This window comes from Mesorhizobium ciceri biovar biserrulae WSM1271 (assembly GCF_000185905.1).
GTDB classification, from domain to species: domain Bacteria; phylum Pseudomonadota; class Alphaproteobacteria; order Rhizobiales; family Rhizobiaceae; genus Mesorhizobium; species Mesorhizobium ciceri.
Genome location: NC_014923.1, coordinates 2,886,006 through 3,787,471, shown reverse-complemented (window position 1 = coordinate 3,787,471; position 901,466 = coordinate 2,886,006). Strand labels below are relative to the sequence as shown.

General features: G+C 63.1%; 864 protein-coding genes, 12 tRNA genes, 2 other RNA genes, 10 pseudogenes and 3 riboswitches (2 of these 891 cut by a window edge). Of the genes and pseudogenes, 358 read left to right on the top strand and 530 right to left on the bottom strand.

From position 1 onward, the window contains the following. The 12 genes from rpsC to rpsL form a co-directional block, all read right to left on the bottom strand. On the bottom strand, positions 1 to 106 hold the beginning of the coding sequence (rpsC, locus tag MESCI_RS18310; RefSeq protein ID WP_013531426.1) for a 30S ribosomal protein S3. It extends 620 nt beyond the left edge of the window; 106 of the gene's 726 nt are visible here — the first part of the coding sequence; it begins with the start codon at positions 104 to 106; the stop codon falls past the left edge of the window. Next, positions 106 to 495 carry a 50S ribosomal protein L22 gene (gene rplV / locus MESCI_RS18305; protein WP_006205462.1) on the bottom strand — a complete coding sequence of 130 codons (390 nt, stop codon included), beginning with the start codon at positions 493 to 495 and terminating at the stop codon, positions 106 to 108. Before rplV ends, rpsC begins: the two co-directional genes overlap by 1 nt. A gap of 2 nt (positions 496 to 497) precedes the next feature. After that, a complete protein-coding gene (rpsS, locus tag MESCI_RS18300; RefSeq protein WP_006205463.1) occupies positions 498 to 776 on the bottom strand; it encodes a 30S ribosomal protein S19 in 279 nt (92 codons plus the stop codon). 16 nt (positions 777 to 792) lie between these two features. Further along, the gene (rplB, locus tag MESCI_RS18295) at positions 793 to 1,626 is read right to left on the bottom strand and encodes a 50S ribosomal protein L2 (RefSeq protein WP_013531425.1); all 834 of its coding nucleotides are present in this window, start codon (positions 1,624 to 1,626) and stop codon (positions 793 to 795) included. A 22-nt stretch (positions 1,627 to 1,648) separates the two neighbouring features. Then, positions 1,649 to 1,942, bottom strand: coding sequence for a 50S ribosomal protein L23 (locus MESCI_RS18290; RefSeq protein ID WP_013531424.1), 294 nt, complete (start codon positions 1,940 to 1,942; stop codon positions 1,649 to 1,651). Then, positions 1,939 to 2,559 carry a 50S ribosomal protein L4 gene (gene rplD / locus MESCI_RS18285; protein WP_013531423.1) on the bottom strand — a complete coding sequence of 207 codons (621 nt, stop codon included), beginning with the start codon at positions 2,557 to 2,559 and terminating at the stop codon, positions 1,939 to 1,941. Before rplD ends, MESCI_RS18290 begins: the two co-directional genes overlap by 4 nt. Beyond that, complete coding sequence (gene rplC, locus MESCI_RS18280; protein ID WP_013531422.1) at positions 2,559 to 3,287, bottom strand: 50S ribosomal protein L3; 729 nt, start codon at positions 3,285 to 3,287, stop codon at positions 2,559 to 2,561. The genes rplD and rplC overlap by 1 nt, the downstream gene beginning before the upstream one ends. Positions 3,288 to 3,348: 61 nt before the next feature. Further along, positions 3,349 to 3,657 carry a 30S ribosomal protein S10 gene (gene rpsJ, locus MESCI_RS18275; RefSeq protein WP_010909272.1) on the bottom strand — a complete coding sequence of 103 codons (309 nt, stop codon included), beginning with the start codon at positions 3,655 to 3,657 and terminating at the stop codon, positions 3,349 to 3,351. A gap of 69 nt (positions 3,658 to 3,726) precedes the next feature. Then, a complete protein-coding gene (tuf, locus tag MESCI_RS18270; protein ID WP_013531404.1) occupies positions 3,727 to 4,902 on the bottom strand; it encodes an elongation factor Tu in 1,176 nt (391 codons plus the stop codon). 99 nt (positions 4,903 to 5,001) lie between these two features. After that, positions 5,002 to 7,092: an elongation factor G gene (gene fusA / locus MESCI_RS18265; RefSeq protein ID WP_013531421.1), complete on the bottom strand. Its 2,091-nt coding sequence runs from the start codon at positions 7,090 to 7,092 to the stop codon at positions 5,002 to 5,004. A 29-nt stretch (positions 7,093 to 7,121) separates the two neighbouring features. Further along, positions 7,122 to 7,592 carry a 30S ribosomal protein S7 gene (gene rpsG / locus MESCI_RS18260; protein ID WP_008875664.1) on the bottom strand — a complete coding sequence of 157 codons (471 nt, stop codon included), beginning with the start codon at positions 7,590 to 7,592 and terminating at the stop codon, positions 7,122 to 7,124. A gap of 60 nt (positions 7,593 to 7,652) precedes the next feature. Next, positions 7,653 to 8,024, bottom strand: coding sequence for a 30S ribosomal protein S12 (gene rpsL, locus MESCI_RS18255; RefSeq protein ID WP_006333356.1), 372 nt, complete (start codon positions 8,022 to 8,024; stop codon positions 7,653 to 7,655). Positions 8,025 to 8,521: 497 nt separating this feature from the next. On the opposite strand from rpsL, the gene MESCI_RS18250 reads away from it, so the two are divergent. Beyond that, positions 8,522 to 8,803: a transcriptional regulator gene (locus MESCI_RS18250; protein WP_013531420.1), complete on the top strand. Its 282-nt coding sequence runs from the start codon at positions 8,522 to 8,524 to the stop codon at positions 8,801 to 8,803. A gap of 172 nt (positions 8,804 to 8,975) precedes the next feature. Continuing rightward, positions 8,976 to 9,902: a Gfo/Idh/MocA family protein gene (locus MESCI_RS18245; protein ID WP_013531419.1), complete on the top strand. Its 927-nt coding sequence runs from the start codon at positions 8,976 to 8,978 to the stop codon at positions 9,900 to 9,902. A 100-nt stretch (positions 9,903 to 10,002) separates the two neighbouring features. Here the strand turns inward: MESCI_RS18245 and MESCI_RS18240 are convergent, their stop codons facing one another. Continuing rightward, positions 10,003 to 10,401 (bottom strand): chlorophyllide reductase subunit BchY, encoded by a 399-nt coding sequence (locus MESCI_RS18240; RefSeq protein ID WP_013531418.1) that lies wholly within the window; start codon positions 10,399 to 10,401, stop codon positions 10,003 to 10,005. A gap of 96 nt (positions 10,402 to 10,497) precedes the next feature. Between MESCI_RS18240 and MESCI_RS18235 the strand changes: the two genes are divergently transcribed. Both MESCI_RS18235 and MESCI_RS18230 read left to right on the top strand, forming a co-directional pair. Then, positions 10,498 to 11,076, top strand: coding sequence for a DUF2975 domain-containing protein (locus tag MESCI_RS18235; protein ID WP_013531417.1), 579 nt, complete (start codon positions 10,498 to 10,500; stop codon positions 11,074 to 11,076). 13 nt (positions 11,077 to 11,089) lie between these two features. Then, entirely contained in the window at positions 11,090 to 11,302 is a 213-nt protein-coding gene (locus MESCI_RS18230; protein WP_013531416.1) for a helix-turn-helix domain-containing protein, read from the top strand. A 65-nt stretch (positions 11,303 to 11,367) separates the two neighbouring features. Here MESCI_RS18230 and rpoC read toward each other — a convergent pair whose 3' ends face one another. The 13 genes from rpoC to tuf (MESCI_RS18165) all read right to left on the bottom strand — a co-directional run bounded on the left by rpoC (position 11,368) and on the right by tuf (MESCI_RS18165) (position 28,218). Further along, positions 11,368 to 15,564: a DNA-directed RNA polymerase subunit beta' gene (gene rpoC, locus MESCI_RS18225; RefSeq protein ID WP_013531415.1), complete on the bottom strand. Its 4,197-nt coding sequence runs from the start codon at positions 15,562 to 15,564 to the stop codon at positions 11,368 to 11,370. Between the two features lie 186 nt (positions 15,565 to 15,750). Next, positions 15,751 to 19,887 carry a DNA-directed RNA polymerase subunit beta gene (rpoB, locus tag MESCI_RS18220; protein WP_013531414.1) on the bottom strand — a complete coding sequence of 1,379 codons (4,137 nt, stop codon included), beginning with the start codon at positions 19,885 to 19,887 and terminating at the stop codon, positions 15,751 to 15,753. 251 nt (positions 19,888 to 20,138) lie between these two features. Then, positions 20,139 to 20,516, bottom strand: coding sequence for a 50S ribosomal protein L7/L12 (rplL, locus tag MESCI_RS18215; protein WP_013531413.1), 378 nt, complete (start codon positions 20,514 to 20,516; stop codon positions 20,139 to 20,141). A 54-nt stretch (positions 20,517 to 20,570) separates the two neighbouring features. Further along, the gene (gene rplJ / locus MESCI_RS18210) at positions 20,571 to 21,089 is read right to left on the bottom strand and encodes a 50S ribosomal protein L10 (RefSeq protein WP_013531412.1); all 519 of its coding nucleotides are present in this window, start codon (positions 21,087 to 21,089) and stop codon (positions 20,571 to 20,573) included. Between the two features lie 393 nt (positions 21,090 to 21,482). Beyond that, complete coding sequence (gene rplA / locus MESCI_RS18205) at positions 21,483 to 22,181, bottom strand: 50S ribosomal protein L1 (protein WP_013531411.1); 699 nt, start codon at positions 22,179 to 22,181, stop codon at positions 21,483 to 21,485. A gap of 4 nt (positions 22,182 to 22,185) precedes the next feature. Next, the gene (gene rplK, locus MESCI_RS18200; protein ID WP_013531410.1) at positions 22,186 to 22,614 is read right to left on the bottom strand and encodes a 50S ribosomal protein L11; all 429 of its coding nucleotides are present in this window, start codon (positions 22,612 to 22,614) and stop codon (positions 22,186 to 22,188) included. Positions 22,615 to 22,772: 158 nt separating this feature from the next. Beyond that, positions 22,773 to 23,300: a transcription termination/antitermination protein NusG gene (gene nusG, locus MESCI_RS18195; RefSeq protein ID WP_013531409.1), complete on the bottom strand. Its 528-nt coding sequence runs from the start codon at positions 23,298 to 23,300 to the stop codon at positions 22,773 to 22,775. A gap of 27 nt (positions 23,301 to 23,327) precedes the next feature. Next, positions 23,328 to 23,531 (bottom strand): preprotein translocase subunit SecE, encoded by a 204-nt coding sequence (secE, locus tag MESCI_RS18190; protein WP_013531408.1) that lies wholly within the window; start codon positions 23,529 to 23,531, stop codon positions 23,328 to 23,330. Positions 23,532 to 23,925: 394 nt separating this feature from the next. Next, positions 23,926 to 24,001: transfer RNA gene (locus MESCI_RS18185), tRNA-Trp, on the bottom strand. Between the two features lie 80 nt (positions 24,002 to 24,081). Next, positions 24,082 to 24,633, bottom strand: coding sequence for a putative glycolipid-binding domain-containing protein (locus MESCI_RS18180; RefSeq protein ID WP_013531407.1), 552 nt, complete (start codon positions 24,631 to 24,633; stop codon positions 24,082 to 24,084). Positions 24,634 to 24,663: 30 nt separating this feature from the next. After that, positions 24,664 to 25,146, bottom strand: coding sequence for a group II truncated hemoglobin (locus tag MESCI_RS18175; RefSeq protein ID WP_013531406.1), 483 nt, complete (start codon positions 25,144 to 25,146; stop codon positions 24,664 to 24,666). A gap of 102 nt (positions 25,147 to 25,248) precedes the next feature. Then, positions 25,249 to 26,889 (bottom strand): COG3904 family protein, encoded by a 1,641-nt coding sequence (locus MESCI_RS18170; protein WP_013531405.1) that lies wholly within the window; start codon positions 26,887 to 26,889, stop codon positions 25,249 to 25,251. Positions 26,890 to 27,042: 153 nt separating this feature from the next. Beyond that, the gene (tuf, locus tag MESCI_RS18165; protein ID WP_013531404.1) at positions 27,043 to 28,218 is read right to left on the bottom strand and encodes an elongation factor Tu; all 1,176 of its coding nucleotides are present in this window, start codon (positions 28,216 to 28,218) and stop codon (positions 27,043 to 27,045) included. A 312-nt stretch (positions 28,219 to 28,530) separates the two neighbouring features. Here tuf (MESCI_RS18165) and MESCI_RS18160 point away from each other — a divergent pair, with 312 nt between their 5' ends. Next, the gene (locus tag MESCI_RS18160; protein ID WP_013531403.1) at positions 28,531 to 29,418 is read left to right on the top strand and encodes a DMT family transporter; all 888 of its coding nucleotides are present in this window, start codon (positions 28,531 to 28,533) and stop codon (positions 29,416 to 29,418) included. Between the two features lie 132 nt (positions 29,419 to 29,550). Here MESCI_RS18160 and MESCI_RS18155 read toward each other — a convergent pair whose 3' ends face one another. Next, positions 29,551 to 29,808, bottom strand: coding sequence for a GlsB/YeaQ/YmgE family stress response membrane protein (locus tag MESCI_RS18155; protein ID WP_013531402.1), 258 nt, complete (start codon positions 29,806 to 29,808; stop codon positions 29,551 to 29,553). 132 nt (positions 29,809 to 29,940) lie between these two features. Here MESCI_RS18155 and MESCI_RS18150 point away from each other — a divergent pair, with 132 nt between their 5' ends. Further along, complete coding sequence (locus MESCI_RS18150) at positions 29,941 to 30,405, top strand: YidB family protein (RefSeq protein ID WP_013531401.1); 465 nt, start codon at positions 29,941 to 29,943, stop codon at positions 30,403 to 30,405. 76 nt (positions 30,406 to 30,481) lie between these two features. On the opposite strand, the gene MESCI_RS18145 is transcribed toward MESCI_RS18150, so the two are convergent. Both MESCI_RS18145 and MESCI_RS18140 read right to left on the bottom strand, forming a co-directional pair. Then, a tRNA-Gly gene (locus MESCI_RS18145) sits at positions 30,482 to 30,555 on the bottom strand. A gap of 89 nt (positions 30,556 to 30,644) precedes the next feature. Further along, positions 30,645 to 30,729 (bottom strand) — tRNA-Tyr (locus MESCI_RS18140). Between the two features lie 198 nt (positions 30,730 to 30,927). Here MESCI_RS18140 and rlmB point away from each other — a divergent pair. Then, positions 30,928 to 31,776, top strand: coding sequence for a 23S rRNA (guanosine(2251)-2'-O)-methyltransferase RlmB (rlmB, locus tag MESCI_RS18135; RefSeq protein WP_013531400.1), 849 nt, complete (start codon positions 30,928 to 30,930; stop codon positions 31,774 to 31,776). Between the two features lie 107 nt (positions 31,777 to 31,883). Here rlmB and MESCI_RS18130 read toward each other — a convergent pair whose 3' ends face one another. The 3 genes from MESCI_RS18130 to gcl form a co-directional block, all read right to left on the bottom strand. After that, positions 31,884 to 32,801: a 2-hydroxy-3-oxopropionate reductase gene (locus MESCI_RS18130; protein ID WP_013531399.1), complete on the bottom strand. Its 918-nt coding sequence runs from the start codon at positions 32,799 to 32,801 to the stop codon at positions 31,884 to 31,886. 160 nt (positions 32,802 to 32,961) lie between these two features. Continuing rightward, positions 32,962 to 33,759: a hydroxypyruvate isomerase gene (hyi, locus tag MESCI_RS18125; RefSeq protein WP_013531398.1), complete on the bottom strand. Its 798-nt coding sequence runs from the start codon at positions 33,757 to 33,759 to the stop codon at positions 32,962 to 32,964. Positions 33,760 to 33,785: 26 nt separating this feature from the next. Further along, positions 33,786 to 35,567, bottom strand: a complete 1,782-nt coding sequence (gcl, locus tag MESCI_RS18120) for a glyoxylate carboligase (protein WP_013531397.1) — start codon at positions 35,565 to 35,567, stop codon at positions 33,786 to 33,788. Between the two features lie 214 nt (positions 35,568 to 35,781). Between gcl and bhcR the strand changes: the two genes are divergently transcribed. Continuing rightward, complete coding sequence (bhcR, locus tag MESCI_RS18115) at positions 35,782 to 36,603, top strand: HTH-type transcriptional regulator BhcR (protein ID WP_013531396.1); 822 nt, start codon at positions 35,782 to 35,784, stop codon at positions 36,601 to 36,603. Here bhcR and MESCI_RS18110 read toward each other — a convergent pair whose 3' ends face one another. The 4 genes from MESCI_RS18110 to MESCI_RS32270 form a co-directional block, all read right to left on the bottom strand. Next, positions 36,604 to 36,963, bottom strand: coding sequence for a hypothetical protein (locus MESCI_RS18110; RefSeq protein WP_013531395.1), 360 nt, complete (start codon positions 36,961 to 36,963; stop codon positions 36,604 to 36,606). Between the two features lie 186 nt (positions 36,964 to 37,149). Next, positions 37,150 to 37,455 carry a BA14K family protein gene (locus MESCI_RS18105; protein WP_013531394.1) on the bottom strand — a complete coding sequence of 102 codons (306 nt, stop codon included), beginning with the start codon at positions 37,453 to 37,455 and terminating at the stop codon, positions 37,150 to 37,152. Between the two features lie 558 nt (positions 37,456 to 38,013). Next, complete coding sequence (locus MESCI_RS18100) at positions 38,014 to 38,232, bottom strand: hypothetical protein (protein WP_013531393.1); 219 nt, start codon at positions 38,230 to 38,232, stop codon at positions 38,014 to 38,016. Between the two features lie 244 nt (positions 38,233 to 38,476). Next, on the bottom strand, positions 38,477 to 38,644 hold the full coding sequence (locus MESCI_RS32270; protein ID WP_013531392.1) for a hypothetical protein: 168 nt from the start codon (positions 38,642 to 38,644) through the stop codon (positions 38,477 to 38,479). A 156-nt stretch (positions 38,645 to 38,800) separates the two neighbouring features. Between MESCI_RS32270 and MESCI_RS18095 the strand changes: the two genes are divergently transcribed. From MESCI_RS18095 to MESCI_RS18075, 5 genes are all read left to right on the top strand, one after another. Then, positions 38,801 to 38,876, top strand: a tRNA-Thr gene (locus MESCI_RS18095). A gap of 1,098 nt (positions 38,877 to 39,974) precedes the next feature. Continuing rightward, complete coding sequence (locus MESCI_RS18090; RefSeq protein ID WP_013531390.1) at positions 39,975 to 40,628, top strand: outer membrane protein; 654 nt, start codon at positions 39,975 to 39,977, stop codon at positions 40,626 to 40,628. Between the two features lie 269 nt (positions 40,629 to 40,897). After that, the gene (locus MESCI_RS18085; RefSeq protein ID WP_013531389.1) at positions 40,898 to 41,278 is read left to right on the top strand and encodes a hypothetical protein; all 381 of its coding nucleotides are present in this window, start codon (positions 40,898 to 40,900) and stop codon (positions 41,276 to 41,278) included. Between the two features lie 614 nt (positions 41,279 to 41,892). Then, complete coding sequence (locus MESCI_RS18080) at positions 41,893 to 42,600, top strand: Crp/Fnr family transcriptional regulator (protein ID WP_013531388.1); 708 nt, start codon at positions 41,893 to 41,895, stop codon at positions 42,598 to 42,600. Positions 42,601 to 43,860: 1,260 nt separating this feature from the next. Next, positions 43,861 to 44,160, top strand: coding sequence for a DUF1236 domain-containing protein (locus MESCI_RS18075; protein WP_013531386.1), 300 nt, complete (start codon positions 43,861 to 43,863; stop codon positions 44,158 to 44,160). 366 nt (positions 44,161 to 44,526) lie between these two features. Here the strand turns inward: MESCI_RS18075 and MESCI_RS18070 are convergent, their stop codons facing one another. Together MESCI_RS18070 and MESCI_RS18065 are read right to left on the bottom strand one after the other, a co-directional pair. After that, entirely contained in the window at positions 44,527 to 45,096 is a 570-nt protein-coding gene (locus tag MESCI_RS18070; protein ID WP_013531385.1) for a DUF2569 family protein, read from the bottom strand. Positions 45,097 to 45,219: 123 nt separating this feature from the next. Further along, positions 45,220 to 45,834, bottom strand: coding sequence for a TetR/AcrR family transcriptional regulator (locus MESCI_RS18065; RefSeq protein ID WP_013531384.1), 615 nt, complete (start codon positions 45,832 to 45,834; stop codon positions 45,220 to 45,222). Positions 45,835 to 45,925: 91 nt separating this feature from the next. On the opposite strand from MESCI_RS18065, the gene MESCI_RS18060 reads away from it, so the two are divergent. From MESCI_RS18060 to MESCI_RS18040, 5 genes are read left to right on the top strand one after another with little or no spacing between them, the layout of a single operon-like run. Continuing rightward, positions 45,926 to 47,017, top strand: coding sequence for a polyamine ABC transporter substrate-binding protein (locus tag MESCI_RS18060; protein WP_013531383.1), 1,092 nt, complete (start codon positions 45,926 to 45,928; stop codon positions 47,015 to 47,017). Positions 47,018 to 47,030: 13 nt separating this feature from the next. Further along, complete coding sequence (locus tag MESCI_RS18055; RefSeq protein WP_013531382.1) at positions 47,031 to 47,912, top strand: ABC transporter permease; 882 nt, start codon at positions 47,031 to 47,033, stop codon at positions 47,910 to 47,912. A 1-nt stretch (position 47,913) separates the two neighbouring features. After that, complete coding sequence (locus tag MESCI_RS18050; protein ID WP_013531381.1) at positions 47,914 to 48,696, top strand: ABC transporter permease; 783 nt, start codon at positions 47,914 to 47,916, stop codon at positions 48,694 to 48,696. Beyond that, positions 48,693 to 49,757, top strand: a complete 1,065-nt coding sequence (locus MESCI_RS18045) for an ABC transporter ATP-binding protein (protein WP_013531380.1) — start codon at positions 48,693 to 48,695, stop codon at positions 49,755 to 49,757. Before MESCI_RS18050 ends, MESCI_RS18045 begins: the two co-directional genes overlap by 4 nt. A gap of 2 nt (positions 49,758 to 49,759) precedes the next feature. Next, positions 49,760 to 50,518 (top strand): MBL fold metallo-hydrolase, encoded by a 759-nt coding sequence (locus tag MESCI_RS18040; RefSeq protein WP_013531379.1) that lies wholly within the window; start codon positions 49,760 to 49,762, stop codon positions 50,516 to 50,518. 107 nt (positions 50,519 to 50,625) lie between these two features. Here MESCI_RS18040 and MESCI_RS18035 read toward each other — a convergent pair whose 3' ends face one another. From MESCI_RS18035 to MESCI_RS18025, 3 genes are all read right to left on the bottom strand, one after another. After that, a complete protein-coding gene (locus MESCI_RS18035) occupies positions 50,626 to 51,327 on the bottom strand; it encodes a TetR/AcrR family transcriptional regulator (RefSeq protein ID WP_013531378.1) in 702 nt (233 codons plus the stop codon). 143 nt (positions 51,328 to 51,470) lie between these two features. Further along, complete coding sequence (locus tag MESCI_RS18030; RefSeq protein WP_013531377.1) at positions 51,471 to 52,898, bottom strand: amidase; 1,428 nt, start codon at positions 52,896 to 52,898, stop codon at positions 51,471 to 51,473. 85 nt (positions 52,899 to 52,983) lie between these two features. Further along, a complete protein-coding gene (locus MESCI_RS18025; RefSeq protein ID WP_013531376.1) occupies positions 52,984 to 54,018 on the bottom strand; it encodes an extracellular solute-binding protein in 1,035 nt (344 codons plus the stop codon). Between MESCI_RS18025 and MESCI_RS18020 the strand changes: the two genes are divergently transcribed. After that, a complete protein-coding gene (locus tag MESCI_RS18020) occupies positions 53,990 to 54,268 on the top strand; it encodes a hypothetical protein (protein WP_127370232.1) in 279 nt (92 codons plus the stop codon). The genes MESCI_RS18025 and MESCI_RS18020 overlap by 29 nt on opposite strands. A 115-nt stretch (positions 54,269 to 54,383) precedes the next feature. Here MESCI_RS18020 and MESCI_RS18015 read toward each other — a convergent pair whose 3' ends face one another. Further along, on the bottom strand, positions 54,384 to 55,355 hold the full coding sequence (locus tag MESCI_RS18015; RefSeq protein ID WP_013531375.1) for an NAD-dependent epimerase/dehydratase family protein: 972 nt from the start codon (positions 55,353 to 55,355) through the stop codon (positions 54,384 to 54,386). Between the two features lie 723 nt (positions 55,356 to 56,078). Between MESCI_RS18015 and MESCI_RS18010 the strand changes: the two genes are divergently transcribed. Together MESCI_RS18010 and MESCI_RS18005 are read left to right on the top strand one after the other, a co-directional pair. Beyond that, positions 56,079 to 56,852, top strand: a complete 774-nt coding sequence (locus tag MESCI_RS18010) for an NAD kinase (RefSeq protein ID WP_013531374.1) — start codon at positions 56,079 to 56,081, stop codon at positions 56,850 to 56,852. A gap of 198 nt (positions 56,853 to 57,050) precedes the next feature. Further along, positions 57,051 to 58,646 (top strand): DEAD/DEAH box helicase, encoded by a 1,596-nt coding sequence (locus tag MESCI_RS18005; RefSeq protein ID WP_063172295.1) that lies wholly within the window; start codon positions 57,051 to 57,053, stop codon positions 58,644 to 58,646. A gap of 71 nt (positions 58,647 to 58,717) precedes the next feature. Here the strand turns inward: MESCI_RS18005 and MESCI_RS18000 are convergent, their stop codons facing one another. The 8 genes from MESCI_RS18000 to MESCI_RS17965 all read right to left on the bottom strand — a co-directional run bounded on the left by MESCI_RS18000 (position 58,718) and on the right by MESCI_RS17965 (position 67,273). Beyond that, positions 58,718 to 59,323: a hypothetical protein gene (locus MESCI_RS18000; protein ID WP_013531372.1), complete on the bottom strand. Its 606-nt coding sequence runs from the start codon at positions 59,321 to 59,323 to the stop codon at positions 58,718 to 58,720. Positions 59,324 to 59,564: 241 nt separating this feature from the next. Next, positions 59,565 to 60,215 carry a YiaD family glycine zipper/OmpA-like lipoprotein gene (locus MESCI_RS17995; RefSeq protein ID WP_013531371.1) on the bottom strand — a complete coding sequence of 217 codons (651 nt, stop codon included), beginning with the start codon at positions 60,213 to 60,215 and terminating at the stop codon, positions 59,565 to 59,567. A gap of 175 nt (positions 60,216 to 60,390) precedes the next feature. After that, complete coding sequence (locus MESCI_RS17990; RefSeq protein WP_013531370.1) at positions 60,391 to 60,759, bottom strand: GFA family protein; 369 nt, start codon at positions 60,757 to 60,759, stop codon at positions 60,391 to 60,393. Positions 60,760 to 60,928: 169 nt separating this feature from the next. Further along, entirely contained in the window at positions 60,929 to 61,306 is a 378-nt protein-coding gene (locus tag MESCI_RS17985) for a hypothetical protein (RefSeq protein WP_013531369.1), read from the bottom strand. Positions 61,307 to 61,594: 288 nt separating this feature from the next. Next, positions 61,595 to 62,026, bottom strand: coding sequence for a GFA family protein (locus MESCI_RS17980; protein ID WP_063168090.1), 432 nt, complete (start codon positions 62,024 to 62,026; stop codon positions 61,595 to 61,597). 65 nt (positions 62,027 to 62,091) lie between these two features. Next, positions 62,092 to 63,223 (bottom strand): peptide chain release factor 2 gene (gene prfB / locus MESCI_RS17975; RefSeq protein WP_013531367.1). Its coding sequence is split into 2 segments (ribosomal slippage): positions 62,092 to 63,156 and positions 63,158 to 63,223, totalling 1,131 coding nucleotides; the frame shifts between segments, so codons are not numbered across the junction. A 117-nt stretch (positions 63,224 to 63,340) separates the two neighbouring features. Beyond that, positions 63,341 to 65,797 (bottom strand): penicillin-binding protein 1A, encoded by a 2,457-nt coding sequence (locus tag MESCI_RS17970; protein ID WP_013531366.1) that lies wholly within the window; start codon positions 65,795 to 65,797, stop codon positions 63,341 to 63,343. Positions 65,798 to 66,010: 213 nt separating this feature from the next. Then, complete coding sequence (locus MESCI_RS17965) at positions 66,011 to 67,273, bottom strand: N-acetylmuramoyl-L-alanine amidase (protein ID WP_013531365.1); 1,263 nt, start codon at positions 67,271 to 67,273, stop codon at positions 66,011 to 66,013. A gap of 654 nt (positions 67,274 to 67,927) precedes the next feature. On the opposite strand from MESCI_RS17965, the gene MESCI_RS17960 reads away from it, so the two are divergent. Beyond that, positions 67,928 to 70,876: an Rne/Rng family ribonuclease gene (locus MESCI_RS17960; RefSeq protein ID WP_013531364.1), complete on the top strand. Its 2,949-nt coding sequence runs from the start codon at positions 67,928 to 67,930 to the stop codon at positions 70,874 to 70,876. 171 nt (positions 70,877 to 71,047) lie between these two features. Here MESCI_RS17960 and MESCI_RS17955 read toward each other — a convergent pair whose 3' ends face one another. Together MESCI_RS17955 and MESCI_RS17950 are read right to left on the bottom strand one after the other, a co-directional pair. Beyond that, on the bottom strand, positions 71,048 to 71,995 hold the full coding sequence (locus tag MESCI_RS17955; RefSeq protein ID WP_013531363.1) for a glutaminase: 948 nt from the start codon (positions 71,993 to 71,995) through the stop codon (positions 71,048 to 71,050). Positions 71,996 to 71,999: 4 nt separating this feature from the next. Beyond that, positions 72,000 to 73,148, bottom strand: a complete 1,149-nt coding sequence (locus MESCI_RS17950) for a pyridoxal phosphate-dependent aminotransferase (RefSeq protein WP_013531362.1) — start codon at positions 73,146 to 73,148, stop codon at positions 72,000 to 72,002. Between the two features lie 144 nt (positions 73,149 to 73,292). On the opposite strand from MESCI_RS17950, the gene MESCI_RS17945 reads away from it, so the two are divergent. The 6 genes from MESCI_RS17945 (at position 73,293) to aat (ending at position 78,605) form a co-directional block, all read left to right on the top strand. Further along, entirely contained in the window at positions 73,293 to 74,687 is a 1,395-nt protein-coding gene (locus MESCI_RS17945; protein WP_013531361.1) for a M48 family metalloprotease, read from the top strand. A gap of 61 nt (positions 74,688 to 74,748) precedes the next feature. Next, complete coding sequence (locus tag MESCI_RS17940; protein ID WP_013531360.1) at positions 74,749 to 75,552, top strand: DsbA family protein; 804 nt, start codon at positions 74,749 to 74,751, stop codon at positions 75,550 to 75,552. A gap of 149 nt (positions 75,553 to 75,701) precedes the next feature. Beyond that, positions 75,702 to 76,136 carry a type II 3-dehydroquinate dehydratase gene (gene aroQ, locus MESCI_RS17935; RefSeq protein ID WP_013531359.1) on the top strand — a complete coding sequence of 145 codons (435 nt, stop codon included), beginning with the start codon at positions 75,702 to 75,704 and terminating at the stop codon, positions 76,134 to 76,136. A gap of 26 nt (positions 76,137 to 76,162) precedes the next feature. After that, positions 76,163 to 76,621, top strand: coding sequence for an acetyl-CoA carboxylase biotin carboxyl carrier protein (gene accB / locus MESCI_RS17930; protein WP_013531358.1), 459 nt, complete (start codon positions 76,163 to 76,165; stop codon positions 76,619 to 76,621). A 10-nt stretch (positions 76,622 to 76,631) separates the two neighbouring features. Beyond that, positions 76,632 to 77,975: an acetyl-CoA carboxylase biotin carboxylase subunit gene (gene accC / locus MESCI_RS17925; protein ID WP_013531357.1), complete on the top strand. Its 1,344-nt coding sequence runs from the start codon at positions 76,632 to 76,634 to the stop codon at positions 77,973 to 77,975. Positions 77,976 to 77,987: 12 nt separating this feature from the next. Continuing rightward, complete coding sequence (aat, locus tag MESCI_RS17920; protein ID WP_013531356.1) at positions 77,988 to 78,605, top strand: leucyl/phenylalanyl-tRNA--protein transferase; 618 nt, start codon at positions 77,988 to 77,990, stop codon at positions 78,603 to 78,605. Between the two features lie 9 nt (positions 78,606 to 78,614). Here aat and MESCI_RS17915 read toward each other — a convergent pair whose 3' ends face one another. The 3 genes from MESCI_RS17915 to MESCI_RS17905 all read right to left on the bottom strand — a co-directional run bounded on the left by MESCI_RS17915 (position 78,615) and on the right by MESCI_RS17905 (position 80,189). Beyond that, the gene (locus tag MESCI_RS17915) at positions 78,615 to 79,001 is read right to left on the bottom strand and encodes a hypothetical protein (protein ID WP_013531355.1); all 387 of its coding nucleotides are present in this window, start codon (positions 78,999 to 79,001) and stop codon (positions 78,615 to 78,617) included. Positions 79,002 to 79,076: 75 nt separating this feature from the next. Further along, positions 79,077 to 79,667: a DUF2155 domain-containing protein gene (locus MESCI_RS17910; RefSeq protein WP_013531354.1), complete on the bottom strand. Its 591-nt coding sequence runs from the start codon at positions 79,665 to 79,667 to the stop codon at positions 79,077 to 79,079. A 123-nt stretch (positions 79,668 to 79,790) separates the two neighbouring features. Beyond that, positions 79,791 to 80,189 (bottom strand): NADH:ubiquinone oxidoreductase subunit NDUFA12, encoded by a 399-nt coding sequence (locus tag MESCI_RS17905; protein ID WP_013531353.1) that lies wholly within the window; start codon positions 80,187 to 80,189, stop codon positions 79,791 to 79,793. Between the two features lie 255 nt (positions 80,190 to 80,444). Here MESCI_RS17905 and panB point away from each other — a divergent pair, with 255 nt between their 5' ends. Beyond that, positions 80,445 to 81,260: a 3-methyl-2-oxobutanoate hydroxymethyltransferase gene (gene panB, locus MESCI_RS17900; protein WP_206524316.1), complete on the top strand. Its 816-nt coding sequence runs from the start codon at positions 80,445 to 80,447 to the stop codon at positions 81,258 to 81,260. After that, positions 81,257 to 82,108 (top strand): pantoate--beta-alanine ligase, encoded by an 852-nt coding sequence (gene panC / locus MESCI_RS17895; RefSeq protein ID WP_013531351.1) that lies wholly within the window; start codon positions 81,257 to 81,259, stop codon positions 82,106 to 82,108. Before panB ends, panC begins: the two co-directional genes overlap by 4 nt. Positions 82,109 to 82,145: 37 nt before the next feature. On the opposite strand, the gene MESCI_RS17890 is transcribed toward panC, so the two are convergent. The 4 genes from MESCI_RS17890 to gatB all read right to left on the bottom strand — a co-directional run bounded on the left by MESCI_RS17890 (position 82,146) and on the right by gatB (position 85,448). Further along, positions 82,146 to 82,490 carry a VanZ family protein gene (locus MESCI_RS17890; RefSeq protein ID WP_063170249.1) on the bottom strand — a complete coding sequence of 115 codons (345 nt, stop codon included), beginning with the start codon at positions 82,488 to 82,490 and terminating at the stop codon, positions 82,146 to 82,148. A gap of 99 nt (positions 82,491 to 82,589) precedes the next feature. Continuing rightward, on the bottom strand, positions 82,590 to 83,288 hold the full coding sequence (locus MESCI_RS17885; RefSeq protein ID WP_013531349.1) for an AIM24 family protein: 699 nt from the start codon (positions 83,286 to 83,288) through the stop codon (positions 82,590 to 82,592). Positions 83,289 to 83,449: 161 nt separating this feature from the next. After that, positions 83,450 to 83,944, bottom strand: a complete 495-nt coding sequence (locus MESCI_RS17880; protein WP_013531348.1) for a GNAT family N-acetyltransferase — start codon at positions 83,942 to 83,944, stop codon at positions 83,450 to 83,452. 4 nt (positions 83,945 to 83,948) lie between these two features. After that, complete coding sequence (gatB, locus tag MESCI_RS17875) at positions 83,949 to 85,448, bottom strand: Asp-tRNA(Asn)/Glu-tRNA(Gln) amidotransferase subunit GatB (protein WP_013531347.1); 1,500 nt, start codon at positions 85,446 to 85,448, stop codon at positions 83,949 to 83,951. A 354-nt stretch (positions 85,449 to 85,802) separates the two neighbouring features. On the opposite strand from gatB, the gene MESCI_RS17870 reads away from it, so the two are divergent. Further along, positions 85,803 to 86,105: a YjhX family toxin gene (locus tag MESCI_RS17870; RefSeq protein ID WP_013531345.1), complete on the top strand. Its 303-nt coding sequence runs from the start codon at positions 85,803 to 85,805 to the stop codon at positions 86,103 to 86,105. Between the two features lie 47 nt (positions 86,106 to 86,152). Here MESCI_RS17870 and MESCI_RS17865 read toward each other — a convergent pair whose 3' ends face one another. Next, complete coding sequence (locus tag MESCI_RS17865; protein ID WP_013531344.1) at positions 86,153 to 86,584, bottom strand: CBS domain-containing protein; 432 nt, start codon at positions 86,582 to 86,584, stop codon at positions 86,153 to 86,155. Positions 86,585 to 86,671: 87 nt separating this feature from the next. After that, positions 86,672 to 87,430, bottom strand: coding sequence for a rhomboid family intramembrane serine protease (locus MESCI_RS17860; RefSeq protein WP_013531343.1), 759 nt, complete (start codon positions 87,428 to 87,430; stop codon positions 86,672 to 86,674). Positions 87,431 to 87,818: 388 nt separating this feature from the next. Between MESCI_RS17860 and MESCI_RS17855 the strand changes: the two genes are divergently transcribed. The 3 genes from MESCI_RS17855 (at position 87,819) to MESCI_RS17845 (ending at position 90,102) form a co-directional block, all read left to right on the top strand. Continuing rightward, on the top strand, positions 87,819 to 88,451 hold the full coding sequence (locus MESCI_RS17855) for a PAS domain-containing protein (RefSeq protein ID WP_013531342.1): 633 nt from the start codon (positions 87,819 to 87,821) through the stop codon (positions 88,449 to 88,451). 183 nt (positions 88,452 to 88,634) lie between these two features. Then, positions 88,635 to 89,252, top strand: a complete 618-nt coding sequence (locus MESCI_RS17850; RefSeq protein WP_013531341.1) for a PilZ domain-containing protein — start codon at positions 88,635 to 88,637, stop codon at positions 89,250 to 89,252. A gap of 241 nt (positions 89,253 to 89,493) precedes the next feature. Then, a complete protein-coding gene (locus MESCI_RS17845) occupies positions 89,494 to 90,102 on the top strand; it encodes a transglutaminase-like cysteine peptidase (protein ID WP_013531340.1) in 609 nt (202 codons plus the stop codon). A 191-nt stretch (positions 90,103 to 90,293) separates the two neighbouring features. On the opposite strand, the gene MESCI_RS33275 is transcribed toward MESCI_RS17845, so the two are convergent. Then, on the bottom strand, positions 90,294 to 90,953 hold the full coding sequence (locus MESCI_RS33275) for a DUF2726 domain-containing protein (protein WP_013531339.1): 660 nt from the start codon (positions 90,951 to 90,953) through the stop codon (positions 90,294 to 90,296). A 172-nt stretch (positions 90,954 to 91,125) separates the two neighbouring features. Here MESCI_RS33275 and MESCI_RS17835 point away from each other — a divergent pair, with 172 nt between their 5' ends. Then, entirely contained in the window at positions 91,126 to 91,674 is a 549-nt protein-coding gene (locus MESCI_RS17835; RefSeq protein WP_164920046.1) for an ankyrin repeat domain-containing protein, read from the top strand. Positions 91,675 to 91,721: 47 nt separating this feature from the next. On the opposite strand, the gene MESCI_RS17830 is transcribed toward MESCI_RS17835, so the two are convergent. Then, positions 91,722 to 92,249, bottom strand: coding sequence for a gamma carbonic anhydrase family protein (locus MESCI_RS17830; protein WP_013531337.1), 528 nt, complete (start codon positions 92,247 to 92,249; stop codon positions 91,722 to 91,724). A 19-nt stretch (positions 92,250 to 92,268) separates the two neighbouring features. Further along, on the bottom strand, positions 92,269 to 92,610 hold the full coding sequence (locus MESCI_RS17825; protein ID WP_013531336.1) for a DUF6949 family protein: 342 nt from the start codon (positions 92,608 to 92,610) through the stop codon (positions 92,269 to 92,271). A gap of 125 nt (positions 92,611 to 92,735) precedes the next feature. Between MESCI_RS17825 and MESCI_RS17820 the strand changes: the two genes are divergently transcribed. Continuing rightward, entirely contained in the window at positions 92,736 to 93,461 is a 726-nt protein-coding gene (locus tag MESCI_RS17820; protein WP_013531335.1) for a hypothetical protein, read from the top strand. A 62-nt stretch (positions 93,462 to 93,523) separates the two neighbouring features. Here MESCI_RS17820 and MESCI_RS17815 read toward each other — a convergent pair whose 3' ends face one another. Both MESCI_RS17815 and cysE read right to left on the bottom strand, forming a co-directional pair. Continuing rightward, positions 93,524 to 93,727: a DUF3126 family protein gene (locus MESCI_RS17815; RefSeq protein WP_013531334.1), complete on the bottom strand. Its 204-nt coding sequence runs from the start codon at positions 93,725 to 93,727 to the stop codon at positions 93,524 to 93,526. 311 nt (positions 93,728 to 94,038) lie between these two features. Further along, positions 94,039 to 94,887 (bottom strand): serine O-acetyltransferase, encoded by an 849-nt coding sequence (cysE, locus tag MESCI_RS17810; RefSeq protein ID WP_013531333.1) that lies wholly within the window; start codon positions 94,885 to 94,887, stop codon positions 94,039 to 94,041. Positions 94,888 to 95,034: 147 nt separating this feature from the next. Here cysE and MESCI_RS17805 point away from each other — a divergent pair, with 147 nt between their 5' ends. Next, positions 95,035 to 95,637 (top strand): HD domain-containing protein, encoded by a 603-nt coding sequence (locus MESCI_RS17805; RefSeq protein ID WP_013531332.1) that lies wholly within the window; start codon positions 95,035 to 95,037, stop codon positions 95,635 to 95,637. Between the two features lie 85 nt (positions 95,638 to 95,722). On the opposite strand, the gene MESCI_RS17800 is transcribed toward MESCI_RS17805, so the two are convergent. The 3 genes from MESCI_RS17800 to MESCI_RS17790 are packed head-to-tail and all read right to left on the bottom strand — an operon-like array spanning position 95,723 to position 97,692. Beyond that, positions 95,723 to 96,490, bottom strand: a complete 768-nt coding sequence (locus tag MESCI_RS17800; RefSeq protein ID WP_063172307.1) for an alpha/beta fold hydrolase — start codon at positions 96,488 to 96,490, stop codon at positions 95,723 to 95,725. A gap of 20 nt (positions 96,491 to 96,510) precedes the next feature. After that, the gene (locus MESCI_RS17795; protein ID WP_013531330.1) at positions 96,511 to 97,071 is read right to left on the bottom strand and encodes a DUF192 domain-containing protein; all 561 of its coding nucleotides are present in this window, start codon (positions 97,069 to 97,071) and stop codon (positions 96,511 to 96,513) included. 24 nt (positions 97,072 to 97,095) lie between these two features. After that, on the bottom strand, positions 97,096 to 97,692 hold the full coding sequence (locus tag MESCI_RS17790; RefSeq protein WP_013531329.1) for a cold-shock protein: 597 nt from the start codon (positions 97,690 to 97,692) through the stop codon (positions 97,096 to 97,098). Positions 97,693 to 97,909: 217 nt separating this feature from the next. Here MESCI_RS17790 and gloA point away from each other — a divergent pair, with 217 nt between their 5' ends. Together gloA and MESCI_RS17780 are read left to right on the top strand one after the other, a co-directional pair. Then, positions 97,910 to 98,350 (top strand): lactoylglutathione lyase, encoded by a 441-nt coding sequence (gene gloA / locus MESCI_RS17785; protein ID WP_013531328.1) that lies wholly within the window; start codon positions 97,910 to 97,912, stop codon positions 98,348 to 98,350. 147 nt (positions 98,351 to 98,497) lie between these two features. After that, complete coding sequence (locus MESCI_RS17780; RefSeq protein ID WP_013531327.1) at positions 98,498 to 98,788, top strand: DUF2218 domain-containing protein; 291 nt, start codon at positions 98,498 to 98,500, stop codon at positions 98,786 to 98,788. Positions 98,789 to 98,796: 8 nt separating this feature from the next. Here MESCI_RS17780 and MESCI_RS17775 read toward each other — a convergent pair whose 3' ends face one another. Together MESCI_RS17775 and ilvA are read right to left on the bottom strand one after the other, a co-directional pair. Next, complete coding sequence (locus MESCI_RS17775; RefSeq protein WP_013531326.1) at positions 98,797 to 99,357, bottom strand: DUF1697 domain-containing protein; 561 nt, start codon at positions 99,355 to 99,357, stop codon at positions 98,797 to 98,799. 8 nt (positions 99,358 to 99,365) lie between these two features. Beyond that, the gene (ilvA, locus tag MESCI_RS17770) at positions 99,366 to 100,622 is read right to left on the bottom strand and encodes a threonine ammonia-lyase IlvA (protein ID WP_013531325.1); all 1,257 of its coding nucleotides are present in this window, start codon (positions 100,620 to 100,622) and stop codon (positions 99,366 to 99,368) included. A 466-nt stretch (positions 100,623 to 101,088) separates the two neighbouring features. Between ilvA and MESCI_RS17765 the strand changes: the two genes are divergently transcribed. Together MESCI_RS17765 and MESCI_RS17760 are read left to right on the top strand one after the other, a co-directional pair. Next, positions 101,089 to 102,162: an alpha/beta hydrolase gene (locus MESCI_RS17765; RefSeq protein ID WP_013531324.1), complete on the top strand. Its 1,074-nt coding sequence runs from the start codon at positions 101,089 to 101,091 to the stop codon at positions 102,160 to 102,162. Positions 102,163 to 102,299: 137 nt separating this feature from the next. Then, the gene (locus tag MESCI_RS17760; protein WP_013531323.1) at positions 102,300 to 103,463 is read left to right on the top strand and encodes an alpha/beta hydrolase; all 1,164 of its coding nucleotides are present in this window, start codon (positions 102,300 to 102,302) and stop codon (positions 103,461 to 103,463) included. A 130-nt stretch (positions 103,464 to 103,593) separates the two neighbouring features. Here the strand turns inward: MESCI_RS17760 and ade are convergent, their stop codons facing one another. Next, a complete protein-coding gene (gene ade, locus MESCI_RS17755) occupies positions 103,594 to 105,402 on the bottom strand; it encodes an adenine deaminase (protein WP_013531322.1) in 1,809 nt (602 codons plus the stop codon). Between the two features lie 147 nt (positions 105,403 to 105,549). Here ade and MESCI_RS17750 point away from each other — a divergent pair, with 147 nt between their 5' ends. Together MESCI_RS17750 and MESCI_RS17745 are read left to right on the top strand one after the other, a co-directional pair. Beyond that, the gene (locus MESCI_RS17750; RefSeq protein WP_013531321.1) at positions 105,550 to 106,401 is read left to right on the top strand and encodes an alpha/beta fold hydrolase; all 852 of its coding nucleotides are present in this window, start codon (positions 105,550 to 105,552) and stop codon (positions 106,399 to 106,401) included. Positions 106,402 to 106,495: 94 nt separating this feature from the next. Continuing rightward, positions 106,496 to 107,161 (top strand): outer membrane protein, encoded by a 666-nt coding sequence (locus tag MESCI_RS17745; protein WP_013531320.1) that lies wholly within the window; start codon positions 106,496 to 106,498, stop codon positions 107,159 to 107,161. A 351-nt stretch (positions 107,162 to 107,512) separates the two neighbouring features. Here the strand turns inward: MESCI_RS17745 and MESCI_RS17740 are convergent, their stop codons facing one another. The 5 genes from MESCI_RS17740 to MESCI_RS17720 all read right to left on the bottom strand — a co-directional run bounded on the left by MESCI_RS17740 (position 107,513) and on the right by MESCI_RS17720 (position 111,584). Next, a complete protein-coding gene (locus MESCI_RS17740) occupies positions 107,513 to 107,857 on the bottom strand; it encodes a hypothetical protein (RefSeq protein ID WP_164919925.1) in 345 nt (114 codons plus the stop codon). A gap of 143 nt (positions 107,858 to 108,000) precedes the next feature. Next, a tRNA-Leu gene (locus MESCI_RS17735) sits at positions 108,001 to 108,085 on the bottom strand. Between the two features lie 324 nt (positions 108,086 to 108,409). Continuing rightward, positions 108,410 to 109,858, bottom strand: coding sequence for an aromatic amino acid lyase (locus MESCI_RS17730; protein ID WP_013531318.1), 1,449 nt, complete (start codon positions 109,856 to 109,858; stop codon positions 108,410 to 108,412). A gap of 26 nt (positions 109,859 to 109,884) precedes the next feature. Beyond that, positions 109,885 to 110,469, bottom strand: a complete 585-nt coding sequence (locus MESCI_RS17725) for a GDYXXLXY domain-containing protein (protein WP_013531317.1) — start codon at positions 110,467 to 110,469, stop codon at positions 109,885 to 109,887. Continuing rightward, positions 110,466 to 111,584, bottom strand: coding sequence for a DUF2157 domain-containing protein (locus MESCI_RS17720; protein ID WP_013531316.1), 1,119 nt, complete (start codon positions 111,582 to 111,584; stop codon positions 110,466 to 110,468). The genes MESCI_RS17725 and MESCI_RS17720 overlap by 4 nt, the downstream gene beginning before the upstream one ends. Before the next feature lie 236 nt (positions 111,585 to 111,820). On the opposite strand from MESCI_RS17720, the gene MESCI_RS17715 reads away from it, so the two are divergent. The 5 genes from MESCI_RS17715 (at position 111,821) to MESCI_RS17695 (ending at position 115,060) form a co-directional block, all read left to right on the top strand. After that, positions 111,821 to 111,961, top strand: a complete 141-nt coding sequence (locus MESCI_RS17715; protein ID WP_013531315.1) for a DUF1127 domain-containing protein — start codon at positions 111,821 to 111,823, stop codon at positions 111,959 to 111,961. Positions 111,962 to 112,010: 49 nt separating this feature from the next. Further along, positions 112,011 to 112,151: a DUF1127 domain-containing protein gene (locus MESCI_RS17710; RefSeq protein WP_013531314.1), complete on the top strand. Its 141-nt coding sequence runs from the start codon at positions 112,011 to 112,013 to the stop codon at positions 112,149 to 112,151. A 567-nt stretch (positions 112,152 to 112,718) separates the two neighbouring features. Further along, a complete protein-coding gene (gene trmFO / locus MESCI_RS17705) occupies positions 112,719 to 114,128 on the top strand; it encodes a methylenetetrahydrofolate--tRNA-(uracil(54)-C(5))-methyltransferase (FADH(2)-oxidizing) TrmFO (RefSeq protein ID WP_013531313.1) in 1,410 nt (469 codons plus the stop codon). A gap of 3 nt (positions 114,129 to 114,131) precedes the next feature. Then, on the top strand, positions 114,132 to 114,698 hold the full coding sequence (locus MESCI_RS17700; RefSeq protein ID WP_013531312.1) for a hypothetical protein: 567 nt from the start codon (positions 114,132 to 114,134) through the stop codon (positions 114,696 to 114,698). A 44-nt stretch (positions 114,699 to 114,742) separates the two neighbouring features. Continuing rightward, positions 114,743 to 115,060, top strand: coding sequence for a type II toxin-antitoxin system ParD family antitoxin (locus tag MESCI_RS17695; RefSeq protein WP_013531311.1), 318 nt, complete (start codon positions 114,743 to 114,745; stop codon positions 115,058 to 115,060). An 11-nt stretch (positions 115,061 to 115,071) separates the two neighbouring features. Here the strand turns inward: MESCI_RS17695 and MESCI_RS17690 are convergent, their stop codons facing one another. The 6 genes from MESCI_RS17690 to yajC form a co-directional block, all read right to left on the bottom strand. Beyond that, positions 115,072 to 116,022, bottom strand: a complete 951-nt coding sequence (locus MESCI_RS17690) for a sterol desaturase family protein (protein WP_174299088.1) — start codon at positions 116,020 to 116,022, stop codon at positions 115,072 to 115,074. After that, on the bottom strand, positions 116,022 to 116,450 hold the full coding sequence (locus MESCI_RS17685) for a hypothetical protein (RefSeq protein ID WP_013531309.1): 429 nt from the start codon (positions 116,448 to 116,450) through the stop codon (positions 116,022 to 116,024). The genes MESCI_RS17690 and MESCI_RS17685 overlap by 1 nt, the downstream gene beginning before the upstream one ends. 83 nt (positions 116,451 to 116,533) lie before the next feature. Continuing rightward, on the bottom strand, positions 116,534 to 117,376 hold the full coding sequence (locus MESCI_RS17680; protein WP_164919924.1) for a phytoene/squalene synthase family protein: 843 nt from the start codon (positions 117,374 to 117,376) through the stop codon (positions 116,534 to 116,536). A 1-nt stretch (position 117,377) separates the two neighbouring features. Next, on the bottom strand, positions 117,378 to 117,821 hold the full coding sequence (locus MESCI_RS17675) for an Mth938-like domain-containing protein (RefSeq protein ID WP_050580472.1): 444 nt from the start codon (positions 117,819 to 117,821) through the stop codon (positions 117,378 to 117,380). Beyond that, positions 117,796 to 120,345, bottom strand: coding sequence for a protein translocase subunit SecDF (gene secDF / locus MESCI_RS17670; protein ID WP_013531306.1), 2,550 nt, complete (start codon positions 120,343 to 120,345; stop codon positions 117,796 to 117,798). Before secDF ends, MESCI_RS17675 begins: the two co-directional genes overlap by 26 nt. A gap of 51 nt (positions 120,346 to 120,396) precedes the next feature. Next, positions 120,397 to 120,735, bottom strand: a complete 339-nt coding sequence (gene yajC, locus MESCI_RS17665) for a preprotein translocase subunit YajC (protein ID WP_013531305.1) — start codon at positions 120,733 to 120,735, stop codon at positions 120,397 to 120,399. A 277-nt stretch (positions 120,736 to 121,012) separates the two neighbouring features. Here yajC and MESCI_RS17660 point away from each other — a divergent pair, with 277 nt between their 5' ends. After that, on the top strand, positions 121,013 to 121,888 hold the full coding sequence (locus MESCI_RS17660; protein ID WP_013531304.1) for an ATP-binding protein: 876 nt from the start codon (positions 121,013 to 121,015) through the stop codon (positions 121,886 to 121,888). Positions 121,889 to 121,927: 39 nt separating this feature from the next. On the opposite strand, the gene MESCI_RS17655 is transcribed toward MESCI_RS17660, so the two are convergent. Further along, on the bottom strand, positions 121,928 to 122,749 hold the full coding sequence (locus MESCI_RS17655) for an AraC family transcriptional regulator (RefSeq protein ID WP_013531303.1): 822 nt from the start codon (positions 122,747 to 122,749) through the stop codon (positions 121,928 to 121,930). A gap of 113 nt (positions 122,750 to 122,862) precedes the next feature. Between MESCI_RS17655 and MESCI_RS17650 the strand changes: the two genes are divergently transcribed. Beyond that, positions 122,863 to 123,756, top strand: a complete 894-nt coding sequence (locus MESCI_RS17650) for an NAD-dependent epimerase/dehydratase family protein (protein WP_013531302.1) — start codon at positions 122,863 to 122,865, stop codon at positions 123,754 to 123,756. A 125-nt stretch (positions 123,757 to 123,881) separates the two neighbouring features. On the opposite strand, the gene MESCI_RS17645 is transcribed toward MESCI_RS17650, so the two are convergent. The 13 genes from MESCI_RS17645 to MESCI_RS17585 all read right to left on the bottom strand — a co-directional run bounded on the left by MESCI_RS17645 (position 123,882) and on the right by MESCI_RS17585 (position 140,003). After that, positions 123,882 to 125,384, bottom strand: a complete 1,503-nt coding sequence (locus tag MESCI_RS17645) for a peptidoglycan DD-metalloendopeptidase family protein (RefSeq protein ID WP_013531301.1) — start codon at positions 125,382 to 125,384, stop codon at positions 123,882 to 123,884. 191 nt (positions 125,385 to 125,575) lie between these two features. Continuing rightward, complete coding sequence (locus tag MESCI_RS17640) at positions 125,576 to 126,235, bottom strand: protein-L-isoaspartate(D-aspartate) O-methyltransferase (protein WP_013531300.1); 660 nt, start codon at positions 126,233 to 126,235, stop codon at positions 125,576 to 125,578. Continuing rightward, entirely contained in the window at positions 126,232 to 126,990 is a 759-nt protein-coding gene (gene surE / locus MESCI_RS17635) for a 5'/3'-nucleotidase SurE (RefSeq protein WP_013531299.1), read from the bottom strand. Before surE ends, MESCI_RS17640 begins: the two co-directional genes overlap by 4 nt. Next, entirely contained in the window at positions 126,990 to 128,294 is a 1,305-nt protein-coding gene (gene serS / locus MESCI_RS17630) for a serine--tRNA ligase (RefSeq protein ID WP_013531298.1), read from the bottom strand. Before serS ends, surE begins: the two co-directional genes overlap by 1 nt. A gap of 345 nt (positions 128,295 to 128,639) precedes the next feature. After that, positions 128,640 to 129,506, bottom strand: a complete 867-nt coding sequence (gene tatC / locus MESCI_RS17625) for a twin-arginine translocase subunit TatC (RefSeq protein ID WP_013531297.1) — start codon at positions 129,504 to 129,506, stop codon at positions 128,640 to 128,642. Further along, complete coding sequence (tatB, locus tag MESCI_RS17620) at positions 129,503 to 130,303, bottom strand: Sec-independent protein translocase protein TatB (protein WP_013531296.1); 801 nt, start codon at positions 130,301 to 130,303, stop codon at positions 129,503 to 129,505. The genes tatC and tatB overlap by 4 nt, the downstream gene beginning before the upstream one ends. 30 nt (positions 130,304 to 130,333) lie before the next feature. After that, positions 130,334 to 130,555, bottom strand: a complete 222-nt coding sequence (locus MESCI_RS17615) for a twin-arginine translocase TatA/TatE family subunit (protein ID WP_013531295.1) — start codon at positions 130,553 to 130,555, stop codon at positions 130,334 to 130,336. A 170-nt stretch (positions 130,556 to 130,725) separates the two neighbouring features. Further along, positions 130,726 to 131,493, bottom strand: a complete 768-nt coding sequence (gene scpB, locus MESCI_RS17610) for an SMC-Scp complex subunit ScpB (protein ID WP_013531294.1) — start codon at positions 131,491 to 131,493, stop codon at positions 130,726 to 130,728. After that, positions 131,490 to 132,290 (bottom strand): segregation and condensation protein A, encoded by an 801-nt coding sequence (locus tag MESCI_RS17605; RefSeq protein ID WP_013531293.1) that lies wholly within the window; start codon positions 132,288 to 132,290, stop codon positions 131,490 to 131,492. Before MESCI_RS17605 ends, scpB begins: the two co-directional genes overlap by 4 nt. 61 nt (positions 132,291 to 132,351) lie before the next feature. Further along, entirely contained in the window at positions 132,352 to 133,371 is a 1,020-nt protein-coding gene (nagZ, locus tag MESCI_RS17600; protein ID WP_013531292.1) for a beta-N-acetylhexosaminidase, read from the bottom strand. Positions 133,372 to 133,504: 133 nt separating this feature from the next. Further along, positions 133,505 to 136,852, bottom strand: coding sequence for an SPOR domain-containing protein (locus MESCI_RS17595; protein ID WP_013531291.1), 3,348 nt, complete (start codon positions 136,850 to 136,852; stop codon positions 133,505 to 133,507). Between the two features lie 103 nt (positions 136,853 to 136,955). Continuing rightward, a complete protein-coding gene (gene argS, locus MESCI_RS17590) occupies positions 136,956 to 138,713 on the bottom strand; it encodes an arginine--tRNA ligase (RefSeq protein WP_013531290.1) in 1,758 nt (585 codons plus the stop codon). 75 nt (positions 138,714 to 138,788) lie between these two features. After that, positions 138,789 to 140,003, bottom strand: coding sequence for a deoxyguanosinetriphosphate triphosphohydrolase (locus MESCI_RS17585; protein WP_013531289.1), 1,215 nt, complete (start codon positions 140,001 to 140,003; stop codon positions 138,789 to 138,791). A gap of 90 nt (positions 140,004 to 140,093) precedes the next feature. Here MESCI_RS17585 and erpA point away from each other — a divergent pair, with 90 nt between their 5' ends. The 4 genes from erpA to MESCI_RS17565 all read left to right on the top strand — a co-directional run bounded on the left by erpA (position 140,094) and on the right by MESCI_RS17565 (position 142,039). Then, positions 140,094 to 140,441: an iron-sulfur cluster insertion protein ErpA gene (gene erpA / locus MESCI_RS17580; protein ID WP_013531288.1), complete on the top strand. Its 348-nt coding sequence runs from the start codon at positions 140,094 to 140,096 to the stop codon at positions 140,439 to 140,441. 1 nt (position 140,442) lies between these two features. Continuing rightward, the gene (locus MESCI_RS17575) at positions 140,443 to 140,838 is read left to right on the top strand and encodes a VOC family protein (RefSeq protein ID WP_013531287.1); all 396 of its coding nucleotides are present in this window, start codon (positions 140,443 to 140,445) and stop codon (positions 140,836 to 140,838) included. A 17-nt stretch (positions 140,839 to 140,855) separates the two neighbouring features. After that, entirely contained in the window at positions 140,856 to 141,650 is a 795-nt protein-coding gene (gene xth, locus MESCI_RS17570; RefSeq protein ID WP_013531286.1) for an exodeoxyribonuclease III, read from the top strand. 134 nt (positions 141,651 to 141,784) lie between these two features. Continuing rightward, on the top strand, positions 141,785 to 142,039 hold the full coding sequence (locus tag MESCI_RS17565) for a hypothetical protein (RefSeq protein ID WP_244506831.1): 255 nt from the start codon (positions 141,785 to 141,787) through the stop codon (positions 142,037 to 142,039). Between the two features lie 50 nt (positions 142,040 to 142,089). Here the strand turns inward: MESCI_RS17565 and MESCI_RS17560 are convergent, their stop codons facing one another. The 9 genes from MESCI_RS17560 to MESCI_RS17520 form a co-directional block, all read right to left on the bottom strand. Continuing rightward, positions 142,090 to 142,929 (bottom strand): tetratricopeptide repeat protein, encoded by an 840-nt coding sequence (locus tag MESCI_RS17560; RefSeq protein ID WP_013531284.1) that lies wholly within the window; start codon positions 142,927 to 142,929, stop codon positions 142,090 to 142,092. Further along, a complete protein-coding gene (gene ilvD, locus MESCI_RS17555; protein ID WP_013531283.1) occupies positions 142,916 to 144,640 on the bottom strand; it encodes a dihydroxy-acid dehydratase in 1,725 nt (574 codons plus the stop codon). Before ilvD ends, MESCI_RS17560 begins: the two co-directional genes overlap by 14 nt. Before the next feature lie 306 nt (positions 144,641 to 144,946). Continuing rightward, on the bottom strand, positions 144,947 to 146,167 hold the full coding sequence (locus MESCI_RS17550) for an OmpP1/FadL family transporter (protein WP_013531282.1): 1,221 nt from the start codon (positions 146,165 to 146,167) through the stop codon (positions 144,947 to 144,949). Positions 146,168 to 146,524: 357 nt separating this feature from the next. Further along, positions 146,525 to 149,308: a valine--tRNA ligase gene (locus MESCI_RS17545; protein ID WP_013531281.1), complete on the bottom strand. Its 2,784-nt coding sequence runs from the start codon at positions 149,306 to 149,308 to the stop codon at positions 146,525 to 146,527. A 218-nt stretch (positions 149,309 to 149,526) separates the two neighbouring features. Continuing rightward, complete coding sequence (locus MESCI_RS17540) at positions 149,527 to 150,345, bottom strand: PopZ family protein (protein WP_013531280.1); 819 nt, start codon at positions 150,343 to 150,345, stop codon at positions 149,527 to 149,529. 215 nt (positions 150,346 to 150,560) lie between these two features. Then, entirely contained in the window at positions 150,561 to 151,952 is a 1,392-nt protein-coding gene (locus MESCI_RS17535; RefSeq protein ID WP_013531279.1) for a TolC family outer membrane protein, read from the bottom strand. 181 nt (positions 151,953 to 152,133) lie between these two features. Continuing rightward, entirely contained in the window at positions 152,134 to 152,802 is a 669-nt protein-coding gene (locus MESCI_RS17530) for a protein-L-isoaspartate O-methyltransferase family protein (protein ID WP_013531278.1), read from the bottom strand. Positions 152,803 to 152,892: 90 nt separating this feature from the next. Beyond that, a tRNA-Cys gene (locus MESCI_RS17525) sits at positions 152,893 to 152,966 on the bottom strand. A gap of 289 nt (positions 152,967 to 153,255) precedes the next feature. Next, a complete protein-coding gene (locus MESCI_RS17520; RefSeq protein ID WP_024503836.1) occupies positions 153,256 to 153,513 on the bottom strand; it encodes a hypothetical protein in 258 nt (85 codons plus the stop codon). Between the two features lie 224 nt (positions 153,514 to 153,737). Here MESCI_RS17520 and MESCI_RS17515 point away from each other — a divergent pair. Next, positions 153,738 to 153,812 (top strand) — tRNA-Asn (locus tag MESCI_RS17515). A gap of 416 nt (positions 153,813 to 154,228) precedes the next feature. Continuing rightward, positions 154,229 to 154,477: a hypothetical protein gene (locus tag MESCI_RS17510; RefSeq protein ID WP_013531276.1), complete on the top strand. Its 249-nt coding sequence runs from the start codon at positions 154,229 to 154,231 to the stop codon at positions 154,475 to 154,477. A 504-nt stretch (positions 154,478 to 154,981) separates the two neighbouring features. Here the strand turns inward: MESCI_RS17510 and MESCI_RS17505 are convergent. From MESCI_RS17505 to MESCI_RS17495, 3 genes are all read right to left on the bottom strand, one after another. Continuing rightward, on the bottom strand, positions 154,982 to 155,281 hold the full coding sequence (locus MESCI_RS17505) for a DUF982 domain-containing protein (protein WP_013531275.1): 300 nt from the start codon (positions 155,279 to 155,281) through the stop codon (positions 154,982 to 154,984). A 43-nt stretch (positions 155,282 to 155,324) separates the two neighbouring features. After that, complete coding sequence (locus MESCI_RS17500) at positions 155,325 to 155,786, bottom strand: hypothetical protein (protein WP_245268543.1); 462 nt, start codon at positions 155,784 to 155,786, stop codon at positions 155,325 to 155,327. A 62-nt stretch (positions 155,787 to 155,848) separates the two neighbouring features. Next, positions 155,849 to 156,337, bottom strand: a complete 489-nt coding sequence (locus MESCI_RS17495) for an Hsp20 family protein (protein ID WP_013531273.1) — start codon at positions 156,335 to 156,337, stop codon at positions 155,849 to 155,851. 224 nt (positions 156,338 to 156,561) lie between these two features. Here MESCI_RS17495 and MESCI_RS17490 point away from each other — a divergent pair. The 3 genes and pseudogenes from MESCI_RS17490 (at position 156,562) to MESCI_RS17480 (ending at position 158,344) form a co-directional block, all read left to right on the top strand. Further along, a pseudogene (locus MESCI_RS17490) lies at positions 156,562 to 156,994 on the top strand (cupin domain-containing protein). A 97-nt stretch (positions 156,995 to 157,091) separates the two neighbouring features. Continuing rightward, the gene (locus MESCI_RS17485; protein ID WP_245268542.1) at positions 157,092 to 157,850 is read left to right on the top strand and encodes a copper homeostasis protein CutC; all 759 of its coding nucleotides are present in this window, start codon (positions 157,092 to 157,094) and stop codon (positions 157,848 to 157,850) included. After that, positions 157,847 to 158,344, top strand: coding sequence for a GNAT family N-acetyltransferase (locus tag MESCI_RS17480; protein ID WP_013531271.1), 498 nt, complete (start codon positions 157,847 to 157,849; stop codon positions 158,342 to 158,344). The genes MESCI_RS17485 and MESCI_RS17480 overlap by 4 nt, the downstream gene beginning before the upstream one ends. A gap of 33 nt (positions 158,345 to 158,377) precedes the next feature. Here MESCI_RS17480 and MESCI_RS33270 read toward each other — a convergent pair whose 3' ends face one another. The 6 genes from MESCI_RS33270 to MESCI_RS17455 form a co-directional block, all read right to left on the bottom strand. After that, complete coding sequence (locus tag MESCI_RS33270; RefSeq protein WP_013531270.1) at positions 158,378 to 158,494, bottom strand: MFS transporter small subunit; 117 nt, start codon at positions 158,492 to 158,494, stop codon at positions 158,378 to 158,380. A 110-nt stretch (positions 158,495 to 158,604) separates the two neighbouring features. Further along, positions 158,605 to 159,984 carry an L-lactate MFS transporter gene (locus MESCI_RS17475; protein WP_013531269.1) on the bottom strand — a complete coding sequence of 460 codons (1,380 nt, stop codon included), beginning with the start codon at positions 159,982 to 159,984 and terminating at the stop codon, positions 158,605 to 158,607. A gap of 247 nt (positions 159,985 to 160,231) precedes the next feature. Next, positions 160,232 to 161,254, bottom strand: a complete 1,023-nt coding sequence (locus tag MESCI_RS17470) for an acyltransferase family protein (protein ID WP_013531268.1) — start codon at positions 161,252 to 161,254, stop codon at positions 160,232 to 160,234. 406 nt (positions 161,255 to 161,660) lie between these two features. After that, positions 161,661 to 162,458, bottom strand: coding sequence for an FAD binding domain-containing protein (locus MESCI_RS17465; protein WP_013531267.1), 798 nt, complete (start codon positions 162,456 to 162,458; stop codon positions 161,661 to 161,663). Between the two features lie 113 nt (positions 162,459 to 162,571). After that, positions 162,572 to 164,920 carry a xanthine dehydrogenase family protein molybdopterin-binding subunit gene (locus MESCI_RS17460; protein ID WP_013531266.1) on the bottom strand — a complete coding sequence of 783 codons (2,349 nt, stop codon included), beginning with the start codon at positions 164,918 to 164,920 and terminating at the stop codon, positions 162,572 to 162,574. Between the two features lie 123 nt (positions 164,921 to 165,043). Further along, the gene (locus tag MESCI_RS17455; protein ID WP_013531265.1) at positions 165,044 to 165,541 is read right to left on the bottom strand and encodes a (2Fe-2S)-binding protein; all 498 of its coding nucleotides are present in this window, start codon (positions 165,539 to 165,541) and stop codon (positions 165,044 to 165,046) included. A 263-nt stretch (positions 165,542 to 165,804) separates the two neighbouring features. Between MESCI_RS17455 and MESCI_RS17450 the strand changes: the two genes are divergently transcribed. The 5 genes from MESCI_RS17450 (at position 165,805) to MESCI_RS17430 (ending at position 175,058) form a co-directional block, all read left to right on the top strand. After that, positions 165,805 to 166,989, top strand: a complete 1,185-nt coding sequence (locus tag MESCI_RS17450) for an FIST signal transduction protein (protein ID WP_050580471.1) — start codon at positions 165,805 to 165,807, stop codon at positions 166,987 to 166,989. Positions 166,990 to 167,003: 14 nt separating this feature from the next. Beyond that, positions 167,004 to 168,344, top strand: a complete 1,341-nt coding sequence (locus tag MESCI_RS17445; protein WP_013531263.1) for a hybrid sensor histidine kinase/response regulator — start codon at positions 167,004 to 167,006, stop codon at positions 168,342 to 168,344. A gap of 145 nt (positions 168,345 to 168,489) precedes the next feature. Further along, a complete protein-coding gene (locus MESCI_RS17440) occupies positions 168,490 to 171,456 on the top strand; it encodes a toxin TcdB middle/N-terminal domain-containing protein (protein ID WP_013531262.1) in 2,967 nt (988 codons plus the stop codon). A 258-nt stretch (positions 171,457 to 171,714) separates the two neighbouring features. Continuing rightward, positions 171,715 to 174,717, top strand: coding sequence for an RHS repeat-associated core domain-containing protein (locus MESCI_RS17435; protein WP_164919923.1), 3,003 nt, complete (start codon positions 171,715 to 171,717; stop codon positions 174,715 to 174,717). Next, positions 174,714 to 175,058: a hypothetical protein gene (locus tag MESCI_RS17430; protein WP_013531260.1), complete on the top strand. Its 345-nt coding sequence runs from the start codon at positions 174,714 to 174,716 to the stop codon at positions 175,056 to 175,058. Before MESCI_RS17435 ends, MESCI_RS17430 begins: the two co-directional genes overlap by 4 nt. 125 nt (positions 175,059 to 175,183) lie before the next feature. Here MESCI_RS17430 and MESCI_RS17425 read toward each other — a convergent pair. Next, a pseudogene (locus tag MESCI_RS17425) lies at positions 175,184 to 175,306 on the bottom strand (LuxR C-terminal-related transcriptional regulator); the annotation flags it as partial. Between the two features lie 103 nt (positions 175,307 to 175,409). Here MESCI_RS17425 and MESCI_RS32665 point away from each other — a divergent pair. The 3 genes and pseudogenes from MESCI_RS32665 to MESCI_RS17415 form a co-directional block, all read left to right on the top strand. Beyond that, positions 175,410 to 175,709: pseudogene (locus MESCI_RS32665) on the top strand (transposase); the annotation flags it as partial. Between the two features lie 21 nt (positions 175,710 to 175,730). Beyond that, positions 175,731 to 176,090 carry a hypothetical protein gene (locus tag MESCI_RS32660; RefSeq protein ID WP_245268644.1) on the top strand — a complete coding sequence of 120 codons (360 nt, stop codon included), beginning with the start codon at positions 175,731 to 175,733 and terminating at the stop codon, positions 176,088 to 176,090. Positions 176,091 to 176,863: 773 nt separating this feature from the next. Further along, a complete protein-coding gene (locus tag MESCI_RS17415) occupies positions 176,864 to 177,325 on the top strand; it encodes a GNAT family N-acetyltransferase (protein ID WP_164919922.1) in 462 nt (153 codons plus the stop codon). Positions 177,326 to 177,348: 23 nt separating this feature from the next. On the opposite strand, the gene MESCI_RS17410 is transcribed toward MESCI_RS17415, so the two are convergent. Then, complete coding sequence (locus tag MESCI_RS17410) at positions 177,349 to 178,032, bottom strand: response regulator (RefSeq protein WP_024503826.1); 684 nt, start codon at positions 178,030 to 178,032, stop codon at positions 177,349 to 177,351. Between the two features lie 174 nt (positions 178,033 to 178,206). Between MESCI_RS17410 and MESCI_RS17405 the strand changes: the two genes are divergently transcribed. The 4 genes and pseudogenes from MESCI_RS17405 to MESCI_RS17390 all read left to right on the top strand — a co-directional run bounded on the left by MESCI_RS17405 (position 178,207) and on the right by MESCI_RS17390 (position 181,158). After that, complete coding sequence (locus tag MESCI_RS17405; protein ID WP_013531256.1) at positions 178,207 to 178,902, top strand: fumarylacetoacetate hydrolase family protein; 696 nt, start codon at positions 178,207 to 178,209, stop codon at positions 178,900 to 178,902. A 4-nt stretch (positions 178,903 to 178,906) separates the two neighbouring features. Next, positions 178,907 to 179,557: a maleylacetoacetate isomerase gene (maiA, locus tag MESCI_RS17400; RefSeq protein WP_013531255.1), complete on the top strand. Its 651-nt coding sequence runs from the start codon at positions 178,907 to 178,909 to the stop codon at positions 179,555 to 179,557. Continuing rightward, positions 179,490 to 180,025 (top strand): annotated as a pseudogene (locus tag MESCI_RS17395) (DUF4262 domain-containing protein). The gene maiA and the pseudogene MESCI_RS17395 overlap by 68 nt, the downstream one beginning before the upstream one ends. A gap of 92 nt (positions 180,026 to 180,117) precedes the next feature. Beyond that, entirely contained in the window at positions 180,118 to 181,158 is a 1,041-nt protein-coding gene (locus MESCI_RS17390) for a zinc-dependent alcohol dehydrogenase family protein (RefSeq protein WP_013531254.1), read from the top strand. Between the two features lie 18 nt (positions 181,159 to 181,176). Here MESCI_RS17390 and MESCI_RS17385 read toward each other — a convergent pair whose 3' ends face one another. Next, positions 181,177 to 182,067: a DMT family transporter gene (locus MESCI_RS17385; RefSeq protein WP_013531253.1), complete on the bottom strand. Its 891-nt coding sequence runs from the start codon at positions 182,065 to 182,067 to the stop codon at positions 181,177 to 181,179. Positions 182,068 to 182,171: 104 nt separating this feature from the next. Here MESCI_RS17385 and MESCI_RS17380 point away from each other — a divergent pair, with 104 nt between their 5' ends. Both MESCI_RS17380 and cml read left to right on the top strand, forming a co-directional pair. Beyond that, complete coding sequence (locus MESCI_RS17380) at positions 182,172 to 183,575, top strand: aminotransferase-like domain-containing protein (protein ID WP_013531252.1); 1,404 nt, start codon at positions 182,172 to 182,174, stop codon at positions 183,573 to 183,575. A 234-nt stretch (positions 183,576 to 183,809) separates the two neighbouring features. Next, positions 183,810 to 185,006, top strand: coding sequence for a CmlA/FloR family chloramphenicol efflux MFS transporter (cml, locus tag MESCI_RS17375; protein WP_013531251.1), 1,197 nt, complete (start codon positions 183,810 to 183,812; stop codon positions 185,004 to 185,006). Positions 185,007 to 185,055: 49 nt separating this feature from the next. Here cml and MESCI_RS17370 read toward each other — a convergent pair whose 3' ends face one another. Next, complete coding sequence (locus MESCI_RS17370) at positions 185,056 to 185,949, bottom strand: LysR family transcriptional regulator (protein WP_013531250.1); 894 nt, start codon at positions 185,947 to 185,949, stop codon at positions 185,056 to 185,058. Positions 185,950 to 186,077: 128 nt separating this feature from the next. Between MESCI_RS17370 and MESCI_RS17365 the strand changes: the two genes are divergently transcribed. Continuing rightward, positions 186,078 to 187,532, top strand: coding sequence for an MFS transporter (locus MESCI_RS17365; RefSeq protein WP_013531249.1), 1,455 nt, complete (start codon positions 186,078 to 186,080; stop codon positions 187,530 to 187,532). A gap of 37 nt (positions 187,533 to 187,569) precedes the next feature. Here MESCI_RS17365 and MESCI_RS17360 read toward each other — a convergent pair whose 3' ends face one another. From MESCI_RS17360 to MESCI_RS17350, 3 genes are all read right to left on the bottom strand, one after another. Further along, positions 187,570 to 188,067 carry a MaoC family dehydratase gene (locus MESCI_RS17360; protein WP_013531248.1) on the bottom strand — a complete coding sequence of 166 codons (498 nt, stop codon included), beginning with the start codon at positions 188,065 to 188,067 and terminating at the stop codon, positions 187,570 to 187,572. A gap of 190 nt (positions 188,068 to 188,257) precedes the next feature. Beyond that, a complete protein-coding gene (locus MESCI_RS17355; protein ID WP_013531247.1) occupies positions 188,258 to 188,686 on the bottom strand; it encodes a phasin family protein in 429 nt (142 codons plus the stop codon). Between the two features lie 111 nt (positions 188,687 to 188,797). After that, complete coding sequence (locus MESCI_RS17350; RefSeq protein ID WP_013531246.1) at positions 188,798 to 190,093, bottom strand: DUF445 domain-containing protein; 1,296 nt, start codon at positions 190,091 to 190,093, stop codon at positions 188,798 to 188,800. A 275-nt stretch (positions 190,094 to 190,368) separates the two neighbouring features. On the opposite strand from MESCI_RS17350, the gene rirA reads away from it, so the two are divergent. Continuing rightward, positions 190,369 to 190,833, top strand: coding sequence for an iron-responsive transcriptional regulator RirA (rirA, locus tag MESCI_RS17345; protein ID WP_013531245.1), 465 nt, complete (start codon positions 190,369 to 190,371; stop codon positions 190,831 to 190,833). A 123-nt stretch (positions 190,834 to 190,956) separates the two neighbouring features. On the opposite strand, the gene MESCI_RS17340 is transcribed toward rirA, so the two are convergent. From MESCI_RS17340 to hemP, 5 genes are read right to left on the bottom strand one after another with little or no spacing between them, the layout of a single operon-like run. Continuing rightward, positions 190,957 to 191,748, bottom strand: a complete 792-nt coding sequence (locus tag MESCI_RS17340) for a heme ABC transporter ATP-binding protein (RefSeq protein WP_013531244.1) — start codon at positions 191,746 to 191,748, stop codon at positions 190,957 to 190,959. Between the two features lie 6 nt (positions 191,749 to 191,754). Next, on the bottom strand, positions 191,755 to 192,852 hold the full coding sequence (locus MESCI_RS17335) for a FecCD family ABC transporter permease (protein WP_013531243.1): 1,098 nt from the start codon (positions 192,850 to 192,852) through the stop codon (positions 191,755 to 191,757). 11 nt (positions 192,853 to 192,863) lie between these two features. Continuing rightward, the gene (locus MESCI_RS17330; protein ID WP_013531242.1) at positions 192,864 to 193,772 is read right to left on the bottom strand and encodes a heme/hemin ABC transporter substrate-binding protein; all 909 of its coding nucleotides are present in this window, start codon (positions 193,770 to 193,772) and stop codon (positions 192,864 to 192,866) included. 11 nt (positions 193,773 to 193,783) lie between these two features. Further along, a complete protein-coding gene (locus MESCI_RS17325; RefSeq protein WP_013531241.1) occupies positions 193,784 to 194,845 on the bottom strand; it encodes a hemin-degrading factor in 1,062 nt (353 codons plus the stop codon). Between the two features lie 23 nt (positions 194,846 to 194,868). After that, on the bottom strand, positions 194,869 to 195,075 hold the full coding sequence (hemP, locus tag MESCI_RS17320; RefSeq protein WP_013531240.1) for a hemin uptake protein HemP: 207 nt from the start codon (positions 195,073 to 195,075) through the stop codon (positions 194,869 to 194,871). 198 nt (positions 195,076 to 195,273) lie between these two features. On the opposite strand from hemP, the gene MESCI_RS17315 reads away from it, so the two are divergent. From MESCI_RS17315 to hmuQ, 4 genes are all read left to right on the top strand, one after another. Continuing rightward, entirely contained in the window at positions 195,274 to 197,472 is a 2,199-nt protein-coding gene (locus MESCI_RS17315; protein WP_013531239.1) for a TonB-dependent hemoglobin/transferrin/lactoferrin family receptor, read from the top strand. 5 nt (positions 197,473 to 197,477) lie between these two features. Continuing rightward, a complete protein-coding gene (locus MESCI_RS17310) occupies positions 197,478 to 197,921 on the top strand; it encodes a hypothetical protein (protein WP_013531238.1) in 444 nt (147 codons plus the stop codon). Position 197,922: 1 nt separating this feature from the next. Continuing rightward, entirely contained in the window at positions 197,923 to 199,029 is a 1,107-nt protein-coding gene (locus MESCI_RS17305; RefSeq protein ID WP_245268540.1) for a TonB family protein, read from the top strand. A gap of 62 nt (positions 199,030 to 199,091) precedes the next feature. Beyond that, entirely contained in the window at positions 199,092 to 199,406 is a 315-nt protein-coding gene (gene hmuQ, locus MESCI_RS17300) for a heme-degrading protein HmuQ (protein ID WP_013531236.1), read from the top strand. A 115-nt stretch (positions 199,407 to 199,521) separates the two neighbouring features. On the opposite strand, the gene putA is transcribed toward hmuQ, so the two are convergent. Next, positions 199,522 to 203,133, bottom strand: a complete 3,612-nt coding sequence (putA, locus tag MESCI_RS17295) for a bifunctional proline dehydrogenase/L-glutamate gamma-semialdehyde dehydrogenase PutA (protein ID WP_013531234.1) — start codon at positions 203,131 to 203,133, stop codon at positions 199,522 to 199,524. A gap of 163 nt (positions 203,134 to 203,296) precedes the next feature. Between putA and MESCI_RS17290 the strand changes: the two genes are divergently transcribed. After that, complete coding sequence (locus MESCI_RS17290) at positions 203,297 to 203,749, top strand: Lrp/AsnC family transcriptional regulator (protein ID WP_013531233.1); 453 nt, start codon at positions 203,297 to 203,299, stop codon at positions 203,747 to 203,749. 1 nt (position 203,750) lies between these two features. Here the strand turns inward: MESCI_RS17290 and MESCI_RS17285 are convergent, their stop codons facing one another. Then, on the bottom strand, positions 203,751 to 204,950 hold the full coding sequence (locus tag MESCI_RS17285) for a cytochrome-c peroxidase (protein WP_013531232.1): 1,200 nt from the start codon (positions 204,948 to 204,950) through the stop codon (positions 203,751 to 203,753). A gap of 7 nt (positions 204,951 to 204,957) precedes the next feature. Continuing rightward, the gene (locus tag MESCI_RS17280; protein ID WP_013531231.1) at positions 204,958 to 205,407 is read right to left on the bottom strand and encodes a FixH family protein; all 450 of its coding nucleotides are present in this window, start codon (positions 205,405 to 205,407) and stop codon (positions 204,958 to 204,960) included. A gap of 152 nt (positions 205,408 to 205,559) precedes the next feature. Here MESCI_RS17280 and MESCI_RS17275 point away from each other — a divergent pair, with 152 nt between their 5' ends. Further along, entirely contained in the window at positions 205,560 to 206,480 is a 921-nt protein-coding gene (locus MESCI_RS17275; protein ID WP_013531230.1) for a sugar kinase, read from the top strand. Between the two features lie 11 nt (positions 206,481 to 206,491). Here the strand turns inward: MESCI_RS17275 and MESCI_RS17270 are convergent, their stop codons facing one another. The 4 genes from MESCI_RS17270 to MESCI_RS17255 form a co-directional block, all read right to left on the bottom strand. Continuing rightward, the gene (locus tag MESCI_RS17270; RefSeq protein ID WP_013531229.1) at positions 206,492 to 207,514 is read right to left on the bottom strand and encodes an aldose epimerase family protein; all 1,023 of its coding nucleotides are present in this window, start codon (positions 207,512 to 207,514) and stop codon (positions 206,492 to 206,494) included. Positions 207,515 to 207,606: 92 nt separating this feature from the next. Then, positions 207,607 to 209,064 carry an NAD-dependent succinate-semialdehyde dehydrogenase gene (locus MESCI_RS17265; protein WP_013531228.1) on the bottom strand — a complete coding sequence of 486 codons (1,458 nt, stop codon included), beginning with the start codon at positions 209,062 to 209,064 and terminating at the stop codon, positions 207,607 to 207,609. Between the two features lie 190 nt (positions 209,065 to 209,254). Next, entirely contained in the window at positions 209,255 to 210,205 is a 951-nt protein-coding gene (locus tag MESCI_RS17260) for an AEC family transporter (RefSeq protein ID WP_013531227.1), read from the bottom strand. A gap of 70 nt (positions 210,206 to 210,275) precedes the next feature. Next, a complete protein-coding gene (locus tag MESCI_RS17255; RefSeq protein WP_164919824.1) occupies positions 210,276 to 210,509 on the bottom strand; it encodes a hypothetical protein in 234 nt (77 codons plus the stop codon). A 20-nt stretch (positions 210,510 to 210,529) separates the two neighbouring features. On the opposite strand from MESCI_RS17255, the gene MESCI_RS32655 reads away from it, so the two are divergent. The 10 genes from MESCI_RS32655 to MESCI_RS17205 all read left to right on the top strand — a co-directional run bounded on the left by MESCI_RS32655 (position 210,530) and on the right by MESCI_RS17205 (position 218,387). Continuing rightward, positions 210,530 to 210,832 carry a hypothetical protein gene (locus tag MESCI_RS32655; protein ID WP_245268538.1) on the top strand — a complete coding sequence of 101 codons (303 nt, stop codon included), beginning with the start codon at positions 210,530 to 210,532 and terminating at the stop codon, positions 210,830 to 210,832. Beyond that, a complete protein-coding gene (locus MESCI_RS17245; protein ID WP_013531226.1) occupies positions 210,829 to 211,377 on the top strand; it encodes a histidine phosphatase family protein in 549 nt (182 codons plus the stop codon). Before MESCI_RS32655 ends, MESCI_RS17245 begins: the two co-directional genes overlap by 4 nt. A gap of 229 nt (positions 211,378 to 211,606) precedes the next feature. Further along, positions 211,607 to 211,680, top strand: a tRNA-Tyr gene (locus MESCI_RS17240). Between the two features lie 2 nt (positions 211,681 to 211,682). Beyond that, a tRNA-Asn gene (locus MESCI_RS17235) sits at positions 211,683 to 211,752 on the top strand. A gap of 410 nt (positions 211,753 to 212,162) precedes the next feature. After that, on the top strand, positions 212,163 to 213,248 hold the full coding sequence (locus MESCI_RS17230) for a slipin family protein (RefSeq protein WP_013531225.1): 1,086 nt from the start codon (positions 212,163 to 212,165) through the stop codon (positions 213,246 to 213,248). Positions 213,249 to 213,478: 230 nt separating this feature from the next. Further along, entirely contained in the window at positions 213,479 to 213,760 is a 282-nt protein-coding gene (locus MESCI_RS17225) for an acyl carrier protein (RefSeq protein WP_010909964.1), read from the top strand. A gap of 56 nt (positions 213,761 to 213,816) precedes the next feature. Beyond that, positions 213,817 to 215,007, top strand: a complete 1,191-nt coding sequence (locus MESCI_RS17220; protein WP_013531224.1) for a beta-ketoacyl-ACP synthase — start codon at positions 213,817 to 213,819, stop codon at positions 215,005 to 215,007. Between the two features lie 43 nt (positions 215,008 to 215,050). Beyond that, positions 215,051 to 216,328 (top strand): beta-ketoacyl-ACP synthase, encoded by a 1,278-nt coding sequence (locus MESCI_RS17215; protein ID WP_013531223.1) that lies wholly within the window; start codon positions 215,051 to 215,053, stop codon positions 216,326 to 216,328. A gap of 36 nt (positions 216,329 to 216,364) precedes the next feature. After that, positions 216,365 to 217,393, top strand: a complete 1,029-nt coding sequence (locus tag MESCI_RS17210) for a zinc-binding dehydrogenase (protein WP_013531222.1) — start codon at positions 216,365 to 216,367, stop codon at positions 217,391 to 217,393. Positions 217,394 to 217,397: 4 nt separating this feature from the next. Next, positions 217,398 to 218,387 carry a lipid A biosynthesis lauroyl acyltransferase gene (locus MESCI_RS17205; RefSeq protein ID WP_013531221.1) on the top strand — a complete coding sequence of 330 codons (990 nt, stop codon included), beginning with the start codon at positions 217,398 to 217,400 and terminating at the stop codon, positions 218,385 to 218,387. A 60-nt stretch (positions 218,388 to 218,447) separates the two neighbouring features. Here MESCI_RS17205 and MESCI_RS17200 read toward each other — a convergent pair whose 3' ends face one another. Then, entirely contained in the window at positions 218,448 to 218,876 is a 429-nt protein-coding gene (locus MESCI_RS17200) for a L,D-transpeptidase (RefSeq protein WP_013531220.1), read from the bottom strand. 4 nt (positions 218,877 to 218,880) lie between these two features. Further along, on the bottom strand, positions 218,881 to 219,087 hold the full coding sequence (locus MESCI_RS17195; RefSeq protein ID WP_127384794.1) for a hypothetical protein: 207 nt from the start codon (positions 219,085 to 219,087) through the stop codon (positions 218,881 to 218,883). 8 nt (positions 219,088 to 219,095) lie between these two features. On the opposite strand from MESCI_RS17195, the gene MESCI_RS17190 reads away from it, so the two are divergent. The 5 genes from MESCI_RS17190 to MESCI_RS17170 all read left to right on the top strand — a co-directional run bounded on the left by MESCI_RS17190 (position 219,096) and on the right by MESCI_RS17170 (position 225,462). After that, the gene (locus MESCI_RS17190; protein WP_013531219.1) at positions 219,096 to 220,376 is read left to right on the top strand and encodes an acetylornithine deacetylase/succinyl-diaminopimelate desuccinylase family protein; all 1,281 of its coding nucleotides are present in this window, start codon (positions 219,096 to 219,098) and stop codon (positions 220,374 to 220,376) included. A 161-nt stretch (positions 220,377 to 220,537) separates the two neighbouring features. Continuing rightward, positions 220,538 to 222,016, top strand: coding sequence for an ABC transporter substrate-binding protein (locus MESCI_RS17185; protein WP_013531218.1), 1,479 nt, complete (start codon positions 220,538 to 220,540; stop codon positions 222,014 to 222,016). Between the two features lie 13 nt (positions 222,017 to 222,029). Then, positions 222,030 to 222,977 (top strand): ABC transporter permease, encoded by a 948-nt coding sequence (locus tag MESCI_RS17180; protein WP_013531217.1) that lies wholly within the window; start codon positions 222,030 to 222,032, stop codon positions 222,975 to 222,977. After that, positions 222,974 to 223,843 carry an ABC transporter permease gene (locus MESCI_RS17175; RefSeq protein WP_013531216.1) on the top strand — a complete coding sequence of 290 codons (870 nt, stop codon included), beginning with the start codon at positions 222,974 to 222,976 and terminating at the stop codon, positions 223,841 to 223,843. The genes MESCI_RS17180 and MESCI_RS17175 overlap by 4 nt, the downstream gene beginning before the upstream one ends. Continuing rightward, positions 223,840 to 225,462, top strand: coding sequence for an ABC transporter ATP-binding protein (locus MESCI_RS17170; protein ID WP_013531215.1), 1,623 nt, complete (start codon positions 223,840 to 223,842; stop codon positions 225,460 to 225,462). The genes MESCI_RS17175 and MESCI_RS17170 overlap by 4 nt, the downstream gene beginning before the upstream one ends. A 21-nt stretch (positions 225,463 to 225,483) precedes the next feature. Here MESCI_RS17170 and MESCI_RS17165 read toward each other — a convergent pair whose 3' ends face one another. Beyond that, positions 225,484 to 225,915 (bottom strand): TerB family tellurite resistance protein, encoded by a 432-nt coding sequence (locus tag MESCI_RS17165; RefSeq protein WP_013531214.1) that lies wholly within the window; start codon positions 225,913 to 225,915, stop codon positions 225,484 to 225,486. A gap of 147 nt (positions 225,916 to 226,062) precedes the next feature. On the opposite strand from MESCI_RS17165, the gene MESCI_RS17160 reads away from it, so the two are divergent. The 4 genes from MESCI_RS17160 to MESCI_RS17145 all read left to right on the top strand — a co-directional run bounded on the left by MESCI_RS17160 (position 226,063) and on the right by MESCI_RS17145 (position 228,494). Beyond that, positions 226,063 to 226,848 (top strand): TSUP family transporter, encoded by a 786-nt coding sequence (locus tag MESCI_RS17160; RefSeq protein ID WP_013531213.1) that lies wholly within the window; start codon positions 226,063 to 226,065, stop codon positions 226,846 to 226,848. A 51-nt stretch (positions 226,849 to 226,899) separates the two neighbouring features. Beyond that, positions 226,900 to 227,070: a hypothetical protein gene (locus MESCI_RS17155; RefSeq protein ID WP_013531212.1), complete on the top strand. Its 171-nt coding sequence runs from the start codon at positions 226,900 to 226,902 to the stop codon at positions 227,068 to 227,070. 101 nt (positions 227,071 to 227,171) lie between these two features. Next, entirely contained in the window at positions 227,172 to 228,002 is an 831-nt protein-coding gene (locus tag MESCI_RS17150) for a helix-turn-helix domain-containing protein (protein WP_013531211.1), read from the top strand. Between the two features lie 72 nt (positions 228,003 to 228,074). Next, positions 228,075 to 228,494, top strand: coding sequence for a VOC family protein (locus tag MESCI_RS17145; RefSeq protein ID WP_013531210.1), 420 nt, complete (start codon positions 228,075 to 228,077; stop codon positions 228,492 to 228,494). A gap of 12 nt (positions 228,495 to 228,506) precedes the next feature. On the opposite strand, the gene MESCI_RS17140 is transcribed toward MESCI_RS17145, so the two are convergent. Both MESCI_RS17140 and MESCI_RS17135 read right to left on the bottom strand, forming a co-directional pair. Beyond that, the gene (locus MESCI_RS17140; protein ID WP_013531209.1) at positions 228,507 to 229,982 is read right to left on the bottom strand and encodes a cobyric acid synthase; all 1,476 of its coding nucleotides are present in this window, start codon (positions 229,980 to 229,982) and stop codon (positions 228,507 to 228,509) included. Beyond that, positions 229,982 to 230,596 (bottom strand): dimethylsulfonioproprionate lyase family protein, encoded by a 615-nt coding sequence (locus tag MESCI_RS17135; protein ID WP_013531208.1) that lies wholly within the window; start codon positions 230,594 to 230,596, stop codon positions 229,982 to 229,984. Before MESCI_RS17135 ends, MESCI_RS17140 begins: the two co-directional genes overlap by 1 nt. Before the next feature lie 144 nt (positions 230,597 to 230,740). Here MESCI_RS17135 and MESCI_RS17130 point away from each other — a divergent pair, with 144 nt between their 5' ends. Together MESCI_RS17130 and mmsB are read left to right on the top strand one after the other, a co-directional pair. Further along, positions 230,741 to 231,907: an isobutyryl-CoA dehydrogenase gene (locus MESCI_RS17130; RefSeq protein ID WP_013531207.1), complete on the top strand. Its 1,167-nt coding sequence runs from the start codon at positions 230,741 to 230,743 to the stop codon at positions 231,905 to 231,907. Between the two features lie 25 nt (positions 231,908 to 231,932). Continuing rightward, a complete protein-coding gene (mmsB, locus tag MESCI_RS17125) occupies positions 231,933 to 232,817 on the top strand; it encodes a 3-hydroxyisobutyrate dehydrogenase (RefSeq protein WP_013531206.1) in 885 nt (294 codons plus the stop codon). Positions 232,818 to 233,144: 327 nt separating this feature from the next. Here the strand turns inward: mmsB and MESCI_RS17120 are convergent, their stop codons facing one another. The 8 genes from MESCI_RS17120 to MESCI_RS17085 all read right to left on the bottom strand — a co-directional run bounded on the left by MESCI_RS17120 (position 233,145) and on the right by MESCI_RS17085 (position 243,261). Beyond that, entirely contained in the window at positions 233,145 to 235,580 is a 2,436-nt protein-coding gene (locus MESCI_RS17120; RefSeq protein WP_013531205.1) for a GcvT family protein, read from the bottom strand. A gap of 193 nt (positions 235,581 to 235,773) precedes the next feature. Continuing rightward, positions 235,774 to 236,418 (bottom strand): cytochrome c oxidase assembly factor Coa1 family protein, encoded by a 645-nt coding sequence (locus tag MESCI_RS17115; RefSeq protein ID WP_013531204.1) that lies wholly within the window; start codon positions 236,416 to 236,418, stop codon positions 235,774 to 235,776. A gap of 81 nt (positions 236,419 to 236,499) precedes the next feature. Beyond that, positions 236,500 to 236,865: a hypothetical protein gene (locus MESCI_RS17110; protein ID WP_013531203.1), complete on the bottom strand. Its 366-nt coding sequence runs from the start codon at positions 236,863 to 236,865 to the stop codon at positions 236,500 to 236,502. Positions 236,866 to 237,009: 144 nt separating this feature from the next. Beyond that, positions 237,010 to 238,389 carry an aspartate aminotransferase family protein gene (locus MESCI_RS17105; protein ID WP_013531202.1) on the bottom strand — a complete coding sequence of 460 codons (1,380 nt, stop codon included), beginning with the start codon at positions 238,387 to 238,389 and terminating at the stop codon, positions 237,010 to 237,012. A 48-nt stretch (positions 238,390 to 238,437) separates the two neighbouring features. After that, positions 238,438 to 238,578, bottom strand: a complete 141-nt coding sequence (locus MESCI_RS17100; protein WP_013531201.1) for a phage capsid protein — start codon at positions 238,576 to 238,578, stop codon at positions 238,438 to 238,440. A gap of 68 nt (positions 238,579 to 238,646) precedes the next feature. Further along, entirely contained in the window at positions 238,647 to 240,719 is a 2,073-nt protein-coding gene (locus MESCI_RS17095) for a prolyl oligopeptidase family serine peptidase (RefSeq protein ID WP_013531200.1), read from the bottom strand. 66 nt (positions 240,720 to 240,785) lie between these two features. Further along, positions 240,786 to 241,958 (bottom strand): MFS transporter, encoded by a 1,173-nt coding sequence (locus MESCI_RS17090; RefSeq protein ID WP_013531199.1) that lies wholly within the window; start codon positions 241,956 to 241,958, stop codon positions 240,786 to 240,788. A gap of 127 nt (positions 241,959 to 242,085) precedes the next feature. Then, positions 242,086 to 243,261, bottom strand: coding sequence for an MFS transporter (locus tag MESCI_RS17085; protein ID WP_013531198.1), 1,176 nt, complete (start codon positions 243,259 to 243,261; stop codon positions 242,086 to 242,088). 252 nt (positions 243,262 to 243,513) lie between these two features. On the opposite strand from MESCI_RS17085, the gene MESCI_RS17080 reads away from it, so the two are divergent. The 3 genes from MESCI_RS17080 to MESCI_RS17070 all read left to right on the top strand — a co-directional run bounded on the left by MESCI_RS17080 (position 243,514) and on the right by MESCI_RS17070 (position 249,281). Next, positions 243,514 to 245,091 (top strand): trimethylamine methyltransferase family protein, encoded by a 1,578-nt coding sequence (locus tag MESCI_RS17080; RefSeq protein ID WP_013531197.1) that lies wholly within the window; start codon positions 243,514 to 243,516, stop codon positions 245,089 to 245,091. A 254-nt stretch (positions 245,092 to 245,345) separates the two neighbouring features. Then, on the top strand, positions 245,346 to 247,916 hold the full coding sequence (locus MESCI_RS17075; protein ID WP_013531196.1) for a GcvT family protein: 2,571 nt from the start codon (positions 245,346 to 245,348) through the stop codon (positions 247,914 to 247,916). 9 nt (positions 247,917 to 247,925) lie between these two features. After that, on the top strand, positions 247,926 to 249,281 hold the full coding sequence (locus MESCI_RS17070; RefSeq protein ID WP_013531195.1) for a M24 family metallopeptidase: 1,356 nt from the start codon (positions 247,926 to 247,928) through the stop codon (positions 249,279 to 249,281). On the opposite strand, the gene MESCI_RS17065 is transcribed toward MESCI_RS17070, so the two are convergent. Continuing rightward, positions 249,246 to 250,073 (bottom strand): phosphate/phosphite/phosphonate ABC transporter substrate-binding protein, encoded by an 828-nt coding sequence (locus MESCI_RS17065; protein WP_013531194.1) that lies wholly within the window; start codon positions 250,071 to 250,073, stop codon positions 249,246 to 249,248. The genes MESCI_RS17070 and MESCI_RS17065 overlap by 36 nt on opposite strands. Positions 250,074 to 250,164: 91 nt before the next feature. Further along, a complete protein-coding gene (locus tag MESCI_RS17060; protein WP_024501297.1) occupies positions 250,165 to 251,175 on the bottom strand; it encodes a fatty acid desaturase in 1,011 nt (336 codons plus the stop codon). 230 nt (positions 251,176 to 251,405) lie between these two features. Between MESCI_RS17060 and MESCI_RS17055 the strand changes: the two genes are divergently transcribed. Together MESCI_RS17055 and bmt are read left to right on the top strand one after the other, a co-directional pair. Beyond that, positions 251,406 to 252,263: a helix-turn-helix domain-containing protein gene (locus MESCI_RS17055; protein ID WP_013531192.1), complete on the top strand. Its 858-nt coding sequence runs from the start codon at positions 251,406 to 251,408 to the stop codon at positions 252,261 to 252,263. A 131-nt stretch (positions 252,264 to 252,394) separates the two neighbouring features. Continuing rightward, on the top strand, positions 252,395 to 253,417 hold the full coding sequence (gene bmt, locus MESCI_RS17050; protein ID WP_164920045.1) for a betaine--homocysteine S-methyltransferase: 1,023 nt from the start codon (positions 252,395 to 252,397) through the stop codon (positions 253,415 to 253,417). A gap of 15 nt (positions 253,418 to 253,432) precedes the next feature. On the opposite strand, the gene MESCI_RS17045 is transcribed toward bmt, so the two are convergent. From MESCI_RS17045 to MESCI_RS17035, 3 genes are all read right to left on the bottom strand, one after another. Next, positions 253,433 to 253,702: a hypothetical protein gene (locus MESCI_RS17045; protein ID WP_164919920.1), complete on the bottom strand. Its 270-nt coding sequence runs from the start codon at positions 253,700 to 253,702 to the stop codon at positions 253,433 to 253,435. Positions 253,703 to 253,913: 211 nt separating this feature from the next. Then, positions 253,914 to 256,028, bottom strand: coding sequence for a vWA domain-containing protein (locus tag MESCI_RS17040; RefSeq protein WP_013531189.1), 2,115 nt, complete (start codon positions 256,026 to 256,028; stop codon positions 253,914 to 253,916). A gap of 2 nt (positions 256,029 to 256,030) precedes the next feature. Then, the gene (locus MESCI_RS17035; protein ID WP_013531188.1) at positions 256,031 to 256,591 is read right to left on the bottom strand and encodes an RNA polymerase sigma factor; all 561 of its coding nucleotides are present in this window, start codon (positions 256,589 to 256,591) and stop codon (positions 256,031 to 256,033) included. Positions 256,592 to 256,747: 156 nt separating this feature from the next. Here MESCI_RS17035 and MESCI_RS17030 point away from each other — a divergent pair, with 156 nt between their 5' ends. From MESCI_RS17030 to MESCI_RS17005, 6 genes are read left to right on the top strand one after another with little or no spacing between them, the layout of a single operon-like run. Then, a complete protein-coding gene (locus MESCI_RS17030; RefSeq protein WP_013531187.1) occupies positions 256,748 to 257,071 on the top strand; it encodes an ArsR/SmtB family transcription factor in 324 nt (107 codons plus the stop codon). Then, positions 257,068 to 257,493 carry an SRPBCC family protein gene (locus MESCI_RS17025; RefSeq protein ID WP_013531186.1) on the top strand — a complete coding sequence of 142 codons (426 nt, stop codon included), beginning with the start codon at positions 257,068 to 257,070 and terminating at the stop codon, positions 257,491 to 257,493. Before MESCI_RS17030 ends, MESCI_RS17025 begins: the two co-directional genes overlap by 4 nt. Positions 257,494 to 257,547: 54 nt before the next feature. After that, positions 257,548 to 257,769 carry a hypothetical protein gene (locus tag MESCI_RS17020; RefSeq protein ID WP_013531185.1) on the top strand — a complete coding sequence of 74 codons (222 nt, stop codon included), beginning with the start codon at positions 257,548 to 257,550 and terminating at the stop codon, positions 257,767 to 257,769. Positions 257,770 to 257,781: 12 nt separating this feature from the next. Next, positions 257,782 to 258,222, top strand: coding sequence for a DUF1801 domain-containing protein (locus MESCI_RS17015; RefSeq protein WP_013531184.1), 441 nt, complete (start codon positions 257,782 to 257,784; stop codon positions 258,220 to 258,222). 39 nt (positions 258,223 to 258,261) lie between these two features. Beyond that, positions 258,262 to 258,654 (top strand): VOC family protein, encoded by a 393-nt coding sequence (locus MESCI_RS17010; protein ID WP_013531183.1) that lies wholly within the window; start codon positions 258,262 to 258,264, stop codon positions 258,652 to 258,654. Positions 258,655 to 258,694: 40 nt separating this feature from the next. After that, the gene (locus MESCI_RS17005; protein WP_013531182.1) at positions 258,695 to 259,102 is read left to right on the top strand and encodes a DUF1801 domain-containing protein; all 408 of its coding nucleotides are present in this window, start codon (positions 258,695 to 258,697) and stop codon (positions 259,100 to 259,102) included. Positions 259,103 to 259,104: 2 nt separating this feature from the next. On the opposite strand, the gene MESCI_RS17000 is transcribed toward MESCI_RS17005, so the two are convergent. The 6 genes from MESCI_RS17000 to MESCI_RS16975 form a co-directional block, all read right to left on the bottom strand. After that, positions 259,105 to 260,283: a BaiN/RdsA family NAD(P)/FAD-dependent oxidoreductase gene (locus tag MESCI_RS17000; protein ID WP_013531181.1), complete on the bottom strand. Its 1,179-nt coding sequence runs from the start codon at positions 260,281 to 260,283 to the stop codon at positions 259,105 to 259,107. 108 nt (positions 260,284 to 260,391) lie between these two features. Continuing rightward, complete coding sequence (locus MESCI_RS16995; protein WP_013531180.1) at positions 260,392 to 261,129, bottom strand: dienelactone hydrolase family protein; 738 nt, start codon at positions 261,127 to 261,129, stop codon at positions 260,392 to 260,394. 110 nt (positions 261,130 to 261,239) lie between these two features. Continuing rightward, on the bottom strand, positions 261,240 to 262,538 hold the full coding sequence (locus MESCI_RS16990) for a CynX/NimT family MFS transporter (RefSeq protein ID WP_013531179.1): 1,299 nt from the start codon (positions 262,536 to 262,538) through the stop codon (positions 261,240 to 261,242). Next, entirely contained in the window at positions 262,535 to 263,212 is a 678-nt protein-coding gene (locus tag MESCI_RS16985) for a FadR/GntR family transcriptional regulator (protein ID WP_013531178.1), read from the bottom strand. Before MESCI_RS16985 ends, MESCI_RS16990 begins: the two co-directional genes overlap by 4 nt. Positions 263,213 to 263,314: 102 nt before the next feature. Beyond that, complete coding sequence (locus MESCI_RS16980) at positions 263,315 to 264,010, bottom strand: 4Fe-4S dicluster domain-containing protein (RefSeq protein ID WP_013531177.1); 696 nt, start codon at positions 264,008 to 264,010, stop codon at positions 263,315 to 263,317. Positions 264,011 to 264,099: 89 nt separating this feature from the next. Next, positions 264,100 to 265,674: a trimethylamine methyltransferase family protein gene (locus MESCI_RS16975; protein ID WP_013531176.1), complete on the bottom strand. Its 1,575-nt coding sequence runs from the start codon at positions 265,672 to 265,674 to the stop codon at positions 264,100 to 264,102. Positions 265,675 to 265,946: 272 nt separating this feature from the next. Here MESCI_RS16975 and MESCI_RS16970 point away from each other — a divergent pair, with 272 nt between their 5' ends. Continuing rightward, on the top strand, positions 265,947 to 266,645 hold the full coding sequence (locus MESCI_RS16970; RefSeq protein WP_013531175.1) for a corrinoid protein: 699 nt from the start codon (positions 265,947 to 265,949) through the stop codon (positions 266,643 to 266,645). 88 nt (positions 266,646 to 266,733) lie between these two features. Here MESCI_RS16970 and MESCI_RS33265 read toward each other — a convergent pair whose 3' ends face one another. Beyond that, on the bottom strand, positions 266,734 to 266,874 hold the full coding sequence (locus MESCI_RS33265; protein WP_013531174.1) for an entericidin A/B family lipoprotein: 141 nt from the start codon (positions 266,872 to 266,874) through the stop codon (positions 266,734 to 266,736). 63 nt (positions 266,875 to 266,937) lie between these two features. Between MESCI_RS33265 and MESCI_RS16960 the strand changes: the two genes are divergently transcribed. From MESCI_RS16960 to MESCI_RS16915, 10 genes are all read left to right on the top strand, one after another. After that, positions 266,938 to 267,567, top strand: a complete 630-nt coding sequence (locus MESCI_RS16960; protein ID WP_013531173.1) for a DUF1638 domain-containing protein — start codon at positions 266,938 to 266,940, stop codon at positions 267,565 to 267,567. A 104-nt stretch (positions 267,568 to 267,671) separates the two neighbouring features. Continuing rightward, positions 267,672 to 268,247 carry a DUF4893 domain-containing protein gene (locus tag MESCI_RS16955; RefSeq protein WP_013531172.1) on the top strand — a complete coding sequence of 192 codons (576 nt, stop codon included), beginning with the start codon at positions 267,672 to 267,674 and terminating at the stop codon, positions 268,245 to 268,247. A 93-nt stretch (positions 268,248 to 268,340) separates the two neighbouring features. Then, positions 268,341 to 269,123 (top strand): formyl transferase, encoded by a 783-nt coding sequence (locus MESCI_RS16950; protein ID WP_013531171.1) that lies wholly within the window; start codon positions 268,341 to 268,343, stop codon positions 269,121 to 269,123. Between the two features lie 204 nt (positions 269,124 to 269,327). Further along, a complete protein-coding gene (locus MESCI_RS16945) occupies positions 269,328 to 269,630 on the top strand; it encodes a virulence factor (protein ID WP_013531170.1) in 303 nt (100 codons plus the stop codon). Beyond that, the gene (locus MESCI_RS16940; RefSeq protein WP_013531169.1) at positions 269,623 to 270,249 is read left to right on the top strand and encodes a methylenetetrahydrofolate reductase C-terminal domain-containing protein; all 627 of its coding nucleotides are present in this window, start codon (positions 269,623 to 269,625) and stop codon (positions 270,247 to 270,249) included. Before MESCI_RS16945 ends, MESCI_RS16940 begins: the two co-directional genes overlap by 8 nt. Then, positions 270,246 to 271,337 carry a methylenetetrahydrofolate reductase gene (locus tag MESCI_RS16935; RefSeq protein ID WP_013531168.1) on the top strand — a complete coding sequence of 364 codons (1,092 nt, stop codon included), beginning with the start codon at positions 270,246 to 270,248 and terminating at the stop codon, positions 271,335 to 271,337. Before MESCI_RS16940 ends, MESCI_RS16935 begins: the two co-directional genes overlap by 4 nt. 81 nt (positions 271,338 to 271,418) lie before the next feature. Then, on the top strand, positions 271,419 to 272,393 hold the full coding sequence (locus MESCI_RS16930) for a methyltetrahydrofolate cobalamin methyltransferase (RefSeq protein ID WP_013531167.1): 975 nt from the start codon (positions 271,419 to 271,421) through the stop codon (positions 272,391 to 272,393). Further along, positions 272,344 to 274,497: an ASKHA domain-containing protein gene (locus MESCI_RS16925; protein WP_013531166.1), complete on the top strand. Its 2,154-nt coding sequence runs from the start codon at positions 272,344 to 272,346 to the stop codon at positions 274,495 to 274,497. Before MESCI_RS16930 ends, MESCI_RS16925 begins: the two co-directional genes overlap by 50 nt. Before the next feature lie 186 nt (positions 274,498 to 274,683). Further along, positions 274,684 to 274,869 carry a hypothetical protein gene (locus tag MESCI_RS16920; RefSeq protein WP_013531165.1) on the top strand — a complete coding sequence of 62 codons (186 nt, stop codon included), beginning with the start codon at positions 274,684 to 274,686 and terminating at the stop codon, positions 274,867 to 274,869. Positions 274,870 to 275,102: 233 nt separating this feature from the next. Further along, positions 275,103 to 276,050, top strand: a complete 948-nt coding sequence (locus tag MESCI_RS16915; RefSeq protein WP_013531164.1) for an alpha/beta hydrolase — start codon at positions 275,103 to 275,105, stop codon at positions 276,048 to 276,050. Positions 276,051 to 276,077: 27 nt separating this feature from the next. On the opposite strand, the gene MESCI_RS16910 is transcribed toward MESCI_RS16915, so the two are convergent. Further along, the gene (locus MESCI_RS16910) at positions 276,078 to 276,977 is read right to left on the bottom strand and encodes a LysR substrate-binding domain-containing protein (RefSeq protein WP_013531163.1); all 900 of its coding nucleotides are present in this window, start codon (positions 276,975 to 276,977) and stop codon (positions 276,078 to 276,080) included. Positions 276,978 to 277,197: 220 nt separating this feature from the next. Between MESCI_RS16910 and MESCI_RS16905 the strand changes: the two genes are divergently transcribed. From MESCI_RS16905 to MESCI_RS16895, 4 genes are all read left to right on the top strand, one after another. Continuing rightward, positions 277,198 to 277,383 (top strand): hypothetical protein, encoded by a 186-nt coding sequence (locus tag MESCI_RS16905; RefSeq protein ID WP_013531162.1) that lies wholly within the window; start codon positions 277,198 to 277,200, stop codon positions 277,381 to 277,383. Positions 277,384 to 277,722: 339 nt separating this feature from the next. After that, on the top strand, positions 277,723 to 277,857 hold the full coding sequence (locus tag MESCI_RS33080) for a hypothetical protein (RefSeq protein ID WP_013531161.1): 135 nt from the start codon (positions 277,723 to 277,725) through the stop codon (positions 277,855 to 277,857). Positions 277,858 to 278,202: 345 nt separating this feature from the next. After that, on the top strand, positions 278,203 to 279,141 hold the full coding sequence (locus MESCI_RS16900; protein WP_348625597.1) for a GlxA family transcriptional regulator: 939 nt from the start codon (positions 278,203 to 278,205) through the stop codon (positions 279,139 to 279,141). Between the two features lie 13 nt (positions 279,142 to 279,154). Next, positions 279,155 to 279,334: a type II toxin -antitoxin system TacA 1-like antitoxin gene (locus MESCI_RS16895; protein WP_245267527.1), complete on the top strand. Its 180-nt coding sequence runs from the start codon at positions 279,155 to 279,157 to the stop codon at positions 279,332 to 279,334. On the opposite strand, the gene MESCI_RS16890 is transcribed toward MESCI_RS16895, so the two are convergent. The 15 genes from MESCI_RS16890 to MESCI_RS16820 form a co-directional block, all read right to left on the bottom strand. Then, positions 279,335 to 280,117 (bottom strand): ABC transporter ATP-binding protein, encoded by a 783-nt coding sequence (locus MESCI_RS16890; protein ID WP_013531158.1) that lies wholly within the window; start codon positions 280,115 to 280,117, stop codon positions 279,335 to 279,337. It abuts the gene before it with no gap. Continuing rightward, a complete protein-coding gene (locus tag MESCI_RS16885; protein ID WP_013531157.1) occupies positions 280,114 to 280,887 on the bottom strand; it encodes an ABC transporter permease in 774 nt (257 codons plus the stop codon). Before MESCI_RS16885 ends, MESCI_RS16890 begins: the two co-directional genes overlap by 4 nt. A gap of 107 nt (positions 280,888 to 280,994) precedes the next feature. Next, positions 280,995 to 281,945 (bottom strand): ABC transporter substrate-binding protein, encoded by a 951-nt coding sequence (locus MESCI_RS16880; protein ID WP_013531156.1) that lies wholly within the window; start codon positions 281,943 to 281,945, stop codon positions 280,995 to 280,997. A 154-nt stretch (positions 281,946 to 282,099) separates the two neighbouring features. Continuing rightward, complete coding sequence (locus MESCI_RS16875) at positions 282,100 to 282,444, bottom strand: peptidase inhibitor family I36 protein (RefSeq protein ID WP_013531155.1); 345 nt, start codon at positions 282,442 to 282,444, stop codon at positions 282,100 to 282,102. A 78-nt stretch (positions 282,445 to 282,522) separates the two neighbouring features. Then, positions 282,523 to 283,371, bottom strand: a complete 849-nt coding sequence (locus tag MESCI_RS16870) for a DUF1194 domain-containing protein (protein WP_164919919.1) — start codon at positions 283,369 to 283,371, stop codon at positions 282,523 to 282,525. 90 nt (positions 283,372 to 283,461) lie between these two features. Continuing rightward, complete coding sequence (locus tag MESCI_RS16865) at positions 283,462 to 286,023, bottom strand: GcvT family protein (RefSeq protein WP_013531153.1); 2,562 nt, start codon at positions 286,021 to 286,023, stop codon at positions 283,462 to 283,464. A 155-nt stretch (positions 286,024 to 286,178) separates the two neighbouring features. Next, positions 286,179 to 286,937 (bottom strand): FkbM family methyltransferase, encoded by a 759-nt coding sequence (locus tag MESCI_RS16860; RefSeq protein WP_013531152.1) that lies wholly within the window; start codon positions 286,935 to 286,937, stop codon positions 286,179 to 286,181. Next, positions 286,934 to 288,166: a glycosyltransferase 87 family protein gene (locus tag MESCI_RS16855; protein ID WP_013531151.1), complete on the bottom strand. Its 1,233-nt coding sequence runs from the start codon at positions 288,164 to 288,166 to the stop codon at positions 286,934 to 286,936. Before MESCI_RS16855 ends, MESCI_RS16860 begins: the two co-directional genes overlap by 4 nt. Positions 288,167 to 288,187: 21 nt before the next feature. Continuing rightward, a complete protein-coding gene (locus MESCI_RS16850; protein WP_174299086.1) occupies positions 288,188 to 289,618 on the bottom strand; it encodes an aspartate aminotransferase family protein in 1,431 nt (476 codons plus the stop codon). A 104-nt stretch (positions 289,619 to 289,722) separates the two neighbouring features. After that, a complete protein-coding gene (locus MESCI_RS16845) occupies positions 289,723 to 290,730 on the bottom strand; it encodes an NAD-dependent epimerase/dehydratase family protein (RefSeq protein ID WP_013531149.1) in 1,008 nt (335 codons plus the stop codon). Next, positions 290,727 to 291,176, bottom strand: a complete 450-nt coding sequence (locus MESCI_RS16840) for an EamA family transporter (protein WP_013531148.1) — start codon at positions 291,174 to 291,176, stop codon at positions 290,727 to 290,729. The genes MESCI_RS16845 and MESCI_RS16840 overlap by 4 nt, the downstream gene beginning before the upstream one ends. Before the next feature lie 124 nt (positions 291,177 to 291,300). Then, complete coding sequence (locus MESCI_RS16835; protein ID WP_013531147.1) at positions 291,301 to 292,653, bottom strand: FAD-binding oxidoreductase; 1,353 nt, start codon at positions 292,651 to 292,653, stop codon at positions 291,301 to 291,303. A 2-nt stretch (positions 292,654 to 292,655) separates the two neighbouring features. Beyond that, complete coding sequence (locus MESCI_RS16830; RefSeq protein ID WP_013531146.1) at positions 292,656 to 294,089, bottom strand: UbiA family prenyltransferase; 1,434 nt, start codon at positions 294,087 to 294,089, stop codon at positions 292,656 to 292,658. A gap of 206 nt (positions 294,090 to 294,295) precedes the next feature. Continuing rightward, positions 294,296 to 294,559, bottom strand: coding sequence for a hypothetical protein (locus MESCI_RS16825; RefSeq protein WP_023812335.1), 264 nt, complete (start codon positions 294,557 to 294,559; stop codon positions 294,296 to 294,298). A 156-nt stretch (positions 294,560 to 294,715) separates the two neighbouring features. Then, positions 294,716 to 297,202, bottom strand: coding sequence for a mechanosensitive ion channel family protein (locus tag MESCI_RS16820; RefSeq protein ID WP_013531144.1), 2,487 nt, complete (start codon positions 297,200 to 297,202; stop codon positions 294,716 to 294,718). A 240-nt stretch (positions 297,203 to 297,442) separates the two neighbouring features. Here MESCI_RS16820 and MESCI_RS16815 point away from each other — a divergent pair, with 240 nt between their 5' ends. From MESCI_RS16815 to MESCI_RS16795, 5 genes are all read left to right on the top strand, one after another. Further along, positions 297,443 to 298,702 (top strand): sarcosine oxidase subunit beta, encoded by a 1,260-nt coding sequence (locus tag MESCI_RS16815; RefSeq protein WP_013531143.1) that lies wholly within the window; start codon positions 297,443 to 297,445, stop codon positions 298,700 to 298,702. Between the two features lie 17 nt (positions 298,703 to 298,719). Further along, positions 298,720 to 299,016: a sarcosine oxidase subunit delta gene (locus tag MESCI_RS16810; protein ID WP_013531142.1), complete on the top strand. Its 297-nt coding sequence runs from the start codon at positions 298,720 to 298,722 to the stop codon at positions 299,014 to 299,016. Continuing rightward, complete coding sequence (locus tag MESCI_RS16805; protein WP_013531141.1) at positions 299,013 to 302,006, top strand: sarcosine oxidase subunit alpha; 2,994 nt, start codon at positions 299,013 to 299,015, stop codon at positions 302,004 to 302,006. Before MESCI_RS16810 ends, MESCI_RS16805 begins: the two co-directional genes overlap by 4 nt. Continuing rightward, a complete protein-coding gene (locus MESCI_RS16800; protein WP_013531140.1) occupies positions 301,999 to 302,586 on the top strand; it encodes a sarcosine oxidase subunit gamma in 588 nt (195 codons plus the stop codon). The genes MESCI_RS16805 and MESCI_RS16800 overlap by 8 nt, the downstream gene beginning before the upstream one ends. A gap of 173 nt (positions 302,587 to 302,759) precedes the next feature. Continuing rightward, complete coding sequence (locus MESCI_RS16795) at positions 302,760 to 304,202, top strand: MFS transporter (protein ID WP_013531139.1); 1,443 nt, start codon at positions 302,760 to 302,762, stop codon at positions 304,200 to 304,202. Between the two features lie 11 nt (positions 304,203 to 304,213). On the opposite strand, the gene MESCI_RS16790 is transcribed toward MESCI_RS16795, so the two are convergent. Further along, entirely contained in the window at positions 304,214 to 304,918 is a 705-nt protein-coding gene (locus tag MESCI_RS16790; protein ID WP_063170259.1) for a nitroreductase, read from the bottom strand. Positions 304,919 to 305,098: 180 nt separating this feature from the next. Between MESCI_RS16790 and MESCI_RS16785 the strand changes: the two genes are divergently transcribed. Genes MESCI_RS16785 through MESCI_RS16765 form a run of 5 tightly spaced genes read left to right on the top strand, consistent with a single transcriptional unit; the run spans position 305,099 to position 312,683 of the window. Then, the gene (locus MESCI_RS16785; RefSeq protein WP_263485021.1) at positions 305,099 to 305,686 is read left to right on the top strand and encodes a helix-turn-helix domain-containing protein; all 588 of its coding nucleotides are present in this window, start codon (positions 305,099 to 305,101) and stop codon (positions 305,684 to 305,686) included. 20 nt (positions 305,687 to 305,706) lie between these two features. Next, the gene (locus MESCI_RS16780) at positions 305,707 to 308,160 is read left to right on the top strand and encodes a GcvT family protein (RefSeq protein WP_013531136.1); all 2,454 of its coding nucleotides are present in this window, start codon (positions 305,707 to 305,709) and stop codon (positions 308,158 to 308,160) included. Beyond that, on the top strand, positions 308,157 to 309,062 hold the full coding sequence (locus MESCI_RS16775; protein ID WP_013531135.1) for a homocysteine S-methyltransferase family protein: 906 nt from the start codon (positions 308,157 to 308,159) through the stop codon (positions 309,060 to 309,062). The genes MESCI_RS16780 and MESCI_RS16775 overlap by 4 nt, the downstream gene beginning before the upstream one ends. After that, positions 309,055 to 310,236, top strand: a complete 1,182-nt coding sequence (locus tag MESCI_RS16770; RefSeq protein WP_013531134.1) for a pyridoxal phosphate-dependent aminotransferase — start codon at positions 309,055 to 309,057, stop codon at positions 310,234 to 310,236. Before MESCI_RS16775 ends, MESCI_RS16770 begins: the two co-directional genes overlap by 8 nt. After that, the gene (locus MESCI_RS16765; RefSeq protein ID WP_013531133.1) at positions 310,233 to 312,683 is read left to right on the top strand and encodes a GcvT family protein; all 2,451 of its coding nucleotides are present in this window, start codon (positions 310,233 to 310,235) and stop codon (positions 312,681 to 312,683) included. Before MESCI_RS16770 ends, MESCI_RS16765 begins: the two co-directional genes overlap by 4 nt. Before the next feature lie 51 nt (positions 312,684 to 312,734). Here MESCI_RS16765 and MESCI_RS16760 read toward each other — a convergent pair whose 3' ends face one another. Genes MESCI_RS16760 through MESCI_RS16730 form a run of 7 tightly spaced genes read right to left on the bottom strand, consistent with a single transcriptional unit; the run spans position 312,735 to position 319,292 of the window. Beyond that, complete coding sequence (locus MESCI_RS16760) at positions 312,735 to 313,322, bottom strand: NAD(P)H-dependent oxidoreductase (protein ID WP_013531132.1); 588 nt, start codon at positions 313,320 to 313,322, stop codon at positions 312,735 to 312,737. Next, on the bottom strand, positions 313,322 to 313,903 hold the full coding sequence (locus MESCI_RS16755; protein ID WP_063170260.1) for an NAD(P)H-dependent oxidoreductase: 582 nt from the start codon (positions 313,901 to 313,903) through the stop codon (positions 313,322 to 313,324). The genes MESCI_RS16760 and MESCI_RS16755 overlap by 1 nt, the downstream gene beginning before the upstream one ends. Continuing rightward, a complete protein-coding gene (locus MESCI_RS16750) occupies positions 313,903 to 315,306 on the bottom strand; it encodes an FAD-binding oxidoreductase (RefSeq protein WP_013531130.1) in 1,404 nt (467 codons plus the stop codon). Before MESCI_RS16750 ends, MESCI_RS16755 begins: the two co-directional genes overlap by 1 nt. Next, positions 315,306 to 316,607, bottom strand: a complete 1,302-nt coding sequence (locus MESCI_RS16745) for a cytosine deaminase (RefSeq protein WP_013531129.1) — start codon at positions 316,605 to 316,607, stop codon at positions 315,306 to 315,308. Before MESCI_RS16745 ends, MESCI_RS16750 begins: the two co-directional genes overlap by 1 nt. A 3-nt stretch (positions 316,608 to 316,610) precedes the next feature. Then, positions 316,611 to 317,462, bottom strand: coding sequence for an ABC transporter permease (locus MESCI_RS16740; RefSeq protein WP_013531128.1), 852 nt, complete (start codon positions 317,460 to 317,462; stop codon positions 316,611 to 316,613). Next, complete coding sequence (locus tag MESCI_RS16735) at positions 317,449 to 318,276, bottom strand: ABC transporter ATP-binding protein (protein ID WP_013531127.1); 828 nt, start codon at positions 318,274 to 318,276, stop codon at positions 317,449 to 317,451. Before MESCI_RS16735 ends, MESCI_RS16740 begins: the two co-directional genes overlap by 14 nt. Before the next feature lie 11 nt (positions 318,277 to 318,287). Continuing rightward, a complete protein-coding gene (locus MESCI_RS16730) occupies positions 318,288 to 319,292 on the bottom strand; it encodes an ABC transporter substrate-binding protein (RefSeq protein WP_013531126.1) in 1,005 nt (334 codons plus the stop codon). Between the two features lie 264 nt (positions 319,293 to 319,556). Here MESCI_RS16730 and MESCI_RS16725 point away from each other — a divergent pair, with 264 nt between their 5' ends. Together MESCI_RS16725 and MESCI_RS16720 are read left to right on the top strand one after the other, a co-directional pair. After that, on the top strand, positions 319,557 to 319,940 hold the full coding sequence (locus MESCI_RS16725) for a RidA family protein (RefSeq protein ID WP_013531125.1): 384 nt from the start codon (positions 319,557 to 319,559) through the stop codon (positions 319,938 to 319,940). Between the two features lie 54 nt (positions 319,941 to 319,994). Continuing rightward, positions 319,995 to 320,798, top strand: coding sequence for a creatininase family protein (locus MESCI_RS16720; RefSeq protein WP_013531124.1), 804 nt, complete (start codon positions 319,995 to 319,997; stop codon positions 320,796 to 320,798). Positions 320,799 to 321,111: 313 nt separating this feature from the next. Here the strand turns inward: MESCI_RS16720 and MESCI_RS16715 are convergent, their stop codons facing one another. Next, entirely contained in the window at positions 321,112 to 321,621 is a 510-nt protein-coding gene (locus MESCI_RS16715; RefSeq protein WP_013531123.1) for a tyrosine phosphatase family protein, read from the bottom strand. Next, positions 321,618 to 322,667 (bottom strand): threonine-phosphate decarboxylase CobD, encoded by a 1,050-nt coding sequence (gene cobD / locus MESCI_RS16710; RefSeq protein ID WP_013531122.1) that lies wholly within the window; start codon positions 322,665 to 322,667, stop codon positions 321,618 to 321,620. Before cobD ends, MESCI_RS16715 begins: the two co-directional genes overlap by 4 nt. On the opposite strand from cobD, the gene cbiB reads away from it, so the two are divergent. Beyond that, positions 322,666 to 323,637, top strand: coding sequence for an adenosylcobinamide-phosphate synthase CbiB (cbiB, locus tag MESCI_RS16705; RefSeq protein WP_013531121.1), 972 nt, complete (start codon positions 322,666 to 322,668; stop codon positions 323,635 to 323,637). The two genes, cobD and cbiB, sit on opposite strands and share 2 nt — an antisense overlap. A 36-nt stretch (positions 323,638 to 323,673) precedes the next feature. Here the strand turns inward: cbiB and cobO are convergent, their stop codons facing one another. From cobO to MESCI_RS16680, 5 genes are all read right to left on the bottom strand, one after another. Continuing rightward, the gene (gene cobO / locus MESCI_RS16700) at positions 323,674 to 324,288 is read right to left on the bottom strand and encodes a cob(I)yrinic acid a,c-diamide adenosyltransferase (protein ID WP_013531120.1); all 615 of its coding nucleotides are present in this window, start codon (positions 324,286 to 324,288) and stop codon (positions 323,674 to 323,676) included. Position 324,289: 1 nt separating this feature from the next. After that, positions 324,290 to 324,805 carry a bifunctional adenosylcobinamide kinase/adenosylcobinamide-phosphate guanylyltransferase gene (gene cobU / locus MESCI_RS16695; protein WP_013531119.1) on the bottom strand — a complete coding sequence of 172 codons (516 nt, stop codon included), beginning with the start codon at positions 324,803 to 324,805 and terminating at the stop codon, positions 324,290 to 324,292. Further along, complete coding sequence (locus MESCI_RS16690) at positions 324,798 to 325,568, bottom strand: CbtA family protein (protein ID WP_013531118.1); 771 nt, start codon at positions 325,566 to 325,568, stop codon at positions 324,798 to 324,800. Before MESCI_RS16690 ends, cobU begins: the two co-directional genes overlap by 8 nt. Before the next feature lie 15 nt (positions 325,569 to 325,583). Further along, on the bottom strand, positions 325,584 to 325,763 hold the full coding sequence (locus MESCI_RS16685; protein ID WP_013531117.1) for a CbtB domain-containing protein: 180 nt from the start codon (positions 325,761 to 325,763) through the stop codon (positions 325,584 to 325,586). Between the two features lie 36 nt (positions 325,764 to 325,799). Then, a riboswitch (cobalamin riboswitch) is annotated at positions 325,800 to 326,004 on the bottom strand. Positions 326,005 to 326,060: 56 nt separating this feature from the next. Continuing rightward, positions 326,061 to 327,260, bottom strand: coding sequence for an MFS transporter (locus MESCI_RS16680; RefSeq protein WP_013531116.1), 1,200 nt, complete (start codon positions 327,258 to 327,260; stop codon positions 326,061 to 326,063). Between the two features lie 223 nt (positions 327,261 to 327,483). On the opposite strand from MESCI_RS16680, the gene MESCI_RS16675 reads away from it, so the two are divergent. Continuing rightward, on the top strand, positions 327,484 to 328,482 hold the full coding sequence (locus tag MESCI_RS16675; protein ID WP_013531115.1) for a heparan-alpha-glucosaminide N-acetyltransferase: 999 nt from the start codon (positions 327,484 to 327,486) through the stop codon (positions 328,480 to 328,482). Next, the gene (locus MESCI_RS16670) at positions 328,479 to 328,955 is read left to right on the top strand and encodes a methyltransferase family protein (protein ID WP_013531114.1); all 477 of its coding nucleotides are present in this window, start codon (positions 328,479 to 328,481) and stop codon (positions 328,953 to 328,955) included. The genes MESCI_RS16675 and MESCI_RS16670 overlap by 4 nt, the downstream gene beginning before the upstream one ends. 85 nt (positions 328,956 to 329,040) lie before the next feature. Here MESCI_RS16670 and MESCI_RS16665 read toward each other — a convergent pair whose 3' ends face one another. The 3 genes from MESCI_RS16665 to MESCI_RS16655 form a co-directional block, all read right to left on the bottom strand. Continuing rightward, positions 329,041 to 329,427, bottom strand: a complete 387-nt coding sequence (locus MESCI_RS16665; RefSeq protein ID WP_013531113.1) for a MerR family transcriptional regulator — start codon at positions 329,425 to 329,427, stop codon at positions 329,041 to 329,043. Between the two features lie 157 nt (positions 329,428 to 329,584). Beyond that, positions 329,585 to 331,003, bottom strand: coding sequence for a magnesium transporter (gene mgtE / locus MESCI_RS16660; protein WP_013531112.1), 1,419 nt, complete (start codon positions 331,001 to 331,003; stop codon positions 329,585 to 329,587). Positions 331,004 to 331,193: 190 nt separating this feature from the next. After that, positions 331,194 to 331,278 (bottom strand) — tRNA-Leu (locus tag MESCI_RS16655). A 234-nt stretch (positions 331,279 to 331,512) separates the two neighbouring features. Here MESCI_RS16655 and lipB point away from each other — a divergent pair. Then, positions 331,513 to 332,256 carry a lipoyl(octanoyl) transferase LipB gene (lipB, locus tag MESCI_RS16650; protein WP_013531111.1) on the top strand — a complete coding sequence of 248 codons (744 nt, stop codon included), beginning with the start codon at positions 331,513 to 331,515 and terminating at the stop codon, positions 332,254 to 332,256. Positions 332,257 to 332,277: 21 nt separating this feature from the next. Here the strand turns inward: lipB and MESCI_RS16645 are convergent, their stop codons facing one another. The 23 genes from MESCI_RS16645 to MESCI_RS16535 form a co-directional block, all read right to left on the bottom strand. Beyond that, complete coding sequence (locus MESCI_RS16645; RefSeq protein WP_013531110.1) at positions 332,278 to 333,528, bottom strand: peptidase M50; 1,251 nt, start codon at positions 333,526 to 333,528, stop codon at positions 332,278 to 332,280. Between the two features lie 519 nt (positions 333,529 to 334,047). Then, positions 334,048 to 334,731, bottom strand: a complete 684-nt coding sequence (locus MESCI_RS16640) for an ABC transporter ATP-binding protein (RefSeq protein WP_174299085.1) — start codon at positions 334,729 to 334,731, stop codon at positions 334,048 to 334,050. Continuing rightward, the gene (locus MESCI_RS16635) at positions 334,728 to 336,014 is read right to left on the bottom strand and encodes a lipoprotein-releasing ABC transporter permease subunit (protein ID WP_013531108.1); all 1,287 of its coding nucleotides are present in this window, start codon (positions 336,012 to 336,014) and stop codon (positions 334,728 to 334,730) included. The genes MESCI_RS16640 and MESCI_RS16635 overlap by 4 nt, the downstream gene beginning before the upstream one ends. After that, entirely contained in the window at positions 336,011 to 337,339 is a 1,329-nt protein-coding gene (proS, locus tag MESCI_RS16630) for a proline--tRNA ligase (protein ID WP_013531107.1), read from the bottom strand. The genes MESCI_RS16635 and proS overlap by 4 nt, the downstream gene beginning before the upstream one ends. A gap of 633 nt (positions 337,340 to 337,972) precedes the next feature. Further along, complete coding sequence (locus MESCI_RS16625; protein WP_013531106.1) at positions 337,973 to 338,257, bottom strand: DUF1467 family protein; 285 nt, start codon at positions 338,255 to 338,257, stop codon at positions 337,973 to 337,975. Continuing rightward, a complete protein-coding gene (mce, locus tag MESCI_RS16620) occupies positions 338,254 to 338,658 on the bottom strand; it encodes a methylmalonyl-CoA epimerase (RefSeq protein WP_013531105.1) in 405 nt (134 codons plus the stop codon). Before mce ends, MESCI_RS16625 begins: the two co-directional genes overlap by 4 nt. Positions 338,659 to 338,768: 110 nt before the next feature. Continuing rightward, entirely contained in the window at positions 338,769 to 340,439 is a 1,671-nt protein-coding gene (locus MESCI_RS16615; protein WP_013531104.1) for a ribonuclease J, read from the bottom strand. Positions 340,440 to 340,557: 118 nt separating this feature from the next. Further along, complete coding sequence (locus MESCI_RS16610) at positions 340,558 to 341,379, bottom strand: biotin--[acetyl-CoA-carboxylase] ligase (protein WP_013531103.1); 822 nt, start codon at positions 341,377 to 341,379, stop codon at positions 340,558 to 340,560. 5 nt (positions 341,380 to 341,384) lie between these two features. Beyond that, positions 341,385 to 342,821: an NADH-quinone oxidoreductase subunit NuoN gene (gene nuoN / locus MESCI_RS16605; RefSeq protein WP_013531102.1), complete on the bottom strand. Its 1,437-nt coding sequence runs from the start codon at positions 342,819 to 342,821 to the stop codon at positions 341,385 to 341,387. A gap of 18 nt (positions 342,822 to 342,839) precedes the next feature. Further along, positions 342,840 to 344,345 (bottom strand): NADH-quinone oxidoreductase subunit M, encoded by a 1,506-nt coding sequence (locus MESCI_RS16600; protein ID WP_013531101.1) that lies wholly within the window; start codon positions 344,343 to 344,345, stop codon positions 342,840 to 342,842. Continuing rightward, on the bottom strand, positions 344,345 to 346,318 hold the full coding sequence (gene nuoL, locus MESCI_RS16595) for an NADH-quinone oxidoreductase subunit L (RefSeq protein WP_013531100.1): 1,974 nt from the start codon (positions 346,316 to 346,318) through the stop codon (positions 344,345 to 344,347). The genes MESCI_RS16600 and nuoL overlap by 1 nt, the downstream gene beginning before the upstream one ends. 10 nt (positions 346,319 to 346,328) lie before the next feature. Then, positions 346,329 to 346,637: an NADH-quinone oxidoreductase subunit NuoK gene (gene nuoK / locus MESCI_RS16590; protein ID WP_010910101.1), complete on the bottom strand. Its 309-nt coding sequence runs from the start codon at positions 346,635 to 346,637 to the stop codon at positions 346,329 to 346,331. A gap of 1 nt (position 346,638) precedes the next feature. After that, positions 346,639 to 347,259 (bottom strand): NADH-quinone oxidoreductase subunit J, encoded by a 621-nt coding sequence (locus MESCI_RS16585; protein WP_013531099.1) that lies wholly within the window; start codon positions 347,257 to 347,259, stop codon positions 346,639 to 346,641. A gap of 125 nt (positions 347,260 to 347,384) precedes the next feature. Further along, the gene (gene nuoI / locus MESCI_RS16580) at positions 347,385 to 347,876 is read right to left on the bottom strand and encodes an NADH-quinone oxidoreductase subunit NuoI (RefSeq protein ID WP_013531098.1); all 492 of its coding nucleotides are present in this window, start codon (positions 347,874 to 347,876) and stop codon (positions 347,385 to 347,387) included. Further along, positions 347,876 to 348,919, bottom strand: a complete 1,044-nt coding sequence (nuoH, locus tag MESCI_RS16575) for an NADH-quinone oxidoreductase subunit NuoH (RefSeq protein ID WP_013531097.1) — start codon at positions 348,917 to 348,919, stop codon at positions 347,876 to 347,878. Before nuoH ends, nuoI begins: the two co-directional genes overlap by 1 nt. 2 nt (positions 348,920 to 348,921) lie before the next feature. Beyond that, the gene (nuoG, locus tag MESCI_RS16570) at positions 348,922 to 351,003 is read right to left on the bottom strand and encodes an NADH-quinone oxidoreductase subunit NuoG (protein WP_013531096.1); all 2,082 of its coding nucleotides are present in this window, start codon (positions 351,001 to 351,003) and stop codon (positions 348,922 to 348,924) included. Between the two features lie 73 nt (positions 351,004 to 351,076). Beyond that, the gene (locus tag MESCI_RS16565) at positions 351,077 to 351,766 is read right to left on the bottom strand and encodes an NADH-ubiquinone dehydrogenase subunit (RefSeq protein WP_013531095.1); all 690 of its coding nucleotides are present in this window, start codon (positions 351,764 to 351,766) and stop codon (positions 351,077 to 351,079) included. 71 nt (positions 351,767 to 351,837) lie between these two features. Beyond that, positions 351,838 to 353,142, bottom strand: a complete 1,305-nt coding sequence (gene nuoF, locus MESCI_RS16560; protein ID WP_013531094.1) for an NADH-quinone oxidoreductase subunit NuoF — start codon at positions 353,140 to 353,142, stop codon at positions 351,838 to 351,840. Between the two features lie 10 nt (positions 353,143 to 353,152). Further along, positions 353,153 to 354,433: an NADH-quinone oxidoreductase subunit E gene (locus MESCI_RS16555; protein WP_013531093.1), complete on the bottom strand. Its 1,281-nt coding sequence runs from the start codon at positions 354,431 to 354,433 to the stop codon at positions 353,153 to 353,155. Then, positions 354,434 to 355,624, bottom strand: coding sequence for an NADH-quinone oxidoreductase subunit D (locus MESCI_RS16550; RefSeq protein ID WP_013531092.1), 1,191 nt, complete (start codon positions 355,622 to 355,624; stop codon positions 354,434 to 354,436). Further along, the gene (locus MESCI_RS16545; protein ID WP_013531091.1) at positions 355,625 to 356,227 is read right to left on the bottom strand and encodes an NADH-quinone oxidoreductase subunit C; all 603 of its coding nucleotides are present in this window, start codon (positions 356,225 to 356,227) and stop codon (positions 355,625 to 355,627) included. 4 nt (positions 356,228 to 356,231) lie between these two features. Next, positions 356,232 to 356,813 carry a NuoB/complex I 20 kDa subunit family protein gene (locus MESCI_RS16540; protein WP_013531090.1) on the bottom strand — a complete coding sequence of 194 codons (582 nt, stop codon included), beginning with the start codon at positions 356,811 to 356,813 and terminating at the stop codon, positions 356,232 to 356,234. After that, positions 356,804 to 357,169 (bottom strand): NADH-quinone oxidoreductase subunit A, encoded by a 366-nt coding sequence (locus MESCI_RS16535; protein WP_010910112.1) that lies wholly within the window; start codon positions 357,167 to 357,169, stop codon positions 356,804 to 356,806. Before MESCI_RS16535 ends, MESCI_RS16540 begins: the two co-directional genes overlap by 10 nt. Positions 357,170 to 357,500: 331 nt before the next feature. Here MESCI_RS16535 and MESCI_RS16530 point away from each other — a divergent pair, with 331 nt between their 5' ends. From MESCI_RS16530 to MESCI_RS16495, 8 genes are all read left to right on the top strand, one after another. Beyond that, on the top strand, positions 357,501 to 358,700 hold the full coding sequence (locus tag MESCI_RS16530; protein ID WP_013531089.1) for a winged helix-turn-helix domain-containing protein: 1,200 nt from the start codon (positions 357,501 to 357,503) through the stop codon (positions 358,698 to 358,700). Positions 358,701 to 358,730: 30 nt separating this feature from the next. Next, positions 358,731 to 358,934, top strand: a riboswitch (cobalamin riboswitch). Positions 358,935 to 358,973: 39 nt separating this feature from the next. Further along, the gene (locus tag MESCI_RS16525; RefSeq protein WP_013531088.1) at positions 358,974 to 359,402 is read left to right on the top strand and encodes a DUF1636 family protein; all 429 of its coding nucleotides are present in this window, start codon (positions 358,974 to 358,976) and stop codon (positions 359,400 to 359,402) included. 2 nt (positions 359,403 to 359,404) lie between these two features. Then, positions 359,405 to 360,442 carry a cobalamin biosynthesis protein CobW gene (cobW, locus tag MESCI_RS16520; RefSeq protein WP_013531087.1) on the top strand — a complete coding sequence of 346 codons (1,038 nt, stop codon included), beginning with the start codon at positions 359,405 to 359,407 and terminating at the stop codon, positions 360,440 to 360,442. Between the two features lie 18 nt (positions 360,443 to 360,460). Continuing rightward, complete coding sequence (gene cobN, locus MESCI_RS16515) at positions 360,461 to 363,886, top strand: cobaltochelatase subunit CobN (RefSeq protein WP_013531086.1); 3,426 nt, start codon at positions 360,461 to 360,463, stop codon at positions 363,884 to 363,886. Continuing rightward, the gene (gene cobG, locus MESCI_RS16510; protein ID WP_013531085.1) at positions 363,883 to 365,376 is read left to right on the top strand and encodes a precorrin-3B synthase; all 1,494 of its coding nucleotides are present in this window, start codon (positions 363,883 to 363,885) and stop codon (positions 365,374 to 365,376) included. Before cobN ends, cobG begins: the two co-directional genes overlap by 4 nt. Positions 365,377 to 365,378: 2 nt before the next feature. Continuing rightward, positions 365,379 to 366,011, top strand: a complete 633-nt coding sequence (locus MESCI_RS16505) for a precorrin-8X methylmutase (protein ID WP_013531084.1) — start codon at positions 365,379 to 365,381, stop codon at positions 366,009 to 366,011. Further along, entirely contained in the window at positions 366,008 to 366,766 is a 759-nt protein-coding gene (locus MESCI_RS16500) for a precorrin-2 C(20)-methyltransferase (RefSeq protein WP_013531083.1), read from the top strand. Before MESCI_RS16505 ends, MESCI_RS16500 begins: the two co-directional genes overlap by 4 nt. Continuing rightward, on the top strand, positions 366,763 to 367,527 hold the full coding sequence (locus MESCI_RS16495; RefSeq protein WP_013531082.1) for a precorrin-3B C(17)-methyltransferase: 765 nt from the start codon (positions 366,763 to 366,765) through the stop codon (positions 367,525 to 367,527). The genes MESCI_RS16500 and MESCI_RS16495 overlap by 4 nt, the downstream gene beginning before the upstream one ends. On the opposite strand, the gene MESCI_RS16490 is transcribed toward MESCI_RS16495, so the two are convergent. After that, positions 367,491 to 368,267, bottom strand: a complete 777-nt coding sequence (locus MESCI_RS16490) for a cobalt-precorrin-6A reductase (RefSeq protein WP_013531081.1) — start codon at positions 368,265 to 368,267, stop codon at positions 367,491 to 367,493. The genes MESCI_RS16495 and MESCI_RS16490 overlap by 37 nt on opposite strands. A gap of 1 nt (position 368,268) precedes the next feature. Between MESCI_RS16490 and MESCI_RS16485 the strand changes: the two genes are divergently transcribed. The 7 genes from MESCI_RS16485 to cobT are packed head-to-tail and all read left to right on the top strand — an operon-like array spanning position 368,269 to position 374,610. After that, positions 368,269 to 369,498: a bifunctional cobalt-precorrin-7 (C(5))-methyltransferase/cobalt-precorrin-6B (C(15))-methyltransferase gene (locus MESCI_RS16485; RefSeq protein ID WP_013531080.1), complete on the top strand. Its 1,230-nt coding sequence runs from the start codon at positions 368,269 to 368,271 to the stop codon at positions 369,496 to 369,498. Beyond that, positions 369,495 to 369,881: a cobalamin biosynthesis protein gene (locus MESCI_RS16480; protein ID WP_013531079.1), complete on the top strand. Its 387-nt coding sequence runs from the start codon at positions 369,495 to 369,497 to the stop codon at positions 369,879 to 369,881. Before MESCI_RS16485 ends, MESCI_RS16480 begins: the two co-directional genes overlap by 4 nt. Continuing rightward, positions 369,878 to 370,642 (top strand): precorrin-4 C(11)-methyltransferase, encoded by a 765-nt coding sequence (cobM, locus tag MESCI_RS16475; protein ID WP_013531078.1) that lies wholly within the window; start codon positions 369,878 to 369,880, stop codon positions 370,640 to 370,642. The genes MESCI_RS16480 and cobM overlap by 4 nt, the downstream gene beginning before the upstream one ends. Beyond that, positions 370,639 to 371,457 (top strand): uroporphyrinogen-III C-methyltransferase, encoded by an 819-nt coding sequence (gene cobA, locus MESCI_RS16470; RefSeq protein ID WP_013531077.1) that lies wholly within the window; start codon positions 370,639 to 370,641, stop codon positions 371,455 to 371,457. The genes cobM and cobA overlap by 4 nt, the downstream gene beginning before the upstream one ends. Further along, on the top strand, positions 371,454 to 372,767 hold the full coding sequence (locus MESCI_RS16465; protein WP_013531076.1) for a cobyrinic acid a,c-diamide synthase CobB: 1,314 nt from the start codon (positions 371,454 to 371,456) through the stop codon (positions 372,765 to 372,767). Before cobA ends, MESCI_RS16465 begins: the two co-directional genes overlap by 4 nt. Positions 372,768 to 372,770: 3 nt before the next feature. Beyond that, positions 372,771 to 373,547 (top strand): adenosylcobinamide-GDP ribazoletransferase, encoded by a 777-nt coding sequence (gene cobS, locus MESCI_RS16460; protein WP_013531075.1) that lies wholly within the window; start codon positions 372,771 to 372,773, stop codon positions 373,545 to 373,547. A gap of 52 nt (positions 373,548 to 373,599) precedes the next feature. After that, positions 373,600 to 374,610, top strand: coding sequence for a nicotinate-nucleotide--dimethylbenzimidazole phosphoribosyltransferase (cobT, locus tag MESCI_RS16455; RefSeq protein ID WP_013531074.1), 1,011 nt, complete (start codon positions 373,600 to 373,602; stop codon positions 374,608 to 374,610). Positions 374,611 to 375,074: 464 nt separating this feature from the next. Here the strand turns inward: cobT and MESCI_RS16450 are convergent. Together MESCI_RS16450 and MESCI_RS16445 are read right to left on the bottom strand one after the other, a co-directional pair. After that, positions 375,075 to 375,150: transfer RNA gene (locus tag MESCI_RS16450), tRNA-Lys, on the bottom strand. Positions 375,151 to 375,256: 106 nt separating this feature from the next. Beyond that, a complete protein-coding gene (locus MESCI_RS16445; RefSeq protein WP_013531073.1) occupies positions 375,257 to 376,165 on the bottom strand; it encodes a PhzF family phenazine biosynthesis protein in 909 nt (302 codons plus the stop codon). A gap of 101 nt (positions 376,166 to 376,266) precedes the next feature. On the opposite strand from MESCI_RS16445, the gene MESCI_RS16440 reads away from it, so the two are divergent. From MESCI_RS16440 to MESCI_RS16425, 4 genes are all read left to right on the top strand, one after another. Further along, positions 376,267 to 377,559: an efflux RND transporter periplasmic adaptor subunit gene (locus tag MESCI_RS16440; RefSeq protein WP_013531072.1), complete on the top strand. Its 1,293-nt coding sequence runs from the start codon at positions 376,267 to 376,269 to the stop codon at positions 377,557 to 377,559. A gap of 4 nt (positions 377,560 to 377,563) precedes the next feature. Then, a complete protein-coding gene (locus MESCI_RS16435; RefSeq protein ID WP_013531071.1) occupies positions 377,564 to 378,277 on the top strand; it encodes an ABC transporter ATP-binding protein in 714 nt (237 codons plus the stop codon). Next, complete coding sequence (locus MESCI_RS16430; RefSeq protein ID WP_013531070.1) at positions 378,274 to 379,491, top strand: ABC transporter permease; 1,218 nt, start codon at positions 378,274 to 378,276, stop codon at positions 379,489 to 379,491. Before MESCI_RS16435 ends, MESCI_RS16430 begins: the two co-directional genes overlap by 4 nt. A 131-nt stretch (positions 379,492 to 379,622) precedes the next feature. Next, positions 379,623 to 379,865, top strand: a complete 243-nt coding sequence (locus MESCI_RS16425; protein WP_013531069.1) for a hypothetical protein — start codon at positions 379,623 to 379,625, stop codon at positions 379,863 to 379,865. On the opposite strand, the gene MESCI_RS16420 is transcribed toward MESCI_RS16425, so the two are convergent. Then, positions 379,862 to 380,578 carry a hypothetical protein gene (locus MESCI_RS16420; protein ID WP_013531068.1) on the bottom strand — a complete coding sequence of 239 codons (717 nt, stop codon included), beginning with the start codon at positions 380,576 to 380,578 and terminating at the stop codon, positions 379,862 to 379,864. The genes MESCI_RS16425 and MESCI_RS16420 overlap by 4 nt on opposite strands. A 3-nt stretch (positions 380,579 to 380,581) precedes the next feature. Further along, entirely contained in the window at positions 380,582 to 381,694 is a 1,113-nt protein-coding gene (locus MESCI_RS16415; RefSeq protein WP_013531067.1) for an endonuclease/exonuclease/phosphatase family protein, read from the bottom strand. Positions 381,695 to 381,883: 189 nt separating this feature from the next. On the opposite strand from MESCI_RS16415, the gene MESCI_RS16410 reads away from it, so the two are divergent. Further along, positions 381,884 to 382,450, top strand: a complete 567-nt coding sequence (locus MESCI_RS16410; protein ID WP_013531066.1) for a BA14K family protein — start codon at positions 381,884 to 381,886, stop codon at positions 382,448 to 382,450. 107 nt (positions 382,451 to 382,557) lie between these two features. Here MESCI_RS16410 and ilvC read toward each other — a convergent pair whose 3' ends face one another. The 3 genes from ilvC to MESCI_RS16395 form a co-directional block, all read right to left on the bottom strand. Then, positions 382,558 to 383,577 carry a ketol-acid reductoisomerase gene (gene ilvC, locus MESCI_RS16405; RefSeq protein WP_013531065.1) on the bottom strand — a complete coding sequence of 340 codons (1,020 nt, stop codon included), beginning with the start codon at positions 383,575 to 383,577 and terminating at the stop codon, positions 382,558 to 382,560. A gap of 100 nt (positions 383,578 to 383,677) precedes the next feature. Then, positions 383,678 to 384,391, bottom strand: a complete 714-nt coding sequence (locus tag MESCI_RS16400; RefSeq protein ID WP_244514306.1) for a TetR/AcrR family transcriptional regulator — start codon at positions 384,389 to 384,391, stop codon at positions 383,678 to 383,680. A gap of 117 nt (positions 384,392 to 384,508) precedes the next feature. Continuing rightward, positions 384,509 to 384,967 (bottom strand): MarR family winged helix-turn-helix transcriptional regulator, encoded by a 459-nt coding sequence (locus MESCI_RS16395; RefSeq protein WP_013531063.1) that lies wholly within the window; start codon positions 384,965 to 384,967, stop codon positions 384,509 to 384,511. Between the two features lie 79 nt (positions 384,968 to 385,046). Here MESCI_RS16395 and MESCI_RS16390 point away from each other — a divergent pair, with 79 nt between their 5' ends. Beyond that, positions 385,047 to 385,793, top strand: coding sequence for a glutathione S-transferase family protein (locus MESCI_RS16390; RefSeq protein ID WP_013531062.1), 747 nt, complete (start codon positions 385,047 to 385,049; stop codon positions 385,791 to 385,793). On the opposite strand, the gene MESCI_RS16385 is transcribed toward MESCI_RS16390, so the two are convergent. Both MESCI_RS16385 and MESCI_RS16380 read right to left on the bottom strand, forming a co-directional pair. Then, positions 385,741 to 387,036 (bottom strand): FAD-dependent oxidoreductase, encoded by a 1,296-nt coding sequence (locus MESCI_RS16385; protein ID WP_013531061.1) that lies wholly within the window; start codon positions 387,034 to 387,036, stop codon positions 385,741 to 385,743. The genes MESCI_RS16390 and MESCI_RS16385 overlap by 53 nt on opposite strands. 44 nt (positions 387,037 to 387,080) lie before the next feature. Next, positions 387,081 to 387,491 (bottom strand): winged helix-turn-helix transcriptional regulator, encoded by a 411-nt coding sequence (locus MESCI_RS16380; protein ID WP_013531060.1) that lies wholly within the window; start codon positions 387,489 to 387,491, stop codon positions 387,081 to 387,083. Between the two features lie 135 nt (positions 387,492 to 387,626). Between MESCI_RS16380 and MESCI_RS16375 the strand changes: the two genes are divergently transcribed. Continuing rightward, positions 387,627 to 388,520, top strand: coding sequence for an SDR family oxidoreductase (locus MESCI_RS16375; protein WP_013531059.1), 894 nt, complete (start codon positions 387,627 to 387,629; stop codon positions 388,518 to 388,520). Between the two features lie 185 nt (positions 388,521 to 388,705). Here MESCI_RS16375 and MESCI_RS16370 read toward each other — a convergent pair whose 3' ends face one another. Together MESCI_RS16370 and MESCI_RS16365 are read right to left on the bottom strand one after the other, a co-directional pair. Beyond that, positions 388,706 to 390,625 carry a potassium transporter Kup gene (locus MESCI_RS16370; protein ID WP_013531058.1) on the bottom strand — a complete coding sequence of 640 codons (1,920 nt, stop codon included), beginning with the start codon at positions 390,623 to 390,625 and terminating at the stop codon, positions 388,706 to 388,708. Positions 390,626 to 390,728: 103 nt separating this feature from the next. Continuing rightward, positions 390,729 to 391,469 carry a pyridoxine 5'-phosphate synthase gene (locus MESCI_RS16365; protein ID WP_013531057.1) on the bottom strand — a complete coding sequence of 247 codons (741 nt, stop codon included), beginning with the start codon at positions 391,467 to 391,469 and terminating at the stop codon, positions 390,729 to 390,731. A 134-nt stretch (positions 391,470 to 391,603) separates the two neighbouring features. Here MESCI_RS16365 and MESCI_RS16360 point away from each other — a divergent pair, with 134 nt between their 5' ends. Beyond that, positions 391,604 to 392,026 carry a SpoIIAA family protein gene (locus MESCI_RS16360; protein ID WP_013531056.1) on the top strand — a complete coding sequence of 141 codons (423 nt, stop codon included), beginning with the start codon at positions 391,604 to 391,606 and terminating at the stop codon, positions 392,024 to 392,026. On the opposite strand, the gene MESCI_RS16355 is transcribed toward MESCI_RS16360, so the two are convergent. The 10 genes from MESCI_RS16355 to MESCI_RS16310 all read right to left on the bottom strand — a co-directional run bounded on the left by MESCI_RS16355 (position 392,019) and on the right by MESCI_RS16310 (position 404,224). Next, a complete protein-coding gene (locus MESCI_RS16355; RefSeq protein ID WP_013531055.1) occupies positions 392,019 to 393,146 on the bottom strand; it encodes an ATP-dependent DNA helicase in 1,128 nt (375 codons plus the stop codon). The two genes, MESCI_RS16360 and MESCI_RS16355, sit on opposite strands and share 8 nt — an antisense overlap. Before the next feature lie 144 nt (positions 393,147 to 393,290). After that, the gene (locus tag MESCI_RS16350) at positions 393,291 to 393,638 is read right to left on the bottom strand and encodes a nitrile hydratase accessory protein (protein WP_013531054.1); all 348 of its coding nucleotides are present in this window, start codon (positions 393,636 to 393,638) and stop codon (positions 393,291 to 393,293) included. After that, positions 393,625 to 394,284 (bottom strand): nitrile hydratase subunit beta, encoded by a 660-nt coding sequence (gene nthB, locus MESCI_RS16345; RefSeq protein ID WP_013531053.1) that lies wholly within the window; start codon positions 394,282 to 394,284, stop codon positions 393,625 to 393,627. Before nthB ends, MESCI_RS16350 begins: the two co-directional genes overlap by 14 nt. Continuing rightward, positions 394,281 to 394,886, bottom strand: a complete 606-nt coding sequence (gene nthA, locus MESCI_RS16340; protein WP_013531052.1) for a nitrile hydratase subunit alpha — start codon at positions 394,884 to 394,886, stop codon at positions 394,281 to 394,283. The genes nthB and nthA overlap by 4 nt, the downstream gene beginning before the upstream one ends. Positions 394,887 to 394,965: 79 nt before the next feature. Further along, positions 394,966 to 398,127, bottom strand: coding sequence for an efflux RND transporter permease subunit (locus tag MESCI_RS16335; protein WP_013531051.1), 3,162 nt, complete (start codon positions 398,125 to 398,127; stop codon positions 394,966 to 394,968). Then, positions 398,124 to 399,398: an efflux RND transporter periplasmic adaptor subunit gene (locus tag MESCI_RS16330; RefSeq protein WP_013531050.1), complete on the bottom strand. Its 1,275-nt coding sequence runs from the start codon at positions 399,396 to 399,398 to the stop codon at positions 398,124 to 398,126. The genes MESCI_RS16335 and MESCI_RS16330 overlap by 4 nt, the downstream gene beginning before the upstream one ends. 247 nt (positions 399,399 to 399,645) lie before the next feature. Continuing rightward, positions 399,646 to 400,242 carry a LysE family translocator gene (locus MESCI_RS16325; RefSeq protein ID WP_013531049.1) on the bottom strand — a complete coding sequence of 199 codons (597 nt, stop codon included), beginning with the start codon at positions 400,240 to 400,242 and terminating at the stop codon, positions 399,646 to 399,648. Between the two features lie 130 nt (positions 400,243 to 400,372). Next, positions 400,373 to 400,945: an acetolactate synthase small subunit gene (gene ilvN, locus MESCI_RS16320; RefSeq protein ID WP_013531048.1), complete on the bottom strand. Its 573-nt coding sequence runs from the start codon at positions 400,943 to 400,945 to the stop codon at positions 400,373 to 400,375. An 85-nt stretch (positions 400,946 to 401,030) separates the two neighbouring features. Beyond that, positions 401,031 to 402,812 carry an acetolactate synthase 3 large subunit gene (locus tag MESCI_RS16315; RefSeq protein WP_013531047.1) on the bottom strand — a complete coding sequence of 594 codons (1,782 nt, stop codon included), beginning with the start codon at positions 402,810 to 402,812 and terminating at the stop codon, positions 401,031 to 401,033. A 257-nt stretch (positions 402,813 to 403,069) separates the two neighbouring features. Continuing rightward, complete coding sequence (locus MESCI_RS16310; RefSeq protein WP_013531046.1) at positions 403,070 to 404,224, bottom strand: DUF6600 domain-containing protein; 1,155 nt, start codon at positions 404,222 to 404,224, stop codon at positions 403,070 to 403,072. A gap of 420 nt (positions 404,225 to 404,644) precedes the next feature. On the opposite strand from MESCI_RS16310, the gene MESCI_RS16305 reads away from it, so the two are divergent. After that, a complete protein-coding gene (locus MESCI_RS16305) occupies positions 404,645 to 406,447 on the top strand; it encodes an NAD(P)/FAD-dependent oxidoreductase (protein ID WP_013531045.1) in 1,803 nt (600 codons plus the stop codon). 71 nt (positions 406,448 to 406,518) lie between these two features. Here MESCI_RS16305 and tmpB read toward each other — a convergent pair whose 3' ends face one another. Both tmpB and tmpA read right to left on the bottom strand, forming a co-directional pair. Beyond that, on the bottom strand, positions 406,519 to 407,109 hold the full coding sequence (gene tmpB, locus MESCI_RS16300) for a (R)-1-hydroxy-2-trimethylaminoethylphosphonate oxygenase (RefSeq protein ID WP_013531044.1): 591 nt from the start codon (positions 407,107 to 407,109) through the stop codon (positions 406,519 to 406,521). Continuing rightward, entirely contained in the window at positions 407,106 to 408,257 is a 1,152-nt protein-coding gene (tmpA, locus tag MESCI_RS16295; protein ID WP_013531043.1) for a 2-trimethylaminoethylphosphonate dioxygenase, read from the bottom strand. The genes tmpB and tmpA overlap by 4 nt, the downstream gene beginning before the upstream one ends. 121 nt (positions 408,258 to 408,378) lie before the next feature. Here tmpA and MESCI_RS16290 point away from each other — a divergent pair, with 121 nt between their 5' ends. After that, positions 408,379 to 409,254: a LysR family transcriptional regulator gene (locus tag MESCI_RS16290; RefSeq protein ID WP_013531042.1), complete on the top strand. Its 876-nt coding sequence runs from the start codon at positions 408,379 to 408,381 to the stop codon at positions 409,252 to 409,254. Positions 409,255 to 409,258: 4 nt separating this feature from the next. Here the strand turns inward: MESCI_RS16290 and MESCI_RS16285 are convergent, their stop codons facing one another. Genes MESCI_RS16285 through MESCI_RS16275 form a run of 3 tightly spaced genes read right to left on the bottom strand, consistent with a single transcriptional unit; the run spans position 409,259 to position 410,707 of the window. Beyond that, positions 409,259 to 409,786: a GNAT family N-acetyltransferase gene (locus tag MESCI_RS16285; RefSeq protein ID WP_013531041.1), complete on the bottom strand. Its 528-nt coding sequence runs from the start codon at positions 409,784 to 409,786 to the stop codon at positions 409,259 to 409,261. 44 nt (positions 409,787 to 409,830) lie between these two features. Continuing rightward, on the bottom strand, positions 409,831 to 410,139 hold the full coding sequence (locus tag MESCI_RS16280) for a hypothetical protein (protein ID WP_013531040.1): 309 nt from the start codon (positions 410,137 to 410,139) through the stop codon (positions 409,831 to 409,833). A gap of 4 nt (positions 410,140 to 410,143) precedes the next feature. Continuing rightward, on the bottom strand, positions 410,144 to 410,707 hold the full coding sequence (locus tag MESCI_RS16275) for an XRE family transcriptional regulator (protein ID WP_013531039.1): 564 nt from the start codon (positions 410,705 to 410,707) through the stop codon (positions 410,144 to 410,146). Between the two features lie 154 nt (positions 410,708 to 410,861). Here MESCI_RS16275 and MESCI_RS16270 point away from each other — a divergent pair, with 154 nt between their 5' ends. Then, entirely contained in the window at positions 410,862 to 412,691 is a 1,830-nt protein-coding gene (locus MESCI_RS16270) for an ATP-binding protein (RefSeq protein ID WP_013531038.1), read from the top strand. A 217-nt stretch (positions 412,692 to 412,908) separates the two neighbouring features. Here MESCI_RS16270 and MESCI_RS16265 read toward each other — a convergent pair whose 3' ends face one another. Then, on the bottom strand, positions 412,909 to 413,700 hold the full coding sequence (locus tag MESCI_RS16265; protein ID WP_013531037.1) for a GGDEF domain-containing protein: 792 nt from the start codon (positions 413,698 to 413,700) through the stop codon (positions 412,909 to 412,911). A 105-nt stretch (positions 413,701 to 413,805) separates the two neighbouring features. Then, a complete protein-coding gene (miaA, locus tag MESCI_RS16260) occupies positions 413,806 to 414,774 on the bottom strand; it encodes a tRNA (adenosine(37)-N6)-dimethylallyltransferase MiaA (RefSeq protein ID WP_013531036.1) in 969 nt (322 codons plus the stop codon). Between miaA and serB the strand changes: the two genes are divergently transcribed. Together serB and MESCI_RS16250 are read left to right on the top strand one after the other, a co-directional pair. Next, positions 414,764 to 415,651, top strand: a complete 888-nt coding sequence (gene serB / locus MESCI_RS16255) for a phosphoserine phosphatase SerB (protein WP_013531035.1) — start codon at positions 414,764 to 414,766, stop codon at positions 415,649 to 415,651. The two genes, miaA and serB, sit on opposite strands and share 11 nt — an antisense overlap. Then, positions 415,648 to 416,220, top strand: a complete 573-nt coding sequence (locus MESCI_RS16250; RefSeq protein ID WP_013531034.1) for a GNAT family N-acetyltransferase — start codon at positions 415,648 to 415,650, stop codon at positions 416,218 to 416,220. The genes serB and MESCI_RS16250 overlap by 4 nt, the downstream gene beginning before the upstream one ends. 43 nt (positions 416,221 to 416,263) lie before the next feature. On the opposite strand, the gene MESCI_RS16245 is transcribed toward MESCI_RS16250, so the two are convergent. The 6 genes from MESCI_RS16245 to MESCI_RS16220 all read right to left on the bottom strand — a co-directional run bounded on the left by MESCI_RS16245 (position 416,264) and on the right by MESCI_RS16220 (position 421,876). After that, positions 416,264 to 417,778 (bottom strand): DegQ family serine endoprotease, encoded by a 1,515-nt coding sequence (locus MESCI_RS16245; RefSeq protein ID WP_013531033.1) that lies wholly within the window; start codon positions 417,776 to 417,778, stop codon positions 416,264 to 416,266. A 127-nt stretch (positions 417,779 to 417,905) separates the two neighbouring features. Continuing rightward, the gene (locus MESCI_RS16240) at positions 417,906 to 418,094 is read right to left on the bottom strand and encodes a DUF2065 domain-containing protein (RefSeq protein WP_013531032.1); all 189 of its coding nucleotides are present in this window, start codon (positions 418,092 to 418,094) and stop codon (positions 417,906 to 417,908) included. A gap of 6 nt (positions 418,095 to 418,100) precedes the next feature. Further along, complete coding sequence (hflC, locus tag MESCI_RS16235) at positions 418,101 to 419,069, bottom strand: protease modulator HflC (RefSeq protein WP_013531031.1); 969 nt, start codon at positions 419,067 to 419,069, stop codon at positions 418,101 to 418,103. Then, positions 419,069 to 420,187: an FtsH protease activity modulator HflK gene (hflK, locus tag MESCI_RS16230; RefSeq protein WP_013531030.1), complete on the bottom strand. Its 1,119-nt coding sequence runs from the start codon at positions 420,185 to 420,187 to the stop codon at positions 419,069 to 419,071. The genes hflC and hflK overlap by 1 nt, the downstream gene beginning before the upstream one ends. A gap of 169 nt (positions 420,188 to 420,356) precedes the next feature. Then, on the bottom strand, positions 420,357 to 420,875 hold the full coding sequence (locus MESCI_RS16225) for a dihydrofolate reductase (protein ID WP_013531029.1): 519 nt from the start codon (positions 420,873 to 420,875) through the stop codon (positions 420,357 to 420,359). Continuing rightward, complete coding sequence (locus tag MESCI_RS16220) at positions 420,875 to 421,876, bottom strand: DUF4424 domain-containing protein (RefSeq protein WP_013531028.1); 1,002 nt, start codon at positions 421,874 to 421,876, stop codon at positions 420,875 to 420,877. The genes MESCI_RS16225 and MESCI_RS16220 overlap by 1 nt, the downstream gene beginning before the upstream one ends. Positions 421,877 to 422,055: 179 nt before the next feature. On the opposite strand from MESCI_RS16220, the gene cobF reads away from it, so the two are divergent. Next, positions 422,056 to 422,832, top strand: coding sequence for a precorrin-6A synthase (deacetylating) (gene cobF / locus MESCI_RS16215; RefSeq protein ID WP_013531027.1), 777 nt, complete (start codon positions 422,056 to 422,058; stop codon positions 422,830 to 422,832). A gap of 126 nt (positions 422,833 to 422,958) precedes the next feature. On the opposite strand, the gene MESCI_RS16210 is transcribed toward cobF, so the two are convergent. The 4 genes from MESCI_RS16210 to modA form a co-directional block, all read right to left on the bottom strand. Beyond that, complete coding sequence (locus MESCI_RS16210) at positions 422,959 to 423,300, bottom strand: winged helix-turn-helix domain-containing protein (RefSeq protein WP_013531026.1); 342 nt, start codon at positions 423,298 to 423,300, stop codon at positions 422,959 to 422,961. Between the two features lie 80 nt (positions 423,301 to 423,380). Beyond that, complete coding sequence (gene modC, locus MESCI_RS16205; RefSeq protein WP_013531025.1) at positions 423,381 to 424,493, bottom strand: molybdenum ABC transporter ATP-binding protein; 1,113 nt, start codon at positions 424,491 to 424,493, stop codon at positions 423,381 to 423,383. Further along, positions 424,490 to 425,194 carry a molybdate ABC transporter permease subunit gene (modB, locus tag MESCI_RS16200; protein WP_013531024.1) on the bottom strand — a complete coding sequence of 235 codons (705 nt, stop codon included), beginning with the start codon at positions 425,192 to 425,194 and terminating at the stop codon, positions 424,490 to 424,492. Before modB ends, modC begins: the two co-directional genes overlap by 4 nt. A 15-nt stretch (positions 425,195 to 425,209) precedes the next feature. After that, a complete protein-coding gene (gene modA, locus MESCI_RS16195) occupies positions 425,210 to 426,004 on the bottom strand; it encodes a molybdate ABC transporter substrate-binding protein (RefSeq protein WP_013531023.1) in 795 nt (264 codons plus the stop codon). 162 nt (positions 426,005 to 426,166) lie between these two features. Here modA and MESCI_RS16190 point away from each other — a divergent pair, with 162 nt between their 5' ends. Continuing rightward, positions 426,167 to 426,376 (top strand): TOBE domain-containing protein, encoded by a 210-nt coding sequence (locus MESCI_RS16190; RefSeq protein ID WP_013531022.1) that lies wholly within the window; start codon positions 426,167 to 426,169, stop codon positions 426,374 to 426,376. A gap of 11 nt (positions 426,377 to 426,387) precedes the next feature. On the opposite strand, the gene MESCI_RS16185 is transcribed toward MESCI_RS16190, so the two are convergent. Together MESCI_RS16185 and MESCI_RS16180 are read right to left on the bottom strand one after the other, a co-directional pair. Then, complete coding sequence (locus MESCI_RS16185) at positions 426,388 to 427,182, bottom strand: thymidylate synthase (protein WP_013531021.1); 795 nt, start codon at positions 427,180 to 427,182, stop codon at positions 426,388 to 426,390. 160 nt (positions 427,183 to 427,342) lie between these two features. Then, positions 427,343 to 427,654, bottom strand: a complete 312-nt coding sequence (locus tag MESCI_RS16180; RefSeq protein ID WP_013531020.1) for a DUF2853 family protein — start codon at positions 427,652 to 427,654, stop codon at positions 427,343 to 427,345. A 168-nt stretch (positions 427,655 to 427,822) separates the two neighbouring features. Between MESCI_RS16180 and ssrA the strand changes: the two genes are divergently transcribed. Together ssrA and MESCI_RS16170 are read left to right on the top strand one after the other, a co-directional pair. Next, positions 427,823 to 428,182: a transfer-messenger RNA gene (gene ssrA, locus MESCI_RS16175) on the top strand. An 86-nt stretch (positions 428,183 to 428,268) separates the two neighbouring features. Continuing rightward, positions 428,269 to 428,818: pseudogene (locus MESCI_RS16170) on the top strand (AAA family ATPase). A gap of 64 nt (positions 428,819 to 428,882) precedes the next feature. On the opposite strand, the gene MESCI_RS16165 reads toward MESCI_RS16170, so the two are convergent. After that, a complete protein-coding gene (locus MESCI_RS16165; RefSeq protein WP_013531019.1) occupies positions 428,883 to 430,667 on the bottom strand; it encodes an acetolactate synthase 3 large subunit in 1,785 nt (594 codons plus the stop codon). A gap of 297 nt (positions 430,668 to 430,964) precedes the next feature. Then, complete coding sequence (locus MESCI_RS16160) at positions 430,965 to 432,170, bottom strand: multidrug effflux MFS transporter (protein WP_013531018.1); 1,206 nt, start codon at positions 432,168 to 432,170, stop codon at positions 430,965 to 430,967. Positions 432,171 to 432,358: 188 nt separating this feature from the next. Here MESCI_RS16160 and MESCI_RS16155 point away from each other — a divergent pair, with 188 nt between their 5' ends. From MESCI_RS16155 to MESCI_RS16140, 4 genes are all read left to right on the top strand, one after another. After that, positions 432,359 to 433,048, top strand: a complete 690-nt coding sequence (locus MESCI_RS16155) for a TetR/AcrR family transcriptional regulator (protein WP_013531017.1) — start codon at positions 432,359 to 432,361, stop codon at positions 433,046 to 433,048. Between the two features lie 118 nt (positions 433,049 to 433,166). Beyond that, complete coding sequence (locus MESCI_RS16150; protein WP_013531016.1) at positions 433,167 to 433,703, top strand: SspB family protein; 537 nt, start codon at positions 433,167 to 433,169, stop codon at positions 433,701 to 433,703. Positions 433,704 to 433,719: 16 nt separating this feature from the next. After that, positions 433,720 to 433,917 carry a DUF4169 family protein gene (locus tag MESCI_RS16145; RefSeq protein ID WP_013531015.1) on the top strand — a complete coding sequence of 66 codons (198 nt, stop codon included), beginning with the start codon at positions 433,720 to 433,722 and terminating at the stop codon, positions 433,915 to 433,917. After that, positions 433,914 to 434,138 (top strand): ribbon-helix-helix domain-containing protein, encoded by a 225-nt coding sequence (locus MESCI_RS16140; RefSeq protein ID WP_013531014.1) that lies wholly within the window; start codon positions 433,914 to 433,916, stop codon positions 434,136 to 434,138. Before MESCI_RS16145 ends, MESCI_RS16140 begins: the two co-directional genes overlap by 4 nt. On the opposite strand, the gene MESCI_RS16135 is transcribed toward MESCI_RS16140, so the two are convergent. Continuing rightward, the gene (locus MESCI_RS16135) at positions 434,135 to 435,937 is read right to left on the bottom strand and encodes a chloride channel protein (RefSeq protein ID WP_013531013.1); all 1,803 of its coding nucleotides are present in this window, start codon (positions 435,935 to 435,937) and stop codon (positions 434,135 to 434,137) included. The genes MESCI_RS16140 and MESCI_RS16135 overlap by 4 nt on opposite strands. Positions 435,938 to 436,091: 154 nt before the next feature. On the opposite strand from MESCI_RS16135, the gene MESCI_RS16130 reads away from it, so the two are divergent. After that, entirely contained in the window at positions 436,092 to 436,529 is a 438-nt protein-coding gene (locus tag MESCI_RS16130; RefSeq protein ID WP_013531012.1) for a MarR family winged helix-turn-helix transcriptional regulator, read from the top strand. 7 nt (positions 436,530 to 436,536) lie between these two features. Here MESCI_RS16130 and MESCI_RS16125 read toward each other — a convergent pair whose 3' ends face one another. After that, the gene (locus MESCI_RS16125; RefSeq protein WP_013531011.1) at positions 436,537 to 440,496 is read right to left on the bottom strand and encodes an AsmA family protein; all 3,960 of its coding nucleotides are present in this window, start codon (positions 440,494 to 440,496) and stop codon (positions 436,537 to 436,539) included. Between the two features lie 129 nt (positions 440,497 to 440,625). On the opposite strand from MESCI_RS16125, the gene MESCI_RS16120 reads away from it, so the two are divergent. Continuing rightward, entirely contained in the window at positions 440,626 to 441,609 is a 984-nt protein-coding gene (locus MESCI_RS16120) for a Dyp-type peroxidase (protein ID WP_013531010.1), read from the top strand. A gap of 41 nt (positions 441,610 to 441,650) precedes the next feature. On the opposite strand, the gene MESCI_RS16115 is transcribed toward MESCI_RS16120, so the two are convergent. Beyond that, entirely contained in the window at positions 441,651 to 442,172 is a 522-nt protein-coding gene (locus tag MESCI_RS16115; RefSeq protein WP_013531009.1) for a hypothetical protein, read from the bottom strand. Positions 442,173 to 442,289: 117 nt separating this feature from the next. Then, positions 442,290 to 443,702 (bottom strand): FAD-binding oxidoreductase, encoded by a 1,413-nt coding sequence (locus MESCI_RS16110; protein WP_013531008.1) that lies wholly within the window; start codon positions 443,700 to 443,702, stop codon positions 442,290 to 442,292. A gap of 163 nt (positions 443,703 to 443,865) precedes the next feature. On the opposite strand from MESCI_RS16110, the gene MESCI_RS16105 reads away from it, so the two are divergent. Beyond that, a complete protein-coding gene (locus tag MESCI_RS16105) occupies positions 443,866 to 444,345 on the top strand; it encodes a thioesterase family protein (RefSeq protein ID WP_013531007.1) in 480 nt (159 codons plus the stop codon). A gap of 235 nt (positions 444,346 to 444,580) precedes the next feature. Further along, positions 444,581 to 444,778 (top strand): hypothetical protein, encoded by a 198-nt coding sequence (locus tag MESCI_RS16100; protein WP_013531006.1) that lies wholly within the window; start codon positions 444,581 to 444,583, stop codon positions 444,776 to 444,778. Between the two features lie 28 nt (positions 444,779 to 444,806). Here the strand turns inward: MESCI_RS16100 and MESCI_RS16095 are convergent, their stop codons facing one another. Next, the gene (locus tag MESCI_RS16095) at positions 444,807 to 445,286 is read right to left on the bottom strand and encodes an Lrp/AsnC family transcriptional regulator (protein ID WP_013531005.1); all 480 of its coding nucleotides are present in this window, start codon (positions 445,284 to 445,286) and stop codon (positions 444,807 to 444,809) included. Positions 445,287 to 445,375: 89 nt separating this feature from the next. Between MESCI_RS16095 and MESCI_RS16090 the strand changes: the two genes are divergently transcribed. The 3 genes from MESCI_RS16090 to MESCI_RS16080 all read left to right on the top strand — a co-directional run bounded on the left by MESCI_RS16090 (position 445,376) and on the right by MESCI_RS16080 (position 447,982). Further along, entirely contained in the window at positions 445,376 to 446,284 is a 909-nt protein-coding gene (locus tag MESCI_RS16090; RefSeq protein WP_013531004.1) for an EamA family transporter, read from the top strand. Positions 446,285 to 446,390: 106 nt separating this feature from the next. Continuing rightward, complete coding sequence (locus MESCI_RS16085) at positions 446,391 to 447,539, top strand: histidine kinase dimerization/phosphoacceptor domain -containing protein (protein WP_013531003.1); 1,149 nt, start codon at positions 446,391 to 446,393, stop codon at positions 447,537 to 447,539. Continuing rightward, complete coding sequence (locus MESCI_RS16080) at positions 447,536 to 447,982, top strand: response regulator (RefSeq protein WP_013531002.1); 447 nt, start codon at positions 447,536 to 447,538, stop codon at positions 447,980 to 447,982. Before MESCI_RS16085 ends, MESCI_RS16080 begins: the two co-directional genes overlap by 4 nt. 9 nt (positions 447,983 to 447,991) lie before the next feature. On the opposite strand, the gene MESCI_RS16075 is transcribed toward MESCI_RS16080, so the two are convergent. Further along, the gene (locus MESCI_RS16075; RefSeq protein WP_013531001.1) at positions 447,992 to 448,879 is read right to left on the bottom strand and encodes a dienelactone hydrolase family protein; all 888 of its coding nucleotides are present in this window, start codon (positions 448,877 to 448,879) and stop codon (positions 447,992 to 447,994) included. Between the two features lie 428 nt (positions 448,880 to 449,307). Between MESCI_RS16075 and MESCI_RS16070 the strand changes: the two genes are divergently transcribed. After that, positions 449,308 to 449,742, top strand: coding sequence for a hypothetical protein (locus MESCI_RS16070; RefSeq protein WP_013530999.1), 435 nt, complete (start codon positions 449,308 to 449,310; stop codon positions 449,740 to 449,742). A 137-nt stretch (positions 449,743 to 449,879) separates the two neighbouring features. Here MESCI_RS16070 and MESCI_RS16065 read toward each other — a convergent pair whose 3' ends face one another. Next, positions 449,880 to 452,195 (bottom strand): glucose/quinate/shikimate family membrane-bound PQQ-dependent dehydrogenase, encoded by a 2,316-nt coding sequence (locus MESCI_RS16065; RefSeq protein ID WP_013530998.1) that lies wholly within the window; start codon positions 452,193 to 452,195, stop codon positions 449,880 to 449,882. Positions 452,196 to 452,389: 194 nt separating this feature from the next. Here MESCI_RS16065 and MESCI_RS16060 point away from each other — a divergent pair, with 194 nt between their 5' ends. Both MESCI_RS16060 and MESCI_RS16055 read left to right on the top strand, forming a co-directional pair. Further along, positions 452,390 to 453,220 carry a DUF2059 domain-containing protein gene (locus MESCI_RS16060; protein ID WP_013530997.1) on the top strand — a complete coding sequence of 277 codons (831 nt, stop codon included), beginning with the start codon at positions 452,390 to 452,392 and terminating at the stop codon, positions 453,218 to 453,220. A gap of 90 nt (positions 453,221 to 453,310) precedes the next feature. After that, positions 453,311 to 455,896, top strand: coding sequence for an ATP-dependent helicase (locus MESCI_RS16055; protein ID WP_013530996.1), 2,586 nt, complete (start codon positions 453,311 to 453,313; stop codon positions 455,894 to 455,896). 2 nt (positions 455,897 to 455,898) lie between these two features. Here the strand turns inward: MESCI_RS16055 and MESCI_RS16050 are convergent, their stop codons facing one another. The 6 genes from MESCI_RS16050 to MESCI_RS16025 form a co-directional block, all read right to left on the bottom strand. After that, on the bottom strand, positions 455,899 to 456,969 hold the full coding sequence (locus MESCI_RS16050) for a DUF4062 domain-containing protein (protein WP_013530995.1): 1,071 nt from the start codon (positions 456,967 to 456,969) through the stop codon (positions 455,899 to 455,901). 160 nt (positions 456,970 to 457,129) lie between these two features. Then, positions 457,130 to 458,179: an ABC transporter permease gene (locus MESCI_RS16045; RefSeq protein WP_013530994.1), complete on the bottom strand. Its 1,050-nt coding sequence runs from the start codon at positions 458,177 to 458,179 to the stop codon at positions 457,130 to 457,132. Beyond that, the gene (locus tag MESCI_RS16040) at positions 458,176 to 458,973 is read right to left on the bottom strand and encodes an ATP-binding cassette domain-containing protein (RefSeq protein ID WP_013530993.1); all 798 of its coding nucleotides are present in this window, start codon (positions 458,971 to 458,973) and stop codon (positions 458,176 to 458,178) included. Before MESCI_RS16040 ends, MESCI_RS16045 begins: the two co-directional genes overlap by 4 nt. Before the next feature lie 89 nt (positions 458,974 to 459,062). Then, positions 459,063 to 460,076, bottom strand: coding sequence for a substrate-binding domain-containing protein (locus MESCI_RS16035; RefSeq protein WP_013530992.1), 1,014 nt, complete (start codon positions 460,074 to 460,076; stop codon positions 459,063 to 459,065). 103 nt (positions 460,077 to 460,179) lie between these two features. Next, positions 460,180 to 461,088 (bottom strand): sugar phosphate isomerase/epimerase family protein, encoded by a 909-nt coding sequence (locus MESCI_RS16030; RefSeq protein ID WP_013530991.1) that lies wholly within the window; start codon positions 461,086 to 461,088, stop codon positions 460,180 to 460,182. Continuing rightward, positions 461,085 to 462,116 (bottom strand): Gfo/Idh/MocA family protein, encoded by a 1,032-nt coding sequence (locus MESCI_RS16025; protein WP_013530990.1) that lies wholly within the window; start codon positions 462,114 to 462,116, stop codon positions 461,085 to 461,087. Before MESCI_RS16025 ends, MESCI_RS16030 begins: the two co-directional genes overlap by 4 nt. A gap of 196 nt (positions 462,117 to 462,312) precedes the next feature. Between MESCI_RS16025 and MESCI_RS16020 the strand changes: the two genes are divergently transcribed. Beyond that, entirely contained in the window at positions 462,313 to 463,338 is a 1,026-nt protein-coding gene (locus tag MESCI_RS16020; protein ID WP_013530989.1) for a LacI family DNA-binding transcriptional regulator, read from the top strand. A gap of 185 nt (positions 463,339 to 463,523) precedes the next feature. On the opposite strand, the gene MESCI_RS16015 is transcribed toward MESCI_RS16020, so the two are convergent. The 3 genes from MESCI_RS16015 to MESCI_RS16005 form a co-directional block, all read right to left on the bottom strand. Continuing rightward, a complete protein-coding gene (locus MESCI_RS16015) occupies positions 463,524 to 463,838 on the bottom strand; it encodes a ferritin family protein (protein ID WP_013530988.1) in 315 nt (104 codons plus the stop codon). A 119-nt stretch (positions 463,839 to 463,957) separates the two neighbouring features. After that, positions 463,958 to 465,511, bottom strand: coding sequence for a trimethylamine methyltransferase family protein (locus MESCI_RS16010; RefSeq protein ID WP_013530987.1), 1,554 nt, complete (start codon positions 465,509 to 465,511; stop codon positions 463,958 to 463,960). A 12-nt stretch (positions 465,512 to 465,523) separates the two neighbouring features. Next, entirely contained in the window at positions 465,524 to 467,935 is a 2,412-nt protein-coding gene (locus MESCI_RS16005; RefSeq protein WP_013530986.1) for a GcvT family protein, read from the bottom strand. A gap of 243 nt (positions 467,936 to 468,178) precedes the next feature. Between MESCI_RS16005 and MESCI_RS16000 the strand changes: the two genes are divergently transcribed. Together MESCI_RS16000 and MESCI_RS15995 are read left to right on the top strand one after the other, a co-directional pair. Continuing rightward, positions 468,179 to 469,657 (top strand): esterase-like activity of phytase family protein, encoded by a 1,479-nt coding sequence (locus MESCI_RS16000; RefSeq protein WP_013530985.1) that lies wholly within the window; start codon positions 468,179 to 468,181, stop codon positions 469,655 to 469,657. Between the two features lie 163 nt (positions 469,658 to 469,820). Continuing rightward, positions 469,821 to 471,293, top strand: a complete 1,473-nt coding sequence (locus MESCI_RS15995) for an MATE family efflux transporter (protein ID WP_013530984.1) — start codon at positions 469,821 to 469,823, stop codon at positions 471,291 to 471,293. Between the two features lie 34 nt (positions 471,294 to 471,327). Here MESCI_RS15995 and MESCI_RS15990 read toward each other — a convergent pair whose 3' ends face one another. Further along, positions 471,328 to 472,539: an MFS transporter gene (locus tag MESCI_RS15990; RefSeq protein WP_013530983.1), complete on the bottom strand. Its 1,212-nt coding sequence runs from the start codon at positions 472,537 to 472,539 to the stop codon at positions 471,328 to 471,330. Between the two features lie 185 nt (positions 472,540 to 472,724). Next, complete coding sequence (locus MESCI_RS15985) at positions 472,725 to 473,126, bottom strand: SH3 domain-containing protein (protein ID WP_013530982.1); 402 nt, start codon at positions 473,124 to 473,126, stop codon at positions 472,725 to 472,727. Positions 473,127 to 473,367: 241 nt separating this feature from the next. On the opposite strand from MESCI_RS15985, the gene MESCI_RS15980 reads away from it, so the two are divergent. After that, the gene (locus MESCI_RS15980) at positions 473,368 to 473,943 is read left to right on the top strand and encodes a TMEM175 family protein (protein WP_013530981.1); all 576 of its coding nucleotides are present in this window, start codon (positions 473,368 to 473,370) and stop codon (positions 473,941 to 473,943) included. A gap of 53 nt (positions 473,944 to 473,996) precedes the next feature. Here the strand turns inward: MESCI_RS15980 and MESCI_RS15975 are convergent, their stop codons facing one another. Continuing rightward, positions 473,997 to 474,278: a hypothetical protein gene (locus MESCI_RS15975; RefSeq protein ID WP_013530980.1), complete on the bottom strand. Its 282-nt coding sequence runs from the start codon at positions 474,276 to 474,278 to the stop codon at positions 473,997 to 473,999. Between the two features lie 163 nt (positions 474,279 to 474,441). Between MESCI_RS15975 and MESCI_RS15970 the strand changes: the two genes are divergently transcribed. Then, positions 474,442 to 475,308, top strand: a complete 867-nt coding sequence (locus MESCI_RS15970; protein WP_013530979.1) for an SDR family NAD(P)-dependent oxidoreductase — start codon at positions 474,442 to 474,444, stop codon at positions 475,306 to 475,308. Positions 475,309 to 475,311: 3 nt separating this feature from the next. Here MESCI_RS15970 and MESCI_RS15965 read toward each other — a convergent pair whose 3' ends face one another. After that, a complete protein-coding gene (locus MESCI_RS15965) occupies positions 475,312 to 475,737 on the bottom strand; it encodes a low affinity iron permease family protein (RefSeq protein ID WP_013530978.1) in 426 nt (141 codons plus the stop codon). A 262-nt stretch (positions 475,738 to 475,999) separates the two neighbouring features. On the opposite strand from MESCI_RS15965, the gene MESCI_RS15960 reads away from it, so the two are divergent. Further along, the gene (locus tag MESCI_RS15960; protein WP_013530977.1) at positions 476,000 to 477,247 is read left to right on the top strand and encodes a hypothetical protein; all 1,248 of its coding nucleotides are present in this window, start codon (positions 476,000 to 476,002) and stop codon (positions 477,245 to 477,247) included. Positions 477,248 to 477,352: 105 nt separating this feature from the next. Here the strand turns inward: MESCI_RS15960 and MESCI_RS15955 are convergent, their stop codons facing one another. The 3 genes from MESCI_RS15955 to MESCI_RS15945 all read right to left on the bottom strand — a co-directional run bounded on the left by MESCI_RS15955 (position 477,353) and on the right by MESCI_RS15945 (position 479,135). Further along, positions 477,353 to 477,646, bottom strand: coding sequence for a hypothetical protein (locus MESCI_RS15955; protein ID WP_013530976.1), 294 nt, complete (start codon positions 477,644 to 477,646; stop codon positions 477,353 to 477,355). A 190-nt stretch (positions 477,647 to 477,836) separates the two neighbouring features. Further along, a complete protein-coding gene (locus MESCI_RS15950) occupies positions 477,837 to 478,478 on the bottom strand; it encodes a transferase hexapeptide repeat family protein (protein ID WP_013530975.1) in 642 nt (213 codons plus the stop codon). 138 nt (positions 478,479 to 478,616) lie between these two features. Beyond that, complete coding sequence (locus MESCI_RS15945) at positions 478,617 to 479,135, bottom strand: CreA family protein (protein WP_013530974.1); 519 nt, start codon at positions 479,133 to 479,135, stop codon at positions 478,617 to 478,619. A 188-nt stretch (positions 479,136 to 479,323) separates the two neighbouring features. Here MESCI_RS15945 and MESCI_RS15940 point away from each other — a divergent pair, with 188 nt between their 5' ends. The 3 genes from MESCI_RS15940 to MESCI_RS15930 all read left to right on the top strand — a co-directional run bounded on the left by MESCI_RS15940 (position 479,324) and on the right by MESCI_RS15930 (position 482,768). Beyond that, positions 479,324 to 479,902 carry an SCO family protein gene (locus tag MESCI_RS15940; protein WP_013530973.1) on the top strand — a complete coding sequence of 193 codons (579 nt, stop codon included), beginning with the start codon at positions 479,324 to 479,326 and terminating at the stop codon, positions 479,900 to 479,902. Between the two features lie 10 nt (positions 479,903 to 479,912). Beyond that, the gene (locus tag MESCI_RS15935; RefSeq protein WP_013530972.1) at positions 479,913 to 480,785 is read left to right on the top strand and encodes a 50S ribosomal protein L11 methyltransferase; all 873 of its coding nucleotides are present in this window, start codon (positions 479,913 to 479,915) and stop codon (positions 480,783 to 480,785) included. 138 nt (positions 480,786 to 480,923) lie between these two features. Continuing rightward, positions 480,924 to 482,768, top strand: a complete 1,845-nt coding sequence (locus tag MESCI_RS15930; RefSeq protein WP_013530971.1) for an aminopeptidase P family protein — start codon at positions 480,924 to 480,926, stop codon at positions 482,766 to 482,768. 183 nt (positions 482,769 to 482,951) lie between these two features. On the opposite strand, the gene MESCI_RS15925 is transcribed toward MESCI_RS15930, so the two are convergent. The 23 genes from MESCI_RS15925 to mraZ form a co-directional block, all read right to left on the bottom strand. Beyond that, positions 482,952 to 483,248: an AzlD family protein gene (locus tag MESCI_RS15925; protein WP_013530970.1), complete on the bottom strand. Its 297-nt coding sequence runs from the start codon at positions 483,246 to 483,248 to the stop codon at positions 482,952 to 482,954. Then, a complete protein-coding gene (locus MESCI_RS15920; protein ID WP_013530969.1) occupies positions 483,245 to 483,973 on the bottom strand; it encodes an AzlC family ABC transporter permease in 729 nt (242 codons plus the stop codon). The genes MESCI_RS15925 and MESCI_RS15920 overlap by 4 nt, the downstream gene beginning before the upstream one ends. Before the next feature lie 157 nt (positions 483,974 to 484,130). Then, positions 484,131 to 484,823 (bottom strand): DUF2461 domain-containing protein, encoded by a 693-nt coding sequence (locus MESCI_RS15915; RefSeq protein ID WP_013530968.1) that lies wholly within the window; start codon positions 484,821 to 484,823, stop codon positions 484,131 to 484,133. Further along, positions 484,823 to 487,027 (bottom strand): NAD-dependent DNA ligase LigA, encoded by a 2,205-nt coding sequence (gene ligA / locus MESCI_RS15910; RefSeq protein ID WP_013530967.1) that lies wholly within the window; start codon positions 487,025 to 487,027, stop codon positions 484,823 to 484,825. Before ligA ends, MESCI_RS15915 begins: the two co-directional genes overlap by 1 nt. Positions 487,028 to 487,139: 112 nt before the next feature. Further along, the gene (recN, locus tag MESCI_RS15905; protein ID WP_013530966.1) at positions 487,140 to 488,813 is read right to left on the bottom strand and encodes a DNA repair protein RecN; all 1,674 of its coding nucleotides are present in this window, start codon (positions 488,811 to 488,813) and stop codon (positions 487,140 to 487,142) included. Positions 488,814 to 488,932: 119 nt separating this feature from the next. Next, entirely contained in the window at positions 488,933 to 489,802 is an 870-nt protein-coding gene (locus MESCI_RS15900; protein ID WP_013530965.1) for an outer membrane protein assembly factor BamD, read from the bottom strand. A gap of 263 nt (positions 489,803 to 490,065) precedes the next feature. Continuing rightward, positions 490,066 to 491,016, bottom strand: a complete 951-nt coding sequence (gene lpxC / locus MESCI_RS15895) for a UDP-3-O-acyl-N-acetylglucosamine deacetylase (RefSeq protein WP_013530964.1) — start codon at positions 491,014 to 491,016, stop codon at positions 490,066 to 490,068. 281 nt (positions 491,017 to 491,297) lie between these two features. Further along, positions 491,298 to 492,977, bottom strand: a complete 1,680-nt coding sequence (ftsZ, locus tag MESCI_RS15890; protein WP_013530963.1) for a cell division protein FtsZ — start codon at positions 492,975 to 492,977, stop codon at positions 491,298 to 491,300. 68 nt (positions 492,978 to 493,045) lie between these two features. Next, positions 493,046 to 494,353, bottom strand: a complete 1,308-nt coding sequence (gene ftsA / locus MESCI_RS15885; RefSeq protein WP_013530962.1) for a cell division protein FtsA — start codon at positions 494,351 to 494,353, stop codon at positions 493,046 to 493,048. Continuing rightward, positions 494,350 to 495,291, bottom strand: a complete 942-nt coding sequence (locus MESCI_RS15880; protein ID WP_013530961.1) for a cell division protein FtsQ/DivIB — start codon at positions 495,289 to 495,291, stop codon at positions 494,350 to 494,352. Before MESCI_RS15880 ends, ftsA begins: the two co-directional genes overlap by 4 nt. Further along, positions 495,279 to 496,205, bottom strand: coding sequence for a D-alanine--D-alanine ligase (locus tag MESCI_RS15875; RefSeq protein WP_013530960.1), 927 nt, complete (start codon positions 496,203 to 496,205; stop codon positions 495,279 to 495,281). Before MESCI_RS15875 ends, MESCI_RS15880 begins: the two co-directional genes overlap by 13 nt. Positions 496,206 to 496,595: 390 nt before the next feature. Beyond that, positions 496,596 to 497,561 (bottom strand): UDP-N-acetylmuramate dehydrogenase, encoded by a 966-nt coding sequence (gene murB / locus MESCI_RS15870; RefSeq protein WP_013530959.1) that lies wholly within the window; start codon positions 497,559 to 497,561, stop codon positions 496,596 to 496,598. Further along, positions 497,558 to 498,964 (bottom strand): UDP-N-acetylmuramate--L-alanine ligase, encoded by a 1,407-nt coding sequence (gene murC, locus MESCI_RS15865; protein WP_013530958.1) that lies wholly within the window; start codon positions 498,962 to 498,964, stop codon positions 497,558 to 497,560. Before murC ends, murB begins: the two co-directional genes overlap by 4 nt. Further along, positions 498,961 to 500,088 (bottom strand): undecaprenyldiphospho-muramoylpentapeptide beta-N-acetylglucosaminyltransferase, encoded by a 1,128-nt coding sequence (gene murG / locus MESCI_RS15860; protein ID WP_013530957.1) that lies wholly within the window; start codon positions 500,086 to 500,088, stop codon positions 498,961 to 498,963. Before murG ends, murC begins: the two co-directional genes overlap by 4 nt. A 1-nt stretch (position 500,089) precedes the next feature. Further along, complete coding sequence (gene ftsW, locus MESCI_RS15855) at positions 500,090 to 501,241, bottom strand: putative lipid II flippase FtsW (RefSeq protein ID WP_013530956.1); 1,152 nt, start codon at positions 501,239 to 501,241, stop codon at positions 500,090 to 500,092. Then, positions 501,241 to 502,641, bottom strand: a complete 1,401-nt coding sequence (gene murD, locus MESCI_RS15850; protein ID WP_013530955.1) for a UDP-N-acetylmuramoyl-L-alanine--D-glutamate ligase — start codon at positions 502,639 to 502,641, stop codon at positions 501,241 to 501,243. Before murD ends, ftsW begins: the two co-directional genes overlap by 1 nt. Before the next feature lie 8 nt (positions 502,642 to 502,649). Then, the gene (gene mraY, locus MESCI_RS15845) at positions 502,650 to 503,732 is read right to left on the bottom strand and encodes a phospho-N-acetylmuramoyl-pentapeptide-transferase (RefSeq protein WP_013530954.1); all 1,083 of its coding nucleotides are present in this window, start codon (positions 503,730 to 503,732) and stop codon (positions 502,650 to 502,652) included. Positions 503,733 to 503,750: 18 nt separating this feature from the next. Further along, complete coding sequence (locus MESCI_RS15840; RefSeq protein ID WP_013530953.1) at positions 503,751 to 505,208, bottom strand: UDP-N-acetylmuramoylalanyl-D-glutamyl-2,6-diaminopimelate--D-alanyl-D-alanine ligase; 1,458 nt, start codon at positions 505,206 to 505,208, stop codon at positions 503,751 to 503,753. Next, positions 505,205 to 506,659 carry a UDP-N-acetylmuramoyl-L-alanyl-D-glutamate--2,6-diaminopimelate ligase gene (locus MESCI_RS15835; protein ID WP_013530952.1) on the bottom strand — a complete coding sequence of 485 codons (1,455 nt, stop codon included), beginning with the start codon at positions 506,657 to 506,659 and terminating at the stop codon, positions 505,205 to 505,207. The genes MESCI_RS15840 and MESCI_RS15835 overlap by 4 nt, the downstream gene beginning before the upstream one ends. Positions 506,660 to 506,713: 54 nt before the next feature. Beyond that, a complete protein-coding gene (locus MESCI_RS15830; protein WP_013530951.1) occupies positions 506,714 to 508,423 on the bottom strand; it encodes a peptidoglycan D,D-transpeptidase FtsI family protein in 1,710 nt (569 codons plus the stop codon). Further along, on the bottom strand, positions 508,420 to 508,818 hold the full coding sequence (gene ftsL, locus MESCI_RS15825) for a cell division protein FtsL (RefSeq protein ID WP_013530950.1): 399 nt from the start codon (positions 508,816 to 508,818) through the stop codon (positions 508,420 to 508,422). Before ftsL ends, MESCI_RS15830 begins: the two co-directional genes overlap by 4 nt. 4 nt (positions 508,819 to 508,822) lie before the next feature. After that, complete coding sequence (gene rsmH, locus MESCI_RS15820; protein ID WP_013530949.1) at positions 508,823 to 509,857, bottom strand: 16S rRNA (cytosine(1402)-N(4))-methyltransferase RsmH; 1,035 nt, start codon at positions 509,855 to 509,857, stop codon at positions 508,823 to 508,825. Further along, positions 509,854 to 510,312 carry a division/cell wall cluster transcriptional repressor MraZ gene (mraZ, locus tag MESCI_RS15815; protein ID WP_013530948.1) on the bottom strand — a complete coding sequence of 153 codons (459 nt, stop codon included), beginning with the start codon at positions 510,310 to 510,312 and terminating at the stop codon, positions 509,854 to 509,856. The genes rsmH and mraZ overlap by 4 nt, the downstream gene beginning before the upstream one ends. Before the next feature lie 410 nt (positions 510,313 to 510,722). Here mraZ and MESCI_RS15810 point away from each other — a divergent pair, with 410 nt between their 5' ends. Next, entirely contained in the window at positions 510,723 to 511,850 is a 1,128-nt protein-coding gene (locus MESCI_RS15810) for a cystathionine gamma-lyase (RefSeq protein ID WP_013530947.1), read from the top strand. A gap of 87 nt (positions 511,851 to 511,937) precedes the next feature. Here the strand turns inward: MESCI_RS15810 and rnpB are convergent. The 5 genes from rnpB to MESCI_RS15785 form a co-directional block, all read right to left on the bottom strand. Beyond that, positions 511,938 to 512,347, bottom strand: an RNA gene (gene rnpB / locus MESCI_RS15805) — RNase P RNA component class A. A 50-nt stretch (positions 512,348 to 512,397) separates the two neighbouring features. Further along, positions 512,398 to 513,129, bottom strand: a complete 732-nt coding sequence (locus tag MESCI_RS15800) for a lytic transglycosylase domain-containing protein (RefSeq protein WP_013530946.1) — start codon at positions 513,127 to 513,129, stop codon at positions 512,398 to 512,400. A gap of 210 nt (positions 513,130 to 513,339) precedes the next feature. Then, complete coding sequence (locus MESCI_RS15795; RefSeq protein ID WP_013530945.1) at positions 513,340 to 514,098, bottom strand: N-acetylmuramoyl-L-alanine amidase; 759 nt, start codon at positions 514,096 to 514,098, stop codon at positions 513,340 to 513,342. Further along, positions 514,095 to 514,814, bottom strand: coding sequence for a J domain-containing protein (locus MESCI_RS15790; protein WP_013530944.1), 720 nt, complete (start codon positions 514,812 to 514,814; stop codon positions 514,095 to 514,097). Before MESCI_RS15790 ends, MESCI_RS15795 begins: the two co-directional genes overlap by 4 nt. A 174-nt stretch (positions 514,815 to 514,988) precedes the next feature. Continuing rightward, positions 514,989 to 515,249, bottom strand: coding sequence for a hypothetical protein (locus tag MESCI_RS15785; protein WP_013530943.1), 261 nt, complete (start codon positions 515,247 to 515,249; stop codon positions 514,989 to 514,991). A gap of 194 nt (positions 515,250 to 515,443) precedes the next feature. Here MESCI_RS15785 and MESCI_RS15780 point away from each other — a divergent pair, with 194 nt between their 5' ends. The 3 genes from MESCI_RS15780 to MESCI_RS15770 are packed head-to-tail and all read left to right on the top strand — an operon-like array spanning position 515,444 to position 521,103. After that, on the top strand, positions 515,444 to 519,091 hold the full coding sequence (locus MESCI_RS15780) for a hydantoinase B/oxoprolinase family protein (RefSeq protein WP_013530942.1): 3,648 nt from the start codon (positions 515,444 to 515,446) through the stop codon (positions 519,089 to 519,091). A gap of 33 nt (positions 519,092 to 519,124) precedes the next feature. Continuing rightward, positions 519,125 to 520,423: a BtaA family protein gene (locus MESCI_RS15775; RefSeq protein ID WP_013530941.1), complete on the top strand. Its 1,299-nt coding sequence runs from the start codon at positions 519,125 to 519,127 to the stop codon at positions 520,421 to 520,423. Further along, a complete protein-coding gene (locus MESCI_RS15770; RefSeq protein ID WP_013530940.1) occupies positions 520,420 to 521,103 on the top strand; it encodes a class I SAM-dependent methyltransferase in 684 nt (227 codons plus the stop codon). The genes MESCI_RS15775 and MESCI_RS15770 overlap by 4 nt, the downstream gene beginning before the upstream one ends. A gap of 52 nt (positions 521,104 to 521,155) precedes the next feature. Here the strand turns inward: MESCI_RS15770 and MESCI_RS15765 are convergent, their stop codons facing one another. Next, the gene (locus MESCI_RS15765) at positions 521,156 to 522,535 is read right to left on the bottom strand and encodes a serine hydrolase domain-containing protein (RefSeq protein ID WP_013530939.1); all 1,380 of its coding nucleotides are present in this window, start codon (positions 522,533 to 522,535) and stop codon (positions 521,156 to 521,158) included. Between the two features lie 229 nt (positions 522,536 to 522,764). Between MESCI_RS15765 and MESCI_RS15760 the strand changes: the two genes are divergently transcribed. After that, on the top strand, positions 522,765 to 523,565 hold the full coding sequence (locus MESCI_RS15760; protein ID WP_013530938.1) for a glycoside hydrolase family 25 protein: 801 nt from the start codon (positions 522,765 to 522,767) through the stop codon (positions 523,563 to 523,565). A gap of 200 nt (positions 523,566 to 523,765) precedes the next feature. After that, positions 523,766 to 524,947, top strand: a complete 1,182-nt coding sequence (locus MESCI_RS15755) for a lytic murein transglycosylase (RefSeq protein WP_013530937.1) — start codon at positions 523,766 to 523,768, stop codon at positions 524,945 to 524,947. A gap of 180 nt (positions 524,948 to 525,127) precedes the next feature. On the opposite strand, the gene MESCI_RS15750 is transcribed toward MESCI_RS15755, so the two are convergent. Continuing rightward, the gene (locus tag MESCI_RS15750) at positions 525,128 to 526,348 is read right to left on the bottom strand and encodes an alanine racemase (protein WP_013530936.1); all 1,221 of its coding nucleotides are present in this window, start codon (positions 526,346 to 526,348) and stop codon (positions 525,128 to 525,130) included. A 208-nt stretch (positions 526,349 to 526,556) separates the two neighbouring features. On the opposite strand from MESCI_RS15750, the gene MESCI_RS15745 reads away from it, so the two are divergent. Continuing rightward, complete coding sequence (locus MESCI_RS15745) at positions 526,557 to 527,474, top strand: DMT family transporter (RefSeq protein WP_013530935.1); 918 nt, start codon at positions 526,557 to 526,559, stop codon at positions 527,472 to 527,474. Between the two features lie 439 nt (positions 527,475 to 527,913). On the opposite strand, the gene metF is transcribed toward MESCI_RS15745, so the two are convergent. Next, positions 527,914 to 528,831: a methylenetetrahydrofolate reductase [NAD(P)H] gene (gene metF, locus MESCI_RS15740; protein ID WP_013530934.1), complete on the bottom strand. Its 918-nt coding sequence runs from the start codon at positions 528,829 to 528,831 to the stop codon at positions 527,914 to 527,916. After that, complete coding sequence (locus tag MESCI_RS15735) at positions 528,828 to 529,850, bottom strand: ArsR/SmtB family transcription factor (protein WP_013530933.1); 1,023 nt, start codon at positions 529,848 to 529,850, stop codon at positions 528,828 to 528,830. Before MESCI_RS15735 ends, metF begins: the two co-directional genes overlap by 4 nt. A 122-nt stretch (positions 529,851 to 529,972) precedes the next feature. Here MESCI_RS15735 and tsaA point away from each other — a divergent pair, with 122 nt between their 5' ends. Next, entirely contained in the window at positions 529,973 to 530,509 is a 537-nt protein-coding gene (gene tsaA / locus MESCI_RS15730) for a tRNA (N6-threonylcarbamoyladenosine(37)-N6)-methyltransferase TrmO (protein WP_013530932.1), read from the top strand. After that, positions 530,506 to 530,820 (top strand): DUF2293 domain-containing protein, encoded by a 315-nt coding sequence (locus MESCI_RS15725; protein WP_013530931.1) that lies wholly within the window; start codon positions 530,506 to 530,508, stop codon positions 530,818 to 530,820. Before tsaA ends, MESCI_RS15725 begins: the two co-directional genes overlap by 4 nt. Positions 530,821 to 530,826: 6 nt before the next feature. Here MESCI_RS15725 and MESCI_RS15720 read toward each other — a convergent pair whose 3' ends face one another. Next, on the bottom strand, positions 530,827 to 531,330 hold the full coding sequence (locus tag MESCI_RS15720) for a hypothetical protein (protein WP_013530930.1): 504 nt from the start codon (positions 531,328 to 531,330) through the stop codon (positions 530,827 to 530,829). Between the two features lie 157 nt (positions 531,331 to 531,487). Here MESCI_RS15720 and MESCI_RS15715 point away from each other — a divergent pair, with 157 nt between their 5' ends. Beyond that, entirely contained in the window at positions 531,488 to 532,453 is a 966-nt protein-coding gene (locus MESCI_RS15715; RefSeq protein WP_013530929.1) for a D-amino acid aminotransferase, read from the top strand. A gap of 129 nt (positions 532,454 to 532,582) precedes the next feature. Then, positions 532,583 to 533,422, top strand: coding sequence for an SDR family oxidoreductase (locus MESCI_RS15710; RefSeq protein ID WP_013530928.1), 840 nt, complete (start codon positions 532,583 to 532,585; stop codon positions 533,420 to 533,422). A gap of 47 nt (positions 533,423 to 533,469) precedes the next feature. Here the strand turns inward: MESCI_RS15710 and MESCI_RS15705 are convergent, their stop codons facing one another. After that, positions 533,470 to 534,087, bottom strand: coding sequence for an MOSC domain-containing protein (locus MESCI_RS15705; protein WP_013530927.1), 618 nt, complete (start codon positions 534,085 to 534,087; stop codon positions 533,470 to 533,472). Between the two features lie 197 nt (positions 534,088 to 534,284). On the opposite strand from MESCI_RS15705, the gene MESCI_RS15700 reads away from it, so the two are divergent. Then, positions 534,285 to 534,764 carry a methyltransferase family protein gene (locus tag MESCI_RS15700; protein ID WP_013530926.1) on the top strand — a complete coding sequence of 160 codons (480 nt, stop codon included), beginning with the start codon at positions 534,285 to 534,287 and terminating at the stop codon, positions 534,762 to 534,764. Between the two features lie 10 nt (positions 534,765 to 534,774). On the opposite strand, the gene MESCI_RS15695 is transcribed toward MESCI_RS15700, so the two are convergent. The 4 genes from MESCI_RS15695 to MESCI_RS15680 all read right to left on the bottom strand — a co-directional run bounded on the left by MESCI_RS15695 (position 534,775) and on the right by MESCI_RS15680 (position 539,671). Next, positions 534,775 to 535,896 (bottom strand): beta-ketoacyl-ACP synthase III, encoded by a 1,122-nt coding sequence (locus tag MESCI_RS15695; RefSeq protein WP_013530925.1) that lies wholly within the window; start codon positions 535,894 to 535,896, stop codon positions 534,775 to 534,777. Between the two features lie 142 nt (positions 535,897 to 536,038). Continuing rightward, entirely contained in the window at positions 536,039 to 536,806 is a 768-nt protein-coding gene (gene tam, locus MESCI_RS15690) for a trans-aconitate 2-methyltransferase (protein ID WP_013530924.1), read from the bottom strand. A gap of 43 nt (positions 536,807 to 536,849) precedes the next feature. Further along, a complete protein-coding gene (ettA, locus tag MESCI_RS15685; RefSeq protein ID WP_013530923.1) occupies positions 536,850 to 538,499 on the bottom strand; it encodes an energy-dependent translational throttle protein EttA in 1,650 nt (549 codons plus the stop codon). A 164-nt stretch (positions 538,500 to 538,663) separates the two neighbouring features. Next, positions 538,664 to 539,671 carry a ribonuclease T(2) gene (locus tag MESCI_RS15680; protein ID WP_013530922.1) on the bottom strand — a complete coding sequence of 336 codons (1,008 nt, stop codon included), beginning with the start codon at positions 539,669 to 539,671 and terminating at the stop codon, positions 538,664 to 538,666. Positions 539,672 to 539,854: 183 nt separating this feature from the next. On the opposite strand from MESCI_RS15680, the gene MESCI_RS15675 reads away from it, so the two are divergent. The 3 genes from MESCI_RS15675 to MESCI_RS15665 all read left to right on the top strand — a co-directional run bounded on the left by MESCI_RS15675 (position 539,855) and on the right by MESCI_RS15665 (position 543,708). Beyond that, positions 539,855 to 540,787: an alpha/beta fold hydrolase gene (locus MESCI_RS15675; protein WP_013530921.1), complete on the top strand. Its 933-nt coding sequence runs from the start codon at positions 539,855 to 539,857 to the stop codon at positions 540,785 to 540,787. A gap of 99 nt (positions 540,788 to 540,886) precedes the next feature. Continuing rightward, positions 540,887 to 542,062, top strand: a complete 1,176-nt coding sequence (locus MESCI_RS15670; protein WP_013530920.1) for a CaiB/BaiF CoA transferase family protein — start codon at positions 540,887 to 540,889, stop codon at positions 542,060 to 542,062. Further along, the gene (locus MESCI_RS15665) at positions 542,059 to 543,708 is read left to right on the top strand and encodes a thiamine pyrophosphate-binding protein (RefSeq protein WP_013530919.1); all 1,650 of its coding nucleotides are present in this window, start codon (positions 542,059 to 542,061) and stop codon (positions 543,706 to 543,708) included. The genes MESCI_RS15670 and MESCI_RS15665 overlap by 4 nt, the downstream gene beginning before the upstream one ends. A gap of 211 nt (positions 543,709 to 543,919) precedes the next feature. Here the strand turns inward: MESCI_RS15665 and MESCI_RS15660 are convergent, their stop codons facing one another. Both MESCI_RS15660 and MESCI_RS15655 read right to left on the bottom strand, forming a co-directional pair. Continuing rightward, the gene (locus MESCI_RS15660) at positions 543,920 to 544,360 is read right to left on the bottom strand and encodes a CHRD domain-containing protein (protein WP_013530918.1); all 441 of its coding nucleotides are present in this window, start codon (positions 544,358 to 544,360) and stop codon (positions 543,920 to 543,922) included. 154 nt (positions 544,361 to 544,514) lie between these two features. Beyond that, positions 544,515 to 545,797: pseudogene (locus MESCI_RS15655) on the bottom strand (cystathionine gamma-synthase family protein). A gap of 125 nt (positions 545,798 to 545,922) precedes the next feature. Here MESCI_RS15655 and MESCI_RS15650 point away from each other — a divergent pair. Next, a complete protein-coding gene (locus tag MESCI_RS15650; RefSeq protein WP_013530917.1) occupies positions 545,923 to 546,381 on the top strand; it encodes an Lrp/AsnC family transcriptional regulator in 459 nt (152 codons plus the stop codon). A 50-nt stretch (positions 546,382 to 546,431) separates the two neighbouring features. Here the strand turns inward: MESCI_RS15650 and MESCI_RS15645 are convergent, their stop codons facing one another. The 4 genes from MESCI_RS15645 to MESCI_RS15630 form a co-directional block, all read right to left on the bottom strand. Then, the gene (locus MESCI_RS15645; protein WP_013530916.1) at positions 546,432 to 547,403 is read right to left on the bottom strand and encodes an ABC transporter substrate-binding protein; all 972 of its coding nucleotides are present in this window, start codon (positions 547,401 to 547,403) and stop codon (positions 546,432 to 546,434) included. Between the two features lie 40 nt (positions 547,404 to 547,443). Next, positions 547,444 to 548,598, bottom strand: coding sequence for an ABC transporter permease (locus tag MESCI_RS15640; RefSeq protein ID WP_013530915.1), 1,155 nt, complete (start codon positions 548,596 to 548,598; stop codon positions 547,444 to 547,446). Then, positions 548,595 to 549,473 carry an ABC transporter permease gene (locus MESCI_RS15635; protein WP_013530914.1) on the bottom strand — a complete coding sequence of 293 codons (879 nt, stop codon included), beginning with the start codon at positions 549,471 to 549,473 and terminating at the stop codon, positions 548,595 to 548,597. Before MESCI_RS15635 ends, MESCI_RS15640 begins: the two co-directional genes overlap by 4 nt. 411 nt (positions 549,474 to 549,884) lie before the next feature. After that, entirely contained in the window at positions 549,885 to 550,676 is a 792-nt protein-coding gene (locus tag MESCI_RS15630) for an ABC transporter ATP-binding protein (RefSeq protein WP_013530913.1), read from the bottom strand. Positions 550,677 to 550,818: 142 nt separating this feature from the next. Between MESCI_RS15630 and MESCI_RS15625 the strand changes: the two genes are divergently transcribed. Further along, on the top strand, positions 550,819 to 551,229 hold the full coding sequence (locus MESCI_RS15625; RefSeq protein ID WP_013530912.1) for a cupin domain-containing protein: 411 nt from the start codon (positions 550,819 to 550,821) through the stop codon (positions 551,227 to 551,229). A gap of 62 nt (positions 551,230 to 551,291) precedes the next feature. Here MESCI_RS15625 and MESCI_RS15620 read toward each other — a convergent pair whose 3' ends face one another. The 3 genes from MESCI_RS15620 to MESCI_RS15610 all read right to left on the bottom strand — a co-directional run bounded on the left by MESCI_RS15620 (position 551,292) and on the right by MESCI_RS15610 (position 554,436). After that, the gene (locus MESCI_RS15620; RefSeq protein WP_245268535.1) at positions 551,292 to 551,627 is read right to left on the bottom strand and encodes a hypothetical protein; all 336 of its coding nucleotides are present in this window, start codon (positions 551,625 to 551,627) and stop codon (positions 551,292 to 551,294) included. 43 nt (positions 551,628 to 551,670) lie between these two features. Next, positions 551,671 to 553,122, bottom strand: a complete 1,452-nt coding sequence (hydA, locus tag MESCI_RS15615; RefSeq protein ID WP_013530910.1) for a dihydropyrimidinase — start codon at positions 553,120 to 553,122, stop codon at positions 551,671 to 551,673. A 63-nt stretch (positions 553,123 to 553,185) separates the two neighbouring features. Continuing rightward, on the bottom strand, positions 553,186 to 554,436 hold the full coding sequence (locus MESCI_RS15610; RefSeq protein WP_013530909.1) for a Zn-dependent hydrolase: 1,251 nt from the start codon (positions 554,434 to 554,436) through the stop codon (positions 553,186 to 553,188). Positions 554,437 to 554,557: 121 nt separating this feature from the next. On the opposite strand from MESCI_RS15610, the gene MESCI_RS15605 reads away from it, so the two are divergent. Continuing rightward, on the top strand, positions 554,558 to 555,196 hold the full coding sequence (locus tag MESCI_RS15605; RefSeq protein WP_013530908.1) for a TetR/AcrR family transcriptional regulator: 639 nt from the start codon (positions 554,558 to 554,560) through the stop codon (positions 555,194 to 555,196). 75 nt (positions 555,197 to 555,271) lie between these two features. Here MESCI_RS15605 and aptA read toward each other — a convergent pair whose 3' ends face one another. After that, a complete protein-coding gene (aptA, locus tag MESCI_RS15600) occupies positions 555,272 to 556,600 on the bottom strand; it encodes an omega-aminotransferase AptA (protein ID WP_013530907.1) in 1,329 nt (442 codons plus the stop codon). Between the two features lie 226 nt (positions 556,601 to 556,826). Between aptA and MESCI_RS15595 the strand changes: the two genes are divergently transcribed. Continuing rightward, entirely contained in the window at positions 556,827 to 557,462 is a 636-nt protein-coding gene (locus tag MESCI_RS15595) for a TetR family transcriptional regulator C-terminal domain-containing protein (RefSeq protein WP_013530906.1), read from the top strand. 200 nt (positions 557,463 to 557,662) lie between these two features. Here the strand turns inward: MESCI_RS15595 and MESCI_RS15590 are convergent, their stop codons facing one another. Then, positions 557,663 to 558,550, bottom strand: a complete 888-nt coding sequence (locus tag MESCI_RS15590; protein WP_013530905.1) for a helix-turn-helix transcriptional regulator — start codon at positions 558,548 to 558,550, stop codon at positions 557,663 to 557,665. Positions 558,551 to 558,653: 103 nt separating this feature from the next. Between MESCI_RS15590 and MESCI_RS15585 the strand changes: the two genes are divergently transcribed. After that, positions 558,654 to 559,496, top strand: a complete 843-nt coding sequence (locus MESCI_RS15585; protein WP_013530904.1) for an SDR family oxidoreductase — start codon at positions 558,654 to 558,656, stop codon at positions 559,494 to 559,496. Next, positions 559,496 to 560,218 carry an SDR family oxidoreductase gene (locus MESCI_RS15580; protein WP_013530903.1) on the top strand — a complete coding sequence of 241 codons (723 nt, stop codon included), beginning with the start codon at positions 559,496 to 559,498 and terminating at the stop codon, positions 560,216 to 560,218. Before MESCI_RS15585 ends, MESCI_RS15580 begins: the two co-directional genes overlap by 1 nt. A 30-nt stretch (positions 560,219 to 560,248) precedes the next feature. On the opposite strand, the gene MESCI_RS15575 is transcribed toward MESCI_RS15580, so the two are convergent. The 11 genes from MESCI_RS15575 to MESCI_RS15525 form a co-directional block, all read right to left on the bottom strand. Further along, a complete protein-coding gene (locus tag MESCI_RS15575; RefSeq protein WP_013530902.1) occupies positions 560,249 to 560,506 on the bottom strand; it encodes an excinuclease ABC subunit C in 258 nt (85 codons plus the stop codon). Between the two features lie 60 nt (positions 560,507 to 560,566). Further along, positions 560,567 to 561,292: a trehalose-phosphatase gene (gene otsB / locus MESCI_RS15570; RefSeq protein ID WP_164920042.1), complete on the bottom strand. Its 726-nt coding sequence runs from the start codon at positions 561,290 to 561,292 to the stop codon at positions 560,567 to 560,569. A 53-nt stretch (positions 561,293 to 561,345) separates the two neighbouring features. After that, on the bottom strand, positions 561,346 to 563,127 hold the full coding sequence (locus MESCI_RS15565) for an alpha,alpha-trehalose-phosphate synthase (UDP-forming) (RefSeq protein WP_013530900.1): 1,782 nt from the start codon (positions 563,125 to 563,127) through the stop codon (positions 561,346 to 561,348). 142 nt (positions 563,128 to 563,269) lie between these two features. Then, entirely contained in the window at positions 563,270 to 565,432 is a 2,163-nt protein-coding gene (locus tag MESCI_RS15560) for an amylo-alpha-1,6-glucosidase (RefSeq protein ID WP_013530899.1), read from the bottom strand. A 50-nt stretch (positions 565,433 to 565,482) separates the two neighbouring features. Next, entirely contained in the window at positions 565,483 to 566,544 is a 1,062-nt protein-coding gene (locus MESCI_RS15555; RefSeq protein WP_013530898.1) for a glycosyltransferase family 4 protein, read from the bottom strand. A 114-nt stretch (positions 566,545 to 566,658) separates the two neighbouring features. After that, complete coding sequence (locus tag MESCI_RS15550) at positions 566,659 to 567,036, bottom strand: DoxX family protein (protein WP_013530897.1); 378 nt, start codon at positions 567,034 to 567,036, stop codon at positions 566,659 to 566,661. Positions 567,037 to 567,108: 72 nt separating this feature from the next. Continuing rightward, a complete protein-coding gene (locus MESCI_RS15545; protein WP_013530896.1) occupies positions 567,109 to 567,567 on the bottom strand; it encodes a carboxymuconolactone decarboxylase family protein in 459 nt (152 codons plus the stop codon). A 43-nt stretch (positions 567,568 to 567,610) separates the two neighbouring features. Continuing rightward, positions 567,611 to 568,114, bottom strand: coding sequence for an RrF2 family transcriptional regulator (locus MESCI_RS15540; protein WP_013530895.1), 504 nt, complete (start codon positions 568,112 to 568,114; stop codon positions 567,611 to 567,613). 109 nt (positions 568,115 to 568,223) lie between these two features. After that, positions 568,224 to 569,537: an NAD-dependent dihydropyrimidine dehydrogenase subunit PreA gene (gene preA / locus MESCI_RS15535; RefSeq protein WP_013530894.1), complete on the bottom strand. Its 1,314-nt coding sequence runs from the start codon at positions 569,535 to 569,537 to the stop codon at positions 568,224 to 568,226. A gap of 2 nt (positions 569,538 to 569,539) precedes the next feature. Then, positions 569,540 to 570,904, bottom strand: coding sequence for an NAD(P)-dependent oxidoreductase (locus MESCI_RS15530; protein ID WP_013530893.1), 1,365 nt, complete (start codon positions 570,902 to 570,904; stop codon positions 569,540 to 569,542). Between the two features lie 120 nt (positions 570,905 to 571,024). Beyond that, entirely contained in the window at positions 571,025 to 571,762 is a 738-nt protein-coding gene (locus tag MESCI_RS15525) for a gamma-glutamylcyclotransferase (RefSeq protein WP_013530892.1), read from the bottom strand. Between the two features lie 166 nt (positions 571,763 to 571,928). On the opposite strand from MESCI_RS15525, the gene MESCI_RS15520 reads away from it, so the two are divergent. After that, a complete protein-coding gene (locus tag MESCI_RS15520) occupies positions 571,929 to 572,705 on the top strand; it encodes a VOC family protein (RefSeq protein ID WP_013530891.1) in 777 nt (258 codons plus the stop codon). 81 nt (positions 572,706 to 572,786) lie between these two features. On the opposite strand, the gene MESCI_RS15515 is transcribed toward MESCI_RS15520, so the two are convergent. After that, positions 572,787 to 573,293 (bottom strand): hypothetical protein, encoded by a 507-nt coding sequence (locus tag MESCI_RS15515; RefSeq protein ID WP_013530890.1) that lies wholly within the window; start codon positions 573,291 to 573,293, stop codon positions 572,787 to 572,789. 179 nt (positions 573,294 to 573,472) lie between these two features. Between MESCI_RS15515 and MESCI_RS15510 the strand changes: the two genes are divergently transcribed. Continuing rightward, the gene (locus MESCI_RS15510) at positions 573,473 to 573,865 is read left to right on the top strand and encodes a DoxX family protein (RefSeq protein WP_013530889.1); all 393 of its coding nucleotides are present in this window, start codon (positions 573,473 to 573,475) and stop codon (positions 573,863 to 573,865) included. 113 nt (positions 573,866 to 573,978) lie between these two features. Here the strand turns inward: MESCI_RS15510 and MESCI_RS15505 are convergent, their stop codons facing one another. Together MESCI_RS15505 and MESCI_RS15500 are read right to left on the bottom strand one after the other, a co-directional pair. Further along, the gene (locus MESCI_RS15505; RefSeq protein WP_013530888.1) at positions 573,979 to 576,405 is read right to left on the bottom strand and encodes a GcvT family protein; all 2,427 of its coding nucleotides are present in this window, start codon (positions 576,403 to 576,405) and stop codon (positions 573,979 to 573,981) included. A 58-nt stretch (positions 576,406 to 576,463) separates the two neighbouring features. Beyond that, complete coding sequence (locus tag MESCI_RS15500; RefSeq protein ID WP_164919917.1) at positions 576,464 to 578,002, bottom strand: trimethylamine methyltransferase family protein; 1,539 nt, start codon at positions 578,000 to 578,002, stop codon at positions 576,464 to 576,466. Positions 578,003 to 578,219: 217 nt separating this feature from the next. Here MESCI_RS15500 and MESCI_RS15495 point away from each other — a divergent pair, with 217 nt between their 5' ends. Then, positions 578,220 to 578,810 carry a transglycosylase SLT domain-containing protein gene (locus MESCI_RS15495; RefSeq protein ID WP_013530886.1) on the top strand — a complete coding sequence of 197 codons (591 nt, stop codon included), beginning with the start codon at positions 578,220 to 578,222 and terminating at the stop codon, positions 578,808 to 578,810. 34 nt (positions 578,811 to 578,844) lie between these two features. Here the strand turns inward: MESCI_RS15495 and MESCI_RS15490 are convergent, their stop codons facing one another. The 6 genes from MESCI_RS15490 to MESCI_RS15465 all read right to left on the bottom strand — a co-directional run bounded on the left by MESCI_RS15490 (position 578,845) and on the right by MESCI_RS15465 (position 593,468). After that, positions 578,845 to 581,061, bottom strand: coding sequence for a dipeptide ABC transporter ATP-binding protein (locus MESCI_RS15490; protein WP_013530885.1), 2,217 nt, complete (start codon positions 581,059 to 581,061; stop codon positions 578,845 to 578,847). Positions 581,062 to 581,128: 67 nt separating this feature from the next. Further along, the gene (locus tag MESCI_RS15485) at positions 581,129 to 582,286 is read right to left on the bottom strand and encodes an ABC transporter permease (protein WP_013530884.1); all 1,158 of its coding nucleotides are present in this window, start codon (positions 582,284 to 582,286) and stop codon (positions 581,129 to 581,131) included. 12 nt (positions 582,287 to 582,298) lie between these two features. Beyond that, positions 582,299 to 583,333, bottom strand: a complete 1,035-nt coding sequence (locus MESCI_RS15480; RefSeq protein ID WP_013530883.1) for an ABC transporter permease — start codon at positions 583,331 to 583,333, stop codon at positions 582,299 to 582,301. A 230-nt stretch (positions 583,334 to 583,563) separates the two neighbouring features. Next, positions 583,564 to 585,216 (bottom strand): ABC transporter substrate-binding protein, encoded by a 1,653-nt coding sequence (locus MESCI_RS15475; RefSeq protein ID WP_013530882.1) that lies wholly within the window; start codon positions 585,214 to 585,216, stop codon positions 583,564 to 583,566. Positions 585,217 to 585,482: 266 nt separating this feature from the next. Beyond that, a complete protein-coding gene (locus MESCI_RS15470) occupies positions 585,483 to 591,536 on the bottom strand; it encodes a translocation/assembly module TamB domain-containing protein (protein WP_013530881.1) in 6,054 nt (2,017 codons plus the stop codon). 3 nt (positions 591,537 to 591,539) lie between these two features. Beyond that, positions 591,540 to 593,468, bottom strand: a complete 1,929-nt coding sequence (locus MESCI_RS15465; protein WP_013530880.1) for an autotransporter assembly complex protein TamA — start codon at positions 593,466 to 593,468, stop codon at positions 591,540 to 591,542. 272 nt (positions 593,469 to 593,740) lie between these two features. Here MESCI_RS15465 and MESCI_RS15460 point away from each other — a divergent pair, with 272 nt between their 5' ends. From MESCI_RS15460 to MESCI_RS15420, 9 genes are all read left to right on the top strand, one after another. After that, positions 593,741 to 599,239 (top strand): alpha-2-macroglobulin family protein, encoded by a 5,499-nt coding sequence (locus MESCI_RS15460; protein ID WP_013530879.1) that lies wholly within the window; start codon positions 593,741 to 593,743, stop codon positions 599,237 to 599,239. 174 nt (positions 599,240 to 599,413) lie between these two features. After that, positions 599,414 to 601,495 (top strand): penicillin-binding protein 1C, encoded by a 2,082-nt coding sequence (gene pbpC / locus MESCI_RS15455; RefSeq protein WP_013530878.1) that lies wholly within the window; start codon positions 599,414 to 599,416, stop codon positions 601,493 to 601,495. Positions 601,496 to 601,700: 205 nt separating this feature from the next. Beyond that, positions 601,701 to 602,456, top strand: a complete 756-nt coding sequence (locus MESCI_RS15450) for a M15 family metallopeptidase (protein WP_164919916.1) — start codon at positions 601,701 to 601,703, stop codon at positions 602,454 to 602,456. 220 nt (positions 602,457 to 602,676) lie between these two features. Continuing rightward, the gene (locus MESCI_RS15445) at positions 602,677 to 603,702 is read left to right on the top strand and encodes a sulfate ABC transporter substrate-binding protein (RefSeq protein ID WP_013530876.1); all 1,026 of its coding nucleotides are present in this window, start codon (positions 602,677 to 602,679) and stop codon (positions 603,700 to 603,702) included. Positions 603,703 to 603,723: 21 nt separating this feature from the next. After that, positions 603,724 to 604,575, top strand: coding sequence for a sulfate ABC transporter permease subunit CysT (gene cysT / locus MESCI_RS15440; RefSeq protein WP_013530875.1), 852 nt, complete (start codon positions 603,724 to 603,726; stop codon positions 604,573 to 604,575). Then, the gene (gene cysW / locus MESCI_RS15435; protein ID WP_013530874.1) at positions 604,568 to 605,452 is read left to right on the top strand and encodes a sulfate ABC transporter permease subunit CysW; all 885 of its coding nucleotides are present in this window, start codon (positions 604,568 to 604,570) and stop codon (positions 605,450 to 605,452) included. Before cysT ends, cysW begins: the two co-directional genes overlap by 8 nt. Before the next feature lie 13 nt (positions 605,453 to 605,465). Then, positions 605,466 to 606,506, top strand: a complete 1,041-nt coding sequence (locus tag MESCI_RS15430; RefSeq protein WP_013530873.1) for a sulfate/molybdate ABC transporter ATP-binding protein — start codon at positions 605,466 to 605,468, stop codon at positions 606,504 to 606,506. Between the two features lie 371 nt (positions 606,507 to 606,877). Then, positions 606,878 to 607,864 carry a sulfate ABC transporter substrate-binding protein gene (locus MESCI_RS15425; RefSeq protein WP_013530872.1) on the top strand — a complete coding sequence of 329 codons (987 nt, stop codon included), beginning with the start codon at positions 606,878 to 606,880 and terminating at the stop codon, positions 607,862 to 607,864. 256 nt (positions 607,865 to 608,120) lie between these two features. Further along, entirely contained in the window at positions 608,121 to 608,570 is a 450-nt protein-coding gene (locus MESCI_RS15420) for an RrF2 family transcriptional regulator (protein WP_013530871.1), read from the top strand. A gap of 114 nt (positions 608,571 to 608,684) precedes the next feature. Here MESCI_RS15420 and MESCI_RS15415 read toward each other — a convergent pair whose 3' ends face one another. Together MESCI_RS15415 and MESCI_RS15410 are read right to left on the bottom strand one after the other, a co-directional pair. Further along, on the bottom strand, positions 608,685 to 609,554 hold the full coding sequence (locus MESCI_RS15415) for an NmrA family NAD(P)-binding protein (RefSeq protein WP_013530870.1): 870 nt from the start codon (positions 609,552 to 609,554) through the stop codon (positions 608,685 to 608,687). 42 nt (positions 609,555 to 609,596) lie between these two features. After that, positions 609,597 to 610,019 carry a DoxX family protein gene (locus MESCI_RS15410; RefSeq protein ID WP_013530869.1) on the bottom strand — a complete coding sequence of 141 codons (423 nt, stop codon included), beginning with the start codon at positions 610,017 to 610,019 and terminating at the stop codon, positions 609,597 to 609,599. Between the two features lie 13 nt (positions 610,020 to 610,032). Here MESCI_RS15410 and MESCI_RS33150 point away from each other — a divergent pair, with 13 nt between their 5' ends. The 3 genes from MESCI_RS33150 (at position 610,033) to MESCI_RS15400 (ending at position 612,357) form a co-directional block, all read left to right on the top strand. Beyond that, on the top strand, positions 610,033 to 610,359 hold the full coding sequence (locus MESCI_RS33150; protein WP_338048473.1) for a helix-turn-helix domain-containing protein: 327 nt from the start codon (positions 610,033 to 610,035) through the stop codon (positions 610,357 to 610,359). 19 nt (positions 610,360 to 610,378) lie between these two features. Next, a complete protein-coding gene (locus MESCI_RS15405; RefSeq protein WP_245268533.1) occupies positions 610,379 to 611,041 on the top strand; it encodes a LysR substrate-binding domain-containing protein in 663 nt (220 codons plus the stop codon). Between the two features lie 164 nt (positions 611,042 to 611,205). Further along, positions 611,206 to 612,357 (top strand): hypothetical protein, encoded by a 1,152-nt coding sequence (locus MESCI_RS15400; RefSeq protein WP_013530868.1) that lies wholly within the window; start codon positions 611,206 to 611,208, stop codon positions 612,355 to 612,357. Here the strand turns inward: MESCI_RS15400 and MESCI_RS15395 are convergent. From MESCI_RS15395 to MESCI_RS15360, 8 genes are all read right to left on the bottom strand, one after another. Then, entirely contained in the window at positions 612,352 to 612,897 is a 546-nt protein-coding gene (locus tag MESCI_RS15395; RefSeq protein WP_013530867.1) for a gluconokinase, read from the bottom strand. The genes MESCI_RS15400 and MESCI_RS15395 overlap by 6 nt on opposite strands. Positions 612,898 to 612,899: 2 nt before the next feature. Next, positions 612,900 to 613,886: an ABC transporter permease gene (locus MESCI_RS15390; RefSeq protein WP_013530866.1), complete on the bottom strand. Its 987-nt coding sequence runs from the start codon at positions 613,884 to 613,886 to the stop codon at positions 612,900 to 612,902. Further along, the gene (locus MESCI_RS15385; protein WP_013530865.1) at positions 613,883 to 614,863 is read right to left on the bottom strand and encodes an ABC transporter permease; all 981 of its coding nucleotides are present in this window, start codon (positions 614,861 to 614,863) and stop codon (positions 613,883 to 613,885) included. Before MESCI_RS15385 ends, MESCI_RS15390 begins: the two co-directional genes overlap by 4 nt. Continuing rightward, positions 614,860 to 616,407, bottom strand: coding sequence for a sugar ABC transporter ATP-binding protein (locus MESCI_RS15380; RefSeq protein WP_013530864.1), 1,548 nt, complete (start codon positions 616,405 to 616,407; stop codon positions 614,860 to 614,862). Before MESCI_RS15380 ends, MESCI_RS15385 begins: the two co-directional genes overlap by 4 nt. A 79-nt stretch (positions 616,408 to 616,486) precedes the next feature. Further along, positions 616,487 to 617,614, bottom strand: coding sequence for a sugar ABC transporter substrate-binding protein (locus MESCI_RS15375; protein WP_013530863.1), 1,128 nt, complete (start codon positions 617,612 to 617,614; stop codon positions 616,487 to 616,489). Positions 617,615 to 617,916: 302 nt separating this feature from the next. After that, a complete protein-coding gene (gene gntR / locus MESCI_RS15370; RefSeq protein ID WP_013530862.1) occupies positions 617,917 to 618,945 on the bottom strand; it encodes an HTH-type transcriptional regulator GntR in 1,029 nt (342 codons plus the stop codon). Between the two features lie 98 nt (positions 618,946 to 619,043). Then, positions 619,044 to 619,373, bottom strand: a complete 330-nt coding sequence (locus MESCI_RS15365; protein WP_032898595.1) for a hypothetical protein — start codon at positions 619,371 to 619,373, stop codon at positions 619,044 to 619,046. Positions 619,374 to 619,394: 21 nt separating this feature from the next. Continuing rightward, entirely contained in the window at positions 619,395 to 620,624 is a 1,230-nt protein-coding gene (locus MESCI_RS15360; RefSeq protein ID WP_013530861.1) for an MFS transporter, read from the bottom strand. 170 nt (positions 620,625 to 620,794) lie between these two features. On the opposite strand from MESCI_RS15360, the gene MESCI_RS15355 reads away from it, so the two are divergent. Then, positions 620,795 to 621,085: a DUF3175 domain-containing protein gene (locus tag MESCI_RS15355; RefSeq protein WP_027160693.1), complete on the top strand. Its 291-nt coding sequence runs from the start codon at positions 620,795 to 620,797 to the stop codon at positions 621,083 to 621,085. Between the two features lie 14 nt (positions 621,086 to 621,099). On the opposite strand, the gene MESCI_RS15350 is transcribed toward MESCI_RS15355, so the two are convergent. Together MESCI_RS15350 and MESCI_RS15345 are read right to left on the bottom strand one after the other, a co-directional pair. Continuing rightward, a complete protein-coding gene (locus MESCI_RS15350; protein ID WP_013530859.1) occupies positions 621,100 to 621,876 on the bottom strand; it encodes a FadR/GntR family transcriptional regulator in 777 nt (258 codons plus the stop codon). A 307-nt stretch (positions 621,877 to 622,183) separates the two neighbouring features. Further along, a complete protein-coding gene (locus MESCI_RS15345; protein ID WP_013530858.1) occupies positions 622,184 to 623,080 on the bottom strand; it encodes an NAD-dependent epimerase/dehydratase family protein in 897 nt (298 codons plus the stop codon). 119 nt (positions 623,081 to 623,199) lie between these two features. Here MESCI_RS15345 and MESCI_RS15340 point away from each other — a divergent pair, with 119 nt between their 5' ends. After that, a complete protein-coding gene (locus MESCI_RS15340; RefSeq protein WP_013530857.1) occupies positions 623,200 to 624,138 on the top strand; it encodes an NAD(P)-dependent oxidoreductase in 939 nt (312 codons plus the stop codon). A 24-nt stretch (positions 624,139 to 624,162) separates the two neighbouring features. Here MESCI_RS15340 and MESCI_RS15335 read toward each other — a convergent pair whose 3' ends face one another. Together MESCI_RS15335 and MESCI_RS15330 are read right to left on the bottom strand one after the other, a co-directional pair. After that, entirely contained in the window at positions 624,163 to 624,945 is a 783-nt protein-coding gene (locus tag MESCI_RS15335) for a FadR/GntR family transcriptional regulator (protein WP_013530856.1), read from the bottom strand. Positions 624,946 to 625,143: 198 nt separating this feature from the next. Further along, the gene (locus tag MESCI_RS15330; RefSeq protein WP_013530855.1) at positions 625,144 to 626,133 is read right to left on the bottom strand and encodes a sugar-binding protein; all 990 of its coding nucleotides are present in this window, start codon (positions 626,131 to 626,133) and stop codon (positions 625,144 to 625,146) included. Between the two features lie 465 nt (positions 626,134 to 626,598). Between MESCI_RS15330 and MESCI_RS15325 the strand changes: the two genes are divergently transcribed. The 12 genes from MESCI_RS15325 to MESCI_RS15270 all read left to right on the top strand — a co-directional run bounded on the left by MESCI_RS15325 (position 626,599) and on the right by MESCI_RS15270 (position 637,709). Continuing rightward, complete coding sequence (locus MESCI_RS15325; protein ID WP_013530854.1) at positions 626,599 to 627,339, top strand: ATP-binding cassette domain-containing protein; 741 nt, start codon at positions 626,599 to 626,601, stop codon at positions 627,337 to 627,339. Positions 627,340 to 627,381: 42 nt separating this feature from the next. Further along, positions 627,382 to 628,380, top strand: coding sequence for an ABC transporter permease (locus MESCI_RS15320; RefSeq protein WP_013530853.1), 999 nt, complete (start codon positions 627,382 to 627,384; stop codon positions 628,378 to 628,380). A gap of 87 nt (positions 628,381 to 628,467) precedes the next feature. After that, positions 628,468 to 629,235 carry an SDR family oxidoreductase gene (locus tag MESCI_RS15315; RefSeq protein ID WP_013530852.1) on the top strand — a complete coding sequence of 256 codons (768 nt, stop codon included), beginning with the start codon at positions 628,468 to 628,470 and terminating at the stop codon, positions 629,233 to 629,235. A 179-nt stretch (positions 629,236 to 629,414) separates the two neighbouring features. Beyond that, the gene (locus MESCI_RS15310; protein WP_013530851.1) at positions 629,415 to 630,242 is read left to right on the top strand and encodes an AraC family transcriptional regulator; all 828 of its coding nucleotides are present in this window, start codon (positions 629,415 to 629,417) and stop codon (positions 630,240 to 630,242) included. 171 nt (positions 630,243 to 630,413) lie between these two features. Next, complete coding sequence (locus MESCI_RS15305) at positions 630,414 to 630,857, top strand: SRPBCC family protein (protein WP_013530850.1); 444 nt, start codon at positions 630,414 to 630,416, stop codon at positions 630,855 to 630,857. Between the two features lie 13 nt (positions 630,858 to 630,870). Then, positions 630,871 to 631,665: an FAD binding domain-containing protein gene (locus MESCI_RS15300; RefSeq protein WP_013530849.1), complete on the top strand. Its 795-nt coding sequence runs from the start codon at positions 630,871 to 630,873 to the stop codon at positions 631,663 to 631,665. Between the two features lie 59 nt (positions 631,666 to 631,724). Then, positions 631,725 to 632,207, top strand: coding sequence for a (2Fe-2S)-binding protein (locus MESCI_RS15295; protein WP_013530848.1), 483 nt, complete (start codon positions 631,725 to 631,727; stop codon positions 632,205 to 632,207). 13 nt (positions 632,208 to 632,220) lie between these two features. Beyond that, positions 632,221 to 633,588, top strand: a complete 1,368-nt coding sequence (locus MESCI_RS33075) for a xanthine dehydrogenase family protein molybdopterin-binding subunit (RefSeq protein ID WP_013530847.1) — start codon at positions 632,221 to 632,223, stop codon at positions 633,586 to 633,588. A 1-nt stretch (position 633,589) separates the two neighbouring features. Then, a complete protein-coding gene (locus MESCI_RS33070; RefSeq protein WP_013530846.1) occupies positions 633,590 to 634,594 on the top strand; it encodes a xanthine dehydrogenase family protein molybdopterin-binding subunit in 1,005 nt (334 codons plus the stop codon). 7 nt (positions 634,595 to 634,601) lie between these two features. Next, positions 634,602 to 635,483, top strand: coding sequence for an AAA family ATPase (locus tag MESCI_RS15280; RefSeq protein ID WP_013530845.1), 882 nt, complete (start codon positions 634,602 to 634,604; stop codon positions 635,481 to 635,483). Between the two features lie 202 nt (positions 635,484 to 635,685). Next, entirely contained in the window at positions 635,686 to 636,822 is a 1,137-nt protein-coding gene (locus MESCI_RS15275) for a vWA domain-containing protein (protein ID WP_013530844.1), read from the top strand. Then, positions 636,822 to 637,709 carry an amidohydrolase family protein gene (locus tag MESCI_RS15270; RefSeq protein ID WP_064994052.1) on the top strand — a complete coding sequence of 296 codons (888 nt, stop codon included), beginning with the start codon at positions 636,822 to 636,824 and terminating at the stop codon, positions 637,707 to 637,709. Before MESCI_RS15275 ends, MESCI_RS15270 begins: the two co-directional genes overlap by 1 nt. 4 nt (positions 637,710 to 637,713) lie before the next feature. Here MESCI_RS15270 and MESCI_RS15265 read toward each other — a convergent pair whose 3' ends face one another. From MESCI_RS15265 to MESCI_RS15235, 7 genes are all read right to left on the bottom strand, one after another. Beyond that, positions 637,714 to 638,121 (bottom strand): carboxymuconolactone decarboxylase family protein, encoded by a 408-nt coding sequence (locus MESCI_RS15265; protein WP_013530842.1) that lies wholly within the window; start codon positions 638,119 to 638,121, stop codon positions 637,714 to 637,716. A gap of 218 nt (positions 638,122 to 638,339) precedes the next feature. Continuing rightward, a complete protein-coding gene (locus tag MESCI_RS15260; protein WP_013530841.1) occupies positions 638,340 to 639,836 on the bottom strand; it encodes a sugar ABC transporter ATP-binding protein in 1,497 nt (498 codons plus the stop codon). Further along, positions 639,836 to 640,891: an SMP-30/gluconolactonase/LRE family protein gene (locus MESCI_RS15255; RefSeq protein ID WP_013530840.1), complete on the bottom strand. Its 1,056-nt coding sequence runs from the start codon at positions 640,889 to 640,891 to the stop codon at positions 639,836 to 639,838. Before MESCI_RS15255 ends, MESCI_RS15260 begins: the two co-directional genes overlap by 1 nt. Continuing rightward, the gene (locus MESCI_RS15250; RefSeq protein ID WP_013530839.1) at positions 640,888 to 643,011 is read right to left on the bottom strand and encodes an ABC transporter permease; all 2,124 of its coding nucleotides are present in this window, start codon (positions 643,009 to 643,011) and stop codon (positions 640,888 to 640,890) included. The genes MESCI_RS15255 and MESCI_RS15250 overlap by 4 nt, the downstream gene beginning before the upstream one ends. 82 nt (positions 643,012 to 643,093) lie before the next feature. After that, positions 643,094 to 644,122 (bottom strand): sugar ABC transporter substrate-binding protein, encoded by a 1,029-nt coding sequence (locus tag MESCI_RS15245; protein ID WP_013530838.1) that lies wholly within the window; start codon positions 644,120 to 644,122, stop codon positions 643,094 to 643,096. Positions 644,123 to 644,188: 66 nt separating this feature from the next. After that, entirely contained in the window at positions 644,189 to 645,175 is a 987-nt protein-coding gene (locus MESCI_RS15240) for an ABC transporter permease (RefSeq protein ID WP_013530837.1), read from the bottom strand. A gap of 232 nt (positions 645,176 to 645,407) precedes the next feature. Beyond that, positions 645,408 to 646,871, bottom strand: a complete 1,464-nt coding sequence (locus MESCI_RS15235; protein ID WP_013530836.1) for a DHA2 family efflux MFS transporter permease subunit — start codon at positions 646,869 to 646,871, stop codon at positions 645,408 to 645,410. Between the two features lie 121 nt (positions 646,872 to 646,992). On the opposite strand from MESCI_RS15235, the pseudogene MESCI_RS15230 reads away from it, so the two are divergent. Then, positions 646,993 to 647,993, top strand: a pseudogene (locus MESCI_RS15230) (ornithine cyclodeaminase family protein). After that, positions 647,990 to 649,471, top strand: a complete 1,482-nt coding sequence (locus MESCI_RS15225; protein WP_013530835.1) for an HAL/PAL/TAL family ammonia-lyase — start codon at positions 647,990 to 647,992, stop codon at positions 649,469 to 649,471. Before MESCI_RS15230 ends, MESCI_RS15225 begins: the two are co-directional and overlap by 4 nt. A 9-nt stretch (positions 649,472 to 649,480) precedes the next feature. Here MESCI_RS15225 and purU read toward each other — a convergent pair whose 3' ends face one another. The 15 genes from purU to MESCI_RS15150 all read right to left on the bottom strand — a co-directional run bounded on the left by purU (position 649,481) and on the right by MESCI_RS15150 (position 664,454). Further along, complete coding sequence (gene purU / locus MESCI_RS15220) at positions 649,481 to 650,362, bottom strand: formyltetrahydrofolate deformylase (RefSeq protein ID WP_013530834.1); 882 nt, start codon at positions 650,360 to 650,362, stop codon at positions 649,481 to 649,483. Further along, the gene (locus tag MESCI_RS15215; RefSeq protein WP_013530833.1) at positions 650,359 to 651,159 is read right to left on the bottom strand and encodes a 3-methyl-2-oxobutanoate hydroxymethyltransferase; all 801 of its coding nucleotides are present in this window, start codon (positions 651,157 to 651,159) and stop codon (positions 650,359 to 650,361) included. The genes purU and MESCI_RS15215 overlap by 4 nt, the downstream gene beginning before the upstream one ends. A 34-nt stretch (positions 651,160 to 651,193) precedes the next feature. Then, the gene (locus tag MESCI_RS15210) at positions 651,194 to 651,508 is read right to left on the bottom strand and encodes a MocE family 2Fe-2S type ferredoxin (protein WP_013530832.1); all 315 of its coding nucleotides are present in this window, start codon (positions 651,506 to 651,508) and stop codon (positions 651,194 to 651,196) included. An 11-nt stretch (positions 651,509 to 651,519) separates the two neighbouring features. Beyond that, positions 651,520 to 652,641: a fatty acid desaturase family protein gene (locus MESCI_RS15205; protein WP_013530831.1), complete on the bottom strand. Its 1,122-nt coding sequence runs from the start codon at positions 652,639 to 652,641 to the stop codon at positions 651,520 to 651,522. Between the two features lie 10 nt (positions 652,642 to 652,651). Further along, positions 652,652 to 653,833, bottom strand: coding sequence for an aldose 1-epimerase family protein (locus MESCI_RS15200; RefSeq protein ID WP_013530830.1), 1,182 nt, complete (start codon positions 653,831 to 653,833; stop codon positions 652,652 to 652,654). A 16-nt stretch (positions 653,834 to 653,849) separates the two neighbouring features. Then, on the bottom strand, positions 653,850 to 654,632 hold the full coding sequence (locus MESCI_RS15195; RefSeq protein ID WP_024501560.1) for an ATP-binding cassette domain-containing protein: 783 nt from the start codon (positions 654,630 to 654,632) through the stop codon (positions 653,850 to 653,852). Next, entirely contained in the window at positions 654,629 to 655,648 is a 1,020-nt protein-coding gene (locus MESCI_RS15190) for an ABC transporter permease (RefSeq protein WP_164919915.1), read from the bottom strand. Before MESCI_RS15190 ends, MESCI_RS15195 begins: the two co-directional genes overlap by 4 nt. Positions 655,649 to 655,691: 43 nt before the next feature. Next, the gene (locus MESCI_RS15185; RefSeq protein WP_013530827.1) at positions 655,692 to 656,636 is read right to left on the bottom strand and encodes a sugar ABC transporter substrate-binding protein; all 945 of its coding nucleotides are present in this window, start codon (positions 656,634 to 656,636) and stop codon (positions 655,692 to 655,694) included. 64 nt (positions 656,637 to 656,700) lie between these two features. Beyond that, on the bottom strand, positions 656,701 to 657,615 hold the full coding sequence (locus MESCI_RS15180) for a sugar phosphate isomerase/epimerase family protein (protein WP_013530826.1): 915 nt from the start codon (positions 657,613 to 657,615) through the stop codon (positions 656,701 to 656,703). Positions 657,616 to 657,670: 55 nt separating this feature from the next. Then, positions 657,671 to 658,756, bottom strand: a complete 1,086-nt coding sequence (locus MESCI_RS15175; protein WP_013530825.1) for a Gfo/Idh/MocA family protein — start codon at positions 658,754 to 658,756, stop codon at positions 657,671 to 657,673. Between the two features lie 35 nt (positions 658,757 to 658,791). Then, positions 658,792 to 659,853 (bottom strand): ABC transporter ATP-binding protein, encoded by a 1,062-nt coding sequence (locus MESCI_RS15170; RefSeq protein ID WP_013530824.1) that lies wholly within the window; start codon positions 659,851 to 659,853, stop codon positions 658,792 to 658,794. Position 659,854: 1 nt separating this feature from the next. Further along, entirely contained in the window at positions 659,855 to 660,946 is a 1,092-nt protein-coding gene (locus tag MESCI_RS15165; RefSeq protein ID WP_013530823.1) for an ABC transporter ATP-binding protein, read from the bottom strand. Beyond that, on the bottom strand, positions 660,943 to 661,902 hold the full coding sequence (locus MESCI_RS15160; RefSeq protein WP_013530822.1) for a carbohydrate ABC transporter permease: 960 nt from the start codon (positions 661,900 to 661,902) through the stop codon (positions 660,943 to 660,945). The genes MESCI_RS15165 and MESCI_RS15160 overlap by 4 nt, the downstream gene beginning before the upstream one ends. Continuing rightward, positions 661,899 to 662,759: a carbohydrate ABC transporter permease gene (locus MESCI_RS15155; protein ID WP_013530821.1), complete on the bottom strand. Its 861-nt coding sequence runs from the start codon at positions 662,757 to 662,759 to the stop codon at positions 661,899 to 661,901. The genes MESCI_RS15160 and MESCI_RS15155 overlap by 4 nt, the downstream gene beginning before the upstream one ends. An 81-nt stretch (positions 662,760 to 662,840) precedes the next feature. Beyond that, positions 662,841 to 664,454 (bottom strand): extracellular solute-binding protein, encoded by a 1,614-nt coding sequence (locus tag MESCI_RS15150; RefSeq protein WP_013530820.1) that lies wholly within the window; start codon positions 664,452 to 664,454, stop codon positions 662,841 to 662,843. A gap of 336 nt (positions 664,455 to 664,790) precedes the next feature. Here MESCI_RS15150 and MESCI_RS15145 point away from each other — a divergent pair, with 336 nt between their 5' ends. Next, entirely contained in the window at positions 664,791 to 665,819 is a 1,029-nt protein-coding gene (locus MESCI_RS15145) for a LacI family DNA-binding transcriptional regulator (protein WP_013530819.1), read from the top strand. 57 nt (positions 665,820 to 665,876) lie between these two features. Here MESCI_RS15145 and MESCI_RS15140 read toward each other — a convergent pair whose 3' ends face one another. The 7 genes from MESCI_RS15140 to MESCI_RS15110 all read right to left on the bottom strand — a co-directional run bounded on the left by MESCI_RS15140 (position 665,877) and on the right by MESCI_RS15110 (position 672,496). After that, positions 665,877 to 666,896 carry an aliphatic sulfonate ABC transporter substrate-binding protein gene (locus MESCI_RS15140; RefSeq protein ID WP_013530818.1) on the bottom strand — a complete coding sequence of 340 codons (1,020 nt, stop codon included), beginning with the start codon at positions 666,894 to 666,896 and terminating at the stop codon, positions 665,877 to 665,879. A gap of 36 nt (positions 666,897 to 666,932) precedes the next feature. Beyond that, positions 666,933 to 667,736, bottom strand: a complete 804-nt coding sequence (locus MESCI_RS15135) for an ABC transporter permease (RefSeq protein WP_420845289.1) — start codon at positions 667,734 to 667,736, stop codon at positions 666,933 to 666,935. Positions 667,737 to 667,840: 104 nt separating this feature from the next. Beyond that, a complete protein-coding gene (locus MESCI_RS15130; RefSeq protein ID WP_013530817.1) occupies positions 667,841 to 668,677 on the bottom strand; it encodes an ABC transporter ATP-binding protein in 837 nt (278 codons plus the stop codon). 17 nt (positions 668,678 to 668,694) lie between these two features. Beyond that, the gene (locus MESCI_RS15125) at positions 668,695 to 669,021 is read right to left on the bottom strand and encodes a 4Fe-4S dicluster domain-containing protein (RefSeq protein ID WP_013530816.1); all 327 of its coding nucleotides are present in this window, start codon (positions 669,019 to 669,021) and stop codon (positions 668,695 to 668,697) included. Beyond that, positions 669,018 to 670,643, bottom strand: a complete 1,626-nt coding sequence (locus MESCI_RS15120; RefSeq protein ID WP_013530815.1) for an FAD-dependent oxidoreductase — start codon at positions 670,641 to 670,643, stop codon at positions 669,018 to 669,020. The genes MESCI_RS15125 and MESCI_RS15120 overlap by 4 nt, the downstream gene beginning before the upstream one ends. Before the next feature lie 31 nt (positions 670,644 to 670,674). After that, positions 670,675 to 671,271 (bottom strand): thioredoxin family protein, encoded by a 597-nt coding sequence (locus tag MESCI_RS15115; RefSeq protein ID WP_013530814.1) that lies wholly within the window; start codon positions 671,269 to 671,271, stop codon positions 670,675 to 670,677. 280 nt (positions 671,272 to 671,551) lie between these two features. Next, positions 671,552 to 672,496, bottom strand: a complete 945-nt coding sequence (locus MESCI_RS15110) for a heme/hemin ABC transporter substrate-binding protein (RefSeq protein WP_013530813.1) — start codon at positions 672,494 to 672,496, stop codon at positions 671,552 to 671,554. A gap of 180 nt (positions 672,497 to 672,676) precedes the next feature. Between MESCI_RS15110 and MESCI_RS15105 the strand changes: the two genes are divergently transcribed. Then, positions 672,677 to 674,803: a TonB-dependent hemoglobin/transferrin/lactoferrin family receptor gene (locus MESCI_RS15105; RefSeq protein WP_013530812.1), complete on the top strand. Its 2,127-nt coding sequence runs from the start codon at positions 672,677 to 672,679 to the stop codon at positions 674,801 to 674,803. A 2-nt stretch (positions 674,804 to 674,805) separates the two neighbouring features. Further along, the gene (locus tag MESCI_RS15100; RefSeq protein ID WP_013530811.1) at positions 674,806 to 675,891 is read left to right on the top strand and encodes a siderophore-interacting protein; all 1,086 of its coding nucleotides are present in this window, start codon (positions 674,806 to 674,808) and stop codon (positions 675,889 to 675,891) included. Here MESCI_RS15100 and MESCI_RS15095 read toward each other — a convergent pair. The 10 genes from MESCI_RS15095 to MESCI_RS15050 all read right to left on the bottom strand — a co-directional run bounded on the left by MESCI_RS15095 (position 675,852) and on the right by MESCI_RS15050 (position 684,763). Further along, positions 675,852 to 676,310: an aconitase X swivel domain-containing protein gene (locus MESCI_RS15095; RefSeq protein WP_013530810.1), complete on the bottom strand. Its 459-nt coding sequence runs from the start codon at positions 676,308 to 676,310 to the stop codon at positions 675,852 to 675,854. The genes MESCI_RS15100 and MESCI_RS15095 overlap by 40 nt on opposite strands. Continuing rightward, on the bottom strand, positions 676,307 to 677,557 hold the full coding sequence (locus tag MESCI_RS15090) for an aconitase X (RefSeq protein ID WP_013530809.1): 1,251 nt from the start codon (positions 677,555 to 677,557) through the stop codon (positions 676,307 to 676,309). Before MESCI_RS15090 ends, MESCI_RS15095 begins: the two co-directional genes overlap by 4 nt. A 70-nt stretch (positions 677,558 to 677,627) precedes the next feature. Beyond that, positions 677,628 to 678,692, bottom strand: coding sequence for an ABC transporter ATP-binding protein (locus MESCI_RS15085; RefSeq protein ID WP_013530808.1), 1,065 nt, complete (start codon positions 678,690 to 678,692; stop codon positions 677,628 to 677,630). Further along, a complete protein-coding gene (locus tag MESCI_RS15080) occupies positions 678,692 to 679,480 on the bottom strand; it encodes an ABC transporter permease (protein WP_013530807.1) in 789 nt (262 codons plus the stop codon). The genes MESCI_RS15085 and MESCI_RS15080 overlap by 1 nt, the downstream gene beginning before the upstream one ends. After that, positions 679,480 to 680,343 carry an ABC transporter permease gene (locus MESCI_RS15075; RefSeq protein ID WP_013530806.1) on the bottom strand — a complete coding sequence of 288 codons (864 nt, stop codon included), beginning with the start codon at positions 680,341 to 680,343 and terminating at the stop codon, positions 679,480 to 679,482. The genes MESCI_RS15080 and MESCI_RS15075 overlap by 1 nt, the downstream gene beginning before the upstream one ends. Positions 680,344 to 680,407: 64 nt before the next feature. Further along, positions 680,408 to 681,469 (bottom strand): ABC transporter substrate-binding protein, encoded by a 1,062-nt coding sequence (locus MESCI_RS15070; protein WP_013530805.1) that lies wholly within the window; start codon positions 681,467 to 681,469, stop codon positions 680,408 to 680,410. Positions 681,470 to 681,526: 57 nt separating this feature from the next. Then, complete coding sequence (locus MESCI_RS15065) at positions 681,527 to 682,498, bottom strand: PfkB family carbohydrate kinase (protein ID WP_013530804.1); 972 nt, start codon at positions 682,496 to 682,498, stop codon at positions 681,527 to 681,529. Next, on the bottom strand, positions 682,495 to 683,535 hold the full coding sequence (locus MESCI_RS15060) for an ADP-ribosylglycohydrolase family protein (RefSeq protein WP_013530803.1): 1,041 nt from the start codon (positions 683,533 to 683,535) through the stop codon (positions 682,495 to 682,497). The genes MESCI_RS15065 and MESCI_RS15060 overlap by 4 nt, the downstream gene beginning before the upstream one ends. A gap of 3 nt (positions 683,536 to 683,538) precedes the next feature. Continuing rightward, complete coding sequence (locus MESCI_RS15055; protein ID WP_013530802.1) at positions 683,539 to 684,264, bottom strand: GntR family transcriptional regulator; 726 nt, start codon at positions 684,262 to 684,264, stop codon at positions 683,539 to 683,541. Between the two features lie 229 nt (positions 684,265 to 684,493). After that, positions 684,494 to 684,763, bottom strand: coding sequence for a DUF982 domain-containing protein (locus MESCI_RS15050; RefSeq protein ID WP_013530801.1), 270 nt, complete (start codon positions 684,761 to 684,763; stop codon positions 684,494 to 684,496). An 84-nt stretch (positions 684,764 to 684,847) separates the two neighbouring features. Here MESCI_RS15050 and MESCI_RS15045 point away from each other — a divergent pair, with 84 nt between their 5' ends. After that, a complete protein-coding gene (locus MESCI_RS15045) occupies positions 684,848 to 685,105 on the top strand; it encodes a hypothetical protein (RefSeq protein ID WP_013530800.1) in 258 nt (85 codons plus the stop codon). 771 nt (positions 685,106 to 685,876) lie between these two features. Here MESCI_RS15045 and MESCI_RS15035 read toward each other — a convergent pair. From MESCI_RS15035 to MESCI_RS15015, 5 genes are all read right to left on the bottom strand, one after another. Then, positions 685,877 to 686,572, bottom strand: coding sequence for a methyltransferase family protein (locus MESCI_RS15035; RefSeq protein ID WP_013530799.1), 696 nt, complete (start codon positions 686,570 to 686,572; stop codon positions 685,877 to 685,879). 172 nt (positions 686,573 to 686,744) lie between these two features. After that, positions 686,745 to 687,764 carry an ABC transporter substrate-binding protein gene (locus tag MESCI_RS15030; RefSeq protein WP_013530798.1) on the bottom strand — a complete coding sequence of 340 codons (1,020 nt, stop codon included), beginning with the start codon at positions 687,762 to 687,764 and terminating at the stop codon, positions 686,745 to 686,747. Beyond that, positions 687,761 to 688,525 (bottom strand): ABC transporter ATP-binding protein, encoded by a 765-nt coding sequence (locus MESCI_RS15025; RefSeq protein WP_013530797.1) that lies wholly within the window; start codon positions 688,523 to 688,525, stop codon positions 687,761 to 687,763. The genes MESCI_RS15030 and MESCI_RS15025 overlap by 4 nt, the downstream gene beginning before the upstream one ends. Continuing rightward, positions 688,522 to 689,283, bottom strand: coding sequence for an ABC transporter permease (locus MESCI_RS15020; protein WP_244514357.1), 762 nt, complete (start codon positions 689,281 to 689,283; stop codon positions 688,522 to 688,524). The genes MESCI_RS15025 and MESCI_RS15020 overlap by 4 nt, the downstream gene beginning before the upstream one ends. A 92-nt stretch (positions 689,284 to 689,375) precedes the next feature. Continuing rightward, positions 689,376 to 689,984 (bottom strand): YkoF family thiamine/hydroxymethylpyrimidine-binding protein, encoded by a 609-nt coding sequence (locus MESCI_RS15015; RefSeq protein ID WP_164919913.1) that lies wholly within the window; start codon positions 689,982 to 689,984, stop codon positions 689,376 to 689,378. Beyond that, a riboswitch (TPP riboswitch) is annotated at positions 689,975 to 690,088 on the bottom strand. Its footprint overlaps the gene before it by 10 nt. A 183-nt stretch (positions 690,089 to 690,271) precedes the next feature. Here MESCI_RS15015 and MESCI_RS15010 point away from each other — a divergent pair. Further along, entirely contained in the window at positions 690,272 to 690,589 is a 318-nt protein-coding gene (locus MESCI_RS15010) for a hypothetical protein (RefSeq protein WP_013530794.1), read from the top strand. Between the two features lie 69 nt (positions 690,590 to 690,658). On the opposite strand, the gene msrA is transcribed toward MESCI_RS15010, so the two are convergent. Together msrA and MESCI_RS15000 are read right to left on the bottom strand one after the other, a co-directional pair. Beyond that, entirely contained in the window at positions 690,659 to 691,177 is a 519-nt protein-coding gene (gene msrA / locus MESCI_RS15005) for a peptide-methionine (S)-S-oxide reductase MsrA (protein WP_013530793.1), read from the bottom strand. Positions 691,178 to 691,259: 82 nt separating this feature from the next. Then, a complete protein-coding gene (locus MESCI_RS15000; protein ID WP_013530792.1) occupies positions 691,260 to 692,807 on the bottom strand; it encodes a glycosyltransferase family 39 protein in 1,548 nt (515 codons plus the stop codon). Between the two features lie 299 nt (positions 692,808 to 693,106). Here MESCI_RS15000 and MESCI_RS14995 point away from each other — a divergent pair, with 299 nt between their 5' ends. Further along, on the top strand, positions 693,107 to 693,814 hold the full coding sequence (locus MESCI_RS14995; RefSeq protein ID WP_013530791.1) for a hypothetical protein: 708 nt from the start codon (positions 693,107 to 693,109) through the stop codon (positions 693,812 to 693,814). Between the two features lie 85 nt (positions 693,815 to 693,899). On the opposite strand, the gene MESCI_RS14990 is transcribed toward MESCI_RS14995, so the two are convergent. The 6 genes from MESCI_RS14990 to MESCI_RS14965 form a co-directional block, all read right to left on the bottom strand. Further along, positions 693,900 to 694,214, bottom strand: a complete 315-nt coding sequence (locus tag MESCI_RS14990) for a hypothetical protein (RefSeq protein WP_013530790.1) — start codon at positions 694,212 to 694,214, stop codon at positions 693,900 to 693,902. Positions 694,215 to 694,577: 363 nt separating this feature from the next. Continuing rightward, positions 694,578 to 694,901, bottom strand: a complete 324-nt coding sequence (locus MESCI_RS14985) for a hypothetical protein (protein ID WP_013530789.1) — start codon at positions 694,899 to 694,901, stop codon at positions 694,578 to 694,580. After that, positions 694,901 to 695,086, bottom strand: a complete 186-nt coding sequence (locus MESCI_RS14980; protein WP_013530788.1) for a hypothetical protein — start codon at positions 695,084 to 695,086, stop codon at positions 694,901 to 694,903. The genes MESCI_RS14985 and MESCI_RS14980 overlap by 1 nt, the downstream gene beginning before the upstream one ends. After that, a complete protein-coding gene (locus MESCI_RS14975) occupies positions 695,071 to 695,304 on the bottom strand; it encodes a phage-related exported protein (protein ID WP_013530787.1) in 234 nt (77 codons plus the stop codon). Before MESCI_RS14975 ends, MESCI_RS14980 begins: the two co-directional genes overlap by 16 nt. 1 nt (position 695,305) lies before the next feature. After that, positions 695,306 to 695,521: a hypothetical protein gene (locus MESCI_RS14970; protein WP_013530786.1), complete on the bottom strand. Its 216-nt coding sequence runs from the start codon at positions 695,519 to 695,521 to the stop codon at positions 695,306 to 695,308. Further along, positions 695,518 to 696,228, bottom strand: a complete 711-nt coding sequence (locus MESCI_RS14965) for a glycoside hydrolase family 108 protein (RefSeq protein WP_013530785.1) — start codon at positions 696,226 to 696,228, stop codon at positions 695,518 to 695,520. Before MESCI_RS14965 ends, MESCI_RS14970 begins: the two co-directional genes overlap by 4 nt. Positions 696,229 to 696,467: 239 nt before the next feature. Between MESCI_RS14965 and MESCI_RS14960 the strand changes: the two genes are divergently transcribed. From MESCI_RS14960 to MESCI_RS14950, 3 genes are read left to right on the top strand one after another with little or no spacing between them, the layout of a single operon-like run. Further along, entirely contained in the window at positions 696,468 to 697,196 is a 729-nt protein-coding gene (locus MESCI_RS14960) for an FkbM family methyltransferase (protein WP_013530784.1), read from the top strand. A gap of 55 nt (positions 697,197 to 697,251) precedes the next feature. Continuing rightward, positions 697,252 to 697,641 carry a hypothetical protein gene (locus MESCI_RS14955; RefSeq protein WP_013530783.1) on the top strand — a complete coding sequence of 130 codons (390 nt, stop codon included), beginning with the start codon at positions 697,252 to 697,254 and terminating at the stop codon, positions 697,639 to 697,641. Positions 697,642 to 697,645: 4 nt separating this feature from the next. Further along, positions 697,646 to 698,827 carry a hypothetical protein gene (locus MESCI_RS14950; protein WP_013530782.1) on the top strand — a complete coding sequence of 394 codons (1,182 nt, stop codon included), beginning with the start codon at positions 697,646 to 697,648 and terminating at the stop codon, positions 698,825 to 698,827. On the opposite strand, the gene MESCI_RS14945 is transcribed toward MESCI_RS14950, so the two are convergent. Both MESCI_RS14945 and MESCI_RS32430 read right to left on the bottom strand, forming a co-directional pair. Further along, positions 698,796 to 701,129, bottom strand: coding sequence for a right-handed parallel beta-helix repeat-containing protein (locus tag MESCI_RS14945; protein WP_013530781.1), 2,334 nt, complete (start codon positions 701,127 to 701,129; stop codon positions 698,796 to 698,798). The two genes, MESCI_RS14950 and MESCI_RS14945, sit on opposite strands and share 32 nt — an antisense overlap. Positions 701,130 to 701,490: 361 nt before the next feature. Beyond that, on the bottom strand, positions 701,491 to 701,688 hold the full coding sequence (locus MESCI_RS32430; protein WP_164919911.1) for a hypothetical protein: 198 nt from the start codon (positions 701,686 to 701,688) through the stop codon (positions 701,491 to 701,493). Between MESCI_RS32430 and MESCI_RS14935 the strand changes: the two genes are divergently transcribed. Beyond that, on the top strand, positions 701,687 to 701,992 hold the full coding sequence (locus MESCI_RS14935) for a hypothetical protein (protein WP_013530780.1): 306 nt from the start codon (positions 701,687 to 701,689) through the stop codon (positions 701,990 to 701,992). The two genes, MESCI_RS32430 and MESCI_RS14935, sit on opposite strands and share 2 nt — an antisense overlap. 49 nt (positions 701,993 to 702,041) lie before the next feature. Here MESCI_RS14935 and MESCI_RS14930 read toward each other — a convergent pair whose 3' ends face one another. Further along, positions 702,042 to 702,470: a DoxX family protein gene (locus MESCI_RS14930; protein WP_013530779.1), complete on the bottom strand. Its 429-nt coding sequence runs from the start codon at positions 702,468 to 702,470 to the stop codon at positions 702,042 to 702,044. Positions 702,471 to 702,669: 199 nt separating this feature from the next. On the opposite strand from MESCI_RS14930, the gene MESCI_RS14925 reads away from it, so the two are divergent. From MESCI_RS14925 to MESCI_RS14905, 5 genes are all read left to right on the top strand, one after another. Next, positions 702,670 to 702,861, top strand: a complete 192-nt coding sequence (locus MESCI_RS14925; protein ID WP_013530778.1) for a hypothetical protein — start codon at positions 702,670 to 702,672, stop codon at positions 702,859 to 702,861. Between the two features lie 491 nt (positions 702,862 to 703,352). Next, entirely contained in the window at positions 703,353 to 703,532 is a 180-nt protein-coding gene (locus MESCI_RS14920) for a DUF3606 domain-containing protein (RefSeq protein ID WP_013530777.1), read from the top strand. 171 nt (positions 703,533 to 703,703) lie between these two features. After that, complete coding sequence (locus MESCI_RS14915) at positions 703,704 to 704,147, top strand: GFA family protein (RefSeq protein ID WP_013530776.1); 444 nt, start codon at positions 703,704 to 703,706, stop codon at positions 704,145 to 704,147. Between the two features lie 94 nt (positions 704,148 to 704,241). Continuing rightward, complete coding sequence (locus MESCI_RS14910) at positions 704,242 to 704,478, top strand: DUF982 domain-containing protein (RefSeq protein ID WP_013530775.1); 237 nt, start codon at positions 704,242 to 704,244, stop codon at positions 704,476 to 704,478. A 13-nt stretch (positions 704,479 to 704,491) separates the two neighbouring features. Beyond that, positions 704,492 to 704,737 carry a DUF982 domain-containing protein gene (locus MESCI_RS14905; protein ID WP_013530774.1) on the top strand — a complete coding sequence of 82 codons (246 nt, stop codon included), beginning with the start codon at positions 704,492 to 704,494 and terminating at the stop codon, positions 704,735 to 704,737. A gap of 42 nt (positions 704,738 to 704,779) precedes the next feature. Here the strand turns inward: MESCI_RS14905 and MESCI_RS33065 are convergent, their stop codons facing one another. Then, complete coding sequence (locus MESCI_RS33065; protein WP_263484935.1) at positions 704,780 to 704,914, bottom strand: hypothetical protein; 135 nt, start codon at positions 704,912 to 704,914, stop codon at positions 704,780 to 704,782. A 91-nt stretch (positions 704,915 to 705,005) separates the two neighbouring features. Beyond that, positions 705,006 to 705,314 carry a hypothetical protein gene (locus tag MESCI_RS14900; RefSeq protein WP_013530773.1) on the bottom strand — a complete coding sequence of 103 codons (309 nt, stop codon included), beginning with the start codon at positions 705,312 to 705,314 and terminating at the stop codon, positions 705,006 to 705,008. Positions 705,315 to 705,460: 146 nt separating this feature from the next. Here MESCI_RS14900 and MESCI_RS14895 point away from each other — a divergent pair. Further along, positions 705,461 to 706,398: pseudogene (locus MESCI_RS14895) on the top strand (alpha/beta fold hydrolase). A gap of 4 nt (positions 706,399 to 706,402) precedes the next feature. Here MESCI_RS14895 and MESCI_RS14890 read toward each other — a convergent pair. After that, positions 706,403 to 707,470 (bottom strand): sensor histidine kinase, encoded by a 1,068-nt coding sequence (locus MESCI_RS14890; protein ID WP_013530772.1) that lies wholly within the window; start codon positions 707,468 to 707,470, stop codon positions 706,403 to 706,405. Between the two features lie 543 nt (positions 707,471 to 708,013). Here MESCI_RS14890 and MESCI_RS14885 point away from each other — a divergent pair. From MESCI_RS14885 to MESCI_RS14870, 4 genes are all read left to right on the top strand, one after another. Beyond that, the gene (locus MESCI_RS14885) at positions 708,014 to 708,304 is read left to right on the top strand and encodes a hypothetical protein (protein WP_013530770.1); all 291 of its coding nucleotides are present in this window, start codon (positions 708,014 to 708,016) and stop codon (positions 708,302 to 708,304) included. Positions 708,305 to 708,388: 84 nt separating this feature from the next. Continuing rightward, a tRNA-Gln gene (locus tag MESCI_RS14880) sits at positions 708,389 to 708,462 on the top strand. Between the two features lie 317 nt (positions 708,463 to 708,779). Further along, entirely contained in the window at positions 708,780 to 708,965 is a 186-nt protein-coding gene (locus tag MESCI_RS14875; RefSeq protein ID WP_013530769.1) for a hypothetical protein, read from the top strand. Between the two features lie 194 nt (positions 708,966 to 709,159). Further along, positions 709,160 to 709,366, top strand: a complete 207-nt coding sequence (locus tag MESCI_RS14870) for a hypothetical protein (protein WP_013530768.1) — start codon at positions 709,160 to 709,162, stop codon at positions 709,364 to 709,366. A 91-nt stretch (positions 709,367 to 709,457) separates the two neighbouring features. Here MESCI_RS14870 and MESCI_RS14865 read toward each other — a convergent pair whose 3' ends face one another. Further along, complete coding sequence (locus MESCI_RS14865) at positions 709,458 to 709,700, bottom strand: hypothetical protein (RefSeq protein ID WP_013530767.1); 243 nt, start codon at positions 709,698 to 709,700, stop codon at positions 709,458 to 709,460. Positions 709,701 to 709,978: 278 nt separating this feature from the next. Here MESCI_RS14865 and MESCI_RS14860 point away from each other — a divergent pair, with 278 nt between their 5' ends. Continuing rightward, positions 709,979 to 710,296: a hypothetical protein gene (locus MESCI_RS14860; RefSeq protein WP_013530766.1), complete on the top strand. Its 318-nt coding sequence runs from the start codon at positions 709,979 to 709,981 to the stop codon at positions 710,294 to 710,296. Between the two features lie 80 nt (positions 710,297 to 710,376). On the opposite strand, the gene MESCI_RS14855 is transcribed toward MESCI_RS14860, so the two are convergent. Then, on the bottom strand, positions 710,377 to 711,246 hold the full coding sequence (locus MESCI_RS14855; protein WP_013530765.1) for an NmrA/HSCARG family protein: 870 nt from the start codon (positions 711,244 to 711,246) through the stop codon (positions 710,377 to 710,379). A gap of 103 nt (positions 711,247 to 711,349) precedes the next feature. Here MESCI_RS14855 and MESCI_RS14850 point away from each other — a divergent pair, with 103 nt between their 5' ends. From MESCI_RS14850 to MESCI_RS14835, 4 genes are all read left to right on the top strand, one after another. Next, positions 711,350 to 712,234 carry a LysR family transcriptional regulator gene (locus MESCI_RS14850; RefSeq protein ID WP_013530764.1) on the top strand — a complete coding sequence of 295 codons (885 nt, stop codon included), beginning with the start codon at positions 711,350 to 711,352 and terminating at the stop codon, positions 712,232 to 712,234. Next, entirely contained in the window at positions 712,234 to 712,524 is a 291-nt protein-coding gene (locus MESCI_RS14845) for a hypothetical protein (protein ID WP_013530763.1), read from the top strand. Before MESCI_RS14850 ends, MESCI_RS14845 begins: the two co-directional genes overlap by 1 nt. 130 nt (positions 712,525 to 712,654) lie before the next feature. Beyond that, positions 712,655 to 712,900: a DUF982 domain-containing protein gene (locus tag MESCI_RS14840; protein WP_013530762.1), complete on the top strand. Its 246-nt coding sequence runs from the start codon at positions 712,655 to 712,657 to the stop codon at positions 712,898 to 712,900. A 98-nt stretch (positions 712,901 to 712,998) separates the two neighbouring features. Then, positions 712,999 to 714,000, top strand: coding sequence for an aldo/keto reductase (locus tag MESCI_RS14835; RefSeq protein ID WP_013530761.1), 1,002 nt, complete (start codon positions 712,999 to 713,001; stop codon positions 713,998 to 714,000). Positions 714,001 to 714,057: 57 nt separating this feature from the next. Here the strand turns inward: MESCI_RS14835 and MESCI_RS14830 are convergent, their stop codons facing one another. From MESCI_RS14830 to MESCI_RS14805, 6 genes and pseudogenes are all read right to left on the bottom strand, one after another. Then, positions 714,058 to 714,546, bottom strand: coding sequence for a GNAT family N-acetyltransferase (locus MESCI_RS14830; RefSeq protein WP_013530760.1), 489 nt, complete (start codon positions 714,544 to 714,546; stop codon positions 714,058 to 714,060). A 78-nt stretch (positions 714,547 to 714,624) separates the two neighbouring features. Beyond that, positions 714,625 to 716,610: an AI-2E family transporter gene (locus MESCI_RS14825; RefSeq protein ID WP_013530759.1), complete on the bottom strand. Its 1,986-nt coding sequence runs from the start codon at positions 716,608 to 716,610 to the stop codon at positions 714,625 to 714,627. Positions 716,611 to 716,762: 152 nt separating this feature from the next. Continuing rightward, positions 716,763 to 717,851, bottom strand: a pseudogene (locus tag MESCI_RS14820) (D-alanine--D-alanine ligase family protein). 24 nt (positions 717,852 to 717,875) lie between these two features. After that, positions 717,876 to 718,493: a C39 family peptidase gene (locus MESCI_RS14815; protein WP_013530758.1), complete on the bottom strand. Its 618-nt coding sequence runs from the start codon at positions 718,491 to 718,493 to the stop codon at positions 717,876 to 717,878. Between the two features lie 233 nt (positions 718,494 to 718,726). Further along, on the bottom strand, positions 718,727 to 719,242 hold the full coding sequence (locus MESCI_RS14810; protein WP_013530757.1) for a hypothetical protein: 516 nt from the start codon (positions 719,240 to 719,242) through the stop codon (positions 718,727 to 718,729). Between the two features lie 188 nt (positions 719,243 to 719,430). Continuing rightward, positions 719,431 to 719,859, bottom strand: a complete 429-nt coding sequence (locus MESCI_RS14805; protein ID WP_013530756.1) for a VOC family protein — start codon at positions 719,857 to 719,859, stop codon at positions 719,431 to 719,433. A 318-nt stretch (positions 719,860 to 720,177) separates the two neighbouring features. Here MESCI_RS14805 and MESCI_RS14800 point away from each other — a divergent pair, with 318 nt between their 5' ends. Next, a complete protein-coding gene (locus tag MESCI_RS14800; protein ID WP_245268623.1) occupies positions 720,178 to 720,480 on the top strand; it encodes a hypothetical protein in 303 nt (100 codons plus the stop codon). Here the strand turns inward: MESCI_RS14800 and MESCI_RS14795 are convergent. The 3 genes from MESCI_RS14795 to MESCI_RS14785 form a co-directional block, all read right to left on the bottom strand. Further along, positions 720,457 to 721,656 (bottom strand): aminotransferase-like domain-containing protein, encoded by a 1,200-nt coding sequence (locus MESCI_RS14795; protein WP_032807972.1) that lies wholly within the window; start codon positions 721,654 to 721,656, stop codon positions 720,457 to 720,459. The genes MESCI_RS14800 and MESCI_RS14795 overlap by 24 nt on opposite strands. A gap of 176 nt (positions 721,657 to 721,832) precedes the next feature. Further along, entirely contained in the window at positions 721,833 to 722,285 is a 453-nt protein-coding gene (locus MESCI_RS14790; protein ID WP_013530753.1) for a GNAT family N-acetyltransferase, read from the bottom strand. A 64-nt stretch (positions 722,286 to 722,349) separates the two neighbouring features. Then, complete coding sequence (locus MESCI_RS14785) at positions 722,350 to 723,102, bottom strand: pyridoxamine 5'-phosphate oxidase family protein (protein ID WP_063168570.1); 753 nt, start codon at positions 723,100 to 723,102, stop codon at positions 722,350 to 722,352. Positions 723,103 to 723,137: 35 nt separating this feature from the next. On the opposite strand from MESCI_RS14785, the gene pdxR reads away from it, so the two are divergent. Then, positions 723,138 to 724,574: a MocR-like pyridoxine biosynthesis transcription factor PdxR gene (gene pdxR / locus MESCI_RS14780; RefSeq protein WP_013530751.1), complete on the top strand. Its 1,437-nt coding sequence runs from the start codon at positions 723,138 to 723,140 to the stop codon at positions 724,572 to 724,574. A 71-nt stretch (positions 724,575 to 724,645) separates the two neighbouring features. Here the strand turns inward: pdxR and MESCI_RS14775 are convergent, their stop codons facing one another. Beyond that, the gene (locus tag MESCI_RS14775) at positions 724,646 to 725,140 is read right to left on the bottom strand and encodes a hypothetical protein (protein WP_245268622.1); all 495 of its coding nucleotides are present in this window, start codon (positions 725,138 to 725,140) and stop codon (positions 724,646 to 724,648) included. 118 nt (positions 725,141 to 725,258) lie between these two features. Between MESCI_RS14775 and MESCI_RS14770 the strand changes: the two genes are divergently transcribed. After that, positions 725,259 to 725,858: a DUF922 domain-containing Zn-dependent protease gene (locus tag MESCI_RS14770; RefSeq protein WP_013530749.1), complete on the top strand. Its 600-nt coding sequence runs from the start codon at positions 725,259 to 725,261 to the stop codon at positions 725,856 to 725,858. A 274-nt stretch (positions 725,859 to 726,132) separates the two neighbouring features. On the opposite strand, the gene MESCI_RS14765 is transcribed toward MESCI_RS14770, so the two are convergent. Next, complete coding sequence (locus MESCI_RS14765) at positions 726,133 to 727,191, bottom strand: Gfo/Idh/MocA family protein (RefSeq protein WP_013530748.1); 1,059 nt, start codon at positions 727,189 to 727,191, stop codon at positions 726,133 to 726,135. 49 nt (positions 727,192 to 727,240) lie between these two features. Next, entirely contained in the window at positions 727,241 to 727,945 is a 705-nt protein-coding gene (locus tag MESCI_RS14760) for an SDR family oxidoreductase (RefSeq protein WP_013530747.1), read from the bottom strand. A gap of 127 nt (positions 727,946 to 728,072) precedes the next feature. Here MESCI_RS14760 and gcvA point away from each other — a divergent pair, with 127 nt between their 5' ends. Beyond that, positions 728,073 to 728,975, top strand: a complete 903-nt coding sequence (gcvA, locus tag MESCI_RS14755) for a transcriptional regulator GcvA (RefSeq protein ID WP_013530746.1) — start codon at positions 728,073 to 728,075, stop codon at positions 728,973 to 728,975. A 35-nt stretch (positions 728,976 to 729,010) separates the two neighbouring features. On the opposite strand, the gene MESCI_RS14750 is transcribed toward gcvA, so the two are convergent. Beyond that, positions 729,011 to 729,742, bottom strand: a complete 732-nt coding sequence (locus MESCI_RS14750) for a 3-keto-5-aminohexanoate cleavage protein (RefSeq protein ID WP_013530745.1) — start codon at positions 729,740 to 729,742, stop codon at positions 729,011 to 729,013. A gap of 207 nt (positions 729,743 to 729,949) precedes the next feature. Here MESCI_RS14750 and MESCI_RS14745 point away from each other — a divergent pair, with 207 nt between their 5' ends. Beyond that, a complete protein-coding gene (locus MESCI_RS14745) occupies positions 729,950 to 730,144 on the top strand; it encodes a hypothetical protein (protein WP_024501638.1) in 195 nt (64 codons plus the stop codon). A 54-nt stretch (positions 730,145 to 730,198) separates the two neighbouring features. Here the strand turns inward: MESCI_RS14745 and MESCI_RS14740 are convergent, their stop codons facing one another. Both MESCI_RS14740 and MESCI_RS14735 read right to left on the bottom strand, forming a co-directional pair. After that, positions 730,199 to 732,316 carry an EAL domain-containing protein gene (locus tag MESCI_RS14740; protein WP_013530743.1) on the bottom strand — a complete coding sequence of 706 codons (2,118 nt, stop codon included), beginning with the start codon at positions 732,314 to 732,316 and terminating at the stop codon, positions 730,199 to 730,201. 137 nt (positions 732,317 to 732,453) lie between these two features. Further along, positions 732,454 to 732,555, bottom strand: coding sequence for a hypothetical protein (locus tag MESCI_RS14735; protein WP_013530742.1), 102 nt, complete (start codon positions 732,553 to 732,555; stop codon positions 732,454 to 732,456). Positions 732,556 to 732,810: 255 nt separating this feature from the next. Here MESCI_RS14735 and MESCI_RS14730 point away from each other — a divergent pair, with 255 nt between their 5' ends. Next, a complete protein-coding gene (locus tag MESCI_RS14730; RefSeq protein ID WP_013530741.1) occupies positions 732,811 to 733,260 on the top strand; it encodes an ester cyclase in 450 nt (149 codons plus the stop codon). A gap of 60 nt (positions 733,261 to 733,320) precedes the next feature. Here MESCI_RS14730 and MESCI_RS14725 read toward each other — a convergent pair whose 3' ends face one another. Then, positions 733,321 to 733,857 carry a hypothetical protein gene (locus tag MESCI_RS14725; RefSeq protein ID WP_174299061.1) on the bottom strand — a complete coding sequence of 179 codons (537 nt, stop codon included), beginning with the start codon at positions 733,855 to 733,857 and terminating at the stop codon, positions 733,321 to 733,323. Positions 733,858 to 733,978: 121 nt separating this feature from the next. Then, positions 733,979 to 734,305, bottom strand: coding sequence for a DUF1330 domain-containing protein (locus MESCI_RS14720; protein WP_013530739.1), 327 nt, complete (start codon positions 734,303 to 734,305; stop codon positions 733,979 to 733,981). A 176-nt stretch (positions 734,306 to 734,481) separates the two neighbouring features. Between MESCI_RS14720 and MESCI_RS14715 the strand changes: the two genes are divergently transcribed. Next, positions 734,482 to 735,174: a winged helix-turn-helix transcriptional regulator gene (locus MESCI_RS14715; RefSeq protein WP_013530738.1), complete on the top strand. Its 693-nt coding sequence runs from the start codon at positions 734,482 to 734,484 to the stop codon at positions 735,172 to 735,174. 15 nt (positions 735,175 to 735,189) lie between these two features. Here MESCI_RS14715 and MESCI_RS14710 read toward each other — a convergent pair whose 3' ends face one another. Together MESCI_RS14710 and MESCI_RS14705 are read right to left on the bottom strand one after the other, a co-directional pair. Further along, complete coding sequence (locus MESCI_RS14710; protein WP_013530737.1) at positions 735,190 to 735,588, bottom strand: helix-turn-helix domain-containing protein; 399 nt, start codon at positions 735,586 to 735,588, stop codon at positions 735,190 to 735,192. After that, positions 735,588 to 735,884 (bottom strand): type II toxin-antitoxin system HigB family toxin, encoded by a 297-nt coding sequence (locus tag MESCI_RS14705; RefSeq protein ID WP_013530736.1) that lies wholly within the window; start codon positions 735,882 to 735,884, stop codon positions 735,588 to 735,590. Before MESCI_RS14705 ends, MESCI_RS14710 begins: the two co-directional genes overlap by 1 nt. Before the next feature lie 130 nt (positions 735,885 to 736,014). Between MESCI_RS14705 and ada the strand changes: the two genes are divergently transcribed. The 4 genes from ada (at position 736,015) to MESCI_RS14685 (ending at position 738,812) form a co-directional block, all read left to right on the top strand. Beyond that, the gene (gene ada / locus MESCI_RS14700; RefSeq protein ID WP_164919908.1) at positions 736,015 to 737,127 is read left to right on the top strand and encodes a bifunctional DNA-binding transcriptional regulator/O6-methylguanine-DNA methyltransferase Ada; all 1,113 of its coding nucleotides are present in this window, start codon (positions 736,015 to 736,017) and stop codon (positions 737,125 to 737,127) included. A 12-nt stretch (positions 737,128 to 737,139) separates the two neighbouring features. After that, positions 737,140 to 737,367: a hypothetical protein gene (locus MESCI_RS14695; RefSeq protein WP_013530734.1), complete on the top strand. Its 228-nt coding sequence runs from the start codon at positions 737,140 to 737,142 to the stop codon at positions 737,365 to 737,367. Between the two features lie 150 nt (positions 737,368 to 737,517). After that, the gene (locus tag MESCI_RS14690; protein WP_013530733.1) at positions 737,518 to 738,072 is read left to right on the top strand and encodes a methylated-DNA--[protein]-cysteine S-methyltransferase; all 555 of its coding nucleotides are present in this window, start codon (positions 737,518 to 737,520) and stop codon (positions 738,070 to 738,072) included. Next, positions 738,069 to 738,812, top strand: coding sequence for a 2OG-Fe(II) oxygenase (locus MESCI_RS14685; RefSeq protein ID WP_013530732.1), 744 nt, complete (start codon positions 738,069 to 738,071; stop codon positions 738,810 to 738,812). The genes MESCI_RS14690 and MESCI_RS14685 overlap by 4 nt, the downstream gene beginning before the upstream one ends. A gap of 24 nt (positions 738,813 to 738,836) precedes the next feature. Here the strand turns inward: MESCI_RS14685 and MESCI_RS14680 are convergent, their stop codons facing one another. Next, positions 738,837 to 739,436 carry a dihydrofolate reductase family protein gene (locus MESCI_RS14680; RefSeq protein WP_013530731.1) on the bottom strand — a complete coding sequence of 200 codons (600 nt, stop codon included), beginning with the start codon at positions 739,434 to 739,436 and terminating at the stop codon, positions 738,837 to 738,839. Between the two features lie 103 nt (positions 739,437 to 739,539). Between MESCI_RS14680 and MESCI_RS14675 the strand changes: the two genes are divergently transcribed. Continuing rightward, complete coding sequence (locus tag MESCI_RS14675) at positions 739,540 to 739,956, top strand: winged helix-turn-helix transcriptional regulator (RefSeq protein ID WP_013530730.1); 417 nt, start codon at positions 739,540 to 739,542, stop codon at positions 739,954 to 739,956. 121 nt (positions 739,957 to 740,077) lie between these two features. Then, a complete protein-coding gene (gene dinB, locus MESCI_RS14670; RefSeq protein ID WP_013530729.1) occupies positions 740,078 to 741,325 on the top strand; it encodes a DNA polymerase IV in 1,248 nt (415 codons plus the stop codon). 9 nt (positions 741,326 to 741,334) lie between these two features. Here dinB and MESCI_RS14665 read toward each other — a convergent pair whose 3' ends face one another. From MESCI_RS14665 to groES, 11 genes are all read right to left on the bottom strand, one after another. After that, on the bottom strand, positions 741,335 to 742,366 hold the full coding sequence (locus MESCI_RS14665; RefSeq protein ID WP_013530728.1) for a cupin domain-containing protein: 1,032 nt from the start codon (positions 742,364 to 742,366) through the stop codon (positions 741,335 to 741,337). Positions 742,367 to 742,506: 140 nt separating this feature from the next. After that, a complete protein-coding gene (locus tag MESCI_RS14660; protein WP_013530727.1) occupies positions 742,507 to 744,108 on the bottom strand; it encodes an FGGY-family carbohydrate kinase in 1,602 nt (533 codons plus the stop codon). Positions 744,109 to 744,257: 149 nt separating this feature from the next. Further along, the gene (locus tag MESCI_RS14655; protein ID WP_013530726.1) at positions 744,258 to 744,986 is read right to left on the bottom strand and encodes an SDR family oxidoreductase; all 729 of its coding nucleotides are present in this window, start codon (positions 744,984 to 744,986) and stop codon (positions 744,258 to 744,260) included. A gap of 22 nt (positions 744,987 to 745,008) precedes the next feature. Next, positions 745,009 to 746,265, bottom strand: a complete 1,257-nt coding sequence (locus MESCI_RS14650) for a sugar ABC transporter permease (RefSeq protein WP_013530725.1) — start codon at positions 746,263 to 746,265, stop codon at positions 745,009 to 745,011. Continuing rightward, entirely contained in the window at positions 746,262 to 747,083 is an 822-nt protein-coding gene (locus MESCI_RS14645; RefSeq protein ID WP_013530724.1) for an ATP-binding cassette domain-containing protein, read from the bottom strand. The genes MESCI_RS14650 and MESCI_RS14645 overlap by 4 nt, the downstream gene beginning before the upstream one ends. Before the next feature lie 96 nt (positions 747,084 to 747,179). Continuing rightward, positions 747,180 to 748,268, bottom strand: coding sequence for an ABC transporter substrate-binding protein (locus MESCI_RS14640; protein ID WP_013530723.1), 1,089 nt, complete (start codon positions 748,266 to 748,268; stop codon positions 747,180 to 747,182). Between the two features lie 248 nt (positions 748,269 to 748,516). Continuing rightward, positions 748,517 to 749,401 (bottom strand): AraC family transcriptional regulator, encoded by an 885-nt coding sequence (locus tag MESCI_RS14635; RefSeq protein ID WP_013530722.1) that lies wholly within the window; start codon positions 749,399 to 749,401, stop codon positions 748,517 to 748,519. 337 nt (positions 749,402 to 749,738) lie between these two features. Then, on the bottom strand, positions 749,739 to 750,032 hold the full coding sequence (locus MESCI_RS14630) for a DUF982 domain-containing protein (protein ID WP_013530721.1): 294 nt from the start codon (positions 750,030 to 750,032) through the stop codon (positions 749,739 to 749,741). A 98-nt stretch (positions 750,033 to 750,130) separates the two neighbouring features. Continuing rightward, positions 750,131 to 750,358: a hypothetical protein gene (locus MESCI_RS14625; protein ID WP_013530720.1), complete on the bottom strand. Its 228-nt coding sequence runs from the start codon at positions 750,356 to 750,358 to the stop codon at positions 750,131 to 750,133. 70 nt (positions 750,359 to 750,428) lie between these two features. Then, the gene (groL, locus tag MESCI_RS14620) at positions 750,429 to 752,060 is read right to left on the bottom strand and encodes a chaperonin GroEL (protein WP_013530719.1); all 1,632 of its coding nucleotides are present in this window, start codon (positions 752,058 to 752,060) and stop codon (positions 750,429 to 750,431) included. A 55-nt stretch (positions 752,061 to 752,115) separates the two neighbouring features. Beyond that, positions 752,116 to 752,430, bottom strand: coding sequence for a co-chaperone GroES (groES, locus tag MESCI_RS14615; protein WP_013530718.1), 315 nt, complete (start codon positions 752,428 to 752,430; stop codon positions 752,116 to 752,118). A gap of 336 nt (positions 752,431 to 752,766) precedes the next feature. Here groES and MESCI_RS14610 point away from each other — a divergent pair, with 336 nt between their 5' ends. Next, complete coding sequence (locus tag MESCI_RS14610; RefSeq protein WP_013530717.1) at positions 752,767 to 753,045, top strand: usg protein; 279 nt, start codon at positions 752,767 to 752,769, stop codon at positions 753,043 to 753,045. A 168-nt stretch (positions 753,046 to 753,213) separates the two neighbouring features. Further along, positions 753,214 to 753,996: an SDR family oxidoreductase gene (locus MESCI_RS14605; RefSeq protein ID WP_013530716.1), complete on the top strand. Its 783-nt coding sequence runs from the start codon at positions 753,214 to 753,216 to the stop codon at positions 753,994 to 753,996. Positions 753,997 to 754,129: 133 nt separating this feature from the next. On the opposite strand, the gene MESCI_RS14600 is transcribed toward MESCI_RS14605, so the two are convergent. Beyond that, on the bottom strand, positions 754,130 to 755,632 hold the full coding sequence (locus tag MESCI_RS14600; RefSeq protein WP_013530715.1) for an ATP-binding protein: 1,503 nt from the start codon (positions 755,630 to 755,632) through the stop codon (positions 754,130 to 754,132). A 208-nt stretch (positions 755,633 to 755,840) separates the two neighbouring features. Between MESCI_RS14600 and MESCI_RS14595 the strand changes: the two genes are divergently transcribed. Next, complete coding sequence (locus MESCI_RS14595) at positions 755,841 to 756,146, top strand: hypothetical protein (protein ID WP_013530714.1); 306 nt, start codon at positions 755,841 to 755,843, stop codon at positions 756,144 to 756,146. A gap of 96 nt (positions 756,147 to 756,242) precedes the next feature. Here MESCI_RS14595 and MESCI_RS14590 read toward each other — a convergent pair whose 3' ends face one another. The 3 genes from MESCI_RS14590 to MESCI_RS14580 all read right to left on the bottom strand — a co-directional run bounded on the left by MESCI_RS14590 (position 756,243) and on the right by MESCI_RS14580 (position 759,121). Continuing rightward, on the bottom strand, positions 756,243 to 757,091 hold the full coding sequence (locus MESCI_RS14590) for an aldo/keto reductase (RefSeq protein WP_013530713.1): 849 nt from the start codon (positions 757,089 to 757,091) through the stop codon (positions 756,243 to 756,245). A gap of 143 nt (positions 757,092 to 757,234) precedes the next feature. Further along, complete coding sequence (locus tag MESCI_RS14585) at positions 757,235 to 757,867, bottom strand: Vgb family protein (RefSeq protein ID WP_013530712.1); 633 nt, start codon at positions 757,865 to 757,867, stop codon at positions 757,235 to 757,237. A 33-nt stretch (positions 757,868 to 757,900) separates the two neighbouring features. Then, a complete protein-coding gene (locus MESCI_RS14580) occupies positions 757,901 to 759,121 on the bottom strand; it encodes a hypothetical protein (RefSeq protein WP_013530711.1) in 1,221 nt (406 codons plus the stop codon). Between the two features lie 300 nt (positions 759,122 to 759,421). Between MESCI_RS14580 and MESCI_RS14575 the strand changes: the two genes are divergently transcribed. From MESCI_RS14575 to MESCI_RS14565, 3 genes are all read left to right on the top strand, one after another. Beyond that, on the top strand, positions 759,422 to 760,174 hold the full coding sequence (locus MESCI_RS14575; protein ID WP_013530710.1) for a DUF899 domain-containing protein: 753 nt from the start codon (positions 759,422 to 759,424) through the stop codon (positions 760,172 to 760,174). 83 nt (positions 760,175 to 760,257) lie between these two features. After that, a complete protein-coding gene (locus MESCI_RS14570) occupies positions 760,258 to 760,518 on the top strand; it encodes a hypothetical protein (protein WP_013530709.1) in 261 nt (86 codons plus the stop codon). Positions 760,519 to 760,558: 40 nt separating this feature from the next. Beyond that, positions 760,559 to 761,563, top strand: a complete 1,005-nt coding sequence (locus tag MESCI_RS14565; RefSeq protein WP_013530708.1) for a zinc-dependent alcohol dehydrogenase family protein — start codon at positions 760,559 to 760,561, stop codon at positions 761,561 to 761,563. A gap of 62 nt (positions 761,564 to 761,625) precedes the next feature. On the opposite strand, the gene MESCI_RS14560 is transcribed toward MESCI_RS14565, so the two are convergent. Both MESCI_RS14560 and MESCI_RS14555 read right to left on the bottom strand, forming a co-directional pair. Next, a complete protein-coding gene (locus MESCI_RS14560) occupies positions 761,626 to 762,624 on the bottom strand; it encodes a bestrophin family protein (protein WP_013530707.1) in 999 nt (332 codons plus the stop codon). Positions 762,625 to 762,680: 56 nt separating this feature from the next. Beyond that, positions 762,681 to 763,301 carry a TetR/AcrR family transcriptional regulator gene (locus MESCI_RS14555; protein WP_013530706.1) on the bottom strand — a complete coding sequence of 207 codons (621 nt, stop codon included), beginning with the start codon at positions 763,299 to 763,301 and terminating at the stop codon, positions 762,681 to 762,683. Between the two features lie 287 nt (positions 763,302 to 763,588). Between MESCI_RS14555 and MESCI_RS14550 the strand changes: the two genes are divergently transcribed. The 7 genes from MESCI_RS14550 (at position 763,589) to MESCI_RS14520 (ending at position 771,834) form a co-directional block, all read left to right on the top strand. Continuing rightward, positions 763,589 to 764,086: a (2Fe-2S)-binding protein gene (locus tag MESCI_RS14550; RefSeq protein ID WP_013530705.1), complete on the top strand. Its 498-nt coding sequence runs from the start codon at positions 763,589 to 763,591 to the stop codon at positions 764,084 to 764,086. Further along, positions 764,083 to 765,141, top strand: coding sequence for an FAD binding domain-containing protein (locus tag MESCI_RS14545; RefSeq protein WP_013530704.1), 1,059 nt, complete (start codon positions 764,083 to 764,085; stop codon positions 765,139 to 765,141). Before MESCI_RS14550 ends, MESCI_RS14545 begins: the two co-directional genes overlap by 4 nt. Continuing rightward, on the top strand, positions 765,131 to 767,389 hold the full coding sequence (locus MESCI_RS14540) for a xanthine dehydrogenase family protein molybdopterin-binding subunit (RefSeq protein WP_013530703.1): 2,259 nt from the start codon (positions 765,131 to 765,133) through the stop codon (positions 767,387 to 767,389). Before MESCI_RS14545 ends, MESCI_RS14540 begins: the two co-directional genes overlap by 11 nt. 232 nt (positions 767,390 to 767,621) lie before the next feature. Continuing rightward, positions 767,622 to 768,101, top strand: coding sequence for a (2Fe-2S)-binding protein (locus MESCI_RS14535; RefSeq protein ID WP_013530702.1), 480 nt, complete (start codon positions 767,622 to 767,624; stop codon positions 768,099 to 768,101). Next, positions 768,098 to 769,081, top strand: a complete 984-nt coding sequence (locus MESCI_RS14530) for an FAD binding domain-containing protein (RefSeq protein WP_013530701.1) — start codon at positions 768,098 to 768,100, stop codon at positions 769,079 to 769,081. The genes MESCI_RS14535 and MESCI_RS14530 overlap by 4 nt, the downstream gene beginning before the upstream one ends. After that, complete coding sequence (locus MESCI_RS14525; protein ID WP_013530700.1) at positions 769,078 to 771,375, top strand: xanthine dehydrogenase family protein molybdopterin-binding subunit; 2,298 nt, start codon at positions 769,078 to 769,080, stop codon at positions 771,373 to 771,375. The genes MESCI_RS14530 and MESCI_RS14525 overlap by 4 nt, the downstream gene beginning before the upstream one ends. A 123-nt stretch (positions 771,376 to 771,498) precedes the next feature. After that, positions 771,499 to 771,834: a hypothetical protein gene (locus MESCI_RS14520; RefSeq protein WP_127224178.1), complete on the top strand. Its 336-nt coding sequence runs from the start codon at positions 771,499 to 771,501 to the stop codon at positions 771,832 to 771,834. 70 nt (positions 771,835 to 771,904) lie between these two features. Here the strand turns inward: MESCI_RS14520 and MESCI_RS14515 are convergent, their stop codons facing one another. Next, a complete protein-coding gene (locus MESCI_RS14515; RefSeq protein WP_164919907.1) occupies positions 771,905 to 772,966 on the bottom strand; it encodes an isopenicillin N synthase family dioxygenase in 1,062 nt (353 codons plus the stop codon). Continuing rightward, positions 772,963 to 773,922: a LysR family transcriptional regulator gene (locus MESCI_RS14510; RefSeq protein WP_013530698.1), complete on the bottom strand. Its 960-nt coding sequence runs from the start codon at positions 773,920 to 773,922 to the stop codon at positions 772,963 to 772,965. Before MESCI_RS14510 ends, MESCI_RS14515 begins: the two co-directional genes overlap by 4 nt. On the opposite strand from MESCI_RS14510, the gene MESCI_RS14505 reads away from it, so the two are divergent. The 4 genes from MESCI_RS14505 to MESCI_RS14490 are packed head-to-tail and all read left to right on the top strand — an operon-like array spanning position 773,898 to position 778,798. Beyond that, on the top strand, positions 773,898 to 775,259 hold the full coding sequence (locus MESCI_RS14505) for a BMP family ABC transporter substrate-binding protein (RefSeq protein WP_164919906.1): 1,362 nt from the start codon (positions 773,898 to 773,900) through the stop codon (positions 775,257 to 775,259). The two genes, MESCI_RS14510 and MESCI_RS14505, sit on opposite strands and share 25 nt — an antisense overlap. Continuing rightward, positions 775,259 to 776,809 carry an ABC transporter ATP-binding protein gene (locus MESCI_RS14500; RefSeq protein WP_013530696.1) on the top strand — a complete coding sequence of 517 codons (1,551 nt, stop codon included), beginning with the start codon at positions 775,259 to 775,261 and terminating at the stop codon, positions 776,807 to 776,809. The genes MESCI_RS14505 and MESCI_RS14500 overlap by 1 nt, the downstream gene beginning before the upstream one ends. Then, positions 776,802 to 777,860 (top strand): ABC transporter permease, encoded by a 1,059-nt coding sequence (locus MESCI_RS14495; protein ID WP_013530695.1) that lies wholly within the window; start codon positions 776,802 to 776,804, stop codon positions 777,858 to 777,860. Before MESCI_RS14500 ends, MESCI_RS14495 begins: the two co-directional genes overlap by 8 nt. A 14-nt stretch (positions 777,861 to 777,874) precedes the next feature. Next, positions 777,875 to 778,798 carry an ABC transporter permease gene (locus MESCI_RS14490; RefSeq protein WP_013530694.1) on the top strand — a complete coding sequence of 308 codons (924 nt, stop codon included), beginning with the start codon at positions 777,875 to 777,877 and terminating at the stop codon, positions 778,796 to 778,798. 388 nt (positions 778,799 to 779,186) lie between these two features. Here the strand turns inward: MESCI_RS14490 and MESCI_RS14485 are convergent, their stop codons facing one another. The 14 genes from MESCI_RS14485 to MESCI_RS14420 form a co-directional block, all read right to left on the bottom strand. Then, the gene (locus MESCI_RS14485) at positions 779,187 to 779,897 is read right to left on the bottom strand and encodes an outer membrane protein (protein ID WP_164919905.1); all 711 of its coding nucleotides are present in this window, start codon (positions 779,895 to 779,897) and stop codon (positions 779,187 to 779,189) included. Positions 779,898 to 780,111: 214 nt separating this feature from the next. After that, entirely contained in the window at positions 780,112 to 781,071 is a 960-nt protein-coding gene (locus MESCI_RS14480; RefSeq protein ID WP_013530692.1) for an AraC family transcriptional regulator, read from the bottom strand. A gap of 205 nt (positions 781,072 to 781,276) precedes the next feature. After that, entirely contained in the window at positions 781,277 to 782,158 is an 882-nt protein-coding gene (locus MESCI_RS14475; protein WP_013530691.1) for an EamA family transporter, read from the bottom strand. A 126-nt stretch (positions 782,159 to 782,284) separates the two neighbouring features. After that, the gene (locus MESCI_RS14470) at positions 782,285 to 783,781 is read right to left on the bottom strand and encodes a sulfatase (protein ID WP_013530690.1); all 1,497 of its coding nucleotides are present in this window, start codon (positions 783,779 to 783,781) and stop codon (positions 782,285 to 782,287) included. Positions 783,782 to 783,872: 91 nt separating this feature from the next. Then, a complete protein-coding gene (locus MESCI_RS14465) occupies positions 783,873 to 784,841 on the bottom strand; it encodes an aliphatic sulfonate ABC transporter substrate-binding protein (RefSeq protein WP_420845288.1) in 969 nt (322 codons plus the stop codon). Between the two features lie 27 nt (positions 784,842 to 784,868). Further along, positions 784,869 to 785,627 carry an ABC transporter ATP-binding protein gene (locus MESCI_RS14460; RefSeq protein ID WP_164920036.1) on the bottom strand — a complete coding sequence of 253 codons (759 nt, stop codon included), beginning with the start codon at positions 785,625 to 785,627 and terminating at the stop codon, positions 784,869 to 784,871. A gap of 11 nt (positions 785,628 to 785,638) precedes the next feature. Then, entirely contained in the window at positions 785,639 to 786,442 is an 804-nt protein-coding gene (locus MESCI_RS14455; RefSeq protein ID WP_013530687.1) for an ABC transporter permease, read from the bottom strand. Continuing rightward, on the bottom strand, positions 786,439 to 787,569 hold the full coding sequence (locus MESCI_RS14450) for an ROK family transcriptional regulator (protein ID WP_013530686.1): 1,131 nt from the start codon (positions 787,567 to 787,569) through the stop codon (positions 786,439 to 786,441). Before MESCI_RS14450 ends, MESCI_RS14455 begins: the two co-directional genes overlap by 4 nt. A 224-nt stretch (positions 787,570 to 787,793) precedes the next feature. Then, positions 787,794 to 788,879: a sensor histidine kinase gene (locus MESCI_RS14445; RefSeq protein ID WP_013530685.1), complete on the bottom strand. Its 1,086-nt coding sequence runs from the start codon at positions 788,877 to 788,879 to the stop codon at positions 787,794 to 787,796. Between the two features lie 143 nt (positions 788,880 to 789,022). Then, positions 789,023 to 790,513 (bottom strand): efflux transporter outer membrane subunit, encoded by a 1,491-nt coding sequence (locus tag MESCI_RS14440; RefSeq protein WP_013530684.1) that lies wholly within the window; start codon positions 790,511 to 790,513, stop codon positions 789,023 to 789,025. 12 nt (positions 790,514 to 790,525) lie between these two features. Beyond that, positions 790,526 to 793,669 carry an efflux RND transporter permease subunit gene (locus MESCI_RS14435; protein ID WP_013530683.1) on the bottom strand — a complete coding sequence of 1,048 codons (3,144 nt, stop codon included), beginning with the start codon at positions 793,667 to 793,669 and terminating at the stop codon, positions 790,526 to 790,528. 3 nt (positions 793,670 to 793,672) lie between these two features. Next, complete coding sequence (locus MESCI_RS14430; protein ID WP_013530682.1) at positions 793,673 to 794,944, bottom strand: efflux RND transporter periplasmic adaptor subunit; 1,272 nt, start codon at positions 794,942 to 794,944, stop codon at positions 793,673 to 793,675. 245 nt (positions 794,945 to 795,189) lie between these two features. Then, entirely contained in the window at positions 795,190 to 795,396 is a 207-nt protein-coding gene (locus tag MESCI_RS14425) for a hypothetical protein (protein WP_013530681.1), read from the bottom strand. Positions 795,397 to 795,556: 160 nt separating this feature from the next. Further along, the gene (locus tag MESCI_RS14420; RefSeq protein ID WP_013530680.1) at positions 795,557 to 796,237 is read right to left on the bottom strand and encodes a hypothetical protein; all 681 of its coding nucleotides are present in this window, start codon (positions 796,235 to 796,237) and stop codon (positions 795,557 to 795,559) included. Between the two features lie 238 nt (positions 796,238 to 796,475). Here MESCI_RS14420 and MESCI_RS14415 point away from each other — a divergent pair, with 238 nt between their 5' ends. From MESCI_RS14415 to MESCI_RS14390, 6 genes are all read left to right on the top strand, one after another. Continuing rightward, positions 796,476 to 797,204, top strand: a complete 729-nt coding sequence (locus MESCI_RS14415) for a response regulator (protein WP_013530679.1) — start codon at positions 796,476 to 796,478, stop codon at positions 797,202 to 797,204. Continuing rightward, positions 797,201 to 798,442, top strand: coding sequence for an ATP-binding protein (locus tag MESCI_RS14410; protein ID WP_013530678.1), 1,242 nt, complete (start codon positions 797,201 to 797,203; stop codon positions 798,440 to 798,442). The genes MESCI_RS14415 and MESCI_RS14410 overlap by 4 nt, the downstream gene beginning before the upstream one ends. A 571-nt stretch (positions 798,443 to 799,013) precedes the next feature. After that, the gene (locus MESCI_RS14405; RefSeq protein WP_013530677.1) at positions 799,014 to 800,183 is read left to right on the top strand and encodes an acyltransferase family protein; all 1,170 of its coding nucleotides are present in this window, start codon (positions 799,014 to 799,016) and stop codon (positions 800,181 to 800,183) included. Then, positions 800,180 to 801,286, top strand: coding sequence for a glycosyltransferase family 2 protein (locus MESCI_RS14400; protein ID WP_013530676.1), 1,107 nt, complete (start codon positions 800,180 to 800,182; stop codon positions 801,284 to 801,286). The genes MESCI_RS14405 and MESCI_RS14400 overlap by 4 nt, the downstream gene beginning before the upstream one ends. Positions 801,287 to 801,289: 3 nt before the next feature. Further along, entirely contained in the window at positions 801,290 to 802,324 is a 1,035-nt protein-coding gene (locus MESCI_RS14395; protein WP_013530675.1) for a glycosyltransferase family 2 protein, read from the top strand. 9 nt (positions 802,325 to 802,333) lie between these two features. Beyond that, positions 802,334 to 804,118 (top strand): ABC transporter ATP-binding protein, encoded by a 1,785-nt coding sequence (locus tag MESCI_RS14390; RefSeq protein ID WP_013530674.1) that lies wholly within the window; start codon positions 802,334 to 802,336, stop codon positions 804,116 to 804,118. Positions 804,119 to 804,405: 287 nt separating this feature from the next. Here the strand turns inward: MESCI_RS14390 and MESCI_RS14385 are convergent, their stop codons facing one another. The 8 genes from MESCI_RS14385 to MESCI_RS14350 form a co-directional block, all read right to left on the bottom strand. Beyond that, positions 804,406 to 805,872, bottom strand: a complete 1,467-nt coding sequence (locus MESCI_RS14385; RefSeq protein WP_013530673.1) for a coiled-coil domain-containing protein — start codon at positions 805,870 to 805,872, stop codon at positions 804,406 to 804,408. 368 nt (positions 805,873 to 806,240) lie between these two features. Continuing rightward, positions 806,241 to 806,513 carry a cell division topological specificity factor MinE gene (gene minE, locus MESCI_RS14380; protein WP_013530672.1) on the bottom strand — a complete coding sequence of 91 codons (273 nt, stop codon included), beginning with the start codon at positions 806,511 to 806,513 and terminating at the stop codon, positions 806,241 to 806,243. Beyond that, positions 806,510 to 807,325, bottom strand: a complete 816-nt coding sequence (gene minD / locus MESCI_RS14375) for a septum site-determining protein MinD (RefSeq protein ID WP_013530671.1) — start codon at positions 807,323 to 807,325, stop codon at positions 806,510 to 806,512. The genes minE and minD overlap by 4 nt, the downstream gene beginning before the upstream one ends. A gap of 74 nt (positions 807,326 to 807,399) precedes the next feature. Beyond that, entirely contained in the window at positions 807,400 to 808,206 is an 807-nt protein-coding gene (minC, locus tag MESCI_RS14370) for a septum site-determining protein MinC (protein WP_013530670.1), read from the bottom strand. Between the two features lie 166 nt (positions 808,207 to 808,372). Then, on the bottom strand, positions 808,373 to 810,682 hold the full coding sequence (locus tag MESCI_RS14365; protein WP_013530669.1) for a hypothetical protein: 2,310 nt from the start codon (positions 810,680 to 810,682) through the stop codon (positions 808,373 to 808,375). Then, complete coding sequence (locus MESCI_RS14360) at positions 810,672 to 811,772, bottom strand: hypothetical protein (RefSeq protein ID WP_164919904.1); 1,101 nt, start codon at positions 811,770 to 811,772, stop codon at positions 810,672 to 810,674. The genes MESCI_RS14365 and MESCI_RS14360 overlap by 11 nt, the downstream gene beginning before the upstream one ends. 110 nt (positions 811,773 to 811,882) lie before the next feature. Next, positions 811,883 to 812,047, bottom strand: a complete 165-nt coding sequence (locus tag MESCI_RS14355; protein WP_164919903.1) for a hypothetical protein — start codon at positions 812,045 to 812,047, stop codon at positions 811,883 to 811,885. A gap of 185 nt (positions 812,048 to 812,232) precedes the next feature. Further along, complete coding sequence (locus MESCI_RS14350; protein WP_013530667.1) at positions 812,233 to 812,421, bottom strand: hypothetical protein; 189 nt, start codon at positions 812,419 to 812,421, stop codon at positions 812,233 to 812,235. 182 nt (positions 812,422 to 812,603) lie between these two features. Between MESCI_RS14350 and MESCI_RS14345 the strand changes: the two genes are divergently transcribed. Together MESCI_RS14345 and MESCI_RS14340 are read left to right on the top strand one after the other, a co-directional pair. Beyond that, positions 812,604 to 813,023 (top strand): VOC family protein, encoded by a 420-nt coding sequence (locus tag MESCI_RS14345; protein ID WP_013530666.1) that lies wholly within the window; start codon positions 812,604 to 812,606, stop codon positions 813,021 to 813,023. Positions 813,024 to 813,142: 119 nt separating this feature from the next. Further along, positions 813,143 to 814,090, top strand: a complete 948-nt coding sequence (locus MESCI_RS14340; RefSeq protein WP_013530665.1) for a DMT family transporter — start codon at positions 813,143 to 813,145, stop codon at positions 814,088 to 814,090. Positions 814,091 to 814,494: 404 nt separating this feature from the next. On the opposite strand, the gene MESCI_RS14335 is transcribed toward MESCI_RS14340, so the two are convergent. Together MESCI_RS14335 and MESCI_RS14330 are read right to left on the bottom strand one after the other, a co-directional pair. Further along, positions 814,495 to 814,842 (bottom strand): DUF2934 domain-containing protein, encoded by a 348-nt coding sequence (locus MESCI_RS14335; RefSeq protein ID WP_013530664.1) that lies wholly within the window; start codon positions 814,840 to 814,842, stop codon positions 814,495 to 814,497. A 98-nt stretch (positions 814,843 to 814,940) separates the two neighbouring features. After that, positions 814,941 to 815,558, bottom strand: a complete 618-nt coding sequence (locus MESCI_RS14330; protein WP_013530663.1) for a BA14K family protein — start codon at positions 815,556 to 815,558, stop codon at positions 814,941 to 814,943. A gap of 249 nt (positions 815,559 to 815,807) precedes the next feature. Here MESCI_RS14330 and MESCI_RS14325 point away from each other — a divergent pair, with 249 nt between their 5' ends. The 3 genes from MESCI_RS14325 to MESCI_RS14315 are packed head-to-tail and all read left to right on the top strand — an operon-like array spanning position 815,808 to position 821,055. After that, positions 815,808 to 819,932 (top strand): Pls/PosA family non-ribosomal peptide synthetase, encoded by a 4,125-nt coding sequence (locus tag MESCI_RS14325; protein WP_013530662.1) that lies wholly within the window; start codon positions 815,808 to 815,810, stop codon positions 819,930 to 819,932. A 14-nt stretch (positions 819,933 to 819,946) separates the two neighbouring features. After that, positions 819,947 to 820,414, top strand: a complete 468-nt coding sequence (locus MESCI_RS14320) for a GNAT family N-acetyltransferase (RefSeq protein ID WP_245268620.1) — start codon at positions 819,947 to 819,949, stop codon at positions 820,412 to 820,414. Beyond that, the gene (locus MESCI_RS14315) at positions 820,411 to 821,055 is read left to right on the top strand and encodes a 4'-phosphopantetheinyl transferase family protein (protein ID WP_013530660.1); all 645 of its coding nucleotides are present in this window, start codon (positions 820,411 to 820,413) and stop codon (positions 821,053 to 821,055) included. The genes MESCI_RS14320 and MESCI_RS14315 overlap by 4 nt, the downstream gene beginning before the upstream one ends. Before the next feature lie 9 nt (positions 821,056 to 821,064). On the opposite strand, the gene MESCI_RS14310 is transcribed toward MESCI_RS14315, so the two are convergent. Then, on the bottom strand, positions 821,065 to 822,177 hold the full coding sequence (locus MESCI_RS14310) for a KamA family radical SAM protein (RefSeq protein ID WP_013530659.1): 1,113 nt from the start codon (positions 822,175 to 822,177) through the stop codon (positions 821,065 to 821,067). A gap of 159 nt (positions 822,178 to 822,336) precedes the next feature. On the opposite strand from MESCI_RS14310, the gene MESCI_RS14305 reads away from it, so the two are divergent. Then, positions 822,337 to 823,272: a hypothetical protein gene (locus tag MESCI_RS14305; RefSeq protein ID WP_013530658.1), complete on the top strand. Its 936-nt coding sequence runs from the start codon at positions 822,337 to 822,339 to the stop codon at positions 823,270 to 823,272. A gap of 28 nt (positions 823,273 to 823,300) precedes the next feature. Here MESCI_RS14305 and MESCI_RS14300 read toward each other — a convergent pair whose 3' ends face one another. From MESCI_RS14300 to MESCI_RS14290, 3 genes are all read right to left on the bottom strand, one after another. Then, entirely contained in the window at positions 823,301 to 824,857 is a 1,557-nt protein-coding gene (locus MESCI_RS14300; protein WP_013530657.1) for a serine hydrolase, read from the bottom strand. Between the two features lie 141 nt (positions 824,858 to 824,998). After that, positions 824,999 to 825,889 (bottom strand): NmrA family NAD(P)-binding protein, encoded by an 891-nt coding sequence (locus MESCI_RS14295; RefSeq protein WP_013530656.1) that lies wholly within the window; start codon positions 825,887 to 825,889, stop codon positions 824,999 to 825,001. Next, positions 825,886 to 826,068 (bottom strand): YjiS-like domain-containing protein, encoded by a 183-nt coding sequence (locus MESCI_RS14290; protein WP_013530655.1) that lies wholly within the window; start codon positions 826,066 to 826,068, stop codon positions 825,886 to 825,888. The genes MESCI_RS14295 and MESCI_RS14290 overlap by 4 nt, the downstream gene beginning before the upstream one ends. 217 nt (positions 826,069 to 826,285) lie before the next feature. Here MESCI_RS14290 and MESCI_RS14285 point away from each other — a divergent pair, with 217 nt between their 5' ends. Further along, entirely contained in the window at positions 826,286 to 827,197 is a 912-nt protein-coding gene (locus MESCI_RS14285; RefSeq protein WP_013530654.1) for a transcriptional regulator GcvA, read from the top strand. Between the two features lie 52 nt (positions 827,198 to 827,249). On the opposite strand, the gene MESCI_RS14280 is transcribed toward MESCI_RS14285, so the two are convergent. Then, a complete protein-coding gene (locus MESCI_RS14280) occupies positions 827,250 to 827,462 on the bottom strand; it encodes a tautomerase family protein (RefSeq protein ID WP_013530653.1) in 213 nt (70 codons plus the stop codon). 69 nt (positions 827,463 to 827,531) lie between these two features. After that, the gene (locus MESCI_RS14275; protein WP_013530652.1) at positions 827,532 to 828,269 is read right to left on the bottom strand and encodes an SDR family oxidoreductase; all 738 of its coding nucleotides are present in this window, start codon (positions 828,267 to 828,269) and stop codon (positions 827,532 to 827,534) included. Between the two features lie 100 nt (positions 828,270 to 828,369). On the opposite strand from MESCI_RS14275, the gene MESCI_RS14270 reads away from it, so the two are divergent. After that, entirely contained in the window at positions 828,370 to 829,263 is an 894-nt protein-coding gene (locus tag MESCI_RS14270) for a LysR family transcriptional regulator (protein ID WP_013530651.1), read from the top strand. A 24-nt stretch (positions 829,264 to 829,287) separates the two neighbouring features. Here MESCI_RS14270 and MESCI_RS14265 read toward each other — a convergent pair whose 3' ends face one another. Further along, positions 829,288 to 830,514: a flavin-dependent oxidoreductase gene (locus tag MESCI_RS14265; RefSeq protein ID WP_013530650.1), complete on the bottom strand. Its 1,227-nt coding sequence runs from the start codon at positions 830,512 to 830,514 to the stop codon at positions 829,288 to 829,290. Positions 830,515 to 830,766: 252 nt separating this feature from the next. Here MESCI_RS14265 and MESCI_RS14260 point away from each other — a divergent pair, with 252 nt between their 5' ends. From MESCI_RS14260 to MESCI_RS14240, 5 genes are all read left to right on the top strand, one after another. Then, complete coding sequence (locus tag MESCI_RS14260) at positions 830,767 to 831,792, top strand: GlxA family transcriptional regulator (protein ID WP_013530649.1); 1,026 nt, start codon at positions 830,767 to 830,769, stop codon at positions 831,790 to 831,792. A 183-nt stretch (positions 831,793 to 831,975) separates the two neighbouring features. Further along, positions 831,976 to 832,836, top strand: coding sequence for an FAD binding domain-containing protein (locus tag MESCI_RS14255; RefSeq protein ID WP_013530648.1), 861 nt, complete (start codon positions 831,976 to 831,978; stop codon positions 832,834 to 832,836). Beyond that, a complete protein-coding gene (locus MESCI_RS14250) occupies positions 832,836 to 833,312 on the top strand; it encodes a (2Fe-2S)-binding protein (protein WP_013530647.1) in 477 nt (158 codons plus the stop codon). The genes MESCI_RS14255 and MESCI_RS14250 overlap by 1 nt, the downstream gene beginning before the upstream one ends. Before the next feature lies 1 nt (position 833,313). Then, positions 833,314 to 835,584, top strand: coding sequence for a xanthine dehydrogenase family protein molybdopterin-binding subunit (locus MESCI_RS14245; protein WP_013530646.1), 2,271 nt, complete (start codon positions 833,314 to 833,316; stop codon positions 835,582 to 835,584). Further along, the gene (locus MESCI_RS14240; RefSeq protein WP_013530645.1) at positions 835,572 to 835,817 is read left to right on the top strand and encodes a MoaD/ThiS family protein; all 246 of its coding nucleotides are present in this window, start codon (positions 835,572 to 835,574) and stop codon (positions 835,815 to 835,817) included. Before MESCI_RS14245 ends, MESCI_RS14240 begins: the two co-directional genes overlap by 13 nt. A 310-nt stretch (positions 835,818 to 836,127) precedes the next feature. Here MESCI_RS14240 and MESCI_RS14235 read toward each other — a convergent pair whose 3' ends face one another. The 4 genes and pseudogenes from MESCI_RS14235 to MESCI_RS14220 all read right to left on the bottom strand — a co-directional run bounded on the left by MESCI_RS14235 (position 836,128) and on the right by MESCI_RS14220 (position 840,102). Continuing rightward, the gene (locus MESCI_RS14235; RefSeq protein ID WP_013530644.1) at positions 836,128 to 838,185 is read right to left on the bottom strand and encodes a TRAP transporter permease; all 2,058 of its coding nucleotides are present in this window, start codon (positions 838,183 to 838,185) and stop codon (positions 836,128 to 836,130) included. A gap of 86 nt (positions 838,186 to 838,271) precedes the next feature. Then, positions 838,272 to 839,261 carry a TAXI family TRAP transporter solute-binding subunit gene (locus MESCI_RS14230; RefSeq protein WP_013530643.1) on the bottom strand — a complete coding sequence of 330 codons (990 nt, stop codon included), beginning with the start codon at positions 839,259 to 839,261 and terminating at the stop codon, positions 838,272 to 838,274. A gap of 252 nt (positions 839,262 to 839,513) precedes the next feature. Further along, positions 839,514 to 839,710 (bottom strand): annotated as a pseudogene (locus MESCI_RS14225) (ABC transporter permease); the annotation flags it as partial. Positions 839,711 to 839,745: 35 nt separating this feature from the next. Further along, complete coding sequence (locus MESCI_RS14220; protein ID WP_013530642.1) at positions 839,746 to 840,102, bottom strand: hypothetical protein; 357 nt, start codon at positions 840,100 to 840,102, stop codon at positions 839,746 to 839,748. A 246-nt stretch (positions 840,103 to 840,348) separates the two neighbouring features. Between MESCI_RS14220 and MESCI_RS14215 the strand changes: the two genes are divergently transcribed. Then, complete coding sequence (locus tag MESCI_RS14215; RefSeq protein ID WP_013530641.1) at positions 840,349 to 840,789, top strand: lipid-binding SYLF domain-containing protein; 441 nt, start codon at positions 840,349 to 840,351, stop codon at positions 840,787 to 840,789. 3 nt (positions 840,790 to 840,792) lie between these two features. On the opposite strand, the gene MESCI_RS14210 is transcribed toward MESCI_RS14215, so the two are convergent. Next, the gene (locus tag MESCI_RS14210) at positions 840,793 to 842,415 is read right to left on the bottom strand and encodes an ABC-F family ATP-binding cassette domain-containing protein (RefSeq protein ID WP_013530640.1); all 1,623 of its coding nucleotides are present in this window, start codon (positions 842,413 to 842,415) and stop codon (positions 840,793 to 840,795) included. A gap of 281 nt (positions 842,416 to 842,696) precedes the next feature. On the opposite strand from MESCI_RS14210, the gene MESCI_RS14205 reads away from it, so the two are divergent. Beyond that, a complete protein-coding gene (locus MESCI_RS14205) occupies positions 842,697 to 842,978 on the top strand; it encodes a hypothetical protein (RefSeq protein ID WP_013530639.1) in 282 nt (93 codons plus the stop codon). A 91-nt stretch (positions 842,979 to 843,069) separates the two neighbouring features. On the opposite strand, the gene MESCI_RS14200 is transcribed toward MESCI_RS14205, so the two are convergent. After that, on the bottom strand, positions 843,070 to 844,203 hold the full coding sequence (locus MESCI_RS14200; protein ID WP_224621835.1) for a transporter substrate-binding domain-containing protein: 1,134 nt from the start codon (positions 844,201 to 844,203) through the stop codon (positions 843,070 to 843,072). 241 nt (positions 844,204 to 844,444) lie between these two features. Continuing rightward, positions 844,445 to 845,044: a YdeI/OmpD-associated family protein gene (locus tag MESCI_RS14195; RefSeq protein ID WP_013530637.1), complete on the bottom strand. Its 600-nt coding sequence runs from the start codon at positions 845,042 to 845,044 to the stop codon at positions 844,445 to 844,447. 264 nt (positions 845,045 to 845,308) lie between these two features. Between MESCI_RS14195 and MESCI_RS14190 the strand changes: the two genes are divergently transcribed. Beyond that, positions 845,309 to 845,920: a hypothetical protein gene (locus tag MESCI_RS14190; RefSeq protein ID WP_164919900.1), complete on the top strand. Its 612-nt coding sequence runs from the start codon at positions 845,309 to 845,311 to the stop codon at positions 845,918 to 845,920. Positions 845,921 to 845,941: 21 nt separating this feature from the next. Here the strand turns inward: MESCI_RS14190 and MESCI_RS14185 are convergent, their stop codons facing one another. After that, positions 845,942 to 846,415 (bottom strand): cupin domain-containing protein, encoded by a 474-nt coding sequence (locus MESCI_RS14185; RefSeq protein WP_013530635.1) that lies wholly within the window; start codon positions 846,413 to 846,415, stop codon positions 845,942 to 845,944. Between the two features lie 65 nt (positions 846,416 to 846,480). Between MESCI_RS14185 and MESCI_RS14180 the strand changes: the two genes are divergently transcribed. Then, positions 846,481 to 846,942: a MarR family winged helix-turn-helix transcriptional regulator gene (locus MESCI_RS14180; protein ID WP_013530634.1), complete on the top strand. Its 462-nt coding sequence runs from the start codon at positions 846,481 to 846,483 to the stop codon at positions 846,940 to 846,942. A gap of 129 nt (positions 846,943 to 847,071) precedes the next feature. Then, a complete protein-coding gene (locus MESCI_RS14175; protein WP_013530633.1) occupies positions 847,072 to 847,800 on the top strand; it encodes an SDR family oxidoreductase in 729 nt (242 codons plus the stop codon). A 16-nt stretch (positions 847,801 to 847,816) separates the two neighbouring features. Here MESCI_RS14175 and MESCI_RS14170 read toward each other — a convergent pair whose 3' ends face one another. Together MESCI_RS14170 and MESCI_RS14165 are read right to left on the bottom strand one after the other, a co-directional pair. Further along, positions 847,817 to 848,791, bottom strand: a complete 975-nt coding sequence (locus MESCI_RS14170) for a LysR family transcriptional regulator (RefSeq protein ID WP_013530632.1) — start codon at positions 848,789 to 848,791, stop codon at positions 847,817 to 847,819. Between the two features lie 15 nt (positions 848,792 to 848,806). Further along, positions 848,807 to 849,712, bottom strand: a complete 906-nt coding sequence (locus MESCI_RS14165; RefSeq protein WP_013530631.1) for a S1C family serine protease — start codon at positions 849,710 to 849,712, stop codon at positions 848,807 to 848,809. A 193-nt stretch (positions 849,713 to 849,905) separates the two neighbouring features. Between MESCI_RS14165 and yghU the strand changes: the two genes are divergently transcribed. Next, positions 849,906 to 850,772, top strand: coding sequence for a glutathione-dependent disulfide-bond oxidoreductase (yghU, locus tag MESCI_RS14160; protein WP_013530630.1), 867 nt, complete (start codon positions 849,906 to 849,908; stop codon positions 850,770 to 850,772). A gap of 84 nt (positions 850,773 to 850,856) precedes the next feature. Here yghU and MESCI_RS14155 read toward each other — a convergent pair whose 3' ends face one another. Together MESCI_RS14155 and MESCI_RS14150 are read right to left on the bottom strand one after the other, a co-directional pair. Continuing rightward, positions 850,857 to 851,159 (bottom strand): DUF1236 domain-containing protein, encoded by a 303-nt coding sequence (locus MESCI_RS14155; protein ID WP_013530629.1) that lies wholly within the window; start codon positions 851,157 to 851,159, stop codon positions 850,857 to 850,859. 619 nt (positions 851,160 to 851,778) lie between these two features. Continuing rightward, positions 851,779 to 851,997, bottom strand: a complete 219-nt coding sequence (locus MESCI_RS14150) for an exopolysaccharide production repressor protein (protein ID WP_224674556.1) — start codon at positions 851,995 to 851,997, stop codon at positions 851,779 to 851,781. A gap of 327 nt (positions 851,998 to 852,324) precedes the next feature. Here MESCI_RS14150 and MESCI_RS14145 point away from each other — a divergent pair, with 327 nt between their 5' ends. From MESCI_RS14145 to MESCI_RS14135, 3 genes are all read left to right on the top strand, one after another. Next, positions 852,325 to 852,612: a hypothetical protein gene (locus tag MESCI_RS14145; RefSeq protein ID WP_013530627.1), complete on the top strand. Its 288-nt coding sequence runs from the start codon at positions 852,325 to 852,327 to the stop codon at positions 852,610 to 852,612. A 964-nt stretch (positions 852,613 to 853,576) separates the two neighbouring features. After that, positions 853,577 to 853,876 carry a DUF1236 domain-containing protein gene (locus MESCI_RS14140; RefSeq protein WP_013530625.1) on the top strand — a complete coding sequence of 100 codons (300 nt, stop codon included), beginning with the start codon at positions 853,577 to 853,579 and terminating at the stop codon, positions 853,874 to 853,876. A gap of 2 nt (positions 853,877 to 853,878) precedes the next feature. After that, the gene (locus tag MESCI_RS14135; RefSeq protein ID WP_338048523.1) at positions 853,879 to 854,166 is read left to right on the top strand and encodes a hypothetical protein; all 288 of its coding nucleotides are present in this window, start codon (positions 853,879 to 853,881) and stop codon (positions 854,164 to 854,166) included. Between the two features lie 305 nt (positions 854,167 to 854,471). Here MESCI_RS14135 and MESCI_RS14130 read toward each other — a convergent pair whose 3' ends face one another. Continuing rightward, on the bottom strand, positions 854,472 to 855,023 hold the full coding sequence (locus tag MESCI_RS14130) for an isochorismatase family protein (protein ID WP_013530623.1): 552 nt from the start codon (positions 855,021 to 855,023) through the stop codon (positions 854,472 to 854,474). A 350-nt stretch (positions 855,024 to 855,373) separates the two neighbouring features. Between MESCI_RS14130 and MESCI_RS14120 the strand changes: the two genes are divergently transcribed. Together MESCI_RS14120 and MESCI_RS14115 are read left to right on the top strand one after the other, a co-directional pair. Beyond that, positions 855,374 to 855,463, top strand: coding sequence for a hypothetical protein (locus tag MESCI_RS14120; RefSeq protein WP_081714185.1), 90 nt, complete (start codon positions 855,374 to 855,376; stop codon positions 855,461 to 855,463). 203 nt (positions 855,464 to 855,666) lie between these two features. Next, positions 855,667 to 855,765, top strand: a complete 99-nt coding sequence (locus MESCI_RS14115) for a hypothetical protein (RefSeq protein WP_013530621.1) — start codon at positions 855,667 to 855,669, stop codon at positions 855,763 to 855,765. A 60-nt stretch (positions 855,766 to 855,825) separates the two neighbouring features. Here the strand turns inward: MESCI_RS14115 and MESCI_RS14110 are convergent, their stop codons facing one another. Next, entirely contained in the window at positions 855,826 to 857,022 is a 1,197-nt protein-coding gene (locus MESCI_RS14110; RefSeq protein WP_013530620.1) for a hypothetical protein, read from the bottom strand. Between the two features lie 38 nt (positions 857,023 to 857,060). On the opposite strand from MESCI_RS14110, the gene MESCI_RS14105 reads away from it, so the two are divergent. Continuing rightward, positions 857,061 to 857,204: a hypothetical protein gene (locus MESCI_RS14105; RefSeq protein WP_013530619.1), complete on the top strand. Its 144-nt coding sequence runs from the start codon at positions 857,061 to 857,063 to the stop codon at positions 857,202 to 857,204. An 11-nt stretch (positions 857,205 to 857,215) separates the two neighbouring features. Here the strand turns inward: MESCI_RS14105 and MESCI_RS14100 are convergent, their stop codons facing one another. From MESCI_RS14100 to MESCI_RS14050, 11 genes are all read right to left on the bottom strand, one after another. Further along, entirely contained in the window at positions 857,216 to 857,986 is a 771-nt protein-coding gene (locus MESCI_RS14100; protein WP_013530618.1) for an exodeoxyribonuclease III, read from the bottom strand. Positions 857,987 to 857,990: 4 nt separating this feature from the next. Further along, positions 857,991 to 858,635, bottom strand: a complete 645-nt coding sequence (locus MESCI_RS14095) for an alpha/beta hydrolase family protein (RefSeq protein ID WP_013530617.1) — start codon at positions 858,633 to 858,635, stop codon at positions 857,991 to 857,993. Positions 858,636 to 858,844: 209 nt separating this feature from the next. Then, positions 858,845 to 859,960: a tetratricopeptide repeat protein gene (locus MESCI_RS14090; RefSeq protein WP_013530616.1), complete on the bottom strand. Its 1,116-nt coding sequence runs from the start codon at positions 859,958 to 859,960 to the stop codon at positions 858,845 to 858,847. Next, positions 859,957 to 860,862, bottom strand: a complete 906-nt coding sequence (ku, locus tag MESCI_RS14085; protein WP_013530615.1) for a non-homologous end joining protein Ku — start codon at positions 860,860 to 860,862, stop codon at positions 859,957 to 859,959. Before ku ends, MESCI_RS14090 begins: the two co-directional genes overlap by 4 nt. Positions 860,863 to 861,150: 288 nt before the next feature. Then, positions 861,151 to 863,640, bottom strand: coding sequence for a DNA ligase D (gene ligD, locus MESCI_RS14080; RefSeq protein WP_013530614.1), 2,490 nt, complete (start codon positions 863,638 to 863,640; stop codon positions 861,151 to 861,153). 45 nt (positions 863,641 to 863,685) lie between these two features. Then, on the bottom strand, positions 863,686 to 863,910 hold the full coding sequence (locus MESCI_RS14075; RefSeq protein WP_013530613.1) for a hypothetical protein: 225 nt from the start codon (positions 863,908 to 863,910) through the stop codon (positions 863,686 to 863,688). A 224-nt stretch (positions 863,911 to 864,134) separates the two neighbouring features. Then, positions 864,135 to 865,316 carry a glycosyltransferase family 9 protein gene (locus tag MESCI_RS14070; protein ID WP_245268618.1) on the bottom strand — a complete coding sequence of 394 codons (1,182 nt, stop codon included), beginning with the start codon at positions 865,314 to 865,316 and terminating at the stop codon, positions 864,135 to 864,137. A 100-nt stretch (positions 865,317 to 865,416) separates the two neighbouring features. Then, positions 865,417 to 866,640 carry a GNAT family N-acetyltransferase gene (locus MESCI_RS14065; RefSeq protein ID WP_013530611.1) on the bottom strand — a complete coding sequence of 408 codons (1,224 nt, stop codon included), beginning with the start codon at positions 866,638 to 866,640 and terminating at the stop codon, positions 865,417 to 865,419. A 12-nt stretch (positions 866,641 to 866,652) separates the two neighbouring features. Next, complete coding sequence (locus tag MESCI_RS14060; RefSeq protein ID WP_013530610.1) at positions 866,653 to 867,882, bottom strand: GNAT family N-acetyltransferase; 1,230 nt, start codon at positions 867,880 to 867,882, stop codon at positions 866,653 to 866,655. 8 nt (positions 867,883 to 867,890) lie between these two features. Beyond that, complete coding sequence (locus MESCI_RS14055) at positions 867,891 to 869,198, bottom strand: MATE family efflux transporter (RefSeq protein ID WP_013530609.1); 1,308 nt, start codon at positions 869,196 to 869,198, stop codon at positions 867,891 to 867,893. Further along, on the bottom strand, positions 869,195 to 870,364 hold the full coding sequence (locus tag MESCI_RS14050; RefSeq protein ID WP_013530608.1) for a glycosyltransferase: 1,170 nt from the start codon (positions 870,362 to 870,364) through the stop codon (positions 869,195 to 869,197). The genes MESCI_RS14055 and MESCI_RS14050 overlap by 4 nt, the downstream gene beginning before the upstream one ends. A 336-nt stretch (positions 870,365 to 870,700) precedes the next feature. On the opposite strand from MESCI_RS14050, the gene MESCI_RS14045 reads away from it, so the two are divergent. Together MESCI_RS14045 and MESCI_RS14040 are read left to right on the top strand one after the other, a co-directional pair. Further along, a complete protein-coding gene (locus MESCI_RS14045) occupies positions 870,701 to 871,870 on the top strand; it encodes a DUF1972 domain-containing protein (RefSeq protein ID WP_064993987.1) in 1,170 nt (389 codons plus the stop codon). Further along, on the top strand, positions 871,867 to 873,129 hold the full coding sequence (locus MESCI_RS14040; protein WP_013530606.1) for a glycoside hydrolase family 5 protein: 1,263 nt from the start codon (positions 871,867 to 871,869) through the stop codon (positions 873,127 to 873,129). Before MESCI_RS14045 ends, MESCI_RS14040 begins: the two co-directional genes overlap by 4 nt. Here the strand turns inward: MESCI_RS14040 and MESCI_RS14035 are convergent. Both MESCI_RS14035 and MESCI_RS14030 read right to left on the bottom strand, forming a co-directional pair. After that, on the bottom strand, positions 873,092 to 874,438 hold the full coding sequence (locus MESCI_RS14035; RefSeq protein WP_013530605.1) for a VpsF family polysaccharide biosynthesis protein: 1,347 nt from the start codon (positions 874,436 to 874,438) through the stop codon (positions 873,092 to 873,094). The genes MESCI_RS14040 and MESCI_RS14035 overlap by 38 nt on opposite strands. Before the next feature lies 1 nt (position 874,439). Next, positions 874,440 to 876,542, bottom strand: a complete 2,103-nt coding sequence (locus tag MESCI_RS14030; RefSeq protein ID WP_013530604.1) for a GumC family protein — start codon at positions 876,540 to 876,542, stop codon at positions 874,440 to 874,442. A gap of 249 nt (positions 876,543 to 876,791) precedes the next feature. Here MESCI_RS14030 and MESCI_RS14025 point away from each other — a divergent pair, with 249 nt between their 5' ends. The 4 genes from MESCI_RS14025 (at position 876,792) to MESCI_RS14010 (ending at position 881,284) form a co-directional block, all read left to right on the top strand. Beyond that, a complete protein-coding gene (locus MESCI_RS14025) occupies positions 876,792 to 878,288 on the top strand; it encodes a glucosamine inositolphosphorylceramide transferase family protein (RefSeq protein ID WP_013530603.1) in 1,497 nt (498 codons plus the stop codon). 118 nt (positions 878,289 to 878,406) lie between these two features. Next, positions 878,407 to 879,597 carry an FAD-dependent oxidoreductase gene (locus MESCI_RS14020; RefSeq protein ID WP_013530602.1) on the top strand — a complete coding sequence of 397 codons (1,191 nt, stop codon included), beginning with the start codon at positions 878,407 to 878,409 and terminating at the stop codon, positions 879,595 to 879,597. 426 nt (positions 879,598 to 880,023) lie between these two features. After that, positions 880,024 to 881,055, top strand: coding sequence for a hydroxyacid dehydrogenase (locus MESCI_RS14015; protein ID WP_013530601.1), 1,032 nt, complete (start codon positions 880,024 to 880,026; stop codon positions 881,053 to 881,055). A 109-nt stretch (positions 881,056 to 881,164) separates the two neighbouring features. Then, positions 881,165 to 881,284, top strand: coding sequence for a hypothetical protein (locus MESCI_RS14010; RefSeq protein ID WP_013530600.1), 120 nt, complete (start codon positions 881,165 to 881,167; stop codon positions 881,282 to 881,284). A gap of 283 nt (positions 881,285 to 881,567) precedes the next feature. Here the strand turns inward: MESCI_RS14010 and MESCI_RS14005 are convergent, their stop codons facing one another. Then, on the bottom strand, positions 881,568 to 881,831 hold the full coding sequence (locus MESCI_RS14005; RefSeq protein WP_013530598.1) for a hypothetical protein: 264 nt from the start codon (positions 881,829 to 881,831) through the stop codon (positions 881,568 to 881,570). Positions 881,832 to 882,328: 497 nt separating this feature from the next. On the opposite strand from MESCI_RS14005, the gene MESCI_RS14000 reads away from it, so the two are divergent. Further along, positions 882,329 to 883,090, top strand: a complete 762-nt coding sequence (locus MESCI_RS14000) for a Crp/Fnr family transcriptional regulator (RefSeq protein ID WP_013530597.1) — start codon at positions 882,329 to 882,331, stop codon at positions 883,088 to 883,090. On the opposite strand, the gene MESCI_RS13995 is transcribed toward MESCI_RS14000, so the two are convergent. Further along, a complete protein-coding gene (locus MESCI_RS13995) occupies positions 883,091 to 883,396 on the bottom strand; it encodes a hypothetical protein (protein ID WP_013530596.1) in 306 nt (101 codons plus the stop codon). It lies immediately after the preceding gene. A gap of 228 nt (positions 883,397 to 883,624) precedes the next feature. Here MESCI_RS13995 and MESCI_RS13990 point away from each other — a divergent pair, with 228 nt between their 5' ends. The 7 genes from MESCI_RS13990 to MESCI_RS13960 all read left to right on the top strand — a co-directional run bounded on the left by MESCI_RS13990 (position 883,625) and on the right by MESCI_RS13960 (position 893,528). After that, entirely contained in the window at positions 883,625 to 884,371 is a 747-nt protein-coding gene (locus MESCI_RS13990; protein ID WP_013530595.1) for a helix-turn-helix domain-containing protein, read from the top strand. Positions 884,372 to 884,533: 162 nt separating this feature from the next. Next, complete coding sequence (locus tag MESCI_RS13985; protein WP_013530594.1) at positions 884,534 to 884,827, top strand: hypothetical protein; 294 nt, start codon at positions 884,534 to 884,536, stop codon at positions 884,825 to 884,827. Positions 884,828 to 885,044: 217 nt separating this feature from the next. Then, positions 885,045 to 887,015: an acyltransferase family protein gene (locus tag MESCI_RS13980; protein WP_013530593.1), complete on the top strand. Its 1,971-nt coding sequence runs from the start codon at positions 885,045 to 885,047 to the stop codon at positions 887,013 to 887,015. A gap of 62 nt (positions 887,016 to 887,077) precedes the next feature. After that, positions 887,078 to 887,626 carry a very short patch repair endonuclease gene (locus MESCI_RS13975; RefSeq protein WP_338048527.1) on the top strand — a complete coding sequence of 183 codons (549 nt, stop codon included), beginning with the start codon at positions 887,078 to 887,080 and terminating at the stop codon, positions 887,624 to 887,626. Between the two features lie 70 nt (positions 887,627 to 887,696). Continuing rightward, positions 887,697 to 888,806: a DNA cytosine methyltransferase gene (locus MESCI_RS13970; RefSeq protein WP_164919898.1), complete on the top strand. Its 1,110-nt coding sequence runs from the start codon at positions 887,697 to 887,699 to the stop codon at positions 888,804 to 888,806. Then, positions 888,803 to 891,784, top strand: a complete 2,982-nt coding sequence (locus MESCI_RS13965) for an ATP-binding protein (protein ID WP_013530591.1) — start codon at positions 888,803 to 888,805, stop codon at positions 891,782 to 891,784. Before MESCI_RS13970 ends, MESCI_RS13965 begins: the two co-directional genes overlap by 4 nt. After that, positions 891,774 to 893,528, top strand: coding sequence for a response regulator receiver domain (locus tag MESCI_RS13960; RefSeq protein WP_013530590.1), 1,755 nt, complete (start codon positions 891,774 to 891,776; stop codon positions 893,526 to 893,528). Before MESCI_RS13965 ends, MESCI_RS13960 begins: the two co-directional genes overlap by 11 nt. A 21-nt stretch (positions 893,529 to 893,549) precedes the next feature. On the opposite strand, the gene MESCI_RS13955 is transcribed toward MESCI_RS13960, so the two are convergent. Both MESCI_RS13955 and MESCI_RS13950 read right to left on the bottom strand, forming a co-directional pair. Continuing rightward, entirely contained in the window at positions 893,550 to 894,545 is a 996-nt protein-coding gene (locus MESCI_RS13955; RefSeq protein WP_013530589.1) for an HNH endonuclease, read from the bottom strand. A 78-nt stretch (positions 894,546 to 894,623) separates the two neighbouring features. Then, positions 894,624 to 895,217: a DUF6456 domain-containing protein gene (locus MESCI_RS13950; protein WP_013530588.1), complete on the bottom strand. Its 594-nt coding sequence runs from the start codon at positions 895,215 to 895,217 to the stop codon at positions 894,624 to 894,626. A 251-nt stretch (positions 895,218 to 895,468) separates the two neighbouring features. Here MESCI_RS13950 and MESCI_RS13945 point away from each other — a divergent pair, with 251 nt between their 5' ends. Together MESCI_RS13945 and MESCI_RS13940 are read left to right on the top strand one after the other, a co-directional pair. Next, positions 895,469 to 895,750, top strand: a complete 282-nt coding sequence (locus MESCI_RS13945; protein WP_013530587.1) for a DUF982 domain-containing protein — start codon at positions 895,469 to 895,471, stop codon at positions 895,748 to 895,750. 108 nt (positions 895,751 to 895,858) lie between these two features. After that, positions 895,859 to 896,167 carry a DUF982 domain-containing protein gene (locus MESCI_RS13940; protein ID WP_165447111.1) on the top strand — a complete coding sequence of 103 codons (309 nt, stop codon included), beginning with the start codon at positions 895,859 to 895,861 and terminating at the stop codon, positions 896,165 to 896,167. Between the two features lie 249 nt (positions 896,168 to 896,416). Here the strand turns inward: MESCI_RS13940 and MESCI_RS13935 are convergent, their stop codons facing one another. Together MESCI_RS13935 and MESCI_RS32630 are read right to left on the bottom strand one after the other, a co-directional pair. Next, complete coding sequence (locus MESCI_RS13935; protein WP_013530585.1) at positions 896,417 to 897,085, bottom strand: hypothetical protein; 669 nt, start codon at positions 897,083 to 897,085, stop codon at positions 896,417 to 896,419. A gap of 113 nt (positions 897,086 to 897,198) precedes the next feature. Next, on the bottom strand, positions 897,199 to 897,489 hold the full coding sequence (locus tag MESCI_RS32630) for a hypothetical protein (protein WP_224675015.1): 291 nt from the start codon (positions 897,487 to 897,489) through the stop codon (positions 897,199 to 897,201). A 188-nt stretch (positions 897,490 to 897,677) separates the two neighbouring features. On the opposite strand from MESCI_RS32630, the gene MESCI_RS13925 reads away from it, so the two are divergent. Beyond that, positions 897,678 to 898,382: an XRE family transcriptional regulator gene (locus tag MESCI_RS13925; RefSeq protein WP_013530583.1), complete on the top strand. Its 705-nt coding sequence runs from the start codon at positions 897,678 to 897,680 to the stop codon at positions 898,380 to 898,382. Positions 898,383 to 898,446: 64 nt separating this feature from the next. On the opposite strand, the gene MESCI_RS13920 is transcribed toward MESCI_RS13925, so the two are convergent. Continuing rightward, positions 898,447 to 898,749: a hypothetical protein gene (locus MESCI_RS13920; protein WP_013530582.1), complete on the bottom strand. Its 303-nt coding sequence runs from the start codon at positions 898,747 to 898,749 to the stop codon at positions 898,447 to 898,449. Positions 898,750 to 898,936: 187 nt separating this feature from the next. Between MESCI_RS13920 and MESCI_RS13915 the strand changes: the two genes are divergently transcribed. From MESCI_RS13915 to MESCI_RS13900, 4 genes are all read left to right on the top strand, one after another. Beyond that, entirely contained in the window at positions 898,937 to 899,305 is a 369-nt protein-coding gene (locus tag MESCI_RS13915) for a hypothetical protein (protein ID WP_013530581.1), read from the top strand. A 91-nt stretch (positions 899,306 to 899,396) separates the two neighbouring features. Beyond that, the gene (locus tag MESCI_RS13910; RefSeq protein WP_013530580.1) at positions 899,397 to 899,978 is read left to right on the top strand and encodes a hypothetical protein; all 582 of its coding nucleotides are present in this window, start codon (positions 899,397 to 899,399) and stop codon (positions 899,976 to 899,978) included. Beyond that, the gene (locus MESCI_RS13905) at positions 899,975 to 900,604 is read left to right on the top strand and encodes a hypothetical protein (RefSeq protein ID WP_013530579.1); all 630 of its coding nucleotides are present in this window, start codon (positions 899,975 to 899,977) and stop codon (positions 900,602 to 900,604) included. The genes MESCI_RS13910 and MESCI_RS13905 overlap by 4 nt, the downstream gene beginning before the upstream one ends. After that, the gene (locus MESCI_RS13900; protein ID WP_013530578.1) at positions 900,601 to 901,170 is read left to right on the top strand and encodes a hypothetical protein; all 570 of its coding nucleotides are present in this window, start codon (positions 900,601 to 900,603) and stop codon (positions 901,168 to 901,170) included. Before MESCI_RS13905 ends, MESCI_RS13900 begins: the two co-directional genes overlap by 4 nt. A gap of 27 nt (positions 901,171 to 901,197) precedes the next feature. Here the strand turns inward: MESCI_RS13900 and MESCI_RS13895 are convergent, their stop codons facing one another. Further along, positions 901,198 to 901,466, bottom strand: partial view of a hypothetical protein gene (locus MESCI_RS13895; RefSeq protein WP_013530577.1) — the end only. Its footprint extends 1,021 nt past the window's final position; the window shows 269 of its 1,290 coding nt (coding positions 1,022-1,290); its start codon lies beyond the right edge, outside the window; it ends in the stop codon at positions 901,198 to 901,200.

Sequence of the window (901,466 nt, the reverse complement as noted above, 5' to 3'; positions counted from 1 at the left end):
CCTCATGCAGCAGCTTGCCGTACTCGCCGGTGTTCGCGAACCAGCGCGAATCCCAGGTGCGGTTGATGCCGAGGCGAAGACCGATCGGATTGACTTTCTGGCCCATTATGCGGCCTCCCCTTTTTCTTCGACTTCACGAACGACGATCGTGAGGTGCGAGAACGGCTTCTCGATACGGCTGGCGCGACCGCGGCCACGGGCATGGAACCGCTTCATGACGATCGACTTGCCGACATAGGCTTCCGCCACGATCAGCGCATCGACATCCAGGTCGTGGTTGTTTTCCGCGTTGGCGATTGCCGATTCCAGCGTCTTCTTGACCGTGCCGGAAATCCGCTTGGCCGAGAATTCGAGATCGGAAAGCGCTGTCGCGACCTTCTTGCCGCGGATCAGCGCGGCAACCAGGTTCAGCTTCTGCGGGCTGATACGGATCGTGCGCAATACGGCGCGCGCTTCGTTATCAGCAAGCCTGCGCGGAGCTTTGGCCTTGCCCATGATTATTTCCTCTTCGCCTTCTTATCCGCGCCGTGACCGTAATAGGTCCGGGTCGGAGCGAATTCACCGAACTTGTGACCGACCATGTCCTCGTTCACCGAGACGGGAACATGCTTCTGGCCGTTGTAGACACCGAAGGTGAAGCCGACGAACTGCGGCAGGATGGTGGAGCGACGGCTCCACATCTTGATCACCTCATTGCGACCACCTTCACGAACCTTGTCCACCTTCTTGAGAAGGTAGCCGTCAATGAAGGGGCCTTTCCAAATCGAACGAGTCACTTGGCGTTACCTCTTCTTAGCTCTTGCGCTGATGGCGCGAGCGCAGGATGAACTTGTCGGTCGCCTTGTTGGACCGCGTCTTCTTGCCCTTGGTCGGCTTGCCCCAGGGCGAAACCGGATGGCGGCCACCCGATGTGCGGCCTTCGCCGCCGCCGTGCGGATGGTCGACCGGGTTCATGGTCACGCCGCGATTGTGCGGGCGCTTGCCACGCCAGACCGTGCGACCGGCCTTGCCGTCATTGATGTTGCCGTGGTCCGGATTGGACACGGCGCCAACAGTGGCCATGCAGGAGCCGTGAACGACACGCTGCTCGCCCGAATTGAGGCGCAGGATCGCCATGCCCTGGTCACGACCGACCAGCTGACCGTAACCACCTGCCGAACGGGCGACCTGAGCGCCCTTGCCCGGCTTCAGCTCGATGTTGTGGACGATGGTGCCGACCGGCATCGAAGCCAGCGGCATCGCATTGCCCGGCTTCACGTCGACCGATTCACCGGACACGATCTTGTCGCCGGGAGCCAGACGCTGCGGAGCGATGATGTAGGACAGCTCGCCATCCTCATACTTGATCAGCGCGATGAAGGCGGTGCGGTTCGGATCGTACTCAATGCGCTCGACCGTGCCGACGACGTCGAACTTGCGGCGCTTGAAGTCGATGATGCGGTACGAACGCTTGTGACCACCGCCGATGAAGCGGGCGGTGATGCGACCGTGATTGTTGCGGCCGCCCGACTTGGTCAGGCCTTCGGTCAGACCCTTGACGGGCTTGCCCTTGTAGAGGCCCGAGCGGTCGACGATGACCAGCTGACGGGTGCTGGGCGTTACCGGGTTGAATTTTTTCAGTGCCATTGTTCTGTCCTCGCGGCCTTGCTCAGAGACCCGTCGCGACGTCGATCGACTGGCCATCGGCCAGCGTCACAACCGCCTTCTTGACGTCGCTCTGGCGGCCAACCGTGCCACGGAAGCGCTTGATCTTGCCCTTGCGGACAAGCGTGTTCACGGCCATCACCTTGACGCCGAACAGCGCTTCGACGGCGGCCTTGATTTCCGGCTTCGACGCCTTCTTGGCGACGTTGAAGACGACCTTGTTCTGCTCGGAGGCCATGGTCGACTTTTCGGTGATCGCCGGCGAGACGATCACGTCGTAATGACGAAGGTCGGTCATTTAAAACGCTCCTCGAGAGCCTCGACGGCGGCCTTCGAAAGGACCAGCGTGCCGCGGCGCAGAATGTCGTAGACGTTGATGCCCTGGATGGGCAGCACGTCGATGTTGGGGATGTTCGTCGCCGCCAGCTTGAAGTTCTTGTCAAGCTCGGCGCCGCCGATCAGCAAAGCATTGGTCAGGCCCAGCGTCGCGAAATTCGCGATCAGCGCCTTCGTCTTGGCCTCGGTCAGCTTCAGCTCGTCGATGATGATGATCGACGCGCTCTTGGCCTTGGCCGAGAGAGCATGCTTGAGGCCGAGAGCGCGAACCTTCTTCGGCAGTTCGTGCTCGTGGCTGCGAACGACCGGGCCGTGGGCCTTGCCGCCGCCGCGGAACTGCGGAGCGCGTGCCGAATGGTGACGGGCGCGGCCCGTACCCTTCTGCTTGTACATCTTGGCGCCGGTGCGCGCGATCTCGGCGCGACCCTTGGTCTTGTGCGTGCCCTGCTGCTTCTTGGCAAGCTGCCAGCGCACGACGCGCTGCAGGATGTCTTCGCGCGGATCAAGGCCGAAAATCTCGTCGGAGAGTTCCACCTTGCCGGCGTCCTTGCCGCCCAGCGTTGTGATCTTGAGATCCATTATTCCGCTCCCTCTGTGGCCGGAGCCTCGTTCTTGGCGCCACTTTCGGCAGCAACGGCGCGGATCGCGGCAGGCTTCGGCGCATTGGCCGGCAGTGCCACCTTGGCCGCATCGCGAACCAGGATCCAGGCGCCCTTCGATCCGGGAACCGCACCGCGGATCAGGATCAGGCCGCGGTCGGCGTCGGTCGATACGATCTCGACATTCTGCGTGGTGACGCGGGTGTCGCCCATGTGGCCAGCCATATGCTTGCCCTTGAACACCTTGCCCGGGTCCTGGCGCTGGCCGGTCGAACCGTGCGTACGGTGCGAAACCGAGTTACCGTGCGTTGCACGGCCACCGCCCATGTGGTGGCGCTTGATGACGCCCTGAAAGCCCTTGCCGATCGTCGTGCCCGTCACATCGACCTTCTGGCCGGCGACGAAGTGCTCGACGGTGATCTCGGCGCCGACATCGATCATGTTGTCGGCGGAGACGCGGAACTCGGCGACCTTCGCCTTCGGCTCGACGGAAGCGGTCGCGAAATGGCCGCGCATCGCCTTCGACGTGTTCTTCACCTTGGCAAGGCCAACGCCGAGCTGAACGGCGGTGTAGCCATTCTTCTCTTGCGTGCGCTGGGCCACGACCTGGCAGTTCTCCATCAGGAGAACGGTGACGGGAACATGTTCCCCGGCATCGTTATAGATGCGGGTCATTCCCACCTTCTTTGCAATCACACCTGAACGCATCGGTTCAATTCCTTTAGAGTTCCGGGCCAGGGGCACCGCCCCTTACCGCGCTCTCATTCCCTTAGAGCTTGATCTCGACGTCGACGCCGGCGGCCAGATCGAGCTTCATCAAAGCATCGACCGTCTGCGGGGTCGGATCGACGATGTCGAGCAGACGCTTGTGCGTGCGCATCTCGAACTGCTCGCGGCTCTTCTTGTCGACGTGAGGCGACCGGTTGACCGTGAACTTTTCGATCCGCGTCGGCAGCGGAATGGGGCCGCGGACGTTTGCACCGGTACGCTTGGCCGTCGACACGATTTCCTTCGTCGAGGCGTCGAGCACGCGGTGGTCAAACGCCTTAAGGCGGATGCGGATATTCTGTCCGTTCATGCGTCACTTCCTTGTTCTGGCGCGGCGCGGGCAACTCCCGCGCCCGCGACAGATCGGTTTAAGTCCAAATTACTCTTTGATGGTGACGACGATGCCGGCACCGACGGTGCGGCCGCCTTCACGGATAGCGAAGCGCAGCTTCTCTTCCATGGCGATCGGCACGATCAGCTCGACATCGACCGTGATGTTGTCGCCCGGCATCACCATCTCGGTGCCTTCCGGCAGCGACACGATGCCGGTCACGTCGGTCGTGCGGAAGTAGAACTGCGGACGGTAGTTGGTGAAGAACGGCGTGTGACGGCCACCTTCGTCCTTGGTCAGGATGTAGGCTTCGGCCACGAACTTCTTGTGCGGCTTCACCGTGCCCGGCTTGGCCAGAACCTGGCCGCGCTCGACACCTTCACGATCAACGCCGCGCAGCAGCGCGCCGATGTTGTCGCCAGCCTGGCCCTGATCGAGCAGCTTGCGGAACATTTCCACGCCCGTGCAGGTCGTCTTGGTCGTCGGACGGATGCCGATGATCTCGAGTTCCTCGCCGACCTTGACCACGCCGCGCTCGACGCGGCCGGTCACCACCGTGCCGCGGCCCGAGATCGAGAACACGTCTTCGATCGGCATCAGGAACGGCTTGTCGAGCGGACGGACCGGCGTCGGGATGTAGGCATCGACCGCAGCCATCAGCTCGCGGATCGCGTCTTCACCGATCTTCTTGTCCGAGTCTTCGAGAGCAGCCAGAGCCGAACCCTTGACGATCGGAATGTCGTCGCCGGGGAATTCGTTCTTGGTCAGAAGCTCGCGAACCTCGAGCTCGACCAGTTCGAGCAGCTCGGCGTCGTCGACCTGGTCGACCTTGTTCAGGAACACCACGATCGACGGCACGCCGACCTGACGGGCCAGCAGGATGTGCTCGCGGGTCTGCGGCATCGGGCCGTCGGCAGCCGACACGACCAGGATCGCGCCGTCCATCTGCGCGGCGCCGGTGATCATGTTCTTCACATAGTCGGCGTGGCCGGGGCAGTCGACGTGAGCGTAGTGGCGGTTGGCCGTTTCGTATTCGACGTGAGCCGTCGAGATCGTGATGCCGCGCGCCTTCTCTTCAGGGGCAGCGTCGATCTGGTCGTAGCGCTTGTATTCGCCAAAATACTTGGTGATCGCCGCCGTCAGCGACGTCTTGCCATGGTCGACGTGGCCAATCGTGCCGATGTTCACGTGAGGCTTGTTACGCTCGAATTTACCTTTGGCCATAATCGTTCTCCGTCTATTCTACCCGCTTGGGGGAAATTGTTATTCGCTCTTCAGATCCGGCACCGCGCAAGGGACGCGACGTCGGTGGCTAAGGAACCCTTACGCGTATTTCTTCTGGACTTCCTGGGCCACTGCGGTCGGAACCGGCTCGTAGTGATCGAACTGCATCGTGTAGGCCGCACGGCCCTGGCTCATCGAGCGCAGGTTGTCGACATACTTGAACATGTTGGCGAGCGGCACCATCGCGTTGATGACAACGGCGACGCCACGCGCTTCCTGACCCTGGATCTGGCCACGACGACCGTTCAGATCGCCGATGACGCTGCCGACGTAGTCTTCCGGCGTCACGACTTCGACCTTCATGATCGGCTCGAGCAGCTGCACGCCAAGCTTGGGTGCTGCTTCACGGAAGCAGGCGCGGCCGGCGATTTCGAAGGCCAGAACGCTGGAGTCGACATCGTGGTAAGCGCCGTCGATGAGGGTCGCCTTGACGCCGATCATCGGGAAGCCCGCGAACGGACCCGAGGTCATGACGCTGTTGATGCCCTTTTCGACACCAGGGATGTATTCCTTCGGCACGGCGCCGCCGACGATCTTGGTATCGAACTCGAACTCGCTGCTATCGGGGTTCGGCTCGAACAGGATCTTGACGCGAGCGAACTGACCGGTACCGCCGGTCTGCTTCTTGTGCGTGTAGTCCTGCTCGTGCTTGCGGGTGATCGTCTCGCGATAGGCCACCTGCGGTGCGCCGACATTGGCCTCGACCTTGAACTCGCGACGCATGCGGTCGACGATGATGTCGAGGTGGAGTTCGCCCATGCCGGAAATGATGGTCTGGCCGCTTTCCTCGTCGGTCTTGACGCGGAAGGACGGATCCTCGGCGGCCAGGCGGTGAAGGGCGAGGCCCATCTTTTCCTGGTCGTTCTTGGTCTTCGGCTCGATGGCGATCTGGATGACCGGATCGGGGAATTCCATGCGCTCGAGGATGACCGGATGCAGCGGATCGCTCAGCGTGTCGCCGGTGGTCGTGTCCTTGAGACCGGCAAGAGCAACGATATCGCCGGCAAAAGCCTCTTCGACGTCGGCGCGCGAGTTCGCATGCATCTGCAGCATGCGGCCGATGCGCTCTTTCTTGCCCTTCACGGTGTTGTCGACCGAGATGCCCTTGGTGAGCCTGCCCGAATAGATGCGCGCAAAGGTCAGCGAACCGACGAACGGGTCGTTCATGATCTTGAAGGCGAGCATCGACAGCGGCTCGTTGTCGTCGGCATGACGCTCGATCTCGGCGTCGGTCTTGGCATCGACGCCCTTGATGGCGGGAACATCGGCCGGCGACGGCAGATATTCGACAACGGCGTCGAGCAGCGGCTGCACGCCCTTGTTCTTGAAGGCCGAGCCACAGAACATCGGGTAGAACTTGACCGCGATGGTGCCCTTGCGGATCAGCGCGCGAATCTCGTCATTCGACGGCATCTTGCCTTCGAGGTAATTCTCAAGCGCCGTCTCGTCCATTTCGACGGCAGCCTCGATCATCTTCTCGCGGTATTCTTCGGCACGAGCCTTGAGGTCGTCCGGGATCTCGACGATGTCCCAGGCAGCGCCCAGCGTCTCGTCGCGCCAGACCAGCGCGTTCATCTCGACGAGGTCGACAACGCCCTTGAACTCGGTCTCGGCGCCAATCGGCAGCTGCATGACAACAGCATGCGCACCGAGGCGCGAGCCGATCATCTCGACCGAGCGATAGAAGTCGGCGCCGATCTTGTCCATCTTGTTGCAGAAGATCATGCGCGGAACGCGATATTTGTCGGCCTGGCGCCAGACAGTCTCGGTCTGCGGCTCAACACCGGCATTGGCATCGAGCAGCGCGATGGCGCCGTCGAGCACGCGCAGCGAACGCTCGACCTCGATGGTGAAGTCGACGTGGCCGGGGGTGTCGATGATGTTGAAGCGGTGCATCTTGCCGTCACGAGCCTTCCAGAAGGTCGTGGTCGCGGCGGACGTGATGGTGATGCCGCGCTCCTGCTCCTGCTCCATCCAATCCATGGTGGCAGCGCCGTCGTGGACTTCGCCGATCTTGTGCGACTTGCCCGTGTAGTAGAGGACGCGCTCGGTGGTCGTCGTCTTGCCGGCGTCAATATGCGCCATGATACCGAAATTGCGGTAGTCTTCGATTTTGTATTCGCGGGCCATCGTAGCTGCCTCTCAGTCTCGTTCGCGCTTTACCAGCGGTAGTGCGCGAAAGCGCGGTTGGCTTCAGCCATCTTGTGGGTGTCTTCACGCTTCTTGACAGCGGTGCCGCGGTTGTTGGCCGCGTCCATCAGCTCGCCGGAGAGGCGGTCGACCATCGTGGTCTCGTTGCGGTTGCGGGCCGCAGCAATCAGCCAGCGAATGGCCAATGCCTGGCGGCGCTCGGGGCGCACGTCGACCGGAACCTGGTAGGTGGCGCCGCCGACACGACGCGAACGCACTTCCACATGCGGCGCGACATTGTCGAGCGCCTGATGGAAGACGGTGACCGGCTCCTGCTTGGTCTTCGACTGAACCTGGTCGAGCGCGCCGTAGACGATGGTCTCGGCGACCGACTTCTTGCCGTCATACATGACGGCGTTCATGAACTTGGTGACGATCAGATCGCCGAACTTCGGGTCCGGATTGATCTCACGCTTTTCTGCACTGTGACGACGCGACATGGCTTTTGTCTCTCAATCTCATAGCCCGACGCACTCAAGGAGCGCCAAGGCCGGAAAATCTTACTTCGGACGCTTGGCGCCGTACTTCGAACGGCGCTGCTTGCGGTTCTTCACACCCTGCGTGTCGAGCACGCCGCGGATGATGTGGTAGCGAACGCCCGGAAGATCCTTGACGCGGCCGCCGCGGATCATCACCACGGAGTGCTCCTGAAGGTTGTGGCCTTCGCCGGGGATGTACCCGATCACTTCAAAACCATTGGTCAGGCGGATCTTGGCCACCTTGCGCAGCGCCGAGTTCGGCTTCTTCGGCGTCGTTGTATAGACGCGCGTGCAGACGCCCCGCTTCTGCGGGTTCTGCTGCATGGCCGGGACCTTGTTGCGCTTCACCGGCGCAATGCGCGGCTTGCGGATCAGCTGGTTGACGGTAGGCATTAAACCCTCTTGTCTCTCAATTCCGTGTCTCGCCCGGTCAGGGCCGCTCAAAGCGTCATTTCCATACGCAAATTCGGGCCATAAACCGCGCCTCGCGGTCTTGCCCGAACAAAAGGCAGAGGAAGCGGAAGCCGCTTCGTGCACGCCGGAAATGTCTTTTCGCTCGTAAAACGAACCCTGTTTGAGGCAAACTCCAAAGCGTGTCGCTTCGGAAGGGAGAGCCTCACATCGGTTCTGACTGGGCGGCTTCTACCCGTAAGACCGCGGACCGTCAAGCCCGGAGCACCAAATATTGCGCGCCGACCAAGGCTTGGCAGCCATGCGAAAACCGCATGTAATTTTCTTTCGCATTTTTGCAAGAGCGAGGAAGAAAGTGACAAGCCTTCAGGCAAAGTGAATGGGTTTGCGCTGTTGCGCGGCCTTGCTTCATGCGAAAAGGCCGCATGAGCAGTCAAAACCCCCTCGCCCGCCCACCCGCTGCCAAGAGGAATCGGCCCGTGAACGACAACGAAGAACGCCCGGTCACCATCATCACCGGCCGGGTGTGGAAGAAAAAAGGCGGCAAACCGGAAGGCGTCCACGTCATGCTGGTTGCGCCCGACGACGATTCGGCGGTGCGCCGGGCGCTCGAATCGCTTGCCGCCGAAGGTTACGCCGAGGCCGAGCTCGACCAGATCGGCGACATGGACGGCATCCCCGACGAAGAGCCGCATATTTCCGCCTTCCAGGGCGCGCTCGAAGGCGAAGTGTCGATCGTTACCTTCGACGTGCCGATCTGACCCCGGTCCAGCTTTCGAATCGACTGCCGAACCGAATCGGCGACCGAGGCCTTCCCAGCCGACAAATGTGCTGCCGCTAAGGGAAGGCTGAGCTTGGCTGCTCGGCTTCGGCTTGCCCGAGGCAAGTGTTCTGATAAGAAGCCATCACCATCATCAAACAGACGGAGCGGCCGTGTCCCAGCCCATCAAGATAGGCATCGTCGGCGTCGGCAAGATCGTCCGCGACCAGCACCTGCCGGCCCTGGCGAAAGACCAGGACTATCGCCTCGTCGCGGCCGCCAGCCGTCACGGCAAGGTGGATGACATCCCGAATTTCCCCACCATCGAAGCCATGCTCGACGCCGTAGCCGAGCTCGAGGCCGTCTCGCTCTGCATGCCGCCGCAATTCCGCTACGACGCGGCGCGGACGGCGCTGACGGCAAAGAAGCATGTCTTCCTGGAGAAGCCGCCGGGCGCTACTGTCAGCGAGGTCGAAGACCTCAAGACATTGGCTGCGCACAACGGCGTCTCGCTGTTCGCCAGCTGGCACTCGCGCTATGCGCCGGCCGTCGAGGCCGCACGTGCTTTTCTAAGTTCAGCCCGCATCCGCTCGGCCGCCATCAACTGGAAAGAGGATGTGCGCCGCTGGCACCCGAACCAGGAATGGATCTGGGCTCCCGGCGGTTTTGGCGTCTTCGATCCCGGCATCAACGCGCTGTCGATTGCCACCCATATCCTGCCGGCCATGTTCATCACCTCGGCGGTGCTCGACTTTCCCGAAAACCGCGCCTCCCCGGTTGCCGCGCGCGTCACCTTCCGCACCTCGAATGGCCTGCCGGTGACGATGGACCTCGACTGGCTGCAGACAGGCCCGCAAAGCTGGGACATCCTGGCCGACACCGACAAGGGCGCCATGGTGCTGTCGGGCGGCGGCTCGAAGCTCGCCATCGATGGCAAGCTCATTCACGAAGAGCCGGAAGCGGAATATCCGATGCTCTACAAGCGCTTCGCCGAGATCGTGCGCGCCGGCGTTTCCGATGTCGATCTGGCCCCGCTCCAGCATGTCGCTGACGCCTTCATGCTCGGCAAGCGCAACGTAGTCGAGGCGTTTTTCGATTGAGCTCTGGAACCGCACTCGCTGATCGCGCGCGGGGGTCGCAGGTTGGGAATAGTCGCGCGACAGGATTGTCGCGCGACTGAGAACCAGCGGATCGCCAGGCTCAATTCCTGGTCCTGCAACCGGCACGCTTGACCATGTCGGCAATGATCAGTGGCGTCGCCGGTGTCTGAGACCAGTTACCCTGACGAGGGGCGCCCGCTTCAAGGGCGGCGCGCACCGCTCGTGTATCCAGGCTGAAAGAACTCTTGCAGGAAACGAGGCCGCCATTGCCGATCGTGTCGGCGATCACGCCGGCGGCTTCGCCAACCCCGGCGACATAGGCGACCAGCGTTTGCCTGGCGACCGGGCTCGTGTCGGCCTTGTCGAGCATTTCCATCACCTGCCCCACCGATATCCGGCCTGTCGCTGTCGACGGGAGGGCGATGGCAGCAAAAGGCGTTATGGACGCGGCGACAATCGCGATGGCTGCCACGGCAATCCGGCGTTTGAACGAAGGCATAGGTTTCTCCTGTGATGAGGAATTGACAAGAATCATCATTGCGCATAAATAAATTATTGTAAAACGATAATTCATTACGATGGAGTGATAACGGCGATGATTGAACCTGTCATCACGGCTGTCCCCGCCGATCCTGCCCGCCAGCTTAGATTGAGACGCATCCGACTTTTCAGCCTAGTGCTGGCGAGGTGTTTTGTCGTCCTCGCCATATTGCTGACCATCGGTCTGCTGTTCTACTGGCTCAGCGTCTCCGCCAGTTCGATCGCGGCCGATGCGCAAGTCCCGCAGGAATGGCTGAGCGAGCTTGGCCTCGGTCGAAGACTGGTCGGGTTCGCGATCTCGTTCGTGCCGCTTGCCTGCCTCGTCTTCGCGCTCATGGCCGCAAGGCGCTGCTTTGGCGCTTTCGCGTCCGGCAACTTCTTCGGTCAGGGCGCCATCAGCAATTTGCGATACTTTGGCCTCGGCCTGCTGGCATCCGCCTTGCTGAAACCGGTTTCGGCGGCGGCATTGTCCGTTCTGCTCAGCTGGGACGCGCCTGCCGGCCAGCACCGGCTGACGCTCGGTCTCGACAGCGACACGATGCTGACCTTGCTGGCAGCTTGCATCGTCGCTGTCATCACCTGGGTCATGGCCGAGGCATCGGCACTCGCCGAAGAAAACGCGCAATTCATCTGATGAGGATCAGCTCATGCCCATAAGGGTCAGGCTCAATGTCGTCCTCGCCGAACGAAACGTGAAGTCAAAGGACCTGGCCGAATATGTCGGCATCACCGAGGCCAATCTTTCTCTTTTGAAGCAGGGAAAGGTCAAGGGTATCCGGTTCGACACGCTGGAGCGCATCTGCGACTATCTCGACTGTCAGCCGGGCGATCTGCTTCGCTTCGAGAGGGTGTCCGAATAGCACAAAGAAATAGGCCGCCGGGTTGCCCCGACGGCCTTATTGCCTGAGATCGTTGCCGTCCGCGCTTACTGCGCGGCGGTGGTCATGTCGGCCAGCATCGGCTCGGCGACTTCCGCACCCGAGGCCTTGCGGCGCTCGTCGATGATCAGTTCGTCGCGCGAGGTGGCGATGCGCCGGATCTGGCTCATCGTGCCGCCGGTACCGGCCGGGATCAACCGGCCGACGATGACGTTTTCCTTCAAGCCCTGCAGCATGTCGGTCTTGCCGGCAACGGCAGCTTCCGTCAGCACTCGCGTCGTCTCCTGGAAGGAGGCGGCCGAGATGAAGGACGGCGTCTGCAGCGATGCCTTGGTGATGCCGAGCAGCACCGGCAGGCCTTCGGCCGGCTTCTTGCCGTCCTCGACCAGACGCTCGTTGACCTCTTCCAGTTCGATCACGTCGACATGATCGCCCGGGATGTAGGTCGAGTCGCCCTGCACCGTGATCTCGACCTTCTGCAGCATCTGGCGAACGATCACCTCGATGTGCTTGTCGTTGATCGACACGCCCTGCAGACGGTAGACTTCCTGGATCTCGTTGACGAGGTAGGAAGCAAGTGCCTCCACGCCCTTGATCGCCAGGATGTCGTGCGGCGCCGGGTTGCCGTCGAGGATGTAGTCGCCCTTCTCGATGACGTCGCCGTCCTGGAGATGGAACGGCTTGCCCTTCGGGATCAGGTATTCGACCGGCTCAAGCGTCGAGTCATGCGGCTCGATGATGATGCGACGCTTGTTCTTGTAGTCGCGGCCGAAGCGGATCGTGCCGTCGATCTCGGCGATGATGGCGTGATCCTTCGGACGACGTGCCTCGAACAGCTCGGCAACACGCGGCAGACCGCCGGTGATGTCCTTGGTCTTGGCGCTTTCCATCGGAATACGCGCCAAAACGTCGCCGGGGCGAACCTGCGAACCCGGCTCGACCGAAAGAATGGCCTCGACCGAGAGCAGGAAGCGGGCGTCGCCGCCCTTGGACAGCTTGCCGACCTTGCCCTTGGCGTCCTGGATCGCAATCGCCGGCTTCAGGTCGTTGCCACGTGGCGTCGAGCGCCAGTCGATGACCTCACGCTTGGTGATGCCGGTCGACTCGTCGGCCGTTTCCTGAACGGAAATGCCGTCGACCAGATCCTCGTACGACACCCTGCCCTCGATTTCGGTGAGGACCGGACGCGTGTAGGGATCCCACTCGGCGATACGCTGGCCGCGCTTCACCTTGTCACCATCGTCCACGAAGATGCGCGAACCATAGGTGAGACGGTGCGAGGCGCGCTCCTTGCCGGCTTCGTCGAGGATCAGCACCGCCATGTTGCGGCCCATGACCATCTGCTGGCCGTCGGAGTTGCGCACCACGTTGCGGTTGCGGATCTCGACCTTGCCCTCATACGAGGCTTCAAGGAACGAGCTGTCCACCACCTGCGCGGTACCGCCCATGTGGAAGGTACGCATGGTGAGCTGGGTGCCCGGCTCGCCGATCGACTGCGCCGCGATGACGCCGACGGCTTCGCCCTGGTTGACCGGGGTGCCGCGGGCCAGATCGCGACCGTAGCAGACCGCGCAGACGCCAACCCTGACTTCGCAAGTCAGTGCCGAGCGGATGCGGACCGACTGGACGCCGGCCTTTTCGATCTGTTCCACGTCACGCTCGTCCATCAGCGTTCCGGCCTTGACCAGGATCTCGCCCGACACCGGATGGGTGATGTCGTCGAGCGACGTACGGCCCAGCACGCGCTGGCCGACCGAAGCAACGACCTGACCGGCATCGACGATCGGCTGCATGGTGAGGCCCTTGTCGGTGCCGCAGTCGACGGAGTTGACGATGCAGTCCTGCGCCACGTCGACCAGACGACGGGTGAGGTAACCCGAGTTCGCCGTCTTCAAGGCGGTGTCGGCCAGACCCTTGCGGGCGCCGTGGGTCGAGTTGAAGTACTCGAGCACGGTCAGGCCTTCCTTGAAGTTCGAGATGATCGGCGTCTCGATGATTTCACCCGACGGCTTGGCCATAAGGCCGCGCATGCCGGCAAGCTGGCGCATCTGGGTGGGCGAGCCACGCGCACCGGAGTGCGACATCATGTAGATCGAGTTCATCGGCTTCTGACGGCCATTGTCCTCGAACTCGACCGCCTTGATGCGGGCCATCATCTCGTCGGCGACCTTTTCCGAGCACTTGGCCCAGGCGTCGACGACCTTGTTGTACTTCTCGCCCTGCGTGATCAGACCGTCATTGTACTGCTGCTCGTATTCCTTGGCCAAAGCCTCGGTGTCGGAGACCAGCTTGATCTTGGCATCCGGGATCAGCATGTCGTCCTTGCCGAACGAAATGCCGGCACGGCAGGCATGGCTGAAGCCGAGCGCCATGATGCGATCGCAGAAAATGACCGTCTCCTTCTGACCGCAATGGCGGTAGACGGTGTCGATCATCTTGGAGATGTTCTTCTTGGTCATCTCCTGGTTGGCGGTCTCGTAAGGCACGTTGACGTTCTTCGGCAGAAGCTCGCCGATGATCATGCGGCCAGGCGTGGTGTCATGGATCTTCGACACGACCTTGCCTTCGGCGTCGACCGTGCGGAAACGACCCTTGATCTTGGAGTGCAGCGTCACCGCCTTGGTCTCGAGCGCGTGCTGGAGTTCGCCCATGTCGGCAAACACCATGCCCTCGCCCGGCTCGTTCTGGTTGACGATCGAGAGATAGTAGAGACCCAGAACCATGTCCTGCGACGGCACGATGATCGGCGCGCCGGAAGCCGGGTGCAGGATGTTGTTGGTCGACATCATCAGCACGCGGGCTTCAAGCTGCGCTTCCAGCGACAGCGGCACGTGAACGGCCATCTGATCGCCGTCGAAGTCGGCGTTGAAGGCCGTGCAGACCAGCGGGTGCAGCTGGATCGCCTTGCCTTCGATCAGGATCGGCTCGAACGCCTGGATGCCGAGACGGTGCAGCGTCGGCGCACGGTTCAGCAGCACCGGATGCTCGCGGATGACCTCGTCGAGGATATCCCAGACTTCCGGACGCTCCTTTTCGACCAGCTTCTTCGCCTGCTTGACGGTCGAGGAGTAACCCTTGGCGTCGAGACGGGCGTAGATGAAGGGCTTGAACAGTTCGAGCGCCATCTTCTTGGGCAGGCCGCACTGGTGCAGCTTGAGCTCCGGACCGGTCACGATGACCGAGCGGCCGGAATAGTCGACGCGCTTGCCGAGCAGGTTCTGACGGAATCGGCCCTGCTTGCCCTTGAGCATGTCGGACAGCGACTTCAGCGGGCGCTTGTTGGCGCCGGTGATGACGCGGCCGCGACGGCCGTTGTCGAACAGCGCATCGACGGCTTCCTGCAGCATGCGCTTTTCATTGCGCACGATGATGCCGGGGGCGCGCAGCTCGATCAGCCGCTTCAGACGGTTGTTGCGGTTGATGACGCGGCGATAGAGATCGTTCAGATCCGACGTGGCGAAACGGCCGCCGTCCAGCGGGACGAGCGGACGCAGGTCCGGCGGGATCACCGGAACCACCTTCATGATCATCCATTCCGGACGATTGCCGGATTCCATGAAGTTCTCGACGACCTTGAGCCGCTTCAGATACTTCTTCTGCTTCAGCTCGGAGGTGGTCGACGCCAGTTCCGAACGCAGGTCGCCGGCGATCTTCTCCAGGTCCATGCCGGCCAGGAGGTCATGAATGGCCTCGGCGCCGATCATGGCGGTGAACGAATCCTCGCCATACTCGTCGACGGCGATCATGTACTCTTCCTCGCTGAGCAGCTGGTGCTCCTTCAGCGCGGTGAGGCCAGGTTCGGTGACGATGTAGTTCTCGAAGTAGAGGACGCGCTCGATGTCCTTCAGGGTCATGTCGAGCAGCGTGCCGATGCGCGACGGCAGCGACTTCAGGAACCAGATATGGGCGACCGGTGCCGCCAGCTCGATATGGCCCATGCGCTCGCGGCGAACGCGCGACAGCGTGACTTCGACGCCGCACTTCTCGCAGATGACGCCCTTGTACTTCATGCGCTTGTACTTGCCGCACAGGCACTCATAGTCCTTGATCGGGCCAAAAATGCGCGCGCAGAACAGACCGTCACGCTCCGGCTTGAAGGTGCGGTAGTTGATGGTCTCCGGCTTCTTGATCTCGCCGAAAGACCAGGACAGAATCTTCTCAGGGCTGGCAAGCGATATCCGGATGGAATCGAACACCTGCGCAGGCGCCTGCGGATTGAAGAGATTCATGACCTCTTGGTTCATGCCGTTCTCCTTTTCGGGATCCTCGAAGATCCCTTGCATCTAGTCGCGAGCCAAACGCCCGCCGTCTTTGTCGGCCACTGGCCGTCGAATTCTTCCTGGTTGAGCATGATCCTGTCCGAAAACCGGTAGCCACTTTTCGGGATCATGCTCGAGGCGCGCCGCGGACGGCCGTGGCGCGCCATTGCCTTACTCGGCCGCGTCGGGCAGCCGGACAGGGTTGTCGTCGAGCTTGGTGTTCTCCAGCTCGACGTTGAGGCCGAGAGACCGCATTTCCTTGACGAGAACGTTGAAGCTCTCCGGGATGCCGGCCTCGAAGGTGTCGTCGCCACGCACGATCGCCTCGTAGACCTTGGTACGGCCGGCGACGTCGTCGGACTTCACCGTCAGCATTTCCTGCAGCGTGTAGGCGGCGCCGTACGCTTCCAGCGCCCAGACCTCCATCTCGCCGAAGCGCTGGCCACCGAACTGCGCCTTGCCGCCCAGCGGCTGCTGGGTGACGAGCGAGTACGGACCGATCGAACGCGCGTGGATCTTGTCGTCCACGAGATGGTGAAGCTTGAGCATGTAGATGTAGCCCATCGTCACCTTGCGATCGAACGGCTCGCCCGTGCGTCCGTCATAGAGCTGCGACTGACCGCTGCTGTGCAGGCCCGCCTGCTCCAGCATGATGTTGATGTCAGCCTCATGCGCGCCGTCGAACACCGGGGTCGCGATCGAGACGCCGCGGCGCATCTGCTCGCTGAGGCGAACGATGCTCTCGTCGTCATAGTCGCGAACCGGCTCGTTGCGGTCGTTGGCCGGGATGAAGCTCTCGAGCGTCTTGCGCAGCGGCTTGATGTCGCCCGCTGCCTTGTACGTGTCGATCAGCTCGCCGATCTTCCTGCCCATGCCCGCACATGCCCAGCCCAGATGCGTTTCCAGGATCTGGCCGACATTCATGCGGCTCGGCACACCCAGCGGGTTGAGCACGATATCGGCATGCGTGCCGTCCTCGAGGAAAGGCATGTCCTCGACCGGAACGATCCGCGACACGACACCCTTGTTGCCGTGACGGCCGGCCATCTTGTCGCCGGGCTGCATCTTGCGCTTCACGGCCACGAAGACCTTGACCATCTTCATGACGCCCGGAGGCATTTCGTCGCCGCGCTGGACCTTCTCGACCTTGTCCATGAAACGCTGCTCGAGCGCCTTCTTGGAATCGTCGTACTGGCCACGCAGCGCTTCCAGCTCGCTCTGGAGCTTTTCGTTCTCCACGGCAAACTGCCACCACTGCGAACGCGGATACTCGTCGAGCGTATCCTTGGACAGCGTCGAGCCCTTCTTGAAGCCCTTCGGTCCAGCGATCGCTTCCTTGCCGACGAGCACGTCGGAAAGACGCGCATAGACGTTGCGGTCCAGAATGGCCTGCTCGTCGTCGCGGTCCTTGGCGAGGCGTTCGATCTCCTCGCGCTCGATCGCCATGGCGCGCTCGTCCTTCTCCACACCGTGGCGATTGAAGACGCGCACCTCGACGACGGTGCCGAAGGTGCCAGGAGGCATGCGCATCGAGGTGTCGCGCACATCGGATGCCTTTTCGCCGAAGATGGCGCGCAGAAGCTTCTCTTCCGGGGTCATCGGGCTTTCGCCCTTCGGCGTGATCTTGCCGACCAGGATGTCGCCCGGCTGAACTTCCGCACCGATGTAGACGATGCCGGCTTCGTCGAGGTTCTTCAGCGCTTCTTCCGAGACGTTCGGGATATCGCGCGTGATTTCCTCCGGTCCAAGCTTGGTATCGCGCGCCATGACCTCGAACTCCTCGATGTGGATCGAGGTGAAGACGTCGTCGGCGACGATGCGTTCGGACAGGAGGATCGAGTCCTCGTAGTTGTAGCCGTTCCACGGCATGAACGCGACCAGCACGTTGCGGCCGAGCGCCAGATCACCGAGCTCGGTCGACGGACCGTCGGCGATGATGTCGCCCTTGTTGACCCGGTCGCCCATGCGAACCAGCGGGCGCTGGTTGATGCAGGTGTTCTGGTTCGAACGCTGGAACTTCATCAACCGGTAGATGTCGACGCCGGACTTGCCCGGATCGAGATCTTCGGTGGCGCGGATAACGATACGCGTCGCGTCCACCTGGTCGACGATGCCGCCGCGGCGGGCGCCGATGGCGGCGCCCGAGTCACGGGCGACGATCGGCTCCATGCCGGTGCCGACGAACGGCGCCTCGGCGCGCACCAGCGGCACGGCCTGACGCTGCATGTTCGAACCCATCAGAGCGCGGTTGGCGTCGTCGTTTTCCAGGAACGGGATCAGGGCCGCGGCCACCGACACCATCTGCTTGGGCGACACGTCCATCAGATCGACGTTTTCGCGCGGCGCCATCATCACTTCGCCGGCGCTGCGGCAAATGACGAATTCGTCGACGAAACCACCGTTCTTGTCGAGTTCGGCATTGGCCTGCGCGACGTGGTGCTTGGCCTCTTCCATCGCCGAGAGATAGACGACGTCATTGGTCAGCTTGCCGTCGACGATCTTGCGGTACGGGCTCTCGATGAAGCCGTACTTGTTGACGCGTGCGAAGGTGGCCAGCGAGTTGATCAGACCGATATTCGGGCCTTCCGGCGTCTCGATCGGGCAGATGCGGCCGTAATGCGTCGGGTGCACGTCGCGCACTTCGAAGCCGGCGCGCTCGCGGGTCAGACCGCCCGGTCCAAGCGCCGAGAGGCGGCGCTTGTGGGTGATCTCCGACAGCGGGTTGGTCTGGTCCATGAACTGCGACAGCTGCGAGGAACCGAAGAACTCGCGCACGGCGGCAGCCGCCGGCTTGGCGTTGATCAGATCCTGCGGCATGACCGTGTCGATCTCGATCGAGGACATACGCTCCTTGATCGCGCGCTCCATGCGCAGCAGGCCGACGCGGTACTGGTTTTCCATCAGCTCGCCGACTGAACGCACGCGGCGGTTGCCGAGATTGTCGATGTCGTCGATCTCGCCCTTGCCGTCGCGCAGTTCAACCAGCGTCCTGACCACGGCCAGGATGTCGTCCTTGCGCAGCACGCGCACGGTGTCCTCGGCCTTCAGCTCGAGGCGCATGTTCATCTTGACGCGGCCGACGGCCGACAGATCGTAGCGCTCGCTATCGAAGAACAGCGAGTTGAACATGGCTTCGGCGGTTTCGAGCGTCGGCGGCTCGCCGGGGCGCATGACACGATAGATGTCGAACAGCGCGTCCTGGCGGCTCTCGTTCTTGTCGACGTTGAGCGTGTTGCGGATATAGGCGCCGACATTGACGTGGTCGATGTCGAGAACCTTGATCTCCTCTTCGCCGGTGCCGAGCAGCACCTTCAGCGTCTTCTCGTCGATCTCGTCACCGGCCTCGAGGAAGATCTCGCCGGTGGCGTAGTTGACGATGTCCTCGGCCAGATAGTTGCCGAGCAGGTCCTCGTCGGTCGCCTTGATCGCCTTCAGACCCTTTTCGCCAAGCGCCCGTGCCTGGCGTGCGGTGATCTTCTTGCCGGCCTCGACGACGACTTCGCCGGTATCGGCATCGACAAGGTCGCCGACAGCCTTGAGGCCGCGGAAACGCTCGACGTTGAACGGAATGCGCCAATGGTCGCCGGCACGCTTGTAGGTGATCTTGTTGTAGAAGGTCGACAGGATCTCTTCGCCGTCCATGCCGAGCGCCATCAGCAGCGACGTCACCGGAATCTTGCGGCGGCGATCGATGCGGGCGTGCACGACGTCCTTGGAATCGAACTCGATGTCGAGCCACGAACCGCGATACGGGATGACACGCGCGGCAAACAGAAGCTTGCCCGACGAGTGCGACTTGCCCTTGTCATGGTCGAAGAAGACGCCCGGCGAACGGTGCATCTGCGAAACGATGACGCGCTCGGTGCCGTTGACGATAAAGGTGCCGTTCAAGGTCATGAGCGGCATGTCGCCCATGTAGACGTCCTGCTCCTTGATGTCCTTGATGGACTTGGCGCCGGTATCCTCGTCAATATCGAACACGATGAGGCGCAGCGTCACCTTGAGCGGCGCGGCATAGGTGAGGTCGCGCTGACGGCATTCGTCAACGTCGAATTTCGGTCCTTCGAACTCGTACTTCACGAACTCCAGCATGGAGGAGCCGGAAAAATCGGAGATCGGGAAGACCGACTTGAAAACGGCCTGCAGCCCCTCGTCCGGACGCCCACCCTTGGGCTCCGCCACCATCAGGAACTGGTCATAGGATGCCTTCTGAACCTCGATCAGGTTCGGCATCTCCGCAACTTCCGGAATCTTTCCGAAGAACTTGCGTACGCGTCTGCGGCCATTGAAAGTCTGGGTCTGGGCCATCGTCGCTCCTTAGCTCTAAACTCGGGACGAGCCTCGCCGCGGCTCGCCTTGCATACTGGGCCACCTTGGCGGCAACCCTCTGTCTGTTTTCCCGGCGCCTGTCGGCGGCCGGCTAGAACGGGAGAAAACCCGTTTCCTGAAGGCCGGTTTTCGGCCCTCAGGAAAGAGGTTCTCGCAAATCTCGCGTTACGCGCTCTCCCTTCGGGCGAAGGGAGTGGCGGACGGCGCGAGGCCGCCCGCCGCTTTTACGCTTACTTCAGTTCGACCTTGGCGCCGGCTGCTTCCAGCTGGGCCTTGAACTTGTCAGCGTCGGCCTTGGAAACAGCTTCCTTGACCGGCTTCGGAGCCGCTTCAACCAGATCCTTGGCTTCCTTGAGGCCAAGACCGGTGATGGCGCGGACTTCCTTGATGACGTTGATCTTCTGAGCGCCTGCGTCGGTGAGGACGACGTCGAATTCCGTCTTTTCCTCGGCCGGAGCAGCAGCGGCCGCAGCGCCGCCAGCAGCGGCAACCGCCACCGGAGCAGCGGCGGAAACGCCCCACTTTTCTTCCAGAAGCTTCGACAGCTCGGCCGCCTCGAGGACGGTCAGCTTCGAAAGGTCGTCTACGATCTTTGCGAGATCAGCCATTGTTGTGTTCCTTCATAAGGTTCGAACGTGTGTTTGTGATAGCGAGGAACGGCCTCATGCCGCCTCGTCCTTCCGGGCGTAAGCGCCAATGACGCGCGCGACCGAGGCCGCTGGCGCATTGACGATCTGGGCGATCCGGGTTGCCGGCGTGGCGATCATGCCAACCAGCCTGGCGCGCAGCTCATCGAGCGACGGAAGTGTGGCGAGTGCCTTCACACCGTCGGCATTGAGCGAGGTGGTGCCCATTGCGCCGCCGAGAATGACGAGCTTGTCATTTCCCTTGGCGAAATCGGACGCGACCTTCGGCGCCGCAATCGGATCCTCCGAATAAGCAATCAGCGTCTGTCCCTTGAACAGCTCGATGATCGATGCGGAGTCCGTGCCCTGAAGAGCGATTTTGGCGAGACGGTTCTTCGCGACTTTGACGGTGCCACCGGCAGCGCGCATTTTCGACCGAAGGTCGTTCATTTGCGCGACGGTGATACCGGCGTAGTGGGCCACGACCACTGAACCTGCGTTCGAGAACGCACCGTTCAGGCCCGTGACGAGTTCGCGTTTTTCCGCTCTGTCCACTGCCTATCTCCAGTTGACCCCAATCCTGTTAACGGGAACATCCCATTGACGAGGACAGGCGTCGGGTTGCCTTTTGTCGGCCGGGCCATCCAGTAACGGATCTCCCGAACGACGCTCGAGGATCCTGCCCCCTTTCGCCACATCGACAGTCAAGCCGGCGATGCGCAGACAAAAGGCAAACACGGTTCGAACCTTTCATTGGAGCAATCGCTCCGTTGTCCGGTCTTCACCCGTCTCATGCAGGCCCAAATCGAATTAAGGCTTCTGGGCCGCCTGCAATCTCGGACAGGATGTCCGGAAACCTTTCGGCTTCCGGTACCGGGCCGCCGACAAGTCGGAGGTCCGGAATTCACTTGCGGATCAGCCGCTTGGCGGCCGATCCAAATGTTCGTATCAGGACGCGTTGAGCGTCGCGACGTCGAGCTTGAGGCCCGGGCCCATCGTCGAGGTGACCGACACCTTCTTGACGTAGTTGCCCTTGGCGCCAGTCGGCTTTGCCTTGGTCACCGCATCGGCGAAGGCGCGGATGTTCTCTTCCAGGGCCTTGACGTCGAACGAGACCTTGCCGACGCCGGCATGGACGATGCCAGCCTTCTCGACACGGAACTCGACGGCGCCGCCCTTGGACGCCTTGACGGCGGCGGCAACGTCGGTGGTGACGGTTCCGACCTTCGGGTTCGGCATCATGCCGCGCGGGCCGAGCACCTTGCCCAGACGGCCGACCAGCGGCATCATGTCCGGCGTGGCGATGCAGCGATCGAAATCGATCGTGCCCTTCTGGACGATGTCGACCAGATCCTCGGCACCAACGATGTCGGCGCCGGCGGCGCGCGCTTCGTCGGCCTTGTCGCCACGGGCGAACACGGCGACACGTACCGAGCGGCCGGTGCCGTTCGGCAGGTTGACCACGCCGCGGACCATCTGGTCGGCATGGCGCGGGTCGACGCCGAGGTTCATGGCGACTTCGATGGTCTCATCGAACTTCACCGAGGAACGGTCCTTGAGCAGCTTCAGCGCATCACCCAGGGCATAAGCCTTGTTGGGATCGATGCCTTCGCGGGTCTTCGATACACGCTTTGCAATCTTTGCCATGATCTTAGCCCACCACTTCCAGACCCATCGAGCGGGCGGAGCCCTCGACCATGCGCATGGCCGCTTCGACGTCGTTTGCGTTCAGGTCTTTCATCTTCGCGGTGGCAATCTCGCGGACCTTGTCACGCGAAACCGTACCGGCCTTGACCTTGCCCGGCTCCTTGGAACCAGAGGTCAGGTTCGCCGCCTTCTTCAGGAAGTAGCTCACCGGCGCCGTCTTCATGACGAAGGTGAAGGACTTGTCCTGATAGTAGGTGATGACAACCGGAACCGGCGATCCCTTTTCCATTTCCTGGGTCTGCGCGTTGAACGCCTTGCAGAACTCCATGATGTTGATGCCACGCTGACCAAGCGCCGGGCCGATCGGGGGAGACGGCGTAGCCGATCCCGCTTTCACCTGGAGCTTGAGCTGGCCTGCAATTTTCTTAGCCATCTCTTTTCCTGCCTTTGTCTATGCCGGTCATGCCGGCGGTTGCAGTCTGGTGGTGCGATCCATGCGGCCGGCTAAAGCCGCATTCGTCTCCCACCGTTCTCAGGCCGCGCTTCCGCGCCGCCTCCCCTGATCGCCAAACCGGCTTCAGGGATTTCGGATCAGCCCTTTTCGACCTGCCCGAATTCCAGATCGACAGGCACGGCGCGCCCGAAGATCGAAACTTCCACCTTGAGCCGCGCCCGCTCCTCGTCCACTTCCTGGACGAAACCGTTGAACGACGCGAAGGGACCATCCGAAACGCGGATCGCTTCGCCGATCTCGAACGTGACCGAGGGCTTGGGCCGCTCGACGCCTTCCTGCACCTGGTTCAGGATGCGCTGCGCTTCCGCCTCGGTGATCGGCACCGGCTTGGAGTCACCCAGGAAGCCGGTGACCTTCGGCGTGTTCTTGACCAGCGAAAACACGGCATCGGTCAGATTGGCCTTCAGCAGCACATAGCCCGGGAAGAACTTGCGCTCGGCATCGACCTTGCGGCCGCGGCGAACTTCGACGACCTTCTCGGTCGGAACCACGATCTGGTGGATGTCGGCAGACAGGCCCTTCTGCTTGGCCTTGTTCTCGATATCCTCGGCGACCTTCTTTTCAAAGTTCGAATAGGCGTGGACGATGTACCAGCGCGCGGTCATTTCAAGACTTCTCCGTAATCGCCGGACTTAGCGTCCGATGCCCAGAATCTGTTCGACCGCGAGGCCCATGAGCTGATCAGCGGTGAAGAAAAAGATCATCGCGATCACTGCGAAGGCCAGAACCATCACCGTCGAGATCATCGTTTCGCGCCGCGACGGCCAAGTCACCTTGGCGGTCTCCGCGCGAACCTGCTGGAGAAAGACGAAAGGATTTGTGGTTTTCGAAGCCATATGCCGCTCTGTCTTCAAGACCCGTTGGCCGGGTCTCCTGGATGATCCCGCTGGCCGGGACGTGCCGCCTGAGCGAATTTCGCGCCGAATCAGCGCAATCATTTCGCCCATGCAGATCAGACGCGTAAAGCCGGTTTCCCAGCTCCACGCGTCGCGTGTCTGTTTCGTCTACATAAAACCGATTCTTGATCCACGCAAGTGGCAAGTCTCCGCTTTATGACCAAACACCGCCTCGGAACCATCCAGTCGTTCCGTCCCGGCTATGGCGCTCTTATGCCCCAATCGACCCTATATGGCAAGCGGGTCGCCGATTTTCAAAGGTCGGACCATGGAAATATCGTTTTGAACGCCATTCCGAAACGGCGAGACATTGGGTTGAATGCCATTCAGGGAATGGCACGGGCAGCAGGGCTCGAACCTACGACCTGCGGTTTTGGAGACCGCCGCTCTACCAACTGAGCTATGCCCGTACGTGCGCATGTCGGCGCAGCAGGCGCTTCCTAAAAGCTTCCGCACGCTCTGTAAAGAGCGGTTTGCATGCAAACACGCCTTAACCTCTGCGCCAGAAATCGGGATAGTCGACAACCAGCCCGTTGCGGTCGATTTCAAGTTCCCGCCTGAAGTCGCTGGCGCGCGATTCATAGAGATATCGCCTGCCCTCTTCGAGGCATGTGTAGCGTTGCGGGTTGGCGACGACCGTGAGGGCGGGGAAGTCGATGAAGGCAGTGGTTATCTCGGCACTCTGCCCGGCGGAAAGCTGCAATCGCCGGATCGGCAGAGTGTTGGTGAACGGCGTGATGGTCAGGTCGGGATCGAAAATGCCGTCGAGCTCCGGCATCGGCAGGCCGTCCCTGGTCCAGCGACCATCGCCATCGGCGGCAAGAACAAGCGTGCGGCCGCTACCGATCATATCGACAACGACACGCCTGGCGTGCCAGCCGACATCGCAAGCGATGCGGTAACGGACGGCAAAAGGCGTTTGCCCGGAGCAGACTGCGACAGAGTCGGCCGAGACCTCCCCTGCCCGCTCCTGCAGCACCAAATGTTCGAGACCCGGTCCGTCCCACTCGCGCCAACGTATGATCTTCACATCTTCCGGCATCAGCCCAACACCTCCATGGCGAACTGGACGCTAGTTTGTACCCGGTGGCTGATAGGGGCCGCCCGGCACACCCCAGCCCCAGGCCGGCATCGGTTCCGTCTGCGGATCGCAGGTTTCGCCGAGATTGGAGTTCATCTTGGCCAGGCGCGATCCCCATTCGACATAGCCCATGAAGGCCGAACGGAATTCCGGATCGTCAGGCAGGCCGACCGCGTCGGCGGCATCGGCCAGGAGGCTGATCCAGCGGCGGCGCTGCTCCTCGGTGAGATGCTTGCCCAGATGGTGCATGACCATCTCGCGGTGGCCGCCGAACTGCTCGCTGTAGGTCTTCGGTCCGCCGAAAACCTCGCCGATGAAGGCCGCGACATGGGCGGGGTGATCCGGCGACATGGTCTTGAACACCGGCCCGACGATCGGGTCCTGCGCCACCTTGTCATAGAAGGTCTGGGTGAGCCGGTTCAAAGCCTCGCTGCCGCCGGCCCATTCGTAGAGTGTCGGGATATCCTGGCCCATTCTCGATCCTCCGCCTGCCTGAAGCCGCCAGCAGCGACGATAGCGGAAAAATCGAAAGCGGCTCAACCTGCCTCGATGGCCAGTTTCGGGCTCCGTCGCCCACTACAATTTGGCCGGCGCGTCAGCCTCGGCATTGGCGGAAGGCCGGATCCGGCAATTCTCGGGTCTTGGCACCGCCTCGCAAATGGTGGCGCCGGTCAGCGCGTCGACCGATTGCAGGCTCGTCGTCAGGCCAACCTTCAGCATCATGTCGGGTTCCAGCCGGCGCTCGACCGAGCGCCGCTCGATCGCCGCGAACAGGGCGGAACTGATCGCCAGCTCCTCCAGGTAGGCCTTGACCATCAGCTTTTGCCCCATCGGGTAGAGGCTAAGTCGCGCCTGGGGACCGACAAGCCGCCTGATGCCGCCGGCAAGCATGAACGCGCAGGCCGAATCGCACTCCACGCCCGCATCGATGCTCAGCCCGGCATAGGCGCCCTCCTTGGCCAGGCAATTCCACGCTCCTGGGTCACAGCCGACGAAATCGGTGCGGCCAACGGCGACGTCGAGCTTCTTTTCATGGATAAGCCGTCCCGCCGCCAGGGCGCTGAACAGGTCGCCTCCCTTCGAGCTGATCACGACAGGCAGTTGCCGTTTGCCGAGCGTGGCGAGCAGCTGGCGCAGCTTCTGCAGGGTCTGGGGGGTGATCGCGCCTTCCGCCGAGATCCATTCCGGGCAGTCTGGATTGCAGAGCGGATTGGTGCCGCGAACGACAACGAAGCGCATGTCTTCATCGCGCCGCGCCGCCTCGGGTTCGATCGCTGGCGGAGTAGGCCTGGCCGCGGTCGCCATCAGGCCATCAGGCTTGTTCCCCGGCACCTCCCGGCAATTCGTGGCCAGGCGGCCGGGTTCGCACAGGCTCGCCGCGGTCAACAGGCCCACGGCGTCCGTGCTGGTGACCAGCTTCATCGCCAGCATGTCATCGAGGGCGATCTGGTGGATTTCGCTGGCCGGAGTGCCCTTCATCGTTTCGAGCATGCTTTGTTCGATGCCCATCTGGTCCAGGTAGGCCGCCAGCTTTTTCTCCACCGACTTGCTCATTTCGTAGGTCTTGTAGCTGCCGGCGTTCTTGCGGCTGACGATCTTCGTGTTGAGGATCTTCTTCTTGCCCCCGACGATCCGGTAGGTGGTCCGGTATTGCAATTTCGTGCGGATGTAGGTCGTGGTGATCTGATGGACGCCGAGATAGGCCCATTCGCCGGCCACTCGCCTGATACCGCCGGCAAACATCAGAGGACAGGCGGAATTGCACATGGCGCCATAGTCGATGACATCGCCGAAGTAGCGGGCGTCACGGTCCTGGCACCCCTTCGCGTCGGGCTGGCAGCTGGAAAACACCGTCTTGCCGATGGCGATATCGAGCTTGTTCTTGCGGATCAGCCGGCCAAGCGTCAGCGCCGCCTCGACATTGCCGCCGGGAGAATCCACGACAACAGGCAGTTTCCGCCCGCCAAGCGTCTTCAGCATGCGTTTGAAGAGCGCCGGAGTTCCGGCTTCTATGGAGCCCTCGGCCGATATCCATTCCGGACAGATCGGCTCGCACCCCGCTGCGTTGCTGCGGACAATGCCGAACCGCATCGTCGGCCCAAGATCCGGCGCCGCATCCGCCGCGAAGGCTGCCGGGCCTGTGGCAAGCAGCGCAATCAGCCAGGTCAGAGCCAGCGGCCACAATGCCCGACGATGAAAATACCGCCTTGGAACCATTTGGAAAAAGCCCCTTGATGCAACCTATACTAGACGAGGTCCAGAGCCTTGCAACAGGCTTCGGCCGACGGGGCGGCAGCCGATAGCCCGGCAAACGAAAAGGGCGGCCCGAAGACCGCCCTTTCTTGTCGATCCGGCGAATGCCGGGCTCGGTTATTCCTTGATGGTGACGACGATGCCGGCACCGACGGTGCGGCCGCCTTCACGGATAGCGAAGCGCAGCTTCTCTTCCATGGCGATCGGCACGATCAGCTCGACATCGACCGTGATGTTGTCGCCCGGCATCACCATCTCGGTGCCTTCCGGCAGCGACACGATGCCGGTCACGTCGGTCGTGCGGAAGTAGAACTGCGGACGGTAGTTGGTGAAGAACGGCGTGTGACGGCCACCTTCGTCCTTGGTCAGGATGTAGGCTTCGGCCACGAACTTCTTGTGCGGCTTCACCGTGCCCGGCTTGGCCAGAACCTGGCCGCGCTCGACACCTTCACGATCAACGCCGCGCAGCAGCGCGCCGATGTTGTCGCCGGCCTGGCCCTGATCGAGCAGCTTGCGGAACATTTCCACGCCCGTGCAGGTCGTCTTGGTCGTCGGACGGATGCCGATGATTTCCAGCTCCTCGCCGACCTTGACCACGCCGCGCTCGACGCGGCCGGTCACGACCGTGCCGCGGCCCGAGATCGAGAACACGTCTTCGATCGGCATCAGGAACGGCTTGTCGAGCGGACGAACCGGCGTCGGGATGTAGGCATCGACCGCAGCCATCAGCTCGCGGATCGCGTCTTCACCGATCTTCTTGTCCGAGTCTTCGAGAGCAGCCAGAGCCGAACCCTTGACGATCGGAATGTCGTCGCCGGGGAATTCGTTCTTGGTCAGAAGCTCGCGAACCTCGAGCTCGACCAGTTCGAGCAGCTCGGCGTCGTCGACCTGGTCGACCTTGTTCAGGAACACCACGATCGACGGCACGCCGACCTGACGGGCCAGCAGGATGTGCTCGCGGGTCTGCGGCATCGGGCCGTCGGCAGCCGACACGACCAGGATCGCGCCGTCCATCTGCGCGGCGCCGGTGATCATGTTCTTCACATAGTCGGCGTGGCCGGGGCAGTCGACGTGAGCGTAATGGCGGTTGGCCGTCTCGTATTCGACGTGAGCCGTCGAGATCGTGATGCCGCGCGCCTTCTCTTCAGGGGCAGCGTCGATCTGGTCGTAGCGCTTGTATTCGCCAAAATACTTGGTGATCGCCGCCGTCAGCGACGTCTTGCCATGGTCGACGTGGCCAATCGTGCCGATGTTCACGTGAGGCTTGTTACGCTCGAATTTACCTTTTGCCATTGTCTCTTTCCTTGGACGGCCCGGATCTTCAGTTCGGTCGAAGACCTTCAGTTCAGTCGAATGCGGGGCGATTAGCGACAAAGGCCAAAAAACACAAGCGTCTTTTGGCCGGGTGCCGTCTCACTCAGTCCGAACCATCGATCCGATTGCGGGGATGTGGCGCTGATATAGGAAGGCTCCGGGCAAAATGAAGGGGTAGCGGGCCGACCGATCGAGGCCGCGAAAGCGCCGGCTTGCTTGCCCGGCCCTGTCTGAATCATGGCCAGGCCATGGACCATTGCCGCCGCCATCCGCCTCTGATCTTGTGGCCGGATGCATTTCATCACTGTCTCTATCCGCGGCCCGCTGTTCATGATCGTCTCGACGGGGTCGTATCTCGTCAACGATACAATGATGAAGCTCGCGACGGCGGGCCTGCCGTCTTATGAGGTGCTGTTTCTGCGGGGTGCCGCGGCGGCCCTCTGGGGCTTCCCGCTGCTGTTCGCGCTGGGCTACGGCAAGCAGATCCCGCTGATCTTCGACAAGCGCGTCCTGAGCCGGAACGTGCTCGAGCTGGCGGCGATCCTTTGCTATGTGGTCGCGCTCGCCAACATGCAGATCGCCGATTCCACCGCGCTCGGCCAGATCACGCCGCTCTTGATGCTGGTTGGCTCCTCGATCCTGTTTGGCGAGCGGATCGGCGGCCGGCGCATGGCGCTGATCGGGCTCGGCTTCGTCGGCGCGCTGATGGTGGCGCAGCCGACCATGCAAGGCATTTCGGTCTATGCCCTGCTGGCGCTCGGCAACGCAGCCCTTGCAGCGGCGCGCGACCTAGCCGGCCGGCGGGTCTCGGCCGAGGTGCCGGGAATGATCGTGGCGATTTCCGCCGTCGTGGTGGTGCTGATCGGCGCCGGCGCCGCGCATCTTGTTTCCGAGCGCTGGGTCATGCCCGGGGCGCATCACCTGCTGCTGATGGCAGGTGCTGGATTTTTCCTGATCTTCGGCCACTTCTTCATCTTCATGGCCTATCGCGTCGGACCGACCAGCGCCGTGGCGCCGTTCTACTATTGCTTCACCGTCTGGGCGGTCATTTCGGGCCTGCTGGTGTTCGGGCAATTCCCCAACACACTGGCGATCTGTGGCATCCTGCTGGTCGTCGGCAGCGGGCTGACCATCGTGTCGCTGGATCGGCGCCAGCGCCGGTTGGCCGTCGTCGCCTAGCCTGGTTTCATTGCGGGAACGCCGATCTTTGTTTTCGCCGCCCCGATGCCATAGGCAAGCCACAGCCGGGCACACCGGCCTGAAGCCGGCCTTGCCTTCAGAAACTCGAAACCTCAGACGATCCGCAGGCGCCTAAAGCGTCCGCCTTGCGCTGAACTGATGGTAGGCCCACAGAACAACCACCGCCCCGATGACGGCAACGATCAGGCTGTAGATGTTGAGACCGGTGACGCCAGATGCGCCGAAGGCACTGAAGATCAGCCCGCCGACAATGGCGCCGACGATGCCCAGCACGATATCCATTATGACACCCTGGCCGGTCTTGTTGACGATCTTGCTGCCTATGAAGCCGGCGACCACGCCGAGAATGATCCAGCTGATGATACCCATTTTTTCCTCTCCATCCCCTCGCCAGCCGAACATTTTCATATGATTGTCAAAACCTCAAGCCAGCTTGAAATTCCGCCCGAATGCTTCATTGTTGAGGAGGGGTCGGGCCTTGGTCGCTATGGAGGATCCACGATGGGACTTTTTGACAACGCCGTTCCCGGCGGCAACATCACCAAACCTCTGATGATCGCACTCGGCGCATTGCTGGTCGGCAAGATGCTGAGCGGCAGAAGTGCCGAAGAACCGGAACAGTCTCCCGCGCCCGCTCCGACCGCCCCCGTCCCGACGGAAACCACATCCGCCGACGGTGGCCTGCTGGGCGGCCTGGGCGGACTGCTCGAAAAGCTCCGGGACGCCGGTCACGGCAACACCGCGGACTCCTGGGTCGGAACCGGCCAGAACCAGTCGATCAACGCCAACGATCTTGGCGCCGCGATCGGACCGCAGATCATCCGCGAGATCGCGCAACGGACCGGACTGGACGAGCAGGAACTGCTCAAGCAACTGTCCACCGCCCTGCCCGGCATCGTCGACAAGCTGACGCCGAACGGCCAGGTGCCGCAGCAGCACCAGGTCGCATCCGCGTTCAACAGCTGACGCGGCGCAGCCACGACAATTGGAGCGCTGCGCTTCGTGCGCAGTGCTTCGGCTTGCCGGTGATGGGATGAGTGTCTGGAGCGGGTAGCGGGAATCGAACCCGCATATTCAGCTTGGAAGGCTGCTGCTCTACCACTGAGCTATACCCGCGCCTTACCTGAAGTACCGGATTCATCCGAAAAGCGCCATGCACTTTTCGGTCCGATTCTTGTCGCGTTTCAGGGCTTCCGGGCCGGCAGTGGTGGAGAGGGTTGGATTCGAACCAACGTAAGCTAAGCTAACGGATTTACAGTCCGTCCCCTTTAACCACTCGGGCACCTCTCCAGTCTGCCGCCGGAGCCATGCAACGAGGCATTCGCGCCGATCCGGACCCGAGTTATGTGTTCTCCGAAACCAGCGCAGCGCCTTATGGCGGCAAGGCCATTGGGTGTCAACCGCGCAGCCAGCGTTTTTCGATGTTGTTCGCCGGCTGTGACGGCGGGCCATATCCTTGGCCGGAGGACACCGCTATAGAAGCCAGCCATGAGCGATAAAACCAACACCCCCAAAGACACCCATTACGCCAAGCTGCGCCGCGCCTATCGCGACGAGAAAAGCGGCGGCGCGCCGGCGTTCCGGCCTCGACAGCCGGTTCCGCCGGGCGAAAATGCCGCGGACGGACTGGTGCGGCTCTACGGCCTGCACACGGTTCGCGCCGCACTCGACAATCCGCGCCGCAAGATCAGGAAGATGCTGGTGACGCGCAATGCGGCCGAGCGCCTCGAAATCGCCGATCTCGCCGCCCTGCCCTTCAAGACGGAACTGGTCGAACCCAGGGATATCGACAAGATCACAGGGTCGGATGCCGTGCATCAGGGTGTGCTGATCGAGGCCGAGCCGCTTAAAGCCAAGCGGCTCGATGCGCTTGGTGACGCGAAGCTGGTGCTGGTGCTCGACCAGATCACCGACCCGCACAATGTCGGCGCCATCCTGCGCTCGGCGGTCGCCTTCGGCGCCGGCGCGCTGATCACCACCGCCCGCCACAGCCCGCAGGAATCGGGCGTGCTGGCGAAATCCGCCTCCGGCGCGCTGGAGCACATCGACCAGATCGAGGTGAAGAACCTCGCCGAAGCGCTCGGCCAGCTGCACGAGGCCGGCTTTCGCACCATGGGACTTGATTCGGACGCGCCGGCCGAACTCGAAAAGAGCTTTGCCGGAGAAAAGATCGCCCTGGTGCTGGGCGCCGAAGGCAAAGGCCTGCGCCAGAAGACCCGCGAGACGGTGACCACGCTGGCGCGGCTCGACATGCCCGGCGCCATCCATTCGCTCAACGTATCGAATGCCGCAGCGATCAGCCTTTACGTGGCACGGGCATTTTTGAAGCGCGGCTAAGCCAAAAAACCATCTCGACGAGAAACGGGTCCCGACAGACGCCGGAACCCGTTCTTCGATGGGCCAGGAGTTGGCGGCTTGGGAACGTTGCGCCGCCCTCTCCTGACCTATGCCGCTTTGCCCTGGGTGCCGGCTGCCTCGCTGCCGACCTCGAAATCGGCCATCCTCTCAAGCGCCCTGACCAGTGCCGAATGGTCCTCCTTGGCGCCGCCATTGGCCGCGCAGGCGTTGAACAGCTGCTGCGTGGTGGACGTGTTGGGCAGCGACACGCCGAGCGCTTTCGCGCCCTCCAGCGCGAGGTTCAGATCCTTCTGGTGCAGTTCGATCCGAAAACCCGGCGCGAAGGTGCGCTTGACCATGCGCTCGCCATGCACTTCCAGGATGCGCGAGGCCGCCAGACCGCCCATCAGCGCCTGCCTGACCTTGGCCGGATCCGCGCCGGCTTTCGAAGCAAAAACAAGCGCTTCGGCGACGGCTTCAATGGTCAGCGCGACGACGATCTGGTTGGCCACCTTGGTGGTCTGGCCAACGCCGTTGGGCCCGACCAGGGTGATGTTCTTGCCCATCTTCTCGAACACGGGCTTGGCGCGCTCGAAGGGTTTCTCCTCGCCGCCGACCATGATGGTGAGCGACGCCGCCTTGGCGCCAACCTCGCCGCCCGAGACCGGTGCATCGAGATAGTCGCAGCCTAGATTGTTGATTTTCCCAGCAAAAATCTTGGTCTCGATCGGTGAGATCGAGCTCATGTCGATGACCAGCTTGCCTTTGGTCAGGCCGGACGCGACGCCATTCTCGCCGAACAGCACATCGGCGACCTGCGGTGTGTCGGGCACCATCAGAATGATGATGTCGGCGGCCTTCGCCACGGCAGCATGGCCGGTGACTGACGTTAGGCCCTTGGCGACGAGATCGGCTGAGAGTTTCGATCGATGGTCGCTGGCTATGACCCTGTAGCCCGCGTCCAACAGGTGCCCCGCCATCGGTGCGCCCATGATGCCGAGGCCGATGAAGCCGATGGTTTCCATTTTGGTTCTCCAGTTGCTTGTGTGAAACGCCCCCTCATCCGGCCGCTAGCGCGGCCATCTTCCCCCGAGGGGACAAGAGAATGCCGACGTTGGTGCCTGTCTCTTCTCCCCACCGGGGAGAAGGTGGCCCGAAGGGCCGGATGAGGGGGCGCGGCGTTGGCTAGGCCGCAGCACTTCCCTGCCCGGCTAATGCTTGAAACCACCCCAGCCCAGCCTCCGTCCCGGCCTTCGGCTTGTATTCCGCCCCGATCCACCCCGAATAGCCGATGCGGTCGATGTGCTCGTACAGGAAGGGAAAATTGATCTCGCCCGTCCCCGGCTCGTGACGGCCTGGATTGTCCGCAAGCTGGATATGCGCGATGCGGTCGAGGTTTGCCTCGATGGTACGGGCGAGATCCCCCTCCATGATCTGCATGTGATAGATGTCGTATTGCAGGAACAGGTTCTTCGACCCGACACGGTCGATAAGCGCCAGCGCCTGGTCGGAATAGTTGAGAAAGAAGCCCGGGATATCGCGCGTGTTGATCGGCTCGATCAGCAGCCTGATGCCGGCCTGCTCCAGCTTTTCCGCCGCGAAGGCGAGGTTTTCGGCAAAGACGTCCTCCAGCACCTTGCGGTCGGCGCCGGCGGGCGCGATGCCGGCCAGGCAATTGACCTGCTGGCAGCCGAGCGCCTGCGCGTAGGTGATCGCCTTGGCGATGCCCTGGCGGAATTCCGGCACGCGGTCCGGCAGCACGGCAATGCCGCGCTCGCCCTTGCCCCAGTCGCCGGCCGGCAGGTTGAACAGCACCTGGGTCAGGCCGTTCTTCTTCAGCCGGGCGGCGACGGCATCGGGCGCATGGTCATAGGGGCCGATATATTCGACGCCCTTGAAGCCGGCGCGGGCGGCGGCATCGAAACGGTCGAGGAACTCATGCTCGCCAAAGAGCATCGAAAGATTGGCTGAAAAACGCGGCATTCTTTTTCTCCTTTTCTCCGCCAAGCCTAATCCAGCATGACGATCGACGTCGGCGCATCTTCGTGGCTCTCGGCAAGCTCCTCGAATTCGGTGATCTTGTCGATCTCGGTGCCCATCGAGATGTTGGTGACGCGTTCGAGGATGAATTCGAGGACAACCGGAATCCGGTGTTCTTTCATCAACCGCTGCGCCTCCTTGAAGGCACCGGCGAACTCTTCCGGCTTGCGCACCCTGACCGCCTTGCAGCCCATGGCCTCGGCGACGGCAACATGGTCGACGCCGTAGCCGGCCTCGGGATCGCCTGCCCGGTTGATGTTCTCGAAGGCAAGGTCGACCTCGAAGTCCATCGAGAAACCCCGCTGCGCCTGGCGGATCAGGCCGAGATAGGCGTTGTTCACCACGACATGGAGATAGGGCAGCTTGTGCTGGGCGCCGACCGCCAGTTCCTCGATCATGAACTGGAAATCATAGTCGCCCGACAGCGCCACGATGGTCCGGTCGGGATCGGCGGCGCGCACGCCAAGGGCAGCCGGCAAGGTCCAGCCGAGCGGGCCGGCCTGGCCGCAATTGATCCAGTTGCGCGGCTTGTAGACATGCAGAAACTGCGCGCCGGCGATCTGCGACAGGCCGATCGTGGTGACGTAGGTGACGTCGCGGCCGAACGCCTTGTTCATCTCCTCATAGACACGCTGCGGCTTCAGCGGCACCTGGTCGAAATGCGTCTTGCGCTTCATCGTCTTCTTGCGCGCCTGGCATTCCCTCGCCCAGCCGGACCAGTCGCGCAGTCTGCCTGCCGTCTTCCACTCGGTGGCGACGTCGAGCAGCATCTTCAGCGCAGCACCAGCATCCGAAACGACGCCGAGATCCGGCGCGAAGACGCGGCCGATCTGCGTCGGCTCGATGTCGACATGGATGAATTTTTTGCCCTTGGTATAGACATCGACGGAGCCGGTGTGACGGTTGGCCCAGCGGTTGCCGATGCCGAAGACGAAATCGGCTTCCAGCATCGTCGCATTGCCATAGCGGTGCGAGGTCTGCAGCCCGCACATGCCGGCCATCAGCCGGTGGTCGTCGGGGATCGCGCCCCAGCCCATCAAGGTCGGGACGACCGGCACGCCTGAAATCTCGGCGAATTCGATCAGCAAATCCGACGCGTCGGCGTTTATGATGCCGCCGCCGGCGACGATCAGCGGCTTTTCGGCGGCGTTGAGCATCGTCAACGCCTTTTCGGCCTGGGCGCGCGTCATGGCCGGCTTGAACGGCGTCAACGGCTCATAGGCATCGATGTCGAATTCGATCTCGGCCAGCTGGACGTCGACCGGCAGGTCGATCAGCACCGGACCCGGCCGCGACGAGCGCATCAGGTGAAAGGCCTTCTGCAGCGCCATGGGGACGAGATAGGGCTCCATGACCGTGACCGCCCATTTGGCGACCGGCGCGGCAATGGCTGATATGTCGACGGCCTGGAAATCCTCCTTGTTCAGCCGCGCCCGGGGCGCCTGGCCGGTGATGCACAGGATCGGAATGGAATCCGCGGCGGCCGAATAGAGCCCGGTGATCATGTCGGTGCCGGCCGGACCCGAAGTGCCGATGCACAGGCCGATATTGCCTGCCTTGGCCCGGGTAAAGCCTTCCGCCATGTGCGAGGCGCCCTCGACGTGACGGGCAAGCACGTGGCGGATCGTTCCCCTCGCCTTCAGCGCCGAATAGAACGGATTGATCGCCGCGCCCGGCACGCCGAAAGCGCAGGAAATGCCTTCCTTTTCGAGAACGAGAACCGCGGCATCGACAGCGCGCATCCTGGCCATTTTCCAGCCCTCCACGGGTTTGTCATTGTTGGATTGGCTGAGGATGCCAGCACGCCGGCTATTTTTCAATTTTTTCAGAATATTTTTTCATTTATAGAAAACGACGGCTATACGATGATTTTGTTGGATTTTCCGTTTTCCAGCAATTCGGCCGGCGATATCAGTGAAAAACTTTTTCATTGTGCATTTGGCGAAATCGGTCGAGAATGACGCCATGGAAACCACGGAAAAACGCCAGCGCGGCCGGCCGCGCGCTTTCAATGGGCCCTCGGAGGCCAGTTCGGTGCAGTCGCTCGATCGGGCGCTGCGGATCCTGGCCATTGTCGCGGAAGGCAGCGGCCTGTCGCTAAGCGAAATATCGGCGCAGAGCGGGCTTGCCGCCTCCACCGCCTACCGCATGCTGACGACGCTGCAAAACCACGGAATGGTCGAATTCGACACATCAGACCAGCTGTGGTCGATCGGCGTCGAGACCTACCGCATGGGCGCGGCCTTCCTGCGCCGCCGCAAGCTGGTCGACCGCGCGCGTGTCGTCATGCAGGAGCTGATGGAGAGAACCGGCGAGACCGCCAATCTCGGCGTCGCCGAGGACGATTGCGTGGTCTTCGTCAGCCAGGTCGAGACGCATCAGGCGATCCGCGCCTTCTTCCGGCCGGGCACGCGCAGCCCCTTCCATGCGTCCGGCATCGGCAAGGCGGTACTGGCGCATCTCGAGCCGGAGCGCGTCGGAACCATGCTGCGCAAGGCAGGCCTGCAGCGCTTCACCGACAGGACGCTGTCCGACATTTCGGCGCTTGCCCACGATCTGGCGCGGATCAAGCTGCGCGGCTGGTCGGTCGACGACGAGGAGCGGCACCCCGGCATGCGTTGCGTGGCAGCCGCCATCTTCAACGAATTCGGCGAGCCGATCGGCGGCGTTTCCGTGTCGGGGCCGACGGTGCGGGTGACGCCGGAGCGGCTGGCCGAGATCGGCCCGCTGGTGCGCGATGCGGCAGCCGAGGTGACCAGGATGATCGGCGGCGTGCGAACCGGCTGATCAGCCCGCCCCGGGCAGCGCGCTCCTGGTCGCGATATCGAAGAAATCGAGAAGGATGGCCATGCCGACGCCGCAGGCGGTGAATATCAGGCCGGCCATGAAGATGCGGTTGGCGCGTTCATAGATGCGCCGCTGCAGACATTTCGTGTCGAGCAGCAGCGAGAGCGCCCGCATCTGCAAGGCAATGCCGGCCAGGATCGGCAGGACGGCGACAAGATGGTAGGTCTGCCACGGGATCGGGTTGGCGGCCCAATGGGTGATGAAGCCCAGCGAAAACGCCAGCAGGATGCCGACGGTGGTGACGGTGCCGTTGCGGAAAACCGTTTCGACCAGGTCTTCCCTGGGGTCCTGCTCGTCCAAGGGTCTCTCCCCGCGTTTCGCGGTCCAGGATAGACGCTCGGAAAATCTCTGTACACTGTCCGATCTGTCGCCGGACCAATCCCTTCAGTTCTGCGCTGAAGCGGCCGATGGAGCACGCACCGCTACCATCCAGACAACAGAAGAGGGGCTCGCATGGGCCCCTCTGTTGCTGAACGGGTCCTCCCCTCAGAGACGGCAATAGTGGCGGTATCCGTCGTGGCCGAGATAGGTATCGGAGTCCGCGTCGTAGCTGGCATAGCGATCGTAGCAGCGGCGGACATGCCACGAGCCACCGCCTTCGTCGACATAGACGGTGCGCGGCTGGGCGAGCAGGCTGCCGAGGACGAAGCCGCCGACGCCGGCAGCAATGCCGATGCCGATTTCGCGGTTGTGGTGATGGCTGTGGGCGGCCGAAGGCTGCACGGTGCCGGCCAGCGTGGCGGCGGCGACGGCGGTGGCGATAAGGCCGGAAACGAGTGTGTTCTTGAACATGACGATCTCCTTGCTTCGTTGACCGAGGCGATCCATCCGCCTCTTGATCATCTGTCGTCGCAGCCAGGAAAAAGGTTCGAACTTTTTTTGATTTTTCTGAGATCCGGGAAATCGGATGGACCGAGGTCCACGCTGACGGCGACTGGAAGAGGTTGGAGAGGACGTTGATGCGGCCAATCTCCCCCATTTGCTGGGGCTACGCCATGCACATACCCGCTATGACTGGGGTGACTGATCGGCCCGAGGCCCGATTGCCGCGTGGGTCCCCCAATCCGTCGCTGCTTCGCAGCGCCACCTTCCCCCCTCCGGAGGGAAAGGAAAGGAGCGTTGGTGGGCGAGCGTTGGCTCGGCGAAGCCGAGACGGAGCGGGACCAGCGCCGCATAGGCAATGCATGCGCCAAGCTGCCATGCACTCTATCGCCAAAGACCAGTTGCTTGGAAATGTGTGCATGCCGTAGCTTGCGGGGATCAGCAGCTTTGCCGCCCGACTTCACAAGGTGATCGCCGAACGCAAAAAGGGCGGCCGAAGCCGCCCTCTTGGGGAATTGGGTCCCTCCATCAAAGGAAAATGATCACCCTGCCGTGCCTGTGGTGATGGTTGTGGTGGTGGTTGTAGTGCTTCCACCAGAACTTCTTGAAGTGCTTCTTGTGATGGTTGTGGTGGTGATGATGATGGCCATGCATGCCGTGGGCTGACGACGTGCCGACAGTGCCGGCGAGCGCGCCGGTGGCGACGAAGATGGCGACGAGGCCCGAGGTAAGAGTGCGCTTGAACATGATGATCTCCTGGATCTTTTGATCGAGGCGACCCATTCGCCTCTGACCATCAGTCGGCGCGGCGCAGCAAAAGGTTCGAAAGGTTGAGGAGATTTTTTGTGGGACGCCGTTGACGCCAGCGCGGCGACGGCAAGGACACCAATGACCCGTCGCCCCCTATTCCCCTATTCCCCTATTCCCCTATTCCCCTATTCCCCTATTCCCCTATTCCCCTATTCCCCTATTCCCCTATTCCCCTATTCCCTCACCCCATCCCCGTGACATGGCGCAGCCAGAACGCCAGCGCGATGAAGCCGATGATGGTGGTGACGCCGGTCCAGTCGACATTGGCCTTCTTCACGTCGCTGATGATCTTCACCAGCAGCATCCAGGCCACGAAGATGATCGGAAGAATGATGACAAATCTGATCATGCGACACCCCTGCTCGAAGCGATTGCACCCTTCCCTAGATGTAGGAAGCAATCCGGCGGTTTTCAGGATGCCCTCGCCGACGGCCCATGCGGCATGCCGGGAAAAAACGGAGTTTTGTCTTTACTGGCGCAACAAATATGCTAACCGGAGCGCCGTGCCCTTGTAGCTCAGCTGGTAGAGCAGCGGTTTTGTAAACCGAAGGTCGGCGGTTCGATTCCGTCCGGGGGCACCAGCACAATGCAAAAACCATAACATTTTCAAAAGCTTAGAAAACAAGGTTCGGGTTCGATCCACCGCTTATCCACCTGGAATTTTTCATTTGCCAACGCGAGTATCCGCCCCAGAGCATCACCGTATCCGGATCATCCTCTTCGTCCTCCTCCGGCTCGTAAGGTTCCGGCGCCACCAGCAAATCGATTCGCCTAAGGTCAGTCCCTCCCATTGGCGCATCGAGCGAGAGCGTTTTGAAGGTGTCATATTTGTGGATAGTGTGCTTGGTGCTAGGTTGCCAAATATTCAGCCTGGCTCAGATTTGGGAATATTGGGGGGACGTCACTTTGATCCGCATTTTGGTCGCACTCGCCGCCGCAATTTGCTTCGCGTCTTCGGCGGCTTCGGCAGGACAGGACAATATCCACTTCCTGGTCGGGATGCCCGATGCCAAGTTAAATTTGGCCGCTAAAATGGCAGGTAACCTCAACGGCGTTATGCAAAGGTGCCGGCTGAGGCCTACAGAAGATGGAAAAGCTATCATTGCTGTCCCTGTGCTTTTGTACGAGGGGATTAGAAAAACACCTGACGCCTAATCCTCCTAAGTTCCGGAAGGCCATTCGCACCTATGAAAGAGCTTACGCCATGGCGGTCCAGAGAGCGGGAAATTGCCAGGCTGAGAAGGCCAAATACCCGGGACTTTACCGATAGATGGCTGAGAAGGGACCCGGACATTGGGCGAGTCACCGCCCTGCGCGCCGCCGCCTAACTATGGCGTCGACGGCATCCTTCCTGATTGCTGCGGATTGAGCCGTCCGGTATACCCATCGGCATTCTTCGCGAACACAGCTGCAAGCCTGATCCGTGCGGCAGCGGCTTCATTGAAGATCAGAACGGCACCCTTCCACGCTCAGCACTTGAATTTCTCGATAATGCCCGCATCGAAGCCTGACGCGGAAGTATTGAGCTCTTCGAGGGATGCCTGCTTGCACCGGCCATCCCGATACCTATTTCGCCGAATTCAGGCGCAGCAACTTAGCCTACGGGTGTGACTTCCTAGCTATATACAAAGTTGCAGGCTCATCGATATAAGGCGATTGGCGATTTTGATGGGGATTTCATGAAAGCTTTTTTGCTCGCTTCATTCGTTGCGCTTTCCGCGGCTCCGGCCATGGCTGCCGATATGACGATCGCTCCTGTCGATACCCCTGAATGGACCTGGCAAGGGCCATACGCCGGCGTGTTCGGTGCCGGAACGTTGGAACACTACAAGATCTATGGACCGGGCGCCCAGGCTGGCGCAACGCATAATGTCGGCTCGGCAACGGTCGGCGGCTTTGCAGGCTATAACCTCCAATCCGGCAAGATTGTCTATGGCGTCGAAGGCGAGCTTGGCTACCGCTTCAAGAAGAACACCTTCGACGATATTCCAGGCCCAGGCGTCCTTGACGCCTCCACAGGTTTGTTCGGATCCGTAAAGGGTCGCGTTGGCATGGACATGGGAGCCTACATGCCGTTCGTCACGGCTGGTGTAACCGCTGCAAAGCTGAAGACATTCTACCCGGGTGGAAACGCTGAGCGGGATGCCACCTTGGTCGGTGGTGTTGTTGGAGCAGGCATCGACGTCGCGCTCACACACAACGTGTTCTTGCGCGGCGAATACGACTTCTCCTTCTTCGGCAAGAAGTCGCTTGAATATTGTGGCGGCGGATGCACGCTGGAACACACGCTTCAGACGCACGATTTCCGCGTCGGCATCGCGATGAAGTTCTAACTGTTCAGCGCGTCTCCGACTTTGACGCCCTCCGCGGGAATGGCAAGACCAAGGTCCAGCTTGTGAATGGCATTCCGCGGGCGCAATGTCGCCGCGAACCCGACGGCTAGGGGCCTGGATCGCAAATAGTTTGCCGTTCAGGCCCTTCGTTCGTTCGGGACCATGCCCATCTGCGCGCCATCCCTTCGTACCAAACCGTACGTTGAATCCTTCTTGGGTCACGCGTGACAAGAGAGTAAATAAATCCTTTCGCAGGAAGGGAGGCCGCGATGGCAGAAACGCATATAGAAGTCGCACGCGCGGTTATAGAAACCAGCTTTCGGTTGCGGCACCATTCCCTGGCCGGAACTGCCTCATTTCGCCGTGATATGGACCACTCCCGACGCGCAATCGAGGCCTCGCGCGAACTGCTCAAGCGCCTTCGCCAACGTCATCGCGATGACATGGCCCGGGAGGGAGATCCGGAGCCAGGTCCTGTTGCCGTCTCGGCCTTCGATGCCGACATACTCCGCTCGGCGTTTCGAAACCTGGTCAGGGAAACAGGCGTTCCCGAGTGTGAATGGCGCCACCTGGCTGAAAGCTTGGTCCGCGAATATGTCGGGTGCGAGCAGGTTAACGTTGGCTTGTTGGACTGGATTACCCACAAGTAGTCAGCGGTATAAATTGCGTACCAACGCAAAGCAGCCCGTCCCGCCCACATTGCCGGTGACACGAAACGGGCTGCGGAAGCCCGCATGCGACGCTTCCTGCAATCCAACTTCGGGCGAGTACGGATGTTCCGTTAGTTTCTGCTGAAAGGCGGTACATTCTGCTGCCGTGGCCATTCGACAGTCACTGGTAGGGTAGACCCGCCGCTCCATTTGCGAAGCGACGGGCTCTCGCCCACCCCATACCTGTGAAAGCAATTTAGATGCCAAAAACTTTTGACCCGTTATGGGGCACAGCCGTCGCCTTGCCAGTCGGTCCTACCAGTGCCCTCTCGTCGCTCTGCCTCGACATTGATAATCATGTACATCATGCCGGCTCGTTGGCTGCGATCACAAATTGTCGGATTCGTACGAAGCAGAGTTCTGTACGATCCCAACCCTTTAACTTTGTACACCCCTGTTTTGTAATTCGGCGGCTGAGGGGACGCCGCGCATCAGGTCGCATTTCACTGTCAATCGCGCGCCAGAGGGCGTATATTTTTTAAATCGTCTGCACGTGTCTACGGGCGCAGACGGCAGGGAGATTGGAAAGCTCTTGCCCCAAGCGGGATTGAGCTATGACCAATCCAGAGAACGATTCCTACAGAAACCAATTGTTGCGTAGGCTTGACCCTGGTGACCTGGGGCTTTTGCAGCCACACCTTGAACTGTGTGACCTCGAGCCGAAAACGACCTTAGAGAAAGCCGATTCGGAGATCGAGACGGTGTACTTCCTGGAGGACGGCATCGCTTCTGTGGTCGCGACGGCTTCAGGTAAGGAAGCCGAGGTAGGCCTTGTCGGCTTTGAGGGAATGACCGGTGCCGCGCTCGTGATGGGCGCTGACTATGCAGCGCATCAATGTTACGTTCAGTCGGCCGGCAGCGCTTTCAGGATGGGAACCGAGCCCTTCAAGGAGGCTCTTGCGAACAGCCCAACGTTGCGCCTTTTCCTGTTGCGCTATGTCCACTACTTCCACATCCAGACCAGCTATACGGCCCTGATCAACGCAAAATCAAACCTTGAAGAGCGGTTGGCGCGCTGGCTTCTAATGTGTGACGATCGGGTCCACGGCGAGCGCCTTGCGATCACCCATGAGTTTCTCGCCGTCATGCTTGGAGCAAGACGCCCAGGCGTTACCGTTGGGCTGCAAGTGCTGGAAGGACGTGGTTTCATCTATTCTCGACGTGGCGAAGTGCACATCAGGGACCGCAGCGGACTTGCGGCCTGCGCAAACGGCACCTACGGCAAGCCAGAAGCCGATTACGTTCGGCTAGTTGGATTATAGCGCTCCAAGCATGCCGGACGTAGGCCGCGGTGATCCAAGCACCTGCGCCTCGCGCCAGCAATACAGCCCGTCCCGCCCATATTGCCGGTGACACGAAACGGCTGCGGAAGCCGCGATCCGATGCGATTGCAATCCAACCCTGGGCGCGCACGGATGTCCCGCAAGCTTCATATCCCGTGCGTCAGCACAAGATAAATAGCGGGGACGAGCATCAACCAGCCGCTCAGTCCAAGAACCACCAAGATGGCCATGCGCTCTGTTCGCCTGACAAGGTCGGCAATGTTTTCTTTGTCCGGCAAAGCGACGGAGGCCACAAACCCGGGCGCACGATCATCGTTGCCATTTCCCGGTTGGTTCGCGCTGCCACTCTCATTCGATCTCTGGACCAATGTCATTGTGATCGTTCACCGAAAAGAATCTAAACCGGCCCGTTCTCGGCGCGTGAGCCGGAACGGGCCGAGGCGGGAAATCAGTTAAAATCGAAGGACGACCGAAGGACCACGTCGGCGGTAGCACCGGACGCGACGGCGACCATGCCGCCAATAACTGCGGCAAACCCGTCTCCAGCCCCGCCGGCGGCGGTGGGGACGGTAGTGCCAGTCCCGATGGTAGACTTGCTGCACTTCTGCCTGTGCGTCTTCTTCAAAGGTCTCTGTTTGTGGCGTCTCAAGTTCATCGAGGATGCCGTGTCCGGCCCCTGGAACACCCGCCATTGCGTCAGTTGGGCGGACAGCGCTTGCAAGAGCCGCTGCCCCGGCAACGCCAAACATTGCAGTCAAGAAGGATCGCCGATCCATAATAAACCTCCCAAGGTACATGTGCTAGAAATGCGCCCACGCCTGCCGAATGAGCATGCATGGGCGCACGGTGAAATACAGGACCCGCCCGCCGTCGAAGCAGCTCACGGGTCCTATCAGCGCAGGAAGGGACGTAGCTGCGCCGATCCACGCCATGTCAGCCAAGAACGACCCCCATCACCAAGAAGGTGATGGCTGTTGCGAAAATCGGTGCGAGCAACCATCGCGCCTGGCCGACACTTTTTTCCACTGTTTCTCTCCGAATTGGAGAGACAACAACCTTTAGGCCTAAGCCGTTCCGCCTACTCCCAACGGGTAAGACCATTGCGTTTTCCAACCAGACTTTGGTCCTGCGCGGATTCAGACAGAGGCCCGTATGAGGAACGTTTGGCCTGGCGACGTGTTCGGGTGGCTGGCGCCCAGCCGATCGTGCTGCCGCCAGGTTACAAGAGGAGAAAAACAAATGAGGATGCACCTAAGCAGCGCCGCTGCGGCGCTCTTGCTGTTGGCCAGCGTCGGCGCGGTTGCGGCACAGGATGTGGTTATCACACCGGAACAGGACACCGTCGTCCGCGAATACGTGAAGAAGCAACCCTTGGCTTCTGTGAAGCTTCCGGGGGTGGAGTTGAATGTCGGCACGGCTCTGCCAGACACGGTCGAACTCCACGAGGTTCCCAACGTCAAATACCGCTATACGGTGGTCGACAACCGAACGGTTTTGGTGGACCCGAGCACACGCAAGATTGTGAAAGTCTACGACTGAAACTTCGAACCGGCCAGGCCCGCCGGCAGGGATGCCGGCGGGTTGCGCTCGTCAGATCGCCACTCAATCGGACAAATGAAAATGATGAACCCTGAAGTCGAGACGTCGCAAGCGCTCGTGGCGCGCCTGGTTGATCTCCAGGCGAGAGCGCGGGCAGCACGTATAAATGAGGCCGAAATAAAGACCTTCCAAAAGGTCGCAGCCGTCACGGATGATGGTCGAGGTCGGTCGGCTCAGGATCTGGCCGTTCCAGGTTCGATGGCGACATAGTGGTGCACGAGGTCACACCCCAATCGCCGCCACAAGAATTCGGTTCTGCCCGCGGATCGCCGCGCGCAGTTCCAACATTCCAAGTTGTGCCTTCTTCTACGACGCGCCAGCAACCTGGGTGGATGCCCCAACCCTGGTGAAGGTGTTCCGCACCCTGACGGACTTGTAGACGTAGGCGACCCAGAGCCCTATCAGCACAAACGAGACTATGTACGTCGCAAGCGCCTCGCCAGTGACCACTTTCCGAACCGAAACCCCGATCGCGGTGGAGACCCAGATCGCGTCCAGTATGACCGCCACCGGGATTGCGAGCCATTGGATGAGAAACAACTGCTTGAACCGAAGGCTCCGCCTCAGCATGGCAACGAGCACCACAAGCTGAAACACCATAAATGCCAGCAGCAGGGCAACCTCGCCATAGACCACCATGGGTCCATTCGGCACCAGCATGAGCTGGTTGTAGCCATCGCTGGAGGCCCCCAATTCGGCGAGTGTGGGCAGCGGTGACAATGCCTGACCGATAGCCAGCAGCATCAGCCAGCCGCCGAAGCCCACAAGAGTCTCAGGATTCTGCGACGGCTTCGCGGCCGATCGAACAGCAAAGAAAACAGGCACGCCGATCAACAGCAGCATGATCGCCCAATGCCAGATGGAAAACGCCCCCATTTACCCCTCTCCTTTTTATGCCCCTTTAAGTTGTACAAGGTTTAGATTCAACTCAAGAGGCGAGCCCTCGTGTGAATGAAGTTATGTCGAACCGACGATTTCTCCTGTCTGCTCCTGACTCCTTCACACCCCGATCGCCGCCACCAAAATCCGGTTCTGCCTTCGGATCGCCGCGCGCAGCTCCGGTATTTTCGCCGCGTCGCGCTTCACGAATTCGATGAACATCATGTTCATGTTGTTGAAGATCAGTTCGCCGAGCGCTGCTCCGTCGATGTCCTGCCGCACCAGGCCGAGCGCCTGCAGGCGGGCGATCAGGGCGCGGATCTGTTCGGTCAGCGCGCGGTCGAGCGCGGTGTAGGCCTGGCCGAACGGGCTGTCGGGCAGTTGCGTCGAGATCGCCATTGCCTGCCGCCACATCTCCTTGCTGAGATAGTGCAGCGAGTGCTCGATGTAGATGCCGATCAGCGTATCCAGCGCATCGCCGACATTGGCCGGCGGCCTGGCGACGACGCCCTGCCCGGCATTCAGCACCTCATTGACCTCCAGCGAGACGATGGCGCCGAGGATGTCGCCCTTGTTCTCATAGTAGTTGTAGATGGTGCCGACCGAGACCTCGGCCTGCGTGGCGATCGCCTCTATCTTGGCGCCCTCATAGCCGGCCTCTCGAAACAGTTCCGCCGCCGCTTCGATGATGCGCCTGTGCCGGTCCGCCTTTTGCCTTGCCCGCAATCCGCTCATTCCAGCCTCTTGCCACAAAAACAGAATTGACTCAATTTTAGAATTGGTTCAATTTTTTGCAAGAAGCCACAAAGGCAAGGGAGAACACTCGATGTCCGCACATTCCAAGACCATGAATTCGCTTTCCATGTTGAAGAGCCATCTGCATGCTGCGTGCGCGGCCGCGGCGCTGTTGCTCGCAGCCGGCAGCGCTGTCCAGGCCGCCGACCTCAACGCGCTGATCTGGTGCGATCATGCCGATCCAGCACTGCTGCAGCCCTTCGAGGAGGCCAATGGCGTCAAGGTCAACGTCAAGGAATTCGAGGGCACCGGCGCTGGCCTCGCCATCGTCGAACAGTCACAGCCGGGCGACTGGGACGTGATGGTGATCGATTCGATCGACGTGCCGCGCGGCGTCGAAAAAGGCCTGTTCGAGCCGCTGCCGGAAGACAAGCTGCCGCTGGCCGACCTGTTTGCGCAGGTGAAGATGGACGGCTCCACCATGGTCGGCGGCAAGCGCTACGGCATCACCGAAAAGTTCGGCTACAACACGATCGGCTACAACAAGACCAAGGTCGACCCGGCCGACATGCAGTCGATGGCGGCCCTGACCGGCGACAAGTACAAGGGCAAGGTCGCCATCTACGACTACTACCTGCCGGTCATCGGCATGGCCGCACTGGCGATCGGCAAGAAGACGGCCGATCTCACCGAAGCCGACCTGCCCGCCCTCAAGGACGAGCTCTTGAAGATGAAAGCCAATGCCAAGCTGGTCGGCGAAGTGACCGCCAGCCAGACGGCGCTGGCGACGGGCGAGGTCGACATACTGGTCGGCGGCGGCGAATGGGTGACGGCGGGCCTGGCCAAGGAAAACCCGGCGCTGGACTTCTCCATCCCGAAAGAAGGTGCGGTTCTGTGGTCGCAGTCGCTGGCCATGTTCAAGGATTCCAGGAACAAGGACATGGCGCTGAAGTTCATCCAGTACATTATGAGCCCGGAGGGCCAGGCGCGGCTTGCCACCTCCTCCTGCTACTGGGGCATGCCGGCCAACACCAAGGCAGCACTGACCGACGACCAGAAGAAGGTGCTGCGCTTCGACGAACAGCCGGGCTTCCTGACGCGTGCCCAGGCCTATCCGGCGCCGAACGCCGATCTCGACAAGAAGATGCAGGACATGTGGACCGAAATGCTGCAGGCGAAATGAGCCGATAGCGCTCATGAGCTCGGCTGGAAACAACCCCTTGCCCCGGGCGGGCCATACCCTGCCCCGGGCGAGCTCTGCTCTGCCCTGGGCGCTGGTCACGCCGGCGCTCGGCTGGACGCTGCTGTTCTTCGTGCTGCCGTTCATTGCCATGGGGTTTTCCAGCCTGACGGCGCATGAGGGCGGCGGCTTCACGCTGTCCAACTACAGCCAATTCTTCACCAACCCTTCCTACTGGCAGGCGATGGTGAACTCGCTTGAGGTGACCGCGATCGTCACCGTGGTCTCGGTGCTGCTCGCCTATCCCTTCGCCTGGATCCTCGCCGAACAGGTGCCGGAGCGCTGGCAGCGGCTGGCGCTGATGCTGGCGGTGCTGCCGTTCTGGACCTCCTATGTCGTGCGCTCCTATTCCTGGCTGCTGGTGCTGGCGCAGAACGGCGTCGTAAACCGGGCGCTGACCGGCTCGGGCCTCATCAGCGAGCCTGTGCATCTCGCCAACACGCGTTTCGCCACCATCACCGGCTTCGTGCACTTCTTCGTCATGTTGTTGACGCTGACGATCTTCGCCAATCTCAAGCAGCTCAGCCCCAGCTACCGCAAGGCGGCCGCCGATCTCGGCGCCGGGCCGGTGCGAACCTTCCTGCATGTCGTGCTGCCGCTGACCTTGCCCGGCATCATGGTCGGCGCCTTCCTCACTTTCGTGCTGTGCATCGGCGACTACATCACGCCGCAGATCCTGGGCGGCAACAACGAGCTGCTGATGCCGCAGCTGGTGATGATGCAGATCGGCCGGCGCGGCGACTTTCCGCTGGCCTCGGCGCTGTCGATCATCCTGATGGCGGTGGTCACCATCGCCTATCTCGCCTGCGCCCGCTGGCTGAAGATCGAGCGGGCCTGAGATGCGCAGGATTGTCCGCATCGCCTCCTGGCTCTACGCGCTTGCCGTCTACGGCTTCATCTTCCTGCCCGTGATCGTGCTGGTGCTGTTTTCGCTGCAGGCGACGTCGTTCCCGATCCCGCCCTTCACCGGCCCGTCGCTGCGCTGGTACGACGCAGTGCTCTCGGACCCACGGCTGACTTCGGCGTTGGTCAATTCGCTGCTGGTCGCGTCCATCTCGTCGCTCGCCGCCGTGACGCTCGGCTTCCTTTCCGCCTGGGGCTTTGCCCGCTTCGTCCTGCCCGGCTCCGGCCTGCTGCGCGGGCTGATCACCCTGCCGCTGACGGTCAGCTATCTCATCATCGGCATGGGGCTGCTGGTGCTGTTCAACTGGGCCGGCGTACCGAAATCCTTGCTTGCCGCCGGCATCGGCCATGTCGTGATCAATCTGCCGCTGTGCTTTGCCATCATCTACAGCCAGATGGGCGACCACCAGATCAACATCGAGCGCGCCGCGCGCGACCTCGGCGCGCCGGAATGGAAGGTGCTGCTGTTGATCACCGTGCCGGTCATGGCGCCGGCCATCTTCGCCGGCTTCTTCCTGTCGATGACCTTCTCCTGGGACGAATTCGTGATCTCCTTCCTGCTCACCCGCTTCGACACCACGCTGCCGGTCGAGATCTGGAACCTGCTGCGTTCCGGCCTCAATCCCAAGACCAATGCCGTCGGCTCGCTGGTCTTCGCCGTCTCCATCGTGCTGGTGGTGTTTTTTGAACTGACATTGCTTCGGAGAAAGCCCGCATGAGCGCGCCCCTCGTCGACATCAGCAGTGTCTCGCATCGCTTCGGCCAGCACACCGTGCTGAAGGATGTCTCGCTGCAGATCGAGCCCGGCAGCTACACGATCCTGCTCGGGCCGTCCGGCTCCGGCAAGACGACGCTCTTGTCCATTCTGGGCGGCTTCGTCACCCCCAGCGAAGGCAAGGTGTTCATCCGTGGCGAGGATTGCACGTCGGTGCCGCCGGCCAAGCGGCCGACGACGACGGTGTTCCAGGACTATGCGCTGTTCCCACATATGAGCGTCGGCAGCAATGTCGGCTTCGGCCTGCGCATGCAGGGCGTCGACGGCGCGACACGCGCGGGAAAGGCGCGTGAAGCGCTGGCGCTGGTCGGTCTCGCCTCTGCCTTCGACAAGAAGCCGCATCAGCTCTCCGGCGGCCAACGGCAGCGCGTGGCGCTGGCGCGGGCGCTGGTGATCGAGCCGGCGGTGCTGTTGCTCGACGAGCCGCTCGGCGCCCTCGACCTCAAACTTCGCCGGCAGATGCAGGATGAATTGAAGGCGATCCAGAAGCGCGTCGGCACCGCCTTTATCCATGTCACGCACGACCAGGAAGAGGCGATGGCGCTGGCCGACCATTGCGTGGTGATGAATGACGGGCGCATCGAGGACGAAGGTCCGCCAGAGCGCGTCTACGCACGGCCGGCGACGCGTTTTTCGGCGACCTTCATGGGCGAAAGCACGATCCTCGCCGGCACGGTCACGGAGGCGAAGGATAGGACAAGCACCGTCGCGACGCCGGTCGGGCCGGTCTCGCTGCCTGGCGCCTTGCCGGTCGGCTTTGCCGTTGCGCTGGCCATACGGCCGGAGCATCTTGTCCTCGGCGAGGCGCGCGGCGGTGTCAGGCTTGGCACGGCCGAGGTGAGCGACGTGGTCTTCCAGGGCAGCTTCAAGCGCGTGCTCGCCGTTTCCGTCGAGGACCCTTCGCTCCACTTCATCGCCAAATTGCCCGCGACGGCGACCGTCCAGCCGGGCGACAGGGTCGCGATTTCCTGCGATACCGATCAGATCATCCTGCTGACGGATTGAACATGGCAACGCTTGCGGTCATCGACGCTCCCGACTGGTACGAGACCATCCGCATGAGCGATGGCGTAACCTTGATCCACGAGCCATGGATAAAACCATTCTTCCGCTGCAACATGTGGCATGTGCGCGGCCGCGATCGCGATCTCCTGTTCGACACCGGGCTTGGCCATTTCAGCCTCAGGCGTCACGTGCCGTTGGTCAGCGAGCGCAAGCTGATTTGCGTCGCCAGCCACACGCATTTCGACCATATAGGCTGCCACCACGAATTTCCCGAGCGCTGCGTGCACGCCGCCGAGGCCGGGATCCTCGCCGATCCGCGTAACGAGTGGACGGCAGCCGGCACCTATGCGACCGACGAAATGTTCGATCGCATGCCGCAAGGCTGGGACACGGCGCGCTACGGCATTCTGCCCGCACCGGCCGGCCGTTTGCTCGAGCATGGGGACGTCGTCGATCTCGGCGATCGTGCCTTCGAGGTGATCCACACGCCCGGCCATTCGCCCGGCGGCATCGCGCTCTATGAAAACAGGACGGGCATCCTGTTATCAGGCGACATCATCTATGACGGCCCGCTGATCGACGATGTCTACCACTCGGATATCCCCGATTACATGGCGACGCTCTTGCGTATGCGCGACCTCGATGTCTCGGTCGTGCATGGCGGCCATTTCCCGAGTTTCGGCAAAGTGCGCTACCGCCAGCTCGTCGACGAGTATCTGGAACAAAAGCGGCGAGCCGGCTGCCATCTGCGGCAGCCCTGAAAGCGGTCAGAGCGGTTCACCGTTTCACGGAAACGGCGAACCACTCCAACTCCTTGTTTGGCGCAATTCCGGACGGAAAACCGTTTCACACTTTTCCTGGAATTGCTCTAGCGCATCAGTTCGAAATGCCGCGGGAATGCCTGATGCAGCAGGAGCAGCATGGTCTTGCGCAGCACGTTGGTGTCGCGGCTGGATGGATTGAGATGATCCCAGTACCAGGCGCCATGAACCAGATAATTCAGGCTCTCCGACAGCGTGTCGATGTCGACGCCGGTGTAACCGCCGCTGCGCGAAATCTCGATCAGCAGCTCGCGCGCTTCGGCGGTGTAGGCAAGATCGCTCGGCAGGCCGATCTCATTGTAGATCTGCATGCTCTTGCGGTCGCTGGAGAACACGACAAAGACCGAAACCCATTTCGGGTGCTGGCGGGCGAAACGTTGCGCGCAATCGACCGCGCCCAGGGCCCGCTCAACCGGCGACAGGCCGGGCGCTCGCACCAGCGTCACCCACAGCTCATCATATCGATCGCTGAGATACTGCAGGACGGCGCGAAACAGGTTCTCCTTGCTGCGGAAATGGAAGACGACCAGGGCATTGGACGACCCGACATGTTCGGCGATGCGCTGCATGGTGACGCTTGCCAGCCCCTCCTCCGCGATGAGCTCGATGGTGGCGTCGATGATCCGCTGCACGCTGGCTTCGCCGCGTTCGCGCCGACGGTCCTTGGGCGGCGCGGCATCGTTTGCGGCACGTCCATTCTTCGCCGTTGCGCCTTTGCGTTTTGCCGCCGCAGCTTTTTGTTGCGCCATCTTCGTCCAGCTCCTTTCGGACCTTCTGCCGGCGATCACCGACGCCGCCGCCACGGATCCGTCTATTCGAGGTGTCCGGCGTCGGCTCACCACAACCGAAACCGCAGATCAACCACGATCGCGGCAAGGGCCGCATCGCCCTGTTATAGCGACGGGCGCGTTTCGGCGTTTGTGTACCACTGCCCCTTGGCCGTCTCATAGGCCATGGCCGCCCGGAAGACATCGGCATCGCAATAGGTGCGGCCGACGATCTGGATGCCTGTCGGCACGCCGCTTGCCGCCCGGCCCGACGGCACGGATAGAACCGGACAGCGGCTCATCATGTTGAACGGCGTCGTCATAACCCAGCCAAGCGACGGGTTCACCTGCTTGCCGTTGATCTCGACCGTGCCCGTTGTCTGATCGAACTCCGCCGGCACGGCGGGAAGCGCGTTGGTCGGGCAGATCAGCACATCGTAGGTCTCCAGCAGCGGCCCCAGCGTCTGGTACATCCTGGCCGCCACTTCCAGTGTTCCGACAAAGTCCGTCGCCTTCGACCTTTGCCCGTCCTCCGCGAACTGCCTGGCATAGCTCGTCATGTCCTTGCCGTGCTCCTTGAGCAGTTGCGACAGCGAGGCGCCGAACAGATGTTCGAGATAGGCCATGCCCGCCTTGAGCACGTCGTCGCCCCAGCCCAGATCGACTTCCTCGACCGTGGCGCCAAGCGAGCGAAACACATCGCAGGCGGCAAGCGTGTTCTTGCGCACGTCCGGATCGACCTCGAAAGAACCGAGGTCCATCGAGAAAGCAATCTTGCAGCCCTTGATCGGCTTGTAGTCGCTGGGCAGGCGCAGTTTGGGGCGGAGCGTGGCGATGTCGAGCGGGCTCGGTCCGGACATGACATTCTGCAGCAGGATCGCATCCCCGACGTTTCGCGCCAAAGGTCCGGTGTGGCAGTAGAAATCGAGGTTGAACGGCGGCTCGTCCGGATTGCGCCCGTAAGGCGGCTTGAAGCCGACAAGACCGCAGGCCGACGCGGGAATTCGGATCGACCCGGCAATGTCCGAGCCGGTGGCGATCGACGACGTGCCGGACGCCAGCGTCGCCGCGGCACCGCCGGACGAACCGCCGGGCGTGAAATCCGGGTTCCACGGATTGCGCGTCACGCCCCAGCGTTTCGACCAGGTGTAGCCGGCGCAGCTGAATTCAGGCGTCGCCGTGCGGGCATGGACAATGCCTCCGGCCTTGATGATGCGCTCGTTCATCGTCGACGTATGGCCACCGATGGCATCCCGGGACAGCAGCGAGCCGTGCGAGGTCGGCTTGTCCTTGATGTAGCTCTCGTCCTTGATGCCGATCGGCAGTCCCTCGAGCGCCCCGGTACGGGCGCCCCTGGCGTATTTCGCCTCGGCTTTCCTGGCCAGATCCATCGCCTCGTCGAAATGCGTGAAGGTGAGGCAGTTGATCGTCGGCTTGGTGGCTTCGGCGCGGCGGATGGTGGCCTGCATCAGTTCGACGGGCGAAAGCTTCTTTGCCTTGAACAGCCGCAGCGCCTCGCTGGCCGGCATGTAGCAAAGGTCGAGATCGGTCATGGGGAGTCTCCTGCGATCTGCGCATCGCGTTGCATGGACGGAGATGACCGCGCCGCGTGCAGCGGCGCGGGAAAGCTTGGTCAGGTCACTTCTGCAGGTCGGTCCAGATCTTCGTGTAGAGCGCCTGCACGTCGGGCGGGCATGCCTGCATGAACTGGCCCTTGGCGGCGAAATCGGCGGGAATGTTGACTTCCGGCGCGGTCTTCATGTCGTCGGGCATGAAGGCTTCCGAGCCCTTGATACCGTTCGAATAACGCGCAAAGGCTGAGATCAGTGCCGCATTCTGCGGATCCATGATGAAATTCTGGAACAGCTTGGCGTTGTCGACGTTTTTGGCGTCTTTGAGGACAGCGACATTGTCCATCCAGATCGGATAGCCTTCCTTGGGATAGCCATAGACGATTTTGTCGTTCTCAAGCCGCTCGCGCAGCGATATGCCGTTCCAGTTGACGCCCGCGGCGATGTCGCCCCTGCCCAGGCCATCGACGGCCGCATAGTCGAGCGAAAGCCATTTCGCCTTGGCCTCCACCAGCTTGTCATGCACTTTCTTCAGCATTTGCATGTCGCTGCTGCAATATTTGCCACCCTCGTAAGCGATGGCGAGGAACATGATGTCACCCATTTCGGGTACGACATTGATCTTGCCGACGAGTTCGGGGGGTGGGTCGAGGAAGATCGCCGATGTGTTGGGGTCGCCGGCATAAACCGACTTGTTCACCGAAATGCCGGTCGTTCCCCACTGCCATGGAACGGTATATTTACGGCCTGGATCGAATGGAACATCGACCCACCTGGGATCGACGTTCTTGAAGTTCTCCATCTTGTTGGGATCGGTCTCCAAGAGCAGACCTTCGCTGATCCAGACCGGCACGACGCTCGCCGAGGGCACGACGATGTCATAGCCGGAGGCGCCCTGCCGGACCTTGGCCAGGGCGGTATCGTTGGAATCATAGTCGGTGACGGTGACCTTGACCTTGTAGGTCTCCTCGAACTTCTTGATCAGGTCGGGACTGGTGTAGTTGCCCCAATTGTAGATGTTGAGTTCGCCGTCGGCATGGGCAACGCCCGTGACAGTCAGCAGCGACAGGCCGATGGCCGTCGCGGTCAGTTTCCAGTTCATGCTGTATGCTCCCATTGTTGGGACCGGCGGCGTTACGGCCTCAGGTCCGTTTCCTGCTGACGAAAAGATGGCCGCGACAATGCCGATCGACGGCACGAGAACGGCCGTCGACATCGCATTTGCGGCATGCGGCGCACCGGCAACGGCAAGCCGCATCGCAGTCGAGATATTCCCCTCTTCATGGTGGCCATTCACCGGCTGGCGCCGGCTGTCCAACTCAATTCGCGACCTCAGGAGTAACTATGACTAAACATGCAGTCAATATCTTTATGCGGATACGGCCATGGCTCGCCGATCGATGCGCCCGATGCGGTGGTGACCAAGTGGGCAGCCAGGAAAGAGCTTTGGCCGCGACGTCGGGCGCGTCAGGCCGTTGGGGCCGCAACGGTTCCGGCCGCAATTCGCTGACGGAACCAATCGAAGGTGCGCCCGATGCCTTCCTGATAGCCCGTCCTGGCTTCCCAGCCAGGAAGGACATGCCTCGCCGACGTCAGGTCCGGACGCCGATTTGTCGGATCCTGGGGAGCCGGAGGGTGGTGCTCGATGCGGCTGCCGGGGACAAGCGACCTGACGAATTCCGCGATGCGCAGGACGGAAACCTCGTGATCGTTGCCGATGTTCAGAGGGCCGCGATGCGAGATGCCGTCGCGCCAGAAGTAACGTTCCAGCCCCTCGACGATGTCGTCGACATAACCCCAACTGCGCGATTGGGACCCGTCGCCATAGACCGTCAGCACCCCGGTTGTCAGAGCCTGGATGGCAAAGTTCGAAACGGCGCGTCCGTCGTCGATGCGGGTTCGCGGCCCATATGTGTTGAAAATCCTGACGACGCGAATGTCGAGCCCGACAACCCGCTGCTGTTCGAACAGCAATGCCTCGGTGCAGCGTTTGCTTTCATCATAAGAGGCCCTGGGACCGGTGCAGTCCACCGATCCCCTGTAACTCTCGGGTTGGGGTGAAACCAGGGGGTCGCCATAGACTTCCGAGGTCGAGGCGAAGCAGAAACGGCCGCCGGGCTTGAGCAGCGTCAGAAGATTGAGCGCGCCGCCGATGTTGGCCTTGATCGTGCGTACCGGCTCGCGCATGTACCAAAGCGGCGAAGCCGGCGACGCGAGATGAATGATCTCATCGAAGCGTTGAAGGGATGAAAAGCTTTCGGCATCGGCAATCTGCAGATCGAAACGCGGATCGGCGACATGTGCGACGTTGTCTCGCGTCCCGGTCCAAAGATTGTCGACGACGATCAGCTTTTCCAGATCGCTTCGCCGCAACAGACGGTCGACCAGATGTGAGCCGAGGAAGCCGCAGCCACCAGAAATCAACACGCTGCGCGACATGGAACCCCCTGCTCCAGACACCCGGCCAGTCAACGAGCCGCAGGGCTTGTTTCCCAACAACGGCGGATACGAGGCTACCCAAAAACCTTTCCGCCAATCGGTGCACCCATCTACACCGCCAAGCGCCGCGAGTGCAAACAGCAAGCTTTCACGAGTGGAACGTGCGGCAGCCGACCGGCCTCTGCTTTTAAGGAGAGAAACTGCCGCGCGATGTCGCGCACCGAAGCGGCCGCCAATGCCGCCGGTCATCCGAAAGGATGATCAGGTTACAGCGCTACAGCGCCCTTTGCGGGCATGGCGCTCCGGCTGCGTCACCACAGCGCGACGCCGTGGGCTGCGGTCGGAAGCTCGTCTCTTCGGACTGGCGCACCAGTTCGGCAAAGAGCAGCGCGAAGCTTCCCAGCATCAGAAAGACAATGATCAGGCGTGTTACCGGCAATATGTCGGCCTCGACTGGCTAGCCCCCACGCCACCCATCCACTGCCGGCTAACATGACCGATCCGGCTTTACGAGACTTTAAGGCCGGTCTTAACCATCACATTCGCGTAGCCTTTGACATGATACGCGAACGCATGTCCGCATCCGCCGTCCCGCGGTCGCCTCGCCATCCCGGAATGGCATTGCCATCCGGGATGGCGGCTCCGTTTGCAGACCTAACCCGCCTATGCTACCCCGAAATTGGCGCGGCCCTGCCGCTGCCAACCGGTCGTCATCGGGGAGCCATGAGCAAAGCCGCCAGCCACATCGCCTTCGTCTCGTCCGACACCGCTGACGCCAAGACGGCGCTGGAAAGCCTGTCGGCGCGCTATGGCCAGTCTTCCGTCGAGGAGGCCGAGATCGTCGTTGCCCTTGGGGGTGACGGCTTCCTGCTGCAGACCCTGCGCGATACGATGGGGACCGGCAAGAAGGTCTACGGCATGAACCGTGGCACCATCGGCTTCCTGATGAACGAGTATCGTTCCGGTGGCCTGACCGAGCGTCTCGAAGCCGCCGTCGCCGAAACCATCCGCCCGCTGGAGATGCTGGCCGTGACCTCGGAAGGCGAAACGATTTCGGCACTGGCTATCAACGAGGTGGCGCTGTGGCGTCAATCGTACCAGACGGCCAAGATCCGCATCACCGTCGACGAACAGGTCCGGCTTGAGGAACTGAACTGCGACGGCGTCATGATCGCAACCCCGGCCGGGTCCACCGCCTACAATCTTTCGGCGCACGGGCCGATCCTGCCGCTCGACGCGCCGCTGCTGGCGCTGACCCCGGTCAGCCCGTTTCGCCCGCGCCGCTGGCGCGGCGCGCTGCTCTCCAACAAAGCGACAGTGCGCTTCGACATCCGCGAGCCGGAAAAGCGGCCGGTGAACGCCGCCGCCGACCATACCGAGGTCAAGGCGGTGACCTCGGTGACGGTGCGAGAATCACCCACCGCGACAGCAACGTTGCTGTTCGATCCCAATCATTCCTGGAACGAGCGTATTCTCGCCGAACAGTTCCGCTATTGAGCCGGCGCTGCGACCGACAGGTCGATTAAGCATCCCGATTAAGGTTACAACTTCACAATCGTGCCATTGCTGCCCGTTTCTGTTGACAAATCGAGGGCTTGCTCCTAATTGCAATACCGATCTTGCAGGCGCGTGGCGCTTGCCGCGACGCCATTAGACGCCGTTGCGCTTCCCCGAACCAGCCAAAGACAACAACACTTGTCCTCAGACACCACGACCGCTCAAGAAGCGTTGACCTTCGCAGACCTCGGCCTGTCGCCGAAGGTCCTTTCCGCAGTCACCGACGCCGGCTACACCCAGCCGACGCCGATCCAGGCTGGTGCGATCCCGCACGCCTTGCTCGGCAAGGATATTTTGGGCATCGCCCAGACCGGCACTGGCAAGACGGCTTCCTTCGTGCTGCCGATGCTGACCCGCCTCGAAAACGGCCGGGCCCGCGCCCGTATGCCGCGCACGCTGATCCTGGAACCGACGCGCGAACTCGCCGCGCAGGTCGAAGAGAATTTCATCCGATATGGCAAGAACCACAAGCTCAACATCGCGCTCCTGATCGGCGGTGTCTCATTCGACGAACAGAACAAGAAGCTGGAGCGCGGCGTCGACGTGCTGATCGCGACGCCCGGCCGCCTGCTCGATCACCGCGAGCGCGGCAAGCTGTTGCTCAATGGCGTCGAGATCCTCGTCATCGACGAAGCCGACCGCATGCTCGACATGGGCTTCATTCCCGACATCGAGCGCATCTGCGAGATGATCCCGTTCACCAGGCAGACGCTGTTCTTCTCGGCGACGATGCCGCCGGAAATCACCAAGCTGACCGAGAAATTCCTGCATGCGCCGGTGCGCGTCGAGGTCTCGAAGGCCGCGTCCGCCGCCACCAACATCACCCAACGGCTGGTCAAATCAGGCTCCAAGCCGTGGGACAAGCGCGAGACGCTGCGCAACCTGATCAAGGCCGAAGATGCCGAACTGAAGAACGCCATCATCTTCTGCAACCGCAAGATCGAAGTGTCGGAACTGTTCCGCTCGCTGCTGAAGTATGATTTCGACGCCGGTGCGCTGCATGGCGACATGGACCAGCGCGCGCGCATGCAGATGCTGGCCAATTTCCGCGACGGCAAGCTGCGCTACCTCGTCGCTTCCGACGTCGCCGCGCGCGGCTTGGACATCCCCGACGTCAGCCATGTCTTCAACTATGACGTGCCGATCCATGCCGAGGATTATGTCCACCGTATCGGCCGTACCGGCCGCGCCGGACGCTCCGGAAAATCCTTCACCATCGCGACCAAGTCGGACACCAAATACATCGACGCCATCGAGCGGCTGATCGGCAACAAGATCGAATGGCATGACGGCGACTTGTCGACGGTGGTTGCCAGCGAAGGCGGCGAGGACGATGCTCCGCGCCGTGGCAAGGGCGCACCGCGCCGCGCCGGCCGCAAGGACGACGACCGCAGCAGGGAAAAGGGCGGCGAGCGCAAACCGCGCGAACGCCACGCCAAGCGCAGCGAAGACACGGCACCGGAAACAGTCCGCGAGGACCAGCCGGTGGCCGAGGTCGCAGCGGCAGCCGCCGACGTCGGCGAACGGCGCTCGCGCAAGGAAGCGATCCGTTCGGAAAACACCGAGCGCAAATCGTCCGATCGCAACGAACAGCGCGCACCGGAACGCGGCGATACCCGGCCGCAGCGAGACAACAGCCGCCCTGCCCGCCAACGTCACCAGGAAGACAACGATTCCACCGTTGGCTTCGGCGATGACATGCCGGCCTTCATGCGGATCGTCGCCAAGGTCTGATCCCGACCGCTTCGAAGGCAAGCCAGCCATCCGGCTTGCCTTCTCGGTAGAGCTCCAGCCTGGTTCGCCCGTTACATCGGCCCAGGCATCATCTTGGTCGGTTTTTCCAGCATCGGAAACTCGGCCTTCGAGCATTTCACGTTCGGGTTCGTCGGACTGAACATGCCGTTCGGATTGTCTCCGAGCCAGGCATGAAGGTCATAGTGGACGAACTCCTTCGGGATGAGAGGGTAGTGCCCCTCCATCGGCCCCATGAAGGTTTGGCCAAACAGCTTCGGAGGCTCCTTTATGTCCGGCGTCAGAGGCACCAGCCATTCCGCGCCCACCAGCCGCAAACCCTTCTTGGTCGGTTCATAGATCAGCACGTTGGGGTGCATCGGGTCGAGCTTCTGGCCGACACTCGGTACATTGACGAAGTGAATACCCATGGCGCCCTTCGGGTAATCCATCGCGCCCGCTATCTTTTCTCCGCTGTAGTAGACGCAGCCGACCGTCGACAGATAGAGATCGCGGACGGCAGCGGTGTAATCCTCATATTTGGCGAGCGACTTTTTCAAGGCTTCAATGTCGGCCTTGTTGGCGTCCTCGGCCCGAGCCGAAGCAACGTTCAGCCACGCGCCTACCAAACCTGTTAAAACGAGGACGCCACAGCGCCCAAGGCTGGCTGTTCTTGTCATGCATTCCTCCCAGATTTCTGATCTGGCCGTGCAAGACCGAGGCGGAAAAATGCTGATTGCGCGGCCGGTTACACCGCCTCATCCCCGCTGGACTGCCATGATGCTATTCCTTTCCATGGCCGCCGGAAAGCTATATTTTAGCAATAACTAAATCTATACCGTGCCCATCCAGAGCGCCGATGTCAGCTCAAACAAAAACGGCCCCGCATGAGGGCCGTTTCGCATCCGCTTGCCGGACGGATCAGGTGAGCGGCGACAGCTGGATCTCGACGCGGCGGTTCTGCGCCCGACCTTCGGCTGTGGCATTGGATGCGACCGGACGTGTCTTGCCGAAGCCTGTGACGGCGAAGCGCCGCTGATCCACGCCCTGACCGGACAGATAGTTCGCCACCGCCAAAGCACGACGCTGCGACAAATCGAAATTATGCTGGTCGCCACCGGTCGAATCGGTGTGGCCGAACACGTCGACCGTGGTCTGCTTGAACTTCTTCAGCACCAGCGCGACGGAGTTCAGGACCTGGTAGAAGCCGGGCTTCACCGCATCCTGATCCGAGTTGAAGGTGATGTCGGACGGCATGTTGAGGATGATCTGGTCGCCGCTGCGGGTGACACTGACACCGGTGCCTTCGAGCTGCCGGCGCAGTTCGGCCTCGTTCTGGTCCATCGTGGCGCCGATGGCGCCGCCGGCCAGCGCGCCGATGCCGGCGCCGATCAGTGCGTTGCGGCGGTCGTTGCCACCGGCAAGCAGGCCAAGGCTGGCACCCGCCAGGGCGCCAAGGCCGGCGCCGGCCGCCGTGTTGGAAATCTTCTGGTCGCCTGTATACGGATCGGTAGTGGTGCAGGCGCTCACGAGCACAGCCGTCGCCACGACGACGAGCACAGTCTTTTTCATAGGATGGTCCCTCTCCAAGTCACGCCTTGCGGTGGCGCCAAATCAGCCCTTCCCGCGACTTGTACCATGAATTGCGGCGAAAAGCGGAACGGCAAAAGCGCCGTTCACGGCTTTTCCCGAGAGACCAATACCCGGTGGTGGCGCCGCATCGCCGTGCCGGAATTGTTTGGATAAGCTACCAGAGGTTCTTGCCGTCTATGACAACCACTTCGACCTTTTCGAGATCGAAATCATCGAACAGCCGCGAGTTGACGCTGATCTTGGGATTGTCGAAATCCGGCTCGCCTGTCGACCAGTCCGGCGTTTCGGTAAAGGTGCCGCAGCCGCAGGTGGCGCAAAAACCGTGCTTTACGGTCTTCGACCCCCAACGATAGAAAGAGACGTTCTCCATCGGGCTGGTGAGCTTGAATTGCGAAGGCACGTAATAGGCCCAGAGCGAGCCGCGTTTCGAGCAGAAAGAACAGGTGCATTGCGTCACCGTCTGCGGTGCTTGCGAAACCTCGAATGTCGTCGCCTTGCAATGACAGCTTGCCTTGATGGTCATCAACGAACTCCTCCTGTCGCCGCCCCCCTGTGCGGCAAAGGCAGCATAAAGAGGTGCTCCTGACAACTGTCTGTCAGCAAGCATCACCCGGCGCTACCGCGACAGGCTGGTCTCAGCAAGCCCGTCCCGTCACACGCGATCAGGCGGACGTCGGAATGCGTTCCTATCGTCAATACGAGCGCGGCGGCACGAACAGGCAGATTGTCCTGCCGGCGTCGAGGCCCCCCTGGTGCGCGCACCAATGGAACTCGCCGTCCGGGCTGTCCTTGACACGCTTGTCGGTCATTGGAACGACCTCACCCGTTCCGGCGATGACATAGCCCTCGGGTTTCTCCAGCACTTCGCCCGTATGGGTCGTGCGACAATCATAGTTGGCGCAGCATGCGAACGGATAACTCCAGCCTTGTGGCTTTGCCGCCGTGGGCGTGGCGTCATGCGCGAAGGCAGGTGCCGTCAGCATTGCCATCGCGCCGATCGCGAACAGGGAAAACAAAAGTCGGCCAGCCGGTTGAACGGCATTGGCCGATCTGAGTGTGGCAGCAGACATGGAAACGTTCCTTTCAAACGAGCATCAAGCGTTTCGCTTGCCCGTTCCCGGAACGTATCTTCCCAGTGGCCGGATCGTCGGGTCGCAGATATGCCGCGTCCGGCCATAAATGCTTTTTCTCTCCCAGCCCTTGGATGCTGGGCTGATTCCTTGGTCGGCGCAAGAACATGCATTCCCGACATCGTTCTACAGACGTCAGGCATCCGCTACCGCCGACGAGATGAGGCCAAGGTCAATTCCCGGCAAACGGGCGTCGAATAAACGGGATTGGCCCGCTGTGGTTCCAGCCTATTGCTGGTCGGAGCCGGCAATCACGTGCTCTTGATACTGCGGCAGGTCATCGGTGATGGTGAACCAGCCCGCCTTCGAACCGACGAAGATGTGCTCGGTTGGACGAATGGATGGGTCGTCGACGAGCGTTCCCATGGCGACATGGACGTAGGCGCCGTCGCGCACGAGCGAATAAAGCAAGGAGCCGCACTGGCAGCAATGCGCGTTGTGGCCGCTTTGGTCGCCGAAGATCAGGAGTTTGTCCTCGCCTTCGGTGAGGACAAACTTTTCACGCTCGATACCGGCGAAAGGCTTGAATGCCGAACCGGTGGTGCGCCGGCAGTCCGAACAATGGCAATTCGCGGCATAGAGGAATTCGTCGGCCACCTCGTAGTGAACCGCGCCGCAAAAGCATTTTCCGGTGAGCTTGCTCGGCACTCTCTCCTCCATTGCTGTGGTGCGCAGGGGTATGTTCAGATGAGGCCAGGCCGGCCTCACCTGAATATGGGCATATCCTAGTCCAGGTCCGCCACGGCTTCGCCGGCACCGCCTTCGATGCGCTGCGACAACGAGGCTTCCATGAAATCGTCGAGGTCGCCATCGAGCACGCTCGACGGGCTGGTGCTCTCGACGCCGGTGCGGAGATCCTTCACCAACTGATAGGGCTGCAGCACATAGGAGCGGATCTGGTGGCCCCAGCCGATATCGCTCTTCGATGCTTCGGTGGCGTTTGCAACCGCCTCGCGCTTCTTCAGCTCTTCCTCGTAAAGGCGCGAGCGCAGCATCTCCCAGGCCTTGGCCTTGTTCTTGTGCTGCGAACGTTCGGCCTGGCAGGCGACCGCGATGCCAGTGGCCAGATGCGTGATGCGCACCGCCGAATCGGTGGTGTTGACGTGCTGGCCGCCCGAGCCGGACGAGCGATAAGTATCGATGCGGACGTCGGATTCGGAGACGTCGATCTCGATCGTGTCGTCGATGACCGGATAGACCCAGACGCTGGCGAAGGACGTATGCCGGCGCGCATTGCTGTCATAGGGCGAAATACGCACCAGGCGATGAACGCCCGATTCCGTCTTCATCCAGCCATAGGCGTTGTGGCCTTTGATCATCAACGTGGCGGACTTGATGCCGGCCTCTTCGCCGTCATGCATTTCCAGCACTTCGACTTTGAAACGGCGCCGCTCGGCCCAGCGCGTGTACATGCGCAGCAGCATCGAGGCCCAGTCCTGGCTTTCGGTGCCGCCGGCACCGGCATGGATTTCGAGATAGGTGTCGTTGGAGTCTGCTTCACCCGACAGCAGCGTCTCGACCTGGCGGGCCTTCGCTTCGCCTTGCATCGAGCGGATCGCGGCTTCCGCCTCGGCGATCACGCCCTCATCGCGCTCTTCCTCGCCGAGTTCGATCAGGCCGATATTGTCTTCCAGCGCCTGCGTCAGACCTTTCACCGAGGCGATGCCTTCTTCGAGGCTCTGGCGTTCGCGCATCAGCTTCTGCGCTTCCAGCGGCTCGTTCCAGAGGCTGGCGTCCTCGGCGCGCACATTGAGGTATTCAAGCCGCTTTATGGCTTGATCCCAGTCAAAGATGCCTCCTCAGCAGGGTTATCGCCTGCCTGATCTCGTCGACAATATTCTGCGTTTCCGCGCGCATGGCTGGCTGTTCTGTCCTGTTTGCTGAAATCGGTCGGCGCGATACATAGGCACGCCGCCGCCGGCTGTAAAGCAAAATGGGCCGGCCCAAGGCCAGCCCATCCGCCCCTGAAAATCGTCAGTAGAGGCCGCCGCCGCCGGACTGGATAGCCTGATTGGCTTGCGGCGACAGTGCGCCACCGGTGGCATTGGAGCCGTCCGCGCCCATGCCGATCACCCAATAGCTGTCGGCGGGACCGGTGCCCGGCTTGAAGGCTTCGATGATGGTGCCGGGATCGCCCGATGCGGCACGCATGCCGGTCTTGCGATTGATGGCGACCAGGTTCATGCCTTCCGGCACCTTGAAGTCGACATTGGGCGTGCCGTCCAGCGCCACTCGCATGAAGTCCTTGAAGATCGGGGCTGCGAGGCCGCCACCGGTGGCGCCATGGCCGAGGCCGCGCGGCGTGTCATAGCCCATGTAGAGGCCGACGACGAGGTTGGGCGTGTAACCGATGAACCAGGCGTCCTTTTCGTCGTTGGTGGTTCCGGTCTTGCCGGCGATGTGACGGCCGAGTTCGCCGATGGTGGCGCCGGTGCCGCGCTGCACGACGCCTTCCATCATCGAGGTGATCTGGTAGGCGGTCATCGGGTCGAGCACCTGCTCGGAATTGTCGACCAGCTCCGGCTCCGGCTGGTTCTGCCATTCCTGCGCATTGCAACCCTGGCAGCCACGTTCGTCCTGCTTGAACACCGTCTTGCCGTAGCGGTCCTGGATGCGGTCGATGAGCGACGGTTTGATCGACTTGCCGCCATTGGCCATGATCGAATAGGCCGACACCATGCGCATCACGGTGGTTTCGCCGGAACCCAGCGCCATTGGCAGATAGGGTGCCAGATGGTCGTAGACACCGAAGCGCTCGGCATATTCGACCACCAGCTTCATCCCCATGTCATTGGCAAGCCGCACCGTCATCAGGTTGCGCGACTTCTCGATGCCGGAGCGCAGGGTCGCCGGACCGGCGACGGTGCCGTCATAGTTCTTCGGCGTCCAGCTCGTGTTGCCGCTCTGGATCGTGATCGGCCCGTCCATGATCACCGAGGCCGGCGTATAGCCATTGTCGAGCGCTGCCGAATAGACGATCGGCTTGAACGAGGAGCCCGGCTGGCGCATGGCTTGCGTGGCGCGGTTGAATTCGGACTGCGCATAGGAGAAGCCGCCGACCATGGCCAGCACGCGGCCGGTGTGCGGGTCCATGGCGATCAGGCCGCCTTCCACTTCGGGCACCTGGCGCAGGCTGTAGGTGCCCTCGGCACCATCGTTTTTCTGCACGAAGATGACGTCGCCCGGCTTCAGCACCTCCGCCGGCGACTTGGCCTTGACGGTCTTGCCGGCGACCACATGGCGCATGGCAAAACCCATGTCCTCCTTGCTGATGGTGCCTTCGACGCGCTCCTTGACGATCTCGCCCGACGCCTGCCGTGCGGGCTGCAGGCCGATCGACAGGCCGGTCGCCGAACTGTCGAGCACGACGGCGAGCGACCATTCGGGAACATCCTCCAGTCCCTTGACGGCGCCAAGCGGCACGCCCCAGTCGCCCGAGACATCGATCGATGTCACCGGCCCGCGATAGCCGCGCAGCGTGTCGTATTTCATCAACCCGTTCTGCATCGATTTGCGGGCAATGAGCTGGATCTTCGGATCGAGCGTGGTGCGGACGGAGAGGCCGCCTTCGTAGAGCGCATTCTCGCCGTAGCGGGCGATGATCTGGCGGCGCACCTCTTCGGTGAAGTACTCGCCGGCGAACAGATAGGTGCCGCTGCGCCGCGGCGTCACGCCCAGCGGCTCGGCCTTGGCCTTGTTGCCTTCCTCACGCGTGACATAGCCGTTCTCGACCATCTGATCGATGACCCAGTTGCGGCGCTCGATCGCGCGATCGGCATGCTTGAAAGGGTGATAGTTGTTCGGCCCCTTGGGCAGGGAGGCCAGGTAGGCGGCCTCGGCCACGGACAGTTCGTTGACCGACTTGTCGAAATAGGTCAGCGCCGCACCGGCGACGCCATAGGCGCCGAAGCCGAAGAAGATTTCGTTGAGGTAGAGCTCGAGAATGCGATCCTTGGGATAGGCCTGCTCGATGCGGAAGGCGAGGATCATCTCCTTGATCTTGCGCTCGTAGGTCTGGTCCGAGGACAACAGGAAGTTCTTCGCCACCTGCTGGGTGATCGTCGAAGCGCCGACCTGGCGCCGGCCCGAGCCGAAATTCTGCAGGTTGACGATGATGGCGCGGCCGAGGCCGGTGACATCGATGCCCGGGTGATTGTAGAAATTCTTGTCTTCCGCCGACAGGAAGGCCGCCTTGACGCGGTCCGGAATGGCCTGGATCGGCAGATACAGGCGCCGTTCGCGCGCATATTCCGCCATCAGCGCGCCGTCGGACGCATGGATGCGGGTGGTCACCGGCGGCTCGTATTTGGCCAGCACCTCGTAGTCGGGCAGATCCTTCGACAAATGGCCGATGTAGATCGCAACGCCCGCCGCGACCAGAAGGGCCAGCGTCGTGCCGATGCCGAAAAAATAGCCAATGAGACGAATCATACCCGCTCCAGTCCTTGGTTCGGGAATTTCCTAAACGAAGCCGCCTTTCACGCAAGCTTTCGAGCCGGTCCCAATCCGTAATCGAAAACCCTTGTCGCCGCCATGTGGACAAAATACGGCAATGCCTGATTTCACGGCTGCTGGCCGGAAATAAAAGCACTGGGTGTTGTCGTCGCGCAACGCCGCCTCTGGTTGCAGGCGTCGCCGGTCATGTCAACCTCCGGTTCCCGATCCGGCCTTGGCCGACGCGAACAGCGCGACGGCGTTGGTTATGCTCTGGGCCGCCTTGCCGCGCCAGTCGGCGTTGAGCAACTGCGCCTCGTCCTTGGCGTTCGAGAGATAACCGAGTTCGACCAGCACCGACGGCACATCGGGTGCCTTGAGCACCTTGAAACCCGCGGAGCGCTGCGGATTGTTGATAAGACCGACGCTGGTCGACAACTGGCCAACCAGCGTGTGGGCGAAACTCATCGAGAAATTGTGTGTTTCGCGGCGGATCAGGTCGATCAGGATGTCGGTGACTTCCTTGTTGTCGTTCTTGATTTCCATGCCGGCGAACTGGTCGGAGAGGTTCTCACGGTCGGCAAGCGCCTGCGCCTCGGGGTCCGAAGCCTTGTCGGAGACGGTATAGACGGTGGCGCCGCGAATGCCCTTGACGCTGATCGTGTCGGCATGGATCGAAATAAGCAGGTCGGCCTCATGCTGACGGGCAATGCGCACGCGGTCGTCCAGACGCAGGAATTCGTCTGTGTCGCGCGTCATGAACACATCATAATTGCCGACCGCCGCGAGTTTGTCGCGCAGCTCCGTGGCGAAGGCCAGCGTGACGTTTTTTTCGATGGTGCCGTTCAGGCCCTCGGCACCGCCGTCGATGCCGCCATGGCCGGGGTCGATGACGACGGTGAACCGATGGCCCGGATTGGAGACCGGCCCGGTGCCGACCCGCCCTCCCTTGTCGGTCGAAACGGTCGATCCGGTGGTCAGCGCCTGATTGGCAAGTGCGGCATCGAACTCGCGTTCGGATGCCGCCGACATATCGATGGCAATGCGGTAGCCGGTTCCGTCCTCGTTCTTGAGCACGTCGAACTTGTCGACGGCAAAGGGTCCCTTGCCGGTGAGGATCAGACGCGAAACGCCCTCGCCGAGTTCGCCCAGGCGCACGCCCTTGACCAGGCCCCGCGCCTTCAAATCCTTGGCATCCACGGCGAATCTCGTATTCGCGAGATCGATGACAAGACGGTTGGGACCACGCAGCAGGAACCATTTGATATCGGGTTCGCGGTCGAAATCCATGACGATGCGCATCTTGGTGGCATCGCCGGCCATCTTGTAGCCTTTTGCCACGAGCGGAGCGTCGGCGGCACTGGCATTTGAAGACAAGACGGATGAGGCCGCCAGCAGCAGCAAGAGGCAGAAAGCGGCCAGGATCCGGCCGCCGACAGGACATCCCTTGTCTGTGAAGTCCGCCAATCCCATCTCTCTTGCAGTCGCTCCCGGTTTGGCGCCCTGCGCCCGGTCGTTTCGTCGAAATGCCGGTTAGGCCGCGAACTCGATTAACGATTGGTATCCAGAGAAGGTTAACCAAGCCTTTTCATGCAGGGCCGCAAGCCTGGCTTTACGCTACGGAACGGCTTTTTGCCGGCATCGGAAATCGGGGTTGCCATCCACCCCGCCAAATCATAAAAGCGATGGTGGATCACTGCAATCCTGGAACCGCCCTCCTCCGCAGCTTCTTGCTACAGGGTCAGACGTAAAGGCGGCTCCTTTCGCTTCAGGCGAAAAGGGTTCAGGTGATCGCGACGAATTTCGCAGGCGTGCTCCCGTGGCGGGGGAATCGCCTGCGTGAGGAAAACGGCCGGGTTTGTTCCCGTGCCGGCTCTGTATGAGCAAACAAGCTGGTCCGGTTCGTCCGGGCTTTGGTTCAAAAGGTTCTGTTGGTGACGATGGCTTCAAGCGCAATCATGGAAAGGTCCGCATCAAACCGCGCCATTATGGCTGCGGGCGGCACCGCCATGGCGCTCAAGCGGCGGCCGACGGACGTTCAAATATCCGGCACCCACATTCCAGACACGCAGCAGCAGGCTTTGCCTCGCAAGCTGCGGCTGACGGCTGCCGGGGGGAAACGAAATAATGCCCAACAAAATGCTGATAGACGCCTCCCACCCGGAGGAAACACGCGTTGTCGTCATACGCGGTAACCGTATTGAAGAATTCGACTTTGAATCCCAGGACAAGAAGCAGCTCAAAGGAAACATCTACCTAGCCCGCGTAACGCGCGTAGAGCCCTCCCTTCAGGCAGCCTTTGTCGAATATGGCGGCAACCGTCACGGTTTTCTCGCCTTCAGTGAAATCCACCCCGATTACTACCAGATTCCGGTCGCCGATCGTCAGGCACTGCTGCGCGCGGAAGCGCAGGAGGCTGAGGACGAGGAGAACGAGGACGGCGACGGCGATGATCGCCAGAGCCGCGATCGCGGACGGCGCGGCCGCAGGCGCGGCGGCAAGCCCCGCGACCGGGGCGAGCACAAGCGCGATGCAGCCGATTCCGGCGAGGCGAGCGACGCTGCCGACGAGGCAGAAGAAGGTGCCGACGCTGGTGTCGAGGACATCTCGCACACGTCCGAGATCATCGAACATGCGGCTGATTCGTCCGAACATGCAGATGCGTCCGAGCATGGCGAGGATTCGGCCGAACAGGACGAAGGCGAAATCCGCGAAGGCGGCCCGACGTCGATCGCCGCCTCGGTCGAGGCCGATGTGATTTCCGAAGCCGTCCCGCTGGCCGAACAAGGCAGCGAAGCGACCTCCGGCGACAATGATCGCGGCATGCTGGAAGAAGTGCAGTCCTCGCATCCGGACGATCACGAGGTCGAATCGGTCGGCGCCGAGGATGCGCTGGAAGAAGTGCGCAACCGCCGCAAGCCGGTGCGCCGCCAGTACAAGATCCAGGAAGTGATCAAGCGCCGGCAGATCCTCCTGGTGCAGGTCGTCAAGGAAGAGCGCGGCAACAAGGGCGCGGCGCTGACCACCTATCTGTCGCTGGCCGGCCGCTATTCGGTGCTGATGCCGAACACGGCGCGTGGCGGCGGCATTTCGCGCAAGATCACCAGCGCGGTCGACCGCAAGCGGCTCAAGGAGGTCGTCGCCGATCTCGAAGTGCCGCAGGGCATGGGCGTCATCCTGCGCACCGCCGGCGAGAGCCGCACCAAGGCAGAGATCAAGCGCGACTACGAATATCTGATGCGGCTTTGGGAAAATGTCCGCAATCTCACCTTGCAGTCCACGGCCCCTGCCCTGGTCTACGAGGAAGGCAGCCTGATCAAGCGCTCGGTGCGCGACCTCTACAACAAGGATATCGACGAGATTCTTGTCTCCGGCGAGGAAGGCTACCGCGAGGCCAAGGACTTCATGCGCATGCTGATGCCGAGCCACGCCAAGGTGGTTCAGCCGTTCCGCGACACGACGCCGATCTTCGTACGCAACGGCATCGAGGCACAGCTCGACCGCATGCTGCAGCCGCAAGTGACGCTGAAGAGCGGCGGCTACATCATCATCAACCAGACCGAAGCGCTGGTTGCCATCGACGTGAATTCGGGCCGCTCCACCAAGGAGCACTCGATCGAGGACACCGCGCTCCACACCAATCTGGAAGCGGCCGAGGAAGTCGCGCGTCAGCTAAGGCTGCGCGATCTTGCCGGCCTGATCGTCATCGACTTCATCGACATGGAGGAGAACCGCAACAACCGCTCCGTCGAGAAGCGGCTGAAGGATCACCTCAAGAACGATCGTGCGCGCATCCAGGTCGGCCGTATCTCGCATTTCGGCCTGATGGAGATGTCACGCCAGCGCATCCGCGCCAGCGTGCTGGAATCGACCATGAAGCCTTGCCCGCATTGCGGCGGCACCGGCCATGTGCGCTCCGATTCGTCGGTCGCGCTGATGGTGGTGCGGGCGATCGAGGAATTCCTGCTCAAGGATTCGCGCAGCCACATCACGGTGCGGACGCCGGCGGCGACAGCACTCTACGTGCTCAACCACAAGCGCGGCACGCTGGTGGAACTCGAAAGCCGCTTCGGGCTGACGATCACCGTCGAGGCCGACGATTCGGTGGGTTCGCAGCACTATGCGATCTTCCGCGGCGCGTTGGCTGAAAAGCCGGAAGGCTTTGTCGAGGCGCGCAGCTTCCCGGCCTATGTCGAGCCGGACGAGCCCGAGGATGAGATTGCCGTCATCGAGGAAGACGACGAGGCGCCGATCCAGGCAGAACAGCCACGCCAGCAGCCGCAGCAACAGCAGCCGCGGCCCGCTGCCGGTGGTGAGGAAGGCGAAGGCCGCGACCGCAAGCGCCGCAAGCGTCGGCGTCGGCGTGGCGGCAAGGATCGCGATCGCGAACATGGCGCCCCTGCGGACGGTGCTTCCGTCTCGGCTCCGGCCGGCGAGTTTTCGGACTCGGACTCGGCCGCCGGAGATGGCGACGCGGAAGCGGACGACAATGCCCCTGTTGGTGTTTCCGAAACTCCTGCCACAGCTGAAGCTTCGGACGAAGGCCAGGGCAAGAAGCGCCGGCGCGGCAAGCGCGGCGGCAAGCGCAACCGCCGCGAAGACGGTGAAGGCGAGGCTGAGGCAAGTGCTGGCGAAGCAGCCGACGCGTCCGAAGGCGAAGTCTCGGCAACCGAGGTGATCGCCAGCGAGCCGGTGGTTACCGCAGCGGCCGAAGAGCCGGTGGTGCTTGCTCCGGCCAATGACGACGCGCCGAGCACGGAGAAGCCGAAGAAGCCACGCCGTGCCGCCAAGCCGAAGAAGGCCGCAGCCGAAATCGTCGCCGAAGAGCCGGCTGCCGAGGCGGAAGCACCGGTCGAGACGCCGGCCACGGCGTCCGACGAAGCAGCGGCTGTCGAGAAGGCACCGAAGGCCCGCCCGTCGCGGCGCAAGCCGGCGGCGGTGAATGCGCCGGTCGAGCCGGTGGTGTCTTCGACCGTAGCGGAAGAACCCGCGGCCAAGGCCGAGGACAAGACCGACGACAAGACCGACGACAAGCCGAAACGCGGCGGATGGTGGCAGCGGAAGGGCTTTTTCTAAGCCTTTCAGCCACCTGAGCTAGTTTGTTGACAAAAAATCCCGCGCCGTCTCGAAGACGGTGCGGGATTTTCTTATCTGGCGCTATTCCGGATTGCGAAAGGCTAAAACGCTTCTTTGATTTTTATGCATGTCGTTGTCCCAAAACCGCTGCGCACTTTTGGGCGACATGCATCACGGCGCGAAGATCGACCAGTTCATCATCCTGGCCAGCTTTTCCAGCGCGATCGACCCCAGCTTGGAGTTGCCGTTGGCATTGAGGCCGGGCGACCAGACGGCAAGCGACGCCACGCCCGGCACGATGCCCAATATGCCGCCGCCGACGCCGCTCTTGCCGGGGATGCCGACGCGGAAGGCGAAATCGCCGGAGCCATCATAGTGACCGCAGGTCAGCATCATCGCGCCGATGCGGCGTGCCCGTTCGGCCGACACCACGGAATGCCCGGTCGCCGGGTTCTTGCCGCCATTGGCGAGGAAGCGGCCGGCGAGCGCCAGTTGCCGGCAACTCATTGCGATGGCGCAATGGTGGAAGTAGACGCCCAGCGCCAGCTCCGGCGCGTGGTGGAGATTGCCGAAGGATTTCATGTAGTTGGCAAGCGCGAAGTTGCGATAGCCGGTGGCCCGTTCGGACGCCGCGACCTCACGATCGATGATGATCGTTTCGTCGTCGGCGAGGAACTGGATGAAGCGCAGGATTTCGCCGATCGCCTCGCGCGGCTGGTGGCCGGCAAGCAGGATGTCGGAAATGACAATGGCGCCGGCATTGATGAACGGGTTGCGCGGAATGCCGTTCTCATGCTCGAGCTGCACGATCGAGTTGAATGGATTGCCTGACGGTTCGCGGCCTACCCGCTGCCAAAGCGCGTCACCGACATTGCCGAGCGCCAGTGTCAGCGTAAACACTTTCGAGATGCTCTGGATGGAAAATGCCTGGTCGGCATCGCCGGCCATCAGCACGCGGCCGTCATTGGTGACCGCCGCGATGCCGAACTTCTTCGGATCGACCTTGCCCAGCTGCGGAATGTAGGAAGCGACGTCGCCGCGATCGGTGCGCTCGGCCATTTCGGCGGCGACTTCGGCCAATGCCCGATCAAGTTTGGGGGCCTGTTCAAGTTCCGGCATGGTGCTACCTCAACCAGCGTTCGATGCGCACCATTGCCTCGACCATGTCGTCGTGGCTGCCGGCATAGGAGAAACGCATGGTCCGGTGCCCAGCCTGAGTGTCGAAGTCGCGGCCGGGCGTTGCTGCAACATGCGCCTCGGCCAGCATCTTTCGCGCAAAGGCCATGCTGTCATTGGTATGCCTGGTGACGTCACAGAACGCATAAAAGGCGCCGTCCATGGGCGCCGCCAGCGGAAAGCCGAGTTCCGGCAGGCGTTTCAGCAAGAGCTCGCGATTCCAGGCGTAGCGGCCTTTTACCGCCTCCAGTTCCTCGGTCGCCCTGAACGCTTCGATCGCGGCAATCTGCGATAGCTCCGGCGGCGAGATGTAGAGGCTCTGGGCGACGCGCTCGACCGGCCGCACCAGTTCCTGCGGCAGCACCATCCAGCCGATTCGCCAGCCGGTCATGCAGTAATATTTGGAGAAGGAATTGATCACCGTCACATCGCCGCCATAGGCAAGTGCCGTGGTGTCGGGGGCGGCATAGGCCAGCCGGTGATAGATTTCGTCGGAGATGACGGCGATGCCGAGGTCCTGTGCCGTCCTTACCAGGGCCGCCAGTTCATCGGCTGGTATGACCGCGCCGGTTGGATTGGCGGGACTGGCGAAGAGAACGCCTTTCAGCGGCTTTTCACGATGCGCGGCTTCCAAATGGCCGGCATGCAGGTAGGCGGCGTCGCCGAGCTCGATCTCGACCACCTCGATGCCGAGTGCGGCCATGATGTTGCGGTAGGCAGGGTAACCGGGTGCCGCGATGGCGACGCGGTCACCCCGATCGAACATCGCCAGGAAGGCAAGGTTGAAGGCGGCCGACGATCCCGTGGTCACCGCGATCCGGCCAGGCTCGATCTCAAGCCCGTAGTGATCGGCGTAGTGTCCGGCGATCGCCTTGCGCAAACCTGCCAGTCCGAGCGCGTCGGTGTAGCCGATGCGCCCATCCTGCAGCGCCTTGGCTGCTGCGGCGCGAACCAGAACCGGTGCGGGATCGGAGGGTTGGCCGACGGCCATCGAAACAACCGGCACGCCCTGGGACTTCAGCCGGTTTGCCTCTGCCAGAATGTCCATCGCATGGAAGGGCTCGACATTGCCGCGGCGTGAGAGCGAAACGACCATTAACCAGTATTCCCGATGACTGACGGCGCCAGGCACTGGCGCATGTGCCGCACAAATGCCCGATTGATGTGAGGATCACAAGTTGAGGAAGTTTCCGGCGCCGACTTTTCATCTTTCGCCCGCTCGTCTACCAGTGGACACATCATGTTGAGCCGACCCAGATCGACGATTGCCCAGGCAGCGCGCGTCTTCGCGACGCTTTCGCTTGGCGTTGCCGTTGCAATGTCGAGCTCGGTCAGCGCCTTCGCCCAGAACGTGCCGGTGGTGCGCGACGCCGAGATCGAGGCGCTGGTGCGCGATTACGCGCGGCCGATCTTCAGGGCGGCCGGCCTGGCGAATGACGGCATCGACATCGTTCTGGTCAACGACCAGAGTTTCAACGCCTTCGTTACCGGGCGTCGGCTGTTCATCAACACCGGCGCGCTGATGACGGCTGAAACGCCCAACGAGATCATCGGCGTCATCGCGCACGAAGCCGGTCATATTGCCGGCGGCCACCAGCAGAAGCTGCGCGACCAGCTCGAACGAGCCAAGACGATGGCCGTCATCGCGACATTGCTTGGCGCCGGCGCCATTGTCGCCGGTGCCACAACCAGCAGCCGCGGTCTCGCCGGCGCCGGCATGGGCGTGGCTGCCGGCGGCGGCGAAATGGCACAGCGCAGCATCCTCGCCTATCAGCGCACCGAGGAGATGACGGCCGACCGCTCGGCGATCACCTATCTCAACGCCACCGGCCAGTCCGGCATGGGCATGCTGAAGACATTCCGCCGCTTCCAGACCGCACTTTCGCTTTCGGGCGCCCAGGTCGATCCGTATCGGATCAGCCATCCGATGCCGCAGGACCGCATCGCCAATCTCGAAGTGCTGGTGAAACAGGACCCCAATGTCGACAGGCCGGACCCGCCCGCGCTGCAGCAGCGCCATGACATGATGCGGGTGAAGATCGCCGTTTACATGGAAGGCCAGGCGGCCGCGTCCCGGCTGATGCGAAAGATGCAAGGAACCCTCGCCGCCCAGTACGGCGACGCCCAGTCGACCTACCTGTTCGGCAACATCGCCGCCGCCCTCGCCAAGACCAATGCACTGATCAAGGCGCAACCGAAGAATGCCTACTTCCAGGAACTGCGCGGCGACATTCTGATGAAAGCCAACAAACCCAAGGAAGCCGCGGACGCCTATGCCAAGGCGGTCAGCCTCGATTCGGCTCGGTCCGGTCTGCTGCCGGTGTCCGTGGGCCAGGCGCTGATGGCCGTCGGCACGCCCGACTCCCTCAAAAAAGCCGTCGTGCAGATCAACAATGGCCTCGGTCGCGACAAGGAAAATTCAGCCGGATATCGCTATCTGGCGCAGGCCTATGGCGAGTTGGGCGACATACCTGGCGCTGAACTTGCCACCGCCGAAAGCCATTTCTATTCCGGCAACTACAAGGATGCGAAGATTTTCGCCATGCGGGCGCAGCAGCAGATGAAACGCGGCGAGCCGCGCTGGCTTCGCGCCCAGGATATCATAAACTACAAGCCGTCAACCAAGATCAAGTGAACCTTCCGGCCCCGCGCCACGACATAGCCAGACCGGAAAACAGGCAGAAGGAACAGGAACGATGAAAAAGGCACTGCTGCTGGGCACCACGGGGGTTGCGGTCGCTCTGGCCATGCTGGCTTTCGGATTCGTTGCCGGAAACCCGCAGATCGCCAAGGCCGGGACCGCACAGCCGGTCGAGACGGCGGCGGCCGATACCAAGATCGACCGCACCGAGGTCGAAGGCATCATCCGCGACTATTTGTTGAAAAACCCGGAAGTTCTTCTGGAGGTCCAGGACGCGCTTGAGGCCAAGCAGAAGGAAGAGCAGCGCATCGCTCATCTCGGCGTGATCAAGGATGCCAAGGACCAGATTTTCAACTCCGCCTTCGACGGCGTCGTCGGCAATCCGACCGGCAAGGTCACCATCGTCGAGTTCTACGACTATAATTGCGGCTTCTGCAAACGTGCCATCGACGACATGAAGGCGCTGACCAAGACCGATCCGGACCTGCGTTTCGTGCTCAAGGAATTCCCCATCCTCGGACCGGATTCGCAGAAGGCGAGCGTGGTCTCGATGGCCTTCCACCTGATGCACCCGGAAAAGTACGGCGAGTTCCACAATGCGTTGCTCGGCGGTCAGGGACGCGCCACCGAGGCGGCGGCCATGAAGGTCGCGCTGTCGCTCGGCGCCGACGAAGCGGCGCTGCGCGAGAAGATGAAGGACCCGACAATCAACGAGGCCCTCGCCAAGACCTACGATCTTGCCAACAAGCTGGCGATCACCGGAACGCCGTCCTATGTCGTCGGCAACGAGGTGGTGTTCGGGGCGCTCGGGCAGGAAGTGCTGGCTGAAAAGATCGAGGCGGCGAAAGCCGCGCTCTGATCTTGCTCGCCAGCTATCTCTCACTGGCACATTTCCGCCTGTTGTGGACAGTGAAAGAACGTACTTGCGCTCTTTCCGCGGGCGGCTATGCCCATTATAGAGGGCCCAGCGCGCCGGCTTGATGACGGCGCCGGGAAAGGTCGGCTTTTTTGAAAACGGTTTTCGTCCTGAACGGTCCCAATCTCAACGCGCTCGGCAAGCGCGAGCCGGGCATCTATGGCGGCAAGACGCTTGCCGCGATCGCCGACGACTGCAAGCAGGCAGGCACGGCGCTGGGGTTCGAGATCGATTTCCGCCAGTCGAACCATGAGGGCGACCTTGTCGACTGGATTCAGGAAGCCGGCGACAAGGCTGTCGGCATCGTCATCAACCCGGGCGCCTACAGCCACACCTCGATTGCCATCCACGACGCCATCCGCGCCGTCGCACCATTGCCGGTGGCCGAAGTTCATCTTTCCAACATCCATGCGCGGGAACCATTCCGCCACGTCTCCATGGTCGCGCCGGTCGCCGTCGGCATGATCTGTGGCTTTGGGCCGCTCGGCTATACGCTGGCGCTACAGGCGCTGGCCGCACGCCTATGACCGGCCAACAAACAGAAGGCTCGAAAATGTCGATAAAGAAGACCGGTGTTGACCAGCAACTGATCCGCGATCTGGCGGGCATACTGAACGACACCAACCTCACCGAGATCGAGGTTGAACTGGGCGACCTGAAGGTGCGCGTCTCGCGGCAGGCGCCGGCCGTCCATGCAATCGCGGCGCCGCAACCGGCCTATGCGCCGGCAGCAGCGCAGGCTGCCGCCGTTGCCGTGCCTGTGGTGGCGGACCTTTCCAAGAATGCGGTCACCTCACCGATGGTCGGCACGGCCTATTTGGCTCCGTCGCCGGACGCCAAGGCATTCATCGAAGTCGGCCAGAAGGTCAAGGAAGGCCAGACGCTGCTGATCATCGAAGCAATGAAAACGATGAACCAGATCCCCTCGCCACGCGCCGGCACGGTGACCGCGATCCTTTTCGAGGATTCGCAGCCGGTCGAATATGGCATGCCGCTCGTCGTGATCGAGTAGAGCGGGCCTGATGTTTCAGAAGATCCTCATCGCCAATCGCGGCGAAATCGCCCTCCGGGTACTGCGCGCGTGCAAGGAACTCGGCATCCAGACGGTGGTGGTGCATTCGACCGCCGATGCCGACGCCATGCATGTGCGGCTCGCGGACGAGAGCGTCTGCATCGGTCCGCCGCCATCGCGCGACAGCTATCTCAACATCCATCAGATCGTTGCGGCCTGCGAAATCACCGGCGCCGACGCCGTGCATCCGGGCTACGGCTTCCTGTCGGAGAACGCCAAGTTCGCCGACATACTGGCCGCGCACAACATCACCTTCATCGGTCCGTCCGGCGACCATATCCGCATCATGGGCGACAAGATCGAGGCCAAGCGAACCGCCAAGCGCCTCGGCATTCCGGTTGTGCCCGGTTCGGACGGTGCCGTCACCGACCAAAAGGAAGCCAGGCGCATTGCCGCCGAGATCGGCTATCCCGTGATCATCAAGGCATCGGCCGGTGGTGGCGGGCGCGGTATGAAGGTAGCGCTTACCGAGGCCGACCTTGAGGTCGCCTTGCAAACGGCGAGCACGGAAGCCGGTGCGGCCTTCGGCGACGATGCGGTCTACATCGAGAAATACCTGGAAAAGCCGCGCCATATCGAGGTGCAGGTGTTCGGCGACGGCTTTGGCCGCGGCGTGCATTTCGGCGAGCGCGACTGTTCCTTGCAGCGCCGCCACCAGAAAGTCTGGGAAGAGGCGCCCTCGCCGGCCCTCAATGCCGAAGAGCGCGCCCGTATCGGCGGCATCTGCGCCAAGGCGATCGCCGACCTCGGCTATTCCGGCGCCGGCACGATCGAGTTCCTCTACGAAAATGGCGAGTTCTATTTCATCGAGATGAACACGCGCCTGCAGGTCGAGCATCCGGTGACGGAAGCGATCACCGGCATCGATCTCGTGCATGAGCAGATCCGCGTCGCTTCCGGCGGCGGCCTCTCGGTGAAGCAGGAGGACATCAAGTTCAACGGCCACGCCATCGAATGCCGCATCAACGCCGAGGACCCACGCACCTTCACCCCCTCGCCCGGTACGATCACCCATTTCCACACACCGGGTGGTCTGGGCATCCGCGTCGATTCCGGCGTCTATTCCGGCTACAAGATCCCGCCCTATTACGACAGCCTGATCGGCAAGCTGATTGTACATGGGCGTAACCGCGTCGAGTGCATGATGCGCCTGCGCCGCGCCCTGGACGAGTTCGTCGTCGACGGTATCAAGACGACGCTGCCGCTGTTTCGCGATCTCGTCGGCAATGCCGACATCGCCAATGGCGATTATGACATCCACTGGCTGGAAAAATACCTGGCCAAGGAAGAGTAGCGCGGAGACGCGATGACCCGCCCCTACGCGCCCGGCTATCGCATCCCCACCGACCTGCTGCTCAAGGCCTACGCCTCGGGCGTCTTCCCAATGGCAGAAAGTGCCGGCGACCCGGAGGTGTTCTGGGTGCGGCCGGAGACACGTGGCATCATCCCGCTTGACGGCTTTCACACGCCGAAAAGTCTCTGGAAAACGATCAAGAAACATCCCTTCGACATCCGTTTCGATTTCGATTTCGAGGCGACCATCGACGGCTGCGCCGAAAAGCGCGCGGAGCGGCGCTCGACCTGGATCAATGCGCCGATCCGCGAAGCCTATATCGAGTTGCATCGGATAGGCCATTGTCATTCGGTCGAAGCGTGGCGTGAGGACCGGCTGGTCGGCGGCCTCTATGGCGTGTCGCTCGGCCGGGTGTTTTTTGGCGAGAGCATGTTCGCCAGAGAGACGGACGCTTCCAAGACCTGCCTCTTCTACCTCGTCGAGCGTTTGAAGGCGCGGGGCTTTGCTCTGCTTGATACGCAGTTCACCACCGAGCACCTCAAGCGGTTCGGCGCGGTCGACATGCCGCGCGGCAAGTATGAGAAGATGCTCGCCGATGCGTTGAAGGGCGAGGCAATATTCTATCCCTGAGGATTGAGCCTACTTCCCGGTAGCGGCTTCCAATGGCGTTTGCGAATGGAACATCATCTTCCAGCCGTTGGCGCGATGGACGTAGCCGGTGCTGACCAGCGCGGCATAAGCCTCGCCATTCTCCCGTGTCGCACGCGCCTCGTAAGTCAGCATGATGATGTCGCTGCCCGGCTCGATAATGCCCTTGAGATCCATTCGCAGGTTGCGCCAGCGGTTGGGCTTGGCCGCGGTCTTGGCCAGATCCGCATTGTCCATCGCCTGTGCCATCTGCGGAAATGCCACCAGGCATTCGGTGTCGGCGTTGGCCGCGTAGTAGGCGGAGTCGCCCGTCCAGAATCCCTTTTCGAGTTCCAGCAATTCGGCCTTGCTAGCCGTGATCCGTTTGCTGTCTGACATCGGAAGATCCTCCTTACGCATGAATGTGCGCTCGTCCGTGGCCCAACGCATTGTGGCCAGGACGGTTCCGGGGGATCAGTTGGTGTCGGTAGTATCGGGTTCCGAAGCGTCCGGCTCCGTCACATCAGGCGTTGTGACGTCCGGAGTGGTCGCGGCTTCCGGTTTGGCTGCGGCGGGCTTGGGAGCCTCCGCTTTGGTTGCGTCAGCCTTGGCTCCGTCGGGCGCCGGCACATCCGACTTCTGCTTGCAGGCCTTCAGCCAGACGTCGTAGACGGCATGCTCGACGGCGTTGAGGCCGGGGCTTTCGGCAAACATCCAGCCGGTGAAGATGCGGCGGATCTTGCGGTCGAGCGTGATCTCGTCGACCTCGACGAAGGAATCGGTCTTCGGCGCCTCCGCCTGCGGCCGCGAATAGCAGACGCGCGGCGTCACCTGCAAAGCGCCGAACTGCACCGTCTCGTCGATATAGACATCGAAGGTGATGATCCGGCCGGTGATCTTGTCGATACCGGCAAACTCGGCAACGGCATTGGTAACCCGGTCCGCTCCCGCGGGCGGCGCCGGCGCGGGTGCCGCGGGCTCAGGCGAAGCGGCGAAGGCCACGGTGCTGACGGCAAGACCGGCGGCTAGCGCCAGACTGGCCGATATTGAGTAAGAAAAGCTCATGCAAAGATACCGGTGGTTCGCGCCCGGGTGATTCTGTCGATCGCCAAGGCTAGTCGCCGTTTTCTGATCAGCAAGCAGCTAAACACCAATTGTGGCGATAAAGGACCGGCTTGCACCCTGTCGCTACGACCCGGGTGTCCAGGCATCGTAGTCGCCGGTGACCTGCGGGCGATGCTGATTGGTGAGCACCGAGCCCTTCGGGCGATAGGCCGCCGGGCTGCCGGTCAGATTGGGCTGATGCGGCTTCTGCCAGTCGCGTGGCTTGTAGTCCTCGCTGGACGGCGCGACGTCGACACGGTGGTGCATCCAGCCGTGCCAGCCGGGCGGTATCGCCGAAGCTTCCGAATAATTGCGGTAGATGACCCAGCGGCGCGTGCGGCCTTCCGAATCGATGCCGCCTTCGTAGTAAAAATTGCCGGTCTCGTCCTGGCCGACCTTCTTGCCATACCGCCACGTGTGCAGGCGGGTTCCTATCGTCTGGCTGTTCCACCAGGTGAAAAACTGCGTAAGGAAAGTCTTCATTTCAAAACCCTCGCGCCGGCAGCGCCCGTTTCCTGCTTATGGCGTCAGGCCTTGCCGAAGGCAAGGGTTTTGCCACGGCGTGTGCGCAAATGGCTTTCCCGAAACCCCACACAAGCCTGTGATCCTGCCGGTGGCTGCATGCACGCTTGCCAAGCCTTTGCGGTGTTTCTAAAGCTCTGCGCGCCCATGCTTGTATCCAGCCCGGCTTGAGGCCAAAGGAGGTGACGATTGGCCACGGAATTGCCGACCACCGACATGCGCATCAGCGCCGAGGCGATTCGCCACCGCAAGGGCGGCACGCCGATCGTTTGCCTGACCGCCTATACCTATCCCATCGCCCGTCTGCTTGATCACCATGTCGATCTGCTTCTGGTCGGTGACAGTGTCGCCATGGTCCTCCATGGCCACAAGACGACACTGGGTGCCTCCCTGGAGATGATGATCGCGCATGGGCAAGCCGTGATGCGCGGCTCGGCCAGTGCCTGCGTCGTCGTCGACCTGCCGGCTGGCAGCTATGAGGTCACGGCAGCACTTGCCGTCGCCTCGGCGCGGCGGGTCGTCGACGAAACCGGCTGCCAGGCGGTGAAGCTCGAAGGCGGCGTCGAAATGGTTAGCCAGATCGCGGCCATCGTCGCCGCCGGCATTCCGGTCATGGGGCATATCGGCCTGCAGCCGCAATCGGTCGAAAAGGACGGCGGCTACAAGATCAAAGGCCGCACCGAGGAGGCTGTTGCGGCATTGCTTCGCGATGCGCTCGCCGTCGAGAACGCCGGGGCTTTCTCGGTGGTCATCGAAGGCACGGTCGAGAGGGTCGCCGCCGATATCAGCCGCCGCCTCGCCATCCCAACCATCGGCATCGGCGCCAGCGGCGACTGCGACGGCCAGATCCTGGTCATCGACGACATGGTCGGGCTGACCGTCGATCGCGTGCCGAAATTCGTCAAGGAATACGCCGACCTGCGCAGCGTGATCTCGCATGCCGCAAAGAGCTATGCAGCAGAAGTGCGAAACCGGACATTCCCGGGCCCCGGCCATGTCTTTTCGGCGACAAACAGCAGGGATGACGCATGAGCCAACCCGTCGTCGTCGACAGCGTTGCCGCACTTCGCACGCAAATCCATGACTGGCGCCGTGACGGCCTTCGTGTCGCCATGGTGCCGACTATGGGCGCTTTGCACGACGGGCACATCTCGCTGGTCAGGATCGCACTCGAAAAAGCCGAGCGCTGCGTCGTGTCGATCTTCGTCAACCCGACACAGTTCGCGCCGAGCGAAGACCTCGACAAGTACCCGCGCCAACTCGCCCGCGATCTCGACCGGCTCGGCGCGGCAAAGGCCGACCTTGCTTTCACGCCGACGGTTGGCGAGATGTATCCCGCCGGCTTCGCCACGAAAATCTCGGTCGGCGGCCCCTCCGCCGGGCTCGAATCGGACTTTCGGCCGACCTTTTTCGACGGCGTCGCCACCGTGGTGGCAAAGCTCCTCCTGCAGGCAACGCCCGACTTTGCGGTCTTCGGCGAGAAGGACTACCAGCAGCTTTGCGTGGTGAGACAGCTCTGCGGCGATCTCGACCTGCCCGTCGAGATCGTCGGCGCCCCGACGATACGCGACGCGCATGGTCTCGCCATGTCGTCACGCAACGCCTATCTCGATGAGGCCGAACTGAAGGTCGCCCGCCAACTCAACGTGATATTGCGCAAAACGGCAGTGGCTCTGGCGGGCGGCGCCGACCAGAGCGACGCAACCGAAGAGGCCAGCCGCGCCCTCATCGCCGTCGGCTTCCAGAAGGTCGACTATGTCGAGGCACGCGAAAGCCTGACGCTTGCGCCATGGCGTCGAAACCGCGAAGGGCGTCTTCTCGCAGCAGCATGGCTCGGCAAAACCAGGCTAATCGACAATGTGGGGGTTCCCGCTGCCTAGCGAAGGCTCGATCCTCCGCGGCGGATTGCTGCCGCGCCTAGCTCTCGCTCTTTTGCCGGCCGGCCCTGACGATCAGGTGTCCCGCGACGATCCCAACCACCCCGGCAAAGGCTTTCACCAATGCATCGATGAGGCGTGCATGGCGACCGGGATCAATGAGCTGAAGCAGTTCCAGCATGCCGGCGATCACAGCCACAAAGATCACCACTTGATACAGTCGGTTGGGGAAGCCGACCGCCAGGGCGAAGCCTAGCAGGACATAAGCCAAGGCACGCTCGACATTTGCTTCAGCGAGATGCGGCCGCATCTGGATCGGCGACAAGGTCGCGAAAATGATGATGGCGAGCAGCGCCAGCGCCGCAGTGCGGAACAATTTGGTCATGGCCCTTGCATATCCGTGGTGAGCCGGCACGGCAAACGCCGCGATGACGCATGGCCGGATCGTGGCCGCCATTGCTGCCCGCCAGTGGCCTTCGCCGAACTATTCCTCGGTCGGCATATGCAGATACATCGACTGGATGCCGACACGGCCCGGTCCGGTGAATCGGTTGACGATGAAATTCATGTTGGCGCCGAAGAAGCCGCTCGACAGGCGATCGATCTTGGTCTCCATCCTGACCGAGGCATCCTTGAACAGCCAGCCGCCCGGTTCGATGTCGATGGTTTCGCCGGCGGCGAGCGTCTTTTCGAAGACGTTGCCATAGCCGTGCAGCCAGACGATGCCATCGCCGGAATCACCGCGAAAGCGGTCGATGAAAAAGCCGCTCTGGCCGAACAGCATCGTCGCCAGGCCGCGCACCCGTTCGAAGGTGTAGTCGACATTGCCGGTGGCGGCGCGAAACTGGTGCTCGCGCACCTGGATCTCTTCGCCGTGCCTGAGATGGATCGGCACGATGTGGCCCGGCCCATCGCGGCTGAAGGCAATGATGCCCGCCCCCGACGCCTCGGTGACGAAGATCTGGATGCCGGCCATCATGCGCTTCAGGGCGCCCTTCAGCGATTTCAGGCCGATGGTGATGGTGGAATTCTTCCACAAAAGGATGTGGTGCTCGAAATAGACCGGCATGCGCGTGACATCGACCGAAAGCACCGGCACCAGCTCGCCCGCTATATGATAGGTGACGCTGCCAAAGGTCTCGTCCGACACCTGTGTCGGCATCAGTTCCGGCAAGCTTGGCATGACGATTCCCCAAGCTGCCTCGCATGCCACCGGTCAAACACCGATCATGGCTGGGGTCAGCGGCCACAGCTTTGCGCTCGATATTTGCGCCGTCAAATGAAAGCCGTGCGCTCGAGGGTCCACTCGCAACAACGTGATGCAATCGCGCGATCATCGAGCGCTCAGGCGGTCAGCATCCGCTCAAGAATCAACGCAGCAATACCGGACTGCGCCGGCCCATAATTGTCGGCCCGGCCAATCTCGGCAAAGCCGTTGGCCAGATAGAAGGCGACCGCACGCTTGTTCTGCTCCACGACCTCGATGCGTAGAGAGCGGGCTTCCGGAAAATTCTCGATCACCTCATCGAGCAACATCCCGCCGATGCCCCGGCCTTGCAGGTCGGGTGCGACATGGAGCTGTTGCAGGTCGACCACGGTGCCGCCTTCGACGCTTTCGGCATAGGCGACGCCGCCGATGCGCTTGCCGTCGTCGGCGACCAGGAATTCGGCATTCGGCCGCTCAAGGCTAGCTCTCAATTTCGCCGGCGAACACCAATCCTCGATGACCCGGTCGATCCGATCAGGGCCATAGACCGCGTCATAGGTCGTGTGCCAGGTTTCGACCAGCAGCGCCCGGATGGCCGTCAGATCACGTTCACCTGCGGTGCGGACAAACACCGCGCTACTCGATGCCCAGCTTGGTCTTGACGAGGTCGTTGACCGCTTGTGGATTGGCCTTGCCGCCGGTCACCTTCATCACCTGGCCAACGAACCAACCGGCCATGCTCGGCTTGGCGCGCGCCTGTTCGACCTTGTCGGGGTTGGCTGCGATCACCTCGTCTACGGCCTTCTCGATGGCGCCGGTGTCGGTGACCTGCTTCATGCCACGGCTCTCCACCAGCTGGCGCGGATCGCCGCCCTCATTCCAGACGATCTCGAACAGGTCCTTGGCGATCTTGCCGGAAATGGTGCCGTCCTTGATCAGATCGATGACCGCGCCAAGCTGATCAGGGGAAACCGGAGCGTTTTCAATGTCTTTTCCGGCCTTGTTCAATTGCCCGAGCAGATCGTTGATGACCCAGTTGGCGGCGAGCTTGCCGTCGCGGCCGGCGGCCACCTTCTCGAAATAGTCGGCGATCGGCTTTTCCGAAACCAGGATCGAGGCGTCATAGACCGACAGGCCGAGCGACGCGATCAGCCGCGCCTTCTTGTCGTCTGGCAGTTCCGGCAATTCCTTGGCCAGCGCATCGACATAGGCCTGGTCGAATTCCAGCGGCAAGAGGTCCGGATCGGGGAAGTAGCGGTAATCATGCGCCTCTTCCTTGGAGCGCATCGAACGCGTCTCGCTCTTGGCGGCGTCGAACAGCCGCGTCTCCTGCTCGATCTTGCCGCCATCCTCGAGAATGGCGATCTGCCGGCGCGCCTCGTAGTCGATGGCCTGGCCGATGAAGCGGATCGAGTTGACGTTCTTGATCTCGCAGCGCGTGCCGAACTCGCCGCCCGGCTTGCGCACCGAAACGTTGACGTCGGCGCGCATCGAACCTTCGTCCATGTTGCCGTCGCAGGTGCCGAGATAGCGCACGATGGTGCGCAGCTTGGTGACATAAGCCTTGGCTTCGTCGGCCGAGCGCATGTCGGGCTTGGAGACGATCTCCATCAGCGCCACGCCGGAGCGGTTGAGGTCGACATAGGACATGGTCACATGCTGGTCGTGCATCGACTTTCCGGCATCCTGCTCCAGATGCAGCCGCTCGATGCCGACCTCGATGTCCTCGAATTCGCCCTGACGATCGGGGCCAACGGAAACGATCACCGTGCCCTCGCCGACGATCGGCTGCTTGAACTGCGAGATCTGGTAGCCCTGCGGCAGGTCTGGATAGAAGTAGTTCTTCCGATCGAAGACCGACTTGTGGTTGATCTGCGCTTTCAGCCCAAGGCCGGTGCGGATCGCCTGCTTGACGCATTCCTCGTTGATGACCGGCAGCATGCCGGGCATCGCCGCATCGACCAGGCTGACATTGGCGTTGGGCGCCGCGCCGAAAGCGGTCGAGGCGCCGGAAAACAGCTTTGCTTCCGATGTAATCTGGGCATGGACCTCGAGGCCGATGATGATCTCCCAGTCGCCGGTGGCACCGGAAACAAGGCGCTTGGCGTCGGGCGTGCGGGTGTCGATGAGGGACATGGTGGCCTGCGTATTGGAACTGCGGATAATGCGTTTCGCACACTTTGGTGTGCAACTTCGCTAGTGCAAACCGCCAAAAGAGACAAGCGCCCAAAAAACACAAGCGCAAAGCCGCGGACTGGCCTTTTCAGCCGCGTTCGCCTATAGGAGGTCCATTCCAATGGAGAGTGGATGTCCACTTACTCTCAGTCCCGGTAAGGCCCTGACCTCTTGGCGAGGCAGGGCAGAAAACCTGAAACCCCGTGCCGCGAAGCTTCGCGGCGGCGGCATTTTTTGTTTTCCCGGAAAACTCTCACATGGATATTTCGCGCAGCGCATGACCCCGGAAATCGGTATCGATTTTCGGAAAGGATCATGCGCCAAATCATAAGTGCCACAGCGTCCTTTGCGCGTCCAAGAGGACGCGCGGCGCTGTGGAAACAGCGCATCCTGCACCTGCTCGCGCAGGGCGGACGCATTGAAATCGAAAAGAACGAGAAGAAACGGATCGCCTCCGTCAAATGCCTGACCCGCGACGGCTGGCATTATCCGGGCGTCGATCTCGAGCTGTTTCGAAAACTGAAGCGGAAGAAGGCTGTTTCTTCGTCTGACGGTGGACCCTACCGCATCACCCGGCGCGGGCTCGCACTCGTCCGCTCCGAACTCGACAACAGGTAACCACGGCTCCGCCGGTCGGTTCTCCGGCCGGCGGTTCGCCTCACCGCTCAGGCGGTGGCGATGTAGGCTCTGATCTCGTCGGCCTCGCGCTCGACATCCTCGATGCGGCGCTTGACCACGTCGCCAATGGACACGATGCCATCGAGCATGCCGTCCTTTTCCACCGGTAGATGGCGGAAGCGGCCTCGGGTCATGATCTCCATCACCTCGTTGACGGTGTGGTTTTCGTTGCAGATCTTCACTTTCGGCGTCATCGCCGAACGCACGGGGATATCGAGCGCGGCTCCACCTTCGCGGGCGACAACCCGGACGATGTCGCGCTCTGATAGGATGCCGACGATCTTGCGATCGCCATTGGTGATGACCAGCGCCCCGATCTTGTGCTCTGCCAGGATACGGATGGCTTCGCTAAGCTTTTCGTTCGGCCCGAGCGTCAACACGTCATGGCCTTTTCTCTCGAGAATTGCCTTAACCGTCATGGCGTCCTCCTCTGCTTTGCCTGCCGGTTCCTGCCCTGACCGGCCTTCACGTAAGAGTGAACATCGTGCGCCGTGATCGGTTGCATTTCAAGTGTGGTGGTCGGCCGTCTCCCATTCGGGCGCCTGCCATCTCCTGTCGAACCAGCGCAGGCCGAAGAAGCCGGCGACAAAGCCGCCAATATGGGCCTCCCAGGCGATCTGGCCGTCTACCCCCGGGGCAAAACCGAGCAGGCCGGTGGCGAGATTGATGACCATCCACATGGCAAGGAAAATCACGACACCGCGCAAGCGCAACACGAATGCGATCGGCAGCACCGGGCCGGCGAAGGCGGCCTTGCCGGCCGAACGATCGGTGCGGAAGCCAAAACGCGCCGCAGCCCCCATCATGCCTGATATCGCACCGGAAGCCCCGACCAGCGGCGCCTCACCGTAAGGATGCAGTGCCCAGAAAAGCGCGACCGAAGCCAGCCCGGTTGCGGCAAAGAACAGCGCGAACCACAGCGTTCCCAGACGGTTTGCCAATGGTGAACCAAACGCGGCGAGCCACACCATGTTGATGGCGATATGGGCAAAGCCGCCATGCATGAACGCGTAGGTGAAGGGCCGCGAAAACAGGAACCAGTCGAAGCCGTATTGCCCGGTGTAGAGAACGGGGATGAAGGCCCCGTCATACAGCAATGTCATCTGCTGGGATTCGCTCAACACATATTGCTGCAACAGATAGACGACGACGCAGATGCCGATCACCGCCAGCACGACGGGCGGCAGGTTGAACACCGGCTCGCGCCGCGGCTCGGGCGCGCCCTCGACCGGGTCGGCTTCCGAGGGAATTACCGGTTCACTCATTTGAAATTGCACTCACTGCGGGATTCCAGGTTCGAGCATCTAGATTAACGCGGACCGAACAGCAAACCGCGAATCATCTGGCGCGAATCAAAAAAGAAGCCGTTCAAGGTTTCCCTTGAACGGCCGGTCGAGCCCCCTGCTCCCCTAAAACTCTGACTGAAGTGCTGCCGATCGTCGCGAAACGACCGCTTCTGGAGTGGTTTTTGTGTGCCACGGGGCTCGCTCAGACGCAACGTAAACCACTTGTTAACCTTAACGGCCCCGACCCGTGAACAAGTGTTAACGACGCTGGCACGCTTCCTGCTCCGCAACGCATGTAGGTCCTCGGAGGGCGCCCTTCTGTTCACCGATGGGACATCAGACGACAGATTGCGCGGAGCAGCATAGCATGAACCAGAATGGATCGATCACGCTGTTCCAATATTGGAACCGCCTGCGTGATGGACGCCCCGCCCCGAAGCGTTCGGAGGTCGAACCGGCCGACATCAAGTCGCTGCTGGCCGACACCTTTATCCTGGAACGTGACACGCGCGGACAGGCCGTATTCCGGCTGGCCGGCACAAGGCTTTGCGCCTGCTACGGCCGCGAGCTCAAGGGGTTTTCCTTTCCATCGCTGTGGCGCGAGAAGGACCAGCGGCTCGTCTCGCGCCTGATCCATGGCGTGTTCGAGCAGAAATCGGTCGTGCTCATCAGCTATGAGGGCTTCAGCCGCAACGGGCGCTCCAATAAGTTCGAACTGCTTGCCCTGCCGCTGGACGGCGGCGTCGAAAATCCGCGCTGCCTGGGCGTCATCAGCGCCGTGGAGAAACCCTTCTGGCTGGGTGCCGATCCGATCACCGATGCGTTGATCGATTCAATCCGCGTCATAGATCCGGAGAAGGAGCTTCTGAACAATCGCCCGGCGATCGATGTTCCCTCGCTTGTTCCCTATGAACTTGGGGCACCCGAGACGATCTCGGCGCTCGGCCGGGTGCGTCGCATCCGTCATCTCGTCGTCTTCGATGGCGGGCGCGAGGAATAGTCCGCTGTTTTTTGAGACCTGATGCACGTCGCCCAAAACTGCGCGGCGGTTTTGGCACCACGGCCAGCAAAAAGGAAAACGCTGGAGCGCCCGCTTTTCCCCTTTGTTAACCCGCTTTGTTGTACTTCTGTGATGAAGTTCCTCGCATCGGCGCGCGGGATGCCAAACGGGGTGTAGGCAGTCATGAGGTCAGCGGCGGTCGACTATGCGCCGTCCCAAGCTGAAAGGCGAAACTTTCAGCGCGTCCGGGTTAAAATTTACGGACGCTTCATGCTGGAAGACCGCACCGAACATCCCTGCCAGGTCGTCGACATGTCACCGGGCAATGTCGCGTTTCGCACCGACCGCATCGGCATGCCCGGCGAAAAAATCATCGCCTACATCGATCATATCGGCCGCATCGAAGGCGTCGTCACACGCACCCTGCAGGACGGTTTCGCGATGACCGTCATTGCGTCGGATCGCAAGAAGGACAAGCTGGCCGCGCAATTGACCTGGCTGGCCAACAAGCATGAACTCGACCTGCCGGAAGATCGCCGCCACGAGCGCGTCGCACCGCGCAATCCGACAAGCGTGCTGCAGCTCACCGACGGCCGCCAGTACCAGTGCCGCATCATCGACCTTTCGCTCTCCGGCGCCGCTGTCGAAATCGACGTCAAACCGGCGATCGGCATCCAGGTCATGCTTGGCACCATGCGCGGGCAGGTCGTGCGTCATTTCGAGGATGGCGTCGCCATCGAATTCGCTGTGATCCAGCGTCCCGAAACGCTTGATTCCGAATTCAACACGCCACGCGCCTGAGCAGGCCCGACAGCAACATTCCAGGAACCGGCCCTTGCGGCCGGTTTTTTGTTTCTGGGAGCTTGTTTCTGGGAGCGCTCCGCGCCCGAGGTGGGAGCCTTCAGATCCAAACGAATTAATACTCAAATGATTCAAATTTTACGTTTATTCTATTGGACTTTTACTCAATATCTACTTCGCGCTTTTGCGTCAAATAAATCCACATGTGGCAATGTCTCCTTCGAACGGGGAGACCACAACAATGAAGAAAACGAGGGGCAAGCTGTTGCTGGCGGCAATGGCGATGCAGCTTTCCGCTTGGGGATCAGCATATGCCGCGGGACCGGCCTATATGCACACCGGCGGACGCACCACCCAGCCTGTTGGCCACTATGAGTTCTGCCAGCGCATTCCCGGCGAATGCAGCGAACGGACCCGCAGGGGTGCGCCGGTCGAACTGACCCGCAAGCTGTGGGCGACGATCGTCAACATCAACAATTCGGTCAACACCCGCATCAAGCCGCGCACCGACATGGAAAACTACGGTGTCGAGGAATATTGGGCCTATCCGGCCAATGGCTATGGCGATTGCGAGGATTACGCGCTGGAAAAGCGCCGCGAGTTGATGGATGCGGGCGTCCCCGCCGGCAATCTGCTGATGACGGTGGCGCGCCAGCCGAATGGCGACGGCCACGCGGTGCTGACCGTGCGCACCAGCCTCGGAGAATTCATCCTCGACAATCTTGAGACCAAGGTCCTGTCCTGGACGGACACCGACTACACCTATCTCAAGCGCCAGTCGGACCAGAATTCCGGCGTTTGGGTGACGATCAATGACGGCCGCTCCGACGCGGTCGCCAGCGTCCGCTGATTTAACAGAGATCAAGCGCGCCGCGTGAATGCGAGGCGCTTCAGGAGAAACCCGGTCGAGTCCCCACCCTCCCCGTCCCCAACGACCGGGTGAAAGGAGCCGGCCCCGTCCCCGGGCCGGCTCCGCCATTTCTGGCTATGGCCGTTCGAAAACCAATCAGGTTCCGAGAAATCTGCGTTGCAAAAGGTCAGCTATTGCGGTGCGGTGGGCTTGTCCACCAGCCTCTCAACCAGTCGCCTGAGTTCCGAAGGTGTCGTGTGACCGCCGACGATCTCATGGTAACTGATGCCAGCACGTCGCAGCGCTTCCTTTTTGACCGCATCACGTGCTGCTGCTGTGCCTTGGTGATGCGCATGGCCTTGGTATTCGAGCGCATGTCGAGGCAGACAAGTCTCGTCCACAAGAAGAAGGTCCACTCGTTTCGAGTTGATGCAGCTGTAGGCGTCAGCGTTCGCGCTGCGCAAAATTTCGCCCAGTGACACTTGGGCCATCACCTGCCATCCCGGATTGCAGCTGATCACCATGCGATCAAGTTCCTTGAAGACGCGCACTTCACTCCTGTTGAGGAGCGGTTGAATAGTGAAGCTCGCACCCATGACGATCCGCAACTGGTCAGCAGGATCAGTCGGTTTCGGTGGCGCGGAAACAGGCTTCGGGGCAACCCATAGGCCGCTAAGAATGTCGCCCCCTCTGCGCTCTCTCGCCCAGCGCCTGCTATTGCTCTCCCTCCATGCCTGCCTCCGTTTCCTCGATAGGAGACGTTCCAAGGCCATACCAATGAAGACGCCAGCTAACGGAATGCAAATTAGCGAAAGAATTTGCTGCGTTTGCTCACTGAGCTGGAATGGCATGCCGGAAAGCTACCTCCGCGATGCAGATTATTATTCAGCGATGACTTATATCAGCAATCCGTGAAATGGTATGCGCATCGTCGACCTACTGGACGCATCGGACGACCGCCTTTCCACGCGCAGGGGATCGGGGCAATATAGGCCGTTGGTTTTCGCCTTCTGGAACACGGCGATGTTGGAAATCCCGGAAGATCGATGCGAGCGTCATCGCCTCTTCAAGGCGATCGACGATGCCTTCAAGGCCGGCGACTTCGACGGCCTCGGTCTAGCCTTGGGCGGCTCTTCCCGATGGTTCGACGAGCGCATGCCGTTTGAGTTCGGCCTTGGGCATCCGCTGGAATATGCGATCTATTGGAGCCCCGTCAGCTTCATCTCGATCTTGCTGGAGGCGGGCTCGGATCCGAATTATCAGGATCATGGCGGGTTTCCGTCCATCATTGCGGCGCTGTCCACCGATCGCGCCAATAGGCTGGACATCGTGCGGGTGCTGATCGAAGCTGGCGCCGACCCCAACATGCGGGGCGTCAACGACTGGACTCCGCTGCACTATTCGGTGGCCATCCGCAGTGTCGATGCGATCCGCCTGCTTTTGGCGGCGGGCGCCGACCCGGCGCTCGAAACCCGCATCGATGACTACAGGACCGCGATCGAGGAAGCCGAGATTGCCGGCTTTGAAGGCGGTGCTTCCTTGCTGCGCGATGCGATGGCTGGGCGCAACTGACGGACAGTGAGTTGAGGCGCTAAGAAACCAGCAAATGCCAGGTAGCCTCAAACCTTCTTCAACCCCGCCTTGAAGCGCTTGCCGTTGGCGACATAGTGCGCGGCCGAGCCGCGCAACCTTGCCACGGCCGCGTCGTCCAGCACCCTGATCGCCTTGGCCGGCGAGCCGACGATCAGCGAATTGTCCGGGAATTCCTTGCCCTCGGTAACCAGAGCACCGGCGCCGACCAGGCAATTCCTGCCGATTTTCGCGCCGTTCAGCACGATGGCGCCCATGCCGATCAGGCTGTTGTCGCCGATCGTGCAGCCATGCAGCAAGGCGCGGTGGCCGATCGTGCAGCCTTCGCCGATCGTCAGCGGAAAACCGGGATCGGTGTGCATGACCGTGTGTTCCTGCACGTTGGTGTCGGCACCGATGACGACGGGCTCATTGTCGCCGCGGATGACGGCGCCGAACCAGAAGCCGGCATTGCGTCCGACCCTGACGTCGCCGATCAGCGTCGCATCGGGCGCGATCCAGTTCGAGTCCGCATCGGCGAAGCTGGGCTCTGTTCCATCGATCGCATAAAGCGGCATTTCTGGTCTCCGAATCGTCTCAGCCTGGCAGCTCGGACCCTAGGAGACGGACCGACCATGAGGCAATGGCAAGCACGACGACGCCCAGCGCCAAGGTCCACGCAATTGCCGTGCAGCCGCAGGACATCAGCGCCAACGTTGAAATGCGGCGCTGACGCCGGGCATCGATGGCGTCGTTGACCAGCATGAACGGTCCCGCACAGGCCGTGGCGAGCAGCGAGCGCAAGACATGTGACGGCGACACATAGGGTTCGGTGAAGGCGACCTTGCGGCCCGACACCAGTTCCATGGCCGATCCGGCCAGCCCGCAGGCCGTCAACCCGACGGCAAAAGCAAAGAGTGTGAGTTCCAGCGGTCCCATCTTAACTTTCCGTTTACCATGAAATTGCACAGTCGTTCCATGCAGGCTGCAAGAGCCATGCCGTGCGATGTGTGCCGCCCGGGGACACTGCAGGCGGACGGGCGGCCCGAGAACCGAGGACTGAGATGAAGCAGGCAGCGCTCGCCAACGAACTCACCGTGGTCGATTCCAGGCTGATGAAGCGGGTGCTCTACGGGTTCGCGGTGCTCGCCCTGTTGTCGGTGGCGATCAGCCTTGCCGGCAAATGGTTCGGCCATTCGATCGCCATGGCCGGATACACCGACGACGCAACAGCCCACCAGGTGGTGATCGGCAACAATGTCATCACGGTCCCGGCCAATGCCATCCGTTTCGCCCAGGCCCGGCGCGACGGCATCGCCTCGCGGCTCGACCTCTATCTGCGCTATCCCCAGATGGACGGCTACAGCGAGGCCGCGCGGGATGATTTCAACCATACGGGGACAGCCAAAAGCATCGTCTTCCTGTCCTTCGAACAGCAGATGATGTCGCGTGACATGAGCGGCCGCTTCGCGCCGATCTACAGCGCGCTGATCACCCGACCCGGCACTGCCGGGCCTGGCGGCACGATGATTTATGGTTTCAACGAGAAATCAGGCTATCTGAACGAGGTGCTGGTTGTCGGCAATCGCCCCGGCAAAGAGCCGTTCGTGGCCCGTTGCCTGAGCGGGCCGAGTGCCGACCAATCGCTGGCGCCTTGCGAGCGCGACATCCAGGTCGGCGACGAACTCAGCCTCACCTATCGCTTCCCAAGGGAGTTTCTGGGCGATTGGCAGGCGCTCGACGCGGCAATCGCCACCGAAGCCGGGCGCGTTCTGAAGGCGGGACGTTAAGAACGCTTCAAGAGAACCGGCTGGCCGGCCGCATGAGCCGGCCGACCGCAAGATTTGCTGGCTCAGGCCAGATCGATGTCGAGAATCGCCATCGAAAAATTGTAGTCGCCGTCGTCCTCGTCCTTGAAGACGATGCCGAGGAATTCGTCGCCGACATAGACCTCGGCCGAATCGTCCTTGCGCGGCCGCGCCTTGACCTCAAGCTTGGGGTTTTGGAAGACGCGCTTGAAATAGGCGTCCAGCTTTCTGATTTCGTCCGGCTTCAACAGTCTTCTCCGATCATCGGGCTTGCTCGTTCGAACGCGCTTCTGGCACGTCGACAATGGCGATGTAAAGGCAAGCGGCCTGATTAAGGTCTGTTGATATTCACGTGAGGCCGGCCTGCAAATGGCGGTTTCCTGCGCTTCCCCGTTCTACCGCGTCGCGGTAGAACTGTGCTCACGTACCCAAACGTACGCTCCGCTCCGGTTCTCGGAACCCACCATTTTCGGCTCGGCCTGACCTGAATCTCAAAAGACCTTGGGCGAGAACAATCGCCCATGTCTGCCCACGGCCTCAGGCAGCGGACATATGACGATCAGATGTCGAAACTGACGACCTGATCCATCGTCTGCGACGGCAAAAGCTGGTCCATCTGGCGCGACGGCTGATCGCAGCCGGTCTCGCCGACGACGCGGGCCGGCACGCCGGCAACCGTCTTGTTGTGCGGTACGGGCGACAGCACCACCGAGCCTGCCGCGATCTTCGAGCAATGGCCGATTTCGATGTTGCCGAGGATCTTGGCGCCGGCGCCGATCAGCACGCCGTAGCGGATCTTGGGGTGGCGGTCGCCGCCGGCCTTGCCGGTGCCGCCCAGCGTCACGCCATGCAGGATCGACACGTCATCCTCGATGACCGCGGTCTCGCCGACCACGAGGCCGGTTGCGTGGTCGATGAAGATGCCCTTGCCAATGCGGGCGGCCGGGTTGATGTCGGTCTGGAAGACCGAGGACGAGCGGCTCTGCAGATAGAGCGCGAAATCCTTGCGCCCCTGGTTCCACAGCCAATGCGCCAGCCGATGCGTCTGGATGGCGTGGAACCCCTTGAAATAGAGCACCGGCATGATGAAGCGGTCGCAAGCCGGATCGCGATCGTAATAGGCCTGGATGTCGACACGTACCGTCGTCGGCCACTCCTTGTCGTCGGCCAGCATGGACTTGAAAGTCTGGCGGATGAGATCGGAGCCGATGTCCTGGTGCGCCAGCCGCTCGGCCAGCCGATGAATGACTGCTTCTTCCAGGCTGTCCTGGTTGAGGATGGTCGAATAGAGGAATGCAGCGAGCAGCGGGTCGCGGTTGACAGCCTCCATGGCCTCGTCGCGGATCGAACGCCAGATCGGATCGACCGGCTTCAATGCGCTGTGTCGGGAAATGCTGATGCTGTTCATCGCCGTCTCGTCCTGCGTCCTGCCTGGCTTGCCTGTTGTGCTTGCCTGCTGCCTGGCCGCACATATAAGCCAGATCATAGCACGATTGAACTCAATTTTCCTTAGTGCCTTGTCAAATGGATTTGGTTCGCGGGAATTCAAGCAGCCATGGAAAACGAACCCTTGATCGACGACGCGCTGAAAAGCGAGCTCTCAGGGCTCTACCGGGCACAAGGCCGCCACTACCACAACCTTGCCCATATCGAAGCGATGCTGGCGCTGGCTGGCGACTATCGAAGGTTGCTGGCCGATCCAGAGGCGATCGAAGCGGCGATCTGGTTCCACGATGCCGTCTATGACAGCAAGGCCAAGGACAATGAGGCGCAAAGTGCCGCCCTTGCCGAAAAAAAGCTGGCGGGCCGCGCAGATCCTTCACGTATCAACCGCATCTCGGCAATGATCGTCGCCACCGCCACGCACCAGGTGCCGCCGTTCGACGACGCGACGGCCACACGGGACGCAAGTCTTTTCCTGGATATGGACCTGTCGATCCTGGGTGCCGCACCGGACGCCTTCGACGCCTATGAGCGCGCCGTGCGGCGCGAGTACCACTGGGTGGAGGAGCCGATGTGGCGAGCCGGACGCAGTGCGGTCTTGAAGAGTTTCCTCGCCCGCCCGCATATCTTCCACACGCAAGAGTTTCGCCAGCGCTTCGAACCGCAGGCCCGGGAAAACATCGCGCGATCGCTGGCGGCCCTTGCAAACGGCTAAGGACAATCAGGATAGGCGCCTATCACGATGCCAAGCAGCCTCGTCCCCGACTACGGCACTGCTTCTCGCTGCCCGGGCCCTCCGCTCAGAGCGGATTTTCGGCATAGAACTCCAGCACGCGCTGCTTGAAGGTCTTGTCCCCGACGGCAAGCATATGATCGCGGCCCTCGATGTGGAAGGCCCTGGCGTTCGGCATCAACGCTGCAAGCTCATCGGGCGAGCCGCCTATGTCGTCGGTCGTGCCGACTGCGACCAGCGTCGGCTGGGCGATGCGGGCAACATCCTGCTCGCTCAGCAATTCGCGCGATTTGGCGATGCAAGCCGCCAAGGCACGGCGATCGCTGCGGGTCTGGTCGGCGAAGGCGCGAAACGACCGGCCGCGCGGATGGCTGGTCGCGGCCGGATCTTCGGCAAGCAGCGCGTCGGCAATCGGATCCCAATCGCCGACACCGTCGATCATGCCGATGCCGAGGCCGCCGAAGACCAGCGTCGCCACCTTGTCCGGATCGGACAGCGCCATGAACGCCGCGATGCGCGCGCCCATCGAATAACCCATGACGTGGGCGCGCTCGATGCCGAGATGGTCGAGCAAGGCAGTGGCATCGGAGGCCATCTTGACCGGCGTATAGTCGGCCTCATCATAGCTCTTGGACGACGCGCCGTGGCCGCGATTGTCAAAGGCGATGGCGCGGTAACCGGCATCGTTCAGCGTCTTGAACCAGCCGGGCGACACCCAGTTGACATAGTGGCTCGAAGCGAAGCCGTGGATCATCAGCACCGGATCGCCCTCGCCCGATTCCGGCTGGCGCTCGAGGAAAGCAAGATCGAAGCCGTCATGGGTGAAAAACTGCATCAGCGACCCCGCTTGCGCACTCAACCGCCACCGCCATTGGGTGCATCGCCATTGTCGGCCGGCGGCATGCCGGGGCCGGACACCGTGCCCACCGCCGGATGGCGCAAAAGGTCGCCATACTCGATGCCGTTCCTGGCGGCAGTGCCGGCCTTGAGCTCGAGCACGAAACGCACCGGTACACCAGGCGAAATGACGGCGTCTGATTGCGGCTCGCCGTGCTTGACCGCCCGGATCTTGCCATCCTGGCCGACAAAAATCAGATCAAGCGGCATCGGGGTGTTGTGCATCCAGAAGCCAACCTGCTGCTGGACCTCGAAGACGAACAGCATGCCGTGGTTGTCCGCCATATCCTGGCGATACATCAAGCCAGCCTCGCGCTCCGCGGCGGTGTCGGCGACTTCGATGGAGAAAGAGCGATCACCGCCTTTCGTCACCACGACCAATGGCGCTGGATCGGCCGGAAGGATCATTGCCCGGCTGTCCGCCGAGGTTGGCTTTTCGGAATAGAAGTAACCACCGGCGGCGGCGACGAAGGCAATCGCGCACATCGCGCCCGCGGTCAGCCAGTTCCTGTAAGCCATTCGAGATCCTCGGCCGGAAACGCCCTAGTGCGAGACCGGCAAGGTCCCCATATCGGGGTGAATTTCGGCGGCCATAAGGCCTTTGTCGCCGCGCCCGAAACGAACCAGCACGACCTGTCCGGGCCGAAGCTCGGTGACACCGTAACGGCGCAAGGTCTCCATATGGACGAAGATGTCCTCGGTACCCTCGCCGCGGGTGAGAAAACCAAACCCCTTGGTGCGGTTGAACCATTTCACCAAGGCGCGTTCGAGACCGCTCTCCGGCGTCACAGCGACATGGGTGCGCTGCTCCTGCATCTCGGCCGGGTGGACCGCGGTGGTGACATCCATGGAGAGCACACGGAAGGCCTGCAATCCGCGCTCGCCATGCTTGACGAGGCAGACCACGCGTGCGCCTTCCAGCGCCGTCTGAAAGCCGTCTCTTCGAAGACATGTCACATGAAGGAGGATGTCGCCCGAGATGCCGTCATCCGGGAGGATGAAACCATAACCCTTGGCCACATCGAACCACTTGATGGCGCCGGCTACTTCGAGCAGATCAGAAGCGTCGCCGCCTTCGTCACGCTGCAAGGCGTCGCCAAGGGTTCCGTCCCGCCCCATGAAAGAGGCCTTTTCCCCCATAAGAATGCCCCCTCTTTTCAAGAACACCGCAACTGATTCTTGCCAACAGATTAACACTGCGGCTTCCGGTGTGTGCAAGACCTGCCGTGCCTTTTTTCACGGTTCATTGGGGCAATACCGGATTTGTTCTTTGCCGGCATTGCGCACCGCCGCACGATTGCCCTTTGACAGGGCCGACCCTATGTTGCGCCGCAACGCAATTTATCGAGGAAATCACATGCGCTATCTGCACACTATGATCCGCGTCGCCGACGTCGATGCCTCGCTCGACTTCTACTGCAATAAGCTCGGCCTCAAGGAAGTACGCCGCTACGAAAACGAGCAGGGCCGCTTCACGCTGATCTTCCTCGCCGCACCGGAAGACGAGGAGAGCGGCATCAATGAAAAGGCACCGCTGGTCGAACTGACCTACAATTGGGATCCCGAAGACTACAAGGGCGGGCGCAATTTCGGCCACCTCGCCTACGAGGTCGACGACATCTACGCCACCTGCCAGCATCTGATGGACAATGGCGTCATCATCAACCGGCCGCCGCGCGACGGTAACATGGCTTTCGTCAAGTCGCCGGACGGCATCTCGATCGAGCTTTTGCAGAAAGGCCCGGCCAAGGCCAAGGCTGAGCCTTGGGCTTCGATGGCGAACACCGGAAGCTGGTAGCCGATCACGCTGTCTTGAGCGGACAATGCCAGGCTGACGGCCCCGCTACCGTTTGGTTTTTCAGGGGCGGCGCCTATCTGTCTGGCTGAGGCGCCAGGCTTGGGCCGGCGCCCAGCCATGCAAAAGGGCGCTTGCCCAGGAGAATTCATGCCGACCAGCCATGCCGACGTCGCCACCGAACATGCCAGCCGCTACCTGCAGCAGTTGTGCAAGCACTGGGCACACAAATTCCCGGTCGAGTTCGATCCCACCCATGGCACCATCGATCTCTCAATAGGCCGTACCGTCATGGCTGCCGATGCCGCAGCGCTGCATATCACGGTGTCGACTGAAGAAGCAGGATCGATCGAGCGCCTGGAAAGCGTTGTCGCCGATCACATCAAGCGCTTTGCTTTCCGCGAAGAACTGACTTTCGACTGGAAGCCAACTCCCGCCTAGCCGGCGAACTACTTCTCACCGGCGTGTGCGGCCATCTCCAGCAGCGCCTGCACCGAGCGCCAATTGCGCGCGGTACCCGGCACTTTCAGCGTGCGCGGGATCAGCCCGGCAAACACCGATTTGCCCAGCCCATTCGGTGCGCTGAGGTAGAGCACATCGCCCTTGATCTCGAAGCGTTCGGGGCCGGTGCACTTTTCGGTCAGCCGCGCCACCTCATCGGCGGTCGGCTCGCGTTCCAGCACATAGGCGTGCAGCTTCGTGTGGTCCGCGGCAATTTCCGGATAGGGATTTTCGCGCACCAGCTTCTCGAACCAGGAGAGATCGCGCACCATGATGCGCGAATGGAACCCCCATTTCTTCTCGAAGGCTGCTTCGAGCAGTTTCGCCAGTGCCGCCGCGTCGCCTTTCTTCGCCCGGAACACGGCATTGCCGCTCTGCACGTAGGTGGCGACGTCGGAAAAGCCGAGGCCCTCGAAGAACGACCGCAGCTCCGCCATCTTGACGATGCGGTTGCCGCCGACATTGATGCCGGAAAACAGCGCGACGAAGATTTTTCCCGGATCAATCATCCGATCGCTCATATGATGAACCCGGCCAGTGTCTCGTTGTCGGTGATGTCCTGATACTGAACGCCCTCGGCCTCGAACTTCGCCTTGAGCCGATCGAAATTGCGACGGTCCCTGGTTTCGATGCCGATCAGCACCGAACCAAAATTGCGCGCCGATTTCTTCAGATATTCGAAACGGGCGATGTCGTCGTCGGGTCCGAGCAGTTCGAGGAAATCGCGCAGCGCGCCCGGCCGCTGCGGAAAACGGATGATGAAGTATTTCTTCAGACCCTCGAAGCGCAACGCCCGTTCCTTGACGTCCGGCAGCCGCTCGAAATCGAAATTGCCGCCCGAAACCACGGCAACGATGGTCTTGCCCCTGATCTCCTTCTTGGAGAAATCCTTGAGCGCATCGATCGCCAGCGCGCCGGCCGGCTCCAGCACGACGCCTTCGACATTGAGCATCTCGATCATGGTGGCGCAGAGCCTGTTTTCCGGGATTAGCCGCACCGTGTCGGCCGGAAAATCCTTGAGATGACGCAACGGCTCGCGGCCGATCTCGGCCACCGCGGCGCCATCGACGAAATTGTCGACCTTGGCGAGCTTGAGCCGTTTCCCCGCCGCGAGGCTCTCGCGCAGGCTCGGCGCGCCTGCCGGTTCGCAGAAGACGAAGCGTGCTTCCCTGCCCTGATCGGCGAAATAGTGGGTGACGCCCGCGGCAAGTCCGCCACCGCCGACCGGCAGCATGACGATATCGGGCATGCGGGCGCCCGGCATCTGGTCCGCGATCTCGTAGGCGACGGTTGCCTGGCCCTCGATGATGTCCTTGTGATCGAAAGGCGGCACCATATGGGCGCCGGAACTGTCGGTGAATTCCAGGGCAGCGCGATAGCAATCGTCGAAGAAATCGCCGACCAGTCTGATCTCGATGAAATCGCCGCCGAACAGCCTGGTCTTGTCGATCTTCTGCTGCGGCGTCGTCACCGGCATGAACACGACGCCTCGCCTGCCGAAATGGCGGCAGACGAAAGCAAAGCCCTGCGCGTGGTTGCCGGCGGACGCGCAGACGAACAGTTCGGCCTCGTTGCCGGCCGCCAGTGTCTTGCGGAAGAAATTGAAGGCGCCGCGGATCTTGTAGGAGCGGACCGGCGACAGATCCTCGCGCTTCAACAGCACCCGCGCACCGGTCTTTTTCGACAGATAGTCGTTTTCCTGTAGCGGCGTTTCAGGGAAGATCTGGCGGATCGCGGCGGCAGCGGCAGCAACGCGGGAAGAGAAACTGTTCATCGGAAACCACCCCTGGGGAAAATCACCTTGCGTTGCATGCTGTCCGCGGATCTCTATCATTAATCGGGTCGCGAACGTTCGGTTGTTGAGCGCCATGACCAGGTGCGGCGCGAGCCCGCCTATCACATATCCGGCTCCCCAGCGCCATCGTCCATCATTTACGTCCTTCCGGGGGAAATTTTGCGAAATATTTTCAGCTACTTGCGGGTGCATTCTCATGCCCCCTCGCATCGGGCGGTATGAAATCGCTATCTCCGCGGGGATTGGAGGGCCGGCGGCGACGCCGCTCATTGCGCACATCACGCAGCCGTTTCCCGCCATTTTGGCTTTCGCGCAACACTGCGATGGCCGCAGCGGGGCGCCGATCACATTTCGACTCGACAGGACTTAGTTCTGCCGCACTCTGCCTGTCCGGGAGGTATCGTGAGGATAGACAGGCCTTTCGGCCGGAGTTGGAAATTCAGGCGTGCCTTTGAAGAAGATTTTTACCGTTGTCCTGGCCTTGTTCGTCGCCGGCTGCGCCGGCCAGCAAACACAGGAATTGCTTGGCAGCGCCATGGTGTCGGCGCCGGTGACGGAGATCGCCGGCAACCACTCGATCTTCATCGCCACGACGCGCAAGAAATCCGACGATCCCAACAAGGTTTTCGACGGCGAACGGTCGGCGACGCTGAACTATGCCCGCGTCAACGTCACCGTTCCGGGGCTTCACAAGACCGGCCAGATCGAGCGCCGCTCGCGCGGCAAGTCGGACGACCCGGCCAAATATTTCATGGCCTCCGAGGTCGTCGGCTACGACACGCAGCCGAAATTCTCCAGCGCGCTCAACGCCGACATCGCGGCGCGCGGCGGCCGCGTCATGGTCTTCGTGCATGGCTACAACACCGGCTTCGATGCCGCCGTCTATCGCCTGACCCAGATCGTCCATGATTCCGGCTATCCCGGCACGCCCGTGCTGTTTTCCTGGGCATCGGGCGCCAGGACCACCGACTATGTCTATGACAAGGAAAGCGCCAGCGCTGCCCGCGACCAACTGGAAGTGACGCTCAGGATGCTGGAGCAGTCCGGCGCGCGGCGCATCGACATCGTCGCACATTCGCTCGGAACCTGGGTCACCATGGAAACGCTGCGCCAGATGGCCATCACCGGCGATCGCGATCTCGGCGGCAAGCTCGGCGACGTGGTGCTGGCTTCGCCCGACATCGATGTCGACGTGTTCAAGAGCCAGATGCGGCGCTATGGCAAGCCCGACAAGCCGTTCATCCTGCTGTTGTCGGACGACGACCGTGCGCTGCGGCTCTCCGGCCTGATCGCCGGTTCACGGCCGCGTGTCGGCGACTACAAGGATGCCGCCGATCTTGCCTCTTATGGCGTGACGGTCGTCGACCTGTCCAAGGTCAAGGGATCGGATAGCTTCAACCATACGAAGTTCGCCGACAATCCGACGCTGGTGAAGATGATCGGCCAGCGGCTGCGCGAGGATGACGGCTTTGCCAGCGACCGTGATGTCACCGACCGCATCAGCCTGCTTGGCCAATAGGTGCGGTCTCGCGGCCATGCCTGCCCGGCATCGCGGACGTATGGATTCACTTTGAACTGGACCGCGCCGGTCGCTGGCCTTATCGGAATAGCCAGCGACGTCACGCGTTTGACGTCCCCTTTTGCGGGAGCCTGCGTGTGACCGTGCGTTCGAAGAGCTACCTCGTCGTTGCATTGGCGCTCGCTGTCACCGGCTGCGCTGGCGGGAAAACGCACGACCTGCTCAACAGGACGACGGTCTCGGTGCCCGCATCCGACATCGCGGCCACGCATGAAATCTTCGTCGCCACCACCCGCCAGAGGGCAACAAAAGAGCCGCGACAGGTTTACGACGGCGATCGCTCGCTGACCACCAGCTTTGCCCGTGTCGACGTCACCGTTCCCAAAAGCCATCAGGTCGGCGCCATCGAGCGGGCCAAGGGATCGGCAAACAGCAATCCTGCCAAGGATTTTACCGCCAAGGACGTCACTTTCTATGAGGGCGCGCCCCAGTTCGCCAAAGCGGTCGGCGCCGACATTTCCATGCGCGGCGACCGTGCGCTGGTTTTCGTGCACGGCTTCAACAACGGTTTTGACGACGGCATCTACCGGCTGACGCAGATCGCCCACGACACCAAATATCCCGGCACCCCGGTGCTGTTCTCCTGGGCTTCGAGCGGCAAGACCACGGGTTACATCTACGACAAGGAAAGCGCCAACGCAGCGCGCGACGACCTCGAGGCGACGCTCCGGATGCTGGCCAAGACAAAGGTCAAGAGCATCGACATCATCGCCCATTCGATGGGAACCTGGGTGACCATGGAGGCGCTGCGCCAGCTTGCCATCACCGGCGACCGGGATCTCGGCGGCAAGCTGGGCTATGTCATCCTGGCCTCGCCCGACATCGATGTCGACGTCTTCAAGAAGCAGATGATCCGCTACGGCAAACCCGACAAGCCGTTCGCCATCCTCCTCTCTGCGGATGACCGGGCTCTCAAGCTCTCGTCCCTGATCTCGGGCGACAAGCCGCGCGTCGGCGACTACGGCAACGCTGCAGACCTCGCCAGCTATGGCGTGTCGGTGGTCGATCTTTCCCAGGCCAAGGGCGGCGACCGCCTCAACCACGCCAAATTCGCCGACAACCCGATGCTGGTGCAACTGCTCGGCGACCGGCTGCGGGCGCCGGCGGGCCTCGCCTCGGACGAACCCGACCCGACACAGCTCAAAAATCTCGGCCAGGGCCTCGGCAAGGCCGTCGGCTCGGTCGCAGAGATCGTCATCACCACGCCGTTCAAGGTGCTGACCATCGCCACCGGCGGGTGAGCCGGCGGGCGGCATTGGCCCTAGGATTGTTGAGATTCGAGAACCGGAGCGGAGCGTACTTAAGTACGTGAGCACCGGAAGCGCAGAAAATCGCTACTTGCAGGCCGGCATGGCCTGAATAGCAACAATCCTAGACGAACAGATCGACCTTCTGGAATGTCGTCACATCGATCAGGCCGACGTCCGAAATCCTGAGCTCCGGAATGACGACCAGCGCCAGCAGCGAGTGCTGCATGTAGGCGTTGTTCAGCGAACAGCCCATCTTGCGCATCGCCTCGGTGAGCTTCTCGGCCTTGGCCGCGACGATTTCCGCCCGTTCGTCCGACATCAGGCCTGCGATCGGCATTTCGACCAGCGCCAGTTCCTTGCCCTTGGAGAACAGCACGACGCCGCCACCGACCGCGCCCAGACGGTTTACCGCCAGCGCCATGTCCTGCTTGTTGGTGCCGACGCAGATGATGTGGTGGGCGTCATGCGCTACGCTGGACGCCATGGCGCAGTCGCCCATATAGCCGAAGCCCGAAACGAAGGCGTTGGTGACGCCGCCCGTGCCCCTGTGACGCTCGACCAGCGCGATCTGGCAGATGTCGTTGCGGCGGTCCATTGCGACCAGCCCGTCCTCGACCGGCAGATCGGCCTCCAGCGCGCGCGTCGGCGCCTGGTTCTCGATGACGCCGATGACACGCACCCGAACCTCGTTGGCGCCCTTGGGGGCGGCGATATCGAAGTCGTCGCCCTTCAACTTCTTGCCGAGCTTGACGGTGTTCTTCGCCGTCCGGGGGTAATCATAGGCCGGAATGTCGATTTCGAGCTTGCCGCCCTTGGCCACCCTGACGCCGCGTGCATAGACCTCGTCGATGGTCATTGCGGCGAGGTCCGAGACGATCAGCAGGTCGGCCAGCCGGCCCGGCGCGATCGAGCCGATCTCGCGCTCCAGTTTGAAATGCTGGGCGGTGTTGAGCGTCGCCATCTGGATCGCCGTCACCGGCTTCAATCCCTGTTGGATGGCGTGGCGCACCACGCGGTCCATATGGCCCTCCTGGACCAGCGTGCCGGAATGGCTGTCGTCGGTGCACAGGATGAAGTTGCGCGGGTCGATGCCGCTCTCCGTCACCGCCTTGATCTGCGAGGCGACGTCGTACCAGGCCGAGCCCAGCCGCAGCATCGCCTTCATGCCCTGGCGCACGCGGGCGATGGCGTCCTCGGCGCGCGTGCCCTCATGATCGTCCTCGGGGCCGCCGGCGACGTAGCCATGGAACGGCAGGCCGAGATCGCGCGAGGCATAATGCCCGCCGACCGTCTTGCCTGCATGAACCGTCGCCGCGATCTCGCCCGACATCACCGGATCGTTGGCGACGACGCCGGGAAAGTTCATCACTTCGCCCAGGCCGATAATGTTCTCCCAGGTCATCGCTTCCGCGACATCGGCGACCGTCAGCTCGGCGCCGGCATGTTCCAGCCCCGGCGCCGAAGGCACGCAGGACGGCATCTGCACATGCACGTTGATGGGCATGGCGACCGCTTCGTCATGCATCAGCCGCACGCCGGGCAGACCCAGAACATTGGCGATTTCGTGCGGGTCGATGAACATCGAGGTGGTGCCGTGCGGAATGACGGCCCGGCAGAACTCGGTCACCGTCACCATGCCGCTCTCGACATGCATATGCGCGTCGCAGAGGCCGGGCACCAGATAACGCCCGCCGGCATCGACCACCTTGGTGCCCTGGCCGATTGCATGGCTGGCATTCGGCCCGCAATAGGCAAAGCGCCCGCCGGCAATGGCGATGTCGGTGCCGGCGATGATCTCGCCCGAATGAACGTTCACCCAGCGGCCGTTGCGCACGACCATGTCAGCGGGTTTGCGCCCCACGGCGACATCGACCAGATGTGTCGCCATCTCGGTCCACGGTCTGGGTTTTGCGGGCGTTGCTTTCGTCATTGGCGATTCCTCGGTTGCCGCCAGTCTCGCAAATGTCGGCGGGCGCCGCCAGAGCCGTCGGTCCGACATACCGCGTCAGGGCGAGCTTGTTGACTAATCCGGCTGGAAGGCGATGCTGACCGCGAACCGAACCATATGAGGGAAGACATGACCCGTTTTTGGAAAGCGTTCGCCATCGTTATCCTGTTCGCAGCGTCGACCACTTCTGCCGTGGCCGAGGAGCGTTGGCAGACCTTGCCGGAACCAGCGGCCATGCCCAAACCCGATCAGAGCGGATACGCGCCGGTGAACGGCATCCAGATGTACTACGCCGTTTTCGGCGCGGGCGATCCGGTGCTGCTCATCCACGGCGGCCTCGGCCACGGCGACATCTGGGCCAGCCAGGTGGCCACGCTTTCCAAGACGCACAAGGTGATCGTCGCCGACAGCCGTGGCCACGGCCGCTCCACCCGCACCGAGCAGCCCTATGGCTACGACTTGATGGCGTCGGACTATCTGGCGCTGCTCGACCACCTGAAGATCGACAAGACCGCGCTTGTCGGCTGGAGCGATGGCGGCATCATTGGTATCGACATCGCACTGCATCATCCGGAGCGGCTGACAAGGCTGTTCGCGCAAGCCGCCAACGTAACCACCGACGGCCTTGATCCGGGCGTGATGACCAACAAGACCTTTACCGCCTACATCGACCGCTCCGGCCGCGACTACAAGAAGATGTCGAAAACACCGGACCAGTATGACGCCTTCGTGGCGCAGATGAGCCACATGTGGGAGAGCGAGCCGGCGTGGAGCAAGGAACAGCTTGCCGAGATAATCACGCCGACGGCGATCGTTGCCGGCGACCACGATGAGGCGATCAAGCGCGAACACACCGACTATATCGCCTCCGCCATCCCAGGTGCGAAGCTGATCATCCTGCCCAACGCCAGTCATTTCGCCATGCTGCAAGCGCCGGATGAATATAGCCGGGCTGTGCTGGACTTCATCGATGCCAAATAGAGGATTCTGTACGGCGACAGGGGGATTGCGATTGCGGCGAATGCGGTTATCCTTCTGACGAGGATCTTTCTGAACCGTCATTTCGGGGAGTTCGATGCGTCGACTGATGGTCGCTAGTGCCGGTTTCCTTGCCGTTCTGGCCGTGCCGGCTTTTGCAGCCGACCCGGCGGTCGACGTGCCGATGACCGCGCCCGGATTCGACTGGACGGGCTATTACGCTGGTCTGCAGGCCGGCTATGGCTGGGGCCAATCCGATATATCGGTGACAGAAGGTGCGCCGTTTTCCATCGCGCCCGACATTGACGGCGGTTTTGTCGGCGGCCACGTCGCCGGCCTGTGGCAATTCGACCAGGCGGTGCTCGGCGCCGAGGCGGATCTCAACTATTCCTCGGTCGGCGGCACGACGGTATCGGCGCTGGGAAGCACATTCGGCACCGACATCAAGTGGTTCGGGTCGGTCAACGCCAAGGCGGGTTACGCCATGGACCGCCTGCTGGTCTACGGCATTGGCGGCGTCGCCTTTGCCGGCATCGAAACATCGCAAGTCGCGGGTCCGGCGTTCGACAGCACGCGCACGAATGTCGGCTGGACCGTGGGTGCCGGCGTCGACTACGCGCTGACCGACAAGTTCGTCGTCGGCGCGCAGTATCGCTACTATGATTTCGGCTCCGAGCACTACGAGGTGGCAGAACCCTTTAACGATCGCGATCAGAACGTGAAGCTGAATACGGTCGGGATCAATTTGAGCTACAAGTTCTGACCAGGCCCACAATCGCGACGCTGCCGGCCCAGGCGACCACTTGAGGGGCTCTCTTCATGGAAGGGTGGCCGACGCTCCCAGTGGGCGGGGGGAATGGGTTGGGCCTGAGAGGCGCCGGCCTTGGCGGATCAAATCCACCACAAGGCATCCTACCACTACCCGCCGCGCCGATAATTCCGTGATCGCGCCAGTATCATCAAGCCGCCCGGTCTGTTTGCACGTTCGGCGAACGCTCAACAACACGACTTGACGGCCTGTGTCTGGCGTCTGAAAAGGGCTGGCCTGCGGACGTGGCGGAATTGGTAGACGCAAGGGACTTAAAACACTTCTCTCGCGCATACCTGCGGCTCGTCAGTTCTGCTGTTCTTCGGCCGCTTCGTTTTCGATGGCCGCGCGCCGAACTACCTCGGGAGACACATGCATGATGGTAATATCGAAAGTCCGATACGCCTCATCTGGCGTGATGCCGCTTTCGATTTCCGCCTTCGTCATGCCGTCCTTCAGTTGCTCGTTGCGCAGTTTAGTCAAGATTGATCCAAGCCCATGGTGATGGCCGAAACTCGGCGCGATGTATTCGCCTGAGGGCGTCCAGCCGCCGAAGTGCATCGCAACATGCACATCGTGGAGTTCCTCCGGATCAGACCTGCTAATCCTGACTAGCTCTTTGATGAGCTCGTCAATTGCAGCTTTGGTCATGTATGCGGTTACCCCCATGACATCCAATCGCAGCGCCAAGCTGTGCGGTCCGGCCGACATCTTTTTCGCTGGTTTTTTCGTTGGTCGCCTAGCCATGCTTAAATTGCCTCTGTTCCGTGATGCGTTCGATCCTTTGGGAAGCATGGTGCGGGCGGCGGGACTTGAACCCGCATGGCCGAAGCCTCCGGATTTTAAGTCCGGTGTGTATACCAATTTCACCACGCCCGCGTACGCCGCAGACTTAGGCGGCGCCGACTTATTTGGAAAGCGAAAAAGGCATTTCCCACATACGGTAACCCAGTGGGAATTGAGTGGGAAACTCCCACACTTCGAGGGACGATGTGGGAGGGCTAGACGCTCAGAACCCTTGGCCAGCAACAAACCAAGCAATCGCGCAAGGGACTTAAAATCCCTCGATCTCTGATCGTACGGGTTCGATTCCCGTCGTCCGCACCACCCTTCGCTCTTCGAGCTTCGGGTGGCAGGCCACCTGAAGCTCGGCAGGTTCGTTCAGGTGCACCAATTTCACCGGCTACCGCTTTGTTGGCATCTCTACGCCTCGAACACTTTCTCAGTGAACCATTCCGCCAACCTGGCAAGCTCCGGCCCCAGCACGCGATCGGCGCCGACAGGCGGCACGATAGCTCTGATTTGATCGACGAAGGAACGCAGTGCCGGCGGCGGCGTCCGTTCGGTGACGTGCAGCGCCTGCGAGGCGATCATTGCCAGCATCGCCATGGCGGCATCGACGCAGCGGCCGGCGGTCGCTTCCTTGGTCCATGCGAAGAACGCCGTCGTGGCGACGTCGTCCTGCCCCGCGCCAGCCGATTCCGTGCCCGGAATGAAGGTACGTTGCGCCGCCAGCTTGGCCTGTTCGAGATAGCCGGTGATCGCCATCGGCACATAGCCGACATTGCCATGGCCATCGCTGTCGGCTGAGTGACGTCCGGTCATCAGCAGATCCGGCAGCAGCGACACCTTGCCGTTCAGAAGCTTCGAGGCGTGGCGGTCGCAGAGCAGGCAGATGTCGGCCCATATCGCCGCCAGATCGTCCAGCGCCGGCGTTGCCATCGCATTGTGATAGCCGCCGGTCGAGATGCAGCGGCCGAGCCGATGTGCATCGTCGGGCGGGATGTAGACGGGATTGTCCGATATCGAGGCCAGCGACACATTGGCCGCCCGCTCGGCCGTCGCCAGCGCACGATGCGCCTGGCCGAGGACGCGCGGCACGATGCGGTAGCTGACCGGCGCCTGATAGTTGCGTCGCCCATCGCCGGCGCCAACCAGAAACTCCCGCAATCCCTGCAGGGCAGCCGTTTCATGCTCATCGCCCCAGAGCGTGTCGAGCGCCGCGTCATAGTGCTCGAGCGGCGCGCGAAACGCTTCGATCGACAGCGCGAACACTTTTTGCGCCATGCGGATGCGGCGGCGCCCCGCGAGCGCTGCGTCGGCCACCAAAGCGGCGGCGCAGGGCGAGCCGTTGATGAGCGAGCCGCGTTCCTTGACCTCGAGGTCGAAGCGCGTCGAAAGTTCTGCAAACAAGGGATAGAGCGCCAGGATCTCACCGGCGCCGCCCTGGCCGGAGGCCGGCACGACAGGCATCGGCCCACCGTCGAGCATCGCGGCCACGGCAAGCGCGATGCGCGGCGTGGTGGCGGCGTTGCCCTCGATGAAATTTGTCAGACGGGCAAGCACGATCGCCCTGACCACGCGATCCGGCAAGGGATCGCCGAACGAGGTGGCGGCGGCAAACGCCTTGATGCGCGCATGGCGATCACGCTCGTCAGGTTCGAGCTTTCGGCTTGCCAATTCCCCCATGGCGGTTGTGACGCCATAGATGACCGGTGGCGGATCGGATTCAATCAGCTTCAGAAACGAGGCGCGGCATTCGGCGATGCGCTGCAAGGCCTTCTCGCTGATCTCCACCGTGTCCTTCTTCCAGGCGACGCGGAAGACAGTGTCGAGGTTGATGTCGTCACGCGTCGACAGGCTAACTGGCATGCTTCACACCATCGGAAATAAGGGACCTAGTAGAGTGGTTCCTCGAACAGCGTCTTGTCGCCGTCGACCAGCGCCTTGATCTGCGCGGTGCCGTCGCCGGCAAGCGCAAGACGGATGCCGAATGGCCGCACCCGCATGTCGTTCTGGATCGCCATCCCCTCGCCTTCCGGCAGATAGAAGCGCTCGATGCCATAGTCCGGCGCGATGGTCGCCTCTTCGCCGCGAAGGTCCCAGCCTTCGGCGATGTGGCCTAGAATATCGGCCTCGTCGGCGGTTGCCATCGTTGGCGCCTTGCCGAACCAGGCGGCCGTCGGCTGCCAATAGCCGTCGGCGCCCTTCTTCAGGCGCACCACAATCGACGTATCGTCGCTTGAAAATTTGTCGGGCGGAATGTTGGCGATCATTTTCACCGGTATGCGTGAAATCTCGTAGCCCAGGATAATATAGTCGCCGCGCAGGAGGTCGCGCGGATCGACGGGTTCGACCTTCAGCAGCACTTCCTTGCCGTTGCGCAGGATCGCCGCCCGGCCGGCGATGATCCAGCTCAGGAAGCCTATCTGGACGAGCGCCACCACCAGCGCCGAGATGACAAGCCTTTTCCCGGTGATCATGCCGTGGCTCCCTTGGCGTCTGGGCCCTTCATGCGTTTTTCCACGCGGATGATGACAACCGCGAGGATGCCGAGCAGCACCGCGGCGGCCAGGAAGAAACCGGCCGTATCGAGCATCGATTGCAGGGTCACGACATAGATGATGGCGAGTTCGAAGGCGAAGCCGAGATAGGCAAGCCAGCGTAGCCCACGGTGCCCCCGTCCTGCCAGCACGATCGCGGCGACAACACCGGCCAGCGCGATCGCCGAAGCGAGGGCAAAACCGCTGTTGTAGGTGCTCTCGTCGGCGAGTTCGAACTGGATCATTGCGAGGCCGGTGAGGAAGCCGAGCAGCGCGTGCAAGGGCAAGCGGCCGCCGAGTTGCACGACCCGGTCGACCGGGCCAGGCGCGAAGACCGAGGCCGCGAACAGCAGCGCCGAGGCGACGACCAGCGGGATCGCCACCTGCAGCGTGTCGTGGTTGGTGACCAGCAGCATGAGATAGAACAGCACCGACAGGATAATCAGGTGGCGCGCCGCCTGGCTGCGGGTCCAGAACGAGACGGCAAACAGCACGATCGCCATCATGACGAAGCCGTGCGGAAAATCGCTGCGGCTGTAATAGTCGAAGCCTTTGAGGAACAGCCAGGCATCGGCGATGCCGACCGAAGCCACCGTCAGCGGGTTCGATCGCAGCGCAACCGCCGCCAGCGCCGTGCCGGCGCCCCAGGTCACCAGAGCCGAGGCCTCGTCGCCCGAGAGATGATACATCTGGCCGATCAGCGCGATCGAGCCGCCGAAAGCCGCGGCCGCCACGATCCACAGCGCTTCCCCGATTGCCGCATGGTCGCGGGCCTTCAGCACCGCGCCGCCGACATAGCCGCCAAGGATGACGGCAAACAGCGCCGCCACGCGCGCCAGCCTCGGGATCGCGTCCCAATTGGCGGCGACGAAAATCAGGATGGCAGCGCCGAACAGCAAGGCGGCCATCATAGCCAGGATCGAGCCGAAGCTCAGCGACTTGCGCTCGTTGGCCTCGACATCGCGCGCCAGCGAATCGGCCGTCGCGGGGTCGATCATGCCGGCCTGCTGCCAGCGCGCGATATCCGCCCTGACCCGCGACGAATAGCTCGCCATGCTGCTTCTCCCCCAGTTTGGTCTTTTTTGCAGCCGATCCGGTCAAGCCGTTGGCGCTAAGGCATTTTCCGATTCGGGTTTCTTTGTGTCAGGTCCGTGAACGCGCGTTAATGCTGCATTGCACAATTTGCATTGCTGCCATGCAGCCATAGCGCTTTTAAATCGATATGGGTCCGCCTATTTATAGTTCGTACACAAACGGAATGATCCGCAAGAAAGACGAAACGAGAACTACCATGAACCTGATCCGCAACTACCGCAACTGGCGCCGCTACAGGGACACCGTGTCCGAGCTGAGCCGCCTGAGCAACCGTGAACTGACCGACCTCGGCATCAGCCGCAGCGACATTCCTTACGTCGCTCGCAAGGCGGTCTAATTCTTCGGACCGCGAATGGTCCGAACCAGTTTTGAAAAAGAGAACGACAATGAACCTGATCCGCAACTATCGTAACTGGCGCGTTTATCGCGAGACGGTTACCGAGCTGGGTCGCCTTTCGAACCGCCAGCTGCATGATCTCGGTATCGTCCGCGACGAAATCAAGATCATCGCCCGCCAGGCGATCTAGACGGAATTTCGCCAGGGTCGACCTCCTCCCCGACCTTGACGAATACGGTCACCCCTTACCTCCTCCCAAGGGTTGACCACCAAAACGGCGCCCGCCGCACCTCCTCCCGCGGCGGGCGTTGTTTCCCGGCAAATCGAATTTTGCCCCAAAGGTTTCGCTCCTTTTCAAACAGCGAAAGAGTTTTCGTCAAAGCCGACCTCCTCCCCGGCGATGACGAATCGGCCCGACCTTCACCTCCTCCCGAGGGTTGGCCACAAAAACGGCGCCCGCCGCACCTCCTCCCGCGGCGGGCGCTGTTTCCCAGGGGCAAGACGAATTTTGCTCCAGAGGTTTCGCCCCTTCTAAAAATGGCGAAAGGAATTTCGTCAAAGCCGACCTCCTCCCCGGCGATGACGAATATGGCCGGCCTTCACCTCCTCCCGAAGGTCGACCCCAAAAACGACACCCGCCGGACCTCCTCCCCCGGCGGGTGTTGTTGTTTTCAGGAGGCGCTCCCATCAGCAGCTGTTTGCCCCGCACCGCGCACGGCAATTGCAATCGCCGCACCAAGCGATTATTCCGGCGCTCATGAGCAAAAACCCAATCCACATCATCGGCGGCGGCCTCGCCGGTTCCGAAGCCGCCTGGCAGGCAGCGCAAGCCGGCGTGCCCGTCATCCTGCATGAAATGCGGCCCGTTCGTGGCACCGATGCGCACAAGACCGATAGCCTGGCCGAGCTCGTCTGTTCCAATTCCTTCCGCTCCGACGACGCCGACAACAACGCGGTCGGCCTGTTGCACGCCGAAATGCGGCTGGCCGGCTCGTTGATCATGAGCGCCGGCGACGCCAACCAGGTTCCGGCCGGCGGCGCGCTGGCCGTCGATCGCGACGGATTCGCCGATGCCGTGACGAAAAAACTCGAAGCACACCCGCTGATCACCATCCGGCGCGAGGAAGTGCCAGGTCTGCCGCCGACGGATTGGGACCAGACGATCGTTGCCACGGGTCCGTTGACCGCCCCCGGGCTTGCCCAGTCGATCGCGGAAGCGACAGGCGCCGATGCGCTCGCCTTCTTCGACGCCATTGCGCCGATCATCCATTTCGACACGATCGACATGAATACCTGCTGGTTCCAGTCGCGCTACGACAAGGTCGGGCCAGGCGGCACCGGCAAGGACTACATCAATTGTCCGATGGACAAGGACCAGTACCTTGCCTTCGTGCAAGCGCTGGTCGACGGCCAGAAAACCGAATTCAAGCAATGGGAAGGCACGCCCTATTTCGACGGCTGCCTGCCGATCGAAATCATGGCCGAGCGCGGTGTCGAGACGCTACGCTACGGGCCTATGAAGCCGATGGGGCTGACCAATGCCCACAATCCGACGGTAAAGGCCTATGCCGTCGTCCAGTTGCGGCAGGACAATGCGCTGGGCACGCTCTACAACATGGTCGGTTTCCAGACCAAGTTGAAGCATGCCGAGCAGGTGCGCATCTTCCGCACTATACCGGGTCTCGAAAACGCCGATTTCGCCCGTCTCGGCGGCCTGCACCGCAACACCTACATCAACTCGCCGACCTTGCTCGACGCTTCGCTGCAACTGAAGTCGCGGCCCGGCCTGCGTTTCGCCGGCCAGATCACCGGCTGCGAAGGCTATGTCGAAAGTGCGGCCATCGGCCTGCTCGCCGGCCGCTTCGCCGCAGCGGAGCGGCTCGGCCTTGCTCCGTCCCTGCCGCCGCTGACCACGGCCTTCGGCGCTCTGCTCAACCACATCACCGGCGGTCATATTGTCTCCGATGACGAGCCGGGAAAGCGCTCATTCCAGCCGATGAATGTCAATTTCGGCCTGTTCCCACCTGTCGAAGCTCCGAAGGCCGAGGGCAAACGCATGCGCGGCAAGGACAAGACCGTTGCCAAGCGGCACGCCATCACATCGCGTGCGCAGGCTGATTGCCGAGAATGGCTAGGGCTGCCGGCACAAGCGCAAGCCGCCGAGTAGTCCATGGCCAAGCACTCCGAGCTGCACCAGCTTCTGCCGTCGGACCTGCCGCCGAGTGGCGAACCTTTCGCCGGCGACTACGAAATTTGCTGGAGCATCTATGTCAGATGCACCAACCTGCGGAAGCTGCGCGAAGTTCATATACCCGCTATCGAGGCGCTAATAGGTCAGCCTCACGGGGGCCAAGGTTGGCTGTACGAAAATGAAAATTACAATGAGAACCGTGATCGAAGCTTGAAGAGAATCATTGCCGTTCAGCCTGTCGAAGGTCCCTACAATGACCGGCTAATTCTGGATTTCATGAAAGCGATCTATTCGCTGTCATCCTTCTGGGCGATCCAAGCCCGTCTGGATCCCTCACATCCTCATGGCGTCTACCTCAGTGCACGATTCACGCAGGAGGCTCCCAGCTCGGAGGCGCCGGCTATTGTCGACGCGCTGGTTGAGTTCGAAGCCAATTTTACAGATTTGGGGGGCCATGAATTCGGCCGGCATTTCGGCACAACTCGGCGCATTAGCGCCACCATGCCGGATGGTTCGGAAGCCGGCCGGGCGAAACCCAGGCGCTAGGACCTCATCGTTGGCCGCACGGATGAAGCAGGATACAATCCCACTTGCTGTCCAATGGGAGCCGTTCCACGGAATTCGCCGAGAAACTTTCTGTCACAGTCACGCCAGCAATGGCCCGCCTTATCCGCCAAAAAGTCGAAGACGGCTCTTTCGGCTCGGCGAGCGAAGTCATCCGCGCGGCGCTCCGGGCCTTCCAGCGCGAGGAAGAGGAGCATGCCGAGCGCCTAGCCGCGATCCGGGCCAAGATAAAGGCTTCGATCGAAGATACGCGTCCCGCTATTCCGCTGGATCACGCCATCGCGCAAGTGAGGGAACGAATCGCGCAATTGGCGTACGACAGCGATGACGACGGACCCTCCTGACATAAGAAGTTCTACTCCGCGGGCTCGACACCCACGCTTGGCAATCCCGGCTTCCCCGCCTCAGCAGGATTTCGCCTGACATAGGCAGCCTTCAAACTCTCCGAAGTCTCGCGCGAGCCGTCATGGCTCCAGCCGGGAGGCTTGATCAGATAGTTCAGGCGATCGCTCAAGGTCAGACCGGGCGCAAAGGCATCCCTGAACATGCCGATCCATTCATGGAATGCCACCTTCAGCGGATTGAAGGTGCCGAGATTCCTGACGATGCCGTAGCGCGGCCGGTCTTCTTCCAGTTCCCCGACGAAGGTGCCGAACATGCGGTCCCAGATGATCAGCGTGCCGGCATAGTTGGCGTCGAGATAGCGCGGATTGGTGGCGTGATGGACGCGGTGGTGCGAAGGCGTGTTGAAGACGAACTCGAACCAGCCCCACATCTTGCCGATGGTCTCGGTGTGGATCCAGAATTGCCAGACCAAATTGAAGCCGAAGGTGAAGGCAATCACCGCCGGGTGGAAGCCGAGCAGCACCAGCGGCGCCTGCAGCACGAACATGAAGGTGAACAGGCCCGTCCAGCTCTGCCGCAGCGCCGTCGACAGATTGTAGTGCTGGCTGGAATGGTGGTTGACGTGTTCGGCCCAAACCCAGCGCACCCGGTGCGCGATGCGGTGATAGAAATAGTAGCGCAGATCATCGAGCAGGAAGGCCACCAGAAAGACCCAGATCGACAGGCCGAGATTGAAGACGCGGAGCTGCCAGAGCCACAGCAACGCCCAGTAGGACACGACGCCAAGCAGCAGCCCAGCAACGACATTGCCGGTACCCATCATCAGGCTGGTCAATGTGTCGCGCGTTTCGAACGAACCCTTGGCACGGCCGGTGCGCACCAGCCAAAGCTCGATCAGGATCGCGACAACGAAGAACGGGATGGCCAGTTGAGTGACCTGCGGAAAATTGTAGTCGTCCATCATGCCGCCTCTCCGCCGAAACTCTGCGGCTCAAGCGCCTTCAGCAAGCCTTGCGCATCCGTTGCGCTGGCAAAGCGGAAGCGGCCGCCCTTCCAGGTGAAATCGGCGAGCCGCAGCGAGACCGTATTCCCGTCTCCAGTGTCCAAAATCGTGACATCTTGAGGCGTGACGATGCGGGTCAAGAAGCAGTCGCCTACGCTGTGAACGATTCCGAAGCGCCCTCGCCCGATATCCAGGAACGCGGTCCCGGCATCTGCTGTCAGGCGGACCGCCGCCACGATCTCGTCGGGAAAATCCTCGGCGAATCGGCTCACTGCCTGATCGGTGCCACTGAGCGTCGCCGTCTTGCTGCCGCCGGTGAAATGCACCGCGGCAACCGACAGCGCGATGCCAAGGGCGACGATCGCAACCAGCAAAGGCAAGCTCATTGAATGGGTATCTCCTCCGGCCGGCCTGTCGTCTATGGCGACAGTTTTGGCGCGGAGACTTCTTAGCACGGTTGACGTTTACGTCAAAGTGCTGGCCACCCCTTGCTCGCGCGGCGCAGCAACAGCCAATGCCGGCGCAAGGCCGACAGCCGCGCCACGCCTTCGAGCGGCGAGCCATTCTCCATCTTGCCGAGATAGGCGCGCGACAGGGCCAGCGGCAGGAATGCCGGGCGCAGCGAGACCGGGAGAGCCGGTGCGCCTTGCTCGAAGGCGGAAAGATGTTCCCGTGCCAGCGCCATCATCGCCGCCACCGCGCGTTTGGCGCCGGGTCCGCCGTCGCCGGTGACGAATTCTTCCGGCGACGATCCCGCTGCCGCCAGAATGTCGGCCGGGACAAAACATTGTCCGCGCTGGCGGTGCAGCGGCAACAGCAGCAGCAGGCCGGTCATCGCCTGTGCGCAGCCTGCCCTGCCCGCCAGTTCGGCAAAGCGCGGCGCCTCGCCGGGGTCGAGCACCATCGCCGCAAGCTGGATGAGCGCTGCGGCCGTCTCGCCGCAATAGCCTTCCAGATCGGTGCGCGACGGCATCGGGTCGTCGTAGAGGTCGAAGATGCGCGCATCGAGCATGTTCTCGAAGGCCGGCTTCGGCAGGCCGAATGTCGCTATCGTAGCGTTCACGGCTTCGGCAGTGGGATGGCCGGCGCCGGCCTCGCCGCCGGCGGCAATGACATCGCGCCACCATTGCAGCCGCACCTCGCCCGGTAGCGCCTCATGGATGCGATCGCGAATACCTGATATCTCCGCGTTGAAGGCGTAGAGTGAAAACAGCGCGTCGCGCTTGCCGTCCGGCGCGTAGAGCGCGGTCAGATAACGATCATGATCGGCGGCGCGCACCGCGTCCATGACGATTTCAGCGCTTCGAGACATGTCAATCGACGGCAATGAGCGCGGCGGCCACGGCGCGCTCTTCCGCCAGAAGGACATTGTAGGTCCGCACCGCGGCCCCCGTCGACATCGGGTCGGATGCAACGCCGGCGGCCTTCAGCGCGGCCCGCAATGCAGCGGGCAACGGCCGAAGATCCCTGCCCATGCCGACCAGCAGGATCTCGATCTTGTCGGCCTCGGACAGCAGCCTGTCAAAATCCGCCACCGTCAGCGCCAAGGGGTCCACCGGCTCCCAGCCATGGATGCCGGATGGCAGACAGAGCAGCGAACCGCGATGCGACATGTCGGCAAAGCGGAATCCGCCATTGCCGTAGGCTTCGATCGGCGCGCGGCCCGGGAAATGCGCCTCGCGGATGACGATGCCTTTGCTGGTCACCGTTAAACCTCTTCGGGGGCGCGCGTCAGGTCGCGACCGCCTTGCCGCCATTGACCGGCTTCTCCTCGTCGGCCGTAGCCTGCGGCCGCAGTTTGAACAGGATCAGCAGCGGGGCGGCGATGAAGATCGACGAATAGGTGCCGAAGATGACGCCGAACAGCATGGCCATGGTGAACGAGCGGATCACCTCGCCACCGAACAGAACCAGCGCCAGCAGCGCCAGGATCGTCGTCACCGAGGTCAGCGTCGTTCTCGACAGCGTCTCGTTGATGGCGTTGTTCAGGAGTTGCGGCAGCGGCATGCGCTTGTATTTTCGCAGATCCTCTCGGACACGGTCATAGACCACGATCGTATCGTTCAGCGAATAGCCGATGATCGTCAGGATCGCCGCCAGTGACGACTGGTTGAACTCCAGCCCGGAGATGACGAAGAAGCCGAGCGTCATGACCACATCGTGCACCGTCGCCACGATGGCGCCGACCGCGAACTGCCATTCGAAGCGGAACCAGACATAGATCAGGATACCGAGCAGCGCGATCAGCATGGCGATCGTGCCTTGCTTGGCGAGCTCGCCGGACACGGTCGGTCCCACCACTTCGACGCGGCGGAAGTCATAATTATCCTGCAGCTCGCCGCGCACCTTGTCGATGACGGTCTGCTCGGCATTTTCGCCACCATCCTGCGTCCCGACGCGGATCAGCACGTCGTTCGGCGTACCGAACTGCTGCACCTGGACTTCACCGATGTTGAGTTCGGTCAGCCGCGCGCGGAGGTCGGCGAGATCGGCATTGCCGCTCTTGGCCTGCACTTCGATCAGCGAACCGCCCTTGAAATCGATGCCGTAGTTGATGCCGACGGTCATGAACAGCACCACCGACAGGATCGAAAGTGCGCTGGACAGCGTGAACGTCCAGCGACGGATGCCCATGAAGGGGATCTTGGTGCCGGGGGGAACGAAGGTCACCGGCGCCTTCGGCAATTCCTTCGGGCGAGCCCGGCGCAGCCAGATCGAGACCAGCAGACGGGTGAAGGTGAAGGCGGTGAAGACGGTCGTCAGGATGCCGATGGCATAGGTGATGGCAAAGCCCTTCACCGGACCGGTACCAAGATAGAACAGCACCACGGTGGCGATCAGCGAGGTGATGTTGGAATCGACGATGGTCGCCAGCGCCTTGGTGAAACCGGTATCGATCGCCTGGATGACCGAGCGGCCGGCGCGCCGCTCCTCGCGGATGCGCTCGTAGATCAGCACGTTGGAATCGACCGCCATGCCGATGGTCAGCACGATACCGGCGATACCAGGCAAGGTCAGCGTCGCGCCAAGCAGCGAGAGCACGCCGACGATCATCGCCACGTGCACCGCCAGCGCGATGTTGGCGAGAAAGCCGAGGAAGCCGTAGGCGACGAACATGAAGGCAACGACGAGGATAGAACCGATGATGCCGGCGACCTTGCCGGCATGGATCGAATCCTGGCCAAGGCCCGGACCCACTGTACGTTCTTCGATCACCGTCAACGTCGCCGGCAGTGCGCCGGCGCGCAGCAGCACGGCGAGATCGTTGGCGCTCTGGGCGGTGAAATTGCCGGAGATCTGGCCGGTGCCGCCAAGGATCGGCTCGCGGATCTGCGGCGCCGAAATCACCTGGTTGTCGAGGATGATGGCAAACAGCTTGCCGACATTCTGCGCCGTGGCCTGACCGAAGCGCGCCGCCCCTTTCGAATCGAAGCGGAACGACACCACCGGCTCGTTGTTCTGCGAATTGTAGGTCGCCTGCGCATCGACGAGGTTTTCCCCCGAAACGATGACGCGGTTCTCGATCAGATAGGGGACGGGCGGATCGTCCTGCGAATACAGGACCGACGAACCGGCAGGCGGACGGCCGTTGAGCGCGTCCTGCACCGGCATCGACTGGTCGACCATCTGGAAGGTCAGCTTGGCGGTCTGGCCGAGGATCTCCTTCAGCCTCTGCGGGTCCTGAAGGCCCGGCACCTGGACGAGGATACGATCATCGCCCTGCCGCTGCACGATGGGTTCGGTCGTGCCGAGTTCGTTGACGCGGCGCTCGACCACCTCGATCGACTGCGTCAGCGCCGTCGATGTGCGGTATTTGATGCCGGCGTCGGTGACGTTGAACTTGAGCAGACCGGGTTCGGAATCGTCGAGCGTCATTTCCTGCACGGAACCGCCGGTGAACAGGCCGGCGGCGACCGGATCGGTCAGCGTCTTCAGCGCCGTCTTGGCGGCATCGATCTGGGCGGGATCGGTAATGCGAACCTGCAGGGTCCGCCCGGTGCCGGCAAGGCCGGTATAGCCAATCTTGGCGTCGCGCAGCAGCGTGCGGATTTCGTCGCGCGTCGTCTCCAGCCGGTCCTTGATCAGATCGTTCTGGTTCATTTCCAGCAAGATGTGCGAACCACCCTGCAGGTCGAGGCCGAGCGTCATCTGCCGCTTCGGCACCCAGTTGGGCAGTTGCGCCAGCGTGCTGGCGGAGAACAGGTTGGGCGCGGCGAGGATCACCGTGATGGCCACGGCCACCCAGATCAGGATCATCTTGAAGCGCGAGAAATACAACATATGGCGTCGTCCGTCAGAGCGTGTCCGCGGATCGCTCCGCCTAAAATTGGATTATTTCTTGGCGTTCTGGTTAGCCACCGGCTCGCCCTTGACGCGCACATCGGCGATCGTCGAGCGCAGCGCCGTCACCTTCAAGCCATTGCCGAGGTCGACCTCGAGCTCGTTGTCGTCGATCACCTTGGTCACCTTGCCGACGAAGCCGCCGCCGGTGACGACCGTGTCGCCGCGACGGACCGCGGCCAGCATCTCGCCGCGCTTCTTCAGCTGCGTGCGCTGCGGCCGGATGATCAGAAAATACATGATCACGAAAATCAGGACAAACGGCAAAATGCTGATGAACATGTCGGGAGAAGCGCCGACGCCTTGGGCGTATGCCGGTGTCACGAACATCGAGGTACTCCTGAATTTTGAAAACAGCCGCCAATCTGGCGGCCCCTTGAAATTTGGCCGGAATATAGTCGGTAAAGTTGTCAATGCAACTGCGCGGCCGGCCAAATCGGCTGCTTTTCCGGCCTGTTGAGCCGTGTTAGAGCAGGATCGCAAAAAGCGCGAGCCGGTTTCCGCAAAAAATTATGCTCGAACAAAAGGTTGCAACCGGTTTTGTATCAGGCGAAATCGGGCAGCTTCACGCCCCAAGACATCAAAAACGCGAAAACAAAAGACAGACATGACCGACAGCAGCATTGAGGCCCTGAACCAGAAACTCGACCGGCTGATCGAAGCGGTGAGCCGCCTTGCCCCGCCGCCGGTGCCCCAAACCGACCTCCGCGAGGCCGATTGCTTCGTTTGGCAGGCCGATCCGGGCTATCTGGAACCGGTGCACAGGGTTAACCGCGTCGACATCGAACTGATCCGTGGCGTCGACCGCGTCCGCGACATCCTTGTCGACAACACCGAACGCTTCGCTGCCGGCTACCCGGCCAACAATGTGTTGTTGTGGGGCGCGCGCGGCATGGGCAAATCGTCGCTGGTCAAGGCCGTGCATGCGGAGATCAACGCCAAGGCCAGGTCCGACCTGCCGTTGAAGCTGATCGAGATCCACCGCGAGGACATCGACACGCTGCCGAAGTTGATGGGTCTGCTGAAGGCGGCGCCCTTCCGCTTCATCCTGTTTTGCGACGACCTCTCCTTCGACCATGACGACACCTCCTACAAATCGCTCAAGGCAGCGCTCGAAGGCGGCGTCGAGGGCCGTCCAGCCAATGTCATCTTCTACGCCACCTCGAACCGCCGCCATCTGTTGCCCCGCGACATGATCGACAATGAACGCTCGACCGCGATCAACCCGTCCGAAGCGGTCGAGGAAAAGGTGTCGCTGTCCGACCGCTTCGGGCTGTGGCTCGGTTTCCACAAATGCTCGCAGGACGAGTATCTCGACATGATCGACGGCTATGTCCGCCATCACGGGCTGACAATCGATCCCGACACGCTGCGCGCCGAAGCACTGGAATGGGCGACGACGCGCGGCAGCCGCTCGGGCCGCGTCGCCTGGCAGTTCACCCAGGATCTGGCTGGCCGGCTCGGCAAACCGCTGAAGGACTGATGCGTTGGATAGCGTCGCCAACGCCATCCGATGACAAGATCATTTGGGCGGCTGCGACCGCCGCAAATCACGCGGCGTTTGGCCGATCTCACGCCGCATCCAATGCGCCAGATGTGACTGGTGCGCGAAGCCCGTCAATTCCGCCACCTCGCTTGTGCTGAGATCGCCTTGCTGCAGCAGGACGCGTGCGCGTTCGACGCGACGCCGTAGCACGTAGCGGTGCAGGGTGAAGCCCGTCGCCGCCTTGAACCATGTCCGCAAGTGCGAACTGCTGGCGCCGGCAACCCGGCTCAGTCGATGGATCGACAGGGGTTCGTGCAGCGCAACCTCGATATGCTCCAGCACGCGCTTGAGCTGAGTATCCGACAATCGGCTCGCGCGATCAATATCAGGTTCATCGAGGCCAAGCAGCCTCACAGCGAGCGCGGCGCCGATGCTGTCGACAAACAACGACCCACTCGGCGAACTCGCATTGAGATCGCTCTCCAGTGCTCGCGCGAGGTGTTCGATGCGCTGGTCACGAAGCAGGTGACGTGTGCCGAGCGGCAATGCGCGCGCCTTGCCGCCAAGTTCGGCTGCCACCCTTTCCATCAAGGCCGGTTGTAAGGCGATCTCGATCGTGTCGAACGGGGTCTCAGCCTCGAACCCACCCTCCTGACCGGCGGGCACCAGGTCGATATGGCCGGCGCGCCTGACGAAATATCGTCCAACCTCATGGCAGTAGGAGCGCGTCGCGGCACTTGCATGCACCATGATGCGATGGTGTGGCGCCCGGAGCAGACGATGGACCCCGGCTTCGACATGCCGGGAGGCCAATGTTACGTCGGACGGGGATCGGGCCGGGGCGACTTGCGAGAGCATGCTTTCTCGATTCATGGCAAAACCTGTTCAAGACTTGGCAATTCCCGCGCGATTTTCAATGCCGTGGCTATGTACCTACGCCTCTCCATAAAACTTGGATGAGAGGTTATGCCATGAGTTTCTATGTTGTTGTGGGAGCAGGCCCGGTTGGTCGCGAGACCGCGCGGCTTCTGGGCGAAGAAGGCCATGATGTTGTCTTGACGAGCCGGAGTGTCGGTTCGAACGCGCTGCAAAACGTCCGGACCGTGCAGTCCGACGCCACCAATGCCGCGGAACTGGCGCGTATCAGCCGAAACGCCGACGCGATCTTCATGTGCGCCATGGCCGCCTATCACCGCTGGCCGACCGACTTCTTCCCAATCATCGACGGCACCGTGCGGGCTGCCGAAGCGGTCGGCGCGAAGCTTGTGGTGCTCGGAAACCTCTATGGCTATGGCAAAGATGCCGAAAACCCGCTTCACTCCGACCTGTCTCTGGATCCGACTTCGAAGAAAGGAACCGCGCGGACGATCATGTGGCAGCGGGCGGTCCGTGCGGACGTGCCGGCCGTCGAAGTGCGGTCCAGCGATTATCTTGGACATGGCGCGATCAGCTCTTTCTCACTGGTCGCGCTGCCCTCCATAATCGAAGGGAAACCGACGGCTTTCATCGGAAACCTCGACGCAACTCACGCCTGGTCCTTCACGAAGGACGTGGCCAGGACACTGGTCGCTGCCTCGCGCTACACGGGCGAATGGGGACGGGCGTTCCATGTTCCATCGCAACACGCCCCACCCCGGGAACTCATCCGGGCGACCGCGGCAATGCTTCACCGTGAAATTCCAGGAACACGCTCCTATTCCATCTCCGAAATGGAAGCATTGGGCATGCATGAGCTCATCGAGATGAGCTATCTCTTCGACAAACCCTTGCTGGTCGATTCCTCCGACGCGGAGACGCTTCTCGGCGTCAAGGCCAGCAGCCTTGGCGTCATGATCGCCGACACTCTGCGCGACCATCTTGCTTGAAGACTGGCGCGGCGCACCGGAACTGAAAAAGCCCGCTCCTTTCGGAACGGGCTGAGCCGGCGGGCCGGACTGGAGGTCAGACGGCCCGCAAATTGCTTTTTTTCTTCTATTCGAAACAGCCCCGACTATTCGAGATAACCGGAGGGATCGACTGGCGCCGAATTCTTGCGCACTTCGAAGTGCAGCTTCGGCGAGTCCGTCGTGCCGCTCATGCCCGACAGCGCGATCTCCTGGCCGCGCTTGACCTTCTGGCCGCGCTGCACCTCGATCGAACTGGCATGGCCGTAGACGGTGACCAGGCCGTTCTCGTGGCGCACCAGCACCGTGTTGCCGAATTCCTTGAGGCCGTCGCCGGCATAGATGACGACACCGTTCTCGGCCGCCTTGACCGGCGTGCCCGTCGGCACGGCGATATCGACGCCGTCCTTGCCCGAGCCGAAACCGGAAATCACGCGGCCGCGCACCGGCCAGCGCATCTTGCCGATGCCGGTGGCATCAGGCGCGACGGCATCGTCGGCCTCGGCCTGCTGGATGACCTTCGAATCCTTTTTCGGCGGCGTGTAGGACGCCAGCGTTTCAGACGGCGTGGTCTTTGCCGCGGGCTGCGTGGTGGCCGTCGTCACCGGATCGACCTTGGCCGGCTTGGCAGCGGCGACGGTCGCGGTTCCGCCGGCCGGCACCTTCAGGGTCTGGCCGATCTTGAGCAGTCCGTCCTTCATCCCGTTGGCCTGCTTTAGAGCAACGACGCCGACGCCGGTCTTCCTGGCAATCGAAGACATCGTGTCGCCCGACTGGACCGTGTAGGTCCCAGCAGCGCCGGTCGTCTTGGCAACCTGCGGCTTGGGCTCCTTGGGCTGGTTTGCTGCGGCCGACGCGTCGACCTGAGCGGCGGACTTGCCTTCCTTAGGCTTCGGCTGCTGCGGCAGAACGGCGACCTTGTCCGGCGCAGTGGCCGGCAGGTTGTGCTTGCCGTCTTTCGCCGGCTTGGCATCCGCGACCTTCGCCTCGCCTTTGCTGGAATAGGCATAGGCCGGGATGACCAGCTTCTGGCCGGTCTTCAGCCCCTTGGTCGCGCTCAGCCCGTTGACCTTCATGATCACGTCGGACGGCACCTTGTAGCGCTGCGCCAGGCCGCCGATCGTTTCGCCGTCCCTGACGACGATCTCGGTTGCATGCGGAGTGCCGGAAGCAGCCACGCGGGGTTCGTCAGGTTGCGAAACCTTGAAAGGCGACGCCGCCGGAGCGACGGTGCCGGTCGTGGTCCTGTCGACATGCGGTGCCGGGGCCAATGCGGTGCGCACCGGCTTCGATGCCGGCGCCTGCTGCGCTTGGGCAACGGGCGGCGGCAGCGGTCGCGTCGAGACCGGCTCGAGGCTGGAGCGGCTGACCGATTGTGTATGGCTGCCATCGATCGGAGCGGCGGCGACATCGCCCGGATAGGGCTGCTGTACGGCATCCTGCTTGTTGATGATGGCGCGCTGATTGTTGGTCGAGGATGTAAAGACGTCGTCGACGCCATTGAACCGCGAAACCTGGGAACTGCACCCCGCAGCAGCACCCGCGACCATCAGAATGGCCCAGCCTCGCGCCAGATTGCGACCGTTTGTCTTCAAAACACTGAGTTGCATCGCACTAACCCGCACATACCCGGTACAAACTAGGCATGATTAAAGCGCGTTAATGTTACTCGACGGTTAACCTCATGGAATCCGACGCAATTTTTCTTAAAATATTAGAGAGCGAGCCGTGCGAAGATTTCGGGTCAGGCCAGCCGGGGTCGAAGACGGGCGCACGACGCGGCCGAACATCGACATCCGCGCTAGATAACAGCGGCAACACCGCGCAGGATCGGCTGCAGGCGAACGAGGCCGATGTCTTCACGCTCGAAGCGGCTGCCGACCTTGGTCAGCTTGGCCAGCACCTGTTCGCCCTCTTCGGGGCCGATCGGAGCGATGACGATACCGCCGCTCGACAACTGGTCGAGCAGGAAACGCGGCAGGCTGTCGAAGGCGGCCCAGGCGACGATGCGGTCAAATGGCCCTTCATTCGGCAGCCCGCCGGAACCATCGGCGTGGCGCACGATCACATTGCCGATGCCGAGCGCCTCGAAGCGCTGCCGCGCCTGCTCGGCGAGCGTCTTGTAGCGATCGGTGGTGATGACCCGAGCGGCCAGCCGCGACATCACCGCCGAGGTGTAGCCCGAGCCGGTGCCGATCTCGAGCACGCGGTTGCCCTGCTCGATGGTGAGTGCGGCGATCACCGCCGCCTGCATGTCGGCGCCTTCGATCGCCTCGCCGCATTCGATCGGCAGCATGCGGTCCGACCAGGCGATCTGATGGAACTGGGCCGCCAGGAAGCCGCGCCGCGGCGTCGCCTCGAAGGCCGCGATCAGCGCCTTCGGCACAGTCCCCCGGCCGCGCAGACGCAGCAGAAAGGCGGCAAAACCTTCGCGGTCGTCGATCGGGAGGCCCTGGTTCATGCGAGCGCCTTGCTCAGTTGGTCACGGATTTCATGGGCGGTAAGGTCGAGCTGCAGCGGCGTCACCGACACCAGCCGGTTGCGCAAGGCGTAGAGGTCGGTGCCTTGCTTGCCTTCGACCGGCTCGCGGCCGAAACGCAGCCAGTAGTAAGGCAGGCCGCGCCCGTCACGGCGCTCGTCGACCCACAGGGAGTGCACGAGCTTGCCCTGCGAGGTGACCACCGTGCCTGCGACTTCCTCGGGCGTGCAGTTGGGAAAATTGACGTTGAGCAGCACGCCGTCCGGCAATGGCGTCGCGATAAGTTTCTTCAGCAGCGCCGGCGCCAGCGCCTCCGTCGTCTCGTAGGGCACGACGCGATCTTCGCCGACATAGCTGTACCCCTGGCTGAGCGCGATCGAGCGAATGCCGAGCAGCGCGCCCTCCATGGCGCCGGCGACGGTGCCGGAATAGGTGACATCGTCGGCGATGTTGGCGCCCGAATTGATGCCGGACAGGATCAGGTCGGGTGCGCCAGGCAGGATCTTCTTGACGCCCATGATGACGCAATCGGTCGGCGTGCCGCGCACGGCAAAATGCTTCTCGCCAATCTTGCGCAGCCGCAGCGGCTCCGAGATCGACAGCGAATGCGCATAGCCGGACTGGTCCTGCTCGGGCGCCACCACCCAGACATCGTCGGACAGCGTACGTGCGACGCGTCCGAGCGACGCCAGGCCCTCGGCATGAATGCCGTCGTCATTGGTCAGGAGGATACGCATTATTTCGCTTCGATCTTTTCCAGACCGCCCATGTAAGGCCGCAGCACTTCAGGAATGGTTACGCTGCCATCCTCGTTCTGGTAGTTTTCGATGACGGCGATGAGCGCGCGGCCAACGGCTGTGCCCGAGCCGTTGAGCGTGTGGACGAAGCGGTTGCCCTTGCCGTCCTTGTCCTTGTAGCGGGCGTCCATGCGGCGTGCCTGGAAATCGCCGCACACCGAGCAGGACGAGATTTCGCGATAGGCGTTCTGGCCGGGCAGCCAGACCTCGATGTCATAGGTCTTGCGTGCGCCAAAACCCATGTCGCCGGTGCAGAGCGTCATGGTGCGGAACGGCAGGCCGAGCCGTTTCAGCACTTCCTCGGCGCATTGCGTCATCCGCTCATGCTCGGCAAGTGACGATTCCTGATCGGTGATCGACACCAGCTCGACCTTGTAGAACTGATGCTGGCGCAGCATGCCGCGCGTGTCGCGCCCGGCCGAGCCCGCTTCCGAACGGAAGCACGGTGTCAGCGCGGTGTAGCGCAGCGGCAGTTTTTCATGCGCGGTGATTTCCTCACGCACAAGGTTGGTGAGTGGGACCTCGGCGGTGGGAATCAGGCCAAGCCTGCCCTCCCCGTGCGGCGTGAAGAACAGATCTTCCTCGAACTTCGGCAATTGGTTGGTGCCGAACAAAACATTATCCTTGACCATCAACGGCGGGATCACTTCTTCGTAGCCGTGTTCGGTCGTATGCAGGTCCAGCATGAACTGGCCGAGCGCGCGTTCCATCCGCGCCAGTCCGTTTTTCAGCACCGTAAAGCGCGAGCCCGACAGCTTTGCCGCGCGCTCGAAATCCATCATGCCGAGCGCTTCGCCGATCTCAAAGTGCTCCTTCACCCAGTTCGGCCGCGTCGGTACCTTGCCGACGATGTGCTTGACGACATTGTCGTGCTCGTCCTTGCCGACAGGCACGTCGTCGAACGGTACGTTGGGCAGCACCGCCAGCGCATCGTTCAGCGCCTTGTCGAGCTCGCGTTCGCGCGCCTCGCCGTTCTGGATGAAGACCTTGATCTCGCCGACTTCGGCTTTCAGCGTCTCGGCCAGGGCAGCATCGCCCGAACGCATGGCGTTGCCGATCTCTTTCGACGCGGCATTGCGGCGCTCCTGCTTGGTCTGTAGCTCGGTAACGTGTTCGCGCCGCGCCTCGTCCGAGGCGATCAGCCCGCCGACCGTGGACTGCGCCTCGTCAGCCGACCACGAGCGCTTCACCAGCGCCTCGACAAGGGCCTTCGGGTTGTCGCGAATCCATTTGATGTCAAGCATGGTTTGAACGCTCCGGGGTAGCATGTCGCCCAAAGTGCGCAGCGGTTTGGGACAACGACATGCTTCAAACAAAAGTGAAACGCATTGCTTTCAGTGCGATGCGTTTCAGCCAGAGGGCGTAAACCGCATCCTCGATCGATGCAAGATGGGGCATGGGGAACGCAAGCATGCGATCACGCTTTGACGCGCTTTCGGCTGAAGGCGGAGGAGAGCCTGAAATGAAAAACCCGCCTCTGCGGCGGGTCGCTGGCGCAAGTCAGCACCATACCGAGAATCATAGCATAGCTGCCGTCACCAGGTCAAGAAAAAATTCCTATCGAGGCTGGCCAGACGCGGCGGCGCCGTTCAGGTGGAGGACGCGTCCGCCGGCTTCTTCTCGGCGACCTCTTCCGCCGCGTCCTGCTTCTCGCGTGCCACGCGCTGCTTTTCCTGATCGCGCTCGATCAGCCGGGCAGCCCAGATGGAGACCTCGTAGAGAAGGATGGTCGGAATGGCGAGGCCGATCTGGCTCATCGGATCGGGCGGCGTCAGCACCGCCGCGACGACGAAGGCGATGACGATCGCCCATTTGCGCTTCTCGGCCAGCCCCTTGGACGACAGCATGCCGACGCGTGTCATCAGGCTGGTCACCACCGGCAGTTGGAACACCAGGCCGAAGGAGAAGATCAGCGTCATGATCAGGCTGAGATATTCCGACACCTTTGGCAGCAGCGAAATCTGCACCTGATCGTCGGTGCCGGCCTGCTGCATGGCGAGGAAGAACCACATCACCATCGGCGTGAAGAAGAAATAGACCAGCGACGCACCCATCAGGAACAGGATTGGCGACGCGATCAGGAACGGCAGGAAGGCGTTGCGCTCGTTCTTGTAGAGGCCGGGCGCGATGAATTTGTAGATCTGCGTGGCGATCAGCGGAAAGGCGATCACCATGCCGCCGAACATGGCGAGCTTGACCTGCGTGAAGAAGAATTCCTGCGGCGCCGTGTAGATCAGCTCGACCTTGTGCGGATCGAGGCCTGCCCACTGCGTCGCCCATTTGAACGGGACGACCAGAAGGTTGAACAGCTTCTTGGCGAAGAAGAAACAGACCAGGAAGGCAACGAAGAAACCGCCCAGCGACCAGATCAGCCGCCGGCGCAGCTCGATCAGATGCTCCATCAGCGGCGCCGACGATTTCTCGATCTCGTCCTTTTCGGTGTCCGAAACGCTCACTTGGCGGCTCCAGCCGTCTTCTTGGCCGCCGGCTTCTTGGCCGCAGCAGGTTTCGGTTCGATTTTCGCCCCCGTCTTGGTCGCTACGGTCTTGGACGCGATCACCTTGGCCGCAGCGGGCGTCTTGGCCCTGGGCGTTTCAGGCATTGCCGCCGTCGCGGGCTTCGCTGGCACCTTGGGCGCAGGCGTGGCCTTAGCGGTGACCGTTTTTGCAGGAGCTTTAGCGCCATTTGCCGAAGCCTTTATAGCCGGCGTCGCCCTTGACGGTGCAGGCTTGGCTGCCTTCTTCGCCGTGGACGCCTTCGGCGCCACGACGGGTGTCGTCGGCACTGATGACGTTACCACCGATTCGTCGGTCATCGCCGGGAAAATCGGCGCTGCCGGCGCTGCTTCCGGTCCGTTGACGCCGGGCATGGTCGTTGCACCGTTCTTCAGCGGCTCGGCCGCCTGCGGGGTCGAAGCGGCTGGCGTTGCCGGATCGGCTGCCGGCTTCGGCTTCATCGCCGCGTCGACGCCGGAGCGAACGTCGGCCGCGGCCTGTTCGAACGGATTGAGCTGCTTCCTGATCTCGGCCATCGGGCTCATGCCCCTGAGCTCATCGACGGACTTCTTGACGTCGTCGAGCTCGGCTTCCTTCAGCGCCTCGTTGAACTGTTTCTGGAAATCGGATGCCATGGCGCGCAGCTTCGCCGTCGTGCGGCCGAAGGTACGCAGCATATTGGGCAAATCCTTGGGCCCGACGACCACGATCATGACGATCGCGATGACCAGCATTTCGGTCCAGCCGACTTCAAACATGACACTCTGTTCCGACTAGAACCTTTAGGCTCAGCTCTTGCTGGCCTTTTCCTTCGCGGCCGCAACGGTCTCGTCGGCACGATGTTCGACGGTGCGCTTGTCTTCGGCAACGTCGTCGTCGGCCATGCCCTTCTTGAAGCTCTTGATGCCCTTGGCCATGTCGCCCATCAGCTCGGGAATCTTGCCGCGGCCGAACACCAAAAGCACGATCACCAGCACGATCATCCAGTGCCAAATCGAAAATGAACCCATAGCAAATCTCTCTCGAATGTTTTCCCTGGCGATGATTTATGCGTTTTCGCGTTGGGATTCAAACACAACTGCGACAGAGTTTATGAAAGGGTGGCGGATGTCACGCATTTTCGACGTGGCGGCCCCGCTACGAATCCGCGCATCCTCGACAGATCGGCCGCCAATGCCAGTCAATCTTCCGTGACGCGCGGCGTCAGCAGGCCGAGTTCCTCGAGATCGATATCGGTCAGCGCATCCTCGTCGTCGGTCAATGCATCGGGATCGGCCGGCGGCTGCGGAATGGAGAAATTCGACGGCATGCGGCCCGAAAGCAGGCCGGCCCCCTTCAGTTCCTCCATGCCGGGAAGATCGCGGATCTCTTCCAGCGCGAAATGGTCGAGGAAGGTCTCCGTGGTGCCGTAGGTGACCGGGCGTCCGGGTGTCTTTCGCCGGCCGCGCATGCGCACCCATTCCGTTTCCAGCAGCGTGTCGAGCGTGCCTTTCGAGGTTTCGACGCCGCGGATGTCCTCGATCTCGGCACGCGTCACCGGCTGGTGATAGGCGATGATCGCCAGCACTTCGAGGGCCGCGCGGGAGAGCTTCCTTTGCTGGACGGTATCCCTGCTCATCAGGAAAGCCAGGTCGCCGGCGGTGCGGAACGCCCAGGCGTCGCCGACACGCACCAGATTGACGCCGCGCCGCGCATAGATCTGCTGCAGTTCGGCCATGGCCAGGGCGATGTTGATGCCGTCCGGCAGGCGTGCCGCAAGCTGCTTTTCGCTGACGGGTTCGGCGCTGGCGAACACGATCGCCTCGGCCATGCGCACAGCCTCGGCCAGATGCAGTCGCTCGGCCGGGTTTTGTAGCTGCTGCTCGGCCGGATCCTGGGAAAGCGGGCCCTCTTCGGGTTCATCGCCGACTTTGAACGGGACAACCGAAGCGTTGGCGCGTTCGCTCATGATGCCACCTCGACTGCCTTGATTGTCTGCGTTCGGCCGCGCAGGTAGATCGGCGCGAACGTCTGATCCTGCCGCACATCCATCTTGCCTTCGCGCACCAGTTCCAGCGTGGCAGCGAACGAGCTCGCGATCGCCGTGCGCCGCTCCTCGGGACTGGTCATGTACGCGATCAGAAAACTCTCCATCGTCGTCCAGTCGCTCACGGCTCCCACAAGGCGGGTCAGGATGTCGCGCGCGTCCTTGAGCGACCAGACACCGCGCCTGGCGATGGTCACATTGTTGATCGCCTGCTTCTGGCGCTGCTGGGCATAGGCGGTCAAGAGATCGTAGAGCGAGGCAGAATAGGCGTTGCGCTTTTCGATGATGACCATTTCCGGCATGCCGCGCGCGAACACGTCGCGGCCGAGCCGGTTGCGGTTGACCAGACGCGCCGAGGCGTCGCGCATGGCTTCCAGCCGCTTCAGTCGGAACTGCAGCACCGCCGCCAGTTCCTCGCCGCTTTCGCCCTCGTCGCCTGGCTGCTTGGGGATCAGGAGCTTGGACTTGAGGAAGGCCAGCCATGCCGCCATCACCAGATAGTCGGCGGCAAGCTCCAGCCTGAGCGCCCTCGCTGTCTCGACAAAGGTCAGATATTGCTCGACCAGCGCGAGGATCGAAATGCGCGCCAGATCGACTTTCTGGGTGCGGGCAAGATGCAGCAGAAGATCGAGCGGACCTTCGAAGCCGGCCACGTCGACGACCAGCGACGGGTCGCCGGTGACGCGTGAATCGTCATTTTCGGCCCACAGACGGTCCATCGGTGCGGCCTTCGCGGCCTTGCTTTCCAATGTCTCCGCCACTGCCTGTCACTTTCCCTTGCTATGCCACCGCATCGAAGTAGGTGGCGAATTCGGCGCGTATTTCGGTTTCTTCGACCGTGTCACGGTCCTTTATATAGGTCAGCGCCCGCTTGGCGCGCTCCAGCGACGTGCCCTCAAGCCCCGTGGTGCGCGATGCGATGCCGGCCATCTCCTCGAAAACGCCGTTGCAGTGAAGGACCAGATCGCAGCCCGCCGCAAGGATCGAGGCCGCCTTTGTCGGGAAATCCCCAGAAAGTGCCTTCATCGATGTGTCGTCGCTCATCAGCAGTCCGTCGAAGCCGATTTCGCGCCGGATGATCTCGTCGATGACCTTGCCGGAGGTGGTCGCCGGATTGTTAGGGTCGATCGCGCTGTAGACGACATGCGCAGTCATCGCCATCGGCAGATGGCTAAGCTCCTTGAACGGGGCGAAATCATGCCGCTGCAGATCACTGAGCGAGGCATTGACCACTGGCAGTTCAAAATGCGTGTCGGCAAAGGCACGTCCATGGCCCGGAATATGCTTCATGACCGGCAGCACGCCGCCCGATATCAGCCCTTCCGCGGCTGCACGGCCGAGCTCGATCACCGGTCGCGGGTCCTTGCCGTAGGCACGCGCGCCGATGACATCGCTGGCGCCTTCGATCGGCACGTCGAGCACCGGCAGGCAATCGGCTGTGATGCCGTAGCGTAACAGGTCGAAAGCATGCAGCCGCGCCATCAGCCAGGCCGCGCGGGCGCCGGCATCATGATCGTCGCGCCACAGCGCGCCCAGCGCGCCGCCGGCTGGATAGTTCGGCGCCAGCGGCGGCCGCAAGCGCTGCACACGGCCGCCTTCCTGATCGATGAACACCAGCGCGTCCGGACGCCCTATGCAGTCTCGCATCTCGGCGACCAGATCGCGGATCTGTTCGGTCTCGCCGATGTTGCGTGCAAACAGGATGAAGGCCCACGGGCATTCATTGCGATAGAAATTGATTTCTTCGCGGGTGAGCGATTTCCCGGCGCAGCCGAGGATCATGGATTTTGATTCGGTCATGTCGGCAGTTTAGGGCTTTGTGCGATCAAAGGGAATCGCCAGGGATTCATCCAGGGCAACGCCGGATCTGCTTTCCCCATGAAAAAAGCCGGCGCGGTGGACCGCGCCGGCTTTCAATCGGTTGGCTCCGGCTTTAGCGCGAGACGAAGCAGTTGCCGCCGGCGGCCTTGTAGCTGGTGCACAAATTGATCGCGTCATTGCGTGACTGGGCCGGAACGCGCACGCGGTAGAACGTGCCTTTGCCGGCGATCTCGGCCTTGACGATGTTGGCGGTACGCCCGGCAAGCACGCTGCCATAGCGGCGCTGCAGATCCTGATAGCTGGACTGGGCGCTTTCGACGGTCGGCTGCGAGGCGATCTGCATCGACCACGAGCCACCGCCGGCCGCGGTCGATGCCGGATCGATGGACGCAACCTGATCGGGCTTGACCTCGCCGACGACATCGACCGGCTGGTCGGACGGACGCTGCGGCGCGAGCGGAACCTTTGCCGGCGTGTTGGCCGATTGGGCCTTGGCCTCGGCCTTCGGCTTGGCCACCGGCTTGAGGGCCGGCTCGTCGTCCGCCTGGGCGGCGGCAGGCGCCACGGTACCGGTCTGGTCGGCATCGGCTTGCGCCGCCGGGGCGACATGCTGCGGCGCCGGATCGACCGGCTCGGTAGCGGCCACTTGCGGAGCGGCGGGAGCCGCCGGATCTTCACGCGGCACCAGCGAACCGTCCGACTTGACCACCATGGTCCTCACCTTGCGCGGTGCAATGGCGACGACATCGGCATTTGTGCCCTTGTCTGCATCCTGCAGCACCTGCGCGATGCGGTCCTCGGACTTGGGAGCTGGCGCCGTATTGTCGGCCAAAGCGGCGCCGGCCATCGGCGCGGCATTGCCGACATCGGTTCCAGCGCCGGCTGCATTCTGGTCCGGCGAAAGATCGATGGCGCGGGCCGGGTCCTTCGCCTGCACGTCCACCGGCTCTTCGGTGTTGGTGACCAGCTTTTCCTGGACCGGCTCGGCGGGCTTGGCGCCCCTGACCGCGTCGTAGACCTTGTTGTCCTGGTTGGGCACCACGGCGCCGCCCGGATTCTCCGGCTTGACCTTGATCGGCGCGTTGTCGGCCTTGACGATGACGGGCGCTTCGCTGCCGCCCTTGCCGCCAAAGGACAGCGCAAAGGCACCGAGACCGCCCGCGACCGCGACCGCGCCGACAATCGCGGCGATGAACAGGCCGCGTCCGCGCGACGGCCTTGCGGCCTCACGCTCGCCGAGACCCGGAACAGCCATCTCCTCGTCGAGTTCGGGATCGTAGTCGAGTTCATCGACGGTGAAATCATCGGCTTGGGAAGCCGGCTGGCTCCCCGGCAGGTTGTCGAGGTCGTAGCCCGAGGCGTCGGCATAACCCGTGGGCGGCGCCGCGCGGGCAGACATTTCCATCGGCCGCGCCGCATAGGTTCGCGCTTCCGGCTCATAGCCCGGCTTGACCCCGTCATAGCCCGGCTTGATCCCGTCATAGCCCGGCTTGAGGCTGTCATAGCCCGGCTTGAAGCCCGCGGCATAGGAGCCATCATCGTAAGACGCGCCGGCCGCGTTGCTTGCTGGGGCGGCAGTCACCTCCACCGCGTTCATCTCGGAGAGAAGGCTGGAGAACTCGGCATCGAGATCGTCATAGCCAGGCGACGCCGGCTGGTCTTCCTCGAAGTGCAGTTCGGGGATATCGAGATCGTCCGCCAGCGCCACGACACGCTCGGGCACATCGACCGTCTCGACATCGGGCATGTCTTCGTAACGCGCCGGCTGGCGCGATTGCGGCGCCGATACTGGGGCAGCGGGAGCCAAGGTTTCGACCGGCTCGGACGAACCATAGGACGTCATGGCGGCGACTGCCGGCGCTGCGGCCATGGATGATGCCACCGAAGCGGCCGGCTGAGCGCTAAACGTAGGCTGCGTGCTGAATGACGGCTGCTGCGGAACCGGCGTCACGCGGCTCCACGAACGCGTCGGCTCTGTCGGTTGGGAACGCTCCGCAAGCCAATCGAAAGAATCCGCCGAATTGTCCCGGGGAGCGGCTTCGTCACGCGGATCAAGGCCCTGGGCCAAAGCCGCGTCCAACGCATCATCGTCGAAATCGACATCGCCAATGGTGTCCGAGTTCGGATCCTGGAGTTCATCAAGCATAAGATCGTCAATATCCGCGTCGGCCGCTTGGGCCGTGCCAACATGTCGATTCTGCTCAGGCGTGGTTTCGTCAAGATCCCAGTCGAGGTCGCCGACAAGGTCGGCCGGTTCCTCGGCAGGCTCGGCAACAGGCGGCGGGGCAGCGACAGCCGACTGAGCCGTGACAGGCTCGCTGGCCGCCGGCGCCGTGCGGGAAGTCATGGCGCCCAGCAGCGCATTCAACTCGTCTTCCAGGCTCCGTTCGTCCGCAATCGGGGCGTGCACCGCCGGCGCGACATTGGCTTCTGGCGCCGCCGGCTGGACCGTAGCGGCAGCAACTTCGGCGACCGGCTCTTCGACCGTTTCGGCGAACGAATCTTCAAAGTTCAGGTCGAAGGCATCGTCCGACAGGCCTTCAGGGTTGGAAATCTCGCTTGTTGAGTCCGCAGCATCGGCAAGCACTTCATGCGCTTCCGGCTCGTCGAAGGCGATCGGCTCATCCGCGCGAACGTCGAAATCCATGTCGACATCGGCCATGGCATCGTCGAGGCCAGCAAAGCTCTCGTCGGAGATTGCCTGGCCGTCAAGCGCCGCCGCCTGCTCCGGCATGGCATGCTCGACGGGATCGGCGGCCATGAATGACTGTTCCGCCGCCGAATGGTCGTCGAGCATCAGCTCGTCTTCAAGCGACATTGCCACCGCATCGTCGAATTCGTCATCGGAGGCAACCGGCTCGACAGAAGCGGGCGTATCGGCAACGCTGTACAGGGCCTCTTCGGCTTCCTCATCGATCCGAAGGTCCTGGTCGAGCGAGGCGGCAAGCTCGTCCGCCATCGACTGATCGTCCTCGAAGGGGGACACGTCCTCGAGCGAACCGGCGACGGCATCGCCAATGTCGGACGCGAAAGCGGGCTCGACGGACGGCACGGCTTCAGCGGCGACCGCATGGCTGGCGCCGGCGACGTGGTCGTCGATCTCAGCCATGTCCAGTTCGAAATCGTCGTCGAGCGACACCGAAAGCTCGTCGTCCATCGCGCTGGCGTCAGCCGCTTCGAATGCCGGCTCATGCACGAAAGTCGGCTCATGAGCCTGAACAACCGGAGCGGCGTCGCTGTCGTCAGCGCCGAACTCGCCCATCATTTCTTTCTCGAGATCGATATCGAAATCGCCCTCTTCGAGCCCGTGATCGGCGGCTGGGGCCTGCGGCTGGGCGGGCGATTGCGGCCTGACCGGCTGGCGCGGGTCGAATCCCATGATCCTGGTCAGTTCCGCGAACGGATCATCCTCAGCGATGTCGTTGTTGTCGGCTACTCTCAGCTGGGTTCTGTCTGCCATTATTGTTCCCGAACTCGCACTCATTCGGACGCCATGGACGTCGCGTAGGGTTGGCCCTTACCAGCGCAATGTGGGCAAAAGGTGACAGGTTATTTAGTCAAACCTAACGCATTTCAGTGGGCGCGGCGGCCCCGATCAACGTCAGGCCGGACGTCAAAACGTCCGAAACAGCCTGCACCAGCCCTAGTCTGGCATGCGTCAATTGTCGGTCGTTAACCTTAACAAAACGTAAGTCCGGATTATCCGTGCCACGGTTCCAGTGCCCGTGGAAGCTGGAAGCCAGATCATAGAGGTAAAATGCCAGCCGATGCGGCTCGAGCGCAAGGGCGGCGGACTCGATCAGCCGCGGGTATTCGGCAAGCTTGCGGATCAGGCCGATCTCGCCCTCGTCGGTCAGCAATGCCGCGGCCGACGCCAAGCTGTTGCGGTCGAAATTGGCTTCGCCCAGTTGCTCGCTCGCCTGCCGGAACACCGAATGACAGCGCGCCGAGGCGTACTGGACATAGAACACCGGATTGTCCTTGGACTGCTCGGTCACCTTGGCGAAATCGAAATCCAGCGGCGCATCGTTCTTGCGATAGAGCATCATGAAGCGGATCGCGTCGCGGCCCACCTCCTCCACCACTTCGCGCAGCGTCACGAAATCGCCAGACCGCTTCGACATGCGCACCGGTTCGCCCTCGCGAAACAGCTTGACCAGATTGCAAAGCAGCACGGTGAGCTTGACCTCTTCGCCGGCAATCGCCCGCGCCAGGGCTTCCAGCCGCTTGACGTAGCCGCCATGGTCGGCGCCGAGCACGTAGATCAGGTCGACGAAGCCGCGATCGACCTTGTCCTTGAGATAGGCAACGTCGGCGGCGAAATAGGTGAATGAGCCGTCCGACTTGACCAGCGCCCGGTCCATGTCGTCGCCGACCGCGGTCGAGCGGAACAGCGTCTGCTCGCGGTCCTCCCAATCGTCGGGTTTCTCGCCCTTGGGCGGCGGCAGCTTGCCCTTGTAGATATGGCCCTTCAGCGTCAGATCGTTGATCGCGGAGCGGATCTTCCTGGCATTGTCGGCGTGCAGCGTGCGCTCGGAGAAGAACACGTCGTGATGCACGTTGAGCATCGCCAGGTCCTCGCGGATCATCGCCATCATCGCATCGATGGTGCGATCCTTGACGATGGCGAGCGCCTCGTCATCGGGCATCTGCAGCAGCGAGCGGCCGAATTCCGCGACCAGCGCCTGGCCGACTGGCACCAGGTAATCGCCCGGATAAAGCCCGGCCGGAATCTCGCCGATGTCGTCACCCAGCGCTTCGCGGTAACGCAGGAATGCGGAACGGCCGAGCACGTCGATCTGCGAGCCGGCGTCGTTGATGACGTATTCCTTGGTCACGTCGTAACCGGCGAAGGCCATCAGATTGGCAAGTGCGTCGCCGACGACAGCACCCCGGCAATGGCCGACATGCATCGGTCCGGTCGGATTGGCCGAGACATATTCGACATTGGTCTTCCTGCCGCCGCCAACCGTCGAGCGGCCATAGTTGCGGCCCTCGCCGAGCAGTGCGGTCAGATGTGTCTGCCAGAAGCCGTCCTTCAGCCTGAGATTGACGAAACCGGGGCCGGCCACCTCTGTTGCCGCGACATCCTTGTCGTCGCGCAGAGCCTGCGCCAGTCTTTCGGCCAGCGCGCGCGGGTTCTGGCCGGTCGGCTTGGCCAGCACCATCGCCGCATTGGTCGCCAGGTCGCCATGGCTGGCGTCGCGCGGCGGCTCAACGGCAATGCGCGACAGGTCAGGCGAAATGCCGTCTTTGTCTTTCAGATCAAGCGCTTCGACGGCTTTTATGATTCGCGCGGTGAAATCGGCGAAGATGTTCATTTGTGTGACTCTGGGGTCTGGCTCTGGCGGCTTTGCAGCGAATCCGGCTCGTTGGCCGGCAAAATCGAGCCCGCCCTAGCCCAATTCAGGCGTATGGTCAAACAAACGCCGGTGTTCCTTGAGCGCGTAGGTGTCGGTCATACCCGCCAGGAAGTCGGCGACGCTGCGCGCCTTGATGCGATCATCGGCCCGATCCAGCCCCTCGCGCCAGCCATCCGGCATGGCGCGCGGATCGGCGAAATAGGCGTCGAACAGATCCTTGACGATCTGCTCGGCATCCGCGCGCACCCGCATAACCTCCGCGTGCCGGTAGAGGTGCTTGTACAGAAAGGCCTTCAGTTCCTTCTCCAGGGCAGCCATTTCGGCCGAGAAAACCACCATCGTCTCGCCAGCTGCCCTCACTGCATCGGCGCTCGGCGGCCTGATGCGATCGAGATTGGCGGTCGTCGACCTGATCACGTCCTCGACCATGGCCGTTATCTGCCGCCGCATCAGTTCGTGGCCGGTGCGCACGGCATCGAGGGAGGGATAGCGTTCGCGCACGCCTTTCAGGATCGTTCCGGGCAGCGAAACCGTCTCCAGCATGTCCAGCGTCAAGAGCCCTGCCCTCAACCCGTCGTCGATGTCATGCGTGTTGTAGGCGATATCGTCGGCGATCGCCGCGCATTGCGCCTCGATGCCGGCGAACCGGTCGAGTTCGAGATCGTGCAGTTGCGAATAATCACGGATCGCCTGTGGCACCGGCCCTTTCAGACCCTTGCCGTTGGCATCCGTCAGCGGCCCATTGTGCTTGACCAGGCCTTCCAGCGTTTCCCAGGTCAGGTTGAGCCCGTCGAATTCGGCGTAGCGCGCCTCCAGCCTTGTCACGATGCGTAGCGATTGGGCGTTGTGGTCGAAGCCGCCCCAGGCGGCCATCTTCTCGTTGAGCGCGTCCTCGCCGGTGTGGCCGAAGGGCGTGTGGCCGAAATCATGCACCAGCGCCACCGCCTCGGCCAGATCCTCGTCGCCGCGCAGCGCCCGTGCCAGGGCGCGCGCTATCTGCGCCACTTCGATCGAATGGGTCAGCCGGGTGCGATAGTGGTCGCCTTCATGGGCGATGAAGACCTGCGTCTTGTGCTTCAGCCGCCGGAAGGCCGTCGAATGGATGATGCGGTCACGGTCACGCTGGAATGGCGTGCGGGTCGGGCTCTCCACCTCGTCGAACAGCCGTCCGCGCGAGTTTGCCGGATCGCAGGCATAGGCGGCGCGTGGCCGATAGCCGAATCCGATGTCGCCCAACTCACTGGTCATGGCTGATGCTGCCGCGTTTGACTTAGCCAGGTTGACTTGGCCCCTCGCGCTTCATACCTATCATGTGAAACCGAAAGCAAGGTGACGCCCATGGGCGCTGATGCCAAGACTGCCATGAAAGTCGATATGACCGAGGCCGCCGCCAAGCGGATCGCCAGGATTGTCTCGAACGAAGCCGGCAAGACGGCGCTGCGCGTTTCGGTCGAAGGCGGCGGCTGCTCGGGCTTCTCCTACAAGTTCGATCTGGTCGATACGCGCAACGACGACGACGTCGCCATCGAGAAGGACGGCGCCACCGTGCTGATCGACGATTTGTCGCTGGTCTATATGGGCGGCTCTGTGATCGATTTCGTCGACGATCTGATGGGCCAGTCGTTCCAGATCCGCAATCCGAACGCCGTCGCCTCCTGCGGCTGCGGCACGAGTTTCTCCATATAGAATGCCTGCCATCGGTGCGGTCCGTCAGATCGCGCTGTCGGCTGGCCGTGATCTCGACGTGACGCTGGCTTTCTGGCGCGACGTGCTTGGCATGGCCGTCCATGCACGCTTCGATCCGCCGGGCATCGCCTTCATCATGGCCGGAGAAATCAGGCTGCTGTTCACCGACGGCGTACCGGCCGGAACCGTCTATCTCGACATATCAGGCCTTGATCAGTTCCATGCCTCGGCTGCTGCCGCCGGCGTGCCTTTCACCGCGCCGCCAACGCTTGTCCATCGCGACACGGACGGCCAGTTCGGTCCAGCGGGGGAAAGCGAATGGATGGCCTTCCTAAAGGACCCGGCTGGCAATACGATCGGCCTCGTCGAACGCCATCCGCCGCAAGAGCCCAACTGAACAGCATCGAGACCGCCATGAAAATCGTCACCTGGAACATCAACGGTGTCCGCGCCCGCATCGGCAACCTGACCCATTGGCTGACCGAGAGCGCACCCGACATCGTCTGCCTGCAGGAGATCAAGACGGTCGACGAGCAGTTCCCGCGCGCCGAGATCGAGGCGCTTGGCTACAATGTCGAAACTCACGGCCAAAAGGGTTTCAACGGCGTCGCGCTGTTGTCGAAGCTGCGCTTCGACGAGGTGATCAGGGGCCTGCCCGGCGACGATGCCGATGAACAGGCGCGTTTCATCGAAGGCGTGTTCTCAACCGACAAGGGCGCCTTGCGTGTCGCCTCGCTCTATCTGCCGAACGGCAATCCGATCGATGACGAGAAGAAGTTTCCTTACAAGCTGTCCTGGATGGCGCGGCTTGAGCGCTGGGCCGAAGAACGGCTGAGACTTGAGGAGGCTCTGGTGCTCGCCGGCGACTACAACGTCATTCCCGAGCCGATCGACGCACGGTTTCCGGAGAACTGGCTGGGCGACGCCCTGTTCCAGCCGCAGACGCGACAGGCCTTCCGTCGGCTGCTCAATCTTGGTTTCACCGAGGCGGTGCGCGCGGTCACCGACGCGCGCGACACCTATACGTTCTGGGACTATCAGGCCGGCGCCTGGCAGAAGAACAACGGCATCCGTATCGACCACCTGCTTTTGTCGCCGGAAGCCGCCAACCGATTCTCATCGGCCTCTATCGAAAAGCATGTGCGCGCTTGGGAAAAACCGTCCGACCATGTCCCGGTGGCGATCGATCTCGCGCTTCAGCCGGCTTGAGAGAACCTCGCCGGGCCCGTCTGCGCTGAACCCTCATATCGCCACATTTCGCGCCGTTCATTGCAGACCAGCATGGCGGCTGGGGTTCCATGAGCACACGATTTCATCTTTGTCCCATTGGCCTGGCATTTGCCATGGCCGTTCCTGGTACGGCATTTGCCGACCAGGAATGCTTGGCCAATGGAAAATCCTACCAGATCGGTCAGGTCGCCTGCCTGACGGTGGCCGAGCAGAGCCATCTGGCCCGCTGCGATATGGTGCTCAACAACACCTCGTGGACGAAGATCGGGGATAGCTGCCCGGAAAACACGCTGGCGCCACACCCCCATGTCACGCCGATCTCGACGCCGGCGCCCAGCATGGTGCCGACGGAGCCGATCGCGAACTGAGCCAATCTCCCGCTTCGTGGGGGAGATCGGCAGTTCAGCCGCCAGCAAAACTACTGGTCCGCGTTGTTGCCCTTGGTGAGGATATCATCGGCCAGCGAGATGGCGGTGCGACGGTCGGCCTCGCCGGCGGTGGCAAATGCCTCTTCCTGCATGCCGCGGATCCAGGGCTGGTCAGCCGGCGAAGCGCGTTCGAGCGCTGCCGTCATCATCGCCAGGCCGCGAACGATCTTGCCGCTCTGGAACAACAGATGGCCCAGCGTCGCCTGGGCGCCGGCATGGCCTTTCTCGGCGGCGAGTTGGAACCAGCGCCCGGCCTGCTTGACACTGGCCTTCACCCCGCCCTCGCCCTTCAGGAACATCTGCCCCATCTCGAACTGTGCGTTCGGGTTACGGTAGTTGGCAGCCGCGCGCATGTAGTATTCCTGGGCCGCCACCTCGTTCTCGGTGACCGGGCTGCCGGGAATGCCCGTGCGCAAATAGTCGCCAAGCGCCACCAGCGCATCGGAGACATAGCTTTCCTCAGGCGAGCCGGGCTCGACATCCTGGTCGACGATCTCGGAGAAGAACTTGAACGCCTCATAGTCGTCGCGCGCCACGCCGTCGCCCTCGGCATACATGCGGGCAAGCTTCCAGGTGGCGCCGATCTGGCCGTTTTCGGCGGCGTATTTGTAGGCCTCGGCAGCCTGCTCCTTGTGGCCATTCTTGTAGGCGGAGAAGCCGAACTGGAAGACCGCCCAGGGGCTCGATTGCGGCTTCACCCCGGTCTTGTCGTCGAACACCTTGTCGTCGAAGGCCATGGCCTGGCCGACGGCGCCAAAGGTCGCGCCAAACGTGGCGGCCACGACCAGTGCCGAAAAGACAGATGACCTCAACAACTCAGATGTCCGCATAACAGTGTGTTTCTTTCGCACCGCCAGGATGGGTCACCGCGCCATCGCGCGCCGGCCCTACCGTCTGTGCATATTTCCATATCGCGCCCGACTGATAATCGGTCGCGCGCGCCTTCCATGTCTTTGCCCTCGCCGCCAGTTCGCTATCGGACAACGCCACATCGATCGTGCCGTTCACCGCGTCGATCGAGATCACGTCACCATCCCTGAGCAGTCCGATCGGGCCACCCACGGCTGCTTCGGGGCCGACATGGCCGATGCAGAAACCGCGCGTCGCGCCCGAGAAGCGCCCGTCGGTGATCAGCGCCACCTTGCCGCCCATGCCCTGGCCGTAAAGTGCTGCCGTCGTCGACAGCATTTCGCGCATGCCGGGGCCGCCGCGCGGTCCTTCGTAGCGAATGACGAGAACCTCGCCTTCCCTGTAGTTACGATGCGTCACCGCCTCGAAACATTCCTCTTCCGAATCGAAGCAGCGGGCCGGACCGGAGAATTTCAACTCCGCCATGCCGGCGACCTTCACGATCGCGCCTTCGGGGGCCAGGTTTCCCTTCAAGCCCACGACACCGCCGGTTTGGGTAATGGGTCTGTTGGCCGGGCGGACCACATCCTGATGCTCATTCCAGACAACGTGCTGCATGTTTTCGGCCAAAGTGCGGCCAGTCACCGTCATGCAATCGCCATGCAGATAGCCGTGGTCGAGCAGGGTCTTCATCAGCAGCGGAATGCCGCCGGCCTCGAACATGTCCTTGGCGACATATTTGCCGCCCGGCTTGAGGTCGGCGATGTAAGGCGTCTTCTCGAAGATCTTGGCCACGTCGAACAGGTCGAACTTGATGCCGGCCTCGTGCGCGATCGCCGGCAGATGCAGTGCCGCGTTGGTCGAACCGCCGGTAGCCGAGACCACGGTCGCCGCATTCTCCAGCGCCTTCAGCGTGACGATGTCGCGCGGCCGGATATTTCTGGCGATCAGCTCCATGATCTTTTCGCCCGAGGCGAAATTGAACCGGTCGCGCATTTCATAGGGTGCCGGCGCGCCGCAGGAATAGGGCAGCGCCAGGCCGATCGCCTCGGCGACGGTCGCCATGGTGTTGGCGGTGAACTGGGCGCCGCAGGAACCGGCCGAGGGACACGCGACCTGCTCGATCTCAAGCAGTTCGTCATCGCTGATCGCGCCGACCGAGTGCTGGCCGACCGCCTCGAAAACATCCTGCACGGTGATCTGGCGGCCGCGATAGCTGCCGGGCAGGATCGAACCGCCATAGATGAAGATCGACGGCACGTTGAGCCGCACCATGGCCATCATCATGCCGGGCAGCGACTTGTCGCAGCCGGCGAGCCCAACCAGCGCGTCGTAGCAATGGCCGCGCATGGTGAGCTCGACCGAATCGGCGATGACCTCGCGCGACACCAACGACGACTTCATGCCCTGGTGACCCATGGCGATGCCATCGGTGACGGTGATGGTGCAGAATTCGCGCGGCGTGCCGCTGGCGGCCGCGACGCCCTTCTTGACCACCTGCGCCTGGCGCATCAGCGAAATGTTGCAGGGCGCCGCCTCGTTCCAGCAGGAGGCGACCCCGACCAGCGGCTGCGCAATCTCGGCCGCCGACAAACCCATGGCATAGAGATAGGAACGATGCGGCGCACGCGCCGGACCGACGGTCACATAGCGGCTAGGGAGCTTAGCCTTGGAGATGACTTTGGCGTCCATACTCTTCCTTGCCCCATCTTCCCTGCAAATGGGGCGGAGCGGCCTGCCCCCTCGCCGAGCCTTTTGGCGCGTGTCCCGAGACAAGATCGAGGTGCGCCGGGTTTATGGCGGGAAATGGGCAATTTCCTCAGCCCGGCTTCCAGCGCAGGGGTTGTTCAGAAAGTGTTGCCAAAACGCCACAATAGCAGGAGGGCGGCAACAGCGCGGCTTATGTGCACGCGGCCTATATGAATGGCGCACGGGCAAGAGCCGCCCAAATGAAAAAGGCCGGGTATTGCCCGGCCTTTTTGTAAAATTCTCAACAGGTTAGAACTTGATCTTGATACCGCCGGAAAATGCCGTGACCAGATCGTTGCCAAAATCGTAGGTGGCGTCGTCACCAATAATTTTTCCGTTCTCGCCAATCACTATGCCGGAATGACCACTGGTGAGCACACCGACTGCACCGGCCAGGCGAACCTCAATGTTGGGCTTCGGCGTATAAGCGACGCCGCCACCCAGCGTCCAGGTGTCGGTCTGCGCGCCGAAGCCATGCGAGGTGCCGCGATCCCAAGTCAACTGACCGGCTCCACTCCACTGATCGTTGAACTTGTGGCCGATACCACCTGATACGGTCCAGCCATCACGATACATCAGGTCAAGGGAGGTTGCCTCTGCCGGGCCGTTGGTGAAGCAAAGTGAGGACGGAGCCCCCACCGGGCAGATAGGAACGCTCTGCAGCAAACTCCAGTTCACCCACTTGATCGAACCGAAGGCAAGCCAGCCGGGAGCGATACCCGACTGCAACTTCAGCTCCACGGAATCAGGCATGTACTGTGTTGATCCGTAAATATCGGTAACGCCTCTGCCAATACTGGTGAGGTCGAGCGCACCCGAGATATTGTCGAGCTTGACTTTCGAATTGTAGACAAGGCTCGCGCGCAACGCGATGTCGGGGATTTCATAAGCGACGCCTGCGCGCCAACCCCAGCCACTGGCCTCGAGATCGACACGGCCTGTCAATGCTGGGAGGACGTTTACCAAGCTTTCTTTGAATCCCGAGATGTCTTGGTAAAACAGCCCGCCGATAAAACGAAGTTGGCCCTTGCCCGCATCAAATTTATAAGAGCATGTACCAGCGTAGTTGTTGCTCTTGATATCGGTTTCCGTATTGGAAAGCGCACCATTCCACATGCCAGGTGCGGTATGCGCGCCCCAGGGCTGCGAATAATCGACCATACAATCCACGCCTTGCACGACCTGGACCTTCATTCCCACGCGCGGAACCCAATAGCCCTCGGCTCCGTCGGCCGAGGTGCCCAAGCCGAGATCGGCTCCGCCTGGACCGCGCGCATTCTCGTACTTGCGGTCCGGCATCACATAGGTCGCTTCCGCTTCGGTCGCGAACGGAGCCGGATCGAACAGCAGATCGATATCGTAGCCGCCACGCTCCAGGCCGCCGGCATGTGCCGGATTCATCGCCGTCCCGATCAAAGCCAGCGAAAAGCAGCCCGCCCCCAGCAGCGCCTTCAGTCGCAGAATAGTCATGAAATGTCCTCCCCGAATTCGAGTGCACCAAGCTAGAACCAATTCAGGTTAACGGTGCAACAACGAATTCGCGGGCGTACATGTACACACTGGCCAGCCGCATTTTCGAGGAAATGCAACCGGGTGCGGCAAGGCCGAAAAATGGTCTGTGAAGGCTGAGCGGCTCTCAAAAAACAGAGAGAACCATCCAAAAGGCTCGAAAACAGGCCTTTTTTGGGGTCCGGGAGTCCCATTGTTACATTATGGCAACAATGGGGCTAAAACTTCCGTTTACGTCAATATTAACGCAACGGAATGCTGATTTTCCAGGCGGAAAACCAGCATTTTAGAGGGGTCTAAAGTCTCGCGAATCTACCCTCAGCCGGCGTCGCGAACCCTGGCCAGCGCGATCGACAGCTTGTCCTGTGCATCGCGGTATTCGGCGAGCTTTTCACGCTCGGCATCGACGATCTCGGCCGGCGCGCTGGCCACGAACCTCTCGTTCGACAGTTTCTTGTGCAGGCGCGCGATCTCCTCGGTCACCTTGGCCAGTTCCTTCTGCAACCGTGCAGCCTCGGCGGCGAGGTCGATCAGGCTGCCAAGCGGCAGGCAGATCGTCGCCTCGTTGAGCACGATCTGCGCCGAACCCTTGGGCGCGATATCGGCAAGCGAGATGTCGCCGACCCGCGCCAGCCGCTTGATCGCCGACTCCTCGCGAACGAGGCGCTCGCGTGTCACATCGTTGGCGCCGACCACGACGAGCGGTGCGATGGCTGCCGGCGGCACGTTCATCTCCGAACGCACGGAGCGGATGCCGGAGACGAGGTCGACCAGCCAATTGATGTCGGCTGCAGCCTCGGCGTCTTCGAAGTCCGGTGACGGCCACGTGGCATGGCACAGCAGCGAGGGGCGTTGCTTGCCTTCGCCAGCGGTCTGCGCCCACAGTTCCTCGGTCATGAACGGCATCATCGGATGCAGCAGCTTGTAGATCTCGTCGAGCACGAAGGCGACGCAGGCTCGGCTTTCGGCTTTGGCCGCCTCGTCGGTTCCCATGAACACCGGCTTCAGCAGTTCCAGGTACCAGTCGCAGAACAGGTTCCAGACGAAGCGGTAGGCGGCGCCCGCCGCCTCGTTGAAGCGGTATGAGGTGATGCCGTCGGTGATCTCGCGCGCCGCCCGCGTCAGCTCGGTGAGGATCCAGCGGTTGACCGCCAGCTTGGCGTCGTTCAGCCAGAAATCGTCATTGCGCGCGACCTCGTTCATCTCGGCAAAACGCGTCGCGTTCCACAGCTTGGTGCCGAAATTGCGATAGCCGGCGATGCGCGCCGGATCGAGCTTCACGTCGCGGCCTTGTGCCGCCATCACCGTCAGGGTGAAGCGCAGCGCGTCGGCGCCGTATTCGTCGATCAGGTCGAGCGGATCGATGACGTTGCCTTTCGACTTCGACATCTTGGCGCCGTTCTTGTCGCGCACCAACGCATGGACATAGACGGTGTGGAACGGCTCCTCGTCCATGAAGTGCAGGCCCATCATCATCATGCGGGCGACCCAAAAGAAGATGATATCGAAGCCGGTCACCAGCACGTCGGTCTGGTAGTAGGTCTTCAGCTCGGGAGTCTCATCAGGCCAACCCAGCGTCGAGAACGGCCACAGCGCCGACGAGAACCAGGTGTCCAGCACGTCCTCGTCGCGGGTCAGGATCTCGCCCGGCTTGAAGTTCTCCAGCTTGTCCTCGACCCAGGCCTTCCACGGTCCTTCCAGCGCCAGATAGAATTCGATCGCGGCGCTCAGCGCCTCTTCCTCGGTCTTCTCGACGAAGACGCGCCCATCCGGCCCGTACCAGGCCGGAATCTGGTGGCCCCACCAGAGCTGGCGCGAGATGCACCAGGGCTGGATGTTCTCCATCCAGTCGAAATAGGTCTTTTCCCAGTTCTTCGGCACGAAGTTCGTGCGACCTTCGCGCACTGAAGCGATTGCCGGTTTGGCCAGCTCCGCCGCATTGGCATACCATTGCTCGGTCAGGAACGGCTCGATCGGCACGCCTCCGCGATCGCCATGCGGCACCGCATGGCGATGCGGCTCGACCTTTTCGAGGAAGCCGCCCTCTTCCATCAGCTCGACGATCTTCTTACGCGCGACGAAGCGATCGAGGCCGTCGAGTTCGTCCCAGACCGCCTGGCGCTCCGGCGTCACCTCGAGGCCGGCAAGGAAATCCTCATTGTCCCTGAGACTTACCGCCGCCTCCGTGGTCAGGATATTGATCGCCGGCAGCTTGTGGCGCTTGCCGACCTCGAAATCGTTGAAGTCGTGCGCCGGCGTGATCTTGACCGCGCCCGAACCTTTTTCCGGATCGGAATACTCATCCGCCACCACGGGAATCCTGCGGCCGACGATCGGCAGGACGATGTTCTTGCCGACCAGATGCCGGAAGCGCTCGTCGTCGGGATGCACCGCGACGGCCGTATCGCCCAGCATCGTCTCCGGGCGCGTCGTCGCCACGGTGATGAAGGTTTTCGGGTTTTCCGGGTCGAAGACCTTGCCTTCGACGGGGTAGCGGAAGTGCCAGAGATTGCCATTGACCTCCTGCTGCTCGACCTCGAGATCGGAGATCGCGGTGAGCAGCTTGGGGTCCCAGTTCACAAGACGCTTGTCCTTGTAGATCAGCCCTTCCTTGTAGAGCGTGACGAACACTTCGAGCACCGCCTTGGACAGGCCTTCGTCCATGGTGAAGCGTTCGCGTGACCAGTCGGCCGAGGCGCCGAGCCGCTTCAGCTGGTTGAAGATGGCACCGCCGGATTCGGCCTTCCACTCCCACACTTTCTCGATGAACTGTTCGCGGGTCAGGTCGCGGCGATGGATCTGCTTTTCCATCAGCTGCCGCTCGACCACCATCTGCGTGGCAATGCCGGCATGGTCCATGCCCGGCTGCCACAGGACGTTCTTGCCGCGCATGCGCTCGAAGCGCACCAATATATCCTGCAGCGTGTTGTTGAGCGCGTGTCCCATATGCAGCGAGCCGGTGACGTTCGGCGGCGGGATGACGATGGTGAAGGCCTCCGCCCCCTCCTCGGCCCCGGCACCGGCGCGAAACGCGTCGGCCTCTTCCCAGACTTTGGCGATCTTCGGCTCGACGGTTTTGGCGTCGTAGGTCTTTTCAAGCATGGGAAAATGGTCCGCGCTGTCGGGAGTTTGCTGGTCCGGTGTAAATCGGAAGGTTTTGGCCAAGTCAACCGCAAGGGCTGTCTCGGACCCTCACAACCAGATAGGCGCGGCCTCAGTCATTTCAACGGAACGCGATCCGTCGTCCTGCCGACAACGACTTCGCCAAAAGAAACGGCGCCACGAAGGCGCCGTTTCCTCTGGGCAATCGGCATGGGGAACTACTGCGCCCCGCGCGCCACGCGCTCGATCTCCTCGCGCACCAGCCTTTCGACCAGTGTCGGCAGATTGTTGTCGAGCCAATCCTGCAGCATCGGCCGCAGCATCTCTTCGGCCATCTCGTCGAATGTCTTCTTGCTGCGGCTGGCAAACGCGTCGGAAAGCTCGCCAAAGGCAGCCGCGACCTGACGGCCGGTGTGCTCGGAAACGATCGCCGGACGCGGCGCGTCGCTGGCCGCCACCGGCCGCACCACGCTTGCATCCGGACGAGACGGCTCGGTAGCCGGTTTCGCGGCCGGTTCATCCCCTGGAGCCTCCACGGACGGCTGGGCAGCCGTCTTGCGTGCCTCGCTCCGGTCCGACACCGCCCTGGCCTGCTCGCCAACCGCGGCGATCTCGCGACGCCAATCGGCGATGGAAGCGTCGGCGACAGGACGCGATATTGGCGCTTCAGCCGTGATTGGCTCCGCTGCAACGCGGGCGCTGACCTCGGCGAGTGTCATCGATGGCCTTGCCGGGCTGGGATCGGGGCGCACCGGCGTTTCCATGCGCGCCACCACCGGCTCGGCCGGCGGCAGCTGTGACTGGACTTCCGCCAGCGTGACAGGCTTCCTGCCCTCGGGGGCGGCATGCAGGTCGGCACGAAAAGCTTCCACGTCGGGGGCTGCATAGGCGCTCGACGCGCGCTCCAGATCCTGGCTCAGCTCATCGGCGTCGCCCGGCTGCTTGCGGCCGCCGTCGCTGTCCTCGATGATCCGCCTGATGGAAGCCAGTATCTCTTCCATGGAAGGTTCGCGCTGTGCGCTGCTTGCCGTTGCCATCGTCACATCCGCCGCCCTTGTGACCCCTGTTGGGTTTTCCGCTCCGGCAGAGCCGGATCGAATCATGGCCACAGCGTAACCGACGGATCGCCGCACGAGAATCCCCAATCTGGGGACTTGTGGGATTTCAACAGATTAGCGCCATCTGAACCCGAGAGCCGCAGCGCGAAAGATCCTGCTCAAGCAGGGAACACGGCCAGTTCAGGCCGAACGCCTCAGCGGCCGTCCGGCGTGCGCAGTCCGTACCACTTGTCCTTGACCGCGTTGTAGTGCTCTTCAGGCTTGTATTTCGCTACCTGCAAGCCAAGGCGGTCGACGGACAGACGGCCGGTCGCCTGCAGGATGGCGTAGCTCGCCACCACCACATCGTGTTCGTAACCGGCCTGGTTGATCTGGGCGGTGATGACCGTCGCCTGCGCATTGAGGACGTCGAGCGTGGTGCGCTGGCCGACATTGCGCTCTTCGATGACACCGTTCAGTGCCAGCTTCGCGGCTTCGATCACTTGCCTGTTGGCCGTCAGCTGCTGCTGCGCGGCGGTGTACTCGGTCCAAGCGGCGGTTACGGCCTGGCGCACCTGGTCGCGGCTGACGTCGACCTGGATGCGGGCCTGGCTGAGTGATTCCTTGTTCTGGCGCACGATCGCCGAGGTGCGGCCACCTGAATAGATCGGGATGGTCAGCGTTGCCCCGACACTGGCCGAATTGGTCGTGCCATCCTGCGAACCGACGCCTGGCAAAGGCGAGGTATTGCGATAGGCGCTCGAAACGCCGGCGGAAGCCGACAGCTGCGGCAACAGCGCGCCTTCGGCCGACTTCACCGAAAACGCGGCGGCGTCGACCAGATGCTGCGTGGCAAGGATGGCCGGATGCTCGTTCGAGGCCACCCCGACGGCGGCGGCGAGGCTCGACGGCAACAGCTTTGCCACCGGCGAAGCGCCCTTGAGCTTGCCCGGCTCGTCGCCGACGATCTGGCGATAGAGCGCCGCACTTGCCAGCGCCTGCGCCCGGGCAGCACTCAGCGATGCCACGGCGGCGGCGCGTGAGGCGTCGGCCTGGGCGACATCGGTGCGTGTGCCTTCACCAACTTCGAAACGCGAACGCGCCGCGCGCGCCGTCTCGGTCAGGAACTGCAGGTTCTGCTCGGTCAGCACGGCGACCTGCCGGTCGCGAATGACGTTCATATACGCTTGCGCCGCGCTGAACAGGATGCCCTCTTCAGTGTTGCGCAGGCTTTCGACCGAGGCCCGGACCTGCGCTTCGGCGGCAGCAACATTGTTCCTGGTCTGAAAGCCGTCGAACAGCGTCTGGTCGATCTGAACGCCAAAATTGCCGGTGGTCAGCCGCACGCTTGAATTGGTGCCGTTGAGATGGCTGCTCGAATAATCGATATCCGCCGAGCCGGTGACAACCGGGCGGTAGCCCGACTTGGCGATGGCGACACCCTCATCGGTGACGCGAACGCCGGCACGGGCCGAATTCAGTGAAGAATTGTACTGGTAGGCCTTTGCAAGCGCGCCGGAGATGGTTTCGGCTGAAGCGGCCAGTGGGGACAGCATGGTCGCCGAAACGAGGACGGCGGTGAAAAGTGACTTGCGTAAAGACGGCACGGTTAAACCCTCATTCGTTTTCCATGGGAACCGCGCCGCGCCTGCTTCTCTCATAGATCAGCCGGCGCCGCGTGTTCGTGTTCCCTGCTGCTCACCCCCAAAGTGCCCCCAGTTTGGCATCAGCAGCGATCGTTCAAATGCAAGCGACCATGACAAAGCCTCTGCTGCAAGGCCAAATCATTCAGAATTCGAAAGCACGAATGCGTTCAAACCCCGGTAGTGGCTTAATTGCCGCATTAAATGCACGTCTTCCGGTTACAACCCCCCCGGCCTTGAAAAAGAGACGGGCCACGCCGGAATTGCCCTGCCCTTCGACGGCGACGAGTCGGCCGCCTTCGGCAAGCTGGTCGAGCAACGGGGCCGGCACTTCCGCGACACTGCCACCGATAAAGATAACATCATAAGGCGCCTTGGCGGCATGCCCCTGCGGCAACGCGCCCTGGACGACGGTCACATTGCCGCAGCCAAGCGACGAAAGCGTCGATCTGGCGGTTTCCGCCAGCGCCGAATCGTTTTCGAGCGCCACTACGGACCCGGCCAGCCGCGACAGGATGGCCGAGGCGTAGCCTGTTCCGCAACCGACATCGAGCACCGAATCGGTCGGGTTGATCTCGGCCAGCTGGATAAGCTTGGCCAACGGCGACGCTTCCATCAGGTAGCGCGAACCGTCCGCGCCGGCTGCAATGCGGATGTCCTCGTCGATATAGGCGAGATCGCGCTGGTCGGCGCCGACAAACATCTCTCTTGGGACGACAAGCATTGCATCGAGCAGCGGCGCGCTGGTCACATCTGTGGTGCGGACCTGGCCGTCGACCATCTTGACGCGTAGTTCGGAGAAATCAGCGCTCATGTCCCAACCAGTCCGCTTGCCGCGCCAGAACCGCGGTCCATTGTGTCAGGAACTTCAGGCCCCTGCGCTGCCGCGCGGGGGCCCGGGCATTGGAGGCCTCGCCCGGAATCGAACCGGGGTGCAAGGATTTGCAGTCCTCTGCGTAACCACTCCGCCACGAGGCCTCATTGCTCCCGGCGTTCCACCCGGTTCCAATAGGTTGCGGCGAAAATGCCGTCAAGCGGCCACCTTGCATTCCGAACGGTTTCCTCGCGTCAGTCCGGACGGCGTCCGGCAAATCATCGGACCGCTTTATTAGCGGACAGTTAAGCATAGCCTGATGGGAGAAGAAACGCATCCCTGTCGCCGCATGACAGGGCAAGGCTTGCCTCGGCCGCGGCTGTTCTCAAGCAGATCCGTGAGGCACTGGAAGAGCACGCCGCCCACTGAAACACCACCTTGCGCTATCGGCGGTCAATCGGGCCGTCGACGCCGTTCCCACCAGACGACAAAGCGACGCCGGTGACGGCGGACCATGGCGAATTCATAGGACAGCACCAGCAATCCGAGCGGAACCATCCAGAAGCCGAGGATCGGCAGGAAACCGAGGATGCCACCGATGGTCAGCAGGATGCCGATCGTGATTCTGAGCCCGCGCGAGCGCGGCATTTTGAACTCGCGCCCGAAAACAGAGATTTTGCGCGCCGGCATCTGGTTGTCTTGTGCTGTCATCGTCTCGAAAGATTGACCCGTTTCGATCGTTCGCAAGCATGCTCAAACCAAAGCCGCCGCCGCGCTTTCGGTTCCATATCCCTGCCAAGACGGCTAATATGAGGGCATCCTTCGACGATTGCGAGAAAGGCCCATGCGAAAAAGCCTCGGAAAAATGTGAAAAGCTTCTTTGCAAAGCCGAAAAGGGCAGCTATAGGCTGCGCCACTCACATAAGAGCCTCCGTTCCCCGGTAGCTCAGTGGTAGAGCAACCGGCTGTTAACCGGTTGGTCGCTGGTTCGAATCCGGCCCGGGGAGCCAAATTCTTCAAAGCGTTGAGACGGTCAGGTCGCCCATAGGGGCTGATCTATGGCATGTCTGGAAAACCGCAGGCAGCCGCAGGTTGATCCTCAACTTGACCTGGCGCCGCTATGCAGCGCGCTTCGATCACGGCGATCTCTTCACGGCGATCTCATCAGGATTTCATCTCTTGTCACCGTTCGGGTTGGGTGCCGGTGCCTCTCGCACATCTCGTGGTGGCGGGTCGACATGTTCAAGCTCTGGCGGGGCTTCTTTGTCCCGACGTCGGACAGGTAGCTTCTCCGGTTCGGGCTTCGATGGTGGTTCTTTGATCTTGCTCGGCATAATCGAGTTAACCGCACTGCCGGTCCCTTGTTCCCGCAGCAAGCCGAAAACCTGAATGGGGGAACCGGGAGCGCCAAAAAGCGTTTTCTCGCATGCTCAAGAAGATCGCCCTTGCCGCCGTGCTGGTCCAGGTTGCCGCGGTTTCGGCTCTCATCACTCAGACGGTCCTCTTCGCGTCCACGGCCACACAGGCCGCCAACGCGCAGCCCGGCGACGTAGTCGCTGTCACTGCCGACAAGGAACCGGACAAGGCGGCGCAGCCTGCTGGTGCCGACCAATGCCCAACCCGGCTTGTGACGAGCAAGGTTTTCACGAGCAACGCAATTACGGCGCAACGATAGTTCGCCATCGATGCCGGCCATCCGTCGATCCCCCCAATTTAAGTCAGGGCAGTGTGCTTGAAAGCGCAATGATTCCTGTTACTTGCGGCATGGGGCGAGTGCGTTTGGGTTGGGCAAGAATTGGGTATGATTTCATCAAATATGGAATGCCTGCGCTGTCATGGCAGCGGCAGGGTTTTCGACTGCTCCAAATGGTATGCGTCAAACGGACACTGCTGCCCTCAGGGAACCCATCGGGGTGGCTGCCCCGGAAAAACGGGTGCCTGCACGGAATGCGACGGCCTGGGGACAATGGCGGAGCCTCCGCTGAGGGCCGTGGCATAATCTGCGATAGTGTCGCATGCCGCTGATGGCGACGCGGACGCGCCCGCCAAAAAACCGTACTAACGGCTCGAACAACAACCGCCCGCCAAAGGTGAGCTGGCAGGGCAGCTCACCTTGTAGCGATGCGGAAACGACGACCATGCAGCCGAACCATCCTGATGGCGCCGCCCCTTATCAAGGCTAAGCGGTTACCCCACCACGACCTGACCTTGTGCCGTCCATCCAAGGGAATTGGGCAAGCGGGTCCTGCAAGATTTTGACGGATCTTGCGAAGCCGGCGACGGCATCGCGCGCCACCGTCAGCGGAACCTGGCCGTCGTGAGCACGCTGGCAAGCTCGAAAGGCCGTTTCGAAAATCGGACCTCGCCGTTCCCTTGGCCACTCCTCAAAGAAGTCGAACGCATCGTCGAGGCACCCTATTTCTTGAACGAACTCGCCATTCTTGACCAGGACCGGTCGGTCGAACGTCCTGTAACTCATGTGATCCTCCATTCCGCACGTTGGTTGTTGCTGGCTTGGGTCATCATGCGATTGCATGCTCCGGCTCGGCCAACATGCCGCCGCCTCCACGCCCGGGCGGCACCGTTGCAAAGGCCGGGATTGGCGGCGGATCATCATCGTCATCCCGCCAGGGGCGCCGCATCCAACCGAGCCGGCTCTTCTTGCGGCGCCGGTCGAAAGACAGGCTGACGGTTCCCGACTCCTTTGAAACACGCGGTTCCCGCCCGGTTTCGTCCAGAAGGCGGAGTGCGCGAAGTATGTCGCTGACTTCCACGATGGCGCCGTTGTCCAATTGCCGCAACGCGGGATTGTCAGGAACCGCATGAACGTCGGAAGCCCAGAAAGCGAGCAAAGCCCGCTTTGCACCGATCGTCATCGTCTCCTCGTTCAGCACATCATCTGGCGTCCGCAATCCGGCGGATTCCGCGGCAAGATTTTTCGGTTCAGGTTGGTGAAAACTGTAAGTTTCGGTTCTCATCTCCATTCTCCGCGATCTGTGCCTCCCGGCCGAACCGGGAGGCGGACCGTAGATTTAGCTTCCAGTGATCAGGCGACCTCGCGTTGAGGCTCCGCATCCGAGTCGATCAACTGCTTCTTGCCGGGTTGCTCGAGCGAAACCGCTTTGGCTTCGGACCCTATCTCAATGCGCCGAGGCTTGAGTTCCTCGGGCACTTCGCGGACCAGGTCCACTGACAGCAAGCCATTCTCGAGGTTGGCCGCCTTGACCTTTACGTGGTCGGCAAGTTTGAACACCTGCTTGAAGTTGCCCGTCGCCAAGCCGCGATGAAGGACCTCCCGATTTTCCTGGTCGGGTTTCCTTTGGCCGACGACAGACAATTCGGGGCCGTTCTGCATGAGTTCGACCTCATCGAGAGCGAAGCCGGCGATAGCCATCGTAATGCGATAGTCGTTCTCGCCGGTCTTCTCGATATTGTAGGGAGGCCAGTCGGAGCGTACGCTTTTTTCGAGCATATCGAAGAGACGGTCGAAGCCGACCGTTGTGCGGTAAAGAGGGGTATAATCAGAGCTTCTCATAGCCATATCCTCCGTGAAGCAACATGGATTACGAGGCTGTCGCAGCGTCGCTGCGACGCCAGTATGTCGAGCCGAAGCCTCGACGGAAAACGATCTGGTAATCGTGTTTTTTTCCTTCAAGAGGGGCGACAAAAATATTTTTGGCCGGCAGGCAGGTGCCCAAGGCGCTGCCTTGCGTGCTGGTGGCCACTGCGCGATGTTGACGCCAGGGGTGGATGCGAATCATGCGAAAAATTTTGATGTCCGGACTGCTGCTCGCGGCAGCCCTTTTCCGCGAACCCGGCCCACGCGCTGGACAGTAGCGGCACGCCTGTCGTCGTGACCCCTCTTGCGTCGCGCACGACGACCGCGTCCGGCCAACCGATCACGCTGCCGCAGAAGAACGTGCAGGTGCTGGTCTCGACCTACGACATCGCGCCGGGCGCGACCTTGCCGGTCCACAGGCACCCTTTCCCGCGCTATGCCTATGTCCAGGCCGGCACGCTGAAGGTCACCAATGTCAAGACCGGCGACAGCAACACCTACAAGGCCGGCGATTTCATCATCGAAATGATCGGCCAGTGGCATCGGGCCACCAATATCGGTGATATCGAGGTGAAGCTTCTGGTGATCGATCAGGTCGAGCAAGGCGCCAAGAACACGGAATTGCGCCAATAACCGCGAAGTCCGTGCCCGGCGCGAAAGTCTGTTCGCGCTTTCGCAGCAACCGGCGCGGTGGTAGGGCTGGCCGGGAAATCATGGAATGGATCGCCCCTTGACCAAAGCTCTCCGCCTGCCGCTGATCGAAATCTGTGTCGAAGGCATTGACGGCCTTCTCGCGGCGCAAGCCGCCGGCGCCGACCGGGTCGAACTGTGCGCCAGCCTCGTCGAAGGCGGGATTACGCCAAGCCTCGGCACGATCCGCGCCGCCATCGAGCAGGCAAACGTGCCGTTTCATGTCATGGTGCGGCCGCGCGGCGGCGATTTTCTCTACAGTGAGACCGAATATGCCTCGATGCTGGCAGATGTCTCGGCACTGCGCGAACTCGGCGTGCCCGGCGTGGTGTTTGGCTGCCTGAACGCCGATGGCACCATGGACGAGGCGCGCATGAGCGAACTGACGCAGGCCGCCGGCCCCTTGAACGTCACCTGCCATCGCGCCTTCGACATGACGCGCGAGCCGGCCGAGGCGCTCGAATCGCTGATCCGCAGCAAGGTCGGCCGCGTGCTGACCAGCGGCCAGCGTGACACTGCCATCGAAGGCTTGCCGCTGTTGGCGGATCTGGTGCGGCAGGCCGGCGACCGCATCGTCATCCTCGGCTGCGGCGGACTGGATTTGCACAACATTGCCGAAGTGCGCAGCAAAACCGGCCTGTCCGAAATGCATTTTGCCGCCCTCAAGGATGTGCCGAGTGCCATGGACTACCGCAATCCCCATGTCGGCATGGGTGGCTCCGATCTCGATCGCGAGTATCGCAACACGCTGACCGACACACCGCTGGTAGCGGCAACGATCGCGGCAGCCAAGGCATGACCTCGACCCCTCCCCCGATAGCCCGTGTATCGGGGCAAGACGAAGCGGCGATCCTGGCGCTCAACAACGAGCATGCCGCGGAACTGTCGTGGCTGGAGGCTGAGCGGCTGTCCTTCCTGCTTGGCGAAGCATTTTACACCAGGCGCATCGGCGATCTCGAAGCCTTCATCATGACCTTCGACCAGGACGCCCTCTACGACAGCCCGAATTTCCTGTGGTTCCGCGAACGCTATGAGCGCTTCGTCTATGTCGACCGGATCGTCGTGGCGGCGCACGCACGCGGCCGCGGCCACGCCCGCCGGCTCTATCAGGACCTGTTCGGCCATGTTGAGCGCGCCGGCCACACGCTGGTCACCTGCGAAGTCAACACCGCCCCGCCGAACCCCGCCTCGGACGCCTTTCACGCCGCGCTCGGCTTCGTCGAGGCCGGCGGCGCCGTCATCCATGGCGGCAAGAAAGCGGTGCGCTATTACGCCAGGCAGATCAGCGCCTGACAGACCAGGCAGATCCGCGCACGAAGACGAGGACTACTGGAACAGGGCTGTCGCACTCACCAGCGTCATCCAGAACCCCCAGACCAACGGGATGCCGACCAGCAGCCAGGCCAGCGTGAGTTTGATCGAATTCTCGTTGTCTTGCGCCATGGTCGGTCTCCTCAGAGCTGATCCCGAAAAGTGGACTCCGGTTTTCGGAAAAGATCATGCTCAAACAATAAGATAGAGCCCATCCCGATTCTATCGGGATGGAACTGACTCTAAGCCACCGCTGGTTCGGTCTTCATGTGGAAGCGCGCATTGACGGGCCGCATCATCAGGTTGAGCAGGAGGCCGACAACCAGCAGGCCGGCCATGATGTACATGGTGACCGTGTAGGCGTCGGCCTTCGCAACGCCGCTGTCGATCTGGTACTGCCGGATATAATTCACCAGCACCGGGCCAAGCACGCCCGCCACCGACCACGCGGTCAGCAATCGGCCGTGGATGGCGCCGACGTAACGCACGCCGAAGACGTCGCGCAGGTAAGCGGGAATGGTGGCGAAGCCGCCGCCATACATGCTGAGGATGATCCCGTAGAACAGCACGAACAGGAAAACGCTGCCGGTCTGGCCGGTCCACGGCACCGCCGCATAGAGGACGACGCCCAGCGCGAAGAAGATGGCATAAGTTGTCTTGCGGCCGATATAATCGCTGGTCGAGGCCCAGAAGAAGCGGCCGAGCATGTTGAAGATCGACAGCAGGCCGACGAAGCCGGCGGCAGCGGCAGGCGTGATGCGTCCCGGAAACATCTCCTGGCTCATCGCCGAGGCCTGGCCGAGCACGCCGATCCCTGCCGTCACATTAAGGCACAGCACGCCCCACAGCAGCCAGAACTGCGGCGTCTTCAACGCATCGTCGAGATGGACATTGGACGTCGTCACCATCGCATTCTGTGCCGCCGGCGGCGTCCATCCGGCAGGCCTCCAGCCCTCCGGCGGCACCCTGACGATAACGGCGCCGATCAGCATGAAGACGAAATAGACGATGCCCAGCACCAGGAAGGTTTCGGCGACGCCGATGTGCTCAGGCGTCGAAAACAGCTTCATCAGATAAACCGACAGCGGCGAGGCGATGAAGGCGCCGCCGCCGAAGCCCATGATCGCCATGCCGGTTGCCATGCCCGGCCGGTCCGGAAACCAGGTGATCAGCGTCTTGACCGGCGAGATATAGCCGAGGCCGAGACCGATGCCGCCCAGCACGCCGTAGCCGAGATAGATGATCCACAATTGGTGCAGATAGACGCCGAGCGCCGAGACAATGAAGCCGCCGCCGAAACAACAGGCAGAAGCGACCATGGCTTTGCGCGGACCGACGCGATCCAGCCAGCCGCCGCCGAACGCCGCCGCAATGCCCAGGAACAGGATCGCGATCGAGAAAATCCAGCCGAGGCCGGTCAATTTCCAGTCGTCGGGCGCCGAGTCGGTGATGCCGATCAGCTTAGACATCGGCAAGTTGAAAACGCTGAACGCATAGGCCTGGCCGATGCAAAGGTGGATGCAGAGCGCCGCCGGCGGCACCATCCACCTGCTGAAGCCAGGCTCGGCGACGGTGCGTGAGCGGTCGAGCCAGCCGCCCGCCCTTTCCCCGGTCGTATCCATTCCATCCTCCCAGATGCGTCTTCGAACCATCTTCTCAGATGTGTCCTGCGAACAAACTAGGCGGGTAAGCCGGCGAGGCAATAAGGAATGCCTGCCATAAGACCAATGTCTAATGAGACTGGCCCAGATCGGAAAGCAGGTCATTGCTTTCCCGAAAGTTAGATTAGAAACAATTAATGGATCGTCTGCTTACGAAGCACGATCCCTCCACCTGCACTCACGATCATCTGGCCGGGCACGACGGCATTCACCAGTTGCGGTTGAGCCATTCGCGCGCCGGGCGCTCTATGAGGTAGTAGCTGCAGGCCGCGCAAGCGAAGACCGCGGCCAGCATCGGTATCGGCGCGCTGCCTTGCTCATAGACGAATTTGTAGAACGGCTGCTGCCATAAATAGAGCGAGTACGACCACAGCCCCAGCGTCGCCATCGGCCAGGACGACAGCAATCCGGAAAAATACCGTGGGCTGAAATCGAGTGCGTTGACGGCCAGAGCCAGCAGCGGCACCGCGAAGAGATAGTGCATCGGCGTCGGCACCCGATCCAGGAACAGGACAACGGCACAGACCGTTGCCACCAGGGCCACATGCTTGCCTCTCAAAAACGCCGGCAGCCTGCCGTCGGCCTTGAGCAGGCAGATCGAAGCCGACAGGAGGATCGACGCGATGTGCACATCCGTGCGCCAATAAGTGGTTTCGTAGTCCATCCCCAAGACCCAGTACGAAACCGCGCCATTGGCCATGGCCAGCAAGGCCAGCGCCAGGAGCAGCACGACCACGCGAGAGCGACTTGAGACGATGACGCTGATCAGCGCCAGGATGATGTAGGCGTGCTCCTCGATGCAGAGCGACCAGATATGGTCGAGCGCCCCTGCCCGAGCCACGAGAATGCCGGCATAATTGTAGGTGAATGTCAGCGCCGTCAGCGCGGCCTTCCATTTGAAGGCGAGGAACGTGCCGGAGAGCGCGATCATCGCGACGACTACGAAGACCAGAAGAGCCGGATAGATGCGGGAGAAGCGGCGTTTGAAGAATTTTTTCAGCGGGTAGCGTTCGATGAACAGGATCTCGCCCATCAGCCGGCCGCTGAGCACGAAGAAGAATTCGACGCCCAGCACGCCAAGATTGATTCCCGGAACCGGAAAGAAATGGCCGATCAGAACCAGCGCGATCGAAAGCCCGCGCCAGCCGTCGAGATAGGCCAGTCTTGTTCTGGTTGATCTGTCGGCGGCGGATCGGGACGGAACGACATGCGTCGCGGAAATGTCGGTCATGCCGATCCTCTCGCAATAGGTATGCGAAGGGTACGACGGTACATTTCGAACCCAGCTCGCATTCCCGCCCAGTCCATATTGCAGTGCAATATGGATTTGTGCAAGTGCGAGATTGCTGCCGGATCAGGTCCGGCCTCCGGCTCGGCGGGGATTTGCTTCAAGCAGTGCGGCAGCGATTCCATCAGCAACTGAACGGATGCAGGCCGCCGCACGAGAAAAGGGGCCACGGAGGCCCCCTTTCCTTGTCTGCGACCGATCGTATTAGAAACTGTTTCGAAACTCGCCCTGGCGAGTCATATGGTGGTGGTTTCGAGAACCGGAGCGGAGCGTACTTTTGGTACGTGAGCACCGGAAGCACAGAAAACGCCATCAGATGGCCGCCGGAGTAGAGTTTCCAAACAGTTTCTCAGGCGTTGGCTGCCGCAACCGCGCGCTTGGCCATCACCGCGATCAGATTGGCGCGATAATCGGCCGAGGCATGGATGTCGGTCATCAGATTCTTCGCCGGCACTTTCACACCTTCCAGTGCCGAGGCCGCGAAATTCTTGGCCAATGCTGCCTCGATCTCCTTCGAGCGGAAGACGCCGTCATCGCCGGCTCCAGTGACGGCGACGCTGACGCCATCCTTGCCCTTGGCAACGAACACGCCGACGATGGCGTAGCGCGATGCCGGATTGCGGAACTTTTCATAGGCCGCCTTGGCCGGCGCGGTGAAGGTGACGGCGGTGACGATCTCGCCTTCCTTCAACGAGGTCTCGAACAGACCCTTGAAGAACTTGTCGGCATCGATCTCGCGCTTGTTGGTGATAATGGTGGCGCCCAGCGCCAGGAGCGCCGCCGGATAATCGGCCGCCGGGTCGTTGTTGGCGATCGAGCCGCCGATCGTCCCCTTATGGCGCACCGCCGGATCGCCGATCAGTGACGCCAGATGGGCAAGCGCCGGACAGGCCTTCTTCAGCTTCTCGTCATTGGCAACGGCGTGATGCGTGGTGGTGGCGCCGATGGTGACGGTCTTGCCCGACACCTTGACGCCCTGCAGCTCCGCGATCCGCGACAGGTCGACAAGGTCGGACGGCGCGGCAAGCCGCGTCTTCATCGCCGGGATCAGCGTCATACCGCCCGAAAGCAGCTTGGCGTCGCCTGTCTTGACCAGCTTGGCAGCATCGGCGACCGAGGCGGCGCGGTGATAGTTGACTGCGTACATGGAATTCTCCCTTGGGTGAATGGGCGAATAGGGAGTAGCGAATAGCGAATAGGATCTATCCAGTCGCACCGCCTTCTCTTCCCTATTCGCTACTCCCTATTCGCTATTCGCTTTCAGTGTTTCGTCGCGCGGATCGCGGCCCAGACGGTGGACGGCGAAGCCGGCATGGCAAGATCGTTGCTGCCGATGGCGTCGGTGAGGGCGTTGATCACCGCCGGCGGCGAGCCGATGGCGCCGGCCTCGCCGCAGCCCTTGATCCCCAACGGATTGCCCGGGCATGGCGTGTTCGAGGTCGAGACCTTGAACGACGGCAGATCGCCGGCGCGCGGCATGGTGTAGTCCATGTAGCTCGCGGTCAAAAGCTGGCCGCTATTGTCATAATGGGCGCCTTCGAGCAGCGCCTGGCCGATGCCTTGCGCCAGCCCGCCATGCACCTGGCCCTCGACGATCATCGGGTTGATGATGTTGCCGAAATCGTCGGCAGCGACGAACTGGACGATCTCGGTGACGCCGGTTTCCGGGTCGACCTCGACCTCGCAGATATAGCAGCCCGCCGGGAAGGTGAAATTCGACGGATCGTAGAACGCCGTCTCCTTCAGCCCGGGCTCCATGCCGCCCGGCAGGTTGTGGGCAGTGTAGGCGGCCAGCGCCATCTGGAACCACGGCACGTTCTTGTCGGTGCCGGCGACCTTCAGCGCGCCATTCTCGATGACGATATCGCCTTCGTCGGCTTCGAGCAGGTGTGCCGCGATCTTCTTGGCCTTGGCCTCGACCTTGTCGAGGGCCTTGACGATGGCCGACATGCCGACTGCACCCGAGCGCGAGCCATAGGTGCCCATGCCCATCTGCACCTTGTCGGTGTCGCCATGCACGATCGAGACCGAATCGAGCGGCACGCCGAAGCGCTCGTTGACCAGTTGCGCGAAGGTCGTCTCATGGCCCTGGCCGTGGCTGTGCGAGCCAGTCAGCACCTCGATCGTGCCGACCGCGTTGACGCGCACTTCCGCCGATTCCCAAAGGCCGACACCGGCGCCGAGCGAGCCGACGGCAGCAGACGGCGCGATGCCGCAGGCTTCGATGTAGCAGCTCATGCCAATGCCGCGCAGCAGCCCCTTCTTGGCGGCGGCGGCCTTGCGCTTGGCAAAGCCGGCATAATCCGACGCCTTCATTGCCGCATCGAGCGAAGCGGCATAGTCGCCGGCGTCATAGCACATGATGACCGGCGTCTGATGCGGAAACGCTGTGACGAAGTTCTTGCGCCGCAGCTCGGCCGGCGAGACGCCGAACTGGCGGGCCGCCGTCTCCATCATGCGCTCCATGACGAAGGTCGCTTCCGGCCGCCCTGCCCCGCGATACGCATCGACGGGCGCGGTGTTGGTATAGATCGCCTTCACATTGGCGTGGATGGCCGGGATATTGTACTGGCCCGACAGCAGCGTCGCATAGAGGTAGGTAGGCGTCGCCGACGAAAACAGCGACATATAGGCGCCGAGATTGGCCTGGGTTTCGACCTTCAGGCCGAGGATCCTGTGGTCCTTGTCGAAGGCCATTTCAGCATGGGTGTGATGGTCGCGGCCATGCGCGTCGGTCAGAAAACTCTCGGTCCGGTCAGCCACCCATTTGACCGGCACGCCGGTCTTCTTCGACGCCCACAGGCAGACGATCTCTTCGGGATAGATGTAGATCTTCGAGCCGAAACCGCCGCCGACATCGGGCGCGATCACGCGCAGCTTGTTTTCCGGCGCGACATTGTAGAAGGCGCTCATCACCAGCCGCGCCACATGCGGGTTCTGCGAGGTCGTCCAGCAGGTGTAGTGATCCTCGGCCTTGTCGTAATGGCCAAGTGCGGCGCGCGGCTCCATGGCGTTAGGCACCAGCCGGTTGTTGATGATGTCCATCTTGACCACATGGGCTGCCTTCCCGAAGGCCGCTTCCGTGTCGTCGGCATTGCCAATGTCCCAGTCGAAGATCAGATTGTTGTCCGCTTCGGGGTGGATCTGCGGCGCACCCTTGTCCATCGCCTTGGAGGCGTCGACGACGGCCTTCAACTCCTTGTAGGTGATCTCGACCGCCTCGGCGGCGTCACGCGCTTGCCCCTTGGTCTCGGCGACGACAATGACGACGGCGTCACCGACATAACGGACCCGGTCGAAGGCGAGTGGCGACCATGCCCCCATCTTCATCGGCGAGCCGTCCTTGGAGTGGATCATCCAGCCGCAGATGAGATTGCCGATGCCATCGGCCTTGAGTTCCTTGCCGGTCAGCACGCCGATGACGCCGGGCATGCCTTGGGCCTTCTTCACATCGATCTTCTTGATCTGCGCATGCGCGTGCGGACTGCGCACGAAGGCGGCGTGCTTCATGCCGGGAACCACCATGTCGTCGACATAGCGGCCGGCGCCCGTGATGAATCGTTTGTCTTCCTTGCGCGCGACCCGAGCGCCAACACCTTCAATGCCCATCAGAAATTCCTCCGGAATTTATGGGAGTAGGGCAGCAGGGGAGTAAGGGAGTAGGAAAAAGGGCCTCGTTGCGTTGGCCTTCTTGCCCTACTCCCCTACTGCCCTACTCCCATATTCCCTTGCCTAAGCAGCTTGTTTCGCCTTACCCTTCGACCCCTTCATCGTCGTCGATGCGGCGAGGATCGCCTTGACGATGTTGTGGTAGCCGGTGCAGCGGCAGATGTTGCCGTCGAGCTCGGCACGCACCGTCGCCTCGTCGAGCCCTTCGGGGTGGCGGCCGATCATGTCGGTCGCCGTCATGATCATGCCCGGCGTGCAGAAGCCGCACTGCAGCCCGTGATGTTCCTTGAAGGCGGCCTGCACCGGATGCAGGTCGGCGCCATTGGCCAGGCCCTCGATCGTCAACACGGTCGAGCCGGAGGCCTGCACCGCGAGCATCGTACAGGATTTGACCGCCTTGCCGTCGACGTGGACGACGCAGGCACCGCATTGCGAGGTGTCGCAACCGACATGCGTGCCGGTAAGGCCGAGATTTTCCCGCAGGAAGTGAACCAGAAGTGTTCGGTCCTCGGCAGCACCGCTGACCCGCTTTCCGTTCACCATCAACGAAACGTCCGACATGGTCCCTCCCTGGGTATCAACCTTGGTCATCACGTTGCCAACGCGGCGTTGGCGCATCGGCCATGCGTTATTGGTACACCGCACATCGGACAAAAAACAGCACGTCGCAAACGCGGCACATTGTACTTTCGGTCATGGCCGCCCCCAAACATGCGGTGCCGGTGGCCCCATTGCCAAACCGCCGATTGAAGGCAACAATGTCGGTCGACGCCCGCGCGCCAGAAGCATTTAAAACAGCCGCGCACAAAAAAGCGTCGGAGGAAATGCGGAGAACATCGCTGGCCAATTCACAGACGCGCTATGCATGCGGCCTGTCGGCGCTCACCACGGACGAGCCCGACATGGAGGCGTTCGCCAAGGCGATCGCACTGGAAGCAGCCGCCATCGACGCGGGCTTTGCCCTGCTGTTCTTTTCCCAGAGCCTGGTCGAAGCCAGCGCCCTTTCCCAGGCGCTCATGACCCACGCGCCGGCGCTCCACCACGCCGGCTGCTCGACTGCCGGCGAGATCACGCCGCAAGGTCTCGAGGATGGTCATGTGCTGGCCATGCTGCTTCCGTCCCCCGCGTTTACCGCCGTCAGCGTGATGGTCGAAAATCTGTCCTCGTCGGGTATGGACAGGATCACCGGCGAGGTCGAGACCCTGCGGCGATCGCTGCGCGCGCGCCTCGGTTGCGATCGGACCAAAGGCACTTTCGCGCTCTGCTTCATCGACGGGCTCTCCTATGCCGAAGAAGCGGTGAGTTCAGCCATCCACTGGGGTCTCGATGACATTCCGCTGCTTGGCGGCTCCGCCGGCGACGATCTGAAATTCGAGACGACGCGCCTGATCTCGAACGGCAAGGTCACCTCCGACAGCGCCATCATCGTGCTGATATCGACCGAAATTCCCTTCCATGTCTTCAAGACCGACAATTTCGTTCCCACCGATGAGAAACTGGTTGTGACGGCTTCCGATCCAGATCACCGCATCGTGCGCGAGTTCAACGCCACCAATGCGGCGCAGGAATATGCCGCGTCCGTCGGTATCGTCGCGCAGATGCTGACGCCACTGAGCTTCGCCTCGCATCCCGTGGTGGTGAAGGTGGGCGGACAATATTATTGCCGGTCGATCCAGAAGATGCATGCCGACGGCTCGCTGTCGTTCTTCTGCGCCATAGACGATGGCGTCGTGCTGTCGATCGCTCAGCCCAAGGACATGGTGGAATCGACGCGCGCCGCCCTGCGCGACGTCGAGGAGAGGCTTGGCGGTATCGACATGATCCTCGGCTTCGACTGCGTGCTGCGCCGGCTGGACGCACGCAATCGGCAGGTGTTTCGCGAGATCTCGGAACTCTACCGGGTCAACAATGTCATCGGCTTCGGCACCTATGGCGAACAGTACCGGTCGATGCATCTGAACCAGACTTTCACCGGCATCGCCTTCGGCGAGCGCCAGGCGGCGGAATAGGACGGCGCAACAAGATGCCGCTGAGGGACATAAACGATCTTGAAAAGCTGAAGAAGATCAACGCGGCACTGGTCAGCCGCGTCGAGCGCTCGATGGACCAGCAAGGCAACGCCTTTTCGCTGTTCCAGACCACGATCTCGCTGGAAAACCGGGTGCGTACACGTACCGAGGAACTTCACTCGACCTTGCGGCGGCTGGAGCAGTCGAACATTGACCTCAGTGCCGCCAAGGAAAACGCCGAACTGGCGAACCTGTCAAAAACCCGTTTCCTCGCCGCTGCCAGTCACGACGTGCTGCAGCCGCTGAATGCCGCCCACCTTTCGGTTTCGGCGCTCGCCGAAGTTCAGACCAGCGACGAGGGCAAGAAACTGGTGCGGCAGGTCGAGCGCTCGCTGGAGACGATGGAGGACCTGCTGCGAACCCTGCTCGACATCTCCAAGCTCGATGCCGGCGTGGTGCAGCCCGACATAAGCGACGTCAGCCTGGAGGCGCTGTTCTCGTCGCTCCGCTCGGATTTCCTGCCGGTGGCGGAGATGAAAGGCCTGTCGTTGAAATTCCGGCCGGTCCATGCCGTGGTCCGCTCCGACCGCACGCTGCTGCGCCGTATCCTGCAGAACATTCTCTCCAACGCGCTGGGCTATACACGCTCGGGCGGCGTGCTTGTCGGCACCAGGCATCGCGGCGACACCATCCGCATCGACGTCGCCGACACGGGCTGCGGCATTCCCGACGACCAGCGCGAGGCGGTGTTCGAGGAGTTCCACCGCGGCACCTCGCCGGCCAATGCCGAACTGGACGGTGGCGGTCTCGGGCTCGGGCTCGCCATCGTGCGCCGCATGGCCAGCGCGCTCGGTCATCCCGTGACATTCTCGTCGAAGGTCGGACGCGGCACGATCTTCCACATCGATGTACCCGTCGGCATCGGTGCGCCAGCCGATGCCATCGCCAGCGTTGCCGACATGGAACGGCCGCGCGGCTATGGCCTGTTCGGCACCAAGGTGCTGCTGGTCGAGAACGATATCGAAGTGCTGCAGGCCATGACCTTCCTCCTCGAACGCTGGCAATGCCTGGTGCGGGCCGCGACCTCGACCGACGATGCGCTCGACATGCTTGGCGACACCGACTGGGTGCCCGACATCGTCATTGCCGACCAGCATCTCGACGGCGGCGATCTCGGCACCACGACCATCGCCGAAGTCCGCGACTATCTCGGCCGCGCCGTGCCGGCGCTGATCGTCACCGCCGACAGTTCGGAAGCGGTCGCCAAAGCCGCCCGCTCCGGCGGCATCGAACTGATGCGCAAGCCGCTGAAGCCGGCGCAACTAAGGGCGCTTCTGGCGCATCTGCTGGCCTGATCACTTCTCACGCGCTATTCCGATCGTCTTGAAAGGAGCGCGTCCTCCGGCAAATAAATCTGTGGATATTCCTGGCGTGACCAGTTGGTGTCGTATCGGCCAAATGAAGGAGGAGTATCTGTAAGCAACTGGGTCGGGGGATTTCATGAAACGGTTGCTTCTTGGCGCGGCTTTGCTTGCCGCTGGTGTATTCGGCGTGGATACATCTTTCATATCTTATATTAGAGGAAATGCAGGGATAGAGGCTCTTGCGCAAGAAGCGCAAGGCACTTCGCCCGGTCTTGGCACATCTGCGCCTGTCGGCTACGGCAATGGCGGCGCGGCGCTGGGCAGCGGGAAGCCGGCCGATGGCACGCCAGCGTCAGGCGCGTCGGCGGGTGCGGCGGGAGATGCGGCATCAGGTGGGGCGGCCACCGGCAGTCCGGATGCGGCGGCCAAGATTGGCGCCAAGCCGACTGATGCCAAGGCAACGGCCGCCAAGCCGACTGATGCCAAAACCACCAGCACAAAGACGACGGATGCCAAATCCGGCGCGGCAGCCAAGACGACCGATGCCGAAGCTGCGCCTGAGGCGCAGGCAGCGGTCGCAGCCGCCACGACGGCGGAGAGCGGCGATCCCGAGGCGATCGGCACCTCGAAGGTGGACCTGCCGAAGACATCGGGCAACGGCAATCTCGGCTATGCCATCGGCATCGATGTTCCTGCCTTCCACGGCATCGAGCCGCAGGTCGCGCTGAACTACAATTCCTCGCGCAAGACCAAGCTTGGCGGTCTCTATCAGGGCTGGCTCGGATATGCCTGGGGGCTCGATGGTTTTGACGTCATCGAGCGGGCAAGTCCGGGCTATGGCATGCCGGCTTACGATGCCAATGACGTCTACCTGTTCGACGGCCAGGCCATGGTCGCCTGCGTTGCCGGCATGGTCTCCCCGTCGTGTTCGACCGGCGGCACGCATGCGACCGAAAATGAATCCTACCGCCGCATTGCGCTCAACAGCACCAGCAATGAATGGAAGGTGACCGATCGCGACGGCACCGTCTCGACGTTCCGCTCAGTGGCGGCGGTTGCCAATCTGACGCCAACCGCCGGCACGCCGGCCTATGATCTTGCCACCAGCTACCACTGGCTGTTGACCTCAGTCAGCGACACCAATGGCAACACAGTCACCTACAGCTACTCTTGCCCGGCAAGCCCGGTCTGCTATCCGGCGAGTGTCACCTACAACGGCACCGCGATCACCTTCTACTACGAGACCCGTCCGGACGTGATCCTGATGGGCAACGGCCGCGATATTTCCGAGACTAGCCAGCGCATCAAGACGATCGGCGTGACCGTCAACGGCGTCGTGCGCGGCGCCTACAAACTGACCTACGACCAGGCGCCGTTCTCCAACACCTCACGTCTGACCCAGGTCACCCGCTATGGCACCGATGCCACTGGCACCGTCGACGGCACCATCACCGGCGGCACCGCGAAAGTGCTTGGCCAGATGACCTATCAGAATACCGATGGGGTGTATTCGCCCATAAACACGTCAGCTTTGGCCTCAATAAGGAAAGCAAATGATTCAGGGACTCTGGAGGTAAGCGATCTCGATTTTGATGGCCGAGATGAGATGTTCGGCGATTTTGTCTTGAAAACCTATAATGGTGGCGGCCACAATGGCTCTCCAAGTGTAAGTCTATCGAGAACAAAAAGAATCGTAACTTTTTCACAGAGCGGATTTCCGAATCCTATCATTGCCAAGGTCGTAGGCGCGGGAGATATCGACGACAATCCAGCCTTCTTTTCTCAGCCGGGACGATTTGTTTCGACGAAGCCCACGATCGATTTTGCGGAATCCACATCAGTCTCCCAGACTAATGGAGCGACAGGTCAGGTCACGACAACCACGACCAAGTCGATCGTTAAAACAGACGCCGCACTGGCAATGACTGCTGCCGCGTGCAACCTGACCGCTCCCGTTGGCTATCAGGAGGTATGCTATGCAATTCCGTCGGGTCAAACCAGCGGACCACCTGCGGCGACCATCACCGACGCTGACGGTGACGGCATCGACACGATCAACCCCAATAATGGACTGAACCCATTTATAGATAGTATGGTTGGAGTTGGCGATTTCCTAGGCGGCGGCCGTCAACAGCCGTTGTTTGCGCGCGCTCCTTCCAGTGTCATAAAGGGCGGTTTGTCGAGCGGTAGCTGGAAGCCAAATGGTGCTTCGTTCCCGATTACTTGTTTCCGACAAGATGGCCCTTGCGTACTTGGGGACCTCAACGGCGACGGTGCAACGGATCTGTTTCGATATAAGGGCAGTGATGACACCGCCAGTGTATGGCTGTCGACGGGTGTCGGTTTCAAGAATTACTCGGTGTCGTCTATCGCTGGCAACTCTGCGGTTCTTCGTGACTTTGACAACGACGGGCGGATGGATGTCATTACGATTGCTGGTGACGCGTTCAGTACTCAACCGTTGGAACCCCACACCGTCAGGGCGTTTTCTCTTCGCCCCTCGTCCACATCAATGACACCCGTGCAGTTTACACTGCCGGCGTCGATTATGGCAGGCGTCACCATCGGCGATTTCAACGGCGATGGATTGCCTGACTTTACCAATTACAGCACCAGCATGTTCATCTCGAACGCGGGCACGGGCAATCCGAACCTGCTTCGGCAGGTCACCACGGAACTGGGCGGCACGGTCGCGGTCGAGTACGCGTCATCATCGACCTGGGCGAACAACTACCTGCCGCAGGTCGTGCATGCGGTGACAAAACTCTCGGTCGGCGATGGGCGCGGCCAGACGGCGGTGAGCACCTACACCTATGCCGGCGGCAAATACGATCCGGCGGCGCGCAAATTCCTGGGCTTCGCCTCGATCGTCGAGACAAAACCGCTGGCCAATGGCGAGACGGCCCCCTCGAAGATCGAGACCACCTATCGCCAGGACCTGGCAAGCTTTGGCCTGCCGTCGCTGACGGTGTGGAAGGATGGCGCCGGCGTCGTCCACAAGCAGGTGGCCGAGACCTATGCGGTCAACACGACGGCAAAACCCTACACCGTGCAGAACACGGCCACCGACACGACGCTGACCGAGAATGTTGCGCGCAGCTAGCGGGTCGAGCGGGGCTTCGATGCCTACAACAATGTCACCAGCATCAAGGACTATGGCCGCACCGATCTCGGCGGCGACGAAACCTGGACGGAACGCTTCTTCTCGCCCAACACATCGGCCTATATCGTCTCGGCCCCGATCGCCGAACGCACGCATGCCGGGCTCAATGCAGCAGACCCTTATGTCAGCTATCGGCACAATTACTACGACGGCAACACAAGCGACGTTTGGGCAGTGCCGAACAAGGGCAATCTGACCTTGGCGCAAACCTTCAGCGATGTCTCAGCGAGCAAGACGGTTAATCAGTATTTCACCTACGACACCTATGGCAACAGGGTCTCGTCAACCAATGACCTCGGTCACAAGACCGAATGGGATTACGACCCCACCTATCATCTCTATCCGGTAACCGAGCGGGCATCGCGCTATTTTGCCACCGGCGGGCAGCCGGCCGATACCCGCTTCGTTTCGACCGCCACCTACAATGTCGTGTGCGGGCTGCCGGCGACGAAGACTGATCCGAACGGCATCATCAAGACCTTCACCTATGACGCCTTCTGCCGGCCATACTATGTGCAGCAGAACGTGCTTGGCCCCTATGTCAGGCCGCGCTTCGAGAACGAGGGCAATCCGGCGACACAAGCGCTGGTCGAATACACGCCGCTGCCCGATTGGGTCGGGGAAACCTTTACCCGCTCCTACTATGACGGGCTTGGCCGGGTCTATCGCGTCGAAACCTCCGGCGAGACGGCGGCAGGGCCAAGTCGCATCGCCGACACCGACTACGACCCGCGCGGCAATGTACTGCGCACCGCCTTCCCGCGCTTTGTCGGCGAGGCCGCGCAATGGACCACCAACTCCTACGACTGGGCCGACCGGCTGGTGAAGACGGTCAATCCGGATGCCAGCCAACGCACTTACTTCCACTATCTTGCAACCTCGAGCAGCTTCAATCCGTGGCTTTATGGGGTAGTGCTCACTGACGAACTTGGTCATCAGACCAAAACCGTAACGTCGACACATAGCGATACCACAGCGGTGGTACGCGACGTCGTTGGCATGGCACTGACCGAATACCGCAGCTACGACCTGCTGAGCCGGCTGATCAGCGTCAGCGATCCCGGCGGCTCGAACTGGTCCTACACCTACGACCTGGTCGGCAACCGGCTGTCGGCGTCGGATCCCGATTTGGGCACCTGGACCTATGTCTATGATGCCGCCAACCGGCTGATCAAACAGACCGATGCCAGGGGCACGGTCACCACGCTCGCCTATGACCAGATGGACCGGCTGACGCTGAAGACGGCAACCGCGCCGGGCGGCAGCCCGGTGACGCTGACGCAGAACACCTACGATCAGGCGGCGTCAGGCTACTACAACATCGGCCAACTGACCCGCTCGGAAAACGCCGCCGCCGTGCAGCTCTACAATTATGACGGTCTCGGCAAGGTCGCCCGTCAGGATGCCACCATCGCGGGGATCACCCACACGACGTTCAACGTCCACGACGGCTCCGGCCAGACGCTTCGCAGCCAGTATTTTCCCGTGCAGCTCGACTTCGGCACGCCGACAGCGCATTTGCAATACACCGCCGGCAAAAAGCTCTATTCGGCGCCCGGCTTCATCACCTCGACGCTCTACGAAGCTGACGGCCAGACCAAGGAGATCACCTACGCCAATGGCGTGAAAACGTCCTTCACCTACTCGCCGACGCGGCGCTGGCTGACTCGGATAACCACCACGCTCGGCGCCGGGACAGTAATGGATCGCCAGTTTACCCGTGACAGCCTCGGCCGAATTACCGACATCGCTGGAACCTCGGCCACGGGTCCGAACAGCTGGCACTATGTCTATGACAGTGCCGATCGGCTGACCACGGCCGACAATCTCGGCGACAACACGCTGGACGAGACGTTTGTCTACGCCGCCAACGACAACATGACTTCGCGCACCCGCGTCGCCGGCACCTATGTCTATCCCCCGGCCAGCGCCGCTCGTCCGCATGCGCCAATTTCGGTCGGCGCCAATGCGATGGCCTACGACGCCAACGGCAATTTGACCTCGGACGGCAGCCGCACCTTTGTGTGGGACGAGGCCAATCGCCTCAAGACGGTCACCCGCGCCTCCAACACCGTCAATTTCGCCTATGGACCTGATGGTGCGCGGGCCAAGAAGTCATCCAGTTTCGCCACGACGCTCTATCCCGACGCCAATGTCGAGATCAATCCGGCAACACCGGGCGCGGAGATCTACACGCGCTATCCGCATCCCGACATCAAGGTCGTCGGCACCACCAAATACTTCCTGCACCGCGAACATCTCGCCTCGGTGCGCCAAGTCACCGACATGTCGGGCACCGTCGTCGACGCCACCAGCTACGCCACCTATGGCGAAAGCCTCAACACCGGCTTCCAGACGCAGAAGAACTACATCGGCGAACGCTTCGATCCCGAGACCGGCCTGCTGTATCTCAATGCACGATACATGGATCCGGTGCTGGGGAGGTTCATTTCGCCGGATGATTGGGATCCGACCAAGGAAGGTGTTGGCACCAACCGATATGCTTATGCTCAGAATGATCCGGTAAACAAGAGTGACGCCAATGGGCATGCCGATTTACAGGGTATCGCTAGAAGCTACATCAACCGGGAAGTCGGAACCCAAGTACAAGCCCTCGCCGACGTCGAGCAAGATGCCGCGAAAGGCGCGGCAATTGGAGGCATTGCCGCGTTAGGTGTTGGAGCTGTTGTCGCAGCGCCGGAAGCAGCGGCAGCTGTAAGTGCTGCCTTTCCTGAAGCGGCAATGTTTGCCACCGAAATGGTCGCCGCAGAGACAGGGCTGATTGCTCCGGCTGGCGCAGTTGGGGCAGTGGCGCTATCCAGGTCGGAAGCTATGAAAAAGGCCTTGGATACAGTAACAGAAAAATTAAGCTCCTCTCAGTTGTCAAGCTTTAAAAACTACATGGGTAAAGTGCCGAGCAATTCAACTGAGAATGTTTCCATATCTGTCCAAAAAGGCACTGCAACTTTTACAACCGTTTCACCTGGGAAGGTTCCCGGTTCCTATGCCACGTATGAGAAGGTGGTCGACATGAACGGAAAAACCCTAAGTTACAGCAAGAAAGTGTTCGACCCGCTTGGGGGGCTAGTTTCCAACAAAGATAAGCTATCGAAGGCTGACAGTCCTAAGTCCGGAAGCGGCGGTAGCGGATCTGACAAAGGGTCAGCGGTTAGCGTCAACGATCACGAGGTCAGCAAATGATCAACGAAGATAGGATAAAGGCGGTAAAATCTTTGATAGGATTGGAGAAACCAATAGATTCATGTATAAATGCCTTAAATACTTTTTCTTGGGATTATGATGGAGATCCTGTTATTTTAAATCGAACAGATGTTGAGAGCGTTATGAAGAGATTTCTAGATGGAAATTTGAGCAAAACTGATCTAGAAGCATGGGCAGACGCAATAGAACTTCGAGACGATATAGCATTTTATGGATCAGATGCCAATTGGATAAAGATGGTTATTACAACCCTATCGACACCGCCGCTATATGGTCCGATCACAAGAGAGAGTGTCGAGCAACTTCTCGGATTGCAGTGACAGTGTCCTTTTACCATCTTCGCCCGGCCGTCATTGTGTGTAAATTGATCACATGGCTCGCCTTGCCCGCATTATCGTTCCCGGGCTGCCACACCATGTGAAGCAACGAGGTGACGGGTAAAAGCTCAAAACCCCGCCTGATCGCGAAACAGCTCCGCATTGTCCAGCTTCGAAACGTCGATCACCGCTTGCGTGCGGCTGTAGACATTGAGCTTGCGCAGAATCTCCGAGACGTGCGCCTTCACCGTGGGAATTACGGTGACAGTGCACCTTTTGCCCCGTTTGCTCGAATTACGGTGACAGTGCACTTTTTACCTTATTCGCCGGCATCGCCGCGCATAAACTGACCACATGGCTCGCCTTGCCCGCATCGTCGTTCCCGGCCTGCCGCACCACGTGACGCAGCGGGGTAACGGGCGCGCCAAGGTGTTTTTCACGCCGCAAGACTACGCGCTCTACAAAAACCTGCTGGTCGAACATTGCCGCGCCGCCGGTGTCGGCATCTGGGCGTGGTGCCTGATGCCGAACCATGTGCACCTGATCCTCACGCCAGCCGACCCGGATGGCCTGCGGCGTGCGCTCGCCAAGGTGCACCGTGCCTATGCAGGCGTTATCCACGCTCGACAAAGGAAAACCGGTCATTTCTGGCAAGGCCGCTTCGGCGCCGTCGCCATGGACGAGGATCATCTCCTGTCGGCGGTACGTTATGTCGGGCTGAATCCCGTGCGCGCCGGACTGGCAAAGCAGGCGGCGGATTGGCCCTGGTCAAACGCTCGGGCACATCTGACAGGTGAACCCGATGACGTCACGGATTTGCGGCCGATGAAGGACCGGTTGCCGTCGTCGATCGGATTATTCGATCTGCTCGACACGGATGTCGCGGCGTTCGACGCCTTGCGCAAGGCCGAGAGCATCGGTCGCCCGGCGGGCAGCGAGGCATTTCAGGACCGGATTTTCGGGAAAACCGGAAAAGCCGTGAAATTGCGGAAGCGAGGCAGGCGGTCAAAGGAAAATAGTGCGCTGTCACCGTAATTCAACCCCAGGATTTAATCAGTGACAATATGAAAGAATATAAGTTCACCGCCAAGGAATTTTCGATATTGGCAGCTGTATTTGACAGCATCCATTATCCTTTCCATGATCAGAGAGATATTGGGGAATATGATTCCTTTAAGAAAAATACTAAGAATACATCAATGAAATCAATTATAGAATAATAGGAGACAAACTAATAGATCAACAAATTGACAAAAATATCCTCTGCTAACCTGAACTACGACACGGGGATAGAGCAGATAATTGAGATATATACCGATATTATTTCTGAATAGAAGAATTACAGTGACAGTGCACTTTTTACCCTATTTGCCAGCATCGCCTTATGTAGACTGACCGCATGGCCCGCCTTGCCGCATTGTCGTTCCCGGCCTGCCTCACCACATAAGGCAACGCGGTAACGGGCGCGCCAAGTCTCTACAAGACCCTACTGGTCGAGCATTGCCGTGCCGCCGGTTTCGGCATCTGGGCATGGTGCCTAGCCTGCGTCGTGCGCTCGCCAAGGTGCACCGTGCCTATGCCGGGGTCATCCACACACGACAAAGGAAAACCGGGCATTTCTGGCAAGGCCGCTTCGGCGCCGTCGCGATGGACGAGAAAGCGGACATTGCTGCGCGGCAACCGAACCCGATGGCGACTGTCGGCGTTTGTGGGCAATGAGCTTTCGAGTCGAACCGCTTTCTCGACAGAATTGGCCGGCACTCGTGGATCTGTTTTCGGCGAGCGGGCCTGTCGGTCGTTGCTGGTGCATGTATGGCAGGATCGGCCCGGCTTACCGAAAGCAGCCGCCCGATCGGAATCGGCACGAATTTCAGCAAGCGGCGCTATCGGGCGATGTGCCTCAGGGCCTTTTGGCCTTCGATGGAGAAATGGCCGTCGGGTGGTGCCAAATCACGCCCATCGAAGCCGTGCCTTACCTGAAGAAAAGATGGATCGGGGCAGAAGATCGCAGGGAAGAGACATGGTTCATCTCCTGCTTCTACGTCCGCAAGGGCTATCGTCGCCGCGGGATGACGCGAACGCTGATCGAGGCGAGCATCGCTCACGCAAGACGACATGGCGCGAAGGCGATCGAGGCGATGCCGCTCGATGGCGGCAAGTCGCCGAGCGCAACGGGTAGCGGCTACGTGTCGACCTTCGAGAGCGCAGGTTTCCAAGCCATCGCGCACCGCGATGCGGCCCGCCCGCTGATGAGACTTTCGCTGTCATGAGCCATGACGGTGGACGCCCGCCCTCAAAACCCAGCCTGATCGCGAAACAACTCCGCATTGTCCAGCTTCGACACCTCGATCACCGCTTGCGTGCGGCTGTACACATTGAGCTTGCGCAGGATTTCCGACACATGCGCTTTCACCGTGGTCTCTCCCACCTGCAGCTCGTAGGCGATCTGCTTGTTGAGCAGGCCCTGGCGCAGCATCTGCAGCACGCGCAGTTGCTGCGGCGTCAGCGTCGACAGGCGTTGCACCATGTCGGCGCGGTCGGCGCTGTCGGCGTCCGGCGGCCGGCCTTCATAGGTCTCCGGCACATAGATCGCGCCTTCCATCACCGAGCGGATGGCTGCGGCGAGGTCGCTCTTGCGCGCCGATTTCGGGATGAAGCCGGCAGCGCCATAGGACAGCGCTTCGGAAATGATCTTCGGCTCCTCGTAACCAGAGACGATCACCACGGGCAGGCGCGGATAGCGGGTCCGGAGTTGCAGCAGGCCGTCAAAACCGTGCACGTCGGGCATCGAGAGGTCGAGAAGCGCGAGGTCGAACGGCTTGGCATCGGCCAGAAGATCGAGCGCCTCGGTGATCGAGCGCGCCTCCACCGTGTCGACTTCCGGATAGGCCATCTGCACGGCGCTGTGCAGCGCCTCACGAAACAGCGGATGGTCGTCGATGATCAGGAACCGGGCGCGATCGTGGGTTGCGGTCATGGGGTTCATTTCAGTTCGTGAGCAATTAGAATAACCTCTCCACCATGGCCAGATTATTGCCAAATAGTATATCGCCATCTCCGACGGAAAGTGCCGCCGGCACTTTCTCGACCAGATCGCCTTGTCCAGGCCCTAAATCGATCGAATGCTCCGGCAACCAAGCAGAGACCCTTGATGACAGAATTCGTCCTTCCCCTGCCCGCAACCGCATCGGTGGCCGTTGCCGGCTCGTCCGATCGTTTTGCGGTGCGCCGTATCTACTGCGTCGGCCGCAACTACGCGGCGCATGCCCGCGAATTCGGCAATGACGAGCGTGATCCGCCCTTCTTCTTCACCAAGCCGGCCGACGCGGTGGTCGATTCCGGCACCGCTATCCCCTACCCGCCGCTGACGGCCAATCTGCACCACGAGATCGAACTGGTGGCCGCGATCGGCAAAGCCGGCTTCCGCATTGCCCGCGACAAGGCGCTGGACCATGTCTGGGGCTACGGCGTCGGCATCGACCTCACCCGCCGCGACCTGCAGGACGAGGCCAAAAAGGCTGCCCGGCCCTGGGACTGGTCGAAGGCCTTCGACCGCTCCGCCCCTTGCGGCCCGCTGGTCCCTGCGGCGAAATCCGGACATCCGCAAAAGGGCCGCATCTGGCTCGCCGTCAACGGCAAGGTCAGGCAGGATGCCGACCTCGCCGAACTGATCTGGCCGATACCGGATATCGTGTCGATCTGCAGCGAGGCGATGGAGCTCGAGCCCGGCGACCTGATCTTCACCGGTACGCCGGCAGGCGTCGGCGCGGTTGGCCCCGGCGACACGATGACCGGCGGCGTCGACGGCATCGGGACCATCGAAGTGACCATCGGCCAGCCGAAGTGAGGCCATGAGCGAACTCGTCCTGCACAACTACTACCGCTCCTCCACCTCGTATCGGGTGCGGATCGCGCTGGAGATGAAGGGGCTGAGCTACGACTACGTCCCGCATCATTTGCGCCATGGCGAGCACCTCGAACCAGCCTATCTCGCGGTCAATCCGCAAGGGCTGGTGCCGGCGCTGGTGCTCGGCGACGGCACGCTGCTGACGCAATCGCTGGCGATCATCGAATTCCTCGACGAGACCAGCCCGGAACCACCGCTATTGCCAGGGGATGCGGCCGGTCGGGCACGGGTCAGAATGCTGGCGCAGATGATCGCCTGCGACATCCACCCGGTGAACAATCTGCGCGTGCTGACCTCGCTGCGCACGCTGTTCGGCGCCGGCGACGAGGACGTCGTCAACTGGTTCCGCCACTGGGTGAACGAGGGCTTTCAGCCGCTTGAAAAGATCCTGGCCTTGTCGGCGGAGACCGGAACATTCTGCCATGGCGACGCGCCGGGTCTGGCTGACATCTGCCTCGCCGCACAGATTGCCAGCAATGCCCGCTTTGGCGTCGATCTGACGCCCTACCCGACGATCGCGCGCATCAATGCCGCCTGCATGGCGCTGCCGGCCTTCAAGAAAGCGGCGCCCCAGAACCAGATCGATGCCGAATAGAGAAGCCACCGATCCAGAGGAAGTAAAGGCGCTTGCCGACATCGAGGCCTATGGCTGCCATATCCTGTACGTGCTGGAGGAAGGCGACCTGGCGCCCTTCGCCTATTCAGTCGGTATCGAGCACAATTTCGGGGCTCCAGAATTGGTCGTGATAGGTCTGAGGCCTGAAATCTCGCAGTCCATCATCAACGAGTATTGCAGACGGGTCCACTCAGGCGAGGTTTTCGAACCAGGACAGCGAACGTCGGGCTTCGTCAAAGACTTCGACTGCCAGTTCGGCGCTGTTCATATCGAGCACTACCCCGAGCATTTCGGCTGGATCTCTGGTTCTACGACGGCCCGGATTTCCGTGTCTTGCAGCTGATTTTTCCTACGACTGAAGGCATCTGGCCATGGGACGCTGAGGCCGACGACTGGTTCCGAGCCTGGCAGCCGCTGCTCGACACGGCTCCCGCGTCCCAGGCCTGATCGACGGCATCAATTTCGGACTCGCCGCGCCAAGGAATCGGCTATCTTCGCGCTTCGATGCGCGTGGTCCGTGAAATTATTTGGAGTTATCGATGAAAGCCGTCGTCTTCGAGAAATTCGGCGAAGCGCCGAGGATCCAGACCATTCCTGATCCGAAGCCGGCAGCCGATGGCGTCGTCATCAAGGTCGAGGCGACCGGTCTGTGCCGCAGCGACTGGCATGGCTGGATGGGTCATGACGAAGGCATCACGCTGCCGCACGTGCCGGGCCACGAACTTGCCGGCATCGTCGTCGCCGCGGGCAAGCAGGTCACGCGCTGGAAGGCCGGCGAGCGCGTCACAGTGCCGTTCGCCGTCGGCTGCGGCCGCTGCTTCGAGTGTAATTCGGGCAATCACCAGGTCTGCGAGCACCAGACACAGCCTGGCTTCACCGGCTGGGGCTCGTTTGCCGAATATGTCGCCATCGAACATGCCGACACCAATCTTGTGCGCCTGCCCGACGAGATGGAATTCGCCACCGCCGCCAGCCTCGGCTGCCGCTTCGTCACTTCGTTTCGAGCCATTGTCGACCAGGGCCGGGTGAAGCCGGGCGAATGGGTCGCGGTGCATGGCTGCGGCGGCGTCGGCCTGTCGGCGATTATGATTGCCAGCGCCATGGGCGCCAATGTCATCGCCATCGATCTCACCGACGAGAAACTGGATTTCGCCAAAAAGATCGGCGCCGTCGCCACCATCAATGCATCTACAACGCCGAACGTGGTCAAGGCGGTCAAGCAGATCACCAATGGCGGCGCGCATATGTCGATGGACGCGCTCGGCCACCCCACCACCTCGTTCAATTCGATATCCAATCTGCGCCGGCGCGGCCGCCATGTGCAGGTCGGTCTGATGCTGGGCGAGCATGCCCGGCCGCAGGTGCCGATGGACAAGGTGATCGCCTTCGAGCTCGAAATCCTCGGCAGCCACGGCATGCAGGCCTATCGCTACCCCGCGATGATGGAGATGATCCGCCACGGCAAGCTCAAGCCGGAACTGCTCGTCGGCAAGAGGATCAGCCTCGACGAGGCGCCCGCAGCCTTGATGGCGATGGGCGGCTTCGAGGGCATCGGCATTGGGGTGGTGACGAAATTTTAGGCGAGGACGGCACCGTCGTCAGGCAATCGCGCGTCGTGGCAATTCCTGCTTCGCGAATCGCTTGGCGCCTACGACGCAAAGCACGACGCCAAGCGTAACGACCACCATCAGCGGGCTGACCTGCTCGTGCAGCAGCGTCGCTGCCAGTGCCAGCCCGAAAAATGGCTGCAGCAGCTGCAACTGTCCAACCGCGGCGATGCCGCCTTGCGCCAGCCCGCGATACCAGAACACGAAGCCGATCAGCATGCTGAACAGCGAGACATAGGCAAGCCCCATCCACGCACTGACGCCGACGCCGTCGAACGACGGCGGCATGGTCAGCAGCGTCAGCACCAGCATGATCGGCAGCGACAGCACCAGCGCCCAGCAGATCACTTGCCAGCCGCCGAGCCTGCGCGACAGCGCGGCGCCCTCGGCATAGCCGAGGCCGCAAGCGATGATGGCAGCCAGCATCAGACCATCGCCAACCGGCGAGGCCGTCACGCCCTGCGTCAGCGCAAAGCCCGCGACCAGCGCACTGCCTATGCATGAAAACAACCAGAACGCCGGGCGCGGCCGATCGCCGCCGCGCAGCACGCCGAATATCGCAGTGGCCAGCGGCAGCAGGCCGACGAAGATAATGGAATGGGCCGTGGTGACGTGCTCGAGCGCCAGCGCGGTCAGCAAGGGAAAGCCGACAACCACGCCAAGTGCCACGATCACCAGCGACAGCAGATCGCCGCGCTCCGGGCGTTTCTGCCGAAACAGGAGCAGGAGCGCAAGGCCAAGCAGTCCGGCAATCGCCGCCCGGGCCGAGGTCAGGAATGTCGGATCGAATTCCCTGACCGCCACCCGCGTCGCCGGCAGCGAGCCGCTGAAGATCAACACGCCGATGAATCCATTCATCCAGCCACTCGCGGTCTTGTCCATCGTATGCTCCGTTTGTCGGCTCCGTATCGCGCGGAGCCGGTAGTATCGCCAGAGACAATGCGGTACAATTATGCAAAACTGTCATGGTCAGCAGAGCAGTACGGATGGACAAGCAGACTACAGGAAGCGAGAGCGGCGGTACGCTGGTCGAAGGCGTCATGGCGACGATCCGCCAACGGATCGCGGCGCGCAGCCTGGCGCCGGGAGCGCAATTGCCGTCGATCCGCACCTTTGCCAAATCAATGCGAGTGTCCAAATCCACCGTGGTCGAAGCCTATGAGCGGCTCGCCGCCGAAGGCGCGATCCGCTCGCGGCCGGGCTCCGGCTTCTATGCCGCCGGATCGCTGGCGCCGCTGTCGCTGGCCGAAATCGGCCCCCGCCTCGACCGCGCCGTCGATCCGCTCTGGATCTCGCGACAGTCCCTGGAGGCCGGCGATGACATGCTGAAGCCCGGCTGCGGCTGGCTGCCCGCTTCATGGATGCCACAGGCAGGGCTGCGCCGGGCACTGCGCACGGTGGCGCGTGCCGACGATGTCGCACTGGCCGATTACGGCACGCCGCTCGGCCTACCACCGCTGCGGCAATTGCTGGCGCGACGCATGGCCGGGCATGGCATCGAGGCCTCGCCCGAGCAGATCATGCTGACGGAATCAGGCACGCAGGCCGTCGACCTCCTGTGCCGGTTCTTGATCGAGCCCGGCGACACCGTGCTGGTCGACGACCCCTGCTACTTCAACTTCCACGCCCTGTTGCGCGCTCACCGGGCTAAGGTCGTCAGCGTTCCCTACACGCCGTCGGGGCCGGATATCGATCTGTTCGCGCAGGCGTTGGCCGAGCATCGGCCACGCCTCTACATCACCAATTCCGCCATCCACAATCCGACCGGCGCGGTGCTGTCGCCAGTCACCGCGCACCGGCTGCTGAAACTCGCCGATCAATCGCAATTGACCATTGTCGAGGACGACATCTTCGCCGATTTCGAACATGCGCCCGCCCCCAGGCTGGCGGCGTTCGATGGTCTCAACCGCGTTGTCCATATCGGCAGCTTCTCCAAGACACTGTCGGCATCGGTTCGCTGCGGCTTCATCGCCGCACCGCGCGACTGGATCGAGCCCCTGACCGACCTCAAGATCGCCACGACCTTCGGCGGCGGCCGGCTCGCGGCCGAACTGGTGCTGACGTTGCTGAAGGACGGCAGCTACCGCAAGCACATGGATTTGCTGCGTGCGAAGCTTGCGCGCGCCATGGGCGAGACGGCCGCCCACCTGAAAGCGATCGGCATCACGCCGTGGATCGACCAGCCGGCTGGCCTCTTCCTGTGGTGCAGCCTGCCGGACGGCGTCGATGCGGCCGAAGTCGCCCGCCGCTCGCTGGCCGACAACATCGTGCTGGCGCCCGGCAACGCATTCAGCCTGTCCGGAACGGCTGGCCGCTTCCTGCGCTTCAACGTTGCCCAATGCGCGGACGAGCGGATTTTCAGGGTGCTCGAGGCGGCGATGGCGCGTTGACGCGCATCAAGCTGATCCTGTTGCCTGTGCAACCTTCGGCTGCTAGGGAAACGCGAGCGCACTCGAGAGAATATTCGCGCCATCATTTTCCGGGATAGCGTTTATGGGAACCAGCAAGTCAGCAGACAAGTAGGCCGCAACAGCACTTCGTTGTTGCGGCGGCCCGTCATTTCCCATCTTCAGTGAGAACGGCAGATCGCCGCCAAATGTAGCCATTTGAGCGGATGTTCAATCATGCCTTTTCCAAAAAACCCGACATGGACCACTTCCCTGCCAGCAGCCATGGTGCTGATGGCGCCCTTCGACATCCTGGCCTCGCTGGCCATGGACATCTACCTCCCGATTGTCCCGGCGATGCCGGGGATCCTCGAGACATCGCCTGATGTCATCCAGCTGACGCTGAGCCTCTACATGATCTGTCTTGGGCTCGGCCAAGTCGTCTTCGGCCCGATTTCCGACAGGATCGGCAGGCGCCCGGTGCTGATCGGTGGCGCGCTTTTGTTTTCAGGCGCTTCCTTTCTGCTCGCCAGCACCTCGCTGGCCGCTGTCTTCGTCGTCCTGCGCGTCGTGCAGGCCATTGGTGCGTCCGCCATTCTCGTTGCAACCTTCGCAACGGTTCGCGACGTCTATGCGCAAAGAGCCGAAAGTGCCGTCATTTACGGCCTGTTCAGCTCGATGTTGGCTTTCGTGCCGGCGTTGGGGCCGGTTGCCGGTGCGTTGATTGCCGACAATTTCGGCTGGCGGGCGATCTTCCTGACGCTCGGAGTCCTGGCCACGGCAGCTACCCTCAACGCATGGCCGAAATGGCACGAAACCCGCCCCTCGAATGGCGATACCAGGCGAATGGCGCTTCGACCCATTCTCTCCAGTCTTGCCTTCTGGACCTACACGCTTGCATTCAGTGCCGCCATGGGCGCCTTCTTCGTGTTCTTTTCGACTGCGCCACGGGTGCTCATGGATCGCGCCGGCTTTTCACAGTTCGGCTTCAGTCTAGCCTTCGCCACCGCGGCGCTGGTGATGATCGTCACCACCCGCTTCGCCAGAAGGTTCATTGCAAGCTGGGGCATCGCCGGCAGTGCCATCAGGGGCATGGCGATGCTGCTGTTCGGCGCGGCGCTATTGGCAGTGGGGCAACTGTTCGCACAGCCGTCCTTCGCGACATTTATCTTGCCGATGTGGGTCGTTGCCGTGGGTATCGTCTTCATTGTCTCAGTCACCGCAAACGGTGCACTCGAGGCGTTTGGCGATGTCGCGGGAACCGCAGTCGCACTCTACTTCTGCATCCAGAGCCTTGTCGTCGGCATCTTCGGCACGTTGTTCGTCGTCCTGCTCGGCGGAGACACGGCGTGGCCGCTGGTCGCCTACTGTTCGGTCATGGCGACGCTCACACTAAGCGCACTGAGGCATTTGCAGAAACGCCAAACCGAATAGACTGGACAGATGAGAAGCCTGGGCGGTTGGCGCAGGCTTCTCATCGTTGTCAGCGCGACGCCGCACACACCTCCCGCACACAGTCGCGCAACCAGCGTTGCGCCGGATCGGCATCGAGGCGCGGATGCCAGAGCATGGAGATAGTGACTTCCGCGGTGGCAACCGGCAGGGGAAAACTGCGCATGCCGGCGCGTGCGCCCTCGGTATGCCGCTCCGGAACGCTGGCGATCAGGTCTGATGTGCGGGCCATGGCAAGGGCTGCCGAGAAACCGGAAACCATGCACACGACGGTCCGCCGCAGCCCGAGCCGGTTCAAAGCCTCGTCGATCGGGCCTTTCTCGCGGCCACGCCGTGAAACGCTGATGTGTCGGCCTGCGGCATAGCGCTCAGGCGTCACTGCGCCCTCGGTCAAGGGATGGCCCGTTCGCACGGCGCCGATGAAGCGGTCGCGAAGCAGCGCCTGGATGCGCACCTCCGGGCCGGTCTCGCCAGCGACGCCTATGTCCAGGTCGATCGCCGCGTCGCGCAGCGACATGACGTCCCGGTCGGACTTCGGTGCAAAGCGCAGCCGCACGCCGGGCGCATCGGCCTGGATACGGGCAACGAGACGAGGTGCGAACTCTTCGACGAAGCTCTCATTGGTGCGCAGCGTGAAGACCCTGTCCAGGTTCGGGAGATCGAGCAAGGTGGCAGGGCGCAGGATCGCCTCCGCATCCTGGACGACACGGCCTACCTGCTGTCGCAGTTCTTCCGCACGCGGCGTCGCCACAAGGCCTCGACCGGCGCGAACCAGCAGCGGATCGCCCGTCGCCTGGCGCAGTCGCGCCAGCGTGCGGCTCATCGCCGAAGGGCTGAGGCGTAGGCGGCTGGCGGCGCGCGCCACGCTGCCTTCGGTCAGCAGGACGTCGAGAGCGAACAGTAAGTTGAGATCGGGTGATGTCATCGGCAGATCATGACATGATATGGCGCCAAACGCACGAATAAGATGCAAATGCTGCGCCTTCCGCCACATTCGCCAAGGAACTAGATCTCCAGCAGTTCCGGTTGTGGGACTGATGGAAGGAGATCGCCGTGGCAATCGCTGAGCAAAATCCGGACGCGCTGACATCGGCGCCACCACGGATGCAATCCGCCGGCTGGGCGTTGGCAAGCCTGTCGCTCGCCACACTGCTGTCGTCGCTGGGAACCAGCATTGCCAGCGTCGGGCTGCCGTCGCTGATGCAGAATTTCGGCGCGACGTTCCAGGCCGTGCAATGGGTTGTTCTGGCCTATCTCCTCGCCATCACCACACTGATCGTCAGCGCCGGCCGGCTGGCCGACATGTTCGGGCGCCGACCGTTGCTGCTTGGGGGCATCGCGCTGTTCACGTCCGCATCGGTGCTCTGCGGCCTGGCGCCGACACTCTGGCTGCTGATTGCCGCACGCGCCGTGCAGGGACTTGGCGCAGCGCTGATGATGGCGCTGACGCTGGCCTTCGTCGCCGAAACCGTGACCAAAGACAGAATCGGCGGCGCCATGGGCCTGCTCGGCGCCTTGTCCGCGATCGGCACGACACTTGGCCCCTCGCTCGGCGGCCTTTTGATCACCGGCTTCGGCTGGCGGGCAATCTTCCTCGTCAATGTCCCGCTGGGAGTGCTCACCTTCGTTCTTGCCTGGCGTGCCCTGCCGGCACGCAATAAAACCGCGCGGCTCGACCGAGGCACGTTCGATGTCGTGGGCACCGCCCTGCTGGCCCTGACGTTGGCCGCCTATGCGCTGGCGATGACGCTGGGCAGAGGCAATTTCGGCACGCTCAACATCGGCCTGCTGATCGCCGCCGGCACCGGCGTTTTTCTTTTCGCCGCCGCGCAGGCGAGAGTGAAAAACCCCTTGATCCGGCTTGCCAGCTTCCGCGATCTTCAGCTGAGTGCCAGTCTCGCCATGAGCCTCGTCGTCGCCACGGTGATGATGGCGACGCTGGTGGTGGCTCCGTTCTACCTGTCGCGCGGGCTCGGGCTGGATGCTGCAATGGTGGGTGCGGTGCTGTCGACCGGCCCGCTCGTCTCGACCTTGTCGGCGTTGGTCGCCGGACGCCTGACCGACCGCTTCGGCGCTCATAGGATGATGGTCGCAGGCCTGCTCAGCCTCACGACAGGCACGTTCCTGCTGTCGCTCGCCGTGACCAGATTCGGCATTGCCGGCTATGTCGTTGCGATCACCGTCACCTGCATCGGCTACGCGCTGTTCCAGACGTCGAACAATGCAGCCGTCATGACCGGCGTTGACGCGGGTCAGCGCGGCGTCGTCTCCGGTCTGCTCAACCTTTCGCGCAATCTCGGGCTCATCACCGGCGCCTCGTTGATGGGCGCTATATTCGCCGTCGCATCGGCCGAAGGGCACGAAGGCATTGGTCTTCTGAGTTCCGAGGCCGCCGCCCGGGGAATGCAGGTCACCTTTCAGACGGCGACGGTGCTGGCGCTGGCTGCGCTGTTCCTCGCACTGCTCTCGGCCCGCGCCACAGGCCGCGCAGAATCCAGGGCTTCGTGACGCGCACACCGCTCAGAGAGTAGAATTCCAAACAGGCTCAGGCACCTGCCCGCTTGCGGCGTTCATAGAGCATGACCAGCGTTTCCGCCGTCAAGGCAGGCTTTTCCTCGCCTTCGATCTCGACCGTGTTGGCCGCCTTCATCAGATACTGGCCCGGGCCCCTGTCCTCCATGGACAGCAGCGTGATGCGCAGTCTGATGCGGGCGCCGACCCTGACCGGCGCCAGGAAGCGTACTTTGTCGAAGCCATAATTGAAGGCGGCCTGCGTATTCTCGGGCACGATGCCCATGCCGAGCGCCAGCGCGCCGATGATCGACAGCGTCAGATAGCCATGCGCGATCGTCGTGCGGAACGGGCTTTGCCGCCGCGCCCTTTCAGGGTCGACATGAATCCATTGATGGTCGCCGGTGCATTCAGCGAACTGATCGATGCGGTTCTGGTCGACCGTCGTCCACTCCGACACGCCGAGTTCCAGCCCGGCCATCGTCCTCAACTGCTCGTAGGTAGGCGGCGTTTTAGGCCGTATTTCGTTCATTCCTGGTTTCCCGATCGCTTCCAGAGCCTCCGGACCACGAACTGACGGCCTCTGTCAATTCGCTCTACGCGAATCCGTTCCGTCGATCTCGGCCGCAATCGAGCCACGCCGCCGGCGCAGTCGCAGGCCAACTCGGGCTTTCCGGGCTTCAGGGCGGCCGGCAGCCATGAACCGGTCCCGGCCACATCCGCTACTTCTTCTCGTAGCCGGCGCGGATTTCCTCCATCGCCTCCTTGATGCGGGTGCGCAGGATGTCGACCGATTCGGCACCGGATTTCTTGACCAGTTCAGCCACTTCGCTGGCATTTTTCAACGCGGCCTCGAAGGACTTTCTGGCAAACTCCGTCTGTTTGGCCATCAGTTCCTGCGGATTGCCCGGCGCCCTGTAGCTTTGCGCCATATCGGTGACCTCGCGCAGCGTATCCTGCAGCATCTCGCGCTGCCGGGACAACAGCGAGGTGGCGCCGGCGGCACCGGCTCGTGCAGATTTCTCCAGCGCTTCGAGGTTCTTGCGATGATGGGCGAGGATCGCCTCGACATCGACATTCGGCACCTTCAGGTCGCGGCCGAACCTGCCGAACATGTCCATGAAGGAATCGGATTCCGGTTGTTTTGCCATGCTTGCTTGCTCCCCTTTGCCGCGGATGCGGGCACCCTCGGATGGAGAATAACACTCGCGTGCCGTGAGTCCATTCGGACGCGGAGGAATGAGCGCCAGTCTGGCCGCGCATCAATTCACGAGGAACAGCCGCTCGGCCACATAGAGCACGACACCGGCGAGGCCGCCGATGATCATGCCGTTGAAGCGGATGTACTGCAGGTCCCGGCCGATGTTCATCTCGATCAGCCGCGTCAGTTGCGCGAGGTCCCAGCGTTTGACCTGGTCGGCGATGAATGTCGACACGCCGGCCTTCTGGCTCTCCACGAACGACGCCAGCGCCACCACGAACCCCTGGTTCATGTCGGCCCGGATCTGCGCATCGCCGGCAAGATGCCGGCCGACCTCGACGAACATGTTGGCGAGGTGCGCACGGATGACCGAATTCGGCGCCTTGGCATCCTGCTCGATGAACTGGCTGAGGCTTGCCCACATGTCGCCGGCCAATCCCTTGACCTCCGGCCGGCCCAGGAAGTCGCGCTTCAGCTTTTCGGCCCGTTTGGCGTATTGTTTCGATGTCCTCAGCTTATCGATGAAGCCTTGGGCGAAGCCGTCGAATTCGGCGCGCATCGGGTGGTCGGGATCGGCCCTCACTTCGTCGAGCAGCGAGCCCGCCGAGGCGACGATCTTCTTCAGGAGATAGGCGTCGGCGCGGAACAGGTTGAACAGCGACGGCAGTTCCTCGCGGATTTTTTCGCGCATCGTTGCCAGCGCTTTTTCGTCATTGAGGAACCGCCCGATCACCTTGGTGAATTCGTCGAACAATTTCTGATGGCGGCGATCATCGGTAAGCGCCGAGAGCAGTTCGGCGGCCAGCGGCGCCAGCGGCACCTTTTCGATCTGTTCGAGCATGCGGCTGGTGACGAAGCCGCGCAGGCCGGATTGCTCTATCGCCGCAAGCGTCTGCGGCACCAGCCGCACGATGAAGCGCGACAGGCCGGCGGCGCGCTCCGTATCGGCCAGCCAATCGGCGACGAGTGCCGAGAAATCGACCTCGGCAAGCTTTTCACGCACCGGTTCGGGCGCCAGGAAGTTGACCTCGATGAAGCGGCCGAGATTGTCGGCGATGCGGTTCTGGTTCTCGGGGATAATGGCGGTGTGCGGGATCGGCAGCCCCAGCGGCCTTCGAAACAGCGCCACCACCGCGTACCAGTCGGCGAGGCCGCCGATGGTCGCCGCCTCGGCAAAGGCAGCGACGAAGCCGAGCCACGCATGGATGTGCTCGAACGATTTGGCGAGCGCAAACACCAGTACGCAAAGCGCCAGCGCGGCCGCCGCGAGGAATTTCGTTCGCCGCAACGCGGAAAGCTTGGCATCCGCTTCGGCATCGAAACGGACCGGCGTCAAGGGCGAAGCCGATTGTGACATGGGTGAGCCGCTCCTCGTCGATCTCAGCCTATCTAGTGTTCCGACGGCCGAATACCCGCGACAGCCGGTTTCGCCCGGCATCTTGCCCGGCTGCGCACACAAAGTTGAGGAGAAAATTCATCTATCGCGCCAAGCTAGTCTGGAATTATTCCAAGGTATAGGCCATATTCCGCCTTGGCCAATGTGGCGAATCCGGAATTTCGGGTCAAAGCCGCATCAGCAAAATTTCCAGATCTGGCGTGGGTTGCACCGCCCCAGTGCCTTGTGAGGACAATATGCGGCTTACGCGCCAGACCAACTATGCCATGCGCATCTTGATGTATTGCGCGGCAAATGACGACCGATTGAGCCGTATTCCTGAGATCGCGGCCGCCTATTCGGTGTCGGAGCTTTTCCTGTTCAAGATCCTGCAGCCGCTGGTCGAGCACGGCCTCGTCCAGACCGTGCGTGGCAGGAATGGCGGCGTCAAGCTTGGCCGGGCGGCCGAAGCCATCAGCCTGTTCGATGTCGTGCGCGTGACGGAAGAGAGCTTCGCCATGGCCGAATGCTTCGAGAACGATGCCGCCGAATGCCCGCTCGTCGACAGCTGCGCGCTGAACTCGGCGCTGCGCGAGGCCCTGAATGCGTTTTTCGCAGTGCTCGCCCGCTATACGATCGCCGATCTGGTAGCGGCGCGGCCGAATGTACGCAACCTGCTCGGCATCGACATGCTGATGGAGCGCCGCGCCCCGGCTGCCTAGCGTATTTCTCCCCGTTCTGCGGAGAGAAATGCCCGGCAGGGCAATGAGGGGCGGCGCCGACTTCGACAACTGGCGGGAGAAGCGCAGGAAACCGCCATTCGCAGGCCCGGTCTCACCTGAATATCAATAGACCGCCGACTGCGGCAGCACGAACGGCATATTGCCCGCCGGCAGCACGCCGACCTTGAGCCGGCAGTCGAACACTTTCTCGATCAGATCATCGCTCAGCACGTCCCGCGGCGATCCGGCGGCGGCCAGCCGGCCGCGATGCATGACGAAGATCCGCTCCGCATACATGGCCGTCAGATTGAGGTCATGCAGGATGGCGACCACGCCACCGCCCCTTCTGGCGAAGTCGCGGGCAATGTTCATGATGATCAGCTGGTGCTTGATGTCGAGGCTGGACACTGGTTCGTCGAGGAACAGAAAGCGCGGCTTGCCGTCGAGCACCGGCGCCCAGACCTGGCATAGCACGCGCGCCAACTGAACGCGCTGTTGCTCCCCGCCGGAAAGCTCCTGGTAGAAACGGCCGGCAAAGCCGTCGAGATCGACACGCGCCAGCGCCCGTTCCGGCAGCCGCGCATCCTCGCCCGGCAAGGCGCCCGAACGGCCGCCGACAAGACCAAGCTTGACCACTTCCCGCACGGTGAACGGGAACGACAGCATCGTCGCCTGCGGCAGCACCGCGCGATGGACGGCTGCCTCGGCCGGCTTCATCGTCGAGAGATCTCGGCCGTTGAGGGCAACGCGGCCGGTATAGGCGAGTTCGCCGGAGAGCGCTTTGAGGAAGGTCGTCTTGCCCGAACCATTGGGGCCGACGATGGCGGCGATCTCGCCGGGCCGCGCGTGGAAATCGACACCACTGACGATAGGCTTGCCGGCGATATCAACCGAAACATCCTTTGCCTCGATCATCAAGCCTCACAAATCAACCACGCCGCGCTTGCGCAGCAGGATCCAAAGGAAGAACGGCGCGCCCGCTACCGCGGTGACGATGCCTATCGGCAGTTCGGCCGGCGCAACGATGGTGCGTGCGACCGCATCGGCCAGAAGCAGCAGCGAGGCGCCGAGCAGCGCCGACGCCGGCAGCAGATAGCGATTGTCCGGACCAATCAGCAGGCGCAGCAGATGCGGCACCACGATGCCGACGAAGCCGATGCCGCCGCTGACGGCGACGGATGCGCCGACCGCGGCGGAGACGCCGACGATGGCCGTGTATTTCAGCCGCTGCACCGGAATGCCGAGATGGCCGGCGGTCGCCTCGCCAAGCGCCAGCGCGTTGAGGCCGCGTGCCAGGAACGGCATCGCCGCCAGCGCCAGGACGATGATCGGCCCTACCGACGCGATCTTCGCCCAGGTCGCACCACCGAGCGATCCGAGTTGCCAGAAGGTCAGGTCGCGCAACTGGCGATCGTCGGCCATGAAGATAAGGATGCCGGTCAGCGCCATGGCGAGCGCCGCCAGCGCGATGCCGGCGAGCAGCATTGTGGCAACCGAGGTTTGCCCCCGCCGCGTCGCGACCTGATAGAGCATCAGCGTGGTGGCGAGCCCGCCACAGAAGGCCGCCAGCGGCAGGGCAAGCGTGCCGAGCAAGGCTGTCACCGGAGCCAATATCGTCGCGCCGAGCACGATGACGGCAACCGCGCCGAGGCTGGAGCCGGCCGAGACGCCGATCAGGCCGGGGTCCGCCAGCGGATTGCGGAACAGCCCCTGCATGACCGCGCCGGAGACGGCGAGCGCCGCGCCGACCAGCATGCCGAGGATGACGCGCGGCAGGCGGATGTCATAGACGATCAGGCTGTCGCGGGCGCTCAACGCGGCGTCGTCAGGCACTGCGCCGAACAGCCGGCCCCCGATGACGTTGGCGACCGATGCGTCCGAAGCCCCCGATGTCAGCGACAGAAAAACGGCAGTCGCGAGCCCCAGGCACAGCAGAAGGATGACGATGCGGGCGCGGCCCGACCGGTCGCCTTCGGATACGCTTGCCATCACCGGGCCGGCGATCGATTGATCGACCATGATCTGCCTGCTCAGTCCGTGACCTGCCCGCCATAAAGCGAGACAGCGAGGTCGTGGATGGCATCAGCCGTGCGCGGCCCGAAGCCGAGCAGATAGGCGCCGTCGATGCGGATCAGCTTGTGCGCCGTTCCGGCCGGCGTGGAGGCGATCGACGGATTGCCGAACAGTTCGTCGTCCGAAACCGGAGGCCCGGCATTGCTCATCATCAGGATCACGTCCGGCCGGGCGGTTATGATCGCCTCGTCGGACATCTGCTTGTAGCCGGAAAAGCCCTCGACCGCGTTGACGCCGCCGGCCAGCTTGACCATGCCGTCGGCGGCGGTCTCGCTGCCGGCCGCCAGAATCTTGCCACCCTGTATCGACAGCACGAACAGGATGCGCTTGCGCTCCTTGATCGAAGCCGTCTGCTTCTCGGCGGCCGTGAGCTTGGCATCGAGCTCCTTGGCCAGCACCTCGGCCTTGGCGTCGACGCCGAGCGCCTTGCCGACGATGCGGACCTTCTCCAGAATGCCTTCGTGGCTGTAGTGCTCGGGCACCTCGATGAACGGCACGCTCGTCTTCTTCAAGACATCGACTGCTTCCTTGGGGCCGCTGCCATGCAGCGCCAGGATGCCGGTCGGGTCGACCGACAGCACACCTTCCGGCGACAGCGCGCGCATATAGCCGACATCGGGCAGCTCAAGCGCCGCCTTTGGGAACCGGCTGGTGGAATCGCGTGCCACCAGATGCTTTTCCTGGCCGAGAGCATAGACGATCTCGGTGATCGAGCCGCCAATGGCCACGATCTTTGAAGGATCGGCAAACACGGCCGTGCCATCCGCGGCGCTGGCGGGTTGCAGTGCGATAGCAGCCATGGAGAGACCGATCACCGGCCCCAAAATAAATTCGCGCACAGCCGACAATCTTGGGAAAACACTCATAGCATTTTTTCTCAGGCTGCGGTCGGGTTTGGGATGCGCGGCAGGTTTTCCGCCAGGAAGCGCCAGTCGTCCCGCTCGCTTTCGCCTTCATGACGCTTGCCGAAGAACTGGATGATCATCTTGCCGTCGGCGTCATAGACCTCGAGCGAGGTGACATGACCGTCCTTGGTCGGCTTGCGCACGGCCCAGACCTCGTGGATGTGGTCGGTGCGCAGATGCAGGTGGAAGGTTTCGTCCAGCACGTTGATCCATGGTCCCATCGGCTTGATCGACTTGATCGGACCGGAATGGATCTGGATGCAGCCGCGGTTTCCCACAAAGCACATGATCGGCATCTCGCCCTCCGCGGCATGATGAAACATGGCCCGGACCGCCTCATTGTCGAGCTGCCAGGCATAGTCCTGCCCAACCAGGCGCACCGCCTGCCGGCGGCTTAGTTTCAGCGTCTTCAGCATACCAAAGAACTGGTGCACGTCGGTCAGCCGGCTCCAGCGGTCACGCAGATCGTCGAGATTGGCGGCCGCTTCGTCGCCATGGATCTCGTCATCGGGGAGTGGCCCCGAGATGTCGACCGTCGGTTCCTGGTTGGACGATTCGAGCGCGGCGACCAGCTTCTGATAGGCATAGAGGCTGGAGGCCGGCCGCAGATGCACCTTGTGCACGGCCTCGCCTGCCGCATCGAAGAACTGGAGGCTGCGGCGGATTTCGTCGCCGTCGCGCTTCTCGACGGCAAAGCCGTGCGCCCAGACCTTCGGGAAGATGCGCAAGTCGATGTTTTCGCCAAGCACCATGGCATTGTGGGTGCCGGTGACGACCTTGTCATAGACGCCGATCTTCTCGTGCACCGCGCTTTCATTGCGGGTCAGCGCCATGACCTCGCCGACGGCCTCGAGGCCGGTCAGAAGATCGTTGACGCGCGGCTCGATGCGGACGACGCCGTCGCCGCAATGCGCCGCGATCAGTTCGGCTTCCGAAATGCCGAGATGGGCAGCCAGATCACGCTCGCGCGTCTTCGGATTGTCTGTCCGTGCCCGCCGGATTTCATGCGGGGCGGATTTTACGCGCTGATCCATGTCTCGGTCCCTGTTGCCTTGTCTTACTTGTTGAGAATGAGCTTGCCCTGGCGGGTGATCTTCAGCCGGTAGAGTGCACCGTGATGCTCGATGCCTATCTCGTGCTCGCCCTGGAACAGGGTGTTGCTGGAAAGGGTTCGTACCGCCAGCGGAACCCGGTCGAAACGGGGGGAGGCATCGTCGGGACGGCGGACGCGATAGCGAAAATCGTTGGGATTGTGGGTGTTCATCTGGATCGATCCCTTTCCTGTGCCGGGCGTCTGGCTAGGCGTTGCGTAATCCGATTCATTTCTTGACTTGAATACTCATGTTTACTAGTCAGTGCAATACCGGATTAAATGAGTCAACATTTAAGACGCCGGCGACGATCAAAAATGCCAGCCAGCCCCGGGCCAGCCAGCATCAAACCTGGACTTTGGAGTTGGGGCATGGGGTTTGTGACTTGGGAATGGCGCGGCCGGTCGGCGGCGAACGGCGCGGCGGCATTGCTGGCAAGTGTGGCGGCGATTGCCTTATCGGGGCAACTGGCCAACGCCCAGCAGGCGGCGCAGCCGACAGATCAAACGAAGAAGGCTGAAGAGGAAAAGGCAGCACCAGCGGGAGCAACGCTGCTCGACAAGATCCTCGTCATCAGCCGCACCGGCGAGACGGCGATCGAATCGCTGGCATCGGCCAGCCATGTCGGCCAGGAACAGCTCGACCGCCGCATGGCGACGACGCCCAATGAGGTGCTGCTCGGCGTGCCCGGTGTCGCGGCGCAGGCCGACGCCAGGCGCGTCAGCACCAGCATCAACATCCGCGGCCTGCAGGATTTCGGTCGCGTCGCAGTCATCGTCGACGGCGCACGACAGAATTTCCAGCGCTCCGACCACGGCACGCAGTCGACCTTCTACATCGACCCCGAACTCGTCAAATCCGTGGATGTTATCCGTGGTCCTGTAGCCAACACCTACGGCTCGGGCGCCATCGGCGGCGTCGTCTTCTTCGACACCAAGGATGCCGAGGATTTCCTCAAGCCTGACGAGACATGGGCCGGTTCCGTCACGGGACGCTATGAGAGCAACGGCAAGGGCTGGACCACAAGTGCATCCGGCGCCTACCGCATTAACGAGAATTGGGACGTGCTGGGCAACATCGTCTACCGCGACTATGACGACTATAAGGATGGCGGCGGCGACACCGTCAAGGGCACAGGCTTCGACGTGCTGAGCGGACTGCTCAAGACCAGCATACGCCCGACCGACAACAGCGAACTGAAGCTCGGCTGGGTCGGCTCAAGCGATGGCTGGAACGAGATCAGCGGCGGTGCGCCGGTCAATGACGCCGACCTGAAGTCGAACACCTTCACGGCGCGCTACAACATCACGGATGAGGACAAGAGCTGGCTCGATCTCCACATCAACACCTCCTACAACAAGACCAACCTCGATCTGACCAGCCTTGTCCCGCAAAACCGCTTTGATCCGGTCACCGGCCTTCCCGTTGTCTTGCCGGCTGGCTCGACGTCGACATTCGACATCGGCACGACCAGCATCGACCTCTGGAACACATCCAGATTCGAAACCGCGGGAATCGCGCACGAGCTGACATATGGCGGCGACTGGGCCGGCGACAATGTCAAGACAGGCGGCACCGCAGGCGGCGACAGCTTCTACACGCCTTCCGGAAAGCGCAACGTCTCCGGCGCCTATGTCCAGGACAAGCTCACCTGGCAGTGGCTCGAAGTCATTGCCGGGGTGCGTTACGACAATTACAGCCTCAAGGATGACACACACGAAACGTCGGGGGACCGGTTGTCGCCGCGCATCACCGTCGGCGTCTCGCCTTTCGACAGCGCCAGCCTTGCCGGCCTGCAATTCTACGGCACCTATGCTGAAGGATACCGGTCACCCTCCCTGTCGGAAACACTGATCAGCGGTCGCCATCCGGCGGGCGTCACCTTCCCGTTCCTGCCCAACCCCAATCTGCGGCCGGAGACTGGAAAGACCGTCGAATTCGGCGTCAACTACAAGCAGAACGACATCCTCGAAGCCGGCGATGCGCTGCGCATCAAGGCAGCGTATTTCAACAATGATGTCGAAGATTACATCGATGGCGTTACCCTGTCGCGGTTTGACCCGACAGCCGGTTGCCCGAGCGGACCCGGTATCCCGATATGCTTCCAGTACCAGAATTTTGCCAAGGCCAAGATCGACGGCTTCGAACTGGAGGGCGTCTATGATGCCGGATGGGGCTATGCCGGGCTCTCGGCTTCAATCACCAATGGTCACACCATTTCCTACAAGGGTGTGGAAGCGGATCTCGCCACGATCCCATCATCCCAGGTCACCGCGCAGCTCGGCTTGCGCTTCCTCGAGGACAAGCTGACCGTCGGCGGCGAAGTGCAATACAATGGCAAGCCCAAGGGCAATCCGATCGCCGAGGACTACACGCTGGTCAATGCCTTTGCCAGCTACCAGGCAACGGACAATTTGAAGATTGATTTCCGCGCCGACAATCTGTTCGATGTCAAATACGCCAACCCGCTCAACCTGACCACGGCCGGCCAGCCGCCGCAGCCGGTTTTCGCGGCCTACGAGCCCGGCATAACGCTGAAGCTGGCGGCAACGATGCGGTTTGGAGGCTGATTGCCATGACGAGCTTGACGACACCCCTTCGTCTGCTGACCTCGATGCTGGCGATGTCGCTTGCGATGGTTTCGGCGTGGGCGCAAGAGTCCGCGCCGGTCCCCGCGCTCACCCTGGAACTCAATGGTGCGCAACCTTCCGACAAGGGTTGCCGCCTGACGTTCGTGGTCAACAACAATCTCGGCGCCGACCTGTCCAAGGCTGCCTTCGAGATCGCCTTGTTCAACGAGGCAGGCGTCGTCGACCGGCTGACCGTGCTCGATTTCAAGGAATTGCCGGCCGGCAAGACCAAGGTGACGCGTTTCGATCTGGCCGGCACCGAGTGCTCGAAAGTCAGCCGCGTGCTGATCAACAGCGCGACCGAATGCACCGGTACCGGCGTCGAACCGAACGCCTGCATGCGAAAGCTGAAGACAGACACCAAGACCGGTATCGCCTTCGGCGTCTGAGGTGGGACTGCATCCCGCATTCCTGCAAAACAAAGCGGCGTGGCCAGCTGCCGGCCACTGCCGACTGCCGCTGCGAGCGAACGATCTTGATTTGACAATTCTGCTCTTGTCGCTGCAGGTCTCGCGGCGAGACATGCAGGATATCAGCCCCCTCCCCGAAGCCGGCGCCGAGCTGGCGATAGAGCCAACCGAGCCGCTCGCGCTGCCGCGGCCGTCGGCCTGGAACCGCAAATGGACGGCGGCGATCGTCGTCTCCTGCGCGCTCCATGCCGCCGTGGCGGCGGCTTTTCTGATCTCGCCTTCGGGGATTTCGAGTTCCCAGAATGCCGAGCAGCCGGAAGGCAGTGATCAGTCGGGCACCAACGTGGTCGGCAGCGCGCTGGACAAGGACCCGACGGCAATAAACGTTGCACTGGTGCCCAGCCCGCAACCGGCCAAACCACAGCCGGCAACACCGCCCAAGCCGTCGCAGCCAACGGAGGCCTCCCAACCTGCCGCGGAAGCGGCAAAGCCGCCGCTCAAGTCTTTGCCGGAAGCTGTCAAACCGCAGGCGGTCACCCCGGACATACTGGTGGCCGGCGCCCCTCGCCCCGATGATCAGAGCGTGGCTCCCAAGACCGAAGCGCCGGCACAGCCGACCGTTCAGCCCAGGAGCACCGAGACGCCTGTCGCCGTTCCAGAACAGCCGCCGATCCCCAGCGCGAGGCCCAGTCCGGCAGCTGCCCAGTCAAAGACGGCGGATGAGAAGCGCGGCACGGCGGATGGCCAGGACCTGTCGGCGCAAGCGGCCAGCAAGGGCAAAAGGCAAAACGAGGCAGGCACTGCCGCGGAAGATAACTACCGCGGCGATGTCTTTAGAAAGCTCGGCAGCGTCAATCGCACTCTGCCGCCGTCCCTACAACTGGCGGCACGCAACAATGCGGTTGTTAAATTCGTCATAGGCAGGAAGGGCAACATAAATAAGTTGCGCATCCTGGAGACCTCAGGGTCGGCGGCTTTCGATCAGGCGGCGCTTGGCATTATCCGCAAAGCAGCCCCCTTCCCTTCGATTCCACCACAGGCAGCAAGCGCAAGTTTGGAGTTCGAGACCGAAATCGGCCCATTTTGAATGTGCGCAGAACAAAACGCTGCGGCCGCAAATCATCAACATCCCTGTGAGAGGAAACCACCATGTACATCGCCATGAACCGCTTCAAGGTGCAGACCGGCTCGGTGAACGATTTCGAGGCCGTGTGGAAGAACCGCGATTCCAGCCTTGCGGAGATGAAGGGGTTCCGCGAATTCCACCTGCTGCGAGGCCCGGTCAACGAGACCGAAGGCTACACGCTGTTTGCATCGCACACGGTGTGGGCGAGCCACGATGATTTCATCGCCTGGACCAAGTCCGAGAATTTCCGCGCCGCCCACAGGAATGTCGGCACGACGAAGGTCCACTATCTCGGCCACCCCCAGTTCGAGGGCTTTTCGGTCGTCGAAGGCGCGTAATGCATGTCGCCCAAAAGTGGTCCCGGTTTTGGGACAACGACATGCATAAAACAAAAGAGATAGAGACATTCACCGTTTCCACGAAACGGTGAATGGCTCTATCGACCGGCCGGAGTCAGGCTCCGGCCAGCAAGCTCGCATTGCCGCCCGCGGCGGTGGTGTCGACGCAGACGGCCCGCTCATGTGCATAAGCCGCCGGGTTCAACACTTCGCTGACCAGCGGCACGATCGGGCCTGAGCGATCAGCGATAACCCTGCGCACGATGCGCGCGGCCTCTGGTGTGCCGGAAAAAGCAACGATATCGACGCGCAACGAGCGTGCCTCGACCGGATCAGGCCGCCCGTCGATGGCGGCCAGCGGGAGGCCCTTGCCGGTCAGAGCGGAAAGGGCTGCCGGCGCGCCCGGTGCAACGGCCAGCACCGCGTTGCCGGCGGCGAGCGCCTGGATCGTCTGCGCCAGCAGCGTATCACCATCGGGACCAAGGCACAGCACCCGTCCACGTGGCGACAGCGAGAGCGTGTTGGCTTCGCCGGTCGGCCCGGGCAGGTCGACCTGGCCGAAATCGATGCCGGCGGCCGCACCAATGGCCGCAGCACCCTTGCCGCGCAGATGCTTCCTCAGAATGGCGATCCGGTCCGGACGCGTCGACCAGCCGCCAAGTGTGGGATCAGGCAGATTGTCGGCAAGCTCGGTCGCCGTGACCTTGTGGCCATCCTGCACATGGGTGCCGGCCTCCGGCCCCTTGCGGAAGCGGCGGAGATAGTGCGGACCGCCGGCCTTCGGCCCGGTGCCGGAAAGCCCCTCGCCGCCAAACGGCTGCGAACCGACGACGGCGCCGATCTGGTTGCGGTTGACATAGATGTTGCCGGCATGGATGCCATCGACGAAATGCTGCACGCGGCCCTCGATGCGGGTGTGCAGGCCGAAGGTCAGGCCATAACCCTTGCGGTTGATGGCGGCGATGACGGCGTCGATCTGGTCGGCGTCGAAACTGGCGACATGCAGCACCGGCCCGAACACCTCGCGCTCCATGTCCTCGATACCCTTGACCCGGAAGACATGCGGCGCGACGAAGCGACCTTCCCTGGGCGCCTCGAGCTTGGCGATCAGCCTGCCCTGCAGGCCCATCTTCGTGCAATACTCGCGGATCGAGCTTTGCGCCTCGTCGTCGATAACCGGGCCGACATCGGTCGAAATCCGCCAGGGATCGCCGACGTTGAGCGCCTCCATGGCGCCCTTCAGCATCTCCAGCATCTTCTTCTCGACGTCCTTCTGCACGTAGAGTACGCGCAGCGCCGAGCAGCGCTGGCCGGCACTCTGGAAGGCGGAGGCGAGGATATCGCGCACCGCCTGTTCGGGCAGCGCGGTGGAATCGACGATCATGGCGTTGAGGCCGCCGGTCTCGGCGATCAGCATGGCGTCGGGCGCGGCCGTCCCGGCCAGCTGCTTCTCGATCAGCTTGGCAACCTCGGTCGAACCTGTGAAGCAGACGCCAGCGATGCGCGGATCGGCGGTGAGCGGCCCGCCGACCGATGGGCCGTCGCCAGGGAGCAACTGGATGACGTCTTCCGGCACGCCGGCCTCGCGCAGCAGTTCGACGGCGCGGAAGGCGATCAGCGGCGTCTGCTCGGCCGGCTTGGCGATCACCGAATTGCCGGTGACGAGCGCTGCCGCGATCTGGCCGGTGAAGATGGCGAGCGGGAAATTCCACGGCGAAATGCAGACAATGGCGCCGCGCGCTTGCGTGCCCGCCTCCGCATTGGCCGCCTCAGTGGCGTAGTAGCGCAGGAAGTCGACGGCTTCACGCACCTCGGCGACGCCGTCGGCCAGCGATTTGCCGGCCTCGCGGGTGGCGAGTGCAAAGAACTCGACGGCATTCGCCTCATAGAGATCGGCGGCACGGTTGAGGATGGCGGCGCGCTCGGCGACGGGACGCTTCGCCCAGGCCGGTTGCGCTTCCACCGCAAAGCGCACGGCGGTCGCGACTTGCTTGGCAGCTGCTTCGCTGACCGTGCCGACCACTTCGGAAGGCTTTGCCGGGTTGACGATCGGACGCTGCTTGCCATAGCCGGCGGCCCGCGTAATCGGCTTGGCATGCCAGCGATCCGGCCCGGCGAAGGCCGCCCTGGCCTTGTCGATCGCCGCCAGCGTCACCGTGTCGGTGATGTCGAATCCTTTCGAATTGCGACGCCCGGCTCCAAAAATCTGGGAAGGCCGGGCAATCGCCGGATTGACTGCCGGACCCTGGCTTTCGACCGTCTCGAGCGGATCGCGCGCAATGTCCTCCGGCTCGACATCCTCATCGGTCAGCTGGTGCACGAAGGAGGAGTTGGCGCCGTTCTCCAGCAGCCGGCGCACCAGATAGGCCAGTAGATCGGAATGCGCTCCGACCGGTGCATAGATACGGCAGCGCGTGCCTTCGGACCGTCGCACCGTCTCGTGCAGCGCCTCACCCATGCCGTGCAGGCGCTGGAACTCGAAGGCGTCGCGATTGTCAGCCATCGACAGAATGGCGGCGACGGTATGGGCGTTGTGGGTGGCGAACTGCGGGTAGATGCGGTCGGTCATGCCAAGCAGCTTCTTGGCGCAAGCCATGTAGGAGACGTCGGTGTTGGCCTTGCGGGTGAAGACGGGATAGCCGGTGAGTCCCAACGTCTGCCCCCGCTTGATCTCGGTGTCCCAATAGGCGCCCTTGACCAGCCGAACCATGATGTTGCGGTCGTATTTCTTGGCCAGCGCATAGAGCCAGTCGATGGCGAAGGCCGCGCGTGGCCCATACGCCTGCACCACCACGCCAAACCCGTTCCAGCCGGCAAGTTCCGGCTCGGCCAGCACCCGCTCGATGACGTCGAGCGATAGATCGAGGCGGTCGGCCTCCTCGGCATCGATGTTGAGACCCATGCGCGAGTGGCGCGCGGCCAGCGCCAGCGACAAAAGCCGCTCGGCCATCACAGGCAGCATCTCTTCCTTCTGCGCCACCTCGTAGCGCGGATGCAGTGCCGAAAGCTTGACCGAGATGCCGTGGTTCTGCCTGATATCAGGACCGTTGGAGCCGGAATCGAGCGACGAAATCGCGTCGGCATAGGCCTTGTGATAGCGCAAGGCGTCGGCCTCGGTGCGGGCCGCCTCGCCCAGCATGTCGAAGGAATAGAGATAACCCTTCTGGGTCATAGGCCGGCCGCGCTTGACGGCTTCAGTGATGGTGCGGCCGAGCACGAACTGCTCGCCCATCTCGCGCATGGCGGCGGCCACCGCCTTGCGGATGACCGGCTCGCCCAGCCGCCGCACCATAGAACGCAGCGTGCCCTCGATGCCGCCCTCGCCTTCGTCGAGGACGCGGCCGGTCAGCATCAGCGCCCAGGTCGAGGCGTTGACGAAGATGGAGCTCGAACCGCCCGAATGCGCCGACCAGTCGTGCGGCGCGATCTTGTCGGCGATGAGGTCGTCCATCGTCTCGGTATCGGGCACGCGCAGCAGGGCCTCGGCCAGGCACATCAGCGCCACGCCTTCCTTGGTGGAGAGACCGTACGCGGAGAGGAAGACTTCCATCAGCCTTGGATCCGACGAGCCGCGCACCGCGCGCACCAGATCGGCGGCGCGAGCCGAGATCGCCTTGCGGTCTTTCCCGGAGAGCCCCGTCGCCTCGGCAAGCCGCTTCACGGCCTCGTCTTCGTCGGGCAGGTAGTTGGCGCGGATCTGCTGGCGGATGGCATCGAGCGCTGGCATGGCGGTCCCGTGGATCGAGCAAAGGGGATCGGGCCGGCGGTCACCGGACCGAATGGCGCAAGCTAGCACAAGTGCAAAATTTCGGCCGGTCCAAAGAAATCGACATTGCAGGTCATTCGATCTATCCTAGCGGCATATAATTGACATTTGGACTGCGATTTCGATGACAGAAGACCAATTGGACCGCATAGATCGGAATATCCTGGCCGCACTTGCAAGCGATGGCCGGCTTTCCATGTCAGAACTGGCCGCAAAGGTCGGCCTGTCGAAGACGCCGGTGCAGGCGCGGGTGAAGCGGCTTGAGAAGGACGGCTATATCAGAGGCTACCAGGCGATCGTCGACCGCGAGCGCATGGGCGAAGGCCATGTCGCATTCGTCCAGGTGAAATTGTCCGACACCAGATCCGCCGCGCTCGACGCCTTCAACCGGTCCGTACAGGCTGTGCCGGAGATCGAACAGTGCCACATGATGGCATCGAGCTTCGATTATCTGCTGAAAGTCCGCACCAGGGACATCGCCGCCTACCGCCGCGTCCTCGGCGAGCGCATCTCGGCCCTGCCCCATGTCGCTCAGACCTCGACCTTTGTGGCGATGGAGACCGTGAAGGATCGGTAGATCACTCCGAAAGCGTCTTCAAGAACGCCACCAGAGCAGCGCGTTCTCGGTCTGAAAGCTCCAACGGGTGAACCTCTGATACCCCTTCGACGCTGGGCGCGGCCTTCGCATAATGCGCCACGACCTCGTCGAGCGACGAAAACTGCCCGGCATGCATATAGGGCGGTCGCGTTGCCGCTCCGCGCAGAGACGGCGTCTTGTAGGCGCGGATGAGTTGTGGCGCATTCTTGACCATGAAGCGCAGTTCGCCGCAGGCGGCAACGTCGCCATCCCGATAGGCGCCAAGGCAGTTGAACGGGTCGGCCTCGACTTGGTGCACGGCATCGATGCGGCCGCGATCCGGCGGCAGGCCCGCAACAGGCGGCACGCCGGTGTTGTGAAAGCTGTTGTCGGTGAAGCGCGGGCCGTTGTGACAGGTCACGCAATTGGCCTTGCCGATGAACAGTTTAAGCCCAAGGATTTCTTGTTTGGAAAAGACAGCATCGCCCTTCGGCTCGGCACCGGTGGCGAGGTCCAGCGCAAAGCGGTCGAAGCGCGCTGGCGCTGGCGCGATCGAGCGTTCGAAGGCGGCAATCGCCTTGCCGATATTGACGAAGACACCGTTGATGGCGTCGCGCTGCGCGCTGCTCATGGCATTCCAGGCTGCTTTCTCGGCATCGTTTCCAAGTGGGCTGGCATTCAACGGCATGCCGGAAAAATCGGGCAGCGGCCCAAAAATGCGCTCATAGCGCTCGCCGAAGCGCGCCTTGATGTAATGCGCGTAGGCAGCGCGGTTTCCCGCCTGCTCCAGCGGATTTTCGAGCGGCGTCAACGCTTGCGCCCACAGGCTGTCGCGACGGCCATCCCAGAAGAACCAGGGATCGTGCGCCACGCCGGCCAGCGGCATGGTGCGCCGGTTGGTGTGGCCGACGCCGACCGCCTGCGGCAGGTCGTCCTGGAACTGGCGGTCGATCTTGTGGCAGGTCGAACAGGATACCGACCCGTCACCGCTCATGCCCTGATCGAAGAACAGCGTCGAGCCGAGTGCGGCGGCGGCCGGCACGTCGGCAAAATGATTGGTGGTGTCGGGCTTGAGCGCCGGCAGCGACGACAGCGCCAGCGAAGCGATAGTCTTCTTTTCTGCGTCGGAAAAATCAGGCTTGCCGCAGCCCACGAGGACGACGGCGACCATCAGCGCCAGAAAGCGGAAAAGGCGCTTCATCGATCGCTCACAGCACCACGTTGAACAGTACTGTATCGGAGCCGGCGCCGGATGAGATGGCGAAACGAAGTTGCCACCAGCCGCTCATGGTGAATTTCAGCCCCTCGATGCGGTAACGGCCTTCGCCCAGGTAATCGGTGACCTGCGGGCTGGTCGGCAGGCCGTGATTGTGTTGCGGCATGCCGCCGGAGATGGCGATCGCGGCGCGCTCCACCGAAGCCCCTGTCTTTGTTTTCAGGGTCAGCAGCCAGGATTCCAGTTCGCCCTGCCGCACCACGCCCCGTTCCGGCACGAAACTCGCCACGTACAGCCCGTTGTCGGTTTTCTTCGTCCGCGCGACATCCGGGCCGGCTGGCAGCGACGAACGCGGCGCCGTCAGGAAGACGACCGCGAGAATGGCGACCAGCAAGGCAGCCAGACCAAGACCCGCCAGAAGATAACGCCATATCGATGCCAAACCGGTTCCTCTTCTGCAGACAACGCTCTGCCGAACGGATCGCATCCCGCCAGCCTGTGGGAAAACGCTGTGGCGGAAAAAACCCTGCTTGCCAAGCATGGCGCTGCCGATGGCAAAAAGCTACAGCACCGGGAACCACTGGAGGATTGTAGATGGCGGGAACCGGCGTCGCCTCGATCGGCGAATGCATGCTCGAACTGTCGGGCCAGACCGGACCGAACTGGCGCATGGGCTTTGCCGGCGACACGTTCAACACGCTGTGGGCGCTGCACGCGCTGAGCACTGAGCGGCCGGCAACCTATGTCTCGGCCTTCGGCGACGATCCGTTCTCGCAAGCCCAGATCGATTTCTTAGGCCAGAACGGCATCGGCATCGGCTCCAGCCCGATCATAGCGGGCGCACGGCCTGGCCTCTATGCCATCACGCTGACCGGGGCCGAGCGTTCCTTCACCTACTGGCGCGGCGACGCCGCCGCGCGGCAGCTCGCCTCAGACCCAGCTGCATTGTCGGAAAACCTGGTAAATCAGGCGCTTGTCTATTTTTCCGGAATCACTTTGGCAATTCTGGATGAGGCCGCGCGCGCCGTATTGCTGGCGGCTGTCGCCAAGGCGCGCTCGGCCGGTTCACTTGTCGCCTTCGATCCCAACTACCGGCCGCGGCTTTGGCGCAATCGCGAGGATGCACAGGCAGCGATCGTCGAAGCCCTTGCCGCCACCGACATCGCATTGCCGACTTTCCCCGACGAGCAGATGCTGTTTGGCGATGCAACACCGCAAGCGACCGCAGAGCGACTCAGGCAACTGGTTAGCGAGGTCGTCGTCAAGAACGGCGAGCAGCCCGCCCTGATTGCCCAAGGAGAAACACTACGCGAAGTCCCGGCGATCCATGTCGCCGCCCCCGCCGATACGACCGGCGCCGGCGATTCGTTCAACGGCGGCTATCTTGCGGCTCGTCTTGCCGGCCACGACCCGCAGGAAGCCGCGCGCCGTGCGCATCGTGTCGCCGCCGCCGTGGTGCAAGTGCGCGGCGCGCTGGCGCCGTTCGAGACGCTGCGGGCGGCTTTCGAAGGCTAAGGTCGGAAAAACTAGGGCAGGCGGAACCTGTATTCCGTGACGTGGTGGTAGATCGCGCCCGGCCACAGCGTTGCTTGCGGGAAATAAGGCCGGTTCGGCGCGTCCGGCCAAATCTGCGGCTCCAGGCAGAAGCCGCAATAGGCCTTGTAGTTCCGCCCTTCCAGCCCGGTGCGCGGCGTCACATACTGGCCGGTATAGAGCTGGACGCCGGGCTCGGTGGTCCAGACCTCCATCTCGACACCGGAACTGGCGCCTTGCGTCCATGCCGCCTGCTTGAGCGGCCCGCGTGCCGAAGCAAGGCAGAAATTCTGGTCGTAGGGCAGTTGATCACCCTCGGTTTCCATGCGCAGCGGCCGCGCCTGGCGGAAATCGAATGGCGTGCCGTCAACCGGCTTGACCACGCCTGTGGGGATCATGTCGCCATCGACCGGCAGGTAGGCGCCGGCATTCAGCATCATCCTGTGGTCGAGAATGTCGCCTGCGCCGCCATCATCAAGGTTGAAATAGGAATGCTGGGTGAGATTGCACAGCGTCGGCTCCTCGCAGGTGGCGGTCAGCTCGACGCTGAGCGTGCCGGGGATCTTCAGCCGGTAGGTGCAGGTGACGTCGAGCGCGCCGGGAAAACCCATCGTGCCGTCGGGATCGTGCAGCGTCAGCGTGACGAAATCCCTGCCATGCAAGGAAACCGTCCACGGCCGGTGGGAGTAACCTTGCGAGCCGCCATGCAGCGTATGCTTGTCGAGGAAGTTTTGCTCGGTCTGGTAGCGGCTGCCGCCAATGGTGAAGCGGCCGTCGCGGATGCGGTTGGCATAGCGGCCGACGACCGCACCGAAGAAGGCCGTATCCGTCTCGTAGCCTTCCAGACTGTCGTAGCCGAGCACCAGCGGAGCATCGTGCCCGGTCAGGCGCAAATCCTGGATGATCGCGCCCAGACCGATGATGTTGGCTGTGATGCCGCCGCCCCTGATCGTGAAGCGACGCACCTGCTCGCCAGCCTGCGTCGTGCCGAAAACCTCGCCGTCCTTCATCGCCATGCCCGTAAATGCCAGTTGATCCAGAAGACTTCGGCTGGTTTTTCCATGAGAGATGGGCAGGCCATCGGCCTCCCCATCCCAGGGATAGCCTATCAGAGGCCGAGGCCGCCGATGCAGACATATTTGGTGTCGAGATAATCCTCGATGCCCTGATGCCCGCCTTCTTTGCCGAGGCCGGATTCCTTGACGCCGCCGAACGGCGCTTCCGGCGTGGTGATGAGGCCTTCATTGACCCCGACCATACCGTATTTCAGCCCTTCCATCACTCGGAAGGCGCGGCCGAGGTCACCGGTGTAGAAGTAGCAGGCAAGGCCGAATTCGGTGTCGTTGGCGAGGGCGACGGCTTCCTCTTCGGTCTCGAACTTGAACACCGGTGCGACCGGGCCAAAGATCTCTTCCTTCATGAAGCGCATCTTGGGTGTCGCGTTGGCGATGACCGTCGGCTGGAAGAACGAACCGCCGAGCGCATGGCGCTTGCCGCCGGCAACGATCTTGCCGCCCTTTGATGTGGCGTCGGCGATCAGTTCCTCGACCTTCTCGACCGCCTTCTCGTCGATCAGCGGTCCCTGCTGCACGCCGTCCTCGAGGCCGGAGCCGACCTTCAGCGCGTTGCTGGCGGCAGCGAGCTTCTCGACGAACTTGTCATAGACACCTGCCTGGACAAGGAAGCGGTTGGTGCAAACGCAGGTCTGGCCGGAATTGCGGTACTTGGCGGTGATGGCGCCGGCGACGGCACGCTCGAGGTCGGCGTCGTCGAAAACGATGAACGGCGCGTTGCCGCCGAGTTCCATCGACACCTTCTTGACGGTGACCGACGACTTCTGGATGAGAAGCTTGCCGACCTCGGTCGAGCCGGTGAAAGTGATCTTCGACACCAGCGGATTGGCGCAGATCTCGTCGCCGATCTCGCTGGCCGAACCGGTCAGGATGTTGACGACGCCCTTGGGGAACCCGACTTCCTCTGCGAGCGCGCCCCAGGCGAGACCCGAATACGGCGTCTGCGACGCAGGCTTGACCACGGCGGTGCAGCCGGCGGCGAGCGCCGGGCCGAGCTTGCGGGCCAGCATCGAGGACGGAAAATTCCACGGCGTGATGGCGGCGATGACGCCAACCGGCTCCTTGGTCACCAGGATGCGGCGGTCCGCCCATGGCGACGGCACGACGTCGCCATAGGTGCGGCGACCTTCCTCGGCGAACCACAATATGTAGGACGCGGCCGAGCCGATCTCCCCCTTCGATTCGAACAGCGACTTGCCCTGCTCGATGGTCAGCAGTTCGGCCAGTACGTCCTGATTGTCCATCATCGCGTCGTGCAGCTTGCGCAGCAGCTTCGAGCGCTCGAGCGCGGTCGTCTTGCGCCAGGTCTTGAAAGCTTCCGCGGCGGCTTCGATGGCGCGGCGGGTCTCGGCCTTGCCCGACTTCGGCACGGTGCCGATCTTGAGACCGGTGGCAGGGTTGTTGACGTCGACCGTCTGGCCGCTGTCGGCCTGCACCCATTCGCCATTGATGAGATTGGCCTGCCGCATGAAATGGCTGGTTTTCTGAAGCATGCTATCCTCCGTTCGGCGCCCTGACGGGCGGGTCTGTGAAATCTTCGGTGCGCGTGCGCCATGGACTGAGGCCGGCACGCCGGAGCCACTGCTCTTTACCGAGGGCAAGGCACGCAAGCAATCGCAAGATGGCATATAGGGCTTGGGCCAGAGCGAGACGAGAGCAGACTGACGTGCTTACACCGATGCCTTACCCGAAAACGTGCAAGACAACAGTCAGCCAGAACGCGGTGGTGACGGCGGCGCAGGCCGTGGCGATGGTCATCTGGTTCGACGCCAGCGCCTGGCCGGTGTTGAACTGCACCGCGATCAGATAGGAATTGACGCCGGATGGCATCGCGGCCACCATCACCGCCACCTTGGCCGTCAAGGGCGGCATGCCGAGCAACCAGACGAAGACCAGCACCAGCGCCGGCATCAGGAACAGCTTCAGCACCGAAAGCGCCAATGCCGGCCGGACATTGCCCGAAATGCCGAAACGGCGCAGGCTGAGCCCCATGGCGAACAGCGCCACTGGCCCGGCAGTGTCAGCCAGCGTATCGACCAGCCGCGTGGCAAGGTTCGGCAGCGGCGCGCCGGTTAGGCGCCAAGCCAGCCCGGCCAGGATACCGATGATCAGGGGATTGGTGAACAGTCTTCTCAGAAAGCTCTGGACGATGCGCAGCGGGTGTACGGGCTCACTGCCACCGCGGCCAAATATCTCGAACATGATGATCGAAGCCATCATCATGGTCGGCAGATGCACGGAAACGAGCAGCGACAGCACTTCGAATCCCCTGGACCCGAATACGCCGAGAACGAAGGGAATGCCCAGCAGCACCACATTCGAGAAGGACGACGACACTCCACCGACGATGCCTGCGCGTGCGTCCCGCCCGAAGATCCGCGTCGTCACCAGATGGCCGGCAGCCCATGTCATTGCAACCGCCGTGAAGTAAGCGCCCCACAGCGGCCAAGGCGCCACGCCATGGAAGTCGGACTTCACCATCGTCTGGAACAGCAGCAGCGGCATCGCCACGTTGATGGCAAATTCCGAAATCCCCTCGCCGCTCGCCGGCTTCAGATAGCCGGTGAGCCCGGCGAGGTAGCCGAGCGCGACAAGGCTGAAGACGAAAAGAACGGTTTCGGTGAGCGGAGACATTTTTACCGTGAGGGGCGGGTTCCCCGTGATAGGCGAGCCAGGACCGCGACGCAATCGCGCCTGAATTTGATCATCGTCGGCTGGCAGTGTTATAGAGGGCTTGGATCATCAGGGCGGACACGGACGACAAATAGCCTTTGTCCGACTCTCGAACCTCCGTCTTTTGCAGCGGGCATGGCTGACGGCTTTCGTCGCCGCACTGCTTTGTCTTGCCGCGACCGCGCTTGCAGTTGCCGAGACGAAAAGCGACGCGCGCAGCGTCACCGATCGAGGCCGCATTCACGGCGACGCTGAAGGTATTCACCAGGGAAGCCTTCCGATGCAATGGCCTTCGCGCAGAACAATCTCGGGGATGTCAGCTGGAATCGGGCCAGCTATGGCGGCGGCAAGGCCGAATATCAAAAGGCGATCGGATTCTTCGAGAACGCCAAGCAGCGCTTTACCGAAGCCGGCTACACCAGCCATCCCTCTCACCGACCAGAAGGTCGATCTGGTGAAGAAGCAGATGGCGAAGAAGTAGGTCTACGCTTCCCGCCGACCGCGCCTTGTCTTTCGGCCGGCTTTACCGTCCCTATATGTCCTGCCACCGGAACCCCTTGCCGGGAACCGCAGAAGGATAGCGGATGATTCGATTTGCCTTGGCGTTGTTCCTGCTTGTTGTTCCCGGCGTGGCGCACGCCACGGATGCAGGCTGGGCGCTGCTGCGCGACGGCGGACACGTCGTGCTGCTGCGCCATGCCATGGTCACCGGCACCACCGATCCGGCCAATTTCGACATCGACAGCTGCGCCACCCAGATGAACCTGTCGGCGCGCGGCAAGCAGCAGGCGAGCAAGATCGGCGCTCTGTTTGCCGCTCGGGCGGCACCGATCGAGCGCGTGCTGTCCAGCCGCTATTGCCGCTGCCTCGACACCGCCCGCATCGCCTTCGAGGCCGACCCGGAACTCTTTGCACCGCTCGATCTCCTGAAAGGCGACGAGACGCAGAAGGCCGCGCAGACCGCTGCGATCCTGAAGGAAATCCGCGCCTATTCCGGCTCCGACAATCTGGTCATGGTCACCCATCTGGAAGACATCGTGGCACTGACCGGCATCTCACCGCGCGAAGGTGAGGCCGTCGTCGTCGAGCCGCAAGGCGATGGCCTGCGCGTGCTCGGCCGCGTCACCTTCTGAGCGTGCTGCGCGCGATCGCTGACGCCGAAAGCGGTGTTGCTGAAATGCCACCGTTGAAAGAAGCCGCAAATTCGCCGTGACAATGCCGCTTGCGACAACCCGTCGCAGGGGCTATAGGCGCGCTCCCGGTCACGAGAACCGAAGCGAGCACAACGGTTGGAGCTTTCGTCTCCGCCCGTGCAGGCGGCATTGCCGCCCTGCATACGGCGCCGCTTTGGGGATTGGGATCGCGGATGTAGCTCAACTGGGAGAGCGCCGGACATAATCCGGAGGTTGTGGGTTCGAGTCCCTTCATCTGCACCACGGATAGCTCAGTTTGGTTAGAGCATCAGATTGTTAATCTGACTGTCGAAGGTTCGATTCCTTCTCCATTGGCCTTGAAAAGCCATCCGAAAAACGGTCCGGGGACTGGAATGCGAAAGACTGGACGGGTGACCCAAGCCTTCGGGCGCGGATCATCCCAAGCGTCTTTCGCCATCGGCTCGCGGCCAGGCCCGCGGTGACGATCAAGGCGCGGTGTCGCCGGCAAGGGAGGCTAAGGCCTCCTGCGCCCGCTTCGCTGCCCCGCGATCCGCTCCCGAAGGCCCGCCACGGCTCGATGCCACCAGTCCCCGGATCATTCGTGCCCGGGCTACGACGCAAGAGACGACGTGAAACGAGAAACGAAGGGAAGATCGACGCATGACGTGACGCCTCGCATGGGGCCATGCCCGACAGGAGTAAGACAATGACCATTCTCGACAAGGTTCTTGGACGCGAGCGCGTCCTCGTAAAGGAAAACGAACGTGCCCTCGCCCTCCCACAAGGGGGAGATCAAGGCTGTCCTGCTGCCGGGTGAGCACTGGCTCGCCAACCGGCGCGGCAGCCTCGAAGTGTCTCGGCACGATCTGAAGAACCCGGAATTCGTTTCGGCATACGAGAAGGCGTTGTTCGACAAGCTTCCGGATGTGGCCGCGCGTCATTTCACCGTCGTTCGCACCGGGCGCACGGATGTCGCCGTCATCGAGCGTGACGGCAATCTGCACGCCGTGCTGGCACCGGACCGCAAGCTCGTGCTGTGGACGGCTGCCGGCCCGTGGAAGGTGACGCTGATCGACACGTCAGTCGATCTCGCCATCGATGCGGCGATCATGCGCCGGCTCGGCCAGGCCCGGAAGGCGGAATTGATGTCCGTCCATCCGGTCGTCGATGGTCAGGCCGGACTGCTGTTCATCGACGGTGTCCTGGTCAGGACGCTGACGGCGGGCGTGCATGGCTTCTGGAACGTCGGACGCATGGTGCAGATCAAGGTCGTCGACCTCAAGCGCCAGTCGCTCGACGTTGCCGGGCAGGAAGTGCTGACCAAGGATCGCGTGACGATCCGCGTCAACATCGCAGCCGAATACCGGGTCGTCGATCCGGTCAAGGCGGTCAGCATGGTGAAGGACTTCTCCGAAGCCCTCTACCGCGCCCTGCAATATGCCTTCCGCAAGACGCTTGGCGCGCTGACACTCGATCAGATCCTCGAAAAGAAGGTGACGGTCGATGAGGAAGCGGCAGCCAAGGTCCGCGCCGACATGGCCGAGATCGGCGTGGAGGTCAGCGATATCGCGCTCAAGGATGTCATCCTGCCGGGCGAGATGCGCGAGATCCTCAACCAGGTGGTGTCGGCCGAAAAACAGGCCGAGGCCAACATCATCCGTCGCCGCGAGGAGACGAACGCGACCCGTTCCCTCCTCAACACGGCCAGGGTGATGGCGGAAAACCCGGTGATGCTGCGGCTGAAGGAGCTCGAGGCGCTGGAAACCATCGCCGGCAAGGTCGAGCGGCTGACCGTCCACAATGGAACAGGCGGGCTGCTGAACGATCTGGTCAAGCTTCGCGACAGCTGATGCATGTCGCCAAAAGTGTTCCGCTTTTGGAAAAACGACACGCATCGAAATAAGGCTGACGTTGCGTCAACAGAAGGGCCGCCGGGTAAACCGGCGGCCCTTCTTGCGTTTCGAAGGAACCCTACCCATCTGCGCCCGGCGTATCAGGCCTTTTCCTGCCGGAAAAAACCGATTAGACAGCGCCCAAACAAGATGCGGACAGATTCCGCCCGCAACCGAAGGAAAAGCCCTTGTCCACCACGTTCGACAAAGTCGCCAAGATCATTGCCGACACCAGCGAGATCGATATCGACACCATCACGCCCGAGAGCCACACGATTGACGATCTCGGCATAGACAGCCTCGATTTTCTCGACATCGTCTTTGCCATCGACAAGGAATTCGGCATCAAGGTGCCGCTGGAAAAGTGGACCCAGGAGGTCAATGACGGCAAAGCTTCGACCGACGACTACTTCGTCATGAAGAACCTGTGCGCCAAGATCGACGCGCTGGTCGCCGCCAAGACCGCCTGACGTCAGTTAAGCGCACGATCTTGACGCGCTCTGCCGCCTGACCCACAAAGCCGCACATGAGCAGCCCCCGCGACGTCGTCATATCAGGTATCGGCCTTGTCTCCTCGCTGGGGGAAGGTCCTGACGCCCACTGGCAGAAGCTCGCGCAACCGGGCCCGCGGCCGGTGCTCGAAGCGACGCGCTTTGCACCCTATACTGTCCATCCGCTGCCTGAGATCGACTGGAACCTGCAGATCGCCAAGCGTGGCGATCAGCGCCAGATGGAAACCTGGCAAAGGCTCGGCACCTATGCTGCCGGCCTTGCACTGGACGACGCCGGCATCAAGGGCAATGACGAACTCTGCGCGACCATGGACATGGTTGTGGCGGCGGGCGGCGGCGAGCGCGACGAGGCGGTCGATGCCGCCATTCTCGCCGCTTCGGAAAGCCGCAATGACCGCGATGTACTGCTCAACGAGAAATTGACCACCGAATTGCGCCCGACACTGTTTCTGGCCCAATTGTCCAACCTGCTCGCCGGCAACATCTCCATCGTCCACAAGGTCACCGGTTCGTCCAGAACCTTCATGGGCGAGGAAGGTGCCGGTGTCGCCGCGGTTGAAACGGCCGCCGCACGCATCCGCTCGGGTCAGTCGACGCATATCCTGGTCGGCGGTGCCTTCCAGACCGAACATTCCGATATGCTGCTCGGCTATGAACTCGCCGGCTATCTGCATCGCGGCCCATGGAAGCCGGTTTGGCAAAGACAGGGCACTGAGGGCGGTGGCGTCGTGACCGGCTCCGGCGGCGCCTTCCTGGTGCTGGAGCAGCGCGAACACGCGATGAGCCGCGGCCGCAAGATCTATGCAGAACTTGGACCGGTCGTCTCCGGCCGTGCCCGGCGGCCACGGGGAGAACTCGACGCCGAGATCGCCGCGCTGCTCAAGCAGGCTGCATTGCCGAACGGCAAATTGCTGACCCTGTCGGGCGCATCGGGCGCGCATGCGGCGACAACAGCCGAGAAGGCAGCGCTCGATGCCAATCCGGCGATCGCCGCGCGTGGCTTCTCGACGCTGACCGGGCACATGAAGGAAGCACAGTTTCCTTTCGCTGTGGCACTGGCGGCACTCGCTGTCGACCGCAAGGCCGCCTATCCTGTTTTTGATGCCGCAGCCGAGACGCCGTTCGAAGGCGTTCCCCAATCCGTCCTTGCAACGGCGATCGGCTATCACCAATTCGAGGGCATGGCGCTGGTCAATGCCGCGTAACGCGGCTCCACGATCCATGCTGCAACGATAAGAGGGCTCCCGGATGGCCAATCTCAGAGATCACATGGGCAGGCCGATCGTCGCCGTCACCGGCATCGGCGTGGTGACCTCGCTTGGCGTCGGCAAATCAGACAATTGGGCGGCACTGACCTCCGGCAAGTCGGGCATTCACCCGATCACCCGCTTTCCCATCGATCAATTGAACACCCGCATCTCCGGCATGGTCGATTTCCTGCCGTCGAGTTCGAAAGGCGCCAGCCCACTCACCTATGAGCTAGCCGAGCTGGCGGGCTTAGAAGCGGTGAGCGAAGCCGGTCTTGATTCCAGCGATTTCGGCGGACCGCTCTTCCTCGCATCGCCGCCAGTCGAACTCGACTGGGCCGAGCGCTTCTCGCTCTACAATTCTGACAAGGACAAGGATGACACCGCCGCCGAAAGACTGCTTCGGGTCGCGCGTAGCTTGAAAGAGCTGGATATTTTCGAGACCACCCAGTTCGGTTCGATCGCCGGCCGCCTTGCCGATCGCCTTGGCACGCGTGGTCTGCCGATCACGCTGTCGACGGCTTGCGCTTCAGGCGCCACCGCGATTCAGCTCGGTGTCGAGGCGATCCGACGCGGCGAATGCGACCGTGCGCTGTCGATCGGCGCGGACGGTTCCGCGACCGCCGAGGCATTGATCCGTTTCTCATTGCTTTCGGCGCTCTCCACGCACAACGACATCCCCGAAAAGGCGTCGAAACCCTTCTCCAGGGATCGCGACGGCTTCGTGTTGGCCGAGGGATCGGGGGCGCTGGTGTTGGAATCGCTTGAGACGGCATTGGCTCGCGGCGCGACTATTCTCGGCGTCCTGGGCGGCTGCGGCGAGAAGGCCGACGACTTCCACCGCACCCGCTCCAAACCGGACGCTTCACCGGCCATCGCCGCGGTCCGCGCCGCTCTCGTCGATGCCGGACTGGGTGAAGACGAGATCGACTACGTCAATGCCCACGGCACCTCGACGCCCGAAAACGACAAGATGGAGCATCTGGCGCTGTCGACGGTGTTCGGCGAGCGGATCGGCTCTATGCCGGTCTCGTCGAACAAATCGATGATCGGTCACACGCTGTCGGCGGCGGGCGCTGTCGAGGCGGCTTTCTCGCTGATGACGATGCGCGAAAGCGTCATTCCGCCGACCATCAACTATGACAATCCCGACCCCGCGATCGTGCTCGACGTGGTGCCGAACAAGAAGCGCAACGCCGAAGTCCGCACCGTTCTGTCGAGCTCCTTCGGCTTCGGCGGCCAGAACACTTGCCTTGTCATGGCGCGGGAACCGGTCTAAGCGACCTTTTTCAGCCAGACTGAACCGACAGGCCCCATGCGCGCATTGCAACTTATAGAGGACCGCCGTCTTGAGACGGTGGACCTGCCGCCTCCTCCACCGCCGGCACTCGGCGAAGTCACGCTGCGCATCAAGGCAGTAGCGCTGAACCATATCGACGTCTGGGGCTGGCGCGGCATGGCCTTCGCCAAGCGCAAGCTGCCGCTGGTCGTCGGCGCGGAGGCATCCGGCGAGGTCGAGGCGGTTGGCCCCGGCGTTTCCAGCCTGCTGCCCGGACAATTGGTGTCGATCTATGGCGCGCGCACCTGCGGCCTCTGCCGAGCCTGCCGCGAAGGCCGCGACAACCTCTGCGAACATGTTTCGGGCGTTCACGGCTTCCATCTCGACGGCTTCGCGCAGGAGAAGATCAACCTGCCGGCCCGCCTGCTGGTCCCTGCCCCGCCCGGCGTGACCGACATCGGCGCGGCGGTGGCGCCCGTCACCTTCGGCACCGTCGAGCACATGCTGTTCGACAACGCCAGGCTTCAACCCGGCGAAACCATCCTTATCCATGCCGGCGGATCCGGCATCGGCTCGGCGGCCATCCAGCTGGCCAAGCGGATGGGCTGCACGATCATCACTACGGTCGGTTCCAACGACAAGATCGACAAGGCCAAGGCGCTCGGCGCCGACCATGTCATCAACTACCGCGACGACCGTTTCGAGGGCGTCGTGCGCAAGCTGACCAAGAAGAAGGGCGTCGACGTCGTCTTTGAACATGTCGGCGCCGACACATTCGCCGCCTCGATGCTGTGCCTGAAGCGTGGCGGCCGCCTGGTGACCTGCGGTTCGACCTCCGGCGTGTCGACGCAGATCAATTTGATGCAGCTGTTCCAGCAGCAATTGAAACTGCTTGGCTCCTTTGGCTGCCGCATGGAAAACATGGCCAACGCCATGCAGAAAATGGCGGCGGGACAAGTCGCACCCGTCATCGACACCGAAGTCGGCTTCGACGGTATCGACGCCGCGCTGAAGCGCATGGAAGGCCGCGACGTTTTCGGCAAGATCATCCTGCGCGTCGGCTAGAGCCTTGACCTCTGTATTCAAGAAGTTCCGCCGGGACCTCAAATTTCGTTACGGCAGGCAACTGCGCCAGCTCAATTACTGGCTGGTGGCGCGGGCAGCGATGATGATCATCTGGGTCCTGCGCCTGCTGCCGGCCGACAGTGCGCTGAATTTCGCCGACCGCGTCGCTCGCCTGGTCGGCCCCCGGGTTGGACGCCATCAGGTCGCCGTCGACAATCTGCGCAAGGCCTATCCGGAAAAGAGCGAAGCCGAGATCCAGGCGATCGCCTCCGACATGTGGGGCAACATGGCTCGCTTGGCCGCGGAATACATCTTTCTCGACGCCCTCTTCGACTACGACCCCGCGGCCAGCGAGCCCGGCCGCGTCGAGGTCAAGGGAGCTGACCACTTCGTCGAAATAGCCAGCGAAGAGAAGCCGCACATCGTCTTCACCGGTCATCTCGGTAATTTCGAATTGCTGCCGGTGGCGGCCGCGACTTTCGGCATGAACATCACTGCGCTGTTTCGCCCGCCTAACAATCCCTATCTCGCCGACTACATCCTCTCGACGCGCCGCTCGACCATGGGCTCGTTGCTGCCATCCATGGCGGGCGCGTCATTCGCCCTGGCCGGGGTTCTGGAGAACGGCGGCAACATCGGCATCCTTGTCGACCAGAAATTCTCCAATGGACTGGAGACGACATTCTTCGGCCGTCCCTGCCAGAGCAATCGCGTGCTGGCCACCCTTGCCCGCCACTACGATTGCGACGTCTATCCGGCGCGCTGCGTCAGGCTGCCAGGCAACCGCTTCCGGCTCGAAATCGAGAACAAGTTAACCTTGCCGCGCACCGCTGACGGCAGCGTCGATGTCCGTGCCACCACCCAGCGTCTCAACGACGTCGTCGAGCGCTGGGTGCGAGAAGATCCCGGCCAGTGGATGTGGTTCCACAAAAGGTGGGAGATCAGCGGCGGGCGTCGAAAGCGACCGCAGGCAAAGGCGGTCCCAAACGCTTAGGCAGAGCTGCTGGCGTGGGGTTAGCCCAGCGCCAGCAGACAACAGCGAACCTGAACCGCCTTAGTTGGTGACGACAATGCGCGTGTTGCCGAAACCCACTTCCCGCACCATCGAATAGAACGTGGCGGCATTGGCCGTGTGCAGCCTCACGCAGCCATGCGACGCCGGGCGGCCGAGCTGCCTGACGGCGCCGGTTCCATGGATGGCATAGCCGCCATGGAAGAACACCGAATAGGGCATCGGCGACATATGGTATTTGCGCGAATACCACATCCTGGCCGTGCGCTGCGGCCGATAGGTGCCGCGCGGCGTGAAGTAGCCGGTGCGGGCGGTGGAGACACTCCACCGGTAAACCGACGCGCCATATCTGACGGTCATCGTCTGCGACGACACGTCTATATTTGCAACGAGGCTGGCTGCCCAGCCCTGCCCCGAAGCACCGAACAGCATTGCAACAAACATGGTTGCCATGAGAACTGTCTTTTTCATGCGATCAAACCCCTTTGATTGCCCCTAACCTGCCTGCCTGATTGTTTTTCATCTTTTTAATGGCAGATGCACGGGCTAACACACACACCTTGACCAATTCGCCAATCCAAAGCAGCGAATTTGAACGATTTCCCGCAATAGTTGCCGCAACGACACGCCGCACCGGCTTGATCGCCGGCGGGCTTGCAAAATCGCTGGGATCGCTGCTCAACTCTGCGCATGAACCAGCGACTCCTCCAGGCAATCGATGACAGGCGCGACGACGTCGTCGCGCTGACCGCCGAGCTGATCCGTTTTCCGACCATCAATCCACCCGGCGAGGCCTACCGGCCATGCGCCGAATATCTCGGCGCGCGGCTGAAGAAGAGCGGTTTCGAGACCGAGTTCATCCGCGCCGAAGGCACGCCCGGCGACACCGACCGCTACCCGCGCGTCAATGTCGTTGCCCGTTTCGACGGGAGATCATCAGGCGCCTGCGTCCACTTCAACTCGCATGTCGACGTGGTCGAAGCCGGCGATGGCTGGACCGTCGATCCCTTCGCCGGCATCGTCAAGGACGGCAGGGTCTATGGCCGCGGCGCCTGCGACATGAAGGGCGGTCTTGCCGCCTCTATCATCGCAGCCGAGGCCTTCCTGGAAGTCTTCCCTGATTTTCCCGGCGCCATCGAAATATCCGGCACCGTCGACGAGGAATCCGGCGGCTTCGGCGGCGTCGCGCATCTGGCCAGGCTCGGCTATTTCTCAAAACCCAGGGTCGACCATGTCATCATTCCCGAGCCGCTGAACAAGGACCGCATCTGCCTCGGCCATCGTGGCGTCTGGTGGGCGGAGATCGAGACCAAGGGGGAGATCGCGCACGGCTCGATGCCGTTTCTCGGCGACAATGCGGTGCGCCACATGGGCGCCGTGCTGCGGGCCTTCGAGGACGAACTGTTTCCCGCGCTCGACCGCAAGATGACGCGCATGCCGGTCGTGCCCGAAGGAGCAAAACGCTCGACCATGAACATCAATTCGATCCATGGCGGCCAGACCGAGGATTTCCGGCCCGGCCTGCCGTCGCCCAACGTGCCCGACTCCTGCCGGATGACCATCGACCGCCGTTTCCTGCTCGAGGAAGATCTCGACACCGTCAAAGGTGAAGTGACCGGCATTCTCGACCGGTTGAAACGCGAGCGGACAAAATTCGACTATGAAATCCGCGACCTGATGGAAGTGCTGCCGCTGATGACCGAGCGCGACGCGCCGGTGGTCAAGGCGGTTGCGCAAGGCATCATGGCGATCTTCGACCGCGAACCCGATTATGTCATTTCGCCCGGCACCTATGACCAGAAGCATATAGCTCGCATCGGCCATATCTATGATTGCATCGCTTATGGGCCTGGCATTCTCGACCTCGCCCACCGGCCGGACGAATGGGTCGGCATATCGGACATGGTGGAATCGGCCAAGGTGATGGCGATAGGGCTCAACGTGCTGCTGCGCGGCACAGCCACGGGATAAGGTGCGCACCGCGACAAGCTTCGACTGCCGATGCGGTCGCCAGGATAAAAACATTCCCGGCCACGCCAAGGGGCAGAACGAAACGCAATTTACTCCGTGGCGAAATCACGCTTCTATCACTCGGGTTCGAGCACGTGTCTGAACGCATGGGGAGTTGCACGATGAAATTGTGGATAACCATTCTGGCGGCCGCGGTGCTGTCGCTGGCCGCCGGCACCTCTGCGTTCGCCGCGCGAACCGACCTGGTCATCGGCATTCCGCTCGAACCCCCGCATCTCGATCCGACCGCCGGTGCCGCCGCAGCGATCGACGAGGTTCTCTATGCCAATGTGTTCGAAGGCCTGACGCGCATCGGGCCGAATGGCGAGGTGCTGCCGGATCTGGCCGAAAGCTGGACCATTTCCGATGACGGCAAGGTCTACACCTTCAAGCTGCACACCGGCGTGAAATTCCATGACGGCACCGACTTCGATGCCGCCGACGTGAAATTCTCGCTCGATCGTGCCCGCGCCGACAATTCGGTCAACGCGCAAAAGGTGCTGTTCGCCGCCATCGACACGGTCGACGTGGTCGACCCGGCAACCGTCAAGGTCACGCTGAAGAACCCGCAGGGCTCGTTCCTCTACAATATGGGCTGGGGCGACGCGGTGATCGTGGCGCCGGAATCTGCCGACACCAACAAGGAAAAACCGATTGGCACCGGCCCGTTCAAGTTCCAGAGCTGGGCCAAGGGATCGTCGATCACGCTGGTCAAATCGGACAATTACTGGGGCACGCCGGCGTCGCTCGACAAGGCCGAGTTTCGCATCGTGCCGGATGCCGCGGCCTATGTGCCGGCGCTGCTCTCGGGCGACATCCAGGCTTTCCCGTTCTTCGATGCCGACAGCGTCGCCCAGGTCAAGGACGACCCGCGCTTCAAGGTGGTGATCGGCGCGACCGAGGGTGAGACCATCCTGTCGATCAACAACAAGAAGCCGCCTTTCGACAAGCTGCAGGTGAGGCAGGCGATCTCTTACGCGCTCGACCGCAAGGCCATCATCGACGGCGCCTCGGCCGGCCTCGGCCAGCCGATCGGCTCGCATATGTCGCCGGCCAACAAGGACTATGTCGACCTCACCGGCCGCTACCCGCATGATGTCGCCAAGGCCAAGGAATTGCTGAAAGAGGCAGGCCTCGAGAACGGCTTCAAGGCGACGCTGAAACTGCCGCCGCCCACCTATGCCCGTCTCGGTGGCGAAATCATCGCCTCGCAGCTTCGCGACGTTGGCATCGATCTGGAAATCATTCCGGTCGAATGGGCACAGTGGCTGGACCAGGTGTTCACCAAGAAGGATTACGACCTGACGATCGTCTCCCACACCGAGCCCAACGACATCGATATCTATTCGCGCAAGGATTATTACTTCAACTACGACAACCCGGCCTTCGACAAGGTGATTGCCGATCTCGGCGTCACCTCCGACGAAGCCAAGCGCAAGGAATTGCTGGGGCAAGCGCAGAAGATCCTGGCCGACGATGCGGTGGTCGGCTTCCTCTATGAATTGCCGAAGATCGGCGTCTGGGACGCCAACCTGCAAGGGCTGTGGGAAAACGCCCCGATCCAGGCCAATGATTTGACCAAGGTGAAGTGGAGCGAGTGATCCCTCACCTTCCATGACCGCCTACCTCCTAAAACGCCTCGCCATCGCCATCGCCACGCTGGTGCTGGCTTCCATGGTGGTGTTCGCCGTCCTGGAGATCCTGCCCGGCGATCCGGCGCGGCTAATGCTGGGCATGAATGCCAGTGCCGACCAGGTCGAGTTGCTGCGCAACCAGATGGGCCTCAACGCGCCGCTGGCTTGGCGCTATCTGCACTGGACGGGCGGCCTGCTCAGCCTCGATTTCGGCCGCTCCTACACCTATTCGGTGCCGGTCATCGATCTGGTGCGCGAGCGGCTGGCCGTCTCGCTGCCGCTGGCGCTGATTGCGCTTGCGCTCTCCACCCTCATCGCGATTCCCGTCGGCCTGTTTTCCGCCAGCCGGCGTGGACGGGCCGGTGATACGATTTCCATGGGCGCCGCACAGCTTGGCGTCGCCGTGCCCAATTTCTGGTTCGCGCTGATGCTGATCTATGTCTTCGCCGTCTGGCTGCGGCTGGTTCCTGCTGGCGGCTTTCCCGGCTGGAGTGCCGGCGTCTGGCCAGCCTTGAAGTCGCTTCTGCTGCCGGCGTTGGCGCTTGCCTTGCCGCAAGCCGCGATTCTGGCGCGCGTCACCCGCTCGGCGCTGATCGAGGTGCTGAACGAGGACTATATCCGTACCGCCCGCGCCAAGGGTCTGCCCTACCGAGCTGTGCTGTGGCGGCACGCGTTGCGCAACGCCATGATTCCGGTGCTGACCATTCTGGGCCTGCAGTTCGCCTTCCTGCTTGCCGGCACCATCATCATCGAGAATGTTTTCTATCTGCCCGGCCTCGGCCGGCTGGTGTTCCAGGCCATCACCCAGCGCGACCTGATCGTCGTCGAAAGCGTCGTCATGCTGCTGGTCGCCGCCGTCATCGCCGTCAATCTGCTGGTCGACCTTTCCTATGCGGTCGTCGATCCGCGCCTGAGAAGCCGGCAATGACACTGCACATCGACATATCAGAAGAGACGTTCGGCAGCATCCTGAGCAAGGCGTTCGGGAATACCGCCTTCGTTGCCGGTTTCGTCATCACCCTGCTGATCCTGGCAATGGCTGTCGTCTCCTATGCCTGGACGCCCTATGACGTCACGAAACTGGTGATATCGGATAAGACGCAAGCGCCCTCGCTGGCGCACTGGTTCGGCACCGACCATTTCGGCCGCGACATCCTGTCGATGGTCATGGTCGGCGCCCGCAATTCGATTGCCGTGGCACTGGTCGCGGTCGGCATCGGCATGGGGGTCGGCGTGCCGCTCGGCGCCTTTGCCGCGGCACGCGGCGGCCTCGTCGACGAGGCGCTGATGCGGCTGAACGACCTCGTCTTCGCCTTCCCGGCTTTGCTGTCGGCGATCATGATCACCGCCATCTTCGGGCCGGGCGCCGTCAACGCCATCATCGCCATCGGCATCTTCAACATCCCGGTCTTTGCGCGCGTCGCCCGGGCCGGCGCGCTGGCGATCTGGCCGCGCGAGTTCATTCTCGCCGCACGCGCCGCCGGCAAGAGCAGCACGCAGATCACAATCGAACATGTGCTGCCCAACATCGCCACGCTGCTTCTGGTGCAAGGCACCATCCAGTTCGCGCTGGGCATCCTGGCCGAGGCCGGGCTTTCCTATCTGGGCCTGGGTGCGCAACCGCCAATGCCGAGCTGGGGCCGCATGCTGTTCGACGCGCAGACCCGCATGGTGGTGGCGCCATGGATGGCGATCTTTCCGGGCATGGCGATCGTTGTCGCCGTGCTGGGGCTGAACCTCCTGGGCGACGGCATCGCCGACATCCTCGATCCGAAATCGCGGCGGCAGCGATGAGCCTGCTCGACATCGAGAACCTGTCGCTGACCATCGGCGACACGCAGATCCTCAAGGGTGTGGAGCTTTCCGTCGCGCCCGGTGAGGTGATGGGGCTGGTCGGCGAATCCGGTTCCGGCAAATCGATGACAGCGCTGACGGTGATGCAGCTTCTGCCCCATGCCGCGCGCGCCAGCGGACGTGTCACATTCGACGGCATCGACATCCTGGCAGCAACCGAGGACCAGATGTGCGCGCTGCGCGGCGACGACATCGGCATGGTGTTCCAGGAGCCGATGACGGCGCTCAATCCGGTCAAGACCATCGGCGAACAGGTTGCCGAAGGCATACGCTGGCACACCAGGGCCAGCCGCGCCGAGGCCGAAGACCGGGCGCGAAAAATGCTCGACCGTGTCGGCTTGCCCGAAGCGAAATTCCCGCTGTCGCGCTATCCGCACGAACTGTCGGGCGGCCAGCGCCAGCGCGTCGTCATCGCCATCGCCTGCGCGCTGAAGCCGAAGCTGCTGATCGCCGACGAACCGACGACGGCGCTCGACGTGGTGCTGCAGGCACAAATCCTCGACCTTTTGCGCGACCTCGTCGCGGAGAGCCGCATGGGCCTGCTCCTGATCTCGCATGACCTCGCCGTGGTGACCGAGATGGCTGACCGCATCACCATCCTGCGCCGCGGCGAGGTGATGGAAGCCGGCGACACCGCACGCACGCTATCCGAACAGCTCCACCCCTACACGCGCCAGTTGGCGCAGGCCTCGATGCATGTGCCGGCGCGCGCCAGGCCGCATGGCATCGAGACGGGCCGCCCTTTGCTTCAGGTCGAGGGCGTGACCCGCGACTATCCCGGCCGGCGCACTTCGCTGTTCAAGCGCGCGCCTGGTATCCGCGCCGTCGACGACGTCTCGCTGTCGATGGCGCCGAGTCAGTCAGTGGCACTGGTTGGTCGCTCCGGCTGCGGCAAGTCGACGCTCGCCCGCATGATCCTGGCGCTGGATCGGCCGACATCGGGCTCGATCCGGTTCCGCGGCGGGACCATAACCGGCAAGAGCGAAGCCGAGCTGAAGCCGGCGCGACGCGATATGCAGGTCGTTTTTCAAGATCCCTATGGCTCCTTCGACCCGCGCCAGAAGGTGAAAAAGCTGGTTGCCGAACCCCTGCATGTGCTGGAGAAAAAGCCGACGCGCGCCGAGTGCCGCGAGATGGTGGCGCATGCCCTGCACGAAGTCGGCCTCGGCATCAGCGACATGGACAAATACCCCCATGAATTTTCCGGCGGCCAGCGCCAGCGCCTGTCGATCGCCCGCGCCATCATCACCCGCCCCAAGCTGGTCGTTGCCGACGAGCCGGTCTCGGCGCTCGATGTCTCGATCCGCGCCCAGATCCTTGATCTGTTCGCAGAGCTCAACCAGAAGCTCGGCATCGCCTACCTCTTCATCACCCACGACCTGACCGTGGCCCGCGCCATCACGGACGAGGTGCTGGTCATGCATGACGGCAAGATCGTCGAGCGCGGCAAGACGAGCGAAGTGCTCGACCACCCGCAGTCCGAGGCTGCCAAGGCGCTTGTCACCGCCGCCCCTGACTTGCACCGGGCGATCGCGGAGCGGCTGCGGGAGCAAGGCTGATCAGGAGAGAAGGCGGCCCGATCACTCCTGCGTCTTGACCACATCGACCGGACTGATATCGAGCAGGTCGAGCGTGCGGCGCAGCAGGCGGATCTCGCTCTCGGCCAGTTGCGAATCCGCCTTGGCGATCTCTGCCATATGTTTGGCCAATTGCCGGCGCCGCTCGACGTCGAGATCGCGGAACAGTGCAATCGCCTGCGAGCCATTGGTCTCGTAGCCGAACTCGTTGAGATATTCGATGACGCTGTCGATGCTGCTTTCCGGAATGCCGAAGGCATCCTTGCAGATGCGCCGGAAGGCAACCATTTCGCTCTCGCTGACCGACCCGTCGGCCAGGATCATGCGAAACAGCATCAGCAGTTCCGCCGATAGGACCGGATCGTCCGCCACCTTGCGCACGCCGGGGTCGCCGTCGAATATCTGACGTATCTGGTCCAGCAATGCGAATGCCATCAGGAGCCTCTTTCCGGGTTAACTACACAAACACAATCCAGGCGCGATGCGCTGGGATAGAGGTAGCGCGGAATCGATCTTGCGCAAACAGGGCGGCCGTGGTCGAACGCCCGATATTTCAGCCAGCCGGACACCCCCATACATCAGATGATCGACCTTAGCATCCAGACCGTCGCCATGCTCGCTTTCGCCGCTTTTGCCGCGGGCTTTGTCGATTCGATCGCCGGCGGCGGCGGGCTGATCACAGTGCCGGCGCTGCTGCTTGCCGGCTTCACGCCGGTCCAGGCGCTCGCCACCAACAAACTGCAAGGCATGTTCGGCTCGGGCTCGGCGACCATCCACTACGCGTCGAAGGGTCATGTCGACCTGCGCCGGCAATTGCCGTCGGCGCTTCTGGCCCTTGTCGGCAGCGCCATCGGCGCCTTGCTGGCGACGATCGTGCCGGGTGACATATTGCGGGCTGCCCTGCCCATCGTGCTGATCGCCATCGCGCTCTACTTCGCGTTCAAGCCCAACATGAACGATGTCGACCGCGCCGAGCGCCTGTCGCCGTTCCTGTTTGGATTGACCTTGGTGCCCGCCATCGGCTTCTACGATGGCCTGTTCGGGCCAGGCGCCGGCTCCTTTTACATGCTGGCCTTCGTGGCACTTGCCGGCTACGGCGTGCTCAAGGCGACGGCGCATACCAAATTGCTCAACTTCGCCTCCAACATCGGCGGCTTCATCGTCTTCGCGGCCTTCGGCGTCGTCTACTGGAAGATCGGTCTGATGATGGGCGTCGCCCAGTTCCTCGGCGCTCGCGTCGGCGCCAGCCTGGCCATGCGCATCGGCGCAAGACTGATCAAGCCGCTGCTGGTGATCGTATGCCTGGCGCTTGCTGTGAAGTTGCTGGCTGACCCGGCGAACCCGCTGCGGGCCTTGATTGGTGTGTGATCCCGCGCCCTGATAGGATGCCGCTGTTCGAATCATGTTGGAGAGGCAGACATGAATCTTAGCGCACCTACCCAGATCGTTTTTATCATCTCCGTTGTTATCGCCATCATCGGCGTTCTCGCCGCGCTTGGCGTTCTCTCATTCATTCCACTCGCATCGGTGTGGATCGTGCTTATTGCTTTCATCGTGCTTGCCGGCGGCTGCTTGATGCGCGGCGCCTGACCATTTCCCTTGAAGTGGGGACGAGGAGCGCCCGGCCAAAAGCCGGGCGCTTTTGATTCCGGCCCTGGGTCTGTTAGATTTGACTGGCGCGAGGATGGCCGATGCCAGTCAAGATGCAACCCCAGCAAGAGCAGGACCGGTCCGTCGCCGGGCGGTTTGAGATGCGCCGGCGCCTGCCCGATCCTCGACTTCAGGGCATTGTGTCGGACATTTGCGGCTATCGCGAAATGGCGCCCGGCCATATGCGCAACGTCGAATATGCGTCGCTCACCGTACCGCTGGTCATCAGCTTCGCCGAACCCTTCGCCATCGGCCTCGGCAAGGCGCCCGGCGACAATGACCGCTTCGCCAGTTTCGCCGCCGGCCTCTTTGCCGGACCGGTGGTGATCGAATCCTTCGGCGGCGCCTGCTGCGTCCAGGTCAACTTCACGCCGCTTGGCGCACGCCGTTTCTTCCGCCTGCCGATGAGCGAACTGACAGACAGCATGGTCGTCCTCGACGACGTGCTTGGCGCTCAGGGCTTGGCGCTGCGTGAACGGCTGGGCAATGCGCCGGATTGGACGACGCGTTTCGACATGGCCGAAGCCTTCGTCACCGCCCGTCTCGAGAATGCCGCCGAGACGCCACTTGAAATCGCCTGGGCCTATGACCGCATCATCACATCCGGCGGCCGGACCCGCGTTGCATCGATCGCCGAAAGGCTGGGCTGGAGCCGCAAACATCTCGCCGGCAGTTTTTCCAACGCCATCGGCATGGGCCCCAAGACACTGTCGCGCATCGTCCGCTTCAACCGCGCGCTCGGCCTGTCGAGGCAGCAGGCCGTCGACTGGGCCGATATCGCAGCCGATTGCGGCTATGCCGACCAGGCGCATCTGGTGCGCGAATTCCGCGACCTCGCCGGCGAGACACCAACCGGAATCTCGGCCAGGTAACATTTCTTCAAGACGCTGGAGTGGCCTTTACCCACAGTGGGGCATCGACCAACCCCACTGAAGGAGATCGACATGACCGCCACCACCGAAGCGCCCCGCCTCTACCCCGCCTTGCGCTACAGGAACGCGGCAAAGATGATCGACTGGCTGGGCGAAGCCTTCGGCTTCAGCGTCCGGGCCCGCTATGGCGAAGGCGACGTCGTGCACCATGCCGAACTGGTCTTCGGCTCCTCGATGATCATGCTGGGCACCGTGCGCGACGACGACTACGGCAAGATGGTCGGCGAACCCGGCTCAGGCGGCGGCAAGTCGATCTACATCGCCGTCGATGATGCCGATGCCGCCTATGCCAAGGCCAGGAAGGCTGGCGCCACGATCATCCAGGAATTGACCAACCGCGACTATGGCAGCCGCGAGTTCATCTGCCGCGACCCGGAAGGCAACGTCTGGTCCTTCGGCACCTACTGGCCGAAGGCAAGCGACAAGGGCTGAGCCAACCGCGAATTACTGCGCCAGTGCAAAGATCGCGTCGCAGTCGAGATGGGTCTCCAGCTCGGCTGCGACCTCGTCCAGCGCCCGCTCGACCTCGGCTCGGTAATCGATGCCGCCGCCCTTGATGCCGAGGCTTTCGAGGAATCTTCCGCGAAAGCCGTCGGCGCCAAACAGACCGTGCATATAGGTGCCGATCACCTTGCCATCGGCCGACACTGCCCCGTCATCGATGCCATTGATGACTGCAGACGGCCTCAGCGTATCCGGCCCGGTGGTGCGGCCGAGATGGATTTCATAGCCTTCGAGCGGCAGGTCGAACGGCACCGAACGGGCGCTGACGTTGCGCACCGTCTTTTCCGGCTCCATCACCGTTTCGATGTCGAGCAGGCCGAGCCCTTCGGCTTCGGTGACGCTGCCTTCGATGCCGTCGGGATCGCGCACCATACGGCCGAGCATCTGGAAGCCGCCGCAGATACCGACGACATGGCCGCCGCGCTTGCGATGCGCAAGAAGGTCGCGATCCCAACCGTTCTCGCGGAATTTCAAGAGATCGCCGATTGTCGACTTCGAGCCTGGAATGACCACCAGACCGGCATCGGCGGGCAGCGGCTTTCCCGGCGGCACGAACACCACCTCGACCTGCGGCTCAGCCTTGAGCGGGTCGAGATCGTCGAAATTGGCGATGCGGCCAAGCATCGGCACCGCCACCTTCAACGCGCGCGCTTCGCCGGACGCCAGCCGCTCCAGCACCACCGAATCTTCCGAAGGCAAGCGTGCCGCCGCCTTCAGCCACGGAACGACACCGAAACAGCGCCAGCCCGTGAATGTCTCGATCGACTTCAGGCCGTCGTCAAACAGCGAAACGTCGCCGCGGAACTTGTTGATGAGATAGCCGGCGATCATGCGCCGGTCCTCTTCCGGCAGGATCAGATGCGTGCCGGCCACCGAAGCGATGACGCCGCCGCGATCGATGTCGCCGACCAGCACCACGGGCACATCGGCGCGCGTGGCAAAGCCCATATTGGCGATGTCGCGGCTGCGCAGGTTGATCTCGGCCGGCGAGCCGGCGCCCTCGACGATGACCAGATCGGCGCCCTCGCCGACCTTGCCCCAGGACTCCAGCACGGCGTCCATCAGCCGGCCCTTCATCGCCTGGTAGTCGCGCGCCCGCGCTTCCCCGAACATTTTGCCCTGCACGATGACCTGCGCGCCGACATCGGTCTGCGGCTTCAGCAGCACCGGGTTCATGTGGACCGATGGTGCGACACCGCAAGCGATCGCCTGCAGCCATTGCGCGCGGCCGATCTCACCGCCGCCGGCATTGTTGTCACCTGGAATTTCGGCGACGGCGGCATTGTTCGACATGTTCTGCGGCTTGAACGGCCGCACCTTCAGCCCACGCTTTTTTGCCGCGCGGCAGAGGCCGGCGACCAGCACCGTCTTGCCCACGTCGGAACCCGTGCCTTGCAGCATGATCGCTTTGGCCATCAGTCCCTGCCCTGCGCCACGGTTCCGGTGATATCGGATTTCTGCGCCAACGGCCCGCCGCGCCAGATGTACAGCGCCAGCAACGGGTCTTTGCCCGTGCGCATGGCGTGATTGACGTTGGAAGCGTGATGAACGACCTCGCCGGCCGTACGCATGCAAAAGCCGCTCTCGCCCATGCGCCATTCGGTGCCGCCGGTCAGCGGAATGTAGATTTCCTCGGCGACGTGATGGTGGTCGGGATAGACGATATCTGGTCCAAGAATCAGCAGGCCGGCGGCGGCCGCGTCATTGGCAAAGTGGCCACGTGTGCCGAACACTTCCAGCCAGCCGTAATTCTCGATGAACTCTTTCCCGAAATCCGCCTCGCCATAAGTCTGCCCCCAGCGGAAATCATTCCGACGTCCGGCAAGCAGTTGCACCAGCGGCTTGGCATCCGGAGGCGCCAGTTCGGCGGCGCGATCGAGATGGCGCAGGCAGGCAAGCGGACGCGGCTCTAGCGTGCGGGCCGGCATGTCCCAGCCGATCCGGGCCACGGCATCGCGCATCAGGACATGATCCACGGTCGCAAGGTATGCGTGGAACCGGCCCAGCAGTTCATCGAATTTTGTCGTCACATCTTGCTCCGGACATGCATTGATGCACAGCCGCTCCGCAGGGGATCGGGTTGCGCGGCGGCATCATTGGTCTAGATTGGTGCGCGCGCAAAGCCAAAAACAACAGGCCAGCGAGCTAGCTGGCCAGCACACAGGGAGCACGCCATGGACGCCGCGGTCGATGCGAGCACCAGCCAATTCGAACTCAACGAGGAGCAGCGCGCCATCCAGGAGATGGCGCAGGCCTTCGCCGCCGACCGTGTCGCACCGAATGCGCTCGATTGGGACCGCAACAAGCATTTCCCGGCCGACGTGATCCGCGAGACCGGCCCGCTCGGGCTCGGCGGCATCTATATCAGGGACGATGTCGGTGGCTCGGCACTTGGCCGGCTCGACGCTGTGCTGATCTTTGAGGCGCTGTCGCACGCCGATCCGGCCTTTTCGTCCTTCATCTCGATCCACAACATGGTGGCCTCGATGATCGACCGTTTCGGCAATGACGAACAGCGCCAGCGCTTCCTGCCGAAGCTCACTTCGATGGAATGGCTGGCCAGCTACTGCCTGACCGAGCCAGGCTCCGGCTCCGATGCCGCGGCGCTCAAGACCCGTGCGGTGAAAAGCGGCGGCGACTATGTGCTCAACGGCACCAAACAGTTCATCTCCGGCGCCGGCGACAGCGATGTCTATGCCGTCATGGTGCGCACCGGCGCGGACGGGCCGAAAGGCATTTCCACCATCGTCGTGCCCAGAGATGCGCCGGGCCTCTCCTTTGGGGCAAACGAGCACAAGATGGGCTGGCACATGCAGTCGACCCGCCAGGTCATCTTCGAGGATTGCAAGGTGCCGGCGGAGAACCTTCTGTCCGACGAAGGCGCTGGCTTCGGCATCGCCATGGCCGGGCTCGACGGCGGCCGGCTGAACATCGCCGCCTGTTCGCTGGGCGGCGCGCAGTCGGCGCTCGACAAGGCGCTGTCCTACACCGCCGAGCGCAAGGCTTTCGGCTCGAAGATCAATCAGTTCCAGGCGCTGCAATTCAGGCTGGCCGACATGGAGACCGAGCTGCAGGCGGCGCGTATCTTCCTTTATGCCGCCGCCTCGAAGCTCGACCGCAAGGCGCCGGATGCCGGCAAATGGTCGGCGATGGCCAAGCGCTTCGTCACCGACACCGGCTTCAATGTCGCCAATGACGCACTGCAGCTGCTCGGCGGCTACGGCTACCTGCACGACTACGGCATCGAGAAACTGGTGCGGGACCTGCGCGTGCACCAGATCCTCGAAGGCACCAACGAGATCATGCGCGTCATCATAGCTCGCGCGCTGATTGGCCGTTGAAGCCAGCAACTCTGGGAGACAGACAATGACGACGATCGCCTTCATCGGCCTCGGCAATATGGGCAATCCAATGGCCGCCAATCTGGTCAAGGCCGGGCATGCGGTGAACGGTTTCGACCTCGTTCCGGAAAACCTCACCGTCGCCAAGGAACATGGCGTGACGATTATGGCGAATGCCTTGGCCGCGGTGAAGGATGCCGACGTGGTGATCACCATGCTGCCTGCAGGCAAGCATGTCCTCTCCGTCTACGAAGACATCGCGCCCAAGGCCAGGCAAGGCGCACTCTTTATCGATTCCTCGACCATCGACGTCGAGTCAGCCCGCAAAGCCCATGCCGTCGCCAGGAAGCACGGGCTGTCGTCGATCGATGCACCGGTCTCGGGCGGCACCGGGGGTGCCGCAGCCGGCACGCTGACCTTCATGGCGGGAGGCTCCGATGATGCCTTCGCTGCCGCCGAGCCGATCCTGAAGCCGATGGCCGGCCGCATCGTCCATTGCGGCGGCGACGGCGCCGGCCAGGCAGCAAAGATCTGCAACAACATGATCCTCGGCATTTCGATGATCGGTGTCGCCGAAGCCTTCGTTCTGGCCGAGAAACTCGGCCTGTCGCATCAGGCGCTGTTCGACGTCGCCTCGACCTCCTCCGGCCAGTGCTGGTCCTTGACCACCTACTGCCCGGTGCCCGGCCCGGTGCCGACTTCGCCCGCAAACAGGGACTACAACCCAGGATTTGCAGCCGCCTTGATGCTGAAAGACCTGAAATTGTCCCAGGAAGCCGCCCAAGGTGCGGGTGCTGTAACGCCGCTTGGTGCCGAAGCGGCTCAGCTTTATGCCTTGTTCAACGCCCAGGGACATGGCGGCGTCGATTTCTCCGGCATAATTAATTTTCTCCGGGGTAATCCGGCGTAACCCACGGATTTGGCGGATTTTTCCGGTTTCCTTCGGTGGAAAAAATGAAAATTTAGATTTGCTTAAGCTCTCGATAACTCCGCGGTAACGATGTCCCTATAAAACGGACTGTGAGGCGGACATCTCATCCGTCCGGCGCTCCGGATCAGGTCTCGCGTACCGGAGCCCGTAAGTTTCGACAAGTGCCATAAGTTTCGCAAAGTGTTTGCGTAGCGAAGCGCCATGCGTATCTGGCAAAACCGCGTTCCCGATGGAGCGCGGTTTTTGCGTTTTACCCTGCAGCACGGTTGAGACATCGAAGAACCGTAAACTGTACTCCGGGATACCTCACATGCGCCCGCGGGCGCCTTCCGGATCATAGGGCGAGTCGGCGATCACCTTTGCCGCGCGGCGCTCGCCGAGGATCGAAACCTCGAGCTCGGTACCGGGCGACACAAGTTCCAGGGGCAGCAGCGCAAGTGCGATGTCGTGACCAAAAGTGTAGGAGTAGCCCGCCGAGGTGATGTGGCCGACGAGCTCGCCTTCGCGGTAAACGCCCTCGAAGGCGAATGCGCTCGCACCGTCCGTGTCGATCGACAGTGTGGCGATCCGGCGTGTAACCTGCTGCTGTTTCGCGACCAGTGCCGCCCGGCCGATGAAGTCCCTCTTGTCGAGGCTGATGAAGCGCTCGAGGCCGCTTTCCAAGGCGGACAATTCGGGGTTCATATCGCGGTACATGGCCCGGTAGGATTTATCGAGACGAAGCGATTCCAGCGCTTGAAGTCCGACCAGCCTCAGCCCGTGTGCCTCTCCCGATGCCAGAAGCGCATCCAGCAAATGCCGCTGGTAGCAGAGTGGATGATAGAGTTCCCATCCCAGCTCACCCGAATAGTTGACACGCAGCAGCCGTACGTCGCTGGCCATGCCGACGGTGCCGGACTGTACGCTGAACCATGGGAAGGCCTCGTTGGAGAGGTCGATCTCCGTCAGCGGCTGCAGTATGTCGCGCGCCTTCGGCCCAACCACCGTGAAGCTGCCGCGATCCTCCGTGACGTTGCGCAGATGCACGCTGCCGTCCTTCGGCAACAGCCGGCCGAGATCGTCAAGGTTCCAGCGTTCGGCGCGCGGCGTCGATATGAGATAGAACAGGTCGCTCTGCAGCCGCGCCACCACATACTCGGCCTGCACGCCGCCGGTCGGCGTCAGGTGATGGGCAAGAGCGACACGACCGGGACGCGGCAGTCTGTTGGCCAGGATTCCGTCGAGCCAGCCCTCGGCGCCCGGCCCGCCGACCTCGAACTTGGTCATTGGTGTCATCTCGACCAGACCGGAGGCCTGGCGGACAGCCTGGACCTCTGCGGCGACGTGGTTCCCCTTGGGGGTCCAGCGCCAGCTGTAGACATTGCGCGCCTCGACACCCGCGGGCGCAAACCAGCTCGGCATCTCCCAGCCGTTCAACACATCCCATACCGCGCCAAGCTGACTTAGGCGGTCATAGGACGGGGCCGTTTTCTGCGGTCGCGCCGCCGGCATGTCCTGGCCCGGATAGTGCTGTACGGCGTGGGTGCCCCAGGCTTCCCGGACCTTGGCCCGGGTCCAGTTCTTGTTGGCATATAGGCCGAATCTGCGGGGATCCAGCTCCGCCGTGTCGATGCTGTTGCCACCCTCCACGATCCGTTCGGAGAGGTAGTAGCCAATCGCACCACCCCAAAGGATGCCCCCCGGCACCCCTTCGGCGAGCCAGACATTCTCCAGGCCCCACGCCTGCCCCATCAGCGGCAGTTCATCGGCCGTCATCTGGAAAGGTCCTCGCACATTGCGCTTGATGCCGGCGCGCCCGAGCGCGGGAACCAGTTCGGTGGCGCGCTCCCAGTTCCAGGAAACGGCATCGAAATCTTCATCGAGCAGATCGGCGCCGAACCATTCCGGGACGCCGTTTTCGGCGAACAGCTTGAGCTGCTCGGTGCGCTCATAGGGACCGAACATCAGCCCGTCTCCCTCTTCGCGCAGATAGCCCTCGTAACCCTCGTCCCTGAGGATCGGCATCTCCGGAAGACCAAGCCGTTTGCGTTCCACGATTTCGGGAACCGCCTCGGTGATCCAATACTGGTGCAGGATCGGAATCGCGGGAATGTCCAGGCCCAGCATGGCGCCTGTCTGGCGTGCGTAATTGCCTGTTGCAAGGATGACATGTTCACAGACGATGTCGCCGCGTGAGGTCTTGACCCTCCACCCGCCGCTCGGCATCCGCTCGAAACCCACGACCTCGGTATCAAGATGGATCTTCGCGCCGAGGTCGCGTGCACCCTTGGCCATGGCCTGGGTGACATCGGCGGGTGCAATGTGGCCGTCATCGGGATGGTAGAGGGCACCTAGCATGGTGTTGTTGTCGAGCAGCGGCCAGATCTCTCGCGCCTCCGCGGGCGATACGATCCGGGCCCGCACTCCCTGGACCTCGGCAACGTCCATGTAGCTTCTGTACTCGTCCAGCCTGTCGCGCGTGTTGGCAATGCGCAGTTGCCCGCATTTGTGCCAGCCGACGTTCTGGCCCGTCTCCGCCTCCAGGCCTTCATAGATCGCGATCGATCTGGCGATCATGCGGCCGACATTGCGGCTGCGCGCGTAAGAGGGGATGAGCCCCGCGGCATGCCATGTCGAGCCGGCCGTAAGCTGTGTTCGCTCCAGCAATGCCACATCGGTCCAGCCGCGCTTTGCCAGGCCGTAGAGAATGCCGGCGCCCACACAGCCGCCACCGACCACGACCGCACGAAAGGAACTCACCATATGCGCGTGCCCTTGTCTGAAATTGCCACCGGTCCACATGAACGCATGCGCATACTGTCAGACAGCATCCGGCTTTTCAGCATATTTCCTTGTCTGGAACGCTGCAGTGGTCACCCGACTGTTGGGCCACGAAGCCGGCCGAACTGTCAGCTGTCGCGCCCGCGTTCAGGCCGCTTTTTTGCGTTTTGCCTAGCTATATTCCGATTGCAGCATTCGGGATCGGGACATGATCTTCGTTGATCAGCACGATCGGCGCATCGGCTCCCTCGACCCTGACGACCAGCAGGCGCAGGCTCCACGTGCCGGCTGTCCGGACAGCCGTCGAATAGGCCGTGCCCTTGCCCCTGGCGCCGTGGACCGGAATGCCGAACTGGGCGTTACCAGCCCCATTCGCATCGACGTTGAGATGGCCGCCGACCCAGAAACTGTCGGTCAAATCATCACCCAACGCCGCCTTGACGCGGTCGTCGGCGCGAAGCCTGTCCATCGTCATGAGATAGGCATCGCTGCCTTTCAGGACGTAGGGAATGCTGCCGACCATCGTCGCGCAGCCGCCAATCCCGACCACCCAGACGGCAAGGCCGGCGATTGCCCAGTTGCGCTGCGTCTTGCGAAACTGCTCCGGGTCGCGCCAGGCGCGGTTCTGCCAGGCCCAGCGGCTGCCGCGTGCGCCCAGCACGATGATCATGATGATGTTGACGACAGGGATCAGCGCCAGCAACGCAATGAAGGTGCTGTTGCCGATGCCCCAGATCCAGTTGAGGAAGAAGGCGCCCCAGTTCCAGCGGTCGAGTTCGGCTGGAATTTCAGCCGGCTGGTTGAGCGGTTGTCCGGCCATCATGTCCCCAATCGGTAACGTACGGACTGATTCTAGCGCATGCGCTCCTCGATGCGCAAAATCAAAGTTTTGCAACCCCGGTCAGGTCTTGTTGGACAGCCGGCGAAAATTCGCTTTCACGGCACGGCTTGCCGGCTTCAGCGCGGCGCTGATCGAGCGCTCCGCCGCAACCCCGTTGAACAGCGATGGCGTGCGGCCGGAAAAGACTTCCGGCCAGAACCGCGACGCCGATTGCAGGAAAGACATTTGCGCCGCAAACGCGCCTTCGGCCATAGCGGCGGTCTTCTCGTTGACCGCACGCGCCGTCTCCGTACTCCATGGCTGGCGGCTCCCGCCATCCATGGCCATCAACGGCAGCCGCATCATCGCCACCAGCGGCGCCAGCATCAGGTCGCCGCTGATGCTGGCCGCTTCTCGCGTCCGTCGGCTCTTGCCGGTTTTTCTCATGGAAACAAACCCCTTGTGGCGGCCGAATCAGCCGCTGCCCCACACACTACGCGCTTGTGATGGAATTCGTTCCCTCGCCGCTTCGGCATGGTCTCAAGGCTGGGCGCGCCCGCCGAAGAGCGCCCAGCGGGGGGGGGTCGAGTTCTACCGCTTGCGAAGATCGGCTTGCGCCAGATCCAGCGCCTTCGAGATGCGGTCGCAGGCCATGTCGATCGTATCGCGGGTCCAGATCAGCGGCGGTGACAGGATCATCGTGTCGCCGGTGGCGCGCAGCATCATGCCATTCGTGATGGCGTGATCCCGCACGGTTACCGCCGCACTTCCAGCCGGCAGGAACCGCTCCTTGGTCGCCTTGTCCTTGACGATCTCGATCGCGCCCATCAGTCCGATCGAACGGACCTCGCCGACCAGATCATGTCCGGCAATGCGCTCCTGCAACGCCTTGGCGAAGTAAGGGCCGGTGTCGTTCCGGACGCGGTCGACCAGCCCTTCGCGCTCGATGATCTCGAGGTTCTTCAGCGCCACGGCGCAGGCCACCGGGTGCCCGGAATAGGTGTAGCCATGGTTGAACTCTCCGCCCTTCTCGACCAGCGTCGAGGCGATGCGGTCGCCAACCAGCAATGCCGACAGCGGCTGATAGCCCGAGGTCAGCGCCTTGGCCGTGGTGATCGTGTCTGGCTCGATGCCGAGTGTCTGTGCGGCAAACCATTCGCCGGTGCGTCCATAACCGGTGATGACTTCGTCCAGCATCAGCAGGACATCGTATTTACGGCAGATGCGCTGCACTTCCGGCCAATAGCTCGCCGGCGGTATCTTCACGCCGCCGGCTCCCATGATCGGCTCGCCGATAAACGCGGCAACCTTGTCGGCGCCGGCTTCGAGGATCGCCTCCTCGACAGCCCCGGCCGCGCGCAGACCGAAATCATGATCGCTCTCGCCAGGCAGCGCCAGCTCATAGGCATAGGGCATCATCACATGGACGATGTTGGGCACCGCACCGTTGAGCTGCTTGTGCATACCATCCATGCCGCCGAGCGAGGTGCCGGCAACGGTCGAGCCGTGATAGGCCATCTTGCGCGAGATGATGCGGTTCTTCTCCGGCTTGCCCTCCAGCACCCAATAGTGGCGCACGAGGCGCAGCGCGGTGTCGTTGGCTTCCGACCCGGAAGAGCCGTAGAATACCTGGTTGACGTGCTTCGGCGCGATCTCCGCCAGCTTCTTGGACAGCAGCACTGGCGTCGGCGTCGAGCATTTGAAGAAGGAGTTGTAGTAAGGCAGTTCCTTCATCTGGGCATAGGCGGCCTCGGCCAGCTCGTCACGGCCATAGCCGATGTTGACGCACCACAGCCCGGCCATGCCGTCGAGGATTTCAGCCCCCTCGGAATCGTAGATGAAAGGGCCGTTGGCATGGGTGATGATGCGCGACCCGGCCCCGCGCATTTCCTTGTGGTCGGTGAACGGATGCAGATGATGCGCGGCGTCGATCTGCTGAAGCTGCTTCAGCGAATAATTCTGATAGGTCATGTCTGATCTTCCCTCTGGATTCTATCCGGCCAAGCCGGGGCGAATGCTTCAGAGGAAGAGAGGTGGCGAATAGCCGATGCGGGCGCACAGCCGCAAAAGCTCGGCGCGCAGCGTGCGCGGTGACGGCGTCACCGCGACCCGCAATGCGCGAGCCTCAAATGCGTCAATCAACGTCCTGACGAGAGCCATGGAAGCCACCTTAGAGCAAAGGCTGCTCGAGGAGAACCACCCTTTGCTTGGCCCATAACTGAATGACTCTAGGCCTTGGCTGTCAGCGCCCTTTGCAGGAAGACATATTTCATCGCCGTCTGCGCCGCCTGCGGCCGGCGGTCGCCACGCCCGCCATGGCCGCCCTCGGTCTCCTCGAAGAACAGCGTCCTCGCATGGCCGGCTTCCTGCAGGCGGGCGGCCATCTTGCGCGCATGGCCGGGATGGACCCGATCGTCAGCGGTCGATGTGGTCAGCAGCACAGGCGGATAGGCGGCAGCGGCGTCGACATGCTGGTAGGGCGAGTAGGCTGAAAGCCACTTCGCGTCTTCGGGTTTCGACGGATCGCCATATTCGGCCATCCACGAGGCTCCAGGCGGCAATTCGGCGTAACGCAGCATGTCGAGCAGCGGCACCTCGATGATGACGGCGCCGAAAAGCTCGGGATGCTGCGTCAAGGAAACGCCGGTCAGCAAGCCGCCATTCGAACCACCCTGGATGCCGAGCGAGCTTGCTGTCGCGATGCCGCGCTTGACGACGTCCTGCGCGACCGCTGCGAAATCGTCGAATCCGTTCTGACGATTGCCCTTGAGCGCCGCCTGATGCCAGGCTGGGCCGAACTCGCCGCCGCCACGGATGCATGCCTGCACATAGGCATTGCCTTTCTCCAGCCACAGCTTACCACGCACGCCGGCATAGCCGGGCAGCAGCGGCACTTCGAAGCCGCCATAGCCGTAAAGCAGCGTCGGCACCGGACCTTTCTGGTCGCGCCGCCTGACGACGAAATAGGGGATCATCGTGCCGTCCTTGGAGCGCGCCTCGAACTGTTCCGAGATCAGCGGCGAGGCATCGAAACGCGCCGGCTGCGACTTCACGGTGGCGAGCGTCTCGCCATTGTCGTCGGACCAGATGATCGAACTCGGGGTCAGGAAATCGGTGAAGGAGAAGGAGACACTCGAGCCGAACTGCTCGGCATGACTGATGCCGACATTGCCATTTTCGGGCAGCGCCACCGGTTTCAGCGACCAGTTGCCATCCATGCGCTCGCAGACGACGACTTTGCCGCGCACATTGTCCATCAGGCTGATGAACAGCCGGTCCCGCGTGCGGGCAATGCCGGCTATGGAAACGCGATAGGCCGGCTCGAACAAGGTTTCGACAGGCCCGATCGCGCCGGTCTCGACCCAGCGAGCCAGGTCCAGCGAATAGAGGCCGTCGGGCTTGCAAACCGTGCCGCCGGGCGCCGTCCATGCACTGCGCACGCCGAACACGAGCTGATCCCTGAATATTGCCGTATCGGTCATGTCGTCCGGTAGCGGCAGCTGTTTGTTTTCGCCGGAAGGCAGCCGAAGGAAGATGTGCGAAGCGAAGAAATTCAGCGTTCGAGCCAGGACCAGATAGCGTCTGTCACCGTCGTACTCGACAGCGGCACCAACGGCGAGATCCTCTTTCTGCGCCTCGAAGATCGGCGTCGCGTCTTCCAGCTTGGTATCGCGCTTCCACAGCTTTATGACTCGCGGATAGCCGGACTCGGTCTTGTCGGCCTCGTCGAAAGCGGCCGAAACAATCACGGTGTCCTTATCCAGCCAGCTGAAACCCGACTTGGAAGCGGGGGCACGAAACCCACCCTCGACAAACGACTTGGTCGCGATGTCGAATTCGCGCATCTCGCTGGCGTCGCCGCCATCCGGCGACATACTCACCAGGCAACGGTTGAAGTCCGGATAGAGTCGGCTTGCGCCGCCAAAAACCCATTTTATCCCCTCCTTCGCCGCAAGCTGGTCGAAGTCGATGATCGTTTCCCAGTCGGGCTTCTCGGTCTTGTAGGAAGCGACGGTCGTGCGGCGCCAGAGGCCGAGCACATTGGTCTTGTCCTGCCAGAAATTGTAGACATGGCCGGCTTTTGCCGCGCCGACAGCGATGTTGTCCTCGGCCGTCATCAGGTCGAGCGCGGTCCGGAACGACGCCTGATAGGATGGATCGCCCTGCAATTCGCCAACCGTGATCTCGTTCTGGCGATGTACCCAGTCCAATGACTGCTTAGCTGTCCTGTCCTCCAGCCAGAGAAAGGGATCGTCGGTCGTGGGGGCAGAATTCGGCGTCTGGGTAGCAGGCTTGGTCATGAGGTCTCCGATAAACGCGTTGCTTTGAAAAAGCCAACGCCGACAGGCCGTCGATATTCACCATGTTCAGCGCACAATTGAGGCTTTCCGCCGACCAGCGAGGCTCGCAATGGCCAGCGCCAGGCACAGCAGCCCAAGCGTGATCGGCAGTCCGCCGGCGCCCATAACATCCATGGCGCCCCCCGCCAGCGGCGGCACGGCGATGCCGCCGACGCCCCACATCAAGGAGAAGGCCGCATTGCCGGCGACCAGTGCGGAGCCGGTGAAGCGTTCGCCGAGCTCGATGATCGACATCGTGTAGATGCCGTAGGAAACCGCGCCCCAGACAAAGATCATTGGCCAGATCAGCGGCGACTCGATGAGAAGCGGAAGCAGGACGCAGCCGAGCACCGTGATCGCGACGCAGGCAAGCCGCACCAGGCGCGCGGAAAGCCTTTCCGCCAAAAGGCCGAGCGGCACCTGCATGGCGATGTTGCCGGCGATCATCACCGACAGCAGCGCCGACATGCGGATTTCGGTGATGCCGTGATGGGTGCCATAGACCGGCAGCAACGCCAGCGCACCCTGTTCGAAGCCGGCGGCGACTATGACGGCGAACAAAAGCAGCCACGCCAGCGGCACGAAACCCAGGACGGAAACCTGGTGCCCGGCCTCGTCGACCTTGGGCAAACGCGGCAGCACCGAGGCCAGGCAAATGCCACACAGCACGAAGGCGAAAATGCCGACGAGGAAGGGCGGCCAGCCCTCAGTGCCAACTGCAAGCAGGCATAGTGGCCCGGTCGCGAAACCGGCCGAGATGATCGTCGAATAGACACCCATGACGCGGCCGCGTCGGGCCGGCGGTGCCAGCGCGATCACCCAGATCTCGCTCAGCACATAGAGCGGATTGGTCACGACGCCGATCAGGAAGCGCAGGGGAAACCACAAATAGACATTTTGCGTCCAGCCGATCAGCGCCAGCACGACAGCCGAAAGGGCCGCACAGGTGAGCGCGGTGCGCCCTGCCCCGAATCGGCGGGCCAGCGCCGGGATCAACGGCGATGACAGAATGAAGCCAATCGGCGTCATGGCCGCCGACAAGCCGATCATCGCTGGCGAAACGCCCTGGCGCTGCAGGATGAAACTCAGCAGCGGATAGGACAACCCTTGCGCGATGGCAAACACCGAGACGGTCGCGATCACACCGGTGATCGCCGCCCATTGCATCGTCTCGTCCTTGTTCGATTCAACCAAATTCATGTACGCACCGCTGTCGGGCTGCAGGATTAGCGATTGAGTTGCGCAGAGGTAAGCCCCTGGCGGGCGAAAACTGCTTGCTCCAGACAGTGCCTGTCAGGAGGCTGGGCCTGTCAGGAGGTTGGGCTTATCAGGAAGCTCGGCGCATGGATGAGCGGTACAGCGCGAACATCACCAGCACCGCGTCGAGAGCGGCAATAACCACCGGCAGCCCAAGTGGGCCGATGCCTTGCATGAGCAGGCCCGCACCGGGTGGGCCGACGATGCCACCAACGCCCCACATCAGCGCAAAGGCAGCGTTGCCGGCGACCAGCACAGAGCCCTTGAACCGGCTGCCGAGTTCGACCAATGCCATGGTGTAGACACCGTAACCGACCGCGCCCATCACCAGCAGCACCACCCAGATCAACGGCGTTGTGATCAGCAGAGACAGCAAAAGCGCGCAAACGGTTGTTGCCAGTGCGCAGACGATGATCATGGCGCGGCCGCCAAAACGCTCCGCCAGAAGGCCGAGTGGTATCTGCAGCAGGATGTTGCCGAGGGAAAGCGCCATCACCAGCGAGGCCAGAACGGCTTCCGCCAGGCCATAGCTGGCGCCGAAGACCGGGACCAGCGCATAGGTGCTCTGCTGGACCGCCGCCGAGACAAGCACGGCAAGCAGCAGCGCCGGCGCCATTTTGGCAAACCCGACAAGGCCGCTGGCAGGCTGGCCGTCATCCTCGAAGCCGGTGAGCTTTGACGAGACGGCGTGCAGGATCACCGCGCAGAGCGCGAAGCCGGCGACGCCGACCATGAAAGGCGCCCAGCCCGACGTACCGAGCAGGGTCAGCGCGAATGGTCCGGCGGCATAACCGGCGCCCATCAGCGTGTTGAACACGCCCATCACCCGGCCGCGCCGCGACGGCGGTGCCAGCGACAGCGCCCACACCTCGCCAAGGATATAAAGCGGATTGATGACCACGCCGATGATGAAGCGGATGACGAACCACGCCACCCAGTCCTGCAGATAGCCGATGCCCAGGAAGCAGAGCGCGCCGATCAGCGAGCAGCCGACCGCCAGGTTGCGCCCGCCGACCAGCCGCACCGCCGCCGGCACGAAGGAAGCCGACAGGATCAGCCCGAGCGGCATCATCGCCGCCGACAGGCCGATCAGCGCCGGCGACATGCCTTGCTTCTGCATCAGCAATGTGAACAGCGGCGAGCTCAGCCCTTGCGCGGCGCCAAACATGGCAAGTGCCGCGGTGACGCCGGCAAGCGCTGCCCATTGCGTTCCTGCTTCGCCTTCGCTCGAGCCGGTCGCGACCATGCTGCCATCCAGATGAACTGCTGGCCATCAGGCCGGCAAGCCAAGTAGCTATCGGTTCGATCCCCGGAAGGAAAGGGCCGGCCACCGAAATCCGCTTGCTCCAACGCGGCAACCTAATCACGCCGATGTCGCGGCCGGGCACCTGCCGTTCCGGCATGTCGCTTCCCTCGCCCTAGTGGTCGTCGCCTCCGCAATGGCCGGACAGCCGCCGGTCCATTATGCCGCCCGCTATCGCATCCTACGAGGACCATCATGACCGTCGCCCTACAACCCTCAGAACCGGCATTGGCCACCGACCGCGCCCGTCGCGGCGGCCGCGCTGGAAAGCGCGCCGGCGGCTCGGCCGCGTTCGAGCAGCCGGCTTTTCGCCAGTTGAAGAACCCTCTGGCGCCAACCAGGCTGGTCTCCGACGACGAGCTGGAATCGATTCACCTCGCTTCCCTGCGCGTGCTGCGGGAAATCGGCGTCGACGTGCTGCATGACGAGGCCCGCAGCATCATGAAGGCGCATGGCGCCGACGTGCGTGACGGCTCAGAGCGGGTGCGCTTCGACAGCGACATGATCCTCGACCTGGTGTCGCACTGCCCGTCGGAATTCACCATCCATGCCCGCAATCCTGCGCACAATGTGCGCTTCGGCGGCAACAATGTGATCGTCTCGATGATGGCGTCGGCGCCCAATTGCTCCGACATCGATCGCGGCCGCCGGCCCGGCAACCAGCAGGACTACCGCAACTTCCTCAAGCTCGCGCAGATGCACAACATTCTGAACTGCACGGGCGGCTACCCGGTCGAGCCGACCGATATCCATCCATCCGTCCGCCATCTCGAATGCATCCGCGATCTCAGTGTGCTCACCGACAAGGTGTTCCACATCTATTCGCTCGGCAAGGAACGCAATGTCGACGGCATCGAGATCGCCAGGATCGCGCGCGGCATCAGCCACGAGCAGATGCTCGAAGAGCCGTCCGTCTTCACCATCATCAACACGAATTCGCCGCTGAAACTCGATGTGCCGATGATGGAAGGCATCATCCAGATGTCGAGCAAGGGCCAGGTCGTCGTCGTGACGCCGTTCACCCTGTCGGGTGCGATGGCGCCTGTCACCATCGCCGGCGCACTGGTGCAGCAGAACGCGGAGGCGCTTGCCGGCATTGCCTTCGCCCAGATGGTGCGCAAGGGCGCCCCCGTCGGATATGGCGGCTTCACCTCCAATGTCGACATGAAGTCCGGTTCACCGGCGTTCGGCACGCCGGAATACATGAAGGCGCAGCTCGTCGGCGGCCAGCTTGCCCGCCGCTACAACATCCCCTACCGCACCTCCAACACCTGCGCCGCCAACACGGTCGACGCGCAGGCGGCTTATGAAAGCGTGTTCTCGTTGTGGGGCGCCATCCAGGGCGGCGGCAACCTGATGATGCATGCCGCCGGCTGGCTCGAAGGCGGCCTGCGCTGCTCCTACGAGAAGACCATTCTGGACATTGACCTGCTGCAGATGGTGGCCGAATTCCTGACCCCGCTCGACCTTTCCGAAGAGGCACTCGGCTTCGACGCCATCCAGTCGGTCGGCCCCGGGGGCCATTTCTTCGGCACCCAGCACACGCAGGACCGCTACAAGACCGCCTTCTACTCGCCGATCCTCTCCGACTGGCGCAATTACGAGACCTGGGCGGAAGCCGGCTCACCGACGGCGCTCGAAAAGGCCAACAAGGTCTGGAAGGAGCGGCTGGCGTCCTATGAGGAGCCTTACATGGACCCGGCCATCCGCGAGGAACTCAACGCCTTCGTCGCCAAGCGCCGGTCCGAAGGCGGCGCGCCGACCGATTTTTGATCGGCAGTATTGTTGATGAACGGTCGACCCCCACTCCGTCGAGCTGCGCTCGCCACCTCTCCCCCGATCCACGGGGTAGAGGAAGGGCGCGAGCTTATACCGGCTAGCGCCCTTCCTCTCCCTCCGGAGGGGAGAGAGGTGGCGCTGCGAAGCAGCGACGGAGTGGGGGAAGCCATTCACGAAACACGCAGCCGTCGCGAAACAGGCACGCCCCACTCCCCCGATTCAATCTCTCCAAAAGCGGACCTATCCAGATGAAATCTCACGTAAAAGCGGTTGTCATCGGCGGCGGCGTCGTCGGCTGCTCGGTTCTCTACCACCTGGCCAAAGCCGGCTGGACCGACATCATGCTGATCGAGCGCTCTGAACTCACATCCGGCTCGTCCTGGCACGCGGCGGGCGGCTTCCACACGCTGAACGGCGACCCCAACGTCGCCAAGCTGCAGGCCTATACGGTGCAGCTCTACAAGGAGATCGAGGAGATATCCGGCCAGTCCTGCTCGCTGCATTTGACCGGCGGCGTGATGATGGCCGATACGCCCGAGCGCATGGACTTCCTGCGCCTTGCCCACGCCAAGGGCCGGTATCTCGGCATGGACACAGAGCTGATCACCCCTTCCGAAGCCAAGGCGATGTTCCCGCTGATGGACGAGACCAATTTCGTCGGCGCCATGTGGGATCCGGTCGAAGGCCATCTCGACCCGTCCGGCACCACCATCGCCTATTCAAAGGCGGCGAAAAAACTCGGCGCCGAGATCGTGCTGCGCAACCGCGTCGTGGAATTGACGCAGGAGGTCGACGGCACCTGGAATGTCGTCACCGAACAGGGCACGGTGAAGGCCGAGCATGTCGTCAATTGCGGCGGCCTGTGGGCGCGCGAGATCGGCCGCATGGTCGGCGTCGAGCTGCCGGTTCTTGCCATGGAGCACATGTATCTGCTCACCGAGCCGATGCCGGAGGTCGAGGAGTTCAACAAATCGACCGGCCGCGAAATGATCGGCGTGCTCGACTTCAAGGGCGAGATCTACACCCGCCAGGAGCGCAACGGCATCCTGCTCGGCACCTACGAGAAGGCCTGCAAGCCGTGGTCGCCGGTCAACACGCCATGGGATTTCGGCCACGAATTGCTGCCGCCGGACCTCGACCGCATCGCGCCGTCGCTGGAAATAGGCTTCAAGCATTTCCCCGGCATCGAGAAGGCCGGCATCAAGCAGATCATCAACGGCCCCTTCACCTTCGCGCTGGACGGCAACCCGCTGGTCGGCCCGGTGCAGGGCCTGACCAATTTCTGGTGCGCCTGCGCCGTGATGGCCGGCTTCAGCCAAGGCGGCGGCGTCGGTCTGGCGCTGTCGAACTGGATGGTGCATGGCGATCCTGGCTTCGATGTCTGGGGCATGGATGTTACACGCTTCGGTGAATGGGCCGGCCTGCGGTACACCAACGCCAAGGTGCGGGAAAACTATTCGCGCCGCTTCTCCATCCGCTTCCCCAATGAGGAACTGCCGGCGGCACGTCCGGCGCAGACGACGCCGCTCTACGACACGATGCTGGCCAACAACGCCGTCATGGGCGACAGCTGGGGCCTCGAAACCCCGCTCTGGTTCGCACCTGAAGGCAAGGAACCCAGGGATATCGTCTCCTTCCATCGCTCCAACGATTTTGGGCCCATCGGCGAGGAAGTGCGCGCCACGCGTGAGCGCGTCGGCGTCACCGAGATCGCCAATTTTGCCAAATACGAAGTCTCGGGACCCGCGGCCGAGGATTTCCTCAACCGGCTGATGACCAACCGCATGCCGAAGACCCGCCGCATCGTGCTGACGCCGATGCTCAACGAGTTCGGCAAGCTGATCGGCGACTTCACCATCGCCAAGGCGGCAGAAGACCGCTTCATGATCTGGGGCTCTTCGGCGGCGCAGAAATACCACATGCGCTGGTTCGAGAAGCACCTGCCGAAGGACGGAACGGTGCGCATCCACCGCTTCGACCAGACGCTGGTCGGCCTGTCGATCGCCGGGCCGAAATCACGGGACCTGCTGCAGAAACTGGTCGATGTCGACGTCTCGACAAAAGCCTTCCGTTTCATGGATTTCCGCGAGATGGCTGTTGGCGGGGCGCCCTGCATGGTCAACCGCATCACCTACACCGGCGACCTCGGCTATGAAATCTGGATGGCGCCGGCCTACGAACGCCTGGTTTACAAAGCAATTAAGGACGCCGGCGAGGAATTCGGCCTTGTCGATTTCGGCATGCGCGCTCTGCTCTCCATGCGCCTCGAAAAGAACTTTCCGACCTGGTTCCGCGAGTTGCGGCCGATCTATGGACCGTTCGAGGGCGCGATGGACCGCTTCATCAAGCTCGAGAAGAATGACTTCATCGGCCGCGAGGCCGCCGCCAAGGAACAGGCCGAGGGGCCAAAGCTGCGCCGCGTCTCCTTCATCGTCGATGCCACCGATGCCGATGTCATGGGCGACGAGCCGATCTGGGCCAAGGTCAGCAAGGACTACGGCACGGTGGAAAAGCCGCATGGCTATGGCGCGCCGCGCTTCGACAAGGGCGGCAAGGAAATACGTGGCTCCAAGGCTGCCGAAGGCGCATCCGCCGTGCGCGGCATCGTCGACGGCGACTGGCGCGTGGTCGGCTGGGTCACGTCGGGCGGCTATGCGCATTATGTGCAGAAGTCGATGGCGCAGGGCTACATCCCCGCAGCGCTTGCCGAGGACGAAAGTGCCGGGCTGTTCGAGATCGAGATCCTCGGTCACCGGCGCCCGGCCCGCATCAATGTCGAAGCGCCCTTCGATCCGAGCGGCGAGAAGATGCGGACCTGAGGTTCGACGATGGACAGCGCGGGGCCGAAGGGCAGCTTTGGCTGCCACCGCAAGATCATGCCGTTCGAGCCGGGCTCGATCGAAGCTTTGCGCGACGCCTCCCGCCAGAAGGCGGGTTCGCTCAACCAGCATGTGCTGGGCTATGGCCCGCAGGCCGAGGCTGAGTGGGCGGCGGCAGGCATTGCCGCGCCCGACCTGGCGGCGATGCGAAAATACCGGCTGGAGCGTATCCGCGCCGAGCTGAAGCGGCGCGGCTATGCCGGCGCCCTGCTCTACGACCCCGTCAACATCCGCTACGCCACCGACAGCACCAACATGCAGCTTTGGGTGGCGCACAATCCGACGCGGCATTGTTTTGTCGCCACCGAGGGGCCGGTGGTGCTGTTCGACTATTTTTCCTGCGAGCACCTGTCCGACCATTCTGGCGTCGTCAACGAGGTGCGGCCGGCGATGTCGTGGATGTATCTCTATGGCGGTGAGCTGACCGAGCAAAAGGTCCGCCGTTGGGCCGCCGGAATAGCCGATTTGGTCAGGGAACATGGTAGCGGCAACAGCCGCATCGCCGTCGACCACATCAATCCCGAAGGCGTCGAGGAGCTGGCTCGCCTCGGCATTTCCATCGGCAATGGCGAAGCAGTGATGGAGAACGCGCGGCTGATCAAATCGCCGGACGAAATCCTCGCCATGCGCCGGGCGATTGTCGCTTGCGAAGCGGCGATGGGCGAGATGGAACTGGCGCTGAAGCCGGGCATTTCCGAGAACGAGCTATGGGCGGAATTGCATCGTGGCAACATCGCGCGCGGCGGCGAGTGGATCGAGACGCGACTGCTGACGTCAGGCCCGCGCACCAATCCGTGGTTCCAGGAATGCTCTTCGCGAAAGATCGAGGCTGGCGATCTCGTCGCCTTCGACACCGACCTGATCGGCCCCTACGGCTTCTGCGCCGACCTGTCGCGCACCTGGCTGTGCGGTGATGCAAACCCGTCGAATGAACAGCGCGCCCTGTTCCGCATCGCCGCCGACCAGATCGAACACAACACGGCTCTGATGCAGCCAGGCATCTCGTTTCGCGACCTCGTCGAAGCCTCGGCGGTGCCGCCGGGTGACTGCTTCCCGACGCGCTACGGCGTGCTCTATCACGGCGTCGGTCTGGCCGATGAATACCCTACCTTGCCGCATGCCAGCGACTGGACATCGGACACGCCGGACGGCGTGCTGGAACCTGGCATGGTGCTGTGCGTGGAAAGCTATATCGGCCGGCTTGGCGGGCGCGAAGGCGTCAAGCTCGAAGAGCAGATCCTGATCACCGAGACCGGCAACGAACAGCTCTCAACCTACCCGCTGGATACGAGGCTGCTCGGTTAGTCCGGCAAGCGCTTCTCGCATTGCCCTGACTGTCTTTTCCGGCGTTGCCCTCGCCGTGATGAACGGCAGGCCTTTGCGCCGTCCGGTCCAGCCGACGATCGCGACTTTCCGCGCTGCTGGCTCGAAGCGCTGCGCCAGCGCCCAGCTTTCGCAGTCGATCGCTGCAACATCGGCCCAGCCCTCGGCAATGGCGACGATTGAAGCGCGGTGACCGCCGCTCTCGCTACGCGACGAAAAGATGTCCAAGCCTTCGTCGGCCGCTCGCAGGTCGCGCGTCAGCGCAATGATGCCCGACATGGAATCGAGGCTGTTGAAGGTGAAGCGCTTGCCGCGGATCAGATCGAGCGGGATGAGAGCGCTGCCATCCGCAGGCGATCGAACTTCCGGTCCCTCGCCTATCCGCATCACCAGAGCGCTCGAATAGAGCTCGCCCTGCCCGCCTTCATAGGCGTCATAGCTCGGCTGGCCGACCACCTGCACATGCCTGGACAGGCCAAGTTCCATCGGCCCCCAGCAGGTCTGCGCGAACAGCAGCAAAGGATGCAGCCACAATCTATGGAAATCGAGTTCATCCGGCGGCAATGTCGCGGGATCGGGTGCGATCAATGCACCGGCAGCATCGCGAATTCCGCCCGGCACCGGCGGCAGGTCGCCATTGCGCCGCACGATGGCTTCCGGCGCGTCGATCCCCTTTTGCCGAAACGCATCGCGCAGCAGCACCCATTGCGCGTCGACCTCATCGCGCATTTCGGGCCAATCATACATCGGCAACGCCGCAACCAATTCACTCATGCCGATATCAAATCATCATGTCTGGAAAAAGGATCGCGAAAACGCGGCGTCCAATCAGAATTGGCCGACACGGATTCCGGGTAGGCCGGAATTATTCCTTGGGCGGCTCGGCGGGAACCGGCGCACTGCCGAGCCCGCTGATGCTGCGCGCCCTGATGCGCGGCTTGAAGGCCCTGCCCGGCTCAGGCGCACGCCGCAGCACCGGGTGCACGATCGGCTCTTTCGCCTTGAACGCATAGGCTTTGACCAGCGCGAAATAATTCGGATAGGCATAGCCATTGTTCATCCGCAGCCATTCCTCACGGCGGTCGCGAAACAGCTTGGGCAGCTTGTACCAGGCCACGGTCGGGGTCTTGTGATGGACGAAATGCAGATTGTTGTTGAGGAACAGGAACGACAGCGGCGAGCGCTCGACGATCACCGTACGGCCTTCCGGATGTTCCGACCATTGATGCTCGGCGAACGTACGGATCGAGATCAGCGACTGGCCGAGCCAGACCGGCACCAGAATGTAAAGCCACAGCGGGATGCCGAAGCCGAACTGAACGATCGGCAGCACGACGGCCAGGCCGATCGCATGCAGCAGCCAGGCCTTGCGGATCGGCTTGTCGCCGGCGATCACCTGCTTGGCATCGTCGATGAAGAAGCCGACGCAGGACAGCCACGGGCCGAGCACGAAGCGGCCTGCCATGGTGTTGTTGATCTTGAGCAGGAATTTCATCGTCGGCGGCAGCTCGTCATGCTGCCAGAGCGCCTGATAATAGCTTTCCGGGTCATCGAGCGGGTCGGTCAGCCGCTCGTCGGCGTGGTGACGCAGATGAATGGTCTTGAAGCGGCGGAACGGCCAGACCAGACCGATCGGCAGAAACACGAAGGCTTCGTTGACCCGCGCGTTGCGCGTCGGATGCCCGTGCAGCACTTCGTGCATGATCGACGACTGCAATGCGGCGGTGAAGGCGAGGACGGCGAGCGCCAGGACGGGATAGGAAGGCCAGAGCAGGAAACCGGTGGCGAGCCATGTCGCGTAGCAGAAGAAGGCGAGTACCACGGTTGGCCACTCAATGGCCCGTACGCTGTGTCGCCTGATGCTCTTGCTCGTCATGCTATCGACCACTGCCCCTCAGTCGCCGGAATCCCAATTGATTCCTGACAGCATTGTGTCAGGAGAAATGATTCCACTCAACGAGACAAAGTGCACAAACTGTTGCGATTGCGCATTTTTGACCGCACATGTTATACATTGTAAACAGACTTAGGGATTCATTTACGCCTAACGCCACCCTAGGAGCGGTTCCGGCGCAAATTTTTCCTCAATCCAGGTGGAGCACGGACATGGACAAGCGCGACCTGTCGACGATCTTCCGCGAGCGACTGAAAATGCTCTTGACACGCTCCGACCTGAACCAGTCGGCCTTCGCAACCGCGGTCGGCATCGACCGCTCGGCGCTGTCGCAACTGCTGTCGGGCGCCTCGACGCGCCTGCCCCGCGCCGAAACACTGCTCAACATCGCCGCCGAGTTCAAGGTGTCGCTCGATTGGCTCCTCGGCCTCAGCCAGGACGAAGGTCTCACCGGCGAAATCCGCGAAAGCCTGGAGATCGAAGAGGCACCGGATGGTTTCGACCGCACGCTGTTGGCCAAATGGCATGCCGAGGCGGCAGGCACCAAGATCCGCTACGTGCCTGCCGGCATTCCCGATCTTCTGCGCACCGAAGCGCTGGTCGACTACGAAGCCGGCATCGCCAACAAGAGCCGCCTGGCGCAGGCCGGCGAAACGCAATACCGCATCGACTACAACAGGCGGCCTGAGACCGACATGGAAGTCTGCATGCCGCGCCACACGCTGGAGATATTTGCCCGCGGGCTGGGTGTCTGGGACCGTTTCCCCGAAGCCGACCGGCGCGCGCAGCTGCTGCACATGGCGACGCTGCTCGACGACCTCTATCCGACCTTCCGGCTGTTTCTCTATGACGGGCGCATGCGCTATTCGATCCCCTACACCATCTTCGGACCCTATCGCGCCGCCATCTATGTCGGCGACATGTATCTGGTGCTCAACGCCACTCAGCCGATCCAGACGCTGATCCAGCACTTCGACAATCTGATCCGGGCCGCCGACATCAATGCGCACGAGGCGTCCGGCTTCGCGCACAGACTGGCCGGCATGTCGTTCCCAACAGGCACTGTCTGATCTTCGGCAACAATGATCCTTCGGACGGAAACCGGCCTCCGCATTGGTGGCCGCGTTGCCGCCATTCCATTGACTACACATAAAGACTTCTTTATATCCTTATTCGACTTCGAAACATGAAAGCCAATCCGATGACGACCACCAACCCGATCGATGCTCTGCTGGCCGAAAAGGGCGTGCTGCTGGCCGATGGCGCCACCGGCACAAACCTGTTCGCCATGGGGCTGGAAGCCGGCGAGGCGCCCGAGCTGCTCAACGAGACGGCGCCCGACACCATCACCAGCCTGCATCAGAATTTCGTCGATGCCGGGGCCGACATCATCCTCACCAACTCGTTCGGCGGCACCCGCCACCGGCTGAAGCTGCATCATGCGCAGGATCGCGTGCATGCGCTGAACCAGCGCGCCGCCGAGATCGCGCGCGCCGTCGCCGACAGAGCTGGCCGCAAGGTGATCGTCGCCGGTTCGGTCGGACCGACCGGCGAATTGCTGGTGCCGCTTGGCGCCATGACCTATGACGAGGCGGTCGACGCCTTCGCCGAGCAGATCGAGGGTCTCAAGGAAGGCGGCGCCGAAGTCGCCTGGATCGAGACGATGTCTGCTCCCGACGAGATCCGCGCCGCCGCCGAGGCTGCCATCCGCGTCGGCCTGCCCTACACCTATACCGGTTCCTTCGACACCGCCGGCCGCACCATGATGGGCCTGCTACCCAGGGATATCCACGGCGTCACCGACGGGCTGTCGGCGGCGCCGCTTGGCGTTGGCGCCAATTGCGGCGTCGGCGCGTCTGACATCCTGGCCTCGCTGCTCGACATGACCGAGGCGAAGCCGGAGGCAACGGTGATCGTCAAGGGCAATTGCGGCATTCCCGAATTCCGCGGCACCGAAATCCATTATTCCGGCACACCCGAACTGATGGCCGACTATGTCAGGCTCGCCGTCGATGGCGGCGCCAAAATAATCGGCGGCTGCTGCGGCACCTCGTTCCAGCACCTTGCCGCCATGCGCAAGGCGCTCGACGCGCACACCAAGGCGGACCGTCCGACGGTTGCCGCGATCGTCGAGCGCATCGGCCCGATGCGCAACAAGGTGGCGACGGAAAATACCGCCGAGACCAGCGAAGCCCGCCGCGAGCGCCGCCGCAGCCGGGCCTGAGCTTATCGGTTTCGATTATTCGCTGTTGTCGGCGTAGCTCGACTGCGCCGACTTGAAGTCGACCACATTGTCGCTGTGCATCGTCATCAGCGCGCCGTATGAAACCGGATCGGTTATCTGCTCCAGCATGATGCGGAAGCGGTCGTTGGTCAGCGCCGACATGGCGGTGTGGCGCGCCTGCGCGACATCGTCACTGATACGCCTGGATTCCGATGATGGGACCGATGAAACCGCCGAAGCATCTCGTGCCGGCGGTGTCGGGTTGGCGATAGTCCTGATCTGCAATTTCGGCTCCCTCAAGCCCGGTACACCTGTCCTGCGTAACAAGCAGGGGGTTGCGATCCGCTACCGGAAATGCCGCGCAATTTAACGACCTGGAGATTCTCCGAAAAAAGGCCGGCAAGGGAATGAACCCCTCGCCGGCATGCCTCACCCGCCCGCGGTCGGTTTCCCCTGTCAGAACGATCCCATCTGAAAGAACCGGCCGTCATCACCACTACCGATTACCGCCCAGCGCCGAGGCAAGGCGCACAAGCGAGAGGAACTCGGACCTGTACCCAAACGGGTCGGCTCCTCGAGCGGCAGTGGCGATCTCCATGATCTTGTCGTAACCGAACTTCGCGGTCGCATCCTCGTCGCGCAGCTTCTGGCCGAAGGCGGCGACCGCGACGGAGAAGCGCTGGTCGGTGCTGGCCTGGTCGAAAGACGAGATCTCGTTGGCCGAGGTCACCGGCGTGGTGATCAGCTTCGAGACGTCTTCATTCGGCAGCTTGTAGCGGATCTTGACGAAGGCATATTCGTCCGCATTGGCAACGCCGCCATTGTCCACCGACGCCTGGCCATAACGCAGCGCGTCGATCTGTTCGCCGCCGCTGCCCTTTGGCGTGATTTCATAGATCGCGGTGACGGAATGGCCCGAGCCGATATCGCCGGCATCGACGCGGTCATTGTTGAAATCCTCGCGGTTCAAGGCGCGGGTCTCGTAGCCGATCAGGCGATATTCCGAGACCTTGTTCGGATTGAACTCGACCTGGATCTTGACGTCCTTGGCGATGGTGAACAGCGTCGACGATGCATCTTCGACCAGCACCTTCTCGGCTTCGGCCAGCGTGTCGATATAGGCGGCGGTGCCGTTGCCGTTCTGGGCGATGGTCTGCATCATCTGGTCGTTCAGATTGCCGCGGCCGAAGCCGAACACCGACAGGAAGACACCGGTCTTGCGCTCTTTTTCGATCAGCCGCTTCAGATCGTCGTCGTCGCTCTGGCCGACATTGAAGTCGCCGTCGGTGGCGAGCATCACCCGGTTGACGCCGTCCTTGACGAAGGATTTCTGCGCCAGCCTGTAGGCTTCCTTGATGCCCGCCTCGCCGGCCGTGCTGCCGCCGGGCGTCAGATTGTCGATGGCACTGAGGATCTTGTCCTTTTGGGACGCCTTGGTCGGCTCCAGGACCGTGCCGGCGTCACCCGCATAGGTGACGATCGAGATGGTGTCGTCGGCCTTCAGCTTGCTGACCAGCAGCCGAAAAGCCGATTTGAGCAGCGGCAGCTTGTCCGGCTCGTCCATCGAGCCCGAGACATCGATCAGGAAGACCAGATTGGCCTTCGGCTGCTCGGTCGGCTTGACGTCAAAACCCTTGATGGCGACATGCATCAGCCTGGTATGCGTGTTCCACGGCGTCGGCATGACGCTGACGGTCGAGTTGAATGGTGTCGAGGCCGACTCCGGACCCTTCCAGTCATAGGGGAAGTAGTTGATCATCTCCTCGACGCGAACAGTATCGACCTGCGGCAGGGTGCCCTGCTTCAGCGAGCTGCGCACGAAGGAATAGGAGGCTGTGTCGACGTCGATCGAGAAGGTCGAGACCGGATCCTCGAGTGCCGCATGCACCGGATTGGTCTTGAAATCCTCGATGCGGTCGCGGTTTTCCGGTTGCGGCTGCATCTGGTCGGCCGGCAAGGTCGACGGCTGCTGCGGCGCCATCAGCTTGGACTCGGCCGGCATGCGGGCCCGCGACGTACTGGGCGCACTTACGGCGCCATCCAATGCGAATTCGCCTGTCGGTGCCGGTGGCGCAGGCTCGGCCAGCACACCGCGCTCCAGTGCATTCTGTTGTGCCGCGCCGGAAGCAACGGTCGATTCGGATTTCTGCGGCGAGGCCGGCGCCACAAGCGCATCGGCCGCGTCGCGGCTTTCCACATCGGCGTCGGCCTTCTTGTCTTTCTCCAGCTCGCTGCGAGCCGGCTTCGGCTCGGCGGGCGTCGGCTTCACGGTCGCCGGCTTGTCGGCCAGCGTCTCGGTGATTTTCTCGTCGCCGCCGAATTTCGGCGGCTGTTCCCTCAGCATATGGAAGGTGGCGTATCCGGCGATCGGCAGGGCGACGAGCCCGGCAAGAACCGGCGTGGCAATGAGTTTCTTTTGCATGATCTCGCTCCAGAGCTTTTGTGCTCGCTCTGTGAGACGAAGCCCGCCAACCGATCCTTGGGTAACGGCAGAAATATTTTCCTGATCGTATGCACGCAGGGCGGCTTCGAAAGCACGTGCCTTGGCATCCTTGGCGGGCGCCGGCGCCGCTATATCGCGCAGTCTGTTGAGTTCGTTGTCGTCAGCCATGGTCACACTTCCCCGGCCGCGCGCATCAGCGTCTTCAGCCGTTTCTTCGCTTCATGGATGTGCCAGGAAACCGTCGTCTCCGAGATTGTCATCGCCTCGGCCGCGGCCGCATGGCTCAACCCTTCGCCATAGACCAGCAGCACCGCGTCGCGCTGCTTGTCCGGCAATCGCCGGACGGCCGCCCACAGCGCTTCGGCAGGGTCTTCCGGTTCGACCGACGCCTCGCCCGAGATCAGTGCATGGACGCCATAGGCCTCAGTCTTCACGGTCTCGCGGGCGGACTTTCTCATCACGTCGCGCGCGGCGTTCATCGTCACGGAATAGAGCCATGTGGTGAAGGCGCCGCCGCCGCGATAGTCGCGGATCGCTTTGCCCAGCCTGACGCAGACTTCCTGGGCGATGTCTTCGGCATCGGCCTTCCTGCCGCACCAGCGATAGGCGGCGCGATAGACGAAGTCATAGTGCCTTTCCAGCAATGTGCTGAAGGCCCTCCTGTCTCCGCCCTTCGCCCGCCCGATCAGTTCGGCGTCGGAGGCTTCGCTCTCATCCAGCATCATCGCCATCATTTGCCTGTTGGACGAAGGCTAATGGCTAATCCTTGGGGCAATGGAAAGATTTTTTTGAAAACCGTCGGATCGGGACCGCCAACACCCCCGCTTGACATATCCATATCTCGACAGTTATACGTAAATCAATAGCCACAGGGTTATCGATCCCGGATGACGAACGCTCACGATGTCCTCTTCAGAACGCTCTCCGATCCGACGCGTCGCGCGATCTTCGAGCGCCTGTGCCGGCAAGGCGAGCAGACGGTCGGCGCCCTGACGGCTCAGTCGGGGGTCTCTCAACCTGCAGTGTCGAAGCATCTCGGCGTGCTCAAGCAGGCCGGGCTGGTGCGCGATCGCCATCAAGGACGGCAGACCCATTATAGCGCCCAACTGGCAGCACTTTCCCCACTGACCGACTGGACGAACCAGATGAACGCGTTCTGGCAGAGCCGGTTCGACGATCTCGAAAATTTGCTCAAAAGAATGGACCAATGACCAACATTGCGACCGAAACGCGCTCTGTCATCGTCGAACGTGAGATCCCCTATCCGCCGGAAAAAATCTGGCGCGCGCTGACCCAACCGCATCTGATCGAGGAATGGCTGATGAAGAACGACTTCAAGCCAGTCGTGGACCACCGTTTCAAGCTGCGGAAGGAACCGCAACCTGACGTAAGCATCGTTGTGGACTGTCAGGTAACAGCCGTCGAGTTGAACAAGACACTGTCCTACACGTGGCAGGCCTATGGCCTTGAGAGTGTCGTCACCTGGACCCTCGTGCCAACCAGCACAGGCACCCGGTTGCGTATGGAACAGTCCGGCTTCCGGCCGGATCAGGAGCAGGCGTATCGGGGCGCGACGAGCGGGTGGCGGCAGTACTTTGCAAATCTGAGTCAGGTCCTGGCGCGGATAGATTGAAACCCGCAGGTGCGGATCGGTGGTCCGCACCGGCTGTTTTGACAGGAGGATCTATTGGACTGGAACAAGTGGGTTCGGCAAATGCATCGCTGGCTGTCGATCATCTTTGCGCTGACCGTCATCGCCAACTTCGCCACCATGGCATTCAGGCAGCCTCCCGCCTGGGTGGTCTACTCGCCGCTCCTGCCGCTCCTCCTGCTGCTGCTCAGCGGCCTGTACATGTTCGTGCTGCCCTATGCCGCCAAGGGACGCGGCGTGCAGCGTGCCGGCGGGTAGGAGTGGGGCAGAGTGGCCAAGACGCAGGGACAATCGACCGAAGCCAAGGCTGCGCCAGTGCTGCTCTCCGGCGGCAACCCGCAAATCGCCAAGGGCGACGGCGACGCCCCGGTGCAGGCCTATATCGCTGCGATGCCGGACTGGAAGCGCGGCCTGGGCGAGCGCCTCGACGCGCTCATCGTGGGCAACGTGCCTGACGTCCGCAAGGCCGTGCGATGGAACTCACCCTTCTACGGCATCGAAGGCCAGGGCTGGTTCGCGAGTTTCCATGTATTCACCCACTATGTGAAGATGACCTTTTTCAGTGGCATCTCATTGCAACCGATCCCACCAGGCGGCACGGCCAAGAGCAAGGATGTGCGCTGGATCGACATCCGCGAAGACCGGTTCGACGAGGCGCAAATGGCGGAATGGATCAAGCAGGCCGCCGCCCTGCCCGGCTGGACCCCGTAGCGGCCACAGACGCAAGAATACGACAGAGGAGAAAGAGCGATGAAGATCAAGCTGACCAGCGTGTATGTGGACAACCAGGAAAACGCATTGCGCTTCTACACCGACGTGCTGGGCTTCACCAAGAAGGCCGATTTCAGCAACGGGCCCTATCGCTGGCTGACAGTGACCTCGGCTGAAGAGCCTGATGGAACCGAACTGCAGCTCGCGCTCAACGACAACCCGGCCGCCAAAGCCTATCAGGAAGCCATCTTCCAGCAGGGTCAGCCTGCGGTCATGTTTTTCACCGACGACGTCAAGGGCGACTACGAGCGCATCAAGGCGAAGGGTGGCGCGTTCACCATGCCGCCGACCGAGGTGACCGGTTCAACCATCGCCCAGCTGAACGACAGCTGCGGCAACCTCGTTCAGATTACCCAACTGGCGCGCTGGTGACAGGCAGCGGTTGAACGCGTCGACGCACAGGAGACACCAAATGACCCCCTCGCAACAGATCGACCAGCTGATCGCCGGTCTCTCGGACTGGCGCGGCGAGACGCTCGCCGACATCCGCAAGACCATCCTTGCAGCCGACCCGGACATCATCGAGGAGTGGAAGTGGATGGGCAGCCCGGTATGGTGCCTCGACGGCAACATCGTGGTCGGCAACGCCCACAAGGACAAGGTGAAGCTGACCTTTTCCCATGGCGCCAGCCTGCCGGATCCCGACAGGCTGTTCAACAATGGTTTTGGCGGCAAGGTGTGGCGGGCTATCGATGTGTTCAAGGGCGACACGCTCAATGAGAGCGCTTTGAAAGAGCTCGTCCGTGCCGCCATCGATTACAACAAGGCCAAAAAGAAGAAAAAGGCGCCGGCAGCTACTGGGGCGGAGCCACGGAAGTAAGTCTATGCTGCCTGGCCTGCCACCCAGCCCGACGACCATGCCCACTGGAAATTATAGCCGCCCAGCCAACCCGTGACATCGACGACTTCGCCGATGAAAAACAGGCCCGGCACGGACTTCGCCTGCATCGTCTTCTGGTCCAGCCGGTTGGTGTCGACCCCGCCCAGTGTCACTTCGGCGGTGCGGTAGCCCTCAGAACCGGCAGGCTTGATGCGCCAGTCATTGACTGCGGCAGCTATGGTTTTGATCTGGGCGTCCGCAAGATCGGCGAGGTTGCCGTCGATCCCGGTGCGTTCGGCGATCGACTGCGCCAGCCGCTTCGGCAGGTGATTTGCCAGCACGGTCTGCACCGCCTGCCGCCCATTACCGCGCTTGGCACTACGAATGAGGTCCGCCACATCAACTCCCGGCAGCATGGCGATGCGGATTTCGTCGCCCTCGCGCCAATAGGACGAGATCTGCAGGATGGATGGTCCGCTGACGCCGCGATGCGTGAACAGCATCGCTTCGGAGAACTGCGTCTTGCCGCAGGCGACTTCCGCGTCGACGGCGTTGCCGGCCAGCGGCGCCAGCCGTTCGAGCGTGTTTGCGTCGAAGGTCAGCGGCACCAGCGCCGGCCGCGTTTCGACGATGGCAAGCCCAAACCGTTCGGCAAGCTCGTAGCCGAAACCGGTCGCCCCCATCTTGGGGATCGACTTGCCGCCGCAGGCCACGACCAGAGACTGGCAGCTAATCGTGCCCGTGGAGAGAGTGAGCACAAACCCCTCCACGATTTTGCGGACATCCTCAACGCTGGTCGACAGCACCAGTTCGGCGCCCTTGTCCTGCATTTCCGAGACCAGCATGTCGATGATCTGGCGTGCGGAGCCGTCGCAGAACAACTGCCCAAGCGTCTTTTCGTGATAGGCGATGCGGTGGCGTTCGACGAGGGCGATGAAATCGCGTTGCGTATAGCGGCTGAGCGCCGAAATGCAGAAATGCGGATTGCCCGACAGAAAATTCTTCGGGCTGGCATGGATGTTGGTGAAATTGCACCGGCCCCCGCCGGAGATGCGGATCTTCTCGCCAGGCGCCGCCGCATGATCGAGGATCAGCACAGAACGGCCGCGCTTGGCCGCCTCCACGGCGCACATCATTCCGGCGGCACCCGCGCCGATGATCACGACATCATAGGATTGCATCAGGCTGTTCGTTCCCGCTCGGCCCACTCATCCGGCGCAGCGCATTTGTGCTGCCTGATACCGCGAACGGGGCGGACAGCCAACAGGCAAGAACAGCCAGGCAAAGGCTCAGATCAGCGTCTCTGCGAACAACGTCGTCAAGCGCTTCCAGTGGCGTTCGGCGCCCGCGGCATTGAAAACGCTGTGATCGGGCACGCACCAGCCATGCGCCATGCCGGCATAGTTCTCGATGACATGATCTACTTCCGCAACCCTGAGCGCCTCGGCCAGCCGCGCCGACTGTTCTGGCGGGAAACTCCTGTCGACGCCGGATGTGCCGACATAGACACGCGCCTTGATCGAGGCTGCCTTGCGATGCGGGCTGTCGGCGGCGTCGCTGGCGAGATTGCCGCCATGGAAGCTTGCGGCCGCCCTTATCCTGTCGGGATAGGTAGCGGCGGCATTCAACGCCCGGCCGCCACCCATGCAATATCCCACCGTGCCGATCGGCCCAGTGATGCCTTCCGCCGCAAGCGCCTCAAGGAACGCACCGCTGTCGCTGATGGTCATGTCCTGCGTCGTGCCGGTGACCAGCGCCATCAGCGGGATTTTGGTCTTTTCCTCGGCGAAGGCGGTCTTGGCGTCGAACGGCCCGTAGGGTGCATTGCGGTAGAACAGGTCGGGCACCAGCACCGCATAGCCTTCATTCGCCAGTCGCTCGGCCATACTGTCGAGCGCCGGCCGCGGACCAAAGGCGTCCTGATAGAGAATGACGCCGGCCTTGGCAGGAGATGCGTTTGCCGAGCGGAAAAGCCCGGCATTGGCAACACCATCCCTGGTCTTGATCTGAAGGTCGTGTTTCGTCATCGCTCGCTCCGTTCGACAGATGCGCGATACATATCCGCGCAAGCCTATACGGCAAGGCGCTCCCTGAGCATGGCAGTCAAAATTTCGTGCGGGATTGCGTGACGCTATTGCTAGCCTTCTCGCACCGTCCGCGCACCGACATGCAGCGCGCGGCCGGCACCGAGCCCCATAATGGCTACGCCAAGCCCGAGCGCGACGAACAGGAACGCCGTTCCCGAAAAACTGCCGGTCCAGTCGCGGATCAGGCCCACCAGCAGCGGGCCGAATGCCGCCAGCACATAGCCGACGCCTTGCGCCATGCCTGAAAGATGCGCGGCGACATGCGAATCCGGCGAACGCAGCACGATCAGGCTCATGGCAGCCGCGATCAGGCCGCCCTGCCCGATGCCTTGCAGGATCGCCCAGAACAGCACGGTCGAGGTCGGTGCGAACAGAATGCCGAGCAGCGCGATCACCGCCGTGGCAACGAGCGCCACATTGATGCCGCGCTGATCTTTCAGCCGCATCGCGAAGGACGGCACGGCGAGGCAGGTGATGACCTGCGCCATGACAGAGACCGAAACCATGGCGCCGGCGGTGGCCGCATCGAAGCCACGCTCGCGCAGGATCGGCGCCAGCCAACCGAAGATGCAATAGGCAAGTGCCGACTGCAGGCCCATGAACAGCGTCACCTGCCAAGCCAGGCGATCGCGCCAGAGACCAACGACGCGAAAGCCCCGATGACCGACCTGCCGACGGCTGCCCAGCGCCTGCGGAATCCAGATCAAAAGCACGACCAGTGTAGGCACCGCCCAGGCAGCAAGCGCCCCGGACCATGAACCGGTGACAAAATGCTCGATCGGCAGTGTGAAGCCGGCGGCGGCCGCCGAGCCGGCGCAGAGCGCCATGGTGTAGAGCCCGGTCATGACGGCGGCCTTGTCGGCGAAATCTCGCTTCACCAGGCCCGGCAGCAGCACATTGCCGATGGCAATGGCGCCGCCGGCAAGGAAGGTGGCGACAAACAGCAGGGGAACCGTACCGAACCAGCGCAGGCCGGTTCCCAGCACCAGCAAGGTGAGCGCCCCGAGCAAAGTGCGTTCGGCTCCATAGCGCTGGGCAAGTCTTGGCGCGAAGGGCGCGAACAGACCCAGGCACAGAACGGGCAGCGTCGTCAGCAGGCTGGCGCCCGTCGTCGACAGTCCGGTTGCCTGCATCACCTCGGGCAGCAGTACCGACAGGCTGGAAAACAGCGGCCGCAGGCTGAAGGCGATCAGCACAAGGCTCGCGCCAAGCACGATGCGCGCCGCACGGCTGCGCAGTTCAGGCCGCTGCGGCGCGGGCAGGCTGTCGGCCTCGGCATCGATGAGTTCCAGACCCTCGATGGCGGCGGATTGCGCCGTCGGGTCAGGCTGACGAAAACTCTGGTTCATTGCGAAAGCAGTCTTTCAAGTTGGGCAAGCACCGGCGCCATGAAGGCGCGAACGGCGGCAACGGCGCGCTCGGGATTGCTCGCGGCAATGGCGTCGACGATTGCCGCATGCGCCTGGTGGTCCGGTTCGGGCAGATCGCCGTCGATGGTGGCATGGATGGTCTCGGTGATGGCGGCGGTGAAGAAGTCGTAGAGCTCCATCATCGCTTTGTTGCCGGACGCCGCGACAACCGATTTGTGGAAAGCGAGATCGCGCCGGATGAAGGCATCGCTTCCGCCGCCCGCGACGGTGCCGCGTTCGGCAAGCAGTTGCCGCATCGTCTCAAGATCGGCTGGCGTGTGGCGCATGGCGGCGAGCCGTGCCGCCTCCAGGTCGAGCGCCGCCCGCGCCTCCCACTGATCGCGCAGGCCGGTGCGCTTGACCCGGTCGAGCGCGGCAGAGGCATCGACGGTAGAGCGCACATATGTGCCCGAGCCCTGGCGCGTATCCAGCAATCCTTGCGAGACCAGCACCCGCACCGCCTCGCGCACCGTGCCGCGGCTGACCGACAGAAGGTCGGTCAGGGCTGCCTCATTGGGAATGCGCTCGCCGACGCCCCAGCGGCCGCTGACGATCTCCGCACGCAGGCTGCTGGTGGCGCTGTCGGTGAGATTGGTTCTGGTGGCGGGTTGCATAGGCCTATTCATAAGTCATCAGATGACTTGATGAATAGGCCTGCTTCTAGCTGCCGTCAAGATGCTCATCGAAGCCAACGAGCACCATGCAATGGGAACGGATCAGCTGGTGGCTCGTGCGAAGCTCGCCATGTGAAAGGCCTGGACCTCCGGCGGATAGCGATACCCCGTGCCATAGGGGCACGCATTGCGATCGAGGCAACCGCCGCTGCGGCAGGGTTCGCCATTCGCTCCCCCCACATGCGCCAGGCAGGATTGATAAGCGAATCCTTGCACGGAATAGGCGTCGACCGGGCAGGATTTCAGGCAGGGTTTCTCGGCGCAGCTATCGCAAAGGTGGGGCGCTGCCTCGGCAACTTGAACTGGAATTTCGTCGTCAAACAGCAGCGCACCGCGGTAGGCATGCCATAGCCCGTAGCGCGGATGCATGAGGATGCCGAGCGGCGACGGTTTCAGCCCCTCCGCCCGCATCGCCCATTGCTGGAACGGCAGATAGGGCTTGTCCGACGGAGAAATCGCCCGTGCGCCAAAATCCTGCGCCACGGCGCCGATCACTTCGCGCGACCATGTGTCGAGCGGATTGGCGATTGCCTGTGGCTGTTGCTCCCACCAACGCAGGAAATGCGGCCAGGATGCCGCGCCCGCCTGCCCCACCAGCAGGACGGCCGCTGCCGGCGCACCCGATGATCCCGTTGGCGGCGCATCGCTTGGCGTAAAATTGAAGCCGCCGCGAAGAACAAGGCCGTTGGCGAGAAGCGCCGCAGCAATGCGGTCAACGCTGCCGGCGGGCGTAATCATCCCTTCTTGTCCGGATCGGAGAACGCGCTCCGCCAGACTTCCTTGTGGATGATGTTGGCGACTTTAGCCCCGCCTGACTCGGGCTCCTTTCAAGTGAAGGCGTCGGGCATCGACCCCTTCTTCTTGGCGATGAAGTCCTTCAACGCTTCGTCGATGCTCGGATCGAGATGCGGCGCCTCATAGCTTTCCAGCCAGCGGCGGGCGAGTTCGTTGGCGCGCTGCGGCGCGGTCTTCTCGCCTTCGGCCAGCCACTGCTCGTAGGAATTGTTGTCGGCGATGTTGGAGCGGTAGAAGGCGGTCTGGAAGTTGGCCTGGGTGTGGTCGCAGCCGAGATAGTGGCTGCCCGGCCCGACCTGGCGGATGGCGTCCATCGCCTGGCCGTTTTCCGACAGGTCGACGCCTTCGGAGAATTTCTGCGTCATGCCGAGCTGGTCGATGTCCATCATGAACTTTTCGTAGCAGGAGGCCAGCCCGCCCTCGAGCCAGCCGGCCGAGTGCAGCACGAAATTGGTGCCGGCCAGGATGGTCGAGTTCAGCGTGTTGGCGCTTTCATAAGCCGCTTGTGCATCCGGAACCTTGGACGCGCAGAGCGAGCCGCCGGTGCGGAACGGCAGGCCGAGACGGCGCGCCAGCTGTGCGGCGCCATAAGACACCAGCGACGGCTCCGGCGTGCCGAAGGTCGGCGCCCCGGACTGCATCGAAATCGACGAGGCGAAGGTGCCGAACAGCACCGGCGCGCCTGGCCGGATGAGCTGCGTGAACGACGCGCCGGCCAGCACTTCGGCCAGAACCTGCGTCAGCGTGCCGGCAACCGTCACCGGGCTCATCGCGCCGGCGAGGATGAACGGCGTGACGATGCAGGCCTGGTTGTGGCGCGCATAGACCTTCAGCGCACCGAGCATGGTCTCGTCGAACACCATCGGCGAGTTTGCGTTGATCAGGCTGGTCAGCACCGTGTTGTTCTCGACGAAATCGTCGCCGAACACGATCTTGGCCATGGCGACGGTGTCCTCGGCGCGTTCCGGCGCGGTCACCGAGCCCATAAACGGCTTATCGGAATATTTGATGTGGCTGTAGATCATGTCGAGGTGGCGCTTGTTGACCGGCACATCGACCGGCTCGCATACCGTGCCGCCCGAATGGTGGATCGACGGCGCCATATAGGCGAGCTTAACGAAATTCTGGAAATCCTCGATCGTCGCGTAGCGCCTGACACCGTCGAGGTCACGCACGAAGGGCGGGCCATAGACCGGCGCGAACACGGTGGCATTGCCACCAATCTGCACCGAACGCTCGGAATTGCGGGCGTGCTGGGTGTAGACGGACGGTGCGGTCTTGAGCACCGAACGGCACAGCCCCTTCGGGAAATGCACGCGCTCGCCCTTGACGTCGGCGCCGGCCTCTTTCCACAGTTGCAGCGCTTCTGCATCGTCGCGAAAGATGATGCCGATCTCCTCGAGAACCGTGTCGGTGTTCTTCTCGATCAGCGCCAGGCCTTCCTCGTCCAGCACCTCGTAAACGTTGATCTTGCGCTTGATGTAGGTGAGCTGCGTGCCCGGGCCTCCGCCCGAACGCGCGGCCCGCCGGGCAGCAGCCCCGCCGCTGGCGCCGCGCCCACGTCGCGCGTTTGACGCTTCCTGATCGACTGCCGCGTGTTCGCTCATGGTGTTCTTCCCTGAATCTGTTCTTGCCTGGAATCCATAGCGGCTGCTCTCGCCGCTTCTTGCCAGATCGTAGCCATGCACCCTATTCGAAACGGCCCGCCAGCGCCAACGCCTGTCGCAAAATCGACAAGAATTCCAAGAGAGTTACGGTCGCTTTCCTTTTGCGGGAAGTCGCAAATCAGCTATGGATACATGCCCTCAGCGGGTTAGGTATGAACGCGAAGATATGTGCCTTGCGACATGGTCGCGATGCCGGCAGGAGCTCGATACAAATGTCCGACGACGAGATCATCCTTTCCGAACTTTCCGACGACGAGTTGGTGCAGCAGATGCACGACGATCTCTATGACGGGCTGAAGGAAGAGATCGAAGAAGGCACCAACATCCTGCTCGAGCGCGGCTGGGCGCCTTACAAGGTGCTGACCGAGGCGCTGGTCGAAGGCATGCGCATCGTCGGCGAGGATTTTCGCGACGGCATCCTGTTCGTGCCGGAAGTGCTGCTTTCCGCCAATGCGATGAAGGCGGGCATGTTCATCCTGCGCCCGCTGCTCGCCGCCACCGGCGCGCCCAAGCAAGGCAAGATGGTCATCGGCACCGTCAAGGGCGACATCCACGATATCGGCAAGAACCTTGTCGGCATGATGATGGAGGGCGCTGGCTTCGACGTCATCGATCTCGGCATCAACAATGCGGTCGAGAAATATCTCGATGCGATCGAACAGCACCAGCCCGACATCATCGGCATGTCCGCACTGCTGACCACGACCATGCCCTATATGAAGGTCGTCATCGACACGATGAAGGAAAAGGGCATCCGCGACGATTATGTCGTGCTGGTCGGCGGCGCACCGCTGAACGAGGAATTCGGCAAGGCCGTCGGCGCCGATGCCTATTGCCGCGACGCGGCGGTGGCGGTCGAGACCGCCAAGGACTTCATGAAGCGCAAGCACAATGTGCGCGCTTCGGCCTGATTGGCCAATTCGGCCTGGACGACAGGAGAAGCCGCGCCCTTGCAGCGCGGCTTTTTTGTTACCAGATGATGAGGTGGCCGCGTGCGGATCAGGGCTTGGTGACGGTGTCCTCGACCGCCTTGGCCGTCGATTTGACATCCCTGCCGACGCCACGGACGGTGTTCGCGCAGGCCGCAAGGGCCAAGGCGCAGGCCAGGATGGCAATCGGCGTGATGCGCAGCAGTTTCATGGACGGTGTCTCCCTCAACAGATAAATTAGCGCCACAACAACGAAGGCCGCTCGACTGGTTCCATGGCCAAGACGCAAAAAACGAAACCGAATCAAGACGACAGGCTGCTCGTCATCGCCTGCGGGATGATTGCGCGCGAAGTTCTGGCCGTCAAGGAACAGCTCGGGCTGGATCACCTCGACCTGACCTGCCTGCCGGCGGAATTCCATTTCTACCCGGACCGCATCGCACCGGCCATGGACAAGGCAATCGAAAAAGCCAAGACGGAAGGCTACAGCAACATCTTCGTCGGCTATGCCGATTGCGGCACCGGCGGTCTGCTCGACCGCATCTGCGAGAAGCATGGCGTCGAGCGCATGGCCGGCCCGCATTGCTTCGCCTTCTACCAGGGCATGGAGGCCTATGCGAAAGTCGCAGACGACGACATGATGTCGTTCTACATGACCGACTTCCTCTGCCGGCAGTTCGACGCTTTCTTCATGAAACCGCTCGGCCTCGACAAGCACCCGGAGTTGATCAAGGACTATTTCGGCAATTACGAGAAGCTGATCTACCTCGCCCAGACCAACGATCCGGAACTCGACAAGGTCGCCGAAAAAGCCGCCAGAATGCTCGGTCTCGTCTATGAACGCCGCGCCACCGGTTATGGCGACCTGACGGCCGGGATGGCGCAGGCGGCTGCAGGCGCCTGAAGCAATTCTTGCCCCGCGATGACTCAAGGCTAGATGACAGGCCGCCGTGGACGGGTAAGGTGTGCGCCACAAGCAAACAGACTGCCAGCCATGGAAACGCACTGATGACCCCTCGCCTCTTGATAGCTGCACTCGGCCTCCTCTGTTTGGCCCTGCCCGCCCATGCCGACGGCGAGATACAGAAACTCATCACCCCGGCCGACAAGACGCGGCTCGACAAATATGGCGAGACCCGCAAGGCAGCCCTTGCCGAGGCGAAGACAGGCAACCCGGCCGAGGTCAAGCAACTCGATGCCCTGTTGGCAAAGCCGCTGGTGGCCTTTTCCGACAAGGACCTGACCGGCAACTGGCAGTGCCGCACCATCAAGGCCGGCGGACCTTTGCCGCTCGTCATCTATGGCTGGTTCAAGTGCAAGGTGACCGATGACGGTTCCGGCTGGCGGCTGGAGAAGATCAGCGGCTCGCAGCGCACCAGGGGCCGTTTCTTCGACGATGGCGAGAAACGCGCGATCTATCTCGGCTCCTTCTATGTCAACAGCGATCCGGCAAAGCCCTATGGCAGCGGTCCGCAAACCGACCAGGTCGGCTACGCCTTCCGCAACAGCGCCAAGGAATGGCGCATCGAATTTCCGGCGCCCTACTATGAATCGAAGCTCGATATCATCGAATTCAAGCGCTGACTGTGTATCGAAGAGCTGATCACCAAGGATTAACCCGGACACCCTAGCATCCCGTCTATTGTCGAGAACGGTTGCTTGGAGGGGGCAAGATCCATGGCAGCATCAGAATCCAATACGCGTCCGATCGTGGTCGTCACCGGAGGCGGCCAGCATGTCTGGGCTATGATCAATGCGATCGCCGACCGCGTAGGTCCTGTCAGCGTCGTCCTCGAAACGCCTGAATCCAAAAAGCAATTGCTGCGTGGCCGGGCTCGCCGCCAAGGCTGGATTTCCGCCATCGGCCAGCTTGGCACGATGGTACTGAGTAGGTTGGGCAAGCGATTCCTGGCCGGCCATAGCGCGCGACTGATTGCCGAGGAGAAGCTGGAGGTTGAGCCGCGACCAGGCCAGGAGATCATCCCGGTAGCCTCGGCCAATGGGCTTGAGTGCCTGCAGGCGATCCAGAAGATCCGGCCAGGCGTTGTGCTGCTCAACGGTTGCCGACTAATCTCGGCTGAGATGCTGAGCAAAATGCCCTGCCCGGTGCTCAACTACCATGCGGGCATCACGCCGAAATATCGCGGCATGAATGGCGGCTATTGGGCTCTGGTATCAGGCGATGTGCAGAATTTCGGCACGACTGTCCACCTCGTCGACGCTGGCGTCGACACTGGTGGCGTGCTGAAGCAGGCGCGCGGCAGATCGAAAAAAGGCGACACCATCTCAAGTCACGCGCTACGCCAGACGGCGTTCTCGCGCGACATCTGCGTCGAGGCTGTCAGCGATGCACTGGCTGGAAAACTCACGACGATCGATCCCGGCCTGCCTTCGAAACTCTGGTATCATCCGACGATCTGGTTCTACGTCTGGACGGGCCTCAGAACTGGCATCTGGTAGCGCGTTTTTCGTCCTGGACGGCATACTGCGCGCCAGCGTTTCCGACGCGCTGGACCGGGCGCCGGCACACGCCGCAAACGAATAAACCCACCTTTCATTTTACGACATCGATATGCGTCGCTTTTGAATGCGCGCGCGTCGTCCCATAACAAGCGGCACCACTGCGCTTGCGGCAATGCTCGATAGTTCGAGGAGTGAGAATTCATGGCCGATCTGATCGTCGTCTACTGGCGCGACATCCCTGCCCAGGTGATCGTCAAGAAGGGCCGGCAGAACGCCAAGCGCGAACTGCCGCTGCGCTTTACCGAGGCGATCGACATGTGCGCCATGCGCACCGGCGCCGGCGGTACAGACGACTATCTGGCCGAATGGCGCAAAGCCGATCCCATTCCGGTCGGCGACGACCTCGAAGCCGAAGTCGAGAAGGCATTCAACGACATCGACACGAGATATGACCGCGAGCGGCTGGTCGCTCTGGTCAAGGCGGGCGGCAAAGAAAATGTCTGAAACCATTCCTGCCAAGGAGAGGCCGGCTGTTACCCAGGCCACTCTGGTCAAGAAGGCAGCGCCGAAATCCGACTACAAGCCGGCCGACGTATCGCCGCAGCGGCGCGTGCAGCGTTCCTTCGCGGTCAGATTATGGTCGGTGCGGCACTCGCGATTACTCGAATGGTTCTACGCCAAATTCGCCGACATGTTCCTGCTCCTCCATCCCTTATGGAAAGGCATAGGCTATGGCCGTGTCGAAGGGCCGATCAAATTTGTCGAGAAGCGCGTCAAGGGCTTCATGTTCGACTGCCGCATGTGCGGCCAGTGCATCTTGTCCTCGACAGGCATGTCTTGCCCGATGAACTGCCCCAAGCAATTGCGCAACGGCCCTTGCGGCGGTGTCCGCGCCAACGGCAATTGCGAGGTCGAGCCCGATATGCCCTGCGTCTGGGTCAAGGCCTGGGAAGGCTCGCAGAACATGGTGCACAGCGACAGGATCCTGACCGTGCAGAAGCCGGTCGACCAGTCGCTGCGTGAAACCTCGGCCTGGCTGCGGGTGACCGCGCAGGCGGCCACCGCGCGCGAAGCCGCCGCTGCCGCCAAGAATGAGGCGGCCAGCACCGGGGCGTCGGCATGATCGGCCGCCAGCGCGACGAAAACCCGGCCGGCATCCACCTGCCGCTCGAACCCCTGCCCGGCCACACTTCGCGCGGTCGGCTGGAGCGCGTACTGCGGCGCGGCGAGTTCGCTGTGACGACGGAGCTCAACCCGCCCGACAGCGCCGATCCGGAAGACGTCTACAACAGGGCGAAAATCTTTGACGGCTGGGTCGACGCCATCAACGCCGTCGATGCATCGGGCGCCAACTGCCACATGTCCTCGGTCGGCATCTGCGCACTTTTGACCCGCATGGGCTATGCGCCGATCATGCAGATCGCCTGCCGCGACAAGAACCGCATCGCCATCCAGGGCGACGTACTGGGCGGGGCTGCGATGGGCGTCGCCAACATGCTGTGCCTGACAGGTGACGGCGTGCAGGCCGGAGACCAGCCCGGCGCCAAGCCGGTGTTCGATCTCGACTGCATGTCGCTCCTGGAAACCTGCCGCATCATGCGCGACAACGGCAAGTTCCTGTCCGGCCGCAAGCTGACGACGCCGCCGCAGCTTTTCCTGGGTGCTGCGATCAATCCGTTCGCGCCGCCGATCGACTTCCGCCCGCACCGGCTGGGCAAGAAGATCGCCGCCGGCGCGCAATTCGTACAGAGCCAGTATTGCTTCGACGTGCCCATGTTCCGCACCTACATGCAAAAGGTGCGCGACCTCGGCTATACCGAAAAATGCTTCATCCTGGTTGGCGTCGGGCCGCTCGCCTCGGCCAAGACGGCCAAGTGGATCCGCTCGAACGTGCCGGGCATCCATATTCCCGATTCTGTCATCAAGCGGCTGGAAGGCGCCCAGGACCAGAAGAAGGAGGGCAAGCAGCTCTGCATCGACATCATCAACGAGGTGAAGGAAATATCAGGTGTTTCCGGCGTTCACGTGATGGCCTACCGACAGGAAGAATATGTTGCCGAGATCGTCGATGAATCGGGCGTGCTGAAGGGCCGCCAGCCATGGAAACGTGAGATCCGCCGCGACGATCAGCTTGTCGCCGACCGGCTCGACAGCATCTTGCACGACGACATTACCGAAACGCAGGTGGACATGGTGAAGACCGCGCACTGACGGCGCGGACGGCCACCCATTCGCTTGAACGAAACCAGACAACGATATAAAGAAATCTTTATATCACGGCGGAGAGAATTTATGACCCGTACCATCGTCGCTTCGGCGACACGAGAAATCATCATCGGCTTCGACCAGCCGTTCTGCGTGATCGGCGAACGCATCAACCCGACCGGCCGCAAGAAGCTGGCCGCCGAGATGATCGCGGGCAATTTCGAGACCGTCATCAGGGACGCATTGGAGCAGGCAGCCTGTGGCGCCACCATGCTCGACGTCAATGCCGGCGTCACCTCGGTCAATCCGAACGAGACCGAACCCGGCCTTTTGGTGCAGACGCTGGAGATCGTGCAAGGGCTGGTCGACCTGCCGCTGTCAATCGACAGTTCCGTCACCGCCGCGATCGAAGCCGCACTCAAGGTTGCCAAGGGCCGCCCGCTGGTCAACTCCGTCACCGGCGAGGAAGAAAAGCTCGAAGCCATCCTGCCGCTGGTCAAGAAGTACAACGTGCCGGTCGTCGCCATCTCCAACGACGAAACCGGCATTTCGATGGACCCGGACGTGCGTTTCGCCGTCGCCAAGAAGATCGTCGAGCGCTGCGCCGATTTCGGCATTCCGGCGCATGACGTCGTCGTCGACCCGCTGGTCATGCCGATCGGCGCGCTGGGCGATGCCGGCCGCCAGGTCTTCGCGCTGCTGCGTCGCCTGCGTGAAGAGCTCAAGGTCAACACCACCTGCGGCCTGTCCAACATCTCTTTCGGCCTGCCGCATCGCCACGGCATCAACGCCGCCTTCATCCCGATGGTGATCGGCGCCGGGATGACCTCAGCCATCATGAACCCGGTGCGCCCGCAGGAAATGGAAGCCGTGCGCGGCGCCAATGTGCTGAACGGCACCGACGAGAACTGCACCAACTGGATCCGCACCTACAAGGATTATAAGCCGGCCGAAGGCGGCCAGGCCGTTGCCGCCCCGACGCAAGTCAATGCGCCGGGCGACGGCGCCGGCAATGGGGGTCGCCGCCGTGGCGGCCGTGAAGCCCGGATGGGCCGAGGATAAGCGCGCAATCGTGAATTCACCTGCAAACATCACCGACCCGCTCGTGCTGTTCATGCCGTCGGGCAAGCGCGGGCGGTTTCCTGTTGGAACACCCGTGCTAGACGCCGCGCGCCAGCTCGGCGTCTATGTCGAAAGTGTGTGCGGCGGACGCGCCACTTGCGGGCGTTGCCAGATCGAAGTGCAGGAAGGCAATTTCGCCAAGCACAAGATCACCTCCTCCAACGACCACATCACGCCCAAGGGCGCCAAGGAAGAGCGCTATGAGCGCGTCCGCGGCCTACCCGAACGGCGTCGCCTCTCCTGCTCGGCGCAAATCCTCGGCGACCTCGTCATCGACGTGCCGCAGGATACGGTCATCAACGCGCAGACCATCCGCAAGGATGCCGACACCAGGGTCATCGCCCGCGATGCGGCGATCCGCATGTGCTATGTCGAGATCGAAGAACCCGACATGCACAAGCCGCTTGGTGATCTCGACCGGCTGAAGATCGCGCTGATGCACGATTGGGGTTTGAAAAGCCTCGATTTCGATTTTTATCTGCTGCCGCAGGTGCAAGGCATCCTGCGCAAGGGCAACTGGACCGCGACCGCCGCCATCTACAAGGATGCCGACTCTGAGACAGCGCGCGTCGTAGCACTTTGGCCCGGCCTCAAGAACGAAGCCTATGGGCTGGCCTGCGATATCGGCTCGACCACCATCGCCATGCATCTCGTGTCGCTGCTGTCGGGCCGCGTCGCCGCCTCGTCGGGCACCTCGAACCCGCAGATCCGCTTCGGCGAGGATCTGATGAGCCGCGTCTCCTATGTGATGATGAACCCGGACGGCCGCGAGGGCATGACGGTCGCCGTGCGTGAGGCCATCTCGGGTCTCGTCGACAAGGTCTGCGCCGAAGGCAATGTCCAGCGCAACGACATCCTGGACAGCGTCTTCGTCGGCAATCCGATCATGCACCATCTGTTCCTCGGCATCGATCCGACCGAGCTTGGCGGTGCCCCCTTCGCGCTCGCCGTTTCGGGCGCGGTGCACATCAAGGCATCCGACATCGGCCTCAAGCTCAACCAGGGCGCCAGGCTCTATATGCTGCCTTGCATCGCCGGCCATGTCGGTGCGGATGCGGCGGCAGTGACGCTGTCGGAAGGCCCGCATCGCCAGGACGAGATGATGCTGATCGTCGATGTCGGCACCAATGCCGAGATCGTGCTCGGCAATCGCCAGCGGGTGGTTGCGGCCTCCTCGCCCACCGGCCCTGCCTTCGAGGGCGCCGAAATCTCCGGCGGTCAGCGAGCAGCGCCCGGCGCCATCGAGCGCGTGCGCATCGATCCCGATACGCTTGAACCAAAATACCGCGTCATCGGCTCTGAACTGTGGTCCGACGAGCCGGGCTTCCTGGAAAGCGTCCAGGCGACCGGCGTCACCGGCATCTGCGGCTCCGGCATCATCGAAGTGGTGGCGGAGATGTATCTCGCCGGCATCATTTCCGAGGACGGCGTCATCGACGGCGGGCTTTCGGCGCGCTCGCCACGCGTTACGGCCAACGGCCGCACCTTCTCCTATGTGCTGAAGGACGGCTCCGCCGCATTGACGGAAGATGGGCCGAAGATCACCATCACCCAGACCGATGTGCGCGCCATCCAGCTTGCCAAGGCAGCGCTTTATGCCGGCACCAAGCTGTTGATGGAAAAGCAGAACACCGGGCATGTCGACCGCATCCATTTCGCCGGCGCCTTCGGCTCCTTCATCGATCCGAAATACGCCATGGTGCTGGGCCTGATCCCGGATTGCGACCTCGACAAGGTCTCGGCGGTCGGCAACGCCGCCGGTGCCGGCGCGCGCATGGCGCTGCTCAATCGCGGCTACCGCCGCGAGATCGAGGACACGGTCAGCAAGATCGAGAAGATCGAGACGGCGCTGGAACCGAAATTCCAGGAGCATTTCGTCTACGCCATGGCGCTGCCCAACAAGGTCGATCCGTTCCCGAAACTGTCGGCAGCGGTGAAACTGCCGCCGCGCAAGACGGTCAGCGAGGATGGCGTTGCCGGCGACGCCGCTCCGCGCCGGCGTTCGCGCGAAGGCCACGAGGGGCGGAGGCGTGGACGGGAATAAGCGGCCCGCCCCCGCCAACACCTTTCGAAACTCATTTGCATGCAAATGTTTCCGGATCGTCTGATCCGGAAACCAAAACGCTGTTTTCGTGAAATTCGCCAGATACATGGCAGGCGCATTCAACCGGCATCGAACGGCAGGCAGGAAATATCTTTCAGCCGCTGCAACGCTCCAGGGGAGACAACGATGTCAATGCTCGAAAGCCTGAGCCGCTATGGCACCGCCATCAGACAAGCCCATGACCGCAGCAAGGCGCGGCGCCTGCTGAACAGCCTGCCACCTGAGATCCAGAAGGACATCGGCTGGCCGGTGTCGCCGCGATCCAGTGAAAGGGCATCCCTCAGCAGCGCTATCTGGAGCGCCGCGCGCTGATGACCTTCGCCGACAAATGCAAATTGCTCGGCATGCGCCGGGGACCTCGCATGTCTCCGGCGACCACCAGCAACCGGCTGCGAGCCGCACTTTTACCGCGTCGCTGACCACTGCGGCGCGGATCAAACCGCCGTGTAGACGCGGGCGCAAATCTTGACATTTTCAGCCACGGCACAATCTTTCGATTTAGGGGGGTTCTCTTAGTCGGCTTTGGCCGAAGTTCGTGTATTCGCATGCCAAGTTTGAAAAGCCATGTCGTGTCTTTTGTCTTGCGGCACAGCCGTAAGCAGGCATTTGCCAGTCCGGAAAATCTGCAGCGCTGGATCGCGGCCGCGCGCAAGACCGAGAACCACCGGCCGCCCGCCTCGCTACACCAGCGTCTCGACATCGAGATGCATACGGTCGATGGCTTCCCCGTATACGAAATCCCACCCAAGTCCGGCGAACAGAAGCGGATTCTCTACTTGCACGGCGGCGCCTATGTCTTTGAAATCACGCCCTATCATTGGCACTTGATTGCCGACATGGCGGATCGGTTGGGCTACGCAATCACGGTGCCGATCTATCCAATCGCCCCCGAACATGATTTCCACGCCATGTTCGGGATGGTTGGCGATGTTTACCGGCAGATGCTCGCCGAGACGGGGGCCGAGGACATCGTCTTCATGGGCGATTCCGCCGGCGGCAACATGGCTGTGGTGCTGACCATGATGGCCGCCGAAGAAGGACTGTCCCTGCCGTCACGACATGTGCTCATTTCGCCGGGTCTCGACGTGTCGCTCACCAATCCCGCAGTGTTCGAGGCGGAACGCAACGACCCCTGGCTGGGCATAGCTGGCGGACGAGAGGCGATTCGTCTGTACAGTGCCGGCATCGATCCCAGCGACTGGCATATCAGCCCGGTCTATGGAGATCTGTCAGTGCTGCCAAGAACACTGCTTTTGACTGGCTCGCGCGATCTTTTGACGCCCGACAATCTGATCTTCGCGGAAAAAGCCCGCGCCGCCGGCGTTGAAATCGATCTTGTCTATGAGGAAGGCATGTTCCACGTCTGGCCGCTGATCGACATGCCGGAGGCCCGGCGCGCCCGCGAGCGCATCGTCGAATTTCTCGGGGAGAGCCGGATCGTGCAAGACACGAGACTAAGGCCTGAACAGCGCCCCGCCGAAGCGGCGGAGTAGCTCTATATTGTCGTCCTTACCAGCCGGTCAGAACTTGCCGGTTTCCCGGAACACTTCGAAGGTCGCGCGGATGTGGTCGGCGACGGCCTTGACCGGCGCGCTGGCGTCCGGCGCCACCACCATCGCCAGATTGTAGGTGCCGATGTCGGGCATGCCGTCCTTCGGGCAGAGTTCGACCATGTCGTTGCCGAGAAACGACTTCGGCAGCGGCGCCACGGCGAGATCGGACATGATCGCGGCGCGCTGGCCGGCCGTGTGCGCGCTCATATAGGCGATGCGGTAGTTGCGGCCCTCGCGGCCAAGCGCATCGAGCGCTCCGGCGCGCCAGGCGCAGCCCTCTTCCCAAAGCGACACCGGCAAGGGCTCGCGCAGATGCGCGCAGCCACCCTTGGCGCCGGCCCAGACAATCGGCTCGGTCAGCAGCACCTCGGCGCCGAGCGCGCTGGTCTTGTAGGAATTGGTCAGCAGCGTGATGTCGAGCGCCCGGTCGTCCATGCGCCGGCGCAGATTGCTGCTCTGGTCGATGGTGACGTCGACGGCGATCGACGGATGCGACTGCGCGAAACGCTTCAGCACATGCGGCAGCACGCGCTCGCCGTAATCGTCCGGCGAACCAAGCCGCACGACACCGACAATCTCGGGAATGATGAACTTCGACACCACCTCGCGGTTGATCGACAGCAGCCGGCGGGCATAGCCGAGCAGCATCTCGCCGTCCGTGGTCAGCGACACCGAGCGGGCGTCGCGCGCGAACACGGAGCGGCCGAGAATGTCCTCCAGCTTCTTGATCTGCATGGAGACGGCCGACGGCGTGCGAAAGACGGCATTGGCGGCGGTGGTGAAGCTGCCGGTCTCGGCAATCGCCACGAAAGTGCGCAAAACGTCGAGATCGAGCAGTGGCAGCGGATGATTGAGCGGGGCGTTCATGGCAACCGACCTTCAATTTTTCTGATACAAAACATCATTCCATTTCGTTTGATTGAACATCAGATTGGGAGGATAGTCAACTCCATCGAATGAGGCAGCTGCCACAAGCAGCCATGAAACGACCCGACACAGACCTGCATTCGACACGAAATGAAGTTGAAACAAACCCGACGTAACCAACGCGCTGTCTGGCACCCGCCAGCCACCAAAGGAGAAAGAAATGTCTATCCTGTCGTCTCTTGGTCGCATCGCGACCGAATTCAGCGCGGCACGCGCCCGCTACCAGACCGAGCGCGCCATCCGTTCCTTGCCGATCGAACTGCAGAAGGATATCGGCTGGCCTGAGGCTTCCGACACCAAGACCGGTACTCGCAATGGCATCGGATCCTGGGCTGGAGCAAAGTAGATCGTGTGTACTATGTGCTGAAGGCCTGCCGCGCGAACCGCCCGGCAGGCCTTCTCTATTTTATTTGTATTCAAATGAGTTTTGGAGCCATGTCACCAACGCATGACGCATATGAGAAAGCCGCATAGCAGCTCCTGTTTTCACTTAATGCCTTGTAAATGATCGTAAATTTTGGGCACCTTGCCCAAATCTGTCGCAATCGATGTCGCATTTCATATCAAGCGGTTCGCTTTTGCGATTTAGTTTCTGCTTACACAAGCCTATATCAGCGCCAGCAAACGAGCTGCCCCACTCCATCAAGCGAAGGCGACCCGTCTGAGCAACCGAATGGAGATGATTATGAAGCTTTTTGCCCGCCTCTTTGCCCGCCGCGAAATGAACCTGACCACCGCTCTCGAGCGTCAGCGTCTCGCCAACACCATGCCCGGCCAGACTGGCGCCATGAATGCGGCGCGCCTCGGCTTCGTCGCCTGAAGATTTTCCAGGCAGCGCATCCCTGCCGCTGCTTTAAAACTGCAACGCCGCCTGGCTCCAGCCAGAGCGGCGTTTTTGTTCTGCGCACAGGCTGTACGCTGCCTGTCCCTTGAACAGTTCGTGCCACTTCCGGGCCCCGCTGCACGCCGATTGCCCATTTGCGACCCATGTCGCAAATTTAATCTTGTCGTAGCGGCGTAGCCGATTGACAGACATGGTTTTTCCTGATGTCGCTATGCTATTCGCGACATCCTGTTCGCGCCATGGCTGTGTGAGGTTCCCTTGAACGCCGTAAAGCATCCGATCAAGCGGTCGTTTGTATTCTTCCTTATTCCCGATTTCACCATGATCGCCTTTGCGACCGCGCTCGACCCGCTGCGCTCGGCCAATCGCATGCTCGGCTACGAGGCCTATCGATGGCGCCTCGCCAGCATCGACGGCAAGCCGGTGCGCGCCTCGAACGGAGTCGAATGCGCGGTCAACACGTCGCTCGAGGATGAACGCAAGAAGATGGCAGGCCCCGATCGGCCGAACATGGCCATCGTCTGCAGCGGCATCAATGTCGAGCGCTACCAAAACAAGTCCGCCTTCGCCTGGCTGCGCGAGGAATACAATCGCGGCGTCGCCGTTGGCGGCCTGTGCACCGGCGCGCATATCCTCGCCGCCGCCGGCCTGTTGTCCAACAAGCGCTGTGCCATCCACTGGGAGAACCTGCCGGGCTTTTCCGAGGCGTTCCCGAAGGCCAATGTCTTTGCCGACCTCTTCGAGATCGACCAGAACATCTACACCTGCGCCGGTGGCACCGCCGCACTCGACATGATGCTGAAGCTGATCGGCGACGACTTTGACGAGAACCTCGTCAACCGCGTCTGCGAGCAGGTGCTGACCGACCGCGTGCGCAGCCCCACCGACCGCCAGCGCCTGCCGCTGCGCGCCCGCCTCGGCGTCCAGAACTCGAAAGTGCTGACCATCATCGAACTGATGGAGGGCAATCTGTCGGAGCCGCTGTCACTGATCGAGATCGCCGATCATGTCGACCTGTCGCGCCGCCAGATCGAGCGGCTGTTCCGCACCGAGATGGGCCGCTCCCCCGCCCGCTATTATCTCGAAATCCGACTCGACCGCGCTCGGCACCTGCTGATCCAGTCCTCGATGCCAGTGGTCGAGGTGGCGGTCGCCTGCGGCTTCGTCTCGGCCTCGCATTTCTCCAAATGCTACCGCGAACTCTACGCCCGCTCGCCGCAGCAGGAGCGCGTCGACCGCAAGCAACTGCTGGCCGCCTGAGCAGAGGTGTCACGTGAGTACGAGAACGACTCGACCCGAAAGGCTGGCCGACCGGCGCATCTTTCCTCTCGATGTCGAAAAATGGCTAGCGTTCAAGGCGGCTCTGGACGCCCCGAAACGTGATCTTCCTCGCCTCAAGCGTCTGTTGAGCGAGCCAAGTATCTTTCCAGATGATCAGGCTGTGTCGGTCTGACTACGCCTGCGCCGTGCGCATCGCCTCGACCCGAATATCCTCGGTCAGCCGCGCTTTCAGCGCCGAGAATTCCGGGCTGGTCTTCAGCGTGTAATGGCGCGGATGCGGCAGGTCGATGGCGACATCCGACTTGATGCGGCCGGGCCGCGCCGTCATCACGATGACGCGCGAGGCCATGAAGATCGCCTCCTCGATGTCATGGGTGACGAACAGCACCGTCTTTTGGCGCCGTTCCCAGATGCCGAGCAGCAGTTCCTGCATCAGACCGCGCGTCTGGTTGTCGAGCGCGCCGAACGGCTCATCCAGCAACAGGATCTCCGGATCGTTAGCCAGCGCCCGGGCGATCGCCGTGCGCTGCTGCATGCCGCCGGAGAGCTGCTTCGGCCAATGGTTCTCGAACCCTTTCAGGCCGACGAGATTGACGTAGGAAGCGACGACCCCGTCCCGCTCCTTTTCGGGCATTCCGCGTTCGCGCAAGCCGAAAGCGATGTTCTGCGCCACAGTCAGCCAGGGAAACAGCGTGTAGGACTGAAAGACCATGCCGCGATCCGGCCCCGGCCGGGTCACCGCCTTGCCGTCGAGCAGCACACGGCCCTCGCTCGATGCTTCCAGGCCCGCGACAATCCTGAGCAGTGTCGACTTCCCGCAGCCGGACGGCCCCAGAATAGTGATGAAGTCGTTGGCGGCGACCGCCAGGTCGATCGGCATCAGCGCCTTGACCGGCTGACCGCCGCGCACGCCGGCAAAGGTGCGCGAAACGCCCTCGATGAGAAGCTTGTTCACGCCAGGCTCCACGGAAAGAGCCAGCGGTTGAAGGCCTTGAAGGCGAAGTCGGACAACAGCCCGATCAGTCCGATGACGATGATGCCGAAGATGATCTGACCCGTCGCCAGCCGCGACTGACTGTTGATGATCATGTAGCCGATGCCGGATGACGAGCCGATCAGTTCCGCGACGATGACATAGGTCCAGGCCCAGCCGAGCACCAGCCGCAGCGTCTCGGCGATCTCCGGCGCATTGGCCGGCATGATCACCCGGTTGACGATGCCGCTGTTGGTGGAACCCAGCGTGTAGGCGGCCTCGACCAGATCGCGTCGTGTGCCGCCAACTTTGACCGCGATGATGAGGACGATCTGGAACACCGAGCCGACGAAGATGACCAGCAGTTTTTCCAGCTCGCCGATGCCGGCCCACAAGATGAGCAGTGGGATGAATGCCGACGCAGGCAAGTAGCGGGCGAAGGAGACAAAAGGCTCCAGAAACGCCTCCACCGGCTTCCAGGCGCCCATCGCGATGCCAAGCGGCACCGCGACGACCGAGGCAAGCAGGAAGCCGCCGAAGACGCGCCAGATGGTGATCAGAACGTCGAGCCAGAAACGGTCTTCGACCAAAAGCCGCCAGCCATCCCGCAGCATCGACAGCGGATCGGCGAGGAAGATGCGGTTGACGTGGCCGCCTAGCGTGATCCAAGCCCAGAAGGCCACGAAAAGCACGAAGAAGGAAATGCCGAGCACGGTTCGGATGCCCGGCGAGACGGGATGCAAGGGGCGCATCGTCAAATCGTCGCCATTTTCAAATGGTCCCCATGCTCAAATCGCGCTTTGTCCAAGAGAAGGCGGCAGCGCCAGGCGCCGCCGCTTGATGGTCAAAGGCCGAACGATCAGTTCGAAACCGCGCTGGTGTCAGCCAACGTGGTGACGTCGGGCGCTTCCTTGATCAGTCCCATCTGCAGCAGCAGTTCGCCGGCGGTCTTGGAAAAGTCCTGGAATTCCTTGGTGAAGAACTGTTTGTTCTCCGCCCGGTCGGCCCATTTCAGGTATTTCGCCGAATCCTCGAATTCCTTGGCCGACTGTTTCACGTCGGCACCCATGGTCTCGTAGGATTTCTGCGGATCGCTCTTGATCAGGTCGAGTGCATCAAAATAGCTGTCGGCCAGCGCCTTGGCGGCATCCGGATTGGTTTTCAGGAATTCGGGTGTGCAGCCCACCGTGTCGAGCACCATCGGGTAGTCGAGCGTCGTCGCCAGGATATGGCCCTGGTCCGACTTGTCGCGCACCGCCGAGATGAACGGCTCGTAGGTGACGGCGGCGTCGTTCTGCCCGGCGAGGAAAGCTTGCGCCGCCGCATCAGGCTCCAGATTGACGACGGTGACGTCCTTCGTCGATATGCCGTTCTTGTTCAGCACCCAGGCGAGCATGAAATAGGGCGACGTGCCCGGCGCCGATGACGCGACGTTCTTGCCCTTGAGATCGGCGACGGTCTTGATGTTGTTGCGGGCGACGATGCCGTCGGCGCCGTAGGATTTGTCGAGCTGGAAGATCTGCTTGGTGGTGACGCCGCTGGCGTTCCACACCAGCCAGGTCTCCACCGTGGTGGCCGCGCATTGCAGGTCGCCGCTGGCGATGGCGAGCGGCCGGCTCGCTTGCGGCACCTTTTTCAAGGTCACGTCGAGTCCGTGTTTCTCGAAGATGCCCGCCTGCTTCGCAAGCGTCAGCGGCGCGAAGCCTGTCCAGCCGCTGATGCCGATAGTGACCGAGGTGGCAGCCATCGCCGGTGCGGACAGGCCGGCGGCAAGTGTCAGAGTTGCGGTAAGAACGGCGATCCTGTTCATGTCGGTTCCCCTTTTGTTTTTGCTGGGGAATTGTCTCACAGACGCCAATCGGCTTGTCAATGAACAGCTTGGTGAGGCAACCGGCAGGCCCGGCTCTGCTGTCGGCCAATGGCTACCACCGCCAGAAATCCATCGTGGCTAATCCAAAATGGCCTCAATAATCGTCGCAGGTGCACTCCGCCGACGATATACGGTCATTCCAGTCGCTGCCGCCGAAATCGCGGATCCGGCGCCGGATCTCGATCGAGCGGCCACCCATCCGGGAGTCCTCATAGGCAATGAGTGCGCAACCCCGGCGCACAATCACCGACGACACACGGTCGTTCCAGAACTGGCCGCCGCGAAAGTTCACGGAATCGTCGGGGCCCATACCGATGGACCGACCGCGAAAATTCGCGTGCTCGAACATCATGCAGGCGGGCTCATCATTGTATTGGGCGCTGGCGGCGTCGGCAAAAAGCACGGACGCGACAGCAGTCAGGATGGCTAGACGTTTCATCTGATGTTTCCTCGGTTTTTGCCGCGGCCCCTCCGACTGGATAGCGCGGTCCGGCCAATTTGCCAATGCTTCGGTCGCCTAGCGGCTGTCAAACATCCAGCTGCGGTTGCGCCACATTTTCTCGCCGACCAGGCAGTCGGTGGCGGGCTTGTCCTGCGCCAATACCACCGGCGGATGCGTGGCTTCTTCTGCCGCCCATTGCGGCGAGGCCGGGCCGGCGAGTTCCAGCACCAGCTTGCGACGGATGGCTTCGGGAAACTGCGTCCAGTCATTGACCGGAATCATGAAGGCTCCGGGTCCGCCGATGACGCAGTCGCTGTAGTAGCGATCGAGATTGCTGACGTCGTAGGCGCCGGAAAAACCGCCTCGCGTCATCAGCGGCAGGCCGTTGATGACGATGCCTTGCTTGATCAGATCGTCGCGGGTCAGGTTGACCGGCGCGCCTTGATTGTTGGGGCCATCGCCCGAAATGTCGATGACCCGCTTCGTGCCCTGGTAGCCGCTTTCGGCGAACAGGTCATTGCCGAACTCCAGCGCTCCGGAGATCGAGGTGCGCCGCGCGCTGTTGGGCGGCTGAGCGGATAGTTGCGCAACCACCCGCTCGGCGTCGGTGCGGCTGGCGATCACCGTCCACGGCACGATGACGCGCTGCCAGTTGGTGCCGGCCCATTCGACATAGGTGACGGCGATCTTGCCATAAGCGCCATCGGCAATGGCCTGCAGCACATTGTCGTGCGTCAGTGCCGCGGCGTAGCCGTGACGCTGGATCTCGAGTTCGTCCGGAGACATCGACAGCGAGACATCGACGGCCAGCACCAGCTCGATATCGACGGGCTCGTCAGCTTGGCCCGCGGGCGTCAACCAGAGCGTCAGTGCGAACGCGGCGCAGCCTGAAAGGAAATGTCTTGCGCAGGCAAAAGCAGACATGCCGCGAAGGTAAGCGAAAACCGTCGGCTTAAAAGAAAGCCCGGCCGATGGCCAGGCTTTTGCCTTCATGCCCTTTGCGCCGGCTAGCAATCAGCTGCGCGGCTTCAAATTCTCCGGATCGTAGAGCGGCTTGTAGCCGACAGCCGCCACTTCGACCGGATATGTCTCACCGAAATACTCGATCGTGAGCTTGCGGCCTTCCTGGGCGTACGCCCACGGCAGATAGGCAAGACCGATATTCTTGCCGATGGTCGGGCCATAGGCCATCGAGGTGGTGAAGGACCGCCGGCCGAGTTCGTCGACCAGCGTCTCGCCGGTCTTCGGATCCATCACCGGCATGGTGCCGACGGGATAGCGGGCAACGCCTTTGGAATCGACATTCTCGGTCATCACCAGCGTGCACAGCATGGCCGGTTGGTGCTCGCGGGCGCGGTATTCGACGTGCTTCGCCTTGCCGCAGAAATCGTTCTCCTTGACCTTTGGACGAGCGAGATCCGCTTCGAGCAGATTGTACTCGGTCAGAAGGTCGGCGTTCTGCAGGCGCAGGCTCTTTTCCATGCGGCGCGTGTTGGCATAGGTCTCCACACCGAAAGGCATCACGCCGGTCGAGCGCAGCGCATCCCACACAGCGAGACCGTCCTCGTAGCGCATATGCAGTTCCCAGCCCTGCTCGCCGACATAGGAGATGCGGAAAGCGGTGACGTCCTTGCCGCCGATCCGGACCGGCTTGATCGCCGCGAATGGGAAGTTCTCAACAGAGAGCCCGTCCGGGTTTTCGACCACTTTCTGCAAGGTCGCCCGGGCGTTCGGCCCCCAGATGCCGATGGTCACATAGTTCTCGGTCACGTCGGTGATGGTGACGTCGAAACCTTTGTCCTGTGCCGTGCGGCGCATGTACTGGAAATCGCGCGGGCCAGCATCCGCGCCGTCGATCAAACGACAGCGGTCGGCCATGCGAATGACGGTAAAGTCGGCCCGCACCATGCCTTCCTCGTCGAGGAAGTGGGTGTAGATGCCCTTGCCGATGTTGTTGTCGCCGCCAATCTTGGCTGCGCACAACCATTCCAGCAGCGCGACATGGTCTGGACCTTCGATGTCGTACATGGCGAAATGCGACAGGTTGACGATGCCGCAATCCTCGCTCATGGCGAGATGTTCGGCATTGGAGACGCGCCAGAAATGGCGGTTGTCCCATTCGTTCTCACGCACCGGCACCCGGTTGCCGTATTTCTCCAGGAGATGCTCGTTGGCGGCATAGCCGTGGGCGCGCTCCCAGCCGCCGAGTTCCATGAAATAGCCGCCGAGTTCCTTCTCGCGTTCCCAGAACGGCGAGCGCCGGATATTGCGGGCCTTGGAGAACGGCTCGCGCGGATGTACCGCCGGATTGTAGACCTTCATCGCCGTCTCGGTGCAGCGGTCCCAGATGAACTGCTCCTTGGTCTGGTGCGGATAGAACCGTGCATAGTCGATGGCATGGTGATCGATTGCGGTGCGGCCGTCGGTCATCCAGTCGGCGATCAGCTTGCCCATGCCGGGACCATCCTTGACCCAGATGGCAACGGCATACCACAGACCCCGCACCTTCTGGCTTTCGCCCATCGACGGGCCGCCATCCGCGGTTACCTGGAGAAGTCCATTGAACGAATGGCTCTCATTATAGCCGAGTTCGCCGAGGATCGGCGTCAGTTCCATGGCGCGTTCGAGCGGCGCCAGGATCTGTTCCATGTCGAGATCGCGTTGCGACGGCGAAAGCCGCGCCTGGTCCTTCTCCAGCAGGTCGCGCGGGTGGCAAAGGCGCGGATTGGTCTCTTCGTAATAACCCCATTCGATCTGCCCGCCCTCGGCGGTCTTGGGATCACCGGTGTCGCGCATATAGGCCGAGTTGCCCTGGTCGCGCAGCAGCGGCCAGCCGATCTCCTTGCCGGTGCCGGCGAACTCGTTGTAGGGGCCGAAGAAGGTCAGCGGATGGTCGATCGGCATGACCGGCAGGTCTTCGCCGACCATTTCCGCTATCAGCCGGCCCCAAATCCCGGCGCAGACGACGACATAGTCGGCCTCGATGGTGCCGCGGTCCGTCACCACGCCTGATATGCGGCCGTCCTTGACGACCAGCGACCGGGCCGATGTGTTGGCGAAGGATTTGAGCTTGCCCGACGCTTCCGCCTGGTCGACCAGCTTGCCGGCGACCGTCTGCGAACGCGGGATGACCAGACCGGCATCGGGATCCCAAAGACCACCTTGAACAATCGCTTCTTCGATGAGCGGAAATTTTTCCTTGATCTCGGCCGGCTCGATCAGGCGGGCGCGCGTGCCAAACGCCTTGGCGGAGGCGATCTTGCGCTTGATTTCTTCCATTCGGCTGTCGTCGCCGACACGCGCGACCTCGAGGCCGCCGATACGCGCATAATGACCCATCTTCTCGTAGAAATCGATGGAGTAGAGCGTCGTCCAGCACGACAGGAAATCGTGGCTGGTGGTGTAGCAGAAGTCGGAGGCGTGCGCCGTCGAGCCGATATCGGTCGGGATGCCTGATTTGTCGATGCCGACAATGTCATCCCAGCCGCGTTCGATCAGGTGATGGGCGATCGATGCGCCGACAATACCGCCCAGGCCGACGATGACGACCCTCGCCTTTTTCGGAAACTCTGCCATTGCCCGCGACTCCAAAGTGATAAAGCGGGCGGACTATAGGGCGGAGCGGCAGGGCGATTGAAGCCTGTTTGCGACATTGGCAAAAAGCCGAGCGACCAGACGGCAGAATGCTTCACATCGGGCGCCTGGGGCGGTTCGCTTTTCGGTGGGCTAACTCAGGCGAAGGCCCAGATGTCTTCGGCCTGGAAGCCGACCTGATAGCCTGATGTCTTCAGCTTGACCACGACCTGCCCGATTTCGGCGGCCGGCAGCGCGCCGACCTCGACCTTGATCATGCCGGGACGGTAGCGCTTGAGGTCGAGCTGTTCGAAGACGATCCAGTCGGCGCCCTCGCAATCGACGAGGAAGGCATCGATATGGATGATGCCGTTGCGGTCGAGCAGCGTCTGCAAGGTCTCGGATGGCACCTCGATGTCCCTGAGGTGCGGGGCGAACTTGTTGAAGTTGGTGTCGGCCTCGCCCCAGGCATTCTTGCCCGACATCAGATTGGTGTCGGTGACCGACGAACAGCCGATGAATTCGATGGGCAGTGTGCCGGACTCGAGCGCGGCGGCATCGAAGGTGTGGACGGTGATCGTCCCCTTGGCCTTTGTCACCGCCACCGGCTCGATGATGAACCGGCCGGTGTCGGGATAATTGGCGCGCAGCCGTTTCTGATTGTACGGGATCGGCTCGACCAGCATCGCGCGTGCGCCAGCTATGCGGTGCAGCCACGGCGTCACATCGTCGAACAGCGCGCCGTCGCAGGCGCCGACATTGACCATCTGGAACGGCCGCCCTGCCCCACCGAACCGCGCCTTCAGCGCCGCCTTGGCCAGGAACTTCGTGCCGCGCAGCGATGGTCCGCGGTCGAGAACGCCACTGGGAAGACCGAGCGACAGGGCAACGCGCGCCAGGCTGGATAGCGAACTCATGACTTGTCTCCAGGAATGATTTGCATGGCAGCGCGATTCTCACCGCGAGCCGCGGCCGCCCACAACGCCATGAGCGGCGTCGCCAGCAGCAGGAATGGCGGGATCAGATGCGGGAAATAGATGCGCGTGTCGTGGATCGGGAAGACGGTGAACTTCGCCAGCGCGCCGAGCACCAGTGCCGCAAACAGGATGCCGGCGCGGCGGTCGAGGCGGAAGCCGGCGCGGGCGGCGGCAAACCAGCCGGCCAGTGCCAGCACCGACACCCCGACCCAGCTGTTCAGGCTGACGGCACGCAGCAGCGAGGTGGCAAATGCCCTGAGATAGGCAACGATGGAGAATGGCGGCTCGAACCCGTCCATATTGTAATGCTGCTCTATGCTGGAGAACCACAGATGCGGCCACCAGCCGGGATGATGAGCCCAGTGCGAGATGGCAAAATAGGCAACGAAGGAAGCGGCAAAGCCGGCCAGCGCGCCCCACGATTTCTGCCGGAAGGCGACCAGCAGCACGGTAAAAACAGCAAGGAAAACAATGTTGTCCGGCCGCACCATGAAGGCGAGGAAGAGCAGGATCGCGGTCGCCATCTCGCGCCCGCGGACATAGGCATAGAGCCCGCCGAGCAGCAGCGCTGACGTGAGCAGATCCGGCGTCGAAGCGCGCGCCGCATCGCCGAAATCGGCCATGATCAGCACCGCGCCGACCATAGGCGCTAAAGCCAATGCCTTTTCCGAGCGCAGCCAAAGCAGCGCGATCGCGCCGAACAGCAGCACGGAGAACACCGATACCAGGCGCATCGCCTCGACCGGCGACATCACCGCGCCCATCGTCGACAGGACCTCGGCGTAGAGGAACTTGATCCGGTACATGCCGAGCAGCGAATGGAAATCGGCGGCATTCTCTGTCATGTGGCTGCGGAAGCCGCCGCCATCATCGGTCAGCGCCTTATAATCGCTTGCCGAAACGCCCGATTTGACTGTGTTGTAGGCATAGTCGTGCAGCGCCTGTGCATCGGGATAGGTGCCCTCCTCCGATATAGCGAGATAGGGCAGCATGTCCCAATTGGCGTCGGGCATTACCCATGCCGTGAGCGCTGTAAAAAGGATGTAGAGCGCGAAGGCCGCAGCGCCGATCGGTGCCGCCAGCCGCGCATAAGTCCCCTCGCCCCACGCCAGGCCGGCTCCGGTGAGCCGGTCGAGTGGGTTTTGTGGAGCGGGCGACTTGGTCAGCATCGTTGTACCCAGCGAACTCGCTTAACGAACCTGGCTTTTGACGAAATCCTTCACGATCGACACGATGCCGCGCGACAGCAGGCTGTCGAAGGCATCGACGAAGCGGTCGACATGCTCGCGCTGGCAGATCAACGGCGGCTCCAGCCGGATGACGTTTCGGTTGTACTCGGTGAAGGCGACCAGCACGTCGTAGTCGCGCAGCAGCAGCGCGCCGACGAAGCCCGACAGCGAGCCCTTCAGCTTGTCGTCGAGCACGCTGACGATCGGCCGCAGCACCATCGGCAAGGTCTGCGAGAAGTCGTGGAACTCCAGGCCGACCATAAACCCCTTGCCGCGCACATCCTTGATGATCTTCGGGTACTTTTCCCTGAGCGCCTGCAGGCGCTGCAGCAAATAGTCGCCGGTGACGGCGGCATTGTCGATCAGCCCCTCGTCGTAGAGCACGTTGAGCCCTTCGATCGAGGTGACGCAGGCCTCGCCCATTCCGCCGAAGGTCGCCATGGCATGGATCATCGCCGTTTTCGGCGTGCCATAGGCCTTCATGTAGACCTCGCGCCGCGCAATCATCGCGCCGACCGCCGCCTTGCCGGCGCCGAGCGACTTGGCCAGCGCCGTCACATCGGGAACGACGCCGTAATGTTCGAAGGCGTAGAAGCGGCCCGAACGGCCGTAGCCGCACTGAACTTCGTCGGCGACCCACAGCACGCCATACTGGTCGCACAACGCGCGCAGCTTCTGCCAGTACTCGGCAGGCGCCTGGATGATGCCGCCGCCGCCCTGGATGGTTTCCAGCACGATGACGCCGACCTCCGGGTCGGAACGGAACAGGCGCTCGACCGCCTCGATGTCGGCAAACGGGATGCGGACCGTGTTTTCGGCCACCTTGAAGTCGGCGCGGTAGAGCTGGCCGTCGGTGATGCCGAGCACGCCCTTGGTCTTGCCATGGAAGGAATTCTCGGCATAGACGACCTTCGGCCGCTTCGGACCGGCGGCGCGCTCGGCGAGCTTAACCGCCGCTTCCATCGCTTCCGAGCCGGACGAACCCAGAAACACCATGTCGAGATCGCCGGGCGAGCATTTGGCGATGTTGTGCGCAAGTGCCGCCGCATATTGCGACATGAAGGCGATAGCGATTTCCTGGCGCTTCTCCTCCTGGAATTTCTTGCGTGCTTCCAGGATGCGCGGATGGTTGTGGCCAAAGGCCAGCGAACCGAAGCCGCCGAAGAAGTCGAGGATCTTGCGGCCGTTCTGGTCGATGTAGAACATGCCTTCGGCGCGCTCGATCTTGATCTTGTGGAAGCCGAGCAGCTTCATGAAATGCAGCTGGCCGGGGTTGAGATGCGCCTTGAACAGGTCGGTCATTGCCGCGACGTCCATCGCCTTGGCCTGCTCGACGCTGATCAGGTTGGGCTTGGCGATGGTGGCGGGCGACAGCGCCGGCGCACTGACCATGGTGCGCGCATTCGTCTGTTCGGGCTTGGCCATGACGGTCATTTCAATCTCCTGTCTGCACGCACGACCGCAATCGTGCGCAACGAAAGCTGTTTTGCGAGCCGCTATTCGGCGGGCACATGTGTGGTGGCGACCGCGTGCCCGGCTTTCTTGGCGCGGTACTCGCTATAGGCGGCGATCAGCATGTCCTCGTCGCGATATTGCGGCGCCCAGCCGAGCTGACGCCCGGCCTTGGACACGTCGAGCACGCATTCCTCGTCGGCGATCAGATACTGTTCCGGGTCCATGATCGGCATGTTCATCAGGTCGAGCAGGTCCAGCGTGCGCTTGACCGCCCAACCCGGTGTCGGGATCAGGATCGATTTCGAGCCGGCATGCCTGATCAGATCGCCGAGCAGCTTCTTGACCGGCGGTGGATTGAGTGAACCCAGATTATAGGCCTCGTTTGGCACGCCGGCCTTCCAGGCCGCGCGGGCGGCTTCGGCGCAGTCGAACACCGAGATGAACTGATAAGGGTTCCTGCCCGAACCGATCATCGGCACCGGAAAATTCCAGTCGATCAGCTTGAACAGTTTTTCGAGAATGCCGAGCCGGCCGGGACCGATGATCAGGCGCGGGCGAAACAGCGAGATCGACATGCCGCGCTTGCGCCACTCGGCCGCCAGCTCCTCGGTCTTCTGCTTCGACCAGCCATATTCGCCCAGCGGCGCCACCGGGTGCTCCTCGGTCATAGGCTGCGTGACCGTGTGGCCGTAGATCATGTCGGTCGTGTAGTGGACGAGTTTTGACGCACCGGCTCCGTCCATGGCCTGCATGATGTGCTCGGTGCCATGGAAATTTACAGGGAAGAAGAAGTCATGCCGCTTGGCGCGCACCTGGATCGGCGACAGCATCTTGGCCGACAAATTGTAGACCATGTCGTCGGCCTTCAGCCCAATCGCGGCGACCGAGGCCGGATCGGTGACGTCGCATTGGATAAAGCGGACGCTGCGGTAATGCGGCAGGTCGCTCTTGACGATGTCGGCGACGACAACCTCTTCACCATCGGCCACAAGCTTCGGGGCAAGATGGCGGCCGACGAAACCGTCACCGCCGAAAATCATATGTCTCATCGAACGATCTCGTTTGCTTGGATCTTGTCGGGCGTGATGGAAGCGGCCTGGTCCTCATGCCCTTGCCCACCCAAATCCCGGCCACTTTGCGCGATCAGCACCGTGCCGACGCAGATGAAGGCGATGCCGGCGACCCGCCAGCCATTGAGGTCCTCGCGGAAGACGAAATAAGCGAAGATGGCGACGGCAACATAGGCGAGGCTGAGGAACGGATAAGCGAAGGAGAGCTCGACCTTGGACAGCACATAGAGGTGCGAGGCCATCGAGATGACGAAGGTACACAGGCCAAGGAACACCCAGGGGCTGAAGACGATCTGCAGCAGCTTGACGAGCGGATTGACGCCCTCGAACGAGATCGGTCCGAGCGACATCATGCCTTGCTTCAGCATCAGCTGCGCCGCGGCATTGGTCATGACTGTAAAGAGAATGAAGACGATGTATTTCATGAGTTCCAAGCCACCCCTTCACACTTCCTACTACAAACCCGCAAACATTTGGTGAAGTCCCAACATTGTTTTGAGTGAATCGCGCTATCAACCATCTGTTAACCAATAATTATTCGGATTTTATCTATTCGGCTGCCTCGACCGAGCCTCGCCGCACATCCAATTTCTTCGCAGTGCGCGCCCAGAAGTCGGACATGAAGGCGTGGTCGCGGAGCGCTTCCAGCCGCTGCCATTCGGGAAAGGACGAAGCGAAGATTTCGGCCCCCATGCGGGCGTCCTTGTACGGATTGACCGCGCCGCCGGCCTCGACCGTGATGCGGTCGAGCTCCCGCAGCAGTGTCAGCGTCGCGGCGCCCCTGTTGGGGAAATCCAGTGTCAGCGTGTAGCCGGGACGCGGAAACGACAGCAGCGCCGGCGAGCGGATGGAGCCGAAGCGTTTCAGCACCGTGAGGAACGAGCCCTGCCCGGCTTGCCTTGCAGCCGCCAGCAATGCCGGCACGGCCTCGCGCGCCGTCTGTTCCGGCACCACGCTCTGGTGCTGGAACAGCCCTTTCGGCCCATAAAGCCGGTTCCAATCGCGCACGCCGTCGAGCGGGAAGAAGAAGCCCTGGTAGCCGGCCTGGCGCGGCACCGTTGCCCGGCTCTTCCTCCACCTGTAGGCAGCGTTGAAGGCGGTCAGGAACGGCCGGTTGAGCACGTTGAACGGCGGCTGGACCGGCACCGAGAAATTGCCGCCGGCGCGCGAAGCGGCATGCGAGCCGTGCTCGGCGTGATTGCCAGTGAGCAGCAGGCCGCGACCGCTGTTGCGACCGCCGGCAAGCTGGTCGATCCAGGCGACCGCATATTCGTTGGCCTGATCGGCCGCCGCGGCCAGGTCGAAGAATTCGCAGAGGTCACGAAACGGCGTCACCCTTTCGACGATGTCGAGGGAATGCACCCGCATCAGCCGGATCGAGGCCGACAGAATGAGGCCGGTCAGCCCCATGCCGCCGATCGTCGCCGCAAACAGCCGCGCATTGTCTGTCGCCGAGCAGCGATGGGTCTTTCCATCGGACCTGAGCAGCGTGAAGCTCTCGACATGGCAGCCGAAGGTGCCGCGCCGGTGATGGTTCTTGCCATGCACGTCATTGGCGATGGCCCCGCCGAGCGTGACGAATTGCGTGCCTGGCACAACGGCGGGGAAGAAGCCGTAGGGGGCAGCGTGGGCGATGATGTCGGACAACAGCACGCCGGCATCCGCCTTGAGAACACCGGTTTCGGCGTTGAAGGCGTGGATCCGGTTCAGCGATCGCATATCGACGACCGCTCCGGCCCCGTTCTGGCAGGAATCGCCGTAGGAGCGGCCATTGCCATAGGCAAGCAGCGACGCCGGCTTGGCCTGACCGCCCTTCAGCAGCGCGATCGCCTCGTCGGCACCGATGGCGCGCGGCGCCGGCGGCGTGGCAAGGCCAAAGCTTTGGAAACGTCCGGCGGCCATGCCTACCAGCCCCCGATGACCAGCATCACCGCACCGATCAGCACCACGATCTGGCTGCGCCAGTCGCGGATGATGAAGACGACCGGATCGTCATGCATCTCGTTGCGGCGCGCCAGGATCCAGACGCGCATGGTAAGATAGAGCACGATCGGCGCCAGCGGCCAGATCAGCCATGGATGCGGATAGAGTTCCCGCACCGCGACACTGTCCATGTAGAGCGCCAGCACCAGCGCCGAGGAGAAGGCCGAGGCCATGCCGGCCTGGGCGACGATCTCCTGGTCTTCGGTGCGATAGCCGCGACCGGCAATGCGCTCGCCGGGCGGAATGGCGGTGGTGCGCAGTTCGACGAAGCGCTTCACCAGCGCCAGCGACAGGAAGAAGAAGATGGAGAAGGCCAGCAGCCAAAACGAGACGTCGACGCCGGTCGCCGCCGCACCGGCCAGGACGCGGATCGTGTAGAGGCCGGCGAGCGTCAGCACATCGACCAGCAGCATGCGTTTGAACGACAGCGAATAGGCGGTGGTGACGACCATGTAGCCGCCGAGCACAGCCATGAATTCGGGCGACAGGAACAGCCCGGTGCCGATGCCGATCGCCAGAAGCACCGCGATCGCCCCAAGTCCGAACGGGATCGACAGCGCGCCGCTGGCGAACGGCCTGTTGCGCTTGGTGAGGTGTTTGCGGTCGAGCGCGAGGTCGAAGAAATCATTGAGGATGTAGATGGCCGATGCCACCGCGCTGAACGAGACGAATGCCAGCAGGCATTCCCAGATCATGTCGGTGTTGAAATATTCATGCGAGAGCACCATCGGCACTGCGATCAGCGAATTCTTCAGCCACTGATGCACGCGCAGCATCTTGACGATGGTCCGCAAAGTCGGCTTCGGCGCCGGCACCGTCTCGGCGCCATGTGCCGCCTGCCAGCGCGCGGCATGGCGGTCGGGCGCGACGACGATCGCGTTGCGTGCGGCATCGAAGACCTGGAGGTCATGGCGGCTGTTGCCGGCGTAGTCGAAACCGCCATCGCCATAGGCTGCGATCAGCGAGGCGCGCTTCCTGCCCGAGGTGAGATTGGCGAGACCATCGGTGGCCAGCACCTGGTCGAAAATGCCGAGATGGGCCGCGATAGCGTCGGCGAACTTGCGCGGCGTACCGGTCGCCAGCACGATCTTGCGGCCCTCGGCGTGCTCGGTCCGGAGGCGGCAAAGCAGCACCTCGCGATAGGGCAGCGATGCCGGATCGATGTCGATGCGCTGCGCGATCGCCTGCTTCAGCCGCGCCGGCCCGCCGGCGATCCAGAACGGTACGAGGAAGATATAGAGCGGGTTCTTCTTGAGAAGGATGAACAGCCCTTCCCACAACAGGTCGGTTGCGATCAGCGTGCCGTCGAGATCGACCGCAAGCGGTATTGCGTTCCTGTCCGATCGCGCATCCATGTCCGTCCTGCCCTGCCCGCGTAGAGTTGCGCGCCGCTTTTCGGCGTCTTGAGGCTGGTATAGCGGGCGATGGCGTAGCGAACGTTAAAACGCACGGTTGCAGACGGCTGCCATGGCGGTATTTCCGGTGTCATTGTTAAACAACCGCTACCGGAAACGATAAAAGGCCGGGCAAATGCCCGGCCTCTACAATCGTGACGCCAAGATTACTTGATGCGGGCGACACCGCCCGAGATCTCGACAGTTTCCGAACCGGTCAGGGCTTCGAGATCGCCATTGGGCAAGGTGACGAAGCAGCCGTTCGGGCAGAACTCAACCGTTTCGCCACCGGCCAGCGCAAGGTCGGTCTTGCTGCCGCCCTCCGTTACGACCAGCGTGCGGGTCTCGGCGTCCTTGTTGACCGCGCTCGCGGCATGGACCGAGCCGATGGCGGCGACCAGGGCGACTGCAGCGACGAGAGACTTCCACATGGTGCAATATCGGTGTTCCCACCGCCTCTGTTGCATTTGGCAAGGCATTTTCGCCTTTGCATGGAGCTTATATGAGATGGAAGCTGAACCGCAACTGAATGCCCCATTCATGCCGCAATCGATTCCGGGCAGGATTGAGGTCGACGGAGTCCGAGCCTAGTCCGGGTCCGGCTTCTTGGTTTTGCGAGACTTGACCAGTCGCTTCTTCTCCGCCTCGGCTTCGGCCCTTATCTGCTCCTGTTCGGCGAAGTCGGCCTCGATCTTGTCGTCGTCCGTCGGCCAGGCCTTGGGCTTGTGGGCCTCGACCACGGCGCGCGGCGTCGAGGGGATCTCGATGTGTTCGCTGCTGAATTTTTCGAGGACGGCAAAACGGATGTCGTTCTGCGCGATGTTGCCGTTCATCACGTCGGCCAGGAACACGCGGATTTCGAATTCCAGGGCGGCAGGGCCGAAATTGGAAAACAGCACGAAGGGTTCGGGGTTCTTCAGCACCATCGGGTGGCTGCGGGCGATCTCCAGCAGGACGGCATGAACCTGCTTGACGTCGCTGCCATAGGCGACGCCGACCTTGATGTCGACGCGGCCGAGCTTGTTGCGGTGCGTCCAGTTGCCGACGGCGTTGTTGATCAGGTTCGAATTGGGCAGGATCACCGATTGCCGCTGGAAGGTTTCGATCTCGGTGGCGCGCACGCTGATCTTCTTGACCGTGCCGCTGACGTCGCCGGCAACGATCCAGTCGCCCACCTTGAACGGCCGCTCGGCCAGAAGGATCAGGCCGGAAACGAAATTGGACACCACGTTCTGCAGGCCAAAGCCGATACCGAGGGAAAGAGCGCCGGCGACCAGTGCCAGGCTGGACAGGTCGATGCCCGCCGCCGAGATGCCGACCAGTGCCGCCAGCGCGACGCCGGCATAGCCGACCGCCAGCCTGATCGAGTTGCGCACGCCGGTATCGACCTTGCCACGCGCCATGACCGAGCCGTCGAGCCAGCCCTGGAACCAGCGCGTCAGGAAATAGCCTATGACGAAGACGACGATGCCGGAGAGGATGCCGGTGACCGAGATCGTCACCGAGCCGATGTTGATCCCGGTTGCGAGCTTGTAGGCCCAAGCCTGGATATCGCCGGGCTGGAAACCCCACATCAGCAGGATCAGCGGCAGGAACACCAGCACGATCATCACATTGATGGCAACGCTGACGACAAGGCCGAGCTGGTCGAGGGCCGTATCCTCGTAGCTGGAATTGGCCGACAGCCAGCGCCCGACGGAGGTGTTGGCGAAAGCACCCTCCTCGCCGATCGCCTGCGCCGACAGGAAGCCGATATAGGCGGTGATCAAGGCTGTGCCAGTGACGACGACCTGCAGCGAAACGAACAGCGCAAGGCCGATATAGCCGAGCAAGGCGGCTATGATGGTGAATAGGCCAAGGCCCAGCGACAGGTAGCGCAGCCATGCCGGCCAGGGCCGCCAGCTTCCGTCGCGCGCCTTGAACGGCCTCAGCATCGCCATCAGGATCAGGATGATGCCGACGATGATGGTGGCGACAAAACTGCGGGCGATGGTCAGCGACAGCGGCGAACCCATCTTGTCGTTGATCACCGATAGGAAGGTGTTGACGCTGATGACCACGGCCATGGCGGTGGCCAGGCGCACCAGCCAGCGCGCCGGCCCGGTTTCGACCGGGATCAGGCGCCAGTTCGGCAGCCGCGGTTCCAGCGCCGCATTGGTCAGCCGGTTGACGCAGAACACCACGCCGATGACGGTCGCCAGCGCGTTGAGGAAGAGCCCAATGTCGCCGCGCAACACATTGTAATAATTGAAAAAGAAAATCGTCGATCCAAGAAAGGCGGCAACCGCCAGCGTCGGCAGCAAGGTCGACCAGAAGGCCACCGAAAGGCGGCTGAGATAGGATGGGTCCTCATTGGTGGGGTCGGCTTCGAACACCCGCCCGAACAGGCGCCTGCCGCCAACCAGCAGCACCAGCGCCAGCCCGAGCGCCACGAAGGTTGCCGCCAGGATCGCCTGGAACTTGAACTTGAAGGCAAAGCTCAACCAGGACGACACCGCCTTGTAGAGATTGCCGAACTCGTCGCGGGCGTCGGAAAACACCTGCGGGCTCAGCGCATCCGACAGCACGTAGCGCTTGGTCAAAAGATTGCGGAACAGCTCGCTACGCATATTGCCGATCTTGTCGATCAGCCCACTGATGCGGATCGACAGGTTCTGTGCGCTGGCAACGACCGCGTTGATCTCGGCCTTTTCCGATGCAAGCGCCTGACGCTCGCCCGTCACGATGTCGGGCTCCTGCGGCTGGCCCGCCGCCGGTGGAGGACCCAGCACCTCGATGCGATTGTTGATCTCGGTGAGCCGCGAGCGGAATACCAGCGCACTGGTGAGTGCCGCCCGCGACAGGTCCTCCAGCTGCAGACGGATCTCCACGAGTGAGGCATCGTCCTCACCGTCCTGCTGTATCTTCTTCTCGAGATCGTCCGTCTTGGCCGTTAGATCCTGGATGACCTTTTGCTGATCGGCGACCAAACCGGCCGAGCCCTGGCCGAGCGCTTGCGCCATCGCCTTAAACGAAAGCGGCGCCGAAACGACCAGCGTGAGTACCAGGATGAGACGAAGCAATCGGAAAAGCATGATTTGTTGGCGACTCATCGGCGGCAAAGGCAATTTGAAAGCCTGTCCTTGATAAAGACGGCCCTATCATGGGGCAAGCCGTCGTATCGCGAGCCCATCCGATCATTGGCCCCAACCGATCACTCACGCCGAGTGATCCCATCCCGGGCGTCGGCCAGTCGAAAGGCGATGGCGCAATATTGGCTTTGCGGATGCGGCCTGCTCTATAGTCTGCCGCATCGCCCGAACCGGATGACATCAATGGCAGAGTACTCGGCCTTTTCGCTGCTCGCGAACGCGCTCAAGGGAAACAAGGATTGGAAGCCGGCATGGCGCAAGCCTGACCCGAAGGCGTCCTATGACGTCATCATCATCGGTGGCGGCGGTCATGGGCTGGCGACCGCCTATTATCTTGCCAAGGAACACGGCATCACCAATGTCGCCGTTGTGGAAAAGGGCTGGCTCGGTTCCGGCAATGTCGGCCGCAACACCACGGCCGTGCGCTCGAATTATCTGCTGCCTGCCAACACCCGCTTCTACGAACACTCGATGAAGCTGTGGGAGAACCTGTCGCACGAGCTCAACTACAATGTCATGTTCTCGCAGCGCGGCTGCCTGAACCTGGCGCACACGCCGGCCCAGTTCGACGACTATGCAAGGCGCGGCAACGCCATGCGCCATCTCGGCGTCGATGCCGAACTGATGACGAAGACTGAGATCAAACGCCTGATTCCGGCGCTCGATATCTCCGACAGCGCTCGCTTCCCGGTGGTCGGCGGCCTGATGCAGCGCCGCGCCGGCACCGCCCGCCACGATGCGGTGGCCTGGGGCTATGCGCGCGGCGCGGACAGGCGCGGCGTCGACATCATCGAAAATTGCGAGGTCACCGGCTTCCTGCGCGACGGCGACCGCATATCAGGCGTCACCACTTCGCGCGGCGACATCCGCGCCAGGAAGGTGGCCGTGGCGGTCGCCGGCAGCACCGGACGCGTCATGCAGATGGCCGGCATCGAGACGATGCCGATCGAGAGCCATGTGCTGCAGGCCTTCGTCACGGAATCGCTGAAACCCTTCATCGACACGGTCGTCACCTTCGGCATGGGCCATTTCTACATGTCGCAGTCGGACAAGGGCGGCCTCATCTATGGCGGCGACATCGACGGCTACAACAGCTACGCCCAGCGCGGCAATCTGCCTGTCGTCGACGAGGTGATGAGCGAAATGCTGGCGTTGTTTCCGGGCCTCGCGCGCGTGCGCATGCTGCGCTCCTGGGGCGGTGTTTGCGATATGTCGATGGACGGCTCGCCGATCATCACCGCCGGCCCCCTGCCCGGCATGTATCTCAACTGCGGCTGGTGCTATGGCGGCTTCAAGGCGACGCCGGCTTCCGGCTGGTGCTTCGCCTGGACCATCGCCAAGGACCAGCCGCACGACCTCAACGCGCCCTTCACGCTCGACCGCTTCCACCGCGGGCTGGTGATCGACGACAAGGGCCAGGGTGCAAACCCGCGGCTGCATTAGGCAATAGGTAGAGTCCAATGTTGATCACTTGCCCCTATTGCGGCCCGCGCGACGTCATCGAGTTCACCTATCAGGGTGACGGCAATCGTGAGCGTCCCGACCCCGCCTCGCAGAATTTCGAGGCGTGGAACGCCTATGTCTATGACCGGCTGAATCCGGCCGGCGACCACAATGAGATCTGGCAACATTCCGGCGGCTGCCGCGCGCATCTCAAGGTCGTGCGCAACACGCTGACGCATGAGATTTCCAGCGTTGCCTTTGCGCGCGGCGATCATGGGTCGGCCGCCCGCCACAAGGCGGAGGACAAGGCATGAGCCCGCGCCGCGCCGACACCGGCGGCCGCATCGACCGGCTGAAAACCATCCGCTTCACCTTCGACGGCACGGCCTACACCGGCCATGCCGGCGACACGCTGGCGTCAGCCCTGCTGGCCAAGGGCGTCACGTTGTACGGGCGTTCGTTCAAATACCACCGCCCACGCGGCCTGCTCACCGCAGGCGTCGAGGAACCCAACGCTCTGGTGACAGTGCTGAAGGGCGAGGTTCGCGAGCCCAACATTCCAGCGACCATGGTTGAGATCCATGACGGGCTGGTTGCCATCAGCCAGAACCGCTTTCCCTCGCTTGCCTGGGACATCAACGCCGTCAACCAGCTCGGCGGCAAGATCCTGTCGGCCGGGTTCTACTACAAGACCTTCATGGGACCGGTGTTCGGCCCGCTCAAGGGCACGCGTTTCTGGATGTTCTGCGAACACTTCATCCGCCGCGCAGCCGGTCTCGGCAGTGCCGGATCGGCGAAAGACCCGGCCCGCTACGAACGCATGAACGCCTTTTGCGACGTGCTGGTCGTCGGCTCGGGGCCGGCCGGCCTGATGGCCACCAAGGCCGCCGCCGATCAGGGTGCGCGCGTCATGCTGGCCGATCTCGAGCCGCATTTCGGCGGTTCGGCCAACTGGTCCGAGGAAACGATCGATGGCGCGCCTGCCGCCGATTGGGCGCGGCGCACCGTCGCCCAGCTCGCAGGCCGCGACAATGTCCGGCTTCTGCCGCGCACCACGGTGTGGGGTTACTACGACAACAACACGCTTGCCGCGCTCGAACGGGTCAGCGACCATAAGGAGCACCCCGGCAAGGGCGAGCCGCGCCATCGCTATTGGGCGATCCGCGCCAAATCCGTGGTCCTCGCCACTGGTGCGTTCGAGCGGCCGCTCATCTTCCCCGGCAATGACCGGCCAGGCGTGATGCTGGCGCATGCCGCCGAGCGCTATGCCAACGAATTCGGCGTGCTGCCGGGCGAGCGGATCGCGTTGTTCACCAACAATGACAGCGCCTATAGGGCGGCTGTCGCCTTGAAGAAGGCCGGTGCCGCGGTCGTCGCCATCGCCGATGTCAGGCCGGAACTTTCGCCGGAGATGCGCAAGCTGGCCGCGGAAGCCGAGGCAGAGATCTTTGCCGGCCATGCCGTCGTCGCCACCGAAGGCGGCAAGGCGCTGTCCGGCCTCAAGCTGCAGCGCTTCGACCTGGCCAATGGGGCACTCATCGGTGATGCACGCAGTATCCATGCCGATTGCCTGCTGATGTCCGGCGGCTGGTCGCCGACCATCCATCTGGCCAGCCAGGCCGGCGCCAAGGCGGAATGGAACGCCGCGCGGCAAGCTTTCCTGCCGCCAAAGCCGACACAGAGCTGGATCGGCGCAGGCGCCTTCACCGGAAGCTTCTCGACGGCCGAAGCCATCGCCGAAGGCCGCGCCGCCGGCCTCGCCGCCGCAGGCGGGCAGAGCACACCGTCCATGCTGCCGACCGTCGAAGCAGTGCCTGGCGATCCCGACCCCGCCCCGGTGTTCGAGATCAGGGCCAAGGGCAAGAGCTTTGTCGATTTCCAGCACGACGTCACGGCCGAGGACGTGCGGCTGGCTCACCGGGAAGGCTTTGTCTCGGTCGAGCATCTCAAGCGCTACACCACGCTCGGCATGGCGACCGACCAGGGCAAGAGCTCCAACGTGCCTGGCCTTGCCATCATGGCCGAGGCGCTGGGCAAGCCGATCCCCGAGGTCGGCACGACACGCTTCCGGCCGCCCTTTGCTCCGGTGTCGATCGGCTCGCTGGCTGCCGAGCGTTTTGGCGACCTGAAGCCAGAACGATTGACGCCGATGCATGACTGGCATCTGGCCAATGGCGCGACGATGTATTCCGCCGGCCTCTGGTACCGGCCGATGATCTATGGGCTTTCAGGCGAAACGGTCGAGCAGGCCTATGTGCGCGAAGCCAAGGCGACGCGCGAAAGCGCCGGCATCGTCGATGTCTCGACACTGGGTAAGATCGCGGTGCAAGGCCCTGATGCCGCCGCATTCCTCGACCGCGTCTACACCAACATGTTTTCGACGCTGGCCGTCGGCAAGGCCCGCTACGGGCTGATGCTGCGCGAGGACGGCCTCGCCTTCGACGATGGCACCACCTGGCGGCTCGGCGAGCAGGATTTTCTGATGACCACCACCACGGCCAACGCCGGCAAGGTGATGCAGCATCTGGAATATTTCCTCGACGTGATCTGGCCGGAGCTGAAAGTCCACGTCACCTCGGTGACAGACGAATGGGCAGGTGCCGCGATCGGCGGCCCGAAGGCCAGGCAGATCCTCGCCGCCTGTGTCACCGGCACGTCGGTCGACAACGCCACCTTGCCCTTCATGGGCATCGTGCGCGGCGAAATATCAGGCGTGCCGGTGATGATCTGCCGGCTGTCCTTCTCCGGTGAAATGGCCTTCGAGGTCTATTCCGGCGCCGGCCATGGCACCCATGTCTGGAAAGCGCTTGTCGAAGCCGGCAAGCCGTTCGGGCTGGTCACCTACGGTCTTGAGGCATTGGGCACCATGCGCATCGAAAAGGGCCATGTCACCGGCGCCGAGATCGACGGCCGCACCACGGCGCGCGACCTGCATCTCGACTGGATGCTGTCGAAGAAGAAGCCGTTCATCGGCTCGGCGATGATGGACCGCGAAGGCTTGATCGCATCGGACCGCCTCGAACTGGTCGGCCTGATCGCTCTCGATAACCGGCCGCTCAACGGTGGCGCCCACATCGTCGAGGAGGTTGACGAAGCCAATCCGCACGACTCCATCGGCCATATCACCGCCTGCTGCTATTCGCCGGCGCTCGGCAGACATATCGCGCTGGCGCTGGTCGAGGGCGGCAAGGCACGGCACGGCACGCGCGCCCACGTCTCCGATCCCTTGCGCAACCGGTTCGGACCGGTCGAGATCGTCTCCAACCACTTCTTCGATCCGGACGGGAGCCGCATGCATGGTTGAGCACCAATCCCCGCTTGAGCCGGAATTTCACGTCGGCTCGCACGGCAATTTCGAGCATGGCGTCGAGATCATCCTGACCGAGACGAGGCCGGGCTCGATCGTGCAACTCGCCGCCTGGCCCGGCGAGGAGAAGAGGCTGATCGCAGCCATCCGCACCGTCACCGGGCTGGCGCTTCCCGATGGCGCCGGCGGCGGAGTGAGCGACGGGGTCAAGTCAGTGTTCGGCTTCGCGCCGGGAAAGTTCACCGTTGCCGACGAGGCCGAAGGGCTGGCCGCTGCCTTTGCCAAGGTGGTGACCTCGGCCATCGGCACGGTGACCGATCTCTCGCACGGCCGCACCGCCATCCGCATTGCCGGGCCGAAGGCCGAATGGGTGCTGGCGAAATTCTTCGCCATCGACTTTTCGCTGCCGGCCTTTCCCAATGGCGCCGGCCGCTCGACCGCTCATCACGACGTCTTCGCCCAGATCCAGCGCACCGGCGCCGACCAGTTCGACATCTATGTCTTCCGCTCGTTTGCACGCTCGTTCTGGAAGGCGCTCTGCCACGCCAGCGAGGAAGTCGGCTACGAGGTGCAATAGGCGGCGCCGAAAGGTCGCATCGCTCCTGCTTCTGGCATCAACGCCAGCCGTTTCTGCCGCTAGAGACTCAGGCCGCAGGCGCCCATGGTGCGAAAATGCGGCCGCCCAACCGGCCCAGGGATATGAAATCCCTTCTTCAAGAGTCGGCACATTCGTTTGGTTCGAACATCTCCATGACCGCAGAACTATCCGCCGGCGCCACGGATCGCGCCGATGTGCCGGCCAGAGCCTTGCTCCTGCTGCCGCTGACGGTCGCCTGCGGCGTGTTCATGACCAGCCTCGACCAGAATGTCGTGGTGACCGCGCTGCCGGGCATCAGCGAAAGCCTCGGCCGTCCGCCCAGCCAGCTCGGCCTGCTGATCACCGTCTATGTCGCCAGCCTGATCATCTCGATGCCGCTTGGCGGCTGGGCCGCCGACCGCTTCGGCCTGCGCAACGTCTACTGCTTTGCCTTGCTGGTGTTCGCCGCCTCGTCGGCGCTTTGCGGGCTGTCCGACAACATCTGGACGCTGGTTGGTGCGCGTGCGTTGCAAGGCTTCGGCGGCGCCTTGATGGGCACACTAGGCCAGGTCGTCATCCTGTCGACTTTTCCGCGCAGCCGAACGCTCAAGATCAACATGTACATCTCGCTGGCCGGCCAGTCCGGACCGTTGGTCGGTCCGCTCGTCGGCGGTGCGCTGACCACCTACATTTCCTGGCGCTGGATCTTCTTCATCAACGTGCCGTTCGCGCTGGCGGCGGCAATTCTTGCCGCCTCGCTGTTTCCGACGATGACCAAGCCCGTGCGCACGCCGTTCGATTTTCCGGGCTTCCTGCTGGTCGGCAGCGGCATGGTCCTGCTGGTCTTCGGCATGGATTCGCTTGCCGCCAAGGACGCCGCGGGCGGCATCATCGCCGGCGAACTGGCGCTGGCGCTCGTCATCCTGACCATCGCCTCGTTCTACTGCCTGCGCGTGCGCAATCCGCTGCTCGATCTCAAGCTGTTGCGCATCCGTACCTTCCGCATTTCGTTCCTCACCGGCGGCGGGCTGGACACGATCGGCCTTAGCTCGGTCGTCTTCCTGCTGCCGCTGATGTTCCAGCTCGGCTTCGGCATGAGCGCGGTGCAGGCGGGATCGCTGACCTTCGTAGCCGCGGTCGGCTCGGTGGCCATGCGGTTCTTCATGCCGCGTGTCCTCAACCGTTTCGGCTTTCGCCGCGTGCTGGTCTACAACACGCCCATCGTCGCCGCCCTGGTTGCCGGCTTCGCGCTGATGCAGGCGACGACGCCGGTGTGGATCGTGCTCACTTACATCTTCGTCTTCGGCGTCTTCCGCTCCGCGCAATGGGCCTCGACCGGCAACCTCGCCTATTCCGACATCGCGCCCGAGCAGCTCGCCCGTTTCAGCGCGCTCTATTACATATTATGGCAGCTGGCGGTGGCGATCAGCGTCGGCCTGGCCGCCGCGGCATTGTCGTTTCTGGCGGGCGGCGGCCCCGCCGTCGCCGACGATTTCCGCATCCTGTTCGTGATCGAGGGCATCATCACGCTCTGCGCGCTGCTCGCCTATCTCAAGCTGACACCCCAGGACGGCGCCCATGTCAGCGGCCACGGCGCACAGATGAACACGGAATGAGGCCGGCTGGCTTATTCGCTGAACGTCACCCACTCTTGCAGCGGCACGCGGTCGGTGCGGAAGGCGTTTTCAGGTTTTGACGTATCTTCATAACCAAGCGCCATGCCGCAGACGACGATCTCCTCGTCCGGAATGTCGAGCACCGGCCTGATCTGCCGGTGATAGGGCGCGAACGCCGCCTGCGGACAGGTGTGCAGACCCCTGCCTCTAGCTGCGACCATGATGTTCTGCAGGAACATGCCGTAATCGATCCATGAACCCTGGTTGAGGCGGCGATCGATGGTGAAGATCATGCCGACCGGCGCGTCGAAGAAGACGAAGTTGCGGTCGTGCTGGGCGCGCATCTTGTCGACCTCGCGGCGACCGATGCCGAGCGCGCCATAGAGGCCGAAACCGTTGGCGCGGCGTCGCGTCAGATACGGCTCGAAGAACTGCGTGGGATAATACCGGTACTCGTCCCAATCGGCTTTTTCGGCGCGAATGCCGGAATTGAGAATGGCGTCCGATATGCGCTGCTTGCTCTCGCCCTTGGTGACATAGACCTTCCATGGCTGCATGTTGGTGCCGGATGGGGCGCGCGCCGCAACCGCCAGAATGGCGCGGATGGTGTCGTCTTCGACCATGTCGGGCAGGAATGCGCGCACCGAACGGCGCGACAGGATCGCCTCGTCGACAATCTCGGCGTCGCCCTCGATTCGGGGGTTATTTTCCAGCATGGGCCGTCCCTTACCCTTTGTCTCGATCGGACGTCCCCACTCGCCGCTCTCGGCGGAGCCTTTGCATGAACCGTCAAAATCGCGCAAGCAAATCTTGTGCATCCGTGAAAATCTGCTTGATTTTTTCATGAGCTTGATTTCTCATGAAATTTGTCGGTGATTTTTCATAAAGAGAGCGTTTTGCCTTCGACTACCGCAAGAACATTGCAGGGACCTGACGAACGCGTGCTGGCCGGCGACATCAGGGCCCTGCGCAAGGCGCGCGGGCTGACGCTCGCCGAGATCGGCCTGAAGCTAGGCCGTTCGGTCGGCTGGGTCAGCCAGGTCGAGCGTGGCCTGTCGACGCCGTCGCTCGGTGACCTCAGAGCCTTCGCCGAACTGTTCGGCGTGCCGATCAGCCTGTTCTTCAGCCATGACGTACCTGTCGAAAGCGAGCGCGGCGTGGTCGTGCGCGCCGGCAGGCGCCGCACGCTTGGCACAAGCGAATCCGGCCTGGTGGAGGAGCTTCTGTCGCCCGATCTCGGCGGTAGCTTCGAGATGGTGCGTTCGGTCTTCGCGCCGGGCGCGGAACTGAAGGCCGAGGCGCAGCGGCCGACCGAGGAAGCCGGATACGTCGCGTCCGGACTGTTCGACATCGAGATCGGAGGTGTCTGGCATCGGCTTGGCGAGGGCGACTCCTTTCGCTTCGAAGGCAAGCCCTACCGCTGGCGCAATCCGGGTGCCGAGCCGGCAATTGTCATCTGGGTGGTTTCACCACCCGTCTATTGAGTTCAAGTTTGGAGAAGAACATGGCGGGTTTGCCGAGCACGGCGCGCGTGGTGATCATCGGAGGCGGCGCCGTCGGCACCTCCGCGCTCTATCATCTCGCCAAGGCGGGCTGGACCGACTGCGTGCTGCTCGAGAAGAACGAGCTGACCTCCGGCTCGACCTGGCATGCCGCCGGCAACGTGCCGACCTTCTCCTCGTCCTGGTCGCTGATGAACATGCAGCGCTATTCGACCGAGCTTTATCGCGGGCTGGCCGACGCGGTCGACTACCCCATGAACTATCACGTCACCGGCTCGCTTCGCCTTGCCCACTCGCTCGAGCGCATGCAGGAATTCCAGCGCGCCAAGGGCATGGGCCTCTACCAGGGTATGGACATAGACATTGTCGGTGTCGACGAGATCCAGCGTCGCTATCCCTTCATCGAGACGCATGAGCTGAAAGGCGCGCTCTACGACCCGAGCGACGGCGACATCGATCCGGCGCAACTCACCCAGGCGCTGGCCAAGGGTGCGCGCGACATGGGCGCGAAGATCATCCGCTTCTGCCCGGTCACAGGCGTGCGCCGCGAGAACGACGACTGGGTGGTCGAGACGGCACAGGGTGAGATCCGCTGCGAGATCGTCGTCAATGCCGCCGGCTACCGCGCCGCCGAAGTCGGCCGGATGTTCGGCCGCGACGTGCCGATGATGGTGATGAGCCATCAGTACATTCTGTTCGAGGAGATCCCCGAACTCGCGGCATGGTCGAAGGAACAAGGCAAGAAGCTGCCGCTGCTGCGCGACGTCGACACCTCCTACTATCTGCGCCAGGAGAAGAACGGCATGAATCTCGGCCCCTATGAGCGCAATTGCCGCGCGCATTGGGCCAGCCACAATGACCCGATGCCGGAGGACTTTTCCTTCCAGCTGTTCCCCGATGATCTCGACCGGCTGGAACATTATCTGGCCGACGCCGTCGCCCGCGTGCCGATCCTTGGCACGGCCGGCCTGTCCAAGGTGATCAACGGGCCGATCCCCTATACGCCGGACGGCAATCCGCTGATCGGCCCGATGCCCGGCGTTCCCAATGCCTTCGAGGCCTGCGTCTTCACCTTCGGCATTGCCCAGGGTGGCGGCGCCGGCAAGGTGCTGGCCGAATGGGTGACCGAGGGCCGGACCGAATGGGACATGTGGTCGTGCGACCCGCGCCGCTTCACTTCCTATGCCGCGGCGCCGGACTATTGCGTCGCCAAGGGCATGGAGATCTACGGCAACGAATACGCCATCCAGTTCCCGCGCCATGCCTGGCCGGAGGGCCGCGACCGCAAGCTGTCGCCGATCCACGATCGCATCAAGGCGCTCGGAGGCCGCTTCGACGCCTATAATGGCTGGGAGCGTGCCACCTGGTACGCGCAGGACGGCGATGACATCTCCGAGGAAGCCACGCTGACCTTTCGCCGCGACGGGCCATGGCAGCATCGTGTGCGCGAAGAATGCCTGGCCGTGCGTGACGCTGCCGGCATTTTGGACCTGCCTGGGTTCTCGCGCTTCAATCTCGATGGTCCAGGTGCCGCCGAATGGCTGAGCCTGCAGGTCACCGGACTGGTGCCGAAGCCAGGCCGCATCGGTCTCGTCTATTTCGCCGACGACAAGGGCCGCATCGTCACCGAAATGTCCGTCGTGCGTCACGACGAGAACCTGATGACGCTGATCACCGCGGCGGTCGCGCAGTGGCATGATTTCGAATGGCTGAAGTCGCGCATGCCCAAGGACGCACCGTTCAAGCTGATCGACCGGACCGAAGAATTCTCGACCCAGATCCTGGCCGGCCCGAACTCGCGAAAAATCCTCGCCGATGTCTGCGAAGCCGACCTCACTCTGCCATGGCTGACGCATCAGGAGACGAAGATCGCCGGCCGCTGGGCCAAACTGGTGCGCGTCTCCTTCGCCGGCGAACTCGGCTGGGAAATCCACACCAGGATCGACGACACCGCCGCCATCTTCGATGCCGTCTGCGCCGCAGGCCAGCAGCACGGGCTGAAGCCTTTCGGCATGTACGCGCTGGATTCGCTCCGGCTTGAGAAAGGCTACCGCACCTGGAAGGGCGACCTGTCGACCGACTATTCGATCCTGCAGGGCGGGCTCGAACGCTTCGTCAAATGGGACAAGCCCGACTTCCGTGGCAAGGCGGCACTGCTGAACGAAAAGCAGCAAGGCGTGAAGAAGCGCTTCGTCACGCTGGTGGTGGAAAACCCCGGCGATTGCGACGCTCCGCCAGTTTCTACACTCTGGCATGACGGCAAGATCGTCGGCGAGACGACGTCCGGCGGCTGGGGCCATCGCATCGACAAGTCGATCGCGCTCGGCATGCTGCGCGCCGACCTGGCCAAACCAGGTACATCAGTCGAGGTCGAAATCTTCGGTGACCGCTTTCAGGCAATCGTGCAGAAGGATGAACCGCTGTGGGATCCGAAGAACGAAAGGCTGCGCGCATGAAGAAAATCATCCTCACCGATGGCGGCATGGGCCAGGAACTGGTCCGCCGCAGCCAATCCGAGCCGACGCCGCTATGGTCGGCCAGGGTGCTGATCGACGAACCGGATCTGGTGCGCGACCTGCACGCGGAATTCATCCGTGCCGGCGCACGTGTCATCACCATCAACACCTATTCTGCGACACCCGAACGCCTGGCGCGCGAAGGTGCGGAAGACCTATTCAAGCCATTGCAGAAGCGCGGCATCGAATTGGCCAGGCAGGCCCGCGACGAGGCCGGCGATGCAGCCATCGCCGGTTGCCTGTCGCCGCTTTTCGGCAGCTATGCACCGGCACTGACCATTTCCTTCGAGGAGACGCTCGAGATTTACCGCCGCATCGTTGCCGAGCAGGCCGATGGCGTCGACCTGTTCCTGTGTGAAACCATGGCGTCGGCGGACGAAGCCCGCGCAGCGGTGACCGCTGCATCGGAAAGCGGCAAGCCGGTATGGGTATCGTGGACGCTGGCTGACCACGGCAAGCCGCGGCTGCGCAGCGGCGAAGCCATTGCCACCGCGGCAAGCGCGCTCGACGGCCTGGCAGTCGCAGCGCGGCTGGTCAATTGCTGCCGGCCGGAAGCAATCGCCGCGGCTTTGCCTGAACTGATCGGCCTCGGCGGCCCGGTCGGCGCATATGCCAATGGCTTCACGTCAACCGAAGCACTTAAGCACGGCGGCACCGTCGATGTGCTGCACGCTCGTCACGACCTTGGCCCGGATGCCTATGCAGACCAGGCGATCGGCTGGGTGGAGGCTGGCGCAAGCATCGTTGGCGGCTGCTGCGAAGTCGGACCACCGCACATCGCCGCCCTGCGCGACCGGCTCGAACAGGCCGGCTACGAAATTTCGGGAGTTTTGCATGCCTAGACCATCATCGCGCATTTCCGGCATCGTGCCTTCGGGCAAGGACGGCTGGGAAGTCCATTTCGCCGCCTGGACGCGCAAGGAGGCCGGCGAAGACATCATCATGCTGTCGGTTGGCGACCATGATTTCGACACGCCTTCGCAGACCATTGAAGCCTGTGTGACCGCGGTTCGCGGCAGCAATCATCACTACACCCCGCTTCCCGGCTTGCCGCGCCTGCGCAAGGCGATGGCCGCAGCCTCGAGCGCCTGCACCGGCGTCGAGACATCGCCGGATCAGGTGATCGCCACGCCGGGCGGCCAGGCCGCACTCTACGCGGCCGTGCAGGGCGTGCTCGACCAGGGCGATCACGCCATCGTCGTGGCACCCTATTATGCCACCTATCCCAACACGTTCAGCGCCGCTGGCGCTGATTTCACCGTCGTCGAGACACCGGCCGAGGATGGCTTCCAGCCGCGAGCCGACATGATCCGCGCGGCAATCCGGCCGAACACGCGCGCCATCCTGATCAACACGCCGAACAATCCGACCGGTGCGGTCTATTCGCGCGAGCGGCTGGAACAGTTGGCAGAAGTCTGCCGGGAGCACGACCTCTGGCTGCTGTCGGACGAAGTCTACTGGACGCTCGGCGGCGGCGAGCACGTCTCGCCGCGCTCGCTGCCAGGAATGGCCGAGCGCACGCTGGTCATCAATTCGATGTCCAAGAGCCACGGCATGACCGGTTGGCGCATGGGCTGGCTGACGGGACCGGAGCAGATGATCACGCTCATGATCAATCTCAATCTGGTGACGACCTACGGCCTGCCGGCCTTCATCTCGATCGCTTGTTCCGAGGCGCTGGAGAACCGTTACGGCGTCAAGGAGATCGCCGAACGCTACGCGGCACGCCGCACCGTCTTGCTCGACGCCGTGCGGGGCATGAACGATGTCACCGTGCGCGGTTCGGAGGGCGGCATGTATGTCATGCTCGACATCTCGGCCGTCGAGCCGGACGACGAGAAATTCGCCTGGGCCCTGCTCGACAAGGAAAAGGTTGGCGTGATGCCCGGCTCCAGCTTCGGCGAGGCGGCCGCCGGCCACATTCGCATCAGCCTCTGCCAGCCCGAACCCGTGCTGCAGGAAGCTGCACTTCGTCTGCGCCGCTTTGCTTCCAGCTACCGTTGCGAGGCAGCATGATCGCCAAGGCAGTTCCCGCCAAAGCAAGAGCGGTCATCATCGGCGGCGGCGTTTCCGGCTGCTCGGTCGCCTATCACCTGGCCAAGCTCGGCTGGACCGATATCGTGCTTCTCGAACGCAAGCAGCTGACGTCGGGCACGACATGGCATGCCGCCGGCCTGATCGGCCAGCTGCGCGGTTCGCAGAACATGACGCGGCTGGCGAAATATTCCGCCGACCTCTACGTCAAGCTGGAAGCAGAGACCGAAGTCGGCACCGGCATGCGCCAGGTCGGTTCGATCACCGTGGCGCTGACCGAGGAGCGCAAGCACGAGATCTACAGGCAAGCGTCGCTGGCGCGTGCCTTCGATGTCGACGTGCGCGAGATTTCGCCCAGGGAAGTCAGCGAGATGTACCCGCATCTCAATGTTTCCGATGTCGTCGGCGCCGTGCATCTGCCGCTCGACGGCCAGTGCGACCCCGCCAACATCGCCATGGCACTGGCCAAGGGCGCGCGCCAGCGCGGTGCGACCATCGTCGAGAACGTCAAGGTCACCAAGGTCCACAGCAAGGCCGGCCGCGTCACGGGCGTGTCCTGGACACAAGGCGAAGAGCAAGGCACGATCGAGGCCGACATCGTCGTCAACTGCGCCGGCATGTGGGCGCGCGAACTGGGAGCGCAGAACGGCGTCACCATCCCGCTGCACGCTTGCGAGCATTTTTACCTCGTCACCGAGCCGATCCCCGGCCTCACCCGCCTGCCGGTGCTGCGTGTGCCCGACGAGTGTGCCTACTACAAGGAGGACGCCGGCAAGATGATGCTGGGCGCTTTCGAGCCGGTGGCAAAGCCCTGGGGCATGGACGGCATCCGTGAAGATTTCTGCTTCGACCAACTGCCGGAGGATATGGAGCATTTCGAGCCGATCCTCGAAATGGGCGTCAACCGCATGCCGATGCTGGCGACCGCCGGCATCCACACCTTCTTCAATGGTCCCGAGAGTTTTACGCCCGACGACCGCTACTATCTCGGCGAGGCGCCGGAACTGTCCGGCTACTGGATGGCGACCGGCTACAATTCGATCGGCATCGTCTCCTCCGGTGGCGCCGGCATGGCGCTGGCGCAGTGGATCAATGACGGCGAAGCCCCCTTCGACCTGTGGGAAGTAGACATCCGCCGCGCCCAGCCGTTCCAGAAGAACCGCCGCTATTTGAAGGAGCGCGTCTCTGAAACGCTTGGTCTGCTCTATGCCGATCATTTCCCCTATCGTCAGATGGCGACGTCGCGCAATGTCAGGCGCTCGCCGCTGCACGAGCATCTGAAGGCGCGCGGCGCTGTCTTCGGCGAAGTCGCCGGCTGGGAGCGCGCCAACTGGTTCGCCCGCGAGGGCCAGGAGCGCGAATACCGCTATTCCTGGAAGCGCCAGAACTGGTTCGACAATCAGCGCAAGGAACACCTTGCGGTCAGGAATGGCGTCGGCCTGTTCGACATGACCTCGTTCGGCAAGATCCGTGTCGAGGGCCGCGACGCCTGTGCTTTCCTGCAAAGACTATGCGCCAACGACATGGATGTCGCGCCGGGCAAGATCGTCTACACCCAGATGCTCAACCAGCGCGGCGGCATCGAGAGTGACCTGACGGTCTCGCGGTTGTCCGAGACGGCGTTCTTCCTCGTCGTCCCAGGCGCCACGCTGCAGCGCGATCTGGCTTGGCTGCGCAAGCACGTCGCCGACGAGTTCGTCGTCGTCACCGACGTAACGGCGGCCGAAAGCGTGCTCTGCCTGATGGGCCCGGACGCGAGAAAGCTGATCCAGAAGGTCAGCCCGAACGATTTCTCCAATGAGAAAAATCCGTTCGGCACGTATCAGGAGATCGAAATCGGCATGGGCCTGGCTCGCGCCCACCGCGTCACCTATGTCGGCGAACTCGGCTGGGAGCTCTATGTCTCGACCGACCAGGCGGCCCATGTCTTCGAGGTGGTCGAGGAGGCAGGTGTGGATGTCGGCCTGAAACTCTGCGGCCTGCACACGCTGGATTCCTGCCGCATCGAAAAAGCGTTCCGGCATTTCGGCCATGACATCACCGACGAGGACAATGTGCTGGAAGCCGGCCTCGGCTTCGCGGTGAAGACCGCCAAGGGCGACTTCATCGGCCGTGACGCGGTGCTGCGCAAGAAGGAAGCCGGCCTGTCACGCCGGCTCGTACAGTTCCGGCTGAAGGATCCGGAACCCCTGCTCTTCCATAACGAGGCGATCCTGCGCGACGGTAAGATCGTTGGTCCGATAACGTCTGGCAATTACGGCCATCACCTCGGCGGCGCCGTCGGGCTGGGCTATGTGCCTTGCGAGGGCGAGAGCGAGGCGGATGTGCTGGCGTCGTCCTATGAGATCGAAATCGCCGGCGAGCGTTTTGCGGCGGAAGCCTCGCTGAAGCCGATGTACGATCCGAAATCGGAGCGGACGAGGATGTAGTGCCTTCTCGCCTCCCCCTTTGTGGGGGGGAAGGAAGGGAAAGTCGCCCTCTCAAAACCTTTCCAGCTTCCCTCGCACCTTCGCCAGAAACGCCGCCCTTGTCGCCGGCGTCGAGGCATCCATCAAATAGTGCGCCAGGAAAAACGTCCGGCAGCGCGTGGCGCACAGCGCCCGCATGCCGCGCAGCAGGGTCTTGCGTCCCGGCTGGCCGACGACGACGCTCCACCAGGTCGGCGCGCCGCAGGTGGTGATGACGCCGACCTTGGTTACATGCGTCATCAGCGACTTGATCCGTCCCTTGCCGGTCGGCAGCTTGAAGGCGACGTCCGTCGCCCACACCCGGTCGAGCCAGCCCTTCAGCATCGCCGGCAGTCCGTACCACCAGGTCGGATAGACGAACAGGATCGCTTCGGCCCAGTTGAGCAGTTCGAAATGCGGCTTCAGTGCCGGGTCCTGCGGCGCCTGGTCATTGTAGGAGCGCCGCTCGTCGCAGCCCATCACCGGGTCGAATTTCTCCGCATAGAGGTCGAGCAGCCGCACCTCCCAGCCTCGTCGCATCAGCACGTCGATGGCAGTGTCGCGGATGGCGGCGCAAAAGCTCTCGGGTACCGGATGGCAGTAGACCACCAGTGCGCGCATCAGAACTCATCCATGCGGGCCGCGACCTTGGTCGTGAAAGCCTTGCGCGAGCCGTCGGTAGACAGGTTCATCGCGTAGTGCGCGAGGTAGGTCACCGGCGCGCCCGGTTTGACGGTGGCGCGCAGCATCCGCTTGATCAGCCTGCGCGGCGGATCGCCCATCAGCAGGGCGCGGAACCGGCTGCCGCCGTAGGTGGTCACCGCCGCAACCTTGCGAATGTTGTGCAGCGACGGCTGCGCCTTGCCGTCGACCAATTTGAACGACACGCCGGGCAAGAACACGCGATCGAAAAAGCCTTTCAGGATCGCTGGAAAGCCATAGTTCCAGACGGGATAGGAAAGCACCAGCGCATCGGCGCGCAGCAGGCGCTCGACATAAGGCGCGACAGCGTCGGCGGGGCCACGTGGGTTGTGGTAGTCCAGCCGCTCCTGGCGCGTCAGTCGCGGATCGAAACCCTCGGCATAGAGATCGCAGTCGTCGACCGTATGGCCCGCCGCCGTCAGGCGCTCGACGATCATCCGGTGCAGGCCGGCATTGAAGCTGGTCTCGACCGGATGGGCGTAGAGGACGAGGATGTTCATCATCCTACCTTCTGCAGCCCCCTGAACAAAAAAGTCCGCCCGGAACGGTAGTCGTAGTCCGGGTTCTCCCAGGCGATCATCTTGCCGGGGTTGAGGAGCCCTTGCGGATCGGTCTGGCGCTTGAAGGCGAGTTGCACCGCGTCGGTCTGCTTCATGCCGCCCTCTTCCAGCGTGTAGCGATGCGGGTTGAAGATCGGGCAACCGTTCGCTTCATGCAGGCGCACGATCTCGTCGAGCCGCGCTTCGGTCGTGAACTTGACCAGCGGCAGGCCGAAGCAGGTAATGTTGCCGTCCAGCCGCACGAATTCGAGATGCGAGAAAACCTCGCCCGGAAACATCGCATCCATCTTCTCGACAAGCGCCAGCTGGTTGGGAAAGGGATAGAGCGACTGCAGATAGGTGATCGAAGGGTCGACGCGCAGCGCCCTCAGCGTGGTGTGGTTCCAAGCCAATTCATAGGCCGGCGGCAGGCCTTTTTTCTCATCCGGCGTCGCCGTGGCCGCATTGTAGATCACCTCGCCGCCGGCACGCCGGGTGAAGGCAAGAAAAGCGTCCAGCCCATGCTGCGCCACCATGACGACGCAAATGCTCTGCCCGTCGCTCAGGAATTTCTGGTGCCGCTTGAAATAGAGCTGCGGCACGGGTGCCGCTATCGGCGTGATCAGCTTGGTCAGGATGCCATCCTGACAGGCCAGCGCATTGCCATAGCGGGCCGCATCCATGAAAGCGTCGAAGCCGACAATGACGTCGATCCAGTCATACGCCGCGGTCAGCGGCATCTCGACTTCCGATATGATGCCGTTGGTGCCGTAGGCATGGGTCACCTTGTGCAGATCCGCGCCGGTGAGCTCGAGCGCTTTCGGCTCGGCCTCCATGGTCACCACGCGCAGCCGAAGCACATTGCCGAAATCGCGCAACCCGCCGAAATTGATCGAGCCGATGCCGCCCGAACCGCCGGCGATGAAGCCGCCAATCGAGGCTGTGTTGTAGGTGGAGGGCGATAGCCGCAGTTCCTGCCCGGAATGCGCCCGCGTTGCCTTGTCGATATCGGCCAGGATCGCCCCCGGCCCGGTCACGACGCGACCCGGAGCGATCGACTTGATCTCGTTCATCTCGGCAAGGTTGAGCACGACGCCGCCGGAGAGCGGCATCGCCTGGCCGTAATTACCGGTGCCGCTGCCGCGCGGTGTCACCGGCACGCCATGACGATGACTGGCGGCAAGCACGCGGATCAGTTCGGCCTCGTTCTTCGGCGTCACGATCAGGTCGCCGGTGACATGGTCGAGCTGCTGCTTCAGCACCGGGCTGTACCAGTAGAAGTCACGGCTCTTCTGCTGGACGATGGCCGGATTGTCGTCGACCTTCAGGCCTTCGAGATCGCGTTTGAGCGCCGAAACATCCATCATTCCACCATCAGTTCGTCGAGTTCGGCATAATCTGGCAATTGGCGGTCGATCGCCTTGCCGCCGCGCACCACGATGCGATCCGATTCGGGCCGCGACAGCAATTCCGTCCAGCTTCGGCCTTTGAACACGATGAAATCGGCATCACCGCCGGCAGCCAGCGTGCCGAAGCCATCAAACCGCATCACCTTGGCCGGCGTCGCGGTGACCGCTTGCGGCCAGTCGGCGACCGGATGATCGAAATGCAGGATGCGCGTCGCCATGCGGTAGACCTCCAGCATGTCGAGATCGCCATAGGCATAGAAGGGATCACGCGTGTTGTCGGAAGCAACCGCCACCGGAATGCCCCTCGCCTTCATCTCGTGCAGCAGCGTCACGCCACGCCAGCGTGGCGTGGTGCCGTCGGCGCGCCGGTCCTGCAGATAGAGATTGCACATCGGCAGCGAGACGACGGCGAGCCCCGCTTTCGCCACCTTGTCCAGCGTGTCGAGCACGTCGAGATCCGGCTGGCGCGCCAGCGAGCAGCAATGGCCGACGAGGATCTTTCCTTCGAAACCGTTCCACAGAGCGGCCTCGGCGATCTTCTTCAGCGATATGGCGGAAATGTCGTTGGTCTCGTCGGCATGGAAATCGAGATCGAGGCCATGCTTGATGGCCTGCGCGAAGACGTGATCGAGCAGCTCTTCGAGGTCCGGCGCCATATAGGTGACGACACCGAGCACGCCCTTTGCCGCGGCAACCCTCTTTGCCAGCCTGTCGAACCACTTTTTGTTGCGCACGCCTTCGACGCCGAGCAGGCAGGCGCCCTGCAACTCGATGCGGCCGCGCCATTCCTCGCGCATCGCCTCGAACGCCGGCCAGGAGATTTCCTCCTGCGGCGCGACGCTGTCGATGTGGGTGCGCAGCGCCCTTGTGCCATGGGCGTAGGCGCAGCGCAGCGAGAAATCCATCCGCCGCGCCAAATCCTCGGCGCTCCAGCGTGCCACACGATCGGCATCGGCGGCATTCAGCGCGCCCATGAACGTGCCGTCGGGATTGGGCTTTCGCGGCCAGATATGGCCCTTGTCGATATGCGTGTGGCAGTCGACGAAGCACGGCAGCACGATGCGACCGCCGAGATCGACGGCGTCGGCAGACGCTTTCAATCGGCCATGCGCGGCGATGTTGGAAATCTTGCCGTCGGCGACAGTGACGTCGGCAAGCGCGAAGCCATCGCTATCGGGGACAGCAGCGAGCCCCGGTGTCAGGGACGCGTGAAGCCTGACGTTGGTAAGCCGGTATGAACCAGTGTTGGGAATCAAGGCCTAGCGCTCCTGCTTCAGCGCGCTTTCATGCCAGCGCCGCAAGATGAGATGCGATATCAGCGACAGCACGAGGAAGATTAAAATGCCGGTCAGCGAGATCAGGAACAGCGCCGCGAACAGCCGCGGCGCGTTGAGCCGGTAGCCGGCCTCGATGATGCGCGAGGCAAGGCCGGACGACTGGCCGGTGGTACCGGCGACGAACTCGGCCACCACGGCGCCGATCAGCGACAGGCCGCCGGCGATCTTCAACCCGCCGAGGAAATAGGGCATCGCCGCCGGCAGCCTGAGATAGCGCAATTGCTGCCATCGCGTCGCGCCGTTGAGCTTGAACATGTCGCGCAGATTGCGGTCGACGGAGTTGAGGCCAAGCGTGGTGTTGGACAGGATCGGAAAGAAGGCGACGATCCAGGCGCACAGCAGAAGCTTGGTCGTCTGGTCGTTCACATAGATGTTGATCAGCGGAAAGATCGCCACGATCGGCGTCACCTGCAGCACGATGGCGAAGGGGAAGAACGACATCTCGACCCATTTCGACTGCGCGAACAGCACCGCCAGCCCGACCCCGCCTATGACCGCCAGAGCCAAGCTGAGAAAGGTGATGCGCAAGGTGACCAGCAGCGAGGAAAACAGCAGGCCGGCATCGTTGTAGAGCGTCCACAGCACCACGCCGGGACGCGGCAGGATGTATTGCGGGATCTCGTTCCACACGCAGATGCGATCCCACAGCCAGATCGCCAGGATCATGATCGCCAGCGGCAGCACCCAGCGGCCGATCCGTTCGAACCGCGCCTGGCGCACGCGGCGTGCTTCCTCGGGATCGAGTTGGAGCATCCGCTCGTCAATGGCCGTCATAATGCGCGCCTGCTGTTGAGTTGATGGCCTTGACCAGCACGTCGGAGGCCTGACGGCACAGTGCCGCATAGTCTGGCGAGGTGCGAAACGCCTCGTCGCGCGGATAGGAGGCCTCGATGGCGAGTTCGTCGAACACCCTGCCCGGCCGCGCCGCCATGACGACGACGCGGTTGGACAGGAACACGCTTTCGAAGACACTGTGGGTGACGAAGACGACGGTGAACCGTTCGTCCTGCCACAGTTCCAGGAGATCGTTGTTGAGCTTGAAGCGGGTGATCTCGTCGAGTGCCGCGAACGGTTCGTCCATCAGCAGTACGCGCGGTTTGGTCACCATGGCGCGCGCTATGGATACGCGCATCTTCATGCCGCCTGACAGTTCGCGCGGCACTGCGTCTTCGAAACCGGTCAGGTGAACCCGCGCCAACATCTCCGTTATCGTCGGTGTCGCCTTGGCGCGCGAAATGCCTTTCAGCCGAAGCGGTAGCCAGACATTGTCGAAAACATTGGCCCAAGGCAGCAGCGTCGGCTCCTGGAAGACGAAGCCGATGTTCGAGCGGTCGAGCGAGCCGCCACCGCGCCAATCGAGCACGCCGGAAGTTGGCGTCGACAGGCCGGCGATCAGCCGCAGCGCCGTCGACTTGCCGCAACCCGACGGCCCGAGCAGGCTGACGAAATCGCCTTCCCGGATGGTCAGGTCGACGTCGCTGAGCGCCGTCACGCCGTTGGAGAACACCTTGCCGACGCCCTTCAGCGCCAGGAGCGTCGGGGCCGCACCCGACGCAGCCGGCGCTTGCGCCACTTTTTCCCTTATCATTCCGGGGCGGCCTATTTCTTCAGCTCGAGCCCGACGCCTTTGTTGATGAAGGTCAGCGTGTAGGCCTTCTTGATGTCGATGCCGGCTGGCGTGACCTTGGCCTTTACCATCTTGTCGTAGAAACTCTTGATCCGCGCGTCGGTCATGGCGCCAATGCCGAGCTTTTCGGTGTCGCCGGAATCGGCCAGGCCGAACTTCTTCATCTGCTCGATCGAGAACGCGATCTGCTCGTCGCTCATGTCGGGATTGTCTTTCTTGATCATGTCGTTGGCGGCTTTGTTGTCGCCGTAGAGATATTTGTACCAGCCCTTGGCCGAGCCATCGACGAAGCACTGGACCACCTCCGGCTTCTTGTCGATCGTGTCCTGCATCACCTCGATCGTCGTCGAATAAGTGTCCCAGCCATAGTCGGCGAGCAGGAACTGGTTCGGCACGAAGCCGCCTTCCTTCTGGACCGCGAACGGCTCTGAGGTGACGTAGCCCTGCTGGATCGACTTCTTGTTGGCGAGGAAGGGAGCGGTGTTGTAGGTGTAGGGCGCGCGTTTGGAGGCGTCGAAGCCGAGTTCGATGACCATCCACTGGAAGAAGGTCTGCACGCCCTCGTCGCCCAATATGTACTGGTCGGCGTTCTTCAGGTCCTCCCATTTGTCGAGCCCCTCGCCGGGGTGGGACATGATGACCTGCGGGTCCTTCTGGAAATCCGCCGCCACCACGCGCATCGGTATGCCTTGCTGGACCGCATCGAAGGCCGACAGCAGATTGCCGCCCATGTAGAAATCGATCTTGCCGGCCAGCAGCATCGGCCGGCCGCTGACTTGCGGACCGCCCTGCATGATGGTGACGTCGAGGCCACAGGCGGCGTAGGTGCCGTCCGCCACGGACTGGTAATATCCGCCATGTTCCGGCTCGGCCAACCAGTTGGTGCCGAAGGTGACTTTCTCATTCGCAGCCGCACCCAGCGTGCTGGCTGCAAGCAGGGCCACAACCGCCACCGAGATCTTCTGTTTTCCGTACATCGACACCACCCTCTGTTTGCTCCGGCGCGCCACGCGCCAGGCTCGACACCAAAGATTCAAGAAGCAAGACACATGCCACCGGCGTCTGGCGCCGGGACCGCCCGCTTGAAAGACGTTGCCATGCCAAGCGCGAACGGGTCATGCTGTACGGAAGGCATCGTGCCTATTTTTTGAACGGCTGTCCACAATCGCCCGGGCAACATGCACCGCCATCTTGAAGGTGTAATGAGTCCGGCTTTAGGTGGCGGCATCCAGGAGATTGCCATGTTCAAATTCCTCACCCCGAAGTCCATCAAGCCGCCCTTTGCCCGCTATAGTCACGGCGTCGAGGTGCCGGCCGGCAAGCGGCTTGTGCTGTGCTCGGGCCAGGTCGCCATCACCGCCGACGACCTGATTCCCGAAGACGCCGGAGCGCAGGCCGAACTCTGCTTTCAAAACATCGCGGCGGTTCTCGGCGAAGCCGGCCTGGGTCTCAGGGATATCGTGCGCATCAACGCCTATGTCACCGACCGCGCGCATCTGCGGCCCTATATGGACGTCCGCGACCGGCTGTTTTCGAGCCCCGCGCCAGCGTCGACATTGATGATCGTTTCCGGCTTTGCCCGGCCCGAATTCAAGGTCGAAATCGAGGCCATCGCGGCGGGGTGATCGACAGGCCGCCCGTCCCGCGCTAGGTCTGCCTGACCATTGAAGAGGCATGACATGACCGTACCCAAAAGACGCGTGTGGTGGGGCGACTACCGGACCACCGAATACGCCTCGATCGATCCCGAGGCGACCATCGCCGTGCTGCCAGTGGCGGCGATCGAGCAGCATGGGCCGCATCTGCCTGTTTCGACCGACACGTCGATCATGAACGGCATGCTCGACACGGTCATTTCGCGCCTGCCCGACGATCTCGACATCCGCATCCTGCCGGTGCAGGCCGTGGGCAAGTCCAACGAACACCTGCATGCGCCGGGTACCCTCACTCTGCCGGCAACCACGCTGATCGAAGCCTGGACCGAGCTTGGCCTGTCGATCGCGCGCGCCGGTGTGCGCAAGCTGATCGTGGTCAATTCGCATGGCGGCAACGAGGAGATCATGGGCATCGTCACGCGCGAATTGCGCGTGCGCGAAAAGATGCTGGCGGTGAAGACCAGCTGGCAGCGTTTTGGTCGTCCGGCCGGCATGTATACCGAACTGGAGGACCGTCACGGCATCCATGGCGGCGATGTCGAGACCTCGCTGATGCTGCATTTCCGGCCGGACCTCGTGGACATGGGCAAATCAGACAGTTTCGTTTCCAATGTCGCCAAGGCCGAAAAGGAATTTTCGCTGCTGCGCCACACCGGCACCCACGCCTTCGCCTGGATCGCCAGCGATCTCAACCCGAACGGCGTCGTCGGCGACGCCAGCATCGCGACGGCGGAGAAGGGCCGGCTGACGGCAGAATATCAGGCCGACGGCTTCATCAGCCTGCTGCAAGATGTGCGCAAGGCGAAGCTTGCCGACTGGCTGAAGTAGCCTAACTGCGAGGCACAGATGTTCTGACCGTCCGATGGCAGATCGCCGGCTCCCAATTTAGCGGAAGCCTTTCTGCCCTCGTCATCCTGGGGCGAAGCAAGGAGCGAAGCGACGCGGCGCGGACCCCAGGATCCATGCCGGGACTCGGAAGCGCTGCTACGGTGCAGAAGTCTGCTCCGCTGCATTCCTCGACAAAGGTCGCGGCATGGATCCTCGGGTCTTCGCGACGGAGCTTCGCTCCTGCTCCGCCCGAGGATGACGAAGACGGGGAGGCTTCAGCTAACTTACAACGGTCGTATCGTTCCGCTCAAAACTACACATCGATCCTCAGCGCAAAGGGCGTGCCTTCAAAGGCGTCCGCGCCGCGCCCGATCGATTCGATCGCCTCGACCATGCGGCCGTTGCGCTCAAGCAACGCATCGGCCACGGCGATCAGTCGCGGATTGGGCGTTGCCGAAGGCGACAGCGCCCGCAGCGTCCGCGCCAATTCGGCCTCGTCACGCTTCGGCGCCAGTGCTGCCGCGATGATATAGGCCGAAGCCGTCGAGCGGCTGATGCCGGCATAGCAATGCACGAGCATCGGCCTTGCCCGGTCCCACCGGCGCGCGAAATCGAGCAGATTGCGGACATGATCTTCGCCCGGCATGGTCATGCCGTCCTGCGCCACCGCGATGTCGTGCATGACCAGATGCAGGTGGTTTTCCCTCGAGATCGAGGCCGGCCGCACCACCTCCGTTCCGGCGGCGAGCAGCGAAAGCATGCGGTCGGCGCCGGTCCTGGCCACCGTTTCCTCGATCTTTGCCAGCGAGCAGACATGGATCATTGTTTTGAACCCTTCGATTGATGCTCGCGCCGCGACGCCCATTCGGCAAGTGCGGATTCGAGCCGCTGCCATTCCTCCTCACTGCCCGGCAGGCCGGCGCGCAGAACGTCAGGCCGGTCGGCAAAATGGCGAAGCAGGATGCCGCGCTCGCCGAGCGCTGCAAACAAATCGGCGGCATTGGTCAGACTGAGGAAACGATACAGTGTGGTTCCGCCCGCAACAGGAACGCCGAAGCGGCCGAAAAGCGCATCGAGACGCGCCGATTCACCGGCCAACGACGCCCGCATCACGTCCTGCCACCCGATGTCGGCAAGCGCGCGGATGCCATATTCCAGCGCCGGGCCGGCGACGGCCCATGGTCCGAACTGCGTATCCAGCCGGTCGACCGTCGCAGTATCGGAAAGTGCAAAGCCGAGCCGCAGTCCGGCCAGGCCAAAGAACTTGCCGAACGAGCGCAGCACGACGAGGCCGCCCCGACCGACATCGCCCGCGAGGCTGTGCTGACGCGGGCCGACATCCATGAACGCCTCGTCGACGACCAGCAGTCCGCCCTTGGCGCGCAATCCGGCGGCCAGAGCCAGCAACCGGTCGCGCTCTATGACACGTCCATCCGGATTGTTCGGATTGACGATGATGACGAGGTCGGCGTCCGCCAACGCTTCGAAATTATCGACCTCCGCCACCTGGTGCCCGGCGATCGCGGCAGCGCGGGCATGTTCGGCGTAGGTCGGACCCAGCACCAACGCCTTGCCGGGCGAAATGAGCGACGCAACGCGCGGCAACAGGATCTGTGTGCCCGGCGCCGCCACGACGTTGGCTGGCGACGGCGCGCCGTAAGTACTGGCCGCGATCTCTGTCAGGTCGCGTGTGCGCGCGGCTTCCGGCAACCGCGACAGCGAGGTGGCGGGCAGGTCGAAAAGCGGGTAGGAGTGCGGATTGATACCGGTCGAGAGGTCGACGAAAGGCAGCAGGGCGTTGGGGAAAAGCACCCTCGCGCGGCCAAGACTTCCACCATGGTCCACAACCGCCCCATTAAGAAGCTTCATGTCAGTCCTGATCGCTTTCCTGTCATTGGTCGTCGAATTCGCCCTCGGTTACCCCGACTGGCTGTTTCGCGCCATCGGCCATCCGGTGACGTGGTTCGGCAGGCTGATATCCTTTCTCGACCGCAGGCTCAACCGCGCCACTGATCCCGACGCGCTGCGTCGCAAGCGCGGTGTCCAGGCGCTGCTGGTCATCGTGCTGGTGTCGGCGGTGATCGGCCTCAGCGTACAGATCCTGTTCTGGTTCGTTCCCATGGGCCTGGTCATCACGGCCCTTCTGGCAACGTCGCTGCTGTCGCAGAGGAGCCTCTATGAGCATGTCGAGGCGGTGGCTGACGCCCTCGACACCGGCGGCCTTGCTTTGGCCCGCCTTGCCGTTTCGCGGATCGTCGGTCGCGACCCTGAAACGCTCGACAGGGCCGGTGTCTGCCGCGCGGCGATCGAGAGCCTGGCCGAGAACTTTTCCGACGGCATCGTCGCCCCTGCCTTCTGGACCGGCGTCGGCGGCCTGGCTGGCGGCGCCGCCTACAAGGCCGCCAACACCGCCGATTCGATGATCGGCCACCGCACCCCGCGCCACGAGGCGTTCGGCTGGGCGGCGGCGCGCTTCGACGACTGGATCAACCTGCCGGCGTCGCGGCTGACGGCGCTTCTGATCGTGCTGGCGGCGTTCTTCGTCAAAGGCGCTGATGCGAAAAAAGCCTGGCATGCGGTGCGGCGCGACGCGAAAAAACACCGCTCGCCCAATGCCGGCTGGCCGGAAGCGGCGATGGCCGGTGCGCTCGGCCTGGCGCTCGCCGGCCCGCGCTTCTATGGCGGCGTGCTGGTCGACGACGTCTTCATGGGCGAAGGTGGGCGGCGTGAAGCCGACAGCCTCGACATCAGGCAGGCGCTGAAACTCTATCGCGTCGCCGACTATCTGCTGATCGCTCTGTTCGGGTTGGTTTCGGTCGTTGTCATCGTTGTGACCTAACCTCACCCTCCCCCGTCTGGGGAGGTTGAGGAACACTCAGAACTCGATCCCCTGCTGCGCTTTCACGCCGGCGGAAAAATGATGCTTGGTCACGCTCATTTCGGTGACGAGGTCTGCGGCCTCGACCAGCGCCGGCTTGGCGTTGCGGCCGGTGACAACGACATGCAGGCCCTCGCGCCGCGCTTTTAGCGCGCCAACCACTCTGTCGAGATCGAGATAGTCGTAGCGCAGCGCAATGTTCAATTCGTCGAGCACCAGCAGGCTGATCGACGGATCGGCCATCAGTTCGAGCACCTTGGCCCAGGCGGCTTCGGCGGCAGCGATGTCGCGCTTCAGATCCTGGGTTTCCCAGGTGAACCCCTCGCCCATCGCGTGCCACACGACACGGTCGCCGAAGGCGGCGAAGGCGTCCTTCTCGCCGGTGTGCCACTTGCCCTTGATGAACTGGACGACACCGACGCGCTTGCCGTAGCCGAGCATCCGCAGCGCCAGCCCGAAGGCGGCCGTGGTCTTGCCTTTGCCCGGGCCGGTGTTGACGATGAGCAATCCCTTCTCGACCGTCTTGCTCGCCACCTCGGCATCCTGCACCGCCTTGCGCTTGGCCATCTTGGCGCGGTGGCGCTCTTCATCCTTATTGTCGATATCGGTCATATCATTTCACCTTGAGCGGCAGCCCCGCCACCATCAGCAGCACCGTATCGGCAATCGCCGCGACCTGCTGGTTGAGCCGGCCGGCGGCATCGCGAAAGCGGCGCGCCAGTGCATTGTCCGGCACGATGCCTTGGCCGACTTCATTGGACACCACGAACCAGGGTCCGCGCGGCCGCGACAACACCTCCGCCAATCGCCGGCATTCAAGGTCCAGATCGTGTTCGGCCAGCATATGGTTGGTCAGCCACAGCGTCAGGCAGTCGACAAGCACCGGCCGATCGCCCGGCAAGGCGGCAAGCGCGCCGGCGAGATCGAGCGGTGCGTCGATGGTCGTCCAGCCGTCGCCGCGCCGCGACCGGTGCAACGCGATGCGCTCACGCATCTCGTCATCATAGGCTTGCGCCGTGGCGACATAGGTCCAGGGCGGCGGCAAGGCGGTCGCCAAAATTTCGGCGTGCGCGCTCTTGCCGGAGCGCGCACCGCCGATGAGGAAGGTCAGTGTCTTGCGATCAGGCAAAGCTGTCGCGCAGGCTGGTCGCGGTGCCGGTGAAACGACCGCGCACCACACCGACTACCGCTCCGAGCACCAGCCAGAACACCAGATTGGTCACGGTCACCGCCACCACGAACTGGTGATGCAGCCCTTCCGGAATCGCCGTCTCGTAACTGTCGGGCTGCGGTGCCCCGACAACATGCGGTGCGACGATCAAAAGGACGGCAAGGATCGCCAGCGGCAGCGACTTGCGGAACGCGATCAGGCCGAGACCGGCAGCGGTTGCCGCCACCGTTGCCCACCACCAGATCTGGCGCTGGGTGAGATCGGCGGCCGGCATGGCCGGCAGTTCCGGCGGCAGGCCGAGACCCGGCGCCAGCGTGAACACGGCAAAGCCGGCCAAGCCCCAGAACACGCCCTGGCGCCAACCACCGATACCGCCGGCGAATTCGGAAACCGCGACCAGGATCAACCCGAAGCCGATGCCGGTGACGATGTTGGCAAGCACGCTGAAGGCGAAACGCTCGAAACCGTCTGCCGGCGCCCAGCCCTCGTCTTCCGCCGCAGCAGTCGCTTCGGCAGGGGCCGGAGCGGCTGTGCTCATGGCATTGCTATCCGTTGCTGCCGGAGCGGCATGGTCATGGTGATGCCCGCCGCCCGCCTGTTCGTAGACTTCCGCCTTCAGGATCAGCGGCACGGTCGCATAGGCCTGCATGCAGGCGAGAACGACGCCGGCCACGAGCCCTGCGATCGCCGCGATGAACACGACGTTGCGAAACAGGTTCATGATGTCAGCCCCTCGTCAGTGGCAGGGAAACGCCATCGAATGGCGATAGTCGTGAGCCGCATTGTGGACCGCATCGATATGCGAGAAGCCGACAAAGCCCATCACGAAAATGCCGAGCAGCGCGGCGAGCGCAAGCTGCATGAAGCGCGACTGCGAGGAGACGGAAGCGCCGAGGGAGACGGAAGCGGTAGTCATGTCTTGTCCTTTCGCCCTCCACCCGAGGGCATCGAAGTCAGTTTCCTGTCGCCGGCAGGTCTCCTGGCTCACGGATCAGCGTCCTTCCCCACCTTCCCGAAGAAAAATCTTCAGTGGCATATGGAGAGGACTACCGCACACAGTTGCGGGGGCAGCCACGGCATTGGGCGAAATCCGCCCTTACCGCATTCCCTCTTGGCTCCAAAATGGAACCGGCGACACCGGCGACTATAGGCAGAATCCTCGCGTCCGGCAAACCAAATTCCGCCGGCGACCGTTGCGAATGCGCCATGAAGGTCAAAGCGATTTCGGCAGATAGCGCCACGTCACGAAGCCGCAGACCGCCGCCAGCAGGCCGAGCGTGACGAACACCGAGCCCAGGCCGAAGAAGGCCAGCACCACCGAATAGACCAGCGGCGGCGTCAGCTCGGAAAAGTCGAGATAGGTGCGATAGACCGCCGCCATCTGCGATCTTTCATAGGAGCGCACCGAGCGCATGAAGGCGGTCGAGCCGAGCGCGTCGAGTGCAATGGTGAAGAAGGCGCCGCAGAGCAGGAAGGCGCCGGTCAGCAGCGGAACGGTTTCGCCGACGAAGCCCGCCGCCAGAAGCGCGACCGACATGGCGAAATAGGCAAATGTCATGGTCCTGCGGCCGCCAAAGCGCTTTCCCGCCTTGCCCCAGAAAATCGCCATGAACAAAAGCGCGTTGCCGGCCGAAACCAGCAGGCCGCCGGCCAGCTTGCCCTCACCCGTAATGACCATGAACAGCGGCCCATAGACGAAGAACGTCGTCCAGAAACAGGAGCGCCCAAACGCGATCAGCCAGGCCAGCCGCAGCCGGGGCTGGGCGATGAAGCGGCCGATATTGGCGAGCGGATTGGCTGGTCGCGTCTTGCCGGGACGGATCGACGGGTTGTCGCCGAGCCGGTAGGTCCAGAACAATGCCAGCAGGGCTAACGCGAACACGGCCACCGCGCCATGCGCGGCATAGACGCCGAAGCGCGTGTAGAGGAAGATGCCGAGCGTCGGCCCACCGGTCCAGGCCAGCATCGACCACGCCATGCGCAGCGATTCGGCCTGCATGAAGTCGGTCTTGCGGATGTGGTCCATGATGTAGAGGTTGAGCGTGATCGACAGCGCGCTGGCGCCCATCACCCGGCACAGCATGCCGGCCAGTTGCCCGGCAAGCGTGTCGGTGACGAAGAACAGCGAGCCGATGGCCAGCAGGCAGGCGCCCGCCGTGTAGACCCAGCGCCGGGCGAAACGGCGGATCAGCATCGGCATGAACAATGTCACCGACAGGCCGAGCATCGCCACGACGGTGTAGAGGATCGAGACGATCTGCTCGTTGTGCAGGATCTCGTAAGCCTGGATCGGGATGACGCTCGACACCGTGGCGCGGGCGAAGGATTCGACCGCATAGAGCGAAGCGAAGGTGCGCGCGTCCGCGGCCTTGAGGGCCGGTAGCCAGATCGGATGGCGCACATGGGTGGACATTGCTTTCCCCGAAGCAGATTCACCGGGTCAAATCTGCCGTGGCGACCTCAGCGCCAATAAGAGGAAACCGACGTGCATCCGGCAAAAGCGAAGCCGGCCAAAGGCTTTCCGGCACTGGCCCAATGCCGCGGCTGATCCGGCGCTATCGGCAGGGTTGCCGGTCTTCTTTTGTCCCGGGCAACCGTGATAGTCCTCCAGCGGGGCTGAATCAGAATGCGAGACCATGAGCATCCAAACGCCGACCGCACCCGTTCAGGATCGACCAAAGCGCATCGTCGCCATCGACATCGTGCGCGGCATCGCGCTGATCGCCATGGCAAGCTACCATTTCACCTGGGATCTGGAGTTCTTCGGCTACACCGATCCCGGCCTGACCGCCTTCGGCTGGTGGAAGATCTACGCGCGCTGCATCGCCTCGACCTTCCTGTTCCTGGTCGGCGTCAGCCTGTATCTCGCCCACGGCCGACAAATCCGCTGGAACGGCTTCTGGAAGCGGTTCGCCATGGTCGCCGGAGCCGCGATCGCGATTTCGGTCGTCACCCGCATAGCCACTCCGGACGGCTTCATCTTCTTCGGCATCTTGCACGAGATCGCGCTGGCCAGCCTGCTCGGTCTCGCCTTCCTGCGCCTGCCGGCGCTGCTGACGCTTGTCGTCGCCGCGCTCGTTATCGCCGCCCCCGTCTATCTGCGCTCCGAGGCCTTCGATCACCCATGGCTGTGGTGGGTCGGCCTGTCGGCGAACAATCCGCGCTCCAACGACTACGTTCCGCTGTTTCCGTGGTTCGGCGCCGTGCTTGCGGGCATCGCGGTGACGAGACTCGCCGCAGGTGCCGGCCTGCTTGCCAGGCTTGCCAATCTGGCGCCCGGTCGCTTGGCCAACCCGCTGGTCTTCATCGGCCGGCACAGCCTGGCTTTCTATTTGATCCATCAGCCGCTGCTGATCGGCTGCGTCTGGCTGTTCTCGCAGATCATGCCGGCGCAGGTCGAAACCCCGCAGGTGAATTTCCTCAAAACCTGTCAGCTGTCCTGCGAGCAGTCGCGCGACACCGAGTTCTGTACGAGCTACTGTGTCTGCATGCTCGATACGCTCGAGGGCGAGTCCACGCTTGATAGGCTCTACAACAACGATCAGACTGCGGAGTGGAAAGCGCATTTGTCCGATCTCGCCGGCATGTGCACCGCCAAGACCGACAGCAAGTTGATGGAGGGAGGGGCCGAATGACCGAGAACCAGCCGAAGCCGGGGCTCATACCGTGGCCGCCGCTGATCTACATCGCCGCCATCGCCATCAGCATCGCACTGGGCCTGCTCTATCCCCTGCCCTGGATCGGCGACCTGCTGGGCGATATCCTGTTCGCGGCCGGCTGGGTGGCGCTGTTTGCCGTCGCCGCACTCTGGTTCACCGCGATCCGCACCATGATCCGGGCCAAGACCACGCTCAACCCCAACGCTGTACCCGATCACCTGGTCACCACGGGTCCCTTCGGCGTCACCCGCAATCCGATGTATCTGGCCAACACGCTGCTGTTGATCGGCGTCGCCTTTGTCTCGGGCATCGTGTGGTTCCTGCCGCTGGCGTTCATCGCCGCCTATGCCACGCAGAAGGTGGCGATCGAAGGCGAGGAAAAGGTGCTGGCGGCAAAATTCGGCAAGAAATACCGCGACTACGCCAAACGCGTGCGCCGCTGGATTTGAGCTGGCTTTCAAGCGGCCAATCTCCCCCCTCGTGGGGGAGATGTCCGGCAGGAGAGAGGGGGGCGCTGTCCCTCAAACTCTCTGCCTAGGTATTCACGCCAAGCTCCACCAGCCGCTCCACACAAGACTCCTCGGCCTGGTCGAGTTCAGCCAGCGTCTCCTCGAGGTCGCGGCGTTTCTGCCGGAGATCCTCGCGCTTTTCCTCGATGCGCTTGATCATCAGGTTGAGCTGGCCGACTTCGCCGGGCGGCTCCTTGTACATCTGGATGATTTCGCGAATCTCGTTGATCGAGAAGCCAAGCCTTTTGCCGCGCATGATCTGGCGAATGAGCTGCCGGTCGGAGGGGCGAAACAGCCGCGTGCGGCCGCGCCGCACCGGCTGCACCAGCCCTTCGTCCTCATAAAAGCGCAGCGTCCGCGTCGACACGTCGAACTCGCGGGTCAACTCGGTGATCGAATAATATTCTCGCATTGCCACTCCCACACGCCGAAACACCGGGGCGATCGCCATGGCGGCGTCACCCTTCTGTCCCGAACCAAAACCCATGCCATGCCGGAATCGACATGGCGCCCCGCGCGAGCCTCGCACGGCATTTACGTAAAAGTCAATTGAGCCAAAAGGCGTGCCCTCAGGGCACGCCGAACCACCACGTGGCAATGCCGAGAAATGCAAAGAAACCGACGACGTCGGTAACCGTGGTGACGAAGACCGCCGAAGCGACCGCCGGATCGACCTTGAAACGATCGAGCAGCAGCGGGATCAGGATGCCGGCCAGGGCGGCCACGAACATGTTGATGATCATCGCCGCCGCGATGATCCCGCCCAGATTGGGATCACGGAACCAGGCTGCCGCGACGATGCCGATCAGGATGGCGAAGACGATGCCGTTGATGAAGCCGACACCCATCTCGCGGCGAATGATGCGGCCGGCATTGTAGATGTCGAGATCCCTGGTCGCCAACGCCCGCACGGTGACGGTCATGGTTTGCGAGCCGGCATTGCCGCCCATGCCCGCGACGATCGGCATCAGCACCGCCAGTGCCACGATGTGTTCGATCGTGCGGTCGAACAGGCTGATCACCGACGCCGCCAGGAACGCGGTCAGAAGGTTGATCAGCAGCCACGGAACGCGTGAGCGCGAGGTCGAAAAGATGCTGTCGGAAAGCTCTTCGTCGCCGACGCCGCCCATGCGCATCAGATCTTCCTCGGCCTCCTGCTGGATGACGTCGACGACATCGTCGATGGTCAGAACGCCAACCAGCCGTTCGTTCTCGTCGACGACCGCGGCCGACAAAAGATCGTACTGCTCGAATTCCCGCGCCGCCTCTTCCTGGTCCATGGTGGCCGGAATGGCGTGCCGCGTCTCGTGCATCACCTCCTCGACCTTGACCGAACGTTTGGTGCGCAGGATCTGGTCGAGGTCGATGGCGCCGAGCAGCTTGAAGCTCGGATCGATGACGAAGATCTGGCTGAAGCGCTCGGGAAGATTGTTGTCCTCGCGCATGTAGTCGATGGTCTGGCCGATCGTCCAGAACGGCGGAACCGCGACGAACTCGGTCTGCATGCGGCGGCCGGCCGTCTCTTCGGGATAATCGAGCGAGCGGCGCAGCCTGATCCGCTCGGTGAACGGCAGTTGCGACAGGATCTCGTCCTGGTCTTCCTGGTCGAGATCCTCGAGAATGTAGACGGCGTCGTCGGAATCGAGCTCCTGCACCGCCTGCGCGATCTGCGCATTGGGCAGATTGTCGACGATCTCCATACGGATCGCCTCGTCGACCTCCGTCAGCGAGGAAAAGTCGAAATCGGCGCCCAGGAGTTCGACCAGCGCGCGGCGCTGTTCGGGATGCAGCGCCTCGAGCAGATCGCCGAGCTCCGACTGGTGCAGGTCGTCGACTTCATGCTTGAGGGTCAGCGTGTCGCGGTCGGCGATCGCCGCGCCGATCCGCGCCAGGAAGGACGAAAGCACGGCGCCGTCCTCGCCATAGATGTCGGCGTGGTTGTCCTCGGCGGCCCCGGCGCCGGTCGTCCGTTCGTGCTCGCCTTCCACCAGCGCCTCCCGCCACAAGAATCCCGGAAAAGGTGCAAATCAGGTCTAGAGCATCGGACCCAAAAGAGGAAACCGGTTTTGGGAAAATCCGACGCTCAAAAAGAAAGTGGCGTAAAGCGCGGGAATATCAACGAAATGCGTCCGGCCCGCAGCGGGCGAGACCGGTACAAATCGGATTCTGGGAAGAGAATGGTGCGGTCGAGAAGACTCGAACTTCCACGGGTTGCCCCACAGCGACCTCAACGCTGCGCGTCTACCAATTCCGCCACGACCGCACGTGGTAGAGCCGGAACCGACCGGCTCGCGGCGTGTAGCAAATCGTTTCCGGTGAAACAAGTGCACGGCAAGCAATAATGTCAGGCGATTGGCATAATGCTCCACAGGGCCCGAACGCAGCGCCGGAACTGGACGTTTGCGCCTGATATCGCCATATGGAAGGCAAGTTGATGTCGCCCAAAGGTGCGAGGCGTTTTTGGGCGCGCCATGGACAAACGAAAAGACGATACGCCATGACCGAACGCAGCCAGATCGCCACGTCGTTCCTGCCGCTTCCCGGCTCGGCACCGGTCGAATGGCTGATCGAGCCCGGCCTTACCGCCTATCCCGAGGCACTTGCCTTCATGGAGGCGCGCGCCGAGGCGATCCGCAGCGGCGCTGCCGGCGAAATGGTCTGGTTGGTCGAACACCCGCCGCTCTACACGGCCGGCACCAGCGCCCGTGGCGAGGATCTGATCGACGCCAGCCGCTTCCCGGTCTTCGCGGCCGGACGCGGCGGCGAATACACCTATCATGGGCCGGGCCAGCGGGTCGCTTACGTCATGCTCGACCTGAAGCGGCGGCGCGAGGATGTCCGCGCCTTCGTCGCGGCGCTCGAACAGTGGATCATCGGCACGCTTGCCGCTTTCAATGTGCGGGGCGAGCGCCGCGAGGACCGGGTCGGCGTCTGGGTCGTGCGGCCGGATCGCCCTGCTCTGCCGGACGGCTCGCCGGCGGAGGACAAGATCGCGGCCATAGGCATCCGGCTGCGGCGCTGGGTGAGTTTTCACGGCATCGCCATCAATGTCGAGCCCGATCTCGACCATTTCAGCGGCATCGTGCCTTGCGGCGTGCAGGACCACGGCGTCACCAGCCTCGTCGACCTAGGCCTTCCCCTGACCATGGCCGATCTTGACCTGGCGTTGAAATCCGCCTTCGAGGATGTGTTCGGTCCCGCCACGGCCTTGCCTGTCGAAGCGGCCCGCAAAGCCGGCTGATCCTTCCGGATCCGGTACGGCTCAAATCAGCTGGGCGGAGGCCCACAACACGCCATAGCCATGGATGGCGAACACCGCCAGCAACGCCGCCGCCATGGCCAGCCGGTCGATGGTGCGGATCGGCTTCAGCTCGTGACGCGGCTTCACCCCGCTGCTCATAGTCAGCAGGCTGAGGAGCGAAAACACCGCTCCCGTCGCGAGCAGGAAGGTGGCGGAAAAGCCGGCCTGCCAACCCACGGCCAGGAAAGCCGAGAGCAGGAAGAAGGAAGCCAGCGCCAGCGCGACCGGTCCCGGACAGATCTGGCGCAGCACCTGGCCGCCGTCGAACTTCCACACCGGCACCAGATTGGCGATGTTGAACAGTGCGGCGAAGCCCGCCAGCGTCGCCAGCAGGGCCGCCGCCAGCCGGTGACCTTCCGCGCCGGCAAAGGTGCTTGCGGCGATGGCGATCGGCACCAGGAAGGCCGAGAAGCCGGCGCCCATCAATGCCACGAAAGCCACTTCGAAACGGCTGTCATAGGGCCGCCCGCCAATGGCGATGCCGCCGAGCAGCGGAATGAAGATCATCCGTGCACGGTTGTGGCCCATAAGCCGGAACGCCGCCATATGGCCAAGCTCATGCAAGGCGACCACCGATGTGAGGATCGCGGCCAGTGCCAAACCGCCGAAGTGAAGGCCGAAGAATGGCCACAGGATCAGCGCCGAAAGCCCGGCAAAGCCGACCTGGCTGAGCGGATGCTCGAACCAGCCGCCCTTGCGATACTTTCCGGTCCGCGCCCAGCGCTGCAGCTTGGAGAGTTCGCGGCGCAGGGCGAAATAGCGGAACACCAGGAAGGCAACGCCACGATAGCGATCGGTCTGGCTGAGCGTCACCCGCGTGCTGTTGCCTTCCGAAACGAGTTCGGCGGTTTCGCGAAAATCCTTCCAGAACGAAGCGTCGAGTGCCGTATCCTCGATGACACGCATCGAGAAGCGGCTGCCTTCGACGACGTCTTCAAACCGCGACTTGCGTTCGATCGGCTTGCCGTCGCGACCTTCCCAGGACAGCGTGATGCGGGCCACGCCCTCGCCGTCCGGGGCCTCGGCGGACAGGATCTCACCGGACCAGCCGGCATCGCTGCCGAGCGGCCACAGCGCCTGCCAGAGGCGCTGCCGATCCATCGCCACCAGACAGGTCAGCCGGACCGTGCGCAAACCAAGCGGCACCGTCATCAACAGAAAGATCAGCCCGAGATTGCTGGCCACCAGAATGGCCGTGACGATGGGCGACACCTGGACGTTGCTCCCTGTCTTGCCGGGGCACTCTAACGTCGCTGCGGCAAGAAAAGCTTAACGGCGGAGCGGTCTTCGACCGCATGGGACCCACGGCGGCGAACGCCGCCAAATCACATGGCTCCAATCCAGATCGCCATGGAGACGAGAAAGGTGCTCATGCAAACCAGTGAGATGACATCCTGAACCAGATCGGTCATAACTCTCTCCTGTTGTTGATATGTTCGTATTTTGTTCTAATTTTGTTCAAATGTCAAGGCGCACAATCCGGCCGTGCCCGAATTTCCGGGCGATCAAATCGGCAGGGTTAAGAAAAGGTTGACGGGCGAACGACGGTTGCCCAGCGCCGACCAGGGCACGACGAGACTGGGGTCAGGCCGAGCCGAGAATGGTGGATTTCGAGAACCGGAGCGGAGCGTACTTTTGGGTACGTGAGCACCGTTCTACCGCGACGGGGTAGAACCGGAAGCGCAGGAAGCCGCCTTTCGCAGGCCGGCCTCCCCCCAGTATCGCCGTGCCCTAGAGCGGCACCACTTTGCCGTCGGCCAAGGTGACGCGTCGGTCCATGCGCGATGCCAGCTCGTGATTGTGGGTGGCGATCAGCGCCGCGAGGCCCGATTGCTTGACCAGCGCCGCCAGCGCCTCGAACACATAGGACGCGGTGACCGGGTCGAGATTGCCGGTCGGCTCGTCTGCCAGCAGTACCAGCGGCGCATTGGCGACCGCACGCGCAATGGCAACGCGCTGCTGTTCGCCGCCGGAGAGCTCGGACGGCCGGTGCGCCGCGCGTTTGCCGATCTGCATGTAATCGAGCAGCTGCGCCGCGTGCTCGGCCGCATCCTTGCGGCTGAGCCCCTTGATGAGCTGCGGCATCATGATGTTTTCCAGCGCCGAGAATTCCGGCAGCAGATGATGGAACTGGTAGACGAAGCCGACATCGTTGCGGCGGATCGCCGTGCGCTCGTCGTCGGACAGCCGCCCGCAGGCGCGGCCGGCCAGGATGACGTCGCCGGCGTCGGGACGCTCCAGCAGGCCGGCGGTGTGCAGCAGCGTCGACTTGCCGGTGCCAGACGGCGCCACCAGCGCCACCATCTCGCCGCGCTTCAGCGAGAAGTCCGCACCATTGAGAATGGTGAGCTTTCGCGGTCCCTGGACGTAGTGCCGCTCGACGCTCTTCAGCTCGATAATGACCTCGGCCACTATTCGTACCTCAAGGCTTCGACCGGATCGAGACGCGCGGCGCGCCATGCCGGAAACACCGTTGCCAGGAAGGACAGGCCGAGCGCCATCAGGACGACATAGGTCGTCTCGCGCGGATCCATCTTCGCCGGCAACTGGCTGAGGAAATAGAGTTCAGGATTGAACAGCACCTTACCGGTCATCCACGAGAAGAACTGGCGGATCGATTCGATGTTGGTGCAGATCAGTACGCCAAGCAGCACACCGGCAAGCGTGCCGGTCACGCCGATCGCCGCACCCGTCATCAGGAAGATGCGCAGGATGGCGCCGCGCGACGCCCCCATGGTGCGCAGGATGGCGATGTCGTGGCCCTTGTCCTTCACCAGCATGATCAGGCCGGAGATGATGTTCAGCGCCGCCACCAGCACGATCAGCGTCAAGATCATGAACATGACGTTGCGTTCGACCTGCAGCGCGGAGAAGAAGGTCTCGTTGCGCTGGCGCCAATCGACCATGTCGATCGGCCGCTGCGCCGCCGCCTCCACTTTCGGTTTCAGCGCATCGACATCGTCTGGATTGTCGACATAAATCTCGATCGTTTGCGCCCGCCCGTCCATGTTGAAATAAAGCTGCGCTTCGGAAAACGGCATGTAGACGATGGACGTGTCATATTCGGACATGCCGACTTCGAAGATCGCCGCGATCTTGTAGCCCTTCATGCGCGGCGTGGTGCCGATCGGCGTCACGTCGCCGTCGGGCGAAATCAAGGTGATGGTATCGCCAAGCGTCAGGCCGAGATTCTCAGCCATGCGCTTGCCGATGGCAACGCCCTCGCCAGAATCGAAATCGGCGATCGAACCCTGCTTGATGTTGCTGGCAACGATGGCGATCTTGCTCAGATCCTCGCCGCGTATGCCGCGAACCAGCGCTCCGGTTCCGCCGCCGACATTGCCTTGCGCAAGCACCTGGCCATCGATCAGCGGGATGGCGTATTTAACGCCTGCTACACCGTTGATGCGGCTGGCGACCTGCGCATAGTCCTCCAGCGGCGAATCGAGCGGCTGCACGATCAGGTGACCGTTGACGCCGAGGATGCGCGTCAAAAGCTCCGCCCTGAAACCGTTCATCACCGCCATGACCACGATCAGCGTGGCGACGCCCAGCATGATGCCGAGGAACGAGATCGAGGCGATCACCGAGATCACCGTCTCCTTGCGCCGCGAACGCAGATAGCGCCAGGCGACCATGCGCTCGAAGATGGAAAAGGGTCCGGCGCCGACCGATCTTGCCGCCACCGCCTCGCTCATGCGGCGACACCGAAGCGCTTCTTCGCGTCCGCGATCGGCAGCGTCTCGCGCTCGCCGGTCTTGCGGTTCTTGATCTCGATCTCGCCGGCGGCGACACCGCGCGGTCCGACGATCACTTGCCAGGGAAGGCCTATCAGGTCGGCGGTGGCGAACTTGCCGCCGGGCCGCTGGTCGGTGTCGTCGTAGAGCACGTCCTTGCCGGCGGCGACGAAAGCGGCATGCAGTTCGTCGCAGACGCCGTCGCACTCGGCGTCGCCCGCCTTCATGTTGATCAGTCCGATGTCGAACGGCGCCACCGCCTCCGGCCAGATGATGCCGTTGTCGTCATGGCTGGCTTCGATGATCGCCGCGACCAGCCGCGACGGACCGATGCCGTAGGAGCCGCCGGAGACGAAATGATCCTTGCCGTCGGGTCCGGTCACCTTGGCGCCCATGGGCTTGGAATATTTGTCGCCGAAATGGAAGATGTGGCCGACCTCGATGCCGCGCGCCGAAACCTTGTCGCTCTCGCCGATCTTCTCCCACGCCGCCTCGTCATGCATCTCGTCGGTGGCGGCGTAGGGCGTCGTCCATGTTTTGACGATGTCGGCGATCTCGGCGTCGTTGGCAAAATCGGTGTTGGCGCCGGGCACATCGAGCGCAAGATAGTCGCGGTGGCAGTAGACCTGGCTCTCGCCGGTGTCGGCCAGGATGATGAATTCGTGGCTGAGATCGCCGCCGATCGGCCCGGTGTCGGCCCGCATCGGTATAGCCTGCAGCCCCATGCGCGTAAAAGTCCGGAGATAGGACACGAACATCCTGTTGTAGGCCGCCCTGGCGCCTTCGAAGTCGAGATCGAAGGAATAGGCGTCCTTCATCAGGAACTCGCGCGACCGCATGACGCCGAAGCGCGGCCGCACTTCGTCGCGGAACTTCCACTGGATGTGGTAGAGATTGAGCGGCAGGTCCTTGTAGGACTTCACATAGGCGCGGACGATCTCGGTGACCACTTCCTCATTGGTGGGGCCGTAGAGCATGTCGCGGTCCTGCCGGTCCTTGATGCGCAGCATCTCCTTGCCGTAGTCGTCATAGCGGCCGCTTTCGCGCCACAGATCGGCCGACTGGATGGTCGGCATCAAGATTTCCAGCGCACCGGCGCGATCCTGCTCCTCGCGGATGATGCGGCATACCTTGTCCAGCACCCGCTTGCCGAGCGGCAGCCACGAGAAACTGCCCTGCCCCTGCTGGCGGATCATGCCGGCGCGCAGCATCAGCCGGTGCGAGACGATCTCGGCCTCGCGCGGATTTTCTTTGAGGATCGGCAGGAAATAGCGCGACAAACGCATGGGCAGGTCCGTGAGTGAGGAGGGCCGCGTCAGAATCGGCGCGACTTTGGCTTGCTTGACCCGGCTTCATAGCCATTTCAAGGCGGAATGGGAACCCGGACGCTTCGGCCCGAAAAGCGGAATCGACTTCCAAAAAACATGGGTAGCCGGGATCAGAAGCGTCGCACCGCCGTTCGCCCGTCCAGAAGACCCACGGCGCTGCAAGGCCTCCCGGTCACTGTGCGCGTCTTGGTGATCGTTCGCCAAGCAACGCCTGCCACACTATTGTGCAGTGCAGCACGAGAATGCCCGTTTCAAGGCAAAATTCTTCGTGACATTTTCATTCGCCTTAGGCTAATGTACCTCGATAACCGAGAGGGCAGAAAAAAATCTGCTCTCCTACGCGGTCAAAGTCTTGGGAGGATGCGATCTAGGCGCGGTTACTCGCTGCCGCCGGAAACCGGAAACAGATCGGACGCGTTTAAATTGCAAGGCCTCGTGCCTTGCATTTTTTTTGTGCAATCATCTGCTTAGCGCAACGCGTTGCCAAACCACCTTACCCGGCGTCAGCGCTCGTCAGGCCGCAAAACGGCACGACATTCCCCGCCGAAACCCGCCCGGTTCCGACATATGAAAACGCCGTCGCTGGACAGTCTATTTAGCCGGCGTCTGGCTGAATTCCGGCACGATGTGCGGGATGTCGTTGAGGCTGTATCCCAGCCCATGCGTCAGGCCATAGAAAATGCCCATCAGGATCGCGGTGGCGATGGTGGTGCGGATCACGGCGCGCAGCATGTGAGGCCCACGCGGCGCGCTCGGAACCGTGCCGAGCGTCACGTCGTGATCGTCGTCCTGCGTCCTCACGCTGAACGGCAGCACGGCGAACAGCACCACCCACCAGGTCGCGAAAAACAGGGCGGTGAACGAAACCCAGCTCATGATTGCTCCAGTTCGATCAGCGTGCCGAAGAAATCCTTCGGATGCAGGAACAGCACCGGCTTGCCGTGCGCGCCGATCCTCGGATTGCCGTCGCCCAGCACGCGGGCGCCGGCGGCCTTGAGCTGATCGCGCGCGGCCAGGATGTCGTCGACCTCATAGCAAAGGTGATGCATGCCGCCGGAGGGGTTCTTCTCCAGGAAGGCGGCGATCGGCGATCCCTCGCCCAAAGGCTCCAGAAGTTCGACCTTGGTGTTGCCGACATTGACGAACACCACCGTCACCCCGTGCTCCGGCAGCGCCTGCGGCGCCGTCACCTCCGCGCCGAGCGTGTTGCGGTAGGCCGCTACGGCAGCAGCCAGATCCGGCACGGCAAGCGCGACATGGTTCAGACGTCCGAGCATAGGTTTTCCCCAGGGCAGTAAGGCAATAGGGCAGTATGGCAATAGGGGAAAAGCTGACCTGCCTCGTATCGAAATCCCTACTGCCCTACTCCCTTACTGCCCTACTCCCCTCAGCGAGTGACGAACACCGTCACCAGCGGCTTCTTGCCCCAGGCTTCGTTGGCGGCGCCGCGCACGGCGCGCCGCACTGCTTCCTGCACCAGGTCGAGGTCTTTTCGGCGCTGACGGGGGATCGAGTCCACCGCGCCGATTGCCGCATCGATCATCAGATCTTCCAGCGACTCGCCACGGCCATCGGCCTCGGCGACGCCGATGGCGACCAAATCGGGGTCGCCGGCAAGCTCATATTTGTCGTCCAGCACGACATTGACCGCCACGTGGCCGGCAAAGGACAATTTGCGCCGGTCGCGGATGCCCATCGCCTGATCGGTGCCGATCAGTCTGCCATCCTTGTAGATACGGCCGAACGGCACCTGATCCATGATGGTGGCTGGGCCGGGAGCAAGCCTGAGCATGTCGCCGTCGCGCACCTGCGCCACCTGGCCGATGCCCGATGTCGACATCAGCGAGCCCTGCGCCACCAGATGTGCCGCCTCGCCATGCACGGGAACGCCGATCTGCGGGCGCACCCATTCATACATCTTGCGCAATTCGCTGCGCCGCGGATGGCCGGAGACATGCACCAGCGCATCGCCGTCCTCGATGATCTTGACGCCGAGGTCGATGAGACGGTTCTTGATCTCGAGGATCGCCTTCTCGTTGCCGGGAATCGTACGCGAGGAAAACACCACCGTGTCGCCTGCCGTCAGCGACACCGACTTCATCTCTTCGCGCGACAGCTTGGCCAGTGCGGCCAGCGGCTCGCCCTGGCTGCCGGTGCAGATGATGACCAGGTTTTCGCGCGGGATGAAACCAAAATCCTCCTCGGCGATGAACTCCGGCAGACCGTCCATGTAGCCGAGTTCTCCGGCCACATCGATGACCCGCTTCAGCGAACGGCCAAGCACCAGGCACTGGCGTCCGGCATCGCGGGCCGCTTTGGCGATCGAGACGATACGTCCGACATTGGAGGAGAACGTGGTGACGGCGACACGGCCCTTGGCAGCCTGGATGACGCCCTTGAGGCCCTCGCCCACAGCCACTTCCGAAGGCGACTCGCCTTCGCGCAGCGCATTGGTCGAATCGCAGATCAGCGCCAGAACGCCCTTGTCGCCATAGGCGCGGAAACGCGCCTCGTCGGTCTTTGGCCCGATCGTCGGCTCCGGATCGATCTTCCAGTCACCGGTATGGATGACGGTGCCTGCCGGCGAGGTGATCGCCAGCGACATCGGCTCGGGAATCGAGTGCGCGACCGGAATGGCTTCGATCTCGAAGGGGCCGACGGTGAATTTCTCGCCCGCCCGGTAGATCGTGACCGGTATTTTCGGCGCGCCCTGCTCGCCTTGCCGCTTGGCTTCCAGCAGGCCGGCGCTGAACGGCGTCATCCAGACCGGCGCCTTCAGCTTCGGCCATGTGTCGAGCAGCGCGCCGTAATGGTCTTCATGCGCATGCGTGATGATGATGCCGCGCAGATTGGCGAGGTTCTCCTCGATGAAGCGTGTGTCGGGCAGCACCAGGTCGACGCCCGGCAGGCTGGCATCGGGGAAGGTCACTCCGACATCGATGACAATCCATTCGCGCGCGCTGGGCGGCCCGTAGCCGTAAAGAGCGAAGTTCATGCCGATCTCGCCGACGCCGCCGAGCGGCACGAAGACGAGTTCGGCGTTTTCCGCTTTCGCCATGATTTTTCCCTTCCTGGCCCTCAGGCCAAGCTCAAAAGCAATTCCGGGAAAAGTGTGTAACGGTTTTCCCACCGGAGTTGCGCAAAAACAAACAGGTTAGAACCGTTCATGAACGGCCCTATGCCCTGGCCGAAGCGACCGCGCCGAAATGCACATCGCCGGCGGCGATCGTCCGAACCGAACCTTCATCGTCGCGGATCACGAAACGGCAGTCCTCGTCAATGGTCTCAAACACCCCGCGCACCACATTACCGTCAATTCTGACGGCAACCTCGCCGCCGAGCCCCGCGGCACGATCAAGCCACCGTCGCCTGACGGCGGCAACTCCGCGCCCCTCATCCCACAATCGGGCATTCTCGCTCCAGGCATCCGACAGCGCCAGGAACAGTGTTTCCGCATCGCATGCCGCGCCCAGCGCGCGCAAGGAAGTTGCGGGATACGGCAAATCCTCAGGGTACGCCACCACATTGACGCCGATGCCGACCGCCACTCCGAAACGGCCGCCCTCGAGGATTGCCGATTCCAGCAGGATGCCGGCCAGCTTGGCGCCGGAGGCAAGCACGTCGTTCGGCCATTTCAGCTCGAAACGGTTTTTTCCTTCGCTGCCACCGTCGAGGCCAATGGCGATCCGGCCCTTCGGCACCACGGCATCGAGTGCATCGGCCAGCGCCAGTCCTGCGACGAAGCCCAATGTCGCGGCAAGGCGAAGCTCTGCCTTGGTGATGACGAGCAGCGTCGCCGCCAGATTGCCTTCCGGGGTCGCCCAGACGCGGCCGCGCCGGCCACGCCCGCTTTCCTGCTTCTTGGAAACGACCCACAATTTGCCGGAGTCGCCTGCCCTTGCGTGGTCCAGTGCCAGCGCATTGGTGGAGCCGACGCTCTCATGCGCCTCGAGCCGGAACCCTTCCGACGCCGAGGTTGGAGCCAGCCGAAATGCCATGCCGTCTAGAAAAACGTCTTGGCGGCGGCTTCGGCATAGGTGCCGATCGGCCCACCGATCAACACGTAGAACAGCACGAAGGCGCCGGAGACGCCGAGCACGACACGCAATTCCGTCGCCATCGGCACGAAGCCGCCGACCGGTTCGTCGAACCACATGATCTTGATGATGCGCAAATAGTAATAGGCGCCCACTACCGAGGCCAGCACGCCGATGATCGCCAGCGCGTAGAGATTGGCGTTGATGGCGGCGAGGAAGACGTACCATTTCCCCCAGAAGCCGGCGAGCGGTGGAATGCCGGCGAGTGAGAACATCAGGATGGTCAGGATCGTCGCCATGACCGGATTGGTCGACGACAGGCCGGCCAGGTCGCTGATCTGCTCGACATTGCCTTCCTTGCGCCGCATGGCGAGGATGAAGGCGAAGGTGCCGAGCGTCATCACCAGATAGATCAGCATGTAGATGGCAACGCCGCGCACGCCGGCCTGGCTGTTGGCGGCAAGGCCGACCAGCGCGTAACCCATATGGCCAATCGAGGAATAGGCCATCAGGCGCTTGATGTTGGTCTGCCCGATTGCGGCGAAGGAGCCGAGTGCCATCGAGGCGATCGAGATGAAGACGATGATCTGCTGCCAGTCGGCGGCGATCGGCTTGAACGCGCCCATGGTGACGCGCACGATCAGTGCCATCGCCGCCATTTTCGGCGCCGCCGCCAGGAAGGCCGTCACCGGAGTCGGCGCGCCCTCATAGACGTCAGGCGTCCACATGTGGAACGGCACCGCGGAAATCTTGAAGGCAAGGCCGGCCAGCACGAAGACGAGGCCGAAAACGAGGCCAAGCTGGCGCTCGCCGCTGCCGAGTGCCGTGGCGATTTCCTGGAAGCCGGTGTTGCCGGTGTAGCCGTAGACCAGGCTGATGCCATAGAGCAGCATGCCCGACGACAGCGCACCGAGAACGAAATATTTGAGGCCCGCTTCGGTCGAGCGCAGATTGTCGCGGTTGATCGCGCACAGCACATAGATCGCCAGCGACTGCAGCTCGAGGCCGAGATAGAGGCCGATCATGCTGTTGGCCGAGATCATCAGCATCATGCCGAGCGTGCACAGCAGGATCAGCACCGGATATTCGAACTTGTCGAAACGCTCCGCCTTGGCGAAGCGCATCGACATCACCAGCGTCACCGCCGAGCCGACCAGTGCCAGCACCTTCATGAAGCGGCCGAAGGAATCCTGGATGAAGGCATTGCCATAAGCGCTGCCCTGCCCGGTTCGGAAGATCAGCCAGGCGCCCGCGATCGCCAGCACGGCAACCGCGAGGCCGGTTACCGTGTTGGCCGTGTTGGCGCGCGAATAGGCTCCGACCATCAGCAGCGCCAGCGCGCCGACGGCAAGGATCAGCTCTGGCGTCGAGAGCGACAGGCTGGAGAGAAGGTCCGGCGTCATGGTTCGCAAAACCTCTGGTCAGTTCGCCGCCGCGGTCTGCGCGGCGCCGATGGATGCAGCGACATTGGTGACGAGCGACTTGACCGATTGGGCCGTCGCGTCGAAGACCGGGGCGGGATAGACGCCGAAGAAGATGACCAGCACGACCAGCGGGTAGATGATCACCTTCTCGCGCGGCGACAGGTCGAGCAGTCCCTTAAGGCTCTCCTTGGTCAGTGCGCCGAAGATCACCCGGCGGTAGAGCCAGAGCGCGTAGGCGGCCGACAGGATGACGCCGGTGGCGGCGAAGAACGCCACCCATGTGTTGACCCGGAACACGCCGAGCATGGTCAGGAACTCGCCGACGAAGCCGCTGGTACCGGGCAGACCGACATTGGCCATGGTGAAGATCAGGAACACCGTGGCGTATTTCGGCATGTTGTTGACCAGCCCGCCATAGGCCGCGATCTCACGTGTGTGCATGCGGTCGTAGATGACGCCGACGCACAGGAACAGCGCGCCGGAGACGAGGCCGTGGCTGAGCATCTGGAAGATCGCGCCCTGCACGCCTTCCTGGTTCATGGCAAAGATGCCCATGGTGACGAAGCCCATATGGGCAACCGACGAATAGGCGATCAGCTTCTTCATGTCCTCCTGCATCAGCGCCACCAGCGAGGTGTAGATGATAGCGACGACGGACAGCGCGAAGACCAGCGGCGCGAACATTTCCGACGCCAGCGGGAACATCGGCAAGGAGAAGCGCAGTAAGCCGTACCCGCCCATTTTCAACAGGATGCCGGCCAGGATGACGGAGCCCGCCGTCGGCGCCTCGACGTGCGCGTCGGGCAGCCAGGTGTGCACCGGCCACATCGGCATCTTCACCGCGAAGGAGGCGAAGAAGGCAAGCCACAGCCAGGTCTGCATGTTGGCCGGGAAGTTGTGGGTCAGCAGCGTCGGGATGTCGGTTGTTCCGGACTGGAAGAACATCGCCATGATGGCGAGCAGCATCAGCACCGAACCGGCCAGCGTGTAGAGGAAGAACTTGAACGAGGCATAGACGCGCCGCTTGCCGCCCCAGACACCGATGATGATGAACATCGGGATCAGGCCGGCTTCGAAGAAGACGTAGAACAGCACGATATCCAACGCGCAGAACACGCCGATCATCAGCGTTTCGAGCAGCAGGAAGGCAATCATGTAGGCCTTCACGCGCTTCTCGATCGATTCCCACGAGGCCAGGATGCAGAGCGGCATCAGGAAGGTCGTCAGGATGACGAACAGCATCGAGATGCCGTCGACGCCCATATGGTAGGAAATGCCGGAATCGAGCCAGGCGACCTTCTCGACGAACTGGAAGCCGGACTGCGAATTGTCGAATCCGGTCCAGATGAACAGCGAGATGATGAACGTGAACGTCGTCGTCAACAGCGCGATGGCGCGGATGTTGCGGCGTGCATTTTCGCTGTCGTCATTGATGAACAGGATAAGCAGCACACCAACCAGCGGCAGGAAGGTGACCAGCGAGAGGATTGGCCAGGCGGTCATCAGAGCATCATCCAGGTGACGAGTGCGGCAACGCCGATCAGCATGGCGAAGGCGTAGTGGTAGAGATAGCCGGTCTGCAGCTTGACGACGCGGTTGGTGACATCGACGACGCGCGCCGAAATACCGTCGGGGCCGAGGCCGTCGATGACGGTGCCGTCGCCGGTCTTCCACAGGAAGTGGCCGAGGCGCTTGGCGGGCCGCACGAACAAGAAGTCGTAGAGCTCGTCGAAATACCACTTGTTGAGCAGGAAGGCGTAGAGCCCGCGATGCTGCGCGGCCAGGTTGACCGGCATTTCCGGCGAGCGGATGTAGAATTTCCAGGCCAGCGCGAAGCCGATCAGCATGGCGATGAAGGGCGACAGTTCGACCCACAGCGGCAATTCGTGGATGTCGTGCAGGATGTGATTGTCAGGCAATGTGAACAGCGATGCCTTCCAGAACTCGGCATAGCCCTCGCCGATGAAGGCGTTGTGGAAGATGACGCCGGCAAACAGCGCGCCCGCAGCTAGGATGAACAGCGGCACCAGCATCACCGGCGGCGATTCATGGACATGGTGCATCACCTCATGGCTCGCCCGCGGCTTGCCGTGGAAGGTCATGAAGATCAGCCGCCAGGAGTAGAAGGAGGTGAAGCAGGCGGCGATGACCAAAAGCACGAAGGCCATGCCGGCAACCGAATTGTGGCCGGCAAAGGCGCTCTCGATGATGGCGTCCTTGGAAAAGAAGCCGGCGGTGCCGATGACCGTCACCGGAATGCCGACGCCGGTCAGCGCCAGCGTGCCGATCACCATCATCCAGTAGGTGGTCGGGATCAGTTTCCTGAGGCCGCCCATCTTGCGCATGTCCTGCTCGTCGGACACGGCGTGGATGACCGAGCCCGAGCCGAGGAACAGCAGCGCCTTGAAGAAGGCATGCGTGAACAGGTGGAAGATCGCCGCGCCATAGGCGCCGACGCCGAGCGCCACGAACATGTAACCGAGCTGCGAGCAGGTCGAATAGGCGATGACGCGCTTGATGTCGTTCTGGACGAGACCGACGGTGGCCGCGAAGAAGGCCGTGAAGGCACCGATGAAGGTCACGACCGTCAGCGCCGAATGCGACAGTTCGAACAGCGGCGACAACCGCGCCAGCATGAACACGCCCGCCGTCACCATGGTGGCGGCATGGATCAGGGCCGAAACCGGCGTCGGGCCCTCCATGGCGTCCGGCAGCCAGGTGTGCAGCGGCACTTGCGCCGACTTGCCCATGGCGCCCATGAACAGGAGCAGGCAGACGATCGTCATGGCCGCCTGCTTGTCCAGCGCATGGCCGAGGAAAGTCAGCACCGCGGCACCCTGCGGCGCGCCTTCAGCGGGGATGAACGTCGCCGCATTGGCGAAGATGGTGCCCAGATTGACCGAGCCGAACAGCACGAACACGCCGAAGATGCCGAGCGCGAAGCCGAAATCGCCGACGCGGTTGACGACAAAGGCCTTGATTGCCGCGGCATTGGCCGACGGCTTCTTGTACCAGAAGCCGATCAGCAGATAGGACGCCAGCCCCACCCCTTCCCAGCCGAAGAACATCTGCACGAGGTTGTCCGCCGTCACCAGCATCAGCATGGCGAAGGTGAACAGCGACAGGTAGGCGAAGAAGCGCGGCCGGTTCGGATCGTGGTGCATGTAGCCGATCGAATAGATGTGGACCAGCGCCGACACGGTGTTGACCACCACCAGCATGACCACCGTCAGCGTGTCGATCCGGAGCGCCCAGGACGCTTCCAGCCCACCCGACTGTATCCAGCGCAGCACGGGCACGGTGAACACCTCGCCATGGCCGAAACCGACGGTGAAGAACGCGACCCACGACAGCACGGCCGCGACCACCAGGAAACCCGAGGTGATGTATTCGGACGCCTTGGCGCCGAGCGACGTGCCGAACAGGCCGACGATCAGGAAGCCGAGCAGGGGAAGGAAGACGATGGCCTGATACATGGTGGTTCCGTCAACCCTTCATCATGTTCACGTCTTCGACCGCGATCGAGCCGCGGTTGCGGAAGAAGACGACGAGAATGGCAAGTCCGATGGCGGCTTCGGCCGCCGCGACCGTCAGCACGAACAGCGCGAACACCTGGCCGACCAGATCGCCGAGTGCTGCCGAAAAGGCGACGAAGTTGATGTTGACCGCCAGCAGGATCAGCTCGACCGACATCAGGATGACGATGACGTTCTTGCGGTTCAGGAAGATGCCGAACACGCCGAGCGTGAACAGAACAGCCGATACGGTCAGATAATGTGCGATGCCGACAACCATCTCAGAGTCCCTCGCCTGTCTTGACCTTGCGGATTTCCATGCCGGTCGCCGGTGTGCGGCCGACCTGGGCTGCGATCGACTGCCGCTTGACGCCTGGCTTGTGGCGCAGCGTCAGCACGATGGCGCCGATCATGGCGACCAGCAGCACGAGGCCCGAAATCTGGAAGTAGTAGAGGTAGTCCGTATAGAGGATGTCGCCGAGCGCGGCGGTATTGGTCCGCGTGGCAAGATCCGGAATGGGCTTGGAGACCGTCGAAGCGAGCTGCGGCGCGAAGGTGTAGCCGCCGAGAACCACGATCAGCTCCGCCGCCAGGATCAGCCCGACCAGCGCGCCGATCGGCGCATATTGCAGGGCGCCGCTCTTCAGTTCGGCGAAATCGACGTCGAGCATCATGACGACGAACAGGAACAGAACCATCACCGCGCCGACATAGACGACGAGCAGGATCATCGCCAGGAACTCGGCGCCGGTCAGCATGAACAGGCCGGCGGCGTTGAAGAAGGTCAGGATCAGGAACAGCACCGAATGCACGGGGTTGCGCGACGAAATGACCATGAACGCCGATGCCACCGCGACAAAGGCGAAGAGGTAGAAAAAGGCCGCCTCTAGTCCACTCAACATTGGGGATCCCCCGGGTTCCTGTACAAACAGGACAACCGTCCTGTTTCGATGTTTGCTGCCGCCTCCGGCCGCAAGTTTCGTTGTGTCCTTAGACGAGGCCCCTCGCCCCGTCCATGCGTCAAATATCAGCGGTAGGGCGAGTCCAGCGAGATGTTGCGCGCCAGCTCGCGCTCCCACCGGTCGCCATTCGCCAACAGTCTGTCCTTGTCGTAGTAGAGTTCCTCGCGCGTCTCCGTCGCGAACTCGAAATTCGGCCCCTCGACAATGGCGTCGACCGGGCAGGCTTCCTGGCAGAAGCCGCAATAGATGCACTTCACCATGTCGATGTCGTAGCGCACCGTGCGGCGGGTGCCGTCGTTGCGGCGCGGGCCGGCCTCGATGGTGATGGCCTGCGCCGGGCAGATCGCCTCGCACAATTTGCAGGCAATGCAGCGTTCCTCGCCGTTCGGGTAACGGCGCAACGCATGCTCGCCGCGGAAGCGCGGGCTGGTCGGCCCCTTCTCGTGCGGATAGTTGATCGTCTCCTTCGGCGCGAAGAACTGGCGCATCGACAGGAAGAAGGCGCTGACGAAATCCTGCAGCAGCAGCGATTTGGCGGCTTGGGAAAGAGCGGACATCACGCAAACCCCGTGATCTTGAGGAAGGCCGCGGTGGCGACCACCATGAACAGCGAGATCGGCAGGAACACTTTCCAGCCAAGCCGCATCAATTGGTCGTAGCGGTAGCGCGGCACGAAGGCCTTCACCATGGAGATGCCGAAGAACACGAAGCAGACTTTCAGCACGAACCAGATGACGCCCGGCACCCAGGTGAACGGCGCGAAGTCGAACGGAGGCAGCCAGCCGCCGAGGAACAGGATGGTGGCCAGCGCGCACATCAGCACGATGGCGACATACTCGCCGAGGAAGAACAAAAGGAACGGGGTCGACGAATATTCGACCATGTGGCCGGCGACCAGTTCCGATTCGGCTTCCACCAGATCGAAGGGCGGGCGGTTCGTCTCGGCCAGCGCCGAGATGAAGAAGATGATGAACATCGGGAACAGCGCCAGCCAGTTCCAGTCGAGGAAGGTGTTGGGCAGGCCAAGCCGCGTACCAATTCCGTCATGCTGCGACAGCACGATATCGGTGAGGTTGAGCGAGCCGGCGGTGAGCAGAACGGTGACGATGACGAAGCCGATCGAGACTTCGTAGGACACCATCTGCGCGGCCGAGCGCAGCGCGCCGAGGAACGGATATTTCGAGTTCGACGCCCAGCCGCCCATGATCACGCCGTAGACCTCGAGCGAGGAGATGGCGAAGACATAGAGGATGCCGACATTGACGTTGGCGATCGCCCAGCCGTGGCTGACCGGGATGACCGCCCAGGCCGAGATCGCCAGCACGGCCGACACCAGCGGCGCCAAAAGAAACACGCCCTTGTTGGCGCCGGACGGGATGACCGGCTCCTTGAAGACGAACTTCAACAGATCGGCGAAAGCCTGCAGCGTGCCCCAGGGGCCGACGACGTTCGGGCCACGGCGCAATTGCACCGCCGCCCAGATCTTGCGGTCGGCGTAGAGGATGTAGGCGACGAAGATCAAAAGAACGACGATCAGCACGACTGACTTCAACAGGATCAGCAGCGCCGGCAGCACGTAGAAGGAGAAGAAAGTGTCCATGCTTATTCCGCCGCCTGCTTGAAGCCGCTCTTGGCCAGTGCCGAGCATTCCGCCATCACGGCCGATGCCCGCGCGATCGGGTTGGTCAGGTAGAAATCCTTCACCGGCGAGGTGAAGGTGCCCTTGTTCAGCCGTCCGCCGAGCTTCGCCACCTCGGCGATATCCTCGGCGTTGCCGGCCGCGACCTGGTCGATACGGGCCAGATGCGGGTATTCGCCATAAAGCTTGGCGCGCAGCTGCGGCAGCGAATCGAACGGCAGTTTCTTGCCGAGCACATCCGACAGCGCCCGCAGGATCGCCCAGTCCTCGCGCGCCTCGCCCGGCGCGAAGCCGGCGCGGTTGGTCTGCTGCACACGCCCTTCGGTGTTGACATAGGTGGCCGATTTTTCCGTGTAGGCGGCCGCCGGCAGGATGACATTGGCGCGGTGCGCGCCCTGGTCGCCATGCGTGCCGATATAGACGACGAAGGCGCCGCCGGTCTTGGCCATGTCGATCTCGTCGGCGCCGAGCAGGAACAAGAGCTCCATTTCGCCCAGCATGCCGGCAACGTTTCTGCCGCCCTCGCCCGGCACGAAGCCGAGATCGAGACCGCCGACGCGCCCGGCCGCATTGTGCAGCACGGCAAAGCCGTTCCAGTCGGCGCGAGCAGCGTTGACGGCGGCCGCGAGCTTGGCCGCCTGGCCGAGCACGGCCGCGCCATCGGCACGCGCCAGCGCGCCCTGTCCCACGATGATCAGCGGGTGTGTCGCCTTCTTCAGCGTCTGGAAGAACTTGCCGTTGCCGTTGGCCAAATCCCCAAGCGAATCCGGCCCGGCGCCCAGCTGTTCGTAATCGTAGCGGGTATCGCCGACATCGCCGATGACGCCGACCGGCAGATTGCCGGTCCGCCAGCGCTTGCGGATACGGGCATTGAGCACCGAGGCTTCATAGCGTGGGTTGGCGCCGATGATCAGCACCGCATCGGCCTGCTCGATGCCTTCGATGGTCGGGTTGAAGATGTAGCTCGCACGGCCGAGCGCCGGGTCGAGTGCGGCGCCATCCTGGCGGCAATCGGTGTTCTTCGAGCCGAGCGAAGCCATCAGCAGCTTGAGCGCATAGGTTTCTTCGACGGCGGCGAGATCGCCCGCGATAGCGCCGATCTTTTCGGGCGCCGTCTTCGACACCGCGTCCTTGATCGCGGCGAAGGCCTCGGCCCAGCTGGCAGCAACCAGCCTGCCGTCCTTGCGCACATAGGGGCGGTCAAGGCGTTGCGTGCGCAGGCCGTCCCAGATGAAGCGGGTCTTGTCGGAGATCCACTCCTCGTTCACCGCCTCGTTGACGCGCGGCAGGATGCGCATCACTTCGCGGCCCCGGCTATCGACGCGGATCGCCGAGCCGACGGCATCCATCACGTCGATGGATTCGGTCTTGGTCAGCTCCCACGGCCGCGCCTGGAAGGCGAATGGCTTCGAGGTCAGCGCGCCGACCGGGCAAAGGTCGATGACATTGCCCTGCAGCTCCGAGGTCATCGCCTGTTCGAGATAGGTGGTGATCTCGGCATCCTCGCCACGGCCGATCAGGCCCAGTTCGGAAATGCCGGCGACTTCGGTGGTGAAGCGGACGCAGCGCGTGCAGTGGATGCAGCGGTTCATCACCGTCTTCACCAGCGGTCCGATGTATTTGTCTTCGACCGCGCGCTTGTTCTCGTGATAGCGCGAGGAATCGACGCCGAAGGCCATCGCCTGGTCCTGCAGGTCGCATTCGCCGCCCTGGTCGCAGATCGGGCAATCCAGCGGATGGTTGATCAGCAGGAACTCCATCACGCCTTCCCTGGCCTTCTTGACCATCGGCGTGTTGGTGAAGATTTCCGGTGCCTCGCCATTCGGGCCGGGACGCAGGTCGCGCACGTTCATGGCGCAGGAGGCCTGCGGCTTGGGCGGCCCGCCCTTCACCTCGATCAGGCACATGCGGCAATTGCCGGCGATCGACAGCCGCTCATGGAAGCAGAAGCGCGGCACTTCCGCGCCAGCGTCTTCCGCCGCCTGCAGCAGCGTGTAGTGGTCGGGTACAGTGATCTCTTTCCCGTCGACCTTGAGCTTTGCCATTCGCCTCAAACCCCTGCGGAGTTCCCGCAATCTCTTTTTCCGGACGCGGTCGAGACCACGTCGGGCACTTCATTCACTTCTTGACGGCGAGCGCCGCCGCTTGGGCTGTCCAATCGTCGCGGCCGATGCGGCCGCCGAGCGACAGATAGTCTTCGACCCAGGCAACCTCTTGCGGCGTCCATGCCGCGATCTGGGCATACGTCCAGATACCGAGGCCGTTGAGAACCTTCTCCAGCTTGGGCCCGATGCCGGATATCGCCTTGAGATCCGCCGGTTTCGCCGGCTTCTGCATGGCCTTGGGCTGCCTGAAATCCTCGGGCAACAGCACATCGCCGACGCCGCTTGTTGCTGGAGCGGCGTTTGCGGCCGGCACGGCAGTTGCGGCTTCCTTGGCGGCAATATCGGTGACCTCCCTGGCGAAGGACTGCGCCTCGGCGATCATTGTTTTCGCCGTTGCCCGTGCCTTGGTGGAGGAAGGACTCGGTTCATCGAACTGGGCGACGCGCGCCTCGAAATCATCGACGATCGGCTGCAGCAGCCGTTGCGAGGCTTCTGCCGCACCTGAAAACGCGCCCAGCCAGACGCCGAAAGCATGATTGGCAAGCCCGAGGCCAAGCGCCGACATCGCCGCCGCACCCGCCACAGGATGCACGAAAAGGTTGACGGCACTGGCCATCTCCTTCGGCATCATCCTGGTCAAGTCCTGGTTCATCTTGTCGATCTGGTCCAAATTGGGCATCAGCGGGTTCGAATACGGCGCCATAGAGTTCTCCTGGTCGTTTCGTCGTTCGCCCCGCCCTTCGCTGCGGACTTTCGTCCGCGTAAAACGTTCTTCTATTCCGCCGCCACCATCACAGGCTCGGCCCGGTGCGCATTGCGCGAAAACTCGTCGATGCGCCGCTCCACTTCGCCGCGGAAATGCCGCATCAGGCCCTGGATCGGCCATGCCGCCGCGTCGCCCAGCGCGCAGATCGTATGGCCTTCGATCTGCTTGGTGACGTCGAGCAGCATATCGATCTCGCGCTTCTGCGCCTCGCCGCGCACCAGCCGTTCCATCACCCGCCACATCCAGCCGGTGCCTTCGCGGCATGGCGTGCACTGGCCGCAGCTCTCGTGCTTGTAGAAGTAGGAAAGCCGCGCGATCGCCTTCACGACATCGGTCGACTTGTCCATGACGATGACAGCCGCGGTTCCAAGGCCGGATTTGAGGTCGCGCAGCGCGTCGAAATCCATCGGCGCGTCGATGATCTGCTCGGCCGGCACCAGCGGCACCGAAGCGCCGCCCGGTATGACCGCCAAAAGATTGTCCCAGCCGCCGCGAATGCCGCCGCAATGCGTCTCGATCAGTTCGCGGAACGGGATCGACATCGCCTCTTCGACCGTGCACGGATTGTTGACATGGCCGGAGATGCAAAACAGCTTGGTGCCGACATTGTTGGGCCGGCCGAAGGACGAGAACCAGGCCGCACCGCGGCGCAGGATGGTCGGCGCAACCGCGATCGATTCGACATTGTTGACCGTGGTCGGGCAGCCATAGAGGCCGACATTGGCCGGGAATGGCGGCTTCAGCCGCGGCTGGCCCTTCTTGCCTTCGAGGCTTTCGAGGAGCGCTGTCTCCTCGCCGCAGATATAGGCGCCGGCGCCGTGGTGCATGTAGATGTCGAAATCGTAGCCGGAGGTGTTGTTCTTGCCGATCAGCTTGGCCTCATAGGCCTCCTCGATCGCGCGCTGCAGCGCCTCGCGCTCGCGGATGAACTCGCCGCGCACATAGATGTAGGCGGCAACCGCACCCATGGCGAAACCGGCAAGCAGCGCGCCCTCGACCAGCGTGTGCGGGTCGTTGCGCAGGATGTCGCGGTCCTTGCAGGTGCCGGGCTCGGATTCGTCGGCGTTGATCACGAGATAGCTCGGCCGGCCATCGCTCTGCTTGGGCATGAACGACCATTTGAGGCCGGTCGGAAAGCCGGCGCCGCCACGGCCGCGCAGGCCCGACGCCTTCATCTCGTTGACGATCCACTCGCGGCCCTTGGCGACGATGCCGGGCGTGTTATCCCAGGCGCCGCGCGCCATCGCGCCGGCCAAGGACTTGTCGAACAGGCCGTAGATATTGGTGAAGATGCGGTCTTTATCCCCGAGCATTTTTCGTCCCTCAGACCGGCTTCTTGCCGAAGACGCGGATGTATTCGGCGACGCCACCCTTGGCGAGCGCCTTGGCCTGCTTGACCCAGTCGTCGCGATCGATGCGGCCCTGGAAAGAGAGATAGCCATCCACCCACTCGCGTTCGGCCTTCTTCCACGACGCGACCTGCGCGAAGGTAAAGATGCCCAGCGTATGCAGGATGCCCTCGATCTTGGGGCCGACGCCGGAGATCAGTTTGAGGTCATCGACCTGTGCCGGCCTGTCGATGCCGGCCGGGCGGTTCTTGTCCCCGAGCGACGGTTTGGCCGGCTTGGCGGCCGGTACCTTGACCTCTGGCGCCTTGAAGGCGGAGGCCGGCTCGGCCTTGGTGATGGGGCCACTGCGCTGCTTGGAAACCTGCTCGACTTTGGAGTCTGCCTTGTTGGCATTGGCGGCCGAATGCAGTGGAGCGGCAACACTCGCCGCCTTTTCAACCGCCGGCGCGACCTTGGTTTTTGAAGGCGTCTTCAACGCCGGGCTGGTTTCAGGGGCGTCGGTCTTCGGCTTGCTGGTGTTGGACGGTGCGACAGGGGCCGCGGCCGGCGCCGGCACCGGCGCTGCGACGATCGCGTCGGGTGCCGCCCTGGCGGCCTTGGCCGCCTCCCTGGCTTCCCTGTCGCGGGTCGACTTGAGGATCGCCTTTTCGCTCTTCAGCGTGGTGAGGCCGGAGGCCGGCTCCGAGCCGGTGCGGCCATTCTGCGGCCCCGGTTCCACCGCAGCACCCTTGCCGGCGTCATAGAGATCGATGATTTCAGCCAGGCGTTCCGGCGTCAGATCCTCGAACGTGTCCTTGAAGATCATCACCATCGGCGCGTTGACGCAGGCACCGAGGCATTCCACCTCTTCCCAGGACAAGGTTCCCTTGTCGTTGGTGTGGAACTGGTCGTGATGGACTTTGGAGCGGCAGACATCCATCAGCGCTTCCGAACCGCGCAGCATGCAGGGCGTGGTGCCGCAGACCTGGATGTGCGCACGCGTGCCGACCGGATTCAACTGGTACTGCGTGTAGAAGGTCGCGACTTCCAGCCCGCGGATGCGCGGCATGCCGAGCATGTCGGAGATCGTCTCGATCGCCGCCTTCGTCACCCAACCTTCCTGCTCCTGTGCTATCATCAGAAGCGGGATGATGGCCGACTGTTCACGGCCCTTCGGGTACTTCTTGATCCATTGCTTCGCAGCCGCGGCATTCGCCCGGTTGAAGGCGAAGGATGCTGGCTGGACGCTGGCTTCTGCGAGACGGCGGACTGACATTTAGCGATCGACCTCACCAAACACGATGTCGAGGGAGCCGAGAACGGCGGTGATGTCGGCCAGCATGTGGCCGCGGCAGAGGAAATCCATCGCCTGCAGATGCGCGAAACCCGGCGCGCGCAGCTTGCAGCGGTAGGGCTTGTTGGAGCCGTCGGAAACCAGATAGACGCCGAATTCGCCCTTCGGCGCCTCGACAGCGGCGTAAACCTCGCCGGCCGGCACGCGATAACCCTCGGTGTAGAGCTTGAAGTGATGGATCAGCGCTTCCATCGAGCGCTTCATTGCCTGGCGCTTGGGCGGCACCACCTTGCCATCGAGGTTCGACACCGGGCCGGTGCTCTCCTTGCCGAGCAAAAGGTCGACGCACTGGCGCATAATCTTCGCCGACTGGCGCATTTCTTCCATGCGCACGAGGTAGCGGTCGAAGCAGTCGCCGTTCTTGCCGATCGGAATATCGAAATCCATCTCCGAATAGCATTCATAGGGTTGCGACTTGCGCAGATCCCAGGCTGCACCCGAGCCACGCACCATCACGCCCGAAAAACCCCAGGCCCAGGCATCCGCCAGCGAGACGATGCCAATATCGACATTGCGCTGCTTGAAGATGCGGTTGCCGGTCAGCAGCCGGTCGAGGTCGTCGATCGACTTCAGGAACGGGTCGATCCACTTGCCGATGTCCTCGACCAGTTGACGCGGCAGGTCCTGATGGACGCCGCCGGGCCGAAAATAAGCGGCATGCATGCGCGAACCGGAGGCGCGCTCATAGAACACCATCAGCTTTTCGCGTTCGACGAAGCCCCACAGCGGCGGCGTCAGCGCACCGACGTCCATCGCCTGCGTCGTCACATTGAGGATGTGCGACATGATGCGGCCGATCTCGCTGTAGAGAACGCGGATCACCTGGCCACGCTTCGGCACCTCGATGCCGAGCAGACGCTCGGCGGCCAGCGCAAAGGCATGTTCCTGGTTCATCGGCGCGCAATAGTCGAGCCGGTCGAGATAGGGTACCGCCTGCAGATAGGTTTTGGCTTCGATCAGCTTTTCGGTACCGCGATGCAGCAGTCCGATATGCGGATCGACGCGATCGACGACTTCGCCGTCCAGCTCCAGCACAAGGCGCAAAACGCCGTGCGCCGCGGGGTGTTGCGGGCCGAAATTGATGTTGAAGTTGCGGACGGAGGTTTCAGCCATTTACTGCTTTGCCTTCTCGTCACCCGGCAGCACGTAATCCGTACCTTCCCACGGGGACAGAAAATCGAAATTGCGGAATTCCTGCTTGAGCTCGACCGGCTCATAGATAACGCGCTTGGCCTCGTCGTCGTAGCGCACCTCGACGAAGCCGGTCAGCGGGAAATCCTTGCGCAAGGGATGGCCTTCGAAGCCATAGTCGGTCAGCAGGCGGCGCAGGTCGGGATGGCCGGAGAACAAAACGCCGTAGAGATCGTAGGTCTCGCGCTCGAACCAGTCGGCGCCGGGATAGACGCCGGTGATCGACGGCACCATGGTTTCCTCGTCGGCCTGCACCTTGACGCGGACGCGCACATTCTGCTTCGGCGACAACAGGTGATAGACGACGTCGAAACGCTTGGCCCGCGACGGATAGTCGGCGCCGCAGACATCGATGATCGAGATGAACTGGCAGCGCGCATCGTCGCGCAGGAAGGTCATCACCTCGACCAGATCGCGCGGCTCGACATGGATGGTGAGTTCGCCATAGGCGATATCAGCCTCGTTCACGCGGCCGATCAGCTTCTCGCCGAGATAGGTCGACAGTTCGCTCAGGGATGCGGTCATGGATTTACCGTTCGATCGTGCCGGTGCGGCGGATCTTCTTCTGCAAGAGAAGAATGCCGTAGAGCAGCGCTTCGGCGCTCGGCGGACAGCCGGGCACATAGATGTCGACCGGCACGATGCGGTCGCAGCCGCGCACCACCGAATAGGAATAGTGGTAATAGCCGCCGCCATTGGCGCAGGAGCCCATCGAGATGACGTAGCGCGGCTCCGGCATCTGGTCGTAGACCTTGCGCAGCGCCGGCGCCATCTTGTTGGTCAGCGTGCCGGCGACGATCATGATGTCGGACTGGCGCGGAGACGCGCGTGGCGCGACGCCGAACCGCTCCGAATCATAGCGCGGCATCGAGGTGTGGATCATCTCGACCGCGCAGCAGGCGAGGCCGAACGTCATGAACATCAGCGACCCGCTGCGCGCCCAGGTGATGAGCGCCTCGGTCGAAGTGACCAGAAAGCCCTTGTCGGCCAACTCGTTGTTGATCTCGAGGAAGAAGGGATCGTCCTCCCCCACCGGCCTGCCGGTGTTGGGATCGATGATGCCCTTGGGCTTCGGCGCGACGAGGGTGCCTGAACTGTCGTTCAATCCCATTCCAGCGCTCCTTTTTTCCATTCATAGGCAAAGCCGATGGTCAGCACCGCCAAAAAAACCATCATCGACCAGAAACCGAGCATGCCGATCTTCGAAAACGACACCGCCCACGGAAACAGGAAGGCTACTTCCAGGTCGAAGATGATGAACAGGATCGACACCAGGTAGAAACGGATGTCGAACTTCATGCGGGCGTCGTCGAACGAGTTGAAACCGCACTCGTAGGCGGAAAGCTTTTCGGGATCGGGATTGCGGTAGGCCACCAGGAAGGGCGCGGCCAGCAGCGCCAGGCCGACAACCAGCGCCACGCCTATGAACAGGACGATGGGCAGGTATGAGCTCAAGAGTGCGTTCATGCTCGGCTTTCCGTTGGCGCCAATCCACGTTGATTACAGCACCGGACCCTAATGCGGAAGCGTGACAGTTTAACCGCTGAACCGTTTTAAGGGCCTATGCTGCAACGCGGCGAGGGTTAGCGCAGCACTTCCAGCGAAGCAAGTCAAACCTTGTTCAAAACATCGACCTGGACGGCATATCGCGGCAAACTGGTCCGATCCGCTCCTGTTTGATTTCCTTCGCTTTTTACTCCACTTTTCTCTCCTGACATGGATGCCGCCAAAACCCTGCTAGCATGGGTTGGAATCAGCCATTCGACCCTCGGTCAAAACACGTCAAAGTGATACCTGCATGAAGGAAAAGATCTCGCTCCCGATGGCCCGGCGCATCGCCCTTGCCGCCCAGGGGTTCCTCGATCCTCGCCCGACCGGCACGCCCGACCGCCGGCATTTTGCCCGCACCCTCTCCCGCACCGGCCTGTTGCAGATCGATTCCGTCAGCGCGGTGGTGCGCGCTCATTATATGCCGCTCTATTCGCGCCTTGGCCCCTACCCGTTCTCGCTGCTCGACAACGCGGCCGTGACGCGCAAGCGCATGGTTTTCGAATATTGGGCGCACGAGGCCTCCTTCCTGCCGGTCGAGACATACCCGCTGATGCGCTGGCGCATGCAGCGCGCCGAGCGGGGCGAGGAAATGTATCTGGGTCTCGCCAAATGGGGCCGCGAGCACGCCGCCTACATCGAAGAGATCTACCGCGAGGTCGCCGAGCGCGGCCCGATCGCCGCTTCCGCGCTGGAGGGCCAGAAAGGTTCGGGCGGCTGGTGGGGCTGGAGCCATGCCAAACACGCCTTCGAATGGCTGTTCTGGGCCGGCCGCATCACCACGGCGCACCGCCGCGGTTTCGAGCGCTTCTATGACCTGCCCGAGCGCGTGCTGCCGCAGGCGATCCTCGATCTGCCGGTGCCGACGCCTGAGGACGCGCACCGCGAATTGCTGCGCATTTCCGCCCGCGCCCACGGCGTGGCGACTTCAGGCGATTTGCGCGACTATTTCCGCCTGTCGCCGGCCGATATGAAAGGCCGGTTGGAGGAACTGGTTCAAACGGGCGAGTTGCTGCCGGTGCGTGTCGAAGGCTGGGACAAGCCGGCGTATCTTCACCGGGACGCCCGTCTGCCGCGCAAAGTCGGGGCCCGCGCCTTGCTGGCACCCTTCGATCCGGTCGTCTTCGAGCGCTCGCGCACCGAGCGGCTGTTCGATTTCCACTACCGCATCGAGATCTACACACCGGCCGACAAGCGGCAGTATGGCTATTATGTCCTGCCGTTCCTGCTCGGCGACCGGATCGTGGCGCGCATCGACCTCAAGGCCGATCGCCCGGCCAGCATACTGCGGGTCCATGCGGCCTATGCCGAGCCCGGTGCGCCGCCTGAAACCGCTGCGGAGCTGTTCGAGGAATTGAAGCAGATGCAAGGTTGGCTCGGGCTCGAACGCATCGAAGTGACGCCTGCCGGCGATTTGGGCGCGGCGCTGGCCGACATAGCCGTGTCGTAAGCTCGCGTTGACACCGCCGCCCGCAAAAGCCTAAATCCGGTTCCAGATGGTCCCTTGCCCGCAACGGCAAGGGCTAAGAGGGAATGCGGTGCCGGGCAAAATCCCAAATCCGCGGCTGTCCCCGCAACTGTAAGCGAAGAGCCAAGGCCGAAAACCACTGGGAATTCCCGGGAAGGCGGCTACCCAAGGCGATGACTCGCGAGCCAGGAGACCTGCCGTCTGCGACTGTAGAATCCGATCGCCCGGCGGGTTTCCGGGCAAGGAGCCCGATCTTTGGACCACGACAGCAGTTTTTCGGCTGGCACAGCGGATATTTCGTCCGGCCATGATGATGCCTTGGCCGGCGTCACCATCATCGTCTGCGGCTCCTGCCGCAATGAGACCGGCTCCGACGCTCATCCCCGCGCCGGCGAGTTGCTGACGGACGACACGCGCCGCGCCGCCGCTGGCGACGATATCCGCATCCGCAGCGTCGAATGCCTTGGCAATTGCAAGCGGCGCCTCAGCGCCGCGATCCTGCGCGACGGCTGCTGGAGCTATGTCTTCGGCGACCTGACCGCGACCAGCGGCGCCGACCTCGTGACAGGCGCAAAGCTCTTCGCCACCTCGAAAGATGGCCTGATCCCGTGGCGTGGCCGCCCCGATAGCCTCAAGCGCGGCCTCGTGGCCCGCATTCCACCCATCGACATGCTGAAGGATTGACCATGACCACTTCCGTATCCCGCGTTCCCTGCACCGTCGTCACCGGCTTCCTCGGCGCCGGCAAGACGACGCTGGTCCGCCATCTCCTGGAAAACGCCGGCGGCAAGCGCATCGCCATCATCGTCAACGAATTCGGCGACATCGGCATCGATGGCGAGATCCTCAAGGGATGCGGTATCGACACCTGCCCCGAGGAAAACATCGTAGAACTGGCCAATGGCTGTATCTGCTGCACTGTCGCCGATGATTTCGTCCCGGCGCTCGACCAAATCCTGTCGCTGACGCCGAAGGTCGACCATATCCTGATCGAAACCTCGGGCCTGGCACTGCCCAAGCCGCTGGTCCAGGCCTTTCAGTGGCCGAGCGTGAAAAGCCGGGTGACCGTCGATGGCGTCATCGCCGTGGTCGACGGACCGGCATTGGCCGAAGGCCGCGTCGCCAACGACATGGAGGCCCTCCAGGCGCAGCGCGCCGGGGACGAGACGCTCGACCACGACGATCCGGTGGAAGAACTGTTCGAGGACCAGATCGCCTGCGCCGACCTGATCATCCTGTCGAAGAGCGACCTGATGGACGCCGCCGGCACCGCCCGCGCCAATGCCATCATTGGCGAACACTCCGCCCGCGCGGTGAAGATCGTGCCGACCTCGCATGGCAAGGTCGATCCCTCGGTGCTGCTCGGGCTCGGTCTCGCCGTCGAGGACGACATCGAAAACCGCAAGTCCCATCATGACGGCGCATTCGACCACGAGCATGACGACTTCGACACGTTCATCGTCGACATTGCCTCGATCGCCAATCCGGACGAGCTGGCAAAGCGTGTCGCCACGGTCGCCGAAGAAGAGAACGTGCTGCGCGTAAAAGGCTTCGTCGAGGTCGGCGGCAAGCCGATGCGGCTCTTGCTGCAGGCCGTCGGGCCGCGCGTCAATCATTACTATGACCGCGCCTGGACCGCGCAGGACGACCGCCGTTCGCGCCTCGTCGTCATCGGCCTGAAGGGGCTGAACCGCCCGGCGATCGAGCGTATACTCGCCGGCTGATTTCGGACACGGATTGCGATGCACATCCTAACCACGACATCCGCCTCGCTCGACGACCTCGCCGAGCCGGTCGATCTGCGGCAGACGCCGGCGGATATCGTGGCCCTGTCCTTCACCGACAGCGACCTCGCCGGACTGGCGGCGGCGTGGAGGACCGATGCCGGCCGCCTGCCCTCGATGCGGCTGTCCGCACTGCGCGACCTGCGCCATCCCATGTCCGTCGACCTCTGGGTCGACCGCGTCGCCCGCCATGCCAAGATCATCCTCGTGCGCATCCTCGGCGGCTACGACTGGTGGCGCTACGGCTGCGACCAGCTTGCCTCGACCGCCCGCGAACGCGGCATAAAACTGGCGCTGCTGCCCGGCGAATGCCGCGACGAGGATCTGCGCCTGATCGAAGCCTCGACGCTGCCGCGCCAAGAACTTGACGCTCTGCTCGACTATTTCCGCGAGGGCGGCCCGGCGAATATGGGCGCGCTGGTGCGGAGGTTGGCGCGGCTGGCGGGGTCGGATGCGGAAGTTATCGGCCCGGTGGTGGTGCCGAAAGCTGGTTTTTACGTGCCTGGAAGTGGAGTTGTAGAGAAGCCGGACTTATCGAATGCTGGCGCTTACAACGCCAACGCTCCTATCATCCCCATCCTGTTCTATCGCTCGATGCTGCTGGCCGCCGATGTCGCGCCCATCGATGCGCTTGTTGAAGCGCTGCGGCAGCGCGGCATCGACCCAGTCCCGATCTTCGTCTCCAGCCTCAAGGACCCAACCTCCCTCGCCTTCGTGGAAACAGCACTGACGGCGCTGAAGCCCGCCGCCATCATCACCGCGACCGCCTTCGCCTCAGGCGCCGAACCCGGCATCGAAACGCTGTTCGACCGCGCCGGCGTGCCTGTCTTCCAGGTCATCGTCGCCACCACCCGCCGCGACATCTGGCAAAACAACCAGCGTGGCCTGGCACCCGCCGACCTCGCCATGCACGTCGTGCTGCCCGAACTCGACGGCCGCGTCCTCGCCGGCGCCATTTCCTTCAAGGGCGAGACCGAGACCGATCCCGCACTCGGCCACCGCGCCTTCGCCAACCGGCCGGAACCGGATCGCGTGGCGCAGGTCGCTGACCGCGTCGCGGCCTTCATCAAGTTGCAGGAGACGCCCCGCGCCGGGCGCAAGCTGGCCATCCTGATCCCGGATTACCCTAGCGCTCCTGGCCGCACCGGCTACGCCGTGGGCCTCGACGTGCCGTCCAGCGTGCTCGCCATGCTGCATGACCTGAAGGAGCAGGGCTATGTGGTTGAGGGAATTCCGGAGACGCCGCGTGGGTTGCTGGATTTGCTTGAGCGGAGTGCCGACGGGTTGGGGCTGGACGATTATCTCGCTCTTTCGACGGAATTGCCGACAGGTGCAATTGCTGCAGTCGAGGCTGCTTGGGGGAAGGCAGAAGACGAGACAGGTTTGCGCGAGGCGCCCCCCTCTGTTCTACCGGAGGGGGGCGCCTCGCGCCAACCTTCGCGACCGACCACTGCACGTTTCCCCTTCCGCGCCGCCACCTTCGGCAACGTCACCATCGCCCTCGCCCCCGACCGCGGCTGCTCCGTCGACCGCCGCGCCGACTACCACGACCCGACGCTGCCCCCGCGCCATGCGCTGATCGCCTTCGGCCTCTGGCTGCGCAAGTCGCTCGGCGTTCACGCGCTGGTCCATGTCGGCGCCCATGGCACGCTTGAATGGCTGCCGGGCAAAACCGTTGCTCTGTCGGAAAACTGCTTTCCGGAGATCGTCACCGGTCCCCTGCCCGTCATCTATCCCTTCATCGTCTCCAACCCGGGCGAAGCGGCGCAGGCCAAGCGGCGCATTGCCGCCGTCACCCTTGGCCATTTGCCGCCACCGCTGACCGGCGCCGGGCTGGACGAAAACCAGCACAAGCTCGAGCGGCTGGTCGATGAATATGCCCAGGCCGACGGGCTCGACCGTCGCCGCCGTGACCGACTGGCGAAACTGATCGTCGACACCGCGCAAAAAACCGGTCTCGCCTCTGAAGCCGGCGTTGCCAGAACCGACGCGCCCGACGAGGCCTTGCGCCGCATCGATGCCTGGCTCTGCGACCTCAAGGATTTCGCCATCAAGGACGGGCTGCATATCTATGGCCGCGCTCCGGAGGATGAGCCGGACGCCATGCGCCGGCAAAGTGCTGAAGCCGAGAAGACGGCGCTGCTCGCCGCGCTCGATGGCCGCCACGTCAAGGCTGGGCCGGCCGGCGCGCCTATGCGCGGCCGCTCGGACGTCTTGCCTACCGGCCGCAATTTGTTCACCTCGGACCCGCGCACCATGCCGACGCCGACCGCCTATGATCTGGGCAGGGCAGCGGCGGAGGAAGTCGTGCGCGGCTACATGCAGTCGCATGGCGACTGGCCACGCTCGCTGGTCATCGATCTCTGGGGCTCGGCATCGCTGCGCACCGGCGGCGAGGAGATCGCTCAAGGCCTGGCGCTGATGGGCTGCCGGCCGCAATGGGATTCGGCGACCGGCCGCATCACCGGCATCGAAGTGCTGCCGCCGGCCATGCTGGGCCGTCCGCGCGTCGATGTCACCTGGCGCATATCCGGCCTGTTCCGCGACATGTTCCCGACCCAAATCGCGCTGATCGATGCCGCAGCCAACGCGGTTGCCGCGCGCGACGAGGAGGATTCGGAAAACCCGCTCGCGGCCAAGACCCGCGCCGACGGCAAGATCAGCCCGCGCATTTTCGGCACCTCGCCGGGCACATACGGCGCCGGCGTCGAGGATATCTTGTCCTCCGGCAACTGGAGCGCGCGCGACGAAATCGGCCGCGCCTATCTCGACGCTACATCGCACGCCTATGGCGGCGCCGGGGGCGAAGGCATCTCCGCACCCGGCGCCTTCGAGGGCCGCATCGCCGAAGCCGATCTTCTCGTCCACACCGGCGACGACCCCGGCCGCGACATCCTCGAGGGCTCCGCCGATGTCGCCTTCATCGGCGGCTTTTCCGCAGCAGTTGCGGCGCTCGGCAGGAATGCCGACGTCATCGTGCTCGACACCACGGACCCGCAAAAGCCGAAGCCACGCTCGATCAGTGAGGCCGTAGCGCGCGTCGTGCGTGCCCGCGCCGTCAATCCACGCTTCATATCAGGCCAGATGCGCCACGGCCCGCGCGGCGCCTCGGAATTCGCCGAAACCGTCGACCGGCTGATTGGCTTCGCCGAAACCACGCACGCCATTTCGGGAACGCTGATCGAGGCGGTTCATGATGCCTATCTAGGCGATCCCATGGTCCGCGCCTTCATCCTGCGCGAGAACCCCGCCGCGGCAAAAATCATTGCCGAACGCTTCCTGTCGGCGCGCCGGCGTAGTCTCTGGCACCCCTTGCGCAATTCCATCGACGACGATCTCGCAGCCCTGATCGCCGAGGCAGAAGCGCTTGGAGTGGCGGCATGAGCGCCTTCTCGCGCCGCGGCGCCTGTCCGGCTTTGTCGGCGCCGATGCAAACCGGCGACGGCCTGCTGGTGCGGCTCAACCCGGTCGCTGGGGGGATGTCGCCAGAGTCGTTGATCGGACTAGCCGAATCCGCCTTGCGGCACGGCAACGGCATCATGGAAGTCACCGCGCGCGGCAGCCTGCAGATACGCGGCCTGACGGCGCAAAGTGCTGCGCTGCTGGCGGCGGAGGTCGATGCGCTTGATATTGCGGTTCGCACCGGCGTGCCGGTCGAGACCGGGCCGCTGGCCGGCATTGATCCGCAAGAGATTGCCGATCCCCGGCCGCTGGCTGAACGTATCAGGGCTGCGATCGAAGAAGCTGGGCTCGTACAACGCCTAGGGCCGAAGGTGTCGGTCGTCGTGGACGGCTGCGGGCAACTCGCCATGGATGCGGTCACGGCCGACGTGCGGCTTGCTGCAACGCGCACCGATGCGGGAGTTCGGTGGCGCGTGTCTGTCGCGGGTGACGGGAGGAATGCGAGGCCGCTGGCGTTTGCCGATCAAGGTGCGGCGCGCGATATTGCCGTTGCAGCTCTAAGGATGGTTGCAGAGAAAGGCCGCGAGGCCCACGCAAGGGATTTATCGGAGAGGCAATTAGTGTCTTTGGCGGGTTGGCTGTGCTCGACGAGTTTGCGCGAGGCGCCCCCCTCTGTCCTGCCGGACATCTCCCCCTCAGGGGGGGAGATTGGCAGCTTCGACGCCGGCTTTTCCTTAACAGCACCGGAGATTGGCGAAACCATCGGTGACGGCGTAATCTCCCCCCTAGAGGGGGAGATGTCCGGCAGGGCAAAGGGGGGCGCCTCGCGCAAACCCATCGGCCTTTTCCCCTTAGCCGGCCATGCCACCGCCCTCGGCATCGCCCTGCCCTACGGCAGCATGCCGGCGGACAACATCATCGCCCTCGCCCAACACGCCCTCACCCTCGGTACAACCGAAATCCGCCTCGCCCCCGGTCGCGCCCTGCTCTTCCTCGGTCAGCCAACCGCCGCCAACCGCCCCCTCCAGCACACAGCCGCCACCCTCGGCTTCGTCATCGCCCCCGCCGACCCGCGCACGCGCATTGCCGCTTGCCCGGGCATGCCGGCCTGCGCCTCCGGCCGCATCGCCACACGCGACATCGCCGAGACGATAGCCGCTGAAACAGCCGACATCCTCGACTTCACCCTTCACATTTCCGGCTGTGCCAAAGGCTGCGCCCACCCCGGTCCGGCAGCGCTGACGATCGTCGGCGGCGAAAATGGAGCCGGACTTGTCGTGAACGCGACGGCAAAGGCCCTTCCTGCCGGCTACAGGCCGGGCTATGACGCCGCGCGCGGCATCGGCCGCGTCGCGGCGATGATCCGCAGCACACGATATCAAGGTGAAACCGCCGCCGCTTGCCTGACAAGGCTCGGGCCGGCCGGTATCGCCGAGGCCTACCGACAGGCCCAAACTGAAAAACGGAAATGAGCATGGCCGCCTACGACTACATCCATGACGGCACGGCGATCTACGAGCGCTCCTTCGCCATCATCCGCGCCGAGGCCGATCTGTCGCGCTTCTCCGAAGCCGAGGCCGATGTCGCCATTCGCATGATCCATGCCTGCGGCCAGGTCGAAGCTTCAAGTCATTTTGTGTTCTCCACCGATTTCGTTGCCGCCGCCCGCACCGCTTTGGCGGCCGGCGCGCCGATCTTCTGCGACGCGGAAATGGTCTCGCATGGCGTCACCCGCGCCAGGCTGCCGGCGGGCAACGAGGTGATCTGCACCTTGCGCGACCCGCGTACGCACGACATTGCCAGGCAAATCGGCAACACCCGTTCGGCGGCCGCCATCGACCTCTGGGGCGAGCGCATGGCCGGCTCTGTGGTTGCCATCGGCAATGCGCCGACCGCGCTATTCTATCTCCTGGAAAAACTGCGCGATGGCGCACCGAAGCCGGCGGCCATCATCGGCATGCCGGTCGGTTTCGTCGGTGCGGCCGAATCCAAGGATGCGCTGGCCGAGAACTCCTATGGCGTTCCCTACGCCATCGTGCGTGGCCGGCTTGGCGGCAGTGCCATGACCGCCGCCGCGCTCAATTCATTGGCGAGGCCTGGCCTGTGAACGCCTTTCTCAAAGGCCGCCTCGTTGGCGTCGGCACCGGTCCTGGCGACCCCGAACTGCTGACCCTAAAAGCCGCCCGCATCCTGGCCGAGGCCGATGTCGTGGCCTATTTCGCCAAGCGCGGCAACAACAGCAACGCCCGCGCCATCGTCGAAGCGCAGTTCCGGCCCGAAATGACGGAATTGCCGCTGCTCTATCCCGTCACAACCGAAATCGCCAGGGATCACGACGACTACCGCTCGCAGATCACGGCTTTCTACGAGGAGTCGGCCGAGAAGGTCGCCGAGCACCTCGAAGCCGGCAGAATGGTTGCGGTGCTGTCAGAGGGCGACCCGCTGTTCTACGGCTCTTACATGCATCTGCATGTGCGCCTCGCCCATCGTTTTCCGACCGAAGTCATCCCCGGCGTCACCGCCATGTCCGGCTGCTGGTCGCAGACCGGTATTCCGATCGTCCAGGGCGACGACGTGCTCACCGTGCTGCCGGGCACGATGAGCGAATTCGAGCTCACCCGCCGGCTGGCCGACACCGATGCCGCCGTCATCATGAAGGTTGGCCGCAACCTGCCCAAGATCAGGCGGGCGCTGGAGGCTACGGCCAAGCTGTCGCGCGCCGTCTATGTAGAGCGCGGCACCATGGCCGGCAGCGTCTCGATGAAGCTTGCCGACAAAAAGGACGACAAGGCGCCCTACTTCGCCATCGTGCTGGTCGCCGGCTGGTCCGGCCGCCCCGGCGCCGTGGGAGCGCAGGTATGAGTGGCCGTCTCACCGTCATCGGCCTTGGGCCCGGCAATGCCGATCAGGTCACCCCGGAGGCCAGCCGCGCTGTCGCCGAGGCGAAATTCTTTTACGGCTACAAGCCCTATCTCGATCGGCTGGACCTGCGCCCGGACCAGACCCGCGTCGCTTCCGACAACCGCGAGGAACTCGCCCGCTCCAAGGACGCATTGAGCAAGGCCGCAGAGGGCCATGACGTCGCCGTGGTCTCCGGCGGCGATCCCGGCGTGTTCGCCATGGCGGCGGCCGTCTGCGAGGCGATCGAGGCCGGTCCGGTCGAATGGCGCGCGGTCGATGTCGCCGTGGTGCCCGGCATCACCGCCATGCTTGCGGTTGCCGCCCGCATCGGGGCGCCGCTCGGCCATGATTTCTGCGCCATCTCGCTCTCCGACAATCTAAAGCCATGGGAATTGATCGAACTGCGCCTGCTGGCGGCGGCCGGTGCCGGCTTCGTCATCGCGCTTTATAACCCGATCAGCAAGGCCCGCCCCTGGCAACTCGGCCGCGCCTTCGAGTGCCTGACCGCCATCCTGCCGGGCACCACGCCGGTAATCTTCGGCCGCGCCGCCGGTCGCCCGGACGAGCGTATCGAGGTCTGCCTGCTGGCCGATGTCGAGGCTGAAAAGGCGGACATGGCGACCTGCATCATCATCGGCTCGCCGGAAACCAGGATTATCAAGCGCACGGAGAAGCCGGCGCTGGTCTACACGCCGCGCTCGTCCACGGGACGGACAAAATGATCGACCCCAAATCGATCGACAATGGCGGCCAGCGCTTCGACGGTTTCAGCCGAGGGCACGTCCGGCAGATCAGGCCTGCGGATCATGACCACCTCGATGCCAAGCGCCCGCGCCGAGGCGATCTTGCCAAAGGTCGCCTCGCCGCCGCTGTTCTTGGACACCACGACATCGATGCGGTGCCTTTCGAGCAGCGCGCGTTCCTCCGCGTCGCGAAACGGGCCACGGGCCAACAGATATTCGGCGTCGGGCACGGCCAGCTTCGGCTCGACCGGATCGACACTGCGAATGAGATAGTGGTGCTGGGGCGCTGCTTCGAAAGCCGCAACCTCTTGCCGGCCCAGTGCCAGAAAAACGCGGCGCGGCGCCGGTCCAAGCGCTTGCGCGGCATCGCCGACCGTACCGACCAACGTCCAGCGGTCGCCTTCGACAGGCTCCCAGCCGGGACGCCGCAGGGCAAGGATCGGCACGCCGGCCATGCGCGCGGCTTGTGCGGCATTGGCGGAGATTTGCGCCGCATAGGGATGCGTGGCGTCGATCAGCAGATCGGTGGCCGTTTCCGTGAGGTAAGCGGCCAGCCCGTCGGCGCCGCCAAAGCCTCCGCTTCGCACCGGCACGCCTTGCGCGACCGGGCTTTCGGTGCGGCCGGCCAGCGACAGTGTGACCGAGGCACACGCCGCCAGTTTTCCGGCCAGTTGCCGCGCTTCGGTGGTGCCGCCGAGGATCAGGATACGGTGGGTCATCATGCCTGCTGAGCGTCAATCGCGAGCCGCCTGGCTGACAGTCGTCGGCATCGGCGAGGACGGTTTAGCGGGTCTCGGCGACGAGGCCAAGCAGCGGATTGCCCAGGCTGAGATCATCTTCGGCGGCAAGCGGCACCTCGCCCTTGTCGCTTCCTTCGCCAAGGGCGAGCCGCGCCCATGGCCGGTTCCCTTCGATGCCGAGATGGCTGACGTGCTGGCGCTCGCCGGCAGGAACGTCTGTGTGCTCGCGTCCGGCGATCCGTTCTTCCATGGCGTCGGCGCCACGCTCGCCCGCAAGGTCAAGGCGCAAGAGATGCACGTTATCCCCGCGCCTTCAGCCGTTTCACTGGCGGCCGCCCGGCTCGGCTGGGCGCTGCAGGATATCGAAACCGTCTCGCTGCACGGCCGGCCGCTCGACCTGATCCGGCCGCTGCTGCAGCCAGGCGCGCGCATCCTGGTGCTGACCTCGGATGCAGAGGCCCCCGCGGCGATTGCCCGCCTGCTCGCGGAACTCGACTTCGGCGCATCGCGGCTGACGATCCTGGAGGCGTTGGGTGGGCCAAGCGAGACCCAGCGCTCGGTCCGCGCCGATGCCTTCGACCTCGAAAACCTCAATCCGCTCAACGTGCTGGCGGTCGAAGTTGAATCCGGTCCGGACGCGCGCGTGCTGCCGCTCACATCAGGCCTTGCCGATCACCTGTTCGACCATGACGGCCAGATCACCAAGCGCGAAATCCGCGCGATCACCCTGTCGGCGCTGGCGCCGCGGCGCGGCGAGTTGCTGTGGGACATCGGCGCCGGCTCCGGTTCCATCGGCATAGAATGGATGCTGGCCCACCCTTCCATGCGCACTTTTGCCATCGAGGCCGATCCGGTGCGCGCTGCCCGTATTGGTCGCAACGCCGCTGCCTGTGGCGTTCCCGGCCTTGTCGTGGTCGAAGGCAGCGCGCCGAAGGCGCTTGCCAGACTGGACACGCCAGACGCGATCTTCATCGGCGGTGGTGGCAGCGATGCCGGTGTCTTGAAAGCTGCCATCAAGGCCCTGCACACTGGCGGCCGTCTCGTCGCCAACGCGGTGACGCTGGAGATGGAAGCCCTGCTTCTTGCCCAGCATACGAAGCTCGGCGGCGATCTCACGCGTATAAACATCTCGCGGGCCTCGCCGGTCGGCTCGATGCAGGCCTGGCGGCCGGCCATGCCAGTGACGCAATGGAGCTGGATGAAGCCATGATGGTCGCAGGCATAGGCTGCCGAAAGGGCGTGGGCGTCGAAGAGGTGCTTGCGGCGATCGAAACGGCGCTGGAGGCGCATGGGTTGGCGATGACGGCGCTGTCGGCACTGGCGACTGCCGCGTTCAAGAAGGATGAAGAAGCGATCGCCGCCGCTGGCCGCACGCTGAGTCTTCCCGTCATCGTCGTCGACGACTCAGCACTTCAAGCTGCCTCGTCGGATACGCTCAGCCATTCCGATCTCTCGCAGGATGTTGCCGGCACACCATCGGTCTCCGAGGCGTCCGCCCTCGCCGTGGCCGGCACAGGCGCAAAACTGCTTGGCCCCCGCACCGTGCTCGGCCCGGTCACCTGCGCCATCGCCATCAGCGGAGATGCGCCATGACCGTTCATTTCATCGGCGCCGGTCCAGGTGCGGCCGACCTCATCACGCTGCGCGGCGCAAGGCTTTTGGCAAACTGCCCGGTTTGCCTGCATGCCGGCTCGATCGTCGCGCCCGAATTGCTGCAGCACTGCGCGCCGGGGACAAAGCTGGTCGACACCGCGCCGATGTCGCTCGACGAGATCGAGGCCGCCTATCTCGAGGCGCACAAATCAGGCCAGGATGTCGCCCGGCTGCATTCCGGTGACCTGTCGGTATGGAGCGCGGTCGCCGAGCAGATCCGCCGGCTGGAAAAGCACGGCATCCCTTATACGCTGACGCCGGGCGTCCCCTCCTTCGCCGCTGCCGCCGCCGCATTGCGCCGCGAGCTGACCATTCCCGAAGTGGCGCAAAGCCTGGTGCTGACCCGCATTTCCGGGCGCGCCTCAAAAATGCCGCCCGGCGAGACGCTGGCCGGTTTTGGCCGCACCGGCGCCACGCTTGCCATTCATCTGGCCATCCACGCCATCGACCGCGTCGTCGCCGAACTGACGCCGCACTATGGCGGCGGTTGCCCGGTGGCGGTCGTCTTCCGCGCTTCCTGGCCGGACGAGCGCGTGCTGACCGGCACGCTGGCGACGATCGAGGCACAGCTCGCCGCCGATCCGATGGAGCGCACGGCGATCATCTTCGTCGGCCGCTCGCTGGCGGCGCGAGGTTTTGGCGAGAGTTCATTATACGACGCCCATTATCAGCGGCGTTTTCGCGGACGGGACGGATTGTGAGCGGCAGCACCAAAAACACCGGCGAAAACGCCACGCTCGAAAAAGCCTTGTCCCGGCTGAACTTCAAGCCGCGCCGGCTCGAGCCGGGCCATGTCTGGCTGGCCGGCGCCGGCCCTGGCGCCCCCGGCTGCCTGACGCTCGAAGTGCTGGCGGCTTTGGCCGAGGCGGATGCGCTGGTCTACGACGCACTGGTGTCCCCTGACATTGTCGCAGTTGCCGAAAAAGCCGAGCTTTTCTTTGCCGGCAAGCGCGGCGGCAAACCGTCGATGAAACAGGACGACATCACCGCCCTGCTGGTCCGGCTCGCACGCGAAGGCCGCCGCGTCGTCAGGCTGAAGGGCGGCGATCCCTATATTTTCGGCCGTGGCGGCGAAGAAGCTCTGGCGCTGGCGCGGGAAAACATCCCGTTCCGCGTACTGCCCGGCCTGACCTCGGGCCTCAGTGCGCTGGCCGCGACCGGCATCCCCGCCACCATGCGCGGCATCAACAAGGCGGTGATCCTGGCAACCGGCCACGCCGCCGGCACCGATGACGATCTCGACTGGGCGGCGATCGCCCGCACCGGCCAGCCTGTCGTCGTCTATATGGGCATGGCCAACCTGCCCTTGATATCAGCCGCCCTTCTCGATGGCGGGCTGGCGCCGTCGACACCGGCGGCTGTGATCGTCGCCGCGACGACGCCGCAGGAGCGAACCGTCGTCGCCACGCTCGCCACCATTGCCGAGGAAGCAGCGGCCGCCGGTCTGGCCTCGCCGGCGCTGATCGTCGTTGGCGGCATCGTTGCCATGCGCGCGGCCCTGGCGGGGCAAGCATGACGGCCCGCGCCATCATCATCGGCGCGCCGCGCTCCGGCTCCGGCAAGACCAGCGTCACCATCGGCATCCTGCGCGCGCTGACCCGGCGCGGCTTGAAAGTGCGCGGCGCCAAATCCGGCCCCGACTATATCGACCCCGGCTTCCACACCGCCGCCACGGGGCTGTCCGGCGTCAACCTGGACAGCTGGGCGATGCCGCCATCGCTGCTCAACGCGCTTGCCGCGCAAGCCGCCGATGACACCGATTTCGTCATCCTCGAAAGCGCCATGGGACTGTTCGACGGCATTCCGGCCTCGCCGGGGCGCACCGGCTCGGCCGCCGACCTCGCCCGCCTCTACGGCCTGCCGGTGCTGCTGGTGCTCGACGTCTCCGGCCAGTCGACCACGGCGGCGGCTGTCGCCAAGGGTTTTGCCACCTATGATCCTGACGTGCGCATGGCCGGTGTCGCGCTCAATCGGCTGGGCAGCGAGCGGCACCGCAAGCTGTGCAGCGAGGCCATCGAGGCGATCGGCCTGCCGGTCGTCGGCGCCATCCTGCGCGATCCCACGCTGAACCTGCCCGAGCGGCATCTCGGCCTTGTCCAGGCTGGCGAATATGACGACCTGATGGCGCATCTCGACAGGCTGGCCGACATGGCGGAAAAGTCGCTCGATCTCGATGCGATCATGGCCCTGGCGACGCCCCTCACTCCGGCGCCCGGCGGTTTCGACGACGCGCTGGCGCCGCCGGGCCAACGCATCGCGCTGGCCGAGGATGCCGCCTTCACCTTCCTCTATCCGCATGTCGCCGCCTACTGGCGCAAGGCGGGTGCGGAAATCGTCCCGTTCTCGCCGCTCGTCGACGAAGCGCCCGACGGGACCTGCGACGTTTGCTGGCTGCCGGGCGGCTATCCCGAGCTTCACGCCGGCAAGCTCGCCGCCGCCGCGACTTTCCGCGCCGGCATGGCGCGTTTCGCCGCGACGAAGCCCATCCATGGCGAGTGCGGTGGCTTCATGGTGCTCGGCGAAGCCCTGGAGGACGCGTCGGGCGAAACGCATGCGATGCTCGGCCTGCTCGGCCATGCCACCAGCTTCGCCAGGCGCAAGATGAACCTCGGCTACCGCGAGGCGCGGCTGCGTGCCGATTGTCCGCTGGGTGCACAGGGCGCGCTGATCCGGGGCCACGAATTCCACTATGCGCAGATGACGGCCACCGGCAATGACGAGCCGCTGGCCGACCTTGCCGACGGCCAGGGCAATCCGATCGGCGCCTCGGGCTACCGGCGCGGCCATGTCAGCGGCACCTTCTTCCATGCGATTGCGAGGGGCTAGAGCATGAAATTCGGGAATCTGGCCCTCTCACCACGACAGGTCGTCGACGATATCGCGCTCTGCCTGGTCTTCTTCACCAGGCTGCCGCTGCCAGTCTTCGATTTTCGCGGCCGCAGCCTTGCCGCGGCGATCTGGGCCGCCCCCATCGCCGGTCTCGTCGTCGGCCTGATCGGCGCCATCGTTTTTGCCACGGCGGAACGGTTCGGCCTTGCCATGGGGCCGGCGGCCGCACTTGCCCTTGTGGCAACCCTGCTCACCACCGGCTGCCTGCATGAGGACGGCCTGTCCGACGTCGCCGACGGGTTTGGCGGCGGCAAATCGCGCGACCGCAAACTTGAGATCATGCGCGACAGCCGCATCGGCGCCTATGGCGCGGCGGCGCTGGCTCTGTCGCTGCTGATCCGCTGGAGCGCGCTGTCGGAGTTCGTCGATCCCACACAGGCCCTGTTTGCCCTCCTGGCCGCACACGCGGCCTCGCGCGGCCTGCTTGGCGCCTTCATGCATCTCTTGCCTCCAGCGCGCGTCAACGGCCTCTCGGTCGACGCCGGCACCGTCTCGCAGGAAACCGCCATAGCCGGCGCCTTGCTCGGCGCGATCCCGCTTCTCCTGCTCGGGCTGGGCGGCGCCGTCTTCGCGCTGATCCTGCTTGGCCTGCTGTTTGCCGCCTTCCGCGCCCTTTGCCTCAACCAGATCGATGGCCAGACCGGCGACACGATCGGCGCCTTGCAGCAGGCAAGCGAGATCGCGGTGCTGCTCGTCGCTTCCGTAGCGCTTTCCTGATCCCTTTGGCCTGATTCTCGCGGCCTGATTCCTTTTCGGAGACTTTGCCCCCATGCCCTTCAAGTCCCTTAGTGAATTGCGCGCCGCCTGCCTCGACCTGCCGGCTGGCAGCGATGCCGCGGCCAATGCGGTCGCACGCCGCCAGGACACGCTGACCAAGCCGCAAGGCAGCCTCGGCCGGCTCGAGACCATCGCCGCGTGGCTGGCGCGCTGGCAGGGCCGCGACATGCCGAAACTCGACCGCGTCAAGGTTTTCGTCTTCGCCGGCAACCACGGCGTCACCGCGCAAGGTGTGTCGGCCTATCCCTCGGAAGTCACCGTGCAGATGGTGGCGAATTTCGCTGGCGGCGGTGCCGCCATCAACCAGCTTGCCCGCATAGCCGGCGCCGAACTCGACGTCATCCCGCTCGATCTCGACCATCCGACCGGCGACTTCACCCAAGGTCCGGCAATGGACGAAGCGCCCTTTCTGGCGGCGGTCTCGGCCGGCTATGATGCGGTGACGAAGGATCTGGACCTTATCTGCTTCGGCGAGATGGGTATCGGCAACACGACGCCGGCAGCGGCCGTTTCAGCAGCCCTGTTCGGCGGCGGCGCGGAAAAGTGGACAGGGCGCGGCACCGGCGTCGATGACGCCGGCTTGAAGCGCAAGGTGGTCGCCATCGAAGCCGGCCTGAAGCGCCACGCCGCAGCCCTCGCCGATCCGCTTGGCATTGCTGCCGCACTCGGCGGACGCGAACTGGCCGCCATCTTCGGCGCCACGCTGGCTGCCCGCCATCTCGGCATACCCGTGCTGCTCGACGGCTTCGTCTGCACCGCCGCCGCAGCCCCGCTGGCGAAGCTGCATCCGACCGGCCTCGCCCACACCATCGCAGCCCATGTCTCCGCTGAGTCAGGCCATCGCGGCCTGCTCGAAGCGCTCGGCCTGCCGCCGCTGCTCGATCTCGGCATGCGGCTCGGCGAAGGCTCCGGCGCCTGCCTCGCCGTCAACATCGTCCGCTCGGCGCTGGAGTGCCATGCCCGCATGGCGAGTTTTGCAGAGGCTGGCGTTTCGGAGAAGTAGTTATTCATTCCCCGTATCGGCCGACAAAGATGCCGTTGTCACGACAAAGGAGGCATCTTACCGTAACGGCGATTCTCAAATCGATTTTTGTGGATGAAGAAATTTCATCCTGCCGCAGCTGCGGTGTTATCGCCGGGGCGGTCGCTGTTGTGTTCCGTCACAGCAGCTATTCAAGTCATGGCCCGATCGACACCGGCATTTTCGTTGTCTTCCTGGTCTTCTTCTGGTGGCTCGTCAGCGATTTCTCCGGGGGGAAAAGACGGAATTGGCGCCAACGAAGCTGCAGCCGGGGAAAGGAGCCTTGCTTTTCGATTCGGCCGGTTTCTGAGCCGCATTTTTCAACGCGGCTAAATCGCCACAAGATCCGGATAGCGCGTTTGAAGAATCACGGTCGGACAGCCTTGCCCGAGATGCGCCAAACGCGTCTCGCTTTCAGGGTCTTTCCACCAACTCTTCTAGGAATTTGGTGGGTGCGCACAGGATTGAACTGTGGACCCGCTGATTAAGAGTCAGCTGCTCTACCAACTGAGCTACGCACCCACTCGGCCGGCAAAAACCGGCGTTGGCGGGCATATAGCCGCCACCATCGGTCCTGTCCAGCCCTGCCGGAATCATTTCCCGACAAATCGACCGAGCATGCGTTCGATCAGACGAAAAGCCTGCCTTCCGCCACCTTGATTGCGTTGCCGCCGATGCGCGCCGAGGCCAGTTTTCCGCCTTGCACGGTCAGTTCGAGGCGGATGCGCGATGGCCGGCCCATCTCCAGCCCCTGCTCGATCCACAGCTGTGAAATGCCATCGGTCGGCGCGTCGAAATGCATGATGGCGCCGGCAAAGGCGGCTGCCGCCGAACCGGTCGCCGGATCCTCGTAGGAAGGCGTGCCGGGCACGATCATGCGCACATGGAAGGCGCTTTCGTGGTTCACCGTCTCGCGGCAGTAGACATAGGGGCTGGCGAAGGCCCACTCGCTCTTGCGCGGCGCCAGTTCCGACCATGCCTGGTTGTCCAGCCGGATGCGGCCCGCCGCCTCGAGATTGGCAACCGGGATGGTGACATAGGGCACGCCCGCCGACCAGAACGCGACGCGGTGATTCTCGAAGCCGATCTCATGCGGCGTCAACCCAAGCGCGGCACCGATCGCCTCCGGATCGGCATCGAGCTTCAGCGGCTCCGGCAGCTTGGCCAGGTCGAACTCGGCAAAAGTGTTGCCGTCATGCTTGCTGACGGCGCACCGCACCGGACCGATGTTTTCCTCCAGCACGAAGATGCCGGCGCCGCCCTCTTCCGCCAGTTCGGCCAGCGCGATCGCGGCGCCGACCGTCGGATGGCCGGCGAACGGCATTTCATAGTCGGGCGTGAAGATGCGGATGCGGTTTTTGTGCTTGGGATTGTCCGGCGGCAGGACGAACACCGATTCGGACAGGTTGAATTCGCGCGCGATGGCCTGCATCGCGGCCGTGTCCAATCCCTTGCTATCGAGCACGACGGCCAAAGGATTGCCGGCCAGTCGCTCGGTCGTAAACACATCGTAAAGCAAGTAATTCCGGGTTTTCATTCCTGCCTCAATCCCAACATGGGCGAAATTTAATTTGATATTTGAACCGGTAAGCCTGATCTGTGCACAGATAGGGACATTGCGCATTATAGGGGTCCAGCGTGGACCAGATTGTCAATCTGCCAAAGACGGAATCGGATTCCGCCATCGAGACGGCGCTTGGGCTCGACCAGACAGGCCGGCGCAGATCGCGCCGTCGTGGGTGGCTCTATGCGTTGCTGGCGCTGATCGTGCTCGCCGCCGCGCTTGGCCTCTATCAATGGTATGCGGGCTCGCCGGCCAGGATTGACTACACCACAGTGCCTGCCGCCAAGGCCGACCTCACCGTCGCGGTGTCGGCGACCGGCACGTTGCAGCCACTCACCCAGGTCGATATTTCAAGCGAACTGTCCGGCATCATCCGCTCGGTCTCGGCCGAGGAGAACCAGCAGGTCAAGAAGGGTGACGTGCTGGCGACACTCGACACGGTGAAACTCGAAGTCCAGATCGAGCGCGCCGAAGCTTCGGCCAAGGCCGCCGCCGCCAATGTCGAGGACGCCACGGTTACGCTGGCGGAAAACGAGAAGGCGCTGGTGCGCGCCGCCGAACTGACCAGGCGCGGCATGGCGACCGACCAGTCGCTTGAAGCAGCAACCGCCACGCGCGACCGTTCCAAGGCAGCTCTCGACAGTGCGCAGGCCAACCTCGCCATCGCCCAGGCCGACCTCAAGGCGCAGCAGACCGACCTTGCCAAGAGCACCATCTATGCGCCGATCGACGGCATCGTTTTGACGCGCTCGGTCGATCCCGGCCAGACGGTCGCCTCCTCGCTGCAGGCGCCGGTGCTGTTCATCATCGCCGCCGATCTCAGGAACATGGAACTGGTGGCGGCGGTCGACGAGGCCGACATCGGTGCGGTCAAATCCGGCCAGCATGCCCGCTTCACCGTCGATGCCTTCCCCGAGCGGCCGTTCGATGCCGAGATCCGAGACATCTCCTATGCCTCGGTCACCACTGACGGCGTCGTCACCTACAATGCGCGGCTCGAGGTCGACAACAACGAGCTGCTGCTGCGGCCCGGCATGACCGCCACCGTTTCGGTCGTCACCAAGCAGGCCAAGGACGTGCTCACCGTACCGGCCACCGCCTTCCGCTATCGTCCTGCCCAACAGGCCGCACGCGGCTGGAGCCTCAGCGACCTGTTCACCGGCCGCATGGGCCGCCCCGGCGGCAACCGCCAGCGCCAGGCCGCGACAGCGCCCACCGACGGCTCGCGCACGCTCTACGTGCTGGAGAACGGGCGTCCGCACCCGGTCAACGTCAAGATCGGCTCCACCGACGGCGAACTGACCGAGATCATTTCGGGCCTCAACGAAGGCGCACAGGTCATCACCGCGTCGCAGCAGCGGAGCTGATGCCGTGGCCGCCGGTGCTGCCCTCATCACCTTCGACAAGGTCTGGAAGAGCTATGGCCAGGGCGAGGCCAAGGTGCATGCGCTGGCCGGCGTCGATCTTGCCATCCGGCGTGGCGAATTCGTCGCCATCATGGGGCCGTCCGGCTCCGGCAAGTCGACGGCGATGAACATCATCGGCTGCCTCGACACGCCGACGGCCGGAACCTATTCCTTCATGGGCATCGACGCTGGCCGCCTCGACCGCAACCGCCGCGCCATGCTGCGCAACCTCTATGTCGGCTTCGTCTTCCAGGGTTACAATCTGCTGGCCCGCACCACGGCGGCCGAAAATGTCGAACTGCCGCTGATCTATCGCGGCGTGGCCGCCCGCGAGCGCCGCGACCTTGCCATGCAGGCCCTGGCGGAGGTCGGCCTTGTCGGCCGCGAGCACCACACGCCGGCCGAACTGTCCGGCGGCCAGCAGCAGCGCGTGGCGATCGCGCGCGCCATCGTCACGCGGCCGACGCTGCTCGTCGCCGACGAGCCGACCGGCAACCTCGACACCGCCCGCACGCACGAGATCATGGAGTTGCTGACGCGGCTCAACAAGGAGCTTGGCCTGACCATCGCCATGGTCACCCACGAGGCCGACGTCGCCGACTATGCCGAACGCACCATCCGCTTCCTCGACGGCCACGTCGCCTCCGATTCCAGGAAGCTGGAGATCGCACAACCATGATCTGGGAAACCGTCCGCCTGTCGCTGCGCTCGATCCGCCGCAACGTGCTGCGCTCGTTCCTGACCTTGCTCGGCATCGTCATCGGCGTTGCCGCCGTCATTGCCATGCTCACCATCGGCTCGGGCACCACGCAGAAGGTCAAGGCCGACATCTCCAAGCTCGGCAGCAATCTGCTGGTCGTCCGCTCCGGTCGCCCGGCCGGTCCCGGTGGCCCGGGCGGGCTCGACCAGGTGGTGCGTCCGCTGGCCGAAAAGGAGCTGGCGGCGCTGGTTGCGCATCTGACTGGCGCCCGCGCCATTTCGCCGGCTTCGCAAAAGCAGGTCCGGGTCATCTTCGGCACCGAGAGCCTGACCTCGGGCGTCACCGGCACCGACAGCGCCTATCTCGATGCGCGCGACTGGAAACTGGTGTCGGGCCGCCCGTTCAGCGATTCCGAAACCCGCTCGGGCACAGGCGTGTGCCTGATCGGCGAGACGGTGCGCCAACAATTCTTCGGCGCTGGCGATCCCGAGGGCGAGATCATCCGCGTCAACCGCACCTCCTGCAAGATCATCGGCCTGCTCGAGCCCAAGGGCTATACCGGCTTCGGTCAGGATCAGGACAATGTCGTGCTGATGCCGCTGCACGCCTACCAGCGCCGCATCGCCGGTAACCGCGACATCGACAACATCTACATCGCCGCCGATGACCGCACGCCGACCAGCGAGCTGCAGCCGCGCGTCGAGGACATTCTGCGCGACGCCAGACGCATCACGCCCGATCGTGAAAGCGATTTCGCCATCCGCGACATGACCCAGATCGCCGACGCCATGGCCAGCGCCACAACCACCATGACCGGCATGCTGGGCGCCGTCGCCGGCGTCAGCCTGCTGGTCGGCGGCATCGGCATCATGAACATCATGCTGGTGTCGGTCACCGAACGCACCCGCGAGATCGGCATCAGGCTCGCCATCGGCGCGCATGAAAAGCACATCCTGATCCAGTTCCTGGCCGAGGCGACGGTGCTGTCGCTGCTCGGCGGCATTATCGGCATCCTGATCGGGCTGGCGCTGGCCGGCCTCGCCGCGGTGACGCTGACCATCCCGTTTGCGCCGAGTCCGGCGGTGATCCTGCTCGCCGTCGGCTTTTCCGCCCTGATCGGCATGGTGTTCGGCTTCTTCCCGGCGCTGCGCGGCGCCAGGCTCGACCCGATCGACGCACTTAGGCACGAATAGGGCAACCGGCCGAAACGCGGCCGGCGCTCAGACCGGTTTTGCACAGCCTTAGACGTTTCCACCCTACCCGCCACTGTCGCCGCGCCGTTCATGATGCTAGGGCAATTCACGCTTGGGTGGAGGAATAGCCAATGAGCAAGAAGGCACGACTGATCCTGACGATGGTCGTCATCGAGGCCTTCCTTGCAGGCATCTGGTGGTATCTCGCCCGCTTCGGCATGGCCAATCCCGATCGCGTCACAGCCGATTTTCAGGCAGTCGTCGGCCAGACCATGGGAATGGCGATGGGCGGTTTGCTGGGCATCGGCTTCATCCTGTTCCTCGTCGCCGCCCGCAACGATCGCAACGCGGCACAGAACAAGACGCGCCCTTAACTCCCGTTTGCGAAATGCCACTCGATCAGCGGCTTCATGTGCGGTGACAGGCCGACCGGCAGGTCGGCGGCATGGCGGATGATCACTGGCCCGTCGATCTCCGGCTCGGTTTCGGTGGCGACGAAGGCTGAGATGCGCTGGGCGATCTCGTCTGCGGGCGCCGCCGCGTGGTAGCGGCGGAAGATCACCGTGCCGCTGTTGGTCGACATGGCGTGGTAGCGCTTGCCGCGATGAGCCCCTGACAGGTCGAGGCCGGTTTCCTCGCGCACTTCGCGGATCATGTTGAAATCGACATCGACCAGGCCATCGCGAAAATCGACCGGCTCGAATGAGCCGGCGGCAAAATAGACGCGGCCGGCGTTGACCGTGTGCGGACCCATGCGGATCGCCACCAGCGCATTGTCGGCAGCCACCAGCATGGCATGGGCATAGGCATGCTCGGCGCCCGAATTCTCGCGCCGCTTCCGCCACAGCATGAAAGTCGAATAGTTGACCGCATGGCAGCGGCCGGCGAGACGGTTGTCGCGGTAGGCAAGCTGCGACAGCAGCACCACCATGCCGTCGAACAGCGCCGGATTGGCAGCGATTTCGTGCTGCCAGTTCTCGGCGATCGCCTCTGCATTGTCCCTTGCGAACGGGTGCGGACCGGGATCGAGCCGGACGTCGATGGCGTCGACCGGCAGGATGACGTTGCGTGGCAGGTCGAAACTCATGCGTCAGGTCATGTCCAGCGTGATCGCCACCGGGCAATGGTCCGACGCCTTCGGCCGGTCCCAGCCGGCACGCGGAAAGCGGTCGACCTCCTGCCCCGGCGGAAAAATGGTGCGCCAGGGCTGGCCGTTGCGGATGATGTCGGGAACAGCCGTCGCGTTGCTGGCGGCGAGCCCCTTCGACAGCAGGATGTAGTCGAGCTGGCACAGATGCCGCTCTTCCGGTCCGCGCGTGTGGTAGAAACTCCAGCGGTTCATCTCCGGCCGCCGCTCGACGACGTTTTCGCAGAAGCCGCCGGCCGTCAGCACGTTGATGCAGGACAGGGCTTCGTCGACGACCTCGAAGCGATAGCCGTCGATCGCATCGCCGGCCACCTTCACACGCTGGCGGTAATCGTTCATGTCGCCGCAGATTGCCCAGCGTTTGTCGGCGGCATAGTCCTTGCCGAAGCGCTCCTCGATGATGCGCCGCACGGCCTGCGCCTCCGCGATGCGCACCGGCATCGTCGCCTCGCGCCCGTCGAGCCCGTTGCGCGGCGAACCCATCGACTTGAAATGCACGAGATAGAGCGTCAGCGGCACGCCGCCCACGGTGACGTCGATCTCCAGGCAGTCGCGCCGGAAAATGCGCTCATTGGCCTGATTGCCCAGTGCCTCGAGTTCCGGCGTGTGCAGCCCGAACTGCTCGTAGGTGACATAGGCGTGGCTGGTCATGCGCACGAATTCGATCGGCTGGCCCTGGGCGGTCTCATTGCGCATCATCACGGCAACGTCGATGCCGCGTGAATCATTGCCCGATGTGGTGTATTTCTGCCGGTAGCCCTGCCCCACCATCTTGAACAGATAGCCATATTCGAAGGCCTTCAGCGCCTCGATGTTGTCGACCTCCTGCATGCAGATGATGTCGGCCCGGGTGGCAGCGATTGCCAGCGCCGTCAGCTGGCGCGTGTCGTCGGATTGGGCGATGGCGCGGGCCTGCTCCAGCATCCTGTATTCCGCCTCGCTCTGGATATCGAACAGCGCCAGCGTTCGATCCTCGTTGAGCTGGTTGCGATAGCCGGAATAATCGAACCTGTTCATCAGGTTCTCGACATTGAAGGTGGCAAGGCGCAGCGACATGCCATGACCTTTGCCCGCAAGTGCTTCGGAAAACAAGCGCGCAGGACCACCATCTGAGATCGATTGGTCCTGGGCGCGTTCGCGTCATGGTTGACGGAACCTTTCCGTTCATCCGCCGTTCAGATGCAAACATCCATTGTTGCCCCATTCCTCGGGTGGGCGTGGGGCCTGTAACTCTTGGAGAGTGCAATGAATTCGCTCTTTTCTTCCACGGTCAAATCGGGGCTGCTAGCCCTGGGTATCCTTTCCGGCGTCACGGCACCGTCCGCCGCCGGCCCGATCATGCAACCGGACCTGTCGATTCCCACCAGCACCGCGGCGCCGAATGTCACACCGGTCCGCGACAGCTGGGCGGGCGGCAACAACAACCGTCAGTTCAACAACGACAATTGGAGATGGCGCCGGTCGGGCAATTGGGACGGCGGCCGTCGGCATTGGCACGGCGGCGGCGGTCACTGGAATGGTGGAGACAACTGGCGTTGGCGCCATGGTCGCCATCACTATCGCGGCGGCCGTTACTACGATGATGGCGCGAGTGCCGCGATCCTGGGCCTTGGCCTGGGGCTTGGCCTCGGCAGCATGTACAACAACTACGACTACTATGACCGGCCGGCGCCGCGCCGCTACTACCGCGCGGGACGGCTTTCGAGCGCCCATGTCCAATGGTGCTACAACCGCTACCGGTCGTACCGGGCCTACGACAACACGTTCCAGCCCTACAACGGCCCGCGCCAGCAGTGCTACTCACCCTATTGATGGGCTGGCCCTGTAGCTGAGCTGACCGACAGAATGAAAAAACGGCGCCACGTGGCGCCGTTTCTTGTTCATGGAAGCTGCTATTTTCGAGCGCTTGTGGATTTCGCTCAGTTCTTCGCCTTGTCGACCAGCTTGTTCTTGGAAATCCACGGCATCATCGCGCGCAGCTTGGCGCCGACTTCCTCGATCTGGTGGCTGTCATTGTTGCGGCGGATGCCCTTGAAGCGGGACATGCCGGCGCGGTATTCCTGCATCCATTCCGAGGTGAATTTTCCGGTCTGGATGTCCTTCAGCACGCGCTTCATCTCGGCCTTGGTCTCGGCGGTGATGATGCGCGGACCCGAGACATATTCGCCCCATTCGGCGGTGTTCGAAATCGAGTAGTTCATGTTGGCGATGCCGCCTTCATAGATCAGGTCGACGATCAGCTTGACCTCGTGCAGGCACTCGAAATAGGCCATCTCAGGCGCGTAGCCGGCTTCCACCAGCGTCTCGAAACCGGCCCGGATCAGCTCGACCAGGCCGCCGCACAGCACGACCTGCTCGCCGAACAGATCGGTCTCGCATTCCTCGCGGAAATTGGTCTCGATGATGCCCGAACGGCCGCCGCCGACGCCGCAGGCGTAGGACAGTGCCAGGTCGAGCGCATTGCCCGAGGCATCCTGGTTGACGGCGACCAGGCACGGCACGCCGCCGCCCTTCTGGTATTCGCCGCGCACCGTGTGGCCGGGACCCTTCGGCGCGATCATGACGACGTCGACCGTCGACTTCGGCTCGATCAGGCCGAAATGCACGTTGAGGCCGTGCGCGAAGGCGATCGCGGCACCATCGCGGATGTTCGGGGCGATCTCGTTCTTGTAGATGTCGGCCTGCAGTTCGTCCGGCGTTGCCATCATCATCAGGTCGGCCCATTTGGCCGCGTCCGCCACGCTCATCACCTTGAGACCGTCGGCCTCGACCTTCTTGGCGGTTGCCGAGCCGGCCTTGAGGCCGATTGCGATCTCCTTGGCGCCGGAATCCTTGAGGTTGAGCGCATGCGCCCTGCCCTGGCTGCCATAGCCGATGATGGCGACCTTCTTGCCCTTGATCAGATTGAGATCGGCATCACGATCGTAATAGACACGCATTTTGTCTTCCTTCCCGTTTATAAATCAGAGCATGATGCCGAAAAGTGTGAAGCGGTTTTCGGACGACATCATGCTCTATCTTCTTGATTTAGAGACGGATTCAGATTTCAGGTCGACTTGACCTGAAATCATCCGGCTCTAGGGCCTTGCGGCCGGTTGTTGCTCCATGAAGAGCGAGAAACTGCTGCGTCGCCCGCGCGGCATCGCCGCCGATCGCCGCCTCAGTCAATTCCAGCCGGTCGCCGAGCAGCAGACGGATCTGCACATCGCGGGCGACCAGCCCGAAAAAGGTGCGGAACGCCGTCTCGGCATCCGCGAAATCCAAAAGCCCGGTCCGTCGGCCGGCCTCAAGCACCGGCTTCAGCCGTTTGGCCAGCGCGAAGCGGCCGTTCTCCAGCACCACGGCGCCGAGATTGTCCTTGCCGGAGCCCGCATGGCTGACCGCCACCCGATTGAGCGCGATCGACGTGTCGCTGGAAATCACCTTGAGCCAATCCGAGGCGAAGCGCTCGAGGCTCGCGGTCAGCGAGGCAAGATCGAGCCCCTTGCGGTCGACCGGTGCCACCCGCACTTTAGAGGCCTGCCATTGCACCGTCGCCGTCAGCAGCCCGTCGCGGTCACCGAACCATTTGTAGAGCGTTTCCTTGGAACAGCTGGCGCGGCGCGCCACGGCGGTCATGGTCAGCTGGTCGCCCTCTTCGACCAGCAGCCGCAACGCCGCGTCGAGCACGGCCTTCTGCCGCTCTGTCAGCGCTTCGCTGGTGTCGATGTCAGGCACGATGTGCAACACGCTCTTCTCTCGAAAGGTCGGCATTCCCGATAAGCCGTACCGTACGTTACGGTTCGGCATATTGCGCGATCCGAGGCCGTGCGCAAGAGGACGAGAGCAAAATATCTGCAAAATGGACAGGCGCTGGCGCGACAGGCTCGCTTAATCGCCGGCTGGCGGATGGCGCAACCGTCCAAGCAGTGCCGAGACCATGGTCAGCTCATCCGCCGACAGTTTGGCGCCAACCAGTTCGGCGATCGAGCGTCCGTACACAGCCCACATCTGGCGGCGTATCTCTCGCCCCTTGGCCGCGATGCGGATGGTCTGGCCACGGCCGTCATCGGCCACCGGCAGTTTCTCGACGAGCCCATCGGCCTCGAGCCGGGTCAGCAGGCGCGAAATGTTGTATTGGGCGAACAGCGTGCGCTCGATGAGCTGGAACGGCCGCAACCCGCCCTCGCCCGCCTCGGCAAGCTCATGCAACACGTCGTACCAGGCAAGCGGCGGCAGACCGGCGGCCTTCAATGCCTCTTCGGCGCTCTCCATCAACTGGCGCGATACGCGCATCAGGCGAGCCCAGGCCTTGATGGCTTCGGGCGAAGGCGTGGCTTTCTCGGTCATGGCGCATCCTTAGACGATAGATGCAATTGCATCAAGCTTGACGATCAATGCATATGCATCTACATAGATGCATATGCAGATGAAACACGAAATCTGCAAACGCGCCGACAAGCTCATTCTCGTCAGCCATCATCTCTGCCCCTATGTGCAGCGCGCCGCGATTTCGCTCACCGAAAAGGGCGTGCCGTTCGAACGCGTCGATATCGACCTCGCCAACAAGCCGGACTGGTTCAAGGCGATCTCGCCGCTCGGCAAGGTGCCGCTGCTGCGCGTGCAGCGAAATGGCGAGGAAACGGTGATCTTCGAATCGGCCGTCATCCTGGAATTCCTCGAAGAGACGCAAGCCAATCCCCTCCACCCTGCCGATCCCTATGCCCGCGCCCGGCATCGCGCATGGATCGAGTTCGGTTCGGCAACCCTCAACGCAATCGGTCGGTTCTATTCAACATCGACCGAGGCCGGCTTCCTTGACGAATCCAGCGCGCTATCCGCCATGCTCGACCGTCTCGAAGCCGAGCTGACGGACGAGCCTGGCGGCCCCTGGTTCGCCAGCAAGCACTTTTCGCTGGTCGACGCCGTTTACGGTCCGGTCTTCCGCTATCTCGATGTCTTCGACCGGATCGGTGATTTCGGCATTCTTGACCGTAAGCCCCTCGTCCGCGCCTGGCGCCAGGCTTTGAGTGAACGCCCGTCGATCAGGCAAGCCGTGGCGCCGGACTACCCACAGCGCCTGCATACCTTCCTGCGGGCAAAGGGATCGTACCTTTCCAGCCTCATTGGCCAAAACGATCCGGCCACCGCGCTTCGACCAGTCCTATCCGCTTGAACGGATCGATTACGGTACCCGCCACCATCGAGGCGAGAAACTGCGGCGCCGGCGGGATTTTTGCCACCGTCGCCACCAGCCTGTCGCGGATGAAGGGCAGCGCCACCGAATCCGACTGGTAGAACGGCGTGAATGCCAGCGACAGCGCCTGGAAGATGCGGACATGCCAGCGCCGCGCCCTCGCATAGGCTTCAAGTGCCGCTTCGACACTGTCCGTCCGCGCCAGCGCATGGCTGAGCGCCGCGGCGTCGAGCAGCGCCATATTGGCCCCTTGCCCGAGCTGCGGGCTGGTCGAGTGCGCCGCGTCGCCGATGATGGCCAGCCGCCGCCCAACCGGCCGCTTCATCGTGTGGTGACCATAGCGCGCCAGCGAGAGCTGGTCGAAACTGTCGATCTGGCTGACATACGCCTCGCTCTGCGGCCACAGCCGGATCACCCTCTCCTTCCAGGCATCCAGGCCCCGGACGCGCACCTCATCGGCGTCCGACGGCTTCAGGCTCCAGAAGAATGCCGCCATCCTTTCAGCGCCCGGCTGCGGCCGGCCGATCGGCAGCACGCCGATCATCACGCTCGCTCTGTCGTAGCGTTGCAGCAGCGCGCGCTCATCGAAACCGTCGCCGCGCCAGCCAAGCGAGGCCCAGAACGCGCCATAAGTGAGCGGTCGTGGCTCGCCTGCAGCGCTTGCGCCGCGCAGTTTCGAGCGCGAACCGCTGGCGTCGATGACGAGGTCGAACGGCCCCGCCCTTCGTCCGTTGCCGCAGATCAGCGTCGTCCGTTCGCCCGTCTCCAAGGCCTCGATCTCGACGCCGGTTTCGATGGCGATCGCTTCGCGTTGGGCGGCGCGGAAGAGCACGCCGAACAAGGCCGCCCGGTGCACCGCCAGCCCGAAGCGGCCACCGCGCTGCGCATCGTAGCGGACGTCGAGCACGGTACGGCCTGTGGTGGCATCGGCGCCATGCAGGCGGTCGATGCGGCTGCCCAGCGCCAGCATGTCGTCGAGCAGGCCAAGATCGGCCAGCACCGTCAGCCCTGTCGGCTGCAGGATCAGCCCGGAGCCGACCGGCTTCGGCTCATCGAAGCGTTCAAAGACCGTGACCCGATGCCCGGCGCGCTTGAGATAGAGCGCCATGGCCAGTCCCGCCGGCCCGGCGCCTGCTATTGCGATGTCGTAGGAAATGCCAATGCCCCCACAGCCGAACTGGCCGGGACAATCCTTCAGCAGCCCGGCGAAATCAAGCCGCACCCTGGGGCTTTAGCGGTCGTTCAAGCCTGGGCCTTGGCGGCCGTTCAAGCCTGGGACGCATCAAAATCGGCGCGCGCTGCGCGCACCGCATCATGGTTGAGTTCGGCCCACAGAATCAATTGATGAAAGGCACCGAACATAGAGCGCCCGAGATCGGTCAGGCTGTATTCGACGCTTGGTGGTTTGGTCGGGAACACCTCACGATGCACATAGCCATCGCGCTGAAGATCGTACAGCGTCTGGGTCAGCATGCGTTGCGAAATGTCGGGCACAAGGCGCCGCAACTCGCCGAAGCGATAGGGTTTTTCAGCCAGCGCCATCATCAGCAGCGATCTCCATTTGCCGCTCACCCCTTGAATGACCTCGCGAACCGGACAATTGGCAATATTACCGCCGCCTGAGATGGCCTTATAGACCTCCAACTTCGATTTCAGATTGATGACCTTGCCGTCCATGGCTGGTTCCCTGCGTGTGCCTACCTCCCGAAAAACTGCCTTCTTTACGGCACCAGGTCAATTCCTATTTTAGTGCTGGTCTCTTTTTGAGACTGCCACTCGAACGGCCTTAGCGGCGCAATGTCAGGACCTTCCATGACCGAAACCCTTCTCGTCACCGGCGCTTCCGGCCAGCTCGGCCGCGGCGTCATCCAATATCTCCTGGACAAGCACAAAGTTCCACCGGCAAACATCATCGCCGCCACACGCAATCCGGAAAGCGTGGCCGATCTGGCGCTGCGCGGCGTCGTTGTCAGGGCCGCCGACTTCAACGACGCGGCGTCGCTGGAAACCGCATTCAAAGGCGCCGACAAGGTGCTGATCATTTCGACCGGCGATCTCGATCTCAAAAGCGGCAGGCGCCTGAAGCAGCACGAAAATGCCGTCGCCGCGGCCAAAAATGCCGGCATTTCGCATCTGCTCTACACCTCGATGCCCAATCCGGAGCCGGTATCGCCGGTCCTGTTTGCAGATGACCACTACAGCACCGAGCAGGCGATCAAGGCGAGCGGCATCCCCTACACGATCTTCCGCAACGGCTGGTACCAGGAAAACCTGTTCATGGCCCTGCCGCACGCGATCGCCTCGGGAAAATGGTACACGTCGGCCGGCGACGGGCGCATTGCCCACGGTGCGCGCGACGACATGGCAGCGGCGATCGCCGCCAGCCTCGCTGGCGCTTCAAACGAAAGCAAGACCTACACCTTGACCGGTCCGCACGCCTACACCACGGCAGAGATTGCCGCCCTGGTAAGCGAGGTCACCGGCAAGTCGCTCGATGTCCTGCAGGTTCCGGATGAAGCGCTCACCGAAGGGGTAAAGGCATCAGGCGTTCCCGAGGATTTTGCTGAAGTCATCGTGTCCTTCGACGTCAACACGCGCTCCGGCCGCATCGCCATGGTGACCGACGCGATCGAGACGCTTTCCGGCCGCAAGCCAAAAACGCTGAAGCAGTTCCTCGAGGCGAACAAGGCCGCGCTGGCCGGTTGAAGCGGAGTGACATGGACTGTGCCGCAAGACACAGCTCATTCGCCAGGACATGTCGAGATTCAGGTCAGGCTGGACCGAGAATGTGGGTTCCGAGAACCGGAACGGAGCGGACACTTGGTCCGTGAGTACCGGAAGCGCAGGAACCTGCCGTTCGCAGGCCGGCCTCACCTGAATATCGGCATGTCCTAGATGGCCACCTGAGTGCCGATCTCCACCACGCGCCCGGTCGGGATCTGGAAATACTCCGTCGCGTCGGCCGCCGTGCGCGCCAGGCCGATGAACAGCCGGTCCTGCCACACCGGCATGCCGGAATTGGGCGAGGCCTTGAGCGAACGCCGCGACAGGAAGAACGAAGTCGTCATGATGTCGAATTTCCAGCCCTGCTTGCGGCAGATCGCCAGCGCGCGCGGGATGTTGGGCTGCTCCATGTAGCCGAAGGTCAGAGTCACGCGCATGAACAGCTCGTTGACCGTCTCCATCTTGACCCGGTCGCTGTCGGGCACCACCGGCTGCGGCGCGGTCACCACTGAAAGGATGACGTTCTGCTCATGCAGCACCTTGTAGTGCTTCAGGCTGTGCATCAGTGCGGTTGGCGCGCTGAGCGGATCGCTGGTCAGGAACACGGCGGTGCCTGACACCAGCTGCGGCTTCTTCTTCAACAGATTGCCGGCGAGGAAATCGAGCGGGATCTCGTTGCGGCGGGTCTTGTCGAACAGATAGCGGCTGCCGCGCACCCAGGTCCACATGGCCAGCACAATGGTGAAGGCAACGGCCAGCGATGCCCAGCCGCCCTCAAACACCTTGACGATGTTGGAGGCAAAGAAACCGACGTCGATGAAGCCGAACAGCGCCGTCAGCGAGACCGCCAGCCACAGCTTCCATTTCCAGATCCGCGTCATGACCACAAACAACAGCACCGTGGTCACCAGCATGTTGCCGGTCACCGAGATGCCGTAGGCCGATGCCAGCCTGCTGGACTCGCCGAAGCCCACCACCAGCATCATCACCACCAGCGCCAGCAGCAGGTTGACGCGCGGCATGTAGATCTGGCCGGACTGTTTCTCCGACGTATGCAGAATTTCCAGGCGCGGCAGCATGTTGAGCTGCACCGCCTGCCTGGTCAACGAGAAGGCGCCCGAGATCACCGCCTGGCTGGCGATGACCGTGGCGGCGGTCGCCAGCACGACCATCGGGATCAGCGTCCAGCCTTCATTCATTTCGAAGAACGGATGGCCGACGACGCCGTTCTTGGCCAGCACGAAAGCGCCCTGCCCGGCATAATTGAGCAGCAGGCACGGAAACACGACCCACAGCCAGGCGAGCACGATCGGCTTGCGGCCGAAATGGCCGAGATCGGCATAGAGCGCTTCCGCGCCGGTCACGGCGAGGAAGATGGCGCCGATGGTGACGAAAGCGACATCGGGCGAATTGATCAGGAAGGCGACGATGTAGTGCGGGCTGATCGCCCACAGGATTTCCGGATCGGCGATGATGTGGTTGAGGCCGGAAAGGCCGATCGCCAGGAACCACACCGCCGTCACGGGACCGAAGACCAATCCCACGCCGCCCGTGCCGAAACGTTGCACCGCGAATACCATGGCGAGAATGACCAGTGTCAGCGGCACGACATAAGGCTGGAAGGTCGGCGTGACGACGTTCATGCCTTCGACCGCCGACAGCACCGAAATCGCCGGCGTGATGACGGCGTCGCCGAAGAAAAGCGACGCCCCGACGATGCCGATGCCGAGCATCAGCGCCGAGCGCTTGGGGAAACTGCCGCGCGCCAGCGCCATAAGCGACAGCACGCCGCCCTCGCCGCGGTTGTTCGCCCGCAGCACGAACATGATGTATTTGATGGTGACGATGATGGTCAGCGACCAGATGATCAGCGACAAAACGCCCAGGATGTCACCGCGGTCGGCCACTTCTCCGCCGGAAGATGCCACCAGCGCCTCGCGAAAGGCGTAGATCGGGCTGGTGCCGATATCCCCATAGACGACACCGAGCGCGCCCAGCATCAGAACCTTGGTGCTGTGCTGTTCGACTTCCGAATGGCTCGATTGTTCGACGGGTTCTGCCTCACTACCATTATTGGTAAGGGCCATGGACGACACTCCGATAAGCGCGCGGTGCTCTACGCTTGCTGCAATGCAATATCAAGTGCCGTCGCGTAATGGCAGCCATGCCTGCCATGCGAGGCTGCCATTGCTACCACCCGCAGGCTTTGAGGAACCGACCCACCGTGCCGGCCATGCCATACTCCAACGCGTCGGCTGTCAACCCATGTCCGATCGACACTTCGGCCAATGCCGGAATGCGCCTGGCAAGTGCCGGCAGATTGCTGACCACCAGATCGTGCCCGGCATTGACCTGAAGCCCGGCGGCAAGCGCGGCGTCGGCTGTTTTTCCCAGCCTTTCCAGCTCTTTGGCCGCTTTGGCGGAATCTGTGTGATAGCTGCCGTATGGACCCGTATAGAGCTCGATGCGGTCGGCGCCGGTGTCGCATGCGGCCGCCACCCAATCGGGGTCCGGATCGGAAAACAGCGACACGCGAAAGCCCCCCTTTTTCAGGCGCTTGACGATTGGTGTGAGGAACGCGGCCTGGGTTGCGAAGTTCCAGCCATGGTCCGATGTCGCCTGGGCCGGATCGTCCGGCACCAAGGTCACCTGTTCAGGCTGATGCTTTTCCACAAGCAGCAGGAAATCCTCGGTCGGATAGCCCTCGATGTTGAATTCCGCGCCCGGAAACTCGTCGTCGATCAGCGACCGGATCTCAGGCACATCGGAGAGTCTTGTGTGCCGCTCGTCGGGGCGTGGATGCACTGTCAGCCCGTGCGCTCCGGCCGCCAGCGCAATGCGGCCGAGGCCGGTGACGCTTGGCCACGGCAGGTCGCGCCGGTTGCGCAGCATGGCGATGGCATTGAGGTTGACGGAGAGCTTTGCAGGCATGCGGGTGGCCTCGGAAATCGTTAGACGCGCCCACCTATAATGCCTTTGGCGGGAACAGTAATGCCTTTGGTGGGAACAGACTGGGGGTTTCGGGTGTTCCAAGCCTGATGAACCAGCGGGGAAAGGTAGCGCCGATGAATTTTCTTGATGAGGTGCCGGCAATCCGCCGTATCGAGACCAGCCGTGACGACCTTTTCGCCATCGATGTCGTCGGGCACGTTTCCGCGGCCGATGGTGAAAATCTTTTCGGATTGCTGGAGGCAGCCTACGCCCTGCATCCGCGCGTCGATGTGCTGGTGCGCCTCGTCGACCACGACGGCGTCGACTGGGCCGACATCGCTGACGAGACCCTGAAGCAGGGCGCCATTCATGCATTGGAACATGTCGACCGTTGCGCGACGATCGGCGAACCGGACTGGATAGCGGACGCACAACGCTTTCTGCCGTCCTCACCACCCATCGAAATCAGGCATTTCAGGACGGAGGACGAGGCTGCCGCCTGGCAATGGCTTGCCGCACAGCCTATCGGGGCAACAGCATCCGGCGCCCCTACCTGACGATCGTCAGCCGCTCGGCCGCCCGCGTGATGGCGGTGTAGAGCCAGCGCTGGCGGGTTTCCTTGAAGGCCCAGCTTTCATCGAACAGCACGATCTCGTTCCACTGTGAGCCCTGCGCCTTGTGCACGGTCAGCGCGTAGCCATAGTCGAAATCGTCGAAGCGCTTCTTCTGCTGCCAGGGGATATCGGCGTCCGGATCCTCGAACGCCGCCTTGAGCAGCTTGATCTTGGCGACGCCGCGATCCGGATCGTCCTCTTCCGGCGACACCAGAAGGTTGATGCCGGGCTTCACCGTCTCGCGCGACGATGTCATCACCTTCCACAGCGAGCCGTTGAGCAGGCCCTTTGCCGGATCGTTGCGCAGGCAGACCAGCTTGTCGCCGGCTTGCGGATAATCGGCGTTGAAGCCCTTGAGCTCGCGCAGCCGCTGATTGTAGCGGCGCCGCGTGCGATTGGTGCCGACCAGCACCTGGTCCGCCTTCAGCACCAGTTCCTGGGTAACGTCTTCCTTGCCGATCACCTGCGCCGTGCCATAGTCGCCACGCATGAACTCGCGGCCCTCGCGCACATCGAGCGCCAGCCGCAGGATCGGATTGTCGCGCGCCTGCCGGTGGATTTCGGTGAGCAGGAAATCGGGCTCATGGTCGGTGAAGAAGCCGCCGCCCGAGATCGGCGGCAGCTGGCCGGGGTCGCCGAGCACCAGGATCGGCGTGCCGAAACTCATCAGGTCGCGGCCGAGTTGCTCGTCGACCATCGAACATTCGTCGATGACGACCAGCTTGGCCCGCGAGATGGGGCTCTGCCGGTTGAGCGAAAAAGTCGGCGACATCGAGGTCTTGCCGGTGACCTCGTCGGCCACCGATTCCTCGCCCTTCGGCCGATAGATCAGCGAATGGATGGTGCGGGCGTTGACCGCCCCCTTGGAGCGCAGAACTTGCGCGGCCTTGCCGGTGAAGGCGGCGAACTGCACCTGGCCGTCGACATGTTCGGCGAAATAGCGCGCCAGCGTCGTCTTGCCGGTGCCGGCATAGCCGAACAGACGGAACAGCTGCGGCTGGCCGGTCTTGAGCCAGCGGGCAACCGCTTGCAGCGCCTCGTCCTGTTGGGGAGAGAATTCCATCAGCGCGAGAGACCGGATTCGCAAGGGAAAGACAAGACAGCCGCCATCATCATCGATGCGCCGGGACGCTTCAGTGCCGCCGACGGGTCAAGCTATCAGGCACGGACAAGAACGTAAAGGGAACATACAAGCTCACCCCAGACCTTATCGAATCCGCTGGGGATCGTTCTCCAGCAGGATCGGCTTGCCGTGCGGGGTGGCATGTGCCGCGCGCTCCCAGGCCTCAGCCATCGCGTCGACATCCGACTTGGCAGCCAGTCCCTTCGAGGCAAGCAGGCTTTCCAGTGCCGCCAGCCAATGTTCGTAATAATCATGGCCGTCCGCTGCGGCGCCCGGTCTTTTCACTTCGCTCGACAGCGCCTGCGCCCACTCGCTCCACGAAAACAGGCCCTTGTCGTGCAGCGCCACCGTCATGGCGAAGGCCTCGGCCTGCCACGGCTCGGCGAACACCGGCTCGTCGAAACCTGGCGGCAGTTCTTCACGCCGGCTCAAGATAGCTCTCCCAGGCGTCTATCGACACGCGTAGCGTCGGGTCGGCCCCCTCGCCCCAGATCTCCGATCCTTCGAAAACCACGGTGTAGACCCATTGCGGATTTTCGCCGTGTCCATGCGCGTTGCTGTCGGGAAAAACAAAACCGTCGTGCACCGCCTCGATCACGCCGTGCTTGCCGCGTGCGTAGCGCGGCAGCCGCGTGTGGCCGGTCGGGTTGAAGTTTTTGGTCCGCACGGCGTCGCCCGCCTTGAACCGCGCCGCTTGCGCCACCGGCCGGTCGCAAGGGCTGCCCTTGGCCAACACCGCGGGCACGTTTTCCGCCTTCAGCACCCTCTTGGGAGTCGCTGCTGGATCGACTGCCTTGCCCGCTTCGAGATCGCGCTGGCTGACGAAGCCATGGCGCTTTAACAGCACCTCCAGCGCCTTGATCCATATCTCGTAGTAGCTCGATGAATAGTAGACAGCCGGATGCAGCGCTTCCCGTGCATGCCGGCTCTCGTCGATGTTCCAGGCGCCCATGGCGCCGGCAGTCAGCGTCACGCCGAGCGCCCGCCTTTCCCACGCGGCATGGAAATAGGGTTCGTCCTTTTCCGGCGCGACCGAGCCGAACCCCATCAGTCCGCCGAGATCCTGCGGCCCGTTCATGCCGGCTGTTCCGCCAGGCCGGTGCCGATCATCGCATCGCGGCTCACCAGTTCCGCCAGCCGCTCCTCACTCCAGCCCTCGGTACCCTCGGGCCGCATCGGCACGACGAGATAGCGCAGCTCGGCAGTGGAATCCCAGACGCGGATTTTCTTGTCCGCCGGCAGCGTCAGCCCGAACTCTTCCAGCACGCCGCGCGGATCGATCACCGCGCGCGAACGATAGGGCGGCGCCTTGTACCAGACCGGCGGCAGGCCAAGCACCGACCATGGATAGCAGGAGCACAGCGTGCAGACGACGAGATTATGGGTGTCCTGCGTGTTGAACACCGCCTGCATGTGCTCGCCCTGGCGGCCGGTATAGCTTAGCGAGCCGATCGCCGCCGTCGCATCGCGCTTCAGCCAGTCGGCATAGGCTGGATCGCGCCAGGCTTTCGCCACCACCCTGGCGCCGTTGCGCGGCCCGATCTTCGTCTCGTAGGTGTCGACGATGACGTCGATCGCGGCCGGATCGATCAGACCCTTCTGGGCGAGGATCGTCTCCAGCGCACGCACGCGGGCGGCAAACGGATCGAGTTCGTTGTCGTGATCATGATCGTGTGACATGGCCACAAACTACGTTTGCAGTGATGCCGCTGCAAGCATGAGGGCTTGGGCCAACGGCACATGGCGCCAGCTCTACCCCCTATTCGGCGGCCGCCCGCTGCGGCTCGGGCAGCATGTCTTCCCTGGGCTTGAACAGCGAGGGCTGATCCCCCGCTTCGACCGAGCCCGGCTCGCCCTTGCGCTTCGACCAAAGCCCGACCAGCCAGCCCGAGAAATTCTCCATGTAGACATAGATCACCGGCGTCACGAACAGGGTCAGTGCCTGCGAGGCAAGCAGGCCGCCGACAACGGCAACGCCCAGCGGCTGGCGCAGTTCGGCGCTGGCGCCGGTGCCGAGCGCAATCGGGAATGTGCCCATGAGTGCCGCCAGCGTCGTCATCATGATCGGCCTGAAGCGCATCAGGCAGGCCTTGTGGATCGACTCGGTCGCCGACATGCCTTCTCGTCGCAGTTCGAGCGCGACATCGACCATCATGATGCCGTTCTTCTTGACGATGCCGATCAGCATCAGGATGCCGATCACCGCGATGACCGACAGATCCATGCCGGCGAAGCGCAGCGCAACGACCGCTCCCAGTACGGCCGATGGCAGGCCGGTGAGGATGGTCAGCGGGTGGATGAAGCTTTCGTAGAGGATGCCGAGCACGATGTAGATGGTCAGGATTGCGCCGCCGACCAGAAAACCCTGGTTGGCCAGCGAATCCTGGAAGGTCTTGGCCGTGCCGGCAAAGGTCGTCGAGATCACCGTCGGCATGCCGATCTGCTCTTTCAGCGCATTGATGCGCGTCACGCTGTCGCCCAGCGCCACGCCCTGCGGCAGATTGTAGGAGATGGTCACGGCTGGAAGCTGGCCGAGCTGGTTGACGGTCAGGGCGCCGGCCGTGCGATCGACGCGGGCGAAGGCGCCGAGCGGAACAAGACTGCCGCTCGCCGTCCTCATCTGGATGGCCAGCATCCGCTCGGGCGACCACTCGATCTTGGGATCGAGCTCGGTGATGACTTCATAGCTGTCGGCCGAACCGAAGATGGTCGAAACCTGGTCGGTGCCGAACCCGCCATAGAGGGCGGAGCGCAACGTGTCGGTATCGATACCGAGTTGGGCGGCCTTGTCGCGATCCACCACCAGCGTCGCCTGCAGCGCATTGTTCTGCAGGTCGCTGGTGACGTCGGTGAAGTTCGCATGGTCGGCCGCCATCGCGTCGTTCAGTTTCTGCGCCCAAATATCGGTGAGGCCGGTATCAAGGCCCTGAACCACGAGCTGGTAGGCGCTTGCGGACGACCGCGAGCCCAGCCTCAAATTCTGGACCGGCTGCATGTAGGTCTCGATGCCCGCCACGCCGGCCAGTTGCTTGCGCAGATCCGCAAGCACCTTCTCGATATCGGGGCGCTGGTCCTTGCCCTTGAGCTGGACGAAGAGCTGCCCCTGGTTGAGCGCATTGTTGCCGCTGCCCGCCGACCACGCCACATGGTCGACATAGGGCGAATGCGAGAAGACGCTGGCGACCTGTCCTTGCAGCCTGGACATGGCGTCGAAAGAGATGTCCTGACGTGCGATGGTGGTCACCGATATCTGGCCGATGTCCTCCTGCGGGAAGAAACCCTTCGGCGAAGTCTGGATCAGCCACACCGACGCTGCCGCGGTGCCGACGAAGACGAGGAACACCAGGAAGGTGTGCCGCAGGCAGAAGCTCAAGACCCTGTCGTAGCCGCGCGTGACGAGGTCCTGCTTGTGGCCGGGGCCATGCTTGTCGCGGTCGGCTTTGGTCACCGACAGCAGCCGCGAGCACAGCATCGGCGTCAGCGTCAGCGACACGAACATCGACGCCAGGATGGCGACCGTCACCACCACGGCGAACTCGTTGAAGATGCGCCCGATGACGCCGCCCATCAGCAGCACGGGGATGAAAACCGCCACCAGCGAGATCGAGATCGAGATGATGGTGAAGCCGATTTCGCGCGCGCCCTTCAGCGAGGCGTCGAAGGCCGACAGCCCGTCCTCCTCCATGTGGCGGAAGATGTTTTCAAGCATCACGATGGCGTCGTCGACGACGAGGCCGACCGCCAGCGTCAGGCCCATCAGCGAGATGTTGTCGATGGAAAAGCCGAACAGGAACATCGCGCCGAGCGTGGCGATCAGCGAGATCGGCACCGCCACGGCCGGGATGATTGTCGCCGTCACCCGGCGCAGGAACACGAAGATCACCATGATGACCAGGGCAATGGTGAGCAGCAGCGTGAACTGCACGTCGCTGACCGCCTGCCGGATCGAACTGGAGCGGTCGTTAAGCAGCTTGATGTCGGCGGCGGCCGGCATCTGGTCCTTGAAGGACGGCAGCATCGCCTTGACCTTGTCGACGACGTCGACAGTGTTGGCGTCGGGCTGGCGCTGCACGGCCATGATGATCGCGCGCGTACCGTCGTACCAACTTGCGGTCGTCGTCGTCTGCACCGAATCGACCACGCGGGTCACCTCGCCCAGCCGTACCGGGTGACCGTTTTTGGTGGCGATGATGATGTTGGAGAAACCGGCGGCGTCGGTCAGCTGCGTGTTGGCGGTGATGGTGAGCTGCTGCTTGTCGTTCTGGAGCACGCCGAGCGGCGTGTTGCTGTTGGCCGAGGCAACCGCCGCCTGCAGCTGATCGATCGAGATGCCGCGTGCGGCAAGCGCGGTCGGGTCGATCTGGATGCGCACCGCGTATTTCTGCTGGCCGAAGATCGAGACCTGCGCCACGCCGTCAATGGTCGACAGCGACGGCGAGATGACGTTTTCCGCGAACGCATCGAGGTCGGTCAGCGGAACCGTGTCGCTGACCAGCGACATCAAAAGGATCGGCGCGTCGGCCGGATTGACCTTGCGATAGCTCGGCGGCGCCGTCATCTGCGGCGGCAATGATTTCTGCGTGCGCGCGATCGCCGCCTGCACGTCGGCCGCCGCCGCGTCGATGTCGCGGTTGAGCACGAACTGGATGGCGATCGAGGTCTGGCCAAGCGAGTTGGTGGTCGAGATCGAATCGATGCCGGCGATGGTGGCGAACTGCTTGATCAGCGGCGTCGCCACCGATGTCGCCATGGTTTCCGGCGAGGCGCCGGGCAGCGAGGCCGAGACGTTGACCACCGGGAATTCGGCGCTGGGCAGTGCGGCCACCGGCAGGAACTTGTAGGCGAACAGCCCGCCCAGCACGAGGGCGAACGACATCAGAAGGGTGGCGACGGGCCGGCGTATGCAGAATTCGGAAATCATTGGGCGGCCTCGCCGGCCCTGGTCGCCTCGGCCACCTTGGGCGCGGCGGCACCCGCCGTGGTCTTGCCTTCATGCACCGCGGCGCCGTCCTTCAGCCGTGTCTGGCCCTCGGTGACAACCTTCTCACCGCTTTTCAGCCCCTGGCTGATGGCGCTGTTGTCGCCTTCGGTCAGCGCCACCTGCACCGGCCGCATCTCGACGGTGTTGTCCGGCTTGACCACATAGACGAACGGGCCCTTCTGGCTTGGCTGCACGGCGACGGTAGGAACCGATGTCATCTGCGGCATGATGCCGGCGTCGAGCACGACATTCACATACTGGCCGGGCCATAGCGAAAGGTCGGCATTGGGAATACTTGCCCGCGTCGCGATAGTGCCCGACGCGGTGTCGACGCTGGAGTCGACGAAATCGAGCGTGCCCTTGCCGATCGGCGTCGGGTCACCATCCTTGGTCAGTGTCACCGCGCCCTGCTGCGGATTGGCAAGCGCCTTGTGCAGCAGGGCGAGATTGCTTTCCGGCAGATTGAAGTTGACCTGCAGCGGGTCCATCTGGGTGATGGTCACCAGCGGGGTCGCCGTGCTGCTGTTGCCATTGCTGACGGTGACGAGATCGCCGACGGCGACGCTGACCGCACCCAGCCTGCCGGAAATCGGCGCCGTGATCGTGGCGAAGCCAAGCTGGACATTGTCGGCGTCGATTGTCGCCTTGTCGGCGTCAACGGTCGCAGCGGCAGCCTTCTGCGCGGCGACGGCCTGGTCGTAGGTCTGCTGCGTGCCGGCCTGCTTGGCAACCAGATCCTTGGCGCGCTGGAGATCGGACTGCGAGCTGGCGAGCATCGCCTGATCCTTGGCGAGCGCCGCTTGATCCTTGGCAAGCTGCGCCTTCAGCGCCCGGTCATCGAGCGAGAACAGAACGTCGCCGACCCTGACCATCTGCCCATCCTTGACGTCGATCGAGACGATCTGGCTGGACACCCGCGCGTTGATGTTGACGACGGCGGGAGACGAGACGAAGCCGATCGCATAACGCCGGATCGGGAAATCGGCTGTCGAGGCGACGGCCGAGAGGATGGAAGCCGAGCGGGCGGCACCGCCGCCACCTGCCGCCTTGTCGCCCGCTGCCGGCTTGCCGGTTGCCGATTTGTCCGCGGCAGCGACCTGCTTTGCGCCGATGAGCTGCTGAGCCTTGCTCAGCGCGTCCGGAGACACATAGAGCCAGGCCGCGCCCGCACAGGCGACGGCAAGCAACGAAAGAACGACTTTTCCACGCATGGTCAAAGGCCCTCTCCACCCGACACGTCGTGGTCCGATGGTTCTACTCTAGCGCAAATCACGGCCCGTTGCCGCGATTTCGCCGAATAGATAGGACGCGCCTTTGTCGGAAAAGGGCCAAAACACGGCATTACGAAGATTTAATGTGCACTGCACAATGGATGTGCAACACGGGCTGAATCCCCATCCGACGGCTTGCGAGCCATCGCCTTCCGGCCTGAGACGACCAGAATGTGCGCGTCTCGACCTATTTGAGCATCGGCCAAAGCGTCGCCGCCAGCAGCACGCCCATGGCGATGTTGAACCATTTCAGCCGTACCGGGTCCGACAGGAAACCGCGCAGCGCGGTGCCGAACCCAGCCCACACCGAGACGCTCGGCAAATTGACGACGGTGAAGGCCACAGCGATCAACACCACCGACAGGAACGGGTGCTCGGCATTGGCATAGACGGCCATGGCGGTGATCGCCATCACCCACGCCTTGGGATTGACCCACTGGAATGCAGCCGCCTCGATGAAGCGCATCGGCCGCGCCTTCGTCTCGCCCTTGCCGGTCAGCGTGCGCGACATGGCGATCTTCCAGGCGAGGTACAGAAGATAGGCGCCGCCGGCGATCTTGAGCGCGGTATGCAGCGCCGGAAACGCCGTCAACACAGCGCCAAGGCCAAGACCGACGGCAAGCAGCAGCACGAGGAAACCCATGCTGATGCCAAGCATGTGCGGAACGGTTCTGACGATGCCGAAATTCACGCCCGATGCCAGAAGCATGAGATTGTTCGGCCCCGGCGTGATCGAGGTCACCAAGGCGTAGACAAGCAGGGCAAGGAAAGCGTCAAGCGACATGGATATCCTCCCCGACAACAGGATCGTTGTCTCTTCGCGGCAACCCGCAAAGGCCCACGGACGGCCCACAGCGGGGCCAGAAGTCTCACTGTGGAAGCTGGCTGGCGCGACCGGCGCCAGCACCGAAGGACTACATCGCCTGCGGGCCGCGATTCAACGCCGCCACGCCGGTGCGGCAGATTTCGACCAGGCCGAGCGGCTTCATGATGGCGATGAACTGATCGATCTTGGAGCCCTTGCCGGTGATCTCGAAGATGAAATGCTCGGTGTTGGCGTCGATGACGCTGGCGCGGAACGCATCGGCCAGCCGCAGCGCCTCGACCCGGGCCTCGCCGATGCCGGCGACCTTGACCAGCGCCAGTTCGCGCTCCAGCGGCCGCTCCTGGCCGGATTCATGCGAGCGCACGGTCAGGTCGACGACGCGGTGCACCGGCACGATGCGCTCCAGCTGGTGCTTGATCTGCTCCAGCACATGCGGCGTGCCGCGCGTCACGATGGTGATGCGCGACAGGTGTTTTTCATGCTCGGTCTCGGAGACCGTCAGGCTCTCGATGTTGTAGCCGCGCCCGGAAAATAGGCCGATGACCCGGGCAAGCACGCCCGGCTCATTGTCGACCAGCACGGAAAGCGTGTGGTTTTCCGGCTTTTCCGTTTCCTTGGCGATAAAATAGGCCGAACCGGTCGGTTGTAGCTGTGCGTTCATGACATGAATCTCGATTTCAAGCTCTTGAGCTAATTCTTTGTTTGCGCAGGGCTTTCTCGCGACAGCCCTGCCTTGGTTCTGCCGGCTACACCAGTTCCCTGCCCTTGGCGTCGATGGCATTGGCCACCGCCTCGTCGGTCGCCTCGTCGGGCAACAGCATCTCGTTATGCGCCTTGCCCGACGGGATCATCGGGAAGCAGTTGGCGAGCGTCGCCACGCGGCAATCGAACAGCACCGGCTTCCTGACCGAGATCATCTCCTTGATCGCGTCGTCCAGCTCGTCCGGCTTTTCGCAGCGAATGCCGTGGCCGCCATAGGCCTCGGCCAGCTTGACGAAGTCCGGCATCGCCTCGGTATAGGAATGCGACAGCCGGTTGCCGTGCAGCAACTGCTGCCACTGCCGCACCATGCCCATATACTGGTTGTTGAGGATGAAGATCTTGATCGGCGCATTGTGCTGCACCGCCGCGCTCATCTCCTGCATCGTCATCTGCACCGAGGCGTCGCCGGCAATGTCGATGACCAAAGCGTCGGGATGCGCGATCTGCACGCCGAGTGCTGCCGGCAGGCCATAACCCATCGTGCCCAGCCCGCCCGACGTCATCCAGCGGTTCGGCTTCTCGACACGATAGTGCTGCGCCGCCCACATCTGGTGCTGGCCGACCTCGGTGGTGATGTAGGTGTCCATGCCCTTGGTCAGTTCGTAGAGCCGCTCGATGGCGTATTGCGGCATGATCACGTCGTTGTTCATCTTGTAGGCGAGCGAGTCGCGCGCACGCCATTTGGCGATCTGCTCCCACCAGGGGTAGAGCGCCTTCTTGTCGGCCTTGGCGCTCGCCCGCCACAGCCGCACCATATCCTCCAGCACCCGGCCGACATCGCCGATGATCGGCACCTCGGTGTGGACGTTCTTGTTGATCGACGACGGATCGATGTCGATGTGGATCTTCTTCGAGTTCGGCGAGAAGGCGGTCAGCCGACCGGTGATGCGGTCGTCGAAGCGCGCACCGATGCAGATCATCACGTCGCAATCATGCATGGCCATGTTGGCTTCATAGGTGCCGTGCATGCCGAGCATGCCCATCCAGTTCTTGCCTGATGCCGGATAGGCGCCGAGGCCCATCAGCGTCGAGGTGATCGGGAAACCGGTGAGATCGACCAGTTCGCGCAGCAGATGGCTCGCTTCCGGGCCGGAATTGATGACGCCGCCGCCGCTGTAGATGATCGGCTTCTTGGCGCCCGCCATCAACTCGACCGCCGCCTTGATCTTCTCCAGGTCGCCCTGGACCTTTGGCTGGTAGCTGGTGCGTGGCGCGATCTGCGGCGGGACATAGAATCCCTTGGCGAACTGCACATCCTTCGGGATGTCGACGACGACCGGACCGGGACGGCCGGTGGTCGCGACATGAAAGGCCTCGTGGATGGTGGCGGCGAGCTCGTTGACGTCCTTCACCAGCCAGTTGTGCTTGGTGCAGGGGCGCGTGATGCCGACCGTATCGCATTCCTGAAAAGCGTCCGAGCCGATCAGCGAGGTCGGCACCTGCCCGGTCAGGCAGACCAGCGGGATCGAATCCATCAACGCGTCCTGCAGCGGCGTCACCGCATTGGTGGCGCCCGGGCCGGAGGTCACCAGCATCACGCCGGCCTTGCCGGTCGAGCGCGCATAGCCTTCCGCCGCATGGCCGGCGCCCTGCTCATGGCGCACCAGTATGTGCTCGACCTCGTCTTGCTGAAAAATCTCGTCATAGATCGGAAGGACAGCGCCGCCGGGATAGCCGAAGACATGCTGGACGCCATTGTCCTTCAGCGCCTGCACCACCATTTCGGCGCCCGTCATCTCGCGCCGCTCGTTCTGTCCGTTGCTCATCGGTCTGGTCCCGTACTGTCGCCATTGGGCGTTTGCTGGTCGTTTAGTCGTGTTTCAGGCAATAAAAAAGGCCCCCGAGGGAGCCTGTGTCTTGCGCATGGGGGGTTTTCGCCCGGCGGTTACACCGCCTTGCCCACGCGCTTTCCTACGAGAATGAGTGCTGTTTTCATGGTGGCGGACACTAAGGGCGGGCAAGGCGACCTGTCAACGGGAAAAATCGCGCCGGCGCGCACAGCGTGCCGGCGCGATTGAGGCGATCAGCCCGGCGCCTTGCAGCGGGAAACGCGCGGATCGCAGTTGGACACCTTCCTCGCCTGCATCTTCGCTGGCGGATGGTGAGGTGCCACCCTTGCCGGGCCATGGTGCTGGGGCATGTGCATTGCCATCGCCTGCTGATGCGGCTTCTGTTGCCCGGCACCGCGTGCAGGACGCTGCCCCGAGACCGGCTTGGCCGACCCCGGTTTGGCCGACGATTTGACAACGATACGTCCATCGCCCGCGGTCCTGTCGGCATGCAGCTTGAGCGCATCGGCCTTCGCGCCGTTGCCGGCGACCATCCGCTTGCGCACAGTGTTGCCAGGCTTCACGACGGCTGGATTGCTGGCAGCCACCGCGCCCGGGGAAATGGCCTTGCCGCCGATCGCAGTCTTGGGGCCCGCCACGATTTGCCCGTTCCCCATTGCATTGCCGGCAAGCTTCTTGATTTCGGCGCCCCTGGAAGCATCGAGACGTGCACTGGCAAACACGCCTTTGGGCGGAGGAACCAGTCTTGCCGCCTTGATCGAGTCGATGACTGGCTTCGGGAGTTGCTGCAGCCGGGGTCCGGCATTGATTGCAACCACCTGGTTGCCAAGCCGCACGCGTGGCGCATTGTTGACCGCGACCGTCTGGTTGATGAATGTCGTGTTGCGCACGATGACGACGTTCTCCTGAACCGGCCGCACCACCCTGACCAGATCCACCGCGCCGATCGCCGCCACCGGCACGAAACACCACCAGGCGTCGTCGAAGGCGGCACCGACGTCGGGCGGCGCCGGAGCCCAGCCGACATCATTGCCGCCCTGACGCCAGACCACCCAGGCTGGCGCCCATTGATCGCCGGCGATCCACACCCAGCCGAAATCGGGATCATACGCCCAGCGGCCATAGTGATAGACGACATCGCCGAATGGCTCGGTGGACTGCCAGTACCAGCCATTGTCAGTCCAGACCCACCTGCCTTCGGTGTAGGGCCGCCATTGGGTATGCACCGAGGGAACCCAGACATCGCCGAAGCGGCTGGAGGTTCGCCATCCGCCATAGTTCGAAAGCCTTTCGCGGACGGTGACGGAAATTTCCGCCGCATGCGCCTGTGTTCCGGGCAGCACCAGCGGGCCGGTCACCGTCGCACTCAAGGCCATGACCGCGGCCATTGCTGCAGCACGTCCACGCCGGCCGAGAGAGTGGCGTGAAGACGCTTGGAAAAAGGATATGATAATCATAACGGGCTCCAGAGTTCCGCATCCAGAAAATCCCGGGAACCGCCCTGCTGCCCGCCACCGCTTCCCGGCTTCTCACCGATCGGTTGTTATCGGCCCCGGTGACCGCATTGCGGCATTTGACCATCAACTTTGCGCGACCGGCGCGGCATTCACAAATGGGACGTTCGTTTCCGGCGCCCGGGCGATTGCGAAACCGCCGGGTGATCCCATTTTGCGAATAAACCATTGAAACCGCTGGAAACTATGGTGGGGCGTGACGAGGGCCGCCATCTCTGACGATACTTGATCGTCCGGCGGCAAGCCCGTCGGAGCCATCACCATGACGATCTGGATTTCACGGGAGGAAACCTGATGCTCGACAAGCCCTCTAGCAAGAAACTGTCTGACGTACTCGACCAATTCGGCGCCGCGCTTGCTGCCAATGACATCGAGAAGGCGGTCGATTGCTTTCAAGAAGATTGCTACTGGCGCGACCTCGTTACCTTCACCTGGAACATCAAGACCATGGAAGGCCGCGACCAGGTCCGCGACATGCTGAAAAGCCAGTTGTCGAACACCAGGCCATCGCACTTCGCCATCGCCAAGGGCGAGGACGCGACCGAGAGCGGCGAACTGATCGAGGGCTGGATCAGCTTCGAGACGGAGGCGGCACGCGGCTTCGGCCATATCAGGCTGAAGAACGGCAAGATCTGGACGCTGCTGACCACCATGGCCGAACTGAAAGGCCACGAGGAGCCGGCAGGCTTCGCGCGGCCGATGGGCGCCAGGCACGGCTCGGGCAAGAACCGTCCGACATGGAAGGAAGAGCGCGAGAGGGAAGCCGCCGAGCTCGGCTTCAAGACGCAGCCCTATACGGTGATCATCGGTGGCGGCCAGGGCGGTATCGCGCTCGGCGCGCGGCTGCGGCAGCTTGGCGTGCCGACCATCATCATCGAGAAGAACGAGCGTGCCGGCGACAGCTGGCGCAAGCGCTACAAGTCGCTCTGCCTGCATGACCCGGTCTGGTACGACCATCTGCCCTATATCGATTTCCCCAAGAACTGGCCGGTCTTCTCGCCCAAGGACAAGATCGGCGACTGGCTGGAAATGTACACCAAGGTAATGGAGCTGAACTACTGGTCCTCGACCGAAGCCAAAAGCGCTTCCTATGACGACAAGACGAAGGAATGGACCGTTGTCGTCCACCGTGACGGCAAGGACATCACGCTGAAGCCGAAGCAGCTGGTGCTGGCGACCGGACAGTCCGGCAAAGCCAATCTGCCGAAATTCAAGGGCATGGAGACCTTCAAGGGCGACCAACACCACTCGTCGAAGCATCCGGGTCCCGACGCCTATGCCGGCAAAAAGGCCGTTGTCATCGGATCCAACAATTCCGCCCATGACATCGCTGCCGCACTTTGGGAAGCCGGCTCCGACGTGACCATGGTGCAGCGCTCGAGTACCCATATCTCCAGGTCCGACACGTTGATGGAAATCGGACTGGGTTCGCTCTATTCGGAGCAGGCGCTGCAGAATGGCATCACCACCGCCAAGGCCGATCTCATCTTCGCTTCGCTGCCCTACAAGATCCTGCACGAGTTCCAGATCCCGGCCTATGCCGAGATGAAGAAACGCGATGCGGCATTCTACAAGGGACTGGAAAAGGCCGGTTTCATGCTCGACTGGGGCGACGACGAGTCCGGCCTGTTCATGAAGTACCTCAGGCGCGGCTCTGGCTATTACATCGATGTTGGCGCATCGCAGTTGGTCATCGATGGTTCGATCAAGCTGAAGAGCGGCGTCGACGTCGAAGAGATCAAGCAGCACTCGGTCCTGCTCAGCGACGGGTCGGAACTGCCTGCGGACCTCATCGTCTACGCCACCGGCTACGGCTCGATGAACGGCTGGGCCGCCGATCTGATATCGCGCGAAACCGCCGACAAGGTCGGCAAATGCTGGGGCCTCGGCTCGAACACCACCAAGGATCCCGGCCCCTGGGAAGGCGAGTTGCGCAACATGTGGAAGCCTACACAGCAGGAAGCGCTGTGGTTTCACGGCGGCAACCTGCACCAGTCACGCCACTATTCACAATTCCTGGCGCTGCAGCTGAAGGCCAGGCAGGCCGGCTTGGCGACGCCGGTCTACGGGCTGCAGCAGGTGCATCACAAGGGGTAGGCGAGCGCGATTCCGGCGAAGCCGGAAGAAAGAAGGCAGGGCTTGCACCCTGCCTCCTTCCTTTGAGGGAATTACGCCGGCTTACCCGCCGCGAATTGCGTCACCACCCGCTGCAACAGCGGCACGTAATCGCGAAACGTCCGCGTCTTCATGTTGGCAATCTTGCCGCTCTCGTCCCAGATGCGGACCCGGACCGCTTCCTCATGGAACGGGTTCTTGCGGAACTCGGCCACCTCCTCGGCATTCATCGGCCCACCCTGCAGCGACAGCGTATGCACCGAGGCCTGCGACAGCTTGCCGAAATAAGTCGGATCGGTGGCGCAGAGATAGCGCTTGGCGGCGACATGCAGCCTGACGCATTCGACGATGACAGGTGGAAAGAACGGCGCCAGCACTTCGCCGCCGGCTTCGTCATGATGCTTGTCCTCGACATCCTCGGGCGAATAGGTGCCGAACTCGCTGGTGTAATGGCCAATGTCGTGCAGCAGCGCCGCCGCCACCAGCTCGTCCGGCGCACCGTCCTTTTCGGCGAACCAGGCGCCCTGCAGCATGTGCTCCGACATGGTGACGGGTTCGCCGAGGTAGGATTCCGCACCCCGGCGCTCGAAGATGTCGGCAATGAATTCGACGATATTGTCCGCGTTCAAATCCTGGCTGCTCATTCCGCCGCCTCCTTGAACCCGTGTTCTATCGACGCGAGCGTCGACAGCAGGCCATCCTTGTCGGCGTAACAGCCCTGCAGCCAGCGCTTGCCGGTTCCGGAAAACGCCTTGCGGGCGTGCATGACGCGCGTGTTGTCGACGATGAAAGCCTGCCCCGCTTCGAGCTTGAACGTCACTTCGAAGGATGGATCCTCGATCAGTTCGGCGAACCGGCGGTAGGCGGCGTAGTACGCCTCCATGTCGGCGAAGGGCACGTCGACCGTCGGCGCCAGCGAGCGGTTGTTGAAGCGGATGCAGATCAGCTCGCCATCGGGCCCGAGCTCGATCATCGGCCGCTTCGCCTGCAGCCGCACACCGGAAGAGCCGGCATATTCGAAGCGCGCCGGGCATGAGCTCAGCAGCCGGAAGCCTTCCGGGTTCTCAGCCTGCAGCGCAGCCGCGACGGCAAACCCGTCGACGACGCTGGATTCGCCGCCCTCAACCGTATTCTCGATGCAGGACAGGATTTGCAGCGTCGGCACGGGGTCGCGATAGGGATTGTCGGTATGCGCCTGGAGCCCGAGATTGGTGTAGGCGAGATTGCTCGGATTGACCTCGGCGCGCACTTCGAACCAGCGGCCGTAATTGGTCTCCCTGATATAGCCGAACAGATCGGACACCTTGCACAGCGCTCCGGATTCGGCCGGCAGATCGTCCATCACCGCAAAGCCATAGGCTTTCACCGCCGACAGCCATTGCCCCAGCACAGCGCGATCATGGCTGGCCGCAGCATAGCCGGCGCGCGGCACCGAATTCTGCATCGAGGCCTTGGTCCATCGCACGGTGGCCTCGTCCGTCCAGCCGGGCTGGCGGGCCGCGTCACGATCATAGGCGTTGGCGCTCAGCCATGCCGCCGGGAAACTCACTGTTTTCTGCTCCGGCACGAAGCTGACTTCCAGGGCACCGCCCTTGACCGATGCCGCGCCGATCCTGGTGTCGGCGGGAATGTCGAGGATGGTGATCAGCCGTTGGCCATTGCCGGCGCTGCGCGTCTTGTCGTCCAGCGCATTGTCGCGCAGCCACATGGCGTGAAAGCGGCTGCGCGACCCGTCCTTCCAGCCAAGTTCGATTGTTCTACCTTCGTCGCCGATCAGCGCCTGGGTGAGCATGGAGATCCGTTCCTGTCCATTGCGTCCCCCGCAGCTGACCCGCAGGGTTTCGATTGCATGTTGATCGCGCGAGAGGCATAATTCAAATTATCATATTTTGGGCAATGACCACGATATACTAATGTCTCGAACCACACCCCTGCCGCCGCTCGACTGGCTGCGCAGTTTCGAGGCTGCGGCGCGGCTGTCGAATTTCACCGCTGCGGCAGCCGAGCTTGGCCTCACCCAGGCGGCCGTCAGCCAGCACATCCGGTTTCTCGAGGAGCGGCTGAAGACACGTTTGTTTTCGCGGCTGGCGCGCGGCGTCGCCCTGTCGCCGGAGGGGGCAGCCTACCTCCCCCACATCCAGTCGGCCTTCGCCACCATCGGCAACAGCACCGCGGAACTGTTCGAGCCGCGCGCCGTCCAGACCGTGACCATCCGGGCGCCGATTTCCTTTGCCTTGCTGATGCTGGTTCCGGCGCTGCCCGATCTCGCGAAGGCACTGCCGCGCATCCAGCTCGACCTGGTGACGATCCATCGCCCTACCGATTACGACCTGCCGGGCTCGGTGCTCGATATCCGTTTCGGCAACGGATCCTTCCCCGGCCGCGAAGCCGACAGGCTGACCGCCGAGCGGCTTGTGCCGGTGGCGGCTCCGGGTCTGGTCGGCGACGCAGACTGGACCTCCTTGCCGCTGCTTCTGGTTGCCGGCGCGCGCGCGATGTGGGCGGAATGGTTCGCTGCCGCCAGGCTGGCCGGCCATCCCAGGCGATCGCACCGCTTCGACAGCTTCGTTGCCGCCATGGAAGCGGCCAAGGCCGGCGCCGGCGTGCTTTTGGGCTCGCGGCCGCTGGTCGATGCGGCGCTCGATAGCAAGACGCTGGTCAGGCTTTCCGACTTCGAACTCTCCAGCACATCGGGCCATTTTCTGACCAAGGCGTCGACAGCGCGCCTGACCGGCGCCGAGCAGGATTTCCGCCAGTGGTTGCTGTCGCGCCTCTCCGCGCCGGCATGATTGGTTACGAGATTTGCCCGATCCGCTTCCAGTAGATCAGCGTGCCGGTCAGCCCGCCATGCGGCTTCAGTGCATAGTCCGGTATCTCACCGGCCAGCGTGAAGCCCAACCGCTCATAGAGGCCTGAGGCGCCCTCCTCGGTTGCCGTGTCCAGAACCAGCAGCGTGCGGCCCTTCTCCACCGCAAGGCTCTCGGCGGCCCGCATCAGGCGCGTTCCCACGCCCCTGCCCCGGTAGTCTGTGCGTGTCATCAGCTTGGCGATCTCGGCCCGGTGCGGCTGGTTGGGCGGACAGTCGAGCAGCAAGGTCACGGTGCCGACCAGGTTTTTGCCGTCCCAGGCGCCAAGCACCGCTCTTTCGCCCCTTGCCGCCGCGGCCAGCGATTTCTCCCAGAAACCCCTCGCCGCCTGCGGCGCCAAGGGATGCATGAAGCTGACCGAACCGCCTGCCGCCACCGTTGCGACCAGCAATTCGGCCAGCCCGTCCTGCGTCTCGGCAGCCGGGGTCAGGGTTGCGATCTCGATCGAGTTCATGTGCGGGATATCCTGTGATTGCGATAGAAGCGGGCGCATTGCCGTCACTCCAGATGGCGCGCGCGGCGACGCTTTCGCGCCGCCTTGATGGCGCTGATGCGGTCGGCATCTTCGTGCCCGAGGTGCCGTCCGCGCTCGAGAATCTCGAGCGTGTACTCCTCGTAGGTCAGGCCAAGCCGCTCGGCTCTGTCCATGCGCAACAGCATGACCTCGTGGCTCGGCGCCTTCCACGCCTTGGCGTGCGCTGCCTGCCAGGCCAGGAAAATATAGGGATCGCCCGTGCCCCATGGCGGGCCCTTGTACTCATCGAGAGGCGGCCCCCCATTGTGGGAGCGCTTTGGTCTCTTTGCCATTGTGTCAGCCTCTGACCAGGGCGACCAGATAGTCGGCGCCGGGCTCCAGGGCATGGAAGGTGCAGTCCGACGGCGCCCCAAGCGCCAGGCAGTCGCCGGGCTCGAGCTTGCGCGCCATATCGCCTTCGATGAATTCGAGCCGCCCGGAAATCAGCCATATCTGCTGCTTGATGAAGGCGTATGAAGCAGCCGGAAAGCTGACCCTGGCGCCCGCCGGCAGATGCACCTTGATCAGTTCCAGCGGCATATCGCCAGCCGGCGAAAGATGCCGCCTGACATAGCCGGTATCGGGATCGCGCCATACCGGCTGGTCGGCCTCGCGCAGCAGCCTGCCGCCCTGCAGCTCGGCGCGCGCGATCAAGGTCGACAGCGTCATGCCGAAGGCCGACGAGATGCGCACCAGAAGCGCCGCCGTCGGGCTGGTCTTGCCTCGCTCGATCGTGCTGAGCATCGCCTTCGAGACGCCGGAATGCTCCGCCAGTTCGGCCAGGGACCAGTCACGCATGACCCTTTCGGCGTGTATCCTGCGGCCTATCGTCGAGGAAATTTCGTTCGCTATATCATCCATATGTCTATTATAGCGAAATATTGACGCCGGAGAAGAGCCGCCTTGCGACAATTTTCACAGGCCCCTTAATGCTCTCTACACCATCCGACCTCATCGGGCCTTAACCCCATTCGGGTAGGATCGACTCTCCGGGGAAATGGGGATTGGCCTGTCCATGTATGTCGAACGCGAAGCCCCCGTAGGGGAACCGACCTCGCAGGAGCGCCGCCAGAGCGAGCAGAACGACAAGCGCATCCTCGGCAATGTCGTGCAATGCGACGGCGCTCGCGCCACCATCAGCGCCTATGCGGACGATGCCGACGGCGCGGTGACCGGCCTGTGGACAGTCGGGAAGATGATTTCCATCAATCTCGGATCGACGCGAACCGTCGGCCTTGTCTACGCGATCGGCAAGTCGGACCGCGCCTGGAGCAATGAGGGCCAGAACGCCATCGAGGTCAGCATCGAACTGATCGGCGAAGTCCGTGACGGTGCGGAGCCCGGCGCCAGACCGGTCTTCGACCGCGGCATCACCACCTATCCGCATATCGGCGCCGTTGCGCATCGCATCCGCACCCGCGACCTGCAGGCGGTCTATGACCTTGCCGGGCGTCATTCGATCACGATCGGCACGCTCGCGCAGGACGAGACGATCGCCGCCAACATCGCTATCGACGATACGCTGGCGCGTCACTTCGCCATTGTCGGCACGACCGGCGTCGGCAAATCCACCGCCGTTTCGCTGCTGCTGCGCAAGTCGATCGCGGCACGGCCGGATCTGCGCATCCTGATCCTCGACCCGCACAACGAGTTCGCGGCATCGCTGCCCGAATACTGCGTCAGGGTCGATTCCAAAACCTTGGACCTTCCGTTCTGGATGTTCACGCTGGAGGAATTCGCCGAGGTGCTGTTCCGGGGCCGCGAGACCGAGCCGGAAGAAATCGATGCCTTGCGCGACCTGATCCCGGCCGCCAAGAATCTCTACCGCAACCCGAATTCGGGCTCCTATATCAGGCGCGGCAGCGATGCGCTGACCGCCGATACGCCAGTGCCTTACCGCATCGCCGACCTGCTCAAGCAGATCGATGAGCGCATGGGCATGCTCGAAAGCAAGACCGATCGCCCGACGCTCAAATCGCTGAAGACGCGCATCGAATCGGCGGCGGCCGATCCACGTTATCGCTTCATGTTCAACTCGCGCCTGATCGAGGACACCATCCACGAGACGATCGGCAACATCTTCCGCGTGCCGCATCATGGCCGCCCCGTGACCTGCTTCGAGATGGCCGGCATGCCGTCCGAAGTGGTCAATTCCGTCTGTTCGGTGCTGGCGCGCCTGGCCTTCGATCTCGCTCTGTGGAGCGAAGGCAAGCTGCAGCTTCTGTTTTTGTGCGAAGAGGCGCACCGCTATATGCCGGCCGACCCGCGTCTCGGATTCGCGCCGACCAGGCATGCGCTGTCGCGCATTGCCAAGGAAGGCCGCAAATATGGCTGCTATCTCGGCGTCGTCACCCAGCGTCCGGGCGAGCTCGACCCGACCATCCTGTCGCAATGCTCGACCTTCTTCGCCATGCGGCTTGCCAATGAGCAGGACCAGGCGATCATCCGCTCGGCGATAGCCGACTCTTCCGCCTCGACGCTTGCCTTCCTGTCCTCGATGGGCCAGCGCGAAGCCATCGCCTTCGGCGAAGGCGTGGCGACGACCATGCGGCTGAAGTTCGAAAAACTGCCGAGCCACCTGCTTCCCGGCACCGCCAAACGCGAAGAGGCCACGTCGAAGCCGGGCGACGACGTCGATCTGGTGGCGATCGTGGAACGATTGCGCAACGTGCCGAAATCAACGCAGCAGGCGATGGCCTTCGCCGAGGTCGTGGATTCAGGCCGCCAGGCCGGCGACCCCGACTACCGCAAGCCACCCGCCGCACGCCCGCCATCGGACGACGATTTCGACATGCGCTACGGCCTCAAGCCCGCAACCTTCGGCCTGCGCCCGCAAAACGATTGAGCTTGCGACCCGGCTGTTCTGCCGGCCGATTGAGAAGCCGCGCTAAGCTCGCGCCCTGCCTGGACCGCTTGGGTAAATCCCGTCAGGGAATTCGTCAGGCCGAGTCGGGTGGTGCTGTTTTCGAGAACCGAAGCGGAGCGGACATTTGAGTCCGTGAGCATCGGAAGCACAGAAAACGGCGCCAGACGGCCAGCCTCACGAATTCAGGGACGGGATTTTAGGCGCAGACGCGGTTGCGGCCTTGCCTCTTCGCCTCGTAAAGCTGGCGGTCGGCGCGGCGATAGAACTCTTCCGCTGTTTCCTTGCGGTCCCAGACGGCTAGCCCGACGCTGGTGGTGATCTTGAGGCGGACATTGCCCGACAGCACCGACATGTTGGCGATCGCCTTGCGGATGCGCTCGGCAAACTTGCCCAGAAGCTCGGCGTCCATGTTGGGCGTGACCACGGCGAACTCCTCGCCGCCCAATCGCGCCACCACATCGTGGTAGCGCGTCATATCCTTGAGACAGCTTGCGACGGCCTTGAGCACTTCGTCGCCGACGTCATGGCCGTGGGTGTCGTTGACCTGCTTGAAATGGTCGAGATCGAGGATCATCAGCCCGACGGGCTTTTCGATGCGCCGGAACTCCTCGAGATACTCCTTCAGCGCATCATCGAAATAGCGCCGGTTCTGCATGCCGGTCAGGCCGTCGGTCAGCGCCGCATGCTCGAGTGTTTCCGACCGCGCGCTGAGCGAGACCGTCATGGCGCGCAGCTTGCCCTCCTCCGTCGCCTGTTTTCGAATCAGCGGATAGATGAAGAAAATGCCGAAGAACAGCGCGGTGGCCAGGAGCACGCCGGTCGCGAACAAGAGCTTGTTAAGGTAGATGACCTTGTCCAGACCCGAAGCCGTATGCAACTCGTCGGCGAAGGACTGCAGAAGCCCATAAGCATGCAGCGTCACCAGGCCGGCGGCCAGGATCACGAATATAAAGACGAAAAACGCTGATTCCGCCTTGTGAAAACGCATCTGCTCCCCGTTGGAAAAGTGCCCATCGACCTTATGGCATGGGCGGGCTTACGGAGGGTTAATTTGGACAACCACAACGGGAACCTTTCCTTGCAGGTAAACTTTTCAGGTTGCATCGGAAGCAAGCGCTGAGATCGTGGTTTCCAGATCATCACCGGGGTGCAACCTCAGCCATTCCGGCCCCAATTGATGCCTGAACCAGGTGGTTTGCCGCTTGGAATATTGCCTGGTCGCGATCTTGGCGCGTTCGATTGCCTCGGGAAAGCCAATCCCTCCGGCCATCGCCGCCTGCAGTTCGCGAACGCCGATCGCTTTCATCGCCGGCAATTCGGGATCGAGGCCAAGTGCCGCAAGCCGCTTGACCTCGTCCAGCGCGCCCTTGTCCAGCATTTGGTCGAAGCGTTTGTCGATGCGTCCGACCAACGCCGCCCGATCCGGCTCGATCACCAGGAAATGCGCGCTTTGCCTGTCGATGAGCGGCTGGCCGCGCTCTGCCTGCCATTCCAGGATCGAACGGCCAGACGCATCGAGAACCTCCAATGCCCGCACGATGCGCTGGCTGTCGGTTGGCTTGAGCATCATGGCGGCCGCCGAATCCTCGCGCAGCAGCAGGCTGTGCAGCTTGACGGCGCCCTGCTCCTTCAATTCGTAGCGCCAACGGTCGCGGACCCGTTGCGGAATGTCGGGCATTTCCGAAATGCCCTCGGCCAATGCGCGAAAATAGAGCCCGGTGCCGCCGACAAAAATCGCTGTCCGTTCGGAGAATGTGCCGTCGTCGATCAGTTTCATCACGTCGCGCAGCCAGGCGCCGGTGGAATAGGGTGTCGCCGGATGGACATGGCCGTAGAGGAAATGCGGTGCGCGGGCGAGGTCGGCCGCCTCCGGCCGGGCAGTCAGCACGTCGAGCACCGAATAGCCCTGCATGGAATCCGTATTGACGATCACGCCACCCCTGCGCTCGGCCAGATCGAGCGCAAGCGCCGACTTGCCGCTGGCGGTCGGCCCGGCTATCAGGATCGCGTTCTTCACGCGGCCCTTGCCCGCCTGCCCGCCGGAATGTTCCATGCCGCTCATCGCCACGCTTGTTTCCCGTCCCACTGAGCACGCTTTGTCGCTGTCGCTTGCGAATATGGCCTCACGGTCGGTCGGCGCAAGCGCTGTTGTCTGGCTGGCCGAAGGTATCGCCTGCGATCTCGTCCTGCCTGAGGCAGCCGACGCGGCCGCTGCGAGTGCCGTCTTGCGCACGGCACTCGCCAGCGAGGCGGTCGACGTGATCGTCCAAGAGGCAGAAACCCGCCGCAAGAAAATCCTGATCGCCGACATGGATTCGACCATGATCGACCAGGAATGCATCGACGAGCTGGCCGACGAGATCGGCGTCAAGGATCATGTTGCCACGATTACCGCGCGATCCATGAATGGCGAGATCGCCTTCGAACCGGCTTTGCGCGAGCGGGTGGCGTTGCTGAAGGGCCTCGACGCCGCCGTGGTCGATCGCATCGTCGCCAATCGCCTGACGCTGGCCTCGGGCGGCCGTGTTCTGGTCCGGACCATGCGCGCCAACGGTGCCTGGACGGCACTCGTGTCTGGCGGGTTCGAGGTCTTCACGACGCGAATCGCCGCAATGCTCGGCTTCCAGGAGAACCGCGCCAATCGCCTGCTCGAGCAGGACGGGCGCTTCACCGGCCTGGTCGGCGAACCTATCCTCGGCCGCGCCGCCAAGGCCGACGCGTTGATCGAAATTTCAGCGCGCCTCGGCCTGACGCCCGCCGACGCCATTGCCGTCGGTGACGGCGCCAATGATCTCGACATGATCCGCCTTGCCGGTACCGGTGTCGCGCTTCACGCCAAGCCGACGGTGGCGGCACAGGCCAAGGTCCGCATCGATCATGGCGACCTGACCGCGCTGCTCTATATGCAGGGCTACAGGCAGGAGGACTTTGTGCAATGAAACCAATGCGTACCGAGCGCCTGATCCTGCGCAACTGGGAGGATCGCGACCGCGACCTGTTCCACCGCATCAACTCCGACGACCGGGTGATGGAGTTCTTTCCATTCCGCCGTGACCGCGCCCAGGCGGATGCCAAGATGGACGAGCTCCGGGCCTGGACCACGAAGGACGGATACGGTTTTGCTGCCGCCGAGATCACCGCCACCGGTGAATGCATCGGCTTCATCGGTCTCCTCGACACCGATCATGTGCCATCCCTGCCAGCCGGCACCATCGAGATCGGCTGGCGGCTGGCACCTGAGTTCTGGGGCAAAGGCTATGTCACCGAGGCAGCCGAAGCGTGGCTGGCCTACGGCTTCGAGACACTTGGCCTCGATGAAATCGTGTCATTCGCCGTCGCGGCCAACCGCCGCTCCACCGCCGTCATGCAACGCCTCGGCATGAGCGCGGATCCGTCCGGCGATTTCGACCACCCCAGCATTCCCGACAGCCATCCGCATCTCAAACGGCATGTCCTCTACAGACTGTCGCGCCAGGACTGGCAGGCAAGAAAAAGGGCAGCTCGCTAGCCGCCCTTTTTTCAGTGTTGTCGTGTTGTCGATCTTCCGGACCTCAGTCCATCCTGATCGTCACGAACCTGAGCTCGCCGGTCTTCGAGGCCAGCATCAGCAACGCATTCTTGCGCCCCTGTTCCTTCAAGGCGCCGATCCGGTCCATGACGTCCTTGGGGGTAGCAACCGATTCCTGTGCGATCTCGGTGATCACCTCGCCGGGCTGGATGCCGCGTTCGGCGGCGGCCGAGTCCTTGGTGACGTCGGTGATGACGACGCCCGAAACATCGGCCGCAATGCTGAACTTCTTGCGTGTCTCGTCGTTCAGTTCGCCGACCGTCATGCCGAGCACCGAAGCAGTGGAAACGGCCGGAGCCTTGTCGCCCTTGTCCTGATCGGTGTTGCCCTCCTCGGCGTTGGCGGCCTTCTCGCCATCCTCGAGCCGGCCGAGGGTCACTTTCACCGTCTGTTCAACGCCCTTGCGCACGATCAGCACGTCGACCGCCTTGCCGACAGGGCTTTCGGCGACGACACGTGGCAGGTCGCGCATCTCATGAATATCCTTGCCGTCGAACTTGATGATGACGTCGCCGGCCTGGATCGTGCCATTGTCGACCGGGCCGCCCTTGATCACGCCGGCAACCAGCGCACCCTTTGCGGTCGCCATGCCGAGGCTTTCGGCGATGTCGTCGGTCACCGGCTGGATGCGCACGCCGAGCCAGCCGCGCCGCGTCTCGCCGAACTGGCGCAACTGGTCGACGACACCGGACGCGAGCTGCGACGGGATGGAGAAGCCGATGCCGATCGAGCCGCCGGATGGCGAGATGATCGCCGTGTTGATGCCGATGACTTCGCCCGCGCTGTTGAACAGCGGTCCGCCGGAATTGCCGCGGTTGATCGCGGCATCGGTCTGGATGAAGTCGTCATAGGGGCCGGAATTGATGTCGCGGTTGCGGGCAGAGACGATGCCGACCGTCACCGTGCCGCCGAGGCCGAACGGATTGCCGATCGCCATCACCCAGTCGCCGACGCGCATCTTGGTGGAATCGCCGAACTTTACCGCCGTCAGCTTGTGGCCTTTCGGATCGACCTTGAGCACGGCGACATCGGTCTTGGTGTCGGTGCCGACCAGCGTCGCCTTCAAGGTGACGCCATCGGAGAAATTGACCTCGATGTCGTCGGCATCGGCAATGACATGGTTGTTGGTGACGACGATGCCTTGCTCGGCATCGATGACGAAGCCGGAGCCCAGCGACTGCACCTTCTGCGAGCCGTTGTCCTTGTCACCGCCACGGTTCTTGAAGAAATCGTCGAAGAAATCCTGGAAGGGCGAACCCTCGGGCAATTGCGGCATCGGCACCGCGCCCGGGCCTTCGGTACCCTTGACCGTCTGCGAGGTCGATATGTTGACCACCGCGCCGAGCAGGCCTTGCGCCAGATCGGCGACCGAAGCGGGCCCATCGGCGGCAAATGTCGGCGCCGTGAAGGACGGGACAGCGACGGCGCTGACAAGAAGTGCCGCCGCGCCGGCGATGAATGTCCGCCGCGCCGCGCGCAAAATTGTATTGGATGTCATCGAGAAGCCTCCCGGTATTCTTGAAAAGAAAAGCGCTTCGACGAAAACGCCGCGTCACGCCATGTTGGCAAAAAATACGGCACGTTTGCGGCTATGACTATCGGCAGAGGATAAATCATCGCCGCCCTCATGCGCCTCGTACCAGCCAGACGATGCCGACGCCGATCGCGATCGCCGCCAGCCCGGCAATCCGCAGCGCGTTCTCGGGCAGCGACAGCACTTCGGTGGCAAGCTTCCTGGCCAGGCCGGGAAAGCCGCCATAGACCAGACCCTCTATGACGAGGACGAGGCCCATGGCGGCAAGAAAATCCTGCACCGGCCGCTACTGGCCGGTGCTGGGCTGTGCCGCCGGCGCGGCGGGTGCCGTCGCCGGAGCGTTTGGCGCAGGCGAAGCCGGCTTTGCCGGTCCCTCGCTGCCGTCGGGATTGCGGAAGAAGCGGAAGAACTCCGAGTTCGGCGACAGCACCATCGTCGTTCCGGTGTTGTCCAGCGCCGTGCCATAGGCATTCATCGACCGGTAGAAGTCGAAGAAAGCCGGATCGCGCTGATAGGCTCCCGCGAAGGTGGCGCTGCGCTGGGCCTCGCCCTCGCCGCGCAGGATTTCCGACTCTTTTTGGGCTTCGGCGACGATCTCGACCACTTCGCGATCGGCGCGGGCGGTGATGCGCTGTGCCGCCTCATTGCCGCGCGCCCTCAGCCGGGCAGCTTCCGCCAGGCGTTCCGCCTTCATGCGGTCGAAGGTCTGCTGCGAGACTTCGGCCGTGAGATCGGTGCGGCGAATGCGGACATCCTCGATCTGCAGGCCGAGCGATGTGGCATCGGGCCTGAGCTGGTCGCGGACTTCGCGCATCATCACGCCGCGCTCTTCGGAGAGTGCTGCCTCGAAATCACGCAGACCATAGACACGGCGCAAGGCAGCGTCGAGACGCGTCCTGAGCCGGGCCTCGGCCAATTCGATCTGACCGGACACCGCGGCGCGGAAGACCCGCGGATCCGAGATGCGATAGGCGATGAAGGCATCGACCTCATAGAACTTGCCGCCCGAGACCTGGACGCGAATGTTGTCGAGATCGAAGCGCAGCACCCGGTTCTCGATCAGCTGCACGGTGTCGGCGTCGAAGAACGAGAACGGCGCCTTGAAGTAGATGCCGGGTTCGCTCTTGACGTCGACAATCTCACCGAACCTGAGCACCAGCGCCTGCTGGCGCGCATTGACCACGAAGACCGACGAATAGAGCAGGAACAGGATAACCGCTGCTGCGACGACGATGATGGGAAGACGGTTGGCCATCACTGGTTACCTCCCGTAACGGGGGCGGCCGGTGCCGGCGCTTTCGGCTGCAATGCCGGCAGCGGCAGATAGGGAACGACCCCTTGCCCGTTGCCCTGCTCGACGATGACCTTGCTCGAATCCTTCAGAACCTTCTCCATGGTTTCCAGGTAGAGGCGCTTGCGCGTTACATCGGGCGCCTTGGCATATTCGTCATAGACCGAGATGAAGCGCTGCGCCTCACCCTCGGCTTCCTGCACGACCCGGTTCTTGTAGGCGGCCGCGTCTTCGCGGATCTGTGCGGCCTCGCCGCGCGCCTGCCCGAGCTTCTGGTTGGAGTACTGGTTGGCCTGCTCGACGAACTTGTCCTCGTCCTGCTCGGCGCGCTGCACCTCGTCGAACGCATCGGCCACTTCGCGTGGCGGTGCCGCATCCTCGATCGAGACGGCGTTGACGTTGAGACCGGCCTTGTAGCCGTCCAGCGTCGTCTGGATGATCTCACGCACCGAGGCGGCAATGCCCTGGCGGTCGTCGCGGAAGATGTCCTGCGCCGGCCGGCGGCCGACGGCTTCACGCATGGCGCTTTCGGCAACCTGCCGCAGCATGCCGTCGGGATCGGACACATCGAACAGATACGCGCGCGGGTCGGAGACCTGATAGGCCACGGAGAACTGGACGTTGACGATGTTCTGGTCGCCGGTAAGCATCAGCCCGGACGTATTGCCACTTGTCGCGCCGCCGCCGCCGATATCGACGAGCTGCTCGGAAATCTTGGCCGTCTCGACGGTTTCGAGCGGCCACCAATGGAAATGCAGGCCAGGCTGCGACAGTTCGGTCTTCGGCTTGCCGAAGCGCAGTTCGACCGCGACCTCATCGGGCTGCACGGTGTAAACCGCCTTGAACGCCCACAGCACCACAAGTGCAGCCGCGATCAGCGCGAAGATAGCCGGGCTCGCGCCGCCGCCGCCCGGAAGAGCGCGCCGCAGCCGGTCCTGGCCGCGGCGGATGATGTCTTCTAGATCGGGAGGCGAGCCCTGCGGCCCGCTCGGTCCTTTTGGACCCTGCCCCCAGGGTCCCTGATTGTTGCCGCCGCCACCCCATGGGCCGCCGCCACCGCCGCTTTTGTCGTTCCAGGGCATGAATGTCCTTTCGCTTGGAATTCCCTCAAGCGCCGGCATTACGGCGCAAAATCCAGTATTGTTCTTCTATAGGCACGCCACGGGGCGCTTTCAACGCGATGCGCTTCCGACTTCGTCCGATTTGGTCCAGTCGCGACCCTTTGTCTTCCTTCAATGGCTCTTTTTTCGTTCAATGTCTCTCGCGACGCCGCTCGTAAACCGAATAGCGCGTCGGGTGGCTGTCCTTTTCCCCGGCTGGGACGTCCTGCGAGCTGACAATGCGCCAGGAATCGGGATCGATCGGCGGGAAATGCGCGTCGCCGTCGACCGCTGCCAGCACATGGGTGACGTGCAGCCGGTCGGCCAGCAGCATGGCCTGGGCATAGATTTCGCCGCCGCCGATGACGCACACCTCGTCGACATCGGCCATGCCGCGCCCGCGCACCGTCGCCAGCTGGATCGCGGCTTCGAGCGAATGTGCCACCTCGACGCCCTCGGCGCGCCAGGTCTCGTCGCGGGTCACGACGATGTTCAACCTGCCCGGCAGCGGCCGACCGATGCCCTCATAGGTCTTGCGGCCCATGATGATAGGCTTGCCCATCGTATCGGCCTTGAAGCGCTTGAGATCGGTGGAGAGCCGCCACGGGAGCCCGCCGTCCCGCCCGATCACGCCGTTCTCGGCAATGGCAACGTAGATTGCGACATGCATCAATTTTCGTCCGTCGGCTCGAGGATCAGGATGTCGATGTCGCGCTCGGGGTAGAAATCATCCGCCGTCATCTCGAATGTCGTCGGTCCGGTCTTTTTGACATTGTCGCCGCAGAACGAGACCAGGGCTTTCGGATTGCCCTTGTCGATCGTCAGCTTGAACTTGCCGATCGTGCCCGTAGCCCAGTTGCCGCCGGTGGTCAGGATATAGGCGATGCGGCTCTCGAAATATTTGGGGTAGCCGTCAGGGTCGTCCTTGGCCGCCTTGCGCACCGCATTTTCGAATGTGCCGTCCATGCAATACCGGGTCTTGTAGGCCGCATACTGACCCTGGAATTTGCCGTCGTAGAAGAAGCTGACCGAAGACGTGCCGCCGACGCTCGGCCTGTAGTGGTGGGAAACATGGACGTCCTTGTTGGCCGGAAAGGTCGAGCCCCACCAGTAGGTCGAACGCAATTGCCAGAACGGGGTGTAGACCTTGCTCGTCTCGGTGCCGTCGCTGCCGGTGTCCTCGATGATGATGCCGCGGTTGACCCAGTCATCGACAACCGCTTGCGGCAGCTTCGCCAGCGCCGCCTTCGCCGCATCGCCGAAAGGATAGAACGGCACGTTTTGCGCCTTCAGCTCAGCGCTGATGTCGATGCCGAGCGCCAACACCTTCTGCTCGAGCTGCGGCTTTGCGGCGACACCGTCGATCGTCACCTCGAAACCGAGGAAATTATCGCTCTGATTTTCAGGAATCGCCGGGATTTCTTCGGGATTGCCCGATATGTCGGGCATCGGGAAGGCGACGATGGCCTGGACATCCTGATCGGTGTTGTTGTGGAAGACATAGTCGACCGTGACCTTTTCCGGCGAGATGAAAAGGTCCTCGCTTTGCATCGCCACGGCATCGCTGCGCGACAGGATCAGGCCGCCGGTGCCAAGTTCGGCAACCGAATCATTGGCGAAAGCGGGTGCGGACGACAAGGCCAGCACGGCGGTCAGAACATATCGCAACATGGAAGCCCCCTCGGCTGGAATGCCTGCAGGACCCTAGCCGTTTCAATGTGGCGTTCAAAGCCCTTCCGTATCCGCGGACGCACCAAAGGGAGCTGGACTGCGGTCTGGACACGCGCCTGCGCGGTCTGGGCGCCTGCGCGGTCTGGACTAACGGGTTCCGATCGGGCAGGAGTTCGCCCATGCGCAAGCTTCTCGTCATCGGCATCGGCGCCGGCAATCCCGACCACATGACCGTTCAGGCCATATCAGGCCTGAACCAGGCGGATGTGCTGTTCATTCCCGACAAGGGCGCGAAAAAAAATGAATTGGCCGAACTGCGCCGTCAGATCTGCGACCGCTTCGTCACCAATCCGAAGTCGCGGCGCGTCGAATTCGACGTGCCGGTGCGCGACCTCCCGGTAGAAGATGGGCCGGCGCCCTCCTACCGCTCGACCGTCGATGACTGGCATGAAGCCATCGCCGCCATTTACGAAGGCCTGATCCGCGACGAGATTGCAGGCGACGGCTGCGGCGCCTTCCTGATCTGGGGCGACCCTTCGCTCTATGACAGCGCGTTGCGCATCCTTGAGCGCGTGCGCCTGCGAGGCGATGTGGCGTTCGAGCTTGAGGTCATCCCCGGCATCACCGCCGTCCAGGCACTTGCCGCCAGCCACAAGATGGCGCTGAACCGCATCGGTGATTCCGTCCTCATTACCACCGGCCGCCGCCTGACCGAAGAAGGCATGCCGGACAATGCCGGCAGCGCGGTCGTCCTGCTGGACGGCAAATGCGCCTTCAACACGCTGGCCGACAAGGATGTCGTCATCCATTGGGGCGCCTATCTCGGAACGGAAGACGAGATCACTCTCTCCGGCAGAATCGGTGACATCGGCGCAAAGATCGAAAAAGTTCGAGAGGAAGCCCGTCGGCGGAAGGGCTGGATCATGGACAGCTATTTGCTGCGCAAGCCCGAATAGGAAGGCAATAGGGGAGTAAGGCAGTAGGGCAGTAGGTGAATGACGTTTTGTGTTGGAAGACAGCACGCGAATGCCGCCCTACTGCCCTACTGCCCTACTGCCCTACTGCCCTACTGCCCTACTCCCTCACCCAGCCTCAATCTCCGCCTGCAACGCCTCCATATGCGTCGCTGCCGCGGCCGCCGCCGCGCGCTCGATGGCGCGGAAGCGGCTGACCACTGCCAGGCCGACCGCCGTCAACTGTGCGCCGCCGCCCTTGCGGCCGCCGGTCTGTGCCGCCACCAGCGGCTTGCCGAATACCCGGTTCATGTCCTCGACCAGGTCCCAGGCGTGCTTATAGGACATCTCCATGCCGCGCGCGGCGGCCGAGATGGAGCCGAAGGCGGCGATCTGTTCCAGGAGTTCGATCTTGCCCGGCCCGACGCGCCCGTCGGGATCGAGATTTATCCGCAAGCTCAGCGACGGCATCTTTGCTCTCCGCGGTCACATCCCAACGTCATACTAGAAGCTCCCTGGCTAAACCGCTATTCCAAAAAGACATAGCGGGATCATCCACCCGTCTCGGCGGGCAGGCCGGCGCCGGTGTTCGCCCGATCGAAGCTCACCGTCTTGATCACCGCGAAAACCTTGCCGCCAAGATGAAGCTTCAGCGCCTGCCGCGACTGTTCGGTGATGCGGGCAAGCACGGTTACGCCATTGCAGTCGATACCGACCTCGACCGCCGGTCCCTCGCCAGGGCTCATCGCGGTAATGGTTCCCGGCAGGATGTTGAGCGCGCTGAGACCCCTCGGCTTTTCGGTGGCGATCATCACATCGCGTGCGCGGATACGGATGCGCACCGGCGTACCTGTCTTCATCGCCAGCTGTGGCACCCGGAGCTCGCCCGCAGCCGAGCCGAGCACGGTCATGCCGAAATTCTCGTCGTGATGCAGCACCTTGGTGTCCAGCACGGCGCCGCCCTCACCGCGCTCCTCCGCCGGCAACAGGTCGAGCCTTTGCATCACCGCCTCGGTCGGCCCGCTGGCAACGACATTGCCCTGCGCCAGCATCACCACGTCGCTGGCCAGCCGCGCCACTTCGGCGACCGAATGACTGACATAGACGATCGGGATTTTGATCTCGTCGCGGAGCCTTTCGACATAGGGCAGGATTTCAGCCTTGCGCGCCTCGTCGAGCGAGGCCAGCGGTTCGTCCATGAGCAGCAGTCTGGGGCTGGCAAGCAATGCCCGGCCGATCGCCACACGCTGTTTCTCGCCACCCGAGAGCTTTGCCGGCCGCCTGTTCATGAGCGGCCCGATGCCGAGCAGGTCGACGACGGCATCGATATCGGCGTAGCGCTCCGCCGGCGGCGTGAACCAGCGGCCGTAGCGAAGATTGCCGGCAACGCTCAAATGCGGAAACAGCCTTGCGTCCTGGAACACCATGCCGATGCGGCGCTTGTGCTTCGGCACGAAAATGCCGGCACCGGTATCGACCAGCACACGGCCGTCAACCTCGATGCGTCCCTTGTCGGGCCGGATCAGGCCGGCAATCATGCCGATCAGCGTCGTCTTGCCCGACCCCGACGCTCCGAACAGCGCCGTCAGCCGCCCGGCGCTTTCGAAGCGGGCGCCGATGGCGAAACCGCCCTGCCGATGGCTGATGTCGACGAGAACGCTCATTCGATGTCCAGCCGCCGGCCGACACGCCGCGCCAGCACCTCCGAAGCCACAAGTGCTGCCATGGAGATGACAATGGAAATCAGCGTCAGGCGGAGCGCCCCTTCATCGCCACCCGGCACCTGCGTGAAGGTGTAGATCGCCGACGGCAATGTCTGCGTCTCATTGGGAATGTTGGAAACGAAGGTGATGGTGGCGCCGAACTCGCCCATCGCCTTGGCGAAGGCCAGGATGGCGCCGGCGATCAGCCCGGGCAGGATCAACGGCAGCGTGATGGTGGCAAACACCCAGAGCGGATTGGCGCCGAGCGTTCCCGCCGCCGCTTCCATCCTACGGTCCACCGCCTCGATCGACAGCCGAATCGCCCGCACCATCAGGGGAAAGCCCATGACGCCGCAAGCCAGCGCCGCACCCGTCCAGCGGAAGGAGAAGACAATGCCGAAATGCTCCGCCAGGAAGGCACCGGCCGGGCCGCGCCGGCCGAAGGTGAGCAGCAGCAGATAGCCGGTCACCACCGGCGGCAGGATCAGCGGCAGATGCACCAGCCCGTTGACAACGGTCTTGCCCCAGAATTGTCCCCGGGCAAGCAGCAGCGCGATCAAGATGCCCGGCGGCAGGCTGGCGAGCATCGCCACCGTTGCCACCTTGATGGACAGCCGGACCGCATTCCATTCGTCGGGAGTGAGGTCCAGCAGCCAGTTCATAGTGCCCCTTGGAACTCAGTTGCTCGGCGCGAGCACGGTAAATCCCTGATCCTTGAACAGCGCGGCCGCCTTGGCCGACTGCAGGCATTTCAGGAAAGCCGGCGTATCCTTGTCCTTCGAATCGGCGGTCTGGGCAACCGGATAGATGATCGGCGGATGCGAATCCTCCGGGAAGGTGCCGATCACCTTGACGCCCTTTTCGGCATGCGCGTCGGTGGCATAGACCATGCCAAGGGCGGCTTCGCCCGTCGAAACCAGTTTCAGCGCCGCGCGCACGTTTTCGGCCTGCGCCACCTTGCCCTCGACCGAGGACCAGACGCCGAGCGATTCAAGCGCGGCCTTGCCGTATTTGCCGGCCGGCACCGCCTTGAAATCGCCCATGGCGAGCTTGCCGTCGCCGATCAGCTTGGCGAGGTCGAAACCCTTCTCGATCCTGGTGTCGACCGCCGAGTCCTTCGGCGCCACCAGCACGATCTGATTGCCGAGCAGCTTCACTTCGGTGTCCGGCTTGGTCAGCTTCTTGTCGGAGAGATATTTCATCCAGTCGAGATCGGCCGAGATGAAGACGTCGGCAGGCGCCCCGCCCTCGATCTGCTTGGCCAGCGCCGAGCTCGCGGCATAGGAGACAGTCGCCGCCTCGCCGACATCGGCCTCGCAGGCCTTGTTCACCGCGTCGAGCGCGTCCTTGAGGCTGGCTGCGGCAAACACCACCACCTTGTCTTCCGCATGCGCTGCCGGCACGACTGCCATCAGCGCCGCAGCCAAACCGCCAATGGCGATCGCCCTAGATCCAAAACCTTTGCGCGTCATGGAAAACTCTCCCTGGTTTGAAATCCGGCCGGCTCGAAGCCTGCTGACCGATATATCCGTATGAATATAACAAGGGAAGACCCGGCGCCTCATGAAAGCGTCTGTACGACACCAATTGTTCTGGGTAAGACCGGGAAAAGAAACCTTGGAAAGGAAACTCCGATGAAGATCAGCGCCCGCAACGTCCTCAAGGGAACGATCGCCGAGATCGTCAAGGGAGCCACCACCTCGCATGTCAGGATCGACATTGGCGGCGGCGCCATCGTCACCGCCTCGATCACCAACGAGGCCGTCGCCGATCTCAAGCTCGAAAAGGGCAAGCAGGCCTATGCCGTGATCAAAGCCTCGGACGTGATGGTCGGCATCGACTGAAATTTGCGGCCTTAGACCGCGATCGGCGCCTTGATCGACGCGTCGGCGACGTAGTTTTCCAGCCGGAAATCCTCGAAGCGGAAGGCGAAGAGGTCCTTCACCTCCGGATTGATCCACATCGTCGGCAGCGTCCTCGGCGTGCGCCGCAGCTGTTCGCGTGCTTGCTCGAAATGGTTCGAGTAGAGGTGCGCATCGCCAAGTGTGTGGACGAAATCGCCGGGTTTCAGCCCTGTCACCTGCGCCACCATCAAGGTCAGCAGGGCATAGGACGCGATGTTGAACGGCACGCCAAGGAAGATATCGGCGGAACGCTGGTAGAGTTGGCAGGAAAGCCGCCCTTGCGAAACATAGAACTGGAACAGGCAGTGGCAGGGCGGCAGCGCCATCGCTTCCACCTCGGCTGGGTTCCATGCCGAAACAATCAGCCGCCGCGATTGAGGATTTCTGCGTATCTCCTTGAGAAGATTCGCGATCTGGTCGATCGAGCCGCCATGGCCGTCCGGCCAGGAACGCCACTGCTTGCCGTAGACCGGGCCGAGATCGCCATTCTCGTCGGCCCATTCGTCCCAGATCGAGACGCCATGGTCGGTGAGATATTTGATGTTGGTGTCGCCGGCCAGGAACCACAGAAGCTCATGGATGATCGACTTGAGATGCAGCTTCTTGGTTGTGGTGACGGGAAAGCCGCGCGCCAGGTCGAAACGCATCTGGTAGCCGAAGACGGAGCGCGTTCCGGTGCCGGTGCGGTCGCCGCGGTCGGCGCCGTTGTCCAGCACGTGCTGCAGGAGGTCGAGATACTGGCGCATCGGTTCCGGCTCGATTCGGTTGTCCAGCCATCATAACTGACAGACGGGCGATCGAACACCACAAAGCAGCGCGCAAGCCATGCCCGAAGCCAGTCAGTCCCCAACAACATCACCGGCTGGCGCATGGACCGCGCCAGCCCGGCGAATTGAAGCGCGGCCGTCAGAGGGAGCCGAGTTTACCCAGGTCCTTGGCAACCAGGTAGTAGAAGGTAACCCGGTTCTTGGTGTTGTCGGCGGCCATCGCCTTGCAGACCTTCTCGATCGAAGCGTCGGCCTTGCTGTCGTCCGATATGCCGAGCTTCTTGGCAACCCAGCCAGCCTTGACGCGCTCCAGTTCCTTCGGATCGGTGCAAGACACCAGCGAGGAATCGCGGTTCCGAAGCGCAATGCCAAGATGCTTCACGATTTTGTCGACCACGTCGGCACTCGCCGAGGCATCGTATTTCTTCACGTCTGCAAGATAGTCGGCCATCAAAATTCCCCTCGTCGGCGCCACGGATCCGATCGATGAGGGCTGTGGCGCTGCTGCAACTTGTGCGCTATGTCGATAACTCCTCACCGTGGCAAAGCTTCGGTTGAGACCGCGCTCAAGTCAACCCTTCGGACTTGCGGTTTTGACACGGGGACAAAGTGCCATTGCGGCCTTTCATTTCCTGCGATCGCCCCCTATATTCGGTTTGTCGGCTTGACCGACTATGGCGATAAATGGGCGATGAAATAAGCCGTTCGGACCCGGGGGCGGTACCCGGCGCCTCCACCAAAAGCCGCTGTTGACGACAGAGCGGTTTTTGCTGGGGGCGAAATAGGATCGACGAAGGTGTAAAGATCGTACTTTTGCCCGGCATGGTACCACCGTCATCGGGCTAAACCTGTAGTTGCAAATGACAACTATGCGGAAGCACGTCTCGCCGCGTAAGCGGTGCGATAGCTTCAAATCAAGCCCTAGAGGTTCGCACTTCTAGGCGGGGTTCGGAGGTACCTGGCAACAGAAACCTCCACTTCTCCCCTCCTCCGATATCCAGCATGCGCGACGGCAGTTCCGCCGCGAACGCGCCCTGCCGCGTGCTCCCTCGCCATGGACAAAACATGCAAAACGATTCCGATCGCTTTTTTGTGCTGACCGGCGGTCCCGGCTCCGGCAAGACCACCTTGATCGAAGCCCTGCGCCGGGCAGGCTTTGCCGCCTCGGTCGAAGCCGGGCGTGGCATTATCCGCGACCAGTCCGCCATTGGCGGACCCGCTTTGCCTTGGCACGATCGCGCCCTGTTCGCCGAGTTGATGCTGTCATGGGAGATGCGCTCGTATCAAATTGCGCAAGAACAGACTGGGCGTCCTGTTTTTTTCGATCGCGGCGTTCCGGACACGCTCGGCTATCTCAGGCTGAGCGGCCTGCCGATACCCGAACACATCAACGCTGCCGCAGAGCGCTTCCGCTATCATCGGCGCGTCTTCGTCGCCCCGCTTTGGCCGGAGATCTTCGCAGGACAAAGAGCGCAGGCAGACGCTCGACGAGGCCGAGCGTACCCACCATGCGCTGGTCGGCGTCTATACGGAACTGGGCTACGAGATGGTTCCGTTGCCGCTGGCCCCCGTCGAGGCGCGGCTGCGCTTCGTGCTGGCGCAAACCGGGCTGTAGCCTTGAAGTCGGACGCAATCGAGCGGGATGCACGATTCAATTCGAATGCATCCCGCTCTGGGGTCTATACCAGTCCCTGGCCGATCTCATCGGTTGCACTGGCGAAGGTCTCGCCGGGCAAGAGCATCTCATTATGGGCTCTGCCCGTCCGGATCATCGGAAGGCAATTGGCGAGTTCGGCAACACGGCAGTCGAAGAGCACCGGCCGGTTTACATCGATCATTTCCTGAATCGCATCATCGAGGTCGGCCGGCTTCTCACAACGTATGCCGACCGCACCGAACGCTTCAGCCAGTTTGACGAAATCGGGCAAAGTTTCGGAATAGGAATGCGCAAGCCGGTTTCCGTGAAGCATTTGCTGCCACTGGCGAACCATGCCCATGTAAGAGTTGTTCAAGATGAATATCTTGATAGGCGCATTGTACTGAACCGCCGCCGACATCTCTTTCATCGTCATCTGGACAGATGCGTCGCCGGCAATATCGATGACGAGGCTTTCCGGGTGCGCGATCTGCACGCCCAATGCCGCCGGCAAGCCATAACCCATCGTACCAAGGCCGCCCGACGTCATCCAGCGACGCGGCTTTTCGAAACCGTAGAACTGGGCCGCCCATATCTGATGCTGGCCAACTTCGGTCGTAATGTAGGTGTCGCGATCCTTCGTCAGCGCGTAGAGACGCTCGACCGCGTATTGCGGCATGATCACCTCGTTGCTCATTTCGTAAGAGAAGGAGTTGCGCCCGCGCCAGCGCGCGATCTTTTTCCACCATTCGTCGATGCGTCTTCTGTCAGGGTTTTGCGGCAGCGCACGCCATGAGCGAACCAGGCTGTCCACCACCTTGCCGGCATCGCCCTGGATGCCGACGTCGGCACGGACGGTCTTGTTGATCGAGGAGGGATCGATATCGACATGGATCTTCCTTGAGTTCGGTGAAAAAGCCTCCACGCGCGAAGTCACGCGATCGTCAAAGCGGGCGCCGATGCAGAGCATAACGTCGCACTCATGCATGGCCATGTTCGCCTCGTACGATCCGTGCAGGCCGACCATTTTCAGCCAGTTCTTGCCGGATGCCGGATATGCGCCAAGCCCCATGAGGGTCGAAGTGATCGGGAAATCAGTCAGTTCGACAAGCTCCCGCAGCAGTCTCGATGCCTCCATGCCGGAATTGACGATGCCACCGCCGGTATAAATGACTGGACGACGGGCATTGGCCATCAACTCTATCGCCTTGCCGATCTCGTTGATGTCGCTCTCCACCGTCGGCCGACAGCTCTTCAGTGCAGCAGCATCCGAGGGCGGCGTGTACACGCCGGTGGCAAACAGGACGTCCTTTGGCATGTCGACGAGGACAGGTCCCGGTCGTCCGGACTTGGCGATGTGAAAAGCCCTGTGGATCGTTGACGCCAGTTCGTTGACGTCCTTGACCAACGAATTGTGCTTGGTGCAGGGCCGCGTAATGCCGACCGTGTCGCATTCCTGAAAGGCATCGGAGCCGATCAGCGTTGTCGGCACCTGTCCTGTCAGGCAGACGATCGGCACCGAATCCATAAGCGCATCCTGCAGTGGCGTTACCGCATTTGTCGTGCCTGGACCGGATGTGACGAGCATGACGCCGACCTTGCCCGTAGACCGTGCATAGCCTTCGGCGGCATGGCCCGCACCTTGCTCATGGCGCACGAGGATATGCTTGATGTCATCCTGTTGGAATATCTCGTCGTAGATCGGCAGCAAGGCGGCGCCAGGATAGCCGAAGACATGCTCTACGCCATTGTCTCTGAGTGCGTGGAGAACGATCTCCGCGCCTGTCATGCGCTTGCTCGCGGTTTGAATAGGGTTCTCGCCCGTCATGGTTCTGATCCGTGGTGTATTGCGTGATGAGGATGATTGACGGGGCATCGCCCGGATTTCGGGCATAAAAAAAGGCCCCGTCAGGAGCCTGTTTACCGCGCATGGGTGGCTATCGCCGGATGGTTACACCATCCTGCCCATGCGCTTTCCTACCACCACGAGAGCCGTTGCGATCATCATGACCATCGCTGCTACAGCCGAAACCGGGCGTCGTCAACGCCTTTCGGACGGAACTGTCCGCGCCCAATGGCGAAGAGGCCGGCATGAGCCGGCCCCTTCGTTCTCATCGAAAGTCTACTACTCGGCCGGAGCCTCGACGGCCTCGCGAGAACGGCCGAGCGTGACCTTGGCCAGCGTGAAGGAAATCACCGCGCAGAGCGTGATGCCGGCCACCATCGGCAGCGGCGTACCGTCGAAGAACACGCCGGCAACACCCATGGCCAGTGCGCCGATGGCGAAATGCAGCGTGCCCATCAGCGCTGACGCCGTGCCGGCAATCTCGCCATGCTCTTCCATGGCCAGCACCGACGTGGTCGGAATGACCAGACCAAGGAAGCCGTAGCCGACGAACAGCAGCGCCGCCATCACGTCGAGCCGGTCGATGCCCGTCGCCATCACCGCGAACAGCACCACCATCGTCGTGGCATAGCCGGTCACCGCGACGCGCACCACGCGTCGCAGGCCGAAGCGCTCGGCCAGCAGCCCCGTCATCTGCGACATGCCGATGAAGGCGACCGCGTTGATCGAGAAGAACACGCTGTAGACCGAAGGCGACAGGCCGTAATGGTCGATCAGGATGAACGACGAGCTCGACAGATAGACGAAGAAGCTGGCAATGCCGAAGCCGGCAATCGCCGTCAGGCCGAGGAAGTTACGGTCGCCCATCAGGAAGCGGTAGGCCGACAGCGCGGTGCCGAAGGAGGACCCGGCGCGATCTTCCACCGGCCGCGTCTCCTTGAGCGAAGTCGCCAGAAGGATGGTGGCCAGCAGAGCCGCGCCCGTCACCGTCCAGAACACGGCACGCCAGCCGAAATTCTCGATGATCACGCTGCCGGTCAGCGGCGCCAGGATCGGCGACACCGAAAATACCAGCATCAGCAAGGACATCAGCTTGGCAGCCTCATTGCCGGTATGCAGGTCGCGCACGATGGCGCGCGGAACGGCCATGCCAGCGCTGGCGCCAAGCCCCTGCAGGAAGCGGAAAGCGATCAGCCATTCGATGGTCGGCGCCATTGCCGAACCGATGCCGCCGACCATGAACAGCGCAAGGCCGCCGTAGAGCGGCAGCTTGCGGCCGACCATGTCGGAGATCGGCCCGACGACGATCTGGCCAAAGCCCATCGACAGGAAGAAGATCAACAGGCTCATCTGCACGGCAGCGGTGCCGGCATGCAGATCGGCGCCGATCGACGGCAGCGCGGGCAGATACATGTCGATGGCGAACGGGCCGATGGCGGACAACAAGCCGAGCACGACCGCGATGCGGAGGAATTTGGGACTCATGATAGAGGCTTCTTTCAAATCTGGTTGCCGCCGCCAGGCGACGTCTAACCTAGGACGTTCCATCCCGTGAGATTCCGACACCTCGAGAGCGAGTTCTGTTCGTCTCTCTCATGCGAAATCTCTTTATCTTGTGTCCACAAATTTAGACACTCTTGTCTAAATCGTCAATCGCCTCTATATAGTTTTTTATGAAGCTGCACGTTTCTCCTGACATTTTCCCGCCACGCGGTCATGAGGCCAAGCGCCTGTCGATCGTCGACTCCGCCGCCACCGTGTTTTGCCGCGAAGGTTTCGCCGGCGCCAATATCGACCTGATCGCCGCCGAAGCCGGCGTCTCGCGCCAGACCATCTACAACCATCACGGCGACAAGGAAAAACTGTTCGTCGCTGTGGTCCGTGATCTGACCGAACGTTGCAATGCCGGAATCTTCGCCACCATTGCCACCTTCCCCGATCAGCCGGGGGATCTCGAAGCCGACCTGATCGGCTTTGCGGTGCGCTTGAATCAGAATTGCATCTGCAACCGCGATGGAAAATTCCTGCGCAAGCTGATCCAGACCGAAGGCGAGCGCTATCCCGAACTGTTTGCCGAATGGCGCGAACAGGGACCGGGCAGGACATGGCCGGCAATCGCCGCCCGCTTCGCCCGCCTCGCCTATGGCGGCTATCTCACGATCGAGGACCCGGACGTGGCGGCACGCCAGTTCCTTGGCCTCGTCAATGCCGAACTGCAGACCACCTTCATGCTTGGCGGCTCGCCGCGCGAGGACGAGGTGCTGCAATCCGCGACCAATGGCGTGCGCACCTTCCTGCGCGCCTTCGGCAAGCGCCGCTCTGCGGCATCGTCCGAAAAGCAAAGCGCGCTCGCCAGCGCCTGAGCGATCAAATCGCTGGCAATAGTCTTCGCTTCCGCGCGAGCGTGATCTATATGCGGTTTACGCCGCGCTCAAGCTTGATTACAGCTATGCGGACGATTCAACGGAACCCGACCGCCACATGGCCGACGACCACATCCGCTACGACATTCTGGCCCAGGAGGCGTTGCGCGGCGTCATGCGCAAGGTCCTGGCCGAGGTCGCGCGCACCGGCCTCCCCGGCAACCACCACTTCTTCATCACCTTCCTGACCGGCGCGCCGGGCGTACGCGTGTCTTCGCGGCTGCGCGAGCGCTATCCCGAGCAGATGACCATCGTCATTCAGTTCCAGTATTGGGACCTGAAGGTGACCGATACCGGCTTCGAGGTTGGCCTGTCCTTCTCCGATGTGCCGGAAAAACTCGAAATCCCGTTCTCGGCCGTGCGCGGCTTCTATGATCCCTCGGTCAATTTCGAACTCGAATTCGACGTCAAGACGGATGGTGCGGCAGCCGATGAACCGGCTGCGCCAACTCCGGAGCCGTTGACCATCGTCTCCGAGAAAAAGCCGAAGGCCGAGAAGAAGGCCGCCGCCGAGGCGGAGAAGAAGCCCGCGGCCGCGGACGCCGCTACCAAGGGCGCCGAAGTGGTCTCGCTCGACGCCTTCCGCAAGAAATAGGCCGGCGACTTACGCCGTGGCCGAAATCGTCAATCTCCGCCAGGCCCGCAAGCAGAAGGCGCGGGACGAAAAGCTGCGCGCCGCCGAACAGAACCGCGCGCTGCACGGCCGCTCCAAGGTCGAAAAGGAACGCGATCGCGTCGCCGCCGACAAGAGCGAAAAATTCGTTGCCGGGCATCGTCGTGAAAAGCCCGGCGACCCCGGCCGTCAATGAGCCCGGTCGAAAAGCGTTCGGTGACCATTCGCGGCCACCGCACCAGCTACTCGCTTGAAAAGCCCTTTTATGACGACCTCGTCGCGATCGCGGCGACCAGGGAGCTGACGCTCGCTGCTCTTGTCGCCGAAGTCGACGAGACGCGGCCCCGCGACACCAACCTGTCCTCGGCGTTGAGGCTCCATGTGCTGGAGTGGGCGAAGCGAGGAGAGAGTATCTAAAGGCTTTCGACCGCGTCGTCCTTTTTCCTGCGTCTGGTGCCAAAGCCAAGCAAGGTCGAACGCTCGCGCTCCTCGGCCTGTTTCCTGGACCGCACGCGCATCAGATCCTTCCAGCCGACATAGCCGACCAGCAACGAGCCTTCGCGAGTGACGACGGGCAGATGGGAGACGTTGGCCATCAGCAGCTTGTCGGAGAGACCTTCGAGATATTCGTCCGGATAGGCCAGCGTCACCTTGCTGCCGGCCAGCAACGCGCCAAGCGTGGTGGTGCGGTGCGTGCCGGCGCGTCTCCAGCGCAAGATCGCCGGCGGATCGATGAGGCCCAGCACCTGACCGTTCTCGTCGACCACCGGGAAACTCGGATGCCGTGTTTCCGGCGCCGTCAGGAAGGCTGCTGCGCCATGCAGCGTCATCGTCGCCGGCACGCTTTCGACCTGCGACGTCATCACCTCGCGCACCCGGGTCAGGGCGAAAGGGTCGACACGGTATTCGCGAACCAGATGGTGTCCCCTTCTGGCGATCTTTTCGGTCAGGATCGAACGCTTCATCAGAAGCACGGTCACGGCATGCGCCGCGGCGCAGGCGGCAATCAGCGGCACCAGCATATGTGTGTTGCCGGTCAGTTCGACGGCGAAGAACGTGGCGGTCAGCGGCGCGCGCATCGTGCCGCCCATGGTGGCGGCCATTGCCAGCAGCGCCCAGAAACCCGGATCCGCGGCAGGCAGAACGCCGGCGAGCACAGCGCCCATAGCCCCGCCCATGATCAACAGCGGCGCCAGCACACCTCCCGACGTTCCCGAGCCGAGCGCTACCGACCAGATGATCGCCTTGACCACCAGCAGCAGGAGTGCCGCCGTCGCGACGGTGCGGCCATCCAGCATGTCGGTGATGTTGTCATAGCCGACACCGAGCGCGTGCGGTTCGATCAGCCCGCCTATGCCGACCACCAGGCCGCCAAGCATCGGCCACCACATCCAGTGGATCGGCAGCTTCTGAAAACCGTCCTCGCAGGCATAGACCATCTGCGTCAGCAGTCCCGACAGAAGTCCTGCACAAACGCCGATCGCCACCCAGCCGGCAAGGCCGACAAAAGACACCTCCATGCCGCCCTGAAACGGAAAGATCGGCCCGGGCAGATGCAGCATGGTGCGCTCGACCTCGGCGATAACGGCCGCGACCGCCACCGGAATGAAGCTGCGCGGGGTCCATTCGAATAGCAGCAGTTCGACCGCCAGCATGATGGCGGCGATCGGTGTTCCGAACACCGTGGTCATGCCCGCTGCCGCACCAGCCACCAGCAGGGTCTTGCGCTCGTTGTCGCTGACCGGCAGCATCTGCGCGATCAGCGAGCCGATCGCGCCGCCTGTCATGATGATCGGTCCTTCCGCGCCGAACGGTCCGCCGGAACCGATCGAGATCGCCGACGACAGCGGCTTCAGGATCGCCACCTTGGCGTCGAGTTTCGAGCGCCCGAGCAGGATCGCCTCGATGGCTTCGGGAATGCCGTGGCCGCGGATCTTCTCGCTGCCATAGCGCGCCATCAGGCCGATGATCAGCGCACCGATCACCGGAACGAGGACGGCGGCAAGCCCAAGCGGCGTGTTCTCGAGCTTCAGGTCGGCAAGCGAGAACTGGCCGAAATAGGCAATGTTGGTGGCAAGCCGGATCAGCTTCAAAAGCGCGATGCCGGCAAACAACCCGGCTGTCGCCACCACCACGGCAATGGCGGCGACGAGCAGAACCCTGGGATCCGTGGTGAAATCGCGCAGGTGCTCCGGGTTCGAATGATGGGTCTTCATGGCAGTTGCTTCCTGGCGGCGGCCGTATGTCTGGGATGCGGCACGGTCGAAGCGGCCAGCCGGGTTTGTCGGTGGCTATGTATCGTAACACGATATAAATATTCAAGCCGGTTTCGCCCGAAATCCGTTTGAGCTTTCGCCGGAAAACGAACACATGTCTGATATGTCGCAGCCACGAGAACAACGTCCCGCCATCAGCCAGGCCGATTACCAGCGGCTGTCGGAGTTTCGCTACCTGATCCGCCGGTTCCTCGAATTCAGCCAGGTCCAGGCGGAAGACGCCGGCCTGACCCCGCGCCAGCATCAGGCGCTGCTGGCGATCAAGGGATTCCCCGGCGGCGGCCCGGTGACGGTTGGCGATCTCGCGGAACGCCTGCGCATTCGCCACCACAGCGCCGTCGAACTGGTCAACCGTCTCGGCGAGGCAGGGCTGGTCACAAGGGATCAGGACAAGGACGACCATCGCCGCGTGCTGCTGCAACTGACCGAGCGCGCCGACGATTGCCTGGCCGAGCTGTCGGCGGCGCATCTCGACGAACTGTCACGCATCGAACCGATGCTGCGGCGGCTGCTCGATCGAGACCGTGGGTAGTCGACTACTACTGCAGCGACTTCAGCAGATTGTCGATCGTGAACGGATTGGGCTTCGGCTTGGCCGGCGGCGGATTGTCGTTGGCCTGCGGCAGCGGCGCCCGCTCCACCTTCGGAGGCTGCGCGGCCTTGCGTTCGGCTTCGAGCCTTGCCTTTTCCTGCGAGGCAATACGCATCGCCTCTTCCGCCTTCTGCCGCTCCTGCTCGGCCTGCGCCTTGGCGGCCTCGTCGGCGGCCTGCTTTTCGGCAGCCGCCTTCGCTTCGGCATCGGCCTTGGCTTTGGCATCTGCGTCCGCCTTGGCTTTCGCCTCCGCGTCGGCCTGAGCCTTTGCGTCCGCCTCAGCCTGAGCCTGTGCATCCGCTTCGGCTTCGGCCTTGGCGTCAGCTTCGGCTTTGAGCCGCGCTGCTTCCTCCTGCCGGCGCAATTCCTCGGCCGCCTTGTCGCGAGCATCCTGCAGCGCAGCGTAATAGCGCACTTCGCGCCGCAGCCGCTGCTTCTCGAGCAGCGCGGCCTGCATCGCCTCGACGCGCTGCTGCTCCTTCTCCAGCGCGCGCTGGGTCAGGAACTGCGCCAGCGGCTCACTGTCGAATGCTCGTTTGACCGCGCCGAACGGCCCTTCGGCGGTGAAATTCACAACCGGCTCGGAGCCGACCAGCGCCTCGTCGCCAGGCTGATAAGTGATCGCACCCTTGGCCGACACCGTGGCCGCGTTGAGATCCGCCGTGATGTCGGCGGACAAGGTCGCCGCTGGATTTTCCAGGCTGACCGGCGGCGCCCGCAGCGTGCCGCCGGCAACCGTGAAGGCTATGTCGGTATCGCCGGCGGCAAAACTGCCATCAGCGGCGATCTCGGGCGCGAAGCCGGCGGTCTTGGCCGCATCGATGTCGCGCCCGATCGCATCCGCCTTGGCGAGGAACGCACTGAACGCATCTGGATTGAGGCCAGCAACTTTCACGCCCTTCAACGCCGCAGTTCCGGAGCCTGACAAGGCAGCCACCATCCCTTCGACCGATTTGCCGCTGCTTGACAGCGCCGTCGAGAAATCGCCGATGCCGCTGATGCCGGCATCCGGCAGCACGGTCGCCAGATCGGCGCCCGCCAGTTTCATCTGGCCAGAGAACAGCCCGGTGCCGTTGTTGTTCTTCAACTCGAATAGGCCGGTCAGCGCTCCGCCCAGCAACTTCGCCTTGAGATCCGAAACGCGGATGCCTTCCTGGTCGAGCTTGAGCGAAAAGGCGGCGTCATAGGCGGTGGCGAACCGGCCGGCGGCCAGTGCTGCCGTCGTCAGGTCGAGGTCGGCGGTGAATGGCAGGCTGGATTTCTGGCTGAACGGTGTCGCCGGCCACACGCCACCCTTGCCTGCCCGGTCTTTGGCTGCGCCCTCCTTGTCGGCTAGAAAGGCGGAGTCGCCGAACAGCGCCACCGCCAGGGGATCGAGGTCGAGTTCGTCGAGCGCCAGCGCCCCGGCCAGATGTGGCACGCCATCCTTTACATCGATATTGACGTCGCCGGACACCGCCGCTTCGTTGATGGCGCCGCTGAGTTCGTCCAGCACCAGCAGGCCGTTGCCGTAGTCGCCCTGCGCCGCGAGCGACGTCGACATGCCCGCCCCCATGCCCGGCAGGCCGATGCCCGACGTCATCAGCCATGGCTCGATGTCGGCGGCATCGAGGCTGAGCTTGCCCTTGGCGGCGAGGCCTTGCGGCGTGTCGGCGATCGTTCCCTCGAAACCGGCCTTGAAGTCATTGCCGGCAAGGCTGAAATTCGTCGCCAGGCCGCCGCCAAACGTGCCCTTGGCCTGAATATCGGTGTTTGCCTCGCCCAGCATGCCGAGCGGCAGCGCCGGCAGGCCATAGAGCGCCAGCAGCGCGGTGGCATCGGGGTTCTTGGCGTTGAAGGTCAGCGCCACCGGCGCTTCGAGAAGCTTGTCCACCGCGCCCTTCCCCGACAGCGACGCCGAAAAGGCCGAGCCGCCGGCCTTGCCTTGCCCGCTTACCGCCAGGCCCGTGGTGCCGTCGCCATTGTCGGCCGCACTGGCCACCAGGTCGATGCGCGCATCCTGGAACAGCTCGGGATAGGCAGCAGCACGGCTCGACAGTCCCTTGAGCACGGCACTGTCGGGATAGTGCTGGGCGGCGACATCGATCAGCGGCTTCAGATCGACGGCAACCACCGACGCATCGAGCTTGCCGGTCGGGCTCGCGGGGAAATCCTTGATCCGGCCGGTGGCGCTGATCGAGGCGCCGGCCAGCCCGCCCACCGAAAGCCGGTCGATTTCGAGCAGCCCGTCGCGCAGCCTGAGCGCCGTGTCGACCGTGTCGGCGGTCAACCCACCGGCGTTGACCGGCCCGGCCTTGATCTGGAAATCGAGGTCGCGGTCGGCAAAGCGATTGGCGCCCTTGTCGCTGACGAAGATCGAGGCGAAGGCCGCCAGCCCGTCGACATCGAGATCACCGCCTTCGAGCCGCATCAGCACCGAGGGCTTGGCATCGTCGGGCTGGCTGGAATCGATGCGGCCGGAAAACTTCGCCTTGCCCAAGATCAGTTCGAGATCGCTGAAGGCCTGGCGCTTCTGCGAGAGGTCGACCTTGGCCTTGAAGCCGGCGGCCGGCAGGCGGCGGATCGCCTCGTCGACATCCTTCGACAGCCAGGCGGCAAAGCCGGAAGGTTGCGCCACGGCCAGCAGCAGCGAGCCGTTGAAGCCGAAATGACCTTCCAAATTGAGCACCAGCATGCCATCGGCTTCCAGCGTGGTGCGGCCGGGCAAGGTCGCGGCAAGCGATTTCACCGACCAGCCCCCATCGACCGGCTCGGCGGAAAGATGCACGTCGCGCACCGTGGTGTCGCCGACCACCACCGCCGGCAGCTTGACCTCGACAGTGCCGGGGATGGTCGGCTTCGGCATATCGAGCAGCGCTTGCTCGAACGCCGCGATGCGCTGGTCCAGCGTCAGGCCGGCGCCGGCTTCGGCGCCCACCGCCTCGTCGAACTGCACCTGCGCGCCATTGGCCTCGATGGCGAAACTCGGTTTCAGCCCGAGATCGACAGAAGCCTTGCCATCGGCGGTGTAGGGGTTGTCGAGCGGCCCGGTCTCGAAGCGGAATTCGTCGACCCCGAGTTTCTGGTGGTCGAGCGAAAATTTGCCGTTCAGCCGAAAGCCCGGATCGGGCTTACCGGCCGAGACTTTCACCGTCTCGCCATCGGTGCCGCGCAGCTCGGCGCTGTTCTTGTCGGCACCGGAGATTTTGAACTGGCCGGAGTAGACGGCAGCCCCATTGACGATGCCGGCATTGCCGTCGGTCTCGATGACCAGCGGATACGCGTCCGGATCGGCCTTCAGCCGAAACCGCATCTGTCCTGAGCCTTCGGCCTTGCCGGTGGACGCGGTGACCGCGGTGCGCAACCCGTCCAGCCGCAGCGTGCCGTCCATGCGCCATGGGCCGGCCAGCGACTTGGCCGAGACGGTCGAATTGATCTCGGAAAACAGATGGCTGCGCCCGCCAGCGGCATGGCGAACTTCGATCTGACCCTCCGTCACCGTCAGCTTCTCGATCGAGATCTGGCTGGGGTCGAAGGGCGAGGACGGCCGTATCGCCCAGTCGACAGTGCCGTCATTGGCGATATCGATGGTCGCTTTCGGCCGCACCAGCCGCATGTCGAAGATCAGCACTTCACCGCGCAGGAAGGGCGCCAGTTCCGCATCCATCGAAAACGTCTCGACCGTCATGGCCGGCTGGCCGTTGGTGCCGCCGGCGACGGCGACATTCGAGAAGGTCACCGAAGGGAACGGCAACAGCCTTGCCGTGGCGTCGCCCTGCACGGTCACCTTGCGGCCGAGAATGGCGCTCGCCTCGCGCTCGAAGTCGGCGCGGTAGCCGGTCCAGTCGATAAAATACGGCACCACCAGCGCCGCACACAGCACCAGCACGAACAGGCCACCGAAGATCACGAACAGGCGTGCGAGCATCAGCTCCGAACAGGTTGGTTGAATTTCCGCCGCACTCTACCCGCATCCGCGTGTCGATAAAGAGGCAATTCATCCAGTTGCGCGATCTCCGGTGATCTGAAACAAATCCCGGCGAAGCGGAGAAATCGGATGTCGGGCAAGAACTGGGATCGCGTGCCGATCGATGCGCAAAGTGTCGACGCTCCGCTGTCGCTTTCGGCGGTCTTTCTTGTCGTCGCCGTCGCCAGTGGGCAGAGCGCGCTCGCCAAGGTTGCGTCGGTGCTCGGCAAACTCGACGACCTGGTCAAAAATGTCGGATTCCGCGACCTTTCCGGGCGGCTGTCGTGCATCGCCGGCATCGGCCGCGATCTCTGGGATCGTCTCTCTCCAGACCGGCGGCCGCTGGAACTGAAACCGTTCGCGCCGATCAAGGGTGCCGTTCATTCGGCGCCTTCGACCGCCGGCGATCTTCTCTTCCACATCCGCTCCGAGCGACCCGACATGTGCTTCGAGTTCGAGCGCATCCTGCTCGACAATCTCGGTGACGGCGTAAGCGTCATCGATGAGGTTTCCGGCTTTCGCTATTTCGATGCGCGCGACCTGCTCGGCTTCGTCGACGGGACCGCCAACCCGACCGGCCTCGACTTGCCCGCCTCTGCGCTCATCGGCGATGAAGACGCCGACTTCGCCGGCAGCAGCTATGTCGTCGTCCAGAAATATCTCCACGAGATGCAGGCCTGGGCGCGCATTCCGACGCCCGAGCAGGAAGCGATCATCGGCCGCACCAAGATCGACAACATCGAAATCGACGATGACGATGCGCCGCGCAAATCGCACAAGTCGCTGGCCACCATCGAGGATGCCGCCGGCAACGAGTACGATATTTTGCGCGACAACATGCCGTTCGGCAGGCCGGGGCAGAACGAGTTCGGCACCTACTTCATCGGCTATTCCAGATATCTTTGGGTCACCGAAAAAATGCTGCAGCGCATGTATATCGGCGAGCCGCCGGGCGCCTACGACCGCCTGCTCGATTTCTCCACGCCGCACACCGGCACGACATTCTTCGCGCCAACCCGCCCCATGCTGCAGACGCTTGTCGAGGGCGGACAGGCGAAGCCTGCCGCACGGTAGGCAGGCGTCCTCAACGATTTCAGCCCGCGATCACCGCGAATTCAGCGTGCGTCGCGCTTTGCCTGTGCCACCTTGGCCGCCCTGCGCTGCCGGCCGAGTTCCATTGGCCGGACCAGATCCGGCGCCCTCTGGTTCGCCACCGGCCGCATACCCCTGCGCGCGGTGCGCGAGTTGAAGGCGGGGCCGTCCGATGCCGCCCCTTGCTTCATCACCAATGCCTTGCGCGCATTCTCGATCAGCGAAACGCTGGCGGCCAGTTGCCGGCGCCGCTCGGCCTCGCCATTCAGGCGCCGCATGGCCATGGCCAGCACCGCAAGCTTGAGCTGCGACCCGCCATCAGCCTTCGAAGGCGTAGCGCCCTTCGCCGCGCCCTTGCCCCGGATCTCACGCCGGCGGCGGTGTGCTTCGGTCTGCGCCTTGTCGCGCCGCTCCCGCAACAGCTTGACCAGGCCGGCAAGATCGGCGTCGGAGAGCTCCTGCACCGCCGGATGGTGAGACTTCTCCACCAGATCGTGTTCGTCGGCACTCAGCGCGCGCGCTTCTTCCTTGCGTGAAATCGCCATGGCATCCTCCTCCGCTGGCACGCCTGTTGGCTTCAGGCCCTGCTACCGGCCAAGCCTCGGCCCGAATGGTGGCGCGGTCAAGACTGGCCGCCTACGAACCTTGCGTCGGAAAATCGGTTAGTTTCCCGGCAAGATCTTGCCCGGGTTCATGATATCAAGCGGATCGAGCGCCTGCTTGATGGTGCGCATGATGTCGACGCCGTGGCCGAGCTCGTGGCGCAGGAAGCCGATCTTGCCCTGGCCGATGCCGTGCTCGCCGGTGCAGGTGCCGTCCATGGCGATGGCTCGCATGTTGAGCCGCGCGACGAACTTTTCCGACAGCGCGATCTCCTTGGGATCGTTCACATCCATCAGCACCAGCACGTGGAAATTGCCGTCGCCGGCATGGCCGACGATCGGCGCGATCAGGCCCATCTCGGCGATATCGGCCTCGGTTTCCATGACGCATTCGGCAAAGCGCGAGATCGGCACGCAGACATCGGTCGACAGCCCCTTGGCGCCGGGCCGCAGGGTCAGCGACGACCAGTAGGCGTCGTGCCTCGCCTTCCACAGTTTGGTGCGCTCCTCGGCGACGCTGGTCCACAGGAACGGCCCGCCGCCATTCTCCTCCGCGATCATGCCGAAGGTCTCGGCCTGTTCGGCAACACCGGCATCGCTGCCATGGAACTCGACGAACAGGCACGGGCTTTCGGGATAGTCGAGCTTGGAATAATTCTTCATCGCCCGCATCTGCAAGGCGTTGACCAGTTCGATGCGCGCCACCGGGATGCCCATCTGGATCGTCGCGATGACCGCGTTGCAGGCCGCCTCGACGCTCGGAAACGGGCAGACGCCGCCCGAAATCGCCTGCGGGATGCCTTGCAGCTTCAAGGTCAGCGACGTGATGATGCCGAGCGTGCCTTCCGAGCCGACCAGCAGCCGCGTCAGATCATAGCCGGCCGAGCTCTTTTTCGCCCGCTTGCCGGTCGTCACCGTTTCGCCGTCGGCCATGACGGCGGTCAGCGACAGCACGTTCTCGCGCATCGTGCCGTAGCGCACCGCGTTGGTGCCGGAGGCCCGCGTTGCGGCCATGCCGCCCAGCGAGGCATTGGCACCGGGATCGATCGGAAAGAACAGGCCGGTGTCGCGCAGATGCCGGTTCAAATCCTCGCGGGTGACGCCGGGTTCGACCGTGCAGTCGAGATCCTGCGGATTGACGGCCAGGATGCGGTTCATGCGCGAGGTGTCGACCGATATGCCGCCGCCGGGTGCGTTGGTGTGACCCTCCAGCGAGGAACCGACGCCGAAGGCGATCACCGGCACGCGGTGCGCCGCACAGGCGCGCACGATCTCCTGCACCTCGGCCGTCGTCTCGGGGAACGCAACGCCATCCGGTGCCTGCGTCGGAATGTAGGTGGTGGTATGTGCATGCTGCGAGCGGATCGCCTGGCCGGTCTGGAATCGCTCGCCGAGCTGCTGCTTGAGGATGCCGAGCACCGCGGCGATGCCTTCCTCGTTGCGTTCGACCGGGTTGAGGTCGCTCAGAGCCATGAATTCCTCCGCGAATGGACCAGCGTCCATGCTTGTTATGCGTCTATGGATGCGTAAAGCAATTCCAGGAAAAGTGTGAAGCGGTTTTCCGTCCGAAATTGCGTCAGAACAAATAGAGTCTCCGGAGCCACGCTCTGTCCAGCACCAGAACAAGGAAGTTTCGATGCCCATCCCCACTCCCTTCGTCTCGAAACCCATGGACATCGAGAAGGACTGGATCGACTACAACGGCCATCTCAACATGGCCTATTACAACGTGCTGTTCGACCGCTGCTCGGACGACGCCTTCGAGGCAATGGGCATGGGACCGAACTATGCTAGGGATCGCCGCCTCACCATCTACACCGCCGAAGTCCATGTCTGCTACGTGCAGGAGCTGCATCTCGAGCACAAGGTCACGGTCTCTTTCCAGCTCATCGACCATGACGACAAGCGGCTGCGGGCCTATCAGGAAATCCGCCATGTCGACGGCTGGCTGGCCGCGACTTCCGAATCGCTGTCGCTGCATGTCGACATGTCCGGGCCGAAGGTGGCGCCCTTCCCCGCCGATGTGCTGGCCAGGGTCGAAGACATGCGCGCCGCCCATTCGGCCCTGCCGATGCCGGAACGGGCCGGCCGCTCGATCGGCATCAAACGCAAATAGGGCGATGCCGACACGTCTCGTTTCCGGCTTCAAAGCCACACCGGCGATCTAAAATCGCAGAACCTTGCCGTCGACCGGCGGCGGCGCTTGAAGCGGCGCGGCGCCCTCGTTAACCTTACCAAGGTTTTAACGGGAACAAGCCATTTGAGCCGTTGCGCGACTCAGCGGGCCGGTCGAAAACGATCTGCATCGAGGTAGCGACACGGGCGGCGCGGCGCCGGTTCGAGGAAAGTGCATGAAAACCGACATCAAGGTCGAGGTGGACAGGTTGGCTGCCGATCCGCGCATCACCGACTACGATTTCTGGCGCTCGCTCAAGAACGTCAACAATGAGATCTTCCACATCGCCAACAACAACGAGCCGATCCCGTTCGACATGATCCGCTGGCGCGCCATCCTGAAACAGGCGCGCATGAAGCGCGGCCACGCATAAGGTCCTCGAACGGAACAATCCCCGCAGGTCAAGCCTGGCGCCTCAACGCCGCCAGGGCCGAACGCGCCACCACCGGCGAGGACTGGATGATCGCCGTGTTGGTCATCGCGTAGGGAATGATGCGGTCGATCACCCGCTCGAGGTCGACCACCGACCCGACATGCGCCAGCGCGATGAAACAATCCTCTCCGGTTACGCGGTCGCATTGCACGATCTCCGGCAGTTCGCGGATGATCTCGGCCACGACGGCCAACTGCCCCGGCACTGGCCGGATGCGCAGCCATGCCGACAGCGGCAGGCCGAGTGCCGTCGGGTTGATCCTGACCGAATAGGCCTCGATGACGCCGCTTTCCTGCAGCCGCTTGATGCGCTCAGCCACACTCGGTGCCGACAGGCCCACCGAGCGTGCCAGCTCCGCCGTGCTGGTGCGCGCGTCCTTTTCCAGCAGGCGCAGGATCTTCATGTCGGCGGCATCGAGATCGGCGCTTTCAGTTCGAAGGCGCTTCATGGAAAACTCCTTTATTCCGGGAGAAAGATAGCCGAAAGAGCTAATCATCATCTATATAAATAGGCAAATCTGCCTGCGATACTGATCCGATGGATGATCAAACGCAAGCTCTCGCGGCGACCCCTGCCCCGGGCAACTTCACCCTGGGCAAGCTGACGGAAAAACTGCCGCCGCATGTCTGGTTCGGCGTCAGCGCCGTCTTCCACTATCTCGGGCCGGCCTTCGCCGTGCTGCTTTTCCCGCATGTCGGCGTGCTCGGCATGGCGTGGCTGCGCATCGCCACGGCAGCACTCATCTTCGCACCCCTGACCCGTCCATGGCGAAGCTTCGCACGCGCCGATGGCACGACGCGGCTGCTGTTGCTGGCCTTCGGCGCCTGTCTGGCGGTGATGAACTGTTCGTTCTACCTGGCGCTCGACCGACTGCCGATCTCGCTGGTGGCGGCGATCGAATTCGTCGGCATCATCGGCGTCGCGGCGATCGGCCTCAGGAGCACGCGCAATCTCGCCGCCCTTGCCATCGCCGTCGCCGGCACCTTGCTGCTCATCGATGTCAGATGGTCCGACGATCCCATCGGGCTGTTCTGGGCCATCCTCAACGGGGCGCTGTTTGTCGGTTACATCGTACTCGGCCATCGCGTCGCCGCTTCAGGCGCCGGCAGCGGCATCGCCGGCCTGGGTGCTGCCATGGCGATCGCCTTCATCGTCGTGCTGCCGATCGGCTTCACCGATGCGCTGCCGGCCTTTTTCTCACTGCCGCTGCTGCTCGCCGCCATCGGCGTCGGCATCTGCTCGTCGGTCATTCCTTACATCTGCGACCAGCTCGCCATGTCGCGGCTGCCACGCGCGAGCTTCGCGCTGATGCTGTCGCTGCTGCCGGTCACCGCGACGCTGATCGGCGTCGTCGTGCTGCGCCAGATTCCGGGTTTTATCGATTGCCTCGGCATTGCGCTGGTGGTCGCCGGCGTCGCCTTCCACAAGCCGGCATCGGCCGGCTAACTCCGGAGGCCTGATTCTCGGTACGAACTGCGACAGGAAGGCTCAAGATTGAACCAAATCGGCGTCTGATCCGTTGTCACCCGCGAAAATGGCTTGGAGTGACAGAATGGAATGGAAACGGACCAGGGAGCCTGCCGACGCATGGCACATGACGGACGATCTGCATGTCGAGCACGGCAAGGGCGATCCGTTCGCGGCGGCTATCCGCGCCACCCGCATGTCGATGATCATTACCGATCCCCGACAGCAGGACAATCCTATCGTGTTCGCCAATGACGCTTTCCTGCGACTGACCGGATATGAGCGTCATGAGGTTCTGGGCAGGAACTGCCGCTTCCTGCAGGGACCGAAGACCGACAAGGCCGCTGTCGAACAGATACGCGCGGCGATCGAGGATGAAACCGATGTCAGCGTCGATATCCTGAACTACCGCAAGGACGGCTCGACCTTCTGGAACGCGCTCTACATCAGCCCCGTTTCGAACGACAAAGGCGATTTGCAGTTCTTTTTCGCATCGCAGCTCGACGTCTCGGATCGCAAACAATCGGAGAGTCGCATTAACGCGGAGAAGGACCGCTTCGAAAAGGCGGTGAAGGAACGCACCGCGGAACTGGAAGCCGCCCTCGAGGCGCAGACCACCTTGCTGCATGAGGTGGATCACCGGGTGAAAAACAACCTGCAGATGATCTCTTCCCTCATCATTATGCAGCGGCGGACCATACGGGACGAAGCGATCAGGCGTTCGTTGACCACCATGCTGGAGCGCATCGAAGCCCTGAGCACGGTGCATCGGCGGCTTTATCAGTCGAAGGACGTCAGCAAGTTCGATGTGGCGGATTTCGCCAAGGATCTGGTGACAGACCTGCTGACGGCGTCGGGGCGCTCTGAGATCAGTCCGGCTCTCGACCTGGAACCGATCGTCATTTCCGCGGAAAAGGCAACGCCCGTCGCTCTGATGGTCAACGAACTCGTCACCAATGCTCTGAAGCATGCCTTCAAGTCCAAGCCCGACGGAATGTCGGCCGGCCGCCTGGGCATCAAAATGAGCCAGCCCGACGGCCACTTGAATATCGAGGTGTCGGACGACGGCGTCGGCATGGCCGACGCCAACGGCGATGCCTCGTTCGGCATGCGGCTGATCAAATCGCTCGCCCGCCAGTTGCATGCCGAGATCGAATGGCGCGACACCGGCCCCGGCACGAAGGTCGTTATCTCGATCCCGAACGAACCTCAGGAAAAAGGGAATGTGTCATGATTGAGCCGCTCAAGGTCCTGATCATCGAGGACGAAGCGCTGCTGGCAATGGAGCTGGAGAGCCTTGTCGAGGACGCCGGCCACAGCGTCGTCGGCTGGGCGACCTCTTCGGCGGAAGCCATGGCCATGGCGGATGCGACCGAAGCCGATATCGCCTTCGTCGACATCCATCTGAGTGACGGGCCGTCCGGCATCGACGTGGCCAAGTACATAGGCGAAAGGAAGAGTTCGACGGTGGTGTTCATGACCGCCAATCCGAAGCGCATCCCCGATCATTTCGCCGGCGCGATCGGCGTCATAGCCAAGCCTTACACGATGAACGGGCTGACGTCGGCGTTGCGGTACCTGCAGGAAGGCGTGCGCCGCCCGCCCCCCGTTTCGGCGCGGCCGGCCGGCTTCACCCTGTCGCCGGCCTTCGAAACCGCCTGGGCGCCGGCGGCATGACAGCTGAAGTCATTTCAGTTTTTCCCGAAGGAAGGCGATCGTTCTGCCCCAGGCGAGGTCAGCCGCCTTCTTGTCGTAGCGCGCCGCCGACGTGTCGTTGTTGAAGGCGTGGTTGGCGCCTTCATAAACATAGACCGTGTAGTCGACATGCGCCGCGTCGAGTTCCTTCTTGAAGGCGTCGATGCCGGCATTGATGCGCTTGTCCAGTCCGCCATAGTGCAGCAGCAAGGCCGCCTTGATCTTGGATACATCGGCGGCCTTCGGCTGCATGCCGTAATAGGCAACGCCGGCACTGAGATCGGGCGCGTTGACGGCCAGCATGTTAACCGTGCCACCGCCCCAGCAGAAGCCGATAGCGCCGACCTTGCCGTTGCCGTCCTTGTCGCTCTTGAGGAAAGCGACGGTCGCAACACCGTCAGCGATGGTCTGCGCCGGATCGAGCTTGCCGAACATGTCGCGCGCCTTGTCTTCGTCGGTCGGCGTGCCGCCGAGCGGCGACAGAAAATCCGGCGCCAGCGCCACGAAGCCTTCCAGCGCCACGCGCCGCGCCACATCGCGGATATGCGGGTTGAGCCCCCTGTTCTCATGCACGACGATGACGGTACCGAGCTTGCCCGCCTGGTTCGCCGGCTTGACCAGATAGCCCTTCATCTCGCCGCTGCCGCCGGGGTAGCTGATGTCCTCGCCCTTCACGCGCGGATCGTTGTCGGCGACGATTGCTGCTCGCGCCGAATTTGCCGCCAGAAGCGGCGCGATCGCCGCCGCCGCCGCACCTGATCCGGCAAGCCGGGTCAACTGCTCCATGAACCGGCGGCGATCGAGCGTCAGATGCGTGTACTCGTCATAGGCGTCGATCATCGCCTGGGTGATGGTGGGCTTGGCGTCGGGTCTCGTCATGGATGGGCTCCTCTGCTTCGGGCTTCAATTCCCAGCTACATAGGGACCAAGCCGGCATCATCCAGTCGAGCACTCATCGCTGCCGTCGATCGCCTCAGGGCGTATGCCGCCGGCCGCGTCCGGGCAGCAAAGCCGGTGCCCATGCGCGGCCGTGTCATCACTTTTTAGTCATTGGCGATAAATCCTGCTGGCGCTGCCACAATCGTGAAGGAAGGTGGCTATCGACGGTATCTTGACCGCGTGCCTCAGACCCAGAAGGAAGCGAGACCATGACCATGCCTTCCCCGATCCTCGCCAGCGCGGTCGTCCTTGCGGGGGCCGCCGCTTTGGCCCTACGCTCGATGGTTGTGAATGCAGGCAGACTATCGTTGATCAGGGTCCGCACTGAGCGGAACCGCAACACGAAAACCCAGGGTTGAGGTGACGCCATGAACGTCCAGGACATCGTCAACACCGTTTCGCAGAAGGCGGGCCTCGACCAGGCGACGACGGAGAAAGTCGTCGGCACCATTTTCTCGGTGCTCGAACACGAGGCGGAAGGCACCAGCGCCTCGGCGTTCTTCGCCAAAATCCCCGGCGCCGACGACCTCGCCCATCAATATGACGTCATGGCCGCCGCTCCGGCCGGCGGTGGCGGTTTTCTGTCGTCGTTGCAGGGCGCGCTTGGCGGCGTTCTCGGCGAGAAGGCCGGCGCGCTGATCAACGGCATCGCCGCGCTCAAGGCATCCGGGCTCGACATGGCGCAGATCCAGAAGGCCGGCGCGACGCTGATCCAGCAGGCCGAAGCCGCCGCCGGCCCCGACCTGACCAACAAGGTGCTCGGCTCGGTGCCCAGCCTGAAGGGTCATTTGGGGATTGGCTGATCGACAACGGGCCGATCGGAAGATTCCCGCCCCTCATCGCCCAGTCGGGCACTTTTCCCCGTCACTATGCGGGGAAAGGACACCGGCACAGATGAGGGGCGGCGCGACCTCTGAAAGATCGCGTTACCCTGTCGCCCCTACTTCGGCAGCGCGTAGGCCATCACATAGTCACCCGGCTTGGTGCCGACCGAACCGTGGCCGCCGGCGACGATGACCACGAACTGGCGGCCGTCGGCGACCGTATAGGTCATCGGCGTCGATTGCCCGCCGGCCGGCAGCCGCGCCTGCCACAGCTGCTTGCCCGATGTCAGGTCGTAGGCGCGCAGGTAGTCGTCGACTGCGGCCCCCAGGAAGGCGACGCCGCCGGCGGTGATCATCGGCCCGCCGATGCCGGGCACGCCGACCTTCAGCGGCAGCGGCAGCGGCGTCATGTCGTAGACGGTGCCGTTGCGGTGCTTGTAGGCGATCTTGCCGGTCCTGAGATCGGCACCGGCGACATAGCCCCAGGGCGGCGCCTGGCAAGGAATGCCGAGCGGCGACAGGAACGGTCCCATCACCACCGCATAGGGCGCGCCCTCGTTGCGGTTCAGCCCCTGTTCGCTGCCCCGCCCTTCGTCCGGCGGCGGCACCTGATCGCGCGGGATCAACTGCGACTTGAACGCCAGATAGGTCGGCATGCCGAACAGCACCTGCCGGACCGGGTCGACGGCGACGCCACCCCAGTTGAAGGTGCCGAAATTGCCGGGGTAGATCAGCGAGCCCTGGACGGAAGGCGGCGTATAGCGACCCTCATAGCGCAGGCCCTGGAATTCGATCCGGCAGGCCAACTGGTCGAACATGGTGAGGCCCCACATGTCGGCGCCGGTCAGCGGCTTCGGCATGAAGGTGAGGTCGGAGACCGGCTGCGTCGGCGATGTGTGGTCGCCTTCGATCGCGCCGCCGGGCGCCGGCACTTCGTTGACCGCGATGACCGGCTCACCGGTGCGGCGGTCGAGCACATACAGATCGCCCTGCTTGGTCGGTCCGACCAGCGCCGGCACCACCGTGCCGTCGGGTTTGGTGATGTCGATCAGGCTCGGCTGCGCCGGTACGTCCATGTCCCAGAGATCGTGGTGCACGGTCTGCCGCACCCATCGCACCTGTCCGGTGTTGAGGTCGAGCGCGGTGATCGACGACGAGAACTTCTCGACATTGGCACTGCGCCCGGCGCCGAGCTGATCCGGCGTCTGGTTGCCGAGCGGCACGTAGAGCAGGCCGAGCTTCTCGTCGGCGCTCGGCGTCGACCACATATTGGGCGAGTTGGCGGTATATGTCTGGCCGGCCGGCAGCGGCGTCGTCTGGTCCGGATTGCCGGAATCCCAGTTCCACACCAGCGCGCCGGTGGCAGCGTCGTAGGCGCGGATGACGCCGGACGGCTCCTGCGTCGAATAATTGTCGTTGACCGCGCCGCCGACAATGATCTTGCCGCCTGAGATCAGCGGTGCCGAGGTCGAGTAATAATAGCCCGACTTCGGATAGGGCATGTTGGTCAGAAGGTTCAGCGTGCCGCCCTCGGCGAAAGCCGGGCAGATCTGCCCGTTGGCGGCGTCGAGCGCGATCAGCCGCGCATCCGAGGTCGGCAGGTAGACGCGGGTCGCACAGGGCTGGCCGGCGGCGCCGGCGGCATCGGCGTAATAGGCCACACCGCGGCAGGTCTGGTGCTGGCGGTCCTTGTCAAGCTTGACCTTGGGATCGAAGCGCCATTTCTCCTTGCCGCTCGCGGCATCGATGGCGATGGCGAAATTATGCGGCGTGCAGATGTAGAGCGTGTCGCCGATCTTCAGCGGCGTCACCTGATAGGTGGTCTCGCCGACATCGTCGGGACCCTTCACGTCGCCGGTCTGGTAGGTCCAGGCAGGCTGCAGCTTGGCGACATTGTCCGATGTGATCTGGTCGAGCGGCGAGTAGCGCTGGCCGAACTGCGTGCGGCCGTAATAATGCCACTCGCCGGCCGGCACGTCATTGCCGAGATTGGCGTTGGCGACCACCTTGTCGGTGCCGAGTTCGCCGGCAATGTCCTTCGGATCCGAAGTCATCGAATAACCGGCGACGGCCAGTGATGCCAGCACGGCAAGGATCAGCGGCGCGCGTGCGTCAGGGCCGACAAGACCCCGTCTCGCCCACGGCGTCAGCAGCCACAAAGCGAGAAGCACGATGACGCCGCCGCGAGGCCCGAGTTCCCACCAGTCGAAGCCGGTTTCCCAGACCGCCCAGGCCAGCGTGCCGAGCACGATCGCCGCGTAGAGCCACAGTGCGGTGGACCGGCGCCGGTAGAGCAGCCAGGCGGCGATCAGGAAGGCAAGGCCAGCAACGACATAGTACCAGCTGCCGCCCAGCATCGCCAGGCGGATGCCGCCGCCGCCGAGTGCCAGGCCGATTAGGAAAAGAATGAGGGAGGTGATGGTGACAGCCAAGATGATACTCCTTCGACTGTTGCGCTTTGCCACGCCAAGGACAGCCCGATGTCCCGTTCCTGCCCTGCGCACAGCTTTCTCCTGCCCGCCCCGCCTGTCAAGCTGGCCCACACGCCAAGGTGGCAATTCATCTTGCCTGCGGTCGGGTTATCGAGCAGTCTCCGTCGCAGCATCACCGTGGAGTAGACCGAGTCATGCCCTTCGTCTTTCCGCCATGGATGCGCATTGCCGGCGCGCTGTTCGGCTTCGTCGTGCTTATGGCTGGCAGTCAACCGGCGTCGGCACAAACGCTCGAGGAGATCAACAAGGCAAGCGGCTTCCACGAGATGCTGGCCGGCCTCGGCCCAAGCATAGTCGCCGGCATCAAATCCGTGCCGGGGCCGGAAAAAGTCAAGGAAGCCTTGTCCGCCGCCGCTGAAGGCGCTTTTGACGCTGACAGGATGGAGAAAGCCGTAGAGGCGCGGATGACGGGCCGGTTGCAGCCCGTCGATCTCACCGATCTGGCTGCTTTCTTCGATTCACCATTGGGCAGGCGGGTCACAGCCCTGGAGATCCAAGCGTCCGATCCGCAAGCCCTGGGGCGCAAGAAGATCGAAGGTCCGAAAATCCTTGGAGGACTTCAGGCGGGAGATCCGGCACGGCTCGCGTTGTACCGGAAAATCGTCGACGATACCAGCGCCGTGGACATGGCTGAAGCGATCGCATTGAACATGGGCTATGCGATGGTTTCGGGAATGCTCGCGGCAGCCGGGCAGCCTTTATCGGATCAGCAGATAATGGTGCTGGTGCACAAGCAGGCCGGCAACCTTCGTGAAAAAGCCGAAAAGGGGATCATGGAAGGAAATGCTTTCGCCTATCGTGACTTGTCGCTCGACGATCTCAGGCTTTACGCGGCATTTCTCGCGTCCCCTGCGGGCAGCCATTACTACGACCGGATGCAGACGGCACTCGGCGCCGTGATGACCGATGAGGCGCGTTCGTTAGGGCAGCGATTTTTCGTCGCTCTCGGCTACCGCAAGGCCTGAACAGCCCGTACATCCTTGCCGCCAGCACTTTAGCGGAACAAAACGTAGACAGTTCTGGTCTTTCCCCACCGAATCACTACATTCGGGGCGATGTCCGGCTTTTCCGAAGACATGCCCTTTTTCGACGAACCCAATGCGCGGCCCTCGGCCCCGTCGGGTATCGCCGCGCGCGCCATGGCTGCCCGCAGCGGACACAACAACGCACCCGACTATCTGAAGGGCCTCAACCCGGAGCAGCGGCTAGCTGTTGAAACAACGGAGGGCCCGGTTCTGGTGCTGGCCGGCGCCGGCACCGGCAAGACCCGCGTGCTCACCACCCGCATCGCCTACATACTTGATACCAAACGGGCTTGGCCTTCCGAGATTCTCGCCGTCACCTTCACCAACAAGGCTGCGCGCGAGATGAAGCAGCGGATCGGTATCCTGATCGGCGAAGGCAATGTAGAGGGCATGCCGTGGCTCGGCACCTTCCACTCGATTGGAGTGAAGCTGCTTCGCAGACATGCCGAACTCGCCGGTTTGCGCTCCGACTTCACCATCCTCGACACCGACGACGTCGTGCGGCTGATCAAGCAGTTGATCCAGGCCGAGGGGCTGGACGACAAGCGCTGGCCGGCCAAGCAGTTCGCCCAGATGATCGACGGCTGGAAGAACAAGGGGCAAGGCCCCGCCGACATCGCCGAGGGCGACGCGCGCGCCTTCGCCAACGGCAAGGGCCGCGAACTCTACAAGGCCTATCAGGAGCGGCTGAAGACGCTGAACGCCTGCGATTTCGGCGACCTGCTCTGCCACCCGATCCGCATCTTGCGCGCCAATCCGGACGTGCTGAAGGAATACCATAAGCGCTTCAAGTACATCCTTGTCGACGAGTACCAGGACACCAACACCGCCCAGTACATGTGGCTGCGGCTGTTGGCGCAAAGGCCTCAAGGCAAGCCGGGGGAGATTGGGCGCTCTTCGGCCGAAACCCGCGCCACCGTAAACATCTGCTGCGTCGGCGATGACGACCAATCCATCTATGGCTGGCGCGGCGCCGAGGTCGACAACATCCTGCGTTTCGACAAGGATTTCCCCGGCGCCACCATCATCCGGCTGGAGCGCAACTACCGCTCGACCGCGCACATCCTTGGTGCCGCCTCCCACCTCATCGCCCACAATGAGGGCCGCTTCGGCAAGACGCTGTTCACGGATCGCAACGATCCCGAGGATGGCAAGGTCAATGTCCACGCCGCCTGGGATTCCGAAGAAGAAGCCCGCGCCATCGGCGAGACCATCGAGGCCTATCAGCGCCAGAAGCACAATCTCAACGACATGGCTATTCTTGTCCGTGCATCCTTCCAGATGCGGGCCTTCGAGGATCGCTTCATCACACTCGGCCTCAACTACCGCGTCATCGGTGGCCCGCGCTTCTACGAGCGCCTGGAAATCCGCGACGCCATGGCTTTCTTCCGTGTCGTCGCGCAGGGCGCCGACGACCTCGCTTTCGAGCGCATCGTCAATGTGCCCAAGCGCGGCTTGGGCGAAGCCACCATCCGCCAGATCCACGACACCGCCCGTGCGCTGCGCATCCCTATGCTGGAGGCCGCCGCCAAGCTCGCCGAAAGCGACGAGTTGAAGCCGAAGCCGCGCGCCGCCTTGCGCGAAGTGGCGGCCAATTTCGAGCGCTGGCAGAAGGCGCTGGAAACCACGCCGCACACCGAACTCGCCGAGACCATTCTCGAAGAGAGCGGCTACACGGACATGTGGAAGAACGACCGCTCGGTGGAAGCCCCCGGCCGGCTGGAGAACCTGAAAGAGCTGATCCGCTCGATGGAGGAGTACGAATCGCTGCGCTCCTTCCTCGAGCACGTCGCGCTGGTCATGGACGCCGAACAGAATGCCGGGCTCGACGCCGTCTCGATCATGACGCTGCATTCGGCCAAGGGCCTCGAATTCGAGACCGTGTTCCTGCCCGGCTGGGAGGAAGGCCTGTTCCCGCATCAGCGCGCGCTCGATGAAGGCGGCCGCTCCGGGCTGGAGGAAGAGCGCCGCCTCGCCTATGTCGGCCTGACGCGGGCCAAGAAGAACCTGCATATCTGGTTTGTCTCCAACCGCCAGATCCATGGCCTGTGGCAGTCGACGATCCCGTCGCGTTTCCTCGAGGAATTGCCGAACGCCCATGTCGAGGTCGCTGAAAGCGGCAACTCCTACGGCGGCTACGGCAATTCCTATGGCGGCGGTTCCTTTGCCTCCGGCCGCGGCGGCCAGGGCGCAGGACGGCAGAACCCCTATGGCGCCTCGCGCTTCGACAATGTCGGCGCCGACAGCGAAAAATCCGGCGCCTTCTCCAACACCTATGCGACGCCGGGCTGGCAGCGCGCGCAGGCCAACCGCACCGAGGCGACCGATCGCAACTGGGGCTCGCGCTCCGGCCACCAGGTCGAGCGCATCGGCTACGGCGAGACGGACAGCGGCTACGGCGCCGGCCGCACCTCGGTCAAGGGCCGCACCATCGACGGCGAACTGGTCGCCAAATCCGTCTCCGACAAGCCGTCCGCCTTCAACGTCGGCGACCGTGTCTTCCACCAGAAATTCGGCAACGGCAATATATCCAACATCGAAGGCAACAAGCTGACCATCGACTTCGACAAAGCCGGCCAGAAACGCGTGCTGGACGGGTTTGTCGCGGCGGTGTGAAGCTACACAAGCGTATCAAACAGAGCCGGATCCGACGGGCGACGAATTGCCCGCAACTCATACATAGCCTTCTCTCCTATGGGGGTCAGCTTCCAGTAAGAGCCTCGATCATTGATAGGCCGGCGCTTAATTCCTTTTTCGATGTAATTAAGTGCAATAAATTGTACTACACACATTTCAACAGAATTATCATTTATCTCAAATTCGGCGAAAGTCTTCGATTTTGATTTTGCAAACTTCCTAAACAATTCAATGTCTTTCTTTGTAACAACTTCTACAATTCTTCTCTCGATATCCCTCTTTGATCCTTCGTCGAGCAAAAGTGGAGATACAGCGGAAAATACATCATTCCAAGTCAATTCCGTTTTGTGTGTATACCTAGAAGCATTGTAGGATCCTCCATGATCGCTTATCAGAACTATGCCTTCGACTTCAACCTTGTCACTTCCACGAGCAAGATTCTTCTGAATGTCAGGGTCAATCGTAGATATAACTTCTATCTCGCTTTCAAGCTTTTCAATTTTTGATTTCAGCCTCAAAATCTCTTCTCTGGCCGCATCAGAACTCAGGTTATCTCCCTTAACCCACCCATGCGTGGGATTGTCCTTGATCAACCGAATCAAACTACGACTCACAACCGAGCCTAGCTCTGCTGGACTTTCCCAAAATTTGATCATTTTCTTTCTGACCAAGTCTCGAAATATTTCCAACTTCTCGTTTTTTTCTTTATCGATATCCGTCTTTACGGATGGAATTTGAGCTGGATTCTTATGTAGAAACCCAATTATAGGCTTATTTTTCTCAAGAGCGTATCGGTATTCCATTTCGGTATAGCTTATTCCATCATCAGAGACAGAGCCATACCTTCCAGCAATTATAACTATATAATAATCGCAGTCATCTATAACTCTTTTTATCAACGTCCATTGATCGTCATTTGCAGCTGGAAACAGCTCCATGCCTGACGGCATACAATCGAGCTCCAAAAGAGCCTGTATTATCTCTCGGCGCTCATCCTCTAAATCCTGATAAGTGGAACTAACAAAAACCTGAAACCGCCGCTCAGTAGCCATTGCTTACCCATTGAGTCCCATCCTCAGCAAATCTATCATTTTCGTGATCACTCGGTAACAAAAAAGCCGCGCGAGCAACGAGCGCTTTGTCCTTGAACAGATGCGGTAGTCTGGTCGGTACGAAACGCTTGCTCGACGGGTTTATTATCCGGTGTGACCCTCACCGATACCTTGCCTGATTCCACTTGTGCCCCAGCAGCGACAGGATGATGATCAGGCCGTTGAAGAACTGCACGTAGAAGCCGCTGAGGCCCGCCGCCACGACGCCGGTCTGGATAAACGACACGGTGACCGCGCCGATGGCGCCGCCGGCGACCGTGCCGATGCCGCCCCAGGTCGGGGTGCCGCCGACGAACACCGAGGCCAGCACCGGCAGCAGGTAGCCGTCGCCGGCGGTCGGCCACCAGGTGAAGTTGATCATCACCGAAAACGTGCCGGCGATCGCCGCACCGATGCCGACGAAGACGAACACTTTCACCCGCACGCGCTTGACGTCGATGCCCATCTGCTGGGCGCTGTCGGGATTGTCACCCACCACCCTCACCTGCGCGCCGAAACGATGGCGGTTATAGAGCATCGCCGACAGCACGACGAAGCCGATGGCCCAGAAGATCTGCACCGGAATGCCCAGGAGCTGGCTGGAGAAGATCGTGTAGGCCCAGCTGTCGCTGAGGCTGGTCAGCGCCATCGACTTGCCCTCGTTGATGATCTGGATCAGGCCGCGCAACAGGAAATTCATGCCCAGCGTGGCGATCAACGACGACAGCCCGCCATAGACGACCAGCGAGCCTACGAGGAAGCCGAGCAGCATGCCGGTGACGAGTGCCGCGGCGATGCCGAGAAACGGATCATAACCGGCCTGCACGACCAGCGCGAAGACCCATGAGGCGAAGCCCATCGTTGCCGGAAACGACAGGTCGATCTCGCCGCAGGTGACGACGAAGACCAGCGGCACCACCACGAACAGCGCAACGGGGAGCGTCGTCAGCACCGAACGGTACAGATACCAGGTGGTGAAAACGGTCGGGTTGGCGATCAGGAACACCGTCATCATGACGATGAACACGGCGAGCGTGCCGAGCGCGGCACGGTTGTCGAGGATGAAGCCGCGCATCCAGTGATCGGATGGGTGCCTCCATTCCTTTTGAGAACTGGGACGGGGAATGCCGGCGGACGGCTCGTGCAGGTCGCGCTCCATGGTCTTGCTCATCGTGCTCTCTGCTCCGCGTCGCCGGCATCGTGCAGCCCGGCCAATCCGCCGGGATGCGCGACCTCTTCCATGAAGTTGATGAGATCTTCGGCCGACTTGACCTCGCTGCGGTCGGTCGTCAGCGCAACCTTGCCGCGGTCCAGCACCACGAAGCGGTCGGCGATGTCGAAGACATGATGGATGTTGTGGCCGATGAACAGGATCGAGCGGCCGCTCGCCCGCACCTGGCGCACGAAATGGAATACCTTGGCGGTCTCGGTCAGCGACAGCGCCGTCGTCGGTTCGTCGAGGACGATCAGCTCGGCCTGCTTGTAGATGGCGCGGGCGATCGCCACGCCCTGGCGTTCGCCGCCCGAAAGCTGGCCGACGATCGACTGCGGCGTGAACACTTTCGAGGTGAAGCCGATCTCGCGCATCAGCCGGCTTGCCTCCTCGATCTCCTTGTTGACCCTGAGAAAGCCCATGAAGCCGGTCAGCTCGCGGCCCATGAAGATGTTGCGAACGATGGTCTGCTGCACGGCCAGCGCCCGGTCCTGGAACACCGTCTCGATGCCGGCCTCGCGCGAACGCGCCGCGCTCCACCCGGTCACCGGCTTGCCACGCACGAGGATTTCGCCGCTGGTCGGCTTGACCACGCCCGAGAGGATCTTGATCAGCGTCGACTTGCCGGCGCCATTGTCGCCGAGCAGGCCGACGACCTCGCCGCGGTCGACGCTGAGATTGACCCCGCCCAGTGCATAGACCTGGCCATAGGACTTGCTGATGTCGCGCAGTTCGATGAGGCGTTCGGCCATCGGATGCTCGCTTTCATTGTCTCGTGCCGGCGTCGTCGCCAGCGGTCCCGCCGGCCGGGGCCTGAGATCCCGGCCGGCGGCTTGGGAGGTCAGCGCAGCGCCTGCTTGGCGAGCTCGGCGACGATCTCGTAATTTTCGGGCGTGACGAAGCCGGCGCCGGTGTCGACATTCATCGGCGCCAGCCCCAGCACAACCTGCTGGCAGAGGCTGAGGATCGGCAGATAGCCCTGCAGGAACGGCTGCTGGTCGGCGGTCAATTGCACCCAGCCACCCTTGAAGCCCTCGACGATCTGCGGGCTGGTGTCGAAGCCGAAATTGAAGATCTCGCCCGCCTTGCGTCCGGCCGCCTGCATATAGGTCGAGACATTGCCGAGCATCTGCCCGCCGGGATAGCCGACCGCCTTGACGTCGGGATTGTTGAGCAGCGCCGCGGTGATCACCGGAATAGCCAGATTGGGATCGGACGCCCATTCGCCGCTCGGCGGTGAGGACAACTGGATGACCTCGACGCCGGCTTCCTTGAGCGCCGCCACCGTGCCACGTTCGCGCGCGCCGCGACTTTCGTTTTCGAACGGACCGATCATGATCGCCTTGTCGCCGGCCTTCAGCTTGCCCAGTTTGAACGCCTCGGCGCCGAGCGCGCGGCCCTGCTGTTCCTGCTGGGCGCCGACATAGCCGCCGCCGAACGCTTCCACCACCTTCGGCACAGGCACGTTCTGGTACATCATCTTGATGCCATCCTTGTGCGCCTGTTCGGCGAGCGGCATGATCGATGCGTCGCCCGGATGGCCCATCATGGCGATGCCGTTGGGCTTGACCGCGACGGCCTCGCGCAGTTGCTGAACCATCTTTTCGATGTCCCACTGGGAGAAGATGTAGTCGACCTTCGGCCCCAGATCGGCCTCTGCCTGCTTGGCGCCATTGTAGACGATGGTGCCGAAAGCGTCGCCCTCGGCGCCGCCGACGAAGAAACGGATGTGGACGTCCTTGCACCATTTGGCGTCGAGCGCCTGCGCGGGCAAGGTGGAGATCGCAGCGGCAAGCACCGTGGCGGCGGCCACGACGGTCGAGCGCAGAACTGTCCTTCTCATCGTCATGCTCATGCACTTATCCTCCCTTTTTGTCCTCGCAAGCGAGGGGTTTCGACATTCGCTTCGGCAATGTGCGTTGCAGACATCCCGGCCGGCTCCTCCCGCCGGCCGATCCTCACATCGGGTTCGGCAGGTAGCTGGCCCCTCCCCGGCATTGTTTGAGATATTCCAGCGCCCGCACCTGGCCGGTGATCTCGAGGTCGCCGCGATAGACCGGGTCGTGCCAACCTTCGATATCGATGGCCCCCTTGTAGCCGGCCAGCCGCAATTCGCTGATCACCCGCGTCCAGTCGCTGTCGCCGAAGCCCGGCGTTCGCATCTGCACGAAGGGCAGCCGGCCGAACACGCCATGCTCGCGGATGACATCCCAGCGCACCGTCGCGTCCTTGCCGTGGACGTGGAAGATGCGCGGCGCCCATTTGCGGATCTGCGGCATCGGATCGATCAGATAGACGAGCTGGTGGCAGGGCTCCCATTCCAGCCCGAGATTGTCGTCCGGCACTTCGTTGAACATCAGCTCCCAGGCGTCCGGATTGTGGGCGATGTTCCAGTCGCCGGCGGCCCAGTTGCCGTCCATCGCGCAGTTCTCGAAGGCGATGCGCACGCCCTTGTCGGCGGCGCGTCTGGCCAGCGGTCCCCAGACCTCCTTGAAGCGCGGCAGGCTGTCGGTCAGCTTCTTGCCGCGCAGGCGGCCGGTGAAGCCGCTGACCATCGAGGTGCCGAACAGATGCGCATTGTCGATGACCGTCTCCCAAGCCTTGAGCACGCCGCGATCGACCTCGCCGTCTTCCAGCGGATTGCCGAACACGCCGAGCGAGGACACGGTGACGTCGGCATCGCCGATCGCCTCGCGGATCTGGCCGGCCAGCCGCGGCAAATCCTTGCCGCCCAGCGTCTGCCAGAAGAAGGGCTGGATGCTCTCGAAGCCGAGCGGCAGGATCTGCTTGATGTAAGCCGCCGGGTCGTCGAGATTGGCCCGCACCATGGTGCCGATCCGGATGTCGAGAAGCGGGTTCGGCGTCATTGTGCTTCCTCTGCGATTGTCACGCGGCGGCCGGTCTCGGCGCTTTCGATGGCGCCAAAAACCATGGCCAGGCTCTTGATGTTGTCGCCGCCGCGCGTTTCCGGCTCGGTGCCGGTCTCGATGGCGTGCATGAAATCCTGGAGAATGCCGAGATGGCCGCCGACGCGATCGGACGCATCGAGCGGCGGCACCTCGATCGGCTGGGTTTTATCGAACATTCCCTCGCGGCCCGGCATCACTGCTTCTGCCCTCAAATCGTCATGACCGTCCCAGATGAGGCTGCCGCGCTCGGCAACGATGCGCCATGCACTTTCCCAACTGGTGCGGAAGCCGGCCGCGCACCAGCTGCCGGCGTAGGTGAAGACCTTGCCGTCGCCGAGATCGAAGACGGCGCTGGCCGAAGATCCCTGCCTGTACCAGGAACTGGCCGGCTCCCATTCCTGGCAATAGACGCCGGCCGGCTCGCCATTCACCATGTAGCGAGCGGCGTCGAAGGTGTGGATCGCCATGTCGAGCAGCAGCACATGGGCCATCTCCTCGCGAAAACCGCCGAAATGCGGCGCGACGAAGAAGTCGGCGTGGATGCTGGTCGGCGCACCGATGGCGCCGGAGTCCAGGAACCTCCGGATGCGCCTGACATTGGCGACATAGCGGCGGTTCTGCACGACCGCATGGATGCGCCCGGCGCGACGCGCGGCCTCGACGATGGCGCGCGCATTTTTCGGACTGTCGGCGAGCGGCTTTTCCGTCAGCAGATGGCAATTGTGCGCAAAGGCGGACAGCGCGACCGCGCGCCGGGCGGCGGGAACCACGACATCGAACACCGCTTGCGGTTTGATCTGATCGAGGACGGTATCGAGGCTGCTGCCGATGACGGCATTGGTGAGGCCGTATTCGTGCGCCCGCGCCCGTGCCCTGTCGGCATCGAGATCCACGAGGCCGACAATGGCGAGCCCGTCGACTTGCTGCGCGGCATCGAGCCAGGCCTTGCTCATCGCTCCGCAGCCGACCAGGACGGCATTGATCATCCGGCGCTCCTCCTCCGCTCGGTCCCTCCAGACCGATCGTCACGGCATCCACGGCATGACCGTAAACGTTTTTCCGTAAACGTTTACGAGAACACACCCGAAGGCGTAGAATGTCAATTGGCCGCTCGTGAAAATCGTCCTGTCGCCTTGGCCTGAGCGGCTACCGGTGCTAGCCAAGCAAGGGGAGTACAGTCACTTGGCATCCAGCATTCATGACCTTGCCCGTCACCTGAACATTTCGATCGGCACGGTGTCGCGGGCGCTGAACGGCCGCGCCGACGTCAATGCCGACACGCGCCAGCGCGTGCTCGAGGCGGCCAGGACGCTCAACTATTCGCCGAACCAGTCCGGCCGCAGTCTGCGGCAAGGCGCCACCCATTCGATCGCCTTCATGCTGCAGCCGCATCCGGGCGACCAGCAATATGGCGAGCCGTTCTTCATTCCGTTCCTGATCGGGCTGCAGGCCAGGCTTGCGGAAAGCGGGCTCGACCTGACCGTGGTCATGGGCGCGCCGGGCGACTACCAGCAGGAGCGCCTGCGCCGCGTCGTCGAGACGCGCCGCGCCGATGCGGTGCTGCTGGCCTGGACGCGGCGCGAGGATGAACGCATCGACTATCTCACCCAGGCCGGCTTTCCCTTCGCCACGCTCGGCCGCAGCCGCTCCGGAACCAAGTCCTACCCTTCCCTCGACCTCGATTTCGAGAAGGCCGGCGCCGACGCGGTCGACCGCCTCGTGGCGCGCGGCCACCGCCGCATCGCCGCCGTCCGCCCGTCGCTCGACCTCAATTTCGGCTATCTGTTTTTGGCCGGCTATCGCAAGGCCTTGCGGCGGCACGGCATCGAGGTAGACCCCGAGCTGATCGCGTCCGGCTTCATCAACGAGGCCGGCGGCTACGAGGTGACGCCGCAGGTGATGCGCTCCAAGGCTCCGCCGACCGCCATCATCTTCAACAATGACGCGATGGCGCTGGGCGGCTGCAAGGCGCTGGCAGAGATGGGCATCAGGCCGGGCCACGACATGGCGGTGACCGTCATTGTCGACACGCCGCTTTGCCGCTATTTCTCGCCAGCCCTGACCGCCTTCCGCCCGGCGCTGGAGCCGATGGGACAACGGCTCGCGGAAATGCTGCTGGCGTCGCTTCCCGCCTTCGCCGGCCCGGAGGGTCCGCGGATCATCCGCGAGGTCTGGCCGCTGGAGCTGGTCGCGCGCGACAGCGATTAATCGAAGCAGCAGGACCTGGCGAATTTTGTCAAACGCTGAGCCAGGGTGTGTTGAGATTCAGGTCAGGCCGAGCCGAAAATGATGGCTTTTGAGAACCGGAGCGGAGCGGACATTCGGGTCCGTGAGCACCGGAAGCGCAGAAAGCCGTCGTTTGCAGGCCGGCCTCACCTGAATATCGACATACCCTAGTCCACCTTCTTCTCGCCTCGCTCCCCGGCCTTGACGATGTCGCCCGTGGTGAACAGGATTTCCTTCAGTTCCGCGCGCCAGTCCTTCTTCTGGCGCAGCAGGAATTCGAGATCCATGCCGAAATGCTTGAACTCCTCGCCCTGCGCGTTCTTCATGATGGCGCGCGCCTGCGGGTCCTTCTCCACCGACATGCGCTGTTCGTACCAGCTGATCGCTTCCGCCTCCTCGATCAGCGAGGTGATCATGCGGGCAAAGGTCCGCACCTCCTGCGACAGTTCTTCAGGCGGTTCGTGATACTGGTCGAAACCCATGTCGTCCTCCCCTCAAACAGCACACCGGTGCGCAGTGCACCGGCCGCAGCCTTGAATGCGCGGGAGGCGCTATAGGTTCCGGATCACGCCACAACCAGGGCGATCAGCGGGAGCCAGCCTCAAGACACCGGCGCCGCTCCGCCCTCTGCCGTGCGCCGCGCGATGAACTCGTCCAGCACGCCTGATGTGGCGACGGCCGAGGTCGGCGGCGCGAAATCGGCAAGCACCCGCCTCCAGACACCGGTGGCGCGCTCGCTCGCCGTCTTCGAGCCGCTTTGCGTCCAGTTGCCGAAATTCGACCAGTCGGCCACCAGCGGCTCGTAGAAAGCGGTGCGGTAGCGGGCCATGGTGTGGCTGGCCGAGAAGAAATGCCCGCCCGGCTGCACCTCGGCGATAGCTTCGAAACCAATCGTGTCGGTGTCGCCGGGCGTCGCAGCACAAAGTTCAGCCACCGTCTGTAGCGCCTCGATGTCGGTGATCAGTTTCTCGAAGGAGACACTGAGGCCGCCCTCCAGCCAGCCGGCAGCATGGATGCACATCGTCGCCCCGGCCAGCACCGAGCCCCACAGCGCGAACTGCGTCTCGTGCGCGGCCTGCGCGTCGGAGGTGTTGGCCGCACTGCCGCCGCCGGACCGCCAAGGCAGCCCGGTGAAGCGCGCCAGTTGGCCGGCGCCCAGCGTCGCCTTGACGTGCTCGGGCGTGCCGAAGGCGGGCGCGCCGGATTTCATGTCGACATTGGAGGAGAACGAGCCGTAGACGACCGGCGCACCCGGCCTCACGATCTGCGCCAGCGTCAGCCCGGCCAGCGCTTCGGCATGCTGCAGCGTCAGCGCGCCGGCGACCGTTATCGGCGCCATGGCGCCCGCCAGGCAGAACGGCGTGATGACGGAGACCTGGCCCGCGCGAGCGAAATCGATGATGCCTTGCGCCATCGGAATGTCGAGCTGACGCGGCGAGTTGGTGTTGATGACGGTGTAGCAATGCGCGCTTGCCAGAAACTCCTCTTCCGACAAGTCGCGCGCCAGCCGCAGCATCTCGAACCCGTCCTCGACTTGCGGCGTTCCGCGCGCGAAGACGAACGGGAGCTTGTCCGACAGCGTCAACTGCGCGCGGTTGACGGCATAGTGCCGAAAGCGGTTGTCGACATCCTGCGGTTCGATGCAGGGCCCCAGCATATGCAGCACATCGAAATGCTGCACCAGCCGCATCAGATCCTCGAAATCCGCCAGTGTTCCCGGCCGCCGGCCGCGCTCGAGATCGGTGACGTTCGGCGCCCCGCACCCGGCCAGGAAGGTCATCGAGCCGAGCTCCAGCGTCAGATCGCGGGCGCGCGAACCGGCGTAAGCGTGGATCGACTTCGGCGCCGAGGCGAGTGCCGCCGTCACCATGTCACGGCCGATGCGCACCATGTCGGTGTCTGGATCGACCAGGGCGCCGGCATTGGCAAAATGCTCACGCGCTTGCGGCAGCAGCACCTTGATGCCGAGCTCCTCCAGCACCCGCAGCGCCGTGTCGTGGATCGAAGCCACCTGGTCGTCCGAAAAGATCGGCTGCGGCAGGAACGGGTTCTTCAGCGAATGGTAATTGGGACGGCGGCTGCTTTCGCTGCCGGCCTCGCCCGTGCGTCCACGCCGGCGCTCGCGCCTGCTGTCCCGTGCCGCGTCATCGACCATCGGAAATCCTCCTCATTGCCGCATTGCCTTGCCCAGGGGATCGTAGGGCGAGGCCGCGACGACACGCGCCGGCCGTTCCTCACCCACGACATGCACGGAGAGCGCGGTGCCCTCGCCCGCGAAATCGCGGTCGACCAGAGCCAGCGCCAGGCTCTTGCCGACCGTATAGCCATAGCCGCCCGAGGTGACGAAGCCGACGCGTCGGCCCTGATGCCAGACAGGCTCAAAACCGCTGGCATCGGCGTCGAGCGCATCGATTTCCAGCGTCACCAGGCATTGGCCGCTGCCGGCCTCCCGCTGTTTCAACGCTGCTTCGCGGCCGATGAAGTCGCTCTTGCCGAAAGCGATGAAGCGGTCGAGACCGGTCTGGCCCGGCGTATGGCCTTGCGTGAATTCACGCGACCAGATGCCAAAGCTCTTCTCCAGCCGCAGCGCATTGAGCGCATAGTAGCCGATTTCAGCAAGGCCCAGATCCTCGCCCGCAGCCAGCAGCGTGTCGCGCAGAGTGGCGTGCATGGTCACGGGGCAACTGATTTCGAAGCCGAGTTCGCCCGCGATCGACAGCCGCGCCACACGTGCCTGCACCATACCGATGTCGAATGCGCCACAGGCCATGAACGGCAATGCTGCGCTGGAAACATCCTGATGCGTCGTGCGCTCCAGAATCTCCCGCGCATTCGGCCCCGTGAGCAGGAAGCCGCTCATCGTGTCGGAGAGGTCGGCGATGGTGACGCCCTCCGCCGCATGGCTCTCGAACCAGCGCATGTGGAATTCCCGGAGATAGTAGGAGCCCATCAGCCAATAAGAGCCGCCGCCCCAGTTGAAGACGGTGAGGTCGCCCTTCAGCCGTCCGTCATGGCCGAGCATCGGCGCCAGGCCGGCCCGCCCCGGCTTCGGCAATCGGCAGGCGAGCAGCCGGTCCAGCCACGCCTCCGCACCCAGCCCCGACACCGCATAGCGCGCATAGGCCGAGATATCGACCAGGCCGGCGGCGCGCCGCACCTGCAGCGCCTCCTCGCCGACGATGTCGAAGGCGTTGGAGCGCCGCAGCGTCGTGTTCTCGGCAAATCCCATCGGCGCGAAATAGGCCGGGATTTCCAACCCCCAGGAAGCCGTCCATTCGCATCCCGCCGCGCTCATGCCGTCATAGGCGCCGGGGCGTTTCAGCGGCCGGCCGGCGGGCAGCCGTTCATTGGGAAAGGTCATGACGAAGCGGCGCGAATAGAACTGGCGCGTCGTCTGCCTGAGATATTCGCGGTTGGCGGCGAAGGCACCGTAGCGAGCGATATCCATGCCGAAGATGTCGGCCTGCGGTTCGCCGAAAATCATCCATTCGGCCAGCGACTTGCCGACGCCGCCGCCCTGGCTGAAACCGGCCATGACGCCGCAGGCAACCCAGTAGTTCTTCAGGCCGCGCACCGGCCCGACAATCGGATTGCCGTCCGGCGTGAAGGTGAAGGCGCCGTTGACCCATTTGCGGATACCGGCCGTCGCCAGGCAAGGGAAGCGCTCATGCGCCTTGGCGAGTTCCGGGCTGATGCGGTCGATGTCTTCCGGGATCAGCTCTATGCCGTAGTCCCACGGCGCTCCGTCCATGTTCCAGTGCTTTGGGTTCTGCTCATAGACGCCAAGCAGCACACCCTTGCGCTCCTGCCGCAGGTATGAAAAGCCGTCGAGATCGACGGCGATGCCGATTTCCCTGTCAAGTGCTGCGATCTCCGGAATGTCATCGGTGATGAAATAGTGGTGCTCCATCGGCGTCACCGGCAGGTCGACGCCGGCCATGCGGCCGAGCTGCTTCGCCCACAGCCCGCCGGCATTGACGACATGCTCGGCGATGATGGTGCCCTGCTCGGTGATGACGTCCCAGCGCCCGTCGGCACGTGCTTTCAGCTCGACGACCCGGTTGCGCAAGATGATGTCGGCGCCGCGCTTCTTCGCAGCACCCGCATAGGCATGCGTGGTGCCGTACGGGTCGAGGTGACCCTCGTTGGAATCATGCAGGCCGCCTAGCACGCCGGTGACGTCGACGATCGGGCAGATCGCCTTGATCTCGTCGGGCGTGACCAGGCGCGCGGTCTCGATGCCGACAGACTGGAACACGGCCCAGGCTGATTTCAGCCACTCCCAGCGCGCGGGATCGCTGGCGATGTTGACGCCGCCCGTCATGTGCAGGCCGATATCCCAGCCGGATTCGGCCTCGATCTCCCGGTAGAGATTGATGGTGTAGTCCTGCAGCGCCGCCACGTTGGGATCGGCGTTGAGCGCATGGAAGCCTGCCGCCGCGTGCCAGGTCGAACCGGCCGTCAGTTCTGCGCGCTCGATCAGCGCCACATCGCTCCAGCCGAACCGCGTCAGGTGATAGAGCACCGAGGCTCCGACCACGCCACCTCCGATGACGACTGCGCGGTAGTGCGACTTCAAGGCTTCCCCTCCACGGTTGGTCCGAAGACTGGAGCATATATCTACTAGACATAAGTGTCCAGTGCCGGCGCGCGCATCGTTTTTCGTCGACCGCCGGCATGCACTGCGCGCTGTCACGCAAGCATCATGTTCGCGCCGTAGACCGCATTTCGGGGAGGCTTGCGCAGCATCATCGATGTCGCACCTCTTTCAGTTTTTCGTCCCGCGGCCGCTCCGGCACATCCGTCACAAAGAGGATTATCCATGAAGCACCTGTATCGACCCGCGTCGCTTGGCGTCGCGCTGGCCTTGTTCACCGCCTTGGCGCCGGCGCTCGCCGACAGCACCGCGACCGTCGGCGGCCTCGTCAACAAGGGGCTGGTCGGCGTCGGCCGCATCCCGGCCGCTCAGCGCGACAAGTTCGGCGAGACCTTCGGCTCGGGTTCCGGCATGGCGATCGACGCATCAGGCTGGACGCATGACACCGCCGGCTACAGGGGTTCGCTCTGGCTGTTGCCGGACCGTGGCTACAATGTCGTCGGCACCACCGACTACCGGCCGCGCCTCAACACGATCGCCATCGAATTTGCTCCGGTCGCACCGGGCGCGGCACCTGCTGCCGGCCAGGAGCAGACGGGCGTCAAGGCAACGCTCGCCGACACCATGCTTCTCACCGACGACAAGGGGGCTGATGCCACAGGCCTCGACCCACTCAACGGCGTGCGCGCGGCAAGCGGCGACATGCCGATCCTGCCGCAAGCCGACAATGGCAAGCTGGCGCTCGACAACGAGGCGATCGTGCGGCTGCCCGATGGTTCGATGTTCATCTCCGACGAATACGGCCCGAACATCTATCGGTTTTCCGCCGACGGGCATCTGCTGTCGGCAACCCAGCCACCGGCCGCCTTCGTGCCGATGCGCCACGGCACGCCGAACTTCGCCTCGGACAATCCGGGACCCGGTGCCGCCGAGCCCGATCCGAAGGACCCCGAGACCGGCCGCCAGAACAACCAGGGCCTGGAGGGAATGGCGATGACGCCGGACGGCAAGTTCCTGATCGCGGTGCTGCAATCGGCGCCCCGGCAGGATGGCGGCGATTCGCCCGCGACGCGCCAGAACACGCGTGCGCTGGTCTATGACGCGTCCGACCTCGCCCACCTCAAACTGGCGCATGAGTATGTCGTGCCGTTGCCGGTGTTCAAGGATGCCAAGGGCAAGACCAAGATCGCCGCGCAGAGCGAGATCGTGGCGCTCTCCGACAAGACCTTCCTGATGCTGGCGCGCGACAGCGGCAACGGCCAGGGGCTGAAGGGCGACACCTCGCTGGTGCGCCAGATCTTCGTCGTCGACGTCTCGGCCGCGACCGACATCGCCGGCGGCGCCTTCGATGCCGCCGACAAGCCGCTGGCGCCCAAGGGCGTGCTCGACCCGTCGGTGATGCCGGCCAAGCTGACGCCGTTCATCGACATCAACGACAAGGGCGAACTCGGCCGCTTCGGCCTGCACAATGGCGCGCCGAACGACAAGAACAACCTGTCGGAGAAGTGGGAGGCGATGTCGGTGGTCAGCGTTCTCGATCCGAAGCTGCCCGACGACTACTTCCTGTTCGTCGCCAACGACAACGACTTCCTCGCCCAGGACGGTTTTCAGGTCGGCGCACCCTACAAGGCGGAAGACGGCGCCGATGTCGACACCATGTTCCTGGTCTATCAGGTCACGCTGCCGGGTCTCGCCGGGAAGTAACGGCCACTGCACGGGCGGGCGCGCTTGGCGCGTCCGCTGGGCTCGCGGCAGGCATGAACGGGGCAGCGGCCTTTCAGCCGCGCGTTCGCAAGGGTGCATCTCGGTCCCGCCTGCGATATCATCGTGGACTGGATCCAAATCACCATCCGCCGAGTTGCCCGCCATGGACGAAAAAATGCCCGCGCGCCGGCGCACCGGCGACCTGACCAGCGGCCCGATCCCGCGCACGCTTCTGCTGTTCGCCCTGCCGGTGCTCGGCTCCAACGTGCTGCAGTCGCTCAACGGCTCGATCAACGCCGTCTGGGTCGGCCGTTTTCTCGGCGAATCGGCGCTGACCGCCACCTCTAACGCCAACCTCGTCCTGTTCCTGATCCTCGGCACTGTGTTCGGCATCGGCATGGCGGCCACCATCCTGGTGGCCCAGTCGGTCGGTGCCCGCGACCTGCCCGAGGCGCGCCGCATTGTCGGCACCAGCGCGACGTTCTTCTTCCTCGTCTCGGTTGTCTTCGCGGTCTGCGGCTGGATCTGGGTTGACGCCATTCTCAACACGCTCGGCACACCGGCCGACGCCTTGCCGCTGGCGCGCTCCTATCTGCGCATCATCTTCGTCGCCGTGCCGATGATGAACCTTCTGTCCTTCGTCATGACCGTGCTGCGCGGTGCCGGCGATTCACGCACCCCCTTCTTCTTCATGGCGCTGGCCGTCGTCCTCGACATCGTGCTCAACCCATTGCTCATCGCCGGCATCGGACCGTTTCCCGAACTCGGCATCGCGGGCTCCGCCACGTCCACGCTGATCGGCCAGACGGTTAGCGTGATCGCCATCCTGATCGTGCTCTATGTGCGCAAGCATCCGCTGCGGCTGGCCGGCGCCAACCTCGCTCTGCTGCGGCCCGATCCCACCTTGCTGCGCATCGTCGTCTTCAAGGGCGTGCCGATGGGCCTGCAGATGATCGTCATTTCGGCGGCGGCACTGACGGTGATGGGCATAGTCAATTCCTACGGCTCACAGGTCGCCGCCGCCTACGGCATCGCCGCCCAGCTGTGGACCTACATCCAGATGCCGGCGCTCGCCATCGGCGCCGCGGTGTCCTCGATGGCGGCACAGAATGTCGGCGCCGGGCGCTGGGACCGGATCGGCCGCATCGCCGCCTCAGGCGTCGGCTTCAACCTCGTCCTGACCGGCGCACTGGTTGCCGTGCTGTCGGTTTTCGATCGTTCGGTGCTGAGCCTGTTCCTGAGCAGCGACAGCGCGGCGATCGACATCGCCGTCCACATCAACAATGTCGCCTCGTGGTCGTTCATCCTGTTCGGCATAACCATCGTGCTGTTTGCCACCGTACGAGCCACGGGTGCCGTGATGCCGCCGCTGATCATCCTGGTCATTTCGGTGCTGGTCGTGCGCACCGGCTTTGCCTATTTCATGCGTGGCGTGATCGGCGAGGAAGCGCTGTGGTGGAGCTTCCCGGCGGGTTCGATCAGCTCGCTTGTACTGGCGGCGGCCTACTATCGTTTCGGCCGCTGGCGCACCACGCACATGATCGAGGACAGGCCGGCCGCCGGCGAGCCGCCGGACACCGGTCTTGGCGTGCCGCGCGGACGCGCGCATCTTTCGCCTGAAACACCGAACGGCTGAAGCCAACCCGGTTCCGCTGGACCGCTCCAGGCCCTCAACGCCGTTGTTGTTTCAGCCCAAAAGCCAGCGCCACCAACGAAAACGCCACGATCATGCCGGCGAACGCCAGGCTGGCAGCGACGGAACTGGCATAGGTCGAAACGATGCCGATGCCGATGACGGGCAAGGCGTTGCCGACAAAGCAGCAGATGAAGAAGCTGGACACCACTTCGGCGCGACGATCCTTGGGCGCGATCTCGTTCACCACTTGCAGGCCGCCACGGTAACCAAGCGCCGCCGCAACGCCGCAACAGGCCGTCGCAGCAACCATCAGTGCCATCGAGGCCAATATCTGCGCCGCCATCACCAACGAGACGCTTGGGATCATCAATGCCAGCGCAGCCAGCATCGCCTTGTTGCTCTTCATGTGCATCAGAACGACAATGCTGATCGCGGTGACGATCGCCAGCTCGAAGAACAGCGCGCCAGCGACGGCATGGTTGGTCTCATGCAGCTGCTGCGCCAGGATGCTCGGCGCCAACGCGGCGTAGAACCCGACCAGCGCCATCGCGCCGAAGCCGGTCACCGCCGGCGCGACGAAGCGCGCACGGATTTCCTCCGGGACGGAAAGTCGCGGCCGCAAGGAGATCCCCCCGAGGCCGTCCGGCTTCGCCACCGTTTCGCGAATGCGCCAGACCAGGATCGTCACCACCAAAAGTGCTGCCAGATAGACGATGAAGATCAGCCGCAACGGCCATGGCTCGTATTCAGCCAGAAATCCCGAAATCAGTGCGCCGAGGCCGAGGCCGAGGAAATTGGTGCTGGTGGCAATCACACTGGCGCGCGACTTGTCCGCGCCGGGAAGAAGCTCGGCAATCCACGCGGTTCCGGTCCCCGCGCCGACGCCGATGCCAAGCCCGCTCAGGATGCGGGCGACGTCGAGCGAGACGACGTTTACGGCAAACAGGAAGACAAGCGCACTGACGATGGCGACGAGCATGGCCGCCAGGCTCGCGGGCCGGCGTCCGACAATATCGGAGACGCTGCCCAACATCAGAAGTGCCGCCAGATTGCCGACGACATACACGGCGTAGATCAGCGTCAGGGTGATTTGTGAAAAGCCGAATTGCTGCTTGTAGACGATGTAGAGCGGCGTCAGCACCGTGCTGCCGGCAAACAGCACCGCAATCATCGCGGCGACGGTGGGGATTGCGAGAGCATCGCCACCTGCCTCTTGGTGCGTATGCGCAAAATCGCGAATGGCCATGGCCAACCTCGTCACCAATTTCCGGGGATCGAGGATCTAACGCGGTTTCATCCACGACGTTCCAGCCGACAGGCAGGCTCCTGACAGCACGGTGGGCATTGCTTGAGCGGGATGTCCGCCGGCTGAACAGGCTCGGATCGGGGCCAGCGGCTCCGATCCGTCATCTATCGTTCGATCGGTCGGCGTTACCTGCAAGCAAAGCCGGGCGCGATCTTGCACTTGCCGGGACGCGGCCTGTGCGGCGGCCGATGGTGCGGAGGACGGTGCGGCTTGTGCCAGTGTGGCGGCCGATGCGGCGGACGCACGATGATGATTGGCGGGCGAACGATCTGGGTGCGTTCAAGATAACCGGCGCTGGCCCAGCCGCTCACGCCGCCGCCATGGATTCTACACCAGCCCGGCTGGCAGCCAGTGACATTGACTCTGAAGCCGGCGGGCAGCGTTCCCACCCTGGCGTATCCCGCTCCCGGCCCGCTGCGGACGTTGAGGTTGGTCGAGGTGTGAGCGCTGTAGGCGAAGGCCGCGGCGGACGTCCCGAACACCGCGGCCAGGATGGTCGCGGCCACAAGCAGAAAACGAAATCTCATCAGTCCCCTCCATTCGAATCCCGGCCGTTCACCTGCTCCGGCCAAGATAGCCCTGCAAGAGGAGCGGCCAAGCCAAGAAAAGTCAACAGGTGGGCGGCCGTAACCGTCCTGGCCAACGGGACTGATGCCGGATTTTCCTTGGACATGGTTGAGGAATTTCACGGTTGCCATTTATTGGCTCCTCAACATCCGCTAGCGTTTACTCTCTTTCGACAATTCATCGCGGGCAAAGGTGGGATCCATGGGCAAAGGCAGGGTCGAGGCATTCACCGATGGCGTCGTGGCTATCATCATCACCATCATGGTGCTTGAGTTGAAAGTGCCGCATGGCGAGGATTTCTCCGCCTTGGTGCCGTTGTGGCCGATCTTCTTCTGCTACGTGCTGTCCTTCATCAATGTCGGCATCTACTGGAACAATCTGCACAACATGTTCCACACCGTTCAGCGGGTCGACGGGCGCGTGCTGTGGGCGAACCTCAATCTGCTGTTCTGGCTGTCGCTGATGCCGGTGACCACAGCCTTCATGGGCGAGAACCACTTTGCGCCGGTGCCGGTAGCAGTCTATGGCACCGACCTCGCGCTATGCGCCATCGCCTACACCATACTCGCCGCCGCGCTGCATCGCCTGCACGGCAATGATACCGCCTTTGCCAAGGCGCTGGGTAATGACCGCAAGGGGAAGCTCTCGCTGGCTGTCTATATCGTGGCCGTCGTGCTGACCTTCGTCAGCCAGTGGATCGGCGTCGCGCTCTATGTGCTGGTCGCGATGATATGGCTCGTACCGGATAGGCGCTTTGCGCGGGTGATCGAAAAGTAGCTGTCTTCACACATTTTCAAGGCAAAGCGCTGCACGGCTTTCCCAGAGTTGCCCTACTTGCGCATCGCTTTCAGTTTTTCCGCCACCGATGCGGCGAGGTCGGCATAGAGCTCCTCCAGCCGTTCCGCGGCCTTGATGATCGAGAAATCATGGCCGAATTTTTCCAGCGCCATGCGCAGTTTCTCGACGAACTCGGCTTGTTTCTCCAGCGCGGAAAAGAGTGTCTTCACCTGCGCTTCGCTGATGTCAGGATTGGCCAGCATCTGCGGCACCTCGCGGCCCATCTGGTCGCCAATGGCGGTCTGCTCCTTCAGAATTGAAACCCAGTCCGTCAATCAGGAACCTCCGTTTGTCCCCAGGCCTAAATCTCTTTTGCGGGGACAAAGGGCAACATGCGCAGCCTCGGCCGGACTGGTCAACCCGACAAGACGAGCAGAGGCTTGCACCGGCCCGTTCCGGCGTTAAGTTCGGCGCCATCGAACAAGGAATCCATCGCCCATGATCACCGACGCCGAGATCCAGACCGCCCTGCCCGCGCTTGCTCCAGGCAATGCCGCCGTGATCACCGGCGCTGCCAGCGGCATCGGTCTGGCGGCCGCCAAGCGGCTTGCATTGCTAGGCATGAAGATCGTGCTGGCCGACATTGGCGGCGCGCGGCTTGACGACGCCTCGCGCGCCGTTTCCGCGATTGCCGGCGACGATGCCGTGCTTGCCGTCGCCGCCGACGTTTCGAAGGCGGATGAGGTGGACCGCCTCGCCGAGAGAGCGTTCGGCGCCTTCGGCGGCGTGTCGCTGCTGATGAACAATGCCGGCGTCGGCGACAACCCCGGAAAGCCGTGGGAAAACCGCGATGCCTGGAAACGGCTGCTGGACATCAATTTCTGGGGCGTTGTGCATGGCGTGGAGGCCTTCGCGCCGCGCATGCTGGCCTCGGCCAGGCCGGGTCTGATCGTCAACACCGGCTCCAAGCAAGGCATCACCACGCCGCCCGGCAATCTTGCCTACAATGTCTCCAAGGCAGGAGTGAAAACCTTCACGGAAGGCCTGGCGCACGCGTTGCGCAACGAACCCGGCGCCCATGTCGCTGCCCATCTGCTGATCCCCGGCTTCACCTTTACCGGTCTGACCGAGGGTGCGACGGAAAAACCGGCCGGCGCCTGGACCGGCGAACAGGTTGTGGATTTCATGCTGGAATCCCTGACCAGGGGAGATTTCTACATCCTGTGCCCGGACAATGAGGCGGCCCGGCCGCTGGATGAAAAGCGCATGGCCTGGGCGATCGGCGACATCATCGAGAACCGCCCCGCTTTGTCGCGCTGGCATCCGGACCACAAAGGCAGTTTCGCAGCCTTCATGAAAGGCTGATCTTCAGGCCGCTTGCTTTTTCGACCCGCGCTTCTGTGCCACGGCCTTCTTCGCCGCGATGTCGGCGATCTGTTCGTCATGCCGCTTTGCCGCACGCTCGCATTTGGCGCGGATTTCCTCGACTTCGGATTCGGTCAGATGCTCGATGCCGATGAAGTGGTTGTGGCCCTTGCCGACCCGGATCAGTTCGTCGAGCTTGGCCTGGATCGCCGCGCCGTCGCGGTTCTGAGTGTTCTGGATCAGGAAGACCATCAGGAAGGTGATGATGGTCGTGCCCGTGTTGATGACAAGTTGCCAAGTGTCCGAAAAGCCGAAGAACGGACCGCTCACCCCCCAGGCGATGATGATGAGGCAACAGACGGCGAATGTCGGCGGCAGGCCGGCTATGCGGGCGACCCAGTTGGCAACCTTGGTGAAATGCTTTTCCATCTATCGAAATCCTCGACGCTGCGGCGCGATGAGAAACAATCAGCGACCGCTTCAGGTTCCCGATGCGAACAAATACCTCAGGTACAATTGCCTACACGCATAGGGAGAATAGTCTTGAAAACACACCTTATGGGTTCAATGCCACAGTACTCCTGCAGGCAAGAGTGCCTGTTCCTTCCGCTTCACAGCGGTTTACCTCCAGCCCCTTCCGCTGCGCCACCCCCGCATGGCGGAAGGGGTTTCAGTCCGGAGAGCGCGGAGCATGGTTTCCCGAAAGCGCCGACCGGCAGAAGGACAGACGGTCGCTCCACTTTCCCGCAGATTGCTTGGCAGCGCCGGCCTAGGCCTGCTGATGGCCTGCGCGGCCGTGACCGCCAGGGCAGAACCATCAACAGCACCGGCTGCCGAAATAGCGACCGATCCGACAATCACCGGCAGTCTCGAAAGGCATTGGACCAACAACGCGCTGGACAGCGACCATGCGGTCAAGGACTGGTACACACTGTTGCGCGGTTCGCTGCAGCAGCAATGGGGCGACAACGACGCCAACGCGAAATTCAGCGCGGACTTCCAGGTAACGCATTACGACAAGACGTCGATCGAGGACGACCGCGGATTGTCGCTGTCGGCCGAGGCCTTCCGCCGGCTCGGCCCGGGTCTCGAACTGAGGGGATCGCTGAGCTATCGCGTCTCCAGCACCGGCGACAATCTGGATATCGGCCCGCTGACGCTGGGTACGCGGGAGTTCAAGCAGGTCTTCGGCGCCCAGACACAACTCGGCATCGACCTCGGCAACGCCACATCGCTGATCCTCGAGGCCGCCGACAGCTACGAAAAGCTCGGCGCGACGCATTTCCAGGAAGATCTCATCTTGCCGGCGAAGCTGCATGCCGACCGCAATCTCTTCCAGTTGGCGGCTCGGGTCACCCGAACAGTTGGCCAGCTTGCCTTCGGCGCGTCCGCGTCTGCGCTCTTCGCCAGCGTCGAGGAAATCGGTTACCCGCCGCTGTTCCTGTCGTTCAACGCCTATACGCTGCGCGCCGAGGCGGCCTACAAGGCCACCGATGGTTCGACGCTCGGCGTGGCCTTGGGTGCGCAGTTCCTGCGCGGCGCCGATAACATCTACCAGCGCTGGCGTCCGACCTGGCAAGTCACCTTCGGCAAGCCTCTGCCGCACGGCTTCGAGCTGCGCGGCACCTATTTCGGCCGCTACGAAACGTCCGAAACCGACGACCCCCTGGCTTCGTGGCTGCAGCGCGCGGAACTGGAACTTGGCATGAAGGTGCGCGAAAACCTCGGCATCGCTTCCGGCATCTTCTATGAGCTCAAGGACAATTTGCTCTACGAGAACCAGGAGCGCCGCAAGGGCGTCTATGCCGAAGCGACGTACAACGCGACCAAATCGATGGCCATTGTCGTTCGCGTCGACGTTTCCGAGACCTTCAAGACCGTGATCGACGAGCGCGAACACACGGTCGATGCATTTGTGGGCCTGCGGGCGAAGATCTAGCTCATTCCCGCGCTTGACTGGGTAGGCCCACAAGCGGAGGCAGGAGGGTGTTGAAGACCCTCCTGCCCACGACACGTGACATAAGGATGCCCGTGACTTTCCTGCTCAGTGACGGCCGCCCAGCTTGTAGCTGTTGCCGCCAAGGACATTGACGCCGATACCGCTGAGAACGCCGGTAAGGACGTTGGTCTTGTTGCCGTTCAGAATGCCCTGGACGACATTGCCGCTCAGGATGTTGTTGCCACTCAGGATGCCATTGAGCGCGGTCACCTGGCCGACACCGATGGACGGCGACACATTGATCAGGCTACCCGAGCTACCTCCCCAGCCGCCGGCATAGGCGCCGACAGTCGAGAACGAAACCATAGCAGCGGTGAGTACAAAAGCGAACTTCTTCATGACTTCTCTCCATTGTTGCTAGTAGTGTTTTCTTCGACTTCTTACGACTTACCCCCGAAACGAGTAGTGCACTTTGCCGAAAGTCTTGCAACCTTGGAGTGTTTAATTTCACGGATACAATCAGTTTTCCATTTCTTAACTTTAATATTTTACGTTAAGAAAATTGGTTACCGTCGACGTCTTGAGCTGGTCAGACGGCGTCGTTTTCCCAACGATCGAGGAATGCTTCGATCGGCATTGCCTGCATGTCGGGAACCGCTCTGGCGAGCTTTTCGACCGGCCAGTTCCACCAGGCGAGAGCTTCGATCCGCGCCGCGATATCCGGAGCGAAGCGTGGCCGGAGAGCCTTCGCCGGCACGCCCGCGACGATCGCGTAGGGCGGCACATCACGCGTCACCACTGCGTTGGCGCCGACCACCGCGCCATTGCCGATGGTGACCCCGGGCATGATCACCGCGCCGTGGCCGATCCAGACATCATGGCCGATGGTCACGGCTTTCGCCTGCCGCCGTTCGCGGAAGGCGGCATCGACGCCCAGCCAGCGAAAATACTCGTTCGGCCGGTAGCTGAGCTTGTGCTGGGTCAGCCGCTCTATGGGATGCTCCAGCGCATTGATGCGGCTGTTGGCGGCGATCGAGCAGAATTTGCCGATCGTCGTGTAGATCGCTTCCGAATGGCGTTCGAAATAGGAGAAGTCGCCGACGGTGACCTCGCGAAGCACCACCCGCTCGCCGATCGAGGCATAACGCCCAAGCTTGCACGCCTTCAACTCCGCGGTCGGATGGATGCGTGGCTCGGGGTCTTTCGGGACGAGATCTTCGGAACTTTCCATGCCGGCGGCTTTACCCCTAGGCGATTGGTCCCGCAAGCGGGGCCAATCGTCCGTCAGATCGTTTCCCGGCAAGGATTCGCCCAGGCGATTGGTCCCGCAAGCGGGGCCAATCGTGCGCCCGGGAAGGAACTGAATCGCCTATTGCGGCTTGCCTTTGCTCCACACCACGTTCTGGCCGTAGAGCGGCACGGTGGTGACCGACATTTTCGCCGAGCCGTTCTGCACCTGGCGCGAATGCGAGAGATAGATCAGCGTCTCGTTGGCCTTGTCGTAGATACGGTTCACCACCTGCTTCTTCCAGATCAGGCTGATGCCTTGCTTGAACACTTCCTCGCCGCCCTCGCTCATGTCGATGTCGCCGATGGTGATCGGGCCGGTCTGGCGGCAGGAGATCGAGGAATCGGACGGATCCTCGAACCAGTTGCCCTTGTGCAGGCGATCGATGATGCCGCGATCGAAATAGGAGACGTGACATGTCACGCCCTCCACTTTGGGGTCCTTGATCGCCTCGACGATGATGTCGTTGCCGAGCCAGTCGACGCCGACCTTGCCGACTTCATCGGCCACGGCGGCCCCGGCACCTGGGACAACGCACGCGGCCAAGGCACCGCCGATCAGTCTTCGCCCAATCAGTCCGTGCCCAATCAGTCGTTGCAAGGGACCCTCCTGCGGTTCGAGTTGCCGGTCACAGGTGGGGCGAGCAGCCCGGCTTTGCAAGCAGATAGGTCGACACCGCAGCGGTTGCGGCAACGCGGCACTTTGCCTGTGCGGGGCCGAACCGCTAAGACTGTCGCACAGGCGCGGCATTGAGCCGGCGCGACGATTTCTGCAGACGGACTTTTCTGATGATGCGTTCTATCCTGGTCGGTATTCTCGTCCTGATGGCGGCCGGCATCGGCTGGCTGACCTTCGACTGGTATCGCGGCCACTATGGCGGCGAGCCATTCGGAGCCGCCTTTACTCTGGTCGACCAGAAAGGCGCGCCGATCACCGAAGCCGCCTTCCGGGGCCAGCCCAGCGTCGTCTTCTTCGGCTTCACCCATTGCCCCGAGGTCTGCCCGACCACGCTGTTCGAACTGGCCGGCTGGCTGAAGACGCTCGGCGACGACGGCAAGAACCTGCACGCCTATTTCGTATCGGTCGATCCGGAGCGCGACACGCCTGAGGTGATGAACGCCTATGTCAGCAATTTCTCCGACCGCATCGTCGGCATCACGGGCGCTCCGGACAAGGTCCATGCCATGGCCAAGTCGTTCGGCATCTATTGGAAGAAGGTCGACACCGGCGACGGCGACTACACGATGGATCATACCGCCTCGGTGCTGCTGCTCAACGCCAAGGGCGATTTTGCCGGCACAATCGCCTACGGCGAAAGCGCCGATACGGCCATCGCCAAGCTGAAGCGGCTGGCGGCGAAAGGCTGATTACCATTTCATGACCCAGACGCGCCTTTACTTCACCACCGGAAAGATCGAGTCCGTCAGCATTTTCGCGGCGCTTGAGGCGGCCTTCGAGGAAGAGGGGCTGCCGATCGCCGTGCTGGAGGTCGACGAGGACAAGGACATCCACGAAGTGTCGCTCTATGCCGATGGCGACGTCGATGCGGTCGAGACCCGCTTGAAGGACATCCTTGCCGGCCTTTCCCTGTCGAAGCCGATCGAGCGCGAGCCCCTGCCCGACATCGACTGGGTGGCGCATTCGCTGGAAGAGCTGAAGCCGGTGCGTGCCGGACGTTTCTTCGTCCACGGCGCACATGACCGCAGGAAACGCCACAGCGGCGAACTCGCCATCGAAATCGAAGCCGGCCTTGCCTTCGGCACCGGCCATCACGGCACCACCGCCGGCTGCCTGGAAATGCTGGAAAGAGTGGTCCGGCGCGAACACCCGCGCAATGCGCTCGACCTCGGCACCGGCAGCGCGGTACTGGCGATCGCCGTCGCCAAGCTGGCGCACATTCCGGTGCTGGCCACCGACATCGATCCGGTGGCGGTGCGGGTGGCTGCCGCCAATGCGCGGCTCAACCACGTCAAGGCACTGGTGGAAACAGCAACCGCGCCCGGCTTTCACCATCCGATCTTCGGCAAGCGCGCGCCCTTCGATCTGATCGTCGCCAACATATTGGCGCGGCCGCTGATGCGGCTGGCGCCGCAAATGGCCCATCATATCGCACTTGGCGGCTCGATCGTGCTGTCGGGCATCCTCGAGCGCCAGCGGGACGCGGTCATCTCGGCCTATGTCGGCCAGAATTTCCGCCATGTCAGAACCTTGCACCGCGAGGGCTGGGTGACGATCCACCTGAAGCACTAGACCGGCACCGACCGAGCCTGGACCAAATTCCCCCAGTTGTCAGTCCGGCGATGCTGTAGCAGGTTGCGCGCAGCCGGAAATCGATTCCGATTTCCGCGACCGTACGCTACGGTTGCGCGGACATGCAGGAGGCCCACCATGTTCCAGACCTTCGATTCCGCGGGCGACCCGGCCGTCGGCGAACCGCGCGTGGCGCTGCTGCGCCAATGGCTTGAAGCCAACGGGCTGGACGGCTTCATCGTGCCGCGTGCCGACGAGCATCAGGGCGAATATGTCGCCGATCGTTCGGCGCGGCTGAAATGGCTGACCGGCTTCAGCGGCTCGGCCGGCGTCGCCATCGTCCTGCGCGACCGCGCCTTCGTCTTTGTCGACGGGCGCTACACGCTGCAGGTGCGCAGCGAGGTCGATCTCGACGTCTTTTCGATCGAAAGCCTGGTCGACAATCCCCCGGCAGTCTGGCTGAAAGACAATCTCGGCAAGGGCGCACGACTCGGCTTCGATCCATGGCTGCACACGATCAGCGAGGTCAAGGCGCTGCAGGCCTCAGTCGACAAGAACGGCGCCGTACTGGTGCCGCTCGACAAAAACCCGATCGACATCATCTGGAAGGATCAGCCCGACGCGCCGGTGGCCCCGGTCGAGCTCCACCCGATCGGCTTTGCCGGCGAGCTCGCCAAGGACAAGCTGGCGCGGCTGGCGGCGGCGATCGCCAAGGACGGCGCCACCCATGCGGTGCTGACCGACCCCTCCTCCATCGCCTGGACCTTCAACATCCGTGGCGGCGACGTGCCGCACACGCCGCTGGCGCTCGGCTTCGCCATCCTCGCCGCCGATGGGTCGCACCAGCTTTTCATGGATAAGCGCAAATTCTCGCGCCAGGTCGCCGCCTACCTCACCCAGCTCGCCGAGCCGCATGAGCCCAGCGAATTCGAAGCCGCGATCACAGCGCTTGCCAAGAGTGGCGCGAAAATCGCGCTCGACCCGGTGCTGGCGGCTGACCGGCTGCGCATGCTGGTCGAGGACAATGGCGGCGCCGTCATTGCAGCAGCAGATCCTGCCCGAATCCCGCGCGCCACCAAGAACCAGGCCGAGATCAACGGCTCGCGCGCCGCGCATCGGCGTGACGGTGCGGCCGTGGCGAAATTGCTGTGCTGGCTGGAGCGGCAAAAACCCGGCTCGCTCGACGAGATCGCTGTCGTCACCAGGCTGGAGGAACAGCGCCGGCGGACCGGCGAGGAAACCCAGATGCCGCTGCGCGACGTCTCCTTCGACACCATTTCGGGCGCCGGCCCGAACGGCGCCATCATGCATTACCGCGTGTCGCGCGCCACCAGCCGCAAGCTGCAGGCCGGCGAGCTGTTCCTGCTCGATTCCGGCGCGCAGTATCAGGACGGCACCACCGACATCACGCGCACCGTGCCGATCGGCCAGCCGACGCAGGAGATGCGCGAACGCTTCACTCTGGTGCTGAAAGGCATGATCGGCATTTCCATCTTGCGCTTTCCCGCCGGCACGCGCGGCTCCGAGATCGATGCCGTCGCGCGCATGGCGCTGTGGAAGCACGGCTGCGACTTCGCCCACGGCACCGGCCATGGCGTCGGCTCGTATCTTGCCGTGCATGAAGGGCCGCAGCGTATCGCCCGCACCGGCACCGAAAAGCTGCTCGAAGGCATGATGCTGTCCAACGAGCCCGGCTACTACAAGGAAGGCTCCTACGGCATCCGCATCGAGAACCTGATCCTGGTGACGCCGGCGCAAGAGATCGAGGGCGGCGACATCGCCATGCACGGCTTCGAGACGCTGACGCTGGCGCCGATCGATACCAGGCTGGTGCAGTCGGACCTTCTGACGCGTGACGAGCTGCATTGGCTGGACTCGTACCACGCGCGCGTGCTGGCCGAGATCGGCCCGATGCTCGACGGCGAAACGCTGGCCTGGCTGGAGAAGGCCACCGCGCCGCTGCCGCACGACGCGAAGATTTGATTTTTCTGAGGCGCCGAGGGCGTGTCGAGATTCAGGTCAGGACGAGCGAAAACGATGGGTTCCGTGAACCGGAGCGAAGCGTACTTTTGGGTACGTGAGCTCAGTTCTACCGCGACGCGGTAGAACGGGGAAGCGCAGGAAGCCGCCGTTTGCAGGCCGTCATCACCTGAATATCGATACGCCCTACCCGACGAACTGCCGCGCCACGATCAATACCGCCGCGCCCGCCAAAAACATCGCCATCAACCCACCGCGCAGCGAAACCACGGCGGTGACCACCAGTGCGGCCCATTCCGCCGGGCCGGCGTTCAACAGCTCGGGCGCTACCAGCGTCGTCAGCACCGCCGCCGGCACGGCATTGAGGCCGGCCTCGACGCGGGGATGGATGGTATCGAAGCGCGATATCACCAGGTGCCCGCCGATGCGCGTCAGATAGGTCGCGATTGCGCCGGCGATAATGATCCAGAAGGTCGTGCTCATGGCCGTGCCTTTACGCCGCTATGGTGGGGAGGCAGGATGACCGCCAGCAGCACACCGGCAACAGCGCCAATCGAGACATGCCAGGGCGAGCCCACGGTCTTGTAGGCGATGATGGAGGCGGCAGCGCTGGCAATGACCACCGGCAGCCACAGAGGCCGCTTGCGGAAGCCCAGCACGAGACCGAGGAAATAGATCGGCAGCAGGAAATCGATGCCCAGCGCGTGCGTGTCGGGGATCAGCTTGCCGAACAGCGCACCAAGCGCGCTTTCGACGATCCAGAACAGATAGACAGGCAAGCCAAGTCCCAGATACCAGGCAAAGCCGACCGTCTGGCCGGATTGCGCCCTCGCCTCGGCCACCGCGAATTGCGGATCGGTGAGGATGAAATAGCCTAGTACCTGCTGGATGACAGGCCAGTGCGCGATGCGCCGGCCGATGCCGGCGGAATAGAGCACGTGGCGGAAATTGACGGCGAAGATCGACAGCACGATCAGCCACGGCGCCACATGCTGGCCGAACAGCTGGATGCCGACCATCTGGCTGGCGCCGCCATAGACCAGCGCACTCATCAGAAAGGCTTCCAGGACCGAGAAGCCATTGTCCACGGCGAGCGCGCCGAACAGCACCGCAAACGGCGCCGAGGCCACCACCACAGGCATCGACAGCCGCACGCCTTGCCAGAAATCGCTTCTGTCGCCGCTCTCGGAAATTACGTCCGTCGCCATCAACCACTCCTGATGCATGTCGCCCAAAAGGGGGATAACGACATGCACAACAACAAGGGAAGCGCGGTATGTAGGTGGCGCGGCTTGCCGTGTCACACGAATTCGCTTGAGCCAAACGATCAGCGGAAATGATCGCTGGATCGGCTGAGTTAGACGCTTATTCCTTCAGGATCTTGCCCTCGATCGCCCTGCCCCAGTCGAGCAGCGGCTTGGCGCGCAAGGTGAAATCGACGAGCTCGTCGACCAGATCAGCCGTATGGATTCCCGCGGGATCGATAACATGCTGGACGACAAAATGCCGGTTGCGGATGGCGGCGACAAGGTCGGGATCGCTGATTTCCTCGAAGCCGCGTGGCGTACGCTTCATACGGCCTTCGGTCTCGAGTTCAAGCCGGTTCTTCTTCAACGCCGCCACCAGGGCGCGAAACCTGTCCGGCTTCGTCGCGATGGCTTTGCGCATCGCCAGCAGCAGCGCCGGCTCCGGCTGCCACCAGGCAATGTCGGCGAAGCAGCGCTCAAGCCCGACATGGACGTAGAACACGCCCTGCTCCATCTTGGTGCCGTCGGGCGACAGGATGGCAGACAAATGCCTGTTGTAAGGCCGCTTGTCCTTGGCGAAGCGCACGTCGCGGTTGATTCGGAACAGCGACTTCTTGCGGTCGCCGCGCAGGCCGAGACCCGCCTTTGCGAAGCGCTCGGTCAGCGTGTCGACGAGATCACTGAGCGGATCGCGCAATTCCTGTTCGAACAAGTCACGGTTCTCCAAAAACCACTCTCGGCTCTGGTGGAAATCCAGCGCCTTGAGGAACGGAATGGCTTTTGGGCCGAACCCTTTGAATGCGCCGTCCATCAGGCCTTGCCGATCCGCGCCAGCCAGGCATCTTCGTCGATGACCTCGATGCCGAGTTCGCTGGCGAGCTTGAGCTTGGAGCCGGCACCCGGCCCGGCGACCACCAGATCCGTCTTCGCCGAAACCGAGCCCGCGACCTTGGCGCCGAGGCGCTCCGCCATCGCCTTGGCCTCGGAGCGTGTCATCTTTTCCAGCGAGCCGGTGAAGACGACCGTCTTGCCGGCGACCTCGCTGTCGGCCGAGACGTTGACGATATACGGCTTCGGCTTGACTTGGCGGAGCAACGCATCAAGCACGTCGTCATTGCGCTCATTGCCGAAGAAGTCGCGCAACGCGTCGATCACGGTATCGCCGATACCGTTGACCGAGGGGAAGACACTGTGCGGATCTTCCGCTGCCGCTGTTTCCTTGCCCACGCGGATCAGTTCCTCGATGGTCGAGAAGGTGCGGGCAAGCACAGCCGCCGTCGTTTCGCCGATATGGCGGATGCCGAGCGCGAAGATGAAACGGTCGAGTTCCGGCTCGCGGCGTGAGTCGATGGCCGCGAACAGCTTGTCGAGGCCCTCATAATTGCGGTCCTCGACGCTGCGCACGTTCTTGCGCGTCTTGCCCGATGCGGCCTCGCGCTGCCTCGCCTGTTCCTCGCGCCGTTCCGCCAGCGCCCTGGTGACAGCCGGACGGCGATCCCTGAGCGTGAAGATATCGGCGGCGGTCCTGATCAATCCCGCGTTGAAGAACGTGTCTATGTTCTCCGCGCCGAGGCCTTCGATGTCCAGGGCACCGCGCGACACGAAGTGGCGCAATCCTTCCACCGCCTGCGCCGGGCAGATCAGCTCGCCGGTGCAGCGGCGGCGGGAATCCTCCTTGCCGGTCTTCTCGTTGATCTCGCGCGTCGCCGGCGAGCCGCAGATCGGACAGGTATGCGGGAATTCGTACGGCACGGCATCGGCCGGCCGCTTGTCGATGACGACGCTGACGATCTGCGGAATGACATCGCCTGCCCGCTGGATCACGACCGTATCGCCGATGCGCACGTCGATGCCGTCGCGGATCGGCTGGCCGGTCGAGTCCAGGCCCTTGATGTAATCCTCATTGTGCAGCGTGACGTTCTCGACCACGACGCCGCCGACCGTGACCGGCGCCAGCCGCGCGACCGGCGCCAGCGTACCGGTACGGCCGACCTGGATGTCGATCTTCTGCACGGTCGTCATCGCCTGTTCGGCCGGAAATTTATGCGCGATCGCCCAGCGCGGTTCGCCGGTGACGAAGCCCCAGCGGCGCTGCAACTCCAGCTGGTCGACCTTGTAGACGACGCCGTCGATATCGTAGCCGAGCGCCGAGCGCTGCTCCTCGATCCGATGATAATGCGCGATCAACTCCTCGGCCGATTTCGCCCGCACCATCAGCGGACTGATCTTGAATCCCCACTCGGCGAATTTCTGCACCGAATCATACTGGGTCGGAGCCGGATCCGCTGTCGTGTAACCCCAGGCATAGGCGAAGAATTTGAGGTTGCGGCTGGCGGTGACGGATGGATCCTTCTGGCGCAGCGACCCGGCCGCCGTGTTGCGCGGATTGACGTAGTCCTGGCCGCCGACGGCGGCCGAGCGCTGCTTCAGCGCCTCGAATTCCGCATAGGTCATGTAGACCTCGCCGCGGATCTCGATGGTTTCGGGCCAGCCCGAGCCTTTCAGCTTTGCAGGGATATCGGCGATGGTCTTCAAATTGGCGGTGATGTCCTCGCCGACAGCGCCATTGCCACGCGTTGCGCCCTGCACGAACACACCGTTTTCGTAACGCAGCGAAGCCGATAGCCCGTCGATCTTCGGTTCGGCCGTGAACGCAATGTCGAGCTCCTTGTCGCGATCGAAGAACCGCCGCCCGCGTTCGATGAAGTCCGTGACGTCATCGTCTGTATAGGCCTTGGCAAGGCTGAGCATCGGCACGGCATGGCGCACCTTGGTAAAGCCTTCCGCGGGCGCTGCTCCGACCCTGAGCGATGGCGAATCCTCGCGCACCAGCGCCGGAAAGCGCTCCTCGATGGCAAGGTTGCGCCGCGCCAGCGCATCATACTCGGCATCGGTGATAACAGGCGCATCTTCGGTATGGTAGCGCCGGTCGTGCTCGGCGATCTCTTCCGCCAGCCGCTTCAGCTCGGCTTCGGCCTCGCTCTCACTGAGCGAATCGACAGGTTTTTCAGCCATGCTTTCCTTCCCCGGACGGTGGCCCGCCACAATAGATCAGGATTTTGGGAAAATCATTCCTGAACAGCAGGATGGAGCCATATCCTGACTCGATCCCTGACACGCGTTGTTCTTATGCAGCCGTGGTGTTCTCGCGCAGCAATCGCTCGGCGGCGGCGCGCGCCTCGTCGGTGATGGTGGCGCCGGCCAGCATGCGCGCGATCTCTTCCTGCCGCGCCGGCCGGTCCATCTCGGCAATGCCGGTGGCGACACGGTCGGTGGTGCCGGATTTGGAGATCAGGAAATGCGTCGCCGCGCGTGCCGCGACCTGTGGCGCATGCGTCACCGAGAGCACCTGGACGCGCTTCGACAGCCGCGCCAGCCGCTGGCCGATCGCGTCGGCGACGGCGCCGCCCACCCCAGTATCGATTTCATCGAAAACCAGCGTCGGCGCCGAGCCGCGGTCGGCCAGCGCGACCTTCAACGCCAGAAGGAAGCGCGAAAGTTCGCCGCCGGACGCCACTTTCATCATCGGCCCGGGCCGCGTGCCTGGATTGGTGCGCACCCAGAATTCGATCTGGTCGATGCCCTCTTCCATGCGGCTCTCGGCCTCGCTCTTCATTTCCACAATGAAGGCGGCGCGTTCGAGCTTGAGCGCCGGCAATTCCGCCATCACCGCCTTGGTCAGGCCGACCGCCGCCGCGTGGCGAAGCGAAGACAGCTGCGCGGCGGCAATGTCGTAGGCCTCGCGTGCCGCGGCGGCCTGTTTTTCCAGCCCGTGCAGGCGCTCCTCGCCGGCATCGAGATCGGCAAGATCGGCCGACATCGTGTCGCGAAGCTGCGCCAGATCGTCGACGGCGACGCTGTGCTTGCGCGAGGCCGCGCGCAGCGAAAACAGCCGCTCCTCCGCCTTCTCCAACCGCTGCGGATCATATTCGGTGGCGCGCAGTGCTGCCTCGACCCCCGATTGCGCCGCGTCGAGCGACAACATCGCCTCGTCGAGCGACTTGACGACGTCGTCGAGCAGGCCGGGCGCCTCGGTCACCTTGCGCTGCAGCCGCCGCAGCAGGCTGGCCAGTTGCGGCAAGGGCGAGGACGGGCCGGACAGCACATCCTGCGCATCATGGATTTCGGAAGCGATCTTCTCGGCTCGCATCATCGATGCGCGCAGTTCGGCGAGATCCGTCTCCTCACCCGGCTGCGGATCGAGCTTCGTCAACTCCGCCACCGCGGCGCGCAAATAGTCGGCCTCGCGCGCGGCCGCCGCCACCTTGGCGCGGTGGCGCGACAGCTCCTGCTCGCAGGCGCGCCAGTGCCGCCATGCCTCGCCGGTCGAGCGGACGGCGCCGAGATGGCCACCGAAAGCATCGAGCACCTCGCGATGCGCGCCGGGATCGACCAGCGCGCGTTCATCGTGCTGGCCGTGGATCTCGACCAGCGCGCGCCCGACATCGCGCATCAGCGTGACGCTCGAAGGCTGATCGTTGACGAAGACGCGGGTGCGGCCATCCGCCGTCTGCAGGCGGCGCAGGATGATGTCGCCGTCATCCTCGATCGCATTGTCGGCAAGCAGCGCACGCGCCGGATGATTGCGCGGCACGTCGAAGACGGCGATGACCTGGCCTTGGGCCGCGCCATGGCGCACCAGCGACGCGTCGCCGCGCGCACCGAGCGCCAGCGACAGGGCATCGAGCAGGATGGATTTGCCGGCACCGGTTTCGCCGGTCAGCACAGAAAGACCCGGCTGGAAGTCGATATCCAGCTTCTCGATCAGGACGATATCGCGGATCGACAGTCTGGAAAGCATCAGAACCCGAATCTAGAACGGCACGCGACCATTTGCAGTCGCAGCGCCGCACTATCTTTTTGTTTGAGCACCGGATCAATCCGAAAAGCGCTGTGAACGCTTCAGTCGATGCTCATACGTCAGGCGCCGGTGATCATCTTTCCGGCCTTGGATATCCACGACCCTGCATTTTCGCGCGGTGCAAGCCCATTGCTCTGCAAGAGCTTGTAGGAATCCTTGTACCACGAGCTGTCAGGGTAGTTGGTGCCGAGCACCGCGGCGGCGGTCTGCGCCTCCGAAGTCAGACCCATCGCGTAATAGCTTTCGGTCAGACGTGCGAGCGCCTCCTCGACATGGCGCGTGTTGGAATAGTTCTCGACCACGGTGCGGAAGCGCTTGACGGCGGCGATGTATTCACGCCGCTCGAGATAGTAGCGGCCGATCTGCATCTCCTTGCCTGCCAACTGATCGTTGGCGAAGCGGATCTTTTCCTTGGCGTCGTCGACATATTCCGATGTCGGCCAGCGGGTGACCAGATCCTGCATCGTCTGGACGGTCTGACGCGCTTCCTTCTGGTCCTGCGTCACGTCCTTGATCTGGCGGTAGTAGCTCAAGCCGATGATGTACTGCGCATAAGCAGCGTCATCGGTCGACGGGTAAAGCGTGAGATAACGCTTGGCCGAGCCGATCGCCTCGTCGTAATTGCCCTGGCGATAGTCGGCGAAAGCGCCCATCACCATCGATTTGCGGGCCCATTCCGAATAGGGATGCTGGCGGTCGACGGCGTCGAACTTGCGGCTCGCCTCCTGCAGGCGCCCGGCATTGAGATTGGCAAGGCCCTGGTTGTAGAGAACATCGGCCGGCTCGGTCTGGTCGACATAGGTCGACAGGTCGATATCTTTCTCCGACGACATGCAGGCCGACAGGAAGAGCGATGGAACAACTACTGAAAGCGCCAGGAAAACGGCCCTCTGCGGTGCTTTCAATTGACCAACTCGCTTGAAGAACATGATTGGATCTCGCCCTTTCGGCGCTATTTCAATGCCAGTTGCATGCCATTGTTTCAAAACTGGTCCCCACTTTTGAACGACATGCACTAATCGACGGCAGCAGCCATAAACCATAACCGCCTTGCCCGGCAACGCTATCTCCGGCCAATCGCACATTTTTGTGGCGGCCGGACGCAGCTTGGACATCAATGCAATTTCACTGGCGGGTGGTGCATTCCTGCAACACGCGCAATCCCCCATGGAACCCGAAAAAACTGGGAAAATCAGATCATCCAGGGCGCGTAGAGCGGCGCGTTGACGGCGTTCATCTCGGCGCTGCGGCCACGCTCCCGGCGCGTCGTCTCGACGATCTCGAACGCCGTGCGATCCGACAGCAGGCGGCGCAGGGCCGCGGCATTCATCCTGTGGCCGCCGCGATAGGAGCGGAAGCAGCCGATGAAGCGGGCGCCGGCCAGCGCCAGGTCGCCCATGGCGTCCAGCGTTTTATGGCGCACGAATTCGTTGGGATAGCGCAGGCCGCCCATATTGATGACGCGGTTGTCGTCGCCGATCACCAGCGAATTCTCCAGCGAGGAGCCGAGCGCATAGCCTGCAGCCCACAGCCGCTCGACATCCTTCATGAAGCCGAAGGTGCGGGCGCGCGCGATGTCGCGACGGAAAATATCGGCATTGAGGTCGGAGGCAAACAGCTGACGGCCGATCGCCGGGCTTTCGAAGTCGATCTCGATCTCGAAACGGGTTCCGTCATAGGGCCGAAACTCCGCCCACGAGGCGCCGTTCTCGATGCGGACCGGCTTGATGACCCTGATATAGCGGCGCTTGACCGAAAGCGTCTCGATGCCCGCCTGGTCGATGGCTTCGACGAACGCCATGGCGCTGCCATCGAAGATCGGAACCTCGGAACCGTCGATCTCGACAGCGACATTGTCAATGCCGAGCCCAAACAGCGCCGCCATGATGTGCTCGACCGTGGCGATATGCTCGCCGGCGGGATCACCAAGCATGGTGCACAGGTCGGTGGCGCCGACTTCCGAGACCAGGGCACGAAACTCGCGGCCCTGCTCGGCACCGTTGAAAAGCTGGAAAACGATGCCGGTGTCGGCATCCGCCGGCATGAAGCTGATGGACACTTCCTTGCCGCTGTGGACGCCGGTGCCGGTAAGCGACGCGCGCGTCTTCAATGTCGTCTGATAGTCGTGCAAGACAATCCCCATAAGCCCGTAATGCCTAGGTCCGCTTCTCCAGCCCGAGGGCGCGGCTCTTGTGTGAATCGGCTGGCAGGGCGACTTCCCCCGAAATCCCGGCAAGCCGATGATGGTAGGCAGCGAAGATAATGTCCCGTCAGGGAGACTCCAAATCACGGTTTCTTACTCTGTGTAACCGCGAACTGGAATGGGTGCGACTTTGTAAGTGGTTGAAATCACATCATTTAAAACGTTAACAGGCAAGCGATTCCTCGCTTGCCTGTTAACAAATGTTACAGTCCGTTTACCAATCAGTTGGCCTGGCGGCGCAGGAACGCCGGAATCTCCAGCTGATCGTCTTCCTGAGTCGTCCTCACCTGCGGCGTCAGGCGGCCCTGATCGTCGAGTTGGCCACGGCGCGGCGCATAGAGCTGCGCATCCTGGCTGGCGAGGCGGCGCACTTCGGGCGCGGCCTGGCGCAGCTTGGGCTCGCGCGGCTGCGCCGGCTGCAGCCTTGCGGGTTCTTCCTCGCGGCGGGTCAGTCCGTTGGTCAGGCGCTTCAGCAGGCCCATCGGTCCGCTGTTGTTCTCGTGGTCAACCGGGCGGCTCTTGGCATCCACCTCGGCCTTGACGACGGGCGGGAAGTCCTCGACGCGCGGCATACGCTGAGGTGCCATGGCAATAGGCTGCGGGGCTTCGCGCAGCATCTCGCGCGGCTGCGGGGCCGGCTGCATCTGCTGGACCACCGGCTGCGGCATCGGCTGTGCTGGCGGCGCCTGGAAGATCTTGCTCTGCGGGCGGAAATCTTCTGCGTGAGCGACAGGAGCCGGGCGCGCCTGCGCCATCGCCGCGGCATTGGCTTCGGCCAGCTGGATGGCTTCGGCGACAGGGTCGACAGCGCGTGGCTCGTAGGCCGCCTGCTGAACAGGCGCCGGGCGAGCCTCCGCGATCTGAGCCGCCGGGCGGCTGACCGGCTTCGGAGGCGCCGTGCGGATCGAGATCGGCGCAGCGGCGATTTCAGCCGCCGATTTGTCGATGCCGGTGGCAACCACCGAGACGCGGATGACGCCTTCGAGTTCCTCGTCGAAAGTGGCGCCCAGGATGATGTTGGCGTCCTGGTCGACTTCCTCGCGGATACGGGTCGCCGCTTCGTCGACTTCGAACAGCGTCAGGTCGCGGCCGCCGGTGATCGAGATCAGCAGGCCCTTGGCGCCCTTCATCGAGGTCTCGTCGAGCAGCGGGTTGGCGATCGCCGCTTCGGCGGCGGCCATCGCGCGGCCCTCGCCCGAAGCTTCGCCGGTGCCCATCATCGCCTTGCCCATCTCGCGCATGACGGAACGGACGTCGGCGAAGTCGAGATTGATCAGGCCTTCCTTGACCATCAGGTCGGTGATGCAGGCGACACCGGAATAGAGCACCTGGTCGGCCATGGCGAAGGCATCGGCGAAGGTGGTCTTGTCATTGGCCAGCCGGAACAGGTTCTGGTTGGGGATGACGATCAGCGTATCGACGCATTTCTGCAATTCCTCGATGCCGAAGTCCGCGGTCTTCATGCGGCGCTGGCCTTCAAAGTGGAACGGCTTGGTGACGACGCCGACGGTGAGGATGCCCTTTTCGCGCGCTGCGCGGGCAACGACGGGAGCAGCACCGGTGCCGGTGCCGCCGCCCATGCCGGCTGTCACGAAGCACATATGGGTGTTGGTCAGGTGATCGAGGATTTCATCGATGCACTCTTCCGCCGCCGCACGGCCGACTTCCGGCTGCGATCCCGCACCGAGCCCCTCGGTGACGTGAGCGCCGAGCTGGATCAGGCGGCCTGCCTTCGACATAGTCAGCGCCTGAGCGTCGGTGTTGGCCACCACGAACTCGACGCCGCGCAAACCGGCGGTGATCATGTTGTTGACGGCATTGCCGCCGCCGCCGCCGACACCGAACACGGTGATGCGCGGCTTAAGCTCGGTGATGTCCGGCTTTTGCAGATTGATGGTCATTGTCTCCGTCCTTTGCCTTTCACGCCGCTTCGCCGCCGCGGCCGCCTATGGGGCTGTCCCCGTCAATTTTAGAAACTGTCTCTCAACCACTGACTCATGCGATGCAGTTTTCCGCCCGTTCCGGTCATTTTGAGACCGGAAATTCCTTTCGCCGGATGGCTCTCGAAGCTCGCCATCTGCGGGTAGATCAGAAGCCCCACCGCGGCCGAGAAGGCCGGCCCCTTCGCCGCTTCCGGCAGGCCGGCCACGCCGAGCGGGCGGCCGATGCGCACATTTCGTCCCAGGATGCGGCGCGCCGCCTCCGGCAGGCCGGCAAGCTGGCTGGCGCCGCCGGTAAGAACCACACGCTTGCCCACTGCATTGCCATAGCCGGACTTGTTCAGCCGGTCGCGCAGCAGTTCGAGCGTCTCGTCGATGCGGGCGCGCACGATGCGCGTCATCACCGAGCGCGGGATCTGCAAGGGCACGTCGCCATCGTCACCGATCGGCTGGATCGAGACCAGGTCGCGATCGTCGGCGCTGCCGGGCAGCGCCGAACCATGCATCACCTTCAGCCGTTCGGCGGCATCAAGCGAGGTCGACAGCCCCTTGGCCATGTCCAGCGTGACATGATTGCCGCCGATGGCGATGGCGTCGCCATGGACGAACTTGCCTTCCGAAAACACCGAGATCGTCGTCGTGCCGCCGCCCATGTCGATGCAGGCCGCACCCATTTCCAGCTCGTCGTCGACCAGCGCCGCCAGCCCGCTGGCATAGGGCGTCGCCACCATGCGCTCGACCGACAGATGCGAACGGTTGATGGACAGCTCCAGATTGCGCATCGGCGCGGCGTCGCCGGTCAGCACATGCATGTCGACGCCGAGTGCGTCGCCGACCATGCCGCGCGGATCGCGCACGCCGCGTTCGGCATCCAGCGAGAAGCCGACGGGAAGCGAATGGATCACTTCGCGCTCGGCCTTCAGCGCCTGCTTGGCGCCAGCACCGAGAACGCGCTTGATGTCGGCCTCGTCGGCCTCGTGGCCGCCAAGATTGATGGTGGCGGAGAAGGCTTCGCTCTTCAGCCGGCCGGCCGTCATGTTGACGATCAGCGAATCAACCGTCAGCCCGGCCATGCGCTCGGCAGCGTCGACGGAAAGGCGGATGGCATGCTCCGCCCTGTCGAGATCGACCACGACACCCGACTTCACGCCTTGCGACTTCTGATGGCCGATGCCGATCACCTGGATCCGGTGCGAACGGCCGCGCAGCAGCTTGCCGTCATCGCACGGCTTGAGCTTGGCCACCATGCAGCAGACCTTGCTCGAACCGACATCCAGCACCGTCAGGGTGCCAGACCGGCGCGACGCGGCATCGCCAGGACTGCCAAGCCAGCTCATATCTTCGTCTCCGGCTTGCGCTTCAGGCTCTTGGGTTTCTCGTTGAGGGCGGCTTCGCGCTGCGTCGCCGCTTCCGCCGTCAACTGCACGACCAGCCGGTCCGTCAGGCGCATGTCGACGGCGGCGATGTCGCGCGACAGCAAACCGCTGTCATGATCCATCTTCACGAGTTCGGCGAGCGCCTGATCCTCGTCGTCCTCGGGAAGCTTGATGGTGATGCCATTGTCCAGCTTCAGGTCCCAGCGCCGTTCGCCGACACGGATATAACCTTTGATCCGGTTCGCGAGCTCGGGATATTTTTCGACCTTGGCCAGGAAATCGGGCGCGCTCGCCGGCGCGCCGGTGCCGATCAGCAGCGGCAGAAGCACCTGCTTGCCGCCCGAGAACGGCGCGATCATGGCGCCATTCCTCTCGATGACCGAAAGCTCGTCACCCTGCTGCCAGAGCGCGAAAGCCTCACGCTCCTCGACACGCACTTCCAGCGTATGCGGGTAGACCTTGCGCACCGCCGCGACCTCGATCCACGGCAAGGTCGCAATTCGTTCCCGCGCGGCCTCGGCATTAAAGCCGATCAGCGACGTCCAGCCGTCGAGTTCAAGCCTGTCGAGTATATCGATTTCCGAGGTCTGGCGATTGCCCACCACCTTGACCTGATCGACGGCAAATCCGGTACGGGCGGTGATGCTCTGCACGATACCGTCGACATGACCGCCGAGATAGGCGCCATAAGCACTGCTCGAGAAAATCAGCACGGCCGACATCATGGCCGCGGAAAAGCGCGGCGCCTGGAATTCCCCGACACCGAGGCGCGCCATAATGCGCACCGGGCGGCGCAGCATCCGCGGCAGCACGAAATGGTCCAACGACAACGACAGGCCGAACAGCGCCGGACCGGCCGCGCCCCTCTCCCTACCCTGTCCCCATTTCAACGCAGACACGAAGCGTCCTCCACCATCCAACTCAACAAATCGCCAAACGAGTGCCCGGCATGGGCGGCGATTTCAGGCACCAAGGACGTCGGCGTCATACCCGGCTGGGTGTTGACCTCGAGCCAGACAATCTCGCCGTTTTCGGAATGCCGATCGTCATAACGGAAGTCCGACCGGGAAACGCCCCGACAGCCGATCGCTTGGTGAGCCTTGAGCGCCAGTGTTTGTATTTTTTGGTAAATATTCGGTGAAACTTTTGCGGGGCATTCGTGCTTTGATCCCCCGGCGACATATTTTGAATCATAGTCATAGAAGGAATGGCCGGTCGGGATGATCTCGCAGACCCCCAGCGCCACATCGCCCATCACCGCGCAGGTCAGCTCCCTGCCGTGGATGTAGCGCTCGACCATGACGGTATCGCCATATTTCCACTCCGACGAGCCAAGAACCTGCGGCGGATGCGACTGGCCTTCATGCACGATGACGACACCAAAGCTCGAACCCTCATTGACCGGCTTGACCACATAGGGCGGCTTCATCGGATGCTTGTTCTGGATGGCGAAGCGGCTGGCGACCTTCGATTCGGCGACCACGATGCCGACCGACTTGGCAACCCGTTTGGCCTGCTCCTTGTTCATGGCCAGAGCCGAGGCGAGCACGCCGGAATGGGTGTAGGGAATGCCGAGATATTCGAGGATGCCCTGGATGGTGCCATCCTCACCAAAAGGGCCGTGCAGCGCATTGAAGGCGACATCGGGCTTGAGCTCGGCAAGCACGGAGCCGACATCGCGCCCGACATCGACGCGGGTGACCTGGTAACCTTCCTTCTCAAGCTCATCGGCGCAAGCCTTTCCGGAGGACAGGGACACGGGCCGCTCGGACGAAAAACCACCCAGCAGGACGGCCACATGCTTGTTTTTCATTCCCCGGCATCCCCTCTCTCACGGCGGACCAAAACCAGATTTTCCGCAACATTGAGTCAGAGTCTCCCGGCAGGTTGCCCCCAGACGGAAAACGCTGAAAACGCGTCGAACGACTCAAATCAGGAAACGCTTTCGAGCAGAGAATCAGAGAGTTGATTCACTGGCAAGTGCTTACGATTCCGAGAGATTCACTTTCTAAGAAAATGGATGCGAAAAGCGTGTCGTTGAGTCTTTGCGGCAACGGTCGCGGACCGTTTTTCGCCTCGTTGAAGTTCATGCATCACATGAACTTCAACGAGGCGCTAGGTGTGTCGAGATTCAGGTCAGGCCGAGTCGAAAACGATGACTTTCGAGAACCGGAGCGGAGCATCACCTGAATATCAGCGCACCTTAAAGGAGCTGCCCGAGAAACTCCTGAACGGCATGCCCTGGCCGGAAATTGCCGATGCGCTTGATTTCCCATTGCAGCCGGATACCGGAATTCTCCAGCACCCGCGTGCGCACCGTCTCGCCGAGATATTCAAGGTCGTAGCCGGTCGCGGTTCCGGTGTTGATCATGAAGTTGCAATGCATCGGCGACATCTGCGCGCCGCCGATCATCAGGCCGCGGCAGCCCGCTTTGTCGATCTCCTTCCAGGCCGATGTGCCGTCGGGATTCTTGAAGGTCGAGCCGCCGGTCTTCTCGCGGATCGGCTGCACGGTCTCACGATGGTTCTGCACGGCCTCCATCGCAGCCTTGATGGTCGCCCTGTCCTCGGCAAAGCCTTCGAACACGGCGGAGGTGAAGATCAGCCCGGAGGGAGCCGCCGAATGGCGATAGGCGTATCCCATATCGGCATTGCTCAGCGTCTGCACATTGCCCTTGCGATCGAGTGCTCGCACTTCGATGACGCGCTCGCGCGTCTCGACGCCATTGGCGCCGGCATTCATTCGCAGCGCACCGCCGATTGCACCCGGAATGCCGTGGTAGAAATGAAAGCCGCCAATGCCGGCCTCGAGCGCCACCGCTGCGACGCGCTTGTCGGGGGTCGCAGCTCCCGCCTTGATCCTGATTGGCGAAATCACCTCGGCATCGCCGAAGCCCTTGGCCGAAAGCCGAATGACAAAGCCCTCGATGCCGCCATCGCGGACCAGAAGGTTGGAGCCGACGCCGACGACCGTCAGCGGTATCTCTTCGGGAACGGCTTTCAGGAACGCGGCAAGGTCCTCCTCATCGGCCGGCTGGAACAACGCTTCAGCCAGCCCCCCGGCACGGAACCAGGTGATCTTGTCCATCTCGGCGTTCGGCGTCAGGCGGCCACGCAGGCCGGCAAGCCGGTCGCCAAGTCTGTCGATCAGGGCCTGGCCGTGCATCATGAGACGGTCCCGCCAAGCTCCTTGGGCAACGCATAGGCCCATTGGGTGATGTTGCCGGCTCCAAGGAAGACGACGAAATCGCCCGGCTTGGCCAGATCACGGACGATGGGCGCAATCGCCGCCGGGCCCTCGATGTAGCGCGCGTCGCGATGACCGCCGGCGCGGATGCGCGACACCAGCGCGTCCGAGCTGACGCCGTCGATCGGCTCTTCGCCGGCCGCGTAGACCGGCGCCACCATTACTGTGTCGGCGTCGTTGAAGCAGGTGGAAAACTCGTTGAACAGATCATGCAGCCGGGTGAAGCGATGCGGCTGGGCAATGGCGATGACACGACCCTGGGTGGCGCTGCGCGCCGCCTTCAGCACCGCCGAGATCTCGACCGGATGGTGGCCGTAATCGTCGAATATTTCGACGCCGTCCCACGAACCGGTATGGGTGAAGCGGCGCTTGACGCCGGCGAAGGACGACAGGCCCTTCTTGATCGCCTCGGCCGACAGGCCGAGTTCGTGCGCGACCGCGATTGCTGCCGTCGCGTTGGAGACGTTGTGACGGCCGGGCATCGGCAGGCGCAGGCCTGCTATGACAGTCTGGCCGCCGGTCTTGCGGTCGCGGATCACCACGTCGAATTCCGAAATGGCACCTGACATGCGGTGATTGGTAAAGCGCACGTCGGCCTGCGCATTCTCGCCATAGGTGATGACCCGGCGGTCCTCGATGCGGCTGACCAGCGCCTGCACTTCGGGGTGATCGGTGCACATCACGCCAAAACCGTAGAACGGAACGTTCTCGACAAACTGGCGGAACGCCTCGCGCACCTTGTCGAAGCTGCCATAGTGGTCAAGATGCTCGGGGTCGATGTTGGTGACGACCGCGATCTCGGCCGGCAGTTTCAGGAAGGTGCCGTCGCTCTCGTCGGCCTCGACCACCATCCATTCGCCGTCGCCCATGCGGGCGTTGGTGCCGTAGGCATTGATGATGCCGCCATTGATCACGGTCGGATCGAGCCCGCCCGCATCGAGCAAGGTCGCCACCATCGACGTCGTCGTCGTCTTGCCATGCGTGCCGCCGATCGCCACCGCCTGGCGAAAGCGCATCAGTTCGGCCAGCATCTCGGCCCGGCGCACGATCGGCAGCAGCTTTTCGCGCGCGGCCTTCAGCTCAGGGTTGGATTTCTTGATCGCCGTCGAGACGACCACCACCTCGGCATCGCCGAGATTCTCGGCCCTATGGCCGACGAAGCATTCAATGCCCTTGTCGCGCAGCCGCTGCACATTGGCGCTTTCGGCCTGGTCGGACCCTTGCACCTTGTAGCCGAGATTGTGCAGCACTTCGGCAATGCCGCTCATGCCGATGCCGCCAATGCCGATGAAATGCACAAGGCCGATGGTCTGCGGCATCTTCATGCTTGCGTCCCCTTCCTGAAATCCGAAACGGTTTTTTTGGACGCAATAGCCTCTGTAAGATCGGCGAGCAACCGTGCCGCGTCCGGCCTGCCGGCCGATTTCGCACCCGCCGCCATCGCCGTCAGCCGATCGGGGTCGTCCATCAGCCCGCCGACAAGCGCTGCGATGCGTTCGGACGAGAGCGAGGATTGCGGATGCACTTCGCCGCCGCCGGCAGCGGCAAGGGCCGCCGCGTTCGCCGCCTGATCGTGATCGAGCGCATGGGGGTAAGGCACCAGCAGCGCCGGCCGGCCGATGACGGCGATCTCCGAGACGGTCGAGGCGCCGGAACGCGAGATCACCAGATGAGCGGCCGCCATGCGTGCCGCCATATCGGTGAAGAAGGGCGAGACCTCGACGGCGACGCCAAGGGTGGCATAGGCCGCCTTGACCCGCGCCACGTCATCGGCGCGCGCTTGTTGGGTAATGACCAGCCGTTTGCGCTGGGCGTCGGAAAGCAGCGCAATGGCTCCCGGCACGGCATCGGAAAAGAATTGGGCGCCCTGGCTGCCGCCAAAAACCAGCAGGCGGAACGGTTGATCCCCGGCAGATGCCGCATAGGCAGTCTTGGCCGCTTCCAGCACCGCAGGCCGGACCGGATTGCCTGTTGTCACCGTCTTGACCCCGGCTGCACTGCTGTCCTGCGGCAGGAAGCCGCCGGCGATCGCGTCGACACGGCCGGCCAGCGCCCGGTTGGCGCGCCCCATCACCGCGTTCTGCTCATGGATCAGGGTCGGTACCTTGCGCCGTGTCGCCGCGTAGAGCGGCGGCAAGGTTGGATAGCCGCCGAAGCCGACGACGGCATCCGGCTTGATCCTGGCGATGACGGCAGAAGCCTGGCGCACGCCGCGCCAGATTTTCCAGAAGGCACCAAGCAGGGCAAAAGGGTTTTTCGAGCCCATCGTCGCCGACTGGATCGGGTGGACGGCGGCAGCCGGAAAATGGCCGGCGAAACGCTCGGCACGGTCGTCGGTCGCCAGGTGCACCGACCAGCCGCGCTCGTTCAGCTCATGCGCCAGCGCCTCGGCCGGGAAAAGATGCCCACCGGTGCCGCCTGCCGCGAGAAGGATGACGCCTCTGGCCATATCACTCCGCCGGCACGGCGCGTTGCGACAGGCCAAAGCCCATCTGCTTGCGCTTTTCCGGCCGCTTGCGTGTCAGCGCCAGCACCATCCCCATCGAGATGGCGATGGCGATCTGCGAGGAGCCGCCATAAGAGATGAACGGCAGCGTCATGCCCTTGGCCGGCACAAGCTGGAGGTTGACGCACATGTTGATGACCGCCTGCAGGCCGAAGACGGTGACGAGGCCGCCGACCGCGTAGCGGGTGAAATCGTCATGCTCCTTCAGAGCCGTGTTGAGGCCGCGCAGCACGATGAAGGCGAATATCGACATGATGAAGAAGCACATGATCAGCCCGAACTCTTCGCCTGCGACCGAGAAGACGAAGTCGGCATGGCTGTCGGGAATGACCCGCTTGACTGTGCCCTCACCTGGTCCGACGCCAAACCAGCCGCCATTGATCAGCGCGTCGCGTCCCATATCGACCTGGAATGTGTCGCCTTCGCCGGTAAGAAACTTGTCGATGCGCAAGGCAACGTGCGGGAACACCGTATAGGCGGCGAAAACGCCGCCGACGCCGGCGGCACCCAGCGCAACGATCCACAGCCAGGGCAGCCCGGCCATGAAAAACATGATGCCCCAGGTGCCGGTCGTCAGCATGGTCTGGCCGAGATCCGGTTGCGCCACCAGCAGCGACACGACCAGTACCAGCAGCAACATGGCGAACAGATTGCCGGGAATGTCGGGCTGGCGCTTGTGCTCAGCGAAAAGCCAGGCGCACATGATGACGAAGGCTGGTTTCAAAAATTCCGACGGCTGGATCGACAGGCCGGCAAGCGACACCCAGCGGCGTGCGCCCTTCACCTCGACGCCGATGTAGAGCACCGCCACCATCAGCACCAGCATCAGGCACAGCATGATCAGCGCCATCCGCCGGATCTGCCTGGAATCGAGGAACGACACAGCCAGCATCACGCCGAGCGCCGGTACGGTGAAGATGATCTGCCTGGTGGCGAAGTGGAAACTGTCGAGGCCGATGCGTTCGGCGACCGCCGGGCTCGCCGCGAAGGACAGCACGATACCGAGGCCCATCAGCGACAGGAACGCCGCCAGGAACCAGCGATCGATCGTCCACCACCAGGTCGCAACCGGACTTTTGTCGAGACGGCTCTGCATTATCGTGCCCCTCCGATGGGTTTCACACCCTCGATAGCATTCGCAGCTTGCCTGAAGGCTTCGCCGCGAACTTCGAAATTCTTGAACTGGTCGAAGCTGGCGCAGGCCGGCGACAGCAGCACCACCGCCTCGCCGCTGTCGTCCTTAGCCGCATCATGCGCGGCGTGCTCGACCGCCGCGGCCAGCGTGCCTGAAATCTCGTAGGGCACGGCCTCGCCCAGCGTCGCCGAAAACGCCGGCGCCGCCTCGCCGATAAGATAGGCCTTGGCGATGCGCGGGAAGAAGCCGCGCAAGGGTTCGATGCCGCCTTCCTTGGGCAGGCCGCCGGCGATCCAGTAGATGCGCGCGAAGCTGGACAGCGCCGGCGCCGCAGCATCGGCATTGGTCGCCTTGGAATCGTTGATGAACAGCACATGGTCCTTGCGGCCGACCTGCTCCATGCGGTGCGCGAGGCCGGGAAAGCTTTCCAGTCCCGACTGGATTTCACCAAGCTCCAGCCCGATCTTGAGACAAGCGGCGACCGCAGCCAGAGCGTTCTGGGCATTGTGCTGGCCACGCAAGGAGCCGATGCCTTCGAGGAAGGCGACACGGCTGTAACGGCCGTGCACAGCTTCCATCAAATTGCTGCCATCGGCGAAATAGCCGTCGGTCAGCGGCAGGCGCTTGGAAATGCGGATGACATGCCGCCCCGCCCGCTCCAGCCGCTCGGCAATCTGCGCGCACCAGGAATCGTCGATGCCGACGATCGCCGTCTCGCTGCCGGCCACCAGCCGCTCCTTGATCGCGGCGTAGTGCTGCATGGTGCCATGGCGGTCGAGATGATCGGGCGTCAGATTGAGCAGGATGCCGGCCGTCGGATTGATCGAGGGCGCGAGGTCGATCTGGTAGGACGAACACTCGACGACATAGTGCCGATCGGGCTCGGGCGGATCGAGCGTCATCACCGCGCGGCCGATATTGCCGCCCATCTGGGCATCGCGTCCCGCGGCTTTCAGGATGTGCGCGGTCAGCGCGGTCGTCGTCGACTTGCCGTTGGTGCCGGTGATGGCGATGAAAGGCGCTGTCGGCGCGCTCAGCATCCGCTCGCGGCAGAAAAGCTCGATGTCGCCGACGATCTCGACGCCTGAGCCGCGCGCCAGTTCCACCGTCCAATGCGGCTTGGGATGCGTCAGCGGCACACCAGGCGACAGCACGAAGGCCGAGAATTTCGCCCAGTCGGCGCCGCGCAAATCAGCGGTCGCGATACCGGCAATGGCGGCCTTGGCCACACTGTCGGGATTGTCGTCCCAGGCCAGCACGTCCGCGCCGCCCTCGATCAGCGCGCGCGCCGTCGCGATCCCCGAGCCACCAAGCCCGAAGAGCGAAACGCGCTTGCCTGAAAAGGATGCGGCGGGGATCAAAGGGCTTCCTATCTCAGCTTGAGGGTCGACAGGCCGACCAGCGCCAGGATGACGGCGATGATCCAGAAGCGGATCACCACCTGGCTTTCGGTCCAGCCGAGCTTTTCGAAATGATGGTGGATCGGCGCCATCAGGAACACCCGCTTGCCGGTCATCTTGAAGTAGCCGACCTGGATGATGACGGACAGGATTTCGACGACGAACAATCCGCCGACGATGACCAGCACGATCTCATGCTTGGTGGCGACCGCGACGGTGCCGATCAGGCCGCCCATGGCCAGCGATCCGGTGTCGCCCATGAAGATCGCCGCCGGCGGCGCGTTGAACCAGAGGAAGCCGAGGCCAGCGCCGATGACCGCGCCGAGCACGACCGCCAGTTCACCGGTGCCGGGCACGAAATGGATCTGCAGATATTCGGCGAACACGGCGTTGCCGGAGAGATAGGCGATGACGCCGAAGGAGGCAGCCGCGATCATGATCGGCACGATCGCCAGGCCGTCAAGGCCGTCGGTCAGGTTCACCGCATTGCCGGCGCCGACGATGACGAAGCAGGAGAACGGAATGAAGAACCAGCCGAGATTGACGATGAATTCCTTGGCGAAGGGAAAAGTCAGCGACGACGAGAACGGCGCCTGGCCATTGTGCATGATCACCCAGGCGGCGATGCCGGCGATGACGAATTCCAGCGCCAGCCGTGCCTTGCCGGAAAAGCCGAGATGCGACTGCTTGGTGACCTTCAGATAGTCGTCGTAAAAGCCGATCGAGCCGAAGCCCAGCGTCACCAGCAGCACCACCCAGACATAGATGCTCGACAGGTTCGCCCACAAAAGCGACGAGCCGATGATGCCCGACAGGATCATCAGCCCGCCCATGGTCGGCGTACCGGCCTTCTTGAAATGTGTCTGCGGCCCGTCGGCGCGGATCGGCTGGCCCTTGCCTTGCCGCAGCCGCAGCGAATTGATGATGGTCGGTCCAAAGATGAAGACGATCAGCGCCGACGTGATCAGCGCGCCACCGGTGCGGAAGGTGATGTAGCGGAAGACATTGAAGACCGAGACCTTGTCCGCAAAATCGACGAGCAGTGTGAACATGCGCTTTCGTCCCCCGACCTAGGTCTGTTTTCTGGCTGTCGATTCAGCCGGGAACTTGCCCAGCAGCGCATCGACCAGTTTTGCAAAACCGATGCCCTTCGACGATTTGATCATCACCACGTCACCCGGCTTGAGCGCGGCAAGCAGCACCGGCTTCAGCTCCTCGACACCGGCGCGGTATTCCGTCTTGATGTCAGCCGGCAGCGCTTCGGCCAGCGCCCGCATTTCCGGGCCGCCAAGAAAAACGGTCTGCGTGCCCGTGCCGACGATGAGATCGGCAAGGGCCGCATGCAGCTTGGTCGAATGGTCGCCGAGTTCGAGCATGTCGCCGAGCACGGCGATGCGGCGGCCCTCGCCCGTCACCGGCGTCGCGTTGAGCAACGCCATCGCAGCAGCCATCGATGCCGGATTGGCGTTGTAGCTTTCGTCGATCAGCGTGATCAGTCCACCGGGGTGGCTCGAAGTCGAACCACCGGGATGGCGCAGCACATGGCGCTTGCCGCGCCCGCGCTCGGCGGAGAGATCGGCCAGTGCTGAAGCAACCTTGTCGAGATCGGCGCCGACCAGATGCGCCGCACCCAGCACCGCCAGCACGTTCTGCACCATATGGCGACCGGGCGCGCCGATCCGCGCCGTCACTTCGTGGCCGCCGATCCTGGCGGTGATGTCGGAATGATCGGCATGCAGTTCGCATTTGGTGAGCTTGAAGGTAGAGCGCGCATTCTCGCCGAAGCCGTAGACGTGCTCGACACCGGCGGCATGGGCCATCTTGTCGAGCAGCTTGAATCGGGCATCGTCGCGGTTGAGGACGGCGGCCCCCTCGGGCTCCAACCCCTCGAAAATCTCGGCCTTGGCCTTGGCGATCTCGTCCAGATTACGGAAAAAGCCGAGATGCGCCGCCGCGATCATGGTGACGATGGCGACATGCGGCCTCACCATCTTGACCAGCGGACGGATCTCGTCGGGATGGTTCATGCCGATTTCAAACACGGCATAGTCGCAATCATCAGGCATCCGCGCCAAGGTCAGCGGCACGCCCCAGTGATTGTTGAAGGACTGCGCCGAGGCATGCACCTTGCCTACGGCTTGCAGCACATGGCGCAGCGCTTCCTTGGTGGTGGTCTTGCCGGCCGAACCGGTCACAGCGATGATTTTCGCGCTCGAGCGGGCGCGCGATGCAACTCCAAGCTTTTCCAGCGCGACCAGCACGTCCTCGACGACGATGATCGGCGCTGTCAGCCGGCCGAGCGACGGCAGCTTGCCTTCGGCCACCACCAGCACGCCAGCGCCAGCCTTGATGGCGGCGGTTGCGAAGTCATGGCCGTCCATCGCCTCGCCCTTGATGGCGAAGAAGGCGTCGCCCGGCTGCAGGCTGCGGCTGTCGATCGAAATGCCTGAAATGCCATCCGGCATCGGCCCGAGCGGCCGCCCGTCCATGGCGGCAACCAGCGCTTCGGAGGTCCACAGCAAGCTCATGCTGCGCGCTCCGTGAGTGCCGCGCGGACTTCCTCATGATCGGAGAAATGCAAGGTCTCGGAGCCGATCGTCTGGCCTTCCTCGTGGCCCTTACCGGCCACGATCAGCGTGTCGCCGGCATGCAGCATGGCGACCGCTTCGTGGATCGCCTGGCGCCGGTCGCCGATCTCGATGGCACCTGGAGCAGCGGCCAAAATAGCGGCACGGATCGTTTCCGGCACTTCGGAGCGCGGATTGTCGTCGGTGACGATGACGACATCGGCAAGCCGCGTCGCGATTTCGCCCATGATCGGCCTTTTTCCCCGGTCGCGGTCGCCGCCGCAGCCGAACACGACGATGACGCGGCCGGTGGTGAACGGCCGCACCGAAGCCAGCACGTTTTCCAGCGCGTCCGGCTTGTGGGCATAGTCGACATAGACCGGCGCGCCATTGCCGGTGGTGCCGACGAGGTCGAGCCGGCCCGGCGCGCCCTTCAGTTTCTCCAACGCCATTAAGGCCTTGGCGACAGGTGTTCCCGTGGAAATGGCAAGACCCGCCGAAACCAGCGCATTCGAAATCTGGAAATCACCGGCCAGCGGCAGGTCGATCTCGTAGAGCACGCCGTCGGCCTCGACTTCGGCCCGCTGGCGGTGGCGTTCGTGCTCGACCCGTTTCAGCCTGAGGAAGTCGCCATGGCGGCCGACCGTCAGCACATTGAGCCCGGCAGCCTTTGCGGCCACGGTCGTCGGCGCCGACCATGGATCGTCGGCGAAGATCACGGCCGGCGCGCCCTTCGGCAGCAACGTGTCGAACAGGCGCAATTTGGCGCGGTGATAATCCTCGATGGTCGGATGATAATCCATATGGTCGCGGCCGAGATTGGTGAAGCCGCCGGCGGCCAGCTTCACGCCGTCGAGGCGGCGCTGGTCGAGCCCATGGCTGGAGGCTTCCATCGAGGCGTGGGTGACGCCGGCATCGGCCAATTCCTGCAGCAATTGATGCAGGGCGACCGGATCGGGTGTCGTCAGCGAACCATAGTCGTTGCGCCCAGGCGCCACCACGCCGGTGGTGCCGATCGAAGCGGCGGCATAACCGGCTTGCTCCCAGATCTGCCTGGTGAAGGCTGCGACCGAGGTCTTGCCGCTGGTGCCGGTCACCGCGACCATGATCTCAGGCTGCTTGCCGAAATAGCGTGCCGCACTCTGCGCCAGCGCCAGGCGCGGATCGTCGACCGCCAGCACCGGAACCGGGAGCCCGGCAATGGTGCTGCCCTTGCCCGCCACGATCGCGGCCGCACCGCGCGCGGCGGCATCTTCGGCATAAACGGCACCGTCGGCCTTGGTTCCGGCGAGCGCAAAAAAGACAACGCCCGCTTTTACCTGGCGGGAATCCGAAGAAATCCCTGTAACCTCCAGATCGACGGAAGCTATTCCCTCGACGGGCAGGATACCGGCTAGATCTCTGAGCTTCATCGAGTCCCGTTCACCGCAACAAAATAGCGCGCTGTTGCCGGCGCGCCCTAAGAATCACTGATAGGAAACCAGCGTTGCACCATTTTCATGGCTGAAATCTGGCTTCACGCCAAGCATGGCAGCTGAACGCCTGATGATATTGCCGGCCATAACCCCAGCATTCGCAGCCGCGACATCCGTCATGCCGGGCTTTTCCGGGTGCGGGGCATCGGCAATGGTAAACACCAGATACTGCGGATCGTCCATCGGGAAGGCGGCGACGAAGGTGTTGAAATTCAAGTCCTTCGAGTAGCGGCCATTGATGACCTTCTCGGCGGTTCCGGTCTTGCCGCCAACGCGGTAGCCGGGGACTCTGGCGTTTCTGGCAGAGCCCTTTTCGGCATTGAGCGAATAGAGGTAGCGCATGCCTTCGACGGTCTTTTCGCTCACCACTCTCTTGGCGGTGGCCATCGCTTCCGCCTGCGTCCGCACCAGAAAGGTGGGGTTCATCAGGAAGCCGCCATTCATCAACGCCGCGCAGCCCACAGCCGCTTGCAGCGGCGTCGTCGACACGCCATGGCCGAAGGCGATGGTGAATGAATTGACCTGTTTCCAGACCTTCGGTTCAGTCGGACGGGCAGTCTCCGGCAATTCGGTCTGCATCCTGTCCAGAATGCCAAGGCGATGCAGGAATTCGCGATGCCCCTCGATGCCGACCATCTCGGCTTCCCTGGCCGACCCGATGTTGGACGAGTAGAGGAACACCTCCGGCAACGACAGCACACGGTTCTTGCCGTGGAAATCGTGAATGGCCTGATGGCCGACCCGGATTGGATGCGAAGCATCGAAGCGGCTCGCCATCGTCGCTTTGCCGGAATCGAGCGCCATGGCTGAGGTGAAGCTCTTGAAGGTCGAACCCATCTCGTAGAGGCCCGCCGACATGCGATTCAGCCGGTCCTTGTCTTGTGCGTTGTAGGGATTGTTCGGATCAAAATCCGGCACCGAGGCCATGGCCACCACTTCGCCGGTCTTGACGTTGAGCACAACGGCGCCGGTGCCCATGGCACGATAGCGCTCCAGGCCGGCGGCGATCTCGTCGCGCACGACATGCTGCACGCGCAGATCGATCGAAAGCTTTACCGGCTTGAGATCCTTGGCAATGGCAAGGCCCGACGCCTGCAGGTCGCTCAGCCCCTGCTCGTCGACATATTTCTCCATGCCGGAGATGCCCTGGTTGTCGATGTTGGTGAGCCCGACAATGTAGGACGAGGTCTCGCCGCTCGGATAGAAGCGGCGCTTTTCGGTGCGGAAGCCGAAACCGGGAATGCCGAGCTGCATGATGTCGGACTGTTGCTTGGGCGTCAGCTGCCGCTGCAGCCAGACGAAACCGGCGCCGCTCTTCAGCTTATGGTAGGTCTGCTCATAGTCGATGTCCGGAAGCACCGTCGACAGCTTCTCGATCGCCTCGTCGGCGTCGACAATCCGGCGTGGTTCTGCAAACAGCGACGCCGTCTTGATGTCCGTGGCCAACACTTCGCCGTTGCGGTCGACGATGTCGGGCCGCGATGCCGTCACCCGGCTCTGCGGACCGCCCGACATATCGGGGGTCTGGAAGCCGAGATAGACCAGCCGCCCTGATATGGTCGAGAAGATGCCGAAGAACACCGCCATCGTCATGACGATGCGCGTCCTGCCCTTGCCGCCGGTCGCCTTGCGGGCGCCCTCGACCACGATCGATCCATCTTCACTCGTCCTGGCGCGACGTTTCAGCAGTTTACCGATCATTGGGCGATGCCTCCGGTCACCACGGGATCCCTGCCGTCCGACGGCGCCTTGCCGCCCGAACTATCAGCCATGCCGCCCTGGCGTCCCGACAAGATGTCCTGGATGTCAAGGGATTTGGCCGGCAGGTCGCCGACACCGCCGATCTGGCGGGCGCTGACCGGCTCGAGTTCGAGCTGCGACTTGTAGAGTTCGGCGAGCTTCTGCAGCCGCGACGGCTGGGTAAGCAGGCTCCAGTCGGCCTTGAGCAGGTCGATCGTGTCCTCCTCATAGCGTATCTGCGCATGGATCTTCTGCACGGCGGCCAATTGTTCCTCGGCCTCGCGCTTGGCCTTGTAGGTAAGGGCCGCGACCGCAACCATGACGGCGATCAGGACAATGTCGCTGGTACGAAACACTTAGCTACCTCTCCCCCGGCCGGTCGATACCGGGAAGCTTTGGAAGGCCGAAAATCGAAAAGTCGCTGCCGCGCGCCGGCGCCTGGGTGCGGACCGCCGCGCGTAGCCTGGCCGAACGGGCGCGCGGATTGGCCGCCACCTCGGCGTCGCCGGCCGTCACGCCGCCGCCCGCCTTGCGGAACGTCGCGGTGCGCGCATGCGCCTCGGGCAGGTGACGCGAGCCGGTCGCGACATCGGCCCGGTCGGCGATGAAACGCTTGACGATGCGGTCTTCCAGAGAATGGAAGGTGACCACGGCGAGCCGTCCGCCCGGCTTCAGAGCGCGTTCGGCCGCAAACAGGGCCTTGGCCAGTTCGCCAAGCTCGTCATTGACAAAAATGCGCAGCGCCTGGAAGACGCGCGTCGCCGGATGGATCTTGTCCTTCGGCGCCCGGCCGATATGCGTCTCGATGGCGTCGGCGAGTTCCAACGTGCGCTCGAACGGGCGCTTTTCGCGGCGCGCCTCGATCATGCGGGCAATGCGTCCGGCATGGCGCTCCTCGCCGAGGAAGCCGAAGATGCGGGCAAGATCGCCCGGCTTGAAGGAATTGACGACGTCGGCGGCGCTGAGGCCCGATTGCGCCATGCGCATGTCGAGCGGCCCGTCGGCGCGGAACGAAAACCCGCGCTCCGCCTGGTCGAGCTGCATCGAGGACACGCCGATGTCGAGCACGATCCCGTCGGCGCTCTCGACATGTTCGTCCAGCGTCGAGAACGGCGCCTGCACCAGCCGCAGCCGACCACCCGACTGCACTTCAAGATCGCGCCCGGCCGCAATGGCATCCGGATCGCGGTCGATCGCCACCACGGAGGCGCCTGTCGCCAGAATGGCCCTGGTGTAGCCGCCGGCGCCGAACGTGCCGTCGATGATGAGGTCGCCCTGCGCCGGCACCAGTGCTTCGAGCACTTCGGCAAGGAGGACCGGAATGTGGCGGGCCGATCCGCCAACGGCGTGCCCATCTACGGCGCGAGGAAGGTCATCGCCGTGGCCTGCCGTCATTCCGGTCGCTCCCCAGGCTTCGTCCCCTGCCGAAGCTGCAAAAGCCGTGCCCGCGCCTGCGCCCCATAGGCGGCAAGCCGTCCCGGCTCCCAGATCTGAAAGAAATTGCCGCGCCCGACAAAGGCCACTTCCGCCGAGATGCCGGTGTGTTCGCGAAGGAAATCGCTCATCGTGATGCGGCCGTCCTGGTCGAGTTTCAAGAAGGTTCCGTCGCCATGGCAGAAGAACGACATATCGTCCGCCGTCTGCAGGAAGGGATCCTCGAGCGCTATGCGCTGCTCGTAGCGGTCGAGCAGGTCGAGCCCGCCGACATCCATCGCCGGCAGGTCCAGGCAGCGCAGCGCATAGAGTTCCGAATAGCCGCGCTTCTGCACGACGGCACGGAAATGCGCGGGAACGGACACCCGCCCCTTCGCATCGATCCTGCTCACCGTGTTTGACAGAAACCGGTCCATTAAACGCTACAGCCGCTTGCGCCGCCGCACCCCTCTGCATCTTGTCGCACGCGCCGCCGCAGCGCGTTCCCTGCCCCGTATCAGCCTCGTCCGCACAGGCAAAAACCAGCAAACGCGCAGCCGCCGCGGCTGCCCGATTGGCGTACGCTTTACCCTGACACGGAACGAAGGCTTTGATGTCTGGATGGGATATCATGGGGCACTATGGGCGTCAACGGGAATAGGCTTCACAAACACGCGCGCCCCGACCAAAGAGAGCAGCCGTGACGACACGTCTCGTCTTTATGGTCTATTAAGCCTAACGAAGCGTTTAGAGCCGCCTGGCCCAACCGGACGCGCCTTGCCGCGAGCCGCTGCCGGGCATAGCGTCTCGCCACATCCAGCCGGTCACCAACAGGGTCTGAAATTCGATGTCTGAAACAGCAAAGTCACGCGCTGCAGCGCTTCCTCACCTGCGTCGCAGCGGGCTTGCCATGGGCGATTCCATTCCCCTGCCGCTGACCATGGCCGCCATCTTTCATGCGCCCGGCGACGCCACCGGCTTCAACCAGTACGGGCGATTCAGCAACCCGACCTGGGACGCGGTCGAGCATATGCTGGCCCATCTGGAGGACGCGCCCTGCGTCGCATTCCCTTCCGGAATGGCGGCAATCTCGGCGGCGTTTTTTGCCGTGCTCAAGGCCGGCGACCGTATCCTGCTGCCATCGGACGGCTATCACACGACACGAGCGCTGGCCGAGCGCTTCCTCAAGCCGCTCGGCATCACCTATGATGCCAGGCCGACTTCGACCTTCCTCGATGGCGGCTTCGATGGCTATCGGCTGGCATTTGTCGAAACCCCTGCCAATCCGGGGCTGGATATCTGCGATATCGCCGCCGTTGCCGATGCTGTCCACAAAGCCGGCGCGATCCTTGTGGTCGACAACACGACCATGACCCCTCTCGGCCAACGACCGCTCGACCACGGCGCCGACATCGTCGTTGCCGCCGACACCAAGGCACCCAATGGCCATTCCGACGTGCTGTTCGGCCATGTCGCCAGTCGCAATGCCGATATCATCGCCGCCGTGACCGGCTGGCGCGAAGTTTCCGGCAGCATTCCCGGTCCGTTCGAAGCCTGGCTGGTGCACCGCGGCCTGGAGACACTGGATGTGCGCTTCGATCGCATGTGTTCCTCGGCGGAAGTCATCGCGCGGCGACTGCAGGGCCACAAGGCAATCAGCGGCCTGCGTTATCCCGGGCTTGAAGGCGACCCGTCGCACAACCTAGCCCGCGCCCAGATGGAGCGCTTCGGCTTTCTCATCTCTTTCGAACTCGCCTCGGAAGACAAAGCCGAGGACTTCATCAACAATTGTGCCCTGATGCAGGCCGCGACATCCTTCGGCGGCGTCCACACCTCCGCCGAGCGGCGCCTGAAGCGAGGCGATGCGGTCTCCGCCGGTTTCGTCCGCCTCTCGGTCGGCTGCGAGCCGGTGGAAGAGCTCTGGAAAGCGATCGAGACGTCGCTGGACGGGATCAGCGGCTCCCGGCTCGGATGAACGGCCGGACAGGCTTGAATCAACAGGCGCGCCCGAGGGCGCAACCTGCTGATTTCAAGAGATTTCTGTTGATATCGGGGGAGAGAAATTGCCAGCTGGCCTGTAAGCCGGGTTCTGTATGGCCCTCGTCCCTTGCGAGGCGAGAACGTGGCGGCCATTCATCTTGGGCGCATGTTGCCATGCGCCTCACGCAACCTACCCGGACGGTGAGCCGGAAACAGCCCTCGAGGGTTTCCCCTCGCACCGTCCCTATTCGGTCTTGCTCCCGGTGGGGTTTACCGTGCCGCTCCTGTTGCCAGTCGCGCGGTGGGCTCTTACCCCACCCTTTCACCCTTGCCCCGAATCCGGCAAGCCGGATCGTGGCGGTTTGCTTTCTGTGGCACTTTCCCTGGGGTCGCCCCCGCCGGCCATTAACCGGCACCGTGTTTCCATGGAGCCCGGACTTTCCTCACCCACGACCTTTCGGCGTTTGCGGGTGCGGCCGCCCAGCCAGCTGGCAGAGCGTATAAAGGGGTTCACGCCCGAAAACGCAAACGAAAAAGCTGACTTATGCGGGCGATCCAAGCGCAGCCATCTGCACCTTGACCTTGCCGCAATAGGCTGCCGACACGGGGTTCATCCGCGTTGCGGCGTGCCCGGCATTGTATTTCAGAATGGTGCCGCAGGTCGTGCCGCCACCGAGGCTCCGTGCCATGGCAAGGTATTTCATGCCGTATTTGATGTTGGTGTCGGGATCGAACAGGCCCTTGGCGGAGCCGCTATAGCCCATCATCCGAGCCGTGGCCGGCTTGATCTGCATCAGGCCGATCTCGCCGGCGCTGCCGACGATGTTGGGCCGGTAGTTGCTCTCGATCTTGATGACCGCCGAGGCGAGCGACACGGGCACGCCTTCGATCGCCGCATAGCGGGCAACGATTGCGGAATACTGGCCGCTGCTCGCCACCGCGGCCGTCGACTCCGCCGCGTTCCTGAGGCCGATCGATGCCGTTCTCGTCATGTCGACGGTCTTGCGGCCGCGCTTCGTCTGCCTTTTGGCGATGGACTTCTTCGGTTTGGACCAGCTTGCCTTTTCCGCTTTGGCGGAAGCCCGCTTCGTCTCCGCTTTGGCGGATGCCTGCTTTGTCGCCTTGGCGTCGTGGCCTGCCTTGCCGCTTTTTGCGGATACCACGGGAAACCCTTGATCGGCCCGCGGGCTGAATGACGCTGCATGCGCCGCACTGAAGGCAAAAGTCATTACGCCGGCAGCAAGAGCTGCCGTTAAAACGGTAAATTTCTGCATGTGATCCTGTTCTGTCTGAACCGCGCGAAGATGTTCACGCAGCAACGCCTAACCAACGTCGGAACAACCCGGGGGGGCTTGGGGTCCGACATCTACACGTCAGCCGTTTGACGCCCGAATTGGTGTCAAACAAGGCCAGGCAAGTCACTTTGAGTGACAGCCTGTAACTTAAGGATTGGAAAGAATTGCTTGGGAGAGGTCTCCCGGGGATTAGCGCTTCACGGAAGCAAGCAGCCTTTGCAGCGTCCGCAGCGTCGAGCCGTCGGCAACGCCGTCCACCTTGCGCGGCCGGAAATGCCGTTGGAAGGCTTCGACCACCGCCTCCGTCTGCCGGTCGAAAACGCCGGATATTTCAACGCCATAGCCGTAGAGCGCCAGCATCGACTGCAACGCTTCGATATCGCCGCCGGTGTCGCCGGTTGTCAGAGTAGCGCCTCGCCTGACGGGGGCGGCCGTAACGAGATGGCCGACACCGGCCTCGAATAGCGCCCGCCACGGAAACTTCTCGCCGGGATCGATTTTGCGCCCCGGCGCAACATCGGAATGCGCGAGTACCCGCTCGGCGGCGATCGAATGCCGACCGGCGATCCCCCGGCACAGCCCGATCACGGCATCGATCTGCCGCCGGGGAAAACCGGGATAGCCCAGCGAATGCCCCGGATTGACGATCTCGATGCCGACGGAACAGGAATTGATGTCGGCGCATCCGAACCACGAACTCTTGCCGGCGTGCCAGGCGCGGTCGCTTTCCCTGACCATCTGCACGATATGGCCATTCTCGTGGACCAGATAATGCGACGAGACCTCGCTGGCCGGATCGCAAAGCCAGGCCTCGGCCCCGGCGCCGGTCGCCATGCCTGTGTAGTGCAGCACGATCATGTCGGGCCTGGGTGTTGTCTCGCGCCGCGGGCCGAAATTCGGCGATACCCTGACTTCGGCACGTGGCTCGTCGGGCAGAAAGCCGCTCATGCGTGGCGCAGGCCCCGCTCGATCATCTCGTAGGCGGCATTGATCGCCGCCACCCTGGTGGTCGCGATCTTGATGAATTCCTGAGGCAGGCCGCGCGCGATCAGCCGATCCGGATGATTGTCGGAAACCAGCTTGCGATAGCGTTTCCTGACCTCTTCGAACGGCTTGCCGCGCTCGATGCCCAGCACGACATAGGGATCCCCGGCGCCGAGATTGACGTGCCGGGCCATGATGGCTTCGTAATGCGCTTCGTCGATGCGGAAAATCTCGGCGATGCGGTGCAGGAAATGGCCTTCGCGCTCGTGCACCAGCCCGTCGGCCTTGGCAATGTGGAACAGACCGTCGAGTATGTCTTCAAGCATCACGCAGTTGGAATGCCCCGAACCGCACATCTGGGCCATCCGCTCGGCATAGGTTTCGAAACCGGCCACGTCGCGCTGGGCGAGATCGAACAGCCGCGCCACATTGCGCGTCTCCTTCGGCGGCACTTCGAATATCTCCTGGAAGGCGCGCACCTCGTCCTGGGTGACGATGCCATCGGCCTTGGCCATCTTGGCCGACAGCGCGATCATCGCCACCGAAAAGGCGACACGCCGGCGCAAATCCGCATCGCCGGAGAAAACCGTGCGCACAGCCTCGACAACGTCGACGACACCCGACGAGGTTGAGGATGAAACGCGGGTGATGAACTCGCCGAGGCGATCCCAAATCGACATGGCCTGCTTCTTAGAGCCACCGCTCCCTCCTATCAAGCCGGGACAGTGCCGCAGGCTTTGCGCGACAAATCGATCCGGCGCGCGAGAGGGATTGGCCCACGGCGCTCGGACGACATGAGAAAGGCCGGCGCGAGCCGACCTTCCTCATTCATCACAAGAAGTACTGCTTGCTCACTACTGCGCGGGCGCAGGAGCTGGTGTTGCCGGAGCCGGCTCGGCGGGCTTCTCGGGTGTGATGCTCTTCGTGGTCGAATTATCCGTTGCCGGAGGCGTCGCGGCCGGCGGCGTGGCTTCCGGGGTGGCCGGCTTCATCGGTTCCTCGGCGGCCGGCGGGTTGGTGCTCTGGGTGGTGGTGTTGTCCGTACCGCTGTCACTGCAGGCGGCGACGCCAAGCAAGGCCAAACCGGAAACGGACGCGAGAATGAGCTTTTTCATTTGTCTCTCCTTCAACACACGCTCACGTTGCCGTGAGCGGTCGAAGGACAAATGCGTCAGCCGGCCATGAGTTTCGTAACGTTGCGTTTCCGCATGTAACATCGTCTGGTTCATTTGCGATTGCCGCTCAGGCCGTAGCGAACTAACAGCATGTGCCGAAACACCGATCGAACAGAAGAGCGCCAGGGGCTGTCATGACCGAAAAATGGGATTTCTGGATCGACCGCGGCGGCACATTCACCGATATCATCGGCCGAGATCCGGAAGGCGGGCTGCACCCGCGCAAGCTTCTCTCCGAAAATCCCGAAGCCTATAACGATGCCGCCATCCAGGGCATTCGCGACCTTCTTGGCTTGTCGGCCGGCGACACGATCCCGAGCGGCCTAATCGGCGACATCAAGATGGGCACCACGGTCGCCACCAATGCGCTGCTGGAGCGCAAGGGCGACCGCGTGCTTTTGCTCATCACCAAGGGCTTCCGCGATGCGCTGAAGATCGCCTACCAGGCGCGCCCGGACATCTTCGCCAAGGAGATCATCCTTCCCGAACAGCTCTACGAGCGCGTCATCGAAATCAACGAGCGTGTGCGCGCCGATGGCTGCGTCGAACAATTGCTCGATATCGCCGCCTGCCGGCCGGCGATCGAACAGGCCAGGGCCGATGGCATCGATGCGGTCGCCATCGTCTTCATGCACGCCTGGAAATACCCCGACCACGAGAAGGCCGTGGCGAAAGTCTGCCGCAAACTCGGTTTCAGCCAGGTCTCGGTCAGCCATGAGGTCTCGCCGCTGATCAAGCTGGTCGGCCGCGGCGACACCGCGGTGGTCGACGCCTATTTGTCGCCGATCCTGTCGCGCTATGTGCAAAGGGTGGCGGGAGAGTTGGGTGCGGCGCCAAGCTCCCCCCTTGTGGGGGAGAGCGATCAATTTCCCCGCCTGATGTTCATGATGTCCTCGGGCGGTCTCACCGCCGCCGACATGTTCCAGGGCAAGGACGCACTGCTGTCAGGACCAGCCGGCGGCGTCGTCGGCATGGTCGAGACGGCCAGGCTCGCCGGCTTCGACAAGGTCATCGGTTTCGACATGGGCGGCACCTCGACCGACGTCGCTCACTATGACGGCGAATATGAGCGCGCCTTCGACACCGAGGTCGCCGGCGTGCGCATCCGCGCGCCGATGATGCGCATCCATACCGTCGCCGCCGGCGGCGGCTCGATCCTGCACTACGAGGCCAGCCGCTTCCGGGCCGGGCCGGATTCGGCTGGCGCCAATCCCGGCCCGGCAGCCTACCGGCGCGGCGGCCCGCTCGCCGTCACCGACGCCAATGTGATGCTGGGCAAGCTGCAGCCCGATTTCTTCCCGGCCATTTTCGGACCCGGCCAGGACCAGACGCTCGACGTCGAGACGGTACGGGCAAAATTCGCCGCACTCGCCGCCGAAATCGGCGACGGCCGGTCGCCCGAGACTGTCGCCGAGGGCTTCGTCACCATCGCCGTCGAAAACATGGCCAATGCCATCAAGAAGATCTCCGTGCAGCGCGGCTACGACGTCACCGAATATCTTTTGAACTGTTTTGGCGGCGCCGGCGGCCAGCACGCTTGCCTGGTCGCCGATGCGCTCGGCATGGAAGCGGTGCTGATCCATCCCTTCTCAGGTCTTCTGTCGGCCTATGGCATCGGCCTGTCCTCGGTCTTTGCCTCGCGCCAGCAGGCGCTGCTGAAACCGCTTGCCGAAGAGTCCAGAACGGAGATCGGCAACCTCATTGCCATCTTGAGAAAAGCCGTTGTCGCAGAACTCGCGGCGCAAGGCATCGGCGAGGATACGGTCGCCACGAAGCCGGTGCTGCACATTCGCTACGATGGCACCGACACGACACTGCCGGTGAATTTCGAGGCGGATTCGATTTTCCAGGCCAGGCGCGATTTTGAAATCGCCCACAAGGCGCAGTTCGGTTTCGTCTATGACGACAAGCCGATGATCGTCGAGACCGTCGGCGTCGAAGGCACCGACACTGGCGGCACTGGGCGCGACGAAACTGAATCGCGAACCGAAGACCTTGCCGTAAGCCCTTCACAGACCCGCGAAATCTTCACCGAGGGAGAGTGGCGCACTTCACCCATCTTCCGCCGCGAGGCGCTGAAGCCGGGAAACAGGGTTGCGGGACCTGCCTTGATTATCGAGCCGAACCAGACAATCGTCATCGAGCCGGGCTGGCTGGCCGAAATCACCGCCAGGAACCATGTGCTCCTGCGCCGCGTCGAGAAAAAGCGCCGGCAGGCAGCGCTCGGCACCGAGGCCGATCCGGTCATGCTGGAGGTCTTCAACAACCTCTTCATGTCGATCGCCGAGCAGATGGGCGTCACGCTGCAGAACACCGCCTATTCCGTCAACATTAAGGAACGGCTGGATTTTTCCTGCGCCGTCTTCGACCGGACCGGCGCGCTGGTCGCCAATGCGCCGCACATGCCGGTACATCTCGGCTCGATGGACCGCTCGGTCGAAACCATCATCCGGCTGAATTCCGGCGACATCCACCCCGGCGACGTCTTTGCCCTCAACGCACCCTATAATGGCGGCACGCATCTGCCGGACATCACTGTCGTGACGCCGGTCTTCGATGATGCCAAGGAAAGAATCCTGTTCTGGGCCGCCTCGCGCGGCCATCATGCCGATATCGGTGGCACGGCACCCGGCTCGATGACGCCGCTCGCCACCACGGTCGACGAGGAAGGCGTGCTGTTCGACAATTTCCGCATCGTCGACCGTGGCCGCTTCCGCGAGAAGGAGCTGGAAACGCTGCTCACCGATCACCGCTACCCGGCCCGCAATCCGCACCAGAACATCGCCGACCTCAAGGCGCAGATCGCCGCCAACGAGAAGGGCGTAGCCGAACTGCGCAAGATGGTCGCCCATTTCGGCCTCGATGTCGTCGAGGCCTATATGGGCCATGTCCAGGACAATGCCGCCGAAAGCGTGCGCCGCGTGCTGGAGCGGCTGCCGGATAGTTCTGAGTACGAATACCCGACCGACACCGGCCAGATCATCAAGGTGAAGATCACGGTCGACCGGCAAAAGCGCGAGGCGACGGTAGACTTCACCGGCACCTCGCCGGTGATGAAGAACAATTTCAACGCGCCCGAGCCGGTGGCCCGCGCCGCCGTGCTCTACGCCTTCCGCGTCATGGTCGAGGATATGATCCCGATGAATGCCGGGTGCCTGCGGCCCATCAACATCATCATTCCCGATGGCTGCATGCTGAAACCCGCCTACCCCGCCGCCGTCGTCGCCGGCAATGTCGAGACCTCGCAGCATGTCACCAACGCGCTGTTCGGCGCCATGGGCGCCATGGCCAACGCCCAAGGCACGATGAACAACCTGACCTTCGGCAACAAGACGTATCAATATTACGAGACGATCTGCTCCGGCTCGCCGGCCGGCCAGATGAACTCCGGCCGCGGCTTTGCCGGCACCTCCGGCGTCCACACCCACATGACCAATTCGCGCCTCACCGATCCCGAAGTGCTGGAGCTGCGATTCCCCGTGCTGCTCGAGGATTTCCACATTCGGGAAAATTCCGGCGGCAAGGGCAGATGGAGCGCCGGCGACGGCACCAAACGCACCATCCGCTTCCTCGAAAAGATGGAATGCGCGATCCTGTCCTCGCACCGCAACCGTCCTCCCAAGGGGCTGGACGGAGGCGGCGATGGCGAGGTCGGCTCGACCAAGATCCGCCGCAAGGACGGCACGATCGACCTGCTAAAAGCCTGCGACCAGACCGTGCTGCAGGCAGGAGACGCCGTCATCCTGACGACGCCGACGCCGGGGGGATTTGGCAAGCCGTAAGAAGAGGCGTCAACAGGCTGTCACCGGCCTGTCATGACCCTGAGTTACCCGCTTGCCGCAAAGCAAATGGGGAATCATCTTGCCATGACGGACGTTTCCGCAGATCTGGTTTTTCGCCGCGGCAAGGAAGTTGGAAAGGCCGTCTATCAGAACCGCCCGCTGTCGAAGGCCGGCATTTCGGAGCGGCTGTTCGCCTTCCTGTTCTCCGGCCTCGTCTATCCGCAGATCTGGGAAGACCCCGATGTCGACATGGAGGCGATGCAGCTTGGCCAGGGCCACCGTGTCGTCACCATCGCCTCCGGCGGCTGCAACATCCTGGCCTACCTCACGCGCTCGCCGGCCCGGGTCGACGCCGTCGACCTCAACACCGCGCACATCGCGCTGAACCGCATGAAGCTGGAGGCGGTGCGCCATTTGCCATCGCAGGGCGACCTGTTCCGCTTCTTCGGCGCCGCCGACACCAGCCACAATTCGAGAGCGTATGACCGTTTCATCGCGCCGCATCTCGATCCTGTCAGCCGTCACTACTGGGAGCGCCGCAACTGGCGCGGCCGCCGTCGCATCACTGTGTTCGACCGCAATTTCTACCAGACCGGCCTGCTCGGCCTGTTCATCGCCATGGGCCATCGCACGGGAAAATTCTTCGGCGTCGACCCAGCCGGCATCATGCAGGCCAGGAACATCGGCGAGCAGCGCCGCTTCTTCAACGAGGAGTTGGCGCCGGTCTTCGACAACAAGCTTTTGAGATGGGCGACGTCGCGCAAGGCTTCACTGTTCGGCCTCGGCATTCCACCGGCGCAGTACGATTCGCTGATCACTTCTGGCGACGGCACCATGGCCAGCGTGCTGAAAGCCCGGCTGGAAAAACTCGCTTGCGATTTTCCGCTGGAGAATAACTACTTCGCCTGGCAAGCCTTTGCCCGCCGCTATCCGAACCCCGGCGAGGCCGCCCTGCCCGCCTATCTCGAAAAGCAGAATTACGAGACCATCCGCGGCAATGTCGGCCGCGTCGCCATCCACCATGCCAATCTGATCGAGTTTCTCGCCGGCAAGGATGCAGGCGCGGTCGACCGCTTCGTCCTGCTCGACGCACAGGACTGGATGACCGACGATCAGCTCAACGCGCTGTGGGCGGAAATCACCCGCACGGCTTCGGCCGGCGCCCGCGTCATCTTCCGCACCGCCGCCGAGCCCAGCCTGCTGCCGGGTCGCGTCTCCAGTTCGCTGCTCGACCAATGGGACTATCAGGACCAGGCTTCGCGGGAATTTTCGGCCCGCGACCGCTCGGCCATCTATGGCGGCTTCCATCTCTATGTGAAGCGCGCGGCATGAGCACCAGCGAGCTGCCGGCCAGCCCCGAATTCAAGGCCAATCATGCCGAACTGATGGACGGCGTCTACCGCTGGCAGCGCCACATCTACGACCTGACCCGCAAATACTACCTGCTCGGCCGCGACCGGCTGATATCAGGCCTCGACGTGCCTGTCGGTGGCACCGTGCTTGAACTCGGCTGCGGCACCGGGCGCAACATCATTCTGGCTGCCCGCCGCTATCCCCATGCGCGCTTTTTCGGCCTCGATATTTCGGCCGAAATGCTGGAGACGGCCGGAAAGGCGATCGACCGCGAGGGCCTGTCCGGTCGCGTCATATTGGCTAGGGGCGATGCCACCGATTTCGATGCCCGTGCACTCTTCGATGTCGAACGCTTCGACCGTGTCTTCGTGTCCTATTCGCTGTCGATGATCCCCGGCTGGGAAAAAACAGTATCGGCGGCACTTGCCGCCCTGTCGCCGAACGGTTCGCTGCACATCGTCGATTTCGGCCAGCAGGAAGGGCTGCCCGGCTGGTTCCGTGCGCTGCTGCGCGGCTGGCTGAAAAAATTCCACGTCGCGCCGCGTGAATCGTTGCGCGAAGTGCTGGAATCGGAATCTCGGCGAACCGGCGCAAGCTTCCGTTTCCGCACGCTTTATCGCGGCTATGCCTGGCTGGCGGTTATCGGGCCGCGCAGCTAGCCAAGGTGAAACCGCCATTTGCAGGCCGACCTCACCTGAATGTCAATGCACCTTAATGCAGCGCCTTCATCAGCGCCCCCACCATCGTCTGCGGCCGATAGCCAAGCTTGGCAGGCGTCAGCCCCAGCCGCACCACCACCAACTGCTCCGAGGGAATGATGGCAACCGTCTGCCCGTCATGGCCTTCCATCCAGTACGTGTCCTTGGGCAGGCCTGCCGCGACGCCGGCGCCGGGGTTTTCCTCATCGCCCGGGGCCTCGATCCACAATTGGCCCTTGCCGTAGACTTTCGAGGCGGATGCCGGCTCGCGCATCCAGTCGACGAAACCGGTCGGCAGGATCTGGTTGCCGTTCCACACCCCGCCTTGCAGCAGGAACTGGCCGAAGCGCGCCCAGTCATGCGCGGTCGCGTAGAGATAGGACGAGCCGACGAAGGTGCCCTGCTCGTCCGTTTCAAGCACCGCGCTGTGCATGCCGAGCGGCTCGAATAGCGCCGTGCGCGGCCACGTCAGCGCCCTGGCCTTGTCGCCGACCGCGTCCTGCCAGAGGCGCGACAGCATCACCGCCGTGCCGCTCGAATAGGAAAACTGTTTGCCGACCTCTGCAGCCAGCGGCTTGGATTCGGCAAAGCCCGCCATGTCAGGTTCGAGATAGAGCATGCGCGTGACGTCGGCGACGTCGCCATAATCCTCGTTGAACTCCAGCCCGCTCGACATCGCCATCATGTCGGCAAGGCTGATCGCGGCGCGGCCGTCCGCCTTCCACGGGGCAAACAGGTTTTTGTTGTCGAAAGCCATCTTGCCGTCCTTGACCAACGTACCGACGATGGCGGCATTCACCGTTTTGGTCATCGACCAGCCGAGCAGCGGCGTCCTGGCGGAAAAGCCATCGCCGTAGCGCTCGGCGACGACACGGCCATTCTTGACCACCACCACCGCGCGCATGCCGGTGCCGATCAGCGCCGCATCGTCCAGCAGCTTGGCAACAACCGGATCCTGTGATGCCTCGACCCGTTCGCCTTCCGGCCACAGGTCGCCCATGGTGACTGCGGACGGCTCCGCTTGGATCGCGGTCCGCCGCACCTTTCCTACGTCGCCGTCCGGAACCGAAGCGCAGCCAAGCCCGTCGCGGGCTACGGCGACGCTCTTGCCGAGGAAACCGAACAGGCCGGCAGACACCGTTCCCCTGTTCTTGTCCACCGAAACCCGCATTAACCGCAGCAGGGGATGCCCGGGTGCCTGCACGTCGACGGCCAGCACCTCATTGGGATCGCGGCCGGCGATAAAAACGTTCGAACAGACGATCTTGGCCGAGTAGCCCGAGCCAACCCTGATCAACTCCGGTGGCGCGATATAAAGCCAGGCAAAAAGTGCTGCGATCACTAGGACGATCAGGCCAAGCAGCCATTTGACGATCTTGACCACGATCCGCATTTATTTCCTCCGGGCCCTGCGCGACCCTTATGTCATCGATTTGCCGCCATTGCTTCCGCAAATCACAATGCTTGTCGAGCGTCATCAACGGATTATCAACCATGATCGGCGATCACAGGATATGCTGAGCGATGCTGTGGGGCGATCGTTCGGAGGGGGCCCGATCACAAAGCAGGCCAACAGTGTAAAGACCCATCAGCGACCGGCTGAATCCGGCTCGGGAATTGCGATGCGCCGTCTTGCGGGCCTGATCATGCTAGCGCTGCTTGGTGCTTGCTCGACCGTCGACGATCTCTCGCCGCTGTCGCCATCCGCTTCGAGCAGCCCGACGGTTGCCGTGCGCGCGCCGCGCTTTGCCGACTCCAAGCCGCATGAATGGGAGAGCGGCGCGCCGTGGAACTATGCCGTCCACGGCACCGATGTTTCCAAATACCAGACCTCGGTCGACTGGCCGGCTGCCAGGGCCAGCGGCATCTCCTTCGCCTTCATCAAGGCGACCGAGGGCGGCGACCGTTTCGACGAGTATTTCAGCGAGCATTGGGCGCGCACGAAGGCCAACGGGATTCCGCGAGCCGCCTATCATTTCTATTATTTCTGCACCCCGGCTGCCGTTCAGGCGCGCTGGTTCATCCGCAACGTCCCCGTCGATCGCTCGGCGATGCCGCCGGTCCTCGACATGGAATGGAACCCGCAATCGCCGACCTGCAGGCTGCGTCCCGACGCCGCTACGGTGCGCGCGGAGATGACCACCTTCCTCGAAATCGTCGAACGCCATTACGGCAAGAAGCCGATCATCTACACTTCCGTCGACTTCTTCGACGACAACGGGCTGTCAGGGTTCCGCGGCTATCCCTACTGGCTGCGTTCCGTCGCCGGCCATCCGCGTGAGAAATACGGCAGCCACCCCTTCACCTTCTGGCAGTACACCGGAACCGGCATCGTTCCCGGCATGACCGGCAAGTCCGACATCAACGTCTTCAACGGCAGCGAAGCCGCCTGGAACAAATGGCTGCGGCAGAACACCCGTTGACGTCAGGTTCAACGGCAGCACTGCCCTACATCAAATCACTCCAGCAGAGAAGCTGCCGCAGAACACCGTTGACACCGGGCCTGCCGCCTGCTTTTCGACACAGCCAGCGGGAAAGAGTGCAACCGCCGGTAATTCAGGGCGTTGGGCTTCCCGGGGGGGAGCACAACAAATGACCCCCTGTTCGTTTCGAAAGGAAGCTGATGCGACTGCGTTCCAAAGTCCTCGCGGCTGCGCTGACCCTGTGCGCCACGGCCTTGCCGGCGATGGCGCAGGAATGCGGCGGCGACTTCGAATCCTGGAAGCAGGGCGTCGCCGCGGAAGCCAAGGCGGCCGGCGTAGGTGCAGTGGGTCTCGACGCCCTTGAAGCGGCAACCTTAGATGACAAGGTGTTGGCGCGCGACCGCGCCCAGGGCGTCTTCACCCAAACCTTTGTCGAGTTTTCCAACCGGATGATCTCGGCCTATCGCCTGAAGCAAGGTGCGGCGAACATGAAGAAATACGCGGATGTCTTCGCCCGCGCCGACCAGCAGTTCGGCGTCCAGGCGCCGATCATCGCCGCCTTCTGGGCGCTGGAGACCGATTTCGGCGCCGTGCAGGGCGACTTCCACACGCTGAGCGCCCTGGTGACGCTTTCCCATGATTGCCGCCGGCCGCAGCTCTTCCGGCAACAGCTGGTGCCGCTTCTGGAACTGATCGATCGCGGCGTGCTGCCGGCCGATGTCAGGGGCGCCTGGGCCGGCGAGATCGGCCAGACGCAGATCCTGCCCTCCGACTATCTGGCACGCGGCGTCGACGGCGACGGCGACGGCAAGATCGACCTGCGCGGCAGCGTGCCTGATGTGATCATGACCACTGCCAACAAGGTGCTGTCGCGCGGCTGGAAACGCGACCAGCCCTGGATCCAGGAAGTCCGCGTGCCCGAAGACATGCCGTGGGATCAGACCGGTCGCACCAACAAGCTGCCGCTGTCGCAGTGGGCGCAATGGGGCGTCACCTACCCCAGCGGCGCGCCGCTGGTCGATAACGGCCTGAAAGCAGGCCTCGCGCTGCCGATGGGCCGCAAGGGGCCAGCCTTCCTCACCTACGACAATTTCGACGTTTATCTCGAATGGAATCAGTCCTTCACCTATGCGCTGACGGCAGCCAACCTTGCCGCACGGCTGGCAGGCGCGCCGCCGCTGGACCCGCGCAATCCCGAGACCGGTCTCAACAATGAGCAGATGAAGGCGTTGCAGACCAAGCTGGAAGCCAAGGGCTACGATGTCGGCACCGTCGACGGCATTTTGGGTACCAACACCCGCGAGGCGATCCGCAAGGAGCAGACGCGGCTAGGTTTGCCGGTGGATGGCTGGCCGACGCCGGAGCTTTTGGGAAAATTATAGGGCAGTAGGGCAAATTAGCCCGAAGCAGTGACTGCCGCCACCCCTATTCCCCTATTCCCCTATTCCCCTATTCCCCTATTCCCCTATTCCCCTATTCCCCTATTCCCCTATTCCCCTATTCCCCTATTCCCCTATTCCCCTATTCCCCTATTCCCCTATTCCCCTACTGCCCTATTCCCCTCAATCCGCCATCGTCTCCAAACTGGCAAAACCCTGTGGCGCGTCGCCCTCGTCGAACGGCGTCGTCACCTCGACGAAGGTGTCGGGATAGAAGCCGTTGAAGCGGGTCCTCAGCGACAGCGAATACGCGCCGATATGGCCGATCTCGATCCAGTCGCCGGTATCGACCGTTTCCGGCAGCCAGAACGGCCGCGACAGGATGTCGACGGAATCGCAGGTCGCACCGCAGACCTTGAACGGCACGATGTTCTTCTCCTCGCCATTGCGCGAGCGGATCGCCGGGTCGGGAATGAAGCGCGCCGGCAGCGTGATCTTGCCGGTCCATGAATCCGACAGCGATGCCCAGATGCCGTCATTGATGTAGAGCCGCTTGCCCTTGCGCAGCAACACCCGCACGATCAGCGACAGGCAGCGCGCCACGATCACCCGGCCGGGCTCAGCCACCAGCGGCATCTGGTCGAACTGATACTCCTTCAGATCGCCCGACAGCCGCGACATGATCTGGCCAAGCGACGGCATCTCGATCTGCTTGCGGTTGGGGTCGTGGCCGTATTCGGCGGGGAAACCGCCGCCGACATCGAGCCCGGCAATATCGAAGGTCAGCCGGTTGCGCACCCAGTCGGCGGAAGCCAGCGCCCGCTCATAGGTGTCGGGATCCTCGATCTGGCTGCCGACATGGAAGCACAGGCCGACCTTGTAGCCGGTGCGGTTCAGCCGCTCCGCGAGCTCGACGGCATAGGCCGGCCCGGCGCCGAACTTCTTCGACAGTTCGTAGGCGGCATGCCCCTTGGTCTGCACCCGCACGAACACGCTGATCGAGCCCGGATCGATGTCGAGAGCCCGCACCACGCGGGTCAGCTTGGTGATCTCGTCCTCATGATCGAGCGAAATGACGCGGATGGCGTATTTCTCCAGCGCCAGCTTGATGTCCGACTGCGCCTTGACCGGGTGCATGTAGAGCATCTCGGCATCGGGGGAAACGGCACGCACGGCGGCGAACTCGCCCGGCGAAGCGACGTCGAAAGCCTTGACGCCGGCTTCGACCAGCGTCTTCAGCACGATCTGCTCGCCATTGGTCTTGACCGCATAGGCGGTCTTGCCGGGGAACATGCCCATGAACTGCCTGGCATCCGCCATCAGCACTTGCGGGCGGAAGCAATAGACCGGATCGTCCGGACGAAGCGCCAGTGCCGCCTCGCGGGCATTCTCGAATCGCTGCATGGACGAATCCTCACTTCGGCTGCGCACAATTAATCCAAGCTAGCGGCTAATGAAAACAATTCTGTGTCTCGTGCGGCTGACGCTGGGGCGCTAGGTCTTTGCCAGCAACGCTTGCCAGCGATCAGGTTTCGGGTGGCTCTTGTCACTGAGTCCGATATGGCTTCTGCCTGACTGACTGGCATTCAGGCCGTCTGGGAGGGCGACTCACATGACAATAGCCGCGACATCAGCACCGCGCGGGCCGATGGTGCTCAAGGACTGGGGGCAGCTCCTGCTGCTCGGCGCGATCTGGGGCGGCTCGTTCTTCTTTGCCCGCATCGCGGTGGCGGAACTTCATCCGCTGGTGCTGGTGCTGTTTCGCGTCGCCATCGCGGCGATCGCGCTGCAGATCTATCTCGGTCTGCGTGGCCCGTCCTTCCGCCTCGCCCTTCCCCATGCCGGCCTGTTCTTCCTGCTGGCGCTCACCAACAACGTCGTGCCCTTTTCGCTGATCTTCGCCGGCCAGACGGAGCTTGGCGCCGGCGTCGCCTCGGTGCTCAACGCCACGACGCCGTTCTGGACGCTGATCCTCGCCAATGCGCTGACATCGGACGAAAAGCTCTCCTGGAACAAGCTCGCCGGCATTGCGCTCGGCATCGCCGGTACGGCCGTCATGATCGGCCCCGGCCTGCTTGCCGGGCTCGGCGGCCCCGTCTGGGCCAAATTCGCGCTGATCGGCGCTTCGCTGTCCTATGGCATTGCGCTGATGGTCGCCCGCCGCTTCAGGGGCGTGCCCTCGCCGGTCGTCGCCACCGGGCAGTTGACCGCTTCGACCATCATCATGATCCCGATCGTGCTCTTCACCTACGGCCCATCCGGCCTGTTCTCGGCCTCGCCGCCGGTCTGGGCGGCGGTGCTGGCGCTGGCACTTCTGTCCACAGCCGTCGCCTACATCCTCTATTTCAACCTCGTCGCCTCGGCGGGCGCTACCAACGCCTCGCTGGTCACGCTTGTCGTGCCGGCCAGCGCCATGCTGCTCGGCTTCCTGTTCCTAGGCGAGCGGCTGGAGCTGTTCGAAATCGGCGGGGTGGTGCTGATCGCGCTCGGCCTCATCACCATCGACGGGCGCGTCCTTGGAAGACGTTAGCGCGTCCTTTGAACCCCCACATCGCCGCGAAAGTCGAATTCGACTTTCGCGGCGGTAGCGCTGCCATGACACGGCAGCGACACGAGCCGGCCACATTTTATTCACAGGTCTGAAGTCGGTATTTGCCTAGGAGTTTCAAAGCCTAACGGCAAAAGACATGTCGCGGATTTCACAATCACGTCGCAATGCAGCACATTTTCCGCTTGCCTGTGGCACAAATGAACCTAGACTCCATGACATAGCTCTTTAAGAGGAGGCTATGTCATGGGACTTACGAGGCCTATCAACGCATTGATGATCTGTGCTGCGTTCGCCTTTATCGGAGCCCTCATTATGGGCTTCCTTCCCTGACCGCCAAAGCGGGGAAGACCAGCACCCAAATAGTCCAACCAATTCAAAAGGCCGGGTTTTTCCCGGCCTTTTGTTGTTGAGCCCGACCTCATGCCGCGGCTGATCCGGCGGCCGCCGCCTCGTGCGAGCGAATACCGATCATATGGCAGATGGCAAAGACCAGATCGGCGCGGTTCATGGTGTAGAAGTGGAAATCGCCGACACCGCGCTCGACCAGGTCCATGACCTGTTCGGCTGCCACCGCCGATGCCACCAGCGCATGCGTCTGCGGGTCCTTGTCGAGGCCTTCGAAACGCTCCGCCAGCCAGCCGGGCACATGCGCGCCCGCCCTCGCTGAAAAGTTCGCGACCTGCTTGAAACTGTGAACCGGCTGGATACCCGGCACGATCGGGATGTAGATGCCGGCGCGGCGGACGCGCTCGACATAGCGCTCGTAGAGATCGTTGTCGAAGAAGAACTGGGTGATCGCCCGCGTCGCGCCATTGTCGACCTTGCGCTTCAGCATCTCGATGTCGGTGGCGAAATCGGGGCTTTGCGGATGCTTTTCCGGGTAAGCCGCGACGGAGATGTCGAAATCCGCGATCGTCTTGAGCCCGGCGACCAGTTCCGCGCCATTCTCGTAGCCACCGGGATGCGGCCGGTAGGGCTCGCCGACTCCGGAGGCCGGGTCGCCGCGCAGCGCCACGAACCGGTTGATGCCGATCGATTTGTAATCCTGGATGACCGCATCGACCTCGTCGCGCGTTGCCCCGACGCAGGTCAGATGCGCCGCTGCAGGAATACCGGTTTCCGTCAAGATGCGCTTTACAGTGCGCGCGGTGCGCTCCCGTGTCGAGCCGCCGGCGCCGTAGGTCACCGAGACGAATTTCGGCTTCAGCGGCTCCAGCCTTGTGACCGTCTCCCACAGCCTCGCTTCCATCTCGTCCGTCTTCGGCGGGAAGAATTCGAAGGAAACCCTGACCTTGTCGCCGATGTCGGGGCGGCGGGAAAAGCGGAACTGGTTCATGCGATTTCCCCCATCGAGTTCGCTTTGGCCTGCCTTGTGTCGTTGGAAGGATCGGCAATCAGCAGGCGCCGATCGCGGCCGAGCCAGAGTTTCACGGTGAGCCTCGCCTCATTGCCACCGCGCGGCTCGAACTCCTGGGCATCTTCGAGATCGAGGCCGGCTTCCGAAAACCAGTCGGCGATCTGCCGGTCGGAAAAGCCGAGCCGCATATGCGCATGCTCCTCGCGCAGGAATTCCAGCGCATGCGGCGCGAAATCGACGATGACCAGGCGTCCTGCCGGACGCAAAAGCCGAGCCGCCTCGTGGATGGCGCGGGCGGGATCGTCGAGATAGTGCAGCACCTGATGGATGGTGACGAGATCGAAGGCATCGCGCTCGACCGGCGGCGCGAAGATGTCGCCCTGCCGAACCTGCGCGTTCGAAACGCCGGCCTTGTCGAGATTGGCGCGCGCCACGGTCAGCATCTCGCGCGACATGTCGATGCCGACACCGCGCCGATAGAGCGGCGAGAAGATTTCGAGCAGCCGCCCGGTGCCGGTGCCGAGATCGAGCATCGACTGGAACGGCCGCTTGCCGACCAGTTTCAGCATTGCGGCTTCGACGGCGCGGTCCGGCACATGAAGCGAGCGGATATGGTCCCAGCTTGCCGCATTCACGGAAAAATACTCGACCGCCCGGTCCTGCCGCTTGCGCTTGACCGAGGCCAGGCGCTCAAGATCGCGCTCGACCTGCGGATCGGCGCCGCGAATGCCGGAAACCAGGCCCATGACGAAGTCACGCGCGGAATCCGCATCCGACAGGCGGAAGAAGGCCCAGGACCCTTCCTGGTAGCGGCCGATCAGCCCTGCCTCCAGAAGCAGCTTCAGGTGCCGCGAAACGCGCGGCTGCGACTGGCCGAGAATTTCGGTAAGATCGGAAACGGTGAGGTCACCGCGCGACAGAAGTGCCAGTATGCGCAATCGGCTGGATTCGGCCGCCGCCTTTAACGTATCCACCATAGTGTCGAGCGAGACATGCATCAGCGTATTCTCTTTGAAAAGATATAAACATATGTTTATGTCAGTTTTCGAAACCTTGCAAGCGCTATGTCGCTTCCGGACAAGAAAATGCCGCTTGTGTGGCGTTTTAAGAGACATGGGCCATGACTGGACCGCGTGAGATGTTCGAAGCCCGCGAAGGCGAGCAGAGGCTGGAAAACGATCCCGCCCTGATGCCGCCGGATGACGGCATCGTCTTCATCGGCTGCATTGCCTCGCCGTGGACGACGCGCGAAACCTGCCCGAAGAACATGCGCGCCGCGCGCGAGACCGGGCAGAAGGCAGTGCTGACCATCGACGCGCCCTACCGAAATGGCTTACGGGGGCTGGAGCGCGCCAGCCACGTCATCATCCTGTCCTGGCTGCATCACGCGCCGCGGGACCTGATTGTGCAGAAACCACGCCATGCGGCCGAAGCAAAAGGCGTATTTTCGCTGCGCTCCCCTGCCCGCCCCAACCCAATCGGGCTGCATGTGGCCAGGCTCGTCGGGCTCGACCAGAACACCGGCCGCATCGATCTCGACGCCATCGACGTGCTCGACGGCACTCCGGTCATCGACATAAAACCCTATTTCGCCTCGACCGACGCTATACCGGAGGCGACCATCGAAGGGCGCGACGAGCCCGGGGGTCGGCGATGACGGCGCCCACCGGTCGCCGCCGCGCCATCGCCAAGGCGCTGACAGCACTTCTGCCGCTGGCACCCTATGCCGACATGGAGAAGATCCGCGGCGACGCCGGCGCGGTCCACATGAAGACCTTACCACCAGGCATCGCCGTATGGTTGGCGACGATTGCCCATATCCGCCACATGCACACAGATTACGAGAAACTGCTGAGCGAAGGCTACGACCGCGACTCGGCGCGTTTCTTCGTCATCGAGCAGACCAACGTCGTGCTCACCCGCTGGCGCGCGACGCGCCTGCTCGACGCGGATGACGAGGAGGAATGACCAGGGCTACTTCCGCTTAAGCACTGCGACCGCATTATAGGGCTGGCCATCGGCCTGGCCGATCCAGGTCCAGGACAGATTTTCCTTGAAAAACCTGACGGTGATGTTGCCGCCGTCGATGCATTTGTCCTGACCGTAGGTGATGCTCTCGTGGTATTCCGCCGAAATGCCGTCACTGGACGTCTGTGACAGCGATCCGCCGCAACCGAGTGACGGATAGTCGATCGACGCGCTGCCATCGTTGATGGTCATGGCGATCGGCCAGTCGGCCCCGGCGTCACCCGCCGGGCTTTGATGGCCGCTGCCGACCCAGGTGCCGCTCAGCGACGGAACGTTCACCGCACAAGGCAGGTTCTGGAAGATCGGTGTCAATTCGCTGCCGGTTTTCTCGCAGCGATAGGTCTGCCCGCCCTGGCACAATTCCTCGCCTTCGCGCGCGCACTGGGCGCTGGCTTCGCCCGCGGCGGCGAACATCGTCATGGCTGCTATGACGGCCCCAAGCCTGCCCATCTTCCCCCTCCCGTTCAGAGCGCGCAATCTAAGGCAATTCCGATCCAATGTATCGGCGAGATCGTCATCGAGGCCGAACAGCACCGGGCGGGTGGCTCTATGCGTTCTGCCCTGCGCCGATAGCCTGCTGACTCGCCTTGCGTGACAGGAGGCCCCGATGAGCCACACGGCGACGACACAGGACGAGAAGCAACTGCCCGTGGTTGGCGACCACCATGTCGACCCGCATTTCTACCCCGACGGCATCGCCTTTCTCGACGGCCAATACCTGCCGATGTCGCAGGCCAAGATCTCGGTGCTGGACTGGGGTTTTCTGCATTCCGACGCAACCTACGACACCGTGCATGTCTGGAACGGCCGCTTCTTCCGCCTCGATTTGCATCTCGACCGCTTCCTCGGCGGGCTGGAAAAGCTGCGCATGACCATTCCCTTCGACCGCGACGGCGTGACCGAAATCCTGCACAATTGCGTGGCGCTGTCCGGTCATCGCGCCGCCTATGTCGAGATGCTGTGCACGCGCGGCGCCTCGCCGACCTTCAGCCGCGACCCGCGCCAGGCGGTCAACCGCTTCATGGCCTTCGCCGTGCCGTTCGGCTCGGTCGCCAACGCCGAGCAGCTGCAGCGCGGCCTGCGCGTCGCCATCAGCGACAAGATGCGTATTCCGCCGGCCTCGATCGACCCGGCGATCAAGAATTACCACTGGCTCGATCTGGTGCGCGGCCTCTACGATGCCTATGACCGCGGTGCAGAGACCGCGTTGCTCCTCGACTTCAACGGCAATGTCGCCGAAGGCCCGGGCTTCAACGTCTTCTGCGTCAAGGACGGCAAACTATCGACGCCGGCCACCGGCGTGCTGCCCGGCGTCACCCGCCGCACCGTCTTCGATCTCTGTGCAGAAGAAGGCCTTGCCGCCACGGCGACCGATGTCAGCGTCACCGCATTGCGCGAGGCCGACGAGGTGTTCATCACCTCCACTGCGGGCGGCATCATGCCGGTGACGGAGATCGACGGCGCGGCGATCGCCAATGGCAAGGTCGGACCGATCACCAGCCGGCTGATGGCGCGCTACTGGCAAAAGCACGATGACCCGGCCTGGTCGTCTCAGGTGAATTATCCCCGATAATTCAGGCGTCTTTGTCAAAAGATTCCCGTCGCCTCTGGAAAATCAGAGGATCGACCGTATATGCCCGAAAGCGGAGAAGCCTCCGCTTTCATCCAAAATCACGCCCGCAGGGGCAAGGACTCCAAGATCATGACAAACAAGGTTTGGTTCATCACCGGATCGTCGAAAGGCTTTGGCCGCGTCTGGGCCGAGGCCGCACTCGCGCGTGGCGACAGCGTCGCGGCCACCGCCCGCGATGCCGGCACGCTCGCCGATCTCGTCGAGAAATACGGCGACAGGGTTGCCGCGATAAAGCTCGACGTCACCGACAAGAAAGCCGTCGATGCCGCTGTCGCCGAGGCGCACAAGCGTTTTGGCCGGCTCGACGTCGTCATCAACAATGCCGGCTACGGCCATTTCGGCGCCATCGAGGAGGTCAGCGAACAGGAAGCTCGCGACCAGATCGAAACCAATGTCTTCGGCGCTCTGTGGGTCACTCAGGCCGCACTGCCGATCATGCGGGCACAGCGTTCCGGCCACATCATCCAGATCTCGTCGATCGGCGGCGTCAATGCCTTTGCCTCGCTCGGCCTCTACCACGCCTCGAAATGGGCGCTGGAGGCCTTCAGCCAGTCGCTCAGCATCGAGGTCGCGGAATTCGGCATCCATGTGACGCTGGTCGAGCCGGGCGGTTTCTCCACCGACTGGGCCGGGCCGTCGGCCAAGGTGTCCCAGCCGATCGAGGCCTATGCGCCCGCCCGTGCCAAGATGGCCGAGCGCCGCGCCAATTCGGTCGCCGGCGATCCAGACGCCACCGGGCCGGCCATGCTGGCCATTGTCGACGCCGCCGAGCCGCCGCTGCGGGTATTCTTCGGCGATGGCGGCCTGCCGATGATCAAGCAGGAATACGCCAACCGCATTGCCACCTGGGAGAAGTGGGACGACGTTTCCATCATGGCGCAAGGCGTGAAGAAGAACCGCAAGGGCTGAAGTCCAGCGCTTTTGCTGCGCCGCTCCATGGGCGGCGTAGCCGGCCCTCAGGCTTGATAAATCCACTGCTCCGGCACGCGCAGCGATATCTCTTCGCCTGCCCTAACCGTGCCTGGCTTCTCTACCCAGGCGACAATGCCGCGCAGCCGCTTCGCCGCTTTCGGGAACAGCAGCGCGCCGGCTTCGACGTCGGCCATTCCGGCGTTTTCGGCGATCGACCGGCCGGCGATGCGGCACGGGCCATTCTGCGCGTCGACCTTGACTGTCACGCCGCCCTTGAAGAACAGCAGCGTGCCGGACGGCAGCATGGAGAGGTTCGGCACCCCTTCCATCACCAGATTGGCGCCGATCCATTCCGGCTTGATCTCGGCCAGGCCCATGCGCTCGGCGACAACCGCCAGCTCGTCCGCTGCCACGATGGACAATTGCCGCTCGTTGCGCATTTCAGTGCCGCGCGGATACCAGGGCTCGCGCCCGCCCGAGCGCCGCGTCGGTCCAGCATGGAAATCGCCTGATATGCCGTCGAAACCCAGCCGCAATTCGTCCACCGGGCGCGTCTGAAAATGGTCCGCCGACGCCACGTAAAGCGCTGCCGCCCTGGCGGCAAGCTTTCGCGCGGCGATGATTTCAACCGGCTTTTCAGCCTCGGGGAAGAGATCCGGCATGGCGTTCTTTCTATTCGTCATCCAGCGAATTAGCCGGGCGCGCTTCGCGGCGTCCAGTCGAAAGTGCTGATCGTCCGATCAACAGCACCGATAGGATCGCGATCACGCTTTTCTTACCTGTCATCGATCTCGCACCGCATTGCCGGCGCGCGGTGCCGGTTTCATAGTGACGTCCAGACGGTTTGCGGAGGCTGATCATGCGACCTGTGACGGCAATCACGTTGCTTTGGTTGATCTGGGCAGGAAGCTGGGCCGTCGCCGCTTTGTGGTCCGACCCTGCCCAGAAGCGCGCCGGGTTCAAGGCGGTGGCCCGCTATCGGGGTCTCTGGGTAGCCGGCGCGGTGCTGCTGTTCATTCCGGCGCACGGCTATGAAGGCCGGCTCAGGCTGTGGATGCCTGATCTCCCCGAAGCCTGGATCTGTGTCGCCCTGATCGCCATCGGCATCGCCTTTGCCTGGTGGGCGCGCCTGCATCTTGGCAGGCTGTGGTCGGGCACCATCACCGCCAAGGCCGGGCACCGTGTCGTCAACACCGGCCCGTATGGCCTTGTCCGGCATCCGATCTACACCGGATTGCTGCTGGCGATCCTCGCCACCATGGCAGCCAAGGGCACCATCTGCGCCTATGATGACTATGCCGCGCGCGTTCCGATGCTGGTGCCGTTCGCACCAGCATGACGCGGCAGCCTCAAAGCATCCGCAACAGCGCGCCGCCTATCGAATAGCCCGCGCCGAAGGCGCAGATCAGACCGAAATCGCCCGGCTTCATATCGGCGTGGTTCTCCGACAGCGCGACGATGGCTCCGGCGCCCGCCGTGTTGCCCAGCCGCTCCAGCACCATTGGCGCGCGGTCGTGATCGACCTCGTGGCCGAACGACAGCTTCAGGATCATCGCATTCATACGCGCATTGGCCTGATGCAGCCAGAAGCGCCTGATCGCCTGCGGCGTCAGCCCGTGCTCGGCGAGGAATTCGACGATGAATTTCTGCCCGGCGACGGTGACTTCCTTGAACACCTTGTTGCCGACCTGCTTGATCAGATTGCCTTCCAGATTGATCATGTAAGGATCATCCTGGGCGGTGCGGGTATGGTAGCCCAGATTGGTGCGGATGTTGTTCGACATCTGCGTCCAGATGCGCGTGTCGAGCACCTCGAAGCGCCCCGGCCGCTTGTCGCCCTTGGCCAGGCCTTCGACCACCATCGACACCGAAGCGTCGCCGAAAATGAAATGCGTCTGCCGGTCGCGGAAATTGAGATGGCCGGTGATGATCTCGGGCGTCGTCACCAGAATGCGCTTGTGCGCGCCGGACCGCACCAAATTGACGGCGATGTGCAAGGCCGCCGCCGCCGAAGAACAGCCGAGCCCCATGTCGAAGCCTGCGCCCTTGGTGCCCAGCGCCTCCTGCATTTCGATGGCAATCGCCGGATAGGGCCGCTGGTGATGCGAGGCCGAGCAGATCACCAGGTCTATATCCGACGGCTGTAGCCCCGCATGCTCGAGAGCCTTCTTCGCCGAGGCGATGCCGAACTCGGCTTCGAGCGACAGCGCATCGTCGGGCCGAGCCGGAATGCGCGGCGACATGCGGGTCGGATCGAGAATGCCTTCGCGCTCGATCACATGACGGGTGCGCACGCCCGAAGCGTGGACGATGAAGTCGCTATCCGATTTCGCCAGCGGCGGCTCGTCGGTGCCCAGGCGGCGCGCATTCTCCGCGTCGACCCAGGCATTGAAGCTGGCCACCAGCTCTTCATTGGTGATTGTGGGTTCGGGAATTTCAACGCCGATGCCGCTGATGATGACGCGATGCATGTCCAGTCCGTCCCATCCGCAGGCGTTGCGGGCTTCATGTGGGCGCCGGAACGCTCCGGCGCAACAGTTTTCTCACCGCGGCGGTTTACGCCGGCTTAAACCAAAGGTTTAGGCCGGACTGGTCCTCGTGCAACATGGATAATCAGGCCCGCTTGGCAACGATGAAGATGCGTGGAAAGCGCAAAAGCACCTTGCCGCTAGCCGTCTTCGGATAGGCCTTGGCGATCTTGGCCGTGTAGCTTTCGAGGAACATCGCCCGTTCGTCGGAATCCAGCGGATCGAGGAACGGCTTCAGGCCCGTCGACTTCACCCATTCGACGATCGCCTGCGCGTCGGCAAGCGGGTGGTTGTAGATGGTATGCCAGATATCCAGCCGATCACTGAGCGGCGACAGGAGGTCATAGTAGGACGACACCGGCGGCAACGGCCCGCGTGCCGCGCCCTTGAACTTTTCGGCAAACGGCATTTCGGCGGCGGTCTCGCGCATCAGGCGGTGCGAGTCTTCGCCCATATTGTCGGGCATCTGGACGGCAAGCGCGCCGCCTGGCGCGAGGAAACCCATCAGCCGCTGGAAGACTGCGGGATGCTCGGGCAGCCACTGGAACACCGCATTGGCAAAAATCACGTCGACCGGCTCCGCCGGCTGCCATTTGGAGGCATCGGCCAGATCAAAGGTGACCTCGGGCAAGCGAGCCCGCGCCTTCTCGATCATGTCGGGCGAAGTGTCGAAGCCGCTCACCTCAGCATCCGGCCAGCGCTCGACAAGCAGTTCGGTCGAGTTGCCAGGCCCGCAGCCGATGTCGACGACCCGGCGTGGAAAGTCGACGGGCACCTGCGCCACAAGATCCCGCGCGGGCCGCGTGCGCTCGTCTTCGAATTTCAGATATTGGGCGGCGGACCAATCAGCCATTTGAGCTCCTCATGCCGGTTGAGATCGCCGCCCGGAAAACCCCTTACCGCGTCAGCCTCTTGTAGGTCATGCGGTGCGGGTTGACGGCATCTGGCCCGAGGCGGCGGATCTTGTCCTGCTCGTAATCCTCGAAATTGCCCTCGAACCATTCGACATGGCTGTCGCCCTCGAAGGCGAGGATATGCGTCGCCAGGCGGTCGAGGAACATGCGATCGTGGGAGATGATGACCGCGCAGCCACCGAAATTTTCCAGCGCGTCTTCGAGCGCGGCCAGCGTTTCGGTGTCGAGATCGTTGGTCGGTTCGTCGAGCAGCAGCACATTGCCGCCGGTCTTCAACATCTTGGCCAAATGCACGCGGTTGCGCTGGCCGCCGGAGAGGTTGCCGACCTTCTGCTGCTGGTCGCCGCCACGGAAGTTGAACGAAGCGCAATAGGCGCGCGTGTTGGCCTCGAACTTGCCGAGCTTGACCACTTCTGCGCCGCCGGAAATCTCTTCCCACACCGTCTTCGACGGATCGAGAGCATCGCGGCTCTGGTCGACATAGCCGAGCTTCACCGTTTCGCCGACGCGCACAGAACCCGCATCCGGCTTTTCCTGGCCGGTGATCATGCGGAACAGCGTCGTCTTGCCGGCGCCGTTCGGGCCGATGACGCCGACGATGCCGCCGGGCGGCAGCTTGAATTCCAGGCCGTCGATGAGCAGCGTGTCACCAAAGCCCTTCGACAGGCCTTCCGCCTCGATCACGACATTGCCGAGCCGCTCGCCGTGCGGGATGACGATCTGCGTATCGCTCGGACGCCGCTTGTCGGCTGCATCCAAAAGATCCTGGAACGCCTGGATACGCGCCTTGGATTTGGTCTGGCGGGCCTTCGGGCTCGACTGGATCCATTCGCGCTCGCGGCCGATGGCGCGCTGGCGGGCATCGTCCTCGCGGCCTTCCTGCTTGAGCCGCTTGGCCTTGGCTTCGAGGTACTTGGTGTAGTTGCCCTCATAGGGAATGCCGCGGCCGCGATCGAGTTCGAGGATCCAGCCGGTGACGTTGTCGAGGAAGTAGCGATCGTGGGTGATGATCATCACGGCGCCCGGATAGGCACGCAGATGCTTTTCCAGCCATGCCGTGGTTTCGGCGTCGAGATGGTTGGTCGGTTCGTCGAGCAGCAGAAGGTCGGGCTGGCGCAGCAAAAGCTGGCAAAGCGCGACGCGGCGGCGCTCGCCGCCCGAAAGCTTGGTGACTTCCGAATCCTTGGGCGGGCAGCCCAGCGCTTCCATCGCCATCTCGACCTGCTGTTCGAGGTCCCACAGGTTGAGCCGATCCATCTCGTCCTGGAGCTTGGCCGACTCGTCGGCCGTCTCGTCGGAATAGTTCATCATCAATTCGTTGTAGCGCTCGATGATGGCGGTCTTGGCAGCGACGCCTTCCATGATGTTTTCGAACACGGTCTTGTCCGGATCGAGCGCCGGCTCCTGCGCCAGGTAGCCGACAGTGGCGCCTTCGGCGAGCCACGCTTCGCCGTTCCACTCCTTGTCGAGCCCAGCCATGATCTTGAGGATCGTCGACTTGCCCGAACCGTTGGGGCCGAGGATGCCGATCTTGGCGTCCGGATAGAAGGAGAGATGGACATTCTCGAGCACCTTCTTGGTGCCATAGGCCTTGTTGAGGCCGGCCATGTGATAGATGAACTGGCGTGCCACGCGCGCTTTCCCTGAAAAACCGACTGGATTTGTCGAATTGAATGGAGGTTGGCCGCTATGTAGGCGATGCGGCGGCGAACGGCAATCGCTTTTGCCAGATCAGGCCAATCACACGGACAAGTGTGGACCGCTGCTCGTGCAGTCTGGGGGCCGTTCAGCCGCCCTTACTGGAACCCGATAGCGTCGACGGTGCCGGTCGGGCAGCCTGCCTTGTTGGTCGGCACCGAAGCCAGCAGCAGGTCCTTGAGCGCGCTGTTCGGGCCGATCGGGCCGGCGAGGCCGAGGGTCAGTTCGCCGATCAGCCGCCTGCCGCTCGACGGATCGATGACGCAGGAAACGCGCACGCGGTCCCCTGCTCCCGCCCCGAAGGCAGTGTCGAAAGCGCCGCGGATCTGGTCGGCCGTCAGCTTGCCGCCGATGTTCTTGGCAAAGAGATCGCGCACCGGCGAACTGTTCACCGCGCGCATCAAATTCAGCGCGTCGGAGAAATAGTCCTGCTGGCTCTTGCCGTAGCAGGTGCCGTGCTTGATCCATTCATGCCGTTCGAGGTGGGAGGCCGTTCCAGGCATCACCTGGTCGAGTTCTGTGCGGGTGTTGGCGTCAAGATTGACCGGCGGCAGGTCTTTCCAGTGGGCCGGATTGTCGTTGGCCTTGTCACTCGCCGTCGCCTGGCAATAGAAATTGCCATTCGGCTGCGGCCACAGGCCGTGCAAGGTGAAATGCGTGGCGTCGAAATCGCCGGCACTTTGTGCCCTGCATTCGGTCTTGTTCGACTTTGTCTCGCAAAACGCCGGCTGCCAGCTCAGCGCGAAGACGTATTCGGGCTTCCCCGATGCCGCCGGCTTGCCTTGCCCGTCAGGCGCGGCCGGCACGGTCGCCGCGCTGCTGCCGGAAACATGGCCGCAGCTGACCTTCACCCAGCGGCGCTCCGGATCGGCGCCCGGCACCAGGATGAGATAATGCGTCGGCGTATCCTTGTTGCCGGCAAGCAACTGATAGCTCTGCCCGGCATCGGTCGAGACATTGCCGGGGTTCTTGCCGTTCTTGATCGCTTGCGTCGCCGGACAGGCGGCGTCGGCGACGAAGCTGCCGCTCATCTTCACGTCGGCATGCGCGGCCCCGGCCAGCGACGCCGCCAACATGGCCAATCCGAAAACGACACCGATGCGCATGGAGAATCCCCGGCTGAAGAAGTGGGCGACAGACTGAAGCTGTCTCCATGTCAGAATTGCGATATTTTGCTGACCGAACGCAAGAAACATCGTCGCGAAAAGCGGGTTTGCCGGATTGACGCATAATGTGGGCCGGCGCAAACAAAGCCAACGACGACAAAAGCAGGGGCGGGATCAGGCGGCATGTCATTCAGCCAGCAGCGCGTGGTTGCCTCGCCGACCGGTGCCGAGCTCAATCTTTTCGTCAGGCAGGCCGATGGCCGGGCACGCGCCGTCGTCCAGATCAATCACGGGCTAGCCGAGCACGCAGCGCGCTATGCCCGCTTTGCCGATTTTCTTGGCTCGCGCGGTTTCGACGTCTATGTCCACGATCATCGCGGCCACGGCGCGACCAAGGCGTCCGACGCTCCGCTCGGCAGGTTCGCCGACAGGGACGGTGCCGCCAAGGTGATCGCCGACGTCGACGTCATCCATGATCTCATCGCCCGCGAACGGCCAAACAGACCGGTCATCCTGTTTGGCCATTCGATGGGTGCGTCGGTGGCGCTGAACTACCTGTTGCGCCACTCGCCACGCGTTCACGCGGCAGCAATCTGGAACGGCAATTTCTCCCAAGGCCCGCTTGGGCAGCTTGCGCTCGGCATCCTTGCCTGGGAACGGATGCGGCTCGGCTCCGACGTGCCATCGCGCCTGCTGCCGAAACTCACCTTCCAGGCCTGGGGCAAGGCGGTGCCCAATCACCGCACAGTGTTCGACTGGCTGTCGCGCGACGAAGCGGAAGTGGCGAAATACATTGCCGATCCCTTGTGCGGCTGGGACGCTTCGGTGTCGATGTGGCGCGACGTCGTCGGTATGGCGCTGAACGGCGGCAAGGATGCCGGCTTTGCCGGTATACGGCGCGACCTGCCCGTCAGCATCGTCGGAGGCGAGAAGGATCCGGCTTCCGACTATGGCAAAGGGATCACCCATCTTGCCAATCGCATGCGCAAGATGGGCTTTTCGAATCTGGTTTCAAAGGTTTATGCCGACACCCGCCACGAAAGCCTGAACGAGGTGAATCGCGACATTATCATGGATGATTTCGCCGCCTGGGCCGACGAAGTCCTCAAAGCGTGACGGATTGGCCCATTGCAAGAGCCGTGACAGCCGTTGCAGGGCTTGATAGAGGCTCTGCTTTCGCAGCAATCGCAGTGATTGCGGCAACCACGGTGATCCATGGCTGAGCCCCCGCTGAAAGGCGTCCGCGTCGTCGAACTCGCCCGCATCCTTGCCGGGCCATGGGCCGGGCAGTTGCTTGCCGATCTCGGCGCCGATGTCATCAAGGTCGAGAGCCCCGATGGCGGCGACGACACCCGCAAATGGGGCCCGCCCTTCGTCATGGGCAAGGACGGCGAGAACCTGTCGGCCGCCTATTACCATTCCTGCAACCGCGGCAAGCGCTCCATCGCCATCGATTTCTCGACCCCGGAAGGCGCCGAGACGGTGCGCCGCCTGGTCGCCACTTCGGACGTGCTGATCGAGAACTTCAAGCTCGGCGGCCTGAAGAAATACGGCCTCGACTATGACAGCCTGCGCAAGATCAACCCGCGCCTCGTCTACTGCTCGATCACCGGCTTCGGCCAGGACGGTCCGTACGCACCGCGCGCCGGCTACGACTTTATCATCCAGGCCATGGCCGGCATGATGTCGATCACCGGCGAGGTCGGCCGCGAGCCGCAAAAAGCCGGCGTCGCCATCTCCGACATCTTCACCGGCCTTTATTCGGTCATCGCCATCCAGGCAGCACTGCGCCATGCCGAGCAGACCGGCGAAGGTCAGCATGTCGACATGGCGCTTTTCGACACCCAGATCTCGGCGCTCGGCAACCAGAATTTGAACTATCTCGTCTCCGGCAAATCGCCGGTGCAGATGGGCAATGCGCATATGAACATCGCCCCCTACGAGGTGGTGCCGGTCCGGGATGGGCACATCATCCTTGCGGTGGGCAATGACGGCCAGTTCGCCAAATTCTGCGCTGCCGTCGGGCTGGACGATCTGCCGGCCAATCCCGACTTCGCCACCAACCCCGCCCGGGTCGCCAACCGGGTCAAGCTGCGCGAGCATGTGATCGAAGCGCTGAAGATCTTCGACCGCGATCCGCTGCTGGCAAAGCTCGAAGCGGCCGGCGTGCCGGCGAGCCCGATCAACACGATCGGCCAGATGTTCGCCGACCCGCAGACGATCGCGCGCGGCATGCGGCTCGACCTGGACGACGGCCATGGCAATCTTCTGCCTTCGGTGCGCGCGCCGATGGTGATGTCGGGCACGCCGCTGGTCTATGAGCGCCCCTCGCCGCGCCTGGGCGAGCACACGCAAGAAATCCTTGCCGAACTGGAGAAGTCTGGACAATGAAGACCGGCGGACAACTCATCGTCGACGCTCTCGAAGCCAACGGCACCGACCGCATCTACTGCGTGCCCGGTGAATCCTATCTGGCGGTGCTCGACGCGCTGCACGATTCAGCGATTCGCACCATCGTCTGCCGCCAGGAAGGCGGTGCCGCCATGATGGCCGATTGCCACGGCCGCCTGACCGGCAAGCCCGGCATCTGCTTCGTCACCCGCGGCCCCGGCGCCACCAATGCCTCGGCCGGCATCCACATCGCCATGCAGGATTCGATACCCGTCATCCTGTTCATCGGCCAGGTCGCCGGCCACGCCAAGGAGCGCGAGGCTTTCCAGGAGGTGGATTACAAGAGGTTCTTCGGCGACATCGCCAAATGGGTAGTCGAGATCGACGACGCCTCGCGCATCCCAGAATTCGTCACCCGCGCCTTCGCCGTGGCGACATCGGGCCGTCCCGGCCCGGTGGTGATCTCGCTGCCCGAAGACATGCTGACCAGTGTCGTCGAGGCGCCCGTCGCCTTGCCGCACACACCGGTCGAAACGCGGGCCGGGGAAGCCGAACTCGATGCGCTTGAGAAACTGCTGGCCAAGTCCAAGCGGCCTTTCGTCATCCTTGGCGGCACGCGCTGGGACGCCGAGGCGGTTGCACAAATGCGCACGATCGCCGAGGCCTGGTCGCTGCCGGTCGGCTGTTCCTTCCGCCGCCAGATGCTGTTCGATCATCTGCATCCGAACTATGCCGGCGATGTCGGCATAGGCATCAACCCGAAGCTGGCCACAGCGATCAAGCAGGCCGACCTCGTGCTGCTGATCGGCGGCCGCATGGGCGAAATGCCCTCCTCGGACTACACGCTGCTGAAAAGCCCCTACCCGGCCCAGACACTGGTCCATGTCCATGCCGATTCCGGCGAGCTCGGCCGCGTTTACAGGCCGGCATTGGCGATCAACGCCTCGCCGTCCGCCTTCGTCGACGCTTTCGCCAAACGCAAGCCGGCCTCCGCACCCGTCTGGGCAGCCGAGACGCCAAAGCTGCATGCCGCCTATCTCGACTGGTCGACACCACCCGAAAGCGGCCCCGGCCCGGTCCAGATGGGCCCGATCATGAACTATCTCGAAAAGATGCTGCCCGACGACGCCATCCTCACCAACGGCGCCGGCAACTATGCCACCTGGGTGCATCGTTTCCATCGCTTCCGCCGCTTCGCCACTCAAGGTGCACCGACGTCAGGCTCGATGGGCTATGGCACGCCTGCGGCAGTCGCCGCCAAAGAGCTGTTTCCAGAGCGCACCGTGGTCGCTTTCGCCGGCGACGGCTGCTTCCTGATGAACGGGCAGGAATTCGCCACTGCCGTGCAATACGACCTGCCGATCGTCGTCGTCGTCGTCAACAACGGCATCTACGGCACCATCCGCATGCATCAGGAGCGCGAATATCCCGGCCGCGTGGTGGCCACCGACCTCAAGAACCCCGATTTCGCGGCTCTCGCCCGCGCCTATGGCGGCCATGGCGAAACGGTTGAGAAGACGGCGGACTTCGCCCCGGCCTTCGAACGCGCCCGCGCCAGCGGCAAGCCGGCGATCGTCGAGATCCGGCTCGACCCCGAAGCGATCACCCCGACCCGGACGATGACCCAGATCCGCGACAAGGTTTGAGAGCCGACCGGGGCAAGTCGAGTTCCTTCACGCCCCCTCTGCCCTGCCGGGCATCTCCCCCTCAAGGGGGGGAGATTGGCAGTTTCGTCGTCTCGCCCTTCTTCCAACACTGGCGATTGGCGAAACCCGAAGTACATTCGATCTCCCCCCTTGAGGGGGAGATGTCCGGCAGGACAGAGGGGGCGCTGTCCCGCCAACCTTCAACGGTCAGCTACTTCGCCTTCTCGATCTGGCCGCGGACCTCCCCATTCGGGTTCGCTTTGGTGTGGACGTTGACGTAATACTTGCCGGCCTCAAGGTCAGCCGCCTGGGCATCAGTGAGCGTCTCCGACCCCTTGATCGGGCTCTTGAGTTTTTTGAACGGGATGACAGGGTCGGCGTTTTCACCCATCGCCGCAGGGCCATGGATATGCGCGGCCGTCGCCGGTCCGCTGAGGCCGGAATATTTGACGTTCCAGTTGAGCTTCTTCTTGGTCGTGTCGAAGGTGAAAGTGGCCGTGCCCTTACCCTTCGTGGTGACGGGCGGGCTCTGCTGGCTGCCGTCTAGTGTCGCCTTGAACTTTTCCATGGCTGCCAGGGCCGGCGATGCGAACAGGAAAGCGGTCGAAATGGCCAGCGCCGACAGCGCCGGTAAGAAGGATTGGGTGCGCATGAAGAACCTCCGATTGACTGTGCACGCGTCGCGGCTCCCCGGCGCGCGCATGCGCCAACGGAACGGCCTGGCGGCACAATGTATCCAACCACACGTTTTTGTGATGACGTATAGAGATCCTAGGGGCCGTCCTGTCCGGCTTTAGCGATAGCGGTCAGACCGCCGCCAGCGCCTGCGTCAGGTCGGCGATCAGATCGTCCGGATGCTCGACGCCGATCGACAGCCTGACCGTGGTCTCCAGCACGCCGATGCGCTGGCGCACCTCGAAGGGAATGCCCGAATGGGTCATGGCCGCGGGGTGACTGGCCAGCGATTCCGTTCCGCCGAGGCTCACCGCCAGCTTGAAGATCTGCAATCCGTTGAGGAAGGCGAAAGCCGCCTTCTCCCCGCCCTTGATGTCGAAGGAGAAGGTTGATCCGGCGCCGCTGCATTGCGCCCTGTAGGCGCGGCCGGCCGGCGTATTCTCGCCCAGAAACGGCAGGTAGTGCACCTTGTCGACCTTGGCGTGGTCGCGCAGGAATTCGGCAACCAGGCGAGCATTGTCGTTGGCCCGCTCCATGCGGATCGACAGCGTCTCCAGCGAGCGGCCGAGCATCCAGCAGGAATGCGGGTCGAGCTGCGTGCCGATCGCGCCGCGCAGCGCCTTGATCGGCTTGGTGATAGCCTTGCTGCCCATGGCGGCACCTGCGATCAGGTCGGAATGGCCGCCGACATATTTGGTCAGCGAATAAACCGACACGTCGGCACCATGTTCGGTCGGCCGCTGGAACACCGGACCCAGCAATGTGTTGTCGCACACGATGATCGGCGTAGACCCTTGGCTCGCGCCGATCTCGTCGGCGATCTTGCGCATCAGCGCGAGGTCGACCAGGCTGTTGGTCGGGTTTGACGGCGTCTCGATCAGGATGATCGACACGCGGCCTTTCGCGACGGCCGCGTCGGCGGCCGTGCGCACCGCCGGCTCGTCCACGCCATCCGCGAAACCGACAGCACCGATGCCGAAACCGGAGAGCGTGCGCGTCAAAAGCGTCTCCGTGCCGCCGTAGAGTGGCTGCGAATGCAGGATGACGTCGCCCGGACGGGCATAGGCGAGCAGCGTCGTGGCGATCGCCGACATGCCCGATGAAAACAGGATACAGGCATCCGTCCCCTCATAAATCGCCAGCCGGTCCTCGACGATCTCGCTGTTGGGATGATTGAAGCGCGAATAGACCAGGCCGGAGGCGGTGCCGCTCGGCGGCTCCTTCCTGCCGGATGTGTAGTCGAAGAAGTCGCGTCCCTCCTCCGCCGACTTGAACACGAAGGTCGAGGTCAGGAACACCGGCGGCTGACGGCGCCCTCCGACAGCTGCGGATCGAAGCCATAGCTCAGCATCAGCGTCTCCGGATGGAGCTTGTGGTTGCCGATATGGGTTTTCGACGGGCGTGGCGCGGTCATGGCTTTTCCTGCCTGTTCGAGTGAAATAGTGAACGGCAATTTATGCGATCTCGTTCCGCCAGTCCTTGCTATTTTTGGGCTCACATGGCTGCATCCCCGCAACAAATTGCCTGGAGAGACCGAAAGTGCAGCAGAAGATAGCCGACGATTTCGACCTGAAAATCCTGCGTGAGCTGCGGGCCGACGCCCGCATCACCAACAACGAGCTTGCCGAGCGCATCGGCCTGTCGCCGTCGCCCTGCCTGAGGCGTGTGCGGCGGCTGGAGGAGACCGGGGTCATCAGAGGCTACACCACGCTGGTCGATCCCTCAGCCTTCGGCTGGAGCATGGTCGCCATCGCCACCATCCGGCTCGGCCGCCAGAACGAAGACGAGATCGTGATGTTCGAGGACGCGATCCGCGGCTGGGAAGAGGTGCTGGAATGCCACCTCGTCACCGGTTCGCGCGACTATGTGCTGAAAGTGGTGACGGGAAGCCTCGAACAATACGAGCGCTTCATCAAGGAAAAGATCGCGCGGCTGAAATGCGTCGCCTCGATCGAGACCAGCTTCGTCATGAACACCATAAAGGAACGGCGCCTCTGACATTTCTGCCGGAGGCGCCGCTTTCTGGATAGATGTGTTGCCGGCTAGGCTTACTTGACCGCTTTGTCGGTGATGGCGGTGGTGTAGGCGCCGGTCGGCTCCTTGGTGATGATCTTCTGGTCGAGCAGCGCCTTGGCGGTGCGCTCGTAGGTCGCCGGGTCAAGCTTGCCGTCGGCATTGTCGATCAGCTTGGCGACTTCGCTCATCATGCGCTTCTGGTGGTTCTCGTCCTGACCGCCGCCGTCCATGACGATGCCTGCGGCTTCGTCATTGTTGTCGATGGCATATTTCCAGCCCTTCATCGAGGCGCGCACGAAACGCACCATCTTGTCTTCGAAGGCCGGATCCTTGAGCTTGTCTTCGGACGCATAGAGCCCGTCCTCGAGCAGGTCGTTGCCCATGGCCGAGTAGTTGAACACGGTCAGCTGTTCCGGCTTGTAGCCGGCGTCGATCAGTTGCCAGTATTCGTTGTAGGTCATGACCGAGATGCAGTCCGCCTGCTTCTGGATCAGCGGCTGCACGTCAAAACTCTGCTTGAGCACCGTGACGCCGTCCGGGCCGCCCTCGGTCTTCAGGCCGAGCTTGTTCATCCAGGCGTAGAACGGATACTCGTTGCCGAAGAACCAGACGCCGAGCGTGTGACCTTTGAAGTCGGCTTCGGTCTTGATCGGGCCGTCCTTCGGGCAGACCAGTTCCATGCCGGCCTTCTTGAACGGCTGGGCGATGTTGACCAGCGGCACGCCCTTTTCGCGGGCAGCCAGCGCACCGCCCATCCAGTCGACGATAACGTCGGCACCACCGCCGGCGATCACCTGCTCGGGCGCGATATCGGGACCGCCCGGCTTGATGTCGACGTCGAGACCCTCGGCCTCATAGAAACCCTTGGCCTTGGCGACATAGTAGCCGGCAAACTGGGCCTGCGTGACCCATTTCAGCTGCAACGTCACCTTGTCGGCGGCCATTGCCTGGAAAGCGGCAAGCGACATCGCGCCAGCCAGAACGGGAATAATCAGTCTTTTCATTTTGTTACCCTCTGAAGTTAGTGCCCTAAACCCACCGCCCCTATCCACCACGGACAGAGGGATGCCAAAACGTGACGGCTCTTTCGACAAGAGCGACCACGCCATAAAAGACCGAACCCGCAAGTGCTGCAACTGCGATTTCGGCCCAGACCATGTCGATGTTCATCCGCCCGACCTCGGTCGAGATGCGGAAGCCCATGCCGACGACAGGCGTGCCGAAGAACTCGGCAACGATGGCGCCGATCAGCGCCAGCGTCGAGTTGATCTTCAGCGCGTTGAAGATGAAGGGAGCTGCTGCCGGCAGCCGAAGCTTCAAGAGCGTCGGCCAGTAGCCCGACGCGTAGGTGCGCATCAGGTCGCGCTCCATATGGCCGGAGGCGGCCAGACCGGCGACCGTGTTCACCAGCATCGGGAAGAAGGTCATGATGATGACCACCGCCGCCTTGGACTGCCAGTCGAAGCCGAACCACATCACCATGATCGGCGCGACGCCGATGATCGGCAGCGCCGAGACCATGTTGCCGATCGGCAGCAGGCCGCGCCGCAGGAAAGGCACACGGTCAGCGAGCACCGCGGTGATGAAGCCGGCGCCGCTACCCACGACATAACCGAAGATGACCGCCTTGAAGATGGTCTGGCGGACATCGGCGCCGAGCACCGGCAGCGAACCGGCGATGCGCGCGCCGATGGCACTTGGCGGCGGCAGCAGGATGAAGGGTATGCCGGCCCCACGCGTCACCGCTTCCCAGATGATCAGGATCCAGGCGCCGAAGATGGCCGGGATGATCAGGCGCAGCGCGGTGCGAGCCCATTTGGCGAAGGGACGCAATGATGACAGCACCGCCACGCAGCGCCAGCCAAGCAGCCATGCGGCGGTGAGAAGCAGGAAGTACGGCGTCCGCGCCAGGCCTTCGAAACCGGTGATGCCTCCAATCAGCAGCCACGCGAGCAAATGCGCGCCGATGAAAAGCACAACGGCTTCGACGATGGACGGTATTCTGGCCGTCGAGATCAAAGCAGCGACAAGCAGAACGCCGAAGATCAGCCAGGTCGTCGCCACATAGGGATATATCAACGTCCCTGCAGGCTGCGCCAGTGGATCGACTTTCGGCGCGGCGATCGGGCCGAGCGCCACTGCGATCAGGCACAGCACGATCGCCAGCACTGCCTGCCAGGAGGGTTTCAGCCAGTTCATGCCGGCCTCCCGCCCATGGCGCGGTCGACGAGGCGCCCGGCAATGCCGACCACCATGACCAGAAGGGCGGCCACCACCGAACCGGCGACCAGCGCCGACCAGATGTCGATGGACTGGCTGTAATAGGCGCCGGCGAGCAGCTTGGCGCCGATGCCGGCGACAGCGCCAGTCGGCAGTTCGCCGACGATGGCGCCGACCAGGCTTGCCGCCACCGCCACTTTCATCGAGGTGAACAGGAACGGCACCGAAGCAGGCACGCGCAACTTCCAGAAGGTCTGCGCGCGACTGGCATTGTAGGTGTGCATCAGGTCGAGATGCATGATCTCGGGCGAGCGCAGCCCCTTCACCATGCCGACAGTCACCGGGAAGAACGACAGATAGGTCGAAATCATCGCCTTCGGGACGAGCCCGCTGATGCCGATCGCCCCCAGCACGACGATGATCATCGGCGCCACAGCCAGGATGGGAATGGTCTGCGAGGCGATGATCCACGGCATCAGGCTGCGGTCGAGCGTCGCCACATGGACAATGCCGACGGCGATGATGATGCCGAGCGCCGTGCCGAAAGCGAAGCCGAGCAGCGTCGACGAAAGCGTCACCCAGGCATTGTAGACCAGGCTGCGGTTGGAGGTGATGGGCCGCAGGAAGGTGTTCTCGAAGAAATTCACCGCCACCTGGTGCGGCGCCGGCAATGTCGGCTTCGGCTGCGACAGCGTCTTGCCGATGAGTTCGCTGAACGTGGATGTTTCACCGGCGCGACGATCGAGATCGCGCTGGAACGGCGTGTTGAGGATGACGGCGAAGACATACCAGAGCGCGATCACGCCAACGAGGATGGAGGTGACGGGAACGAGCTTATCGCGGAAGGTGTCCATCAGGGTCGCTCCCCTCCTCTCGCCAACAGGAGAGGGCGGCAATCCCAGGTCTTCGTCATCCTGGGGCGAAGCAAGGAGCGAAGCGACGCGGCGCAGACCCTAGGATCCATGCCGTTACCTCTATGCTCCGCAACGGTGCTGAACATGGCTCCCTGTGCCTCGCCCTGCTTGGCGGGTATTCTCAGCCGCTTGCGCCCTTCGGCGGACGTCGCGGCATGGATCCTAGGGTCTGCGCAGGCCGCTTCGTGCCTGCTCCGCCCTAGGATGACAAAAGCGTGGTTGGCCGCTCCCTTTACGCGCGCCGCTTCGCGGCGCCCTAGGATGGCGCGGTTGGCCGCCCCCTCACCCGACCTCCGCTTCGCTCCGGCCACCCTCTCCCCGTTGGGGAGAGGAGGAAGCTCATCCTGCCCCTCAATCATCATAGCTGTGCCCCGCGCGCAGCCCGTCCCGCACCCGCGCTGCGATCGCCAGAAACTCCGGCGTCTCGCGGATGTCGAGCGGCCGCTCTCTCGGCAGCGTCGATTCGATGATGTCGCTGACACGGCCGGGGCGCGGCGACATGACGACGATGCGCGTCGACAGATAGACGGCCTCCGGAATGGAGTGGGTGACGAAGCAGATGGTCTTGTTGGTGCGTCCCCACAATTCCAGCAGCTGCTCGTTGAGATGGTCGCGCACGATCTCGTCCAGCGCGCCGAACGGCTCGTCCATCAGCAGCAGGTCGGCGTCGAAGGCCAGCGCACGGGCAATCGAGGCGCGCTGCTGCATGCCGCCCGAGAGCTGCCAGGGATATTTCTTCTCGAATCCAGAGAGGTTGACGAGGCCGAGCGTGCGCTTGATCCGCTCGCCTTGCTCCGCCCTGGATAGGCCCATGATCTCCAGCGGCAGCCCCACATTGCGCTCGATGGTCCGCCACGGAAACAGCGCCGCCGCCTGGAAGACATAGCCATAGGCGCGTTTCTCGCGCGCCTGCTCTGCTGTCATGCCATTGACGGAAATCGCCCCCGAGGTCGGCTTCTCCAGATCGGCGATGACGCGCAGCAGCGTGGTCTTGCCGCAGCCCGAAGGCCCGATGAAGGAGACGAACTCGCCCTTGCCGATGGTCAGATCGACATTGGACAGCGCCTGCACCGGCCCGTCATTGGTCTGGAAGGTCAGCCCGAGTTTGCTTGCCGCGACGACGGCTGGCGAATTCCCCGTCATCGGTTGCCGCCTGCCTGTTTCCGTTCCTGCGGCGGCTGGAATCCGATTGCTTTTATCGCGATGTTGTTTTCCACTTACCCTGTCCCATTTGGCCCTGTCCCTCTGACCTTGTCCCACGCGATCGACGCCCGGAGTTTCCCCGATGTCGCCCAAACCCACTTGTCATCTTATCCGCCCTGAAAGCACTTATGAAGGCAAGCAGGGGCTGACCTATTTCGCCGGCATTGCCGCCGAGACCGTCGGTGCCTCCGGCATCTGCATGCACATGCTCACCATGCCGCCCGGCGCCCGCGCCAAGGCGCATATGCACGAGAGCCACGAGACGGCGATCTATGTGCTCTCCGGCGAAGTTCACACCTGGTATGGCGACCGGCTCGAGCATCATATCGTCGTCAAGGCCGGTGATCTCTTCTACATCCCCGCCGGCGTGCCGCATCTGCCGGCCAACCTGAGCGGCGCCCCGTCCTCTGCCGTCATTGCGCGCACCGATCCCAACGAACAGGAGAGCGTCGTCCTGCTGCCGGAACTGGATGCGCTGGTCGCCGGAAGCTGACTTCGCCGGGCTAGGCGCCCGTCGGCCAATTGCTTGAGGTTTGCGCCCGCCAGCTTCGGCAATCATCGGCACCGAGACACTTCCCCATAGACGGTGCCGTCCGCATCCGCGATCAACAGTTTCTTGGCGTTCTTGGTGCTGTGCTTGATGATGAAGGTGGCGGGCGACTTGCCCTCTTCGCCTTCGGCCTCGCACTCCGCCTTCACCACAAGCGAGCCGTCGGCCTGGACCCTCTTGCCGGTGAAGGTGCAAGCGCTCGTCGCCGTGATGAAGTCGGTGTTGGTTAGAAGCAGCATGTCCTCGGCGTAGACTTCCTGGCCGTTCTTGTTGATGCAGCCGGACTTGTTGCCATAAGGTTTGGCTAGGTCGATGCCGGCCGCCGACACTTGGCTGGCCACCAGAAGCAAAACTGCCGCGAAAAGAAGTCCCCCGCGCCGCACCTCAAACCCCGGTCGCCGGGATGCCGGTGCGTTCCACCTTGCGCGGCGCGGAGATTTCCTTCCACGTCGACAGCGCCCGGTTGACGGCCGCATTCGGCTCGCGGCCGACGAATTCACCATGGCCGGGCTTGGTCTTGACCTCGGACTCCTGGATCGACAGTTCGCCACGCGAGAACACGAACCGCGGCAGGCCGGTCACCTCGAAACCCTCGAAGACATTGTAGTCGATCACCGATTGCTGCTTCTTGGACGAAATTGTCTTCTTGCGCTTGGGATCCCAGACGACGATGTCGGCGTCGGCACCCTCTACGATGGCGCCCTTCTTCGGATACATGTTGAGGATCTTGGCGATGTTGGTCGAGGTCACCGCGACGAACTCGTTCATCGTCAGCCGGCCGGTGTTGACGCCTGTGGTCCACAGCACCGGCATGCGGTCTTCAAGCCCGCCGGTGCCGTTCGGGATCTTGGTGAAATCGCCGACGCCATTGCGCTTCTGTTTGGTGGTGAAAGCGCAATGATCGGTCGCCACCACCTGCAGCGAACCCGCCTGCAGGCCGGCCCACAGCGAGTCCTGGTGCGATTTGTTGCGGAAGGGCGGGCTCATCACGCGGCGCGCCGCATGGTCCCAGTCCTTGTCGAAATACTCGCTCTCGTCCAGCGTCAAATGCTGGATCAGCGGCTCGCCGAACACCCGCATGCCCTTCTGGCGCGCCCGGCGGATCGCTTCGTGGCTCTGCTCGCAGGAGACATGCACGACATAGAGCGGCACGCCGGCCATGTCGGCGATCATGATGGCGCGGTTGGTCGCCTCGCCTTCCACTTCGGGCGGCCGCGAATAGGCGTGGCCCTCGGGGCCGTTGTTGCCGGCAGCCAGCAGCTTCTGCGACAGTGCCGCCACCACGTCGCCATTCTCGGCATGAACGAGCGGCAGCGCGCCGAGATCGGCGCAGCGCTGGAACGACGCATACATCTCGTCGTCGTCGACCATCAGCGCGCCCTTGTAGGCCATGAAATGCTTGAACGAGGTGATGCCCTTGTCGACGACCGTGGCCATCTCGTCGAACACCTGCTTGCCCCACCAGGTGATCGCCATGTGGAAGGAGTAGTCGCACGACGCCTTCGAGGTCTTGTTGTCCCACATCTGCAAGGCTTCGAGCAGCGACTGCTGCGGCGCCGGCAGGCAGAAATCGACCACCATGGTCGTGCCGCCGGAGAGCGCCGCGCGCGTGCCGGATTCGAAATCATCGGCCGAATAGGTGCCCATGAACGGCATTTCGAGATGGGTGTGCGGGTCGATGCCGCCCGGCATGACGTAGCAGCCGGTGGCGTCGAACTCATGGTCGCCATGCAGGCCCGAACCGATGGCGACGATCTTGCCGTGCTGCATCAGCACATCGGCCTTCCAGGTGCGGTCGGCGGTGACGATGGTGCCGTTTCGGATGACTTTGGTCATTGACTGTTCCCTTGTTCTCTTCGCGCTTCTTTACGAGCGTCGTTTGGAAGGTGGATTCTAAGCTCACTCCACGATGACAGCCGTCTCCACCACCGCGTGGAACAAGACATCGGCACCCGCCGAAGCCCATTCCTTGGTGATCTCCTCGGCCTCGTTGTGGCTGAGGCCATCGACGCAAGGGCACATCACCATCGCGGTGGGCGCGACACGGTTGATCCAGCAGGCGTCGTGGCCGGCACCGGAAACGATGTTGCGATGGGAATAGCCAAGGCGGTCGGCGGCATCGCGGATCGCCTTGACGCAGCCGGCATCGAAAGTCACCGGATCGAAAGCGCCGACCTGTTCGATCTCGTAGCGGATGTCGAGTGCATCGCAGATCGTGTCGATGCCTTCGCGGATGCGGCCATCCATCGCGTCCAGCACTTCCTTTTCCGGCGAGCGGATATCGACGGTGAAGACGGTGCGCCCGGCGATGATGTTGCGCGAATTGGGATAGACCTCCATGTGGCCGACCGCGCCGACGGCATCGGGCTGGTAGTCCATGGCGATCTCATGCACCAGTTCGATCACCCGCGCCATGCCGAGCCCGGCATTGCGGCGCTTGGGCATCGGCGTCGAGCCGGTATGGGCTTCCTTGCCGGTCAGCGTCACCTGCAGCCATTTCAGGCCCTGGCCATGGGTGACGACCCCGATGTCGATATCTTCATCCTCGAGGATCGGTCCCTGTTCGATATGCAGTTCGAAGAAGGCATGGATCTTGCGGTCACCGACCTTCTCGGGGCCTTTCCAGCCGATACGCTCCAGTTCCTCGCCGAATTTCTTGCCCTGCTTGTCGACATGCCCGTACACATCGGCCTGGTCGAGCACGCCGGCGAACACGCCGGACGCCATCATAGCCGGCGCGAAGCGCGAGCCCTCCTCGTTCGTCCAGTTGGTGACGACGATCGGATGTTTGGTCTTGATGCCGAGATCGTTGAGCGAGCGCACCACTTCAAGCCCGCCCAGTACGCCGAGCACGCCGTCATACTTGCCGCCGGTCGGCTGCGTATCGAGATGGCTGCCGACATAGACCGGCGGCAGGCTGGGATCGGTGCCTTCGCGGCGGGCAAACATCGTGCCCATTTCATCGACGCCCATTTCGAGCCCGGCCGCATCGCACCAGCGCTTGAACAGATGCCGCCCTTCGCCGTCTTCGTCGGTCACGGTCTGGCGATTGTTGCCGCCGGCAATGCCGGGGCCAATCTTCGCCATCTCCATGATGGAATCCCACAAACGGTCTGAATTGATTCGCAGATTCTCGCCGGGTGCGGCCATCTCGAGTTCCCATCTACACCGGGGGTCTTGTCGCCCCTTGAGTGATTTACAGCTTGACCGTATGGTCAGCTTTTAAACTACACAACCTGACCAAGCGGTCAACTAGAATCTTGGGGTAGACATGGCAGAACCCACCCGCCCCATGCGGCGACAGGAGATCCGCCGAGAGAATGAAAAAACCATTCTCGTCGCTGCAGAGAAGGTGTTTGCGGAGGCAGGGTTTGGCGGCGCCACGATGCAGTTGATTGCGGATCTGGCCGGACTGCCGAAGGCAAATCTCCACTACTATTTCGCCACCAAGGAAGAGCTTTACCGGTCGGTCGTTCAAAACATCTTTGAAATCTGGCTACAGGCGGCCAATTGCTTCGACGCGGCGCGCGGGCCCATAGACGGCATCAGTGCCTATATCGACGCCAAGATGGAAATATCACGCCGCCATCCCGACGGCTCGAAGGTCTGGGCCTCCGAAGTGATGCACGGGGCGCCGGTGCTTCAGGACTATATGGAATCGACGCTGCGCGAATGGACCGACGGCCGCGTCGAGATCATCAGGCGCTGGATCGAGGAAGCCAAGATGGACCCGGTGGATCCGCGCCATCTGCTCTATATGCTTTGGGCCACGACCCAGCACTACGCCGATTTCGGCCATCAGATCGAGACACTCAATGGCGGAAAACCTCTGTCCGACCGGCAATGGCGGGAAGCCAAGGAAAATATCAAGCGGGTGATCCTGACCGGGATCGGTGCGTTGCCCGCCTGACTGTAATGGTTCGTTGCAAGCAAAAGGTCAGGTCGGCGCGCTGCCGCGCCGACCTCAACCGACCGCGTCAGTCCGTCAATCGATTGACCTCAGCACATCGCGAACATGGTCGATCAATTCGTTGATCTGGCCCTTGGTGATGATCAGCGGCGGCGACAGCGCGATGATGTCGCCGGTGGTGCGGATCAGCGCGCCGCGCTCGAACGCCTTGACGAAGGCCGAGAAGGCCCGCTTGGTCGGCTGGCCGGCGATCGGCGCCAACTCGATCGCACCGATCAGGCCGATGTTCCTGATATCGATGACGTTCGGCTCGCCCTTCAGCGAATGCAGCGCGTCTTCCCAGTACGGCGCCAGCTCCTCGCCACGGGTCAGCAAGCCCTCTTCCTTGTAGGTGTCAAGCGTGCCGAGTGCGGCCGCGCAGGCGATCGGGTTGCCCGAATAGGTGTAGCCGTGGAAGAACTCGATCATGTGCTCGGGGCCGGTCATGAAGGCGTCGTGGATCTCCTTCTTCACAAACACCGCGCCCATCGGGATGACGCCGTTGGAGACGCCCTTGGCGGTGGTCATGATGTCGGGCGTGACACCGAAATAGTCGGCGGCGAACGGTGTGCCGAGACGGCCGAAACCGGTGATGACCTCATCGAAGATCAACAGGATGCCGTGCTTGGTGCAGATCTCGCGCAGCTTCTCCAGATAACCCTTCGGCGGCAGGATGACGCCGGTGGAGCCGGCGACCGGCTCGACGATGACGGCGGCGATGGTCGAAGCGTCGTGCAGGGCGACGATACGCTCCAGCTCGTTGGCGAGTTCCGCGCCATACTCCGGCACACCCTTGGTGAAGGCGTTCTTTTCCGGCAGATGCGTGTGCGGCATATGGTCGACGCCGCCGAGCAGCGTGCCGAACATCTTGCGGTTGGTGACGATGCCGCCGACCGAAATGCCGCCGAAATTGACGCCGTGATAGCCGCGCTCGCGGCCGATCAACCGGGTGCGCGAGCCCTCGCCCTTCACACGATGATAGGCGATCGCCATCTTGAGCGCCGTCTCGACCGATTCCGAGCCGGAATTGGTGAAGAAGACATGGTCCATGCCCTTGGGCGCCAGGTCGACCAGGCGGTTGGCCAGTTCGAACACGATCGGATGGCCCATCTGGAAGGCCGGCGCATAATCGAGTTCGGCAGCCTGGTGCTGGATCGCCTCGGTGATCTTCGGACGGCAGTGGCCGGCATTGACGCACCACAGGCCGGCGGTGCCGTCGAGCACCTTGCGGCCGTCGCTGGTTGTGTAATGCATGTCCTTGGCGGACACCATCATGCGCGGCGCCTGCTTGAACTGCCGGTTTGCCGTGAACGGCATCCAGAATGCACTGAGATCGTTCGGCGTGACTTTCAGCCGGTTGGACATGACCAGGACTTCCCCTTGTAAACTGTTTCGCTGCGCCCAACGCTTGGTCTTTGCCGCGTTTTCATGCTACGCAAATTTTTGACCGATTGGACAAACGTTAGCACCGCCCTGTAGGCGGTCAAGGATTACTAGCGGAAATGCGGCACCTGAAGTGCGTTCCACAGGCTAGGGAAAAACTGGTCCAGAGAATTGGTCCAGATGAGCCTCAACACGAGGGCTTGCAACGGTGACCATCGGCACGGATGCCCCTCGCCGCACCCGCATCCAGCAGGAAAAGCGCGAACTCATCCTGGAGGCGGCGCTTGAGGTCTTCTCCACCAACGGCTTTCGCGGCTCGACCATCGACCAGATCGCCGAAGCCGCCGGCATGTCGAAACCGAACCTGCTCTATTATTTCCGGCGCAAGGAAGACATCCACGAAACGCTGATGCAGCGCCTGCTCGACACCTGGCTGGCGCCACTGCGCGAACTCGACGACATTGGCGATCCCCTAACCGAACTGCGCAGCTACATCAGGCGCAAGCTGGAGATGGCGCGCGATTTTCCGCGCGAGAGCCGGCTGTTCGCCAACGAGATCCTGCAAGGCGCGCCGCGCATCATGCCGCTGCTGGCGGGCGAACTGAAAACGCTGGTCGACGAGAAGGCCGCCGTCATCAAGGGCTGGATGCGCGCCGGCAAGATCGCCAAGACCGACCCTTGGCACCTGATCTTCTCGATCTGGGCGACGACGCAGCATTATGCCGATTTCGACGTCCAGGTCCGCGCCGTGCTCGGACCGAACCGCGGCGGCGACGGCCGCTTCGAGGATGCGGCAAGATTTCTCGAGCAGTTGTTCCTCGATGGGCTGAAGCCGAAGGGCTAAATGGTTTCGTCATTCTAGGGCGAAGCAAGGAGCGAAGCGACGCGGCGCAGACCCTAGAATCCATGCCGCGACTTCAACGCGCCGCAAAGGTCCAAATTCTGCTCCGTAGTACTCTTCGGCAAACGTCCCGGCATGGATCCTCGGGTCTCCGCGTCCGCTTCGCCCGTGGATGACGAAGCCGAGGGGGACGCCAGCCAACCTCAGGCGCTGCGCCGCTCGGCCGGCAGCGCGTCCAGCAATGCCTGCAGCTTGGCGATCGAATTCTGCTCGGCTAACGGCGTGTAGACGATCAGCTTCATGTCCGAGCCGTCGCCGATCGACAGGCTCATATGCTCGAAGGTCATGGCGCCCGCGCTCGGGTGCCGGACATGTTTCACCCCCGACAACCGATGCGCGACGTCGCGCTGCGGCCACCAGGCACGAAATTCGGGGCTCGAACGCGTCATCAACTCGATCAGCCGCTCGAAATCCGGATCGCCGACATAGCGGGCGCTCGCGGCCCGGAACGAGGCCAGCACGGTGCGCGCCAGTTGCTCCCAGTCAACCAGCAGGTGCCGGTGATGCGGGCTCGTGAACACCATGTGGACGATGTTGCGGGCGTCACCCTCCAGCAGACCATAATCGCCGAACACCGCCACCGCCGCCGGGTTCCAGGCCAGCACGTCCCAGCGCCGCCCGACGACATAGGCCGGCTGCAGCACCAGGCTCTGCAGCATGTGCAGCAACGGGCCATCGACCTTTTCCGGCGCTACGGCACGGCGCTCCGGCTGCTGGCGGTCGGCGAGGATGAAAAGATGCTGTTTTTCGGCGGCGTCGAGGCACAGTGCTTCGGCAAGTGCCGTCAGCACCTCGACCGAGGGCCTGACCTCCCGCCCCTGCTCCAGCCATGTGTACCAGGTCGTGCCGACACCGGCGATCATCGCCACCTCCTCGCGGCGCAAGCCCGGCGTACGTCGCCTGAGACCGATGGCGATGCCTGCGGCCGAGGGCGTCAGCCTTTCGCGGCGCGAGCGCAGGAAGGCGCCGAGTTCGCGCCGGCGGCTGTCTTCAGCCGAACGTGTGGGGGCCGCGTGAGGTTGGGACTCCATGCGCGTATTATAGCAGTATTGATACCAGGATAAAGTTTGAACTGTTTGGCCAGCGCCAACTGCCCCATCTTCCGTTCAGAGCAACAGAACGGAGGCTCTGAACATGGAACTCAAAGACAAGACGATCCTCATCACCGGCTCGACAGACGGCGTCGGCCGCGTTGTCGCGCAACGGCTCGGCGCCGCGGGCGCCCGTGTGCTGGTGCACGGCCGCGATGCAACGCGCGGCAAGGCTGTTGTCACCGAGATCGAAGCCGCCGGCGGCAAGGCCGAGCTTCTGGTCGCCGACCTCTCTTCGCTGGCCGAGGTGCGCCACCTCGCCGAGGCGGTGCGCGCCCGGACGAACCGGCTGGACATCCTCATCAACAATGCCGGCATCGGCACAGCGGGCCAAGGTGCCAAAAGGCAGGTGAGTGCCGACGGCTATGAACTGCGCTTCGCGGTCAACTATCTCGCCGGTTTCCTGCTGACATCGGAGCTCCTGCCATTGCTGAAGGCCAGTGCGCCGGCGCGCATCGTCAATGTCGCCTCTGCGGGGCAGCAGGCGATCGACTTCAGCGATGTCATGCTGACCCGCTCCTATGACGGGGTGCGCGCTTATTGCCAGAGCAAGCTGGCGCAGATCCTGTTCACCGTCGATTTGGCCGAACAGTTGCAAGGCACCGGCGTCACCGTCAACGCATTGCATCCGGCGAGCTACATGAACACAACCATGGTCCGGCAGGCCGGGGTGACGCCGTGGAGCTCGGTCGAGACCGGCGCCGATGCCATCCTCAATCTCGCCACCTCACCCACGCTCAACGGGAATAGCGGCCTCTATTTCGACGGCCTGCGGGAATCCCGCGCCGATGCTCAGGCCTACGACGCCAAGGCAAGGCAACAGCTGAGAAGCTTGAGCCTCGACCTCATCGGCCCGGCCTCCCCCACATCGAAGGAACAGCATTGATGACCAAGGCAATCCAACACACCGTCATCATCGGTGGCTCGTCCGGCATCGGGCTGGCGACGGCGCGCAAACTGCTTGGCCCGGACATGAAGGTAACCATCACCGGCCGCAACGAGGACAAGCTGAAGAGCGCTTGGAAGAGCCTTGGCGGTGCTGCCGAGAAGGCCGCTTTCGACGCGTCGAAGCCGGATGAGGTCCGTCAATTCTTCGAGCGCCTTGGTCCATTTGACCATCTGGTGCTCGCGGCCAGCGGCGGCAAGGGCCTCGGCCCGTTCCCGGCGCTTGACCTGAGTGACATCGGCAGTGGCGTGGAGGAAAAGGTCCGCCCGCAGCTGTCCTGCCTGCAGGCCGCCTTGCCGACACTCAACAAGGCCGGATCGGTCACCTTCATCTCGGCGGTGTCGGCGCAGCTCGCAACGCCCGGCGTCGCCGGTATCGCCGCCATCAACGGCATGCTGTTGACCGTGGTGCCGATCCTGGCGATGGAATTGAAACCGCTGCGCGTCAATGTCGTGGCGCCAGGCGTCATCGACACGCCCTGGTGGGACTTTCTGGCCGAGGAGCAGAGGCAGGCGCTGTTTGCCGACTATGCCGGCAGGACCCCGGTCGGCCGCATCGGTCGCGCCGAAGACGTCGCCGCGGCAATAGCCTTCCTCGTCTCCAACGGCTTCATGACCGGTCAGGTGCTGACCTGCGACGGCGGACTGCGATTTGCGGCGTAGCGTTCCTCGGGCGCCGACAGGCTTTCACCCTCAATTGGCTCTCTTTGGATCACCCCGCACGCTCTTTCCGCCGGGGCTGTCACCGCCCGGTCTCATCGCATCTGAAGCGGTCTTTTCCGGAACATAGGAATAATCAGGCGTATCAGCCCCATACATCTTGTTGTCGATCGCCTCTTGCCAGCTGAAATCCGCGTCGGTCGGTGAAACGTCGGCAATGTCATGGCGGGAGGAGCGAGAGTGCAGCCAGTTCGGGGTGATCTCTCGGACCAATTGTGCAAAGCGTCCCATCGAAACCGTTCCTTTCCTTGCCCTTTCCAGGAGGCGCGATCGCGGTTGCGTCGGCTGGATCTAAAGTTGACCTCTCAGCCAGCCCAGCGTCTCGACAACGTCGGCAAGCCCGTACCGCGCTGCGGTGTGCGCTGGTGGTTTGACGCGTATCGATATGCCGCCGGCATCATTGACGGCCTCAAAACCGTTTTCATCCGACGTGTCGTCGCCCAGGAAGACCGGGCGACGGCCCGTGAATGGCGCAATTTCCATGAAACGCCGGATCGCGGCGCCCTTAGCGGCCTCGAGCGGCAGCAGTTCCACACCGGCATTGCCGGGAACCACCCGGTAGCCCTTTGGCAGCGTGGCCAGCGCCTGCTCGACAAGCTGCGTCGCGCGCGGAAGCAGATGCGGGGCGGCGCGCGTGTGGATGGCCAGCACCCGTCCTTTGCGCTCGATATAGGCGCCACGACCGAGCTCGGCCTCGATCTCGTCGGCAAGCGCAGAAATATCCGCCGGCTCATCCGCGACTTCGACGTCGTCGTTCGGCAGGAGCCGATGTTCCAGGCCATAGAGCCCGGCGGCGCGCAGCTTCAAAGGCTGAAACAGATGATCGACAGCCGCGACGGAACGGCCTGTTATGAAGGCCAATGCCCCGTTCAGCTTGCGATCCAGGCCTTGCAGCAAGGAGCGGAGCTCGTCGCTGACCGAGACCGCGTCCGGGTGTTCGGCATGTTCCAGCAGGGTGCCGTCGATGTCGAGGAACAACGCCCATTCGCCGGTCAGCACAGTGTGCGGTTTCTCCATGACGGCCTGCGGCTTGTGCAGGGTCTCGCCAACAATATTTTGCAGCGCATCGCTCATGACATCGCCACCCGTCTGCGCTCAAAAATGGAGACGACATTGTCGACGCTGGGCGGCGGGTCGCTGACGGCACCGGTCACCCGATCGAGGTCCCCGCGCTTGCGCAAACGTGCCGCATCCAGAAGCATGCTGCCGGCCCAGCGATAGACATTGTTGTTGCGGATTGTCTCGCGCATGGGGCGCATGCGCTCGCGCTGTTCTTCGGGCGACATGGTCAGTGCCTGCAACAGCGCTCCGCTCATCATGGCGGCATCGTAAGGGTTGACGATAAGCGCCTCCAGCAATTCGCGCGAGGCGCCGGCGAATGTGCTGAGCATCAAAACGCCCTGCTCGTCGTCGCGCGCGGCGACGAATTCCTTTGCGACGAGGTTCATGCCGTCATGCAGGCTGGTGACCATGCATATGTCGGCGGCCCGATAGATCTCGTAGACCTGTTCTTGCGAGTGATGTTCGGCCACCATGATCACCGGCCTGTAGCCCTCGCTGCCATAACGCCGGTTGAGCTCTTCGGCATAACGGTGGCACTCGTCATGGAGCAGCTTGTAGGCAGGCAGCGTGCCGCGGCTGGGTGCCGCGATCTGCAGGAAGACCAGCTTTCCGATCCACTCAGGCTGTCGCTTGAACAATTCGTTCAAAGCGTGAAACCGATCGAGAATGCCCTTGGTATAATCGAGGCGCTCGACCCCGACGGCCAGCTTCACATCCGCTTTAAGGCCGAACCTCTCGCGCATGCGAGCGCGGCAATCGTCGACAGCGGGAAGTTTCGCCAGCAGGTCCGCCGGCCATTCTATCGAGATGGGATAGGCGTGCACCAATGTGGTCCGTCCGCCGTAGGAGATGGCCGCATCGGCCCGCTCGATGCGGCTTTCCAGGAAGCGATCGACGCTTTCGGTGAAATTGTTGGCATGGAACTGGGTGTGGAAGCCGATGATCGAGCTGCCGAGCAGGCCTTCGAGGATGCGTTCACGCCATGGGCAGATGCTGTACACTTCCGAATTTGGCCACGGGATGTGCCAGAAAGTGATGACGATCGCCTCCGGCAGGCGCTCGCGGATCATGCGCGGCAGCAGCGCGAAATGGTAATCCTGAACCAGCACGATCGGCCGCTCGTTGCGCGCCTCGGCAACCACCGTATCGGCAAACTTCCGGTTGACGGCTTCATAGGCAGCCCAGTCGGAGGCGCGAAAAATCGGCCGGGTGAAGGCGATATGGCAAAGCGGCCAAAGGCCCTCATTGGCGAAACCGAGATAATAACCCTGATGCTCTTCCTCCGTCAGCCAGACCCGGCGCAACGTGTAGGACGGATTGCCAGGCGGCACCTGCACGCGATCGTGGTCGTCGACGGTGAGGCGGTCCGCCGTTCCGCCGCCATAGGCGATCCAGGTGCCCGCACAGGCGCGGGTAATGGGCTCGAGCGCCGACACCAGCCCGCTGGCCGGGACGAGCAACTCGACGCCGTCGTCCTTCACATTGTGGATGTACGGCTCGCGATTGGACACCACGATAACCTGCGCATCGGGCAGATCGTCGGCCAGGATCTTGCGCAATGTTTCTGGCGACCAGGTCACCAGCGCGGCATCGGCCGATTGGCCGTTCTTTTCGAACTCCCGTATCACCTTGCGCGCGGCCTCAGCCGCCACATCTTCGCCTGCCGTATGTGGGACGGCAGGAGGATGACGGCGACGGTGCCGCGATATGGAGAGGAATACGGCAAGAGCGGAAAAACCGAGGCTCGCGAAAATCAGAACCCAGAGCAGGTCCGCACCGTAGTTTGTCATTGAACGTCAACTCACCCCGGCCGTCGGCGACCGTTTGTTCGTGTTTCCCGTTTGAAACGGTCCGCCGGCCACGTGGTCGGCGTTCGGACCAGTGTTTTTGCAACGCACAAGGCCTGGATCGGTTCCGCCAATTTTGTTCGGATCATGTTCTTACTATGAGCGGCACCAGCCCTTCATGGCGGTCGGCCAGGAAAGCGACGACCCGGTCGCCGACGCGCTGGAAGGTGAGATCGACGACCCGGTCGCCGACGCCCAGGTGCCGCAGTGTCAGCGTGTCGATGCCGATCGGCAGCCTGGGGCGGCCAACGCGAATCTCACCCTCCCAGCCGTCGATCTCCAGGCCAAGACAGGCCTGCATCAACATGAAAGCGGAGCCCGCCGACCACGCTTGCGGCAGGCAGGCGACGGGATAGGCGATGGGTGCTTCGCCCGGCGCACGTGTAAAACCGCAGAACAGTTCGGGCAGCCGCATGTTGAAATGGACCGCGGATTCGAACGTGCCGCTCATCAGGCGAACCACGCTTTCGCGCTCGCCATAGCGCGCCAGCCCGGCACCGCAAAGGGCGGTATCGTGCGGCCAGATCGAGCCATTGTGGTACGACATCGGATTGAAGAACACGGCATCGTCGGCGAGCGTCCGCAGTCCCCAGCCCGAATGGAAGGAGGCGGAAAGCAGCTGGTCAGCCACCATCTGGGCCCGCGCCGGCTCAGGCAATCCGACAAAGAGCAGATGCCCCGCATTCGAGGTCCGCACCTTGCAGGGCTCGCCGGCACCGTCGATTGCCAGCGCATAGAAGCCGAGATCGTCAAGCCAGAAATCCCGTTCCACGGCAACCCGCATCGCTTCGGCGCGATCATCCCAGTGGTCGGCCCTGTCGTTCTCGCCCCGGCGACGGGCAAGTGCCGCCAGCCCCCGGAAGGCGGCAAAGACGTAGCCCTGCACTTCGACAAGGGCGATCGGGCCCTTGGGAATGCGGCCATCGGCATGGAAGACCGAATCGAAACTGTCCTTCCATCCCTGGTTGGCGAGGCCGGACTCGGCCGCTCGCTGGTAAGTCACAAATCCGGTCTCCCGGCCCGCCTCCTCCGTCCATTCGGCCGCGGCGCACAGCGACGGCCACAAGCCGTCGATGAACGCCATGTCACCGGTACGATCGGCGTAGGCACAGGCAAGATAGATGTAGAGCGGTGTCGTATCGACGCCACCGTAGTAGCGGCCGAAGGGAAGCTCCCGCAGCGCCACCATTTCGCCCTTGCGGGTCTCGTGCATGATCTTGCCCGGCTGGGAATCGCTGAACGGCGATGTCTCGGTCGCCTGATGCTGGGCCAGAAAGGCCAGCACGCCCCGCGCCAGGCCCGGATTGAGCCACAGCATCTGCAGCGCCGAAATGACGCCATCGCGGCCGAACGCCGTCGAGAACCAGGGGATGCCGGCATAGGGATAGGGGCCGGTCGCCAGCTCGGTGGTCAGCAACGCGACATCGGCGCGGGCGCGCTCGACCCAGTCGTTGAAGACACGGCCCGAGCTGCGCACCGTCGCGCCATGGCGACGTTTGGCCCGCATGCCAAAGCGGGCGCGGGCGGCAGCGGCGCGGAACCGGTCGCGGTCGGGCTTGTCGGCCACCTCGGGACCGACCTCGACATAAAGCACCTTCCTGCTACGCTTGGTCACGGCGATCAGGAAATCGGCACGGTTGGCACTCAGTTGGTCCGGCACCTGCGAGAACGATATCGCCGAGAGGCGGGCCAGGCCATCGAGCCCATCATAGCGCAGCAGGACCGACGTCGCGTTTGTTTCGGCGGCATGGGCCAGCCCGCGCTTCGGCCGTGTCGAGCCACGCACTTCGAACATGTCGCGGAAATCGGCGGAATAGTGCAGGGAAACGCTGATCGTCGAGTGTTCCCGGCTGTAATTGGAAAGGGTGATGCGTTCAAACAGCCTGTCCTGCCAAAGCAGTCTGACGCGTTCGATGTGAATGGCTCCCTGCGGGATGTCGCGTCCACCGGCGCTCTGTATCGGCAGATTGGTCAAATTGGTGGTGAACAGCACATTGTCCTGGCTGAGCGAGGCGCCGAGCAGAGATGTCTGCCTGCCGCCGACGGTCAGCCGGAACTCGGAAAGAACCCGCGTGTCGTCGCGAAAGAAACCGTCGCCGGCGCCACGTATGTCGCCATAGGCGTCGGCAACGGCGAAGCAATCGCCCTGCTTGAGCGCAAACAACCGATGCGGCTCGCGAGGGGCGGTGGCGTCGAGCGATGCAAGCGCGACCGCAGGATCGAGCTGGCGCTCATCGAGTTGGGCCATTCGTCACAGATCCCTGTTGTTTCGTTGCCGTGACTTGAGCACGTCGCCGCTCAAGACGCCTTCGCCGTGCTCGGGACGCCGATCAGGCCCGCATAGGCGGCCAGATAGTCGCCGGCCATTCTTCGGGCGGAGAACCGCTTTTCGAAAACGGCCCTCACCTTTCGCCTGTCGAGTTGCAGCAAGTCCGGCACCGCAGCGACCGCGCTATCCATTGTGTCAGCGATAAAACCGGTGACGCCTTGATCGATGATCTCCGGCAGCGCACCGCAACTCCAGCCGATGACCGGTGTGCCGCAGGCCATTGCCTCGATAGCGGCAAGGCCGAACGGCTCCGGCCAGTCGATCGGGAACAGCAGGCCTGCCGCCTTGCCGAGAAATTCCGCCTTCTGGTTTTCCTCGATCTCACCGACATAGACAACGCGATCGCCATCGATCAAAGGCTCGACCACCTCACGGAAATAGGCGCGATCGTCGTCGCCGATCTTTGCCGCGAGCTTGAGCTTGAGCCCCGAACGCAAGGCGATCTCGATGGCGCGATCCGGGCGCTTGTCGCGTGAGAACCGGCCGAGGAAGGCAAGGTAGGGTTCTTCGGCGGCCGTCTCGAACGTCGGTTCGTAGAGAGCAGTCGGCAATCCGTGATGGATCGTCGCCAACCAGTTGGCGTTGGCAAGGCCCGCCTTCTGGCTGTGCGAAATGGAAATCAGGGGAAAGCGCGGGAACCTTTCATAGGCCGGCGCCAGGTCGACATAATCCAGCCTGCCATGCGGCGTCGTCACCGTCCGCTCCGCAATATCCTCAAAGAAGGAAAAATGCAGGAAGTGGCTGAGGTGGAAGTGGATGACGTCGAACTCCGACGCCCGTTCCCTCACCTGCGCAAGCATCGAAAGATGCGCCGCGATCTCGGATTTGAGCGGACGCGGATCGAGGCGCAACGCGCGTTCCCGGCTGGGTACCAGCTTCGCGGAGGTCTGGCTGTCGCCACTGGCAAACAGCGTCACCTCATGACCCAGATCGACCAGCGCTTCGGTCAGATACGAGACGATGCGCTCGGTGCCGCCATAGAGCCTTGGCGGCACCGATTCATAAAGCGGCGCGACATGGGCGATTTTCATATTTCATCCTGGATGCTGGGCATGCAGGTGTGAAATGCGTCAACGGCTCGATTGGTTCCGATTTTATGGTCGAGCCGTCGGCACCAGAGGCCGCAGTCGGCATGGAACTGTGCGTCAAACGGATTGCGCGATCAGGGTCAGAAAGCCACCGCTCAGGGCAACATTCCCGACGAAGCCATTGATGCGGGACGCACGGTCCGGACCCTGATGGTCCCAGAAATTGTGGAACATCGGCGTGGCGACGATGAGGAACAGCAGCAGCACCGTGGCCGCGAGTGCCGTCCACAATCCTGCGATGACCAGCACACCGGCGGCGACCTGAAGCACGATACCAGTCCACAGTGCCAACCGCGCCTGCGGCACACCGCGCGCGGCCATCAGCTGGGTCAGGAAGGCCGCGTTCTGGATGTTGCGCAGGCCGGCGAAAACGAAGGCGCCGCCGAGCAGCAAGCGAGCGAGAAACAACAAGGTCGAAGGCAAATCCGCAGGCATCAAACTCTCCCCTTTAAAGGTTTAAGGCAGTGGGAGCGCGCTCTCCACGGCGCTCCCAACATGATTGGACAATCAGGCGGCCTTGGCCGCCGGCATCGGATGTATGGCTTGGAACGGGATGCACAGCCGGTTCCAGGTGTTGATCATGCCGAGCGCAACGGACAGCTTGACCAGCTCCTCTTCTGAGAAATGCTCCAGCGTACGTGCATAAAGTTGGTCCGGCACGCCGTTGTTGGCGATCAGGGTGACGGCTTCGGTCCAGGCCAAAGCCGCGCGTTCACGCTCCGAGAACAGCGGCGATTCCTTCCAGGCTGAAACCAGATAGAGCCGCTGCTCGGTCTCGCCGTCGCGCCTGGCCTCGCGGCTGTGCATCTCGACGCAGAACGAGCAGCCATTGATCTGCGAAGCCCTGAGCTTGATCAGGTGCAGCAGGCTCACCTCGAGCCCGCATTCGTCCACCGCCTTGTTGAGCGCCGACACCGCCTTCATGATCTCCGGCGCCTTGGCGAAAAATTGCAGCCTCTGTTTCATCGTCTCGTCCTTTCACGTCTGCTTGGGTTTTGAGGTTTTGGGGTTAACTGGATTTCTGCGGCCGCTGGTGGCGCTCGACAAAGGCGCAGCTCGCAGCAAGCGACCTGGGATCGCCTTCTGCCGCATAGGTGGCCACGATATCGGACAGCTTGGTCTCGGCGAGCGCGGCGCGATAGGCGCGTTCGGCCTTCAGCATCGCGGCGTTGATGCCGCAGGGTTTCACATAGGCCGACGCATCGAGCTTCACCGGACCGCGCTGGCGGATCTCGCCGCAGCGGAAGGCCGGCTCGCGGCCCTCGACGGCCAGCACGATGTCGAGCAGCGTGATGCGCTCGGCTGGCCGCGCCAGCCGATAGCCACCGGCAGGCCCGGGCACCGATTCCAGGACGCGCGCCGCGCTCAGCATGTTGAGATGCTTGAGCAGATAGCTCGGCGAAAGGCCAAAGGCCTCGGCGAGAGCGGCGCCCGGCATGGTGCTATTGCCTTCCACACTGGCCAGCGTGGCGGCGCAATGGATGGCTGCTTCAACACCCTCGCCCAGCTTCATCGAACAGGTTCCTTATTCATGGATACATACTATCGTGGATAATTCTTATCTGCAATAGGAAAATGAAAAACGGCGCTCGAAAGCGCCGATTTTCTCTTGGGGGTAGTTCCTACTCCGCAGCCACCTTGGCCATCGGGTTGTTCGGGTGCGTGGTCCAGTTGGCGTAGACCGGCGATACCGGCCTGCCGGTGCGCTGGTCCATCACACCGGCTGCCAGCGGCTCCATGGTAATGCAGTTCTCGACCGGGCAGACATTGACGCAGAGATTGCAGCCGACACACTCGGCCTCGATGACCTCGAAGTGCCTGACGCCGTCGACCATGCTGGTGATCGCCTGGTGCGAAGTGTCCTCGCAGGCGATGTGGCAGCGGCCGCACTTGATGCAGGCATCCTGGTCGATATGCGCCTTGGCGACGTAGTTCAGGTTGAGATACTGCCAATCGGTGACATTGGGCGTGGCGCGGCCGACGATGTCGTCGAGCGAGGCGTGCCCCTTCTCGTCCATCCAGTTTTCCAGGCCCGCGATCATCTCCTGCACGATCTTGAAGCCGTAGGTCATCGCCGCCGTGCAGACCTGCACATTGCCGGCGCCAAGCGCCATGAATTCGGCCGCGTCACGCCAGGTGGTGATGCCGCCGATGCCGGAGATCGGCAGGCCCTGCGTTTCCGGATCGCGCGCGATCTCGGCCACCATGTTCATGGCGATCGGCTTTACCGCCGGCCCGCAATAGCCGCCATGCGAGCCCTTGCCGTCGATGGTCGGCTGCGGCGCGAAGCTGTCGAGATCGACACCAGTGATCGAATTGATGGTGTTGATCAGCGACACCGCGTCGGTGCCGCCGGCATGTGCTGCGCGCGCGGGCTTGCGCACATCGGTGATGTTGGGCGTCAGCTTGGTGATGACGGGCATACGGGTGTTCTGCTTGCACCAGCGCACTACCATTTCGATATATTCCGGCACCTGGCCGACGGCGGCGCCCATGCCGCGTTCCGACATGCCGTGCGGACAGCCGAAATTGAGCTCGATGCCGTCGGCTTCGGTCTCCTCGACCACCGGCAGGATCGCCTTCCAGGCTTCCTCGACGCAGGGCACCATCAGCGAGACGACGATGGCGCGGTCGGGCCAGTCCTTCTTGACCTGCTTGATCTCGCGCAAATTGACCTGCAGGTCGCGGTCGGTGATCAGTTCGATGTTGTTGAGGCCGAGCAGGCGGCGGTCGGCGCCCCAGATCGCGCCGTAGCGCGGACCGTTGACGTTGACCACCGGTGGGCCCTCCTCGCCCAGCGTCTTCCACACCACGCCGCCCCAGCCGGCCTTGAAGGCGCGGATGACGTTGTAGGCCTTGTCGGTCGGCGGCGCCGAGGCCAGCCAGAACGGATTGGGCGACTTGATGCCGACGAAATTGTTTCTGATATCCGCCATGCTCATGCCCTCCCGTTCGAGGTCAGTGCCCGATTGATGCTCTCCGCAGCGTCGCGTCCCTGCGCGACCGCCGAGACGGTCAGGTCGTCGCCACCGAAGATGCAGTCGCCACCGGCCCAGACCTTGGCAAGCGACGTGCGCCCTTCCGAATCCACCTTGATGCGGCCGGCTTCGAGGTCGATCGATGCACCGCTGCCGTTGAGGGCGGCCGGGACAAAACTCTGGCCAATCGCCTTGAACACCTGGTCGGCAACGAGCGTCAGCGTCTCGCCGGTGCCGGCAAGCCTGTCGCCGTTGAGGGCGGTGTATTCGAGTTCGACGGCAGTGACCTTGCCGCTCTCGGCGATCACCCGCTTCGGCTGCAGCCAGTGACGGATGCTGACGCCATTGGCAGCGGCCAGATCCTGCTCGAACTCAGACGCATTCATGTGCTCCTGGCCGCGCCGGTAGCAGATCGTCACCTCCTCGGCGCCGAGCAGCTTCGACTGTACCGCGGCGTCGATGGCCGTCATGCCGCCACCGATGACGACGACGCGGCGACCAACCGGCAGGCCGGAAAGGTCGCTGGCCTGGCGCAGCTCGGCAATGAACTCGACCGCGTTGATGACGCCGTCAGCGTCCTCGCCATCGGCACGCAGCGCATTGACACCGCCAAGGCCCATGCCGAGAAACACCGCGTCGTAATTGCGGATCAGATCCGACAGCTGATAGTCGCGGCCGAGCGCCTTGCCGTTCTGGATGTCGATACCGCCGATCGCGGTCACGTAGTCGACTTCGGCCTGGGCGAAATCGTCGACGCTCTTGTAGGCGGCGATGCCGTATTCGTTGAGGCCGCCGGCCTTCGCGCGCGCCTCCAGGATGGTCACGTCATGGCCGTGGCGGGCGAGCCGGTGCGCGGCGGCAAGGCCGGCCGGCCCGGCGCCGACCACGGCGACCGTCTTGCCGGTCGGCTCGGCGCGCGGATAAAACTGCTTGTTCTCGCCCATGGCGACGTCGGTGGCGTAGCGCTGCAGGCGGCCGATCTGCACCGGCTTGCCTTCCGCCACCTCGCGCACGCAGACTTCCTCGCACAGCGTCTCGGTCGGGCAGACGCGGGCGCACATGCCGCCCAATATGTTCTGGTCGAAGATGGTCTTGGCCGAACCGATCGGATTGCCGGTCGAGATCTGGCGGATGAACAGCGGAATGTCGATCGAGGTCGGGCATGCATTCATGCACGGCGCGTCGTAGCAGAAATAGCAGCGATCGGATTCGACCAGCGCCTCGTGGTGATCGAGCGGCGGATGCAGGTCGGAAAAATTATCCGCATACTGGTCGGCCGAGAGCCTGCCGCCCGCAATGCCTTCCCTGAATTGGCCTTCTGGCATCGTCAGTTCCCCATGTTTTCTTTTGGAGAAGGCTAGCACGTTTTATTTTTTTATCAATTGGTCAATTTTCGACGCAAGTCACTGAAAAGGCTCGGCAATAACATGATTTTTTTACTCATATTATTGCGACTGCGGTCGGGCTTGCAGTGCGAGCGAAAGGCCAGGCTCAAGCTTGCGGCCATGGATGGCCCTGACCTCCTGCGCCACCAATTCCTGCAATCGCCACAGATTGCGGTCGCGGATGCCGAATGCTTCGAGATGGCTGACCGTGTTGTAGAGATATTCGGCGCCGGATCCGATATGCCCGCAGGCTCTGGCCAGCACGCTCGCCACTCTGTCCAGCGGCTGGTTCAGCGACGTTCCCCTGCCCTTCACGCCGACCCAGAAGCCGAGCGCGCGCAGCTTACCCTGCGGCGTATGCACCGGCAGCCAGCGAACCGTCTCGATGCTTTCATGGTCGCTGATCTCGCGCCGCAGCAGCTTTTCGATCTGCGCCGGCTTCTCACCCTCCGGCAAGCGATAGATCACGCCGTTGCAGCGCCCGCCCCGCTCGAGCGCCATCATCAACCCAGGCTGCTCGGCGCTGCCGCGCCAGCGCACCATGTCGAGGCAGAAGGAGCGGTGCCAGCCGAAGGCGGTGGCGAGCTGTTGCTCGACCGACTCGAATTCCGGCTTCCAGATCAGCGACCCATAGGCGAACACCCATAACGGTCCCTCATCGGCTTCATTGGACAGTCGCGAGGCGAGGGTTCGAAAGTCCTCGTCGTTCATGTCTGTCCAGCTCGGGTCCGGACCGGGATCGGCCTCTTCCCGATGGCACAGTGCGACAAGCTCGGGCGTGAGCGACATCAAGCGCATGGACGACAACCCCTCATCACCGCAGAGAAATCGAAAACCGCTGGATGCGCAATCAGGGAACGCTTGGCACACACACCCATTGTTGTCCGGGCGGTGTCGGATTTCCGTCGTGAGGATCGTCCTATGATGGACGACGATCGATCCATGAAAGGTGAGGAGACCGAAAATGCCAAAAACCCCGATGCCCTTCTTCTGGTACGAATTGATGACATCAGATCTCGACGCCGCCGAGGCGTTCTACACCCAAGTGGTCGGCTGGACGGCGCAGCCCTTCGATAAGGCACCCGGCATGCCGCGCTACATCGTCATGAATGTCGGCGAACGTGGCGTCGGCGGCCTGATGACCTTGCCCGAGGATGCCGCCAAGATGGGCATGCCGCCTGCCTGGCTCGGCTATATCCACACCAGGGATGTCGATGCCGCAACTGCATCGCTGGAGAAAGCCGGCGGCACCGTTCACCGCCAGCCCGACGACATTCCGGGCGTCGGCCGCTTTGCCGTCGTCGCCGATCCGCAAGGCGCGACCTTCATGTTCCTGCAGCCGAACGGTCCCGACCAGCCTGTCGTGCCGGCCAGCACACCGGGCCACATCGGCTGGCACGAGCTTTACACGTCGGACTGGAAAGCCGCGTTCGATTTCTATTCCGACCAGTTCGGCTGGGTCGACGCCGGCGATTTCGACATGGGCCCGATGGGCACGTACCAGACTTTTACGGCCGGCCCCGAATCCGGCGGCGGCATCATGAACAAGCCCGCGCAGATCCCGGTCCCGGTCTGGCAATTCTACTTCAACGTTGCGGCCATCGACGCGGCGGCCAAACGGGTCACCGACAATGGCGGCAAGATCCTGATGGGGCCGATGGAGGTCCCCGGCGGCAGTTGGATCGTGCAGTGCCAGGACCCGCAAGGCGCGCACTTCGCCTTGATGGCGCCAGTCCGCTGACGGCGATCGAACACCGCTGACACAAAGTGCGGGCTTTCATCGGACCACCGATGAAGGCCTCTCCCCCTGCCTGGCGCCGCCTCATTCCGGCGCCAGCACCGCAACCTTCAACTCAGCTTTTTTCGCGCCGCTGAACTGGACGGTGGCCGGGCCGGGCGCAAGCTTGAAGCGCACGCTCTTGCGGATGCCAGGGCATGTTTTCACGCCACTATAGCCCGCCGACTTGATGGCCTGGCCATCCTGGATGACATCGATCCAGGCCTCCCCCGACAGACTTATCTGGATGGCTCCCTCGGATGGCACCTCCACGCTGGCGACGGCCCCGAAACTGTCTGATGCCGGCGCACGTTCGGGCGCTACCGCAAAACCGGCTTTCTCTACCGGCACCAGCGCCAGGTCCGCAGCCGCACCAACCGCCAGTGCCGCTCCGGACGGCGTTGCCGGTGCCGCGGCAAACAGGGTCTGCTCCCGCGTCACGGGCCACTTGAAGGCCTCACAGCCGGCGTCCTCGGCCATGGCAAAGCTGGTGCCTGCAAGAATTGCGAAGAGGCTGATGGCGACTTTTTTCATGGCAAAGGGAACCCACATTTCTAGAGTGGCCGCACTAATACAACCACAACGATAGAAATGCAACCTTTGCGGGAAAAATATGAAGGGTCAAGCTGGGGACATTTTCAATCACCGATTGTTGACGCCAGGCCATGGGAAGTGAATGGTCCATTCCTGGGCGATAATCTATGGCCGGACGGATTGAAAATGGAGTCATTATGAAGCTTTTCGAAAGCCTCTCCAGATACCAGCCGCAGGCGCTCGGCGTGTTGCGCATCATGACCGCGCTGCAGTTCATCGAGCATGGCAGCCAGAAACTGTTCAACTTCCCCGTCAGCGTCGATCCCCACGCCCTTTCCGGGCTGACCACGACTGCCGCCATCCTCGAATTCGCCGGCGGCATCCTGCTCGCGCTGGGCCTGTTCACGCGACCGGTGGCATTCCTTCTGGCCGGCGAAATGGCGATCGCCTATTTCATGGCGCACATGCCGCGCGACTTCTTCCCGGTCAACAATGGCGGCGATTCGGCGATCTCGTTCTGCTTCATCTTCCTCTATCTGGTGTTTGCCGGCGCCGGCGCTTTCGCGCTGGACAGCCGCCGCAGCGCCTGACGCCAGAAAGAGGATGCGGGCCTGGTGCATGTCGCCCAAAAGTGCCCGGCGGTCTTGGGACAACGACATCCACAAAACAGGAATCTGAAGCGCATCGGCGAAGCCGAAGCGCTTCAAGCACGCATCCGTTCGAAATTGGCGTCGAACAGCGGCACCGCCTGAATGCGCGCCGCATGGCGCTTGCCCAGCAGCTCGATCTCGAAGCCGTCGCTCTCATCAGCGATCTCCTTCGGCACATAGCCGACGGCGACGGATTTCTTCGAATGATGCGCATAGCCGCCCGACGTCACCCAGCCGCGCACCGCACCATCGAACCAGATCGGCTCATCGCCAATGACATCGGCATCGTCGGCATCGACGATAAAAGCGCGCAGGCGCAATTTGCCGCCCTGCCTGAGCTCGGCCAGCGCCGCGGCCTTGCCTATGAAATCGGCGTCCTTGCCGTAAGCAACGAAGCGGTCGAGCCCCGCTTCCAGCGGCCCGTAGATCGGCCGGTACTCGCGCCCCCATGAGCCGTAATTCTTGTCCAGCCGCAGCGCATTGAGGGCGCGCGAGCCGAACAGGCCGATGCCGAATTCCCCGCCCGCCGCCATCAGTGCTTGATAGGCGGCGCGCTGGTATTCCGGCGCCACCCAGATCTCGTAGCCGAGATCGCCGGTATAGCTCACACGGCCGACCAGGCACGGCGCCATGCCGATATCCATCCGGCCAATGGCCATGAAGGAAAAGGCCGCATTGGAGACATCCGAGCGCGTCGCCTTTGCCAGCACATCCCGCGCCTTCGGGCCTGCGATCGACAGACCGGTGAGCTTCGCGCCCAGCGCCTCGATGCGGACCGATCCATCGTCAGGCAGGTGCTTCTCGAACCAGCGCATATGGTATTGCTCGGCGATGCCGGAGCCGGCGAGGAACCAGCCCTCGCTTCCGAGATTGGCGAGGGTGAAATCGCCGATCAGTCTGCCGTCTTCCTTCAGCATCGGCGCCAGCGTCATGCGGTCGGGCTTGGGCAGTTTGCAGGCAAGCATCCGGTCGAGCCAAGCGGCCGCTCCCTCACCCGTCACCTTGTATTTGGCGAAGCTCGAAATCTCCGACAGGCCGACACCGTCGCGAACTGTGGCGACCTCCTTGGCGACCTGCGTGAAATCGCTCGAGCGGCGCCAGGAGAATTCGTCCTTGACGCCTTCCGGCGCGTACCACAGCGGCACTTCCAGCCCATAGGCAACGCCCCATTGCGCACCCTTGGCCGACAGCAGGTCGTAGACCGGCGTCGTCTTCAGCGGCCGCCCGGCGGGCAGCTCCTCATTGGGGAAGCGGATCGAAAAGCGCCTGGAATAATTCTCGCGCACCTTGGCGTTGGTATAGGCCATCGTCGCCCAGTCGCCGTAGCGCGCGACATCCATCGCCCAGATGTCGGCGCCGGGATCGCCCTCGATCATCCAGTTCGACAAAGCGAGGCCGACGCCGCCGCCTTGCGAAAACCCGGCCATGACACCGCAGGCGACCCAGAAGCCCGGCAGCCCGCGCACCGGCCCGACCAATGGGTTGCCGTCGGGCGCGAAGGTGAAAGGCCCGTTGATGATCTGCTTGATGCCCGTGTTCTGGAAGGCCGGGAAATGGCGGAAGCCGACCTCAAGCGACGGCGCGATGCGGTCGATGTCGGGCGCCAGCAATTCATGGCCGAAATTCCATGGCGTCTGGTATTCGGACCATGGCTTGTTGGCCTTTTCGTAAGTGCCCATCAGCATGCCGCCGCGCTCCTGGCGCAGGTAAAGCTCGCCATCGAAGTCGACCGCGTGGATGATCTCGGTGCCGGTCTTGGCGTTCCAGGCGGCGACCTCCGGCATATCCTCGGTGATCAGGTACATGTGCTCCATGGCCAGCACCGGCAGTTCGAGGCCGACCATGCGGCCGACCTCGCGCGCCCACAGGCCGCCGGCGTTGACGACATGCTCGGCCACCACCTCGCCCTTGTTGGTGATGACCCGCCACAGCCCGTCAGGGCGCCGCACGATGTCCTCGACCTTGGTGAAACGCTCCACTTCCGCCCCAAGTTTCCGCGCGGCCTTGGCATAGGCGTGGGTGACGCCGGAGGGATCGAGATGGCCGTCCTCTTTGTTCCTGACCGCGCCGACGAACTGCTTGGGATCGAGCAGCGGCATCAGTTCGGCCGCTTCGTTGGGCGAGATCTCCTCGAGCTCTATGCCGAGATAGCGGCCCTTGGCGACGACGCCGCGCAGCCAGTCGAGCCGCGCCTCGGTCGCTGCCAGAAGCACGCCACCGGTCAGATGCACGCCGGTCGCCTGGCCGGAAAGCTCCTCGATCTCCTTGTAGAGATTGATCGTGTATTTCTGCAGCTTGGCGACGTTGGGGTCGCCATTGATGGTGTGCATGCCCCCGGCCGCGTGCCAGGTCGAGCCTGAGGTCAGCTCGTCGCGCTCCAGCAGGACAACATCGGTCCAGCCGTGGCGGGCGAGATGGAACAACACGGAGCATCCGACGACGCCACCGCCAATGACCACGACCTTTGCATGCGATTTCATGGATTTTTTCTCTGATATCAGTGAGTTGAATGGGTGAATGGATTCAAGCTGGGAACGATCACGGCTCGCCCTGCCCGATCGCTTCCTTGCGCCTGGCCATGTAAGCCTCTAGCGCCTCGCGCACGGCGATATCCATCACCGGCTCGACATAGTCCTCCAGCGCCTTCTTCCACAGCCGCGTCGCGCGTGCCGTGGCGTCGAGGCCGCCGGCTTCCTGCCAGGCTTCGTAATTCTGCCAGTTGGACAGCATCGGCTGGTAGAAGGCAGTGGCGTAGCGCTCCAGCGTGTGCGGCTCGCCGAAGAAATGCCCACCGGTTGGCACCGCACCCAAAGCCTCGACGGCGAGTTCCGCCTCATTGACTTCGATCGGGCGCAAGAACTCCATCATATGCTGGATCATCTCGACATCGATGATGAGTTTTTCGAACGACGCCGTCAGCCCGCCCTCCTGCCAGCCGGCGGCGTGGTAGACGAGGTTGCCGTGGCCGAGCACCGCGCCCCACAGCGCCATCAGCGTCTCATAGGCGCCCTGCGCGTCGGCGGCATTGGAAGCCGAGCCTGGCGTCGTGCGGTAGGGCAGCCCGTAGCGCCGCGCCAGTTGCCCTGACGCAATGTTGGCCTTGGTGTTCTCAGGCGTGCCGAAGGCCGGCGCGCCCGACTTCATGTCGACATTGGAGGTGAAGGCGCCATACATGACCGGCGCGCCCGGACGGACAAGCTGCGTCAGCACGACGCCGAACAGCGCCTCGGCATTCTGCTGCGCCAGCGCCCCGGCCAGCGTCACCGGGCTCATCGCCCCCATCAGCGTGAACGGCGTCACCGCCACCGACTGGCCGAACTCGGCCATGGTCATCAGGCCTTCGGCCATCATCTCGTCGAAGCGGCGCGGCGAGTTGACCGAGATGATCGTGGTGATGCCGGGATCGTCGCGCATCTGGTCGAGCGTCAGCCCACGCGAAATCGCCATCATCTCGATGCCGTCCAATGCCCTGCCCCGGCCGATCGCCGAGACATGGAAACTCTTGTCGGTCAGCGTCAGATTGGTGAAATAAGTGTCGAGATGGCGGGAGTTTGCCGGCAGCTCCACCGGCGCGCAGACCTGGTTGCCCAGCATGTGGATGCAGTTGAAATGCTGCGCCAGCCGTGTGAGATCCGAATAGTCGCGCAAATTGCCGGCGCGGCGGCCGCGCTCCATGTCATGGACATTGGGCGGCCCGGCAACGAGGGTGAAATTGATGGTGTTGCCGCCCAGATGAACCGCGTTGGCCGGGTTGCGCGGCGTCAACACATAGCTGGGCTGCGTGGTCTTCAGCACGTCTTCGATCAGGCCGCGATCGATGCGGACAATCGCTGAGGCATGATCGACCCTGGCGCCGGCCTTCTCGAACAGCGACAGCGCGCGCGGACTCATCACCTCGATGCCGAAATTCTCCAATATGTGCATCGACGCCTGATGGATCTGCTCGATCTGATCGGGCGACAGCATGGCCATTGGCGGATAGGGATTGGTCACCCGCCTGAGCGGCAGTTGCGGAATGGCCGATGGCCCCCGATTGCTGGTGCGCTCGGCGCCGCGTTTGCGTCTTGGTTCGTTCATGCCTGGCATCAAAGCCCCGGCAAACCAGGCAAGCTGTCATAAATACGCCGTTTGCGGGCGTGATTTTAGCCACGGCGGCATTTCTGCAGTATCCATTTAGAGAACACGACGAAATATGTCGGATTGTTGATATGGGATTTCCTCGAGCGACCGCTCGGGCGAAGCGTTAATGGACGCTGCAAGATTCCCTTTATGATTTCGGCCTATTGCTCTGCCGATGCGTAGTTCGAGTTTTAGTAAAATTGGTGCGGTTTGCGTGCTGCTGGCGCTTTCGGCCTGCGCCACGCCGCCCAATCACATCAACAATGTTTGCGCCGTCTTCGACCAGAATGACGGCTGGTTCGACAACTGGCAGTCTGCCGCCGAGCGCACCCAACAGAAATATGGCATCCCCGTTCCCGTACTGATGGCGACGGTCCGCAAGGAATCGGGCTTCAAGAGCAATGCAAGGCCGCCGCGTACCAAGCTGCTCGGCTTCATTCCGTGGAAGCACGTCTCCACAGCCACCGGCTTTTCGCAGGCGCTGGACGGCACCTGGTCGCAATATCAGCGCGAGACCGGCAATTGGGCGGCGCGGCGGACGAAATTCGCCGATGCGGTCGATTTCGTCGGCTGGTATCATTCCAAGACATCTGACACCTACGGCGTCGCCCGCAACGACACCTACAATCTCTACCTTGCCTACTATCTCGGCTGGACCGCCTATGGCCGCGGCAACAGGGGCGATGCCGGTGTGCAGGGCTATGCCCGGGCCACCGACAAGATGGCGCGGGACTATGCCCAGCAGTTGAGCGAGTGCGGGAACTGATCTTGCCGCATCGTTGATCTCGATCTTCGGACGGTCAGCTCGGCCTTTTGCCGCGCGGACGCTTTGGTGGCGTGCCAGCAAAACCGGGGCCATCGCCATGCGACGCGTCGTCCGGCATACCTTCGTGCGCGGCGTGTTCCTTGTCGAACTTGATCACGGGCTCCATCTTGGCCAGCACGTCGTCGGAGAGCCAGCACAGGCTCATATGACCGTCGCCGAGATGCTTGACCGGCGGCACCTTGGTCTCGCAGAGATTGTCCGGCACCAGCTTCTTGTAGCCGCAACGGGTTTGGAACGGACAGCCGGATGGCGGGTTCATCGCCGACGGGATGTCGCCTTCCAGCACGATGTGCTTCTTCACGACACTCGTGTCGGCGATCGGGATCGCCGACAGCAGCGCCTCCGTATAGGGATGATAGGGCGGTGCGAAGATCTGGTCGGTCGTGCCTTGCTCGACGATGTAGCCGAGATACATGACGACGACGCGGTCGGCGATGTAGCGAACGACGGACAGATCGTGGCTGATAAACAGCATCGTCGTCTTGTTCTTGCGCTGGATGTCCATCAGCAGTTCGGTCACCGCCGCCTGCACCGACACGTCCAATGCCGAGACCGGCTCGTCGGCCACCACCACCTTGGCGTCACCGGCAAAGGCTCGCGCCACGCCGATGCGCTGCTTCTGGCCGCCCGAAAGCTGACGCGGCTTGCGGGTTTCGAATGCCCGCGGCAGCTTCACCAGGTCGAGCAGCTCCAGCATGCGCTTGCGGCGATCGGCAACCGTCTTGCCGACATTGAACTTCTCCAGCGTGCGGATGATCTGCGAACCGACCGAATGGCTGGGATTGAGCGTGTCGAACGGATTCTGGAACACCATCTGGATCGACGACACCGTGTCGACGCTCCGTTTGTCGATGCCCGTCGATTGGATTTCCGTGTTGCCCAGCGTCACCGTGCCGGCACTTGCCGTCTCCAGCCCGAGCAGCACCTTGGCCAGCGTCGACTTTCCGCAGCCGGATTCGCCGACGATGGCGACCGTCTCGGATTCGCGCGCCATGAACGAGATCGTCTCGTTGGCCTTGACGACGCGGCCCTCGCTCGAGCCGAACACCTCGCTGCCGCCGACCCTGTAATATTTTCTGAGGTCCTCGATCTTGAGCACCGGCGCGCCGGGCATGACGCGCTCATTGACCTTCTTGGCACCGGGTGGCAGCGCTTCCCAGTCGATCTCGTTGAAGCGCACGCAGCGCGAGAAATGGCCTTCGTGACCAGCGACCTCGATCATCGGGATTTCGGCGGCGTTGCAGACACCCTCGACGAAATGGTGGCAGCGAGGGCCGAAATTGCAGCCCTTGGGCCGCTCGTGCGGCAGCGGCAGCTGTCCGGGGATGGAGATCAGCGGCCGTGAGTTCTTGTCGGCGCCCGGCAGCGGGATCGAGCGGAAAAGCCCCTGCGTATAGGGGTGGCGCATCCGGTCGAACACGTCCTTGATCTTGCCGGTCTCCACCGCTTCGCCCGAATACATCACGGTGATGCGATCGCAGGTTTCCAGGATCAGGCCGAGATTGTGCGACACGAAGATCATCGACGTGCCGAACTTTTCGCCCAGCCCCTTGACCAGATCGACGATGCCCGCCTCCACCGTCACGTCGAGCGCCGTCGTCGGCTCGTCGAGCAAAAGCAGCGCCGGCTTCGACAGCAGCGCCATGGCAATGACGATGCGCTGCTGCTGGCCGCCGGAGAGCTGGTGCGGATAGGAGCGCATCATACGCTCGGGATCGGGCAATTTGACCGAGCGCACCATATCGAGGGCGCGTTTATAGGCCTCTTCCTTCGACACCTTGTCGTGGATCAGCGGCACTTCCATCAGCTGCTGGCCGACTTTCATCGCCGGGTTCAAGCTCGCCATCGGCTCCTGGTAGATCATGGCGATCTTGTTGCCGCGGATGGAACGCAACTCCTCGTCGGAGAGTTCGCCCATGTCCTTGCCCTGGAACTTGATCTTGCCGCCGACGATCTTCCCGATGTTGGAGAGGTCGCGCATGATGCCGAGCGACACGGTCGACTTGCCGCAGCCGGATTCGCCGACGATGCCCATCGCCTCGCCCGGCATGACGGTGCAGGAAAAATCCATGACGGCCGGTATCTCGCCCTTGCGGGTGAAGAAGGAGATCGACAGGTTCTCGATCTCGATGATCGGCCCTTTGGTTGGCCCGGGGGTCGGCTTGGCGGGATTTCGAACTGCCTCGTTCATGGGTCGCTCCAATCCTGGTTCTTCCAGACCTGTTTCTCTCAGGCCCATCGGGTCGAAACCCGCGACATCAGTCTTTCATCGATTGTTCGCGCAGCGAGTCGGCGAGCAGGTTCAAGCCCAGCACGAACGACATCAGTGCGATGGTCGGCGGCAGCGCCGGATGGATGAAGGAGCGCAGCAGGCGGCTGGCGTCCTTGATCGCGGTGCCCCAGTCCGGGCTTTCCGGCGCCAGGCCAAGGCCGAAATAACCGAGCGTGCCGAGCAGGATGGTGGTGTAGCCGATGCGCAGGCAGGCATCGACGATCAGTGGCCCGCGCGCATTGGGCAGGATCTCCCACAGCATGATGTACCAGGGCGATTCACCGCGCGTCTGCGCCGCCGCCACATAATCGCGCGTCTTGATGTCCATCACCAGGCCACGCACGATGCGGAACACGCCGGGGCTGGAGGCGAACACCACCGCCACGAAGATGTTGAGCTGGTTTGGATCGATATGGACGATGTGCAGCGGGTCCTTATCGAACACAAGGCCGAGATAGATCCAGCCACCGAGGATCAGGGTGATGCCGAGCAGGATGTAAAGCCGGTCGGGCCGATTCTTGTAGCGGGTCCAGAACAGCACGCTGAAGAAGATGATCGGGAACAGGAAGAAGACGCCGGCCATGCCATAGGGGATCGGCGTGTCCATGATGCCCGGCGTCACCAAGAGGTAGAACAGCAGGATCACCGGGAAGGCGAGCACAAGGTTGGCCAGGAACGACAGCACGGTGTCGATCTTGCCGCCGTAATAGCCGGCGGGCAGGCCGAGCGTGATGCCGACCATCAGCGCGAAGCCGGTCGCGGCAGGCGCGATGATCAGCACGATCTGGCTGCCATAGACCATGCGCGAAAACACGTCGCGCGCCAGCTTGTCGCCGCCGAACAGATAGGTCAGTCCCGACTGCGGTTCGACGGCGCCCGGCAGCACGTCCTTCATGATCGGAATCTGGGCCAGCGGATCGAAGGGCGATATGGTCGCGGCGAAGATCGCCGTGAACAGCCAGAACAGGCAGATGCCGACGCCGACGATGCCGACACCGCTGTCGAACAGCTGGCCGTAGAGCGCCAGCTTCTTCTTGTAGGCGAAGCTCGCGCCCATGACGATGACGAGCGCGATCCAGACCGGCCAGAAGCGCGACAGCACTTCGAAAACGACGGTGAAGCCACTGATGTATTGAACCGGCATCGGCTTCGCTCCCTACTGAACTCTGATACGCGGATTGAGAAATGCGTAGCCCACATCGGAAATGAGCTGCGTGATCAAGACGATGAACACCGAGACCAGCGAGCAGCCGAGCAAAAGGTCGATATCGTTGTTGCCGGCCGCCTCGACCAGCGTGTAGCCGAAGCCCTGGTAGCGGAACATCACCTCGACGATGACGACGCCGGTGAGCAGCCAAGGGAATTGCAGCATGATGACGGTGAACGGTGCGATCAGCGCGTTGCGCAAGGCATGTTTGACCACCACGCTGCCGAAGGAGAGACCCTTCAACCGCGCGGTACGGATATATTGCTGCGTCATCACTTCGACCATCGAAGCTCGCGTCATGCGGGCGATATAGCCGATGCCGTAGATCGCCAGCGTCATCACCGGCAGTGTGAAATTGTAGAAGGTGATGCCCTGGCTGGCCGAAGCCGCCGAGCCGTTCAGCCAGCCTAGCCATGAGGCGAAGATGACGGTGAAGATGACGCCCGACACATATTCAGGCGTCGCCGTCGAGGCGATCGACGCCACGGACAGCACCCGGTCGGTTCGCGACCCCTCACGCATGCCGGCCAGAATGCCGATCAGCAGCGAGATCGGCACCATCACCGCCAGCACCCAGAACATCAGGATGCCGGTAGCGCCGAGTGCCGGAAACAGTTTTGAGGCGACGGTCGCCTTGAACTTGGTCGAGCAGCCGAAATCGCCCTGGAAAACGCCGGCAAAGGTCGGCACTAGCGGATCGTTGCAGAAGGAGAAACGCTGCGCCGGCTTACCGGTCGCCGGGTCGGTTACCGGCTGCTTGGGCAAGACGCCAAGCCACTGGCCGTAGCGGACGAAGAAGTTCTGCCGGTAGCCATGGTTGACCAGCCAGCTCTCGAGCTGCTCGGCCGACGTATGCATTTCGGTCTGGCTGATCGCCAGCTTCTTCAGATTGGGTTCGAGGTTGATCAGGAAGAAGACGACCATGGTCAGGCACAGCATCGTCAATGCCATGGTGCCAAGACGCCTGATAACGAAGGAAAGCATGGCGGCCCCCTGCCGATGGGTTGGGGTTTGAGCCGGCTATGAAAGCCAACCCTGCCGTGACCGGCGGGGCTGGCTGTCAAACAGGCCTTCGGATGCGATCAACCCTGTTTTTGTTGCATGGCCTTGCCCGCGAGTCCGCAACTTTTTTGAGAATGTGCGGACCAGCAGGGACGGACAATGCAAAGAGCGAGGGAAGGGAGCGAGCCCCTTCCCTCCATGTCGATGCGATATCAAGCCTGGTCGAGCCAGACCTTGCCGTAGTCGCGCTCGAAGGTCGGGTGCATCTTATAGTTCTGCACCGCCTTCACCGAGTGGCTGTAGAGCTTGCGCCAGTACGGCTGGATCATGATGCCGGAATCCTGCAGGATCTGCTCGATGTCCTTCATCATGTCCTTGCGCTTGGCGGCGTCGGCAACGGCGAGCGCCGCATTGAGCTTGGCATCCCAGTCCGGATTCGACCAGCCGGCCTCGTTCCAGGCCTCGCCGGTGCGATAGGCGATGGCCAGAACCTGGACGCCGAGCGGACGCATGTTCCAGTTGGTCATCGACAGCGGATACTTCGTCCAGTCGTTCCAGAACGTCGAACCCGGCAAAACGGTGCGCTTCACCTTGATGCCGGCGTCGCGCAGCTGGGCGGCGATCGCATCGCCGGTGTTCTTGTGCCAGTCTTCGTCGACGGTGATCAGCTCGTGTTCGAAGTCGGCTTGGCCGGCTTCCGCCATCAGCGCCTTCGCCTTGGCCGGATCACGGGCAACCTTGGGCAGCTCGTAATATTCCGGATGGATCGAGCAGACATGGTGGTTTTCGGCGACCGAGCCGGCATTGCCGTAGCCGAGCTGCAAGACGACATTGTTGTCGACCGCAAGCTGCAGCGCGTTGCGCACCTTCTGGTCGCCATAGGGCTTGTTGTTGACGTTGGTGCGGCAGACGATGGTCGACGCGGTGACGATTTCCGACTTCACCAGGTCCATGCCGTCGAGGATCGACACATAGTCGGCCGAAGTCTCGAAGTTGGTGTGCACTTCGCCGGCCTCGAAAGCGCTGACCATGGCTGCCGGATCGGTGCCGTAGTCGATGAATTCCAGGCCATCGAGGAACACTTCGCCGTCCCACCACTTGTCATCGGTGCGGCGCTTGTAGACCACCTTCTGACCGACATCGTAGGAGACGAGTTCGAACGGACCGGTGCCGATCGGGCAGGCCTTGAAGTCGCCGCCCTTCTCATCGAAGGTCTTGTGGACGATCAGCCCGGGATAGTCGCACATGTTCGGAATCAGCGCGATGTCCGGCTTGCTGAGCTTAAGCACGACCGTGTGGTCGTCCGGCTTGGTCACGGCGCTTTCGTCGAGCTTGTCGTCCTTGACCAGCGAGCCGAGACGGCCGGGCATGGAATTGCCTTCGGCTTTCTTGTCAGCCCAGCGCTTCAGGTTGAAGATGACGTCATCGGCGGTGAAGGCATCGCCATTCGACCAGGTGACGCCCTTGCGCACATGCAGCGTATACTGCGTGGCGTCGTCGTTGACGTCCCAGCTTTCCAGCAGATAGGGGCGAAACGTGTATTCGGAGGTGTACTTGACCAGCGGCTCCAGCGCCTGGCGCTCGGCATTGGCGATTTCCGACCAGTCGGCCTTGCGCGGGTCCTTGGGATCTTTGATCCACTGGGCGATCTTCAGCGTGCCGCCCTTCTTGCCCTTTACCTCTTCGGCCTTCGCCGGCGTCGGATCGGCGAGGCCGAGCAAGCCGTAAGCCATTGCCGTCGATGCGCCGAAGACGCTGGCCATGGCCAGGAATTCGCGGCGGTCCACCTTGCCTGCCTTGGCTTCTTCGGCCATGGCCAGGATGTGATCCGGAACGCGATCGCCATTACTCTTATAAATTGTCATGACTTAACTCCCATTGTTGGCTTTCCGCCTTTTAACATTCCGCATCCAGGCCATGATGTCAAAGACGGCGTGGATTGAGAACATGTTAGGGAATGTGCAACTTTGAAAGGGGAGCGGTTCGCGTGATAACGACAGTCTTGGCGCAAATTTGCTACTGTCCGACGGATTCTTCTGGAATCGCGATAGTCGATTAAACTGAGACATTTACTCTGGCCCGCACAGCACCAGAATCGATCCACCATGAGGCCAAAAGCCCCGCCGGACTGTCAGTATTCCTTCTCGTAGAAGATGCCGCCCTTGGCTTCGCCGGCATCGTTGGCCTCGCCGCGCAGCTTGACGCCGCGCCCGACATTGAGGTCGATCGTTGCCTTGCCCGAGCCAGGCTTGTCGCCCTTCTGGATGGTGACATAGGTGCGGTCGTTGAGGTATTTGCCGGCCGAAACCGCCGTGCCGCCCTGGTCGTCGGTGGTGACGTCGAGATCGTCGACGCCAATGGCGCTGCGCAGGTTTTCCAGCAGCGACGTCGAGCCGCCGACGCCGGCCAGCTGCCCCGCCGCTTCGGCGAGCTGGGCGATCTGCAGCGGCGACAGGTTCGACATCGAGCGGCCGAAGATCAATTGCGCCAGCACCTCATCCTCGGGCAGCGCCGGCACCGAGGAGAAGGTGAACTTCGGATTGGTCGCTTCGCCCGACACCACGATGGTGACGGTGGCGCTGGTCGTCGTTGTGGTCGCCGTCAAATTGAGATAGGGCACCAGCGAGCCGGAAAACCCGACCGTGCCTTCGGTGAAGGTCAGCCGCTTGCCGAGGATCGACAGTCGTCCGCGCTGCAAGGTGAAGGTGCCGACCGCTTGCGGCGACGAGGCCGGGCCGGTCAGCTTCAGCGAGCCGCCAAGTTCGGCATCAACGCCCCTGCCCTGGATGAAGATCTGATTCGGCGCGTTGACCGTGACATCGAGCGCAAGGCCGCTACCGCCGCCCTTGCCGCTGGTCGTCGGCGGCCGCAGCGCCTTGTCCTGCGCCTTGACCGCGCCCGGCGCGTTCTTGTGCTTGACGTCGAGCGCCGCCAGCGAGCCCGGCAATTTGTCGGGAACGGTGATCACCGTCTTGGCGAGATTGACGGTGCCGGCGATGACCGGTGCGGAGGTCAGCGGTCCCTTGATCGTCAGGTCGCCGCCGAGATTGGCGGTCACCACCCTGCCGTCCGTATAGCGGCCGTCGACCAGCTTGATCGACAGGTCGGCCGGGAAACCCTGCGCCGGGTTGATGCCGACCGTGCCGCTGGCCGACAGGCTGCCGCGCGTCGACAGCGTTCCGGTCAGCCGGTTGATCCTGGCGACGCCGCCGGCAATCGAGACATCGGCGGCGAGATCGTTGACGGCGAGGCCGGAGCGCGCATCGACAAGGCGCGCACCCGAGGTGCTGATGCTGCCGCCGATGACGGGCGATGTCGCCGGACCGCGCACCTGCACGTTGACATTGGCGGTTCCAGACAAAGACAGGCCCTGCGCGGCCAGCTTCTGGCTGAGCAGGCCGAACGGCACGACGCCATTGAAGTCGAGCACCAGTGACGGCGTGCCGGCCGTCGTCACGGTGCCGCCGCCCTTGAGGCCAAGGCCGGCGCCATCGCCGACATTGGCATTGAAGGTCAGCTTGTTGCCGCCGAAGGTGCCCGACGAGGAGACACTCACCGCACCGACACCGGCACCGCGCGTCTGCGAGGTCTGCACGCCGGCCGCGTCGAGGTTGAAGGCAATGGCGGGGTTCGCCGGCGTACCCGTCACCTTGACCGTGCCTGAGATCGAACCGGCGGCGTCGAGCCCCGGCGAGAAACTGTTGGCGAGCGACATCGGCACCCGCGCCAGCGTCGCATTGATGTCGAGCGCCGTGCCGACCTTGCCGGTCACCGTCGCCGTACCACCGCCAAGGTTGAGCACGAGCCGGTCCAGCGTCGTCATGCCGTTGACGATGCTGACGGTCGAGGCCTGGGCAATGGCCGCCTTGATGCCTTGTACGGTCGCCTGGCCGGAGGCAAGCTCGATGGTCGTCGTGCCGTTGGCCACTTTCACCCGGCCGGCGGCCTGTGCCGGAATGCCCTTGACGGTTGCGCCGCCGGAGAAGCCGGTCCAGTCGCCGTCGCGCTTCAAGTCGACATCGATGCCGCTGATCACGGTGCCGCCCGACGTGACGGTGTCGGCGCGAATCTTTCCGGAGATCACGGGCGCCGCCAGATAGTTGGCGACCAGCGCATCGATCGAGACGGCTTTCGCCTGCAGGTCGCCGCGCGTAATCGATGCTGTCGCCGCCTTGATTGCGACCTGTGGCGCATTGCCGTTCTTCGAAAAGGCGATCGTGCCGCGCACATCGCCTTCGGCCTTCTCCAGGGCAAGTGCTGCCAGCGGGCCGATATCGGGCAGGTCGAGCGCGATGGTGCCGACCGGCACGAACTTTTCATCCAGCGCCAGATCGCCGGAAATCCTGTTCTTGCCGAGCGACAGCAGCAGGCCATTGATGGCGCTCTTGCCGTCCGCCGTCGCCAGCACCGCACTGCCTTGCAGCGCCTGGCCGGCGACATTGCCGGTCAGCTGCACATTCGCCGCCGGATTGGCGGCATCGGCCTTGCCGGTGGCGGTCAGCTTCAGCCCGGTGATCTCTCGCGCCGCCACGAGAAGGCGGTCGCTGTCGATGGTCAACGACAGGTCCGGCGCCGCGGCCGGGCCCTGCGCGTTCAACGCAAAAGCGATGGCGCCCTTGGCGTCTTTCGACAGCAGCGAGATGTCGCTCAGCGCACCCTTGATGTCGGCGGCCACCTTGTTGTCGGCAAGGCTGGCTTGCCCGTCTGCGGTCAGCGCGCCCGAGGTCAGCTTCAATCCGCCTATATTGATACTGCCGTTGGGGTCGCGCTTCAGCGTGGCGCTGATCTCAGCGCGTTCGCCAAGCATGCCGCGCGCCGCCGCCGGCAGGGCCGACGATGGGGCATCCGCCTTCAGATTGAGGTCGATGGCACCGTCACGCAGCGATACCTGGCCGGCAACTTGGCTGTTCAGCGCATCGCTCTTGAGCGAGCCGCTGTCTATGGCAACCGCATCGGCTGTCAGGCGACCGCTGAGCGCCGCCGTGACCTTGCCGGCGATCAGCGGCGCAATCACCGGATTGTCGAGACCGACCTTGTCCACCGACACTGTGCCGGAAACTGGCCCTGCGCGGTTCTTGAGATCGAACGCATCCGAGTGCAACGCCAGGGCAAGCCCGTCCACCCTCGCTGGACTGGTGACGATCGAGGGCAGGATCGCAGAGACATCCAGGCGGGCCCGCGTGCTCTCGCCCGCCACCTTTGCCGACAAGGACCGGATTTCGATCTTGACTGGGCTCTCGGCGCTGCCGACAGTCAGGGGCAGGCTGGGGCCGGATGAGATGAGATCGAGCGCAAAATCGCTGGCGCCGTTCGGATTGAGGGTGCCGGTCGCCTTGCCGGAAATCTTGTCGCCGGTCAGCGTCGCCTGATCGAGCACAACACCGCCAGCCAAGGTGTAACTGCCTGCCGCGTCGACAGCCAGCGGCCCGAGCCCGGCCTGCCGGGTCTGGCTGGTTTCGATACCGGCCAGTTGCGCATTGAAGCGGACATCGGGAGCGGCCGGCGGCCCGGTCACTCCAGCCGTGCCGCTGAGCGTGCCGACAGCGTCGAGGCCGGGCGAAAATTCATTGGCGAGCGCCGCGGGCAGTGCCGAAAATTGCGCCGCGAGGTCGAGCGTCTGACCGGCAGTGCCCGACAGCGTCACCGAACCGCCGCCGACATCGAGCGCCAGTTTCTCGATGCTGGCCGTGCCGTTGGCGATGCTCAGTGTCGACGCCTGAGCGATTGCGGCCTTGATGCCGCGAACCGTCGCCTCGCCCGAGGTAATCTCGACGCTCGTCTTGCCGTCGGCGATCTTCACCCGGCCGGCAGCGGTCGCCGGAATGCCCGCTATGGTGGCGCCGCCGGTGAAATTGGTCCAATCGCCGTCGCGCTTCAGGTCGACGCCGATGCCGCTGATTTCGGTGGTTCCGGAAGTGACGCTGTCAGCCTTTATCGAACCGGCGATCGCCAGCGCCTTGAGATAATTGGCGATCAGCGCATTGACGGTGATGGCCTTGGCCGTCACGTCGCCACGCGCGATCGAAGTGCTCTTCGCATCGATCGCGACGGAGGGCGCGTCGCCCTCCTTGGCAAAGCCGATGGTGCCGTCGATGTCGCCCGTCACCGCCTGGCCGGCCAGTGCGGCCAACTGGTCGATAGCGGGCGCGTCGAGCGTCAGCGTACCGAGCGGCATGTACGTGTCGTCCAGCGCGAGATCGCCCGAGACCTTGTTGTCGCCCAGCGAGACCAGGAATCCGTTGATCGAACGCTTGCCCTCGCTTGTCACCAGTGCTGCCTTGATATCGAGCGGCTGGTCGTTGACGGAGCCGGTCAGCGATACGTTGGCGGCGGGACTGGTGATATCGGCCTTGCCGCTCGCCGTCAGCTTGATGCTCTTCACCGTGCGGCCCGATGCCGTCAGGCTGTCGCTGTCGGCGGTAACGGTGAAATCCGGCGCCGTCATCGCGCCGCTTGCCGACAGCGCGAAATCGACGCCACCGGCAACCGGCACGCCGACTGTCGGCGACAGCACGGAAACGTCGCCCAATTTGCCCTTGATGTCGGCCTGGATGTCGGTGCCCTGCATGCTGGCCGTGCCGGCGGCGCTGAGCGTGCCGGACGTGAATTCGATCGAGTTGGCGGCGAAGGATCCCTGCGGATCGCGGGCCGCGGTGGCCGAGAATTTCACCCGGGCGCCAAGCACCGAGGCGATCTGCGGCGGAAAGGCCGTCGCCACGGCATCCGCGTTCATCTTCAGCTGCATCGACAGGTCGGCAAGCGCCACCGTCGCCGTCAGAGAGGCGTTGAGCGCGTCGGAGCGCAGCGTGCCCTGGTCGATGGCAATGGCATCCTTGCTGACCGACCCGGCCAGATCGACATCGATCTTGCCGGTGATCAGCGGCGCCAGCGTCGCCACGTCGGTGTTGAGGCCACCCGCCTGCAGCTTGACGGTGACCGGCCCGGCGCGGTTCTGGATGTCAAAGCCGTCGGAATGGATCTGCGCCGCCAGATCATCCAGCCGCGTGCCGCCAGCAACGATGGAGACGAAGGAGGCGCCGATGTCGATGATCGGTGCCTTGCCGTCGCCGAAGGCGCGGGCGGTGGCATTGCTGATCGCCAGCGTGATCGGTTGCGCCTTGCTGCCGACGCTGATCACAACGGGCGGACCCTTGGCGGCGAGTTCGATCGAGAGGTCGCTGGCGCCGGCAGGATCGACAATGCCGGTCGCGGTGCCGTGCACCGCATCGCTGTCGATGTTGGCGCGGTCGACACTGACGCCACCGGCCGATGTGGCGGTGCCGGCGACATCGAAGCTGGTCTTGCCGGCAAACAGCGGCTTGAGATTCTCAGGCAGGAAGCGAGCGAAATCGCCGTCGCCCTTGGCCTCAACATGATTACCCTTGTCGGTCAGTTGGTGCCGGCCTGTCAGCTGGGTGACGATCTTGCCGTCGACCGAGAACGTGCCGATGCCGTTCCAATTGGCGAGCGGCCCGGTGCCCGAGACAATTATGTCGACCGGCGGCGTATCGGGCAGCTTGAGCAGATTGGCGATGATGCCGCCTGCCGGCTCCGAGGCCTTGAGGTCAAGATCGAGCCTGTTGTCCGCCGGCGCAAAGTGGATCTTGGCATCGACATTGCCTTGCTTGCCGTCATGGCGGGTGACGTTGAGCACCGTCTCGACCGCCAGCGGCGCGGCGTCGGCCTTGAGCATGCCCCTGGCGGCAAGTTCGGCGATGCCGCTGCCGGCCAGTTGCTGGCCAAGCGCGATCTCGGGCAGGTCGATCTGCTTGATGTCGATGGAAACCGGCAGCGTCGTCGTGCCGCCTCTCGGCGCCGGCTGCGTGCTGGCCACCGGCAACCGGGCGAGTTCTATGCGCTCGGCAGCGATGCGGTCGGCGCTGAAGTTTTTCGACAGCAGCGCCAGCGGCGACCAGTCGACGGCCACCTTGCGCGCCACCAGCCAGGCACCCTCGCGATCCTCCAGCACGACATGGTCGACGCTGAGGGCTCCCGACCAGATGCCGTCTATGCCGCTGACCGTGATCTTGCGGTCGTCGGTCGATGCCAGCCGCGAAATGATGCCGGCGAGATTGTCGCGGCCGCGCTCGGTCTTGGTTAGCACCACCAGCGCGCCGATCGCTCCCGCAATCACGATCAGCAGGGTGTAGAGAACAATGCGGAGGATGCGCCAGACTGTTTTCATCGCTCAGAATGCCTGTCCGATGCCGGCATAGATGCCGAAATGCGGATCGCCCGGATCGCGGTTGAGCGGCACGGCCGCGTCGATGCGCAGCGGCCCGAACGGCGTGACATAGCGCAGGCCGACGCCGGCGCCGACCTTGACATCGGAGAAATCGGGAACCGATTTGGTCGACACGGTGCCGGCATCGACGAACGGCACGATGCCGATCGTATCGGTGATGGCGATGCGCATCTCGACCGAGGTTTCGAAGAAGGACAGGCCGCCGATCGGCTGGCCGGTGAAATCCTTCGGACCGATGCCCTGATAGGCGTAGCCGCGCACCGAACCGCCGCCGCCGGAATAGAAGCGCCGGTCGGCCGGCACATTCTGAAGCCCGGTGCCGACGATCGACCCGATGGCGACACGTTCGGCCAGCACGAACTTGGAAGCCGAATCCAGCGACTGATAGGCCGATCCCTCGCCCTTGAGCTTCAGGAAGGCCGCACCATTCAAAATGTCGTAGCTCGGCTCGGCATAGGCCAGCACCCGGAAGCCGCTGGTCGGGTTCAGGCGGTTGTCCCTGTTGTCGTAGACATATTGCAGCGGAATGCTGGCGATCAGGTATTTGTGCTTGCCGAAAGCGTCGTGGATGCGGGAATAGTCGAGCGCCACCTCGGCGGAAACCGTCTGCTTCTTGGTCAGTTCGTAGGACAGGCCGGCGCTGCCCTTGACCGAGAAATGGTCATAGGCATCAGGATGTTCGAGCACCGTCTTGACGCCGGCGAAGAACTTCGATGCCGGTCCGATCACACCGGGTTTCTCGAACATGATGCCGGCATTGTAGTTGAGTTCGCCGAGATCGTTGCTGCCGATGCCGCTGATCTTGCCATCGATGCGCAGCTTCTCGGCCCGGCCGAACAAATTGCGGTGGCCCCAATAGCCCTCAAGGCCCAGCCCCTCGGTGTTGGAAAAAGTGCCGCCAACGCCGAAATAGCGTGGCTTGCGCTCGCTGACCTGGACGCCGATCGGAATGTTGCCGTCGGCATCGAGCTTGTCGGCTTCCTTGAACGTCACGCTGTTGAAGACCTCGAGCGCCAGCAACCGGTCGCGCGCGTCGTCGATCTCTTGCGGCGAGTATTGCCGGCCGCGCTTGAGGCCGGTCATGTATTCGGTGAAGTCGCGGTCGACCTTCTCGGTGCCTTCCACGGTGGTCGGGCCATAGCCGGCGACCGGTCCGGCGGCGACCGTCAGCGTCACGTCGAGCGTCGAGGTGGCATGGTCGGCGACGATCTGGCGGTCCGTCACCTCTGCCAGCGGCCTGCCTTGCTCCTTCAGCGTCCGCACGATCAGCGCCTCGGCCTTGAGCACTGCGCCGGATCCGGCGTCGCCGCCTGATATCAGGCCATAATCGGCGCTCATCAGTCCTGCCGCGTCGCCTTGCAGCCTGATATTGCCCAAGGTGAATTTCGGCCCGGTAGCAATGTCGATCGCCACGGGAACCGGCTGCGGACCCTTGAATTCGGCATCCGGCGGCAAATCGTCGAGCGCCTTGCCGTCGATGGTGACGGTGACGACGCCTTCGTAGCGGGCATCGGCATAGAGCGCGGCGACAAGCTGTTCGCGGTCGCTGCGCGCCTTGGCCATCAGCCCGAGCGAGCCTGAAACCGGACGCTCCTCGTCGCTCTTCAGCGCCGAGGCATTTTCGAGCTTCTTGACCAGGTCCTTGTCGGCGTCGGGGGCATTGATGGTCACGGCGTAGCGCAGCGGATCGACGATGTCGGCATCCTCGTCGCTGGACGATCCCCACAGCTTGATGCCGAAAAGCTCGAAAGCGGCCGCCGGGGGCGATTCGGCGACGAGCACGGTCGAGCACATCATGGCCAGCAGCAGGGCGCGCGGAAGCGCACGCCCTGGCGCGAGACCTCCTGACATCTGCTCTTCATGCGCCAGCATTAAGACAACCTAGGTTACAAAACTAAAATTGGAATGAAGTTCTGAAGCGCTCGTAAAGGGGCCACAATCCAATTGTCTGAAATAGGACGGGCTTGGAATTCACACCTTTTGCGTCGCCGCAAGAAAGCGTGATCCCCTGTCCTATGGAGGTACTACCGGTCATCGACCGGAAAGGAAACCGTTGGCAGGCGGACCCCTGCCGCGTCCTTGTGTTGACAAGCCTGACTGAAGCTTGATCATGCCCGGACGTCAGCTGTGTCTGGAGGGGTGTTATGGCAATGCGCGCGGCTCGTGGTCTTTCGATTCTGATTCTCCTGTTTTTTGCCTGGGCCAATGTCCTGGCCTGGAGCAGCGTCTCGCAGGCGGCCGAAGCCCGGCGTATCGCGACAACGGACAATTCCGATTATTTCGGCTTTGATCTCAGGTCCGACCAGAATGTGACAATCGACCAGTGCAAGACGACATGCCTGGGAGACCCGGCCTGCCGCGCCTTCACCTACAATAAAAAGGCCAAATGGTGCTTCCTCAAATCCGACTACAACCAGTTGAAAACCTTCAATGGCGCGGTCGCCGGCAAGGTCGTCAACATCGATGGCGATCCTGATATCGGCGCGCCGCCGGAACTCGCCTTCTTCCCCAACTGGATGGCCGACCAGGCCCAGCAATACCGCAACAAGCTGCTCGGCCCGGCCTATGACAAGCCGACAGAAGGCATGGCTGCCTTGCTGAGTGCCGCCGAACAGGCCGTGCTGACCGGCGACCACCGCTCCGCCATGCTGAAATACGAGGCCGCTGTCTCGGTACTGCCCGATGATGGCCAGCTCTGGCTCAACCTGGCGCGTGAAACGCTGGCCGTGCAGCCCGCCGCCAGCACATCCGAAGCTTCCACTTTGCCGACGAACGGCACTTCGGCCGCATTCAATGCCTATAAACTACTGCGCACCACCAAGACGCGCGCCGAAGTGCTGGCGCTGCTCGGCAACGGCCTCGACAAGCGCGATCTCTACCGGCCGGCGCTACAGGCCTATGAGGCGAGCCTTGCCCTGAACCCGTCGCCGGCGGTCCAGGCCGACTATGCCGATCTGAAGGCGCGCAAGGGTTTCCGCGTTATCGACCACACCATCGACGCCGACACCAGCGCGCCGCGCATCTGCGCGCAATTCTCCGAGGATCTGGTCAAGACCGGCGTCGATTACGCGCAATTCGTCACCGTCGACAATGCACCGCCCAAGGGCGTCCAGGCCAAGGACAAGCAGATCTGCGTCGAAGGGCTGGAGCATGGCCAGCACTACGACGTCACCTTCCGCGCCGGCCTGCCGGCGGCAATCGGCGAAGTGACCGCGGCACCCGTGGTGCTGTCGATCTATGTCCAGGACCGCGCACCGTCCGCCCGCTTCACCGGTGATAGCTTCGTGCTGCCGGCCGGCGCGCGCCGTGGCATTCCGATCGTTACCGTCAACATGAACGCTGCCGAGATGAAGCTCTATCGCATCGGCGATCGTTCGCTCGCCCAGCTTCTGTCGGGCTACCAGTTCCTGCACCAGCTGGACGGCTATGACATCTCCAACATTTCCGAGCAGATGGGCGCGCCGGTCTGGCAAGGCCAGCTCGACATCGCCAATGACCTCAACAAGGAGGTCACCACCTCCTTCCCGGTCGACCAGGCGGTGCCGCAGCGCAAGCCCGGCGTCTACGTGCTGACCGCCCAGGCCGTCAACGACAAGAGCGACGACTACAACTCGATGGCCACGCAATGGTTCGTCGTCTCCGACATCGGCCTGTCGACCTATACCGGTCAGGACGGGCTCAATGTCTTTGCCCGTTCGCTGGGCAGCGCCAAGCCGATCGCCGGCGCCGAACTGACGCTGGTCGCCAGGAACAATGAGGTTCTGGGCACGGCGACGTCGGATGCCGACGGCCATGCCGTCTTCAACCCCGGCCTGACGCGCGGCGACGGCGGCATGGTGCCGGCCGTGCTGATGGCAAAGCAGGGCGACAATGACTTCGTCTTCCTCGACATGGGCCGGGCCGGCTTCGACCTGTCCGACCGCGGCGTCACCGGGCGCGCGGCGCCAGGTGCGCTCGACGTCTATGCCTGGACCGAACGCGGTATCTACCGCGCCGGCGAGGATGTTCATGTCGCCGCACTTGCTCGCGACGGTGCCGCCAAGGCGGTCGAAAACCTGCCGTTGACCTTCATCTTCTCGCGCCCCGACGGCGTCGAGGACCGCCGTATCGTCAGCGACGGCGCATCGGCCGGCGGCCATGCCGTCGACCTGCCGCTCGCCCCCAACGCCATGCGCGGCACCTGGTCGGTGTCGATCTACACCGATCCCAAGCAGCCCGCGGTGGCCAGCCAGATGTTCCTGGTCGAGGATTTCGTGCCGGATCGCATCGAATTCGACATGAAGGCCGACAAGCAGGAAATCGCCCAAGGCGAAACCGCCAACATCGACATTGACGGCCGCTTCCTCTATGGCGCGCCGGCAGCAGGCTTGGCGCTGGAAGGCGAGCTGACGCTGTCGACGTCGCGCGACTGGGACCGTTTCCAGGGCTTTTCCTTCGGTCTCGCCGACGAGCAGTCGGCCGAACCCACGGTCACCCCCCTCGCCGATCTGCCGGTGGTTGGCGATGACGGCAAGGTGACCTTCCCGGTCTCCGTCGACCAACTGCCCTCGACCACCAAGCTGGTCGACGCCAAGGTGACGGTCAGGATGCGTGAAACCGGCGGCCGCGCCATCGAGCGCTCGCTCAACATCGGCATCCGCCCGCAGGGCCATATGATCGGCATTCGTCCGGATTTCGCCGACAATGAAGTGCCGCAGGGCGGCACGGCCAAGTTCAGCCTGATCGCCGTCGATCCCGACGGCAAGCGTGAGGCGCTGAAAGGCGCGCAATGGACGCTGGTCAAGGTCGAACGCAATTACCAGTGGTACCGCTCCAACAATTCGTGGAATTACGAGCCGGTGACCTTCACCAAGTCGATCGCCAACGGCCAGGTCGACCTCAACGCCGACGGCGACGCAACGGTCTCCGTGCCGGTCGATTGGGGTCAGTACAGGCTCGAGGTTGAAACCGCCGATCCCGAAGGACCGGCGACCAGCTACGAGTTCGACGCCGGCTGGTATGTCTCCTCGACCACCACCGAAACGCCTGACGGCCTCGAAATCGCCCTCGACAAGGACAATTATGCCGCCGGCGAAGTGGCCAAGCTGAAAATCTCGCCGCATTTTGCCGGCGAACTCTTGATCAACATCGGCTCCGACAAGCTGTTGAAGACCATCACGGCGTCAGTGCCGGCCGGCGGCAGCACCGTCGACATTCCGGTCGGCGACGACTGGGGCGCCGGCGCCTATGTCACCGCAACCCTGTTCCGGCCGGGCGATGCGCAGGAGACGCGCATGCCGGCCCGCGCCATCGGCGTGAAATGGCTGAAGGTCGATCCGGGTTCGAAGAAGCTAGCCATCACCTTGACGCCACCGGACAAGACCATGCCGCGCCAGCAGCTGTCGATCCCGGTTTCGGTCGCCGGCGTGCAGCCGGGCAGCAATGCCTATGTCATGGTTGCCGCCGTCGATGTCGGCATCCTCAACCTGACCAGCTACAAGGCGCCGGATCCGGAGAACTGGTTCTTCGGCCAGCGCATGCTGGGCATGGAAATCCGCGACATCTACGGTCGCCTGATCGACGGTTCTCTGGGCAACGCCGGCAAGCTCAGGACCGGCGGCGACGGCGCCAACATGCAGGCGCAAGGCAGCCCGCCGACCGAAAAGCTGGTCGCCTTCTTCTCCGGCGTCGTCGAGCTTGACGCCGACGGCAAGGCGCGGGTCGACTTCGACATCCCGCAGTTCAACGGCACCGTGCGCGTCATGGCCGTCGCCTGGACCAAGGACGCGGTCGGCCACGCCCAGTCCGACGTGATCGTGCGCGATCCCGTGGTCATCACCGCCGGCCTGCCGCGCTTCCTGGCGCCTGGTGACGCCGCCGTTATGCGCCTCGACGTCGCCGACACCGATGGTCCGGCCGGCGACTATGCGTTCTCGATCGAAACGACGGGCGACCTGTCGACGGGCGACAAGCCCCTGCCCCAGAAGCTGACGCTCGCCCAGGGCAAGCGCCAGACGCTAACCGTGCCGCTGATCGCTCAGACGGCCGGCAATGCCTCGCTCACCATCAAGCTTGCCCATGCCGACGGCACCAAGGTCGAGCAGACGCTCTATGTGCCGGTGCGCCCGGCGCAATTACCGGTCACCACCCGCCTGGTGGTCGACCTCAAGGGCGATGGCGGCGCGCTTCGCGTCGACAAGGAGCTGCTCGCGGCAAGCCTGCTCGACGGCGCCTCTGTCAGCGTCGGCGTTTCGCAGGCTGCCGCCTTCGACGTGCCTTCGCTGCTGATGACGCTCGACCGCTACCCCTATGGGTGCGCCGAGCAGACCACCAGCCGCGCCATGCCGCTTCTCTACGTCAATGAATTGGCGTCAGGCATCGGCATGGCCAGCGATCCAGATATCCATGGCCGCATCCAGGACGCCATCTACAAGGTTCTGAGCTATCAGGCCTCGGGCGGCAGCTTCGGCCTGTGGGGGCCGGGCTCCGGCGATCTGTGGCTCGATGCCTATGTCACCGACTTCCTGACCAGGGCGCGCGAGCAGAAATACGACGTGCCGAGCCTGGCCATGAACCAGGCGCTCAGCAACCTGCAGAACTCACTCGGCTACGACCAGAGCGTCCAGGACCGGGGCAGCGAGATCGCCTACGCCCTCTACGTTCTGGCCCGCAAAAAGAAGGCCTCGATCGGCGACCTGCGCTACTATGCGGACACGCAGCTCGAAGCTTTTTCCAGCCCGATGGCCGTTGCCCAGCTGGCGGCAAGCCTGGCGCTCTACGGCGATACACCGCGTGCGGAATCGACGTTCAAGACTGCCCTGCAGTTGGCCAAGTCGACCACCGACTACGACTACTACCGCTCCGACTACGGTTCGCGGCTGCGTGATGGCGCGGCGATGCTGGCGTTGGCGGCGGAATCCAAGCCGGTACCGACAATCGTGCCGGAGCTGATCAGGCTGGTGACCAGGGAACGCGCCGAAGCCCGCTGGACCAGCACCCAGGACGAATCCTGGATGCTGCTGGCGGCCCGCGCGCTGAAAGAAGGCAATGATACGATCACGCTGACCGTCAATGGCGCGGCACATTCCGGCGGCTACTCCGACCAGGTCGAAGGCTCTGACCTTGTCGACAGCCCGCTGACCATCGCCAACACCGGCAAGACCCCGCTGCAGGCCGTCGTCACCACGGTGGCGTCGCCGGTCCAGCCCCTGCCGGCCGGCGGCGATGGCTTCACCATCAGCCGCACCTACTACAAGCTCGACGGCACCGAGGCCAATGTCACCGAGGCGACGCAGAACGAACGCTATGTCGTCGTGCTCAAGGTCAACGAGCAGAACACATGGCCATCGCGCCTGCTGGTCACCGACCTGTTGCCGGCCGGCTTCGAGATCGACAATCCCGGCCTGGTCTCCAGCGCCCAGTTGACGAACTTCTCGTGGCTGGCGCAGACCGATGCGGCCCATCTCGAATTCCGCGACGACCGTTTCGTCGCGGCATTCAACCCGGCCGACGGCGACCACGACCACAATCTGACCCTCGCCTATGTCGTGCGCGCCGTGACGCCGGGTACCTATGCGCACCCCGCGGCAACGGTGGAAGACATGTATCGGCCGCAATACTCGGCCCGCACCGCCACCGGCATGATGGAGATCAAGGCGCCGTAAGGCGCTGATGGTGATGGACGCGATGAGCAAAGTGCCCCCTCACCCGCCCTCCGCTTCGCTCGGTCGACCTCTCCCCGAGGGGAGAGGAGACGGCCAGCGCTGGCGCCAGTCTCTTCTCCCCACCGGAGAGAAGGCGGCCGCGAAGCGGCCGGATGAGGGGGCATCTTTACTGCCATGAAGATGCTTCGCAAATTCGCTGTTGGAGCGGCAGGGTGCGCCGGCATCCTCGCCCTTTCCGCCGCGTCCCTCTGGGAACTCGACCGCGCCTTCCCGCCCCCGCTTCCGGCCGAACTCACGGTCTCCACCGAAGTCCAGGACCGCGACGGCCAGTTGTTGCGCGCCTTCGCCACGCCGGACGGCTACTGGCGGCTCGAAACCCGGCTCGACCAGGTCGACAAGCAATTCGTCGACATGCTGGTCACGTACGAAGACAAACGTTTCTGGGACCATGAGGGCGTCGACGTGCTGGCGCTGGCGCGCGCCGCCGGCCAGTTCGCCACCAGCGGCCACATCGTTTCCGGCGGCTCGACGCTTTCGATGCAGCTTGCCCGGCTGATCGAGCCGCGCGAAAGCCGCAGCCTCGGCTCCAAGATCAAGCAGATGCTGCGCGCCATCCAGATCGAACGGCGGCTGTCGAAACGCGAAATCCTCGAACGCTACCTCACGCTGGCGCCTTATGGCGGCAATCTGGAAGGCGTGCGCGCCGCCTCGCTGGCCTATTTCGGCAAGGAGCCGAAACGGCTCACCGTTTCCGAATCCGCCCTGCTCGTCGCCCTGCCGCAGCTGCCGGAAAAACGCCGGCCCGACCGCAATTTGAAGATCGCCCACGCCGCCCGCGACCGGGTGCTGACCCGCATGGTCTCTTCCGGACTGCTCGGCGAGCGCGAGGCCGCGCGTGCCGCCCTCGACGATGTCTCGGGCCTGCGCCGTACCCTGCCGGCCCTCGCTGCGCATGCAGCCTATGCGATGCTGCCCAAGGCCGTCCCCGGCCAGCCCTTGCAACTGACGATCCGCAAGAGCGTCCAGGAAGGGTTGGAACAGGTGGCGAGGGACGCCGCCACCAAGCTCGGCCCTCGCCTGTCGGTCGCCATGGTGCTGGCCGACTCCCGCACCGGCGACATTCTCGGCGAAGTCGGCTCGGCCAATTTCTTCGACGCCAACCGCTCCGGCTGGATCGACATGACAAAGATCGTCCGCTCGCCCGGCTCGACGCTGAAGCCGTTCATCTACGGTCTTGCCTTCGAACAGGGCCTGGTGGCGCAGGAGACGCTGATCGATGACAGCCCTGTCGATTTCTCCGGCTACCGGCCGAAGAATTTCGACATGGGCTACCAGGGCGATGTCAGCATCCGGCAAGCGCTGCAACTGTCGCTCAACGTGCCGGCGATCCGCGTGCTCGACGCGGTCGGGCCAACGCGGCTGATGGCGCGCTTCCGCCAGGCCGGCGTCAGCCCCATACTGCCGGTCAACGAGGCGCCGGGCCTGGCCATCGGCCTTGGCGGCGTAGGCGTCACGCTGCGCGACCTCGTCCAGCTCTACACAGGGCTCGCCAATGGCGGCAAGACGCACACGCTGCATGACGGCACCGAGCCGGCCAATGCCGAGCGCACCAGCGCCACCATCCTCGACGGTCAGGCCAACTGGCAGATCATCGACATACTGTCGGGCGTCAAGCCGCCCGAGGGTGCCCTGCAGCGCGGCATTGCCTACAAGACCGGCACGTCCTACGGGTACCGCGACGCGTGGTCGGTCGGCTTCGACGGCCGCTATGTGCTCGGTGTCTGGGTCGGCCGTCCCGACGCCGGCGCGGTGCCCGGACTGTCCGGTTATGTCTCGGCCGCTCCCATCCTGTTCGAGGGTTTTGTCCGCTCGGGCCTGGTCGCCGTCCCCTTGCCGGGCAAGCCGCCCGGACTGTTCAGCCCCAGGCGCGAGGACCTGCCGGTGACGCTCGCCCGCTTCGGCGCCGGAGCGGACGGTCTGGTGCAGGCGACAGTGACCGAACCCGCACCGACCATCATCTTCCCGCCCGACGGCGCCCGCGTCGATCTCGGCACCAATTCGGTCGACGCCTCGCCGCTGGTGCTGAAACTGCAAGGCGGCCGTGCGCCGTTCCGCTGGCTGGCCAACGGCAAGCCGCTGGTGGGCATCGACCGTCGCCGCACCGCGACCTGGCAGCCCGACGGCGCTGGATATTCGACGCTGACCGTCATCGACGCCGCGGGACGTGCGGCGAGCGTGAAGGTGTTTGTCGAATAGACGGCTGCAAGCGATTCGTGGAATTGGCTTTCCACAGGCTCAGCGGATAGCAGGATACTCACCCATGCCTGTTCCGAGGCACCCCCCTCTGGCCTGCCGGCGATCTCCCCCGCAAGGAGGGCGATCGGATGTCCTTGCCGCTTTCGCCAGTTATCAATGGTGGAGCAGGACGCCAAAGCTGCCAATCTCCCCCCTTGCGGGGGAGATGCCTGGCAAGGCAGAGGGGGGTGCCTCGCGCGATCCTTTCCTGTCGGCAGCCTCAGCACTGGCAGCAACAATCCTTGTCCCGGTAATCACCCTCCCTGCTCTCGCTGACCCACTCCCCGCCGGCTTTGTCCGGCTCGCCGATGTCGACCCCTCGATCCGCCAGGACATCCGCTACGCCGGATCGGATAATTTTCTGCACCGCAAGGTGAACGGCTATGACGCCCCGGTCTGCATCCTCACAGAGGATGCGGCGAAGGCACTCTCCGTCGTCCAGAAAGCGATCGCGGCCAAACGCCTGACCCTGGTGGTGTTCGATTGCTACCGCCCTGCCCGCGCCGTCGCCGACATGGGCGAATGGACAAAACAGGGCGGGCCGCCCGATCCGCAATGGTATCCGAAGGTCAGGCGCAGCGACCTGATCGCCAAGGGCTATGTCGGAGAGTTGTCGACCCATTCACGTGGCTCGACCGTCGACGTCGCCGTCGCCCGGATGGACCGCAGGTCCAGCCCGAACCCGGCCTGCGGCACCGGGGATGCCGACACGCTCGATTTCGGTACCGGTTTCGACTGCTTTGATTCAATGAGCGAAACCGCATACCGCGGCCCTGCCAGTGAAGCGGCAAATCGCAAGATGCTTGTCGAAGCCATGCGCGCGGGCGGCTTCAAGAACTATGCAAGGGAATGGTGGCACTTCACGCTGAAAAGCGAACCGTTCGCCGAACAGCGTTTCGACTTTCGCATCACCGCCGATTGAGGCACCGGATCAAATTCCACACCTTGCCTCGGCACTACCCATTGCTAGATAGGCTGAGTGGCAGGGCCATGGATTCTTCCTTTGGCCGCAAGAGGAAAATATTTCTCCAAAGGACGAAATGGCGCCGAACATTTTCTCAAGAGGGGCAAAAAAGGCAACATTGAATGCATCTAATTTCTACCAATTCGGTAGATTTGGCGCGGGTTCAACGGAGGCAGAAATGACCAAACCTCATTTCAGGAAACTGCTCGGCGCACTGGTCGCCACATCTGTCCAGTTCGGCACGCTCGGTTTCGCGTTTGCCGATACCACCATTCTCAACGTCTCCTACGATCCGACACGCGAGCTCTACAAGGCCTATGACGAAGCTTTCGTCGCCCATTGGAAGGCCGAGACCGGAGAGACGGTCACCGTCCAGCAGTCGCATGGCGGATCGGGCGCCCAGGCCCGCGCCGTGATCGACGGCCTCGACGCCGATGTGGTGACGCTGGCACTCGAAGGCGACATCAATGCCATCGTCTCGAAGTCGAAGAAGATCAATCCGGACTGGCGCACCAAATTCGAAAACAATTCGGCGCCCTACACCTCGACCATCATCTTCCTCGTGCGCAAGGGCAATCCCAAGGGCATTCACGACTGGAGCGACCTCGTCAAGGACGGTGTCCAGGTGATCACGCCCAATCCCAAGACGTCCGGCGGCGCGCGCTGGAACTATCTCGCCGCATGGGCCTACGCCAACGCCAATGACGGGGGCGACGAGACCAAGACCAAGGAGTTCGTCGGCAAGCTCTACGCCAATGCTCCGGTGCTCGACACCGGCGCGCGCGGCTCGACCGTGACCTTCGCGCAAAAGGGTCTCGGCGATGTGCTTATCGCCTGGGAAAACGAGGCCTATCTGGCGCTCGACGAGTTCGGCGCCGACAATTTCGACATCGTCTACCCGCCGACCTCCATCCTGGCAGAACCGCCGGTGGCGGTGGTCGACGCCAATGTCGATGCCAAGGGCACGCGCAAGATCGCCGAAGCCTATCTGAGCTGGCTCTACTCCAAGGAAGCGCAGACGATCATCGCCAAGAACCATTATCGTCCTGCCAAGCCCGATCTGGTGCCGGCCGAGGACCTCGCCAAGCTGCCGCCGATCAAACTTGTAACCATCGACGATCCACAGTTTGGTGGCTGGAAAAAAGCACAGCCTTATCATTTCGGCGATGGTGGTATATTCGACCAGATCTACAAGCCCCAGTAAGCAGTCGATATTCAGGACGACATGACCACAGCACCCGCCCAGGCGGGGTGGCGATTCAGGCAGCCGAGCGTCATTCCGGGTTTCGGATTGACGCTCGGCTTCTCGCTTGCCTACCTCACCCTCATCATTCTCATCCCGCTATCCGGGCTGCTCTGGCGCTCGGCCGCCCTTGGCTGGCCTGAATTCTGGGCGATCGCCACCGATCGCCGCACCATCAATGCGCTGAGAATCAGCTTCGGCACTGCCTTCGTCGCGGCTGCTGTCAACGTCGTCTTCGGCACGCTGGTCGCATGGGTGCTGGTGCGTTACCGCTTCCCCGGCCGCCGCATCGTCGATGCCATGGTCGATCTGCCCTTCGCCTTGCCGACGGCTGTGGCCGGCATCGCGCTGACCACGCTCTACGCGCCGAACGGCTGGATCGGCAAATTGCTGATGCCGCTCGGCATCAAGGTCGCCTATACCCCGCTGGGTATCGTCATCGCGTTGATCTTCATCGGCCTGCCCTTCGTCGTGCGCACCGTGCAGCCGATCATGGAGGAGATCGACAAGGAAGTGGAGGAAGCCGCGGCCACCCTTGGCGCCAATCGTTTCCAGATCATCACCCGCATCCTGTTTCCGGGCCTGGCGCCGGCCATCGTCACCGGCTTCGCGCTCGCCTTCGCGCGCGGCGTCGGCGAATACGGCTCGGTCATCTTCATCGCCGGCAACTTGCCCTACAAATCAGAGATCGCGCCGCTGCTGATCGTCATCCGGCTGGAGGAATACAATTACCCGGCGGCAACCGCGATTGCGGCGATCATGCTCGCTCTGTCATTCATCATGCTTTTGGTCGTCAATCTCGCACAGTCGTGGAGCCGCAAGCGCTATGGCTGATCCGGAGATCAAATCCTACGAACCGCACCATGAAAGCCAATCGGCGGCGGTCACGGAAAGCCGCCCGGCGCGCCTGGCCCTGATGGCCGTCGCCTTTGCCTTCCTCGGCATTTTTCTGCTCTTGCCGCTGATCATCGTCTTCAACGAAGCCTTCGCCAAGGGCATCGGTGCCTACACCGAAGCGCTCGGCAATCCCGACACACGCTCGGCGATCCGGCTGACGCTGCTGGTCGCCGCGATCTCGGTACCGCTCAACATTGTGTTCGGCATCTCCGCCGCCTGGGCGATCGCCAAGTTCGAGTTCAAGGGCAAGGCCTTCCTGACCACGCTGATCGACCTTCCCTTCTCGGTCTCCCCGGTCATATCGGGCCTCGTCTATGTGCTTCTGTTCGGCGCCCAGGGGCTGCTCGGCACCTGGCTGAAAGCGCATGGCATCGTCATCCTGTTTGCCGTGCCGGGCATCGTGCTGGCCACAATCTTCGTCACCTTCCCCTTCGTCGCCCGCGAGTTGATCCCGCTGATGCAGGAGCAAGGCAATGGCGACGAGGAGGCAGCGCTTTCGCTTGGCGCCAATGGTTGGCAGACCTTCTGGTACGTGACCTTGCCCAACGTCAAATGGGGGCTGCTCTACGGCGTGCTCCTGTGCAATGCGCGCGCCATGGGCGAGTTCGGCGCGGTCTCGGTGGTGTCGGGCCATATACGCGGCCTGACCAACACCATGCCGCTGCATGTCGAAATCCTCTATAACGAGTACAACGCCGTCGGCGCCTTCGCCGTCGCTTCATTGCTTGCGGGCCTGGCGCTCGTCACGCTGGTCTTGAAAACACTTCTCGAGATGCGCTACGGCGCCGAGATCGCCGCGACGCGCGGACACTGACAGAGGGATTTGCATGGAAGTTCGCGTTGCCAACGTGCGCAAGGAGTTTGACCGGTTTCCGGCCCTCCACGACGTGTCGCTCGATATCAAGTCGGGCGAACTGATCGCGTTGCTGGGGCCGTCCGGCTCCGGCAAGACGACGCTGCTCAGGCTGATCGCCGGACTGGAGCGGCCGACGCGCGGAAACATCTTCTTCGGCGACGAGGACGCCTCGCACAAGTCGATCCAGGATCGCAATGTCGGCTTTGTCTTCCAGCACTATGCGCTGTTCCGGCACATGACGGTGGCCGACAATATCGGCTTCGGCCTGAAGGTCCGGCACGGGCCGTCGCGCCCCCCGGCGCAGGAGATCCGCCGCCGCGCCTCCGAGCTTCTGGACCTTGTCCAGCTGTCGGGGCTGGAAAAGCGCTATCCGGCGCAGCTTTCCGGCGGCCAGCGGCAGCGCGTGGCGCTGGCGCGGGCCATGGCCATCGAACCCAAGGTGCTGCTGCTCGACGAACCGTTCGGCGCGCTTGACGCGCAGGTGCGCCGGGAATTGCGCCGCTGGCTGCGCGAAATCCATGACGCCACCGGCCACACCACCGTCTTCGTCACCCACGACCAGGAAGAGGCGCTGGAGCTTGCCGACCGCGTCGTGGTGATGAGCCAGGGTCGCATCGAGCAGGTCGGCACCGCCGACGACATCTACGACACGCCGAACTCGCCCTTCGTCTACGGCTTCATCGGTGAATCGAGCTCGCTTCCCGTCAAAGTCGAGAATGGCGAGATCTGGCTCGCCGACCGTCCGATCGGGCTTGCCGCGCCCAACGAGCCCTCGGGCGATGCGACGCTCTACTTCCGCCCGCACGATGTCGAATTGCTGGACGGCTGCAGCGGCTGCATCGCCGGCACGGTCGCCGCCAGCCGGCGCGTCGCCGGCACGCGCCGGGTCGAGCTTGAAATCGGTGGTGAGCGTCAGCGGGTCGAAATCGAGTTGCCGGTCGATCATCCCGCGGCGCAAAAAAGCCGGGTGGCGTTCCGCCCCGGCCGCTGGAAGCTTTTTCCGGCGGCTTGATTCTCGGCTCAAGCGCTACGCCAACCAGTTTTCGACCTTCAGATTCCTGATCCGGGTGAACTCTCCCGTGTTGGGCTGCGGTTGTTGCGAAACAGCTTCGCCTCCTTGGGCGGCGTTGTTGAATGACGGTTCTGGGGCATGGCGGCAGCTGTTTGTATCTGCCTTTTGTATATGCCATGCAGCACCGCAAACAAGGCGCAGAAAAACTCCGACGAAGGTAGCCATCTCCTGGAACAGAATTCCAACAGGTGCCAACTTAGGCGATATATTTTCCCACGACGAGGGCGCGAACCGACAGCGCATGCCTCGTCGCGCATGATACGTCACGGCTATGGTCCGACCATCAACGCATTGCATCGGAGCCTGTTTTCATGAAACGATTTTTCCTCGGGCTTGCCACCGTCGCCGGCCTGTTCCTTGCATCCTCCCAAGCCTGGTCGGCCGACAAACTGCTCAACGCATCCTATGATGTCGGCCGCGAACTGTTCGTGCAGGTCAACAAGGCTTTCATCGCCCAGCATCCGGGCGTCACCGTCGACCAGTCGCATGCCGGCACTTCGGCGCAGGCACGCGCCATCGCCGAGGGCCTTGGCGCCGACGTTGTTACCTTCAACCAGGTCATCGACATCGACTTCCTGGTCAAGAAGGGCCTCGTCTCGGCCGACTGGCAGAAGGATTTCCCTGACAATGCCTCGCCCTTCTATTCTCTGCCTTCGTTCCTTGTCCGCGCGGGCAACCCCAAGCACATCAAGGACTGGAACGATCTCGTGCGCGACGACGTGCAGGTGATCTTCCCAAACCCGAAAACATCCGGCAATGCGCGCTACACCTATCTGGCGGCCACCGCCTACGCCAAGGAAGCCTTCAAGGGCGACGACGCCAAGGTGAAAGAGTTCATCACCAAGCTGTTCAACAACGTGCCGATCTTCGACACCGGCGGCCGCGCCGCGACCACCACCTTCGTGCAGCGCGAGATCGGTGATGTGCTGATCACCTTCGAGTCGGAGACGCGCGGCATCCGCAAGGAGTATGGCGACGACAAGTTCGAGCAGGTTACGCCTTCGGTCAGCCTGCTGGCCGAATTCCCGGTCGCCATCGTCGACAAGGTTGCCGACGATCACGGCACGCGCGATCTGGCCAAGACCTATCTCGACTTCCTCTACACACCGGAGGGCCAGGACATCGCCGCCCGCAACGGCCTCAGAGCCCGCGACGCCGCTGTGGCGGCGAAATACAAGGCCGATTTCCCCGATGTCCGGCTGCTGACGGTGGAAGACGTTTTCGGCGGCTGGGACAAGGTGCAGAAAGAGCATTTCGCCGCCGGCGGCCTGCTCGACCAGACCTACGGCAGCCGCTGAGGCAGCGATACCTGCACAGCAGACGAAAAAGCCGGCGCGCTGCCGGCTTTTTTCGTTTTTGAACGCCGATAACCTGGTTATCAGCGGAATATCCGCGTTCTCAGTGCAAAACGTTACAAAGAATCAACGCGTTTATGCCTAACGTGCAATTTGGTGGCTGTTTCGCGAAACATCATCGCGCGGCGAAGACGTCATTATTTGCACACAAACAGTCGCCAGATGCGAGTGGTTGGGGCTTTTATGGGTTGATCTGCGCATGCTGACAAAAAAAGGCAAATACGGCCTCAAGGCCCTCGTGCATCTGTCTGGCCTGCCGGCCGGCCAATTGGCCTTCGTCAATGACATCGCTGTGGCGAACAACATCCCGAAGAAATTCCTCGATGCCATTCTGGGTGAGTTGCGCAATGCCGGCTTCGTCCAGAGCCGCAAAGGCAAGGAAGGCGGCTACCGCCTTGCCCGGCCGGCCTCCGAAATCAAGATCGGCCATGTCGTGCGCGTGCTTGACGGGCCGCTGGCGCCAATCCCTTGCGCCAGCCGCACGCAGTATCAACGCTGCGAGGATTGCGACGAGGCGACCTGCCAGGTCCGCCACATGATGCTGGAGGTGCGGCAGGCAATCGCCGAAGTGCTGGATAATCGCAGCCTCGCCGCCATGCGCGATGCCGACAATGACGATTTTCCGGTCGAGCTGACGTCGCAGATCTAAACCACCGACTTCAAGCCGATCGCGTTCAGATAGAGATTCCTGCATTGAAGGAGAGGTTCTCCAAATCTCGGGTTGCGAAGCTCGAAATCACGGAGAACCTCATGCAGTTTTGGCCTATCCGTTCACATTAGACGCAGCCTCGAATACAGCGCGTGCGGACGTCGTACCCGCTACGTGCTCCGTACCCGCCACACCGAGGTCCATCCATCCCGCATTCACGGCCTCGAACATTTCTTCGGCAGGTCCGGAGTGCCCCTTCGGGATGCCGAATTGCTCGAACGCTTCCGCCCACCCCGCACGCGGAATTGCAAAGGCTTTCACGGCGAGATTCAGGACTTCACCCAACTGCTCCGCGACTTCATCCGCGGTGACCATCGAACCTATCTCGACGATGCGCTGCCCTGACCACGTCGACCCGGTCAAAAGGGTTGCGACCTCTGCGCCGATGTCGTTCGTCGCAACCATGGTCGATTTCCGGTTTGTCGGATTGTAGTAGACCGGCAGCATTCCGCCCTGCGCGACCTGCAAGCCGTAGAGGAAATTTTCGAAGAATCCCCCCGCGCGCACAAATGCGGTTGGCGATGTCAGGCCGCGAAACCCTTGCTCCAGAAGCGACAAGGCCGCGATCACCCCGTGCCCGCTTGTTCGGTTCGCACCCATCGACGAAAGCGCAACCACTCGCGGCGGCGCTGCCTTGGTCAGAGCCTCGACATAGCTAGCAATCACGCTCCTCGCTTCTTTGTAATCGGGCGACGGCGCCCAGACAGGGGGCAACATGACGAACGCGCCTTCGACGCCTTTGAGGGCTCGCTCGATGGCTGCCGAATCATTCCAGTCGCCGTCTACCAGTTCCACGCCCTGGTTCGCCCAATTGGCCGCCTTGTCGCGATTGCGGACGAGTGCGCGTACCTCGTTGCCGTGCGCCAGCAGATGCTCTGCCGTTGCGCCGCCAACTTTTCCCGTGATTCCCATTACTAGGAACATGTGTTTCTCCTGATGTCGGGGGACAGAGCTGCCCCTGTTGGTTCAATGGATGAGCGGCAGAATGGCCCGGATACGGGGATCGCGGAGATAGAGGCCGCCCCAGGTCATCGCGCCCAGAAGCAGGGAGATGATTTCCGGCGGCGACCCCAACTCACCGATGCGCAGATGGGCGCAGATGGCACCTCCCAAAAAGCCCGTCACCAGGATCGCGCCGAGGACGGCGGTGACCGGGATGGCGTAGAGGATGGCGCAGGCGAGGATGATCGGACCCACGACACGGGTCAGGTCCATCGCAAACCCGGTTTCCTGCAACATGCTGGCGATCTGTGCCGGCGCGAAAAGCTGAACAGTGCCATCTGCCGTCAGGGCGATGACGACAAACGCGCTCATGATCCGGCCGGCCCACAGGGCGCGATGCAAGGTCATAGTTTCCGGTGTCTGATGCAGGTTCACAGTTTCGGACACTTGTCATTCTCCGATGGGGAGATCCCATATTCGAAGCTTACTGTGCCTCTCAACTGTGATAAATGCCGAGAAAATGAACCAACTGTTCTCTTTTTGGGGAACAATCCGAGGCACGAAAATGCAGAATCTCGAACCCATCCTCATTTTCACAACGGTCGCGGAAATGGGGAGCTTCACCCGCGCGGCCGATAGCCTGGGCATCCAAAAGGGGAGAGCCTCAACGGCGGTCCGCAAGCTGGAAGAAGATGTGGGTGTCAGGCTTCTGCACCGGACGACGCGCAGCGTGCGGTTGACGGAGGACGGACGCGATTCATGCCCGCGCCCGCGATCTGCTTGCTGAAGTCGATGATTTGCACTCGATGTTCGCAGGCGACCGCGTGGCACTTCGCGGCCGTTTGCGGGTCGACCTTCCGACCGAAGTGGCGCGCACAACGATCGTACCGGCTTTGCCGGATTTCATGGCGGCTCACCCCGAGTTGGAGCTGGAGGTGTCGAGTACGGATCGGCAAGTCGATCTGGTTCAAGAGGGGTTCGATTGTGTATTGCGGCTTGGACCCATTCGCGACGAGACCCTGATTGCCCGCCCGTTGGGCCTGTTGCGCATGGCCAACGCAGCTAGTCCCGCCTATCTGGCGCGCCATGGCGTGCCTCGATCGCTGGAAGATCTCCAGCGTCAGGAACATAGGGCAATTCATTTTTCGACGCTGCTGGGCGCGCGACCCTATGGATGGGAATATCCGGACGGCGACAGCTACGCGACGCTTCAGTTGCCAGGTGCGCTACACGTCAACAGCGCACAGATCTACGAAGCAGCGGCCCTCGCCGGCCTTGGCCTGATCCAGGCGCCACTCTTGGGCATTGGCCGATACTTGGAGAGTGGAGCGCTTGTCGAGATCCTACCCGATTTTCGTCGCCGGCCGCTCGCCGTGTCCCTCGTCGTCGCACATCGGAGCAATCTATCGCGCCGAGTCCGCGCGTTCATGAAATGGATCGAAGATGTGCTGATGCCATATATGGAATAGCGATACGACTATCTTCGTCCTGCCCTCGAAATCAACACTTCGTAAGCGGCGCGCTTATCTTAAGTCTAGGGCAAGCGAAATTTGCAGAAGTCTCGAGCACGGACACCACCTTGCACGGCCCAAGCCGACGCAGTAAAGCGGGGTTCGAAGAACGGGCTGGACCGATGAGGCTGTGGTGGTTAGCAAAATCCCGCAAGGCCGCCCGCAAGCTGCCGTCGGCAGCCAGTTTCCGCACTGAAATCATCGCCGACGTCTTCGTCCCGGAACGGGCGGAGGATGTGCGCTTCTTCAGCCGCAAGCTGGTTCGCCCTGGCCGGCTTCGCCGTTTTTCCAACAAGGATCTTCGCGAAGGCCTGCTGTCTATCTTCTATCTCGTGGTGGCGGCGGCACTGCCGGTGCGGTGGTGGGCGCCGATCTGCGGCCGCATATCGAGGTTTCGCCTCAAGCGCCATATGCGCAAGGAATTCCCGGCCTACGCTGCCGCCACGCTCGCGGTGCTGGGCGATGGTATCGATGCACGCAAGCTGTTCGAGGGATTGCTGGCAGCGCGCCACCGCCGCCGCTTGCAGCTCGCCGCTCATCTGGTGGCCGGCCGCTGGTCGCCGATGATCCGGCTGGAAGGGCTGGCGGGGCTGCGGTCGGCCTTGCAGCGCGGCCACGGCGCCATCCTCTGGTGCGATCAGTTCACCGCCCAGACCATCATCGGCAAGCGCGCGCTGTACGAGGCCGGTATCGAAGCGCATCAGGTGAGCGTCAACACCCACGGTATTTCCGAATCGGCGTTCGGCTTGCGTTTCCTCAATCCGCCGCTGATCGATGTCGAAAACCGGTTCCTGAAAAGCCGGGTCGTCTTTGGCCGCGACGACACTTATCAGGTCACCATCCGCATCCAGAAGATCCTGAAGCAGAATGGCGTGGTGACGATGACCAACACCGTCCACGCCGGCACGACCTTCACCGAGGCAGCCATGGGCGAAAGCGGCTGGACGCATCTCGCCTCGGCGCCGGCGAATTTCGCCGCCAGGGGCAGGACAGCCCTGTTTGCCATGTCGACCTTCGAAGTGGTTCCCTTCATCGAATACCGGGCCGTGCTCAGCCCCGAGCTGACGCCGGAGGCATCTGTCAGCCCGGCAACGGACATGGCCAGGGATGGCGCCAAGAACATGACTGTGCAGGCGCACTACATCCTGCTCAAGCGCGACCGCCTGCTGGAAGCGCTGAAGCTCTACCCCGAGCAGATGCTGACGTGGTCCCGCCGGCAGCGGCTGACCGAGGTCTCGGACAGCATCGGCATCGGAATGGATGAAGGCTCATGACCGGCGTATCAGGCGGACCGCGGCGGCGACGAGCTCACCGACCGGGCGTGTGGCATTGAGTTTCGAGGCGCGCTCATCCGCAGCCGGCGGCTCGAGGATGGCGAACTGGCTGTCGACCAGGCTCGCCGGCATGAAGTGGCCCTTGCGGCTGCCGACGCGCTGCCTGGCCGTACCAGGGTCGATCTCCAGATAGAGGAAGACGATTTCCGGGCAGAAGCCGCTCAGCCGGTCGCGGTAGCTGCGCTTCAGCGCCGAGCAGGCGGCGACCACGCCTTTGCCCTGCTCCACCGACGCGGCGATGCGCTCGCCGATCGCGTTGAGCCAGCCTTCGCGCAGCTGATCGGTAAGCGGCTCGCCGCTTGCCATGCGTGCGACGTTTTCCGGCGGATGCAGCCTGTCGCCCTCGATAAAGGTAACGCCCAGAGCGGCGGCAAGCCCAATGCCCACCGCCGACTTGCCGCAGCCGGCGACGCCCATAACCACGATGGCCGGCACCGAGCCGGGGGCGCTCGTCGGCGCCTGTGCTGCCGCTTCGTCCACTGTCAGCGGCTTGCCGGCGCGCGGCCGTAGAGCAGCAGCATGGCGACGATGACGACACCGTAGATGATCTGCCGCCCCGCCTCCGGCATCTGCATGACCGACAAGATGGATTGCAGCAACGTGATGAGGATGACACCGGCGACAGTGCCGAGATAGGAGCCGCGCCCACCCAGGATCGAGGTGCCGCCAAGCACCACCGCGGCGATCGACGGCAGCAGATAAGCGTCGCCCATCGACTGCGCCGCCTTGGAGGCATAGCCGGCCAGAAGCACGCCGCCGAAAGCCGAGAGCCCACCGGAGACGGCGAAGGCGATCATCACCACGCGCCTTGTGTCGATGCCGGAGAGATAGGCCGCGCGCTCGCGGTTGCCGATGCCGTAGACGGTGCGGCCGAAGCCGGTCCGCGTCAGCACGAACACCATCGCGGCCCCGATCAGCGCCCAGATGATGACGGCGTTGGGCACGCCCGGAATGGCGAAACCGGTCGCCAGGTAGCGCATCGCGCCCGTCGCCGAATCCTGCGGCGAGAAGCCGCCGGTGTAGACCACCATCAGCCCTTGCGCGACAGCGTTGGTGGCCAATGTGATGATCATCGAGGGGATGCGCAGATAGGCGACGCCGATGCCGTTGACGACGCCGATCAGCATGCCGCAGATGATGCCGAACGGGATGGCCAACGCCACGCCGACCGGGCCGTACGCCGCCGCGGCGCAGGCCATCATGGCGCCCGCCGCCACCGCCCACGGCACCGACAGGTCGATCTGGCCGAGCAGGATGACCAGCATCATGCCTGTCGCGATGACGCCGAGGAATGAAGCCACCTTGAGCTGCTGCAGGAGATATTCAGGCGACAGGAAGCTTCTGGAATAGAGGCTGCCGAAGAACAGCAAAAGCACGATGCAGGCAAAGGCCGTCAGCACCGCCGGATCGGCGCGGCGGATGAATCTTGGCATGCGGCCGGCAATGCCGCCAAGCGTCGTTTCGCTCACAGGAACCACTCCAGCCGGTTGCGGACCCGAAACAGGGCGAAGGCGCCGAGGCTGACGGCGACCAGCAGGATAACGCCCTGGAACAGCGGCTGCCAGAGCGGATCGAAATCGAAGACGAACAACAGGTCGCCGATCGTGCGGAAAGCCAGTGCGCCGAAGATGGCGCCGATGGCGCTGCCCTTGCCGCCGAACAGCGAGACGCCGCCGAGCACCACGGCGGCGATCGAAAACAGCGTGTAGGAGTTGCCGCTGGCATAGGCCGCCTCACCCGTATAGGTGAAGAAGGTCAGGAACAGTCCGCCGATCGCCGCCAGCAGGCCGGCCAGCGTGTAGGCGGCGAACTTGCCGCGCCGGATCGGCACACCCGACATGTAGGCCGCCGTCTCCGATGAGCCTGCCGCGTAGGCGGCGCGGCCAAGCACCGAGCGGCTGAACGGCACCCAGATCACCAGCACGATGGCCAGCAGCACGACGAGACTTGCCGGCACCACGCCGAACACACGGCCGGTCAGCGCATCGGCTAGGTCCTCATTGACCGAGCCGCCCGGAAATGGCCGCAGCAACAGGCCGATGCCGTAATAGACGGCGCCTGTGGCAATGGTGGCGACAATCGGCTGCAGCCGGCCATAGATGACGATGGCGCCGTTGATGGCGCCGCACAGCAGTCCCACCGCCAGCACGGCGATGACGCCGAGCGTCGTCTGCATCGGCGTTCCCACCACCAGCCACGAAGCCAGGCAGTTGGTGAGGAGAAAAATCATGCCGACGGACAGGTCGATGCCGGCGGTGATCACCACCAGCGTCTGCGCCATGGCGACGAAGGCGAGCAGCACGCCCTTGTTGGCCGCCGTCTGCACCACATTGGCGGTGAAGCCGGCCGGATGGTTCGAGGTGTAGATGACGAACATGACGATGAAGATGCCGAACGCCAGCAGCGTTCCGCGCTGCTCGGCCAGCCAGTAACGCCAATCCTTCATGCGCCCACTCCCAGGCCCACCGGGCTGTCCTCGCCATGGATGTTGAGCGCGCTTGATATCAGCGCCCGCTCGGTGATCTCGGCGCCGACCAGCTCGCGCTTGACCGCTCCGTCGTAGAGCACCAGCACACGGTCGCAGCAGCCGATCAACTCGTCATAGTCGGTCGAGTAGAACAGGATCGCAGCACCCGCGTCGGCCAGTTTGCGCATCAGCTGGTACAGCTCCTGCTTGGTGCCGACGTCGATGCCGCGCGTCGGATCGTTGAGCAGAATGATGCGCGGCTGGCGCATCAGCCATTTGGCGATGACCACCTTCTGCTGGTTGCCGCCCGAAAGCGCGCCGACCGGAATGTCGAGGCCCGCCGTCTTGATCGCCAAAAGGCCGACCATGTCGTCGATCAGCCGCTGCTCGGCGGCACGGTCGATGATGCCGGCTTTCGACAGCCGGTCGAGGGCGGCGAAGGACAGGTTCTCGCGCACTGTCATCGGCAGCATCAGCCCTTCGGTCTTGCGGTCCTCGGGAATGAGCGCCATGCCGATGCCGTCGTCGCGCGCAACGGATGGACTGGTGATCGACACAGGCTTGCCGTCGATCAGGATCTGGCCGCCGAGGCCGCGCAGCACGCCGAAGAAGGCGAGCAGCAATTCGCGCTGGCCCTGGCCGTCGAGGCCGCCAAGGCCGACCACCTCACCTGCCCTGACGGTCAGCGAGATGTCGTGCAGCCGGTCGGCCCATGAGAGCTTGCGGGCCTCGAGCCTGGGGGCCGCGGCGGCAGGCACGGCCGTCGGCTTGGGCGGAAAGATATGGCTGTATTCGCGGCCGATCATCAGTTCGACCACCTCATTGTCACTCTTCGAGCCGGCTGGATAGCTGGCGACATTGCGGCCGTTGCGGAACACCGTGCACTGATCCGCCAGTTCGGCGATCTCGTTCATGCGGTGCGAGATGTAAAGCAGCGCCAGCCCTTCCGAGCGCAGCCGCTTGAGCACCGCGAAGATCTTCGAGACATCCGCGGCAGTCAGCGCGGAGGTCGCCTCGTCGAGGATGAGGATGCGCGGCTTGCGTGCCAATGCCTTGGCGATCTCGACCATCTGCCGGCGCGACAATGGCAGGTCCTTGACCAGCGCCAGCGGGTGGATGTCGGCGGCGCCGGCACGAGCAAGTGCTTCTTCGGCGATGCGGCGCTGCGCCTTGCGGTCGATCATGCCGAAGCGTTTGGGCGGATCGGAAATGACGATGTTGTCGGCAACGCTTAGCTCGGGGACCAGCGACAGTTCCTGGAAGATGCAGACGATGCCGGCCTTGTTGGCGGCACCCGGAGAAGCGAAGGTCGCCTCGCGCCCGTCCAGCGTCATGCGGCCCTCATCGGGCGCCACGACACCTGCCATGACCTTGATCAGCGTCGACTTGCCGGCGCCGTTTTCGCCGAGAATGGCGTGGATGCTGCCGGCTTCGACAACAAGCTCGGCCTTCTCCAGCGCGCGTACACCGCCATAGCGCTTGGATATGCCTTCCATACGAAAGAGCGGAGCCGCACCGTCCATCGGCCCTCCCAGGGCGATTGTGGAATTGAGACAAACGCCGCGGCTCAAGCCGCGGCGCCAGGTGACAGCCAGCGATGATTTACTGGTTTTCCTTGGTCTGACCCATGATTTCCTGGGCGCTGAAATTGATGCCGCAGGTCGGGAAGGAATTGCCGACGAAGAAATTGTCGGATTCCTTGGGGAAGTAATCCGTGCCTTCCTTCATGTTCGGGTCTTCGGCGATCGCCAGCGGCAGCTTCACCTCTTGTGGCACGACTTCGCCTTCGAGTGCGGCGATCGCTGTCTTGATGGCGACAGCGACCTGAGCCGGGCCCGAGCCCGCGGACGAGCACTTCAGCCCGTCGGCTGAATGCGCGGCGCAGAACTTGCGGAAGCCGTTCTCGGTCTCGCCGCCAAACGGCACGAATGGATGCTTGGCGTCGATCATCGCCTGCACGATGCCGGTGTCGCCGCCCTGCCCGGTGATGCCGTCGAACGGACCGTTGGTGGCGATCGCATCCGCGGTCACCTTCTGTGCCACGCCGTCATCCCATTTGCCGGCGACTTCGGTCACGTCCCACTTCTTGCCGGACGCATCGAAGACCTCGTGGATGCCGTTGTGACGATCGGTGTCGACGGAGGTGCCGGCGACGCCGCGCACTTCCAGGATCTTGCCGCCGTTCGGTATCTTGCCGACCAGCCACTTGGCCCACAATTCGCCAAGACCCTTCTGATCGACATTGACGTTGATGGCGTCCTTGGTGTCGAGAATGTTGTCGAAGGCGACCAGCACGATGCCCGCTTCCTTGGCACGCTTGATGACCGGACCGAAGGCCGTCGGATTCTGGGCGTCGGTGACGATGGCGTCATAGCCGGAATCGATGAAATTGTTGATCGCCGAGATCTGTGCCGGCACGTCCTCGCCCGTCGAGACGACCTTGAATTCCTTGATCTTGGCTTTGACTTCAGGTTGCGCGGCGTAGGCCTTGGCCGTCTGCACCATCTGGATGCGCCAGGTGTTGGCGATATAGCCATTGGCGAAGGCGATGCGGAACGGCCCCTCCTTCTTGGGATATTTGAAGAATTTGGTCTCTGCGCTCCACGGCGCGAAACAGTCCGCCTGAGCGGCGGGACCCGACACGATTTCGGGTCCGGCGGCCATGGCGGCCGAATTGAGCATGACGAATGCAGTGGCGGCAACGACGCCACCAACAAGTGACTTGATCATCGATAATCCTCCCGATTGCAGTTCTGATTGTTCGTTTCGCAATGCGAATTTTTCGCGCGATGGACTGGCACCTCCCGCCTCGCCATGCGCTTCCTCGGCCGCCCGTGATGGCCGACCCGGTACCTCCCTTGTCGCCGCCAGCGGGGCGAAAACTATCATATTATCCATAATAAACAAGTATTAGTTGTCGCTTATGTATAATAAACAAGTGCGACCTGTCGTTCATGCACCTGCCTGTAGGAGATGGTAGCGCTACCAAATTGGCGTGTAAACCGGCATTCGCACAGTCGCTTCTGTGCGTTTCAACGCGCCGTGCTCTCGCGGCGCTTGAGCTCGAAACCGAGGTCTACGATCCGTTGCTCCGGTCTTTTGCCGGCGATCGCAGCAAGCGCCATGGCGACGGCACGCCGGCCGATCTCATAACGATGGGTGCGGATGCTGGTGACCGAAGGAAACGCCACCTGCATCATGTCGAGATCGTTGAAACCGACGATGCCGATCGTCTTCGGCACCGCGATCGAGGCGCGATGGCATTCGAACAAGACGCCGAGCGCGATGTCGTCATTGTTGCAGAAGACACCGTCGAGTGTCGGCACCTTGGCCAGCGCGTCGCGGAACATCTCGCGGCCGAGCGACACGCTGGACAGCACCGGCGTGGTGGTAACGAGGCGCGGGTCGAACAGGCCCGCGGCCTCCATCGCCGCGCGATAGCCGGCAAGGCGCCGCTGCGAACGCGGATCCATGCGCGCGCCGATGAAGCCGACGCGGCGATAGCCGGCCTCGATCAGATGCTCGGTCGCCGCCCTCCCGCCATCGAGATGCGAGAAGCCGACCATCATGTCGACCGGATCGGGACCGGTTTCCATCACCTGCACCACAGGGCAGCCGGCACTTTCCAGCAGCTTTCGCGAAGCCGGCGTCTGATCGATGCCGGCGACGATCAGCGCCGCTGGCCGTTGCGAACCGAACAGTTGCAGCAGCCGCTCTTCCTCGAGGCCGGAATAGTGGGTGTTGCCAAGCTGGATGCGGAACGGGCTGGCCGACAGGCTGTCATAGATGCCGCGCACCACCTCGGCGAAGACGTTGTTGGTAAGCGACGGCACCAGCACGCCGAACACCTCGGCGCGCGCCGAGGCCAGCGCCCGGGCATTCGGGTCCGGCACGTAGCCCAGTTCGTCGACGGCGGCCTGGATCTGGCGGCGCAACTCTTCGGAGACACGCTCCGGCTCGCGCAGGGCGCGCGACACGGTGATGGCGCCGACGCCGGCCTTGCGCGCGACATCCGCGATGGTCGGGCGGCCGCCGCCCCGGCGCGTGCGCGGCTTGGTCAAAATCGAGTCCTCGCAAGATACAGATCGGAAGCCATCGCGCCCGCAGCCGTCATATGTTGTCAAAGTGGGATATTTATCCGCGCGCTTCCTTCTCGACGCTAGGTCAATGTCCGCTCCCCAAAGAGAAAAATCAGCAGAGAAAGAAGACCAAACGAGACTAAAAATCCGGCCCATGCTCCAAACAGGAGCTTGCGAAGCGATCGGAATTCGTCAGCAACAAGAAATCTGTTGAAACGGCTATTCCTGCGGCCGGCTCGCTCGCTCCAACCAAGTGATCTTTCCTCAGTAGTGTCTACAAGCGCCCCGGTTCTGCCGAGCACCAGGATAATCGAATAGAAAATTGCGGCGGCGCCTGCGAGGCATCCCGCGGTGCAGGCCCACACCGCTATTGTTAGAAGAATGGGCTTACCGTGAAGATCGAGATGCATTTTGTGCGCCCGGAATAAGGCTTAAGCTGCAACCGTCAATGATCGCCGCGACCGCCACAATAACAGAACGATAGCCAGTATATTCAAGATATTCCAGGCAATGCCGTTCAGGAACGCAGCCGCATAAGAGCCGGTCAAATCGTAGATCCAGCCCGACATCCAGCCGCCGATCGCCATGCCGAAGATGGTCGCCATCATGACGATGCCGATACGCTGGCCGGCCTCTCTGGCCGGCATATAATCGCGCACGATGATCGCGTAGCAAGGCACGATGCCGCCCTGCGACAAGCCGAACACCAGTGACACCACATAGAGCGAGGCAAGCCCGTCGAACGGGATGTAGAACAGCAGCGACAGGCACTGCAGGACCGAGCCGATCATCAATGTCCACACGGCGCCGATACGGTCGGCGAGGAAGCCGGACGCCAGCCGGCTGACGACGCCGCCCGCCATCATGATCGACAGCATGTCGGCGCCATGTGCGACGCCGTAGCCAAGGTCCATGCAATAGGCGACGATATGCACTTGCGGCATCGACATCGCCACGCAGCAGCCGAGCCCGGCGACGACCAGCAGCACCTGCAAGGCCGCCGGCGACAGCGAGATCGGCTGCACCGACCGGCTTCCGGGCGAACCCGCGACGGCCGCCGCCGGGGCACCGCGCCGCAGCATCAGCACCAGCGGCACCATTGTCACCAGGCAGAAGATGCCGATTGCCGCATAGGTGAAGCGCCAGCCCTCCGCCTTCATCAGCGTCGGCATGATGGTCGGCCACAACGCCCCGGCAAGATAATTGCCGGCCGCCGCCGCCGTGACCGCAACACCGCGACGGCGGTTGAACCAGTGCGAGATATCGGCGATCAGCGGCCCGAAGATCACCGACGTGCCGATACCGATCAGCACTCCCTGGGCAAGCGTGAATTGCAAGATCGAGGTCGATAGCGCCGCGAGCAGCAGGCCGGCGGAAAGCGCAATCGAAGAGATCAGCGCCGGGATCCAGTAACCCATCCGGTCGATGGCGCGGCCGACCAGCACGTTGCCGGCGGCGAAACCGACCATGGTCGCCGTGTAAGGCATGGACGCCGCGGCGCGGTCGACGCCGAACTCGGCCTGCACGGCGGGTAGCACGACGACGACAGCCCACATGCCCACGGCGCCGATCGTCGCCAGCAGCATCGAGATGGCAAGCCGCATCCAGGCATAGGAGCTGTCGATGCCGGGGCCGGGCTGGAGGCTGTCGGTTCGGGTCAAGGCGTTTCCTGTCGGCGGTCTCGGAGATCGGCTGCCGTTTGCGCCACTATCGGCGCATTCTCAGGCCGCAGCAGCGCCACAGCGGGCAAATCCGTGGCTCCAGAGCCAGGGCGGAACCGATGCCGATGTGCGGAGTTTCCCGGCAACCCACCCCGCAAAGGAGTCCTGCGATGACCGCCACCAGGAAAAAATGGTCGGCCGAGGTGACCGAGCACAGCAACGCAATGGATCTTGAGGATCACGTCTTCGAATCCGACGACGCCAGGAAGATCGCCGCCTCGCTGAAACGATCCGCCGAACACAGCCACAGGCGCAAGGCCGAGCCTTTCCAATCCGCCATGTCGATGCTGAATTTTTACATCAACCGAGCCGGCAAGAACTTGCCTGCCGCGCGCAAAAAAGTGCTTGAGGACGCCAAGGGCGAGCTGCGCAGCGCCTTCGGACGTGACAAGGATGATTAGCGGCCCGTCCAGCCCTACCGGGCGCGGATGACGCCGTCTGTGTTGGCGAGCAATTTGCGCACAGCATTGCGCGCCGCGTCGGGGCGCTGCAGGCGGATGTTCTTCTCGATCGCCTCGTGCAGCTTCTGCGCGTGGTTGAGATCGTCGATCTCCCGTGTCGTATAGGCAAAGAGATGATCGAAGGCGGATTCGATCAGTACGCCGAGCGGCACCAGCAGGTCGTTGCCCGAAGCCCGCAGGATGGCGAGATGGAAGCGCGTGTCGGCGCGGGTCCGCTCCTGCAGGCTTGTCGCCGCGCCCATCTCACGGCAGGCCAGGCTGATCTCGGCCATCTGCTCGTCGGTTCTTCGCATCGCGGCGAACGCGGTCGCTTCCGGCTCGATGATATGGCGGAATTCCTGCACCGTCTTGAGGAACACTTCGCGATCCGGCGACGTCGCGTACCAGGCCAGCACATCGCGATCGAGCAGGTTCCACCGTTCCTTCGGCTCGACCCAGCTGCCGATCTTGGGACGTGAGGCCAAAAGGCTCTTGGCCATCAGCATCTTGATCGCTTCGCGCACCGCCGAGCGGCTGACGCTGAAGGTCTCCGACCATTTCGCTTCATTGGGCAGGATGGTGCCGGGCGGATAATCGCCGCGCACGATCCTGAGGCCAATTTCACTGGCCAGCGAGGCGTGGACGCTGGCGCCGGGAATACGCGCGGCGTCCGCCCGGCGAACGCCGCCCGGAGGGTCCCCGGAGGCCGCTTTCCCCAACGATTTTTCCTTGTTCGGCTTCGCGTCCCGCATGGGGTCCAGAAAGTCCGTATTAAGCAGGCTGTCAAGCGCGGCAAGCGGCTTGCATCGCAAAGCTGCCCGCTGTGCACAGATCAGCCCCGATCCGCCGCTTGATTGGCATGTCGATATTCAGGTCAGGCCGAGCCGAGAATGACGGATTTCAAGAACCGGAGCGCAGCGTACTTTTGGGTACGTGAGCATCGGCCTACGCCGGCCGTAGCCTTGACTGCCACGACCACTCATAAGTGCTTCGGCCGGCGAAGGCGGAAGCGCAGAAAGCCGTCATTCGCAGGCCGGCATCACCTGAGTGTCGACATGCCTAGGCCTGCTTGACGTATTTGCGCCAGCTATGCTCCGGGCGGAAGCCCAGCACGTCACGCGCCTTGCGGTTGGAGAGCAGCGTCTCGTATTCGCCGAGTTCGGCCTTGACCGGCACGCCGGGGTAGAACCGCTTCAAGAGTTCGGCTGTCGGCAGGTCGGACGAGGTGTCGTCATTGGCCGCGTTGAACACCTGATAGCCGAGCCCGTCCTTCTCTATGGCGCGCAGCGTGATCTGGCCAAGGTCGCGCGCGTCGACATAGCTCCAGGCGATGCGCTTGCGGAAACCCGGATCGGCGAACCATTTCGGAAACAGCGAATATTCGTGCGGCTCGATGACGTTGCCGATGCGCAGGGCATAAATGTCGGTGCCGTTGCGCTGCGCGAAGGCCCGCGCCGTCTTCTCGTTGACGACCTTGGACAAGGCATAGCTGTCCATCGGATCGACGTCATACTCCTCGTCGAGCGGGAAATATTTTGGATCGCGCGGCTCGTTGGCGAAGACCAGTCCATAGGTGGTCTCGCTGGAGGCGATGATTACCTTTCGAATACCGAGCTTAACTGCCGCCTCGATGACATTGTAGGTGCCGAGCGCATTGATGCGGAACACCTCGTTGTCGGTGGTGATCATGATGCGCGGGATGGCGGCGAAATGCACCACCGCATCGACCGGCTGCGGACGCAGCGAGGGGTCGAATTCATGCAGGCCCATATAGCTCGACAGTGCGTTGAACACCTGCCCGCTGTCGGTGATGTCGGTGATCAGCGTGCGCACCTTGGGGTTGTCGAGCGGCCTGGTGTCGATGTTGAGCACCTGGCAGCCTTGCTCGACCAGATACTGGACGACATGGCGTCCGGCCTTGCCGCTGCCGCCGGTGAACATGATCCGCTTCGTCATTTTGCTCTCCACATCCTCAGGAATTTATGTGTATTGTCAGACAATATCGCCATCCGCAACCACCCTCGCCTGCAAAACGGCAGCGCCTGACATCAATCATTGCAACAGGACTTGAAGACATGAACACGACTGCCGCGAGCGAAAAGATCGGCTTCATCGGGCTTGGCCTGATGGGCCACGGGATCGCCAAGAACATCGTCGACAAGGGCTACAGCCTGACCTTTCTCGGCCGCAAGAACCGCAAGCCGGCGGAAGACCTGCTTGGCCGCGGCGCCACCGAAGCATCGACCTCGCGCGATGTGGCGGCGGCATCGACAATCGTCTTCATCTGCGTCACCGGTTCGCGCGAGGTCGAAGCCATCATTCGCGGCCCGGGCGGCCTCAAGGAGGGTTTGAAGAAAGGTTCCGTCGTCGTCGACTGCTCGACCTCCGACCCCGTCTCGACCATTGCGCTTGCCGCTGAACTCAAGGCGCTCGGCATCGATTTTGTCGACGCACCGCTCAGCCGCACGCCGAAGGAAGCCTGGGAAGGCACACTCGACGCCATGGTCGGCGCGCCGGACGCCCTCTTTGCCAGGGTGAAACCGGTAATCGAAACCTGGGCCGGCCGCATCGTCCATATCGGCGACACCGGCGATGGCCATCGCATGAAGCTGCTCAACAATTTCATCTCGCTCGGCTACGCCGCGATCTATTCCGAGGCACTGGCACTGGCTGAGAAGGTCGGCATCTCGCCGCCGCGCTTCGACAGCGTCATCCGCAATGGCCGTATGGATTGCGGCTTCTACCAGACCTTCATGCGCTGGACGCTGGAAGGTGACCGCGACGCGCACAAATTCACCATCGCCAATGCCTTCAAGGACCTGACCTATCTGGAATCGATGGCGGGTGCGGCCGGCATTGCCAACCCGCTCGGCAACGCCACCAAGAACGCCTTCGCCGGTGCTCATGCAACCGGCCCGGCCGAGCAATTCGTACCGATGCTGGCAACGCATATCGGCAAGGTGAACGGCGTCGACCTGATGCCGATGAAGGATGGCAAGAAGCAGACCATTTAACCGATTGCCCAACGCAGGCGCCGATCACCGCCTCCAGCGCCCGATCCCTTCATCGGTATCCGCAAGCAGCTTGTGCACGGCGTTGCGCGCGGCGGCTGGGCGCTGCAGGCGGATGTTCTTTTCGATTGCCTCATGCAGCTTCTGCGCCTGGCGCTGATCGGCGACCTGCTGTGTCGTGAATGCGAAGAGATGGTCGAGCGCCGACTCGATCAACACGCCGAGCGGCACAAGGAGGTCGTTGCCGGAGGCGCGCAGGATGGCCAGATGAAAGCGCGTATCGGCGCGGATACGCTCCTGCAGGCTCAAGGCCTCGCCCATCTCGCGGCAGGCCTGGCTGATTTCCGCCATTTGCTCGTCACTGCGCCGTATGGCGGCAAATGCCGATGCTTCCGGCTCGATGATATGACGAAACTCCTGCACGGTTCGCAGGAACGCCTCGCGGTCGGGCGCCGTCGCGTACCAGGCCAGCACGTCGCGGTCGAGCAGGTTCCAGCGCTCCTTCGGCTCGACCCAGCTGCCGATCTTGGGGCGTGAGGCCAACAGGCTTTTCGCCATCAGCATCTTGATGGCTTCGCGCACCGCCGAACGGCTGACATTGAAGATCTCGGCCCATCTGGACTCGTTGGGCAGGATGGTGCCGGGCGGATAGTCGCCACGCACGATCCGCAGGCCGATCTCGCCGGCCAGCGAGACATGGACGCTCGCTCCCGCAAAATGCGCGGCACCGGCCTTGCGCATGACAGCCGGGCCGTGGCTGGCTTGTGCCTTGGCCCGGTCGGTTCGCTTGCTTGACTTCTCGTCCGGCATCCACGTTCCAATGCGTCGACCGTCTGTCGTCCGGACTGGTCCGAACCGCACGGGCGCCGATCTCGTTGCCGAAAAATCCAGATCACGGGCGCAGCAAAGCCGGAGCCGGTTGCCCCAATCATTGCGTCCGCTCGGGAATTATCGCTTCCGTCCAGGAATGACGGGGCGCCCGCAGCCGGGCGCCCCGAAATCGAGAACCTACTTCTGGATGCAGGTGTCGACCGTATCCTTGGTGCACTCGTCGAGGCCGGTGAACACCGGATCGGCGACTGCCTTGCCTTCGATCAGGTCGATCATCACCGACGGTGCCTTGTAGCCCATTTCGAACGGCCGCTGGCCGACCAGAGCCGTTACAAGGCCATCACGAGCGATCGCAATCTCGTCGCCGATCGTGTCGGCGGCGCCGATGACGAAGTCGTTGCTGGCGATCCGGTCCTTGAGCGGTCCGAACAGATCGCGATAGGGCTGCGGCGCGCCGAACAGCGGCCAGCCGCCCATGATCCCGAAGGCGTCCAGCTTGGGGTTGGCGGCGAGGATGTCGGTCATCGCCTGCACGCCCTTGGCGCCATCGTCGTTGGTGAACACCGGGCAGCCGGCGACTTCGGTCCAGCCACCTTCACCGGCAAGTGCGGCGAGGCCCTCCTTGCCCGACAGTGCGTCACGCATGCCTTGCGCACGGCGCAGGATGTTGTCGGCTGCCGGGTTGCCTTCGATGGTGCAGATCGTGCCACCATTCGGCTTGCCCTTCTTGATGTACTCGCCGATCTTCTTGCCCATCAGGTAATTGTCGGTACCGAGATAGGTCTTGCGAAGACCTGCGTCTTCCTTGCTGAGATCGGCATCGACCGTCATGATCGGGATCGACGGATTGGCACTCTTGATCGTCTGCGCGATCAGCGGCGCGTTGGACGGCGAGATCGCCATCGCCACCGTGTCGGCCTTGCTCAGCATGTCCTGGACGATCTGCGCCTCGCCGGCCTCGTCCGAAGTCGACGCCGGACCGGTGTAGAAGCATTCATATTCCGAGCTGGCGTTTTCCTTGTTCCATTTCTCGCAGCCCTGGTGGATGGCCTCGAAGAACGGATTGTCGAGACCTTTCACGACAATGACGAGCTGTTTCTTGGCCAAAGCCGGCCCGGCACCCAACGCCATGGCGGCGACGGCGGCGAGCAAAAGTGTTTTCCTCATGTCAGTCCTCCCTTGAAACAAACGGACACGGCGTGCCCGCCATACAGATCGACCGGATGCGTGATGACCGAGGGTCGTTTCGCGAGCGCTCGTATCGCCAGGACAGATCGATAAGCATTTCCAGATTCGGCTTCAGACCAGCTCACACACAGGTGCCGCCGGATCCTGGACCGTCAAACCTCCGCCAATTCCGGCCGGCGAACCGCCAGCGAGGATCGGCATAATCTCCTCCGACGCTTAGCTAATATCGGCTTGGCGCCAACGTCAATGCTATTTGTCCTACAAAACGGATTTTTAAAATAGTCCTGGCCCAATTCGTCCGACAATTGATTGACGTGCGCCGGCTTTTGCGTAAAAGAACGCTAACGCCGTCTTCGGGAGGAGCCGGGGAGAGCGAGGCCAAGCAGCGTCGGCATCCACGCCGGTAACAGCTGCAGGTCGCAAAGCACGGGGAGGCAAAGGCTGGTGGCGGTTCTCGAACTCACCAACATCTCAAGGCATTTCGGCGCTATCCAGGCCGTCAACGACGTTTCGCTGTCGATCGAGCCCGGACAGGTGGTCGGCCTGATGGGCGACAACGGCGCCGGCAAGTCGACGCTGGTCAAGATGATCGCTGGCAATTTCCGCCCGAGCCATGGCACCATGCACATGGACGGCAAGGAATTGATCCTGCACAAGCCGGCGGAAGCCCGCCAGCACGGCATCGAGATCGTCCACCAGGACCTTGCACTCTGCAACAATCTGACTGCCGCCGCCAATGTCTATCTCGGCCGTGAGTTGCGGCGCGGCGTGGGGCCGTTCCGGATCCTCGACTATGCCTCGATGTACAAGCGTGCCGGCCAGCTCTTCGCCGAATTGAAGTCCGAGACCCGTCCGCGCGACCTCGTCAAGCAGATGTCGGGCGGCCAGCGCCAGGCGGTGGCGATTGCCCGCACCATGCTGTCGCAGGCCAAGATCGTGCTGATGGACGAACCGACGGCGGCGATCTCGGTGCGCCAGGTCGCCGAAGTGCTGAACCTTATCCGCCATTTGCGCGATCAGGGCATCGCCGTCGTTCTGATCAGCCACCGCATGCCTGACGTGTTCACCGTCGCCGACCGCGTCATCGTCATGCGGCGCGGGCGCAAGGTCGCCGACAAGACGATTGCGTCGAGCTCGCCCGAGGAAGTCACCGGGCTGATCACCGGCGCTATCGAACAGGTTTGATTTCAAGCGAATTCCACCACGCACAGCAGATGAAGGTCGACGATGGCACTGACAATTGACCAGCCGATCGAGCATAAGCAGCAATCCTTGGCCGCGAGACTGTTTGCCAGCCAGACTTTCTGGGTGGTGATCGCGGTCATCCTTGCCTGCGTGTTCCTGTCGTTTGCCACCGACGCTTTCGCCACCTCAAAGAACCTCTACAACATCACCCGCAACATCACCTTCGTCGCCATCATCGCGCTCGGCATGACCTTCGTCATCATCACCGGCGGCATCGACCTGTCGGTCGGCTCGGTGCTGTGCCTGTCGTCGATGGTGCTGGCCGTCACCATGCATGCCGGCTACTCGATCGAGGTCGGCATCCTGGCCTCGATTGCCACCGCGCTCGCCATTGGCGCCTTCAACGGCGTGCTGATCGCCTATCTCGGCTTTCCACCCTTCGTGGTGACGCTCGGCATGCTGTCGATCGCCCGAAGCCTCGCCATGGTCGCCTCCAACAACACGGTGGTCTTCCAGTTCGGGCCGGACCATGCCAAGCTTCTGTCATTGGGCGGCGGCGCCTGGGTGTTCGGCATCGCCAACCCGGTGCTTTACATGATCCTTCTGGCGCTGATCACCGGCTTCATCCTGCGCTGGACCAAGTTCGGCCGCCATATCTTCGCCATCGGCGGCAATGAGCACGCGGCAACGCTGACCGGCGTTCCGGTGCGCCAGATCAAGGTTGCCGTCTACATGATCTCGGCGCTGTCGGCGGGCATTGCGGGCATCATCCAGACCGGCTGGCTGGGTGCCGTCACCACCAATCTCGGCACCGGCATGGAGCTGCAGGTAATCGCCGCCACCGTCATCGGCGGCGCCAATCTGGCCGGCGGCGTCGGCACCGCCTTCGGCGCCATCGTCGGCGCGGCCCTGATCGAGGTGATCCGCAACAGTCTCGGCCTGCTCGGCATCAATGCCTTCTGGCAAGGCGTCTTCATCGGCGGCGCCATCCTGCTGGCGGTGCTGTTCGACCGCATCCGCAATTTCCGCCGCAGCGACTAGAACCATGATCCCGAAAAGTGGAAACCGGTTTTCTCGGACAAACGGAACCGTTTGTCCGGAGATCATGGTCAAACAAAAGACGGTTTGATGGCCAACTCCCTGTTCAGCCTCGAGGGCCGGCTGGCGCTGGTGACCGGCTCCGGCCAGGGCATCGGCTTCGCGCTGGCTCGGGGCCTGGCCGAACATGGGGCAAGCGTGGTGCTGAACGGCCGCGACGCCGCCAGGATCGACAGCGCCGTCGAAAAGCTGCGCAACGCCGGCTTCAAGGCGCACGCCTCGGTATTCGACGTCACCGATTTTCAGGCGGTCAACGAGGACATTGCCCGCATCGAGGCCGAGATCGGCGCCATCGACGTCCTCATCAACAATGCCGGCATACAATTCCGCGCCCCGCTCGAGGACTTTCCCGAGGAGCAATGGGAGCGCCTGTTCAAGACCAATGTGTCGGGCGCCTTCCATGCAGCCAAGGCGGTCGCCCGCCACATGATCCCGCGCCGCAAGGGCAAGATCATCAACGTCGGTTCGGTGCAGAGCGAACTGGCAAGGCCGAACATCGCGCCCTACACCGCCACCAAGGGCGCGATCCGCAACCTGACAAGGGGCATGTGCGCCGATTGGGCCAAACACGGCCTGCAGATCAATGCGATCGCGCCCGGCTATTTCCGCACCGAGATGAACCAGGCGCTGGTCGACAATCCCGAATTTTCCGCCTGGCTGGAAAAGCGCACGCCGGCCGGGCGCTGGGGCAATGTCGACGAGTTGATCGGCGCCGCGGTGTTCCTTGCCTCCGACGCCTCGTCCTTCGTCAACGGCCATACGCTGTATGTCGATGGCGGCATGACGGCTTCGGTTTGAGGTTGGCAATTCTCCCGACCGCCATTCGTTCCAGTGCGTATCGCTCAGTCTGAAAATCCGGCCTCACTGGCCGTCATTCGCCCTCGCCGCCCCCGCGCGTCTTGACGCGGCCCCGAACTCGGCCGCACAATCCCCACTGCAGGCGAAGGGAGGCCAGTCGCCTGCGGGAGGATATACCCATGACGGAAGCGATCAGGCTCTACTGGGGCCGGTTCGGACATGTTTCTATCCTGAATGTCGCAAGCGACTTCGTCACCCATGCCCATGTCGAGGCCCATCTCATCATCTGGCTGGAAGGTACGGCCGGCGAAATGACCATCGGCCGCGAGACCGTCCGGCTTGGGCCTGGAACGGCCGCCGGCATCAACTCCTTCCAGCCGCACAGCCATGTTCTGTCGCAAAACGGGACGCCCGGTCTGTTTCTCGCCTTCTACATCGATCCCGACTGGGCGCGGCGCCGCCGCGACCTGCCTTCGTCGGCGCCGCTGTTTTCACAAGCCGCGATCACGCTGGAACCGTGGCTGCATCAGGCCGCCGCCAATCTGCTCGACCACCTCAGCGACAATGAGAGCGTCGACGACATCGCCAACTACGAGATCGAGCGTTTCATCGATAGCGTGCTCGACGCCGCCGACGCCTCGGCGCCGCAGGAGGGCCGTGTCCGCATCAACACCATGCAGGATTTTCGTGTCCGCAAGGCAATCCAGTTGATGAGAGCCAATGTCTGCGAGCGCATCTGCTTCGACGACGTGGCGCGCAGCGTCGGCCTGTCGCGACCGCATTTCTTCGCTTTGTTCAAGGAACAGACCAATCTGACGCCCAATGTCTACTGGAACACGCTGCGCATGGAGGAAGCGGTGCGGCAGCTGCAATGGTCGCAGGAACCGCTGATCTCGGTCGCCTGCAATCTCGGCTTCACCACGCAGGGCAATTTCTCGCGCTTCTTCCGCGACCATGTCGGCGTGCCGCCGACGCTCTACCGCGAGGCCGCGCGGGCGATCGCCTGAGCCAGCCGCCCTTTTTTCAGACTCCCCGCCCTTTTTCAGACTCCCCGCCCTTTTTCAGACTCCCCGCCCTTTTTCAGACTCCTTGATAGGCGCTCAAGACGCATTGATAAGCGTCGCTGAAATGGCCGCCCTACCCTTGCACCGGATCGCTTTTGCAAGGGAACATTTTGAATGGCCAAAGTCACCATCTCCAGCGTCATCGACGCGCCGGTCGAAAAGGTCTGGGCGCGCATACGCGACTTCAACGGGCTGCCGGACTGGCATCCGCGCATGGTGGAAAGCCACATTGAAGACGGCAAGGATGCCACCACAATCGGCTGCGTGCGCAATTTCCAGCTCGCCAGCGGCGCCCGCCTGCGCGAAAAGCTGCTCGACTTCTCCGATCAGAATTTCCTGGTCAGCTACTCCATCCTCGAGACGCCGCAGCCGCTGACCAACCACAAGGCGACCCTGCAGCTGCGGCGCGTGACCGATGGCGACCGCACCTACGCCGAATGGACCGCCAGCTTCGACGCCGCCCCCGAGGAGGCAGACAAGCTGGCCGAGGGCATGGGCGCCAATGTCTTTCAGGGCGGCTTCAATGCCCTGAAAAGCCATTTCGCCGGCCAGAGCTGACAGGAGCCAGACCATGGCGCTGGCACTGCAGACTTTTGCAACGGTGAAAGCCGCGAACGCGGCACTGAAGGCGGCCGGCACCCGCTATCTCGGTGGCGGCACGCTGGTCGTCCGCGCGGCCAATGAAGGCGACGTTTCGGTTTCCGGCCTTATCAGGTCGACCGAGCCGTCCCTGTCCACCATCGCCGTTGCCGGCGATAAAGTCTGCATCGGCGCTTCGGTGACCATGGCGGCGATCGCCGGCCATCCGGAGCTCGGCACGCTCGCCAAGGCCGCCCGCGCCGTCGGCGGCCCGGCCATCCGCAACATGGCGACCGTCGGCGGCAATCTTTTTGCCCCGGCCCCCTATGGCGATTTCGCCGTTGCCCTGTTGGCGCTCGATGCGACGGTCAGCACCGATGGCGGCGAAACGCCGATCGAGACCTTCCTGGCCAATCGGGACGGCAGCCGCGCCGTCGTCACTTCCGTGAGCTTCACGCTTCCGAAGGCCGACAGTTTCCGCTTCCTGAAAGTGTCGAGGGTCAAGCCCAAGGGCGTCTCCGTGCTCAGCATAGCCGGTGCTCTGGAACTGTCGTCGGATGGCACCGTGACCTCGGCGCGGATCGCGCTCGGCTGCATGGCGGATCGGCCCATGCGCGCCAGGGCGGCGGAAAAAGCGCTGATCGGCCGAACGCTGACCGCTGACGGCATCGCGCCGGCCTTGGCCGCGGCCGGTGATGGCACCTCGCCCATCACCGACCCGATCGCCAGCGCCTGGTATCGCGCCGAAGTCCTGCCGGTTCATCTCGGCCGGTTGCTGCTCGCATAATATTTGTTCGGGGGCGCGCGTCTGTCCGCTGGTTCGGGCAGGCGCGCAAGGAGGAAAACATGGCAAAGATCCCGGTTCAGTTCACGCTCAACGGTTCTGAAAAGGCCGAATTTATCGATAGCGGCACTACGCTGCTTCAGGCGCTGCGCGACAAGATCGGTGACACCTCGCCGAAGGGCGGCTGCCATCAGGGCACTTGTGGTGCCTGTTCGGTCATCATCGACGGCGAACTCCGGCTCTCCTGCCTGACGCTGGCCGAGACCTGCAATGGTGCAACCATCACCACGACATCCGGTCTTGCGGAAGGCGGCGTGCTGCACCCGTTGCAGCGGGCCTTCCTCGACACGTTCGCCACGCAATGCGGCTTCTGCACGCCGGGCATGATCATGGCGGCCAAGGCGCTGCTCGACCACACGCCCAATCCCAGCCGCGACGAGGTAGTCGAGGCGCTGTCGGGCAACATCTGCCGCTGCACCGGTTACGAGCCGATCATCCAGGCGGTGCTGACCGCCGCCCGCGCCAATTCGCAGAACGCGGCCTGAGGGGTCCAAAACAATGGAACTGCGCAAGAACTACTTCGCCGATCTCCGCAAGGACGATTTGCACGAGATCGGCCAGCCAAGGCCGCGCTCGGATTCGCCTGGCCATGTCACCGGCAAGACCGCCTTTTTCGCCGACCGCAATTTCCCCGGCATGCTGCACCTGAAGATGGTGCGCAGCCCGCATCACCATGCCCGCATCCGTTCGATCGACACCTCGGAGGCGGAAAAACATCCGGGCGTGGTGAAAATTCTGACCGCCAAGGACGTGCCGCACAATGTCTACACCATCCTGATCCTGATCCAGATCGGGCCGGAGGACGAGACGGTGCTTGCCGACGGCAAGGTGCGCTGGAAGGGCGAGGCCGTGGTGGCGGTGCTGGCCGAAACCGAGCGCGCGGCACAAGAGGCCGCAGCCAAGGTCAAGGTCGACTATGAGGTGCTGCCGGCCGTCTTCGACATGGAAGAGGCGCTGAAACCCGACGCGCCGCTGGTCAACGAATATCACGGCCAGAATTATTACCTCTATGATAGCGGCGAGTGCCGTAAGGTGCGCTTCGGCGATGTCGAGGCGGGCTTCGCCGGCGCCGACCACATACTGGAGCAGAGCTACCAGTCTTCGCCGATCGAGCACGCGCCGACCGAGACCACCGGCTGCGTGGTGGCGCCCGAGGGCAATGACCGCTTCACCTGCTACACCAACACGCAGGCGATGTTCTTCACGCTCGACAACACCTCGATCATCCTGCAGATGCCGGGCAGCAAATTGCATTTCGTCGGCGGCACAGTCGGCGGCGGTTTTGGCGGCAAGGTCGACGTCATCGTCGAGCCGATCGCCATCCTCGGCGCAAAACTAACAGGACGACCAGTCTGTTTTATCTACAGCCGCGAGGAGGAGATGCAGATCTCGTCGCCGCGCGCCGCTGAAAAGGTCGTCATCAAGGACGGCGTCATGAAAGATGGCCGCATCGTCGCGCGCAAGGTCACCGGATACACCGATGCCGGCGCCTATTCGCGCCACTCGCCCTATGGCGCGCAGAAGGGCGCGGGGCATTATCCCGGTCCCTACACTATTCCGAACGTCTGGATCGACACCTACTGCGTCTACACCAACCGCACGCCGTCGTCGGCCATGCGCGGCTTCGGCGTCACCATCGGCGATTTCGCGCTGGAGGTGCAGATGGACAAGCTGGCGCGCCTGATCGGCATGGATCCGCTCGAATTCCGCTTCATCAACGCCTATCGCGACGGTGATATGAAAGCGCACCGCCAGCCGACAGAGGGCGCCGCACTAATCGAATGCATGCAGGAAGCTTCGCGCGCCGCCAACTGGCCGGTGGCGGAAAAGTACCTGGCGATGTCCTCCTACGTGAAGGGAGCTTGAGATGGCGATCAGGCGCGGACGCGGCGTTGCCGCGATCAACTATCCCACCGGCATGAACCTCGGCGGCGACCCAACGCAGGCGCTGGTGCACTCGACGCCAACAGGCAATTTCATGGTGACATTGTCCTCCGTCGATCTCGGCCAGGGCATGAAGCAGATCATGGCGCAGATCTGCGCCGAGACCATCGGCGTGCCGACAGACCGCGTCGTCGTCGACACCGCCGACACCGACACCGGCCCGCACTGCATGGGCACCTTCGCCTCGCGCGGTACGCACCGCGCCGGCAACGCCGTCATCCAGGCGGCAAGGGAAGCGCGGCAGGTGATGCTGGAAGTGGCCGCCGAGGAACTGGAGGTGAACGCCTCCGACCTCGAGACAGACGGCCAGGGCAACATCCTGGTCAAGGGCGCCCCGCAAAAATCGATCTCGATCTTCGATGTCGCGCTGTCGGCGCATTTCAAGCGCGGCCGCTCGATCTCGGGCCGCGGCATGTTCCTGATTCCGCGCTCCTATCCGGAGAAAGAAACCGGCGCGATGAAGCCGTCGACCTGCTACGCGCATGCCTGCACCGTGGCCGAGGTCGAGGTCGACGACGAGACCGGCGAGGTCACCGTGCTGACTGTGAAGAACGTCTTCGAGATCGGCCGCGCGCTGAACCCGAAAATGGTCGAACAGCAACTGGTCGGCGGTTCGTGGATGGGCATCAGCCACGCGCTCTACGAGACGACCGAGCCCTATTATCCCAACCGCGACCATGGCGGCACCGACTTCAACCAGTATCTGATGCCCGGCCCCGGCGACCTCGCCGAGACCGAGATCATCGTGCTGGAGCGGCCATCGGCGGACGGGCCATACGGCGCCAAGGGGCCGGGCGAAATGTGCGCCAACCCGCAGATCCCGGCGGTCGCCAATGCCGTCTTCGACGCTGTCGGCGTGCGCATCGACACGCTGCCGATCACGCCGGAGCGCGTCCTGCGCGCGCTGAAGGCGCAAGCGGCGAACTGAGGCTGGAATGAACGGGACAAGCGCCGAGACTGTCGCAATCTCACCGGAGGCGGTGGCGCAGCATCTTGCCGCCTCGCGCTATCTGGCCGACGACAGTCTTGCGACCGCGATCTTCCTGGCGATCCGGCTGGGGAAGCCGCTGCTGCTCGAAGGCGCACCAGGCGTCGGCAAGACGGAAGCGGCCAAGGCGATCGCCGCGCTGCTCGGCCGCGATCTGGTGCGGCTGCAATGCTATGAAGGCATCGACGCCGCGCACGCGCTCTACGAATGGAATTATCAACGCCAGCTGCTCGCCATCCGCCACGCCGGCGAGCATGAGATCGACATCTACGAAGACCGTTTCCTGATCGCCCGGCCGCTGCTGCAGGTGCTGAAGGCGCCGGAACAGCGCGTGCTGCTGGTCGACGAGATCGACCGCTCGGATCATGAATTCGAGGCGCTGCTTCTGGAATTCCTCTCCGATTTCCAGATCAGCATTCCCGAACGCGGCACGATCCGCGCCACGGCACAGCCGATCGTCATCCTGACCTCGAACCGCACCCGCGAGCTTGCCGAGGCGCTGCGCCGCCGCTGTGTCTACCACTGGATCGGCTATCCCGACGCCGAGCGCGAGGCCGCCATCATCATGCTGCGCGCCGGCGATGTGGCGCAAGCAACGGCGCGCGCAGTGGCGGCGGCCGTGCAGACCATCCGCGCCCGGCCGCTGGCCAAGCCGCCGGGTATTGCCGAGGCCGTCGAATGGGCCAATGCCGCGACCATCCTGGAGAAGGGCGGCAGCCCGTGGCCGGAAGCCTTCCGCCGCGCCATCGGCGTGTTGATCAAGGACGAGGAAGACCTCTCCTACATCGCGCCGGAGCTTGGCCGGATTGTCGAGGAGGCGCTGGCGTGAGCCGCGACTGGCGCATTCCGCAAAGCTGGCGGGACAGCACCCCCCTCTGCCCTGCCGGACATCTCCCCCTCAAGGGGGGAGATCGGATGTCATCCCCGCTTTCGCTAATCGCTGACGTCGCCGAACAGAGCGAAGCGCCGAAGCTGCCAATCTCCCCCCTTGAGGGGGAGATGTCCGGCAGGACAGAGGGGGGCGACACAGAATGATGCGGGAAACAAGCTTCCCCCGCGCCGCCTCGCCATTCCTGGATTTTGCCAGGCTCTTGCGCCGCTACGGCTTTGCCATAGCCCCCGAGCAAGTCTCCTGTTTCATGCAGGCGGTGACGTTGCTCGGGCCGCGCTCGATTGCGGACATCCGCGAGGCCGCCCTTGCCACGCTGGCGCCGCCGCCCGACCGCCGCGACGAATTCGAAGCGCATTTCCAGAGCCATTTCTATGGCAACAGGTCCGCCGTGGTCGAAGGCGACGCCGACGAGGAAACCCGCATCAAGGATGATGGCGGTGCGAGCCAGGAAGAGGTCGAGGTCATCAGCCATCAGGAAGGTGGCGAACTCTCTTCCGGAGCCGAACAACTGAGTACCCGCGATTTCAAGCGCGACGACGACAACCTTGCCGCTTTCCGCCGCAGGCTCGCTTCAGCCCTGCCCGCCCGCCGCTCGTTCCGCACCGTGCGCACGCATTCGCGCGGCAAGCTCGATCTGCGCCGGTCGCTGCGGGAAATCGTCAGCGCCGATGGCGACGTGCCCTCGCCGCTGCTGCGCCGCCGCCAGACCGTGCCGCGCAAGCTGCTGCTGCTGATCGACGTTTCCGGCTCGATGAAGCTGCACACCGCAGACTATCTCAAGCTGGCGCATGCCGCCGTGCAAGGTGCCGACCGCGCCGAAATCTTCACCTTCGGCACGCGGCTGACCCGCATCACCACGGCATTGCGCATCCGCGACCGCGACCAGGCATTGGCCCGCGCCGCTGCCCAGGTCGACGATTGGGACGGCGGCACCCGGATGGGGCCGACGCTGCTCGCTTTCCTCTCGGTGCCGCGCTTTTCAGCCTTTGCACGCGGTGCCGCTATCGTCATCCTGTCCGACGCGCTGGAACGCGGCGATCATGCCGAGTTGGAGACAGCCATGCGGCGGCTGAGCGCCCGCGCCTTCCGGCTGTCGCTGGCCACACCTTTGGCCGGCGACCCGCGCTTCCGGCCGGCAACGGCGGCACTTCGCGCCATCCTGCCTGACCTCGACGATCTCGTCGACGGCTCGTCGCTTGCCGGTCTCACCGATTTCATCCTGTCGCTCGCCCGCCCTGCTCCGGCGGCGGCGACAATCTGGAAGAGGGTTTCATGATGCAGAAAACCATCGACGCACATTTTCACATCTGGCGCCAACAGGACCAGCCATGGCTGGTCGGACCGATGGTGCCGCGCATCTTCGGCCCCTACGAACCGATCCGGCGCGACTATCCGATCGAGGAATTTCTCGAAGACCAGAGGGATTCAGGCGTCGAGAAGGCCGTCTACGTCCAGACCAACTGGGCCAAGGAGGATTTCGAGAAGGAAGTCGCTTTCCTGCAGAAGACGTCCGACGAAACCGGCTGGCCGCATGCCATCGTCGGCTACACCGACATGACCGTCGACGATATCAGGCCTCAGATCGATCGCTTGATGAAATACAAGCTGCTGCGCGGCGTGCGCATGCAGTTGCACTGGCACGAGACCCCGGCCTTCCGCTTCGCCGCCTCCGCCGATCAGGTGATCGACCCGAAAGTGCGCGCCAATGTGGCGCGGCTCAAGGATTATGGCCTGTCCTTCGACCTGCAGCTCTTCCCCGCCCAGATGAAGGACGGCCTGACGCTGGTCGGCGAGAACCCCGAAACGAATTTCATCCTCACCCATGCAGGCATGCTGACCGGCATGGAACCGGAAACCACCGAGGCCTGGAAGGCAGGCCTGCAAACGCTGTCGGCGGCGCCCAATCTTTACGCCAAGCTGTCGGGCCTCGGCACCTTCGTCCACCGCAACGATCCCCTGCTGATCGCCTATGTCGTAGACAACGCGATCGATATCCTGGGCGCCGACCATCTGATGTTCGGCTCGAACTTCCCGATCGAGAAGCTGTGGACCAGCCACGCTGAGCTGATCAAGGCGCACCGCGACGCGGTGGCCAAGCATGGTGCTGTGGCCGAGGCGGATATCTTCTGGAACACGGCGGAGAAGGTTTACCGGCCGGTGTGACGCCTCACTTCACCTCGAACTGCGGATCGACTGGAATCTGCATCGCCGTCACCAGATGGTTGGTCTGGCCGGCGAGCCCGATGATCGACACCAGTTCGCCATGCTGCGCATCGGTCATGCCCTTGGCGCGGGCTGCCGCCGTGTGCGAGTGGACGCAGTAGGAGCAGCCATTGGCGGTCGACACCGCGATGTAGATCATCTCCTTGGTCAGCGGATCGATGGCGCTGTCGGCGACCATCACCACCTTCAACTGTTCCCAGATCCGCTTCAGCGCCGGAGGATCATTGGCCAGCCCGCGCCAGAAATTGTTGACGAAATCAGATTTGCGCGTCGTACGGATGTCGTCGAACACGGCTTTCACGGCGGGAATCTTTTCGACCTCGGCATCGCTGAGGAGTTTTGTGGTGGCCATGGGTTTTTCCTTCGTTGGATCGTTGCGTGAATTGAATCAGGTCTTGAGCAATTGCGGCCAATCCACTCGTCCGATTCACTTTTCCAGCGCCGGCGTCTAGATTCAGGTCAGGCCGAGTCGAAAATGGTGGATTCCGAGAACCGGAGCGGAGCGTACTTTTCGTACGTGAGCACCGGAAGCGCAGGAAGCCATCATTTGCAGGCCGGCCTCACCTGAATCTAATGCACGGCCGCGTACATGATCTTCTCCTCCGTGGCCTCTGCCGGCGAAAACTCCTCGACGATGCGGCCCTGGCGGCAGACCAGGATGCGGTCGGACAGGTTCATGATCTCCGGCAGGTAGGACGAGATGACGACGACGGCCAGCCCCTCATCGGCCAGCCGGTTGATGATCTGGTGGATCTCGGCGATCGCGCCGACATCGACGCCACGTGTCGGCTCGTCGAAGATGACGATGCGCGGCTTCTGCACCAGCCCCTTGCCGATCACCACCTTCTGCTGGTTGCCGCCTGACAGCTCGACGACGCGCGCATTGTCGTTGATTGCCTTGATGTTCAGCGTCTTCGTCCATTCGGCCGAGAGCGCGCGCATCTCCTGCGTGTTGATCACCCAGGCCTTTTCGCGGCCCGCCGCCAGCAGTCCGCCGAACAGGTTTTCGGCAATGCCCATCGTCTCGAAGATGCCTTCGCTCTTGCGGTCCTCGGTGACATAGACGATGCCGTCGGCCACCGCTTCGCTCGGCACGAGATAGCGCACCGGTCTGTCATCGAGTTCAATCGCGCCGCCGCGCAGGAAATCCCGCTTGTAGATGCCTGAGACGATCTTGAATGTCTCGGTGCGGCCGGAGCCGATCAGCCCGAACACGCCGGTGATCTGGCCCTCGAAGATCGAAAAAGAGGTGTTGCGCACGACATTGCTCATCGAAATGTCCTGCACCGACAGCACTTTCTTGCCCGCCTTGCGCAGCTTCGCTTCGTCGCGCTGGCGGTAGATCTGTCCCGATAGCGTGCGCCCGACCATGGCGGAAACGATCCTGTCGCGGTCGAAGGCGGATGTGTCGTCGGTAATGACCAGCTCGCCGTCGCGCAGGATGGTGATGCGGTCGGCGATATCGAGCGCCTCTTCCAGCGCATGGCTGATGAAGACGATCGAGACGCCGCCCGCCTTCAGCCGGCGGATCAGCGCGAAGAAGTGTCGCTTCTCCTCCGGCGTCAGCGTCGCCGTCGGCTCGTCGAAGATGATGATCTCGGCATTGTGGTGGACGGCGCGCGCGATCTCGACCATCTGCCGCTTGGCCGCACCCAGCGTTGCCACCATGGCGTTGGGGTCGACCGGAAAATTCAGCGACTGCAGGAACTGCTGCGCTGAAATGTAGGTGCCGCGCAGCCGGTTGAGGAACTTTTCGGTGCCGAGATAAAGGTTCTGCGCCACCGTCATCGACGGCACCAAGCTGGTCTCCTGGAACACCATCGCGATGCCGGCTTCAAGCGCTGCGTGCGGCGAGGCGTAGGCGATCTCTTGCCCCTTGTGGAACATCTTGCCCGAAGTGGCATCGACCACACCGGCGATGATCTTGGTCAGCGTCGATTTGCCTGCGCCGTTCTCGCCGAGCAGCGCATGGATCTCGCCCTTGCGCAGTTCGAAGCTGACGTTCTTCACCGCGGGCACGCCGCGATAATTCTTGGTGACGTTTTCCAGCCGAACGATCGGTTCCATCAGAAACCTCCCGAAGCGAGGTCGATCGCCAGCACGCAGTCGCCGCCTCTGGAGGCGACAAACAGCCGGCCATCCTTTTCCGCAACGCTGCAGATGCCATGACGCGTGCCGTTGGCGCGGCTGTGCAGGCTGAACAGCGGCTGCATCTTCTGGTCGAGCCTGACCACCAGCCCATAGGAGCGGCTCGGCGACCACGGCTTGTGGATGCCCATGGTGCGGATGCCGCCGCATTGCAGCGGCTCGAGGAAGCTGCGGCTGGACGCCAGTGCCGGCGCGATCCAGTAGGCCGGCGGCACTTGGCTCAGCATGTCCTGCCGGTAATGCGTTTCCTGCAGCACGAATTCGATCAGCCGGTTGCGCGGCGCAAACAAGGTCAGCCAGGCCCCACCATCGGCGGACGGCGACAGCCTCGCGGGATATCCCGGCAGATGTGCAAGCACCGTCGAGCGGTTGCCGGTAGCGCCATCGAAGCGAACAAGCTGGTGACGCCAGCTTTCGCTAACCAGCAGATCCTCGCCGACAGGATGCAGCCCGTAGGGAAAGGCAATGTCGCCGGCGAGTTTGCGGAAATCACCGCCTGCGGCGCCTCGCTTCCAGAGCGAACCGGACACGCCCTTCTTCATCAGATCGGCGGCCCATTGCGATGGCGCATGCTCGGTCGAGCCGTTGGCCAGCCACAGCGTGCCGTCATCCGCATAGGCTAGTGCGGTGATGCAGCTGATCCCGGCCGGCAGTGAAACGTCGCTGCCGCCAATCAGCAACTTGCCGCTTTCCAGCCCGACCGTCAGTTCGCCCAATGGCGACAGCGCCAGCGCGGTGACGGCAGACGGAAAGGTCTCGACCACGACAGGTTGCGCTCCAGCAGCAATCGAATGGATGGCGTTGCCGCTGGAGACCAGCAGCCTGTCACCGGTAACCAGCAGATTATCCGGTTCCGTCAGCTCGGCAAAAGCCGGCGCATCATCCAGCCGCGTATTGGGGCGAAAAGCGCCGTCGAGCGGCGGGATGGTCACCGCCTTGCCGCGGAACAGGTCGAGCACCGGGTCGAGGATCATGGCTTTGCTCCCCAATAGGAAGCGGGGCTGGTCCAGTTCGGGTCGGCGCCTGCAATCTTGTAGCGGCCGATGCGGTTGTTGAGGATGCCGCCGACGAACAGATACCCCTTGTGCTCGCGCATCGAGGTGACCATCGGGTGCGCGCCGCCGGTGAGGTCGCCCATCGCCTCGACGATGCCGCCCTTCTCTGTGAATTTCACCACGCCGCCGGTGTTGATGTTGGGGAACAGCCATTCGTCCTGCGGCAGCCGGCGCGTCATGCGCTTGCGCATGTCGGGATGGCGCAGCGACAGGTCGAAGCTCGGCGTGCGCATGCCGAGCCACGCCATCCAGTAATTGCCGTCGGAGGCGCGGTTGATGTTGTCGGGATAGCCCGGCATGTCGCGGATGACGCATTCGGCGGTGCCGGCCTTCGGCCCCTCCAGCCAATAGCGGTGCACGCGGCAGGCCCAGCTTTCGGCGAAGAACAGCGACTTGCCGTCATGCGCCATGCACACACCGTTGGTGTAGCGATAGCCGTCGAGCAACGTCTTCGTCGAGCCGTCCTTCGGGTCGTAGACCAGCAGCCGGCCGGTGGCGCGGTTCTCGATCGAGTCCAGCGCCCAATCGTGGGCGTCATATCGCTTAGTTGAATCTGTGAAATAGATGCGGCCGTCCGGTGCGATATCGCAGTCGTTGGGGTCACGCAGCCGTGCATCGTCGACGATCGAGGTCCACGAGCGCGACGTTTCGGCCGACAGTCTTTTGACCTCACGATCCGGCGAGACGGAGTAGAGCCCCATCGCGCCGACGCAGCTGATCAGATTGCCTGATTTGTCGAAGGCCAGCCCCAGCGGGAAACCGCCGATATGGGCAAACACCTCCGACCTGACATAGTCCGGCGCGAAGAAGCGGACAATCTCGCCATGGCGCGTGCCGCAATAGAGATTGTCGTCGCGGTCGAGGATGACGTCTTCCGGCCCCTCCAGCTCGCCAAGCCCGATATGCTCTGCGGCCGACAGCCTGTTGTCGAGTTCGTATGGCGTGCCCGAGCCGGGTGCGGCCGATTGTGTCTCGCCCATCTTGAGATAGACCGGCGCGACATAGACCTCATTCAGCACCTTGTGCCGGTTCTTCAGCCAGCGGATGTCGATGGTCACCGCCACCGCCAACATGATGCCGAGCACCATCTGGTTGGTGCCGGTGCCGTAGCCCAAGCGGATCAGACCGTTGGTCATGGTCAGCACGATGATTGCGCCCATCAGCCCCTTGATCACCGAGCCGCGCCCGCCGCCGAGGCTGACGCCGCCGACCACCGCCGCCGTCAGCGCCATGATCTCGAGGTTGAGGCCGGTTCCCGGCCCTGCCCCGCTCAGCCGGCAAGCAATGAGGAAGCCGCCGATCGAGGCGCAGAAGCCGGAGAAGACATAGGTCATGAACACGGTGCGGCGCACGCGGATGCCGGCATTGTGCGCCGAGCGCCTGGAGCCGCCGACCGCCAGCACGTGCCAGCCCGGCCGCGAACGCGTCAGCGCGATATGGGTGACGATGGCCAGGATGATCGCCAGCCACACCGAGACGGACAGCCCCCAGAAGGTGCTGTCGCCGATGAAGTCGAGCACATCCGATGTCGCGGTCGAGAGCTGCACATCGGCGGCATAGGTGGTGACCAGGATGTCGAACAGCGCCCGGCCGAAGATGAAGGTCACCAGCGTGGTGAGAAAGGCGCGCAGCCTGAGATAGCCGACAAGGTAGCCGTTGATGGCGCCGAAGATGAGGCCGGTGGCGAGCGATGCGGCCAGCGCCAGCCAGATCGACTGTTCGAGGATGAAGAAGACATAGACGGCGGAAAAGCACGACAGCGCGAAGATCGAGCCGACCGACAGATCGATGCCGCCACCCAGCATCACCACCGTCATGCCGGTGACGACCATCGAGAACTCGCCGAGCTGGCGGGTCGATTCCTGCAAAGCGGTCAGCTTGAAGAAGCCGGGAATGACCGAGCCGAAGGTCGCCAATGTCGCCACCAGCGCCAGGAACGGAATGGCGTTGTCGGTCCAGCGTTTGGTCAGTATCTCGCCGACGACATGGTCGGGCACGAGATTGTAGCGCCAGGACTGGAGGCGTTCGCGAAAGGACATCGGCTGCTGCTATTCCATGAGGGGACGAGGTGACCGGATCCTTCCGGTCACCTCGCTTGTACTTCAGTCGAAAAGGTGCGGCTTACTTTGCCGCCGCCGCTTGTGCCTGCAGCGCCTTCAGGTCCCAGCAGCTGTCGGGCTTGAGGTCGGCCTTGGTCGTCGCCTTCTCCAGCGTGTAGATGTAGGTGTGCGAGGTGCCGGCCGGCTGGCCGCTCTGCAGCAGGAACTTGATGATGGCGTTCATGTCGCCCGACTGGCGAGCAAGATCGGTCATCACCACAGCGCCATAGGTGCCGTCGACCAGCTTGTCGCAATCGGCCGCCTTCTCGCCGCCGCCGGTGGTGACCAGGAACACCTTGCCGTCGAGTTTGGCATCGCGGATCGCGGCGGACGCGCCGGTGGCGTCGCCATCCCAGAAATCGATGATCGAGCAGATATCCGGGTTCTGCTGCAGCATCGTCGTCGTCACGTTGCGCGAGGTCGTCGCATCCCAGTTGGAATCGGGCTTGGCCACCACCTTGAAGTCGGGATTCTTGTCCAGCACCTTCATGATGCCGGCATACTGATAGAGGCTGGAGGAATTCGCCTGGTCACCCTGCACCAGGCCGATCTTCTTCGACGAGTTCGGGCCGCAGCCCTTGATCGCCGCTTCGGCCTCGAGCTGGCCAAGCCGGTCCCAGTCACTGCCGATAAAGGCGTCGGCCGGGAAGTTGGCGGGATTGTCGACCAGGATGACATAGGTGCCGGCGGCCTGTGCCTTCTTCATCAGCTTGGAATAGGAGTTGAGGTCCGGCGCGTGGATGATCAGCACATCCGGCCTGGTGTCCGAGGAGATGGCGTCCGTGATCGCCTGCGCGCCGGCATCGACGACCCAGTTCGGGTCGCGCGTCTCGAACACGCCGCCCCAGGCCTCGACTTCGGTCTTCAGATAGTGCGCCCAGCCCTGCGCCAGGTCGAAGCCCATTGCCAGCGGCACCAGCATGACGCGCTTGCCCTTGAGCGCCTGCGCGTACGCAGCCGGCCCCGGATCGTCGGCGGCGAAGGTTGGCGCCACGAAGGCGGTGACAGCGAGCGCCGTGGCGGCGGCCATGAGTGTCTTGATCAGTTTCATGTCGGATCCTTTTGCTTTGGTCGTTGTTATAAGCGGCCGGCCCCAACCGTCCGCCGCAGTTCAGGTCTAAATGTCGCCCTGCTGGGCGGTCTGCTCGTCACGTGGATTGATGATGCCGTCGACGATGATGGCGCCGAGCAGGATCGCTGCCTTGATCAGGTTCTGGTAGAGCAGCGGAATGTCGATGATGGTCATGGCGTTGAGCAGGATGCCGATCAGTGCCGCACCGACCAGCACGTTGCGCACCCCGCCGCGCCCGCCGGACAGGCCGATGCCGCCGATAACCGCCACCAGCACGATATCGTAGAGCAGCGTCGAATTGACGACGCGGGTATTGATCGAATGCAGGCTGGCCGCCGTCAGCAGGCCGGCGACCAGTGCGACGAAGGCGGAAAGCACATAGCGCAGCACCAGCATCGGCCGCACCGGCATGCCGATGTTGCGGGCGGCCACCGGATTATCGCCGGCGAAATAGATATAGCGGCCCCATTTGGTGTAGCGAAGGAACAGGAAGAACAGGAAGGCCAGCCCTGCGAAGACGAAAACCTCGATGGGAATGTCGAGGAAGCGCAGGCCGCCGAGCAACTCGACCCAATGGCCCTGCGGCACCGGCACGGCATCCTGCGTGATCAGTTGCGAGCGTACATAGCCGAAGACGAAGGAGCCTGTCGCCAGCGTCACGAAGATCGCCGGCACGTCGGCATAGGCGACGAGAAAACCATTGAGCAGGCCGATGGCCAGCACACCGGCCAGCACATAGGCGAAGGCAAGCCCGTCCGGCGTCCCCGAATTCAGCAGTTGCAGGTACCAGGCGACCGACATCGCCATGATCGCGACGGCAGAGAGGTCGATGCCGCGGCCGATGATGACCACGGCCATGCCGAGCGCAAGGATGCCCAGCACCGACACGGAGCGGACGATGGCGACGAGATTGTTGGGGTCGATGAAGCCTGGCAGGCCTATAGCCGCTGCAACGAACAGCACCACGGCGATGGCAAAGACAATGCCTTCCTGGTTCAGGCTCCTGAAATTTGGCCAGCCGATGGTGTTCATGTCTGCGTTTGCCCCGATGGCAGCGCTGCCATCCCTGGGAAAGAACGCTAATCGGCCCAACGCCGGTTCGTCAAATGAATCCGCGCCAGGCCGGCTGCGATATTTATCGAGTGGACGCATCGATTGCCGAAGCTGGCGCAATGCGCGGAAAACTCTGCGCTTTTGGCAATTGGTTGCGCCATTGCGGCCGCACGCGAAAGCGCTGCACCAAGGCAAAGGGACAGGACGGAATTTATCTCCGCATCAGGCGGAAAAATCGATCTGAATTTCCCGGCGAGTGCCCGGAAACCTCCGCGCCCGCACCTGGCGGGAGCACGAGAAAACGCAACGCCGCCACCAGCCCGATGGCGCCGATCACCAGAAAGGCTACTCGAAAATCCACAAGATCGAGAGCGGGGCGATCCCTGACGATCTGCGACAGATTAAGGATCGCCGCCGCCACCGCGACGCCAAACAGCATCGCCACCTGCTGCAGCATCGAGGACAGCGTCGCCGCGGAGCTTCGTTGCGACGCATCGATGTCGGCGAAGGCCAGCGTGTTAAGGGCGGTGAACTGCATCGAGCGCGACAGGCCGGCAATCAGCATCAGCGCCACCACCAGCGCTTGCGGCGTCTGCGGCGAGATCGCTCCGCAAGCCATGATCGAGGCCGAGGCGATGATGCCGTTGACGACCATCACCGAGCGGAAACCGAAACGGCGCAGCGTCGGCGTGGTCACCGTCTTCATGCCGAGATTGCCAAGGAAATAGGCCAGGATCATCAAGCCGGCATCGACAGGCGAAAGGCCGAAGCCAACCTGGAACAGCAGCGGCAGCAGGAACGGCGTGGCGTTGATCGCCACCCGGAAAATGGTGCCGGCGGCAAGCGTCGAGATGGCGAAGGTCAGCACCTTGAACGAGGAGAGATCGAGCAGCGGATGCGGCGCGCGCCTGAGATGGCGCACCGCCAGCCAGCCGAGGACGATGCCGGCTACGATCAGCAGCGCTGTCGGCAGCACGCCGTCCTCGGGATGCGCGATACGCTCGAGACCGTAGAGCAGCAAGGCAAGTCCCGCCGATGTCAGGAAAAAACCGGGCCAGTCGAGCGGCTTGGGGTCGGCCTCGCGGTCGCCTGGGATGAAACGGGCGACCAGCGCCAGCCCGATCACGCCGAGCGGGATGTTGATGAAGAAATTCCAGTGCCAGGACAGATAGGTGGTGATGAAGCCGCCGAGCACCGGCCCGACCACCGGCGCAAACAGTGCTGGCCAGGTGATCAGCGCCGTGGCGTTGAGCAGTTCGGATTTCGGCGCATTGCGCAGGACGAGAATGCGCCCAACCGGCGTCATCAGCGCGCTGCCGAGCCCTTGCACGACACGTGCGGCGACGAACTGGGTCAGGGTTTGCGAGAGGCCGCAGGCGAGCGAAGCCAGGGTGAACAGGACGATCGCCAGCAGGAAGATGTTGCGCGCCCCGAACCGGTCGGCGAGCCAGCCCGACAGCGGCACGAACACCGCCATGGTCAGCATGTAAACGGTGATGCCGATGCTCATCGCCACCGGCGACACGCCGAAGGAGGCGCCCATCTGCGGCAGCGATGTCGAGATGATCGTCGAATCCAGCAACTGCATGAAAAAGGCGATGGCGACGATCAGCGCCACGCGCCGCGCATTGATGGCCGTTTCGGACAAGGTTGCGGTCTCGGGAATGGCAGTCATGACGGAACCGGTTTGAACAGCATCTCCCCGGCGGCGTCCAGAGACGTCGCAACAAACTTTCGTGTGCCGCCATGGCCTGCTATGGAATGGATGGGGCCGTCGAGGAGAGTATACGCGTAACATGAAGCCCATCTACATCGACTACCTCAATGCCCTCGATATCGATGCCCTTGCCATGACCGATGGCGAAATCATCGCCGCCGTCGAGGCTGGCCTGGTGGCGCAAGGCAAGGGCCAGACGGTGATCGAACCGCGCGTCCATCTCGAGCCGGACCCGTCCTTCCACGGCCATTTCAACGTGTTGCGCGGCTACGTCGCGCCGCTCGACACGGCCGGCGTCAAGATCGTCGGCGACTATGTCGACAATTACCTGCATGGCCTGCCTTCCGAATTCGGCATCCTCAACCTGTTCGACCCGCGCACCGGCGCGCCGCGGGCCATCCTCGACGCCACCGTCATCACGACATGCGAACCGGCGCCGTCACCGCCATCGGCGCCAGGCATCTGGCGCGCAGGAATTCCAAGGTGCTGGCCCATATCGGCGCGCGCGGCACCGCCTACTGGAATGTGCGCCTGCTCGACCATCTCTTCGATTTCGACGAGATTCGCGTCCATTCGCGCCGCCCGGAAAGCCGCGACGGTTTTGCCGCCGAACTCTCCGCCGATCTCGGCAAGACGGTCACAGCGGTGGCCGACTGGAAAAGCTGCATCGAGGGCGCCGACATCGTCGTCGAGGCCTCGCGGCTGCCGGAGCCGCAGCCGTTGCTGAAGACCGAATGGATCAAGCCCGGCGCGCTGGTCGTGCCCTATGGCACGATGAGCGCGGTGGAACTGTCGTTGACCGACATAATGCAGAAAATGGTCGTCGACGATTGGGGCCAGTGCAAGGGCGGCAAGTTCGGCTCGCTACGCGCCCATGTCGAGACCGGGCGGCTGAGCGAGAAGACGCTGCATGCCGAGCTCGGCCAGATCGCCGCCGGCCTGAAAGTTGGGCGCGAAAGCGACGACGAAACGATCCTGTTCTGGCATCGTGGCCTGTCGCTGTCTGATATCGCGTTGGGCAAGGCGATGCTGGCCAAGGCGCAGGCGCAAGGCATCGGTCAGAGGCTGCGCTTCGCATGAGCGCGCTCGTCCTCACCGGAACCGGCGTCGGCGTCGGCGATGTCGCTGCAGTCGCCCGCGATGGGCGCAAGGTGGAGATCGGACCCGATGTCATCGGCAGGCTTGAGAAGGCACGAAGAGTGCTCGACCAGGCTGCAGCGTCCGGCCAGCAGATCTATGGCCTGAACACCGGGCTCGGCGCCAATCTCGGCACTGCTGTAGAGGGCGATGCCGGAGCCTTCCAGCGCCAGTTGCTGGAGGGACGCAGCGGCGCCGTCGGCGAAGGATTGCCGGTCGATGCGGTGCGGGCAAGCATGGCCGCGCGTGCAGCGATGCTGTCGGTTGGCGGATCCGGCCTTTCGCCTTCCGTCTTCGTTGCTTTGGTCGACGCGCTCAATGCCGGCGTCCATCCCGTCATGCCGTCGCTCGGCTCGATCGGCGCCGGCGACCTGGTGCTGATGACGGCACTCGCCCGCATGCTCACCGGCGAAGGCGAAGCCGACTATCAGGGCCGTCGCATACCGGCGGCCAAGGCGCTGATGATGGCGCGCCTCGCCCCGATCAGCCTGGCGCCCAAGGACGGGCTATCGCTGATCAACGCATCGGCGGTTTCCGCCGGCAGCGGCGCACTTGCGGTGACGGATGCCCTCACTGCCCTGGCCCAGCAACAGCATGCCGGGGCTCTGACCATAGAAGGTTTTGGTGCCAACCGCACCATCCTCGACCCGCGCCTGCATATGGCGCGCCCGGCAGCCGGCCAGCAGGAAGCAGCCAAGGTGCTGCACAATCTGCTCGTCCGAGACGACGCGCCGGCACCGACCACCTTGCAGGACCCGCTGTCGATCCGCTGCATGTCGTCGGTCCATGGCGCACTGATCGAGGCGATCGGCCAGGCGAGACAGGCTGTCGAGATCGAGCTCAACGCCGCCGCCGACAACCCGCTGGTGCTGGGCGATGATGAACTGGTACTGTCGACCGGCAATTTCCACACCGCCGCACTGGCGCTCGCCTTTGAGACGCTCGGCCTGGCGATCGCCCAATGTGCCGCGGCCGGTGCCGCGCGCTTCATCCAGCTCACCGGTTCGGGCCGCAATGGCCTACCGAAATATCTGTCGCCGGTCGGCGGCGCCTCCGCCGGCTTCGTACCGCTACAGAAGACAGTGACCTCGATCCTGGCCGCCATCCGCCATAAGGCCAATCCGGTGATGCTCGACTTTCTGGCCGTGTCGGAGGGCGTCGAGGATCACGCCACGCAGACACCTCTGGCGGTTGCGAAATGCACAGGGATGATCGCGCTGTGGCGGCGGCTGATCGCCTTCGAATTGATGGCCGCCGCGCAGGCCATCGACCTGCGTGACGGCTTCACACTGGCGCCGCGCACGGCCGCACTTCACGCGGCGATACGCTCGCTCGTCCCCATGCTGAAAGAGGACCGGCCGCTCGGCATCGACGCCGAAGCGCTCTACGCCGCGCTCGCCGGCGGAAATTGGCCGGCCTGACGCGGCTTCTCAGAAGACGACGGTCTTGTGGCCGTTGAGCATGACGCGGGCTTCGAGATGCAGCTTGACGGCGCGCGCCAGTACCCGGCTTTCGATGTCGCGCCCGACAGCGACGAAATCCTCGGCGCTCATCGCATGGGTGACGCGTTCGGTCTCCTGATCGATGATCGGGCCCTCGTCGAGGTCGGAAGTGACGTAATGCGCCGTCGCACCGATCAGCTTGACGCCGCGGTCGAAAGCCTGGTGGTACGGCTTGGCGCCCTTGAAGCTCGGCAGGAACGAATGGTGGATGTTGATCGCCCGTCCGAACAGCCGGTCCGACAGACCTTTTGAAAAGACCTGCATGTAGCGCGCCAGGATGACCAGTTCGGCCCCTGTCCGCTGCACAAGGTCCAGCAGCTTCTGTTCCTGTTCGGCCTTGTTCTCCTTGGTGGTCGGCCAATGGTGGTAGGGAATGCCCTCCAGCTCGGCGAAGCGGCGGGCATCCTCGTGGTTGGAGACGACGGCTGCAACCTCCGCGTTCAGCCAGCCGACCCTGATCTGGTACAGCAGATGGAGAAGCGCGTGGTCGAACTTGGAGACCATGACGATGATCTTCGGGCGGCGTCCCTGATCGACCAGCGCGGTCTTCATGCCGAAGCGGTCGACGCTCGATTCCAGGGCCCGCGCCAGACTGTCCCCGGTCGAGCCTGGCGGGCTGATGAAGGCGATCCGCATGAAAAAGCGATTGGTCTGCCGGTCCCAGAACTGGCTGCTTTCGGCGATGTTGGCGCCGTTCGCGGCAAGCTCCGCCGTGACGGCGGCGACGATCCCCGGCCGATCCTCGCAGGAAAGCGTGAGAATATGAACCGGCGCGGCCTCGTCCGTCGCATCATTGCCTTGAGATTTCACGCCCCGTCGACCCTCTTCATGAACAGGCTGAGTTCAGCCGGATCCATATGCACCACATGCTTGTCTTCGGGATAGGCGAGACTGTTCACGTCGGCAACATATTCCGAAAACGCGGCGATGCGCTCGGCCTGCAAACGATCATATTCGGCGGCGAAATTGCGATAGACCTTGGAATGACGGGGCATGTGGCCACGGTTCTGGCCGAGAATGTCGTCGGCGAACAGATATTGCGCATCGCAACCGGTACCCGCTCCCATCGACAGCATGATCAGCGACGTCCGCTCCGAGATCGCCTTGGCCACCTCGACCGGCACCACCTCGATCTCGGCGCCGATGGCGCCTGCGGCCTCCAGCTGCTTCACCGCCGCGAAGACCTCCATGGCGGTGTCGGCGGTCTTGCCGACCGCCTTGAAGCCGCCAGTCCAGGTCGCGCGGGAAGGAATGAGGCCAACATGGCCGATCACCGGGATATTGTCATCGGCCATCCGCTTGATCGTGGCGTAGCCGGCGCTGCAATAGACCGCGTCGGCGCCGGCCTTGTAGAGCCGGAAGGCCCAGCGCACGAAATCGTCCGCCGTGCCGATCTCGTAGAAATTGTCGCCCGGCATGGTGAACAGGCTGGGCGCCGCGTCGCGGTACTCAGGGTTGAGCACCAATTCGGGCGGCACCGAGACGATGTCGACCCCTGCGCGCTCCGCGGCCTCGGCCTCGTCCATCGTCAGCACACGCAGCATGGTCAGCTGTCGCTTGCCCTTCATGGCGCGCAAATCCGCCACCGTCGGTCTTTTTCGGCTCATCAAAAGGGTTCCCTCAGTTGCATTCGGCGGCAGGTCAGCCGATCTGGATCATCACTTTGCCAGCCTCGACCTTCACTGGATAGGTGGCGAGATTGACGCATACCGGTGCGCCTCGAGCCACGCCCGTCTTGTAGTTGAAGCGGCCATTGTGCTTGGGGCATTCGATGATGTCGTCCATCACCAGCCCATCGGCCAGATGCGCCTTCTCATGCGTGCAGTATCCGTCGGTTGCGAAGTACTCGTCATCGGGACTGCGATAGATGGCGAAGGTACGGCCGCCATGATCGAAGCGGATGACATCCTCTTCCTCGACATCGTCGACGCCACACGCTTCAACCCAGTCGGCCATCTGCTTCTCCCCTATTCCGCCGCCGCCGGAACGGTCAGTGCATGGAATTCGTCCCGGTACGGCCGCGCCGTCGGCGGCAATTCACGTTTGAGGAAATAATCCTCGTACTGAAGCTGCTTCAGCAGCACCGGCCAGACCTCGCGATAGGCATGCCACATCGAAGGGTTCGGCTCGGGCAGATCGTGCTTGATCAATTCGTGCAGCCTCGGCAGCGCGTGATAGGGCACCATCGGGAACATGTGATGTTCGACATGATAGTTCATGTTCCAATAGATGAAGCGGCTGATCGGGTTCATGTAGACGGTGCGCGTGTTCAGCCGGTGGTCGGTGACATTGTCGGCCAGGCCGATATGCTGCAGCAGGCCGGTCAGCACCATGTGCCAACTGCCGTAGAGGCGCGGCAGGCCGATCAGCACCAGCGGCAGGAACGACCACAGATAAAGCGCCAGCCCGATCGCCGCGACATAGATGGCGACATGCCAGCGCGCGGCTGTGACCACTTTGTGAAGCTCCATCTCGGGAATAAAGCTTTTCTCGTCCGGCGAGATGCTGCCGAACGCATTGCGCACCAGCGTCGGCAGCGAATAGCGGAAATCGAGAACACCGGTAAAGGCGAGTGCGGCGCGCAGCAGGTCCGGCGGACGCATCACCGCGATCTCGGCGTCGCGGCCGACGATGATCGTGTCGGTGTGGTGGCGGGCATGGCTCCAGCGCCAGGTCACCGGATTGCGCATCAGCATGAAGCTGGCGATCTGGTAGACGGCATCGTTCATCCAGCGTGTGCGGAAGGCGGTGCCGTGGCCGCACTCGTGCCAGCGCGAGTCGCTGGACGAGCCGTAGAGCACGCCATAGACGAGCAGGAACGGCACCACCCACCACGTGCCCCAGAACCAGGCGATCCCGGCGGCGGAACCCAATATGGCAACGATCCAGATGATCGTGTCGCGGATCGCCGGGCCGTCCGAGCGCTGCATCAGCTCTTTCATCGCCTTGCGCGGCACATCGGTGTGATACCACTCGGCCGAGGCCAGCCCGGTCTCGATCGCGATGCGCGTGCTTTCCCCGACCAGGCTGTAGTCGCGCTTTTTCTCCATCACATCGACCTCCGATTTCCGGCCCGCCAGCCGGAGCATTCGTTTCGCCTCATGCCCTGTCCGCCAATCCCGGAAAATTACCCGACGGCACAGGATAATCCTGTTGCGGCTGCCTGGCGATCGACGCGATCTTTGCTTCGGCCTCGGCGATCGCGCCGGCGCCGTCGAGCACCCGGAACACTGCGTCGTAAGAACGGCTTTCACTATGCTCCAGCCAGATCATCTCGCCCCGCTCGCGCGCCGCGAGATTGCCGAGCACATGATGCGTCGAGGGTTCGATGCCCAGCGCATACTGCCCCGCCTGAAAATTCTGCCATTGATAGGCGCAAGGCAGCTGGTCCTTGCGCGTCACCACTTCGAAGCCGAGCCCGAGCTGATCGTTGACCACTGCCACCGGCACCTCGCCATTGGCGTCCGCCGCCATCTCGTGCTGCCAGACCTGCTCGCTGAAACCCGATTGCGGCGCCGGCATCGTGCGGTAACCCACCTTCTGCGCCTGGTAGCGCTCGCCGGCATGGCCAGCCCAGACGACGTCGCGGATCGGCGCCAGATAGCGCGAACCCTCGTCGAGCAAGGGATGGCTGACATTGACGTGGTAAAAATACATGTGCGGCGTGCGGTTGAAACCGTGGTTGACGACGCGATCCGACAGCCGGATCTCGTTGCCGCCGACATCGGCCTCGATACGCCGGATCAGATGCAGATCCTCGCCGAACACTGCCGATTGCTGCACGGTGCCTTCGGCCCACAGCACGCAGCGGTCGCCGTCCCAGGTCTCGCCATAACCGGTCAGCCGCGCCGGAATGGTGCCGACGCGGCCATGCAGCGAATGGATCACGGTCTTCCTGCCCGGGTAGTTGTAGCTATCGGCCGGCACTTCTTCCCGGCCCAATATGTGGTCGAGGCCGCAGGTGACAAGCAGCCCTGAAAACGAACGCGCCCAGGCGAGCCCCCCTTCCCCCTCATAATCGTGCAGGCCGGGGTGGCGAAAACCGCTCGGCGAATGCCAGCCGATCGCCTGGCCCTTGAAGTCGCAGTCAGCGATGTCGAGCGCCCGGTCGACCAGTGCCGTGAAGCGCAGGCCCGAGCCGGTGCGGAACTCCAGCATGCGGATGCCGCGTTCCACGCCGTCGCCAAGCGTCATCAGCCGCACGCCGGCAAATTGCGACAGCATGCCCGAACGTTCCGACACCTGCCGGCGCGAAAGCGTCTTGCCGTAGAGTTCTACCATGTGACGGCCAACTTCTTCACTTCGCTCTCGTCTCTTTCAGCAGCGCCGACATATCGGCGCCGGTGATGATGCTTTCCACGGTCAGGAGATCGGTATCGGCAACCGTCTGCTCGGCGACGATCTCGCCGCGGCGCATGACGATGATGCGGTCGGCGACCTGGAACACGTGATGGATGTTGTGGGTGATCAAGAGCACCGAATGACCGGCGTCACGCACCTCCTTGACGAAGCGCAGCACGCCATGGGTTTCCTCGACACCGAGATTGTTGGTCGGTTCGTCGAGGATGATGACCTTGGCGGCGAACTGCATGGCGCGAGAAATCGCGATCGACTGCCGCTCGCCACCCGATAGCGTCGAGACCAGCGCATCGGCGTCGAGTTTTTTCGAGATGCCGACGCGCTTCAACAGCGCCGACGCCGCGTCTCGCAATTTGGCGAAATCGAGCGGCGCGAACACGCCCAGCCATTTCAGCTTGACCGGCTCGCGCCCAAGGAAAAGATTGCGCGCGATGCTGAGATCCGGCGCAAGAGATGTATCCTGGTGGATGGTCTCGATGCCGAGGTCCATCGCGTCGCGTGTCGAACGGATCGAAACCTTTTCACCGCGCACATAGATGTCGCCACGGTCGATCGGAAACACACCGGAAATCGCCTTGATCAGCGTCGATTTGCCGGCGCCGTTGTCGCCGAGCAGGGCCACCACCTCGCCTTCCTTGAGGGCAAAGGACGCATTCTTCAGTGCGCGGACGCTGCCGAAGGATTTTTGCAGATTTTGCAGCCGGAGAACTTCCATCGTCAGCCCCTTGCGGCGTTCTTCTGCAGCAAAGCGTGCAGGATGAGCATGGCGAGGATGATCAGGCCGACGAAGATGTTGTAGGCGAGGCCCGGCACGCCGATCAGCACAATGCCGTTGCGGATCGCGCGCAGCATCAGCGCACCGACGATGGTGCCGAGGATCGTGCCGCGTCCGCCGGTCAGCGCCGTCCCGCCGACCACCACCATGGCGATCACTTCGAGCTCGTAGCCGGTGCCGGCCACCGGTGAAGCGGCCGAAATGCGGAAGGCGCTGATCATGCCGGCCAGCCCCGCCAGAACCGAAGTCAGGATGAACAGCCACACCTTGACGGCGTCCGCCGGCACGCCACGCGCCACCGCCGCGTTGCGGTTCGAGCCGATGGCGCTGATCCAGTTGCCGAGCTTGGCATAGCGCAGCACGTAGATTGCCAGCAGCGAGAGACCGATGAACCACCACAGCGAGGTGTAGAACCGGAACGAGCCGACATTGAAGCTGCCGGCCAGCAGCGTCACGAAAAAACCCGGCTGGTCCCAGGATTTCAGCGGAAAGCCCTGTGTGATGTAGAGCGCTGCCCCACGCACCACGAGCAGCATCGACAGCGTGACCAGGAAGGACGAAATGCCGATCTTGGTGACGATCAGCCCGTTGATGGCGCCGATGGCGATGCACAGCAGAAGCCCGGCCAGAAGGGCGGCACCTATATCCACGCCGCCGTTCTGCACCAGGAGCATGACGACGACCGGGGCCAGCCCGAACACGGCGCCGACCGACAGGTCGAACTCGCCCGCCGTCAACAGCAGCGTCATACCGAGCGCGATGATGCCGAGCTCGGGCAGGAACGCCATCATGTTGGAGATGTTGAGCGGCGACAGGAAATTGGCATCGGCAATGGCGAACACCGCGAGCAGGACAGTGAGGATGACGAGCGAGGAGAATTGCGGCGAGCGCATAAGGCCCGGTCTGCGTTTCCCGACAGGCATTTCGTCTTCTGCGGCGATCATCATGACTGCTTCAACCATGCTTTGAAGAGACGCCCGCGGCTTGCGCCGCGGGCACCGGTTTTCACTTCGTGTCGTAGAGTTTCAGGATCGGTTCGACGCTTGAGGCGTCGTAGAGGCTGAACGTATGGATGTCGTAGCCGATCGGCTCACCCGAAGCGGCGAGCCCGAGCAGCGCCACCGGCATGAAGCCCTGCGCAGACGGGAACTGCCAGGCGGCCGCGTTGACGAAACCGGATTTGACGGCTTCCGCGGTTTCCTTGGAATTGCCCCAGCCGACGACCGGGATCTTGCCGGCCGGCACGCCGGCGCCGTCGAACACCCGCTTGACGCTGGCCGCGACGGAATCGCCAAGCGCGATGATCGCCGGCGGATTGTTGGCCACCATATAGTCGGTCATCTTGGCAATGATGCCGGCCGGGTCGGTGCCGCAATCGACCACATCATATTTGATTCCCAACGGATCGAAGACACTGGCGATGCCTTCGGTCTCCAGCTGCTGATAGCTGGCGCCCGGCACTTCCACCGGCAGGAACACCTTGTCGCCTTGCTTCACCATCTTGTGGTCGACAAGATACTTGGCCCAGGTGACCCCCGCCTCCTTGAGATCGGCGCCGACATAGGCCTGCCGTCCGGTCGCCGGATCGTCGGTGTTGAAGAACACGATCGGGATGCCGGCTGCCTTGGCCGCCTTCACCTCTTCCGTCCACAAGCCCGGCTGGGCCGAGGTGGTGGCGATGCCGTCGGGCTTGGCCGCAAGCGCGGAATTGAAGGCCTCCTTCTGCGCCGCCATGTCGCCGCCGCTGAATGAGATCTTGCAGGTCACCTTGAGCTGGTCGCAGGCTTTGGTCGCGCCGGCATTCCAGTCCAGCCAGAACGCATCCGACGGACCGCCATGCGACAGCAAGTAGAACGTCTTCTGGCCATCCTGCGCCATTGCCGGCGCGCGCAACGAGACGCCGGCGAGCAGCGTTACGGCAGCCGCCAGTTTCAATGCGAATTTCAACATTTTTTCTCCTCCCTTACTTTGGAACCGAACCGCGCCGCCGCGAACCAGCGGCGCGAGAAGGCCGTCACAGACCGTTGGCGCGGAACTTCCCGTCGAGGAATTTCTTGGCCCTCGGCACGTCGTCTTCCGAGAGATGCTCGATGATCACCGGGATGTTCGGATGCTTTTCCGCCAGCCGCTGGAGATAGAGGTCGTAGTTCAGCGAACCGAGGCCCGGCGCCGGCAGCTCGATCTCACCGACGCCACGGAATGTATGGCTCTCCAGCGCGTCCTCGTCGCCGATATCGGCGTGCTTCTCGGACTTGTCGCCGCCCGAACGCTTGACGTCCTTGGCGTGAGCTATTCTGATCTTGTCGGTCAGCGTGTCGAACACCTGGTTCAGGATCTGGTCCATCCTGTCGATGTTATGCGTCTCGAAATAATTGGTCGGGTCCATCAGCAGACCGAGGCCGGGGTGATCGACCTGCGCGAACATCTTGACCGTCTCCTCGACCGAGCCGACGACGTTGTTGACATAGGTTTCGAGCAGGAAGACCGCGCCGTGGTCATAGGCCGTCTGGGCAAGGTCGGCGACCACTTTGCGGCATTCCTCGAACCCTTCCTCGGTCTTGTTCTTGGGGTGATGCACCCAGTCGGATTCGGTGTTGTAGGTGCCGGTTTCCGAGATCACATACGGGCTGCCGAAATGGCGGGCGTTGCGGATGATCTCTTTGAGGTAGCCGACGCGCTTGTCGCGCTCGGCCTTGTCCGGGTGGATAATATTTGTGTAGCCGGAAATGCAGCACACCGGCAGGTGATGATCGCGGAAGACGTCGCGCACCTTCTTGGCCTTATCCTTGGTGATCTGCCCCGCCGACAGGTCGACGTCCTTGAAGTGGAGGTCGAGTTGCACCGTGTTGAAATCGAGCCCGCGGATTTTCTTCGCCGTCTCTTCGAGGCCGTACGGGAAATAGCCCGTGAAAATACCTGCCTGCATCATGGTGTGAATTCCTCCCTGTAAGCGATTCAGTTGTTTGGTGTTTCAGCTGCGGTGATCAGGTAGCGATTTCGGAAAGCTTGACCGTGCGGGCCTCGTCGATCGAGCGGTAGCCCGCCTCGACCAGCGCCATGGTCTTGACGTTGTCGGCGACCGACAGCGCCGGCGGCGTGCCGGTCTTCACCGCGTGCTGGAGCTGCTCCATCACACCGATAAAGGCATGCGGGAACCACATCGTGTCCCAGCTCGGGCTGACCCATTCGCCCCGGGTCGTCTCGGTCGAGGCGTAAGTCAGCGTCGAGGCAGCGCCCGTCGGCCAGCCGATGGTGCCCTTCGCGACCCCCTTGCTGCCGTCGACGCGCCAGTTGATGTGCTGGTCGTCCTTGTAGCCATCCTGGCGCGGACCGGACCAGACATCCTCCAGCGACACGGCAAGCACGCCGGACGGAAAGCGCAGCGTCGACACGGTGATGCCGTCGGAGTGGTCGAATTTCGTGCGCGGGTCTTTGCGTGTCAGCGTGGTGATTTCGTCGGGATCGCCGAACAGGAAGCGCAGCACGTCGAGATGATGCACGCTCATATTGGCGAGCGTCAGCCGGTCATAATCCTCGAGGAAGCTCTGCCAATGCGGGATGGCGTGCATGTCGATCTGCGCGAAGACGATGTCGCCCAGCGCGCCGCTGTCGATGATCTGCTTCAAGACGCGCATCGATTGGTCGTAGCGCATGTTCTGATTGACCGAGAGGATCTTGCCGGCCTTGGCCGCCTCATCGCGCAGCTTGACCGCTTCCTCGACTGACAGCGCCAGCGGCTTCTGCGCCAGGATCGCCTTGATATGCTTCTGCCTCAGCGCGTGACGGATCAGCGCCGGCTGCAGGTCGGGCGGGAAAGCAAGGTCGATGATCTCGACATTTTCGTCCTCGATCAGTTTTTCCGGTGTGTCGTGGACGGTCGGAATGCCCCAGCGCGTCGCCACCTTATCGGCGCTGGCCCTGGTGCGCGAGGCGATTGCCACCACCGGGAACCCGGCTTCCTTGTAGGCGGCGAGATGGCACTCGGCCATGATCATGCCTGCGCCGACACAGCCGATCTTGTATTCCTTCGTGCGGACCTTCACGTCCGGCTCGAAGCCTTTGCTTGCCATCTCTTCCTCCCGAAACTCTTTCCTTGCGGCGGCCGTCATCGTGCCAACGCCCCGCCGCTCTGTTCGAAATAATGCACTCTGGCCGGCTCGCAGGATATCGCCACCATGGCATCCGGCCGGATGTCGGGCTGGCCGCGCAGTAATGCCTTCAACCGCGCCTGCCCGGCAGCGAGCGTCACCACGGTGTAGCCGCCAAGCGGCTCGACCTCGAACACTCGCGCCGGGCGGCCCGGGCCCCCATCCGCCCACGGTCTGACCTTGATGTCCTCCGGCCTCAGCCCGATCTCCACGGCGTCGGCGGGCGCTGTCTTGTCGTCGATGCGGATCGTGCCTTCAGCCGCTTCGACACCGCCATCGCCGCGCGCCGATCTGAGGATGTTCATCATCGGCGAGCCAAGCAGCCTTGCTACATAGGTGCTGGCCGGGCGGTCGTAAATTTCTGCCGGCGTACCGATCTGCCTGATCTTGCCGTCCTCCAGGATGGCGATGCGATCGGCGACCGACATCGCTTCTTCCTGGTCATGCGTGACGTAGATCAGCGTCTTGCCGAGTTCGCGCTGGATGCGCTTCAGCTCGACGCGCGTTTCTTCGCGCAGCCTGGCGTCGAGCGCCGAGATCGGATCGTCCATCAGATAGGCATTGGGATCGCGCACCAGAGCCCGGGCGATCGCCACGCGCTGCCGCTCCCCGCCCGAAAGCTGTCCCGGCGGCTTGTGCAGGATATGGCCGATATGCAGCTTCGCCGCGACGTCGGTGACCCGCCGCTTGATCTCGGCCTCGGCGACCCGGCGTTCGACCAGGGGAAAGCGGACATTTTCGAGCGCGCTCATATGCGGAAACAGCGCCAGGTTCTGGAACACCATAGCCACGTTGCGCTCGGCCGGCGACATCGCGTTGACCGGCCTGCCTCCGATCAGGATTTCGCCGGTGTCAGGTGTCTCCAACCCGAGCACCAGGCGCAGGATGGTCGACTTGCCCGACAGCGGCGGACCGAAGAAGCAGAAGAACTCATTGTCGTTGACGGTGAACGAGGCGTCGTCGACGGCGAGTGTATTGCCGTAGCGTTTGGTCACATTACGGAAGACGATATCGGCCATCTCAACCTGCCTTCATCGCAAGGCCGGTAGCGGCGTCGAAAACGCGCACTGACGACGTAGTGGGAGCGACGACAGCGGTATCGCCGATAGCCAGCCCGACATCATTGTCGAACACCGTTTTCACAGCCGCCTCGCCCTGGCCGAGATGAACGATGGTGCGCGCACCGATCCGTTCGACAAAGGTCACCGGCATTGCGAGGCCCTGCCCATTCTGCACCAACGTCGCCTGTTCAGGCCGGAATCCGTAAAGCACCTCGCCGCGTGCACCACGCATGGCCGCTGCGAGTTCGCCCGCCAGCGGCGGCGTGACGCCCAACGGTCCGAGATCGACGACCAGTCCGCGGTCGCTCTCCGCCGGCCTGCCCTTGAGCAGATTCATGCCCGGCGCACCGATAAAGCGGGCGACGAAGACATTGGCTGGATCGTTGTAGACCTCGAGCGGCGTGCCGACCTGCTGCAAAACCCCATGATCCATGACCGCGATGCGGTCGGCCATGGTCATCGCCTCGAGCTGGTCGTGGGTGACATAGACCATGGTCTGGCGGAACTGCCGCTGCAGCTGCTTCAGTTCGGTGCGCATGACGGCCCGGAAAGCGGCGTCGACATTGGACAGCGGCTCGTCGAGCAGGAAGATCGCCGGCTCCATGATCGCCGAGCGGCCGATCGCCACCCGTTGCAATATGTTGACCGACAGCTTGTCGGCCTTGCGGTCGAGCAGCGGCGAAAGCTGCAGCATCTCGGCGATGGCGCCGACGCGACGGTCGATCTCGGCTTTCGCGGCACCTCGCATTTTTGGTCCATAGGCAAGGTTCTGGCGCACCGTCATATGCGTGAAGATGGCGTAGTTCTGGAACACGAAGCCGACGCCACGCCGGCCCATCGGCACGCCGGCCATGTCGCGGTCGCCAAACAGGATCTTGCCGCCGGTCGGTTCTTCCATGCCGGCGATCATGTTCATCGTGGTCGACTTGCCGCAGCCCGACGGGCCGAGCAGCGCCATGAACTCGCCATCTGATATTGCCAGGTCCATGGTCTTCAGCGCGGTGAAGTCGCCGAATTTCTTGACCAGGTTTTGCAGGTGGATGGCGCTCATGCCGGAACCTCGCGTGCCCGCGCCATGCGCTTCATGGCAAACACCGCGACGATCGACAGCACGACCAAAATGGCCAGCGCGATCGCCGCCACATAGCCCCAGATCAGGTCCTGCGTGGTGAGCTTGTAGATGTAGACCGAGATGGTTTCGGTAGCGACGCCTGGACCGCCGCCGGTCATGATGTAGAGCGTGTCGAAGATCTTGAAGTTCTCGATCACCCGGATCGCCAACGCGATGATGATGATCGTCTTCATCTTCGGCAGCACGATGGTGACGAAGCGCTGCCACGGATTGGCGCCGAGCAGCGTCGCCGCCTTGATCTGGTCCTCCGGCACGCCGACCAGGCCGGCAAGCAGGATGAGGAACATCAGCGGCGTCCATTGCCAGATGTCGGCGACCATCACCGCGATCAGCGCCAGTGTCGGATCCGACAGCCAGGCGATGGTGACCGGAGATCCGGTGAGCGCCGACAAGATGTCGTTCACCGGGCCGCCGGACTGGAACAGCATGAAGAACATGTAGCCGGCCACGGCAGGCACCACCATCATCGGCATCAGCAGGATCGAATAGAAGACGCGCTTGCCCGGGAAATCGTCGGCAAACAGTGTCGCCAGCGCCAGCCCAAGCAGGAATTCCGCCGGCACGCAGACGATCATGACGATGGCCGTACGCTTCAGCGCGCTCCAGAAGCGCGCGTCGGCGGCGAGATCGGTGTAGTTGGCAAAGCTGTTCCACATCGACCAGGCGTTCCACCAGCCGGTGCCCGACAGGGGCGACCAGTCGGTGACGCTGATGTAGAGCTGCATCAACAGCGGGAAGGCCGAGATGAACAGCACCAGGATCTGCGCAGGCAATGTCAGCCGGAAACCCAGCCTTGCGCCCTCATCGCGCGAAACCGGCTTTGCTCCGACGGCTTTCACCTCATCCTTGGAAGTCATGACAGTCACCGCGCTCATTGCTTGAGCGCCCCGAATGTCAACCCGCGCACCAGATGGCGTTGGATGGCGATGCCCATGATGACCGGCGGCACGGCCGCGATCAGCCCAAGCGCTGCCTTGGCGCCATAGAGCTGCCCGGTCATCGAGGAAGAAAGAGAGGCCATGTAGACCGGGATGGTCACCCATTCGCGCGTCGTCAGAAGCAGCGCGATCAGATAGTCCGACCAGTTGAGGATGAAGACGAAGAGCGCGGCACTGGCCAGCGGCGCGCGCATCATCGGCAGCGTGATGCGCGTGAAGACGCGCAGCCGCGAACAGCCTTCGACAAGCGCCGCCTCCTCGATCTCACGCGGCATGTCGTCGAAGAAGGTCTTCATCAGCCAGAAGGCGAACGGCAAGGTGACGATGCCGTAGATCAGCGCCAGGCCCCACCAGCTATCGGTGAAGTTGAGGAAAGCCCACATGATCATCACCGGGATCATGACCGCCATCGGCGGAAAGATCCTGAGTTGGATCAGCGCCAGCGGCAGGTTCTGGCCGGAGCCGAAACGCGAGAGCCCATAAGCCGCCGCAGTGCCCGCCGACATGGCGATCACCGTGCCGAAAACCGCCGACAGCAGCGATGCGAGGATCGGCTTCAGCGCGTTACGGTCGAGCGCGACGATCAAATTGTTGGTCGACTCGCCGAAGACGAAACGAAAATTGCTGAGCGTCGGGTTCTTCGGCCACCAGGTCAGGTCGGCGCCGGTCGCCGACCATTCGGCGATCGGCTTGAACGCCATCGACACCATCCACAGGATCGGCACCAGCGTCACCGCCATGGCCGCGAAGATCGCGGCATAGCGGAATATCAGGAAAGGAACGGAACGCTTCATCTGGCGGCTTTGCTGGTGGCGTTGTGGGCGGAGGGGAGAAGCAAGCTCCTCCCCTCCTTCGATATGATCCAGGGAGAAGGATCAGACGATTGGATCGAGAACTGTCGGCCAGGCCTCCTTGTTGGTCTTGATGGCTTCGAGCAGTTTGTCCTCGCCGGTGCGCCGGGCGATCTTTTTCCACTCTGCCTCGGTATCGGCCATCGCCTGCTCCGATGTCTTGGCCTTGGTCAGCGCCGCCATCAGGTTCTCGTCGAGCGCATTGTGGAAGGCTGTCGCGCCGGGATAGTTGATGGTCGGCACGGTGCGCGCCACCGTCTCGCGCACGACGTCCATGTGGTAGGCATGATAGGTCTGGCGCACCAGCGGATCGGAGAAGTCCGAAAGCCGGAACGGGTCCAGATAACCGCCGGGATTGGCACTCATCCAGGCGTAGATACGGGCCGAGCCCAGCCATTGCAGCAGGAGGTAGGCGACCTCCTGGTTCTTCGACTGTGACGAGACCATGCCGGTCAGCGAGAACCACAGCACCGAACGGCTGATCAGCTTGCCGTCGATCTCGCGGCCGGGCGGCAGCATCGAGCCGATCTTGCCGGTGACGGCTGAGTCCTTGTTGCCGGCATTGTCGAGGAATTTCGGCAGGTTGGAGAAGGCGCAGGTCATCGCCGCACCACCCTTGGCGAAGTTGCCGTATTGCTCCGGCCAGCCCCAGGAGATCGCATCCGGCGAATGATGTGCGAGCGAAGCGACATATTCGTCGGTGGCGGCAATGCCTTGCTCGGAATTGATCATCGGCTTGCCGTCATCGCCAAACAGGAATTGGTTGGGCGAAGCCATCGAGACATAGCGCTGGTACCAGTTGGTGTAGCCCCAGCCCTGGTTGCGCAGGTCGGTCGAGCCGAACAGGCCCTTGTCCGGGCGCTGGAAGAAGGCGGCGATGTCGCCATGCTGCTTCCAGGTCTTCGGCGGCGCCAGATCGTAGCCGTATTTGTCCTTGAAGGCCTTCTTCTCGGCTTCGTCGCCGAACAAATCGGTGCGGTAGACCCAGGTCTGGAAGTCGCCGTCCAGCGACACGCCATAGTTGGAGCCGCGGTATTTGTTGAGCAGCGACACGCCCTTGGCGCCGTTGACATAGCCGCTGACGGGATCGTCCCATTCGGGCTTGTGCTGCGCGACAAAGTCATCGAGCTTGGCGATGCCGCCGGTTTCGGCGAGGTCGCCGAGGCGGTTCCATTCGGTCGAATAGATGTCATAGGCCCCACCCTTGGTGGAGATGTCCTGCATCGTCTTGGTGAATTCCTGGCCGTTCGGCAAACCGACGATTTCGATCGCGATGCCGGTTTCCTTTTCCCACAGCTCCTTGATCGACGGCGCACCGGCCGGGAACGGCTGCGTGAGCTGGCCGATCGAGCCGTCGGACAGGCCGAGCACGATCTTGGCGGGCGCCTTGCCGGCGCCCTTCAGAGCCTTGGCCGCCTCGATGGCGCGGCCTTCCGGCGTGTCGGCGCCATACTGGTAGCGCTCGGCTCCATCGAAGCCCGTCGGGCCGCCGATCATGCCTGGCGCCAGCGCGTCGGCCGCATAGGCGCGGCCGGGACGAATGAATTGGGGCGCGATACCAGCGGCGGCCATGATCACAACCGCCTTTCCTCCGGATGCCAGCAGCCGGCGCCGCGAGATGCGGATCAAGTCAGACATTGAAACTCCTCCCTCAGGGCCACGTTTCCTCCACGGCCCTTATGAGGGATATTGACGGCAGCATGGCAAGGCTGTCAACATCATAAATAATCAAAACACCTCACAACATCGCAATAGGGCGAGGAAATGCACAAAAACGGGATCCATGCATCATGCCGGGTGCTTCAATTTGAGGGCACACGACCCTTCCCGCCCCTGCGCAGCCCTGCCGGACTATTTGATTTAGCGCGGCGGCTTGCGCATGGGCTAAGGGCGGATACATCATTTCCCATCAGAATCGCCGATGGCGGGGAAGCCGTCACCAGCCGATCTGACGCATGCAGGAGATGAAAGACGGTGCGTTCCACCCTGACTGACATAGCCCGGGAAGCCGGCGTCTCGGCCGCCACCGTCGACCGCGTGCTCAACAACCGACCCGGCGTGCGGGCGCGCACGCGCGAAATCGTGCTCGAAATGGCGCAGCGCCTCGGCTACATCGCCGAAGGCCCGAACGGCGCGCCGCCACGGCCTGCGCCCGGCGAGGTCATCCGGCTCGACTTCGCGCTGCCGGCCGGCACCAATTCCTTCATCAAGATGCTGCACCGGCACATCGAGGCACAGGCTCTGGCGCGGCCCGACCTCGATGTCCATATCGCCACCATCGAGGGCTTCAATCCTGACCGGCTCGCCCGCCTGCTGCAGGACCTGCGCGGACAGACGCAAGGCGTCGGCGTTATAGCACTCGACCATCCGACGGTGCGCGAAGCGATCCGATCCCTGTCGGCCAACGATATCAAGGTGGTGACCATCGCCTCCGACATCCTGCATGTGCCCAGGGTCGCCTATATCGGCATCGACAACCGCGCCGCCGGGCGGCTGGCCGGCTATCTGCTCAACCGCTTCATGGGATCGGGGCATCCGGGCAAGGTGGCGCTGTTCGCCGGCTCGCTGTCCTATCGCGGCCACGAAGAACGCGAGATGGGGTTCCGCCACGTCCTGACCGAGGAATCACCCAACCTGCAGATCGTCGAGATGCGCGAAATGCTCGACGACCGCGAGAAGGCCTATTCGGAGGCATCGGCCCTGCTGGAGCGGCACCCCGACCTTGCCGCGATCTACAATGTCGGCGCCGGCAACACCGGCATCGCCCGCGCGCTCAAGGAGCACGGCCGCGCCCAGTCCATGGTCTTCCTCGGCCACGAGGTGACGGACGGCACCAAGGACCTTCTGCTCGACGGCACGCTCGACGCGGTCATCGACCAGAACCCGCGCGTCGAAGCCCGCGAAGCGCTCAACACTTTGACCCATGCGGTCCGGGGATTGCCCTATGAACTGCACCAGCCAAGGCTGCAGGTGATCTTCAAGGAGAACATCCCTGAGATTTGACGGACCAGACGAACGGGGCAGCGCGGTAAAGCGCCCGCCCCGCTCGATGCTTCCAGTCTATTGGACCGCAGCGATTTCAGCCGCGGCGCCATCGACAAAGCTCTTGTCGACCCATTTTCCGTAGTCGATCGAGCCCTTCAGGAGCCCGGCGCTGGCCATGAATTTCTCCTCGCCCTGCAAGGCGGCGATCGCGTCGTCGGTTAGTTTCGGATCCTGGTGGAACACCCCGTCGGCATAGGTCTTGCGGACGGATTTCTCCGACGACTTGGTCGCCTCCACAAACGTCTTGATCGTCTCGTCCGGATGAGCGTCGGCCCAACGCGAAATCTCGATGTCGACCTTCAGCAGCCGCTTGACCAGATCGGGATATTTCGCCGCGAAGGCGCCGTTGACCGAGATGACGTTCGGCACGTTCCATTCCGGATGGGTGCTGGTGTCGAACAGCACCCGCGCCTCGCCGGTGTCGACCAGCTTGGCCGCCGTCGAATCCGTCTCGACAATGGCGTCGATATCGCCGCGCAGCAGCGCCGGGCCGGATGCCTCGAAAGGCAGGTTCAGACCTTCGACGTCATTGGTGGTCAGGCCGACGCTGTTCAGTGCCTTGCTGAAGTTCGAATGCCGCACCGTTCCGGTGAGATAGGCGACCTTCTTGCCCCTGAGATCCTGCAGCGTCTTCAACGGCGAGTCGGTTTTGACGACGATGTAGGAACCGCCGGCCTTCACATAGCTCGACAGGCCGATCAGCTTGACGTCGGCGCCGGACGCAGCAACGCGCAGCGCCGGATTGTTGCCGGTATAGGTGAACTCGATGGCGCCGGTCGCCAATGCCGTCGTGGCTTCCGAGCCGCCGTTGAAGGTCACCAGTTCGACCTTGATGCCGTCCTTGGCGAATTCCTTGTCCCACCAGCCGTCCTTCTGGGCGAGGACGAATTTGAGGTGCCCCGGCGCCGTGCTGCCGATGCGGATGATGTCAGGCTTGTCCTGTGCGAAGGCAGGCATGCCGCCAAGGCCGATGACGACGGCAATGGCGCCCTTCAGCAGCAGCCGGCGAATTGCGTCGAATGGAATGTTGGGCATGGGAAAATCCTTCCTGTTTGGAATGAATGGGGCCGCTTAAATGAGCGAGGTCTCGGACTGGCCCTTCCAGGCTGTTGCCCAGCGCTCGAACCAGACGAGCAGGTAATTGACGGTCAGGCCGATGACGGTGAGCGTCAGGATGCCGGCATACATGTCGGCCGTTTCCATCATCAGCTGCGAATTCTGGATGAGGAAACCGAGGCCGGATTTGGCCGCCAGCATCTCGGCGCCGATGACCGCGAACAGCGAGGATTTCACCGCCAGCCGAGCGCCGGCGACGATCGAGGGAATGCTGGCCGGCAGGATGACTTTCCGGAACAGGTCGAAGTCGGACGTGCCCATCGAGCGCGCCGCCTTGATGAGCAGCGGATCGACCGACTTGACGCCGCTGATCGTGTTGACGAGGAGAAAGAAAACCGAGGAGTAGAAGGTGATCGCGACCTTCGATTCCTCGCCGATGCCGAGCAGCAGGATGAACACCGGCAGCAGTGCGAATTGCGAGGTGTTGCGCAGCGTCTGCACCAAAAGGTCGGAAACCTTCTCGAACAGCGAATAGCGCCCCATCAACAGACCGAGCGGGATGGCCACCACCACGCCGAGTGCGAAGCCGATCGCGGCACGCTGCAGGCTTATGCCGATATGCTCGATCAGCACGCCCGAAGCGAGCAGCGCCCACCAGGCGACCAGCACCTCGCTCAGCGGCGGAAAGAAGATGCGGTTCAGCCAGCCGAGCCGGGGCGCGATCTCCCACAGCAGGAAGAACAGGCCGAGCAGCGGCAAGCCATAGAGGAATGTGCCGTGGCTCGCTTTCTTGCTCCGGATCTTGGCGTTGGCCTTGATGGCGGGGACCTGGCGGCGGCTACCGTTTCGCCAGCGCCGGCAAACAGGTGGAGCGCTCCAGCGGAGCCAAACTTCTCGGTCAGATAGGCCATGGGTCCAGTTCCTCAGTGACTGAAGGCTGGCGACAGAGTCCAGTCCTTCTGCGCCTTGTTGACCTCGTCGCGCAGCACGTCCCAGACGCGAGCGCGATATAGATTGAATTCGGCGCTGGCGCGGATGTCGCCGTCGCGCGGCCGTGGCAGGTCGATATCGATGATCTCCTTCACCGCGCCCGGCCGCGCCGTCATCACCACCACCCGGTCGGCGAGGAAGATCGCCTCGTCGATCGAGTGGGTGACGAAAATGACAGTCGTGTTGATCTTGCCCCAGATCCGCAGCAGCTCGCCTTGCAGAAGCTCGCGCGTCTGCTGGTCGAGCGCCGCGAACGGCTCATCCATCAGCAACACTTCCGGGTTGCTGGCCAGCGCACGCGCGATCGCCACACGCTGCTGCATGCCGCCGGACAGCTGGTTGGGAAAACGGTCCTCGAAGCCGGCAAGGCCGAACAGCGACAACAGATGGCGGGCCGTCGCCGTGCGCTCAGCCTTGGCCACGCCGCGCACTTCCAGCGCATATTCGATGTTGGCGAGCGCCGTGCGCCAGGGAAACAGCGCATATTGCTGGAAAACATAGCCGGTCTTCGGGTCGGGCCTGGTGATGCGCCGGCCATCGAGCTTGACGTCGCCGCCGGTCGCCTGCGTCAGCCCGCCAATGATGTCGAGCAGCACCGACTTGCCCGAGCCGCTGGGGCCGACCAGCGTGATGAACTCGCCCTTACGGATCGAGAGGTCAACGCCGTCGAGCACGGTGACGCGGTCGGTCGCCTCGCCATCGACGGTGACGAACTGCCCCGGCTTGAGCTGGAAGGTCTTGCTGATGTCGCTGACGACGATACGGTCCATATCTGTCTCCGATCGGTTCACTGCGCCACGCGAATGCGGTGCGTCGGGTCGAATTCCGAGCCGCCGGCCTTGCCGCGCTTCCAGCCGAGCGCGCGGGCATAGGAGCCAAACAGTTGTCGGGCGTCGGCCTGAGCTTCCGTGATGCCGGTCGGCCCTTCGGCGAACTCGGCCACATAGAGCGCGTCGGTCGGGCAGTAGATCTCGCACAGGAAGCAGGTCTGGCAGTCCTCCTGGCGGGCGATCACCGGCACGCCGCTCTCGGTCGCGTCGAAGACGTTGGCCGGGCACACCTTGACGCAGATGTCGCATTCGACGCAGCGCGTGGCCGAGACGATCTCGATCATGACGCCAGCTCCGCCAGCCGCTCAGGCGCGCCTGCGATGCGGAACGCATCCACACCGGTGATGACCAGCCGGTGCGCGAAGGCCGGGCTCTTGCCCGGCAAATCGGTGCGGCGATGCATACCGCGGCTCTCGGTGCGGTGCAGCGCTGCGGCCACGGACCAGCGCCCGGCGGCGGCGATCGAAGCTGCCTCTCGGGTACGGACCCTATCCAGCCCGTCGCCTTGCAGATGGTCGCGCACGTCGCGCCAGACACTCTCCAACCGCTCGCCGCTTTTCTCCAGGCCTTCGCCGGTGCGGAAGAAATTCTTGTCGAGCGGCGTCACCTCACTGCGCACCGCCTCGATGACTTCGCCTGCCGAGATGTCGACGCGCGGCGATGATGCAGGACGTAATCCAGCCTGGCCAAGCGACTGCACCTCAGTGCGGAATGCCTTGCCGGTCCGGCGCTTGGCATGGGTCGAAGCGCCCTTGCCCGCCCACCAGCCGCTGGCCAGCGCCCAGGACGAATTGACGGCGCCGCCGCCCGACACCGCACCGGTCATGATCTCGCGGCTGGCCGCGTCGCCGGCGACATAGAGGCCGGGTACGCCGGTGGCGCAATCGTCGGAGACGATGTCTATGCCGCCCGTGCCGCGCACCGTGCCTTCGGCGCGCAGGGTGATGCGGAACAGCTCGCTGAAAGGGTCGATGCCGGCGCGGTCATAGGGCACGAAGCAATTCGGCTGGCCCTGGCGCAGCCAGCCCTGCAGCGCTGGTTCGGCCTGATCGAGCCGCGCGTAGACCGGGCCGTCGATCAGCGCGCGCGCCACTTCCTCCTCGCGGTCGCCGATGCCGTTGCGCAACGGCTCGCCGGTCGGCCCGACGATCGGTGAGCCATCTTCGCGATGGAACGACGCCCAGCGGAACGGCAGCCCCTTGTTCAACGAGGAGCCGTAGGGCGCCAGCGTGTATTTGCCGGTGAACTCCATGCCCGACAGGCTGGCGCCGGCCTCCGCCGCCATCAGATAGCCGTCGCCGGTCAGCCCGGTCGCGCCGAGGATGCGCTCGCGGAAAGCGCAGCCACCGGTCGCCAGCACCACCGCGTTGGCGTCGACGCGCCAATCCTGGCCGATCTGCCTGGCGACACCGGCGGCGCCGACGATGGCATCGCCGTCCGACAAAAGTTCGAGCGCGGGATGATGGTCGAGGACGGTGACGCCGGCCAAAAGCACGCGGCGGCGCATGAAGCGCATGTAGTCCGGGCCGCGCAGATTGGCGATGTAGAGCCGGCCGTCATCCTCGCTCGGGAAGGGATAGCCCCATTCGGAGAGCCTGAGCAGGTTGCGGTAGGCGGTGTCAACGCAGCGCAGCATCCAGCGCGGGTCGGCGAGGTCGCCGGTGCGCTGCCAGCGTCGCTCGACCACGGCATGCCTGTTGTCGCCCGGCGGCACGCACCAGGTGCCGGTGTTGGACGGCGCGGTGGCGCCGCTGGTGCCGAGATAGCCCTTGTCGGCCAGCACCACCTTGGCGCTGGCCTCGGCCGCAGCGACTGCTGCCCAAGCTGCCGACGGACCGCCGCCCAGCACCAGCACGTCGGCCTGGAGCAGCAAGCTGTCGGAAGCGGATTTTTGCGGCTTGGGCATGGAGACCTGGCGAATAAAGTCGAAGCAGGCGCTAGGCCGCGCGGGCCGCGCTGGAAGACCACACCGGCTCGTTGCCCGCGCTCCACTTGATGTTGCAGCCGATCGACGGCGCCTGGCTGGCAGTGGGCCTGCCGCCCTCCAGCACCGTATCGACCGCCGCGCGCAGATCGGCACCCGTCACCGGCTTGCCGTTGCCCGGCCGTGCATCGTCGAACTGGCCGTGATAGGCGAGCCGCCGGTCAGTGCCGAACAGGAAGAAGTCGGGCGTGCAAGCCGCGCCATAGGCTTTCGCCGTCTGCTGCGACGCATCCTTGAGATAGGGGAAGGAATAGCCGAATTTTTCGGCCTCCTCGCCGATGCGGGCGAGCGTCTCCTCCGGATGCGCCTCGTGGTCGTTGGCGTTGATCGCCACCACCTGCAGCCCCTTGCCGGCGTAATCCCTGGCGAAAGCGGCAAGCTGCTCGCGGATCAGCACGACGAACGGGCAGCGGTTGGAGATGAAAGCGACGAGCAAGGCCGGCTTGGCGTCGAAATCGGCAAGGCGGTGCAGCACACCTTGCGCGTCGGGCAGCAGGAAGTCGGCGGCCCTGGTGCCGAGGTCGACCGGATTGGACTCTGTTTTCGGCATCGATGCGCTCCCTTGTGCAACCATTTTCACAGGCCAAGATGCGAGCGCTCCGAGCGTTCGCAGTTAGTCTATGAATTTAGTATAATTATAGGCTGGAGAGCGCATTCACGGTCAACCGCGCGGCTTAGAATATCGTGCCAATGTTTCAGGCCGAGCCGCCAAGTTTGTTCGGGCGGAAGCCGATCCGGAGAAATCCGGACGGACAGCATTTATGAAGCGCAACGGGGTTCGGCGACGAAATTGTACTGCCCAGCCGAACCGTCTTGCGATTTTCGCGACGTCATTCCCCTTCCGGATAGAGCGCTTTCGCCAGGTCGCGGATCGCATCCGATGTGCGCGGGCCGAAGCCGATCATGTAGGCGCCGTCGAGCACGACCAGCGCCTTGTTGGCTGCCGCCGGCGTTGCCGCCAGCGCGCGGTTGCCGAACACCAGCTCGGCCGACGGCCCGCCCTTGCCGTCGCTCATCATCAGGATGACGTCAGGCGCCATCTCGATCAGTTTTTCCTCCGACGCCGCCTTGTAGCCCTGTACGATGTCCATAGGGTTGAGGCCGCCGGCGTAGCGGATGATGGCGTCGGCAGAAGTACCCGCGCCGGCAGCGCTCAGACGTACCAGGCCATGGAAGAACACCACCTTCTTGCGCCGCTCCGGCGGAATTTGCGACGCCAGATCCGCGGCAGCCTGAAAGGCGGTGAGCACCTCGGCGGACACCGCCTTGCCCTTGTCCTCGAGCCCAAGGCTGGCGGCGATCAACGTGATCTTGTGCTCGATGCCTTGCGGGCTGTTGTCCTGCGGGACCAAGACGATCGGGATTGCCAGCGACTTCAGCACCTCGACCGCTTCAGGAGGCCCGCTGTCTTCTGCGGCCAGGATCAGGTCGGGACGCAGGCTGGCCAGCCCCTCGACCGAAAGCTGGCGGCGGTAGCCGACATTGGGTTTTTGCGCGACTTCAGGCGGATATTTGCTGCCGCGATCTATAGCGACGATTCGCCCGCCGGCGCCCAGCGCGTGGACGATCTCGGTGACGTCGGAACCGAGCGTCACGATCCGGGTCGCCGCGCCCGGCACGACGGTTCGCCCCAGCGCATCGACAACGGTCTCGGCGGCCAGCGCCTTGAAGCCGCAGGAAGGCACCAGCACCGACAGTGCCAGAAGCAGCACCGCCGCGATCCTGCCCGGTTGCGACCAGTGGATCGTCTTGCCTTCGCCTAAACTGCCGACCATGCCGCTGTTCCCGTGCCAGATGCTTTTCGAGGATGGTCGGCTATAAATTTAAAGTTGACTTATGTCATCATGTTTTAATATGTGACCCGTGCCCTGACCTGCCTGGTCGAGGGATTTTCAATAATGCCAGCCAAGGCCGCTCAGCCACCGCCAGCAGTTTTGCTTTTGCTTGGGGGCTGCATGACAACGACAACAAACACGACATTGATGGCGAGCACGGCGCTCGCCTTCGTGCTCGGCCTCTGCGCCGTGCCTCTTGCCAGCGCGCAGGAACAGGACCGGGAGAAAAAGGCCGCCGCCAAGACCGGCCGCCTGGCGCCGGCCAGTGTCGCGCAGAACCAGCCGGCGACGATGCTCGACGTGATCACCATCTCGGCAACGATGATCAAAACGGCGGTGATCGAATCGATGGCCGCCATCAGCGCCGTCGATCAGGACGAACTCGACCGCATCCAGCCCGACACAGCCGCCGACATCTTCCGCACCACACCGGGCGTCGCTGCCTCGATGAATGGCGACGATCCCGCAACCGCCATCAACATCCGCGGCCTGGAGCAATATGGCCGCGTCGTCGTCACCCTCGACGGCGCCCGCCAGGACTACTGGCGCGTCGGTCATGGCTCTGGCTCGTTCTATGTCGAACCCGACCTGATCAAGGAAGCCACCGTCATTCGCGGTCCGGTGTCGAATGCCTATGGTTCCGGCGGCATCGGCGGCGTCGTCTCCTTCGAGACCAAGGATGCCGGCGATTTCCTCAAGAAGGATGAGCGCTGGGCGCTGAGCGAGAAGCTCGGCTACGAGGACAATGGCGACGGCTTCACCACCAGCACCACCGGTGCCTACCGCTTCAGCGACGATGCCGATATCATCGGCAACCTCATCTACCGCGACCGCGACAGCTACACCGATGGCAATGGCGACACCGTGCCATGGACCGGCGAGCGGGTGACCAGCGGCTATCTGAAGGCGACGTTGCGGCCGGCCGATGGCCATGAGCTGAAGCTCGGCGCCATCCTGCAGCGCTACAACGACCAGATCACCGGATCGAGCGGCTCGACCTCGCCGACCCTGAGCCGCTATGACACCGACACCACCAACCAGACCTACACCGCCGCTTACACCTGGAAGCCCGACGACAACGCGCTGATCGACTTCAGCGCCAATGCCTATCACAACCGCACCCGCGCCGAGCACACTCAGGTCTGGCCGACCTCGGCGATCGGCAATTTCCGCTTCTACGACGTGGCCACGACAGGTTTCAATGTGAAGAACTCCTCGCGGTTCGACGTCTGGGGACTAGCACATACGCTGACCTACGGACTCGACTACTACTATCTCGAGGCCTCCTCGGAAGCGGCGCATTTCGGCGCTGGCCAACAGCAGGGCTATGGCGGCTTCCTGCAGTGGCAGGGCGATTACGGGGACTGGCTGCAGGTCATCGCGGCGATGCGCTATGACGGCTACCAGCTCGATGGCGAGACGCGCATCCCGTCACCGCAGGAAGCCTCGATCTCCGGCGATCGTTGGTCGCCGCGCCTCACCGTCGGCGTCACGCCATTCGATGGCTTCCAGCTCTATGGCACCTATTCCGAAGGCTACCGGGCGCCGGGTCTGCAGGATGTCTTCCGTGGCGGCGGCGCGCATGGCGGCGGTGATACATATCGGCCCAATCTTCTGCTGCAGCCCGAGACGGCAAAGAACTGGGAGGCCGGCGTCAACGTGAAATATGACGATGTGCTGACGGCGGGTGATCGGCTGCGCGCCAAGGTCAACGTTTTCCACACTGACGTCGAGGATTACATCGACGTCGACCTCACCGTGCTGCCGCGCACGGCAATCAACATCGGCGACGCACGCCTGAAGGGCGTAGAGGCCGAGATGGTTAATGATTATGGCTGGGGTTTCGTGAACCTCTCCGGCGCGCTGATCGACGCCAAGGTCGTCAGCGGCGTCTATTCCGGCCAGGCGTTGAACAACACGCCGCTCGACCGCTTCTCGGCCACGATCGGCTTCCGCATGCTGGAGGACCAGCTCACCGTCGGCGCGCAATATCTCAGCGTCGGCAAGATCACCCGCACCAGCCGCACCAATCCCAACGCCGTGCCGGTCGTCGATGACGGTTTCGATCTGGTCAATGTCTTCGCCAACTGGCGCGTCAACGACAACCTCAAGCTCGATTTCGGCGTCGATAACATATTCAACACCGCCTACACCGATCCGCAAAGCGCATGGTCGACCTCGGCGGCAACAGAACAGGGCAAGGGCCGCACCTTCAAGGTGGCCCTCACCGGCAGGATGGGAGGCTGACAATGAACGAAGCATCGGTGCGTGAACTGGCCTGCGAGGCACGGCTCAACCTGCGGCGTCTGCCGGACTACATGGACAGCATCTCCGACAGGCTGCGCAGCTTCGAGGCCGATGCTTCGCATCAGGGACAGCGCATCGATTTCCGCTTTGCCTTCGGCGGCGCCTCGTTCGACATGGAGCGGCTGGTGATGCGGGCCTATGCTGCCGACCGCGACGGGCTCGCCCGTATCAAGGACCTGCTCGCCACAGCCGTACAGGTCTACGCCAAGGAGGAAAACCCCGAGATCGTCTGGACCGGCGATCTCTCAGGCGAAACCAGCCTCGCCCAGTTCCGCGAGATGGTGGTGACCGATGTTCGCGACCTCACTCCGCATATGCGCCGCATTCGTCTGGCCGGCGAGAACCTCTCGCGCTTCGCCAAGTTCGGCGGCATGCATATCCGCATGCTGTTTCCGACCAGGGACGTCCCCGATCCGCTGTGGCCGGTGCTGGGCGGCAATGGCTTACCGGTCTGGCCCACCGACGACCGGCGCCCGGTGGCGCGCGTCTACACCATCCGCGCGCTTGACGTGGAAAAGGGCATCATCGATGTCGACTTCCTGATCCATCCCGGCGAGAGCGTCGGCTCCGCCTGGGCCATGCAGGCCGCGCCCAGCATGAAGGTTGGCATCATGGGCCCGGTCGGCCGTCCGGTGCGGCAGGCAGAATGGTACGTCATGGGCGCCGACGAAACCGGCTTGCCGGCGCTGGCTCGGCTGCTGGAGACGCTACCGGCCGGGACAAAAGGCGTCGCCTTCGTCGAGATCGCCAATGATGGTGAAAGACAAGCGATCAACAATGGCACGGGCATCGACGTTCATTGGCTGACACGGGATGGCGTGGCGGCGGGCGAGGACAGACTGCTGGCCGAGGCTGTCCGCTCGGTGGCGTGGCCGCAGGACGGTTCGGCCTTCGGCTGGTTCGCCGCGGAAGCCGCTGCCGCCAAGATCGTGCGCGAATGTTGGCGCGACACGCTGGGGCTTGGTCGCGATCAAACGCTGGCGGCGGCCTATTGGCGGCGTGGCTCTGCCGGATTGATGGCGGGGTGAACTCTGATGATCGGCCCGCGGTCTTTGCCGATGCCGATATCAATTTGATCACCGGAGACAAGGTTCGAAATATCGCACACCACCAGCGGCATGCGGATGTCATAAAGAAATTCGGCAACGATGGCACCGACCGCCAGGATCGGGTCCGGCCGCTCCAGAAGAATACCGGCCGGCGCCGTGCCCCTGCGGATCGCCTCGGCCAGGACCGAGGATGAAGACGACGAGCCGCGCCCGCTCGGCATGACCAAAATCCTGCCGGCGACATTTCGGCCGAGGCCCGGATGGGAATGGTCTGTTATCTCGCCGGTCTCGGCATCGATGCCGCCCCAGAAGCTGAGCGGTTGCGAAAACACCAGCGCCTGGCCCTCAGCGTCACCGGCCAGCTGGAAAGTGCCGGTTCGTTCCACCGGTCGCGTCATGACGCGCTCCGCACAACATGCCCGGCCGCAGCAGAGCGGATGCAATCCCGCATCTCGGCGAAGGCGACGGACACACCGATATTGCCGGGTGCGTAGTGCGCCCATTTGCCGGAATTGGTCATCACCACGCCATCGAGGCGTTCCAGGATCGATGTGACATAGGTGCAGGTATCGGCGACCGGGATCAGGCCGAACGCCTCCATACCGGCCAGCGCGCCCTCCTCCTGCAATCGCGTCAGCGTCGCGCGGCCGGTGTTGACATAGATCGGAATGCGCCTACCCGGTGCTGCCTCGCGCAGCAACGGCAACAGTCGCATCCATTCCTCATGCGAAAAATGCGGCGTGCCGAGCGACACGGCCGCCAGCGGCGCACCGTCGGGCACGGTCGACAGCCTGGCCAGCGCATGGTCGATATCGGCGCGGGTAATGCGGATCGTCTCGTCAGGCGCATGACCCTGGAACGCCTCATCAAGCGTCATCGCTTCCGGCGTGATGCCGACCGCATGGAACAGCGCCACAGCACCGGTCGTTGCCGCCGCCGCCCCCAGCGCCTTCAGCTGGTCCTCGTCGCGCGGCCGCGGCAGGCCGGCAATCACCGAAACGCGGTCGCCGCTCGCTTGCCCAATCAATAGCCCGACGCCGACGAAAAGGCTGTCGCTCGGCTCGCTGTCCGGAACATCCAGCTCAAACAGGATCCGACCACGCCGGTTCTCGCTCAGATGCAGACCCCAGGCCGGCGCGCGCCCGGTCATGGCGCAGCACAGATCGATGAAATCGCCATAGCGGTTGGTCCGCGCGCCGATCACCGAATTGGCAAAGACGATGGCGTTGGATTCCCCCCAGGCGATCTGTTGGCCAAAGCTTGGCCGGAACCGCGTCTGGTAAGGCGCGCAAGTGAAAGTCGCCTGGCAGCCGAGCTCCAGATGCGCTTTCATCAGCCGCCGCGCCGGCACCTCTTCCGCCGCTGGCATTTTCACCATGCCGGGATGGATGAGATCGAACGAACCGACATTGAGCGTCGTCGGCACCTGCACGCGGCCACCGCCTTCGACCAGCCGCTCGACGAAATCGAGCCCTGCCTTGCCGTGGTAGAGACAGCCGTCGATATGGGCGCCGGCAATGTCGAGCAGGCTGCCCGCGCCGATCGCGTTGGAAAAGGCGACCAGGATTTTCATGGCAGCAGCCGCTGACAGGCCATGCTCGCCGTCGAGCATGGATCGGTCGCGTGCAGTCAGTTCCAGGGTCATCGGTATGCTCCGGGTCGTGCCCGTCTATGCTGTCCCTGATTGCGGACGGTCTGGCAAGACCCGGTGAGGATCAGTTCGCCGCGATCAACACCGTGCTTTCAGGCGACCAGCGCAGCACGACATCCTGACCTTCTGCCAGCCGTTCCATGCCGGTATTCTGCACAATCACTTTCAACGTCTGACCAGCACGCTCGACGAAATAGGTGCTGTTGCTACCGGCGAAGATGCGCTTGGAAACCTGTCCCTTGAGCATGTTGGCGTTGCCATCCGGTGTTCCGGCATCCCTGGCGATGCGGATGCGTTCGGGCCGCACGGCACAGCTCGCCTTGGCGCCGGCGGCAAGCTTGGCACCCACACCAGCGGCAATCGCCGTTCCGTCCGCAAGCCTGATGCCATCGCCCGTGCTGTCGCCGCGAAAAATGTTGGCGTCGCCGAGGAAGGTGGCGGCGAATTCGCTCTTCGGCCTGTCATAGATCTCCTCCGGCGGCCCCTCCTGCACCAGCCTGCCGTCGCGCAATATGCCGATGCGGTCGCTCATCGTCAGCGCTTCTTCCTGGTCGTGCGTGACGAAGATGGTGGTGATGCCGATCTCGCGCTGGATGCGCTTGAGCTCGATCTGCATATCGACGCGCAGCGCCTTGTCGAGCGCGCCGAGCGGCTCGTCGAGCAGCAGCACGCGCGGCTTGGTGACGATAGCGCGGGCGAGAGCCACACGCTGCCGCTGCCCGCCGGAGAGTTGGTGCGGCCGGCGGCCACCAAGCTTGCCGAGCTGCACCAGATCGAGCGCGCGCTGCACCTCCGTTGCAATCACCGCCTTGGCCTCGCCGCGCACCGACAGGCCGAAGGCGACATTGTCGGCGACGCTCATATTGGGAAACAGCGCATAGTTCTGGAACACCATGCCGATGCGCCGCTTTTCGACCGGCACCCGCTCGACGCTCTCGCCGCCGATGGTGATGCGGCCCGAATCGGGAAAATCGAAACCGGCAATCTGGCGCAGCAGCGTGGTCTTGCCGCTGCCCGACGGCCCCAGCAGCGCATAGAATCCGCCATCGGCGAAATCGATGGAGACATTGTCCAGCGCCTTGTGTGCGCCGAAACTGCGCGAGACATCAGATACCTGCACGCCGGCCATTATTTCTCTCCGCCGAATTTGAAGAACCGCGCCGTGAGCAGCATCAGCGCCATCGACACGACAATGATGATCGTCGAGACCGCATTGATCTCGGGCGTGAACCCTTTGCGGATCGCGGCGTAGATTTCCACCGGCAGCGTCGTCTGCCCAGGTGTCGCCAGGAAATAGGACACCACGAACTGGTCGAACGACACTGCAAACGCAAACAGCCCTCCGGCAATGACGCCTGGCATGATCCAAGGCAGCGTGACGCGCCTCGTTACCTGCCACTGGTTGGCGCCGAGCGAGCGTGCCGCCTCTTCCAGCTCCGGCGCGAAGGTCTGCAGCCGGGCCGAGACGACGACGATGACATAGGGCAGCGCCAGTGCGACATGGCCAAGCAGGATCGCATGCAGCCCGCGACCGATGCCGACGCCGAAAAAGAAGATCAGCATCGCCGTGCCGGTGATCAGCCACGGAATGGCGATCGGCGGAAACAACAGCGCCTGCAGGAATTTCTTGCCGCGAAACTCATAGCGATAGAGCGCCAGCGATGCCGCCGAGCCGAGCACGACACAGATGACGGTGGTGATGACGGCGATCTCGACGCTGTTCCAGGTGGCGGCGATCAGCTGGTCGTTCTGCCACAGCGAAGCGTACCATTCGGTCGTCCATTCGAACGGCAATTGGTAGAAGGGCGAGACGTTGAACGACATCAGCGCCATGATGATGATCGGCAGATAGAGGAAGGCGAGCAGCAGGCCGATGTAGAAGCGGCCAAGCCATTCGAGGACGCGGGTCGTCGCCATCACGCGGCCCTCCGCAGCACCGGCGACGCCACCGCCAGGATGACCAGCACCACGGCCAGCAGGATGAAGGAAAGCGCGGCACCGAGCGGCCAGTTGAACACGGCGACGAACTGGTCCTCGATGACCGTGCCGTAGAAGGTGCCGGTGCGACCGCCGAGGATGCGCGGCTCCATGAACGAGCCGACGACGGGGACGAAGATCAGGGCCGCACCCGCGACCAATCCGGGCATCGACAGCGGGATGATCACCCGCTTCAGCACCTGTAGCCGTGAAGCGCCAAGCGAACGCCCGGCCTCAATCAGGGAATCATCGATCGCCTGCAGCGTGAGATAGCAGGTCAGCACCATGTAAGGCACGTAGGAATGCACCAGCCCGATGATGACGGCTGGATAGGAATACATCAGGTCGATGTTGATCTTGAACGGCAGCACGGCGTTGAGCGCGGTGTCGAGAATGCCGCCCTCGCGCAAAACCATCGCCCAGGAAAAGATGCGCACCAGCCCGTTCGACCAGAACGGCAAGATGACGAGCAGGAAGATCGCCTCGCGGCTGCGCCCCTTCAGCACTTTGGCGAGCACGTAAGCGGCGGGATAGCCGATGACGACGCACCACAGCGTCACTTCGAGGCCAAGCCGCAGCGAGGCCAGCAGCAGTGTCAGATAGAGGCTTTGCGAGAAGAAGGTGGCATAGTTGCCAAGGGTGAATGTCCACGGCTTTCCCGACAGCGGCAGCTCGGTCATGAACGAGAAGAAGACCATGGCCGAGAGCGGCAGGAAGATCGCCACCGTCAGCCAGAGATAGGCTGGCGCCAGCAGCGGCAATGCCGATCTCAGCCCGCTTCGCGACGCTGTCGCAGCTGCCATGATACCCTCCCCCAGGATTGAAACGCCAGCCGGCGCGAACCGCCGGCTGGCCGGGATGTTGGCTCTATTTCACGTCGACCTTCAACTGCTGCCACAGCGCCAGATAGGCTTCGCGCTGGGCATCGGTGATCGGCGCCTGGAACTGGATGCGTTTGGCCACCTCGGGGTCGCCCATGACCTTGCGGTTGAAGGCATCCTCGGGCAGCGCTTCCACCGCCTTGGTGTTGGCGGAGACAGGAGCACCGACCTTGGTGACCCATTCGACGTAGAATTTCGGGTCGATCATGTAGTTGATGAAAGCCTCGGCGCCGGCGACGTTCTTGGCGCCGACCGGAATGGAAAACGCGTCGAGCCAGGCGACGGCACCCTCCTGCGGCACGACCAGAGAGACCGGCAATTTGAAATGCGTCTTGGCGCGATCGGCCGAGCCGCTCCAGTAGGTGCCGATGTCGATCTGGTTGGAGGCGACCATCTGGTTCCAGTCGTTCTCCGAACTCCAGAAGGTCTTGATCTGCGGCATCAGCGAGGTGAGCTTCGCCTTGACCGCATCCATATCCTTGATGTCGTTGATGTTCTGGCCCGTTGCGATGGCGCCGAACTGCACCGCTTCGACGGCATCGTCGCGAATGACGACGCGGCCCTTATGGGCGGCATCCCACATCTCGGCGATGCTCGTCGGCGGCTTGTCGAAGGATTTGTCGTTGATGGCGAGCGCGGTGAGGCCCCACACCCACGGCACGCCATAGACCTTGCCGTCATGGACGAGCATCGGCGATCCCGCCTTGTCCTTGCTGATGTCGGCGTAGTTCGGCAATTTGGAGACGTCGATCGGCTGGATCAGTTTGCCGTCCATCGCCTGGTCGTTGAAGGCGGCATTGATCATGACCACGTCGTAGAGACCGGGATTGGTCCGGATCTTGGTCAGCATTTCCTGTTCGGAATTGAAGAAGTCGTTGACGACCTTGTTGCCGGTCGCTTTTTCGAAAGCCTCCACCGCCCATGGTTCGTCGGCGCCGTATCCCTTCCAGTTGAGCACATGCACTTCGTCAGCCTTGGCGGCGAACGCGAGTGCGGAGGTAAAGACGGCAGTCGCCGTCAGCAGAGCAGTCAAGTCGGGCATGCGCATGGTTGGTTCCTCTCTGTGGGTTTGCCCGGTTCCCGGGCTTGTCAGGCTTTCCAGCTGTTATGCATTGGCCTTCTGTGTCCGGCCTGCTCCCGACGGGTCGGCGGCATGGCTCAGGAATGTCTGGATTTGGTGGTCGGTCGGCGCCGACGAGCCGCCATGGCGGGTGACCGATATGGCCGCTGCCGCATTGGCATAGCGCGCTGCCTCGAAGGGCGGGATGCCGCGCGCCAGCGCGCTGACGAAAGCACCGATATGGGTGTCGCCGGCGCCATTGGTGTCGATGGCGGTGACCTTGAAGCCGGCAACGGTCTGCGCCGTGCCGTCGGCCAACCTGATATGGCAACCCTTTGCCCCGGAGCGGATGACCACGCCCGCTGCTTTCGGGCAGTGGTCGCCCAGCAGCCGTACCGCGAGGCCCTCGACATCGCCTGGGCCGGCAATCTCGGCGGCTTCCGTCGTGTTGCAGCTCAGCCATGTGGTGCGGGCAAGCACCCGCGACAGGATGGGACGCGGAATGTCCGTGATGACCGGCGTCGGGTCGAAGACGAAGGGAATACCTGTCGGCAGCGCCTCGATCCAATCAGTGAGCGCATCGCGACTCTTGGGGTAGCTCAGCGTGTAGCCGGAGGTGAACACCCAGTCACCCGGTGCCACCGCGACCGGCGCCATCATGTCGAGGCTGAGAACGCTCTCCGCACCAGGCCACGACACGAAGGTGCGTTCGGCGTCGCTCGAAATCATGGCGACGCAGTTGCCGCTGTCCATCACGGGCGATGGCGGCGTCAGTGTCTCGATACCCTCGGCTATGAACGCAGCGCGCAGGAAATCGCCATTGGGCCCGCTGCCGAGTTGGCCGCCAAACACCACCTGCATGCCGGTGCGGCTGGCCGCCACCATCATGTTGAAGCCGCCGCCGGCGACCTGGGCAAAGCTCGATGCCGTCTTTTCCATGCCGGGCGCCGGCAGGGCGTCGATGCGGTAGACATAGTCGACCACGGCACTGCCGACATGGACGAGACGGCCGCTCATTCCGCCGCGTCCTTGCCGGAACCGATTTTCGCCATCCTTGCTGCCACGAGATCGGCGGCGAGCGCGCGAACCTCCGACATGTCGAGGCCGACAAGCCGGGCGATATGCTGTTGCGGCAATCGGGAAAAACCGCTGCAGGCGCCGGCCATGCCGGCAGCGATGGCGCCGATCGTATCGGTGTCGCCGCCGAGATTGGCGCTGATGACGGCTGCTTGCCATGGGTCGCCACGCGCGACTTCCAGCACGGCGAAGGCCGCCGGAACGGATTCCTGGCTGGCGACGCCGGTGCCAACCAGATCGGTGATCAGCCGGATCGCATCCCTGATCGCTTTGCCGTGCACGATGTCTTGCGCCCAGACGATGCGCGCGGCGATGTCGCCGCCGGTCACCCAATGTCCGAGTGTCGCCCCTCGCCTCGCCGCCGCGACCGCGCTGGCGGAAGCGTCGCGCCAGCCACCGCCGGCGACGCCGCGGCTGACGGCTGCCGCAACGGCAGCGGCGGAGGCGATGGCAATCGAGGTGTTGTGCGTGGCCCGGCAGGTCTCAGCCACCTTGCCGACGAACCCTTCCAACGGTTCGAGCGGCATCATGATGCCGACCGGCGCGATACGCATCGCCGCACCATTGGTGTCGCCGCTGCGCCCCGCTTCCTCAGCCGGCACACCATTGTTGATGGCATCGATGGCGCGTTTGGTCGATGGCCCCAAAAGGTCATAGCTGCCACGCGCCTTAACCTCGCGTTCCCAGTCGAGCAGCGCATTGACCCAGCGCGCGTGGTCGAAACGGTCGCCGGATTCGACCAGGATGCGGCCGAGCAGCAACGCCTGCTCGGTATCGTCGGTGATGGTGCCGGCGGCCAGTCCCTTCGATACCGGATGATCCGGGAAAGGCTCGATGAAATCCTCGACATGGCCGTAGAGTTCGGCAATGCGAACCGGCGACAAAAGCTGCGTCGGCATGCCGAGCGCATCGCCCAGCGCTCCGCCGACAAGCGCCCCCATGGCGCGATCAATAGCCTTGCTGGTCGCATCCGACATCGCTCAGAACCTCATATGCAGCGCAAAATGCGCCGGATTGAGCAGGCTGGTGACGTACTCGATCGGCCGGTCGTCGGCGGCGCGCGTCAGCCGGCGGCCACGCAGGAAAGGCGTGCCTTGCGGGCAGCCGAGGATGGCCGCATCCTCGGCATTGAGCATCTCGATCTCGACCCATTCCTCGCCATGGTCGGGAATGAGGCCGGCGACGCGCAGCGTCTGGTGCAGCGAGCCCTCGCGCAATCCGCGCAACGGTACGTCCTCGAGCTCGGAGGACAATGGCAACCGGCTGCGCTCGATGGAGATCGCATGGCCGTCGCTGGCGTTGGTGCGCACCCGGTCGACGGCGATGAAGAACGGGCTTTCGATGCCAAGCAGCGCAGCCAGATCGGGGTCTTCGATGACCTCCAGCCGCAGCGTCCGCGTCTCGGCATTGGCGCCGGCATCGGCCAGCGCGCGCGACCAGCCGATCGAGTCGTCGACCGGCTTGCCGTCGAAGGTGACGAACGAGCCGATACCAACCTTGGTCGTGATCAGCCCGCGGCTGGACAGTTCCTCGAGGCCTTTGCGGACCGTATTGCGGCTAACGGAGAAGCGCTGGACGAGTTCGTTCTCGCTTTGAAGGCGGTCGCCGAAACCGAGGACGCCGGAACGGATCTCATGTTCGAGGACGGTGGCGATCTGCTCGGGCTTGCCCGTGCCGGGAGACAGTTGAACCGCGCGCCGCTTCATAAGGGTACCTGTTCAATGAACCTGTATAATCCTGTTCAATACCGAGGCCCGGATGCTATGTCAACAGATGCCGAAGACTGACCAACAGGCAGCGAAATGTGCGGGATAACCGTGCAGGGCGTGCCGAGAGGCAGGTCAATAGCCCTGAAAAGCCGGTCGGCGATCGCCAAAAAGGGGCATACATCAAGGGGATGGAGCCAGATCCTGATTCAATTTCACCAGGGGCAGGCTACGGGATCGACACCTCACGCGGTTCGACGAGGATGTCCGCCTCGATAGCGGCGTTGATGAACGCCGCTCTTGCCGCCGAGACTTCTTTCTTTCCCTCGAGCACGGCCAGACAGGCCTTGCGGGCAACCATATGCTTTTGCCCGGTCGCAACCGGCCAGCGGTTCAGCAGGATGTCGGCAGCCTGAGCGACCCGCTCCACGTTGAAGATTGAGTTTCGCGATCGGCCGAGCGCAATCCTGACCGGCTCATCGAAACGCTGATCTTGCACGATGCCACTCCCCAAAGTCGGCATTCATCGATTCGCGGCCTTCAACCCCGAGCAATGTGATAGGTTCTGCGCCAAAGGTGCAAGATGTCCGATTCCAGTGGCCAGAAAAATCCCAGGCTGATCGTCGTGGTCGCGTTCGATCGCGGTGAGGATGGCGAGTTGTTCCCAGCCTTTGGACCCGCCGACCAGCAGAGCGAGGATCGCGCCATACGCACCGCCAGGGCTCTGACGGCAAAGCATTCCGGCGTCATCGCCTGGAGCCGTGAGGCCGATCCGACGCTGGGCGAATATGGTCCGCCGAACACGCTCTTCGTCAGCGGTGACGTGCCTGACATGGAGTAGTCGACTGGCGCCAGCATCTGAACGCCTCGCCCATAGGGTTTGATGCGAGCCGGTTTTGCCTCGCCAGCAAGCAAAAGCCCGCTACGGTGAACCGGAGCGGGCCTTGGAGGAGGACAAGGGGTGGGACCCTCTCCTCTTGTTTCCACGGGGGGGGTGTGGACCGCAATGACCATACGAAAGTTTTGCAGAGTGCAGGATCACAAGCCGGCTTGCCTGCATCACAATCCGGTGCACGCCGACATTGGGGCGCTCACGAGATTGCGATCAGTTGGCGATAACCCGGCTAGATGCACCCGAGTACGACAAGCACGATGACGATGAGCAGCACGAGCCCAAGGCCGCCGCCGCCATAAGAGCCGGCGCCGTAGGATTGAACGTCGCAGCTGCGATGTTCAAAAGACGAGCGCTCCAAAGGCCTACCGTTCCGCGATTGTGGCGGGCATCGCGCGCGGAAGAAGTCTCGCCAGCAACAGAAACGGCCATCCTGGTGATGGCAACCAGAATTTAATTCCGGCACGCCTGTGGACCGCAGAAAGCCCACCAGTGTGGCGGGCTTTCCGATCGGCCGGAGATGGCGAGAAGCCGATTGCAGAAGCAATTACGCGAGGTAGTGAGTTTCAGCTTCACAGAGAGAATACTGAAATTGAAGTGTGGTATATATATCTCAAAATTTCTGAAATAATAAAGTTGTAATATTAGTTTGCACAAACAATGCGCAGGTCTATTGACGATCAACGTTGCCAGTGTGGTTGCTGCGCGCCGGGGCGCTTGTCAAACGACGCCGTAGAACAGCCTGTAGTGGACGCGCTTCATATAGTCCCGGTACTCCGGCGTGGCGGCCAGCAGCGCCTCTTCACGCAGGATGCGGTGCACCTGGAAGAAGGTGATCACCGCGTAGACGGCTAGATTGTAGAAGGAAAAGGCCGATAGCAGGAACAGGACATGGCCGGCAAGATAGCCGGCATAGATCGGATGCCGCACCAGACGGTAGGCACCGCCCGTCATCACGCCGCGATTGCCCGGCAGAATGGCGAAAGAACGCCCCAGCGATATCTTTCCCCAGATCACGAACCCCAACGCCAGGGCCTGCAGCGGCGCCGCAACATGGACCGGGATGATGGCCACGCCCGGCTCCAGGTCGATGAAACCGACACCGAAGCTGGCGATCACGGAGACAACCACCGTGAGCGGGTTCCAGTCGCGAACCTTCGGCCGACGCGACAGAAGCAGCCAGGTAAAGGTCAGGATCTCGGAAATCGCCACCAGCGCCACATTGATGCGCGTCGGGTCGAGCATCAGGTGATACACGCCGCGGTAGACGAACATGCCCGCGAAGGCCAGCGCGCAGATCCGAAAGAAACCTTCGCGCAAATCCACCAGGATCTCACGCTTTCGGGCTGCGGACAGAATCGTGCCGTCACTGACGTGCGAAAGCGCCTCGCTTTTTGATATGAGCAATGCAGACACCCCAATGATCCCTCAGGGCGACCTTTGCACGCAACCATTGCCGGGCAGTTAATCAACAAGATCAGATCGGTCTTAAATTGGCTGTCGGGGAGCCAGGGCGCCACTTCCAGACGACCTGCTCCCCGCGGTCGCCCAGAAAGACTGGCGACCCATGTCATTTGGTTTTGCCAGACTAGCTCAGATAGTCGTTGCGGAAATAGCTTCCGAAATCCGGGCGTCGAGCAACCAGCTTGCCGTCGGAATCGCGCAAAATGCCGGAGGCGAAGAGATAGTCGCCAATCGCTTCCATCTTGGCCGGATCCATCGTCCCGATGGCCCCGCTTTGGCTGCGTAGATAATGGCCGTCGATCAATGCCTTCAGCGAGGCGTGGATCAGCGCCGGATTGGTCAAGGCATCCTTGTTTGCAGCGATCAGCAGGGTTGCCGCATCGTCGGGGTGGTCGACAGCGAACTGGTAGCCGCGTCGCGTCGCCTGAACGAAGTCGGCCGCAGGCTTGGGATTGGCCTGGAGATAGGCTTCGCTCGAAGAGATCAGCGTCGTGTGCTCGTCAGGCACGCCATAATCGGCATAGACGAAGCTGCGCTGCTTGACGCCCCTGAGTTCGGCTTCGACACCCTCCCAGGTCGAGACTTCGAGCGTGAAATCGACCGACCCATTGGCTAGCGCCTCATAGGCTGAGGTGCCGAGCGTCACCGTCTCGAAATTGCCCTTGCCGCCGTTGTGGCGGATGATGGTCGATATCAGCGCGTTTTCCCAGGCACTGCCGAAGCCGCCATAGATCAAGCCGTCGAGGCTTCTCGGGCTTACGATCTCGTTGCGTGCCGCATTGAAGACCACGCGGCCGGTTTCGGACTGCACCACCGCATAGACGCCCTTCAGGTCCGCTCCGGCGGTTCTCTGGGTGAACAGGCTGATGGTGCCGTTGATGCCGAAATCGGCGACGCGATTTGCGACCAGCGTGCCCGCACCGGCATCGCTGTAAGGCAGGATGTCGACCTCGAGCCCGGCCTCGCGATAGAAGCCCTTGTCGCGGGCGACGAACAGTCCGATGTGGTTGGTGTTGACCGTCCAGTCGAGGGCAACGGTGACCTTTTGTGCCGATTGTGCTTGGGCTCGCCCCGATCCGGCAACGAGCGGAAGGCCTGTGGCAAGCGTGAGCAGCAAGGCCTGCCGGCGCGTCAAGTCAGTCATGGTCGTGTCCTTTTGGATGGGTTGGGGTTGAGGATGATGTCGAGGATTTCGGCCTCGAGCGCGCTTGCCTGGCGCGCGGCATCGCCGCCAAGGCTGCGCGGGCGCGGCAGCGGCACCTTGATTTCACGCACGATGCGGGCCGGGCGCGCCGACAGCACATAGATGCGGTCGGACAGGAACACGGCTTCGCGCACGTCATGGGTGATCAAGAGCGCCGTCCAGCGATGATGCCGCCACATCTGTTCGAGCCAGCGCTGCATGGCGGTGCGGGTCAGCGCATCGAGCGCGCCGAACGGCTCGTCGAGCAGGAGCATGTCGCGCTCCTGCACCACGGTGCGCAGCAAGGCCGCGCGCTGGCGCATGCCGCCGGACAACTGCGCGGGAAAATGCCGCTCGAAGCCGGCAAGCCCGAATTCGGCAAACAACGGCGCAACGCGCGCCCGCGCCGCCTGTCTCCTCATACCTTGCACTTCGAGCCCGAGCGTCGTGTTGTCGAGGATGCGCCGCCATGGCATCAGCGCGTCGCGCTGCGGCATGAAGGCGAAGTGCCTGCCGTGGTCGTCGAGCCGCGCGCCGTCGAACAACATCTCGCCCTCGCCATGCTCGGCGCCGGTCAGAAGCTGGAACAGCGTCGACTTGCCGGCACCCGAGGGTCCAAGGATCGAGACGAACTCACCAGCGCCGACGCTGAGCGAAATATCGGCCAGCACGTCGAGCCCACCGAACGCCTTGTGCACATGCCGCAGTTCGAGCCGGCTCATCGCCAGGCCCCCTTCCCGGCAGTTTCCCTGTCGGCTCGCTCCCAGGGCATGGCAAGGCGCTGCAGCAACACGGTCAACCCGAACAGGACAAGGGTCAGCGCCGCGCTGACACCGACGGCGGCAAGAACCAGATCAGGACGGAAATTGTTTTTGGCGTTGAGCATGTAGATGCCCAGACCCTTCGCGGCACCGGCATATTCAGCGAAGATGGCGCCGACCACCGCATAGGTGATGGAGATCCTCAACCCGGCAAAGAAGTAAGGCAGCGCCGAAGGCAGCCGCGCCAGCAGGAAGATGCGCCAGCGCCCTGCCCCCATGGCGCGCAGCATTTGCCCGATCTCGGCCTCGGTCGCCTCATAGCCTTCGACCAATGCAACCAGCATCGGAAAAAAGGTGACCAGCGCCACCAGCATGATCTTGGGCGCCAGCCCGAAGCCGAACCACAGCACCACCAGCGGCGCGACCGCCACCAGCGGCAAGGTCTGGCTGACGATGAAGACGGGAAACAACGCACGCCGCAGCGGCTGGAAGAAGTCGACCAGCATCGACAGCACGAAGGCGGCGCTGAGCGAACAGGCAAAGCCAAGAAGCGTGGCACGGATGGTCGGAACGGCATTGTCGGCCAGCGCCTCGCGATTGAGCATCGCTTGCTCGAAGACGCGTGACGGCGCCGGCAGTATCGTGGCCCTGATGCCGGAATAGGTGGCATAAAGCTCCCACGCCAGCAGGAGCAAACCGGCCGAGATCATGGCCGGCATTGCCTTGACGAGAAAGCTCGCGATCGGGCGCGAAGCGACTGATGATGAGACCACGGGAGATAACCTTTGACGGCCGCGAGAGCGGCGCGGCTTCAGACGGCCGACGGGCTGTTGGCCGAGACCGTGACGTCGAGGGTTACGTGGCCAGCGCCTGGTCCGAAACGGCAGAAAGCCTCGTCCAGCGCCGAAAAGATCGCACCGGCATCACCGCGCAGTTTCGTGCAGAAATGTTTGGAGCGCTCATAGACGCCGGACTGCTTGAGAAAGTCTATGCAGCCGTAGATCTCGTCCATGTGGTCGTCTGTGCCCATCACATAGAGCGAGAACTGCGCCGCCGCCGGCTGGCCGGTGGCAGCAGCATTGCGCACCGCCGCGATGGCCGCGTCCTTGCGGGGGCCGAGTGGACCGACGGGCCCGCCAAACGCATCGGAGCGGCAGATCGGATCGTCCGGCTCGCCAGGGCAGCCGCGCGAGATGGTGGCCGACAACACGCAATGTTTGCCGCTGCGTGCCGCCGCCACGAAGAGGTCGCGCATGGCAGGAAACAGCACTTCGGGCGGCCCGACCAGCAAGGTCGAGATGTCGTCGGTCTCGATCCTGAGTTTGTCGCGCCAGGGATCGAGCGCACCGAGCGCGCCAAGGATGACACCGACGAAATCGTCGGTCATGGGATATAGGGAAATCTGTGCGCCTGAAAACATCGCCCGCCTCGCTCCGCTGGTATTACCCAGATCAGCTTCTAGGGTCTGTGGGCTTGCCGCCCCCGTCTCAGCCCCGACCGTACGGAGCACCCCTGTGGATGTGCGCCTTAAAGCATCATTCGAGTTGAAGGAAAAGCCGTTTTTTTATCGCACTGCGCCAAAAGCATTGCGCCAGGGCGGGAGCGGCTGGCTCTGCCGGCGCGAGAATTTATCGGGAACCTTCACCAGGCCGCGAGGTTGTCCCACCAGTCGCTACGCGACGAGTTCACAGACAATGGAGACAAACCATGTTCATGAAAATCCTCGCAGCTTCGGCGCTCACCATTGGCCTGGCGACATCGGCCATGGCGCAGAGCAATGGCACAAGCGGCACCGACGGATCCGGCGGCAGCGGCAAGTCGGTCACCGTCGACCCAAATACGCCGGCTTCGCCGAACACGGTAGACCCCGGCACGACCAACAGTACGACGGTAGCACCGGGCGCCACGAATTCAAACGCGGATGAAAATTGCCCTGCCCATCCGCAGGGCGCACAGCCCGATGCCAGTGGTACGTCGCCGGGCACCACCGCGCCGACAGTTAACGACAACCATTGCGGCAAGTAGGAATTGCAATGAAAAGAAGCCGCGGAGCGAGCGCTCCGCGGCTTCTCAAATCCTGTCGTATCAGTGTATCTACGGCACCGCTTTTTCCCGAACCGGCAGCTTCCACCCCGGCCTGACGAAGTGGCAGGTGTATCCGTTGGGATATTTCTCCAGATAGTCCTGATGCTCGGGCTCGGCTTCCCAGAAGGGGCCAACGGGTGCGACTTCGGTGACGACCTTGCCCGGCCACAGGCCCGAGGCATCGACATCGGCGATCGTGTCCTCGGCGATGCGCTTCTGTTCGTCGCTGGTGTAATAGATCGCCGAGCGATAACTCGTCCCGACATCGTTGCCCTGGCGGTTGCGGGTCGTCGGATCGTGGATCTGGAAAAAGCGTTCCAGCAGCGTGCGATAGCTTATGATGGCCGGATCGAAATTGATCTCGATGGCTTCGGCATGGCTGCCGTGGTTGCGGTAGGTGGCGTTGGGCACGTCGCCGCCGCTGTAGCCAACACGGGTGGAAATGACGCCGGGATAGCGCCGTATCAAATCCTGCATACCCCAGAAGCAGCCACCGGCAAGGACTGCGCGTTCGGTCGAAGTCGCCATATCACGTCTCCTCAAAGGCAAGTTTGTCTGGACATAGATGGGCATTGTCACCTGCTTCGTCCAGCGGACCGGCGGATCTGCTTCAGTTGCTCGGTCGGGCGAGGCCGTCGATAGCACCCGGCAACTGCCGCGCGCCAGGCGGAATGGCTGCGAAGCTGATCGCCACCGGCGGCGCCTTGAGCGACCAGTCGAAAAGAACGGTTTTGACCGGGATGTCGCCCACCCACGCCTGCAGATAAGATGGCACATCGCGCCCGGGCCAGACCAGCAATATGCCATGCTCGCGCAGCCGCTCCTTGGTGATCCAGGGGGCGTACTGCATGTTCAGTTCGGTGAAGATCGACGGCTTGTCATAGGCATTGAGGCCCGCCAGCGGCGCAATAAGGGCATGGCCGCCGACGATGTCGAGCCGATCGGGCGTCGCAGCGTGCCAGACAGCCTCTGCCTCATCCGAGATCTTTTGCGCCGGCCAGCAGACGGCGTCCATGCGCCCACGCAGATTGCATTTCGTCCAGCGGATGCCCGCATAGGCACCGGATATGCCGACAATGGAGATGAGCGCGCAGATCGCCAGCTTTCGCATCTCGATGGCGCCGAGGCGATGGCCCAGCAAGGCGAGCGCCACAACGCCAGCAAGATTGTACATCGGCGCGCCCCAGGCCTCGCCGGCGCCGGTGAACAGGGACGCCACCATCACGAGGATCGCCGGGCCAACCCCCATCCACAAGAGATAGACCAGCGTGCCGCGCCCGACGGGCTTTTGCGGCGCGGGCGAGCGCCGCAGCAGCCCTGATATCGCCAGCACCAGAAGAAAGCCGCAGAGCCCAGCCATCTGGACGCCGATATAATAAAAGCGGGAGCGATGGGCCACCACCCACTGATCGCGCCAGGCGGCATAGGTCAGCGGCAGGAAATCGACGCGGCAGAGTTCGGCGGCCAGTGGAGCGGCGACAGCGCCGAAAACCGCGAGCCCGAGCCATGGCCAGGGCGTGGCGAGCCGACTGCGTGCGCGTGTGTCCGACAGCAGCCAGATCGCCCCGAAAAGCAATAATAGGCCGGTGGAAAGCTTGGCATAGAGCCCGACGCCCGACACCAGCCCGAGCGCCAGCCACCAGCCCGGCCCACCACCACGGCCCGCACGCCACAACAGCCAGCAGATAGCGGCCCAGAAGGGCATCTGCGCGTAGTCATGATTGAACTGTGGGGTCGGCCAGCCGAAGAAATAGAGCGACGGCATCAGAAGCACGGCGGCCAGCGCGCGGGTTCGCCCGAGCATGTCGCGGGCCAGCAGATAGACTAGCACGAAAGTGGCCGAGATCGTTAGCTGAGCCACGAGATATTGCGGCCAGCGGAACGATCCGGTCAGAAGATGGCTGATCTCGAGCAGCCAGCCGGGAAGCTGTGGATGCTTGTAGGTCAACAGCACCCATTCGCGGCCCCACATGAAGCCTTCGACGACATCGTTGGGCGGTGACACGTCGACAAGCGCGGGCGCCACGGTCCAGCACAGGATCTGTGTCAGGCATAAAAGCGCTAGGCCGGCTTCTGGATAGCGCGTCAGCCCCTGCCAGATCGACGACTGCCGCCAGTCGCCTGGAACAGAACTGCCGACCGGCAGCCAACCGTTCATGGGTTCGTCGATTCGCGTCATGCGGTGGATAAATCACACCGGACGGTTTTTGGAACAGCCCAGAACTCGAAGCTTACGAAAATGTATACTTGGGTGACCATGGCAAAACCAAGATTGAGGCAGAGTTTCGCGCCACCATGCCGCCTCTCTCATCATCACATGCCAGCAGGACAACAATGGAACACGCCGTCCCGGAGCGCCCTGAACATGCCGGGCACGGCGCATCGGGCGTGATCGCGGCAGGCGTCGCCTACGCCTGACCGGTTCCCGTCCCCAAAAAAGCATCCAGGATTTGATAAATGCGCCACCACCATGCCATCATCCACTACCGTGCGCTCGATTTCTGGATGGCCCGTGCGGCCGTTCTCGTCATCATCTGCCTGCAGCTTCTGGTCATCAACAATCTCTCATTCGGGCCGCGCTGGCTAGCGCCCGCGCTGGAGGCCGCTCTGCTGCTGCCCTTGTCGGTGGCCACCGCCTGGACACAGGCCGCCACCCGCAAGGCGGTCGAGGACCACGAGTGGCATGCGATCGGCCAGTTTCGGGTCATGATCCGCAGAACAGCCCTGACCATGACCGCCATCATCAGCATCATGAACTGCGGTTCGCTGGTCCTGCTGGTGCGTGCCTTGCTGGAGGGCCATGCCGGCAACAGCGGCACGACGCTGCTGATCGACGCACTCAACATCTGGGTCACCAACGTCATCGTCTTTGCCTTGTGGTTCTGGAGCACCGACCGCGGCGGCCCGCCGACCTGCGGCCTCGTCAAGCTTGCGCAGGCCGATTTCCTGTTCGCGCAGATGACGTTGAACGACCGTGACCTCCGAGATTGGCTGCCCGGTTTCGTCGATTATTTCTTCCTCGCCTTCACCAACGCGACAGCGTTTTCGCCCACCGATACCTTGCCCCTTTCCCAGCGCGCCAAGCTGCTGATGATGGCCGAGGCCATGATCTCGCTGCTGACCATCGCGCTGGTCGCGGCACGCGCGGTCAACATCCTCGCTTGATCGGCCCAACACCCGAAATAGCCCGCCCGGCGCACCGGAACGGGCTATTTTGGGTTGCCTTCGACAGTTGAAATGCAGCGCCGGCCTAGTGGCGCTTGCCCAGCCTGTAGCTGTTGCCGCCCAGCAGGTTCACGCCGAGCCCGCTCAGAACGCCACCGACGATGCCGGTCTTGTTGCCGTTTAGAATGCCTGAGACGACATTGCCGCTCAGGATGTTGTTGCCGCTGAGCACGTCGTTCAGCGCGGTGATCTTGCCAAGGTCGATGGACGGCGAAACATTGATCAGGCTGCTCGAATTGCCTCCCCAGCCGCCCGAACCTCCGCACCCACAACCTGCCTCGGCGGCTCCAACGGACGATGCAACTGCAACAGCGGCGAAAATAACAGTGAACTTGTTCATGAAAGCTACTCCCGTTTGATGATGGAGATGGCTTCCGTCTTCTGTGGTCTACCTCTTGCTTAACAATATATGAACACTTCATCCGCTCAAGTCTTTATCTAGTTTCGGTGCTTCAATCAAAAATTAACAATAATCATTATGCATAACCGACATGATTAACTTGCTTATCACAACGGACAATGACGAGACCGGTCAACTCGAATGCCGCTCAGCAATGGCCGATCGGAAATGCAAAAAAGCCCGCCCCGGCGTGAGCCGAAGCGGGCAGCGGTCGGTCCTGGAAATGAGAGCCACGCCGCGCCAGGTCCACCTGTCTCGGTAATTCCGTCAGGCAGCAGCCAACAGACGACACGGTGCCAACAGCTACTCCTCCACCCCCGGTTTGAATCTCCGCACCACAAACTCGAACAGCACGTCCGAAATCCACATCGCACAGACGCCGATCAGGAAGGCGGCCGCCAGTGTGGTGGTGTCGTCGGCGGGATCGGGCATCGGCAGGCCGGCGATCCTGGCGTAGGAGACCGCCGGCAGCGTCAGATAGGCCGCCGCAAGCGCGCCGCAGATCGGCGAGGCCACCATTTCGCGCAGCTTGTAGCGATGCCGCGACAGCGCGCGCAGAACGCCGCCGGCGAGACCCGCCGCCACGACCGGTCCCTTGATGCCGAGCAGGTCGAAAAGATCGTTCATCATGGCCTCCAGCCGCAAAGTTTCTGGCCCTTTTCGTTATGAGCCAGGATCGCCGCCACCGACGCGTCGGAAAGGGCCGCCGCCTCTGCCCTTGTCGGTCGGATGGGATGCCCGGCCGCGCAGAACGATCCGCCTGATGTGGTGCAGCCGGCCAGCAGGAGCGAGAGCGCTATGATTTTGACCATCTGGCCAGCCTCCCTCTGTTGTCGTCCGGCGCCCGGCCGGCGACGGCATCGTCGATCTCCTGGGCTTCGGTGCGCGCCGCGGCGTCGGCGGCATCCTGCCTGGCCTTCTGGTTGGCCTTGCCCTTGGCGTAGGCCGTCCAGACACCGGCGAGCGCGGCGCCCATTGCCAGAAGATACGGCCAGGCCTGGCCAAGCAGCGCGAAAGCGAGTGTTCCCATCTCATGTCTCCTTGGCCGGCGCGACCGTGCCGCGCGGCCCGTCACGCACCGCGTTGATGATGATCTTGGCAAGGGCAATGGCGCCGCTGATCTGAAGGGCGGTGCGGTCGCTCACGCCGAGCAGCGTCCAGTCAAAGCCGGCGAGCGCGCCGCCGCAGATGATGGCGATCAGCGTGTTGAGGAGATTGTGCAGCGCATTGGTGTTGAACCATGTCATCGAAACAGGCTCCCGAAAAAATCGGCGATCTGATGCCGGACGGCCGCGAGCGCTCCGGCCATGAGAACGAGGATGCCGGCCACGGCAGCCGTCTTGCCGCCGGGCGTCGGCTGCTCGAGACGAACCGACGGCGCCCCATTGGCCGATGTTTCGACCCTGGGCGGCGCCGCCGCGGTCACCGGTGCGGCGGGGCGCTGCGCCGACATCAGCAGGGCCTGAACCCGCACCGACCTGACCCGATCCGACCAGCCGCGCCCGAATGTTGCCCATGTCGGCAACCGCTTGAGGAACGCCAGCCGCGCATCGCAAAGTGCATCGATGGTCACACCGGCCGGCTTTGCCTTGGCCGCCGCGACGGTGACCGGTCCGATCCGGCCGTCCTGCGCAACGCCGACCGCCGCCTGCAGATATTTGGCCGCCCGGCCAGGCCCGCTGTTGACGGCGAAATCGAATACCGCGTGATCGACGCCATCGGGCAACTCGGCGCCGAGCACAGCGTCCCAGTAGAAGCGGCGATAAACGGTGGCGACCTGCGCGTCGCTGATCGCGCGCAGATCCGCCTTTGTCGCGCCCGCCTTCACATAGCGGCGGAAGCTGGCAAGCGTCACGCCCTTCATGGTGGCGCCGCCAGGATCAGCCGGATTGTCCGACCACCCGCCTTCCGATTTGAGAACAAGCGCAAGCGCCCGCGCGAAGTTGCGGTCCATGGTGTTTCCTTTCCTCATTGAACTATGGTCGGGGGAGACCGTTGGAGGAACCTCACGGTCTAGGAAATGCGAGGCGGGAAGCGCGGGCGCTTCAGTCGATGAGCGATGCGATGACAGGAAGTCCGCAGTCGGAGAAAACCTTGAACCGGGCAAGCCGTGGATATGAGTCACGCACCTTGCCAGAGGCAGGGCCGGCGCGTTTACTTTCGGCTGCTGATTCCAGCTCGTAAGGAACCGAGATGATCTTGGAAGCTATTCGGAACGTGCGCGATGTTGGCTTTGAAATTCTTACCGCCGGCAGAAGAACGGTAACAGTCCGGAACATCACGCTGTCTTTGGATGGCGTTTCCCGCCGCATGCGGTACGTGATGGCCAGAGGTTACGAGGATCAAGATGCGGCTCTTGCTTTGCGCTTCCTGAGTCGCCACGACAAGGTTCTGGAGGCCGGCAGCGCGATCGGCTTCATGGCGTTGAACTGCATGATCGACATCGGCATCGATGACTACTGCATGGTCGAAGCAAACCCTCGCCTAGAGGCATCCATCCGCGAGAATTTTCGCCTCAATGGGATAAGCTTGCCCATTCTTAGGACCGTCGCTGTAGGTCCGTCCGACGGTTCTATCAGCTTCGGTATAAGCCGAAATTTCTGGTCATCCAGCGCGTTGCCTCGAGACAACGAAGTCGAACGACTCACAATACCTATGCTCTCAATCCCGACAATCGTTTCAGACCTGCCGTTTAGGCCAACCGTCTTAATCATGGATATCGAAGGCGCCGAAACGAGCATTCCGCCAAACCATTTTGAGTTATTTGAAAAACTCATCATCGAGTTCCACCCCAAATTGACCGGCCCTGCCGAAGCGCTGGAGTTGGAGCGGAACATAACCAGGCGTGGATTTACAGAGTTTGGCCGAACTGGGGGAACAATCGCGTTTATAAAAGGCGCAGTGATAGCCGATTCGAGGTGAGACAGCCGTGAGACCAATTGCTTTCATTGCCATTGCCGTCGGACTTGGAGCGGTCATGACTATCGGCGTCCTAACATTCGCTACTCCCAAGGCTCCCAAAGCCGTGCCGAAGCTGGCAGAAATAAAGGACATCAAAGGTCGACTGACCGTGCTCACCGCTAGTTCGTTCGAGGTGAATGGCACTTCCATTGTTCTCTGTGGAGTTAGGCCATCAGGTACGACGTCTGCGGAAAAAGTAGCCCAGAGCGTTAGGCTTTCTTATGAAAATGCCTATGTGAAATGTAAGCCTGTTGGCGGCGGCACCCCATGCGATGGGAAGACGGTGGCAACCTTGGGTAGATTTGTCGTAGCGCAATGCAAGATTAACGGGGCGCTTGACTTGGCAACGGCGTTGACAGACTCCGGCATTCTTTGCGGGACGATCCCTACGTACAAGTCCTGCTAGAACCATGTCGCACTATTACGCAAAAACGCAAAGTATTCCCATTGCGACGCAGTCGACTTTTGCTGAAAAACTGAAGACAATTTACGCCGCCTCTGCCGTCATCGCAATGAGTCTGCAAAGTGTCTATCTGCCTCAATTCGGGGTAGCCGCCTTTTGCTACCTCGGGCTTCTCATGCTGATCCCGCTATTAAATGCGCCGGTCAAGGCGAATTCTTTTTGGATCGTTGCTTTCCTACTAGTCGGGATGTGCGGAACTTTCACCGAAGATGGCGGCACTAAAGCAGTCCTAGGCACTATTGGCAGCAGCTTGGCTCTCATCCTCGTTCCAGCTTGCTTTGCCAGAGACAGTCGTCCTTTGTTGGTTGGTTTGCGATGGGCGATCGCTGCGCACGCGCTTATGGTCCTGTTCCAGATTTTCTATTTCGTGGCGTTCCGAACTTATTTTGACCCGCTTGCAAGTCTTGGCCTTGGTGATCAGACGGTCATGAGTAAGAAAGGACTTGAGCTTGCCGTCGGCAGAGTGCCGCGCTTTGCAGGCTTGTCGAATGAACCGGGTACCCATTCGACTATGATCGCAAGCCTGCTTGCTGGCGAGTATGCCCTCTCGCGCAAGCTCTCTAAGGTCTCAATTTTAGGCATTCTTTCAGCGATCGCGACGATGTCGCTGGGCGGCATGATGTTCGTCGCAATGTTCTGCGGAATTGTTGGGCTCCACCAATTTTTTGCCGTTCGAAGATGGAGGATTCTTGTCGCCGCCGGCGGCATAGCGCTGCTTTCAATCACTATATATTGGGCATTGCTGAATCTTGAAACAAGATCGCAACTCTATATCGAAGGCACGCAGCACGATCAGATGATGGAGTGGGCATTTTCCTACCAGCGGATAACGTTGTTTGGCCTAAGCGAAAATCAGATACCGATGTTCTTCACATTTGGCTATCTCGGCGTTGGCCTCGACTTTCTGCTCCGATACGGCTTATGGGCAGTTATAGGGATTGCCATGTATTTGTTGAGCTTGCCGCTCTTGGGCATTGGCCTGTCGATTGTGTTGTTGGCCACAAAATTGAAGCTGACGTATCCTCTAGTTTTCGTCATCCTCGCAACGATCAACTTAGGCATGACGCAGTACCCTTACGCAAAGTTGCGAATTCATCCTAGGCTTCGAAATCCCCTGACCAGCCGATAGCCGAACTGACAACCCACAGTCCTACCGTATAGGCCTCCAGGGTTACACGCTCGCCGGGATCGAGAATGAGATATTTGCCTGCACCGCCGCCCTTGATCGTGTCCGTCCCGTTGGGCTCGATGTTCATGACATGGGTTGCGTGTACTCCGGCAAAGCCGATCCGAAGGCCAGGCACGGCAGGCGGCAGCGTATGTGTGCACGTCGCGCCGGCGCCGTTGTTATGGCAGAGTGCCCGGTTGTGAAGCCCGGACAGCGTTGTGTTAACGCTCAGATTGATCGGCACACTCGACGTCCCCTGCAGGCCGGGATTGTTGCCGCCAATAAACCTGGTCACGGTGCCGGCCGTGATGGAACTGCCGGTGCCATCGCCAACCCATTCCGTCATGTCAAAGCCATCGACCAGCATTTCGTCTATCGCGCCGCCGGTGGTTACCCGAAAGGCAACGCCAATGGAGGTCGGGTTCTTCAGGGCGATGTCCCTGAGACTGGCTTTGCGCAGCCGTTGGCCCACCGAAAGATTGAACCGGACGCCATGCGACTGGGTGTTTCCCCTGATGCCAGAAAGGCTAAGGCTCGCCGGTGTCACTACGTTCGCAACGACAATGGCGTCGGTCGAGCAGTTCATCAACGTGCCCGGGCCGATCGCAAGTGGCGTCTGGTAGGGCGCGGCGATTACGGCTGTGGCACCTGACGTTCCGCCCGTGATAGTCTCGCCAGCCCGAAAGATGCCGGCCGAACCGCGCACATAGATGCGCTGGGTCGCGCTGTTTGCCGTTTTGGCAATCGCAGAGGTGCCTCCAGTGATTGTTTCAGCGGCCTGAAACGTTCCGCTTATCGGCAAGACCCTCAGCACGTTGGCAAAGAAGTCGACCAAGATGCCCGTCGCGCCGGATGAACCGCCTGTCACCGTCTCACCGAGTTCATAGTCGAGGGTTGAACCGGTAATGACGATTTCAAAATGTTGGAACCGCAGGGTTCCGGTCGAGCCAGAGGTGCCGCCGCTGACCGTTTCGCTAATCGCAAACGATCCAACTTGCGAGCTGAGGGCGAACTGATATTCGCCGTTTGGTTCCAATTGCAGGGCTGTGTTGTAGCGATCGATGTACCAGTTATCGAGCCGGCCCGACTGAATCTGAACGCCGAAGACGTTACCGGCAGAACTACCGGAGAGCCGGTTGCCGATTGCCTTGACATTCGAAATGACGATCTCGCTGTTGGCGTCAGTCGCAGCTACGCCAATCAGACAGTCATTCGCCACCACGTTAGTTATGATCCCTCGCGGATCTCGCGCACCGGTCATCTCCACCCAGACACCGGCGGAGGGGCTGTCGAGATGTGCATCGGCGAAAACCCCGTCGACCAACACGTCGGTGGTGTTTAGATTCCCCGTATAGGTCAACACGACACCGTCGCGTTTGCACTTCGCCGACCGGATGTTGCGCACGATCGGCTTGCGGACGCCGGCCACGTAAACCGTGTCGCCAAACTCGCCGCCGGTTGGCGTGACGATGTTATAGCCGTCAATGTCCTCAATCGTCGGGCTGTCGACACAGAGCGCCATCACACCGGCAAGGCCGAGATTACGGACTTTCACGCCGCGGATTGTCGGCCGCTTCCGGCGTGCACCAGTGGAGAGGCCGACGCGAATACCGATAGAAGCCTGGTAGCCGGCATGTGATCCACCATCAATCGTGAGGTCCCCGTCTATCAGGACGTCATCGGCAGCGATATCGATGACGGGATGGTGGCCGGTAACGGCACCGACTGGCGCGCGCAGGATCAGGGCAGAGCCGCCCAGGCATTCGACGCGCTTCTTCGCTGTCGAGATCGTATGGTTGCCGTCGGTCTGGTAGGAGCCGTCAATCAGCACATGCGGATAGCTGCCCGCGAGCAGTGCACTGATAGCAGCCGTGGCATTTGTACCGTTACCACGCGCCCCGAGCATTGATGCCGTCACCGGGGTCGAGGCGAGCGTATAGCCTGTCTTCGTCATGCCATCGCTCAGCATGATCACCAAATCCCCGACATTCGTTCCATTCTTGCGGTACACAGCGCCACTGCCTGCCACCTGAGAGCTGTCGTAGAAGGCGGTGCGGATGTATGTGGGTGCTATCGGTGGGGAAAATGCCTCCGCCGTCGCCTTGGTCGCGAATTGCGGATCGAGCACGGTTGTCATGGCGCCCGTCGCTACGTCCGCAGCGGCCTGGGCCTGGTCGATGATGCCTTGCGCGGCTGCCTGGATATCCCCGACTGTGTCGTCGGACTGGTAGAACGACAGCACAATGTCGTCGGTGCCGATCACAGGGCTCAGCGTCTGGAAGGCGAAGCTGCACTCACCCCGTCAACCACTTTCTGAGAAAAAATTCCTAGTCTGGTCGAAACTCCCGCGCTGAGCGACGCTGGCAAAGCGCATAAAACCCTGCTTTTGCCGGCGGCTGGTCATAAGCCGGCAGGTGTGAAATCATTCGTCGAAGCTCATGGAATGATTCCCGTCGCACGGCCTTGTGGGAGAGGACGATGGACAGACCAGCCATGGCATCCGTGTTCAGGATGCGGCATGCACCAGCCACGGTTTCCGGCGTGTGCAGCACCGGCCAGGGTCAGGCCGATCCAGTCATCCGCGTGCGTTCGCTGGGCGAAGCCATCCGTTTCGTCGCCAACGCCTACCCCAATACGACGTCGGCGCCGTCGCCATCAGCTGTGGGGATGTTTCGATCGGCAACCTCGGCAACCTGGAGGTCAAGGCGCTGTGGCGCGAATATGGCGAACGGCTGACGCAGGAATAGGCGTTCGCCCGCAGCCTTTCTGGAGCGGAAATGCCGCTCGTGCGTTTCAACCCCAGCCACGGGAGCAATCGCCATGAATGTCGCCAACCTGCAACTCGAAGGCCTGTTGATGGCCGTCGCCTCGATCAATCGTCTCCTGGTTCAAAAGGGGGTGCTGACGGCGGAGGAAATCGACCTGGCCCTGCGCAAGACCGAGGCCGGCGAAACCAACGAGGAACGATCCGAAGGCATGTCCGCATCCAGCCGCGACGCCGTCAACTTTCCGATCCGGCTGCTGGAACTCGCCAACCAGTGCCAGCCGGAGGCGGAGCTGCCGTCCTTCTCAAAGCTGGCCCGCATGGTCGGCAAGATAAAGGAACCCTACAACGACCAGCTGTGAACGGTGCCGGCGGGCCGGCATGCGTCCGCGGTGGCCCACTGCCCTCGCCTCAAGCCCTGCCCGGCCATCCCAAATTGAGCGAAAGCACCTTGCCCGGTCCATGCACCGCCGCAAACAGCAGTCCGGCCAGGAACGAAAAATGGTCGATGAAGAAGCCGAACTCGGCCTGGTTGCCGGCCCAGTGGCTGGGTCCGTGGAAGGCAAGGGCCAGGAACAGCACATAGGCGGCGGCCACCAGGGCCGCCTGCGTGAAGAAGGCGCCGGTCAGGAAGCAGAGCACCAGCACGACTTCCAGGATCGCCGCGCACCAGGCCAGGAACAGCGGAAACGGAAAGCCGGCGGCGGCGATATAGCCGGCGGTGGCCGCCATGCCCATGAATTTGAACGTCACCGCCATCAGGAAGACGCCGGCGAAAATCAGCCGGGCGATGAGAAGGGCCGCGGTCTGCCACGGCGATTGAGTGATTTGCGACGACATGCTCGTTCTCCAGCTTTGCAGGTTGCTCGCTCCTAGGACGCGCGACGGGCGCCAGATCCGACACGCCAGGCCAATTTTTCTCGACAGGGCACTTGCCGCGGGTCGAAGCAGGCTTCGAAGCCTCACACCGACGGCAGGGAGCGATCTTCGGTTTGTCGGCCGACGGTATAGCGTTGCTCGCTCAAAGGGGGAAACGGACATGGCCAAGGCATTGACCATCGGCGCACCGCGGCATCCGGCGATGAGCACCGCCTATGAACAGGAATGCAGGGATATGCTGGCTCCGCATCTCGACGCCCTGCTCCGCAAGGTCGAGGCTGCCGGCTGGGACCGCGGGCAGGCCGCCTCGGCGCTCATGTATCTCGCCGCGATGCGGCTGAAGCCGGCCTGACGACACGCCGGCCCGAACGGCTCTCCGGCGCATCGCGATTGAAAACTTGTTGGTAATCACGAATGTGATATTGTTAGCCGGGGCTAATGCAGCGGTGTGCCGGTGCAGCAATTTTGGGTGGGCTGAAATTTGCGAACAAGCGTCAGGTTTGGGGCGATACCTCGTGGCGTGGGGTCGGCGACGCTGGAATGCAGCGGCTGCGGCGGCGCTGGCCAGGTCTTCCAATGTCCGCGCTGGACGAGTTCCAACGGCCATTGTTGCCCTGCCGGCACCCACCGGCGCGGCTGCCCCGGCCTCAGCGCAGCATGCTCCGAATGCGACGGCGACCACGCTGCCGACGCCGACCCGATGCGGCCATCGGCCTGATACAGGCCGGTTGCAGCCTGGCCGTGTCGCCTGGTGGAACCGGCGGCGCCGATCTGTGTTATGTCGTGTTGATCGCGGGCGCCGAAGGTTGCGCGTTTCCCCGACAACAGAAAGCGAGGCCTGAGATGGCTGACGACAAGTCGAAGACGAAACAGGACCGCAAGCAGGTCTCGGGCGAAGAGCCCTACGAGGTTGCCGCCTTTGCCCGCAAATACGGCATTCCGCCAAGCGAGGCACAGACCATCATCAAGCGCTACGGACCCTCGCGCAAGAAGCTCGACGCCCATATGGCGGCCCGCGGCTAGCCGAAACCATTTCGCCTGGGCGGCGTTGAAGACGCTGCGGGCTGCGTCAACCGGGCCTGGTGGTACGGTGAACAGGATGTCTTTTTCCCGGTTTCTCATCCTGGCCAACGAAACGGCAGACGAGCATCTGTCCCACCCGGCCCGCAGCGCCACGCATTGAGGGAGGTTGTCATGTCCGACACCATACGCAGGACCGGCAGCTGCCTGTGCGGCGGCGTGCAGTTCGAGGTTCACGGCGCGCCGCTGCGCGTCGGCCTGTGCCATTGCAAGGATTGCCGCAAGGCCGGCGGTTCGGTCTATTCGGCCTTTGCCATCTGGCCGCGCGAGGCCTTCGAGACCACCGGCCTCGTCAGCTCCTATGGCACGCGCAGCTTTTGCCCGACATGCGGCGGCCGCGTCGCCTGGGTCGACGACAACGAGGCCGAGGTGGCAATCGGCAGCCTCGACATCGCGCCGACCGATCTCGTGCCCGAATATGAATTGTGGACCTCCAGGCGCGAGACCTGGCTGCACGCTTTGCCCGGCGCCGAACAGTTCGAGCATGACCGCCCAGCGGCGTACAACGCCGAAGCGCCGACGCCGAGATCGCTGTCGGACATCGACGCAGAGATTTGATCTCCGGGCAAGGGAACCCTGCCCTGCCGCCGACGTTACCGGACGCCTCTCACGCATGTCGCCCTGCGACTTGCGGCAATCATGGAGACGACCGTTGAACGACAAGATGTTTCCCCGCCCCATCAGGCTGAAATTCGCGCCTGAGCGCGAGCGCATCGTCCGCAGCGCCTGGGAAGGCCTGGAATGCCTCGGCGACTGGCCGGCTGGCCAGGGACGGCGCTACCGGGCGGCGTTGCGCAGCTGCCGCGATGCGCTGGATGGCTGGACGCCGCCGGAAAAAGCGATGCGGGCGGTGATCGACGCCGCGCGCGAAGCAAAACTCCTGCAGTAGTTGGAACAGGGCCATGTCCGAGCTCATTTTGCCCACACCGATGCGGATCAAGCCGCATGGCTCGGACACGATCCGCGACGTCGCCACGCTCAGGGACGCCAGCGAAATCCTGATCGACTGGCCGCAGGCCAAGCGCGGCCCTTTCTACCAGGCGGCGCGCGAGAAGATCGAAGCCGCATTGGAAACCCAGACAGGCGCCGCCGAGGCGCAGGAAGCGTTCGCAGCGCTCTGCAGCCACGCCGGCGTACTGGTGCGGTAGATGTCAAAGAAGCAGACGGGGCGTCGTGCCTCGCCTGCTTTGTCATTTCGTTGGAAGCTCGCCCTGGACAATCGGCTGAGAGGTTTCGAATCCAAAGCTCTTCGGCACCAGAAGAATCAATGCAATCACGATGGCGATCGATGCAAGCAACGTGGCTGTGGCTGCAATATCTCTCACGATAATCTCTCCAAATTCCAAGTCGTGAGAAAAACGCTCCCGAGAAAACGAGGTTCCATTAGCTTGTGCGATAATACCAGGGAGCCGGCGTTTATTGCTTCGGCGGCTGGGGTGGAACTTCACCCGGCTTGATCACCGGCGTCTTGCCTTCGTCGGGGGCCGGCGCCGCCATGCCCTGGTCTCCCGTCGGGGGCGGTTTCAGCACGCCGCCGCAGTCGTTGAGCTTCGCGGTCAAATTGCCGTCATCGGCTTGCTTTTCAGGCTGCTGTTTTGCCTCTTGCCCGGTCTGAGCCCTGCATTTGTCGGCCTGCGGCGCCTGGCTGTCGTTCTGCTGCTGGGCTGCGGCCGGCACTGCCAGCGCCAGCATAAGGCCGAATGGCATGATGGCGAGAGTTCTCATCACTGCCTCCTTCTTTCTTTCACGGTCGCCTGCGGCGACCTTCCCTTCACAGGGACAACGCCTGTCGACGAAAAAGGTTGGCCGCCTCGCCGGGCGGCATTGCAACCAAACCCGTTCGCCGGCCGTTGCGCGTGCCGGAGGCGATCATGTTCGAAGGTTTTCAAAGCGCGGAAATCGACACCGGCGATGCCGGCATATTCTGCCTGCGTGCCGGACCGGGCCGCCATTGCTGTTGCTGCACGGCTTCCCGCAGACGCATCTGATGTGGCGCGACATCGCGCCGGCTCTGGCCAGCCGGTTCAGCGTCGTCTGCGCCGATTTGCGCGGCTATGGCGGCAGCTCCTGTCCGGCGTCCACTCCGGACCACGCACCCTATGCCAAGCGCGCCATGGCGGACGATTTGGTGAGGCTGATGGAGAAGCTGGGTTTCAGCAGCTTCATGGTCGCCGGCCATGATCGCGGCGGGCGTGTCGCCTACCGCATGGCGCTCGACCATCCGGGCAGCATCGACAGGCTCGCCGTCCTCGACATCGTGCCGACCGCCGATGCCTGGGACCGCGCCGACGCCAGGCTGGCGCTGGGCTATTGGCCATGGTCGCTGCTGGCGCAGCCCGAGCCATTGCCCGAAAAGATCCTGTCCGGCGCCGCCGAGGCGATCGTCGACAATGCGCTCAACGGCTGGGGCTCACAGCCATCGGCGTTTCCAGCCGAAGTGCGTCAGGCCTATGTGGAGGCCCTGCGTACGCCTGCCCACGCCCATGCCATCTGCGAGGAATATCGGGCGGCAGCCACGCTCGACCGCGAGCATGACCATGCCGACAAGGCAGCCGGCCGGCGCATCCGCTGCCCGCTGCTGGCGCTATGGAGCGGTCAGGGCGCGTTGGCGGATTGGTATGCCGGCGAAGGCGGACCACTGGCGCTGTGGCGCGGCTGGGCTGAGGATGTGCGCGGCCAGGCGATGCCGGGTGGACACTTCTTCCCCGAGGAGGACCCGGCGCGGACGGCCGATCTGCTGGCCGGCTTCTTCAGTGAGACCGGTCACCGCATCTCCGCGCGATCGGAGTTACCTTCGCCCTCCCCTTGATGGGTCAGGACGTTTCGGTTTCAGGCAGGTCAGCGCCGAGCTGCGGAACGATGATCGAATCCAGCGGCGCCGTCAGCGACCAGCTGAGATGGCCCGGGCTGCGATCCAGCACCGCCAAGCCGTTCAGCGATTGCGGCGCGACCCGTTGCAGGACGACGGTGCCGAAACCCTTGCGCGTGCTTTCGTCTTGCCGCCCCCCGGGCCGCTCTCCCTCACGCACCGGCATCGTCTCGTCCCAGAGCAGATGGATTTCCAGCTTGTCCGAAGCGCCTTCGACGATCCGCCAGGTGATCTCCAGCCGCCCGGCCTCGCTCGCCAGCGCGCCATATTTGGAAGAGTTGGTGCCGAGTTCATGGAACGCCATGCCGAGATTTTGCACGGCATTCGGCTGCAGGGTCAAAAGCGGTCCGGAAAGCGATACCCGCGCCTCGTGGCCGAACGGCTTGAGCTGCTCCTGGGCAAGGTCGAAGAGGCTGGCGCCGGCCCATTCCGAGTTCACCAGCAGATCGTGCGACCGCGACAGCGCCATGATGCGGGAACGGATCATCTCCTCGAACTCGCGCGGATCGGTCGAGCGTTTGCTGGTCTCCCGGATCATCGAGAGTATCACCGCGAACTGGTTCTTGACGCGATGGTTCACCTCGCGGAGCAAAAGCCTGATCCGACGCTCGCTCTCCTTGCTGGCGGTGATGTCGCGGGCGATCTTCGATGCGCCGATGATCTCGCCGGACGCATTCCTGATCGGCGAAATGGTCAGCGACACGGCGATGAGGCCGCCATCCTTGCGCCGGCGGATAGTCTCATAGCTGGCCAGGAGTTCGCCCTTGCGAACCCGGCTGATGATGTCGGTCTCTTCATCCTTGAGATGATCGGGGATGAGCATGAGCACGGAGCGGCCGACGGCCTCTTCGGCGGTGTAGCCGAACATGCGTTGCGCCGCCGCGTTCCAACTGGTGATGATGCTGTTCAGGTCCTTGCTGACGATGGCGTCGAAGGACGAATCGACAATCGCCGCCAGCCGAGCGTGGGCAGTGATTTCGAGCAGGCTATCGACGCTTGCCAATTCTGTCATTGCCCCGTCGTGGCCCCACCTTGCCGCCTCCCGCCAGCGTCCGGGAGGATCCCCCTCCTGCCATAAATGCCTGACCGGGCATTTTGGTTGCAGTCGGTGCGCAGCATTCCGCATTTGCGGTCGCGGACACGCATGTCACGATAATGCCCGGCCCTCCATCTCGGCAATGCCTCTGCGGCCGTAAATGCCGATCCAGTCGAGCTGCTGTAAGCCCGGTGACCGCTTCGCCCTGTCCGTCTCATCGGCCTGCTTTTTCGGAGCCAGCGTCGTTGGGCGGCGCAACGGGCACTGCATCGGCGTCGGGATTCCTTTGCGGACAGTCCTCGTAGCTGTGGTCGCGCCCGCCGCAGAAGGAACAGCACATGGCCTCGCGATCCCCGCTTCCGGGCCGCCATTGCGGAGTTTTGTAGGGCTTCCTGCCATCCATCCCCAGCAATGCACGACGGACCATTTGGTTGCGCTGCCACAGACGGCGAGCCGGCGGTTGCGGAACCACCCGGCGGGATGCGAGTTTCGGCCGATATGTCCATTCGAGGAACAGCCATGCCAATGCGCCGAATTGCCTTGACGGCAGCGATCCTGCTGGCCGCGACCGGCCTCGCCGAAGCCAGGCCCGACACCCGCACGATGAGTTGCGACCAGCTCCGGCAACTGCTCCAAAGCCGCCATGCCGTGGTGCTGACCACAGGCCCCAACACCTATGACCGCTATGTCAGGCAGTTCGGCAACGAATGCGACTGGCCGGAGGTGCCGATGTCGGCCTATGTCCCGACCCGTGACGGCAGCTGCCCGGTCTACCGCTGCGAGGAACCTGTCACCAACTTTCCGGACTGACACCGCGCTTCCAATCGGCTTTGCCGCCGCAGTGCGTTGATCCCGGCGCGCGAACCGGCTAGGGGTGGGGCGCAACGTGCATTTTCCCGCTTCGTCTAATGGTAGGACAGCGCCCTTTGAAGGCGTGAATCGAGGTTCGAGCCCTTGAGCGGGAACCAGCAACCAAGCGCTTGGCTGGTTCGAAGCCGCGCGCAGACTGGCCAGCCGGCTTCAGCACATTAGCGCGCGCTTGTATTTCACTCGAAGCAGGATCATCATCCAGGCCGTCAGTGGCTTGAAGGGGTACAGCGCATGGAACTGAGTTGCTTTGACGGGGGCGTCCTTGCGTCGACGATGTCCCTGAACGTCACGGCGGTTTTCATGATATTGGCCGCATTTGCCGCATTTCGGCTGGTTGCAATGTCAGGCGAAGGTTCTGTCGACCAACTCCAGACGGCGTAGCCGGCAGAGAACCTCCCGTGCAGGAGAACGGCATATGGCCGCGAGAAAGGTGATAGCCGTCAAGGACTGGTCTTGCGGCATGAGCGACGAGCTTGGCCGCGTCGTGCTGACCATCAACCCGACCGAGGGTGAGCCCATCCTGGTTTTGATGACAATTTTCCAGGCGGCAAGGATGGCCGGGGAATTGCGGGCGCCGAAACTCGTCTCCATACCCCGGTGATGCCACGCCCCTGGCAAGGCGGATCAAGCTCGCCGGGGCAGCCCCAACGCCCCCAGCGGGCCCTGTTGCTCCGTTACGATGAACAATGGAGCAATTAGTGTTTTACGGATCTGGGCGCCGTCAAGTTGCATCCGGCTCCTGAAACCATTTCGCGGACCCCGCGTTGACCACCGGGCCGACACAGGAGACATCTCATGACCGTCAACTGCCGCATATCGATCGACAACCGGCCGGAGGCCACGGACGCGGTTTTTCAGGCGGTTCCGCGGATCGGCGAAAGCGTTGCGCTGTCGATCGATGGAACCACGCAGGATCTGCGGGTATCGCGTGTCGTGCACGTCACCAATGGCAGCCTGGAAGGTGCCGCGATCGTCGTCGAAGTGACGACCAACATCCTCTGAATCGAGAGTTATGGTCCGCTGGGCCGGCCGGCACCGCGTTGCGGCGACCGGCAGCCTGAAAGGACTCGAGCGGCTCACGCGCGGTGACCCGTTACTCCTTGCCGCTTTCGGAAATGCCGTTGCCGCCGGCGGTTGGCAGGATGCCGAAGTCTTGCGACTTCGCCCCTTGCTCCGCCGTCAGGAACCCGTCCGAGGCAAGCCCGCGCCGCAGCAATTCCCTGACCGCGGCCGAACGGCTCGGCATACGCTTGTCGAAGCGCCAGTTTTCCAGCGCAGCCAGCTCGTCTGACGTCAGCATGATCTGCAACCGTTCCGGGCGTTCCAGTTCAGTCATCGCGCTCCCTCGCTCAGGATCCCGATACCTCGAATGAGTATTCAACTCGCTTACCTAATAGTTAGGAAAGCGCTCCTAGCGCGTCAAGACCTCGGGATGAGTGAACTGCTTCTCATGCGCATGATGAGCCTGATGGTATTCGGCGTAAGGCGCATACTTGCATAACTATGCTAACTAGCTGATTTGTTTAGATATTATTTAATTCGTGACTTGCCAAGACGAAGCCTCTGCCGCATTGTGCAACCTGAACAGAAAACCGTTCCCTTTGGGAGGTTTCGATGCGGTATGATTACTCGGCGCGACTGCGCGATGACGTCCGTTCAGCGGTCCAGATCGCCTTCAGGAAGACCGGCATCGTCAGCATCACGGCGGTGGCGGAACATGTAAGGGTCAGGAACCTGGCCGAAAACATCGCCCTCGAGGACGTCGAATACCTTGTCTTCCAGGCAGCCCAGCTGATTGGCGCCGCAATTGAATTCGACGGGCTCACCAATTTCGACGGCGTGGCTGGCCTGTTCGTGGATGGTCTCGGTGGCGACGATGGCGGGCGGATGATCGCCCAACGCGACGGGCCTGGTCCGGCCACCCTGCAGTAAGACGGTACCGGTTGAACAGGGGGCCTTCTCAAAAGGCCGCCCTGCTGTTTCTGAACCGGGTGATGACCGGAGCCGTTCCGTCAGGCAGAGCCGGCGATTTGTGAGGCGAAGTCGCGATAGGGACGCAGAGGGCGGCCCAGAAGCGCGGTCAGGCGCTCGACGTCGCCGGCCTCGGGCAGCATGCCGTCGGTCAGGAACCGTTCGCCCATCAAGCGCATGTCGTAGGCCATCCAGGCAGGCAGGAACTGCTTGAGATTCTGCTCGAAACCTTCGGTGTTGTCCCCGCCGTAGCTGATCGGCCGGGCGAGCACGTCGGACCAGATGGCCGCGATATCCGTCCCGGTCAGTGTCTGCGGACCGACGAGGTTGATCCGCTCGAGCGCAAGCGGCTCCGCGGACCGTTCGCGGCGCAGCAGCTCGAGAGCGGCGATCTCGGCGATATCACGCACGTCGACCATGGCGAGACCCTTGGCGCCGATCGGCATTGTGTAGGTGCCATAGCCGGTGATGACGTCTTCGATCATCAGGTCGTTCTGGATGAAATAGGCCGGGCGCAGGATCGTAGCCTGGAAGCCCATCTGCTCGATCATTCGCTCGACGCCGAACTTGCCGGCGAAATGCGGCACGTTCACATACACGTCGGCATGGATCACCGAGAGATAGACGATCCGCTCGATGCCCGCCGATCGGGCGACGTTCAGCGCGACCAAAGCCTGGGTGAATTCGTCCGGCACCACGGCGTTCAAGAGGAACAGGGTGGAAACGCCGGACATGGCCTTGCGCAGTGAATCGACATCGAGAAAGTCGCCTTGCGCGACCGATACGCCCGCCGGGAAGCTGGCTTTCGACGGATCGCGGACGAGAGCACGGACGTCGGCGCCGCGCTTGACGAGGTGCTCGACGACTTGGCGGCCAACATTGCCTGTGGCGCCGGTAACGAGGATGGTCATGGAATTTCTCCTGTTGGGTTGCTTGACAGGCCCAATATGTGTGGCTCACAAACACTCAAACAGACCGAAATTTTAGACGCACCGTCTCACTGGTGGAACACCTATGGATATTCTGGCCCTCACCGATTTCAACCTCGTTGCCCGCCATGGCGGTTTCGGCAAGGCGGCACGGGCCACCGGCCGGCCCAAGGCAACCCTGTCGCGGCGCGTTGGAGACTTGGAGAGCAGCCTTGACCTGCGCCTGTTTGAACGGGGTGCGCGTAACCTGAAGCTGACCGAGGAAGGACGGGCGCTTTTCGAGCGGACGGGGGCGTTGCTTGCCGAACTGGACGAGACGGCCGCGGCGATCGCCTCGGGCGGTCAAAGACCCAAGGGGAGACTGCGGATCAGCGCGCCCCTGCTTTTTTCTCAGACCGCGATGGGGAGGATCGCCGCGGGATTTGCCCTCAAATTTCCGGAGGTGAGGCTGGAGGTCACGACGGAGGACCGGGCTGTGGACATGATCGAGGAAGGCTACGATCTGGTAATCCGGGTCAACCCGGATCCCGACGAAAGCTTGGTCGGACGGGCGTTTCTCCGCGACCGGCTGGTCGTCGTGGCGAGCCCTCACCTTCCTCGCACCGGTGGACCGGCCCCTGCCGTTGCGCGCGGGAAAGGCGAACGGCAAACATGGCACGTGAAGACCGAGGGTGGCCGGTCGACGATCAAAATCGAGCCGGTCCTCGCTTTGGGAACGCTCATTATGGTGCGCGATGCGGTGCGAGCGGGGGTCGGTGCGGCACGTCTTCCCATTTCGTTGGTGGCCCACGATTTGGCTGACGGCACGTTGGTGAATTGGGGGGACATCGACGCCCCTGAGATCGCTCTTTGGACGCTCTACCCCTCCCGGCGGCTGCTCAGCCCGCGCGTGTCGGCGTTCCTGGATTTTCTGAAACAGGCCTTCCCGAACGGGACGCCGGACGAACTGGCCGCCTATATCGGCAGGTGATGCCCGACCGCTTTCGCCGGCAAGAACTTTTATTTTTGGCGGAAGGAGTTTGCGGTGGAACAAGTTGGGGCGACGGCAATTACCTTGTCGCCCTACAAGAGGAGGACGTCGTGAAAGACTTGCGCAGTCTCCTTGCCGAACTATCAGCCAACTGGCTCAAGCGCCGCAAGGCGCAGGCGCCCACGACCGTGAACACGGTCAAACCCCGCCCTGCCCACCAGGCGACGCGGCAACGCGCCGCCCACAAACCCAAAACACCGCCCACCCGCGACGTCGCCTCGAACATGTGAGCCCCGCGGACAATGTGGGGCCCAATGCCGCTGGGGGTATCGGCAATCTATCACGCCAGATTGATTGGTAGCGACGAAACCTTGAGCGGCCATAAGCGTTTATTGCTTCAGCCCAATTGAGGTGGTTCCAATGCAAACGGCATGGTTCTCCAAACCTGTGGCGGTTTCGGTCGGCGTCACCGGTTCCATCCATCATCTGTCCAACACACAGCAGGCCATTGATTTGCTCACCACACATTGGCGTGACGCAGGCAGCCCGAAGCATCGGTCCGCACTGCGCGCCTGCCAGCGGGCGACGAGCGGCGATGTTGCCCCCGACGTCGCCAGGGCGGCGCTCGTCGAAGCAGCGCGCGAAGCCCACATCCTGATCGAATAGCCACATCCTTATCGAATAGCCACATCGTGATCGAATAGGCGTATCGATTGAACCTGCTGACGCTATAATCGCTGCGCCCCCTCCGGAGAACGCCTGCCATGACCCTGAAAACATGCAAGCTCGGCAGCCAGGGGCTGCAGGTCTCGGTCATCGGCCTCGGCTGCATGGGCATGAGCCAGTCCTATGGCCCGGCCGACGAGGCCGAATCCATCGCCACGCTGCACCGTGCCATCGACCTCGGCTGCACCTTCCTCGACACCGCCGAAGTCTATGGCCCTTACGACAACGAAGCCCTGCTCGGCCGGGCATTGAAGGGCAAGCGCGACCAGGTGACGATCGCCACGAAATTTGGCTTCCGCATCGAAAACGGCAAGCAGACCGGAACCGACAGCCGGCCCGAGCACATTCGAGAGGCGGTGGAAGCCTCGCTCGGCCGCCTCGGAACCGACCGTATCGACCTGCTCTACCAGCACCGCGTCGACCCGGCGGTGCCGATGGAGGATGTCGCGGGCGCCGTCGGCGAACTCGTCGCGCAAGGCAAGGTGCGCTTCTTCGGCCTGTCGGAAGCGGGTGCAGCCAACATCCGCCGGGCGCATGCCGTGCATGCGGTGTCGGCGTTGCAGAGCGAGTATTCGCTGTGGGAGCGCAATCTGGAGCCGGAGATCATCCCGCTGCTTGGCGAACTCGGCATCGGCCTGGTGCCGTTCTCGCCGCTCGGCCGAGGGTTTCTCACCGGCCAGGTCAAGCGTGCGGAAGACTATCCCGACGGCGATTATCGCCGCAACGACCCGCGCTACCAGGGCGAAAACTACGACGCCAATGTCGAGGCGGCCGCCAAGGTGAGCGACATCGCCGCTGCCCGCGGCGTCAAGCCCGGCCAGGTCGCGCTGGCCTGGCTGCTGGCGAAGGGCGACGGCTTTGGCATCGACATCGTGCCGATCCCCGGCACCAAGCGCAGAAAATACCTGGAAGAGAACGTCGCCGGCGCCGCGATCAAACTCGATGCCGCCGAGATGGCCGCGCTCGACGAAGCGCTCGCGCCGGGAAAAATCTCCGGCCCGCGCTACACCGAGCGGGGCATGGCGATGGTCGACCGGTAGGGGGCGCCTGCTCCAGCGTCCGCGATAATCTCGCCAAGCTCGTTCCGAATAGTGATGCTAACGAAAGCCCAGATGCTTCCGATAGCAGTGGGTTTCCACGGTGAACCTGCCGGCGACATCATCCGGCAGCCAAAGTGCGTCTTCGAAGCTGCGGCTCAAGCGCCACCCTTCGCGGGCATAAAATCTCTGCGCGCGGACATTTCCCGCCGTGCAGAAAAGCTCGGCCTCCGCCACGCCCTGTTCGCACAAGAGATGCTCGGCATAAGACAGCAGATCGCGGGCGGTTCCGCTTCCCCGTGCTTGCGGGCTTACATAGAGTTTGACCAGCTCCGCCCCGTTTATCGAGACGAAGCCAAGCAATCCATCGGCAGCCGCCACATGGAAGGCATCGGTGGATTGCTCCAGCCACAGCGCAAAATGCGCCGGCGTTCGGTACGCCAGGATTTCGGCTGGAACCAGATGCGCATGGGCATCATGCCAGCCCCGATGCCACAGTTGCACGATCGCCGACCGGTCGGCTTCGTGGGCTGGGCGAATTTCGAGCATTTCTCACCGCCGGGGTGGCCAATTCCGTAAGGCCGCGCGGGGGGCCGCCTTGTTCCATGGGCCTTCCGCCGATTTCGGTCAACCCGCCACTGCCGCGGTAACCTTCTTGGACGCGGCCCGCTGTCGCCGCATGCGCCGTTTGGCGACAAGCTTGAGCGCGACCGGCGGCTCGTTTGACAGCGCGCCCAGCACCGCGTCGACCATGCCATGCGCCACGAAATCCGCGTTCATGTCACGCGCCAGTTTGCCCGCCGTCTCCTTGTCCTCGCTGTCGGCCTCCGACCAGAACACGATTCCCACGCGAAGTGCGGCCTTCGCACGCTTCAGCCGGCGGACCAGAAAGCGGGCGTGCTTGATGGAATCCCGGTTCAGGAATCCGACCACGACGGTGTCGACGGTTTCGAGCTCAAGGCGGCGAATGCCGGCGGGTTCCATATCGGCAAAGCTGGCTTTCGACACCGTCGCGCCCTGGACCTCCAGCACCTGCGCCAGCATCGCGGCAGCGGCGTCGTCGAGCTCGCCACGCCCCCCGGCGCAAAGCACGGACATATCCGTGCCATCGGGCAGTTCGGTCTCGTCCTCCCCGCCGGGATCGTCATCGTCGCTCGCCTCTGCGGCCACGGGCGGCCCCTCCTCCTCGCCTGCCTCCTCCTGCGCGCTGTCGTCGAGATTGGCGACCAGCATCAGGGCACTGGCCGCCACCTGCCGCCTTTGCAAATCGCCCATGACGCCGCGCACACGGTCCTGTTCGCCCAGCAGAAGCGCCGGAATGGCAACCTTGTCATAGAATTCGACCAGATATTTCTCCTCCAGCATCTCCTCGGCATGATCGGTGGCTTCTTCCGGATCGCCGGCCAGCAGCCGCTGGTACAGGCGCGCATGGGGTTCGAGCACGGGCTCGTTGCCGAACAGCACGTCCAGGAATTCAAACTGCGGCACGTGCCTGCCCAGCACCACCAGGCAGACAGTGAGCGGCGTCGACAGGATCAGCCCGAGCGGCCCCCAGAGCCACGTCCAGAAAATCGCCGCGACGATGATCGCCAGCGGCGACAGTCCCGTTCGCGAACCGTAGAGCCAGGGTTCGATGACATTGCCGGTGATCAGTTCCATCACCACGAACAAGGCGGCTGTCCACAGCACGAGCGACCAGCCCGGTGCCACGGCCAGCGCCAGGAACAGCGGCAAAAGCATGCCTATGATCGGGCCGATATAGGGAACGAAACGCAGCGCCAGGGCCAGCAGCCCCCACAGCAGCGCATTGGGAATACCGAGGGCCCAGAGCCCGATCGCGATCGGTATGGCGTAGACGATGTTGACGACCAATTGCATCAGGAGATAGCGGCCCACCCGCTTGGCGGCATCCTGAAGCGCCTCGGTGGTGCGGTGGAGGTCGCCGTAGCCGACAAGCCGAATGAAGCGGTCGCGCAGATCCTCCCGCTCGAGCAGCATGAAGATGACGACGACAATGATCAGCCCGGCCGACCCAAGCGGGCTGATCAGCGGCCCGACGACATTCTGCAGGACCTGAAGCGGCCTTTCGTGCGCGACGATCTCGACGGGCACCGGCTCGCGCGGCGGCTTTTCCGGGGTGGCGACCGGCAGCGAGGGGTCTTGCCTGTCGATCTCCTGGCCGACCCGCTCGACCACCTTGCTCAGTCTGGCAAGGATCCCGCCGCCGACCCCGGTTTCCTTGAGCGAGCGGATCTTGGTCAGGATGTTGGTCTGGTAGACCGGGATGTTCTGCGCCAGTTCGCTGACCTGCGTGGCGACGATGAAGGAGAACAGGCCAAGCGCCGCGAAGGCGCCGAGCACGCTGGCGATGACGGCGGCAATCCGGGGAATGCCGAGCTTTTTTAGCGCTGCGACAAGCGGCGCCAGTGCGAAGGTCAGCAGCAGCGCGATGGCGATCGGCAGGAAAACCTCGCGCCCGAAATACAGTGCCGCCACTGTCGTGACGATGGCCGCCACATTGGGCAAAGAGGTTCGCGGATGGGGCGCGGCCGCTGAAAGGGCGTCCCCCAGCCCATCAGCCGGAGACGCCGTGCCGTTTCGACGATTGGCCACGTGATGCCTCCCTGCCAAATGCCATGATCGGGCATATAGAGCGGACGTGCAACTTTAGCCAACGATGAAATACGCCGCGCTCACAGGCAATGATCCGGCCCGCACCGGCCGCTCCCGAAGGGCTAAATGGAAGTCAGGCTCGCCCGATCGGATCAGCGCGCCGCATGCCTGGCCAGCGCGTGCTCGATCAGCACGTCGATGGTCTGGCTGTAGCCGATGCCTGAGGCGGCAAGCGCCTTGGCATACATCGAGATGTCGGTGAAGCCGGGAATGGTGTTGACCTCGTTGACAAGCAGGCTGCCGTCGGTGCGCAGGAAGAAATCGACGCGCGCCATGGCTTCGCAGCCAAGCGCCTGGAACGCCTGCCGCGCCATATCCCTGGCCTTTTCGGCCACATCGGCCGGGACATCGGCGGGCACCTTGACCAGCGCGCCGTCGGCATCGAGATATTTGGCCTCATAGGTGTAGAAGCCGTGCTTGCCGGCCGGAATGATCTCGCCGGGCAGCGACACCGTCAGCGACCCGTCGGCGCGCTCCAGCACCGAGAACTCGATCTCGCGGCCCTCGACGAATTCCTCGATCAACACTTTGCCGTCGTAGCGGAAAGCCGTGTCGATGGCCTGCTCGAAGCCGTCCCTGTCATTCACCTTGCTGACCCCGAAGGACGAGCCCTGGCGCGCCGGCTTGGCGAAGAAAGGCAGGCCGAGCGTCCCGGCAATCTCCTGGAAGGAATGCTTGCCGTTTCGATGCACGGTGACGGAGCGGGCAACCGCCAGTCCCGCCTCGCGCATCAGCCGCTTGGCGACGTCCTTGTCCATGGCGGCGGCCGAGGCGAGAATGCCGCAGCCGACCTAGGCGACATCGGCGACCTCGGCATAGCCCTGCACCGAGCCGTCCTCGCCGAACGGCCCGTGCAGCACCGGGAACACGACGTCGATGGGGGGCAGCTCAGGCTGCGTACCATCCCGCGACACCGCAACCAGCCGGCCCTTGCCGCCGGGCAACAAAGCAACCTCCGGGCCGTCTTCGGAGGCCGGCGCCCCTGCCGCCTCATCGCCGATCGCCGCGGCGCGATCGAGTTGTTGCAGCAGCCACCTGCCGCCTCGCGAAATGGCGATCGGCACGATATCGTAGCGCGTGCGGTCGATCGCCTTCAGCACATTGGCGGCCGAAAGGCGCGACACGTCGTGCTCGGCCGAACGCCCGCCATAGAGGATGGCCACTCTTGTCTTGTCGGTCATCGAAATCCCTCGACTGTCAAAAAATCAAATGGCGACGGCAATGCCGCGATTGGCAAAGAAGCGGTCGAAATCGGCCGGTGACAACACTGCGTCTGCCTGTGTGGCGGGCTCATGGCCGGACGGGTTGTGAAAGCGGAAACCTTCGTCGGATGCCGCGGTGATCAGCACCAGATGGCCGCCCTTCGAGGGCGGCTCACGCTCGGGCCAGCGGATCGAGCTGCTGACCGACGCGATGAAGAAGCGCGTCCGCTGCATGATCGTCGGAATGTCTGATGTGGCGACATTGGTCATCACCTCGGCGCGCAGGCCGAAAGCTTCCTTCACGAAGCTGACGAAGGGCGCGTAGATCAGCCCCTTGATCGATCTCTCATTGACGACATAGCCGCCATATAAGGTGCAGCGCCTGGCAAGCTCGATCGTCGGCACGATCTCGCCGCGGCTGGCCAGGATCATCTTAAGGCAGGCCATGCCGCAGATGTTGGCGGCCCAGATTGCGTATTCGTCGAGGGTCTCCGCCCCGGATCGCCTCCATAGCGGATCGCGCCTGAGCGCAACATCCGCACCGTCGGCGAGCACGTCCAGCGTCATGTCAGGCGTTTCCCACTGGCTGAAAAACGGCACGGTTTCAGGCGGCGGGCTCATGCGGTCTCCTCGGTCGGCTGGTTCCATCTCGTATACGAGGATACGAGATGGATGAAAAGCCGTGACGTTCAGTGGCGCGACCCAGAAGATGTCATCTTCCGTTTCGGTCAACCATCGCTGACATCCGGGGTTAGCGGAAGCCTCTCCCGCTTTCGTCATCCACAGGCGGAGCAGGAGCGAAGCTCCGTCGCGGAGACCCGAGGATGACGAACGTGGTGAATGCTGCGCGCCGCCTACTCGGCCTTCGCCCAGCCGAAAACCAGCCACGCATATTTCGATTTTTCGTAGGGTTCGACAGTGTAGGTCATCTGCATGTCGCCGTCCTTGGCGTAGATATCCAGCCGGGGCGCCGTATCCAGCTCGAGCCACGCCGAACTCTTGCTGAACGACCAGGTTCCGCACCAGACGCAAGGCCCCGACGTCGGATCCCCGGGCTGGTGAAAATTGTAGCGGCCGTCTGCCGTGATCTCCAGATAGTCGAACGCCCCGTAAAACGCGGTCACCGTCTGCTGGAACTCACTGGCGGCCGCTTCCTGTTCCGGTGTCGGCGCATCCTTCATATCGCGCGGCGGCCGGATGGCTCCGCCGTTGAGTTTCCATTTGCCGACAAAATCCTTCTCGGTCGGAAGATATTCCTCCTGGGCCTGCGCCGATGAAATATAAGCAAAGGATGATATACTTGTGAGGCCAACGGCCCCGATCGCAAATAGAAGCGTGGCGGCACAGATCGCCCTTGCTGGGTTTTGCATAAAAAAAAATATCTCCACGGGGGGTAAGGGGAGTTTTATTGAAAATTTGTGGCGGACGTTGCTTCGGGACCGATTCCCACCCGCCATTTGCACGGTTAGCATCGGGGCCACCGATCTGGCAACGCAAGGCAGCCTCTCTCCAGCATCGCCCATGCGTCCGCGATCCCGGCCGGCTGAATATCGGCAGCTTAGAAGGTGATCTTCACCGAAGCGGCGCTGCGACGATGCGGGCCGTGATGGACGGCCTCGATGTTGTTGCCGTCCGGATCGAGCAGGAAGGCGGCGTAATAGCCGGGGTGATAGGGCCGTTCGCCCGGCGCGCCATTGTCCGTGCCGCCGGCCGCCAGCCCGGCCTTGTAGAAGCCGTCGACCATGGCGTGGTCCCTTGCCTGGAAAGCCAGGTGATGGCGGCCGGTGAGTTTTCCCTGTGCGGCCCGGCTGTCGGCAGTGGAGACAAACAGCTCGTCGGCCCAGAAAAAGTCGGCGCCGCTACCGCCGATCGGGACATCGAGCGCCTGCAGGACCGCCTCGTAGAAACGCCGGCTGGCCGCGAGGTTTCTGACCACCAGCTGGATGTGGTCGATGAGCCGGCCGCGATGCAATTCCTGGGTTTCCATGAAAACGCCTCCTCGTGTGGGTTCGAATTTAGGTTGGGATAGGGCGTCGTCAATGCGGATACTTCCCAGCAGACAAAGGGCCCGCCGGGAGGGGATCCGGCGGGCCTTTGGAAAGCATGTCTAGCCTTCAGGGGTCTGAGGGGGGATCAGACCTGGTAAGAACCTTTGTTGGCCGCGGAGGTTCCACCCGAACAAAAAAATTGCCGATGGCCCGTCCGCGGAATTCAAGCAATGGAGGCGATTTCTTCGCGAGACCACTCACAGTTTGGAACTTTCCGCTCGCAACCGGGTTTGGTGGCGCGGTGGGAGGAATTGCGATTGGATTGTTTTCAGAGGCTCGAAGCGCTGGTCGACAGCGCCGCTGTCGACGATATCGAGGAAGCAACCGCTCTGCTGCGCCGGTTCAAGGGCAGGTCGCGCGAGGTCGCGGCAGCCATCGACCAATTCATGCTCGATTTCATGACCTTGGTCTTCGTCGTCGAAAACGGCGAAGAAGGTTTCGAAAGGCCGGTCCGCAAGCTCGCTCGCACCAGGCTTTCAAAGCTTGAGCGGCTGGTGACTGTAACGGCGGAGGAAAAGCCGGCTTCCAGCGCCGGCCTATCCCTTCAGGATGGCGGCTAGCCTTGGAATGCCTTCGCTCACCGCGCGCCGGTCGGCGAGCGTGAAGGACAGCCGCAGTGTGTTGCGCCCGGTGCCATCGGCATAAAAGGCGTTGCCCGGCACGAAGGCGACCCGCGCTTCCTTCACCGACCGAGCCAGAAGCTCGGTGGCGTCGGCCCCTTCCGGCAGTGTCACCCAGACGAACATGCCGCCTTCCGGGCGGCTCCAGGTCACGCCTTCGGGCATGTGGGCTTCCAGTGCCGAGAGCAGCCCGTCGCGGCGCTCGCGATAGGCGTCGATGAGTTTTTCCACCTGGCCTTCGAACACGGCTTCGGCGACGCGATGCATCACCACCTGGTTGATCGACGGGCTGTGCAGGTCCGAGGCCTGCTTCATCAGCACCAGCTTCTCGACAATGTGGCGCGGCGCGCACACCCAGCCGACCCGCATGCCCGGCGACAGGATCTTCGAGAACGAGCCGCAATAGAGCGTGCGCGCCTTGTCGATGCCGCCGGACCGGGCACAATCGAGCGCCAGGATCGGCGGCTCGCCCTCGCCGTCATAGCGCAGCGCGCGGTAAGCGGCATCCTCGATGACGGCGATGTCGAGTTCGCCGGCAAGGTCGAGCACCGCCTCGCGCTGCTCACGGTTCAGCGTGTTGCCGGTCGGGTTGGCGAAATCCGGCACCAGATAGGCGAATTTGGCCTTGCCGCCATTGGCGGCCGCCGCCGCGCGATAGGCATCGGGCGTCATGTTGCCGCCGGCCGGGGTCAGCCGGTCGTAGCGCGGCTCATAGGCGTTGAAAGCCTGCAGCGCGCCGAGATAGGTCGGCCACGTCACCAGCGCGGTGTCGCCCGGCGACAGGAACAGCTTGCCGAGATAATCCAGCGCCTGCTGCGAGCCGGAGGTGATGAAGATGTTGGCCTCGTCGCAGGCGACGCCGAGCTTGCCCATCTGCCCGGCGAGCCAGCGCCGCAACGGCAGATAGCCTTCCGAGACCTGGTACTGCAGCGCAGCGCCCGCCTCGGCGCCACCCAGCACATCGGCATAGGCGTCGCGGATCGCCTCGGCTGGGAACAGCGCCGGATCGGGAATACCGCCGGCAAACGAGATGATGTCCGGCTGGTCGAGCAGCTTCAGCAGCTCGCGGATTTCGGACGCTTTCATGCGCGACGAGCGCGAAGCCAACAGGTTCATAAGGGTCACGGCACGCCTCCCCGGACGCTGCAATATAGGTCAACTTGACTGACCTATATCCCCTCTTGGCCGCGAATTGAAGTGTGCCTGAACGGTTTCCCGAATGCGCCAGCGCTGGCGCACTGCTCGAACGCCGCGAGCAGTTCCACAAAAGTGTTGCAGCGTTTTCCGACCGCCTAAAGGCTCTTCTTGTAGCCGAGATGGCTGCCGGTGAAGCCGAGGCTTTCGTAAAAACGATGCGCGTCCGCCCGCCCCTTGTCGGTGGTCAGTTGGACGAGGCTGCAGCCGCGCGCCCGGCACGCGTCGATCGCCCATTCGATCATCTGCCTGCCGATGCCGTCCGAGCGCCGGCGGCCGGCAACCCGAACCGCCTCGATCTGGCCGCGCCACGCGCCCTTGCGCGAGAGCCCGGCAAGGAAAGATATCTGCAAGGTGCCGACCACCTCGCCGCCATCCACGGCCACCGCCAGCAGCTGATTGGGATCGGCGTCGATGGCGTTGAAAGCGTCGACATAACCTTGCGCCAGCGGCAAGGAAGCGTCCTCGCGGCCGGCGCCAAGCGGGTCGTCGGCCAGCATGGCCACGATATCAGGCAGGTTGGAGGCTTGCGCACGGCGGAAGGTGATCATGGTGTCGAGATATCGCGAGGCGGCGGCAGCGGCAAGATTTGAATACGTTCCCACTAGGCGCGGGCTAAACTTCGCCCTCATAAACCCGCTGCGCCTGCGTCAGCGCCTCATCGAGCCGCGCGCCCTCGGCATATCCAGCCAGGTTCCGCGGCCGCTCCATGTCAGGCATCAGCCTCGGACACGGCTCGGCGGCGCCGACCACCATCCGCACCGGGATGACGCCGGCCCAAACCGGATGCCCGTAATCCTCCTCGTCGTCGCCGACGCCCTTGGCGCGCACCTTCGCCGATGCCTCTTCAATACGCATGCCGATCACCGTCGTCGCCTTGGCCTCCTGCGCCGAGATCGGCCGCAGGGTCTCGCTCCGGCCGGGATAGAAACGGTCGACGACGCCGGCCAGCGCCTTCAGTTTCTCCTGCGGCTCGTCGACGATTCGCGCCGTGCCGAAACACATCGCCGAGCGATAGTTGGCCGAATGGTTGAAGCCCGAGCGCGCCAGCACCAGCCCGTCGAGATGCGACACCGTGAGACAGGCCGGCGTGCCGCCGCGCAGATTGCGCAGCATGCGGCTGGCCGACGAGCCGTGCCAGTACAGCATGTCGTCCTCGCGCCAGTGGATGGTCGGCGTGCAATAGGGCTGGCCGTCGAACGTATAGGCGACATGGCACAGCAGCCCGGCATCCAGCACCGCGAAGACTGCCGCATGGTCATAGCTGCCGCGCTCGTGCAGGCGCTTGACGCGGTTGCGGCTGGTGGTCGGAAAACTGGCTGGCGTGTCGTTCACGGCTTGCATCCTTGGTTGTCGTCTGCCAACCATGCGCCATGACATTGGTCGATAAAAGAACCAATCCTATGAAGAAAAACCGGACCAATTTTCCGGATTGGTCGGCGCTGATCCCGGTCCTGCCGGGCGACGGCCCGCGCAGCCGCGAGCTCTATGCGGCGCTCAGGCGGCTGATCGAGACCGGCGCGCTGGCCACCGGGGCGAAACTCCCGACCACCCGGGATCTCGCACAGCGCTTCGGCCTGTCGCGTTCGGCGGCGGTTGCCTGTTTCGAAATGCTGATCTCGGAGGGATTTGCGGTCGCCAAGGTCGGCGCCGGCACCTTCGTCGCGCCTGATGTGCCGCATCTGCCGCTGACGCTGATCAAGCCGCGTCCAGCGGAGATCGAGGTCGCGGCGCCGCTACCTTGCGGCCTTGGCGTTGCGGTCTCCGATCCGCGCACGCTTGATATGTTTCGCATCCTTCTGTCGCGCCACCTCACCCGCCCCGGACCGGAGCATTTCCGCTATGGCGATCCGCGCGGCGGCCTGCCGCTGCGCACGGCAATTGCCACCTATCTCAGGACCGCACGCGGCGTGCGCTGCGACGCCGGCCAGATCGTGCTGACGTCGGGCACGCAGCAGGGGCTGGATCTCCTGGTGCGTGCAGCACTTCGTCCCGGCGATGCCGTCTGGATCGAAAACCCCTGCTATCCCATGGCGCACGCCGTGCTGGCCGGCAGCGGCGCCAGGGTTTTTGGCGTACCAGTCGACGCCGAAGGGCTCGATCCCGAGATCGGCGAAAGCCTGTGCTCCAAGGCGCGCGCGGCCTATGTCACGCCCTCGCATCAATATCCGCTCGGCGTGACGATGACGATGCGCCGCCGTCTCGCTTTGCTCGACTGGGCGCGGCGCAACGATGCCTGGATCATCGAGGACGACTACGACAGCGAGTTCCGCTATGCCGGCCCGCCGCTGACCTCGCTGCAGGGCATGGACGGCTCGGGCCGTGTCGCCTATCTCGGCACCTTCTCGAAAATCCTCTTCCCCGGCCTGCGCATCGGCTACATCGTGGTGCCCGAAGCGCTGCTCGATGCCGTGATGGCGGTCAGGGCGCGCTCCGACCGCTTCCCCTCGACGCTGGCCGAAGGCGCGCTGACCGACCTGTTGAACGAGGGCCATTTCGCCGCGCATCTCAGGCGCGTGCGCCGCCGGGTGCAAGCCGCGCGCGACGTGCTGGTCGCCGGCCTCGAGACGCATTGCGGCGATGCCCTCGAGGTAACCGTGCCCGAACAGGGGCTGCACTTGATGGCGACGCTAACGCACGCCGGGCCGGACACAGCGATCGTCGAGGCGGCGAAGGCGGCAGGTGTCGGCGCCAGGGCCTTGTCCTCGATGTTCATCGGCGGGGCGTCCCGGCAAGGCCTGGTGCTGGGTTTTTCCGGGTTTTCGGACGAGGAACTGATGGCCGCGACGGTACGACTGGGTGGGGTGATGGGCCGCAGTCCCGGCCGCCAAACTACCTGATCCTGCTCAAACAATCCTAGGGCGAAGCAGGAGCGCAGCTCCGTCTCGGAGGCCCTCGGATGACGAAGTCCTCAGTCCCCATCGGCGGGCTGGGCCTTGCCGCACTGCGCCAGCACCTTGCCGATGGCCGCGCTTGAACCCTTCAGCGGAAAGCTGATCTCGCCATATTTGGCTGAACCGACCGACACATCGCCCTTGCCGCGCAACAGGTCGAGCAGCGGATCGGCTTTCGCCAGGTTGACCACGAAGTAGTTGTACATGGCCTCCAGCTGCAGCGCCTTAGTTACCGTCTTGCCATCGGCCTTGAACGCGAACGAACCGCTGATGCCAGGCTCCAATTGCTGGCCGTCGGCGCCGAGATCGTAGCTCAGCACCGGCGTGTCGAAACAGGTCAGCATCAGATACGCATCGCCTTTCGGCCCGCCGCAGACCGAGGCCGTCAGCACGCTGCCGCCCTCGTCTTCCTCCATCCTGGCGCTCCAGCCGCCGCACGACGCGGCAAACGCCGGTTGCGCGGCCTGCAGGACCGCTACCGCACCGGCGACGACGAGATGTGCAACTCTCATGGCTCCCCCCAATTGACTGCCTTCAGGGCATTTGCAGCGCCCGTCGCCAGCATATAGGAAAAGCGATCCGATGGCATTGCCCCTTGCGGCAGCCAGTCCTGTTTCGCGGAGAGTTGGATTGAGAGCCTGCATTCGCCTGTGTCTGTCCTTTGCCGCCCTGCTGGCCTTGCCGCTCACCGCTCATGCCGAGTGGAAGCCGGTCGAGAAGATCGAGCCCTACGCGATCTCGGGCCAGTCCGGCGCCGAACTCTACCGCTCGATCGGCGAGAAAGGGCCAAAGCTCGGCATTGCCCGCGCCATCGCCTACACCAATTTCAAGCTGACCTGGGGGCTAAGGGATTACAAGCCCAGCGGCAAGGACTGCGTGCTGACGGCCGGGCGGCCGAAGCTGATCGTCACCTACACTTTGCCGAAACCCTCCCGCTCCCTGCCGCCGGCCGTCCAGAAGAACTGGGACACCTTCATCGCCGGCGTCGCCGCCCATGAGAAGGTGCATGGCGCCAGCATGGTCCAGATGGTCCACGACATCCAAGCCGCGACGGACGGCCTGACCGTCGCCGACGATCCCAAATGCAGCAAGACCAGGGCCGAGGTGGTCAAGCGGCTCGACGCGATCTCGAAGGCGCGGGTGCAGGCAAGCCGCGACTTCGACCGTAGCGAATTCGGCAATGGCGGGAATTTGCAGAAACTGGTTTTTTCGCTCGTGACCGGCCCCTGAAGCCACCTGACACGGATCAGGAGGCGGGCACTGATGACTTACCACGAAATGCCGGAGGGACAGCGCCCCCCTCTGTCCTGCCGGACATCTCCCCCGCAAGGGAGGAGATTGTGCTCTCATCTGCTTTCGGCAAATTTCCAGCGTTGCAAGACAGGCGCAGCAATTGAAGCTGCCGATCTCCCCCCTTGCGGGGGAGATGGCCGGCAGGCCAGAGGGGGGCTGACAGAACTCGGCCCCTTCCAGCTACTGCGGTATGGGCGCAAGGTACAAGCCCTCACCGCGTTTCCGCGTTCGCCCGCAGCTCGGCCCGCTTCTCGTCCGACACCACGGCCAGATCCAGCACCTTCTGCAATTCGGCTGCATGGCGGAAGGACGGTTCGGCCTGCACGCCCGTGCGCACCGCGTCAGTGAAACGCTGGTAGTTGGTCTCCACCGTGCCGGGGTCGAGCTCTTCCCATATGGCGTTCTCGACATTCTCCCCCACGCATGCCTTGAGCGTCGAACCGTCGAGATTGTGCACCACTTCGATGCCGCCCTTCTCGCCATAGATGCGCAGACGCAGTTCGTTGAGATGGCCTGTTGCCCAGCGGCTGGCATGCACCACGCCGAAGGCGCCGTTGGAAAAATCCAGCGTCATGGCGAAGCTGTCATTGGCGTCGAGTCCGTAGTCGCCGATGCGGTTGCCGGGCGCCTTGTCGAAGGCGCGCAGCCGGCAGAATACATGGTCGATGTCGACGGCTGCGCCATAGCTGGCGAAATCGAGGATGTGGATGCCGACATCGCCGAGCACGCCATTGGAACCGTGGCCGCGCGACAGCCGCCACAGCCATTTCGGATCGGTGCGCCAGTCGCCCCAGAATTTCGACACCAGCCAGCTCTGCAGATAGGACGCCTCGACATGCCTGACGGTGCCGATCTCGCCCGCTTGCACCATCTGGCGCGCTTTCTGCAGCGCGGCCACATTGCGATAGGTGAGGTTCACCATGTTGACGATGCCGGCAGCCTCGGCGGCATCGGCCATCTCGGTCGCCTTGCCGAAGTTTTCGGCCAGCGGCTTTTCGCACAGCACCGGCTTGCCGGCGGCGATCAGCGCCATGGTGGTCGGGTGGTGGATGCGGTCGGGCGTGACATTGGCCACAGCGTCGAACTCACCCCAGTTCAGCGCCTCCTCCAGTGCGGTAAAGCGGTTGGGAATGTCAAAGCTGTCGGCGAACTCGCCGACCCGCGCCGGATCGACATCGACCGCGCCGACAATGTCGACGCCCTCGATGGTGCTGAAGCGCCGGGCATGTTCCTGCGCCATCCAGCCGGTGCCGAGTATCAAAAGCCGCATTATTTGCTCCTTGGGGTGAGATGCCGGAATCCCCTCCCGGCCGACGCCCTCAAATAGCGCGTATAATGCCGCCGTCGACCCGGATGTTCTGGCCGGTGATGTAGCCGGCGCCCTCCGACGCCAGGAAGGCGATGGTCGCGGCGACCTCTTCCGAAGTCCCGTAGCGCTGCATCGGCACGCTGTCGCGGCGTTCTTCGGTGGCCGGCAGGCTGTCGATCCAGCCGGGCAGCACATTGTTCATGCGCACATTGTCGGCGGCATAGGTGTTGGCGAAGATCTTGGTGTAAGCGGCAACGCCGGCTCGGAACACGGCGGACGTCGGGAACATCGGGCTCGGCTCGACCACCCAGGCCGTCGAGATGTTGATGATGGCCCCACCCTTCTGCTTGACCATCTGGGGTGCCACGATGCGCACCGGCCGGATGACGTTGAGGAGGTAGACGTCCATGCCGGTGTGCCATTGCTCGTCGGTGATCTCGAGGATCGGCGCGCGCGGCCCGTGGCCGCCGCTGTTGACCAGCACGTCGATGCGGCCATAGCGCTCCAGCGTCAGGTCGACGAGGCGGTGCAGATCGTCGTTCGACTGGTTGGAGCCGGTGACGCCGAGCCCGCCAAGCTCCTTGGCCAGCGCCTCGCCCTTGCCCGAAGAGGAAAGAATGGCAATCTTGAAGCCGTCCGCCGCCAGCCGCTTGGCCGCCGCCGCCCCCATGCCGCTGCCGCCGGCCACCACCACAGCTACTTTTTCTACACTCATCGGATTTTCCTCTCAGGGTTTGCGGGCACCGCAAGCGGTGTTTTCGGGAGTTGAGCGTCGATATAGCTGGTTTTCCCCGTCGGTTCGAACCAGAATGCCTGAAATCAACCTGTAGAAAAACTACTGCATGCCCGAAACCTTCCTCAGCTTGCCGCCGTTGAATGCGCTGCGCGCCTTCGAAGCCTCGGCGCGTCATCTCAACTTCCGCATCGCGGCCGAAGAGCTCAACGTCACGCAAGGGGCGGTCGCCCAGCACATTCGCGGGCTGGAGGCCGATCTCGGCACGAAGCTGTTCGAGCGGCTGCCGCGCGGCCTGGCGCTGACCGATGAGGGCCGCGCCTATGTCCCCAACATCCGCCGCGCCTTCGACCTGATCTCGGAGGCGACGCTGCTGCTTCGTCCCGAGCCGGCGCGGCTGACGATCAGCGTGACGCCGAGCTTCGCCACCAAATGGCTTATCCCGAGGCTGCACGACTTCGTCGCGCACAACCCGCTGGTCGACCTGCGCGTGCTGGCCAGCGAAAGCCTGTCGAGCTTCCAGGCCGACGGCGTAGACATCGCGGTCAGGCAGGGCCGCCCACCCTTCGGCGCCGGGCTGGTCGTCGACCTGTTGTTTCCCCAGCAGATCGTCGCCGTGTGCAGCCCGGCCCTGCTGCCGGCCGGCGCGATCGAGATCGCGGCCTCCGAAATCCAGCACCACGTGCTGCTGCACGATGCCCACAATCTGTGGCCGGAATTCATGGAAAAGGCGATCGGCCTGAAGATGACGACCGAACTCAAACGCATGCGCTTCAACCAAACCGGCCTCGCCATCGACGCGGCCGTCGCCGGCCAGGGCATCGCGCTGGCCAGCCGCTTTCTCGTCGCCGCCGAACTCGCCACCGGCCGTCTGGTTCAGCCCGTCAGCGGCGAAATGCGCGGCACGCAGGATTTTTATGTCGTGATGCCGAGAAAACAGCGCCATCCCGAGCCGACGCAAGCCGTGCGGCAATGGTTGCTGGATGCTGGAGAGCGACGACCTTTGTCGTGAGACCTTCGCACGCACGGAAACGTCAAGCCGCTTGCCTATGAGGCAACGACGGGCGCACCGCGAAAGATCGCCACGGCGGCAGCGACGATTTCCGCATTGTCCTTGGCCGTCCTGCCATCGGCGAGCGTCTTGCCGTCTTCCAGACCGACCCGTGTCGACCAGCGCTGGCGATGCGCAAGCTCGACGAGGGGCCAGACAGTCGTGTCGACGCCATGCAGCAGGATCGGCCGCCCTACCCCGGCGCGCTCGAGTACGGCGGCGATGCCATGCGCTTCATCGAGTGCAGCGGACAGGTCGGGGATATCGATCTCGATCAGAATGCGCAGCACCTGGTTGTGGCCAGGAAGCGCTACGAAGCGCTCGGCATCGGCGACGACGGCTAGCCCCGCCTCGATGCCTACACCACGCTGGCGCAGCAACTCCATCACGGCGGGCGCATCCGGTTCGGACAGGTTGACCGAAGCATAGTCAGGCAGGTCTCGCCAGCCGGCGATCGCCGCGCGGGTCCGCTCGACGTCGTTCTCGATCCAGGCGCCGGTCGACACGCCAACCAGTGTTCCCGGGCAGGTCCGGCGCACCGCCAGCACCGTGGCGTCGACGGCTGCCAGGCTTTCGCGTCCGTCGGTGCCGCGCGGATGGATATGCAGTTCGGCCACTCCAGCGGCGACGCAGGCTGCCGCATCGCTGGCCATTGCCTCGGCAGTCAACGGCAGCTTCGGGTGGAAATCGCGCGGACGCGCGCCGTTGATGCAGGCCTGGACGATCATCGATGTCACCTTGCGCAAGGGGCCGCAGTGTAGCTGTGCGGCGTTGAAACTGCCAATCTCCCCCTCGTAGGGGAGATCGGCAGCTTCAACGCCGCGCGTCTGCTCACAACATTCGGCGGCATTTGAATAAAAGCCGCTTGTGGATATTTACCCGGCGTTCCCTCGTCTCCGGCAAGCTCTTTTTAGGGCGGGATCATGGAGGGACCATTGACCAGCGATTTTTCAGCCGCCCGCATCCACCTCGAACGCGCCTATCATTATCTGCAAGGCAATGACGAGACGAGCCGTGCCGCCTGTGACGCGCTCGATCTGTTGATCGAAGCGGTGACGGAGGCGCAGCACAGGCGACCCGAGGCTGGAGTGCTGGAGTTCCCGCAATCGACGGCGCGGCGAACCGGATAGAAAGTGTCGAGTTTCAGGCCAGTCCGGCCTGGCCTGAAGCTCGCCGCACCCGGATCACGATGCCTTGCGGGCCGTCGCTCCCTTGGTTGCGCGCGCGACAATTCGCTCGAGCGGCTCCGGCCGGTGCAGCAAAAATCCCTGGCCGAAGGCGACCCCCATGTCGCTCAACATGGCCAGCGTGTCCTGCCGTTCGATCTTCTCACCGACCACGTCGCAACCGAGGCTACGGGCAATGCTGGTGATGGCCAGCACGATCTCGCGGTCGAAGCGGCTTTGCGTGATGTGCTCGATGAAGGAACCGTCGATCTTGATCGTGTCGACGGGGAACCGCCGGAGATATTCGAACGAGCTCATGCCGGCTCCGAAATCGTCGAGGCCGACCCGGCAGCGCCGCTCGCGCGCCTTGCGCACGAACTGTTCGGCGGCATCGAAATTGGTGACGGCGGCGGTTTCGGTGATCTCGAAGCCGATGCCCGAATGCGGCGCCCCGGTTTCTTCTATGACGCTGTCGACGAAGTCCCAAAGCTGCGGATCGCTCAGCGTCTGCGCCGACAGATTGAAGCCAAGCGTCAGCGCCCCCGAACGCAAGGCGGCACCATGCCGCGACAGCGCGGTGCGGATGATCCAGCGATCGAGCCGCGACGCGATGCCGAACCGCTCGGCCACCGGAATGAACTCCCCGGGTGGCACCAGCCGGCCGTTGCGTGCGGCGAGCCTGGCCAAGACTTCGACATGGCGGCTTTCCTGCCAGGGGCGGCCCAGAAGATGGATTTCCTGGCCAAACAGCTTCAGCCTGCCGTCTTCCATGGCATCGACCGTATCGGCGACGATGCGCGCCGCGTTGAGGCCACCCGAACCCGATGCCGTATCGGTGGAGAAGACGGCAAATCGGTTTCGCCCGGCGGCCTTGGCCGCGTAGCAGGCGTCGTCGGCACAGGCCAGCGCGTCGGCCACCGTCGTGTCGGCGTCATCGACGAAAGCGATACCGATCGAGGCCGCCAGCTTGCGCGACGTGGCCGTCGATCCAAGTTCGGCATCGCGAACCGCGGCAAGTACCGCGTCGGCCAGCCGCCCGGCCTGCGCCGCATCGCAATTGGGCATCAGCAGCGCGAACTCGTCACCGCCCAGGCGCGCGGCATGCGCCGTCGCGGGAAGGCAGCCCAGAATGCCTTGCGCAACGCTTTTCAGTGCCAGGTCGCCGGCCGCGTGGCCGGCAAAATCGTTGAGCGCCTTGAAGTAGTCGAGATCGACATAGAACACGGAAAGCGGCAGCAACTGCGCGGCCGCGATATGATCGGCCAGCAGCCGGTCGAACGCGGCGCGGTTCAAGAGACCGGTGAGCGCGTCATGGCGGGCCGCATAGGCAAGCTCCTGCTCGCGCTGCTTGTCTTCGGTGATATCGCGCACCGTGCCCAGGATCTGCCCCGCCAGCCGGCGGTCCCGGATTTGCGGGTCGGCGATGAAACGCAGCAGGGATTCTATGTGCCGGACCTCTCCGTCGCGCCGCACGATGCGGTATTGCACGGCGGTGACCTTGTCCGTTTCGAGCGGCACCAGATGCGCGCGCGACGCGGCGTCCTTGTCGTCCGGATGCAGATAGCCGAACCAGTGGTCGCGCTCGACTTCGGCGGTGTCGGAGACGAGCCCGAAAATCTCCCTGGTGCGTTCGTCCCAATAACTTTTGCCGCCCGCGAGGTCGTGGTGCCAGATGCCGGTGCCGCTGGCGGCGAGCGCCAGGCGGAAGCGCACATTGACCTGCTCGAGTTCGGCCTCGGCGGCCTTCTGCTTGGAGATGTCGGTCTGCACACCCATCAGCCTGAGCGGCTTTCCCATCGCGTCGCGCTCGACGACGCCGCCGCGATCGAGCACCCACACCCAATGTCCCTGCTTGTGCTTCAGCCGCAATTCGGTCTCGATGGCGTCGGTCAGGCCGGCAATGTGGCGGTCGCCGCTGGCCAGCGCCCGCTCGCGGTCGTCGGGATGGGTCAGTTGCAGCCAAAGGTCGCTGGTGTTGGCCAGTTCGCTCTCATCGTAGCCTAGCATCCGCGCCCAGGTCGCGGAATAAAAGCAGTCGCCGGTCACAAGATCCCAGTCCCAGACGCCAAGATGCGCGCGCTCCAGGGCTTTTGCCCAGAACGTTCCATTGCGACTTTTCTTATCCTGACGCGCCATCGTCTGCTTCGCCTGCTCCACCGCGGCGCAATCTGCGGCAAAACCAGAGAAGAAACAGTTACCGCGCGGGCGGAGTTTCGACGTCTGATTGGGAGCCCCTGTTCATCAAGGCCGTACCGAACTACTCCAGGCAGCCGTCAATTTCCCCAGGTCGACGACACGACATTGCCCGCCGTCACGCCGGACAGTCTTTCGCGCTTCTCGAGCCTCGGCTTTTCATAGGTCTTCTTCATTGCCATCGCCTTCTCCCGTGGCCATCCGATTTCCAGGGTCTAGCTGAGGCGGGGCAGCCATGCTTGGGCTCAGCGGAACGGGTTCCGGCCCAGGCGGCCCTGCCCGGCGCCGGACCCGCCTTTTCGATTGGCCGGCAGGAACCGGAGTTTTGTGTCTGGCGGATCGTCCTACTGCTGCCCAGGTCAGCGGCGCAAGCCGGTGACCCCTGGATCATCGGCGGCGCCGATGATCCCATGCACGACAACAACAAGGACCTTCCAATGACCAAGCAAGAAGACAACAAGGCCGTCGTCGTCAGATGGTTCACCCACTTCTGGGGTGAACGTTGCGATCTGTCGGTCGTCGACGAGATCGCGGCACCCGACATGCTGCTGAAATATTCGCTGCACGAGCCGCGCCGCGGCCGCGACGACATCAAGGCCTTCATGGCCGACTTCCGCGCCGCCTTCCCGGACCTCAACTTCTGGGCCACCGCCGACCTGATTGCCGAGGGCGACTATGTCGTCGGCCAGTGGGAGGGCGGCGGCACGCATACCGGCCCAGCCTTCGGCGACTTCCTCGTCGGTTCGCTGCCGGCCGCCACCGGCCGCACCATGCGCTTCACCGGCACCACGGTGCTGAAGGTGGTTGACGGCAGGATCGTCGAGGAAATCGGCCTCGATGACGGCGTCGCCGCCCTCACCCAGCTCGGTCTGATCAAGACCGCCTGAGGCGATCAGGCAAAGCGATCGTTCGGGCCAGGCGGCGTCAATGCCGCCTGGCCTCATTGCTTATTGGCTCGGCGCCATTGCGTGCTCGCATGACACTTTCGGATTCATGTCGGCGAACGTGCCTGTCGGGTTCCCTTTCCAGGCCCAGACATGCAGCTCGTAGAATTCACCCAGGCCATAGCGGTTGGGGGCGCTGTTGAAGTTGAACAGCTGGCCGTCCACCGATGCCGGTCCTTTCGAAGTGATGTACTCGACCGCCACCAGCTTCAGCGTGCCATCGGCCATCGGCTCGTACATCACAGCTTCGGGACGGGCGATGTCGATCTTGTCGTCCTTCAGATACTGGCCGTTGACATAGTGGATGCCCATGGCGCCGCCGGTGATGCCGCTGGCACAAGGAATAGGCGCATAGCCCTCTGATACCGCTGCCTTGACGTCGACAAACCGGCTGTTGACAGCCCGCACCTTGTCGGCCAGCGGGTTGGGGCCGGAGGCAGCTTCAGCCGGCTCCTGATGCGCCTGCGCGAGGGTGGTGCAGATTGCCAGCATGGTCCCCGCCATAAGAAGTCCGCTGCGAAAGTTTGATATCATCTTCATTCCATTCTTCTTGAAAAAGCACAGCTGGCCGGCCGCCGAAAATACGGAGGCCCGGCAGGCAAGCGCTGTGGCTGTTGTTGCTTGGAGATCCCGAAATTGATGTAACGGCTACCGAAAAGGATCATCCCTTCGGCAGATACGGGATCGTTCCGGCCAGATCGGTGTTGTCGATCATCTGGAAACGGCTGTCGCTGCCGTCCTGACGGGCCGAGACGAAGGGCGCGTAGGCAGGATCGGTGGTGAACGCGCGCGCCGCCGCTTCCGACGGGAACGCCATCAGCGCGATCAGCGTGGTATCGAGCGGCTTGCCTTCAAGCGTTTTCACATTGCCGCTGCGCGACAGATATCTGCCGCCATGCTTGTGGACGAGATCGTGCACCGAGGCGGCGTAAGCCGGCACCCACTGCGGGTCGTTTATCTTGATGTCTGCGATAACGTAGGCGGTCATGGTGGTCTCCTGGTTGCGGTGCACAGGCGTATCCCGTGCAACCGGCCAAAAGGCTCGCATGGCAGGACCCTCGCCAACCAGTCCGCGATCTGTACCGGGGCAGTACAGTTTCCGTACTGGCCGCTTCATTCATGAAGGCCTAATATTCGGTCAGGTTTGAGGGAGAGGCACCAATCATGAGCCAGCACGGATACAAACAATTCTGCCCGCTATCGATGGCCGCTGAGGTGCTGTGCACCCGCTGGACCATGGTGCTGATGCGTGAACTGGTGGCCGGCTCGACCCGCTTCAACGATCTTCGCCGCGGCGTCCCCAAAATGTCGCCGACCCTTCTGTCGCAACGGCTGAAGGAACTTGAGATCGCCGGGATCCTCGAGCGCAAGGAAGTGCCGGGCGAAAAAGGCATCTTCGAATATCGGCTGACGGAAGCCGGCCGGGATTTGCGTCCTGTCGTCGAGGCGATGGGCTTCTGGGGGCAGAAATGGGTCGAGTCCCGGCTGTCGCTGAAGAACCTCGATCCGTCGTTGCTGATGTGGGACATGCGGCGCAATCTAAACCCCTCGCCGCTGCCTGAAGGGCGCACGGTGATACAATTCCTGTATCAGGATCTCCCGGCGTCCAAACGGTCGTGGTGGCTGATCGTCGAGAAGCACGGTGAGGTCGATCTGTGCTGGTACGATCCGGGCTTCGATGTCGATCTCTACGTCTCGACCGACCTGCACACGATGACGGCGATCTGGATGGGAGTGCTGACCGTCGAGAAGGCCGGCGCCAGGGTTGCCCTGACCGGCGACCAGGCCATCGGCAGGAAGATGCAGACCTGGCTCGGCCTCAGCCCGTTCGCGGTGGAGCCCAAACGCGCGGCTTAGGAGAATCGGTGCATGTTAGGCGCGCCTGCGGCCCCTGTCATTTGCAAGGTGATAGGGTTGCACGAGGACTTCGGCGGGAATTTTCCATTCCTTGTTCAGTTTGAAGACCATATCCAGGGTGAGTGCGCGCTTTTTGTTCAACACCTCGGTCGCCCGGGGTGATGATCCGATCACCTCGGCCAGCGCCTTCCGCGACAGGTTGAACAGTTCCATGTGCGAATGAATGGCTTCAACGGGATCCGGTGCTTCAATCAGGTAGTGCTTATCCTCATAAGCCTCGATCAGGGTTGCGAGAACGTCGAACCGGTCACCATCGAGAGAGCCGACCTCCGGCTCATTTTCGAAATATTTAGTGATTTCGGCGATCGCCCAATCGTAATCGGCTTCGGTCTTAATGGGTCGAATGTTTTCCATCACACCTTCTCCGGATCAATCTTGTCATACTCTTTGTGCGTGCCGACGAATTTGATCAGAACGCGGTGAAACTTGTAGGCGACGTGGACAATCAAACGATACTTGTTGCCGCTAATGTCGAAAATGATGCGATTGTCACCGACGAAATCAACTGTCGCTCCAAACGCATCCTTGACGTCAGCCGGGGTCTTCCAATCAGCATTCCCGACAGCCACATACCAAGCCGTCAAAGGAGCTTCGGCCTGATTGTGTTTTGCCCAAAAATCCTTCAGCGCCTTCTTGGCAATTATCTGCATGACCTGATATAGCAAATTCCCAAATTGGGAACAAGAGGTTTTTCCCAAATTGGGAAAGGCAAGTGAGGTTCTCCAGGCACTTGTCAGGAAACGGGTGGCGGGGCCGGCTTGTGGTGGCTTCAATGCGGTCATGTTCATCACCCTGGCCAAGAATCTGAAGTCCGCGCCGCTGCAAATCACCGACGATCCGCGCTGGGCGCGCATCGTCGCGCGCGACAAATCCGCCGACGGCGCATTCTGGTATTCGGTGGCGACGACGGGCGTCTATTGCCGGCCTTCCTGTCCGTCTCGGCGCGCCAATCCGAAAAATGTGCAGTTGCACGACACGCTGGACCAGGCCAGGGCGACCGGTTTTCGCCCGTGCCGGCGCTGCGATCCACATGGCCCGTCGCTCGAGGCCGGCAACGCGGCGATGGTCGCCGCTGCCTGCCGCAGGATCGAGCAGAGCGAGGAAGAACCCTCGCTCGCTGAATTGGCTGATGCCGCCGGCCGCAGCGCCGGTTATTTCCACCGCATCTTCAAGGCGGTCACCGGATTGACGCCGAAGGACTATGCCGCCGCGCACCGCGCCGCCAGGGTCCGCCAGGGCCTGGAAGACGGCACCAGCGTGACGACGGCGATTTACGATGCCGGTTTCAACTCAAGCGGACGTTTTTACGAGAAATCCACTGGCATGCTCGGCATGACGCCGACGCGCTATCGCGCCGGTGGCGCCGACGAAGAGATCCGCTTCGCCGTTGGCGAGACCTCGCTCGGCACCATCCTGGTCGCGTCCAGCCAAAAGGGCGTCGCCTCGATCCTGCTCGGCGACGATCCCGACGCGCTGGTGCGCGACCTGCAGGACCGTTTCCCCAGGGCACGGCTGATCGGTGGCGACCGCGACTACGAGGCGCTGGTCGCCCGCGTCGTCGGTTTCGTCGAGGCTCCGGCGCTCGGCCTCGACCTGCCGCTCGACGTCCGCGGCACGGCGTTCCAGCAGCGCGTCTGGCAGGCCTTGCGCGCCATCCCCGCCGGCCAAACGGTTTCCTATGCCGAGATCGCGCATCGCATAGGCGCACCTAAGGCGACCCGCGCCATCGCCGCCGCCTGCGCCGCCAACAATCTTGCCGTCGCCATTCCCTGCCACCGCGTCATCCGCAAGGACGGCGCACTTTCCGGCTACGCCTGGGGCGCGGAGCGCAAGCGCGCGCTGCTCGACCGCGAGGCAGCGTCCGACAATGCCAACCGGTCGGTGCGGGCCTGACGAGGACCGGCAATGCGCGCGATGGCAAGGTCTCCCACCACCGATGCGAACATCCAGACCCAAGCTGCCGGCAGCCGCCGCGCCCCTGACGCGAAATCATGGGTGATGACCGCCATCGGCCAGATGGTCGATGATGGCAAAGCCGAATGGAGCCGCACCGCAACCGGCGAGGTTGAGTTGCGCCTGTCATCAGGCGAAGTGTTCGTGCTGGGCGAAATTTCCGTCACCCGTGTCGCATGACGTCCTCAGGCGAAGTGCCAATGATCCAAATCAGCGCTCTACGGCGCCGTAGAGCACCTGCCTTGGAGATTCGAATTTGAAAGCAAGCATCGGAGTGAGCGCCAATCAGCACGTGGCTAGGGTTCAGGCACAGACAAAGGAGTGAAGGCAATGAACCTCGTACAAACCAATATTCCGGCGACAGCCACCAAGCTCGCCGCCCTCGATATCATAACCTACGCCATCGGCGAATCCCCGATCGGTAAAATCCTGGCGGCGCGCAGCGCTATCGGCGTCTGCGCCATCCTGATCGGCTCGGACGCCGACGCGCTGGAGCGGGATCTTGGCCATCGCTTCCCGGGCAAGCTACTGGTCGAAGACGGGGCCACCTTGCGCGACGATCTCGCGGCAATCGCGCGCTTCATCGAAATGCCTGGCGTCGGCCTCGACCTGCCGCTCGACCTGCGCCGCGGCACGCCATTCCAGCAGCGCGTGTGGGAGACGCTCCGAGGCATCCCGTGCGGCGCCACCATCACCTACGCCGCGCTGGCCCAGCGCCTCGGCCAGCCGGACGGCGCCCGTGCCGTGGCGACGGCCTGTGCGGCCAACGCGATTGCGCTGGGCATTCCCTGCCACCGTGTTGTCCGCGCCGACGGCACGCTGTCGGGCTACCGCTGGGGCGTCGAGCGCAAGCGCGCTCTGATCGATAAGGAGGCTACGATATGAATGCCCATGCCAGGGTTGCCGCATCGGCGGTTGAAGCTGCTCGGACGCGTGTCGCCGGTTACGACTGGCCCGCCCTTGCAGCCGAACTCGACGGCTTCGGCTGCGCGGTGATTGAAAAGCTGCTCTCGCCCGAAGAATGCCGGGAGATCGCCGGCCTCTATCCCAAAGAAGAGCATTTCCGCAGCCACATCCATATGGCCAGGCACGGCTTCGGCAAGGGCGAGTACCGCTATTTCCGCTATCCCTTGCCCGACCTTCTGGGCGGCCTGCGCAGCGCGCTCTATCCCAGGCTGGCCGAGGTCGCCAATCGGTGGAACGAGCGGATGGGGCAGGCCATGCGTTATCCCGCGACGCATGCCGCGTTTCTCGATCAGTGTCATGCCGCCGGCCAGACGCGGCCGACGCCGCTGCTGCTGCAATATGTGCCTGGCGACTTCAACTGCCTGCACCAGGATCTCTATGGCGACCTCGCCTTTCCGCTGCAGGTGGCGATCCTGCTCTCCGAGCCGGGCCAGGATTTCACCGGCGGTGAGTTCGCGCTGACCGAGCAGCGGCCGCGCATGCAGAGCCGGGTCGAGGTGGTGCCGCTGCGCCAGGGCGACGCCGTTGTCTTTGCCGTCCACAACCGGCCGGTGCAGGGCACCAAAGGCAATTACCGCGTCAACCTGCATCATGGCGTCAGCCGGCTGCGCTCAGGCATGCGCCACACGGTCGGGATTATTTTTCACGATGCGAAGTGAGCAGGGAGAAGATGGAGGTCCCCCTCACCCCGCCGGTGCATAGCGACTGACCACCATGCCACAGTCATAGGTCTTCGAGCCGAGCAGCCGCAGGTTTCTAAAACCGCCCTGATCAAAAATCCGGCGGCCCGCACCCAGCACCGCCGGGTTGATGAAAAGCTGAAACTCGTCGACCAGCCCGGCCGCAATCAGCGCCGACGCGAAACCGGCGCCGCCGAACACGGCCATGTCGCCGCCCTCGCCCGCTTTCAGCGCATTGACTTCGCGCGGCAGGTCGCCGCTGGCCACGCTCGTGCGCTCCCAGGCCGGCTCCCCGGCCGATTGCTTGAGCTTATCACTGAGCACCACCTTGCGGGCGTCGACGATGCGTTGCGCAAAGGCGTAGAACGGATCGTGCGGAAACTTCTTGGCGGCATTGCCCCAATGGGTGAGATAGCCCTCCTGCGCCATCTTGCGGCTGAGCAGGATGGTATCGACGCCTGTGAAGACAGCGTTGAAGTCCTGCTTCAGCTCATCGTCCCAAGCGCTCTCGTCACCCCACTCCCAGAGCTGCCAGGAATGGTCCTCGGTGGCGCCGACAAAGCCGTCGACCGACATCTGCATCTGCAGGACCAGCTTTTTCACCGTCATTCTCCTCACGGCTATCGCAAAACAGTTTACATTTGGAACTGTTGACGCAAGGCCAAAACGATGTCAATAGTAAAGTGATTTAGAAATGGAACCATAGATGGCGACGCGCGAAAAATCCGACTGCCCGATCAACCTGTCGCTCGAACTCATCGGCGACCGCTGGACGCTGCTCATCATCCGCGACATGGTCTTCGCCGGGAAAAAGCACTTTCGCGAATTCCTGCAATCCGACGAAGGCATCTCCTCGCGCACGCTGGCCGAGCGACTGCAAACGCTTCAGGACGAAGGCATCCTCACCAGAAGCGACGACCCGACGCATGGCTTGAGAACGGTCTACCGGCTGACCGAAGCAGGCATCGACCTATTGCCGGTGCTGGCGACGCTCGGCGCCTGGGGCAGCAGGCACCGCAAGGCCGACGAGAGATTGGCCAGGATTACCGACCAGTTGGCGGCAGGCGGCGAAGCAGCGCTGGAAAAGATGAAAGCGGCGCTGCGAACGGAGCATAGTGTCTAGGCGGTTGCGTTCAAGCCGAACCGGCATGGCTGTTGCCGCACCCAATCGCTCTTCGCTTGACAACCATCCATCTTTGTTCTTTATTTGTTCTATTCTATCAGCAACTGCGGATGTGCGGTCGATGGAAACGACAGCCACCATCCTGCATGCCGATCTCGACGCTTTCTACGCCTCTGTCGAGCAGTTGCTCGATCCGTCGCTGCGCGGCAAGCCGATCGCGGTGGGCGGCGGCGTCGTGCTCGCCGCTTCCTATGAGGCGCGCGCCTTCGGCGTGCGTGGCGGCATGCCGGGGCGCAGGGCGCGCGAACTCTGCCCGCATTTGATCTTCGTCGGCGGCAATTTCAGCCATTACCAGCGGCTGGGCGATGCGGCGATCAAGGTGCTCGACGATTTTACGCCTGTAGTCGAGCGCATTTCCATCGACGAGGCGTTTGCCGACGTCGCCGGCTGCACGCATCTGTTCGGCTCGCCGCAGGAGATCGCGACAACCATCCGCCGCCGCGTGCGGGCCGAACTCGGCCTGCCGATCTCGATCGGCGTGGCGCGCACCAAGCATCTGGCCAAGATCGCCTCGCAGGTCGCCAAACCCGACGGGCTGGTGGTCGTCGAACCCGGCACGGAACTCGCCTTCCTGCATGATCTGCCGGTCGGACTGATGTGGGGCGTCGGCCCGGCGACCAGGGCGCGGCTGGCCGAGATCGGCGTCGAGACCATCGGTCAACTGGCCAGGACGCATCGCGGCGCGCTGACGCGCCTGCTCGGTCCCGCCGCCGGCGAAAAGCTCGCCGCCCTGTCCTGGAACCGCGACCCGCGAAAGCTGGAGACGAAGCGCCGCGCGCATTCGGCCGGCGCCCAATCGGCGCTTGGCCAGAAGCCGGCTGTGGCACGGGTCATCGTGCCGACACTGCTGCATCTGGCCGACCGCGTCGCCAGTCGGCTGCGCGCCAAGGCAAGGCCCGGCCGCACGGTGACGGTACGCGTGCGCTTTGCCGATCTCAGAGCCGTCACCCGCTCGATCACGCTTGACCAGCCGATCTCGGCAACCGCGATGCTGGCCGAGATCGCCGGCGATCTGGTGCGCGGCGTGCTTGCCGACAATCCACAGGAGAAAACGATCTCGCTGCTGGCGATCTCGGTCTCGCATCTCGAGGAAAGCCTCGAGTTGCAGCTCCACCTGCCGCTTGGCCTCGCCGACGAGAGGCGCCGGCCCGGCACGAAGAAGGGCCTAGCACGCTTCGACGCCGACCGCGCCATCGACAAGATCCGCGAGCGCTTCGGCAAACAGGCGGTCGGCTACGGCACCGTGGCACTGGAGGCGGCGCGCTCGGTTCCCGACGAATTCAGGGAGTTGGCGGAGAAGGAGCTGTGAAGCCGGGGGCTACTCCATCTCTTCGCCGTCCCAGTACCGCCTCACCGCTCCCATGTCGAAAATGCCGTCGCGCCGGCGCAAGGCGTCGACCGCCATCTTGTTGGAATCTGGATAGACGCAGACCTCGTTGGGATTTTTCTCGCCGATCATCAGGTAACGGCACGGCCCCGTGCCGCTGTTGAGGAAGGAATGCCCGACCGCCAGGCCGGCTGGAAAGCAGACGTAGTCGCCGGTTTTCATTTCGTGGCGCTCCTCGCCAAGCAGCAGCGTCACCTCCCCTTCCAGGATCAGCGCATGCTCTTCTTCGAGCATATGGTAATGCCGGGGCGCCAGGCGCATGCCGGGCGCCGGCGCTTCGATCAGCATGCCGACATGATAGTCGGAGCGTCCCAGCGCGGCATAAGTCAGGTGCCTGGACCGGCCGCCGAACCGCGGGCCTTCGCCTTCGACCTTCCATTCGACAGCATCGCTGGCGATCGGCGGGATCGGCGCGGCCGGGGGTTTGGTGACACCGGCCGTCACATCCGACGGCAGCGGATCGCCGGCGGCAAGGCCGGTGTTCTCGCCGTCCCAGTAAGTTCGGATGGCTGCGAGATCGAAGATCGCGCGGCGGCCCAGGGCGCGTACCAGCACCTTGTTGGAGGCGGTGTAGACGACCACTTCATTCGGGTTGCGCTCGCCGACGATGACATAGCGGCACAGTGCGTCGCTGGTATTGATCAGGCAATGCCCCGCCGCGGCACCGGCGGGAAAGCAGATGTAGTCGCCGGACTTCATGGCATAGGCCGCGCCGCCGACATACGCGGTAAGCGCCCCTTCGAGGATGAAGACATGCTCTTCCTCGAAAATATGGTAATGCGCCGGCGAGGACTGCTTGCCAGCCGGAAGCTCCTCGATTGCCACGCCGACACGGTGTTTTTCGCCAAGGGCAGCCAGCGACAAATGCCGGTAGCGCAGGCCGAAGCGTGGCACATCGGACCATTCCGTCCACGGCACCTCATCCGATGCGAATGGTAGCGGCGGTTTAGCTTCGTCCACCATTAGGGCCTCCTGGTCCTGTCGCCCTGCCCTCGTCGCGTGCTGCTAGAGGGTCCACGACAGAACAAAGCTGCCAGCTTCCGGCTAAACCGCCAAGCGGTGTTCGCTACGCTCCTGACAAAGCCGGACAGAAGCCACTCGCTTCAGCCTCGGATGGCCTTGCCCGCCTGCTGCAGCAATTCGAACGCCGCGAAGCGTTTGGCATGCCAGCCGGCCAGCGTAGCGTCGGGATGATAGACCTCGCCGAGTTCCGACATGCCGGCCATCGCCGCCGCCACATCCTTGTAGGCACCGGCGGCGACCGCGCCCAGCATCGCCGAGCCGAGCAGCACCGGTTCCGGCGAGGTCGAGGCCACCACCACCATGCCTGTGGTGTCCGCCAGCAGTTGGCGCACCAGCGGGCTTTGGCCGGCGCCGCCACTGACCACGATGGTGTCGACGGGAATGCCCTTGTCATGCTCGGCCCGCACGATCTGGCGCGCGCCGTAGCCCAGCCCGCAGACCCCGGCGACATAGAGCCCGACCAGGCTGTCGAGGCTGGTGTCGAGATCGAGCCCGGCAATCAGCGCGCGCGCGTCCGGGTCGGCGAAAGGCGCGCGGTTGCCGAGGAACTCCGGCACGACATGGATGCCGCCGACCAGGGCCGGCGTGGCCGCGGCTCCATTGCGGCTTTGCGCCTGCAGCGACAGCCAGGCGCTGAGGCTGAGCCCCTCGGCTTGCGCTTTGGCGGTCGCTTCGCCGGCTGCAGGGTGCATGCGCACCAGATGATCAATCGCAGCACCAGCTGCCGACTGGCCGCCCTCGTTCAGCCACAGGCCCGGCACCATGGCCGAGAAATACGGACCCCAGACACCGTCGACGAAGGCCGGCTCGGCGGTCGACGACATGGTGCAGGCCGAGGTGCCGAAAACATAGGCCATGCGCGACAGCACGCTGCCGAAATCGCCGCGCGCGCCGACCGTGCCGACGCCCCCGGCATGCGCGTCGATCAGTCCGGCCGCCACGGCGGTGCCGGGGTTGAGACCAAGGTCTGCTGCTGCCTGCGCGGTCAATCCGCCGCCGAGTGCGGCACCGGCCGGCACGATCTCGGTGCCGATGCGCGCGAATGCCTCGTCGGCCAGCGCGCCGAGGCCGATCTTGCGGAAATACGTCTCGTCCCAGCGGCTCTCATGCGCCAGATAGGTCCATTTGCAGGTCACCGTACAGACCGAACGGGCAAGGCTGCCGGTCGCCCGCCAGGTGAGGAAGTCGGCGAGGTCCATGAACTGCCAGGCGGCATTGAAGGTGGCGGGCAGGTTTTCGGCCAGCCACAGGAGTTTCGGCGTTTCCATCTCCGGCGAGATGATGCCGCCGACGTAGTTCAGCACCGCCTTGCCACTGCGATTGATGCGGCGCGTCTGCTCGACCGCGCGATGATCCATCCAGACGATGATGTTGCGTTCGGGATTTCTCGACGGGCCAACAGCCAACGGTACGCCGCCCTCGCCCAGCACCACCAGCGAACAGGTGGCGTCAAAGCCGATGCCGGCGATCGCCTCGGGCGCCACGCCCGATTGCGCGACCGCTTCACGCGTGGCCGCGCAAACCGCCCGCCAGATGTCGTTGCTCGACTGCTCGACCATGTCGCCGGCCTCGCGCCAGACCTCGATGTCCCGTTTGGCCGAGGCAAGCAGGGTTCCCGTGTGGTCGAACACCCCGGCCCGCGCGCTGCCGGTGCCGACGTCGATGCCGAGGAAGTGGGACATTGGGGGAAACCTTCGGTTTAGGGCAGTAGGGGAGTAGGGCAGTAAGGCAGTACGGGAATAGGGGATGGTGGCTTGGCTCGGGCCCGGGCATTGAACGGCAGAGCAATCCTACTGCCCTACTGCCCTACTGCCCTACTGCCCTACTCCCCTTAGAGATCATTGCTCTGCGGCAAAATCACCAAATCCCTTATCGTCACATTGCGCGGCCGGGTCAGCATGAACATCACGGCTTCGGCCACCTCGCGTGGCTGCATCAGGCCGCCGGCGGCGAGTTCCTCTTCGAGCTTGGCCTTCGGCCAGTCGTCGACCAGTGCCGTCACCACCGGGCCGGGCGCCACGGCGCCGACGCGCAGGCCGTGCTTGGCGACCTGCCGGCGCACCGTGTGGACGAAGGCCTGCACGGCGTGCTTGGAGGCCGTGTAGATCGGTTCCCAGACCACCGGGACCAGACCGGCGATCGAACTGGTGACGATGACGTCGCCGGTCTTGCGTTCGATCATGTGCGGCAGCACCGCCTGGATCGAACGGAAGCAGGCATTGATGTTGAGGTTGAGCATGCGGTCCCAGACGTCGGGATCGCCATTCGCCACCTCGCCGCCGACATAGGCGCCGGCATTGGCATGGAAGATGTCGAGCTGGCCGGCCTTCTCCAGGATTTGCGGCATCATGGTGGCGACGCTTGCCGGCTGCATCAGGTCGATAACCAGCGGGATCGCTTTGGGGCCGAGTTCGGTGCACAGTTTGTTCAGCGTCGCCTCGGCGCGGTCGACCAGCACCACGGTGGCGCCGGCCGCCAGCATATGCCTGGCGCATTCGAGGCCGATGCCTGACGCGGCACCGGTGACGGCGGCAACTTTTCCGGACAGTTCTTGGCTCATGTCTTGCTTCCTGTTGATGGGTTCAGGCCCGGCCATGCGAGACACGCGAGCGGCGTGCCAGCGAGTCGACGATGACCGCGATGGCAAGCACGGCGCCGGTGATCATGTACCGAAGCGACGAGGACAGATCGAGCAGCGTCAGGCCGCTGGCGATCGACTGGATGACGATGATGCCGAGCAGTGCCGAATAGGCGCTGCCCCTGCCGCCGAACAGGCTGGTGCCGCCTATGACGGCCGCCGCGATGGCGTTGAGGTTGACGTCGCCCGTGCCGGCCTGCTGGCTGGCCGAGGCAAGGCGGGCCGCCGACAGCACGCCGCCGAAAGCCGCCAGCATCGAGCACAGCACGAAGGCGCTGGAATAGATCAGCCGCACATTGATGCCGGCGCGCCGCGCCGCCTCGCGGTTGCCGCCGACCGCCGACATAGAGCGGCCCCATTTGGTCCGCGTCAGCGCGTAGTGCATCGATATGACCAGGCCGACGAACAGGCCGAACATCCACGGAATGCCGCGCGCCTGATTGAGATAGAAGACGATGAGCTCGAGAATGACCGTAATCACCACCGCGCGCGTGACGAGCCCGCCGGTCGACGGCGCCGACAGGTTCGCGGCGCGGCGGCGCGCGACGGTGCGCAGGCCGGTGATCAGCATGACGATGCCCGGCACGGCCGCCAGAGCGAACGAGACGAGTTTGGGCATCATCAGCAACTGGCCGAAATTCACCAGGTTCGAGCCGTAGGGCAGGTTGATCGAGCCGGTCGAGCCGAGGATGTAGAGCTGCAGGCCAAGCACCGCCAGCAAGCCGGCCAGCGTCGAGACGAAGCTCGGCATGCCGAGCCGGTTGAACAGCAGCGCATAGAGGGCGCCGATGAAGCCGCCGACGGCAACAGCGGCCAGAATCGCGAGCGCCACCGGCCAGCCCTGGTTGACCCACAGCGTGCCGACCATGGCCGAGGCAAAGCCGCTGATCGAACCGACCGACAGGTCGATCTCGCCGACCATCAAAACGCAGACGATGCCGAGCGCGATGACGCCGACGGTGGAGCAATCGAACAGCAGATTGACCAGATTGCTGCTCGACAGGAAGATCGGGTTGATGCTGGCGAACACCGTCCAGATGATGACCAGCCCGACAATCACTGGCAGCGAGCCGAGATCGCCCGAGCGGACCCGGTCGAAGAACCGGCGGATGGCGCCGCCAATCCCCGCCTCGTGCTTGACGCGCACATCGGCGCGGTCGAGCTGCGGCGGCACGGGGGCGGCTTCGGCTTCGCGGCTCATGGGCGTGGCTCCTGGGTCTGGTCTTGCCTGGCCTGCCTGCGCTCGGCGCGCCGCGACACCGAATTGTTCGAGGCGCCGGTGATGGCGCTGACCAGTTCCTGGTTCGAGGCATCGGGCGAGAAGATGCCGTTGTTGCGGCCAAGCCGCAGCACGACGATGCGGTCGGCGACGGCGCGCACGTCTTCCATGTTGTGGCTGATGATGACGACGCCGAGGCCGCGGTCGCGCACCCGCTCGATCAAATTGAGCACTTCCGCCGTCTGCGCCACGCCAAGCGCTGCCGTCGGCTCGTCGAGCAGGATGAGCTTGGGTTCGAGCAGCAGCGAGCGCGCGATCGCCACCGTCTGGCGCTGGCCGCCCGACAGTGAAGCGACCACTTCGCGGACACTCGGGATGCGCGCCGAAAGCTCGTTGAGCAGCGTCCAGGCGCGCACTTCCATCGCCACCTCGTCCAGCCGCAGCGGGCTGAGTTCGCGGCCAAGGAAGATGTTGGCGACGATGTCGAGGTTCTCGCACAGCGCCAGGTCCTGGAACACGGTGGCGATGCCGAGCGTCAGCGCGGCACTCGGATCGGCAAGCGTCACCGGCTTGCCGCGAAAACTGATCGTGCCTGAGCTCGGCTGATGCACGCCGGCCAGGATCTTGACCAGGGTCGATTTGCCGGCGCCATTGTCGCCGACCAGCGCCACCACTTCGCCTGCATGGACATCGAGATCGATGTCGGTGAGCGCCGAAACGGCGCCGAAATTCTTCGAAACGCCGCGCAGGCTGAGCACCAGCTCGCCTGCCGGAACCGGTTCGTCCGAGGTATCGGTCATGCCAGGAAGCCTTTCAAAACCGGTTCAAAAATTTCGCATGAGCGCTGCCTGGCCACCGCGCGGGTGGCCAGGCAGCGGAGCGGGCAAGGGTCGCGGTCAGTTCCCGATGCCCAGCTTCTTGCAGCCTTCCGCGTAACGATCGACGCAGAGCTCGGCCGCGGTGTTGATCTTCTTGTCGATGATCTCGGCCTTCAGGTTTTCCTGCGTCACAACAGCCGGCGTGAACAGCTGCGAGGGCGTATCGTACAGCGTCATCTCGGCCTTAGGCGTCTCGCCGGAAAGTAGCTTGATGGCGATGTTGGCGGCGGCCGCCGCCACGATCTCGCTCGGCTTGGAGATGGTGTTGTACTGGTCGCCGGCGATGATCAGCTGCAGTGCCGCGATCGTCGCGTCATTGCCGGTCACCGGCGGCACCGGATCGACGCCGGCCGCCTTGAAGGCCGCGATGGCGCCGCCACCGGTGCCGTCATTGGCGGCAACCACGCCGAGGATTTTCGGGCCGAAGCGGGTGATCTGGCCGCCGGCCCATTGCTGCGCCTTCGGCGGCGCCCATTCCGGCGTGTCGTATTCGGCCAGGATCTTGTAGCCGCTGTTGTCGAGGCCGGCATGGATGCCCTTCTTGATCAGGCCGGCCGCCGCGTCGGTCGGCGAACCGTTGATCTGTAAAACGCCGCCGGTGGCCGGATCGACCTTCAGCGCCTTCAGGTGCTCGACCAGCGAATCGGCGATGGCCTTGCCGATGCCTTCATTGTTGAACGAGACATAGAAGTCGGCCGGCGCTGTCGGGATTGGCCGGTCATAGGCTATGACCTTGATGCCCTGGCTCTGCGCCAGCTTGACCAGCGAGGCGGCGGCGGTCGAGTCGACGGGGTCGAGCACAATCGCCTTGGCGCCCTGCGAGATCACCGAGTTGAACTGCTGCTGCTGGCGCGAGGCGTCGGCATCGGCGTTCTGGTAGAGCACCTTGCAGCCCGGGCATAGCTTCTTCATCTCGGCGGCGAAGCCGGGATAATCATGCTGTTCGTAACGGGTCGAGGCCTGATCAGGCATCAGGAAGGCGACGGTGGCGTCGGTGACTTCGGCTGCCTTGGCGATAGCGGCGGTGCCTGCCAGCAGCGACAGCGCAAGCGCTGCCATGCCGGCGGACTTGCCAGTGGACTTCAATGAAATTGAAAGTTTGGTCATTCGGTCTTCTCCGTTTCTGGATATGTTGTAAGAAGGTCGTTGACTGCTTTGGTGGTCTGAAGACACCCATCCACCCTCGCCCCAACTGCAGGGGAACCAGGGTCCGGCGCTGGACTTTCGAGCCGCGCCGACGTCCTCCGCCGACGGAGGAATTCGAGACAAGCGTTCCCCATCGCGAACCGCTCAACGCGGCTCACGTCCGTCATGCAAAAGAAAAATCCTCCCTTGGTTCCTCCCTGGCTCCTCCGTTAAGCGGCTTTTCCCGCGTTGATGTTGTCGGCCAGCAGGCGCCTGAAGCGCGAGGGCGGCATGCCCTTCTCCGCCAGGAACTGCCGGTTGAAATTGGACAGGTTGTTGAAGCCGACCTCGTAGCAGATGTCGGTAATCGACGCCTGCTCATCGCTCATCAGGATCTGGCAGGCGAGATTGATGCGCAGCCGCTTGACATACTGCACCAGCGACATGCCGGTGTGGCGGCGAAACGAGCGCGAGAAGGCCCCGGTCGACTGGCCGGCGATGGCGGCGAGATCCGCCTCGTCGAACAGCTGCGTCAGGTTCTCCCTGATATAGGCGAGCGCCTTGTTCATGCCGGCGGTCATGTAGCCCGACGGATCGGGCCGATAGCTGGCGCTTGCCAGCAGCTGGAATTCCTGGGCGCGGCTGAGCAGGCCGGCGATCATCATAAACAGCTCGATGCGGCGCACGCCCTGCGCCTGCATCATCTCTTCCATCAATGGCGCCAGCGCCTTGCTGGTGCGGTTGGAAAACAGCACGCCGCGCCGCGACGCCTCGAGCAGAGCCGCAAGCCCCGCCAGCTCCGGCAGCACATGCATGGCATCGCCGATGAAACTTTCGGAAAACTGAATGATGCGGCCGCGCAGCGGGATCGAGCTGTCCTTGGGGATGTCGCTGACCCAATTGTGGGGCAGGTTCGGCCCCGTCAGCACCAGATTGCCCGGCTCGAACTCGCCGATGAAGTCGCCGACGAAATAGCGGCCGTTGGTGAAGATTACCTGATGCAGTTCATATTCTGGATGGAAGTGCCAGCGCACCGTATGGAAGGGGTAGCCATGCGACCACGCCTTGAAGGACTCACCGCGTCGTATCTGGACAACTTCCAGGTCCGGTTCCATGTCCGTTTCCTCCCGGGCCGGCACGGATATTTGCCGCGTTCGGCCCAATTCCCTAAACCGGCCGAATTGGTTTCGGCTCTGCATTTCAAGAGCCACGGTACCGGCTCGTGACAACAGGCGCCACCACGATTCAAGACAACGGATGATACTTTTTTAACCGGAAGGGCGCGCTCAGAGGCGCTATTCGGGCAGAACAGGTCAGTCTTGCTGACGCGTTCGCTCGACTGACCAACGAGAACACTACCGCCCGAAACGGAATTCCAACGTGTCCGGTGGGCGCCTGGCCTATCGCAAGAACAGCGTGTTCAGGCGCTGTTGCAGCGCCGTCATCGTCAGTTCAGCTCGTGCGCAGCGCACCACCCGCCACCGTCGCGAGCGGCGTAACCATGTCAGGCACCAGTATGTCGTGGCGGCGCGCGAAGCTGACCAGCGTGGCCCGCACCGTCTCCGGATCGATTTCGCCAACGATGCCCGCCTTGCAAGCGTTGAGTGCGATGGCATGGGCGCCGTTGCGGCCGGCGCTCGGCCAGTCCTGCAGCAGTGCATAGGCTTCCATCACGCTGTCGATCTTCCTCGGAAAGCCCATTCCGACCAGAAGTGTGACCGGTTCCTCGAATTGCCCGCGATTCATGGCTTGTGCCTCCTCTCGATTGTTCAGGGCCTGCAGCGGGCCGAACACCGGGAAGCACGGCCCGCCGCGGATAGGTGAAGGGACTGGCCGATTTCCGTTCAGCCGCTGCCGGCGGATACCTCGGATGTTGCCGACACTTGCTGCGCTGCGAGGAACATCAGTGCCGACGCCGCGGTTCGCCGGTTCCAGCCGGCGGCTTCAGCCATGTCGAGCAGCCCTGCTAGCAGCGGCTTCAGCACGTTCCTGCATTCTGTTTCATAGGCCAGGAACTCCTTCGCTTGATGCGTAGGAGCCGGTACGGATCCGAGGCCAGCCATTGCATCCATCTTTACCTCCACTCTCTCTTCGACTGACGCCCGCTCCCCGCCAGGGGAGCGGGCGGATTGGGCCGCGACTTCAGAAGTCCATGCCGGCGCCGGCGGGCATTGCCGGGGCGGCGGCTTCCTTCTTCGGCTTCTCGGCCACCATCGCCTCCGTGGTCACCAGCAGGCCGGCGACCGATGCCGCGTCCTGGAGGGCGGTGCGCACCACCTTGGCCGGGTCGATAACGCCCTGGCCGAAGAGATCGCCGAATTCATTGGTCTGGGCGTTCCAGCCCCAGCCGAATTCGCTTTTCTCGCGCAGCTTGCCGACAATGATCGAGCCTTCGGCGCCGGCATTCTCGGCGATCTGCCGGACCGGCGTTTCGATGGCACGGCGCACGATGTCGACACCTGTCCTCTGGTCCGAATTGTCGGTCTGCACGGTATCGAGCGCCTTGGCCGCCCGCAGCAAGGCGACGCCGCCGCCGGGCAGCACGCCCTCCTCGACGGCCGCGCGGGTTGCATGCAGTGCGTCGTCGACACGGTCCTTGCGCTCCTTGACCTCGACCTCGGTCGAGCCACCGACCCGGATCACCGCAACGCCGCCTGCGAGCTTGGCCAGCCGCTCCTGCAGCTTTTCGCGGTCATAGTCGGAGGTGGTCTCCTCGATCTGCGCCTTGATCTGTGCGACACGGCCCTGGATCTCTTCCTTGCGGCCGACACCATCGACGATGGTGGTGTTTTCCTTCTCGATCACCACCTTCTTGGCGCGGCCCAGCATCTGCAGCGTTACGTTTTCCAGTTTGATGCCGAGATCTTCCGAGATCGCGGTGCCGCCGGTGAGAATGGCGATGTCCTCCAGCATGGCCTTGCGGCGGTCGCCGAAGCCCGGCGCCTTGACGGCCGCGACCTTGAGGCCGCCGCGCAGCTTGTTGACGACCAGCGTGGCAAGCGCCTCGCCCTCCACATCCTCGGCGATGATCAGGAGCGGCTTGCCAGACTGCACCACGGCTTCGAGCACGGGCAGCATCGCTTGCAGATTGGAGAGCTTCTTCTCGTGGATCAGTACATAGGGCTCGTCGAGCTCCACCCGCATCTTGTCCTGGTTGGTGATGAAATAGGGCGAGAGGTAGCCGCGATCGAACTGCATGCCTTCCACGACTTCGAGTTCGGTCTCGGCGGTCTTGGCCTCCTCCACCGTGATGACGCCTTCATTGCCGACCTTCTCCATCGCCTCAGCGAGGAAGCGGCCGATTTCGGCATCGCCATTGGCGGAGATGGTGCCGACCTGCGCGATCTCGTCGTTTCGAGTGACCTTGCGGGCATTGGTCTTCAGTTCGGCGACCACCGCATCGACCGCCTTGTCGATGCCGCGCTTCAGATCCATCGGGTTCATACCCGAGGCAACCGCCTTGGCCCCTTCCCTGACGATCGCCTGTGCAAGCACCGTTGCGGTCGTCGTGCCGTCGCCCGCAAGGTCGTTGGTCTTGGACGCCACCTCACGCACCATCTGGGCGCCCATGTTCTCGAACTTGTCCTCCAGTTCGATCTCCTTGGCGACGGTGACGCCGTCCTTGGTGATGCGCGGCGCGCCGAACGACTTGTCGATGACCACATTGCGCCCCTTGGGACCGAGCGTCACCTTCACCGCATTGGCAAGGATGTCGACGCCGCGCAGCATCTTCTCGCGCGCTTCGGTATGGAATTTCACTTCTTTGGCAGCCATTGGATCACTCCTTTATCTAGGCAGCATTCGTTGACTGGTTGGATACAAGAAGCCGTCAGGCGGCCTTCTTCACTTCGGCGATCTCATCGATGATCCCCATCACGTCGCTCTCCTTCATGATGAGCAGGTCCTCGCCGTCGAGTTTGATCTCGGTGCCGGACCATTTGCCGAACAGGATGCGGTCGCCGACCTTGACATCGAGTTCGACAAGCTTGCCGCTGTCGTCGCGGGCGCCGGGACCGACGGCGAGCACCTCGCCTTCCTGCGGTTTTTCCTTTGCGGTATCGGGGATGATGATGCCGCCGGAGGTCTTCTCCTCGGCTTCAAGGCGGCGGACCAGAATACGGTCATGCAATGGACGGAACGCCATGTCGTTCTCCTCGTGGACAAACAGGTTTTGAGGTTCCTCCGCACCGAACCGGCAATATCGGACCGGTGCGGAACGCCGCGACCCTTCGTCAGGCATCGCGGCGCATATCGAGCTAGTTTTGCCGTTTTTCGGTTTCAAGAGACCAGCGCAAAAATTTTTATATTCGACAAGAAAGAGCGCCAAGGCACTGTTATGGCGTGGCTATTTTCGGAACCCGCGAGCTTCTCGCGGCGTTGTTTGAAGAGGGTCGACAGAACCGATCGGCCCGGCCCGGCATTGGGCGGGTTCGACACAAATGCCCGCCGGCTGGATGCCTCAGCGGAGAAGGAGAAAGACATGGCCGATATGGTCAGCAACGAATTCCGCCTGCAAATGGAAGGTTATGGCCTGACGACGGCCGAAATCCACTATTACCTGCCCGATCATCCAAGCCTGCTTCAGCTCTATGTCTGGCAGGACTATGATCTCGCTCCGGCCTTTCCCGAACTCAAGGGTTTTCTCCAATATTGGGAGCGCGAACTCGATGGTCCGCTCCATTCGGTTCGCGTTGCTCATCACCGGCTCATCCAGCCTTCGGAATGGCGGGCCGTCGAGGGCATAATCACGGTCCACTAGCGTCTTTGCGACGGCCTCCGCTACGTAGGGGTCACGACATTGGGGCAGGCTCCCGCCGGCCCCACGCAGCGCGAAGCCAACAACCTCCACTCCAAGATTTCCAATTTCCGTATTGTAAAACGATCGCGCCGCGCTAGCCTGAAATCAGATGCGAGGCGGGGAAGAGGAATGGAGCTCCAACTCAACGGCAAGGTGGCGCTGGTCACCGGCTCGACGCAAGGCATTGGCCGCGCCATCGCCGAGACGCTGGCGCGCTGCGGCGCCGGCGGCCTGCTCGTCACCGGGCGCGAGAAGACGCGCGGCGATGCCGTTGCGGAAGAGCTTTCGCTGCTCGGCACGCCGACGGTTTTCGTCGCCGCCGACCTCGCCGACCCGGCAGCCCCTGCCCTTTTGGCGCAAGCCTGCATCGAGCGCTTCGGCCGCATCGATGCGCTGGTCAACGCCGCAGGACTGACCGACCGGGCCTCCTTCGTCGATGCCGATCTCGACGGCTGGGCCTCGCTGTTCGCGGTCAACGCGCGGGCGCCGTTCTTCCTCATGCAGGCGGCCATCGCCGACATGAAGAAGCGCGGAGAGCGCGGCGCCATCGTCAACATCCTGTCGATCAACGCCCATTGCGGCTCGCCGGAGCTCGCCGTCTATTCCGCCAGCAAGGGCGCGCTGGCCACGCTGACCAAAAACGCCGCCAACGCCCATCGCTTCGATCGCATCCGCGTCAACGGCATCAATGTCGGCTGGACCGACACGCCGGCCGAACGCGTCATGCAAGCCGACACGCTGGGCAACGGGCCGGGCTGGCTCGATGCCGCCAACGCCTCGCAAGCCTTCGGCCGCCTGTTCTCGACCAGCGATATCGCCAACCTCGCCGTCTTCCTGCTTTCGGATTCTGCCGGGCCGATGACCGGCACGCTCGTCGATCAGGAACAGTGGGTGATTGGGGCGAACCGGTGAGCGCCATCGAAACGCAAGCGCCTGCATGACGCATCTCGCCGTCGGCGATTTCACGGTTGCCATCAGAAATTTGTCGCGATGACGGTGACTGAAAAAGCCTATCGCATCATTCGCTCAAAGCACCCGCGCCGCCTCACAGCGCCAGGCTTCCCTGCTCCACCTCCTCGGCATTCGGATCTCCCGGTGCGGTGGCCCAGGCCAATTCGACCAGTGTCACGGTGCGCCGGCCTGTCCCGTCGAGCTGGCAGACGATGAGGCCCTGCTCCTCGATATAGGTCAACAGGCGCCGGGCGCGGCGCAGCGAGTGCGAGCCGTAGGCGCGGGCGATCGCGGCGTCGCTCGGGCAAGGCCAGCCCTCCTTCGCCGCGCGGGCAATCATCATGAACACGCCCTGCATGTCGTCGGGCAGCAGCGACGCGCGGACGGAAACGTCCCGCCATGCGTCGTCCTGCGTCGTCTCTGACCCAAGGCCGGCCCGGGCGCGCGTCAGCATGCGGCGGAACTCCGGCAGGTCGGGCACGACCGAGGCCAGGCCTTCGATGCGGCAGCGGACCACGAACTCCTGATAGAGTACCCCGATTACGCGAAAACCGGCGTCGGGCTGCGCCAGGATGGCGCGCAGCACGCGGTCCACGCGCTCGCGGCGCTCGGCCAGATCCTCGGCGCTGACTTGCGGCTCCGCCGGTTCGGGGCGGATTTCCAAGGCCGCCGACTTCGCCGCCATCAACTGGTCGAGCAGGTCCGGCGACGCCGGGCGGCGCGGCGTGCGCACCGTTTCGGGCGGCGGCGCCGCCAGGATGATCGCGCGTGCATCCTCGAGTGCTGCTTCCGGCATCGCCATCAGCCGCGGCGTTCCGTTGCGCGGGCTCGTATCCGTCGGGCCGATGCGCAGGCCCAGCGGACGGCGCGACAGCGCCGGGCCGAGCGCCATGAACTGCCCGCGTTCCAGATCGCGAAACGCCTCCGCCTGGCGCCGCTCCATGCCCAGAAGGTCGGCGGCACGCGCCATGTCGATATCGAGGAAGGTGCGGCCCATGAGGAAGTTGGACGCCTCGGCGGCGACGTTCTTGGCGAGCTTTGCCAGCCGCTGGGTGGCGATGATGCCGGCCAGCCCGCGCTTTCGGCCACGGCACATCAAATTGGTCATCGCGCCGAGCGAGAGCTTTCGCGCCTCGTCGGAAACCTCGCCGGCCACCGCCGGCGCGAACAGCTGCGCCTCGTCCACCACCACCAGCATCGGGTACCAGTGGTCACGGGCGACCTCGAACAGCCCGCCGAGGAAGGCGGCGGCACGCCGCATCTGGTTCTCGGCGTCGAGCCCTTCGAGATTGAGCACGGTGGAGACGCGATGCATGCGCGCCCGCTCGCCTGCCGCCTGCAGGCCGCGCTCGGTATGCTGCTCGGCATCGATCACCAGATGGCCGTAACGGTCGCCCAGCGAAACGAAGTCGCCCTCGGGATCGATGATGGTCTGCTGCACCCAGGGCGCGCTCTGCTCCAGCAGGCGCCGCAGCAGATGCGACTTGCCGGAGCCCGAATTGCCCTGCACCAAAAGGCGCGTCGCGAGCAGTTCCTCGAGATCCAGCTTCGCCGGGGCGCCTGCGGTCGTCTGTCCCATCTCGATCGCAACGGTCATCTCGACTCAGGCGCTCCTTTCGCAGACGGGCTTATCAACTGGGTCACGGCCCGTCGAGCGTGCATGACCGCCCGCGGCGTGTTGCGCACAACTGTGCAGGCACCGTCTGGAGGGGTCATCAGCCGATGCCTGGCGCAAACTTTGGGTTGACCCCTTCGGACCACGAGGCGACACTCCTCCCAACGCTACGAGTGCGAGGAGGAATGCGATGGACGAGCCCGAACGGTGGCGCCACATGTCGACGGCGCCGAAGGACGGCAGCCGCATCCTGGTCACTGTGCGTCCGTCCGAGCAGGGACCGGCGGAAGTCGACCTTGCCTATTGGTCGCGTGCCGACCAGTTCGCCTCGGAAGGCTGGCGCGCGTCGGACTCTTCGCCCGGGCGCGTCATCGAATACGCCGACCCGGAACTGAAATGCTGGATGCCGCTGCCCACCGCCAACCTCAGCCGCGCGTCGATGCCGGCGCCCTGGGAAGGCGAAGACGCCCAGCAGTTGGATGGGTCCGGGATTTGAGGGGCGCAAGAAATTGGCGAAAGCCGCAAAGCTGCCAATCTCCCCCCTCGTGGGGGAGATTAGCAGTTTCGTTGCCAGCTCGTTAAAACTTGCCTCTCAGAACAGGAACGCGGCCGTGGCGGGGTTGGGTCCGTTGCGGCCCTCGGGCGAATCCATGCCGCGGATCGTCTGCAGGTCCTGCGCATCCAGTTCGAAATCGAAGACATCGAAATTGGCGGCGATGCGATCCCTGCGGATCGACTTTGGAATGACGATCAGCCCCTCCTGGAGATGCCAGCGGATGATCGCCTGTGCGACGGACTTGCCATGTTTTTTGGCGATGCCTGCAATGGTCGGATCGCCGAGCAGCCGGCCGCTGCCCAGAGGGCTCCAGCTTTCGATACGGATGTCGTGCTTGGCATGAAAGTCCCTGACACCGCGCTGCTGGAACTGGGGATGCAGCTCGATCTGGTTGACGACGGGCGTCACGCCGGTCTCGCCGATGATCCGCTCCAGATGGTCCTGGTTGAAGTTCGAAACGCCGATCGACTTGATGCGGCCGGCCTGCCGGAGTTCGACCAGCGTCTTCCAGGCCTCGACATATTTGTCCTGGCTGGGCACAGGCCAGTGGATCAGGAACAGGTCGATCTGTTCGACGCCGAGCTTCTCCATCGTCTCGTCGAAGGCCCGCAGCGCGGCATCGCGCTGATGCGCGCCGTTGCGCAGTTTCGAGGTGATGAACAGCTCAGCCCGCGGCACGCCGGCACTGCGGATCGCCTCTCCGACCCCTTCCTCGTTCTGATAGCCTTCGGCGGTGTCGATCAGGCGATAGCCGGCCTCGATGCCCCAACCCACCACGTCGGCGGTGATGTCCTGGTCGACCTGCCACACACCGAGGCCGAGTTGGGGAATGGCGGAGCCGTCGTTCAATGCAATCTGTTCGGGCATGGTGGGCTGTTCAGGCATGAGGGATCCTTTGCAAAGCTGGGCCGGGCGTCCGCCCGGCGCACAGCCTATCTAGGTCCGACAAGGGGCAACGGCCAGCCGACAGCGGACAAATTGCCGTGTGAAGTGCGCCTGCAAGTGTGACTTCGGCGTCGGCCGCATCCTCACCGCGGCCGGCGCACCGCCCGCACCACCCCGGCGGATGTGCTGCCGCAATAAAGGCGGTCGCCGCCATCGGATTCCAGCCCCGACACACCCATCCCGGCCGGCATGTCGAGCTTCTCCAGAACCTTGCCTGATTTCGGGTCGACGCGGCGCAGGTCGCTCTGGTCGCCTTCCCAGGTGGCGTGCCACAGCTCGCCCTCGACCCATGTCACCCCGGTGACGAAGCGGTTGGATTCGATGGTGCGCAGGATCGCACCGGTTTCCGGGTCGACCTGGTGGATCTTGCGTTCGCGGTATTGTCCCACCCAGAGCGTTCCTTCGGCCCAGGTCAGCCCGGAATCGCCGCCACCACCGGGCGCCGGAATGGTCGCCAGCACCTGGCCGGTATCAGGGTCGATCTTCTGTATCAGGTCGTTGGCAAGCTGGAAGAAATGCTGGCCGTCCCAGGCGGTGCCGGCATGCGCCGCGACATCGATCGAGCGCAGGTTCTGCCCGCTCTCCGGATCGAAGGCGTTCAGCTTCTCGCCCGAGGCAAACCAGACATTGCTGCCGTCAAAGCTCACCCCATGCACCCTCTCCACATCGGCAAAGGGTCCGTATTCGCGCAGGATTTCGGCCGTTGACTGTTTCATGTCCTTGTCCTCATTGAGATCCGATGTCACTTCCTAACCGTTCGGCAGCGGGGCCGGGAGTAACAAGGTGGTCGTGAATCCCACCAGTGGAGGCGTCATCCAGCGGCGCGCCCGGCCGTGACCGAAAAACTGCACCTTGCCGGCCTCGCCAAGCTGCTCCAACGCCCGCTGCACGCTGCGCTGCCCGGTGCCAAGCGCCAGCGCCAACGCCGAACTCGCCCAGGATTCACCGTCGGCAAGGAAAGCCAGCACCGCCGCGTGCCGCTCCTCGATCGGCCGCGCCAGCACCAGCACCTCGCGTGCGTGGCGCGGCGCCAGCGCAAAGCCCTGGCTGGTGGCGCCGATGTCGGCCAGGCTCCGCAATTCGGTGCGCAGCCGACCGATCTCGACCCGCAGCCGCGCCCGATGCGATTCATCGGCGTGCCTGCCGCCGAAGGCTTGCGCGATCAGCGTCGCCCTGGACACATCGCCTGGCCACGCTTCGGCGAGCGTACGGGCCAGCGCGAACAGAACCGGGCGCGTGGCCAGCGAGACCGTTTTCTCCTGTTGGCGCACGACATATCGGAAATTATCGACCAGCAGCGCCGGCGACGCCTGCAACGCCTCGACGTCCTCAAGCAGCAACGGGCGCTGCTCGCCAGCCGCGATCAGCCGCGCCGCCGGCGTGTCCAGCGCCAGGAATGCACGGTCGACCTCAGCGATGAGCCCCGAAATGCCGGCCTGGCGGGCGGCGTGGCGTGCCCACTCCAACGCCCTGCGCGCCGGCTTCGTCTTGAGGCGCCGCATTGCGATGCCGGCGACGGCAAGTTCGTGGGCGGCGCGCGAGGCCGGCGGAAGCGGTGCCGGGTCGAGCCCTGCCAGCACGTCTTCGGCCTCGTCGAGACGGCCGATCAATAGCAGGCGCCGCACCTTGAGGTGGCCGGCATGCGCTGCGTTCAGCCGGTCGCCACGCTTTTCCAGCGTCGCCCGCGCCGCATCCAAAGCCTTGGCCGGCCAGCCGAGATCCCGCGAGACCAGCGCGATCTCGGCCTCGGCAACGACGCATCTGGCACGCGCTACCGCCTCTTTCGGGCCGAAGCCGCGCGCGGCACGCCGCAGCAGCGCCTTGGCGCGATCGAGATCGCCGAGCTGCGCCATGGCAATGCCGCGCAGCGCCAGCGCCGGCGGGTCTTCGCGCAAGGCGACGCGATCCAGCGCGCCGAGCGGGTCGCCTCCGGCCAGTGCCAGCGCAGCCGCGGTGATCAGCGAATCCATTCAAATCCCGTCACACTTGTAACTCCCACCCTTGTGCGTCGCCGCCCTAACTTAAATCCGTACCGTCAACCGGCAAGCCGCATCGGCAACTATCGGCAACGCGCGGCACGCCAAGGGAGAACCGACAATGCCAACCGACACTCCTCTCCACCCGGCCGAAGGCACCGTGAGGATGCGCCACCCCTGCTGCGACGGGCCGGCTCCTGCAAATCCCGTCACACTTGTAACTCCCACCCTCCCGCTTCACCGCCCTATTCTGGCTGACAGCAAGCGACAACCGACTGGCAAAGGAGACGACCAATGACCAAGCACATCGCAATGAAGACCCCGCCCATCGTTTCGAGGCAGGACTGGGAAGCCGCCCGCGAACAGATGCTGGTGAAGGAAAAGGCAACACTGCGCGCCAAGGACGCATTGGCCGCCGAGCGCCGGCGCATGCCGTGGATGGAAGTCGACAAGGCCTATGTGTTCGAGGGACCGAACGGCAGAGCGAGCCTGCTCGATCTGTTCGAAGGCCGCCGCCAGCTGATCGTCTATCGCGCCTTCTTCGAGCCCGGCGTGCATGGCTGGCCCGATCACGCCTGCCGCGGCTGTTCGCTGGGCGCCGACCAGGTCGGCCACCTCGCCCATCTCAACGCCCGCAACACCACGCTTGCCTACGCTTCGCGTGCCCCGCAGGCCGACATTGCGCGGCTGAAGCAGCGGATGGGCTGGCAGATGCCCTGGTACACAATCACTGACAGTTTCGACAAGGACTTCGGTGTCGACGAATGGCACGGCCACAACGTCTTCATCCGTGACGGCGATCGCATCTTCCGCACCTACTTGATTAACAGCCGCGGCGACGAAGCGATGGGCACCGTCTGGAGCTATCTCGACGCGACGCCGCTCGGCCGCCAGGAAATCTGGGAGGATTCGCCCGAAGGCTATCCGCAGACTCCACTCTACTCCTGGTGGAACTGGCACGACAATTACGACGCCGGGGCCGACAAGAAATGGGAAGAAGTGTCTGCTGCCGGCGAGGCCGCGTTCAGGGACAAGGGCGAGCAGTAACGGTTGTCCAGTCTGGGTTCCTCTCCCCACTCCCTGGAGAGAGGAACCTGTCGTGACTGGCATGATCATCAAGGATCAAGGCGATGAGCGATATCCACACAGGTGCCGGCGGCACGATCCCAGAAGCCACCACCCTCGGGCTGGCCGACTGGGTTTGCCTTGCCGCGGCACCGACCTTCGCCGTGATGGCGCTGCTCACCTGCATCTTCAGCGGCGATGCGGCCATGCAGTGCATGGGCACCGACGCCTCGCCCCTCACGGGCATGGCTGCGATGTATCTGCTGATGAGCGCCTTTCATCTGGCGCCCTGGCTGCGGGTGATCTCCGGCCGGCAGGCCCGCTAGGCCCTTCCAATTCTAGACACCCCACACATCGGAGAAGACAATGAGACTGGTCAGGCTGAGAGCGCCGGGCGGCTTGGGCAATCTCGACCTGGTCGAGGAAGATCCGCCCCAGCCAGGGCCGGGCGAGGTGCTGGTCAGGATCCGGGCCTGCGCGCTGAACATGCGCGACGACTTTGCCGTGCAAGGCAAGATGCCTCTCGCCGACGGCCGCGTTCCGCTCTCCGACGGCGCCGGCGAAGTGATTGCCCTCGGCGACGGTGTCGATGCACTCAGGCCCGGAGACAGCGTCGTCAGCGTCTTCTATCCCTGGTGGCTGGGCGGTAACATGACGCCCTGCACCCGGCGCGATATTCCGGGAGACAGTTTCGACGGCTTCGCCAGCGAGTATGTCTGCATGCCGGCGCACGCTTTCACCAGGGCACCGGCAGGCTATACGCATGTCGAGGCGGCGTCGCTCACCTGCACGGGCGTTACTGCCTGGCGCGGCCTGGTTGTGTGCGGCAAGGTGAAGCCGGGCGACGCAGTGCTGGTCCTCGGCTCGGGCAGTGTATCGTTGTTCGCGTTGCAATTCGCCAAGGCCGCTGGCGCCCGGGTCATCGCCACCTCATCCGACGAGCAGAAGCTGGAAAGGCTCAAGCGCCTCGGAGCCGACGCCGTCATCAACTACAAGTCCGTCCCGGACTGGGGCCGCAAGGCCAAGGATCTGACGGGCGGGCGCGGCGTCGATCACGTGATCGAGGTCGGCGGACCCGCCACGCTGGCGCAGTCGATTGTCGCCTGCCGCACGGGCGGTCACATCGCGCTGGTCGGCGTCCTGACCGGCTTTGCGGCGGAAGTGTCTATCCCAGCCCTGTTTTCCAACCAGATCCGCATCAGCGGCATTTCCATCGGCAGCCGGGCCGACCAGGAGGATATGATCCGCGCGATAGAGTCCAACAGGCTGAAGCCCGTCATAGACCGCCACTTTCCGCTGCAGGACATCGCCACCGCCTTCGCGCATTACGAATCCCGAAAGCATTTCGGCAAGGTCTGCCTTGACGTTTGAGCGTCCTCCGCCAGCAGCACGATGAAGGGGACCGCCGGGCCGCGCCTTCGTCGTGATCCTGCCTAGGTCGCGATGTCGTTGACCGGCAGCAGGGGCTTGGGAAGGTCGCTCTCGCCGAGCCCGCTACGCAACTCGATCTCGATGTCGCGGCAAATCTGCGAGATCGGAACGTCGTTGGCATTGCCCTCGAACGGGTTGGCGCTGCTTTCGCCGACCTGGTCGAGAGACATGTAGGCCCAGCCGAGCAGCGTGCTGAACGGGATCGTCAGCCAGATCGCTATCGACCCGAGCGCGCCACCCAGTTTGCCCATATCGGCAAAGACGGGAACGACCCCGAACGGCAACAGTGTGCAGAAGATCATCACGAACATCGAACTGACGATGGCGTATTGCCGGGGATAGGGATTGTTCTTGATGCGATCGCAGCGCGCCTGCTGGTCATGGAAGTCGCGGATCAGCTTGGTCAGTTCGCCATAGATCTGAGGAGGGAGCTTTGTGTCCTTGAACAGCGCATTGACCTGGACAGATTGCAGTTCGAGCAGGGCTATCGCCGGCTGGGGCGATTTCAGGACGTCCTCGGCCTGTTCGGCGAGCAGCGGACGCAATTCGTCGCCGACCGAGCTCGCATCCTCATGGATACGGTAGCGCCGCCGGTATTCGATATTGGCGGCCCGCGCCATGGACTCCCATGGCATCGGCCGGCGCAGAGAAAAGCGCAATGCCGTCATCCAGGCGATGTGGCGATAGATGAGCTGTCTGGCCGTCGGCGCGTCGAGGAAATCCCTGCAGAAATTGGACCACAAACGGCTGCTGGCCATAATTTGCGTAAAAGCCTGCAGCGCGTCGCTGCTGCGGGTGAACACCTGCGAATTCTTGAACCCGGCGACGAGTGACACGGTGGTGCCAAGCACCAGCACCACCGACCATGGCACCGAAAACCCGGCGATGCCTGGAAGACGGTAGGCCGCCACGGCCAGACCGCTCACCACCACCATGTAGATGACGCTGCGCCGCGACCACAGCGCGAAATCGATCAGTTTGTAGGAACGGCCTACATACATCGTATCCCCTCAACTCATCGATAGGTCTGGTTTTGCACGGCCGGAATCTGGTCGCCTCATTTTGCCTTTGCAGCCCCGAACCGCAACCCGTCCATCAACAGCTTGACCAGCCGGCGCGAGCGGTCGCGCCATTCGGGGGTGTCGGGCGCTGAATAGATGCCGCCCAGCGCGTGCAGCACGTCGGAAGCGTCGACGTCGCCGCGGATGGTGCCGTCGGCCACCGCCGCCTCGACCAGGCGTCGCAAGGCTTGCGACACCCGGCCGAACGTGTCGGAAAACAGCGTCGAATTGGTGGTGAGCACAATGCGCAGGCTGGTCGCCAGGCCGCGCTTGGTGGCGATGTAGTCGACGAAGCGCTGCATCCACTGTTCCAGCGCGACATCGGACGGATGTTTTTGGGCAAGCTCGCCGGCGGCCGCGCACAGCGCCTCCACCTCACGACGATAGACCACCTCGACCAGATGCTCGCGCGTCGGGAAATGCCGGTAGAGCGTGCCGATGCCGACGCCGGCGCGGCGCGCGATCTCCTCCAGCGAGCCATCGATGCCGCGCTCGGCAAAGACTGACACCGCCACCTCGACCAGCCGGTCGCGGTTGCGCCGCGCATCGGCGCGCAGCGGCTTTGCCTCTACGGCCTCGGCCTTCTGTTCAGCAATGGCGGACGGCTCGCTGGCCAATTTTTTCTCCACATCGTGTCAGGGGGCTTGAACCCGGCAGGGTCAGCCACCACGTAATAAACGGAGGCGCCTCCGTTTTAGTGGAGCACCTTTATCATATAATCAGGGGAACCGGTATGTCACGTCTTTCGAACACGCAAGCCGACATCTCCCCTGCCCGCCTGCCTCGCGGGAGATCCGCCATCTCCGCTTTCGCCGTCAAGACCTGACCCAACGGTTACCTTGCCCTTCTGCGGCAAGGCACCAGTTCAATCCCATCCGCGTCAAGCAACTGGAGCCAGACGCCCATGACCAGCCTTCCCATTACCCTCACCATCAATGGCCACCGACACCAACTGGAGGTCGATCCACGCGTAACCCTGCTCGACCTGCTGCGCGAGCGGCTCGATCTCACCGGCACCAAGAAGGGCTGCGACCGCGGCCAATGCGGCGCCTGCACGGTGCTGGTCGACGGCAAGCGCATCAACTCATGCCTGGCGCTGGCGGTCAGCCATGACGGCGCCCAGGTCTTGACCATCGAAGGCGTCGCCAACGGCGAGGAACTGCATCCGGTGCAGGCCGCCTTCATCGCCCATGACGGCTTCCAGTGCGGGTTCTGCACACCCGGCCAGATCATGAGCACGCTCGGCCTGATCGCCGAGGGCCAGGCCGGCGACGACCCCGAACGCATCCGCGAGGGGCTGAGCGGCAACATATGCCGCTGCGCGGCCTATGGCGGCATCGTCGAGGCCGTCCTGGAAGCCCAGCAACAGCTTGTCAAAGCCGACCGGAGGACCGCGGCATGAGAGACTTCGACTACATCAGGCCCGCCACCATCCCCGACGCCATCGCCGCGGCAGCCGAGCCGGGCTCGGCCTATCTCGCCGGCGGCACCAATCTGCTCGACCTGATGAAAGGCGGCATCACCAGTCCCGAGCGTATCGTCGACATCTCCCGGCTGCCGGAACTCAACCGCATCGAACGGCTGGACGATGGTGGCCTGCGCATCGGTGCGCTGGTGCGTAACGCCGACCTTGCCTACGATCCGGCGTTCGCCAAATCCTATCCGGCGGTGGCCGAGGCGCTGCTGTCGGGCGCTTCGGCGCAGCTTCGCAACGCCGCCACCGTCGGCGGCAATCTGTTGCAGCGCACGCGCTGCAGCTATTTCTACGACACAGCCAGCGCCTGCAACAGGCGCCAGCCAGGCACCGGCTGCGACGCGCTGGAAGGCGAAAACCGCCTGCACGCCGTGCTCGGCTGGAGCGACGCCTGCATCGCCACCCACCCGTCGGATTTCTGCGTGCCGCTGGTGGCGCTCGACGCCGTGGTCGAGATCGAAGGCAAGAAGGGCCGGCGCCATGTTTCGCTGGAGGAATTTCACCGGCTTCCCGGCGAAACGCCGCAGCGGGAGAATGCGCTGGAGCCTGGCGACCTGATCGTGGCGGTGCGCCTGCCGGCGGAGGCTGCCTCCTTCTCCGCCAATGCCCGTTACCTCAAAGTCCGCGAGCGCACCTCCTATGCCTTTGCCGTCGTATCGGCCGCAGCAGCGCTTGTCGTCGACGGCGGCAAGATCCGCGCCGCAAGGCTGGCGCTGGGCGGCGTCGCGGCCAAGCCGTGGCGGGCACGCTCGGCGGAAGCCGTCCTGCTTGGCGCGGACGCCAGCGAGGCGACCTTCGCCAGCGCCGCGGACGCTGCCTTGGCCGATGCCAGCCCTTCCGGCGACAATGCCTTCAAGATCGAGCTTGCCCGCCGCATCGTGATCAGGGCGCTGATCTCTGCGCTTTCGGGAACGCCCGAGCGTCTGCCGGCCCTTCCTGCCTCCCCGTTCTCGAACATTCCTGGAGCGCGCCATGACGCTTGAACTCAGCCTCAACCAGCAACCCGCCCATGCCCGGCAAGGCTCCAGCATCGGCCAGCCGCTGACCCGCCGCGACGGCTTTCTGAAAGTCACCGGAGCCGCGCGCTATGCCGCCGACAACCATCCGCCCGGCATGCTCTACGCCGTGCTCGCTGTCTCTAGCATCGCGCGCGGCCGCGTCGCTGCGCTGGATGTCGAGGCGGCCAAGGCACACAAGGGCGTGGTCGAGGTGATGACGCCCAAGAACCGGCCAGCGCTCGCCGCCGATCCGGACGCCAAGGACCATCCCTTCATGTTCCGGCTCGACCTCTTGCAGAACGACCAGGTCCGCTACCCCAATCAGAGCATCGCCGTGGTGATCGCCGAGACGCTGGAGGCGGCGACCGAGGGGGCGGCGCTGCTGTCGCCGCGCTATGAAGTGATGCCGGCGCGCGTTGGCCTCGACGGCGCCGAAAGTATCGTCCCGCGTGCTGTCGGCGTCGGCGGTCCGGCCGTGCAGCACAAGGGCGATGTCGAGGCCGGCCTCAAATCGGCAAAGACGCGGATCGAAGCCACCTACGAGACGCCGGCCCAGTACCACAACGCCATGGAGCCGCATGCGATCGTCGTCGCCTGGGAAGGCGACACACTGTCGATCGACACACCGAGCCAGGGCCTTGCCATGGCGCAGGGCCGCATCGCCGGCCTGTTCGGCATCGCGCCGGAGAACATCCACATCCGCAGCCCGTTCCTGGGTGGCGGCTTCGGTTCGAAAGGCATGATCTCCGGGCCGCAGGTGCTCGGCATCCTGGCGGCGCGTCTCGTCGGCCGTCCGGTCAAGCTGGTGCTGCGGCGTGAGCAGATGTACGGGCCGGTCGGCCACCGTGCGCCGACGCGCCAGACGCTGCGCATGGGCATGGATGGCGAAGGGCGGCTGACGGCACTCGACCATCACGCCAAGACCGCGTCGAGCACGTTCGACGATTTCTTCGAACCGGCGGCGGATGCCTCGCACACACTCTATGCCAGCCCGGCCATCGCCACCTCGCACGATGCGGTGCGGCTCGATACCGGTACGCCGCTGTTCATGCGGGCGCCCGGCGAAGCCACCGGCTCGATCGCGCTGGAGAGCGCTATCGATGAGGCAGCCTACGCCTGCGGCATGGACCCGCTGGAATTCCGGCTGCGGAACTATGCCGAGGTCGAGCCGATGACCGGCAAGCCGTTTTCCTCCAAGGCGCTGCGCGAATGCTACAGGCAAGCGGCCGAGACGTTCGGCTGGGCGAGCCGCCCCATTCAGCCTCGGCTGATGCGCGACGCCGACGGTTTCCTGACCGGCTGGGGCATGGGCACGGCGACCTTCCCGGCGATCATGTTCCAGGCCGAAGCGCGGGCGGTGCTGAGAGCCGATGGCAGCGGCGTGATGGAGACCGGCGCTCAGGACATGGGGCAAGGCGCCTGGACCGCCTTCGCCCAGATCGCCGCCGACGGACTGGGACTGGATATCGACCAGGTCGATTTCAGGGCCGGCAGTTCCGATCTGCCCAATGCAGGCATTGCCGGCGGCTCCGGCCACACGGCGACGGCCGGCATGGCGATCCACAATGCGGGCGCCGCCGTCATCGCCAGGCTCGCCGATCTCGCCACCGGCGACGAGGGCTCGCCGCTCTACGGCGCCGGCAATGAAGGCGTGCTGGCGCGCGGCGGCCGCCTCTATCGGCGCGACGATGAAAGCCGCGGTGAAAGCTACGCCGAGATCCTCACGCGCGCGGGCCTCACCGAGATCGAGGGCCACGGCAAGGGCGCTCCCGACCCGGCGTCTCAGGAGGCCTATGCCAAGCACGCGCACGGCGCCGTGTTTGCCGAGGTGAAGGTCGATCCGGATTTTGGCCAGATCCGTGTCACAAGGCTGGTCGGCGCGTTCGCCGCCGGACGGGTCATCAATCCCAGGCTGGTGCGCAGCCAGTATTATGGCGGCATGATCTGGGGCGTCTCGTTCGCGCTGCATGAGGAAGCCATCACCGACCGGCGCTCTGGCCGGATCCAGAATGCCAACCTCGCCGAATATCATGTCCCGGTGAATGCCGACGTTCCATCGATCGAGGCGTTGCTGGTCCACGAGGACGACCCTCACGTCAACGCGCTCGGCATCAAGGGCGTCGGCGAAATCGGCATCACCGGCACGGCCGGCGCCGTCGCCAATGCGGTCTGGCATGCGACCGGCGTGCGGCCGCGGCGCTTTCCGGTCCGCATCGAGGACCTGCTGGGGTGAGGAGTGGTCCACCTAGCGGATGGGAAGCCAATTGCTTGGCTTCCCGAACGACGAATGGTGAAGGCCCGGTCCGCCTTCGGGCGCACCAAAAAGTCCAGTGGACCTTTTTAAGGGGCTGAACGCCCGAAGGCGGGGAGCGGCAGCGAAGGGCCGCACAGCCGGCGCCAGGTCCCCGCCGGCTGCCAAAGATGAAATCAACGACTTCGCGTCAAGCAACTGGAGCCCGACGCCCATGACCAAAACAACGATCCCAGTTCATCTCGACATCAACGGCCGTGATCACGATCTGCAACTCGAGCCGCGCGTCACGCTGCTCGATGCCTTGCGCGATCGCCTCGGCCTGACCGGAACCAAGAAGGGCTGCGACCACGGCCAGTGCGGCGCCTGCACCGTGCATATCGACGGCGAGCGCGTGCTGGCCTGCCTGACGCTGGCCGCACAAGTCGAGGGCCGCACCGTCACCACCATAGAGGGGCTTGCACGGGAGGGCGAAATGCATCCCGTGCAGGCTGCCTTCCTCGAACAGGACGCCTTCCAGTGCGGCTATTGTACGCCGGGCCAGATCATGTCGGCGGTCGCCTGCATCCGCGAAGGCCATGCCGGCTCCGACGAAGAAATCCGCGAGTATATGGCCGGCAACCTCTGCCGCTGCGGCGCCTATCCGCACATCGTCGCCGCTGTCCGCCAGGCAGCATTGGAGGCCGCATCATGAGGGATTTTTCGTATGTGCGCGCCAATTCGCTCGATGCGGCACGCCAGGCGGCCGCCCTGCCCGGCGCCATGCTCTTGGCCGGCGGCACCACGCTGATCGACCTCGCCAAATGCGGCGTCGCCGAGCCCGAGACGCTGGTCGACATCGCTCATCTCAAAGGGTTGGACAGGATCGAGGTGAACGAACGCGGCGCCACCATCGGCGCGCTGGCCAGGATGAGCCATGTCGCCGACCATGCCGACATCAAAAGCCGCTTTCCTGCGGTATCGGAAGCCCTGTGGCAGGCGGCTTCCGCGCAGATCCGCAACATGGCGACTATCGGCGGCAATCTGATGCAGCGCACGCGCTGCCCTTATTTCCGCGACCCGGCGAATTTCCCCGCCTGCAACAAGCGTCAGCCCGGCTCTGGCTGTTCGGCGATCGGCGGCGTTACCCGTGGCCATGCGGTGCTTGGCATCAGCGACGCGTGCATCGCCATGTATCCGGGCGACCTCGCCGTGGCGCTGGTCGCCTTCGATGCGATCGTGCATCTGGGCGAGCGCCACATCCCGGTCGACGACTTTTTCCTGCTGCCCGGCACCACGCCGGATCGGGAACATGCGATCGAACCGGGCGAGATGATCACCGGGATCGAGATCCCCGGCTCGGCCTCTGCCCGGCGTTCGACTTATCTCAAGATCCGCGACCGGCAATCCTATGAGTTTGCCGCCGCGAGCGCGGCGGTCGGCATTGAGTTCGAACCTGACGGCCGAACGATCCGCGATTTGCGCGTCGCGCTTGGCGGCGTCGCGACCAAGCCGTGGCGTGCGCGGGCCGTGGAAAACGCGCTGAAGGGCAAGGTGCTTGAGCCGGACACTGTGCGCGCCGCCAGCCTGCTCGCCGTCGAAGGCTCTGTCGACCATGGCGCCAACCATTACAAGGTCGAACTGGCGCCGCGCGTCGTCGCCCGCGCCATCCGCAAATTGGGAGAGACGGCATGACCGTTCACAACATCAGGCATGGGGATGCGTCCGACGGCGCTTTTGCCGAAGCCGTCGGCGGCCGGCTGTCGCGCATCGACGGCCCGGCCAAGATCACCGGTGCGGCGAAATACGCCGTCGAGCAGCAGCTCGAAGGCCTCGCCTACGCCGTCCTGGTCGAGAGCACGATTGCATCGGGCAAGGTGCGCGCGATCGACACCACTGCCGCCGAGGTGGCGCCCGGCGTGCTGCAGGTGCTGACGCCGGACACCATCATCAGCCTGAAAACCGCGGCGGACTGGTTCGGCACGCCGCCGCCCGACAAGCCGTATTGCCCACTCGCGCGCGACATCACCTTTTCGGGTCAGCATGTCGCCGCCGTGGTCGCCGAGACCTTCGAGCGGGCGGTCGCGGCGGCGGCACTGGTCAAGGTCAGCTATGAGGAAACGCCTGCCATCGTTGACCTCAGCGACGGCAAGGCCGGCGATGGCATCGCGATCGACGCCATGACCAAGGAGTGGGGCGACGCGCAAGGTGCGTTTGCCTCGGCGCCGGTCCGCATCTGCGCCGCCTACAACACGCCGCGCGAGTACCAGGCGCCGATGGAGCCGCATGGCCTGATCGCCCGCTGGGAGGGCGACCGGCTCACCGTGTGGGAGCCGAGCCAATGGCTGGACGGCATGGCGCGCACCTATGCCGAGTGGTTCGGTGTGCCGTTCGAGAACGTGCGGCTGGTGTCGCCCTATATTGGCGGCGGCTTCGGCTCCAAGGCGCTGGCGCTCAGCCATGGCGCGGTGGCCGCCTGTGCGGCCAAAATGCTCGGCCGGCCGGTGCGGCTGGTGATGACCCGGCCGCAGACTTTTACCGGCTATGGCGGCCGCGCGGCGACGCGCCAGACGGTGACGATCGGCGCCGACGTGCAGGGAAAGATCCAGTCGATCGTGCATCGCGGCGTCAATGAAACATCCATCGACGGCATGTGGGTCGAGCCGCTCGGATCGGTCACCTCGATCATGTACACAACGCCGAATTTCTCCTCGAAGCAGAATGTCGTACGGGTCAATTCGGTGGTGCCAGGCGCCATGCGCGCGCCGGGCGAAAACCCCTCAGCCTTCGGCATCGAAAGCGCCATCGACGAGCTTGCCTACGAGGTCGGCATCGATCCGCTGGAGATCCGGCTCCGAAACTATGCCGAGCAGGATCCACATGCCAAAAAAGCCTGGTCGACCAGGCAGTTGCGCGAGGCTTTTGCTGCAGGCGCCGAACGCTTCGGCTGGTCCAGGCGCACACCCGAACCGCGCTCGATGCGCGACGGCAACCAGTTGATCGGCTGGGGCGTCGCCGCCGGCACCTATCCGGTGCGACGCGCCTATGGCGAGGCGCTCGTGCGCATCCTGGCCGATGGTTCGGTCGAGGTCGAAAGCTCCTCGATCGACATGGGCCAGGGCACCTACACCATCCTGGCGCAGACCGCCGCCGAAACGCTCGGCGTGCGAGCTGACGACGTGGTGGTGAAGCTCGGTGACTCCCGCTTTCCGCGCGCCGGCGTCACCGGCGGTTCGCGGCTGGCCGGCGTGATGACGGGTGCGGTCTACAAGGCGGCAACCTCGGCCCTCGACCAGTTGGTGGGCCTCGCCATCAGCGATCCACGCTCGCCCTTCCACGCGCTGCAGGCCAACACGCTGGTCGTCGCCAATGGCCGTATCGCTTCGCCGCGCGGCGACGGCCCCGATGTCTCCGTCGCCGAACTGCTCAAGAGCGTCGGCCGCGACCACATCGAAGCCACCGGCGACACCATGCCGGCCAATTCGACGCCAGAGGATCGCTACAAGAACTACACCACCATCGCCATGTCGGTGCCGCACACCGAGGGCGACTATTCCCGCCACTCCTGGTGCGCGCATTTCATCGAGGTGCGCGTCGACGAGGACTTTGGCACGGTGCGTGTATCGCGTGTGGTGTCGGCGCTGGATTCGGGCCGGCTCTACAACCCGAAACTTGCCGAAAGCCAATGGAAGGGCGGCATCATCATGGGCATCGGCCAGGCGCTGCTCGAAGAAGGCATCGTCGACCGCCGCCACGGCCGCATCGTCAACAACAACCTCGCCGACTACCTCGTGCCGACCAATGCCGACATCCCCGACATCGAGGTGATCTCGGTCGGCATCCCCGACCTGCATTCCTCGGTGCTCGGCGGCAAGGGCGTTGGCGAACTGGCCATTGTCGGCGTGGCGCCGGCGATTGCCAACGCGGTGTTCCATGCGACGGGAAAGAGGATCAGGGATCTGCCGATCACGCTGGAGAAGCTGATTTAAGGGCGGTGGCCGATCTCCCCCTTGAGGGTCCCCTTGTGGGGAGGCCAGGCCGCAGCTTCGGGCGGTGGTGCTCCCTCCACACTTTCACCTTCAGCACTCGCGCAACCATCGAGGGGTAAGACCATGAGCGACATCCATTTTGGCACCGGCAAAATGCCCCCTGAAAACATTACCCCCCTCAGCATCGCCGACTGGCTGTGCCTTGCCGCGGCCATAGCCGAAACCGAGGCCCGCCACGCGATCCGAAAACCGCTGACCCGGACGACGAGCCGTGACTTCCTTATGCAGGTTTTCTGCTCCGTTGCTGCTCAAAGCCCAAATCGGCAAGACCGCGCTCCACCAAGCCCTCAAAGCCGAAAAATTAGCCACATCCACCGTCAAACCGAAATGGGTTCTTCTGGTGACGCCATGGCTAATCAGTTAACCCGACGCTACCCATCGAGGGTGCTATCATATTGATCTCGGTCGACGGACGGCGGGTATGCGATGCGCGGCCACAGGAGCGGCCGCGCATGACAGGATTATCCGCTTAAGCCGCGGTTTCGGCGCCGGCCTCGCTTTGCGCGGCATAGTGCGCAAATGTCGCCTTGAAGCGGCCGTTGACGTATTCGCCCGACGTGATCGGAGGGTACTTCGCAGGATGATCCTCATCAATGCAACTGGGAAGCACCTCGATCACGGCATCATAGTTTGGACCGAAGAAGAACGGGATCGAATAGCGTTCTTTGCCGGAACGGTTCACCGCGCGGTGGACGGTCGAGGCGAAAAGGTCATTGGTCCAACGCGCCATCTGATCTCCCACATTGACGACGAAGCAGCCGGGGACGGGATCGGCCGCAATCCACTCGCCAGTTGCATTCAGTACCTGCAAGGCTGAAATACCATCCTTCTGGGCCAGGATCGTGAAGCACTCATAGTCCGAATGCGCCCCAATGCCGATCTGGCGGTCATCGATCTCGCCAAACTGCGGTGGATAGTGGAGCACCCGCAAAGTTGCGAGCGGCTTGCCGACCAGCAGGTCGAAATATGTCTCCTCCAACCCAAGAGCCAGAGCAAAGGCATGGAGCAGGTGGCCACTCAGCGTCAGCATCTCGGCATGGTAGGCTTCCAGTGCCGTTCGGAATTCCGGCCTGCCCGCTGGCCACTGGTTGGGACCGTAGAGTACTTTGCCGGCCTTCACGTCCGGATCGTCGGCTGGCACATCCAGCGCAATATCATAGGATTCGTGCAGGTCTCCGCGCGCGGTCGGATCCGTATTCTCTTCCAATATTGCCGCATAACCGCGATTATTCTTTGACTTGGAAACGTGATTCTCCATCTTCACGTCATCGGATTCGGCGAAATACACCTCCGCCACCCCAAACGTGGCATCGATGACATCCTTCGGAACGTGATGGTTCTTGATATAGAGGAAGCCGACTTCCGTGCAGGCCTTGCGTAGTTCCTGGGCGAGCTTTCGCTTGGCCGCCTCGTTGCCTGCGAACATGGGCTCGAGATCGATGATCGGGATCTTGTCGAAGCTGACACGCTGCGGGTCGAGCCCTCCCCCTTTCATTGCACGCGCGCCATTACCGGTTTCAAGGACCTTCATTTTTCTGTTCCCTTTTCTTGCTGGCTTGCATCGAAGATTGTTTCGACGTAGTAGCGCGGCCCCGTGAAAACGAAGCCGGGCGAGAAGTAGCGGCCGCAGACATCCATGAACGCGGTCATCTTACGCGATGGGGCGTGCGGGCGCGATATGCGGATGCTGACCCGCTTTTCCGCGGACTCCCATGTGTCGAGCAACGGAATGAGGTGGCCGCGTTCACACTCGATCGTGGTGAAGAAGTGCGGTAGATAGGCAATGCCCTCGCCCGCAACGGCGAAGTACTTGATAGTCCAGTATTCGTTGGCGATCAGGTTGCTGCGCGGCAAGATACTTTCCTGCGCGGTACCTTTCTGTAGCCGCCAGTGCTGCAGGCCCGCCGAGGTGCGATAGACAATGCCCTGGTGTTCCGCCAAATCGGCGGGTTTTCGTGGCATCCCGGCACGCTCGACATAACTCTTGCTGGCAAAGAGTGCGAATTTTGCGGTGGAGAGCGTTTCGCCGACTTCGATACCTTCGTCCCATGAAATCACGGCGTCGAGCATATCGAGGCTCTCTGGCGCGTAGAGAACGTGCGGCGAAAAGAAGGTGAGTTCGATTTCCACCTTGGGGTAGAGCTTTCTGAACGCCATGAGCATCTGCGTGTAGTAGGCCGTGCCGAACTCCCCCGTGGCGCCGATCCGCAAGGTTCCCGTCACGTCGTCGCTCAGTTCCGTCACGGCGGCCCGCGCCGTATCGCAGCTTTGCAGGATCTGCCGCGCGTGCCCGAGCAGGGTTTGCCCTGCTTCCGTGAGCAACAGGACACGGCCGGAGCGCTCGAACAGAGCGACCTTCAGATCGTCTTCAAGCTGCTTGAGCCGGAGACTGAGCGTGGATTTGGGCAGGCCGTACAACTTCGCCGCGGCCGACAATGACCGCAGTTCCGCGATTTTTACAAATGATGCCAGAGCATCGGTGTTCATTTGATCGTTCACATTTCTGCACAAAGTGCCCAAAAAATGAGCATGATTATTTTTGTTGCATGAACGAACGTAATCGGCTGTTATGCACTGCACAAGAGCCAATTCGCTTTTGCCAAATCAAAAAAGACGCTCCGGCGGCAATCGTCACCGTGCAGGGAAGCTGCATGGGCGCGGCGTGCTTCCGGCTGAGAAAATCAAAGAAAAACAAGGGGAACCACGAAATGAAAGAGCGCAACACGAAGCCGTCCGACTCAGTTCGCCTGTTCGCGGCGGCGGCCACGGTTTTCGTATTCTGTGCTACGTCCGGCGCTTATGCCTTTACTCTGGAAGGGGCGCCCAAGGTCGCGTTCATCTACGCAAGTTCAGCGCAAGACGGCGGATGGAACGAAGCCCTCGAGGCCGGGCGCAAGGCCTTGGAGGAACAGCTACAGGTGCCCGTCTCGGTGACGGAGAACATACCGGAAGAGGCCACGAAGCTGCGCGCGGCGATCGATCTCTACGTCAAGCGCGGCTTCAACATCATAATCGGCACCACCTATGGCTACAGCGCCCCAATGGCCGAAGCGGCCAAAGCCTATCCGAATGTGGCGTTTCTCAGTGCTTCGGGCACGGAGAATGGGGCCAACATGGAAAGCTTCTATGCCCGCACTTACCAGGGTTGGTACCTTGCAGGCATCGCGGCAGGACAGGCGACGAAGACAAAGAAGATCGGCATCCTCGCCGGCTTTCCGGTCGGCGTGGTGAACTGGGATATCAACAGTTTTGCACTCGGGGCCCGTTCGGTCGATCCTACGATCGAAACGGTCGCGGTCTTCGCCAACTCCTGGTGGGACCCGGTGAAGGAAGGGCAGATCGCCCAGGCCATTCTCGACCAGAAGGCCGACGTGCTCGCCACGAATCTGAGCGCGACCTCGGCGCTCGACGCCGCCGAAAAGGCAGGCGTTCCTTCGATAGGCTTTCAGCTCGACATGTCGCATGCCGCGCCGCGGACGATCCAGACCTCCGTCATCTTCCGCTGGGAGAAATATCTTGTGCCGACGATCAAGGAGATCATCGACGGCAACTGGAAACCCGAGGAATACGGCGCTTTCGAAGGCCTTGAAACCGGCGTGGTCGAGCTTGCTCCTTTTGGCCCCTCGGTTTCCGAGGAGACCAAGGCAAAGGTCGAGGCAGCAAAGCAGGAGATCATCGCCGGCAAGCTTGATCCATTCCAGGGCCCTCTGAAAAAGCAAGACGGCACCATCGTTGTCGATGTCGGCGGGAAGGTCGACGATGCGGCGCTCTGGTCGATGGACTATTTCGTCGACGGTGTCATCGGCACCATGCCGGCGAAGTAATGACGACGGCGCTTCAGCAAGCGGGCGACATGCGACAACCGCTGGGCACGCCGGCGGCTCTGTTGATGCGCGGCATAGGCAAGTCGTTTGACGGCAAAGCCGCGCTCCGCGATGCGTCCTTCTGTCTCGAATGGGGGGAGGTGCATGCCATTGTCGGTGAGAACGGTGCAGGCAAGTCCACTTTGATGAACGTGGCGGCCGGCGTCTATGTAGCAGACGGGGGCGACCAATCGATCGACGGCGAAGCGATCAGTTTGCGCAGCCCGCTGGAAGCCGCCGCCGCCGGTCTCGGCATGGTCCATCAGCATTTCCGGCTGGTCGAGAGTTTTACGGTTGCCGAAAATGTTCTCCTCGGCTTCGGCCGCAAGGCTGCTGTGAAAACGCTGACCGATGCGGCGGCGATCGTTTCCGCCAAGTCGAGCGAGATCGGCCTGCCCGTCGATCCGCACAAGCTGGTAGCGAATCTTTCGATCGCCGAACGCCAGCGCGCCGAGATCATCAAGGTCATGCTTCTGGGCGCCCGAATTCTGGTCATGGACGAACCGACGGCGGTGCTGACCGACGAGGAAGCGCGCACGCTCCTCTCTTTTGCCCAACGATTGTCGAGGCAAGGTCACGCCGTGGTTCTGATCACGCACAAGTTCCGGGAGGTTGCCGCTTTCTGCGACCGGGTAACGATCATGCGGCACGGCGAGACCGTACTTGAGGGTGCGCGGGTTGCGAACGTCACCGAAGCGGAGGTGGCGCGGTTGATGGTCGGCGATGCCTTGACGGTTGCGGGCAGGCCGTTATCTCGGCCGGGTGATGTGTGTCTGAGCGTGGAAAGGCTTTCCGCACGGGCGACCGCTCACGGGCAAAGCCTGAACGATCTCGGGTTCGAGCTGCATGTAGGCGAAATCCTTGGCATCGCCGGCGTCGGCGGGAACGGGCAGGAGGAACTCGTTGCCTGCCTTCTCGGACTCGACCGTGCCGGCGCCGGCGCGATCGTACTGGATGGCCAGGACATATCCACCGCCAAGCCAGACCAGCGCCGCGAGGCCGGCTTGCGCGTCATCCCCTCCGACCGCTTTGACAGCGGGTTGATCCGGGAGCTTTCCATTGCCGACAATCTCGCGCTCACGACCGTCGCCAGCGGTAGCTTCGGCGGCCCGTTTCTCCTGAGCCGGCGGGCGATGCGCGAGAAGGCCGCCGAGGCCATCGATGCGTTCGATATCCGCGGCGCGACGCCGGAACGGCCGGCCTCTTTGCTCTCGGGAGGAAACGCGCAGAAAGTGTTGCTCGCGCGGGAGCTCGATCACGGCCTGAAGGTTCTCATAGCGCATTCCCCTTCTCGCGGGCTGGACATGAAAGCGGCCGAGTTCGTCCGATCGGCGATCCGCAGAGCTGTGGAAGCCGGCGCGGCTTGCCTTCTGATCAGCGAGGATCTCCAGGAGGTCATGTCCCTGTCCCATCGGGTGGCCGTCATGAACAGAGGAAGGATCGCCGGCTGCCGTCAGACCGGCGACGTCACGCCTGAATGGATAGGAGGCCTTTTAGCAGGCCATGCTTGACACAGCTTTCCTTGTTCGCAGGCAAAATCCCGGCTTCTTGTTGACCAGTCTCAGTTATGTTGGCGGACTGTTGGTCGGGCTGACGGTTTCGGCGGTGCTGCTCGTGCATGCGGGCGTGCCGGCAAGCGCTCTTGTGGATGAGTTCCTGATTGCAACTTTTCTGACCTCGGACGGCCTCTCCCAGACGGCGACGGCCGCTTTACCGTTGGTGCTAGTCGGCCTCGCCTCCGGCGTTGCCATGCGCGTGCGGTTTTGGAACATCGGCGTGGAGGGCCAGCTATGGCTCGGCGCGATCGCGTCAACCTGGGTGGCGCTGAACGGCAGCGGGCCTGAAGTGCTGAGGTTGCCGACGATGTTCGTTCTGGCGGCGCTTGCGGGAGCCGCCTGGATTGCGATTCCGCTTTTTCTGAAACTCAAGTGGGGCGTTAACGAGGTTATTTCGACCCTGCTGCTGGGAAGCGTCGCGTTTCTGCTCGTGCAGCATCTTCTGTTCGGGGTCTGGAGAGACCCTTCCAACAGCTTTCCCGTGACCGCCACCTTTCCCGAGGCGAGCTGGTTTCTCGTTCTGGGATGGGGGCAGTTGCATGCCGGAATCTTCCTGGTCGCCGTTATCGCATTGTCCATCTGGTTCGTCATGGAACACAGCCGGGTCGGCTTCTACGCGGATGCTGTAGGTTTCAACGCCAAGGCCGCGCTCGCCACGGGCCTGCCGGTGCTCAGCATAGCCGTGGGGCTCGTGCTGCTCTCCGGCGCTCTCTCAGGCGTTGCCGGCATGATGATCGTGGCGGGGACGGAGCACCGCCTCAACCAGTCCGTCGGCAACGGCTATCTCTTCAGCGCGATCGTGATCGCCTACCTGGCCCGCGCGAAGCCATTGTGGGTGGTCGTGATCTCTTTCGCGCTCGGCGCGGTGTTCACCGCCGGGAATGTCCTGAAGGTTTTCTACTCGATCTCCGAAGCGATGATCGTGCTGATGCAAGGCGCGGTACTGATGTCGATTTTGATGGCGCAGTTCTTCAGCTCCTATTCGCTCAAACGGCCCAAGAACTAGGAAGGGACAGTTGCATGGATTTTCTGATCGGCTGGATTGCCATCATTCCGAGCTATGCGGCACCGTTGCTGCTGGCGAGCCTCGGCCTCATTATCTGCGAAAGAGCCGGCGTTCTCAATCTTGGAGCGGAAGGGCTCATGGCGATCAGTGCCTTGACCGGCGCGATGACGGTGCTTTCCGGAGCCGATCCTTGGGTTGGTCTTGCCGCCGGCTCAGCGGCCGCGATGGCTCTCGCTCTGCTGTTTGGAATATCGACAGTCGCCTTGCGCGCCAATCATACGCTCGCCGGCCTAGCCGTCGTCGCAATCGGACTGGGCATCACCGGGGTCGTGGGGCGACCCTACGTGCAGAAGACCTTTTCTGGCATTTCCACACTTGGCGACCTCTTCGGGATAGACCGCGGTTCGGCATTCGGCCGCATTTTCGCGGTGCAGGACCCGGTTACGCTGGCGCTGCCGACCCTGGTCGGCGCGCTCTGGTGGTGGCTTTCCAAAAGCCGACATGGCCTCAGGTTGAGGTCCGTCGGGGAAAACCCGGCCGCCGCGGATGTCGCGGGTATCGACGTGCAACTGGTTCAGTTCGGGGCTGTCCTGGCGTCCGGGCTGTTTTGTGGTCTCGCCGGAGCCTATCTCTCAGTCGCCACAAGTCATGTCTGGGTGGAGGGAATGGTCGCGTCGCGCGGCTGGATTGCCGTTGCGCTCGTCATCTTTTCGCGCTGGAACGCGGCTCGAGCTCTCTGGGGTGCGCTTCTTTTCGGAAGCGCGGATGCGCTTGTGCCTAGACTACAAGCCATAGGCGCCGACGTTCCTGTCTATCTCATGATGACTTTGCCGTACTTGCTGACGCTTGTCGTGCTGGTGGCAGGCTCATTGGGCGGCCGGCGCTCCGGCGAGCCGGCCTTCCTCGGCAGGGTCTATCTACGACAAGACAAACAATAAGGAACTTGCCCGGTTCACCGCCGCCCGCATCCTTCTGGACTTCGCGGATTTCATGGACAAGCATCAAGGACCGCCGATGTCTGTGCCGTCCCGCTCGCCCGGCGCTGACCCTGCGGCTCCGCTCGACGCCTATTCGCGTGCCACTAACCGTGAGATCAAGAACAAAGCGCCACGGAGACGACAGAGGGGGTCGCCGCGCGTAAAGCGCCAACGTCATCCGCAACAGCAGGCCGAGCCCAGCCGGACCGCCCCCTCTGGCCTGCCGGAACCGGCCCTTCGCTTTCGCTCCAGGCGTTCGTCGTTCGGAAAGCCAAGCGATTGGCTTTCCGTCCGCTGCGCGGACCACTCCTCACCCCCCCCTCAAGGGGAGATCAGCAGCTTCAGCGGATCAGAACTTGTAGCTGAGCCCGACCCGGATATCCTGTGTCTGGAGGTCGACATGGGTTTCCGTGGGCAGGCCGGCGGCCACCGAGAGGTCCTGGCTGCCGAAGTCCGAGTAGCGATATTCAGCTCGAGCGATCCACCTGTCGGTGAAGGCGTGCTCGATGCCGGCGCCAACCGTCCAGCCGACATGGCTGTCGCTGTGGAGCGTTACTTCGGCGGCAGGGCCACCGGCGCTGACCGCAATAAGCTCATACTTGGCCGCAGCGACGCCTGCAGTGATGTAGGGCAAGGTCCGATCGAAAGCATAGCCGGCCCGCAGCCGCGCCGACCCGGACCATTTGAGTTCGCTCTTGAGCAACGTGGTGACGCCGCCGCCGCCGCCGGCGTCGAGGGCCGTCAGCCCATCTATGTTGCCATACGCAATGTCGGCCTCGGCGCCGATCACGAAGCTGTTCTCCATCTGGTAATTCGCGCCGATATGGACGCCGCCGATAAATCCGTTCGGATCGACGCCAACGTTGAGATCGGTGGCCCCGCCCAGTCCGCCGCCGGCGATGAACAGATTGGATTTTCCGGCCGCGTAGCCGATGTCGACGCCGGCATAGAGGCCGGACCAGTCGTAGGCTGAGGTAGGCGAGGTTTCAGCAATATCCGCCGCGCATGCCATGCCGGCCGGCGCGAGAATGATGGCTGTAGCGAGAAGAAGAATTTTCATTGTTGTGTGCTGCCCCATGTTGCTTCCCCGCCGCACAAATGAGCTGCGGAGATCCAGCTGTTGTCGAGAAATCCGGTGTTGCATTGTCCGCCGGCCGCGTCTTGGGCTGGGCCGCACCCGAATTGTCGGGGAAAGCACCACGGCGCTTTCCCGGTCGGTGTGGCTTTTCAGCCTCAGTCGATCGGCGCGCCGTGCATTCGGTGGCTGTCGGAAACTATCTGGCGCTGCCCGGCGTCGAACCGAAGCGGCGGCGGAAGCAGCGGTTGAAATAGGACACGTCGGAAAAACCGCTGAGCAGCGCGATCTCGCTGATCCGCATGCGGTCGTTGCGCCTGTCGGACAGCATCCGATGCGCCCTTTGCAAGCGCAGTTCGAGAATGCGCTCGGCAAAGCTCACCCCGGTTTCCTGCAGCAGGTCATGGACATAGCGGACCGAGAGCCGCAATTGCCCGGCAACGCCCTGCGCCGAAATGGCGGGATCGGCGAAATTGTCCCGCATCTTCTGCAGTATGGCCTGCAGCCTTGCCGCGCGCAGACCGCGCAGGCCCGCCAGTTCGGCCGCTTCGCCCTTGGCGCCGGTCGCCAGGCCGATCAGGTCGACGATGGTTTCGGTGGCGTGGCCGATGAGGTCGGGCGAGACCAGGGCCGGGCCTGCTTCCAGGAAGCTGCAATAGCGCTTGAGCATGCCGAGCGCCTCATTGTCGGCGCCGACGGTCAACGCCAGCCGATCCTCTATATGAGCGAAGGCATTTTCCAGCACGGCACGGGGAAGCACCACATTGGCCCAGACATTGTTGTCGCCGCCGGTCATCTGCAACGCTTCCGAAGCCGAGACCAGGGCGGCCTCGCCTTTGCCGACGTGATAATCGCGGCCAATCTGCGTGCCGCTGAGCACCGTATCGCCATTGTTGACCAGCAGCAGATAGCCGTCGCGACCGTCGGCGGCGATATTGCCCGCCTTGCGGCTGGCATGACGTATCGTCCCGGCCATCTGCCCAAGCACAAGCGACCCGACAGCGGTGGCTTCGATCGCGGCTTCGAACGACAGTCTTTCCGAAATCGTGTATTCGACCGACCATATCTCGGCGACATGGATGTCCTGCCAGAGCGCGAAGCGTGCGCGATGATCCAGATGCGGCGGCAGATCCGCCGATGAGAAGACGTTCTTTTGCAAGGGACGACCGGCCTTTTCTACAATCGCGTCTTCATTTCGACACGCACCGTATTGGACCAGATCACGGTCTGTCCAGAGCCGGAAATACTTGTGCGCCAGGCGACAATTTCAGTGCCGTCCTGGACAAGGATTGGCCTGATTTCGCGGATCTGGCTGGCTGAATTTCGGATTACTCGAAAATACCCAGTGCCGACGAATCGTTCCCCTACTCCGGCGATGGAACCGGCGGCCGTGATGTCAGCGCCGTGCCGAAGGCGGCGACAACAACGGCAGCGATCCCGGCCAGTTGCGTCGCGGTCAGGCTTTCATGCAGGAACAGGAAGCCGGCCAGTGCACCCAGCCCAGGCTCCAGGCAGGTCAGCGTGCCGTAGATGCGCGCCGGCATGCGGGTCAGCGCCACCATCTCCAGGAAGAACGGCAATGCGCTGGAAAACAGGCCGACGAGCAGCGCGCTGACCAGGATCGACGGCGCCAGCAGCGCGGATCCCGCCTGGGCGACACCGAAGGGCAGCACCAGCACGGCGGCGATGGCCATGCCGTAGGCGGTGGTGCGGGTGCCAAGCTCCGCGCCGGCCTTCTGGGCCAGCACGATGTAGAGCGCCCAGAAGCCGCCGGCCGCCAGCGCCAGCATCACCCCGATCGGATCAAGCGGCGCGAAGGAACGAACGAAGGGCGACAACAGCAGGATGCCGGCCACCGCCAGCGCGATCCAGGCAAAGTCGCTGGCGCGCCGCGAAGTCAAGGTCGCCACCAGAAGCGGGCCGGTAAACTCCAGCGCCACCGCGATGCCGAGCGGAATCCTTGCCAGCGCTGCGTAGAACAGGAGGTTGAGGGCGGCGAGCGTCACCCCATAAGCGACCAGCCACGGCATGGTGGCACGCGAGGGCCGCATCTGCCAGGGCCGCAGCACCGCGATCAGCATCAGCGCACCGATGACCAGCCTGAGCGTCGTCGTCCCTTGCGCGCCGATCTGCGGGAACAGGCCTTTGGCGAAGGTGGCGCCGATCTGGATCGACACCATGGCGCCCATCAGTGCTGCGACAGGCAAGGGCGCCGCTTCGCGACGGGCAATCGGCGTCGATGTCACGTGATCCCATCCTCCATATCGCCGGGTCCAAACCCGACCGGCGGCATGGAGATAGGGCGAACCGGCCGGCCTGTCGTGAGGCAGCGGCAACTGGCTGCTAGGGCACGGCCAAGTGCCGCCGGCCGGTCAGTTCAGCGATTTGCGCCGTGGCGGCGGTGCCGGGTGGCGCTGCTCGAGGGCCGCTGCCGCATCGGTGCGGCCGGTCCGGCGCAGTCTTTCGAGATAGCCCGGCAACTCGCCAAGGCAATGGAACGGCCCGCCTTCCCGGATCACCGTCACCAGCGGGTCGACATCGCTGTCGCTGCGGATGGCCATGGCGCTGCGCCAGTCCTCGAGCAGCCGGCTGGCATGATCGACCACATCGCTTCGGGAGCCTGAGAGATCATGCTGCTCATGCGGATCCTCACTCAGATTGAACAGGCTGACCGGGCCGAAATCCTTGTAGCCGTCATGATAGGTGCGCAGCATCAGCCAGTCGGCCCCGCCGAGCCGGAACCGCACGCCGCGCTGCACTGCCCACGCACCCTGGCTCAGCACCAGGAAATCGCGGCCACCTTCCTCCTTCGCGACAAGCGCCGGCGCGAAGGAGCGCCCGTCCCACAGCGCCGGAACGTTGCCGCCGAGCCGATCGATCAGCGTGGCGGCCCAGTCGAAATGATAGTGAAGGCCGCCATTGACGCCGCGCATGTCCTCGGCGCCGGGCCAGCGGATGACCAGCGGCACGTTGCAGGTGAATTCGTCGGCCGTCTGATGATCACCCCAGACGTTGAGCTCGCCGAGGTTTTCGCCATGATCGGCGCCGATGACGATGATCGTGTCGTCGAACAGGCCTTGCCGCTTCAACTCCTCGACGATGAGACCGACATGATGATCGGCATAGAGCACGCCGGTGTCGTAGCCGTCGAACCAGGCCTTGACGGTGTCCATGTCGCTGATCGGCGACGGCATGCGCCGGTATTTCGATCCGCCCGGCTCGACGTCGAAGCCCGAGGGTTCCTGCGGGCTGTGCGGGCCGTAGCCGGCATGGCTCTTCTCGAATACCGCCCTGGTCATCCAGTCGGGAAGCGGCTGGTCGGCGAAGGGGTCGCCGAAAGCGTCCGGCGCGCGATAGGGCGTGTGTGGGTCCCAGACATTGACGTGCAGGAACCATTTTTTTGCCGAGCCATTGCGCTTCAGCCAGTCGATCGCCAGGCCCGAAACCTCGTCGGCGTTCTCCATGCCGGCCTTGCCCGGATTGATGATCTCGTTGAAGCCGGCATACCAATGCCAGCAGCCATGCCGTTCGCCAAAACTGCTGATGGTCGTGGTGTGGTAGCCGAGATCGCGCAGCGCCCGCATCCAGCCTTCCTCGTAGAAGGTGCCGGCCCAGGCTCGCTCGGCGCCTTCGCGGAACGGCTCGCAGGCGGTGCCGCCATGGCCGACCACGCCGGTCCGCATTCCGTGGCGGCCGCTCCACAGCGCCGTGCGCGACGGATGGCAAGGCACATCGGACACATAGACGTTCTCGAAGCGGATGCCCTCGCCGGCAAGGCTGTCGATGACGGGAGAGGTGTTGCGATGATAGCCGTAGCAGCCGAGGTGGTCGCGCCTGAGGCTGTCGATGTCGATATAGAGAACGTTCATGGATGGCTCGTCGCTGCTGTGATTGTCAGGAAACAGGCCCCGGTTCGCTGCCGGGGCTTGCGGTTTGCAAGGGGCGATTTCAAGAAGGCCGTCAGGCCGAAATGTATTGATCGCCCAGATAATAGTCCTTGGGATCGAGCGAGGTCTCGAGCTTGCCGAAGGTCTTGAACAGGTCGTTCATCGTCGAGAACCAGCCGTTCACGGTGCCGTCCTTGGTTAGCTTGATCAGTTCGGCCGAGGTCATGAAACGGCCATAACCGGCTTCCGTCTTCAGCTGGTCGGCAGGAATGCCGAGCAGCTTGGAGGTGATCTCGATCGCCTTGTCCTGGTTGGCGGCGCGAAAATCCTGCGCGTCCTTGATGGCGCGCACCACGTTGCGGACGAGATCGGGATTGCCCTCGACCAAATCGTTGCGGGCAATGAAGACGCTCGGAAATGTGGTCTGCGGATAAAAGTCGTCGTTCTTGGCCAGTTCCATCAGATCGGGAACGCTCTTGTGGATGATGCCGACGAACGGATACCAGATGCCGGCCGCGTCGACCTGCTTGGAGGCGAAGGCCGCCACGATGGTGCTCGGGTCCATCTGCACGATGTCGAGGTCGGTCATCGCCATACCGGCCTTGCGCAGCGCCAGCCGCAACAGCATGTCGCCCGAGGTGCCGGCCGCGATCGCGACCTTCTTGCCCTTGAGGCCGGCGATGGACGTGATGCCGGCTTGGGCGATCACCCGGTCCGAGAAGCCGACATCGTTGACGGCGATGATCTTGGCCTTGCCGCTCGCCGGCAGCCACAGCGCGCCCGGTCCGAGATAGCCGAATTCCAGGCTGTTGGCGCCAAGCGCCTGGACCTGGATGGGGCCGTTGGTGAAGACCTTGATATTGGCATCGACGCCGTGCTTGGCATAGAAGCCCTGGTCGGCCGCGACGCCGGCAACGCTGGCGCCCCAGAAATCGCCGTTGTAGCCGATGCGTGCCGCCGTTCCCGCCGCTCCGGCACGGATGCCAGAGGCAGCGAACGCGGCAAGTGCCGCCGATGATGCGATCAGGTTACGTCTTGTCAGTGTCACCATACTCTCCTCCTGTCACTGTTACTGGTGGTAAACGGCTTGCCAGACGCGGTTGCGGATGCTCATGAACTCCACCGAAAGCCGGATTTCCTCGGTTCTTGGGTAAGGCAGGCCGACGTCGATGATCTCCTTCAGCCTGCCGGGCCGCGCCGCCATGACGATGACGCGGTTGGCGAGGTAGACCGCCTCGTCGACATCGTGGGTGATGAACATCACGGTGCGCCGCTCCCGGCTCCAGGTGTCGAGCAACTGGTCCTGGAGCTGCACGCGGGTCAGTGCGTCGAGCGCCCCGAAGGGCTCGTCCATCAAAAGGATCGAGGGATCGACCGCATAGGCCCGGGCGATCGCGCAACGCTGCTTCATGCCGCCCGAAAGCGTCTTCGGCAGCGCGTCGGCGAAGTCGCCAAGGCCGACGAGATCGATGAAACGCTCGGCGATCTGCCGGCGGCGCGAAGCTTCCTCGCCCTTGATGCGCAGCCCGAACTCGACGTTCTGGCGTACGGTGAGCCAGGGAAACAGCGCGTATTGCTGGAAGATCATGCCGCGCTCCGGACCCGGCCCCTCGACCGCCTTGCCATCGACCAGCACGGTGCCCTCGCTCGGCTTCAGCAGGCCGGCCGCGATGTTGAGCGCGGTCGACTTACCGCAGCCGGACGGACCCACGACGGTGACGAATTCGCCGTCGGCGATGTCGAGCGACAGCCGGTCAAGCGCGACGAAGGCATTGTCCTTGAGGTCGAACCGGCGCGTGACCTTGTCGAAGACGATCTTTGGGGCGATCCTGGGCGGCATCACACGCGCTCCTGCCAGACGGTCAGCCGGCGCTCGATCACCAAAAGGATGCGATCCATGGCAAGGCCGAGAAGGCCGATGGTGATCAGGCTGACGAAGATGGTCGGCAGGTCGTAGTAGAGTTGCGCCTGCTGCATGCGGAAACCGAGGCCGGTCTGCGCGGCGATCAGTTCGGCGGCCACCAGCGTCGCCCAGGCCGAGCCGAGGCCGATGCGCACGCCGACCAGGATGAACGGCGTCGATGCGGGAATGATGACGCGCAGGAAGATGGTCATGTCCTTGGCGCCGAGCACGCGCGCGGCGTTGATCATCGTCTTGTCGACGCTGATGACGCCCTGATAGGTGGCGACGACGCTGGCCAGGAAGGACGCCAGGAAGATGACGAAGACCTTCGGCGTCTCGTCGATGCCCATCGTCACGATCGCCAGCGGAATGATGGCCAGCGGCGGGATCATGCGGAAGAACTGCAGATACGGCTCGATAAGCGAGCGCGCGACCTTGTACCAGCCCATGACGAAGCCGACCGGGATCGCCAGGATGACGCCGAGGAGAAAGCCGGTCATCACCCGAGCAAGGCTCGACATGATGTCGGTGGCGAGCTGCCCGTTTGCGATCAGATCGATAAACCTGGACGCAACCTGTGGCGGTGGCGGCAGGCCCACCGCGCCGCCCGCCGTCAGCACCCACCCGATGGCGATGCCGGCGACGAGCCCGCAGAGATTGAGCGCGAGACCGCGATAGTCGATACCCCGATCCTCGTTCGAGCCGCCGCCGGAGCGTGTCGTCTTCGACGCTTCGCTCATCGCGACACTCCCGAATAGAAAAAATGGTCGAGCGCCGCCGCAGCAGCACCGATGGCGCCGGCACCAGGACCGAGGCTCGACCGCTCGACCCGCAGCACGTCGCGCATCGGCGGCAGGACGCGTGGCGGAACGCCCCGCCTTATATGATCGATGAAGCTTTCCGGGGCTTCGGCCAGGTGACCGCCAAAGACGATCAGATCGGGATTGAGCAAATTGGTCGCCGTCGCTATGGCCGTCGTCAGATGCCGGAGCGCCGCGTTCCAGACGTCGGGATATTTCTCCACCGCGGCCAGCAGGCGCCTGGGATGAGGCGTGTCGATATGGGCGGCGCGGGCCAGCGCGCGTTCGGACAGAAACGTCTCCAGGCAGCCCACATTGCCGCAGGCGCAACGCTCGCCATCCTCGACCACCTGGACATGGCCGAGCTCGACGGCCCCGTAGCCGCCGGGACGGAACGGCATGCCGTTGATCACCAGGCCGGCGCCGAGGCCGGTGCGCAGATAGATGTAGAGCAGCGCGGTCGTGTCGCGCCCGATGCCGTAGCGCGATTCCGCCAGCGCCATCGCGCTGACATTGTGCTCGACCACCACCGGCATGCGCAGCGCCGTTTCGAGCTTGTCGGCGAACGGCACGTCCTTCCAGTCGTAATTGACCGACTGCAGGTTGCGGCGGCGCTTGGTGTCCACCGGTCCCGGCACGCCGAGCCCCAGGCCGATCAGGCGCGAACGGTCGACGCCGGTCTTCTTGATCAATTGCTCGACGATCCGCACCACCATGCCGATCACCGCGGCGGGTTCGCTGGTGGCGGTGTCGAAATGCTGCGAGGCCATGGCTTTCGAGGCGGCCCTGAGGTCGGTGATGGTCGCGTCGATCGTTCCCGCGCCAATGTGCACGCCAACCACGGACAGGGCGTCGGGCACCAGCGCGACGCCGATCGCCGGCCGGCCGACGGGTGCATCGCCGGCGGTGGCCTGGTTGAGCTCGACCACGGTGCCTTCCCGCAGGAGATGGGCCGTCAGATGGGTCAGGGCGGTGGGCGACAGCGAGGTGCGCCGCGCCAGTTCGGCGCGCGACTGCGGACCGTCGTCGCGCAGGATTCGCAGGATCGCTCCGTGATGCGCGCCCATTCTTCCTCCCTATTATTTTCTAATGTTAATAAATTAATTAAGCCTGTCAAGCACGGCAAAGCGCGGCTTGCGACTGGCATCGATGCACCTGGGTTTCACCCTACCCTGCCGCTGGAGTAGGGGCATTGACGCGAAGGGAGATAGCGGGGAAGGCAAGGCCGGCATGAGCAGGTCGAAGATCAGCCAAGCGGAGACGGCCACCTATGCCGCTTGGCTCCCGCGCGCTAAGCGGCGGTGGCAGCCGAGCGCTTGAACAGGATGGTCACCCGCGTGCCCTCGCCGGCGCTCGACGTCACGTCGAACTCCGCCTTGGCATTCTCGGTCAGCGAGCGGGCGATCAGCGCGCCGAGTTTGCCGCGCTTGGGCCAGCTCTCGCCGTCCGGCAAGCCAATGCCGTCATCGGCGACCACGATGCGGCAGCCATCGCCGTCAACGATGCTGTGCAGCGTGATCGTGCCGCCGTCACGTCCCTGGAAGGCATGTTTGAGCGCATTGGTCAAAAGTTCGTTCACCACCAGCCCGGTCGGCATGGCGACATTGATCGACACCGGATAGGTGTCGACCTTCATGTCGAGGCGGATGCCCTCGACCGCATGCGAGTTCATCACCGCCGACGCGATCTGGCTGAGATAGACGCCAAGATCGACCTCATCCTTTTCATCGTCCCCCGACAGCGTCTGGTAGAGGATTGCCAGCGCATCGACGCGACCTGCCAGCCTCTCGAAACGCTTCTGATCCGGTTCGGCCGCGTTGCGCGTCTCCATCCGGATCAGTGCGGTGATCATCTGCAGATTGTTCTTCACCCGGTGCTGCAATTCGCGCAGCAGCGTGTCCTTCTCGCGGATGCGCTCGTCGATCGATCGCGCATCTTCGGTTTCGCCATGGGCCGAAACGTCGACCAGCGCCACCAGCCGGAAGCAGGCCTTGCCATTGTCGTCCTCGATGACGTTGGAATAGACGTCGACGATAGTCGGTTGGCCTTCCTTCCGCTCCAGCCGGAACGTGCCGATGAAATCAGTGTCCTCGACCACGGCCTCGAACAGCGGCCGGTCCTTCTGCTTGTGCAGGCCGGTGCCGGAAAGCGCCGCCCAGTGTTGGCGAGCGAGCATCGCCGCCTTGAGGCCGGACAGTTTCTCGAATTCCGGATTGGCATAGACGACACGCTCCTTCGAACCCAGGTCCGAGACGGCAATGGCGATCGGCACCTGGTCGAGGAACTTCTTGAACTGTTCGCTTTCGAGCGCGCTGGCAAGGTCCGGCGTTTCGAGCAGCTGCCCGACCGCTTCGGCCTTCTGTGTATCGGATGTCATCTGCGGCGCCTGTGCTGTGTGGGCACCATCAATAACAGCGATGCGATCACCCCGCCATCGCCAAACATGGAGTCCGCATTTTCACGCCCCGCATCGGCGATGGCGGCGTGCCTGCCGAATTGACGCCGCTGCCTGAGAGTGCCTCAGGAGGCCGGCTTCGACGCCAGCCGTGGACCGGTCTTGACGTCGACGATCTCCGGCTTGGCGCTGTCGACCGCGCCATCCCAGCCGCCGCCGAGCGCCTTGTTGAGGGCGATGTAGTTGGTCGCCAGCAGGACGCGGCTTTGCAGCAGCGAGTCCTCGGCCGAATAGAGCGAGCGCTGGGCGTCGAGCACGTCGAGGAGGCTTGTCTCGCCGGCCTTGTAGAGCGTGCCTTCGAGACTTGCCGCCTCGCCATAGGACTTCGCGGACGAGGCGAGCTTGCCGATCCGGATGCGCTCCTGCGACAACAGCACCAGCGCGTTCTCGACATCCTCGAGCGCCGTCAGCACCGAAGACCGGTAAGCGATGAAATACTGATCGCGTTGCGCCTTGGCGAACTCGACGGCCGCCTGCAATTGGCCGGCATTGAACAGCGGCACACTGAGCGTCGGCCCGAACGACCAGCCGATCGACGAATTCTTGCCGAGATCGCCAAGCTTCAGCGCCGCCGTGCTGATGTCTCCCGTCAGGCTGACCGAGGGATAGCGGGCGGCTTCGGCCTGGCCGATCTTGGCGGTATATTGCGCATATTGGCGCTCCGCCATGCGCAAATCGGGCCGCGACAGCAGGAGGTCGGCGGGAATTCCGGTGGGCATCGGCAGGCGCGGTGCAGGAATGGGCGCGACCCGCTTCAGCCGCTCGTTGAGCGAGGCAGGCGGCCGGCCGGCCAACACCGCGAGACGATGCACGGCCTGCGCATAACTTGCCTCCAGCGTCGGAACGGCGGCTTCGGTGCTCGCTGCCTGACCCATTGCCTTGGCGACATCGGCGGCGGTCGCCGTGCCCGCCTGCGCCATGGTGCGGGTAAGTTCGGCGGTCTGTCTTTGCGACGCGGCCGAACGACGGGCGAGCGCGATGCGGGCCTGGTAGCCGCGCGCCTGGGTATAATAGGAAGCGACATCGCCGACCAGGGTGAGAAGCGTCGAGCGCAGTTCCTCCTGCGAGGCGTTCAGCCCGTAGCGCGCGGCCTCTACGCCCCTCCGGTTGGCGCCGAACAGGTCGAGCTCCCAGCTTGCATCGAAGCCGGCCTGGTACTCGCTGTAGGTGGCGTCAGAGCCTGATGTGGTCTCGGCCGACTTGTTGCGGGAGGCCGAGCCGGAGCCGTCGGCCGAAGGCAGCAATGTGCCGGCACTCTGGCGATAGCTGGCGCGCGCCTCGCGGATTTTTGCCTTGGCGGTGGCGACATCGAGATTGCCGGCAACCGCTTCCTCGACAAGCGTGTTCAGCTCGGGATCGCGTAGCCGCTGCCACCATTTTGACAGTCGTGCCGGCTGGGCAGGCTTTGTCGGCTTCTGGCCGCTCCAATTCGCCGGCATTGCCAGTATCGGTGTCTGATAATCCGGACCGACGACGCATCCCGCGAGCAGGACAGCGGTGAGCATAGGCGCAAGAAGCCGCCTCGCGGCCACCGAGCCACGTTCCAAACCTGTCATGTGAAGTTTTCCTTATTGCTGGGTGGCCGTCACCGGCGTCTCGCCCGTATCTGGTTTGGCCGCCCTGCCCTTGAAGATGCGCCGCACCGTGACGAACAATAGCGGCACCAGGAAGACGCCGATCACCGTCGCCGCGATCATGCCCCCCATCACGCCGATGCCGACCGAGTTCTGCGCGCCCGAGCCCGCACCGCTGGCGATCGCCAGCGGCAGCACACCGAGGATGAAGGCCAGCGACGTCATCAGGATCGGCCGCAGCCGTTGTCGCGCCGCCTCCAGCGTCGCCTCGACCAGCCCCATCCCGGCGGCTTGCCGCTCGATGGCGAACTCGACGATGAGGATGGCGTTCTTGGCGGCGAGACCGATCGTGGTCAAAAGGCCGACCTTGAAATAAACGTCGTTGGACTGGCCGAACAGGCTGGCCGCCAGCAGCGCGCCGAAGATGCCGATCGGCACCGACAGCATGACCGCGAACGGGATCGACCAGCTCTCATAAAGTGCGGCCAGGCACAGGAACACGACCAGCGCTGAGATCGCATAGAGCGACAGCGCCTGGTTGCCGGAAAGCTTCTCCTGGTGCGACAGCCCGGTCCACTCGTGCGAATAGCCGGCAGGCAGTTGCGCGACGAGCTTGTCGATCTCGTCCATGGCGGCACCCGAGCTGACCCCCGTGGCCGCCGCGCCCTGGATCTCGACCGCCGCCGAACCATTGTAGCGCTCCAGCCTGGGCGAGCCGAATGTCCAGTGGCTGGAGGCAAAGGCCGAGAACGGCACCATGGCGCCGCTGGCGTTGCGGACCTGCCATTTGTCCAAATCTTCCGGCTGCATGCGGAAGTTCGGGTCCGACTGCAGATAGACCGGTTTCACCCGCCCGCGATCGATGAAGTCGTTGACGTAATCGCTGCCCCAGGCGGTCGAAAGCGTGTTGTTGATGTCGGCCAGGCTGACGCCCAGCGCGCTGGCCTTCTCCTGGTCGATGTCGACCGAGAATTGCGGCTGGTCTTCCTGGCCGTTGGGCCTTGTGTTGGCGAGCACCTTGCTCTGCCCGGCCAGGGCCAGAAGCTGGTTGCGCGTCTGGATCAGCGCGTCATGGCCGGCGCCGTTGACGTCCTGCAGGTAGAAGTCGAAGCCGTTGGTGTTGCCGAAGCCCTGGATGGCGGGAGGCGCGAGCGCGAAGACCTGCGCGTCCCTGATCTTCGAAAACGCGCCCATCGCCCGGCCGGCGATGGCCTGCGCGGCGGAAGCCGGCGATTTGCGCAGGTCGAAATCCTTCAGCCGCACGAAAGCGATGCCGACATTCTGCCCTGCGCCGCCGAAGCCGAAGCCGGAGGCGGTGAACACCCCGTCGACGACGTCCTTCTCCTGGTTGAGATAATGGTCGGTCACTTCTGCCAGCACGCGCTCCGTGCGATCCTGCGTCGCGCCGACCGGCAGCTGCACGCTGGTGATCAGGATGCCCTGGTCCTCTTCCGGCAGGAACGAACTCGGCAGCCGGGCAAACATCCAGCCCACGGCAACGACGATGGCCAGGAACACGACGAGGAAGCGCCAGGATCGGCTGATGATGCCGTGCGAGCCGTCGCGGTAGGCAAGCGTGCCGCGGTCGAAGACACGGTTGAACCAGCCGAACGGACCGGTCTGCGTCGCATGGTCCTTGGGCGGCCGCAGGATGGTGGCGCAAAGTGCGGGCGTCAGCACAAGGGCGACCAGCACGGACAGCACCATCGCCGAGACGATGGTCACCGAGAATTGCCGGTAGATGATGCCGGTCGAACCGCCGAAGAAAGCCATCGGCACGAACACGGCCGAAAGCACCGTGGCGATGCCGATCAGCGCGCCGGTGATTTCGTGCATCGACTTGCGCGTCGCCTCCTTCGGCGACAGGCCCTCCTCCTGCATCACGCGTTCGACATTCTCGACGACGACGATGGCGTCGTCGACCAAGAGGCCGATGGCCAGCACCATGGCGAACATGGTCAGTGTGTTGACGGAATAGCCGAACAGCGACAGCACGCCGAACGTGCCGAGCAGCACCACCGGCACCGCAATCGTCGGGATGATGGTGGCGCGCAAATTCTGCAGGAAGATGAACATCACCAGGAACACCAGCACGATCGCTTCGGCCAGCGTCTTGACCACTTCCTCGATCGACAGCCGCACGAAAGGCGAAGTGTCGTAGGGATAGACGACCTCGACCCCTTGCGGGAAGGTCGAGCTCAGCCGGGCGATCGTCGAACGCACCGCTTCGGCGGTGTTGATGGCGTTGGCGCCGGTCGCCAAATTGACGGCGACGCCGGCCGCCGGCTTGCCGTTGTAATTGGCCTGCGTCGTATAGCTTTCGGCGCCGAGCTCGACGGTGGCGACATCGTTGAGGCGTACCAGCGAGCCGTCGGTCTGGCTCTTCAGGATGATGTTGCGGAACTGTTCGGCGGTCTGCAGCCGGCTCTTGGCCGTCACCGTGGCATTGAGCTGCTGACCCTTGCGCGCCGGCAGGCCGCCGAGCTGGCCGGCCGAAACCTGCGTGTTCTGTGCCTCGATGGCGGTCGCCACATCGCTCGGCATCAGGGCATATTTGGCGAGCTGGTCCGGATCGAGCCAGATGCGCATGGCATAGCCGGAGCCGAACAGCTGCGTCGAGCCGACACCCTCGACGCGCTTCAGCGTGTCGTTGACGGTGGCGTCGACATAGTCGGCGAGATCGGTCGAGTTCATCTTGCCATCGGTCGAGACGAAGCCGATGACCATCAGGAAGCCGGTCGAGGATTTGGAGACGGTGATGCCGTTGCTCTGCACCACCTGCGGCAGCTGCGACTGCACCAGCTGCAGCTTGTTTTGCGTCTGCACCTGGGCGGTGTCGGGATCGGCCGCTGTGGTGAAGGTCAGCGTGATCGAGGCCGAACCGGTCGAGGTCGACGTCGCCGTCATGTAGTCGAGATTGTCGATACCGGTCATGCCTTGCTCGATGACCTTGGTCACCGAGTTCTCGACCGTCTGCGCGTCGGCGCCCGGATAGGTGGCGCTGATGTTGACTGTCGTCGGCGCAATCTGCGGATATTGCGAGATCGGCAGCGAGGTGAGCGCCAGGAGGCCGCCCAGCATGATCACGATGGCGATCACCCAGGCGAAGATCGGCCGGTTGATGAAGAATACGGACATCGCTCAGTTCCCGGTGGCGGCGGCAGGCGCCGGTTTCGCCGCATTGGACGCGGCCGGTGCGGCGGAAGTGCTCTGCCCGCGGTCCTTGACCTCGCCGGTCGTCTCGTCGATCGTCACTTCGACACCCGTCGCATCGCCGCCGGGGCGCACCAGTTGCATGCCCTCGACGATGACGCGGTCGCCGTCGCCGACACCCGAATCCACCAGCCAGTTGTTGCCGACGCTGTTGCGCACGGCGAGCACGCGCGTCTCGACCTTGCCCTGCGCGTTGATGACCATCGCCGTGGCCTCGCCCTTGGTGTTGCGGCTGACGGCACGCTGCGGCACCAGGAAACTGTTCTGGGCAACGCCCTCCTCGACCAGTGCCCGCACATACATGCCGGGCAGAAGCAGGCGGTCCGGATTGGGGAACTCGGCCCTGAGCGCAAAGGTGCCGGTGGTCTGGTCGACATTGGCGCCGGCGAATTCCAGCTTGCCGGTCTGCGTGTAGATGGTGCCGTTCTCGAGCTTCAGCTTCACGCTGACATTGGGCCCGCTGAACTTCAGCCGCCCTTCCGAGATCGCCTGCCGCAGATTGAGCAGGTTGGTGCTCGACTGCGTGACGTCGACATTGATCGGATCGAGGGCACGGATGGTGGTCAGCACCGTGTCCTGGTTCGCGGTCACCAGCGCGCCCGGCGTCAGCGTGGACTTGTCGATGCGCCCGGCGATCGGTGCCGTGATGGAGGTCCGGTCGAGGCTGATGCGCGCGGTCTCGGCACTGGCCTTGGCCGATGCGACATCGGCTTGCGCCTGCGCCAGCGTGGCGGCGGCATCGTCATAATCCTGTTTGGAAACAACGTTCTGCTTCAACAGGCCGGCATAACGGTCGAACTTGGCCTGCGCCGTAGGCACCGCCGCTTCCGCCTTCTGCTGTGCGGCGACCGCGCTGTCATAGGACGCCTTGTAGCTCGCCGGATCGATGAGGTAGAGCGGCTGTCCAGCCGCCACCTCGCTGCCCTCCTTGAACAGGCGCTGCTGGATGATGCCGTTCACCTGCGGGCGCACTTCGGCAACCAGCGAGGCCGCCGTGCGTCCCGACAGTTCGGCGGTGATCGCCACCGATTGCGGATGCAGGGTGACGACGCCGACTTCCGGTTTGCCGGGCGCGCCCATGCCGGCGGGGGCGCTGCTCTCCTGCGAGCAGGCCGCCAGCAGAAAGGCGGATGCGAACATCGCGGCCCAGGGCGCCAGACGGCGTGCCGGCTGCAAAGACGGGCTAGGCTGGATAGACATGGACTGAATGATCTTTCGCTGGAGTTGCGGGCGCGGGCAATCGACCGCTTGGTCGAGGCATGCCGGCCGATATCTTGATGGTGGGCCGCGCCGGTCTGCGGGCGGCGACGAGCAATGCTTCGAAGCGGCTCATGTCGCGCTCCTTCTCGGCGGCCGGAGCTGCTCGAAGGTCGAGTAGCCGGCCGCGATGCCCACCAACATCATTATGCCGATCAGCGAGGACATGCCAAGCGCCTTGCCGGAATTCACGCGATCTTGCGGTCATCATGCCCATGGTTGTCGAGCGGCTGCGACAGCGGGAGCGACAACCGCCAGCCGGCGAAACTCAGGCGGATCGCGCCCTTCAGCGTGTCGGCCGGCGGGGCCAGCGGCATGCCTCGCCCGACAGGACCGAACGAGAGCCTCGGGCTGGCGGACGCGAGCAGCCGCAGCATGATCATGGCTTCCCACATTGTCGTGCTTCCATTGCAGGGTTCGAATTGGGCATGGTTCGAATTGGCGCGATTCGAACTGGGCGTGATCGAAACGAGGATGGCGGAGATACGCCCGCCATCCCCGGAGAACCGGCCGACCCGAGAACGGGTTGGGTACCGGGCCGGCCGGTGCAGTCGGTCAGAGTTGCTCGTCGTTCCCGGGCTGGGGCGGGAGCTGCCTGCCATCGTTGGGCAGGCCTCTGGGGCCGGCTGCATCGTTCGGCGGACCGCCCCAGGGACCGGGGGGTGATCCATGGGCACGTTCCGCCGAAGCGAGGAGTTCGAGTTGTTCGGGCGTCAGCTTGGCGCGCAGTTCAGCGATCGCCTCCTTCAGTCTGCCGGCCGAAACCGCGCGGGCGGTAACGTCGTCGGCCAGCTTTTCCTGGAATGCGAAGGGATCGGGCTTGCCGCCCGGGCCTGCTGCGTCGGGGTCCTTCGCTTCAGCACCAACGGGCCGCCCGCGGTCAGGCCGAGGCTGCGAAAGCACCGCCTGCAGCGCGCTGGTGTAGTCGCGCCAGGCGTCGAGTTGTTCGGTGCGGATGCCGACGCGGGTCTCCAGCGCGGCGAGCCGGGCGGCCAGCATGAATTCCGGCGGCGGACCCATGCGGCGGGGGCCAAAGCCTTGCGGGCCGAAACCCTGCGAACCAGGTCGCATCGGTCCATGCGGGCCGGGTCCATTCCGGCCGTGGCCTGCCCCATCCTGCATGGCCATGACAGGGGGCGGCTCACCGGGTCCGGCGCCGGGGTCGGGCTGCGCCGCCAGCGCGGGGTGAATTGCGGCGACGGAAAACAGGCCGAGCGCAAGAAGTCTGCTTGGCATAAAGATGTTCCTTTCTCTCATGCTTCGGACGGTTCAGAGGATAGGAAGCGTCTTTGTCCGCTTCGCGTCGGCGTGTTGCCGAAGGTTTCCGCAAAAGGGCAATTTGTTTCCGAATGTTTCCCATGCCCCGCCGGAAACGTTCGGTTGCAATTTTCCATGCCGCTCGGGCGCGGCTCTCCTATAATCGCGGCAAGCCCCTGCATCACGGGTCCCAATATTCATCGGCAACGGCACGGTCATGCAGTCACAACCCCATATCCTCGTCGTCGACGACGACCGCGAGATCAGGACGCTTCTCCAGCGTTACCTCGACAGCCAGGGCTTTCGCGTCACGGCGGCGGCGGACCGGCGCGAATGCGAGCAACGGCTTGGCTCCGGCCAATTCGACCTGATCGTGCTCGACGTGATGCTGCCGGACGGCTCGGGGCTCGATATCTGCCGCGGTTTGCGCGACCGCAAGCCGCACACCCCGATCATCCTGCTGACCGCGCTGAAGGAAGATGTCGACCGCATCATCGGCCTGGAACTCGGCGCCGACGACTATCTCGGCAAGCCGTTCAACCCGCGTGAGCTCATTGCCCGCATCCGCGCCGTGCTCAGGCGCTCGACGCCCGAGGAGGCGCCCGCGCCGCCGCGCGCGCGCATCTACCGCTTTGCCAGCTATAGGCTGGAACCGGAGACCCGCAAGGTGACGGATGCGCGAGGCGTGGCCGTCGACCTCACCGGCGCCGAGTTCGATCTTTTGCAGGTGTTTCTCGACCGTCCCGGCCGGCTTTTGTCGCGCGACCAGCTTCTCGACCTGACGCAGGGCCGCGAACGCGATCCGCTCGAACGCTCGGTCGATGTGCTGGTGAGCCGGCTGCGCCGGAAATTTTCCGACACCGGCGACGGGCCGCTGTTCAAGACCGTGCGCAATGGCGGCTACCAGCTCACGGCGCGTGTCGAGACCGTGGAGAGCCACGCGTGAATTCGCTGCGCCGCCGTCTCATCCTGCTGTTGGTCGCCTCGATCGTCGGCGTCGTCGGCCTGGCGACGGCCGCCGTCATCAGCGTGCGCGGCGGCGGGCCGCCGCCGGAACTGACCGTGCCCTGGATTGCCCAACAGATGGAACTGGTGGTGCGGCTCTTGCCGGGGCCGATCCCCGACGTCCTGCGGGTTCAATTCGCCGACCATCCAGCGGGCGGCAAGGTGGCTCGTGCGGAAACGGCGATGCTCAACGACATCCTGCACCGGCGTGGCCTCGACTTTCCCGCGGTCGTCAACGAGAAGCCGGACGAACCCGGCCAGATCGCATCGATGCACCTGCCCGACAGCCGATGGGCGATCATTGAGGTGCCGCACCTCAAGCCGCCGCGGCGAGAATGGCTGGTTCTGGCCGGCTGGATCTCGCTGATCGTCGCCGGCGCCACGGCGGTATCGGTCTATTTCACCTCGGTGCTGATCCGACCGCTCGAAATGCTGGAGGCCGCCGTCTCCAAGATCGGATCGGACGGCGTACTGGCGGCGGTGCCGGAAGTGGGTTCGGCCGAGGTCAAGGCCACCGCGCATGCGCTGAACCAGCTCTCGTCGCGGCTGCGGACCGCCATGGAAAGCCGCATGCGGCTGGTCGCGGCCGCCGGCCATGATCTGCGCACGCCGATGACGCGCATGCGGCTGCGCGCCGAATTCCTGGACGACGAACGCGACAAATGGCTTCACGACCTCGACGAACTCGATCGCATCGCCGACAGCGCCATCCGCCTGGTGCGCGAAGAGGTCAACCAGGACGCCGTCGAAGCGGTGGACCTGGCAAAGACGGTGCGCGATATCGAAGCCGAGATGGTGTCGCTCGGCCATGCCGTCTCGATCGGGCACCTGGACAAGGTTTGCGTGCGCGCCGGCGCGCTCGGCCTGCGCCGCGCCTTGCGCAACCTGATCGTCAACGCCGCCACCCATGGCAAGGCGTGCCGCATCGACCTGGCCGCGGCCGACAATCGCGCCGTGCTGACCATATCGGACCATGGGCCGGGCATCCCCCCGGAACTCCTGAACAAGGCGTTCGAGCCCTTTTTCCGCGTCGACCCCGGCCGCCTGCAATCGATCCCCGGAGCTGGTCTTGGCCTCGCCATCGCCAAGGAAATCATCGAGCGCTACGGAGGCACGGTAACACTGGAAAACCGCCGGGGCGGCGGGCTGGAGCAGACGGTGGTGTTCGACGCGGTGTGAGGGTTGGCGGTCAGCCGAGTAATGGGCGTTGCGCGTGGCAACGACGAAAAACAGAGACGATGCTGCACCGCGCAAAGCTAATGGTTCCAAATCATTTCTTCACGGAGCCAGGGCCGGATCCATATAGACAAAATATAGATTACGGAATTTCCTGTGGTCTAACAAAGAACTAGGCTCTCAAGCCACGAGCTCGCAAATCAACCGAGGCGGGAACATCGGAAAAATTTAAACCACAGCGTTTAAGTTCTGAGAAAAATCGCCAGAATTGACGAGAAACGCTCGGTTTTCTCAATTTTTTAGCGCTTGCTCACATAAGTATTTCAGCTGGGTAGATTTTTTGTGTTGCGCCGCACAATGCCGTAGCCGAACGATCTCCTGGGGGACTCGTTTGCGACTGGATATGCGCCGTGGAGGATCCCGCCAGGTTGACCAGCTTGAGCCACCCGTCCGTCGATTTCGAGCGTAGGTTCGACGATGCCTGCGCTCTGGCGGGTCTCGTCCGCCTTGGCCTGCCGCTCGAAACGGCCGGGTGGCGGCTTGGTCGCGGCCATCACGCTGGCGGATGCCGCTGATGGGAAGCGCACGCGACATCCAACTGGATGCGTTGAGAGCCATCGCCGTGACGATGGTGTTGTATTCCCATTTCTTCGCCGCTGGAGGATCTTCATTCTGGGGCCATATCGGCGTGCGGCTGTTCTTCGTGCTGAGCGGCTTCCTGATCACGCGCCTGCTCCTGGAAGCGCGTTCGGCCGCCGAATTCGAGACCGGTCCTGCGCTGCGATCCTTCTATATCAGGCGGGGCTTGCGGATATTTCCGCCCTATTTCGCCGTCCTGGGTTTCGTCTGGCTGGTCGACCTGGACCAATCCAGGGGATCGCTGGTCTGGCATGCGCTTTACCTGTCGAATTTCTGGTATGCGCTGCGCAATGACTGGAACCCTTGGGTGCTGTGCCATTTCTGGAGCCTGAGCATCGAGGAGCAGTTCTATCTTGCCTGGCCGCTGGTCGTCCTGCTGGCCCCGCGCCGCCGCTTCGAACAGATCTGCATCGGCGTCATCGCACTGTCGCTGGCCTATCGCTTTTACTGGCCGCTCACCGCCAACACGACGCTGGCGCGCGACCTGCTGCCGCCGGCATCCATGGATGCGCTGGCGACGGGCGCGCTGCTTGCCTGCTGGCGATCCAGGGGCGCGGCCCTGCCGCACTGGATGCGGCTCAGCTGGCCTGCCTTCGCGGCCGCATTCCTTGTCATCGAGTGGTTTGTGCCTGCGCCCGCCGATCCGATGCTCGAATGGACCCATTGGCTGGTGCGGCAAGTCCTGCCGCTGGTGCCGCTGATGGTCATCGTCGCAGCCTGTTCGCGCGGCCTTGGCGGCACTTTGGGAAAGCTTGCCGAACTGCCGCCGCTGCTTGGCCTCGGCCGCATCAGCTACGGCGTCTATCTCTATCATCCGATATTGCTGTCGCTCGCCGTCAAAGCGCAACCCTGGATTCCGCTCAACGTCTCGGAGCAAGGGCCAGGGCGTTTCCTGGTTGCGAGTGCCGCCACGATTGTCGCGGCCTCGATTTCCTGGGTGGTTTTCGAGAGGCCGCTCAACAGCCTGAAGCGCCACTTCCCCTATGTCGCGCGCACCCGCTCCGCACGGGGCAGCCATGGCGGCTGGCTCGCGACGGCGGCTGGCGGATCGCCCGATGGCCGCACACCGGCGCTCGAACTCCAGCGCACGGATGCAAGACGATGACCGCCGCACCGCTCGTCTCCGTCCTGTTGCCGGTCTACAATGCCGGTCCCTATCTCACCACCGCGCTGGGAAGCATCCTGCGGCAGGATCACAGTCGCCTGGAAATCATCGCGATCGATGACGGTTCGACCGACAATTCGCTCGAGATACTCGAGCGATGCCAAAAGGCCGACAGCCGCATTTCGATCATCTCGCGCGAAAACCGTGGCCTCGTCGCGACGCTCAACGAAGGGCTGGCGATCGCCCGGGGCGAACTGGTCGCGCGGATGGACGCCGACGACGTCGCCTATCCCTGGCGTTTGTCGCGCCAGGTGGCGCTGTTCGAGCGGCGGCCCGAACTGGGCTTCTGCGGCGCCGGCGTCGACATGTTGATCCGCGGCCGCATCGCCAGGGGCAGGCCCGATCCGGTGTTCCAGTTCGGCCGCATCCCTGTATTGGCGATGTTCTTCACGATCTTCATGCACCCGACGGTCGTCTACAACAGGAAGGTCATCGACGACAGCGTCCTGCACTATGACCAGGCCTACCGGCATGCCGAGGATTTCGATCTTTTCAGGCGGCTGGCCGGCCGTTACCCGGCAGCCATGATGCCCGAAAACCTGGTCGTCTACCGCGTCCATGAGGCAAGCGTGACCAGCCGGCACGTCAAGGAGATGCGCAGGACGCATTTGCGGATCGTGGCCGAGAACCTCGAGCGCGAGGGCCTGGCGCAGGCCACGCGGGACCTGCGCGACATTGGCGATGCGGTCAGCCACGGCGCCGTCGCCCGTGCGGCCGACTTCATCGTCGCGCTGGAGCAGGAGATCCGCTCGCTGCCGGCGGCGACGCGGCCGAGCTTCGAGGCCGGCGCGCTGAACCTGTTCTATTTCCTCTACCAGCTCGTCGCCGACGAAAACCAGCCCGCGCTGACGCATGAATTGCTGACGCGGACCGCGAAATGGAACGTCATCCGGCGCCGCGAACAATATGCCCTGCGGCCCGGCGCCTGGGCGCCCTGGCTCAGCCGCGCCTCGCTGTCGGCCGCCAGGCAAGCCGATGCCATGGCATACTTCTTCAAATCCGCGCCCGCCGCAGCGGTTCTGGCACCTTATCAGGCGGGCTGAGGCATGATCGTCAAAGCCAACCAACCCCTGCAGCGCGATCGTTCGACGGCGCTTGGCCCCGCCCCGGCCGGTCCCCGCCCGGAACGAGCGGCGCCGGAAGTCAGCTTCATCATCTGCACGCGCAACCGCGTCGCCGTGCTCGATGCCTGCATCAAGTCGGTGCAAGCCGCATGCCGCGCACATGCCGGCTTCGCCGCCGAACTCGTGGTCGTCGACAACGGTTCGAGCGACCGCACGGCCGAACGCCTGGCCAGCATCGCGGCTGCGTCGGACATTCCGTTCACGCCCGTTTGCGAGCCGCGCCCCGGATTGGCGGCTGCGCGCAACGCCGGGCTGAGGCGCGCGCGCGGCCGTGTGCTGGTCTTCGTCGACGACGACTGCGCGCTCCATCGCGACTATCTGCGCGATCTGGAGCGACACTATGCGTCCGGGGAACAATGGCTCATCCGGGGCGGCCGTGTCGAGCTTGGCGATCCCCGGGATTTGCCGTTCACCATCAAGCGGTCGTGGGCGCGCGAGCGGCTGACGCCAGATGTTCATCCCGGCGGTTTCGTGCTGGGCTGCAACATGACGATGCACCGCGATGTCGCGGCCCGCATCGGCTATTTCGACGAACGCTTCGGCGCCGGCGGACCATTGCGGTCGGCCGAGGATACCGATTATCTCGTGCGCGCGATGCTGCTCGGCATCGCGGTCGAGTATGTGCCTGACATGACGATTTTCCATCATCACGGCCGGCGGGATCGCAAAGCCATCGAAAAGCTGCATCGCGACTACAGCCTGGGCAATGGCGGGCTCTGCCTGAAGCATGTTCGCCACGCGCCCTGGCTGCTTCGCCATTTCTACTGGGCCGCAAGAGGGGCTTTCCGGGAACTGGCGGGAGGACCCGCCTTCGATCGTGAACTCAACCTGTCGCACTGGCCGATCGTCGCCATGAATTTGCTCGGCGCGGCCAGGTTCGCGGTTCTCCTGCTGGTCAGACGGCCGCGAGCCGAACCGGTGCGGCAAGATCAACAAGCCAATGCCCAGGCGAGGTGAAACGCTGTAATGCCAATGCTGCCGCCAAACCTGCCGATGCTGTTCCGGGCGTTCGGAAAGCGGCAACTGCGCCTGCTTCCGGCGGTGGTGGTTCTCGGCCTGGTCAGCGCCGTCCTCGAAGGGTTCGGCATCGGCCTGATCATCCCGTTGCTGGGCATCATCATGGGACACGGGGATGCCGCCGGAATGGCAGGCTTCTCCGCTGTCCTCCAGCACGTCGGATCGGGCTTGAGCGAGCGCGACCGGCTGGTCGTCATTTCAGCCGCCATCCTCGGCTCGATCATCCTGAAGAACGTCTTCGCCTTCGCCAACACGCTGCTGACGACCTTCATCTCCGGCAAGGCAAGCCATTCCATCCGCAGCGCCCTGTCGGAGCAGCTGTTGCGGGTCGGCTACCCCTTCTTCCTGCGGCAGAATCCCGGACGCCTGCTCAACATCATCTCCAACGAATCCTGGCGGGCTTCCGATGCGATCCAGATCATGCTGTCGGCCATCGTCAGCGCATCGGCCGCCATCATCCTCCTGGCTTTCCTGCTGCTGCTTTCGTGGCGCATGACGCTTTTGGTCACGCTCGGACTGGCGCTCGTCCAGATCGCGCACGCCATCCTCTCAGCCAATCTGAAGGAGCCAAGCCGCAGCGTCGCCTCGCGCAACGGCCACCTCGCCTCGCAGATGCTTCACCTTGTGCATGCCGGACGGCTGATCCGCATCTTCGGACAGGAGAACCGGGAAAAGGCGATATTCGACACGGCGTCGGATGCGGTTCGCCGCGCCTCGTTCGCGCTGCTGGTGCGCCAGGGAGCGCTGCCGCCGCTGACGGAGGTTCTCCACGCCATGCTGTTCCTGGCGGTGGTGATCGGCGCCTGGCTGGCGCAGGTGAGTTTCCCGCTGATCATCGCCTTCGTCATCCTGCTCTACAGGCTGCAGCCGCATATGCGGGCCCTGCAGGGGTCGTGGAGCCAGATGCAAGGCCTGAGCGGATCGCTTGAGGAGGTGACATGGCTGCTGGATCCCACAGGCAAGCCGCAACCGCCGCAAGGCGACGGGCCATTCCACGGCCTGCGCCAGGGCATCAAGTTCGACGATGTGACATTCACCTATTCCGGCACGGACCGGCGCGAGGTTGTGCTGCATGCGGCGGCATTCGAGATCCGCGGTGGCCGCTCGACGGCGCTGATCGGCCGCTCGGGCGCCGGCAAGACGACGATCGTCAATCTCCTGTGCCGCTTCGTCGAACCGGACACCGGCAGCATCCTCGTCGATGGATCGCCGCTCGACCGGATCGACGCCAGCCAGTGGCGCCGGCACATCGCCCTGGCCAGCCAGGAACTGGAACTGGTCGACGGCAGCATTTTTGAAAACATAACCTACGGCCAGGATGCCGCGACAGCCGGCGATGCCGAGGCCGCCGCAAGACTGGCCGAAGCGCATGAATTCATCGAAAGGCTGCCTCAGGGCTACGACACCCTGGTTGGCTACAGGGGCGTCAATCTGTCGGCGGGACAGAGGCAGCGCATCGCCTTGGCGAGAGCCCTGGTGCGCGATCCCGATCTCCTCATCCTGGACGAAGCCACCAATGCGGTGGACGGGCTGTCGGAAGCGGCCATCGTCGAGACCCTGAAGTCGAGAGCCGGCCGCCGCACGACCATCGTCATCAGCCATCACCACAGCACCATCTCGTTCTGCGACGACGTGGTCATCCTGAGCGGCGGCCGCGTGAAAAAACAGGCCCCTTTCGGCGCCCTGGCCTCGCTCAGCATGGACGAGCTTTACCAGCACGAACCGCTCGACTGAGAAGGCGCCGGGCCGGCCCGCGATCGTTTCCGGGTGTGTTTGCAGCCTCCGGCCGGCGGGTCGTCGCAAGGGTTCGAATCACAAGCCAGGGGAATTGCCGCTGGCACCTTCCGTGATCGCACCAATGCCGTGCGGGACCGAGGCGCGCTACCTTGTCTGTGCGGCGGACCTGTCGATCCGCCTGGCCGGTGCCCCATTGGACTTACTCTCCGGGTGAGGTGCCGGCCTCCCATGCACAAAAGAAGGATCTGAAGCGGGTCGCCTGAATCCTTCAGGCGCGACACGCTTCAGGTGGCGGCGCCGACATTCCTGCGCATGCGCCGCCTGCCCGTCGTCCGTGCTTTCTTCGCCATCGCCCCGGCCATCTCGACCACGCCGTCCTCGCGCGGCCTGCCATTGGTGGCCTTGTGGAGCCGCTCATAGGGCAGCAGTTCCTTGATCCGGGCATTGAGCGAGGCGATTTCGGCCTTGAGGTCCTCGCACTCCTGCCTCTGCACGTCGAACTGTATCTGTTCGGACGCCTGTTGCAGCGTCAGCTGAGAAAGGTTGGCGTTCACCTTGGAAAGACTCATCTTGTCGCTTTCGCTCTCCTGGCTCAGCGCGGACAATCTTTCATCGGCGATCTTCTTTTCGGCCAGGGCATCGTTCAGTTCGCTCTTGAGCCTGGCGATCTCGCCTGCGGCTTCGCCGTTTTCGCTCGACACTTGCTCCAGCCGCGATTGCAGGTTCTGGATCTCCGAGCTCAACCCGCGCATTTCCGCCTGGCTGCGAGCCAGCTCGGCTTCCTTGTCGCCTTCCATCATGCGGGCCGCTTCGGTCGTTTCCGACAGTTTCGCCTGTGCCGCCTCGAGCGACTTCTGCAGCCGCATCTCCTCTTTCTCGCTCTTGCCGAGCGCCGCCAGCAGCTCCGCCAGCCGCGCTGCTTCGGTGGCATGGACCGCCGACAGCTCGTCGAGCCTGTGGCGCGCCTGCGATTCCCGCTTCAGCGCCTTGTCGAGTTCGATCGACAGGTTGACGTGCTTTTCGCGCAGCATCTTGCTTTCGCGCAAGCGCCTGTTGGCCTCGACCGTCCTGGCGGTCAACCGCTTGGCGATGTCGCCGAACTCCGCCTCGCGTTTGGCGCTCGCATTGGCTGTCTCGACGAGTTCCAGCCTGACCGCGGCAAGTGCCGCACGAAGCGTCTCCCGGTCCTGGACCAGGCTTGTCTCGCGCTGCTGCAGCGCTTCGAAAGCGCCGTCACGCTCGCGCAGCTTTCGCGTCGCGTCGTGCAGCTTTTCCGAAAGCGCCCTCTGTTCGGCGGCCAGGGCGGCATTGGCAACCTCCAGCTCGTTGGCGCGCAGGATGTCGCTGTGCAGGATGTTGAGGAATTCGCGCGTCAGATGGTGTGAGGTGCCGATCTCCGACAGCTTGTCGTTGATCTCCTCCAGATAGTCCCTGGCGTCGTGGAAGAGCCCCTCGAAGGCGCTCAATGCAGCCAGCCGGGTCTGTGTATGGGCGGTCAGTCTTGGCGCGGTTTCGGAACTGTCCGCAGCGCCCGCATCCTCGGCATTCCCGGCATTGTCGTCATTTGCCGCATCGGCCTGGGGTGGCCCGTCATCGGCTGCCGCCTGGGCATCCGGCACATCGTCGCTCTCTGGCGGCGCCAGGTCGTCGGCGTCGAGACTTGCATCCAGCGCGTCCGCCAAATCGATCTGCAGGTCCTGGATTGCTTTATCCACGTCTTCAGCACGCTTGATCAGGCCTCTGAAGTTCATCGCCAAACTCCCCTTACGCATACCTCGCTTAGAACTTAACGAATTGCTAATATAGCCTACATCCGCTGCTTGCGCAGGGGAAGCCCCGTCGGCACAAAGGTAAATTTGGGACATTTTAGGGGTTTGGACGCTGCGAGCGATGCGGTGCGAGGGTGCGAAGCCGGTTCTGCCGGCGGGACAGCGCCCCCCTCTGTCCTGCCGGACATCTCCCCCACACGGGAGGAGATTGGACGTCATGCGGCTTTCGCCAATCGCCAACGTTGCAAGAAGAACTGAAGCGCAGAAATTGCCAATCTCCCCACTTATGGGGGAGATGTCCGGCAGGACAGAGGGGGGCGCGAAGGATCGCGGCTCCCTCTAACTTGCCCTCACCCCGCCATGGCCAGCGGCACGGCGCTCTTGTTGGGGATCTGGATGTCGATTTCCAGCGTCGACATGGTCTCGCCGCGGTCCATCGAGACCTGCAGATAATCCTGGTCGATCTGCACATGCTTGGCGATGACGGCCATGATCTCCTCGCGCAGGATGGAGACGAGGTCGGGCTGGCTGCGGTTGCGGCGCTCATAGGCGAGCAGCACTTGCAGCCGCTCGCGCGCCACCGGGGCGCTGGAGCGCCGCTTGAACATGTCGAGCAGGTTCATGCCGCCCTCCTTCCCAAAAGACGATCGAGGAAGCCCTTGCGCTCGAAGGGCACGATGACGGGCAATTCCTCGCCCTCCAGCCGCCTGGCAGCGTCGATATAGGCCTTGGCAGCGGAATTGAGCGGCTCCGACAGCGTCACCGGCGAACCGAGGTTGGAGGCGCGCAGCACATCCTGGCTTTCCGGGATGATGCCGAGCAGCGGCACCGACAGGATTTCCAGCACGTCGTCGATGGACAGCATCTCGCCGCGCGAGGCGCGTGCCGCGTCGTAGCGCGTCACCAGCACATGCTTGGCGATCTGCTCGCCCTGCTCGGCCCGCAAGGTGCGGGCGTCGAGCAGGCCGATGATGCGATCGGAATCGCGCACCGACGACACTTCCGGATTGGTGACGATCACCGCCTCGTCGGCAAAGCGCATGGCGAGCTGCGCGCCGCGCTCGATGCCGGCCGGGCTGTCGCAGAACACGTAGTCGAACACCGAGCGCAGCTTGTCGATGACTTCGCCGACGCCTTCCTCGGTCAGCGCATCCTTGTCGCGCGTCTGCGAGGCCGGCAGCAGGAACAGCGTCTCCACCCGCTTGTCGCGGATCAGCGCCTGCGAGAGCTTGGCCTGGCCCTGGATGACGTTGACGAGGTCGAACACCACGCGCCGCTCGGCGCCCATGATCAGGTCGAGGTTGCGCAGGCCGACGTCGAAGTCGACGAGCGCCACCTTCTTGCCGGTCTTGGCCACGGCCGCCCCTAGGGCCGCCGTCGAGGTCGTCTTGCCGACGCCCCCCTTGCCCGAGGTGACCACCACTACCTTGCCCATTGAAAAGCCTCCGTTGTTGTCATTTGTTGTTCTTGGCCGGGCGGCCCTCGGCCGCCCCAATATCGAAACGAAAGTCAGCTCAGCGTCGAAACCCGCAGCGCATCGCCGTCGAGAAACGCCTGCACCGGCTTGCCGCGCGAAACGCCTTCCATCTCCTCGGCGGTGACATACCAGCCGTCGACCGCCAGCAGCTCCGCCTCGTTCTTGCGGCAGAAGATGCGCGCGCCCCTGTTGCCGAGCGCACCCGCCGAAGCGCGCCCGCGCAGCGTGCCATAGACATGGATCGAGCCCGCCGCGATGATCTCCGACCCGGAAGCGACCGAGCCGAGCACGATGACATCGCCATGCGGATGCACGATCGCCTGGCCCGAGCGGATCGGCGCCTTGATCATCAGCGTGCCCGAAGCTTCGACCTGCGGCTCGCTATCGCCCGCCTTGCTTGCGCCAGCCTTGCCGATCTTGTCCCTGTCGGGGCCGGCTTCAGGCGCCCTGCCCTCGGCCTCGCCCTCTGATGTACCTGAAACATCCTCCCACGCCTTGCGAGGCAGCAGCCCATCCGTCGTCGCCTCCTTGGCGCCGACCAGCACCGGCGGCAGGTTGGGCTCGAGTGCGGCGTGGCCGTCGAGCTCGATGGCGTAGACGCGGATGCCGCGATGGCCAAGCACGCCGACCAGCGATTCGATCGCGGCGACATCGGGCTTCAAGGTGTTGAGATCAAGCACCACCGGCCGCCCGGCAAAATAGCCCGGCGAGTTGCCGATCCAGTGGTCGAGCCCCTCCAGCCACACGTCCAAAGGCGCCTCCGGCGTCAATGTGAAAGCGACGAAAGAGCGGGCACGAAAACGAATGGATTTGGCCTCGAGGGGGGCGGCAAAGGTCACGGCTGGCGAATCCTTACTGAGAGGTAAACGCTAGCGAGGGAATGGTTAACGAATGGTTAATGGGGAGGGAGCGCCAAAGATGGATGTGGGACCACAGCCCTCGCATGTATTACGCAACGACCGGCGAGTAGCCATCTTCGACCCTCCCAGCCCGGAGCATTTATGGCTAGTTGCCTTCATCTTCCTCGGGGTCAGGCGCGTGAAGTTCGAAGATTGGTGTTTGCGCCCACTCGAACCGCTGGCGGATACGCACTCGAAGTGTACCCTTCAACTCCTCAGTCGGTTCGAAATCAACGGTGACATGCAGTCCATCGCCCACCTCTTGATAGTCAATTCTAACGAGCGCCTGTCCAGAAAATAGCCACGCTTCGCCCGCAGGAAAATCCGCACCATATACATCAACTCCTTCCACGGTTGCGATGTAAGTATTGAAACGATTTTCTCCATTGCGCCGCTCGATAACCAGATTAGGTCGGTCCTCCTCCCGGCTGTACAGCAGATGCCTCAGCGCTCGACCCTCAGCATTTCTTGAGACAACTAGGACCGGTTCAGGCCCAACCTGCGCAACAAGTTCGGCGATTGCGCGCCAAAATGCTTCCTCCTCAGCTCTAGCGATCACGTCGACTATGACACGAGGCCGGCTCGTAAAATTATCCCAAGCATACTGACCCGCCAGTCGTCGGGACCTTGACACGAAAATCTCACCGAAGCTGGAGCCAATGCTGTCCATAGGCGGATCGATCAAATGCGCCTTCTCGATACCGCCGAACGCAGCATCGTTCGTACGTCCGTCTTTTTGAGGAACACCCACGACTTGAACATTTGAGAAGAAAGGAACTTCGGGTGGCTCATGCAGCAGTGCCGACTCAATGGCTAATCGTATGCGTTCAAGGGTTTTAGTGTCGACAGGGCGCTCCTTAAGCCTTTCTAGGCGCTTTGCTTCGATCTGAATTTCAGCCGCATGTATGATTTCGGCCAGCTTTTTAGGAAGTACCTTCGCGTCTCGCCCAGGAGCGAGAAGCTCAGTGCCCCGTTTAGTTGCCGACAAGTTCTGCGCTAAAGAGGTTTGATATTGGCGCAATTCACGAAGAATGTTCCGGAGCGATCGATCACCGCCCGGCAGCAGACTCTCGTCTGCGGCGAGTTCAGCTATCCGTTGGCCAACACCCCCGTCACCTTTCTCAGGTACGGCGGCCACCATGATCGCCAACACGGCGGCTAAAAGGCCTTCGCGGTCGTGCAGTGTTGAGGGCGCGAACACGCGCCCCGGCACAACCCGTCTTTCCGTCATATTGTCGAGCGACGCAACCAGACTATCGAGAGTACCTGCGTAGGAACCCTGGCTGTAACGCTCTCCGGCCAACTCAGGTCGAAGAAGATCGAAGAGCAACGATTGAAGACTAAGCTCTCGTGCACCGGATCGATAGCCGTTGGTATCGTCGATCTCTCGGCGAAGCAAAGCAAGAGCAGTTCTGCCACCGATATCAGAAGCCTGCTTGTCATTGATCGTCCAGAACAACAGCAACGTGGCGGTCAGTAATACCACGTCGTCGTGTGCGCCGCGTACGATAGCTGCGAAAAGCTGCCTAGGCGTTGGCGGCGGCATATTTCTATGTGAAAGCGGCTCGGCAACCCGACTGGCCTCCTTCCATCCAAGGTCTAGAATGTTGGGGAATAGCAAGCGTCGGTGCCGGAATTCGGCGCGGTCCTCAAGGCGATGATCAAGTGCTGCTGGCCATCGGACCAATGCCTCACGGAAAAGAGCGGTTCCCGCTTCGTCTTCGTTCCAAACCGCAACAGCTAAGCAGTACGCAGTGCTCGATAGGTGCTGCCACATTAATGGCCAGCTTTTTCGGAATGCAAACCAGGCGGCATCGGAATCCTCGCCAGCAGTCTCAGGCCACCGATACATTGTCGGAGCCTGCTGCAGCAAACCCTCCCAAGCACCAACTAGCTCAGGCAGCACGTTGGCGTATGCCTTGGCGTCCGAGCCTGCCAAGGCGAGACGCTGCGAGGCAGCCTCGCCTTTCGGCGTGTCCAGGCTAGTCCGTTTCGTCACCCAGTCTTCAAGCCGGTGCATCAGCATAGGAATAAGGCTGAGGATGCCACGAACGATGCTTGCCGAAAGCTCAGGGTCGCTCTCCGCCGGGAGAAGACGCCTTGGCGTGTAGGCAAGCGCTCGGATGAAGTGATCGTCATCGGGGATGCGACCGGCAGCGCGCTCGAAAAGGCGTCGATACTGGCGTATCCAATCTTGGTGTGGCGCATTCCAAGCGTCACCTATTACTTCGGCGTAGTTAACCGCAGCACCATCGAGGGTCCGGGAAGCATTCAGCGCGAGCAAGAACTTGTGATAGCGGATCATTTCCCGAAACGCGCCATCGAAGGCCACAGGAGCCAGGCGGTCTATGTTTGCCGCTACCTTGTCAGCCAATTCTTCGAGGATCGCTGCGGGCGTCGGCAGATCACGATTCATCGTTGACCCCCCTGAAGCAGAAGGCACGCCGTAAAACCCAAAGCTCGAGGCGATTCAGTGCCACGCCGCCCCGGCGCCGGCACCAACTCACACTTCCATTCAATGGCTCATCGATGTGCGGCGTGAACCACAATATAGGCCCCTGATAACCCGTTGGCCGGACACGCGGTTTAGGGAGTGCTTTGGCACCACCATTCCGGTACGTCGACCAGCGCGCAAGTATCCACCGACCCCAAGTGGTAGGCGATGTTCGCAAACTAGGTTGCGACACGGCGGCACGACTGCAGCGCACCACCCAGCGTCGAAGTACCCATCGAACCCAGATCATACGAACGTCATATAGGGCCATCCGCCGCTCAAATTTGGTGTTTATCTCAGAGATATGCGGGCCGCCAAAGTCGAATCCAAAAGTGGCGCTAGGCTGATCGTTGGCTTGATCGGAACCCAGCAGTTCCTGCGTCGCAAGGGCGTATAGTTGTTGTCGCAACCGCGCCTTCATTTCCAGCGGTTGGACGAAATTGACCGTATAGCGCTCGCGAAGTTTCTCTCTTGCTGACTGCTGTACGAAGTTGAAGGTCGTCGCGATGAAATGTGCCAAGCCCGCCAGATTTACGAGCAACCAAGCCGAGTGAGCGCCGAGCAACACCAGCTTGAAAGCTTGAAAATTGGTTCCAAAACCGAATCTGTGCAACGAGAACTGTAGCGGCCAGAGTAGTTGGGCACACATCACGGCCAGCAAAGCAACGCAACTTGCTACGACTTCGAAGGCGAGCGACTCATGATAGTAGAGCTTTACGTCCGTTGACGAGTTCTCTCGTTGCGCAATTAGGGTGACGAGCGCCAGAGCGAGTGAGATTACACCAAGCACCCCGACCTGTGCGGTGATCAGGTAGCTGGATACATTGAGGATGATCGCTTTGACGTCGGGCTGCGGAGGAGGACCTGACGCCGTCCAGTCGGGAATCCAGTTTGGCGCGAAGTGGGCAATAGCAAACTCGCCGATCACGACAGCTACGTCGAGCAGCAGATAAAGCGTCACAAAACGACCGAAGCTGCTGACCGCAAAGAAGGTTCGCAATATCCGATGCAATGGGCCATATCGTGACCTCCGGGCGACTACGTTGTCACGAAGCAGTTCTTTGACCTCCAGTCGTACCCATCTATTGATACTCCCGGTCCATCCGCCCCGCCGCCAGTCGATCATGTCAGCGAAACCTCGCACCGACCAACGTCCGAACCACGACAAATGGCTAAATGGAGTTGAAAACCGTGAGGATAATCAACAACTTCTTTTTGCGCCCAGTCGCGTCCCAAATCTGCAAGCGGTTGAGCGCAAGCCTGGTCAATTTTCGCCAGCTCTGTCATTCGATGTCCCCCAACGCAACTGTGACATCGAAGCTTCAAACGTGCAACGATGAGAATGGCGGAACTGGCTCGGGGAGCGCATGCAATATGCCGTGCGCTCAATGATCTTCTTGTCTCATCGGTTGGAGACTTTGGATGCCCCAGTTGTTTCTGTAGATCGCAATCATGGCCCTAGACTGGTCGTTTCACATCTGCCAGGCAATAGTGCAAGCGGTCGCCCAGGCGTTGATCAGTGCTTGCGCCTCGTCGCCCGATAGGCCGGTCCACACCGCCAGCGCCTCGACCTCCAGCACGTCGGTGCCGCCGATCTCACTCGTCTGCGGCGGCGCGGCGTTTGCCGCCAGCGGCAGGGCCGCCTCCCTTTCGATCTCCATCGCGGCCTGGTGCCGGTGGCGCTCGCGAAAAGCGGGCACCCGATACCAGAGTGAACGCGTGCCCCGACGCCGCTGCGCTGGCGATTTGAGAAAAGTTGAGATGCGGTGTCGGATCTGCGGGCGCTCAACCGTCTTACAGCAGGCGCCACTCGCTGGCATCCCGACAACGAAAGGAATGATCGATGAGCAAGAAGATTTTCGTGAGCCTGCCGGTGAGCGACGTGAAGGCATCCAAGGCGTTCTATGAATCGCTCGGGTTCAAGAACAATCCCAGCTTCACCAGTGAGGCGGCCGCGGGGATGGTGTGGAGCGACCACATCAATTTCATGCTGCTCAGCCGTGAAAAATGGCAGACCATGACCACGCGCCCCATCCCGCCATCAACGTCCAGCGAGGTCATGCTGGCGCTGTCGCTCGACAGCCGCGAGGCGGTCGATGCGATGGCCACGGCTGCTGCCGCGAACGGTGGCACCGCCGACATCAATCCGATCGAAGATCATGGGTTCATGTATACCCGCGACCTCGCTGATCCCGATGGCCATGCCGTGGGCGCGATGTGGATGGACGTTTCCGCAATGCCTTCTGCCGACAAGGCGGACTGACATCGTTTTCACGATCGGCCGAGCCCAGATTCCTTCTCACCTTTCAAAACGGATGCACGACCCAACGACACAGGTTATGTTGTCCCGTCTGGCCGAGGTCATCGAAGGGGAGGCATGACATGCAGGCAATGCCGATAGCGCATGAAGCCGCGCAACCCGTGGCCGGCCCCTCCCTGGCCGGCTATCCGGCCGCCGTCCTGTGCTGGCTGCTTTCGGCTGGTGTCTACATCGCGGCCAAATGGGTGGCGCCTGAAATGCCGCCCTGGGGCCTCTGCTTCTGGCGGCTGACGCTTGCTTGCGCCATCCTGCTGCCGATCGTGCACCGTCATCACGAGGCGATGATCGGGCTTTTGCGAACCCGCGCCCTGGAGGTCGTCGCCGTGGGGGCGATCGGCCTGACGCTCTGCCAGGGTATGATCTACCACGGCCTCAACCACACCGACGCCACCACGGCCGGCATCATCATGGCGCTGTCGCCTGTCATGACGATGGTGCTTGCCCGTTTCGTACTTGGCGAGCCGCTCGGCCTGTGGAAGTCGCTTGGCGCGCTGGTTGCGCTTGCCGGGATGATTTTCATCGTCGCCCACGGCAACCTGGAGGCGCTGCTGCAACTCAAGGTCAACGCCGGCGAGCTGTGGATCGTCGGCAGCGCGTTCTGCTGGGGCCTCTACACCGTGCTTTTGCGCCGTGCCAAATTCGGCATCGAACTCCTGCCGATGGTCGTGCTGCTGCTCTGCGCCGGTGCGCTGGTCGCCTTGCCTTTCCATCTGTGGGAATTGTTCAACGACGAACGCTCCGCCATGGACGTCGACAGCCTTCTCGCGCTCGCCTATCTGGCAGGCCCCGGCGGCGCCTTGATGTACTATCTCTACAACAAAAGCGTGCAAACGCTGGGCGCGAGCCGGGCAAGCATGCTGCTCTACCTGCAGACGGTGTTCGTGGCCATCCTCGCCTATCTGCTGCTCGGCGAGGGCTTGCACGATTACGATCTGGTCGGTGCGGCCTTCATCGTCGCCGGCATCGTACTCGCCACAATGGTCAAGCCAGCTCAACCACGCGTGGCGTAGAAATCTTGCGGGTGACGCCTTTGCGACGGGTCAACAAAAACCCGCCTGGACGGCGGGTCACTGGCGCAAATCAGCACCATAGGCAGAAATGTAGCATAGCTGCCCTCACCCGTCAAGGAAAAAATTCCTATCGACGTCAGCACCAGCTGCCCGCCGGACCCGTTCATTCCCGGCCAAAAGCCAGCGGCGCAATTGCGGTGGAGGCCGACATTCGAACGAAAGTAAATTCAGATCCAGCTTGACGGAACATTAGCCATAGCTAATTGTTGATCTGTGCGGCAGGTGGTGCCCTCCATCGCCTGCCGAAGATCGGCCGTCCGATCGGCCCGCGTCCTCCGCCAGAGGCGCGGGCTTTCGGGGCCGCCGCGCAATCCAGCCGGTATTTTCCGTTCTTCAGCTTCCGATCATTTCGCCAGTCCCTCATCGGGGTTTCGCCGCCTTTTGGCCTTGAGGCTGCGGGCGGCCTGCTCGATTGCCGCGCGGTCGTTGCCCAGGCGGTCGAGCAGTTCCTGCGCCTCGTCGCCCGATATGCCGGTGCGCACCGCCAGCGCCTCGACCTCCAGCACGTCGGTGCTGGCGATCTCGCCGGTTTCAGGCAGCGCATCCTCCGCCGTCAGCGGCAGTGCCGACTCGCGGTCGATCTCGGCCTCGGCCTGGTGCCAGTGCCGTTCGGGGTCGCCGTGCATGCGGCCTTCCCGTTCCCAGATCTGGTAGGCGCGCTCACGAATCCTGTCGTCCCGGTCGTCGCTCATGGTCAGTCCTCCTTGGGGTCAGGGTTGAACGCCGCGCCAATGCGGACGCTCCGGAAAATCCGCGCGATCGGATCGCCATGCCGGGCGGCGCGCGGGCTCTACTGGCATTGCCGTCTCGGGCCGCCGGAATAGGGCTGGTAGGAGTTGTCTTCCGGGCGGTAGGAGCGGTAGCGGCTGAAGCAGGAATCGACATGGCCGGCCGAAAGTGCGGCGCCGCCTTCGTCGGCAACGTACACGCCCAGGCCGGCGCCGTTTTCGTCGCCATCACCGGCAGCCGGCTGAGCGGCCTGACCGGCCTGACCGGCGGCTTGGAAATAGGGCGAGACGCAGCGACGCAGCTGCCCGCTGTAGGAGAGATAGCTGTTGTCGTCCGGATGGTAGGAGCGATAGCGGCTGGCGCACCAGGCGAGATGCGGAGGCGGCAGGTCGGCTGCCTTGGGCGCGATGGCGCCGGTGACCGTCGGGTCGGGCGGTGTTTCCTGCGGTTTGGCGGGGATGTCGGGCGGCGCGGGCTGGGCAGCCGGCAGGCGTTCCAGACCCTGCCCCGCTTTGTTCACCGGCCGCGCCTTCCTGGTCCACAGCTCTGCCACGCTGACGGTGGCCGTTGCCTGGCGCGGCGGCTTTGCGGCAAGCAGCCAGGCAGCAAAACCCAGTCCGCTGCCGAAGACCGCAAGGGTCAACACGAAGCCGCAGACCAGTCCCAAAACCGCTTTCACGACACGCTCCTTCAGTCCCTGCTCATAGAATGCGGGGCCTCAAGGCTGGTTCCAGAAAAACGCTGGCGCGCGCGCCGGCGTTGCCGCCGGGCGCAACCGCCAAGGGAGGCTCAAAACCCCGCCCAGACACAGTTCAGAAACAATATTCAACAGTTCGGAAAAACTGCCGAAAAGATCGGATGGCATAAGCATCCCACAACAACCGGAAAAATGGCCGTGCCGGGCGACGCCCGGCCTGGACGGGAAAGTATGGAAATGGATCACGGTGTCGATATCGCCGAACTGGACGCGGACCGATCGGGGCTGGAGAGCGGTCCGGCAAGTGTCGATGCGCTGGTAAGAACGGTCCCCGCGACAGCCAGGCGCGGGCAAATCCTGACGGGCGCGGACTTTGCCCGGCAAGGCCTGCCCGGCGAACGGCTCGACACCGTCTTCGAACAGCTCGCCGAAATCTTTGCAGCGTTGCCGGCGGTGATCTCCGACGGGCGTGTCTGGACCTATCGGGAACTGGACAGCCGTGCCAACCAGTTCGCCCGCCTGCTGGTCAAGCGCGGCGTGAAGCCGGGCGACCGCGTCGGGCTAATCCTCGACCGCTCGGCGGAGACCTATGTCGCGCTGCTCGCCGTGATGAAGGCGGGCGCTGCCTTCGTGCCGCTGGCGACCGCGTTCCCCGAGGAGCGGATGGCGCTCATCATCGAGGACGCCGGCGTCAGCCTGATCGTCACCATCGCCGCCTATGCGTCGCGCGCCGGTCAGCTGCCGGTCCCGCATCTGCTGATCGACAGCGCGGCTGCCGAAATCTCCAAACAGTCCGACGCGCCGCTGAAGCCGCATGCGAAGGCCGCTTTATCGGACGACACCTGCTACATCCTCTACACCTCGGGCACCACAGGCAAGCCCAAGGGCGTGGTCATCAAGCACCAGAGTTTCGTCAACTTCATCCGCGTTGCCGCCGCCTCCTACGGCTACCGGCCGGGCGACCGCGTCTACCAGGGCATGACGATCGCCTTCGACTTTTCCTCCGAAGAGATCTGGGTGCCGTTCGTCGCCGGCGCGACGGTGGTGCCGGCACCGGGCCAGATGCCGCTGGTGGGCGAGGAACTCGCCGATTTCCTGCGCCTCCACGACATCACCTGCATCGCCTGCAGCCCGACGCTGCTGTCGTCGATGACATCGGATGTGCCCAGCCTGCGCACGCTGCTGGTCGGCGGCGAGGCCTGCCCGCACAATCTGGTGGTGCGCTGGTCGAAGCCGGGGCGGCAGATCCTCAACACCTATGGCCCGACCGAGGCGACCGTCACCGCCACCATGGGCGCGCTGACACCGGACAGTCCCGTCACCATCGGCGCGCCGCTGCCGACCTATTCGATCGTCATTCTCGACGCATCGCTGCCGCAACTCGCCGAGCCCGGCGAACTGGGCGAGATCGGCATTGCCGGCATCGGGCTCGCGGTCGGCTATCTCAACAGGCCCGACCTGACCGAACAGAAATTCATCGCCGATTTCGTCGGCCTGCCGAACAACCCGTCGAAGCGCATCTACCGCACCGGCGACCTTGGCCGCATCAACGACCAAAGCGAGATCGAGTATGCCGGCCGCATCGACACCCAGGTGAAGATCCGCGGCTACCGCATCGAGCTCGGCGAGATCGAGGCGGTGCTGCTCGACCAGCCCGAAATCGCCCAGGCCGCCGTCACCACCTGGGAGATCGAGCCCGGCCGCGTCGAACTCGTCGCCTATTTCGCAGCGAAGGCCGGCCACCCGGCGATCTCGCGCGCGGACCTCGCCAGGACGATGAAGCGGCGGCTGCCGGATTACATGGTGCCCTCCTATCTCGAGGAACTACCTGTTATCCCGATGACGGTTTCCAACAAGGTGGATTTGCGCCAGCTGCCGAAGCCGACAAGCGTGCGGCTTTCGGGCGATCGCGCCATGGTCGCGCCCGGCAATGACGACGAGCGTTTCCTGGCCGACGCGCTGGCCGCGGTGCTGAAATTCGACGAAGTGTCCGTCGAGGACAATTTCTTCGACGATCTCGGCGCCAACTCGCTGCTGATGGCGCATTTCTGCGCGCGTCTGCGCACCAGGAAGGAATGGGCGACGGCGTCGATGCGCGACATCTATCTCCACCCGACCGTGGCGCGGCTGGCACTTCACCTGGGCGTGGCGGACGAGATGGCGACTGCCACCAACGAGCCCGTCCTCACCCGCCGGGCCTCGAACTTCGCCTACTGGACCTGCGGCGCCGCACAGCTGCTGTTCTACGCGCTATACAGCTATGGCGCTTTGTGGGCGATCAATGGCGGCCTCAACTGGATGTATGACGCGCTCGACGATCCGCTGCAGCTCTACATCAGGTGCGTGGCGCTTTCGGCCGCCGTGTTCTTCGGCATGTCGGGCTTTGCCGTCCTCGCCAAATGGGTGCTCGTCGGCCGCTGGAAGGCGGAAGCGTTTCCCATCTGGGGCGTGCGCTACTTCCGCTTCTGGGTGGTCAAGACATTGATCCGCACGGCCCCCGTCGTGCTGTTCCGCGGCAGCCCGCTCTACAGCATCTACCTGCAGCTTCTCGGCACCAGGCTCGGCAAGAACGCCGTCATCGAATCGAAATCCGTGCCCGTCTGCACGGATCTCATCTCGATCGGCGCCAACACCATCCTGCGCAAGGAATCGATGATTCTCGGCTTCCGGGCGCAGTCCGGCTATATCCACACCGGGCCGCTGACCATCGGCTGCGATGCCTTTGTCGGCGTCGGCTCGACGCTCGACATCGACACCCGGATCGGCGACGGCGCCCAGCTCGGCCATTCGTCCTCGCTGCATCGCGGCCAAAGCATCCCCGACGGCGAACGCTGGCATGGCTCGCCGGCCGTGCCGACCACGGCCGACTATTGCAAGGTGCGCAACGTCGATCCGTCCAACATCCGGCGCTTCCTGTTCGAAGCGGTTCAGCTGATCGGGCTGTTTGCCATCGTCACCCCCTTGCCGCTGCTATTCCATAGCTATTGGGAAAATGTCGGCGACGACTACCAGGAAACCATCGGCGTCGTCGCGATCGGCACCACGGTCACGCTGTTCGGCTACATGGCCGCATCCTTCCTGGCGGCAACGCTGGTGCCGCGCCTGGTCAGCCTGCTGTTGAAGCCCGGCCGCACCTACACGCTGTACGGCTTCCGCTACTGGCTGCAGACCGTCGCTGAATTCTCCAGCAACTCGCGCGTGCTCGGCCTGCTGGCCGGCGACAGCTCGGCGATCGTGCACTACATGCGAGCGATCGGCTGGAACCTCAACAAGGTGGTACAGACCGGCTCCAATTTCGGCTCCAACCAGCAGCACGAAAACCCGCTTCTGTGCGAGATCGGCACCGAGACCATGGTGTCGGACGGGCTGTTCATGATCAACATGCACAAATCCGCCGCCGCCTTCAGGCTCGAGCCGACAAGGATCGGCGAGCGCAACTATCTCGGCAACAATATCTACTATCCGCCGGACGGGCGCACCGGCGACAACGTCCTGCTCGGCACCAAGGTGATGATCCCCATCGACGGGCCGCTGCGCGAGAATGTCGGGCTTCTGGGTTCGCCTGCCTTTGAAATCCCGCGCATGGTGAACCGCGACAAGGAGCTCATCGCCGGCATCGACGAGGACGACCGGCGCCGGCGCATCCCGTTGAAGAACCGCCACAATCTGGTGACGATCCTGCTGTTCGTGGCAACGCAATGGGTCATGCTGTTCGCCACGCTGGCGATCTGGGATCGGGCGCTGAACTACTACACCGAATGGGCTGAAGTCGCGCTTTTCGTCGCCGTGCTCCTGACCTCGGCGATCACCATTCCGTTCTACATCTTCGTGGAACGGGCAAGTCTTGGTTTCGGCAGGCTGAAGCCGCAGATGACGACGATCTACGATGTGGCGTTCTGGCGCCATGAACGCCACTGGAAGCTGGCGGATTCGCCGATCGTGCGGCTGTTCGCCGGCACGCCGTTCCGGCCGATGATCCTGCGCATGCTGGGCGTCAAGATCGGCAGCCGTGTCTATGACGGCGGCAGCAACCTCACCGAACGCTCGCTGGTGGAGATCGGCGACGACGCCACCCTCAACGAGGGCTGCGTCATCCAGGCCCATTCGCTGGAGGAAGGCGCCTTCAAGTCCGACTTCATCCGCATCGGCAAGGGCTGCACGCTCGGCCCCTCCGCCTTTGTCCATTACGGCGTCGTGATGGGCGAAGGCTCGGTGGTCGATGTCGACTCCTTCGTCATGAAGGGCGAAGAGCTGGAGCCCAACTCCATATGGCGGGGCAATCCGGCCAAGCTGCATCGCTTCGTCGAGCCGATCACCGACAATGGCTCCAAGGCATCGGCCACGGCATCGGCTTGAAGAAGGGCATCGGCTTGAACACCGGAGACATCCGTCTCGTTGCCGTGACCAGGGCCAACCGCGCCTTGGTCGCGGCCCTGGAATTGGCTCCCGAGCAGATGGATTTCGTCGCCAGCAATGCGGAGTCGCTGGAAGAAGCCGAAACCGACGAAGACGCGCGGCCGCGCGTCGTCATGGCCGGGACCCGTGTCGTCGGTTTCCTCATGTACGAGGCGCCCGAGGATGATGACGAGGCGCGCATCTACCGCTTCATGATCGACCGCGCCTCTCAAGGCAAAGGTTACGGCAAGGCCGCGCTGCGTGAGGTGCTGGGCGAAATCCGGGGGCTCGGCCACATCAGCCACGTCTCGATCTGCTACGAACCGGAGAACGATGCGGCGCGCAACCTCTATCGCAGCGCCGGTTTCGTCGAAGAAGGGCTCGACGAGGACGGAGAAATGATCGCCGATCTCGCTTTGCCGGCACGGACGCACGAGCCGTGACGCGGCTGCCCGAGGAAATCGCCTTGGCTGAAGCGATGGCCGCCATCGCACCCAAGTGTGTCCGGGTCGGATGCCGGCTTATACGCGATGGCGACGACGCCCATCTGCTGCCCGGGGAAGCGAACTCCATCGCCGCGCGTCAACCGGCCATGCGGCGCGCCAGCGGCGCGGCCCGGTGGATCGCGCACGGACTGCTGGCGGATATCGGCGTCAACGATTTCGCCATCCTGCGCACGCCAACGGGCGCGCCGGTCTGGCCCGACGGGATAACCGGTTCGCTCGCCCACGACGACGACATGGCCGTGGCGGCGGTTGCCCCGATTGGCGATATCGCCTCGCTCGGCATCGACGTCGAGCCCGCGCAGCCTCTCCCGGATGACATTTTGGCGCTCGTGACAACATTTGCGGACCGCACGGACGCAGCCGACCGGCATCTTGCCGGCCGCATCCTCTTTGCCGCCAAGGAAGCCGTCTACAAGGCCGTGTATCCGCTCGATCGCGAGGTGCTGGGCTATGAGGACATCACCGTCGACCTGAACGCAGGCCGCGCGACGACGAAGACAGGCCGCAAGGCCAGGCTCGCCTACTGCGTTGTCCCGCGCGTGGTGGTGCTGGCGTTTATCGAGAAAGACAGGGGTTAGCGCGCAGCCCTATTCGCCAACGATCTCGGTATACGCCCTCACCTCGCCATCGAGCCCGCGCAGCCGCCAGTTCTCGCCGTCCCGTCCCTCGACATGGCAAGGCCCGATCGGCACCTTGCCGCCGCCTTCCGGCAGGTCGAGCACATAGACGGGGTTGCAGATGCCCGACAGCCGCGCGCGCAGCGCTTCAGCCAGCGCCTGCCCCTGCGCAATCGTCGTGCGCCGGTGCGCCATGCCGCGCGCGAGGTCGCCATGGTGCAGGTAATAGGGTTTGACGCCGAGGCGATACATCAGCTCGCGGCAGAGCTCCTCCAGCGCCTCGACGCTGTCGTTGACGCCTTTGAGCAGAACGCTCTGGTTGAGCAGCACGAAGCCGGCTTGCCGCAGCGTGCGGCAGGCGGTTTCCGTGGCCTGAGTGATTTCCCGCGCGTGGTTGAAATGGGTGACGATGGTGACCATCAGCCGGCCCTGCAGGGCCGCAACCAGCCCCGGCGTGATGCGCGACGGCAGCGCCACCGGAACGCGCGTGTGGATGCGCAGCAGCCGCACATGCGCGATCGCTTCGATGCGCGCGCGGATTTCGGCCAGCGCCTTCTCGGGCAGCGACAGCGGATCGCCGCCGGTCAGGATCACCTCGCGGATTTCGGGGTGATCCGCGATATAGGCCAGCGCCGGCTCCAGCGCCTCGCGCGTATAACCCCTGCCGATCGAGGTCAGCGATTCCTTGCGGAAGCAGAACCGGCAATAGACCGCGCATTGGTAGGTCGGGAACAACAGCACCCGGTCGGCATGGCGATGCGTCAAGCGCGGCACCGGGCTGAAGTCATGGTCGGCGATCGGATCGTCGAGTTCGCCTTCCGCTTCCTCAAGTTCTTGCGGAGACGGGATGACCTGCGCCCGGATCGGATCAGCCGGGTCGTTCCAGTCGATCAGGTCGAGATAGGCTTTGGGCGCGCGCACCTTGTGGTTCGCCGCCGCGGCCTGGGCGGCTGCGCGCTCGGCTGACGACAGCGGGAGGCGGTCAAGGTCGCGGACGTGGCGCACCCCGGCGCGGACGTCCGCCTGCCAGGCGGTGTCAGGATCGGCGGAGCGTGCATCGTGGAGGTTCGTGTCTGAAGTCATCAGGGTTCTCGGGGCAGTTTCTGGCGGAGCTATCGGCCGGATGGCCAGGCGGGTCAACCTTCTGGGGTGGTCGCCGCCATCAAATCCACCGCCTGCAAATCCGTAGGTATTTAGCCAAAATGGCACTATTCTGCGCAGTCTGGGCTTCAGGGAAAACGAATGGACTTCAGCACAGGCCATGGTTACCTGCTCATCGGCGGCCTCATCCTCGTCGGTACTGGGCTGCTCATCCTGTCGCTGATCGTCAATCTGCGCGTCGCCCACAGTGTGCGCGACGACGTGCGTCATCGCGAAAAGCTGCTGGAATACTACCGTAACATCTTCTCGCAGTTGGGCGTGATCCTGATCGGCATCGGCGTGTCGCTGTTCATCTTCTTTTTCCAGCAGAATTACCAGGACCAGCGCAGACGCGAAACGGATCTCCAGCAGGTTCTGGCCAAGCTGGCGGCGCGCATCGCTCGCGGCGCTCCCCTCGTCGAGTCACTTGGCGAATTCGACGCGCTGCTGGATGACGGCGGGGCCTACGTTAGTCCCGAACTTGGTGGAACCAACGCCGCCATCGGCGCGCAGGGAGCGGAGCTTGGCAAGCAGATCCGCGAAATCCTGCTGGTTGAGCGCGACGTCGACATCCGGGACTTCGACATCCTCAACCTGTCGCGCGATTTCGAGTCGTCGTTCGTCGTCAACCAGCTCGATCCGACGCTATGGTTCGACATCGTGCGCGACGAGAGCGAGATCAAATATGCCATCACCCAACTCACCCTCGACTACAAGGACCTGCAGGATGCGATCGGCGGCGAGCCGATCGAGGTTGCGATCGCCAATCCTGAAACCGAGCGCAAGATCAAGCACGAGGTGCTCGACATCTTCTACGATGCCGACCTCTTGCGCCAGCGCAGCAGGCGATTTCTCGGCCGTGCGTGCTGGCTTCTCAGCCACGGACGCAGCTTTGTCAGTCTTGCACCGGTCGACGCGATCGAAGCCGACGCGAGGTCACATCAGGAATGGATCGACAGATCGAAGCCCTCGCTGGCACAGACGAAATCGGGCAACGGCGATTGCTTCAAACTGCTCCGATACGGCCCGGCATCCTGACTCCCGGCGGGACCGGTCGATTTGGAAGTCAGTCCCCCACACGTTGCAGCGTGCCGAGATGATTGTCGTCGAGAAAACCTACAGTCATGGCCGACGCCTTGCCGTCAGCGCCGACCACGAAACTTACACCCGAGGGGCTGTCCGGCGTCTCCGCGTCGGGGAAGGTCAGGAAAAGATCACCGTCGAAATGCCTCAATGAATAGGACCGGCCGGCGGCCGGGCCTACCTTGAGTACAAGGTCGTCTCCCGCTTTCGACACAATCGCGTCGCCGATGAAGTCGTTGGCGTACCGGCCAGCATAGACACTGCCCGGCCCGGCTCGCCGTGACGGAGACGGCGGCGCGGCATAGGCGGCCTTGGCCGCCGCGACCGCCGGACCGAACAGGCCCGCATAGATATCATTCCACGCCTTGACCCAGTCCTTCTCGACCTTACCGTCGAAGACGAGATCGGCGAAGCTGTCGGACAATCCCTCCGGCAGGCCAGTCGGAAAGGCGTTGGTGACGATGACTATGCCCAACTTTTCCTTTGGGAAGACTGTCACCAGGGTACGCGCGCCGACGCTGAAAGCGCCGGCGTGGCCCCAGCTCAGGCCGTGTCGGCCGAATTCGACATTCCAGCCGAGGCCGTAGAACGATGCGCCGCCGGAGACGGGGTTGTTGCCGCGCGCTATCAGCGGAACATGCGTCTGGCTTAGCGCATCGGCGGCAATCAGTGTCTTGCCGGCATAAACGCCGTTGTGGAGGATGAGGCGCACCCATTGCGAGAGGTCACGTGCCGTAGAGCTGACGCCGCCGGCGGGCGCCTGCGCATCCGGATCGCGCTCTATCCTCGCTGCCCAGGCGCCATCGACCTTGACGTGAAGCGCGGCGCGGTTGGTTCGCTTGACGAAGTCCGAATGGCGGGAACTCGTGGAGGCCATGCCCAGCGGACGGTAGAGCTTCTCCTCGGCGACCTGCTCCCAGGGCTTTCCCGTCGGTGTCGCGGCTGCCACGGCACCCTCTGTCAATCCGAAATTGCTGTAAGAATACCCGGCCCGAAAGCTCGACGATGGCGGCACGAACCGCAGGCGATGCAGGATCTCGACGCGGTCGTAGCCAATGTCCTCGAGGTCGTCTCCGGCGGTGCCTGGAAGCCCGCTGCGATGCGAAAACAGGTCACGGACGGTGAGCTGGCTTGCCGGATAAGGATCGGCCAACCTGAAGGCCGGATCGAGATCGGCGATCTTCGAATCCCAGGACACGATCCTGTCGCTAACCAACGCCGCTACGACGGTGGCGGAAACCGGCTTGGAAAGGGAGGCGATCTGGAACACCGTGTCGGCGTCGACGGTCTCAGGCTTGCCGACCTCGCGATGCCCAAAACCCTTGAGGAAGATCACCTCGTCATCGCGCACGACGCCGATGGCGAGCCCGGGTACGGCACCGTCCGCGACGGCGGCTTCGGCAAGCGCTTCGAGCTTCGACAGGGCAGCAGTGATGCGCTCGGGCGTGAGGCTATCGGCCGGCGCCGCGTGCGGCCAAAGCGCCATTGCGGCGATGAAGACCCAAACCCTCCACTGACAGAGATTCCGATTCAGCCGCATGCACAAGCCTCCTCCCAGGAATTCACATGACCATGATACAGGCCCGCACGGGTGAGGCCAGCCCTTCTCGGGCGGCTCACGCCGCGAGCCGGATTCATCGGCCGCGCCGACTACGTCAGCTTCAGCGCCGCGCTCCTGCTCCTATCGCCCAGCGGCGTCCGCCATCGCAACAAAGGCGCTCTCGATGGTCTCGAAAGCCAGCTCCGGATACAGCACTCCGGCTTCCGGCGTGGCCGTCTCGAGCGCGGTCTCGCCGCGTATCCAGAATGCCCGCAGCAGTCCGAGCCAGGGGGCTGACGCGATCATCGCCTCAAGCTCCGCCGCACTCTGAGGCACGATGCGCGGCGAGCGGCCGCTCACCCCGCGCCACAGATCGATCATTTCGTTCTGGGTGATCTTGTTTCGGGCGATGCGGATCTCGCTGCGGATGGCATTGGGGTCGTTCAGCGCGCGCAAGGTCACGGCGGCGATGTCCTTCTCGCTGACGAACGTCGCCGGCACATTGCCGTCGCCATAAAGTGTCACCTCTTCGGGCGGCAAGGGCGACGAGCCGAAGCGCATCAGATCGCCCAGCGTCGCCACCCATGTCGAAAAGAAGCCATTGGTGTAGATCACCGTATAGGGCAGATCGGCTTGCCTGATCGCGTCGAACACGCCTCGCTTGAGATCGAGTGGCGGGATCGAGCCCGGTGCGGCGGCGGCGAAGTCGAGGCCGAAGCCGGCGGAAGGCACATAGCGGGAAACGCCGGCATCGCTCAGCGCCCGCACCAGCGTCATCTCGCTGGCCGAATGCACATGCACCGAGCTGATGACGCGGTCCACCGCACTGGCGGCGCGGACAAGGCTGTCATAGTCGTCGAGATCGCCGACGTGGATTTTGGCGCCGAGCTCCTTCAGCGAATGCAGCCGCTCTTCATCGCCGGCTGTTGCCGGACGAACCAGAACGTGCAGGCGATCGCCATTGCGGGCGCTGGCCTTCGCCATCTCGCTGCCCAGCAGCCCCGTCGCGCCGATGATCAGGGTGCTGGTCATATCGACCTCCCATTGCGCAGGATGGAGCCGTCCCAGTCGCGCTCGAATCCGATGTCGTGCAAGCGATGGTTCGAGAAGCGTGAAACTTGGCGCAGCATGCGGCGGCGCTCGACGACTGCAGAGGCTCTGAGTGCAAGACCGCTCGTCGCGGCGCTGATGGATTCGAGAATCGGTTTCATGGTTCGTCTCCTGTGGTTCAGTAGGCGCAAGCGTGCCGACGCCGTCCGCAAGGGGACAAGCATGACGATTGCTCACACTGTTTCTGGTCGTTCAGCGCAGCGGCGAGATGGGAAAGCCGATCAAGATCCGCTGCTACCCCTATAGATTGGACATTTTCGGGCTGGACGACAAACGACTCTTTGTGCATGATTTGTGAGCAACACTCACAGGTGGACCATGCCGCGCAGACTGCCGCCCCTCACTGCCTTGCCCGCCTTCGAGGCCGCCGCCAGGCATCTGAGTTTCTCCAAGGCGGCGGGTGAGCTCAACGTCACCCATGGCGCGGTCAGCCGCGCCATCCGCAATATCGAGGACAGGCTGGGCATCCAGCTTTTCGATCGGGGAACGAGGTCCGTGCGCCTGACGTCGGTCGGCGCCGCCTACGCATCGGAAGTCCGGACGGCGCTGGACCAGATCGCCGCCGCCACCATCGCCGCCACGCCCGACCGCACGGCAGGCATCCTGAATGTCAGCACATCGGACGGTTTTGCCGGCCGCTGGCTGGTGCCGAGGCTGCATCGCTTCCACCGCGCCAACGCCGACATCGACGTGCGGCTGTCGACCTCGGGCGTGCTTTCCGATTTCGTCAGCGACGGCATCGACATCGCCATCCGCTACGGCAAGGGCGGCTATACCGGCGTGACGGCGGAGTTTCTCGCTGATGAAGAGGTCTTCCCGGTCTGCAGCCCGGAACTGCTGCAAGGCGAACATCCGCTGCGCCAGCCCGGGGATCTCCGGCATCACAAGCTGATCCACGACGCCTTTCGCATCGACTGGGCAACATGGCTGCAACAGGCCGGCGTGGACGGCATCGATCCCAAGCGCGGCGTGCGCTTCGATTCCGCCACCTTCGCCGTCGAAGCCGCGGTGCATGGCGAAGGCGTGTTGCTCGGCCGAAGCGCGCTGGTCTCGGCCGACCTCGCTGCGGGGCGGCTGGTTCGTCCCTTCGATCTCGCGCTGAAATCCGCCTCGCGCTACTACGTCGTCTACCGTGACGGCGCGCTGCGCCAGAAAAAGATCAAGGCGTTCCGCGACTGGCTGTTTGCCGAAGTGGCCGCCGACTGGGTCGGTGCGACGAAGGATGGCTGATGCGGCAAGGGTTCAATTTGTGAAAGGCGCCTCTTCGAGGTCTAGCCCTGCACTACTCCTTCGCGCGAAAAACTTCCGGCACGACGAACACTTCGTCGGCCCGGCCATAGCCTCCGTCGGCGACCTCCTCGACCAGCACCATCGTGTAGGGGCGCACGCCCTCACCGAAAAAGTCCACGAACATCGCGGTCGTCCGATGGATGAGGTCTTCCTTCTGCGCTTTGGAGAGGGCCGCTTGCGGTAGCTTGATGTTGGCGAATGGCATGATGTTTCCTTAGCTTTTCGAGTGTGGAAGTCAGGCAGTCAGGAGAGCCAAGCCGGCCTGGTTGCCGCCTCAGACCACGCCGCCATTGGCGCGGATGATTTGCCCGTTGACCCAGAAGCTGTCCGGACCGGCCAGGAACGAGACCAGCCCGGCAATGTCGTCGGGCTGGCCGAGCCGGCCGAGCGGGATCATCTTGCCGATGGCCTCGATCTGCGCCTCGCTCTTGCCGTCCGTGAACAGCGCGGTCTCGATCGGTCCGGGCGCCACCGCGTTGACGGTGACACGGCGCGCGCCAAGCTCCTTGGCCAGGATGTGGGTCATCGCCTCGACACCCGCCTTTGTGGCGGCGTAAACGCCGTAGCCCGACTGGTAGAGACCGACGACGCTGCTGGAAAAATTGACCATGCGGCCGCCGTCGCGAAGCCGGCGCGCACCTTCCCGCATGCCGCGAAACACGCCGCCGAGATTGATCGCGATCTGGGTGTCGAACGAAGCATCGTCGGTCTGCGCGATCGGCGAAATCTTCATGATGCCGGCATTGTTGACGAGGATGTCGATGCCGCCGAACGCCTTCTCGCCGGCGTCGAACAGCACGGCGATGCCGTTCGGATTGGCGATATCGGCCTGCACGGCGATCGCCCTGCCGCCGCCGGTCTCGATCGCGCGGACCAGTTCTTCGGCCTCCGCGCGGCCCCGTGCATAGTTGACGACGACGGCGACGCCGTCACGGGCGAGCCGCTGTGCGATGGCGGCGCCGATGCCTTTGGAGGCGCCGGTCACGATGGCGGTTCTGGTTTGATTTGTCATCGAAGTCTCTCCGTGTTGGTGACACGGATATAGGCCAAGCCGAATTCCGGATAATCATCCACCCATTGACATCACTATTCGGAAACTGCGAACAAAGAGCATGGATCGGCTGGACACGATGCGGCTCTTTGTTCGCGTTCTGGAGCGGCGCAGCTTCACCGCTGCCGCGGCCGATCTCGGCCTGCCGCGCTCAACCGCGACGGAAGCCATCCGGCGGCTGGAGGAGCATCTCGGCGCACGGCTGCTGGAACGAACGACGCGGCAGGTGAACGCCACCCAGGATGGTGAAGCCTACTATCGGCGCTGCCTGTCGATCCTGGCCGAGATCGAGGATGCCGAGGCCGCCTTCCGCAACGCCGAGCCTTTCGGCCTGCTGCGCATCGACGCCAGCACGCTGCTCACCCGCACATTCCTGTTGCCGCGCCTGCCGGAGTTTCTCGACCGCTATCCCCGCATCGACCTGCAGATCGGCCAGAGCGACCGGCTGGTCGATCTCGTGCGTGAAGGCGTGGACTGCGTGATCCGCGTCGGCGAGCCGCCCGACAGCGGCATGATCATGCGGCGGCTCGCGATGATCCACGAGATCACCTGCGCCAGCCCTGCCTATCTCGAGCGCCACGGCACGCCCGCCTCCCCCGATGCGCTCGACGGTCACCAGGCGGTGGGCTTTGTCTCGTCGCGCACCGGAGAGACCCTTCCGTTCGAATTCACTGTCGCCGGCAATATCCGTGAGGTGCGGCTGCCCGGCCGCGTCGCCGCCAACAATTCCGATACCGCCGCCGACCTGGCGCGGCTTGGCCTCGGCCTCATCCAGGCGCCGCGCTATCGCTTCGAGAAAGATCTGGCCGAAGGGACGCTGGTCGAAGTGCTGGCCGACTATCCGCCATCGCCGACGCCGCTGTCGGCGCTCTACCCGCAGAACCGTCAGCTCTCGCCGCGCCTTCGCGTCTTCCTCGACTGGGCCTCGCGCATCTTCGCCGAGGCAAACCTGTAGGCTGCAAAAACGCGCCACTCGCGATCAACTCGGTTTTGCAAACCCGGCCACGGACGCATAGCCGCGTACCACGCTTTTGCGTTCTTCGCGCGAAGCGACGGCGTCGATGTCATCAAAACCATGCGGCGCCCGGGCCTCGACCATGTCTATGACCGCTTCCGGTCCGCCTTGCCGATTGGCGAGCACGATGGCCGATGTGGCCGGCCGCCGCTCCCCGTCATACCGTGTTAGCGCGGCTTCGACGGTCGGTCCTGCGGCCAGATGCATCGCAAGGCAACCAGCGTCGAGTATTGCCTGGCTGGCTCCGTTCGACCCCACCGGGTACATGGGATGCGCCGCATCGCCGAGCAGCGTCACCCGCCCGAACGACCATCGTGGCAGCGGGTTGCGGTCGCAGTTCGGATATTCGTAGAAGCCATCCGTTGCCTGGATGATCGAGGCAGGGTCGACAAAATCAAGCTGAAACCGGTCACGCACGAAGGGCAGCACATCGTCGATCACGCCCGGGCGGCTCCAGTCGCCGGGACGCAGCGGTGATGTGCCGCTATCGCCGGTATTGGCCATCACCGCCCAGTTCGTCAGCCTGGTCTCTTCGCGATCCGGCTCGATCGGATAGTAGACGAACTTGGCGAAATTGCCGCCGGCAACCGCCATGGTGCGCCCGTCGCGCCACACCGGCCACGGCGTGGCGCCGCGCCACAGCATCGTGCCGTTCCAGATCGGCGGCCCTTCTTCGGGATAGAGCACGGCCCTGACGGCGGAATGAATCCCGTCGGCGCCTATGAGCAGGTCGCCATGGGCCTCGCCGCGCGAGCCGTCATGCCGGCGGAAATGCGCCACGACCTCGCCCTCGTTCTGCTCGAAGGCATCGACACGGCTTGCCGTGCTGATGACGTCGCCGCCAAGCCTGTTCACCACGGCCCGGTGAATCAGCCCCAGCAGCCTGCCGCGATGAATGCTGATTTGCGGAACCTCATAGCCGGCATCGATGCCCCGCAATTCCTGCCATACGATCTGGCCGAAGCGGTTGGTGTAGACAAGCTCGCGTGTCCTCACGCCCTCCGCGTCGAGCGCCGGCATCAGCCCAAGCCCGGCCAGCGCCTTGACAGCGTGAGGCAGCATGTTGATGCCGACGCCAAGTTCGCGGATGTCGTCGGCCCGCTCGAAAAGTTCGACCTCGATGCCTGTCTCATGCAGGAACAGAGCAGTGGTGAGGCCGCCGATACCGGCCCCGGCGATCAATGCTTTCATCAGTCACTCCCTTGCCGTGAAAAGTCCCCCCGAGCCGGTCAGATGCCCGTCGACTTCGCGACGTCACGGCGATGCGCGTGGCCGGGGATATTCGAGTTGCATGGCGACGAAGTCTGCCGTGCGGGCACCATGGCGGGCAGCGATGGCACGCAGCGTTTCGTCCAGGACTTTTGCCGGTCTCCAGATGGCTTGACGACGAGGCTACCGGCGTTAGGTTTCGTCCGAAATGACATAAATCGGGCGAATACTGCCATGCGCAGGCACGTTGCCGTCGTCGTTCACCCCGGTTTCCAGCTTCTGGATGCGGCCGGGCCGACAACCGTCTTCGAGATTGCGGAGCGCTGCCGCCCGGACAGCTATGAGTTGGTTTTGCTGTCGCCCGGCGGCGGCGACGTTGAAAGCTCCTCTGGCCTGAAGCTTCTCACCAGACCTCTGCGCGACGGCCCTTTCGACACCGTCATCGTATCGGGCGGCGAAATCATCCGTTCCATCGAGGCGATGGAAGAGATCGTCGCCTGGTTGAGGCGGGTGCCGGCGCGGCGCACCACCAGCGTCTGCACCGGCGCGTACCTGCTGGCACGGGCGGGATTGCTCGACGGCCGCCGCGCCACCACGCACTGGGCCAGCAGTCACGACTTCCACCGCCGCTACCCGAAGGTCAGGCTGGATGCCGAGCGTATTTTCATCAGGGATGGCGACATCTGGACGTCGGCCGGCATCTCGGCCGGAATAGACCTGGCGCTTGCCCTCGTCGAAGATGACCTTGGCGCTGAAGTGGCGCGCCGCACCGCACAGCAGATCGTCATGCACCAGCGCCGGCCGGGCGGCCAGTCGCAATTCTCGGCCTTCGTCGAACTGGGCGGGCGAACCGGCCGCTTCGCCGCGCTGATCGAGTGGGTGCGGGCAAACCTGGCCGAACCGCTGACCGTCGAATGCCTGGCCGATCACGCGGCCATGAGCCCCCGCAACTTCGCCCGCGCTTTCACGTCCGAGACCGGCGTCACGCCGGCAAAGGCGGTAGAGCGCATGCGCCTCGAGACGGCCCGCACGGCGATCGAGACCAGCCATCTCCCGCTTGAGCGCATCGCCGAAGCCGCCGGTTTTGGCGATCCCGGACGCATGCGGCGCGCCTTCCTGCGTACCCTTGGCCAGCCGCCGCAGGCGTTTCGGGCGGCCGCCGAACACAGGGAGCTTCAGCCGGGGCGGCCAAGCAGCGGCTCTGCCGGCTTAAGGGCCGTTCCGGTCCAAAAGCGGACAAAACCGAATGAGCGCACTTGATCCAGACCGAAGTTTCACGAAAATCATTCCTAAGCCGGTTGCTGCCATTCAGTGCGCCACTTTCGGCCTGTTGGACTGGATATTGCGGCGCCTGGCCTAATCGCCGCAGATGACGAACCGGATAGCCATTATGAGGAGACTGTTTATAACGGTCGCTGAAATCGCGATGACCAAGGGGAGACGATGCGCTACATACGTCCGCTTTCAATAGAAGATGCCGTTGGCCAGTTGGCCGGGTCGGCTGGTGCGGCCGCCATCCTCGCCGGAGGCAGCGACCTCCTGGTCAGGATGAAGGGCGGCTTTGCCGAACCAGAGTTGATCGTCGACATCAAGGCGATCGATGGCTTGAGCGAGATCCGGGAAACGGCTGAAGGCTTCAGCATCGGCGCCGCGGTCCCTTGCGCCGTCCTGGGGGAGAACATCGCCCTCAAGAAGGCATGGCCTGGTGTCGTCGAGGCGGCCAAGCTGATCGGCTCCAAGCAGGTGCAGGGCCGCTGCACCATCGTGGGCAATCTCTGCAACGCCTCGCCGGCCGCCGACAGCGTGCCGGCGCTGGTTGCCGCCGGCGCCAGGGCATCGGTCGTCGGGCCGGCGGGCCGGCGCACGATCCCCGTGCAGAGCGTACCGACCGCGCCGGGCAAGACGTCGCTGGCCAAAGGCGAGATCATCGAGGCGATCCTGCTCGACAAGCGCGAGCCGCGGTCTGGCGATGCCTATCTGCGTTTCATTCCACGCACCGAGATGGACATCGCGGTGGTCAGCGCCGGGGTGAACCTGACGCTCGACGAGCACGGTGTCGTCAAATCGGCCCGCGTGGCGCTGGGCGCCGTGGCGGCGACGGTGCTTCTGGTTGAAGAGGCCGCGGAGGTGCTCGTCGGCTCCAGGCTGGACGAGGCGACGCTGGAACGGCTCGCCAAGGTCTGTGCGGGCGCCTGCCGTCCGATCGACGACAAGCGCGGCACTATCGAATTCAGACGAAAAGTTGCGGGTGTGCTGGCCCAGCGGGCCGCCACATCAGCCTATGCACGTGCAGGAGGCAAATGATGGCTGGAATTGCAGTTTCAACGACAATCAACGGCGATGCTGTCGAGTATCTGTGCCAGCCCGACGAGACGCTGCTAGACGTCCTGCGCGATCGGCTGGGGCTGACGGGCGCCAAGGAAGGCTGCGGCACCGGCGACTGCGGCGCCTGCAGCATTATCCTCGACGACCGGTTGGTGTGCTCATGCCTGGTGCTCGGCGCCGAGGCTGAAGGCCGTCGCGTCGAGACCATCGAGGGCATGGCGCATGGCGATACGCTGCACCCGCTGCAGCAGAAATTCCTCGAGCACGCCGCATTGCAATGCGGCATCTGCACGCCGGGCTTCCTGATCGCGGCCAAGGACCTCCTGGCCAAGAACCCCGACCCGACCGAGGAGGAAATCCGCTTCGGCCTTGCCGGGAACCTCTGCCGCTGCACCGGCTACGACAAGATCGTGCGCGCCGTCCAGGATGCGGCCATCGTGATGAAGGGAGCCTGAGATGAATTTCGATCCACGTTTTTCCGGACGTAAATTCGCCTCCGTCGGCACACGTCCGATCCGTCCCGACGGCATCGACAAGGTGACGGGCCGCGCGCGCTACGGCGCCGACTTCAACATGGCCGGCCAGCTGGTCGGGCGCGTTCTGAGAAGCCCGCACGCCCACGCCAGGATCGTCAAGATCGACACGTCGAAAGCGGAAAAGCTCGCCGGCGTCAAGGCGGTGATCACCGCGGCCGACCTGCCCGACCTCACCGATGGCGATGCCGCCATGTACGACGTCCTCGACAATTGCATGGCGCGCACGAAAGCGCTCTATGACGGCCACGCGGTGGCCGCGGTCGCCGCGATCGACGCCCGCACCGCCAGGCAGGCGCTGAAGCTCATCGAGGTCGAGTACGAGCTTTTGCCGCACGTCACCGATGTCGACGAGGCGGCGAAGCACACGGCGCCCTTGATCAATGATGCCATCTTCACCGAGGGCCTTGAGGAAAAACCGGTAAAACCCTCCAACGTCACCAAGCGCAGCCAGTTTGGCCATGGCGATGTCCATCAGGGTTTCGGGCAGGCCGACTTCATCGTCGAGCGCTCCTTCAAGACCGAGCAGACGCACCAGGGCTATATCGAGCCGCATGCCTGCGTGGCGAATTTCAGTTCCGACGGCACCGCCGACCTTTGGGTGTGCACGCAGGGCCATTTCGTCTACCGCCAGCACTGCGCCCAGTTGCTTGGCATGGAAGCCTCGAAACTGCGCGTCACCTCCTCGGAGATCGGCGGCGGTTTTGGCGGCAAGACCCATGTCTGGGCCGAGCCGGTGGCGCTGGCGCTGTCGCGCAAGGCAGGACGGCCGGTGAAGCTGGTGATGACCCGCGACGAGGTGTTCCGCGCCTCGGGCCCGACCAGCGCCACCTCGATCGACGTCAAGATCGGCGCCCGCAAGGACGGCACGATCACCGCCGCCGAAGCGACGCTGCGCTACAGCTGCGGCCCGTATGCCGGCTCCTGGGCCGAGATCGGCGCCATGACCGCGTTCGCCTGCTACAAGCTCGATAACGTCAAGACGGTCGGCTACGAAGTGCTGGTCAACCGGCCGAAGACCGCGGCCTATCGCGCGCCTTCCGCACCCATGGCAGCCTTCGCGGTGGAAAGCGCCGTCGACGAGTTGGCCAAGAAGATCGGCATGGACCCGGTCGACTTCCGGATCAAAAACGCCGCGCAGGAAGGCACACGGTCCTCCTACGGTCCGGTCTACGGCCCGATCGGCATCGGCCCGACGCTCGAGGCGGTGAAGAGCCATCCGCACATGAAGGCGCCGCTGGGCAAGAACCAGGGCCGCGGCATGGCTTGCGGCTTCTGGTTCAACTTCGGCGGCCAGACCTGCACCGACCTCAACATCGGCATGGACGGCTCGGTCTCGCTTGCCGTCGGCACAGTCGACGTCGGTGGTTCGCGCGCGTCGCTGTCGCTGGTGGCGGCGGAGGAACTGGGCATCGACTATTCTCAGGTCAAGGCGATCGTCGCCGACACGTCCAGCCTCGGCTACAACGACATGACGGACGGCAGCCGCGGCACCTTCTCCTCTTCCATGGCGACGATCTCGGCCGCCCGCAATGCGATTCTGATCCTGCGCGAGCGCGCCGCGCAGATGTGGGACATTGCCGTCGACGACGTGGTCTGGGAAAAGGGCCACGCGATCGCCAAGGGCGAGAAGCACGGCAATCTCGGCAAGCTGTCGCTGAAGGAGATCGCGGTCGAGTCGGGCAAGACCGGCGGGCCGATCGCCGGCCACAGCGAGCTCGTCGCCGATGGCGCCGGCGTCTCCTTCGCCACCCATATCTGCGATATCGAGGTCGATCCCGATACCGGGGCCGCCAGGGTCATCCGCTACACGGTCGTGCAGGACGCCGGCAAGGCGGTGCACCCGACCTATGTCGAGGGACAGTACCAGGGGGGCGCCGCGCAAGGCATCGGCTGGGCGCTCAACGAGGAGTATATCTACGGCAAGGACGGGCGGCTGCAGAACGCCGGCTTCCTCGATTACCGCATCCCGGTCTGCTCGGACCTGCCGATGATCGACACCCAGATCCTCGAGATCCCCAACCCTAACCACCCTTACGGGGTGCGCGGCGTCGGCGAGACGTCGATCGTGCCGCCGCTGGCGGCGATCGCCAATGCGGTGTCGAACGCCGCGGGCGTGCGCATGACGCACATCCCGATGTCGCCGCCGCGCATCCTGGCGGCGATCGAGGCGGAACGGGAATGGTCGAAGTAACGCTCTGGGGCTCGCTCGCCGCGACCGCCGGAGGCAACAGCAAGGTCGAGATCGAGGCCAAGGACATAAGGGAGCTGTTCAGGAAGCTGGCTGAACAGTATCCCGGCCTCGAGCCCTTGATCGACAAGGGCATCGCGGTTGCCATCGACGGGACGATCTATCGCGATACGTGGTCGAAGAAGCTGCCGCAGGGGGCGGAGATTTTTTTGCTGCCGCGGCTGGCGGGGGGATAGGCGGACACATGGCAGGGTAAAAGGTGCACTGTCACCGTAATTCCCGTAATTCTCGTAATTCTAAGAAGGCCAAAAACCGCTGTTGGATTCGACCGGGAGGAGGGTCTGATTTGCGCCCCATGCCGGTCATCGCCACGGCTCATCGCCTCTTCTCACGAGCGGACATCTTCGCGACTAGGCTGAAGCTCGCTCGGCGCCGAGAACCCGCAGCGGAATGTCATGGACTCGATGGTCCGCCCTCTCTTTCCGTCCGCCCCCTCATATGCGCGACGTCGAAACTCCGGGAAGGATTGCGTTGGAGCGGCGCTGATCAGACTGGTTGCGCCTCTTCAGTGTGGCGTGCGTTCCATTGGCGCAGCAGGACCGGGACCAAAAGCGCCACGCCGAGTAGCGAGGAATAGAGTTCGGGTGCCACCAGAAGCAGGGCGGCGAACACGAGCAGCACGTTTTCCCATGGGCGTGTGCGCACCAGAAGATAGCGCGATAGCGCGGCGCCCAGGCAGGTGATGCCCAGCACGCAGCCGAAAAAGGCGAGGAAGAAGTTCGGCCAGGTGAAATCCTTCGTCACCAGCAGCAGGGACGGTGAGAAGACGAACACGAAAGGAACCAGTGCCTTACCCATCCCCAGCCGGAAGGCGGTGTTGCCGGTCTTGAACGGGTCCGCCCCCGCCATGCCAGCGGCGGCGTACGCCGCCAGCGCCACCGGTGGCGTGATGTCCGCCAGCAGTCCGTAATAGAACACGAAGAAGTGAGCGACGATCGGCTCGGTGCCGAGCATGACAAGCGCCGGCGCCGCGATCGTCACCATAATGATGTAGTTCGCGGTCGTCGGGATGCCGCAGCCCATCAGGATGCAGACGACGCCAGTCATGATCAAGGTGAACAATAGGGTCAGGCCCTGGGCCGAGAAGATCGCCTCGGGGATGAAGGTGCCGAAGAGAAGGGAAAGGTGTCCGGCCGTCGATGTGACGATGTAGGACAGCTTGAAGCCCACTCCGGTCAGGGTGACGACGCCCACGACGATGCCGACGGTTGCGGCAGCGGCTCCGACTGCGAGCGCATATTTGGCGCCGTCGCGCAGACACGTCACGATGTCGGCGACCGACATGCGCCGGCGCGGATTGAGCAAGCCGACGAGAATACACAAGGTGATGCCCCAGAAGGCGGCCATGTAGGGCGTGTAGCCCGAGAGCAGCACGCCGATGAGAACGACGAGCGGGATGATCGTCGGCCAGTCCCGCTTCAGCGCCTCGACGACATCGGGCATCTCGTCCGGCCTGAGCCCCCTGAGGCCGGTTCGCTTGGCCTCGAAATGCACCTGCATGAACACGCCAAAGAAGTGCATGAAGGCGGGCACGATGGCGGCAAGAATGATGGTCGTGTAGGGCAGTTCGAGAAATTCGATCATCAGGAAGGCCGCTGCGCCCATGATCGGCGGCGTCACCTGACCGCCGGTCGAGGACGCCGCTTCCACCGCTGCGGCGAAATGTTTCTTGTAGCCGAGCTTGATCATCGCCGGGATGGTCAGCGAGCCGACGGTAACGGTGTTGGCGACCGACGAGCCGGAAATCATGCCGAACAGCGCCGAGCCGAAGATCGACACCTTGGCGGGACCGCCGGCGTAGCGGCCGGCGACCCACGCCGCGCAGTCGAGGAAGAGCTGGCCGAGGCCAATGCGGGTAGCGAAGACGCCGAACAGCACGAAGTGGAAGACGTAGGTGGCGACGACGCCGAGCGCGATGCCGTAGATGCCCTGCGTCGTCAGATAAAGGTGATCGACAAGCTGGGAGACGGACGCGCCGGGGTGCACCAGAATGCTCGGCATGTACCGCCCCAACAGCGCGTAGGCCATGAAGACGACGGCGATGATGGGCAGCGGGATGCCGACGGAGCGGCGCGTCGCCTCCAGCAGAAGCAGGATGAGGATAAGGCCGAACACCACGTCGAGCGCCGTGGGATTGCCGACGCGGAAGGCAAGGTCGTCGAGCGGGATCATAGGCACGTGCATGACGACGACGACCGCAGCGATCGCCAGCAGCCAGTCGAAAAGGGGTATGCCGAGCGGCCGCAGGAGGCTGGACCGCGCGGGCTGGTCGTAGCTTTTCTTCACCAGCGGGAAGACGAGGAAGATCAGCGCCAGCACCATCGACAGGTGGATGCCCCGGTGCAGCATTTCCTGCAGCAGGCCGAAACCGGCGGTGTAGTAGTGAAACAGTGACAGCGCCACCAGGAGGAAGCCGACCAGCCAGCCCGCGACACGGGTCAGTGGCCGGAAGCGGATTTCGGAGTCGAATTTCTCCTCCAGTTCGCGAGCGTTCTCCTCATCGAACTCCATTGCGGAAAGCTTGATCTTGTCGTCATCGCTCATGGCCGGTTCCGTGTCCTGAATTTCCAGACAAAAGAGGCGGAAAGCATCCCTTCCGCCTCGTTGTTGTCAGCCGGTCCAAATGGCTCTTATTTCAGGGTGCCGACTTCCTTGTAGAATTTCTCTGCGCCGGGATGAAACGGAATGCCAGCGCTGGTAACCGCGTTCTGGAGCGTGATCAGCTTGCCCTTGGCGTGGCCTGCCTGCAGGGCCTTTTGGGTTTCGTCGCTGTAAAGCGACTTGACGATCTTGTAGACGAGGTCGTCGGTCTGCTTGGCGCTGGTCACCCATTGAGCGGCGACGGAAATGGTCTTGGTTTCGCCGACATTTTTGTAGGTGCCTTCCGGCACGGTATCGGTGGAGAAGAACTTCTGCTCGGACAGCAGCTTGTCGGCCTCCGGGCCGGTGATCGGCACCAGCGTGATGTTGTTGGTGGTGGCAAGCTCAACGATTGCGCCCGTCGGATAACCACCGACGAAGAAATAAGCGTCCATGGCGCCATCCTGCAGCCGCTCTCCGGCCGGGCCAGGCTTGAGATATTCGGGCTGCACGTCCTTTTCAGCCAGACCGTAAGCGCCAAGCACAAGTCGCGCATCGACGATGGTGCCGGAGCCCGGCTCGTCAAGAGAGACGCGTTTGCCCTTGAGATCCGCCACCGACTTAATGCCGGCGTCGGCACGCGCGACCAAATGGATCGTCTCGGGATAAAGCGTCGCGATGAGGCGCAGGTCGTCAATCTTGGGCTTGCCCTCATAGAGGCCGGTGCCCGAATGCGCCCAGTAGGCGACGTCGGATTGCGTGAAGCCCGATTCGGACGCGCCCGACTGGATGGCGCTGATGTTGGCCACCGAACCGTTGGAGGACGTGGCGGTGGCGACCAAGCCTTCGACGCCGGCCGCCCCGGTTGCCGAGATGGCGTTGGCGATCAGGCCGCCCACCGGATAGTAGGTGCCGGACGTTCCGCCCGTGCCGATGCGGAAAAACGCCTGCTGCGCGCGTGCCGGCGAAAATCCGGCCGCAGCCAAAGCCAGAGCGCCCGCGCCTATGGAAAAGGTGCGGCGGTTGATCGAAATAGTCATGCTACCTCCCAGTCTAAAAACCGGCAGGATGTTGCAGCGGCCAAGGTGTTGTCAACCTGTACACGCTTTTTGAGAGCGGATCGGTCCTCGCGGGCTGGCCGTGGCGCATCCTCAATAGGTGCAAATTTTGAAGAAGCACCAAAATTCGATCTGAGCCTTTATCATTGGTTGAACGGCAGTAGTTCGCATCCTTGCGCCAAAAGCTGCCTGTCTGAATTCGGCCCAAAAGCAGCCATTCACCTTAACCCGCCCCTATCTCTCCTCCACAATCCTCAAATAAACCGCCGTCACGAACAGCACGATCAGCCCGACAAGATCCGCCTTGCCCCTTCCGGCATCTGCAGGATCGTCAGCAGCGTCGTCAGCACGGCCAGAATCAGGGCGCCGAGGATGGTGCCGGTGTAAACACCGCGGCCCCCGAAGATCGAGGTGCCGCCAATGACGGCGGCCACCCCGGCGCCTTCCGCCCGGAAGGCGCGGCAGTCTATGGATACTTGGTCGGCGGTACGGCAGGGTTCAAGTCGCCCTGCAGTTCCTTCGGCAGCGGCAGGCTTGAGCATTGCAGGTGCACTTCGCGGGCGAACAGCTTTCGTTGCTTCTGCTCATGCTCCTTGATGGCTGCGACGAGCCCCATCGAGTATGGACCAAGCAAGACGCCGAAACCCCACCCCGGATGCTCTTTCTCGCGAGCCTCGTAATCCGAAGCCGCCCTGCGGGCCTGCTGGCATGCCGGGGAGGCCCATTTCTGGTCCTGCTGCGAAAGCGACGCCTCATAGTCGACCGGGGAGGTCGCGCACCCAGCCACTGCCGCAGCCAATGCGAGGCAGATTGCGATTCTCATCCGAAGCCTCTCCTAAGCCTTGTGAAGGCCTGCATAGACCTGTTCATCCCACAAGGCGATAGCTGCGGTCAGGTGCCCTCCCCACCCTCCGCCCTCTCCCCGGCCTTCCCGCAGCCGGATTCGAACGATGCCTGGAACCAAATCACGGGGCCTGGAACCAAACCGCGGGCGAGACTGTTCAGTTGTAGCTTTGATCCCACCCAGACATCCTGGCCGGCAAAGCGGCGACATTGAGGAGTTCTCACCATGAAGATTTCATCCGGATTTCGTTCCATAGCGGTTGCCGCCGTCGCCACCGCGAGCATCGGCTTTGCCAGCGCCGCGCATGCCGACAGCGGCACGATCCGCTTCGCCGTCTACAAGGCGGCCTTCTTCGTCGGTGGCTCCGGAGGCGAAGGAACGCTGACCTTCCATGGCCGCCGCTATCCCATCTCGGTCGGCGGCGTCTCGGGCGGTCTCGCCTTCGGCGTCTCCAAGACCTATTTCCGAGGTACCGTGCGCCACATCAAACGTGCGCGGGATGTGACCGGGGTCTACGGTGCGGCGGGCGGTGGCGGCGCGCTTGGCAAAGGGGCTCAGGTGATCGTCATGACCAATGACAAGGGCGCCCAGCTCGAATTGACGGGCAGGCAGGTCGGCCTGCAGGTCAACGCCGACCTCAGCGGCATGAGCATCTCGCTGAGGTAGCCGTTAGCTCCTCAGGCCCGGCGCTTCCTGCCCCGTCCGCTCGACATATTCCGTATAGCCGCCGCCATAGGTGTGGATGCCTTCGGGCGTCAGTTCCAGCACGCGGTTGGAAAGCGCCGCCAGAAAATGCCGGTCGTGCGAGACGAACAGCATGGTGCCCTCATACTGCGAAAGTGCCGTGATCAGCATCTCCTTGGTGGCGATGTCGAGATGGTTGGTCGGCTCGTCCAGCACCAAAAGGTTGGGCGGGTCGAACAGCATCAGCGCCATCACCAGCCGCGCCTTCTCGCCGCCTGACAGCACACGGCATTTCTTCTCGATCTCGTCGCCGGAAAAGCCGAAGCAGCCTGCGAGTGCCCGCAGCGGCGCCTGGCCGGCCTGGGGGAACGCGTCTTCCAGTGTCTGGAACACAGTGCGCTCGCCTTCCAGCACCTCCATGGCGTGCTGGGCGAAATATCCCATCTTGACACTTGGGCCCCGCGCGACCGTGCCGGTATCGGGCTCGGAAGCGCCGGCGACCAGCTTCAGAAGCGTCGATTTGCCGGCGCCGTTGACGCCCATGATGCACCAGCGCTCGCGGCGGCGGACCTGGAAATCGAGCCCCTCATAGATGCTGCGGCTGCCATAGCCCTTGTGGACGTTCTTCAGCGTGACGACATCCTCACCGCAGCGCGGCGCCGGCAGGAAATCGAAGGACACGGTCTGGCGGCGCTTCGGCGGCTCGACGCGGTCGATCTTGTCCAGCTTCTTCACCCGGCTCTGCACCTGCGCGGCATGCGAGGCGCGCGCCTTGAAGCGCTCGATGAAGGCGATCTCCTTGGCCAGCATCGCCTGCTGGCGCTCGAACTGAGCCTGCTGCTGCTTATCGGCGATCGCCCGCTGCTGCTGGTAGAATTCGTAGTTTCCGGAATAGGCGGTCAGCGAACCGGCGTCGATCTCGACCACCTTGTTGACGATGCGGTTCATGAACTCGCGGTCGTGCGAGGTCATCAGCAGCGCGCCATCATAGTTCTTCAGGAAGGATTCCAGCCAGATCAGGCTCTCCAGGTCGAGATGGTTCGACGGCTCGTCGAGCAGCATGGCGTCGGGCCGCATCAACAGGATGCGGGCCAGCGCCACGCGCATCTTCCAGCCGCCGGACAGCTTTCCGACATCGCCGTCCATCATCTCCTGCGAAAAGCCGAGACCGTCCAGCACTTCGCGGGCGCGGCCATCCAGCGCATAACCGTCGAGTTCCTCGAAGCGGTGCTGCGCCTCGCCATATTTTTCGATGATCTCGTCCATCTGGTCGGCCTGCTCGGGATCGGCCATGGCCGCCTCGAGGGCCGCCATTTCGGCCGCGACTTCGCTGACCGGCCCGGCGCCGTTCATCACTTCGGCGACAGCGCTGTGGCCTTCCATGTCGCCGACATCCTGGCTGAAATAGCCGATGGTGACGCCGCGATCGACCTGCACCTGGCCTTCGTCTGGCTGCTCCTGGCCGGTGATCATGCGAAACAGCGTCGTCTTGCCGGCGCCATTCGGCCCGACGAGGCCGACCTTCTCGCCCTTCTGCAGGGACGCCGACGCTTCGATGAAGACAAGCTGACGGCCGTTCTGCTTGCTGATGCTTTCAAGTCTGATCATGCGGTGTCCGGGGAATTTTGCTTGCGTGAAACGATTTGCCCGGCGCCTTACGCGAAGGATAGCCGCAAAGGAAGAGGCGCAAGCGCCGCACACCGCCGATCTCCCCCTCGTGGGGGAGATTGGCAGCTTCACCGCCAGACACACTCCAGAAACAAGATTCAACATCCGGGAAAAACTCGCGAAAACATCGCCTGTCATAACCACCCTCGCGGCGGTCACGCGGCCTGCGGCACAACGCGAAGAAATGGTCCCGAAACATGCAACGACGTTCGACCGGATGGATGGGTGCCCTGACAGGCATTTCGCTCGCCGTGCTTGCGGTCGCACAGTCGGATGCGGCGGTCACCCGGAGCGAATATTGCAGCCGGCTCGGTCTTCAACTCGACGGAGCCATCCAGACCAAAGCCAAACCCGGTGCCAGCGCGAGCCAGATCGCCGAGGCAACGGCACTCCAGGACAAGGCGAACCGGTTCTGTGCCGAGCGCAAGCAGGCGCAAGGCATCCGGACCTATGCCAATGCCCTGAAACTTCTTGGCGTGACACCGGTCGACCTGGACCAGTGACAGCAACCATCCATCCCTGAAAGACAGGCCGCCACTCTCGGATAGCGACGGCGGTTCTTCCAGCGCATAGCACCGCTGAAATTGCTGCCGGCTACTTCTCGCCCAGATACTGGAAGACGGCCTGCTTCCACCAATCGCTTTCGATGGTCTGCAGGAGGGCGACATCGAGAGACTTGCGCAACGGGCTGCCGAGCGGCAGCGCAATGGCATATTGCTGCTGGTCGAACGTCGCATCGAGAACCTGCAGGCTTGTCGCGTAATTCTGCCCGACCAGCCAGCCAAGCAGCGGCTTGTCGTGCACCAGCGCGTCGATCTTGCCGGCGCGAAGCGCGTTGAGGCCTTGCTGGATCGAGGCAAAGTCCTGATGACGGATCTGGGTCGAATCCAGATAGGACGCCGTCGACGAGCTCTGCACCGCGCCGACCCTGACCGCGGCGAGATCGCTTTCGCCCTGCACCATGCCTTCCATCTGCGTCACCGTCAGCACCGATGTGACACCTGCGGTGAACACCGCGATCGCGATGATCGATCCCATCATCCAGAGCGCGGCCAGCACGCGCCCCGGCACGGTTCGCGGGCCGAAATCACCGGTGCTGGCCTGCGTCGCGGCGATGGTCGACCACCACATGCTGGAAAACAGTCCCTTGGCGACGCCGCCGCCGAAATCGTCATTGTGCCGGCGTTCGAACATCCAGATGAGGACGCCGACCACCACCGATATGATGACCAGCGCCAGAACCGCCTGCAGGAAGCCGAACGACGTCAGGGCATGCAGCACCGGCCGCCATGACGGCTGGTTGTTGAGCGGCGTCGCGATGCCGAGCCCGGTCGTGAAGAAGGGCTGCGTGAAGTCGACGGCCTTTTCGCGGTCGGCCGTGACCGTGATCGCGGCCATCGCCGCATCGAATCTGCCGCTGACGACGCCATCGATCTGGTCCTGCACGGCAGGCACTTCGACATAGTGGAAGCGCAGGTTGAGCCGCCCGGCCATTTTCTGCCAGAGGTCGATGCTCAATCCCGACCAGCTGCCGTCCTGCAGCTTGAACGCAAAAGGCGGCGCCTGTTTTATCCCGACCGAGATCTCTTTTGCCGGCGAGGCCGAGGGGGAAGCCAGGTCGGGAGAAGTCTGATCGGGCGAAGTCTGGGCAAGCGTGACCCCGGCTCCCACACACGCGACGATGACAATGAGACCCAGCGCCATCGTCCACGAAGCAACTCTTCTCAACGGCAACGACTCCCAGCGACCGGTCCGCCGCTCGATCGTCGCGGCTTTCGAAGGGTAGCCGCCGTGCCCTCCTCCGTCCACCAGCGATGTCGTTGCTGAAGCGGCCGCGCCACGCCGACCCCGAATTGCGCGAAAACAAGCAGTTGGAACAATTTCGCGATTCAAATCCTGAAGCGCTTCGCGCAACGAGGGATCCCTTGAGGACAGGCTTGTGGCGCCGAAGACGAACTCGCGCCAAACCTCACTTCCTGCCTTGCGGATGGATCGTCTCACCGCGCTTCAGCATTGCCACAAACGCTTCGATCTTCCTCTTGCGCCCGGCCTCCGTCTTCATGTTGTGAATGCGGAAGGCGAGCGCGAAGCGGTTTTGCGCGCTGAGCTTTGCCAACATCGCCTTCGCAGTGGGTTCGGCGTCTATGGCCGCTTGCAAATCATCGGGAATTTTCATCTCCTTGCCGCTGCCATAGGCGCGCGCCCAGCGCCCGTCCGCCTTCGCCGCTTCGACCTGTTTGAGCCCATGCTCGGTCATGCGGCCCTCCTCGACCAGCCGCGCCACATTGTCGATGTTGATCAGGCTCCAGATGCTCTTCCTGCCGCGCGGCGTGTAGCGCTGCAGGAAGCTCTTGTCGTCCAACCCTTTGCGCACCGCATCGATCCAGCCGAAGCACAGCACCACGTCGATGGCTTGCTTGGGGGTGATCGATTTCAATCCGGACCCCACCTTGTGCATCTTGATCCAGACTTCGGCTTCCGTGGCGTGGTGCTTGCTCAGCCAGGCGTAGAAGCCGGCAGGATCCGCGAATTCGTGGACCTTGGCGGGATCGACCTTGATCGGCGCCATCAGTCGGCCTGCCCGTTCGATGCTGTTGCCGCTCGCGTCATCGCTCTCACTGTCGTCCTGCCTCCGGCATCATGCCCATCGTCATTGGCCAGCATCGTGGCATGAATTGCTGTCAGTTTCCGGCAGCAGACTTGGCAGGCGCGGACGGCGTTCCTTCGCGCCCGTCGGCCCGAACATTTTTCTTCCCACCCCACTGTAGAAAGTCCCGGAATACCTGCCATGCTCGTGCTCGGGCACGCCGTCTCGCTCCCGGGGGAATACGCCATGAAATCTCTGTTGCTCGCCTTTGTGTTGTTTCTCCCCACGGCCACCCTCGCCGAGCCGATCGAAACCCGGAAGATCATCACGGCTGTGACTGGCGATTTCAATGGCGACGGCGCCGTCGATCTTGCCATGGTGGTGGAGACCGAACCCGGCCATCCGATGGACGTCCACTTCTTCCTCAGGGACAAGGAGCACAATTACCTCAAACCCGTCGAGATCGTGCACGAGCAGATCCAAGGGGAATGGAACGGCTACGAGCGGGCGGGCTACGAGAACTCCGACACCGAGCCGGAACTGACGATGCTGCCCAACGGCTCGATCAAATTCTACCTGCCAGCGATGGAGATCGGCAGCGAACGGACCGACATGACGCTGACCATCGCCTGGCGCAATGATGCCTTCATCGTCGCCGGCTTCGCCTATGACCACTATGACTATTTGAAGGAGAATGCCGAAAGCGCCTGCGCGTACAATGTGCTGACCGGCAAAGGCACCAGCAGCGAAAAGCAGCCGGACGGCAGCACCAAGCACAGGACCGTCTCGGTCGAAGGCCAGACCATCGCCTTCAAGGACTGGAACCCCGGCACCACCTTCAGCGCTTGCGGCGCGTGACCGGCGCCTCTTCGACCGACTTCAGCTTGGCGGCGGCGCTGCCGGCGTCAGCCCGTGGCGGCGCATGATATCCATCATCCCAGTCTTGTCCGGCGGACCGCCGGCGGCGGCGTGGAACATGGCGAATATCTCGCGGAAATAGTCCGGACCGATCGCCGCCGGTGTGACGACGCACAGCGCTTTCGCATCCGCGCTGCCATTGTTGTCGAAGCGATGGACTGCGCCACGCGGGATGCACAGCGCTTCTCCCGGTCCAACCTCGATCGGCTTGCCGTCGACGGTCCAGGTCAGCACCCCTTCAATGCCGTAGATCGTCTCTTCGTAGTGATCATGGCTGTGCGCCGGCGCCAGCAGGCGCAGTCCGCTGGCAACCCTCAACTCAAAGGCGGCGATGCTGCCGTTCGAACTGTCGCCCGTCACCAGGAAGCGAATCGACAGCCCCTTGTCGCCGATGGTCTCATTGGCTGGATTGACCTGAAGATTCATGACCGACATTGCGCAAAGCCCTCCGGTAAATTACATTTACTCGCTATCAGTAAACTCAATTTACCGGATCGTCAATGCCCACCTCAACGGAAGTTCTACAGACCAAGACCGAGAACCTGCTGATCGGCGCCCTGCTGCGCGTGCCGGCACAAGCGATCCAGCGGCGGCTGATCAGGGAGCTCAACGCCGCCGGTTTCGACGAATTGCGCCTGCCGCATATGGCGGTGTTGCAGTTTCCCGGACCGGACGGCGCGCGGCCCGGGACCATCGCCGAGCGTGCCGGCATGAGCAAACAGGCCATCAACCAGCTGCTCAGCAGTCTCGAAGGGTACGGCTACCTCGTCCGCTCCGACATTCCCGGCGATGGCGGTGCGCGCGTGGTGCGGTCCACCGAACGCGGTCATGCCGCGTTCTGGAAAATGGTCGATATCCTGCACGACATCGAGGAGGAATGGCGCACCGAACTTGGGCAGGAGCGCTTTGCCCAGCTGAAAGCTCTGCTGTTTGTCGTCTGGGAAAGTCCGCTGGTGCGCTGAGCCAGAGACGGCGCTCGTCCGCCCTGCTCCATCGGCCTTTCCGATGGCACTATCGGTTTCTTCCGTTTCCTTCTGTCGCGCCGAACTGCCAATTCCTGCCCTTGTCCATCCAAGCAAAGGCAGAGCGAAATGAGCATTTCGAAACAGAAAATCCTGATCGTCGGCGGCGGCTCCGGCATGGGTCTGGCGCTGGCCCGGCACTGCGTGGAGGCCGGTGCGGCGGTTGTCATCGCCGGGCGCGGCCAAGACCGGCTGCGGCAGGCGCGCGAGGCGCTCGGCAATCCCGCCGGGCTGGAGACGGCCGTCGTCGACATCGCGCGCGAAGACCAGGTCTCGGCGCTGTTCGCAGCGATTGGCGGACTCGACCACATCGTCTGCACCGCAGCCGACATCGAAGGCGCCTACCGGCGGCTGCCGGAGCTTGACCTGATGGCGGCGCAAAAGGTGGTGGAGAGCAAGCTGTATGGCCCGCTGCTGCTCGCCAAGCACGGTGCGCCGCGGCTGGCAGTATCCGGCTCCATGACCTTCGTCTCCGGTATCGCCGCCTATCGCCCAGCCGCACGCGGCTCCGTCGTTGCTGCTGTCAACGCAGCGCTCGAAGGCCTCGTGCGGGCGCTGGCGGTCGAGTTGGCGCCGATCCGCGTCAATGCCGTGTCACCCGGCTGGGTCGACACCACGATCTGGGCGCAAGTGGCCGGCGACAGGAAGGACGAGACGTTAGCCGCGATGGCCAAGCGGCTGCCGGTCGGGCGGATTGGCCAACCCGATGATATCGCCGACGCCATCGCCTTCCTGATCGGCAATGGCTTTACCACGGGAACGACGCTGCATGTCGAGGGCGGCCACCGCCTGATCTGAACCGCCGCTGCTTCCGTCAGGAGTTGTTTGCAAACAAGGCCTTGGAGCGGTTCGACGATTCAAGTCCTGAACCAGCCTTGGCGGGCTGCAGGGCCGGCAGCAGCGTGTCGCGCGCGGCAGTGAGCAATTGCTTAAGCGCCGGCAGCTGGACGCGCCGGCGGCGCCAGATCATCACCAGCGGCGCTGTCCGCATCTGGCCGGGCCATCGCATTTCGACAATGTCGCCGCGTGCCAGCGCATCCGTGACGGCCAGGCGTGGAACGAGGGCGAGCCCCGCGCCGGCCGCCACCAGCCGCGCAATGGCGCCGATGCTGCCGACCTCGTTGGCAAGTCTGGGTGCGGCAGCGCCCGCCTCGGCAAAGGCCGTGTCGAACATGTGTCGGTAGATACATCCGGGCTCCGTTGCCACGAACTGCAGTCCGCCAAGCGCGGCAAGGTCGCCTGGCACGCTGCCCTGCCCCGGAGCCGCGACCAGCACCAGCGGTTCGGCTGCTATCGTGCGCCTGGCGAAGTGTTTATCCGACGCGCCCTTCGCGAAATCACGGCGGTCGAAGCAGAACGCGACATCGATGTCGCCATCCTCCAATTGGCGCAGCAGCGCGCCGCTGCCCGCCACCTTCATCCGCACGGTGATGTCGGGATGGCCGGCCTGGAACCCGGGCAGCCAAGGCGCCAGCCTGGCCGACGCGATCGTCTCCAGCGCGCCGATGTTCAGGTGCCCGCTTGTCGAACCTGCCGCTGCCTGCACGGCCGCGCGCGCCTCGCCGTCGAGCCGCAACAAATCCTCGGCGATCGGCTGCAGCGCTAGGCCTGCCGGCGTCAGCTCGAGGCCCATTTTCGAGCGCGTGAACAGGGCAGCACCAAGCTCGGCCTCAAGCGCCAGGATCTGGTCGCTGACGCTCGATTGCGCGAGGTGGACCACTTCTGCGGCGCGCGTGATGTTGCGGCTCCGCGCCACCGCAAGGAAGGTTTTGAGCAGTCTTGGATGCATCGCGTGGCTGACGCGCTATTGCAGCTGCGGCTTCTTCAGAAAACTGCCGCGGTCGGCGGACTTGACGCGCAGCCAGGTTTCGCGGCCGTCGCGCAGCACCCGCATCGGAATCTCGGCACCGGCCGAGCCGCTCTCCCACAGCTTGCGATAGAAATCGGCGAGTCCATCGACCGCGCCGTCGCGGATGTCCGAGATGATGTCGCCCTGGCGCAGGCCAGCCTTGGCCGCCGGACCGCCTTCGGTCACGCTCATCACCACCACTCTGCCATCGCTTTCGGCCGACAGGGCGCCGAGCCATGGACGCGGCGGCTTGGCCACCTGGCCGCGCGTCAGGAGATCGTCGAGTATGGGCGGCAACAGATCGATCGGCACCACCATGTTGATATCGGCGACCTCGCCATTGCGGCTCATCTGCAGGCGCAGCGAACCGATGCCGAGCAGCGAGCCATCGGCGCCGAACAGCCCGGCACCGCCCCAGGACGGGTGCGCCGGCGCAATGAAGATCGCCTCGTCGAGCAGATACTCCCAATAGCCAGCGAATTCCTGCTTGGTGACGATCCTGGCCTGCACCGACTGGCCGATGCCGTCGGCCAGCACCACGGCGTCGCCGATCCTGGCCTTGCCGGCATCGCCCAGCGCCACCGCCGGCAGGCCGAGCGGCGCCAGCGCCTGCACCAGGCCGAAGCCCGATTCCTGGTCGTAGGCCAGCGCGTGCGCGGGGATGACGCGGCCGTCATGGCTGGTCAGCCAGACCTCTTCCGCTTCGGTGATGAGATAGCCGATGGTCAGCACCAGCCCGTCATTGCGAATGACGACGCCGCTGCCTTCCCTGAGCGTGCCGAGCGCCCCGGCCGTAAAGGCATCTTCGGGAACAGTGGCCCGCACGGCAACGACCGAGCGCGGATTGGGATTGATGGTCATGCTTTTGTCCTGGGTGGGCTTTGGCGACATCTTCTATAGGTATGCCACGCAGGAGAAGGCGCAAGGGTAAGGAAGCCCAATTGCCGATGTTGGCACTGCGGGCATCGATAATAGTTCAACGCAAGTTGAACTTACACATCCGCAGCCCTAGTTAATGGCGACCTGCCATCCTTCCCCGACACGAGGCCACGAAATGACCGACTACACACCGCCGAAAGTATGGACCTGGAACAAGCCGAGCGGCGGAGCCTTTGCCAGCATCAACCGGCCGATCGCCGGGCCGACGCATGACAAGGAACTGCCTGTCGGCAAGCATCCGTTGCAGCTCTATTCGCTGGCGACGCCGAACGGCGTCAAGGTCACCGTCATGCTGGAAGAGCTTCTGGCGCGCGGCCACAAGGGTGCCGAATACGATGCCTGGCTGATCCGGATCAACGATGGCGACCAGTTCGGCAGCGGCTTCGTCGAGGTCAATCCAAACTCCAAGATTCCGGCCCTGATGGACCACAGTGGCACCACACCGGTGCGCATCTTCGAATCCGGCTCGATCCTGGTCTATCTCGCCGAAAAGTTCGGCGAATTCCTTCCGACCGAACAGCCGGCCCGCGCCGAGGTGCTGTCCTGGCTGTTCTGGCAGATGGGCTCGGCCCCGTATCTGGGCGGCGGCTTCGGCCACTTCTACGCCTATGCGCCGGAAAAGTTCGAATATGCCATCGATCGCTTCTCGATGGAGGTGAAGCGTCAGATGGACGTGCTCGACCGCCGGTTGGCCGAGACTGAATATCTCGGCGGCAAGGACTATTCCATCGCCGACATGGCGGTGTGGCCCTGGTATGGCGGGCTGGCACTCGGCCGCATGTACAATGATTCCGGCGAGTTCCTGTCGGTGCACGAGTACAAGCATGTGCAGCGTTGGGCGAAGGCCATCGACGCCCGCCCGGCAGTCAAGCGCGGCCGCATGGTCAACCGCGCCTTCGGTGAGCCTGCCATGCAACTGCATGAACGCCACGACGCCAGCGATTTCGAAACCAAGACGCAGGATAGACTGGCCGCCGAATAGGCCATCGCGGGTCGCGGCAAAGGAAACCCGCCCCGACGCGACGTTCGGGGCGGGTTTTTCCCAAGGTCCAGTACTGCGGGATCCCTAGTGCAGCACTTCAACAATCTGGCGGGTCTCCGGATCGACGAGGACCGTCTGGTCGTTGATCACCGCGACGCGGTATTTGACGTCGGGCACCTCACGCAGTTCGACCGTATCCGGCACCGACGAGCCGAGCTTGAGCTCGACGCCCAGAAGGTTCACCGAGGCAAGCGGTTCTCTCTTGATGTATTCGCGAACGACTGTCTCCTGCTCCGGCTGGACGACGACGACGTTTTCCGCCAGCGCCGCACCAATCCCGCCCATCAGGACGACGGCGGTCGCCGCGCTCGTAAGATAAAGTCTCATGGCCATCTCCTAGTGATAACTGAATTCCGCCCTCCATAAAAACTCCACCGCTGCCATGCGGTTCCATCGTAACTTCAGAATTGGAGATATTACGATTGCAGACTGGATATTGATTGGTTGCTGATCAAACGTTCGGCAGACAGCGTTCAAGAGTTTGAAAACTTGCACAGATATATACGGATATTTAGAGGGACAAAATTCAATCTGAGCACCAGTGCGCCAAATCGGCCGCGCATCCGCCTCTTCATCTGGACGATTTGAAAGGCTTCGGCACGAAAAGGGCTCGCCCCGCCGGGAGCAGAGCGAGCCATAACAATACCGATGGAGGCGGCAACCTCATCGACACTGCCAGAGAACGCGAAGCATCAGCACTTGTTCCCAACCTGTCGGCCTGAACACAATGCGGAGCGGTCGCGCATGCGTCCTGTTCCCATGATAACGCTGGGCCGAAATCTCCAGCAGGGATATGCTCAGAAGGCGCCGTCTCAGCGACCAAACACCTTGCCGCCGGTCGTGATCGCGCTGGTGGCGACGTTCCCCGAGTTTGCCCGGGCGCACGCGCTCGAGTGGACGGCCTGGTATGGAAACGCCATTCCTGATCGGTCCCGGTCACCCGGTCTCAAAGCTGGACACCGTCGCGATGCAATGGCGGAAAGGCGTCTACCGGATCCTGGCTCGGCACGATGTCATGTGCGCGCCTGAAGATCAGCCTCACGACGAGCACGAAGTAGCCGACCTGCAGGACAAGCAGCGTCGCTATCGTCCAGGCAAATGCCTCCCAGAAGGAGCCGGTGGTCATATAGGTCCAGACCGCGACGATGACGGCCGTGGCTGACATTCCTACCAGAAACTGTCCAAAATACATGGTTTCCAAAACCGTCGAAACCGCGCCGGTTCCAACCAGTCCCTGCCTCATTTCATTTCCCGCGGACAACATTTCATTATTTTAGCAACTTCGCAAGTAAAGGGTCAGTCGCCGCAATGCGTTCTCCATTTGCGCGGCAACTTGGCAACTGTGCGGGCCGCGGCCGCGGTGCTGGCGGGGCTGGGCTGACACGCCGGCCGTCGACAATCCAGAAGCACGCCCGGTCTTTGCACTTCGGGTCCGGAACAAACGCCGGCACGCCGAGTTTCGCCTCCAGTTCTTCAACGATTGGAGGCCAGCATGGCACCTCGCAACAAACCAAGCGCCGACATCGAAGATGACGCACCGAGGGCGGATGGGCCGACCCTCGAGCAGCAGGATTGGGATGCAATCAAGGGCGGCGAGATCCTGCCAGAGTCCGCGCCGGAAAACGGCGACATGCGTTACGGCGTCGAAAAAAACGGCGATCTGCCGGACGAGGACGACGATAACGCGTACCAGGACAGCGACGACGCCCTCCCCGATGATGAGGAAGAAGCCGCAATCACGCACGATCAGACCCGAGAGGGCGGATTCGACGAGACGTGAGCTATTCGTCGCCCGAGACATGACTGCCTGTTGTTGAACTTGCCAAAGCCACATTTTCCATGCCCGGTTCGCGGGCGATTTTGCTTGGCCAGCTAAGTTTTCCGCCCAGTCAATATATCAGGTTTACCTAAAGTAACGGAACATCCAAGGGACATTATCGGAACTGAACAAGGCCCCTTGGACCTTTGCGCTCGGCAGATAAGACCTTGGTCCTACAGGAAAAAGCAAAAGCTCAAAGTGACCGATTGAGGCTTCCAACGAGGGAACATCGCGCCTCGCTTGTCGTTTGTCGCAGAACTCGGCACCGCCGGGTGTCTGGAGAACGCTGCGATGGCCCACCGATCCACCATCATCAAGACAGGCTATGGCCCAGGAACGGCGATTGCCGTGCTCATGGTTGGATTGACGGCGGTGGGCATCGTGTTCCTCATTCTCGGCAGTTCGCTTTACTTCAGCGAGCAGCCTACGGATCAACGTGTCTTGTCTTCGCCGCCGGCTCGATCGATACACACGGCCCGATAGCCGAGCGGCAAACTGGACGAGCAACTGCTGGACGATAGCGACGAGCAGGCCGGCGTATGGTGAAGATAGAGGGTTCGCCAGGCGCCGAAGCGGCTTGCGAACCCTCTCAGCGCAGGAAGGGACGTTGCTGCGCCGATCGACGACATGTCAGCCAAAGACTATTCCCATCACCAGAAAGGTAACGGCTGTCGCGAAAATCGGTGCGAGCAACCAGCGCGCTTGGCCAACACTTTTGTCCATCTGTTTCTCCGAATTCCGGGAGACAAACAGCCGTGAACAGAGAGCCGTTCCCGTCGGCAAGACCAATGCGCTCTCGGGCCAGACTTAAGTCGTAGACAGCATCCGACCGAAGCCCAATCTGAGGAACATTTTCAGTTGGCTCAAGTTCAGTTGCCGTCAGCGTTGGACGATCTTGTCATGCTGACTCGCAAGGAGAAACAGTATGAAAATGCACCTAACGGGCGCCGCAGCGGCGCTGTTGCTGTTGGCCGGAGTGGGCGCCGTTGCCGCTCAGGACGTTGTCATCCAGCCTGAACAGGACACGGTCATCCGCGAGTATGTGAAGAAGCAGCCCCTCGCTTCGGTCAAGATTCCCGGCGTGGAACTGAATGTTGGTAGCGCGTTGCCGGACACGGTCGAGCTTCATGAGATCCCCGACGTCAAATACCGCTACGTGGTGGTCGACAACCGCACCGTCCTGGTGGATCCGGGCACCCGCAAGATCGTCAAGGTCTACGACTGAACTTGGAATTGTCCCAAACCCGCCGCCAGCCATGGCGGCGGGTTGCCCATGTCAGTTTCCAATCAGGACGAGTGAAGATGATAAGCAAAGCTGTGACATCCCCTGCTTTGGGCGTTCGCCTGGCCGATCTCCAAGCCCGAATGCGCGATGCGCGGGTGACGGATGCCGAAATGAAAACCTTTCAAAAGGTCGCGGCCATCATGGAAGATCGTCACGGCCGGATCGATGGCGACGACCTGATTGCGGTGTCGTTCCTCGCCGATCCGGTGCAGCACCGGCAAACGCCTTGAACGACATTCCCAATAACCAGCAGGCTTTTTGACTCCCGGACCGGGAAAGCGCGCCGAAAGTCTCGGCCGAATCCGCCCTTTTGCTCCGGCCTATTCCGCTTTCGCGGAAGTTTCGAGCGGCACGCAATGTGCAATGTTGCTAATGCGGCGGTACGAGCCGCCCTGGTTGACGCGGGCGCCCGAGCCATCCCAACAATGCGCCCCCCCCGTCCGCGTCGACCACGGCAGGCGCCCGGCGCTGTCTTCCCTCGCGAACTCCTCAAGCCGGCCTGCCTGATAATGCGGCCTGCGGCGACGTTCGGGCTTCAGCCGCCGACAAGCGCCTTTGTGGTCACCAGATTGACGCCGGCCTCGGCGAATTCGCCATTGTGCCTGATGATGACCTGCTCGGCACTCTCGCTGGCATTGTCCAGCGTTCTGTGCGCATCGGACACCACGGCCGCGCCGAGCCCTCTGGCGATCGCGCCCTTGACCGTCGCGGCCACGCAAAAATCGGTCTGCGCGCCCAGGAGCACGACAGCACCCGCACCCTGCCCGGCAACCCAGTCGCCGAAGGCGGGATTGCTGAAAGCATCGCGCACGGATTTGGCAAAGGTCGGCTCGTCCGCAGCTTGGCCAAGTGCGGGCCAAACCGGCCAGCCCGGCTGATCCGGTGCCAACGGATCGCCTTCGGGTCCATCATGCCTGACAAATGCGACCTTGCGCCCGCCGCCCCGCGCCCAGTCGATCACCGCTTTGGTGCGCTCGACTATGCCTGGCGCATCATGGATCGGCGGTTCGTGCACGCCGTCGAACATACCGGTCTGGAGATCGATGACGATGAGCGGCGCGTTGTCTGGGAGGCTGGATGCTGGCATGGGCTTTACATAGCACGGCGGACAAGGTGATCAAGATTTGCTCATTCCGACGCGCCGGCAAACAGCACGACGCCGTCACCGCCGTTGGGCGGCCAGTCGCGGGTGGTGCGGTGATTGCCGCCGGTCAGCACCGCGGCGGACGCCCGCATAGATCGGGCCGGTCTTGCTGTCGAACAGCGCGATCTGGTGGCCGGTGTCCATGCCCCATAGCCGGGCCGTGCCGTCGAGCGAGCCGGAGGCCAGGCGCTGGCCGCCAGCCGATAGCGCCAGGAGGGCCGCCGTCGGCGCCCGGCTTGGTTGACACATGTCGCGCATCTGCCATGCTCGCCGAGAGTTCAGGAGAGAACACCATGAAGAAGACTTACGCGAAGCCGACCTTCGTCAAGAAGGGCAAGCTTTCCGCCGTCACGGCAAACGCCCCGAGCAGCGTCACGCTTTAATCCGGCGCATCTCTGGCGGATCGCGCCGGCGCTGGAGAGCAAACTCCAGGTGCAATTGGTTTTGGGATGGCCCGAAGCAAAGAATAGGGACCCTGGCCCCTTGTCGCGCATTGTTGGGTTTATTGTTTGTTGCTTTCAGCTCGCATGGTTGACAGATGGCCGCAGTATGGCATCATCAGGCTGGGATTTTAGGAGAGTCTGATATGAAAAAGATTTATGTGAAGCCGTCGTTCTTGAAAAAGGGCCGTCTGTCGGCGGTCACAGCGTCGAACGGCGCCTCGATTATCATCGTGCCGGGCTGATCGTAAACGTAACCTGATTGAAGCGGGGCGAAATTCGCTCCGCTTTGGCATGCCCAAATCTCAGCGTGTCAGGACCAAATCGTCCACGACCATTTGCCAATAGTGCTTCGTCGACAGGCGAACACGCGTTACAGCTTTGAGCATCGGGGCATAGTGCAACGGCGTCAGCGCCGACAGCGTGATCTGATCGCTTGCAATCAGCTGCTCGCCAAGCCAGCTTTCGATCAGCGCCACCTCCCCTTCCGACGCCAGCCAGGCGGCGCTCAGCATGACCGAGTGAAAGCCGAACGGCCGTTCGCAGCTGAATTCGGCAGGCAGCCCGCTGCTGGTGTAGAGCACATGGTCACCGGAGACGTTGCCATTGACATAGCCCTGGCTGTCCTTGGTGTAGTCGCGCGCCATCGCATTCAGGTTGCGCCACGCCAATCCGGCATGACCGGCCGGAATTTTCCTGAAGGTGCGCGACGTCACATCATCGAAACCGATCGTTTCGAGAGCGGCATCGGTGGCAATGCCGGCGCGTTGCGCGGACAGCAGGCCGAGATCCGCCGAGTAGGGCGACAGCGTCAGCCGCCGCTCCAAGCCTTCGCCACTGATGCTGACCGTGTCGGCTTCTTCAGCCAGGTCGAAGCTGAAGACGGCACCCGGCGCCAGTGTCCGCGTCTCCAGGACGTGCCCGTCCCCCGACACGGAGAGGGTCGCGGGTCCATCGCCGGCAACGCGCCCGCTGACGTGGCGCGGCGGCGCCAGACCGACCGGCAGCAGCATCTCCTGTGATACCATCCCGGCCGGCGAACCCGGCAGCGGCAGGAAGTGTCGGGACTGAATGTCGTTTTCGCTTTTCGCCTGCCAGCCGGGCGGCACCGAAACCACAAAGCACCAGTTGCCCGGCTTGCGGATCACGGCCTTTCTGCTTTTCACCGACATGGGGAAATTGGCAAAGCCGGCATTGTTGGTGCGCGCGGACGCGGCGAGCTTGCCGGCTTTATCATACAGCCGCACCATGATCCCGGCCATCGGCCGGTCTCCGGCGCCGTATTTGCCGTCGCGATCGACATCGAAATAGACGAAGGACGAGTAATTGAGCATGCCCCCGCGGCCGCTCCAGTCGGTGCGGACGGCATAGTCGGCAGCCGGATTGGTCAGCCGCCGTCCCTTGCGGCGGCTGCGCTTCCGCCACAGCCGCCAGGACACGACAGCAGCCGCAAGCACCACAAGGGCGGCGAACAGTATCTCGACAGCGCCCAAGTCAGGCATGGAGCCTCGTTTCACAGATCTCGTGGAGGATTGCGTTCATGGGCGATCCGGCTGCGTTGGAATACTTTGCCGACAGGTTATTGCATGTCGGCCAAAAGCGAACCCCGGTTTGGGACAGCGACATGCATCAAGACAAAAGACTTAAAGCGCGTTGCATGGATCCGTTCAAGCGCGACGCATGAAAGCAGTCGCCTTACTTCAATTCCACCCACACCGGCGCATGGTCGCTGGCACCGTCCTCGCCGCGCACGTCGCGGTCGATGCCGGCGGCGGTCAGGCGGCGTGCCAGTTTCTTCGACAGCAGGATGTGATCGAGCCGGAGGCCCGCATCGCGCGGCCAGCGGTTGCGGCGATAGTCCCAGAATGTGTAAAGCGTTTCCTTCGGATGCTTCTTGCGCAGGGCATCAAGCCAACCCTGGTCGAGCAGGCGCCGGAACGACGCCCGGCTTTCCGGCTGCACCAGCGCGTTGTCGTCATAGGAGCGGGTGGCGTAGATATCGCGCGGCTCGGGCACGATGTTGTAGTCGCCGGCCAGCACCACCGGCAGGCCGGTGTCGAGCAACTGTTCGGCATGCGCCTCCAGCCGCGCGTGCCAGGCGAGCTTGTAGGCGAATTTCGGGCCGGGCTGGGGATTGCCGTTCGGCGCATAGAGGCAAGCGACGACAATGCCATTCACCGCCGCCTCGATGTAGCGGCTCTGCCTGTCGGCTTCGTCGCCGGGCAAGGCATCGCGGGTCAACACGGGCTCGGCACTCCGCGCCAGGATGGCAACGCCGTTCCAGGTCGGCTCGCCCTTCCACACCGCGCCATAGCCGGCCGCCGCCAATGCCGAGCGCGGAAACTGCATGTCGCGTGCCTTCAACTCCTGCAGGCACACGACATCGGGCTTTGCCACAGCCAGCCATGTCAGCAGGTTTTCAAGCCGGCTGTTGATGTTGTTGATGTTGAAGGAGGCGATCTTCATCGCTTCAGGAAGCGATCCGACCCGACCACGCCTTGACCGTCTCGGCCAGCGTCTTCAGATGATCGGCGGTCGAAAACCCCGAAACACTCTTGCGAGGCTTGAGATCGTGGTCGCCGTCCTCCAGCCAGATCACCTCGATGCGATCGGAAAGGTCATAAGTCGCAACCTCGTCCCTGGTGCCGAACTCGTCGCGGGTGCCCTGGAAGATCAGCGTCGGCGTCTTCAGATCGGCGAGGTGTTTGGTCCGCAATTGATCGGGCTTGGCCGGCGGATGGAAGGGATAGCCGAGGCACAGCAGGCCTGAAATCTCGCCCTTGGCAAACATCTCGTCGGCGACCATCGAGGCGACGCGCCCGCCCATCGACTTGCCGCCGATGACGAGCGGGCCGGTCACGCCCTTCGCCCTGAGGTCGGCTATCGCCTTGATATATTCCGGGTTGACCGTCTCGGCCCGCGGCGGCGGCTTGCGGTGGCCATAGCGGCGGGCAGCCATATAGTGGAACTCGAAGCGGGCGACCTGGAAGCCGGCTTCGGCCAGCGCCTTGGCGGTGGCGGTCATCGAGGGAGAATCCATCGCCGCGCCGGCGCCATGGGCGAGCAGGATGGTGACCGGGGCACTGTCGGGACCGTCGAAGAGAAAGGTGGTCATGGAGCGGTCTCGCTGGAGAGGTCGAGTTCCGTCACACTCCCCTCTGTCCTGCCGGACATCTCCCCCGCAAGCGGGGAGATTGCGCGCTCAACCGCTTTCGCCAATCTCCCACTTTGCAAGCAGGAACGGGACGCCCAAGCTGCCGATCTCCCCCCTTGCGGGGGAGATGGCCGGCAGGCCAGAGGGGGGTGTTCAAGCGCCAGCATCCCTCACCCCGCCGTACGCGCCAACTGCAGATCCACGAACTGCACGCCCTTGGCCGCCACCCGCGACCACTCGGACTCCGCATCGAGTTCGAGATAGCGCACCCACAGCCGCCGCGCCTCCGGCAGATCGCCGGCGTCGAATTCGAGCCGGGCGAGGTTGAACACCGGATCGGCATAGTTTTTGTCGAGCGCGATCGCTTTCTGCAGGTGCCTTCGCGCCGAGGCCTCGCGGCCCTGCTCGCTCATCAGCCCAGCGAGGTTGAACCAGGCCTCGACGAAGGCCGGATCGAGTTTTATCGCGCTGATATAGGCATGCGCGGCGTCCGCCGCGTGGCCGCCCGCGCGCAGGCAGTTGGCGCGGTTGAAGGCGGCGATCGCATCGCTCGGATCGATGGCGAGACAGCGCTGGTAGAGTGCGGCTGCCCCATCATGGTCGCCACCCTCCTCCGCCGCTTCGGCCTCGGCAAACAACTCTTCCAGTGTGTCGTCGCCTGCCGAACCGGCGCTGCCCAAATCGAACAGAAGCTGTCCGTCGAGTTCGCTCTGGCCGCCTTCGAGATAGATCGCATCGGCGCGCCCATGCTGCGAGCCGACATTGAGCGACTTGGCGGTCAGCGACGCCACCGGGCCGGAGCGGTGGACGGAGCGCGCGATCGCCCCCCATGTCGCGCCGCCGGCGACGAGCCCTGCATATTTGCGCGCCAGGATCAGGTCGCGGAAGGAATAGGGTTCTGCGTCATGCTCGAACGCATCGAACAGTGACAACAAATCGAGCTCGGCGCCGGATAGCCGCGATTGCTCGATCAGCGATTGCCGCGACAGCGAAGACGCCTCCGGTGCCTTCATCAGCCCAAGCAGGCGCAGGAACCCGTTCTCGCTGAGGAGCTTGTGCCCGGCCCCGCGCTCGGCGGCGACACGGCGCTCGATCTCGGCATCGCCGTTCCTGGAGAGCCCGGCCTTAGCGAGCAGCGTGCGGCCGCACACGACATGCGTGGTGCGCCTGGTGACGCCGCGCCGCAGCTGGCCGTGCTGGCGTTCGACTTCACGCGCGGCCAGTCTGAGCGGAAACGCCGCCAGCGCGCCGATGGTGCCGAAAACAGCGCCGGCCGGTGCCGTCATTTCTTGCTCTTGCCGACCGCCTTCAGCAGATTGGCCTTCAGCGGATTTTCAGCAGCACCACCCGCTGCCGCTTTCTTTGCAGCTGGCTTGGCAACCTCGTCGGCCTTGCTCTTCGACTTGGCCGGCGGCTTCGATTGCGACAGGCTCGCCTTCAGCGCATCCATCAGGTTGATGACATTGCCGCGCTCCGGTGCCGCCGCAATGATCGGCTTGTGGCCTTTCAGCTTCTCGCGGATCATCATCATGAGTGCCGCCTCGTAGCGGTCCTCATAATTCTTCGGATCGAAGGTGGTTTCCTTCTGCTTGATCAGCGCTTCGGCGAGCTGCAGCATTTCGGGGTCGGGCTTGCCAGCTGGAATATTGCCAAAATATTCAGCCGTCCCGCGCACTTCGTTCGGGTTCCTCAAGGTGCACACGAACATGCCGTTCTCGCGCGCGCCGATCGTCACCACGCGCTCGCGGCTCGACAGCACAAGGCGGGCGATGGCGAGCTTGCCGGATTTGCGCATCGCTTCGCGCAGCACGGCGAAGGTCTCTTCCGCCATCGCGCCGTCGGGCGCCATGTAGTAGGGCGCGTCCTGGTAGATGACGTCGACCTCGTCCTCGTCGACGAAAGCCTCGATGTTCATCGTATGGTTGGATTCGATGCGCACCGCGTCGAGGTCTGCATCATCGATGATGATGTACTGCTTGTCCTCGTATTCGTAACCCTTGACCAGATCAGCACGCTCGACGAGCCCTAGTTCGGGGTCGACCGGCTTCATGTTGATGCGGTTATGGGTCTTCTTGTGCAACTGGTTGAACGAGATGCGCTCGCTGGCGCTGGTGGCGGGATACAACCGCACCGGACAGCTCACGAGGCTGAGTTTGAGATAACCTTTCCAACTTGCCCTGGGCGCCATGAAACACTCCTACGCGGTCATGCACTGACATTTTAGCTTGAGCATGATCTTCTCCGAAAACCGGTTCCCACTTTTCGGGATCATACTCTCTGCAGCGCTTTCGTCCGAAGGACGATTGGCGCCGCGCAAATCCTACACCGACCCCACACGATACAGGCAAATCCCTGACGAAATCTTTTAGGACGCCTAAGGGTCGCAGGCGAAGGATAATTCAAATTGTACGAAGCGTCGATCATACTCTTCGTCGTCTTCGGGCTAAGCAAGGAGCGAAGCGACGCGGCGCAGACCCTAGGATGACGAGCGCAGGGTCGGCAAATCCCGCGCGAACTCGTCGATCTCGGCCCACGGATCGCCCGACGTCGCCAGCAGGCCTGGCAGCGACGAATAATTCAAATCCTGCGGCGCATCGATGGATTCGAGGTCGCTCCAGCTGACCGGCGTCGAGGCCGGCAGATTGGTGCGGGCGCGCAAGGAGTAAGGTGCTGCGGAGGTGTGGCCGCGCGCATTGCGGTGGTAGTCGATGAAGATGCGCTTCTTGCGGTTGTCCTTGCCCATGGTGGTGGTGAAAGTATCAGGCGCCGTTGTCGCCAGATGCGTGGCGATCGCGCTGGTTGCCTGGTGCAGTTTCTTCCAGTTCTGCTTGCCTGTCACAGGTACCGTGATGTGGATGCCGCTGCCGCCGGAGGTCTTGGCGAACGGCACCAGCCCCAGGCGCCCCAATTCGTCCTTGATGTGCACGGCGGCCTCGACCACCTCGCGCCAGGCGATCCCTTCTCCCGGATCGAGGTCGAGGACGATCTGGTCGGGTCTGTCGAGGCTGGCGCGGTGGGTGCCCCAGGTGTGGAACTCGACGACGCCGAACTGCGCCAGCGCCAGATACCCTTTCGCGCCTTCGACCGAGAGATAGGATTTGGTTTCGCCCTCGGAATTTGTCGCCTCGAATGTCACCACCGAGGGCGGCATGCCGGTGAAGGCGTGGCGCTGGAAGAAGCAATCCTTCGGCAGGCCGGTCGGGCAGCGCACCAGCGACACCGGCCGGCCGAGAATGTGCGGCAGCATGAAATCGCCGACCAGCGCGTAATAGACGGCGATGTCGAGCTTGGTCGGGCCGGTCTTGCCGAACAGCCGGCGCGTCGGGTTGGTCACCCAGATGGTGGCAAGGTCAGCCTCGGCGATCAGCCGCTTGCGTGTCGAGGATACCGGCGTCGACAGGCCGACATCCCTCAAACCGCGGAAGACGCCGTGGCGCAGTGCGTTGTCCGCTGTGCGGTTGGCGTAGTGGATGCGCGCCGACAGCAGCGGCCGCACCCAGTTCATCTCGCGCATGATCTCGCGCGGAACGCCCTCGGGCGCGCTGGCGCCTTCCCGCAGCGGCTCCAGCCTGGCGAGCAATTCACCGGCTGTGGCGGCATCGAAACCGGTGCCGACCTTGCCGCGATAATGCAATTCACCGCCCTCGAACTCTGCCATTCCGAGCGCCGCCAGCCCTTCGGCCGCATCGGAGACGGTGAAGCCGGCGATGACGAAGTCGTCCGACAGCAGCGCCTTGGTCTTGGTCCAGCTTTTGCTTCGGCCGCTCTGATAGATGGCCGTGGCGCGCTTGGAGACGACACCCTCCAGCCCCAGTTCCGACGCCTGGTCGTAGAGCCCCTGCCCCGAGCCCTCGACATGGTCGGAGAACTGGATGGCGGAATTGGCGCCGAGGCCCGACAGCATCTGCGCGAGCAGCGCCTTGCGCCGGACCAGCGGCGCCTTGGTCAGGTCCCAGCCGTCGAGATGGAGAAGATCGAAGGCGTAGAAATGGAGCTTGCTGCCGGCGCCCTCGGCCAGCGCATCCTGCAGCAGCGCGAAACGGCTGATGCCCTGGGCGTCGAGCACCACGATCTCGCCGTCGATGATGGCGTCGCGGCACGGCAGTTTGGCGAACGCATGCGGCAGGTCGCCATAACGCTTCGTCCAGTCGATGCCGCCACGGGTGATCAGCTTGACCGCGCCCTCAGTGAGATGCGCCATGGTGCGGTAGCCGTCGAATTTGATCTCGTGCAGCCAGACTTGTTTGGTGTCTTCGCCATCGGGCGGTTTTGGCACCTGCGTCGCCAGCTGCGGCTCGATACGGGCAAGCATGGGGGCCTTGAAGGCGCCCGGCAGCGTGCCGGGCTTCAGCGATCCCTGTCTGGGCGCGGGTTTGGCGGCGGGCTTTGCCGGCGCCGCCAGCTCCTCGATGCGCAATCCGGATTTGACGCTCTCCGGCCGGGCCGTGAGGATGTCAAGCGCAGTGTCGGCCGCGAGGTCGCGCTCTTTGAACAGCAGCCAGTTCTTCTTGTTTTCGTCCTCGCCGGGTTTCGGTTTCAGCCGGGTCAGCATCCAGCCGCCATTGAGCTTGTCGCCGGCCAGCCGGAACTTGAAGGCGCCGGTGCGCAAGCTCTTTTCGACATCGTCCATCGGCGCCCAGCTGCCGGTGTCCCAGACGATCATCGGCCCGCCGCCATACTCGCCTTCGGGAATGACACCCTCGAAGTCGATATATTCGAGCGGATGATCCTCGGTCTCGACCGCCAGCCTTTTGTCGGCCGGATTGAGCGAAGGCCCGCGCGGCACCGCCCAGCTCTTCAAGACATCGCCGACCTGCAGTCGCAGATCATAATGGTCTGCGGTGGCGTGGTGCTTGTGCACGACGAAGCGGTTGCCGTCGCTGCTGACGAGCCCGCCAACCGGTTCCGGCGTCTTGGCGAATTCGCGTTTGGCGCGATAGGCTTTGAGCTTTGGTGGAGTCGTCATCGCAAAGATCGAAGCACGGCGGCCAGGAACAAGCCAGTCACGCTCTCAATCGTCAGCGGCCGGCATCAACTCGAGCTCCGCCGGCGACAGCCCTTGCTGCAACTGGCTCAGCCGGAATTCGTCGACCCAATAGGCCTCGCCATCGACCAGAACCCGGGCTTGGTAGGTGCCCTCCGAAAAACGCTGCTCGGTGATGTAGACCTTGTGACGATCGAGCGCTTTGCGCACCGCGGCGCGTTTGGAATTCTGACCTGTGACGGGACTGAACATGACACTGCCCTCGGTCGCCCTGACACGCAACACGGCCGCTGTCGGCGGCCTTGCGACTGGCTCCAAGGATGCCGGAGACGAGGTGTCCTGTCAATTTCGTGGCAGTGCAGGTTGCAGTCCGGTTAAATTTTGCAGTCTTTTGAAGATGCTCGGGTCTCGGCCTGAATCACGATGTGAAGCGCGCGAAGACGAAGCCGCGCGTGATCGTGCCTGTTGGCGCCAGCCTACGAAGCGGCCGGCATACCCGAATGAGTGGATTTTCGGACTTCCCCGATGAGGTCGAGTGTCGCTGCCGCGACCTCGGCAACCTGAAGCCGCTGCACACAATAGACCCCACCGGGGTTGTTTTCTTTACAAACACCTGGAGCGATGCATGGACAGGGCATGACCGGCTGGAGCGTCCGGTTCGAGACACCGAACGGGCCCCATTGCTCGGGCGACGTCAGGCCGTACAACCCCACCGCTGGAGTTCCGACAGATGCCGCGATGTGCATCGGGCCGCTCTCATTGCCTAGAAAGATTGATGCTTCGGCCAACAATGCCGTCAGGACTTCAAGCGAGGCCTTTCCGACGACACTGGCGACCGGCGACGCTGTCACTTCAAGGATCCTTTGCGCGGCAAGCCCCTCATCCGGCCCACCAACGAGCAGAGATCGCAACCCGGTTTTGGCGTATACCTCGTCGATGACCGCAGCAAAATGTTGCGGCGGCCAACAACGTCCTTCGAACCTAGCGCCGGCATGCACGGCCACATATGACTTCTTTGCCAAAGCGTTTTCCGCAAGAATCCTGGCACACTCTTCCTGGGCGGTCCCGTTCGGCTGCAGCCGAGGCGTTGGGTCCTGACAATCCAACCCAAGCGCGTGGAGTGGAGACAGGTTCCTGTAGAGATAATGGGGGCCACCCTGTCCGAAAGTCGCGGCGAGAACGTTTGCAAGCTGGATTTCCCAGAACTTTATCGGATGCTCGGAAGGATCGAAGCCGACGCGAAGTGGAGCGCCGATCAAACGATGCATTATCCGCGAGGTTTTTGAATCGGTAAGGTCGATGCTAAGATCGAACTTTCGACGCCGCAGATCAGAGATGACGCCACGATAGTCGCTCAAACGCTTGAGCAGAGTCCTTCCTCTGCCGCGGGATTCAAAGCCAACGGCAACATCGGCGATCCCTTGCGCGACGATGAACTGCTTGAGTCCCGGCGCACAAAGCATGGTTACCGATGCTTGTGGATAAGAAAGACGCAGATTGCGAACCAAAGCAGATGTCAGAACGACATCTCCAATGTACTTCGTTTGAATAATGAGGATGGAACGAATCCCATCTCCTAAACTTGCATTCATCGAGGTGATCTGCCGAAAACGCCAATTTGAGAAAATCTGCCGACGACACTCATTTCTGAACGTCAAGCGCGCTTTCAAATATAGAGCCAACCAACCCTGTCAACAACCTTGCCGGCCTTGGTGCCTCTTTGCATCGGTCGTCGGCAGGACCGGCAAACGCTCGTCCTCAGTCCTTCAATCGCCGCAAGCGGCGCGTCAGGCCCTGAACGGCTTTGAGCAGCCGGGGGCGCGACCGCGTCATGCCTTCGACCCGGCTGCGCAACAGAATGGCTGCGTTCGCAGCCCTGCCCCGCACCGTCACCGGTTCGCAGATCTCGGCCAAAACCGAACTCGAGGCACCAATATGTTGCTTGTAGCCCTGGCCGCCGACCGACAGGTCGAAATAGTCGAAGCCCCGCTCGCATCCCCACATCATCAGCTTGCCCATCGTCGTCAGGCCGGGTGAGACATTGGCGACCGCGTTCTGGTCGATGCCCAGCAGGAGGGCGTGAAGTGTGCCTTTTCTGACCAGCACATAGATGGAGGCGAGCCAGGCTTCACCGACGCGTAGACCGAAGAGCCGCACCGATCCATTGGACAGGCCTTGCAGCGCCGCGGCGCGGTAGAAATCGACGACCGGGACCTGCGTCAGGAGGTCGAAACGCCCAAGCTCACGAAAACGCTTCAGCCGCAATTCCAGCAGCACATCCAGGAGCTCCTCGGTCAGATCAGGCGTGTCGGCCTCGACCAGAGCGAGGCCACCAAGCTGCTCGAAGCCGCGGCAATGCTTGCGGAAGGCCTTGGCAAAGGACGGCTTGCAGATCCGCTTGATGAGCGTCTCCGGGTCGCCATGCAGGACGAGGCCGGAGGTGACCTGGATGGAGTCGCGCGCCACCGAAAGCAGTGCCAGCGGATTGACCAGGCCGTGGATCTGCTGCGGGATCCCGGCGATATGGATGCGATCCGCCGGTGGCAGAACGGCACGGACCGCCGCCCACATGGCGTCGGCACTCTGCCTGGTCCACGCTCTCCCATCCGCCAGCAGCGGCACCGAGTAGTCGCACACGCGGCAGCTCAGCCATTCGATGACGTGGTGGCCGAGGGCCCGGCGCCGCATCAGCGGCAGCAGCATGGCCGGCGCGCCGGTCACGGCGTCACTCACCTCGATGACGACCAGGTTCGCGTCCTTGGGCATCAGCCGTGCGGCGATTCCTTCGACCCAGGCATAGTGCTGATGGGCAGTGCAGACGCCGTGCGCCTCAAGCAGCAGCCATAGCAGCCTTACGGTATCGAAACTGGTGTGCAGCCGAGCCGTGAAGTGCGCGGTTGCATCAGCGTTGGCGACAGTCGGGGAAAACCGCCCACCGGGCAAATCCCTTATCGGAGTCGTTCGCGCCGCGTAGCTTGCCACATGCTTCTCCCGTCATTCCGATCCCCCACGCAGGCGCCGCAAGTCCCGCATCAGTCCCTGGAGCCTCTTCAGCAGCCGAGGTTTGGAGCGCACGAACACCTCGGTCCGGTTGCGGACCTCGATGGCTGCGCTCACGGCGCTGCCTCGCACCGTAATCCCGTGGCAAAGCTCGCGCAGGCCCGAACCCACGGCACCCATATGTTCCTTATAACTCTGGTTGCCGACCGACAGGTCGAAATAATCGAAACCGCGGCCGCGCGCCCAGCTCATCAACTTGCCCATGATCAGAAGTCCCGGCGAGACATTGGGCACCGCGCCCTGATCGATTGAGATCAGCAGAGCATGAACGGTGACTTGATGGATCAGCAGGTATTGTACCGCGATCAGAGCTTCACCAACACGCAACCCGAAGAGCCGCACCGATCCATCCGACAGGCCCTCGAGAGCGGCGTTTCGATAGAAGTCGACAGCCGTCGCCTGCGTCAGCAGGTCGAAGCGGCCCAGTTCGCGAAAGCGGCTGAGCCGCATCCGGACCAGGCCGCCGAAGATGACCTCCACCAGGGCCGGCGTGTTGGCTTCGACCAGTTCCACGTCGCCAAGCCGTTCGAGGCGGCGCCAGTCCTTGTTGAAGGCCTTGACGAAGGATGGCCGGCATAGGCGCTTGAGCACGGTTTCCGGGTCGCCGTCGATGGCGAGGCCGAAGCTGGTATGCAGGGAATCGCGCGTGGCTGCGAGCAAGGCCAGAGGGTTGGCGACGCCGCTGATCGATTGCGGAATTCCCGTGATCTGGATGCGGTCCGCCGGCGGCAGCACGGAACGCACCGCAGCCCACGCGGCCTGCGCCGATTGCATCGTCCACGGGCTGGCATCGGCCAGCAGCGGTGCCGAATAGTCGCAAACGCCACAGCTCAGCCATTCGATCACCCGATGGCGGAAGGCCGGCCGCCGTATCAGCGGCACCAGCATTCGCGGCGCGCCCGTCACGGCATCGTTTACCTCCACGATGAGCAGTTCCGCACCTTCCGGCATTAGCCGCGCGACGATCCCCTCGGCCCAGGCATAATTCTGGTGGGCGGTGCACACACCGTCCGCCTGGAGGCGCAGCCAGAGCGGCCTCACCGCTTCCAAGCTGGTGTGGAGCCGCGCCGTGTAGGCATCAATGGCGACGACGGTGGCCGGATGGGAGGACTGGCCATCGGGCGAGCCGGTCACCGCAGCAATTTGCACCGCCTGGACTGCCATGTTTTTTCCTATCGCTTTGCCGTAGCGAACGGCAAGGTCCGCCGCCACGCGCCCAACCGGCTGTCGCGCGCCTCATCGGGATGCTCGATATTCCACATGCGGTGATGCGCGAAATACCACGATGCCACGAGCACGAACATCTCCGAGACGGCGGAACCCAACAACGCCCACGGCGGAGACGCGATTGCCAGCAGGGCCGCGATCAGCGCCAGCCCGACGACCGCGCCGCCCGTGGTGATGAACGCGACGATCCGAAAATCGCCGAGTATCTCAAGCACGATGCGGGGCATGATATAGAGCATGATCGGGACAAAATTCGCGATCACGAAAAGCCCGATGAACCAGGTCGAAGCGTCCTGGAGAGCCTGGGATTTTATCATCGGCAGGACGAACATGATCGCACATCCATAAGCAAGGCCGCCGAGCCCCATGACGAGCGCCCAGATCTTGGCCTGCGTCCAGACACGGCCTGTTTCATTGTTCCGCATCAGCCTGGCGAGATCCGGCTGCGTCATGTTGACGAATGCAAGGCTGATGATGCGCAGCGGAGCAAACAGCACCAGAACCGCCGCCAGCGGTGCGTAGGCGGCTGGCCCGGCAATGCCGGCGACCAGCAGCGCCAGACATTGACCCTGGATGTTGGTGGTGGTCGCGCTGAATGCCGACCAGCGCAGTTGGGGCCAGAGCCTGACATAGCGTCGGCGCGTCGGCATGCGGAAGCTGATGCGAAGCGAGCGCCGAGCCAGGCGGACCAGGACGAAAATGCCGAACACATTTGCGGCTGCAAGTGCATAGAATACGGTCTGCAGCGGGTCTTGGACCAACCAGATCGACAGCCCGGTCAGGACACAGCCGGCGACTGTAAAAGCGCCATCGCTGATGGAGACGACAAGCTGCTGGCGCCGTGCGAAGAAAGCCGTGCGCATATGGCTGCGCAACGACCAGGCACCGACGAAGCAGCCGGCGGCAATTCCGCTTGGATCTCCCAGGACATGCATCAGAACAGCCGTGCCGACGGCCATCAGCAACGCCACGATCAGCGCCGCCGTTCCGAACGCCACGTCATAGGTATCGACGCCGGCGCTGTTGGTGCTCTTGCTCATCCAGATGCTGGCGGGAACAGCGGTGAGCGACCTGATATAGGACAGGCCGACCCCGCCCATCACCATGCCGATGGCGAAGAGGCCGTAGCCCTGCGCGGACAGCATGTGCAACAGCATGATGTTGAGGGCGAAATGAAAGCCGCTCTGCATCGCCTCGCCGCCGATCATCAGCACGAGGCGTCGAACCAGATGGCTCGGAAACGCTAACTTCACGGCCGTGTCTCCGCTGCGCGGGCAGCGGGCGCCCTGCCCGGCCGCGCGATGGTCGTCTTCAGCTTTTCGGCGGCGATCGCGGTGATCGCCGCGGCCGCGACCGGCTCGCTGAAGATCGCCTCGTAGCGCGCGCGCCCGGCAGCGACAAACCCGCGCCAGGCCTCAGGGGCGAGGATGATCTCCTGCAATTTCGCGCCAAGAGCTACTGCGTCGCCGGGCGGAACATGCCAGCCGGTCTGCCCGTCGCTGACCACTTCCACCAGCCCGCCGATCGCCGACACAAGCGGCGGCCGGCCATAAGCCATCGCCTCGATGGCGACGCGGCCCAGCGATTCCGGACGCCGCGACGGCACGGTGACGATGTCGGCCCAGCGATAATGCTCCGAGGGATCGGGAATGAAAGGCAGGACTCCGACGCGCCCGGCAAGCCCCATGGTTTCGACCAGTTCGGCAAGCGCACGCTCGCGCTCGGTGCTCTCGAAGGCGCCGCCGACCAGCCTGACCTCGACCCTCGCCTGGAGTTCTGCCGGCATCGAGGCGATCGCCTCCAGCAGGACCTCCTGCCCCTTGATCCGGTTGATGCGGCCGAGCAGCAGCACCCGCAATGGGCGCTTGCCGTCATACGTCATTGGTTCGACCGCCGCCGGCCCGGCAACGCCGTTGTAGACGACATATGCGCGCGCCGCCTTGGGATCGCCAAACGCGGCGCGTGTCGCGCGCGAATTGAAGATCAGATCCGCATGGCTCCAGCGCATCAGGCCGACAAGTACCCTGCGCATGGCGCCTTCGGGGATTTCGTGGATGTGCAGGACGGCCTTGTAAGGCAGCAAGCGCGCGGCCAGCGCATAGTCGGCAACGATCGAGGTGTTGACATAGACGAGGTCGCAGGCCTTGAGGCGCCGCCACGCCCTGAACACGGCAACCGGCAATCGCGCCATCTCGACTGTCGCAAGGCGCGCAATGGCCTGACGCCTCAGCACCCAGAGCGGTTCGAAGACGATCCGGCTGGCATGCGCTTCCAGGATCTGGACGATCGGCCCGCTGCGCGGCAAGACCACCTCGATGTCGGCCGACGGAAACGCGGCGCGCAGCGCAGCCACGCTCTCCGCGAAGCTGCGGTCAGAACCATAGAGTTCATAACCCTGATGAACGCAGGCAATCCGCATCTTTGTTTCCCGCCGGGTGCTACAACCATCGCGCTGGGCGATTGTGGCAGAACCCCGTCCGCAAGAATCATGCCTGGTTCGATATGTCCGACTATCGGTTCGATATGTCCGACTGCCGGCCGTACGCCCATGGCATTGCTTCGTTTCGATACAGCTACGCACAGAAGGGTTGACCGAGAATGAAACAACCACCGGGTTCAACACCGTTTTTTTACAACCCCGCGCCATGATCCCCTCCCAGGATACCGAAATCGGAAGATGGCACGAAAGTTGCGGTCTGCTCATTATAAATTAAGCAATATCTAATATATGAGATGTGTGAAAGTGCCGCCGGCCATGAAACCAGAAAAGCCCGCCATTCTAATCCTGGGGACCCGCGGCATACCCGCGGCCCATGGCGGCTTTGAAACCTTTGCCGAAAAACTGGCGCTGTTTCTTGTCGGGCGCGGCTGGAAGGTCGGCGTCTATTGCCAGGATGAGGTCGAGCGGATCGACCAGCGGGTGCGCAGCGAAACCTGGCGCGGCATCGAGCTCATTCACATCCAGGTCGCCTCCAAGGGACCGCGCGCGACCCTGGAATTCGACTGGCAATGCGCCCGCGATGCTGCCAGACGACAGGGCGTTTGCCTGGTGCTCGGCTACAATGGCGCGGTCTTCCTGACCTGGCTCAGGCTGAAGCGGCGCAAGATCTTCACCAACATGGACGGCATCGAGTGGCGTCGCCCCAAATGGGGGATGGCGGCGCGAACCTGGTTCTGGCTCAACGAATGGATCGGCGCTTGGGCCTCGCACCGGCTGGTCGCCGATCACCCCGCCATCGCCGATCACCTGGCGACGCGCCGGCCGCGCAGCGCCATCGCCACCATCGCCTATGGCGCCGATCCGGTGGCATCAGCGCCCGAGGCGCCGGTCCGGGCGCTCGGCCTCGAGCCCGGGCGTTATCTCATCTCGATCGCGCGCATCGAACCCGACAACAACATCCTGCCGATTGTCGAAGCCTTTTGCTCCACCAAGCGCGACATGAAGCTGGTGGTGCTGGGAACGCTGTCCGACGACATCCCCTACCATGCCGCCATCCGCAAGGCGGCGAACGGTTCGGTGGTGCTGCCGGGCGCCATTTACGACCAGGCAACGGTGAAGGCCCTGCGCTTCCACGCCCGCGCCTATCTGCACGGCCACACGGTGGGCGGGACCAACCCGTCGCTGGTCGAGGCGCTGGCGGCCGGCAACATGGTGATCGCGCATGACAATCCCTACAACAGGTGGACCGCAGGGGCTGCGGCGATCTACTTCACCGACAAGAACAGTTGCGCCGAGCGGATGCAGCAGGCGCTGGATGATGATGCCCTGGTCAAGGCCTGCGGCGTTGCCGCGAGGGCGCGGGCCCGCGAAGCCTTTCGCTGGGACGATGTCCTGCTCGCCTATGAAAACGAGGCCTATCATCTGCTCGGCATGACCGCCGCCAAGACCACTGCGATGGATCACGCATCGCCAGGAACCGTATGATAGGCTGGTCGCGCCGGCGGGTGCTGCGGACCGCGCTGTCCACTGCAGCGGCTCTCGGCTCGCTCCCGGTCGCACCAATCGCTCGCGCCGCCGCCGGGACGCGGTTTCGGCGCGGCGTCAACGCCTGGCCCTGGTTCTCGCTGACGCGTGAATTTCCCGCACCCCGCACCGACTACGGCTGGCCGCCCTTCCAGTCGCAACGGCCGGTGCCGACCCCAGACGACCTGCGTCGGTTGCGCGAGACCGGGCTCGATTTCATCCGCTTGCCCGTCGATCCCGGCCCTTTCCTGGCCGCCGACGCCAAGACGCGCAGTCAGTTGCTGGACATGCTGGACGCCGCCGTCACCGCCACCCTCGACGCCGATCTTGGCATCATCGTCAACATCCAGGCCAACGCTGCCACCCATTACTGGAACCCCGACCGCATGGTCTCCAGCACCGCCGCACCCGCTTTCGATCTCTATCGCGGGCTGGTCGGCGAGCTTGCCGGCAGGCTGGCGCGGTTCCAGCCCGGCAGGGTGGCGCTCGAGCCGGTCAACGAACCGGCGCAGGCCTGCGCGTCGAACGTCTGGTTGCAAATCCAGCTCGCGCTTCTGACCGCGGCAAGGGCATCGGCAGCGACCCTGCCGTTGGTCGTCACCGGAGGCTGCGGCTCGATGGTGAGCGGACTGACCGCGCTCGATCCGGGCCCGCTGTCGCCCTTCGAGCCGATCCTGTTCACCTTCCACTTCTATGAGCCCTATCTGTTCAGCCATCAGGGCGCGCCCTGGATGCGCGAGCCGGTCTATCGGTCGCTCAACAATGTGCCGTGGCCGGCATCCGCCGGCTCGCTGCAACAGACGCTGGCATCGGTCAGGGCGCGCATGGCGCAGGACACCGAAACCCCTGAAGACGCCAAGCAAGCAGCCTATGCCGAGACCGAGCGTGTGCTGAAAGTCTATTTCGACGCCCAGCCCGACCGCTGGTTTGTCGACAAATATCTTCGCCAGGTCCGCGATTGGGCCGATGGCCATAGCCTTGCGCCGGAACGCATCATCATGGGCGAGTTCGGCGCGCTGCGCACCGACGCCCGCTATGTCGCCGCGCCCAATCCGGATCGCGGGCGCTACATCGCCGATGTGAGGCGGAGCGCCGAGGAACTCGGCTTCGCCTGGGCACTGTGGGATCTCTTCGATGGCATGGGCATGATGGACGACACCACCCGGGCGCTGGACCCCGATATCATCGCGGCGCTTGGCCTGACCATGCCGGCGGACTGACCGGCCTGAACGCTGCCCGCGCCGGCCGATAGAGCACCAATGCCAGCACCACGAACTTGGTCAGCAGCGTCGTCTTCGACGCGACGCTTTCCGAAGTGTTGATCAGGATGACCCAGCCCAGCATCGGCAGCCAGATGCCGGGATGGCAGCGGCGCGCCACCTCGAACAGGAACAGCACGAAGCCGAACGTCAGCAAAAGCGTGAAGAAGGCGCCCTGATAAAGGACCGTGCGGATGATCGGGTTCTCGATGCCCTGTTCGAGACCGTTGATGCGGCGCAGGCTGTCGATCAGGTCGACATCCGGCCCCACGATCAGATCGCGCAATTCCAGGTGCTTGAAGAGCTCGAACATCTCGACCCGGGCATTGGCGCTGCCGCTGTCCGACACGAAGCGCTCCAGCAGCGCGTCGAAAAAGCCCAGATATGCCGCCACGATGATGACGACCGGCAGCAGGGCGGCGAGCATGAAGCCGAGTGCCGCACCCAGGAGATTGACGCGGCCCTGGCGCAATTTGGTGATGCCCTGAAAAAGCAGGTAGCAGCCGCCGAGCACCACCGTCGTCACCATCGCCGTGCGGCCGCCGAAGGCGACGAGTGCCGCGCATTGCAAGCCGATCAACCCTATCCGCACAGGCATCGACAGGGATCTGGCACCGGAGAGCAGCGCAAGCACATAGATCGACGTCACCATGGCATTGGCAAGCGGATGCCCCTGCAGCGCGCTCGAGCGCAGATCGGTGGTAAACGCCACGCCGTCGAGGCGATAGGGGAAGATAAGCGTCTTGGTGGCGAACTCGAAAAGGGCAAGCAAGGCATTCGCCGTCATGACCACGTGGACGACGGTCTGCAGTCCGGCGAAGGTCCGTTCGTCGTCCTCGCTGAGCATCAGCACGAGAAGTGCCGCAGCCACGAACGTATCGATCATGCCGGCCATACCTGGCCGCTGCCTGGCGATGACGACAACCAGAAGCACGATCGATATGGCGGCCATCAGCGCGCTGGCCGGCCGCCTGTCGGCGAGATGGACGATATGGCCGACCGGATTGCCTGATGCGCAGGAGCGCCAGGCAAGCAGCAGGACGATGAGATAGGTGGACGGGTGGATCTTGGTCGCCGGGTTGCCGAACAGGCCATCATAATTGTAGCCGACCAGCCACAGCATGCCCCCCGAGATGCTGAACAGCACCGCCACCGCCGCGATCAGTCCGAAGCGCGTCAGCGCATCGACCGAGGTGCCGGAGATGGGCGTGCCGGCGCGGGGTGCGGCAGCACCATGGTTCGAAGCGCTTGCGCTCCAACTGGCCGCCATATCAGGCGGCCTCGTCGACCAGCAAGGCGGCTGTCGGCAGGCGCCCCATCACGGAGACCGCCTGCGAAGTCGTCGTGACGTCGCGCATCGGGGTAGCGTTCAGCGTGGCGACGAGCACGATCTCGTCGGCCATGGCGACCAGCGGCGAGGCATTGAGATTGTCGGCCAGCGCGCCACCGTCGATGACGACGAGCTCGAAGCTCCGGCTGGCCCGCGCCAGCATCTGCTGCGCAAAATAGATGCCATGCGCTTCCTGGAAGACCGCCTTTGAGCGGCCCCTGCCCAGCACGGCAACGTTGCTGCCGGCGGCGTAATGGCTAACGGCCTCGAACGCGTACTCGCCGCGCAGAACATCGAGGATCCCCGGCTGCGGATCCTTCTGGCCGCCGCCGCCAGCATTGGCATCGATGAACAGCACACGGCTGCCCCTGGATGCCGCGGCATTGGCCAGCAGCCGCGCCACCCGGCTACGCTGCGCGCCCTCGCCCGGCGACGATGTCACCAAGATGGAAGGCACCAGCGGCCAGTCCGCCGGACGCTGGCCCGAACTGAACATGCGCCTCAGCGCAAGGCCGACGACGGCATCGGTCTTCTGGCTGGAGGCGGCGGCGCGCGCCCCGCCGAAAGGCCACCAGCGCCGGCCTGTGTCCGACTTTGCCGGCACCACGCCCAGCACCGGCGCGTCGATGGCCGACTGCATCTGGGCGCTGGAAAGCACCGTCGGCGAGGAATATTCGGCGATCAGCGCCAGACCGGTGCCGAGCCCAAGGCCGCCGAATATCGCGCCCAGCAACAGCAGCGGCAGAGGCGGCCAGCTCTTCTTCAAGGCGGGCATGGCGTTGGAGATGATGCGCGCATTGGTGCTGTCGACATTGATCTGCTCGCGCGTCTCCTGGGCGCGCTGGAGATAGTTCGAGTAGACGGAACGCAGCGCCTCGAGGTCGCGCTGCAATTCGCGCAGCCGCACCGAGGCCTGATCGGTGTCGAGCGACTTGCTCTTCATGCCGGCGACCTTGGCTTCCAGCGCCTGCTGGTTGGCCAGCGCCCGTTCGTAGTCGGTCTCGGTGGCGGTGGCGATGCGGCCAAGTTCGCGCGCGATCAGCTGGCGCGAGTCGCGCAATTGCTGCTGGGCTGCGATCAGCGAGGGATGACGCGGCCCCAACTCCGTGCCGAGCTGCGAGACCTGGTCGACCAACGTCGCCTCCTGCGCCCGCAGGCTCGAGATCACCGCCGAGCGCATTGCTTCCGAAGTTGCGTCCGGCGTGCCGCTCTGCCGGCGCATCTGATCGACCTGCGCCTTCAGCGCCGCGGTGCGGCTCTGCGCCGCCGCAAGCTGCGTGTTGATCTCGGTCAGTTCCTGGTCGCTGACCAGATTGCCTGCCGCCATCACCATGTTGTTGGCGGACTTGTAGGCTTCGACGGCGTTTTCGGCTTGCTGGACGCGCTTGCGCTGCTCGTCCAGCCGCGCGGTGATCGACTCGGAAGCGTCCTTGGCCATTTTCGCGCGCGCGCTCGCCTGGTCGACCAGGTAGGCCTGCGCGATGGCGTTGGCCAGGAGGGCGGCCTTGTCGGCGCTCTTGGCGGTGACGATGACGTCGAGGACCAGGACCTTGTCGGCCCGCTTCACCGCCAGGCGCCGGCGCAGCGCGTCGAGTGTCTGCACCGACCTGTCGCCTTCGGCTGATGCCGAACCGAGCAGGCGCGACAGCAAGCCCTGCCCATTGAATTCCGGATCCTGCGTCAGGTTTGTCGCCGCGATCGCCCGCATCAGCACGCCTGTCGACTGGACCACGCTGACCTGGCTCTCGACCTGCGTGATGCCGCCATCGGGTGAGATACGGCTGGGATTGACGTCGTTGGTGACCACCTGCAGGTCCTGCGGATCGATCAGGATTTCCGCCGCCGAGCTGTAGAGCGCCGGTGTGAATAGGCCGTAGAGCAGGGCGACCAGCGTCAGCAGTGCGACGGTGCCGAAGATCCAGAACCGGCGGCGCACCAGGATGCGCTTCAGATCGCCCAGTTCGACAGTGGAGGCTGCATATGATCCCGCGCGTGCCGGATCCGGGGAGTGTTGCTGAGGAACCATGGGCAGGGATGATTGCATGGCTGCCTCCGACAATACTCCATATGCCGGCAAGATCAGTTTGCGGCGCTAACCTAGCTATTCCTCCAACTGTTAAAACATTGTTAATTATGTTGAGAGGTGACGTGAATTTTGGCACGCGGTTTGCTTAAAAATATACATATCGAGGTGTTGGCTACGCAGCGAGCGGAGACGAATGCAGATGGGGTTACAATTTGACCGGACCGGCCTGGCCGGCAAGGCCGGGCACCGCCTTTTCGGACCTCCAACATGCAGATAAGCCTCCGCCTGGACGGCGACTGCGTCCGCGCCTTTCACGTCACGCTGCTGGAGCGCCTCGCCGCGCTCGAAGACGTCGAACTGTCCGTCGATGTCAGGCCGGCGGGCGGTGGCATTCCGCGCAGCGCCGCGGCCCTGTTTCAACTCGAAACGGCGATCCACGGACTGTCCCACGATGGACTGGCCAAGCGTGTGCCGCTTTCGGCGCTCGCGCCCTACCGGCAGTCCCCCGCTTCGCCTGACCTGGTCATCGACCTCTGCGGCGATGTCAGGCTGGAAAGCACACGGATCTGGCGCGTCACCTATGACGGCGCCAGTGGCGAAGCGGCCTTGCTGGCCCTGATCCTCGCAGGTCGCACGCCGCTTGCCCGCATCGAGGAGAACGGCGTTGCGATCGCCGCCGGGCGTCTGGGCACCGAATATGGCGGCATCGCGCTGGCGTCCTTCCAGGATATGCTGGCGCGCACAGCAAGCCTGATCATAGCTGCCATGTCAGGCGCGGCAAAGTCCGTGCCTGACCTGCCCGAACCGGCGCAGGTGGGCGGCCCGCCGCCAATGCCCTCGGCGGGCAAGCTTGGGGTCAGGGCCGGCAAGGCGCTGGCGCGGCGGATCATCCAGAAGATCTATCACCTTTGCTACAACGCGCCGCACTGGAAGGTCGGCTGGCGGCAAACCGGGAGCCGCGATCTGTTCGAGCTGCGCGCGCATCCGGCGTCGGGTTGGCAAGAGTTGCCGGACGACGGCAGCCGCTTCTACGCCGATCCGTTCCCCATCCTCTACCAGGGCCAGCTGACCCTGTTCGTCGAGGACTATATCCATCGGCTCGGCAAAGCCATCATCTCCGCCGTTCCCTTCGGCCCGGCAGGCCCGCTCGGAAGGCCTGAACCGGTGTTGGAGCTGCCCTACCATCTCTCCTACCCCTTCGTCTTCGAGCGCGACGGCGAGGTCTGGATGGTGCCGGAAAGCTGCGCCAACGGCACGGTCGATCTCTACCGGGCCACAGCTTTTCCCGGCGGATGGGTCAAGGAGGCGACGCTTCTGTCCGGTGTCGTCGCCAGCGACGCCACGCTTGTCGAGCATGGCGGCGCCTGGTGGCTGTTCGCCACCGTCCGCGACGGCGGCGGCGCCTTCTCCGACGCGCTGCATCTGTGGTCGGCGCCGGATTTTCGCGGCCCCTGGACGCCGCACCCCAAAAATCCCGTGCTGATCGATATCGCCTCGGCGCGGCCGGCCGGCCGCATGGTCAGGCGCGGCAACGACCTGCTGCGCCCGGTCCAGGACTGCCGCAGGAGCTATGGCGCGGCGCTTGGCATCGCACGCATTTCTCACCTTGATTTGATCGGCATGGAGCAGGTCGTTGAAACCATCTTAAATCCAGGTGCGCTATGGAGTGGGCGTAAACTTCACACGCTCAACGAGGCTGGCGGCTTTGAGTTCATCGATGGCTCGGCGATCGCACCGCGCTGGAAGCAGCGGGCCCGCGATTAACCTAAACATTGGTTACTACCAAGCACGCGCGCCGGTTGCTTGCGGTTGATTTAGGTCCGGAAGATATTTTCTACCGGAGATTGTGAAACGCGCCGTTGCCATCAGAAAGAGCAGCAAAATGAGTATCTCAGAGGCTGGCCCGGCCCAAGTCGATGTGGCGATCGTCGGTGCCGGAATGGCCGGCACGACCTTGGCAATTCTGTTGGGACGAGCCGGCCGCAAGGTGGCGCTGATCGATCCGCACCGCGTCCACCACGAGGAATTCCGGGCCGAGAAGATCGGCATGGACCAGATGCTGCTGTTCGAAAAGCTCGGCCTCGATGCGACACTCAAGCGTCTCGTCACCTCCACGACCGACACGCATGTCTTTCGCCTCGGCCAGTTCTTCGCGCATGAGAAGAAGGCTGAATTCACATTCTCCTATGGCGCGCTGATCAATGGCCTGCGCGACGCCTTGCCTGCGCAAGTGCCGCTGACGGTCGGCAAGGTAACCGAAGTCTCGACTGGACCGGACCGGCAGCGGCTTGTGCTGGCCGACGGCACCGTCATCGATGCCCGCCTGCTGGTGGTGGCAACCGGTCACGGCGAGGCGGTGCGGCGCGCCGTCGGCGTCGAGCGTATCGAGCAATCGAAGGCGCATTCACTGTCGATGGGATTCGACCTCGCCATCTCGCCCAGCGATTTCGGTCATCAGTCCGTCACCTGCTACAGCAGGCGGGCCGCCGACCGTATCGCCTACATCAGCATCTTTCCCCTCGGCGACAAGATGCGGGCGAACATGTTCCTCTATCGCAATGTGGCCGAGCCGTGGACGCGGGCGTTCCGCCAGGAGCCGCAAAAGATGCTCTGCGAATTGATGCCCGAAATAGCCGTGCGATGCGGCAACTTCGAAGTCGCGAGTCCTGTCGAGGTCAGGCAGATCAGTCTGAGCACGACGCAAGGCCATCGCCGCGACGGGGTCATCTTCATCGGCGATGCTTTCTGTACCACGTGTCCGACGCCGGGCGTCGGCATCGGCCGCGTGATGACCGATGTCGATCAGCTCCATTCGGTTCACATTCCACGCTGGCTCGAAACTCCAGGCATGGCGGCTGACAAGATCAACGCCTTCTATGACGACCCGGTCAAGGTGGCTGCCGATGAGGATGGCATGCGGGTCAGTTACTATGCCAAGTCGATTACCGCCGACACCGGACTGGAATGGCGCGTGCGGCGCCTGCGCAACAACACCGCGCGCCAGCTGATGATCATCGGCCGTAAGGTCCGGCATCTGGGACAACGGCGGGCACCCGTGGCCAATATGCGATAGGGCGCGACCAGTCGCGCCCTATCGATTGCCGCTATTGATTGCCCTTGTCAGGCGAATGCGTCAGACGCCAATCAATCACTGACGGCCGGCGGAGGTGTCGATGGGGCAGTCTGGGCCGTGACACCCGAAAGCCTGTCGCGCTTCTGCAAGGTTGGTTTCTCGTATTTCTTCACTGTAAAGTGCCCTCCAAATTGATACGGCGCCAGCAGAACCAATTCCCTGCCCCGTGTCAATTGTGCCATTACTGGTTCTTACGTCGTATCCACGCCATCGCGGTCAAACGATTCTTCACTGTTGCATTGCCGGCACATATCGGCTCCGACAGGTCACCTCATCCCAGCGCCAATCGCGCGCTCCTCGGCCGCGCGATGTTGTAAATCGTTTCATCCAAGGTATTTTGGCCATTGGGGAACAGAGGGAATAGTCATGTCCAACAGCGCCTTGCCGCTGGTCATCAGTGCGCCTGAACCACGCACGCTCGACCTGATCTTCACAGCCCGGCAGCTGGCGCGGCTCAAGGCGCACTATCGCATCGTCGAGACGACCGCTGACGGCGTCGCGAAACTGCCGGCCGACATGCTGGCCGAGGTGCGTTATATCATCGGCCAGCCGCCCATATCGCCCGAAACGCTCGACCGGATGAAGGCGCTGCGCTGCGTCTTCAATGTCGAGACCAACCTCATCAACAACATGCCCTACGAGACGTTGTTCGCGCGCGGCATCCATGTCGTCACCACCGGCCTGGTGTTCGCCGAGCCGGTCGCGGAGCTTGGCCTTGCGATGGCACTCAATCTCGCCCGCGGCATCGTCGATGCCGACCTCGCCTTCCGCCAGGGACAGGAACTGTGGGGCGGCGACGGCAACCAGACGGCGCGGCTCTTGTCTGGCGCCGATGTCGGCATCATCGGTTTCGGCGATCTCGGCCGGGCGCTCAACCGGCTGCTGTCGGGTTTCCGCACCCGCACCAAAGTCTTCGATCCGTGGCTGCCGCCATCGATCCTCATCGACAATGGCGTCGAGCCGGCCTCCCTCGACGAGGTGCTGTCGACCAGCGACTTCATCTTCGTCGTTGCCTCGGTGACCAGCGAGAACCAGGGTTTTCTCGGTGCCGACGCCTTTGCCGGCATGCGCAAGGGCGCTGCCTTCATCCTGCTCAGCCGCGCCGGCGTGGTGGACTTCCCGGCGCTGATGGCGGCGGTTAAGAGCGGCCACATCGTCGCCGCCAGCGACGTTTTTCCCGAAGAACCGCTGGCGCGGGACCATCCGGTGCGCGCCCTGCCCGGCTTCCTGCGCTCGGCTCACCGCGCCGGCGCGCTCGACATCGCCTTCAAGCGCATGGGCGATATGGTGCTGGAGGACATGGACCTGATCGACCGCGACCTGCCGCCGCTGCGCTCCAAACGCGCCGAGCGCGAGACGGTTTCGCGCATGCGTTCCAAGCCGGCCGACAGGAATTGAGGCGTGGATTTTCGTTCGGGTTGGCCGGCCCTCGACCAGGTCCGCTTGACAGGAGCGCGGCCGGCGATGACGCTGCCGCAATCGAACTTTGCGGAGGGAGGCCGTGACCATGAAGAAGATCTATGAAAAGCCGATGCTGCTCAAACGGCAGAAACTCTCCGCCGTGACGGCGCAGCAAGCCACTTCAGGAGTGACCGGTCCGATCGGCCCGACAGGCCCGGCAGGCTGACGCCTCGCGGTGTTCGATGAAGGTAGCATTGGACGCGCCCGCGGGTCGGCGGCGAGACGGCAGTCGCTCAAGGCGCAGCATCAGTGTTTATGGCTGCTCTTCGCTCTGCGGGCAACCGCTTCCATAAAAGAGCGGGCGGCAGCGTCACAGGCTGTTCTGGACGGTCCATTCGCGGACAGCACGACCTCCGCGGCCTTCCGCGACATGCCGTATTTCCGGGCGAAGACCGCAGCGTCGTAAGGTTCGTTTTCGGCCGGTGCCGCGGACGTGATCCTGGCCTTGGTCATTGGCGGGTCCGCCTGAAACTCTCAAGCAACTCGCCTTCATTGCGGCAGCCATTCTGGAACAGCGAAAACACCGTGGCTGCCAGAAGCTGCACGTCCGACTCCCCCGACATGCGATCAAATTTGCGCTCCAGGCAGACCCGATCGAAGACGCGCTGGCACAGTTGCAGATCGGAAGGATGGAGACCGGGATTGCGCTTACGAAGGCTCGACATAAGAAGCCCCTTTCGGAGCAGCGGCCACTTTTGATGCATGTCGTCCAAAAGTGACCTCGGCTTTGGGAGAACGACATGCATAAACAAAGACCCTAAAGCGCATCGCATAAATCCGATCAAACGCGATGCGCTTTAGACGCTGTGGGTCAAAAAATGAAATCGGGCTGAGCAAGAGTCAACATCGGCCTCATCACAGTAAGTATCGTACAATTCTCCCCCCGGTCCTCCCCCTTCTTCGAATGGTCCCCAGGCCCAGCGCGACATGGCGCTTTTCATTGGCCAGCGGATTTTATCGGCGTGATCCGGCGCTCTCATGAAATATGTCGGTTTTGTACCAAATGGCGTTTGGTACGTTTCCGACACTAACATTCAGGCCGATCTTTTCATATGCGAACAGGCGTTGGGGGGCGCCGTGCTTCGAATTTCATATCGCATTAATATCTTTCTGCGTTCAGAGCCCCTATACATAGGCCATCGTCCTCACGTTTTTACGGGCACGGACGGCTGGGAGATTGGATGGCTCTTGCCCTGCATTGGGCCACGCCATGTCTGATCCCAACAAAAACTCTGATCCCGACAAAAAACCCTATCCCGACGGGAACCATCCGTACCGAAACCAACTGCTGCGGCGCATGCCTGCGGATGATCTGGCGTTGCTCGAGCCGCACATGCAGCGCTGCGATTTGCCATTGCGCATGATGCTGGTGACCCCGAATGTTCCGATCGAGGCCGTCTACTTCATCGAACAGGGCATTGGTTCGGTGGTCGCCAGCACGGCAAGCGGCCAAGAGGCCGAAGTGGGCTTCATCGGCTTCGAAGGCATGACGGGATACTCCCTGGTGATGGGCGACGACCGTGCGCCGCATGCCTGTTTTGTCCAACTCGAAGGCGAAGCGATCCGCATCGAAGCCGGCGCTTTCAAGGCAGCTTTGGAGGCAAGTACGACCTTGCGCATGTTCCTGCTGCGCTTCGTCAACGCACTACAAACCCAGGCCGGCTGCACCGCGCTCGTCAACGCGCGGCTGAAGCTCGAGGAGCGGCTGGCGCGATGGCTGCTCATGTGCGACGACCGGGTGCCCGGCGAACATCTCGCCATCACCCACGAATTCCTGGCCATCATGCTTGGTGTCAGGCGGCCAGGCGTCACCGTCGCGCTTCAATTGCTCGAAGGCCGCACGTTGATTCGCTCGAGACGGGGCGAGATCGTCATTCGCGACCGCGCCGGGCTGCTGGAACTCGCCAATGGCAGTTACGGCGAAGCCGAGGCCGAATATGCAAGGCTGATCGGCGAGATCGGCGCGGCCTGATCAGGAGCGGCTGCTGCCGGCATCCGGCTTGCCCGATGTCGCTTTGCCGGGCGGTGCCGCACCGCCTTCTATGGGCCCATCCCTGCCGATCGGCCCATCCCTGCCGATCGGCCCATCCTTGCTGATCGGCAAGCCGGCATGCTCCAGGCTTGCAAGCTTGCACTTCGTCTGCTCGGCCGCCGCTCCGACAAGGCAATCAATGGTGAACATGGCACCGGCGTGATCGCTTGACGCGACCGCCTGGCGGATCTTCGTCAATTGCGCCTGCGTGTAGTCCAGAAGCTCGACCAGGCCGGTATGATCCAAACCGCCCTCCATTACAGGATGTCGAGAGGCCGATCCGAGGTCGCTCTTGCCACCGAAATACGCCCATTTACGCGGCTTGCATAGCCGGACTGTCAGAATCGTACAGCCTACGCTCTACGGGATCGTTGCCTATTGGCCAAAGGTCCATCTTCGCGCCAGCGCCACGGCATGCAAGTGTATATAAGCTATCGCTTGAATGCTGGTCCGTACGTCTGTCGGGGAGATGTCGTGCCAATTCGCGAGAATCTCGCCGCCAATCTCAGGCGGCTGGTCCAGCGCCACGCTTCCGTCAGCGCGGTGTGCCGTGAGCTTGGCATCAATCGCACCCAGTTCGAGCGCTATCTGCAAGGCAAGGCGGTGCCCAACAAAACCACCGCCAGGCTGATCTGCGATTATTTCAAGATCGACGAAAACGAGCTGTATCGCGAGCCGGCTGTTCCCGCAGCCAACGGCGACGGCAACGCATCGCTGCGCGAGGCACTGTACGAAAACATGGTGCGGCCGCCGTCGCCCGCCATCGCCGGCGGCACTTATTTCACCTATTTTTCGGTTCCCGGCCGCCCCGACCTTCTGATGCGCTCGGTCACCTTCCTGCGACGTGAGGCCGAGCTGGTCACCTTCAGGCGGGTGACGCGGTGGGCCCCGGGCGATGGCCAGGGTGGCGCCAGAATGCCCGGCAACCACTACGGCGTAGCGATCTCGCGCCTGAACTGGATCTATTTCACAGGCATCAACCGCCGCCAGACAAGCGAGCCCTCGATCATGACCGTACAGTGGGCTCCCATCTCCGAACCGGTTCTGGTCGGCAGGGCGATCGTCCTCACAGGATCGGGGCCGGCCTTTGTGCCGGTCATCATGCGGCAGGACGTCACCAGGGTCAGCATGAAGCGGGCGCTGCAGATGGCCCATATCGTCAGCCTCGACGACCCCAGCGTCGATCGACTGGTGGTCAGTCTCGCACGAGAGACCCGATAAACTCGCCTCCTACGGGAAAAATCGGGGAAAGTTTCAAGTTTTTCGGCTATATTTTTCCTCGTTTCGGCTTTTCTGCGCAAAAAATGCCGGAACTTTCACCCAAACCTGTCGTTTTCCAATGGATCGTTGCTTCGACGATCCCAAAACAACAGGAGAGTACCCATGAACATCAAGATGATCTGCTTGGGCGCCATGGCACTTTCGATGGTCGGCGGCGCGGCGTTTGCCAAAACGTCGGCTCTCGACGATCCAGCCAAGATGCAGCCCTTCTACACCGATAGCAGCATGAAGACGATGGTCAGCAACGACGACTTCGTGAAAGCCTGGAAGGCCCTTACGCCGGACGACCAGACCGCGATGATGAAGGCCTGCGAGGACGAGGCGAAGGACGCCACTGCGGCCAACAGCCATCCCGAATTCTGCAGCAGCGTGAAAGCGAACGGCGGCAGCAAGTAGCAGTCCAGCAACCCGAATGAGAAACAGCCCCGCGCGGGGCTGTTTTGCGTCTGCCGCAGGTGTGCAGACAAGCCAGCCACGCAAGGATCGGGCCCGGCCGGCACCCGGCCCATCTCCCCATTTCTGCCATGTTGCACTGCGATAAATTTGTTGCATTGCGATATCGGCCTGCACCGCCGACATTGCACAGGGGCTGGGCTTGCACGAGGGAGCCGTCGTGGCAGCATCGTTCCGGCCGGACATACAAGGATTGCGCGCGCTCGCCGTCGGCGGCGTCGTCGCCTACCATTTCGGCCTCACCGCGCTCCCCGGCGGCTTTGCCGGCGTCGACATCTTCTTCGTCATCTCGGGCTGGCTGATATCGACCCACCTCATGCAGGAGATCGGCGAGACCGGCCGGCTCGACCTCTGGCGCTTCTATGCCAGGCGCGCGCGGCGGCTCCTGCCGGCAGCTTTGTTCGTCATCCTGGTCACGCTGGCCGCCGGCTACTTCATCCTGGCGCCACAGGAGCAGGCGCTCTATTCGCGCGGCGCCATGTTTGCCTCCGCCTATGCCATCAATCTGTGGCTGCTGCGCTGGTCGTTCGACTATTTCGCCGCCGACGCCACCAGCAATCCCTTCATCCACTTCTGGTCGCTGTCGGTGGAGGAGCAGTTCTATCTCGCCTGGCCGGCGCTGCTTCTGCTGGCCGCCTGGCTGCGGCCGGGCCGGCGAACGGCCGCAGCCATGATCGGCGTGGTCGGCCTCGCCTCCTTCGCCGCCTGCCTGTGGCTGACCAGCGCGGCGCCGGCCTGGGCCTTCTATTTCTCGCCGCTGCGCGCCTGGGAGTTCGCTGCCGGCGGCCTGGCGACGCTGGTCCCCATGGCTTTGCTGCAGCACCGCATCTGGCTGCGGCCAGCCCTTGGCTGGCTCGGCCTGGCGCTGATTGCGACGGCCTATCGCCTGTTGAGCGAGGACCTGCCCTTCCCCGGCTGGTACGCACTGCTGCCGGTTGCCGGCACCGTGCTGGTGCTGCTGAGCGGCGGCTGCGGGGAACAGACCAACGGGCGGACCGACCGGCACGTCCTTGGCCCGGCCACCGCTTTGTCGCTGCCGCTCTTGCAATGGATCGGCACGCTCTCCTATTCGCTCTATCTCTGGCACTGGCCGGTCATCGTCTACGCCGGGATGCTGACGCCCGATCTTACGGTGCCGCAGCGGCTGGGCTGCGGCGTGCTGGCGCTGGCGCTGTCGGTGCTCACCTATCACCTCATCGAGAACCCGGCACGACGCGGCGCCTGGCTGACGGTGGGCGCTCGCGCGCTCGCACCCGCGCTGGCGCTGACCGGTGCCGGCGTGGCGGTCGCCTACGCCAATGCGCATCTGGCCACGCGCAACATCGGTCCCGAGCAGCGCGGCATCGAGCAGGCGGCCGAAAGACCTTCCATCGCGCGGGCCGTCGACAAGAACTGCCTGGCCGACTTCCAAACGGTGACGCCGAAACCCTGCACATTCGGCCCGGCCGATGCCACCCGCACCATCGTGCTGTTTGGCGATTCGCACGCCGACCACTGGTCGACGCCGCTGATCGAAGCAGCCAGGCGCAACCACACCAAGGTGGTCACCTACCTCAAATCATCGTGCCGCGCCTCGCGGCTCTCCACCTTCAACACGGTGCTGAAGCGCGACTACACCGAATGCGACGCCTGGCGCGAGCAGGCCATATCGGAGATCATCCGCCGCAAGCCGCGCCTGGTGGTGATCTCCGAATTTTCCATCGGCAATCTGACCCGCGATCTGCCCGCCGCCGAACGCACCGCCGAAGTAGCGCGCTGGCAGGCCGGCCTGCGCTCGACCTTGCAGGCCTTCAGCCGGGCCGGTGTCGAGACGGCAGTCATCCGCGACACGCCGATCAACGCCAGCTTCGCCGGCTCCTGCGTGGCGCGCACCCTGTGGTGGCGCGAGGCACCCTCGCCGCACTGCGACACGCCAAGGGCCGAAGCCGCCAACGACAGCACCGCCGCCACCGAGCGCGCCGTGGTGACCAGCGTGCCCGACACCCGCTACATCGACCTCACCAACCAATTCTGCGGCCCGACCACCTGCCACGTCGTCATATCAGGCCAGCTGGCGTTTCGTGACAGGCACCATCTGGCGACGGGCTTTGCCGAGACGCTGGCGGGGCCGCTGGAGAGGGCGCTGTTTTAGAGGGTGTTGAGTCCTCCCTCCCTAGGGGAAGAAAACTTGGCCTTGGCAAGCTACATTTGCTCGTGGCACAAAGGCGGCCTTGTGAATGGCAGTCGAGGAGCACATTGAGCGCGTTAAGTAGTTCTTCTCGATCGTTGATGATGTCAAAGGTACGGTCGCGAGATACCGTCCCCGAAATCAGAGTGCGAAAGCTTGCCCATGAATTAGGATTTCGCTTTCGAGTTCATCGTCGCGATCTTCCCGGCACCCCCGATCTAGTATTTCCCCGCTACAAGATTGCGATCTTTGTTCACGGCTGTTTTTGGCATCGTCATCCAGGCTGCGACCGAACGTCGACACCGTCCACAAATATCGATTTCTGGCTTGCCAAATTCGAGCGGAACCAATTGCGCGATGCCCAAGCGATTACATCTTTGGAAAGTATGGGGTGGCAAGTTCATGTGATTTGGGAATGTGACACGCGCACCGAAAGTCGACTCCGGGATATTCTGTCCGCGGTTTTGGCCACCGGCGCGATTTTGACGTCAAAGAAATCGAACCTTCACAGGAATGCCAGTTCACGTCCGGAACGGCTCTCGAAAGAAGTCGCTTGCAACTCAAAAGAATGCTAAGATTGATTTGGAGCGGCTACGTGAGCCCACTTGTGAAGACCGCCCGTGAACACAGTTACGGAGCGGCAGATTGTTGAACTGCATTGATTTGTTTGCGGGAGCTGGTGGATTCTCTCTCGCAGCGCGCAACGCAGGACTAACTATCAAACTTGCTGTTGAGCATAACAAGAGTGCAGCCTCGACGTACCGAAAGAATTTCGCTGCCCTTGAGCCGAAGCTTGTCCTCCGAGATGAAGATATCCGTACACTGTCGCCTGTGAAACTGGCCCGAGAAATATTCGGCCGCAACCCCTCATGTGACCTACTGTTAGGTGGCCCGCCCTGCCAAGGTTTTTCGACACATAGACTGAACGACGCCGGCGTCACTGATGACCGGAATGACCTCATTCATATCTATTTTGACTTCGTACGCGCATTCTCGCCGAGGGTTTTCCTGATGGAGAATGTGCCTGGCATGTTGTGGCCGCGACATAAAGCGGCTTTGGACCGCTTCTATTCCAAAGGAAATGAATCCGGCTACGAGGTCTTCGAACCCGTGGTGTTAGACGCTCGCGACTATGGGATAGCACAGCGCCGAAAGCGTGTTTTCATTCTCGGGCTACGCAGAGGTGAAGAACTAGGCAAAATAGCCTGGCCTCCGAAGCAGACGCACGGGAGTGAGGTGCTCCGTCGGACCGAACCCTATCTCAAGTCCTGGATCGGATGCCAGTCAGCTTTCCTCCCAGCAAATGCAGGCGACCCTAATGACATTCACATGAGGCACGGTCCGGAATTGCTAGAGGCGTTTGAAAACACGCCGGCCAACGGTGGGAGTCGTCATGTTTCGGGGCGCACTCTCAATTGCCACGCTGACCATGACGGCCACAATGATGTCTATGGTCGCATCGACCCGAGCAAGCCGGCTCCGACGATGACAACGGCTTGCATTAATCCGTCAAAGGGTCGCTTTGTGCATCCGACCCTCCATCATGGTATAACCGTCCGGCAGGCGGCACGAATACAGACCTTTCCCGATAACTTTGTGTTCGAAGGCGGGTTGATGGCAGCTGGCGAACAAGTCGGAAACGCAGTTCCCGTAGCATTTGCCCAGCTGCTCATTGAGCACCTCAAGCCACTTCTCGGCGCTCGGAAGGAGAGCACTGAGGCTCGTAAAGCTGCGCGTCAGCGAGAGCCTGCGTGATCTCCAACCTAGCCTTTCAGACCAAAGCTCGGACGGTTGATCACCTCGGGCGTGAGCAGATAGCGGATTGCCCTACCGCAATATCCGAGATCTGGAAAAATGCATTCGACGCCTATGCCAAGAATGTAGCTCTCGATATCTACGATGGGAACGAGCCGACCGCCGTTATTAGCGACGACGGGCATGGGATGAACAGGCGTGAATTCGAAGAACGATGGCTTGTCGTCGGAACAGAGTCCAAAGCAACCGTCGATCATACGCCATTCCTGGATCGCAACGGCCTCCGACTACGAGCAAGACAGGGTCAGAAAGGCATCGGCCGCCTTTCGTGTGCTAACCTTGGGCCAGTCCTGCTTCTAGTATCGAAGCGCAGATCACAACCCTTCGTTGCGGCATTGCTAGACTGGCGCCTTTTTGAAAATCCATTCATTAATCTTGGCGACGTTTACATTCCAGTAACAGAGTTCGAGAAGAAGGAAGAGCTTCTCAGCATACTGCCCGAGCTTGGTCAGGGTCTGGCACAAAATGTTACTGGGGGTGAAGACGACCTTCGTAAGGCTCGGCTGACCGCGGCATGGCGAGCCTATGATCAGCTCTACGAGACTGAGCATGCGACCGGAGTCACGAACAGGCTCGGGCCTCCGTCTGAAGAAATCCTTTCCACGATCACAAGTATTTCCTTTGGCGAAAGACATCTTGCCCAATGGCCAGTTTGGTCAGGGGATTCTGATCACGGCACCGCTTTGATGGTCGCGCGCATTAACTATGACTTGCGCGTCGAACTGGACGAAACGGTAGCCGACTCATCAGCCAGAGCTGCGCGCGAACGTTTCTTCGAAACGCTGTCGAGTTTCGTTGATCCCTTTCTAGATCCTACCGAAAGAGGGTCGGCGGCGAGCCAACTCGAATTCTCCTACTTTGTTCGCGCATGGGACGGCCCCACTCCTCGGCTTATAGTGGGCTCGGAAAAGCAGTTTGATCGCCGTCTTCTCGACGGGATGGAACATCAGCTCGTTGGCACCGTCGATTCCGGAGGAGTCTTTACTGGCAGGGTAAAAGCGTTCGGCAAATGGGTAACAGAACCGTGCGTCATCGACCCCCCGAAGGATCTTGCAATTCCGCGTCGTGCCGACACCGAGGTCGGCCCCTTCGAGCTCTATATTGCGTCGATGGAATTCCAGGCCAGCAACACGACCCTGCCTCGGATGGAGTTCCAGCGATTTCAGGAATTGGCTGAGCGTTACTCAGGCTTCATGATGTTTCGAGACGGCCTAAGAGTGCTTCCCTATGGCCGAACCGACAATGATTTTTTCGAGATCGAATCAAGGCGCAGCAAAAATGCCGGGCGTGAGTTTTGGAACCATCGACAGATGTTTGGTCGGCTTGCGATCCGGCGCGACGCCAATTCCAACCTAAAGGACAAAGCGGGACGTGAAGGGCTCCTCGACAATCGAGCAGCCAAGACCTTGAAGGTTCTTGTTTCAAATATCCTCCGTCTATCAGCGCGGCGATACTTCGGCTCCGATTCCGATATTCGCGAGGAGGTGCTTCCACAGATTAAAGCTTCCAACAAAGCCGAGAAGGCGAGCGAAGCGAGAAATAAACTGCGCCAGCGTCAACGAAGAGAATTCCGCACAAAGCTTCAAACGGCCTCAACCGAACTACCTCGCTTCAACAAAGAGGTGGAAGCCTTCGCACAGAGCCTGTCGATCCGCAGTGAGAATGAAATTGGGGCTGCGCAGCAGCAGCTTGAAATTTTCCGTGAGAAAACCTCCGATCTGCGCCTGCCAGGCGCACCCAAGTCACTTGGGCCGCTGGAGGAAACATATTCCGCCTACCGCGACAATATGCGCACTACCACCGCCTTGTTGACTGCAATTGCAACGGATCTGGATGAGCAGATCGAACGGATTAGTCCAGCACAACCGCGCGTCCTACTGGAGCGGCAGATCGCACGGAACGCGGCTCAGATCCACCACCGAATCCAGCAATGGAAACGCTCGATCGACGCATTGCAACGAGGCGAGTTCGAGCGAATCCGGGAGCTGATAAATTACCGCAACAAACACTTCCACAATGAAGCATCCCCCCTGCTCGCCAGATTTGACAGAGGCGAGTTGACGTATTCGGCGACATCGAAGCTTTTGGATAAAATGAAGGAGGACACTGACCTCGAGAATTCCGAGATTTTTGGCCCCTATGTTGGTGCGCTTGAAAGTCTGAAGGAAAGCATAGACCTCCAACATCTCGCGTCATTTGGAATGGAGGAACTAAGTGATCTTCGCGTCGAACTTGAACGACTTAATAGCCTAGCTCAGCTCGGGATCGCCGTAGAGATCGTGGGACATGAGTTGCAGGCATATGATGATATCATTGGCTCAGCCCTCCGCAGGCTTCCTGACGAAGTTCGCAACAGCAAAGCCGTACAAGACATTGAATTCGGCTATGACGGCCTTACAGACCAGCTAAGATTTCTGTCGCCTTTGAGGCTGGCAGGGCAGCGCATTCAACGCTGGATCACTGGCGCCGAGATCGGCGATTATCTTTCGGAATTCTTCAAACTCAATCTTGCCAAGAATAAGATAACTCTAGACGTCAGCGCCAAATTCCGATCTCTTCGGATCTACGATCAACAATCACGACTCTACCCGGTCTTCATCAACCTCTTGAATAACAGCATCTACTGGGTGGGAACGGCGTCAGAGGGGGAGCGTCGCATATTGATCGATGTTATTGGTGACGAGGTTGTCATTTCCGACAGTGGTCCTGGGGTGGACCCCGAGGACGTCGGAAGCCTTTTCAGCCTTTTCTTTACGAAGAAAGCGCGGGGCGGCCGGGGCGTCGGTTTATATCTCGCCAGGGCCAATCTGGCGGCCGGAGGTCACAGGATTCGATACGAGCCAGCTGTGGCTGAGATGCCTCTTAAGGGAGCAAATTTTCTCATTTCATTTAGGGGGGTTGAGTTCGATGGCCGGTGAGCACTATTCGGCCTTCGTGGAAGAGGCTTTCGTAAAGCCGATCCGTTCGGTTTTGATTGTAGATGACGATTACCCAACGTTCGACGAAATGCTCGACGCCGAGATTGCCAGGAACGGGCAGAAAGAACAGCAGAAGGCCAAAGACTGGTACAAGGACCCGGCTCGCATCAAGAAAGTCATCGCCAGCTTCAGGACCCCTGGACGCGCTCTCCTTGTCGACATCCATGACGGCACCAACGTATCTTCAGGCGCTGAAGTCAAAATCGCAGCCCATCTACACCAATCAGACCTCCTTGTTCTCGACTATCAGCTTGACAAGGCGAAGCCTGGCGACGGATCGCTTGCCATTGAGATCATCCGCAGCCTTATGTGCAATGATCATTTTAACCTTGTTGTAGTCCACACGAGCGAAGAGTTAGATACAGTATTCCGAGAGACGTTGCTCTCGCTTATGTCGCCGCTCGCCGAGCGTCTTGGTCCTGTAGAACTTGAGCAGGCTCAGACACTGCTGCTCGAAGGCGAAGATGAATTGGAAGGATTCATCGAGCGCCTTACCCGGAGTATTAGCGTCGATCAGTATGTCCATGCACGACGCTTTCGCGACAGCTACCTCCGAACTATGGGAAAATCGCAACAGCCGTACTCGGCGTTCAGAGAGGAATGCGGCAAGCTGAAATGGGAATCCGACGACCGGAAGCTTATTCTGAAATACCTCCTGGAGCAGGCCGAGCTGGACCTCCAGTCGCGCTTCAATCCAGGCCCGGATTCGCAGATTGTTTGGGATGATGGCAGCAGCAAATATATCAAGACTAATTCTGTGTTCATCGCCTTCTCACAAAAAGGTAACGACGACGATCTGCTTTCGGAATTGTTGTCCGCGTTAAACGCCTGGAAGCCTCGGCCGTCTAGGCTATTTCTTGCAAAGCTACGTGCCGAGATGGATGAATACGGCGTCATGGCGCAGAGTGCGGTGCTCGACAACCAGCATGCTCTTGCACATTGGTACCGACGCCTCCTGGCCTCCGAAGGCCCTAATCGCCGATGGCTTATCGCCGAAAGCGTCGCTAGGCATTCCGAGCAGCTTATGAATGGCATTCTCCCTCGGGTTGAGAATTTTGCTGCCAGACTGATCGACGCGGAGGCAAAGACAGATCTTCCAGAAGTGCTAAGCAAAGAGCACTTTGGTGTTGACTTGATGAACCCCCAGGAGAGATTGAAGGCTGATTACGAGCACAATGCCTTTGTGAGCAGCAAACCCCCTGAAGGCTGGCACTTGACTACAGGACATGTATTCGTCGTCGGTCAAGATTATTGGGTGTGTGTGTCTCCAGCGTGCGACACAGTCCCAACCCAGCTGTCAGCCACCCAGATAGCGCTTTTTGGAGAACGATTGCCATTTATGGCAGTCAAACTGAACCCTGTCGCTGATGGCAAGCCCCTCAAAGACGTTCAGTCAAATCGTTATGTCTTTCTTCGCATCGCCGGTTCAGTGAAGTGCTTCTGTTTCAATGATCCTGTAAGCGACACTTCAGCACCCACCTGGCATACGCTATACGCCGAAAAAAAGGGCATGCTCACAAAGACTTTCAGCTTCAAGGTGCTCGTCACTGAGAGGGGTTCAAAAGGACTGCTACAACGGAAGCGGGACGCGCAAGTCGTTTGTCAGTTACGATACGAGTATGCACTAAATCTTGTCCAACGCCTCGGTGGGTCATTGACGCGCATTGGCCTGGATTTCGTCTAGCGCGACTGCCGATCCGACTCCTTAGATGACGAATACATCCGTTCGATGCTGGGCAAGATAGCCTTGTTGCGGCGGCGAGAAGGCTCCGGCGCGCCAGACGGCAGGGGCTTCTGCAAAGCCAAAGCGCTGCATTGCCAACTGTTCGAACCCGAGACGCTGCAAATCTGTTTTGTCGACACGTGAGGAGACAAGAACCTCGCCATCATCTGCGAAACTGATGAACCCGCGATCAAACAGATGATCAGCGTCTGGCGTCAGCAGTAGACCATTCATGCCATCAAGGCGCTCCTGTGCGGACCTGCACAGGCGCCAAGGTTTGATGTGGCTAGCGATTAGGAGCGCGGGGTTGGTGACGCCAGTGAGGCGGCACGAGCGCTCTATGGTCTCAACATTCGCGCGAAATTTCCCCTGGCCGCGACGCGCCTGAATGACGCTTTTCTTCACAGTCTCTTCGAGTTGCATGTCTTCCAAGATACGGCGCTCAACCGCATCCTCCAGCATTTCGTTGACGACTTCATAAGTGAGGCTGTTGGCCCCTCCGCGCAAAAGAGCGTCACCGTTGAAAGCCGTGCCAGCGACGATAGTGCGAAATACATCCGGCGAAATGCTCGCCAGATAGGCCTTTTGATTGCCCGAGCCAGTGGTCTGATGAATCGGCGAATAACGGGCGGGCAGAAGCGGGCCTAGTTTGCCGATCAGCGCCTTCGGACTAACCGTCGGCGCAAGCGGCGTCCAGTATACGGGAAGCAGCCATCCCTCCTGGTTCCAATAGGCCCCAGTGTTTTTGAATTCTTCGGGCTTCGGCGCTGTGAATGCGAAATCTGTTACCCTACCAACGTAACGCACCGCTTGCTCGGAATAGGACAATACGATGTCGCCGGGCGCGGCCCGACGCAGATTATTGTAGAACTCGCTGCGCGCGCCATTGCTCTCGGTTTTAGGAGACCAGAGATACTGCCCGTCAATCTCTTGGCGGGCCGTCTGATTGTGATTAACCCACCAAAAACGCGACATCATTTCAAACGGCTAATTTGCTGCAGCAGCCCGAATATCATCTATTCGAGCCCTTCCTTGTAATCAACTTGAGATGCCCCCTCACCGCCTCATCATCATCCCGTAATGCACCGCCAGCAGATCCAGCCCCACCTTCAGCAGCTTCGTCACCACGTTCCGGCCCTCGCCGGTCTGCTCGGACAGGCGCTTGAGGGAACCGTCCGCGCAGCAGACTTGTCGTACCACGGCGGCCACCTCCCAATGGCCTAGCGCTCTTGTGGCGGCGGCATAGGCCCTGCCGGCGTCGAGAACGCTGTCGGCGATGCCGCCGCCCTCGCGGCCGCCGTCGATGCGCTCGGTCCAGCGCATCGGCTTGACATCAGCCTGCTGACTGCAGCGGAAATCCTCGCGGTAGCGCAGGCCTGCCTCGCGCTGCTGGCGCGACAGCGAGGTGATGCCGACGAGCGCATCGATGGCGCGCAGCCGCACGATGCCGCCGGTCGCGGCGCAGCCGTCATTCGACACTTCGTAGACACGCGCAGCCTCCAGCGTGCCCGCTGCCAGCCGCTTGCGGCCGAAGGCGTCATCCCTGAGCGCGAAATCATGGCCGATCTCGCGGCGTATGCGCACCTGCTCGGCCTCGCCCTTCGGCAATTTCGGCGCCTGCGGTTTTGCGGGTCTGGTCTTTTTGCTCATGGAAGGCTCCTGGTTGGGATGGGTGGTGGAGGCCGGCACGTGGCGATCCTTCGCGCGCCCTCGGCGCTGCCGGGCATCTCCCCACGCGGTGGCAGAGCGGAGCGGAGCGCTGCTCGGTTGGCCTTCAATGAACCGGAGGTCGTCGCCTCTTCGCCGCCGCGCCAGCATCCCTGCCGTCCGGCATCCAGGCTGATGGAACCGGCGCGAGTTTTCGACGTTATGTCGCGTCCATGCCAAGGGGAGGTTCGCCGATGACAGCCTTCATGCCGGTTACCGTGCGCTTTTGCGACAACAAAACCATGCTGGTCAGTTCGGTGGCCGGAGCCGCCGAGGCACTGCGCCACCAATGGCCCGACAAGACAGCGCCTGGCTATCTCGAGGCTTCCCGGCTGGTTACGCTCGCCGTGGACGGCATCTGCTGCCAGCGCATCGCGTTCGACGCCTTCACCAGGGCGGCCAAGCAGCAGAACATACTGGTCGACAGGCCCAAAAGCCGCGCCCATGATTGGCTGGATGCGGTGGCTAGCCCGTGAGGAGCGGACGCCGGCCGAAAAATTGATGCAACCGGCCCCCTGCGGGGCGCGTTTATGGGTGCGGTAGCTGGAGCCGCGCGCAAAGCGAAGGTGAACGCCGTGGGTACGATGAAAACCGGAGTGCCGCTCAAAGTGCGGGTGGAAGATGAGATCGAAGAGATCGACAGCGTCAGCGAAGCCGCCGATTTTCTCCAGCGCTGGCCGCTGGAGCGACGCGGCCATGTCTACCGCAGCGCGCTGAACGCCTGCAGCGCGGCGATCGCCGCCCAGATTTCTGAAGCCGACGCCATGAAGGTGTTTACCGGCTTTGCCCGGGTGACCGGCATATTGGTCGGCGAGGGCAACCCGGCGGTAGCGATGGACGCAAGGAGCATGCAGAGCCGCACGCCCAAGCAGGGCCGGCAGATGCCGAAATAGGGCTTTGCTTCTTTCTCCCCGTTTACGGGGGTGAGGTGTGATCCGCGCAGCGGACGAAAAGCCAATTGCTTGGCTTTTCGAACAGCGAACGCTCGGCAGGGCAATGAGGGGCGGCGCCAGCGCTTCGGTAAGTGGCATATGAATCGGATGCTTGAATTTCATGTCAGCTTCCATCCTGCCTCGTCAGCGCTGCCCCTCATCCGCCTGCCGGCACCTTCTCCCCGTGAACGGGGGAGAAGAGACAATGCCTCACCCCGTCGCAAGAAATACGCGGCGCTGGAAGCGCGCCTGGTGGTAGGTACAATAGCTTTTCAGCGCCCCGGTGCGCATGCCGCAGCACAGCATGTCGGCACCTGGGCGGCTGCCTGGCGCCCCCTCTTCGGCAATAGAAATGTCCGGATCCCCCTCCACCGTCAGATCCAGCGGCGCACGGCAGCGTGAAAACAGGCAATCGATGAAGCGCATCGCCACGCCATGCGGCTGCCGGCCGATGGCCGCGCGCGGCGGCGCCGGCGCCTCCAGGCGATAGGTCACGCCGTCGGCGATCAGCACGCCCACCTCGCGCACGAACGAATGCGCGCGCCTGGGCCGGGCCACTTCACGCGCATGGATGTCCTTGGCGGCAAGCACGCCCTCCATCTTGCCGACGACAGGCGTCGCTTTCGCCGACGCGCCACTCGCCCGCTTGCTTCCAGCGCGCTTGCCCACGGCCTGCCTGGATCGCGGCGGCGGCCCCTTGCCATTGGCAAAGCCGATCGCGCCGAGCGTGGCGTTGCGGTGCACGATGCCGATGATGGCGTCGCGCGACACCGGACTGCCGCGCAACGCGCTGAACGCGACTGCAATCCTGGAGGCTGAGAACCCATCCTTCAGCCAGCGGGCGATCTCGTGCAATTCCGCGTCGCTATAGCTTGCCATATCCAGCTCCATCCAAAGTTCGGCCGCGCGCCGTCGGGCAGCGTCAAGGTTCGACCCGGTCGCCAGGCCGCAGTCAGGTTGTTTTTCAAGAGCCGGCTCTCAGCCGGCCAGCCTCAGCCGGCTTGGGCCGATTTCCCGCCGGCAAGGTGCAGAAGCCTCGCTTCGGCCGTGTTTCTGTCCAGGGCGGAAACCGCCCTGCCCGTCAGCCTGTCGAACAGGATGACGGTGCCGTCCTCGGTGCGGATGCAGGATCGGCCTGCCGCAAAAACAGCGCCGGCGCCATGCCGGCCGAATTGGGGGCCGAAGCCGCTGGGAGCGGCGGCTCCGGCCGTTCCGGTCGCCGGAGACAGGCGGCGGACCGGACCCGAGGCTGGTGCGGTCAGGCACTGGGCCTCGGGCTTCATCCGGGCCGGGGAGGAGGACGGCCGGGATGAAAGGGAATGGGCGGTTATGACCGCCGGGCGCGCCTCGCGTGAGGCCGGCGACTCGGCGCCATCAAAGCTGGACAGGTTTTGCATGACCGGATATAAGCATAACTCGAAAATAGATGCAAGCCATTCTTTCATAGACGAGAGCAGCTTTCATCCCTCACATGGGCGCCATGGCAAAAACGGAACTGTCGATCAAGGTCGGAGCGGCGATCCGCAAGGCGCGCAAGCAGCGCGGCCTGGTCATGCGCCACATCGCCGAGCACAACGACACCGATGTCGCCGCCGTCGGCAACTGGGAAACCGGCCGCAATCTGCCCAAGACCGAGAACCTGCTGAAGACCGCCGCCTTCCTGCGCGTCGACCCGGTTGCGCTGGGCCAGGGGCAGGTCGTGTTTCTCGACGATGCCGGACCGGTTGCCGATGCGGAGATCGTCACCGATGCGGGTCCACTACCCGCCAGCTCGATGGACATCGAGGTGCTGGGCGCGGCTGTCGGTGGCGACGATGGCGATTTCACCTTCAACGGCGAGCCGGCGGGTTACGTCCAGCGCCCGCCGGGCGTGCGCAACCTGCCGAAGGTGTTCGCCCTGCACGTGCTCTCGGATTCCATGGTGCCGCGTTACGAGCCCGGCGACCTGATCTATTGCGGCGGCCGCGACGCCGTACCGGGCGACCATGTGGTGATCGAGACCTTCCCGGAGGAAAACGAGCGCAACGGCAAGGCCTTCATCAAGAAGCTGGTCAAGCGCACGGCGGGCGAGCTGGTCGTCGAGCAGTACAACCCGCCGAAGACGCTGACCTTCAACCGCTACGCCATCAAACATGTCTGGCGCGTGATTCCGCTGAAGGAATTGCTGGGGTATTGAGCAAGGGACGCTCTTCCTTCTCCCCCTGCGGGAGAAGGAAGAACCAGCGCTGGCACCCTCCCACTCAAGCCCGCCGCGATCCCTCCAGCGGCACATCCCTGTCGCTCAGCATCCGCGCTTCGCTGCGCACGCGCTGGCGCTCGTCGACAAACGCGGCCTGGATCGAAATCGCCGTCCCCGGCAGTCCGTCGGCGCGGCAGACCGAACAGACGATACGGCCCGACAGAGCGGACAGCGGCGTATTCCCCGTCACCCCGAACCGCTTCAGCTGATCGGGTCGCCACCACCTGTTGCGGCCACAATCGGCGCACTCGACCGAGATCGAGGCGACATGCGCGATCGTTGGTTCCTTGCCCGGCAATGCCATCGCCCCTGCCTCGTCTTTGTTCCTGATTTGTTCGCATATTCCTGTGTTTTACGCCGGGAGTCGAGTCGCAGTTTTCAAACTTTCCCAGAAGTTTTTCTTCTAGCGTAATTTAAGTTATGCTTTCATAAATATATGAAAATGTGAGTCGGGCACGAACCTGCCCACTGCATCAGACCCGGGAGAGATAATGGACGCTTTTGCCGCCGATTTTGCCCGTTCCTGCGGCTACGCCGGCGACAGCCTGGCCTTGCTTGAAGCCTTCGAAGCAATCCGTCGCAGCGGCATCGCCCACGCCCGTCAGGATCACGTCAGGCGCAAGGCGGTGATCGACGAGTTGAAACCGTCGGAGGCGCTGTTCCTGGCCGCTATCGGTCCGGCACTCTCGGCGCAGGAGGCAATCGAGGACGCCGCCCGCTTCATAGCCTGCTGGCGCAACATACCGCGCTGGCGCCAGGAGCGGCGCCTGCCCGACCTGATCAGGGCCAAGCAGCAGCGCCTGGTGGCGCGCTATTTCCGCCGCCATGGCCACAGGCTCTGGGCAAGGGAAGCGGCGTGAGGACTGGACCAGCCATTTGCGGGTTCCATCAGCCATTTTTTCTTTCTAGACTGCGCAGGGGTGGCTGACCGTTCGACGTGCATAGTTTGGAATGTTCAAGACTGCCCGCTCAAAATTTCAAACCTGGATAACGGCCGGCGCGGGAACCATCGCCGCCCTGCTCGTCGCCGGCCTGATGGGCGCGTTCGGCGCCCTGCCCGCCCACGCCCCGCCGCAATTGCCGCCCGATGCCGCCATCGATGCCGGGCGCTGGCGGGTCCAGCCCGCGCGCGCCTATGTCAGCCGCGCCAAACTCTATGGCGTGGCGCTGAAACCAGGCCAGAAGGCGCTGGTGCTGGAGGCCGATCTGACCAATCGCACGGCGCAATCCGACAAGGCTTATTTCAACGTCTTCAAGCCGGACGGGATCGACCTGCCCGATTCCACGCCGATGATCGCGCTGGCCCGCGATTCGACGCTGACGCCGGAACTGCATCCCGGCATGACCGAACGCATGGCCTATGTCTGGCCGCTTGCCGGTAACGCCGCCGTGCCGGCAAATCTCAGCTTCGGCGTCACCGCCGAGATCTTCAAGCCGCGCGACAATCTTTACGGCACGCCGGGCTGGTTCAATTCCTATCGGCTCGGCACCGTCACCATGCCGGTCGCCGACCTGCCCGAGAGCGGCTCATGAGGATCCGCGCCATCGGCAATCTCCTGATCGTCGCCGCCACCGTGGTGCTCAGCTACGGCATGCAGGTGTCGAAGCCGCATTATGCCGAACTCACCGCGCCGATCCCCATTGATGGCGCCATGCACGACACGGTGCGGGCGCGCAGCTTCGATGTCCGCCTCGACAGAATGGTCTTTGCGCGCACGCTGAAGACCAACCAGTTCGGCCAGGAAAGGCTGCTGACCACCAGCGGCCTGTGGGCGGTGGCAGCGACCAATCTCACCGCCACCAGCACCTCCACCACGGTCGCCGACGGCACCTGGCAAGGCCCGACCGGCCTGCGCTACCGCCAGACGGAGCGGCTCAGCTATCGCCAGGATATGCCGCCACATGCCGTCGATCCAGAGCTGGAGAGAAGCGGCCTGTTCGTCTTCGAGTTGCCGGCCGACCAGATCCGAGGCGCCAGCCTGCTTATCGCCGCACGTCAGTTCGGCCCGCTCGACGCCCAGGCTCGCATCAGCCTCGATGCCGTTCCGACCGGTGCCGATGGTCAACCGGCGGATGTCTTGCCGCTATACGATCTCGACGCTCCTGCACCGCCGCAGGGCCAGACACGGCAGGACCAGACACGGCAGGGCAAGACATGAGCGCGGTTTCAACCGACATCGACCCAGCCGGCGGTGGCGAGAAAAAATGGCGACGGCGCGGTCTTGCCGCGCTCGCTATCCTGCTGCCGCTGACGCTGGCCGAAACCAGCTATGAGAGCATCCGTGAATGGCTGCATGGCGAGGACCTCATCGCCAGGGATGTCGAGTTTGGCCAAGGCGCGCCGTTCGGCGGCAGCGAATGGCGGCTGGCCGATTTGCGCGGCGGCAAGGCCGGCCGCTTGCCCGAGCATGCCTTGGCCGTCATCGCCACCTTCGCCGTCACGGTCGGCGATCCCGATCTGCAAAAGCAGTGGCTGGGCTGCAAGGTGATGCTGACCGACGCCGCCGGCCGCCGCTGGCTGCCCGACTTCATCTCCGGCGTCAGCCTGCCGGACGGCGTGATGAACTGCACCTCGGCGATCTTCTCCGGCGCCAAAAAGGGTGAAATCATCAGCGTCGGCGAGACCTTCATCGTGCCCGAGGATGCCATCGAGACCATCCGCCCAGCCATTGGCCTGGGCAGCGAGCGCCCCTGGTTCCTGCGTTTTCAGCGGCCGCCGAAGTGACAGCACCCTTCTCCCCGTAAAGAAAGCTCACTTCCCCGCCCGCTTCGCCATCGAAAACGCCGTCTCCAGCACGGCGGCGAGAAAGCATATGCGCAGCGGCTCGATCAGGATGCCGGTGGAAGAATCCTGGAACGGGCTGCCGAAGAGCAGCGTCACGGCATGCGAAAAAATCTGCCAGATATCGAGCTCGTGTGGGCCGATCAGCCGCGTCGCGCCGAGCCACAGCCAGGCCGCGCCCCAGTCGAGCAACCGGTAGCCGACCACCAGCGTGCACAACAGCACAAGGCTGGCGCTGA

Bases quoted from the DNA above. Each gene is read 5' to 3' on its own strand.
- MESCI_RS16310 (WP_013531046.1), bottom strand. From the start codon at position 404,224: ATGGCCGCGGTCATGGCCTTGAGTGCGACGGTGACCGGCCCGCTGGTG.
- MESCI_RS17415 (WP_164919922.1), top strand. From the start codon at position 176,864: ATGTATGGCAGGATCGGCCCGGCTTACCGAAAGCAGCCGCCCGATCGG.
- MESCI_RS15420 (WP_013530871.1), top strand. From the start codon at position 608,121: ATGCTGACAAAAAAAGGCAAATACGGCCTCAAGGCCCTCGTGCATCTG.
- MESCI_RS17145 (WP_013531210.1), top strand. From the start codon at position 228,075: ATGACCGCCACCACCGAAGCGCCCCGCCTCTACCCCGCCTTGCGCTAC.
- putA (WP_013531234.1), bottom strand. From the start codon at position 203,133: ATGCCAGCGCTCGATGCCATCCGCCAGCAGATCCGCGCCAACTACCTG.
- ligA (WP_013530967.1), bottom strand. From the start codon at position 487,027: ATGGCTGAAAAACCTGTCGATTCGCTCAGTGAGAGCGAGGCCGAAGCC.
- MESCI_RS15065 (WP_013530804.1), bottom strand. From the start codon at position 682,498: ATGAGCGGCCGTCTCGTCCATGTCGGCAGTGCCGTGGTCGACTATGTC.
- MESCI_RS15625 (WP_013530912.1), top strand. From the start codon at position 550,819: ATGTCGCCCAAACCCACTTGTCATCTTATCCGCCCTGAAAGCACTTAT.
- MESCI_RS15055 (WP_013530802.1), bottom strand. From the start codon at position 684,264: ATGAAGCGGCGCGCGGTTCAACTGTCTCCCGGCACGGGCAAGCCCGAG.
- MESCI_RS16565 (WP_013531095.1), bottom strand. From the start codon at position 351,766: ATGGCGCCGTATTCGAACCCGCTGATGCCCAATTTGGACCAGATCGAC.
- MESCI_RS17390 (WP_013531254.1), top strand. From the start codon at position 180,118: ATGAAAGCCGTCGTCTTCGAGAAATTCGGCGAAGCGCCGAGGATCCAG.
- serB (WP_013531035.1), top strand. From the start codon at position 414,764: ATGCCGCTCATCGCCACGCTTGTTTCCCGTCCCACTGAGCACGCTTTG.
- MESCI_RS16795 (WP_013531139.1), top strand. From the start codon at position 302,760: ATGACCGCAGAACTATCCGCCGGCGCCACGGATCGCGCCGATGTGCCG.
- MESCI_RS16920 (WP_013531165.1), top strand. From the start codon at position 274,684: ATGTCAATGCTCGAAAGCCTGAGCCGCTATGGCACCGCCATCAGACAA.
- MESCI_RS15960 (WP_013530977.1), top strand. From the start codon at position 476,000: ATGGTTTCCCGAAAGCGCCGACCGGCAGAAGGACAGACGGTCGCTCCA.
- MESCI_RS17150 (WP_013531211.1), top strand. From the start codon at position 227,172: ATGCCAGTCAAGATGCAACCCCAGCAAGAGCAGGACCGGTCCGTCGCC.
- MESCI_RS16315 (WP_013531047.1), bottom strand. From the start codon at position 402,812: ATGAGCAACGGACAGAACGAGCGGCGCGAGATGACGGGCGCCGAAATG.
- MESCI_RS14570 (WP_013530709.1), top strand. From the start codon at position 760,258: ATGAGCGATATCCACACAGGTGCCGGCGGCACGATCCCAGAAGCCACC.
- MESCI_RS16830 (WP_013531146.1), bottom strand. From the start codon at position 294,089: ATGGATGCGCGATCGGACAGGAACGCAATACCGCTTGCGGTCGATCTC.
- MESCI_RS15295 (WP_013530848.1), top strand. From the start codon at position 631,725: ATGGCAAAGATCCCGGTTCAGTTCACGCTCAACGGTTCTGAAAAGGCC.
- MESCI_RS16285 (WP_013531041.1), bottom strand. From the start codon at position 409,786: ATGAACTCGATCGAGATCGCAACCCTGACCCCGGCTGCCGAGACGCAG.
- MESCI_RS15265 (WP_013530842.1), bottom strand. From the start codon at position 638,121: ATGGCCACCACAAAACTCCTCAGCGATGCCGAGGTCGAAAAGATTCCC.
- MESCI_RS16750 (WP_013531130.1), bottom strand. From the start codon at position 315,306: ATGGATGTTTCGGCGCTCAAACGCGATCTCGAAGGCCTGAAGGTCGAC.
- MESCI_RS16780 (WP_013531136.1), top strand. From the start codon at position 305,707: ATGGCGGGTTTGCCGAGCACGGCGCGCGTGGTGATCATCGGAGGCGGC.
- MESCI_RS16545 (WP_013531091.1), bottom strand. From the start codon at position 356,227: ATGACCGCATCCCTGAGCGAACTGTCGACCTATCTCGGCGAGAAGCTG.
- MESCI_RS14415 (WP_013530679.1), top strand. From the start codon at position 796,476: ATGCAGTCACAACCCCATATCCTCGTCGTCGACGACGACCGCGAGATC.
- MESCI_RS15200 (WP_013530830.1), bottom strand. From the start codon at position 653,833: ATGGTAGAACTCTACGGCAAGACGCTTTCGCGCCGGCAGGTGTCGGAA.
- MESCI_RS14985 (WP_013530789.1), bottom strand. From the start codon at position 694,901: ATGAACGATCTTTTCGACCTGCTCGGCATCAAGGGACCGGTCGTGGCG.
- MESCI_RS14750 (WP_013530745.1), bottom strand. From the start codon at position 729,742: ATGATCGTCCAGGCCTGCATCAACGGCGCGCGTCCGCGCGATTTCCAC.
- MESCI_RS15165 (WP_013530823.1), bottom strand. From the start codon at position 660,946: ATGAGCGCCATCCACCTGCAAAACCTGGTCAAGAAATTCGGCGACTTC.
- fusA (WP_013531421.1), bottom strand. From the start codon at position 7,092: ATGGCCCGCGAATACAAAATCGAAGACTACCGCAATTTCGGTATCATG.
- MESCI_RS15790 (WP_013530944.1), bottom strand. From the start codon at position 514,814: ATGTCGATTTGGGATCGCCTCGGCGAGTTCATCACCCGCGTTTCATCC.
- MESCI_RS15415 (WP_013530870.1), bottom strand. From the start codon at position 609,554: ATGTTCCTAGTAATGGGAATCACGGGAAAAGTTGGCGGCGCAACGGCA.
- ftsA (WP_013530962.1), bottom strand. From the start codon at position 494,353: ATGAGCTGGCTTGGCAGTCCTGGCGATGCCGCGTCGCGCCGGTCTGGC.
- MESCI_RS16045 (WP_013530994.1), bottom strand. From the start codon at position 458,179: ATGAGCAAGACCATGGAGCGCGACCTGCACGAGCCGTCCGCCGGCATT.
- MESCI_RS16275 (WP_013531039.1), bottom strand. From the start codon at position 410,707: ATGGATGATATAGCGAACGAAATTTCCTCGACGATAGGCCGCAGGATA.
- MESCI_RS15255 (WP_013530840.1), bottom strand. From the start codon at position 640,891: ATGATCCTCGACCCGGTGCTCGACCTGTTCCGCGGCAAGGCGGTGACC.
- MESCI_RS32270 (WP_013531392.1), bottom strand. From the start codon at position 38,644: ATGATCAGATTTGTCATCATTCTTCCGATCATCTTCGTGGCCTGGATG.
- MESCI_RS14110 (WP_013530620.1), bottom strand. From the start codon at position 857,022: ATGCCTGACTTGGGCGCTGTCGAGATACTGTTCGCCGCCCTTGTGGTG.
- cobN (WP_013531086.1), top strand. From the start codon at position 360,461: ATGCACATCCTAACCACGACATCCGCCTCGCTCGACGACCTCGCCGAG.
- MESCI_RS14980 (WP_013530788.1), bottom strand. From the start codon at position 695,086: ATGGTCAAAATCATAGCGCTCTCGCTCCTGCTGGCCGGCTGCACCACA.
- MESCI_RS17100 (WP_013531201.1), bottom strand. From the start codon at position 238,578: ATGGCTCTCGTCAGGACGTTGATTGACGCATTTGAGGCTCGCGCATTG.
- MESCI_RS17730 (WP_013531318.1), bottom strand. From the start codon at position 109,858: ATGCCAGTTAGCCTGTCGACGCGTGACGACATCAACCTCGACACTGTC.
- MESCI_RS33265 (WP_013531174.1), bottom strand. From the start codon at position 266,874: ATGAAACTGCTGCGCATCACGCCGATTGCCATCCTGGCCTGCGCCTTG.
- MESCI_RS17530 (WP_013531278.1), bottom strand. From the start codon at position 152,802: ATGAGCGCTGATTTCTCCGAACTACGCGTCAAGATGGTCGACGGCCAG.
- MESCI_RS33275 (WP_013531339.1), bottom strand. From the start codon at position 90,953: ATGCCATTCCAGCTCAGTGAGCAAACGCAGCAAATTCTTTCGCTAATT.
- MESCI_RS17995 (WP_013531371.1), bottom strand. From the start codon at position 60,215: ATGAAAAAGACTGTGCTCGTCGTCGTGGCGACGGCTGTGCTCGTGAGC.
- MESCI_RS17825 (WP_013531336.1), bottom strand. From the start codon at position 92,610: ATGGGACCGCTGGAACTCACACTCTTTGCTTTTGCCGTCGGGTTGACG.
- MESCI_RS14540 (WP_013530703.1), top strand. From the start codon at position 765,131: ATGACGCTTGAACTCAGCCTCAACCAGCAACCCGCCCATGCCCGGCAA.
- MESCI_RS15920 (WP_013530969.1), bottom strand. From the start codon at position 483,973: ATGGCGACGGACGTAATTTCCGAGAGCGGCGACAGAAGCGATTTCTGG.
- MESCI_RS15245 (WP_013530838.1), bottom strand. From the start codon at position 644,122: ATGAAACTGATCAAGACACTCATGGCCGCCGCCACGGCGCTCGCTGTC.
- MESCI_RS15155 (WP_013530821.1), bottom strand. From the start codon at position 662,759: ATGAAGCGTTCCGTTCCTTTCCTGATATTCCGCTATGCCGCGATCTTC.
- MESCI_RS15715 (WP_013530929.1), top strand. From the start codon at position 531,488: ATGAGCCACACGGCGACGACACAGGACGAGAAGCAACTGCCCGTGGTT.
- MESCI_RS14325 (WP_013530662.1), top strand. From the start codon at position 815,808: ATGGAAATGGATCACGGTGTCGATATCGCCGAACTGGACGCGGACCGA.
- gcvA (WP_013530746.1), top strand. From the start codon at position 728,073: ATGCCCGAAACCTTCCTCAGCTTGCCGCCGTTGAATGCGCTGCGCGCC.
- rsmH (WP_013530949.1), bottom strand. From the start codon at position 509,857: ATGACGGCAGGCCACGGCGATGACCTTCCTCGCGCCGTAGATGGGCAC.
- MESCI_RS17675 (WP_050580472.1), bottom strand. From the start codon at position 117,821: ATGGCGGCAAGGCGGTCGCGACCTGACGCGCGCCCCCGAAGAGGTTTA.
- MESCI_RS16905 (WP_013531162.1), top strand. From the start codon at position 277,198: ATGTCTATCCTGTCGTCTCTTGGTCGCATCGCGACCGAATTCAGCGCG.
- MESCI_RS14390 (WP_013530674.1), top strand. From the start codon at position 802,334: ATGCCAATGCTGCCGCCAAACCTGCCGATGCTGTTCCGGGCGTTCGGA.
- MESCI_RS16715 (WP_013531123.1), bottom strand. From the start codon at position 321,621: ATGATCCATGTCTGCTCGCTGGCAAAGATCGAGGAAACGGTGGCCAGG.
- MESCI_RS15210 (WP_013530832.1), bottom strand. From the start codon at position 651,508: ATGGCCGACTGGGTTGAAGCGTGTGGCGTCGACGATGTCGAGGAAGAG.
- MESCI_RS14295 (WP_013530656.1), bottom strand. From the start codon at position 825,889: ATGACCAGCACCCTGATCATCGGCGCGACGGGGCTGCTGGGCAGCGAG.
- MESCI_RS15935 (WP_013530972.1), top strand. From the start codon at position 479,913: ATGACCCAGACGCGCCTTTACTTCACCACCGGAAAGATCGAGTCCGTC.
- MESCI_RS14195 (WP_013530637.1), bottom strand. From the start codon at position 845,044: ATGGCGCCGATCAAGGTCGATCCCGCCAAGGTCCACGAATTCGCGGAT.
- MESCI_RS14490 (WP_013530694.1), top strand. From the start codon at position 777,875: ATGGATTTTCTGATCGGCTGGATTGCCATCATTCCGAGCTATGCGGCA.
- MESCI_RS15100 (WP_013530811.1), top strand. From the start codon at position 674,806: ATGAACGAAGCATCGGTGCGTGAACTGGCCTGCGAGGCACGGCTCAAC.
- MESCI_RS16050 (WP_013530995.1), bottom strand. From the start codon at position 456,969: ATGGCTACTGAGCGGCGGTTTCAGGTTTTTGTTAGTTCCACTTATCAG.
- rplD (WP_013531423.1), bottom strand. From the start codon at position 2,559: ATGGATCTCAAGATCACAACGCTGGGCGGCAAGGACGCCGGCAAGGTG.
- ligD (WP_013530614.1), bottom strand. From the start codon at position 863,640: ATGACGACTCCACCAAAGCTCAAAGCCTATCGCGCCAAACGCGAATTC.
- bmt (WP_164920045.1), top strand. From the start codon at position 252,395: ATGACGACCACCAACCCGATCGATGCTCTGCTGGCCGAAAAGGGCGTG.
- MESCI_RS14815 (WP_013530758.1), bottom strand. From the start codon at position 718,493: ATGAGCCCGCCGCCTGAAACCGTGCCGTTTTTCAGCCAGTGGGAAACG.
- yghU (WP_013530630.1), top strand. From the start codon at position 849,906: ATGACCGACTACACACCGCCGAAAGTATGGACCTGGAACAAGCCGAGC.
- MESCI_RS16025 (WP_013530990.1), bottom strand. From the start codon at position 462,116: ATGATCAATGCCGTCCTGGTCGGCTGCGGAGCGATGAGCAAGGCCTGG.
- MESCI_RS13900 (WP_013530578.1), top strand. From the start codon at position 900,601: ATGAGCGCGGTTTCAACCGACATCGACCCAGCCGGCGGTGGCGAGAAA.
- MESCI_RS16130 (WP_013531012.1), top strand. From the start codon at position 436,092: ATGTCTGATATGTCGCAGCCACGAGAACAACGTCCCGCCATCAGCCAG.
- MESCI_RS14170 (WP_013530632.1), bottom strand. From the start codon at position 848,791: ATGCATCCAAGACTGCTCAAAACCTTCCTTGCGGTGGCGCGGAGCCGC.
- MESCI_RS17660 (WP_013531304.1), top strand. From the start codon at position 121,013: ATGACCGACAGCAGCATTGAGGCCCTGAACCAGAAACTCGACCGGCTG.
- MESCI_RS15010 (WP_013530794.1), top strand. From the start codon at position 690,272: ATGTTCATGAAAATCCTCGCAGCTTCGGCGCTCACCATTGGCCTGGCG.
- rpoB (WP_013531414.1), bottom strand. From the start codon at position 19,887: ATGGCCCAGACCCAGACTTTCAATGGCCGCAGACGCGTACGCAAGTTC.
- MESCI_RS15575 (WP_013530902.1), bottom strand. From the start codon at position 560,506: ATGGGACGCTTTGCACAATTGGTCCGAGAGATCACCCCGAACTGGCTG.
- ku (WP_013530615.1), bottom strand. From the start codon at position 860,862: ATGGCGCCCAGGGCAAGTTGGAAAGGTTATCTCAAACTCAGCCTCGTG.
- MESCI_RS17010 (WP_013531183.1), top strand. From the start codon at position 258,262: ATGAAGATCAAGCTGACCAGCGTGTATGTGGACAACCAGGAAAACGCA.
- secDF (WP_013531306.1), bottom strand. From the start codon at position 120,345: ATGTTGTATTTCTCGCGCTTCAAGATGATCCTGATCTGGGTGGCCGTG.
- MESCI_RS14760 (WP_013530747.1), bottom strand. From the start codon at position 727,945: ATGAGTGTAGAAAAAGTAGCTGTGGTGGTGGCCGGCGGCAGCGGCATG.
- MESCI_RS16755 (WP_063170260.1), bottom strand. From the start codon at position 313,903: ATGAACATCCTCGTCCTCTACGCCCATCCGGTCGAGACCAGCTTCAAT.
- MESCI_RS17560 (WP_013531284.1), bottom strand. From the start codon at position 142,929: ATGCGGACATCTGAGTTGTTGAGGTCATCTGTCTTTTCGGCACTGGTC.
- MESCI_RS16220 (WP_013531028.1), bottom strand. From the start codon at position 421,876: ATGTTGCGATATGTTCTGACCGCCGTGCTGGCCTTGTCGTCCGCACCC.
- MESCI_RS15875 (WP_013530960.1), bottom strand. From the start codon at position 496,205: ATGAAAAACAAGCATGTGGCCGTCCTGCTGGGTGGTTTTTCGTCCGAG.
- MESCI_RS16925 (WP_013531166.1), top strand. From the start codon at position 272,344: ATGGGGGTCGCCGCCGTGGCGGCCGTGAAGCCCGGATGGGCCGAGGAT.
- MESCI_RS16210 (WP_013531026.1), bottom strand. From the start codon at position 423,300: ATGCCGTCGCTGAGCTTGCGGATAAATCTCGATCCCGACGGGCGCGTC.
- MESCI_RS14235 (WP_013530644.1), bottom strand. From the start codon at position 838,185: ATGAGCGATGACGACAAGATCAAGCTTTCCGCAATGGAGTTCGATGAG.
- MESCI_RS15120 (WP_013530815.1), bottom strand. From the start codon at position 670,643: ATGCCCAAGCCGCAAAAATCCGCTTCCGACAGCTTGCTGCTCCAGGCC.
- MESCI_RS15670 (WP_013530920.1), top strand. From the start codon at position 540,887: ATGGCTGAGCCCCCGCTGAAAGGCGTCCGCGTCGTCGAACTCGCCCGC.
- MESCI_RS16355 (WP_013531055.1), bottom strand. From the start codon at position 393,146: ATGGAATTCTCTCCCCAACAGGACGAGGCGCTGCAAGCGGTTGCCCGC.
- MESCI_RS15190 (WP_164919915.1), bottom strand. From the start codon at position 655,648: ATGGTTGAAGCAGTCATGATGATCGCCGCAGAAGACGAAATGCCTGTC.
- MESCI_RS14265 (WP_013530650.1), bottom strand. From the start codon at position 830,514: ATGAAAGCATTGATCGCCGGGGCCGGTATCGGCGGCCTCACCACTGCT.
- MESCI_RS17260 (WP_013531227.1), bottom strand. From the start codon at position 210,205: ATGTCTCCGCTCACCGAAACCGTTCTTTTCGTCTTCAGCCTTGTCGCG.
- MESCI_RS17700 (WP_013531312.1), top strand. From the start codon at position 114,132: ATGGCCAAGCACTCCGAGCTGCACCAGCTTCTGCCGTCGGACCTGCCG.
- bhcR (WP_013531396.1), top strand. From the start codon at position 35,782: ATGGAAACCACGGAAAAACGCCAGCGCGGCCGGCCGCGCGCTTTCAAT.
- MESCI_RS14350 (WP_013530667.1), bottom strand. From the start codon at position 812,421: ATGGAGATCGAAAGGGAGGCGGCCCTGCCGCTGGCGGCAAACGCCGCG.
- MESCI_RS14435 (WP_013530683.1), bottom strand. From the start codon at position 793,669: ATGTCCGTATTCTTCATCAACCGGCCGATCTTCGCCTGGGTGATCGCC.
- MESCI_RS18015 (WP_013531375.1), bottom strand. From the start codon at position 55,355: ATGTCGCGCAGCGTGTTGATTTCTGGTGGCTGCGGCTTCCTCGGCTCA.
- tmpA (WP_013531043.1), bottom strand. From the start codon at position 408,257: ATGCTCACCCAGGCGCTGATCGGCGACGAAGGTAGAACAATCGAACTT.
- cysT (WP_013530875.1), top strand. From the start codon at position 603,724: ATGACCACAGCACCCGCCCAGGCGGGGTGGCGATTCAGGCAGCCGAGC.
- MESCI_RS15745 (WP_013530935.1), top strand. From the start codon at position 526,557: ATGACAATAGCCGCGACATCAGCACCGCGCGGGCCGATGGTGCTCAAG.
- MESCI_RS16930 (WP_013531167.1), top strand. From the start codon at position 271,419: ATGACCCGTACCATCGTCGCTTCGGCGACACGAGAAATCATCATCGGC.
- hmuQ (WP_013531236.1), top strand. From the start codon at position 199,092: ATGTACATCGCCATGAACCGCTTCAAGGTGCAGACCGGCTCGGTGAAC.
- MESCI_RS14345 (WP_013530666.1), top strand. From the start codon at position 812,604: ATGAGCAAGAAGATTTTCGTGAGCCTGCCGGTGAGCGACGTGAAGGCA.
- murB (WP_013530959.1), bottom strand. From the start codon at position 497,561: ATGATGCACGGCCAGGCCCTGATCGACAGACTTGGCGACCGGCTTGCC.
- MESCI_RS14150 (WP_224674556.1), bottom strand. From the start codon at position 851,997: ATGTCAGCCACGGCCGTCATCGTCGCGGTCTGGACCTATATGACCACC.
- MESCI_RS17775 (WP_013531326.1), bottom strand. From the start codon at position 99,357: ATGATTGATCCGGGAAAAATCTTCGTCGCGCTGTTTTCCGGCATCAAT.
- MESCI_RS14925 (WP_013530778.1), top strand. From the start codon at position 702,670: ATGGCCAAGGCATTGACCATCGGCGCACCGCGGCATCCGGCGATGAGC.
- MESCI_RS17940 (WP_013531360.1), top strand. From the start codon at position 74,749: ATGAAAAAGGCACTGCTGCTGGGCACCACGGGGGTTGCGGTCGCTCTG.
- MESCI_RS16395 (WP_013531063.1), bottom strand. From the start codon at position 384,967: ATGACCGAGAAAGCCACGCCTTCGCCCGAAGCCATCAAGGCCTGGGCT.
- MESCI_RS16465 (WP_013531076.1), top strand. From the start codon at position 371,454: ATGACGGCCCGCGCCATCATCATCGGCGCGCCGCGCTCCGGCTCCGGC.
- MESCI_RS14250 (WP_013530647.1), top strand. From the start codon at position 832,836: ATGGCTGGAATTGCAGTTTCAACGACAATCAACGGCGATGCTGTCGAG.
- MESCI_RS14560 (WP_013530707.1), bottom strand. From the start codon at position 762,624: ATGTATGTAGGCCGTTCCTACAAACTGATCGATTTCGCGCTGTGGTCG.
- cobW (WP_013531087.1), top strand. From the start codon at position 359,405: ATGACCACTTCCGTATCCCGCGTTCCCTGCACCGTCGTCACCGGCTTC.
- MESCI_RS16290 (WP_013531042.1), top strand. From the start codon at position 408,379: ATGTCTCGAACCACACCCCTGCCGCCGCTCGACTGGCTGCGCAGTTTC.
- lipB (WP_013531111.1), top strand. From the start codon at position 331,513: ATGACCGAACGCAGCCAGATCGCCACGTCGTTCCTGCCGCTTCCCGGC.
- MESCI_RS16850 (WP_174299086.1), bottom strand. From the start codon at position 289,618: ATGGTCAGTGCGCCGGCGCTGTCGCCCGCCACCATCGCCAAGCCCAAC.
- MESCI_RS15130 (WP_013530817.1), bottom strand. From the start codon at position 668,677: ATGGACCGTATCGTCGTCAGCGACATCAGCAAGACCTTCCAGCTCAAG.
- MESCI_RS17835 (WP_164920046.1), top strand. From the start codon at position 91,126: ATGTTGGAAATCCCGGAAGATCGATGCGAGCGTCATCGCCTCTTCAAG.
- MESCI_RS18230 (WP_013531416.1), top strand. From the start codon at position 11,090: ATGCCCATAAGGGTCAGGCTCAATGTCGTCCTCGCCGAACGAAACGTG.
- MESCI_RS18060 (WP_013531383.1), top strand. From the start codon at position 45,926: ATGTCCGCACATTCCAAGACCATGAATTCGCTTTCCATGTTGAAGAGC.
- MESCI_RS17120 (WP_013531205.1), bottom strand. From the start codon at position 235,580: ATGGTGAGTTCCTTTCGTGCGGTCGTGGTCGGTGGCGGCTGTGTGGGC.
- MESCI_RS15955 (WP_013530976.1), bottom strand. From the start codon at position 477,646: ATGAAGAAGTTCGCTTTTGTACTCACCGCTGCTATGGTTTCGTTCTCG.
- MESCI_RS16805 (WP_013531141.1), top strand. From the start codon at position 299,013: ATGAGCCCGCGCCGCGCCGACACCGGCGGCCGCATCGACCGGCTGAAA.
- yajC (WP_013531305.1), bottom strand. From the start codon at position 120,735: ATGTTCGTGACACCGGCATACGCCCAAGGCGTCGGCGCTTCTCCCGAC.
- MESCI_RS15300 (WP_013530849.1), top strand. From the start codon at position 630,871: ATGGCGCTGGCACTGCAGACTTTTGCAACGGTGAAAGCCGCGAACGCG.
- MESCI_RS14425 (WP_013530681.1), bottom strand. From the start codon at position 795,396: ATGTGGGAAGCCATGATCATGCTGCGGCTGCTCGCGTCCGCCAGCCCG.
- hyi (WP_013531398.1), bottom strand. From the start codon at position 33,759: ATGCCGCGTTTTTCAGCCAATCTTTCGATGCTCTTTGGCGAGCATGAG.
- MESCI_RS14775 (WP_245268622.1), bottom strand. From the start codon at position 725,140: ATGAGAGTTGCACATCTCGTCGTCGCCGGTGCGGTAGCGGTCCTGCAG.
- MESCI_RS16040 (WP_013530993.1), bottom strand. From the start codon at position 458,973: ATGGCCGAACGCCTCATCGAACTGCGCGACATCAGCAAGTCCTATGGC.
- MESCI_RS13920 (WP_013530582.1), bottom strand. From the start codon at position 898,749: ATGGCATTGCCGGGCAAGGAACCAACGATCGCGCATGTCGCCTCGATC.
- MESCI_RS17510 (WP_013531276.1), top strand. From the start codon at position 154,229: ATGCTCAAGAAGATCGCCCTTGCCGCCGTGCTGGTCCAGGTTGCCGCG.
- MESCI_RS16085 (WP_013531003.1), top strand. From the start codon at position 446,391: ATGGAATGGAAACGGACCAGGGAGCCTGCCGACGCATGGCACATGACG.
- MESCI_RS15680 (WP_013530922.1), bottom strand. From the start codon at position 539,671: ATGCGCATCGGTGTCGTTTTCGGATTGGCCATGTTGGCGGCGTCGCTG.
- MESCI_RS14725 (WP_174299061.1), bottom strand. From the start codon at position 733,857: ATGAAGATGATATCAAACTTTCGCAGCGGACTTCTTATGGCGGGGACC.
- rplL (WP_013531413.1), bottom strand. From the start codon at position 20,516: ATGGCTGATCTCGCAAAGATCGTAGACGACCTTTCGAAGCTGACCGTC.
- MESCI_RS15140 (WP_013530818.1), bottom strand. From the start codon at position 666,896: ATGCCCAACATTCCATTCGACGCAATTCGCCGGCTGCTGCTGAAGGGC.
- MESCI_RS13940 (WP_165447111.1), top strand. From the start codon at position 895,859: ATGAAAACCGGAGTGCCGCTCAAAGTGCGGGTGGAAGATGAGATCGAA.
- MESCI_RS14365 (WP_013530669.1), bottom strand. From the start codon at position 810,682: ATGAATCGTGATCTGCCGACGCCCGCAGCGATCCTCGAAGAATTGGCT.
- MESCI_RS16000 (WP_013530985.1), top strand. From the start codon at position 468,179: ATGAAGCACCTGTATCGACCCGCGTCGCTTGGCGTCGCGCTGGCCTTG.
- MESCI_RS16245 (WP_013531033.1), bottom strand. From the start codon at position 417,778: ATGACATCCAATACAATTTTGCGCGCGGCGCGGCGGACATTCATCGCC.
- MESCI_RS15365 (WP_032898595.1), bottom strand. From the start codon at position 619,373: ATGCATCTCGATCTTCACGGTAAGCCCATTCTTCTAACAATAGCGGTG.
- MESCI_RS16335 (WP_013531051.1), bottom strand. From the start codon at position 398,127: ATGATTTCCGAATTCTGCATACGCCGGCCCGTCGCCACCCTTCTGATG.
- MESCI_RS16825 (WP_023812335.1), bottom strand. From the start codon at position 294,559: ATGTGGAAGTCTCTCGTCGCTGCAGTCGCCCTGGTCGCCGCCATCGGC.
- MESCI_RS14255 (WP_013530648.1), top strand. From the start codon at position 831,976: ATGCGCTACATACGTCCGCTTTCAATAGAAGATGCCGTTGGCCAGTTG.
- pbpC (WP_013530878.1), top strand. From the start codon at position 599,414: ATGAAGATGCTTCGCAAATTCGCTGTTGGAGCGGCAGGGTGCGCCGGC.
- MESCI_RS14175 (WP_013530633.1), top strand. From the start codon at position 847,072: ATGAGCATTTCGAAACAGAAAATCCTGATCGTCGGCGGCGGCTCCGGC.
- MESCI_RS15525 (WP_013530892.1), bottom strand. From the start codon at position 571,762: ATGCGCTTGATGTCGCTCACGCCCGAGCTTGTCGCACTGTGCCATCGG.
- MESCI_RS17480 (WP_013531271.1), top strand. From the start codon at position 157,847: ATGACCTCGACCCCTCCCCCGATAGCCCGTGTATCGGGGCAAGACGAA.
- MESCI_RS16305 (WP_013531045.1), top strand. From the start codon at position 404,645: ATGCTCGACAAGCCCTCTAGCAAGAAACTGTCTGACGTACTCGACCAA.
- MESCI_RS16270 (WP_013531038.1), top strand. From the start codon at position 410,862: ATGTATGTCGAACGCGAAGCCCCCGTAGGGGAACCGACCTCGCAGGAG.
- MESCI_RS17455 (WP_013531265.1), bottom strand. From the start codon at position 165,541: ATGTCGGACGTTTCGTTGATGGTGAACGGAAAGCGGGTCAGCGGTGCT.
- MESCI_RS17430 (WP_013531260.1), top strand. From the start codon at position 174,714: ATGATCAACGAAGATAGGATAAAGGCGGTAAAATCTTTGATAGGATTG.
- MESCI_RS18240 (WP_013531418.1), bottom strand. From the start codon at position 10,401: ATGCCTTCGTTCAAACGCCGGATTGCCGTGGCAGCCATCGCGATTGTC.
- MESCI_RS15635 (WP_013530914.1), bottom strand. From the start codon at position 549,473: ATGGACACCTTCCGCGATAAGCTCGTTCCCGTCACCTCCATCCTCGTT.
- MESCI_RS17605 (WP_013531293.1), bottom strand. From the start codon at position 132,290: ATGGACCGTCTGTGGGCCGAAAATGACGATTCACGCGTCACCGGCGAC.
- MESCI_RS14790 (WP_013530753.1), bottom strand. From the start codon at position 722,285: ATGATCACCTTCCGCCGTGCGCAAGCCTCCAACCTGCCTGATATCGTG.
- MESCI_RS33070 (WP_013530846.1), top strand. From the start codon at position 633,590: ATGGCGATCAGGCGCGGACGCGGCGTTGCCGCGATCAACTATCCCACC.
- MESCI_RS17035 (WP_013531188.1), bottom strand. From the start codon at position 256,591: ATGGCGATGATGCTGGATGAGAGCGAAGCCTCCGACGCCGAACTGATC.
- ilvN (WP_013531048.1), bottom strand. From the start codon at position 400,945: ATGAACGCACAGCTACAACCGACCGGTTCGGCCTATTTTATCGCCAAG.
- MESCI_RS14180 (WP_013530634.1), top strand. From the start codon at position 846,481: ATGCCCACCTCAACGGAAGTTCTACAGACCAAGACCGAGAACCTGCTG.
- MESCI_RS13960 (WP_013530590.1), top strand. From the start codon at position 891,774: ATGGCCGGTGAGCACTATTCGGCCTTCGTGGAAGAGGCTTTCGTAAAG.
- MESCI_RS16100 (WP_013531006.1), top strand. From the start codon at position 444,581: ATGAAAACCGACATCAAGGTCGAGGTGGACAGGTTGGCTGCCGATCCG.
- MESCI_RS14210 (WP_013530640.1), bottom strand. From the start codon at position 842,415: ATGATCAGACTTGAAAGCATCAGCAAGCAGAACGGCCGTCAGCTTGTC.
- MESCI_RS16940 (WP_013531169.1), top strand. From the start codon at position 269,623: ATGTCTGAAACCATTCCTGCCAAGGAGAGGCCGGCTGTTACCCAGGCC.
- MESCI_RS16225 (WP_013531029.1), bottom strand. From the start codon at position 420,875: ATGCATGTCGCAATCTACGTTGCCATTGCCGAGAACGGCGTGATCGGG.
- MESCI_RS14405 (WP_013530677.1), top strand. From the start codon at position 799,014: ATGGGAAGCGCACGCGACATCCAACTGGATGCGTTGAGAGCCATCGCC.
- ilvC (WP_013531065.1), bottom strand. From the start codon at position 383,577: ATGCGTGTCTATTACGATCGTGATGCCGATCTCAATCTGATCAAGGGC.
- MESCI_RS14590 (WP_013530713.1), bottom strand. From the start codon at position 757,091: ATGCCTGAACAGCCCACCATGCCCGAACAGATTGCATTGAACGACGGC.
- MESCI_RS15925 (WP_013530970.1), bottom strand. From the start codon at position 483,248: ATGAGCACGACCTTCTGGATCATTATCGCCGGCGCAATCGCGACCTAT.
- pdxR (WP_013530751.1), top strand. From the start codon at position 723,138: ATGAAGAAAAACCGGACCAATTTTCCGGATTGGTCGGCGCTGATCCCG.
- MESCI_RS16180 (WP_013531020.1), bottom strand. From the start codon at position 427,654: ATGGCCGACTATCTTGCAGACGTGAAGAAATACGATGCCTCGGCGAGT.
- MESCI_RS16485 (WP_013531080.1), top strand. From the start codon at position 368,269: ATGCCTGCTGAGCGTCAATCGCGAGCCGCCTGGCTGACAGTCGTCGGC.
- MESCI_RS14995 (WP_013530791.1), top strand. From the start codon at position 693,107: ATGCGCCACCACCATGCCATCATCCACTACCGTGCGCTCGATTTCTGG.
- MESCI_RS16995 (WP_013531180.1), bottom strand. From the start codon at position 261,129: ATGACGAAACACGACCTTCAGATCAAGACCAGGGATGGTGTTGCCAAT.
- metF (WP_013530934.1), bottom strand. From the start codon at position 528,831: ATGAACCAGTTCCGCTTTTCCCGCCGCCCCGACATCGGCGACAAGGTC.
- MESCI_RS14785 (WP_063168570.1), bottom strand. From the start codon at position 723,102: ATGGTTGGCAGACGACAACCAAGGATGCAAGCCGTGAACGACACGCCA.
- MESCI_RS14920 (WP_013530777.1), top strand. From the start codon at position 703,353: ATGGCTGACGACAAGTCGAAGACGAAACAGGACCGCAAGCAGGTCTCG.
- groL (WP_013530719.1), bottom strand. From the start codon at position 752,060: ATGGCTGCCAAAGAAGTGAAATTCCATACCGAAGCGCGCGAGAAGATG.
- MESCI_RS14260 (WP_013530649.1), top strand. From the start codon at position 830,767: ATGCGCAGGCACGTTGCCGTCGTCGTTCACCCCGGTTTCCAGCTTCTG.
- MESCI_RS15795 (WP_013530945.1), bottom strand. From the start codon at position 514,098: ATGAGCGGCTTTCTGCCCGACGAGCCACGTGCCGAAGTCAGGGTATCG.
- MESCI_RS17745 (WP_013531320.1), top strand. From the start codon at position 106,496: ATGCGTCGACTGATGGTCGCTAGTGCCGGTTTCCTTGCCGTTCTGGCC.
- MESCI_RS16775 (WP_013531135.1), top strand. From the start codon at position 308,157: ATGAAGAAAATCATCCTCACCGATGGCGGCATGGGCCAGGAACTGGTC.
- MESCI_RS15430 (WP_013530873.1), top strand. From the start codon at position 605,466: ATGGAAGTTCGCGTTGCCAACGTGCGCAAGGAGTTTGACCGGTTTCCG.
- MESCI_RS14735 (WP_013530742.1), bottom strand. From the start codon at position 732,555: ATGGCAATGAAGAAGACCTATGAAAAGCCGAGGCTCGAGAAGCGCGAA.
- MESCI_RS14100 (WP_013530618.1), bottom strand. From the start codon at position 857,986: ATGAAGATCGCCTCCTTCAACATCAACAACATCAACAGCCGGCTTGAA.
- MESCI_RS17085 (WP_013531198.1), bottom strand. From the start codon at position 243,261: ATGGTCGCGACCGGCTCGAGCGAAGGCGAAGCAGGAACGCAATGGGCA.
- MESCI_RS16980 (WP_013531177.1), bottom strand. From the start codon at position 264,010: ATGATTACGCCCGCCGGCAGCGTTGACCGCATTGCTGCGGCGCTTCTC.
- MESCI_RS16190 (WP_013531022.1), top strand. From the start codon at position 426,167: ATGAAGATCAGCGCCCGCAACGTCCTCAAGGGAACGATCGCCGAGATC.
- MESCI_RS16910 (WP_013531163.1), bottom strand. From the start codon at position 276,977: ATGAACGCCCCGCTCAATCATCCGCTGCCACTGCTCGATCTCGACGTT.
- serS (WP_013531298.1), bottom strand. From the start codon at position 128,294: ATGCTTGACATCAAATGGATTCGCGACAACCCGAAGGCCCTTGTCGAG.
- MESCI_RS15915 (WP_013530968.1), bottom strand. From the start codon at position 484,823: ATGGACGGCGCATTCAAAGGGTTCGGCCCAAAAGCCATTCCGTTCCTC.
- cobF (WP_013531027.1), top strand. From the start codon at position 422,056: ATGCGCAAGCTTCTCGTCATCGGCATCGGCGCCGGCAATCCCGACCAC.
- MESCI_RS15585 (WP_013530904.1), top strand. From the start codon at position 558,654: ATGGAACTCAAAGACAAGACGATCCTCATCACCGGCTCGACAGACGGC.
- MESCI_RS14500 (WP_013530696.1), top strand. From the start codon at position 775,259: ATGACGACGGCGCTTCAGCAAGCGGGCGACATGCGACAACCGCTGGGC.
- MESCI_RS16880 (WP_013531156.1), bottom strand. From the start codon at position 281,945: ATGAACAGGATCGCCGTTCTTACCGCAACTCTGACACTTGCCGCCGGC.
- MESCI_RS15700 (WP_013530926.1), top strand. From the start codon at position 534,285: ATGCGACCTGTGACGGCAATCACGTTGCTTTGGTTGATCTGGGCAGGA.
- MESCI_RS15215 (WP_013530833.1), bottom strand. From the start codon at position 651,159: ATGAGCCGAAAAAGACCGACGGTGGCGGATTTGCGCGCCATGAAGGGC.
- MESCI_RS14715 (WP_013530738.1), top strand. From the start codon at position 734,482: ATGAGCCAGCACGGATACAAACAATTCTGCCCGCTATCGATGGCCGCT.
- MESCI_RS17565 (WP_244506831.1), top strand. From the start codon at position 141,785: ATGGCCGTTCCTGGTACGGCATTTGCCGACCAGGAATGCTTGGCCAAT.
- MESCI_RS14145 (WP_013530627.1), top strand. From the start codon at position 852,325: ATGGCACCTCGCAACAAACCAAGCGCCGACATCGAAGATGACGCACCG.
- MESCI_RS16855 (WP_013531151.1), bottom strand. From the start codon at position 288,166: ATGCTGACCAAGTCGCCCGCTCCACAAAACCCACTCGACCGGCTCACC.
- MESCI_RS17340 (WP_013531244.1), bottom strand. From the start codon at position 191,748: ATGATCGAGGCAAAGGATGTTTCGGTTGATATCGCCGGCAAGCCTATC.
- MESCI_RS15350 (WP_013530859.1), bottom strand. From the start codon at position 621,876: ATGCGGGACGCGAAGCCGAACAAGGAAAAATCGTTGGGGAAAGCGGCC.
- MESCI_RS17780 (WP_013531327.1), top strand. From the start codon at position 98,498: ATGCCGACCAGCCATGCCGACGTCGCCACCGAACATGCCAGCCGCTAC.
- nuoL (WP_013531100.1), bottom strand. From the start codon at position 346,318: ATGTATCAGGCCATCGTCTTCCTTCCCCTGCTCGGCTTCCTGATCGTC.
- MESCI_RS17830 (WP_013531337.1), bottom strand. From the start codon at position 92,249: ATGCCGCTTTATGCGATCGATGGAACAGAGCCCAGCTTCGCCGATGCG.
- ftsZ (WP_013530963.1), bottom strand. From the start codon at position 492,977: ATGACCATCAATCTGCAAAAGCCGGACATCACCGAGCTTAAGCCGCGC.
- MESCI_RS14695 (WP_013530734.1), top strand. From the start codon at position 737,140: ATGCGCGCGATGGCAAGGTCTCCCACCACCGATGCGAACATCCAGACC.
- MESCI_RS17640 (WP_013531300.1), bottom strand. From the start codon at position 126,235: ATGAACCAGGGCCTCCCGATCGACGACCGCGAAGGTTTTGCCGCCTTT.
- MESCI_RS18065 (WP_013531384.1), bottom strand. From the start codon at position 45,834: ATGAGCGGATTGCGGGCAAGGCAAAAGGCGGACCGGCACAGGCGCATC.
- MESCI_RS17175 (WP_013531216.1), top strand. From the start codon at position 222,974: ATGACACTGCACATCGACATATCAGAAGAGACGTTCGGCAGCATCCTG.
- MESCI_RS14140 (WP_013530625.1), top strand. From the start codon at position 853,577: ATGAAAATGCACCTAACGGGCGCCGCAGCGGCGCTGTTGCTGTTGGCC.
- MESCI_RS15510 (WP_013530889.1), top strand. From the start codon at position 573,473: ATGAAGCTTTTCGAAAGCCTCTCCAGATACCAGCCGCAGGCGCTCGGC.
- MESCI_RS14600 (WP_013530715.1), bottom strand. From the start codon at position 755,632: ATGACCGTTGCGATCGAGATGGGACAGACGACCGCAGGCGCCCCGGCG.
- MESCI_RS16410 (WP_013531066.1), top strand. From the start codon at position 381,884: ATGAATTCGCTCTTTTCTTCCACGGTCAAATCGGGGCTGCTAGCCCTG.
- modC (WP_013531025.1), bottom strand. From the start codon at position 424,493: ATGAGCGTTCTCGTCGACATCAGCCATCGGCAGGGCGGTTTCGCCATC.
- MESCI_RS17575 (WP_013531287.1), top strand. From the start codon at position 140,443: ATGCCTGCCATCGGTGCGGTCCGTCAGATCGCGCTGTCGGCTGGCCGT.
- ftsW (WP_013530956.1), bottom strand. From the start codon at position 501,241: ATGCAGAGCCGTCTCGACAAAAGTCCGGTTGCGACCTGGTGGTGGACG.
- MESCI_RS16015 (WP_013530988.1), bottom strand. From the start codon at position 463,838: ATGGGTTTCGACCAGTATCACGAACCGCCTGAAGAACTGTCGCAGGAG.
- MESCI_RS17680 (WP_164919924.1), bottom strand. From the start codon at position 117,376: ATGTCTCGAAGCGCTGAAATCGTCATGGACGCGGTGCGCGCCGCCGAT.
- MESCI_RS14240 (WP_013530645.1), top strand. From the start codon at position 835,572: ATGGTCGAAGTAACGCTCTGGGGCTCGCTCGCCGCGACCGCCGGAGGC.
- MESCI_RS16010 (WP_013530987.1), bottom strand. From the start codon at position 465,511: ATGGTCGATGACGCGGCACGGGACAGCAGGCGCGAGCGCCGGCGTGGA.
- MESCI_RS17030 (WP_013531187.1), top strand. From the start codon at position 256,748: ATGACGAACGCTCACGATGTCCTCTTCAGAACGCTCTCCGATCCGACG.
- MESCI_RS17465 (WP_013531267.1), bottom strand. From the start codon at position 162,458: ATGTACGCAGTCAACTATCACCGCGCCGCCTCGGTCGCCGATGCTGCC.
- MESCI_RS15335 (WP_013530856.1), bottom strand. From the start codon at position 624,945: ATGCCGGACGAGAAGTCAAGCAAGCGAACCGACCGGGCCAAGGCACAA.
- MESCI_RS14520 (WP_127224178.1), top strand. From the start codon at position 771,499: ATGAGCGACATCCATTTTGGCACCGGCAAAATGCCCCCTGAAAACATT.
- hemP (WP_013531240.1), bottom strand. From the start codon at position 195,075: ATGAACACCCACAATCCCAACGATTTTCGCTATCGCGTCCGCCGTCCC.
- MESCI_RS17090 (WP_013531199.1), bottom strand. From the start codon at position 241,958: ATGAATTTGGTTGAATCGAACAAGGACGAGACGATGCAATGGGCGGCG.
- MESCI_RS14805 (WP_013530756.1), bottom strand. From the start codon at position 719,859: ATGGAAACCCAGGAATTGCATCGCGGCCGGCTCATCGACCACATCCAG.
- MESCI_RS17475 (WP_013531269.1), bottom strand. From the start codon at position 159,984: ATGGATACGACCGGGGAAAGGGCGGGCGGCTGGCTCGACCGCTCACGC.
- MESCI_RS18175 (WP_013531406.1), bottom strand. From the start codon at position 25,146: ATGGGCCAGGATATCCCGACACTCTACGAATGGGCCGGCGGCAGCGAG.
- MESCI_RS18045 (WP_013531380.1), top strand. From the start codon at position 48,693: ATGAGCGCGCCCCTCGTCGACATCAGCAGTGTCTCGCATCGCTTCGGC.
- MESCI_RS17190 (WP_013531219.1), top strand. From the start codon at position 219,096: ATGAACCAGCGACTCCTCCAGGCAATCGATGACAGGCGCGACGACGTC.
- MESCI_RS16685 (WP_013531117.1), bottom strand. From the start codon at position 325,763: ATGACTACCGCTTCCGTCTCCCTCGGCGCTTCCGTCTCCTCGCAGTCG.
- MESCI_RS16815 (WP_013531143.1), top strand. From the start codon at position 297,443: ATGGCAGAGTACTCGGCCTTTTCGCTGCTCGCGAACGCGCTCAAGGGA.
- MESCI_RS16120 (WP_013531010.1), top strand. From the start codon at position 440,626: ATGTCGGGCAAGAACTGGGATCGCGTGCCGATCGATGCGCAAAGTGTC.
- MESCI_RS14050 (WP_013530608.1), bottom strand. From the start codon at position 870,364: ATGCGGATTGCCTGCGTTCATCAGGGTTATGAACTCTATGGTTCTGAC.
- MESCI_RS17470 (WP_013531268.1), bottom strand. From the start codon at position 161,254: ATGACCGACATTTCCGCGACGCATGTCGTTCCGTCCCGATCCGCCGCC.
- MESCI_RS17060 (WP_024501297.1), bottom strand. From the start codon at position 251,175: ATGACGAGCAAGAGCATCAGGCGACACAGCGTACGGGCCATTGAGTGG.
- minD (WP_013530671.1), bottom strand. From the start codon at position 807,325: ATGGGCAAGGTAGTGGTGGTCACCTCGGGCAAGGGGGGCGTCGGCAAG.
- hflC (WP_013531031.1), bottom strand. From the start codon at position 419,069: ATGGCCAACCGTCTTCCCATCATCGTCGTCGCAGCAGCGGTTATCCTG.
- MESCI_RS14245 (WP_013530646.1), top strand. From the start codon at position 833,314: ATGAATTTCGATCCACGTTTTTCCGGACGTAAATTCGCCTCCGTCGGC.
- MESCI_RS15400 (WP_013530868.1), top strand. From the start codon at position 611,206: ATGAGGCTGTGGTGGTTAGCAAAATCCCGCAAGGCCGCCCGCAAGCTG.
- MESCI_RS16110 (WP_013531008.1), bottom strand. From the start codon at position 443,702: ATGGCTCTGAGCGACCTCAACCCGGTCGAACGCAACGAGGAAGGCATC.
- MESCI_RS17805 (WP_013531332.1), top strand. From the start codon at position 95,035: ATGGAAAACGAACCCTTGATCGACGACGCGCTGAAAAGCGAGCTCTCA.
- proS (WP_013531107.1), bottom strand. From the start codon at position 337,339: ATGCGTTTGTCGCGCTATTTCCTGCCGATCCTCAAAGAAAATCCGCGC.
- MESCI_RS15270 (WP_064994052.1), top strand. From the start codon at position 636,822: ATGCAGAAAACCATCGACGCACATTTTCACATCTGGCGCCAACAGGAC.
- MESCI_RS14300 (WP_013530657.1), bottom strand. From the start codon at position 824,857: ATGCGGCTGAATCGGAATCTCTGTCAGTGGAGGGTTTGGGTCTTCATC.
- MESCI_RS15735 (WP_013530933.1), bottom strand. From the start codon at position 529,850: ATGCATGTCTCGCTCGACACTATGGTGGATACGTTAAAGGCGGCGGCC.
- MESCI_RS17105 (WP_013531202.1), bottom strand. From the start codon at position 238,389: ATGACCTATCAGAATTATTCGCTGAAGCAGCTTCAGCAGATCGACGCC.
- MESCI_RS17545 (WP_013531281.1), bottom strand. From the start codon at position 149,308: ATGCTTGAAAAGACCTACGACGCCAAAACCGTCGAGCCGAAGATCGCC.
- cobD (WP_013531122.1), bottom strand. From the start codon at position 322,667: ATGAAGCTTCTTAATGGGGCGGTTGTGGACCATGGTGGAAGTCTTGGC.
- MESCI_RS14230 (WP_013530643.1), bottom strand. From the start codon at position 839,261: ATGACTATTTCGATCAACCGCCGCACCTTTTCCATAGGCGCGGGCGCT.
- MESCI_RS15340 (WP_013530857.1), top strand. From the start codon at position 623,200: ATGAACACGACTGCCGCGAGCGAAAAGATCGGCTTCATCGGGCTTGGC.
- cobO (WP_013531120.1), bottom strand. From the start codon at position 324,288: ATGACCGATATCGACAATAAGGATGAAGAGCGCCACCGCGCCAAGATG.
- MESCI_RS17650 (WP_013531302.1), top strand. From the start codon at position 122,863: ATGAGTTTCTATGTTGTTGTGGGAGCAGGCCCGGTTGGTCGCGAGACC.
- MESCI_RS16840 (WP_013531148.1), bottom strand. From the start codon at position 291,176: ATGAAATACATCGTCTTCATTCTCTTTACAGTCATGACCAATGCCGCG.
- MESCI_RS16725 (WP_013531125.1), top strand. From the start codon at position 319,557: ATGTTCAAATTCCTCACCCCGAAGTCCATCAAGCCGCCCTTTGCCCGC.
- MESCI_RS15770 (WP_013530940.1), top strand. From the start codon at position 520,420: ATGAGCACCAGCGAGCTGCCGGCCAGCCCCGAATTCAAGGCCAATCAT.
- MESCI_RS17160 (WP_013531213.1), top strand. From the start codon at position 226,063: ATGATCGACCTTAGCATCCAGACCGTCGCCATGCTCGCTTTCGCCGCT.
- MESCI_RS14860 (WP_013530766.1), top strand. From the start codon at position 709,979: ATGCGGTATGATTACTCGGCGCGACTGCGCGATGACGTCCGTTCAGCG.
- MESCI_RS16140 (WP_013531014.1), top strand. From the start codon at position 433,914: ATGAGCCCGGTCGAAAAGCGTTCGGTGACCATTCGCGGCCACCGCACC.
- MESCI_RS14535 (WP_013530702.1), top strand. From the start codon at position 767,622: ATGACCAAAACAACGATCCCAGTTCATCTCGACATCAACGGCCGTGAT.
- MESCI_RS15160 (WP_013530822.1), bottom strand. From the start codon at position 661,902: ATGAGCGCGGTGACTGTCATGACTTCCAAGGATGAGGTGAAAGCCGTC.
- MESCI_RS14105 (WP_013530619.1), top strand. From the start codon at position 857,061: ATGGGCGATCCGGCTGCGTTGGAATACTTTGCCGACAGGTTATTGCAT.
- MESCI_RS15475 (WP_013530882.1), bottom strand. From the start codon at position 585,216: ATGACAATTTATAAGAGTAATGGCGATCGCGTTCCGGATCACATCCTG.
- MESCI_RS15930 (WP_013530971.1), top strand. From the start codon at position 480,924: ATGTTCCAGACCTTCGATTCCGCGGGCGACCCGGCCGTCGGCGAACCG.
- MESCI_RS15125 (WP_013530816.1), bottom strand. From the start codon at position 669,021: ATGATCGAGATCGTCTCGGCCACGCGCTGCGTCGAATGCGACATCTGC.
- MESCI_RS14960 (WP_013530784.1), top strand. From the start codon at position 696,468: ATGATCTTGGAAGCTATTCGGAACGTGCGCGATGTTGGCTTTGAAATT.
- rplC (WP_013531422.1), bottom strand. From the start codon at position 3,287: ATGCGTTCAGGTGTGATTGCAAAGAAGGTGGGAATGACCCGCATCTAT.
- MESCI_RS16690 (WP_013531118.1), bottom strand. From the start codon at position 325,568: ATGAACCTGTTTCGCAACGTCGTGTTCATCGCGGCGATCGCAGGGCTC.
- MESCI_RS17800 (WP_063172307.1), bottom strand. From the start codon at position 96,490: ATGCAGTTTTTCACCCATGACGGCTTCGATCTTGCTTTCCTCGAGCGC.
- MESCI_RS14485 (WP_164919905.1), bottom strand. From the start codon at position 779,897: ATGAAAATTCTTCTTCTCGCTACAGCCATCATTCTCGCGCCGGCCGGC.
- cysE (WP_013531333.1), bottom strand. From the start codon at position 94,887: ATGAACAGCATCAGCATTTCCCGACACAGCGCATTGAAGCCGGTCGAT.
- MESCI_RS18080 (WP_013531388.1), top strand. From the start codon at position 41,893: ATGACCAATCCAGAGAACGATTCCTACAGAAACCAATTGTTGCGTAGG.
- hflK (WP_013531030.1), bottom strand. From the start codon at position 420,187: ATGCCCTGGAACGACAAAAGCGGCGGTGGCGGCGGCCCATGGGGTGGC.
- MESCI_RS14870 (WP_013530768.1), top strand. From the start codon at position 709,160: ATGACCGTCAACTGCCGCATATCGATCGACAACCGGCCGGAGGCCACG.
- MESCI_RS17445 (WP_013531263.1), top strand. From the start codon at position 167,004: ATGCCGCTGAGGGACATAAACGATCTTGAAAAGCTGAAGAAGATCAAC.
- MESCI_RS17855 (WP_013531342.1), top strand. From the start codon at position 87,819: ATGAACCAGAATGGATCGATCACGCTGTTCCAATATTGGAACCGCCTG.
- MESCI_RS17915 (WP_013531355.1), bottom strand. From the start codon at position 79,001: ATGTCAGACAGCAAACGGATCACGGCTAGCAAGGCCGAATTGCTGGAA.
- MESCI_RS16380 (WP_013531060.1), bottom strand. From the start codon at position 387,491: ATGGACGGCAAGGTCATCAATCTGAAATCGAAGTTGGAGGTCTATAAG.
- accB (WP_013531358.1), top strand. From the start codon at position 76,163: ATGTCGATAAAGAAGACCGGTGTTGACCAGCAACTGATCCGCGATCTG.
- MESCI_RS14515 (WP_164919907.1), bottom strand. From the start codon at position 772,966: ATGAAGGTCCTTGAAACCGGTAATGGCGCGCGTGCAATGAAAGGGGGA.
- MESCI_RS15720 (WP_013530930.1), bottom strand. From the start codon at position 531,330: ATGGGCAGGCTTGGGGCCGTCATAGCAGCCATGACGATGTTCGCCGCC.
- MESCI_RS17095 (WP_013531200.1), bottom strand. From the start codon at position 240,719: ATGACCAAGCCTGCTACCCAGACGCCGAATTCTGCCCCCACGACCGAC.
- MESCI_RS15775 (WP_013530941.1), top strand. From the start codon at position 519,125: ATGACCCTGAGTTACCCGCTTGCCGCAAAGCAAATGGGGAATCATCTT.
- MESCI_RS16530 (WP_013531089.1), top strand. From the start codon at position 357,501: ATGAAGGAAAAGATCTCGCTCCCGATGGCCCGGCGCATCGCCCTTGCC.
- MESCI_RS16585 (WP_013531099.1), bottom strand. From the start codon at position 347,259: ATGTTGAGTGGACTAGAGGCGGCCTTTTTCTACCTCTTCGCCTTTGTC.
- ilvA (WP_013531325.1), bottom strand. From the start codon at position 100,622: ATGAACAGTTTCTCTTCCCGCGTTGCTGCCGCTGCCGCCGCGATCCGC.
- MESCI_RS16885 (WP_013531157.1), bottom strand. From the start codon at position 280,887: ATGCGCCCCTTGCATCCCGTCTCGCCGGGCATCCGAACCGTGCTCGGC.
- maiA (WP_013531255.1), top strand. From the start codon at position 178,907: ATGAGCGAACTCGTCCTGCACAACTACTACCGCTCCTCCACCTCGTAT.
- MESCI_RS14795 (WP_032807972.1), bottom strand. From the start codon at position 721,656: ATGAACCTGTTGGCTTCGCGCTCGTCGCGCATGAAAGCGTCCGAAATC.
- MESCI_RS18020 (WP_127370232.1), top strand. From the start codon at position 53,990: ATGGCCGTCGCGGTCAGTTTCCAGTTCATGCTGTATGCTCCCATTGTT.
- MESCI_RS18040 (WP_013531379.1), top strand. From the start codon at position 49,760: ATGGCAACGCTTGCGGTCATCGACGCTCCCGACTGGTACGAGACCATC.
- MESCI_RS14505 (WP_164919906.1), top strand. From the start codon at position 773,898: ATGATGCCAGAGCATCGGTGTTCATTTGATCGTTCACATTTCTGCACA.
- MESCI_RS17265 (WP_013531228.1), bottom strand. From the start codon at position 209,064: ATGCTTCAGAAAACCAGCCATTTCATGCGGCAGGCCAATCTCATCAAT.
- MESCI_RS14585 (WP_013530712.1), bottom strand. From the start codon at position 757,867: ATGAAACAGTCAACGGCCGAAATCCTGCGCGAATACGGACCCTTTGCC.
- MESCI_RS13915 (WP_013530581.1), top strand. From the start codon at position 898,937: ATGGACGCTTTTGCCGCCGATTTTGCCCGTTCCTGCGGCTACGCCGGC.
- MESCI_RS17790 (WP_013531329.1), bottom strand. From the start codon at position 97,692: ATGGGGGAAAAGGCCTCTTTCATGGGGCGGGACGGAACCCTTGGCGAC.
- MESCI_RS15315 (WP_013530852.1), top strand. From the start codon at position 628,468: ATGGCCAACTCCCTGTTCAGCCTCGAGGGCCGGCTGGCGCTGGTGACC.
- MESCI_RS15830 (WP_013530951.1), bottom strand. From the start codon at position 508,423: ATGATCGGTAAACTGCTGAAACGTCGCGCCAGGACGAGTGAAGATGGA.
- MESCI_RS14450 (WP_013530686.1), bottom strand. From the start codon at position 787,569: ATGGGCGCGCATCACGGAGCGATCCTGCGAATCCTGCGCGACGACGGT.
- MESCI_RS15070 (WP_013530805.1), bottom strand. From the start codon at position 681,469: ATGCGCATGCCCGACTTGACTGCTCTGCTGACGGCGACTGCCGTCTTT.
- MESCI_RS14495 (WP_013530695.1), top strand. From the start codon at position 776,802: ATGCTTGACACAGCTTTCCTTGTTCGCAGGCAAAATCCCGGCTTCTTG.
- MESCI_RS17310 (WP_013531238.1), top strand. From the start codon at position 197,478: ATGACGAGCTTGACGACACCCCTTCGTCTGCTGACCTCGATGCTGGCG.
- MESCI_RS14575 (WP_013530710.1), top strand. From the start codon at position 759,422: ATGACCAAGCACATCGCAATGAAGACCCCGCCCATCGTTTCGAGGCAG.
- MESCI_RS14220 (WP_013530642.1), bottom strand. From the start codon at position 840,102: ATGAGAATCGCAATCTGCCTCGCATTGGCTGCGGCAGTGGCTGGGTGC.
- MESCI_RS15485 (WP_013530884.1), bottom strand. From the start codon at position 582,286: ATGCCGGTTCAATACATCAGTGGCTTCACCGTCGTTTTCGAAGTGCTG.
- MESCI_RS16960 (WP_013531173.1), top strand. From the start codon at position 266,938: ATGGCCAAGACGCAAAAAACGAAACCGAATCAAGACGACAGGCTGCTC.
- MESCI_RS15660 (WP_013530918.1), bottom strand. From the start codon at position 544,360: ATGCGCACCCAATCCTTCTTACCGGCGCTGTCGGCGCTGGCCATTTCG.
- MESCI_RS14025 (WP_013530603.1), top strand. From the start codon at position 876,792: ATGCAGATAAGCCTCCGCCTGGACGGCGACTGCGTCCGCGCCTTTCAC.
- MESCI_RS18130 (WP_013531399.1), bottom strand. From the start codon at position 32,801: ATGGAAACCATCGGCTTCATCGGCCTCGGCATCATGGGCGCACCGATG.
- argS (WP_013531290.1), bottom strand. From the start codon at position 138,713: ATGAACATCTTCGCCGATTTCACCGCGCGAATCATAAAAGCCGTCGAA.
- MESCI_RS14015 (WP_013530601.1), top strand. From the start codon at position 880,024: ATGTCCAACAGCGCCTTGCCGCTGGTCATCAGTGCGCCTGAACCACGC.
- MESCI_RS15610 (WP_013530909.1), bottom strand. From the start codon at position 554,436: ATGGCCGCACCCGGCGAGAATCTGCGAATCAATTCAGACCGTTTGTGG.
- MESCI_RS17985 (WP_013531369.1), bottom strand. From the start codon at position 61,306: ATGTCTGCTGCCACACTCAGATCGGCCAATGCCGTTCAACCGGCTGGC.
- MESCI_RS14040 (WP_013530606.1), top strand. From the start codon at position 871,867: ATGATAGGCTGGTCGCGCCGGCGGGTGCTGCGGACCGCGCTGTCCACT.
- MESCI_RS16150 (WP_013531016.1), top strand. From the start codon at position 433,167: ATGGCCGACGACCACATCCGCTACGACATTCTGGCCCAGGAGGCGTTG.
- MESCI_RS16675 (WP_013531115.1), top strand. From the start codon at position 327,484: ATGAGCATCCAAACGCCGACCGCACCCGTTCAGGATCGACCAAAGCGC.
- MESCI_RS17860 (WP_013531343.1), bottom strand. From the start codon at position 87,430: ATGAGTGAACCGGTAATTCCCTCGGAAGCCGACCCGGTCGAGGGCGCG.
- MESCI_RS15900 (WP_013530965.1), bottom strand. From the start codon at position 489,802: ATGTTCTTCAAGCGAGTTGGTCAATTGAAAGCACCGCAGAGGGCCGTT.
- MESCI_RS14340 (WP_013530665.1), top strand. From the start codon at position 813,143: ATGCAGGCAATGCCGATAGCGCATGAAGCCGCGCAACCCGTGGCCGGC.
- cobG (WP_013531085.1), top strand. From the start codon at position 363,883: ATGAGCGCCTTCTCGCGCCGCGGCGCCTGTCCGGCTTTGTCGGCGCCG.
- MESCI_RS15115 (WP_013530814.1), bottom strand. From the start codon at position 671,271: ATGCCGAAAACAGAGTCCAATCCGGTCGACCTCGGCACCAGGGCCGCC.
- MESCI_RS15105 (WP_013530812.1), top strand. From the start codon at position 672,677: ATGACAACGACAACAAACACGACATTGATGGCGAGCACGGCGCTCGCC.
- nuoI (WP_013531098.1), bottom strand. From the start codon at position 347,876: ATGTCCGCTCTTTCCCAAGCCGCCAAATCGCTGCTGCTGCAGGATTTC.
- MESCI_RS14950 (WP_013530782.1), top strand. From the start codon at position 697,646: ATGTCGCACTATTACGCAAAAACGCAAAGTATTCCCATTGCGACGCAG.
- murC (WP_013530958.1), bottom strand. From the start codon at position 498,964: ATGAAGATGCCGCAGACCATCGGCCTTGTGCATTTCATCGGCATTGGC.
- MESCI_RS15750 (WP_013530936.1), bottom strand. From the start codon at position 526,348: ATGCAGCGATTCGAGAATGCCCGCGAGGCGGCACTGGCGCTTCGTCCG.
- MESCI_RS14120 (WP_081714185.1), top strand. From the start codon at position 855,374: ATGAAGAAGACTTACGCGAAGCCGACCTTCGTCAAGAAGGGCAAGCTT.
- MESCI_RS17965 (WP_013531365.1), bottom strand. From the start codon at position 67,273: ATGGGATTGGCGGACTTCACAGACAAGGGATGTCCTGTCGGCGGCCGG.
- MESCI_RS15305 (WP_013530850.1), top strand. From the start codon at position 630,414: ATGGCCAAAGTCACCATCTCCAGCGTCATCGACGCGCCGGTCGAAAAG.
- MESCI_RS16375 (WP_013531059.1), top strand. From the start codon at position 387,627: ATGACCGAAACCCTTCTCGTCACCGGCGCTTCCGGCCAGCTCGGCCGC.
- MESCI_RS14090 (WP_013530616.1), bottom strand. From the start codon at position 859,960: ATGACGGCACCGGCCGGCGCTGTTTTCGGCACCATCGGCGCGCTGGCG.
- cml (WP_013531251.1), top strand. From the start codon at position 183,810: ATGCCTTTTCCAAAAAACCCGACATGGACCACTTCCCTGCCAGCAGCC.
- panB (WP_206524316.1), top strand. From the start codon at position 80,445: ATGCGCATCAGCGCCGAGGCGATTCGCCACCGCAAGGGCGGCACGCCG.
- ilvD (WP_013531283.1), bottom strand. From the start codon at position 144,640: ATGGACGCCAAAGTCATCTCCAAGGCTAAGCTCCCTAGCCGCTATGTG.
- MESCI_RS15990 (WP_013530983.1), bottom strand. From the start codon at position 472,539: ATGGCCATTCGCGATTTTGCGCATACGCACCAAGAGGCAGGTGGCGAT.
- MESCI_RS14890 (WP_013530772.1), bottom strand. From the start codon at position 707,470: ATGACAGAATTGGCAAGCGTCGATAGCCTGCTCGAAATCACTGCCCAC.
- MESCI_RS14865 (WP_013530767.1), bottom strand. From the start codon at position 709,700: ATGACTGAACTGGAACGCCCGGAACGGTTGCAGATCATGCTGACGTCA.
- MESCI_RS17140 (WP_013531209.1), bottom strand. From the start codon at position 229,982: ATGGCCAAAGCGATCATGCTGCAAGGCACGGGTTCCGACGTGGGCAAG.
- MESCI_RS14730 (WP_013530741.1), top strand. From the start codon at position 732,811: ATGACCAAGCAAGAAGACAACAAGGCCGTCGTCGTCAGATGGTTCACC.
- MESCI_RS16370 (WP_013531058.1), bottom strand. From the start codon at position 390,625: ATGGCCCTTACCAATAATGGTAGTGAGGCAGAACCCGTCGAACAATCG.
- MESCI_RS16800 (WP_013531140.1), top strand. From the start codon at position 301,999: ATGGTTGAGCACCAATCCCCGCTTGAGCCGGAATTTCACGTCGGCTCG.
- aat (WP_013531356.1), top strand. From the start codon at position 77,988: ATGACCCGCCCCTACGCGCCCGGCTATCGCATCCCCACCGACCTGCTG.
- MESCI_RS17275 (WP_013531230.1), top strand. From the start codon at position 205,560: ATGGCGGGAACCGGCGTCGCCTCGATCGGCGAATGCATGCTCGAACTG.
- MESCI_RS17110 (WP_013531203.1), bottom strand. From the start codon at position 236,865: ATGAGAAAAACCGGCAAGAGCCGACGGACGCGAGAAGCGGCCAGCATC.
- MESCI_RS14935 (WP_013530780.1), top strand. From the start codon at position 701,687: ATGAATGTCGCCAACCTGCAACTCGAAGGCCTGTTGATGGCCGTCGCC.
- MESCI_RS14095 (WP_013530617.1), bottom strand. From the start codon at position 858,635: ATGACCACCTTTCTCTTCGACGGTCCCGACAGTGCCCCGGTCACCATC.
- MESCI_RS16875 (WP_013531155.1), bottom strand. From the start codon at position 282,444: ATGAAACGTCTAGCCATCCTGACTGCTGTCGCGTCCGTGCTTTTTGCC.
- panC (WP_013531351.1), top strand. From the start codon at position 81,257: ATGAGCCAACCCGTCGTCGTCGACAGCGTTGCCGCACTTCGCACGCAA.
- MESCI_RS17210 (WP_013531222.1), top strand. From the start codon at position 216,365: ATGCGCGCATTGCAACTTATAGAGGACCGCCGTCTTGAGACGGTGGAC.
- MESCI_RS14285 (WP_013530654.1), top strand. From the start codon at position 826,286: ATGCCGCGCAGACTGCCGCCCCTCACTGCCTTGCCCGCCTTCGAGGCC.
- MESCI_RS14915 (WP_013530776.1), top strand. From the start codon at position 703,704: ATGTCCGACACCATACGCAGGACCGGCAGCTGCCTGTGCGGCGGCGTG.
- MESCI_RS14270 (WP_013530651.1), top strand. From the start codon at position 828,370: ATGGATCGGCTGGACACGATGCGGCTCTTTGTTCGCGTTCTGGAGCGG.
- MESCI_RS14740 (WP_013530743.1), bottom strand. From the start codon at position 732,316: ATGGCGCGTCAGGATAAGAAAAGTCGCAATGGAACGTTCTGGGCAAAA.
- MESCI_RS15970 (WP_013530979.1), top strand. From the start codon at position 474,442: ATGATCACCGACGCCGAGATCCAGACCGCCCTGCCCGCGCTTGCTCCA.
- murG (WP_013530957.1), bottom strand. From the start codon at position 500,088: ATGGCCAGAGGCGTCATCCTTCTCGCGGCAGGCGGCACCGGTGGGCAT.
- MESCI_RS16080 (WP_013531002.1), top strand. From the start codon at position 447,536: ATGATTGAGCCGCTCAAGGTCCTGATCATCGAGGACGAAGCGCTGCTG.
- MESCI_RS14440 (WP_013530684.1), bottom strand. From the start codon at position 790,513: ATGACAGGTTTGGAACGTGGCTCGGTGGCCGCGAGGCGGCTTCTTGCG.
- MESCI_RS14060 (WP_013530610.1), bottom strand. From the start codon at position 867,882: ATGGCAGTCCAGGCGGTGCAAATTGCTGCGGTGACCGGCTCGCCCGAT.
- MESCI_RS16425 (WP_013531069.1), top strand. From the start codon at position 379,623: ATGAGCAAGAAGGCACGACTGATCCTGACGATGGTCGTCATCGAGGCC.
- rlmB (WP_013531400.1), top strand. From the start codon at position 30,928: ATGAGCGATAAAACCAACACCCCCAAAGACACCCATTACGCCAAGCTG.
- MESCI_RS14900 (WP_013530773.1), bottom strand. From the start codon at position 705,314: ATGAGAACTCTCGCCATCATGCCATTCGGCCTTATGCTGGCGCTGGCA.
- MESCI_RS17460 (WP_013531266.1), bottom strand. From the start codon at position 164,920: ATGGGCATTGAAGGTGTTGGCGCTCGGGTCGCGCGCAAGGAAGACAAA.
- MESCI_RS16535 (WP_010910112.1), bottom strand. From the start codon at position 357,169: ATGAACGCACTCTTGAGCTCATACCTGCCCATCGTCCTGTTCATAGGC.
- MESCI_RS16625 (WP_013531106.1), bottom strand. From the start codon at position 338,257: ATGAGCTGGGTTTCGTTCACCGCCCTGTTTTTCGCGACCTGGTGGGTG.
- MESCI_RS17740 (WP_164919925.1), bottom strand. From the start codon at position 107,857: ATGACCAAAGCTGCAATTGACGAGCTCATCAAAGAGCTAGTCAGGATT.
- MESCI_RS14165 (WP_013530631.1), bottom strand. From the start codon at position 849,712: ATGACCATCAATCCCAATCCGCGCTCGGTCGTTGCCGTGCGGGCCACT.
- MESCI_RS16250 (WP_013531034.1), top strand. From the start codon at position 415,648: ATGAAACCAATGCGTACCGAGCGCCTGATCCTGCGCAACTGGGAGGAT.
- nagZ (WP_013531292.1), bottom strand. From the start codon at position 133,371: ATGACCGAATCAAAATCCATGATCCTCGGCTGCGCCGGGAAATCGCTC.
- MESCI_RS15940 (WP_013530973.1), top strand. From the start codon at position 479,324: ATGATGCGTTCTATCCTGGTCGGTATTCTCGTCCTGATGGCGGCCGGC.
- MESCI_RS13950 (WP_013530588.1), bottom strand. From the start codon at position 895,217: ATGAGCAAAAAGACCAGACCCGCAAAACCGCAGGCGCCGAAATTGCCG.
- MESCI_RS14030 (WP_013530604.1), bottom strand. From the start codon at position 876,542: ATGCAATCATCCCTGCCCATGGTTCCTCAGCAACACTCCCCGGATCCG.
- MESCI_RS15640 (WP_013530915.1), bottom strand. From the start codon at position 548,598: ATGAACTGGCTGAAACCCTCCTGGCAGGCAGTGCTGGCGATCGTGCTG.
- MESCI_RS17945 (WP_013531361.1), top strand. From the start codon at position 73,293: ATGTTGAGCCGACCCAGATCGACGATTGCCCAGGCAGCGCGCGTCTTC.
- MESCI_RS16035 (WP_013530992.1), bottom strand. From the start codon at position 460,076: ATGAGCATGACGATGAGAAGGACAGTTCTGCGCTCGACCGTCGTGGCC.
- rplA (WP_013531411.1), bottom strand. From the start codon at position 22,181: ATGGCAAAGATTGCAAAGCGTGTATCGAAGACCCGCGAAGGCATCGAT.
- MESCI_RS17440 (WP_013531262.1), top strand. From the start codon at position 168,490: ATGAAACGGTTGCTTCTTGGCGCGGCTTTGCTTGCCGCTGGTGTATTC.
- MESCI_RS16330 (WP_013531050.1), bottom strand. From the start codon at position 399,398: ATGCGTGGAAAAGTCGTTCTTTCGTTGCTTGCCGTCGCCTGTGCGGGC.
- MESCI_RS17820 (WP_013531335.1), top strand. From the start codon at position 92,736: ATGAAGCAGGCAGCGCTCGCCAACGAACTCACCGTGGTCGATTCCAGG.
- MESCI_RS16060 (WP_013530997.1), top strand. From the start codon at position 452,390: ATGCCCTTCGTCTTTCCGCCATGGATGCGCATTGCCGGCGCGCTGTTC.
- MESCI_RS15405 (WP_245268533.1), top strand. From the start codon at position 610,379: ATGTTCGCAGGCGACCGCGTGGCACTTCGCGGCCGTTTGCGGGTCGAC.
- MESCI_RS16810 (WP_013531142.1), top strand. From the start codon at position 298,720: ATGTTGATCACTTGCCCCTATTGCGGCCCGCGCGACGTCATCGAGTTC.
- MESCI_RS16990 (WP_013531179.1), bottom strand. From the start codon at position 262,538: ATGAACCAGAGTTTTCGTCAGCCTGACCCGACGGCGCAATCCGCCGCC.
- MESCI_RS17540 (WP_013531280.1), bottom strand. From the start codon at position 150,345: ATGGCAACGGCAAGCAGCGCACAGCGCGAACCTTCCATGGAAGAGATA.
- MESCI_RS17910 (WP_013531354.1), bottom strand. From the start codon at position 79,667: ATGAGCTTTTCTTACTCAATATCGGCCAGTCTGGCGCTAGCCGCCGGT.
- MESCI_RS14635 (WP_013530722.1), bottom strand. From the start codon at position 749,401: ATGGAACCGGACCTGGAAGTTGTCCAGATACGACGCGGTGAGTCCTTC.
- MESCI_RS17990 (WP_013531370.1), bottom strand. From the start codon at position 60,759: ATGACCATCAAGGCAAGCTGTCATTGCAAGGCGACGACATTCGAGGTT.
- MESCI_RS16365 (WP_013531057.1), bottom strand. From the start codon at position 391,469: ATGCCTGCAAAGCTCTCCGTCAACCTCAATGCCATCGCCATGCTGCGC.
- MESCI_RS14990 (WP_013530790.1), bottom strand. From the start codon at position 694,214: ATGAACAAGTTCACTGTTATTTTCGCCGCTGTTGCAGTTGCATCGTCC.
- MESCI_RS15020 (WP_244514357.1), bottom strand. From the start codon at position 689,283: ATGCCGGCCATGATCTCGGCCGGTTTGCTCCTGCTGGCGTGGGAGCTT.
- MESCI_RS17845 (WP_013531340.1), top strand. From the start codon at position 89,494: ATGAAGAAAACGAGGGGCAAGCTGTTGCTGGCGGCAATGGCGATGCAG.
- MESCI_RS17025 (WP_013531186.1), top strand. From the start codon at position 257,068: ATGACCAACATTGCGACCGAAACGCGCTCTGTCATCGTCGAACGTGAG.
- MESCI_RS14975 (WP_013530787.1), bottom strand. From the start codon at position 695,304: ATGGGAACACTCGCTTTCGCGCTGCTTGGCCAGGCCTGGCCGTATCTT.
- MESCI_RS15090 (WP_013530809.1), bottom strand. From the start codon at position 677,557: ATGACCCTGGAACTGACTGCACGCGACCGATCCATGCTCGACGGCGAG.
- MESCI_RS14115 (WP_013530621.1), top strand. From the start codon at position 855,667: ATGAAAAAGATTTATGTGAAGCCGTCGTTCTTGAAAAAGGGCCGTCTG.
- MESCI_RS15765 (WP_013530939.1), bottom strand. From the start codon at position 522,535: ATGCGGATCGTGGTCAAGATCGTCAAATGGCTGCTTGGCCTGATCGTC.
- MESCI_RS17070 (WP_013531195.1), top strand. From the start codon at position 247,926: ATGGACAGCGCGGGGCCGAAGGGCAGCTTTGGCTGCCACCGCAAGATC.
- secE (WP_013531408.1), bottom strand. From the start codon at position 23,531: ATGGCTTCGAAAACCACAAATCCTTTCGTCTTTCTCCAGCAGGTTCGC.
- MESCI_RS17750 (WP_013531321.1), top strand. From the start codon at position 105,550: ATGACCCGTTTTTGGAAAGCGTTCGCCATCGTTATCCTGTTCGCAGCG.
- MESCI_RS15785 (WP_013530943.1), bottom strand. From the start codon at position 515,249: ATGAAAAAGCTCATTCTCGCGTCCGTTTCCGGTTTGGCCTTGCTTGGC.
- cobT (WP_013531074.1), top strand. From the start codon at position 373,600: ATGCCCTTCAAGTCCCTTAGTGAATTGCGCGCCGCCTGCCTCGACCTG.
- MESCI_RS18010 (WP_013531374.1), top strand. From the start codon at position 56,079: ATGAGCAAAGCCGCCAGCCACATCGCCTTCGTCTCGTCCGACACCGCT.
- MESCI_RS17410 (WP_024503826.1), bottom strand. From the start codon at position 178,032: ATGACCGCAACCCACGATCGCGCCCGGTTCCTGATCATCGACGACCAT.
- MESCI_RS15470 (WP_013530881.1), bottom strand. From the start codon at position 591,536: ATGAAAACAGTCTGGCGCATCCTCCGCATTGTTCTCTACACCCTGCTG.
- MESCI_RS17495 (WP_013531273.1), bottom strand. From the start codon at position 156,337: ATGAGAAGCTCTGATTATACCCCTCTTTACCGCACAACGGTCGGCTTC.
- MESCI_RS15555 (WP_013530898.1), bottom strand. From the start codon at position 566,544: ATGAAAATCGCCCATGTCGCGCCGCTTTATGAATCGGTGCCGCCAAGG.
- cobM (WP_013531078.1), top strand. From the start codon at position 369,878: ATGACCGTTCATTTCATCGGCGCCGGTCCAGGTGCGGCCGACCTCATC.
- MESCI_RS15250 (WP_013530839.1), bottom strand. From the start codon at position 643,011: ATGTCCTTTCGCGAACGCCTCCAGTCCTGGCGCTACAATCTCGTGCCC.
- MESCI_RS17715 (WP_013531315.1), top strand. From the start codon at position 111,821: ATGAACCTGATCCGCAACTACCGCAACTGGCGCCGCTACAGGGACACC.
- MESCI_RS15810 (WP_013530947.1), top strand. From the start codon at position 510,723: ATGTCTGAAACAGCAAAGTCACGCGCTGCAGCGCTTCCTCACCTGCGT.
- MESCI_RS13985 (WP_013530594.1), top strand. From the start codon at position 884,534: ATGAACATCAAGATGATCTGCTTGGGCGCCATGGCACTTTCGATGGTC.
- MESCI_RS17725 (WP_013531317.1), bottom strand. From the start codon at position 110,469: ATGATCACCGGGAAAAGGCTTGTCATCTCGGCGCTGGTGGTGGCGCTC.
- MESCI_RS17370 (WP_013531250.1), bottom strand. From the start codon at position 185,949: ATGACATCACCCGATCTCAACTTACTGTTCGCTCTCGACGTCCTGCTG.
- MESCI_RS16730 (WP_013531126.1), bottom strand. From the start codon at position 319,292: ATGTACGGAAAACAGAAGATCTCGGTGGCGGTTGTGGCCCTGCTTGCA.
- MESCI_RS13925 (WP_013530583.1), top strand. From the start codon at position 897,678: ATGGGCGCCATGGCAAAAACGGAACTGTCGATCAAGGTCGGAGCGGCG.
- MESCI_RS16860 (WP_013531152.1), bottom strand. From the start codon at position 286,937: ATGAGTTCGCTATCCAGCCTGGCGCGCGTTGCCCTGTCGCTCGGTCTT.
- MESCI_RS14155 (WP_013530629.1), bottom strand. From the start codon at position 851,159: ATGAGACTTTATCTTACGAGCGCGGCGACCGCCGTCGTCCTGATGGGC.
- MESCI_RS16555 (WP_013531093.1), bottom strand. From the start codon at position 354,433: ATGTCAGTCCGCCGTCTCGCAGAAGCCAGCGTCCAGCCAGCATCCTTC.
- MESCI_RS14625 (WP_013530720.1), bottom strand. From the start codon at position 750,358: ATGGATGCAATGGCTGGCCTCGGATCCGTACCGGCTCCTACGCATCAA.
- MESCI_RS16360 (WP_013531056.1), top strand. From the start codon at position 391,604: ATGAATTTTCTTGATGAGGTGCCGGCAATCCGCCGTATCGAGACCAGC.
- MESCI_RS15355 (WP_027160693.1), top strand. From the start codon at position 620,795: ATGACCGCCACCAGGAAAAAATGGTCGGCCGAGGTGACCGAGCACAGC.
- MESCI_RS17690 (WP_174299088.1), bottom strand. From the start codon at position 116,022: ATGGACGACTACAATTTTCCGCAGGTCACTCAACTGGCCATCCCGTTC.
- MESCI_RS17585 (WP_013531289.1), bottom strand. From the start codon at position 140,003: ATGACCAGTGAGTTGGGCGACATCGGATTCGGCTATCGGCCACGCGCC.
- MESCI_RS15995 (WP_013530984.1), top strand. From the start codon at position 469,821: ATGGACGAAAAAATGCCCGCGCGCCGGCGCACCGGCGACCTGACCAGC.
- MESCI_RS17335 (WP_013531243.1), bottom strand. From the start codon at position 192,852: ATGGTCGATCAATCGATCGCCGGCCCGGTGATGGCAAGCGTATCCGAA.
- MESCI_RS16985 (WP_013531178.1), bottom strand. From the start codon at position 263,212: ATGCAACCCGCCACCAGAACCAATCTCACCGACAGCGCCACCAGCAGC.
- MESCI_RS14885 (WP_013530770.1), top strand. From the start codon at position 708,014: ATGCCAATGCGCCGAATTGCCTTGACGGCAGCGATCCTGCTGGCCGCG.
- MESCI_RS17245 (WP_013531226.1), top strand. From the start codon at position 210,829: ATGATTCGATTTGCCTTGGCGTTGTTCCTGCTTGTTGTTCCCGGCGTG.
- MESCI_RS16680 (WP_013531116.1), bottom strand. From the start codon at position 327,260: ATGTCCACCCATGTGCGCCATCCGATCTGGCTACCGGCCCTCAAGGCC.
- MESCI_RS17355 (WP_013531247.1), bottom strand. From the start codon at position 188,686: ATGGCAAAACAACCGGAATCCGATTCCTTCATGGACATGTTCGGCAGG.
- MESCI_RS14185 (WP_013530635.1), bottom strand. From the start codon at position 846,415: ATGTCGGTCATGAATCTTCAGGTCAATCCAGCCAATGAGACCATCGGC.
- tatB (WP_013531296.1), bottom strand. From the start codon at position 130,303: ATGTTTGAAGTCGGCTGGACCGAAATGCTGGTCATCGCGATCGTCATG.
- MESCI_RS14905 (WP_013530774.1), top strand. From the start codon at position 704,492: ATGTCCGAGCTCATTTTGCCCACACCGATGCGGATCAAGCCGCATGGC.
- MESCI_RS14565 (WP_013530708.1), top strand. From the start codon at position 760,559: ATGAGACTGGTCAGGCTGAGAGCGCCGGGCGGCTTGGGCAATCTCGAC.
- MESCI_RS17505 (WP_013531275.1), bottom strand. From the start codon at position 155,281: ATGAGTTACAGGACGTTCGACCGACCGGTCCTGGTCAAGAATGGCGAG.
- MESCI_RS14655 (WP_013530726.1), bottom strand. From the start codon at position 744,986: ATGAGCCAAGAACTGTCCGGAAAAGTTGCCGCCGTCACCGGTGCCGCG.
- MESCI_RS16155 (WP_013531017.1), top strand. From the start codon at position 432,359: ATGAAGCTGCACGTTTCTCCTGACATTTTCCCGCCACGCGGTCATGAG.
- MESCI_RS16975 (WP_013531176.1), bottom strand. From the start codon at position 265,674: ATGAGCGAACACGCGGCAGTCGATCAGGAAGCGTCAAACGCGCGACGT.
- mce (WP_013531105.1), bottom strand. From the start codon at position 338,658: ATGCTCGGACGTCTGAACCATGTCGCGCTTGCCGTGCCGGATCTGGCT.
- MESCI_RS17685 (WP_013531309.1), bottom strand. From the start codon at position 116,450: ATGAGCTTGCCTTTGCTGGTTGCGATCGTCGCCCTTGGCATCGCGCTG.
- rpoC (WP_013531415.1), bottom strand. From the start codon at position 15,564: ATGAACCAAGAGGTCATGAATCTCTTCAATCCGCAGGCGCCTGCGCAG.
- MESCI_RS15025 (WP_013530797.1), bottom strand. From the start codon at position 688,525: ATGAGCCGGCTCGAACTGCGGCATGTGCACAAGGCGTTCGGTGGGCTC.
- MESCI_RS17550 (WP_013531282.1), bottom strand. From the start codon at position 146,167: ATGACTATTCTGCGACTGAAGGCGCTGCTGGGGGCGGGCTGCTTTTCG.
- MESCI_RS15630 (WP_013530913.1), bottom strand. From the start codon at position 550,676: ATGACGGGGAATTCGCCAGCCGTCGTCGCGGCAAGCAAACTCGGGCTG.
- MESCI_RS18105 (WP_013531394.1), bottom strand. From the start codon at position 37,455: ATGTTCAAGAACACACTCGTTTCCGGCCTTATCGCCACCGCCGTCGCC.
- msrA (WP_013530793.1), bottom strand. From the start codon at position 691,177: ATGGCGACTTCGACCGAACGCGCAGTCCTTGCCGGTGGCTGCTTCTGG.
- MESCI_RS16735 (WP_013531127.1), bottom strand. From the start codon at position 318,276: ATGATAAGGGAAAAAGTGGCGCAAGCGCCGGCTGCGTCGGGTGCGGCC.
- MESCI_RS16070 (WP_013530999.1), top strand. From the start codon at position 449,308: ATGAACGTCCAGGACATCGTCAACACCGTTTCGCAGAAGGCGGGCCTC.
- MESCI_RS14205 (WP_013530639.1), top strand. From the start codon at position 842,697: ATGGGTGCCCTGACAGGCATTTCGCTCGCCGTGCTTGCGGTCGCACAG.
- MESCI_RS14665 (WP_013530728.1), bottom strand. From the start codon at position 742,366: ATGGTGGACGAAGCTAAACCGCCGCTACCATTCGCATCGGATGAGGTG.
- MESCI_RS17270 (WP_013531229.1), bottom strand. From the start codon at position 207,514: ATGGCGATGAAGGACGGCGAGGTTTTCGGCACGACGCAGGCTGGCGAG.
- MESCI_RS18000 (WP_013531372.1), bottom strand. From the start codon at position 59,323: ATGACAAGAACAGCCAGCCTTGGGCGCTGTGGCGTCCTCGTTTTAACA.
- MESCI_RS15095 (WP_013530810.1), bottom strand. From the start codon at position 676,310: ATGACGCGACCGGTGGAACGAACCGGCACTTTCCAGCTGGCCGGTGAC.
- MESCI_RS14705 (WP_013530736.1), bottom strand. From the start codon at position 735,884: ATGCAGATAATTGCCAAGAAGGCGCTGAAGGATTTTTGGGCAAAACAC.
- MESCI_RS14845 (WP_013530763.1), top strand. From the start codon at position 712,234: ATGCCCGACCGCTTTCGCCGGCAAGAACTTTTATTTTTGGCGGAAGGA.
- MESCI_RS15490 (WP_013530885.1), bottom strand. From the start codon at position 581,061: ATGAACGAGGCAGTTCGAAATCCCGCCAAGCCGACCCCCGGGCCAACC.
- aptA (WP_013530907.1), bottom strand. From the start codon at position 556,600: ATGTCCAACCGGCTGAAAGTCACGCCGAACGATCTCAGTGCATTCTGG.
- MESCI_RS17795 (WP_013531330.1), bottom strand. From the start codon at position 97,071: ATGGCTTACAGGAACTGGCTGACCGCGGGCGCGATGTGCGCGATTGCC.
- MESCI_RS15500 (WP_164919917.1), bottom strand. From the start codon at position 578,002: ATGAACGAACCAAGACGCAAACGCGGCGCCGAGCGCACCAGCAATCGG.
- MESCI_RS16095 (WP_013531005.1), bottom strand. From the start codon at position 445,286: ATGAAGCGCCTTCGAACTGAAAGCGCCGATCTCGATGCCGCCGACATG.
- ada (WP_164919908.1), top strand. From the start codon at position 736,015: ATGTTCATCACCCTGGCCAAGAATCTGAAGTCCGCGCCGCTGCAAATC.
- MESCI_RS18290 (WP_013531424.1), bottom strand. From the start codon at position 1,942: ATGACCGACCTTCGTCATTACGACGTGATCGTCTCGCCGGCGATCACC.
- mraZ (WP_013530948.1), bottom strand. From the start codon at position 510,312: ATGGACCGGTTTCTGTCAAACACGGTGAGCAGGATCGATGCGAAGGGG.
- MESCI_RS17405 (WP_013531256.1), top strand. From the start codon at position 178,207: ATGACAGAATTCGTCCTTCCCCTGCCCGCAACCGCATCGGTGGCCGTT.
- MESCI_RS17005 (WP_013531182.1), top strand. From the start codon at position 258,695: ATGACCCCCTCGCAACAGATCGACCAGCTGATCGCCGGTCTCTCGGAC.
- MESCI_RS18100 (WP_013531393.1), bottom strand. From the start codon at position 38,232: ATGTTCAAGCGCACTCTTACCTCGGGCCTCGTCGCCATCTTCGTCGCC.
- MESCI_RS17130 (WP_013531207.1), top strand. From the start codon at position 230,741: ATGGACGCCGCGGTCGATGCGAGCACCAGCCAATTCGAACTCAACGAG.
- MESCI_RS14280 (WP_013530653.1), bottom strand. From the start codon at position 827,462: ATGCCATTCGCCAACATCAAGCTACCGCAAGCGGCCCTCTCCAAAGCG.
- MESCI_RS15835 (WP_013530952.1), bottom strand. From the start codon at position 506,659: ATGAAGCTCAGAGATCTAGCCGGTATCCTGCCCGTCGAGGGAATAGCT.
- MESCI_RS15665 (WP_013530919.1), top strand. From the start codon at position 542,059: ATGAAGACCGGCGGACAACTCATCGTCGACGCTCTCGAAGCCAACGGC.
- recN (WP_013530966.1), bottom strand. From the start codon at position 488,813: ATGCTTTCCAGACTGTCGATCCGCGATATCGTCCTGATCGAGAAGCTG.
- MESCI_RS15185 (WP_013530827.1), bottom strand. From the start codon at position 656,636: ATGTTGAAATTCGCATTGAAACTGGCGGCTGCCGTAACGCTGCTCGCC.
- MESCI_RS14545 (WP_013530704.1), top strand. From the start codon at position 764,083: ATGAGAGACTTCGACTACATCAGGCCCGCCACCATCCCCGACGCCATC.
- MESCI_RS15755 (WP_013530937.1), top strand. From the start codon at position 523,766: ATGCGACTGCGTTCCAAAGTCCTCGCGGCTGCGCTGACCCTGTGCGCC.
- MESCI_RS17290 (WP_013531233.1), top strand. From the start codon at position 203,297: ATGACAGAAGACCAATTGGACCGCATAGATCGGAATATCCTGGCCGCA.
- MESCI_RS17950 (WP_013531362.1), bottom strand. From the start codon at position 73,148: ATGGTCGTTTCGCTCTCACGCCGCGGCAATGTCGAGCCCTTCCATGCG.
- nuoF (WP_013531094.1), bottom strand. From the start codon at position 353,142: ATGCTCGGGGATAAAGACCGCATCTTCACCAATATCTACGGCCTGTTC.
- MESCI_RS15800 (WP_013530946.1), bottom strand. From the start codon at position 513,129: ATGCAGAAATTTACCGTTTTAACGGCAGCTCTTGCTGCCGGCGTAATG.
- MESCI_RS16600 (WP_013531101.1), bottom strand. From the start codon at position 344,345: ATGACCGCCTGGCCAATCCTCTCGCTGGTCACCTTCCTGCCGCTGGTT.
- MESCI_RS33080 (WP_013531161.1), top strand. From the start codon at position 277,723: ATGAAGCTTTTTGCCCGCCTCTTTGCCCGCCGCGAAATGAACCTGACC.
- MESCI_RS17595 (WP_013531291.1), bottom strand. From the start codon at position 136,852: ATGGCAGACAGAACCCAGCTGAGAGTAGCCGACAACAACGACATCGCT.
- MESCI_RS16665 (WP_013531113.1), bottom strand. From the start codon at position 329,427: ATGCGAGAATATTATTCGATCACCGAGTTGACCCGCGAGTTCGACGTG.
- MESCI_RS14385 (WP_013530673.1), bottom strand. From the start codon at position 805,872: ATGAACTTCAGAGGCCTGATCAAGCGTGCTGAAGACGTGGATAAAGCA.
- rplB (WP_013531425.1), bottom strand. From the start codon at position 1,626: ATGGCACTGAAAAAATTCAACCCGGTAACGCCCAGCACCCGTCAGCTG.
- MESCI_RS18090 (WP_013531390.1), top strand. From the start codon at position 39,975: ATGAAAGCTTTTTTGCTCGCTTCATTCGTTGCGCTTTCCGCGGCTCCG.
- mmsB (WP_013531206.1), top strand. From the start codon at position 231,933: ATGACGACGATCGCCTTCATCGGCCTCGGCAATATGGGCAATCCAATG.
- MESCI_RS18030 (WP_013531377.1), bottom strand. From the start codon at position 52,898: ATGACCGATCTCGACCTTTGCTACATGCCGGCCAGCGAGGCGCTGCGG.
- nuoH (WP_013531097.1), bottom strand. From the start codon at position 348,919: ATGGACACTTTCTTCTCCTTCTACGTGCTGCCGGCGCTGCTGATCCTG.
- MESCI_RS16125 (WP_013531011.1), bottom strand. From the start codon at position 440,496: ATGCTCGCACGCCTGTTCGTGATCTTCGGTGGCCTGTTCGTGCTGGTG.
- MESCI_RS14720 (WP_013530739.1), bottom strand. From the start codon at position 734,305: ATGACCGCCTACGTTATCGCAGACATCAAGATAAACGACCCGCAGTGG.
- MESCI_RS16720 (WP_013531124.1), top strand. From the start codon at position 319,995: ATGACCGTACCCAAAAGACGCGTGTGGTGGGGCGACTACCGGACCACC.
- MESCI_RS18025 (WP_013531376.1), bottom strand. From the start codon at position 54,018: ATGAACTGGAAACTGACCGCGACGGCCATCGGCCTGTCGCTGCTGACT.
- MESCI_RS14525 (WP_013530700.1), top strand. From the start codon at position 769,078: ATGACCGTTCACAACATCAGGCATGGGGATGCGTCCGACGGCGCTTTT.
- MESCI_RS15280 (WP_013530845.1), top strand. From the start codon at position 634,602: ATGAACGGGACAAGCGCCGAGACTGTCGCAATCTCACCGGAGGCGGTG.
- MESCI_RS15015 (WP_164919913.1), bottom strand. From the start codon at position 689,984: ATGTTTTCAGGCGCACAGATTTCCCTATATCCCATGACCGACGATTTC.
- MESCI_RS16185 (WP_013531021.1), bottom strand. From the start codon at position 427,182: ATGCGCCAGTATCTCGACCTCCTGCAGCACGTGCTGGACAACGGCGCC.
- rpsJ (WP_010909272.1), bottom strand. From the start codon at position 3,657: ATGAACGGACAGAATATCCGCATCCGCCTTAAGGCGTTTGACCACCGC.
- MESCI_RS16670 (WP_013531114.1), top strand. From the start codon at position 328,479: ATGACCGAGAACCAGCCGAAGCCGGGGCTCATACCGTGGCCGCCGCTG.
- nusG (WP_013531409.1), bottom strand. From the start codon at position 23,300: ATGACCGCGCGCTGGTACATCGTCCACGCCTATTCGAACTTTGAAAAG.
- MESCI_RS14275 (WP_013530652.1), bottom strand. From the start codon at position 828,269: ATGACAAATCAAACCAGAACCGCCATCGTGACCGGCGCCTCCAAAGGC.
- MESCI_RS17185 (WP_013531218.1), top strand. From the start codon at position 220,538: ATGAAATTGTGGATAACCATTCTGGCGGCCGCGGTGCTGTCGCTGGCC.
- accC (WP_013531357.1), top strand. From the start codon at position 76,632: ATGTTTCAGAAGATCCTCATCGCCAATCGCGGCGAAATCGCCCTCCGG.
- MESCI_RS14810 (WP_013530757.1), bottom strand. From the start codon at position 719,242: ATGCAAAACCCAGCAAGGGCGATCTGTGCCGCCACGCTTCTATTTGCG.
- MESCI_RS17325 (WP_013531241.1), bottom strand. From the start codon at position 194,845: ATGGATCAGCGCGTAAAATCCGCCCCGCATGAAATCCGGCGGGCACGG.
- xth (WP_013531286.1), top strand. From the start codon at position 140,856: ATGAAAATCGTCACCTGGAACATCAACGGTGTCCGCGCCCGCATCGGC.
- MESCI_RS14855 (WP_013530765.1), bottom strand. From the start codon at position 711,246: ATGACCATCCTCGTTACCGGCGCCACAGGCAATGTTGGCCGCCAAGTC.
- MESCI_RS13910 (WP_013530580.1), top strand. From the start codon at position 899,397: ATGTTCAAGACTGCCCGCTCAAAATTTCAAACCTGGATAACGGCCGGC.
- MESCI_RS13945 (WP_013530587.1), top strand. From the start codon at position 895,469: ATGACAGCCTTCATGCCGGTTACCGTGCGCTTTTGCGACAACAAAACC.
- MESCI_RS16615 (WP_013531104.1), bottom strand. From the start codon at position 340,439: ATGGCGAAAGCGGAAAACGCCGAACTCGTCTTCGTGCCGCTCGGCGGC.
- MESCI_RS14580 (WP_013530711.1), bottom strand. From the start codon at position 759,121: ATGGATTCGCTGATCACCGCGGCTGCGCTGGCACTGGCCGGAGGCGAC.
- MESCI_RS14650 (WP_013530725.1), bottom strand. From the start codon at position 746,265: ATGAGCCGCGAAGCCGAAGCCGCCCCCGTGCCGCCGCAGCTCGACCGC.
- MESCI_RS16495 (WP_013531082.1), top strand. From the start codon at position 366,763: ATGAGTGGCCGTCTCACCGTCATCGGCCTTGGGCCCGGCAATGCCGAT.
- gcl (WP_013531397.1), bottom strand. From the start codon at position 35,567: ATGGCCAGGATGCGCGCTGTCGATGCCGCGGTTCTCGTTCTCGAAAAG.
- MESCI_RS14215 (WP_013530641.1), top strand. From the start codon at position 840,349: ATGAAGATTTCATCCGGATTTCGTTCCATAGCGGTTGCCGCCGTCGCC.
- MESCI_RS15450 (WP_164919916.1), top strand. From the start codon at position 601,701: ATGCCTGGCAAGGCAGAGGGGGGTGCCTCGCGCGATCCTTTCCTGTCG.
- MESCI_RS18035 (WP_013531378.1), bottom strand. From the start codon at position 51,327: ATGGCGCAACAAAAAGCTGCGGCGGCAAAACGCAAAGGCGCAACGGCG.
- MESCI_RS14835 (WP_013530761.1), top strand. From the start codon at position 712,999: ATGACCCTGAAAACATGCAAGCTCGGCAGCCAGGGGCTGCAGGTCTCG.
- MESCI_RS15465 (WP_013530880.1), bottom strand. From the start codon at position 593,468: ATGCTGGCGCATGAAGAGCAGATGTCAGGAGGTCTCGCGCCAGGGCGT.
- MESCI_RS14970 (WP_013530786.1), bottom strand. From the start codon at position 695,521: ATGACATGGTTCAACACCAATGCGCTGCACAATCTCCTCAACACGCTG.
- MESCI_RS14290 (WP_013530655.1), bottom strand. From the start codon at position 826,068: ATGAAACCGATTCTCGAATCCATCAGCGCCGCGACGAGCGGTCTTGCA.
- MESCI_RS14420 (WP_013530680.1), bottom strand. From the start codon at position 796,237: ATGCCAAGCAGACTTCTTGCGCTCGGCCTGTTTTCCGTCGCCGCAATT.
- MESCI_RS13905 (WP_013530579.1), top strand. From the start codon at position 899,975: ATGAGGATCCGCGCCATCGGCAATCTCCTGATCGTCGCCGCCACCGTG.
- MESCI_RS16505 (WP_013531084.1), top strand. From the start codon at position 365,379: ATGGCCGCCTACGACTACATCCATGACGGCACGGCGATCTACGAGCGC.
- MESCI_RS17955 (WP_013531363.1), bottom strand. From the start codon at position 71,995: ATGCCGGAACTTGAACAGGCCCCCAAACTTGATCGGGCATTGGCCGAA.
- MESCI_RS15030 (WP_013530798.1), bottom strand. From the start codon at position 687,764: ATGACTGACTTGACGCGCCGGCAGGCCTTGCTGCTCACGCTTGCCACA.
- MESCI_RS14305 (WP_013530658.1), top strand. From the start codon at position 822,337: ATGGACTTCAGCACAGGCCATGGTTACCTGCTCATCGGCGGCCTCATC.
- MESCI_RS15460 (WP_013530879.1), top strand. From the start codon at position 593,741: ATGGCAATGCGCGCGGCTCGTGGTCTTTCGATTCTGATTCTCCTGTTT.
- MESCI_RS14310 (WP_013530659.1), bottom strand. From the start codon at position 822,177: ATGACTTCAGACACGAACCTCCACGATGCACGCTCCGCCGATCCTGAC.
- MESCI_RS18150 (WP_013531401.1), top strand. From the start codon at position 29,941: ATGGGACTTTTTGACAACGCCGTTCCCGGCGGCAACATCACCAAACCT.
- MESCI_RS15950 (WP_013530975.1), bottom strand. From the start codon at position 478,478: ATGGAAAGTTCCGAAGATCTCGTCCCGAAAGACCCCGAGCCACGCATC.
- MESCI_RS15375 (WP_013530863.1), bottom strand. From the start codon at position 617,614: ATGATCAAGTCACTTGTTGGTGGCGTCGTTGCCGCCACTGCATTCGTC.
- MESCI_RS17980 (WP_063168090.1), bottom strand. From the start codon at position 62,026: ATGGAGGAGAGAGTGCCGAGCAAGCTCACCGGAAAATGCTTTTGCGGC.
- MESCI_RS17115 (WP_013531204.1), bottom strand. From the start codon at position 236,418: ATGGCCGGACAACCGCTCAACCAGCCGGCTGAAATTCCAGCCGAACTC.
- MESCI_RS14190 (WP_164919900.1), top strand. From the start codon at position 845,309: ATGAAATCTCTGTTGCTCGCCTTTGTGTTGTTTCTCCCCACGGCCACC.
- MESCI_RS17080 (WP_013531197.1), top strand. From the start codon at position 243,514: ATGACCGTCGCCCTACAACCCTCAGAACCGGCATTGGCCACCGACCGC.
- MESCI_RS15495 (WP_013530886.1), top strand. From the start codon at position 578,220: ATGCGTAGTTCGAGTTTTAGTAAAATTGGTGCGGTTTGCGTGCTGCTG.
- MESCI_RS17450 (WP_050580471.1), top strand. From the start codon at position 165,805: ATGCGGAGAACATCGCTGGCCAATTCACAGACGCGCTATGCATGCGGC.
- MESCI_RS15060 (WP_013530803.1), bottom strand. From the start codon at position 683,535: ATGTCGGATGCGACCAGCAAGGCTATTGATCGCGCCATGGGGGCGCTT.
- MESCI_RS15075 (WP_013530806.1), bottom strand. From the start codon at position 680,343: ATGGCAGCTGCGACAGCGTCGCGAAGCGGGCTGAGATCGGCATTGCCG.
- MESCI_RS14830 (WP_013530760.1), bottom strand. From the start codon at position 714,546: ATGCTCGAAATTCGCCCAGCCCACGAAGCCGACCGGTCGGCGATCGTG.
- MESCI_RS17350 (WP_013531246.1), bottom strand. From the start codon at position 190,093: ATGTCACAATCGGCTTCGCCCTTGACGCCGGTCCGTTTCGATGCCGAA.
- tam (WP_013530924.1), bottom strand. From the start codon at position 536,806: ATGGCTGATTGGTCCGCCGCCCAATATCTGAAATTCGAAGACGAGCGC.
- MESCI_RS15530 (WP_013530893.1), bottom strand. From the start codon at position 570,904: ATGCCAGAAGGCCAATTCAGGGAAGGCATTGCGGGCGGCAGGCTCTCG.
- MESCI_RS16105 (WP_013531007.1), top strand. From the start codon at position 443,866: ATGCCCATCCCCACTCCCTTCGTCTCGAAACCCATGGACATCGAGAAG.
- nthA (WP_013531052.1), bottom strand. From the start codon at position 394,886: ATGTCACACGATCATGATCACGACAACGAACTCGATCCGTTTGCCGCC.
- tuf (WP_013531404.1), bottom strand. From the start codon at position 28,218: ATGGCAAAAGGTAAATTCGAGCGTAACAAGCCTCACGTGAACATCGGC.
- MESCI_RS15425 (WP_013530872.1), top strand. From the start codon at position 606,878: ATGAAACGATTTTTCCTCGGGCTTGCCACCGTCGCCGGCCTGTTCCTT.
- MESCI_RS18055 (WP_013531382.1), top strand. From the start codon at position 47,031: ATGAGCTCGGCTGGAAACAACCCCTTGCCCCGGGCGGGCCATACCCTG.
- MESCI_RS14395 (WP_013530675.1), top strand. From the start codon at position 801,290: ATGATCGTCAAAGCCAACCAACCCCTGCAGCGCGATCGTTCGACGGCG.
- MESCI_RS16765 (WP_013531133.1), top strand. From the start codon at position 310,233: ATGATCGCCAAGGCAGTTCCCGCCAAAGCAAGAGCGGTCATCATCGGC.
- MESCI_RS17500 (WP_245268543.1), bottom strand. From the start codon at position 155,786: ATGGAGATGAGAACCGAAACTTACAGTTTTCACCAACCTGAACCGAAA.
- MESCI_RS33150 (WP_338048473.1), top strand. From the start codon at position 610,033: ATGGGGAGATCCCATATTCGAAGCTTACTGTGCCTCTCAACTGTGATA.
- MESCI_RS17865 (WP_013531344.1), bottom strand. From the start codon at position 86,584: ATGACGGTTAAGGCAATTCTCGAGAGAAAAGGCCATGACGTGTTGACG.
- MESCI_RS16950 (WP_013531171.1), top strand. From the start codon at position 268,341: ATGGCAGCATCAGAATCCAATACGCGTCCGATCGTGGTCGTCACCGGA.
- MESCI_RS14690 (WP_013530733.1), top strand. From the start codon at position 737,518: ATGAACCTCGTACAAACCAATATTCCGGCGACAGCCACCAAGCTCGCC.
- trmFO (WP_013531313.1), top strand. From the start codon at position 112,719: ATGAGCAAAAACCCAATCCACATCATCGGCGGCGGCCTCGCCGGTTCC.
- MESCI_RS17655 (WP_013531303.1), bottom strand. From the start codon at position 122,749: ATGCTCTCGCAAGTCGCCCCGGCCCGATCCCCGTCCGACGTAACATTG.
- MESCI_RS16820 (WP_013531144.1), bottom strand. From the start codon at position 297,202: ATGCTTTTCCGATTGCTTCGTCTCATCCTGGTACTCACGCTGGTCGTT.
- MESCI_RS16870 (WP_164919919.1), bottom strand. From the start codon at position 283,371: ATGTCTGCTTTTGCCTGCGCAAGACATTTCCTTTCAGGCTGCGCCGCG.
- MESCI_RS13935 (WP_013530585.1), bottom strand. From the start codon at position 897,085: ATGGCAAGCTATAGCGACGCGGAATTGCACGAGATCGCCCGCTGGCTG.
- MESCI_RS17165 (WP_013531214.1), bottom strand. From the start codon at position 225,915: ATGGCATTCGCATTGCTGGACCAGATACGTCAGATATTCGACGGCGAC.
- MESCI_RS17065 (WP_013531194.1), bottom strand. From the start codon at position 250,073: ATGAGTGAATTGGTTGCGGCGTTGCCGATGTATGATTGGCCCGAAATG.
- MESCI_RS17040 (WP_013531189.1), bottom strand. From the start codon at position 256,028: ATGGCTGACGACAACGAACTCAACAGACTGCGCGATATAGCGGCGCCG.
- MESCI_RS17870 (WP_013531345.1), top strand. From the start codon at position 85,803: ATGCGCCAAATCATAAGTGCCACAGCGTCCTTTGCGCGTCCAAGAGGA.
- MESCI_RS14965 (WP_013530785.1), bottom strand. From the start codon at position 696,228: ATGGACCGCAACTTCGCGCGGGCGCTTGCGCTTGTTCTCAAATCGGAA.
- MESCI_RS15000 (WP_013530792.1), bottom strand. From the start codon at position 692,807: ATGAACGGTTGGCTGCCGGTCGGCAGTTCTGTTCCAGGCGACTGGCGG.
- MESCI_RS17155 (WP_013531212.1), top strand. From the start codon at position 226,900: ATGAATCTTAGCGCACCTACCCAGATCGTTTTTATCATCTCCGTTGTT.
- MESCI_RS18180 (WP_013531407.1), bottom strand. From the start codon at position 24,633: ATGCCGGAAGATGTGAAGATCATACGTTGGCGCGAGTGGGACGGACCG.
- MESCI_RS32630 (WP_224675015.1), bottom strand. From the start codon at position 897,489: ATGAAGCCCGAGGCCCAGTGCCTGACCGCACCAGCCTCGGGTCCGGTC.
- MESCI_RS17180 (WP_013531217.1), top strand. From the start codon at position 222,030: ATGACCGCCTACCTCCTAAAACGCCTCGCCATCGCCATCGCCACGCTG.
- MESCI_RS16550 (WP_013531092.1), bottom strand. From the start codon at position 355,624: ATGGCTGAAACCTCCGTCCGCAACTTCAACATCAATTTCGGCCCGCAA.
- nthB (WP_013531053.1), bottom strand. From the start codon at position 394,284: ATGAACGGGCCGCAGGATCTCGGCGGACTGATGGGGTTCGGCTCGGTC.
- gatB (WP_013531347.1), bottom strand. From the start codon at position 85,448: ATGTCCCTCATCGACACCCGCACGCCCGACGCCAAGCGCCTTGTTTCC.
- MESCI_RS16740 (WP_013531128.1), bottom strand. From the start codon at position 317,462: ATGACGGCCATTGACGAGCGGATGCTCCAACTCGATCCCGAGGAAGCA.
- MESCI_RS14875 (WP_013530769.1), top strand. From the start codon at position 708,780: ATGGCCGCGAGAAAGGTGATAGCCGTCAAGGACTGGTCTTGCGGCATG.
- MESCI_RS16265 (WP_013531037.1), bottom strand. From the start codon at position 413,700: ATGCGTTTTCACAAGGCGGAATCAGCGTTTTTCGTCTTTATATTCGTG.
- MESCI_RS14130 (WP_013530623.1), bottom strand. From the start codon at position 855,023: ATGCCAGCATCCAGCCTCCCAGACAACGCGCCGCTCATCGTCATCGAT.
- ade (WP_013531322.1), bottom strand. From the start codon at position 105,402: ATGACGAAAGCAACGCCCGCAAAACCCAGACCGTGGACCGAGATGGCG.
- MESCI_RS14675 (WP_013530730.1), top strand. From the start codon at position 739,540: ATGGCGACGCGCGAAAAATCCGACTGCCCGATCAACCTGTCGCTCGAA.
- MESCI_RS16165 (WP_013531019.1), bottom strand. From the start codon at position 430,667: ATGACGGGCGAGAACCCTATTCAAACCGCGAGCAAGCGCATGACAGGC.
- MESCI_RS15205 (WP_013530831.1), bottom strand. From the start codon at position 652,641: ATGCTCCGGCTGGCGGGCCGGAAATCGGAGGTCGATGTGATGGAGAAA.
- MESCI_RS14850 (WP_013530764.1), top strand. From the start codon at position 711,350: ATGGATATTCTGGCCCTCACCGATTTCAACCTCGTTGCCCGCCATGGC.
- MESCI_RS17330 (WP_013531242.1), bottom strand. From the start codon at position 193,772: ATGAGTGTTTTCCCAAGATTGTCGGCTGTGCGCGAATTTATTTTGGGG.
- hydA (WP_013530910.1), bottom strand. From the start codon at position 553,122: ATGACCAAAGTCATCCGAAACGGCACCATCGTCACCGCCGACCGCACC.
- MESCI_RS14550 (WP_013530705.1), top strand. From the start codon at position 763,589: ATGACCAGCCTTCCCATTACCCTCACCATCAATGGCCACCGACACCAA.
- MESCI_RS15965 (WP_013530978.1), bottom strand. From the start codon at position 475,737: ATGGAAAAGCATTTCACCAAGGTTGCCAACTGGGTCGCCCGCATAGCC.
- MESCI_RS14685 (WP_013530732.1), top strand. From the start codon at position 738,069: ATGAATGCCCATGCCAGGGTTGCCGCATCGGCGGTTGAAGCTGCTCGG.
- MESCI_RS17885 (WP_013531349.1), bottom strand. From the start codon at position 83,288: ATGCCAAGCTTGCCGGAACTGATGCCGACACAGGTGTCGGACGAGACC.
- MESCI_RS16090 (WP_013531004.1), top strand. From the start codon at position 445,376: ATGGATGATCAAACGCAAGCTCTCGCGGCGACCCCTGCCCCGGGCAAC.
- MESCI_RS15540 (WP_013530895.1), bottom strand. From the start codon at position 568,114: ATGAAGCTGGGCGAGGGTGTTGAAGCAGCCATCCATTGCGCCGCCACG.
- nuoN (WP_013531102.1), bottom strand. From the start codon at position 342,821: ATGACGCCGGACCTTCTCTCCAGCCTGTCGCTCTCGACGCCAGAGCTG.
- MESCI_RS18075 (WP_013531386.1), top strand. From the start codon at position 43,861: ATGAGGATGCACCTAAGCAGCGCCGCTGCGGCGCTCTTGCTGTTGGCC.
- tuf (WP_013531404.1), bottom strand. From the start codon at position 4,902: ATGGCCAAAGGTAAATTCGAGCGTAACAAGCCTCACGTGAACATCGGC.
- MESCI_RS17960 (WP_013531364.1), top strand. From the start codon at position 67,928: ATGCCCAACAAAATGCTGATAGACGCCTCCCACCCGGAGGAAACACGC.
- MESCI_RS16280 (WP_013531040.1), bottom strand. From the start codon at position 410,139: ATGGCAAAGAGACCAAAGCGCTCCCACAATGGGGGGCCGCCTCTCGAT.
- MESCI_RS16770 (WP_013531134.1), top strand. From the start codon at position 309,055: ATGCCTAGACCATCATCGCGCATTTCCGGCATCGTGCCTTCGGGCAAG.
- MESCI_RS15560 (WP_013530899.1), bottom strand. From the start codon at position 565,432: ATGGCCCAACTCGATGAGCGCCAGCTCGATCCTGCGGTCGCGCTTGCA.
- modA (WP_013531023.1), bottom strand. From the start codon at position 426,004: ATGACGCGCAAAGGTTTTGGATCTAGGGCGATCGCCATTGGCGGTTTG.
- MESCI_RS16075 (WP_013531001.1), bottom strand. From the start codon at position 448,879: ATGACGAGACCCGACGCCAAGCCCACCATCACCCAGGCGATGATCGAC.
- rplV (WP_006205462.1), bottom strand. From the start codon at position 495: ATGGGCAAGGCCAAAGCTCCGCGCAGGCTTGCTGATAACGAAGCGCGC.
- MESCI_RS16390 (WP_013531062.1), top strand. From the start codon at position 385,047: ATGAAACACGAAATCTGCAAACGCGCCGACAAGCTCATTCTCGTCAGC.
- MESCI_RS14645 (WP_013530724.1), bottom strand. From the start codon at position 747,083: ATGACCGATACCTCGGACGAACCGGTTCCGGCAGGCGAGCTGGTGCTC.
- MESCI_RS16935 (WP_013531168.1), top strand. From the start codon at position 270,246: ATGATCGGCCGCCAGCGCGACGAAAACCCGGCCGGCATCCACCTGCCG.
- MESCI_RS15045 (WP_013530800.1), top strand. From the start codon at position 684,848: ATGTCCGATTCCAGTGGCCAGAAAAATCCCAGGCTGATCGTCGTGGTC.
- MESCI_RS15580 (WP_013530903.1), top strand. From the start codon at position 559,496: ATGACCAAGGCAATCCAACACACCGTCATCATCGGTGGCTCGTCCGGC.
- MESCI_RS15445 (WP_013530876.1), top strand. From the start codon at position 602,677: ATGACCAAACCTCATTTCAGGAAACTGCTCGGCGCACTGGTCGCCACA.
- MESCI_RS16760 (WP_013531132.1), bottom strand. From the start codon at position 313,322: ATGCGCGCACTGGTGGTCTACTGCCATCCGGTACCCGAGAGCTTTTGC.
- MESCI_RS18160 (WP_013531403.1), top strand. From the start codon at position 28,531: ATGCATTTCATCACTGTCTCTATCCGCGGCCCGCTGTTCATGATCGTC.
- MESCI_RS15505 (WP_013530888.1), bottom strand. From the start codon at position 576,405: ATGAAATCGCATGCAAAGGTCGTGGTCATTGGCGGTGGCGTCGTCGGA.
- MESCI_RS15545 (WP_013530896.1), bottom strand. From the start codon at position 567,567: ATGAAACAGAGGCTGCAATTTTTCGCCAAGGCGCCGGAGATCATGAAG.
- MESCI_RS15480 (WP_013530883.1), bottom strand. From the start codon at position 583,333: ATGCTTTCCTTCGTTATCAGGCGTCTTGGCACCATGGCATTGACGATG.
- MESCI_RS17000 (WP_013531181.1), bottom strand. From the start codon at position 260,283: ATGCAATCCTATGATGTCGTGATCATCGGCGCGGGTGCCGCCGGAATG.
- gloA (WP_013531328.1), top strand. From the start codon at position 97,910: ATGCGCTATCTGCACACTATGATCCGCGTCGCCGACGTCGATGCCTCG.
- MESCI_RS14510 (WP_013530698.1), bottom strand. From the start codon at position 773,922: ATGAACACCGATGCTCTGGCATCATTTGTAAAAATCGCGGAACTGCGG.
- MESCI_RS15225 (WP_013530835.1), top strand. From the start codon at position 647,990: ATGAGCGCGCTCGTCCTCACCGGAACCGGCGTCGGCGTCGGCGATGTC.
- MESCI_RS32430 (WP_164919911.1), bottom strand. From the start codon at position 701,688: ATGGCGATTGCTCCCGTGGCTGGGGTTGAAACGCACGAGCGGCATTTC.
- MESCI_RS14075 (WP_013530613.1), bottom strand. From the start codon at position 863,910: ATGTTCAGTCCCGTCACAGGTCAGAATTCCAAACGCGCCGCGGTGCGC.
- rplK (WP_013531410.1), bottom strand. From the start codon at position 22,614: ATGGCTAAGAAAATTGCAGGCCAGCTCAAGCTCCAGGTGAAAGCGGGA.
- MESCI_RS16115 (WP_013531009.1), bottom strand. From the start codon at position 442,172: ATGGCGATTTCACGCAAGGAAGAAGCGCGCGCGCTGAGTGCCGACGAA.
- MESCI_RS16480 (WP_013531079.1), top strand. From the start codon at position 369,495: ATGATGGTCGCAGGCATAGGCTGCCGAAAGGGCGTGGGCGTCGAAGAG.
- MESCI_RS14710 (WP_013530737.1), bottom strand. From the start codon at position 735,588: ATGGAAAACATTCGACCCATTAAGACCGAAGCCGATTACGATTGGGCG.
- MESCI_RS17220 (WP_013531224.1), top strand. From the start codon at position 213,817: ATGAGCAGCCCCCGCGACGTCGTCATATCAGGTATCGGCCTTGTCTCC.
- cobS (WP_013531075.1), top strand. From the start codon at position 372,771: ATGAAATTCGGGAATCTGGCCCTCTCACCACGACAGGTCGTCGACGAT.
- MESCI_RS15605 (WP_013530908.1), top strand. From the start codon at position 554,558: ATGGCAGAACCCACCCGCCCCATGCGGCGACAGGAGATCCGCCGAGAG.
- MESCI_RS17170 (WP_013531215.1), top strand. From the start codon at position 223,840: ATGAGCCTGCTCGACATCGAGAACCTGTCGCTGACCATCGGCGACACG.
- MESCI_RS16970 (WP_013531175.1), top strand. From the start codon at position 265,947: ATGTCCGACGACGAGATCATCCTTTCCGAACTTTCCGACGACGAGTTG.
- MESCI_RS32660 (WP_245268644.1), top strand. From the start codon at position 175,731: ATGGACGAGGATCATCTCCTGTCGGCGGTACGTTATGTCGGGCTGAAT.
- MESCI_RS15345 (WP_013530858.1), bottom strand. From the start codon at position 623,080: ATGACGAAGCGGATCATGTTCACCGGCGGCAGCGGCAAGGCCGGACGC.
- MESCI_RS16865 (WP_013531153.1), bottom strand. From the start codon at position 286,023: ATGGCAGAGTTTCCGAAAAAGGCGAGGGTCGTCATCGTCGGCCTGGGC.
- MESCI_RS17385 (WP_013531253.1), bottom strand. From the start codon at position 182,067: ATGGACAAGACCGCGAGTGGCTGGATGAATGGATTCATCGGCGTGTTG.
- MESCI_RS17215 (WP_013531223.1), top strand. From the start codon at position 215,051: ATGGCCAATCTCAGAGATCACATGGGCAGGCCGATCGTCGCCGTCACC.
- MESCI_RS16325 (WP_013531049.1), bottom strand. From the start codon at position 400,242: ATGTCGCTTGACGCTTTCCTTGCCCTGCTTGTCTACGCCTTGGTGACC.
- MESCI_RS17970 (WP_013531366.1), bottom strand. From the start codon at position 65,797: ATGATTCGTCTCATTGGCTATTTTTTCGGCATCGGCACGACGCTGGCC.
- MESCI_RS15550 (WP_013530897.1), bottom strand. From the start codon at position 567,036: ATGCCTGCGGATTTGCCTTCGACCTTGTTGTTTCTCGCTCGCTTGCTG.
- MESCI_RS15780 (WP_013530942.1), top strand. From the start codon at position 515,444: ATGACCGAAAAATGGGATTTCTGGATCGACCGCGGCGGCACATTCACC.
- MESCI_RS15110 (WP_013530813.1), bottom strand. From the start codon at position 672,496: ATGGTCGGCAGTTTAGGCGAAGGCAAGACGATCCACTGGTCGCAACCG.
- MESCI_RS16845 (WP_013531149.1), bottom strand. From the start codon at position 290,730: ATGAGACATATGATTTTCGGCGGTGACGGTTTCGTCGGCCGCCATCTT.
- rpsG (WP_008875664.1), bottom strand. From the start codon at position 7,592: ATGTCGCGTCGTCACAGTGCAGAAAAGCGTGAGATCAATCCGGACCCG.
- MESCI_RS16415 (WP_013531067.1), bottom strand. From the start codon at position 381,694: ATGTCGCTGCGCCTTGCCACCTTCAATGTCGAGAACCTGATGAACAGG.
- MESCI_RS14010 (WP_013530600.1), top strand. From the start codon at position 881,165: ATGAAGAAGATCTATGAAAAGCCGATGCTGCTCAAACGGCAGAAACTC.
- MESCI_RS18155 (WP_013531402.1), bottom strand. From the start codon at position 29,808: ATGGGTATCATCAGCTGGATCATTCTCGGCGTGGTCGCCGGCTTCATA.
- MESCI_RS15385 (WP_013530865.1), bottom strand. From the start codon at position 614,863: ATGAAGGATTGGCGTTACTGGCTGGCCGAGCAGCGCGGAACGCTGCTG.
- MESCI_RS15645 (WP_013530916.1), bottom strand. From the start codon at position 547,403: ATGAAAAGACTGATTATTCCCGTTCTGGCTGGCGCGATGTCGCTTGCC.
- MESCI_RS16430 (WP_013531070.1), top strand. From the start codon at position 378,274: ATGATCTGGGAAACCGTCCGCCTGTCGCTGCGCTCGATCCGCCGCAAC.
- MESCI_RS14605 (WP_013530716.1), top strand. From the start codon at position 753,214: ATGGAGCTCCAACTCAACGGCAAGGTGGCGCTGGTCACCGGCTCGACG.
- modB (WP_013531024.1), bottom strand. From the start codon at position 425,194: ATGAACTGGCTGCTGGACCTCACTCCCGACGAATGGAATGCGGTCCGG.
- MESCI_RS16945 (WP_013531170.1), top strand. From the start codon at position 269,328: ATGGCCGATCTGATCGTCGTCTACTGGCGCGACATCCCTGCCCAGGTG.
- MESCI_RS16635 (WP_013531108.1), bottom strand. From the start codon at position 336,014: ATGAGCGAGGCGGTGGCGGCAAGATCGGTCGGCGCCGGACCCTTTTCC.
- nuoK (WP_010910101.1), bottom strand. From the start codon at position 346,637: ATGGTTGTCGGCATCGCACATTATCTGACCGTATCGGCTGTTCTGTTC.
- MESCI_RS15150 (WP_013530820.1), bottom strand. From the start codon at position 664,454: ATGTCTGACTTGATCCGCATCTCGCGGCGCCGGCTGCTGGCATCCGGA.
- nuoG (WP_013531096.1), bottom strand. From the start codon at position 351,003: ATGGCAAAGCTCAAGGTCGACGGGAAAGAGATCACTGTACCCGACCAC.
- MESCI_RS16835 (WP_013531147.1), bottom strand. From the start codon at position 292,653: ATGGCCGCCGGACGTTTCCAAAGCTTTGGCCTTGCCACGCCGCCGGCG.
- MESCI_RS14610 (WP_013530717.1), top strand. From the start codon at position 752,767: ATGGCCGATATGGTCAGCAACGAATTCCGCCTGCAAATGGAAGGTTAT.
- lpxC (WP_013530964.1), bottom strand. From the start codon at position 491,016: ATGGGGATTGTCTTGCACGACTATCAGACGACATTGAAGACGCGCGCG.
- MESCI_RS32655 (WP_245268538.1), top strand. From the start codon at position 210,530: ATGGCCTTCGCGCAGAACAATCTCGGGGATGTCAGCTGGAATCGGGCC.
- MESCI_RS16955 (WP_013531172.1), top strand. From the start codon at position 267,672: ATGACCCCTCGCCTCTTGATAGCTGCACTCGGCCTCCTCTGTTTGGCC.
- MESCI_RS16490 (WP_013531081.1), bottom strand. From the start codon at position 368,267: ATGACCCACCGTATCCTGATCCTCGGCGGCACCACCGAAGCGCGGCAA.
- MESCI_RS15175 (WP_013530825.1), bottom strand. From the start codon at position 658,756: ATGGCAAGCAAAGGCTTCGAGCCGGACGTGAAGGTCCGCACGAAGGAA.
- MESCI_RS15380 (WP_013530864.1), bottom strand. From the start codon at position 616,407: ATGGACGGTGCGGCTCCGCTCTTTCGTATGGAAGGCATATCCAAGCGC.
- MESCI_RS15235 (WP_013530836.1), bottom strand. From the start codon at position 646,871: ATGACTGCCATTCCCGAGACCGCAACCTTGTCCGAAACGGCCATCAAT.
- rirA (WP_013531245.1), top strand. From the start codon at position 190,369: ATGCGGCTTACGCGCCAGACCAACTATGCCATGCGCATCTTGATGTAT.
- MESCI_RS15565 (WP_013530900.1), bottom strand. From the start codon at position 563,127: ATGACAAACTACGGTGCGGACCTGCTCTGGGTTCTGATTTTCGCGAGC.
- MESCI_RS15515 (WP_013530890.1), bottom strand. From the start codon at position 573,293: ATGTGGGTTCCCTTTGCCATGAAAAAAGTCGCCATCAGCCTCTTCGCA.
- otsB (WP_164920042.1), bottom strand. From the start codon at position 561,292: ATGGAGAAACCGCACACTGTGCTGACCGGCGAATGGGCGTTGTTCCTC.
- MESCI_RS18170 (WP_013531405.1), bottom strand. From the start codon at position 26,889: ATGGTTCCAAGGCGGTATTTTCATCGTCGGGCATTGTGGCCGCTGGCT.
- preA (WP_013530894.1), bottom strand. From the start codon at position 569,537: ATGGCGGATATCAGAAACAATTTCGTCGGCATCAAGTCGCCCAATCCG.
- MESCI_RS14000 (WP_013530597.1), top strand. From the start codon at position 882,329: ATGTCTGATCCCAACAAAAACTCTGATCCCGACAAAAAACCCTATCCC.
- MESCI_RS15675 (WP_013530921.1), top strand. From the start codon at position 539,855: ATGTCATTCAGCCAGCAGCGCGTGGTTGCCTCGCCGACCGGTGCCGAG.
- MESCI_RS15590 (WP_013530905.1), bottom strand. From the start codon at position 558,550: ATGGAGTCCCAACCTCACGCGGCCCCCACACGTTCGGCTGAAGACAGC.
- MESCI_RS15320 (WP_013530853.1), top strand. From the start codon at position 627,382: ATGGCACTGACAATTGACCAGCCGATCGAGCATAAGCAGCAATCCTTG.
- MESCI_RS14640 (WP_013530723.1), bottom strand. From the start codon at position 748,268: ATGACCAAACTTTCAATTTCATTGAAGTCCACTGGCAAGTCCGCCGGC.
- MESCI_RS18050 (WP_013531381.1), top strand. From the start codon at position 47,914: ATGCGCAGGATTGTCCGCATCGCCTCCTGGCTCTACGCGCTTGCCGTC.
- MESCI_RS17645 (WP_013531301.1), bottom strand. From the start codon at position 125,384: ATGCAACTCAGTGTTTTGAAGACAAACGGTCGCAATCTGGCGCGAGGC.
- MESCI_RS17285 (WP_013531232.1), bottom strand. From the start codon at position 204,950: ATGAAGCGCCTTTTCCGCTTTCTGGCGCTGATGGTCGCCGTCGTCCTC.
- cysW (WP_013530874.1), top strand. From the start codon at position 604,568: ATGGCTGATCCGGAGATCAAATCCTACGAACCGCACCATGAAAGCCAA.
- MESCI_RS14045 (WP_064993987.1), top strand. From the start codon at position 870,701: ATGAAACCAGAAAAGCCCGCCATTCTAATCCTGGGGACCCGCGGCATA.
- surE (WP_013531299.1), bottom strand. From the start codon at position 126,990: ATGCGTATCCTCCTGACCAATGACGACGGCATTCATGCCGAGGGCCTG.
- MESCI_RS14765 (WP_013530748.1), bottom strand. From the start codon at position 727,191: ATGCGGCTTTTGATACTCGGCACCGGCTGGATGGCGCAGGAACATGCC.
- MESCI_RS14470 (WP_013530690.1), bottom strand. From the start codon at position 783,781: ATGAACGTTCTCTATATCGACATCGACAGCCTCAGGCGCGACCACCTC.
- MESCI_RS16915 (WP_013531164.1), top strand. From the start codon at position 275,103: ATGCCAAGTTTGAAAAGCCATGTCGTGTCTTTTGTCTTGCGGCACAGC.
- MESCI_RS18070 (WP_013531385.1), bottom strand. From the start codon at position 45,096: ATGGGGGCGTTTTCCATCTGGCATTGGGCGATCATGCTGCTGTTGATC.
- MESCI_RS17720 (WP_013531316.1), bottom strand. From the start codon at position 111,584: ATGGCGAGCTATTCGTCGCGGGTCAGGGCGGATATCGCGCGCTGGCAG.
- MESCI_RS15695 (WP_013530925.1), bottom strand. From the start codon at position 535,896: ATGCATCGCGTCATCATCAGCGGCATCGGCGTTGAAATTCCCGAACCC.
- MESCI_RS15980 (WP_013530981.1), top strand. From the start codon at position 473,368: ATGGGCAAAGGCAGGGTCGAGGCATTCACCGATGGCGTCGTGGCTATC.
- MESCI_RS15275 (WP_013530844.1), top strand. From the start codon at position 635,686: ATGATGCGGGAAACAAGCTTCCCCCGCGCCGCCTCGCCATTCCTGGAT.
- minE (WP_013530672.1), bottom strand. From the start codon at position 806,513: ATGAACCTGCTCGACATGTTCAAGCGGCGCTCCAGCGCCCCGGTGGCG.
- MESCI_RS16790 (WP_063170259.1), bottom strand. From the start codon at position 304,918: ATGCTGGAAAATAACCCCCGAATCGAGGGCGACGCCGAGATTGTCGAC.
- MESCI_RS17380 (WP_013531252.1), top strand. From the start codon at position 182,172: ATGGACAAGCAGACTACAGGAAGCGAGAGCGGCGGTACGCTGGTCGAA.
- MESCI_RS17905 (WP_013531353.1), bottom strand. From the start codon at position 80,189: ATGAAGACTTTCCTTACGCAGTTTTTCACCTGGTGGAACAGCCAGACG.
- groES (WP_013530718.1), bottom strand. From the start codon at position 752,430: ATGGCGTTCCGTCCATTGCATGACCGTATTCTGGTCCGCCGCCTTGAA.
- MESCI_RS14035 (WP_013530605.1), bottom strand. From the start codon at position 874,438: ATGGCGGCCAGTTGGAGCGCAAGCGCTTCGAACCATGGTGCTGCCGCA.
- miaA (WP_013531036.1), bottom strand. From the start codon at position 414,774: ATGAGCGGCATGGAACATTCCGGCGGGCAGGCGGGCAAGGGCCGCGTG.
- scpB (WP_013531294.1), bottom strand. From the start codon at position 131,493: ATGAGCGAACGCGCCAACGCTTCGGTTGTCCCGTTCAAAGTCGGCGAT.
- MESCI_RS16420 (WP_013531068.1), bottom strand. From the start codon at position 380,578: ATGAGTTTCGACCTGCCACGCAACGTCATCCTGCCGGTCGACGCCATC.
- MESCI_RS15725 (WP_013530931.1), top strand. From the start codon at position 530,506: ATGACGGCGCCCACCGGTCGCCGCCGCGCCATCGCCAAGGCGCTGACA.
- MESCI_RS15170 (WP_013530824.1), bottom strand. From the start codon at position 659,853: ATGGCCGATATCGTCTTCCGTAATGTGACCAAACGCTACGGCAATACA.
- MESCI_RS14660 (WP_013530727.1), bottom strand. From the start codon at position 744,108: ATGTCCCACTTCCTCGGCATCGACGTCGGCACCGGCAGCGCGCGGGCC.
- MESCI_RS16030 (WP_013530991.1), bottom strand. From the start codon at position 461,088: ATGACGCCGAACCCGCTTCTCGACATCCGGATCGGCACCATGGTGCGG.
- MESCI_RS16610 (WP_013531103.1), bottom strand. From the start codon at position 341,379: ATGGCATTTCGGCTGGCTCCAACCTCGGCGTCGGAAGGGTTCCGGCTC.
- MESCI_RS15180 (WP_013530826.1), bottom strand. From the start codon at position 657,615: ATGATGCAGGCAGGTATTTTCACGGGCTATTTCCCGTACGGCCTCGAA.
- dinB (WP_013530729.1), top strand. From the start codon at position 740,078: ATGGAAACGACAGCCACCATCCTGCATGCCGATCTCGACGCTTTCTAC.
- MESCI_RS18235 (WP_013531417.1), top strand. From the start codon at position 10,498: ATGATTGAACCTGTCATCACGGCTGTCCCCGCCGATCCTGCCCGCCAG.
- erpA (WP_013531288.1), top strand. From the start codon at position 140,094: ATGGGCGCTGATGCCAAGACTGCCATGAAAGTCGATATGACCGAGGCC.
- MESCI_RS15710 (WP_013530928.1), top strand. From the start codon at position 532,583: ATGACAAACAAGGTTTGGTTCATCACCGGATCGTCGAAAGGCTTTGGC.
- MESCI_RS15760 (WP_013530938.1), top strand. From the start codon at position 522,765: ATGCGCCGTCTTGCGGGCCTGATCATGCTAGCGCTGCTTGGTGCTTGC.
- MESCI_RS14455 (WP_013530687.1), bottom strand. From the start codon at position 786,442: ATGAGCGAAGCGTCGAAGACGACACGCTCCGGCGGCGGCTCGAACGAG.
- MESCI_RS17850 (WP_013531341.1), top strand. From the start codon at position 88,635: ATGAGGTCAGCGGCGGTCGACTATGCGCCGTCCCAAGCTGAAAGGCGA.
- MESCI_RS14335 (WP_013530664.1), bottom strand. From the start codon at position 814,842: ATGAGCGACGACCGGGACGACAGGATTCGTGAGCGCGCCTACCAGATC.
- cbiB (WP_013531121.1), top strand. From the start codon at position 322,666: ATGTCAGTCCTGATCGCTTTCCTGTCATTGGTCGTCGAATTCGCCCTC.
- MESCI_RS16900 (WP_348625597.1), top strand. From the start codon at position 278,203: ATGATCGCCTTTGCGACCGCGCTCGACCCGCTGCGCTCGGCCAATCGC.
- MESCI_RS15260 (WP_013530841.1), bottom strand. From the start codon at position 639,836: ATGGAACCGATCGTTCGGCTGGAAAACGTCACCAAGAATTATCGCGGC.
- MESCI_RS16160 (WP_013531018.1), bottom strand. From the start codon at position 432,170: ATGAGTCCCAAATTCCTCCGCATCGCGGTCGTGCTCGGCTTGTTGTCC.
- MESCI_RS16055 (WP_013530996.1), top strand. From the start codon at position 453,311: ATGTCCGGCTTTTCCGAAGACATGCCCTTTTTCGACGAACCCAATGCG.
- MESCI_RS14355 (WP_164919903.1), bottom strand. From the start codon at position 812,047: ATGACAGAGCTGGCGAAAATTGACCAGGCTTGCGCTCAACCGCTTGCA.
- MESCI_RS17520 (WP_024503836.1), bottom strand. From the start codon at position 153,513: ATGACAGCACAAGACAACCAGATGCCGGCGCGCAAAATCTCTGTTTTC.
- MESCI_RS14400 (WP_013530676.1), top strand. From the start codon at position 800,180: ATGACCGCCGCACCGCTCGTCTCCGTCCTGTTGCCGGTCTACAATGCC.
- MESCI_RS17200 (WP_013531220.1), bottom strand. From the start codon at position 218,876: ATGAAAAAGACAGTTCTCATGGCAACCATGTTTGTTGCAATGCTGTTC.
- MESCI_RS15705 (WP_013530927.1), bottom strand. From the start codon at position 534,087: ATGCCGGATCTCTTCCCCGAGGCTGAAAAGCCGGTTGAAATCATCGCC.
- MESCI_RS17360 (WP_013531248.1), bottom strand. From the start codon at position 188,067: ATGAACGAAATACGGCCTAAAACGCCGCCTACCTACGAGCAGTTGAGG.
- MESCI_RS14840 (WP_013530762.1), top strand. From the start codon at position 712,655: ATGCAAACGGCATGGTTCTCCAAACCTGTGGCGGTTTCGGTCGGCGTC.
- MESCI_RS17710 (WP_013531314.1), top strand. From the start codon at position 112,011: ATGAACCTGATCCGCAACTATCGTAACTGGCGCGTTTATCGCGAGACG.
- MESCI_RS16400 (WP_244514306.1), bottom strand. From the start codon at position 384,391: ATGCCGACCTTTCGAGAGAAGAGCGTGTTGCACATCGTGCCTGACATC.
- MESCI_RS15240 (WP_013530837.1), bottom strand. From the start codon at position 645,175: ATGAACACCATCGGCTGGCCAAATTTCAGGAGCCTGAACCAGGAAGGC.
- MESCI_RS16135 (WP_013531013.1), bottom strand. From the start codon at position 435,937: ATGAAGACCCATCATTCGAACCCGGAGCACCTGCGCGATTTCACCACG.
- MESCI_RS14630 (WP_013530721.1), bottom strand. From the start codon at position 750,032: ATGAATCGCGGGCAATTCGAGGAACCGGTCACACTTCTGGTCGGAATG.
- MESCI_RS15310 (WP_013530851.1), top strand. From the start codon at position 629,415: ATGACGGAAGCGATCAGGCTCTACTGGGGCCGGTTCGGACATGTTTCT.
- MESCI_RS33270 (WP_013531270.1), bottom strand. From the start codon at position 158,494: ATGGCGCAAGACAACGAGAATTCGATCAAACTCACGCTGGCCTGGCTG.
- MESCI_RS33075 (WP_013530847.1), top strand. From the start codon at position 632,221: ATGGAACTGCGCAAGAACTACTTCGCCGATCTCCGCAAGGACGATTTG.
- MESCI_RS16445 (WP_013531073.1), bottom strand. From the start codon at position 376,165: ATGAAAACCCGGAATTACTTGCTTTACGATGTGTTTACGACCGAGCGA.
- MESCI_RS14445 (WP_013530685.1), bottom strand. From the start codon at position 788,879: ATGACATCCGATACACAGAAGGCCGAAGCGGTCGGGCAGCTGCTCGAA.
- MESCI_RS15840 (WP_013530953.1), bottom strand. From the start codon at position 505,208: ATGAGCTTGCTGTGGACCTCCGAAGCGCTGGTTGCCGCCATGGACGGG.
- MESCI_RS14930 (WP_013530779.1), bottom strand. From the start codon at position 702,470: ATGTCGTCGCAAATCACTCAATCGCCGTGGCAGACCGCGGCCCTTCTC.
- MESCI_RS16540 (WP_013531090.1), bottom strand. From the start codon at position 356,813: ATGGGATTGAACGACAGTTCAGGCACCCTCGTCGCGCCGAAGCCCAAG.
- MESCI_RS18085 (WP_013531389.1), top strand. From the start codon at position 40,898: ATGGCAGAAACGCATATAGAAGTCGCACGCGCGGTTATAGAAACCAGC.
- rpsL (WP_006333356.1), bottom strand. From the start codon at position 8,024: ATGCCTACCGTCAACCAGCTGATCCGCAAGCCGCGCATTGCGCCGGTG.
- MESCI_RS17055 (WP_013531192.1), top strand. From the start codon at position 251,406: ATGGACAAGCGCGACCTGTCGACGATCTTCCGCGAGCGACTGAAAATG.
- MESCI_RS14430 (WP_013530682.1), bottom strand. From the start codon at position 794,944: ATGTCTATCCAGCCTAGCCCGTCTTTGCAGCCGGCACGCCGTCTGGCG.
- MESCI_RS14955 (WP_013530783.1), top strand. From the start codon at position 697,252: ATGACTATCGGCGTCCTAACATTCGCTACTCCCAAGGCTCCCAAAGCC.
- MESCI_RS17615 (WP_013531295.1), bottom strand. From the start codon at position 130,555: ATGGGTTCATTTTCGATTTGGCACTGGATGATCGTGCTGGTGATCGTG.
- MESCI_RS15520 (WP_013530891.1), top strand. From the start codon at position 571,929: ATGCCAAAAACCCCGATGCCCTTCTTCTGGTACGAATTGATGACATCA.
- MESCI_RS15085 (WP_013530808.1), bottom strand. From the start codon at position 678,692: ATGGCCGGCGTGCAGGTATCTGATGTCTCGCGCAGTTTCGGCGCACAC.
- MESCI_RS14595 (WP_013530714.1), top strand. From the start codon at position 755,841: ATGGACGAGCCCGAACGGTGGCGCCACATGTCGACGGCGCCGAAGGAC.
- MESCI_RS14020 (WP_013530602.1), top strand. From the start codon at position 878,407: ATGAGTATCTCAGAGGCTGGCCCGGCCCAAGTCGATGTGGCGATCGTC.
- MESCI_RS14530 (WP_013530701.1), top strand. From the start codon at position 768,098: ATGAGGGATTTTTCGTATGTGCGCGCCAATTCGCTCGATGCGGCACGC.
- MESCI_RS15330 (WP_013530855.1), bottom strand. From the start codon at position 626,133: ATGAGGAAAACACTTTTGCTCGCCGCCGTCGCCGCCATGGCGTTGGGT.
- tsaA (WP_013530932.1), top strand. From the start codon at position 529,973: ATGACTGGACCGCGTGAGATGTTCGAAGCCCGCGAAGGCGAGCAGAGG.
- mraY (WP_013530954.1), bottom strand. From the start codon at position 503,732: ATGTTCACACTGCTCGTCGATTTTGCGGACAAGGTCTCGGTCTTCAAT.
- MESCI_RS15080 (WP_013530807.1), bottom strand. From the start codon at position 679,480: ATGGCGACGACCCGCGTCCTCGAATGGCTTGGCCGCTTCTACATCGGC.
- MESCI_RS17890 (WP_063170249.1), bottom strand. From the start codon at position 82,490: ATGACCAAATTGTTCCGCACTGCGGCGCTGGCGCTGCTCGCCATCATC.
- MESCI_RS17075 (WP_013531196.1), top strand. From the start codon at position 245,346: ATGAAATCTCACGTAAAAGCGGTTGTCATCGGCGGCGGCGTCGTCGGC.
- MESCI_RS15985 (WP_013530982.1), bottom strand. From the start codon at position 473,126: ATGAGATTTCGTTTTCTGCTTGTGGCCGCGACCATCCTGGCCGCGGTG.
- tmpB (WP_013531044.1), bottom strand. From the start codon at position 407,109: ATGAGCAGCCAGGATTTGAACGCGGACAATATCGTCGAATTCATTGCC.
- MESCI_RS13955 (WP_013530589.1), bottom strand. From the start codon at position 894,545: ATGATGTCGCGTTTTTGGTGGGTTAATCACAATCAGACGGCCCGCCAA.
- MESCI_RS17315 (WP_013531239.1), top strand. From the start codon at position 195,274: ATGGGGTTTGTGACTTGGGAATGGCGCGGCCGGTCGGCGGCGAACGGC.